This is a genomic window from Paenibacillus sp. FSL R7-0210 (assembly GCF_038009085.1).
In the GTDB taxonomy this organism is placed as follows: domain Bacteria; phylum Bacillota; class Bacilli; order Paenibacillales; family Paenibacillaceae; genus Paenibacillus_AQ; species Paenibacillus_AQ silagei.
Map to the genome: position 1 here is coordinate 865,073 of NZ_JBBPAR010000001.1, position 922,746 is coordinate 1,787,818.

At 53.2% G+C, this 922,746-nt stretch carries 766 protein-coding genes, 1 pseudogene, 4 riboswitches and 1 other annotated feature (2 of these 772 only partly in view); of the genes and pseudogenes, 577 read left to right on the forward strand and 190 right to left on the reverse strand.

All coding sequences use genetic code 11. From position 1 onward, the window contains the following. From MKY64_RS03830 to MKY64_RS03905, 16 genes are all read left to right on the forward strand, one after another. Positions 1-156, forward strand: partial view of an ABC transporter permease gene (locus MKY64_RS03830; protein WP_051477928.1) — the final stretch only. Its footprint begins 804 nt before the window's first position; only the last 156 of its 960 coding nucleotides appear in the window; its start codon lies off the left edge, out of view; its stop codon occupies positions 154-156. An 18-nt stretch (positions 157-174) separates the two neighbouring features. Beyond that, on the forward strand, positions 175-1,053 hold the full coding sequence (locus MKY64_RS03835; RefSeq protein ID WP_036724075.1) for a carbohydrate ABC transporter permease: 879 nt from the start codon (positions 175-177) through the stop codon (positions 1,051-1,053). Between the two features lie 103 nt (positions 1,054-1,156). Further along, positions 1,157-2,863, forward strand: a complete 1,707-nt coding sequence (locus MKY64_RS03840; RefSeq protein WP_036724073.1) for an extracellular solute-binding protein — start codon at positions 1,157-1,159, stop codon at positions 2,861-2,863. Between the two features lie 56 nt (positions 2,864-2,919). After that, positions 2,920-4,632 carry a sensor histidine kinase gene (locus MKY64_RS03845; RefSeq protein ID WP_036724072.1) on the forward strand — a complete coding sequence of 571 codons (1,713 nt, stop codon included), beginning with the start codon at positions 2,920-2,922 and terminating at the stop codon, positions 4,630-4,632. Further along, entirely contained in the window at positions 4,586-6,214 is a 1,629-nt protein-coding gene (locus tag MKY64_RS03850; RefSeq protein ID WP_340950994.1) for a response regulator, read from the forward strand. Before MKY64_RS03845 ends, MKY64_RS03850 begins: the two co-directional genes overlap by 47 nt. 179 nt (positions 6,215-6,393) lie before the next feature. Further along, positions 6,394-7,758: an ABC transporter substrate-binding protein gene (locus MKY64_RS03855; protein ID WP_340950997.1), complete on the forward strand. Its 1,365-nt coding sequence runs from the start codon at positions 6,394-6,396 to the stop codon at positions 7,756-7,758. A gap of 84 nt (positions 7,759-7,842) precedes the next feature. Next, positions 7,843-8,724: a carbohydrate ABC transporter permease gene (locus tag MKY64_RS03860; protein ID WP_036699404.1), complete on the forward strand. Its 882-nt coding sequence runs from the start codon at positions 7,843-7,845 to the stop codon at positions 8,722-8,724. Further along, positions 8,724-9,551 carry a carbohydrate ABC transporter permease gene (locus tag MKY64_RS03865; RefSeq protein WP_209877511.1) on the forward strand — a complete coding sequence of 276 codons (828 nt, stop codon included), beginning with the start codon at positions 8,724-8,726 and terminating at the stop codon, positions 9,549-9,551. The genes MKY64_RS03860 and MKY64_RS03865 overlap by 1 nt, the downstream gene beginning before the upstream one ends. 108 nt (positions 9,552-9,659) lie before the next feature. Continuing rightward, complete coding sequence (locus MKY64_RS03870) at positions 9,660-10,649, forward strand: LacI family DNA-binding transcriptional regulator (RefSeq protein WP_036724067.1); 990 nt, start codon at positions 9,660-9,662, stop codon at positions 10,647-10,649. Between the two features lie 426 nt (positions 10,650-11,075). Then, on the forward strand, positions 11,076-12,050 hold the full coding sequence (locus MKY64_RS03875; protein WP_340950999.1) for a LacI family DNA-binding transcriptional regulator: 975 nt from the start codon (positions 11,076-11,078) through the stop codon (positions 12,048-12,050). Between the two features lie 46 nt (positions 12,051-12,096). Continuing rightward, on the forward strand, positions 12,097-13,029 hold the full coding sequence (locus MKY64_RS03880; protein WP_340951002.1) for an alpha/beta hydrolase: 933 nt from the start codon (positions 12,097-12,099) through the stop codon (positions 13,027-13,029). A 97-nt stretch (positions 13,030-13,126) separates the two neighbouring features. Then, a complete protein-coding gene (locus tag MKY64_RS03885; RefSeq protein ID WP_340951004.1) occupies positions 13,127-14,083 on the forward strand; it encodes a carbohydrate kinase family protein in 957 nt (318 codons plus the stop codon). Between the two features lie 13 nt (positions 14,084-14,096). Continuing rightward, positions 14,097-15,563 carry a sucrose phosphorylase gene (gene gtfA, locus MKY64_RS03890; protein ID WP_340951007.1) on the forward strand — a complete coding sequence of 489 codons (1,467 nt, stop codon included), beginning with the start codon at positions 14,097-14,099 and terminating at the stop codon, positions 15,561-15,563. Between the two features lie 26 nt (positions 15,564-15,589). Next, the gene (locus MKY64_RS03895) at positions 15,590-16,381 is read left to right on the forward strand and encodes an alpha/beta hydrolase (RefSeq protein WP_339310753.1); all 792 of its coding nucleotides are present in this window, start codon (positions 15,590-15,592) and stop codon (positions 16,379-16,381) included. 317 nt (positions 16,382-16,698) lie between these two features. Next, entirely contained in the window at positions 16,699-18,417 is a 1,719-nt protein-coding gene (locus MKY64_RS03900) for a sensor histidine kinase (RefSeq protein ID WP_340951009.1), read from the forward strand. Between the two features lies 1 nt (position 18,418). After that, positions 18,419-20,008 (forward strand): helix-turn-helix domain-containing protein, encoded by a 1,590-nt coding sequence (locus tag MKY64_RS03905; RefSeq protein ID WP_340951012.1) that lies wholly within the window; start codon positions 18,419-18,421, stop codon positions 20,006-20,008. A 62-nt stretch (positions 20,009-20,070) separates the two neighbouring features. On the opposite strand, the gene MKY64_RS03910 is transcribed toward MKY64_RS03905, so the two are convergent. Together MKY64_RS03910 and MKY64_RS03915 are read right to left on the reverse strand one after the other, a co-directional pair. Next, positions 20,071-20,967, reverse strand: coding sequence for an alpha/beta hydrolase family protein (locus tag MKY64_RS03910; protein WP_340951015.1), 897 nt, complete (start codon positions 20,965-20,967; stop codon positions 20,071-20,073). 32 nt (positions 20,968-20,999) lie between these two features. Next, positions 21,000-21,875: an AraC family transcriptional regulator gene (locus MKY64_RS03915; RefSeq protein ID WP_340951019.1), complete on the reverse strand. Its 876-nt coding sequence runs from the start codon at positions 21,873-21,875 to the stop codon at positions 21,000-21,002. 237 nt (positions 21,876-22,112) lie between these two features. On the opposite strand from MKY64_RS03915, the gene MKY64_RS03920 reads away from it, so the two are divergent. The 4 genes from MKY64_RS03920 (at position 22,113) to MKY64_RS03935 (ending at position 26,384) form a co-directional block, all read left to right on the forward strand. Then, positions 22,113-23,657 carry an ABC transporter substrate-binding protein gene (locus MKY64_RS03920; RefSeq protein ID WP_340951022.1) on the forward strand — a complete coding sequence of 515 codons (1,545 nt, stop codon included), beginning with the start codon at positions 22,113-22,115 and terminating at the stop codon, positions 23,655-23,657. A gap of 70 nt (positions 23,658-23,727) precedes the next feature. Next, entirely contained in the window at positions 23,728-24,651 is a 924-nt protein-coding gene (locus tag MKY64_RS03925) for an ABC transporter permease (RefSeq protein ID WP_036724053.1), read from the forward strand. Between the two features lie 12 nt (positions 24,652-24,663). Further along, entirely contained in the window at positions 24,664-25,557 is an 894-nt protein-coding gene (locus MKY64_RS03930) for a carbohydrate ABC transporter permease (RefSeq protein ID WP_340752457.1), read from the forward strand. A 20-nt stretch (positions 25,558-25,577) separates the two neighbouring features. Then, a complete protein-coding gene (locus MKY64_RS03935) occupies positions 25,578-26,384 on the forward strand; it encodes a Nif3-like dinuclear metal center hexameric protein (RefSeq protein ID WP_340951024.1) in 807 nt (268 codons plus the stop codon). A 385-nt stretch (positions 26,385-26,769) separates the two neighbouring features. Here the strand turns inward: MKY64_RS03935 and MKY64_RS03940 are convergent, their stop codons facing one another. Then, a complete protein-coding gene (locus MKY64_RS03940) occupies positions 26,770-27,339 on the reverse strand; it encodes a hypothetical protein (protein ID WP_339250013.1) in 570 nt (189 codons plus the stop codon). Beyond that, a complete protein-coding gene (locus tag MKY64_RS03945) occupies positions 27,336-28,964 on the reverse strand; it encodes a xylulokinase (protein WP_340951026.1) in 1,629 nt (542 codons plus the stop codon). Before MKY64_RS03945 ends, MKY64_RS03940 begins: the two co-directional genes overlap by 4 nt. 633 nt (positions 28,965-29,597) lie before the next feature. Between MKY64_RS03945 and MKY64_RS03950 the strand changes: the two genes are divergently transcribed. The 5 genes from MKY64_RS03950 to MKY64_RS03970 all read left to right on the forward strand — a co-directional run bounded on the left by MKY64_RS03950 (position 29,598) and on the right by MKY64_RS03970 (position 37,160). Beyond that, positions 29,598-31,181: an acyl CoA:acetate/3-ketoacid CoA transferase gene (locus MKY64_RS03950; protein ID WP_340951028.1), complete on the forward strand. Its 1,584-nt coding sequence runs from the start codon at positions 29,598-29,600 to the stop codon at positions 31,179-31,181. Between the two features lie 55 nt (positions 31,182-31,236). Continuing rightward, positions 31,237-32,472, forward strand: a complete 1,236-nt coding sequence (locus tag MKY64_RS03955; RefSeq protein WP_340951029.1) for an L-lactate MFS transporter — start codon at positions 31,237-31,239, stop codon at positions 32,470-32,472. Between the two features lie 54 nt (positions 32,473-32,526). Beyond that, positions 32,527-33,480 carry a DUF561 domain-containing protein gene (locus tag MKY64_RS03960; RefSeq protein ID WP_036724044.1) on the forward strand — a complete coding sequence of 318 codons (954 nt, stop codon included), beginning with the start codon at positions 32,527-32,529 and terminating at the stop codon, positions 33,478-33,480. Between the two features lie 111 nt (positions 33,481-33,591). Further along, positions 33,592-34,977 carry a sigma-54 interaction domain-containing protein gene (locus MKY64_RS03965; protein WP_340951031.1) on the forward strand — a complete coding sequence of 462 codons (1,386 nt, stop codon included), beginning with the start codon at positions 33,592-33,594 and terminating at the stop codon, positions 34,975-34,977. Between the two features lie 65 nt (positions 34,978-35,042). Further along, the gene (locus tag MKY64_RS03970) at positions 35,043-37,160 is read left to right on the forward strand and encodes a serine hydrolase (protein WP_340951032.1); all 2,118 of its coding nucleotides are present in this window, start codon (positions 35,043-35,045) and stop codon (positions 37,158-37,160) included. A 597-nt stretch (positions 37,161-37,757) separates the two neighbouring features. On the opposite strand, the gene MKY64_RS03975 is transcribed toward MKY64_RS03970, so the two are convergent. From MKY64_RS03975 to MKY64_RS03985, 3 genes are all read right to left on the reverse strand, one after another. Continuing rightward, positions 37,758-39,080, reverse strand: coding sequence for an IS4 family transposase (locus MKY64_RS03975; RefSeq protein WP_339249709.1), 1,323 nt, complete (start codon positions 39,078-39,080; stop codon positions 37,758-37,760). A gap of 275 nt (positions 39,081-39,355) precedes the next feature. Further along, positions 39,356-40,264, reverse strand: coding sequence for an ankyrin repeat domain-containing protein (locus tag MKY64_RS03980; protein ID WP_340951034.1), 909 nt, complete (start codon positions 40,262-40,264; stop codon positions 39,356-39,358). A 287-nt stretch (positions 40,265-40,551) separates the two neighbouring features. After that, positions 40,552-44,277: a glycoside hydrolase family 9 protein gene (locus MKY64_RS03985; RefSeq protein WP_340951036.1), complete on the reverse strand. Its 3,726-nt coding sequence runs from the start codon at positions 44,275-44,277 to the stop codon at positions 40,552-40,554. Between the two features lie 320 nt (positions 44,278-44,597). On the opposite strand from MKY64_RS03985, the gene MKY64_RS03990 reads away from it, so the two are divergent. The 10 genes from MKY64_RS03990 (at position 44,598) to MKY64_RS04035 (ending at position 61,675) form a co-directional block, all read left to right on the forward strand. After that, positions 44,598-45,962 carry a response regulator transcription factor gene (locus MKY64_RS03990; protein ID WP_339310736.1) on the forward strand — a complete coding sequence of 455 codons (1,365 nt, stop codon included), beginning with the start codon at positions 44,598-44,600 and terminating at the stop codon, positions 45,960-45,962. A 97-nt stretch (positions 45,963-46,059) separates the two neighbouring features. Continuing rightward, the gene (locus MKY64_RS03995) at positions 46,060-47,730 is read left to right on the forward strand and encodes a sensor histidine kinase (RefSeq protein WP_036724038.1); all 1,671 of its coding nucleotides are present in this window, start codon (positions 46,060-46,062) and stop codon (positions 47,728-47,730) included. A gap of 88 nt (positions 47,731-47,818) precedes the next feature. Next, a complete protein-coding gene (locus tag MKY64_RS04000) occupies positions 47,819-48,754 on the forward strand; it encodes an ABC transporter permease (protein ID WP_200869525.1) in 936 nt (311 codons plus the stop codon). Positions 48,755-48,770: 16 nt separating this feature from the next. After that, on the forward strand, positions 48,771-49,682 hold the full coding sequence (locus MKY64_RS04005; protein ID WP_209877464.1) for a carbohydrate ABC transporter permease: 912 nt from the start codon (positions 48,771-48,773) through the stop codon (positions 49,680-49,682). A gap of 76 nt (positions 49,683-49,758) precedes the next feature. Next, the gene (locus MKY64_RS04010; protein WP_036724036.1) at positions 49,759-51,339 is read left to right on the forward strand and encodes an ABC transporter substrate-binding protein; all 1,581 of its coding nucleotides are present in this window, start codon (positions 49,759-49,761) and stop codon (positions 51,337-51,339) included. Between the two features lie 88 nt (positions 51,340-51,427). Beyond that, entirely contained in the window at positions 51,428-52,531 is a 1,104-nt protein-coding gene (locus MKY64_RS04015) for a glycoside hydrolase family 88 protein (RefSeq protein WP_036724035.1), read from the forward strand. 36 nt (positions 52,532-52,567) lie between these two features. Next, on the forward strand, positions 52,568-54,736 hold the full coding sequence (locus tag MKY64_RS04020; protein ID WP_340951040.1) for a GH92 family glycosyl hydrolase: 2,169 nt from the start codon (positions 52,568-52,570) through the stop codon (positions 54,734-54,736). A gap of 27 nt (positions 54,737-54,763) precedes the next feature. Further along, the gene (locus MKY64_RS04025) at positions 54,764-57,106 is read left to right on the forward strand and encodes a polysaccharide lyase 8 family protein (RefSeq protein ID WP_339249988.1); all 2,343 of its coding nucleotides are present in this window, start codon (positions 54,764-54,766) and stop codon (positions 57,104-57,106) included. Positions 57,107-57,190: 84 nt separating this feature from the next. After that, positions 57,191-58,357 carry a leucine-rich repeat domain-containing protein gene (locus MKY64_RS04030; RefSeq protein ID WP_339249986.1) on the forward strand — a complete coding sequence of 389 codons (1,167 nt, stop codon included), beginning with the start codon at positions 57,191-57,193 and terminating at the stop codon, positions 58,355-58,357. Positions 58,358-58,906: 549 nt separating this feature from the next. After that, a complete protein-coding gene (locus MKY64_RS04035) occupies positions 58,907-61,675 on the forward strand; it encodes a polysaccharide lyase family 8 super-sandwich domain-containing protein (protein ID WP_340951044.1) in 2,769 nt (922 codons plus the stop codon). 69 nt (positions 61,676-61,744) lie between these two features. Here the strand turns inward: MKY64_RS04035 and MKY64_RS04040 are convergent, their stop codons facing one another. The 4 genes from MKY64_RS04040 to MKY64_RS04055 form a co-directional block, all read right to left on the reverse strand. Then, entirely contained in the window at positions 61,745-62,596 is an 852-nt protein-coding gene (locus MKY64_RS04040) for an aldo/keto reductase (protein ID WP_339249981.1), read from the reverse strand. 181 nt (positions 62,597-62,777) lie between these two features. Next, the gene (locus MKY64_RS04045; RefSeq protein WP_340951047.1) at positions 62,778-64,190 is read right to left on the reverse strand and encodes a class I SAM-dependent methyltransferase; all 1,413 of its coding nucleotides are present in this window, start codon (positions 64,188-64,190) and stop codon (positions 62,778-62,780) included. A 13-nt stretch (positions 64,191-64,203) separates the two neighbouring features. Continuing rightward, positions 64,204-65,667, reverse strand: a complete 1,464-nt coding sequence (locus MKY64_RS04050; RefSeq protein WP_340951048.1) for a glycosyltransferase — start codon at positions 65,665-65,667, stop codon at positions 64,204-64,206. A 23-nt stretch (positions 65,668-65,690) separates the two neighbouring features. Further along, positions 65,691-67,100 carry a glycosyltransferase gene (locus tag MKY64_RS04055; protein WP_339249975.1) on the reverse strand — a complete coding sequence of 470 codons (1,410 nt, stop codon included), beginning with the start codon at positions 67,098-67,100 and terminating at the stop codon, positions 65,691-65,693. 197 nt (positions 67,101-67,297) lie between these two features. Here MKY64_RS04055 and MKY64_RS04060 point away from each other — a divergent pair, with 197 nt between their 5' ends. The 8 genes from MKY64_RS04060 to MKY64_RS04095 all read left to right on the forward strand — a co-directional run bounded on the left by MKY64_RS04060 (position 67,298) and on the right by MKY64_RS04095 (position 76,150). After that, positions 67,298-67,753, forward strand: a complete 456-nt coding sequence (locus MKY64_RS04060; RefSeq protein WP_051477919.1) for a MerR family transcriptional regulator — start codon at positions 67,298-67,300, stop codon at positions 67,751-67,753. Positions 67,754-67,984: 231 nt separating this feature from the next. After that, positions 67,985-68,833, forward strand: coding sequence for a transporter substrate-binding domain-containing protein (locus MKY64_RS04065; protein ID WP_340951049.1), 849 nt, complete (start codon positions 67,985-67,987; stop codon positions 68,831-68,833). A gap of 18 nt (positions 68,834-68,851) precedes the next feature. Next, positions 68,852-70,183 carry a CapA family protein gene (locus MKY64_RS04070; protein ID WP_340951051.1) on the forward strand — a complete coding sequence of 444 codons (1,332 nt, stop codon included), beginning with the start codon at positions 68,852-68,854 and terminating at the stop codon, positions 70,181-70,183. A 42-nt stretch (positions 70,184-70,225) separates the two neighbouring features. Next, positions 70,226-70,981 carry an amino acid ABC transporter permease gene (locus tag MKY64_RS04075; RefSeq protein ID WP_036724022.1) on the forward strand — a complete coding sequence of 252 codons (756 nt, stop codon included), beginning with the start codon at positions 70,226-70,228 and terminating at the stop codon, positions 70,979-70,981. Next, positions 70,981-71,730 carry an amino acid ABC transporter ATP-binding protein gene (locus MKY64_RS04080; protein ID WP_340951054.1) on the forward strand — a complete coding sequence of 250 codons (750 nt, stop codon included), beginning with the start codon at positions 70,981-70,983 and terminating at the stop codon, positions 71,728-71,730. The genes MKY64_RS04075 and MKY64_RS04080 overlap by 1 nt, the downstream gene beginning before the upstream one ends. 670 nt (positions 71,731-72,400) lie before the next feature. Beyond that, positions 72,401-73,444, forward strand: a complete 1,044-nt coding sequence (gene hflK, locus MKY64_RS04085; protein ID WP_340958010.1) for an FtsH protease activity modulator HflK — start codon at positions 72,401-72,403, stop codon at positions 73,442-73,444. Next, on the forward strand, positions 73,441-74,310 hold the full coding sequence (hflC, locus tag MKY64_RS04090) for a protease modulator HflC (RefSeq protein ID WP_036699631.1): 870 nt from the start codon (positions 73,441-73,443) through the stop codon (positions 74,308-74,310). The genes hflK and hflC overlap by 4 nt, the downstream gene beginning before the upstream one ends. 196 nt (positions 74,311-74,506) lie before the next feature. Beyond that, positions 74,507-76,150 carry a glycosyltransferase family 2 protein gene (locus MKY64_RS04095; RefSeq protein WP_036724020.1) on the forward strand — a complete coding sequence of 548 codons (1,644 nt, stop codon included), beginning with the start codon at positions 74,507-74,509 and terminating at the stop codon, positions 76,148-76,150. Between the two features lie 18 nt (positions 76,151-76,168). On the opposite strand, the gene MKY64_RS04100 is transcribed toward MKY64_RS04095, so the two are convergent. The 6 genes from MKY64_RS04100 to MKY64_RS04125 all read right to left on the reverse strand — a co-directional run bounded on the left by MKY64_RS04100 (position 76,169) and on the right by MKY64_RS04125 (position 83,100). Next, a complete protein-coding gene (locus tag MKY64_RS04100; RefSeq protein WP_340951058.1) occupies positions 76,169-76,981 on the reverse strand; it encodes an undecaprenyl-diphosphate phosphatase in 813 nt (270 codons plus the stop codon). A 31-nt stretch (positions 76,982-77,012) separates the two neighbouring features. After that, positions 77,013-77,606, reverse strand: a complete 594-nt coding sequence (locus MKY64_RS04105) for a DedA family protein (protein WP_036724017.1) — start codon at positions 77,604-77,606, stop codon at positions 77,013-77,015. A gap of 275 nt (positions 77,607-77,881) precedes the next feature. After that, positions 77,882-79,921 (reverse strand): serine hydrolase domain-containing protein, encoded by a 2,040-nt coding sequence (locus tag MKY64_RS04110; protein WP_340951061.1) that lies wholly within the window; start codon positions 79,919-79,921, stop codon positions 77,882-77,884. Positions 79,922-80,240: 319 nt separating this feature from the next. Then, positions 80,241-81,542: an ATP-binding protein gene (locus MKY64_RS04115; protein ID WP_209877434.1), complete on the reverse strand. Its 1,302-nt coding sequence runs from the start codon at positions 81,540-81,542 to the stop codon at positions 80,241-80,243. After that, positions 81,529-82,284 (reverse strand): LytR/AlgR family response regulator transcription factor, encoded by a 756-nt coding sequence (locus MKY64_RS04120; protein ID WP_340951067.1) that lies wholly within the window; start codon positions 82,282-82,284, stop codon positions 81,529-81,531. The genes MKY64_RS04115 and MKY64_RS04120 overlap by 14 nt, the downstream gene beginning before the upstream one ends. A gap of 288 nt (positions 82,285-82,572) precedes the next feature. Then, positions 82,573-83,100: a cupin domain-containing protein gene (locus MKY64_RS04125; protein WP_340951068.1), complete on the reverse strand. Its 528-nt coding sequence runs from the start codon at positions 83,098-83,100 to the stop codon at positions 82,573-82,575. 558 nt (positions 83,101-83,658) lie between these two features. Here MKY64_RS04125 and MKY64_RS04130 point away from each other — a divergent pair. Continuing rightward, entirely contained in the window at positions 83,659-84,840 is a 1,182-nt protein-coding gene (locus MKY64_RS04130; RefSeq protein ID WP_339249953.1) for a hypothetical protein, read from the forward strand. Positions 84,841-85,124: 284 nt separating this feature from the next. Here MKY64_RS04130 and MKY64_RS04135 read toward each other — a convergent pair whose 3' ends face one another. Together MKY64_RS04135 and MKY64_RS04140 are read right to left on the reverse strand one after the other, a co-directional pair. Further along, positions 85,125-86,258, reverse strand: a complete 1,134-nt coding sequence (locus MKY64_RS04135; RefSeq protein WP_339249951.1) for a response regulator — start codon at positions 86,256-86,258, stop codon at positions 85,125-85,127. A gap of 42 nt (positions 86,259-86,300) precedes the next feature. Next, entirely contained in the window at positions 86,301-89,423 is a 3,123-nt protein-coding gene (locus MKY64_RS04140) for a hybrid sensor histidine kinase/response regulator (protein WP_340951071.1), read from the reverse strand. 434 nt (positions 89,424-89,857) lie between these two features. Between MKY64_RS04140 and rfbH the strand changes: the two genes are divergently transcribed. The 5 genes from rfbH to MKY64_RS04165 all read left to right on the forward strand — a co-directional run bounded on the left by rfbH (position 89,858) and on the right by MKY64_RS04165 (position 94,725). Continuing rightward, on the forward strand, positions 89,858-91,186 hold the full coding sequence (gene rfbH, locus MKY64_RS04145) for a lipopolysaccharide biosynthesis protein RfbH (RefSeq protein ID WP_339249947.1): 1,329 nt from the start codon (positions 89,858-89,860) through the stop codon (positions 91,184-91,186). Further along, positions 91,183-91,959, forward strand: coding sequence for a glucose-1-phosphate cytidylyltransferase (rfbF, locus tag MKY64_RS04150; protein ID WP_036724006.1), 777 nt, complete (start codon positions 91,183-91,185; stop codon positions 91,957-91,959). The genes rfbH and rfbF overlap by 4 nt, the downstream gene beginning before the upstream one ends. Further along, a complete protein-coding gene (gene rfbG / locus MKY64_RS04155) occupies positions 91,941-93,041 on the forward strand; it encodes a CDP-glucose 4,6-dehydratase (RefSeq protein WP_340951076.1) in 1,101 nt (366 codons plus the stop codon). The genes rfbF and rfbG overlap by 19 nt, the downstream gene beginning before the upstream one ends. A gap of 10 nt (positions 93,042-93,051) precedes the next feature. Then, positions 93,052-94,149, forward strand: coding sequence for a glycosyltransferase family 2 protein (locus MKY64_RS04160; protein ID WP_036724005.1), 1,098 nt, complete (start codon positions 93,052-93,054; stop codon positions 94,147-94,149). Between the two features lie 177 nt (positions 94,150-94,326). Continuing rightward, complete coding sequence (locus tag MKY64_RS04165; protein WP_036724004.1) at positions 94,327-94,725, forward strand: MerR family transcriptional regulator; 399 nt, start codon at positions 94,327-94,329, stop codon at positions 94,723-94,725. A gap of 91 nt (positions 94,726-94,816) precedes the next feature. On the opposite strand, the gene MKY64_RS04170 is transcribed toward MKY64_RS04165, so the two are convergent. Next, the gene (locus MKY64_RS04170) at positions 94,817-95,173 is read right to left on the reverse strand and encodes a hypothetical protein (protein WP_036724002.1); all 357 of its coding nucleotides are present in this window, start codon (positions 95,171-95,173) and stop codon (positions 94,817-94,819) included. 209 nt (positions 95,174-95,382) lie between these two features. Here MKY64_RS04170 and MKY64_RS04175 point away from each other — a divergent pair, with 209 nt between their 5' ends. Beyond that, positions 95,383-95,661 carry a hypothetical protein gene (locus tag MKY64_RS04175; protein WP_036724000.1) on the forward strand — a complete coding sequence of 93 codons (279 nt, stop codon included), beginning with the start codon at positions 95,383-95,385 and terminating at the stop codon, positions 95,659-95,661. Then, complete coding sequence (locus MKY64_RS04180) at positions 95,651-96,349, forward strand: hypothetical protein (protein ID WP_036723999.1); 699 nt, start codon at positions 95,651-95,653, stop codon at positions 96,347-96,349. Before MKY64_RS04175 ends, MKY64_RS04180 begins: the two co-directional genes overlap by 11 nt. 25 nt (positions 96,350-96,374) lie before the next feature. Here the strand turns inward: MKY64_RS04180 and MKY64_RS04185 are convergent, their stop codons facing one another. The 3 genes from MKY64_RS04185 to MKY64_RS04195 form a co-directional block, all read right to left on the reverse strand. Then, positions 96,375-96,935 carry an acyltransferase gene (locus tag MKY64_RS04185; RefSeq protein WP_340951083.1) on the reverse strand — a complete coding sequence of 187 codons (561 nt, stop codon included), beginning with the start codon at positions 96,933-96,935 and terminating at the stop codon, positions 96,375-96,377. A 68-nt stretch (positions 96,936-97,003) separates the two neighbouring features. Beyond that, complete coding sequence (locus MKY64_RS04190; RefSeq protein ID WP_340951086.1) at positions 97,004-99,151, reverse strand: glycosyltransferase; 2,148 nt, start codon at positions 99,149-99,151, stop codon at positions 97,004-97,006. 158 nt (positions 99,152-99,309) lie between these two features. Beyond that, on the reverse strand, positions 99,310-100,506 hold the full coding sequence (locus MKY64_RS04195) for a glycosyltransferase (protein ID WP_339310696.1): 1,197 nt from the start codon (positions 100,504-100,506) through the stop codon (positions 99,310-99,312). 178 nt (positions 100,507-100,684) lie between these two features. On the opposite strand from MKY64_RS04195, the gene MKY64_RS04200 reads away from it, so the two are divergent. The 20 genes and pseudogenes from MKY64_RS04200 (at position 100,685) to MKY64_RS04295 (ending at position 133,435) form a co-directional block, all read left to right on the forward strand. Next, complete coding sequence (locus tag MKY64_RS04200; RefSeq protein WP_200869524.1) at positions 100,685-101,809, forward strand: glycosyltransferase family 2 protein; 1,125 nt, start codon at positions 100,685-100,687, stop codon at positions 101,807-101,809. Next, positions 101,806-103,053, forward strand: a complete 1,248-nt coding sequence (locus tag MKY64_RS04205; protein WP_051477914.1) for a glycosyltransferase family 2 protein — start codon at positions 101,806-101,808, stop codon at positions 103,051-103,053. Before MKY64_RS04200 ends, MKY64_RS04205 begins: the two co-directional genes overlap by 4 nt. Before the next feature lie 41 nt (positions 103,054-103,094). Further along, the gene (locus tag MKY64_RS04210) at positions 103,095-103,868 is read left to right on the forward strand and encodes a glycosyltransferase family 2 protein (RefSeq protein WP_051477913.1); all 774 of its coding nucleotides are present in this window, start codon (positions 103,095-103,097) and stop codon (positions 103,866-103,868) included. An 18-nt stretch (positions 103,869-103,886) separates the two neighbouring features. After that, positions 103,887-104,936 (forward strand): sugar phosphate nucleotidyltransferase, encoded by a 1,050-nt coding sequence (locus tag MKY64_RS04215; protein ID WP_051477912.1) that lies wholly within the window; start codon positions 103,887-103,889, stop codon positions 104,934-104,936. 218 nt (positions 104,937-105,154) lie between these two features. Then, entirely contained in the window at positions 105,155-106,882 is a 1,728-nt protein-coding gene (locus MKY64_RS04220) for a glycosyltransferase (protein WP_051477911.1), read from the forward strand. A 361-nt stretch (positions 106,883-107,243) separates the two neighbouring features. Further along, a complete protein-coding gene (locus MKY64_RS33370) occupies positions 107,244-107,885 on the forward strand; it encodes a hypothetical protein (protein ID WP_445323339.1) in 642 nt (213 codons plus the stop codon). Positions 107,886-108,046: 161 nt separating this feature from the next. Continuing rightward, the gene (locus tag MKY64_RS33375; RefSeq protein ID WP_445671690.1) at positions 108,047-109,171 is read left to right on the forward strand and encodes a hypothetical protein; all 1,125 of its coding nucleotides are present in this window, start codon (positions 108,047-108,049) and stop codon (positions 109,169-109,171) included. 104 nt (positions 109,172-109,275) lie between these two features. Continuing rightward, positions 109,276-112,593, forward strand: a pseudogene (locus MKY64_RS33380) (beta strand repeat-containing protein). A gap of 2,321 nt (positions 112,594-114,914) precedes the next feature. Beyond that, on the forward strand, positions 114,915-116,825 hold the full coding sequence (locus MKY64_RS33385) for a beta strand repeat-containing protein (protein ID WP_445671719.1): 1,911 nt from the start codon (positions 114,915-114,917) through the stop codon (positions 116,823-116,825). A gap of 189 nt (positions 116,826-117,014) precedes the next feature. Then, positions 117,015-118,202 carry a collagen-like triple helix repeat-containing protein gene (locus MKY64_RS04245; protein ID WP_339249915.1) on the forward strand — a complete coding sequence of 396 codons (1,188 nt, stop codon included), beginning with the start codon at positions 117,015-117,017 and terminating at the stop codon, positions 118,200-118,202. A gap of 27 nt (positions 118,203-118,229) precedes the next feature. Then, positions 118,230-119,408 carry a collagen-like protein gene (locus MKY64_RS04250; protein WP_051478527.1) on the forward strand — a complete coding sequence of 393 codons (1,179 nt, stop codon included), beginning with the start codon at positions 118,230-118,232 and terminating at the stop codon, positions 119,406-119,408. Between the two features lie 301 nt (positions 119,409-119,709). Further along, a complete protein-coding gene (locus MKY64_RS04255) occupies positions 119,710-120,942 on the forward strand; it encodes a hypothetical protein (RefSeq protein WP_340951092.1) in 1,233 nt (410 codons plus the stop codon). 23 nt (positions 120,943-120,965) lie between these two features. Continuing rightward, positions 120,966-122,171, forward strand: a complete 1,206-nt coding sequence (locus MKY64_RS04260) for a collagen-like triple helix repeat-containing protein (protein ID WP_340951094.1) — start codon at positions 120,966-120,968, stop codon at positions 122,169-122,171. A 31-nt stretch (positions 122,172-122,202) separates the two neighbouring features. Continuing rightward, the gene (locus tag MKY64_RS04265) at positions 122,203-124,530 is read left to right on the forward strand and encodes a hypothetical protein (RefSeq protein ID WP_340951096.1); all 2,328 of its coding nucleotides are present in this window, start codon (positions 122,203-122,205) and stop codon (positions 124,528-124,530) included. A 130-nt stretch (positions 124,531-124,660) separates the two neighbouring features. Continuing rightward, on the forward strand, positions 124,661-125,893 hold the full coding sequence (locus MKY64_RS04270) for a hypothetical protein (protein WP_340951098.1): 1,233 nt from the start codon (positions 124,661-124,663) through the stop codon (positions 125,891-125,893). Between the two features lie 61 nt (positions 125,894-125,954). Then, positions 125,955-127,163: a hypothetical protein gene (locus MKY64_RS04275; RefSeq protein ID WP_340951102.1), complete on the forward strand. Its 1,209-nt coding sequence runs from the start codon at positions 125,955-125,957 to the stop codon at positions 127,161-127,163. Between the two features lie 31 nt (positions 127,164-127,194). Beyond that, positions 127,195-129,546: a hypothetical protein gene (locus MKY64_RS04280; RefSeq protein WP_340951104.1), complete on the forward strand. Its 2,352-nt coding sequence runs from the start codon at positions 127,195-127,197 to the stop codon at positions 129,544-129,546. A 128-nt stretch (positions 129,547-129,674) separates the two neighbouring features. Then, on the forward strand, positions 129,675-130,559 hold the full coding sequence (rfbA, locus tag MKY64_RS04285) for a glucose-1-phosphate thymidylyltransferase RfbA (protein WP_339249902.1): 885 nt from the start codon (positions 129,675-129,677) through the stop codon (positions 130,557-130,559). Between the two features lie 274 nt (positions 130,560-130,833). Continuing rightward, positions 130,834-132,192 carry a hypothetical protein gene (locus MKY64_RS04290; RefSeq protein WP_340951108.1) on the forward strand — a complete coding sequence of 453 codons (1,359 nt, stop codon included), beginning with the start codon at positions 130,834-130,836 and terminating at the stop codon, positions 132,190-132,192. 109 nt (positions 132,193-132,301) lie between these two features. Further along, the gene (locus MKY64_RS04295; protein WP_340951110.1) at positions 132,302-133,435 is read left to right on the forward strand and encodes a glycosyltransferase family 2 protein; all 1,134 of its coding nucleotides are present in this window, start codon (positions 132,302-132,304) and stop codon (positions 133,433-133,435) included. A gap of 56 nt (positions 133,436-133,491) precedes the next feature. Here MKY64_RS04295 and dmpG read toward each other — a convergent pair whose 3' ends face one another. The 3 genes from dmpG to MKY64_RS04310 are packed head-to-tail and all read right to left on the reverse strand — an operon-like array spanning position 133,492 to position 137,167. Continuing rightward, positions 133,492-134,499: a 4-hydroxy-2-oxovalerate aldolase gene (dmpG, locus tag MKY64_RS04300; RefSeq protein WP_340951113.1), complete on the reverse strand. Its 1,008-nt coding sequence runs from the start codon at positions 134,497-134,499 to the stop codon at positions 133,492-133,494. A 2-nt stretch (positions 134,500-134,501) separates the two neighbouring features. After that, positions 134,502-135,392, reverse strand: a complete 891-nt coding sequence (locus tag MKY64_RS04305) for an acetaldehyde dehydrogenase (acetylating) (RefSeq protein WP_339249897.1) — start codon at positions 135,390-135,392, stop codon at positions 134,502-134,504. A 5-nt stretch (positions 135,393-135,397) separates the two neighbouring features. Continuing rightward, the gene (locus tag MKY64_RS04310; RefSeq protein ID WP_340951118.1) at positions 135,398-137,167 is read right to left on the reverse strand and encodes a thiamine pyrophosphate-binding protein; all 1,770 of its coding nucleotides are present in this window, start codon (positions 137,165-137,167) and stop codon (positions 135,398-135,400) included. A gap of 217 nt (positions 137,168-137,384) precedes the next feature. Here MKY64_RS04310 and MKY64_RS04315 point away from each other — a divergent pair, with 217 nt between their 5' ends. The 3 genes from MKY64_RS04315 (at position 137,385) to MKY64_RS04325 (ending at position 141,293) form a co-directional block, all read left to right on the forward strand. Continuing rightward, complete coding sequence (locus MKY64_RS04315; RefSeq protein ID WP_339310686.1) at positions 137,385-138,830, forward strand: glycosyltransferase; 1,446 nt, start codon at positions 137,385-137,387, stop codon at positions 138,828-138,830. Further along, on the forward strand, positions 138,827-139,771 hold the full coding sequence (locus tag MKY64_RS04320) for an NAD-dependent epimerase/dehydratase family protein (RefSeq protein ID WP_340951121.1): 945 nt from the start codon (positions 138,827-138,829) through the stop codon (positions 139,769-139,771). Before MKY64_RS04315 ends, MKY64_RS04320 begins: the two co-directional genes overlap by 4 nt. Before the next feature lie 79 nt (positions 139,772-139,850). Further along, a complete protein-coding gene (locus MKY64_RS04325; RefSeq protein ID WP_340951123.1) occupies positions 139,851-141,293 on the forward strand; it encodes an amino acid permease in 1,443 nt (480 codons plus the stop codon). On the opposite strand, the gene MKY64_RS04330 is transcribed toward MKY64_RS04325, so the two are convergent. Both MKY64_RS04330 and MKY64_RS04335 read right to left on the reverse strand, forming a co-directional pair. Further along, positions 141,290-141,901 (reverse strand): LysE family transporter, encoded by a 612-nt coding sequence (locus tag MKY64_RS04330; RefSeq protein WP_340951125.1) that lies wholly within the window; start codon positions 141,899-141,901, stop codon positions 141,290-141,292. The two genes, MKY64_RS04325 and MKY64_RS04330, sit on opposite strands and share 4 nt — an antisense overlap. A gap of 148 nt (positions 141,902-142,049) precedes the next feature. Beyond that, positions 142,050-142,571 carry a DUF3231 family protein gene (locus tag MKY64_RS04335; protein ID WP_340951127.1) on the reverse strand — a complete coding sequence of 174 codons (522 nt, stop codon included), beginning with the start codon at positions 142,569-142,571 and terminating at the stop codon, positions 142,050-142,052. Between the two features lie 160 nt (positions 142,572-142,731). Between MKY64_RS04335 and MKY64_RS04340 the strand changes: the two genes are divergently transcribed. The 3 genes from MKY64_RS04340 to MKY64_RS04350 all read left to right on the forward strand — a co-directional run bounded on the left by MKY64_RS04340 (position 142,732) and on the right by MKY64_RS04350 (position 145,330). Beyond that, positions 142,732-143,043, forward strand: a complete 312-nt coding sequence (locus MKY64_RS04340) for a hypothetical protein (RefSeq protein WP_340951130.1) — start codon at positions 142,732-142,734, stop codon at positions 143,041-143,043. Positions 143,044-143,123: 80 nt separating this feature from the next. Then, positions 143,124-144,428, forward strand: a complete 1,305-nt coding sequence (locus MKY64_RS04345) for an MFS transporter (protein WP_340951133.1) — start codon at positions 143,124-143,126, stop codon at positions 144,426-144,428. A 245-nt stretch (positions 144,429-144,673) separates the two neighbouring features. Then, entirely contained in the window at positions 144,674-145,330 is a 657-nt protein-coding gene (locus tag MKY64_RS04350; protein ID WP_340951137.1) for a class I SAM-dependent methyltransferase, read from the forward strand. Between the two features lie 49 nt (positions 145,331-145,379). On the opposite strand, the gene MKY64_RS04355 is transcribed toward MKY64_RS04350, so the two are convergent. Beyond that, a complete protein-coding gene (locus MKY64_RS04355) occupies positions 145,380-146,408 on the reverse strand; it encodes an alpha/beta fold hydrolase (RefSeq protein ID WP_340951140.1) in 1,029 nt (342 codons plus the stop codon). Positions 146,409-146,572: 164 nt separating this feature from the next. On the opposite strand from MKY64_RS04355, the gene MKY64_RS04360 reads away from it, so the two are divergent. From MKY64_RS04360 to MKY64_RS04400, 9 genes are all read left to right on the forward strand, one after another. Further along, positions 146,573-146,719: a lmo0937 family membrane protein gene (locus MKY64_RS04360; protein WP_155991672.1), complete on the forward strand. Its 147-nt coding sequence runs from the start codon at positions 146,573-146,575 to the stop codon at positions 146,717-146,719. 155 nt (positions 146,720-146,874) lie between these two features. After that, entirely contained in the window at positions 146,875-147,432 is a 558-nt protein-coding gene (locus MKY64_RS04365; RefSeq protein WP_036731518.1) for a 5' nucleotidase, NT5C type, read from the forward strand. Positions 147,433-147,620: 188 nt separating this feature from the next. Then, the gene (locus tag MKY64_RS04370; RefSeq protein ID WP_340951148.1) at positions 147,621-149,213 is read left to right on the forward strand and encodes a sensor domain-containing diguanylate cyclase; all 1,593 of its coding nucleotides are present in this window, start codon (positions 147,621-147,623) and stop codon (positions 149,211-149,213) included. Between the two features lie 83 nt (positions 149,214-149,296). Continuing rightward, positions 149,297-150,922 carry a DcuS/MalK family sensor histidine kinase gene (gene dcuS, locus MKY64_RS04375; protein ID WP_340951152.1) on the forward strand — a complete coding sequence of 542 codons (1,626 nt, stop codon included), beginning with the start codon at positions 149,297-149,299 and terminating at the stop codon, positions 150,920-150,922. A gap of 45 nt (positions 150,923-150,967) precedes the next feature. Beyond that, positions 150,968-151,675, forward strand: coding sequence for a response regulator (locus MKY64_RS04380; RefSeq protein WP_340951154.1), 708 nt, complete (start codon positions 150,968-150,970; stop codon positions 151,673-151,675). 274 nt (positions 151,676-151,949) lie between these two features. After that, positions 151,950-153,308: a 2-hydroxycarboxylate transporter family protein gene (locus MKY64_RS04385; protein WP_036731526.1), complete on the forward strand. Its 1,359-nt coding sequence runs from the start codon at positions 151,950-151,952 to the stop codon at positions 153,306-153,308. 270 nt (positions 153,309-153,578) lie between these two features. Beyond that, positions 153,579-154,763 carry an NAD(P)-dependent malic enzyme gene (locus MKY64_RS04390; RefSeq protein ID WP_340951159.1) on the forward strand — a complete coding sequence of 395 codons (1,185 nt, stop codon included), beginning with the start codon at positions 153,579-153,581 and terminating at the stop codon, positions 154,761-154,763. Positions 154,764-154,938: 175 nt separating this feature from the next. After that, positions 154,939-156,003 (forward strand): suppressor of fused domain protein, encoded by a 1,065-nt coding sequence (locus tag MKY64_RS04395; protein WP_340951161.1) that lies wholly within the window; start codon positions 154,939-154,941, stop codon positions 156,001-156,003. A gap of 176 nt (positions 156,004-156,179) precedes the next feature. Next, positions 156,180-157,343: an AI-2E family transporter gene (locus MKY64_RS04400; protein ID WP_340951164.1), complete on the forward strand. Its 1,164-nt coding sequence runs from the start codon at positions 156,180-156,182 to the stop codon at positions 157,341-157,343. 423 nt (positions 157,344-157,766) lie between these two features. Here MKY64_RS04400 and MKY64_RS04405 read toward each other — a convergent pair whose 3' ends face one another. Beyond that, entirely contained in the window at positions 157,767-158,102 is a 336-nt protein-coding gene (locus MKY64_RS04405; RefSeq protein WP_340951168.1) for a helix-turn-helix domain-containing protein, read from the reverse strand. Positions 158,103-158,319: 217 nt separating this feature from the next. Between MKY64_RS04405 and MKY64_RS04410 the strand changes: the two genes are divergently transcribed. Together MKY64_RS04410 and MKY64_RS04415 are read left to right on the forward strand one after the other, a co-directional pair. Then, positions 158,320-159,786, forward strand: a complete 1,467-nt coding sequence (locus MKY64_RS04410; RefSeq protein WP_340951172.1) for a DNA-binding protein — start codon at positions 158,320-158,322, stop codon at positions 159,784-159,786. 256 nt (positions 159,787-160,042) lie between these two features. Then, complete coding sequence (locus MKY64_RS04415; RefSeq protein ID WP_340951174.1) at positions 160,043-160,204, forward strand: aspartyl-phosphate phosphatase Spo0E family protein; 162 nt, start codon at positions 160,043-160,045, stop codon at positions 160,202-160,204. A 195-nt stretch (positions 160,205-160,399) separates the two neighbouring features. Here MKY64_RS04415 and MKY64_RS04420 read toward each other — a convergent pair whose 3' ends face one another. The 4 genes from MKY64_RS04420 to MKY64_RS04435 all read right to left on the reverse strand — a co-directional run bounded on the left by MKY64_RS04420 (position 160,400) and on the right by MKY64_RS04435 (position 163,600). Continuing rightward, on the reverse strand, positions 160,400-161,143 hold the full coding sequence (locus tag MKY64_RS04420) for an amino acid ABC transporter ATP-binding protein (protein WP_340951179.1): 744 nt from the start codon (positions 161,141-161,143) through the stop codon (positions 160,400-160,402). Between the two features lie 15 nt (positions 161,144-161,158). Next, on the reverse strand, positions 161,159-161,818 hold the full coding sequence (locus tag MKY64_RS04425; RefSeq protein WP_209984930.1) for an amino acid ABC transporter permease: 660 nt from the start codon (positions 161,816-161,818) through the stop codon (positions 161,159-161,161). Between the two features lie 14 nt (positions 161,819-161,832). Next, entirely contained in the window at positions 161,833-162,573 is a 741-nt protein-coding gene (locus MKY64_RS04430) for an amino acid ABC transporter substrate-binding protein (protein ID WP_445165107.1), read from the reverse strand. A gap of 343 nt (positions 162,574-162,916) precedes the next feature. Then, positions 162,917-163,600 (reverse strand): pectate lyase, encoded by a 684-nt coding sequence (locus MKY64_RS04435; protein WP_209985194.1) that lies wholly within the window; start codon positions 163,598-163,600, stop codon positions 162,917-162,919. A gap of 238 nt (positions 163,601-163,838) precedes the next feature. Here MKY64_RS04435 and MKY64_RS04440 point away from each other — a divergent pair, with 238 nt between their 5' ends. Then, on the forward strand, positions 163,839-164,519 hold the full coding sequence (locus tag MKY64_RS04440; RefSeq protein WP_339219230.1) for a GDSL-type esterase/lipase family protein: 681 nt from the start codon (positions 163,839-163,841) through the stop codon (positions 164,517-164,519). Positions 164,520-164,601: 82 nt separating this feature from the next. On the opposite strand, the gene MKY64_RS04445 is transcribed toward MKY64_RS04440, so the two are convergent. The 6 genes from MKY64_RS04445 to MKY64_RS04470 form a co-directional block, all read right to left on the reverse strand. Beyond that, a complete protein-coding gene (locus tag MKY64_RS04445; RefSeq protein WP_339310671.1) occupies positions 164,602-166,023 on the reverse strand; it encodes a collagen-like protein in 1,422 nt (473 codons plus the stop codon). Between the two features lie 215 nt (positions 166,024-166,238). Beyond that, positions 166,239-167,285: a tetratricopeptide repeat-containing glycosyltransferase family 2 protein gene (locus MKY64_RS04450; RefSeq protein WP_339219226.1), complete on the reverse strand. Its 1,047-nt coding sequence runs from the start codon at positions 167,283-167,285 to the stop codon at positions 166,239-166,241. 16 nt (positions 167,286-167,301) lie between these two features. Next, complete coding sequence (locus tag MKY64_RS04455; protein WP_340951188.1) at positions 167,302-169,653, reverse strand: collagen-like protein; 2,352 nt, start codon at positions 169,651-169,653, stop codon at positions 167,302-167,304. Positions 169,654-169,828: 175 nt separating this feature from the next. After that, on the reverse strand, positions 169,829-171,028 hold the full coding sequence (locus MKY64_RS04460) for an MFS transporter (protein ID WP_339314941.1): 1,200 nt from the start codon (positions 171,026-171,028) through the stop codon (positions 169,829-169,831). Between the two features lie 252 nt (positions 171,029-171,280). After that, positions 171,281-172,729: a hypothetical protein gene (locus MKY64_RS04465; protein ID WP_339310667.1), complete on the reverse strand. Its 1,449-nt coding sequence runs from the start codon at positions 172,727-172,729 to the stop codon at positions 171,281-171,283. 183 nt (positions 172,730-172,912) lie between these two features. Next, complete coding sequence (locus MKY64_RS04470) at positions 172,913-173,791, reverse strand: AraC family transcriptional regulator (RefSeq protein ID WP_339314939.1); 879 nt, start codon at positions 173,789-173,791, stop codon at positions 172,913-172,915. A 174-nt stretch (positions 173,792-173,965) separates the two neighbouring features. Between MKY64_RS04470 and MKY64_RS04475 the strand changes: the two genes are divergently transcribed. From MKY64_RS04475 to MKY64_RS04580, 22 genes are all read left to right on the forward strand, one after another. Next, positions 173,966-174,625 carry a ThuA domain-containing protein gene (locus MKY64_RS04475; protein ID WP_209984919.1) on the forward strand — a complete coding sequence of 220 codons (660 nt, stop codon included), beginning with the start codon at positions 173,966-173,968 and terminating at the stop codon, positions 174,623-174,625. Between the two features lie 24 nt (positions 174,626-174,649). Beyond that, on the forward strand, positions 174,650-175,753 hold the full coding sequence (locus MKY64_RS04480; protein WP_340951192.1) for a Gfo/Idh/MocA family protein: 1,104 nt from the start codon (positions 174,650-174,652) through the stop codon (positions 175,751-175,753). 792 nt (positions 175,754-176,545) lie between these two features. After that, on the forward strand, positions 176,546-178,270 hold the full coding sequence (treC, locus tag MKY64_RS04485) for an alpha,alpha-phosphotrehalase (protein ID WP_339249848.1): 1,725 nt from the start codon (positions 176,546-176,548) through the stop codon (positions 178,268-178,270). A 101-nt stretch (positions 178,271-178,371) separates the two neighbouring features. Continuing rightward, the gene (gene treP / locus MKY64_RS04490; protein WP_036731549.1) at positions 178,372-180,357 is read left to right on the forward strand and encodes a PTS system trehalose-specific EIIBC component; all 1,986 of its coding nucleotides are present in this window, start codon (positions 178,372-178,374) and stop codon (positions 180,355-180,357) included. 228 nt (positions 180,358-180,585) lie between these two features. Beyond that, on the forward strand, positions 180,586-181,305 hold the full coding sequence (treR, locus tag MKY64_RS04495) for a trehalose operon repressor (protein ID WP_340951195.1): 720 nt from the start codon (positions 180,586-180,588) through the stop codon (positions 181,303-181,305). Positions 181,306-181,463: 158 nt separating this feature from the next. Next, positions 181,464-182,531: a response regulator gene (locus tag MKY64_RS04500; RefSeq protein WP_340951197.1), complete on the forward strand. Its 1,068-nt coding sequence runs from the start codon at positions 181,464-181,466 to the stop codon at positions 182,529-182,531. A gap of 182 nt (positions 182,532-182,713) precedes the next feature. Further along, entirely contained in the window at positions 182,714-188,683 is a 5,970-nt protein-coding gene (locus tag MKY64_RS04505) for an S-layer homology domain-containing protein (protein ID WP_340951198.1), read from the forward strand. Between the two features lie 322 nt (positions 188,684-189,005). Continuing rightward, the gene (locus tag MKY64_RS04510; RefSeq protein WP_340951201.1) at positions 189,006-190,517 is read left to right on the forward strand and encodes a glycoside hydrolase family 43 protein; all 1,512 of its coding nucleotides are present in this window, start codon (positions 189,006-189,008) and stop codon (positions 190,515-190,517) included. Next, positions 190,514-191,509, forward strand: a complete 996-nt coding sequence (locus MKY64_RS04515) for a glycoside hydrolase family 43 protein (RefSeq protein ID WP_340951203.1) — start codon at positions 190,514-190,516, stop codon at positions 191,507-191,509. Before MKY64_RS04510 ends, MKY64_RS04515 begins: the two co-directional genes overlap by 4 nt. A 436-nt stretch (positions 191,510-191,945) precedes the next feature. After that, positions 191,946-194,753: an endo-beta-N-acetylglucosaminidase gene (locus MKY64_RS04520; protein WP_340951205.1), complete on the forward strand. Its 2,808-nt coding sequence runs from the start codon at positions 191,946-191,948 to the stop codon at positions 194,751-194,753. 144 nt (positions 194,754-194,897) lie between these two features. Next, positions 194,898-196,721, forward strand: coding sequence for a sensor histidine kinase (locus tag MKY64_RS04525; RefSeq protein ID WP_340951208.1), 1,824 nt, complete (start codon positions 194,898-194,900; stop codon positions 196,719-196,721). After that, positions 196,714-198,231: a response regulator transcription factor gene (locus MKY64_RS04530; protein WP_340951210.1), complete on the forward strand. Its 1,518-nt coding sequence runs from the start codon at positions 196,714-196,716 to the stop codon at positions 198,229-198,231. Before MKY64_RS04525 ends, MKY64_RS04530 begins: the two co-directional genes overlap by 8 nt. A gap of 275 nt (positions 198,232-198,506) precedes the next feature. After that, positions 198,507-200,012 carry an ABC transporter substrate-binding protein gene (locus MKY64_RS04535; RefSeq protein ID WP_340951212.1) on the forward strand — a complete coding sequence of 502 codons (1,506 nt, stop codon included), beginning with the start codon at positions 198,507-198,509 and terminating at the stop codon, positions 200,010-200,012. Positions 200,013-200,103: 91 nt separating this feature from the next. Further along, the gene (locus MKY64_RS04540; RefSeq protein WP_036731566.1) at positions 200,104-201,030 is read left to right on the forward strand and encodes an ABC transporter permease; all 927 of its coding nucleotides are present in this window, start codon (positions 200,104-200,106) and stop codon (positions 201,028-201,030) included. 29 nt (positions 201,031-201,059) lie between these two features. Further along, the gene (locus MKY64_RS04545) at positions 201,060-201,977 is read left to right on the forward strand and encodes a carbohydrate ABC transporter permease (protein ID WP_036731568.1); all 918 of its coding nucleotides are present in this window, start codon (positions 201,060-201,062) and stop codon (positions 201,975-201,977) included. A 95-nt stretch (positions 201,978-202,072) separates the two neighbouring features. Next, positions 202,073-204,367 (forward strand): glycoside hydrolase family 3 N-terminal domain-containing protein, encoded by a 2,295-nt coding sequence (locus tag MKY64_RS04550; protein ID WP_340951215.1) that lies wholly within the window; start codon positions 202,073-202,075, stop codon positions 204,365-204,367. A 17-nt stretch (positions 204,368-204,384) separates the two neighbouring features. After that, on the forward strand, positions 204,385-207,528 hold the full coding sequence (locus tag MKY64_RS04555; RefSeq protein WP_340958013.1) for an alpha-mannosidase: 3,144 nt from the start codon (positions 204,385-204,387) through the stop codon (positions 207,526-207,528). 294 nt (positions 207,529-207,822) lie between these two features. Next, entirely contained in the window at positions 207,823-209,142 is a 1,320-nt protein-coding gene (locus MKY64_RS04560; RefSeq protein ID WP_340951217.1) for a glycoside hydrolase family 125 protein, read from the forward strand. Between the two features lie 71 nt (positions 209,143-209,213). Next, positions 209,214-210,212: a glycoside hydrolase family 130 protein gene (locus MKY64_RS04565; RefSeq protein WP_209984869.1), complete on the forward strand. Its 999-nt coding sequence runs from the start codon at positions 209,214-209,216 to the stop codon at positions 210,210-210,212. A gap of 6 nt (positions 210,213-210,218) precedes the next feature. Continuing rightward, positions 210,219-212,957, forward strand: coding sequence for an alpha-mannosidase (locus tag MKY64_RS04570; protein WP_340951221.1), 2,739 nt, complete (start codon positions 210,219-210,221; stop codon positions 212,955-212,957). Between the two features lie 25 nt (positions 212,958-212,982). Beyond that, entirely contained in the window at positions 212,983-214,491 is a 1,509-nt protein-coding gene (locus MKY64_RS04575; RefSeq protein ID WP_340951223.1) for a beta-N-acetylhexosaminidase, read from the forward strand. 307 nt (positions 214,492-214,798) lie between these two features. Beyond that, positions 214,799-215,686 (forward strand): PhzF family phenazine biosynthesis protein, encoded by an 888-nt coding sequence (locus MKY64_RS04580; protein ID WP_340951225.1) that lies wholly within the window; start codon positions 214,799-214,801, stop codon positions 215,684-215,686. A gap of 21 nt (positions 215,687-215,707) precedes the next feature. Here the strand turns inward: MKY64_RS04580 and MKY64_RS04585 are convergent, their stop codons facing one another. Further along, positions 215,708-216,295 carry an NAD(P)H oxidoreductase gene (locus MKY64_RS04585; RefSeq protein ID WP_340951227.1) on the reverse strand — a complete coding sequence of 196 codons (588 nt, stop codon included), beginning with the start codon at positions 216,293-216,295 and terminating at the stop codon, positions 215,708-215,710. A gap of 169 nt (positions 216,296-216,464) precedes the next feature. Here MKY64_RS04585 and MKY64_RS04590 point away from each other — a divergent pair, with 169 nt between their 5' ends. From MKY64_RS04590 to MKY64_RS04600, 3 genes are read left to right on the forward strand one after another with little or no spacing between them, the layout of a single operon-like run. Continuing rightward, positions 216,465-216,836, forward strand: a complete 372-nt coding sequence (locus MKY64_RS04590) for a winged helix-turn-helix transcriptional regulator (protein ID WP_036731582.1) — start codon at positions 216,465-216,467, stop codon at positions 216,834-216,836. Between the two features lie 36 nt (positions 216,837-216,872). Further along, the gene (cls, locus tag MKY64_RS04595; RefSeq protein WP_340951230.1) at positions 216,873-218,315 is read left to right on the forward strand and encodes a cardiolipin synthase; all 1,443 of its coding nucleotides are present in this window, start codon (positions 216,873-216,875) and stop codon (positions 218,313-218,315) included. Between the two features lie 48 nt (positions 218,316-218,363). Next, positions 218,364-218,813 (forward strand): DUF1877 family protein, encoded by a 450-nt coding sequence (locus MKY64_RS04600; RefSeq protein ID WP_340951232.1) that lies wholly within the window; start codon positions 218,364-218,366, stop codon positions 218,811-218,813. 77 nt (positions 218,814-218,890) lie between these two features. Here MKY64_RS04600 and MKY64_RS04605 read toward each other — a convergent pair whose 3' ends face one another. From MKY64_RS04605 to MKY64_RS04615, 3 genes are all read right to left on the reverse strand, one after another. After that, positions 218,891-219,313, reverse strand: a complete 423-nt coding sequence (locus MKY64_RS04605) for a GNAT family N-acetyltransferase (RefSeq protein WP_340951234.1) — start codon at positions 219,311-219,313, stop codon at positions 218,891-218,893. Between the two features lie 200 nt (positions 219,314-219,513). Continuing rightward, positions 219,514-221,988, reverse strand: coding sequence for an MMPL family transporter (locus MKY64_RS04610; RefSeq protein WP_340951235.1), 2,475 nt, complete (start codon positions 221,986-221,988; stop codon positions 219,514-219,516). Between the two features lie 29 nt (positions 221,989-222,017). Then, positions 222,018-222,638: a TetR/AcrR family transcriptional regulator gene (locus MKY64_RS04615; RefSeq protein ID WP_036731586.1), complete on the reverse strand. Its 621-nt coding sequence runs from the start codon at positions 222,636-222,638 to the stop codon at positions 222,018-222,020. 527 nt (positions 222,639-223,165) lie between these two features. Next, a riboswitch (cyclic di-AMP (ydaO/yuaA leader) is annotated at positions 223,166-223,348 on the forward strand. A 533-nt stretch (positions 223,349-223,881) separates the two neighbouring features. Between MKY64_RS04615 and MKY64_RS04620 the strand changes: the two genes are divergently transcribed. Beyond that, positions 223,882-224,238 (forward strand): hypothetical protein, encoded by a 357-nt coding sequence (locus tag MKY64_RS04620; protein ID WP_340951237.1) that lies wholly within the window; start codon positions 223,882-223,884, stop codon positions 224,236-224,238. 18 nt (positions 224,239-224,256) lie between these two features. Continuing rightward, positions 224,257-225,687, forward strand: coding sequence for a flotillin family protein (locus tag MKY64_RS04625; protein ID WP_340951238.1), 1,431 nt, complete (start codon positions 224,257-224,259; stop codon positions 225,685-225,687). A gap of 133 nt (positions 225,688-225,820) precedes the next feature. Here MKY64_RS04625 and MKY64_RS04630 read toward each other — a convergent pair whose 3' ends face one another. The 4 genes from MKY64_RS04630 to MKY64_RS04645 all read right to left on the reverse strand — a co-directional run bounded on the left by MKY64_RS04630 (position 225,821) and on the right by MKY64_RS04645 (position 233,326). Further along, entirely contained in the window at positions 225,821-228,115 is a 2,295-nt protein-coding gene (locus MKY64_RS04630; protein WP_340951240.1) for an alpha-galactosidase, read from the reverse strand. A 118-nt stretch (positions 228,116-228,233) separates the two neighbouring features. Further along, positions 228,234-229,229, reverse strand: coding sequence for a LacI family DNA-binding transcriptional regulator (locus MKY64_RS04635; protein ID WP_340951241.1), 996 nt, complete (start codon positions 229,227-229,229; stop codon positions 228,234-228,236). Between the two features lie 589 nt (positions 229,230-229,818). Then, positions 229,819-231,447 (reverse strand): response regulator transcription factor, encoded by a 1,629-nt coding sequence (locus tag MKY64_RS04640; RefSeq protein ID WP_340951243.1) that lies wholly within the window; start codon positions 231,445-231,447, stop codon positions 229,819-229,821. Between the two features lie 100 nt (positions 231,448-231,547). After that, positions 231,548-233,326, reverse strand: coding sequence for a sensor histidine kinase (locus MKY64_RS04645; protein WP_340951244.1), 1,779 nt, complete (start codon positions 233,324-233,326; stop codon positions 231,548-231,550). Positions 233,327-233,607: 281 nt separating this feature from the next. Here MKY64_RS04645 and MKY64_RS04650 point away from each other — a divergent pair, with 281 nt between their 5' ends. From MKY64_RS04650 to MKY64_RS04665, 4 genes are all read left to right on the forward strand, one after another. Continuing rightward, positions 233,608-234,951 (forward strand): ABC transporter substrate-binding protein, encoded by a 1,344-nt coding sequence (locus MKY64_RS04650; RefSeq protein WP_076085891.1) that lies wholly within the window; start codon positions 233,608-233,610, stop codon positions 234,949-234,951. Positions 234,952-235,099: 148 nt separating this feature from the next. Then, positions 235,100-236,038, forward strand: coding sequence for a carbohydrate ABC transporter permease (locus MKY64_RS04655; protein ID WP_036731603.1), 939 nt, complete (start codon positions 235,100-235,102; stop codon positions 236,036-236,038). Between the two features lie 15 nt (positions 236,039-236,053). Beyond that, the gene (locus tag MKY64_RS04660; protein WP_051493958.1) at positions 236,054-236,893 is read left to right on the forward strand and encodes a carbohydrate ABC transporter permease; all 840 of its coding nucleotides are present in this window, start codon (positions 236,054-236,056) and stop codon (positions 236,891-236,893) included. Positions 236,894-237,535: 642 nt separating this feature from the next. Continuing rightward, on the forward strand, positions 237,536-244,189 hold the full coding sequence (locus tag MKY64_RS04665) for an S-layer homology domain-containing protein (RefSeq protein ID WP_340951247.1): 6,654 nt from the start codon (positions 237,536-237,538) through the stop codon (positions 244,187-244,189). A gap of 199 nt (positions 244,190-244,388) precedes the next feature. Here MKY64_RS04665 and MKY64_RS04670 read toward each other — a convergent pair whose 3' ends face one another. From MKY64_RS04670 to MKY64_RS04705, 8 genes are all read right to left on the reverse strand, one after another. Further along, positions 244,389-245,543, reverse strand: a complete 1,155-nt coding sequence (locus tag MKY64_RS04670; protein ID WP_036731605.1) for a YncE family protein — start codon at positions 245,541-245,543, stop codon at positions 244,389-244,391. A 145-nt stretch (positions 245,544-245,688) separates the two neighbouring features. Continuing rightward, entirely contained in the window at positions 245,689-246,834 is a 1,146-nt protein-coding gene (locus MKY64_RS04675; RefSeq protein WP_340951250.1) for a YncE family protein, read from the reverse strand. 302 nt (positions 246,835-247,136) lie between these two features. Then, positions 247,137-248,291, reverse strand: a complete 1,155-nt coding sequence (locus MKY64_RS04680) for a YncE family protein (protein WP_340951251.1) — start codon at positions 248,289-248,291, stop codon at positions 247,137-247,139. A 59-nt stretch (positions 248,292-248,350) separates the two neighbouring features. Continuing rightward, the gene (locus tag MKY64_RS04685) at positions 248,351-248,890 is read right to left on the reverse strand and encodes a hypothetical protein (RefSeq protein ID WP_340951253.1); all 540 of its coding nucleotides are present in this window, start codon (positions 248,888-248,890) and stop codon (positions 248,351-248,353) included. Between the two features lie 445 nt (positions 248,891-249,335). After that, positions 249,336-250,505: a YncE family protein gene (locus MKY64_RS04690; protein ID WP_339310626.1), complete on the reverse strand. Its 1,170-nt coding sequence runs from the start codon at positions 250,503-250,505 to the stop codon at positions 249,336-249,338. A 183-nt stretch (positions 250,506-250,688) separates the two neighbouring features. Then, complete coding sequence (locus tag MKY64_RS04695; RefSeq protein ID WP_339310624.1) at positions 250,689-251,519, reverse strand: carbohydrate ABC transporter permease; 831 nt, start codon at positions 251,517-251,519, stop codon at positions 250,689-250,691. Beyond that, positions 251,519-252,391 carry a carbohydrate ABC transporter permease gene (locus MKY64_RS04700; RefSeq protein WP_339310623.1) on the reverse strand — a complete coding sequence of 291 codons (873 nt, stop codon included), beginning with the start codon at positions 252,389-252,391 and terminating at the stop codon, positions 251,519-251,521. The genes MKY64_RS04695 and MKY64_RS04700 overlap by 1 nt, the downstream gene beginning before the upstream one ends. Positions 252,392-252,484: 93 nt before the next feature. Further along, the gene (locus tag MKY64_RS04705; protein WP_339310621.1) at positions 252,485-253,828 is read right to left on the reverse strand and encodes an ABC transporter substrate-binding protein; all 1,344 of its coding nucleotides are present in this window, start codon (positions 253,826-253,828) and stop codon (positions 252,485-252,487) included. 194 nt (positions 253,829-254,022) lie between these two features. On the opposite strand from MKY64_RS04705, the gene MKY64_RS04710 reads away from it, so the two are divergent. Together MKY64_RS04710 and MKY64_RS04715 are read left to right on the forward strand one after the other, a co-directional pair. Beyond that, on the forward strand, positions 254,023-255,819 hold the full coding sequence (locus tag MKY64_RS04710) for a sensor histidine kinase (RefSeq protein ID WP_339310620.1): 1,797 nt from the start codon (positions 254,023-254,025) through the stop codon (positions 255,817-255,819). Between the two features lie 18 nt (positions 255,820-255,837). Continuing rightward, entirely contained in the window at positions 255,838-256,605 is a 768-nt protein-coding gene (locus MKY64_RS04715; RefSeq protein WP_340951255.1) for a response regulator transcription factor, read from the forward strand. 210 nt (positions 256,606-256,815) lie between these two features. Here the strand turns inward: MKY64_RS04715 and MKY64_RS04720 are convergent, their stop codons facing one another. Beyond that, positions 256,816-257,646 carry a helix-turn-helix domain-containing protein gene (locus MKY64_RS04720; RefSeq protein WP_340951256.1) on the reverse strand — a complete coding sequence of 277 codons (831 nt, stop codon included), beginning with the start codon at positions 257,644-257,646 and terminating at the stop codon, positions 256,816-256,818. A 120-nt stretch (positions 257,647-257,766) separates the two neighbouring features. On the opposite strand from MKY64_RS04720, the gene MKY64_RS04725 reads away from it, so the two are divergent. The 4 genes from MKY64_RS04725 to MKY64_RS04740 are packed head-to-tail and all read left to right on the forward strand — an operon-like array spanning position 257,767 to position 263,882. Then, positions 257,767-258,909, forward strand: a complete 1,143-nt coding sequence (locus MKY64_RS04725; protein WP_340951257.1) for a DUF2264 domain-containing protein — start codon at positions 257,767-257,769, stop codon at positions 258,907-258,909. Between the two features lie 38 nt (positions 258,910-258,947). Beyond that, entirely contained in the window at positions 258,948-260,762 is a 1,815-nt protein-coding gene (locus MKY64_RS04730) for a hypothetical protein (RefSeq protein WP_340951258.1), read from the forward strand. Positions 260,763-260,806: 44 nt separating this feature from the next. Then, a complete protein-coding gene (locus MKY64_RS04735) occupies positions 260,807-261,943 on the forward strand; it encodes a glycoside hydrolase family 88 protein (RefSeq protein ID WP_339310612.1) in 1,137 nt (378 codons plus the stop codon). 28 nt (positions 261,944-261,971) lie between these two features. Next, complete coding sequence (locus MKY64_RS04740) at positions 261,972-263,882, forward strand: DUF2264 domain-containing protein (protein ID WP_340958014.1); 1,911 nt, start codon at positions 261,972-261,974, stop codon at positions 263,880-263,882. 485 nt (positions 263,883-264,367) lie between these two features. Here the strand turns inward: MKY64_RS04740 and MKY64_RS04745 are convergent, their stop codons facing one another. Together MKY64_RS04745 and MKY64_RS04750 are read right to left on the reverse strand one after the other, a co-directional pair. Then, on the reverse strand, positions 264,368-265,957 hold the full coding sequence (locus tag MKY64_RS04745; protein WP_339314932.1) for a response regulator: 1,590 nt from the start codon (positions 265,955-265,957) through the stop codon (positions 264,368-264,370). Between the two features lie 60 nt (positions 265,958-266,017). Continuing rightward, a complete protein-coding gene (locus MKY64_RS04750) occupies positions 266,018-267,826 on the reverse strand; it encodes a sensor histidine kinase (RefSeq protein ID WP_340951261.1) in 1,809 nt (602 codons plus the stop codon). A 191-nt stretch (positions 267,827-268,017) separates the two neighbouring features. On the opposite strand from MKY64_RS04750, the gene MKY64_RS04755 reads away from it, so the two are divergent. The 6 genes from MKY64_RS04755 to MKY64_RS04780 all read left to right on the forward strand — a co-directional run bounded on the left by MKY64_RS04755 (position 268,018) and on the right by MKY64_RS04780 (position 275,638). Further along, positions 268,018-269,370 (forward strand): ABC transporter substrate-binding protein, encoded by a 1,353-nt coding sequence (locus MKY64_RS04755; protein ID WP_209871469.1) that lies wholly within the window; start codon positions 268,018-268,020, stop codon positions 269,368-269,370. Between the two features lie 85 nt (positions 269,371-269,455). Continuing rightward, a complete protein-coding gene (locus tag MKY64_RS04760; protein WP_036731631.1) occupies positions 269,456-270,346 on the forward strand; it encodes a carbohydrate ABC transporter permease in 891 nt (296 codons plus the stop codon). A 12-nt stretch (positions 270,347-270,358) separates the two neighbouring features. Continuing rightward, complete coding sequence (locus tag MKY64_RS04765) at positions 270,359-271,183, forward strand: carbohydrate ABC transporter permease (protein ID WP_036731633.1); 825 nt, start codon at positions 270,359-270,361, stop codon at positions 271,181-271,183. Positions 271,184-271,301: 118 nt separating this feature from the next. After that, complete coding sequence (locus tag MKY64_RS04770; protein ID WP_340951265.1) at positions 271,302-273,305, forward strand: beta-galactosidase; 2,004 nt, start codon at positions 271,302-271,304, stop codon at positions 273,303-273,305. Positions 273,306-273,409: 104 nt separating this feature from the next. Continuing rightward, positions 273,410-274,681 (forward strand): glycoside hydrolase family 30 protein, encoded by a 1,272-nt coding sequence (locus tag MKY64_RS04775; protein ID WP_340958016.1) that lies wholly within the window; start codon positions 273,410-273,412, stop codon positions 274,679-274,681. Between the two features lie 309 nt (positions 274,682-274,990). Continuing rightward, positions 274,991-275,638 carry a FusB/FusC family EF-G-binding protein gene (locus MKY64_RS04780; protein WP_036731637.1) on the forward strand — a complete coding sequence of 216 codons (648 nt, stop codon included), beginning with the start codon at positions 274,991-274,993 and terminating at the stop codon, positions 275,636-275,638. Between the two features lie 81 nt (positions 275,639-275,719). Here the strand turns inward: MKY64_RS04780 and MKY64_RS04785 are convergent, their stop codons facing one another. Beyond that, positions 275,720-276,706: a hypothetical protein gene (locus tag MKY64_RS04785; RefSeq protein WP_340951266.1), complete on the reverse strand. Its 987-nt coding sequence runs from the start codon at positions 276,704-276,706 to the stop codon at positions 275,720-275,722. Further along, positions 276,684-277,604, reverse strand: a complete 921-nt coding sequence (locus MKY64_RS04790) for an AraC family transcriptional regulator (RefSeq protein ID WP_340951268.1) — start codon at positions 277,602-277,604, stop codon at positions 276,684-276,686. Before MKY64_RS04790 ends, MKY64_RS04785 begins: the two co-directional genes overlap by 23 nt. A 156-nt stretch (positions 277,605-277,760) precedes the next feature. Between MKY64_RS04790 and MKY64_RS04795 the strand changes: the two genes are divergently transcribed. From MKY64_RS04795 to MKY64_RS04815, 5 genes are read left to right on the forward strand one after another with little or no spacing between them, the layout of a single operon-like run. Continuing rightward, a complete protein-coding gene (locus MKY64_RS04795) occupies positions 277,761-278,000 on the forward strand; it encodes an acyl carrier protein (RefSeq protein ID WP_036731643.1) in 240 nt (79 codons plus the stop codon). Further along, positions 277,997-279,340, forward strand: a complete 1,344-nt coding sequence (locus MKY64_RS04800; RefSeq protein WP_340951270.1) for a hypothetical protein — start codon at positions 277,997-277,999, stop codon at positions 279,338-279,340. The genes MKY64_RS04795 and MKY64_RS04800 overlap by 4 nt, the downstream gene beginning before the upstream one ends. 16 nt (positions 279,341-279,356) lie before the next feature. Then, positions 279,357-280,478 (forward strand): UDP-glucuronosyltransferase, encoded by a 1,122-nt coding sequence (locus MKY64_RS04805; protein ID WP_340951272.1) that lies wholly within the window; start codon positions 279,357-279,359, stop codon positions 280,476-280,478. After that, the gene (locus MKY64_RS04810) at positions 280,478-281,671 is read left to right on the forward strand and encodes a radical SAM/SPASM domain-containing protein (RefSeq protein ID WP_340951275.1); all 1,194 of its coding nucleotides are present in this window, start codon (positions 280,478-280,480) and stop codon (positions 281,669-281,671) included. Before MKY64_RS04805 ends, MKY64_RS04810 begins: the two co-directional genes overlap by 1 nt. Next, positions 281,668-282,693: a Gfo/Idh/MocA family protein gene (locus MKY64_RS04815; protein ID WP_340951277.1), complete on the forward strand. Its 1,026-nt coding sequence runs from the start codon at positions 281,668-281,670 to the stop codon at positions 282,691-282,693. The genes MKY64_RS04810 and MKY64_RS04815 overlap by 4 nt, the downstream gene beginning before the upstream one ends. A gap of 146 nt (positions 282,694-282,839) precedes the next feature. Here the strand turns inward: MKY64_RS04815 and MKY64_RS04820 are convergent, their stop codons facing one another. Then, the gene (locus MKY64_RS04820; RefSeq protein WP_340951280.1) at positions 282,840-283,628 is read right to left on the reverse strand and encodes a nucleotidyltransferase domain-containing protein; all 789 of its coding nucleotides are present in this window, start codon (positions 283,626-283,628) and stop codon (positions 282,840-282,842) included. 87 nt (positions 283,629-283,715) lie between these two features. Further along, positions 283,716-285,062 (reverse strand): MFS transporter, encoded by a 1,347-nt coding sequence (locus MKY64_RS04825; protein WP_340951282.1) that lies wholly within the window; start codon positions 285,060-285,062, stop codon positions 283,716-283,718. Positions 285,063-285,236: 174 nt separating this feature from the next. On the opposite strand from MKY64_RS04825, the gene MKY64_RS04830 reads away from it, so the two are divergent. Next, positions 285,237-286,442, forward strand: coding sequence for a helix-turn-helix domain-containing protein (locus MKY64_RS04830; RefSeq protein WP_340951285.1), 1,206 nt, complete (start codon positions 285,237-285,239; stop codon positions 286,440-286,442). 483 nt (positions 286,443-286,925) lie between these two features. On the opposite strand, the gene MKY64_RS04835 is transcribed toward MKY64_RS04830, so the two are convergent. The 5 genes from MKY64_RS04835 to MKY64_RS04855 form a co-directional block, all read right to left on the reverse strand. Then, on the reverse strand, positions 286,926-288,680 hold the full coding sequence (locus MKY64_RS04835; protein WP_340951287.1) for an ABC transporter substrate-binding protein: 1,755 nt from the start codon (positions 288,678-288,680) through the stop codon (positions 286,926-286,928). 77 nt (positions 288,681-288,757) lie between these two features. Next, complete coding sequence (locus MKY64_RS04840; RefSeq protein ID WP_051478569.1) at positions 288,758-289,657, reverse strand: carbohydrate ABC transporter permease; 900 nt, start codon at positions 289,655-289,657, stop codon at positions 288,758-288,760. Between the two features lie 12 nt (positions 289,658-289,669). Then, on the reverse strand, positions 289,670-290,626 hold the full coding sequence (locus MKY64_RS04845) for an ABC transporter permease (protein ID WP_340951288.1): 957 nt from the start codon (positions 290,624-290,626) through the stop codon (positions 289,670-289,672). Between the two features lie 87 nt (positions 290,627-290,713). Continuing rightward, positions 290,714-292,306, reverse strand: a complete 1,593-nt coding sequence (locus MKY64_RS04850; protein ID WP_340951290.1) for a response regulator transcription factor — start codon at positions 292,304-292,306, stop codon at positions 290,714-290,716. Continuing rightward, positions 292,299-294,089 carry a sensor histidine kinase gene (locus MKY64_RS04855; RefSeq protein ID WP_081751385.1) on the reverse strand — a complete coding sequence of 597 codons (1,791 nt, stop codon included), beginning with the start codon at positions 294,087-294,089 and terminating at the stop codon, positions 292,299-292,301. The genes MKY64_RS04850 and MKY64_RS04855 overlap by 8 nt, the downstream gene beginning before the upstream one ends. Before the next feature lie 747 nt (positions 294,090-294,836). Here MKY64_RS04855 and MKY64_RS04860 point away from each other — a divergent pair. From MKY64_RS04860 to MKY64_RS04875, 4 genes are all read left to right on the forward strand, one after another. Next, positions 294,837-296,894 (forward strand): hypothetical protein, encoded by a 2,058-nt coding sequence (locus tag MKY64_RS04860; RefSeq protein ID WP_340951291.1) that lies wholly within the window; start codon positions 294,837-294,839, stop codon positions 296,892-296,894. Then, positions 296,894-297,226, forward strand: coding sequence for a hypothetical protein (locus tag MKY64_RS04865; protein WP_340951293.1), 333 nt, complete (start codon positions 296,894-296,896; stop codon positions 297,224-297,226). Before MKY64_RS04860 ends, MKY64_RS04865 begins: the two co-directional genes overlap by 1 nt. A gap of 533 nt (positions 297,227-297,759) precedes the next feature. Then, on the forward strand, positions 297,760-299,061 hold the full coding sequence (locus MKY64_RS04870) for a GntP family permease (RefSeq protein WP_036731666.1): 1,302 nt from the start codon (positions 297,760-297,762) through the stop codon (positions 299,059-299,061). Positions 299,062-299,088: 27 nt separating this feature from the next. Next, complete coding sequence (locus MKY64_RS04875; protein ID WP_339310598.1) at positions 299,089-300,234, forward strand: glycerate kinase; 1,146 nt, start codon at positions 299,089-299,091, stop codon at positions 300,232-300,234. Positions 300,235-300,749: 515 nt separating this feature from the next. Here the strand turns inward: MKY64_RS04875 and MKY64_RS04880 are convergent. Continuing rightward, positions 300,750-301,778 carry a CdaR family transcriptional regulator gene (locus MKY64_RS04880; RefSeq protein WP_339310595.1) on the reverse strand — a complete coding sequence of 343 codons (1,029 nt, stop codon included), beginning with the start codon at positions 301,776-301,778 and terminating at the stop codon, positions 300,750-300,752. A 301-nt stretch (positions 301,779-302,079) separates the two neighbouring features. Next, positions 302,080-302,994: a dihydrodipicolinate synthase family protein gene (locus MKY64_RS04885; protein ID WP_340951296.1), complete on the reverse strand. Its 915-nt coding sequence runs from the start codon at positions 302,992-302,994 to the stop codon at positions 302,080-302,082. A gap of 96 nt (positions 302,995-303,090) precedes the next feature. Between MKY64_RS04885 and MKY64_RS04890 the strand changes: the two genes are divergently transcribed. Genes MKY64_RS04890 through MKY64_RS04900 form a run of 3 tightly spaced genes read left to right on the forward strand, consistent with a single transcriptional unit; the run spans position 303,091 to position 307,453 of the window. Beyond that, a complete protein-coding gene (locus tag MKY64_RS04890) occupies positions 303,091-303,849 on the forward strand; it encodes an IclR family transcriptional regulator (RefSeq protein WP_340951297.1) in 759 nt (252 codons plus the stop codon). Between the two features lie 41 nt (positions 303,850-303,890). Then, positions 303,891-305,870 (forward strand): YjhG/YagF family D-xylonate dehydratase, encoded by a 1,980-nt coding sequence (locus MKY64_RS04895; protein ID WP_445323336.1) that lies wholly within the window; start codon positions 303,891-303,893, stop codon positions 305,868-305,870. Beyond that, positions 305,867-307,453, forward strand: a complete 1,587-nt coding sequence (locus MKY64_RS04900; protein WP_340951299.1) for a glycoside hydrolase family 43 protein — start codon at positions 305,867-305,869, stop codon at positions 307,451-307,453. The genes MKY64_RS04895 and MKY64_RS04900 overlap by 4 nt, the downstream gene beginning before the upstream one ends. A gap of 541 nt (positions 307,454-307,994) precedes the next feature. Here the strand turns inward: MKY64_RS04900 and MKY64_RS04905 are convergent. Together MKY64_RS04905 and uxuA are read right to left on the reverse strand one after the other, a co-directional pair. After that, positions 307,995-309,611 carry a mannitol dehydrogenase family protein gene (locus tag MKY64_RS04905; RefSeq protein ID WP_340951301.1) on the reverse strand — a complete coding sequence of 539 codons (1,617 nt, stop codon included), beginning with the start codon at positions 309,609-309,611 and terminating at the stop codon, positions 307,995-307,997. Next, positions 309,612-310,688, reverse strand: coding sequence for a mannonate dehydratase (uxuA, locus tag MKY64_RS04910; protein ID WP_340951304.1), 1,077 nt, complete (start codon positions 310,686-310,688; stop codon positions 309,612-309,614). Between the two features lie 227 nt (positions 310,689-310,915). Between uxuA and MKY64_RS04915 the strand changes: the two genes are divergently transcribed. Then, on the forward strand, positions 310,916-311,569 hold the full coding sequence (locus tag MKY64_RS04915; RefSeq protein ID WP_036731680.1) for a GntR family transcriptional regulator: 654 nt from the start codon (positions 310,916-310,918) through the stop codon (positions 311,567-311,569). Positions 311,570-311,776: 207 nt separating this feature from the next. Here MKY64_RS04915 and MKY64_RS04920 read toward each other — a convergent pair whose 3' ends face one another. Beyond that, positions 311,777-312,682, reverse strand: a complete 906-nt coding sequence (locus MKY64_RS04920; protein WP_340951308.1) for an AraC family transcriptional regulator — start codon at positions 312,680-312,682, stop codon at positions 311,777-311,779. 185 nt (positions 312,683-312,867) lie between these two features. Between MKY64_RS04920 and MKY64_RS04925 the strand changes: the two genes are divergently transcribed. From MKY64_RS04925 to MKY64_RS04955, 7 genes are all read left to right on the forward strand, one after another. Further along, positions 312,868-314,952 carry an alpha-glucuronidase family glycosyl hydrolase gene (locus MKY64_RS04925; protein WP_340951311.1) on the forward strand — a complete coding sequence of 695 codons (2,085 nt, stop codon included), beginning with the start codon at positions 312,868-312,870 and terminating at the stop codon, positions 314,950-314,952. Between the two features lie 32 nt (positions 314,953-314,984). Further along, complete coding sequence (locus tag MKY64_RS04930) at positions 314,985-315,779, forward strand: Nif3-like dinuclear metal center hexameric protein (RefSeq protein ID WP_036731687.1); 795 nt, start codon at positions 314,985-314,987, stop codon at positions 315,777-315,779. Between the two features lie 298 nt (positions 315,780-316,077). Continuing rightward, positions 316,078-318,366 carry an AraC family transcriptional regulator gene (locus tag MKY64_RS04935; protein ID WP_340951315.1) on the forward strand — a complete coding sequence of 763 codons (2,289 nt, stop codon included), beginning with the start codon at positions 316,078-316,080 and terminating at the stop codon, positions 318,364-318,366. Between the two features lie 173 nt (positions 318,367-318,539). After that, entirely contained in the window at positions 318,540-320,150 is a 1,611-nt protein-coding gene (locus MKY64_RS04940) for an extracellular solute-binding protein (RefSeq protein ID WP_340951317.1), read from the forward strand. An 84-nt stretch (positions 320,151-320,234) separates the two neighbouring features. After that, positions 320,235-321,143: an ABC transporter permease gene (locus MKY64_RS04945; protein ID WP_036731695.1), complete on the forward strand. Its 909-nt coding sequence runs from the start codon at positions 320,235-320,237 to the stop codon at positions 321,141-321,143. Between the two features lie 12 nt (positions 321,144-321,155). Next, positions 321,156-322,034, forward strand: a complete 879-nt coding sequence (locus tag MKY64_RS04950) for a carbohydrate ABC transporter permease (protein WP_339249689.1) — start codon at positions 321,156-321,158, stop codon at positions 322,032-322,034. A 24-nt stretch (positions 322,035-322,058) separates the two neighbouring features. Next, positions 322,059-325,550, forward strand: coding sequence for a sugar-binding domain-containing protein (locus MKY64_RS04955; RefSeq protein ID WP_340951320.1), 3,492 nt, complete (start codon positions 322,059-322,061; stop codon positions 325,548-325,550). A 167-nt stretch (positions 325,551-325,717) separates the two neighbouring features. Here MKY64_RS04955 and MKY64_RS04960 read toward each other — a convergent pair whose 3' ends face one another. After that, positions 325,718-327,043 carry a sugar phosphate nucleotidyltransferase gene (locus MKY64_RS04960; protein ID WP_340958018.1) on the reverse strand — a complete coding sequence of 442 codons (1,326 nt, stop codon included), beginning with the start codon at positions 327,041-327,043 and terminating at the stop codon, positions 325,718-325,720. Between the two features lie 16 nt (positions 327,044-327,059). After that, positions 327,060-327,875: a DUF6492 family protein gene (locus MKY64_RS04965; RefSeq protein ID WP_076081203.1), complete on the reverse strand. Its 816-nt coding sequence runs from the start codon at positions 327,873-327,875 to the stop codon at positions 327,060-327,062. 217 nt (positions 327,876-328,092) lie between these two features. Between MKY64_RS04965 and MKY64_RS04970 the strand changes: the two genes are divergently transcribed. The 6 genes from MKY64_RS04970 to MKY64_RS04995 all read left to right on the forward strand — a co-directional run bounded on the left by MKY64_RS04970 (position 328,093) and on the right by MKY64_RS04995 (position 335,266). Next, on the forward strand, positions 328,093-328,848 hold the full coding sequence (locus tag MKY64_RS04970; RefSeq protein WP_340951323.1) for a YheC/YheD family protein: 756 nt from the start codon (positions 328,093-328,095) through the stop codon (positions 328,846-328,848). A gap of 294 nt (positions 328,849-329,142) precedes the next feature. After that, positions 329,143-330,162: a LacI family DNA-binding transcriptional regulator gene (locus MKY64_RS04975; RefSeq protein ID WP_036731707.1), complete on the forward strand. Its 1,020-nt coding sequence runs from the start codon at positions 329,143-329,145 to the stop codon at positions 330,160-330,162. A gap of 125 nt (positions 330,163-330,287) precedes the next feature. Further along, complete coding sequence (locus tag MKY64_RS04980; protein WP_051478573.1) at positions 330,288-331,283, forward strand: ABC transporter permease; 996 nt, start codon at positions 330,288-330,290, stop codon at positions 331,281-331,283. Positions 331,284-331,296: 13 nt separating this feature from the next. Continuing rightward, on the forward strand, positions 331,297-332,184 hold the full coding sequence (locus tag MKY64_RS04985; RefSeq protein ID WP_036731709.1) for a carbohydrate ABC transporter permease: 888 nt from the start codon (positions 331,297-331,299) through the stop codon (positions 332,182-332,184). Positions 332,185-332,217: 33 nt separating this feature from the next. Further along, complete coding sequence (locus tag MKY64_RS04990; RefSeq protein WP_340951326.1) at positions 332,218-333,858, forward strand: sugar ABC transporter substrate-binding protein; 1,641 nt, start codon at positions 332,218-332,220, stop codon at positions 333,856-333,858. Positions 333,859-333,919: 61 nt separating this feature from the next. Then, positions 333,920-335,266, forward strand: a complete 1,347-nt coding sequence (locus tag MKY64_RS04995) for a glycoside hydrolase family 30 protein (RefSeq protein ID WP_340951328.1) — start codon at positions 333,920-333,922, stop codon at positions 335,264-335,266. A gap of 168 nt (positions 335,267-335,434) precedes the next feature. Here MKY64_RS04995 and MKY64_RS05000 read toward each other — a convergent pair whose 3' ends face one another. Both MKY64_RS05000 and MKY64_RS05005 read right to left on the reverse strand, forming a co-directional pair. After that, positions 335,435-336,436, reverse strand: a complete 1,002-nt coding sequence (locus tag MKY64_RS05000; RefSeq protein ID WP_340951330.1) for an ABC transporter substrate-binding protein — start codon at positions 336,434-336,436, stop codon at positions 335,435-335,437. Between the two features lie 379 nt (positions 336,437-336,815). After that, positions 336,816-337,925, reverse strand: a complete 1,110-nt coding sequence (locus MKY64_RS05005; RefSeq protein WP_340951332.1) for an alpha/beta hydrolase family protein — start codon at positions 337,923-337,925, stop codon at positions 336,816-336,818. Positions 337,926-338,497: 572 nt separating this feature from the next. On the opposite strand from MKY64_RS05005, the gene MKY64_RS05010 reads away from it, so the two are divergent. The 9 genes from MKY64_RS05010 to MKY64_RS05050 all read left to right on the forward strand — a co-directional run bounded on the left by MKY64_RS05010 (position 338,498) and on the right by MKY64_RS05050 (position 351,950). Next, the gene (locus MKY64_RS05010) at positions 338,498-339,013 is read left to right on the forward strand and encodes a hypothetical protein (RefSeq protein ID WP_051478579.1); all 516 of its coding nucleotides are present in this window, start codon (positions 338,498-338,500) and stop codon (positions 339,011-339,013) included. A 257-nt stretch (positions 339,014-339,270) separates the two neighbouring features. Beyond that, positions 339,271-341,070, forward strand: a complete 1,800-nt coding sequence (locus tag MKY64_RS05015; RefSeq protein WP_051478581.1) for a sensor histidine kinase — start codon at positions 339,271-339,273, stop codon at positions 341,068-341,070. Continuing rightward, complete coding sequence (locus MKY64_RS05020; RefSeq protein WP_340951341.1) at positions 341,048-342,109, forward strand: response regulator transcription factor; 1,062 nt, start codon at positions 341,048-341,050, stop codon at positions 342,107-342,109. The genes MKY64_RS05015 and MKY64_RS05020 overlap by 23 nt, the downstream gene beginning before the upstream one ends. 132 nt (positions 342,110-342,241) lie before the next feature. Continuing rightward, on the forward strand, positions 342,242-343,561 hold the full coding sequence (locus MKY64_RS05025; RefSeq protein ID WP_340951343.1) for an ABC transporter substrate-binding protein: 1,320 nt from the start codon (positions 342,242-342,244) through the stop codon (positions 343,559-343,561). 33 nt (positions 343,562-343,594) lie between these two features. Continuing rightward, positions 343,595-344,482: a carbohydrate ABC transporter permease gene (locus MKY64_RS05030; RefSeq protein WP_076081176.1), complete on the forward strand. Its 888-nt coding sequence runs from the start codon at positions 343,595-343,597 to the stop codon at positions 344,480-344,482. After that, positions 344,479-345,351: a carbohydrate ABC transporter permease gene (locus MKY64_RS05035; RefSeq protein WP_340951344.1), complete on the forward strand. Its 873-nt coding sequence runs from the start codon at positions 344,479-344,481 to the stop codon at positions 345,349-345,351. The genes MKY64_RS05030 and MKY64_RS05035 overlap by 4 nt, the downstream gene beginning before the upstream one ends. Before the next feature lie 15 nt (positions 345,352-345,366). Next, the gene (locus MKY64_RS05040; protein ID WP_340951346.1) at positions 345,367-347,106 is read left to right on the forward strand and encodes a glycoside hydrolase family 5 protein; all 1,740 of its coding nucleotides are present in this window, start codon (positions 345,367-345,369) and stop codon (positions 347,104-347,106) included. Between the two features lie 398 nt (positions 347,107-347,504). Next, positions 347,505-348,545, forward strand: a complete 1,041-nt coding sequence (locus tag MKY64_RS05045; protein WP_036731728.1) for a LacI family DNA-binding transcriptional regulator — start codon at positions 347,505-347,507, stop codon at positions 348,543-348,545. A gap of 201 nt (positions 348,546-348,746) precedes the next feature. Further along, positions 348,747-351,950: an alpha-mannosidase gene (locus MKY64_RS05050; RefSeq protein WP_340958019.1), complete on the forward strand. Its 3,204-nt coding sequence runs from the start codon at positions 348,747-348,749 to the stop codon at positions 351,948-351,950. Between the two features lie 132 nt (positions 351,951-352,082). Here the strand turns inward: MKY64_RS05050 and MKY64_RS05055 are convergent, their stop codons facing one another. Both MKY64_RS05055 and MKY64_RS05060 read right to left on the reverse strand, forming a co-directional pair. Further along, positions 352,083-353,828, reverse strand: a complete 1,746-nt coding sequence (locus MKY64_RS05055) for an ABC-F family ATP-binding cassette domain-containing protein (RefSeq protein WP_340951348.1) — start codon at positions 353,826-353,828, stop codon at positions 352,083-352,085. A gap of 82 nt (positions 353,829-353,910) precedes the next feature. Next, entirely contained in the window at positions 353,911-354,819 is a 909-nt protein-coding gene (locus MKY64_RS05060) for a helix-turn-helix transcriptional regulator (RefSeq protein WP_036731732.1), read from the reverse strand. 157 nt (positions 354,820-354,976) lie between these two features. Here MKY64_RS05060 and MKY64_RS05065 point away from each other — a divergent pair, with 157 nt between their 5' ends. The 4 genes from MKY64_RS05065 to MKY64_RS05080 all read left to right on the forward strand — a co-directional run bounded on the left by MKY64_RS05065 (position 354,977) and on the right by MKY64_RS05080 (position 360,061). Then, on the forward strand, positions 354,977-357,649 hold the full coding sequence (locus MKY64_RS05065) for a glycoside hydrolase family 78 protein (protein WP_036731735.1): 2,673 nt from the start codon (positions 354,977-354,979) through the stop codon (positions 357,647-357,649). 292 nt (positions 357,650-357,941) lie between these two features. Beyond that, the gene (locus MKY64_RS05070; RefSeq protein ID WP_036731737.1) at positions 357,942-358,343 is read left to right on the forward strand and encodes an Rrf2 family transcriptional regulator; all 402 of its coding nucleotides are present in this window, start codon (positions 357,942-357,944) and stop codon (positions 358,341-358,343) included. Positions 358,344-358,526: 183 nt separating this feature from the next. Then, positions 358,527-359,459, forward strand: a complete 933-nt coding sequence (locus MKY64_RS05075; RefSeq protein WP_051478586.1) for a class I SAM-dependent methyltransferase — start codon at positions 358,527-358,529, stop codon at positions 359,457-359,459. Between the two features lie 173 nt (positions 359,460-359,632). Next, positions 359,633-360,061: a GreA/GreB family elongation factor gene (locus MKY64_RS05080; protein ID WP_036731739.1), complete on the forward strand. Its 429-nt coding sequence runs from the start codon at positions 359,633-359,635 to the stop codon at positions 360,059-360,061. Between the two features lie 90 nt (positions 360,062-360,151). Here the strand turns inward: MKY64_RS05080 and MKY64_RS05085 are convergent, their stop codons facing one another. Next, the gene (locus tag MKY64_RS05085) at positions 360,152-362,089 is read right to left on the reverse strand and encodes an NAD(+) synthase (protein WP_036731742.1); all 1,938 of its coding nucleotides are present in this window, start codon (positions 362,087-362,089) and stop codon (positions 360,152-360,154) included. A 192-nt stretch (positions 362,090-362,281) separates the two neighbouring features. Between MKY64_RS05085 and MKY64_RS05090 the strand changes: the two genes are divergently transcribed. Continuing rightward, entirely contained in the window at positions 362,282-363,121 is an 840-nt protein-coding gene (locus tag MKY64_RS05090) for an MBL fold metallo-hydrolase (protein WP_155991678.1), read from the forward strand. Between the two features lie 3 nt (positions 363,122-363,124). Here MKY64_RS05090 and MKY64_RS05095 read toward each other — a convergent pair whose 3' ends face one another. Then, complete coding sequence (locus tag MKY64_RS05095; protein WP_036731747.1) at positions 363,125-363,898, reverse strand: DeoR/GlpR family DNA-binding transcription regulator; 774 nt, start codon at positions 363,896-363,898, stop codon at positions 363,125-363,127. Positions 363,899-364,197: 299 nt separating this feature from the next. Here MKY64_RS05095 and MKY64_RS05100 point away from each other — a divergent pair, with 299 nt between their 5' ends. The 4 genes from MKY64_RS05100 to fucU are packed head-to-tail and all read left to right on the forward strand — an operon-like array spanning position 364,198 to position 368,788. Next, positions 364,198-365,985, forward strand: a complete 1,788-nt coding sequence (locus MKY64_RS05100) for an L-fucose isomerase (RefSeq protein ID WP_340951362.1) — start codon at positions 364,198-364,200, stop codon at positions 365,983-365,985. Between the two features lie 24 nt (positions 365,986-366,009). Then, the gene (locus MKY64_RS05105) at positions 366,010-367,620 is read left to right on the forward strand and encodes a rhamnulokinase (protein ID WP_340951365.1); all 1,611 of its coding nucleotides are present in this window, start codon (positions 366,010-366,012) and stop codon (positions 367,618-367,620) included. Positions 367,621-367,673: 53 nt separating this feature from the next. After that, entirely contained in the window at positions 367,674-368,324 is a 651-nt protein-coding gene (locus MKY64_RS05110; RefSeq protein ID WP_036731751.1) for a class II aldolase/adducin family protein, read from the forward strand. 23 nt (positions 368,325-368,347) lie between these two features. Beyond that, positions 368,348-368,788 (forward strand): L-fucose mutarotase, encoded by a 441-nt coding sequence (gene fucU, locus MKY64_RS05115; protein ID WP_340951368.1) that lies wholly within the window; start codon positions 368,348-368,350, stop codon positions 368,786-368,788. A 338-nt stretch (positions 368,789-369,126) separates the two neighbouring features. Here fucU and MKY64_RS05120 read toward each other — a convergent pair whose 3' ends face one another. From MKY64_RS05120 to MKY64_RS05150, 7 genes are all read right to left on the reverse strand, one after another. Next, positions 369,127-369,969 carry a sugar phosphate isomerase/epimerase family protein gene (locus MKY64_RS05120; RefSeq protein WP_340951369.1) on the reverse strand — a complete coding sequence of 281 codons (843 nt, stop codon included), beginning with the start codon at positions 369,967-369,969 and terminating at the stop codon, positions 369,127-369,129. Positions 369,970-370,242: 273 nt separating this feature from the next. Beyond that, entirely contained in the window at positions 370,243-370,956 is a 714-nt protein-coding gene (locus MKY64_RS05125; RefSeq protein WP_340951371.1) for a rhamnogalacturonan acetylesterase, read from the reverse strand. 17 nt (positions 370,957-370,973) lie between these two features. Then, positions 370,974-372,395, reverse strand: coding sequence for a glucuronate isomerase (gene uxaC / locus MKY64_RS05130; RefSeq protein WP_036731756.1), 1,422 nt, complete (start codon positions 372,393-372,395; stop codon positions 370,974-370,976). 36 nt (positions 372,396-372,431) lie between these two features. Next, complete coding sequence (locus tag MKY64_RS05135) at positions 372,432-373,919, reverse strand: UxaA family hydrolase (RefSeq protein WP_036731758.1); 1,488 nt, start codon at positions 373,917-373,919, stop codon at positions 372,432-372,434. 63 nt (positions 373,920-373,982) lie between these two features. After that, positions 373,983-375,404 carry a tagaturonate reductase gene (locus tag MKY64_RS05140; protein ID WP_340951375.1) on the reverse strand — a complete coding sequence of 474 codons (1,422 nt, stop codon included), beginning with the start codon at positions 375,402-375,404 and terminating at the stop codon, positions 373,983-373,985. A gap of 136 nt (positions 375,405-375,540) precedes the next feature. Then, positions 375,541-376,536, reverse strand: coding sequence for a LacI family DNA-binding transcriptional regulator (locus MKY64_RS05145; protein WP_036731763.1), 996 nt, complete (start codon positions 376,534-376,536; stop codon positions 375,541-375,543). A 214-nt stretch (positions 376,537-376,750) separates the two neighbouring features. Beyond that, positions 376,751-376,969: a hypothetical protein gene (locus MKY64_RS05150; protein ID WP_081751390.1), complete on the reverse strand. Its 219-nt coding sequence runs from the start codon at positions 376,967-376,969 to the stop codon at positions 376,751-376,753. Positions 376,970-377,169: 200 nt separating this feature from the next. Between MKY64_RS05150 and MKY64_RS05155 the strand changes: the two genes are divergently transcribed. Continuing rightward, on the forward strand, positions 377,170-378,279 hold the full coding sequence (locus tag MKY64_RS05155; protein WP_036731769.1) for a hypothetical protein: 1,110 nt from the start codon (positions 377,170-377,172) through the stop codon (positions 378,277-378,279). A 120-nt stretch (positions 378,280-378,399) separates the two neighbouring features. Here MKY64_RS05155 and MKY64_RS05160 read toward each other — a convergent pair whose 3' ends face one another. From MKY64_RS05160 to MKY64_RS05170, 3 genes are all read right to left on the reverse strand, one after another. After that, complete coding sequence (locus tag MKY64_RS05160; RefSeq protein ID WP_036731772.1) at positions 378,400-379,302, reverse strand: manganese catalase family protein; 903 nt, start codon at positions 379,300-379,302, stop codon at positions 378,400-378,402. 74 nt (positions 379,303-379,376) lie between these two features. After that, a complete protein-coding gene (locus MKY64_RS05165) occupies positions 379,377-380,738 on the reverse strand; it encodes a metallophosphoesterase (RefSeq protein ID WP_340951380.1) in 1,362 nt (453 codons plus the stop codon). A gap of 93 nt (positions 380,739-380,831) precedes the next feature. Next, positions 380,832-381,386, reverse strand: coding sequence for a hypothetical protein (locus MKY64_RS05170; RefSeq protein ID WP_339249637.1), 555 nt, complete (start codon positions 381,384-381,386; stop codon positions 380,832-380,834). 159 nt (positions 381,387-381,545) lie between these two features. Here MKY64_RS05170 and MKY64_RS05175 point away from each other — a divergent pair, with 159 nt between their 5' ends. From MKY64_RS05175 to MKY64_RS05190, 4 genes are all read left to right on the forward strand, one after another. Beyond that, entirely contained in the window at positions 381,546-382,121 is a 576-nt protein-coding gene (locus MKY64_RS05175; RefSeq protein ID WP_340951381.1) for a TetR/AcrR family transcriptional regulator, read from the forward strand. A 158-nt stretch (positions 382,122-382,279) separates the two neighbouring features. Beyond that, entirely contained in the window at positions 382,280-382,945 is a 666-nt protein-coding gene (gene rnhA, locus MKY64_RS05180) for a ribonuclease H (RefSeq protein WP_339249633.1), read from the forward strand. 71 nt (positions 382,946-383,016) lie between these two features. Further along, positions 383,017-383,685 carry a uracil-DNA glycosylase gene (gene ung / locus MKY64_RS05185; RefSeq protein WP_036731786.1) on the forward strand — a complete coding sequence of 223 codons (669 nt, stop codon included), beginning with the start codon at positions 383,017-383,019 and terminating at the stop codon, positions 383,683-383,685. A 31-nt stretch (positions 383,686-383,716) separates the two neighbouring features. Further along, positions 383,717-384,121, forward strand: a complete 405-nt coding sequence (locus MKY64_RS05190) for a hypothetical protein (RefSeq protein ID WP_036731789.1) — start codon at positions 383,717-383,719, stop codon at positions 384,119-384,121. Positions 384,122-384,285: 164 nt separating this feature from the next. Here MKY64_RS05190 and MKY64_RS05195 read toward each other — a convergent pair whose 3' ends face one another. Then, positions 384,286-385,422 carry an AI-2E family transporter gene (locus tag MKY64_RS05195; protein WP_051478588.1) on the reverse strand — a complete coding sequence of 379 codons (1,137 nt, stop codon included), beginning with the start codon at positions 385,420-385,422 and terminating at the stop codon, positions 384,286-384,288. Positions 385,423-385,606: 184 nt separating this feature from the next. Here MKY64_RS05195 and MKY64_RS05200 point away from each other — a divergent pair, with 184 nt between their 5' ends. Continuing rightward, positions 385,607-386,074: a general stress protein gene (locus MKY64_RS05200; protein ID WP_036731792.1), complete on the forward strand. Its 468-nt coding sequence runs from the start codon at positions 385,607-385,609 to the stop codon at positions 386,072-386,074. 26 nt (positions 386,075-386,100) lie between these two features. Here MKY64_RS05200 and MKY64_RS05205 read toward each other — a convergent pair whose 3' ends face one another. Beyond that, positions 386,101-386,418, reverse strand: a complete 318-nt coding sequence (locus MKY64_RS05205; RefSeq protein ID WP_036731795.1) for a hypothetical protein — start codon at positions 386,416-386,418, stop codon at positions 386,101-386,103. Positions 386,419-386,813: 395 nt separating this feature from the next. Between MKY64_RS05205 and MKY64_RS05210 the strand changes: the two genes are divergently transcribed. The 5 genes from MKY64_RS05210 to MKY64_RS05230 all read left to right on the forward strand — a co-directional run bounded on the left by MKY64_RS05210 (position 386,814) and on the right by MKY64_RS05230 (position 392,206). Next, positions 386,814-387,575 carry a DeoR/GlpR family DNA-binding transcription regulator gene (locus tag MKY64_RS05210; protein ID WP_036731798.1) on the forward strand — a complete coding sequence of 254 codons (762 nt, stop codon included), beginning with the start codon at positions 386,814-386,816 and terminating at the stop codon, positions 387,573-387,575. A 38-nt stretch (positions 387,576-387,613) separates the two neighbouring features. Further along, positions 387,614-388,525, forward strand: a complete 912-nt coding sequence (gene pfkB, locus MKY64_RS05215; protein WP_340958021.1) for a 1-phosphofructokinase — start codon at positions 387,614-387,616, stop codon at positions 388,523-388,525. A 46-nt stretch (positions 388,526-388,571) separates the two neighbouring features. Beyond that, the gene (locus tag MKY64_RS05220) at positions 388,572-390,521 is read left to right on the forward strand and encodes a PTS fructose transporter subunit IIABC (RefSeq protein WP_340951385.1); all 1,950 of its coding nucleotides are present in this window, start codon (positions 388,572-388,574) and stop codon (positions 390,519-390,521) included. A gap of 175 nt (positions 390,522-390,696) precedes the next feature. Beyond that, on the forward strand, positions 390,697-391,197 hold the full coding sequence (locus MKY64_RS05225) for a Crp/Fnr family transcriptional regulator (protein WP_036731809.1): 501 nt from the start codon (positions 390,697-390,699) through the stop codon (positions 391,195-391,197). A gap of 322 nt (positions 391,198-391,519) precedes the next feature. Then, positions 391,520-392,206, forward strand: a complete 687-nt coding sequence (locus MKY64_RS05230; RefSeq protein WP_036698508.1) for a YitT family protein — start codon at positions 391,520-391,522, stop codon at positions 392,204-392,206. Between the two features lie 73 nt (positions 392,207-392,279). On the opposite strand, the gene MKY64_RS05235 is transcribed toward MKY64_RS05230, so the two are convergent. The 4 genes from MKY64_RS05235 to MKY64_RS05250 all read right to left on the reverse strand — a co-directional run bounded on the left by MKY64_RS05235 (position 392,280) and on the right by MKY64_RS05250 (position 395,052). Continuing rightward, positions 392,280-393,023, reverse strand: a complete 744-nt coding sequence (locus MKY64_RS05235; RefSeq protein WP_340951387.1) for a class I SAM-dependent methyltransferase — start codon at positions 393,021-393,023, stop codon at positions 392,280-392,282. Between the two features lie 72 nt (positions 393,024-393,095). Further along, positions 393,096-393,368 (reverse strand): PQ-loop domain-containing transporter, encoded by a 273-nt coding sequence (locus tag MKY64_RS05240; RefSeq protein WP_340951389.1) that lies wholly within the window; start codon positions 393,366-393,368, stop codon positions 393,096-393,098. 129 nt (positions 393,369-393,497) lie between these two features. Further along, positions 393,498-393,932 (reverse strand): MarR family winged helix-turn-helix transcriptional regulator, encoded by a 435-nt coding sequence (locus MKY64_RS05245; protein ID WP_340951392.1) that lies wholly within the window; start codon positions 393,930-393,932, stop codon positions 393,498-393,500. Positions 393,933-394,020: 88 nt separating this feature from the next. Continuing rightward, positions 394,021-395,052 carry an NADH:flavin oxidoreductase/NADH oxidase gene (locus MKY64_RS05250; RefSeq protein WP_340951393.1) on the reverse strand — a complete coding sequence of 344 codons (1,032 nt, stop codon included), beginning with the start codon at positions 395,050-395,052 and terminating at the stop codon, positions 394,021-394,023. A gap of 197 nt (positions 395,053-395,249) precedes the next feature. On the opposite strand from MKY64_RS05250, the gene MKY64_RS05255 reads away from it, so the two are divergent. Both MKY64_RS05255 and metE read left to right on the forward strand, forming a co-directional pair. Beyond that, complete coding sequence (locus MKY64_RS05255; RefSeq protein ID WP_340951396.1) at positions 395,250-396,110, forward strand: undecaprenyl-diphosphate phosphatase; 861 nt, start codon at positions 395,250-395,252, stop codon at positions 396,108-396,110. A 194-nt stretch (positions 396,111-396,304) separates the two neighbouring features. Further along, positions 396,305-398,605 carry a 5-methyltetrahydropteroyltriglutamate--homocysteine S-methyltransferase gene (gene metE, locus MKY64_RS05260; RefSeq protein WP_340951398.1) on the forward strand — a complete coding sequence of 767 codons (2,301 nt, stop codon included), beginning with the start codon at positions 396,305-396,307 and terminating at the stop codon, positions 398,603-398,605. A gap of 190 nt (positions 398,606-398,795) precedes the next feature. Here the strand turns inward: metE and MKY64_RS05265 are convergent, their stop codons facing one another. Next, the gene (locus tag MKY64_RS05265; RefSeq protein ID WP_076079942.1) at positions 398,796-398,948 is read right to left on the reverse strand and encodes a DUF1540 domain-containing protein; all 153 of its coding nucleotides are present in this window, start codon (positions 398,946-398,948) and stop codon (positions 398,796-398,798) included. Positions 398,949-399,325: 377 nt separating this feature from the next. On the opposite strand from MKY64_RS05265, the gene MKY64_RS05270 reads away from it, so the two are divergent. Next, complete coding sequence (locus MKY64_RS05270; protein ID WP_339249613.1) at positions 399,326-400,465, forward strand: DUF4349 domain-containing protein; 1,140 nt, start codon at positions 399,326-399,328, stop codon at positions 400,463-400,465. A gap of 450 nt (positions 400,466-400,915) precedes the next feature. Here MKY64_RS05270 and msrA read toward each other — a convergent pair whose 3' ends face one another. Together msrA and MKY64_RS05280 are read right to left on the reverse strand one after the other, a co-directional pair. Next, a complete protein-coding gene (gene msrA / locus MKY64_RS05275) occupies positions 400,916-401,902 on the reverse strand; it encodes a peptide-methionine (S)-S-oxide reductase MsrA (protein WP_209871269.1) in 987 nt (328 codons plus the stop codon). A gap of 98 nt (positions 401,903-402,000) precedes the next feature. Next, positions 402,001-402,612: a TVP38/TMEM64 family protein gene (locus tag MKY64_RS05280; protein ID WP_340951403.1), complete on the reverse strand. Its 612-nt coding sequence runs from the start codon at positions 402,610-402,612 to the stop codon at positions 402,001-402,003. A 160-nt stretch (positions 402,613-402,772) separates the two neighbouring features. On the opposite strand from MKY64_RS05280, the gene MKY64_RS05285 reads away from it, so the two are divergent. The 4 genes from MKY64_RS05285 (at position 402,773) to MKY64_RS05300 (ending at position 405,620) form a co-directional block, all read left to right on the forward strand. Next, positions 402,773-403,708, forward strand: a complete 936-nt coding sequence (locus MKY64_RS05285) for a Gfo/Idh/MocA family protein (RefSeq protein ID WP_340951405.1) — start codon at positions 402,773-402,775, stop codon at positions 403,706-403,708. Positions 403,709-403,740: 32 nt separating this feature from the next. Next, entirely contained in the window at positions 403,741-404,067 is a 327-nt protein-coding gene (locus MKY64_RS05290; RefSeq protein WP_036698498.1) for a hypothetical protein, read from the forward strand. 125 nt (positions 404,068-404,192) lie between these two features. Continuing rightward, positions 404,193-404,510, forward strand: a complete 318-nt coding sequence (locus MKY64_RS05295) for a winged helix-turn-helix transcriptional regulator (protein WP_036698497.1) — start codon at positions 404,193-404,195, stop codon at positions 404,508-404,510. A 387-nt stretch (positions 404,511-404,897) separates the two neighbouring features. After that, positions 404,898-405,620, forward strand: a complete 723-nt coding sequence (locus tag MKY64_RS05300; RefSeq protein WP_340951407.1) for a hypothetical protein — start codon at positions 404,898-404,900, stop codon at positions 405,618-405,620. A 195-nt stretch (positions 405,621-405,815) separates the two neighbouring features. Here the strand turns inward: MKY64_RS05300 and MKY64_RS05305 are convergent, their stop codons facing one another. Both MKY64_RS05305 and MKY64_RS05310 read right to left on the reverse strand, forming a co-directional pair. Beyond that, on the reverse strand, positions 405,816-406,259 hold the full coding sequence (locus MKY64_RS05305; protein ID WP_209871255.1) for a DUF6773 family protein: 444 nt from the start codon (positions 406,257-406,259) through the stop codon (positions 405,816-405,818). Then, the gene (locus tag MKY64_RS05310; RefSeq protein WP_036698494.1) at positions 406,237-406,461 is read right to left on the reverse strand and encodes a helix-turn-helix transcriptional regulator; all 225 of its coding nucleotides are present in this window, start codon (positions 406,459-406,461) and stop codon (positions 406,237-406,239) included. Before MKY64_RS05310 ends, MKY64_RS05305 begins: the two co-directional genes overlap by 23 nt. Positions 406,462-406,687: 226 nt before the next feature. Between MKY64_RS05310 and ric the strand changes: the two genes are divergently transcribed. The 7 genes from ric (at position 406,688) to MKY64_RS05345 (ending at position 413,310) form a co-directional block, all read left to right on the forward strand. Beyond that, positions 406,688-407,383, forward strand: coding sequence for an iron-sulfur cluster repair di-iron protein (ric, locus tag MKY64_RS05315; protein WP_155991686.1), 696 nt, complete (start codon positions 406,688-406,690; stop codon positions 407,381-407,383). A 132-nt stretch (positions 407,384-407,515) separates the two neighbouring features. Then, positions 407,516-408,202: a hypothetical protein gene (locus MKY64_RS05320; protein WP_339310524.1), complete on the forward strand. Its 687-nt coding sequence runs from the start codon at positions 407,516-407,518 to the stop codon at positions 408,200-408,202. 225 nt (positions 408,203-408,427) lie between these two features. Beyond that, positions 408,428-410,854, forward strand: a complete 2,427-nt coding sequence (nirB, locus tag MKY64_RS05325; protein ID WP_339310522.1) for a nitrite reductase large subunit NirB — start codon at positions 408,428-408,430, stop codon at positions 410,852-410,854. A 25-nt stretch (positions 410,855-410,879) separates the two neighbouring features. Next, the gene (gene nirD, locus MKY64_RS05330; protein ID WP_339310521.1) at positions 410,880-411,224 is read left to right on the forward strand and encodes a nitrite reductase small subunit NirD; all 345 of its coding nucleotides are present in this window, start codon (positions 410,880-410,882) and stop codon (positions 411,222-411,224) included. A 19-nt stretch (positions 411,225-411,243) separates the two neighbouring features. Then, a complete protein-coding gene (locus MKY64_RS05335; RefSeq protein ID WP_209871242.1) occupies positions 411,244-412,062 on the forward strand; it encodes a formate/nitrite transporter family protein in 819 nt (272 codons plus the stop codon). A gap of 101 nt (positions 412,063-412,163) precedes the next feature. Next, positions 412,164-412,784 (forward strand): NAD(P)-dependent oxidoreductase, encoded by a 621-nt coding sequence (locus tag MKY64_RS05340; RefSeq protein ID WP_340951411.1) that lies wholly within the window; start codon positions 412,164-412,166, stop codon positions 412,782-412,784. Positions 412,785-412,827: 43 nt separating this feature from the next. After that, complete coding sequence (locus MKY64_RS05345) at positions 412,828-413,310, forward strand: NUDIX hydrolase (protein WP_339310516.1); 483 nt, start codon at positions 412,828-412,830, stop codon at positions 413,308-413,310. 136 nt (positions 413,311-413,446) lie between these two features. Here MKY64_RS05345 and MKY64_RS05350 read toward each other — a convergent pair whose 3' ends face one another. After that, positions 413,447-414,166 (reverse strand): Crp/Fnr family transcriptional regulator, encoded by a 720-nt coding sequence (locus MKY64_RS05350; RefSeq protein WP_245368069.1) that lies wholly within the window; start codon positions 414,164-414,166, stop codon positions 413,447-413,449. 418 nt (positions 414,167-414,584) lie between these two features. On the opposite strand from MKY64_RS05350, the gene MKY64_RS05355 reads away from it, so the two are divergent. From MKY64_RS05355 to MKY64_RS05445, 19 genes are all read left to right on the forward strand, one after another. Then, positions 414,585-416,888, forward strand: coding sequence for a glycoside hydrolase family 65 protein (locus tag MKY64_RS05355; RefSeq protein WP_340951412.1), 2,304 nt, complete (start codon positions 414,585-414,587; stop codon positions 416,886-416,888). After that, complete coding sequence (locus MKY64_RS05360; RefSeq protein ID WP_340951414.1) at positions 416,888-419,218, forward strand: glycosyl hydrolase family 65 protein; 2,331 nt, start codon at positions 416,888-416,890, stop codon at positions 419,216-419,218. The genes MKY64_RS05355 and MKY64_RS05360 overlap by 1 nt, the downstream gene beginning before the upstream one ends. A gap of 5 nt (positions 419,219-419,223) precedes the next feature. After that, positions 419,224-419,853: a beta-phosphoglucomutase gene (gene pgmB, locus MKY64_RS05365; RefSeq protein ID WP_340958023.1), complete on the forward strand. Its 630-nt coding sequence runs from the start codon at positions 419,224-419,226 to the stop codon at positions 419,851-419,853. 80 nt (positions 419,854-419,933) lie between these two features. Then, positions 419,934-420,734, forward strand: coding sequence for an alpha/beta hydrolase (locus MKY64_RS05370; RefSeq protein ID WP_340958024.1), 801 nt, complete (start codon positions 419,934-419,936; stop codon positions 420,732-420,734). A 210-nt stretch (positions 420,735-420,944) separates the two neighbouring features. Further along, the gene (locus MKY64_RS05375; protein WP_340951417.1) at positions 420,945-421,454 is read left to right on the forward strand and encodes a GNAT family N-acetyltransferase; all 510 of its coding nucleotides are present in this window, start codon (positions 420,945-420,947) and stop codon (positions 421,452-421,454) included. 31 nt (positions 421,455-421,485) lie between these two features. Further along, positions 421,486-422,454 carry an alpha/beta hydrolase gene (locus tag MKY64_RS05380; protein WP_340951419.1) on the forward strand — a complete coding sequence of 323 codons (969 nt, stop codon included), beginning with the start codon at positions 421,486-421,488 and terminating at the stop codon, positions 422,452-422,454. Between the two features lie 183 nt (positions 422,455-422,637). Then, on the forward strand, positions 422,638-424,431 hold the full coding sequence (locus MKY64_RS05385; protein WP_340951421.1) for a cache domain-containing sensor histidine kinase: 1,794 nt from the start codon (positions 422,638-422,640) through the stop codon (positions 424,429-424,431). A gap of 13 nt (positions 424,432-424,444) precedes the next feature. Next, the gene (locus MKY64_RS05390; protein WP_340951422.1) at positions 424,445-425,773 is read left to right on the forward strand and encodes a response regulator; all 1,329 of its coding nucleotides are present in this window, start codon (positions 424,445-424,447) and stop codon (positions 425,771-425,773) included. Between the two features lie 214 nt (positions 425,774-425,987). Further along, entirely contained in the window at positions 425,988-426,815 is an 828-nt protein-coding gene (locus MKY64_RS05395) for a carbohydrate ABC transporter permease (protein WP_340958025.1), read from the forward strand. A 1-nt stretch (position 426,816) separates the two neighbouring features. Then, positions 426,817-427,689, forward strand: coding sequence for a carbohydrate ABC transporter permease (locus MKY64_RS05400; RefSeq protein WP_340951424.1), 873 nt, complete (start codon positions 426,817-426,819; stop codon positions 427,687-427,689). Positions 427,690-427,821: 132 nt separating this feature from the next. Beyond that, positions 427,822-429,291, forward strand: coding sequence for an ABC transporter substrate-binding protein (locus MKY64_RS05405; RefSeq protein ID WP_340951426.1), 1,470 nt, complete (start codon positions 427,822-427,824; stop codon positions 429,289-429,291). Between the two features lie 761 nt (positions 429,292-430,052). Beyond that, a complete protein-coding gene (adhE, locus tag MKY64_RS05410; RefSeq protein ID WP_036731873.1) occupies positions 430,053-432,674 on the forward strand; it encodes a bifunctional acetaldehyde-CoA/alcohol dehydrogenase in 2,622 nt (873 codons plus the stop codon). A gap of 261 nt (positions 432,675-432,935) precedes the next feature. Beyond that, the gene (pflB, locus tag MKY64_RS05415; protein WP_076079923.1) at positions 432,936-435,197 is read left to right on the forward strand and encodes a formate C-acetyltransferase; all 2,262 of its coding nucleotides are present in this window, start codon (positions 432,936-432,938) and stop codon (positions 435,195-435,197) included. A 122-nt stretch (positions 435,198-435,319) separates the two neighbouring features. Beyond that, positions 435,320-436,057, forward strand: a complete 738-nt coding sequence (pflA, locus tag MKY64_RS05420; protein WP_036731876.1) for a pyruvate formate-lyase-activating protein — start codon at positions 435,320-435,322, stop codon at positions 436,055-436,057. A 198-nt stretch (positions 436,058-436,255) separates the two neighbouring features. Continuing rightward, positions 436,256-437,659, forward strand: a complete 1,404-nt coding sequence (locus MKY64_RS05425) for an ABC transporter substrate-binding protein (RefSeq protein ID WP_339310501.1) — start codon at positions 436,256-436,258, stop codon at positions 437,657-437,659. A gap of 76 nt (positions 437,660-437,735) precedes the next feature. Continuing rightward, entirely contained in the window at positions 437,736-438,620 is an 885-nt protein-coding gene (locus MKY64_RS05430; protein WP_036731879.1) for a carbohydrate ABC transporter permease, read from the forward strand. Beyond that, entirely contained in the window at positions 438,620-439,450 is an 831-nt protein-coding gene (locus MKY64_RS05435; RefSeq protein ID WP_340951429.1) for a carbohydrate ABC transporter permease, read from the forward strand. The genes MKY64_RS05430 and MKY64_RS05435 overlap by 1 nt, the downstream gene beginning before the upstream one ends. Positions 439,451-439,477: 27 nt before the next feature. Further along, positions 439,478-441,331, forward strand: a complete 1,854-nt coding sequence (locus MKY64_RS05440) for a cache domain-containing sensor histidine kinase (protein ID WP_340951431.1) — start codon at positions 439,478-439,480, stop codon at positions 441,329-441,331. Continuing rightward, positions 441,309-442,100, forward strand: coding sequence for a response regulator transcription factor (locus MKY64_RS05445; protein WP_339310497.1), 792 nt, complete (start codon positions 441,309-441,311; stop codon positions 442,098-442,100). The genes MKY64_RS05440 and MKY64_RS05445 overlap by 23 nt, the downstream gene beginning before the upstream one ends. 101 nt (positions 442,101-442,201) lie before the next feature. Here MKY64_RS05445 and MKY64_RS05450 read toward each other — a convergent pair whose 3' ends face one another. The 3 genes from MKY64_RS05450 to MKY64_RS05460 all read right to left on the reverse strand — a co-directional run bounded on the left by MKY64_RS05450 (position 442,202) and on the right by MKY64_RS05460 (position 445,497). Continuing rightward, complete coding sequence (locus MKY64_RS05450; protein WP_442792683.1) at positions 442,202-442,828, reverse strand: nitroreductase family protein; 627 nt, start codon at positions 442,826-442,828, stop codon at positions 442,202-442,204. After that, a complete protein-coding gene (locus MKY64_RS05455; protein ID WP_340951438.1) occupies positions 442,806-443,822 on the reverse strand; it encodes an iron-siderophore ABC transporter substrate-binding protein in 1,017 nt (338 codons plus the stop codon). Before MKY64_RS05455 ends, MKY64_RS05450 begins: the two co-directional genes overlap by 23 nt. 91 nt (positions 443,823-443,913) lie before the next feature. Next, positions 443,914-445,497, reverse strand: coding sequence for a helix-turn-helix domain-containing protein (locus tag MKY64_RS05460; RefSeq protein ID WP_036731888.1), 1,584 nt, complete (start codon positions 445,495-445,497; stop codon positions 443,914-443,916). Between the two features lie 293 nt (positions 445,498-445,790). Between MKY64_RS05460 and MKY64_RS05465 the strand changes: the two genes are divergently transcribed. The 8 genes from MKY64_RS05465 (at position 445,791) to MKY64_RS05500 (ending at position 455,771) form a co-directional block, all read left to right on the forward strand. Next, positions 445,791-448,082, forward strand: a complete 2,292-nt coding sequence (locus MKY64_RS05465; RefSeq protein WP_340951443.1) for a copper amine oxidase N-terminal domain-containing protein — start codon at positions 445,791-445,793, stop codon at positions 448,080-448,082. A 173-nt stretch (positions 448,083-448,255) separates the two neighbouring features. After that, the gene (locus tag MKY64_RS05470) at positions 448,256-448,717 is read left to right on the forward strand and encodes a Fur family transcriptional regulator (protein WP_036731890.1); all 462 of its coding nucleotides are present in this window, start codon (positions 448,256-448,258) and stop codon (positions 448,715-448,717) included. Positions 448,718-448,719: 2 nt separating this feature from the next. Further along, complete coding sequence (gene yidD, locus MKY64_RS05475; protein ID WP_036698448.1) at positions 448,720-448,983, forward strand: membrane protein insertion efficiency factor YidD; 264 nt, start codon at positions 448,720-448,722, stop codon at positions 448,981-448,983. A 358-nt stretch (positions 448,984-449,341) separates the two neighbouring features. Next, positions 449,342-451,369: a methionine--tRNA ligase gene (metG, locus tag MKY64_RS05480; RefSeq protein WP_340951446.1), complete on the forward strand. Its 2,028-nt coding sequence runs from the start codon at positions 449,342-449,344 to the stop codon at positions 451,367-451,369. 200 nt (positions 451,370-451,569) lie between these two features. Further along, positions 451,570-452,547, forward strand: coding sequence for a metal ABC transporter solute-binding protein, Zn/Mn family (locus MKY64_RS05485; RefSeq protein ID WP_036731895.1), 978 nt, complete (start codon positions 451,570-451,572; stop codon positions 452,545-452,547). A 33-nt stretch (positions 452,548-452,580) separates the two neighbouring features. After that, a complete protein-coding gene (locus MKY64_RS05490; protein ID WP_036731897.1) occupies positions 452,581-453,330 on the forward strand; it encodes a metal ABC transporter ATP-binding protein in 750 nt (249 codons plus the stop codon). An 815-nt stretch (positions 453,331-454,145) separates the two neighbouring features. Then, positions 454,146-454,949, forward strand: a complete 804-nt coding sequence (locus MKY64_RS05495) for a metal ABC transporter permease (RefSeq protein WP_036731899.1) — start codon at positions 454,146-454,148, stop codon at positions 454,947-454,949. 90 nt (positions 454,950-455,039) lie between these two features. Further along, entirely contained in the window at positions 455,040-455,771 is a 732-nt protein-coding gene (locus MKY64_RS05500) for a cytochrome c biogenesis CcdA family protein (protein ID WP_442792684.1), read from the forward strand. A 2-nt stretch (positions 455,772-455,773) separates the two neighbouring features. Here the strand turns inward: MKY64_RS05500 and splB are convergent, their stop codons facing one another. Beyond that, positions 455,774-456,844: a spore photoproduct lyase gene (splB, locus tag MKY64_RS05505; RefSeq protein WP_340958026.1), complete on the reverse strand. Its 1,071-nt coding sequence runs from the start codon at positions 456,842-456,844 to the stop codon at positions 455,774-455,776. Between the two features lie 199 nt (positions 456,845-457,043). On the opposite strand from splB, the gene mntR reads away from it, so the two are divergent. The 3 genes from mntR (at position 457,044) to MKY64_RS05520 (ending at position 460,365) form a co-directional block, all read left to right on the forward strand. Further along, positions 457,044-457,469, forward strand: coding sequence for a transcriptional regulator MntR (mntR, locus tag MKY64_RS05510; RefSeq protein WP_036698430.1), 426 nt, complete (start codon positions 457,044-457,046; stop codon positions 457,467-457,469). A 174-nt stretch (positions 457,470-457,643) separates the two neighbouring features. Next, entirely contained in the window at positions 457,644-459,320 is a 1,677-nt protein-coding gene (locus MKY64_RS05515; RefSeq protein WP_036731906.1) for a family 10 glycosylhydrolase, read from the forward strand. Positions 459,321-459,384: 64 nt separating this feature from the next. Further along, positions 459,385-460,365, forward strand: coding sequence for a patatin-like phospholipase family protein (locus MKY64_RS05520; protein WP_051478598.1), 981 nt, complete (start codon positions 459,385-459,387; stop codon positions 460,363-460,365). A gap of 106 nt (positions 460,366-460,471) precedes the next feature. Here MKY64_RS05520 and MKY64_RS05525 read toward each other — a convergent pair whose 3' ends face one another. Together MKY64_RS05525 and MKY64_RS05530 are read right to left on the reverse strand one after the other, a co-directional pair. Then, positions 460,472-460,810, reverse strand: coding sequence for a hypothetical protein (locus tag MKY64_RS05525; protein WP_340951458.1), 339 nt, complete (start codon positions 460,808-460,810; stop codon positions 460,472-460,474). Positions 460,811-460,817: 7 nt separating this feature from the next. Then, on the reverse strand, positions 460,818-461,765 hold the full coding sequence (locus tag MKY64_RS05530; protein ID WP_143803754.1) for a DUF1385 domain-containing protein: 948 nt from the start codon (positions 461,763-461,765) through the stop codon (positions 460,818-460,820). Between the two features lie 206 nt (positions 461,766-461,971). Here MKY64_RS05530 and MKY64_RS05535 point away from each other — a divergent pair, with 206 nt between their 5' ends. The 4 genes from MKY64_RS05535 (at position 461,972) to MKY64_RS05550 (ending at position 466,033) form a co-directional block, all read left to right on the forward strand. Then, complete coding sequence (locus tag MKY64_RS05535) at positions 461,972-462,463, forward strand: YqhR family membrane protein (protein ID WP_036731912.1); 492 nt, start codon at positions 461,972-461,974, stop codon at positions 462,461-462,463. A 76-nt stretch (positions 462,464-462,539) separates the two neighbouring features. Then, on the forward strand, positions 462,540-463,610 hold the full coding sequence (locus tag MKY64_RS05540; protein ID WP_036731914.1) for a M24 family metallopeptidase: 1,071 nt from the start codon (positions 462,540-462,542) through the stop codon (positions 463,608-463,610). Between the two features lie 45 nt (positions 463,611-463,655). Beyond that, the gene (efp, locus tag MKY64_RS05545) at positions 463,656-464,213 is read left to right on the forward strand and encodes an elongation factor P (protein WP_036731916.1); all 558 of its coding nucleotides are present in this window, start codon (positions 463,656-463,658) and stop codon (positions 464,211-464,213) included. 566 nt (positions 464,214-464,779) lie between these two features. Then, positions 464,780-466,033 (forward strand): aspartate kinase, encoded by a 1,254-nt coding sequence (locus MKY64_RS05550; RefSeq protein ID WP_036731918.1) that lies wholly within the window; start codon positions 464,780-464,782, stop codon positions 466,031-466,033. Between the two features lie 130 nt (positions 466,034-466,163). On the opposite strand, the gene MKY64_RS05555 is transcribed toward MKY64_RS05550, so the two are convergent. Continuing rightward, the gene (locus MKY64_RS05555) at positions 466,164-467,030 is read right to left on the reverse strand and encodes a YitT family protein (RefSeq protein WP_200869602.1); all 867 of its coding nucleotides are present in this window, start codon (positions 467,028-467,030) and stop codon (positions 466,164-466,166) included. Between the two features lie 236 nt (positions 467,031-467,266). Here MKY64_RS05555 and MKY64_RS05560 point away from each other — a divergent pair, with 236 nt between their 5' ends. The 26 genes from MKY64_RS05560 to spo0A all read left to right on the forward strand — a co-directional run bounded on the left by MKY64_RS05560 (position 467,267) and on the right by spo0A (position 489,477). Beyond that, positions 467,267-467,539 carry a YqhV family protein gene (locus MKY64_RS05560; protein WP_036731920.1) on the forward strand — a complete coding sequence of 91 codons (273 nt, stop codon included), beginning with the start codon at positions 467,267-467,269 and terminating at the stop codon, positions 467,537-467,539. Between the two features lie 82 nt (positions 467,540-467,621). Next, entirely contained in the window at positions 467,622-468,629 is a 1,008-nt protein-coding gene (gene spoIIIAA / locus MKY64_RS05565; protein ID WP_340951461.1) for a stage III sporulation protein AA, read from the forward strand. Beyond that, positions 468,622-469,140, forward strand: a complete 519-nt coding sequence (gene spoIIIAB, locus MKY64_RS05570) for a stage III sporulation protein SpoIIIAB (RefSeq protein ID WP_036731925.1) — start codon at positions 468,622-468,624, stop codon at positions 469,138-469,140. The genes spoIIIAA and spoIIIAB overlap by 8 nt, the downstream gene beginning before the upstream one ends. Before the next feature lie 13 nt (positions 469,141-469,153). Further along, positions 469,154-469,357: a stage III sporulation protein AC gene (spoIIIAC, locus tag MKY64_RS05575; protein WP_020426549.1), complete on the forward strand. Its 204-nt coding sequence runs from the start codon at positions 469,154-469,156 to the stop codon at positions 469,355-469,357. A gap of 9 nt (positions 469,358-469,366) precedes the next feature. Then, a complete protein-coding gene (spoIIIAD, locus tag MKY64_RS05580; protein WP_036698407.1) occupies positions 469,367-469,756 on the forward strand; it encodes a stage III sporulation protein AD in 390 nt (129 codons plus the stop codon). Positions 469,757-469,803: 47 nt separating this feature from the next. Beyond that, complete coding sequence (spoIIIAE, locus tag MKY64_RS05585; RefSeq protein WP_340951465.1) at positions 469,804-471,117, forward strand: stage III sporulation protein AE; 1,314 nt, start codon at positions 469,804-469,806, stop codon at positions 471,115-471,117. A 24-nt stretch (positions 471,118-471,141) separates the two neighbouring features. Beyond that, positions 471,142-471,945, forward strand: coding sequence for a stage III sporulation protein AF (gene spoIIIAF / locus MKY64_RS05590; protein WP_340951468.1), 804 nt, complete (start codon positions 471,142-471,144; stop codon positions 471,943-471,945). A gap of 17 nt (positions 471,946-471,962) precedes the next feature. After that, the gene (gene spoIIIAG / locus MKY64_RS05595; RefSeq protein WP_340951471.1) at positions 471,963-472,601 is read left to right on the forward strand and encodes a stage III sporulation protein AG; all 639 of its coding nucleotides are present in this window, start codon (positions 471,963-471,965) and stop codon (positions 472,599-472,601) included. Between the two features lie 107 nt (positions 472,602-472,708). Continuing rightward, positions 472,709-473,638 (forward strand): SpoIIIAH-like family protein, encoded by a 930-nt coding sequence (locus MKY64_RS05600; RefSeq protein ID WP_036731932.1) that lies wholly within the window; start codon positions 472,709-472,711, stop codon positions 473,636-473,638. A 277-nt stretch (positions 473,639-473,915) separates the two neighbouring features. Next, the gene (gene accB, locus MKY64_RS05605; protein WP_036698397.1) at positions 473,916-474,425 is read left to right on the forward strand and encodes an acetyl-CoA carboxylase biotin carboxyl carrier protein; all 510 of its coding nucleotides are present in this window, start codon (positions 473,916-473,918) and stop codon (positions 474,423-474,425) included. A gap of 56 nt (positions 474,426-474,481) precedes the next feature. After that, a complete protein-coding gene (accC, locus tag MKY64_RS05610) occupies positions 474,482-475,825 on the forward strand; it encodes an acetyl-CoA carboxylase biotin carboxylase subunit (protein WP_036731935.1) in 1,344 nt (447 codons plus the stop codon). Between the two features lie 118 nt (positions 475,826-475,943). Continuing rightward, on the forward strand, positions 475,944-476,360 hold the full coding sequence (locus tag MKY64_RS05615; protein ID WP_036698392.1) for an Asp23/Gls24 family envelope stress response protein: 417 nt from the start codon (positions 475,944-475,946) through the stop codon (positions 476,358-476,360). A gap of 72 nt (positions 476,361-476,432) precedes the next feature. Beyond that, complete coding sequence (amaP, locus tag MKY64_RS05620; protein WP_036698389.1) at positions 476,433-476,972, forward strand: alkaline shock response membrane anchor protein AmaP; 540 nt, start codon at positions 476,433-476,435, stop codon at positions 476,970-476,972. A gap of 15 nt (positions 476,973-476,987) precedes the next feature. Continuing rightward, entirely contained in the window at positions 476,988-477,221 is a 234-nt protein-coding gene (locus MKY64_RS05625) for a DUF2273 domain-containing protein (protein ID WP_036698387.1), read from the forward strand. Positions 477,222-477,481: 260 nt separating this feature from the next. Then, entirely contained in the window at positions 477,482-477,931 is a 450-nt protein-coding gene (gene nusB / locus MKY64_RS05630) for a transcription antitermination factor NusB (RefSeq protein ID WP_036698385.1), read from the forward strand. A gap of 86 nt (positions 477,932-478,017) precedes the next feature. After that, positions 478,018-478,875, forward strand: a complete 858-nt coding sequence (gene folD / locus MKY64_RS05635) for a bifunctional methylenetetrahydrofolate dehydrogenase/methenyltetrahydrofolate cyclohydrolase FolD (protein WP_036698383.1) — start codon at positions 478,018-478,020, stop codon at positions 478,873-478,875. Positions 478,876-478,884: 9 nt separating this feature from the next. Further along, positions 478,885-480,258 (forward strand): exodeoxyribonuclease VII large subunit, encoded by a 1,374-nt coding sequence (gene xseA / locus MKY64_RS05640; protein WP_209871152.1) that lies wholly within the window; start codon positions 478,885-478,887, stop codon positions 480,256-480,258. Further along, positions 480,242-480,499, forward strand: coding sequence for an exodeoxyribonuclease VII small subunit (gene xseB, locus MKY64_RS05645; protein WP_036731943.1), 258 nt, complete (start codon positions 480,242-480,244; stop codon positions 480,497-480,499). The genes xseA and xseB overlap by 17 nt, the downstream gene beginning before the upstream one ends. Further along, on the forward strand, positions 480,486-481,433 hold the full coding sequence (locus MKY64_RS05650; RefSeq protein WP_340951475.1) for a polyprenyl synthetase family protein: 948 nt from the start codon (positions 480,486-480,488) through the stop codon (positions 481,431-481,433). The genes xseB and MKY64_RS05650 overlap by 14 nt, the downstream gene beginning before the upstream one ends. Positions 481,434-481,528: 95 nt before the next feature. Then, positions 481,529-483,433: a 1-deoxy-D-xylulose-5-phosphate synthase gene (dxs, locus tag MKY64_RS05655; RefSeq protein ID WP_036731946.1), complete on the forward strand. Its 1,905-nt coding sequence runs from the start codon at positions 481,529-481,531 to the stop codon at positions 483,431-483,433. A 42-nt stretch (positions 483,434-483,475) separates the two neighbouring features. Then, positions 483,476-484,366: a TlyA family RNA methyltransferase gene (locus MKY64_RS05660; protein ID WP_340951477.1), complete on the forward strand. Its 891-nt coding sequence runs from the start codon at positions 483,476-483,478 to the stop codon at positions 484,364-484,366. A 123-nt stretch (positions 484,367-484,489) separates the two neighbouring features. Continuing rightward, entirely contained in the window at positions 484,490-484,960 is a 471-nt protein-coding gene (locus MKY64_RS05665; protein ID WP_235192067.1) for a hypothetical protein, read from the forward strand. A gap of 26 nt (positions 484,961-484,986) precedes the next feature. Further along, positions 484,987-485,436, forward strand: coding sequence for a transcriptional regulator AhrC/ArgR (ahrC, locus tag MKY64_RS05670; protein ID WP_036698370.1), 450 nt, complete (start codon positions 484,987-484,989; stop codon positions 485,434-485,436). 49 nt (positions 485,437-485,485) lie between these two features. Further along, complete coding sequence (recN, locus tag MKY64_RS05675) at positions 485,486-487,213, forward strand: DNA repair protein RecN (protein WP_340951479.1); 1,728 nt, start codon at positions 485,486-485,488, stop codon at positions 487,211-487,213. A gap of 138 nt (positions 487,214-487,351) precedes the next feature. Further along, positions 487,352-488,461 (forward strand): SpoIVB peptidase, encoded by a 1,110-nt coding sequence (gene spoIVB, locus MKY64_RS05680; protein ID WP_081751394.1) that lies wholly within the window; start codon positions 487,352-487,354, stop codon positions 488,459-488,461. Between the two features lie 197 nt (positions 488,462-488,658). Beyond that, the gene (spo0A, locus tag MKY64_RS05685; RefSeq protein ID WP_036731960.1) at positions 488,659-489,477 is read left to right on the forward strand and encodes a sporulation transcription factor Spo0A; all 819 of its coding nucleotides are present in this window, start codon (positions 488,659-488,661) and stop codon (positions 489,475-489,477) included. Between the two features lie 1,185 nt (positions 489,478-490,662). Here spo0A and MKY64_RS05690 read toward each other — a convergent pair. Further along, the gene (locus MKY64_RS05690) at positions 490,663-491,034 is read right to left on the reverse strand and encodes a hypothetical protein (RefSeq protein ID WP_036731966.1); all 372 of its coding nucleotides are present in this window, start codon (positions 491,032-491,034) and stop codon (positions 490,663-490,665) included. A gap of 237 nt (positions 491,035-491,271) precedes the next feature. On the opposite strand from MKY64_RS05690, the gene MKY64_RS05695 reads away from it, so the two are divergent. Together MKY64_RS05695 and MKY64_RS05700 are read left to right on the forward strand one after the other, a co-directional pair. Then, complete coding sequence (locus MKY64_RS05695) at positions 491,272-491,931, forward strand: helix-turn-helix domain-containing protein (protein WP_036731967.1); 660 nt, start codon at positions 491,272-491,274, stop codon at positions 491,929-491,931. A 119-nt stretch (positions 491,932-492,050) separates the two neighbouring features. Further along, a complete protein-coding gene (locus MKY64_RS05700) occupies positions 492,051-492,359 on the forward strand; it encodes a hypothetical protein (RefSeq protein ID WP_036698353.1) in 309 nt (102 codons plus the stop codon). 100 nt (positions 492,360-492,459) lie between these two features. Here MKY64_RS05700 and MKY64_RS05705 read toward each other — a convergent pair whose 3' ends face one another. From MKY64_RS05705 to MKY64_RS05720, 4 genes are all read right to left on the reverse strand, one after another. Beyond that, positions 492,460-492,633 carry a sporulation histidine kinase inhibitor Sda gene (locus tag MKY64_RS05705; RefSeq protein WP_081751395.1) on the reverse strand — a complete coding sequence of 58 codons (174 nt, stop codon included), beginning with the start codon at positions 492,631-492,633 and terminating at the stop codon, positions 492,460-492,462. Positions 492,634-492,877: 244 nt separating this feature from the next. After that, positions 492,878-493,207, reverse strand: a complete 330-nt coding sequence (locus tag MKY64_RS05710; protein ID WP_339249509.1) for a LytTR family DNA-binding domain-containing protein — start codon at positions 493,205-493,207, stop codon at positions 492,878-492,880. A 137-nt stretch (positions 493,208-493,344) separates the two neighbouring features. Continuing rightward, positions 493,345-493,872, reverse strand: a complete 528-nt coding sequence (locus MKY64_RS05715) for an accessory gene regulator ArgB-like protein (RefSeq protein ID WP_340951486.1) — start codon at positions 493,870-493,872, stop codon at positions 493,345-493,347. After that, complete coding sequence (locus MKY64_RS05720; protein ID WP_339249505.1) at positions 493,869-494,525, reverse strand: hypothetical protein; 657 nt, start codon at positions 494,523-494,525, stop codon at positions 493,869-493,871. The genes MKY64_RS05715 and MKY64_RS05720 overlap by 4 nt, the downstream gene beginning before the upstream one ends. A 137-nt stretch (positions 494,526-494,662) precedes the next feature. On the opposite strand from MKY64_RS05720, the gene MKY64_RS05725 reads away from it, so the two are divergent. Together MKY64_RS05725 and MKY64_RS05730 are read left to right on the forward strand one after the other, a co-directional pair. Further along, on the forward strand, positions 494,663-495,181 hold the full coding sequence (locus MKY64_RS05725) for a DinB family protein (protein WP_340951488.1): 519 nt from the start codon (positions 494,663-494,665) through the stop codon (positions 495,179-495,181). 15 nt (positions 495,182-495,196) lie between these two features. After that, complete coding sequence (locus tag MKY64_RS05730) at positions 495,197-495,451, forward strand: hypothetical protein (protein WP_340951491.1); 255 nt, start codon at positions 495,197-495,199, stop codon at positions 495,449-495,451. 73 nt (positions 495,452-495,524) lie between these two features. Here MKY64_RS05730 and MKY64_RS05735 read toward each other — a convergent pair whose 3' ends face one another. Further along, positions 495,525-496,094: a thymidine kinase gene (locus tag MKY64_RS05735; RefSeq protein ID WP_340951493.1), complete on the reverse strand. Its 570-nt coding sequence runs from the start codon at positions 496,092-496,094 to the stop codon at positions 495,525-495,527. 182 nt (positions 496,095-496,276) lie between these two features. Here MKY64_RS05735 and MKY64_RS05740 point away from each other — a divergent pair, with 182 nt between their 5' ends. From MKY64_RS05740 to ltrA, 4 genes are all read left to right on the forward strand, one after another. Next, the gene (locus tag MKY64_RS05740) at positions 496,277-496,486 is read left to right on the forward strand and encodes a hypothetical protein (RefSeq protein WP_209871124.1); all 210 of its coding nucleotides are present in this window, start codon (positions 496,277-496,279) and stop codon (positions 496,484-496,486) included. Positions 496,487-496,504: 18 nt separating this feature from the next. Beyond that, positions 496,505-498,247 carry an ABC transporter ATP-binding protein gene (locus MKY64_RS05745; protein WP_340951497.1) on the forward strand — a complete coding sequence of 581 codons (1,743 nt, stop codon included), beginning with the start codon at positions 496,505-496,507 and terminating at the stop codon, positions 498,245-498,247. Beyond that, a complete protein-coding gene (locus tag MKY64_RS05750) occupies positions 498,228-500,075 on the forward strand; it encodes an ABC transporter ATP-binding protein (protein WP_340951500.1) in 1,848 nt (615 codons plus the stop codon). Before MKY64_RS05745 ends, MKY64_RS05750 begins: the two co-directional genes overlap by 20 nt. Positions 500,076-500,892: 817 nt before the next feature. Next, on the forward strand, positions 500,893-502,191 hold the full coding sequence (gene ltrA / locus MKY64_RS05755; RefSeq protein WP_340950427.1) for a group II intron reverse transcriptase/maturase: 1,299 nt from the start codon (positions 500,893-500,895) through the stop codon (positions 502,189-502,191). Between the two features lie 274 nt (positions 502,192-502,465). Here ltrA and MKY64_RS05760 read toward each other — a convergent pair whose 3' ends face one another. Continuing rightward, positions 502,466-502,771 carry a DUF2627 domain-containing protein gene (locus tag MKY64_RS05760; protein ID WP_036731993.1) on the reverse strand — a complete coding sequence of 102 codons (306 nt, stop codon included), beginning with the start codon at positions 502,769-502,771 and terminating at the stop codon, positions 502,466-502,468. Positions 502,772-502,938: 167 nt separating this feature from the next. On the opposite strand from MKY64_RS05760, the gene lpdA reads away from it, so the two are divergent. The 5 genes from lpdA (at position 502,939) to lipB (ending at position 509,262) form a co-directional block, all read left to right on the forward strand. Then, complete coding sequence (gene lpdA / locus MKY64_RS05765) at positions 502,939-504,360, forward strand: dihydrolipoyl dehydrogenase (RefSeq protein WP_340951503.1); 1,422 nt, start codon at positions 502,939-502,941, stop codon at positions 504,358-504,360. 297 nt (positions 504,361-504,657) lie between these two features. Beyond that, on the forward strand, positions 504,658-505,689 hold the full coding sequence (locus MKY64_RS05770; RefSeq protein WP_036731999.1) for a thiamine pyrophosphate-dependent dehydrogenase E1 component subunit alpha: 1,032 nt from the start codon (positions 504,658-504,660) through the stop codon (positions 505,687-505,689). Between the two features lie 3 nt (positions 505,690-505,692). Continuing rightward, a complete protein-coding gene (locus tag MKY64_RS05775; protein ID WP_340951506.1) occupies positions 505,693-506,679 on the forward strand; it encodes an alpha-ketoacid dehydrogenase subunit beta in 987 nt (328 codons plus the stop codon). A 368-nt stretch (positions 506,680-507,047) separates the two neighbouring features. Then, complete coding sequence (locus MKY64_RS05780) at positions 507,048-508,487, forward strand: dihydrolipoamide acetyltransferase family protein (RefSeq protein ID WP_340951508.1); 1,440 nt, start codon at positions 507,048-507,050, stop codon at positions 508,485-508,487. Between the two features lie 55 nt (positions 508,488-508,542). After that, complete coding sequence (gene lipB / locus MKY64_RS05785) at positions 508,543-509,262, forward strand: lipoyl(octanoyl) transferase LipB (RefSeq protein WP_445323335.1); 720 nt, start codon at positions 508,543-508,545, stop codon at positions 509,260-509,262. 12 nt (positions 509,263-509,274) lie between these two features. On the opposite strand, the gene prli42 is transcribed toward lipB, so the two are convergent. Beyond that, the gene (prli42, locus tag MKY64_RS05790) at positions 509,275-509,376 is read right to left on the reverse strand and encodes a stressosome-associated protein Prli42 (protein ID WP_155991680.1); all 102 of its coding nucleotides are present in this window, start codon (positions 509,374-509,376) and stop codon (positions 509,275-509,277) included. Positions 509,377-509,475: 99 nt separating this feature from the next. Here prli42 and MKY64_RS05795 point away from each other — a divergent pair, with 99 nt between their 5' ends. Continuing rightward, positions 509,476-510,603, forward strand: coding sequence for a M20/M25/M40 family metallo-hydrolase (locus MKY64_RS05795; RefSeq protein WP_340951510.1), 1,128 nt, complete (start codon positions 509,476-509,478; stop codon positions 510,601-510,603). A 167-nt stretch (positions 510,604-510,770) separates the two neighbouring features. Here the strand turns inward: MKY64_RS05795 and MKY64_RS05800 are convergent, their stop codons facing one another. Then, the gene (locus MKY64_RS05800; protein WP_209871109.1) at positions 510,771-510,944 is read right to left on the reverse strand and encodes a hypothetical protein; all 174 of its coding nucleotides are present in this window, start codon (positions 510,942-510,944) and stop codon (positions 510,771-510,773) included. Between the two features lie 77 nt (positions 510,945-511,021). On the opposite strand from MKY64_RS05800, the gene MKY64_RS05805 reads away from it, so the two are divergent. The 10 genes from MKY64_RS05805 (at position 511,022) to MKY64_RS05850 (ending at position 520,522) form a co-directional block, all read left to right on the forward strand. Next, on the forward strand, positions 511,022-511,594 hold the full coding sequence (locus MKY64_RS05805) for an NUDIX domain-containing protein (RefSeq protein ID WP_209871107.1): 573 nt from the start codon (positions 511,022-511,024) through the stop codon (positions 511,592-511,594). Continuing rightward, positions 511,585-512,778, forward strand: coding sequence for an endonuclease Q family protein (locus tag MKY64_RS05810; RefSeq protein ID WP_340951514.1), 1,194 nt, complete (start codon positions 511,585-511,587; stop codon positions 512,776-512,778). Before MKY64_RS05805 ends, MKY64_RS05810 begins: the two co-directional genes overlap by 10 nt. A gap of 67 nt (positions 512,779-512,845) precedes the next feature. Further along, entirely contained in the window at positions 512,846-513,481 is a 636-nt protein-coding gene (gene spoIIM, locus MKY64_RS05815) for a stage II sporulation protein M (RefSeq protein WP_340951517.1), read from the forward strand. Positions 513,482-513,631: 150 nt separating this feature from the next. Next, complete coding sequence (gene fur, locus MKY64_RS05820) at positions 513,632-514,099, forward strand: ferric iron uptake transcriptional regulator (protein ID WP_340951518.1); 468 nt, start codon at positions 513,632-513,634, stop codon at positions 514,097-514,099. 652 nt (positions 514,100-514,751) lie between these two features. Further along, positions 514,752-514,985: a DUF4227 family protein gene (locus tag MKY64_RS05825; protein WP_076086452.1), complete on the forward strand. Its 234-nt coding sequence runs from the start codon at positions 514,752-514,754 to the stop codon at positions 514,983-514,985. Positions 514,986-515,125: 140 nt separating this feature from the next. Further along, positions 515,126-516,019 (forward strand): site-specific tyrosine recombinase XerD, encoded by an 894-nt coding sequence (gene xerD, locus MKY64_RS05830; RefSeq protein WP_340951522.1) that lies wholly within the window; start codon positions 515,126-515,128, stop codon positions 516,017-516,019. A gap of 198 nt (positions 516,020-516,217) precedes the next feature. After that, the gene (deoB, locus tag MKY64_RS05835; protein ID WP_340951525.1) at positions 516,218-517,396 is read left to right on the forward strand and encodes a phosphopentomutase; all 1,179 of its coding nucleotides are present in this window, start codon (positions 516,218-516,220) and stop codon (positions 517,394-517,396) included. Between the two features lie 49 nt (positions 517,397-517,445). Then, positions 517,446-518,270, forward strand: coding sequence for a purine-nucleoside phosphorylase (locus MKY64_RS05840; RefSeq protein WP_036732029.1), 825 nt, complete (start codon positions 517,446-517,448; stop codon positions 518,268-518,270). A gap of 57 nt (positions 518,271-518,327) precedes the next feature. Then, on the forward strand, positions 518,328-519,191 hold the full coding sequence (locus MKY64_RS05845) for a purine-nucleoside phosphorylase (RefSeq protein ID WP_340951528.1): 864 nt from the start codon (positions 518,328-518,330) through the stop codon (positions 519,189-519,191). Then, positions 519,191-520,522 carry a pyrimidine-nucleoside phosphorylase gene (locus MKY64_RS05850; protein WP_340951531.1) on the forward strand — a complete coding sequence of 444 codons (1,332 nt, stop codon included), beginning with the start codon at positions 519,191-519,193 and terminating at the stop codon, positions 520,520-520,522. The genes MKY64_RS05845 and MKY64_RS05850 overlap by 1 nt, the downstream gene beginning before the upstream one ends. Positions 520,523-520,640: 118 nt before the next feature. Here MKY64_RS05850 and MKY64_RS05855 read toward each other — a convergent pair whose 3' ends face one another. Next, positions 520,641-521,690: a serine hydrolase domain-containing protein gene (locus tag MKY64_RS05855; RefSeq protein ID WP_340951533.1), complete on the reverse strand. Its 1,050-nt coding sequence runs from the start codon at positions 521,688-521,690 to the stop codon at positions 520,641-520,643. 245 nt (positions 521,691-521,935) lie between these two features. Here MKY64_RS05855 and MKY64_RS05860 point away from each other — a divergent pair, with 245 nt between their 5' ends. The 18 genes from MKY64_RS05860 (at position 521,936) to MKY64_RS05945 (ending at position 541,265) form a co-directional block, all read left to right on the forward strand. Beyond that, positions 521,936-522,886 carry a DUF1177 domain-containing protein gene (locus MKY64_RS05860; protein WP_340951534.1) on the forward strand — a complete coding sequence of 317 codons (951 nt, stop codon included), beginning with the start codon at positions 521,936-521,938 and terminating at the stop codon, positions 522,884-522,886. 102 nt (positions 522,887-522,988) lie between these two features. Next, on the forward strand, positions 522,989-523,657 hold the full coding sequence (locus tag MKY64_RS05865; protein ID WP_036732039.1) for an AroM family protein: 669 nt from the start codon (positions 522,989-522,991) through the stop codon (positions 523,655-523,657). 17 nt (positions 523,658-523,674) lie between these two features. Beyond that, positions 523,675-524,619: an aminopeptidase gene (locus MKY64_RS05870; RefSeq protein WP_339249464.1), complete on the forward strand. Its 945-nt coding sequence runs from the start codon at positions 523,675-523,677 to the stop codon at positions 524,617-524,619. Between the two features lie 180 nt (positions 524,620-524,799). Next, positions 524,800-525,471, forward strand: coding sequence for an aspartate/glutamate racemase family protein (locus MKY64_RS05875; RefSeq protein ID WP_340951538.1), 672 nt, complete (start codon positions 524,800-524,802; stop codon positions 525,469-525,471). A 702-nt stretch (positions 525,472-526,173) separates the two neighbouring features. Then, positions 526,174-527,700: a PucR family transcriptional regulator gene (locus tag MKY64_RS05880; RefSeq protein WP_340951540.1), complete on the forward strand. Its 1,527-nt coding sequence runs from the start codon at positions 526,174-526,176 to the stop codon at positions 527,698-527,700. Positions 527,701-527,941: 241 nt separating this feature from the next. Next, positions 527,942-528,952 (forward strand): ABC transporter permease, encoded by a 1,011-nt coding sequence (locus MKY64_RS05885; RefSeq protein WP_200869572.1) that lies wholly within the window; start codon positions 527,942-527,944, stop codon positions 528,950-528,952. Between the two features lie 6 nt (positions 528,953-528,958). Beyond that, positions 528,959-529,879, forward strand: a complete 921-nt coding sequence (locus tag MKY64_RS05890) for an ABC transporter permease (RefSeq protein ID WP_445671691.1) — start codon at positions 528,959-528,961, stop codon at positions 529,877-529,879. A 141-nt stretch (positions 529,880-530,020) separates the two neighbouring features. Further along, positions 530,021-531,622, forward strand: coding sequence for an ABC transporter substrate-binding protein (locus MKY64_RS05895; RefSeq protein ID WP_340951544.1), 1,602 nt, complete (start codon positions 530,021-530,023; stop codon positions 531,620-531,622). A 125-nt stretch (positions 531,623-531,747) separates the two neighbouring features. Next, positions 531,748-533,028 (forward strand): M20 family metallopeptidase, encoded by a 1,281-nt coding sequence (locus MKY64_RS05900; protein ID WP_340951547.1) that lies wholly within the window; start codon positions 531,748-531,750, stop codon positions 533,026-533,028. A 108-nt stretch (positions 533,029-533,136) separates the two neighbouring features. Continuing rightward, positions 533,137-534,114, forward strand: coding sequence for an ABC transporter ATP-binding protein (locus tag MKY64_RS05905; RefSeq protein ID WP_036727467.1), 978 nt, complete (start codon positions 533,137-533,139; stop codon positions 534,112-534,114). Further along, positions 534,111-535,073, forward strand: coding sequence for an ABC transporter ATP-binding protein (locus MKY64_RS05910; protein WP_339310450.1), 963 nt, complete (start codon positions 534,111-534,113; stop codon positions 535,071-535,073). The genes MKY64_RS05905 and MKY64_RS05910 overlap by 4 nt, the downstream gene beginning before the upstream one ends. A gap of 463 nt (positions 535,074-535,536) precedes the next feature. Further along, positions 535,537-536,547 (forward strand): acyltransferase family protein, encoded by a 1,011-nt coding sequence (locus MKY64_RS05915; RefSeq protein WP_340951551.1) that lies wholly within the window; start codon positions 535,537-535,539, stop codon positions 536,545-536,547. Positions 536,548-536,635: 88 nt separating this feature from the next. Then, positions 536,636-537,061: a hypothetical protein gene (locus tag MKY64_RS05920; protein WP_051478179.1), complete on the forward strand. Its 426-nt coding sequence runs from the start codon at positions 536,636-536,638 to the stop codon at positions 537,059-537,061. Between the two features lie 171 nt (positions 537,062-537,232). Then, positions 537,233-538,432: a D-alanyl-D-alanine carboxypeptidase family protein gene (locus MKY64_RS05925; protein ID WP_445323375.1), complete on the forward strand. Its 1,200-nt coding sequence runs from the start codon at positions 537,233-537,235 to the stop codon at positions 538,430-538,432. A gap of 172 nt (positions 538,433-538,604) precedes the next feature. Then, positions 538,605-538,958, forward strand: coding sequence for an anti-sigma F factor antagonist (gene spoIIAA / locus MKY64_RS05930; protein WP_036727462.1), 354 nt, complete (start codon positions 538,605-538,607; stop codon positions 538,956-538,958). Beyond that, on the forward strand, positions 538,955-539,410 hold the full coding sequence (gene spoIIAB / locus MKY64_RS05935) for an anti-sigma F factor (RefSeq protein ID WP_036727460.1): 456 nt from the start codon (positions 538,955-538,957) through the stop codon (positions 539,408-539,410). The genes spoIIAA and spoIIAB overlap by 4 nt, the downstream gene beginning before the upstream one ends. An 11-nt stretch (positions 539,411-539,421) precedes the next feature. Then, positions 539,422-540,177, forward strand: coding sequence for an RNA polymerase sporulation sigma factor SigF (sigF, locus tag MKY64_RS05940; RefSeq protein WP_036727459.1), 756 nt, complete (start codon positions 539,422-539,424; stop codon positions 540,175-540,177). A gap of 548 nt (positions 540,178-540,725) precedes the next feature. Further along, positions 540,726-541,265, forward strand: a complete 540-nt coding sequence (locus MKY64_RS05945) for an RNA 2'-phosphotransferase (RefSeq protein WP_340951555.1) — start codon at positions 540,726-540,728, stop codon at positions 541,263-541,265. Between the two features lie 101 nt (positions 541,266-541,366). Here the strand turns inward: MKY64_RS05945 and MKY64_RS05950 are convergent, their stop codons facing one another. After that, the gene (locus MKY64_RS05950) at positions 541,367-543,556 is read right to left on the reverse strand and encodes a YDG domain-containing protein (protein ID WP_340951558.1); all 2,190 of its coding nucleotides are present in this window, start codon (positions 543,554-543,556) and stop codon (positions 541,367-541,369) included. A 286-nt stretch (positions 543,557-543,842) separates the two neighbouring features. On the opposite strand from MKY64_RS05950, the gene MKY64_RS05955 reads away from it, so the two are divergent. The 12 genes from MKY64_RS05955 (at position 543,843) to MKY64_RS06010 (ending at position 557,728) form a co-directional block, all read left to right on the forward strand. Then, on the forward strand, positions 543,843-545,438 hold the full coding sequence (locus tag MKY64_RS05955) for a sigma-70 family RNA polymerase sigma factor (RefSeq protein ID WP_340951560.1): 1,596 nt from the start codon (positions 543,843-543,845) through the stop codon (positions 545,436-545,438). Positions 545,439-545,541: 103 nt separating this feature from the next. Further along, positions 545,542-546,303 (forward strand): metallophosphoesterase family protein, encoded by a 762-nt coding sequence (locus tag MKY64_RS05960; protein WP_340951562.1) that lies wholly within the window; start codon positions 545,542-545,544, stop codon positions 546,301-546,303. A gap of 84 nt (positions 546,304-546,387) precedes the next feature. Further along, positions 546,388-546,996: a TetR/AcrR family transcriptional regulator C-terminal domain-containing protein gene (locus MKY64_RS05965; RefSeq protein WP_209870132.1), complete on the forward strand. Its 609-nt coding sequence runs from the start codon at positions 546,388-546,390 to the stop codon at positions 546,994-546,996. Between the two features lie 130 nt (positions 546,997-547,126). After that, a complete protein-coding gene (locus MKY64_RS05970) occupies positions 547,127-548,821 on the forward strand; it encodes an oleate hydratase (RefSeq protein ID WP_340951564.1) in 1,695 nt (564 codons plus the stop codon). A gap of 123 nt (positions 548,822-548,944) precedes the next feature. Further along, positions 548,945-549,256: a hypothetical protein gene (locus MKY64_RS05975; protein WP_340951567.1), complete on the forward strand. Its 312-nt coding sequence runs from the start codon at positions 548,945-548,947 to the stop codon at positions 549,254-549,256. A 200-nt stretch (positions 549,257-549,456) separates the two neighbouring features. Next, complete coding sequence (locus MKY64_RS05980) at positions 549,457-550,371, forward strand: phosphotransferase (protein ID WP_340951569.1); 915 nt, start codon at positions 549,457-549,459, stop codon at positions 550,369-550,371. A gap of 153 nt (positions 550,372-550,524) precedes the next feature. Further along, a complete protein-coding gene (locus MKY64_RS05985; protein ID WP_340951571.1) occupies positions 550,525-551,583 on the forward strand; it encodes a FecCD family ABC transporter permease in 1,059 nt (352 codons plus the stop codon). Positions 551,584-551,585: 2 nt separating this feature from the next. Continuing rightward, positions 551,586-552,620 carry a FecCD family ABC transporter permease gene (locus MKY64_RS05990; protein ID WP_340951574.1) on the forward strand — a complete coding sequence of 345 codons (1,035 nt, stop codon included), beginning with the start codon at positions 551,586-551,588 and terminating at the stop codon, positions 552,618-552,620. A 27-nt stretch (positions 552,621-552,647) separates the two neighbouring features. Then, complete coding sequence (locus MKY64_RS05995; protein WP_036727441.1) at positions 552,648-553,688, forward strand: NAD(P)/FAD-dependent oxidoreductase; 1,041 nt, start codon at positions 552,648-552,650, stop codon at positions 553,686-553,688. Positions 553,689-553,867: 179 nt separating this feature from the next. Next, the gene (locus MKY64_RS06000; protein WP_340951576.1) at positions 553,868-555,400 is read left to right on the forward strand and encodes a spore germination protein; all 1,533 of its coding nucleotides are present in this window, start codon (positions 553,868-553,870) and stop codon (positions 555,398-555,400) included. Beyond that, the gene (locus MKY64_RS06005; RefSeq protein WP_339249428.1) at positions 555,390-556,595 is read left to right on the forward strand and encodes a Ger(x)C family spore germination protein; all 1,206 of its coding nucleotides are present in this window, start codon (positions 555,390-555,392) and stop codon (positions 556,593-556,595) included. The genes MKY64_RS06000 and MKY64_RS06005 overlap by 11 nt, the downstream gene beginning before the upstream one ends. 35 nt (positions 556,596-556,630) lie before the next feature. Further along, the gene (locus MKY64_RS06010) at positions 556,631-557,728 is read left to right on the forward strand and encodes a GerAB/ArcD/ProY family transporter (protein ID WP_340951578.1); all 1,098 of its coding nucleotides are present in this window, start codon (positions 556,631-556,633) and stop codon (positions 557,726-557,728) included. Between the two features lie 5 nt (positions 557,729-557,733). Here the strand turns inward: MKY64_RS06010 and MKY64_RS06015 are convergent, their stop codons facing one another. The 3 genes from MKY64_RS06015 to MKY64_RS06025 form a co-directional block, all read right to left on the reverse strand. Next, positions 557,734-557,967 (reverse strand): hypothetical protein, encoded by a 234-nt coding sequence (locus MKY64_RS06015; protein WP_209870112.1) that lies wholly within the window; start codon positions 557,965-557,967, stop codon positions 557,734-557,736. Positions 557,968-558,111: 144 nt separating this feature from the next. Next, positions 558,112-559,137 (reverse strand): ABC transporter substrate-binding protein, encoded by a 1,026-nt coding sequence (locus MKY64_RS06020; RefSeq protein WP_445323333.1) that lies wholly within the window; start codon positions 559,135-559,137, stop codon positions 558,112-558,114. A 102-nt stretch (positions 559,138-559,239) separates the two neighbouring features. Continuing rightward, a complete protein-coding gene (locus MKY64_RS06025) occupies positions 559,240-560,826 on the reverse strand; it encodes an AraC family transcriptional regulator (protein WP_340951581.1) in 1,587 nt (528 codons plus the stop codon). Positions 560,827-560,974: 148 nt separating this feature from the next. On the opposite strand from MKY64_RS06025, the gene MKY64_RS06030 reads away from it, so the two are divergent. The 5 genes from MKY64_RS06030 to MKY64_RS06050 all read left to right on the forward strand — a co-directional run bounded on the left by MKY64_RS06030 (position 560,975) and on the right by MKY64_RS06050 (position 565,789). Next, positions 560,975-561,334 (forward strand): (2Fe-2S) ferredoxin domain-containing protein, encoded by a 360-nt coding sequence (locus MKY64_RS06030; protein ID WP_036727434.1) that lies wholly within the window; start codon positions 560,975-560,977, stop codon positions 561,332-561,334. A gap of 110 nt (positions 561,335-561,444) precedes the next feature. Further along, positions 561,445-562,254 (forward strand): GNAT family N-acetyltransferase, encoded by an 810-nt coding sequence (locus MKY64_RS06035; protein ID WP_340951584.1) that lies wholly within the window; start codon positions 561,445-561,447, stop codon positions 562,252-562,254. 42 nt (positions 562,255-562,296) lie between these two features. Beyond that, entirely contained in the window at positions 562,297-563,028 is a 732-nt protein-coding gene (locus tag MKY64_RS06040; protein WP_340951586.1) for an SDR family NAD(P)-dependent oxidoreductase, read from the forward strand. 101 nt (positions 563,029-563,129) lie between these two features. Further along, on the forward strand, positions 563,130-564,287 hold the full coding sequence (locus tag MKY64_RS06045) for an AI-2E family transporter (protein ID WP_340951588.1): 1,158 nt from the start codon (positions 563,130-563,132) through the stop codon (positions 564,285-564,287). A gap of 20 nt (positions 564,288-564,307) precedes the next feature. Further along, the gene (locus MKY64_RS06050; protein ID WP_340951590.1) at positions 564,308-565,789 is read left to right on the forward strand and encodes a carboxylesterase/lipase family protein; all 1,482 of its coding nucleotides are present in this window, start codon (positions 564,308-564,310) and stop codon (positions 565,787-565,789) included. A 240-nt stretch (positions 565,790-566,029) separates the two neighbouring features. On the opposite strand, the gene MKY64_RS06055 is transcribed toward MKY64_RS06050, so the two are convergent. After that, entirely contained in the window at positions 566,030-567,208 is a 1,179-nt protein-coding gene (locus tag MKY64_RS06055) for a PstS family phosphate ABC transporter substrate-binding protein (RefSeq protein ID WP_340951592.1), read from the reverse strand. Between the two features lie 233 nt (positions 567,209-567,441). Then, a riboswitch (FMN riboswitch) is annotated at positions 567,442-567,589 on the forward strand. 127 nt (positions 567,590-567,716) lie between these two features. On the opposite strand from MKY64_RS06055, the gene MKY64_RS06060 reads away from it, so the two are divergent. Further along, positions 567,717-568,673 carry a DMT family transporter gene (locus MKY64_RS06060; protein ID WP_340951594.1) on the forward strand — a complete coding sequence of 319 codons (957 nt, stop codon included), beginning with the start codon at positions 567,717-567,719 and terminating at the stop codon, positions 568,671-568,673. Between the two features lie 152 nt (positions 568,674-568,825). Here MKY64_RS06060 and MKY64_RS06065 read toward each other — a convergent pair whose 3' ends face one another. Next, on the reverse strand, positions 568,826-569,983 hold the full coding sequence (locus MKY64_RS06065) for a hypothetical protein (protein WP_340951597.1): 1,158 nt from the start codon (positions 569,981-569,983) through the stop codon (positions 568,826-568,828). Between the two features lie 188 nt (positions 569,984-570,171). Between MKY64_RS06065 and MKY64_RS06070 the strand changes: the two genes are divergently transcribed. The 5 genes from MKY64_RS06070 (at position 570,172) to MKY64_RS06090 (ending at position 575,989) form a co-directional block, all read left to right on the forward strand. Continuing rightward, on the forward strand, positions 570,172-570,837 hold the full coding sequence (locus MKY64_RS06070; protein ID WP_340951600.1) for a stage V sporulation protein AA: 666 nt from the start codon (positions 570,172-570,174) through the stop codon (positions 570,835-570,837). Further along, positions 570,834-571,259, forward strand: a complete 426-nt coding sequence (locus MKY64_RS06075) for a stage V sporulation protein AB (protein WP_340951603.1) — start codon at positions 570,834-570,836, stop codon at positions 571,257-571,259. Before MKY64_RS06070 ends, MKY64_RS06075 begins: the two co-directional genes overlap by 4 nt. An 883-nt stretch (positions 571,260-572,142) precedes the next feature. Then, entirely contained in the window at positions 572,143-573,903 is a 1,761-nt protein-coding gene (locus MKY64_RS06080; protein WP_445323374.1) for a spore germination protein, read from the forward strand. A 192-nt stretch (positions 573,904-574,095) separates the two neighbouring features. Continuing rightward, a complete protein-coding gene (gene lysA / locus MKY64_RS06085; protein ID WP_209870088.1) occupies positions 574,096-575,430 on the forward strand; it encodes a diaminopimelate decarboxylase in 1,335 nt (444 codons plus the stop codon). A 127-nt stretch (positions 575,431-575,557) separates the two neighbouring features. Further along, positions 575,558-575,989, forward strand: coding sequence for a peptidylprolyl isomerase (locus MKY64_RS06090; RefSeq protein ID WP_036727386.1), 432 nt, complete (start codon positions 575,558-575,560; stop codon positions 575,987-575,989). A 380-nt stretch (positions 575,990-576,369) separates the two neighbouring features. On the opposite strand, the gene MKY64_RS06095 is transcribed toward MKY64_RS06090, so the two are convergent. Beyond that, positions 576,370-577,131, reverse strand: a complete 762-nt coding sequence (locus tag MKY64_RS06095; protein ID WP_340951606.1) for a YwaF family protein — start codon at positions 577,129-577,131, stop codon at positions 576,370-576,372. Between the two features lie 282 nt (positions 577,132-577,413). Between MKY64_RS06095 and MKY64_RS06100 the strand changes: the two genes are divergently transcribed. The 21 genes from MKY64_RS06100 to glpK all read left to right on the forward strand — a co-directional run bounded on the left by MKY64_RS06100 (position 577,414) and on the right by glpK (position 600,670). Next, on the forward strand, positions 577,414-580,905 hold the full coding sequence (locus MKY64_RS06100; RefSeq protein ID WP_340951607.1) for a collagen binding domain-containing protein: 3,492 nt from the start codon (positions 577,414-577,416) through the stop codon (positions 580,903-580,905). Positions 580,906-581,087: 182 nt separating this feature from the next. After that, complete coding sequence (gene mscL / locus MKY64_RS06105) at positions 581,088-581,489, forward strand: large conductance mechanosensitive channel protein MscL (RefSeq protein WP_340951608.1); 402 nt, start codon at positions 581,088-581,090, stop codon at positions 581,487-581,489. Between the two features lie 106 nt (positions 581,490-581,595). Further along, positions 581,596-581,769: riboswitch (FMN riboswitch) on the forward strand. 223 nt (positions 581,770-581,992) lie between these two features. Beyond that, a complete protein-coding gene (ribD, locus tag MKY64_RS06110; RefSeq protein ID WP_340951610.1) occupies positions 581,993-583,099 on the forward strand; it encodes a bifunctional diaminohydroxyphosphoribosylaminopyrimidine deaminase/5-amino-6-(5-phosphoribosylamino)uracil reductase RibD in 1,107 nt (368 codons plus the stop codon). 26 nt (positions 583,100-583,125) lie between these two features. After that, on the forward strand, positions 583,126-583,794 hold the full coding sequence (gene ribE, locus MKY64_RS06115) for a riboflavin synthase (RefSeq protein ID WP_340951613.1): 669 nt from the start codon (positions 583,126-583,128) through the stop codon (positions 583,792-583,794). 62 nt (positions 583,795-583,856) lie between these two features. Further along, a complete protein-coding gene (locus MKY64_RS06120; RefSeq protein ID WP_209870071.1) occupies positions 583,857-585,110 on the forward strand; it encodes a bifunctional 3,4-dihydroxy-2-butanone-4-phosphate synthase/GTP cyclohydrolase II in 1,254 nt (417 codons plus the stop codon). Between the two features lie 42 nt (positions 585,111-585,152). Continuing rightward, entirely contained in the window at positions 585,153-585,620 is a 468-nt protein-coding gene (ribH, locus tag MKY64_RS06125; RefSeq protein ID WP_209870069.1) for a 6,7-dimethyl-8-ribityllumazine synthase, read from the forward strand. Positions 585,621-585,753: 133 nt separating this feature from the next. After that, a complete protein-coding gene (locus MKY64_RS06130; RefSeq protein ID WP_340951615.1) occupies positions 585,754-586,545 on the forward strand; it encodes a segregation and condensation protein A in 792 nt (263 codons plus the stop codon). After that, complete coding sequence (gene scpB / locus MKY64_RS06135) at positions 586,514-587,110, forward strand: SMC-Scp complex subunit ScpB (protein WP_036727407.1); 597 nt, start codon at positions 586,514-586,516, stop codon at positions 587,108-587,110. The genes MKY64_RS06130 and scpB overlap by 32 nt, the downstream gene beginning before the upstream one ends. A 273-nt stretch (positions 587,111-587,383) precedes the next feature. Beyond that, entirely contained in the window at positions 587,384-588,082 is a 699-nt protein-coding gene (locus tag MKY64_RS06140; protein ID WP_340951617.1) for a DUF2953 domain-containing protein, read from the forward strand. An 80-nt stretch (positions 588,083-588,162) separates the two neighbouring features. Then, entirely contained in the window at positions 588,163-588,657 is a 495-nt protein-coding gene (ytfJ, locus tag MKY64_RS06145) for a GerW family sporulation protein (protein ID WP_036727374.1), read from the forward strand. Positions 588,658-588,823: 166 nt separating this feature from the next. Further along, on the forward strand, positions 588,824-590,107 hold the full coding sequence (locus tag MKY64_RS06150) for a D-alanyl-D-alanine carboxypeptidase family protein (RefSeq protein ID WP_235191949.1): 1,284 nt from the start codon (positions 588,824-588,826) through the stop codon (positions 590,105-590,107). A gap of 49 nt (positions 590,108-590,156) precedes the next feature. Further along, positions 590,157-590,828 (forward strand): nucleoside recognition domain-containing protein, encoded by a 672-nt coding sequence (locus tag MKY64_RS06155; protein WP_036727373.1) that lies wholly within the window; start codon positions 590,157-590,159, stop codon positions 590,826-590,828. 6 nt (positions 590,829-590,834) lie between these two features. Then, positions 590,835-591,368 carry a spore maturation protein gene (locus MKY64_RS06160; protein WP_036727371.1) on the forward strand — a complete coding sequence of 178 codons (534 nt, stop codon included), beginning with the start codon at positions 590,835-590,837 and terminating at the stop codon, positions 591,366-591,368. A gap of 735 nt (positions 591,369-592,103) precedes the next feature. Next, a complete protein-coding gene (locus tag MKY64_RS06165; protein WP_036727370.1) occupies positions 592,104-592,448 on the forward strand; it encodes a hypothetical protein in 345 nt (114 codons plus the stop codon). 20 nt (positions 592,449-592,468) lie between these two features. After that, entirely contained in the window at positions 592,469-593,227 is a 759-nt protein-coding gene (locus MKY64_RS06170) for a pseudouridine synthase (protein WP_036727368.1), read from the forward strand. Between the two features lie 112 nt (positions 593,228-593,339). Then, entirely contained in the window at positions 593,340-593,864 is a 525-nt protein-coding gene (gene resA / locus MKY64_RS06175; protein WP_076079154.1) for a thiol-disulfide oxidoreductase ResA, read from the forward strand. After that, on the forward strand, positions 593,861-595,549 hold the full coding sequence (gene resB, locus MKY64_RS06180; RefSeq protein WP_340951620.1) for a cytochrome c biogenesis protein ResB: 1,689 nt from the start codon (positions 593,861-593,863) through the stop codon (positions 595,547-595,549). The genes resA and resB overlap by 4 nt, the downstream gene beginning before the upstream one ends. Beyond that, entirely contained in the window at positions 595,546-596,808 is a 1,263-nt protein-coding gene (gene ccsA, locus MKY64_RS06185; RefSeq protein WP_209870053.1) for a cytochrome c biogenesis protein CcsA, read from the forward strand. Before resB ends, ccsA begins: the two co-directional genes overlap by 4 nt. A 78-nt stretch (positions 596,809-596,886) precedes the next feature. Continuing rightward, the gene (locus MKY64_RS06190; protein ID WP_036727360.1) at positions 596,887-597,603 is read left to right on the forward strand and encodes a response regulator transcription factor; all 717 of its coding nucleotides are present in this window, start codon (positions 596,887-596,889) and stop codon (positions 597,601-597,603) included. Continuing rightward, complete coding sequence (locus MKY64_RS06195) at positions 597,604-599,043, forward strand: HAMP domain-containing sensor histidine kinase (protein WP_340951621.1); 1,440 nt, start codon at positions 597,604-597,606, stop codon at positions 599,041-599,043. 121 nt (positions 599,044-599,164) lie between these two features. Then, on the forward strand, positions 599,165-600,670 hold the full coding sequence (gene glpK / locus MKY64_RS06200) for a glycerol kinase GlpK (protein WP_340951624.1): 1,506 nt from the start codon (positions 599,165-599,167) through the stop codon (positions 600,668-600,670). 92 nt (positions 600,671-600,762) lie between these two features. Here the strand turns inward: glpK and MKY64_RS06205 are convergent, their stop codons facing one another. From MKY64_RS06205 to MKY64_RS06230, 6 genes are all read right to left on the reverse strand, one after another. After that, complete coding sequence (locus tag MKY64_RS06205; RefSeq protein ID WP_340951625.1) at positions 600,763-601,755, reverse strand: 3-oxoacyl-[acyl-carrier-protein] synthase III C-terminal domain-containing protein; 993 nt, start codon at positions 601,753-601,755, stop codon at positions 600,763-600,765. A 139-nt stretch (positions 601,756-601,894) separates the two neighbouring features. After that, entirely contained in the window at positions 601,895-602,245 is a 351-nt protein-coding gene (locus MKY64_RS06210; protein ID WP_340951626.1) for a hypothetical protein, read from the reverse strand. A gap of 152 nt (positions 602,246-602,397) precedes the next feature. Further along, a complete protein-coding gene (locus MKY64_RS06215) occupies positions 602,398-602,778 on the reverse strand; it encodes a carboxymuconolactone decarboxylase family protein (RefSeq protein ID WP_340951627.1) in 381 nt (126 codons plus the stop codon). A 47-nt stretch (positions 602,779-602,825) separates the two neighbouring features. Further along, entirely contained in the window at positions 602,826-604,439 is a 1,614-nt protein-coding gene (locus MKY64_RS06220) for a thiamine pyrophosphate-binding protein (protein ID WP_235191948.1), read from the reverse strand. Positions 604,440-604,585: 146 nt separating this feature from the next. Then, positions 604,586-604,682: riboswitch (cyclic di-GMP riboswitch) on the reverse strand. 501 nt (positions 604,683-605,183) lie between these two features. Continuing rightward, complete coding sequence (locus MKY64_RS06225; RefSeq protein WP_340951629.1) at positions 605,184-606,434, reverse strand: methyl-accepting chemotaxis protein; 1,251 nt, start codon at positions 606,432-606,434, stop codon at positions 605,184-605,186. 73 nt (positions 606,435-606,507) lie between these two features. Then, positions 606,508-607,461 (reverse strand): helix-turn-helix transcriptional regulator, encoded by a 954-nt coding sequence (locus tag MKY64_RS06230; protein ID WP_340951632.1) that lies wholly within the window; start codon positions 607,459-607,461, stop codon positions 606,508-606,510. A gap of 134 nt (positions 607,462-607,595) precedes the next feature. Here MKY64_RS06230 and MKY64_RS06235 point away from each other — a divergent pair, with 134 nt between their 5' ends. Continuing rightward, positions 607,596-608,438, forward strand: coding sequence for an SDR family NAD(P)-dependent oxidoreductase (locus tag MKY64_RS06235; protein ID WP_340951635.1), 843 nt, complete (start codon positions 607,596-607,598; stop codon positions 608,436-608,438). A gap of 81 nt (positions 608,439-608,519) precedes the next feature. On the opposite strand, the gene serA is transcribed toward MKY64_RS06235, so the two are convergent. Both serA and MKY64_RS06245 read right to left on the reverse strand, forming a co-directional pair. Next, positions 608,520-610,112 (reverse strand): phosphoglycerate dehydrogenase, encoded by a 1,593-nt coding sequence (gene serA / locus MKY64_RS06240; protein WP_036727344.1) that lies wholly within the window; start codon positions 610,110-610,112, stop codon positions 608,520-608,522. A gap of 210 nt (positions 610,113-610,322) precedes the next feature. Beyond that, positions 610,323-610,550, reverse strand: a binding site (T-box leader). Positions 610,551-610,663: 113 nt separating this feature from the next. Continuing rightward, the gene (locus tag MKY64_RS06245; protein ID WP_340951637.1) at positions 610,664-611,569 is read right to left on the reverse strand and encodes a hypothetical protein; all 906 of its coding nucleotides are present in this window, start codon (positions 611,567-611,569) and stop codon (positions 610,664-610,666) included. 67 nt (positions 611,570-611,636) lie between these two features. On the opposite strand from MKY64_RS06245, the gene MKY64_RS06250 reads away from it, so the two are divergent. Genes MKY64_RS06250 through MKY64_RS06260 form a run of 3 tightly spaced genes read left to right on the forward strand, consistent with a single transcriptional unit; the run spans position 611,637 to position 613,467 of the window. Then, positions 611,637-612,230, forward strand: coding sequence for a CPBP family intramembrane glutamic endopeptidase (locus MKY64_RS06250; protein WP_036698166.1), 594 nt, complete (start codon positions 611,637-611,639; stop codon positions 612,228-612,230). Next, positions 612,227-612,604, forward strand: coding sequence for a hypothetical protein (locus MKY64_RS06255; RefSeq protein ID WP_340951639.1), 378 nt, complete (start codon positions 612,227-612,229; stop codon positions 612,602-612,604). Before MKY64_RS06250 ends, MKY64_RS06255 begins: the two co-directional genes overlap by 4 nt. After that, on the forward strand, positions 612,595-613,467 hold the full coding sequence (locus tag MKY64_RS06260; RefSeq protein ID WP_340951640.1) for a metallophosphoesterase: 873 nt from the start codon (positions 612,595-612,597) through the stop codon (positions 613,465-613,467). Before MKY64_RS06255 ends, MKY64_RS06260 begins: the two co-directional genes overlap by 10 nt. Before the next feature lie 61 nt (positions 613,468-613,528). Here the strand turns inward: MKY64_RS06260 and MKY64_RS06265 are convergent, their stop codons facing one another. Next, positions 613,529-614,401 (reverse strand): polysaccharide deacetylase family protein, encoded by an 873-nt coding sequence (locus MKY64_RS06265; protein WP_445671692.1) that lies wholly within the window; start codon positions 614,399-614,401, stop codon positions 613,529-613,531. A 94-nt stretch (positions 614,402-614,495) separates the two neighbouring features. Between MKY64_RS06265 and MKY64_RS06270 the strand changes: the two genes are divergently transcribed. The 53 genes from MKY64_RS06270 (at position 614,496) to MKY64_RS06530 (ending at position 659,021) form a co-directional block, all read left to right on the forward strand. Continuing rightward, positions 614,496-614,882, forward strand: a complete 387-nt coding sequence (locus MKY64_RS06270; protein WP_339249358.1) for a hypothetical protein — start codon at positions 614,496-614,498, stop codon at positions 614,880-614,882. Positions 614,883-615,113: 231 nt separating this feature from the next. Continuing rightward, positions 615,114-615,728: a genetic competence negative regulator gene (locus MKY64_RS06275; protein WP_036698160.1), complete on the forward strand. Its 615-nt coding sequence runs from the start codon at positions 615,114-615,116 to the stop codon at positions 615,726-615,728. A gap of 76 nt (positions 615,729-615,804) precedes the next feature. Beyond that, on the forward strand, positions 615,805-616,500 hold the full coding sequence (gene prsW / locus MKY64_RS06280) for a glutamic-type intramembrane protease PrsW (protein ID WP_036727336.1): 696 nt from the start codon (positions 615,805-615,807) through the stop codon (positions 616,498-616,500). A 78-nt stretch (positions 616,501-616,578) separates the two neighbouring features. Next, complete coding sequence (locus MKY64_RS06285) at positions 616,579-616,725, forward strand: hypothetical protein (RefSeq protein ID WP_179090427.1); 147 nt, start codon at positions 616,579-616,581, stop codon at positions 616,723-616,725. Between the two features lie 87 nt (positions 616,726-616,812). Then, positions 616,813-618,171: a germination protein YpeB gene (gene ypeB / locus MKY64_RS06290; RefSeq protein WP_036727334.1), complete on the forward strand. Its 1,359-nt coding sequence runs from the start codon at positions 616,813-616,815 to the stop codon at positions 618,169-618,171. Positions 618,172-618,383: 212 nt separating this feature from the next. Next, on the forward strand, positions 618,384-619,037 hold the full coding sequence (locus MKY64_RS06295; protein WP_340951645.1) for a flagellar brake protein: 654 nt from the start codon (positions 618,384-618,386) through the stop codon (positions 619,035-619,037). 211 nt (positions 619,038-619,248) lie between these two features. Continuing rightward, positions 619,249-619,959 carry a (d)CMP kinase gene (cmk, locus tag MKY64_RS06300; protein ID WP_036727330.1) on the forward strand — a complete coding sequence of 237 codons (711 nt, stop codon included), beginning with the start codon at positions 619,249-619,251 and terminating at the stop codon, positions 619,957-619,959. Then, positions 619,956-620,543, forward strand: a complete 588-nt coding sequence (locus MKY64_RS06305) for a lysophospholipid acyltransferase family protein (RefSeq protein WP_036727329.1) — start codon at positions 619,956-619,958, stop codon at positions 620,541-620,543. The genes cmk and MKY64_RS06305 overlap by 4 nt, the downstream gene beginning before the upstream one ends. 174 nt (positions 620,544-620,717) lie before the next feature. Then, positions 620,718-622,046 carry a 30S ribosomal protein S1 gene (gene rpsA, locus MKY64_RS06310; protein WP_076079166.1) on the forward strand — a complete coding sequence of 443 codons (1,329 nt, stop codon included), beginning with the start codon at positions 620,718-620,720 and terminating at the stop codon, positions 622,044-622,046. Positions 622,047-622,221: 175 nt separating this feature from the next. Next, complete coding sequence (gene der / locus MKY64_RS06315) at positions 622,222-623,547, forward strand: ribosome biogenesis GTPase Der (protein ID WP_036727327.1); 1,326 nt, start codon at positions 622,222-622,224, stop codon at positions 623,545-623,547. A gap of 12 nt (positions 623,548-623,559) precedes the next feature. Next, positions 623,560-624,177 carry a glycerol-3-phosphate 1-O-acyltransferase PlsY gene (plsY, locus tag MKY64_RS06320; protein ID WP_036727324.1) on the forward strand — a complete coding sequence of 206 codons (618 nt, stop codon included), beginning with the start codon at positions 623,560-623,562 and terminating at the stop codon, positions 624,175-624,177. Next, on the forward strand, positions 624,170-625,210 hold the full coding sequence (locus tag MKY64_RS06325; protein ID WP_340951648.1) for an NAD(P)H-dependent glycerol-3-phosphate dehydrogenase: 1,041 nt from the start codon (positions 624,170-624,172) through the stop codon (positions 625,208-625,210). The genes plsY and MKY64_RS06325 overlap by 8 nt, the downstream gene beginning before the upstream one ends. A gap of 67 nt (positions 625,211-625,277) precedes the next feature. Next, positions 625,278-625,553, forward strand: coding sequence for a stage VI sporulation protein F (locus MKY64_RS06330; RefSeq protein WP_036698146.1), 276 nt, complete (start codon positions 625,278-625,280; stop codon positions 625,551-625,553). Between the two features lie 199 nt (positions 625,554-625,752). Then, positions 625,753-625,932 carry a DUF2768 family protein gene (locus MKY64_RS06335; RefSeq protein WP_036698144.1) on the forward strand — a complete coding sequence of 60 codons (180 nt, stop codon included), beginning with the start codon at positions 625,753-625,755 and terminating at the stop codon, positions 625,930-625,932. 80 nt (positions 625,933-626,012) lie between these two features. Then, positions 626,013-626,633, forward strand: coding sequence for a hypothetical protein (locus tag MKY64_RS06340; protein ID WP_340951650.1), 621 nt, complete (start codon positions 626,013-626,015; stop codon positions 626,631-626,633). A 27-nt stretch (positions 626,634-626,660) separates the two neighbouring features. Continuing rightward, complete coding sequence (locus MKY64_RS06345) at positions 626,661-627,029, forward strand: 2Fe-2S iron-sulfur cluster-binding protein (protein ID WP_340951653.1); 369 nt, start codon at positions 626,661-626,663, stop codon at positions 627,027-627,029. A gap of 62 nt (positions 627,030-627,091) precedes the next feature. Continuing rightward, a complete protein-coding gene (locus tag MKY64_RS06350) occupies positions 627,092-627,841 on the forward strand; it encodes a DUF3939 domain-containing protein (RefSeq protein ID WP_340958028.1) in 750 nt (249 codons plus the stop codon). Between the two features lie 442 nt (positions 627,842-628,283). Continuing rightward, positions 628,284-629,762, forward strand: a complete 1,479-nt coding sequence (spoIVA, locus tag MKY64_RS06355) for a stage IV sporulation protein A (protein ID WP_036727319.1) — start codon at positions 628,284-628,286, stop codon at positions 629,760-629,762. A 354-nt stretch (positions 629,763-630,116) separates the two neighbouring features. After that, positions 630,117-630,389: an HU family DNA-binding protein gene (locus MKY64_RS06360; protein WP_019909963.1), complete on the forward strand. Its 273-nt coding sequence runs from the start codon at positions 630,117-630,119 to the stop codon at positions 630,387-630,389. 104 nt (positions 630,390-630,493) lie between these two features. Then, positions 630,494-630,742 (forward strand): trp RNA-binding attenuation protein MtrB, encoded by a 249-nt coding sequence (gene mtrB, locus MKY64_RS06365; RefSeq protein ID WP_051478165.1) that lies wholly within the window; start codon positions 630,494-630,496, stop codon positions 630,740-630,742. A 107-nt stretch (positions 630,743-630,849) separates the two neighbouring features. After that, positions 630,850-631,389 carry a hypothetical protein gene (locus tag MKY64_RS06370; RefSeq protein WP_340951656.1) on the forward strand — a complete coding sequence of 180 codons (540 nt, stop codon included), beginning with the start codon at positions 630,850-630,852 and terminating at the stop codon, positions 631,387-631,389. A gap of 114 nt (positions 631,390-631,503) precedes the next feature. Further along, positions 631,504-632,373 (forward strand): heptaprenyl diphosphate synthase component 1, encoded by an 870-nt coding sequence (locus tag MKY64_RS06375; protein WP_340951658.1) that lies wholly within the window; start codon positions 631,504-631,506, stop codon positions 632,371-632,373. A gap of 3 nt (positions 632,374-632,376) precedes the next feature. Then, a complete protein-coding gene (locus MKY64_RS06380; RefSeq protein ID WP_036727313.1) occupies positions 632,377-633,129 on the forward strand; it encodes a demethylmenaquinone methyltransferase in 753 nt (250 codons plus the stop codon). Further along, entirely contained in the window at positions 633,122-633,997 is an 876-nt protein-coding gene (locus MKY64_RS06385) for a UbiA-like polyprenyltransferase (protein ID WP_036727311.1), read from the forward strand. The genes MKY64_RS06380 and MKY64_RS06385 overlap by 8 nt, the downstream gene beginning before the upstream one ends. 62 nt (positions 633,998-634,059) lie before the next feature. Then, positions 634,060-634,602: a UbiX family flavin prenyltransferase gene (locus tag MKY64_RS06390; protein WP_445668095.1), complete on the forward strand. Its 543-nt coding sequence runs from the start codon at positions 634,060-634,062 to the stop codon at positions 634,600-634,602. Then, the gene (locus tag MKY64_RS06395) at positions 634,599-635,459 is read left to right on the forward strand and encodes a menaquinone biosynthetic enzyme MqnA/MqnD family protein (RefSeq protein ID WP_209870000.1); all 861 of its coding nucleotides are present in this window, start codon (positions 634,599-634,601) and stop codon (positions 635,457-635,459) included. Before MKY64_RS06390 ends, MKY64_RS06395 begins: the two co-directional genes overlap by 4 nt. Next, positions 635,456-636,424, forward strand: a complete 969-nt coding sequence (locus MKY64_RS06400) for a polyprenyl synthetase family protein (RefSeq protein WP_076079176.1) — start codon at positions 635,456-635,458, stop codon at positions 636,422-636,424. The genes MKY64_RS06395 and MKY64_RS06400 overlap by 4 nt, the downstream gene beginning before the upstream one ends. A gap of 111 nt (positions 636,425-636,535) precedes the next feature. Next, a complete protein-coding gene (ndk, locus tag MKY64_RS06405; RefSeq protein ID WP_036727303.1) occupies positions 636,536-636,979 on the forward strand; it encodes a nucleoside-diphosphate kinase in 444 nt (147 codons plus the stop codon). A 28-nt stretch (positions 636,980-637,007) separates the two neighbouring features. Further along, positions 637,008-637,811: a CheR family methyltransferase gene (locus MKY64_RS06410; RefSeq protein ID WP_036727302.1), complete on the forward strand. Its 804-nt coding sequence runs from the start codon at positions 637,008-637,010 to the stop codon at positions 637,809-637,811. Positions 637,812-637,919: 108 nt separating this feature from the next. Further along, complete coding sequence (locus MKY64_RS06415; RefSeq protein ID WP_179090429.1) at positions 637,920-638,096, forward strand: hypothetical protein; 177 nt, start codon at positions 637,920-637,922, stop codon at positions 638,094-638,096. A 183-nt stretch (positions 638,097-638,279) separates the two neighbouring features. Next, positions 638,280-639,449, forward strand: a complete 1,170-nt coding sequence (gene aroC, locus MKY64_RS06420) for a chorismate synthase (protein WP_036727299.1) — start codon at positions 638,280-638,282, stop codon at positions 639,447-639,449. A 1-nt stretch (position 639,450) separates the two neighbouring features. Further along, on the forward strand, positions 639,451-640,554 hold the full coding sequence (gene aroB / locus MKY64_RS06425) for a 3-dehydroquinate synthase (protein WP_036727297.1): 1,104 nt from the start codon (positions 639,451-639,453) through the stop codon (positions 640,552-640,554). Continuing rightward, on the forward strand, positions 640,548-640,919 hold the full coding sequence (aroH, locus tag MKY64_RS06430; RefSeq protein WP_076079179.1) for a chorismate mutase: 372 nt from the start codon (positions 640,548-640,550) through the stop codon (positions 640,917-640,919). The genes aroB and aroH overlap by 7 nt, the downstream gene beginning before the upstream one ends. A gap of 354 nt (positions 640,920-641,273) precedes the next feature. Next, positions 641,274-642,827 carry an anthranilate synthase component I gene (gene trpE, locus MKY64_RS06435; RefSeq protein ID WP_340951660.1) on the forward strand — a complete coding sequence of 518 codons (1,554 nt, stop codon included), beginning with the start codon at positions 641,274-641,276 and terminating at the stop codon, positions 642,825-642,827. 78 nt (positions 642,828-642,905) lie between these two features. Beyond that, complete coding sequence (gene trpD / locus MKY64_RS06440; protein ID WP_340951661.1) at positions 642,906-643,946, forward strand: anthranilate phosphoribosyltransferase; 1,041 nt, start codon at positions 642,906-642,908, stop codon at positions 643,944-643,946. Beyond that, positions 643,936-644,766 carry an indole-3-glycerol phosphate synthase TrpC gene (trpC, locus tag MKY64_RS06445; RefSeq protein ID WP_339249328.1) on the forward strand — a complete coding sequence of 277 codons (831 nt, stop codon included), beginning with the start codon at positions 643,936-643,938 and terminating at the stop codon, positions 644,764-644,766. The genes trpD and trpC overlap by 11 nt, the downstream gene beginning before the upstream one ends. Then, a complete protein-coding gene (locus tag MKY64_RS06450) occupies positions 644,759-645,439 on the forward strand; it encodes a phosphoribosylanthranilate isomerase (protein WP_340951663.1) in 681 nt (226 codons plus the stop codon). The genes trpC and MKY64_RS06450 overlap by 8 nt, the downstream gene beginning before the upstream one ends. Next, the gene (gene trpB, locus MKY64_RS06455) at positions 645,436-646,635 is read left to right on the forward strand and encodes a tryptophan synthase subunit beta (RefSeq protein ID WP_076079183.1); all 1,200 of its coding nucleotides are present in this window, start codon (positions 645,436-645,438) and stop codon (positions 646,633-646,635) included. Before MKY64_RS06450 ends, trpB begins: the two co-directional genes overlap by 4 nt. Then, positions 646,632-647,456 (forward strand): tryptophan synthase subunit alpha, encoded by an 825-nt coding sequence (gene trpA / locus MKY64_RS06460; protein ID WP_036727283.1) that lies wholly within the window; start codon positions 646,632-646,634, stop codon positions 647,454-647,456. Before trpB ends, trpA begins: the two co-directional genes overlap by 4 nt. A 23-nt stretch (positions 647,457-647,479) precedes the next feature. Continuing rightward, entirely contained in the window at positions 647,480-648,577 is a 1,098-nt protein-coding gene (hisC, locus tag MKY64_RS06465) for a histidinol-phosphate transaminase (RefSeq protein ID WP_340951664.1), read from the forward strand. Between the two features lie 58 nt (positions 648,578-648,635). Continuing rightward, positions 648,636-649,730, forward strand: coding sequence for a prephenate dehydrogenase (locus MKY64_RS06470; protein ID WP_340951666.1), 1,095 nt, complete (start codon positions 648,636-648,638; stop codon positions 649,728-649,730). A gap of 850 nt (positions 649,731-650,580) precedes the next feature. Further along, positions 650,581-651,168 (forward strand): RNA polymerase sigma factor, encoded by a 588-nt coding sequence (locus MKY64_RS06475; RefSeq protein WP_036727278.1) that lies wholly within the window; start codon positions 650,581-650,583, stop codon positions 651,166-651,168. A 152-nt stretch (positions 651,169-651,320) separates the two neighbouring features. Beyond that, the gene (locus MKY64_RS06480) at positions 651,321-651,764 is read left to right on the forward strand and encodes an anti-sigma factor (protein WP_245367978.1); all 444 of its coding nucleotides are present in this window, start codon (positions 651,321-651,323) and stop codon (positions 651,762-651,764) included. A gap of 149 nt (positions 651,765-651,913) precedes the next feature. Then, complete coding sequence (locus MKY64_RS06485) at positions 651,914-652,501, forward strand: histidine phosphatase family protein (RefSeq protein WP_339310367.1); 588 nt, start codon at positions 651,914-651,916, stop codon at positions 652,499-652,501. Positions 652,502-652,591: 90 nt separating this feature from the next. Beyond that, a complete protein-coding gene (locus MKY64_RS06490; protein ID WP_036727274.1) occupies positions 652,592-653,680 on the forward strand; it encodes a hypothetical protein in 1,089 nt (362 codons plus the stop codon). Between the two features lie 11 nt (positions 653,681-653,691). Then, positions 653,692-654,198, forward strand: a complete 507-nt coding sequence (locus MKY64_RS06495) for a gamma carbonic anhydrase family protein (RefSeq protein WP_036727272.1) — start codon at positions 653,692-653,694, stop codon at positions 654,196-654,198. Positions 654,199-654,216: 18 nt separating this feature from the next. Next, positions 654,217-654,396, forward strand: a complete 180-nt coding sequence (locus MKY64_RS06500; RefSeq protein WP_036698090.1) for an IDEAL domain-containing protein — start codon at positions 654,217-654,219, stop codon at positions 654,394-654,396. A gap of 123 nt (positions 654,397-654,519) precedes the next feature. Beyond that, positions 654,520-654,945, forward strand: a complete 426-nt coding sequence (locus MKY64_RS06505; RefSeq protein WP_340951670.1) for a DUF2487 family protein — start codon at positions 654,520-654,522, stop codon at positions 654,943-654,945. A gap of 221 nt (positions 654,946-655,166) precedes the next feature. Then, positions 655,167-655,721 carry a ubiquinol-cytochrome c reductase iron-sulfur subunit gene (locus MKY64_RS06510; RefSeq protein WP_036727269.1) on the forward strand — a complete coding sequence of 185 codons (555 nt, stop codon included), beginning with the start codon at positions 655,167-655,169 and terminating at the stop codon, positions 655,719-655,721. Between the two features lie 5 nt (positions 655,722-655,726). Then, positions 655,727-656,398 (forward strand): menaquinol-cytochrome c reductase cytochrome b subunit, encoded by a 672-nt coding sequence (qcrB, locus tag MKY64_RS06515; RefSeq protein ID WP_036727267.1) that lies wholly within the window; start codon positions 655,727-655,729, stop codon positions 656,396-656,398. 23 nt (positions 656,399-656,421) lie between these two features. Further along, positions 656,422-657,297 carry a menaquinol-cytochrome c reductase cytochrome b/c subunit gene (locus tag MKY64_RS06520; protein ID WP_036727265.1) on the forward strand — a complete coding sequence of 292 codons (876 nt, stop codon included), beginning with the start codon at positions 656,422-656,424 and terminating at the stop codon, positions 657,295-657,297. A 121-nt stretch (positions 657,298-657,418) separates the two neighbouring features. Continuing rightward, a complete protein-coding gene (locus MKY64_RS06525; RefSeq protein WP_209869957.1) occupies positions 657,419-658,066 on the forward strand; it encodes a DUF1405 domain-containing protein in 648 nt (215 codons plus the stop codon). A 55-nt stretch (positions 658,067-658,121) separates the two neighbouring features. Beyond that, positions 658,122-659,021 (forward strand): sporulation protein YpjB, encoded by a 900-nt coding sequence (locus tag MKY64_RS06530; protein WP_051478163.1) that lies wholly within the window; start codon positions 658,122-658,124, stop codon positions 659,019-659,021. A gap of 91 nt (positions 659,022-659,112) precedes the next feature. On the opposite strand, the gene MKY64_RS06535 is transcribed toward MKY64_RS06530, so the two are convergent. Beyond that, positions 659,113-659,985 carry a YitT family protein gene (locus MKY64_RS06535; RefSeq protein WP_200869567.1) on the reverse strand — a complete coding sequence of 291 codons (873 nt, stop codon included), beginning with the start codon at positions 659,983-659,985 and terminating at the stop codon, positions 659,113-659,115. A 167-nt stretch (positions 659,986-660,152) separates the two neighbouring features. Between MKY64_RS06535 and MKY64_RS06540 the strand changes: the two genes are divergently transcribed. The 22 genes from MKY64_RS06540 to MKY64_RS06645 all read left to right on the forward strand — a co-directional run bounded on the left by MKY64_RS06540 (position 660,153) and on the right by MKY64_RS06645 (position 683,225). Then, positions 660,153-660,482, forward strand: coding sequence for a nucleotide pyrophosphohydrolase (locus tag MKY64_RS06540; protein ID WP_036698080.1), 330 nt, complete (start codon positions 660,153-660,155; stop codon positions 660,480-660,482). Positions 660,483-660,541: 59 nt separating this feature from the next. Beyond that, complete coding sequence (locus MKY64_RS06545; RefSeq protein WP_036727261.1) at positions 660,542-661,063, forward strand: tetratricopeptide repeat protein; 522 nt, start codon at positions 660,542-660,544, stop codon at positions 661,061-661,063. Between the two features lie 32 nt (positions 661,064-661,095). Then, positions 661,096-661,899, forward strand: coding sequence for a 4-hydroxy-tetrahydrodipicolinate reductase (dapB, locus tag MKY64_RS06550; protein WP_036727259.1), 804 nt, complete (start codon positions 661,096-661,098; stop codon positions 661,897-661,899). A gap of 17 nt (positions 661,900-661,916) precedes the next feature. Next, a complete protein-coding gene (gene mgsA / locus MKY64_RS06555) occupies positions 661,917-662,342 on the forward strand; it encodes a methylglyoxal synthase (protein WP_036727258.1) in 426 nt (141 codons plus the stop codon). After that, a complete protein-coding gene (bshB1, locus tag MKY64_RS06560; protein ID WP_340951675.1) occupies positions 662,339-663,043 on the forward strand; it encodes a bacillithiol biosynthesis deacetylase BshB1 in 705 nt (234 codons plus the stop codon). The genes mgsA and bshB1 overlap by 4 nt, the downstream gene beginning before the upstream one ends. Positions 663,044-663,138: 95 nt before the next feature. Then, positions 663,139-664,296 carry an N-acetyl-alpha-D-glucosaminyl L-malate synthase BshA gene (bshA, locus tag MKY64_RS06565; RefSeq protein WP_036727254.1) on the forward strand — a complete coding sequence of 386 codons (1,158 nt, stop codon included), beginning with the start codon at positions 663,139-663,141 and terminating at the stop codon, positions 664,294-664,296. A 10-nt stretch (positions 664,297-664,306) separates the two neighbouring features. Next, on the forward strand, positions 664,307-665,872 hold the full coding sequence (locus MKY64_RS06570; RefSeq protein WP_340951678.1) for a CCA tRNA nucleotidyltransferase: 1,566 nt from the start codon (positions 664,307-664,309) through the stop codon (positions 665,870-665,872). Next, positions 665,865-666,665, forward strand: coding sequence for a biotin--[acetyl-CoA-carboxylase] ligase (locus tag MKY64_RS06575; protein WP_051478162.1), 801 nt, complete (start codon positions 665,865-665,867; stop codon positions 666,663-666,665). Before MKY64_RS06570 ends, MKY64_RS06575 begins: the two co-directional genes overlap by 8 nt. Before the next feature lie 978 nt (positions 666,666-667,643). Further along, positions 667,644-668,510 carry a 3-methyl-2-oxobutanoate hydroxymethyltransferase gene (gene panB / locus MKY64_RS06580; protein ID WP_340951681.1) on the forward strand — a complete coding sequence of 289 codons (867 nt, stop codon included), beginning with the start codon at positions 667,644-667,646 and terminating at the stop codon, positions 668,508-668,510. 1 nt (position 668,511) lies between these two features. Next, positions 668,512-669,402: a pantoate--beta-alanine ligase gene (gene panC / locus MKY64_RS06585; RefSeq protein ID WP_340951684.1), complete on the forward strand. Its 891-nt coding sequence runs from the start codon at positions 668,512-668,514 to the stop codon at positions 669,400-669,402. Then, positions 669,395-669,778: an aspartate 1-decarboxylase gene (gene panD / locus MKY64_RS06590; RefSeq protein ID WP_036727238.1), complete on the forward strand. Its 384-nt coding sequence runs from the start codon at positions 669,395-669,397 to the stop codon at positions 669,776-669,778. Before panC ends, panD begins: the two co-directional genes overlap by 8 nt. Positions 669,779-669,892: 114 nt before the next feature. Further along, on the forward strand, positions 669,893-670,531 hold the full coding sequence (locus MKY64_RS06595) for a tetratricopeptide repeat protein (protein WP_036727236.1): 639 nt from the start codon (positions 669,893-669,895) through the stop codon (positions 670,529-670,531). Positions 670,532-670,646: 115 nt separating this feature from the next. Next, positions 670,647-673,508 (forward strand): ATP-dependent DNA helicase DinG, encoded by a 2,862-nt coding sequence (gene dinG, locus MKY64_RS06600; protein WP_340951687.1) that lies wholly within the window; start codon positions 670,647-670,649, stop codon positions 673,506-673,508. 149 nt (positions 673,509-673,657) lie between these two features. Then, positions 673,658-674,308 carry a redox-sensing transcriptional repressor Rex gene (locus MKY64_RS06605; protein ID WP_036698060.1) on the forward strand — a complete coding sequence of 217 codons (651 nt, stop codon included), beginning with the start codon at positions 673,658-673,660 and terminating at the stop codon, positions 674,306-674,308. Then, positions 674,298-675,599, forward strand: coding sequence for an amidohydrolase (locus MKY64_RS06610; protein WP_340951689.1), 1,302 nt, complete (start codon positions 674,298-674,300; stop codon positions 675,597-675,599). Before MKY64_RS06605 ends, MKY64_RS06610 begins: the two co-directional genes overlap by 11 nt. 29 nt (positions 675,600-675,628) lie before the next feature. Beyond that, entirely contained in the window at positions 675,629-676,150 is a 522-nt protein-coding gene (locus MKY64_RS06615) for a cell wall elongation regulator TseB-like domain-containing protein (protein ID WP_076079203.1), read from the forward strand. Positions 676,151-676,868: 718 nt separating this feature from the next. Continuing rightward, complete coding sequence (locus MKY64_RS06620; RefSeq protein WP_036727226.1) at positions 676,869-677,411, forward strand: hypothetical protein; 543 nt, start codon at positions 676,869-676,871, stop codon at positions 677,409-677,411. Then, a complete protein-coding gene (locus tag MKY64_RS06625) occupies positions 677,404-678,906 on the forward strand; it encodes an AAA family ATPase (RefSeq protein ID WP_036727224.1) in 1,503 nt (500 codons plus the stop codon). The genes MKY64_RS06620 and MKY64_RS06625 overlap by 8 nt, the downstream gene beginning before the upstream one ends. Before the next feature lie 132 nt (positions 678,907-679,038). Further along, positions 679,039-679,911, forward strand: a complete 873-nt coding sequence (locus MKY64_RS06630) for a 3-hydroxyacyl-CoA dehydrogenase family protein (RefSeq protein ID WP_036727223.1) — start codon at positions 679,039-679,041, stop codon at positions 679,909-679,911. Continuing rightward, positions 679,908-681,116 carry an acetate/propionate family kinase gene (locus MKY64_RS06635; RefSeq protein ID WP_036727221.1) on the forward strand — a complete coding sequence of 403 codons (1,209 nt, stop codon included), beginning with the start codon at positions 679,908-679,910 and terminating at the stop codon, positions 681,114-681,116. Before MKY64_RS06630 ends, MKY64_RS06635 begins: the two co-directional genes overlap by 4 nt. Positions 681,117-681,137: 21 nt before the next feature. Then, entirely contained in the window at positions 681,138-682,433 is a 1,296-nt protein-coding gene (gene asnS / locus MKY64_RS06640; RefSeq protein WP_036727219.1) for an asparagine--tRNA ligase, read from the forward strand. A gap of 24 nt (positions 682,434-682,457) precedes the next feature. Then, entirely contained in the window at positions 682,458-683,225 is a 768-nt protein-coding gene (locus MKY64_RS06645) for a DnaD domain protein (protein ID WP_036727217.1), read from the forward strand. Positions 683,226-683,551: 326 nt separating this feature from the next. On the opposite strand, the gene proC is transcribed toward MKY64_RS06645, so the two are convergent. Genes proC through proB form a run of 3 tightly spaced genes read right to left on the reverse strand, consistent with a single transcriptional unit; the run spans position 683,552 to position 686,859 of the window. Next, on the reverse strand, positions 683,552-684,418 hold the full coding sequence (proC, locus tag MKY64_RS06650) for a pyrroline-5-carboxylate reductase (RefSeq protein ID WP_036727214.1): 867 nt from the start codon (positions 684,416-684,418) through the stop codon (positions 683,552-683,554). A 30-nt stretch (positions 684,419-684,448) separates the two neighbouring features. Next, complete coding sequence (locus MKY64_RS06655) at positions 684,449-685,696, reverse strand: glutamate-5-semialdehyde dehydrogenase (RefSeq protein WP_036727212.1); 1,248 nt, start codon at positions 685,694-685,696, stop codon at positions 684,449-684,451. Between the two features lie 59 nt (positions 685,697-685,755). After that, entirely contained in the window at positions 685,756-686,859 is a 1,104-nt protein-coding gene (gene proB, locus MKY64_RS06660) for a glutamate 5-kinase (protein WP_036727210.1), read from the reverse strand. Positions 686,860-687,301: 442 nt separating this feature from the next. Between proB and MKY64_RS06665 the strand changes: the two genes are divergently transcribed. After that, positions 687,302-687,499, forward strand: a complete 198-nt coding sequence (locus tag MKY64_RS06665) for a hypothetical protein (RefSeq protein ID WP_036727208.1) — start codon at positions 687,302-687,304, stop codon at positions 687,497-687,499. A gap of 79 nt (positions 687,500-687,578) precedes the next feature. On the opposite strand, the gene MKY64_RS06670 is transcribed toward MKY64_RS06665, so the two are convergent. The 5 genes from MKY64_RS06670 to MKY64_RS06690 form a co-directional block, all read right to left on the reverse strand. Then, on the reverse strand, positions 687,579-688,490 hold the full coding sequence (locus MKY64_RS06670; protein ID WP_036727207.1) for a LysR family transcriptional regulator: 912 nt from the start codon (positions 688,488-688,490) through the stop codon (positions 687,579-687,581). Between the two features lie 541 nt (positions 688,491-689,031). Continuing rightward, a complete protein-coding gene (locus MKY64_RS06675) occupies positions 689,032-691,515 on the reverse strand; it encodes an ABC transporter permease (protein ID WP_340951701.1) in 2,484 nt (827 codons plus the stop codon). Further along, positions 691,512-692,186, reverse strand: a complete 675-nt coding sequence (locus MKY64_RS06680) for an ABC transporter ATP-binding protein (RefSeq protein WP_036727203.1) — start codon at positions 692,184-692,186, stop codon at positions 691,512-691,514. The genes MKY64_RS06675 and MKY64_RS06680 overlap by 4 nt, the downstream gene beginning before the upstream one ends. 58 nt (positions 692,187-692,244) lie before the next feature. Next, positions 692,245-693,393, reverse strand: coding sequence for a HAMP domain-containing sensor histidine kinase (locus tag MKY64_RS06685; protein ID WP_051478161.1), 1,149 nt, complete (start codon positions 693,391-693,393; stop codon positions 692,245-692,247). Then, entirely contained in the window at positions 693,381-694,055 is a 675-nt protein-coding gene (locus MKY64_RS06690; RefSeq protein ID WP_339310346.1) for a response regulator transcription factor, read from the reverse strand. The genes MKY64_RS06685 and MKY64_RS06690 overlap by 13 nt, the downstream gene beginning before the upstream one ends. 175 nt (positions 694,056-694,230) lie before the next feature. Between MKY64_RS06690 and MKY64_RS06695 the strand changes: the two genes are divergently transcribed. The 26 genes from MKY64_RS06695 to MKY64_RS06820 all read left to right on the forward strand — a co-directional run bounded on the left by MKY64_RS06695 (position 694,231) and on the right by MKY64_RS06820 (position 734,300). After that, a complete protein-coding gene (locus tag MKY64_RS06695; RefSeq protein ID WP_209869904.1) occupies positions 694,231-694,980 on the forward strand; it encodes a LytR/AlgR family response regulator transcription factor in 750 nt (249 codons plus the stop codon). 170 nt (positions 694,981-695,150) lie between these two features. Next, positions 695,151-696,575 carry a 3-isopropylmalate dehydratase large subunit gene (gene leuC / locus MKY64_RS06700; protein ID WP_036727197.1) on the forward strand — a complete coding sequence of 475 codons (1,425 nt, stop codon included), beginning with the start codon at positions 695,151-695,153 and terminating at the stop codon, positions 696,573-696,575. 29 nt (positions 696,576-696,604) lie between these two features. Continuing rightward, on the forward strand, positions 696,605-697,207 hold the full coding sequence (gene leuD, locus MKY64_RS06705) for a 3-isopropylmalate dehydratase small subunit (RefSeq protein ID WP_340951703.1): 603 nt from the start codon (positions 696,605-696,607) through the stop codon (positions 697,205-697,207). Positions 697,208-697,398: 191 nt separating this feature from the next. Beyond that, the gene (locus tag MKY64_RS06710; RefSeq protein WP_340951706.1) at positions 697,399-698,976 is read left to right on the forward strand and encodes an N-acetylmuramoyl-L-alanine amidase; all 1,578 of its coding nucleotides are present in this window, start codon (positions 697,399-697,401) and stop codon (positions 698,974-698,976) included. Positions 698,977-699,175: 199 nt separating this feature from the next. Further along, positions 699,176-700,615 carry an N-acetylmuramoyl-L-alanine amidase family protein gene (locus MKY64_RS06715; RefSeq protein WP_036727191.1) on the forward strand — a complete coding sequence of 480 codons (1,440 nt, stop codon included), beginning with the start codon at positions 699,176-699,178 and terminating at the stop codon, positions 700,613-700,615. 105 nt (positions 700,616-700,720) lie between these two features. Then, positions 700,721-701,380, forward strand: a complete 660-nt coding sequence (locus tag MKY64_RS06720) for a GerMN domain-containing protein (protein WP_340951707.1) — start codon at positions 700,721-700,723, stop codon at positions 701,378-701,380. An 84-nt stretch (positions 701,381-701,464) separates the two neighbouring features. After that, positions 701,465-704,221: an S-layer homology domain-containing protein gene (locus MKY64_RS06725; RefSeq protein ID WP_340951709.1), complete on the forward strand. Its 2,757-nt coding sequence runs from the start codon at positions 701,465-701,467 to the stop codon at positions 704,219-704,221. 212 nt (positions 704,222-704,433) lie between these two features. After that, a complete protein-coding gene (nth, locus tag MKY64_RS06730) occupies positions 704,434-705,141 on the forward strand; it encodes an endonuclease III (RefSeq protein ID WP_036697993.1) in 708 nt (235 codons plus the stop codon). Positions 705,142-705,143: 2 nt separating this feature from the next. After that, entirely contained in the window at positions 705,144-705,410 is a 267-nt protein-coding gene (locus tag MKY64_RS06735) for a hypothetical protein (protein WP_036697991.1), read from the forward strand. Positions 705,411-705,782: 372 nt separating this feature from the next. Next, entirely contained in the window at positions 705,783-709,445 is a 3,663-nt protein-coding gene (locus MKY64_RS06740) for a dynamin family protein (RefSeq protein ID WP_340951711.1), read from the forward strand. Positions 709,446-710,127: 682 nt separating this feature from the next. Next, positions 710,128-711,318, forward strand: coding sequence for a formate-dependent phosphoribosylglycinamide formyltransferase (gene purT / locus MKY64_RS06745; protein ID WP_340951713.1), 1,191 nt, complete (start codon positions 710,128-710,130; stop codon positions 711,316-711,318). Beyond that, positions 711,308-711,772 (forward strand): GNAT family N-acetyltransferase, encoded by a 465-nt coding sequence (locus tag MKY64_RS06750; protein ID WP_036732923.1) that lies wholly within the window; start codon positions 711,308-711,310, stop codon positions 711,770-711,772. The genes purT and MKY64_RS06750 overlap by 11 nt, the downstream gene beginning before the upstream one ends. Before the next feature lie 772 nt (positions 711,773-712,544). Continuing rightward, positions 712,545-714,194 (forward strand): response regulator, encoded by a 1,650-nt coding sequence (locus MKY64_RS06755; protein WP_340951717.1) that lies wholly within the window; start codon positions 712,545-712,547, stop codon positions 714,192-714,194. A gap of 2 nt (positions 714,195-714,196) precedes the next feature. Next, a complete protein-coding gene (locus MKY64_RS06760; RefSeq protein ID WP_051478720.1) occupies positions 714,197-716,023 on the forward strand; it encodes a sensor histidine kinase in 1,827 nt (608 codons plus the stop codon). Beyond that, entirely contained in the window at positions 716,020-717,042 is a 1,023-nt protein-coding gene (locus MKY64_RS06765) for a substrate-binding domain-containing protein (RefSeq protein WP_036732931.1), read from the forward strand. Before MKY64_RS06760 ends, MKY64_RS06765 begins: the two co-directional genes overlap by 4 nt. A 151-nt stretch (positions 717,043-717,193) precedes the next feature. After that, positions 717,194-718,264, forward strand: coding sequence for a galactose ABC transporter substrate-binding protein (locus tag MKY64_RS06770; protein ID WP_036732933.1), 1,071 nt, complete (start codon positions 717,194-717,196; stop codon positions 718,262-718,264). A 161-nt stretch (positions 718,265-718,425) separates the two neighbouring features. Then, complete coding sequence (locus tag MKY64_RS06775) at positions 718,426-719,937, forward strand: sugar ABC transporter ATP-binding protein (protein WP_036732935.1); 1,512 nt, start codon at positions 718,426-718,428, stop codon at positions 719,935-719,937. 109 nt (positions 719,938-720,046) lie between these two features. Further along, positions 720,047-721,054, forward strand: coding sequence for a galactose/methyl galactoside ABC transporter permease MglC (gene mglC, locus MKY64_RS06780; protein WP_036732937.1), 1,008 nt, complete (start codon positions 720,047-720,049; stop codon positions 721,052-721,054). Positions 721,055-722,443: 1,389 nt separating this feature from the next. Continuing rightward, complete coding sequence (locus MKY64_RS06785; RefSeq protein ID WP_036732940.1) at positions 722,444-724,405, forward strand: WG repeat-containing protein; 1,962 nt, start codon at positions 722,444-722,446, stop codon at positions 724,403-724,405. Between the two features lie 248 nt (positions 724,406-724,653). Then, a complete protein-coding gene (locus MKY64_RS06790) occupies positions 724,654-725,433 on the forward strand; it encodes a CAP domain-containing protein (RefSeq protein ID WP_051478722.1) in 780 nt (259 codons plus the stop codon). A gap of 430 nt (positions 725,434-725,863) precedes the next feature. Beyond that, complete coding sequence (locus MKY64_RS06795; RefSeq protein ID WP_340951722.1) at positions 725,864-726,784, forward strand: GDSL-type esterase/lipase family protein; 921 nt, start codon at positions 725,864-725,866, stop codon at positions 726,782-726,784. A 48-nt stretch (positions 726,785-726,832) separates the two neighbouring features. Continuing rightward, on the forward strand, positions 726,833-727,816 hold the full coding sequence (locus MKY64_RS06800) for an ABC transporter ATP-binding protein (protein WP_036732945.1): 984 nt from the start codon (positions 726,833-726,835) through the stop codon (positions 727,814-727,816). Then, the gene (locus MKY64_RS06805) at positions 727,809-728,798 is read left to right on the forward strand and encodes an ABC transporter permease (RefSeq protein WP_036732948.1); all 990 of its coding nucleotides are present in this window, start codon (positions 727,809-727,811) and stop codon (positions 728,796-728,798) included. Before MKY64_RS06800 ends, MKY64_RS06805 begins: the two co-directional genes overlap by 8 nt. Before the next feature lie 73 nt (positions 728,799-728,871). Next, entirely contained in the window at positions 728,872-730,854 is a 1,983-nt protein-coding gene (parE, locus tag MKY64_RS06810; RefSeq protein WP_036732950.1) for a DNA topoisomerase IV subunit B, read from the forward strand. 382 nt (positions 730,855-731,236) lie between these two features. Further along, positions 731,237-733,678 (forward strand): DNA gyrase subunit A, encoded by a 2,442-nt coding sequence (gene gyrA / locus MKY64_RS06815; RefSeq protein ID WP_036732953.1) that lies wholly within the window; start codon positions 731,237-731,239, stop codon positions 733,676-733,678. A 178-nt stretch (positions 733,679-733,856) separates the two neighbouring features. Next, a complete protein-coding gene (locus tag MKY64_RS06820; protein ID WP_036732955.1) occupies positions 733,857-734,300 on the forward strand; it encodes a MarR family winged helix-turn-helix transcriptional regulator in 444 nt (147 codons plus the stop codon). A gap of 47 nt (positions 734,301-734,347) precedes the next feature. On the opposite strand, the gene MKY64_RS06825 is transcribed toward MKY64_RS06820, so the two are convergent. Further along, positions 734,348-735,094, reverse strand: a complete 747-nt coding sequence (locus MKY64_RS06825; protein WP_036732959.1) for an RluA family pseudouridine synthase — start codon at positions 735,092-735,094, stop codon at positions 734,348-734,350. Positions 735,095-735,097: 3 nt separating this feature from the next. Then, the gene (locus tag MKY64_RS06830) at positions 735,098-735,961 is read right to left on the reverse strand and encodes a class I SAM-dependent methyltransferase (protein WP_209869861.1); all 864 of its coding nucleotides are present in this window, start codon (positions 735,959-735,961) and stop codon (positions 735,098-735,100) included. A 280-nt stretch (positions 735,962-736,241) separates the two neighbouring features. On the opposite strand from MKY64_RS06830, the gene MKY64_RS06835 reads away from it, so the two are divergent. The 4 genes from MKY64_RS06835 (at position 736,242) to MKY64_RS06850 (ending at position 739,027) form a co-directional block, all read left to right on the forward strand. Then, entirely contained in the window at positions 736,242-737,060 is an 819-nt protein-coding gene (locus MKY64_RS06835) for a helix-turn-helix domain-containing protein (RefSeq protein WP_340951726.1), read from the forward strand. 105 nt (positions 737,061-737,165) lie between these two features. Further along, the gene (locus MKY64_RS06840) at positions 737,166-737,531 is read left to right on the forward strand and encodes a VOC family protein (RefSeq protein WP_036732967.1); all 366 of its coding nucleotides are present in this window, start codon (positions 737,166-737,168) and stop codon (positions 737,529-737,531) included. A gap of 261 nt (positions 737,532-737,792) precedes the next feature. Continuing rightward, positions 737,793-738,245, forward strand: a complete 453-nt coding sequence (locus MKY64_RS06845) for a flavodoxin (RefSeq protein WP_036732971.1) — start codon at positions 737,793-737,795, stop codon at positions 738,243-738,245. Positions 738,246-738,247: 2 nt separating this feature from the next. Continuing rightward, positions 738,248-739,027, forward strand: a complete 780-nt coding sequence (locus MKY64_RS06850; protein WP_340951727.1) for a hypothetical protein — start codon at positions 738,248-738,250, stop codon at positions 739,025-739,027. Positions 739,028-739,125: 98 nt separating this feature from the next. On the opposite strand, the gene MKY64_RS06855 is transcribed toward MKY64_RS06850, so the two are convergent. Both MKY64_RS06855 and MKY64_RS06860 read right to left on the reverse strand, forming a co-directional pair. Then, a complete protein-coding gene (locus MKY64_RS06855) occupies positions 739,126-739,983 on the reverse strand; it encodes a GNAT family N-acetyltransferase (RefSeq protein WP_340951729.1) in 858 nt (285 codons plus the stop codon). A 12-nt stretch (positions 739,984-739,995) separates the two neighbouring features. Next, entirely contained in the window at positions 739,996-740,271 is a 276-nt protein-coding gene (locus tag MKY64_RS06860) for a GNAT family N-acetyltransferase (RefSeq protein WP_340951732.1), read from the reverse strand. Between the two features lie 359 nt (positions 740,272-740,630). Between MKY64_RS06860 and MKY64_RS06865 the strand changes: the two genes are divergently transcribed. The 5 genes from MKY64_RS06865 to MKY64_RS06885 all read left to right on the forward strand — a co-directional run bounded on the left by MKY64_RS06865 (position 740,631) and on the right by MKY64_RS06885 (position 744,964). Then, positions 740,631-741,242: a 50S ribosomal protein L25 gene (locus MKY64_RS06865; RefSeq protein ID WP_036732979.1), complete on the forward strand. Its 612-nt coding sequence runs from the start codon at positions 740,631-740,633 to the stop codon at positions 741,240-741,242. A 200-nt stretch (positions 741,243-741,442) separates the two neighbouring features. Continuing rightward, a complete protein-coding gene (locus MKY64_RS06870) occupies positions 741,443-742,774 on the forward strand; it encodes a vWA domain-containing protein (RefSeq protein WP_036732982.1) in 1,332 nt (443 codons plus the stop codon). Positions 742,775-742,944: 170 nt separating this feature from the next. Further along, positions 742,945-743,586 carry a DUF4004 family protein gene (locus MKY64_RS06875; protein WP_340951735.1) on the forward strand — a complete coding sequence of 214 codons (642 nt, stop codon included), beginning with the start codon at positions 742,945-742,947 and terminating at the stop codon, positions 743,584-743,586. 33 nt (positions 743,587-743,619) lie between these two features. Next, a complete protein-coding gene (locus tag MKY64_RS06880) occupies positions 743,620-744,306 on the forward strand; it encodes a hypothetical protein (RefSeq protein ID WP_340951736.1) in 687 nt (228 codons plus the stop codon). After that, a complete protein-coding gene (locus MKY64_RS06885; protein WP_036732991.1) occupies positions 744,299-744,964 on the forward strand; it encodes a hypothetical protein in 666 nt (221 codons plus the stop codon). The genes MKY64_RS06880 and MKY64_RS06885 overlap by 8 nt, the downstream gene beginning before the upstream one ends. Positions 744,965-744,966: 2 nt before the next feature. On the opposite strand, the gene MKY64_RS06890 is transcribed toward MKY64_RS06885, so the two are convergent. Then, complete coding sequence (locus MKY64_RS06890; RefSeq protein ID WP_340951739.1) at positions 744,967-745,593, reverse strand: GyrI-like domain-containing protein; 627 nt, start codon at positions 745,591-745,593, stop codon at positions 744,967-744,969. Between the two features lie 135 nt (positions 745,594-745,728). Here MKY64_RS06890 and MKY64_RS06895 point away from each other — a divergent pair, with 135 nt between their 5' ends. Beyond that, a complete protein-coding gene (locus MKY64_RS06895; RefSeq protein ID WP_340951741.1) occupies positions 745,729-746,604 on the forward strand; it encodes an SMP-30/gluconolactonase/LRE family protein in 876 nt (291 codons plus the stop codon). Between the two features lie 433 nt (positions 746,605-747,037). After that, positions 747,038-748,477, forward strand: coding sequence for a response regulator transcription factor (locus tag MKY64_RS06900; protein WP_340951745.1), 1,440 nt, complete (start codon positions 747,038-747,040; stop codon positions 748,475-748,477). A 31-nt stretch (positions 748,478-748,508) separates the two neighbouring features. Here MKY64_RS06900 and MKY64_RS06905 read toward each other — a convergent pair whose 3' ends face one another. After that, positions 748,509-748,952, reverse strand: coding sequence for a MarR family winged helix-turn-helix transcriptional regulator (locus tag MKY64_RS06905; protein WP_340951747.1), 444 nt, complete (start codon positions 748,950-748,952; stop codon positions 748,509-748,511). A 169-nt stretch (positions 748,953-749,121) separates the two neighbouring features. On the opposite strand from MKY64_RS06905, the gene MKY64_RS06910 reads away from it, so the two are divergent. From MKY64_RS06910 to MKY64_RS06920, 3 genes are all read left to right on the forward strand, one after another. After that, a complete protein-coding gene (locus tag MKY64_RS06910) occupies positions 749,122-750,576 on the forward strand; it encodes an MFS transporter (protein ID WP_340951748.1) in 1,455 nt (484 codons plus the stop codon). Positions 750,577-750,696: 120 nt separating this feature from the next. Beyond that, positions 750,697-751,143, forward strand: coding sequence for a carboxymuconolactone decarboxylase family protein (locus MKY64_RS06915; RefSeq protein WP_036733003.1), 447 nt, complete (start codon positions 750,697-750,699; stop codon positions 751,141-751,143). A 106-nt stretch (positions 751,144-751,249) separates the two neighbouring features. Then, positions 751,250-752,146 carry a sigma-70 family RNA polymerase sigma factor gene (locus MKY64_RS06920; protein ID WP_340958029.1) on the forward strand — a complete coding sequence of 299 codons (897 nt, stop codon included), beginning with the start codon at positions 751,250-751,252 and terminating at the stop codon, positions 752,144-752,146. Positions 752,147-752,495: 349 nt separating this feature from the next. On the opposite strand, the gene MKY64_RS06925 is transcribed toward MKY64_RS06920, so the two are convergent. After that, complete coding sequence (locus MKY64_RS06925) at positions 752,496-753,854, reverse strand: PFL family protein (RefSeq protein ID WP_036733006.1); 1,359 nt, start codon at positions 753,852-753,854, stop codon at positions 752,496-752,498. 23 nt (positions 753,855-753,877) lie between these two features. Beyond that, positions 753,878-754,147 carry an ACT domain-containing protein gene (locus MKY64_RS06930; protein WP_036700808.1) on the reverse strand — a complete coding sequence of 90 codons (270 nt, stop codon included), beginning with the start codon at positions 754,145-754,147 and terminating at the stop codon, positions 753,878-753,880. Positions 754,148-754,380: 233 nt separating this feature from the next. On the opposite strand from MKY64_RS06930, the gene MKY64_RS06935 reads away from it, so the two are divergent. The 10 genes from MKY64_RS06935 (at position 754,381) to map (ending at position 768,273) form a co-directional block, all read left to right on the forward strand. After that, positions 754,381-756,015, forward strand: a complete 1,635-nt coding sequence (locus MKY64_RS06935; RefSeq protein ID WP_036733010.1) for a GGDEF domain-containing response regulator — start codon at positions 754,381-754,383, stop codon at positions 756,013-756,015. A 46-nt stretch (positions 756,016-756,061) separates the two neighbouring features. Next, a complete protein-coding gene (locus MKY64_RS06940) occupies positions 756,062-756,436 on the forward strand; it encodes a response regulator (RefSeq protein ID WP_036733012.1) in 375 nt (124 codons plus the stop codon). Continuing rightward, entirely contained in the window at positions 756,423-759,710 is a 3,288-nt protein-coding gene (locus MKY64_RS06945) for an ATP-binding protein (RefSeq protein ID WP_340951752.1), read from the forward strand. The genes MKY64_RS06940 and MKY64_RS06945 overlap by 14 nt, the downstream gene beginning before the upstream one ends. 420 nt (positions 759,711-760,130) lie before the next feature. After that, a complete protein-coding gene (locus MKY64_RS06950; RefSeq protein ID WP_339313306.1) occupies positions 760,131-760,445 on the forward strand; it encodes a helix-turn-helix domain-containing protein in 315 nt (104 codons plus the stop codon). Between the two features lie 5 nt (positions 760,446-760,450). Further along, positions 760,451-761,383: an IS3 family transposase gene (locus MKY64_RS06955; protein WP_340951753.1), complete on the forward strand. Its 933-nt coding sequence runs from the start codon at positions 760,451-760,453 to the stop codon at positions 761,381-761,383. A gap of 382 nt (positions 761,384-761,765) precedes the next feature. Further along, positions 761,766-762,740, forward strand: coding sequence for an aldo/keto reductase (locus tag MKY64_RS06960; protein ID WP_340951755.1), 975 nt, complete (start codon positions 761,766-761,768; stop codon positions 762,738-762,740). A 227-nt stretch (positions 762,741-762,967) separates the two neighbouring features. After that, positions 762,968-763,432: a signal peptidase II gene (gene lspA / locus MKY64_RS06965; RefSeq protein ID WP_036733017.1), complete on the forward strand. Its 465-nt coding sequence runs from the start codon at positions 762,968-762,970 to the stop codon at positions 763,430-763,432. A gap of 250 nt (positions 763,433-763,682) precedes the next feature. Further along, positions 763,683-765,536, forward strand: a complete 1,854-nt coding sequence (locus tag MKY64_RS06970) for an assimilatory sulfite reductase (NADPH) flavoprotein subunit (RefSeq protein ID WP_340958030.1) — start codon at positions 763,683-763,685, stop codon at positions 765,534-765,536. A gap of 33 nt (positions 765,537-765,569) precedes the next feature. Beyond that, entirely contained in the window at positions 765,570-767,285 is a 1,716-nt protein-coding gene (gene cysI, locus MKY64_RS06975) for an assimilatory sulfite reductase (NADPH) hemoprotein subunit (protein ID WP_340951761.1), read from the forward strand. A 241-nt stretch (positions 767,286-767,526) separates the two neighbouring features. After that, complete coding sequence (gene map, locus MKY64_RS06980; RefSeq protein WP_036733023.1) at positions 767,527-768,273, forward strand: type I methionyl aminopeptidase; 747 nt, start codon at positions 767,527-767,529, stop codon at positions 768,271-768,273. Positions 768,274-768,363: 90 nt separating this feature from the next. Here map and MKY64_RS06985 read toward each other — a convergent pair whose 3' ends face one another. The 4 genes from MKY64_RS06985 to MKY64_RS07000 all read right to left on the reverse strand — a co-directional run bounded on the left by MKY64_RS06985 (position 768,364) and on the right by MKY64_RS07000 (position 773,433). After that, positions 768,364-768,768: a CBS domain-containing protein gene (locus tag MKY64_RS06985; RefSeq protein WP_036733033.1), complete on the reverse strand. Its 405-nt coding sequence runs from the start codon at positions 768,766-768,768 to the stop codon at positions 768,364-768,366. A gap of 203 nt (positions 768,769-768,971) precedes the next feature. Then, positions 768,972-769,397 carry a VOC family protein gene (locus MKY64_RS06990; protein ID WP_340951764.1) on the reverse strand — a complete coding sequence of 142 codons (426 nt, stop codon included), beginning with the start codon at positions 769,395-769,397 and terminating at the stop codon, positions 768,972-768,974. 572 nt (positions 769,398-769,969) lie between these two features. Beyond that, positions 769,970-771,673, reverse strand: coding sequence for a hypothetical protein (locus MKY64_RS06995; RefSeq protein ID WP_340951766.1), 1,704 nt, complete (start codon positions 771,671-771,673; stop codon positions 769,970-769,972). 89 nt (positions 771,674-771,762) lie between these two features. After that, positions 771,763-773,433: a collagen-like protein gene (locus MKY64_RS07000; protein ID WP_445671693.1), complete on the reverse strand. Its 1,671-nt coding sequence runs from the start codon at positions 773,431-773,433 to the stop codon at positions 771,763-771,765. Between the two features lie 297 nt (positions 773,434-773,730). On the opposite strand from MKY64_RS07000, the gene MKY64_RS07005 reads away from it, so the two are divergent. The 4 genes from MKY64_RS07005 to MKY64_RS07020 all read left to right on the forward strand — a co-directional run bounded on the left by MKY64_RS07005 (position 773,731) and on the right by MKY64_RS07020 (position 781,991). After that, positions 773,731-774,897 (forward strand): small-conductance mechanosensitive channel, encoded by a 1,167-nt coding sequence (locus MKY64_RS07005; protein ID WP_340951772.1) that lies wholly within the window; start codon positions 773,731-773,733, stop codon positions 774,895-774,897. 12 nt (positions 774,898-774,909) lie between these two features. Next, positions 774,910-780,333 carry a diguanylate cyclase gene (locus tag MKY64_RS07010; protein ID WP_340951774.1) on the forward strand — a complete coding sequence of 1,808 codons (5,424 nt, stop codon included), beginning with the start codon at positions 774,910-774,912 and terminating at the stop codon, positions 780,331-780,333. Positions 780,334-780,389: 56 nt separating this feature from the next. Then, positions 780,390-781,244 carry a methyl-accepting chemotaxis protein gene (locus MKY64_RS07015; protein WP_339218582.1) on the forward strand — a complete coding sequence of 285 codons (855 nt, stop codon included), beginning with the start codon at positions 780,390-780,392 and terminating at the stop codon, positions 781,242-781,244. A 105-nt stretch (positions 781,245-781,349) separates the two neighbouring features. After that, positions 781,350-781,991 carry a cupin domain-containing protein gene (locus MKY64_RS07020; protein WP_340951777.1) on the forward strand — a complete coding sequence of 214 codons (642 nt, stop codon included), beginning with the start codon at positions 781,350-781,352 and terminating at the stop codon, positions 781,989-781,991. 96 nt (positions 781,992-782,087) lie between these two features. Here MKY64_RS07020 and MKY64_RS07025 read toward each other — a convergent pair whose 3' ends face one another. Next, positions 782,088-782,759, reverse strand: a complete 672-nt coding sequence (locus MKY64_RS07025; RefSeq protein ID WP_340951780.1) for a hypothetical protein — start codon at positions 782,757-782,759, stop codon at positions 782,088-782,090. Positions 782,760-782,915: 156 nt separating this feature from the next. Here MKY64_RS07025 and MKY64_RS07030 point away from each other — a divergent pair, with 156 nt between their 5' ends. Next, complete coding sequence (locus MKY64_RS07030; RefSeq protein WP_340958032.1) at positions 782,916-783,623, forward strand: response regulator transcription factor; 708 nt, start codon at positions 782,916-782,918, stop codon at positions 783,621-783,623. After that, positions 783,620-785,032 carry a sensor histidine kinase gene (locus MKY64_RS07035; RefSeq protein ID WP_340951783.1) on the forward strand — a complete coding sequence of 471 codons (1,413 nt, stop codon included), beginning with the start codon at positions 783,620-783,622 and terminating at the stop codon, positions 785,030-785,032. Before MKY64_RS07030 ends, MKY64_RS07035 begins: the two co-directional genes overlap by 4 nt. Here the strand turns inward: MKY64_RS07035 and MKY64_RS07040 are convergent. Beyond that, a complete protein-coding gene (locus MKY64_RS07040; protein WP_340951784.1) occupies positions 785,029-786,066 on the reverse strand; it encodes an asparaginase in 1,038 nt (345 codons plus the stop codon). The genes MKY64_RS07035 and MKY64_RS07040 overlap by 4 nt on opposite strands. A 130-nt stretch (positions 786,067-786,196) precedes the next feature. On the opposite strand from MKY64_RS07040, the gene MKY64_RS07045 reads away from it, so the two are divergent. After that, a complete protein-coding gene (locus tag MKY64_RS07045; protein WP_340951786.1) occupies positions 786,197-787,135 on the forward strand; it encodes an MBL fold metallo-hydrolase in 939 nt (312 codons plus the stop codon). A 2-nt stretch (positions 787,136-787,137) separates the two neighbouring features. Continuing rightward, positions 787,138-787,968 carry a GNAT family N-acetyltransferase gene (locus MKY64_RS07050; RefSeq protein ID WP_340951788.1) on the forward strand — a complete coding sequence of 277 codons (831 nt, stop codon included), beginning with the start codon at positions 787,138-787,140 and terminating at the stop codon, positions 787,966-787,968. Between the two features lie 421 nt (positions 787,969-788,389). Here MKY64_RS07050 and MKY64_RS07055 read toward each other — a convergent pair whose 3' ends face one another. Beyond that, positions 788,390-789,145 carry a PIG-L deacetylase family protein gene (locus tag MKY64_RS07055; RefSeq protein WP_340951790.1) on the reverse strand — a complete coding sequence of 252 codons (756 nt, stop codon included), beginning with the start codon at positions 789,143-789,145 and terminating at the stop codon, positions 788,390-788,392. Positions 789,146-789,519: 374 nt separating this feature from the next. Continuing rightward, entirely contained in the window at positions 789,520-790,857 is a 1,338-nt protein-coding gene (locus MKY64_RS07060) for an MFS transporter (protein WP_340951794.1), read from the reverse strand. A 308-nt stretch (positions 790,858-791,165) separates the two neighbouring features. On the opposite strand from MKY64_RS07060, the gene MKY64_RS07065 reads away from it, so the two are divergent. From MKY64_RS07065 to MKY64_RS07080, 4 genes are all read left to right on the forward strand, one after another. After that, complete coding sequence (locus MKY64_RS07065) at positions 791,166-792,755, forward strand: methyl-accepting chemotaxis protein (protein ID WP_340951798.1); 1,590 nt, start codon at positions 791,166-791,168, stop codon at positions 792,753-792,755. Between the two features lie 23 nt (positions 792,756-792,778). Continuing rightward, a complete protein-coding gene (locus tag MKY64_RS07070; protein WP_036700854.1) occupies positions 792,779-793,204 on the forward strand; it encodes a chemotaxis protein CheW in 426 nt (141 codons plus the stop codon). Positions 793,205-793,219: 15 nt separating this feature from the next. Continuing rightward, a complete protein-coding gene (locus MKY64_RS07075) occupies positions 793,220-795,214 on the forward strand; it encodes a chemotaxis protein CheA (protein ID WP_245367972.1) in 1,995 nt (664 codons plus the stop codon). An 83-nt stretch (positions 795,215-795,297) separates the two neighbouring features. After that, a complete protein-coding gene (locus tag MKY64_RS07080; RefSeq protein ID WP_155991697.1) occupies positions 795,298-795,471 on the forward strand; it encodes a hypothetical protein in 174 nt (57 codons plus the stop codon). Between the two features lie 78 nt (positions 795,472-795,549). Here the strand turns inward: MKY64_RS07080 and MKY64_RS07085 are convergent, their stop codons facing one another. Beyond that, positions 795,550-795,927, reverse strand: coding sequence for a hypothetical protein (locus MKY64_RS07085; protein WP_036733098.1), 378 nt, complete (start codon positions 795,925-795,927; stop codon positions 795,550-795,552). Between the two features lie 167 nt (positions 795,928-796,094). Between MKY64_RS07085 and MKY64_RS07090 the strand changes: the two genes are divergently transcribed. Next, a complete protein-coding gene (locus tag MKY64_RS07090; protein WP_340951804.1) occupies positions 796,095-796,853 on the forward strand; it encodes a CPBP family intramembrane glutamic endopeptidase in 759 nt (252 codons plus the stop codon). Between the two features lie 912 nt (positions 796,854-797,765). Here the strand turns inward: MKY64_RS07090 and MKY64_RS07095 are convergent. Then, positions 797,766-798,713, reverse strand: a complete 948-nt coding sequence (locus tag MKY64_RS07095) for a serine hydrolase domain-containing protein (protein WP_340951808.1) — start codon at positions 798,711-798,713, stop codon at positions 797,766-797,768. A gap of 193 nt (positions 798,714-798,906) precedes the next feature. On the opposite strand from MKY64_RS07095, the gene MKY64_RS07100 reads away from it, so the two are divergent. The 3 genes from MKY64_RS07100 to MKY64_RS07110 all read left to right on the forward strand — a co-directional run bounded on the left by MKY64_RS07100 (position 798,907) and on the right by MKY64_RS07110 (position 800,975). After that, positions 798,907-799,449 carry a GNAT family N-acetyltransferase gene (locus MKY64_RS07100; protein ID WP_340951811.1) on the forward strand — a complete coding sequence of 181 codons (543 nt, stop codon included), beginning with the start codon at positions 798,907-798,909 and terminating at the stop codon, positions 799,447-799,449. A gap of 107 nt (positions 799,450-799,556) precedes the next feature. Continuing rightward, entirely contained in the window at positions 799,557-800,111 is a 555-nt protein-coding gene (locus MKY64_RS07105) for a hypothetical protein (protein ID WP_340939866.1), read from the forward strand. A gap of 183 nt (positions 800,112-800,294) precedes the next feature. Beyond that, the gene (locus tag MKY64_RS07110; RefSeq protein ID WP_340951813.1) at positions 800,295-800,975 is read left to right on the forward strand and encodes a hypothetical protein; all 681 of its coding nucleotides are present in this window, start codon (positions 800,295-800,297) and stop codon (positions 800,973-800,975) included. Between the two features lie 151 nt (positions 800,976-801,126). Here the strand turns inward: MKY64_RS07110 and MKY64_RS07115 are convergent, their stop codons facing one another. The 4 genes from MKY64_RS07115 to MKY64_RS07130 all read right to left on the reverse strand — a co-directional run bounded on the left by MKY64_RS07115 (position 801,127) and on the right by MKY64_RS07130 (position 806,563). Further along, complete coding sequence (locus MKY64_RS07115; protein WP_051478735.1) at positions 801,127-802,983, reverse strand: ABC transporter ATP-binding protein; 1,857 nt, start codon at positions 802,981-802,983, stop codon at positions 801,127-801,129. Then, positions 802,973-804,823 (reverse strand): ABC transporter ATP-binding protein, encoded by a 1,851-nt coding sequence (locus MKY64_RS07120; protein WP_340951818.1) that lies wholly within the window; start codon positions 804,821-804,823, stop codon positions 802,973-802,975. Before MKY64_RS07120 ends, MKY64_RS07115 begins: the two co-directional genes overlap by 11 nt. Before the next feature lie 17 nt (positions 804,824-804,840). Next, the gene (locus MKY64_RS07125) at positions 804,841-805,965 is read right to left on the reverse strand and encodes an ArsR family transcriptional regulator (protein ID WP_340951820.1); all 1,125 of its coding nucleotides are present in this window, start codon (positions 805,963-805,965) and stop codon (positions 804,841-804,843) included. A gap of 361 nt (positions 805,966-806,326) precedes the next feature. After that, positions 806,327-806,563 (reverse strand): DUF6199 family natural product biosynthesis protein, encoded by a 237-nt coding sequence (locus MKY64_RS07130; protein ID WP_036733127.1) that lies wholly within the window; start codon positions 806,561-806,563, stop codon positions 806,327-806,329. A gap of 378 nt (positions 806,564-806,941) precedes the next feature. Between MKY64_RS07130 and MKY64_RS07135 the strand changes: the two genes are divergently transcribed. From MKY64_RS07135 to MKY64_RS07200, 14 genes are all read left to right on the forward strand, one after another. After that, positions 806,942-807,631, forward strand: coding sequence for a response regulator transcription factor (locus tag MKY64_RS07135; RefSeq protein ID WP_036733129.1), 690 nt, complete (start codon positions 806,942-806,944; stop codon positions 807,629-807,631). Beyond that, on the forward strand, positions 807,628-808,632 hold the full coding sequence (locus MKY64_RS07140; RefSeq protein WP_340951826.1) for a sensor histidine kinase: 1,005 nt from the start codon (positions 807,628-807,630) through the stop codon (positions 808,630-808,632). The genes MKY64_RS07135 and MKY64_RS07140 overlap by 4 nt, the downstream gene beginning before the upstream one ends. Before the next feature lie 98 nt (positions 808,633-808,730). Next, complete coding sequence (locus MKY64_RS07145) at positions 808,731-809,486, forward strand: ABC transporter ATP-binding protein (RefSeq protein WP_036733135.1); 756 nt, start codon at positions 808,731-808,733, stop codon at positions 809,484-809,486. Further along, complete coding sequence (locus MKY64_RS07150) at positions 809,483-811,426, forward strand: ABC transporter permease (protein WP_340951827.1); 1,944 nt, start codon at positions 809,483-809,485, stop codon at positions 811,424-811,426. Before MKY64_RS07145 ends, MKY64_RS07150 begins: the two co-directional genes overlap by 4 nt. A gap of 168 nt (positions 811,427-811,594) precedes the next feature. Further along, positions 811,595-812,320, forward strand: coding sequence for an MOSC domain-containing protein (locus MKY64_RS07155; protein ID WP_076081711.1), 726 nt, complete (start codon positions 811,595-811,597; stop codon positions 812,318-812,320). 20 nt (positions 812,321-812,340) lie between these two features. Further along, positions 812,341-813,279, forward strand: coding sequence for an ArsR/SmtB family transcription factor (locus MKY64_RS07160; protein WP_209869708.1), 939 nt, complete (start codon positions 812,341-812,343; stop codon positions 813,277-813,279). A gap of 167 nt (positions 813,280-813,446) precedes the next feature. Further along, positions 813,447-815,216, forward strand: coding sequence for a glycoside hydrolase family 2 protein (locus tag MKY64_RS07165; protein WP_340951832.1), 1,770 nt, complete (start codon positions 813,447-813,449; stop codon positions 815,214-815,216). Positions 815,217-815,355: 139 nt separating this feature from the next. Further along, positions 815,356-816,999: a family 16 glycoside hydrolase gene (locus MKY64_RS07170; RefSeq protein ID WP_209869702.1), complete on the forward strand. Its 1,644-nt coding sequence runs from the start codon at positions 815,356-815,358 to the stop codon at positions 816,997-816,999. Positions 817,000-817,264: 265 nt separating this feature from the next. Continuing rightward, positions 817,265-818,575 carry an ABC transporter substrate-binding protein gene (locus MKY64_RS07175; protein WP_340951835.1) on the forward strand — a complete coding sequence of 437 codons (1,311 nt, stop codon included), beginning with the start codon at positions 817,265-817,267 and terminating at the stop codon, positions 818,573-818,575. A gap of 90 nt (positions 818,576-818,665) precedes the next feature. Then, positions 818,666-819,592: a carbohydrate ABC transporter permease gene (locus MKY64_RS07180; protein ID WP_340951837.1), complete on the forward strand. Its 927-nt coding sequence runs from the start codon at positions 818,666-818,668 to the stop codon at positions 819,590-819,592. Between the two features lie 15 nt (positions 819,593-819,607). After that, positions 819,608-820,420 (forward strand): carbohydrate ABC transporter permease, encoded by an 813-nt coding sequence (locus MKY64_RS07185; protein ID WP_340951839.1) that lies wholly within the window; start codon positions 819,608-819,610, stop codon positions 820,418-820,420. Between the two features lie 104 nt (positions 820,421-820,524). Next, positions 820,525-822,324 (forward strand): sensor histidine kinase, encoded by a 1,800-nt coding sequence (locus MKY64_RS07190; RefSeq protein ID WP_340951841.1) that lies wholly within the window; start codon positions 820,525-820,527, stop codon positions 822,322-822,324. A gap of 1 nt (position 822,325) precedes the next feature. After that, positions 822,326-823,987 carry a response regulator gene (locus tag MKY64_RS07195; protein WP_340951844.1) on the forward strand — a complete coding sequence of 554 codons (1,662 nt, stop codon included), beginning with the start codon at positions 822,326-822,328 and terminating at the stop codon, positions 823,985-823,987. 255 nt (positions 823,988-824,242) lie between these two features. Next, positions 824,243-825,505, forward strand: coding sequence for an extracellular solute-binding protein (locus MKY64_RS07200; protein ID WP_340951845.1), 1,263 nt, complete (start codon positions 824,243-824,245; stop codon positions 825,503-825,505). On the opposite strand, the gene MKY64_RS07205 is transcribed toward MKY64_RS07200, so the two are convergent. Both MKY64_RS07205 and MKY64_RS07210 read right to left on the reverse strand, forming a co-directional pair. Further along, positions 825,502-826,299, reverse strand: a complete 798-nt coding sequence (locus MKY64_RS07205; protein WP_340951847.1) for a lipase family protein — start codon at positions 826,297-826,299, stop codon at positions 825,502-825,504. The genes MKY64_RS07200 and MKY64_RS07205 overlap by 4 nt on opposite strands. An 88-nt stretch (positions 826,300-826,387) precedes the next feature. Beyond that, complete coding sequence (locus MKY64_RS07210) at positions 826,388-827,329, reverse strand: SDR family oxidoreductase (RefSeq protein WP_340951849.1); 942 nt, start codon at positions 827,327-827,329, stop codon at positions 826,388-826,390. 137 nt (positions 827,330-827,466) lie between these two features. Between MKY64_RS07210 and MKY64_RS07215 the strand changes: the two genes are divergently transcribed. Next, positions 827,467-827,841 carry a MerR family transcriptional regulator gene (locus tag MKY64_RS07215; protein WP_340951852.1) on the forward strand — a complete coding sequence of 125 codons (375 nt, stop codon included), beginning with the start codon at positions 827,467-827,469 and terminating at the stop codon, positions 827,839-827,841. Between the two features lie 100 nt (positions 827,842-827,941). After that, positions 827,942-828,817 carry an alpha/beta fold hydrolase gene (locus tag MKY64_RS07220; protein WP_340951856.1) on the forward strand — a complete coding sequence of 292 codons (876 nt, stop codon included), beginning with the start codon at positions 827,942-827,944 and terminating at the stop codon, positions 828,815-828,817. 88 nt (positions 828,818-828,905) lie between these two features. On the opposite strand, the gene MKY64_RS07225 is transcribed toward MKY64_RS07220, so the two are convergent. Continuing rightward, on the reverse strand, positions 828,906-830,786 hold the full coding sequence (locus MKY64_RS07225) for an LTA synthase family protein (RefSeq protein ID WP_340951858.1): 1,881 nt from the start codon (positions 830,784-830,786) through the stop codon (positions 828,906-828,908). Between the two features lie 178 nt (positions 830,787-830,964). Between MKY64_RS07225 and MKY64_RS07230 the strand changes: the two genes are divergently transcribed. The 7 genes from MKY64_RS07230 (at position 830,965) to MKY64_RS07260 (ending at position 835,086) form a co-directional block, all read left to right on the forward strand. Next, the gene (locus MKY64_RS07230) at positions 830,965-831,222 is read left to right on the forward strand and encodes a hypothetical protein (RefSeq protein WP_339249192.1); all 258 of its coding nucleotides are present in this window, start codon (positions 830,965-830,967) and stop codon (positions 831,220-831,222) included. After that, the gene (locus MKY64_RS07235) at positions 831,219-832,355 is read left to right on the forward strand and encodes a GDSL-type esterase/lipase family protein (protein WP_340951861.1); all 1,137 of its coding nucleotides are present in this window, start codon (positions 831,219-831,221) and stop codon (positions 832,353-832,355) included. The genes MKY64_RS07230 and MKY64_RS07235 overlap by 4 nt, the downstream gene beginning before the upstream one ends. Before the next feature lie 131 nt (positions 832,356-832,486). Beyond that, positions 832,487-833,020 (forward strand): TetR/AcrR family transcriptional regulator, encoded by a 534-nt coding sequence (locus MKY64_RS07240; RefSeq protein WP_340951863.1) that lies wholly within the window; start codon positions 832,487-832,489, stop codon positions 833,018-833,020. A gap of 13 nt (positions 833,021-833,033) precedes the next feature. Further along, complete coding sequence (locus tag MKY64_RS07245) at positions 833,034-833,357, forward strand: DMT family transporter (RefSeq protein ID WP_036733186.1); 324 nt, start codon at positions 833,034-833,036, stop codon at positions 833,355-833,357. Between the two features lie 2 nt (positions 833,358-833,359). Continuing rightward, entirely contained in the window at positions 833,360-833,716 is a 357-nt protein-coding gene (locus MKY64_RS07250; protein WP_036733189.1) for a DMT family transporter, read from the forward strand. 78 nt (positions 833,717-833,794) lie between these two features. After that, a complete protein-coding gene (locus MKY64_RS07255) occupies positions 833,795-834,535 on the forward strand; it encodes an N-acetylmuramoyl-L-alanine amidase family protein (protein ID WP_340951867.1) in 741 nt (246 codons plus the stop codon). Positions 834,536-834,573: 38 nt separating this feature from the next. After that, positions 834,574-835,086: a DNA topology modulation protein gene (locus tag MKY64_RS07260; protein ID WP_340951870.1), complete on the forward strand. Its 513-nt coding sequence runs from the start codon at positions 834,574-834,576 to the stop codon at positions 835,084-835,086. Here MKY64_RS07260 and MKY64_RS07265 read toward each other — a convergent pair whose 3' ends face one another. After that, complete coding sequence (locus MKY64_RS07265; RefSeq protein ID WP_036733195.1) at positions 835,087-835,620, reverse strand: CDP-alcohol phosphatidyltransferase family protein; 534 nt, start codon at positions 835,618-835,620, stop codon at positions 835,087-835,089. Between the two features lie 191 nt (positions 835,621-835,811). Between MKY64_RS07265 and MKY64_RS07270 the strand changes: the two genes are divergently transcribed. From MKY64_RS07270 to MKY64_RS07295, 6 genes are all read left to right on the forward strand, one after another. Then, on the forward strand, positions 835,812-836,693 hold the full coding sequence (locus MKY64_RS07270) for an AraC family transcriptional regulator (protein ID WP_340951872.1): 882 nt from the start codon (positions 835,812-835,814) through the stop codon (positions 836,691-836,693). Between the two features lie 107 nt (positions 836,694-836,800). Beyond that, complete coding sequence (locus tag MKY64_RS07275; protein ID WP_063830970.1) at positions 836,801-837,421, forward strand: immunity protein Imm33 domain-containing protein; 621 nt, start codon at positions 836,801-836,803, stop codon at positions 837,419-837,421. A 227-nt stretch (positions 837,422-837,648) separates the two neighbouring features. Next, the gene (locus tag MKY64_RS07280; RefSeq protein WP_340951879.1) at positions 837,649-838,221 is read left to right on the forward strand and encodes a GNAT family N-acetyltransferase; all 573 of its coding nucleotides are present in this window, start codon (positions 837,649-837,651) and stop codon (positions 838,219-838,221) included. A gap of 152 nt (positions 838,222-838,373) precedes the next feature. Beyond that, positions 838,374-838,805 (forward strand): hypothetical protein, encoded by a 432-nt coding sequence (locus tag MKY64_RS07285; protein ID WP_340951882.1) that lies wholly within the window; start codon positions 838,374-838,376, stop codon positions 838,803-838,805. Between the two features lie 181 nt (positions 838,806-838,986). Further along, entirely contained in the window at positions 838,987-840,009 is a 1,023-nt protein-coding gene (locus MKY64_RS07290) for an ATP-binding cassette domain-containing protein (protein ID WP_339310259.1), read from the forward strand. After that, entirely contained in the window at positions 840,006-840,818 is an 813-nt protein-coding gene (locus tag MKY64_RS07295; RefSeq protein ID WP_076081693.1) for an ABC transporter permease, read from the forward strand. Before MKY64_RS07290 ends, MKY64_RS07295 begins: the two co-directional genes overlap by 4 nt. 92 nt (positions 840,819-840,910) lie before the next feature. Here the strand turns inward: MKY64_RS07295 and MKY64_RS07300 are convergent, their stop codons facing one another. Further along, positions 840,911-841,435: a GNAT family N-acetyltransferase gene (locus MKY64_RS07300; RefSeq protein WP_340958033.1), complete on the reverse strand. Its 525-nt coding sequence runs from the start codon at positions 841,433-841,435 to the stop codon at positions 840,911-840,913. Positions 841,436-841,521: 86 nt separating this feature from the next. Next, positions 841,522-842,040: a hypothetical protein gene (locus tag MKY64_RS07305; protein ID WP_340951885.1), complete on the reverse strand. Its 519-nt coding sequence runs from the start codon at positions 842,038-842,040 to the stop codon at positions 841,522-841,524. Positions 842,041-842,353: 313 nt separating this feature from the next. Here MKY64_RS07305 and MKY64_RS07310 point away from each other — a divergent pair, with 313 nt between their 5' ends. The 5 genes from MKY64_RS07310 (at position 842,354) to MKY64_RS07330 (ending at position 847,075) form a co-directional block, all read left to right on the forward strand. Then, the gene (locus tag MKY64_RS07310; protein ID WP_340958034.1) at positions 842,354-842,746 is read left to right on the forward strand and encodes a DUF3888 domain-containing protein; all 393 of its coding nucleotides are present in this window, start codon (positions 842,354-842,356) and stop codon (positions 842,744-842,746) included. Positions 842,747-842,769: 23 nt separating this feature from the next. Continuing rightward, a complete protein-coding gene (locus MKY64_RS07315; protein WP_339310254.1) occupies positions 842,770-844,326 on the forward strand; it encodes an ABC-F family ATP-binding cassette domain-containing protein in 1,557 nt (518 codons plus the stop codon). Between the two features lie 58 nt (positions 844,327-844,384). Continuing rightward, positions 844,385-845,563 carry a PTS transporter subunit EIIC gene (locus tag MKY64_RS07320; protein ID WP_340958035.1) on the forward strand — a complete coding sequence of 393 codons (1,179 nt, stop codon included), beginning with the start codon at positions 844,385-844,387 and terminating at the stop codon, positions 845,561-845,563. A 16-nt stretch (positions 845,564-845,579) separates the two neighbouring features. After that, complete coding sequence (locus tag MKY64_RS07325; RefSeq protein ID WP_340951888.1) at positions 845,580-846,503, forward strand: DUF7638 domain-containing protein; 924 nt, start codon at positions 845,580-845,582, stop codon at positions 846,501-846,503. Between the two features lie 74 nt (positions 846,504-846,577). Continuing rightward, complete coding sequence (locus MKY64_RS07330; protein WP_173132894.1) at positions 846,578-847,075, forward strand: YcxB family protein; 498 nt, start codon at positions 846,578-846,580, stop codon at positions 847,073-847,075. A 67-nt stretch (positions 847,076-847,142) separates the two neighbouring features. On the opposite strand, the gene MKY64_RS07335 is transcribed toward MKY64_RS07330, so the two are convergent. Continuing rightward, the gene (locus MKY64_RS07335; RefSeq protein ID WP_340951893.1) at positions 847,143-847,514 is read right to left on the reverse strand and encodes an iron chaperone; all 372 of its coding nucleotides are present in this window, start codon (positions 847,512-847,514) and stop codon (positions 847,143-847,145) included. A gap of 214 nt (positions 847,515-847,728) precedes the next feature. Between MKY64_RS07335 and MKY64_RS07340 the strand changes: the two genes are divergently transcribed. Genes MKY64_RS07340 through MKY64_RS07360 form a run of 5 tightly spaced genes read left to right on the forward strand, consistent with a single transcriptional unit; the run spans position 847,729 to position 850,573 of the window. Continuing rightward, positions 847,729-848,193 carry a hypothetical protein gene (locus tag MKY64_RS07340; protein WP_340951894.1) on the forward strand — a complete coding sequence of 155 codons (465 nt, stop codon included), beginning with the start codon at positions 847,729-847,731 and terminating at the stop codon, positions 848,191-848,193. 35 nt (positions 848,194-848,228) lie between these two features. Further along, complete coding sequence (locus tag MKY64_RS07345) at positions 848,229-848,621, forward strand: VOC family protein (RefSeq protein WP_340951896.1); 393 nt, start codon at positions 848,229-848,231, stop codon at positions 848,619-848,621. A gap of 42 nt (positions 848,622-848,663) precedes the next feature. Next, the gene (locus MKY64_RS07350; RefSeq protein WP_076086074.1) at positions 848,664-849,296 is read left to right on the forward strand and encodes a pyridoxamine 5'-phosphate oxidase family protein; all 633 of its coding nucleotides are present in this window, start codon (positions 848,664-848,666) and stop codon (positions 849,294-849,296) included. Positions 849,297-849,317: 21 nt separating this feature from the next. Next, positions 849,318-849,932: a class I SAM-dependent methyltransferase gene (locus MKY64_RS07355; protein ID WP_209869629.1), complete on the forward strand. Its 615-nt coding sequence runs from the start codon at positions 849,318-849,320 to the stop codon at positions 849,930-849,932. 23 nt (positions 849,933-849,955) lie between these two features. After that, positions 849,956-850,573 (forward strand): HAD family hydrolase, encoded by a 618-nt coding sequence (locus MKY64_RS07360; protein ID WP_340951899.1) that lies wholly within the window; start codon positions 849,956-849,958, stop codon positions 850,571-850,573. A gap of 147 nt (positions 850,574-850,720) precedes the next feature. Here the strand turns inward: MKY64_RS07360 and MKY64_RS07365 are convergent, their stop codons facing one another. Both MKY64_RS07365 and MKY64_RS07370 read right to left on the reverse strand, forming a co-directional pair. After that, positions 850,721-851,485: an SDR family NAD(P)-dependent oxidoreductase gene (locus MKY64_RS07365; protein ID WP_340951900.1), complete on the reverse strand. Its 765-nt coding sequence runs from the start codon at positions 851,483-851,485 to the stop codon at positions 850,721-850,723. 13 nt (positions 851,486-851,498) lie between these two features. Beyond that, positions 851,499-852,284 carry an acetoacetate decarboxylase family protein gene (locus MKY64_RS07370; RefSeq protein WP_340951902.1) on the reverse strand — a complete coding sequence of 262 codons (786 nt, stop codon included), beginning with the start codon at positions 852,282-852,284 and terminating at the stop codon, positions 851,499-851,501. 132 nt (positions 852,285-852,416) lie between these two features. Here MKY64_RS07370 and MKY64_RS07375 point away from each other — a divergent pair, with 132 nt between their 5' ends. Next, positions 852,417-854,006 carry a PucR family transcriptional regulator gene (locus MKY64_RS07375; protein ID WP_340951904.1) on the forward strand — a complete coding sequence of 530 codons (1,590 nt, stop codon included), beginning with the start codon at positions 852,417-852,419 and terminating at the stop codon, positions 854,004-854,006. A 4-nt stretch (positions 854,007-854,010) separates the two neighbouring features. Here the strand turns inward: MKY64_RS07375 and MKY64_RS07380 are convergent, their stop codons facing one another. Further along, complete coding sequence (locus MKY64_RS07380) at positions 854,011-854,541, reverse strand: GNAT family N-acetyltransferase (protein ID WP_340951906.1); 531 nt, start codon at positions 854,539-854,541, stop codon at positions 854,011-854,013. Between the two features lie 139 nt (positions 854,542-854,680). On the opposite strand from MKY64_RS07380, the gene MKY64_RS07385 reads away from it, so the two are divergent. Together MKY64_RS07385 and MKY64_RS07390 are read left to right on the forward strand one after the other, a co-directional pair. After that, positions 854,681-855,595 (forward strand): hypothetical protein, encoded by a 915-nt coding sequence (locus tag MKY64_RS07385; protein ID WP_340951907.1) that lies wholly within the window; start codon positions 854,681-854,683, stop codon positions 855,593-855,595. Between the two features lie 217 nt (positions 855,596-855,812). After that, positions 855,813-856,172 (forward strand): hypothetical protein, encoded by a 360-nt coding sequence (locus MKY64_RS07390; RefSeq protein ID WP_155991701.1) that lies wholly within the window; start codon positions 855,813-855,815, stop codon positions 856,170-856,172. A 71-nt stretch (positions 856,173-856,243) separates the two neighbouring features. Here MKY64_RS07390 and cysC read toward each other — a convergent pair whose 3' ends face one another. The 4 genes from cysC to MKY64_RS07410 all read right to left on the reverse strand — a co-directional run bounded on the left by cysC (position 856,244) and on the right by MKY64_RS07410 (position 858,272). Then, positions 856,244-856,771, reverse strand: coding sequence for an adenylyl-sulfate kinase (cysC, locus tag MKY64_RS07395; protein WP_340951915.1), 528 nt, complete (start codon positions 856,769-856,771; stop codon positions 856,244-856,246). A 34-nt stretch (positions 856,772-856,805) separates the two neighbouring features. After that, complete coding sequence (locus tag MKY64_RS07400; RefSeq protein WP_340951918.1) at positions 856,806-857,570, reverse strand: sulfotransferase domain-containing protein; 765 nt, start codon at positions 857,568-857,570, stop codon at positions 856,806-856,808. Between the two features lie 184 nt (positions 857,571-857,754). Beyond that, positions 857,755-857,883 (reverse strand): hypothetical protein, encoded by a 129-nt coding sequence (locus MKY64_RS07405; protein WP_235192101.1) that lies wholly within the window; start codon positions 857,881-857,883, stop codon positions 857,755-857,757. A gap of 29 nt (positions 857,884-857,912) precedes the next feature. Next, positions 857,913-858,272, reverse strand: coding sequence for a sigma-70 family RNA polymerase sigma factor (locus MKY64_RS07410; RefSeq protein ID WP_340951923.1), 360 nt, complete (start codon positions 858,270-858,272; stop codon positions 857,913-857,915). Between the two features lie 258 nt (positions 858,273-858,530). Here MKY64_RS07410 and MKY64_RS07415 point away from each other — a divergent pair, with 258 nt between their 5' ends. The 25 genes from MKY64_RS07415 (at position 858,531) to MKY64_RS07535 (ending at position 897,788) form a co-directional block, all read left to right on the forward strand. Then, on the forward strand, positions 858,531-858,935 hold the full coding sequence (locus MKY64_RS07415) for a hypothetical protein (protein WP_340951925.1): 405 nt from the start codon (positions 858,531-858,533) through the stop codon (positions 858,933-858,935). 91 nt (positions 858,936-859,026) lie between these two features. Next, positions 859,027-866,286 carry an HYR domain-containing protein gene (locus MKY64_RS07420; protein ID WP_340951927.1) on the forward strand — a complete coding sequence of 2,420 codons (7,260 nt, stop codon included), beginning with the start codon at positions 859,027-859,029 and terminating at the stop codon, positions 866,284-866,286. 109 nt (positions 866,287-866,395) lie between these two features. Beyond that, a complete protein-coding gene (locus MKY64_RS07425) occupies positions 866,396-866,662 on the forward strand; it encodes a hypothetical protein (RefSeq protein ID WP_036700963.1) in 267 nt (88 codons plus the stop codon). A gap of 25 nt (positions 866,663-866,687) precedes the next feature. Beyond that, positions 866,688-867,485, forward strand: coding sequence for a DUF1906 domain-containing protein (locus MKY64_RS07430; protein ID WP_340951930.1), 798 nt, complete (start codon positions 866,688-866,690; stop codon positions 867,483-867,485). Positions 867,486-867,644: 159 nt separating this feature from the next. Continuing rightward, on the forward strand, positions 867,645-871,703 hold the full coding sequence (locus MKY64_RS07435) for an HNH endonuclease (protein ID WP_340951933.1): 4,059 nt from the start codon (positions 867,645-867,647) through the stop codon (positions 871,701-871,703). Positions 871,704-871,783: 80 nt separating this feature from the next. Then, positions 871,784-872,080 (forward strand): hypothetical protein, encoded by a 297-nt coding sequence (locus tag MKY64_RS07440; RefSeq protein ID WP_076086847.1) that lies wholly within the window; start codon positions 871,784-871,786, stop codon positions 872,078-872,080. A 329-nt stretch (positions 872,081-872,409) separates the two neighbouring features. Further along, entirely contained in the window at positions 872,410-874,770 is a 2,361-nt protein-coding gene (locus MKY64_RS07445; protein ID WP_340951936.1) for an ATP-binding protein, read from the forward strand. A gap of 2 nt (positions 874,771-874,772) precedes the next feature. Further along, a complete protein-coding gene (locus tag MKY64_RS07450; RefSeq protein WP_036733350.1) occupies positions 874,773-875,345 on the forward strand; it encodes a DUF4255 domain-containing protein in 573 nt (190 codons plus the stop codon). Positions 875,346-875,562: 217 nt separating this feature from the next. Then, the gene (locus MKY64_RS07455; protein WP_036733353.1) at positions 875,563-877,101 is read left to right on the forward strand and encodes a phage tail sheath family protein; all 1,539 of its coding nucleotides are present in this window, start codon (positions 875,563-875,565) and stop codon (positions 877,099-877,101) included. 23 nt (positions 877,102-877,124) lie between these two features. Then, complete coding sequence (locus MKY64_RS07460; RefSeq protein WP_340951941.1) at positions 877,125-877,568, forward strand: phage tail protein; 444 nt, start codon at positions 877,125-877,127, stop codon at positions 877,566-877,568. A gap of 145 nt (positions 877,569-877,713) precedes the next feature. Beyond that, positions 877,714-878,082 carry a hypothetical protein gene (locus MKY64_RS07465; protein ID WP_036701224.1) on the forward strand — a complete coding sequence of 123 codons (369 nt, stop codon included), beginning with the start codon at positions 877,714-877,716 and terminating at the stop codon, positions 878,080-878,082. Next, a complete protein-coding gene (locus MKY64_RS07470; RefSeq protein WP_076083189.1) occupies positions 878,079-878,264 on the forward strand; it encodes a DUF6760 family protein in 186 nt (61 codons plus the stop codon). The genes MKY64_RS07465 and MKY64_RS07470 overlap by 4 nt, the downstream gene beginning before the upstream one ends. An 11-nt stretch (positions 878,265-878,275) precedes the next feature. After that, positions 878,276-878,752 carry a phage tail protein gene (locus MKY64_RS07475; protein WP_036733355.1) on the forward strand — a complete coding sequence of 159 codons (477 nt, stop codon included), beginning with the start codon at positions 878,276-878,278 and terminating at the stop codon, positions 878,750-878,752. After that, on the forward strand, positions 878,752-880,305 hold the full coding sequence (locus tag MKY64_RS07480; RefSeq protein WP_340951942.1) for a hypothetical protein: 1,554 nt from the start codon (positions 878,752-878,754) through the stop codon (positions 880,303-880,305). The genes MKY64_RS07475 and MKY64_RS07480 overlap by 1 nt, the downstream gene beginning before the upstream one ends. After that, entirely contained in the window at positions 880,305-880,916 is a 612-nt protein-coding gene (locus MKY64_RS07485; protein ID WP_036733360.1) for a CIS tube protein, read from the forward strand. Before MKY64_RS07480 ends, MKY64_RS07485 begins: the two co-directional genes overlap by 1 nt. Before the next feature lie 12 nt (positions 880,917-880,928). Then, a complete protein-coding gene (locus MKY64_RS07490; RefSeq protein ID WP_340951945.1) occupies positions 880,929-881,972 on the forward strand; it encodes a phage late control D family protein in 1,044 nt (347 codons plus the stop codon). After that, positions 881,969-882,688 (forward strand): phage baseplate assembly protein V, encoded by a 720-nt coding sequence (locus MKY64_RS07495; RefSeq protein ID WP_209992563.1) that lies wholly within the window; start codon positions 881,969-881,971, stop codon positions 882,686-882,688. The genes MKY64_RS07490 and MKY64_RS07495 overlap by 4 nt, the downstream gene beginning before the upstream one ends. A 16-nt stretch (positions 882,689-882,704) precedes the next feature. Further along, positions 882,705-883,100: a PAAR domain-containing protein gene (locus MKY64_RS07500; RefSeq protein WP_076083201.1), complete on the forward strand. Its 396-nt coding sequence runs from the start codon at positions 882,705-882,707 to the stop codon at positions 883,098-883,100. A gap of 3 nt (positions 883,101-883,103) precedes the next feature. Beyond that, positions 883,104-883,499, forward strand: a complete 396-nt coding sequence (locus tag MKY64_RS07505; protein ID WP_036733369.1) for a GPW/gp25 family protein — start codon at positions 883,104-883,106, stop codon at positions 883,497-883,499. Beyond that, positions 883,499-887,152, forward strand: coding sequence for a putative baseplate assembly protein (locus MKY64_RS07510; RefSeq protein WP_340951950.1), 3,654 nt, complete (start codon positions 883,499-883,501; stop codon positions 887,150-887,152). The genes MKY64_RS07505 and MKY64_RS07510 overlap by 1 nt, the downstream gene beginning before the upstream one ends. Positions 887,153-887,174: 22 nt before the next feature. Further along, positions 887,175-888,047 carry a hypothetical protein gene (locus MKY64_RS07515; protein WP_340951953.1) on the forward strand — a complete coding sequence of 291 codons (873 nt, stop codon included), beginning with the start codon at positions 887,175-887,177 and terminating at the stop codon, positions 888,045-888,047. Beyond that, positions 888,044-888,793, forward strand: coding sequence for a phage tail protein (locus MKY64_RS07520; RefSeq protein WP_340951955.1), 750 nt, complete (start codon positions 888,044-888,046; stop codon positions 888,791-888,793). The genes MKY64_RS07515 and MKY64_RS07520 overlap by 4 nt, the downstream gene beginning before the upstream one ends. 28 nt (positions 888,794-888,821) lie before the next feature. After that, the gene (locus tag MKY64_RS07525) at positions 888,822-891,662 is read left to right on the forward strand and encodes a tail fiber domain-containing protein (RefSeq protein WP_340951957.1); all 2,841 of its coding nucleotides are present in this window, start codon (positions 888,822-888,824) and stop codon (positions 891,660-891,662) included. Between the two features lie 19 nt (positions 891,663-891,681). Next, complete coding sequence (locus MKY64_RS07530; RefSeq protein WP_036733381.1) at positions 891,682-891,864, forward strand: hypothetical protein; 183 nt, start codon at positions 891,682-891,684, stop codon at positions 891,862-891,864. Positions 891,865-891,902: 38 nt separating this feature from the next. Continuing rightward, positions 891,903-897,788 carry a tail fiber domain-containing protein gene (locus tag MKY64_RS07535; RefSeq protein ID WP_340951965.1) on the forward strand — a complete coding sequence of 1,962 codons (5,886 nt, stop codon included), beginning with the start codon at positions 891,903-891,905 and terminating at the stop codon, positions 897,786-897,788. Between the two features lie 121 nt (positions 897,789-897,909). On the opposite strand, the gene MKY64_RS07540 is transcribed toward MKY64_RS07535, so the two are convergent. Further along, on the reverse strand, positions 897,910-898,881 hold the full coding sequence (locus tag MKY64_RS07540) for a helix-turn-helix transcriptional regulator (RefSeq protein ID WP_340951968.1): 972 nt from the start codon (positions 898,879-898,881) through the stop codon (positions 897,910-897,912). Positions 898,882-899,027: 146 nt separating this feature from the next. Here MKY64_RS07540 and MKY64_RS07545 point away from each other — a divergent pair, with 146 nt between their 5' ends. From MKY64_RS07545 to MKY64_RS07565, 5 genes are all read left to right on the forward strand, one after another. Beyond that, positions 899,028-899,513 carry a copper amine oxidase N-terminal domain-containing protein gene (locus tag MKY64_RS07545; RefSeq protein WP_340951971.1) on the forward strand — a complete coding sequence of 162 codons (486 nt, stop codon included), beginning with the start codon at positions 899,028-899,030 and terminating at the stop codon, positions 899,511-899,513. A gap of 231 nt (positions 899,514-899,744) precedes the next feature. Then, complete coding sequence (gene murQ / locus MKY64_RS07550; RefSeq protein ID WP_340951973.1) at positions 899,745-900,632, forward strand: N-acetylmuramic acid 6-phosphate etherase; 888 nt, start codon at positions 899,745-899,747, stop codon at positions 900,630-900,632. Between the two features lie 26 nt (positions 900,633-900,658). Beyond that, positions 900,659-902,077 (forward strand): PTS transporter subunit EIIC, encoded by a 1,419-nt coding sequence (locus MKY64_RS07555; RefSeq protein WP_339249161.1) that lies wholly within the window; start codon positions 900,659-900,661, stop codon positions 902,075-902,077. Between the two features lie 28 nt (positions 902,078-902,105). Then, positions 902,106-903,158 carry a DUF871 domain-containing protein gene (locus MKY64_RS07560; RefSeq protein WP_340951976.1) on the forward strand — a complete coding sequence of 351 codons (1,053 nt, stop codon included), beginning with the start codon at positions 902,106-902,108 and terminating at the stop codon, positions 903,156-903,158. 61 nt (positions 903,159-903,219) lie between these two features. Further along, positions 903,220-904,071: a MurR/RpiR family transcriptional regulator gene (locus tag MKY64_RS07565; protein WP_340951979.1), complete on the forward strand. Its 852-nt coding sequence runs from the start codon at positions 903,220-903,222 to the stop codon at positions 904,069-904,071. Between the two features lie 122 nt (positions 904,072-904,193). Here MKY64_RS07565 and MKY64_RS07570 read toward each other — a convergent pair whose 3' ends face one another. Beyond that, positions 904,194-904,337 carry a hypothetical protein gene (locus MKY64_RS07570; protein ID WP_340951982.1) on the reverse strand — a complete coding sequence of 48 codons (144 nt, stop codon included), beginning with the start codon at positions 904,335-904,337 and terminating at the stop codon, positions 904,194-904,196. Then, positions 904,327-905,223: a LysR family transcriptional regulator gene (locus MKY64_RS07575; protein ID WP_340951985.1), complete on the reverse strand. Its 897-nt coding sequence runs from the start codon at positions 905,221-905,223 to the stop codon at positions 904,327-904,329. The genes MKY64_RS07570 and MKY64_RS07575 overlap by 11 nt, the downstream gene beginning before the upstream one ends. Before the next feature lie 130 nt (positions 905,224-905,353). Here MKY64_RS07575 and MKY64_RS07580 point away from each other — a divergent pair, with 130 nt between their 5' ends. From MKY64_RS07580 to MKY64_RS07600, 5 genes are all read left to right on the forward strand, one after another. Then, positions 905,354-906,529: an MFS transporter gene (locus MKY64_RS07580; protein ID WP_340951987.1), complete on the forward strand. Its 1,176-nt coding sequence runs from the start codon at positions 905,354-905,356 to the stop codon at positions 906,527-906,529. A gap of 176 nt (positions 906,530-906,705) precedes the next feature. Next, the gene (locus MKY64_RS07585; RefSeq protein ID WP_340951990.1) at positions 906,706-907,287 is read left to right on the forward strand and encodes a hypothetical protein; all 582 of its coding nucleotides are present in this window, start codon (positions 906,706-906,708) and stop codon (positions 907,285-907,287) included. A 476-nt stretch (positions 907,288-907,763) separates the two neighbouring features. Continuing rightward, a complete protein-coding gene (locus tag MKY64_RS07590; protein ID WP_340951993.1) occupies positions 907,764-910,346 on the forward strand; it encodes a glycosyl hydrolase in 2,583 nt (860 codons plus the stop codon). Between the two features lie 89 nt (positions 910,347-910,435). Further along, the gene (locus tag MKY64_RS07595; protein WP_340951996.1) at positions 910,436-910,924 is read left to right on the forward strand and encodes a hypothetical protein; all 489 of its coding nucleotides are present in this window, start codon (positions 910,436-910,438) and stop codon (positions 910,922-910,924) included. A 54-nt stretch (positions 910,925-910,978) separates the two neighbouring features. Then, complete coding sequence (locus tag MKY64_RS07600; RefSeq protein ID WP_340951999.1) at positions 910,979-912,205, forward strand: glycoside hydrolase family 5 protein; 1,227 nt, start codon at positions 910,979-910,981, stop codon at positions 912,203-912,205. Between the two features lie 83 nt (positions 912,206-912,288). Here MKY64_RS07600 and MKY64_RS07605 read toward each other — a convergent pair whose 3' ends face one another. Both MKY64_RS07605 and MKY64_RS07610 read right to left on the reverse strand, forming a co-directional pair. Continuing rightward, positions 912,289-912,927 (reverse strand): nitroreductase family protein, encoded by a 639-nt coding sequence (locus MKY64_RS07605; RefSeq protein ID WP_340952002.1) that lies wholly within the window; start codon positions 912,925-912,927, stop codon positions 912,289-912,291. Positions 912,928-912,949: 22 nt separating this feature from the next. After that, positions 912,950-913,378: a MarR family winged helix-turn-helix transcriptional regulator gene (locus MKY64_RS07610; protein ID WP_036733420.1), complete on the reverse strand. Its 429-nt coding sequence runs from the start codon at positions 913,376-913,378 to the stop codon at positions 912,950-912,952. A 470-nt stretch (positions 913,379-913,848) separates the two neighbouring features. Between MKY64_RS07610 and MKY64_RS07615 the strand changes: the two genes are divergently transcribed. After that, the gene (locus tag MKY64_RS07615; RefSeq protein WP_340952006.1) at positions 913,849-914,304 is read left to right on the forward strand and encodes a CPBP family intramembrane glutamic endopeptidase; all 456 of its coding nucleotides are present in this window, start codon (positions 913,849-913,851) and stop codon (positions 914,302-914,304) included. A gap of 9 nt (positions 914,305-914,313) precedes the next feature. Beyond that, complete coding sequence (locus tag MKY64_RS07620) at positions 914,314-914,772, forward strand: DUF6756 family protein (protein ID WP_340952009.1); 459 nt, start codon at positions 914,314-914,316, stop codon at positions 914,770-914,772. Positions 914,773-915,286: 514 nt separating this feature from the next. Here the strand turns inward: MKY64_RS07620 and MKY64_RS07625 are convergent. Next, positions 915,287-916,273 (reverse strand): NADP-dependent oxidoreductase, encoded by a 987-nt coding sequence (locus tag MKY64_RS07625; RefSeq protein WP_340952011.1) that lies wholly within the window; start codon positions 916,271-916,273, stop codon positions 915,287-915,289. Positions 916,274-916,442: 169 nt separating this feature from the next. Between MKY64_RS07625 and MKY64_RS07630 the strand changes: the two genes are divergently transcribed. Beyond that, on the forward strand, positions 916,443-917,030 hold the full coding sequence (locus MKY64_RS07630; protein ID WP_340952013.1) for a TetR/AcrR family transcriptional regulator: 588 nt from the start codon (positions 916,443-916,445) through the stop codon (positions 917,028-917,030). Between the two features lie 222 nt (positions 917,031-917,252). Here the strand turns inward: MKY64_RS07630 and MKY64_RS07635 are convergent, their stop codons facing one another. After that, positions 917,253-918,158: a serine protease gene (locus tag MKY64_RS07635; RefSeq protein WP_340952016.1), complete on the reverse strand. Its 906-nt coding sequence runs from the start codon at positions 918,156-918,158 to the stop codon at positions 917,253-917,255. A 196-nt stretch (positions 918,159-918,354) separates the two neighbouring features. Between MKY64_RS07635 and MKY64_RS07640 the strand changes: the two genes are divergently transcribed. Together MKY64_RS07640 and MKY64_RS07645 are read left to right on the forward strand one after the other, a co-directional pair. Then, complete coding sequence (locus MKY64_RS07640; protein ID WP_340952018.1) at positions 918,355-919,068, forward strand: response regulator transcription factor; 714 nt, start codon at positions 918,355-918,357, stop codon at positions 919,066-919,068. 2 nt (positions 919,069-919,070) lie between these two features. After that, positions 919,071-920,396, forward strand: coding sequence for a sensor histidine kinase (locus MKY64_RS07645; protein ID WP_340952020.1), 1,326 nt, complete (start codon positions 919,071-919,073; stop codon positions 920,394-920,396). A 112-nt stretch (positions 920,397-920,508) separates the two neighbouring features. On the opposite strand, the gene MKY64_RS07650 is transcribed toward MKY64_RS07645, so the two are convergent. Both MKY64_RS07650 and MKY64_RS07655 read right to left on the reverse strand, forming a co-directional pair. Next, complete coding sequence (locus MKY64_RS07650) at positions 920,509-920,877, reverse strand: hypothetical protein (RefSeq protein ID WP_036728370.1); 369 nt, start codon at positions 920,875-920,877, stop codon at positions 920,509-920,511. A 102-nt stretch (positions 920,878-920,979) separates the two neighbouring features. Continuing rightward, positions 920,980-921,990, reverse strand: coding sequence for a matrixin family metalloprotease (locus MKY64_RS07655; protein ID WP_155991607.1), 1,011 nt, complete (start codon positions 921,988-921,990; stop codon positions 920,980-920,982). Between the two features lie 392 nt (positions 921,991-922,382). Here MKY64_RS07655 and MKY64_RS07660 point away from each other — a divergent pair, with 392 nt between their 5' ends. Continuing rightward, positions 922,383-922,746, forward strand: the 5' portion of a protein-coding gene (locus tag MKY64_RS07660) for a sensor histidine kinase (RefSeq protein ID WP_340952027.1). 131 nt of this gene lie beyond the right edge of the window; only the first 364 of its 495 coding nucleotides appear in the window; its start codon is at positions 922,383-922,385; its stop codon lies off the right edge, out of view.

The window sequence follows — 922,746 nt, forward strand, 5'->3', positions numbered from 1 at the left end:
GACATCATCGATACATTTGTCTACAGACTAGGAATTGTTGACGGTAAGTTCAGCTTCTCCACAGCGGTCGGATTGTTCAAATCCGTTGTCAGCTTTGTCTTGATCGTAACAGCTTACCGCCTTTCGTATAAATTTGCTAACTACCGTATTTTCTAGAATGGAGGCTAATAGGGCATGTATCATAAAACAAAACCTTACCGCATTTTCACCGTGTTCAACTATATCCTGATGATCGCAGTTTCAATTATGTGTGTTGTCCCTCTGATTCACGTTCTTGCTGTATCGTTCAGCGGGAAATCGGCAGCCAATGCCAATCTGGTGGGTCTGTGGCCGGTAGATTTCACAGTGGACGCCTACACCAAGACCGTAGCCAATGAGAATTTCACCCGGTCCATCTGGGTGACGCTGCAGCGCACGGTGCTGGGAACGCTGTTCAGCATGGGGGTAGTCATTCTGGCTGCCTATGCGCTGTCCAAAGAGAACGCCCGGTTCAGACGCCGGAACATGTATATCTGGCTGCTGGTCTTCACCATGCTGTTCAGCGGCGGTCTGGTGCCAATGTACATTCTGATTCAGAAGCTGCACCTGATGAACTCCTTATGGGTGCTGATTCTGCCGGGAGCCGTCTCGGTCTGGAATATCATTCTGTTGCTTAACTTCTTCCGGGCCGTGCCCAAAGAAATGGAAGAAGCCGCCTTCATCGACGGCGCAGGTCATTTCAGAACACTGTTCAGTGTGTATCTCCCGGTATCCATGCCGGCTATTGCTACACTGTCGCTGTTCACGATTGTCGGTCACTGGAACTCCTGGTTCGACGGCCTGCTGTATATGACGGATCACCGCAACTATCCGCTGGCGACCTTCCTGCAGTCAGTCATTGTCCAGCAGGACTTCAGTAAGGTGACTGTACGGCCGGAGGATCTGGAGAATATCTCGCAAAGAACGGTCAAAGCCGCTCAGATCTTCATCGGGATGGCACCGATCCTCATCGTGTACCCATTCCTGCAGCGTTTCTTCGTGAAGGGAATTGTCCTCGGGGCGGTTAAGGAATAGCCGTCCTTCCTATTAAAGGGGGTGATGCACGCGCTGAAAGCTGAAAAAGATTGACTCATATAATTAATATGATTAAATTTTAATTAAAGGGGTGCAAGATTAAATGATAAAGAAAATGAAATTCTCTGCGGCGGCAGTGTTATCCACAGTCATGCTGGGCAGCTTGCTGGCCGGATGCGGCGGAAATGCTGACAACAAGAAGGCGGAAGGGGACAACAAGCCGGCGGCAAGCGAAGACGCTATGTATTCGGCTCCCTTTGAGAATGGCAAATATACAGAACCGGTAACCATCTCAACCGTATTTCCCATCGCAAGCAGCCTGAAATTCAAGAATGGCGAAAATATTGAAAATAACGTGCACACCAAATGGGCCAAGGATACGCTGGGTATTGATATCAAGTATCTCTGGACCGTAAGTGACCAGAACAACGCCTATGAAACCAAGCTGCGCCTGATGCTGACCTCAGGTGAAAAAATGCCGGACATCATCTCGTTCCGTGGAAGCCCTTCCCTGATCTCTGATCTGATTGACAGCGGCCAGTTCACCGATGCGGGCGAATTGTTCGACAAATATGCTTCCGATATCTACAAAAAAGCGATGGCCGAAGAGCCAACCGTATGGAATCCCTACATGAGAGACGGCAAGCGGATGGGGATCCCGATTCTGGAAAACGCTTATAATAATGACCCGGTTATGTATATCCGTGAGGATTGGCTGAAGAAGCTGAACCTTAAGGCTCCGACGAATCTGGCTGAGCTGGAAACCGTGCTCGATGCGTTCACGAACCAGGACCCTGACGGCAACGGCAAGAAGGATACAACGGGACTGGCTGTAGGCTTCAAAAACAATCTGAACACATGGATGTCGGAAGCCGGATGGGTCTTCGGGATGTTCGGCGCCATGCCTAATCAGTGGAACAAGACGGCGGACAACCAGCTCGCTTACGGCTCTGTTCAGCCGGAGATGAAGGAAGGCCTGGCAACGATGCAGAAATGGATGAAAGAAGGCTATATCTCCTCCGAATCCGGTCTGTATGATGAGAACAAAGCAACAGAAGCTTTTACAGCAGGCAAAGCCGGTATCATTGTCGGCCCTTACTGGATGACAGGCTGGCCGCTGCCGGATCTGCAGAAGAACGTTCCAGGTGCAGTGCATAAGGCTTATCCGCTTCCGGCAGGCCCGGATGGCAAGGTAGGCAGACACGGCACGAAGATCGCCTCAGGTGCTGTATTGATCAACAAGGATATGGAGCATAAAGACGCATTCTTCGTCTACCAGAACTATCTGTTTGATAACTGGGCTAACCCGGACAGTACAACCTTCGTGAACGGCTTCGCCAAAGGCTACGATTATGATATCGCTGAAGACGGAACCGTCCTGAAAGAACAGGATACGGATAAGATTCCAGGCGGCTGGGTGGATGCGATCCGTTATACCCTGACTTACGATGGAGCCATCATTCCTAACCTGATGATGAATACACTGGCCAAGCTGGCTGGCGGCGCTGAGCCTGCTAACCAGTATGAGAAGAATCTGTCCGAGCGTATCCCTGAGCAGATCTTAGCAGCCAAAATCATCGTCGATCAGAAGGACAGTGTAATGCCTGAGATGTTCACAGGTACGCCTACTGAAACTCAGCTCTCCCGTGGAGATATGCTGGAGAAGCTGGAGAAGGAAATTCTGAACAAAATTATTTATGACAAAGCGCCGGTAGACGAATTCGATACCTTTGTAGAGAAATGGAAGACTACAGGCGGCGACAAAGTGACCACAGAGGTCAATGAATGGTATCAATCTCTATCGAAGTAAAGATACGGAGAATCAGGGCGGCCCCCAGGCCGTCCTTTCATTTGGAGGAGGGCAATGTGAAATATCGTCTGTCTATCTTTCAGTGGCTGTCGTTTGTTCTGATGCTGATGCTGCTGATCATCGTAGGTGCGTTTTGGCTCATCTACCGGCTGAACGTGAAGGACATTCAGAATGAGCTGAGAAAAAATAAAATGTACGAGGTTGAATTCATGACCTCCCAGCTATCCACGCAATTTGAACAGGTGCTGACAAATACCATTACTTTGTCACAGGACCAGTCTGTGCGTGGATATCCTTATATTCTGAAGTTCGGGGATCAATATTCCAAATATGAGATGAAGCTGACCATCATCGATAAGCTCGCCCTTAACACCGCCTCTACCTCCTGGAAGAATACGGTTATTCTGTACTATGAGGATGAGAAGGAGACGGTATCCTCTGATTCCTCCTTCTCCTTCAGCACCTTCAGCCCTCCGGAGCAGGCGCGGAACCGCTGGGTGCTGCACATGGATAAGGAAGGCAAGGGATATTACTCCAACATCATGCGCAGTCATATCAGCTCGCTGTTAATTGAAGTCAGGATTTCGCTGGATAATCTGGTGAAAATGATGGATCAGTATGTCTCCGGTATGCCGCTGCTGTACGATGCCTCTGAGCGGGCCTTTATTCAGCCGGGGGCAGCATTTCCGCAGGAGCTGTTACAGTCGATCAGTCCTGGGATTAACGGGAACAGGGGAACCATCTCCGCTACAGAGAATCGTGCAGAGTATCTGATTAACTATATGAAGTCGGACATGCTGGATTTGTATTTCATAGACGCCTATCCCAAGCGCCAGTATATCGAACCGATTAACCGCAATAACCGGCTGTTCCTCTATGCGGTACTGGTGGTGCTGGTGGGTATTATGTTCTACACGCTGCTTCTTCGCCGTCAGGTGCAGAAGCCGGTGATTATGCTGCGCAAGGCGATCGACCGGTTCGACCGGGGCGACTTTTCCAGCCGTGCCGTCGATCTGCAGGTCAATGAGTTCAAGGTGTTGGGTAATTCCTTTAACCGGATGGCGGAGAATACCCAGACACTGATCGAGCAGGTTCTGCTGGGCGAGCTTGAAGTGAAGGAAGCGAAGCTGAAGCAGTATCAGGCGCAGATTAATCCGCATTTTCTCTATAACTGCCTGAATTTCATTCAGAGCAAAGCAAGCATCGAAGATTATCATGCGGTCACCGCGATGACGCTGCATCTGGCTTCCTACTGCCGGTACATTCATAAGATTGAACAGCTGGATTCTACGCTCCAGGATGAACTGGATTTCGTCGAGCATTATCTGCACATGGTCCATCTGCGCAAAAGAGAGATCACCTTCGAATTCGGTGTCACAGCGGAGGCGGGCAGATACCGGTTGCCAAGGATGATTCTGCAGCCGCTCGTGGAGAACTGCATTAAGCATGGCATTGAACCGGGCCTGAGGCCCGGCATCATCTCGGTTGCCGCCGAGGAAGATGATTCGTATCTTCTGATTACAGTGAAGGATAACGGAATCGGCATGACGGAAGAACGGCTCGGCGCGGTCCGCCGCCATATCGAGGATAATATTATCAGCAATGAACAGCTCGGAACGGGGCTAAGGAATGTGAATCAGCGGCTGCGATTGTATTTTGGCAAGGACTCCGGGTTATCCGTAGACTCCGTGCTGTCCGAAGGCACCTGTTACCGGATTCGGATTGAAAAGGAGGGAGAAGCTCATTCTGCAAATTCTGCTGGTAGATGATGAACAATATGTCGTAGATGATCTGGAGCTTGCTTTTCCATGGCAGGACTTCGGGATTGAAAAAGTATATAAAGCCTACTCCGGCGCCCAGGCCATACAGATGATCGGGCAATACCCGGTTGATATAGTCATTACGGATATCGCCATGCCCGGGATGAGCGGGCTGGAGCTGGTGAAGCAGGTGCGGAAGACCCACCGGAGAATCAAGTGTATTCTGCTAACCGGCTACGCCGAGTTCGAATATGCCAGGGAAGCCCTTCAGTATGGGGTGGCAGAGTATCTTGTTAAGCCGCTGGATCACCAGAAGCTTCGTGCTGCTCTGGAGAGCACGATTAAGACGATTAAGAAGGAAATCGACCGGACGGCATCTTATGAGCAGGCGATGCTGGCCTTCCGGGAGCATCTCCCGGCGCTGAAGGATAAGCTGCTGGCCGAGCTGATTCAGGGCAAATCCTATCCGCAGGAACGGCTGAAGGACAAGCTTAGCGGATATCAGATTGATTTTCAGCTGAACGACCGGGTCTTCCTGATTCTGATCCGTCTGGAGGAGCATTTCACGAACTTCGGGCCGGACAGCCAATTGCTCTTTGAATACGCGGTGACGAACATTGCCTGCGAGCTGCTGGGCCCGGGCTTCGAGCTGTGGCATGGCCGGGATGCTTACGAGAACCTGGTGTTTATTGTGAAGAGCAGTGAAGCGGGGGCGGTTGACCCGGGCAAGATTCTCAAGCAGCTAACCCATAATACCCATCAGCTGCACAGCAGTGTGAATGAATATCTGAATGGCGGAATCTCGGTTATTCTGTCCTACCCGGGGGAATTCCCGCTGGATATCCGCGCCATGTATGAGGATTCCCAGTCGGCGTTAAGACAGCAAGTGGGCAATGACCAGGGCTATTTCATCTCCTTGACGGACAAGCAGAAGAGCTCGCCGGTCCAGCCGCTCAAGGACTTATATGCTTCCCCGACACTGATGCATCTGCTGGAGACCGGCCAGTGGCAGGGGTATAAGGAACGGCTGCAGCAGTTGAGAGAATTCAGCAACAACCTGCCGTCGTATAACGAAGAATATATTGAGGAGATCCGTACTATGATTCTCGGCTCCTTTCACTATATTGCCCATAAGAATCATAGCCTGCTCTCCGATCTGGTCGGGCGGGAGCTGCTGGATAAGACCCTCTTCCGTTCCGTGTCCCAACTGGTCAGCTGGGGTGAGGCGCTGGTGGATACCCTGCAGGGCAAGCTCGAACGGGATACACAGAATAACCGGATGGGCATCGTCAAGGAGATGCAGAGCTGTATCGCGTCTAATCTGGCAGAGGCCAGCCAGCAATTCGTTGCGGACGCGGTCTCGCTTCATCCGGCATATGTCTCCAGACTGTTCAAGCAGGTCAGCGGGATCAGCATCAGCGAGTATATCCTGAATAGGAAGATGGAGCAGGCCGTAGCCAGCCTCCGCAACTCCGAGCTGAAGATCTATGAGATCTCCGAGCAGCTCGGCTACGCCAACAGCCAATATTTCATCAAAGTGTTCAAGGAGCAATTCGGCATGACTCCGCAGGATTACCGGGGGAAGTTGTAGGGGGATGCGTGGTCTTGTCCCGTAATATTACAGGCTTCGGCTCATTTGGGCTGGGGCCTTTTTTTAGCTAAAATTTAAATATGATAACCGATTGACATAAATATGTTAACCGGTTATCATAAAATTGCATCCGAAATGTATGCGCATTCAAAACAATCATAAGTATGGGGGGAATTCAGTTGAAATTGAGAAAAGCTGCAAGCTTCGCTATCGCTCTGACGGTGGTCACCGGGTTACTGGCAGGCTGCTCCAAAGGGAATTCAGCAACCAATGCTGGCAAGGAAGACAAGGGGAATGAGGGAACACAAACAGAGCAAGCCTCCAAGGACGTTAAGCTCACGTTCTTCAATACCTCCGCAGAAGTGAACACAGTGTTCGAGGAGCTGTTCAAGAAGTATCATGAGCAGAATCCGCAGGTGACAATTGAACTGATTCCTACACCGATCGGCGGCGCGCAGCTTGAGAAGTTCCAATCCCTGCTGGCCTCCGGCAATCCGGCGACAATCGTGAACTTGGATGCAGGCACCATACTTCAATATAAGGATGATTTTCTGGATTTAGAGCCGGAGAAGGCGAAGTATGAAGCGCTGACCAATCCGGGAGCCATCGATGGCGCATTGCTGGACGGACAATTCCTGGGTATTCCTTGGACTGCCCAAGGCTACGGTCTGCTGTACAACAAGCGTGCGGTAGAAGAGGGTATCGGCGGTGCTTTTGATCCTGCATCGGTGAAGACCCGTGATGATCTCGAAGCGGTTTTCAAGAAGATCGAAGCCTCCGGCAAAGCACCGGTCATGCTTCACGGAGCAGACTGGTCGCTCGGCGCCCACTATCTGGGATTGACCTATTCCCTGCAGTCGCAGAAGGTGGAGGACAACCGGAAGTTCGTGGAGGAGCTGAAGAACGGGCAGGTTCAACTGACGGAGAATCCGCAGTTCACCGGACTGATGGATACCTTCGATCTGCTGAAAAAATACAACGCGCGTAAGAGCGACCCGCTCGTTGCCGATTATAACCGCGACAGCGCGGATTTCGCCAAGGGAGCTGCCGCCTTCTACTTCATGGGAGACTGGAGCTGGGCGGTGATTGGAACACTGGAAGGCCGAGATGCCGACTTCGGTATCCTGCCGCTGCCGGTGAGCAATAACCCGGAGGACTTCGGTAACACGCAAGTCGCCTACAGCGAGCCTAAGCTGTTCGCCATCGATGATTCAAAGTCTACGCCGGAGCAGCAGGAAGCCGCCAAAGCGTTCATCGAATGGATGGTCAGCAGTGAGGACGGACAAAAGGCCATTATTACCGATATGGGGCTGTCCATGCCGTACAAGGATCTTAAGGCGAAGAGCACGAACGTCATGTCTAACGCTGTCAGCGAATACGTGAAGCAAGGGAAGATTATCAACATCGGTGTCATCAATTACCTGCCACAGGATTACTGGGCCAAGACCGGAGCTGCGATGCAGAAGTATCTGGTAGGCAATATCGACCGCCAGGGGCTGGCGCAGGAGGTTCAGGATTACTGGAAATCGTATGCAGGGAAATAGAGAATTTCTTCGTTTGTGCTAAAAGAACAGGCTGAACCGGGATATTCTCCAGTTCAGCCTGTTAAGAGGAAAGGGGGCAGCACTATGAACAAAAAGCTATCACTGAAGAATGCGGGGACGTTTCTGGTCTTCGGAGGTCCCTCTATCTTCGCTTTTGCCGCCGTTGTGATCATACCGTTCATCGTCGGCTTATATTTGACCTTCACGAACTGGGATGTCCGGACAGGCGACAGCAGCCTGATCGGCTTCACGAATTATCTGGAGGTGTTCAGGGATAAGGTGTTCCTTCAGCAGCTGTGGTTCACCCTGAAGTATGTCTTCTTCACTGTGGTGATTGCCAATGTGTTCGCTTTCTTCATCGCACTCGCCCTGACGAGAGGCGGGAGAGGGGAACAATGGCTGCGGACAGGGTTCTTCACACCCAATCTGGTCGGCGGGATCGTACTCGGCTACCTGTGGCAGACGCTTTTCTCACAGGTGCTGCCTTACCTTGGCGCTAAATACGGCTGGGAGCTGTTTCAGACCTCATGGCTGACGAATACGGGGACGGCATTCTGGGCGCTGATCATTGCGACCGCCTGGCAGCTGGTCGGGTATCTGATGATCATTTATATCGCGGGCTTCACAGGCGTTCCGAATGATGTACTGGAGGCGGCGAGCATTGACGGAGCGGGGCGGACTTCAGTGATCCGTAGAATCATCCTGCCGCTGACGGTTCCTGCGATCGTCATCTGTATTTTCATCTCCCTGTCCCGATCCTTCTTAACGTATGACATCAACCTGGCGTTAACCAAGGGCGGACCGTTCAATTCAACGGAGCTGGCCACCTACCATATCGTGCAAAAAGCCTTCCTGTCCAATCAATACGGTGTCGGCCAGGCAGAGGCAGTCGTTCTGTTCGCTGTCGTCGCGATTATCGCCTTGACGCAATCCTATCTGCTGAAGAAGCTGGAGGTGGAATCTTAATGAATGCTAACCGGCGCATCCTCCCGGGCCTGCGGACAGGATTCCTGTACCTGCTGCTGTTGGCCTTTTTAACACCGTTCCTGCTGATTATTATGAACTCCTTCAAGACCACCCAGCAATTCTTCGAGAGCCCGCTGTCGCTGCCGACAACGATTAATTTCAAGAACTATGCCAGCGCTTTTGACAATATGGACTTTATGCAGGGGTTCATGAACTCACTGATCATTACGGGGATTTCCGTCACGATCATTATTATTTTCTCGGCGATGACCGGGTACTTATTCGTCCGTTACAAATGGAAGGTGAATTCCATCCTCTTCTTCCTCATGCTGGCCTCCATGGCTCTGCCCTTCCAGGTGCTGATGATTCCAATGGTCATGCTGTACGGAAATATGGGGCTGCTGAATACCAAGCTGACGCTTTTGTTCATGTATCTCGGCTTCGGAGTGCCGTTTGGCGTCTTCACGTTCCACGGCTTTATCAAAGGCATTCCTTATGAGCTGGAAGAATCGGCGTTTATCGAAGGGAGCAGTACGCTGCGGACGTTTTTCAGTATTGTGCTGCCCTTGCTGAAGCCGGTGTTCGTCACCCTGCTGGTGCTCGATGTGCTCTGGATCTGGAATGACTATCTTCTGCCCAGCCTGGTGCTGCTGTCACCGGATCAGAAGACACTGCCGCTGTCCACGTATACCTTCTTCTCCTCCTATTCTGTGGACTATGCGCCGCTGATGGCCGGGCTGATTATGACGATCATTCCCGTGCTGATCATCTACCTGTTCCTGCAAAAACAGATCATCAAAGGGATCACAGAAGGGGCGCTGAAATAAGGGGGAGCGGGGAAGTCCCAATGTACACCGCAGTGACGATTACGCTTCAATAGCTGAAATCCATGCGAAATTCATCTATAATTGGAACTAAAAAGCAAGGTGGTTTCTATGGCGAATCTGAAGGATGTTGCGAAGCAGGCAGGACTTTCTGTGAATACAGTGTCCAGAGTCCTTAACAATAGAGGGTATATTAGCGACAAGACGAAGGAGAAGGTCTACCGGGTGATGAAGGAAATGAACTATCAGCCGAATGAAATGGCCCGGGCCCTGTTCCGCAAAAAATCCAATATGATCGGGCTGATCATCCCGGCGATTTCCCATCCTTTTTTTGCCGAGCTGACCGCTTATCTTGAATATTACGCAGACCTTAAGGGCTACAAGCTGCTGCTCTGCAATTCCAACCGCAACGTCTCCAAGGAAGTGGATTATATCGAGATGCTCAAAAAAAATCAGGTTGACGCCATCATCATGGGCAGTGCCGTGCTGGATGTGCAGCATTATCTTCACCTGGACCTGCCAATCGTCTCCTTCGACCGTGTAATCTCCGAGGACATCCCCGTGGTTACCTCGGATAATCTGGAGGGCGGCCGGCTGGCTGCCCGGTTATTAACCGGCCAGGGCTGCCGGCACACGGTCTATATCCAGCGGGGGATCGACGGTCCCCAGCATCACTTCATGCTGGCCGGCCTGAGAAGGCAGGGGTACGAAGAAGAGCTGAAGCGCGCCGGGCTTGCGCCGCTGTACTTGCAGCTGGAGGTCAATGAGGGGAGCTATACCGGAGGGGACACCGCCATCGCCGCCTACCTCCAGGAGCATCCTGAGATCGACGGCGTATTTGCCAGCAGTGATGTGATTGCCGCCGAGGTCATTCATGCCTGCAACCTGCTCGGCAAGGAGATTCCTTCAGCCATGCGCATTGTGGGCTATGATGATGTGCAGCTGGCTTCTATGATCTCACCGCGTCTAAGCACTGTCCGGCAGCCGATTCAAGAGATGAGCGAAGCCATTATGGAGCTGGCGGTCCGGCAGATCGAGGGCCAGGCGGTGGCGATGGTGAACACGTTCCCGGTAACGGCTGTGGAGCGCGGCACGACCTGATACTCAGGACTGGCAGCTTCCCTGCCAGTGTCTGCCTTAGTAGAGCGTCAGGTTTAAATTTATGGATTGGATCATAAGAGGAAACCACCTAACTTATTAGGTTCAGTTTTTCGCATAATCAGAGATAAGTGTATTCGGTGCAACTAAAAAAAGTGAAAAGGAAGGTATTCCTTCCCTAACTGTATTTCATACAACTAAATTTGCTGGAATGGGCGAAAATCCAGGTATAGAGGTATCTTAATTGCACGAAATACAGCTAAACTGAGATTCGCCAGTATATCCGGCGATTTAGCTGTACAGATTGCAATTAAACCATTCTTACAGTTTTGAAGCTGCTGCTGTCCTATTATATCAACCGGTTAACATAGAACCTTGCCTTGTTCTGCTGAACAGAGGAAGAAGGCTGACCCGGGTCAGGAGGTACGGATGGCTGTAACCATCAAAGATGTTGCCGAGAAGGTCGGCGTCTCCGTCACTACCGTCTCCCGTGTGCTGAATAACCGGGGATACCTCAGTGAGAGTCTGAAGCAAAAGGTGAACGATGCCATGGAGGAGCTGAATTACCATCCGAGTGAGGTGGCACGCTCCTTGCTGCGCAAGAAGTCCAATATGATCGGCCTGATTCTGCCGGATATCTCCCATCCGTTCTTCGGAGAGGTAACCAAGCATATTGAGGCCTATGCCTATGAACAAGGCTATAAGCTTATGCTGTGCAATTCCCTGCATCATAAGAAAAAAGAGAAAGAATACATCGATCTGCTGCGGGCCAGCCGGGTTGACGGCATTATCATGGGCAGCCATACGATGAGCGTGAACGATTACAAGTCAATCAGCCTGCCGCTGGTGTCGCTGGACCGGCAGATCTCTAAGTCGATTCCGTTCATTGCCTCGGATAACTATCAGGGGGGAGTGCTGGCCACCAGGCTGCTGCTGCGCAAAAAATGCCGGAGCATCGCCTATCTCAGCGGGAATCTGCGCCTCAATCTGCTGGCCAAGCAAAGGCATGACGCCTTCCTGGAGCAGGTCAAGAGGAAAGATGTGAAATATACCGTCCGGCAAACCGATCTGAACGGATTTAAGTATAAGGATTACGAGAAGCTGGTCAGCAGTCTTTTTGAGGAACGCCCTGAGCTGGACGGCGTATTCGCGAGCAGCGATATGCTGGCGCTACAGGTGCTGAAGCAGTGCAGAAGGCTGGGCAGAGCCGTGCCCGGTCAAGTCAAGGTCGTAGGCTATGACGGAATTGCTGCCTTGGAGGCGGAGGATCTGACTACTATCGTCCAGCCGATCAAGAAGATGGGCGAGCTGGCTGTTCAATATCTGCTTCAGCAGATTGCCGGCGAGCCGGTTCCGCTGGAGACGATTCTTCCCGTCCGGTTATCGGAGAAGGGGACCACTTGAAGCACGCAGGATTCATTCACATTCGAACGATATGGAGGAAATATATATGGATTTCATTTACCGCGTAGCCCCGGATTTACGGGAAGGGATCGCTGGCCTGCCGCCGCTGCATTTGCCGGAGGATCTGGCCGCAGCCCGGAATAATATCCCGTTGCCTACAGAACAGTCGGACTGCGTCCGCATTACGGAACGGGTTCTGATTGCCGGCTCCGGGCCGGTTCGGATCAGAATTTATGAACCGGCTCAGCGAAGTGAACATAAGCTGCCTGCCCTACTCTGGACCCATGGCGGCGGCTATATTCTGGGCCAGCCGAGCGGTGACGATGCGTTATGCGAGAGCTTCGTCCTCGCGGCCAACTGTGTGGTCGTGTCGCCCGATTACCGCCTTGCCCCGGAGCATCCGTACCCGGCAGCCATTGAGGACTCTTATGCAGCGCTTGTGTGGCTGGCCGATAACAACAATGGGCTGAGCATCGATTTGGCCCGGATTGCCGTGGGCGGAGCGAGTGCAGGCGGCGGTCTGGCGGCGGCTCTGGCCCTGATGGCGAGAGACAAGGGCGGTCCTGCCCTCTGCTTCCAGCTTCCGCTGTATCCGATGCTGGATGACCGCAACATTACACCTTCGAGTTATGAGGTCACGCACCCGGCGGTGTGGAACCGGGCGAACAACCTGGTGGCGTGGGAGATGTACCTGGGCGGTACTGCCGGGGGCGCAGACACCTCCCCGTATGCGGCACCCGGCCGTGCGGATCAACTGGCGGGACTTCCGCCCGCCTATACCTGCGTCGGACAGCTCGACCCGTTCCGTGATGAGACGATTGACTATGTGGCCCGGCTGGCACAGGCCGGTGTAGAAGTGGAATTTCATCTCTACCCGGGGGGCTATCATGGCTTCGAGCATGTTGTCCCTGCAGCCGAAGTCAGCCGCAGAGCCAGAGAGGGATACATCCATGCCCTGGCAAGAGCCTTGAACTCTTAAATTGTAAAAAGAGGACGGGTTTTTGAAAGTATTGTGTACACAGAGACCATAGAATGGATATGACACAAGGATACTGGAGTACCAAGGGGGAGTGCGGGTGTTTAAACTCGGAGAGACAATACCATTTGAAGATAAGGCGAACGATGTGTTAACAGTGGGCGAGCTGCTCGTGGATATGATCTCCAATGAATACGGCGAGGATACGGTAAGTGATGGATATACCCGTTATTTTGGCGGATCGCCTTCAAATATTGCCATTAATGCGGGGAAGCTGGGCATCCGGTCGCATGTGGCTTCGGCGGTGGGCAGGGATAGCCTGGGCAACTATCTGATCAACCGGCTGCAGAGCGCCGGAATGGCGACAAGCGGCATCCAGCAGGTCGATGATTCTACCAGTATGGTGGTGATTACCAAGAGTCAGGCTACGCCGGTTCCAATCTTTTACCGTGCGGCGGATTACCGGCTGGAGTACAATGAGGCGCTGGAGCAAGCCTTGATTCATTCCAGAATTGTCCACTTCTCCTGCTGGCCGATCTCCAGGACCCCATCCCGTAGGGCGGTGGAGCGGGTGATCCAGACGGCGCGGAAGCATAAGGTGCTGATCGGCTTCGATCCCAACTATCATCCCTCGATCTGGCAGAAGGGAGAGGACGGGGTAGCCTATGTCAAAAGCATCATCCCGAAGGTGGATATCATCAAGCCTTCCGAGGATGACGCTGAGCGTCTGTTCGGTCCCGGCACGCCGGAGGAGCAGATCGCCAGATTCCTTGCGCTTGGTGCGAAGCTGGTCATTCTGACGCTGGGCAAGGACGGGGCACTCGTCTCCACCGGCAGCGAAACGATGTCCTTTGCGACCAAGGCGACGCAGATTGAAGATACGACGGGAGCAGGAGATGCCTTCTGGTCTGGATTCTATACAGCTATTATCAAAGGATATACGCTCACAGAAGCGCTGGAGCTTGGATCTGCTGTCAGCGCGTACAAACTGAAATTCACCGGTGCGGTAGTCGATCTGCCTGCGCTTGCGGTCATTAAGCAACAATTCAACCTGTAGGAGGCTTCTTAAGATGACACTGAAGAATCAAGTACAGTTAATTACCTATCCCGATTCCCTGGGCGGAGACCTGAAGCAGCTCCATCAGGTGCTGCGCGGTCCCTTCGCCGGGCTGTTTGCCGGGGGGATTCACATCCTTCCGCCCTTTCCTTCTTCGGGGGACCGCGGCTTTGCGCCGCTGACGTATCTGGAGATCGAGCCGGAATTCGGCAGCTGGGAGGACATCCGCAGCATCGGGGAAGAATTCGATGTGCTGGTGGATCTGATGGTCAATCATATCTCCAGGCAATCGCCGTATTTCCAGGACTTCCTGGAGCATGGCCGGGCTTCGGAATATGCGGATCTGTTCATCACCCTGGACAAGATCTGGGAGAATGGCGAGCCTGCGCGTGCGGATATCGAGAAGATGTTCCTGCGGCGGCCGCTGCCTTATTCTACGTTCACTACCTCCGGAGGGGTGGAAGAGAAGGTCTGGACCACTTTTGGCAAAACCGATCCTTCCGAGCAGATTGATCTGGATATCCATTCTCCGCTCACCCGCGACCTGCTGCGGCAGTTCTTCCTGAACTTCAAAGAGCAGAATGTCAAGATTGTCAGGTTGGATGCGGTCGGGTACGTGATCAAGAAGCTGGGCACCAGTTGTTTCTATGTGGAGCCGGAGATCTATGAATTCCTGGACTGGATTAAGGAGATGGCGGATTCGCTGGACATAGAGCTGCTGCCGGAGGTACATGCGCATCACAGTATCCAGACTAAGCTATCGGAATACGGCTGCTGGATCTATGATTTCATTCTGCCTTACCGCGTGCTTGAGGCGCTTACCGGCAGATCCAATACGGCGCTGTACGACTATCTGCGGACCCGTTCGCCTAAGCAGTTCACGATGCTGGACTGTCATGACGGTGTTCCGGTGAAGCCCGACCTGGATGATCTGATCGATACCAAGGAAGCCCGGGAGCTGGTGGATCTCTGCGTGGAGCGCGGAGCGAACCTGAGCCTGATTCTGTCCGAGGAGCATAAGGCCCCGGATGGCTTCGATGTCCATCAGATCCGCTGCACCTATTACAGCGCACTGAATGAGGATGACGATGCGTACCTGGCAGCAAGGGCGATTCAATTCTTCGTACCGGGTATTCCGCAGGTCTATTATGTAGGCTTGCTGGCTGGCCGCAATGATCTGGAGCAGGTCGCCCTGACGGGGGAAGGCCGGGAGATTAACCGCCATAACTATACGCTGGAGGAGATTGCAGCGGAGAGTGAGCGGGAGGTCGTGCAGCGGCTGATGAAGCTAATCCGCTTCCGCAATGAGTATAGCGCCTTCCATGGAACCTTCCGGGTGCTAGAGGCAGAGGCGGATGAAATCAGGCTGATGTGGGAGCAGGGAACAGCATATTGCCGGCTGCATATTAACCTGCAGAATTATAAGACTGTTATCGAATATATAGATCAGCAGGGACAAGAAGCGGTATACTGGGTCTGATTCTAATTCGTTAAGGGGGAATGATGATGGCTACAATGCAAATCAGCCTGTTCTCGGCAAGTCTGAAGCGGGAGGTCACGATCCAGGCCATATTGCCGGTGGATCTGCCGGAGGGCTGGGGATTGCCTGCCTGGTCGGGCCAGCCCTTGAGATCGCTCTATTTGCTGCACGGCTTCTCCGGCAGCCAGAACGACTGGCTGAACTTCTCCAGGATCAGGGAGCTGGCAGACAGGCACCAGGTGGCAGTATTCATGCCGGCCGGGGAGAACCGCTTCTATGTCAATGATGAGCTAAGAGAAGAATACTACGGTGAGTATATTGGCAGAGAGCTGGTAGACTTCACCCGCAAGCTGTTCCCGCTATCAGCAGCCAGAGAGGATACCTGGATCGGCGGCTTATCCATGGGCGGCTACGGGGCAATCCGCAACGGCCTGAAATACGCGGAGCGCTTCGGCCGGATCATCGCCTTATCCTCGGCCTTAATTCCGTATAGAGTTGCCAATATTTCCCCAGACTATAAAGACGGAATTGCCAGTTATTCCTACTATGCCAGCGTCTTCGGCGATCTGAGTAGGCTGCTTGGCAGCGACAAAGACCCTGAGCAGCTGGTGCGTGATGTGAAGGCGCAGGGACTTGCCCTGCCGGAGCTGTATATGGCATGCGGAACCGAGGATATGCTGCTGGATGTGAACCGCCGGTTCCATCAGTTCCTGGAAGGCGAGCAGGCCGCCCATTACTATGAAGAAGGCCCTGGCGACCATAACTGGGCGTACTGGGATAAGCATATTGAAGCTGCGCTGGACTGGGCGGCTAACTAACTTTATTGATTAACTTTATAAAAACAGACAGGGAAAAGTGGCGGAGGGGAATTTTGGAACTGTAGGAGCGGTAGCGTCCGCCTTTGTATACGGATTTCCACCTCGATCAGAGGTAATAATTAAGAAATCTGTATACAACAGCGGCCGGAAGTCCAAAACTTCTCTGGAGTCACGGCCATCCCCAAAAAGAGAAACTTTTAATCATAATCAATATAACAACTAGAACAGCAAATTGCATACTTATACGCCCCTGGGTCCGGCCTAAGAAGGTATCGGCTCAGGGGCGTGCTGAATTCCGGGGAAAGGAAGAGGCGGGGATGATCCGAACCAACAGTATCGTGTTCAAATTTGCGTTGCAGATGACAGTGATTCTTGCGATCCTGCTGTCCATCCTTGTTCTGAGTAACATCTACTCCCTGGAGGTGGTGCGGAGCAATGCACTGACCAGCTCGCGTAATACACTGGCCCTCTATCAGGCCAATATTCATAATAACTTCAACAATTTCTCCAAGGACCTCATTGAGGTGTTCGACCATAACGTGGATACTGCGGTGAATTCGGCGGGGATGGATGAGAACAGCCGGTATTTCAAGGTCCAGCAGCTCAAGAATAGCCTGCAGGCAAAAATAGCAGGCGATAATTCGAGCGACGGCATGTTCATCAGGCTCTCGGATGAGCTGGTGCTGGAGCAGTTCAACCGCCGGATTCAATCGGAGGATAAGCTGGCTCTGGTGGATTTTATCAATATGCATAAATTCAGTACGGCTCCGGCAGAACATAGCGGGGAATGGAAGGTCTTCCAGATCCGCGGCGAGTCCTACTTGTTCAAATATATTACTTATTCAGGAGTCAGCTTCGGAACGCTGGTGAAAGCGGACACGCTGCTGGCTATGGTTGATAGGGGAGGCAATGATAAGAACCGTTATGTGCTGAGTGACTCGGAGGGAATGATCCTGGCAGCGAATAATATCTCTCTTAATGAAGGGGATACGACGCTTGAGAGCTTAAGCAGGCAGTATCAGCGGGATTACCTGATTGTATCTGAACCGATCGGCGAGTTCGGGCAGATGACTCAAATGGTTGCCAAGGGCAGTCTGTTCTCGGGCCTGAAGCTGATTCAGTGGGGGATCGCCCTGCTGGCGGTGCTCTCGGTCATCGTGGTGCCGCTGGTGCTGAGATTCCTGACGAGAGATGTGCTGAGGCCGATTCTGGAGCTGGTGAAGGCGGCGAAGGCGGTCGAGCAGGGGCAGCTGGAATACCAGATTCCGCAGAATACCCCGTATTCCCTGGAATTCCTGAAGCTGTTCCATGCGCTGGAGTCCATGGTCAGTGAGATCAAGGATCTGAAGATTCAGTCCTATGAAGAACAGATCGAAATCAGCCGCGCCGAGATCAAGTATCTGCAGATGCAGATCCGGCCCCATTTTTTCCTGAATGCGATCTCAACGATCACCAGCCTAACCTATCAGAATAAAAACGAGGAGATCCGCCGCCTGATCCACTGCCTCTCCGAGCACCTCCGGTATATGTTCAGAGGAGGGCTGATGGAAGTGACGATGGAGGAGGAGATCCGGCACACTGAGAATTATATCCGGATGCAGGAGATCCGTTATCCTGAGCAGATTTTTTTCATGATCGAGATGCAGGAGGAAGCGCGGCAGGTGCCGGTTCCCCAATTCATGATTCAGACCTTTGTGGAGAATACGTTCAAGCATGCTATGTTCGTTCAGGAGCTGCTGTCTATTTTCATCAGGGTGCGGATGGAGCTGCGGGACGATAGTCCATTTGTCAGTATTGTCATTGAAGATAACGGGGCGGGCTTCGCTTCTGAATGGCTGGATCAGCCGGAGCGCGAAGAGGCAGGGGAGGACGGAGGCAGAGTGGGCATTGCCAATATCCGCAAGACTCTCAGACTGCTCTACAAACGGGAAGATCTGCTTAAGCTGTCGAATATCGAGACTACAGGTGCGAGGGTTGAGCTATGGATTCCTGTGAAGCCACTCGAATGGGGCCAGCCCGGCTTAGAGGGAGGATAATATGCGTTGTATGCTGATTGACGATGATATTCCTACAATTGAAGCGTTGCGCGGTATTGTGAATTGGGAGGAATTCGGAATTACGGAAGTGCTAACCGCTCATAATATACAGGATGCGAAGCAACTCTTCGAGCACGGCGAGCCGGATCTGATGATTTGCGATATTGAAATGCCGCGCGGCTCGGGCATTGAGTTGATCAAGTGGGCCAGAGAGCGTCAATATGAGGGCGGATTCATCTTCCTGACCTGTCATGAGAGCTTCACCTTCGCCTCCCAGGCGATCTCATATGACGCAGACTCGTATCTGGTCAAGCCGCTGGACAAGCAGGAGCTGGAAGCGGCGCTGCGTAAGTCTATGGATACGCTGAAGAACAAAATTATGTTAGGCGAATACAGCAAGCTGGGCCATGCGTGGCTGAAGAACCAGGATCTGATAGAACGCAGCTTCTGGAGCGATGTGCTGACGGCGACAATCTCTCCCCGGCCACAGCTGATTCAGAGTGAGGTGCAGAAGCGGGAGCTGTCCATTCCGGTGCATGCAGAATACAGGCTGCTGCTGGTAAGTGTTCCCCGCTCCCAGATTGAACGGGAATGGGATGAGAGCATCTTCCATTATGCCCTCTCGAACCTGGTCTCTGAAATTCTCAGCAGCCGGGTGGGCAGCGGCCGGATGATTGCCTATCAGGTCGATAAAGTATTCTACAATGCGATCATTGTGGAGAATCCGGCGGATATGAAGGAGCTGGAGGTGAGCGCCGGAGAGATCATCCGGCTGTCCAGACAGTATCTGAAATGTACGGCTACCTGTTACTTCAGTGAGCCTGCGGCGATCTCCCGCCTGGCGCAGCTTAAGACGGAGCTGGAGCAGGCGGACGAGGCGAACATTATTTTCCGGGGGAAGCTGCATTTGCCGAATAAGCCCTTCCAGGTAGATCTGACCGAGCGCTTCACCCTGGATACGGAGCTGTTCACCCTGCTGTTCGTCCAGAAGGAGAAGGCGCAGATTGTGAACCGGCTCAAGAAAGAACTGGAGCTGCTGACGAGCCTGAACAAGCTGGATGCGGCAACACTCCATTCGATCCGCGAGGACCTGCTTCAAGTGGTCTATTCGCTGCTCGCGCGGCACCACATTCAAGCTCATCGTCTCTTCGAGGGTGAGCTCAGCCAGCAATTGGCCCAGGATGCCGAGAGCAGCGTGTTCGACTTCATGAAATGGGCGCAGGCGCTGACGGATAAGACGCTGGATTCCATTAAGGAGGTGCTGCAGTCCGAAGGGGTGGTCGAGCGGGCCAAACGGTTCATTCAGGAGCACTATACCCAGGACCTCAGCCGGGAGGATGTTGCCGCAAGCGTATATCTGACCGCGGATTATCTGGCCAAGGTGTTCAAGCACGGGACCGGCCAGAGCGTGAAGGAGTACCTGAACGACTGCCGGATCAGAGCGGCGAAGCAGAGGCTGGTGGAGAGCACGGCGAGCATCGGGGAGATTGCCATGGATACCGGCTTCGATACCCTCTCCTATTTCTCCACTGTGTTCAAAAAATGGACAGGCGAAACCCCGGCAGCCTACCGTTCCAAGCATAAGCACTAGGATCGGAAGAGGCTCCGCGTTTCCCCGAGAGAAGCAGAGCCTCTTGCGATACATTTCGTTTCCTAATCATAAGTCAACAGAAACTGTACTACCTCGGTCTTCAGCGCTTCGTGAAATTGCACACGATCAAAGCCAGGCGGGTCCTGTGAGGGGGGGAAGGCGGGTGAAATCATCGCAGCCGGAAAAGGACTCAGGAAGGAAAAGTGTCCGGCATTCTCCACCGTCCGATAGTGAATCATCCGTGGTTCGGCAACACCTTTCAAGATGATCTGAGCGTGAAATGGAGGGGTGTACGGGTCCCGCTCCGCGTCCAGCATGAGAATGGGGAGACGAACGCCGCTTAATGCCCCCTCATTCCGGAACCAGACGGACGCCGGGGCCAGTAAAATTAGGGACTGGATTCGCGAATCCATAGGAACATTGATTTGCTGCAGCTTTCCGTTTGGGCTCTCATTAGGGAAGGAGGTTGGGATGCCGCCAGCTGCTGCCAGCGCGGTGTAGCCGCCCATGGAATGCCCGATGACCGAGAAGCTTCCCGGCCGGATAAGCCCCTTGAACCTCTCATCTTCAAAAAACCAGTCGGCGGCCATGCGAAGATGCCGGGGGCGATAGGTGAGGTTAGGGACCGTACCTTCCCAACTATTATCGTTCCGGTTATTATGCGGATGTTCGGGCAGGCCAACGATAAAGCCGCTGCGTGCCAAATGCCGGGCAAGTGACCCGTACACAAACGGCGAACCGCCTGTACCGTGTGACATGAGGACCAGCCGAAACTTCCCCTCCCTCGGCGCCGCGTCTCTGGCCACTTCCAACGGGTATTGCCCTAGACGGTCCGCCTGTTCCGGTACGTCTGTCGGATACATCACGATCATAGGATAGGTCACCCTCAAAGAGTTATCTGTAATTTGTACCTCACAGCATCCTGCGTATCCTTCATTCATATATGCTTCTGTGTTCATCTTAAATTCTTCTCTCCTTGAGCGGTACGCTCCTAAGCTGGCGGGCTAACGGGAATATATATGTCCAATACCGAATCCTCGTTCGTCGGTCCCAGATACCGCTGGTCGTAACGTGCGAACTCCGGGGCATTCGTACGAACGCTGCCAGACTGGGGTAACCAGGTCTCGTAAATGTATTGGAACGTATCGTTGAGCCTCGCTAATGTTCCCTTATGAGTAAAAACCGCATAAGTTGCCGCGGGCAGCAGCTTAGCGGCCATTCCCAAGGGAACCGTACTCTCCTCGCTGGCCGCCTCGACACAAGCGGTATAAGTAACCTCCCACTGCTCGCCCGTAAGTTCAATGACCGCATAAAACAGGTCTTCCGTATCCGGCTTGCGCGTAATCTCAAACACACGCTGCCTAAAGCTCCGCCATAGCATTCCGACCTCGTCCGAATTGACACCCGGTATCGACATGCCGACCAAATGCAGGTTGTCCAGGCAGACAAAAGCTGGCACGAGGGAAATACCCGTATGCAAATGTTGCAGCCCCGCTCCATCCAATGGAAGCTTCTCCATGGCCCGGAACAACGTGTCTTTCATGTCCCTTTGCTTGCGAAATTGTCCCGGCGAGATGGAGAACATTTTCCGAAAGGCCCGGGCGAAGGATTCCTGGGACTCGAATCGGTACTGGATGGCAATATCTATAATCCTTTGGCGGGTATGAAATAAGTCGTATGCCGCATGTGTCAATCTCCGCTTACGGATGTACTCTGAGACGGAGCATCGGGTCACTGACAGGAAGATCCTGTGAAAATGGTAAGGCGAATAGCCGGCAGCCTCCGAAACCTTGGCGCTTAAACTTTCATCGGTCAGATGATTCTCAATATAGGAAATAGCCTTGATTACTGAATCCTTATAGTTCACATGAATGCCTCCATAGAGATATTATCACTGTACGACAGCTGAAACGCCCGGTTATGATATTTTTTGCGGAATACAGCAGGGCGACTTGTATTACGTTTATTGTGAGTGATTTTGTTGAATAATTCCACAGGACGAACAGCAGCACGTTTTTTCAAAAAAACAGCCCGTATTATTGAAAGCCCGCCCCCTCCAGGACCGGTACAATGAGAATGTAAATATAGAACAGGAGGCATGATCATGAAGAATAAAAAGGGGTTAGGTTCACTGCTGTTGTCCATGGTAATCTGCGGTTCGCTGCTCTCCGCCTGCGGCGGCAATTCCAATACATCGTCCAAGAATTCCGGGGATACGGAAGCGAAGGCCAAGGTGGCTGAGATTGTATTCGCACTGCCCTCCTTCAACCGGATTCCCGATGATCTGAGCAAGGTGACGAATGCGATCAACGCCATCACAACGGAGAAAATCGGGGTGAAGGTGGACTTCCGACTCTTCGGCCCGGCAGATTATGCCCAGAAGGTCAATCTTGCGCTCCAGAGCGGGGAGAAGATGGATATCTTCACCACCCTCGGACAATTCTCCAACTATGTATCCAAGAGCCAGGTGGCTCCGCTCGAAGGGCTGCTTACCGAACACGGCAAAGAGCTGACAGCCATTCTGGACAAGGATTTCGGGCCGGATATTCTCAAAACCACCACGATGGACGGGCATATCTACGGCATTCCTGTGAATAAAGGGATGGCGCTGCCGACCAATATCATCTACAACGCGGATATGCTCGCAGAGGCGGGCGTAGCAGCAGACTCCATCCAATCGGTAGAGGATCTGCCTGCGGTGTTCGGCGCAGTGAAGCAGAAGCTGCCGGATGTAGTTCCGTTTGGCCCGATTAATGTGAATCCGACAGATACCGGACTTGTGAACTGGATGAAGGGTGCGAGTAAGGTGGATTACCTGACCGATACCACCGGAGTCGGTGTCGTGATCGGTGACAACGGCAAGGTCGTTAACTTCTACGAATCGGATGTCTTCAAGAACGGAATTCAGATGATGAGAGACTGGTTCGAGGCCGGGTATCTGCAGAAGGATACCGCAACCACTACGATTACAGCGATGGAGATGGTATCTTCGGGGCGCGGCTTCTCCTTCCTGGGCGGCTACAGCGGCATGGAGGTTGGCAAGCAACTGAGTGCACAGGTCGGCAAAAACATTGAGACCAAGCGCATCGCCCCGTTCTACTTCGATACAAGTGCCGTGAACTCGGTGACCTGGATGGTCTCCAGTACCTCGAAGGAGACGGAAGCCGCTGTGAAGTTCCTGAACCTGCTCTACACCGACAAAGAGCTGATCAACACCATTCTGTTCGGAATTGAAGGGGAGGATTACATCAAGGTAGATGAGCATCATGTGAAATTCCCGGAAGGCATGGACGCCAATACGGTGCCTTATACAGCCATGCTTAGCTCAGGGATCGTCGGCTCCGAGTCACTCCAGTATCAGATGGAGGGAATCAACTGGTCGGATGTGGAACTGAAGCTGAAGGAGAATAAGGATACCGAAAGATCGCCGTATTTCGGCTTTATCTTCGACCAGGGGCAAGTGAAGACGCAGATGAGTGCTGTGAACAACGTAGTGAATCAATTCCTGCCGGCACTGGTCAGCGGTTCGGTAGATCCTGAGAGCATTATTGCGAAATTCAACAGTGCGCTGAAGGATGCGGGTGCACAAGACATTATAGACAGCAAGCAGCAACAACTGGATCAATGGCTTGCCGCGCAAAAACAATAATTTGAATAAGCCTGCTGAGGGTAGAGCCGCTAATGGAGGCTCTGCCCCCGGCAATGGAGGTGAATCCGGCATGACTGCCAAACCTAAATCCAAGCCACTCAAAAAAACACTTCCTTTATTAATTCTCGCGGGTCCGGGACTGCTGTATTTTCTCATTAACAGCTACTTCCCCATGTTCGGGGTGTTCATCGCGTTCAAGGATGTCAATTATGCCAAAGGCATCTTCGGCAGCGACTGGATCGGCTTCAAGAACTTCACCTTTCTGTTCCAGACCAGTGATGCCTGGATTATGACCCGCAACACCCTGCTGTACAATCTGACGTTTATCGCGCTGGGAACCGTAGTTTCGATCATCATTGCCATTCTGATGTCGGAGCTGCTGAACAAGCTGTACTCGAAGCTGTTCATGACCGGGCTGATTCTGCCGAACCTGATCTCGATGATCGTGCTTTCGCTGCTCGTCTTCGCCTTTCTGAACGCCGACAGCGGGTTCGTCAATCATTCGATTCTGCGGCCGCTGGGGATACCGGAGATCAACTGGTATTCGGAGGCGAAATATTGGCCGTACCTGCTGGTCCTTATTCAGATCTGGAAGACGGCAGGCTACGGCTCAATTGTCTATTTTGCCTCGATTGCCGGCATTGACAAGAGCATCTATGAGTCGGCCAAAATCGACGGTGCCGGGAAGCTCAAGCAGATCCGCATGATTACCCTGCCGCTGCTGAAGCCGACCATTATTGTGCTGGTGCTGATGTCGATGGGCCGGATTTTCAACTCTGACTTCGGCCTGTTCTATCAGGTTCCAATGAACTCCGGTGCGCTATACAGCACTACCCAGACGATTGATACGTATGTCTACCGCGCCTTGATGCAGCTCAATGATATTGGAATGTCGGCAGCCGCCGGTCTGTATCAGTCGCTGGTCGGCTTTGCCCTTGTGCTTACGGTCAATGCCATCGTCAAGAAGGTCAATCCAGAAAACGCTTTGTTCTAGGAGGAAATTCGGATGATCCAAACAAGAGGAGAACGAACGTTTACGGTGTTTTCTGCGGTCGTGATGATCCTGCTGACGGTTTTTGCTTTTTTGCCCTTCCTGCTGATTGTGATCGCTTCGTTCACCAACGAGACGACCCTGATCCGCAACGGGTACAGCTTTTTCCCGGAGCATCTAAGTCTAGACGCGTACCGGTATATTAAGTCCTCGGCGTACATTTTCATTAGAGCCTATGGCGTGTCCTTTCTCGTGACGATCCTGGGAACCGCGATTGGACTGCTGATAACAAGCATGCTTGCTTATCCGATGTCCCGGTCTGATTTCAAGTATCATAATACGCTGGCGTTTGTCGTCTTCTTCACCATGCTGTTCAGCGGGGGGGTTGTGCCTTCATACATCATGTGGACCCAGTACTTCCATATCAAAAATACGCTGTGGGCGCTGATCCTGCCCAATCTGCTGGCGAACGGGTTCAACGTCCTGCTGGTCCGTAACTACTTCAAGAATAATGTGCCGCTGGAGATTATCGAAGCCGCCCAGATCGATGGGGCCTCGGAGCTGCGGACCTTCTTCCGCATCATGCTTCCGCTGTCCATGCCGGTCATGGCAACCGTCGGGATGTTTATGGGCCTGGCCTATTGGAATGACTGGATCAATGCGTTATATTTTGTATCTAAGCCGCAATTGTACGGTATTCAGAATCTGCTGATGCAGCTCATGAGCAACATCCAGTTCCTCAATTCCGGTCAAGCCGGGAATGTACTCGGAGCCGACACGGTATCGCTGCCAAGTACAGCGGTGCGGATGGCGATGGCGGTGCTGGGCATTGTGCCGGTGCTGTTCGTCCTGCCGTTCATGCAGAAGTACTTGACCCGCGGCGTGGTTATCGGAGCTGTCAAAGGCTAAATATGATAGGAGATGAGCGTATGAAAGTGCAAGAGGTCATTGACCGGATTCTGCTCGATTGCTGCGGGGGACGGAGGCTGGAGCAGACCTGTGATGTGCTGGCGGGCGGCAGTGAAGAGATGGAGGTCACAGGGATCGTCACTACGTTCATGGCTACCGTAGATGTCATCAAGGAAGCTATTGCTGCTGGAGCCAACTTGATTATCACCCATGAGCCGACCTACTATACCGGCAATGATACACTGGACTGGCTGCAGCAGGACCCGGTATATCTGGCGAAAAAAAAGCTGATCGAGGAGCACGGCCTTACGATCTGGCGCTTCCATGACCATATGCATCTGGCGGATACGGACCGGATCTATGACGGACTGCTGAAGGAGCTGGATTGGGCGGATAAGAAGCTGGACGACAAGGACGCCTGGGGGTATCTGATCGAGGAGACCACAGTCGGTGAGTTGGCAGGCTTCCTGAAGCAGCGGCTGGGGATGAAGGTGATTCAGATCGTCGGCAACCCGGAAGCGCCCTGCTCCCGTATCGGCATCCTTGTCGGCGGCGGCAGTCTGGGCCTCGGCCGGGAGCAGATGCCGATGGAGCTGATGCAGGAGAAGGGTCTGGATGTGATGGTCTGCGGCGACATTACCGAGTGGACCTTATGTGCTTACGTCAATGACGCCGCCATGCTGGGCATGAACAAGGCGATGATCGTGATCGGTCACGAGCGCTCCGAGGAATGGGGCATGAAGTATATGGCCGGGTGGCTGGCGCCGCTGGTGGACGGGGTTCCGGTTACATTCGTGGATGCGAGGGAGCCGTTCGTGTATTTGTGAGGTGAGGATGGAGCGAGTTACAATCGTTCCGTGAAATGATTCTGACCTCGGGTGGCCCCCGGACCCCTCCGGCCTGCTTCTAACGGACTGGAGAGCCCTTATTTTGAGGAAAAACCTACTTTTACACCGCTTATCGGACTGAGATGCGCTTATTCGTCCACTAAGTGATGTTAATCGGTGGTATTACCACCAATAAGGGCCATGGAGTCCGTAACCTGCGTAAAAAGCGGCTTTTGGGCAGAATAAGCGCCTCTCAGTCCGCTGGGCAGATCCCGCAGAGTCAAATGCAAATGATGCTCGGCCTAGCCCAGACCAGTTATGCCGCAAGCCTGGCATAAATCAAAGGCAGCCATCTCCGCTACCGGGAGTATGGCTGCCTTTTATACTACTGCAAGACGTAATTGCCCGTAGCTCTGTACTTCCCTGCCTTGGCATCCCAGGTGAAGATCCCCTCGGCCAGGTCCCAGCCGCCGCCCTCGTCTTTGAAGTCCTTCCAGTATTGATGCAGGCGTCCCTTCTTATCGATCTCGGCTCCTTGATCCCCCATGAACTGAAGCTTCTTGGTCAGAGTGCCATAGTTCAGGCGGTAGACCGAGACCTGGGTGTTCGAGGGCAGATAATCCACGGTAACTGCCAGATGCTTCTCCGTAGGGGAGACAGCGAAGATTTGCATATCCGCTTCATCCTCTTCGAACTCCATAATCTGCTTATCAATTAGTACTGCTACACCCTTGGAGTTGACTAGATACAAATTGCCCGACTCCGTGAGCAGGAAGCTCTCCGGCTTCTGATCGTTATTCAGGTCTGCGGTCTTCAGCAACCGTACCGTTTCTCCCGGGAACTTCTGCTTGAGCAGTGCCTTGGCATCCGGCGCTTTAGCATAAGCCGAAGGGGCGGAGGCTATCAGCAGCAGGGAGGTAAGCAATACCGTAAGCCTGCCCATATCTATTTTCATCCGAGTTCTCCTCTCTTCCGGTTCTCCAGTAAATGATCTATCGCCGCCTGCTCGATGGTCAGCCCCTTGGTGTAACGCTCCATATAGAGAGCAAAGCCGTCCACATCAGTAGGGTCAGGCGTTACCTCCTGTCCTTCCATGTCACAGAACACCTTAGAGGTCAAGTAATCCGCCAGGCTCTCGTTCGGCTCCTTATGTATCATATAAGAGGCCAGAATGGCTATTCCCCATGCTCCGCCTTCACCAGCCGTAGACAAGACTGAGACCGGAACATTCAGTGCAGCGGCACAGATCCGCTGGCCGACCTGCGGGGTGCGGAACAATCCGCCGTGCGCTGAAATACGGTCAATCGTTACCCGTTCCTGCCCGGTCAGAATCTCCATTCCGAGTCTTAACGCAGCGAAAGCGCCATACAGATGAACTCTCATGAAGTTAGCCAGCGTGAAGCGGCTCTGCGGCGAACGGACGAACAGCGGACGCCCTTGGGCAAAGCCGGTGATATTCTCGCCTGAATAGTAGCCGTAGCTCAACAAGCCGCCGCCATCCGCATCCGCTTCCAGCACCTGGCTCAGCAGGACGCTGAATAACTGGTTCATGTCGGGCTTCAGCCCCATGGCTTCATGAAATTCACGGAACAAGCCGATCCAGGCATTCAGATCGCTGGAGCAGTTGTTGGCAAGAACCATAGCAACCGGGCTGCCTTCCGGTGTATTCACGATATCAATCTCAGGGTGGACCGCACTTAGATTCTGCTCCAGCACAAACATAGCAAAGACCGACGTCCCTACGGAAATATTGCCAGTTCGTTTCCTAACACTACCTGTAGCCACCATACCTGTTCCGGCATCGCCCTCCGGCGGGCATAGCGGAATACCGGCCTGCAAACGGCCTGACGGGTCGATCAGCCGGGCACCTGCTTCACTGAGATTTCCTGCATGCTTACCGGCCGTATACACTGTAGGCAGGATATCTTGCAGCTTCCAAGGATAACCCCTGCCGGCAGTTAGAGTGGTGAACTGCTTCACCATCTCTTCATTGTACTGCTTCGTTACTTCGTCGATGGGGAACATCCCGGAGGCATCCCCGATCCCGATAGCCCTGCGGCCCGTCAGCAGCAAGTGAACGTAACCCGATAGCGTCGTAAGATAATCTATTCTGGCCACATGCTCTTCACCGTTCAAAATAGCCTGATACAGGTGGGCGATGCTCCAGCGTTCAGGGATTTTGAATTGAAAAGCGCTAGTCAGCTCCGCTGCGGCTTCAGCCGTTGTGGCATTGCGCCAGGTACGGAAGGGAACCAGCAGTTCGCCGTACTGGTCCAGCACAATATACCCCTGCATCATGGCCGAGCAGCCGATGGAGCCGATTTTTTGCAGCGTTACGCCATAACGCTCCTGAACCTCCAGCTTCACCTGCTCATAGGCTGCCTGCACGCCCTGAAGCATTTCCTTCAGATCGTAAGTCCAGTATCCTCCGATCAATTGATTCTCCCATTCATAGGTACCGGATGCTATAACCTCGTAATGCCGGTCGATCAGCACCGCCTTGATCCGGGTGGACCCCAGTTCAATGCCCAGCGAAGTGTCTCCCCGCTCAATCGTTTCTTTCTTAGAAGAATTCCCCATGATAGAGCTACCTCTCTCTCTCCCATATGTAGTTGAACCGAATATAGCATAGGAGGTTGAATTTATACAACTCTTCCAATCCCACCCAGCGAACGTTGTCCCGAGATAGGCTGATTTGGCCCTAATATACTGTTGCAAATCTGCGAATTCCGCCTGCTGAGAAATAAAATAAAATTTTTTTCTGCCAGATTCCCGGGTCTGCACCATGTTCTTGACGGGTTTGCACTATTTGCAGCTTGGTGAAGGGTCCCTGAAGTTTGGACAGATAACGCCCAAGCCGGACCCCATGAAATAGTGTGGATATTTTGCAACGCTTGACCGTCTTCCGGTTTAGGGAAATCAGGTGTGGCGCAGGGGGGAGATAGAGGCAAGCTTATGAATTTTTAAAGAACATTATTGCTTGAAGTTTAGGCGGTTCTACGGAGCCAGTCGCAAAAAAACAACAGAAAAATACCTTGAATTCAAGGCTTTTTGGAGCTATTGACCGGTGCTTTTTTCTGTATTACGATGACCTTGAGAAATATTTCACAAACAAAACGAGACGCATAGAGCAGCAATTAGGAGACACACAGAAGGGCCATTATTTTTTTAACAAGTGTAGTGAAATAATTCACATAAAGAGGAGCAGATGAAATGAGCAAAGTAATTTCAGCCGCCAAAGCAGCGGAACTCATCAAGGACGGAGATACGGTAGCGGCAAGCGGATTTGGATTATCCTGCTGGGCAGAAGAGATGGGGATCGCCATTGAAGAGCGCTTCGTACAGACTGGACATCCGAAGAATCTGACCGTGATGCATGCCAGCGCAGTTGGCAACCGCCGCGACAAGGGCATGAGCCACCTGGGACATGAAGGCCTCATCAAACGCTGGATTGGCGGTATCGCCATCGCTTCCCCCGGGCTAGCTAAGCTGATCGAAGAAGATAAATGCGAAGCCTACAACCTGCCTCAGGGTGTGATTACCCAGCTCTACCGCGAGATTGCCGCCAAGCGCCCGGGTGTGATTACCAAGGTGGGTATGGAGACCTTCGTCGATCCCCGCGTGGAGGGCGGCAAGATGTCCCCGTCTACCAAGGAGGACATTGTGAAGGTGATTGAACTTGAAGGTGAAGAGTGGCTGTTCTACAAGACCTTCCCGATTCAGATCGCCCTGATCCGTGGCACCGTGGCAGACGAGAACGGTAACCTCACCCTGGAAAAAGAAGGCCTGCACATGGAGGTTCTGCCAATCGCCCAGGCGGTCCGCAACTCCGGCGGCATCGTGATCGCCCAGGTAGAGACGGTGGCTAAGAACGGCACCTTGAATCCCAAGGATGTGAAGGTTCCGGGCATTCTGGTAGATTACCTCGTCGTGTCCACCCCGGAGAATCATTACCAGACCGAGAATACGCAGTACAATCCGGCGTTCTCCGGTCATGTCAAAGTGCCTGTGGATTCGATTGAAGTCTTGCCGTTGGATGAACGCAAAATCATCTCCCGCCGCACAGCCGTAGAGCTTCAGCCGAATACCATCCTGAATCTCGGAGTCGGCATCCCGGTGAATGTAGCGAACATTGCTGCTGAAGAGGGCGTGGACGACCAGCTGATTCTGACGACAGAGGCAGGCTCGATCGGCGGGGTTCCCGCAGGGCTGAAGGACTTCGGTCATGCGTACAACTCCGAGGCGATTGTAGATCATGATGCCCAGTTCGATTTCTATGACGGCGGCGGCATAGACCTGTCGGTCCTTGGTCTGGCCCAGACAGATGAGTCGGGGAATGTGAATGTCAGCAAATTCGGCACACGGGTAGCGGGCTGCGGCGGATTCATCAATATCTCTCAGGCGGCGAAGAAGCTGGTGTTCGCGGGTACTTTTACAGCGGGCGGGCTGCAGATTAAGGTAGAGAACGGCAAGCTGCACATCATTCAAGAGGGCAAAGCCAAGAAATTCATCTCAAAGGTACAGCAGATCACCTTCAGCGGATCCTATGCCGCCAAGGTAAAGCAACCGGTTGTGTATGTTACGGAACGCGCCGTCTTTGAACTGCTGAACGGTAAAATGACCTTGACCGAAATCGCGCCAGGCATCGACCTGCAGACAGAGATTCTGGATCAGATGGACTTCAAGCCCGTCATTTCACCGGACCTGAAGGAAATGGACGCGGCTATGTTCCAAGAGAACTGGGGCATGCTGAAGTCGATTATCGCCGATAAGAACCGGGTGCTGCAGGAAGTGTAGTTAATGTAAATACCGTAAGCTGAACTTATAAACCAACTAAAAGAGGGATGATACCATGAACGTACAGTTGAACCGCTGGAGGATCTTGATTGCCTCAACGATCATTAATATCTGTGTAGGCGCCATTTATGCTTTCAGTATTTTCGCATTGCCATTAACGAAGGTCTTCAGCGTGAGCATGCCGGATATTATGATTGCTTTTACCATTAATGCAGCGATTTCCCCGATTCCGATGATCCTGGGCGGTAAGCTGGTGGATAAAGGGGGAGCGAGGAAGGCAGTCTTTATCGGCGGTGCGATGTTCGGGATTGGATTCATTCTCTCGGGTCTGGCTACTGCACCTTGGATGCTGTATATCACTTATGGCGTCATTACCGGGATTGGCCAGGGAATCGTGTATTCCTCGACCATTGGCAACAGCGTGAAGCTCTTTCCGGATAAAAGAGGTCTGGCAGCGGGTATCGTTACAGCCGGATATGGCGGCGGCACCATCGCTATCGCTCCTATCGCTAATGCGCTGATCACCGGCAATGGTGTACAGTCTGCCTTAATTACACTCGGTGTTGCTTTCCTGGTGATTATTCTAGGGCTTGGCTTGCTTGTCCGACCTGCCCCGGCCGGTTATGCTCCTGAAGGATGGACCCCTCCGGTAACCGGAGCCGCCAAGGCGGGAGTGAATGTACCATGGAACGAGATGATCAAGAAGCCGCTATTCTATGTGATTGCCTGCCTGTTCCTGATCGGTGCCCTGTCTGGTATGATGGTAACCGCGAATGCATCGGTAATCGGTCAAAAAATGTTCGGCTTAACCGCAGCCGCCGCAGCGCTCTACGTCAGCTTGTACTCACTGAGCAACTGCCTGGGCCGTGTGTTCTGGGGCGCAGTGTCCGATAGAATCGGCCGGGTGAACTGCCTGCTGATGATTTATCTCGTCATTTCGGCTATGATGCTCACAATTGCTCTAACGACTTCCGTGGCCGGATTCGCTGTCGCGATTGCCGGGATCGGCTTATGCTTCGGCGGAACAATGGGCATCTTCCCGTCCATTGTCGGTGAGAAATTCGGAATGAAATATTACGGTGTGAACTACGGTGTCACCTTCATCGGCTACTCGGGAGCCGCATTCTTCGGACCGAGAATTGCCGGCAGTGTAGCGGCAGCCAATGACGGCAACTTCACGAATGCCTTTTACATCGCGCTGGTCATCTCCCTGGTCGGCTTCGCCTTAACCTTCGTCTACAAAGCTATGGAGAAGCAGAAGCCCGAGCCGGAAGTGGCTAAGGCGGCTTAAGGAAGTCCAGAAGTTCAAATAAACAACATTAATTAAAATATGGAGGTAATTATAATGTCGATTACACAACTGTTAGGAATTAAATATCCGATTTTCCAGGGGGGGATGGCTCAGATTGCTGTGTCTCCGCTGGTAGGCGCTGTGTCCAATGCGGGCGGGCTGGGCATTATCGGCTCCGGCGGGTTCACCGCTGACCGTCTCCGTGACGAGATCCGCAAGGCCAAAGCAAGCACCGACAAGCCGTTTGCCGTCAACCTGATGCTGATGATGAACAATATCCCTGAGCTGATCCAGGTTATTATTGAAGAAGGCGTGAAGATCGTAACCACAGGCGCAGGCACACCGGCTCCTTATATGCCGATTCTGAAGGAACATGGCATTATCGTGATTCCGGTAGTCCCTTCCGTCAAAATCGCCAAGAAGATGGAAGCGCTCGGTGTCGATGCGATTGTAGCCGAGGGAACCGAAGCGGGCGGACATGTGGGTGAGACTACAACCATGGCTCTGCTGCCGCAAGTTGCCAGTGCGGTATCCATTCCGGTAATTGGCGCCGGCGGGATTGCCGATGGACGCGGGATTGCCGCTGCTTTTGCCCTCGGAGCACAGGGTGTTCAGGTGGGAACCCGGTTCCTCGCGACTGTGGAATGCCCGACACATGAGAACTTCAAGCTGGCGGTCATCAACGCCGATGATACCAGCACAACCGTAACTGGCCGGAGCCTTGGCGGTCCGGTAAGAAGCATCAAGAACAGCATGATTGCCGAATTCCTCAGAATGGAGAATGAGAAGGCATCGCGTGAGGAGCTGGAGAGCTTAAGCCTGGGCTCGCTGCGCAGAGCTGTGTTTGAAGGGGATACCGATACCGGGTCCGTGATGGCCGGACAGATCTGCGGGATGGTTAACAAAATTACCACCGTGGAAGAGATGATTACCACCATGTTCGCTGAGGCGCAGGAAGTCATGGACAAGATGGGCAAAGTAACCTTTGAAGCTGTAGCACATGCCTAATTAAGGTTTTGCTAACCATTAGCCAAATGGTATCATTTATATAATGATGCGGTTTGGCTTTTTGTCTAGGTGGAATGTAAGCGTTAATCTCATGGGTTAGGACTGATGAAGGTGACCAAAAAAAATAAAAATACAGGCAAACCCGCTTTCGAAGAACTCGTGGAAGAATATCCGTCTACGTTATTTGTTACCGATCAGAACGGGAATATCTTAATCTCCAATGAATTTACCGCGCTAACCATTGGTATCCATCTGGAGGAGCTGCTTAAGGCGAACGTTCAGGATCTGGTAAAGGCGGGCTATTACGCTCACTCTATTACTATGGAGGCTATTGCGACCAAGCAGAAGGTCTCCAGGACCGTCAATACCTCCAGAGGCTTCCATGTCTTCTCGTCGGCGATTCCCATTCTGGACAAAGACGGGGAGGTACAACTGGTCGTTACCACCTCCAACGAATTCAGCCAGGAGCAGAACTATTATGAAGCAAATGTGCCTGTCGCCCAGCAGATCCATAAGCAGTTAGGCGGTATGGCGGCAGAGAAGAAGAAGGGCATCGTGGCTGAGAGTCTGGCGATGAAGCAGATTATCAAGGTCTGCAACCAGATTGCTTCTTACGACAGCAAGGTGCTGATCTACGGCGAATCCGGCACAGGCAAAGAGGTGATCGCCAAGTACATTCATATGAAGAGCGAGAAGTGGAAGGGGCCCTTCATTGCCATTAACTGTGCCGCGATTGCTCCGTCCTTGTTCGAATATGAACTGTTCGGATACGAGAAGGGCGTCCTAGAAGGGCAGACCGAGGTCAAGGCGGGCATGATTGAGATCGCGAACGGCGGGGTGCTTTTCCTCGATGAGATTGCCGATTTGCCGCTGGAGATGCAGGCCAAATTATTGCGGGTGCTTGAGAATAATGAAGTGCGGCGGGTGGGCGGCCTGACGAATATCCCGGTCAATTGCCGGGTGATCTCTGCGACGAATCGTGATTTGTGGAGTCTGGTCAAAAAGGGGCTGTTCCGCGAAGATCTGTATTACCGGATTAATGTGATTCCGATTCATATTCCGCCGCTGCGCAACCGGAAGCTGGATCTGGTAGGGTTAATCTCCAGCTTCATCACCAGCTTCAATGAGATGTACGGCAAGAAATATGTGCTGAGCGCCGAAGAATTCGATAAGATGCTGAACCAGCCCTGGCATGGGAATGTTAGAGAATTAAGGAATTACATCGAGCGGCTGGTGGTGACCGAGCATGTGGGCCAGAGCATACAGGAAGAGGAGCAGATTGGCGACGGGTTCTCCCTCGACCACTTCATTGAGAAGAATAAGCATCAGCTCGCAAGTCTGAAGGATTTCACTGCTGTGGCGGAGGGCCATTATATCAAAAAAGTGCTGCAGGATTGTGCCGGGAACGGGACGGAGGCGGCCAAGAAATTAAGTGTGGACAGGTCGGTAATCTACAGAAAGCTGAAGAAGATGGAAGAGGTGCTGCGATTTAAATGAACCATTCTCCAGGTTAAGGCGTATTAACTACTATGCCTATTAATCTATGGAATGGAGTGAAGTGAATGAAATTGTCAATATTGCGCCGCCGCTCTGCCTTTTGGACGAGGACCGTGCTTTCGGCTGCACTGGTTCTGACACTTACGGCTCCGGCTGTTCAGGCCGCCGCCGTTCCCCCTGCTTCTACCGCTCCGGCAGCTGCCACTGCAGCGGCCAAGCCGCTGACAACAGAGAATGCTGCGGCCTTCCTCAAGCAATTCTTCAGTTCGGATGCGGTGAAAGCGCAGCTATCCGGTGCGGTTGTTGTGGTGGTGAAGGATGGCAAGACGGTTATCGAAGAAGGCTTCGGATTCGCGGATAAGGATGCCAAAAGTAAGGTAGACCCTGACAAAACAGTCTTCCGCCTGGCCTCCGTCTCCAAAACCTTCACCGCCACTGCTGCCATGCAGCTCGTGGAGCAGGGGAAGCTCGATTTGAAAGCGGATTTCCAGACTTATACCGGTCCGATGGCCTTCGACAACCCCTTCGGGGTTCCGGTAACTGTGGGGGATCTGCTGACTCACACCACCGGTTTCCGTATCCAGGACCCGCTGCCGGAGGATATCAACCAGGATTTCACCACCAAGGTGTCGATTGAGGATTACGTGGTGAAGCATATGCCGCCTGTGGTGCGTAAGCCGGGCACCTCTTACATGTATGATAACTTCGCTTCGTTGCTGCTCGGTCTGGTGGTGGAAAAAGCCAGCGGGATGCCTTATGAGCAGTATATGGAGAAGCATGTCTTCGCCCCGCTGAAGATGGATTCAAGCGGCTTCCTGCTGGAAGGTAAGCTGAAGGACAATCTTGCTACTGCCTATGACGCTACGGGCAAAGAGGTCGATCTGTACAATGTGACGCCAACCGTGATGCCGCATGGCGGCATGCTGTCTACTGGCGATGATGTTGCCAAGTTCATGACGGCTTTTCTGAACGGGGGAGCCGTTGACAATAACCGTATTCTTAAGGAAGACACAGTAAAGTCTATGGAGGAATACCGCTCCACAATTCATCCTTTGCTGCCGAACACTACCTACGGCTTTGAGGCGCCGTTCCAGCTTCCCGGAGCTGGCAGCAGCTCCAAGATTATCACCAAGGCCGGTGATTTAATCGGCTTCAGTTCGTATATGTTCCTTATTCCCGAGCAGAACACCGGGGTGTTCATTGGCTATAATCAGCAAAGTGCACTGCGGGAGCTGTTCTATCCGGCCTTTATCCAGACATTCTTCCCGCAATATGCCGCACCGGTGAAGCTGGATGCCTATAAGCCGATGAGCGCTGAAGCGCTGAAGGCATTCACCGGCTACTATGCGGATCTCCGTATGAAGAGTCTGGTGTCTACAGTCTCCGTGCAGAATGGTGCGCTAATGATTAATGACGCTTTGCTGGGTTCCCGCAAGCTGATTCAGGTAGATGATAATCTGTTCACGGATGAGCTGACCGGCAAATTTACAGGCTTCACCATGAAGGATGACGGAGGAAGCGCTTATCTGAAGGAGCCTTACCTCAATCCGTTCAGCTACGGGCAAAAGGGACCGGATGGCGTTGGTTATGCCGACGTTCCCGCGAGCCATCCTTATGCCACTCCGGTACAGATGCTCCAGTCGCTAGGGTATCTGCCGAACGAAGCCACGCTGAGCTTCCAGCCTGACTCGGGTATTACGCGCGCCCAGTATGTTCGCCTGATGATGGAGAGCAGCGGACTTAAGGGAAGCACTACTGAGAAGCTGGCCTTCCCGGATCTGCAGGGCCATCCCGATGCCGCTTACATCCAGCAGGCTGTTGAGCTGGGAATGATTGAAGGAACGGCTAGCGGAGAGTTCCAGCCGGACCGGGTCATCTCCCGTCAGGAGGCGGCAGTCATGATCTGGAGAATGTACACTGCGCAGTACCCGGATAAGCTGTTCCAGAAGGTGAAGCTGGCCGGAAACACCGATAAATGGGCAGTTCCCGCAGTGAAAATGGCCGTCGCCCTGGGCCTGTACGGACCGGACTTCAAGCCGGATGCCAAGGGCGCTATGGATTACAAGTCCAGAGCCGCGCTGAGCAAGAAGGAGAACGCAGCGATCTTGTATGCGCTGTTCACGAACCCGATCGATCAGATCGTCGCCGGACTGAAGGAGAAGCCTGCGGAAGCGGGCAAATAATCGCTGCGGATAGCAGCAGGCTACAGCATTAGTAGGCTGGAGTCTTGGGATGAAGCTGACCTGCGGGAAGCTTGCATATTAATGGGACCGGCTAATGGGCCGGTCCTGTTTCGTTGTTAAAGAGATTGTAATATCCACGAATCCCTCTGATCCTGCGGAAGTGGGCGGTATGGGTGAAGGAGAGAGATAAATCCCTCTGATCCCGCTGGAAGTGGGCGCAGAAGTGCACTTGAATTAGTCTAAAGTGGGCGGGAGAAAATGAGGATCACTAGTGCACCTGAATCGGCTGAAAGTGGGCGGCGAGCGGAAATGAGGAGCAGAAGTGCACCTGAATCGGCTGAAAGTGGGCGGCAAATAGAAATGAGGATCACTAGTGCACTTGAATCGGCTGAAAGTGGGCGGCAAATGGAAATGAGGAGCAGAAGTGCCAATGTCATTAAGATAAGTTCAAAGATAAGTTTGGAATTAATAAAGAGAATCCAAAACGGTATGGGGAAACGTCCTATGCCGTTTGTTTTTGGTGTAAGGAAGGAAAAAAGCGCATAGCAAACAAAGCGGATGGAAGATCCACTTAAAAAAATGTTCATGCGAACCGAATTATGCTACTCTGTAGACGAAGCTAATGGCGGATTTGCTACGTATTCTGCGTGTATTCCTTTGCCCAGGACGGGTGAGACGAATCGGCAAAATATTTTTGCGAATCAAAGCTTCCACATCAGGCGGGGGTCCATCGCCCTTGGAGCGCAGGAAATGTCTACAGACGTGAACGGCTACCGTGAAGTTGACTTGGTAGAGGTGCCGTTTATCCTTTTGGGAAATGACTACGTGCGAGGTAATCATTTCAGCGAAGTTGTAGAGGATCATTCTTGCGAATATCTCTTGGGTAATGGACTCTTGCTTTTTTGCGTGAAAATGGGTCAAACCAATGGTGTATTTCAAAGCCCGGAAAGAGGTCTCAATGCCCCATCGCAGATGATACAGATCCCGGAGTTCATCCGGTGAGAATTCAGCAGTAGACAGATTGGTAATGACGGTTTCATAATCGCCACTGGGCAGGAGGAAACGAACCACCCGAAAGGAAATGGGGTAAAACAAGTTCTCTTGCATGTCCAGAAAATCAAAGCTAGAGGTAGCCGGAAGAACTTTATAGATTTCGGGGCGATTCCTGAACTCTTTTGTTTGTTTTTTAGTCAGCGTCAGGTGAATCTCCTGATCAAACGCTCCGTCCAAGGTCAAGTGCAAACCCGAAAGAATACCATTCGAATGCAAATCCTTGACGCGTATGACGTAATTCCATCCTTTCCGTTCCAGATGTGCGAACGTATTATAGCTTTCAAATCCTCGATCCCCCGTCACAAGGACGTTACCCTGAATGGGGGAGCGATCCACCATTGTGGCCAGTGCCCTTCCTTCGTTGCGGAACTTTCGAGGTTGAACAATGGCATCCACATAAAGCCGGTTACAGAGGTCATAAGCAGCGTTCAAGTGCAGAAGGTTAAAGCCTTTCGAGTGGGGCTGACTTTGAGAATAGGTCAACGGGTCCGCAGGATCTGTTGCAATATGCAGATCGGAACCGTCAATGGCCAATAATCGATAGCCTCGATAATCCTTGAATTCCGTATGGGACGCGGTAAAGGTGTGAAACAAAGATTCGACCGCAGACGGCAAAATTTTATTTCTTTGCTGAACAAAAGCAGAAGAAGTTGCGGTGTTAACGTCATAGCCCTGCGATTCCAACAGTTCCTTATAGAGGCTATTGCCGCCCATAAAGATCAGGGTTTGCATAACCGTTTCAAAGGGTAGTTTTTTCGTTCGGGTAAAATCCTTTCCCGGGTTTCTGACGTAAGGCGCGGGGGCAGCCGCCATCTCTCGGATAAGAGAAGTCAGTCTGTCTTTCAGCGAATTTGCATAAGCATTCATTGGCGTAACCTCCTCGTTTTTTCAAGGGGCTTCGCCACACGTTTTCTACGGATTGTCAAGATTTTTTTTGTGCAAAAAAAGAGCAGGCTATCTTTTCGATAACCTGCCTTTTTCTTGTTTTGGCTCTATATCTTAACTTAATGACATTGGCAGAAGTGCACCTGAATCGGCTGAAAGTGGGCGGCGAGCGGAAATGAGGAGCAAAAGTGCACCCAAAATAGCCCCGGCCCTATCTTCTCAGACAAGGCCGGGGCCATCAGTTCATTCCAGGTTACCTAGTGTTGTGCCGATTCGGCCCCCAGACTTTGCAGCCACTCCAACAGTTCAGCGGCGTTGCTGCGCAGAGCGGCGTCCAGGGGAGTGAGGCCATCCCATGCTGAGCGCCAGGTCAGATCGGCTCCCCGGGCGAGCAGGTATTCGGCAGCGGCGCGCTGTCCGCCGTGGCAGGCACACCAGAAAGCAACGGTTACCTCGTCCGGTGCTGAAGCAGCACTAGCTCCCCAGGGATAACGCCGGGAGAGCAACTCACCGGCGAAATGGGCCTCCATCAGGCCAAGCAGCCCCAGTGCAGCCGCATGCCATAGCGCTGGCTTAGCCCCGCGCTCTACCAGCCGGTGCGCTGCCTTCCACTGGGAGAACGCCACCGCATCGTCCAGCGGTGTGCCGCCCGCGATGACTGCGCCGGAGGCCTCGATGTCGGCCCCGGCATCAAGCAGGAGGTCGAGCACCTCGATGTCATCGCAGCTTGCCGCCCAGTGCAGCGGCGTCTCGCGGTGCGCCCCGCTGAACTGCGCATTCACTTCAGCGCCTGCCTCAATCAGCGCGGTAACCACCGCTGCATTGTTGGGATAATGCCCCGGCCAGTCGGTAGCAATATGCAGGAGCGTGCGGGACATCCCGCGATCAGTGCCGCCGCCAGTGTTCTCACTGTTTGCCCCAGCGTCTCCGCTATTAGCATTGTCAGGATCCACGCTGCTGGTTCCTGCATCGCTAGTCTCCCCGCTGCCGGTCCCTTCATTACTTGCACGTCCCTCTTCAGTCCCGGCAATTCGGGCTGTAGCCAGCCCCGGGTTTCCGGCAAGTAATTGAGTCAACCCCGGCACATCGCCTGTACGAATTGCCTGCACAACAGACTTCGCCAGCGGATCATCAACAGTCAGCCACATGATATCTTCATCGCCCATCGTAGAACTCCCTCCATTCATCCGCTGTCGTCCCAATCTCCGACATCCTGCCAGCAGTCTGCGGGTTCATAGCTGCGACAGCCCTGATGTTACAGCGGTGCACTCTGGTAATTATGCTATCAGACTGTACCGCTGTGCATGACAGTAGTATACCCGTTCTCTATTCTGCCTTCAAACTCGCATATTTTCTCCCGCTGAAGCGTGGGATATCCTTATGGCTCTTCGCTAAATCTGTACTCATCGCTAATCCTACAGCTCTCGGCTAATTCCGCGGAACCCCGCAACTCCTACTGTCCTTCACTAATCTCAGGACCACTCTGCACCCCGGTGCTTACTGCATCGGTGAAGGTGTCGGTGGTGTGGAAGTAATAGGAATGCTGGCCCGGGGGCAGCTTGGCGGTATATTGGTAGATTCGGCCGTCCACATAATTATTGTCATTCGGATTGGCAGGCTGCATGGTGCGGACGACGCCATCCAGAATCAGCTCCATAGCGAACGGGGCCTGATTGTCGGCATCCGTATAAGTGACAGTGAAGGTATAGTCCGTCTGTGTGGTGCCAGTAGTGTGATTTACGCCGCCTGCGGTCAGGGTCGGCGCGCTTCCGCTGACCTGATTGGTCGCTTTGATCTCATCAATCAGCATCTCACCCGGAGTGACTGAATTTTGCTTCAGCCAGACGGACATCTTCAGAGCTTTTTTATCAATAGCCGGGGTTAAGGCGTTCAGATCGAATTGCAGATCACTCCAAGAGGAGGGAACCTCTACCCAGCCGCCGGTCAGATTATAGGTTCGTTTGCCGTCACTGAGCTCAATCCGGGTCCTGAGATCAGGAGAGGCAGGATTCTTCAGCGTAATATTCAGATATTGATAGCCGCTCAGATCGACCACATCGTTCCACGGCTGGAATTTGGCCGCTGAATTCACACTGGCCGGCGTCTGGGCGAATTGGCCCGCAGAGCGTCCATCGGCTGTAAGCTTGGTGAACGTTCCCGTGCCGCCATTCTGATTATACCAGTTGACCCAGGTGGTGTTGGCCGCTGAACCGCCCCAGAACCCGGCCCCGCCAAAATCATCATATAACAGCGGAGTGGAAGGGTCCGGCAGAGCCGGAGCCACGGTGTAATGTGTGGAGCTATAGGTGTAGCCGCCGGAAGGGTCTTTGGCGCGGACATCGACTCTCCGGTTGGTATAAGGCAAGGACTGACTCTCATCAACAACCGCAGCGTAGACCGCACCGCTTACCGACCCATATACATTCCCGGACACAGTCATCGGCTGATAAGGCAATCCGGTTGCCGCATATTCCACATCGCTCAGCTCATCCTCCGCCTGGACAAAAACAGTCACCTCTCCCCGCACCCATTCACCAATCACCGGAGAGAGGACCGGCAAGGCGGGCGGCACCGCTGCGGCATCCGCACCTGTTCCCGGAGTAGCGCTCAAGCCCATAACAGTGTAGAGTAATCCGGCCTGAATGCTGATGCTGAACTCGTTATACCGCCACTGGTTCGTATCATCCAGGTAGAGGGAGCGGTCCTGATACCACGGGCTTATGCTGCTCTTGTTCTTGGGATCCTTCATATTAGGCCCGCTGACCATCGCTCCCGGAAGAATAATCCCGGTGTCTCCCGGCGTATTGGATTCCTCATTGTAGCGGGTATGCGGGAACATCACATGATGGGTGCCGATGCCGGAGACCCAGCTGATATTCCACGGATTCTCTCCGAACACCCAGTACATCCCCTTCAGCACCCCTTGCAGGGCTGCCGGATCACCGAATAATTCATAATACCGCAGCAGATCGCCCAGGTAAGAGGCATGAGGCTCGTTCACCCCGAAGTTTTTGAACTGGTTCAGCACCCCGTACGGGGTATCATCGGTCATGGAGAGGAAGTAATCCGCTTGCCCCTTGAGCAGGCTATGAATATGAGATTGTGTGGCAGCATCTGCAGCCGGATAGAATTCAGCCATGGACATTGGACTCATGTCCCAGTAGTTGGTGGAGGAAATGTCGTCCAGGGTTAGAGCGTTAATTGTAGCGGTGGCAGCATTCTTGTATTTGGCTTCGCCGGTCAGCAGGTAGAGCTCAACATCCGCCAGCAGCTTGGAATTGGGAATCCCGCCCCTCGTGGAATAAGAGCCGATCGGACCGTCAGGATGGGCGACCACATATTCATAAAAGATTACCGCCGCACTCTCACATGCTTCAGCGAATTCCGTAAGCTCCGCGATCTGCGCGGACGGGACATCCCCTTCGTCAATCGCTGTACGGATCGCCCGTGCGGTGGCGGCGAGTGTGCCTGCTGACTTGGCCGAGCCGCCGACACTCAGATCCGTCAGCTTGCGGTCATCGGCGGTGCCGGAGACATTGTCGGTGGATTTCTCCGGATGGACGAATGAGGCGTTGTTGCGGAGATTGTACATCTCCCCGCCGAGCTGATCCGCGAACTTAATCAGGTATTCGCTGCCGAAGACGGCTTCGTCCACCAGGTCGGGAATCCCGTTGCTGTCATTATCGTACTTTACGCTGTCATGGTCAGCATAACGGATGTAGGCCAGGGCAATCTCCGCGCCGACCCACTGGTTGCCGCCGTATTTGCCGTAATCTCCGGCGTCATACCAGCTGCCGGTCAGATCATAATGGGTCAGGCCGTCCGCAGATTGCGCATCATCCAGATGGCCTGCCCCGTGGTAGAGCTTGGCTGAAGGCGCTACACTGCTGTACCCCGCAGGATAAGCATCGCTGGTCGCGACCGAGGCGCGTAGCAGCCGGTAGAAGGCGGTCATTTCATCCTTATATTGATCCCACAGATTCGGAGCAATCTCAAAAGCGTAAGAATACACCTGATTACTCCGCACTCTATAGTTGTTCCCGGAATCTGTGAGCGGGGTGAAGCCGATCGAGTAGACATGCTTGTTCCAATGCAGACCCTCATAGGTCATCGTGCCTGAGTAGACTACGTTAGTTCCGTCGACTATTTCATAAGTGGCATCTGTGACCGTGGTGTCCGAGATGAATTTCGCGTTCTTGATATCACCTGCGCTATATCCGGCCTGACTCACAGCAATATCAATTACGGAGGAGGCCTGGACAACACTCAGCGCCTGGACACTGGTAGCGACTTCATCGGAGGTTGTATCGGTGGTGCGAAAATAGTAGGTATGAGCGCCTGCCGGCAGCTTCGTTAGGAAGCTATATTTTTTGCCGTCCGTATAGGTTACATCTGCTGGGTCGGATTCACGCATTACATAGGCGGTATCATCGATAATGACCTGAACAGCGAAGGGGGCTTCATTATCTGCATCGGTATAGACGGCTTCAAAGGTAAAATCCGTATTCTGGTTGTAGCTGCCGTCCGTATTGGCTGTCATCCCTGCCGGGCTTAGCTGGGGAGCGGACCCGCTGGATGCTGTAGTGAACACAATATCATCGACCAGCATCTCGCCGTAAGTCCCGCCGCCTTGTCGCAGCCAGATTTCCAGCTTCACCTTCTTCTTCTGAATCTTGGGCGACAAGGCATCGAGATCGAACTGCAGATCGGTCCAGGCAGCCGTGGCGGGAACATAACCCCCGGTCAGATTGTAATTGGTAATCCCGTCGCTGATCACGACACGAATGAGGGACTGGGCATACCCTGCATTGTTCAGCGACAGATTCATATAACGGTAGCCTGAGAGGTCGAAGGTCTCGTTCATTGGCTGAAACTTGGCCCAGGAGGAGGAGGAGCTTGGGGTTTGTGTGAATTTTCCAATGGTGCGGGTGCCTTGGGTGGTCTTGGTGAAGGTTCCGCTGCCGCCGCTCTGATTGAACCAGTTGGTCCAGTTCTGCTTGAACACGCCTCCGCCGGCGAAATTATCGTACAAGAGAGGGTGAGCGGGACCCGGCAAGGGAGCGACAGCAGCGGCGGCAGGCCGGGGGGACAGAGCAACACTGCATAGAATTAACAACAGACTGAGGCTTACAGATACGAACTTGTTAAACCTCTGGGGGAATGGACTTCGGATGAACATCGTAGAACCTCCTCATAATGAAATATCGTTAACCCGGCTCTCCTTTCTTTTATATGAAAACGCTTGCAAAGGTAGCATAAAAGAGTTACTATCACTTATCCATGATGAATTACAGGAAATATGTGATCTATACTAGGGGTGTAGAGGGGCTATATCTATGAAACGGGGGACGAATAGAAGCTGGCAGCACAACATGCGGAAATAGATCACAGAAAAGCGGAAATAGATCATCTACGCTTATTTATTGCAAGTGTACTGTGGTACACAGAAGAACCTGAAGCTGCCTGGCGATGAATTGGCAATCGAAAGAGGGGGACATCATGTATAAAATTCTCGTTGTGGATGATGAGCCGAGAGTGAGTGCAGGGATCCGAAACTTCCTGCTCACTTCGGAGTTGAACATCACGGAGGTGGAGACGGCCATCAATGGCTTTGAAGCGATTGACTACTTGCGGATGGACCATTTCGATCTGGTGCTGACCGATATCCAGATGGGCCGGATGAGTGGCATTGAATTAATGGAGAATATCTATATGGAGCAGTGGAATGTTCCGGTGATTGTCATTTCGGCCCATGAGAAGTTTGATTTCGCCAAAAAATCGCTCCGGCTGGGAGCCAAGGATTATCTGGTGAAGCCGGTGGAGCGGACGGAACTGCTGCGGGTAGTCCGCAAAGCATTAACCCAGAAGGAGCTTCCGGGGAAAAGCGCGCAGGGGGAGCACAAGCACATCCAGGAGCATTCCCGGCGCGAGGAGTGGCTGATGGAGCTGGTCACCGAGCGGAATCTGTCGCCGCAGGATATTGAAGAGATCACCGGCGAATTGGGCGGCCTGCTGCAAGGGCCCTATTTCGGAGTGATCTCCATCCGTATAGATTACAGCCAGGCCGGATTCAGCCGCCAGCAGGTTACGCTGCATGACCGCAAGCTGCTGAAATATGCGGCTCTCAATATTATGAACGAAACGTTAGCCGAATGGGATGGCATCACCTTCAACGGCTTCGGCCATTCGATCATCAGCATCATCCAGTTGTCCGCTGAAGATATGGGAGATCCCCAGATTAGAGTGCACTCCCAGATCCAGATGATCGGGCAGATGATCGCCATGAACCTGAAGCAGCATTTGAATGCGGAGGCGATTATCGGACTCAGCACTCTTGGCGGGGGGGTCTCCACACTTCCCGGCCTGCTGGAAGAAGCGGATACGGCTGCCGGGCGGAGCAGCGTTCATCCCGGGCAAAAGGTGTTCTATTATGGCGATATCGCCATGCAGGAGCATCTCAGCAGAGGGCAGCAGCTGCCGGATTCCGCGCAACAGCCGCCGCCGCAGGACCCGGCCGGAGACCCGAGTGTAATCTCACGGATTACAAGCTACATCCAGAACCATTACCGGAATCCGGCGCTGAAGATCCAGGATATTTCCGAGGAGGTGCATTTCAGCGCCGCCCATCTGGGTTATATTTTCAAGCGTGATATGAAAACCAACCTCTGGGACTATGTGACCGCATTGCGGATGGAAGAGGCCAAGCGCCTTATGATTGCTACCGACAAGAAACGGTATGAGGTTGCCTATGCGGTAGGGTACGAATCACCGGAGCACTTCAGCCGGATGTTCAAGCGGGTGCTGGGCCTCACTCCGGCAGAATTCCGCAAACAGGCCAGAGGAGGGGACCGGGCTGAAGCCTAAACTCAAACTTAAACTCAAGCTCAAACATAAAGTCATCCTCGCCTTCCTGCTCTGCATCGTGCTCCCGTTCCTGGTGGTGGGCTGGATTTCAGCGTATGTGGCGCTTCACACGATCAAGGAAGAGGTCGGCAGTACCACCCTGCAGCTGGTGAAGCAGAATCATGTCACGCTGGACAAAACGATATCGGCGATCAATGACCGGACGATCACGCTGCTGGATAATCATTTTTTTAGCAATCCGGCAGGGTACAGCTTCTGGACGGGAATTGATACCCTGAATGAAATCCAGCAGGCTGACAATATTCTGGAGAGCTGGTCTACCGGCGGCACGGAATATGCGATATATATGAAGAACATTGAGCGCAGGGATACACCGTTCGATCTGTCCCACAAGACCAAAGGATTCAAATATCTGGACCAGGTGAACAGCGGATTGCCGGACGTGATGGTCAAGCAGATGGATGTCAGCGGCGCAGGGGCGCTGCGCGTCATTCCTTCAGCGACGGGCGAGCGGACGGTCTCCTTCATGCGCAGTATTCTGAACCCCCGGAATTATAACGAGGTGATCGGGCTGCTGGTCGTCCATAAGGTTGAGGTGATGCTGACCCGGGATATGGTCTCGGTGGAGCTGCCTGCTGCGGCCGGCGCCTTCTTATTCAATGATAACGGGGAGCTGCTGATGTCCACCGGGTCAGGCAGCATTTCTGCGGCCGAGATCGGCAAGAGCACCGAACCGGACGCCGCTTACGGCTATACCTTCGCCCAGGAAGGCGGGGAGGAGTGGCTCTATGCGTATTCGGACAGCTCCAGATTCCACACCCGGTTACTGTACAAAATCCCGCTGGCATCCATTACCGGCAAGCAAGTCTGGTTTCAAAAGCTGCTGGTGCTCATCTCCTTTGTTTTTCTGGCTTTTGTCCTGATGTTTGTTCTCTATCTGGTAAGACTTGTCGTCAAGCCGGTCGTGAAGCTCGTCTCTGTGATGAAAATTTATGAGCCCGGCATCAAGCTGCCGTTATCCGAGGAGCCGCTCCGGCATGATGAATTCGGCATTCTGCAGGGATCATTCGTGAAAATGACCCGCAGGCTGGATCATTCGATTGAAGAAAATTACGGGATGAAGCTGAAGCAGAAGGAATATGAGCTGCTGATGCTCCAATCCCAGATTACCCCCCATTATCTGTACAATACCCTGGACTCGATTTACTGGTATGCGCTGGATAGCGGAAACGGCGAGGTGGGAGAGATGGTCAGGGACTTGTCCATGCTGCTGCGCATCGGACTTAGCCGGGGCCGGACCATGATTACGGCCGGGGAAGAACTGGAGCATGCCCAGGCGTACACCCGGCTGCAAACCAAACGTTATCCGGGTACCTTTGAGGTCTGTTGGCAGATTGATGATACCTTGAGGGACTATGAGACGCCCAAGGTCATTATCCAGCCGCTGATCGAGAATGCCATTCTTCACGGCGTACGCGGGATGGACGGAGAAGGAGAAATCCGGGTATCTGCTGTTCAAGCGGAAGGAACACTCCGCTTCATCGTCGAGGACAACGGGCATCTGCCGGTAGATCTGGAGGAGCTTGCCGCCATCCTGCGGGAAGAGCATAGTGCAAGAGGCTACGGCATCCGCAACGTGCACCAGCGTATCCAGCTCCATTACGGCGAGGCCTACGGATTAACCTATGAGCGAACCGGGGTGGGGTGGACACGGGCGATCATTACCTTGCCGCTGCGCCGGACGAAGACCGAACCTGCCGGCAACTGAGTGATAAAAGATCACATTTTTACGGGAATCCATCATCGAAGCGGTGGCAGGATGGTTCTATAATTAGTCCATGAAAGGAGTAATGGACATGAGTAGAACCACCGGATTCTCAAGCTTTATCCATGCCATGTGGAAGTACAAGGCGCTGACACTGATGCTGCTGCCAGCGGTGCTTGTCCTGCTGGCGCACAGCTATCTGCCGATGTTCGGCATCTTTATTGCCTTCAAGAATGTGAATTATCTGGACGGGATTTGGGGCAGTCCCTGGGTAGGCTTTGATAATTTCCAGTTCCTGTTCTCCTCGGGGGATATGTGGAGAATTGTAAGAAACACACTTCTGTACAGCTTGACCTTCATGATTATGAACCTGGTGCTGTCGGTATCGATTGCGGTAGCCATCAATGAGATCCGGCGGCGGCTGCTGGCGAAGGTGTACCAGAGCTTCATCATCCTGCCGCACTTCCTGTCCATGGTGGTGGTGAGTTATCTCGTATACGCTTTCCTGCAGCCGGATCACGGCTTCATCAATGCCACAGTGCTTAAGGCCTTCGGGCAAGACCCTGTCTTCTGGTACTCGGAGAAGGAATATTGGCCTTACATTCTGGTGTTTGTCAACGCCTGGAAGCATGCGGGCTTCGGCGCAGTGATCTATATCGCGGCGATTGCCGGAATCGATCCGGAATATTACGAGGCGGCGCTGATTGACGGGGCTTCCAAGTGGAAGCAGATTACGCATATCACGCTCCCTTTTATCCGGCCGGTCATCATTATTATGACGATTCTGTCCATGGGCAGCATCTTCAGCTCTGACTTCGGACTGTTCTTCCAGGTGCCCATGAATTCGGGAGCGCTGTATCCGGTAACAGATACCGTTGATACGTATGTCTACCGCGCCCTGATGCAATTGAATGATATCGGAATGTCCTCGGCAACGGCGCTGGTCCAATCGGTGGTGGGCTTCATTATGGTCATAGCCACCAACAGTATGGTCAGACGGATTGACCGGGAACAGGCACTATTCTAATCAAAGGAGAATCATCATGGCGAATGACACCAGCAGCTCGATCGGCGGAAACTCCGCATTGTCAAATGTACTTTTAAATCTGGCCTTTGTGATCCTCTCACTCCTTTGCTTTTTGCCTGTTCTGCTTGTGATCATTGTCTCCTTCACAGACGGGCAGTCCATTCTGACTCAGGGATACAGCTTCATTCCGAATAAGTGGTCCTTCATTGCCTATGAGTCGATCTTCAAGGACTGGATGACGATTGTGTCGGGATATCGCGTGAGTATCACCATCACTATTGCAGGAACAGCGCTTAGCGTGCTGCTCATGGCAATGTATGCTTATCCCATCTCGCGTGCGGATTATCCGTTCCGTAATGTGTTTACCTTCTTCCTGTTCTTCACGATGCTGTTCAATGGAGGAATGGTCAGCAGATATCTGATCTATACACAAGCGCTGCATATCAAGGATTCGTATATGGCGCTGATTCTGCCCATGCTGATTGTGCCGTTCAACGTCATTATTATGCGGACCTTCTTCCAGACGACCATTCATCCTGCGGTGATCGAATCGGCCAGAATTGACGGTGCGGGGGAGCTGAGAATCTTCCTGCGGATCGTTCTGCCGCTCTCGTTGCCGGTCCTGGCGACCATGGCCCTGTTCAGTACCATCGGCTATTGGAACGACTGGTTCAATGCGCTGCTGTATATCACCAGCGAGGATAAGTATCCGCTGCAGTATCTGATGATGCGCGTCCTCAACGATGTGCAGTACCTGCGCAATAATGTGGAGCTGGCTGCCCAGAATCCCAATATGATGAAGAATCTTCCGAACGAATCCCTGCAGATGGCGATGGCGGTGATCGGGATGGGACCGATTCTGATTGCGTATCCGTTCTTTCAGAAGTATTTTGTCAAAGGCCTGACGGTCGGGGCAGTAAAAGGCTAAAGCGTGGTGGAACCGGCATCAGCACAGGCTGCCTGCCGTTCTATATAGAAGCATAATCATCTAGGGGAGGGTTAATATGACAAAGTTAAAAGGGCGCAGACCGCTATTCACGGCGATTCTTCTGGTTCTGGCGTTATCCTTGCAAGCGTGCTCAGGCGGTAACAACGGGGGTTCTGCCGAACCTTCAGCTTCAAGCGGCGCGGCCGCTACGAACAGCACGAGCAGTGCGGAGCCTGCGGGTGGTGCGGAAGCACTGAAGCCTTACGAGGTCTCGATCATCTACTTCGGTGCGCCGCAGCGGGATGACGCACTGGTCGAAGCTAAGCTGAGTGAATATTTCAAAGAGAAATTCAATGCCACCGTGGATCTGCAGCCGATTGCCTCCAGCGAATACAAGCAGAAGACCGAGCTGATGCTCAATGCCGGAGAACCGATGGACCTGGTATTCACCGCGTCCTGGCTTAATTTCTTCGGCAACGTGGCCAAGGGTGCGTTCCTGGATCTCGATGACCTGCTGGCCAAATACGGGCAGGGGATTACGGAGAACCTGAATCCGATCTATCTGGAGGCTCCGCGCTACAAAGGCAAGCTGTACGGCATTCCAACCAACAAAGAGATTACCCAAGGCAAGGCCTACACGTACCGCAAGGATATCATCGACAAATATAATATTCCGATTGAGGATATTAAGACAATGTCAGACTTTGAACCCTGGTTCAAGCTGCTGAAGGAGAAGGAGCCGGGGCTGATCCTGGACTTCATTAAGGAGTCGGGCGAAGGGATGATGTATGAGACCCGTTCGAACTTCCGCGCCATCGGGCCGACGCCGAACAAGATTCCTTTATTCCTCTATGACTACACAAATACAGATAACATCCAGATTAAGTCAGTCGTTGATCCGGAGATTTCATCCATTGCCCAAGCGGAGTATGAGCTGAACCGCAGTTATTACGAGAAGGGCTACATCAACAGCGATGCGGCGACTACAACGACGGAGATCGGCGACTTGCGCAAGCAGGGCAAGATCTGGATGCAGCAGGCGGTCTGGAAGCCGGGCGCGGATATTGAGTTGAAAATCGCCTCGGACAATAAATATGATTTCGTATCCAAGGTAATTGAGGAGCCTATCGTCACTACGGATCTTGCGGCCGGATCCATGTTCTCCATCTCCCGCACCTCCAAGGACCCCGAGCGGGCTATGATGGTCTTGAATGCGCTGCATACTGATCCGTATGCTGTGAACCTGTTCGTTAACGGCATCGAAGGCACCCATTACAAGAAGATCAGCGAGAACCGGATCGAGCCGATTGCCGATTCCGGGTATGGCAGCTCTGCCCTGTTCTGGGTGGTCGGCAATCAGCTGATCAATTATCTGAAGCCGGGCCAGCCGGATGATCTGTATACAAGCTGGAAGCAATTCAATGATGAGGCTAAACGTTCGCCATTGTTGGGCTTCGTCTTCGACGAATCGCCGGTGAAGAACGAGATTACCCAGCTTACCTCGGTCATCGGTGAATACCGGGCCGCAAGCACGGGTGCTATTCCTGACCCTGCCAAAATGCTTGCGGAACGCAATGAAAAATTGAAGAAAGCTGGCATTGAGAAGGTCAAGACTGAACTGCAGACCCAGATTGATGCCTGGAAAGCCGCGCAATAACTGACAAGTGGAAAAGATGGCAGGAGGTCCGTTATTTCCGGGCGTCCTGCCCTCTAATTTGTAGACGAGAAAGGAAGACCTGGAGATTATGGAGACTTGGATCAACGAAGCCTGGGACTATGCCCAGCACAAATTAAGCCGTACACGGAGCCGGATCGGAGCCACCTTCCCGAATGCCACCTACGGAGGACAATATGATGCGCGTGACCCCGATTGCTGGACCAACGGATTCTGGCCAGGCATTCTGTGGCTGGCTTACCGGAACACAGGCGATGAGGAATACCGGCGCATTGCCGAGAGCTGCGAGGAGCAACTGGACACGCCGCTTCAGGAATATGAACAGCTCCATCACGATAACGGCTTCCTCTGGAGTCTGTCAGCGGTTGCCGATTATAAGCTCACCGGTAACATGCTGTCCCGGAGAAGAGGGCTGATCGCTGCCAGTCATCTGGCCAGCCGGTTCAATCTCAAGGGGAATTTCATCCGTGCCTGGCTGCATGAAGGCAGTGAAGGTCTGGCGATCATCGACTGCATGATGAACCTTGGACTGCTGTACTGGGCCAGCGGGGAACTACAGGACCCGCGGTATCGTCACATCGCTGTCGCCCATTCGGAGATGGCGCTGCGGGAATTCATCCGGGAGGACGGCTCGGTGCATCATATCGTCCGCTTCGATCCCGAGACGGGAGAGCGGATTGAGGCGCTGGGCGGACAAGGGTATAGTCCGGATTCCGCCTGGTCGCGCGGATCAGCCTGGGCGATCTACGGATTCGCGATCGGGTACCGGTATACAGGTGATATCCGGTTCATGAATGCCGCTAGAGCGGCAGCGGATTACTTCGTTGCTGCGCTGCCGGAGGATCTGGTGCCTCCCTGGGATTTCCGCGCGCCTACCGATCAGCTATGGGCCAAAGATTCAACGGCTGCTGCCTGCGCGGCCAGCGGAATGCTGGAGATAGCTTACCTGCTGGAGGGCGAAGAAGCCGACCGGTACCGGAAGCTCGGAAGTGCCATTACAGAATCGCTGTTCCGCCACTACGCGCCGGAAGATCCGGCGGAAGAGGCGCTCATTACCAAGGGAACCGGCAGCTTCCCGGCTGGTGCCGAAGTCGAGGTGCCGATCATTTACGGCGACTATTTCTTCCTGGAAGCCTTGCTGAAGCTCAAGGGCGAGAATGAAATCTTTTGGTAGAGGGAACAGATTCATGGCAAGGAAGGAGGACCTGATTTGAGTAAAAGAAGAGTGGACCATGTCGATCCGTTCATCGGCGTGGACGGGGAGAATAACTGCCTGTGCGGGCCTTATCTGCCGAACAGTATCGTAAGGCTTGGACCGGATACCCTGCCGCCGCAGCTATCCCACGGTTACGACAGCTCGCGGCCGATTATCCGGTTCAGTCATACGCATGTCAGCGGAACCGGGGGCGGCGGGCGTTATGGCAATGTCGGCTTCACCCCCTATACCGGAATGCCGAGGTTTCAGTTGGACCCTTATGAGAAGGGGGATGAACATGCCGAAGCCGGATATTACAGCGTGAAGCTGCTGCCTGCCGCCATCCAGGCTGAATTGACCAGCACGATGCGGACCGGAGTCCACCGTTACACCTATCCGGGGAATGAATTGGCGGGTCTGCTGATTGATGCCGGAGCGGTCATTCAGGTGGGCGGGGATGAACCGGGGAAGACCACCGGAGTATCGACCGGGGGATATATTGAAGTTCTGTCCGAATATGAGCTGGCAGGCCGCTGCGACCTGCGCGGGGGCTGGGGACACGAATTCCCTTATTCCGTGTACTTCTATATCCGCTTCGATCAGCCAATACAGAGCCATATGCTGATGGATGCAGGCGGAGTACGCCAAGGGCCGTCTGTAGATGGCGCGAACTGCAAGGCTTCCCTTAGCTTCGGCGATTGCAGAGTCCTGGTGGCGAAGACTGGCATCTCATATGTTAGTGTCGGCAAGGCCAGGGCCAGTGTAGACCGGGAAGCGTCCGCCGGATTCGATGACATCCGCCAGGCGGCCAGCGACATCTGGGAGGATAAGCTCAGCCGGGTCACAGTGAAAGGGGGCAGCGTGGAGCATACCCGGCTGTTCTATACCCTGATGACCCGTCTGTTCTGTATGCCGAGTGACCTCGGAGTAGATGATGAGAACTTCGCCTGGGAATCAGGGGTCCGGCATTATACCGACCTGTACGCGCTCTGGGACAGTGTGCGGAATGCCAATTCGTTGATTACACTGCTCGACCCGCAGCTTGAAGCGGATATCCTGAATTGTCTGCTGGACATCGCGGACCATACCGGCTGGCTGCCGGACGCCTGGATCATGGGGCATAGCGCCATGATTCAAGGCGGAAGCTCTGCCGATATTCTGTTCTGTGAAGCGGCGCTGAAGAAGCTTGAGGGCATCGACTACGCGAAGGCCCTCAAGCAGATGCGTAAGAATAATGAGGTGCAGTCCCCGGATACCTGGCTCTATGGCCGTCATCTGCAGGATTACCATTCCTTAGGCTACTTGTCCACGGATGTGAAGAAGAACTGTGTGTCACGCCATATGGAATATGCTTATCAGGACTGGTGCATCGGCCGTCTGGCCGAGGAGCTTGGGCAGGAGGAGACGGCAGAGGACTATTATACAAGCTCGGAGAAGCTATGGAATCTGTGGCGCGAGGATCTGAAGTGTTTTGCGCCCCGGCTGTCCGGCGGGGAATGGGTAACGTCATTTGACCGGGAATCCTGTCTGCCGGATTCATGGAATGATCCGTATTTCTACGAGGGCACCAGTCTGCAATGGTCGTTCAGCACCCAGCATGATTTTCATGGACTTGTTGAACGGCATGGGGGAGCGGAGGCCTTTGTCCGTCATTTAGATTATTTTTTTGACGGGGGCTTCTATAACTCCAAGGAAACGATGCTGCATATTCCTTATCTATATATCTATGCGGGCAGGCCGGACCGGGCGGCTGACCGGGTACGGGAATGCCTGGAGCAATACTTCCGGGCTGAGCGTGACGGGTTGGGGGATAACGAGGATATGGGCTGCCAGAGTGCCTTTTACATCTGTTCAGCGATGGGCTTGTATCCGTTGATGGGTCAGGACCTCTATTTCCTCGTTCCTCCGGTTTTCAATAAGGTGACGCTGCTGCTGGGCGCACAGGCGAATCCGGTTCCTCTGACGATTGAGACACAAGGAGCAGGCAGCGGGTCCGGCAAAAGTTATATTTTGTCCGCTTCGCTCAACGGTCAGGAGCTGGACCGTGCATGGGTCCGCCATGAAGAAATCGCCGGAGGAGGCACGCTTGTTCTGGAGCTGGGCGCTAAACCCGGGGAGTGGGGAAGCCTTATTCCACCTTCTCCGCTCGCGGAGCGGGAGCAAGGCAAACAACTGTCAAGGTAGGGCAGTAGGCTCAAGGAGAGAATGTCCATGCAGAGTTTAAAAAACAAATGGCTGCAATATCTCGTGGGAGATACGCTTCGTCCGGAATCGCTGAAACGGGTCCGCGATGCCCGGGATAAGATGCTTTATCATCAGGAGCTGCTTTGGGCGGATATCCCGTTTCAGGAGAATGCGGCGGATGTATTTCAGATCATTCTCCGTTTGAAGGAGATGGCCATCGCGCTGAAGTCTCCCAAATGTACCTATTATATGGACTATTCATTAAGGCTAAGGATCATTTATGGATTAGAATGGCTGTCTGAGCATAGATACAACGAAACCTGTCAGCCCTATGGCAACTGGTGGTATTGGGAGATTGGCGTGCCAATCGCGCTGGTGGAGACCCTTCTGCTCATGGAGGAACTGCTGGATAAGGAGTTCATAGAGTCTCTGCTTCTTCCCGTAGACAAATATGTGGGCGATCCGGCGTTTCATGCGCAGTGGTTCGTGGCTCAGGCTCCGCCTTCAACGGGAGCGAATCTGGTCTGGAAATCTACGGCGGCTGCCCTGACGGCCGTTATCCGGGGCGACTGGCAGAAGCTCCTTGCAGCCCGGAATGCGCTGCTTCCGCTGTTCAGGAATGCCAGTGAAGGGGACGGCTTCTATGAAGACGGCTCCTTTATTCAGCATGACAAGTATGCCTACACCGGGGGATATGGGGTTTCACTGCTGCATGATGTGGTCCGCCTGATGGTATGGCTTCACGGTACCCCCTGGGAATTGCCTGATGAAGCTCGGGGTTTGACGGCCGGGTGGATTAAGGATTCATTCGTGCCTCTTATGTTCAGGGGATCTATGCTGGATATGGTGAGCGGCAGAGAAGTCTCACGGGAGGATTCGCAGAATCATGAGAGTGGACATTCCGTGATCACGGCCTGCCTGCGTTTCTCGCGCATACTGGGTGAGGCGGATCAGGCACGGCTGCTCTCCAGGGTGAAGGGGTGGGTGTTGGCAGATACGTATAAATCGTACATCGCCGAAGCGCCGCCGGATACCGCAGCTGAGACTGGAGCGCTGCTGGACGATGAACTTGTGCAGCCCGCTCCGGAAGCGAGTTGCTGCAAGCTGTTTGCCCATATGGACAGGGTGGTGCTGCAAGGTCCGGGTTTTGCCTACTCGATCAGTATGTTCTCCAGCCGGACCTTCACCTATGAATCTATCAACAGAGAGCATCTGAAGGGCTGGTATACAGCGTATGGCATGAGCCACCTGTACAATAGTGACTTGGGGCAATATGCGGATGCCTACTGGCCGACCGTTGATCCATACCGCCTGCCTGGAACCACGGTAACGAAGACATTGCAAGAGGATGGAGCCGGGCAGGGCCAATTAAGCAACAGGGCTTATGTTGGCGGGGCTGTGCTTCATAACCAATACGGCGCCATTGCGATGGAGCTTCAGGATGTTGTTAACGAAGCCGATGGACTGACCGCGCTCAAAAGCTGGTTTTTGTTCGGTAACCGTATTGTTGCCTTAGGTTCGGATATTAAGAGCTGTACTTCCGCCAGAGTGGAAACGATTATAGAAAACCGGCAATGGAACCCGGCAGGAGACCATACGATTACAGCAGACGGAACAGAGATTTGCCGGACGCTGGGACTCACAGATACCCTTCAGCCTAAGTGGATTCATATGGCGGGAAGTACCGGGGGCGCGGATGTGGGGATTTATTTGCCTGAACGCTGCTGCGTCCATGCCTTGCGCGAGGCCCGGCAAGGGAGCTGGAGGGCAATCAACGACGCCGGTTCCTCTGCGGTAATCGAGCGATTCTATCAGACACTCTGGTTCGATCATGGAGCAGCGCCGCAGGGGGATACCTATGCCTATGTGCTGCTGCCCGGCTGGAGTGAAGAAGCAACGGCCGGGTTCGCCGGGGCTTCAAGTATACGGATTGTGGAATTGAATCACCGGGTGCACGCGGTGGAGGATTCGGAATCGGGGCTGCTAGCTGTGCATTTCTGGCAGCCAGGCTGGTATAGAAGCGGGGGGATTACTTGCAGCGGTCAAGCCTCTATTGTGCTGCGTAGGAATCCGGCAGGCTGGAGTCTAGCTATAGCTGATCCGACACAACTGCAGCGCCGTCCAATCAAAGTGGAGCTTGAACTCGATCGGCCTGTTACTAGGGTGATCCACAAGTCTGAGCGGATCACGGTTGACCTGGGGGGATCTGGTGAACTTAGTGGCCCGGGTGACCCAAGTGACGCAGGTGATTCAGGTGAACCTAGTGATTCTGGAGACACCGGGGCCCCTGGAAACCCCAGAAAGGTTAGACTGGTGTTCGACCCTGACGGTGCCGGGGGCGCCTCGTTCCAGGTGGAACTGGGGACCTGAGGCGAATCTATGAATATGCGCTTCAAGTGAATGACTCTGCGGAGTATGGTAGAATAATCCCAATGATTTTAGAGGGGGAGTACCATGCAGATTTCAATTACCGATGATTTCGCAGATGAACGTTTCCTGCAGTTCGTAAGGGATCACTTCTGCGGTGGCCGTGAATCCGTCTTCAGGAGCGATCTTGACACGGTGACTACGCTGAAGCTTGAGGGCTGCAAGCTCTCAAGTCTACAGGGAATCGAACAATTTACGGCGCTTCAGGAGCTGGATTGTTCGTATAATGAGTTAACCGTGCTTGACCTTAGCCAGAATGCGGAACTCGTTACTGTGAACTGCCGGAGCAACCGGCTGATTGAGCTGAATACTCAGCCTAATCGGCTTTTGAAGGAACTGGACTGTAGCAGGAATCATATCCGTACTCTGGACCTTAGCCAGAATCCTGCGCTGGAGACGGTGGAGTGTCATGAGAATATGTTGTCCAACTTGGAGTTAAGCAGCAATCCCCGGCTCAAGGTACTGAATTGCAGTTATAACTCGCTGCATGAATTGAAGCTTAGTGACAATACGGCGCTGGAGCGGGTCGATTGCGGCAGCAACTATATCATTGAGCTGGATATGGCAAGCTGTACAGAGCTGACGGAAATTCGCTGTAACCATAATCATTTAACCCGTCTGGACACCAGTGGCAATCCTTCACTTACGAGTCTGCGATGCTTCAATAATCATCTCACGAGTCTGGACCTCAGTCACAATCTGCAGTTGACCGAACTGTATTGCTCTGAGAACAAACTTACGGTACTGGATACGAATCTTCATTCGCAGCTTGTACAACTGGATGTTGCCAATAACCTCATTACGCAGCCGGATCATAGGGTAGAGGGAGTAGGGATTTTTCAATATGATACTACCTTTACCTGTTATAAGGCGCAGCTTCAAATCAGGGGGAGTGAGCTTGCCGTTACAGCGGAAGTTCCCACCAAGGTCGCAATGAGAGGCTTGACTTCACAGATTCAAAAGGTGTGGGCCGAGCTGGAGGGGCTGCTTGACCGGGTATTGCAGCTAATTGCGGACGCTCATCCTGATGAAGATGTGAATGAGCTGGTGCTGGCCGACTTGACGTTTGCCGAAGACCACTCCTTCCGTATCGGCTACGATGCCGGGGATACACCGGCCGGTCAGCTCTGCATCTATGCAGCATTTGACCATGAAGGTGAGCTGGCCGACCAGCTTAGTTATGAAATGTACTAAGCTGGTAAGCCGCAGGCTGTAACCCGCGGGCTGCAAAGCGCAAGGAGTAGGCAGTAAACTGTAGGCTATAAACCGTAACCCGTAACCGCAAGCTGCTGGCCGCACGCCGCAAGCTGTAGGCGGTATGTCGCAAGCTGTACGCCGCAGGCCGCAAGGTTTTGCGGCTTTTTTGGGAGATTCAGAGGGATAAATCCCTTTGAGTAGACCGAAAGTGGGCGGCAGGCGTGAATGAGGAGCATCTTTGCCGGAACGCTCGAAATATCATACCTTTTCTCGAATGCATGTAGTTTCTTTCACTACCGGGCTCTATCTATAATATTAAATGAAAGCGCTTTACAACGAACGGATTTATGAGTGGGGAATGCTGGAACATTGGTGCAGAGAAGCAAGCTTGTATGAAGGGGAGCCGCAAGATGAGCGCAGCAACAGCAAGCTTGCGTGTGCTGGAAAGCCAGACTATCTGTTTTGTGCAAAGGTTGAATACGGCGACAAGGGGGATTATGGATGAGAAGGTTGCTAATGAGAGGAACGTTAATGAGAAGGTTACTCATGAAAAGCGGTTTGATGGCGTTAGTGCTACTGCTGCTGGTCAGCGGCTTGGGAGGAGTAGCCGAACGTGCCCGTGCTGCGGATGAATTCGACGGGATGCGGGAGAACCGGAAGGTAATGCTTACAGGAGGGCCCTCCCTGAATACGGCGGACGCCGATATTGCCGCAGCCCTTACCAAGCTAGGGAATGAAGCCAGCGGCTATTGGCAGACAATGAATACCTCGCCCGCCCGCACCTATCTGTGGAGCGATAACCCGGGCATCGGGAACTCGATTCATATCCGGGTGACCTATGAACGGCTGAAGACGATGGCGCTCGCGTATGCCACTACCGGCACGGCGCTGCATGAGAATAGTCAGCTCGGGAGCGATATCGCGGCTGCACTCGATTATATGTACACCACCCGATATCACGAGGCGGTAACGCCGACAGCCAGCGGAACGAGCAACTGGTGGGATTGGCAAATCGGCATTCCCTTGCAGCTTAACGATATAACGGTGCTGCTGTATGACTCCTTAACCCCGGCACAGGTTACGAATTATATGACAGCCGTGGAACGCTTCTCGCCCGCTGTTACCCTGACAGGAGCTAACCGCACCTGGAAGGCGATGGTGGTAGGCGAGCGGGGCATCCTGGTCAAAGATGGCACCAAGGTCGCCGCCGCCCGCGACGGACTGTCCTCCGTCTTCAATTATACGCTCAGCGGAGACGGCTTCTACCGGGACGGTTCATTCATTCAGCATAACAACATTCCCTACACCGGAGGTTATGGCATTGACTTGCTGTTGGCCGTCAGTGATCTGATGGGGATGCTTCACGGCTCTTCCTGGCAGGTGAGTGATCCCAAGCAGTCCAATGTATGGGAGTGGGTGTATAACGCTTACCAGCCGGTGATGTACAAGGGCGCTATCATGGACATGGTCCGCGGCAGGGAGATCTCTAGAAACTACAGCCAGGATCACGATGCAGGTCATCGGGTGATGCAGGGCATTTTGAACTTATCCCGAATTGCGCCACCCGCGCAAGCAGGCGATTTTAAGCAGATGCTGAAAGGCTGGATGCTTTCAGACACCTTCAAGTCTTTTTATGAAGATGCACCCGTTCCAGCTATTGCTCTGGCTAAAAGTATTAATAGTGACCCGGCGGTAGTGCCTTCGGCAGAGCTTCTTGTCTACAAGCAGTTCGCAGCGATGGACCGGGCCGTCCAGCACCGGCCGGGCTACAGCTTCGGCCTTGCGATGTATTCCAGCCGGATCAGCAGCTATGAAGCGATCAACAGTGAGAACGCCAAAGCCTGGTATACCTCAGCCGGTATGACCAGCTTATATAACAGTGATCTCGGACAATACAGCGATGGCTACTGGCCCACTGTGGATAATTACCGCCTGCCGGGAACAACGGTGCTGTCGCAGACCTCTTCCGGCAGCCACACCAGTACGAGGCAGTGGACCGGCGGCACCGATATGCAGAATCTGTACGGCGTCTCTGGCATGGAGCTGAAGTACGGGGATCATGACCTGAGCGCGAGAAAATCATGGTTCATGTTCGACGATGAAATCGTGGCTCTTGGTGCAGGCATCAGCAGCACGGATAATATTGCTGTGGAGACGATTGTAGAGAACCGGAAGCTGAACACGGCGGGCAGCAATACGCTTACTGTGAACGGTGAAGTGCAGCCTGCCACTTTGGGCGGGGCATCGACCCTGAAGCAGGTGGAGTGGGCACATCTGTCCGGCAGCACGGCGGGTGCGGATACCGGATATTATTTTCCGCAGACGGTATCGCTTGCTGCTAAGAGAGAAGCCAGAACAGGCAACTGGAAGCAGATCAACCCCCGTCCGGTCACACCTTCCACGCCGATCACCCGCAATTATATGACCTTATGGCTGGATCATGGTGTCAATCCGAGTAACGGCGAATATCAATATGTCCTGCTGCCGGGCAAGACAGCCGCTCAAGTAGCCGCTTATGCTGTTGCTCCAGACATTGAAGTGCTTGCGAATTCATCCAGTGTCCAGGCGGTAAAAGAAACGAAGCTCGGCATCATCGGAGCGAATTTCTGGGAGGATGGGGCAAGCTCTGCCGATCTGATTACCGTTAACAAGAAAGCGGCGGTTATGACCCGGGAAGCCGGAGATACCTTGGAGCTGTCTGTCAGTGATCCGACCCAAGCGGGCACGGGCGTGATTGAGGTGGAGCTGGACCGTTCAGCAAGCGGGTACACAGCAGATTCCGGGGTTACTGTAACGCAGCTCAGCCCGACCATCCGATTAACGGTGAATGTCAGCGCGGCCAAGGGCAAGACGTTCAAGGTTTCCTTTGACCTGGGCAGCGGCACGCCGCCGACCCTGCCTGGTGAAGAGGTGATTGTGGACAATAATGACACCACCGGAGTGCTGAAGACAGGAAGCTGGAAGACCGCTGCGGTGCAGACTGACCGGTACGGTGTCAACTATCTGCATGATGACAACAGCGGCAAAGGCAGCAAAAGTATAACCTTTACCCCCGACCTGCCCGCTACGGCTACCTATAGCGTCTATATGATGTGGCCGCAGCATTTCAACCGGTCGACTGCAATTCCGCTGGAAGTCGTTCATTCCGGAGGGACGGCAACGCTGAATATAGACCAGACTGCGAACGGGGGAGCCTGGAATCTGATTGGCACCTATTCCTTCACGGCAGGCACCTCCGGGAGTGTGACCATCCGTAATAATGGAACGACCGGATATGTCGCGGCCGATGCGGTGAGGTGGGTGCGGAATCCTTAGCAGACAAAGAGGCCCATGCAACTGTGCATGGGCCTTTCTTCGACATTCACTTGCAAGTTCGCCTCCGGCTTACAGCTCAACCCGCCAATTCCCCAGCCGTTTGGCGATTTCCGGGTCCCGGTGGGAGAAGAACAGGCTCTCGCCCGTATCGAGTAGGGCAATCTGAGTCATATCGTCTGCACTCAGCTCAAAGTTGAAAATATCAAAGTTCTCCACAATCCGCTCTTTGCGCACGGACTTCGGAATCGCCACGATATCACGCTGGATCAGCCAGCGCAGCACAACCTGGGCGACGGATTTGTTATGCTTAGCGGCAATCCCGGTTAACACTTCATTGCTGAACAGGTTGTAGCGCCCTTCGGCAAACGGTCCCCATGATTCAATCTGTACACCTTGTTCCTTCATAAAAGCAGCGTTATCCGTCTGCTGAAAGAACGGATGTGTCTCCACCTGATTGACAGCAGGAACGACCTTGTTATGGACGATGAGGTCCATCAGGCGGTCCGGGAGGAAGTTGCTGACCCCGATCGCTCTGATTTTGCCTTCGTGGTACAGCTCTTCCATTGCACGCCAGGCTCCATAGTAGTCGCCGAACGGCTGGTGAATGAGGTACAGATCTAAGTAGTCCAGCCCCAGCTTCTTCAGGGACTTGGCGAAGGAGAGCTTGGCGCTCTCGTATCCGGCATCCTGAATCCAGAGCTTGGTGGTGATGAACAGCTCTTCGCGCGGTATGCCGCTGCGCTTGATGGCGCGGCCTACCGCCTCTTCATTCAAGTAACCGGAGGCGGTATCGATCAGGCGATAGCCTGCGCTCAGTGCTTCATACACCGCATTCTCACATTCTTCAGCATCTGGAATCTGATAGACACCAAAGCCGAGGATCGGCATTTTTACTCCATTATTCAAGGTTACAGTCTGCATGGTCTTGTCCTCCTAAGGATGATTTAGTGATATGATGAGCCTAACGCCTTCGTGTAACACGAAGTCAAGCAGGGGTTATTATATTTTTCAGGGAGCAGTAACATCATCAAAATAAATACAAAAACAAATACAGGACCAGCCCCAGTGGCCGGTCCTGTATTTGTGCCCATCTTTAATCTGTCTATTCTAAGGAAACGGGGCGTTTTTTTCTGCACACGACCACCACATACAAAGGATTCATATCCTTAACTCTTCCGAGATCCATTAGCTCGTATCCGTTAATGACGGGATTGTCATAAGGCGTGGTTGTAGGAGGCATTGCTCTCGCATTTCTGACAACTTGGGCTTGGAAGGCTGAATAATCGGAGACGAAGGTTTGACCGTACAACTCCAGGATATCATATTCTTTCAGTAACTCCCCCACAAGCTCAGTAATCGTATATTCATATTTGTGATAATGATTTCTTGGCTGTTCCACGAAGTAGCCAGCAGGGTTCGCTATGCTGCGGTTAGGTGTAGAGACAATAAAGATTCCGTCATCCTTGAGAAGTCTGGCGGATTCTTTAATCCATACACTGCCATCATCGATGTGCTCAATGGTCTCAAAGGAAACAACGACATCAAAGCTATTGTCTTCAAGTTCAAGCTTGTTGACATTTCCGTAAGCATAATCAATCTGATCATGACCATATGTTTTGCGCGCATTAGATAAGCTGGCTTCATCGATATCTACGCCAAGGACATGACTTGCACCGGCCACCTGCAGCATTTTACTCCCATACCCTGCCCCACAGGCAGCATCCAGCACCCTTTTATCCTTGACGAACTTTTGGGCTAATTTGTATCTGTTCAAATGTTCTTCCAGCACATCTCCGTGATTCTTTTTGACGGCATCGTTAATGACAACCCGTTCTCCTGTGAAAATTACATCGTTTTGTTCAGTATTCAGTATTTCGGAGTTGATATCTATGGAATTTGTGTCGTTTCCCCCCACTACTTCAGCCTCGGGGTGAGCCTTCGAAGAGGGAGCTTCGATTCTGCGGAACAAAGATTCAAAATACTTTTGATTGTATACTATACTTGGATGATCGGGATTATATTTTTGGGCTATTTTATGATGGTGAAAGGCCTTCTCGTGTTCGCCTGATGATTCATAACAGACACATAATTGTAAATGGGGGAGCCAGTTGGCAAAAGAGGCATCATAGTTTATGTGTTCATGTGCAATGGTTTCTTGGGTAGCCATATCAAACCAGAAAATAGCCATATTCAATTGGCTTTTCTGCATGAATGCAGTGCCGATTTTGTAACAGATCACGGGATGGGGAATTCCATAAGCAAAGGATTGGAATGCTGCTAACAAGGCTTTATTTACATCCCCAGCAGCAATGTAACAATCCGAGAGTCTCCCATAGGCCTCATAGGTTTCTTCATTCAACGTCTTTGCTTCCAAAAGAAACTTTTCATAGAACACAGCGGCGTTCTCATAATTTTTCTGGTTATATAGAAAGTTGGCATAATTCATTAAATTGGACATCTGAGATTCCTGTGAATCTGGCTGATGGTTTGCCTGAAGTGTGTCCGGTTTATGCATACTAAATCCCTCCTTAGCTTTGTGCCAGAGCTTTTATACTTGCAATTCGCAGCAGGACATCTTCGAAATAGGACTCTTCTCCATAAAATTCTCTAAAGAGGTCCTCAAAGTCATCGGTAAAAACAGGGGCGTGATCACGCATGATTCCTGTGTACCAAGGGAGAATGTAATTGTAGAGAGCAGCTAGTTTCTCTTGCTGCACATCTACCTCGCTTAATCCTTTACCAATGAAATGATGCAAAATAGTCTGATAACTACGGAAGACGACTTCCCCGAGATTGTATCCTGAAGGAGGATTTCCGGAAAAATTAAACATTCTCCGGTTCACCACGCAAAAGCTAGGGTTTCTGGTTAAAATTTCGTACTGCATATAAGCTTGATTTAGCGATAAATCGATATAACGGAAGGGCTTTTCAATTTGTTCAAAATCTTCCCTTCGTAGAATGATGCCGGAAATAAAGGTACACATAATACCTGAGGTTCGAAGATAGGCGGGTGCACCTTCTGCAGTATAAACCTGGCCATCATGGTTATGCACATTCAAATATATAATTCCGCACTGCATATGATCATGGATGACATCAAGTAGAGAAGGGATTGAATCCTCCACAAAATAATCATCATCACCCTGCCATTTTATAAACTTGCCCCTTGCCAGTTGGGCTACAAGATATATATTGCGGTCGCCCCCTATGTTCGTGCTGTTTCTGAAGGATTTGAGGCTAGGATAACGGCTGGCATAACGTGCAATCACTTGTGGAGTAGCGTCGGTGGAGGCATTGTCACAGACAATTACTTCTACCCGGCTATCGTTCTGTAATTGACTGAATATGCAAGAAAGACAGAGATCAAGGTAGATTGCGCGGTTATAAGTCGGAATGCAAATGGAGAGAAGCGGAGTAGATTCCGGTGTGCCGGAACTCAAGCCCGCAGTTCGCGGTTGGAGCTTAGCCGTCTCCTGCTGCAGAATTTGTGCCGGAGATCCGCCTGCCACACAGTAATCCGGAAGATCTTGCTCAACAACACTTCCAGGCTGGATTACACAGTGCTTGCCTATTCGGATATTACCTGCAATAACAGTTCCATCACCTATTTGTGTGCCTTCTCCGATGATAACTTCTCCAGTGCTGTCCATCCATCCTTGTGCTAAGACCGGCAATCCTACCTGACGATACTCATACCTTGGGTCTGATATACTAACATTACTGCCAATAGTGACACGAGGCTTGATTTCAATACGGTTTAGGGCTTGAAGAGTGAGTCCTTGCTCACATCTGCAATCATCTCCTATAATAATTTTGGGTACAGGCAAAGAATCTTGTAATGTGGACTGTATGCAGTAATCATCTTTGATTGTTACCCTGTCGCCAATGAGAACGAACTCGGGATGATGAAATTGTCCGATGGGAGAGATATCTGTGCTTTTGCCACAGTAAAAGAAACTAGAAACTGGTTTAGGCTCTAAAGAGTGCGACATAACCCATTAACTTCCTTCCTAAATTAGGATTGGCGTATTGCTTTCATGATGGCAAGGCCATCCTCATAATAGGGTTCATCTTGATAGTATTTTTTGTAGATCTCTTCAAACTCATCAGTAGTCACAGTTGCCTTATTATTCCGAAACCATGGAATGGTATAGTGATAAAATGTTTGTTTTTTCTCTCTGGAAATTTCTTCAGCAGTCAAACCAGTGCCCAAGAAATGGCTAAGGATAGACGGATACCCGTTAAAAAAAACTTCAGCAAAACTGTATTTAGGATTGTAAGCACCACCATAACCGAAGATACTATCGTACATGATGCAGAAGTTCGGGTTATCCTTTAATATAGAATATTGAAGATATAACTGATTGAATTTAGAGGTCATGAATAGCGCCGGGTTCTCGATCTTCTCCAAATCCTCACGTCTTAGAACAACAGAACTGATAAAAGCCGCATAAAGGGTGGTTGCGGCCAGGAAATTACTCATGCCGGATTCCAGGCGGGGAGGCCTATTTCCGTTAATTAGACTAATATGGAAGACTCCACATTCCGGATGGCTGTGCAGTACATGAAGCAGGGGCATAAGCTTGCCGGGCAGAAAATAATCATCATCGCCTTGCATTTTTACAAATTTCCCTCTCCCCAGCTGTAATACATGAAGAATATTAGGATCTCCGCCAATGTTCGTGTCATTGCGTACTGACTTCATATTGGAGTACAGGGCCATATACTTGTCTATGATCGCTGGCGTGGCATCTGTGGAGGCGTTATCGGATACTACCACTTCGATCAGCTCATTATTTCCGATCTGAGCATAAATCGACTGGAGGCAAGCGTCAAGATAAGGCGCGCGGTTGTAAGTTGGGATACAGATTGATAACAGGGGAAGGCGGCTTCGGGCAGTAAGAATAGCCTGGGCCTGATCATGAGCAGACACATCCACCCAGCTCCCGGAGGAAGTCTCATAAATCTGCACAATTGATGCGGGATTACCTGAAACCACGCAATAGTCGGGAACATTGTCCAAAACCATGCTGTTTGCCTTAACTACGCTCCCAGCTCCAATACGTATATTCCCGGATAGGCGGCAGTTTGCTCCGATCCAGGAGCCTTCTCCAATGGTAATATCCCCTTCCATTAGAACGTTGGAATGGATCAGAACATTTGGCTCTAAGATAATCCTGGGGTGAGCTGTGATCTGGACACTTCTGTTGATTTGACAACCGTCTCCTATAGAGATAACTGGACTATCGCCAGAAATTCCGTGATTCACATCTTTCGGCTGGATAGCATATGGAGCTTGAATAGAGACGTTGTTTCCTATAGAAATTAGCTCTGGAGACTCAAATATGCCTCCCTGCTGAACAAAGGTGTTGCTTCCGAAATGCGCAAATCGCTCAGAGAATTCAAGCGGAATGTATAAGGCCAAGGCTGATTCTCCTTCCATACTTCAAATCTGGATTCGTACCCGCTGCTCTGTCTTCTAATTCATATGGGGCCGGTTCCTAAAGTATGATGAGTATACTGAAAAATACCGGATTTGCTGGACATTGTGGATTTTCCAGATAGTCAGTTGTTTCCGTGAAGATATCGGAGCTAAATTATCTTTTTTTAAGGAGGATTAACATGTATACAGTCAAAGAAGCGGCTTCCATGACGGGACTAACTGAACATGCTGTGCGTTATTATACGGATAAAGGGCTGGTGCCGAGCATTCAGCGTGATAAGAACAACATCCGACTGTTCGACGATGAATCGATCAACTGGCTGTACGGGATTAGGTGCCTCAAGCAGACCGGCCTCCCCATTGAAAGCATCAAAACCTACGTCGATCTCTGCCTCGAAGGGGATTCGACGATTGAACAGCGCTTTGCTATGATGATGGAATACAGGGAAGCGGCGCTCCTTCAGCTGGAAGAGGCCAAGCAGCGTGTTGCCCATCTGGAAGAGAAGGCCCTTCAATATCAGGCTATTCTGGAGCAGCGTATCCCGGACCTGACCAATCCCGGCAACTGGAGCAAGCTTCAGAAGGAGGGCGTCAAGGTTCCGGCGCGCCGGAAGAGAGTGGTGCGGTCTTCTTAGCAGCCAGGGGAATACTCCCCAGCAGCTGGGGGGATACCTATATTAGGTAACCAACCAAGCACACCCCAGCCATCAATCGACTTCGTTCGTCAGCATTCGTCAATCCTTTGGCCGTTCACCTTGACACAGTGTATACCCCGTGACATAATAATTCCAGACTAAATGACTATGATAAGTTGGACATCATAGGACAACGAGAGAGAGCTTTTACTAGACGAGGGGGAAGTTATAATGAAGAAGAAATTTGTGCCAGGCGTTCTGATTGTGTTGCTCGGGTTGGTCCTTGCAGGCTGCGGTAATGGAAATAAGAATAACGCAGGCTCAGCTGAGACAAATGGTGCTGGAGCAGGTACGAAGACCATTATTGCTGCTACGAGCGGGGTCAGTAACCCTTTTAGCTACGAGAAGGACGGGCAGTTGACAGGTTACGATGTGGAAGTAATGAAGGCGATCTTCAAAGACCTTCCGGAATATAAGCTAGAGGTTCAAGCGATTGAATTCGAAGGGATTCTGACTGGTCTGGACAATGGACGTTTCCAGCTGGGGGCGAACAATTTCAGCTCCAACCCTGAGAGACGCGGCAAGTACAATTTCTCACTCCCGATTATTGAGAATGCGAATGTATTCGTAGTCCGCAAGGACGATAATACCCTTAAGGCGGTAGAAGACCTGAAGGGCTATAAAGCCGTAACAGAAGTAGGCAACTCCGGTGCCACACTGCTGGAGAATTATAATGAAGCGAATGCGGATGCCAAAGCAGAGATTATCTACACTGACGAGAATTTCGTGAAGCAGTTCGAAGGTATTGAAGCCGGCAAGTACGATGTGCGCATCATTTCCCGTGTCTCTGCCGAGAAGGCCATCAAGGAGCATGGCTTCACCAATCTGAAGGTCGTTCCGTTCTCTACAGAGAATAGTGATCCAGGATCTTATATCCTGCTCTCCAAGTCTGCGGACAGCACCTTGCTAGATACGGTTAACAAGAGAATCAAGGAAATGTATGCGGACGGCACCCTGCTGAAGATTAGCCAAGAGCAGCTTGGCGGCGACTATTTGCCTAAGAAAGAGCTAATGGAGTAACTGAGGGAAGGTGATCGCATGAAATTTCTAGTCTCGGGAGATGCGTTATTCTCCAGCAGTAATTTATATAAGACGATGGACCCGGAGCTGCTGGCTTTGCTGCAAGGGGCCGATGAAGCTTTTACCAATGCAGAGTTTGTAACTCCGCGTCTCAATACCGCTCCGGCGGCAGGCCGCGGCTACCAGACCAGTGTGCGCCCCAAGGCGCTGGACGAATTCGGGAAGCTTAATATCCGTTATGTGAGCTTTGCGAATAATCATACGGGGGACTACGGGACTCAGGGTCTTGTGGATACGATCGAAGAGGCGGAAGCCCGTGGTCTAACCCCGCTTGGAGTGGGCATGAGCCTGCATGAAGCGCGTAAGCCGGTGTTCGTGGATACGCCTGACGGGCGGATTGCCATCATCACTATCGATGTGACGAGAAGCGAGGTGTTCGCTGCCTCCAATCCGGGGAATGGAGTTCCGGCCCGTCCGGGGGTCAACCCGCTGCGCTGGTCGCGGACCTATGTCGTGAACGATCAGGACTTCAGCACCTTGAAGGAGATCAGTGAACGCATCGGCATCGCTTCCAGCATGGAGGAAGGCAAGCGGATTGAGACCTTCAAGAGCAAATCGGAGAATTACTATGAATTCGGTTCATTTTTTGAAGGCTATTTAACCTTCGAGAAGGGTGAACAGTCCCGCGTCAAGACAGCAGCGCATGAGCAGGATCAGCAGGAAATCTACCGCAGCATCCAGGATGCCGCGGAGCGCAGTGACTATGTTTTTGTCAGTCTGCACACGCATGAAGGGGAGAATGAGAACTGGTACTCCGATTATCCCGCAGAGTTCATCGAGACCTTCGCGCGGGGGGCGGTGGATGCCGGGGCGAGCTGTGTCTTCGGACATGGCGCCCACTTCACCAGAGGGGTGGAGCTGTACAAGGGCCAACCTATTTTTTATAACATAGGCAGTCTGTTTATGGAGTTCGAGGCAGGGGAGTCAATTGTATCTCCAGAGATGTTCACCGCCTACGGATATGCAGAGAATGAAGCTCCTTCTACCCTGCACAAGAACAGAACCAAGGACAGCGCAGGGAACTGGCAGGGCTTCTACAGCGACCGCAAGTTCTCGGAGAACTTCCTGGTCATGTTTGATCTGAGTGTGGAGGACAAGCGGTTCAGCTATGAGCTGATTCCGATTGATCTCAGGCTTACCCATGAGACAGTGACCAAGCGTGGCTTGCCTGTACTGGCATCCGATGAAGCGGCGGCCTCCCTGGTGGAGCGGCTGAACGCGGTAAGCAACGAACGGTATCATACTGAAATTATCTATGAGGGCAGACGGTTAATCGTGAGACCGTGTTAGGCTGTCGCCCTGTAAATTGAACGTGGAAGGAAGTCAATCGGTATGGGAGAGATTTTTGATATCAACGCGGTGTTCTCAGCGATTCCTCGCCTGTTAGAGGTCCTTCCTGTGAGTCTGCAGATTACGGTCATCTCAATGATCGTCGGCCTTGTGTTTGCTCTGTTATTTGCCATTATCCGTATGCGCCGAATTCCCGTGCTAAGCCAGCTGGTCACAGTCTTCATCTCGTTCATCCGTGGAACGCCGATCATTGTGCAGCTATACCTGACTTATAACGGAATTCCGTTGTTACTCAAATTCATTAATCAGCAGTATGGGACGGATTATAATATCAATGCCATTCCGGCGATGATCTTCGTGCTGGTCACCTTCGCGTTCAATGAAGCGGCGTACAACTCGGAGACGATCCGTGCGGCGCTGCAATCGGTGAACAAGGGCCAGATCGAGGCTGCTGAATCCCTGGGGATGACGTATCTTCAGGTGCTCAGAAGAGTCATCGTTCCGCAGGCGCTGGTGGTGGCGATTCCGCCGCTGGGCAATGCATTGATCGGATTGCTCAAGGGAACCTCCCTAGCCTTCGTAGCAGGTGTAATCGAAATGACGGCTAAGGGGAAAATTATCTCCGGCAGCAACTTCCGGTTCTTCGAGGTGTATCTCGCATTGGCGATCATCTACTGGATCATGACAATTCTGATTGAGCAGATTCTGAGATTCCTGGAGAAAAGATTCTCCATTCCGGACTCCGCTGCCGGGGCCATGAACCGCGGCTGGTTCTCTTGGGGAAGGAGAGAGATCTGATGATAAAGGTAAGCAATTTATCCAAGTCATTTCACGGTAATCTGATTCTGGACGATCTCTCCGTCGAGATTAACAAGGGAGATGTTGTAGCCATCATCGGTTCGTCCGGTGCGGGTAAGTCCACCTTCCTGCGTTCGCTCAACTGCCTGGAGCAGGCAGATCAGGGAATGCTGGATCTCGAAGGCTTCAAGGTCGATTTCAGCACGATCACGAACAAGCAGCGGCTGGAGCTGCGGAAGCAGACGGCGATGGTCTTCCAGCAGTTCAATCTGTTCCAGCACCGGACGGCGCTGGATAATGTCAAGGAAGGCCTCAAGATTGTGAAACGGATGAATGACCGCGAGGCCGCGCAGATTGCACAGAAACAGCTAGAGCAGGTAGGTCTTGCTGAGCGTGCTCATTATTATCCGAAGCATCTGTCCGGCGGCCAGCAGCAGCGGGTGGGCATTGCCCGCGCGCTGGCGATGAATCCGAAGCTGCTGCTCCTGGACGAGCCGACCTCAGCGCTTGACCCTGAGCTGGTCGGCGAGGTGCTGCAGACGATCAAGAAGACCGCCGCCACCGGTCAGACGATGATTCTCGTCTCGCATGAGATGAGCTTTGTATATGAAGTAGCGAATAAGGTGCTTTTCCTGGACAAAGGGAAAATCGTCGAGGAGGGCACACCAGATCAGGTGTTCAACCACCCCACCTCCGAGCGAGCCAAGGAATTCCTGCAGAATTATTTCCGCAACAAATCGAGTATTTAATTAGAGTAGTTCACAGTCAAAACCCCGGAGAGAGCGCTAGCTTGCGCTTTCCCGGGGTTTTGTGGTGAAGAAGTGTAAGGACTTCCCCGGAGGATGATCTGAACAAACCGGATGTTACGGAAATCGGAAGTAGTTGGATTCTCTACACTTGCTGATGGACGAACGGCCGCTGCTAGAACAGCAGATGGATAAACAGCACTTAATTGTTGTCCTTTCACCCAAAGTAGCCAAAACGGGCTCCAGTAGATGCTGTTTATCCACTTGTTCTGGCACATTCCTCGGTAAGCGACAAATTAAGATACATTTTTCCAACTGCTGTAGATGGAGGTTTAGTCTCCACCTGTGCCGTGCCCCATTGTTTGAATTGACATTTGGGTAAAACCCACTTCTTAAGTATTGAACTTGAAGCTTCGTCGTCACTGCGGTGAACATTTGGACTTCCATGTATGCGAAAAACCGAACACAATTCCACGATTGCCCGGTTGCCCTATGAAGGCGCGTTCGTCAATGAAGTTGCAATGAAAAATAACCAGCCAAATCCGAGAGAAACGTAGCAATATTCAGCTACCTTCATTAAAGTTGTAATTTTTGCGACTTTTTTCTTTTGAATCCGTATATATACCTTAATACGACTAAAATACGCCAAAAGGAGCGATGCATCTTGAATTTCATGAACCAGAATGGCGATAATATCCCAGGGTTCAAGCTGCCGAAGTTGAAGCCGGGCATGTACAAAAAGATAGGGGTGGGGGTAGCCGCTGCGGCTGTATTGCTGTATATCGGCGCCACCTCATTTTATACGGTGCAGGAGCAGGAACGTGCAGCAATTCTGACCTTCGGCAAGTATACGAATGAGAGCTCGGCCGGACTCCATTTCAAATGGCCTTATCCCATCCAGGATGTCATTACTGTGCCTGCCGAGCTGACCCAGCGGATTCATATCGGATACCGCCAGGAGGCTGACGGGGCTGTCCCGGTAGATGATGAAGCGATGATGATTACAGGTGACGAGAACATTGTCTCTGCCGATGCTGTAGTCCAATGGAAAATCAGCAATATCCGTGATTACCTGTATAACATTGATGACCCGGACAAATTCCTGCGTAACTCGGCCAGCTCCTCGATCCGTGCGGTCATTGGTTCCGAGAAGCTGGATTATGCGATTACCGACGGGAAGACGGTCATTCAGGATAAGGTCCGCGTGCTGCTGGTGGATCTGCAGAAGAAATACAACACCGGCATTCAGATCATCGATATCAAGTTCCAGGATATTGAGCCGCCAAGCGGCCAGGTGGAGGAAGCCTTCCGCGAGGTGACGAACGCCCGTGAAGAGAAGAATACGAAGATCAACAACGCCAAGAAGTATGAGAACGATATCATTCCAAAGGCGCGCGGTGAAGCACAGGCCCTGCTGGAGCGTGCCGAAGGCGAGAAGAAGTCACGTATCCTGAATGCGCAGGGGGATGTGGCGCGTTTCAATGCGATTTTTGCCGAATATGCCAATAATCAGAGCGTCACCGAGAGCCGGCTGGTCCTGGAGACACTGGAGACGATCCTGCCTAACGCCAAAATATTCATTACGAACTCGAACAGTGACACTGTGAACTATCTGCCGCTGAATGAGCTGATGCGCAGCACCAAGGATAGCCCCTCTGCTCCTGCCGCTGTGAATCCGGCACCTTCAGCCGCACCGCAAGGAGGAGATGCCAAGTGAAAAGAAACCCGATTATCCTATTGATATCATCTATCGTCCTGATTATTTTGCTGGCCGGCTCTATGTATATTGTGAAGGAAGGGGAATATAAGGTCGTTCTCCGTTTCGGTGAAGCGATGCGTGCGGTGGAGGAGCCGGGGCTGAAGTTCAAGCTTCCTTTTGTCGAGAATGTCTCGGAGCTTCCCAAGTATCAGATGACGTACGAGAGCTCGCCGACCAGCATTCTGACCAAGGACCAGAAGCCGATTGTGGTCGATAATTATACCGTCTGGAGAATTACCAACGCCTCACAGTTTCTGAGAACCGTTCAATCGGTAAGCGGCGGGGTGCAGCGTATTGATGAAGCGGTATATAACTCGGTACGCCGCAAGCTGTCGGAGGTCAATTATGAGAATATTATTAGTGAGGACACCGGACGGGGCAATATTAATGATGAGATTACTAAGGACGTAGTAGCTGCGTTGACCCGTGATAACTACGGCATAGAAGTCATTGACGTACGGATCAAGCGTACCGACCTGCCGGAAGAGAACAAGCAGAGTGTGTACAACCGGATGATCTCGGACCGCCAGTCCATTGCTGCGCGTTATCTGTCCGAAGGGGATGAGGAGTCCAGGAAGATCACCTCCAAGGCGGACCGCGCCTCCAGAGAGCTGATGGCCCAGGCCGAAGCCGACTCCAAGAAGATCATCGCCGAAGGTGAAGGAGAAGCCGCCAAGATCTATAACTTGGCCTATGGAAAATCTCCCCAGTTCTATAGCTTTTACCGCACGCTGCAGAGTTATGTGACCACGCTGAAGAATGAGCCGGTCATCATGATCCCGATCGATTCGCCTTATGCGAAGATACTGATGGGACAACAATAGATCCCCACTAGCAAACACCCCTTAGAACAAATTCGTTCTAAGGGGTGTTTGTCGATTTACCCGGCTGGTCCTAAGATTGTTATTTCAGGAAAATAGGCTTATCTGGATACTACTCTTAATATACTATGCTATATCACTTTTGTTCAAATCTAAGGAGTGTTGTATTAATGATGACTTTACTCTGGAGTGGGCTCATATGAATCAGAAGATAAAACGAGTGCTGCTTGGCAGCCCGATCCATCAGAAACCGGAGATTCTGGAGCATTTTCTGAAGTCGCTGCAGCGGCTCAACCTTAACAATATTGAGCTGCATTACTATCTGATTGATGATAATGGGGATACAGCTTCCAGTGAACTTCTGCAGCAGTTCGCCCAAAGCGGGAGAACAGTCTTCCTGGAATCCTCTGGTTACCATGATGACTATATACGCGATGACAATGCTCATGCCTGGCGTATCAGCCTTGTCTGGAAGGTGGCCGAGTTCAAAAATCAGATGATCCGGCGTGCGGAAGCTTTCGGCTATGATTATCTGTTTCTGGTTGATTCTGATCTTATTCTTCATCCAAGTACGCTGGAACAGCTGATCAGTTCAGGCAAGGACATTATCGCTGAAGTGTTCTGGACCCAGTGGCAGCCGGGCAAGCTGGAACAGCCGCAGGTGTGGATGCATGACGAATACAACCAATGGGAAGCGTTGCCGGGAGAAAAGCTTTCACCTGAGGAGATCAAGCGCCGCCTGCATGCTTTTCTGCTTAAGATGAGACAACCGGGAATCTATGAAGTCGGCGGACTTGGGGCCTGCACTCTGATCAGCACACAGGCCATTAAGTCCGGTGTCAGTTACAAGAAGGTCCGAAATCTCTCCTATTGGGGAGAGGATCGTCATTTCTGTATCCGTGCAGCAGCACTTGATATTCCTCTTTTCGTCGATACCCACTATCCGGCACTACATCTCTATAGAGACAGTGATCTTGACAAAGTGGAGGAGTTCGTACGGCAGTCAACAGCAACTCCTGGGACGGAGCCAAGCGAGCATGACGGGAAACGGAATGATGAAGAGCTGGAGCGGAGCGAAGAAGCTAATCTGATTAAGCTGCAAGCGGCTGATGCGGCGCATGCCACCACCCCGGCAGCGGCACAACGCCGACCCAAGCTGACTCTCACGATGATCGTTAAGAATGAAGCCTCAAGGTTCCTGCAGCAGATTCTGGAAGAGCACCGCAAATATATCGACGAGGCCGTTATTATCGATGATGGCAGCACAGATGGGACAGCAGAATTAGTTAAGGAGGTTCTTGGGGGAATTCCGCTTAAGTTGATTCATAATCCGGTCTCCCGCTTCAACAATGAATCCGAGCTGCGCAAGCAGCAGTGGGAAGCGGTGGTTGAGACCGGACCGGAATGGATTCTTAATCTGGACGGGGATGAGATGTTTGAATCCGGTTTTGCCGAAGAAGTGGACTCCCTGCTGAGAACGGAAGACTGCGACTTATTCTGCTTCCGCCTCTACGATTTCTGGGATGACAACCATTACCGCGAGGATAAGTACTGGCGGGCCCACCTGAGATACCGGCCGTTCCTGGTCCGCTACCGCCAAGACTTTACCTATCTCTGGAATGATCTACCGCAACACTCCGGGCGGTTGCCAGAGAATATTTGGGAATTGCCTCATCAATTGAGCAACCTGCGGATTAAGCATCTCGGTTGGTCGAAGCAGGAATTTCGGCTGGAAAAGTATATACGTTATATGCAACTGGACCCGGATGGCAAGTACGGCTGGAAGGAGCAATATCAATCCATCCTTGACGAGCATCCCCGTCTGTTGCCTTGGAGTGAATAGTAAGGGCATCCGTTTCTGTTACAGGAAGATCAGCAGTAGCGTACCCACCACGAAGCAGTAGTACGAAAAGTAAATCAGATTCCCCTTCGCCATAATGCCGATGAACCATCTCATGGCATAGTAGGTTGCGACGAGCGTGGTGAGGAAAGCGATCAGGTAGGGCATCGCCAGCGCGGAGCGGTTAGGGTCATGCACGATATCGGATGCACCCAGGATTAGTCCCCCGATGCTGATCGGGATGTAGAGCATGAACGAGAACTTCAAAGCGGTCTCCTGCTTCATGCCGACGGCAATGGAGGCAATCACAGTAGAACCGGAACGGCTGATGCCGGGAATCAGCGCCACCGCCTGAGCCAGCCCGACGATGATCGCGTCTCTTACGGTGAGGTTGCCGTCTCTTTTCTGGCCGCGCAGGTTGCGGATCAGCCAGAGGGCTACCCCGGTAATAAGTAGGCTGATGGATACGGTATGTACAGAGGTGAAGACGCGTTCGATCGTATCCTTGAAGAACACGGCGGCCACGGCAGCAGGAATCGTACCGATTACAATATAGATGCAGAACATGAACTCTGACCGGTACTTGGGTTCGCGCGTCTGCAGGTAAAGGAAGAAGCCTGTAATCAGATCCAGGATGTCTTTGCGGAAGATGAAGCAGATGGCAATCAATGAGGCCGTGTTCGTCAAAATTTCAAAGGATAGCCCGTTCTGCTCCATGCCGAGCAGACGTTGTACGATGATCAAATGCCCGCTGGAAGAGACGGGGATCGGTTCCGTCACTCCCTGTACGAGCCCTAACAATAAGTATTTTAGCCAATCGAACCAATTCTCCATGAGTTCCTCCTGAATATAAACTGCAATTTCGTTAAGCCTGTCTTCTTCTTAGCCGCTTGGAAAAGACGTACAACCCGAAGCCGAGCAGGAACAGGGTGGCCGCCGGAAGAATGTAAGGCTTGACGATTTCGTCCACATGCTCCCATTGCGAGCCCAGCTTATAGCCCAGATAGACATAGATCGAAGTGATCGGAAGCATGGCAAGGAAAGTGTACAGACTGAATTTGAACACATTCATCTTGGCAATCCCGCAAGGGATGGAGATCAGCGTTCTCACACCGGGGATGAAGCGCCCGTAGAAGGCTACACCGCTGCCGTATTTATCAAAGAAACGGTCGGAGGCCTCCAGGTGATGCGGACGGATGAAAAAATACTTCCCGTACTTAGCAATCGCAGGTCTGCCGCCAAACCTACCAAGGGCATAGAGCGTAAGAGGGCCGAAGGTGCCTCCAACAGTACCGGCAAGAATCGTAAGAATGAGCTTCATGTCCCCCAGATATACCCAATATCCGGCAAGTGGCAGCACGATTTCGGCAGGTACGAATTCAAACGACAAGGCGATGACTATTCCGGCATACGACAAATCTTTGAAAAAGAGTATAAATTCCGTGATCCATTCTGTCATGCATTTCTCTCCCTTCTCAAACAAAAAGCCCCCTAATTAAAGGGGGCAGTCTCATCAACTGTCAGCACCCTCTCATCTTTGCAAGGCATCCGGGATGCCTCTAGTGCTGTGCCCGTTCTGCTTATGGCATGCCGGTCACAGCGGTATCATCGGGCGAAGCCCTCCACCGAACTCTGGATAAGAGTATTATTCAATTTGATAACATTAAAACACAACTGTAACCCATTAAGCAAGTTTGGGAGAAGGGAGAAATTTTGGATGAAAATATGAAAGCGTTATTTCAGCTCAATCTTAAACACATCGCCCGCCTGCCCGCCGAAGACGGCCATTCCGCCCTGCGGCAACCGGACTGAAGGGTCTTTGCTCACTCTGGAGTGGCTTACGATCATCCCGTCGGCATCATATACAACGAATCCGCCGCTTGGGGGAGCTGTAACGGTCATGGTTTTGCCGGCAGCTTTCTTGTCAATCTTGAACCATACGCTCTGGCCGCCCGCAGGAACGGTGCTGGTTGAAGCCGGGCCTCCGTAGATCGGCTTCACCGCATCGCCGCTGATATACGCATTGCCGTCGATGGTTAGATATTCTGCACCGTTCTGCTTGGAGAAGGTCAGATCGAAGGCGTCTCTGCCGTTCATGACCGGGATTTCAGCCGCATTGACGGCGGTGTTCTCGTCCACAATCCGCGTCCCGGTGGCGTAGCCTTGTTCAACCTCAATAGTCTTCGTCAAGATGGAAGGGGAGAGGTAGAAAAAGGAATTGATTTTCTCATCCACAGCGTAATAATGCTTCCCGTCTCTCTGCGCCCAGGCCTGCTTCGTAGAAGCATTCAGCGGATTAGCGTCCAGCTTCTGGTACTCGTAAGTGACCATCAGCATTTGACCGATACCGGGGATAGTCACATGGGTGTTCAGCTTCAGATAAGTCTTGCCGTTCTTCTGCTGATCGAAGCTCACGGCTGCACTGCCGTCCGGGCTTGTGAAGTGTCCCTTGCCGGTATAAATATACTTCTGCGCTGGAATGAGTCCGCCCTCCAGCTCAGGCAGGTTGAGCGCTCCGTCCTTAATGGCTATGGCAGTGGTTGCGCCGACAGTCCCGTATAATCCCGAATAGGCTTCCAGCTCGGCAGGCATAGCCGCTTTGACTGGAGGAGTGAAGGTGGCGTCCGGCAGAATCTTATTAATCTTCCCGGTGTCCTTCAGGTAGGCCAGCAGCACATTGGAGGCAAAAATGGTGTTATAGATGGAGCTTCCCCCCGACGAGAGCACTGCGATAGATATATCGGATTCCGGCAGGGTAATCAGGTCAGCATGATACATGATGGTATCTCCGCCTTTGGACAAGGCCTTGATTCCGTAATCACCGAATGGTGCCAGATCTACGGCATCCCAGCCCAGGCCATAATTGAAGCTGTTTCTCTCTTCAGGCACCCAGAGCCCGTTCTTGTATTCGGGCTGCTGCATCGCTGTAGCGGAGGCTTTCGACAGAACATCCGGGTGCTTGCCGTTCAGCATCTCGGCGAATGTGGTCAGATCTTCGGCTGTGGAATAGAGGCCGCCTGCTCCGAGGATATTGGCGTTCTCGCTGGGCAATGCCTGCGTTAGTCCAGGGAAGTAGGTTTTGGCAAGCTGTTGCCGGTTAAAGGTATCCAGCGGCGTTTTGGTAGAGCTTAACTTCAGCGGGCTGCTCATATGCTGGTCCAGGAACTCTGTATAGCTGCTGCCGGTTACCTGCTCAATCATCAGTTCCAGCAGTTGAAAGCCGTCATTGCAGTATACGGAATAGGCTCCCGGATCGGATTTCAGCCGTTCGGACTGAAGCCTTGTCAGCAGTTCATCGTGATTCTGAGTGTCGCTATCGTCCATCAGAATGCTGTTCCCGTAGTGGCTGCCGTACAGGCCCGAGGAATGGTTCATTAACATGCGCGGCGTGATCTTCTTGTAGCGCTCATCGGCCATCTTGAACTGCGGCAGATACGTAGTCAGCGGCTGATCGATGTCAATCACCTTATCTTCGGCAAGCATCATTGTGGCTGCGGAGACATGCATTTTGCTGACAGAGCCGATGCCGAACATGGTATCCTTCGTGACGGGAGTCCCGGCTGCCTTATCGGACAGACCGAAGCCGCCGGACACCGTAATTTTACCTTGATCCCTGATAGCATACTGCATGCCGCTTACCCCGTAGTCGGATACGATCTTCGAGCCCAGCAGGCGGGCCGTTTCCTGCACTGGGCTCTCCTTCTCCTGCGCAGACGCCTGGGCTGCGGGGATCACCAGCATGGCCGTCAGTACGACTGAAGTTAACTTGTTCATCTTGAACTCCTCCTCTTGTGTCTCTTAGATAATCTTCCTGAAGTTATCATACAGGCAGAAGAGAGGAGCGTGGCCCGAATAACCCTGAAACGTTAATAACGATCCCTTAACGTAGAAATTTAGATTAAAAGGCACAAAAAACGGTAACAAAAAGTGAAAGAAGCGGAGGGGAAATTTGGAACTGAAGGAGCGGTAGCGACCGCCTTTGTATTTGGATTTCTACCGCTAAGAGCGGTCCAATCAGGAAATCAAAATACAACAGCGGCCGGAAGTCCAAATGTTCACCGCAGTGACGGCGAAACTTAATGTTTAGTGCATTTTATATAGAAGCTTCGCGTGAGAAGGGGAGGACCACCATATTGTTGAATTCCCGATGCCCGGCTTCAATCGTCATATTGCCGCCGTACTTCTCGCAGATTCTGGAGATATTGGTCAGGCCGATGCCATGGTATTCCGGGTCCGGCTTCCGGCTCTGCAAAGAGGTGGTCTCCGGGGCGGTATGATTCAGGATGCGGATGAACAGCGCGGATTCGCTGGAGTGCATCTGGATCAGAATGTAGCGGTCCTCGGCGAGCCGTACTTTTTTGGAGGCTTCAATGGCATTGTCCAGCATGTTGCCCAGCACGACGCACAGGTCATAACGGTCGATATGAAGCTCACCAGGCAGCAGCTTAAGACGGGTATCGATTCGGATGCCGTTGGCTTGTCCGATATTCAGCGTGTTCGTGACCAGCGCATCCACCGCCAGATGGCCGGTGTTGACCCGCTGGTAGGCATCCTCCACTTTATTCAGCGTAAGCTTGATATGTTCGAGAGCCGCCGCCGGATCATCCCGCCGGATACACTCTTCAATGTAGAGGAACTGCTGATGGGTGTCGTGGATAATTCTTTTGATCGACTTGAAGCTGTGGACCGTCTTCTCATAGTTGGCGTCCTGATAGTTCATCTGGTGCTGGAGCTGGGCGTTCTCATGCATGAACTGGAACTTGTCGGTAATGGTATCGAAGATATAGACGATCATCACATTCAGGAACAGGAAGCCGAGAATCGCAATGAAATAATAGATATCCTTCTTCGAGTCTTCGGTGAGGACATTGATCTGATAGGTGCTGATGAGCGGGACGAGCAGGAACATCACATAATACCGGTAGGGCAGGGAGACGCTTCGCCGCTTGGAGATCAGCCGGATGATCTGAATCACCGGGAACATAATAATGCAGCTAAGGATCAGCCCCTTGATGAAGGCCGACCGGTCAATCCCCGCACCCGAGTTCATGCTGGTATAGTCCACCGAATCTATCATTGAGAAAATATACAGCGAGATAAAGCTGACCACTGTCATCAGCACAGCGTAGAGCAGGGAAAAGATCGCCTGGGTCTTCACCTCCACCTTATAGGCTTGCGCCATACTGAAGATCATCAGCAAAGCTACGCCGGAGGAGAATAGAGGGGACAGCGGGGTGACCAGGTAGAGGAAGCAGAGTACCCCGTAGATCAGGAAGTATATGATCCGGTTGGGCTTCCTGACAGCTTTGTCAAATACCGAGGCGAAGAAGAACTGGGTCTGAAAACACATCACCAGCAGCACACAGACGATAAGGGTCAGATTATAGTGAGTCATACGAGCTACCCTTCATGATCATGAATTTGGTGTAGAAGTCCTTAACCTCTTTGATTTTGGACCGGCCGATGGGGAACTCCTGCCCGCCCGACATCAGCACGGAGCCGCCCGCGAACTTGTGGACATGCAGCAGGTTGATAATAATCGAACGGTGGATGTGCAGGAAATGGCTGTCCCGTAAGGCTGAAGCGTATTCAGCAATAATTCCTCTAGTCTCATAGATTCCTGTGGTGGTAATCACATGCAGTTTGCTCTTGACCGTTAGACTCTTGGCCGCCTCAATCCCGATAATATCATCATGCCGCAAGACGACCTCCTCATACCCGGACTTGATGACCATGAATTTCTTATCCTGGGCCTGGAAGTAATCACACAGCTTAAGGATCTTCTCCTCCAGGAGCTGCGGGGCGACCGGCTTGATCAGGTACTGGAAGGTAATCACGTCGAAGCTCTCCACCATATATTCTGGATAGCTGGTCAGGAATATGATCTGTTCGTCAAAATGCTTCTGGCTTCTCAAGCGGCGCGCCGCCTGAATCCCGTTCATGCCGCCCATCTCCACATCCAGAATCAGGATATGGAAGGGGGCTCCGCCCCGTTCATAGTGGGAGATTAGGTCTTCTCCCGAAGAAAACAGCTCGATTTCAAATTCGGTATCCGTCTTGACGGATAACCCGACCAGAATCCTCTTCACCCGCTCCCGCTGCTGTTCTTCATCCTCACATATCGCTACCCGATACATCCAAAGGCCCCCTTTCACTTCCGGCTCAATGCCTAAGCAGATATTTGTACACAACATTATATAGTATTGTCCAGGGGAATGAGCAGATCAGGGGGCCAAACGCATTAGTTAATCCCTGGACTGCAAAATCGAATCCTTGGTTTGGAGAAGGATGAACGTGTTTGCTTGGATGGACGCTACGCAAATGGAACGTTGTTCCAATCACTGTGAACGTTACGCTTTTACGCGGGTCATTCCGCCCGCTCCGCTGTTTAAGAGAAAGGCCCACTAGCCCACTAGGAACTACTGCTACTTCCACCGCCGCAGCAGCGGCCCCGCCTCGCCATAGACAGGATCACGCTCCGGCAGCGGGACTTCGCGGATCTCGGGGAGCGCTGCAGCGAAGTCATCCGGGCCCGCCTGGCGGGTGTTATAGTCCATGCCCCCGGGATATGCGCCTGCAATACGGAAGTCCGGCGTGGCCGTGAGCTTCTTGTGTGCCGTCCCGGCAGGCAGCACCACAACGTCACCGGCTTCCACGTTGGCTGTGTATCCGGCATCTCCGCCAAGCTGGAGCTTGGCACTGCCGGAGATCGCCCCCAGCACCTCATGCGCGTTGCTGTGATAGTGGTGGTAGGGGAAGACGCCATTCACCCAGCTATTCAGCCAGCCGTTGTTATTGAAGACCTGTTCGGTGTCTTCCGGGTGGTCCCGGAGAACCCCTTTATACAGCACAGCAGGAAGCTGAGGATTATTAGGCAGCAGTCCATCCGGCTCGAAGCTGAGCTTAATTATAGATTCGTCCTGCTCCCGGCCTGTAGAGTTATGTTCTGGCATAGCGGATCATCTCCTACGTGAATTTTGGTATATGTATATAGAATTACCCTAAGGTTGGTAGTGTATCTCGTGAAAATACATTTCGTTAAAAGGTGAGAACCCCAGGTATTGCTGGCAGTTTAATTGTAACGTAATACAGCTAGTTGAACATTTGGCGGCACTAGTAGACCTGCATTTGTAGCGAAAAAACAGGGATAAATGTATTCTGTGCAACTAAAAACGGTGAAACGGAAGGCCTCCCTCTTCTAATTGTAGTCTATACAACTAAATTTGCCCGAAAGGGCGAAAATCCAGGTATAGAGGCCTTTTAGTTGTACGAAATACAGCTAAACGGAGATTTGGCGGCATATCAGACGATTTAGTTGTATGAATTACAATTAAGCGTACCTATACTGCTTGCACCATAATTTGGGTATGGCATATCCTCAGCCTGCGATTGGTGAAATTATAATTGCAATTAATATAGCGGGGCTATTTTCTACCTGCTTGTAAAAGGGTAATTGATGGCATACAGTGTAACATAGCTGTTATAGATGGTTGCGAAAGGGAGGGGTTATAGTGAGAATTACCCGTAAAATAAGTACCCTGCTGGTTGCCGCGTTGCTGCTGCCTGCCATCCTGTTGCTGCCGGGGGCAGAGGCTGCTCCGGCACAGGCGAAGGCTGCGCCCGCCGGGACGGTTGCCGCTGCCGCTTCAGTCGCCCAGAGTCCGGCTACGAACGGGCTGGTGCCGCTGACCGGCGCGATCAACGGAAATCTGCCGATTCATATGTCCATTAAGGTGGAGAGCGGCGGCAAGCTGACCGGCAGCTATTATTATGACAAATATAAACAGACGATCAGGCTCACCGGCAATGTCAACGGCAAAATCGCCCATATGTATGAGTATGACGCCAAAGGCAAGGAGACCGGCCATTTCCAGGGCTGGTGGATTCCCGGCACCGGCTTCGCCGGGGTATGGAGTAGCCCCGACGGAACCCGCCAGCTGCCGGTAGAGGCGCTCTCGGCCACAGCCACAACCAGTCTCAAGGCTCCTGCAGCTGCTGATTGGAGCGGAGAATGGTATATGGCAAGTAATTCGCCCTTCTACGGCTCTTATGTGGAATTCAGCAATGTGAAGAGCGATAAGCTGGTTTTCTCTATGGATGCCTACGAAGGTGCCCATTCCGGTCAACTGGAGAACGAAACGGCAGTGGTCCGCAAACGGATGGCCGTCTATAAGGAAGAGGACGGTTCGGTGGTCTTCTTCTATCTGCTGAACGGCAAGCTGTACGTAACCAGTCCTTCGCCGGTGTATTCTGCCGGGGCTAATGTGACCTACACCGGCGAATATACAAGAGATCCGAACGAGAAGGTCTACACGCTGAAGGACACCGGCGTCTTCAAGACGGCAGCGGAGGACAAAGCCTTCCGTAAGCTGGTAGGGGAAGATTATGATCTGTTCCTGTACAGTATGCAACTGCTGGATGAGCCGAAGGATCTGGATGGTAAGGGGTCAAGAGTGGTGCAGGGCGGCGTGAGAGGGCTGTTCACCCTTACGGAAGCCATCATCATGTATGACAAGCAGGGCCATTACTGGGCAGCCGTACTCGACTCGGATGAAGGCGACGAACTGGAAGACATCGCTGACCCCTATGTCCGGTTCTATACGAATGTTCCCGGCACCAGCAAGCTGCCGAAGACGATTGTGAAATGGATGGAGCCTTTTTCTGATTACGAGGTGGTATACATGAATTTCTAAACCTCGCGCAGGGGCGTTTTAAGATCTCCCTAACGGGTACAATGAAAGAGTGAGGGTCCGCCTGACATGGGTAGCTACTGCACGAGAACCTGTGTACACCGGTTATGTCAGCGGATTCACATGTCCCGCCTCTTTTCACTGAAAGGATAGGACAGCGCGCATGCGCAGGTCCTGCCGCTATAATGGAAGCTGCGGGTGCAACAAGAAACGGTATGCCTAACCCCTGACCGGGGGGCGGCATACCGTTTTTATATGGAATCTGTAATTCATTGCCGGGCTCAGGATCAGGTATATAGCCGCTTCCAGTTCGCATACCAGCGCTCGACCTTGGCGGACGGAGTGAGCTTCAGGTCCCGCCAGAGAAAGCTGCGGAGCTTCTCATACTGTTCCTGTACGAAGCTTAGCTCGCCCAGCCGGTTGTAGAAGTCCATGAGCGCCAGATAGCCTGGTTCATGGTAGGGATGCATCTCGACAATCCGCTGATAGGTGCTGACGGCCTTGGTGATATTATCCTTAGCGGTATAATAGTCGCCCAGCTCGGTGGCGTGCTGCAGGGAGAGGTTGCGCAGCCGCTGGCGCTCGCTCTCGGCCCACAGATAATCATAATCCCCCAGGTAATCGCCGGTATAGAGTTTCAGTAGCTCCTCATGCTCAGCGGCGTTATAATCATCCACCGGGTCCAGGGAGACGACACCTTCCTCCCACAGCACCGCATCAATCTGCGCGTCGCCGCTCTCCAGCATATACCCCTCGCCTACGCTCGCATTGCTGATCACAAGGCCGATGTCGGCCCGTTTCAGCGATTGCCTGATCTGGTAGATGGCCGTATACAGATGAGTGGAGGCACGTTTGAATGATGCCTCGGGCCAGAGCAGCTCGACCAGCTTGTCCTTGACGACAATCCGGTCATGATGATACAGCAGGAAGGCGAACAGTTCCTGGGCTTTGGAGGTCCGCCAGCGGAAATCCCGGATAGGAACACCTCCCCGTTCGAACTGGATGGCATTGAAGCAGCGGATCAGCAGCGAGTCCGGCTTGTCCGTGTGAAGCTGGTTGATCTTCCGGCTCCTGATTCGCTGGAGGGTCCGGCTCAGCCGTTCCCTGGAGACCGGCTTGAGCAGATAATCCTGCGCGCTGACCTCGAAGGCTTCCAGCGCGAAGCTGTTATGGGCGGAGACGAATACAATGGCTGAGCCGGGACAGCTCTCCTCCAGCTGCTTCGCAGCCTCCATGCCGTTCAGCCCCGGCATATCAATATCAAGAAAGATAATATCTGCCTCCCAGCCGGCCGCTTCGCTCATAGCCAGCTGGGGGTTGGTATAGGTTGCCGTTACAATGGTCGATCCCAGCGCCCTGAGCGTCGATTCCAGCTGAATCAGGGCGAGTCGTTCATCATCGATCAGCACTACCCTAAGCATTGTAGCACCTCCTTGTACAGGATATAGCGGATGGAGAATGGTTCACTCGATACGCCGGAGCGGAATCATAAAGGAGACGGTGGTTCCAAAGCCGGGACGGCTCTGAATGGACAAGCCTTGCCCATAGCGTTCAATCAGCCTCCGGTTCGTATTCCATATCCCGATACCGGAGCTCTTGTCTTTATGCTTCATCAGCAGGCGGTTAATGTGCGCCTGCTCCATGCCTCTGCCATTGTCTTGCACCGCAAGCCGGACATGCTCCTCCTCCTCTTCAATGCGGATAGTAAGTAGGCCTCCCTCTATAAGACTGAGCAGCCCGTGACGGACAGCATTCTCTACCAGCGGCTGCAAGATCAGCGGGGGAACCCGCAGCAGTCCGGTATAATTCCGTTCCCACTTGACCTCCAGCCGTTCGCCGAACCGCACCTTCTCGATATATAAATAGGCCTCCACTAACGATAGCTCCTGCTTCAAATGAATCAGTGTACCGGTATTCATCAGGTCGAAGCTTGAGCGCAGGTAGGAGGAGAAGGCTTCAATCAGCTGCTGCATCTGGCAGAGATCAATGGTACTGAGCGTGGCGATGGAGTTCAGGGCATTGAAAAGGAAATGAGGGCGGATCTGCGCCTGGAGGTAAGCCATCTCCAGCCGCAGGCTGTGAGCGACGGTCTGCTTCAGCCGCGCCAGCCCGGTAACCCGGTATTTCAATTCCAGGCTGTCTACCGGCTTAGTCACATAATCATTAGCCCCCTGCTGAAATCCGTAGTAGATCTCCTCACGCATAGCACGTGCCGTCAGCAGCAGCACCGGTAACTCTGACACCGGATAACGCTCCCTTACCCGGCGGGTAAGCTCATAGCCGGACATGCCGGGCATCATCACATCGGTAATCAGCAGATCCCATGATTCCTCCTCCAGCCGAATCAGGGCTTCCTCCCCGCTTAACACAGAGGTCAACTGATAGATATCCTCATGCAAAATGGTCGCGAGCACCCGGAGATTAACCGGGTCATCGTCAACAGCCAGTATCTTCAGTTCGGCTCCCTCCGTATCCAAGCCGGAGGGGGACGGAGGCACTCCCGCAAGGAATGGCTCTTCGTCCTTATTGCGCACATGGACACTCCGGCCGGTGTATGCAGCGCCCGGCGCTTCCACTGCTTCCATCCTGCCGAACTGCTCATCCGTGAAAAAGGCTTCGTCAGCCAGCTGCAGGGTGAAGCGGAAGACCGAGCCTTCCCCAAGCCTGGACTCCACGGTCAGCCTTCCCCCGTGCAGCTCCACCAGCTGCCGGGTAATGCCGAGGCCCAGACCCAGGCCACCACGGTCCTGTCCGCCTGCCTGTTCATAAGGAAGGAAGATACGCGCGAGCGCTTCTTCCTCCATCCCCGCACCTGTGTCAGCCACGCTGATCAGCAGCTTCCCGTCCGCTTCTTCGGCAGTCACAAGGATACTTCCCTGCTCGGTCCATTTCACGGCATTATGTATCAGGTTGAAGAGAATCTGGATCAGCCGCTTCTCATCGGCCCATACACGCGGCAGCGATGCGGATACGCTTACATGAAGCGTCAGGTTCTTGCCGTCCGTTAAGTAACGGAGCATATCCGCAGCCCCGGCTGCGATGGTATGGACGGACAGCGGGGCAGGATGAAGGACCATCCGGTTCTCCCGCAACAGGGTGAGATCGAGCAGATCATCCAACAGCTGGGACATTTGCCGCCCGATGCGTACCAGTAGCTCCAGGTCTCCGGCTTCTTCATCCGGGGAGGCTGCCCGCTTCTTGTCGTATTCCGACTGGGCAATGCTCATCATGCCGTGCAGCGGTGTCCTCAGCTCATGCGAGGTATTCATCAGGAACCGGTCCTTCTGCTTGTCCGCTTGCAGCAGCTGTTCATAGAGCTGCCTGTTCTCATTGGACCGCCGGATATACTGTTTCAGGGCATAGGCAGAGAATCCAGCGATAGCAGCCAGAATATCTATGGAGTAGAACGGCAGATTCTTCCGGTAACTATTCACCGTGGTTCCCCAGATCACCCCGGATACAATCGAAGAGCCGATGAAGGTAAGGAACCCGACGTCTTTTTTTTGCTTATAGACCATAATTCCGAATAGCACAAACATCCAGCAGGGGGGGATCATATACAGGAGGCTGAAATAAATAGTGGCATTGGACAGAACGATATGAATCGGAAGGAAGCAAAGGCAAAGTGTATAGAGCAGAAGAAGCAAGCTGTACACCTTGAAGGCCCGGCTGACTGCCTGGGCACTGTAGAATTTGTAGGTAAGCAGCAGCATGAAAAAGACCATCCATACATAAGACAGCAGCTTGACCTTGATTCCCCAAGTATAGTTCAGCGGCAGCACAAGGAACAGCAGGACGTCATTATCCGCTGCGATGGAGACGGCTATGATGATCAGCATAAGCGCAAATAAGAGCAGAGACGGGTGTTCTTTGTCAAGCAGGTACAGAATACAGACATACAGCGCGTGCAGAAGAAGGATGATGATCGTAGCTAACTGAAAAGAGGTAGAGTACCAGCGCTCCTTCTGAACCATAGACTGGGCGCCGAAACGGATGGAATAGGAAATGCCTGCCTTCTCCCCATGCTCATAATTGGCAGTCTGGATCAGGACAAGCATGTCCTTCGTCCCTTCCGGGGGGAGGTAGTGAACGGCATAGGGAACGGCCATGGGATAGTACAGCTCCTTGCGCGCTGCGGGTTGACCCATAGCCTGAAGGGGGCGGCCGTTAATCTCGATCCGGGAAGAAGCCTGGATCTGCTGGACCCAGAAGCTGTAGGGCTCATCCAGCGGCTGATCGACCAGAATATGCAGGGCATAGGTACCATAGCCCAGGGAGGAACCGGACATGGCCCCCTTCCAGTTGCCGGGTACCTGAACAGGGACAGCATCTCCGGCAGTGCCGGAGCGGATATCACTTTCGCTTACCAGACGGTTAGGATAGAAGTCCCATGTCCCGTCAAGGGCAAGCGAATGGGCATGCTTGAAGGTCCAGCCCCGTAAATCAAGTACGCCCGCCGCCGCGCCGGGCTGCTCCGGCAACGCAAAGATCTGCTGCCATGCCCGTTGCATACCCAATAGCAGAGTCATATATATCACGATTAATGTCAGATGCTTCATGTAATATTTGGAATTTTTATTCATCATTCAGTAAGAATTCGACAAACCAGAGTCAGAACCTCTAAAAAAATTAAATAAATTCTGTGACGATTCGAAGGGACTTCTGTGAATGATCCTGGCGGCTAGTGTCAGAATCAGACTCGTTCTTTTGTCCTGCTTTCCAGGCGGGCCAATAGTGCTGTTTGCACAGCCCTTTCGCATAGTGTCTTCTGTTGCAGTTGTCCATAGTGCATTTTCTTTCATTGATGGCTCTGAGTCTTCCCATGTATGCATCCCTCCATAACGGTTCGTTTCAAGTCAAGCCCCATTATAGTGAACCCCCATAGACAAGAACTGAACAAAAATGGAATTTAAATTCCATTGAATTCTTAATCGTATTTAACCTCCGGTCTGCATATAAATGATGTACCAAGTCCGACAAAACCACTAAATGAAAACCATTAGTTAAAGGAGGGGAGCTTTTGCCCACAGAAGCTGCAACCTTACGTGAGCAAATTCTGAAGCTGACAGGAGAATATTACGACATTCGTTGGCCCGGCCGGTCCTTCGTACCTGGACGCGATTACGTGCCGGTAAGCGGCAAGGTGTTCGATGGCGAAGAATTGATGAGTCTGGTGGATGCTTCACTTGATTTCCACCTGACAGCGGGCAGATATACTGGCGAGTTCGAGCGCAGGTTCTCCCAGATTATGGAGAGAAAGCATACCCTGCTGGTTAACTCGGGTTCGAGTGCGAATCTGCTTGCTGTCGCAGCACTTACCTCGCCGCTGCTCGGCGAACGCCGGCTGCGTCCGGGCGATGAGGTGATCACCGTTGCCGCCGGATTTCCGACCACGGTCAATCCGCTGATACAGCATGGACTTATTCCAGTATTCGTCGATGTGGAGCTGCCCACCTACAATATAAATACAGCTCAGCTGGACGCCGCGCTCAGCCCCCGTACCAAAGCGGTCATGCTGGCGCACACACTGGGCAATCCCTTCGATCTGGCCAGTGTTAAGGCATTCACGGACCGGCATGGACTGTGGCTGATTGAGGATACCTGCGATGCTGTCGGATCACTGTATGAAGGCCGGCCGGCAGGTTCCTTCGGCGATCTGGCCACGGTCAGCTTCTTCCCTGCCCATCATTTGACCATGGGCGAGGGCGGTGCGGTACTCACCTCCGGTGCCAGGCTCAAAAAAATTGTCGAATCGCTCCGTGACTGGGGCAGGGACTGCTGGTGCCAGCCGGGAACCGACAATACCTGCGGCAAGCGGTTTGACTGGACTAAGGGAGACCTGCCTGCCGGATACGACCACAAATATACGTATAGCCACATTGGCTACAATCTGAAGGCTACCGATATGCAGGCTGCCATCGGAGTCTCCCAACTGGAGAAGCTGGAAGGGTTCCATGCTGCACGCAGACGTAACTTTGACTATTTGAAGGCAGCGCTGAAGCCTGCGGAGGAATGGCTTATTCTTCCACAGGCGACGCCGCGCAGTGATCCGAGCTGGTTCGGCTTCCCGCTGACCGTGAGGGAGGATGCGCCCCTCACGCGCAATGAAATCGTGCGCAGGCTGGAGAAGGCGCGGGTTGGCACCCGGCTCTTGTTCGCCGGGAATCTGCTCAAGCAGCCTGCCTACTCCGGTGTGGCGCACCGTGTCGCCGCGCCGCTCATTCAGACGGACAGGATCATGAACGATACGTTCTGGGTGGGAATCTATCCGGGACTTTCGACAGAGATGCTCGATTATACTGCCGAGGTATTGCTGGGCTTGCTGAAAGGTAAGGAGGTAACAAGATGAAGGTAGTCATTCTGGCCGGGGGCTACGGGACCCGGATCAGTGAAGAGACCGATGTGAAGCCCAAGCCGATGATTGAGATCGGCGACAAGCCGCTGCTGGTGCATATTATGGAGAATTATGCTGCTTACGGCTTCGATGATTTTGTCATTTGCCTGGGATATTTGGGGCATGTCATTAAACAATATTTCTCCGACTTCTATCTCCAGAGCTCGGATATTTCTTTCGATTTCGGTAATGGCAACCAGATCACCCGCCATAACCGTCAGCTGCGAAACTGGAAGGTAACGCTCGCGGACACAGGCAAAGAAGCGATGACTGGCGGAAGAATCCGGCAAGTCCAGAAATACATCGGAAATGAACCGTTCATGCTGACCTATGGGGATGGTGTTGCGGATATTAATATACAGCAGTTACTGGACTTCCATCGCTCTCACGGGAAGCTGGCGACTGTGACTGCTGTTCAGCCGTCGGGCCGTTTCGGTGCGCTGGACCTAGCAGAGGATACCAAGGTAACCGGATTCGTAGAGAAGCCCAAAGGGGACGAAGGATGGGTGAACGGCGGCTTCTTCGTACTAGAGCCCGAGGTATTCTCTCTAATCGAAAGTGACAGCACCGTCTGGGAGCAGGAGCCGCTCCGGGAGCTGGCAGCGCGGGATGAGCTAAGGGCTTACAAGCATCACGGGTTCTGGCAGCCGATGGATACACTCCGCGACAAGCGTTATCTGGAGGAGCTGTGGCGGGAGGGAGGACTCCCGTGGATGAGAACGAACTGACAGCGGCGAGATTCTGGAAGGGGCGGCGTGTCTTCGTAACCGGACACACCGGCTTCAAGGGAAGCTGGCTCACCCGGTGGCTGACGATGCTGGGCGCAAGCGTCAGCGGTTATGCCTGGGACCGGGATGAGTATAAGCTCTTCCCGCTGATCGGAGCTGCGCCTGAGGTCCATACGGTCTGGGGGGATGTACGGAACCGGCAGCGCCTGGATGCAGCGCTGCGGGAAGCGGCCCCGGAGGTGGTATTCCATCTGGCTGCCCAGCCGCTGGTCCGCACCTCTTACCAGTTCCCGGCCGATACCTTCGAGGTGAATGTGATGGGAACAGTGAATCTGCTGGAGGCGGTCGCAAGCTCGGTTGATTCCGGGATCCCTGTTAAAGCTGTCGTTAACGTTACGACGGATAAGTGCTATGACAACCGTGAATGGATCTGGGGTTACCGCGAGACCGATCCGCTGGGCGGCTATGACCCTTACTCTTCCAGCAAGGCGTGTTCCGAGCTGGTGACGCAGGCTTACCGCAACAGCTACTTCCATCCGGCGCGTTATGCCGAGCATGGCGTGGCTGTCGCTACCGCCAGGGCGGGGAATGTCATCGGGGGCGGCGATGATTCCCAGGACCGGCTGGTGCCGGACTGCCTGCGGTCATTCGCCGCTGGCTTGAGGCCGCTGCTGCGCAGCCCGGCGGCGACGCGACCCTGGCAGCATGTGCTTGAGCCGCTTAGCGGCTATCTGCTGCTGGCCGAGAAGCTGGTGCAGGAGGGGGCGGAGTATGCTGCCGCCTGGAATTTCGGCCCTGAGGAGCAGAGCGTTCACAGTGTCGAGAAGGTGGCCGTCCGGCTAGCAGCGCTCTGGGGAGAGGGAGCGGGTATTGATATCGCTGGTATCTCCGGGCTGCATGAGGCTGGTGAACTGCAGCTTGACAGCACCAAGGCCCGCCGCCTGCTGGGCTGGCGCTCCCGCTGGAGTGTTGAGCAGGCTCTGCAGAAGACGTTGGAATGGCAGAGAGCGCTGGATGCAGGGCAGGATATGCGGAACATCAGCGAGCAGCAGATTCGCGAATATATGACACAGAACCTATAGGAGGGCACTAATGATTACTATCAGTCTATGTATGATTGTGCGCGATGAAGAGAACGGCCTGGGCCGGTGCCTGGATGGTGTGAAGGATATTGCGGACGAAATCGTCATTGTCGACACAGGCTCCACGGACCGGACCAAGGAGATTGCTGCGGAATATGGTGCAGTGATTTATGATTTTGAATGGATTGACGATTTCGCGGCAGCACGCAACGAAGCCTTCAGCAAGGCGACTAAGGATTATATTCTGTGGCTGGATGCAGATGATACCATTGAGGAAATCGACCGGGTGCGCTTCAAAAAGCTGAAGGAGACATTATCTCCGCAGTACCAGTCTGTGACTATGCCCTACAATCTGGCCTTCGACAGCGAGGGCAAAGTAACCTCAAGCCTGAGACGCAACCGGCTGGTCCGCCGGGACTGCGGCTTCCAGTGGATCGGACCGGTGCATGAGTATTTGGCGGTTGCCGGCAATACCATAGATAGCGATGTCTGTATTACTCATAAGAAGGATAAGGTTCATACGGACCGCAACCTGCGAATCTACCGTGGGCGTCTGGCCAAGGGCGAGGAGTTCTCGCCGCGTGATCTCTACTACTTCGCGAACGAGCTCCGAGATCATGCGATCCATGAAGAAGCGCTGGAATATTACGAGAAGTTCCTGCAGACCGGCCAGGGCTGGGTTGAGGATAACTATCAGGCCTGCCTGAAGATGGCGGAATGCCACGGGCATCTGAACAACAAGTCCGGGAAAATGAGCGCGCTGTATCGTACCCTGAACTATGATATCCCCCGTTCCGAATTCTGCTGCCGCCTGGGAAGTGAATTCGTAGAAGCTGGAGAGTTCGGGCGGGCAATCTACTGGTTCGAACAGGCGATTACGCTGCCGCGAAGATCTACCCTGGGACTTCAGGATATGACCTCTACCACCTGGGTGCCACATCTGCAATTGTGCGTATGCTATGACCGCCTGGGTCAGTACATGAAGGCTAATTATCATAATGAGACAGCACTATTCTATTATCCTACACACCCAAGTATGCTGCATAACCGGAAATATTATAAAGAACTCCTGGGTGATTCCTTCAGCGAATTATTTAAAGTCTCTTAAGCAGGTAATCTGCTGCTTCCAAGGCAGCATAATAGACAGGCAACGTTCTCCGGAACGGGCCTGTCTATTTATTTTGCGGGACGATAATTAGATAAATAGGTATTTTTACACATTTATTGCGAGGCACATGAATACCATTAAAGTAAATAAGTCCACCTAAAATAAAGGAGTGATGTTATGGTACGCCATTACACCCAACTGGAAATCATTAATTTATCGAAATTGCCTCCGACCACAGTGAAGAGATGGCTGGAATATTTCTCTTACTTCGTCCCGGGGACCCGCCAAGGAGATCAGGTGCTCTATCCCTATGAAACTCTGAAACTGTTAAAACGAATCAGTGAGCTGCGCATGGAACGCTATCATCTAAGCACCATTGTGCGCCTGCTGATCGAGGAGGGATTCCCGATGTACAGTAAAAGTGAACAAGAGCTTCCCGTACCAGAGCGAACGGAAAACCGTATGGACGAGGCCCCGGAGCCGGACAGACAGCAGCAGCTTGTGGCCTCGCTCTCCTCCCTGGCCAATGAGCTGATCCGGATTGCGGATCATCTCAATCACTGGAAGGTTCAATAGGCTGCACAAACTTGGGATAATTCTGCGAGCGGCTCCCTTCATGATCAGGGCTTGTCCATTTCTAGCCGCGAGAAAGAATGACGGTTGCCCGCTATTCTTCATCTTCCTCAATTTCAGTAGTTAGTTCTTCTTCCAGCAATCGCGCCGACAAGGCACCAGAGTCACTCAGCAAACGCAGAATCCGGTCCATCTTGCTGAGACTAAGCCACTGGCCCTTGGTAATCTCTTCGAGCAATCTGGCGGTTGTATTATTCAACTGGATCATGTTGACAAAGTTCATATTTCCGGGATTAGACAGCACGAAGGCCTGCATCGCTTCTGCTTCTGCGTTGATAATGTGAGACAAAGACATCTCGTTGATTGCGATAGAGGTGAGCAGGAGAGAGATGCTTTCCTCCCGCGTAAGCGAGATATCGGGAGTTATATTGGGGATGTGGGGCATTGACATGCAGATCTCCTCCAAAACGTGAAAGGTTGCTTTGCGCTTAATTATCTAGTCATAGCTATGTATACTTCAGGCACAGATTGTCCTATTCCTGTTATTCTCTGAAATCCGCCAAATCCGATATACCTGGGACAAATGGTGATAGGGACAAGTCAAAAGCACATATATATAACAGTAACTAAATCAAAGCAGGCAGCGGGGGGGATGAAGCGATGCTACAGCGGGAACGGTTGATCAAAGCGATTATTCTGGCTGCGGCGCTGGAGGAAGAAGCGGTCTCGGCTCTGATCGCGGTTGAAATCCGCAAGCTGGAATATATGTATGATGATGAATACGGCTGGGAAGAAGAATTAGAGATGGGGGGGCTTGACGCCCTGCAGGAGGCGGTGGCCAGAATCATCACGGCCCTGGCCCAGCATCAGGCCATGATCTGCCGGACGCTGGAAACCAGCAGACGGCTGGTGCGAGAGGTAAATGGGTATGAAGGCTGAAGCCCGGAAATCGGAGGATGAGCTATTGGTAGAGGCGATTCATAAAACAATGGGACAGATGGAGCAGCTGAAGCAGGCTTGTCTGCGGCTCTCGGTCAATGCGGATGACGAGCTGGCGCTGTTCATGCGCGAGACAGAACGGCTGCTTGAACGAGCTCAGTCCACAGGCCGGGAGGCTGAGAGGCAAGAACCGGAGCATCGGGAGCAGGTATCCACCGTTATCAAGCAGACAATCCGTCCTGCAGATGCCTATGTATCCGGGGGCAAATATCTCTATAATACGGGTAAGTCCGTCCGGTTCATCCAGCGGCGCTCCGCGCAGGCCACGCGCAAGCGGACGTCCCATAAGAAGCGAGGACGGACAGTAGGAGTGCGCGCAGCCAGCGAACGCAAGCGGCAGCAGCGGCAACAGCTGAAGCCTGCTATCCAGCCGCAGCAGCCAAAGAGGGTAGTGGAGCCGCAGCAGCCGAAGAAGGCAGCGGAGTGGCAGCAGCCAAAGAAGGCAGCGGAGTGGCAGCAGCCGAAGAAAGCGTCGGAGCGGCAGCAGCCGAAGAAGACGGCGGAACGGCAGCAGCCGAAGAAGTCGGTGGAACGGCAGCAGCCGAAGAGTACGCAATCTATGAATAGCCAGCCGTCCGTTGACTATCAGGGGATCAGAATCTCGTCCAACCTGAAGTACTCCCTATAAGGTGCTTTTTATTCTACGATCAACATCAGCCCTCGCCGGGCAGCTGCCATACTCCCGCTTCGGGATCATAGGCATTCACCACTCTGGCGGGATTGCCCGCCGCGATGCAGTAATCCGGCAAATCCCGGGTTACCACACTGTTAGGTGTAACCCGGCAGCCCTTGCCAATCGTTACGTTACCCACAACGACGCAGTGGGCACCAAGCTCGCTGCCTGCACCGATCCTCACCTGATGGCTGGCAGTGGTGATCCACTGGTCGCGAATGGGAATGCCGATCTGGCGGTACTGATGGTTAGTGTCGGCAATATAGACATCTGGCCCGACGATGACATTATCTTCCAGAGTCACGCTGTTCGCAGCGGTAATGATCAGATTGCGGCTGCAGCTGCAGCCGTCTCCGATCGAAATGGCCGGCGGTTCTTCCTTACCGGGATGAACTACCGTGAACCAGCTATTCTCCTGAATAAGCACATTGCGACCGATAGCGACTTTCTCCGGACAGTTGATATCGGTCTTAAGCACAATCAGACTGCCGGGTCCGAAGGTACTGAAGCGTTGTTGAAATTCCGGGCTGATACCTTCCATGCACTGATGCCTCCTTATAATGGACCGGACAAGCCTGCTGCTGCGGCCTGCCCGGCGGCTATGTAGCCTCAGATATTTAGATGCTTAACCTGAATCTTGTGCAGCCGTTCATGCAGTTCTGGATAATAGGATTCATCCTGGTAAGCTGCAACAAAAATCTGCGGGAAATCTTCGGGCTGCAACTGCTGAAGATTCTTCTCCAGCATGTAGTTGTACCACCAGAGCAAGAAGGTATGGGAGATTTGCTTCTTCTCGGCTGCCAATACGGCTGCCTCCAATCCGTTATCCAGGAAGTAATGAAGAATCCCAAGGTATGATTGAATGAATGTCCGTGCGAAGCTGTAACCTCCTGCAATCTTGTCGCTGCTGGTCAGCAGCTTGCGGTGATACACACAATAATCCGGAGAAATCTCTAGAATAGAGAGCTCCAGATAGACCTGGATAAGATTCGAATCGATGAAAAGCTCAGGCGTGGCAATCTGTTCGAATTCCTTCCTGCGCATAATGATTCCCGACAGAAATGTACTATAGATCGAGACCTGCTCAACATACTTGCTGATCCCCGAGCCCCGGTTCATCACTCCGGTGTTACTAAGGATATCTAGGAAGAGCAGGCTACAGTTCCGGTTCTGTTCGATCAGGTTATACAAGGCTTCGACGGAGCCGGGGAGCCAGTAATCATCGCCGCCGTGAAGCTTGATGAATTCGCCCTTGGCATAGCCTGCACATTTCAGGGTATTGCGGTCAGTTCCTTCATTAAGTTCATTGCGGTAGTAGTGAAGGTTAGGATAGCTGGCCTGATACTTCCGCACCAGCTCTTCCGTGTGATCTGTGGAGCCATCATCTGATACGATGATTTCGAAATCTTCCTGTCTGGCATTCTGACTGTAAATACTCTTCAGGCAAAGGTCGAGCTCTTGTTCGCAGTTATAGGCAGGGATACAAATACTTATAAGCGGTTGCGGAACAGTCTCTATTGCGTGACGCTCAGCTTCCTCGCTGGGCAATCCGTTAGTCTTCAGCCACTTCCTGGAGTCGGGATCAAATTGCTTGATTACTCTGGCAGGTGTACCCGCAGCTACGCAGTAGTCAGGAATTACCGTGCCGGATACAACGACTGACCCCGCGCCTATGACACAGCCCTTACCGATGGATACCTCCCCGGCTATAACGGTGTTGGCGCCAATCCAGCTCCCAGCACCGATGGTTACGGTATGGCTCCAGGAAGTCACCCCCTGCTTCATGACGGGGAGATGAATATTCTCATAAGCAGGATTGTGATCGGATATATGCACATTAGGTGATATGGCGACCTGGGCGCCAATAATTAACCGGTTGACTGCCGACAGGCTGCACCGGCGTCCGATCTCGCTTCCTGCACCAATCTGGATACGCGGTTCGCTGACAATATTATTATAGGGGAGCGAAAGAGAACAATCTGCCTGCAGCTTGACTTCATTGCCCAGAGCAATTCCGGCCGTACCTGACAATTCGCAGGATGGATGAATGCTGCAGCCGCTGCCGAGCCGGTGGAACCGGTGCTGGCCATGGTGTTTGCCATAGCCGTAATATTCAAGGAAAATGTGCCGGGCCTTCTCCATAGCAGTGCTTCGGTCCGGGATACCGCAGTTATGCAGACACCAGGGCAGAAGCTGCTTGGGAACACCTACTTCATAGCCGCTGCTGATGAATTCCTGACTGTGTGAAGCGTCATAGAAGTGTGAGCCGGTGAACAAATCCTTGCGCCAGGGGAGGTCGTACTGTGTTGCCATCAGCAGTCCGCTGAGCGTCTCCACCGCTTCATATTCATCCACCGGCTGCATCAATTCAAGAGGCTGAAGTGCGCCTGTATAGCTATCAATCACTTTACCGAACTTCTGTGATGCGTCCTGCCATATACCGGAAGACGGAAGCGTCTTAGCGCCGACGGTTCCTAACATGCCGAGTGACGGATAACGGGAGAACAGCCGGACGATGTCTTCAAGAAATTGGGGATTCAGGATATGGACATCCTGATGAATATACACCTTATACTTGGCATCTGACTGGCGCATGGCCTGATCGTACCCCGCTGCCAGGCCGGAGGCATTCCTGACGATTTGCAGATCTACGGTGAATCCATCCGGTTTGAGTAATTGCTTAAGATTTTTCTGGCTGCGTTTCGCTAATTCCTCATTATTCACACACATGATAAAACAAATTTTACGTTCATCCATGTCGCTGACATCCTCTCCTTTGTCCTCAGTACCAGGCATCCCTGTCATTTACCGGACTTCATGGACCCGAAGTTTACGCCTTAAGATCTCTGCCTGTTCATTGTCTATATATATTCGGTTAATGGTCAAAGATCATTTTTTTTTGGCAATAGCCGTAATTACGGAGCTGATCCGATGTGCCGCCCGGCTTCGGTCATGGTATACCGGCACAGGCAGAACTGCGGATTCAATTGCAATAATGCATGTTGCCGGGATACCCATGGGTCCAGAAAATTTGTGGCTTGTACAGAATCGGCAGTACGCTCCCAATCCTTTCGGTTCAGAACAACAGGGAGAGGAGGGGACGAGGAGGACGCTGTAAGCCTGACAAATTCAGATAGTCCCTTCAGCTGTTCAGGCTGTGGAGTGCTGCGGATGAACACGGGCTGAATCAGGATGATCGCACAGTCAGGATGGGTATGCAGCACGTTCAGAAAAGGAAGAAGAGAGTTAGGCATGAAGGAGTCTCCCGGCTCATGCAGCATAATGAATTTCCCGTGCCCCCTATCCGCAGCCTGACTTGCAAGAGAACCTCCTGCTGCAAGATCTGGGTCGCTGTGATACCGGAAGCTGCGGTACAGTTGCCCATAGTGGTGCCCCACCTCTGCGGTCTCCTCGGACGAAGCGTCGTCCAGGACGCAGACCTCCATTAATCCATCATCATCCACCTGAGCATAAATTGACTCCAGACAGCGTCTTAGCTCTACAGCCTGTTTACGTACGGGTATGCAAATGGATAGCAGAGGTTCCCTGCTTCTGCGGTCCAATACCCTACGAGCCTCCGCCTCGCTATCTACCCTGATCCACTCTCCGCTAGACGGCTCATAGATGCGGCGGAATTCAGCAGGGTTGCCGGCAACAACACAGTAATCCGGCACATCCCGAAGAACTACGCTGCCTGCACCGACTACACAGCCTTTGCCAATCTTCACAGGGCCCAGAATAGAGGAGTGTGCTCCGATCCATGAGCCTTCACCGATTATTAACGTGTCAGAAGGGTTACCTCCCTTCTCCCAATCTTGCCTGGCGTCATTAATATACACATGCGGACCTGTGATCACATCGGCCTTCAATTCTACTCTACCTGTTGCCGTGATCGTCAGGAACCGGCTGCATTCACAACGGTCCCCGATCACGATACGGGGTGAGCCATTCTTGGCGGGAGAGGGGATATCCCAACGGTAACCCTCACGCACCAGCACACTAGTACCGATTGCCGTCTGTTCTGGTAACGATAACACACCGTCCGAGGCAATCCTGGAGCCTGTGCCGTAACGATATAAACGATAGTAGAGCGAGGGGGAAATCGTATGCATATGCTCCTCCTTCAATTGGGGTGAGAAGATCATTGCAGGGGTGTCTGTACTAGCTTATGAACCGGAATGGAATTCATGCAGGCAAATCCGGCCGAATGATCCGTCAGGGCCGGCATATACATATACGAGAAATCCGGTAAGTCCGGATATTCAGAATCTGCAAGAAGGAGGAGAAGACTTGCCGACGATCAGCTTGTGTATGATTGTACGCAATGAAGAGAAGAGCCTGGGACGATGCCTGTCATCGGTCGCGGATATTATGGATGAGATCGTCATCGTGGACACCGGCTCAACAGACCGTACCAAAGAGATTGCGGCCGTATATGGCGCCACAATCTATGATTTTGAGTGGATCGATGATTTCGCAGCCGCCCGCAATTATGCATTCGCCCAAGCGACCTGTGAGTATATCATGTGGCTGGATGCAGATGATGTCATTGAGGAGATCGACCGGGAGCGGTTCAAGACTCTGAAGGCTACAATGACTTCCGAATATCATGCGGTATCTATGTCTTATATTCTCATAACGGATGAACATGGGAAATCGCTCTACAGCTTCAGACGCAACCGTCTGATCAGACGCGATTGCGGGTTCAGGTGGACCGGGGCTGTTCATGAATATATTGAAGTCACCCCGCCTGTGCTTGAGAGCGACGTATGCGTTACGCATAAGAAAGACAAGGAATATACGCAGCGTAACCTTGATATCTTCCGCAAAATGATAGCCAAGGGCAAGCCGTTTACCGCCAGAGACCGGATCTATTACTCTAATGAGCTATACGATCATGGCTACTACCATGAGGCGCTGGAGAACTATGAGCGTTTCTTGTCAGAAGGTGAAGGCTGGGTCGAGGATAATATTCAGGCATGCTTGAGGTTGGCGGACAGCCATGCGGCGCTGGGGCAAAAACAGGAGCAACTGCTATCCATGTGCCGTACTTTCGACTATGATCTCCCGCGTCCGGAAACCTGCTGTAAGATAGGCTTTTATTTCATGGAATTACAACAATATGAACAGGCGGTGTACTGGTTCAAGATGGCAGCGTCCCTCCCTAAGGTCAGTGAACCGGGAACGGAGGCTTATTCCGCCGGTACATGGCTCCCGAATCTGCAGCTCTGTGTCTGCTACGATAAACTGGGAGACCACCAATACGCTGACTATTGCAATGAGGTTTCTTTCGCACACTATCCGTCAAATCCCAGTGCGATATACAACCGCGATTATTATACGAACCTGCTCGGAGGCAAGCATGTAGAGTTTAATTGCCCTGTACAAAAAGAACAAAAGGAGTTGTTCCAGTGAAGACGAGCATTATCATTCTTACCCTTAATCAGTTGTCTTTAACAGTTCAATGTCTGGAGAGCATCAAGCGAAATACTCCCGAAGAACATGAGATTATTATTGTTGACAATGGCTCAAGTGACGAAACCGTGCCATTCCTGAACAGTCATTATCCTGAACTGAAGCTGATTGAGAACAAGGAGAACCTGGGATTTGCCAAAGGCTGCAATCAAGGGGGAGAAGCGTCAGAAGGCGAAGCAGTTCTGTTCATTAACAATGATACTGTTGTTCCCCCAGGGTGGCTGGCTCCCATGCTCCATGCATTGAACAGTGACAGTGCGGTCGGCATGTCAGGACCTGTTACGAATTATATCAGCGGACATCAGCGTATTCCGGTGACTTACAGTGAACTTAAGGATATGGAGACATTCGCGGCAGAGTACTGTGAAGCAAAGCGTGGGCAGGTACAGGAGGTCCGCCGCCTGATCGGCTTCTGTCTGTTGGTCAAGCGCAGTGTTCTGGATGAGATTGGCTGGTTCGATGAACGATACGGTCTGGGGAATTACGAGGATGACGACCTGTGCCTGCGGGCGATCCAGCATGGGTATAAGCTCCTGATTGCGGAGGATTCATTCATCCACCATATCGGCCATGCCAGTATGGGGCAGACCTCTTCTTTCGATCTTCAAACGCTTTTGCAGCAGAACAAGAAGAAGGCTTTTCAGAAATGGGGTGCGGATATTCACAGCCTGATCTATAGTCCACCCGTGCGCGTATGCGTGGGAATTATTGCATCCGGCAATGAAGCCGCACTGGAAGAGACACTCGCTTCGTTTGCAGAGGTAACAGAACAAATAATTGTCGTGGACCCTTCCGGCAATGAACGCATCGCGCAAACCGCTGCCCGCTATACACGGCAGGTCTACACTGTGAAGGGGGAGCTGGACATGCGGATGTTGCGGGAATGGATCGTCCATATGGCAACGGAGCCTTACATTCTCTGGCTGCAGGAGGGTGATGTGCTCACTGCAGATGAGCGCCGGAGATTCATTGGTCTTAAGCTGTCCCTCTTTCACCAATATCAAGTGGTCTCCCTCCGCTGTGCGGAAGGTGCCCGGTATATGATCAGACAGGATAGCGGCAAGCTCTATCCAGAGGATATTGAGCAGCCAAGGCAGAGTCCATTCTTTGGTATCGTCAGCCATGCTACCATCAGCACCCGGTTAACTGCTGCAGACCGAGAGACTGCCGCGTCCAGGCAATAGAAATATAAGAAGGTGAAGAATATTTTAACAGGAGGGCAATCATGGAACAAGATCTGGTAACGGTTGCTATATTAGCTAAGGACAAGGCGCATGTACTGCCGCTCTATCTGGAACTTATAGAGCGGCAGACGTATCCTGCCTCAAGGATCAAACTGTACATTCGGACCAACAACAACAATGACCGGACTGAAGAGATCCTTAGAGAATGGGTCGAACGGGTGGGCGAGAGATACCATGAGGTGCATTTGGATACCAGTGATGTGGAAGAGCCTGTACAGGACTATGCTCCGCATGAATGGACTTATGAACGCTTAAGAGTAATCGGCAGGCTGCGCCAAGAGTCAATTGAATGGGCTAAATCGAGAAATACCCATTATTTTGTAGCAGATTGCGATAATTTCATTGCCCCGGATACGCTGGAGAGCCTGCTCTCTACGAATCTGCCGGTGGTCGGGCCACTGCTTACTGTGGCTGAGGCTCCGTTAAGTCTATATTCCAACTATCATAATATGGTGGATGAAGATGGTTACTTCAAGAGCAACGACTTGTATTTCTATTACTTATATCAGAACGTGAAAGGTCTTGTGCAGGTTGACGTCATCCATTGCACCTATGTGATGCGCCGTGACATTCTGGAGCATGTCCGGTACGGTGACGGCACCAACCGCTACGAATATGTCATTATGAGCGACGGTTTGAGAAAGGCGGGAATTCCCCAATACCTGGATAACCGCAAAAAGTACGGAATGCTGACCTTTTGGGATACCGAAGAGCAGTTCAGCGCAGTTAATCTGACTGCAGATGACTTCCAGTAGGGGAAGGAGGAATGAACCATGAAGCTAGTGCTTCTATCCGGTGGTTCCGGCACACGCTTATGGCCGCTCTCCAGCAGTATCCGGAGCAAGCAGTTCCTTCAGGTGCTGCCTGCTCCGGGAGGCGGGCGCGAGTCCATGCTTCAGCGGATCTGGCGGCAGTTGTCGGCTGCAGGCCTCGGCCATGAAGTCTATATTGCAACGTCAAGCGGACAAGAGACATTGATCCGCAAGCAACTTCGCACAGCTCCGAAGGTCATTATTGAACCGCGGCGCAGGGATACCTTTCCTGCAGTCAGTCTTGCCTCAGCCTATCTATACTCGGTGGAGAAGATATCACCCGAGGAGACGGTTATTGTGCTGCCGGTAGATGCTTACGTGAGCGACGAATTCTTCTTCAAGCTGACAGAACTGGATGAGGCGCTGCGCCACTCCGGTGCGGAAATTGCTTTGCTTGGTGCGAGGCCAGAAGGCCCGTCAGGGAAATATGGTTACATTGTTCCAGCCCTATCCGCTGTCTCTTCAGCAGGGAAGCAGGAGAATCCGGCCTATGTGCAGGTCGATTGCTTCGTGGAGAAGCCAGACAGGCAGGCGGCAGAGGCACTGCTAGAGCAGCAGGCGATGTGGAATTGCGGCATCTTCGCTTTCCGGTTATGCGATCAGCTCAACCGGCTGGAAGCAGCAGGCTTCCCAAGGGATTATGCAGAGCTGCAGAGGCAATACCACCTCCTTCCCAAGAGCAGCTTCGATGTTGAGGTGTTGGAAGGCAACAACCGTCTGATCTGTGTGCCCTATCACGACGGATGGAAGGACTTGGGGACCTGGAACACGCTCTCTGAAGAATTGGCCTCCTCCGTTCTGGGATGGGGCCACATCAGTGCGGACTCCTTGAATTGCCAGATTGTCAACGAGCTGGATATTCCGGTCATACTTGTCGGGCTGGATGATGTGATCGTAGCGGCGGGTCCCGGGGGTATTCTGGTTGCCCGTAAAGATGCAGCAGATCATCTGAAGCATTTGCTTCCAGCATCGGACCAGGAAAAACGGAAGGAATACATTCCCGGCGATTGATGCCGGTAACGCCCAAGGATTTCATATTTAGATTGTCCGACTTTATCCGACAATGTTCTATGCGGGCAGAAACCGTCATAAGGTTAAGAGGTGATGTCAATCAATGTGTATCACCTGACCGGATTCGTCCGCATAGTCCGGTAAATCCATTATGGAAGGAGGCAGTCCCGTTATGGCAGAACACAGCGAGGGCGACCGTCCCACTAATCTCCCTGTGCATGATCGTCAAGGATGAAGAGCCCTGGATTGCACGCTGTCTGTCAAGCGTACGCGCAGGGGTAGATGAGATCATTATTGTGGATACGGGCTCCCGTGACAGGACGATGGACATTGCCCGCGGCTTCGGCGCAACCATTCTTCAATTTCCCTGGAAGGAGAGCTTCGGGGAAGCCCGCAATTATAGCCTCATTCATGCAAGAGGGGAATGGATACTATGGATGGATGCCGACGAAGAGCTCGCTGTGAATGATGCGCTGAAGCTTCGAATGGTGAGCACTCTTCAGGAACACAAACTGGCCTCTGTGGAAACGATCCATTTCAATGGTCTGTTCCGGCCTCAGGCGCATGAAGCTTACCGGCTGGCTCAGTGCCGCTTGTTCCGTAACGGAGAGGGGGTTCATTTCACTGGAGGCATTCATGAACAATTGAGCTGGCCCGACACCTATACCCGGGAGGATACCAGCACTCCGTTCCAGCTTCCAGTCCGGCTATTTCATTATGGATATCTCCAGTCCGTGACTACTCTTAAATCGAAACATGAACGCAATTTGAAGCTGCTGCAGGAAGCTGTAACAGACAATCCGAACCCCGATCCGTGGAGTCTTTACCATATAGCAAGTGAGTATCAGCGGGTGGGGAAGTATGCACTTGCTTTCGAGCAGGTTAATCAGGCCATTGCCGCTTCGCTGGGGCAGAGAAGATTGCCGCCATCGCTTTTTTACAAGCTCAAGTATGGCTGTCTGTTGGCGATGGGCAGCTTCAGAGAAGGCTGGCCCGGCATTGAGAAGGCCATCAGTCTCTACCCGGATTATGTGGACCTGCATCTGTATAAGGGCTGCATTCTTATGCATACCGACCAGGTAGAGGCTGCGACTTCCGCTTTCGAGCATTGTCTGACGCTTGGAGAGAATGCTCTTCATTATATGGTTCTCAAGGGTGCGGGAACCTTTTACCCCTGTTATTATATCGGGAACTGTTATGAGCTAAGGGGTATGTCTGGTGAATCCAGAGTCTGGTACCGCAGAGCGCTGGAGTATTCCCCCTCATTCAAGGAAGCGGCGGAGAAGCTAGCTCATCTGGAAGATGATCTGCAAGCGGTGGAAGAGGTTCCTTCGGGTGTGCGCAGCTTCTCTGTACCTTCTCATCGGAAAAATTCCCTTCGTTGTAATACGACTCCTGCTAATGCCTGGTCAGTAATCGTAATGCTCTGCAAGGGAGATGGTCCGTTCTCTGCTCTGCGGGAATGGGCAGCCAAGTGGCAGCCGTTCGCCGATCAATGGATCGTGCTCGACGGTGGAATAGGCGCAGACGCTGATAAGCTTGCCAGTGTACTAAGTGCACATGTTCTTCCTCTCCCCTCCGAGGAAGAACAGTCACAGCTATGGGGAAGATTGGAAGGGCTCCTTACCTCTTCCCACGTACTATGGCTGAATCCCTACGAAGAAGTGAGGGAAGAGGAGAGGGAAGCACTATCTGCAATGAAGACTTCACAAGCCAGTCCGTATTCCATGTTCTCTCTTAATCTATGCTTGCAGGCTGGTGAAGTAGAACAGGAACACTGGGTGGTAGAGAGGAATCGTCTTGCGGTACGGGAGGCTGTTCTTGGCTGCAATCCGATCATTGGAGAGCTTATAGCATTACCTGGAGATGTCAGCCGGAGTAGTACTATTATACTTAAGAACAGACAGCCTTCAAGAAAGAACAGATATTTAAACCAAGAAATTTGAAAGGGGATTACAGATTATGCCTATAGGAGTTACAGGACCAACAGGACCAACAGGGACTACGGGGAAAGATGGTAAGGGTGGAATAAATGGAGGCCCTGGTTCAAAAGGTAGCGATGGAAGCACCGGAGTAACTGGAGTGACGGGTCATACCGGAGCAACGGGAGCAGGGAACACGGGAATGACCGGAGCAACGGGAGCAGGGAACACGGGATTAACGGGGATGACCGGAGCGACGGGGGCAGGAAATACGGGATTAACGGGGATGACCGGAGCAACGGGAGCAGGGAACACGGGGATGACCGGAGCAACGGGAGCAGGGAACACGGGGATGACCGGAGCAACGGGAGCAGGGAACACGGGGATGACCGGAGCAACGGGAGCAGGGAACACGGGAATGACCGGAGCAACGGGAGCAGGGAACACGGGAATGACTGGAGCAACGGGAGCAGGAAACACGGGATTAACGGGATTAACCGGTTTTACTGGAGTTACGGGATTAACCGGGTTAACTGGAGTTACAGGACAAACGGGGATGACCGGGATTACAGGTTCAATCACTTCTATTTTTGGAACATATGTAGTTAATGGGTACACTGTTGCGAGTACCGCTAATACTCCTATTGGATTTTTTAATGCCCTAGTAACTGATCCTGCAGAGTCAATTGGGTTGCAGGGCGGCGATACTTTTGTATTGCCTGGAGGGCATATGTATCATGTCTCCGTTCAAGCCTCTGTTCAGTATACGTCTACTGTGTCGCCAGGTATTGGAATATCAGTGGATGGTAATATTGATCCTTTTCATATAGTTTATTCAGGAGCTGAAGTTCCAGGAAGTCCCAGACCTGTCACTCCGGTGACTATGGTGGTAATTATAGATGCCTTAGACGGAGAAAAAAGTATGCAGGTAGTACTCATTGAAGCTGGTACAAGAATATCAACGGATATTATTAATTCTCCGAATGGTTTTGTAGCTGCTTCTGTGACTATTTTGGCCTTAATGTAATTGCGGAATGTACTTTCCTCTCAAGTAAATAAAATTTGAAACGGATACCATCCTTATCTAAGGATGTGTACCCGTTTCTTACTATCTTGGGAGTTAGAAATAAGGTTAAGAGTATTTTATTATATCATTGGAAATTCATGACAGCGAGGAGTTGACAACTAATGGCTACAGGACCAACCGGAGTAACAGGACCAACCGGACCAACAGGCACCACAGGGCCTCTTGGCAGGAGCGGAAGTCAAGGTACAAGAGGTAGCGTTGGATCGACAGGCTTCACAGGGCAAACCGGTCGTACTGGACTCACAGGAGAGACTGGAGCGACAGGTCTTACGGGTGAGACTGGTTCAACAGGTCTTACAGGTGAGACCGGGGCGACGGGGCTGACGGGAGAGACTGGAGCGACGGGGCTGACGGGAGAGACCGGTGCGACAGGGCTGACTGGCGAGACCGGTGCGACAGGACTGACGGGAGAGACCGGAGCGACAGGACTGACGGGAGAGACCGGAGCGACAGGACTCACGGGAGAGACCGGAGCGACAGGACTCACAGGAGAGACCGGAGCAACGGGGCTGACGGGAGAGACCGGAGCGACAGGGCTGACGGGAGAGACCGGAGCAACGGGGCTCACGGGAGAGACTGGAGCAACGGGGCTGACGGGAGAAACGGGAGCAACGGGGCTGACTGGTGAGACTGGAGCGACGGGACTTACGGGAGAGACTGGAGCGACGGGGCTGACTGGCGAGACCGGAGCAACGGGGCTTACGGAGAGACCGGAGCAACGGGGCTCACGGGAGAGACTGGTGCAACGGGCTGACTGGCAGGACTGGAGCGACGGGGCTCACGGAGAGACTGGAGCAACGGGGCTTACGGGAGAAACGGGAGCAACGGGGCTGACTGGTGAGACTGGAGCGACAGGGCTAACTGGTGAGACTGGTGCGACAGGGCTTACGGGAGAAACGGGAGCAACAGGGCTTACGGGAGAAACGGGAGCAACAGGGCTCACGACCGGGCAACGGACTGGCGAGACTGGTGCAACAGGGCTCACAGGAGAAACGGGAGCGACAGGACTCACGGGAGAGACCGGAGCAACGGGGCTGACGGGAGAGACCGGGGCGACAGGGCTGACTGGTGAGACTGGTGCGACAGGGCTGACGGAGAGACCGGAGCAACGGGGCTTACAGGTGAGACTGGAGCGACTGGGCTCACGGGTGAGACTGGTGCGACGGGGCTTACCGGAGAAACGGGAGCGACAGGGCTCACAGGAGAGACTGGGGCGACAGGGCTGACGGGAGAGACCGGAGCGACGGGGCTGACTGGCGAGACTGGTGCGACAGGGCTGACGGGAGAGACCGGAGCAACGGGGCTTACAGGTGAGACTGGAGCGACGGGGCTGACCGGAGAAACGGGAGCGACGGGGCTCACGGGTGAGACTGGAGCGACGGGGCTGACCGGAGAAACGGAGCGACGGGGCTCACGGGTGAGACTGGAGCAACGGGGCTCACGGGAGAGACTGGAGCAACAGGGCTGACAGGAGAAACGGGAGCGACGGGGCTCACGGGCGAGACCGGAGCAACGGACTGGCGAGACTGGTGCAACAGGGCTCACAGGAGAAACGGGAGCGACAGGACTCACGGGAGAGACTGGAGCAACGGGGCTGACGGGAGAGACCGGAGCGACGGGGCTGACGGGAGAGACTGGAGCGACGGGGCTCACGGGTGAGACTGGAGCAACCGGGCTCACGGGAGAGACTGGAGCAACAGGGCTGACCGGAGAAACGGGAGCGACGGGGCTTACGGGTGAGACTGGAGCAACGGGGCTTACGGGAGAAACGGGAGCGACAGGGCTGACTGGAGAGACCGGAGCGACAGGGCTAACTGGTGAGACTGGTGCGACGGGGCTTACGAGAAACGGGAGCGACAGGACTCACGGGCGAGACTGGAGCAACGGGGCTGACGGGAGAGACCGGGGCGACAGGGCTGACTGGTGAGACTGGTGCGACAGGGCTCACGGGTGAGACTGGTGCGACGGGGCTTACCGGAGAAACGGGAGCGACAGGGCTCACAGGAGAGACTGGTGCGACGGGGCTTACGGGTGAGACTGGAGCAACGGGGCTTACGGGAGAAACGGGAGCAACAGGGCTGACGGGAGAGACCGGGGCGACAGGGCTGACCGGAGAGACTGGTGCAACAGGGCTCACAGGAGAGACCGGAGCAACGGGGCTTACAGGTGAGACTGGAGCGACGGGGCTCACGAGAGACTGGAGCAACGGGGCTTACGGGAGAAACGGGAGCAACAGGGCTGACTGGTGAGACTGGTGCAACGGGGCTGACTGGTGAGACTGGTGCAACAGGGCTCACAGGTGAAACGGGAGCAACAGGGCTCACAGGTGAAACGGGAGCAACAGGACTGACTGGAGCGACAGGGCTTACCGGAGAAACGGGAGCGACGGGGCTTACGGGAGAGACTGGAGCAACGGGGCTTACGGGAGAAACGGGAGCAACAGGGCTCACAGGTGAAACGGGAGCAACAGGGCTCACAGGTGAAACGGGAGCAACAGGACTGACTGGAGCGACAGGGCTTACCGGAGAAACGGGAGCAACGGACAGGTGAGACTGGTGCAACAGGGCTGACTGGTGAGACTGGAGCAACGGGGCTTACAGGTGAGACTGGTGCGACAGGACTGACTGGAGCGACAGGGCTTACCGGAGAAACGGGAGCGACAGGGCTCACAGGAGAGACTGGAGCAACGGGGCTGACCGGAGAGACTGGAGCGACAGGACTCACGGGAGAGACTGGTGCAACAGGGCTCACAGGAGAAACGGGAGCGACAGGACTCACGGGAGAAACCGGAGCAACGGGGCTGACGGGAGAGACCGGGGCGACAGGGCTGACTGGCGAGACTGGTGCGACAGGGCTGACGGGAGAGACCGGAGCAACTGGGCTTACAGGTGAGACTGGTGCAACGGGGCTTACAGGAGAGACTGGTGCAACAGGGCTTACAGGAGAGACCGGAGCAACTGGGCTTACAGGTGAGACTGGAGCGACTGGGCTGACCGGAGAAACGGGAGCGACAGGGCTTACAGGTGAGACTGGGGCGACAGGGCTGACGGGAGAAACGGGAGCGACGGGGCTTACAGGAGAGACTGGAGCGACAGGGCTGACGGGAGAGACCGGAGCAACGGGGCTGACTGGTGAGACCGGAGCGACGGGGCTGACTGGAGAAACCGGAGCAACGGGTCTTACGGGAGAGACTGGTGCAACAGGGCTTACAGGAGAGACCGGAGCAACAGGGCTTACAGGAGAGACTGGTGCAACAGGGCTTACGGGAGAGACTGGAGCGACGGGGCTCACCGGAGAGACTGGTGCGACGGGGCTGACTGGCGAGACTGGAGCGACGGGGCTTACGGGTGAGACTGGAGCGACGGGGCTTACGGGTGAGACTGGAGCGACGGGGCTAACGGGAGAGACCGGAGCGACGGGGCTGACTGGTGAGACCGGAGCGACAGGACTCACGGGAGAAACCGGAGCAACGGGGCTGACGGGAGAGACCGGAGCGACGGGGCTGACGGGAGAGACCGGAGCGACAGGACTCACGGGAGAAACCGGAGCAACGGGTCTTACGGGAGAGACCGGGGCGACAGGGCTCACAGGAGAGACTGGGGCGACTGGGCTCACGGGTGAGACTGGTGCGACGGGGCTTACCGGAGAAACGGGAGCGACAGGGCTCACAGGAGAGACTGGTGCGACGGGGCTTACGGGAGAGACTGGAGCAACGGGGCTTACAGGAGAGACCGGAGCAACGGGGCTTACGGGAGAGACTGGTGCAACAGGGCTGACGGGAGAGACCGGAGCGACGGGGCTGACGGGAGAGACTGGAGCGACAGGGCTGACCGGAGAGACCGGAGCGACAGGGCTGACTGGTGAGACTGGGGCGACGGGGCTTACAGGTGAGACTGGAGCGACAGGGCTCACAGGAGAGACCGGGGCGACGGGGCTGACTGGTGAGACTGGTGCAACGGGACTGACTGGCGAGACCGGAGCGACGGGACTGACTGGTGAGACCGGAGCGACGGGGCTGACGGGAGAGACCGGAGCAACGGGACTCACGGGAGAGACCGGAGCAACGGGGCTCACAGGAGAAACGGGAGCGACAGGAATTACAGGAGAGACCGGAGCGACCGGAGCAACGGGGCTGACTGGCGAGACCGGAGCAACGGGGCTCACCGGAGAGACTGGTGCAACGGGGCTGACTGGCGAGACTGGAGCGACGGGAGCGACAGGACTCACGGGCGAGACCGGAGCGACAGGTCTCACCGGAGAGACTGGTGCGACGGGGCTTACGGGTGAGACTGGTGCGACGGGGCTTACGGGAGAGACTGGAGCAACGGGGCTCACAGGAGAAACGGGAGCGACAGGACTCACGGGCGAGACCGGAGCAACGGGGCTGACGGGCGAGACCGGAGCGACAGGGCTCACCGGAGAGACTGGAGCAACGGGGCTGACTGGCGAGACTGGAGCGACGGGGCTTACGGGAGAAACGGGAGCAACAGGGCTGACTGGTGAGACTGGTGCAACGGGGCTGACTGGTGAGACTGGTGCAACAGGGCTCACAGGTGAAACGGGAGCAACAGGACTGACTGGAGCGACAGGGCTTACGGGAGAAACGGGAGCGACGGGGTCACGGGAGAGACCGGAGCAACGGGGCTGACTGGCGAGACTGGAGCGACGGGGCTTACGGGAGAGACTGGAGCAACGGGGCTTACGGGAGAAACGGGAGCAACAGGGCTCACAGGTGAAACGGGAGCAACAGGGCTCACAGGTGAAACGGGAGCAACAGGACTGACTGGAGCGACAGGGCTTACCGGAGAAACGGGAGCGACAGGGCTTACAGGTGAGACTGGGGCGACAGGGCTGACGGGAGAAACGGGAGCGACGGGGCTTACAGGAGAGACCGGAGCAACGACTGGTGAGACCGGAGCGACGGGGCTGACTGGAGAAACCGGAGCAACGGGTCTTACGGGAGAGACTGGTGCAACAGGGCTTACAGGAGAGACCGGAGCAACAGGGCTTACAGGAGAGACTGGTGCAACAGGGCTTACGGGAGAGACTGGAGCGACGGGGCTCACCGGAGAGACTGGTGCGACGGGGCTGACTGGCGAGACTGGAGCGACGGGGCTTACGGGTGAGACTGGAGCGACGGGGCTTACGGGTGAGACTGGAGCGACGGGGCTTACGGGAGAGACTGGAGCGACGGGGCTTACGGGAGAAACCGGAGCAACAGGGCTCACAGGTGAAACGGGAGCAACAGGGCTGACGGGAGAGACCGGAGCAACAGGGCTTACAGGTGAGACTGGAGCGACTGGGCTGACCGGAGAAACGGGAGCGACAGGGCTGACCGGAGAAACGGGAGCGACAGGGCTGACGGGAGAAACGGGAGCGACGGGGCTTACAGGAGAGACTGGAGCGACAGGGCTGACGGGAGAGACCGGAGCAACGGGGCTTACAGGAGAGACTGGAGCGACAGGGCTTACAGGAGAAACGGGGCTTACCGGGGAAACAGGAGTAACGGGGCTGACTGGTGAGACCGGAGCGACGGGGCTGACTGGAGAAACGGGAGCAACGGGTCTTACGGGAGAGACCGGGGCGACTGGGCTTACGGGAGAGACTGGAGCGACAGGGCTCACAGGTGAGACTGGTGCAACTGGGCTGACGGGAGAGACCGGAGCAACGGGGCTTACAGGAGAGACAGGAGCAACAGGGCTCACAGGTGAAACGGGTGCAACAGGTCTTACGGGAGAGACTGGAGCAACAGGGCTTACAGGAGAAACCGGGGCGACGGGGCTCACAGGAGAGACTGGGGCGACAGGACTGACTGGTGAGACTGGAGCGACGGGGCTGACCGGAGAGACTGGAGCGACGGGGCTCACGGGAGAGACTGGAGCAACGGGGCTTACGGGAGAAACCGGAGCGACAGGGCTTACAGGAGAGACTGGTGCAACGGGGCTTACAGGAGAGACTGGTGCAACAGGGCTTACAGGAGAGACCGGAGCAACTGGGCTTACAGGAGAGACTGGTGCAACAGGGCTTACGGGAGAGACTGGAGCGACGGGGCTCACGGGAGAGACTGGAGCAACGGGGCTGACTGGTGAGACTGGTGCAACAGGGCTTACGGGAGAGACCGGAGCAACAGGGCTTACGGGAGAGACCGGAGCAACGGGGCTGACGGGAGAGACCGGAGCGACGGGGCTGACGGGAGAGACTGGAGCGACAGGGCTGACCGGAGAGACCGGAGCGACAGGGCTGACTGGTGAGACTGGGGCGACGGGGCTTACAGGTGAGACTGGTGCAACAGGGCTCACGGGAGAGACTGGAGCGACAGGGCTGACGGGAGAGACCGGGGCGACGGGGCTCACTGGTGAGACCGGGGCGACGGGGCTGACTGGTGAGACTGGTGCAACGGGGCTCACGGGAGAGACTGGTGCAACAGGGCTTACGGGAGAGACCGGGGCGACGGGGCTCACGGGAGAGACCGGAGCGACGGGACTGACTGGTGAGACCGGAGCGACGGGGCTGACGGGAGAAACCGGAGCAACGGGTCTTACGGGAGAGACCGGGGCGACGGGGCTCACGGGAGAGACCGGAGCGACGGGACTGACTGGTGAGACCGGAGCGACGGGGCTGACGGGAGAAACCGGAGCAACGGGTCTTACGGGAGAGACCGGGGCGACAGGGCTGACGGGAGAGACCGGGGCGACAGGGCTGACGGGAGAGACCGGGGCGACAGGGCTGACGGGAGAGACCGGGGCGACAGGACTGACGGGAGAGACCGGGGCGACAGGACTGACGGGAGAGACCGGAGCAACGGGGCTGACCGGAGAGACTGGTGCAACGGGGCTGACTGGCGAGACCGGAGCAACGGGGCTGACTGGCGAGACTGGAGCAACGGGACTCACGGGAGAGACCGGAGCAACGGGGCTTACTGGCGAGACTGGAGCGACGGGGCTGACTGGCGAGACTGGAGCGACGGGGCTGACTGGCGAGACTGGTGCGACGGGGCTTACAGGTGAGACTGGAGCGACGGGGCTTACAGGTGAGACTGGTGCAACAGGGCTCACAGGAGAAACGGGAGCGACAGGACTCACGGGAGAGACCGGAGCAACGGGGCTTACTGGCGAGACTGGAGCGACGGGGCTGACTGGCGAGACTGGTGCGACGGGGCTTACAGGTGAGACTGGTGCAACAGGGCTCACAGGAGAAACGGGAGCGACAGGACTCACGGGAGAGACCGGAGCAACGGGGCTTACAGGTGAGACTGGTGCAACGGGGCTTACAGGTGAGACTGGTGCAACAGGGCTTACAGGAGAGACCGGAGCAACGGGGCTTACAGGAGAGACTGGTGCGACGGGGCTGACGGGAGAGACCGGAGCAACGGGGCTGACGGGAGAGACCGGGGCGACGGGGCTGACGGGAGAAACCGGAGCGACAGGGCTGACTGGCGAGACCGGAGCGACTGGGCTCACAGGTGAGACCGGTGCGACAGGTCTCACGGGAGAGACTGGAGCGACTGGGCTCACGGGAGAGACTGGAGCGACGGGGCTGACTGGTGAGACCGGAGCAACGGGGCTGACGGGAGAGACCGGGGCGACGGGGCTGACGGGAGAGACTGGAGCAACGGGGCTGACCGGAGAGACTGGAGCGACAGGACTCACGGGAGAGACCGGGGCGACAGGGCTGACTGGTGAGACTGGTGCGACGGGGCTTACAGGTGAGACTGGTGCGACGGGGCTTACAGGTGAGACTGGTGCGACAGGGCTTACAGGAGAGACCGGAGCGACAGGGCTGACTGGCGAGACCGGAGCGACGGGGCTTACAGGTGAGACTGGAGCGACAGGGCTCACAGGAGAAACGGGAGCGACAGGGCTTACAGGAGAGACTGGAGCAACGGGGCTTACGGGAGAGACTGGAGCGACGGGGCTGACTGGTGAGACCGGAGCGACAGGGCTGACTGGTGAAACTGGAGCCACTGGAGTTACAGGTGTGACTGGTCCAACAGGAGTTACTGGATTAAGTGTTGTTGAAACAGGTGCGACGGGTCAAACAGGTCTGACTGGTCCAACAGGTCCAACAGGTATGACGGGAGTGACGGGCACAACAGGGAAAGCAGGTAAAGACGGAATAAATGGAGGCCCAGGTTCAAAAGGTGAGGATGGTAACACTGGTTTAACAGGGATTACAGGATTAACAGGGGCAACGGGAGCAACAGGACTCACTGGAGATACCGGAGCAACGGGTCTCACAGGGGTAACAGGATCGACTGGCGTCACTGGGTTAACGGGAGCAACAGGAACAACAGGCCTGACGGGAGAAACTGGTGCAACGGGTCTTACGGGTGAGACAGGAGCAACAGGTCTCACAGGGGCAACAGGAGCGACTGGCGTCACTGGATTAACGGGAGCGACTGGACCAACGGGTATTGGTCTTGTAGGTCCGACTGGTGCTCTGTCCCAGAATTACGCCCAGTTTGTTCTCACAGAGGGAAATACGGTGGCAACAAGTGATCATTTCCCTATTCCACACTTTAGTATCGTTTATACATCCAGCAATGGTACTTCTATAGGGCCAGGAATTACTGATACTAATGAGTTTGTAGTAGAAGCCGGAAATTATTTGATCATGTATCAAGCCATCATCCTATCTTCTGATACAAGACCAGCAGGTCTGGAATTGATTAATAATGGTTCACCAGAATCTACATCAATAGTTACCGCTCCAATAAACACTCTGCCTTCTAATCTTAATGGAACCTATATTTTAGAAGCGGATGAACCAGTAACAATTCAACTTGCGCTTGTATATGAAGGGACTGCTTTAACTGTTGATATGGATGGAGTTTATTATGGCTTCTTCCCTGCCAAGGTCACTATAATTCAGTTGAGCTGAATTTTCCTTGATTGTAATTATTAAATTTGTTTCTCATGAAGACCAGCCTGATTTGGGCTGGTCTTTTCTCACATAATAAGAACTGTAACACATATCAGTTTTTTCTTACATAGCCTGGACGAATTGCCGAACCAATCGTACAGAGCGGCATATGATGGACTATTCTAAACCAGAAAGGAGAGGATTAATTTGTCTCAAGCTAATCTGCCTAACATTACACCAACCATTACACTCACCCGGAGCGATGCCATCAACATGATGATGGCAGCCATCGCCATGGAAGAGTTAGGACTTAGCCATGTAATTAATGCAGAAGGGGAGAAGATGCAGTACGCGCTCGGCACTCTTCCTGGAGTTACTGCCCCGGTGGTGAACATCTCCAATCTTCAGGACATCACTGATAGTATCCGTAGTATGCTGGGGGAAACGGTGAAAAGCGCCTGGCTGCAGACCAGCCAGTTAGAGAGTCTGCTTGCAGCACCGGTTGATTATGGCGGGATCGGAGCCACAGGCGTAACAGGACCAGACGAGGGTCCGATCGGTCCAAGAGGTCTGCAAGGCGAAATAGGAGAGACTGGAGACGATGGCCCGAGCGGTACCACGGGAGTTAGCGGCTTCCCAGGCATAGAGGGACCTTCAGGGGCAACAGGGGCTACAGGTATAACTGGGGCCACTGGATTGACCGCATTGACCGGGGCAACTGGCCTCACTGGGGAGTCCGGGGCTATCGGGTTAACGGGTCTGACAGGAGAAACAGGCGAGACTGGCGTAACAGGGCAAAGCGGAGAGACGGGAGCTACCGGACTCACGGGACTAACAGGAGTAACGGGAGTAACTGGCGTTACGGGGCTAACGGGAGAGACGGGGGCTACTGGCCTAACGGGTCTAACAGGAGTTACAGGAGTAACCGGCTTGACCGGAGTAACCGGAGGAACAGGTGAGCCGCCTATTGACCGGTGGTTGTCCACCCTTACTTCAGGAGGTCCAATAGGTCCAAGAGGTCCAATAGTCTTTGATGCCGATGCTTATTCCACTGGTTCCAATATCAGCCGTAGTATAGGTGGTTTCAATCTGCAAAATAACGATGTTCTAGGCGTTTTGGAACCGGCAACCTACTACGTTCATTATTCAGCTAATGCTTCTACTCCGACAGGGGAGAATTTTAGCGTTGCCCTTACGCTCAATGGGGCTACCCTTCCAGCTAGCGAAGCAATATCGTATCATACAGCTGTCGCTGCCACTTCTAATCTTATAGTGGGCGGGAGTATTTTCCCCACCGTTACTGGTGAAGCAGTGAATACATTAGTTATGATTAATAGCGGCGCCGGTACAATTACAGATGTTAATGCCTCGATATCTATTCTTAAATTGTTCTAAGCCCACTAACCTAGAGGAGTTGATCATATGTCTCAGGCGAATCTGCCTAACATCACCCCAACCATAAGCATTGCTAGGGATGATGCCGTTAACCTGCTGCTGTCCTCCATTGCGATGGAAGAATTGGGACTCAGCCACATTATCAATGCCGAAGGAGAGAAGCTGCAATATATCCTGGGTACCTTACCCGGAGTTACAGCTCCTGAAGCGACCATTGGCGATGTGCTGGCTATGAACGACAGTGTAAGAAATATGATGCGGGATATTGTGAAGAAGGAATTCATTCTTACCAACAAGCTGGAGACGGTGCTGAACGCTTCAATAATGGTAGGGCCTACGGGTGCAACGGGGGCTACGGGGAATCCGGGCGGGCCTCCAGGACCTCAAGGAGAGCAGGGCATTCAGGGTATCCAAGGTCCCGCAGGAATAACTGGTCAAACGGGAGAGACAGGAGCCACGGGGCTGACGGGATTGACCGGAGTGACTGGCTTAACGGGGCCGACAGGAGAGACTGGACTAACCGGAGCTACGGGGTTAACCGGGCTAACCGGAGTAACCGGCTTAACGGGGCTAACCGGGGAGACGGGGGCCACAGGCTTAACCGGGCTGACTGGACTGACAGGCTTAACCGGAGAGACTGGCGTAACCGGTATAACGGGTGCCACCGGCATAACGGGTGCTACAGGGCTAACCGGCTTAACAGGTGAAACCGGGCTGACCGGTGTAACCGGCTTAACCGGGCTGACTGGCATGACCGGGATGACCGGCTTAACGGGTCTTGCCTTCTTCGCAGATTTCTTCTCTGCGATCTCTACTGAGTTTCAAGTTGGGTTTGATGAAATGGTGACCTGGAGCGTAACCGGACCGGAAAGCGGTGCTATTACTATAAATGATACAAATCAGTTTTTTACTTTGCCTGCTGATTCTACAGTCCTGGTCCAATACTATGTCAATGCTCAGAATAATAGCCTGGACACCATGGAATTTCAATTGTGGACCGTAGATCTGACGTCTGGAGCTCTAATAGAAGGTGTTACTGGTTCTATAGCATCCTCAACACTAAACAATACGGCAATTGCAACCGTAGCGGGAGCCGGTATCATAGGGACAACAGCCGAACAAGGTGTGGCGTTAGTTAATAATACTAATGACGTTATAGGTGAGGGCACTTTCTATGCCAACATCCAATTGATCAGGATTAATTAAATGATCTTTTTATAGCGAGATGCGCCAGAATTGAATTCTGGCGCTTTTCTGCGTGTGGATATTAATAATTGACTAATGAATCCGCCTTTTTAGAGCTGGTGGCCGAATAATCCAGACCCCATGGCTTCAGCGGCATAGAATACTATGTGCTGCCGGACCAGAGAGGTCCATGAATATTCTGCATAGCATGGACTTGGACAATCTATAGGCAGCATAAACTGGTATTGGGGGTGTTGATTGAATAGTTCTGCCGTTCGCAAATGGCAAGCAAATATGAAAGTGAAAGAAGGGTTGTGTCTATATGTCATCATTAATTCCGGTGCAACTGGGAAGTCCGGGACCGGCAATCAGGCTGTCAAGTCCGGTATTGCTGGAAGAGAGTCATCCCTACTTCCAAATTGATTTCAGTGTGCCTCTGTCGTTCAAGCCGGAAGTGTCCGGCAATTATCACCTGATCATCGGGTTATCTGTTCTGAAAGACGGAAATATCATCCATAGCCTTACTGAACCCTATATCGGCAACAGCAACGCCGGAGAAGCGCTGGTTGCTGATCTGAATGCAAGTATTAAGGGGAGCTTCGGGCAAGGCGTGCAGTCCTTTGAACTGGAGCTGCGTATTCTGTCTTCACAGAATATTGCGGCGAATCCGCTGGTTGGTCTTCCAGCAGTCTCAGTACAAGGATCCGCGGCTGATGCTGATGAATTCGGTCCGACGGGACCAACCGGTTCACAAGGTCCCTATGGTACGAAAGGTACGAAAGGTCCAACGGGCACCACCGGTCCGATCGGGATAACCGGCCCTGGCATCATGGGAACGAAGGGACCAAAGGGACCCACAGGGGCTACGGGTGTAGTGGTGGCAACGGGAGAGGGGAGCGGAACCGGAGCTACAGGCGCAACAGGTCTTGCCGGGATAGGAGTAACCGGGCCAACGGGAGCGACAGGAATTGGAGCCACCGGTATGACCGGATATGGGGTGCCTGGACCGGCAGGAATGACCGGACGCACTGGCATGACCGGGAATCCGGGGCCCGGATCCAGTATTACTGGAGACACGGGGACGACAGGACCCACAGGTGTAACCGGACCAGGCCGGGCGTTACCACTCGTTGTGAGCAATATTCTGCTGTCGAGCAGTCCCATCGAAAGTGAAATTGTGGGGCAACTTTCGGCGGTACAGATCAATTCGACAGATCAATGTGTAGTCATATCGGGTACTCTTCAGATAATGTACGGGAATCCCTCTAATGACCATTACAATAACAATCTTCTATATGAAGTGCGTCGAGATGGTCAGGAACTTGATACTAACGGTTTCTTTTTTTGGTCAAAAATATTCAATTATTCAATTAATCCGGCATCTAATTACGATCCTTCTGAAGAATTACTGTCCTTCTATGCGATTGATGAGAATCCGCCCCCGGGTCTTCACAACTATACGTTGCGCGTTCATATCTATGATGTGTCTGACAATACAACAATCAGCTATAGATCCTTCAATGCATCTGCAAAGGTATTCCAAAGAGGCAACTGAGACATAAAGGAGTTGAAACATGCATGAACATCTATTCGTCGCTTCCCCTTGGAGCCGGCAATGTGCTGGTGCTCACGGATATCCGTGCAGACTTGGAGCAGCCGTATGCATCTGCGGAATTACAGTTGTCGATTCCATTGCTGCTGGATATTCTGTCCCCCGGTTATTATCATCTGCACCTAAATGTTGAACTATGGAGGGCTAACGCTCTTGTTGAGATACGTGATGTATTCATAGAATCCACAGCACTGTCTGCCGGACTGGTTCAGACAGAATCAACGGTCAGATTCAATGATGTACTGCCCGCAGGCATTCATCAATACGAGCTAAGAGTGAAGCTGCTCCATTATCAGAATATCGCTTCGGATATCCGGGTGGGCTCCCCCCGGTTACAGACCGGTCCGGGACCCGTCATATTCAACGGTCCTATAGGTCCTCCAGGTCCAACAGGACCCACTGGTCTAACCGGACGTACCGGTCTATCTGGGGGCGCCGGGAGAATGGGAGAGGATGGCGTCTCGCTTACAGGCCCGACCGGGCTAACCGGAGCAACGGGTCCAACAGGGACAACCGGCTATGTAGGAAACTTTGCCGGACCCACCGGTGTAACCGGAGCAACCGGAACAGGGGTTACAGGGGCAACCGGACCTACGGGTGTGGGAAGTGCCGGAGCAACGGGTACAGCAATTACTGGCGATACCGGACCAGATGGTCCGACAGGACTCACAGGCTTCAACGGTCCGCCCGGATCAGGTAACGAAACGGGGGGAACTGGACCCCAAGGTGCCAGGGGACATACAGGAACCTTAGCGGATGGAGCATCTATTCCAATATTGACTTACAAAGTTTCACCAGGGGATGTAGGGTTTATTAATAAGCCCGAACTGCTTGCATCTCTCCAGGTGGATCCTGGAAGTGGACGATGCCAAATAGAGGGGATTGTAGGCTTATGGTTTTGGAAACCATCTCCTCGATTAAATTCTGGCATACGGTTAACCATCACACTTACTGATTCTGTTGGAAATACATTGTATCAGTATACTGATTATTGGCAGAAACAAGGTCCTGAATATGTTGAATTCGCTCAGACATTTCCATTTACCGTTATGTATGACGGGCCACCGACTACATTGACGCTAACTGAAGTAATTACCGGTGATGATCAAGAACGATTAATTATCGTGATTCTTCCAGCTGTCTTAACTTCCACGGTAATTCCGAATAACTAGCATTACGTACTATATCTAAGGCGGTGAAATTATGTCGAATCTAACAACTCTCCCTTTGGGAGCGCCGGGCCCGGCTATTCACCTGGCAGAGACGCTCGAAATCACTGCAGCTCAGCCTCAGGCGCATGTGACCTTTCATATCCCTGTTATCTTCCAGAGCAGCTCTCCAGGCGAATCCCTGCTGCGGATTGAACTGGAGACGATGCTCTCCGGCAGTGTGCTGCAGACTCAATTAGTCACGCTGTCCAATAATGGAACTGAGGAGACTGCAAGAACAATACAAGTTACAGTCAACCACCCGGCTTATCCGGGAACGTATGCCTACACTATACGAGCTCGGGTAGTCAGTTATATTAACATCAAGGCCGATCCTTATATAGGCAGAGCTGTTGCAGGGATAGCTTCTGTTCAGGCAATTCGGGCTGCTACAGGAATTACCGGTCCGACCGGCCCTACTGGAACGACCGGCACCCAAGGCCAAAGGGGAGACGGCGGCGGTTACGGTAACAAGGGCGTGACAGGAGCTACAGGATATGGAGCGACCGGTCCGACAGGAGATACAGGTGAACCAGGCCCTCCCGCAAGCGTCACTGGCGGAATCGGCACTGGGCCCACTGGTCCAACAGGGGCGACGGGCTTGACCGTAGTAGGTCCGACAGGTGCAACCGGTAATGCGGTGACAGGTGCGACAGGTACGAGTGTGAAGGGGACGCAGGGTGCACCAGGGAAGGAAGGTCTGCAAGGAGCGCCGGGACCAACAGGGACGATGGGTCCAGGCCCAAGAGGGCCAGCCGGCGCTACTGGTGCAACCGGCTCAACCGGCGAACCGCTGTCTCCTGCCCAATATCAATATCGTACTGATCCGATGGTGTTGACTGATTCTCCGCGAGTTTTTCTAACCTCGAACGTGCAGACTATGGCCGGACAACGCGTTCTATTACAGGGTAATGTCCGAATCACGTATCTCCCGCTCTCAGTAGCTACAAGAATTTCTGTTACTATTGGCTTTGCATATAACTTTTCTATCAATTCCTTCTTCCACTCGTTTAACTTTCAGACAATAGTCCAGGGCTATGGGAGCGATATGCCTGATCCCGGACAACGGGCCAGCGTACAGATTCCTTTTAGCCTGACGCATGCCCCCGAACCCGGTACAGGAACATATACTGTATTTTTGTCGCAGAACTCTAATCCACAGGATAATGTGACGCTGACGGCGGAGAACCGGTATCTTGTGGCAGAGGCAGTCGATGTCGGCACCATCTCCTCCCCGAACAGTTACGCTTATTTCCTGGCTGCGGGCGGGGTGCAAACCATCAATGCATTGGTTGGTCCCACCCAATCGGTTCCGATGGATCCCAATATCCAGTTCAACGCGAATGCAGCTTATGCCGCTTCAACAGGTGATGACATTTACTATGCGGTACAAGACAGGTTATACCAGTTCGACACAAAGGCCCAAGTGGTGAACTGGGGAATCGATCTGAATCAGGATATGCAGGCAACAGATCTGCTGCTTACGCCTGACCAGAGATATCTGTTCATCTCGGATGAAGCCAGTCCCCAGGTGCAGGTGTATGATCTGGTGAACAGTGTTACCGTCCGAACGCTGACGCTGGAATCGAATGTTCTCTTCTCCGCCGCTTCTCCAGACAGCCGCTATGCCTTCTTCTATATCTATACGGGTGAGGTTCATGCCTATAACATTGCCCTGGGAACACTGGAGCGGAATATCTTCAATGGATTGTATCCTATTCAGCCTCAGTTATATCCAGGCTACTCCAACCCGCTGGTAGTATCACCTGACAGTACCGAGGTGAGGTTTACTCCAGGTCTGGCACAAGTCTTTTATGCTCACGCGGAGGTTGGTAACTTCAATAACAAGGGTCTCAGAACTACATCCGGTAACGGGTCATGGGGCATTGTGCAGTTAAATAACGGAAATTGTATAACCATAGATAACGGGGTAGATCCAAATAATTCGGTGCAGTATGCTAATGTCAACCTTCTTAGACCCAATGGAGATTATTTGTTGGTACAATTTGGAGTTCCATTATACTCGCTGGTTCTATCACCGGATCAGCAGTTTGTTTGCATCCAAAGCGCATATGGTCTCTCTGTACTTGATTCTAATACTTTAGCAGGAAGTTCATTCCCCGCAATAACGGATCAAACCTTCCGGGGAGGAGTCAACTTCACAAGAGACAGTAGTTTTCTAGTTGTTATAGGGACTCAACATATTTACACGATAAGCTTAGAGGATCGTTCAATCCGAACCTTTGGCCTTCCGCCAGAACCAGCTAATCGGCCGCTGAACTACACCCTCTCCAGCGGAGCTTACAAAACGCAGAGTAAATAAAGCGAGGTTACGCGCGCTGCACAAGTTATGCTTAGGTCAATCCCTGTGGTTTCTGAAACTACGGGGATTAATCTGTTTTCACATCAAGCGGACAAGGCGAATTATAAAGTGACAGAAGGGTTGTGTTCACATGTCATCATTAATTCCGGTGCAACTGGGAAGTCCGGGACCGGCAATCCGGCTGGCAAGTCCGGTATTGCTGGAAGAGAGTCATCCCTCGTTCCAAATTGATTTCAGTGTGCCTCTGTCGTTCAAGCCGGCGGAGACCGGCAATTATCACCTAATCGTCGGGCTGTCTGTTCTGAAAGATGGAACGATGCTTCAGACTCTGACCGAGCCTTATATCGGCAGCGGCAACGCAGGGGAAGCGCTAATTGCGGATGTGAATGCAAGTATTACAGGGAGCTTTGGTCAATGGGAGCAATCCTTTGAAGTGGAGCTGAGGGTTCTGTCTTCACAGAATATTGCGGCGAATCCGCTGGCCGGCCTCCCTACAGTCTCTGTACAAGGAGTCGCGGCTGACGAGGATGACATCGGTCCGACCGGACCAACGGGTACGCAAGGTCCACGTGGTACACGTGGGCCTAACGGTCCGACCGGGAGCACCGGTCCGACCGGTACAACCGGCCCTGGGATCAAGGGAACGAAGGGACCTAAGGGACCCACTGGAGCTACGGGCGTGGTTGTGGCGACCGGATCGGAAAGCGTAACCGGACCAACGGGCCCTACGGGAACTACCGGGGTGGGACCTGCCGGTCCAAACGGAATGACAGGAATCGGAGCCACGGGTATGACCGGGTATGGACTGCAGGGCCCGACAGGAACGACCGGAGCAAGGGGGGAGACCGGGTACACAGGTCCAGGTTCAGGATTTACCGGTAATACAGGGACAACTGGCCCCACAGGTGTAACCGGACCCAGCCGTGCATTGCCGGTAGTTGTGAGTGATGCTCTGCTGTCGAGCAGTCCAGAAGAGAGTGAGCTTGTAGGCCAACTTCCGCCAGTACTGGTTACCTCGACTGATCAATGTGTAGTTGTAGCTGGCACTCTACAGATCAGCTACGGGAATCCCCCGGATTACGAATACAGCAATAATATTGTTTATGTGATACAACGTGATGGAGTCAACCTTCCTGAAGGCGCTTTGTTTAATTGGATGTTGTTCTATAATTATTCGAATGATCCATCATCTAATTCCATTCCTTCCGAACAATCGCTGTTCTTCTATGCCATTGATGATCATCCGCCATTAGGTCTTCACAGCTACACATTGTCGGCTACAGCTAGTACGATAACTCCAAACACAACTATCAGCTATGAATCCTTTAATGCAACTGCGAAGGTATTCCTAAGAGGGAACTGAACTATCTGTTCAAGAATCGTACAGAAGAACAGCATCTGAGTAATAAAGGAGTTGAATATACATGGACATCTATTCGTCGCTTCCTCTTGAGAGCGGCAATGAGCTTGTGCTTACGGATATCCGGACGGATGTGGAACAGCCGTATGCATCTGCGCAAGTGCAGTTGTCGATTCCAATGCTTCTGGATATACGGTCCCCTGGTTATTATCATTTGCATTTAAATGTTGAACTATGGAGAGCTAATGCACTTGCTGAAACTCTGGGTGTATCGATAGAATCAACAGCCTTGGCCGCTGGCCTTGTTCAGACTGAAGCCACCGTCAGATTCACCGATGAACTGCCTGCAGGTATTCACCAATACGAACTGAGAATGAAACTGCTGCATGCTCAGAACATCGCCTCGGATATTCGGGTCGGCTCCCCTCTAGTCCAGACGGGACCAGGGCCTGTTATATTCAATGGTCCGATAGGTCCTCCAGGCCCAACAGGACCCACTGGTCTAACCGGACGTACCGGTCTATCTGGTGGCGAGGGGAGAATGGGCGAGGATGGCGTCTCGCTTACAGGCCCAACCGGCCTGACAGGTCCTACAGGACCCACAGGGGCAACAACCTATATGGGAGCACTCAATGGACCTACCGGAGCCACCGGTGCCACCGGAATAGGAGTCACAGGAGCAACAGGAGTTACAGGGATGGGGGCTGTCGGAGCCACCGGTCCTGGAATAACAGGTGACACTGGGCCAGACGGTGGAACTGGGCCTACAGGCTTCACGGGTCCGCCCGGGGCAGGCAGTGAGCAGGGAGATCCTGGGCCAGAAGGTGCCAGAGGGCCTACAGGAGCGGGAGCGAATGAAGTTTTTATTCCAACATTAACTTACACAAGAAGCAGTCCCTCCATCACAGTGAATTATAATGAGCCTTTCTTGATTGCATCTCTCCCGGTGAATCCTGGAAGCAGCCGTTGCCAAATAGAGGGGATGGTAGAAATCGAATATTGGAGTAACTCAATTATAGAGAATAATGGATTGGAAATGACAATTACACTTACGGATACTGCCCAGAACACATTGTATCTGTATACAGATTATTGGCAGAAACAAACGGATTTATTTCGAACTGCACAGGTTTTACCATTTTACGTTATGTATGATGGCCCGGCAACGACCCTGTCGTTATCCATATTGGTTGTTGGTGAGGAACAAGATCAAAGGGATGTCTATATTAATCAATGCACCTTATCTTCAACGGTAATACCTGACAGCATCTGATGTTGCAGAGAATATCAAAGGCGGTGAAGTGATGTCGAATCTAACCACTCTCCCTCTGGGAACACCGGGACCGGCTATTCACCTGGCAGAGACACTTGACATTGTTGCAGCGCAGCCTAAGGCGCATGTAACGTTCCAGATTCCTGTTATCTTCCAGGCAGTGACTTCCGGTCCATCCTTGCTGCGGATTGAGCTGGAAACGATGCTCTCCGGCAGTGTACTGCAGACTCAACTGGTCACGCTGTCCCATACCGGAACGGGAGAGACTACCAGAACCTTACAAGTTACGGTCAACCATTCGGCGAATCCGGGAACGTATGCGTACACTATACGAGTCCGGGTCGTCAGCTATATTAACGTCAAGGCAGATCCTTCTATAGGCAGAGCCGTTGCAGGGATAGCTTCTGTTCATGCCGTTAGAGCCGCCACGGGGCATACCGGTCCGACCGGCCCGACTGGAACGACTGGCACCCAAGGTACGAGGGGCGGCGGCGGTGATTACGGCAATAAGGGCGTGACAGGGGCAACAGGGTACGGAGTGACCGGTCCGACAGGAGATACAGGCGAACCTGGGCTTCCCGCAAGCTTCACAGGCACAGCAGGTTACGGTCCGACTGGTCTGACCGGGATGACAGGGCTCACAGGAATTGGTCCTACCGGTGCAACCGGAATAGCCGTAACAGGGACTACAGGGTATAGTGTCAAAGGACCGCAAGGCTCACAAGGGGTGGAAGGTCTGCGGGGCGCACTTGGACCGACAGGTACCGGCAGCAAAGGCCCGACGGGACCGGCAGGTTCTTCCGGTGCAACCGGAGCGACAGGCGAATCCGTGCCCTCTCCCTTATATCAATATCGTGCTGATTCACAGGTATTGACCTCTGAGCTACAAACGGTTCTCACCCTGGATACATTGCAGACGAAGGCCGGACAACGCGTACAACTACAAGGGGATCTCCGCGTCTCCTATCTCCCGCTGGCAGAAGCTGTTCGAATTCCTCTTTCAATCAATGTTCTCTACAATAATGCAGTGATCCGCTCATTTGAATTCAGGTCCATCGTCCAAGGCTATGGCAGCGGTGAAGCTGATCCCGGCAAAAGAGCCAGTGTGCAATTCCCGTTCAGCCTGACGCATATCCCCGAAGCCGGACCGGGAGTCTATTCTGTTCAAGTGCAAATTGACTTAAATATTCCGAGTGCGCTCTCTCTGATTATGGAGAACCGGTATCTGGCGGCAGAGGTAATGGGCAGCGGGACACCTTACGTCGTCAGCGAGGCAACGGCTTATTTTCTGAAGGATGGTGGGGTTGGAATCCTGGATGCCCGGTCGGCTACCATTCAAATAATCCCTGTGGATCCTAGTATCAACTTTCTCTTAGGGCAAGTAGCTTATGCCGCCTCAGGAGACGACAAGTACATTTACTATGCGGTTGTAGATAAATTGTACCGGTTCAATATTCAATCCCGCGCCCTCGATTGGACAGTGGATTTAAACCTGGGTGCGCAAGTATTAGATCTGCTATTAACCCCTGATCAGCGCCATCTTTTTATATCGACTGGAATATCGACTGGAAATGTGCAGACGATTGTCTTTGATCTGGCCAATGGAAGTATTATTGATACCTTCTCCACGACATCCGTTGTACAATACTCTGCGGTGTCTCCTGACAGCCGTTATGCTTTTTTCTTACTCGTTGGGGGTCAGTATAATCCGGCGGTTCATGCGTATGAGATTGCAACGGGAACGCTTACCGAGAATATTTTTGGAGCTTATTCGGTCGCATTGGAAAGAACGGCTTACTCCAATCCACTCGTGGTTACGCCTGACAGTATGGAAGTGCGGCTGACACCGTCCATGAAGAACACTTTATACGTCTACGCAGAGATTGGAAATTTCAGTAACACCGGCTTAAAGCCTGCAGCTGGTCATAACAGCACGTGGGGGATTCGTCAGTTAAAATCCGGCGAAGCCTATATCATGGACAATGGGGAAACTCCTGACAACCATATCCCATTGAATGTTAGCCGTATCGACATTAATGGTAACTTATTAAACAGTTTGCGGGGGCCTATCAATCAGTATACGATCATTCTGTCACCGGATGAACGATGGGTGTGTGTACAGGGAACCCAGGAGCTCAAGCTGATATCAACCAGCAATCAGACGACACAGACTATTCCAATGACAGATATCTTCAAACTCGGTGCACTGAATTTCACTGGCGATAGCCAATATCTAGTTAATATCGGGTGGGAGAACATTTATATAATTAGCATGGCGGATTTCTCAATTCGGACCATTAATTATAATCCGGACAGTGATCCTTCTCTCGTACCGCTATATTACAGTTTCTCTAGCGGACATTACAAGACACAGAGCAAATAGAAGTGTAGTCCAAATTCAATAACATAAATGAAGATCAACCCATACGGTTCCGGAAACCAAGGTGTTGATCTTCACTCCATAACAAGGGGACAAGGGGAGAAATGTTAAGAATTGGGGAGCGTGGATAGATGAAAGGAATTATTCTAGCGGGCGGCTCGGGGACGAGGCTGCATCCGTTAACGAAGTCGATCTCCAAGCAGATCCTTCCGGTGTACGACAAACCTATGATTTACTATCCGCTATCTGTCTTGATGCTGGCAGGCATCCGGGAGATTCTGATCATCTCGACCGGAAGAGATGTCCGATTATTTCAGGACCTTCTGGGCACCGGCGAACAGCTCGGACTATCCTTTCAATATGCGGTGCAGGAACAGCCGCGGGGGCTTGCAGAGGCATTCCTGATCGGGGAGGAATTCATTGGTGCGGATCATGTGTGTATGATTCTGGGGGATAACATTTTCTATGGACAGAGCTTCAGCTCTATTCTGGAGAGAACCGTCCGGCGGCGGGAAGGTGCCACGATCTTCGGCTGCCATGTGCAGGATCCTTCCGCCTACGGCGTTGTGGAATTTGATAACATGGGTCGAGTGGTTGCACTGGAAGAGAAGCCGCTGTATCCCCGTTCTCATTATGCAGTGCCGGGCTTGTACTTCTATGACCGGCAGGTCGTGGAGATTGCAAGACACATTAAGCCTTCGCGGCGCGGTGAAATCGAGATTACGGATGTTAACCAGGAATATTTAAACAGAGGGCAACTCAATGTGGAGGTGTTCGGCCGGGGGATGGCTTGGCTGGATACCGGAACGCCGGATTCGCTGCTGGAGGCCGCTAATCTGGTCGAGACCGTCCAGAAGCGGCAAGGGCTCTACGTGGCCTGCATCGAAGAGATTGCCTTCAATAAAGGCTACATCACCAGAGAGCAACTGCTGGAGCTAGCCCGGCCGCTGCGTAAGCTGACCTACGGACAATACTTGTCCAGCATAGCAGAAGAATCTCTTGTTGAGGGTAGCTGAGATTCATGAACAGCGCAGAAGAGAATGTTCCAGCTTGACTGACGGACACATTCTGGACTTGGAGCATATATTGGTATTCACAGAGCAGAGGAGAATTGGTGGATGGTGATGAAGCCCGTTCTGATGAGTTCATCCACTAAGTCCACACCAAACCTGTACACTTGAATACTACTATATTAATCATTAAGTATGCTGCTGACCGGGGTTGTCCGTTGAGCATTATTCCCTGCGCATACTGGAATGAAATCCAAATCTGTAAGGATGTGACCATGTAATGGCTTTTTTATCAACAGGACCTATTGAGAATAATCCTGTGAACGGAGTGAGACCTACTCAGCAGGTTACAGTCAAAATTGATAACCGCAGCGAGGCTTCTGCGTACTCATTAACCATTCAGGGTTATCAATTGACCGGCGGAACGAGAGTGATGTACGTAAGCGAATTACTCAATGTTGCAGCGAACCAGGTAATCACGAAGAATTACTATGCCGACGTCAATGCTTATGAATTCACATTTATTACATCACCGAATTCATCGGAGGAAGTTGAGCCGGTGCAGATCTCGCTATGGGGCAAGAACGCAGCGGGTCAATTGGTAACGGCACACCGTTTAGTATCGGAAGAATTGTTAGGGGCAGACAGAGGTGGCAGCGGCGGAGCAACAGGGCCGGCGGGAGCAACAGGGCCGGCAGGAGAGAGAGGCCCGGCAGGATTACCAGGGGCGCCAGGAGAAGCTGGACCAGCAGGACCTACCGGACCTACCGGGCAAGGGGGAGGAGAATCAGGAGCCACAGGAGCCACAGGAGCCTCAGGACCTACAGGAACAACAGGAGAACCTGGACCTACAGGAACTACAGGATTCCAAGGCCCCCAAGGAACCACAGGGCCCGGAGGAGGAGCTCGGGGAGACACAGGTCTTACAGGAGCTACCGGAGTCACGGGTCTTACTGGGGAAACGGGAGCCACAGGAGCTACCGGAGTCACGGGTCTTTCTGGGGAAACGGGAGCCACAGGAGCTACCGGAGTCACGGGTCTTACCGGGGAAACGGGAGCCACAGGAGCCACCGGAGTCACGGGTCTTACCGGGGAAACGGGAGCTACAGGGCTTACAGGAATGACAGGAGTCACAGGAACGACTGGTCCTGTATTAGCAGGTGAAGGCTTCTCGGTATTTCTGCCAACCTTGGTGACAGGCACCACGGCCACGTTTGTTGGCTGGGAAGAAACGTCGCCGTATTACGGCAATGCGGCATTCGATGCAGTTTTGGGTGAATACACCGTTCCAGAAGCAGGCAGGTACTCTATTGAAGCTACAATTAACTTTGCTTTTGATGCTGCGGTCACCACAGCGTTAGGTGCAGATGTGAATCCGTCATTAGTGGTCCAAAAAACTACGCCAGCTCCAGCTATAGATCTGGTCACCGGATTATTACCGGTACTGGATGTGGCTGTCGCCGGAACTTTAACCCTTAGAACACTTCTTAGAAGCGGTACTGTTACCTTAGCAGGTGAAGTGGAGCTTGCGGCAAATGATGTGATCAGTCTCATCTATCAGCCAGATGGATTGGCGCTTAATTTGGATTTAGGTGCTACAGATCCAGGTGTTGTATGGTCTGTTCACAGATTAACCTGATCCTGAAAGGAACCTGCTTTATTTTGCAGCGAGCTTAAGGGCCATCCTTTGCGGGATGGTTTCTTTTTTTATATTTTTGTATATCGAATCATTCTCAGGAGGCGGGGAGATGGAAGCAGAACAGGAAGGTCTGTTCAGTCTGTGTATGATTGTGAAGAACGAAGAAGCTGTGTTAGGACGTTGTCTGGACTCGGTCAGAGACCTGATGGATGAGATCATTATTGTGGATACGGGATCGACGGACAGGACTGTCACTGTGGCAGGCTGGTATACAGAGAAGGTGTTCACTTATCCGTGGGATGAGGATTTCGCAGCGGCCCGCAACTATTCCTTTGAACAGGCGACGATGCCTTACGTGATCTGGATGGATGCCGATGAGCTTCTGGCCGCACCTGAAGCGGAGAAACTGGCCCGCTTGAAACGGCAACTGAAGGAGGAACAAGCCGGTGTAGAGGTGATCTTGATGGGAAGCCGGCTATTTCCACAGCCCTCCCAAGCGGGTTCCGCTTTAGTAGTGGTCCATTCGGAATATCGTCCCCGGATTGTCAGAAGCGGGCAGCATTTCCAGTGGCATGGGCGTGTCCACGAGGAACTGGATATTGGAGCAGGCGCTTCCATGAACACGGATATTTACATGGACCATCGTCCATCCGCTGTTCATACGGAACGCAACCTGCAGATTCTGAAGCGCTGGATCGCTCAGGAAGGCAAGGCTGAAGGAAGGCTGCTCTTTCACTATGCGAATGAATGCTTCGAGACACGGGACTATCAAGCTGCGGCGACTTCCTATGAAGAGTTGCTGAAGGAACCAAACGGCTGCAAAGATGAACGGATTACAGCTTGTCTGCGGCTGTCCGAATGTTACCGGGAGCTGGGGGAAGCGGGGCTCAGGCTGAATAGCCTCTTCCGCTCCTTCAGCTACGGGCTACCCCAGGCGGATGTCTGCTGCGGTGTCGCCGGATTCTTCGAGGAGCGCAGAGAGTGGGAGAGTGCAATCTACTGGTATCTCCAGGCGATCGCCCGGCAGACAACAGGACCGGGGAACCGTCCTGTCTCCCAAGCTTATTATACCTGGCTACCTCATGTCTTGGTCAGCCGCTGCTGCGCCGCTGCAAGAGAATGGAAGCAGGCCTGGCAGCATAATGAGCAGGCCTTGGCTTACCTGCCGGGTAATCAGGTCTTGCTTGGCCAAAGAAGCGAATTGCAGAAGGTGCTGGAAGAAAGACGGGGCAGGTCAGAGTAATGCAGAAGCAGGCAGCCGTGGGTTACAACTGCCTGCTTTATTGTATTTATTGAAGCTCAAGGGAAGTCATGTCGCGCTAAGGTCAGCGCTGCCTCAAGAATCAGATCCTCCTGACCGGCCACGACCTTCCGGCGTCCAAGCTCGACCATGACCGCCTTGGGATCAACATTGTACTCCTTGGCAATCCGTTCCACCGGCTTCACGAAGCCGGAGAACACACCGGCCATACCGCTTACGATACTCATGCTGCCGAGTTTGGGCGCTTTGGCGAAGGCACTCTCTGCTTGCTCTGCCAGCTCAAGCAGCGCATAGAGCTCAATTCCTGTGTCCCAGCCGGATTGATGAAGCGCTCCAACCAGCACCTCCAGCTGCGCATTGCCGGCCCCGGCGCCGAAACCGCGTGCTGTGCCGTCAAGGATGGAGGCTCCCGCCTCGGCGGCAGCCAGTGAGTTGCCGATTGCCAGGCCCAGATTGTTATGGGCATGGAAGCCCACAGGGATGTCAAGGATGCTGCGCAAATACTGAATCTTTCCGGTGACATCCTTGGGCAGATAAGCACCTGCCGAATCCATCAGAATGACGGCTTGTGCTCCGTAGCTCTGCATCTTAAGAGCTTCGATGCCCAGCACCTCAGCGGGAGCCATATGAGACATCATAAGAACACCGTAAGCGGTCCGGTTCTGTCCGCGCACATATTCGATATGGCGTTTTGTCAGATCTGCCTCTGTGCAATGGGAGGCGACACGCACGATATCGACTCCCAGATCCAGGGCAGCCCGCAGATCGCGGTTAATTGTAGCGAACCCTGGAATGACATGGATCGATAACAGCGTGTGCCGGAGATTGCTTCTGCAGATGGACAGCATCTCTTCATCAGACAGCAGACTTTCACCAAGCTGAAGAGAGGAGGCACCGAGGCCGTTGCCATGTCCGACCTCCAGCACTGCTAGCCCTGCCTTCTCTGCCATCCGGGAATAAAGATCCAGATTCTCCCGGGTCAACTGATGCTTCACAGCATGGGAGCCGTCCCTAAGCGTAGGGTCGCTAATGATAAGTGGGAGCATGATCATTCTCCTTTGCACACAATAAGCGAGCGTCTGGCATATTCTTCTGCCAGGGCGATCGCCGCGCAATTGATAATATCCAGATTTCCGGCATAGGTGGGAAGGAAGTCGCCAAGTCCCTGGACCTTGACCATCATGGCGATTCTGCCGTTCTCAATGACCGGAGGTACAATAATCTGATAGCCTGGGACATAGTGTTGAATTCGGGTGACCATTTCCTCTACTGCCTTGCTAAGACTATCCATATCAGGTTCAGGAACAACGGCGAAGAGTGTAGTCTGCATATCTATACTGGGAATGGCAGGGTTCAGATTAAGGATGGCCTTGGCCCGCCTGCAGCCGGTATAGCTGCGGAGAGCATCCTCAGTAGCTCCAATATATTCATCCAGGTTAATTCTTGTGGCAGGTCCTGCGCTCAGAGAGGCGATGCTTGATACAACCTCTATATACGATAACTCCTTTTGGGACTGGGCAATAGCATAGGCTAGCGGCACGGAAGCCTGGCCGCCGCAGGTGATCATATTTACATCGTTACTGTCCAGACATTCCTGCAGATTCACAGCCGGGATACACGTTGTCCCTAGCTGCGAGGGTGTCATATCGATCACGAACTTGCCCAGTTCCTTCAGCAAGGGATAATGACGGATGTGGGCGGCGGCAGAGGTAGCATCGATAACAATGTCGCAGCATCCGGGATTGTCCAGAATGGCATTGATGCCTCTGTCGGATACCTGTACGCCAAGCTCCCTGGCAAGCTGAAGTCCTCTGGAATCCGGGTTTCTCCCTGAGAAGAGGGAACATGTCAAGGACTCGGAGCGCAGAACTTTGATAAGCAGGTCTGTCCCGATATTGCCGCTTCCCAGAATGGCAACGTTCAGCTGATTCGTGCGCATGGCAGTCACTCCAAGCAATTAGATTGGTATTCATCCCTCGGGAGAAAAGGGAACATATCATCGTAAGCTGTAGATATCATCGTTCCATCCTCCAGCTGACGGGAGGATACACGCGGAATGAGCAGTTGATCGGTTGGTGTCATAATCTCACAGATCATCGGCCCCGGGTGGCGGAACAGCTCGTTAAGCTGATCATCCAGGTGGTCAAGCTGTGAGATTCTCAGATAGCCTAAGTCAAACGTCTCGGCAAGCCGCTCGAATGGAACGAAGCTTACCCCTGAATCCGGTCCTTCCCCCAGATAACGCCCGCCCATGAAGTTGGACTGGGTATGGCGGATCAGCAGATAACCGCCATTATTGATCAGAATGAACTTCACAGGCAGCCGATGATGACGGATGGTCTGCAATTCCTGCAGATTCATCTGAAACGATCCGTCACCTGTAATACAGAAGACCTCTCTTCGGCCAGCGGCTACCGATGCACCTATGGCACCGGGCGTATAACCCATAGTGGATAATCCGCCTGTGATGATATGCCGTTGCCCGGCTTTGACTTTGAAGGCCTGGGCATGGACATGGAAGCAGGAGCCGGTGTCAACTACGAAGAGGGCATCCTCTGGTGCGAGCTCTGAGAACCGGGTCATGAAGCGGTAGGAATTGATGCCGCTGCTGTCATCGTCATATTCAGGCAAGTCAACAGGGTAACGCTGCTTCCAGTATTGTGTCTGCCGGACCCACCCGGTATAAGAGGCTTCTCCGTCCCATAACGCAGTGAGCCTTATGAAGAAATTGCGGGCTTCTCCCTGCACCGGAATGTCAGGAATGACCGAGGGCTTATTCAATTCCCTGGCATCAATATCCACATGGATTTTGAAGGCATTCTTGGCAAAGTCGGCAAAATCATAACCGACCAGCCCGATCCCAAGCCGGCAGCCCACGGTTAGCAGAAGGTCACAATTCTGTACCGTGAAATTCGCTGGCCGGTCACCGTATGTACCGGGACGGCCGACAAACAGGGGATGATCATGATCCATCAGGTCCATTCCCAGACGGGAGGTCAGTACGGGAATGCCGGTAGCTTCCGCGAATGCATGCAGCGCTTCTACCGCATCTCCATGCCGGACGCCTGCACCTGCCAGCAGACAAGGCCGCTTGCTGCGCTTCAGCGCAGCAAGAACCTGATCAAGCTCAGCATCTGTGATCTCGGGTACCTTGGCTATTGGTTCTGTGAATCCCGGGAAGTCATCCGGGTCAAAGGCTGCGCCTTGCAGATCCACCGGCACCTCCAGATAGACCGGACCTACCCGGCCGTTCTTGGCGAGATAGATGCATTTCTCCACTTCATAACGGACTTGTGAGAGGTCCTCCAGCCTGACAGCATATTTGGTAATCTGGCGAAAAATATCCAGAGAATCGAAGCCTTGCAGAGCGAATTGCCGCGGTCCTTTCACCTGGGCAAGCGCAACCTTGGAATTCCCACCAACTACAATCATTGGGGAAGAATCGACATAAGCTCCGGTTATGCCTGTAATGGTATTCAGCGCTCCAGGCCCTGCGGTAACGTAAGCGACGCCAAGCTTGCCGGTCATCCTTCCGTAAGCCTCAGCGGCCATTGCGGCAGCCTGCTCGTGGTGACAGCAGACATATTCCTGCTTGCCATGCTGGTAGAGCGCATCGGTCAGATGCATAATCATTCCCCCGGTGACCAGGAATACGGTCTCCCCGCCTTCATCATATAAAGAGTGCGTGATATAATCCGCAACCCTCATTCTCATTTATGCTTCCTCCTTCCTGAAGCACAGCCATACCCATAGCATGCCGGCTTCACTTGACTTGATAAGCCTATTTATATGCGGATTTTGCGGGAATAGGTCCATAAGATTCACTTCATCCGGATTTTCTCCTGGACCTGATGGTTCAGATGGACTCATAACTTGTGCAGTTAGTGAATAACGTATATGTAAATGTCTTAATGAAAAAGGGGCTATTCTCTTGAACAATCCACCATCACTTCTGAAGGAGACGGGTTACATATCGAATCCATCCAGCGTTTCAATAGGTAGAAATGTCACGGTGCAAGGCGGGTATTACTGGAACATTCATGAACCGGCTTCGGGCAATACTCCCCAACTTACAATCAGGGATGGGAGCCGGTTAGAGACAGGTTTGCATGTGCAGTGCAGCCATAAAGTCCATATAGGCCGGAATGTGATGATTGGGCCTTATGTCAGCTTGACGGACTCTGTAGCGGCTTCAGTCAGACCAGGTTATCCAGGCTGGGCACAAGCGACAGATGTTCTTAAAACCAGCGGGGAACTGATAGTGGGCGATGGAAGCGTAATCGGTGCACACGCTGTAATTGACGGACCGGTCAAGATCGGGAAATTCAGTATTATTGAGCCTAACAGTGTTGTTGTGGATCATGTTCCAAGCTTTTGCAGAGTCTCGGGTAATCCGGCTGTTGTTACACAAGTATTCGTTCCTGAGTTACTGGAGTGGGTTAAAGTGAACAGTGATACGGAGAGAGAGTCCGCACTTGCCCGCCGCACAGAACATCCACTGCTGTCGATCGTGATTCCGACCTACAATCGCGTACATCATCTTGGCAATAATCTGCAATCCATCTATAATCAGGTCTCCGATGAGGATCTAGTTGAAGTAGTGGTGTCAGATAATGCATCGCCAGATAATACACAGGAGGTAGGCCGTGTATACACTAACCTATTCTCCAGTTTTCGTTACAGCCGCAATGAACAGAATATCGGTGGCGACTTGAACATCGCTTATGTCAGTACGCTGGCTAATGGCAGCTTCATTAAACTACAGGGAGACGATGATTACTGGCTGGATGGAGCGCTGATTGATTTCATCGGAATTCTTCTGGAGCATTTGGATTGTGCGCTGATTCATACGATGCCATTTCATCCTGATAATCGGGTTTATACTTTAGAGGGCGGTGACTTATTCCTGGCTCATACGAGTAATAATGCAATGCAGATTTCCATGAATACTATGAAAAAATCCGTGTGGGATCAAATTGAGGATAAAAGCAAATATGCTTATACAAGTATTAATCAAATCTACTGGTTCTATGAAATTCTAATTCTTGATCCTAAGTTTTGCATTATCAATCGTAATTTTTATCTTTACGCAGGAATAACTCCGGAGGGATACAACGTAGGTGAGGTATGTATTAAACATTTCCTGGATGCATTACACCATTATGAAGGCCGTACCTTGAAGAGTGAGACCATTCAAGAGGAAAAAAAGAAACGCTTCTACAATGTGATTCTACCGTTGTACGGAACAATTGTTAGAAATAGATTTGCCAGTGATGTGTCTAACCTTGAGCAGTATTACACGGACTATTATGCGAATGAAGATTATTATGAGGATGGTCTGCTGAAGCTGCGGGAGATCTCGGTGATGCGGCCATGATAAACAATAAGCGTAAGACTATTGCCATTCTAGGAGCCACGGGTCATATCGCCAAGAACCTGATTCTCGGTCTTGCAGCGACGCAGGAATATGAATTGTATTTATTCTCACGGTCCAGGGAGAGAATGGTCCTTTTCCTGACGGAGAACCAGCTTCAGGAGCGTGTTAAGCTCTGTGAATACAATGAATTTGCACGAACGGCGGACTATGATGTCATTATTAACGGGGTGGGAATTGGAGATCCGCAGAACCTGGTTCAACATCCGTTCCAGGTCTTTCAGATTACTGAGCAATACGACAATCTGATTCTGGACTATCTGCACAAGAATCCGGCTGCTATATACATCAATCTGAGCAGTGGGGCGGTATACGGGTCTGAATTTGATCAGCCTGCTACGGACGGGAAATGGCTTAAGCTTGATCCCAACCATCTGTCCGCTCAGGAATTTTATGGGATTACCAAGCTGAACATGGAGGCCAAACACAGAAGTCTGAGCCAGCACCGCATTGTGGACTTAAGGGTCTTCGGTATTTTTAGCGCGTTCATTGATTTGAACTCCCGTTATTTGCTGACGGATATTATTCACCACCTTAGAAAGGGAGAGATACTGCACACCTCACCGGACAACATCGTTAGGGACTATGTGCATCCCGAGGATTTGATCCAGCTTATCAAGCTGTGTATGAGGGAAGAGGCAGGAAATGAGGTATATGATGTGTTTTCACTGAATCCTGCGGCGAAGTTTGAGATTCTGGATTACTTTGCAGATCACTACGGGCTTAGGTATGAAATAGAAGATAACTCTTCCTATAACTCGATAACCGGCTCCAAGAATAACTATTATTCACTTAACCATAGTGCCACCCAAATAGGCTACCTGCCCCGTTACACCTCACTTCAGAGCATACAGACCGGTTACAGGCATCTGTCCCGAAATTAAATTCATGAATTCCCGCCCTTAGGGAATTATAGAATTCTTAGAGACCTCTCTAATTCTGAACACGATAAGGACGGAATTCATGAAGCAGACTTCTGAATCAACGGGCAATGAGAAGAAACTGAAGTGGTGGCAGCTCAGCCTGCTCGGCATTGCGGGGACGATCGGGACCGGGTATTTCCTCGGCTCGGGGCTGGCGATCTCGATGGGCGGTCCGGCGGTGCTGCTGGTGTACCTGCTCGCGGCGGCGGGAACCTATGCGGTCTTCGATGCTCTAGCCCGGATGACCGCGGCGCAGCCGGAGCAAGGCTCCTTCCGCTCTTATGCCAAGCAGGCCTTCGGGGACTGGGCGGGGTTCGGCAGCGGCTGGTTATACTGGTTCTCGGAGCTGCTGATTATGGGCAGCCAGCTTACGGCGTTGTCGATCTTCTCGCGGTTCTGGTTCCCGGGCGTGCCGATGTGGATATTTGCAGCCGGGTATGCGGTGGTCGCTCTGGGGATTGTATTCTTCGGCAACAAAGGCTTCGACCGGGTGGAGAACGTGCTGGCCGTCATCAAGGTGGCGGCTATTCTTATGTTCCTGGTGATTGCGGCCCTGCTTCTGGCAGGCTGGATTGGCGGTGGCAAGTTCACTCCGAAGGTGCCAATGAGCTATAAGGCATTGTTCCCGTCAGGGGGCATCGGGTTATGGTCCGCCTTCATCTTCGCCTTCTATGCCTATGGCGGGATTGAGGTGCTGGGGATTATGTCTTACCGGCTCCAGAAGCCGGAGGAAGCGCCGAAGGCGGGGAAGGTGATGCTGCTGGGGCTGGGAACGGTATACATCTTGTCCATTGGACTGGCGGTGATTATGGTGCCGCTTAGCGCCTTTAACCCGAAGGAAAGTCCGTTTGTTCTGGCTCTGCGCAGCGACCATCTGGCCTTCGTGCCCCATCTGTTTAACGGCGTGCTGATCATTGCCGGCTTCTCAACGATGACTGCGTCGCTGTATGCGATTACCTCGATGATGCTTACGCTGGCCCAGGAGGGGGATGCGCCCAAGGTGTTCTCCAGGAAGTGGAAGGACAAGTATCCGCTGCTGGCGCTGTGCCTGATCGCGGGCGGTCTGACGGGTACGGTAATTATGGCCTTATTGCTGCCGGGCAAAGTCTATGAATACGTCACCACCGCCGCCGGGCTGATGATTCTCTATAACTGGGCGTTCATCCTGCTCTCCTCGGGCAAGCTGCTGAAGCGGGGCGTGCTTAGCGGAGTGAAGCGCTGGAGCGGGCTGGTGCTGATTCTGGCTGCGGTCAGCGGCACGCTGTTCCATAAGCTTAGCCGCCCGGGCTTCTATATCAGCCTTTTGATTGTAGCTCTGATTGGGCTAAGCGACTGGATACTCCAGCATTACCGGAGCAAGCACGGGCACGAGGCAGCAGACAAGGAGCAGCGCTCCGAAGCGGATACAGGAAGCTTCCATTCATTGCCCGGAGGGCCGGGCTTCCGGATTAAGGGCATCCGGCTGCGGAAGAACAAAATCTAATGAAAGAACAGCAGCCGGGCCGCCTGAATCCCGAAGTAGAAGCCGAAGCCGACCAGCGACAGGCCGGACAATACGGAGATGGCTTTCAGTACCCGCTGAGTCAGGAATTTGCGGAACATGCTGGAGGCAGCGGCCATCGTCATATCCCAGAGCAGTATTCCGAGGACAATAGCCCCGCTGTAGATCAGTATCTGCTGCATCGGGTATTCATTAACCGCCTTGGCTAAGATCGAGCCGTAGATGCCCAGCCAGAACAGAATGGACAGCGGATTGAACAGCGACATGAGGAATCCCGACACGAAGGATTTGGATAGGGAGATCCCGCTGCCCCTCGTTTCTGCTGCCGTGATCTTCCCCGAGTGCATGATGCTTTCAATACCGGTATAGACCAGCACGAAGAAGCCGAACAGCCACAGGAAGGCCTTGACGAACGGGGCATCCAGCAGATGGATCATCCCCAGATAGACCAGCAGCATGTAGATAATATCGGCGCTGATGGCCCCGAGACCCACCACCCAGGCCGGCAGGAAGCCTCCGCGCAGCCCCTTGTCCAATTGGGCGGCATTAATGGGGCCGATGGGAGCTGACAGGGATAACCCCAGCACCATATAACCTATGAATATGTTAATGTTGTCCTCCTCCTTTATTCTATATAGATAGCTTATTCCACTGGATGGGAGAATAGGACAACCAGACCTGAAGAAGGCCCGCGAAGAATCGCGGGCCTCTTGCTATACAGATGCTGGAGCTGCTGCGTTACGCGTGGACCGTTTCAGGTCTCTTGACCAGCAGCGGCGGGGGAACCAGCCAGCCTTTTTTCTTCAGCAGATGCAGGTTCTTCAGGCCGATGGCCGCCTTGGTGAGATGATATTTGGCGAACAATGCGCCGATATCCTCACGGATGGACTGCCCCATTGCCTGGCTGCACGCTACCATCCCAACCGCCAGAGTGGCTGCAACCATGGCTGCAATCTCAGGGTCCGTGAACCGTGCGCCCACCGGAATATCCTCCAGTCTCGCTTCAGGCCGGTTCGGGAGTGCCGGAGCAGCAGCAATGCCCTGCTCTGCAAGCAGCGAGTCGCATTCGCTGATTTCCAGCTCCGCCTGGTCGATCATGGCGGCCAGAATTTTTTTTAGGTCGCTGTCTCCGGCGTGATACATGTGAGCTCTGTAGCCGGATAAAGCACCCTTTGCTGCCATTGAGGTCTCCCACAGGGTGAAGATCTCTCCATAATGCATCGGTTCTTCCTTGGGGTTGCCGCCTAGAATTCCTGTCATAGGTAAGCTCCTTTACGGTTGGATTTGAACATGGAGTAGCATGTCCCGCAGGAAACGGAGATATTACAGTGCGAGGTTGTGAATTTGTTTACACGGATAAAAGGCTGACTGTCATGCCATAATAAGCAGATGTGAAGTCAGGGTGGAGGAATAGAAGCTTATGCTTATTAATGTGATCATCGGCTGTATCATTCCCTGGTGTATCGGCAGTTATTTTCTCAGAAAAGACAGCGTAGTCATCCTTCATATCGCACCGATTGCCAGTGTAATCGCCTTTGCATTCGATGAGATCGGGTACCACATGAAGTGGTGGAGTATCACCCCGACCGGGCCTGGAGTTATTTCGTATCTTCCATATAATCTGGGAATCTTTCCTGTGGTCTCCTGTCTGCTCATCTATACGGTAAGGAGGACATCCCTGAATCCGCTGCTGCTGATCTTGCTCTTCGCGTTCGGCAAAACCTTGTTTTAAAGGCAGGTCCCAAGGGGTATAAATACAGCCGTTAGACCGACAATAAGCAGGATGCGATTATAAAAGAAGGTGGTTCGTCCATGAAGGGGTCAAAAGAATCCCAAGGGGAAAAAGGTTCAAAAGGAGCGCTAATCGCGCTCGCCTCCATCCCACTGATTATGACACTGGGCAATTCGATGCTGTTGCCGATTCTGCCCCAGATCTCGAAGGAGCTGGGAGTGAGCTCTTTTGGGGTCAGTATGATCATCACGGTCTATGGCCTGATCGCCATCCTGATGATCCCGGTCGCCGGCTATTTATCGGACCGCTTCGGGCGCAAAAAAGTGATTCTGCCCAGCCTGATCCTGGCCGCCCTGGGCGGTGCCGGATGTGTGGCCGCTGCCTGGTTCTTCACAGGAGTGACGGCTTACTGGATCATTCTTGCCGGACGTTTCGTCCAAGGGATCGGTGCCGCAGGCGCTTTTCCCATTGTCATTCCCTTCGTGGGTGATCTGTTCAAGGATGAGAAGGAGGTGAGTAAAGGGCTCGGAATTATTGAGACCTCCAATACCTTCGGAAAAGTGGTAAGCCCGATCCTGGGTGCTTATCTGGGGACGCTGCTATGGTATGCGCCGTTTATAGCCATTCCTGTGCTGTGTCTGATCTCTTGTATTCTTGTGATCTTCCTCGTTAAGAAGCCCGAGGCGGAGGAGGAAGCGGAGAAGTCCAGCTTGAAGGAATTCCTGGACGGTATTAAGAGCGTATTGCATGAGAAGGGCCGCTGGCTGTACGCGATCTTCGCTATCGGCGGCATCTGCATGTTCGCCACCTTCGGGGTACTGTTCTATCTATCTGAGATCCTTGAATCGAGATATAACCTGCACGGGGCCTACAAAGGCTTTGTACTGGCCATTCCGCTTGCTTTGCTATGTCTGGCCTCTTACGGAAGCGGTAAGATCATCGGCAAAAACAAGCTGCTCATGAAATGGCTCGGCTTCGGCGGCATGGCCTTACTGACGGCTGCCACGCTGATTACCGGCTTCAATGAGAACATTTATTACATGGTCGGGTTCCTGAGTCTAAGCGGAATCGGGATCGGGGTGGTCCTGCCCTGCATGGATGCGCTGATTACCGAAGGCATTGAGAAGGAGAACCGGGGCACGATTACTTCCCTCTACAGCAGCATGAGATTCATCGGGGTCGCGCTGGGCCCGCCGGTGGTGTCCCTCTTGATGAACCGGGGACACTGGACCTTGTTCTTCACCATGGCGGGCGTAGGGGCCGTCGGCGGGCTGTTGAGCTTCTTCGCGGTAAGACCCAGCAAGGAGGATTCCGAAGGAGAAGGCCGGACAGAGCGGAATTCGTTGGCGAAGAAAGGAAGTCCTTTGCGCCAGCGTGCCCGGTAGGAAAGCTATATACAGCAAATAAGGGGCGACCCAAGCGGGGTGCGCCTTATTTGCTCTTTTACATACGAATGCCGGCTTTCCCGCAATCCTGTGAAAATAATACACTTTTGCTCCGGCCGGGAAGCGAGCGGAATTCACGGATTTAGCGGATCAGCTTTAATCAAATCCGTATCTCTCTGAATAGACTAACTTATATATGAAATTACCATAGCAAGAGTTGACAGAGATTTTAGGAGGGCACCTATGTGAATGGATGGAACAGCAGCAGACCTGTGTTTGAGACGGATGAGCGGTGGATACATCTGAATAGCGCTTGGGAGGGGCATCGCAGATTCGGCTATGACTTGGTCTGTCATATGCAGCCGAACCGGGTGGTGGAGTTAGGAACTTATTATGGAGCTTCTCACTTCGCCTTCTGCCAGGCCGTCAAGAATCATGGGCTTGCAACGGAATGTTATGCAGTCGATACGTGGCTAGGCGACCAGCATTCGGGATTGTACGATGAATCCTGTTATCAATCTGTGCTATCCTCGTCGGCCACCTATTACCCCGGGATCTCCCATCTGCTGCGCATGACCTTCGACGAGGCATTGCTTCAATTTGCAGACCGAAGCATTGACCTTCTGCATATTGACGGTCTTCATACTTATGAGGCGGTCAAGCATGATTATGAGTCATGGCTGCCGAAGCTGGCGGATAACGGCGTTATTCTGTTCCATGATATTGCGGCTATGCAAGACGACTTCGGCGTATACCGCTACTGGGAAGATCTACAGATGCAGTACTATGCATTACAATTCGAGCATAGCTATGGACTTGGCGTTCTGATGCCCAAGGGCTGCTCCCCGGTAACCTTGCACATGCACGCTAACTGGAATGTAATCAAGCCGCTGTATCCTTAATGAATACAGCATGAATTATCCTGCTGAATACAATTTGCTTCAATCAAGGTCACTTCCCTGCGGCGAGCATCCTGCGGATGGTCTGGACGACCAGCTCCGGCTGGTCATGAATGACCATATGCCCGCTCTTCTCGGCGACAATAAGCTCACTATTGGAAGAGAGCTTCAGCATGTTACGCTGGCCCTCCTGCCAGATAGCTTCGAGCTGTCGGCCCGCTTCTTCGGAAACCCCGAAGGATGCGTAATCCTGGGGCAAGCCCCGGGCGATCACCTTGACCGGAAGCGAGCCGAAGCTCTGTCCACGGATTGCATCCTCGGTTGAGCTGGCCAGGGCGGCTTCCTGCTCCTTGGCGGCAAAATAGCTTGGCGTGGATATGACGTTAATGAATTCCCCGCGGTCTTGCTCGGCAACCAGGCCTTCCAGGAGCTGATTCTGGAACAGCCGAAGCGCACCGGAGCGCTTGAGCAGGCTCAGCAGGGAGGCACTGGGGTTGCCGGCAAACTTCTCGGCGGCCAGAATCGGCTTCGTCTCGCGATCGTCATTCTCGGGTCTGGCATCAATAAGCACCAGCCCGGTCACTTCCTCCGGGTACGTCTGCGTGAACAGCCGGGCGTACATGCCGCCAAGGGAATGGCCGACCATCAGGTACGGGCCGGGAACGTCTGCATTCTTAAGGGCGGTGTGCAGCTCGTTCACAATATTGGCGCCTGAGCGTTCCGTATCCGCCTGCTCGCTCCAGGCATACCCGGCACGGTCGTAAGTGACCACGGTGGCATGTGCAGCTAACTGTTCAGGGATATCTCTCCACGACAGGCTGGTTTCGCCGCTGCCTGCTTCCAGAATGATAGTGGGTGCTCCCGCTCCTAACTGGCGAATGTGGAGGTTATAGCCTCCGGCATCCACCAGTTGACCTGGTGCAGGATAGCCTTTACGGGCGGAGCTGGAAGCAATGGCTTCATACAGGAAGCCCGACCCTGCGATAAGAACAAATGCAGATACAAGGATTAATATGATCTTGAACAGCCTGCTCCGCAATTTGCGGGAGCCTGGACGCTTGACAGGGACTGGATTTTTCACGTTGGCTAATGACTCTCCTTTTTAATACAATTGTATTATTTAAAATAGTATAGCAGCCTGTCCGCTATTCAAGCAAGCTCCGTTCTGTTGATCACCCGTTTGAATCTTCCTCGACAAGGGTAAAATACAGACAAATAACTTCGGAAGAGAAAGGCGGTAAGCTTATGCTGTGGGGATTAATCGGATTGATTATTGTGGCGTGGCTGTTTGGTTTTATTTTTCATGTAATGGGCAATCTGATTCATCTTCTGCTCTTTGTAGCGGCAGTTCTGTTCGTGGTCAACCTGGTCAAGGGACGGTCGCGCAGATAAAGGGGAATGAGCGGGTAGGAATAGGCAGCAAAGCATATGCCCCGGTGAAGGAGGCATGTGCTTTTTTATGTTCAGTCTGGCGGATGCCTGGACACCTATTCCCCGGTTGCCTATAATAAATGAAAATGAATGAAAATGTACATGGAGGAGATTCAATGCGCAAACCGATCATCGCCGTCGATATGGATGATACCATCTGCCATCTCGTGAAGCGTGCGATATACCACAATAACATTGAGTTTCCTACACATCCGCTTCGCTACGAAGATATGATGGATTGGAACACGGACCATCTGCGCCACCCGGACAGCACCATGGACCTGTTCTTCGGCCGACCCGGCCTGTACGAGGAACTGGAGCTGTTCGACGAATATGTGGTGGAAGAGATGGAGAAGCTGCACAACGCCTATGATGTTATTATTGTAACGGCCGCTGTACCGAAGACGGTGCTGGAGAAATGGAACTGGCTGCAAAAGCATATGCCGTATATCCCGGCCGACAATTTCTTCACCTGCAAGCGGAAGCATCTGATCGGCTACGACCTGCTGATTGATGACGGCCCGCATAATCTGCTGCCCGCCGTTCAGGCAGGGAAGAAGGTGCTCTGCATCCCACATCCGTGGAACCTGAGAGCACGTGAGCAATACTCTTTTCCGCTGATGACCTCCTGGGAGGGTGCCAAGGAACGGGTGGATGAGATTTTGCAGGCGTAGGCTGAACCTGATCTTAACCTGAACCTGATTTATCGCTTGAAGATGAGCCTCGCTTGTGCGGGCTTATTCTGCTATGTCCGAGAGATATCCACCGCCTGTACTGCCGTAAATCCGCTGTCGAACATTATCAATATTTGCTGTATGATGGGTGTATCTTTGCGTTTCTTGCTCCAAGGAGGATTGCAGTTTTGTCTAAAGGGTTAAAGAGTATGGTTAGTCAAAGTAAAAAGCTGAGTCTCACCACGTTGCTCACAGGTCTGGTGACACTGGTGGTTCTCCTAACTTCGAGTATTCTTCTGCTAGGTTCTTATGAGTCCAAGAAGCGTTCCTTAATGGAGACTACGCTTCATCTGAATTACATCAATGCTGACCGTATGTCGAGGACCATGGATTCATTATTTCAGTCTATGTGGGGGAGTCTGGAATACAACGCTGCAAGGCTGTCTGACATAGAAGCTATGCCGGTTCAACAAGTGAATGATTCTCTGGATCTGATGCGCAGCAGCAGCAATTTCTTCAATTCCATCACCGTGGTCGACGCCAGCGGATTCGTCCGCCATGTCTCACCTGCCAGCATAGGGACTACAGGCAAGCACATCACCTCAGAGAATAGCAAGGAAGCATTAGCGCTCCGCAAGCCGTATACCTCTTCTCCATACCTGACTGCCAATACCAAGCGGTTAATTGTATTTTTGAGCCAGCCCATCTTCGATGCTGCGGGTACGTACGCCGGAATGCTTAGCGGCACCATCTACCTTCAGGAGAATAACGTTCTGTCTGAGATTTTTGACAATGTACAGGAGGATGACTCGGGGTCTTATTATTATATTGTGGACTCCGAAGGCCATCTGGTGTATCACCCGGATAAGGCGCGGATCGGCACAGATGTCAGCAGGAATGAGGTTGTGCAGCAGCTGATGAATAAGCAAAGCGGAGAACAGCGGGTGACGAGCACCCGGGGCATCGAGATGCTGGCCGGTTATTCCAGTGTGCCTGCCAATGGCTGGGGGATTGTGGTCGTCTCCCCGATTGGCCACATTCATCAGGAGCTGATGGGACATATTCGTATCCTGATCGGGTATACCTCCTTGCCGTTCATCATCCTGCTGCTGGGCGTTATTCTGCTGGCACGCAAGTTTGCGCGCCCCTTCGTCTATCTGGCAGATGTCGTGAGCAAAATGGGCAAGGAACAGATAGAATTGCAGGAAGCGAAGCGGTATTGGAGCCGGGAGGCTTACTTACTGACAGACGGAGTGTCGCTTGCCCTGGCCAATATTCAGCAGCAGACTGAGCAGTTGACCCATGAAGCCGAAACGGATGTGCTTACCGGTCTGATGAACCGCAGGTCCCTGGAGCATACGATCAGCCAGCGGATGAGCTCTGGTGTTCCCTTTTCACTGGTGCTGCTGGATATAGATAAGTTCAAGCTGGTCAATGACACGTACGGCCATAATCTGGGCGATGAAGTTCTGAAGCATGTCGTCCGGGTCATCGTGACTTCACTTCGGCCGGATGATATCTGTTACCGCTACGGCGGGGAAGAATTCGTTATTCTGCTGGCCCGGACCACGCCTGCTGAAGCCTTCAGCGCTGCTGAGCGAATCCGTCTTGCGGTTGAGCGGAGCCAGGGGCCGATTGCAGCGAAGCTTACGATTTCACAGGGGATTGCCCACTACCCTTCCCATGCCGCCGATCTTACGGGACTGCTTGTGAAGGCGGATCAGGCCTTGTATCTGGCGAAGAGCAGAGGACGCAACCAGTCCGTGATTGCGGAATCCTAGCAGAATTTACTTTGAATTGTGACTGTCGCGCTTTGAAGGCTTTTGCGTTATAATCGAGAAAAATTTCCTGAAGGTGGAGCAATGTGAGAATTGGTACAAAAAGATTACGCCTTCAGACCACCATCACCCTGATGATCTGCCTGATCGTCGTGCTGGTGCTGCTGATTGTGTATGTGATGTTCGGCATGAGATTCTCCGAAGAAGCCCGGGCTTCTCTGGAGAACAAGGCCATCACTATTGCCCGGACGGTCTCCCGCACGCCGGGGGTGGTTGACGGGCTGCTTGCAGAATCCGATTCCGGCAGCATCCAGCGTTATGCAACCGATATCAGCGCCATTAATGACGTTCAATTCGTGGTGGTGATGGATATGGGAGGCATTCGCCGTTCCCATCCTGATCCGGCCCTGATCGGCAAGCATTTCATGGGCGGGGATGAGACCGATGCACTGCATGGCAAGGAGACCATATCCGTGGCTGAAGGCTCGCTCGGTTATTCAGTGAGAGCGTTCTCACCGATCTTCGCCTCTGACGGCAAGCAGGTTGGAGCAGTAGCGGTAGGCATATCGCTTGGCAGCGTCCGTTCCGCCGTTCAGCAGAACCGCTGGATTATCTACTCGGGCATCCTGGTCGGCGGGCTGATGGGGATATTCGGTGCCATCCTGCTCGCCCGCAAAATCAAGCGGATGATGTTCGGCATGGAGCCGGGCGAGATTGCCAAGCTGCTGGAGGAACGCAGCGCTATGCTGCAATCCGCCAAGGAGGGGATCCTGGCTATAGACAGGGAATCCCGGATTACCTTAATGAACGCCGAGGCCCGGCGGCTGATGGGCAGCGTCGGCTTGAACCAGGACCCGCTGCAGGGACAGGTGGAGCAATTCTGGCCGCTGCTGCGGATGGAGAAGGTGCTGGAAACCGGGGAAGCCCTGGAGGATAAGGAAGTGGAGCAGAGCGGTATTACGCTGCTGGTGAATGTGGTTCCGGTCAAGGTGAACGGAGTGATTGAGGGGGCCATAGCCACGTTCCGGGACAAGACCGAAATCAGTATTTTGATGGAGCGACTCTCGGGAATCTCCCTGTATGCAGAAGCACTGCGTGCCCAGACCCATGAATTCATGAACAAGCTGCATGTCATTATGGGGCTGAATACGATGCGCAGATACGACCGGCTGGAAGAATATCTGACCGATATTGTGCAGAACATCCGGACGGAGGCGGACTCCGTGGTCAGACAGGTCAAAGACCCGGTGATGGTCGGCTTCCTGCTGGGCAAGCTGAGCAGAATCAGAGAGGCCGATGTGCGGCTGGTTATTCTGGACGACGGTGTGCTGCCGGAAGCTGCGGATCATGAGACCGCACGGGAGCTGGTCACGATATTCGGCAATCTGCTGGACAATGCGCTAGAGGCCTTGCAAGGGGCGGACACTAAGCTGATAGAGATCGGATTCTGGCATAAGGACAATCTGCTTACCCTGAAGATCAGCGACAACGGCCCCGGCATCTCTGCGGAGGACGGGAATCATCTGTATGAACAGGGCTACTCGACCAAAGGCAAAGACCGGGGCGTCGGGCTGTATCTGGTGAAGCGGAGTGTAGCCAAGCTGGGCGGGACGATTGACTACCAGAGCCGGGCGGATCAAGGAACCGATTTTACTATACGGTTGCCTTATCTTGCGAAGCATGATGATAACCAGATGAAGACTGATGATTAACTATGAAGAGTGTGGATAACTGATGAAGAGGGTTGAGACCCAATTATGATAAAAGTACTGATCGTTGAAGATGACCCGATGGTATCGGAGATGAACAAGTTTTATTTGGAGCAGGTAGAGGGCTTCCGTGCCCAGGGCTGGGCCAGCTCTGCCTCCGAAGCGCTGGAGCGGCTGGAGGAGCAGCCGTATGACCTGATTCTGCTGGATATTTACATGAAGGACAGCAACGGGCTGGAGCTGCTGGCCGAGATCCGGCACAGGGGCATTAAGATTGATGTGATCGTCATCTCGGCGGCGAGCGACAAGGAGAGCATCCGCGAAGCGCTCCAGAACGGAGCGGTGGATTATCTGATCAAGCCGTTCGAGTTCCCGAGGTTTCGCGCGGCGCTGAACGGCTACCGGGAGCAGAACAAGCTGTTCCGCAGCCAGGAGCGGCTGAACCAGTCGGAGCTGGACCGGCTGTCCCGGTTCAAGCAGGAACGGACGACCTCGCAGGAGCTGGCGAAGGGCTTCACCCGTCAGACGCTCCAGACCATCTGGCGTGCCGTGGAGGCCTGCGGCACTGAGCTGTTCTCCGCCGAGGACATCTCGGCGGTATCCGGCATCTCCCGGGTCTCCACCGGCAAATATCTGGTCGGGCTGACGGAGATGGGCGTGCTGGAGATGGACCTCGTCTATGGCAGCATCGGCCGTCCGGTGCAAAAATACCGGATCGCGGCCAACGGCAAATCGCTGATTAGCAAGTATATCTGAGGACAATCGAGTATCAATGAGTTCAGTGCGCAAACCCGCCTATAACTGAATACAAAGCATTCATGCTAAAGCTCCTGACGCGCAACCTGCGGCGGGGCTTTTTTTATCTGGATATGTGCCTCCGATGTATGCGAAAAACAAAATACATTCCCCGCCGCAATGTTAACGCTTACTTTAATAATTTACAAAACCCCTTTATTACTTTCATAAAAACAAAAGCGCTTTCAAAGCAGCTATGATGAATTTGTAAAAGAGTTAAGGAGGTAAGGTTAACATGCAAAAAGCAATTCAACCCCCACTTTCGGTACCGGAACAGCAGCCTGTTGTACTGAAGCAAGGAGAACAGGGTTTCGTCCAGAAGCTTCTGCATTTAAAAGTAGGCGTTATTCCGCTCCCATTGTATGTGGTATTTGCACTTATTATTTTTGCGGCTTCTGTGCTTGGTGAACTGCCCAACGACATGATCGGCGGCTTTGCAGTAATTATTGTACTGGGGGTGCTGCTCAGTGATCTGGGCTTCAAGCTTCCGATTCTTAAGAATATCGGCGGTCCTGCGATCCTCTCTCTAATGATTCCATCGTTCCTGGTGTTCTGGAATGTGCTTGATCCTTCGGTGCTTGAATCGGTCAACACGCTGATGAAGACCTCGAACTTCCTGTACCTGTACATCTCGATTCTGGTAGCCGGAAGTATTACCGGGATGAACCGGACCACGCTGATTAACGGCTTCATCCGCATCTTCATTCCGATGATGGCCGGAACCCTCGCCGCAGTGGCTGCGGGCCTGGGTGTAGGGATGCTGCTTGGTTATAGCGCACACCGGACACTATTCTACATTATCGTGCCTATTATCGGCGGCGGTGTCGGTGAAGGGATTCTCCCGCTGTCCATCGCGTTCTCGCAGATCCTCGGCGGGGAATCCGGCTCCTATGTGGCCCAGATGATTCCGGCGGCGGTGATCGGCAACGTGTTTGCGATTATCGGAGCGGGACTGCTCAAGCGGATGGCTGACAAAAATCCGTCCATCACCGGGAACGGTGTCCTGGTGAAATCGAAGGACGGCCAGAAGCTGGCGGGCAGCACGTATGACAGCGCGAAGCCGGACTTCCTGCTGATGGGAGCGGGCCTGCTGTTCGCCTGCGGATTGTTCATCACCGGACATCTGCTGTCGCCGTTCGTCGGCATTCCGGGTCCGATTCTGATGATCTTCGCAGCGGCACTACTCAAGATTTCCAAGCTGCTCCCGTCCAAAATCGAGCAGGGCGCATATCAGCTCTACAAGCTGGTCTCCGGTACTTTAACCTGGCCGCTCATGGTCGGCCTCGGGATGCTGTACATCCCGCTGAAGGATGTCGCCGCCCTGATCTCGCTTCCTTATATTATTGTCTGCGCTACCGTGATCGTAGCGATGACGATCACCGGCTATTTTACCGGCAAATGGGTCAATATGTACCCTGTTGAAGCGGCCATTGTTACCGGCTGCCGTGGCGGCCTTGGCGGAACAGGCGATGTAGCCATTCTGTCTGCCTCGGGACGCATGGAGCTGATGCCGTTCGCACAGATCTCCACCCGTATCGGCGGAGCGATTACAGTAGTTGTAGCCACACTGCTCATCTCCGTCTGGGGCGGCTGATCAGGGGGATTAATCCGCAGACGATACGCCTGAATCACATGAAATCGCATCCAATCGTGTCTAAATCGTGGACAATTTTCAGGTGTCAGCTTTTATCTTGCCAATCCGATAATTATCGCGGAGAATGACTAAGGGAGTATATGAAATGCAGAGTTGCGGGCATGCATACGGGTCTGGTACGGTTCCGGATGCAGGTATATCCGCTATATATAGTAAGATCTGAGAATAGATGCAAGCAAACGGTTAATCAGTTGAATGGAGGAGTTATTCATGGAACTATTAGAAGAAATTATGCTGCTGCATAAAGGCGGTAAGCTCGAAACTACCCTGAAGCATCCGATTCTGTGCAAAGACGACCTGTCCAAAGTCTACACGCCGGGTGTGGCGAAGGTCTGTCAGGCGATTGCCGACGATCAGTCCCAGGCTTACGAGCTAACCACGAAGAAGAATACCGTAGCTGTCATATCCGATGGTACGGCTGTATTGGGGCTTGGCGATATCGGGCCGAAGGCGGCCATGCCGGTTATGGAGGGCAAAGCGGCGCTGTTCAAGCAGTTCGCAGACGTCGATGCCGTGCCGATATGCCTGGACACCAAGAATACCGAAGAGATTATTGCGATTGTAAAAGCACTTGCCCCGACGTTCGGCGGCATTAACCTGGAGGACATTTCCTCTCCGCGCTGCTTCGAGATTGAGAGACGGCTGAGAGCAGAGCTGGATATCCCGGTCTTCCATGATGATCAGCATGGTACGGCAATTGTCGTGACCGCCGGACTGCTGAATGCGCTCAAGGTATGCGGCAAGAATATTAAGGATGTCAAAATCGTAGTCAACGGCATAGGTGCAGCCGGCATCTCCGTCTCCAAAATGCTGCTGCATGCCGGAGCGGTCAACCTCATCGGCGTGGACCGGGAGGGCGCGATTAACCGGCTGGCGGATTATGAGCGCAGCCATTGGAGCGATTACGCCCAGATTACGAACCCATATCTTGAAACCGGAAGTCTGTCCGATGTGATTAAAGGCGCAGATGTCTTCATCGGAGTCTCTGCACCGGATGTGCTGAAGCTGGAAGATGTGCTGAACATGGCCACAGATCCGATTGTGTTCGCCATGGCGAACCCGATGCCGGAGATTGATCCTGCCATTGCTGCGCCGAATGTAAGAGTCATGGCGACCGGCCGTTCCGACTATCCGAACCAGATTAACAATGTATTGTGCTTCCCTGGTATATTCAGAGGCGCGCTGGATTGTGAAGCTACGGATATCAATGAAGACATGAAGCTGGCGGCAGCAGAGGCGATCTCCTCAGTGATTGACCCGTCCGAGCTACATGAGAAATATATCATCCCAGACGCCTTCGATCCGCGTGTAGTAGAGAGAATCCGCATGGCTGTAGCCGAAGCGGCAGCTAAGAGCGGCGTAGCCCGCAAGGACCTGCTGGTCGGCGTAAACTGATACCTATATTAATGAAGATACACCAAACGGCAAGCTCGTAAGATGAGCTTGCCGTTTTTTGCGGAATTTATATGGTTTGGGGTTTGTGATGATGGAATTGGGGTAATGAACGGGAGATTCTGGGCCGGATACGGGAATTCCGGCTGTACATAAATATGAACCTGGAGGGAACAAGATGAGTGAGCAAGAAGTGGAAGCAACCGGCTGGGATGCCATTGAAGATCAGATGAAGAGGTTGTACGGACAGCAGGAGCCGAAGCATTATGCTGCAATGCTGCCTTATAGGCTGGGGGGTAAAGACCCGCTGAGCGGAATCAGCGTCTATGAAGCGCAGCAGCCTTATCCGCATTGGCATTTCGTAACCTTCGGTTTCTCTGAGCTGTACGATAAGGAGTCGGAGAACCTCGAATACAGCGGGTACGGCTTCGAGCTGACCTTCCGGTTGGCTCGCAGTGCCGGAGAACAGGAGCCTCCGGCCTGGGGGATCAGTCTGCTCCAGAATATGGCCCGGTATGTATTCTCCAGCGGGAATATTTTTGCCTCTGGTCATTATCTGGATGCGAACGGTCCCATCTGTCTGGGCGCGGACACCCGGCTGACTGCGCTGGCTTTCATTGATGACCCGGAGCTTCCAGCTGTGGATACGCCCAATGGGCATGTTGAATTTCTGCAGATGGTCGGAATTACAGCAGATGAACTGGAAGCCATGATGACCTGGAATACGACCTCATTCCTGCACGCCAGCGAGGAGATGCTCCCCGCATATATCACTGATCTTGCCCGGGATTCGCTGCTCCGGCTTCCGGCTATTAAGGAAGCAGTTCGCCTGGGCATCGAGCGTGACGGGTCCCAGACGGGTATCCTGTATGTAGATGAATTGGGCTTCGAGCCTGCAAAAAGCCGTCTGCTGGGCACCGCACCGGCGGTCCTGACCATTGGGGCTCGGCAGGCCGCGTCAGTAGCCAGCCTGCTGCGCGGACGATTGCTGAAGGGGAAGCCGCTGAGGTTAACCTGCCCGAAGCTACAGATCTTGCTAGAACCGGCTGAAGAGACTGGCTGTGTACAGGACGGGGAGATCGTCCGTATCAGCCTGAGTGAAGCAGCTATCCTGGAGCTGGAAACGAAGCTCCAGCCCAAGGAAGGCGAATTCCGGCTGTCCACCGCCAAAGAACTGAAGGTGCAGGTAAGAAAGACCTACATCAAAGACCAAGAGGGTAACGTGGTGGAGACCATCGGCTAACCTGCACTGACGGCTGCTTCATTCTAGCGGGACTTCCGTTTCGATTGTGATCATGCGTTCACTCCATCCCGAATCTTTAGCTTATCTTTAGACTTGGTTTAGTTTGAATTAAGAAACCCCGGCTATATTTAAGTGAACAAGAAACGCTGTTCAAAATAACGGAACGGGAGCCCACTATGGCCAAATTGAATTTGTTCATCCGCATTTGTATTGCCGTGCTGCTGGTGCTGGGAATTATCTATGTCAGCTCACTGGTAGACTTTATTTTTACCCCTATTATCTCGTTGTTCAATGTTGTGATGGTGCCGTTAATGCTGGCCGTATTCTTCTATTATCTGCTTCGGCCCCTGATCGACTTCCTGTCCTCGCGCAAATTGAAGCGGACGCTGGCGATCCTGCTGGTCTATCTGGTCATTGCTATTCTGCTGCTGGGCTTCACGGTAGGCGTCTGGCCATCGCTGCAAAGTCAGCTGCTGAACCTGGGCAACAATATGCCGGGGGTGCTGAGAGCAGTTGGAGAGCAGTTAAGTAAGCTGGAGAACACTGAGCTGCTGTCGGGTCTGATTCCCGAGAATATGAACCTGTCCAGCCAATTAATGGGCTATTTGAATACAGGCTTCTCGCTGGCAACGGGCTATGTGTCCGGGCTGTTCTCCTTTGTCTCTAATTTTGCGATTGTGCTGTTCACCTTTCCGATCCTGCTGTTCTACATGCTGAAGGAAGGCGGGAAGTTCGGCGATAAGCTCGTGAGCTTCTTCCCCAAACGGTATCACGAGGAGGGCGCGGGGGTGATTGCCGAGATTGACGGCGTGATGGGCAGCTTCATCGTCGGCAGAGTGCTGGTCAATCTGGCGCTCGGCGTCCTGATGTACATCGGGTTCCTGATCATCGGCCTGCCGTATGCGCTGCTGCTGACAATGGTAGCGGTGCTGATGAACTTCATCCCTTTTATCGGAGCCATTCTGTCTACCGTGCCGATCTTCATCTTCGGTCTGATCGAGTCCCCGTCTACGGCGGTCTGGTCAATTGTGGTCGTGCTCGTTGCGCAGCAGATTCAGGATAACCTGGTGGCCCCATATATCTTCGGCAAAAGCATGGATATCCACCCGCTGACCACGATCATCCTCGTCCTGGCCGGCGGCGATTTCGGCGGAATTATCGGCATTCTGGTCATTATTCCGGTCTATATGATGCTCAAAATCATCATCGTCAAGCTCTATCACCTCTTCATCCGCACGCGCTGGGAGGAGGAGCCGGAGCCGGCAGCGCCGATGGGACCGTTGGAGCCGGTGCCCGGGGACACGGCGCCGCCTGCGGATGCAGTGGAGAATGTGGAGTGAAATAAGGTAGATTAAGGGCGGATTAGCGCGTGAGTGTGACAGAGAAAGTGTGGGTCGGGTGAAGTAAGAGCGAGTAGGTTGAAGTAAGAGTGGGGTTGGGCCGAGCTTGGGACAGAGTTGGAAAAAAGGCACTTATTTCGCGCCGAATGGACGGTTACGGGGAAGCAGTTGGAAAAAGTACATCTAATCTTCCCAATTATAAGGATTCGCCGAAAGTCGGCTCGAGTAAGTGTTGTTTATCCAACTAATGTGGGGAAGTGTATCTATAGCTCAAAATTAGATGGACTAAATCCACTTGCATCCTCCGCTGCGCCCATAGCTAAGCGTTAATGCGACAAACTAAAACAAACACACCGGAAATCTATGCTTGGCATGATTTTCGGTGTGTTTGTTTTGTTATAAATTCATTTGAAATGGAATCAGCTACTTTGATGTTTTCTTAAACATCTCACTCAATACACGGTAAGCCCTCTCTTGTTCATCGGTAGATTGCTCTTGCAACAGATGAACAACCTGCCAGATCCATTCCTGGTTATTTAAATGATCAAACTGGGGGTGGTTAAATAAAGCGTACACGCTTATTTGTAAAGCATCTGCAATTTTTTCTAATGTTTCAAGCTGCACGTTTTGCTCACCGCGTTCTAATCGCCCGATGTAGGTGCCATATGTATCTACTAGCTCTGCAAGTTGTTCCTGGGTCAGTCCTTTAAGATTTCGATAGTGTCGTACTTGATCTCCTACTTGTTTTGCTACCTTCATTAAAGGCCCACCTCTCTCTATATATAAAAGTGTAGACCAAGCCTATAGGAGATTAGCAGAGTGTTGTAAGTTGTAATTTTTGTTTTGTAATTGAACTTAAAAGTTCTATGAGGTAAAATTTACACATATACTAAAAGATGTGGTGCATGCTCTAACAAAAAAGTACTGCAAAACGCTTTTTCCGAGCAGACCATAGAAGAGATGGGGGAACATCATATTGAGCAATAACAAAAATGTTCCAAACCCTAGCTCTCTTGTTAAACCAATAGCATCTATACTAACCTTGATCGAGAGAGAGATGGAACAGCAGAATGTAACAATGCATGAACTTGCACAGCAAAGCGGGATAAACCGTGGTCTATTAAGTGCTATCTTTACTAGCATACCTTCAAAACCCATACCAGTTCGGCAGTTAGATTTAATCGGAAAGGTGCTAGGCCAACCTTCTGGCTGGCTTTATGAGTTCTATGTGACCGAATGCTTTGCCAGCGGCAAAACCCACTGGAAACAGATTAAAAATTTTCTGCTGCGATGTGTTCAGCTTGAAAAAGAGGATTTGATTACTGCCACGTTGAACCAAATCATGGAAGAACCTGTTCATATTCAAGATGTATTCACTTTAGCTGAGTCACTTTTTGCCCAAGGAGAGTGGAAGGCATCCATTCCTTTTTACCGCTGTATCTGTGAAAATGAGATCAAGCAGCATTCTGAGCGGCTAGCCACCAGTCATTACAAATGGTTTCGAGCAAGACTAGGCACTGACCTAAAGGAAAACCATGAGGCTGCGCTCAAGTTTGCACCTTATCGAAAGCGTCTTGCCGAAAACCAACAATTAGACGGCCTGCTGCAATTAGCCAATGTTCATTTTAATCTACAGCAATGGGACAAAGTGATCCAATATGCCGATGAAATGAAAGCCTTGCTGACTATTATCCTCTTCCAAAAGAAAGAACGTGCACGTAGAGGGATTAATGAAACTGAACCGTTTACCACAGAACGTCATTTGGTCTTTTACTACGGGCAGAGTTTTTTGTTGAAAGGAAATGCTCTAGAATGGATGGGGAACTATGAACAAGCTCTGGAGTATATTGCCGGTTATGAGGATCTAAGATGGTTTGAAGATCTGAATGATAGTGGCTGGACCGAAGTCCACAAATTTGAACGGTTTGCTGAGGCCAATCGATATAACCTGAATGTGCTTTTGGGCCAATTTGATTGTTTGCCAGAGTATCTAACTTTTTTAGACAAGTATCCAGAGGAGTGGCTGCCCAGCCTGCTAACCATCATGAATGCAGTTAACCGCTTTGAATATGAGGCAGACGAAGTGCTTGCTCATTTCAAAGATCAAATAGATGAGTTACTGACGAACGATTCCTGGCCTGCCCATGTGCATTATCAAGAGGTTTTCCAACGTGACCGCTACGCGCGGTTATGCTATGAACTGGCTAAGTACTGTCTTTTTCACCATCAGCATCAAGAAGGGATCGATCGGCTGCTAAAAGCCTTGTCCCATTCAATTGCATTGAGCAACAAAAACCTCATCATAAACTGTGCTGCCTATTTTGAGCAGTACCGAAATCAGGCTTTGGCTGAACAAAAAGCAAGGTATGAGCATTTTATGAAAGGAGTGATTGAAGATGCGCAAATGGCTCTCATCCCTGCTTCTATTGAGCCTTCTTTGTAGTTCATTGTTCTTGGGAGTAATACCGCCCATACCACCTGACGGTTCATTTCCTGTGACCGTATCAACGCTCTCGAATGGTGAAGGTTCTTGAAAAATCAGCATAAAAACAACCTCCGTGTTTTAAAAGCGGAGGTTGTTTTTATGTCTAGAGGAATCAAACATTTTCATTACGTGTGAATCCTAAAAGGTTTTTTTCGTAGTTGGGTAACTCTTGTTAGAATGGGTTAAACGACAAAATATGGGAGAAGCGTTTGTTATGTATACCCTACAGCAATTAATCGAAGAAAAACGAAAGGAAATGAATGGGTTGGCTAACGAATATGGTTTATTGGATGATCGGGTATTGACGAAGTCGAGAGAATTGGATTGTCTATTAAATGAATACCAAAGATTAGTTGTACAAATGGAGGTCCTGTAATGTTTATTCCCATTATCCAGTCTCTATCCACAGGGCAACAACTTGTGGTGCTCTTTCTGGCAGCTATACAGCTAAGTGTTCTTATATTATGGATTTATTCAGAGGAAAAGAAGAGAAAAGCAAGACGAACACAGCATCCTACACATAAAAAAAAGGACTCGCATTAAACCAAGTCCTTATAAGCATCCACTACACTTACTCCCGGGTCAGGAAGGCTCGCGTCCGCTCCAGCTTCGGACTGCCGAAGATCTCGTCGGGTGTGCCCGATTCGGCAATCTCTCCGTTGTCCATGAAGAAGACGCGGTCGGCGACATCGCGGGCGAAGCTCATCTCATGGGTGACGATCATCATCGTCATGTTCTCCTCGGCCAGCTGGCGGATGACACGCAGCACCTCGCCGGTCAGCTCGGGATCGAGCGCCGAGGTCGGCTCGTCGAACAGGAGAATGGCCGGGCTGAGCATCATCGCTCTAGCAATGGCGACCCGCTGCTTCTGCCCGCCCGACAGCGTGGAGGGGTAGACGTCTGCTTTGTCGGAGAGGCCTACCTTGGAGAGCAGCTCCCGGCTCTTCGCCGTAATCTGCTGCACACTCTCCCGCTTCAGCGTTCTCGGGGCCAGCTCCAGGTTAGCTCTTACGCTGAGATGCGGAAACAGATTGAAATGCTGGAACACCATCCCCATACTTGAAGTGATGTCTCTAATCTCCGCTGTACTGGCGTAACGTCCGTTATCAACCAGGGTTTTCCCACAGATTGAAATGCTGCCCCCGGTGACCTCCTCCAGGTGCACAAGGCTGCGCAGCATGGTGCTTTTGCCGGAGCCTGAGGGTCCGATCACCGCAACGACTTCGCCGGGCTTCACGTCAAAGCTAATCTGGTTCAGCACGCTAAGGCTGCCGAAGTCCTTCTTCAATTGCCGTACTTCAATCATGCTACTCATAGCCAAACAGCCCTTCTACTCAAATTTGAAACGTTTCTCCAGCAGCTTGAAGAATAAGGTCAGCACCAGTGTCATCAGCAGATAAATGACGCCCGCTACGACAAAAGGAGTGACAGTGAAATCACGGTTCACCGCCGTCTTGGCGAAATTCAGCAGCTCCGGTACGGCCACGGCATACAGCAGAGCGGTATCCTTGACCAGTGTAATCGACTCATTGGCAACCGCAGGCAGCGCCACGCGGAACATCTGGGCAAGAATGACCTTGCGCAGCGTCTGCCACCGGCTAAGCCCGAGCACCTTGGCCGCCTCATGCTGACCTTTATCGATTGAGAGCAGCCCGCCCCGGAAGATCTCGGCGAAATAAGCGCCGTAATTCAGAATAAAGCCCAGGCTGGCCGCTACAAAACGGTCCATAACCAGATATTGCCCGATTACAGGAATCTGCGGCAAACCGAAGCAGAAGAAGAACAATTGCAGCAAGAGCGGCGTTCCGCGCATGACGTAAATATAAGCGTGTGCGATCCAGGCCAGCGGCTTTAGCGTGCTTTTGGCCATCAGAGTGACCACCATCCCGAGCGGAATGGACAGCACGATCACGATCAGGAACAGCAGCACCGTGGTCCGGGCGCCTTCCAGCATCGGTCCGGAAATTCTAATAATATAATCGATATCCATGGCTTAACCGGCTCCTAGTTCAATACTTTGTTCTCTCCGAACCACTTGGTTGAGATCTCGGCGGCTGTTCCGTCACTGCTTAGTTCATCCAGCGCCTTCTGCAGCTCATTGAGCAGAGCTTCATTGCCTTTCTTAATCCCGATGCCATATTGCTCAGGGGCCAATGATTCTTCCATCAGCTTGTACGTATCCGGCTCCTTGGCTATGTAATATCTGGCGACAACCTCATCGATGACCACCCCGTCCAGACGGCCCGACTTGAGGTCGGTCAGCGCCAGCACATTGTCGGTGAATTCAGACACGCCGCCAAGCTCCGCCTTGATCGGACTGGCATCCAGGGCATCGGCGGCAGAGGAGAGGCTTTGCAATCCGACTTCTTTGCCGGCCAGATCCTTAAGCGCAGACAGCGATGAACCCGCCAGCACGACTACCACCTGGCTATTCTCCAGATAAGGCTTGGTGAACAGTACCTTCTCCTTGCGCTCGTCCGTGATGGTGTATCCGTTCCAGATCATATCGATGCGCCCGCTGTTCAGCTCGGATTCCTTGGCGGACCAGTCAATCGGCTGGAAGGTAACCTCCTTGCCCATCTTCTTGACAGCCGCTCGCGCATAGTCAATATCGAAGCCGACAAGCTCATTGTCATCATCCCGGAAGCCCATCGGGGCGAACTTGTCGTCTATGCCGATCACCAGCTTACCGTCCTTGCCGCCTGAACCGGACCCTGAGCAGCCTGTAATTAGTACAATAGCCATGATGGTTAATAGAACCCATATTCCCTGTCTCTTCATCTCTCTAATCCCCCTAGTAGATTGCCTGCCGCATCGGTTGCTTTAGTTCGTTAATACGTTATCAGTGTATCATAATAACATATCATGTGAGTTCATGTCGATAGAGTTGAGAAAGGCAGATGTGTCCAAAATAAATCTATTCCTCCGTCCCGGATATTATCGTGTTCATGTGTGCCTGGCCGTCCGTCTGAACTGAAACCGCCTCCATCCCAGCGGAGCCGGAAATGGAGGCGGTTACTGTTAAAGGTGGTCTGCTGCAGGAATCAGACTGGTGTATTCACACTAGCTTCCCTGACTTTATTTTATCTCAATATTGCGTGTTGCCCGATTGGCTGGTCTTACCCGAGGCAAAACCCTTGAACAGGGTAGGCACATTGCGGTAGCGGGTATTGGTGATCCGGGCGGCGCTGCTGCTGCTGTCTGTGCGGAAGATGGAATCCTTGACATTCGAGATATCCGAGTTGTCCAGGGTGAAGTTCACGGCATAGGAGGTGCCGCCGTTCTGGCGGGCCAGCTTGCCGATGTCATTCGCTTTGAAATTCTTGATGTTGATCGTGCCCGCAGCGTTCGCCTGGAACACTTTATCGTAGGCTTTGTACGCACCTCCGCCTGTAATATTGACTGTGCCGGAGGCCTTCAGTGTCAGGGCATCCTCGCCGACATCCTGCCAGGTCACATTGGAGATGGTAGCATTCCCGTAACAGTGCACCCCGTCTGCGCCGGGAGCACCGATAATTACATTTTTGAGTGTAGCATTCTTTTCCAGCCGGAAGATGGGTTTCTGGTTCTCTGCCTGGCTGCCGTCTCCCAGCGTATTCGGATTGGCGACGAACGTTTGGCCATTGCCGTTATACGTCTCACCGGCCGGTACGACAATCGTCGAATTCACCACAATGGGCGTTGCGGCAGATACCTCGGGGGGACTGGCAACATAGAACGAAGACAACAATGCAACCGACAGGAGCAAGCCAACTACCTTTTTCAAAAACATTCCGCCCTTCAACTGTAGAATTAGGTCCGGCGCACCGGTCCCTTGCGGGCATACCAGCCAGATGTGCACCTCTGACAGCACCCGATATCTAACCTATTCAGAACACGTGTGCATAGAACATAAACCTTACATGAAGATCAATTTCCATATTTCTGACACAATTTGGGCGGGCTGCAAGCTGAGGGATAAAAGATAACAATGGTAGAATAACAGAGCAGCAGAAACGGAGGAGATTAGATTGAATCAGGAAGAGCTTGACGAGATGATGGAGATTCAGTGGCAGAGAGAGAAAGAGGAGAAGGTGAAGAAGTACAGCATCCTGAACACCTTGGCGCTAAAAGGGCAGACCGTACTGGCGGGCTCCTCGCTGATGGAGTTTTTTCCGGTAAATGAATTGCAGCAGACACTGGAGAAGCAGACGGCTATCTATAACCGCGGGATTGCGGGCTATGTGACCCGGGAATTGCTCGAAGCGCTGGAGGTATGTGTGCTTGCGCTTGCGCCTTCGAGGCTGTTCATTAATATAGGCACCAACGACATCAGCTCAGCGGATGGGGAGTATGAGCTCGGGAAGCTGCTTGCGAATTACAATGAGATTCTGACCCGGATTAGAGAGAGGCTGCCGGAGTGCAAGGTGTACGTCATGGCGTATTATCCGGTGAATGCCAAGGCCGACTTCCCCGGAATGGATGAGGAGATGCGAGAGAATTACTTCAGAACGAGAACCAATGCGGCGCTGCTGGAAGCGAACCGTGCCGTGGAGGAACTGTCGCTCAGGCACGGATATGAGTTCATTAATGTGAATGAGGGACTGACCGACGCGGAAGGGAATCTGAAGGAAGAGTATACGATGGACGGTGTGCATATGTATGCTAACGGGTATGCGGTAGTGCTGGATAATCTTAAGGCATATTTGTAAAAAGGGAAGAGCGATGGCGCACGACCTGAAAAGGCAAAGGGGCGATCCTCCAAGAACGGAGAACCGCTCCTTTGCGTGTCCATTACATAATTTGAATGATACTTAAGTTGGACCAATCTGCATTGATATAATGACTAGTTAAAGTAGTCCCTGAACTAATATTGCAATTTAAGCTCAAGGTTTGAGTACCTGTACCGGTTTGCAATAATCCACTGCTGTTTAATGAGAGAGCTGTGGGGGTTGTTGGAGCACCAGTCGGAGCTGCGAATTTGTCGAGTGCGGACAAGTGTACCGCGTTGCCATTGAGGAATAGAAGAGCTTGTGCACCGGTAATATCAGCATTTCCGGGTGCATAAGTAATTCTGACTGTATAAGAAATAAAATATAAACTGTTAGGTGAAAGCGTAATTTGCGTATCGTTACCGGCATTAAATTGGATACCAGTTCCATTGATAAAATCTACAACAAATGGTGTCGCAGTTGGAGCTGGTGGCACTGTACCCGTTGGAGAAAACAGGGCATTATTATTAATGATGTTGACGCCCGTAGCACCGGTGAGACCAGTGGCACCAGTGAGTCCTGTAAGGCCGGTAACGCCGGTAACGCCGGTGAGTCCGGTGAGTCCGGTGAGTCCGGTGAGTCCGGTGACGCCCGTAGCCCCAGTATCACCCGTAGCCCCAGTATCACCCGTAGCGCCGGTTTCGCCCGTAGCGCCGGTTTCGCCCGTAGCGCCGGTTTCGCCTGTAGCCCCAGTATCACCCGTAGCGCCGGTTTCGCCTGTAGCCCCAGTTTCGCCCGTAGCGCCGGTTTCGCCTGTAAGGCCGGTAGCGCCAGTGCCCCCAGACCCTGTACCGGTTGGTCCAGTCATACCACGCGGCCCAGTCGTTCCCGTAGGTCCTGTACCTCCAGCTCCTGAACCAGTCGGCCCAGTCGCACCACGAGGCCCAGTCGTTCCCGTAGGTCCCGTACCCCCAGCTCCTGAACCAGTCGGCCCAGTCGCACCACCAGGCCCCGCCGTTCCTGTAGGTCCGGTGGCTCCAGTTGCTCCTGCCCCTGGCCCGGTCGGTCCCGTTACTCCGGGAGGGCCTTGTTGTCCAGCGGGTCCGGTTGGCCCTGTGGCTCCTGCCTGCCCGCCGTCCTGTTCTCCAAGCAGCTCTTCAGCGACCAAACGGTGTGCGGTTACCAGCGCACCTGCACTATTTTTGCCCCAGACCGAAATTTGAATTGGATCGCTCACACTAGTTGAATCATCAGGTGTAAGGAAATTAAACTCAAAACCATTAAAATCAGCGTAATAATTCTTTGTAATGACTTGATTTGCTTCAATGTTGAGTGCTTCGCTGACATACAAGACCCTTGTTCCAGCTTGTAGATAATAACCTTTAATGGTTACTGAGGAAGCCGAGCCACCACTGCTGTTAACAATTTTAATGGTAACCTGTTGAGTAGGCCTTACTCCGCTTACCGGATTATTCTCGATAGGTCCTGTTGATAAAAAGGCCAAGATTCTTCACTTCCTGTCCGTATATTTGGATTTCGTTCCAGCATACTTAACGTTTAATATAGTAATATTCTGACTTCACGGTTTGGTGCGGACTTAGGGGTTGAAACTGCAATATAGGGGAGATGGACAACAAAAAGAGACAGGTCCAGGAATAATTAAGCTTCCGGGATTGTCTCTATAGCTGTGTTAAGACTTAAACAGCCTTACACACAGCACTATCTTTTACTATAAAATTCAGCCCATTGCTGATGATGTAACGCCTGGGCCTTGTCACCTAGCGCCTGGTAGCATAGGGAGAGCTGTTGATGGGGAAGCCAGGTGTGGTAGACGTTATCAACAACAGACCAGTCGTATCGTTCACCCGGCGGGGACAAATAAGCCGAACGATACCAGAATATTGCAGCCTCCAGATTACCTGCTTTCAGGAAATGCTCTCCCATCCGGCAACTGAAGGCGGGGTAGGGCACATCCATGGACAGAGCTTCAAGCGTAAGTTCGAGTTCTTTCTCCGTCTGGCTGTTGTATACATAACAGGTTGCCAGCTTGTGAAGGATGAAAATTCTGTTCTCCAGAGTTATTTCAGGGTGATCCTTGCACAGCTCATAATAATGGATGGCTTGCTTATATTGCTTGCGGGAATGACATTCCCTGGCATAATTTAGCATATCAGATGTGCTGAAAGTGTAGCCTTTCGCCAAGTGGCGTTCATAGATGTCCATATTTCTGCTTGAGGAATTGCCACCTGAAGCGTTCACTACTTTAGTATGGGTAACAGTGATATCTGATTTTATAAAATGATACGTCTCATCTGTAGCTAAATCCTCATGTACGATGCCTTGCCAGATGAAACCTTTGGTACGCTTGAGTAGCCGCAGCCTCGTGGTATTACTGATGAGTTTCCGGCTGTTGTCCTGCGGAATTTCGTAATTCATGGAGACGGCGTCTATGTCTTCCGTGAGCGTGTTTTTTAAATGCTCCAACTTGACCTTGTCCTCGGGAGTCAAAATATCATCGGCATCCAGCCACAGAATATACTCCTGGGTAGCATATTTAAAGGATTCGTTCCGGGCAGCAGAGAAATCGTCAATCCACTCGAAATCGTAGATATGCTGCGTCCACTTCGCTGCAATCTCCTTGGTGCGGTCTGTGGAGCCGGTATCGACGATAATAATCTCATCGGGAATACCTTCAATGGAAGAGAGGCAATGATCCAGGTTCTGTTCTTCGTTCTTGACGATTAGACATAAACTGATTGATGCCATACCTTAACCTCCGCTGTTAAGACATAAACGGATCAATAACACTCCAGAGAGGGGTGTTACCAACCGGAATGGTAGCAAGCAACTTATTGGTATTCTGATCAATAACTGCAACATTATTAGACGCACCAATGCTTACATAGACCAGATTAGATTGTACACTGTTCCGCAATAAGGTGATGAATGGATTCACGGCAGGAGAGTCTTGATTGGTACCTGCTGTTATCGTGCCGATGACGGCATATGGAGCATTTCCGTCTATGACGCTAACATAATCTCTACTGTAATTGGATATATAGAAGCGGTTAGTCAGCAAATTCCCGGCAATATTAGAACAATTCCGTCCAACAGTAATTGTTCCTATAATGGCATGTGTATTCGAGTTAATAACATTCACAATGCCGGGGTCTGCATAATTGGCTACCCACAGCTGGTCACGCAGGGGATCGATTATAATTCCATGAGGTCTGCCGGTACTAGGGAGAGAGAATGTCGTAACAACTGTATTGTTGTTTCCATCAATAACTGAAACATAGTCACCCGCAATATAAATTCTATTGTTCAGTGGATTGATATCAATCTGAACAGGAAAAGATGTGACATTAGCGATGGTTGTGACCTGACTTGTGGTAATATCTATTTGCCAAATATTATTTGATGCAGCTTGGGAATTAGCCACATATAGCGTATTCGTAAGCGTGTCAATTGCCATCCCTCGCGGCTGTCCTCCAACAGGATAAGTTGCTGTGATCTGGTTCATAATTTCGTCATATTGAATAATGTTGGTGGCGTTAGAGTAATAAAGAAGATGACGCTGAGTATCTATAGTCGCACTTCCGTAGTACGTGCTTGTAATTGCAAAGCTTGTAACGATTTCGTTCGTTAAGGCGTTAATAACAGACACATATTTATTAGTCCCATTAGATCCTACATACAACATTGGAGGATGCATGGTTCCTGAGACACCGGTGAGTCCCGTAGCACCGGTGAGTCCCGTGACGCCGGTGAGTCCGGTGACGCCGGTAAGGCCAGTGACACCGGTGAGTCCGGTGACGCCAGTGAGCCCCGTAGCCCCGGTCTCCCCAGTGAGGCCTGTAGCGCCGGTCTCTCCAGTGAGGCCTGTAGCGCCGGTCTCTCCAGTGAGGCCTGTAGCGCCGGTCTCTCCAGTGAGCCCCGTAGCGCCGGTCTCTCCAGTGAGCCCCGTAGCCCCGGTCTCCCCAGTGAGGCCTGTAGCGCCGGTCTCCCCAGTGAGGCCTGTAGCGCCGGTCTCTCCAGTGAGCCCCGTAGCGCCGGTCTCCCCAGTGAGGCCTGTAGCGCCGGTCTCTCCAGTGAGCCCCGTAGCCCCGGTCTCCCCAGTGAGGCCTGTAGCGCCGGTCTCTCCAGTGAGTCCCGTAGCGCCGGTCTCCCCAGTGAGGCCTGTAGCGCCGGTCTCTCCAGTGAGTCCCGTAGCCCCGGTCTCCCCAGTGAGGCCTGTAGCCCCGGTCTCTCCAGTGAGTCCCGTAGCGCCGGTCTCTCCAGTGAGTCCCGTAGCGCCGGTCTCGCCGGTGAGGCCTGTAGCGCCGGTCTCTCCAGTGAGTCCCGTAGCGCCGGTCTCGCCGGTGAGGCCTGTAGCGCCGGTCTCTCCGGTGGATCCAGTGAAGCCTGTAAAACCAGTAGCTCCCGTGGTTCCAGCCCCTGTCGGGCCTGTGGGTCCTTGTTCACCGATGGGAATCCATGGCCCGTAGTTGTTACCGCCATCCTGGCTGCTGCGGTAATAGAGCGCTGGATTGGAAATATAGAGCTGCTGTACGAAGTCGCCGACGCGAGAGACATAAATCGTCCAGACAGCGGGGTGAGGCAGAGGTGGTTCTCCTGGGGCTGGCGGGCCGTCCTGGGGTGACGGACCGCCCGAGTTACCCGAGCTGTAAACGCCGGGCTGGTTGAAATCTTTCAGCCAACTTCCGGAAAATTCCTTATTGTTAATAGGGAAGACACCGTCTTCCGCATCAAGTACGACATCTCCGGTCTGGCCGTTAACGCTGGTGACGGCCCCGGCAGGCCCGGTAACACCTGTAGGTCCGGTAGGTCCATACAGTGTTTGAAGATTAGCAGCGGTTGTCAGTCTGGAATCCAGCAGCATTTCCTGGCGTGAAATGGTATTCAGCATGGCTCGCGTACTATCATTTACTTCAAGGATCTGAGCGAGTGTGGCAGGTGGACCGGTGAGCCCTGGCAATGTACCCAGAGCGAACTGGATTTTCTCACCTTCTGCATTTAGAATATGGGCTAATCCAAGTTCTTCCATGGCAATGGAAGAGAATAGCAAACTAACGACATCATCCCTTGATAATGTGACTGAGGGCGTGATGTTTGGGATATTGGGATTGGACATGAGGCACCTCCTTAGGATTAGGGCACTATTCAATATATGCGCAGCGTTTCTTGCGGAAACGTATAGTGGCCTACTCTTGGGGTTGGTGACATTTGATATAAATGCATATAAAAGAAAGTAACGGCCCTTCGCGGAGACTCTCCTTTGCAGGGCCATTACTCTCTTTATAAATCTATCAGATCAATTCCCGCCGCCGCTTCAAATACACATACAGCGCGATGCCCGACACGGAGCACACCGCTGCGCATAAGCCAATGAAGCCATACCCCGCCTGAAGACCGCGCAGCAGGCCAAGCTCTGAAGTGCTGCCGTATACTCCTTTGACGGTCTCAATGACCCAGCCGATGATGTAATTGCCGATGACGCTTCCCAGACCCATCAAAGTGACGACAAAGGTAATGGCTGTATCGCTTCCGTTCGGATAACGGCGGGCAATAAAAGCCATCACGGTAGGATAGATAATAGCAATTCCGGCCCCGGATATGGCGAACAGAAAGGCAAGACTCTCTCCGCCGACCAGCGCGAGGAAGGTACAAACCGCCGAGAAGCAGGAGAAGATAATCAGCGAGAGTACGAAGCCGATCTTGTCTGTCAGCGGGCCGATCAGGAGCCTTCCCAGCGAGAAGAGCAGGAAGAAGGCCGACAATAAGCCGGAAGCGCGGACGGTATCCCAGGCATAGGCTTTTTCCAGAAAATTAACCAGCCAGCCGCCCACGGCCAGCTCTGAGACAACACCGAACGACAGAATCATCACCATCATCCAGAGCGCGGGATCACGCATCAGGGTACGGAAGGAGGTGCGGTCCTCATTCGGCAGATCATCACCGGGAAACGTGCTGCGCAGCGCTGACAGGATCGGCAGCAGACACAGCGACAGCATAACCAGATACATCCCCCGCCAGTCCAGCGTATGCCCGAGTATGCTCAGCGACATCACCCCGGTAGCCAATAGAGGTGCAACGGTCGAGCTTAATCCATAGAAAAAATGGGACAAGTTCATCATCATACCCGTGTTTTTGACGAAAATACGCGCCCCCAGAATCGCCAGTCCAATCTCCAGCATCCCGTTCCCGATGTACATCAGGAAGTAAGAGGAAGCGAATAGCGGATAGCTGTGCGAGAGGAAGATCAGCACGCCCGAGATCACCATCGAGGCGAACGAAATAATGGTGACTGCCTTGATGCCCCATTTGCGGACAAGGATGGCAGTGAAGGAGCAGGCGATCAGATAGCCAAGCGCATTCAGGGAGAGCAGCGTGCCGAGCTGTCCTTCATTAAGGTTGAAGGCGAGCTGAATCCGCGGGATAGCGGGCCCTTTAATATTCTCCGAGATGCCAAAGACGACAAAGCCCAGGAAGATAGTGACAAGTTGCATGATATAAACGGTATTGCGTTTGCTTGCAGAGTTGCGGGACTGAGCTTTCAAGGTAAATTGCCTCCTGGAAGATTGCGTGTTGGAATACGTGTATTGTAGTTATTTTACGGTGAAAGGGCAAGGGTTACTTGTTCAATCTCCCTACATAAAGAAAGCCCGCACAGGCAGGGGATGATAACTTTCCTGCGTTGTACGAGCATTTGGAGGAATTGGACCGGTTGAACCGCCTTTGCTCATTTTTTAGCCCTACATTTAAGAGATTCTAAATATGCTTACATTACTGTAAGTATCAGATTGTCCTGTGATTTGCAAGGTTAATCCCGTAATTCCTTGTGCTAAGACTGGGAAAATAAGCTCTGAGTCGGCCGTGGTTACATTTATCAGACCACTGGCCGCCAGCGCCAAGCCGCCAGGTCCTGTAGTTCCTCCGTCTGCTTTATACAGATAAGAGGGGAAGGGAGTAATTGTACCGTTCAAGGTAGGTAAAACAGTTATAATATCAGCACTTGCAGAGGTATCACTAATGTACAATCGAATGTTGTAGGCAACAAAATAAATGCCTGTTTCTGGTATCACTATACTTTGGTTACCGCCGGTACCTCCAAGGGTAATCCCCTGAGCAAATACCGTATTGAACGGGATATTAACCGTGGTGTTATTAGTTACTGTTGTGTTATTGACCGGAACAAATCGTCCATGAGTGGCCAATATATTCGGCCCTGTGATTCCAGTAGCCCCAGTGAGGCCAGTAGCGCCGGTAAGGCCGGTAGCCCCAGTGAATCCGGTGGTTCCGGTGACTCCGGTAAGGCCGGTAGCACCAGTGACTCCGGTGACTCCGGTGACTCCGGTAAGGCCGGTAGCCCCAGTGAATCCGGTAGTTCCGGTGACTCCGGTAAGGCCGGTAGCACCAGTGAATCCGGTAGTTCCGGTGACTCCGGTAAGGCCGGTAGCACCAGTGACTCCGGTGACTCCGGTCGGCCCTGTTGCCCCTTCTCCTGGACCAGTAGGTCCTGTCACTCCGGTCGGCCCTGTTGCCCCTTCTCCTGGACCAGTAGGTCCTGTCACTCCGGTCGGCCCTGTTGCCCCTCCCCCAGGCCCCGTAGGTCCTGTCACTCCGGTTGGCCCCGTGGCCCCTCCCCCTGGACCGGTAGGTCCTGTCACTCCGGCTGGCCCCGTAGCCCCTCCCCCTGGACCGGTAGGTCCGGTGACTCCGGTTGGCCCTGTTGCCCCTCCCCCAGGCCCCGTAGGTCCGGTGACTCCGGTTGGCCCCGTGGCCCCTCCCCCTGGACCGGTAGGTCCGGTCACTCCGGTTGGCCCCGTGGTCCCTCCACCGTTATGTTCTCCAAGCAGTTCTTCAGATACTAAGCGGTGAGCGGTGACCAGTTGACCAGTACTACTCTTGCCCCACACCGAAATTTGAACGACATTGCTCAACTCAGTCACACTATCAGATGTAACAAATATAAATTCAAAACCATTAAAATCAGCATAATAATTCTTCGTAATGACTTGATTTGCTGCAAGCTGGACAACTTCGCTAACGTACAAGACCCTTGTTCCCGCATTTAGATAATATCCCTGAATAGATACAGAGAACGCCGAGCTCACGCTGCGATTATCGATTTTAACGGTAACCTGCTGAGTAGGCCTCACTCCGCTAACCGGGTTATTTTCGATCGGTCCTGTTGATAAAAAGGCCATTGCCTTATCACTTCCTGTTCGTATAATTGAATTTCGTTCCATCAGCAGCACACTTAATGATTAATATAGTAATATTCAGACTTACTGGTTTGGTGTGGACTTAGGAAGCCCCATATAACCGCAAAAAACCCGCAAGGATACTCTCCTGTGCAGGCTGTTACTTTTTCTTTAGCCTATTTCAAGTTACCGCAGCTCGCTCGGTGTCCGCTGCTTGACCTGCTTGAACACACGGTTGAAGGTGCGGATATTGGTGAAGCCGCATTCCAGCGCGATATCCAGGATACTTTTGTCCGTATTAAGCAGCAGCCGCTCCGCCTGGTTGACGCGGATGCTATTCAGGTAGGCGACGTAGCTCATGCCTGAGATGCTTTTGAAGAAGCGGGAGAAGTAGAACAGACTCATATTGGCGTGACGGGCGGCATCGGCCAGGGTGATGGGGTGCATGTAATGGACATCCAGGTACTCCAGCACCTCCTGCATAATCTTCATATTGGTAATGCGCCGCTTATCCTTGTGCGGATTGACGATATCCAGCGGCATCTGCCGCAGAATGAGCGCACACAGCTCGTGCAGGAGGCCGGTCACCAGCTGTTCGTGATGCGGAAGCTTCTCCAGATGCTCCTTAAGCAGCTCCTGCATAATCGCGGGCAGCCGGGGGTTGCCTTCAACCGGGTCAGATTGGGTCTTGTCCACAAAAGGGGAGGTAAGCCGCATATTCAGCGGCCAGCCCGCAGGAAACCCGATCAGTGAAGGATTGAAAATCACCAGCAGCAGCTTGGACTCGCTGTTCTTGCTGTCATAATAATGAATATCTCCGCTGCTGCATACGGCCAGATCTCCTGCGGTCAGCACCCGAGTCTCGGAGTTGATCCCCATCCGGATCGAACCCTCCAGTACATAGACAATCTCCAGATCATGGTGCCAGTGGGCCAGGAAATCGATATTGCGGCTCACAAAGGCAGTGAAGGGGAACGCTGTTCCATACGTCCGGTTCTCGTGAAAAGCTCTCATGGTTACTCCTGTTCTCGTCCTTCCCGGATTTTCAGCAGGAAGCGGTTTCAGTGATTAGATGCTTTGTGCATAATGTAGTCTTAAATTTAGCAAAAAATGACCATTCCTACAAGCAAAATGACGAGCAAGAAGGCTCGTAATGGATTACAATTTCTTCAGGAAGACCTGATCTGAATCAATCTATAACCCAAACTTGGATAAATAGGACAAAAAGGAGAGCTTGATATGGCAAAGAAGGCATTGATTGTAAAAGGTGGATGGGACGGGCATGAACCGAATGAGGTAGGGGCGCTTTTTGCAGATATCCTTACGAATGAAGGCTTCGAGGTTGAAGTCTCTGATACGCTGGACAGCTTCAATGATGCGGAGGCGCTGAAGGCACTGAACCTGATTGTACCGGTCTGGACCATGGGCGAAATCAAGGGGGAGCAGTGCTCGGCGGTTCTGGCGGCTGTGGCTTCCGGTGTAGGCATCGCTGGCTGTCACGGCGGGATGTGCGACTCCTTCCGTACCAATACGGAATGGCAATTTTTGACCGGATCGCAATGGGTGGCACATCCCTTCAACGATGGGGTGGATTATGAAGTGAACATTGTGAAATCCGGCTCCAGCCCGATTGTAGAAGGCATGCAGGACTTCATGGTGAAGTCGGAGCAGTATTATCTGCATGTCGATCCGGCGGTGAATGTACTGGCTACCACTACTTTTGTAATGAGTGAAGGGGAGCATTCGGCCAATGGTGTAATCACAATGCCGGTGGTCTATACGAAGAAATGGGGCCAGGGCAAGGTATTCTATAACGCGCTTGGACATCATGCGGATGTGTTCGATATCCCGGAGGCCAAGGAACTGATGCGCCGGGGCTTCTTGTGGGCAGCCAAATAAACGAAGGACAAGGTGGGAAACAGCGTGCGTAAAGTAAAAATCGGGATTGTCGGCTGCGGGAATATCAGCGGCATTTATTTTGAGAATTTGACGGGAACCTTCAAGAATACAGAGGTCTACGCTTGTTCGGATCTTAACCTGGAGCGGGCGCAGCAGGCCGCAGAACAGTACGGGGTTCCGAATGTGTGGACGACAGCGGAGCTGCTGGCTTCGGAGGAGATTGAGATTGTCGTGAATCTGACCACGCCCAATTACCACTTCGAGGTGTGTAAGCAGGCGCTGCTGTCAGGCAAGCATGTATATGTGGAAAAGCCGCTGTCCCTGTCGCTTGAACATGGGAGCGAATTGGTGGAGCTGGCTAAGGAAAAAGGATTGTTCATCGGCTGCGCGCCGGACACCTTCCTCGGAGCCGGCCTGCAGACCTGCGCGAAGCTGATCACGGACGGATATATCGGAGAGCCGGTAGCGGCTACAGCCTTCATGCTCTGCCACGGACATGAGAGCTGGCACCCGGACCCTGAGTTCTATTACCAGGCCGGCGGCGGCCCGATGTTCGATATGGGACCGTATTATCTGACGGCTCTGGTATCCTTGCTTGGTCCGGCCACTACGGTATGCGGCATGACCAAAACCTCCTTCCCCACCCGGACGATTACGAGTGAGAAGAAGTTCGGCAAGGTGGTGGATGTCGAAGTGCCTACGCATGTGGCCGGAACGATTCAGTTCGCCAGCGGTGCCGTGGCTACGATGATTACCAGCTTCGATGTCTGGCACAGCACGCTGCCGCGAATCGAAATCTACGGCTCGCTGGGCACCTTGATTGTGCCGGACCCGAATACCTTCAGCGGACCCATCCTGCTGCGTCCGGCCCATAGCCCGGAATTCAAGGAAATCCCGGTTGTTCACAGCTATGAAGGCAACAGCCGGGGGATTGGCGTGGCAGATATGGCCCGCTGCATCGAGACTGGTGAGACCCCACGCGCAAATGGTGAGCTGGCGAATCATGTGCTGGAGATCATGCACGCCTTCCATACCAGCTCCGATTCGAAGCGCTATGCCGAGCTGACCACCACCTGTGAGCAGCCGAAGCCGCTGGCTCCGGGACTGATTAAGGGATATTTGGAGTAAACGAAAGTAAGAGAGTTATAGAGATATAAAGAGATATAGAGGTATAGAAAGATACAGAGAGATTCAAAGAGGTATAAAGAGGTACAGTGAGGTAAAGAGGGCTAGTAATAGGCAGCGTTTCTGTCTCCGGCATTCGGGGAGAGGGCGCTGTTTTTTTTATTGTTTAGGAAATTATGAGAGTGCACCCGAATTCACCTAACGCGTGCTAAATATGCTAATGAGGAGCACTAGTGCTCCTCATTATGCCGAATGCCGCCAGAAGTAGACGAATGGAGAAGGGGAAGGGCAAACTGCTGTACACCTCGTCGCGCCATCGCTCCGTTGCTGCTGCTTGAAGCAAGTGGAAAAAGGGCACTTGCTGTAATGCAGAATCACAAAAGTAGGAAAACGAGTGGAAAAAGTACATTTAATTCTGCCTGAAATGTCCAGAGGCAGGGAAATGGAACATAGTAGATGCTGTTTATCCAATTAAATGCCCTCCGAAGCCTATTTGACGAAATTTAAATGTACAATTTCCACCTACTACTTATACCCGCGAGCTTCCCGGCACCCACTATCTATCAACTACCCTACCCACCCACTATCTACCCACCCACCGACTATCTTCCCACTACCCATTTACTACTCCAACTACTAAATTACTAAATTACCCGTTAAATCATCTACTAGGCCAACCCATATTGACAACCTGTATATACAGGTTTACACTGTGTGAGGTGTTTGAACTTGTATATACAAGTGTAATGAATGACAATAAAGCGATTTTTGCTGAGGACAACACAGAAATTCTACATGGAGGTGCTAACTTTGAGCCAAGCCCGGCATTCAGAATGGTGGCGACGGTCTACCGTGTATCAGGTGTATCCGAAGAGCTTCAAGGATACGACAGGTAGCGGAACAGGAGATATAAGAGGCCTGACGGAGAAGTTGGATTATTTACAGGAGCTTGGCATTGATATTGTCTGGTTGCAGCCGGTGTATGTCTCGCCCGGCCATGATAACGGTTACGATGTGGCGGATTATGAGCGGATCAACCCGGAATTCGGTACGATGGCGGACTTCGACGAGCTGGTAGCGGAGCTGCACCGGCGCGGCATGAAGCTGATGACGGATATCGTAGTCAACCATACCTCGACAGAACATGAGTGGTTCAAGCAGGCGGTCTCCAGCCGGGAGAATCCCTACCGCGATTATTATATCTGGAAGGACCCGGGGCCAGGCGGGGGAGTACCGAACAACTGGCAGTCGAAGTTCGGCGGCCCGGCGTGGCAACTGGATGAAGCGTCAGGCCAATACTACCTTACCCTGTTCGACAAGACACAGGCAGATCTGAACTGGGAGAACGGACAGGTCCGCAGCGCGGTGAACGAGATGATGCTGTTCTGGGCCCGCAAAGGCGTAGACGGGTTCCGGATGGATGTCATCAACCTGATCTCCAAGGACCAGCGCTTCCCGGATGATGACGGAAGTGTGCCGCCCGGAGACGGGCGGAAGTACTATACAGACGGTCCACGGGTCCACGAATACATCCGGTCGATGTATGATGAGGTGTTTGGCTTGCATGAGCTGATTACGGTTGGCGAGATGTCCTCTACAACACTTGAACATTGCATCCGTTACTCCAATCCTGAGCGGCGGGAATTCTCAATGACGTTCAACTTCCACCATCTGAAGGTGGATTATCCAAACGGCCGGAAATGGGAGCTGATGCCTTATGATTTTGAGGCGCTGAAACGGCTGTTCTCGGAGTGGCAGACGGGGATGCAGGAGGGCGGGGGCTGGAACGCTTTATTTTTCAACAATCACGATCAGCCTCGCGCCCTCTCCCGGTTCACAGACGACACGGCGTACCGCGAGGAGAGCGCCAAGCTGCTGGCAACCACCCTGCATGGACTTCAAGGCACGCCGTATGTCTATCAGGGAGAAGAGATCGGGATGCCGAATCCCAAGTGGAAGAGCATTGAGGAGTTCCGCGATATCGAGTCGCTGAATATGTACCGGATTCTGTGTGAGCAGGGGGCAAGCCCCGGGGAGGCTCTCGCTATCCTGCAGGAACGTTCAAGGGACAACTCCCGTACGCCGATGCAGTGGGATACAAGCGCGAATGCAGGCTTCACCACTGGTACTCCTTGGCTGAAGGTGGATGAACGTTACCCGGACATCAATGTGCAGAAGGAGCGGGAGCGGCCGGATTCGATCTTCCATCACTACCGCAAGCTGATCGCTCTGCGCAAGGCGCATGCGGTCTTCACCGACGGCATCTACCGCAGACTGGACGAAGGACATCCCGAGGTATTCGCTTATACACGGATGGGGGACGGCGAGGCGCTGGTGGTGGTCTCGAACTTCAGCGGCAAGGATGTCAGCTTCCGGCTCCCGGAGGAGCACTGGGCGGACTTAAATGTAGCCGGGAAGGACAGGCTTCTGCTTGCCAATACGGATGAGCATCCCTCACTGACTCAAGAGCTTCAGCTTAGTCCGTATGCTTCATACCTGTGGCTAATCAGCCGGGACTAAAGGAAGCTGGCCCTAGAGAAATGTACTTAAATATAGAAGCAACGCGCGCTAAGAGAAGCAACAACTGGTAAGCATTCATCAACTACGCGAGGAGTGACAATATGGCTATAGACCGCAAAAATGTTGAAGATATCGTCCGGGCGGTTGGAGGCAAGGAAAATATTGAGGTTGCAACGCATTGTGTTACCCGGCTGAGGTTCTCACTCTATGACGAGAGCAAGGTGGATTCGGCGGCGCTGGACCGCAACGACCTTGTGAAGGGACAATTCTCTTCCCAGGGACAATTCCAGATTGTTATCGGACCGGGAACAGTAGATAAAGTCTATGATGAGATGATTCAGCTGACCGGCGGTGCGCGTTCCTCCAAAGATGAGGTGAAATCAGCCGCTGCCCGCAAGCAGAACCCGCTTCAGCGGGCGATCAAGACGCTGGCCGATATTTTTATTCCCATTCTTCCGGCCATCGTAACTGCGGGTCTGTTGCTGGGGATCAATAACCTGCTGACCGGCCCTGGGATCTTCTTCAGCCAGTCACTGGTGGATGTCTATCCGCAGTGGAAGGATATTGCGGCGATTATCAATACGATTGCCAGTACGGCGTTTACCTTCTTGCCGGCTCTGATCGGCTGGGCGGCCGTGACCCGCTTCGGGGGCAGTCCGCTGCTCGGGATTGTGCTGGGTCTGATTCTGGTTCATCCAGACTTATTAAGTGCTTACAGCTATGCCAACGCTTCTACGGAAGGGACGGTTCCAACCTGGAATCTGTTCGGCTGGCATCTGGAGCGGATCGGTTATCAGGGGCAGGTCCTGCCGGTCCTGGTATCGGCCTATATTCTGGCCAGCATTGAGAAATTTCTGGATAAGCGGGTCCATGATTCGATCAAATTGCTCGTGGTCGCACCCGTGACTCTGCTGATTACAGGGTTCCTGGCCTTCACCATCATCGGACCGGTTACGTTCGGCATTGCGAATGCCATTACCTCCGGGCTGATCTATATTTTCGATCATTTCGCCATCCTCGGCGGCTTAATCTACGGCGGATTCTATTCGCTGCTGGTCATTACGGGCATGCATCACACCTTCCTGGCCGTGGATGTTCAGCTAATCGGCAGCGAAGGAGGCACGTTCCTCTGGCCGATGCTGGCGCTCTCCAACATTGCCCAGGGTGCGGCCGCACTGGCTATGATGTTCGTGATTAGAGAACAGAAGACGAAGGGGCTGGCTGTTACCTCCTCCGTCTCGGCTTTCCTTGGAGTCACCGAGCCGGCGATCTTCGGGGTGAATATCCGCTACCGCTATCCGTTCATCTTCGGAATGATCGGCTCCGCGATGGCCGGAGTGCTGCTGACCGTGAATCAGGTCCGGGCCACTTCCATTGGGGTAGGAGGGATTCCCGGCTTCCTGTCGATCTTCCCTAACCAGTGGGGCGTATTCTTCATCGGGATGGCGATCGTACTGATTGTGCCGTTTGTTGCCACGGTGCTGTATGGCCGGGCAGTTGTGCAGCGTGCAGCGAAAAGCCCGTCAGAGGCAACAGATCTGACGGATGCTAAGCCTGCGTCCAAAAGCGGGGAACTGAACAGCCGCAGCTCGGTTCAAGGCTCGCAGGAGCAGGAGCCCGTAAATATTCTGGAGCTGGCGTCGCCGCTCAGCGGAACGGCAGTGCCGCTTGCGCAGGTTCCTGATCCTGCATTTGCCGAGAAGCAGATGGGTGAAGGGATTGCCATTGAACCCGCCGAGGGTAAGGTGTATGCTCCGTTTGATGCTACAGTGGCCCATGTGATTAAGAGCAAGCATGCGCTGATTCTGGAGCATGCCAGCGGAGTCCAGGTGCTGATCCATGTCGGGATCAACACCGTGTCGCTCAAGGGCAGCGGCTTCACCACACGTGCCAATATCGGCGATAAAGTGAAGGCAGGCGAGCTTTTGCTGGAATTCGATATGGAGGCCATCCGCGCCGCAGGGTATCCATTAATCACTCCAATCATTATCCCCGCAGGGCAGGATATGGTGGAGCGGATTGAGGAGAAGACCGGACCGGCAACGGCGAAGCAGACAAGTATTCTGACGGTTCATCTGAAGGGTTGATCTGAGCGGATCAGGCATACAATATAAGGAATGGAGGACAGCCCTGCGGGGCTGTTTTTCTACAAATATAAGAATTTATAAGTTGCACATGATAAATTATCCTTCTATTTCTCGCTGAAACGAATGCCGCCCTTTAAAAGGACGGTAAAGCCGTTTCCACTTGAATTACAGAATTATATACTCTGTCCTGCAGCCAGGGCGTGTTACAATATAGGGCGGTGATTATAAATGAGAGAGAATATATATTTACAGATCTATACGGAATATAGCAACCGTATTCATTCCGGCCAGCTTGCGCCCGGAACCAAGCTGCCCTCCGAGAGTGAGCTGGCGGAGGCTTACCAGACTTCGCGGGAGACGGTGCGCAAGGCGCTGAATCTCTTGTTCCGTGAGGGCTATATTAACAAAATCAAAGGCAAAGGCTCGTTCGTGCTGGATATGACGCGGATGGATTTTCCTGTGACCGGGCTGATTTCATTTCAGGAAATGTCCGGGACGCTCGGGGTTACCTCGCGGACACTGGTAGAGGAGACGGTCCTGGAGCCGGCAGGCTCCCTGCTGGCCCGGCAACTGCACATTACTGAAGAGACGCCGGTATGGAAGGTGATCCGAGCCAGAGAGATTGAAGCCGAACGGATTATTCTGGACAAAGACTATTTCCGCTCAGATATCGTCCCATTTCTGAGCAAGGAGATTGCAGCAGGCTCTATTTATGAATACCTGGAGTCTGAGCTGGGTCTTAAGATCAGTTATGCCAAAAAGCTGATTTCCGTTGAGCCCTCAACCGGGGAGGATCAGCGCCTGCTGGACCTGAAGCAATATACGCATATTGTCGTAGTGCGCAACTATGTGTATCTGGAGAATACCGTGCTGTTCCAATATACCGAGTCCCGGCATCGGCTGGACAAATTTCAGTTTGTGGATTTTGCCAGAAGGGTTAGGCGGTAAACGGTTTGGCACAGGCTGGCGAAAAATTAATCTAAATTTAATAAACCATAGATGTCAATCCGGCAGTTAAGCTATACTATCAATAATACTGGTAAAATTATCATTTATACTCATCCTAAATGTGTAAAAAGTCAAACTCAATCATAGGAGTGGCTTAGGTGTACACTGCCGTAATTTTGGAAGACGAGATTCCTGCGCTGGATTTGCTGGAGGTGCTGGTCAGCCGTCATGAGAGCTTCACAATATCCGGTACGTTCACCAATCCTGCGGAGGCACTTGAACAGCTGCCGGAGCTGCAGCCGGATATTATCTTTCTGGATGTGGAGATGCCGCAGATGAACGGATTGGAGCTGGCCCTGCGAATCCGTGAGGGTTCGGAGCAAGCACACATTGTTTTTACAACAGGTCATACGCATTATGCGGTGAAAGCCTTCGATGTACAGGCCCTGGATTACATTGTCAAGCCCGTTATCCCTAAAGCAATCGAACGGGTGTACAACCGGCTTGCCAGACAGCAGCCTTCCCGGAGCATGCCGGAGCGGGCTGCCGCCGCTACCCCGGTTCCAGCACCAACCGTTACGGGATTTGGACGGCTGGAGGTCCGTAACGCGGATCATCAGCTGCTCCAATTCCCTACGCGGATATCAGAGGAACTCTTCGCCTATCTGCTCTGTCATCCTAACCGTGAGGCGGATAAATGGAAGCTGTCCGAGCTGCTCTGGCCGGATATGGATGGAGAGCGGGTTCTGCGCAATCTGCACACGGCCATCTATCGGGTGAAAAGAGTCATGGAGGCGGGCGGCCTCCCCATGAGGATCAAGAAGACCTCTGAGGGTTATACGCTGGATACCGGAGAATTCGTCTATGACGTTATGCAATATCAGCAGACCGGACGGTTACTGACGGGTGAACGTCTGGATCTAGAGCAGCTGGAGAAGCTCTTTAGCTTGTACCGGGGGCCGTTGTTCCAGGGGAAGCCGTATGTATGGAAGATTTCTCTGGAAGAGAATTATCGACTGATCTACGAGAAGCTCAGTATTCGGCTGATCAGCGAGGCCATATCGGGTGGTGCACTTCAGGCAGCGGAGGACCGGTTCTACGCTTGTCTGCTGGCCGAACCGCAGAATGAGGAGTTTTACCGCCAGCTGCTGCAGCTTTTTCCGGCTGAAGATCAGAACCGGCGTATGCAGCAGATGTATTCCCGGCTTAGGGAAGAGCATACCTAACCGCAGCTGAAATTAAGCACCATAAGGCAGGGCGTTCACGTATAATCGTGCGCTCTGCTTCTTTTTTTTGACTTTTAGCCCGGGTTATCGACATTTTCCGATCATTTGTGAGAATTTTGTGAGAGTGATTTGGTTTTATATGTATAAGCATGCATTTCAATTACTAAGAATGGAGTGAGACAATGAAGCCTAAGAAGCTGCTCGCACTGCTAATGGTGCCCACAATGATCCTGTCTATGTTTCCTGCTGCTCCTGATTCCGCGTATGCAGATACAGCGGATTGGGGAGCCAGAGCCGCATACGGCGGCCTGGACGGAACAGAGCTTTTCCTGGGAGGAAAATACATAGAACTGGGGATCAGTAACTGGGGGGATTTCGGTACAGAGGGGAATAAACCAGCCAATTTCCGTGGTACGAATACAAGAGGCAGTCTAGGTATGAGCGCTGATCATGACGGATATGGCATAGGTAAAGACCTGCCGGTAGATTATTATTTGCCGGGTTCACCCGAAGAGCGTTTCGCTGTCGGCTATCAGTCGGGAGAGAATATATTTACAAAAACCAATGCAGCTGTGAGAGGTTCCAAAGAGATGCCTACTACAGTGGTAAATACTTCCCGGACGGGGGACGGACTGCTAAGTGCTATTGTAACTTCCACTTGGGCTGACACGATGGAGATCAAGCAGGTGATCAGCTTCAAGGAGGACCAGAAGTTCTACCGCAACGATGTAACCCTGACCAATCTAACGGCGGAGAAATGGGACGGGGCGCGGTATATGCGCTCAATGGACCCTGATAATACAGTCGATCAGGGCGGAGAATTTGAAACCTCCAATACGGTGACTCACACTATCGAAGAGGATGGTGCCGCCGTAGTTAGAGCCAATACTACTGGGGATGAAGACCCGCTCTATAAGGCCTTTAATTCAAGAGCGCCGATCTTCTTCTATTCAAGCAACCCGCGGGCGAAAGCTTCCATCTTCGGATTCACTAATACGAACCCTTATGCAGAAGCTGCTTATGACAAGCCGACTGCCAAGAACTTGGAAGTGGTAGCGGACACGGGGATTACCATCACCTGGGATTCAGGTGCGTTGGCTCCGCTTGAGAGCAAGAAATTCACCTATTACACAAGTCTAGATGAGAGGGATTTCAGTGAAGTCATCTCTGACATTGAGCTGGATGAAGGTGCCAGCACCGAACTGGTGGAAGCCAAGGCGAATGATGGAACGGTTACCGGCAACCAGAAGGTGAATATAGTCGGTGCGACCCTTGCTGATTCTATTGATCCAAGCCATATCCGTATCAACAACCTGCCGGAAGGGCTTGACTTCGATGTCACCCGGCTCAGTGATACCGAGCTTAACTTCACACTGACGGGTGCTGCAGTTAACCATGGCAAGGATGCGACAACGAACAATCTGTCCGTTACGGTTGATAAGGAGAACCTGATTGGGAACTCTTCCGGTCTGACGACCAAAACCTTCAGTGTAACGTTCAGGGACCCTGCGGCGATGACTCTGAATAAAGGGATTGTATCCGAAGCCGTCTACGGCTCTGGTGAGATCACCGAGACGCTCGGCGTGACGCTTACTGGTGGCAAATTCGATAAAACAATCAATGCCGCCGATGTTCAGGTGCATGGTCTGCCTGCCGGTCTTGGGACGACAGTGACAAGAGTCTCTGACACCGAGCTGGAGCTCAAATTCACCGGTGCAGCTACCGTGACCAGCGATGTCTACGGAGCTTATGTAAATGCGGCTTCCGGTAAGCTGACAGGAAGTCCGGTGGACCTGAGCACGAACACCTTCAAATTCGATTTCTTGGACAAAGAGCCTTATCTGGTGGTCAAGTCACCGCTGCTCTATGAGTCTGAGATGAATGACGGCAAGATTGAGGGAGCGCTTGTGCTGGAGCTGAAGAACGGTTCTTTCGATGAATCGGTGATCGAGGCTCTTGAAGCGGTGAACTGGCCGCCGGGCCTGACGCCGGGCAAAGTAACCATAGACAGCCCGACCCAGATTACGGTAGCTATTGCCGGGCAGGCTGCCAGCCACAAGTCTGCTGACAGCGTGGACCGGGCAGCGGTTAGGGTTGCAGGTATTCCTTCAGGAACCTTCGCCATTCTGTTCCGCTCCCCTCCGGCAGCAATTGCGGTATCTCCTGAAGTGATTCACGATGCAGGCGACGGGACAGCGGCAGAGAAGCTGACGGTTACCCTGCGTAACGGTGTTTTCACCGAAGAGGTTGGCGAAGGGGTTCACCTCAACAATCTGCCGGAAGGCCTGGACTACAAGGTGGTGCGTATCAGCGACACCGTGCTGGAGATCCAGATTACCGGGGAGGCGGCCAGCAAGCTTGAGGCTTCAGCCTTTGCTTCAGTAACGGTAGACCCGTCCATCATTGTAGATGGCGTTAAGCCGGTGACCTCGAATAACTTCGATGTACAGCTTCCGGGCACGGTGTCACTGGTGAACCGCGATGCGGCAGCCGTTACCTGGGATGTTATCCGCCAAGCGAATCTGGTGCAGAAGTCTGTTGTGTCAGAGCTGCTTTTACCGGAGACAGGCGCTTTCGGCAGCACGATTACTTGGACCTCCAGCAATGAGGCCGTTATTAAGCCGGACGGGACCGTAACACGCCCTGTCTTTGCCAAGGGGGATCAGGAGGTTACTCTGACTGCGGTGCTGAAGAATGGAGATTCTGAACAGACGAAGACGTTTGTACTTGTGGTCAAAAAACAAGCCGGCACCGACAAACAATCGGTAACCGAAGATACTTATCTGCTGACCTGGAACACCATTCGCGAAGAGAATATCCGCCAGGAATCAGTGACTTCAGATGTCTATTTACCGGTGGCCGGTGAGAATGGCAGCATCATCACCTGGACTTCTTCAGATGAAGGGGTCATTACACCGGATGGCAAACTTCAGGCGCCTTCCTACCTGGATGGAGATCGTACCGTTACTTTGACGGCGGTCATCACCAAGGGAGATGTGACAGAGACCAAATCATTCATACTCACTGTTGTCAAGCATCCGCTGACGGACGAAGAGTCTGTGAAAGAGAGCCTGGAAGCTCTAACCTGGGAGAAGATCCGTGCAGGCAATGAGCTTCAGGAGCAGGTGAAAACGAAGCTGGACCTGATTACAGAGGGCAGCTATGGCAGCACGATTACCTGGAATTCCACTGAGGAGTCCGTACTCGGTACAGAGGGTACAGTGAACCGTCCCGGTGCTAATGAAGGGGACCGGAAGGTGAGCCTTACCGCAACAATTACCAAAGGCAATGTCACCGTCACCAAGGAGTTCATTGTAACGGTTAAGGCGAAGCGGGAGGGGCTTGATGCTCAGCTTGATGAAGCTGCCGAACTCCTGGCCATCGGGTATCAGGGGCAGGATACGGCGAAGAGCGTAACGCAAGCCATCACACTGATCTCGAAAGGCTACTATGATTCCGATGTAGTATGGACGAGCCACCGCAGCGATATTGTCAGCAGCACCGGTGAGGTTCAGCGTCCGCTGAAGGATACGGTGGTAAGATTGACAGCTCGTGTTGCTAAGGAAGGCTTTTTCCGGGAGAAGGATTTCTACATCACAGTCAAAGGAACCAGCCCGGTCAATCTTCCTCAGGATGAGTTGAATATTCAAGTAACCTATGCTCCGGGAGATTCAGAGGAGTCGGTGACCCGGAATCTGTTCCTGCCGAAGACAGGGGAGACCGGATCTGTGCTGACCTGGACCTCCAGTAACCCGGATGTGCTCACGAATACCGGACGGATCAAGCGGCCGGGACCGGATGAACAGGATGTGACGGTAGAGCTTACTGTGAAGCTGGAAGATCCTGACCGTCCGGGCGAGACGCTGGTCAAGACCTTTACAATTGTTGTCAAAAAGCTCAGCGACCAGGAAGCTGCAGAGGATGCGGCAAGAAGCACCGGAATCAACACGGCGGCCACTTTCGCGCCTGGTGATACGTGGGAGAGTGTCACCGAAGCCTTCGTATTGCTGCAGACCGGCAAATACGACACCAAGATTACCTGGACCTCCAGTGAAACTCCGGTAATTGCTGTCCAGCAGGATGCGGATCAGGCCAAGGGCAATGTAACCCTTCCGGCCAAGGATACGAATGTCATTCTGACCGCAACCTTCACCCGGGGCGGGAAGAGTGCCGTCAAGCAATACCTGCTGATTGTGAAGGCGAAAGGCGTAGTCAAGGAAGGTGCCGTTCGTGAAGCAACGTCCAGAACAGCCGGACTGTCTACCTCTAATGACGGCAAGCCGCTGGAGCAGGGCGTGACCATTCTAAGAACGAACCTGTCTAACGGAACGAAGATTGACACCATTGTGATTGATGAGAATGAAGTGTATAACCTTGTGGAAGGCGTGAACCCGAATGACCCGGATACAGCCAACCGGAGTGTAACCATCACCCATGTGGATGATCTGTTTGCGCGCGCGGATGAAATTGCAGTTGAAATTCCATCAACGGCCGTTTCGATTCTTGCCGGGCGCAAGGCTTCACTGGATATTGTAACTGCACTCGGCTCGATCCATCTGGATGCAGCCAGCCTGGCACAGCTTGATGCGAGTGCTACCGACCTGTATTTCCGGATTGTACCGGTGAAGGACCCGCAGGCGAAGGCGAACGTCCAGAGCAACGCGATCCTGAACGGTTCTTCCAAGCTGGCGCTGGCCAGTGACAAGACACTTCAGAATCTTGGGTCACCACGGGAGATTGAGACTAACTATGACAAGATCAATACGCGGATTCAGCTTCCGTTGTCAGAGTTCGCGGATCAGATTCCGCTGCAAAGCTCCGGGGTGCGCGACGCCTTCCTGGACAGCTTGCGGGTGTACGTTGAACACAGCGATGGCGAGATTACAATCTACACGCCAGAAATTGTGTATAATCGGGGCGGCGAGCCTGTAGCGCTGGAGATTCAGATTAACAAATTCAGTACATTCCAGATTGTACGGATTACAGATAAGGCTGCGGAGCCTGTTAAAGAAACTGAACCCGCACCTACAACTACAACTGCACCTGCAACTGTCCCTGGGGTAAAAGGCGAGACAGTTCCTTCGGCCAGTGTAGAGCTGACCGCAGATCAAGTGAAGGAATTGCAGAATAAGGGCAGTGAAATTGTGATCGAGTCGAAGCTGGGCACGATTAAGCTTGACGCAGCTGCTATCGATCTGGCAGCGCTCAGCAAGCAGTTTGGACTGAAGAATGACAATCTGGGTGGCATTGTCATCACAGCTGAGCTGGCAGCATCCTCTTCTGACAGCCTGGAAGCCTTCAAGCTTGCGGCCGCGAAGCAGAAGGTACAGCCTGGTAACACTCTGGTGAACTTCTCTATTAAGGCGAAGTATCAGGGACAGACGGTACAGGTAACCAGCCACGGCTGGGCGAAGTACACGCTTGAAGTACCGGCAGATATGAAGATTACCACTGGCGTATTATACCGGGATGGTGCAATCTATCACCAGCCGACATATGTAACCGTTAAAGACGGACGTTACTACGCTACGATCAACAGCCTGGAGAGCGGAGAATTCGGCTTAATCTGGAATCCGCTGGAATTCCCGGATGTAGCGAAGCACTGGGGTGAGCCGGATGTCAATGACATGGGCTCAAGACTGGTGGTAAGCGGCACGAAGGAAGCGGTCTTTGAACCGCAGCGGGCGATCACACGGGCTGAATTCACTGCCATGCTGGCAAGAGCGCTCGGCATTGTCACCCATGGGGAGCAGCCTGTTACGTTCAGCGATGTCTCCGCAGGCGGATGGTACGGGCTGGAGCTTCAGGTTGCTATCGAGAACGGCCTGATTACCGGTTATCCGGACGGAACCTTCAGACCGGACAACAATATCTCCAGACAGGAAGCCATGGCAATTGTCAGCAGAGCCTTGAGCATCACAGAACTGAAGTCTTCGCGCAGCGAAGAGCAGACTCAGCAACTGCTGAAGTCCTTCACCGATTCCGCTTCGGTAGCGAAGTGGGCGATTGCTAATGTGAAGCAGAATCTGGCAGCTGGTATTATTCTGGGCAGAGACGAACAGCGTCTTGCACCGAACGAGAATATTACCCGCGCCGAGGCGTCGGCTGCCATCCGAAGATTACTGATTCAATCGAATCTGATTAATCCGTAAGTATAAGCATCACATAACCATTGTATAAGCAAGATCAGGGTCGTCCCTCAAGCCAGATTATGGTTGGGGGACGGCTTTTTGTTAACTTTTGAGACCACTACAGGGTAGCCGTTAAATCTCCGCAAAAAATGACCATTAACTCAAGCAAAATGGCGAGCAACCGGTGTGTTTTTCCAGTACAATCGGTTGTAGGCGGAAATTGCACATTTTTTCGGGGGAAGTTCTTTAGTCTGCGCATAGGAAAGTTCATTTCGGGCTTGTAAAATAACACTAGCGATTGTAAACGCTTGCTTTCATTCCAGAGGAGGGTATGATGCATTCCATGAATGTGCGGAATCCCGTAATTGCCGGGTATTATCCGGACCCCAGTGTGGTCCGTGTGAATGAAGATTTCTATCTGATTAACAGTACCTTTGAATATTTTCCGGGTGTGCCTATCTTCCATAGCAGGGACCTGATCGACTGGACCCCGATAGGGCATGTGCTGACCCGCCAGTCCCAGCTGGATCTGCGGACCACCAAGAGCTCGTCAGGCATCTACGCCGCCACCATCCGCTATCATGCCGGGCGATTCTACATGATTACCACCGATGTGCGGGGCATCGGCAATTTCTATGTGACTGCGGACAAGCCCGAGGGTCCCTGGTCTGATCCGATTCTGCTGCCGCACGGGGGCATTGATCCTTCCCTGTTCTTCGATGATGACGGGCGCGCCTATGTCACGGTGCAGAACGGTGCGGGCTATGAATCGCATATTATTCAGTATGAGATTGATCCGTTGTCCGGTGAAGTGCTGTCGGAGCCGGTCAATATCTGGAGCGGCGATGACGGCCCGTGGGTCGAAGGCCCGCATCTGTACAAGATCAAGGGCGTCTACTACCTGATGACCGCCTCCGGCGGCACGGCGGGCGATCACCGCGAGATTATTGCCCGCAGCAGCAGCCCTTACGGCCCGTTCGAGGACAAGCCGGAGCCGATCCTGACCCACCGGGGACTCAAGGACCATCCGGTTCAATGCCTTGGACATGCCGATCTGGTCGAGGATACGTCCGGCCAGTGGTGGGCAGTCTTCCTGGGCATGCGTCCCGTGGAAGGCCGGTATTCCCCGCTGGGCCGGGAGACCTTCCTGGCTCCGGTCACCTGGACGGAGGACGGCTGGCCGATGATTGACAATAATGAAGGCACCGTTATAGCCGACGATGAGTCCAGCCTGGAGGAACAGGTGCAGCGCTTTACGCCGGAGAGCGGCTTCGGGCCAGAGTGGGCATTCCTCCGCGCTTATGAAGCGGAACGGTATTCCTGGACTGAACGCACGGGAAGCCTCACCGTGCGCGGGAACAGCTACACGCTGGACGATGAGGCGCCCGCCGTGTTCGCGTGCCTCCGCCAGCAGCATCACCGGATGGAGACAGGCGTCAGCCTTGACTTCACACCGGTGACCGAAGGCGAGCATGCCGGACTGGCTGCGCGGCTTAACAACCGTGGATATCTTTTCTGGGGACTTACTTGCCGCAGCGGCCGCCGGGTGATGGAGCTTGTAGTGAAGAACGGTGAGGAGCGGCAGGTTCACCAGTATGAGGTAAACGGTGAAGGTGCCGTTCAGCTTCGCCTCCGCTGCGACGGCCATTCCTACCACTGCTCCTATTCGGCAGATGGGGTGTCCTGGCATGAAGTCCCGGAGACGGTTCATGTATCGGTCCTGTCCCCGGAGGTCAACGGCGGCTTCACCGGTGTCTGCCTCGGCGTACATGCCTCGGGCAACGGTACAGAGAATGCCAGCCCTGCTTACTATGAAGGATTCTATTATTCCAATATCAAAGGAGATGCCTTATGAATCAGCAACAACCACCTAAGCCTAACCAACCGATCGTAACTCACATCTATACAGCGGATCCGTCCGCCCATGTCTATGAAGGCAAAATCTATATCTATCCTTCCCACGATCTGGATCATGACGAGCCGAGCAATGATAACGGTGACCAGTATAAAATGGAAGATTACCATGTTCTCTCGATGGACAGCTTCGATTCTCCGGTGGTCGATCACGGCGAAGCGCTGCATGTGAGAGATATTCCATGGGCCTCCAAGCAGCTCTGGGCTCCAGATGCCGCATATAAGAACAACACCTACTATCTGTTCTTCCCGGCCCGCGACCATGACGGCATCTTCCGTCTTGGTGTGGCAACGTCGGAGTCTCCCGCAGGCCCGTTCTCCCCGCAGCCGAATTATATGGAAGGCAGCTTCAGTATTGACCCGGCCGTGCTGGTAGATGACGACAACCAGGCGTATATCTACTTCGGCGGACTCTGGGGCGGCCAGCTGGAGAAGTGGCAGACCGGCAGCTTCGTGCCGGATGCGGAAGGACCGGCTGCCGACCAGCCGGCGCTTGGACCGCAAGTTGCGCTGCTTAGCGACGATATGCTGTCCTTCCAGGGCAAGCCTGCTGAGATCTCGATTGTCGATGAAGACGGGAATCCGATTCTGGCCGGGGATGAGGAGCGCAGATATTTTGAAGGCCCATGGATGCACAAATATAACGGCGATTACTACCTGTCCTACTCAACAGGAACCACGCATAAGCTCGTGTATGCGATCGGGAAGAATCCGATGGGACCGTTCACGTTCAAGGGCGAGATTCTGTCTCCGGTCATCGGCTGGACAACTCATCATTCCATCGTGCAAGTGGAAGACAAATGGTATCTGTTCTATCACGACAGCTCCCTCTCTGAAGGCGTCAACCACAAGCGCTGCGTGAAATACACCGAGCTGAAGTACAACGCCGACGGCACGATCCAGAGTATCAATCCTTATCCGGATGCGGAGTAAGCTGGCGGATAAATTAATGAAGGCAAGTAACATATGAGGTAACCATGAAGCAGCTCCTAGAGGGGCTGCTTTTTGGCGTGGCAAGGGTGCGAGTGAGGCAGATGTAGGCGAAATACCGAACACAATGTGCTGGTGCGGGGCGCTCGGGCTGAATGTATACGAAAAAGCGAACACATTGGACAGGTGCGGGTGCGAGTGGGTCGGATGTGTGCGAAAAACCGAATACAATGGCGGCGACGGAGACGCGCGGGCGGATTGTAGTCGAAAAACCAAATACAACTTTTCTTTAATTTGACCAGCGAATCTTTAATTTAGCTTCTATTAGTCCTCGCAGGTGCTGCTATATAGTAACTTTGATAACCATTACCCAGAAGGAAGATTCATCCAGTTATTATGAATGCGTTCTCATCAATCTGAAGAATGAGGAGAGTGAACAATGGTAGCTACATCCCGGACACACAGAATTCGTAAGCTGACTTCAGCGGTATTAGGTACAGCGCTGCTGGTGACCCTACTGCCGCAGACGGCGATGGCCGGAGACACCTGGCCGTTCAAAGGTGAAAGCGCACACGGTGCGAATCAGCCCAGCGTACACGGCTATACCAGCCAGCACATTGCGGACTGGAGTCCGCAGAGAGATCAGGACGCGGCGCTTCTGCGCTCCAGGGTGCCGTTGCAGCAGCGGATTGCACCTTTCCAGCAGACTCAGGCCAATCCGGCGCTGAATCCGGCGGTGCAGATGATGAATGTTGCGGGGGATTATGGCAATGCTTTTATCGAGAATGCCCCGTACACCAACAAGTTCGCCCAGTACCACTTCAACTTCTGGCAGTACATTGACTATTATTCCTACTGGCACGGAACAGCGACAGCGTATACACCGCCGGAATATTACGACGATCTGGCCCAGTCTGACTGGCAGCAGAAATGGTTCGAGTTCGGCATGCTGAATATTCCGAATCCTACCTATACCGATGCCGCGCATAAGAATGGGGTTATGTCGCTGGCCGGAGTGTTCTTCTCGAACAATGACCGGGGGCAGCAGACCTACAAGCAGATGATCGTCAAGGATGCAGCCGGGAAGTTCCCGGTAGCTGAGAAAATGATTGAAATGGCCGAATACTTCGGGTATGACGGGTACTTCCTGAATCAGGAGGAGCAGAATCCGAATGTGGCGACGGCGGATATTCCCGATTATATTGCTTTTATGAAAGCGCTCCAAGATGGCGGGCTGTATGTGCAGTGGTATGATTCCCTGAATACAGCCACGGGAGCCAATGTTTTCGCTAGAACCTTCAATAACAATAATATCTCCATGCTCTACGATAAAGCGGCCAACAAGCCGGTGTCGAATTCGTTTTTCTTCGATTACGGTATGGGCAGCTCGCAGATTACCTCGGCGGCGAATTACTTGAATACCTTCAATGCGGCCCAGGGGACGAGCTACAATCTCTTTGAGACCGGCTTCGCGGGACTTGAAGCCGGGCGCGACCGCTTCAAGAGCGTGCAAGGCACAGCCTTGAGCAGCAAGCTGGCCGGGGGAATTCCACGGACCAGCCTGGCGACACTGGGCGCGGATTTTGTCCATGCTGGTCTCGATGAGGATATGAATCAGTCCTGGCCGGTCTCGAACCGCACGGATAACCAATACCAATGGATGACGAACCTGCGCGAGCAGCTATGGTGGTCAGGACCACGGGTAAATCCGAAGAATACAGCCGTGTCTTCCAATAATACGGTGGCCGATGTGTATGCCGATAACCGCTACTGGCCGGGGGTCGCTTCGGTCATTGCCGAGCGCTCGGTAGTGAAGGACGCCAACTTCTATACCAGCTTCAATACCGGTCACGGCCTCTCCTATTACAAGGGTGGAGCGGTATCCAGCGCAGCGGAATGGTCGAACATGAGCCTGCAGGATGTTCCGGTCACCTGGCAATGGTGGCAGGATACTACAGGCAATCGCCTGAACGTGGACTTCGATTATGGTCCGGGTTATGACCAGACCGCCAATTCGCGCATGAACTACCAGCAACTTGGCGGCTATAATGGCGGAAGCTCGCTGGCGGTGAGCGGGAATCTGAACAGCGAGAACTTCCTGCGTCTCTACAAGAGCGAGCTTGCCTTGAAGGCTGGTTCTAAGCTGTCCATCGTCTACAACAAGCCGTCTGCCGATGATGGCTCTGTGCTTAGCGCAGGACTTATCTTCCGCGACAACCCGAATCAAGTGGTGAAGGTTCCTGTTGCAAATAGCGGGAAGCATACCACGGGCTGGACCACAGCCGAGCTTAATCTTGGTGCTTATGCCGGACGGGAGATCGCGGCCTTCGGTCTGGTGTTCACTCCTGGAGCCACACAAGCAGCCAATTACCAGATGAATATCGGCCAACTGCGGATTCATGACGGCTCGGCGGTCAAGCCATCGGCTCCTACTAGTCTTTCCATTGCACAGGCACTGTCCGGCACGGATGAGATGATCGTGAAGTGGAGCATGGATACCGATTACTCCAAGGTGAAGCAATACAATGTATATGTGAATGATATCTATGTGGGCGGGAAGTATGATGAGACCTTCTATATCAAGAAGCTTCCGGCCAAATCCGGCGTGTTGAAGGTGGCGGCTGTAGGTGCAGACGGGCTTGAGGGCGATCCGGCCACGCTGTCCTTCGACCTGAATGCTGCGGTATCCAAGGTGACTGCCGAATCCGCTGCGAATGGAGAATTCCTGGTGAAGTGGACGAATCCCGCCGCTGCCCAGGGAAGTATCAAGGTAACAGTGAAGTCGGTGAACTGGACTACCACGCCGCAGCCGGTATCGAAGGAATTGACCGTGCCGCAGGGGGCAACCTCAGCCTTGTTCCAGAATATGCCGGTGAACGGAGATGAGTATACGGTTACCGTTCAAGCCGGAAATACCGATAAAATAACCTATAACGGAACGTTCACCGACAAGGTGTCCGAGCCTTATGCAGAGAACTGGTCCTGGAACGGCAACACGCTGAACCTGCCGATGCCAAGCACCCGGGACTGGCGGTATATGTACATTAACGAAGACGGCCAGAACCGGTCGTTCCCGGTCACCTATCTGTCCGGTGCTGCGGGCATGAAGCCGATGATTATCCGCGGCCGCACGACTAAGGCTGCGCTGAGCTTCACCTCTACCGCAGCAGTAGTTACAGTGGTCATGGAGGATTACAGCGGCAACAAGTCGCAGCCTGTATACCTTAAAGGCCAACCAACGCCGTAAGGCACTTTAGGGAATAGATACCGCCCATTCTGCACAACATACACAAAGCGCTCACCCTCTGGCAAAATTAGCAGGGGGGAGCGCTTCTTGTGTATCCCGGCTAGCCGCGCCTGCAAGGCTATCAACTATGTTAGGAGGTGAATAATGCGAAGCCTTTCGCTGTACCGCAAGTATTTTAAAGACAATATGTTCCTGCGCTTCACGCTGATCGTGTCCTGTATCTTCATAGCCACCATTATCGCCTTCTCTTACCTGGTGCTGCTGTTAATCTCGGATTCGGCGGTGCAGCGCCAGATGGATATCCAGCGCAAGAGCATGGAGAGCGTCAGCAATTATGTGGAGAACAAATATCAATCTGTTCAGGATATGCTCCGTGATGTGTATAGGGACGCGAGTCTGGCCAGTAATACGACCTTCCTGCTGGAGAATCCCTTAAGCGATTATATTGAGCACCGGCTGGACCGCTTTCTGCTGGGAGAACAGTCCACCTCGAACGCCATCCAGTATTTCCAGAACAAGATTGACGATGATCCCGATATCCGCAGCCTGATCCTGTACAGCGCCAACCAGCAGGTCATGTATTATTACGACAACCGCAGGCAGTTCGAGCGGATCTCGACCAATGCGGCGCATTCCTTCGTCCCCGATTCGATGGTTCTGGGTGAGGAGAGTGTCGTCTCTGTTCCAAACATTTGGGTGCTGAAAAGTATAGGGATGCCGACAGCCCCGCTGTTCTCGGTGAAGCTGCCGATCAACAATAAGTCCTCGCTGCTCAATATCGGCCAGCTGCTGGTCTACTTCGACTCCGAGGCGATCTGGCAGGCCATGAATAACTATAAGCAGGATTTCAAAGGCGATATCCTCGTGCTCTCGGCCCAGAATGAAGTCATCTTCGATTCATCAGGTAAGGGGTACGGCCGGAAGCTGCCAAAGCTGCAAGAGATTAACGCTGGCGAGGAGTTTACGATAGAGGGAATGGTTGTCACGAGTCTGACGCAGAGTCAGGCGGGGTATACGGTGATCAGCCTGATCTCTAAGCAGGAGCTGGCCGAGACCTACAGCAGTGCGCGGAGCACCATTGTGTCCATCGCACTCGTCTGTATTCTGTTTGCCGTGCTGCTGCCGGCGATGTTCATTTCTAATTTTGCCAAACGGACCCACCGCATTATCCGCTTCACCCGCAAAGTCAAGAACGGGGATCTGAACACCCGGATTGTGGACGGTAAGGAAGATGAATTAGGCCAGATTGCCAAAAGCTTCAACAGCATGCTGGATGAACTGAACCAGTATATCGACCAGGTCTATAAGGCGGAAATCAAACAGAAGCATACGGAGATCGCTACGCTGGAAGCCAGGGTGAATCCGCATTTTCTGTACAATACATTAGAGGTTATCCGGATGCGGGCGATTTCGAGCGGGGCGAAGGATGTGGGGGAAATGATCTACAGCCTGTCCATGCTGTTCAAGTCGTATGTCCGTCCGAAGCAGAAATATACGTTCAAGGATGAGCTGGAGGCCTGCCGTCTGTACCTGGAATTATTCCGTATCCGCTATAAGGACAGGTTCGCATACACCATCGAATGCAGTCCAGAGCTGGAAGAGCTTCCTGTGCTCAAAATGTCGCTGCAGCCGGTCATTGAGAACTATGTTCTGCACGGCATGCGGACAGGGCAGACTGATAATGTGATCCGTATTGTGATCACAGCCGAGCCGGAGAATATCCGCGCGGTTGTTACGGATAACGGCAAAGGGATCGCGGAGGAGCGGCTGGCTCGGCTCCGCGAGGTGCTGGAGGATCACGGCGAATTGTCCGGGTCCGAGTCGTTCGGGCTGCGTAGCATTCATGAGCGGCTGAGACTGATGTACGGCAAGTCTTACGGCGTAGAGCTGGAGAGTGAAGAGGGCAGCGGAACAGTGGTTACGATTACTTTTCCATACCCGCCGAAGGAGGAGAACGCAGATGTATAAGGTGTTTATTGTGGATGATGAGCCGTTCATTCTTAGCGGCCTGCAGGATATATTGGACTGGGAGGAGCTGGGCCTCACGATTGCGGGGCAGGCGGAGAACGGGCAGGAGGCGCTGGAGCAGCTGCGGGAGATTCCCGCTGATATTCTGATTACCGATATCTCCATGCCGGTGATGACCGGCCTTGAGCTGATCCGCGCTGTCCGGGAATTCCGCCCGGATCTCAAGGTGGTGGTGCTGAGCGGCTTCGATGAATTCATGTATGTGAAGGAAGGTCTGTCGCTCGGGATCGAGAACTATCTGCTGAAGCCGATTAATCTGGAGGAATTCCAGCAGACGCTGGAGACGATTGTGGAGAAGCTGAATGTCTCCAGGTTGGATATGCAGTGGTGGGAATATACGAATTCCGTGCTGAAGGATAATGTGCTGCTGCGCTGGCTGCGGGGGCAGATTAATCCGCAGGAGCGTTCCGAACGGCTGAATCTGATCGGCCTGCCGCTCAGCAGCCGTTATGTGCAGGTTGCCCTGCTGCAGGTAGATCCGGCAACGGATACCTTCAGGAAGAGGGTATCCGATCTCGCCGGGGCAGAGGCTTCGTTCTTCATGTTCTGGGATTCGGACAATGATCTGGTGCTGATACATAACTACGAAGAAGCCTCCGCCGGAGCGGCGGAGATGGCGTTCATGCTGGAGGAGATTGCCGGCTTATGCACCGGCGGTGAGAAGCTGCGCGCAGCCGTAGGCTCGCCGGTGTACGGAGTGGACGCCGCTCCCGCAAGCTACGAGCAGGCGAAGCAGGCGCAGGAGTTCCTGGAGATTCATCCGGAGCGCAGCAGCATCTATTATGAGCAGCTGCGGGACCGGAAGGAGGATCTGGGCGCGGTTCTGCCGGAAGACTGGAGCGATTACGCCAAGCTCATTATGTCCAAGAATGTGGCAGGGCTGTCCGAGCAGCTGGAGCTCTATTTCTCGGCCCCCGCAATGGATGGATTAACGCCAGCGATGCTGGAGGAGATCTCGCTGGAATGGATGCTGTTCTTCCGGGTGCTGATCAAGGATATCCGCAGTGAAACGGAGCGTGAGTGTATTGCCGAGGGCTTGACGGCGATCCGCCGGGCGAATTCGCTGCCCGCACTGTCCGCTGCGCTCCGGCAGACCTCGGCAGGCATCATCGGGCTGCTGGACCGGGAGCTGAAGAGCCCGGTAGTGAACCAGGTGCTGAATTATATTGAGAAATCATACAGTGAGGACCTGTCACTGAAGAAGCTGGGCTTCATGTTCAATATTCATCCGGTATATCTGGGACAGCTGTTCCATAAGACGACCGGTGAATCCTTTGCGGAGTATATGAACCGTTACCGGATTGATAAGGCCAAGGAACAGCTCCGCTCGACGAACCTGAAGGTGCATGAAATCGCAAGAAGCGTGGGATACTGGGAAATGGGATACTTCTACAAGCAGTTCAAGAAGTATGTAGGCATTTCGCCGACGGAATTCAAGGGGCTGCTGTGAGGCGGCTCTCTTGGGCGTTACAGAAAAGAAAAGTTTCACGTTGATAACGGATTCAGTGATTTCTCGCCAGAACATTACAGCCCTTGTAAAAGATCAATAACCTGCCTTTGCGGGTAAGCTTATTTTCTTTATTTCATACCTGAAAATCTATAGTTTCTCTTCTATTTGAAACTGCTTTCATCTTATAAAGTTAAGGTATAGCTCAAGGAAATCAGCAGCCGGATAGATCCGGTAAGCCGAAGGTCCGGACAGCTAATTAAAAGGGGGTACGGCAAATGAGTAAGAAAAAGAAACACTTCTCCTTGTTGTTGACAACGCTTTTAACCGTTTCACTGGCGCTAACGGCGTGCGGGGGGAACAGTAAGAACAATGCAGGCGGGGAAGCAGCTTCAGGCGGCAACAAAGCCTCGGAGGCTACCGAGAAGCCAGTAGAACTGATCTGGTACACGATCGGGCCGCCGCAGAAGGATATGGACAAGGTCCTTACAGAAGTCAATAAATACACACTTGAAAAAATCAACGCCACACTCGATATCAAAATGCTCGACTTCGGGGATTATACGCAAAAAATGCAGGTAATGGCAGCTTCTGGTGAGCCGATGGATATCCTGTTCACCTCTTCCTGGGCCTTCGATTATGTGCAGAATGCACGTAAGGGCGCCTTCCTGGAGCTCGATGATCTGCTGAAGAATCAGGGCAAGGGCATTGTGGATGCGATTGATCCGGCCTTCCTGGAAGGCTCTAAAGTAGACGGCCACAACTATGCGATTCCTGCGAACAAAGAACTTCCGGCTCAAGAAGTGTTCCGCTTCAATAAAGAGCTGCTCGACAAATACAAGCTGGATCTGACCAGCGTGAAGACGATGGCCGATCTTGAGCCGCTGCTCAAAACGATCAAGGAAAACGAGCCTGGAGTCACTCCTTACGCAATGGTGAAGGACTTCATGCCGATTATGCCTTTTGACTATGTAATCGAGAAGATGCCGATGGCGGTCTATATGGACACCAAGGACTACAAAGTAGTTAACATCCTGGAAACTCCAGAGATCAAGGAAGCGCTTAAGACGGTCCGCAAATTCTATCAGGCGGGTTATATCTCCCCTGAAGTAGCAACTACCTCGTCGGTAGATGACTTGTACAAAGCCGGCAAATGGTTCACTGACCGTGCATCCACCCAGCCGATGGCCGACAATCTGTGGTCTGCAAGCTACGGATATCCGGTCGTGTCCACACCAGCCAGCCAGCCTTATATCTACAACTGGTCGGTAATGGGCTCCATGCAGGCGATCTCCGCTAACTCCGAGTATCCTGAGAAAGCGATGGAATTCCTGAACCTGCTCAACACCGATCCTAAGCTGCGCAACATGATTGACTCCGGGATTGAAGGCGTACATTACGAGAAAGTCAGCGACAACATGATCAAGAACCTCCCGGATGCGAAGAACTACGACATGCCTACGTTCTCCCTGGGTAACATCATGATCAACTATCTGAATGAAGGCGACCCAGAGAACAAATGGGAAGAATTCAAGAAGTTCAATGATGCCGGTATCAACGCACCGCTGCTCGGCTTCAACTTCGATACGTCCAAGGTGACGAATGAAATCGCCGCTGTTCAGAACGTGAAGGAAGAATTCTGGGCACCGCTGATGACCGGATCTGTAGATTCGGAAGAGTACCTGACCAAGGCTAACGAGAAACTCAAAGCAGCCGGTCTGGATAAAATTATTGCCGAAGCTCAAACGCAGATCGACGCCTGGAAAGCAGCGAATAATAAGTAGCATTCTATTAGAGGATCGGGCGGGTGATTAGACTTGGCCCGATCTTTTTGTACTAACGGAAGAATTTTCCGGCATAGGAGGAACTAAGAGTATGGGGAAAATAGGAAAGTCCGCCAAAGATGTATTAAGAAATAAAGTGCTGCTGTTTATGGTTCTGCCGGGCACACTGTGGTTTTTATTCTTCTCTTACCTGCCGATGGTGGGTACGGTTATTGCGTTTAAGGAGTACCGCTTCAGCCGGGATGGCTTCTGGGCCAGCATCATCAACAGCAAGTGGGTCGGCTGGGATAATTTCAAGTTTCTGTTCAGCACCAATGATGCCTATCTGATCACACGCAATACCCTTTTATATAATATAGCCTTCATTGGCCTGGGCCTGATTCTGTCCGTGCTGATGGCGGTGGTGCTGTCCGAGATTGCCAATAAAAAACTAGCCAAGTTCTATCAGACAGGCATGTTCCTGCCGTATTTTCTGTCCTGGGTTGTTGTGGGATACTTCGCGTTCAGCTTCCTTAGCTCGGAGCGGGGGCTGCTTAATGCCATGTTCGGCAGCAATATCTCCTGGTACTCGGAATCGAAATACTGGCCGTTCATTATTATATTCGTATTCCTCTGGAAGGCCGTCGGCTATAACAGCGTGGTCTATCTCGCCGCAATTATGGGCATAGACAAGTCTCTCTACGAAGCGGCGATGATCGACGGAGCCAGCAAGCTCCAGCAGATCCGCAGTATCACGCTGCCGATGCTGAAGCCGATCATTATCATTATGACGCTGCTTGCGATCGGGAAGATTTTCTATGCCGACTTCGGGCTGTTCTATCAGGTGCCGAGAGATTCGGGGACGCTCTACAGTGTGACCAACGTCATCGATACTTATGTATACCGTGGACTTAAGACTACCGGCGAGATCGGAATGAGTACGGCTGCGGGCTTGTATCAATCAGTGGTCGGATTCGTGCTGGTTCTTACCTCTAATTACATCGTGCGCAAATTCGATAAGGACAGTGCATTATTCTAGGGAAAATGAAGGAAAGTGAGGTCATCCAAATGTCTGCTAATGCTGCGAAATCGCGCGATTTCCATCGGCTGTCGCCGGTACTCAATACCATCTTCAACTGTATCGCCGGAGGCTTTGCCATCCTGTGTATCTTCCCGTTCCTGTTCGTTGTCCTCATCTCGTTCACGGACGAAGGGGCGCTTGCGCGGGACGGCTACCGGTTAATTCCGGCCAAATGGAGTCTGGAAGCCTACAAATATGTATTTAGCTCAGGGGACACGCTGCTCCGTTCTTACGGAGTGACCATTGCGGTAACGGTCATTGGTACAATTGTCAGCCTGCTGATTATTTCACTTTATGCCTATGCCATTTCACGTAAAAGCTTCAAATACCGCAATTTCTTCGCGTTCTTTTCCTTCTTCACCATGCTGTTTAACGGCGGGCTGGTTCCGACCTATATTGTCGTGACTCAGATGCTGGGCCTGAAGGACAGCATTTGGGCGCTTGTTCTGCCGCTGGCGGTGAATGCTTTTTACATTATGATTCTGCGTACCTTCTATATTACCAGTGTGCCGGATGCGCTGATCGAATCGGCCAAAATCGACGGCGCCGGAGAGTTCCGCACCTTCCTGAAAATCGTGCTGCCGCTGTCCTTGCCGGGCCTCGCTACGATCGGGCTGTTCAGCACGCTCGGGTACTGGAACGACTGGTTCAATGCCCTGCTCTATATTGATAATCCGAATCTGGTGCCGCTGCAGTCCATGCTAATGCGCATTGAGACCAGTATGCAGTTCATTCTGCAGAATTCGCAGAACAGTTCATTAAGCCTTGAGGCCCTCCGCAACATGCCGCAGGATACCTCGCGTATGGCGATGGTGGTGCTGGCAACCGGACCGATTATTTTCGCGTATCCGTTTTTCCAGCGTTACTTCATTCAGGGTCTTACGGTTGGGGCGGTTAAGGAGTAGGCAAGTCCAAATGTTCACCGTAGTGACGACCAAGCTTCGAATCCAAATCTTAAATATATTTTATATAGATCATAAGGAGAGAGGGTGGAGCCAGGATGTTATATAGAGACCGTACACAGCCCGTCAAGGAGCGGACGAAGCATCTGCTCGGGCTGATGACGCCGGAAGAGAAGGTCGGCCAGCTGGTGCAGCTGTTCGGGTGGCAGACCTATGATCATACAGATGGAACGATTGAATTGACAGAAGACTTCAAGCGCCAGATCCGCGAAGGCGGTGTCGGCGCATTATACGGAACCCTGCGGGCCGATCCCTGGACAGGGGTTACGCTGGAGAGCGGACTGGATGCAAGGGCCGGAGCAGAGGCTGTGAATTCGATTCAGCGTTATGCGCTGGAGCATTCCAGGCTGGGCATTCCGCTCTTGATCGGCGAGGAATGCTCGCATGGTCATATGGCCATCGGGGCCACGATATTTCCCGTTCCGCTGCTGGTCGGCAGCACCTGGAATGTGGACCTCTACCGGGAGATGTCCCGGGCGGTCGCGCGGGAGACCCGTGCTCAAGGCGGAGCCGTGACGTATTCCCCTGTGCTGGATGTGGTGCGTGATCCGCGCTGGGGCCGGACCGAGGAATGCTTCGGGGAAGATCCGTACCTCATCGGCGAATATGCCGTAGCGTCTGTGGAAGGATTACAGGGCGACCGGCTTGACAGCGCGTCCAGTGTGGGGGCAACCCTCAAGCACTTCGTAGCCTATGGCAGCTCGGAGGGCGGCAGAAATGCCGGTCCGGCGCATATCGGCAAGCGGGAGCTGCTGGAAGTCGATATGTACCCGTTCCGCAAAGCGGTGGAAGCCGGTGCGGTCTCCATCATGCCGGCTTATAACGAGATTGACGGCGTGCCTTGTACCACGAACCGGGAGCTGCTGGAAGAGATTCTGCGCGGTGAATGGGGCTTCGAGGGAATGGTCATTACCGATTGCGGAGCGATCGATATGCTGGCCTCGGGTCATGATACAGCGGACAGCGGGGAGGATGCAGCCGTACAGGCGCTCTCGGCCGGGATTGATATGGAGATGTCTGGCGTCATGTTCGGCGGATATCTGCTGGAGGCGCTGCGCTCCGGGCGGCTCGACGAGAAGCTGGTGGATCAGGCGGCAGCGCGTGTGCTGGAGCTGAAGTTCCGGCTGGGCCTGTTTGAGCAGCCATATGCCGATCCCGATGTGGCAGAGCAGGTGATCGGCAGCGCAGAGCATGCGGAGCTGGCACGTAGCGTGGCGGCAGAGGGCATTGTGCTGCTGAAGAATAACGGAGTGCTTCCGCTGTCTAAGGACAAGGGGACGGTTGCGGTTATCGGGCCGAACGCCGATATTGGCTACAATCAGCTCGGCGATTACACCTCGCCGCAGCCGCGTGACCGGGTAACTACGGTGCTGGCCGGGATACGGGCCAAGCTTGCCGCGCAGCCGGAGCGTGTAGCTTATGCGCCGGGCTGCAGGATCAAAGACAGCTCCACCGAGGGCTTAGAGCTGGCGCGTAAGGTGGCAAGCGAAGCGGATATTATTGTGCTCGCCCTGGGCGGGTCGAGTGCCCGGGACTTCGGGGAAGGCAGCATCGATCTGCGGACCGGAGCCTCGAAGGTCACAGAGAATGCACTTAGCGATATGGACTGCGGCGAAGGCATCGACCGCATGTCGCTTCATCTGTCTGGCGTTCAGCTGGAGCTGATGAAGGAGCTGAAGGCGCTCGGCAAGCCGGCTGTCGTCGTGTATATCAACGGTCGTCCCATTACTGAGCCGTGGATCGATGAGCAAGCGGATGCTATTTTGGAAGCCTGGTATCCGGGTCAGGAGGGCGGTCATGCCATTGCGGATATCCTGTTCGGCGATGTCAATCCGTCCGGCAGGCTGACGCTCTCCCTCCCTGAGGATGTAGGACAACTGCCAGTGTATTACTTAGGCAAACGTTCCCGGGGAGTACGCTATCTGGAAGGGAATTCGCAGCCGCGTTATCCGTTCGGCTTCGGACTCAGCTACACCGAATTCAGCTATAGCGGACTACAGGTCGAGCCTGCGGTGATCACGGCTGACGGAACGGCTGAGGTTACTGTGGAAGTAGAGAATACAGGCTCCCGCAGCGGTGCGGAGGTCGTGCAGCTATATATTTCCGATCTGGTCAGTAAGGTGACTAGACCGGCCAAGGAACTCAAGGGTTTCCGCAAGATCGTACTGGAGCCGGGAGAGAAGCAGAAGGTAAGCTTCACGCTGAATGCAGAGCATCTGAGCTATATCGGGACGGACTATAAGCTGGTGGTCGAGCCGGGAGGCTTCCGCATCGGGGTCGGCCGGAATGTGAATGATACGCTGAATACAGATCTTACGGTCATGGAGGATTAGACATGGAGCAGATAAACATCGAACGGATTAACCGGTTCATTCGGGAATGCTCACAGCAGCAGTGGCTGGAATACCGGGTGCTTGATGACTGGAAGGTCTACTCCACTATCTACCGGCAGCCGGGCCACTATGACGAAGCACAGCCTTATTCGGGCAGCGAATCGTTTGGATTGTTTCCGAGCGTGCAAGGTACCACCTATTACTTCCGCACTACTCTCGATATCCCGGCGGACTGGACCGATGCGGACACCGGGCTGATCTTCCACTCCGGCGGCGAAGGGCTGCTGCGTGTGAACGGAGCCTCGCGGCAGGGGATTGACCGCAATCATACCTATGCTTCCCTGAACCCCGAGACGGGCGGCAGACACCCGGAGATTGAGATTGAGCTCTATGATCCGATCCCTGAGCCGGATGATCCGCTCAATAAACAAGCGGTCATTCAGCCGCCGGTCCGGTCCATTACCGCAGCGCTTGTCAGAGTGAACCTGCCCGTGCAGTCGCTGATGTACACAGTGACCGTCATCCGGGATTCGATGCTGCTGCTGCCGGAGCAGGATTTCCGGCGTGTCCGCATGCTGGAGGCGCTGCATCAGGCGATGGATGCTTACGTGAATCTGGAGCCTGGCGATTCTCTCGATCGTAACGTAATAGAGGCGATTGAGCAGGCGCTGGCCGCCAGAGTGCGGGCCATCGGCGGCAACAGCGAAGGCTTCATTCATATGATCGGGCAGTCGCATATCGATATCGCCTGGTTATGGCCGACCCGGGAGACGGTGCGGAAGACCAGCCGGACCTTCTCGACGGTACATGCCCTGATGGAGGAGTACCCGGAATACCGCTATGCCCAGAGCCAGCCGCAGCTGTTCGCTTATCTGAAGGACAATGATCCCGAATTATACGCGAAGGTGAAGGCGCGGATTCAGGAAGGCCGCTGGGAACTGGTCGGCGGCATGTGGGTCGAGCCGGATCTGAATATTCCGAGCGGGGAATCGCTGATGCGGCAGATGCTGTACGGGCAGCGCTTCTACCAGGAGGAGTTCGGACAGCAGTCCGAGATTGAATGGCTGCCGGACACCTTCGGCTATTGCGCCTCCCTGCCGCAGATCCTGAAGCACGGCAAGGTCCGTTACTTCATGACCACGAAGCTGGGCTGGAATGACACGAACCTGTTCCCGTATGATCTGTTCCACTGGGTCGGAATTGACGGGACAGCGCTATTATCTTATATGAACCATGGCGTGAATGAGAATACGCTGCCGAAGGATATCCACGAGCACTGGCAGTCCTACCGCCAAAAAGCTGTTCACAGCGAGCAAATGCTGCTCTACGGACACGGAGACGGCGGCGGCGGCGTGACGCGGGAGATGCTGGAATACCTGTCGCGCTCGGAGCTGATGGTAGGTCAGCCTGCCTCCGGCTACAGCACGGCGGCGGATTTCTTCGCAGGCATCGAGCAGGCAGCACCGGATCTGCCGGTCTGGCAGGGCGATCTCTACCTGGAGCTGCACCGGGGAACCTATACGACCCATGCACGGAACAAGCGTAATAACCGCAAGGCCGAGATTCTGTACCGGGAAGCGGAGCTATGGCAGACTCTGGCTGGACACCAGCTGACACCGCAGCGGCGGGAAGAGGTAGGTGAGGCTCTGCATGAAGGCTGGAAGCTGATTCTGCTGAACCAGTTCCATGATATTATTCCAGGCTCATCGATTCCCGAGGTCTATGAGACTTCGGAGAAGGAATACAAGAACATCTTTGTCCTTGGGGAGAGTACCTTGAAGTCCGTCATGGAGGCTGCCGTAGCGGATATTGATACCCGTGGAGAGGGACAGCCTTATGTCATCCTGAACGGACTGGGCTGGACCCGGGATATGGTGGTCGAGCTTGCGGTTGCTCCTGGAGCAGCGCTTAACGCTCCGGCTGTATATGACGGGAACGGAACACAGCTTCCGGCAGAGCTGACTACAGCAGAAAAGCAAACGGTGCTGCGTGTTCGGGTGCCGGAGGTTCCGGCGTTCGGGTATGCAACCGTATGGCTGCGGGAAGAGGAACAGCCGGGGGCAGATGCATCGGATGCAGGCAATAACTCAATTTCTGCCGCGAACTCCGCTACGTTCGAGGATCGCTGGGAGACCTGCTACTACTGGCTCCAGCTCAACGAGCTGGGCGAGATCATCAGCCTGTATGACAAGGAAGCCGGGCGTGAGATTGTGAAGTCCGGCGAAGCGCTGAACCGGCTGCATTTCTTCCATGACCGTCCGATTCTCTGGGATGCCTGGGATATCGACAGCCGTTATGAAGAGCAGCCTGCCGGAGCAGCGGTACTGCTGGAGAAGCGGCTGCTGTCCACAGGTCCTGTCTGCGATGTACTGTTCTTCCGCTGGAGTCTAGGCCAATCGGAAATACAGCAGGAGCTGATCCTGTATCACGCTGACAAGCGGATCGACTTCAAGACGAAGGTGCAGTGGCAGGAAGCCCACAAGCTGCTGAAGGTTGGCTTCCCGATTGATGTAGTGACCAGCAAGGCCACGTATGAGATTCCGTTCGGCGCACTGGAGCGGACCACGCACCGCAACACTAGCTGGGAGCAGGCACAGTACGAGGTCTGCGGACACCGCTATGCCGATGTGTCGGAGCATGACTACGGGGTCAGCCTGCTGAACGACTGTAAATACGGCTATGACACACAGGGCAGCACCATCCGTCTGTCCCTGCTGCGCGCTCCGCGCTGGCCGGATCATTCGGCCGATCAGGGAGAGCATGAATTCACCTATTCGCTCTACCCGCATACCGGGGACTGGCGTTCGGCGCATACCCAGCGCAAAGCCGCTGAGCTGAACCATGCTTCGTATGCTGTAGCCTGCGAGGCAAGTGAGGGACAGCATCCGTCCACTGGCTCCTTCCTTCCCTACGAAGGGAAGCAGGTAGTGTTGGACACGGTCAAGCTGGCGGAAGACGGAAGCGGCAGTATCCTTCGGCTGTACGAATCAGCTGGTGGACGCGAGACCGTGCGGATCAGCTGGCCGCTACCGCATTCCGCTATCTATCTGTCCAATGCACTGGAGGAAGAGACTGAGCTGCTGCCGGATGAAGACGGCGTGCTGACGCTAGACTTCCACCCGTTCGAGATCAAGACGATTAAGATTATTCATGCTGAATAGAGGCACATGAGGGGCTGAGCGTAAGATTCTCGGATAGTTGCAGAACGTACACTTAAAAACAGTGGAAATGCATTCTTTTATCGTATAAGTGTATTCTGTACAACTAAAACTGCCCCAAAACGGGAGAAGGAAGATTCGGCGGATGTTTAAATGTACGAAGTACAACTAAACGTGAAATTGGTGATCAATCAGGCGTTTTAGTTGTACCAATTACAATTAAGCTTATCGCAACTCCCACTCCCATCAAGAAATTCAGCTTCCAAAAAATAGATTAGCAAGAAGGAGACTACTACCTTGGAACAATTCAGACTTCCCCGCATCGAGATGCCGGAGCTTACGCTGCCGTCATCCATTCAGGCCGTGCTGGCCGACGCCGAAGCGAAGCTGGCCTACCGGCCCAAGCTGCAACGGCTGTTCCGCAACTGCTTCCCGAACACATTGGAGACGACCACCAAGCTGCTTGATGACGGAACTACCTTTGTGATTACGGGGGACATCCCCGCCTGCTGGCTGCGCGATTCAGTGGAGCAGGTCATTCATTATGTGCCTTTTGCCGCGGAAGATGCTGATCTGCAGCGGATTATCGGCGGGCTGATCAAGCGCCATACGGAGTATGTACTGATCGATCCTTACGCCAACGCGTTCAATGAATCGGCCAATGACTGGCACTGGAATGCCGCCGATGTGACCGAGATGTCGCCGTGGGTGTGGGAGCGCAAATTCGAGATCGACTCGCTGTGCTTCGTGATCCGGCTGGCCCATGCTTACTGGGAAGAGACGAAGCAGACCGATTTCTTCACCGCCGATTTCAAAAAAATGCTCCGCGTCATTACCGACCTGTTCAAGCGCGAGCAGCATCATGCCGAGCAGTCCCCTTACCGCTTCACGCGAAACAACGGGATTATGGAGGATTCCATCCGTAACGGCGGCCTGGGAATGCCCGTGAATTACACCGGCATGATCTGGTCCGGCTTCCGCTCCAGTGATGACGCCTGCGATTTCCACTACAACATTCCGGGGAACATGTTCGCCGTGGTGGCGCTGCGGCAGATGCAGGATTTTGCCGAGTGGGTCTTCCGGGATCTGGATTTCCTGGCTGAGCTGAAGGAACTGGAGCAGGAGGTCGATCACGGCATCAAGCTGTACGGCACCTACCGCCACCCCGAATTCGGACCGATCTACGCCTACGAGACAGATGGATACGGCAACTATAGCCTGATGGATGACGCCGGAACACCGGGCCTGATGTCCATTCCGTACCTGGGCTATTTGAACAATGACGATCCGGTCTACCAGAATACTAGACGCTTCGCGCTGAGCAAGGAGAATCCATTCTACTTCGAGGGCAAAGCTGCCAAGGGAATCGGTAGTCCGCACACCCCTCCGGGCTATATCTGGCATATGGCGCTGTCCATGCAGGGCATTACCGCAGACAGCAAGGAAGAGCGGCTGGCGGTAATCGCTATGCTGGAAGCGACCGATGCCGATACCGGCTACATGCATGAAGGCTTCCACGCCGACGATCCGTCCGTGTTCACCCGCAAGTGGTTCGCCTGGTCGAACAGCTTGTTCTCGCAGCTGATTTTGCGGGCGCTGAAGGAAGACATTCTCTAAACATACGGTCCGGCACGTAAGAGGCGGTCCTGGTAATATACTATTTTTTCACAGATAAAGGAGACCTGAGCATGAGTACAATTATTGGAGAAGCACTACCGAACATCCCTTGGCAGGAGAAGCCTGAGGGCACGAATTCCCCGGTGTGGAGATATTCCGCCAACCCGATCATTCCGCGCAACGCCATTCCGAACTCGAACAGTGTGTTCAACTCGGCGGTCATTCCCTTCGAGGGCGGCTTCGCTGGTGTGTTCCGCTGTGATTCGCGGTCGGTCAGCATGGATATCTTCGCGGGCTTCAGTGAAGACGGCGTGAACTGGAACATCAACCATGAGCCGATCGTATTTGAGGGCGATGAAGAGATCACCAAGCGCGAGTACCGCTATGATCCGCGTGTCTGCAAGATTGACGACCGTTATTATGTCTCTTGGTGCAACGGCTACCATGGCCCAACGATTGGACTGGCGTACACATTCGATTTCAAAACCTTCCATCAGCTGGAGAATGCCTTCCTGCCGTATAACCGCAACGGAGTGCTGCTCCCGCGCAAGATTGGCGGCAATTATGCGATGCTCAGCCGTCCGAGCGATACCGGGCATACGCCGTTTGGCGATATTTTCTATAGTGAGAGTCCTGACCTGACCTTCTGGGGCAAGCACCGCTATGTGATGGGTACGGTTGACGGTGACGCTTCTGCTTGGCAGTCCAAGAAGATTGGTCCCGGACCGATTCCGATTGAAACCGACAAGGGCTGGCTGCTGATCTATCACGGCGTTATCAACACCTGTAACGGATTCGTCTACCGCATGGGTGTCGCGCTGCTGGATCTGGATCAGCCTTGGAAGGTAAAAGCCCGCTCGCGCAACTATATCCTCGGCCCGGAAGAGCTGTATGAATGTGTCGGCGATGTGCCGAACGTGACGTTCCCTTGCGCGGCACTGACCGATGCGGCTACCGGACGGATTGCCATCTACTACGGCTGTGCGGATACAGTGACAGGACTGGCCTTCACGACCGTGGATGAACTGATCAGCTATATGGATGAATATCCGCTGGAGATTGAGGGGTAACCGGTTATGACTACTAAACAGACGGCACATATTATCTCGCATACGCATTGGGACCGGGAATGGTATCTGCCTTATGAGCGCCATCATATCCGGCTGATTCAACTGGTGGACACATTGCTGGACACGCTGGAGCAGAACCCGGATTTCCGCAGCTTTTTCTTCGACGGCCAGACGATTATCATCGAGGATTATCTCCAGGTCCGTCCGGAGAACCGGGAGCGGCTCACGCGGCATATCCGTGAGGGACGGATATTTATCGGACCTTGGTACATTCTGCAGGATGCGTTCCTGACCAGTCCGGAAGCCAATGTACGTAACTTACAGCTAGGACATCAGGATGCGGCAGTCTATGGGGAAGTGTCCAAAATCGGCTATTTCCCGGACACCTTCGGCCTGACCGGACAGATTCCGCAGCTTATGCAGCAGGCCGGCATCACTAACGCCTTTTTCGGGCGCGGAGTGAAGCCTACGGGCTTCAACAATATGGTCTCCGATGACGGCTATGAATCCTCGTTCTCGGAGCTGGTCTGGGAAGGGCCGGACGGCTCGCAGGTGCTGGGCATCCTGTTCGCCAACTGGTATTCTAACGGGAATGAGGTTCCCGTCGAGCTTGATGAGGCACGCCGCTACTGGGAGCGCAAGCTGGGCGATGCCCGGCAGTATGCGGCGACCGATCAGCTGCTGTTCATGAACGGCTGCGATCACCAGCCGCTGCAGACCGACCTTCCGGAGGCAATCCGCACAGCGGAGAAGCTACACCCGGAGGTCAACTTCGTTCACTCGAACTTCCCGGACTATATCAAGGCAGTGGAAGCTTCGCTGACTGGCCGCAGCCTGTCCACGGTGAAGGGCGAGCTGCGCAGCCAGCGCACGGACGGATGGGGAACGCTGGTCAATACCGCCTCCGCCCGGGTGTACCTGAAGCAGCTCAACCAGCGCGGCCAGGCCATGCTGGAGAAGGTAGCCGAGCCGTTGGCTGTTATCGCGGGGCTGCACGGCGGGGAGTATCCGCAGCATCTGCTGGATTATGCGTGGAAGACGCTGCTGCAGAACCATCCGCATGATTCCATCTGCGGCTGCAGCGTGGATGAGGTGCACCGCGAGATGGTCACCCGCTTCGACAAGAGCTACCACACCGCCGAAGGCATCGTGGCGGATAGTATGCAGGCGATCACCGCAGCGGTCGACACCTCCGGCTTCGCCGCTTACGGCGAAGAGGCCCTTCCGCTCATTGTAACCAATACCAGCGGCTGGAGCCGCACCGGTACGGTGACCATAGAGCTGGATGCGGCCCGCCAGTATCTGCGCGAAGGACTGCCGCTGGAAGAGAATGCCCGGCTTATGAAGGCTGTGGACCTGGCCGGACGGGTCCTGGTCGATGAACAAGGCCAGCCGATTCCTTGTACGGTGGAGGATCTTGGCCTGTCCTTCGGCTATGATCTGCCGGATGACCGGTTCCGCCAGCCTTATAGCTGCCGCAAGGTGCGTCTGACCTTCGCGGCGGCGGATGTGCCTGCCCTGGGACTGCGCACCTATGCCTGGGTCCGCCCTGTTGGGGCGGCTTCCGCTCAAGAAGCCTCATCGCTGGTTCGCGGCGGACGTGTGCTGGAGAACGACACGCTGCGCGTCGAGGTTATGGCTGACGGCTCCTTCACACTGGAGCATAAGCCTAGCGGCAAGATCTATCGTGACCTTGGTGTCTACGAGAATACCGGTGACATCGGGAATGAATATATGTACAGAGCGCCTGCGGGCGAAGTGCCGCTGACGACTCTGGGCCTTAACGCGGATATCGCTGTTATTGAAGATACGCCATACCGGGCTTCCATCGAAATCACCCATGAATGGGAGATTCCGGCTTCGGCCGATGACCTGCTGGAAGGAGAACAGCGGGCGCTGGTCTATTATCCAGAGCGGCAGGCTAAGCGTAGTGCCGATACTGTAACCCTTAAGCTGCGGACGGTCTTGAGACTGGAGCGCAGCGGCAAAGGGCTGGAAGTGAAGAGCTTCATCAGTAATACCGCTAAGGATCACCGCCTGCGGATGCTGTTCCCGGCGGATCTGGCCGCAGCCTCACACCGCGTAGATTCGATGTTCGAGCTGGCGGAACGTCCGAACGAGCCGGCGCCGGAATGGCAGAATCCCAGCAATGCGCAGCATCAGCAGTGCTTCGTGGATGTTGCCGGGGAGAACGCAGGCCTCACGGTCGCTAACCTCGGATTACACGAATACGAGATTCTGCGGGATGCCCGCAATACGATTGCCGTTACGCTGCTCCGCAGTGTCGGCGAGATGGGCGACTGGGGCTGGTTCCCAACGCCGGAAGCCCAGTGCCTGGGTGAACAGACAGCGGATATGCTGCTGCTGCCACACAGCGGGGACACCGTAACCTCTGGTGCTGCCGCTGCTGCCTACCAGTTCCAGATTCCGTGGACCTCGGCGCAGGCAGAGGTTCATACAGGGACGATTCCCGCCGTGTATTCGGCCGTCCGCTGGAACGGCGGGACCGCTGCCTTCTCCTCCATGAAGCTGAACAAGGAGCGCGGCGATGTGCTGCTCCGCTGGTTCAACCTTACGGAACAGCCTTGCGAGCTGGAACTGGAATCTGTGCTGCCGGTTGCCGCCTTCTATACTTCGAATGTACTGGAAGCAGAAGGTGAAGAGCTTCAGCCTGAAGGCACGGCTTCGCTTAAGCTTCCGCTTGGTGGACATCAGATTAGCACGGTCGGCCTCCGGCTGCGCTGATTCACGCAAAGAAGGAAGAGGTGAGATGAGTATGGATATGAATATGGATGAACCATTAGATCAGAACGTCTCCGATACCTGCCCGCTCACCAGTGTACAGCAGCAGATTACAGCGGCATCCGGGGAGCCATGGCGGGTGTCTGCCGGGTCCAAAGCCCGGATTGTAGACAATGCCAGATCGGATAATAACCGTGTTCTGAACGAAACAGTCTTTATTGTGCTGGGTGAATACTCGGGCATTCTGACACCCGCTGACCAGATCATGACTATTGTTCATGGGGAAACGCAGACACCCGCTTCGGGCGATATCGTCATTGAACTGACGGATCATGAAGCTGTGGAAGACACGGACAGCAAGGAAGCTTACGTCATTGACGTCGGGAATTATGCGAAGATTACCGCCTCAAGTGAACGGGCCGTGATGTATGGTCTGCGGACATTGCTGCAGCGGCTGGCAGATGAGGGTTCCGTGTCCTGCGGTACCATCACCGATTCCCCTGTCATGCCGGAGCGGGCGCTGCATATCGACATCGGCCGCAAATTCTACAGCGAAGACTGGCTCCTGGAGCGGATCAGAGAGATGTCCCGGCTACGGCTGAATACGTTGCAGCTTCATTTCTCCGAGAACGAAGGCTTCCGGCTGATGAGTGAGAGCCATCCTGAGGTGGTGTCAGATCACTATTTAACCAAGCAGGAAATGAAGGCAATTATCCTTACGGCACAGAGATATCATGTGGATATTATTCCTTCACTGGATTCACCGGGGCATCTGGGACAGGCGCTCCGCACTCATCCCGAGTGGCTGCTTAAGGATGCAGCGGGAACTCCGGCTCCGGGGGCGCTGGATATTACGAATCCGGCCGCCCGCCGGTTCGTGCTGGAGTTGATTGACGAATACGCGGAGTTATTTGCGGGCAGCCGCTATTTTCATATCGGAGGGGATGAATTCATCAACTTCGCGGAGTTCGATAAGTATCCGCAGCTCGCGGAGTATGCCCGGAATGTCCTGAACATCAGCGGCGGCACGGGCGTGGACACTTATATTGATTACCTTAACGAGGTCGCTGAGCATCTGGAGTCGAGAGGCTGGACGGTCCGTGCCTGGAATGATGGCCTCTATCGTGCGGATCAGACCCAGCGGGTCGCGCCCAAGCCGTCCATTCAAATCACGTATTGGACGAAGTGGCATCCGATGATGGCCCCGGTGGAAGACATTCTCGCCAAGGGACATCAGGTGATTAACTACAACGATGGCTACTTGTACTACGTGCTGGGCGAAAATGCGGGCTATAAGTATCCGACAGGCGAGAAAATCCGCGCCTCCTGGCATCCCGGCCTGTTCCCGGCCCGTACCGGAGAAGCCAAGCAGGAGTATACCGGAGCTTATCCGCGCGAACTCATCGGCACTACCTTCTCCATCTGGAGTGACAAGCCGGAGGCGCAGACCGAAGCGGAAGTGGCCGCAGGCCTCCGCGGCCCGCTGCGGGCGATGGCGGAGTTAGCCTGGTTGGGGAAGCAAGATGCGGGTGAGTAGATGGCTGAATAAATAGCTTAGTAGACAATAGTATTGCTTTCTATGATTGCAGCAACGGATACCGTCCGCTTCACAGGGACTTGTCCGTTGCTGTTTTTTTGCGTGAATTGGGAAAAGCGAACACAATGGGCAGTGCGAGGGTACGTGGGCCCAATGTAGTCGAAAAACCGACCACATTGGGCACGCGCGGCGTCCATGGACTGAATGTATGCAGAAAACCGAACATATCATGATGCCTAAATATCTAAAATTCACATTATATACATTTATGCTATCATATTACTCAAAAAAGACAGGCGGTGCAGGTGTGCAGAACATCAAAGTCTATCATTACGATGCGTTCAGCAGCATTCCGAACAAGGGGAACCCGGCAGGGGTTGTCCTGGACGGCGAGGGGCTCACGGAGCAGCAAATGCAGGAGATCACAGCGAAGGTGGGTTTCAATGAGACGGCGTTTCCGTTAAAATCCAACCTGGCGGATCTCAGAATCCGCTATTTTACCCCGGGGCATGAGATTAATCTCTGCGGCCACGGGACCATGGCGTTGTTATATGCCATGAAGACCAAGGGTCTGCTTGGAGACGCCAGCGAGCTGACCATCGAGACCAAAGCAGGAGTCTTGCCCGTCCGTTTCACAGAAGATCACGACAACCTCTATATGACGATAAGACAGGCCAGTCCCCAGTTTCAACCCTTTAACGGATCGCTTGAGGACCTGGCCCGCTCGATCAGCCTTGAACCCGGTGATATTGATCAGACCCTGCCGACCATGTACGGCAGCACCGGAACGTGGACCTTACTGGTCCCGGTCACAAGCCTTGACGCCTTCACCCGGATGGTGCCGGACAACCAGCGGTTCCCTGAGGTGCTGAAGGAGATGCCCCACTCGTCCATCCACCCGTTTTGTCTGGAGACGTATGATCCTGAGGCGCATATGCACGCCCGCCATTTCTCCTCCCCGTTCTCTGGGACCACCGAGGACCCGGTGACTGGCACCGCCTCCGGGGTGATGGGGGCTTATTATTCCAGGTACATCGGCGGACAAGGACAAGCCTCCTCCTTCGAGCTGCTAATTGAGCAGGGCCTTGAGATCGGCAGGGACGGTAGAGTGCAGGTGTCCGTGTCGGACAACGGCAACACTATAGAAGTGACTGGCAATGCAGTTTATGTGAATGAATTTGATGTGATGCTGTGATTTCCTCATTCCTGTGATGTGTCAGTTCTCTCCCTTGCTATAATGTAATCCCGCCTGATAGGCCTGTTCCAGCAGCGCTTCATAATGCGCGGGCGGCGAATCCAGGGTCTCGTAAAAGAACTCAACCTTGGAGTCTGTGATTCCGCAGTAATCGGCAATTCCTACGTTCAGCAGACGCGTAGTGGCCTCATCATAATTACGTTTCTTCACCTGCTCCTCCGATACGCCTGCCAGAGCCAGCCATAGCGCACGATAATCATGCAGATTACTTGTGCCGTAGGCAACCCTGTTGTTCAGCACCCGGTCGATATACCCCTTCAGCATGGCCGGCAGATGCCACCACCACAGCGGAAAAACAAATGCCAGGCCGTCATGCTGCCGCAACCGCTCCATTTCCCGCTCTAATTCAGGAGAATAGGGCTGTTCCTGTTCACCTGCGGTCATATTGAGTTCCTCTCTCCCCTGTAGAACAGGGTCAAATCCTATCCCATGCAAATCCAATATCTCATAATCATGGCCGGCCTGGCTCAATCCCTCTGCGAAACGGCGGGCGACCTGGAAGGTCAGGGAATCTTGTCTTGGGTGTGATACGACGATTAATACGCTCATGCTTGTATCTTCACTACCTTTCTTAATAGCAGGTTTGTAGCCATGTTCCTTGGCTGATGCTATTATAAACAGGAATAAAATAATCCGGAAGTACGCACTTTGCTGTTCTATAGGAAGGTGTATGTTCCATAGGAACATTGAGGTACCCTACATAATGGAGGCAGAAGCAATGACTGAACAGAATGGCGATAGCGTTCCCAAAAAGTACAAAGTAGGCGTAGAGGCGGCGCTGGAAGTGATGGGCGGCAAGTGGAAGCCGTTAATTATCTACCATCTTATGACCGGACAGAAGCGAACCTCCGAGCTGCTGCGGCTCATTCCGGGCTTAACCCAGAAAGTGCTGACTGCCCAGCTAAGAGGGCTGGAGAACGATGAGATTATCTCACGGACCATCTACCAGGAGATTCCTCCCAGAGTGGAGTATGAGCTGACGGCCTACGGCTGGGGGCTGAAGCCTGCGCTGGACCTGTTATGCTACTGGGGAGAGGAGCATCTGGACAGGATCCATGGCGACAGGTCCAAGGTGCTGGAGGACTTTTAGGCAGCAGAGAGAGACAGAGAGAAAAGGGGAAAGAGCATGGAATTTGCAAGTCTAACCACAGTCGTCACCCTCATTAACATCATTCTGGCCCTGGGCTTTCTGTTCATTGAGCGCAGGGAGGCGGGGTACACTTGGGCCTGGCTGATGGTATTGTTTTTCATCCCGATTCTGGGATTTGTCTTGTATATCTTCTTCGGACGCAATCTCAAAAAAAAGAATTTCTACAAGCTCTTCATCGAGGAGCAGGAATATGTCCAGGCCGAAGCCGACAAGCAGCTGGCAGCCTTCGCGGAAGGGGCGGATGACAGGTCGCAGCTGCTGACGAACTATGCCCAGCTCATCAACATGAATATCCGTTCGTCGCACGGCCTGTTATCCAGCGATAATGAGATTGTTATTTACAGTGACGGCCATCAGAAGTTCGCCGCGTTATTCGAGGATATCCGCTCTGCCCGCGCAGAGATCAACATTCAGTATTACATCATTCAGCCGGACCGTCTGGGCCGGGAGCTGAGGGATATGCTGATCGTGAAGGCCATGGAAGGCGTGAAGGTGCGGCTGTTATATGATGAAGTCGGCTCGAAGCGGATTTCACGGCATTTTTTCAGAGAATTACGTGCAGCAGGGGGCGAGGTTGAAGTGTTCTTCCCGTCCCTGCTCAAGCCGCTGAACTTCCGGATCAACAACAGGAATCACCGCAAGCTGTGTATTATTGACGGAAGCATCGCCTATATCGGCGGCTTCAATGTGGGGGATGAGTACCTGGGGCTGGACAAGAAATTCGGCTATTGGCGGGACACTCATCTCCGGATCACCGGTAACGCCGTCAGCCATATTCAGGGCAGATTCATCCTGGACTGGCATCAGGCGGGGATGCATGAGCGCGGGGATTACGGGGAATTCGTCTTCAACATGGAGCCCCATACAGGGACAAGCCCGGTGCAGATTATTACAAGCGGCCCCAATTCGTCCACTGAGCATCTGAAGAATATGTACATCAAGCTTATTTTATCGGCTAAAAAAAGTGTGTACATCCAGACCCCGTACTTCATACCGGACACCAGCTTCATGGACGCCTGCAAAATCGCCCTGCTCTCCGGAGTCGATCTGCAGATCATGATCCCTAACAAGCCTGACCATCCGTTCGTGTATTGGGCCACCTGGGCGTATGCCGGAGATCTGCTGAATTACGGGGCCAAAATCCTGCTCTACGAGAATGGCTTCCTGCACGCCAAAACGATTGTCGCTGACGGAGAGGTTGCTTCTGTCGGAACGATGAATATCGATTCGCGCAGCTTCCGGCTGAACTTCGAGGTGAATGCCATTGTGTATGACCGGGCGATTGCGGAACAGCTCCAGGACATTTTCCTGAATGATACCAGACTGTGCTCGGAGCTTACGGTTGAACGGTATGCGCAGCGCTCGCTGGTGATCAAGCTGAAAGAGGGGATTTCCCGGCTGCTGTCACCTATTCTGTAAGGAGAGTGGAGCGCGGGCAGCCGTACCTTATATAAGGAGGAATGACAAATGGGGATGCTGGGTCAATATGTCATGGTGGATGAGGATACGCTGGAGCGCATGATGGAGATGGACGGTTCAGAGCTGATGAATACGCTGGAGAAGCTGATTGAAGGCGGAAGTGAATATTACGATATCGACAAGCTGTGGGAGGAACTGCATCTCGCGCTAACCGGAGTCTCGGCCAGTGAACCTATCGAAGGCGATCCGTTAAGTGAAGCTGTTGTCGGGGTCCATGTGTTTGAGGTGGAAGAGGAGGACGGGTTCTTCGCGTGCACCGAGCAGGATGAATTGGAGGACATTATTGCGGCGATGCAGCAGGTGGACTTCGATCAATTGAAGACGAGTGGTGTAGCGGAGGAGCTGAGGGCAGCTTTGAAGGGTGAATTTGCAGGCCTGCTGGACTTCTACGGGAAGGCGCTGGCGGGCGGGAAGCACGTGATTTTCAGTGTGGCTTGAACAATCCTCCTTGCTTTGCTTACAGAAACGGTACTGTCCTTGTCAAAAGGAGGTACCGTTTTTGCTTAGAGTGAGAATTACGGCTGCAATTTTTTTTGAAGATAATATTTCGTCTGGCCTTCGCGGGGACAATCTTTGATCTCGCCGAAGATCTCATACCCCTGCTTCTGATAAAAAAACGGCGCCTGCCAGCTCATCGTGGTCAACTCGCTTACCTTACAGCCGCGTTGCCTAGCTCTGTGCTCCAGCTCTTCCAGCAGGGCCTTGCCGAGTCCATGGCCCCTGTAGGTGGGGTCAACGGCCAGTAAGTGCACGTTCAGGATATTCCAGACGATATCCCCGGTAATGCCGCCAACGAAGACTCCGTTCTCGTAGGCGGCGAGGGAGATCACCTCGCGCTGATAGGGCGGAATGCTGCTGTCCATGCGGCGGCTGTGTTCCTCCAGTAAGCGGGAGATTTCCTGCTGATTCTGAGCAAGGTCGAGTTCTATAATGTTCATGGGTACTCCTCCTTAGTATTTGAATTCAATTATAGCCATTATATCAAAATAGAGCCTGCGGACGATGCCGCAGGCTCTATTTGTACATGGAGAACGGCGGGAGTGCCGTACGTTATTCCGGGGAGATGTACATGTCTTGGGGTCCCGCAAAGTACCTGACTATTCATCGAAGCCAGGTCTCCGCTTTGTGTGTGGCGAGTTTAGTGCTTGTGTCCGCTCCCGGCATTCAGTTTGGCGATCAGCTTATCGCCTTCGACATCGAGATTCGGCAGCAGGCGGTCCAGCCATTTCGGCAGCCACCAGGCTTTGTCGCCGAAGACGGCCATGACGGCCGGAACGAGCGTCATCCGGATGATGAAGGCATCGATCAGGATGCCGAAGGCCAGCGCGAAGCCGATCTGCTTAATCATCGCATCAGGGGCGAAGATGAAGCCGGCGAAGACGGACACCATGATCACACCTGCGGCCAGTACAACCCGGCTGGCCAGATCATAGCCGTGAATAACACTGTCCTTGCCATGGCGGCCGTGGACATAAGCTTCACGCATGGAGCTGACCAGGAAGACCTGATAATCCATAGCGAGTCCGTACAGAATACCGGTGACCAGGATCGGCATGAAGCTCAGCAGCGGTCCGCCGGTATCGAAGCCGAACAGCGAATGCAGCCAGCCCCATTGATAGACGGCGGTGGTTACGCCGAAGGTGGCAATAATACTTAACACGAAGCCGACGGTTGCTTTGATAGGTACGATAATGGAACGGAATACCAGCAGCAGAATGATCAGCGACAGGATCACGATGATCCCGATGTATACAGGGAAGGCATCGGACAGCTTCGAGGACATATCAATATTGATGGCGGTGAAGCCGGTCACGCCAAGATTAATATTGTTGCCGGTGGTGAGTGCGGACGCCGGATCGCGCAGCTCCTGCACCAGGTCTCTGGTTGCGGTGTCAGTGGGACCCGTCTTCGGAATTAGGCTGATAATGGCGATATCGCCGGTGGGACTGACACCGAGCGGAGAGACCAGGGTCACATTATCGTGCATTTGCAGCTCCTGAACCAGCTTGCCCAGGATCGGCATGGAGATCTTCTCAGACGGATTCTTTGTCTCAGCAACCAGCAGCAGCGGGCCGTTGAAGCCTTCGCCGAACCCTTCGGAGATGACATCATAGCTCTGGCGGGCCGGAGTATCCAGGTTCGCCGAGGCGCCGGATGGAATACCCAGCTCCATCTTGGTCACTGGAATGGCGGCTGTGCCAAGCACCAGCACCACCAGCACAATGATGGCCCAGCGGTATTTCACCGTGGCATTTGCCCAGCGGTGCGAGAAGCTGTGCTGCGCTTTTTTGGCAGCGGTGCTGTGCTTGGTCCGGGCTTTGGCGGTTACGATCCGTTCACCGACCAGGCCGAGCAGCGCAGGCAGCAGGGACAAGGCCAACAGGACATTGATCAGAACGCTGGCCGCAGCAACTAGGGCCATAGTAGACAAGAAGCCGATGCCGATGACGAGCATGCCGCATAAGGCGATAATAACGGTCAGACCGGCGAAGAATACCGCGCTGCCTGCGGTGCCCAGTGCACGGCTGGCTGCTTCGGCTGCGCTTAATTTCTCATCCAGGATCAGACGGCGCTGGCGGTTCACAATGAACAGCGAGTAGTCGATCCCCACGGCGAGACCAATCATCACGGCAAGAACCGGTGTAATATCGTTCATCTGGATCAGGCTGCCGAGGGCAAACGCACCTCCGACGCTAATGCCTACTCCGAGAAGTGCGGTCAGCAGCGGCAGCCCGGCGGCAACGACTGAGCCCAGCGTCATGAACAATACGATGGCAGCAACGGCTACGCCGATCGCTTCCGTGGAGCCGATGGCCGGCATGCTTTTGAGCGAGTCGCTTGGAATCGCGGTAATGCCTGAACCGGACTGTTCAACTTTGGTCACGGTATCGATGATGTTGTCCGGCACCTCCGATGGCAGAGATGTCTGCTGAACCGTGAACTGGAACTGGAACAGGGCAATGCTGCCGTTAGCCGACAGCATCACGCCGGGAACCGGAGCGCCGTCAACAATCAGCGGACCGAACGGTGCTGCCTGAGCAGCAGCGGCTTGACCCGCGGCGGCAGAAGGATCGGCAGTGGCTTGACCAGCGGTGGCGGAAGGATCGGTAGCGGCTTGACCAGCAGCGGCAGAAGGATCGGCAGCGGCTTGACCAGTGGCAGCGGAAGGATCAGTAGCGGCTTGACCCGCGGCGGCAGAAGGATCGGCAGCGGCTTGACCAGTGGCAGCGGAAGGATCAGCAGCGGCTTGACCGGCAGCGGCGGCCGCTGCTTGTGCTGCCAGTTCGGCAGGGTTGATGACATATTCCATGTTGTATACATCATTAATAGCTTTTAGAAGCAGCGCTGTACGCTCAGGCGTATCAAGACGCTCCCCGTCCGGTACAGTGAAGGCGATACTAGCCTGGCCTCCGGCCGCAGCGGGCAGCTCTTTTGTCAGCTTATCCAGCACCTTTTGCGACTCTGTGCCTTCAATTTTCATCTCGGAGCTGGATTGAATGCCGTTGACTCCAATCAGGGTGCCTACAACTCCGAGTACAATGATCCAGACTGCAATGAAGGCCCAGGGCTTAGCATAAGCCGATTTACCTAAGCGGTATAGAAAAGTAGACATGTAGTGGTTTCTCCTCTTTATCTGTGAATTTAGAAGCCGTTGCGTAAATAAGCAAACATGGAATTCAGGTATTGTTCAAACGGCATAGCTCCGGAGTCCCCGCTCTGCTGCTCACCCGGCAGCATGACGTTCAGCCGTCCGTCCAGGATAGGCACGAAGGCCCCATAGACGGCACCTACCAGCAGGTGGGTATATCCATCGGCATACCGTCCACGGGTGAACTGCTCCAGTGTCTCCTGGGCGGTGATCTGCAAATGCCGGAAGACATTGAGAATGTAAGGCTCCAGGGACGGATATTGATTAGCCAGGGAGACGAACTGCCGCAGCTTATGCAGGAACTCCGAGGTGAATTGCAGCTTCAGCAGATTGTACAGGGCATCGAGCGGTGTAGCATCCGACGGCAGAGCAGCCAGCGGGTTATTCTCTTTCTCTTGGACAGCAATAATGCCAATGAAATAGGCGGCGACTGCCTCCTCCTTACAGGAGAAGTAATTCGCAAAAGTCCGCCGGGAATATCCAGCCTTCTGAACAACATCATCCACAATGAAGCCATCCATGCCATGCTCAAGCGCAAGCTCGAAGGCCGCTACGGCTAAGGCATAGGCGGTGGCTTCCTTTTTTTTGTCCCGCAGATTCAGTTTGGAATTCAAAAGTAAATGTTCCTCCTTTCCCTGAAATCTATAAGTTCTAGAGAATCTATAGGTTCTATTATTGCTCAAAGGGAAAGATTGCACAATGAGCATCAAGTGACGAAAATGTGAATATTTTAAATTTGGAGTAATGGGCTGAGAAAGAAAGGTGGGGGTTAGGAGATTAAATTAGGAGGGCGTGGGGAAGGGAGTGGGAAGTAAGTGAGTAAATGAGGAGTGAGAGCTAGAGTGGGAGTAAGAGTAGGAGAGTAAGTGAGTAAGTGAGTAGGTGAGTATGTGAGTGAGTAAGTGAGTAGGAGAGTGGGAGGGGATTAGGTGAGCAAATGAGCAGTACGTGAGAGGAAGAGTAACATGGGTGTAAACAGACGATAGCGCGAGCAAATCCCCGGGCGGATAAGAGCAGAGCTGAAGAATGCGCCTTCATTCACGAAGGGACAGCATTATTGACTTCTTTTGTTATCCGTGAGGTTTTACATTAAATGGCTGCAGGCGTAAGATTCAATCAACAACCGAATGAAATGACACTGTTCTTGAAATGGCTGAATTCCGTAACGGGAACGGGGGAACCAACTGGTGCAGGTGGCTTAAGGATAGGCTGCTGAGTACCCGGGGTGAATCCTTGCCAGTGTGCTACTATGGCTCTGGTGAGGTAGGGCAATCTCGCTGCCCGAATCCGTCAGCTAACCCCGTAAGCCTCGAAGAGAGAGGATGAGCGCCATGATCGAGTAACCGACCACGGAGAGCCCTGCTGCTGCTGTGGTCTTTTTGCTGTGTAGGGAAGGGGATTAATCCCACTGAATGCCCTGAAAATGGGCTGGATGCGGAAATGAAGAGCACAAGTGCCCTTGAATCCAATTGCGCCTCTGCCATACACAACCAAGCAGCCTAAAGTGGAAATTAGGTGCATTAGTGACGGGGAGTAGCGAAATTAAATCTTATAACAACATTAATTAGTCATTTATATGCCGCAATAGTCTTTTTATGTACCACAATAGACAGTTTCCGCATCGCCACTACAGTCAGTTTTCTTATAGCCATATTACATTGAAAGGAGGGGGTTACCATCGCTACTGTATTTATCGTCTGCTTCTGGGTTGGACTTCTGCTTATTCTTAGTGGCAGCATTCATGGGCACGGTCTGGTAGGCCACCTGCATGTAGGGGGAGGGGATGCCGGGGGGCCGGGCTTTCTCCCGATTCTTCCGCTGATGGTGTTTGTCACCGTCTGGGGCGGCACGGGGTATATGCTTGTCAAGTACAGCGGGATGCAGCTGCTCGCCGTGGTACTGGTCTGTACCTTGATCGCCCTGCTGCCGGGCATCCTGCTCTACACGGTACTGGCCCGGGTGATGACCCGGTATGACAGCAGTATGAGTGAACTCGATTATGATCCGGCAGGCCAGCTCGGCTATATCAGCATCGCCGCAGCGGATGGGGCCGTGGGAGAGATGAAGTATGTGCTGCACGGGACCATGCGTTCCATCGGCGTGCGGGCCGAATCCGGTCAGTCGCTATTGCGGGGCGATCGGGTGATTATTGTGAAGACGGATAAGGGGATCGCAGCGGTCACTTTGTTCGAGAGGGAAATGGAACAAAACTAACGGGGAGTGTCGGAGCAAATGTTAATTTTATATGTAACCGGAGCTATTGTTGTTGTGATTCTGCTGGCGTTAACCAGTATTGTGACCGCGTATAAAAAGGTTCCGCCCAATCAGGCCATGATCGTATACGGTCTCGGCGGCAAAAGAGTGGTCCAGGGCGGCGGGACATTCGTCATCCCCGGCTTCCAGAACAATAAAACCATCTCCATGATGCTGATGAGTTTCGATGTGATCCCGGCGCAGGCCATGTTTTCCCGCCAGGGCATCAAGCTGAACCTGGAGGCGGTCGCCCAGATTAAGATCAAAAGTGATCCAACCGCTATTCTCACAGCCAGTGAGCAATTTATCGACCGGCCGGAGGAAGACCGTGAGACGATTATTCTGCATTCGGTGGAAGGTCATCTGCGCGGCCTGATCGGCCAGCTCACCGTAGAATCTATCCTGAAGACCCCTGATGAAATCAACAGCAAGATGCGGGAGACCTGCTCGGAGGATCTCGACAAGATGGGGCTGGAGGTCGTCAGCTTCACCATCAAGAAAATTACCGACGACAAAGGGTACATCGACAATATGGGGGTGCCTGAGATTGAGCGGATTCGCCGTGATGCCAGCATCGCCAAGGCTGAAGCCGAACGCGATATTCAGATCAAGCAGGCCGAGGCGGAGAAGGAATCCTCCATTGCCAAAGCCAATGCGCATCAGGCGACGATTGAAGCAGGAACCGCTGCCCGTGCGAAGGAATCGCTGTTCGAGAAGGAGCTGAACATTAAGCAGGCGGACTTCAAGCTGGAGACCGAGGTGAAGAAGGCACAGGCGGATCTGGCGTACGAATTGCAGCAGAATAAGATCAAGCAGTCGCTGGTTACCGAACAGGTCAAAATCACACAGATGGAGGCCGAGGCCAACCGGACGGTCCGGGAGATTGAGGTGGAGCTGAGACAGCGGGAGCTGGAAGCGACGGTAATCAAGCCGGCCCAGGCAGAGAATCAAGCAACGATCATGAGAGCAGAAGCCGCCAAGCAGCGGCAGATTCTGGAGGCGGAAGCCGAAGCAGCTACGACGACCAAGCGCGGGCTGGCAACAGCGGAGGCGGAATTGGCAAAAGGGAAGGCGAATGCGGAGATCGTCCAGCTCGCCGGAGCGGCGGAAGCGGGAGCGCTGCAGAAGAAGGCTGAGGCGTACAAACAGTTCACTCAAGCCGCCCTGACCGTGGAATTCCTGAAAATCCTACCCGAGCTGGCTGAGAAAATCGCCTCCCCGCTGGCCAAGGTAGATAAGATCACCGTCATCTCCCAGGACGGGGCTTCCTCAGGCGTGAACAAGATTACGGGTGATATCGCCAAAATCATGGCCCAGGTTCCAGAGCTGACCCAGACACTTACTGGCATGAACGTGACTGAGGCGCTCAGCGGGTTACTTGGCCGGGACAAGGAGCATGGACAGGAGTAGAAGAGGAGTAGGGGAGGAAGTAAGTAGTTAATGAAACGGCAGCAAGCCCCTTCCTGACTGCATCTCTCCACAAAAAAACAGGCGTCAATCTCCAAAAGGAGGCTGACGCCTGTGGTATGTCTGAAGCTGTAGATCAGCGCTGCACCGCTCTCAGGCGGTAGGTGCAGCTGGCGTAATCCCCGCGCAGGTCGGAGACCACAAGACCGATACGCATCAGGCGGTCACCGCCCAGCGCTGTGCCGTCAAAAGCGGTCTGGAATGGAGCGGAGCTGACGCCATCTGCAGGTGCAGAGGCTTCTGCGCCGCCGTGGACATGTCCGTTGCTGCCTTTTGCCCCCGTCTCAATAACATAATCCAGCTCGGGATTGAGTCCTTTGAGCGTAAGGCGCGAGATCGGAGGATTCGGTATGGCCAGCACGCGAAAATAAGCGACGAAGGCTTCGGTCTTGTCCTCGCTGACGAACATCCAGGCGGTGTCGCCACTACCCTCGAACGGACTCAGCAGACGGTACATATCCCCTTGCTGCACCAGTGTGCGGATCTCCTTGTACTGGGCAATCTGCCGGGCGGCCAGGTCCTTCTCGGCTTCGGTGAACTTGGTGAGGTCAAGCTCATAGCCGAAGTTGCCGCTCATCGCCACATCCCCGCGTGTAGCTAGGGTGGTGATGCGGTCTACCTGATGGTTCGGAACATCAGACACATGTGCGCCCATGCTGCTGGCCGGATAGACAATACTGGTGCCGTACTGAATCGCCAGGCGTTCTACCGCATCGGTGTTGTCACTGGTCCAGGTCTGCGGCATATAGAACAGGATTCCCGGATCGAACCGGCCGCCGCCGCCGGAGCAGCTCTCGAACAGAATGTCCGGGAAGCGCGAGGTCAGGCGCTCCAGCAAATTGTACAGCCCCAGCATATAGCGGTGGGCGGTTTCTTTTTGCCGCTCAGGGCTGGCTTTGGCAGAAGCTATTTCGGTCATATTACGGTTCATGTCCCACTTGATATAGCGGATCGGGGCACTGGAAAAGACCGCGCTTAATGTCTCATACAGATAGTCGCAGACTTCCGGGCGGGAGAGGTCCAGGATTAGCTGGTTGCGGCCTTCTGTGCGGCGGCGTCCTGCGGCATGCAGGCACCAGTCCGGGTGCTTGCGGTACAGCTCACTGTCCGGCGAGACCATCTCCGGCTCCACCCATAGACCGAACTGTACGCCTTCCTTGTTGACCCGGCCGGCCAGATCCGCCAGACCTTCAGGCAGCTTGCGGCGGTCCTCGAACCAGTCGCCGAGTGAGCTGTTATCCTTGTCGCGTCTGCCGAACCAGCCGTCGTCAAGGACGAATAGCTCAATGCCGAGCGGGCCTGCTGCTTTGGCGATGGTTGCGATTTTGTCCGCATCGAAGTCGAAGTAAGTCGCCTCCCAGTTGTTGACCAGAATCGGCCGGGCCTGATCACGGTGAACACCGCGGCAGAGCCGGGTCCGGTACAGCCGGTGATAGGTACGCGACATGCCGCCGAGACCTTCACCGGAATAGACGAGCACGGCCTCCGGGGTCTGGAAGGATTGGCCCGGCTCCAGCAGCCAGGAGAAGTCGAACGGATTAATCCCGATGCTTACACGGGTCTGTCCGAACTGCTCAACCTCAGCAGTGGCGGCGAAGCTGCCGCTGTAGACGAGGCTGAAGCCGTAGACATCCCCCTGGTCTTCATCTGCGCCGTGACGTAGCAGCGCAATGAACGGATTGGTCTGGTGGCTGCTTGAGCCGCGGCGGCTCTCCAGTGACAAGGCAGCGCCCGGAGTAAGCGGACGGCGCTGAACATGGCGCTCTCTGGCCCATGCGCCGCTCAGATGCAGCGTATCGTAAGAGGAATCGGCGAAATCGACGGATGCGCTAAGCGCCTGCTCCAGCCGGAGCGGGGCTTCGCCGTTATGCTCGAAGCGGACGGAACGGGTAATCGCGTTATGATCGGCGAATACGGTGTAGAGCAGTCTAACCGTTAGACCAGCGTAGTCATCTTTCAGGGTAAGCTCCAGTGTCAGTACTTCTGCTTCATTCTCCGCATACACGGCAGGCAGTCCTTCGAGTGCCGGCTTGCCTGGTGTAATGGTATATCCCGCATATTTGAGTTCAGAGATCCGCGTGCCGTCAGCTAGCTGAACCTGATACGCCGGCCGCCGGAAGTCGCTCGTTCCATACTGCGGATACTCCTGAGGCAGGGCATCCAGAGAGAGCGAAGGCCGCGTTAGCACCGGGGTTGGCGAGAAGGAGGCACGTTCGCGCAGCTCCAGTGCTCCGGCCAGACTGTCATCATGACGGAGCCGTGCGCCCCAGTAGACATGGGCAGGGTAACCCTCTACCAGTTGGATAATATAGCTGGTGTCTTTGGATTGAAGATGGAACAAGCCCAGTGATTCGTCTGCAAAAATGTTCATGATCATAACACTCCTTGTGTGATGGTATAAGGTTCGATGATCTGGACCAACTTGAGTGCTGCTCCTGCGGAACCCTTGGAACAGGCAAAACAACTATTACTGGGTAGCCAGTCTGCGGTTAATCCGGTGTTCCGCCGCTGGTTTCGCGGACAATCAGCTTCGTGCCGATCATCGTATGTGAAGGGGCTTCGCGCCCTTCGAACCGTTCGGCGAGCAGCTGAACCGCAGCTTTGCCCATCTGCTCGGGATAGGCGCGGATCGTTGTCAGCGGAGGCTGAACATAGGCCGCCATCTCGATATCATCGAAGCCGACGACAGCCATCCCGGCAGGCACCTGTATCCCGTGATCATGCAGGGCGCGCAGAGCGCCGACCGCCAGCGGATCACTGGCGGCGAAGCAGGCCGTAGGCCGCTTTACGCCTGCCAGCAGCTCGCTCATCATCCGGTAGCCGTCAGCACTGGTCCAGCTTCCCGTGCGGATCAGCGCCGGATCATAGCAACCCTGGCTCTGCATAATCCGGGTGTAATGATGCCTGCGGCGCTCCTCCTCGCTGCCGCCTCCGATGAAGGCGATCTCGCGGTGACCGAGCTCCAGCAGATGGCCCAGCGCCTGATCGACAGCCTGCCGGAAATGTGTCCGCACGGAGTCATACTCCGTGCGCTCCGAATAATGATCGACAAGCACCGTGGTGCCCCGGTCTGGGTGCAGCTTCGCAAGCTCCCCCGGCTGGAAGCTCCCACCGACTACAATAAGCCCGTCACCTGTGGGCCGGAGCGGGGCTGGCGTGCTGTGTCCGCGCAGCGTCTGGCCGAGCCGGATGCCCAGCTCCTCACAGCGCAGCTCCACGCCGCGCCGGATCGAGCCGTAATAAGGGTCGTCCCGTTCCTCTTCGGCTGTACACCAGAGCAGAAGCGTGACGGTCTTGCTGCCCAGCTCGTTCTCCCGCTTCAGCTGCCGTACCCGTGAGGGCTTGTAGCCAAGCTGCCCGGCTACAGCGAACACCCGGCTGCGCGTCTCCTCACTGACCGCCAGAGACAGGTCATTATTTAGTACTCTTGATACGGTTGCGGCCGATACGCCGGCCTCGCGGGCGATGTCTTTAATCGTTGCCAAGCTGCTCACGCCTTTTTAGTTAATAAATTTACTAAACATTCGTCTTAATCCTACCATCTCTTTAGAGTTCTTTCAAGCAGATTTTGAGAAGCGCTTACATGGAAAGGGGATTGGATGCAGGATCACCGAAGTATCGCCCCGCCCCAACATCCTCGCGGACTGGAAAGATCTTATCAGCGCCAAATTACACCATTAGGCAGGCCAGGCGGACTCAGAGGCCGTTAACTAACCCATTACTCCTCATTTATAGCTGCAAATGGCAACATAAGCGCTCTTGAGTCCGGAAGCACAAGAAAAGTTGGTTTTTTCGCGTTATAGCTTCATCTGAGTCCGCTAGATGCTGAATAAGGCTAAGAGGAGTTTGGACCAAGGTTACAGCAAGTCCTACTTTGTTGTTCGGCTCTTGCTCTGCGGAAACAGCTAGGCCTCAGCTCATGATTCCGTTTGTACGCAAATAAAAAAAAGGCTGCCTATACCGGCAGCCCTGTCTACTTTTCCGCATTATTACGCCATCTCATCCATATCATTCTACAGTACGCTCACCGAATAAATGCCCCACAATCAGATCCGCGCACTCTTCAGAGGTATATCATGTGTGTTCCCCTCCCGCATTCCCTTCAATGTGCTGCATATAATCCCGGGGAGAGAGCCCGGTGACCTTCTTGAACACCTTGCTGAAATAAAAGGCGCTCTCATAGCCCAGCTTCTGGGAGATTTCGTAGATCCGGCCTTCGCCGCGGACCATCATTTCCTTGGCGGCGGTGATTTTGGTCTCTGTGATATACTCAACATAGTTCACCCCGGCGACCTTGGAGAACAGGTGGCTTAGATAGTTGGGGCTGAAGTTGAACACATCCGCGACTTGATTAAGCGACAGCTTGGTACCGAGATTTCTTTTGATATACTCCTGGACATTCTTCACCACCTGCTCCTTATAGCTCTGTCTGCGGGTGGCGAGCATCCGGACACAGCCGTCCCGGAACTGGACGAGCCAGCCGGTAATCTCTTCAATGGTATGCATCTGATAGATCGCCCGGTAGCCCTCCGGCTCCTGCTCGAAGATCTGCTCCACCATGTTCTCCCCGTCCGCGAGCAGGGAGGTCGCCATATATAGAATGTTGCAGGCGGCATCGGTGGCGGGAACGAGCAGATCGGCCCGTCCGTCGAAGATCTCGATCATCCGGGAGATGATGCTGTGCAGGGCGCGGGTATCCATTTCTTCAAAAGCTCTGCGGATCTCAAGCCGCGATTCCGAGAAATCAAACAGCAGGTGCTCCTGCAGGAGGGCTTCGCCTTCCGTGAAGAAGACGAAGGAGCGCTCCTTCACAGCGGCGGGCAGCGCCTTCCGGGCGGCGAGATAGCTCCCCTGCAACAAAAACGGATCTTCCACCGCGAAGCCGATCGCCCCGATAATGGTCACATTGAAGTAATTATGCAGTACGGAGGCCATGTCCGCCAGCAGCTTCTGGATGTCTTGCATCCAGAGCTGCGGGTCCGGGCCCGGCACAGGCAGGGTCAGCGCGAAGTTGCGCAGATCCAGGCTGGTGACGTAGCAGGCGCTTCTGGAGGCCAGTGTATCCTTTGCCATCTGCACGGTGCTTGAGCATAAGGCCACCAGCTTATCCCCGCGCGGCGGGACGGTGTCCGGTCCGAGAATCCGGCAGGTACAGACCAGATAAGCCGGCGCGGAGAGGTCCACCTCCAGATCTTCCTTTTGCAGCAGATACTGGTTCTTGTTCTCGAACAGACCGCTTAACAGCCGGATGAAGAATTTATCCCGCTGGGCCTGGAGATTGCCGCGATGGACCAGCTTCGGATAGCTCTCCATGGTCTGGTACTCCTCCAGGATACTGGTGGCCCGGCGGATCGATTCCGCCAGCGCCTCCGGGGTCAGCTCCAGCTTCACCAGGTAATCGGTGGCTTGGATCTCAATCGCTCCGCGCGCATACTGGAATTCCTCGTAGCTGGTCAGCATGATGAACAGCGGAAGCCGCCCGTACTTGCGGCGGACCGAGCCGGCGACCTCGAGGCCGCTTTTGATCGGCATTTTGATATCGCTGATCACAATGTCCGGGCGGAGGGTGTCGATCATTTCTTCCTCCTGTGCGCCGTTGTGGGCGATGCCGACAATCTCAATGTTATATTGCTCCCATTTCAGCATGGACTGGAGTCCGATGCAGACCAGGGCTTCATCATCTGCGATTAATAATTTGATCAAGCTCATCACATCCTTGCTCGGTATGCTATTGTTTTGGGGTCCCCGCAAAGTACCTGAGTACTCATCGAAGCTAAGGCCTCACTTTGTGGGGGATTCTTAGCTATTCTCTCTGCCGGAAGGGGAGCAGCAGCTTCATTAAGGTATAGCGGCCGGGCTCGCTCTCAATGGACAAGCCGTACTCTCTGCCAAAAGCGAGCTGCAGCCGTTCGTTCACACTGCGCAGCCCGATATTCTCCAGCATTCCCTTAGCCTCGTCCCCGGGAACGGTTAGAATGGTGGCAATCTGCTCCGCCGTCATCCCGACCCCGTTGTCCTCGATGGTGATGAGCAGATCCGTGTATCCGCTCTTCGTGACCCGGACAACAATGTCGCCTCGGCCCTTGGGCTCGATGCCGTGGAAGATCGCATTCTCCACCAGGGGCTGGAGCGTGAAGCGCGGAATAAGCCCGCCGAGCAGCGCGTCCTCTTCAATCTCTGTGACCATGGTAACGGTGCTGCCGTAGCGGTATTTCTGAATCAGGAAATAATCATCCAGCAGGCTCAGCTCATCCTTCAGCGGCATCAGCCGCCGGTTGTCCTTGGCGATGCTGCGGAGCAGCCGGGACAGGGAGGTCGTCATCTCTGCAATACCGGTGGCGTTCTGGATCGTGGCCATCCATTTGATCGAATTCAAAGTATTGTACAGAAAATGCGGATTAATCTGGTTCTGGAGCATCCGGTATTCCAGCTCCTGCTTCTGCTTCTCGTCCGCAAGCCGGCTGTCCATGAGGGCTACGATATCCTGGGACAGGCGGTTAATGCCCCGGCCAACATCGCCCAACTCGCTGTTCCATTCAATACCCGAGTCCAGCAGGAAGTTGCCCTGGGCAATCTTGTCCATGCGCTTCTTCAGCTTCTCGACCGGAAGGCTGATCGTGCGGGTCAAATACAGCGTAATGATCGCGCTTAAGACAAGCACGAGCAGACAGACGCCGAGCAGGACGAGAATCCATATATTGCTCCGGGGCGCGAACTGGTCGCTGGATAAGGTCTGCGAGAGCATGACACCGCTGCGTACCGGATACGATACCACGATATGGCTTTCCTCATCATCCTGCATTTTCACCATGGACAGCTCGGTATCAGGGCCGACAGGCTTGTCACTGGTATAGGCTACCGGCTCATACGGCTCTTCAATGGCTCTGACCTGATCTCCGTTAAGCTGATAATGATGATCGCCGAGCGTAAGCAGCAGCCGGGAGTGCTCCGGCAGGGCATAGCCCTTCAGTTTGTCCGTAATGACGGAGGTATTCGCGAGCAGATAGACGGTGCCCACCCGGGTAGCCCCCCGGCCATATATAGGGAACACGAAGGGAATACCGTAGGAATTGGAGAGCGGGTCCTTAATGACGCGGTCCCATTGCTCTTCGGCCTCATTCGTCAGACCGGTGACTTGACCGATATTATGGATCGTAAGCGGAATGGAGGTGCCGAAATTCTCTACCTGCAGGAATTTCCCGCTGTTATCTGTGGCAATCAGGCGGCGTACATAGCTATAGGAGCGGTTGATCCGCACATCGTCCTGCATCGCATTGAAGACATTCAGGGCCTGCTTGGGGCTGGCCTCCGCCGAACCGAAATATTCGGTAAGCAGGGTGTTCGTGGACGAGTTGGTGCTGCTGGTCATCGCCAGCGTTGTCAGGTCAATCAGATCCTGTTCGATAATATGGGAGACGAGCTGAAGGTTGAATTCCGTCGCCTGGATCGTTGTTTTGCGCTGGTAATACGTAATCAGTTCGTAGCTAAACCAGGACAGCAGCGTCGCAATCAGCAGCGCAAAGGCGGTCATGAGCAGAATAATGCGGCTTTTAATAGTAGATTTACGTACCGTGGTGAACACTCCTTCATCTATAACTGGACCTATTTAAAGCGTTTTCAACTACCATAGCATATTCCTGCGTTTCATTATAGAGCCAGGGGGAGAAGCTGAGAATTTTACAGGTTTCGGATAAGAAATTACAGGTTCGGGGCAGGCCGTATGGAGAAGAGCACAGAATAGTGAATGAACTGTGTTTGATTTTGCATCCCCATCGGGTCTGAAAAGGCTTACAATTTGAACTAAGGCCGGATCAACCGGTGCCGGCCACTGCACCATCATAAGAAGATAAAGGGGATACTTACATGAACTTGAAAAGATTCTACGGCATGACCCTTGCCACCGCGCTCTCCGTGAGCATGCTGGCCGGATGCTCCGGCAATAACAATACGAAAGACGCTGCTGCCACTGCCGCACCTGCTTCGGGCAACGCTGCAACCGCTTCCTCCGAACCAAGCCAGGAGCCGGTAACGCTGAAATGGGCGTTGTGGGACTGGGAAGCGACTGCCTACTACAAACCGCTGATCGATGCCTACAAGGCTGCACATCCTAACGTAACCATTGAATATGTCGATCTTGGCTCCACCGACTATATGACTATGCTCAGCACACAGCTCTCGGGCGGAGCGGATCTGGACGTCCTGACGATCAAAGACATTCCGGGCTACTCGAACCTGGTGAAGCAGAACCACCTGGAGCCGCTGAAGACCTACATGGGTGACAAATCGATCGATCCTTCCGTATACGGCGGTACGGTTGAGCAGATTGAAGTGAACGGCGAGGTGTATGCGCTTCCGTTCCGCAGTGACTTCTGGCTGATCTACTACAACAAAGCCTTGTTCGACAAAGCTGGTGTAGATTATCCGACTAATGATATGACCTTCGACCAATATGATGAGCTGGCCCGCAAGATGACCTCCGGCAGCGGCTCGGAAAAAGTATACGGTGCCCACTACCACACTTGGCGGAGCGCGGTTCAACTGTTCGGCATTCTGGACGGCAAGAACACCGTGGTCGGCGGCAACTATGACTTCCTGAAGCCTACCTATGAGCGGATTCTGAAGGAGCAGGAAGACGGTATCGTTATGGATTACGCGACTCTGAAGACCTCCAGCACGCATTACTCCGGCGTATTCTACAACAACTCCGTAGCCATGATGAACATGGGCAGCTGGTTCATTGCCACCCAAATTGAGAAGGTGAAGAGCGGCGAATCCCAATCTGCGGAATGGGGCATCGTGAAATACCCTCATCCTGACGGCGTTGAAGCCGGTACAACTCTGGGAACGATTACTTCTCTGGCTGTAAACCAGAAGTCCAAACACAAAGAAGCAGCGCTTGACTTCATGAACTTCGTAACCGGGGCAGAAGGCGCCAAAGTTATTGCTTCCACCGGTACGATTCCTGCGATCAAGAATGATGAAGTGATCAATTCCATCACCTCTATCGACGGCTTCCCGGCAGATGAGAACAGCAAGGCTGCACTGAATACCGTTCAGACTTACCTGGAAATGCCGATTCATGAGAAGAGTGCGGATATTGAGGTTATTCTGAATGAAGCGCATGACAACATCATGACTAAGAACGCTACGATTGACGAAGGCTTGAAGGATATGAATGACCGTGTAGGCCAGCTTTTGAACAATTAATGTGAACCTGTAATGTTAGTGTCCTGAAGGAGGGGCGGGCGAAGGCCCGCCTTCCATATAAATAGAGGACATCGCAGCACTCACATTAACAGGTATCGATGTAATTCCCACTTTGCGGGGATGTTATATAAGGTTTGGAGGAGAACGAATGCAGAACGAAACCATATTGCGTACAAATAAGAGCCCAAAAAGCCGGTTGTCGCGCGGACTCCGGGATAACCTGGTCGCGTATAGCTTTATTGCGCCGAACTTTATCGGATTTGCCCTGTTCACCCTGGTACCGATGATTTTTGCCTTTATTCTGGCCTTTGTGAAATGGGACGGGGCCAATCCGATGAAGTTCATCGGGCTGGACAACTTCTCCCGGCTGATCTCGGATACCACCTTCCACAAAGCCTTGTGGAACACGATTGTCTACACCGTCGGAGTCGTGCCGCTGACCATGATCGTTGCGCTGGCCCTGGCGATTCTGCTCAATCAGAAGATTATGGGCCGTAATTTCATGAGAACGGTCTTCTTCTTCCCTTACGTGGCTTCGCTGGTAGCGGTTGCGGCGGTATGGAACTTCATCTTCAGCCCGACCATGGGTCCGGTGAACAACATCCTGCACTTGATTACCGGCATTCCGCTGGAGGACCTGCCCCGCTGGGCGGCGGATAAGCAGTGGGCGATGTTTACGGTAGTGCTTTTCACCGTGTGGAAAAATATGGGCTACTACATGGTCATCTATCTGGCCGGTCTCCAGGGCATTAATCCAGAGCTGTATGAAGCGGCTGAGCTGGACGGGGCAGGCCCGTGGAGAAGATTCCGCAACGTGACTGTGCCACAGCTGGCACCAACCACCTTCTTTGTCCTGATGATTCTGGTCATCAACTCGTTCAAGGTCTACGATATCTTCATCAACCTGTTCGCGGGCGCGGATAACCAGCTCAATAATGCTACACGGGTCATGGTCTATCAGATCTACAACACGGCGTTCCGCTCGCTGGATTACGGATATGCCAGTGCCATGGCGATTGTGCTCTTCCTGCTGGTACTCGGCATTACCATCGTCCAGTTCCGCGGCGAGAAGAAATACGGACAATAGGGGGATCTATAAGATATGGTTGGTAAAAGTAAAGGACTTAAAATCAGCTTAATGGTGCTTGTATATGCCCTGTTAATTCTGACCGTGCTGGCAATGCTGGTGCCGTATATCTGGATGCTGTCGTCATCGCTCAAGCTGAACAAGGATGTCTTCTCCTTCCCGATGCAATGGATTCCGGCGAATCCGCGCTGGGAGAATTTCCAGGATATCTGGACCCGGATTCCGCTCGGACGCTTCATCTACAATACAGCGAAATTATCCATTATCGTTACGATCCTGCAGCTGCTGACTTCCAGCTTCGCGGCGTATGCCTTCTCGAAGCTGCATTTCAGAGGCAAAAATGTGATTTTCCTGGGCTACATCGCCACGATCGCGATTCCTTGGCAGGCCTATATGGTGCCGCAGTTCATTCTGATGCGCTACATGGGACTGAACAATACCCACCTGGCAATCATTCTGCTGCAAGCCTTCTCGGCCTTCGGTGTGTTCATGATGCGCCAGTTCTATCAGGGGGTGCCGGATGAATTATGTGAGGCGGCCCGGATTGACGGACTGAGCGAATACGGAATTTGGGCGAGAATCATGCTTCCGCTGTCCAAGCCCGCGCTCTCCACGCTGACCATCTTCACCTTCGTCGCCACCTGGAATGACTTCCTGGGGCCAATGATCTATCTGACCGATACGAAGCTCAAGACCATTCAGATCGGTCTGCGGATGTTCATCTCACAGTATTCTGCGGAGTATGGCCTGATTATGGCGGCGAGTGTGGTGTCGATCATTCCGGTAGTGATTGTATTCTTGGCGCTTCAGAAGTATTTCGTGCAGGGCGTTGCTGCTTCGGGAATTAAAGGGTAGTAGAGTATCGGATTCACTATCCTGAATGTTCTCTTAGAACTGAACACATCAATTACTGTATTGTTGAATGAACTTGCTTTAGCTGTAATTTTGTGAATAGGGTCAGACCCTGGAGGTTCCGTAAAACGAAACTATACCGGCCAGACGAGTCTGCTTCTAACGGACCTGAGAGACTCTATTCCATGGAAAACGCCACTTTTGGCGGGTTAACGGACCGAGGAGCCCTTATCGTCTCTCTACAAGATGTTTAGAGCAGAGATTCCAAGAATAAAGTCCATGGGGTCAGTTACTTTGCCCAAGAGGGGATTTTCACTTGAATAAGAGCGCCTCAGTCCGTTACGCCGGGCCAAACGCCCCAAATGGACTAACTCCCGTCTTCGTCTGGGAATGGCACCTGAAGGGGTTGACTCCACTCCTTGGCTCCACTCCTGTAGTCCTTCAGGCATCATAGCGCCCCATCCACCCGTTTAAATCTGACGTTGTACTGGTTAGAGTAACAGCCTGGCAGTTGCAGTTTTTCGCAGTCTGCCAGGTATTTGTATACCCGCATTGTGAATTTAGACGAAGGTCTGCCCAGGTCAATTATTCTTCTAGCGACATGCTGAATGCGCTTACTTAAGTGAGGAAGAGGAGGATTAATGAATGAACAGAAAGAACCGCGTTAAGAAAAGGCTATTCTCCGTGCTGATGTCCGCTACACTCGTAGCCGGGATGTTCCCTGCCCTCGGTCTGCCGTCGGCGTCGGCGGCTGTCGTCGATACGGTCTATGCTGCGGCTTATATGGGCACCAAGACTACCGCAGGTACGACACTTCCGGCAAGCATCGAGATTGCAGGTCAGGCTGCGGCGGTGAACTGGAACATCGGCGAAGATACCTTCGATGTACCGTATGATACGGTGGCAGTTACCGGAACCGCGAACGGCGGACCGGTGGTTGCCAGTGTGGAGGTGGTTCCGCCAGCCAGCAGTCCGCTGGTCTACTTTGTGGACAGCGGCAGAGGGGGCGATTCTTTTGGCAATGGTCCTTCTGCTTCACCTCTATACGAAGCAGTCAGAACACTGACCGGCAGTGAGCTGCTTAACCCGTCACCGGACCAGAGGTATGTCGCCGGTACCACAGACTGGGGATTCGATGATTCCATTCATAAAGTGAAAAATTCCAAGAACGGTAATCTTACCGATCCTGCCGCTGATCCAAGCCTATGGGTTGTCGGGCTGCGTGCAGACCCTGCCAGCAACGATATTATCTATAAATTGAAAGCGCTTCAGTCTGGAACCTATACGCTTAGCAGCGGTTTCTATGATTGGTACGGCAGCCGAGACCGGGTCATTCAGCCCCGGCTGGAATACCAGAATAGCAGCGGGGAGACCAAGACGATCCCGTTTGCTCAGTTCAACACGAATAGTACGAAGTTTATTTCCGGTGAATTTACCATTGCCGCAGATATTGACACCAGCAGTCCGATGACGCTGACCTATGCTTATGTCTCCGGGGAGAAGCCGATTCTTAGCTGGTTCGCTGTTGCCAGGGGCGCGATCAAGCAAGAGATGGATGACGCCCGCCAGACCGCAGCTTCTACAACCAAGATTCTGCTCGATGGGAACGATATCCGGCAGGATAATGTCAACGGACTGACCTTCAAGGGCTTCGGCGTACTCAGCGGCAACAGCACCAGTGCCCTGCTAATGGACTATAAGTCTGAGCAGCCAGAGGCCTATGCCCAAATGCTGAAGATTCTGTTCGGCGGTGATCGCCCGCTGATCGACCATGTCAAGATTGAAATGGGCAATGACCGCAATAACTCTACCGGTCCTGACCCTTCAACGATGCGTACGGAGGATGAAGAGGCCAATGTGGCCCGGCATCCCGGCTTCCAGCTTGCGGCGGATGCCAAGGCCGTCAATCCGGCGGTCAAGGTGAGCTTCCTGCGCTGGAATGCTCCAGCCTGGGCTAACAATAACGACAAGATTTATACCTGGTACAAAAAGACCATTCTGGCCGCATACCGCGAATACGGCTATATGGTGGATTATGTGAATCCCCATATCAATGAGCACGCGCCGGATCTGGCCTGGACGAAGCACTATGGCGAGAGGGTCAAGAATGATACTGAAGATTTCAAAAACGATCAGGAGAAAGAGCTGTACCACAGTATCCAGCTGGTGATTTCCGACGAGGTCGGCATCGGCTCCTTCGGGGATGCCATGGTGAACGATTTGTCGCTGCGTGAGGCGGTAGCTGCTGCCGGATTCCATTACAATACCGATGATGACAGCAAAGGAAATTTCAAACGGCTTGCCGATGAGTTCGACAAGGAAATCTGGAACAGTGAGGCACAGGCCACCTTCAGCAACTCGGCCTTCCGTCCTAATAATAATATGAAGGACCCGTCAGAGGCAGGTACAGGAATTGGCGGCACCGGCGGGCCGCTGGAGATGGGCAATACCATTATCAAGGGCTTCGTGAATTCCCGGCGGACGCATTTCATCTATCAGCCGGCGATTGGGTCCTTCTATGAAGGTGGACAATACTCCTTCAAAGAGCTGCTCAGTGCGCGTGACCCGTGGTCGGGCTTCATTCATTATGACGCGGGGCTGGTCATTCTGAAGCATTTTAACGGATTCGCCAAGACCGGCTGGGAGAATGAAGACAATACGGCTGGCATCTGGAGAGCCGTTCCTGAGGCCAGCTACACCGGGGCAACGGGCACGAATCCGGTCAGCGGACGCAACGGCACTCCGAGTTATATGACGCTTGCCGCTCCTGACAAGCAGGATTTCTCGACTGTAATCATCAATGACAGCCAGTATGAGAAGATCTACAAGCTCCAGGCCGTGAACATGGGCTATACCGGAAATCCTTCCCTGGAGGTGTGGGAGACCCGCGCGGCGGACAAAGGTCAGGCTTTTAACAGCAATTATATGAAGCCTCTTGGTGATGCCCATGCCGATGGCAGCGGCCTATATACCATACGTGTGAAGCCGTTCTCGATTGTAACCGTAACCACACTGGATAACCGCACGGATGAAGAGTTCGTTACGCCGCTTCCGGTTGAAGGAGAACGTACGGTGCTTGACACCGATGCAACCGGGTTCGTACAGAATACGGAGGATCAGATCCTGTATGCGGATGACTTCAATTATGGGGACAGAACCGTTCCCGTTATCGGAGAAGGCGGTACAATTACAGGCGTAGAGAGCTATGTAGGCTCACGCGGCGGTTCGTATAGTGTAATTCCGCGCTATACCCAGGACCTTAACGGCGCATTCGAGGGGTATCTGGTTGACGGCACGGATAACTACGTCCTGCGGCAGCAGCTGGACCAGACGACCACCGGAGTAGGCGGCGCCTGGAATGGCGGTGATCCGGTCACAGTAATCGGGGATTACCGCTGGACCAATTACAAGGCGAGTGCCGATGTGTCTTTTGAACAGAATAGCACTTATGGAGGGAACAATTACGCAGCGGTTGGAGCCAGATATCAAGGCGGGCCGCAGACGATTAACGGCACCCCTTATGCGCTCAAGTTCTGGTTCGATGGTGGATGGCAGCTGCTGTCCAGCGGCACCGTGGTCGCCAGCGGCAATGCGGACACCGGCTCCGGCGGCGTGAAGATTGACGGATTTGATACCGCACATGACGCGTGGCATAACATTGCCATTCAGGTGGCCGGTGACACGGTGACTGCTTATTTGGATCAGGTTGAGCTTGCCTCCTATACCGATCCGAATCCGAAGCTCTCCGGACGCGTGCAGCTCGCGAGCGGCTTCTACCATGTCCGCTTCGACAATCTGAAGGTGGAGAAGGTGGAGGGTTATACGCCTTATTATTCAGAGCAGCTGGATAATCTGGAAATGTTTGATCTGGCGCAGTCACCTGGGGCGAAGCTGGCATACGAGGGTGCCTGGGCCCATGAGAATGGCAAAGGCATGTATGTGTATCAGCGGTCCCTCTCTACCAGCCAAGGGGCTGGTGCGGTGCTGAAGTATACTTTTACCGGCACGGGACTTGATATTCTGGGACCGAATGACGGCTCAGCCAAGCTGGAAGCTGTAGTGGACGGCGAACTTGAAGTGGTCTCAGGTGCTGCTTCCGCAGCGAGGGAGCTGTATCAGACCTTCACGCTGCGCGGGCTGAAATACGGTGAGCATACTGTCCAGATCAAGGTGCTGAGCGGAACCTTGGCCGTGGATTCCGTAGCGGTCATCGGCGGGGAAGGAGCGGGCAGCCCGGATAGAGCGGGACTTCAGCAGGCGGTGAGTGCTGCGCTGGAGATCAGCAGGGAGGATACTTTCCCCGAGAAGGACTGGAATATCTTCGTTCATGCACTGGGCGTAGCCCAGGCAGCACTAAGTGATCCGGTTCTGTACAGATTGGATCAGGAAGGAGCTGAGCAGCTTGAAGCCCGCCTGACCTTCGCCCGCAATCTGCTGACTACGGGAGATGTGAGAGAGCTTGCCGCTATTGCGGATATGGCAACCTATGCAGGACAGCTGCCGGAGCTTCCCGCCAAGGTGGAAGCCACACGTGCAGACGGCACGAAATTACTGGTGGCCGTGAAGTGGAATCTCGAAGCGGTCAGCTTCAATACTCCTTATGAAAGGGTGGCTGTAACCGGCACCTATGGAAGCTTGAAGACCACAGCTTATGTGGAGGTAGTGCCACAAGGGCTTGTGTACTTCCTGGATCCTGGAGTCTCGGCGGACGGCGACACCCCGCCATTTACGACGATTAAGAATTTTGCAGGCGAGGGCTTGCTGAATAACAAAGCAGACCAGCTGTCGGCAGATGACACGGTATGGGGACATACCAACACGGGGGCGAACTATAACCCTAAGGGGCTGGGCGGTGCTGTAGTCATTACCGATAAGGCCCAGACAGGGGTATACAACTCGAATACGAAGAATACGCCGCTCGTCTACAATCTGCCGCTCTCTGCGGGCCCATACACGATTACTTCCTACCATCTGGACTGGTGGAATAATGCCAGCCGGACCATGGATATTACACTCAGCTATTTGGATGCTGAGGGCAAGACCGTGAATGAGACCGTTAAGACCGGCCTGGTTGCTGGCCCGAATGGGGTCATGGTTCAGCATGATTTTACGCTGCCGGTCAGCGGTACGGTGAAATATTCGGTGAACAATACGTTCAGTCAGGCGGCTCTGATCAGCTATCTGGCTGTAGCCAGAGATAAGACCAGTGTGGAGAATGAGCAGGCTGTCTCTGAGGCGAAGAGCATTCTTGAAGGTGCTGAGTACAGCGTGAAGAAGGAGACAGCGGGAAATGAAGAGGCTGTACGGACTTGGCTGGCGCAGACCATCGGCGGATTGCCGGGCTTCAAGGGCACAGGGGTTACCCTGGGGGACATTACCTTGTCTGCATTCCGGGGAGCAACGGAGGATACAGAGGGCAGCTTCACTTTCTCGGTAACCTTAAGCAAGGGAGAAGCATCGGCAGAGGGTGCTGCCAGCGGAACGATTACGCTGCCGGTACCGGATAGGGTTCCGCCGGTGATTACCCTGAATGGTGAGACGACAGTTAATCTACTGGTCGGAGCGGAATATACCGATGCGGGAGCTACCGCCAATGATGATCAGGACGGGGATATCACTGACCGTATTACGACAACGGTGACCAGCGAAGTGTATGGCTTGACTGAACTGGATACATCCAAGGTCGATATCTATACCTTCCATTATAATGTCAGTGATACGGCGGGCAATCCGGCTGCTGAGGTGACAAGACGGGTAGTGGTTGCGCTGGACCCGGATGTAACGAAGCCTGTAATTACCTTGCTTGGTGAAGCATCCGTTGAATTGGAGCAGGGTGCAGACTATACGGATGCCGGAGCTACAGCGGCAGATGACCGGGACGGCGATATTACAGACCGTATCGTTGCAACGATTACGCAGGATGGGGAGACCGTGTTGACGCTGGATACTTCAGCAGCAGGCAGCTATGTGTATCATTATAATGTGACGGATACAGCGGGCAATACGGCTGCTGAAGTGACAAGAACGGTCACTGTAAAAGAAGCGGAGCTGCCGCCGGAAGTAATTCCAACCCCGACGCCAACTCCCGCTCCGACAGCAACACCGGCTCCGACAGCGGCGCCGGTATGGACAGCGGCACCGGCCGTAACGCCTTCGCCAACTGCAGCACCGTCCCCTTCACCGCAGACGGAGAAGGTTCTTACATCGGCTGATTTCCCGGCACCGGCTGGCGGAGCTATAACCGTTCACCTTACAGATGCTACAGAATCCGTGCTGCTTCCAGCGGGTTTAGCCGGAATGACTGGAGAAAATACCCTGCGTTTTGCCTGGAACACAGTTGCCGTTGAGCTGAGCCCGGAAGTGCTGAAGAGCATCCGGGAGAAGGCCGTCGGAGCTGGAGGACAGCCGGAGGGAACGGCAATCAGACTCTTTGCCGTGAAGACAGCGAGAGCAACTGCGGAGCAGCTGATGAACAACCCGGCGGTTAACGGGTCCGTCCGGTTATTGGCGGCAAGCGATGTAATCCGCTTCAGCCTGGAGGCTGTGGCTGCGGATGGCACTGCCGTACCGGTCACAACGTTTAACCAGCCGCTGACTATTACCTTCACGGTTGATCCTAATGCTAACCGCAGCTTACTCGGCGTCTACTATATTGCTGCCAGCGGTGCCGTGGAATACATGGGCGGCACGCTGACAGACGGTAAACTTACCGCTGGTGTGCAGCATTTCAGCCAGTATGCGGTGCTGGAGTATGACAAGACATTCTCGGATGTCAGCGACAATAGCTGGGCCAGCGGTGTTATTAAGTCTATGGCTGCAAAGCATATCATCGAAGGGATTTCCAGCACCGAGTTCCAGCCGCAAGGAGAAGTCACAAGGGCGCAATTCGCCGCGATGATTACACGTGCGCTCGGCCTTAAGTCGGCAAGCCCATCCGCATTTGCCGATGTGGATGCCAAGTCCTGGTACGCTGAAGCCGTGGCGGCAGTGCATGAAGCGGGCATCGTGCTCGGACGTAGTAAGGATGCCTTCGCTCCTAATGAACGCATTACCCGCGAGGAGATGGCGGTCATGATCGTGCGGGCGTACGCCACCCTCCCGGGAAGCCAGACAGGAGATTCAGCCGGAAGCTCGTTCAGTGACTATTCCCGGATTCGGGATTGGGCGAAGAACGCTGCCGTTACCGCTGAACAGGCCGGCCTGATCCAAGGACGCGGCAACCAGCAATTCGCGCCGCAGGAGACCATGACCCGTGCCGAGAGTGCGCAAGTCATCGCTAATCTGTTGGGGCATAGGTAAGTTGGGTGTATAAGCTGCATCTCTAAGTTACCGGCTTAACTCCATACTAACTATACAAGTCAAACAGAGCAGCGGTTCTCCAGTATTGGGGAACCGCTGCTCTGCGTATACATACTGAAATGAAAGGGATAAATCCCTCCGAATCCGCCGAAAGTGGGTAGCGGTTGCTTGAAAGTTGTACCTACTGTCGATTAATCCGCTATAAGGATTGATTGCTATAACCGGAAATAATATTCTTGACGGTGATACGAGTGTCGTTTGGGAACCCAATCGGGATAGCGGGCAGGGCCGTAGCGGTTGCCAGATCAATCGGACGGATCGCATTTGCTTCCCCCACATAAGCCTTGGTGTCTGAGAAGAACGCCAGGTCGCCGACATAATAAAGAGGAACAAGCCAGGAACTGGCACTGTTTACATTATAGATTTGTAGGCCACCGGTTGGGAGAGTAGTGGGCTGAATGGTGATGCCAACATAGCCTTGCGTACGCGACACACGAATTTTATCCTGACCTTTGTAGCTGGGGATATCTCTGAAATTATCATAGGTGATGTGATTCTCCCAATCAATGTCCAAATTAGTAAATCGCTTCAGATAAGCTCTTTCTCCTTGCGTGGTGCAGAATAACAATTGGTTGTCCAGATAGACGCCGGATACCGTATTGTCCAGCAAGCTTAACGAGTTAGGCAAGCCAATCTCATCATCTCCAAAATAGGTAATCATGCCAATCGTTCCAAGGGTGATTTGCGTGTGTCCATCCGGGTGAACAGTTAAGGGGTTGCGGGTCTCGTCTAAGGTAAGTTCAAATCCCAAATTGTACCGGGTAAAGTTGTCATCGTCAATGGTAATGGCGATTACATAATCTTTTTTATCGGCAACCTTGCAGGCAAGATAGACAAAGTCGCTATTCTCATTGCCCGCGAAGGCGAAAGGTCTGCCTTGGCCGACGTCCACATTGGTTATAACTGTATCCGTGTTGGTATCAATAATCGTAACGTTATGATCTCCGGAATTGGCAACATAGACTTTGTTACCGTAAGGAGCAGCGAAGATAGCAACAGGATTGGTAACCCTGCTGCCAACAGTACCAACACGAACGGTTTTGATAATGTTAAAGGTATCCGTATCAATGATGGTGACTGAACTCGAGCGGGTATTAAGGACGTAAAGCTTCTTCTCTGCAGGATCCATGCACATAGGACCAGGGTTGATGCCTACTGGAATCCGCTTGATAACCTTATCTTCTACAGGATCAATAACAGCGACATATCCAAATGCATAGTCAATTTCATAAGTCACATAGACGTAAGGGTCACCTGAGGGTAAATTCCTGTTGTTTGCCTTGTTCGGATTCATAGATAAATCTCCTTTCTTGTGGCACTTCTAGTGGACTCGCCGGGCCCGGCGGACCGACGATCAGGGGGGGCAGGCGCGCCAGATTGTATCCAGATGCCACAGCCGGTTGTCTGCCGTAAGTTAGGTTAATGACCCGTATAATTGTTTACTGTAAGGATTGATTACTATAACCGGAAATAATATTATTGACTTTGAGGCGATCCGTGACGACCCCAAGCACGATAGCAGGCAGCGCCGTTGCGGTTGCCACATCAATTGGACGAATGGAGGTCCCTTCTCCCACATAGATCTTGGTATCATCGAAGAACGCCATATCGCCGACATAAGGAAGTTCAACCAAATGGTTATAGCCTTCATGTAAGTCAATGATTTGCACACCGCCTAATGGGGAATCCGTAGGTTGAACGGTAACGCCAAGATAAGCTTGCGTACGTGAAAGACGGATTTTATCCTGCCCTTTGTAGCTGGGAAAATCCGCAAAACTCTTATGGGTGACGATTCCATTCTTATCAATGGCCAGATTACCGATTACTTTCAGATAGTTTTTGTCTTCGCGCATGGTGCAGAATAATCTTTTGTCGTCCGTGTAGACCCCGGATACCGTATTGTCCAGCAGACTTGACGTACTGGAGTACCCAATAGAATCATCGTCAAAATAGGTAAGCATACCGGCAGGTCCAAACGTGACTTGGGTGTGTCCATCGGGATGAACGGCCAAGGGATTGCGGCTCCCGTCAAAGGTAAGCTCCATTCCGTCTGTATAGGGATGAACGGTATCGTCGTCAATGGAAATGGCGATAACATCATTACTCCGGCAGGCAGCATAGACAAAGGAGCTGTTCTCATTTCCAGCAAAGGCGAAAGGCCAATTAATCCCTCCTGCCAGTTGCACATCCTTAATAACCTCATCTGTGAGGAAGTCAATAATGGTAATGCCCGGATCTGATTGGGCTACATATATTTTGTTACCCTTAGGAGCAGCGAAGATAGAATTAGGATAGAACTTGACGAACGGATTGCCAATGTGAACGGTATTGAGAACCTTAAAGGTATCAAGATCAATGATGCTGACTGAATCTTCACGGGTATTAATGACGTACAGCTTTTTCTCCGAGGGGTCCATGCACATGGGACCAGGCTCGCTGCCCACCCTAATCCGTTCGATGATCCTATCTTGTACAGGATCGATGACAGCGACATATCCGAAATCAAAGCCAACTTCATAACTCGCATACACATAAGGATGAACTGATGACAGATCCCTGCTGTAATTTGCCTTAGTCATATTCATGAATGAACTCTCCTTTCATGTGTTTCAGGGTAATGGACTCGCCGGGCCAGGCGGACAGACAACCGGATGGGCAGGCGCGCCGTTTTTGTCCGGATGCCGCATCAGGTTGTCTGCTGTATGTTATGTCCGGATGCTCCGGCCCGAATAATCCATTTGTCCAATAAAGCCACAAAAAGGGCAGAGATTACCTCTTCACCCCTCCCGCCGTAAGTCCGCTAACAATGCATTTCTGGCAAAAAAAAGAGCTGTCCTCTAGTCAGTTTCGACTTGAAGAGACAACTCCACGTTAACGTACATGACCCTTAGGTTTGATTGCTATAACCGGAAATAACATTCTTCACTTTGAAGTACGTTGTCCCAATGGTAATCGGATTTAGAGGTCTTGCACTGGTCAGATCAATGGGTTGAACCGAGGTAGATCCTCCCACATAAGCTTTGGTGTCTGAGAAGAATGCAAGATCGCCAATGGAAGTAAGCTCAACAAACCGGGAAGTGCCACGGTCTACATCGTAGATTTGCAGCCCGCCCGTCGGGTGATCCGTGGCTTGAATGGTGACGCCAATATACTTTTGCGTAAGCGAAGTGCGAATTTTATCCTGACCTTTGTAACTGGGGATTTCTTTGTAATCATCATAGGTGATTTTCGAATTCACATCGATATCCAGGTTCTTGAATAATTTCAAAAAGTTCCTTTCTTCTCGCATCGTGCAGAATAACAAGCCGTTGTCCAGATAAATCCCGGATACCGTATTGTCCAGCGAACTAGTCGGTGCTGCTGCAACTATAGGACCCTGATCATTATCAGGATCAAGAAAATAAAGGGTTTCATTTTCAAACCTGACCAGTGTGTGTCCATTCGGGTGAACGGTCAAGGGGTTGTAGGTCGAGTCAGGGAAAGGGTCCGGTCTTCCTGGGTCAATCCACGTATTAGATTCATTAATATTCAAAATACTAATGGCAAAAGCAGAATAATATGCTCTTGTACTAACAATACTCTTGAGGGCAGTGTAGACGTAAGGGCTATTCTCATTGCACGCAAAGGCGTAAGCCATGTCTGGAAAATAAAAAGTTCCAATTAAACTAAGAGTAATGGCATCAAAAACCGTCAGGCAGGGATATCCATAGTTGGCTACATAGCCATATTTGCCACTAGGCTCTACGAAGATAGCAACAGGTTTGTCGTTAATTGGAACTGAACCTATAAGGTTAAAGGTATCTGTACTATAGACATAGACCATATTCGCAAGGCCATCCGCCACGTAAAGCTTATCTCCAGAGGGATTCAAGCACATAGCGGTAGGATTATAGCCTGCCGAAAACCGTCGGACGACCTGATCGGTAGTGGGATCAATAACAGCGACATATCCATTATTATTAAGACTTACATAAGACACATAGACATAAGAAAGGCCGCTCCGTGTATTCCTGTTACGGTTTGCTGTTCGATTCATATTCATAGATAAAATCTCCTTTCATGCAGCTCTATCTAATGGACTCGCCGGGCCTAAGATATTTATTAGGATTGATAGCTATAACCGGAAATAATATTTTTGACAGTGAGGAGATCCATGAAGTTTATGCCAATCAGTATACCGGGGAGGGCTGTTGCCCTTGCCACATCAATCGGAATAATCGCCATCATATCTCCTACATAGGCCATGGTGTCACCGGCAAACGCTAAATCACCTACAAGGGAGAGCGGAACAAATCGTGAGCTAGCAGCGTTTACATCGTAGATTTGCAGACCACCTGTATGAGAATTAGTGGGCTGTATGGTGACGCCAATATAATTTTGATTACTTGAAGCACGGATTTTATCCTGGCCTTTGAAACTGGAGATTTCTGTGAATTGATCAAAGGTAAGGTTTCCCTTATAGTCAATTCGCAGGTTTTTAAATTGTTTCAGGTAGGTTTTATTTTCTTGGGAGATGCAAAATAATAATCCGTTGACCAGATAGACCCCGGATACCGTATTATCCAACAGACTCAGTGTTTTGGACTGATAAACTTCATGGATTCCAAAATAAGTCTTTAGACTTGCATGCAACAAAGACATAGGGGGCATTCTTATGACTCGCAAAGGCAAACGGGTAGCCACTTCCGGCTGGAACCATATCTACTTGCTTAATAACCTCATCCGTGACGGAGTCAATGATTGTCACGACCCTGTCACCAGAATGGGCTACATAGACTTTGTTCACGCTAGAAGCAGCGAAGATAGCAACAGGAGCGCTATTGGTAGAGGGACCGCCAATGTGAACCGTTTTGATAAAACCCTTTCATGTACTTCTGGCTCATGGACTCGCCGGGCCCGGCGGACAGACAACCGGATGGGTAGGCGCGCCGGTTTTTGTCCGGATGCCGCATCAGGTTGTCTGCTGTAGGTTATGTCTGGATGCTCCGGCCCGAATAGTCCTAATGTCCAGTAAGGTAAAAAAAAGAGCTGCCCCCAAGTCCAGTTCGACTTGAAGCGACAGCTCAATTTTTATACTAAATGTGCATTACAAGGATTGATTGCTATAACCGGAAATAATGTTCTTTACGTTGACGCGGTCTGAGGGACTTGTGCCAATCGGAATAGCAGGAATGGGATTACTTGGATTTCCCAAATCAATCGGTTGAATCGAAGTCAATTGTCCTACATAGGCAATGATGTAATCGTAAAGTGCTAAATCACCGACATAAGGGAGCGGAACAAACCGTGAACTAGCAGCGTTTACATCGTAAATTTGCAGACCACCTGTCGGGAAAGTGGTGGGTTGAATGGTGATGCAAATAGTACTTTGATCACTTGAAACACGGATTTTATCCTGGCCTTTGTAGCTAGGAATTTCTGTGAATTGATCATGGGTGATGTTTCCTTGCTGGTCCATGAACAGGTTGTTGAATTTTTTCAGATAGGCTCTATCTTCCCGCGAGGTGCAAAATAACATATTGTTATCCAGATAGATCCCGGATACCGTATTGTCCAGCATACTTGAAGTTTTGGAGGGACCCATTGTAAGTGGTTCAAAATGAGTCAACATGCCAGTCGGCCCAAGTGTGACCAGCTCCACTCCGCCTGGGTACACGGTCAAGGGGTTGTGGGTCCCGTCAAATTCAAGCGGAGTATCATCCCCAACCGGATGGGCGGTATCATCGTCAACGGAAATGGCGACAACCTTGCCTTTATCATTATCTTTAGACTTACATGCAACAAAGACAAAGAGACTGTTCACCTTACCGGCAAAGGCAAAAGGGTAGCCGCTTCCGCTAGGCAAATCCACTTGCTTAATAACCGTATCTGTGACGGAGTCAATAATTGTAACGGCCCTGTTACCCGAATGGGCTACATAGACTTTGTTCACGTTAGCAGCAGCGAAGATAGCAACAGGAGCGCTAGAGGTGGACGAAGAGCCAATGTGAAGGGTTTTGATAACGTTAAAGTTATATGCATCAATGATAGTGACCGAATCATTGCCCGTATTTACTACATAGAGCTTATCCTCACTTGGATTCAAGCACATAGGACCAGGGTTAAGGCCTACCGGAATCCGTTTGGTGACCTTATTGTATACAGGATCAATGACAGCGACGTAGCCAAAATAATAGGAAAGTTCATAACTCGCAAACACGTAAGGATTAAAATTTGATGCTAGATTTCTTCTGTGGTTTGCTATTTTTGTATTCATAATTAAAAACCCCTTTCATGTGCTTCTGGCTCATGGACTCGCCGGGCCCGGCGGACAGACAACCGGATGGGCAGGCGCGCCGGATCTCCCGGATGCCGCATCAGGTTGTCTGCTGTATGTTATGTCTGAATGCTCCGGCCCGAATAATCCATTTGTCCAACAAAGCCACAAAAGGGGCTGAGGTTATCCCTTGACCGCTCCCGCCGTAAGTCCGCTAACAATGTACTTCTGGCAGAAGATATAGAGGATTAGCACGGGAAGGGAGGTTAATACCAGATCCGCGAAGATCAGGTTCCAGTCCCGGCTGTATTTGCCGTAGAAATTGTACACGGAGAGCGGCATCGTCCAATCCGAGCTGTCGGTCAGGAAGTAGAGCGGTATGGTGATATCATTCCACACGGACATGAAGACCATAATCGCTACGGTGGCGTTGACCGGGACGATCAGCGGGGTGACGATTCTGAAGAACACAGAGAATGTATTCGCCCCCTCCAGAAAAGCTACCTCATCCAGCGCCTTCGGAATGGAACGGATGAATCCGCTGTACAGGAACACACTGAACGCCGTGTTGAGCGAAGCGTAGATCAGAATAACGCTGGTGATGCTGCCGTAGAAGCCCATCCACTGCACGACACGGATCGTGGTGATCGTGGACATTGGGGCAATCAGGCCCATGAAGAAGAACATGTACAGGAAATTCGACCACTTGGTCTCCCGGCGTACCAGAATGAAGGAGGCCGCCGAGGAGGTGAAGATGTTCAGGATGGAAGAGACGCCGGTAATCAGCATCCCGTTCAGGAATGCCCGTCCCAGACCGCCTTCCTTGAAGACGGTTGTATAGTTGGAGAACTTCCACTCCTCGGGGAGCCGCAGGGAGAACTTCAGTACCTCGGAGCTGGTCATGAAGCTGCCGAACAGCATAATCAGGAGCGGCAGGATAATCAGGAGCGAGGCCAGGATCAGGAACCCCTCCACCAGATAGTTACGCCAGGCCATTTTACGGGAAAAGCTCATTATTCCGATACCTCCTTACGCCGCATGAAGATCAGCAGGGGAATGGCGATGACAGTTACAGCAGCGAACAGCAGGGTATTGACGGCTGTGCCCAGCCCCCAGCTGCCTTCCCCGAAGGAACGGAGGATGATGGTGCCGACTACCTGGGAGGCATTGCCCGGTCCCCCGCCGGTGAGCACGAACACCTCGGAGAATACCTTGAGGCCGCCGATCAGGGTAAGCATCAGATTGATGTTGATCGCAGGGAGCAGCAGCGGAATGGTGATGCTGCGGAAGCTGCGCCAGGAGCCGGCGCCGTCGATGGTGGCGGCTTCATAATATTCCTTGGAGATCGACTGGAGCCCGGCCAGATAGATGGCCATCTGGAAGCCGGTATGCTGCCAGATGGACACAAATGCCACGGTCCAGATGACCAGCGCCGGATTGGTCAGCCAGGCCTGGCTCAGCGAAGGCAGCCCCACAGCTTCGAAGATGCGGTTAATCGTTCCGTCGGAGCGCAGCATGGGCGTGAACACAATGCTAATAACCAAAACGCTTAAGATCGACGGAGAATAGAAAATAGCCCGCAGCAGATTTTTGGATTTTAGCTTCATGTTCAAGCCGACCGCCAGCGCGATCCCGAGCAGATTTTTGCCGAGTACAGTAACGATCGCGAAGATCGCCGTATTTTTCATCGCAAGCAGCAATGTTCTATCCGTGAAGATCCGCTCGAAGTTATCCCAGCCGATGAACTTGATCGCTTCCCGGTCCAGCCTCCAGTCCGTGAAGGAATAGAAGAGTCCGATCAGCGCAGGCAGTACGAAAAAAATCGAATAGATCAGCAGCGCAGGCCAGATCAGGTAATACGAGTACAGCTTCTTGGATACGTTCATCTCTTCACACTCCTATAATAGCCCAGGACAGAATAAAGCCCGGAATGGACTTCATTCTGCCTGCTGTATGGTTGATCCGATTGGATACTTGGTTTAAAAGCCTTCCACGCCTTTGTCCTTCATCAGCTGGCTGAATTTCTCGTCCCAGGCCTTGAGTACGCCCTTGGCATCCAGACCGCCGGCAAATTCATCCTGAAGCAGACGGTACAGCTCGCTGCGGTCCACGATCATATAGGCATCCGTGGTCAGCGTAGTCTTCTTGGGTGTGATGTATTGATCGACAATCTCCTGCTTGTAATCGGGAAGCTTCGGTGTAGTGACATCGCTGAAGTTGGAGACGGAGCCCTGGCTGTCCACCATTTTCTGTGCGACTTCTTTGGTGGCAAGGAACTCCAGGAATTTCTTCGCTTCATCCATATGCTTGGCTTTCTTCGGAATGAACAGCTGGCCGCCCAGCGGGCTTGCGCCGAGATTTGCGTCTTCAGAAGACGGGATAGCGAACAGGCCCAGATGCACATTCGGATCCTTCTCGGCCACGTTCACGATCAGCCAGTCGCCCATGAACATCATCGCCGTTTCCTTGTTCAGGAATTTGCCCACGGCCATATCGTAGCTGTCGCTGAGAATGTCCGTGTTGGTGTAGCCTTTCTTGTAGACTTCGTACTGCTGCTCCAGGAAGGTAGCGAATTCGGGAACATCGGACCACTTCTTGCGGCCGGCATTGATGTCCTCGAACAGGGACGGTTCATTCTTCGCGGCCCAGTCGGCAAAAGCGGCAGCCGGCCAGATATTAGCCGCCCAGTTATCCTTGAATGGCATGAAGACCGGAGTAATGCCGCTGGCCTTGATTTTCTCGCAGACGGCCAGGAATTCCTCGTAATTCTTCGGAATCTCAAGCCCCAGGTCCTTGAAGATATCCTTGTTGTAGACTACGCCCTGCATCCCGGTATCCTGACTGTAATGGAAGCTGTAGACATGATCGTAAGCGGAGAGAACATCCTTGTTCAGCAGCCGGCTTACCCAAGGCTCGTTATCGAGAATCTCGAAATTGCGCTCCAGATTAAGGTCGGTAGTAGCACTCGCCAGATTGTATTGAATCAGGTCAGGGACCTCATCGACAGCCAGCTTGGTCTGGAGTACGGTGGCCGTCTGTTCAGCCGGAAGCAGCTGAAGATTGACCTTGATATTGGTTTTCTGCTCGAATTCATCCAGCACATCCTGGGCCACGAACGCCGAATCCTGCGAGCTTTTGGAGATGGCCAGCTCGATGGTTACCTTTTTGCCGCTGCTGCCGCCGCTGCCGCTGTTTCCGTTGCCGCCGCTGTCAGTAGCTGAAGCGTTGCCGGAGCCTGAGTTGCCATTGCCGCATGCCGCCAGCGTTAAGGTCATTACACCGGCCAGTACGCCTGTTGCGATTTTTTTCATTTTGCCATTCATGTGATCGCCCCCGTAGTAAGAATTGTCTGTCGTCTTTGAATCCGTTTACATTGCCCATTATAGAATGAGGAGAGCACAAGGTACATGTTTGTACTTGACTCTTTCTGTGTAATATTCTGAACTCCGGGACGGCTTGTCAATTCGCCCGATTGGTTGTAAAGTAGGCAGCATCCTAAGGTTCAGGGGGGCTCGGCTTGGCTACTATTGTTCAGAAATTGCGCGGAGGCAGGGTTCAGGCCAGTCTGCAAACGAAATTCTTCTTCACCTTCATGCTGCTCCTGCTGATTGTGCTGGGCTGCTTCCTGGTCTACGTGAATTATATGGTGATCCAGCCGCTCAAGGACAAGACGGAGAACGAAATGAAGCTGGCTGCTGCCCAGGTCAGCGATCAGCTGAACCTCTATATCAATAACCAGAACCAGCTCTCCCAGCGGATTCTGTCGAACAAAGAGGTGTTCACCCTGTTGTCCGCCGGGGATTATTCGCAGCTCACCCTCGAAGGGCTGACCCGGAGCCGCCGGCTGAAAGACATCATGTTCCAGGCGCTGGGGCCGAGTCTGAACATTGAGGATATGATGATCTATGATCTGACAGGGGAGCGGGTGGCCTCTTATATCGGATACGCGGATAGCCCGGCCTCACTAAGGCCGTTCCTGGAAGAGAGCAGCAACCTGCCGACCTGGAATGCAAGCGGTTACGCACTGTACCGGCAGGGGGCGGAGGCCATTTCTTTTGTGCGGGCGATCAGGAACCAGAATGGTCAGGTGTTCGGCTATCTGGCGGTGCAGCTCGACCAGCGGTATTTGAACAGATCTGCTGCGGGCCTGGCGGGCGGCAAGGTCTATATTATGGATCAGGACCAGCGGCTGGTCGCAAGCTTCCCGGCATTGCGGGAAGGGGAGAAGGTCCCTGAATTTGCAGCGTATCCTTCTGAATCTGCACCGGCTAACGGAATCTATCTGAGCAGCGGCCAGAACTATGTGGCTTACCACCGCTCTGCCGAGACGGGCTGGACTACCTATGTGGTGAATCCCAGGAATGTGGTGCTGGGCCCGGTCAATTCGGTGAAATACCTCTCCATTCTGCTGATTACAGCGTTGATACTGTTCTCGTTCATTTTCATTTACTTCTCGACCCGCAACCTGCTGCTTCCGATCCGCAAGCTGCGCAGCCAGATTCTGCGGATGAACTACAGCAACCTGAATATGAAGGCGGGGCCGCGTACCCACAACAATGAGCTGATTCAACTGAATAGCGCTTTTCAGGAACTGCTGGAACGGTTACAGGAATCTATCGAACGGGAAAAGCTTGCGCTACACGAAGAAGTGAAGTCGCGGAATTCCGCCTTGCAGGCTCAGATCGCACCCCATTTTATCCACAATGTCCTGTATCTGATCAGTATTGCCGCCCAGGAAGGGAAGAATAGCGTAGTGACCGAGATGTGCAAGCATCTGTCGGACAGCCTGCGCTATATTGTGTCCTCCCCTTATCAGCATGTGACATTGACGGAGGAACTGAAGCATACCCGGCATTATTTGTCCCTGATTCAGCATAATTTCGAGGACGATCTGGAGTGGGAGATTGACGGGGACGGTGCGCTTGAGCGGATTGAGCTGCCCCGGCTGGTGATTCAGCCATTCGTGGAGAATTGTATCGAGCATGCTTTTAAGAATACGGACCCTCCTTGGAGGATTGAGGTGCGGGTGAAGGTATATAACGGCCTGTGGGCCATCGAAATCCGGGATAACGGGGAAGGCTTCGCGCCGGGCCGGATCAGGGACATTCTGGACAATATTGAGGACTCGGATTCCGGGGTCTATGAGCTTCAGCATCATACCACGGGAATTGGCAATATGGGGATTGTGAATACGGTGAACCGGCTGAAGCTGATGTACAGGAACCGGCTATTCTTCAATATTTACAACCACTTAGACGGGGAAAAGGGCGCTACGGTCCAGATTATCGCATCTATGAGTAAAGACTTCTACTAGAACCGGGGAGGGACCGCTATGTATACCGCTATCATTGCCGAGGACAGCAAGCCGATTCTGCGCAATATCGAGGCGCTTATGCAGTCCATGGAGTTGCCTGTCCGTATATCCGCCACCGCCTCGAACGGGCTGGATGCCCTGGAATACATCAAGGCTAACCCGGTGGATATCCTCCTGACCGATATCCGCATGCCCAAGCTGGACGGGCTGGCGCTGATCGGGCAGTGCAGGCAGGTGAATCCGGCGCTCAAGGCGGTGCTGATCAGCGGCTACAGCGATTTCGAGTATACGCGCAAAGCGCTGAACCTTCAGGTATTCGACTATCTGCTGAAGCCGGTGGAGCGGGAACAGCTGGCTGAGGTGATGCAGCGGCTGGTCGCCCATCTGCAGGAGCAGGAGGGCAGTAGGAAGGGATTGCCGGAGGTGTTGGCCGCTTCAGAGCAGCGGCCTAAGAGCAGCGAAGAGCTGTTCCGGCAATTGGAGCAATATTTGCAGCAGCATCTCTACTCCCAGCTCTCTATCACAGAGGTGGCGCTTCAGTTCCATGTCAGCCCGTCCTATGTCAGCCGGATCTTCAAGCGCTATTCGCACCAGACCTTCGTGCATTACAGTATGCGGCTGAAGATAGCCGAAGCCTGCCGGCTGATCGCAGCCAAGCCGGAGCTGAAGGTGAAGGAGCTGTCGGAGGCGCTGTCCTTCGGCGACCAGCATTATTTCTCCAAGGTGTTCAAGGACTATATGGGTGTAAGTCCTACGGAGTATAGGGGAGGAGAACGGGGTTACTAACAAAAAGCAAAAAGAAGCGGAGGGGAAATTTGGAACTGAAGGAGCGGTAGCGACCGCCTTTGTATTTGGATTTCTACCGCGAAGAGCGATTCTAATCAAGGAATCTAAATACAACAGCGGCCGGAAGTCCAAATGTTCACCGCAGTGACGACGAAGCTTCGAGTTATATCGTTCATTTTACGGCAGCGATGCGGATAGGCGGTGCCTTTTTTATTTGCCGTATTTTCCCGGAGGAATGCCCGTGATGTTCTTGAAGGTGCGGATGAAATTGGCATAATCGTTGAATCCGGACAGATAACAGGTATCGGACACGGAGTTGCCGGCGGACAAGAGCTGCTTGGATAACGCGATCTTTTTGAGCAGGACATAACGGTAGATGGTGCCTCCGGTCTGCTGCTTGAACAGATGGCTGAGATAATATTTGTCCAGATTCAGCTCCCCGGCAATATGCGCTAGCGACAGATTCAGGTGCAGGTGGTTGTCGATATAGCTCATCGCGGATTGAATATGGGAGGAGATGATGCTGGGCACGGCGGCACGGGTGCGGCTGTACAGCTCGTTGACCAGCACCAGAATCTGAATCAGATACGTCAGGGCCAGCACCTCGCTGCCGTACTGCTTGCGTTCCAAGGCGGCAATCAGCTGAGAGGAGAGTGCGGTATATTCCGAGAGCAGCGGCTCCTCCATCCGGGCCAGGTTGTTCTCTCCGGGCTGGCGGTTCTGGAAGCAGGCCAGCAGATTCGTGGTTGCCGTACAGAACGGATAGACCAGCGGTGCTTTGAAATGTATGGTCAGCCGCTCATAAGGGTCGGGGGAGCGGTTGATGATTTTATGAATCTCATGATTATTGAATAACAGGACGTCGCCGCGCACCAGCGGATAGCTGTACTGGTCCACGAAGCCGTTCACGCTGCCGCCGAGGAACAGGAAGATTTCATAGTGGTCATGGATATGGAAATCCCGCGTCGGCGAGATCGGAGAATTGCCGATACCGGCCAGAATATCGCCGTCGAACGTTTCATAATACCGGGCATGCTTCATCGTCACAGCCCCTTTCTTGTTGATCACAATATACGCAATAAATCATCATTATTCGCAAAGACATTGCAATAATACCACAATACACTAGAGAAGAAGAATACCTGAGAGGGTGGAACTAGGATGAGTGGGATAGAACAGCGTAAATACTGGCTGGATACGATGCTGCGAATTGGAACGCCAGTCCTGGAGGCGCTCGCCGCACGGAAACTGAAAGAGTGGTTACCTACGGAGTTTCATAGCGAGCGCAGCCAGTTTGCGCATCTGGAAGCTTTTGCAAGGCTGGCTTGCGGAATGGCTCCCTGGCTGGAGCTTCAGGGGCTTGAGGGTGAAGAGGAGCGCTTAAGAGCCCGTTATGCCGGGCTGATGCTGGAAGCGATTGATGCGGCGGTCGATCCGCAATCGCCTGACTATATGGAATTCAAGACCGAGGGCCAGCCGCTGGTGGATGCGGCATTTCTGGCCCATGCGCTGGTGCGGGCACCGAAAGCGGTTACAGCCCGGCTGGACACACGGGTTAAAGGCAATCTGATTGTGGCGTTCAAGCAGACGCGGCGGACCGCTCCCAGCGGCAGCAACTGGCTGCTGTTCAGTGCGATGGTGGAAGCAGCGTTATACCTGCTGGGCGATCCGGAGTATGACCGGATGCGCGTGGGTTATGCGGTCCACATGTTCATGGACTGGTACAAGGGTGACGGAGTCTACGGGGACGGGAAGGACTTCCACTGGGATTATTACAACAGCTTTGTCATTCAGCCGATGCTGTTGGATGTTGTTACCCTTTTCGAACAGGAGAATGAGGAGTATGCCCGGCTTAGACCCTTGGTCCTGCAGCGGGCGCAGAGATATGCATCCGTGCTGGAGCGCAGTATCGCCCCTGATGGAACGTATCCGTTCCTCGGGCGTTCGATTGTCTACCGGTTCGGGGCATTTCAGCTGCTGTCACAGGCGGCGCTCCAGCATTTCCTGGAAGATTCGCTGCCCCCGGCTCAGGTGCGCTGCGCTTTGACCGCTGTTATTAGCCGGATTATGCAATATCCGGGTACGCTGGATAAGAACGGCTGGCTGCAGCCGGGAATCTACGGCTATCAGCCGGAGCTGGCCGAGAGCTACATTAATACAGGCAGTCTGTATCTGTGCGCCGCTGTTTTCCTGCCGCTGGGCTTGCTTCCTGCTGATCCCTTCTGGTCGGGCGAGGATATGAAATGGACGGCACGGAGAATCGCGGACGGCGAGAATGTGATGCGGGACCATGCTTTGGAATAAGGGATACAGACAGACTGAACAGGAGAGGGAGCTTAGGCATGAACATACAGGAACTTAAGGCAATCGCAGAGAACATGAAGCCGGCAGATCTCAGCTTATATTATCCGCAAGGGGATTCGGCCGCTTTTTGGAGTGAGGCGGGATCTTCTCAAGTTTTACAAGCCAGTCTCAGTGAGATTCGTGCAGAGGCACGGAGGCTGGAAGGGCAGCCTATACCGCTGCTGACGTACAGTCTGTTTACCCTTTTCCGGCAGAAGGGGTCGAGACTGGAGTATGAGCGGCCTTATTTTGAACGGAGAAGAAGGCTGAATACGTATGTGTTCCTAAGTCTGCTGGAGCCGGAGAACGCAGCAGCTCTGGAGCAACTGACAGATATTCTATGGGCGATCTGCGATGAGTACACATGGTGCGTTCCCGCCCATCTTCCTGAGAAGCATGAGGCTGCTGAGATCAACCGCCATATCGATCTGTTCTCCGCCGAGACGGGCTTTACCTTAAGCGAATGTCTGCTGCTGGTCGGGGAGCGTCTCCCGCTGCTGCTCCGCTCCCGGATACGCAGTGAGGTGGAGAATAGAATCTTCCGGCCGTTCCTTGCGCATGGCCCTTATTTCTGGGAGACCTCCACTCACAATTGGGCGGCGGTCTGTGCGGGCTCTGTGGGTGCGGCTGCACTGCTCCTTGTGAAGGACAAGGACATGCTGGCGGAAATCTTGCTGAAGACAGAGAGCAGCATGAATTATTATCTGCAGGGCTTCGGGGCAGACGGGGCCTGCCAGGAGGGGCTGGGCTACTGGAATTACGGGTTCGGCTATTTCACTTATTACAGCGATCTGCTCCGTGCAAGAAGCGGAGGCCGGCTGGATTGGTTCAAGCAGGAAAAGGTGGCACAGATCGCCCGCTTCCAGCAGCAATGCTTCATTGACGGCAGCTATGTCGCCAATTTCTCCGATACAGTGCCCCGGGTGCGGGTACATATGGGACTATCTCATTATCTGGCGGACGTCTATCCGGATGTCCTGCGCCCGCCGTCTGCGCTGCGCGCCCCGTTCACGGAGGATCACTGCAGCCGCTTCGCACCGGCTCTGCGCAATCTGATCTGGACAAGAGCCGGGCAGGAGAAGGAGTCCTGGGAGGCGGGCAGCAGCTATCTGCCCGATGCCGCTTGGCTCGTATCGCGGCATGTCTCTGGGGCGGGCGCTTTCGGCTTCGCGGCCAAGGGCGGCCATAACGACGAGCCGCATAACCATAATGACCTGGGCCAATTTATTCTGAGCGGCCGGGGGGAGATCTTCGCGGCTGATCTGGGCAGCGGAGAGTACACGGCGGACTATTTCGGTGCCGGCCGTTACGGCTATGACTGCAACGGGTCGCAAGGCCATAGCGTGCCGATTATTGACGGCCAGTACCAGGGGGCAGGACGGGAGTTCGAGGCAACGGTGCTGTATGCATCGGCAGCGGAGGCGAAGGATGAGCTGATGCTGGAGCTGGCCCGGGCATACCCGGTAGCCGGACTGCAATCCCTGGTCCGTTCGCTGGTCTGGCATAAGGAGGAGCTGCCCCGTCTGGAGCTGACTGACACTTACCGGTATGACGGAGCTCCGGCAAGCTGGACGGAACGGTTCGTAACGTGGCGCAGACCGGAGGTGCGGGAACCGGGGAGCGTATGGCTGCCGGGAGCTGCTGAGGGGAGCGGCGTTGAGGTAACCTATAATCCGCAGATCGTCCGGCCTGAGATTACCGCACATGTGTACCAGGATCACTATGGCCAGGACAAGGTGTGGCATAGTCTGGACTTTCAGGTTCTCCAGCCCGGAGCAGAGGGCGTATTGGTGTTTGCTTTTGAGTTTATATAAGATGCACGGCACGGGTACAACATTCACACAAAGGCGGGATTCAAATGAACAGAACCATAGATCAGGCTTGGGTAGATGAGGCTTGGAGTAAGGCACTGGAGAAGACGAGAACGAACAGTATCAGCATCGGGGCGGAGTTCCCGCATGCCAGTCAAGGCGGCAAATATGTCCTGGAAGTGCCAAGCTGGTGGACTGCCGGTTTCTGGCCGGGCATGCTCTGGCAGCTCTATGCCGAGAGCGGCGATGAGAGCCTGAAGGCAGTAGCCGAGCGCTGCGAAGAGCGGCTGGATGAGGTGCTGGACGGCTACGTGAAGCTGGATCATGACCTTGGCTTCATGTGGCTGCTGACCAGCGTCGCCAATTACAAGCTGACGGGCAGAGAAGAATCAAGGGTCCGCGGGCTGAAGGCCGCCAACTATCTGGCCGCCCGCTTCAACCTGAAGGGCCGCTATATCCGGGCCTGGAATCCCTGGAGAGAAGGCGAGGACAACAGCGGGGTCGCCATTATTGACTGCAGCATGAACACCAGCCTGCTGTTCTGGGCCTCCGAAGTCACGGGAGACCCGCGTTACCGGCATATCGCGGAGGCACATATGGATACGGTGCTGGAGCATTTCATCCGGCCGGACGGCTCCGTCTATCATATTGTCAACTTCAACCCGGAGACGGGCGAAGTGGCAGAGAAGCTGGGCGGACAGGGCTATGCGCCGGAATCGGCCTGGTCGCGCGGCGCGGCTTGGGCACTATACGGGCTGGCGCTGGCCTATCACCATACGGGCAAGCTTAGCTACCTGCATGCGTCCAAGCAGGTTGCGCATTTCTTCCTGACCCGGCTGCCGGAGGATCAGGTGCCGCATTGGGATTTCCGCGCTCCCGGCGATGTTGGCGAGATTCGCGATTCTTCGGCCGGTTCATGCGCCGCAAGCGGTCTCTTGCTGCTGGCCGGGCTGGTGGAAGAATCAGAGGCTCCTGTCTACCGGAACGGGGCGCTTAGAATCACGGAATCTCTCTACCGCAATTACGGAACTTGGGACAATCCCGGCGAACAAGGCCTGCTGCTTCACGGCACCAGTAACTATCCTGAAGACCGGAATATCGATGTGCCGCTGATCTACGGGGATTTCTTCTATGTTGAGGCACTGGCCCGGATTAAGGGAGCAGGCCCGTTCTATTGGGAGTAGGAGGAGTACGATAATGACGAACAACAAGATGACTCGGGGAATTGGAAATCTGGGGACAGGCGATCCGGCGACGGGCAAGCTGGGGATTCAGAGCAATCCGCTGAAGACCCGGGACGACCTGCTGGCTGCCCTTGAGCAGCTGACAGAGCCGCTTCGGTCGCTCTATAGCAGAGGCAGCGCAAGACTTGAGATCGGGATTACGGGAGCGAGCTATCCGTCAGCCACCGCCGGAATGGAGGGCTTCTCCCGGGTGCTCTGGGGACTAATTCCACTGCTCGCCGGAGGCGGGAACAGTGAACTATGGGCCACTGTGCTGGACGGCATCCGGCACGGCACCGATCCGGCCCATGAGGAATATTGGGGTGATGTAAGGGACTATGACCAGCGTCTGGTCGAGATGGCCGCCTTCGGCTTCGTGCTGGCGGCTGTGCCGGAGCATCTCTGGTCCCCGCTTGCTCCGCAGGAGCAGGAGCATCTGTACAGCTGGCTGAACCAGATCAATTCCCGTCCCTGCTACGACTGCAACTGGCTGTTCTTCAATGTGCTGGTGAATGTCGGCTTCCGCACAGTAGGACGGCCTTATGATGCGATTCAACTGGAGCGGAATCTGGAGCGGATGGATGCCTTTTATCTGGGTGAAGGCTGGTACAGTGACGGTGTTGGCGGACACTGCGATTATTATGGGCCCTTCGCCATCCATTACTATTCGCTGCTGTATGCCAAGCTGATGGAGCGGGAGGACCCGGAGCGTTCCCGTCTGTTCAAAGAACGCGCCCGGCTGTTCGCGGCTGAATTCATGGGCTGGTTCGCCCCGGACGGCGCTGCGCTTCCCTATGGCCGCAGTCTGGCGTACCGGTTCGCCCAGTCTGCCTTCTGGAGCGCCTTGGCGTATGCAGAGGTGGAAGGCTTCTCTGCCGGTGTGGTCAAAGGCATCGTCCTGCGCAACCTGCGCTGGTGGTTCCGCCAGCCTATCTTCGATGCAGCCGGCGTGCTGACCATCGGATACACGTATCCGAATCTGGTCATGGCGGAGAATTATAATGCTCCCGGCTCGCCTTACTGGGCGCTGAAGACCTTCCTGCCGCTTGCCCTCGGCGCGGAGCATCCGTTCTGGAGCGAACCGGAGCTGCCGCTGCCGGAGCTTCCGGCTGTGACGGTGCAGCATCCGCCGCATCTGGTTCTGGTCCGCGAACCGGCTTCCGGTCATGTGGCCGCCTTCAACAGCGGGCATCTGTCCACCAATGAGCATACCCATACCTCGGCCAAATACGAGAAATTCGTCTATTCCACAGGCTTCGGGTTCAGCGTTCCCCGCTCAGAATGGGGATTGCCGCAGGGAGCCTATGATTCCATGCTTGCGCTCAGCGAAGGCGGAGACAATCTGTACCGCGTTCGGCGGCAGAATCTGGAATCAGAGATTACGGACAACGTCCTGCGGTCCGTCTGGAAGCCTTGGGCTGATGTTGAGGTACGCACATGGGTGGTAGCGGGTCTGCCGTGGCATATCCGGATTCACCGGATCGAGACGGGCCGTGCCCTGGATGCCGCCGAGGGCGGATTCGCGCTGGGTCAAGAGGCGGAGCCTGCTCAGCAGCTCAGCGGAATGGGCGCAGCGGCAGCTACAGCATGGGGAACGAGTGGCATCAAGGGGCTGAAGGGCTACTCCAAGGCCGAGCTGATCTGGCCCAATGCGAATACGAACCTGCTTCGTCCCCGGACAGTGCTGCCTACCCTGACCGCTTCGCTTGAGCCTGGGGTGCATTGGCTGGCTTCTGCTGTGTACGGCGACCCTTCATCTGCGCCGCTGGCAGATGGGGCAAAGGAACTCGGCCTGATTCTGGAACAGACTCCTGAAGAGCTGCTCAATGTTAAACTTGATGGAGAGCGTATTACGGTGCTAACCTCCGGCGGGACTGAGGTTAGTATTCCGGTGCAATGAGCAGAAATATGGTGCGAAAACACAGCATTTTGGTCATAGTACAGCAATTTCGGTCAATAACTCAACATTGGCTCTTTAGTGCCACCAACATACAAGCAGGCCAGCAGCTTTCCTTTGGAGAGGCTGCTGGCCTTTCGAGGCTCGTGGACCAAAATGTATGTTAAAAACCGATCACAATTGGCCTGGATGCGGCGAGTGGGGCAAATGTAATCGAAAAACCGATTACAATTGGACTGGATGCGGCGAGTGGACCGAATGTAATCGAAAAACCGATCACAATTGAGCTAGGAGCAGCGCATGGACCAAAATGTATGTTAAAAACCTATCACAATTGGACGGGGTGCGTCGTGTGAGCCAATGAGGAGCTTGAAACAAGAAAAAGCCAGACCCAATCCAACCTCCCCAAACAAACCCGCCCCACACCCTGCACGCATATGAAGCATCCGGTGCAGAGAGTGGGGCGGGCCGTAAGAGCAGTTAGCCATTTACTCCGTATTGCTGCGGAACTGATTGGGCGTGAGACCTTTATACTTTTTGAACACCTGATAGAAATATTTCGTATCATTATACCCGGACTGCAGCGCGATATCCTCGATCCGCATTCCGGGATCTTTGAATAGCAGGCAGGCATGCTCGATGCGGACCTTGTGCAGATAATCGATGAAGCTGATCTTAAGCTGCTGCTTGAACAGCAGGCTTAAATATCCCGGGGTAATGTAGATCTCCCTGGCGACGATCTCGCGGTTGATATCCTTCATGAAGTGCTCGCCGATATAGCCCTTGGCCGCTTCGAGCAGCTTGTTGCTGTTCTTCTTGGACGTCAGATGCTCACTGACCCGCTGGGCCGTCTCTAACAGCGACTGGAACAGATTATCCAGACTGGACCGGGACAGGACATGGATCAGCTCGGTCAGATTCTGCCCGAACACCTTGTTCACGTTGACATTGTTCTCGATGCATAATTTATAGAGCGCGAAGAACAGGGCGAAGCTCGATTTGATCACCTGGTCCCTGGACACCGTCTCAGGCTGCAGGGCTACATTGAACAGCGTGAGCTTATCGGCGATGTCCCCGGGAGAACCGCCGCGTACCGCCTTCAGCACCTCCTGCTCCTCATGCAGGGGATAGGAGGATTGAGAGGACTCGGCATCGAATTCGCCACTGTACTCCACGATTTTAGCAATTCCGGTGTAGTTGGTTGTATTCAAGGCCTGGCAAGCCTCCACGAACGAGTGGCGCAGATGCTCAATATTCTTGTCAATACTTCCGATCCCGGCGGATACGGTGAACTTCAGGAAGCTGGCGATATTCTCCTGAATAATCCGGATATAACCGCTTAATTCCTCCTGATCCGGCAGCTCGTCCATATTGAGAATTAGCACAATATCGTCCTGATGCTCGAAGGCAACGCAGAGCACAGCCTCCGGCAGCGACTCCTCGCAAATATTCTTCAGCCCGTACTTCAGCAGCTCCGTATCCTCATGCATATACTTCTCATGCAGCAGCTGGAAATTGTCGATGCGCAGCAGAATGATGCCGTACAGCAAATAGGGGAAAACCAGCTGGTTCATCTTCAGATTAGCCAGCAGCCGGGAATACGCGGGACTCTCGGTGAGAATGAGCTGGCTTAACGTCTTTTCCTTCAGCAGGGGTAGACTCTCCCGGAACCCTTGCCGCAGATGCTCAAGCGTGGTAATCTCCAGCTTCTCGGATTGAATCTGCTCCGTGATGGCCAGAACCGTGCTCAGAATCTCCTGCCGGCGGCTCGGCTTCAGCAGATAGTTACTGACCCCGGATCTTATGGCTTGCTGGGCATAGGCGAAATCATCGTATCCGCTCATAATGACCGATTTGACGCTGGGGTATTTCTCGGAGACAACCTTGATTAACTCCAGGCCGTCCATTTGCGGCATCCGGATATCTGTTAGCATGATATCGACGGCATAGCTATCCAGGAGTTCAAGTGCCTCAAGACCGTCTCTGGCTTCGCCTGCAATATGGATGCCGTGCGAATGCCAGTCAATCAGGGTCCTTATGCCTACCCGCGCCCGCTCCTCATCATCCACAATAATCATATTATACAAGGGACATCCCCTCCAATCTGTATTCGTATTGTTTATTCGCTCTGGCTTCGTCTATTCTTGCATGTCAGTTACAATCACCGGAACTACGATCTCCACCCGCGTGCCTTCTCCGGGGACACTGGAATAGTTCAAGGCATAGTCACCTTTATAAAAATGCTTCAGCCGTGCCTGGACATTCTGCACCGCATAGCCACCGACATCCCGGGCCGTGTAGACATCCGTCTCATCAGGCATGCTGAGAATCTTTTGCAGCGTCTCCTCGTTCATGCCGCTCCCGTTATCCTCAATCACGAAGATCAGCTTCTCTCCGCGGCGTTGTCCGCTGATGCTTACCCGTCCGCCGCCGCGCTTGCGTTCAATGCCGTGGATCAGCGCGTTCTCAATGAACGGCTGCAGGCTGAGTTTCAGGATGACATAGGCGTACAGCTCCTCAGGAATGTCGATCACATACTCGAGCGATTCCTGGAACCGCATCTTCTGGAGCGACAGATACAGCTCAATCAGCTCTTTTTCCTTGGCTACGCTGGTGAAGCTCTTGCCCTGGTTCAGACTTAACCGGAACAGCCGGGAGAGGTTGATCACCATCTCGCTGATCTTGTCCTGCCCTGCCGCCTCCGCCTCCCAGAAGATCGTGTCGAGCATATTGTACAGAAAATGGGGGTTGATCTGCGATTGCAGCGCCTTCAGCTCCGCTTCCTGCTCCTTTAGCTTCAGCAGATAGGCATCGTCCACCAGCGCTTTGATGTTGCCGACCATATTATTGTAGCCCCGGCTCAGCTGGCCGATCTCATCCCAATATTTGATCTCCACCTTCTCCTCGAACTGCCCGTTCTGGAAGCGCCGCATCGACAGCAGCAGCGTCTTGATCGGCGCTGTCAGGAAGGAGGAGAAGAACATCAGCAAGGGAATGCTAAGCACCAGGCTGGCTAATACCATCACAAGCACTGCCGATTTAATGGAATTAAGCTCTTGGGTCAACGAACGGAGCGGAACACTGTACAGGGTGATCCAGCCATCCTCGTTGATGTTGTAATTCAGCAGCGTATCCTTGCCCTCCAGGCTGACGATGGTGTTGCCGGAGAGAATGCCGGCATTGGCCTGCTTCATCACGAAGTCTACGGCTTCGGGGCTATAGGTCTCTTTGCCTGCCGACAGCAGCTGTGCGCCCTGTTCACTCAGAATGAGGATGCCGTGATCCTTGTCATACAGATTCGTCAGATAGGTTCTGCGGATGGTCTCCAGATTAATGCCGACGAATACAAAGCCGATCCGGTTCCCGTTCACAATATCGCGGATAATCCGGGTCATGCCGAGCTTGTCATTACGGTTAGTCTGAATGAATACGTTATTCTCTTCTGTCAGCGGGAACCAGTAGGAGGCACCGTTTAAGGCAACGGTCTGTTTATAAGTATCATTTGAGGTAATTTTGCTCAAACTATACGCACCGCTGCTGTCATCGGTGGCAACCTGAAACAGCGGCTCGGACAAGCTGCCGTACAGAGCCAGATAGTCGAAGCTTCCGGTCACCAGCATCTGGTTCATGATCGACGCGGTGGGTCCGTTATAGAGCTGGTTCTCGATCTTCGCCGAATCCGGGGTATTGCTCCGCAGAGTGTCCTGAACGACTGGAGCGAGGCTGAATACCGTGACCCAGTCGGCTAACGTCTTTTGCATACGGGCGAGATTACTGTCGATCTGCTTGAGCACACTCTGGTTTGAATTGCTCACCTTATTGATAATCTGCTGCTTGGAGATCTTATAGGAGTATGCGCCCAGTGTGCAGGCCACCCCGGTGATCAGCAGGAAGATCAGTATGGTTATCTTGTATCGCAGGTTCATATTCAAGTAGTAGCGCAGCACAGGATCACTAACCTTTTTGATTTTTATCTTATGCGTAATGCCGAATATACACAAGGGAGCTGACAAGCGAAGTCGACAATTTTCAACATTACTCTCTTTTTCTCTACTGACCCTGACTCTAGTGCTCTGGTACGATGTGTTCAGAAACAAAGAAAGCAACCCACGATCAATAACAATTAGGGGGAAATGACATGGTTATGAATTCAAAATCCACACGTAATATACTGCTGGTTACGGCCCTTGCGGCAGTCTCGGTGCTTAGCGCATGCGGAGGCGGCAATGACAAGAACAATAATGCAGGCAGCAGCACGAACGGCGGTACAACCGGCTCTGCGGACAAGGAAGTAACGCTGCGTCTGTTCTCGAACCTTCCCGACCGTAAATCCGGCCAGGGGCTGGCAGAGCAAATGGTAATCGACAACTATATCAAAGCGAACCCCAATGTCAAGATCGATATCGAGACCCTCGCCGAGGAGCCGTTCAAAAACAAGCTGAAGGCGTACATGGCCTCCAACGAAGCGCTGGATGTGACCATGGTTCACGGCGGAGCAGAGCTGAATACGCTGGTACAAGCCGGCTATGTGAAAGAGCTGAACCCTGCAGAATACGAAGGGGACACCTACAAATTCCTGCCGGGCGTCTACAAATCATTCACCTTTAACGACAAGCTCTACGGCTTGCCCCGCAACAGTGACTATGAAGTGATCTATTATAACAAAAAGCTGTTCGATGACAACGGCATCAAGATTCCTACCACCTATGCCGAGCTGCTGGAAGCGGGCAAGCAGTTCCGCGCCAAAGGCATTGAGCCGATGTCGATGAACGGTAAGGACCTGTGGAGCTTCGCGGCCTTCTTCCAGGATCTTGTCGTACGCCTCACCGGCGATCAGAACCTGATGCTGGATGCGGTAGCGAAGAAGAAGAATTTCACTGGCGATGAGAATTTCACCAAAGCTGCTGAGCTGCTGGCCCAGGCCAGAGACACCAAGCTGTTCCAGGAATCGTTCATGACAGCGGACTACGGCGCTTCCCAGAACCTGTTCACGCAAGGCCGGGCTGCTATGTGGTATATGGGCTCCTGGGAAGCAGGGATGGCAACGAATGACAAGCTGCCGGAAGACTTCCGCAACAATGTGAATGTACTGAAATTCCCGGTTGTCGAAGGCGGCAAAGGCAAGGACACCGATCTTTTGGCCTGGAATGGCGGAGGATATTCACTGGTGAGCAGCTCGAAGCATCCTGAAGAAGCCAAGAAGTTCTTCGATTATATGATGTCTGCCGATCAATGGGCCAAGATTGTATGGGATACCGGAGCGGCTGTACCGGCACAGAAATATGAGCTTACCGGCAAAGAGAGCGAGCTGCAGAAGCAACTGACTGAAGTTCTGACCGGGGCTACCAGCACAGCGGGTTCTATCGCCCTTGACTCCGGTACACCTAAGTTCAAGGATGATGCACAGAATGCCTTCGGCAAGTTCTTCGCTGGCGGGTCAACACCTGAACAGCTGCTGGCCGATCTTCAAAAGGCTGCGGAAACACAATAACAGATCACCACTATAGAGAATGAAAGGAGACGGGGCGGGAAGCATTCTTGCCCCTCTCTAATCTTAAGGATGGAGTTGGAGTTCCATGCAAAAAGTATTTAACAACAAAATGGCAATCTTTCTGTTCGTCTTTCCGGGGATTCTCCTGTTCGCCCTGACCTTTCTTGTGCCAATTGTGCTCAGCGCATATTACTCGTTCAGAGACACTTTGTCTCCGGGAACACCCTCGGCATTCATCGGATTCGCCAACTATACAGAGCTGCTGTTTCACGATTCCAGGTTCTGGCTGGCACTTAGAAATGCCGTACTGCTCGGTTTGGGCTTTATCCTGATCCAACATCCGATTGCCATCTTTTTTGCCATTATGCTGGACCGCCTGGGCGGTAAGGCAGAGAAGTGGTTCAGAACGATTTTCTTCATCCCATGTGTCATTTCTGTAGTCGTTATTTCAAAAATGTGGTTATCCCTGCTTGACCCGACCTTCGGCGCCTTCAACAAAATGCTGGATTCCCTGGGACTCGGCTTCCTTAAGCACGCTTGGCTGGGGGACAGCAGCACTGCGCTCGTCTCCATGTTATTCATCCTGATCTGGGCCGGCTTCGGCTGGGGATTGCTGTTCTATTATGCAGGACTCAAAGGCATTCCCGATGATATGTATGAAGCCGCTTCACTGGACGGAGCCTCCGGCTTCCGATTGCACTGGCGGATTACCGTTCCGCTGCTGTCACCGGTTATTACGGTGCAGATTACTTTGGCTATGATTACCGCCTTGAAACAGATGGAGACCGTGTTCCTGACCACTAACGGCGGTCCCGGCGATTCCACCCAATTCCTGGCCGTGTATCTCTATAACAAGGCGTTCTCGGCAAGCCAATACGGTTATGCCAACGCCATCTCGATTCTGTTTATTATTGTCTGCCTGCTTGCCACCTATCTCAGTAACAAACTGACCCGCAGTGATGCGACGGAATTCTAAGGAGGACTCACCATGACAAAAAGCACAAAAACCATACTATGGGTGTTCTTCCTGATCGTCGCCCTGGTTCAGCTGTTCCCGCTCATCTGGCTGGTAGATTTCTCATTCCTCAGCAGCAATGAATTCTACTCCTCCAGCGTCCTGAAATGGCCGAGTGACCCCCAGTGGCAGAACTATATCAATGCCTGGGTGGACGGCAAATTCCTGCGCTACTTCATTAACAGCGCCTTCGTTACCTCCGTAACCATTCTGTTAACGGTGATTCTGTCCCTTACGCTCGGCTATGCCTTTACCCGGATGCAGTGGAAGCTGCGCTCAGTCTTCTTCACCATTATCCTGCTGGGGATTATGATTCCGATTCATGCGACCCTGTTGCCTAACTTTGCCATCTTCAAGGCGCTGGGCTTGACGAATTCCTATCTCGGGCTGATCCTGCCATACACCGCAGTGTCTGTACCGCTGGGAACCTTTATCCTGACCGGCTTCATGCGTAGCATTCCTAGAGCAATGGAAGAGTCCGCCGTGGTAGACGGCGCGAATATTTACCGGATTGTCTTCCAGATCATTGCACCGCTTACCGCGCCTGCACTGGTTACGGTCATCGTTACAACGTTCCTGAACTGCTGGAATGAATTCATTATGGCCTCGACCTTCCTCAGTAAAGATGCGCTGAAGACGCTGCCCTTCTCGGTCATGAACTTCGCCGGCCAGTATTCCTCAGACTACGGCTCACAATTTGCGGTCATGGTGCTGACCTCGATCCCGGCTATTGTCATCTACGCTATCTTCAACGAACAGATTACCAAGGGCGTTACTGCGGGCGCGGTAAAAGGCTGATCTTAAAGCGGACCAAACTCTAAGCGTATGCTATCAAAACTCTAAGCGAATGCTTCCGAGCCAGTTTTGCGAAGAGATTCAGGATGTGTATGCTATCAAAACTCTTAGGAGGATTATAATGGATCACTTGTTATACGGCGTTGCTTATTATGATGAATACATGCCTTATGACCGTCTTGCGCAGGACATCCAAATGATGAAGGATGCGGGCATTAATACCGTCCGGATTGCCGAATCCACCTGGAGCACACATGAGCCGCAGAACGGGGTATTCGACTTCTCCTCTGTACGTAGAGTGCTGGATGCGATGCATGAGGCCGGAATTCATGTCATTGTAGGAACACCTACCTATGCGGTTCCGGCCTGGATGGTCAAGGAGCACCCGGAGGTGCTGGCGGTCACCGTGAACGGGGAAGGCAAATATGGTGCCAGACAGATTATGGATATCACCAGTCCGGCGTATCTGTTCTACGCGGAGCGGATCATCCGCAAGCTAATGGCTGTGGTACATAAGCATCCGGCGGTGATTGGCTACCAGATCGATAATGAGACCAAGCATTATGAGACAGCCGGACCGAACGTCCAGCTTAGCTTCGTCAAATACATGAGGGAAACCTACGGAACGCTCGAAGCCATCAACCACCAGTTCGGTCTGGATTATTGGAGTAACCGGATCGACAGCTGGGAGGACTTCCCGTCCATGACAGGGACAATCAACGGCAGTCTGGGTGCGGAATTCGCCCGGTTCCAGCGGGGACTGGTGAATGAGTTCCTGACGTGGCAGGTCGGAATTGTGAATGAGTATAAGCAGCCGGGGCAGTTCACCACACATAACTTCGATTTCGAGTGGCGGGGCTATTCCTTCGGTGTTCAGCCTTCGGTAGACCACTTTGCGGCTTCGCAGCCTTTTGACATTGCCGGTACAGATATTTATCATCCGTCCCAGGACCAGCTGACCGGTGCCGAGATTGCCTTCGGGGGAGATCTGATCCGCTCGCTGAAGCAGGATAATTACTTCGTGCTGGAGACGCAGGCGCAAGCGTTCCCGGAGTGGACGCCATATCCAGGACAGCTGCGGCAGCTGGCATTCAGCCATCTGGGCTCAGGGGCTTCGATGGTCGCTTACTGGCATTGGCATTCGATTCATAACTCCTTTGAGACCTACTGGAAGGGGCTGCTCAGCCATGACTTCCTGCCTAACTCGGTGTATAAGGAAGCTATGACTATCGGCGCGGACTTCAAGCGGTTAAGCGACCAGCTGATCGGACTGAAGAAGACCAGTAAGGTGGCCGTTATGGTCAGCAATGAAGCGCTGTCGGCGATCGAATGGTTCAAGCTGCCGGGAGGATTGATCTATAATGATGTGGTCCGCTGGATGTACGATGAGCTCTATAAAATGAACATCGCCTGCGATTTCATCCAGCCGGGCAGCCCGCGCCTAAGCGAGTATGAGCTGGTTGTGGTTCCTGCGTTATACGCCGTCTCCGATGAAGCGCTGCAGCAGTTGAATGACTACGTCCGCAGCGGCGGCCATGTAGTCTATTCCTTCAAGAGCGGGTTCACCGATGAACAGGTGAAGGTTCGTCATACCGCACAACCCGGGATCATTCATGAGGCCTGCGGGATTGCCTACAGTCATTTTGCCACACCGAATGCGGTTACGGGACTTACCGGCAAGCTGTTCCCTGAGGGAGCCGAAGCAGGCGTTCACACCGTCCGCACCTGGATGGAGATGATTGTTCCCGGTTCAGCGGAGGTGCTGGCCAGCTACGATCATCCCCAGTGGGGCGAATATGCAGCCGTCACCCGAAATACCTTCGGCGAAGGAACAGCCACCTACATCGGTTGTATGACCGGACCTGCCGCACTTGCGGAGATCCTGCGCGATACGCTCCAGCTGGCCGGGTTATGGGGAGCGGACCAGCAGCTGTCGTTCCCGCTCATCGTGAAGTCCGGCGTGAACCGCCAGGGCAATACTATCCGTTACTACTACAACTACTCAGCCCAGCCGCTCAGCTTCAAATATCCGTACGAAGCCGGTCAGGAGCTGTTGTCCGGCAATGCAGTAGCGCAGGATGAAGAACTTACGCTTGGTGCTTGGGGCGTTATGATTATTAAATAAACATAACACTGGAGAACATCTACAGCATTGGAGGCATAAGCGTGGACGTGACAGGACAAGTATGGATATCGAGTACAGAAAATGAGCCTTGGGTATCCCATCCCCTGGAAGCCACCACTGCCGAAGCAGTGGATCTGGCGTTCACCGGACAATTGCATCAGAATATCGAAGGGTTCGGCGGATGCTTCAATGAGCTGGGGTTCGAGGCGCTCAATCTCCTCACAGACGAGGACAGAAGCGTTGTGCTGCATTCGCTGTTTCACCCGGAAGGGGATCACCGGTTCAGCATTTGCCGCCTGCCGATCGGGGCCAGCGACTATGCCCTGGAATGGTACAGCCTGAATGAGACCGACGGCGATTATGCCATGGAGCATTTCTCCATCGAGCGGGACCGGAAGTATCTGATCCCCTATATCCGCGAGGCTCTCAAGCTGAACCCGGAGCTGAAATTATTCGCTTCCCCCTGGAGTCCGCCAACGTGGATGAAATTCCCGCGCGTCTACAATTACGGCAGCTTGCGCTGGGAGAAGGATATTCTGGAGGCCTATGCGCTCTACTTTGTGAAGTTCGTCCAGGCTTATGCTGAAGAGGGAATTACCATTCATCAGGTACATGTACAGAACGAAGTGGTGGCCGATCAGAAATTCCCTTCCTGCGTATGGACCGGCGGGCAACTGCTGGAATTCATCCGGGATTATCTGGGGCCGGCTTTTGAACAGCATGGACTTGCTACGGAGATCTGGCTGGGCACGATCAACGCGCCGGAGCCTTGGGACGAGTGGATGAAGAAGAAGGACAGCAGCTTCGATGCCTATGCCCATACAGTATTAAGTGATCCTGAAGCTTACAAGTATGTGAAGGGAGTCGGCTACCAGTGGGCAGGCAAATACGGCATCCAGCGTACGGTACAGGCCTATCCTGAACTGCGTTATATGCAGACGGAGAATGAGTGCGGGGACGGGGAGAACACCTGGTTTTATGCCAAATATATATTCAACCTGTATCAGCATTATTTCACTAACGGCGTGAACGCGTATATCTACTGGAATATGGTGTTGCTGCCTAAGGGGCGCAGTACGTGGGGATGGGAACAGAACTCCATGATTACTGTAGACCCTGGAGGCGTCAAGGCAGTGTACAATCCTGAGTTCTATGTCATGAAGCATTTCGCCCATTTCGTGAGTCCCGGCTCCAGCCGAATCGGCCTCAAGGGCAAATGGAGCGGAAATGCAGTCGCCTTCGAGACGCCGGAGGGCAGAAGGGTCCTAGTCATTGCCAATCCGTTCAAGGAATCGCGGACGGTTACCCTCTCGAATGACGGCACGCATTACAAGCTGGAGCTGGATGCGGAATCTTTTAATACCCTCCTGCTATAAAATAAACAGTAAAAACCGGCTCCACCATCCGCCGTCATCCCAGGGCATCTGCTGTGCACCTATAGGATTTGGAATTGTTCCATTCGTAATTTCCTGCTATACTTTTGGCAGGTTAGTTGATAGGGGGTTACACGGATGGCAACGAATTGCTCATTAGCTAGGGAGTCCTCATGCAGAGCCTGATCCGGGGCGATACTTTGCGTGGGGCGCGGCAGGACAATCTTGATCGCCCAAACAGATATTATCGTTTCTAATCGCAGGCTCTGCACCTTATTGCTGTAATCAATAATAATAAGGGGCTGAAGAGCTGTGAAACCAACATTTATTAGAAACCATCAATATAATTATATTAAGAAACAAGCGGATTTTGTGCTGAAAACACTGCGTTCGGTAGCGGACCGCCGTGTCCTGGAGACCGTAAGATACAGCGCCGAGCTCAACGTGACGGGAGCCTTCGCTTCACTGACCGCCGAGCAGGAGCAGATGCTGCGGGCCATCTCCACCTTCGAGAAGGCCGAGGACTTCCAGCAGTATACCAGCGGGCTGGAGCCTTATCTGGAGCCGTTTCCGCCAATTACGCTGAAGCAGATTCAGAAGCTGTTTCCCAAGAATAAAAAGATGAAGCTGCCTGACCTGCAGTCCTTTGATTTCCGTTATGTCACGTATCTGGCCTGGGCGGACATCGCCACGAACAAGCTGTTCATCGTCTATCCGCATGAAGGGCAGTTCATTGGTGTGGAAGGCCGGATGCTGCCGATGCATAAGAAGGGCTACTGCCTGTTCTGCAACCGGCAGCAGGAGCTTGCCTTCCTGACCGTCAAGACCAAGCCGGAGCTGGCGGCGGCAGATAATTTTGCTTCCGTGGGCCAGTACGTATGTTTGGATAATCAGGGCTGCAATCAGAGCATTACGGATATAAGCGCGCTGGAGCGGTTCGTCCTCTCGGTGCGCAAGTAGCAGTATAGTTAGGTTAACAAGAGCAGAGCAGCGGTTCCCGGTTGGGGGCCGCTGCTCTATTTGTTTTGTATGGTAGAGGAGCTATCTGCTAGGCTGCGTAGTCATAGCCAAATCTACCAGTTCCTCCAGAAGCTGTTCTTCCAGGCGGATGATCTCACACATATTCCTGTGAAGCTTCACCCGCGCGGCGGGCTTGTTGCCCGAGCACATCCCCTTAATCATGAACTGATTGATCAGATCCCACTGCTCGCCTGCCTGACGGTAGCCTTCAGCCGCCCGGGAGAGAGCAGGCGCCGGGCCTTCGCGCTCCAGCAGCTGCAGGAATTGGCTGAACCGGATTCGGCTGATCGGCAAGGCGTTGGCATAGATTTTGAAGGCCGAACTGGCTTCGGGTGAGTTATCAGGCTGTATCCCTATTTCCAGATAGGCCTGGGCATACGCCCTGAGCTGGACGCCCACTTGATCCGGCCGAATCTGTTGGGCTGGGCTGGTAAGCACCTCTTGAAGGATCGTCTGCCAATCTGAGCAGGAACGTGAGACTTCGCACCGCCCGAATAAAGCATAGAAATGACAGGCCCCTTCAAGGATGCTGAAATCTATCACTTCAAGATCCTTGCCATAGTAAGCATCCGTTAGATAGATCAGACTCTTCTCCCTGTCCAGGCCCACGGCAAGACAGGCATGGCTCGTATGCAGCCTGCGGTAGGCTACACACCAGGGACAGTCATAGGAATCGAAGCCAACCAGAACCGGCATGCCTGAGGACAGCTGATTCTCCAGCAGGTCAAGCATATAGCTTCTATCCATTGCCGGTTCAGTCCGTTCTATATAACTGAAGGTAAGGCCATGATACGCGGACAGATAGCCGGTATTGATCCGGGGCAGCCGTATCCGCTCAATCAAAGGCTGGTCCGGGGCTTGCGGCTCATCCAGGAACATCTGCCAGGCATCGCCGTACATGCCTTTGCTGTCCAGTCCCTGCCACTGTGCTACAGACTGGATGCAATCATCAATACAGCTGCGCAGCTTAGGGTAGTGGGTACTTTTAACAGGAGCAATGTTCAACACTGCTCATCATCTCCTTCGCCGAGCAGAAGTGGCTGTGCAGCCGGTCGCGATAAGAAGCGGGAGTCATGCCGCTGAATTCGCGGAAGAGCCGGTAGAAGTATTTCATGTCGTAAATGCCGACCTCAAGGGCCACGGACTGGACGCCAAGCTTCGTGAACAGGAGCAGGATACAGCTGTATTTCATCCGGATCTCCTGGAAGATCTGGATGTAGGACCTGCCGGTCTTATTCTTAAGCAGCCGCTGGAACTGGCGGGAGCTCACCGCAAGCTGGCGGCTCATCTCATTCAGCGTGATCCGCTCACTATAGTTACTGATCATATATAGGAGGACATCATGCAGCGGGTCATACTGCGGTCCCGGGCGTTCGGCGAAGGGAGTGTCTGCTGCGGGCATAATCAGCTTGGCCAGCTCCAGCAGCGGCGGGTATAGACGCTGCTCATCCATAAGCGGGCCAGAGTTCAGCATCCCCTGCAGCCGCCCGAGCAGGAAGAGAATTTCCTTATTCTTCTCCCTGTATCCGAACCATTGCCGCACCTCCAGAAGCTTAAGCAGCGGCAAGAGGGCCTCTTCGGATAAGGGACCCGGCAGCTCTCTGAGCACACTGTCAAGCCCGGGCCTGAGCATACAATTCAGGATCAGCAGCGGCTCGGTACCGCTCAGATCCTGCGGATGAAAGACATGGGATATCCCCGGCGGAATCACTAGAACATCCCCCTGCACCACCTGCATTTTATCCTCACCTGCCAGATGAATGCCTGTCCCTTGAACCACGTAGGCCAGCTCTACGAAATCGTGCTGATGACGTACGGAAGTGACCGTATTTTGAGTCAGGAGCATTTGTACGGGTGAAGAGGAGTCGAATAAATAATCCCCCGTAAATACCGGAAAAGCTTCCATAAACAAACCTCCGTTTCCTGCTTCCTTATGTTGGATGACTGGAATCCACCCTAGTATATCTCAATATTTTGGCGCATTCAACCATATATTAACAACTTAAAATTTGGTATATTCATGCTATTCATTCCAATTCCGCAACCTGAAAGGGGTAGACACATGCAGCAGAAAGTCATTGAGATTATTGCCGAAATCAAGGAGGAACCAGGTTTGCTTCAGACGCTCAGCGGAGCTTCTGACCTGACCCTGGACGCCGCACTTGACTCCCTGCAGATCATTAATTTTATTCTGAGAGTCGAGGATGAATTCAATATAGAGGTAGATTTCGACACCTTTGATCTGGAGCATCTGAAATCAGTGGACCGGTTCTCCGCTTATGTCGCCGGGCTTGCCGTATGATGAGGAATGCTGTGCACTGCGGCAGCCTGGAGTCGGAGCGGTACTGGCGGGAGGAGGATCTGGCCTCCTTGCCGGCCATTCCCGATGCGAAGGCGCTGGCTATCGTGCAGGCGATGGATGAAATGCTGTTTGTCTTTTGCGGGAGCGGCGATGTGCTCTTAACCCGCCAGGGGATGAACCGGGCACAATATGACTATCTGCAATCGCTCGGTTATGCTTTCAGCACCAATATGGTTGCGCTCCGCCTGGAGACAGTGGAGTCTGTTCCCGCACAGGCGGCGCTGAATATATTTGAATTGCTGGGCCGGATGGACGCCGGGCAGGAACCGGACCGCTTAATACCGGAAGGAGCGCTGCTGGAGCCCTTCGCCGTGCTTCCCGGGACACAGGAGGCGGTTAGCCGGTACAAGCTTTTGCCTACGTTGCCTGATGAAGAGATTGTACGGGCGGTGAATACGAAGAGCTATTCTACAGCGATGCGGGACCGGCTGGGGCTGCCGAATATTGCGGTAGTGGTCGACAGTCTGGAGGAGCTGCTGCAATCGGGACAAGCGCTGCTGGAGAAGGGGGCTTTCCTGATCAAGGATGAGTATGGGGTATCCGGTAAAGGGAACCAGCTGGTGGATTCAGAGCGTATGCTGCGCCGGATGGCCGGGCATCTGGAATCGAGCCGCAATCAGGGCAAAAGAATCCGGTTTGTCCTTGAGCCTCTGCTGGACCGGGAGACAGACTTCTCCTGCCAGTTTCAGATTGATCCGGAAGGCCGGGTCACCCTTTTGTCTGCCCAGCAGCTGGTGAACCAGGGCTTCGCCTTCGGAGAATCCCGCTCCCCGCAGCCGTCTCTGCTGGACAAGCTGGACAAGGAAGGCTACTGGGAGACCATGCACAGCATAGGCCGGGAGCTGCACGCTGACGGATATTACGGTGAGGTGTGTGTTGATTCCATGCTGCTGCGTGACGGAAGCCTGGCGCCTCTGGTAGAGATCAATGCCCGCAAGTCGATGAGTCTGATCAAGCATCATGTAGACCGCCGGTTCAAGCAGGAAGGTATGCACACATGCCTGATTCAGGTACCGCTGGCGGCTATGGGCAAGGTTCATTATGAGGAGCTGCTGGAGCGGATGGAGGAGACGGGGATTTTATTCTCGCTGGGGGCAGGTGAAGGTGTGATGCCCTTGACCTCTAGCGCGCTCCAGCCGCTGGACCCCTCCCGTGCTGCCGGTTCCACAAAGGGCAAACTGTATGCGGCCCTGACTTACCGGAGTGAAGACAGCAAGCGTGGACTCATCCATACGCTGGACGAATCTCTCATGCGCACAGGCTATACTATCCTGCGATAAAGAAAGGAACCCTCCAATGAATAACACCGTGACGATTCTATGCTCGGGCTTTGGCCTTGGTTTCTATGTTCCTGGTCTGCTGCTGGAACGCAAGTTAACCGGGCTGGGCCTTCAGGCGGAGATTGAGGTGTTCGAGACCTTAATGCCTGAGCGCAAAAAGGAGCAGACAGACAACAGCCGCAGGGCGTACCAGCAGAGCTTCGCCGTAGCCCTGACTTCTCAGAAAATACCGTCCGATATAAGAAGCAGCCTTGATCCCGCAGCCGTTGAGCATTTGCTGCAGCAATGGAAGCAGGAGGAACGGCAGCACTTCATCGTCTTGTCTGGGCATTGGGTGCATGTTATGGACCAGTACCGTGAGCTGGCGGGGGTAAGCGTGTATGCTGACCTGCTGTATATTGACGCTGACCTGTCGCCATCGTGGAAGAATCTGCGCAAGCTGAATCCGGCTTACGCAGAAGGCTACCATGAAGTAAGCATGTATGATCCCGGGAAGCAGGAGATTCTGTGCAGCATCGATGCCGGATCTGGGGAAGCACTGCCTGCTGCGGCGAGGAACGGGCGGCTGGTCGTTCATGGGGGCGGCTGGGGAATCGGCACCTTCCGCGAGAAATTTGACGCGCTGGAGTCGGCGGGGTACGAGCTGGATATTGCCGCTTACAGCATTGAGGAGATCGGCGGGCCTGTCCGCGGCAGACGTTATTATATGAATGATCCGCAGTGGCGGACCTGGACGAAGGACGACAGCGGGCAGTATACCTTCCCGCCGTTTGCAGAAGTAACCGGTAACCGGACAGAGCGTTTCCCGCCCTGCCAGAGCTACGGGGAGGGGATGTACGGAGTCATCCGGCAGGCGTCCGCAGTCATCAGCAAGCCGGGCGGCGGCGCTTTGATAGATTCCCTGGCTTCGGGCACACCGCTGGTGCTGCTCGATCCCTTCGGCCCGCATGAGAAGATCAACAGTGATCTGTGGGTCGGGCTTGGTTACGGTATTACTTACGGGGAATGGGCCGAGTCAGGATATGATGATGATGTACTTCGCAAGCTGGCGAATAATCTCAGAGCCGCTAGAGGTCAATACCCGGACTATGCGGCAAGCTATGCTGAACAATTATCCACAGCAGGAGGGAGAAGCTAATGCAGCCAACCAGCAGAGTGAGCCTGGACGAGCAGTCCTTCGAGGCATTGAAACGTACGATCAAGAATGTGGTGGTCCCGCACAGGGAACGCAAGCATGATCCCGGCTTCAAGACAGTGATGCCGGAGATTATGTCCCTCAAGCTGACCAACCGCTGCAATCTGCGCTGCAAGCATTGCTATCAATGGAATGAATCCGGCTACCATCATGATATGGATACCGCCGAGCAGAATCTGGATATGGATCTGGGAATGATCCAGAGGCTGCTGGAGGAGACGGATGAAGCGCAGTCCCGCCTGTATTTATGGGGAGGCGAGCCGCTGTTTCACCGGCAGGCCAAGGAGATTCTGGACCTTCTTAAGGAGCATCCCCGCGATACTACGATCTGTACCAATGCCTATATGATCCCTAAGTTCGAGGAGGAACTGTGTGCAATCTCGGACAATCTGGAGCTGCTGATCCCGATCGAGGGGTTCCAGGAGGAGCATGATTTCCTGCGCGGCAAGAATTCATTCCAGAAGGTCATCGACGCCGTTGACCGCTTGCTGGAGCTGCGCGAGCAGGGCCGCTTCCGCGGCCGGATCTCGGTGCATAATGTGATCAACGACAATATGATCGGGAGATTATATGAGCTGGTGGAGTTTTTTGAACAAAAGGGTGTGGATCTTGTCCTGCTCTGCTTCCCATGGTATATCTCGGAAGATACCAGTTTTGCAATGGACCGCTTCTACGATGAACACTTCCAGTGGCTGGCCGAGCTTCCGCCGGATCACCGGAGCAGCTGGCATGCGTTCAAATACCATATCCAGCCGGAGAATATCAGCAGACTGACGGAAGACCTGCGGCGGATTAACAGCAATACCTGGAATAATACCCGAATCCGTTATCAGCCGGGGCTGGACTTTGATGAGATTGAGGATTTCGTGGCCGGCAAGCCGATGAAATCCCGCAGTACGTCGAAATGTCTGGCGCTCAGTACCCGGGTGGATATTGCCCCGAATGGCATGGTGAGCGCCTGTAAATTTTTTGGGGAGCTGGCTATTGGCAATGTGAATGAATACTCGCTCACCGAAATATGGAATTCTGCCCGCTACGACCGGCTGCGGCGGATTCTGGATGAAGGCTTGTCTCCGGCCTGCTCCAAATGTAATGTGCTGTACTTGAACACCTACGCTGCGCTGGCTCAGATATGAGCAGTGTGGTAGAGGAGCCAAGCTATAAGCTCGGCATTCTGGGCGCCTCGAGTATTGCGGTTCCAGCGATGCTGGAGCCGGCACGGATAGTGGACAAGGTGAAGATCACGGCGATTGCCAACCGTACCTTGGCGAAAGCGGAGGCTATGGCCGAGGCGTACCAAATTCCCTATGTGGCGGCTAGTCTGGACGAGTTGCTGGAGCTGGACGATCTGGATGGAGTATATATTGCGCTCAGCAATGAGCTTCATGCGCAGTGGGCGATCCGGGCCTTGAATGCGGGCAAGCATGTCTTGGTGGAAAAGCCGATCTGTCTCCATCCTGAAGAAGCGGAACAGTTAAGGCTGGCGAAGGACAACCCTGCAGCTCCGAAGCTCACTGAGGGGCTGATGATTGCCTGTCACCCCTGGCAGCAGGCGCTGAAGGGCATCGTCGATTCGGGCGAATTCGGCGCGCTGCGCAGGATCAGCACCCGAATCTCCGTTCCTGCCAAGAACAGGCATGCCGGAAATTACCGGAGTGTTAAGGCTAAGGGCGGAGGCGCTTTTGCCGATCTGGGCTGCTATTGGCTGCAATTCGTGCAGACCCTTGCCGGTCTTGAGCCGGAGGAGATCCTGGCACAGTCGGCCTTTGACGGGCCGGATGGCTGCGATTGGACCTTTCAGGCGGCGCTGCAATACAAGAACGGGCTGCGGGCTGAGTGCCTCACTTCCTTCGAGCTGCCCTTCCGGGCCTCGCATACCCTGTATTTCGACCATACCGTGCTGACGGTCCCCGATTTCTTCCGGCCGATCAAGGGGTTCTATAAGCTCAAAATCCGGCATGATCTGCCGGACAACCGTACCACCCTATGCGAATTCGAACCGCTGAACTATTATGTGGGCCAGCTGGAGGCTTTTGCAGCGATCATGAGCGGGCAGCAGGCCGAGGGCCTGAGTGCTACCTGGGAACGGGTGCAGCTGCAAGCCCGGATCATGGCTGAGGCGCAGCGGCGCCAGGTCTCTGAGGTGCTTCCACTATAGCGATTGTGCTAGCAGAGTGAAATCATTGACAGCAGCTAATTCCAGCAACAGCAAACAGCGACTCCCTTTGTGGGGGACGCTTTTTGCTGTTCCACTATTCCGCTGGAGGTTCCAGTAAGTATGCCGAATATGAATGTCTGTCTACACTAGCGATCCTGCAAGGAAGGAGGCTGCTCCATCCAGGCACGCTCGTTGTTCAGCACATAGATCCCGAGTGCCTGCTCGAAGGACAAGCCATGATTATAGAAAGTCAGCATCTTCGCGGCGAAGCGCACACTCTTATGTGCACTGGGCGATTGCAGCAGCTCTGTTGCCAGTGTACGGAAATTCTTCGGCTTGGCTTCCGCAGCATCGACAGCATCCAGCAGCCCTTTAGGGCTTGGGAAAAGCAGCCGGTTATACGCCAGAATCATCCGTCCGCTGAAAAACACCAGTTGGACCGCCGTATGAGCGAGCAGGTAGGCGTCATTTTTTTGGCCCGCTTCCTTGGCGAAATATAGCCCGTGCAGGTAGATCTGAGCGCAGAATTCCCGCAAATTACGCTCGCGGTTCTCTCCGGGATAGACAGGAATCCGGGCCACCAGCTCATCCAGCTCCGGAATTCTGGAGAATAACACCTCTGCACCGGTAAAAGCATACCTCGTCGGCTCATTGCCGCGCCGGGCGGCAAGCTCCAGAAACCGGCGGTTGATCACCTTGATATCAGCATATCCGCCTTCATAGGTGCTGACTTCCCGGTCCACGTAGGAAAGCTTACCGTTCCGCTCATATTCTGCATAGGCTTCATCGGTGAAGACCAGATGAACATCTACATCCGAGGTCTCGCTGGCGGTTCCCTTGGCTACAGATCCGCTGGTGATTGCCGCCAGACAAGCAGGGTCTTGCTCCAGCTTCTCCGCCAGCTTCTCCAGCGTCTGCCTGTGGTGCGCATACATATAATGTTCCGCCTCCTTGATTAGATTCTGCTGCGTTAAGCGTATCAATTGGACAGCTTGCCAGCTATGGTCAATTCAGACAGACATTCAGGCCCCCGCCTGCTCTGTCTTCCCCTGAGCGGCCTGTTGATCAGCGGCACCGCTGCGGACGAGGCCTCTCCGTCCGGCCAGCGTGACCGCCAGAATAGCTGCACCGGAGACGAGCAGAATGAACGAGCCGGGAATCCGGTCGAGGAGGACTCCATAGAGCAGCATTCCGAGCGGAGCGATGGAACCGGCGATGCCCTCCACCAGCCCGAATACGCGTCCACGATACTCTTCCTCAGTGGTCTGCTGCAGATATACCTGGATCGGAATATTGATGATCATAATTATGATACCGACAAGCAGGAGCAGCGGCAGGAAGAGAAGGAAGGTGGCCTTCGGGGTGAAATGCAGCAGCAGCGGAACCGCCAGTGCGAGGAATAACACTCCCAGCGCGCTTAAGCCTCCGAGGATCGGCTTCACCGGACTCTTGCTCTGGGGAAGTATAGCAAGCAGCAGCGATATCAGCAGTACGCCTGCCGCCAGCATCGCTTCGAGGACTCCATATTGCTTCGAGGAGAGTCCGAGTGTCTGTACTGCAACGTAGGGCAGCACAACATTCAAGGCGACGACGAAGAAATTAATCCAGAACACAATCCCCATCAGGGAGCGGAGGACCGGACGGCGGATCACATAAGCGAAGCCTTCCTTCAGATTCGTGCGTACCCCGTTAACAGCAGTGCCCAGACGTTCGCGGAGCGGCTGGGGGCCAGCGGCTTCGGCAGGTTCAAGGGCAGCATGAAGCCGTGGAATCGGCTTGTATCTCAGCATGCAGCCCATCACGGTCGAAACGATGAAGCCTGCCGCGTTCAGCAGCATGAAATCCTGAAGGGGAAGGAAGGCATACAGAAGACCGGCGAGAATCGGAGCCAGCAGGTGGCCAGCCGATCCGGCAATCTGATTCAGTGATCCGGCCCGCTGGACGGAGCCGCTGTCTACAAGCATCATCATCGAGGAGGAGACTGAGATACTATAGAAGGTAGAGCAGATAGATAATAGAATGAGCGACAGATAGATAGTCCATAGGGACATTCCCTCCAGCGAGACGAATAGAAAGGCCAGGGACATAATCAGGGCACTGGCCAGGTCCGAGCCGATCAGCAGCCTGCGGCGGTTAACTCTGTCGGCGAGCACACCGGCGAAGGGGGCCAGCAGGATACCGGGCAGCAGCCCGCACAGCAGTGTAACGGCGAAGCTGCTCCCTGACCCAGTCTCATTCAGAATGAACAGACCAGCTACGAAGGTGTACATACTGGAGCCGAGAACAGAGACCAGCTTGCTGCTGAAGAAGAGAAATATGTTACGGTTAGTCGCTGCCTTATCATGGGCTGCGGATGTTATTTGAGACATAATAGCACTCCCTTTGATCGAAAGTTAAGTTTAATTAAACTTATTGTATGAGTAAAAAATTAAGAATGCAATAAAAAGTTTAATATAATTTAACTTTAGCGTATTTCCAGCTTTCTCTTAGGGTATAGGTAAGCTATACTGAAAAGAAAAGCTACCTGGAAAGTTGGCAAGCAGATGACCACCAAACAAACTATCGGAGAGAAAGTCAAGCAATTGCGCAAGGCTAAGGGGCTTACGCAGACGGACCTTGCCGGAGACTATATGACCAAGAGCATGCTGAGTCAAATCGAGAATGGACGCGCCTTGCCCTCGATGAACAGCTTGCAGGTTCTGGCCGGCAGGCTGGGAGTTGATCCGGGATACTTCCTCGAAGGTGAGGAGGAGGCGGAGCTGGCTCCGCTAGTCCGGGAGATGGAGGCCGAGTTCAAGGCGAAGAATTACAGGGAGGTCATCCAGCGGCTCCAGCCGCTCACGGAGCGTACGCTTCCGATGACGATTGATGCTGCGCGTCTGCTGGAGTTCTATGTAAGTTCCCTTTTCTATACGGGAGCCGGAGGCGGGGAAGCGGAGCTGGAACGGGCAGCGCTGATCTATGAACGCTTCGGCTTATTCGTGGAACGGGCGAAGGTGCAGTATATTTCCTATGCCCTGAATTTCGCACAGAACAGATACGCGGACGGGCTGGAGCTGATTCGCCGGGTCCGCAAGGAGTATGAGGATAACAAGGTGGGGAATGATTTTATCTTTGAAATCGATCTTCATTATGCCGAGAGTATTAGTCTGTCTGCCCTGGGGGATTATGCGGGAAGCCGTGAAGCTGCATTGGCGGCGCTGCAGGTTTCACGGGAAGAGGGAATCTACTATATGACGGATCATCTGTACCGGGTGCTCGGTATCCTGGCGCTGACCGAAGGAGAGACCTTGGCGGCAGAGGAGGCCATGAAAAAGGCCAGAGCATTCGCAGAATTCACCGAATCTGAGGATTCACTGAAGCTGGTGGTGATCGGAGAGATCAGACTTGCGGTAGCTAAGGGAGAGTACAGCAAGGTTCTTGCGCTGGCGGAGCAGTATCCGCAGGAGGATGAACATTACGCATCCAGCGTCCAGCTCATGTCCGGCATCGCAAGGTATCATCTCGGCCAGGACGATGAAGCGCTGATCAGCCTGTCCAAAGCCGAGCCGGGTGATCAGGTCTACCACCCGCTTGACCGCGCCAACCTGCTGACAGCTTATGCTTACCGCGCACAGATCTGTATGCGCCGGGGCATGAAGGAGGAAGCACTGCGGTTGTCCCAATTCGCCTACGATCAGGTGAAGGAATACCCGCCTTCCATATACACCGAAATGATTAACAAAACTTACCACGAGCTGCATAGCTAGATTGTATTTCCTGCAATAGAAAAGGCATAGCTGACCGTAAAATGAGAGTCTATTGTATTTCATACAGTAGAATGTTGTGTTTTGGGTGGAAAATGGCCTTTTTTCAACATTCAATTGTACTGGATACAATAGATTCTATTTCGAAGCCCTTTTTATAGCATTCTGTTGTACAAAATGCAGTTGCGATCGTTCCAGCGCCTACAGCATCCTAGCACAGCAAACAACACCCGTGCTATTTCCCGCACGGGTGTCCTTCTGCACTGAAATATAGGTTGGACTATAAATCTTCAGATAAAGGAGGGAGCGACGGAGGGGATTTTGGAACTGTAGGAGTGTTAGCGTCCGCCTTTGTTTCCGGATTTCTACCGCGAACAGCGGTTCTAATCAGCAAATCTGGAAACAACAGCGGCCGGAAGTCCAAAATCTCCGCAGTGGCGACTACTCCTTTGATCTGTGCATTTTAGCTCAAGTTATATGAATTGTTTATTTGCTGGTCCACAGCTCCACGCGGTCCTGCACATACTTGGTATAGCCAGCTTCCATTTTCTTAACGCCGGCTTTTTCCAGATCGGCCATGTAATCATCCCAGATTTTATCGAATTCAGCCGGTTTGGCCAGAATGGCCTGCGGGATGCGCTTCCAGGTAATATCCTTCATTTTATTGCCCAGAATGGAGACTTCATCCTCACCGGGAATGGAAATGTTCCAGGCTGCGCCGTAGGCTTTCTCCTTGAACTCCTCTTCTTTGGGGAACAGGTCCTTCCAGGTAGTAGCTTTGTAAGCTGCCAGCGTCTCCTTCTCTACATCGCTATAGCCCAGCACGAGCTGCTCAGGGAAGTTCTTGGTGTAGTAGTTGCCGGTGGAATCCTTGGCCCCGTCGCCGTAGTGGACCATCATATTCCAGTAGAAGCCAATGCCGGTTTCCTTCGTAAAGGCGGTGTTGTCGTTGTTGATGCGGTCCTGGACTTCCTGCGGAACTACGCGTTTGCCGTTCTCCACTTTATAGTGCTTGCCTTCAACACCCCAGTTGTTCAGGATCTGACCTTCATCGGAGGCCAGGTAATCCAGGAACTTGATCGTCCGCACCGGATCGGGGTTAGTAGTGGAGATGGAGATGCCGTAGCCGCCCATGAAGCCGGTAGGCCAGAAGCTGGTTTCCTTGTATTCTTCAGTTAAGGTGACCGGATAATGTCCGTAAGTCTGATCGAATTTGCCGGCAGCTTTGAGCGCCTGCTGTGCGTCATTGTAGTCCCAGTCCTGGTCAATTAGGCCAAGCACGCGTCCAGTTGCTACTTTGGCTTTGTACTGGTCGTATTTCTGCACGAAGCTCTCCTTGTCAAGCAGGCCGATATCATTCATGTGGTTCAGCCAGCGGAAATACTCCTTCTCTTCCGGGCGGCGGAAGTGGTAGATCGCTTCATGCGTCTCCTGATCGACGTAATATTCTCCGTCATCGGAGCCGCCGGTTGTAGCTACCGCAGGGTTGGTAACGGAAATGTACATATGCCAGTCATCCGCGTTGAGGGAGACGCCGATGTTTTTGTTGCCGTTCTCATCCGTAGGGTGCTTCTCCAGATAGGCTTTGATTACGTTCTCATAATCCTTCACCGTGCGGATCTCCGGATACCCGGCTTCCTTCAATACCCGGTGCTGCAGCTCGAAGCCGCCGCCCGCTACGAATTTCTTCTCATCCACTGCTGCCCAAGTTGGGATAGCGTAGATCGACTGGTCTTCATTCGTGTACTTGGCCCGGGCCAGATTATCGCCGAGCACGCGCTTAATGTTAGGGGCATGCTTATCGATTAGATCAGTCAGATCAAGGACCGCGCCGGCATCCACCAGCTTACCAATGTCGCCTTTAGCCGAGATAATGTCGGGATAATCCCCGCCCGCTGCAATGAGGGCAATCTTCTGCTGCGGATCACCGACAGCGAATTCGGCATCGAGGGTGACGCCGGTCTTTTGCGTAATGACAGTGCTGACCTCATCCTTCATATTGTTCCAGTTCGGATTAGGGTCTTCCGCGAAGAAGGATAGTGTCAGGGGACTTAGGTCCTCAGCCGCCGCCGTAGCCTCAGCTGTTGCCGTGGCATTGCCGCTGTTCGTAGCCTTGGCCCCGGTATTCTCAGCCGTATTCTTGTTGCCGTTATTATTGCCTCCGCCGCAGCCTGCCAGCACACTAAGCAGCAAGGTCAGCACCATCAGCGCCACAACCGGTTTCGCTGTCTTTCTTGTCATGAATAGAAACCCTCCCTTTGTCTGGTAGAAACATATTGTATTCACAGGCCTCAGCCTGAAGATACCGCTTAAGCCGATTAGCTTTTGACCGAACCCAGCGTCATGCCTTTGACGAAATAGCGCTGCAGGAACGGATAGACAATCAGAATGGGAACGGTGACGACAATGGTGATTGCCATTTTGACCGATTCCGGGGAGATCTGGGCCATGACCTCTGTCATATTGCGTCCGCGGAAATTATCCGCGTTGGTCGTGGTGCTCTGAATGACCTTCATCAGCTCGAATTGCAGCGTGGTCAGCGAGTCCTTCGAGCCGTTATACAGATAGGTGTCAATCCACGCATTCCACTGGCCGACGGCCAGGAACAGGGCGATGGTTGCCAAGGCTGGCTTGGTCAGAGGCAGAATAACACGCCAGTAGATGGTGAAGTCATTGGCTCCGTCCAGCTTGGCAGATTCCTGAAGAGCGTACGGTAGCCCGTCGATGAAAGAGCGGATCACGAACACATTGAAGGCGCTCACCAGACCGGGCAGAACATACACGCCGAAGGTGCCCATCATATGCAGATCTTTAATCAGAATGTAAAAGGGGATCAGGCCTCCCGATACATACATCGTCAGCGCCAGGAAGGTAGAGACGAACTTGCGGGCCTGGAAGTCCACCCGGCTTAAGGTGAAGGCCAGCATGGAGGCACTGACCAGTCCGAGCAGGGTCCCGATAATCGTGCGCAGCACCGAGATTTTGAAGCCGGTAATCAGGCCGGAGAAGGCGAAGATCGTCTCATAATTCTTGAAGGTGAACACCCGGGGATAGATCGTAATCCCGCCCTTGATGCTGTCCGTTGAGTCATTGAAGGAGATCGCCAGTACATTCAGAAAAGGGTACAGCGTAGCAACAGTAACCACCGTAATCGCGAGATAGACAACCAAATCGAAGATGCGGTCCGACCAGGATGCCGCAGCCAGTTTTTTAATCATGAGCAGGGCCTCCTATATGATGCTTTCCTTGGTTATTTTTTTGAAGATGCCATTGGCTGTAAAGAGCAGAATTACACTCACCACGGAATTGAAAATATTAATCGCCGTCCCGAAGGAGAACCGTCCCATCCCCAGCCCGTAATTCAGGGCATACAGGTCGAGAGTCTGCGAGTAGTCACGCACCAGATTGTTGCCGAGCAGGAACTGCTTCTCGAACCCGATGCTGATCAGATGGCCGATGGACATAATTAGCAGGATCACGATGGTACCCCGGATGCCCGGAAAAGTAATATGACGCACCTGCTGGAGCCGGCTGGCTCCGTCCACCCTGGCTGCTTCGTACAGCTCCGGCCCGATGCCTGAGATGGCGGCGAGATAGATAATCGTATTCCAGCCCGTCTCCTTCCAGACATCCGAGGCGGTGACAATGCCCCAGAACAGATTGCCCTTCGCCATGAACTGGATCGGCTCACTTATGATATGAAGGCCCATCAGCAGGTCATTGACGGCACCGTTGTCCGTGGAGAGCATCTTGGTAATGATCCCGGCGGCAACCACCCAGGACACAAAGTGCGGCAGATACGACACCGTCTGAACAAAGCGCTTCAGCACCTGCAGCCGTACCTCATTCAGCAGAATGGCGAAGATAATCGGAATGATAAAGCCTGCCAGCAGTCCCATAATACTCATGGCCAGCGTATTGCGCAGGGCGTTGAAGAATTGCTCATCCTGGAACAGCTCCCGGAAGTACTGGAGGCCGACCCATTTTTGCTCGAAAAAGGATTTGCCCGGCTTATACTTCTGGAAGGCCATCATCCACCCCCATAACGGAAGATAGCTGAAGACAAAGGCCCAGATGACAAAAGGAACAGCCATCATATAGAGGTATTTCTGCTGCCGGAATTTCCCCCAGAAGCTTGCAGCAGATTTCTTCGGCTCCGGCTTCATCGTGGTGGTAATCGCTTTCATTTATGTCCCTCCTTCGATATAGCTTTATCATAATCTGCCGCCAGGACGGGAAACACCCGAAGATTTAAGTGTAAAAACAGGGGGAAATCAGTCTTTTTCGTAAGCGCTTTCTGAAAAGGCATTCTCCGGCTCCTTTCTCCGGTAAGCGGAAGGGGAGCTGCCTGCGATTTTTTTGAATTTCTCGCGGAAATAATCGACATCGCTGAAGCCGACACTGCTGGCCGCCTGATGGATTTTGCAGCCCTGATCCAGCAGCTCCTTGGCCTTCTCAATACGGATCGTATCCAGATAAGTGTTGAAGGAGCAGCCCATGGTGTTCTTGAACAGCTTACCCAGATAGGCACTGCTATAGGTGAACACATCGGCCAGCGTCTCCAGCTTCAGATTCTCGTCATAGTGCCGGTGGATCAGATCGACCATCCGTTTCATCAGGACATCCATATCGTCGCGTATAATCCCGCCAGCGTATTCCTCCAGCAGACCTGAGATATAACGCTGGAGCTGGGGGAGGGAGGTATGCCTGTAGATCTGTTGAATCTGCTCCTCCATCAGGCTCTGCGCAGCGCTAAGCTCCTTATAATGAACGGAGAGCTTGCCGGACATAGTAGTGACGGCCCGGACATAGTAGGATTTCACCGCCATCTCGGATAAGCCCGCAGCAGCCATAAGGTCCCCTGCTTCCTGGATCAGGTCAGAGATTACGCTGAGATTGCCGGTATCCATGGCGAAATAGAGCCGGTCCATCACAGGGGCGAGCCTGCTCTCCGTATCCTGGGGGTTCGCAGGCAGCCCCTGCTTCAGCTTGAGCGAATCCGGGCCGATCATCCCCGGCTCATCATAGAAGAAGTGATCCTTCATCCGCGCCAGCGCCGACTGATGGGAGAGCTGCAGCTCCGCCAGACTGTCCACCATATCCCCGGCGGTGATGATGCACTCCAGTCCTTCAGCGGCAGCGGCCTCACGGATCTGCCGGGCCATCCGTTTGCTTACCAGCTCCTTCTGATAAGAGGGCTGAAGCAGCACCCCGAGATAAGAATCAAGCGCGAATACGATGCCCCGGCTGTTGTCCTCGAAGCTTGACGTCAGCCGGGACTTGACGCTGCTGGAAGGTCCGTTGTCCGCATGATCCTGGAGCAGCAGCCGGATCAGCACGATCTGGTAGGAATCCCAGAGCAGCCCTGCTTCCAGCGCCGACTCCATCAGCGCCGGGCCGGGATGCAGACCGCTCTCCATCAGCAGGGATTGAACCAGCATCTCCCGGCTCCAGACCTTAACAGCCTCATGATTCTTGCGGTGCGTCAGCCGCGCATTCAGTACGGTGGACAGGCCGGTAAGATACAGCTGCAATTCCTCTTCATCGACCGGCTTAAGCAGATAGTTATCGATATTGTAAGACAGTGCACGCTTGGCATAGCTGAAGTCGGCATAGCCGCTCAGGATGAGAATATGCAGCTCCTCATGATCCTCCCGCAGCTCGCCGATCAGCTCCAGCCCGTCCTTCCCGGGCATACGGATATCGACAATCATCAGGTCCGGGGAATACAGCTTAGCCTTATGTCTGGCTTCAACCGCGTTGGCAGCTGTATCCACCACCCGGTAGCCCAGACTCTCCCAATCCAACAGAGTAACAAGCCCTTCGCGGATAGACAATTCATCATCAACAATTAACACACTATACATAGGAATCACTCCTTATAGGGATGGCGAAGCTGATCTGTGTGCCGTATCCGCTCTGGCTGGACAGAACCAGGCCGCATTCCGGGCCGTAGGTCAGCTTCAGCCGCAGATGGATGTTACGCATTCCGATACTGTGGGTCTCATAGTCATCGTTATTGTCCAGCATCTGCCGCAGCTCTGCGAGCCGGGCCGGCGGGATTCCGGTTCCGTTATCGGAGACCTGAACCTTAAGCAGGGCATCCTCCACCCGGATATCCACCCGGACCATTCCGCCGTCCATCCGGTCCTCCAGGCCGTGTATGACACAATTCTCCACCAGCGGCTGAATAATAAGCGGCGGAATCTTTAAGGTATTCGCTGCCGGATCTACATACAGCTCGTAGGCGAGCCGATCATTGTAGCGGAATTTCTGGATGACCAGGTAACAGTTTACGGTCTCCAGCTCACTTTGCAGGGTAATTCTGCCCCCGCCGACCTCCAGATTCTTGCGCATCATCTTACCCAGCAGCCGGACGACCTGTGCAATATCGGTCTGGCCGCGGGTGTGGGCCTTCATCCGGATCGACTCCAGGGCATTGAACAGGAAATGGGGGTTGATCTGGCTGGCCATCATTTTGAATTTGATCTCATTCTGCTTCAGCAGGATAGCATTCTTCTGCTGGTTGGACTCCTGCACCTCGCTCATCAGCTCGTTGACATTGCGGACCATGTGGTTGAACTGCCGGGCCAGCTGGCCGATCTCATCTTTGCCGTCGATCACGAGCCGGGCTTCCAGATTGCCGGAGGCAACCTTGGAGATATGCTTGCTGAGATGCAGCATGCGTCCGGTGAGCAGGCGGGAGAAGTAGTAGATTAGGATGATTGCAAGGAATAGGGAGGAGATAATGACGGAAGAAGCCAGGGAAATAATCCGGTTAGGCTCACTTACAATACTCTCTACGGAGAAAATAGAGATGATCCGCAGGCTGTTCAGGCTGCCCACAGGATGCCAATCGTCGATCAGCATTTTGAAGGACTGCCCGTCGATCGTGATATCCGCAGGCCCGTGCCCGGCAAGGGTGGACAGCGGCTTCAGGTTGATTTCGTGCAGCGACTTGCCGAGGGTACCTGCCCGGTTGGAGGCGACAATATGATCGTTCTCATCGACGATAAAGGTCTCGAAGGTCTCCTGCTTCAGGATGCTGCTGAGCTGATCCGAATTGACATTCACGACCAGCACACCGGTTGTGCGCTGCTTGAGGAAGTCCACCTTGCGGATCAGGCTGAGATAATACTGGCCGTTGCGGCTGTCGGGGATATAACTCCAGAACGCGAGTCCCTTCTGGGCGAGGGCGAGCTGGTACCAGGGCTCCCGGGTAACTGCGGCATCAGCCTGGAGGAATTCCCAGTTGTTAAGCACCGTCGGGTTGTCGATATACAGCCGGATGCTGGAGATTTCTTTGTACAGGCGGACGAAATCCCGGAAGTCGGGATAATCCCAATAGGCCTGCACCACATCATAGACTGATTCGTACCGGTGATTCGCAGCCTCCTCCAGCCGGCTGTCATTGGACAGGCGGTAGACGATATCCACCGGAACGTTCAGCATCTCACTGGTCCGTTTTTTCACACGGTCGACATTCGCCGTAATCTGCTTCAGCGCATTGTTCATCGCCATATTCCGCAGCTCACTGGTCAGGAACACCCCCACAATGAGCACCGGAATCAGGACGACGCTGCCGAAAGAGAGAAAGAGCTTGGTCCTGAGCTTCAGGTTGTTCATGAAGGTGATGATACGGGTATACACGAATGAAATCGCCTCCGTAAGCACAATTATAATAACGCTTACAATAGAGTATAGCGCGAAACCGTCAGCCAATATATGTCATGAAAATATTTTTTTGATAAACTTTATGGAAACGAATTCCGATAATAAAGGGATCTGCACATCAATATTGGATAAATATTGAATACTTAGATGGAATGCTGGAACTCCATTCTGAAGAAGTACGCGGGACCATCTATTGTGTTCGGTTTATCGCATACATTTGGCCTATGTACCTGCGCACCGGTACAATGTGTGCTGTTTTTCGTATACATTCGAGCCACTAGCCTGCGCGCCAGCAGATGTATGCTGTTTTCCACATACATACGGGCCACACCTGCGCACCAGAACCGAATGTATGCTGTTTTTGGCATACATTCGGCCCGAGCGCCTGTGTGCAAGCAAATGTGTGCTGTATTTGGCATACATTCGGACCACACACCTGCTCACCAGCGCAACGTATGCTGTTTTTGGCATACATTGGCCCGAATCCCTTCGCGGAAGCACATTGTATTCGGTTTTCCACATACATTTGGCCCGGTGACTTCTACTTGGATGGTAACGTAATCATAAATACAACCTTGGATCAATACCAGAAAAAGTATCTTTCAAGCGAGTTAATGAATTATCTTAGAACTCCGTATATTTGCAAGAAGTTGCAAGTCCATGATTCTATGAATTTGTGTACATAACTTACAGGTAAGTATGGTGTACGACGGGAGGGTGAAGATGGCATCAACAAAGCTAGTATTTAACGAAGATGAAGTCAGGCGCCTGCAAACGAAGATCGGCCAAGTGAGTCAGGACACCAATCGGCTATATCTTCAATTGAAGGGCCAGTCCAGCGGCTGGGGCGGGATTCCGATGGGCGATCATATGATCAAGGCCCAGGTCCTGATCAATGAATTAACCGTAGAAGCGGAGAAATTAGAGGATATTATCCGGGTCGCCCTGAGAGGCGTCTCGGATTTGCAGGAAGAGAATAAGCGGCAGGCGGACAAGCTGACGAGGCAGTTTAATCTTTTGCTCGCTGCTTTCGGCAGCTTGGGGCTGCAATCAGCCACCGGACGGGTCTCCATCCCCGAATTTGTGCAGCGAAGTGCGACGAACCTCATCACTTCGATTGCCGCTCTATCGGGAAAAGATGAACTCAGCAGGGACCCGGTGGTGCAGCAGCTCAGGAATGTCATTCAGACCTCCGGCCTCTTGACCGTAGAAAGTATCGCTGCACAAAGTAAGCTGAACGATATCTTCGCGGCGCGGACTCAGATCGCCAAGGCACAGATGGCCTTCAAAGTGTATCAGGCGTTCGGCAATCAGGCCCAGATGGAGGCTGTTCATGCGAAGGCCGAAGAGGCCCGGCAGAAGCTGGCTTCTCTAGGCGTAGCCAAGATCTACTATGAATCCGGCAAGGATCTAAGCGCCCATTATAAGCAACCAGCGGTTACCGCCTGTGAGTATGATCCGTCGATTACAGCGGACAAGGTCCCCTTACTACATAACGAAGAATATCTGCTGCTCCTGCGGCTGGCGATGGAGAAGACTGCCGCCGGAGCATATGCGCGGGGTCAGCTTGCAGCCAAGCGGCAGGAAATTCAGATCGCAGCGGCTCTTAAGCAGGTTCAGGAGCAGATCGAAGCGGAGCGGCGGTTGAACGGGCCGCCGCTTACGCTGCCGGACGGCACGCCAATTACCGCAGACAACAAGGAAAATGAGACCACCTGGGACTTTTATCAGGCGAAAGTCTATGTGCCGAATGAATATCTCACTCCGATGTATACGAGTTATGTAGAGTGGCTGAAACAGACATACGGGTTAACGAAAGGGGAGCATTGGGTTCGTCAGGCGGACGCGGTGGTGCTGGCTTTTACCGAAGGATTGGTGAAAGAGGTCGTCATGGGCGTGGCGGATACGGCAACCTTTGCCTTCAAGCTAGTGGTAGACCCGGTCAAAACCACCACAGAAATGAAGCAGCAAGCGCAATATCTCATCGAACACCCCGAAGTGCTGGTGGAAGCGGCGAAGAAGGCGTATCATCAGTTTGACGAGGGCACACCCGAAGAGAAGGCGAAAATGCTGGGCTCGGTCGCGTCGATTCTGGTCCCCGGATTCCAGGTCACCAAAGCAGGCAAAGTGGGGAAAGTGTTGGGTGAGGTAGAAGACGCCGTCAGCCAAGCGGCGAAGGATGCCCTGCAAGGGATTAAGCAAAAGCTCCCGGATCTGGGACGGGCAGTGCAAACGCCGGAAGGGTTTGTTTTCAAGATAGGAGAGATCCCCGATACGCCAGCCTTGCCGAAGACGCAGGTGCAGCAGCGGTATATGGATGGTTTGGAGGGGAAGAGTGATAGGGTTGAGGGGACGCCAAAAGCTGGACCAATAAAAGAAGTTGAAATTGTTGATCGCACTGGAAAACCGATTGGCGAATTTGACGAGATTGACTTGAAAAATGGTGTTTTCTATGAGGATAAAGCAGCGAAGGGGCTTGATGTCATCAATCCTAAAACTGGATTACCTGCTCAAACACCTCAGCAATTTACAGATAAACAAATACTGGATAAAACTAGAAAAAGAATAAATAATATTGCAGAAGCTACAGCTACACGAGCTACTAAGAATGGGACTCCAGATGTGCCTTTGTTAGATCAAATAAAAGACATCCGGAAATTCATCTTCAGATTAGATGGAGATACTCCTGAATTAAGGCAAGCTGTTGAGAATAGCTTGGAACAATTAAGAAAAGAATTTCCTGGTTACACTTTTGATGCATTGTTTGGAGGGAAAAAGTAATGTCAATTAGTGTTATGGTTTTAGATGCAAAAGATGAGTTTGAAGAGAAATTTCTTATTCCTGTTGCTGCTGAGTCTTTCTTCAATGAATGTTGGGAACCAGCAATCGAACAATTAGGATTAAAGTGGACTAAAGTATTTTCCGTTGGGATCGATTTAGTTGAAGAAGATTTTCCATTTGTTTTAGAAGAATTATCAAAAATAAAAGAATGGGCGAAGGAGAACTTACCTGACGAAAAGAAGATGAAAATTATTGAAAGAATCGAATTGATTGAGACTGAAGTGCCTATTGCTTTTAGCCATCGAGATGGAATAATAATTTTTATTGGGTAAACTTTAAAAGCTCTTTCCACTTGAACGATGAGTAGGAATGAGCTTTTTTTGCATGTTCAAGGTCTCGTAACTGAAGAAGAACTGAATACTTTTCTTTAGATTTTGAACTATATGTCTGAGTATATTTTGGCTGTACCTTCTTAAGTAATCATTCTCACTCAGTTTGTATAAGCAATACACCTAAAATCCTGCAACCCTGACTGAACTTTAAAGCCTTATGATGAGGGAAGTAATGAAATATAATGATGATATTAGGACAGTTGGAGGAGAAGAGGGCAGGAGATGGCCAGCACCAGGAGCTCGGCAGGGAAGTTGAAAAGTGGGTTTGCTGACTTCTATCAGATACGGTTGACGACATCATTAAAGAGAACCGTTCGTATTTCTTTGCAGAGCACCTATTCCAAAATTGAGATATACCCCCTATTCCGTTGGTCACTTGCACAATGCATTTCGTCCGTTCATCAATATTCTTTTCCTCCCCCCAGACCTTATAATGAGAGCGTGTTCAACAAGTTGTTAGGGGGATATTTGAAATGGAAGGATTAATCATTGGTTGGTATGGAGCGCTCGCAGGACTGGCAATTGCCATTATTCTGATCCTTAGAAAATTAAATCCGGTCTACGCTCTGTTCCTGGGTGCCATTGTAGGGGCGCTGATCGGCGGAGCCAATCTCGAACAGACCGTAAGTGTTCTTGTAAGCGGTACACAAAGTGTGATGGGCACAGTGCTGCGGGTGCTGGCCGCCGGTGTGCTCGCTGGTGTGATGATGGAGTCGGGTGCGGCTGAAGCCATAGCCCAGGCTATTGTCCGAAAGTTCGGCGGAAGCAAGGCCATTCTGGCCCTCGCGCTGGCAACTATGGTCATTACGGCAATGGGCGTATTCATCCCGGTAGCGGTGCTGATTGTGGCTCCGATTGCTTTATCCGTAGGCAACAAAATGGAGATCTCGAAGCTGGCGCTGCTGCTGGCCTTGTCGGGCGGGGGGAAGGCAGGTAACATTATTTCACCGAATCCGAATACGATTGCTGCTGCGCGCGGCTTTGATCTTGATCTCAGCAATGTTATGCTCGCAGGCGTAATCCCGGCAATCTGCGGATTAATTGTAACCGTTATCTTAGCCACCCTGCTGAAGAAAAAAGGCGTCATGGTTACCACGGCAGAAGCTGCGAACGGTGCGGACAACGCGAATACGGCCGCTTACCCGCCGCTTAGCAGAGCTATTGTGGCTCCGCTCGTGGCCATCGTCCTGCTCATGATTAACCCGATCGGCTCCATCTCCGGGATCGAAGCGTTGACCAAGCTTAAGGTGGATGCGCTATACATTCTGCCGCTGGCGGGGATTATCGGGATGCTGGCGATGGGGCAAGGCAACAAGGTACTGCAATATACATCCTCCGGCCTTAGCAAAATGACTGCAACCGTCCTGATCCTGATCGGAGCAGGCGGTATCGCCGGTCTGATCTCCGCTTCCGATCTGTCCGCCCAGGTGGTGCATCTGATTGAGCTGTCCGGGATTTCCGGGACGTTCCTGGCACCGATCTCCGGGATACTGATGGCTGCGGCTACCGCCTCAACATCCACGGGTGTTATTGTCGCTACCGGCTCCTTCGGACAGGCCATTCTGAATATGGGCACGGCTCCGCTGGCTGCAGCTGTAATGGTTCATACCGGAGCTACGGTGATCGACTCGCTGCCGCAGGGCACTTACTTCCATGTTACGGCGGACAGTATGAAAATGTCGATCAAGCAACGTATGGGGCTCATCCCGTATGAGGCCATAGTTGGCGGCACGATGACGATTGTGGCTACGCTGGTTTACGGATTTTTACTCTAAGATCAATATTATAGATGAGGTGTGGAAATGAGAGAGAGAACCTTTGTACTGGCGCCGGATTCCTTCAAGGAGAGCATGACCGCGAAAGAAGTATGTACAGCGATGGAGGCCGGACTCCGCAAAATATACCCTGAAGCAACCTACATCCATGTTCCGATGGCGGACGGCGGGGAGGGGACCGTACAATCCCTTGTCGACGCATCCGGCGGAGAGATTCATTATCTGGAAGTTGCAGGACCGCTGGGACAGCCGGTGACGGCACAATTCGGCATTCTCGGCGACGGCCAGACGGCGGCAATCGAGATGGCTTCGGCCAGCGGCATTCAGCTAGTGGACAAGGCGGAGCGGAATCCGCTGATCACCACCACCTACGGCACGGGCGAGCTGATTCTGGAATGTCTGAACCGTGGTATCCGCAAAATCATCATCGGCATCGGCGGCAGCGCCACCAATGACGGTGGTGCCGGAATGGCCGAAGCGCTTGGCGCCCGATTCCTGGATGAAGCGGGGGACTTACTTCCGCGCGGCGGCGGCAGCCTGGGACGGCTGGCGAGTGTAGATGTTAGCGGGCTAGATGCGAGACTGCAGCAGGTTCAGCTCATTGTTGCCTGTGATGTGACTAATCCGCTCTGCGGGGAGCAGGGGGCTTCAGCCGTATTCGGTCCGCAAAAAGGGGCCACGCCCGACATGGTGCAGCAGCTTGACGCCAATCTGGCCCATTATGCGGCGGTGGTGAAGCAGCAGCTTCACAAGGATGTCCGCGACCTTCCCGGAGCCGGTGCAGCGGGGGGATTGGGCGCGGGTCTGATGATCTTTACGCAGGCCACGCTGCAGAAGGGAATCGAGATCGTGATTGAATACACAGGGCTTCAGCAGAAGCTGGAGCAGGCGGACTTCGTCTTCACCGGAGAAGGCGGGATTGACTTCCAGACCAAATTCGGCAAAACGCCGTACGGCGTAGCCCGCACCGCCAAAGCCAGCGGCAAAAAAGTCATCGCCCTGGCCGGTTATATCGGCGAGGGAATCGAGACGCTCTACGCCGAAGGGATCGACGCCGTCTTCGGCATCGTTCCCGGCGCTTCGAGCCTGGAGAAGCTGCTGGCTGACGGCCCCGCCAATGTCGAGCGGACCTGCGAGAATATCGCCAGGCTGCTGAAGCTTAGCGGGCAGTAAGATTAGTTAAGTGAATGGAGCAGCGGAACCTAGTGAATAGCAGAGGTAAGTGAATATTGGAATGTAGCTAATAGTTGCGTTGCATAGAATTGCCCCAGTGGATATGATCCTCCGGGGCAATTGCTTTTATTGACGGGGTACCGCAACCTTACTCCCATGTAAGAAGTGGAAAAAGGGCATTTAATTCTCGCTAATCCGTACATTGGGGTATTTTAGATGGAAAAAGTACATTTGTTCACCCGGAAACCTGCGTTCGGTGGGGGGCTGGGCTGAACTAAATGCCTTTTTTCCAATAAACTCCCCAGCTTGTCATTTAGCCGGAAATTAGATGTACTTAATCCACCTATGATCGTGTTGAAATTTTAGCTTATAGAAGAAGCACTTAAGAAATTAACAAAAAGCAAAAAGAAGCGGAGGGGAAATTTGCAACTGGAGGAGCGTTAGCGACCGCCTTTGTGTTTGGATTTCTACCGCCAGGCTTTGAGTTCTAATAGCAAGTGCTTCTTTTATAGTATCTACTTATACAACGCCAGCAGCTCATGCGTAAGCTCGAAGAGCTGCAGCAAGTTCCTCGGGTCCTTGCCGGTGATGCTCTCGATCCGCTTCAGGCGGTATTGCAGTGTATTGCGGTGGATGTTCAGCTGCTCAGCCGTCTGCGAGACGCTGCAATTGTGATTGATGAAGCTGCGGAGCGTCTCCAGCAGATCGGCGGTATCCTCCAGCTTGATCACCGTGCCGGGCTTGTCTGACAGCTTCGCCTGACTGAGCTTCACCAGGAATTCCGCATCCTCGTAGCGGATCGATTGCGCAGCAGGGCGGAGCGCCAGAAGAACGCCGAGAGCAGCTTTGGCTTGGCGGTAGCCCTCCGCGATGCTGGTCTCCAGCCGGCTTGAGGCCAGCAGGAGCTGCGGCTGATTATGCATCAGCTCCCCGATCAGTCGGCTGCAGTCCGGCCGGTTCTGGACTAGGATTACCCATGTATCCCCGTCGAGCTGGAAGGACGGGTGAAGGAACAGAAGCTTCGCCTCATCCAGCTCCGGCTGCACATGCTTGAGATAGAGCACGGTGGTCTTCAGCAGAAGATCGATCTGATAGGCTGCGGCTTCTTTTCGCAGTTTCTGGGAGTACGCTCCCTGATGGTCAAGAAGCATCTCCAGCAGAGCCTTCTTGCGACTGGCTTCGCTGGCCAGATGCTCCAGCGTATTTCTTTGTTCAATGAGCAGCGATACCGTGGTTCTCACGATATTGCAGAAGGGCCGGACCTCTTCCGGGCTGCCGGAGATTCCGATTACACCTACGCGGGTGTTGCCGATGACAATCGGTTCGTTGGTGCCCTTTTTCTCATATCGCCCGTCCTCCATGACTTCGACCCTCTGCCCGGTGGACAGCGCCTCGACAGCCCCCTGATGAACGGTGCCGACCCTTGCCTTATGTCCGCTGCCGATGATGATCCCCTCATGATTCATGATGTTGATGTTATAAGGGATGTCCATCATCATCTTGTCTACAATCTCCTGCGCCTGCTTCTCCGATAGCTGAAACAACCGGAACGCCCTCCTCGTCTTGAGCGGGTAACCGCCAATATTGCCTCTACTTCACTCATTGTGCATCTGAACAAAATTATAGACCAACCTTCACCGCGAAGAAAGGAGGAACCTCACTAAGAGCCTTGCAAGAAGCCTCACTAGGCACCTTACAAGGAACCGTGCACAAGAAGCAGCCGCACTAGGAAAAGCACAAAGCACCGCCCAGCACCAAAAAAAGCCAGCCCCAATACGGGCTGACCTTAATAGAAGGGGTGATTGTGAAAAATAAGAATGGATGAGTAGGTGCTATAAATTTCGCTTACCCTTGGGCAATACCCGCCCGGCTGAAAATCAGCTTCAGCTTCTCTTCATGCTCCGCACTCCATATACCAGGCGAAGCCAGACTGAAGGTGGATACCGGTACGCCGGACAAGCGGACGGCTTCCTTGATCGAAGCGATGAACGGGTCATCGATGGCATACAGCGCCGGAATCTCAATCAGCCGCTGCTGGAAGGACAGCACTCCGGCTAAGTCCCCCTGCTTGAAGCTGTCATACACGCCGAGCATCAGCTCTGGAGCGAAGTTCGCACTGGCAGCGATCGCTCCGTCTCCTCCGGCAGCCAGCGTGGGCAGCAAATATTCGTCGAAGCCGCAAAAGACGGAGAAGTCCGGACTAACCGCCTTAACCTGCATGATCATCTGGCGGATATGGCTAAGCTGATCCACGGTATCCTTGATGCCGAGTACATTCGGATAATGTGCGGCCAGACGGGCCACGAAGGCCGGAGTCAGATCCTGGCCTGTCATGGCCGGGAAGTTGTACAGCATGAGCGGTAAATCGACCGCTTCCAGCACAGCGGCATAATGCGCGAACAGGGCGTCCCCGCTCAGCTTGTAGTAATACGGATTCATAATGACGATGCCGGTAGCTCCATGCTCAGCGGCATGCCGGGAGAGCCGGAGGGTCTCAGCAACGGTATTGCTGCCGGTGCCGATCCAGGCCGGAAGACGGCCATTCGTATACTCCAGGCATAGCTCTGCGATCTCCTCACGCTGCTCTGCGGTGAACAGGGTGAATTCTCCGGCCGTTCCAAGGAAAAACAGACCGTGAACCCCTTTGGCGATCAGGCTGTCGATCAGCAGCTTCATTCCGTCACGGTCGAATTTTCCGGCGGAATCCAGAATGGTCGGAACGGGAGGAATGACACCTGCATTCGGGTGGCTAAGTTTCATTTTATTTTTGCCTCCTGGTTTGGTATTATAAACATATGATTATTATAGTGAACTTGGAAGGCTTAATCAATGGATTTATGAGAGGGGAATGAAGGTGTGGACCAGAAGTACTGGGTTCCGGCATTGGAACGGGCTGATCTGATTCTTAAGGCCATCTCAAGACAGACCGGAGCGCTCAAAATGACAGACCTCTGTGAGGAGACCGGCATTAACAAAAGCTCGATGTTCTCGCTGCTGCGCACAATGGAGACTCTGGGGTGGGTGGTGAAGGATGCGGGCGAGAGGTATGTGCTTGGCGCCGGGATCTCCTATTATAATACCGTCTATAATGATTCGCTTAAGCAGAATATGAATCTGGTAGAGCGGTTTCTGGCAGAGTCGGTGCAGAGTGTCGGGGCGGTGGGGGAGACCTTTCAGCTGTCGGTGCTGGACCGCGATGAGATTATTTATTTGGCCAAGCAGGAGGGGCAATCCCTGGTAAGGCTGGAGTCCAGCCCCGGGATGCGGTTTCCGGCACATGCGACGGCGATGGGCAAGATGATGCTGGCGCTGCTGCCGGAGGGAGAACTGGAACGGCGTTATTCCGGCAAAAGCTTATCCGCAGTCACCTCACATACGCTGACGGATTGGGCTGAATTCACAGCGGCCTTGGCCGATATTCGCAGAACTGGCTATGCTTTGGACCGCGAAGAGATTATCCAAGGCATCAGCTGCGCCGCTGCACCGGTACTGGATGCCTCAGGCAAGGCTGTTGCCGCTGTCAGTACTTCGATGCTTCAGCATGCCTTCACCGCGAAGCAGGAGGCTGCGGTCCGGGAGGTAACCCTGCTTGCGGCGAAGCTCTCGTTGTCATAGACATCTGGGCATATTCATTCTGAGGGAGAGAAGGGATTCATATGAAATTGACCGTACAAGAGATTATGAAGGAAGACATCATCGAAGCTGTTCCGGTACATACCGCTGCTGAAGGTCCGGCAGGCCAGCTGCCGATCACCGGGGAGGTGCTGCGGAATGCGCCGAGCGGAGAGATTTTTGGGATGACACAGAATGCCGGGATGGGCTGGAATCCGTTGCTGCTGAACCGGCCCCAGTACCTGATTCTCGGAACGATGGGCGGCATCCGGCGTGAGGACGGCACTCCGCTGGCGCTCGGATACCATACCGGTCACTGGGAGATCGGCGTGATGATGGAAGAGATTGCGGAGGAGCTTACCGCGAATGAGGGAATTCCGTTCGCCGGTTATGTCAGTGATCCCTGTGACGGCCGTTCTCAGGGAACCACAGGCATGTTCGATTCCTTGCCTTACCGCAATGATGCGGCCATCGTGCTGCGGCGGCTGATTCGTTCACTCCCTACCCGCAAGGGTGTGCTTGGCGTAGCTACCTGCGACAAAGGCCTGCCCGCCATGCTGCTGGCTCTTGCCGGTATGCATAAGCTGCCCGGAGTTATCGTCCCCGGCGGTGTAACCCTTCCGCCGGTGGAGGGGGAAGACGCAGGTAAGGTACAGAGTATCGGGGCACGGTATAGTAACGGAGAGTTGTCCCTCGAAGAAGCGGCGGATCTTGGCTGCCGGGCCTGCGCGACGCCGGGCGGCGGCTGTCAATTCCTCGGCACCGCCGCAACCGCCCAGGTCATTGCAGAGGCATTGGGTATGGCACTGCCGCATTCGGCCCTGTCTCCTTCGGGGCAGCCGATTTGGAAGAATATCGGCCGCCAGTCGGCCCGGGCCCTTCAGCATCTGGATCAGAACGGAATCGTTATGAGCGACATTCTGACAGATCAGTCGATCCAGAATGCGATGGTGCTGCACGCTGCCTTCGGCGGTTCAACGAATCTGCTGCTGCATCTGCCGGCCATCGCCCATGCCGCCGGGCTGAAGGTTCCGACCGTCGAGGACTGGAACCGGGTGAACCGGATGGTGCCGCGTCTCGTCAGCGTGCTGCCGAACGGTCCCGTGCCGCATCCGACCATCCGGGTATTCCTCGCCGGTGGAGTCCCTGAAGTTATGCTGCATCTGCGGAAGCTGGGGCTGATTGACGAGTCCGTGCTGACGGTGACCGGACGGACACTGGGCGAGAATCTGGACTGGTGGGAGAGCTCGCAGCGCCGGACGGAGCTGCGGCAGCGGCTGCTGGAAGCAGACGGTGTAGACCCGGATTCCGTGATCATGAGCCCGGAGGAGGCCAAGCGCCAGGGCATGGCGTCCACCATGACGTTCCCGGTCGGGAATCTCTGCCCGGAAGGAGCGGTCATCAAATCGGCCGCGATCGATCCTGCCGTTCTGGACAGCGAGGGTGTCTATCGCCATACCGGACGAGTGAAGGTGTTCACCACAGAGAGAGCCGCCATCCGCAGTATCAAGCTGGGTATGGTTCATGCCGGGGATATTCTGGCCGTTATCGGCCGCGGACCGAGTGGAACGGGGATGGAGGAGACTTATCAGCTCACCTCGGCGCTCAAGCATCTGCCTTACGGCAAATATGTCACCCTGATCACGGATGCCCGCTTCTCCGGCGTTTCCACCGGCGCCTGCATCGGCCATATGGGGCCGGAAGCACTGGCTGGCGGCCCGCTTGGCAAGCTGCGCGATAATGACTGGGTGGAGGTGCGGATCGATACCGTGAACCTGGAAGGAAGCGTGAATCTGGTCGGAGAAGGGGATGAGCCGCTGACCAAGGAAGCGGGAACGCTGATTCTGGCTTCGCGGACACCGCATCCGGGCCTGGCGGTAGACCCGGGTCTGCCGGAGGACACCCGGCTGTGGGCTGCTTTGCAGGCGGCCAGCGGCGGAACCTGGAAGGGCTGCATTTACGACACTGACAAAATCATTGCCTTACTGGAAGCAGGACGGCAAGCATTGGAGGAGAAACTATGAGCCGAAATCTGATTCATAATCCGATTCTGCGCGGATTTCATCCGGACCCGTCGATCTGCCGGGCTGGAGATGACTACTACATTGCTACTTCAACCTTTGAATGGTTCCCCGGCGTGCGGATTCATCATTCACGCGATCTGGTGAACTGGCAGCCGCTTACGTATGCGCTGACCCGCAGCTCGCAGCTCAATATGGAAGGGGACCCCGATTCGGGCGGCATCTGGGCACCTTGCCTCACGTACGACAATGGACTCTTTTATCTGATCTATACCGATGTCAAAAGCCGCCAGGGTGCCTTCAAGGATACACCTAACTATCTGGTGACTGCGGAGAATATCGAAGGCCCCTGGTCAGAGCCTGTGTACCTGAACAGCAGCGGCTTCGACCCCTCGCTGTTCCATGATGAAGACGGGCGCAAATGGCTGGTCAATATGCTGTGGGATCACCGCACCGGCCGCAACAGCTTCGCCGGTATTATGCTCCAGGAATATTCGGTGGAAGAGCAGCGCCTGGTCGGACCGGCTACTAACATCTACAAGGGAACGGAGCTGGCGCTGACCGAAGGTCCGCATCTATACCGGAAGGACGGCTGGTATTATCTGATTACGGCTGAGGGCGGTACGCAGTATGATCATGCGGTGACCGTAGCCCGCGCAAAGCAGATTGAAGGCCCTTACGAGACCGCTCCGGTTAATCCGCTGCTGACCTCGGCAGGCCACCCTGAACTGGCGCTGCAAAAAGCGGGCCATGCCAGCCTGGTCGAGACCCAGACCGGTGAATGGTACATGGTCCATCTGTGCGGCCGTCCGGTCAAGGACAAGTACTGTAATCTGGGCCGGGAGACTGCGATTCAGCGCGTCGAATTCACCGCCGACGGCTGGCTGGCCCTGTCCGGGGGCGGGAACACTCCGGCGCTAACGGTGGAGGGACCGGATCTTCCGGCGCATCCTTTTGCCGCAGCCGCTCCGCGTGACGACTTCGAGGCTCCGCAGCTGGATGTCCGCTGGAGCACGCTCCGCGTGCCGGCTGATGAATCCTGGCTCTCGCTTCAGGAGCGTCCGGGCTATCTGCGCCTGAATGGCAGGGAGTCGATGAGCTCCATGCACCGCCAGAGCCTGGTCGCCCTGCGCCAGCAGGCCTTCCGCTGCAGCGCCGAGACCTCGGTCGACTTTGAGCCGGAGCATTTCCAGCAGATGGCCGGCCTGATCGTCTATTACGACACGAAGGATTACCTCTATCTGCGGATCACGCACGATGAAGTCCTCGGTGGCCGAACCCTGGGACTCATCCGCTCCAAGGACGGGGTCTATGAAGACACCCTGACACCTGAGATTCCGTTGCCTGCCGGAGTAAGCGTGTCGCTTAAGATCATCATCGACGGCGAGTTCGCCCAGTTCTATTACAAGGTTAGCGAATCCACTTGGGAGCAGATCGGCCCGGCCCTGGAAATCTATCATCTGTCCGATGACTTCCCGGCCTATATCCGTTTTACCGGAACTTTCATCGGTATATGCGCCCAGGACCTCAGCGGCACGCTGCATCCGGCGGATTTTGATTACTTTGAGTATCTGGAGCAGGAGTAGGGCGGCCTATACCTGGAGCATCGAAAAGGATGCTCCCATGAGACTCCATGAGACTAAGGCTGAAAGGGAAAAATCCCACTGATTCCGCCGAAAGCGGCCGACGGGAGTAATTGAAAGGGATAAATCTCACTGATTTATCCAGATGCGCGCCAACTGAGTTAATGAGGAGCATAAGTGCCCCTGAATCCCTGAAAAGTTGGCTAAACGAGCAAATGAGGGGCAAAAGTGCCCCTGAATCCCTGAAAAGTTGGCTAAACAAGTAAATGAGGAGCACAAGTGCCCCTGAATCCTCCGGAAGCGGGCAAAGTGAGTAAATGAAGAGCAGAGTGCCTCCGCTTCCACCGCCAGCGCGGGCCAACTTCCGCAGTCTAGTGTGATTTGGTGCAGCAGAAACGCAACACTCAGCTAAGCAGACCGGTTTATACATTATCACCCTGCCACCGACATCCTTACAACGCTCACCATACAAGAAAGGCTAGGCCCTCCTTTTTCAAGGAGAGCCTAGCCTTTCTACTTATGTTCGCGCACACCCGCCCACAACTCAGGCGGTATACTTCTCCAGCGTAGCTCTTACCGCGCCCGGACCAGCCAGCATCTCGGTGAACATGCCCTCGATAGTCCCGCCGAGTCCGGCGGCGTACAGGTCCACGCCGAAGATGGCCTGGTCCTTCAGCACCGCGCGCACGCCAGCGGCCTTCGCAGCATCCGCGCCCAGCGTAATTCCTGCAAGCCGCGCTTGCAGCGATTCCAGCAGCGGGTCGGAACTGAGCGTGAACGCAGCGCCTTCATCGTTCACGCCCAGCAGATACCGGCACCAGGCCGCAATCGCTAGCGGTATAGCGGTCAACTCCCTAGGGTCGAGATCCCCGCGCAGGATATACGACTTGATCGTCTCGCCGAAGCGGATGCCGACCTTCTGTGAAGTATCGGTGGCGATCCGCTGCGGAGTGTCAGGGATGAACGGGTTGGCGAACCGTTCCTGCAGCACCTCGTCCAGGAATTGCTTCGGACTCAGGATGCCGGGATCAACCACAACCGGCAGGCCTTCCTTGTAGCCGATGGTCTCCACGAGCTTGCGAAGCGTGGCGTCCTTCATCTCATCGGCAATGAGCGTGTAGCCGAGCAGACAGCCGGTTACCGCCAGCGCCGTATGCAGCGGGTTGAGGCAGGTGGTTACCTTCATCGTCTCCACGTTATTAACCGTGTCGCGGTCCGTGAAGATAATACCGGCTTCTTCAAGTGCCGGACGCCCGTTGGTGAACTTATCCTCAATGACCAGATACTCGCTGATCTCCGCGTTAACGAAGGGAGCAGTGTACGTGTTCTTAGAGGTGACGATCACATCCATGCCGCCGATTCCCTGTTCCAGCAATGCTGCCTGGACGGATTCGGACGGGCGCGGGGTGATTTTGTCGATCATGGACAGCGGGAAGGTGATCTTCTGCTCATCCTCCAGGTAAGCCACGAACCCTTCCTCTACAAGACCTTTGGCAGCCCATTCCTTGGCGATGGTAACCATGCCGTTCTTCAGCTTGTCGCCGTTATGCGAGCAATTGTCCATGCTGACGAAGGTCATCGGGTACTGGCCCTTCAGGTAACGCTTGTAGGCGAAGGAAGCCACGATGCTCATCGCATGAACCGGATGCTCCGGTCCGCCGGCAATGTCCTTCTGCACAATGCCAAGATACTGCCCATCAGGACCGGTCAGCGAATATCCCTTCTCCGTAATCGTGAAGCTCGCCATCTGCAGACTGGGATTCTCGAAAATCTCAGTCAGGCGGCTGTAGTCCGCTTCCCTCGTCTTATCTGCGGTGATGCCTTCGACAATGCTGCTGACGATCCGCTTCTGGAAGTCGCCGGCTGCATTCATCAGCACCAGCAGGGTCAGATTATCGTAAGGCTTATAGACCTTGTCAATCATCTCGAAGTCGAAGGTCTCGGCGGCGATGATGCCGGTATTGGCCTTGCCGCTGTCCAGCAGCTTCTGGTGCGCATTCGCCACGAAGCCTCTGAAAATATTCCCCGCCCCGAAGTGAACCCACTCCGGCTTCTCTAACGTATTCTGCGCTACCGCTGCGAAATCGAACTGCGGCAGCTCTACCCCTGCGGCTTCCCAGGCTTCACGGTCCGCGATGCTGCTTCTGCTCAGACTCAGCATTTACTTGGCCCCCTTGACATTCTCCAGGCTGTCCCATACGCCGAGCAGATACATGATGCCCATCGCTCTGTCGTAGAGGCCATACCCCGGACGGCAGTTCTTTTCCTCGCCCCAGAGATGTCTGCCATGGTCCGGACGCACATAACCGGTGAAGCCGCTCTCATGATACGCCTTAACAACCTCCGCAACATCTACGCTGCCATCACGGCCCCGGTGGGATACCTCAATGAAGTCGCCGTTCTCGAACACCTTCACATTACGGATATGGGCAAAATAAATCCGGTCGTGGAACTCGCGGATCATCGCCGGAAGATCGTTATCCGGGTTCGTTCCAAGCGATCCGGTACAGAAGGTCAGGCCGTTATACGGGCTGTCCACCATGTCCAGGAAGCGGCGGATCGTATCGCGGCTGCGGATAATGCGCGGCAGTCCGAAGATCGGCCAGGCCGGATCATCCGGGTGAATCGCCATGCGGATATCCACTTCTTCACACACCGGAATGATGCGCTCCAGGAAATATTTCAGGTTGTCGAACAGCTTATCTTCGGTAACGTCAGCATAGGCCGCGAACAGCTCATCCAGCTTGGCCAGCCGCTCCGGCTCCCAGCCAGGCATCGTGAATTGTCCGGCACCCTTCAGGATGCGGTCTACCATCTCGCGCGGATTATCAGTAATGGCAGCCTTTTCATAAAAGAGGGCGTTCGAGCCGTCCGGCAGCTCCTTGTACAGCTCGGTACGGGTCCAGTCGAACACCGGCATGAAGTTGTAGCAGATGACCTTGACGCCAACCTTGGCGAGCTTGCGGATGGTATCGATATAGATGTCAATGTATTTGTCGCGGGACGGCAGTCCGATTTTGATATCATCATGAACGTTGACGCTTTCAACAACCGCTGTACTGAAGCCCTTGGCTGTGATCTGATCGGCAACCTTCTGGATGTCTTCCATCTCCCAGACCTCACCGGCCACCTTGTGGTGCAGTGACCAGACGATGCCCATAACGCCCGGGATTTGACGGATGTGGTCAAGAGTGATGTTGTCATTGCCCTCGCCGTACCATCTCCAAGTCATATTCATTATCATTTTCCTCCTTAAGTAAGATAAGCATAAATACAAATGATAACCATTCGAAGCCTTGTGACAATTGACCTTACAGAATCAGCGTTACATGTGGCATAATCTTGTATACAAGATAGGATTCGTAATGATCATAGAATATGCGTTCATCTTTGTCAATGAAATTCATATCCCTTTTCTATATAATGGGGGGAAGAACAATCCCGAACAGAAAGTTGGTCTATTCCATGACTTCCAAAAAAGAAATAATGGCCTACCTCAAGCAGGAGATTCTCTCCCTTGAGCTGAAGCCGGGGGCGATGATCAGTGAGACGGCTCTGTCCGAGCGCTTCCAGCTGTCGCGGACGCCGATCCGTGATGTGCTGAAGCAGCTGTCCCTGGAGCAATACGTCGATATTTATCCCAAAAAAGGCAATCTCGTATCCTTCATAGACCTGGAGTCCGTGGAACAGATTATCTACCTGCGCAATGTGCTGGAGAAGGAGATTATGAAATCGCTGGCCGGGAATATCCCGCTAAAAGGGCTGCATGAGCTGAGGGACAACCTTGCGCAGCAGCAGAAGTGTATTGAGCAGGCGGAGGGAGCAGAGGTGTTCCTGCAGCTTGATGACCAGTTCCACCGCACCATGTTCGGCCTGGCCGGGCGCGAATTCCTGTGGGGTGTGCTCCAGCAGTTCAATGTGCACTATATCCGCTACCGGAAGCTGCACATGCTGAAGGATGAGAAGCTGGCCGCCATCCGGCAGGAGCACCAGCAGCTGCTGGATTATATCGTGCAGGGGGACACCGCCGGGATCGACGAGCTGCTGCACCACCATCTGCGGGCGGATATCGACTCCAAGAACCTCCAGGAGCATTTCGCCACATATATCAAAAAATAGGGCTGGCCTTCATCAAGCACCGCCCGCAATAGCGCAAAAAGCCCGCCCTCATCAACGATGAAGGCAGGCTTTTACTAAAAATATAAGAACTTATAGGTTGCACACGATAACTTATCCTTCTATTTCTCGCTGAAACGGTACCGTCCTTTAAAAGGACGGCGAAGCCGCTTCTACTTGATATACAGCTGTACAGGCTCCGCGCTCTGCCTAGCTCCTGCTCTCGCGGTATTCCCGCGGCGACTGGCCGCTCCAGCGCTTGAACTGTCTGCTGAAATGGGCGATATCGCGGTAGCCGAGCAAGCCGGAGATCTGGCTGACGCTCAGGCTGTGGTCATCCAGCAGTACCTTGGCTTCATGCAGCATCTGCTCAGACAGGTAGACTCGGGGGGAGAGGCCGAATACCTGGCGGAAGACCCGGTAGCAGTGCGAGGGGCTGATCCCCAGCTCAGCGGCGATGTCGTCAACGCCATAATGGCTGTCATAGGGCACCTCCTGCTTGAACTGCTGATAGACCAGACCCTGGAGACGGCTGCGGATCTGGTGGGCCAGCTCGATCCGCTCATAAGTGCCCGGGGAGGAATTGTCAGCCTCCAGGGAGAAGACCTCCCAGAGCTGGGCGAACAGCTCGAAGACGGCAGACTGCAGCCTCATGCGCTGGGAGATCGTGATGCTGCCGGAGCCGGAGGTGGAAATCTCCACCAGCCTGCTGAGGAGCGGTCCTAATCTGTGGGCAACATTGCTCTCTGAGGTGAATAATACATGATTCAACCGGCTGAGAAGTGAAATGAACAGCTTGTCATCAATATCGAAATGGATGCAGAAATAGGTGAAGGCCCCGCCGTTTCCGCTGCGGCTGGAGTGGATGTCGCCCGGCCTCAAGAGGACCAGATCCCCGGCGCGCTGAAGGTAGCTGTGGTTGTTGACGGTGAGCAACTGCTCTCCTTCAAGCACATAATTGAATTCATATTGGGGATGGGCGTGCTGCGGATAATCCCATTCCCCGCTCACCTTGCGCAGATGCATGCCGAACAGGTTGAGCGTGGTTTTCACATCCGGGATGATAGTTTCACTAAGGCTTTGCCCCGGGACCGGCGGTTCAAAAGCTGCAACCAATAGGATCGCCCCCTGATACTTTGCGTTCTCTTGATAGGGATGTACACTTGTTATTAGTATACAGGATTCTGCTTGATTTGGGTAAATATTAGCGTGATTTGACAATGTTCCGGGGCTGCGGCTGCGTGGTAGGATGAACCTGAATGAAATCTAGTATACAAGATGTATGCAGAGGAGATATGGACATGAGACAACAATCCGGGAATGAGTATGCTGCACAATATGACAGCGGATACAATGCGTGGTTAAGCTATCCTAAGCTTCAACAAGGCCCCCTATATAAGCAATATGCGAAATGGTGCGGAGCAGTATCCGTTACAGAAGGCGGGGAGACCATCCAGGCTGCACTTCAGGAATGGACAAGAGGCATTGCCTCGCTATTGGACCTTGAGGCTGTCTCCAAGCCGCAGCCGGAAGATTTCGGTGTGGCCTTCGGCACCTTCACGGGTGATCATCCGCTGATCCAGGGCTTGTTCGAGGACAAGACCGTCCAAGCTGTAGGAGCAGAAGGGTTCGCCATCCGAACCAGCCAGTCCCTTAAATGCATCGCTGTAGGGGCTTCCTCCCAGGCAGGTGTGTTATACGGCGTCTTCCATCTCTTGCGCCTGATTGCCAGCGGCAAGGACATTGAGAATCTGGATGAAATAGTGAATCCTGTGAATTCGCTGCGGATGATCAATCACTGGGATAATTTCGACGGCAGTGTGGAGCGCGGCTATTCCGGCAGATCCTTCCTGTATGAGAATAACCAGTTCACGAAGGATATGGACAGAATTACAGACTATGCGCGGCTGATGTCTACCGCCGGCATTAACGCTATAGCGATCAACAACGTGAACGTTCATGCGCTGGAGACGCTGTTTATCTCTACTTATCTGCCGGAGGTGGCGCGAATCGCGGATATCTTCCGCATCTATGGCATCCGGCTGTTCCTGTGCGTGAACTTTGCCGGACCTATGCATGAAGGGGAAGTGGGTACGGCAGATCCGCTGGATGCAGGGGTGCGGGAATGGTGGAAGTCGAGAGCAGCCGACATCTATGCTGCTATTCCCGATTTCGGCGGCTTCGTGGTCAAGGCCGATTCGGAGAACCGTCCCGGCCCGTTCACTTACGGACGGAACCATGCAGACGGGGCCAACATGCTGGCGGAAGCCCTGGAGCCTTACGGCGGTATTGTTATTTGGCGCTGCTTTGTATACAACTGCAAGCAGGACTGGCGTGACCGCAAGACGGACCGGGCCAGAGCGGCTTATGATCATTTCAAGCCGCTGGACGGCCAGTTCCATGATAACGTCATTCTGCAGATCAAGAACGGCCCGATGGATTTCCAGGTCAGAGAGCCGGTATCTCCGCTCTTCGGTGCCCTGGAACGGACGAACCATGTGATTGAATTCCAGATTGCCCAGGAATATACCGGACAGCAGCGCCATGTCTGCTATCTCGTTCCGCAGTGGAAGGAGATTATGGAATTCGATACGCAGGCCAAGGGCGGTCCGGCCCCTGTTAAGCGGATCGTTGACGGATCGCTGTGGGGCAACCGCCTGAGCGGGATTGCGGCGGTATCCAATGTGGGCAATGACAAGAACTGGACCGGCCATCTGCTGGCTCAGGCGAATCTCTACGGCTTCGGCCGGCTGGCCTGGAATCCTGAGCTGAGTGCGGTGGAGATTGCGGCCGAATGGATCGCCTTGACATTCGGCACGGACACAGCGGTTGCCGGAGTGATCAGCCGGATTTTGCTGGACTCCTGGGAGATCTATGAGTCTTATACATCGCCGCTTGGCGTAGGCTGGATGATCAATCCCGAGCATCACTACGGCCCGAATGTGGACGGCTATGAATATTCAATGTGGGGCACCTACCACTATGCCGATCATCAGGGCATCGGGGTAGACCGGACCGTGGCGACAGGCACAGGGTACAGCGCCCAGTATATGGGCAGCAACGCCGTACGTTATGATTCCCTGGAGGAATGCCCGGATGAGCTGCTGCTGTTCTTCCATCATGTGCCGTACACTCATGTGCTGCATTCCGGCAAAACCGTGATCCAGCATATTTACGATACGCATTTCGAAGGTGCAGAGCGTGCCGAGGGGCTGCTGGACGCATGGGGCGGACTGAAGGGCAGCATCGCAGAAGGCCTGTACACTCAGGTGGAGGAACGCCTTAAGGGGCAGGCGGCTCATGCCAAGGAATGGCGCGACCAGATTAATACGTATTTCTTCCGCAAGAGCGGGATTGCAGATGCATTGGGACGGACTATCTATTAAGTTATAGGTAACAACAAGGAGGAGAAGATCTCATGGCACTGACGTTCAGTGATGTGATGGAGCATTTAGCCGCAGGGATACAGCTGCCCGTGAATACGGTGGATAAGCTTGAGCCGGACGCTGCGGGAACAGAAGTGCAGGGAATCGTGACTGCCTTCGCCGCTTCACAATATGTAGTGGAGCAGGCGGCCCGGCTTGGCGCCAACCTGGTGATCACGCATGAAGGTGTATTTTATAGCCACCAAGGTCACGGTAGCGCGCTGGAGCAGGATTCCGTCTACCAGGAGAAGTCTGCACTGATTTCAAGCAGCGGGGTAGGCATCTACCGCTTCCATGACACGATACACCGCTATGCGCTGGACGGGATCGTGGAAGGACTGCTGCAGGAGCTGGAATGGGAAGCCTATGTGGAGCGGCATCTGCCCGAGGTGTCGATCCTCTCCATTCCTGAGATGACCGTTTCCGGGGTTGCAGAGTATCTGAAGCAGAAGTTGAATATCCCTTATGTCCGCGTTGCCGGGAACCTCTCCGCCACCTGCTCCAGAGTGGGGGTACTGGTCGGTTACCGGGGGAATGGCCATTCGGTCATCCCGATGTATGAGCAGGAGTCGCTTGATCTGGTCATCGCCGGTGAAGGGCCCGAATGGGAGGTGCCTGAGTATATCCGCGATGCGGTCCGGCAGGGCAAGGACAGGGCACTCATCATGCTCGGCCATGCCGAGAGCGAAGCGCCGGGAATGAAGCTGCTGGCGGCGCGGCTGGCCCGGCAGTTCCCGGATGTGCCGGTGCATTACATTCAGGAGCAGCCCGTATTTCAGATTGTATAACTGGAGAAACCTCTTTGAAGGTGTAAGACCAAGGGACAATGGCTGTCCCTTCAGGTCTTCTGCCGGCAAAGGGGTTTTTAGTGTTCAACTGGATTGTTCGGCCGGATTGCGCACTACAGCGGTCTTGTTTACAAATTGTCGATGTGTTTCATATTGCGGATTGCCCGCCGGGCTCAACTATCATATAGTGGAATTCTATATGAGGTGAACTTGAAAACTTCACAAAAAAGGCAAAGTAACGAAGGTGAAGTCCGATCCATCCAGAATCCAGATAAGCAACAGTAAGGGAGCACAGCAGATGAATTACAAGCGCTTTAGGTTCAGTAAGAGTATAGCCTTTAAATGGATCGTCTCCTATTCTGTGATCATGCTTATCCCGCTTATTGTTAGCGCTATCATCTATCTGCAGACAAAACAGATTGTTGAGTATGAGATTGAACGTGCAGGCAGCGCCATGCTTAAGCAGATGCAGAATACAGTAGACAGCGAGATTAATCAGGCTGAGAAGCTGGCCATGCAATTATCCATTCATAGCAGTGTGAATAAATACTTAACACTTACACCTGAGACTGAGGGAGCAGGGGCCTTTCAGATCTATCAAACCCGGCAGGAACTGAGCAAGTACAAATCCGCCAATGATTTCATTGATGGAATCTATCTGTATTCTAGCAGTCTGGACAGGGTGCTGACGGATGAGACGTATACAGACAGTGAAGACTTTTATGCGATGAACAGCACGATGATCGGCTTGACCTATGAAGAATGGCTGGCGCAGCTGAACGGTGAGAGTGACATTAGCGAGGCCCCTATGCCGTTTATCAAATTTAGGCGCTGGGAGAATAAGGTTGTAATGATGAAGCCGTTCACCAGCAGCGTTGCTGACAATGGACTAAAGGGGATGCTGGTTCTGCCGCTGAACGGCAGCAAGATTCAGAGCATGCTGCAGAATGTGGACTGGGTGAATAACGGCGAGGTCTACATTGCCGATGATCATAATCAGATTTTATTTCAGAATAACGAAGCTGCTCCGCAGCTAGCTGTGCCGGACGCCCGGGCTGGGGATGAGACAGCAGGCACTTCGTTCCAGGATATCGCCGGTACGGAGAATATGGTATCCTTCATCGATTCCGATAACACCAAGTGGAAATATATCAGTGTGTTTCCTTCAAGCGTATTTTGGGAAAAAGCGCGGCATATCCGCAATTTGAACCTGCTGGGACTATTTATCAGCTTTTTGATCGGGACGGTGGTCATCTCCTACTTTGCCCGCAAGAATTATAATCCTGTCCGCGAGCTGGTTAATATGTTCTCTCCCTCCACAGATGAGCAGACACAGCGGGTGCTGGATGAATTCTCATTCATCCGGGAGAGCGCCTTGGCTACTATTCGGGAGAGGGATGACATTAACAGCCAGCAATTCAGGCAGCTGCGTGTGTTGCAGACCTACTACTTATCAAGGCTGCTCAAAGGGCAGGTGGAAGATGGATTATCACTGGAGGAAGCGGCGAGAGTCCATCACTTCCAGTGGGATTCGGAGGATTTTGCGGTACTTCTATTCTACATTCAGGCCAACGGAGAAGGCAGTCCGTCGACAAGCCTTTCCAATTTCATCGTGTCCAATATCATTATGGATTTCACAGGTCCGAATCACGGCCTGAGCTTCACCGAAATGGACGGTATGCTGGCGGCGGTGATGAATATTAACACCGGCCGCTCCGGCAACTGGAAGGAGGATATTGAAGAGGCGCTGGGCCAAACCCTGGATTTCATTCAGCAGAAATACGGTCTGCAGATTGCGATGGCTGGCAGCGGGCTGCTTCATGGGATGGGCAGGTTGCATCAGGGATATCTGCAGGCGTTGGAGGCTCAGGAATACCGGCTGGTGCTGGAAGAGAATATATCAATCTGGTATGGGGATATTGAACCACAGGAGACGGATTATTATCTGACAATCAATGATGAAGTTGTATTTATTAATCTGGTCAAAAGCGGTGAATTTGAGAAGGCTGCGGTGATGGCAGATGAGATTCTGGCCCGCTTCTTCGGTTCCCAGGCGTCCATAGAGCTTGTGAGATATGCCATGATTGATTTAACCAGCTCCATTATGAAGGCTGTCCCGCATGAAACGAAGCGCTCGAAGCTATGGGAGGAATGGCGTCCGATGAAAAGGCTCTTGGCCTGCTCCACCCGCGCAGATTTTCGTCATGAGCTGACAGAGCTGATCCAAATGGCTTGCAGCAAAGCCACGGAGAAGCTTGCACTGGTCTCAAATTCGGGAATCGGAGACGAGGTATCTGCCTATGTGCAGAATCATTATGCGGATATCAATCTTAGTGTGTCCATGATTGGTGCCAACTTCGGCATCACTCCGCAATATGTGTCCCGGTTGTTCAAGGAACAGACGGGTCAGGGGCTGCATGATTACATCAGTCAGGTTCGTACTGCCGAGGCCAAAAAATTGCTTCAGGAAGGAGTCACCATTGAGGAGGTTTCTTCCCGTGTGGGCTTCTCCAGCAGCAGTGCGTTCATCCGGGTATTCAAAAAATATGAAGGCATCACACCTGGGAGGTTCAAAACTCTGCAATAAACAAACCGGATACCCAATTTCTCTACAGGAGGATAGAAGCAGGCTGATTCTATCCTCTTTTGCGTTTTTAACAATGGATTCCGCATTTTGAATATTGTTTGTATACAAGATTCAGCTTACATTGTAGAGGCATCAAGTCGTTAACTAAACATATAACGGAGGTCGAATTAGCGATGAAATTATTTGGAACGAACAAGCTTCACAAACCGGTTGTCGTTTTGTTAGGTCTCACATTGCTGGCTTCAGGCTGCAGCAGTTCCAGGAATGTGAACAATGAGAGCGCTCCAAACACATCTGCAGGGAACGCCCCTGCTTCAAATGAAGCCGCTGCAGATTTCACTTATCCGATGACGGGCGGAATAGAGCTGACTTATATGAACGAACAGCTGGGAGGCACGCCGGAACGTCTGCCGGTCGATGACGAATACGAGAAACGCACAGGAATCATCATCAAACAGCTGGGCGGAACACCCATGACTGATCAGAAGTTCAGTCTGCTGCTGGCATCAGGTGAACTGCCGGATATCTTCCTGAATACATGGCTGCAATATCCGGGCGGTCCTGACAAGGCTGTAGAGCAGGGATATATTCTGAAGCTTAATGATCTGATTGAGCAATACGCGCCTAACCTGAAAAAGACCCTCCAGGAGCACCCGGAAATTGACAAAATGATCAAAACGGATGACGGCACCTACTATGCCTTCCCGTTCATCCGCTCGGAAGCCGGACGTGTCTATGGCGGGCCGATTATCCGTCAGGATTGGCTGAAAGAGCTGAATCTCAGCATCCCGGAAACGATTGAAGAGTGGCACACCGTATTGACTGCTTTTAAAGAGAAAAAGAATGCTGCCTCCCCTGTAACCTTTCGCACGATGTTTTTGGGTGAACGAACAGGCGGATTCGCCGGAGCCTTCGGCGTGATGGGGAACTTCTATGTCAATGATGGAAAAGTAGTGTACGGCTATCTGGAGCCGGGCTACAAGGATTACCTGACTACGATGAGCCAGTGGTACAAAGAAGGGCTGATCGACAAGGATTTCGCCTCTATTGATGCAGCTACAGTCGATAAAAAAATGACTTCAAATGTAAGCGGTGCAACGATTGGCTGGCAGTACTATATTGAGAAATATAATTCAGCCGTACAGCAAACTGATCCGAAGGCTGACTTCGTAGCCGCTCCATACCCGTCTGCTGTCAAAGGTGGACTTCCGGAGTTCGGACAGCTGGATAATGCCTATGCGGGGACAAGCTCGGCGGCCATCTCTGCCACCACCAAGAATGTCGAAGCTGCCATGCGCTGGCTGGATTACGCTTTTACCGAAGAAGGCAGAATGCTGAATACCTATGGGGTTGAAGGCACTACTTACACGCTCAAAGACGGAAAGCCCGTATATACCGATCTTGTAGTTAAGAATCCGGAGGGCCTCGGCAGTGATCAGGTCATGTCCAAATATTCTCACGGTACCAACTTCCCGATGATTCAGCAGGACAACAACCTGCCGGCGAAATATCCGGCAACTACTGAATCCATCGGCATTTGGAAACAGACCAATCATGAGAGCCACCTGCTTCCTCCGGTAACACCAACTGCCGAAGAAGCGGATGAAATGAGCAGTATTATGAACGATATCAACGCCTTTGTGAAAGAAACGGAGATTAAGATCATCCTGGGTACCGAATCTGTTGATAAATACGATCAAGCTGTTCAGCAAATGAAGGATCTGGGCATCGAGCGCGCACTGGAAATTCAACAAGCGGCCTACGAACGTTATTTGAACCGCTAACTAAACTTATAACGGCAGGGGCTGCTACAGAGAACAGATACGGGCAGTCCCTGCGTTAAACATTGCAGCAAAGGAGAGGGAAATATGCTGAAAACCAGACTGGGAAAAGACTTACTGCGCAATAAATGGCTGTATCTGATGATGCTGCCTGTCATCCTGTATTATGTTTTGTTCCACTATGTTCCGCTTTACGGAACGATTATTGCCTTCAAGCAATTTGTGCCTTCCCAAGGAATATGGGGCAGTGAATGGGTGGGGTTCAAGCACTTTGAAGCTTTTTTTTCGAGTATTTACTTTTTCCGCGTAATTAAGAACACCGTTCTGTTAAGCTTCTTCAATCTGCTCATCGGATTTCCGGCACCGATCATTCTGGCCTTGCTGCTAAATGAATTGAAAAGCCCGCTTTTCCGCCGGATCACTCAGACTATTACCTACATGCCGCATTTTATTACACTAGTAGTTGTGGCGGGAATTGTGCGCTACTTCACCTTATCGGATGGTTTGATTAACGATGTCATTGCCTATTTTGGCGGCACCCGGATCTCATTTCTGCAACAGCCCGAGTCCTTCCGCCCCATCTACATAATCAGTGAGATCTGGCAGCAAATCGGCTGGGGAACAATCATCTATCTGGCAGCCATCACCGGCATTGACCAGCAGCAGTATGAGGCTGCCAAAATCGACGGAGCGACCAAGGTTCAACAGATCCGCCACGTTACCCTGCCCGGCATTCTGCCTACGATTATGATTATGCTGATCCTGGCACTCGGAAATATTATGAATGTCGGATTTGAGAAAATCATTCTGTTATACAGCGCCAGTATTTACGAGACGGCTGATGTCATATCCACTTTTGTTTACCGTAAAGGGATTCTGGAATTCAGCTACAGCTACAGTGCGGCGGTAGGTCTGTTCAACTCCGTCATCAATTTCACCATTCTGCTGCTCGCTAACTCTTTCAGTAAACGTGCAAGTAAAAACAGTCTTTGGTAAGGGGGGACAACTATGATTAAAGCATCGCTCGGTGAACGAATCTTTGATATTTGCAATTCGATTATTATGGTGCTTATGATTATTCTGACACTTTATCCTATGCTGTATATTTTGTTCTCCTCGTTAAGTGACGGGAACCGCCTGATCTCCTTCGATGGCATTCTGCTCTGGCCGCAAGGCTTCTCGCTGGCAGCTTACAAGGCGGTGCTTAACAACCCAGTCATTCTGACCGGCTTCAAAAATACACTGTTCATCCTGGTGGTGGGACTTGGCATTAACATGACGCTTACCTCCCTGGGCGCTTATTTCCTGTCACGGGAAGGGGTCATGCTGCAAAAGCCGATCATGTTTTTCATTGTATTCACCATGTTTTTCCAAGGGGGACTGGTGCCTTTCTATCTGATCGTGAAATCCTATGGCCTGCTCGACAGCCTCTGGGCGCTGATTCTGCCTACGGCAGTTAGTACGTTTAACCTAATCATCATGCGCACTTATTTCATGGCGATTCCGAGGGAGCTGGAGGAGTCCGCTTTCCTGGACGGTGCAGGTCACTTCACGATCCTGTTCCGCATCTTCATTCCGCTGTCTATGCCAGTTGTCGCTGTGCTGATCCTGTATTATGGCGTAGGCCACTGGAACAGTTGGTTTAACGCGATGATCTTCCTGCGGGACCAGAGCCTGTTCCCGATCCAGCTTGTGGTCAGAAATATCATTCTTGAGAACGATAATGCCAGCATGCTGGGCACCACAACACTGCTCCATAGCCGGGATGTGACCGAGACGCTGAAGTATGCAGCAATTATCGTGAGTACAGCCCCAATCCTGGTGCTGTATCCGTTCCTGCAGAAGTATTTTGTTAAAGGCGTGATGGTAGGGGCATTAAAGGGGTAGGACTATTAAGGGGGAAGTGCAGCAATGAGTCTAAAAAGGAAACTCAGCAAGGGGTGGCAATTCAGCAAGCAACCGCTTTATTCGGAGCTCGCCAAGGTAGCCGCAGATAAGGAATGGATGCCGGTTACGCTGCCGCATGACTGGCTGATCTATGATACTCATAATCTCTATGAGAACGGAGAGGGCTGGTACCGCACCAGCCTTAAGTTCGATAAAGTGCCTGCCCATGAGCTCGTTTCCCTGCGTTTTGAAGGAGTGTATATGAACTCCACATTATACGTGAACGGGCAGGAGGCGGGGGAGTGGAAATACGGATATTCTACCTTTGAATTCGATATTACCCCGTACCTGATAGAGGGAGAGAATGAAATATATATGCGTGTGATCCACGAATCTCCCAATTCCCGCTGGTACTCCGGGGCTGGAATCTACCGTCCGGTCTGGCTGAAGACGACACCGAAGACGCATATTGCCGCTGACGGGATCTATATTGCAGCCAGAGCAGCGGAAGGTGATACCTGGACGGTGGATGTCGATGTGGAGCTGCGTATCGCAGACGAAGCTGCGGCACAGGGAACGAAGCTGAAGCTGCGGCACAGCATTCTGGATGCGCAAGGAGCGGTAATTACCGGGCACATCACGGAGGTGCCTATGCAGGCCGGGAGGACCGTACACTGCCTGAGCCGCCTGACTGTTGACCAGCCCTTGCTATGGGATATTTCCAGTCCCCATCTCTACACTCTGCAAACCGAACTGCTGGCTGAGGATGAAGTGATTGAAGTGGAGAAGGAGAGGTTCGGCTTCCGGACCCTGGAGCTGGACAGTGACAAGGGCCTCTTCCTCAACGGCCGTCATGTCAAAATAAACGGAGTCTGCCAGCATCACGACCTGGGCGCTCTGGGGGCTGCTGTGAACAAGGCGGCGCTGCGCCGCCAGCTCGTCCTGCTGCAGGAAATGGGGGTTAACGCCATCCGTACCGCGCATAATATGCCGGCGACAGAGCTCATGGAGATGGCCGATGAAATGGGGCTGCTGATCGTATCAGAAGCCTTCGACATGTGGGAGCGCAGCAAAACGCCTTATGATTACGCACGCTTCTACCCGCAGTGGTGGAAGCGCGATGTGGCCAGCTGGGTGCGGCGTGACCGGAACCGTCCAAGCCTGCTGATGTGGAGCATCGGCAACGAGATTTATGATACCCATGCGGACAGCCGGGGCCAGGAGCTTACCCGCGAGCTGCAGGCTGAGGTGCTGATCCATGATCCGCGGCGCAATGCGTTCGTCACCATCGGCTCGAACTATATGCCCTGGGAGAATGCGCAGAAATGCGCCGATATCGTTAAGGTGGCGGGCTACAATTATGCGGAGAAATATTATGAGCAGCATCACCGTGAGCATCCGGACTGGATCATCTACGGCAGCGAGACCTGCTCGACCGTACAGAGCCGGGGAGTCTACCATTTCCCGCTGGCCCAGTCCGTGCTGGCCGATGATGACCAGCAGTGCTCCTCCCTCGGGAACAGCTCTACCAGCTGGGGAGCCAAGAGCACGGAGGCCTGCATCACCGCAGACCGGGATGCCGCCTTCTCGCTGGGGCAGTTTCTCTGGACCGGCTTTGACTATATCGGGGAGCCTACCCCGTATCACACTAAGAATTCGTATTTCGGGCAGCTGGATACCGCAGGCTTCCCTAAAGACTCCTATTATATTTATCAGGCGGAATGGACGGATTACCGTACACATCCGATGGTTCATATCTTCCCGTACTGGGACTTCTCTCAGGGTCAGCTGATTGATGTGCGTGTCTGCTCCAATGCTCCGCGCATCGAGCTGTTCATGAATGAAATCCCGCAGGGCATTGTGGAGATTGATCATGTTCACGGGCATAAGCTGCTTGGTGAATGGCAGCTGCCTTATGCGGAAGGTGTTCTGCGGGCTGTAGCTTATGATGAGCAGGGGGAGGTTATTGCCACAGATCAGATTTCCTCTTTCGGAGATGCAGCGTCGATTGTCCTTACTCCCGACAAACAGATAATTACGGCAGACGGTACGGATCTTATCTTTGTAACGATCAGCACCCTGGATCAGGAGGGGCGTCCGGTAGCGAATGCCAATAACCGGGTCCGTCTCCGTATTGAAGGCCCCGGACGGCTGATCGGTCTGGATAACGGGGACAGCACGGACTATGATTCCTACAAAGGCGTCAGCCGCCGGTTGTTCAGCGGTAAGCTGCTGGCAGTGATTGCCGGTACACTGGAGGCTGGAACAATTACGCTGCGGGCAGCTTCGGAGGGACTAGCTTCCGCCGAGCTTACGCTGCAATCGGTGCTGCCGGCACCGGGAACGGCTGCCGGGGATGAGCTGTATCTGTATGCGCACAATCCGCTGGAGGCAGATGCGGCATCCGGATATCCGGAGAGTGGACGGGATGGAGAGATCCCGGTCCGCAAGCTGGAGATTATCTGTCCCGAAGGCAATGTTCTGACACCGGAGCAGCCGTCGCTTCCGGTCCGCGTCAAGCTTCATCCACAGGGTGCCTCCTGGCAGGATGTCGAGTGGCGGCTTACGAACGCTGCCGGGATTGATGCCAATATTGCTGCCATGGAGACGGATGGGCATGAGGCGGTCATTACGGCTCTCGGTGACGGAGATGTATATATCCGCTGCGGAACAGCCAATGGCGCTGACGGAATACGGCTCTATTCACAAATGGAATTCAGGCTGACAGGCTTTGGTCAAGCTTATCTGAATCCGTATGAATTTGTCTCCTCCGGGTTCAGCAGCAGCCACAGCCGGAATCTGACCAACGGCAATGAACGGGGTGTTGCCACTGCCCGCAAAGGGGAGAGCCGGATCTGCTTCGAACGGATTGACTTCGGGGAGTATGGGGCTGATGAGATTATTCTGCCAATCTTCTCGCTTGATGATCAGGAATTCCCGATTGAGATATGGGAAGGCGTGCCCGGGCAGCCTGGTGCCGAGCGGCTCACCACCATGACTTACCAGAAGCCATCCCGCTGGAATGTATATCAGGAAGAACGTTATACGCTTCCCAGACGGCTGACGGGTATCACCTCTCTGTCCTTCGTGCTGCGCAAGAAGATTCATTTGAAGGGCTTCTACTTTGTCCGTAAGCCTAAGGCGTTCGAGCGTCTGAATGCCCTGGCCAACACTGCGGTCTACGGGGATACCTTCACCCTAACTGAAGATGCCGTCGAGGGAATCGGCAACAATGTGTCGCTTATATTTGCCGGAATGGACTTCGGCGGAGCGGAAGGCTCACGGGTGGTAATCTGCGGACGCTCAGCGCTTGCGAACAATACACTGCAGATCCTGTTCAGCGGTTCCGGCGGCGAAACGAAGCAACTGATAGAATTCGCCGGAAGCGGCAGCTACATTGAGCGTGAATTCACCCTGGAGCCGCCGGTCAGCGGCAGCGGGACGGTTACCTTCCTGTTCCTGCCGGGCAGCCGGTTTGACTTCAAATGGTTCCAGTTCCTGCCGCCGTCCGTCTAGAATCTGCGCAATACAGTGATCCGTCCGCAGAACTCCTGCTCCTAACATAGTGGGCAACAGCCTTCACCACTAATAAGGGATATCGTAAACGGCCAGCTATTCTGGCGTTTGCGATATTCCTTTTGCCTGTGGCGGCGGGATCTGCGAAGAAGCCCTGGGGCTTCATATCAGCAGCCGTACACCCGCCCGTCGTCTCCTCCTTCGACAGTCCGTACCTCGATCAGCTTCATTGCACTGAAAGCTCTGAGCGTATGCTGTTGCCCCCGGGCTATTGTATAGATCCCGCCTGCCGCTGCTTCGGCTGCGCACCCATCCACCCGTACCTCTCCGTGGCCGGACACAATCATCCAGGACTTGGCACAATGCTCACAGGTCATCTCAGGTATGCTATGGCCCGGCAGCAGGGTAAGCATTGCCGTAAGGACAATCCGGGAGCCGTCTGATTCCCGGTCCAGCACGGTATAGCTGCCCCAGCCCGTTTCACCATACCTCGGCTCCGTTACTGAATTCTCCGCCAGAATATCCTTGATGGTGTTAGCGTCCTTCTTATCTGCGATCAGGATGCCTTCGGGACCGGCTATGGCGACTATACCGGAGACCCCAATGACATGCAGCGGCACCTCCAGCTCGTTAATAAGGTGACTGTCTCCGCATTCTCCCCATAGCCCGCCTACTCCAATGACCTGTGATGGCAGCCGGGCCGTCAGTGTATCCCAGCTTCCCAGGTCGGACCATTCCCCATCATGCCGTAAGACAACAGCCTTAGTGCTGCGTTCTGCCACTTCCTTGTCGAAGCTGCGGACCGGGAGCTCTGGATACAGTGCGGTTAATGCTGCGAATTCCACGGGCAGCCCCAGCCTCTCCAGATGCTCCAGCAGGAAGCTCAGCCGCGAAGCGAATACCCCGCAATTCCATAAAGCCTTCTCCTGCATCAACTCCAGGGCTTTAACTTTATCCGGCTTCTCTGCAAAAGATAGTACCGGAGCATACCCGCCATCGTCCTCCTGTGCCGGGACGATATAGCCGTATTGCTCTGAGGGATATGAAGGCCTCGTTCCAAGCAGGAGGAGTTCGGCCCCAGAATCGGCCAGAAGTACCTGGAATCGATGGAACTGGCGGAAGAAATCATCATCCGCATACATGTCGGCCGGAGCGATACAGATGATGTCCTCCGGCTGTGCCTTGCCGGTGGCAAGCAAGTGCAGCGCGCCGAACGCGGCAGCAGTAAAGGTGCCGCGCTTGCACGGCTCTCCGATTACCGGATAATTGCTTCCGGTATACCGCTGCGTGAGGGCTGCCTGCTCCTGATGGGCCACGAGCAACAGGGATTTATCCAGTCCGGCCTGACTGAGCTGACGGCATACCCGCCCGATCATGGATTCTGTGCCCCCGCCCGGTGCAGGCAGCAGCTGCAGGAACATCTTGGAGCGGATGCTGCCGGACAGAGGCCACAGCCGCTGGCCGGAGCCGCCGCACAGAAGAATAGTATGCATCACGTTTCTTGCCTCCTTAAGGCTTGCCCGGAGTGGAGTATCCCTTGCGCTGATGGAAGGAGAGCGAACGGTAAGACCCGGCGTACTTCCGGATTTGCGCCTCAGTCAGCGAGCCCGCCGGGGTCTTTAGCGCTTTATTATTGGCATTCTTGAGCAGCACAGAGGTGCGGTTTGCGCTGTACACGTAGTTGGCATAAGTCTCGAATTCGGAGAAGCCGAACTGCCGCTTCTTGTTGATCGAGTGCAGAATAGCCGCGTGCCAGGACATGCCGTGGCGGGCTGCAATTTTTCGTTTGAGACTGGCCAGCTTTGCGGAATCAAACAGCATGTAGTGGGTCACGAACGACTTGGGTGAAGGCGCAGGGGCACCGAGCAGCTTGCGGTAGGTGCGGAAATACTCCGGCTGGCTCCAGTTGCGGCAATAGAAGATGCTTTTCCCGCCGGCACGGAAGCGATGGGGACGGATGAGCACCGTATCTGCATCAATGACCAGGAAATACTTCTCACGGCACACCTGATCCCCGTTCATCTTGAGCAGCTGCTGATACAGCCAGCCTGACCGGTTCCAGCGGGAAGAGGAATAGCGGATCGCTTTTTTAGTGAATGGGAGGACGGTGGTTTCATTGACAAAGACGCAAGCTTTCCGGGAGCACAGTTGTCTGATTCTACTATTCTCCGGCGAGACAATGTAGATATTGCTGATAGAATGCTGGACATAACGGCGAAGACTATCAATAACATAAGGTAGGGTGGCGAGATCCTTTTCGATAGCAGGAATCAGGACGTCGATCGGTGGAGCGCTTGAGGTTACACTTACAGCAGCAAGGGACATAGATTCATCTCCATACATATATTGACATTTGATCGTCTTCACTAGCGTATGCCTGCTGAGCTGCTATGGAGAGGGCAATTATCCCGCACAAGTTAATCTTTCTATACGGGGCAAATGATATATTCCACGGCACCTCCGGCGGCATAGGATGCAGTGAATATGTAATTTAATGTTAAAACGGAGCGTTGGCTCCCAGCCCGGACAGGAGAGTGCATAAGTGACAGCCAAACCAATTCATTCAGGACTGAGCAAATGGTATAAGACACAACTGCTGCTTAAGAACGAGACCATTAAGGGGTTCATCCCCGATACCCGGAGATTTAACAGGCGTAATCTGGAGCAGATGATGCACAGCTATGGAATGATCTATATCAAGCCGGAACGGGGAACGTATGGCATGGGTGTGATCCGCGCGGAGCGGAAGGACCGGCAGGGATATATGTATCAGTATGAGGAGACCGTGCGCCGTTTCGCTACGTTTGAGGCTTTTCATCACAGTCTGGCGACAAGAATCGGGAAGAGGAGCTATCTGCTGCAAAAAGGTATCCACCTGCTGAAGCATCACGGGCGCCGTTTCGATATCCGGGTGATGGTGCAGCTCAGTCCCAAGGGCGTATGGGAAGCTACGGGGATTATCGGGCGGCTGGGGCATCCGCGCAAAATTGTGACCAATTACCACAGCGGCGGCAAACCGACCGCAGTGGAGCATTTGCTCTCCACCCATCTGTCTGCGCAGCAGCTTGTGCAGCTTAAGGGGGAAATGAACCGGCTGGGCACACGCATAGCGCGGCAACTGAAAAAGACTTATCCGCACCACCGGCAATTCGGTGTAGATGTCGGACTAGACCACTCACTGAAGCCGTGGATCATTGAAGTGAATATGAATCCCGATCCCTACATTTTTAATCAGCTGAAGGATAAATCCATGTACCGCAGAGTAATGAAGTACCGGCGTTTGGGCTTGACCAAATAATACGATATGCCAAAGGAAGGCCTGCCAAGCTGTGCAAGGCCTTTCTTCGGCATAAGGCTGTGATGTGTAATCTTACTCCGGCATAGCTAAATCCCGCTGTCTTATAGTAAAATAAGATAAATTCAAATACATAGAAGTTATTGTATGCTGAACCAGCTTATGCTTGCGTCCGGCGGGCAATAATGAGCAGAAAAGGCGGCTGAATATAGCTCATGAGAAAAAGTGTTGTATTTAAAGCGGTTTCATGTTACTTTAGAGTCAATAAAAACGTTTTTATCAAAAAGGAACATTGATATGGCTAAGATAACGATCAAAGATGTCGCACGGGAAGCCGGGGTCTCCATCTCGACGGTCTCCAACGCCCTGAATGATGTGGATGTGCTGAGCCCGGAGACCAAAGCGCATATTCTGAAGGTGGCCCAGCGCCTGAATTACGTGCCGAATCTGAACGGTAAGCTGCTGAAATCGGGTACCACGAAGATGCTGGGTTTTTTCACAACAAGTGTATCCGGTCCATACTTCTACAAGCTGGTTGAATCCATGTCCCGTCAGTGCGACCGGCTGGGCTATGGCCTGAATGTATTCGTCACCAAGGACAAACAAGTCATTATGAGCAATATCCTCGGACGGCGGGTGGATGGTGTCATTATCTATGAGGAGCTGGGCATCGACGAGCAGGACATTGCCGCTATGAAGAAAGACAAGATCAAGGCGGTGTTTCTGGACCGGGTGCTGGAGGATGAAGGGATGGGCAGCATTATCTTTGATTCCTATGAATCAGGCTATGAGGCTACGAAGTATTTGATCAGCCTGGGGCATAAGCGGATTGCCTATATCTCCGGCGTGGATACGATGTTCGACAGTGTGCAGCGGAAGGAAGGCTATCTGGCCGCGCTGCGTGAATACCAGCTTCCGGTGGAGGAGGAGTTTATCCTTCAGGGGTATTTTGAGGAGGACAGCACCTATAATGCCGTGAAGTCTTACCTCCGCCTGCATCCCGCGAGAGTCCCCGACGCCTTCCTGGCCGGCAACGATATCAGTGCCATGGGCTGTATTCAAGCGCTCAAGAGCTATGGGTATGAAGTGCCGCAGGATGTCAGTGTGATGGGCTTCGATGATATTGATATCGCTCCTTATTATTCGCCGCCGCTCACGACGGTAAGGAATCAGATTGCAAGACAGGGCATGCTGGCGATCGATCATCTGGTCCGCATGATTCAAGACAAGGAGCAGGGCGCAGCACAGAAGCTGCAGGGCGAGCTGGTCGTAAGAGGCTCAAGTCATGTGAAGCTGGAGCGGAAGGACCGCAGATAGAGGGCAGCGGGTGAAACTGATTTTACAGGAGGGGGATTTTTTGCGCCAAAATAAAAACGTTTTTATTGCTTTGAGCACCAATGTGAGCACCAACTGGATATCTAAATGGAGAGGGGGACAAGAACATGAATAAAACATCAGCGTCTGCAACATCAGCTTCCATCCCGCCAGCGATTCCGCCGTCCGCCAAGAAGCCCATGGGGCAGCGGATCAATGAATTTGTAACCGATTACAAGAGGCAGTGGGAGATTCAGTCGATGGTGCTGCCGGGCATTATTTTCATGATTATTTTCTGCTACATACCGATCTACGGGCTGACGATTGCCTTCAAGAATTACACGGTCATTGATACCTTGTCCACGGCACCCTGGGTGGGTCTGGACAACTTCAGAATTATTCTGTCAGACGAATATTTCTGGGATGCTGTCATCAATACGCTGGGCATCAGCTTCCTGAAGCTTGGGATCGGGTTCATCATTCCGATTATCCTCGCCATTATGATCTACGAGCTGAACATGGGCCGCTTCAAAAAATTCGTCCAAACGATCTCCTATCTGCCGCATTTCCTGTCGTGGATCGTCCTGGGCGGGATGCTGATCACCTGGTTCTCCACCTCGGGGCTGTTCAATGAGCTGCTGCTGAATCTCGGGCTGATCTCGAAGCCTTCCAACATCCTGCTGGATGCAGGCAAGTACTGGTGGATTGCCACGTTGTCCGATATCTGGAAGGAAGCCGGCTGGGGCACCATTCTGTATCTGGCGATTATGGCCAAGATTGACCCCACCTACTACGAAGCGGCCCGGATTGATGGAGCCGGCCGGCTGCGTCAGATCTGGAATATCACCCTTCCGAACATGAAGGCGATCATCAGCCTGAATCTGATTTTGACGGTAAGCGGCCTACTCGGCTCGAATCTGGATCAGACGCTGGTCTTGATGAACTCGCAGAACCGGGAGAAAGCAGAGGTTATCAACTCTTACGTCTACCGCATGGGGATGACGCAGGGCGATTTCTCTTATGCTACGGCTGTCGGCCTCGGTGTCTCCATTGTGTCGGTAATCCTGCTGCTTATGGCCAACAAGGTCACCAGTAAATTGAACGATAATCAATCCGTGTTGTAGAGGGGGCGTTAGAGTGAATCGGAAGGTCATACGGGAAGATCTCGACAGCCGGATCTTTGATGCGGTGAATAAGGTGCTGTTGGTCTGCTTCATGGTTATTATCCTCGTTCCCCTATGGAACGTAATTATCTCCTCCCTTAGTTCGGGCAGGGCGCTTGCCGAGGGCGGATTCATCTTCTGGTCCAAAGAATTCTCGCTGGAGAATTACCGGGCGGTCTTCAATGACAGCACGATCGGTCAATCCTTCATTGTCTCGGTCGCCAAGACGTTTCTCGGGGTGATCACCCACGTGTTCTTTTGCGCAATGATCGGCTACGGTCTCAGCAAAAGATACATCCGCGGCCGCAAGCTGTATGTGGCGATGGGCGTCATCACGATGTTTTTCTCCGGCGGAATGATTCCGACGTATCTGCTTATCAAATCGCTCGGGCTGCTGAACAGCTTCTGGGTCTACATTATCCCCGCATTATTCAGTTATTACGATGTGGTGATTCTGATGAACTTTTTCCGGAACGTGCCGGATTCGCTGGAGGAGTCGGCCAAGATTGACGGCGCAGGCGACTGGCATATTTTCCTCAAAATCTTCATTCCGCTGTCCATGCCCGCGATGGCCACCATCGCCCTGTTCAATGGGGTGGGACAATGGAACGACTTCATGACCACGAAGCTGTACATTACTGATCAGGCGCTCTACCCGCTGCAGATGAAGCTGTATGAGATTATTGTGCAGTCGCAGACCCAGTCCATGCAGAATATCGGAGGCTCCGTCGTCATTGAGACCACCACCAAAGGAGTTCAGCTGGCCACCATCGTCATTACCACACTGCCGATTGTTGCGATGTATCCCATTCTTCAGCGGTACTTCATCTCGGGCATGATGCTGGGGGCAGTCAAGGAGTAGAAGAGATTCACTACGTTATAGGAGGTCAAGAAGATGATCAAGATGACTAAGGTTCTCGGCACAAAAACGCTAAAATCCGCGCTGCTCCTGATGGCGGCTATGCTGGTGGCGGCAGGCTGCAGCTCGGGCGGCGGCTCCACCAAGGCGGTTGAGGTGTCCCTGGACAACCGGTATACGGTAGACCCGGAGACTCCGGCCTGGCAGCTGGATAAGAAGAGCGAGACTACGGACTTAACCTGGTATGTGAACGCAGACTGGTGGAATACGGACTTCGGCAAGGATGTAGTCACCAAGAAGATCAAAGAGGATCTGAACATCAACATCAAGTTCATTACCGGGGACGATACGAAGCTGAATACGTTCTTCGCGGGCGGCGATATGCCGGATCTGCTGACGATCTTCGACTCCAATTCCCCGGTTGTGCAAAAGGCCTCCACCTGGGCGCTTCCGCTCAATGAGCTGGCGGAGAAGTATGACCCGTATTTCAACAAGGTGGCCGCTGCCGACACGCTGAACTGGTTTCAGCTGAAGGACGGCAAAACCTACGGTTATCCGAACTATTCCAATACACAGGCGGATTATGACAGCGGTAATATTCCGGCGAAGACGGCTTTTGTCATCCGCAAGGATGTGTATGAAGCGCTGGGCAGCCCTGACTTCGGGACCCCGGAGGCCTTCCAGAAGACAATGAATGAGATTAAGAGCAAATTCCCGGATATGATTCCCTTCGGGTTCAATGCTATCGGGGAAGGGACCGGTTCGCTCGGGGATGCGCTGCAGGATTTCATCGGCGTTCCGCTGGAGACGGAGGACGGCAAGTTCTACAACCGCAATCTGGATGAGGATTATCTGACCTGGCTGCGGACGCTGAATGCCGTGTACCGGGACGGGGCGATCAGTGATGACAGCTTCGCAGATGACGGAACCGGCTTTGAGGAAAAGGTGAAGTCCGGCAAATATGCGGCCATGCTGCTTGACGGTACTCCACAGCAGGGCGGCAATTTGCAGATTTTCATGAGTGCCAATCCCGGCAAGGAGTATATGGCTGTTGACGGGCCGCAGAGCACCGTAGGGCATCAGCCGACCCTCAATCAATCCGGGATTACCGGCTGGATGATTAATTACATCACCAAGAATTGCAAGGACCCGGCCAAAGCGATTCAGATTTTCACGTATCTGCTGAGCGAAGAAGGACAGAAGCTGATGAACTACGGGATTGAAGGTGTAACTTATAAATCCAATCCCGACGGTACGGTTGAGCTGCTGCCGGAAGTGAAGGACCTGCAGCTTAATAATGCGGATAAGTTCAAGAAGGACTACCGAATGGGCGAATTCATGTTCTTCGGACATGACCGCCACAAAGCGCTGAGCAAGGACGCCTTCCCCGAGTCGATCAAGCAGATGCAGGAATGGGGTAAAGGCAAGCTGAAGCCGCATTTCATCCTGGAGAATATTAACCCCGATCAGGGGACGGCGGAGGCCCGCGGCCAGACGGCCATTAATACGAACTGGAACACCACGCTGGTCAGCATGATCCGGGCCAAGGATGAGGCAACCTTTGACAGCATTCTGGCGGAGCATAAGACCTTCCTGGACAAGAACAACTGGAGCAAAATCGTAGAGGTCCGCAGCGAGAAGATGAAGGCCAATAAGGCCAAGCTGGGCATTAAGTAGTCAAGGCGCAAGGGAGGGCCCGTTTTGGGCCCTTTTATATAAGAAGATGGAGGGATAACACATGCGGGAAATGATCATGTACCAGTCCAGCGGAGAGAACGAGCTGTTTATAGAGCAGTCCGCAGCACAGCTGCCGCAGATTTCTGATGATGCAGTTACGGTCACCGTAGACATTGATGCGAGTAAGACCTATCAGGAGATGGATGGCTTCGGGGCTTCCTTCACCGACTCGGCCGCCTACCTGATCCATCAGGTGCTAGGTGCAGAGCAGCGGACGGAGGTAATGCGCAAGCTGTTCGATCCGCAGGCGGGGATCGGCTTGTCCTTCCTGCGTAATCCCATGGGCGCATCGGATTATGCCAGAACGGTCTACAGCTATAATGATCTGCCTGAAGGCGGGAGTGATCCGGAGTTGGCCGGATTCTCCATCGCCCACGATGAAGCAGACATCATTCCTTTGGTGCAGCAGGCCTTGAAGCTGAATCCTGAGCTGAAGCTGGTGGCTTCACCCTGGAGCGCGCCGGGCTGGATGAAGACCAGCGGCTCGATGATCGCCGGACGGCTGAAGCCAGAGTATTACCGGGTGTATGCGGATTATTTTGTCCGCTATATTCAGGCTTATGCCGCTCATGGCTTACCTATCTATGCTGTCACTGTGCAGAACGAGCCGCTCTATGAGCCGCAGCATTACCCCAGTATGCTGATGCTGCCGGAGGAGCAGCGGGAGTTCATCCGGGACTATCTGAAGCCTGTGTTCAGGCAGCACGGGCTGGCCGCCAAAATCTTCTGCTACGACCATAACTGGGACCGGCCGGATTATCCGCTGTCTGTGCTGGAGGCAGCCGGGGCAGAGGTGGACGGCGTAGCCTGGCACTGGTACGGCGGCGCGGCGTCCGAGCAGTCGGAGGTGCAGGCGGCCTACCCGGATCATGAGGTCCATTTCACCGAAGGCTCTGGCGGGGAATGGATTCCCCCGTTCGAGCAGGCCTTCTCCAATGTGATGCGCACGGGAATTGAGATTCTGCGGAATCACAGCAAATCGTTCGTGCTATGGAATATGGCCTTGGATGAACTGAACGGCCCTACGGTGCCCGGCTTCGGGGAGAGCACCTGCCGCGGGGTAGTGACGGTCAACCAGCAGACCCGGGAGCTGACGTACACTCTGGACTACTATGCACTGGCACATTTCAGCAAGGTGATCCGCCCCGGGGCATTGCGCCTGGAGTCTGCCGCCAGCCATGAGCCCGTGCGTTCCGTGGCCTTCCGCAACCGCGACGGGTCCATCGCAGTCGTCCTGTTCAACGACGGAGAGACCCCGGAGAACGTGGCTGTGCGGCTGGAGGGGGAAAAATTATTGACCCTTGATATCGCTGCGAAGGGTGCGGTTTCGGTGAGGGCGGGCAGGTAAGCGGGAGTAGAAGTATAGGCTAGACGAAGACTTAGGCTGCCCGGGAAAATCCCGGCAGCCTAAGTCTTTTTGCGATGAGTTGTAAGCGATTATAGCACGGGCGAATTGTATGCTATAAACCGAATACAATTCGCCAGCGCGATTAATTTCTAATTACTGTTTACCTTTTTACTCTTTACCCTTGCTGCCAAAAATCTCAACGATCTCATCCAGCAGCCGGTCGAGGGTAATCGGGTCATCGAAGTTATATTTGCTATCGAAGGTGTATACACGGCCTTCCTTGACGGCAGGGATCGCTTTCCATAAGCCGCTGTCCATAAGTGCAGTCTGTCTCGCAGCCGTCTTGCTGCTGGTGTCGGTAAGGAGGAACATATGCTTTCCAATATACTGTGGCAGCACCTCGTCAGAGATGGTTACGAACCGTTCGCCGGCATCGACCAGCTTCTGGACGCCTTCTGCCGGCTTGAAGCCAAGCTGTCCGTACAGCGTTTCGTTCAGACCTTTGCCGCCCATAATGTACAGCTCGGAGCCAAGCACCAGCAGGGAGGTAGCTGTATCACCTTCAGTTAGATTGAGCTGCTTCTTCACGGAGGCAACCTTCGTCGTATAATCATTGAACCAGCGGTCCGCAGCTTCCGTGCGGCCGAACAATTCGGCCAGCTGCCGGACACGCTCCTCCGTCGGGAAGGTGCCGTCCAGTCCCACGACCACGGTCGGTGCGATTTGGCTTAACGCTTCAATCCCGGTCTCATCCCAGTCGTCGAAGATAATCAGGTCCGGGGATAAGGCCAGAATCTTCTCAGCAGAGAACGGATACCCGATGTCCTCAATCCCTTCGAGCAGATCGGGGTAAGCCACCTGAGTGCCGATGACGCTTAGCGAAGCTCCCGCAGGCTTAATCCCCAGCGCCAGCAGGTCACCCGGATTACTGCCGACATAGACAATGTGCTGCGGATCAGTTGGGATTTCAACCTCTCTTTTTTTGTAATCCGTGTACAATCTTGTTGTAGCCGCAGCTCCGGTTGCCGCCGGACTGGCCGCAGGGGACTCAGTTGCAGCCGCCGCAGATGGGGCGGCGCTATTCGTGTTGTCTGACTGGCCGCAGGCTGCCAGGATTAAGGTGAGGATCAGAAGGGTTAACGGAAGAAATATCTTTTTTGTGCTCAGCATAGGTGATGCTCCTTTATGATGAATTTTTCCATAAAAACCTGTTTCCGCAGACAAATGGACACCAGTGCACTTATGTACCTTATGTATGGAAATTAACAGGTAAATGCCTGCTGGAGAGGCAATAAAGAATCTATTCTAGATAATGATTATCATTATCATTTAATTATAATAGAGAGGAATAAGATAGTTGTCAATCCTCAATAGTACTGATTAACAGCCACCGCGTACAATCGGCTTACAACACAAAGATGCCTCTACAGCATCCATATGATGTAGAGGCGTCCTTTTATATAAGTGTACCTATGAGTACCGGATGCGGATACTGATCTTTCTTATATTCATACGGAAGGCTAATTTAGTAGGAAGTATGCCAAGGAGATTAAGGCCTAACCACCTCATCATACCCGGCAGTCCCAGGTTCGCCTGCATCCTGAGGGATTCCCTTCAAATGCTCGTTGAAGAAATCCAGTACCAGCCGGTTTACAATTTCGTTGCTTCGCGCACTATGAATGCTGCCCGTCATTCCGGTATATTTTAGCAGGCTTGAATAGAACTGCAGATCAGTAAAGTTGTAGTGTGCTGTGCCTTTGATATAGAGCCTGCCGCCCCCGTTCAGCGAGGCATTATTCATTATTTTCTCCTCGGCATCGATGTCAGGATCTGTATTCTGCTTCTTCACGTTATAGTATTCCTCTGACTCTATGAACAAGAACGGTTTGCTCATTTTCGGCCCGGTAAGGGTATACAAGGATCCATCCATGTCTATCCCGGCCTTCATTGCTGGAACCGAGAACATCGCCTCGTACGCAGCCGCTCCCCCGAAGGAGTGACCTATCACCCCGATTTGTTCTGCATTTATGTAATCTGCGAATTGCTGCTGCAGTTGGCCGAGGACAAAGCGGTTATCGCCGTTCCATATGTTGCCCAGCTGGGTGCCGGTTCCTGTAAAATTATCTGCGCTTAAAGAGTCATTAAACCCGGTAACTGTGCCGTTTGGAAACAAGGTCGCTGTTGAACTGTAGGTATGATCTACGGCTGCTACAATATAACCGTTTGATGCCAGATTCTCAGCAAGCGAGGTATGCAGAAGGCTGGAGGAACCGAGGCCATGATTAAGCAGGATCAGCGGATAAGGTCCTTCAGAGCGCAGCCAGTCCGCATCAGGATAAGCATTCGTATGAATGTACCGCCAATAATCCACGGCGAAGGAGGGTACTCTTAATGATCCGGCAAAAGCGGACATCAGCTTCCGGTTGCTTTGACGGTCGCCAGGGAGCCAGGGTGCAGTATGCTTCCCGTGCTTCACAGCGGCTGGATACCAGACATAAACCATTAGCTCTCTTGAATCCCCCGGGTCTGGCGTCTGAGGCTCAGGCCGGCTGCTGTCGGTGAGATGAAGAGTCTGCATGCCAACGGCATAGGGCCCTTCCGGAGCGGGGAACTCCACAACGGGGAGAATGGAAGACAGCACTGCCGAGCCGATCACCATGAGTATACCTGCAACTACAGAGCAGCGTTTCAGCAAGCGGGAAATAGATGTTCCGGAGGTTTTTCCACTAGACAACGGTTCCTGCGAACGGCCTCTAATGATTCTTGAAATGCGGATGAGCATGCCAAGAAGTACAATTATATACACGCCCGCCATTTGCCAGCGGTACCCTTCAAACCAGAGCTGTGCAGCGCACAATGTAATACTAACCGCAGTTAATATCATTGTTACCTTGAGAGGTAACTTGTGTGACACAAAGCTTAGCATAAATAATAGGGTTGACACGGTTAATACAATCTCTAATACTCTCATAATATAGCTCCTATCATTACACTCATAATAAGACCGTATGTTTCTTACATTCAGCCTATCTAAAAGCATAATAAAAATGTAGTACGCCAACTTACGTTCTAACGGTTACTTCTCTAGTTTAACATGGAGGAGAAGGCAGATTCTAATACAGTAGATTTCCGATACGATATAGCCAAATAGAATCATCGGCAAAGAGGCACGGACGGCTATTAAATGATAGAATAATAGTCATAGTCTTAAATACAGGGAGTGAATTTCTTATGAAAAAGATTGCTGCCGGAGTCATCGCCGGAGCGATATTGATGATGGGGGCGCAGGCGCTGGGCGCTTCTGCAACACTAGTAGGAAAGGCTATTCAGGCGGAGTATAGCGTGAAGGTGTACGGGAAGAAGCTGGCCGATCCGGCCATCGTAATTGACGGCAAAAGCTATGCGCCCGTTCGCGCAATCGGAGAATTAGCCGGGTTCAAAGTTACTGTAGAGGGCAAAACGATCAGCCTGGTGGAGAAGACGGGGACGGATTTTTTCTCATCCAGCGATAGAATTCCAACTGCGACTCCTGTGCCGGTTGCAACGCCGGATCCTGCTTTGACCTTGACCAAGAGCAAGCTGGAAGTTATAGACGCTAAAATTGATATTGCAGTCAACAATATTCTGACGACCAGCAGCGAGCTGAAATCAAATCCCGGCAGCGCCGAGCTGAAGCTGAAGCTTGAGCAACACAAAGCGGAATACGCAGACCTGCTGAAGCAGAAGGATCTGGAGCTGCAGAAATAAACGGAAGCCGAGTGTCAGAAAAGAAGCAGGAACAGGGTGCCAAACAGCCGTGAAGGAAGTTGATCATGGCCGGAGGGTACCCTTTTTGACGTGGATGGGCTTAAGAACAGACCGTGCAGCGTAGCGGAATGAAGCCTGATACTTCACAGAAATTCTGATCCGACGGCAATATTCTCAGCACTGTATTGTCTGTCCAGATCCCGCATGCTATATTTTGACGGTAAAAGGAATCCAGCTTCGCGGAAAGGAAGCAGCCTATGATGAAGGGGACCAGTCTCCGAATCCGGCTCCTGGTCATTATGATGTGCCTGACCACATTGCCGGTGCTCACTGTCACTACCATTGCCACCTACAACACGCGGCAATCCGTTGAGAAGGAAATGATCAATGCGAATGATTCCCGGATGCAGTGGGCCGACCAGTATCTGGAGGAGCTGATCGAACAGCTGGATACCCTGTTCTACACCCTGCAGATTAATCCGCAGCTTATGGCCGGACTTACGGATACAGACAGTCCGGACGCCGGTAACCAGTACCGCTCGCTGAACAATATCCGTGAAGCCATAACCTCGCAATTCTATACTAACTCCCGGAAGGTAGATGAGCTGACGCTATACATGCACGAGAAGCTGAAAGCCATTTCCGTTGACTTTGTCAATAGTGGAAGCGTTTCCCCGCTTAATATACACACGGGTCCCTGGAGCCGGCTGTCGCGTGAGCCAGTCAATATGTATTTCAAACAGAATGGCAGCGGGATCTACGCGTATCACGGAATCAACAGGTTTGAGGATCACCGGTTACTCGGAGGCATAGGAGTGCGGATTAATACAGAGGTATGGGAAGAGGTCAGCCATATTCTCCAGTCCGAGGCCGAGAGCTCGGTCTTCCTGCTGAATGATGAAGGGGAGCTGCTCTCAGGTTCGACGATGTCCGAGAGCTCCGGTGATATCGGCAGGCGGCTGCAGGAGCTGAATATCTCTGAGCATGGACTGGAATTCCGGCAGAAGGACGGTTACTTCTTCTTCATGAAGACAGTGGCGGATGGCCAGCTCACCCTTGTGAAGGCCATACCGTTGACTACTGTCGCCAGCAGCGCAAGGCCTACGATTGCTGCCGGATTCCTGACCGGCGGGTTATTCGTCATCGCCTCTATTCTGCTGTCCATCCTGTTCTCGCTGCGGATTACCCGCCCCATTGTCGGTCTGGCGATGTCGATGCGCAAGGCGCATGTCAGCAACTTCGAACAGCATTCTGTGCAGAGCCGCGATGAGATCGGGCTGCTGGAACGCGGCTACAACTCGATGATGGAGCGGATCAGGGAGCTGATTGAGGTAGAGTACCGCCAGGAAATTGAGGTCAAGAATGCCCAGCTGCTTGCCCTTCAGGCGCAGATCAATCCGCATTTCCTGAATAACACGCTTCAGCTGATCGGGGGGATGGCACTGTCGAGGAATGCTGATGATATCTATAGCATTACCCGGGTGATTGGCGATCTGCTGCGGTATTCCATCAGCCATGAAGGCGGGCTGGTGAAGCTGGAGGAAGAGCTTAAGCATGTGCGCAATTATGTATTCATTCAGGAGAACCGTTTCCTCGGACGCTGCACCGTAGTGATGGAGGCGGATGAGTTCTCCCGGTTCAGCCTGCTGCCGCGATTTACGCTGCAGCCGTTGGTGGAGAATGCCTTTGAGCATGGCCTGCAGCCGCAGCGGGGACCCTGGAAGCTGATCATCCGGATCAGGACCATCGGCAGCCGCACCGTGTTCATGGTGAAGGACGAAGGGGTCGGCATGGCGCCGGAGCGGCTCGGGGAGATCCGTGCTGCGCTTAGGGGCAATGTCACCATGGCGGCCGATCCCGCGCCACAGGCCGGGGAACCTCCGAAGCGGAGAATGGGGATCGGACTGAGCAATGTCCATTCGCGGCTTGTGCTGCAATTTGGAGAGAAGTATGGAATGAGCATATACAGCAAGGCCGGAGCGGGAACAATGGTTGTGATCCGGTGGCCTGCGGCCGCAGAGGGGGATGAACGAAATGCTGAAGGTACTGATTATTGACGATGAGCCCTGGTCCAGACAGGTGGTGAAATCGCTGGGGGCCTGGGAGGAGCACGGAATGCAGGTGATCGGCGAGGCGGAGGACGGAATAGAAGGGCTTGAGCTGATCGAGGCATTGCATCCCGGGCTTGTCATCACCGATATGCGGATGCCCGGACTGGACGGGGTGGAGCTGCTGGAGAGGCTGAACCGCCAGTACCCGGAGGTACAGATTATTGTAATGAGCGGGTATGACGACTTCGTCTATCTCAAGCAGGCCATCCGCTCGAAGGCGGCTGAATATTTGCTGAAGCCTGTGGACCGGACGGAGCTGAATCATGTTCTCTCAGCATGCGCGAAGGAACGGGAACGGCAGCGCTTAACCGGGTCGCCCTTAATGCTCATGGAACAATCGCTGATGGAGCATTATCTCGCCTACCGCCAGCGGATCTATGACCAGCTGCTGGCGCTGAACAAGCCGGCAGTGAGGGAGGAGCTGGAGAAGCTGGGACGGGAGCTGGAACACTCGGTGCCGCAGCATCAGCTGGAAGCGATGCTTGAGCGGACCTCCCGTGATCTGCTGCTGCTAGCAGGGGAAGCTGCGAAGACCAGCGGGATGGACCCGGGAGCTGATGCGGGAACGACAGATAAGCCGTGGCCGTCGGTCCAGGCCATGGTGACGGGGCTGGCAGCTCACTTCACAGAGCTCGTCAACACGGCTCTGGAGCAGCGCAGGAACCGCATCAGGCTGGATATGGCGGAGGTTGAGGCTTATATCCGCGGCCACTTTCATGAGCCGCTGTCTCTGGAAGGAATCGCGGCGCATTTCCTGGTGACGAAGGAGCATCTGAGCCGGGCCTTCAAGGCTGCAACCGGTGACACTGTACTTGACCGGATCACCTCCTTGCGGATGGACCGGGCCAGGGAGCTGATTGCTGGGCGCGATATGCCGATCAAGGATGCCGCCGCACTCTGCGGGTATGAGGATCTGGCTTACTTTTACCGTGTCTTCAAGAAGCACTTCGGCATTCCTCCCGGTGAGCTGCGGAGCGAGAAGTGAATTTTGCGGATGATAAATAAAAATGAAAGCGTATCAATATAATACAACTCCCGATGTTAATATCCTCAAAAGACGCTGCCCCTTATATCCCCTACACTAAAGAGGCAGACATAACAGAAGGGGGTAACAGAGATGAAGAAAGCGCTTAATACGGCAATGACACTGATGCTTGTTCTGGGAATTGTATCGGGGTGCAGCTCCGGTTCGAATGGAAATACGGCAAGTGACAGCCCGGATTCCACGCCGGCGGGAAGTGCGGCTGCGGCGACAGAAGGCCCGGCCCGGAAAGTCGAGCTGAAGGTATTTATGAGCTTCCCGCGCTTTAAGGATCAGTTCGATAAGTATTTCGAGCAATTCAAGGCCAAGGAGCTGGCGGAGAAAAATATTGATGTCACCGTGAAGCTGGAGATGCCGAACCCGGATCAGGCCAAGCAGATTCTGGAGACCCGCATGGCTTCCAATGATGCGCCGGATGTATTCACCCTCCATGCGATTGCGGATGTGCCCCGGTATTACAAGGCCGGCTATCTGAGCGATCTGTCGGATCAGGCCTTCGTACCGAAGCTGTATGACAGTGTCCGGGATACCGTTACCTATGACAGCAAGGTTGTGGCCCTGCCGCTGGAAAGTCTGTCCTGGGGGTATCTGTACAACAAGCAGATCTTCAGCGAGCTCGGCATTCAGCCGCCGCAGACGCTGGATGAGATGAAGGGGGCGATTGACAAGCTGAATGCGGCCGGGATTAAGCCGTTCGAGCTGAGCTTTCAGGAATCGTGGATTCCGCAGCTGATGATGGCGCTGTCTCTTGGGGGCATCGTCTCCTCCGAGCATCCGGACTGGGTGGAGAAAATGAACAAAGGCGAAGCCTCCTACGCGGATGTGAAGGATGTCTTCAACATAATTGATCTGATTATGGCTAACGGCACGGATAAACCGTTCGAGGTGGGCAGTGCGGCCGGTTCTACAGATTTTGCAAACGGCAAAGCAGCGATGTGGGTGCAGGGACCCTGGCAGGCGGAATCCATCCTGAAGGCTAATCCTGACATGGAATTTGGTGTAGCTCCGCTTCCTGTAAGCAATGATCCTGCTGCTACACAGATTAATCTGGCGACCTCAACCTCACTGGCTGTATCCCCTAACAGCAAGAACAAGGAAGTGGCGCTGGATCTGGTGAATTATGTGCTTGATGACAAGGATTCTTCGGCGCTGTTCGAGGAACTGAAATTTAATCCGGTAGCGAAGCAGCATACCTACAATACCTACCCGTGGGTAACCGAAGCCAGCTCCTATGTCTCTGAAGGCAAGGCTTATCTGGATCTGTCGCTCCCGAATGGTGTAACCGATGAGACAGCTAAGCTGCTGCAGAGCTACTACACCCAGGGGGTAACCCAGGATGAATTCATCAAGACACTCGATAAGACCTGGGCCAATGCGGTAAAAGCAGGCAATTAAGGGATTCCCAGAAACAGCATAGGAGTGATAGAGATGAGTGGAAGCCGTGCAAGAAGACGTTCCTTCATCCTGCTGGCCTTCGTGTTTCCCGCGCTGCTGTTCTACGCCGTATTCATGCTCGCTCCCGCCTTCGGCGGGGCATGGTACAGCTTCACGGACTGGAACGGACTGAATCCCGCCTACCATCTGGTGGGGTTCTCCAATTATATCGAAGCGCTGACGGATGATGCCTTTTTCATTGATTCAGTCTGGTTTACCCTGAAATTTGTAGTGGTTATGGTTGTAATGCAGAATGTGCTGGCGGTCCTGCTGGCGGTCCTGATCGAATCACGCAGCCGGAGCAAGGCCTGGTTCCGGACGATCTTCTTCATGCCTAACATGATCAGTATGATTATCGGCGGCTTCATGTGGCTGTTCATCTTCACCAAAGCTTTGCCTTATATCGCTGAGCATGCAGGACTCGCCTTTCTGGACCAGTCGTGGATCGGCGATCCGAAATATTCTTTTCTGGCGATTGTCATTGTCTCCCTGTGGGGCGGCGTTGGCTATCTGATGGTGATCTATATTGCAGCGCTGCAAGGGGTGCCGGATGCGCTCAAGGAGGCGGCCGCAATCGATGGTGCGAACAGCTGGCAGACCTTCCGCAGCATCACGCTGCCCATGGTCTATCCTGCGGTAACGATCGGAATATTCGTGACGCTGAACAGCTCCTTCAAGGCATTTGATGCCGTGTTCGCGCTCACGGGGGGCGGGCCGGGGCGGGCGACGCAGGTCATAGCCCTGAATATTTTTGAGGAAGCGTTCAAGATGAGCAGCCGTTACGGCTACGCCAGTGCCAAAGCCATGATCCTGTTCCTGGTGGTTCTGGTGATCACACTGATCCAGCTGAGCCTCATGAAACGAAGAGAGGTGGAGGCATGAGCACGGTCCGGGTGAATTCCACACTCAAGCCGGGTACGGCAGCACGGCGCAGAATCTCTTCGGTAATCATTATTCTGATCCTGCTGGCCGGGGCAGTAATTACGCTCTTTCCGATCTATATGGGCGTGCTGAACTCTCTGAAGACGGAAGGGGATATGATGAACAATATTCTCGCCGTTCCAGGGCAGCTGGAATTCGGCAATTATAGAGATGCTTTTGCAAAAACCAACTTCCTGCGCAGTCTCGGCAACACCGTGGTGGTAGCGGTTACCGGCCTTACCGGCATCATTCTCTTCTCATCCATGGCCGGCTACAAGCTGTCCAGAACACCCGGCAGACTGAGCACCTTCCTGTTCAACCTGTTCGTCCTGTCGATGCTGATTCCGTTTCATTCCATTATGATCTCGCTGAACCGGATTTCCATGAAGCTGGCGGTGCAGGGCTCAACGTTCGGCCTCGGCCTGATCTATATCGGACTTGGGGTGTCGATGGCGATCTTCCTGTACCACGGGTTCGTCAAATCGATCCCCCGGGATCTGGATGAAGCGGCGGTGATCGACGGGTGCGGGGAGCTCAGGCTGTTCACGACGATTATTTTTCCGCTTCTGCTGCCGATTACGACAACTGTGGCGATTCTCAATCTCCTGTGGATGTGGAATGACTTCCTGCTGCCGCTCTTGATGCTCACGGATGCCGATCAATATACACTGCTGCTGTCCACCAATATGCTGTTCGGGCAGTACGGCAATAATGACTGGTCGGCGATTCTGTCCTCGCTGGTGCTGACCATGCTGCCCGTTGTTGTGCTATATCTGCTGCTGCAAAAATATATTCTGAATGGCATCGCTGATGGCGCCGTCAAAGGGTGATAGGAGGAAATACAGATGATTCACCGGGAAGACCATGAGGTAAACGGGTTTCTATACGCGGACGGACACCGGATCCGAAACGGGGAAGGGCGCGAGCTGCTGCTGCGCGGTGTAGGGCTTGGCAGCTGGCTGCTTCCGGAAGGCTACATGTGGCGTTTCCCGGAGCAGGGAGACCGTCCGCGCCGGATCGAGGCGATGATTACCGAGCTGATCGGTCCGGAGGACGCGGAGGTATTCTGGGAGACCTACTATGACCGTTATGTGACCGAAGCGGATATCGCGCGGATTGCGGAAGAAGGCTTCAACTCCGTGCGGATTCCGATCAATGCGCGGTATATCCTGGGGGGAGAAGAGGACGGGTCCTGCTGGCACGAGGAGCATCTCGCGCGGCTGGACCGGGTTATCGGCTGGTGCAGGCATTATAGAATCTATGCGATTCTGGATCTGCACGGAGCACCCGGCGGCCAGACGGGAACGAATATTGACGACTCTGCACAGGATCTGCCGGAGCTGTTCACGGATGAGCGCAACAAGCAGCTGACCGTCGCCATCTGGCGGATGCTTGCGGAGCGGTACAAGGACGAATGGATCGTCGCAGGCTACGACCTGCTGAACGAGCCGCTGCCGGAGTGGTTCGCTGAGTATAACGATCAGGTGATGCCGCTGTACCGCGAGATTATTGCAGCCATTAGGGAAGTGGATGCCCGGCATATGATTATTCTCGAAGGTGTGCACTGGGCGACGGACTGGTCGATCTTTGAGGGGGTGCCGGGCAATGAACTGCCGGACCAGAATCTGATGCTGCAGTTTCATAAGTACTGGAACAACCCTGATACCGAGAGCATTCAGAAGTATCTGGACGCTAGAGAGCAGTTGAATGTTCCGCTGTTCATGGGGGAGGGCGGAGAGAACAACAAGGACTGGTACGCCGGTGCATTCCGGTTGTTTGAGGATCACGGAATCTCCTGGAACTTCTGGACCTGGAAAAAGCTCGATACGGATAATTCGCCCTGCTCCATCGTCCTTCCGCAAGGCTGGCACAAGCTGGTCAGTTATCTGGAGGGAGGCGCGAAGCCGGAGCGCGTGGAGGCTCAGGTGATACTGGACGAATATTTGCTCAATCTGAACCTGGTTAACTGTGTGTACCATGCAGATGTTGTCTGCTCTTTGTTGCGGCGGCTACCGGTGCGGATTCCCGCTATTTTTTATGGTTACAACGGGAGCGGTGTCAGCTTCGGGCGCGCTCCCGGCAGGCAGGCGGCGGCAGGCATCAGCTACCGTGAAGGGGACGGCATGGATTTCCGCTTTGTGGAGGGAAATCGTACGGCCCCCAATTTCCAGCATGGACGCGGCGAAGCCTGGCAGCCTGAGGAGAGGCTTAGCGTGGAGCTGGCGGAGGGGGACTGGGTGGCGTATACCTTCACTGTTCGGGATCCGGAGCGGCTGAGTCCGCAGGAGTGGGAGGGACCCCAGCACTGGCGGGAGTCGCAGGGCTCGCAGGGATCGAAGGACTGGCGAGAGTCGCGGGGCTCGCAGGGCTCGCTGGCTCTGGAGCTGCGGGTGCTGATGGGCGGGCCGGAGAGTGAGCTGCTGGTGAAGCTGGACGGTCAGGAGATCGGCCGGGTGAACGGCTGCGGGCAGGATTGGCAGACGAGGCGGATCGTAAGCAGCGGACGGCTGGAGGCAGGAAGCCATGAGCTGACTGTCAGCACTGCGGCTGGCTCTGCGGCTATCGAGTGGCTGGATTTGCGGTAGTGCGAATATGCAACAGACACGATTGGATAAGCAGTCAAGCTTTCCGGTCCGCACCAATGAAGAAGCTAGTAGAGCACCAATGACTTCACTCTTTTAATCCTTCAGGCCTCATCTTGCCCATCCACAATTTAAAGACTGATGTTCTCTACTAGCATCAATAATTGTAATAGTAACCGGGTCCGTAGATTGCGTTTTTGCAGTTTACGGGCCTGTTTCCTGTAGTAGATATTCATCTATGTTGAAGATGATTAATATGAAATTCTGTGGAGCAGGGGAAGAAGCGGATATTAAAATTCAGGAGACTGGAATTCAGAGGACTAATTTGACTGGCACAGGGATTGGAGAAAACGGTATACATCTTTTAATAACACGTGTTATACTCTCGGTGAGGTGCTGATATGGGTAAAAAAAGAGTAACCAGCTTTGACGTAGCCAAGCGGGCTGGCGTGTCCCGCAGTGTGGTTTCTGCGGTACTGAATGATACTCCCGGCATCGGGGTTGGCGCGGAAACGCGCGAAGCCGTACTGGAAGCCATCCGTGAGCTGAATTACCATGTGGACGCCGGTGCACGCAGTATGAAGACAGGAAAGAGCATGACGCTTGCTGCCTTTGGAGATACGCGCCATCCGTTGTTTACCCGGCTTCTGGAAGGGATGCAGCGGGAGTGTGAGCTCAGCGGGTATCATATACTGCTCTGCTCTCCACGTCATAAGGGAAACGCCAATGGTCGGGCCGAGCTGCTGGAGCTCTATCATCAGCGGAAGATTGACGGGATTGTGACGCTTGATCACACGAGTTATGGTGATATGGAATGGGCAGCCAAGATCGAAGCTGCCGGGATTCCGTATGTTTCAGTGGAAGGGTACGCAGAGGTGCAGGGTGTATATTCGGTATTAGCCGATTATTCAGGCAGTGTGGAGACCGCGCTGAATTATTTGCTGCGGGAAGGTTCAGCGCAGCAGCCTGGTCCGGCCTACGCTGAGATATACCATGGGGATAGCGCGGATAACTGGGCGGAGCGGAACCGCCGCGATGCTTATACCGGCTGGTGCAAGGCACATGGACTGCAGCCCGTGATAATTCAACTGGATGAGCAGCAGGGAGACTGGGCCGGGTGCCTGCAGCAGCTGGCGGCGGATAACGGCCGGCCCTATGCGCCGCTGCTGGTCAACTGGTCGAGCGCCATACCCGATCTGTACCGGGCAGCGCACAAGCTTGGCCTGCGCATCGGCGAAGATGTACGGATCATGGCGGCAGACAATACGATTCAGGGCCACCGGCTTAGCCTGCCATCCCTAAGCTGCGTGGAAATCCCCTACGTCAGCATGGGCGAGGAGGCAGTCCGCTGCCTTCTGAAGCAGATGAACGGGGTCATGGAGAAGGAACAGGCGGACAAGATTTGGCTGCCTGCGATATTGCGTGCGGGAGAAAGCGCGTAAGTGCTTGTTTTGATGTTCTTTCTCTGTTGAAATGATGTGTGAAAGCTAGGATTGGGTTCTTTGGAGCTGAGGGATCAGAGGGATAAATCCCTCTGAATCCGCTGGAAGCAGGCCGGGGAGCGGCACCGTCAATTGGTGGCCGGCCGCCATAATTTTTGTTTAATAACACGTGTTATATAAGGGAGGAGAACGGAAATGAATATGTTCTGGACAGAAGAGAAGCTTGGGGCGCGGTTGAGAGAGCTGGAGAGTTACAGGTACCGTGAGGGGATTATGCTTGAGGAGTGGCAGGTTACTGAGGATCTGGAGGGGGCTAATGGTGCCTATCCGCCTGTTCTTGATGGTGACAGGAAGCTGCGGACAGGGGAGCATTGGACCGGCTATGATGCTTATCTGTGGCTGCACCGCAAGGTAACCGTTCCAGCCGAATGGCAGGGGAAACGTGTTGTCGGGCTGTTCGATTTCGGACGTACCGGCGGGGGCAATAACAGCGGGTTCGAATCGCTGCTGTACCTGGACGGGAAGCCTTATCAGGGGGTGGACTCCAACCATCAGGAGGTATTTCTGGAAGACGGCGCGGCTGGGCGGGAGCTGAAATTCACCTTCCGCTTATGGTCAGGCCTGAACGGCGACGGGCAGCTCATCCCGCAGGAGCACAAGATCAAGCGGGCGGAGCTGGCCTATCTGGATGAGTCCACTGACAATCTCTATTATACCGGCCGGGCTGCGCTGGGTACGATCAAGCAGCTACAAGACAGCCAGATTCAGAAGCATGAGCTGCTAACCGCCTTGAACAAGGCCTTTAACAAGCTGGACTGGTCCAGACCCGGAAGCGCGGCGTTCTATGCCTCAGTTCAGGAGGCCGAGTCAAGCCTGCTCGCAGACCTGTCCCGGCTGGAGCAGGAGCATCCCGTAACTGTAACCGCCATCGGCCATACACACATCGATGTGGCCTGGCTGTGGCGGCTTACCCACACCCGGGAGAAAGCGGCCCGCTCCTTCTCCACCGTACTGCGGCTGATGAAGGAGTTCCCGGAGTACATTTTTTTGCAGACCCAGCCTCAGCTCTATGCCTATATCAAGCAGGATTACCCGGAAATTTACAGTGAGATCAAAGAGCGTGTAGAGGAAGGCCGCTGGGAAGCCGGAGGGGCGATGTGGCTGGAAGCGGACTGCAATCTGACGAGCGGTGAGTCGCTGGTGCGGCAGATTCTGTACGGGACGAAGTTTTTCCGCGAGGAGTTCGGGGTGGACTGCAAATATCTATGGCTGCCGGATGTGTTCGGGTATAGCTGGGCGCTGCCGCAGATTCTGCGCAAGTCGGGTATTGACACCTTCATGACCACCAAGATCAGCTGGAGCCAGTACAACCGGATGCCGCATGATACCTTCCAGTGGAGGGGGATTGACGGCAGTGAGGTGCTGACCCACTTCATCACCACACCCGAGGGACCGGATTCGGGGGCCTGGTATTACACCTATAACGGCCTGATCGAGCCTTTCTCTGTGCAGGGCATCTGGGAACAGTACCGGGACAAGAACCTGAACCGTGAGCTGCTGTTGTCCTATGGTTACGGGGACGGGGGCGGCGGTGTTAACCGCGAGATGCTGGAGATGCGGCGGCGGCTGGATACGATGCCGGGTCTTCCACAGGTGAAGACGGGCCGGGCAGCGGAGTACTTCGAGCGTCTCCATGAGACGATAGATGCTACGGAGGAGTATGTGCATACCTGGGACGGGGAGCTATATCTGGAGTACCACCGGGGAACTTATACCAGCCAGGCCTATAATAAAAAAATGAACCGCAAGCTGGAGCTGCTATACCGCGAAGCGGAATGGCTGCAGATGCTCTGGGCGGCGGAGAGCGGCGGATTCGGCCAGTATCCTGCGGACGCGCTCCTGGAAGGCTGGCAGATCATTCTGCGCAACCAGTTCCACGATATTATTCCCGGCTCCTCCATTCATGAGGTGTACCAGGATTCCCGGGTGGAATATGCCGAAGCAGAGCAGCTTGGCCTAGCGGCGCGGACAGCGGCTGTGGAGGGACTTGTCGGTCCCGCGTCTGCGTCTGCCGAAGGTTCGCTTGCGGCGCAAGCAGACCTCCCTCCGGCGGAAGCCCCGGTGCAGACAGAATATACGCTGTTTAACAGCGCATTCTTCACCGCTCCCCGGCTGGCAACTGTGCCTCATGATGCGGAGAATGCTGTCTGGACAGATGCTGAAGGTAACCGGCTTACTGCACAGCGCTCCGGCGGGCAGTGGCTGGTGGAGACGCCGGCGGTCCCGGCAATGGGGAGCGCAGTGATTGTGGCCGCTGAGCCTGGCGGTTCCGAAGCCGCTCAGCCGGAACCTACCGTTCCTTTCCACTGGCAGGATTCCACACTAACCACTCCTTATTATATTCTGGAGTGGAATGCATCTGGACAGCTAAGCCGGATCTTCGACCGCGGCGCGGCACGCGAGGTGCTGGCACCGGGCGAATGCGGCAATGTACTCCAAGTGTTCGAGGATAAGCCGAAGATGTTTGATGCGTGGGATATCGACCTCTTCTACCAGGAGAAAATGCAGGTCATCACCAATCTGCGCTCCGTCAAGCTGACCGAATGCGGCCCGCTCCAGGCGGTGCTGGAATTCGTCTGGAGCTACATGGATTCCTCGATTATCCAGAAGGTCAAGGTGTATGCCGGAAGCGCACGGATTGATTTCGAGACCAATGTAGACTGGCATGAGCAGCACCAGTTGCTGAAGGCGGCCTTCCCGGTTGCCGTGAGGGCTACGGAAGCGACCTATGATATCCAGTTCGGCAATGTGAAGCGGCCGACGCACTGGAATACAAGCTGGGATTATGCACGGTTTGAGAGTGTGGGCCATCAGTGGGCCGATCTGTCGGAGCGGGGCTACGGGGTCAGCCTGCTGAATGACTGCAAATACGGCTATGACATCAAGGATCATACGATGCGGCTGTCGCTAATCAAATCGGCGACCAGCCCAGACCGGCTGGCGGATCAGGGTGAGCATCACTTTACGTATGCGCTGCTTCCGCATGAAGGGGATTGGGTGGCTGCGGGCACGGTGCAGGAAGCATGGGCGCTGAACCAGCCGCTGCTGGCTGTGGAAGGAGCCTATACAGCCGGAAGCGGAAGATCCTTGATTACCTGCGATGCTCCGAACATTGCAATCGACGCGGTTAAGCTGGCCGAAGACGGCAGCGGCTGTATCGTCCGGCTGCATGAGTTCACCGGAACACGCTGCACGGCGGATGTCAGCAGCGATTATGCCGTCTCCTCCTGGCAGCTGCGCGATCTGATGGAACGCCCGCTGGAGGCTGAGCCGGTAGACGGACCTGCTATACGGCTTGATTTCAAGCCTTATGAGATCCATACGGTTCATGTGGCTTTTGCCTAATGCTTAAGCCGGGGCTGCCCGTCCAAGCAGGGTAATGCACATCAATAAGGCCGCCATTTCGGCAGGAGAGTTTTCACTACACCCTGCCGAAATTGGCGGCCTTTTTTTGAACATATAACTGTTCTTGTCTGCTTACATCAGCTTAATCAGTTCTTCCAGCTCGACTACCAGACTCTTGGCAAGCTCAAAATTATTATCCTTCAGCGCCAGTTCTACCCGGGTTTCGGCTGCTTTCTTCTTCTGCTCCAGCTCCAGATAATCTTTATCGAAATGCCGGGCATAGATCATCTTCTTGAATTTCTTGATCGTCATCTTGCGGACCGTCTTATCGTCAATGATCAGCACATAGTCCATCCCGTTGACTACGGAATAGAAGTCATGGGAGATCATGAGAATCGCGCCCTTGTACTCCTGGATGGCTTGGTCCAGCGCGATTTGCGTGTAGGTGTCCAGATGGCTAGTCGGCTCGTCTAGCAGCAGGACATTGGCCTTCAGGGCAGACACCTTGGCCAGCTGTAACAAATTCTTTTCGCCGCCGGACAGGGCTGCTATTCTCTGGTTCACGATCTCGCCTTCAAAGCCGTAGCCTGCCAGATGGGAGCGGATCTCATCATACGTAGCCATCCCGGCCTCGATGAATTCTTCCAGCAGGGTGTTGGAATCGTTCAGCACTTCGCCTTGAAGCTGGGACAGATAAGCTACCGCAGCCTCCGGGCTGAGGGTTATAGAGTCGTGTTGGCCCCGCGCAATATCGCGCAGCAGGGTTGTTTTGCCGGTACCGTTCGGACCGATCAGGGCGACTTTATCACCAGCATTCAGCTCGAAGCTAACCTTGTCCAGCAGCAGCTCATCGAAGGCCGCCCGGTAATCCTGGACTGTCACTACAGGAGTGTCAGTGTCCTGCGGCTCATGCACCATCCCCAAATGAATCTGCGGCTGCTTAATGTCCACGAACGGCGCTTTGATTCTGCGGGCCTCCAGTCTTTCCTGGAACTTCACTCTCGCTTTCAGCGCTCTCCCTCTGGAGGCTTCTGAATTATACGTGGCGATCGCCCGGAGGTTGTCGATGATCACATCGTTGCGCTCAATCTCTTCCTGTTCAGCGAGGGCCAGCTCCTGCAGCTCTATTTTGGTCTGAAGGAGGGAGAGGTTGTATTCCAGGTAGCGGCCGTCAAACTCTTGGAGCTCCTTATTCTCCAGGTGAATGATTTTGTTAAAACAATGGTTAAGCAGATAACGGTTGTGCGTAACCACCAGCAGAATTCCCTTATGAGCGTTAATCAGCTGCCGGAGCGCATTCAGGTTCTCGAAGTCCAGGAAGACATCCGGCTCATCCATAATCAGGAAGTCGGGGCGGTTCAGCATTTCCTTCATTACCTGAACAAGCTTGAATTCCCCGCCGCTCAGCTCGGATACCTTGAGATCCCTGCGCTTCATGAGGTCTGCCAGATTCAGCTTTTTATGAATAAGACTCTCGTAATCATCTCCGCCCAAAGCCTCAAAAGCGTCCAGAGCCAGTTGATACTTCTCCAGCAGCGGCTCAATATCCGCCGAGGTCTCCATCTCAGTGCAGATGAGCTGTATTTCCTCCTGTAGCTTAATGAAAGGTCCGGCTATATATTCAAACACGGTGGTGTCTAGAGACTGGTCAGGCTTGGCGAACTGGCTCACATACCCGATGCTGCAATCAGGCTCCATCTCTATTGTACCGTCGAACAAATATCTGTTCCGGTCGATGAGAATATCGATCAGGGTGCTTTTTCCGCTGCCGCTGGTTCCGATAAAAGCGCAATGCTGCGCCTCTTCGAGCGTAAACGAAATGTCAGTGTAGAGCTCTTTTTGCGGGAAGGAGAAGGACAGGTGTTGAACTTTAATCATAGGACTACCTTTCTGTGTAGCTGGAATGGAGTTTACCGTTGATAGCCTAACACTATTTCCTGATAACATCAATGATTCCGCGTTAAAGTTGTTCCTCCGGGTTCACCGCTTCCATCTGTTTCCTTCCCGGTGTTTGCCGGTAGATCCCCGGTGTGGTACCGATAATCCGCTTGAACACCAGATTGAACGTTGACGGATCGCGGTAGCCTACCTGCTCTGCAATGAGGTGAACGGGCGAATTGGGCTGCTGGACCAGCAGCAGACAGCTTTTCTGAATCCGGACGTTCTGCAGGTACCGGTAGAAGGTCTGCCCGGTATGCGCCTTGAATAGCCGCTGAAGATGCCGTTCACTCCAGTCGAAGCTGCGTGAGAGATGCGTCAGGGTAATCTCCTGCACATAGTTCAGGTGGACATAATTCAGAATCTGCAAAAATTGCGTCTGCTTGCCCAACGGAAACTGAATCTCATCATGCTCCAGCCTGTAGATACTGATCAGAAGCTGAATGAACAGGGTCAGCAAATAGCTGTCCGAGCCGCTCTGCGGCAGGTGAAGCTCACGGTGAAGCGCCAGAAACAGGTTCTCTATGGAACCATTCAGATCCGTCAGGGAGAAGGAAGGCAGCCGTTGTTCTCTGATCTGCTCCAGGTAGGAGGCAATCGGCGGGTCTTGAATCACGCAGGCAAGACGGTCCAGCAGCTCCGGCTTAAACAAACAATTGTACACGACGAGCGGCTCGCGCAGAGAGCTGGGTGAAGACGGACGGAAGACATGGGACACGCCGACAGGAATGAAGTGCAGCTGGCCCTTGCCGGTCGGGTGAGCCTTCTGGCCGATATAATGAAAGCCTTTGCCCTCGGCCACGAAGGTCAGCTCCATGAAGTCATGGGAGTGAAGCGGAAGATCATAGGTCTCGGTAGCGCGGTTCACATATAACAGGAGATTGCCCCGGAAGAAATACTCCCCTTTTAGCGTATGGTTGGCCGAATCCATCAGTTCCCTCCTCCAGATGGCATAAAGTCCTTTTTACCCCGGTGAAATGTCCATATTGCAGGTCATGCAAACCAAGCGGAATCCTATAATTGTAATAGAAAGCGCATCATATATACAGGTATACAGGATTAATCCTATAAAAGGTGAGGTGTATTCAATGATAGCTATCCAAAAACCGCGAGTGGAGTATAAGGAGAATCCGCTGGGGCTGGATATCCGTAATCCAAGAATCAGCTGGCAGGTGAGTGCGGATGAGCGGGATGTAAGGCAGCAGGCATATCAATTACAGGTGGCAGGCGCGGCGGACTTCGGGAGCGTATGGTGGGATTCGGGCAGAGTGGAGTCCGGTGAATCTCTCCATATCGAGCTGAAGGGGCTGGAGCTGCAGTCCAGGACGCGTTATTATTACCGGGTGAAAATATGGGATCAGCACAATCGTCCCACGGAATGGTCCGAAGCAGCCTGGTGGGAGATGGGGCTGCTCTCGCCGGAGGAGTGGACCGCTGAATGGATTACGGCTCCGCTGGCCTGCCTTGCGGAAGACGCAGAGCAAAGCCCGCTGCTACGCGGGAACTTCCAGGTGGACCGGCCGCTCGCCCGGGCCCGGATCTATGTGACCAGTCTCGGGCTGTATGAGCTGGAGCTGAACGGAGCGCGGGTCGGAGACACTTATCTCAATCCTGGTTGGACCAGTTACAGCCATCGCTTGCAATACCAGACGTATGATGTGACCCCGCTGCTTACCCTTGGGGACAATTCGGCTGGTGCCTGGCTTGGGAACGGCTGGTACAAAGGGAATCTCGGCTGGGAGCACAGGAAGCATATCTATGGCAGCCGCACAGCGCTGCTGTTGCAGCTTCATCTCACTTATGAGGACGGCACGGAGCATATCATAGGGAGCGGCCCGCAGTGGAAGGTGTTGCCCGGCCCGCTGCTGATGTCGGAGCTGTATCACGGGGAAACCTATGACGCCCGCCTGGCGCAGCACGGCTTCAGCTTGCCGGGGTATGACGACACGTTGTGGACACCGCCGGAGATTCTTCCGTATGCCAAGAATATTTTGCTCGCCCAGGAGAATGATCCGGTCCGGGCGATCCAGGAATTGGCACCTGTTGCTCTCATCCGCACCCCGGCAGGGGAGACGGTGCTCGATATGGGCCAGAATATGGTCGGCTGGCTGCGGTTCACCGTAGATGGCGCGGCGGGTCAGGAGTATCAGCTGCGGCATTTCGAGGTGCTGGACCAGGGGGGCAATGTGTATACCGACAACCTCCGGACGGCCAGGCAGACCGTTACTTATATCGCCCGTGGCGGAGGCAGGGAGAGCTTCCAGCCGCGTTTTACCTTCCAGGGCTTCCGGTATGTGCAGCTAATCGGCTTCCCGGACCCGCTGAATCTGCAGGACTTCACAGGCGTGGTGCTGCATTCGGATATGGAGCCGACTGGCACCTTCATTTGCTCCAATGCACTGCTGAACCAGCTCCAGCACAACATTCTCTGGGGGCAAAAGGGCAATTTCGTCGATGTGCCGACCGACTGCCCGCAGCGTGACGAACGGTTAGGGTGGACCGGGGACGCGCAGATGTTCATCCGCACCTCGGCGTATCTGATGAATGTGGCGCCCTTTTTCAGCAAATGGCTCAAAGACCTGTCTGCGGATCAGCGGGAGGACGGCGGTGTCCCGTACGTGATTCCGCATGTGCTGGATGAGAATTCGCATTCCTCTGCGGCCTGGGGCGATGCGGCGGTAATCTGTCCGTGGACGATCTACCAGTGTTATGGGGATAAGCGGATTCTGGAGCAGCAGTACAGCAGCATGCAGGGCTGGGTGGAGTATATCCGCCGCCAGGGGACGGAGGAGTTCCTGTGGAATACCGGCAACCATTTCGGTGACTGGCTGGGGCTGGATTCCAAGCCGGACAGTCATGTGGGTGCTACGGACAGAAATTATATCGCAACAGCCTTCTATGCCTATTCGGTCCAGCTGATGGAGAAGACGGCGAAGGTGCTGGGCCGGGCAGAAGATGTAGAGGAATACTCGCAGCTTCATAGCCGGGTCAAGGATGCGTTCAACCAAGCGTATATCATACCAGCGGGGGAGGAAGGTCCAGCTACCCAAACAGCCTGTGTGCTGGCGCTAATGTTCGGACTGGTGGAAGGAAGTGCAAAGGACCGCACGGTTGCGAGACTTGTCCAGCTGCTGGAAGCGAGCGGGTATCACCTTACGACAGGCTTCGTCGGCACACCATACTTAAATCTGGTGCTGGCGGATGCGGGACATTACGAGGCTGCCTACAAGCTGCTGCTCCAGATGGACTATCCATCCTGGCTGTATCAGATTACACAAGGCGCAACTACGATCTGGGAGCACTGGGACGGGATTAAGGAGGATGGCAGCTTCTGGAGCAAGGAGATGAATTCCTTCAATCACTATGCTTACGGGGCGGTAGGGGATTTCCTGTACCGCCATGTGGCCGGGATCGAGCAGACAGAGGAAGGGCCGGGCTATAAGCAGTTCCTGATCCAGCCGCATCCGGGAGGCGGACTGACCTCGGCTGCCGCCAGTCTGGAATCCATGTACGGGACGATCCGCTCCGAATGGACGATAGATTCCGGGACAATCGGGCTGATCGCCGTGATTCCCCCGAATACCTCAGCTACGGTGCTGTTGCCGGACGCCTTGCTGGCCGAAGTGTCGGAGACAGGAATGGCGGCCGGGCAGCCGCTTGAGCAGGTCCCAGGCATTCATTCCGCTGAGCAGCTGGCACAGGTGGTGAAGGTTACACTTGGCTCGGGGGAATACAGATTCCAGTACCCTTTGCGGAAGTAAGTGGCGTGTAGACGGGCTATTTCAGCCATTGATAATGCTGCGATGCAGAGCCCTCGGGAGTACGGGGCTCTGTTTTTTTTTTGCGGCGCGTGGGCTGGATGTAGGCGAAAAACCGAACACAATGCGCCGAGGCGGACGTAAGCGGGCTGTCTAAAGGACAACAAATCCGTACCCACTTGTTATCTTTCCCCATCCCCCCTCCCGGTGCTTGCAATCTCCCTGCATAAGGGCTATCATAGACAAATGAAGTCTGTAATTGCGGACATAGTCCATAGGTAAGGTGGAATAAGACATGAAGTACTCCAAAGCAACGAACTACGCCCTGCACACGATGCTGTTCCTGGTGGCGCACACTCCCGATAAGCCGATGGGCGTGCAGCAGCTTGCCGAGCGGCAGAATGTATCGCCAACGTATTTATCCAAGATTCTGACCAAGCTGGTCAAGGCCGGGCTTATCGAGTCTGCATCCGGTGCGAATGGCGGGTATCGTCTGCGGCGCAAGGGGAACGAAATCTCGTTCCTGGATATCATCCATGCCATTGAAGGCACAGCGTCGCTGTTTGACTGCGCCCTGGACCATCCCAGCGAGTGTCTGATTCAGCAGGAGATGGTCAAGGCCGAAGGGCAGATGGAAGACTATTTGCGTAACAAAATGATGTCCGAGCTTGCCGGGAAAATGCTGTCCATGCATTAAGCTATGGCATCTTGCTGCGTCAAACTGTGTGCTGCTATTTCCCGCTGCAACGGATACCGTCCCTTCAGGGGCGGTATAGCCGTTGCAACTTAGCGGGTATTATAGATATTCAAAATCTTTTAAGTCTGTGTAATTGTATTGCAGTTAAGACAATCAAGACACTCAGGAGAGGATGAATTAGTAATGAATAACGGATTATTCGATGCAAGCGTATGGGAGAAGGCCTGGAAGGAAGATCCCAAGGCAATGGCCAACAAGTTCAAGGCGATGGGCATGAACCCGCACACGAGCTTCGATCATAAAGCGCAGGTGTTCAATGAAGAGGTATTCAGCAGTGCCGGGCGGGACCGGAGTGAGCGGATTATCGGCTGGATGGAAGGCCAGGGTGTGGATTTTAACGGGTTGACTGTTCTCGATGTGGGGGCGGCTTCGGGCGGGTTCACGGTTCCTTTTATCGAGCGGGGGGCCAAGGTTACAGCAGTAGAGCCTAATGTTCCCTTGGCGGAGCTGTTCCTGAAGAACACGGCCGGAGCGGCTACGGGACAGGTGGAGCTGGTGCATGAAGCATTCGAGAATATCGACATTGCCGCGCGGGGCTGGCTGAATGCCTTCGATCTGGTCTTCGTGTCCATGTGTCCTGCGGTCTTCGACTGGGAGAGCACGGAGAAGGTGATCAGCTGTGCCCGGAAATACTGTTATATCAGCACCTCGGCAGGTGTGCAGGAGCATAGCCTGATGAATGAAGTATTGCCGCTGCTGACGGGCCGGGAGGTTCATGCAGAGTCCTCGGATATGGCTTATCTGACTCAATTATTATATTTGAAGGGCTATTCCTATGAGACGATCATTACCCGCGAAGCGAAAAGCAAGGAGCTATCACTGGAGGCAGCAGCCGCAGAGGTGATGGAGATGCTGCCGCTGCATCATCTGGATGGGGGAGAGGCTACCCGCAAGGCAGTTACGGATTATCTGCACACGGCATACCCGCAGCAGCAAGTCGTTGTCCGCCAAGGCGGACGGTTCGGCAAGGTGCTGATCAAGCTGCAGGACCTGAATATGTACAGCCGGGCCGTTGCCGGAACGTCCGGGAAATCTGCCGATTCTGTGAAGCGTTGAACCGGAGCGCGCCATCCCCTGCACATGAGATTGTCTTTCCCGGGAAAGATGCTATCATAGAGAATAGGTCCCTGCGCGGGATCTATTTTCTTATATGGGAGGACTGAGGGCTATGAGCAGGAACAAGCGTATTTTCGAGCATGACCTGATGAAGAAGGTAGGTGAAATCTACTATGAGCCATAGTCTCAGAACAGTTTCCTTACGCGAGGAGCTGGTGCAGCAGCTGGTCTATCTCGATGAGCATAAATTCTCCATTCTGGACAGGGGAACATGGGAGTCCCCGGCTGAGCGGGCAGAGGTACAGGCGATGATCAAGCGTTATCAGGAGACGGTGGAGCGGATTCTGTCCGGTGACAACGATGCGCTAGAGCGTTCTATGGTGCTGGTCGGGTCCCGGGTGTCGCTGCGGATCGGCCAGGAGACGCTTGATGAGCCGTACCGGATTGTCATCCCCGGTGAAGCCGAGCTGGATGAATTCTGCATCTCACTCTGGTCGCCCATGGGCAGAGGGCTGATTCTGGCGTGCCCGGGAGAGACGGTAACGATTCAGACTCCGTTCGGCAGCGATGAAGTCTTGATTCTTGATAATCGGTACGAGTGAAGCAGATTGCTGACAAAAGAGGCGTCCCTGATCATCCTGCGATGATGGGGGACGCCTCTTTGCCTTAGGCCATGCTGCTGCGGCCAGGAGCTACAGTTCTTCGATTTCCTGCAGCCAGAGCGCGGCGGAAGCATCGCTTGGCATGCGCCAGTCGCCGCGCGGCGAGAGGCTGACCGTACCGACCTTCGGTCCGTCCGGCAGGCAGGAGCGCTTGAACTGCTGGGTGAAGAAGCGGGTGACGAACACCTTCAGCCAGGCGGTTAGCTGCTCCTTAGGATAGGCTTCGCCGAAGGCGTGCTGGGCGAGATAGAGCATTTTGCCGGGAGAAGCGCCTGTACGCAGCATGTAATACAGGAAGAAGTCATGCACAATGTAAGGGCCCAGAATATTCTCGGTCAGCTGGACAATCTCTCCGGTTGCCGAAGGTGGCAGCAGCTCCGGGCTGATTCCGGTCTCGATAATGCTGTAGAGATACTTGCTCACCGTCTCGTGTGCTTCGTGGTCTGCATACCAGGCGACAACATACTGGATCAGCGTCTTCGGAATGCCCGAATTCACGCTGTACATCGACATATGGTCGCCGTTATAGGTACACCAGCCCAGCGCCAGCTCGGACAGGTCGCCCGTGCCGATGACAATCCCGCCGTTCTTGTTGGCGAGGTCCATCAGAATCTGGGTACGCTCGCGGGCTTGTACGTTCTCGTATGTCAGGTCATGCACCTCGGGGTCGTGGCCGATGTCCGCGAAATGCTGGAGGCAGGCCGCCTTGATGTCAACGACCTTCATCGAGGCGCCGAGTGCCTTGATCAAGCCTACCGCGTTGTCGTACGTGCGGCTGGTCGTGCCGAAGCCCGGCATTGTGACCGCCAGCACATCACTGGCCGGACGCCCGAGCAGCTCCATAGCCCGCACGGCAACCAGCAGCGCAAGCGTAGAGTCGAGGCCGCCGGAGATGCCGATCACAGCCTGCTTGGTGCCGATGTGGCGGATGCGCTTCATCAGACCGGAGGTCTGGATCGAGAGAATCTCCTGGCAGCGTTCGTCCCGCTGGAGCGGATTGCCCGGCACGAACGGGTTGACGCCTACGCTTCGTTTCAGCTCCCGCCGGGTGCTGCTGCTGAGCGGCGCAGCGTAGAGAATCTCGCGGTAATTGCGTCCGCCCTTGCCGGCCCGGAACGTTCCCATCACGGTGCGGGAATACTGCATCCGCGGCAGGTCAATGTCGGCGGTAATCATCCGGCTCTCGTGGGTGAAGCGTTCCGATTCGGCCAGCAGCTGGCCGTTCTCCGCGATCAGCGAATGTCCGCCGAAGACAACGTCTGTTGTCGACTCGCCGGTATTACAGCTGGCATAGACATAACCGGCCACACAGGAGGCAGACTGACTGCCGACCAGCTGGCGGCGGTAATCAGCCTTGCCGACCAGCTCGTTGCTGGCCGACGGGTTGAACAGCAGCGTGGCCCCGGCCTGGGCCAGCAGGCTGCTTGGCGGCACCGGCACCCAGAGATCCTCGCAGATCTCCACACCGAACGACAGGTTCCCGTCACTCTCACAGGCAAAAATCAGATCATTGCCCACCGGCACCGCCGATCCGCCGATCCGCAGCTCGGTCACCTCCAGCTCCTCGGCTCCGGCGAACCAGCGCGGCTCATAGAATTCGCTGTAGCCGGGAATGCAGGTCTTGACCACAATCCCGAGAATCCGGCCCTGCTGGAGGACAGCGGCACAGTTAAACAGCCTGCTCTTGATGGAGACCGGCAGACCGGCAATGACAATCATCCGGTGCTCTGCCGTTGCGGCTGTAATCCGCAGCAGCGCCTGCATCGCGGATTCCAGCAGCCGGGGCTGGAGGAACAGGTCCGCACAGCTGTAGCCGGTGATGCACAGCTCCGGGAGTACCAGGTACTCCACCTCCTGGGTGCTGGCTGTATTGATGGCTTCAATTATCTGGTCTGCATTGAATACGCAGTCGGCCACCCGGAGTTCCGGGGAAGCGGCGGCGACTCTTGCGAATCCGTAATTCTGCATTCATTTCACCTGTCCTTTATCTGTCCATTATAGAAGTAGACTATCTAATAATTGTACCCATGAAATGGCATTGGTAACAAGCAGGGATTATCACAAGCGCTTCCATTTGTCTTCTCGCGGGTATAAACTAAACAGGGATGAAACAGCCAGCTATGATGAATGAGCGATAGAAGAGGAAGGGAGCAACCCGCTATGCCATTAGCAGGACCAGAATTAATCGAAGAAATCCGCAGCACAGAGGTGCCTTACGGCTGCCTGGCGGTCTGGTTTCTCGGACAAGCCAGCGTTATTGTCAAGGGCGCAGATGTAACCGTATATATTGACCCGTATGTATCACCGAATCCGGACCGCAGCTTCCCGCCGCCGGTTGCACCGGCAGATATTAAGAATATGGAGGTCTGCCTGATTACCCACGACCATTCGGATCATCTGGATGAGGAGGCCCTGCCCGTGCTTGCCGGGCTGAATCCGCAGGCGCAGTTCATGGCTCCGGCGGTCTGCCTGGAGCGTCTGCAGGAGCTGGGCATCGGCAAGGAGCAGCTGACCGCTGCCTTGCCTCCCGGTGAAGCAGAGCCTGCAAGCGGGCTGAAGGTCATTCCCGTTGCAGCGGCGCACGAACAGCTGGACTGCGATGAACAGGGCAATCCCAAGTATGTCGGCTACATTCTGGAGCTGAACGGGGTGACGCTCTATCATGCCGGGGACACCGTGCTGTTCCCTGAGCTGATTGAGGAGGTAGGTAGCCGCAAGATCGATCTGGCGCTGCTGCCGATTAACGGACGCGACTATTACCGGGGAAGCCGCAATATCGTCGGCAATATGAATTACCGGGAAGCGGCGGAATTTGCGGCAACCTCAGGCTTTGAGACCGTGGTTCCGCTGCATTATGACCTGTTCGCCGGCAACACCGAGAATCCGGGCTATTTCGTGGATTACCTGTACCGCCACTTCCCGGAGCAGAAGTTCCATATGATGGCCAGAGCGGAACGGTTCGTGTACGTGTCGGCGCAGGCTTTTAAGCGTGAGCATTAAGACTTATTGTGAATCCGCAGGATAGAGCAGGGAGATCTGATACTTGGCAAGGAACTCCATCCATTCCTCAGACGGCCGCTGATCGGTGACGATATAATCGACCTTGTCGAAGCTGAACAGCCGGATGAAGGCGATCCGGTCGAACTTGGAATGGTCAGCCAGCAGGACCACCTTGCTCGCCTGCTGCTGCATCAGCACCTTAAGCTCGGTCTCCGCCTCGTTGGAATCACAGAGTCCGCCGTTCATGGAGAGTGCCTTGCAGCTGAAAATAGCCACATCCACATTATATTTCAGGATGGTCTGCGAGGCCGTAGGCCCTACGAAAGAGCTGGTCTCCGGCCCGAGCAGGCCCCCCGTGGAGATGAGCTTTTGCCCGGAATGCTGGAATTCTGACAATACCGCCAGGGAATTGGTGATGATGGTCAGATTTTTTTTGTCCTCGACGATTCTCCGCAAGCCTTCAAAAGCCGTTGTGCTGGTGTCCGTCATCACACTGTCCCCGTCATTAATCAGCTCCAGCAACCTTGCCGCAATCATCCGCTTCGCTTCAATGTTGACCTGATGCCTGTGCGAGTAGGAAGGGTCCTCGTTGGTGTGGACGTTCAGAATCGCCCCGCCGTAATTCTTCTTGGCAATGCCCTCCTTGTCCAGCCGGTCGAGATCGCGCCGGATCGTCTCCTCCGATACACCGAATTTCTGCGCCAGATCCGCAACGTGAACCTTCTTATGCCTGTAGAGCTCATTAATGACCAGATCCCGCCGTTCAAAAGCCTTCATATTATGCCCACCCTTACGTTATGTAGTTGTATACAGTTTACTATAATCTGCTGCCTAACATAAATCCCGCAATCACAGAGGATTCCACAGTTTAACGTCATTATATCACACAAAACCACATAACAACCAAAATTAATGTGTGGAATAGTGTTGACTTTGCAGGTGAGTGATTTTATGATGTAGAGGAAATGGAAAGCCTGCGGCGAAAGACAAGAGGGTGCAGACCGCAGAGGCTGTATTTGGTAGCGCTTACTAATCGGAGCTATAGCTCCAGTGTAATGTTCTCATACCATTAACTAATGATCCGGGGAGGAACAGCAGTGACAGCAAAATATCCGAAGATTGGAATCCGGCCGACAATTGACGGCAGAAGACGCGGGGTGCGCGAATCGCTGGAGGCGCAGACGATGGGCATGGCGCAGCGCGTGGCGGCATTTTTGCAGGAGAATGTAAGGTATCCGGATGGTTCACAGGTGGAGTGTATCATTGCCGATTCTACGATTGGCGGCGTGAAGGAGGCTGCTGCGGCGGCGCAGAAGTTCGCGGGTGCAGGTGTAGGCGTATCCATTACAGTCACCCCGTGCTGGTGCTATGGATCGGAAACGATGGACATGGATGCGACAATTCCGCATGCGGTATGGGGTTTCAACGGAACGGAGCGCCCCGGGGCGGTATATCTGGCGGCAGTTCTGTCTGCTTATGCGCAAAAAGGCATTCCGGCCTTCGGCATCTACGGAGAGGATGTCCAGGAATCCAGCAGCGAGGAGATCCCGGCGGATGTTCAGGTGAAGCTGCTGCAATTCGCGAAGTCCGCGCTGGCGGCTGCTCTGATGAAGGGGAAGTCCTATCTGTCGATGGGCTCCGTGTCTATGGGGATTGCCGGTTCCATCGTCAACGAGCAGTTCTTCCAGGAATATCTCGGCATGCGCAATGAATATATCGATATGTCTGAATTTGTACGCAGATTTGAGGAAGGGATCTATGATCCCGAGGAGTTCGCGCGGGCGCTGGCCTGGGTGAAGGACAACTGCCGTGTGGGGGCGGATAATAACCCGCAGCATCTGCAGCTCAGTGAAGAGGTTAAGGAAGAGCAGTGGGAGACGGTTGTCAAAATGACGCTGATTGCCCGTGATCTCATGACCGGCAATCCGCAGCTTGCGAAGCTCGGCTTCGAGGAGGAAGCGGGCGGTCACAATGCCCTGCTGGGCGGCTTCCAGGGCCAGCGGCAATGGACCGACCATTTCCCGAACGGCGACTTCATGGAGACGATTCTGAACTCCTCGTTCGATTGGAACGGCAGACGGGCGCCTTACATCGTCGCCACCGAGAATGACAGCCTGAACGGGGTGACGATGCTGTTCAATTATCTGCTGACGAATACGGCGCAGATCTTTGCCGATGTGCGCACCTTCTGGAGTCCGGCTGCCGTGAAGCGCGTGACCGGGTATGAGCTGGAGGGAGCGGCAGCAGGCGGCCTGCTGCATCTGATTAATTCCGGCTCGGCAGCGCTGGACGGCACCGGCGAGCAGAGCATTGACGGCAAGCCGGCGATCAAGCCGTTCTGGGACATCACGGATGAAGAGGCAGCTGCCTGTATCGCACAGACCCAGTTCCGCCCGGCTTCCCAGGAATATTTCCGGGGAGGCGGCTTCTCCACGGACTACCTGACCCGGGGCGGCATGCCGGTCACCATGGCCCGGCTCAATCTGGTCAAGGGGCTGGGACCTGTACTCCAGCTGGTAGAGGGCTACACTGTAGAACTGCCGGGAGAGGTTCATGACACGCTCGACCAGCGCACAGACCCTACCTGGCCGACAACTTGGTTCGCTCCGAAGCTGACCGGTCATGGCTCCTTCCAGTCTGTCTACGATGTGATGAACAATTGGGGTGCCAATCACGGGGCGATCAGCTACGGACATATTGGCGCAGATCTCATTACGCTGGCCTCGATCCTGCGGATTCCGGTTAGTATGCATAACGTGGAAGAAGCGCGGATTTTCCGCCCGCGCGTCTGGTCGCTGTTCGGCACAGAGAATCTGGAGAGTGCCGATTACAGAGCCTGCCGCAACTTTGGCCCGCTCTACTAATCCTCCACGTGAAGAGGTGGGAAGATGACAGAGGCGAAGACGCAAGTTATGGAGGTAACCGGTAACCAAGGAATCCGGCTGCTGGCCATCGACCTGGGAGCCAGCTCCGGCAGAGTGATACTGGGAAGCTACAGGGACGGGAAGGTGACAGTGGAGGAGATTCACCGCTTCCCTAACGGACCGGTAGAGGTCAACGGACATTTGCACTGGGATGTGCAGCGGCTGCTTGAGGAGATCAAGCAAGGGATTGCAGCGGCTGCGGCAAAGTATGGCCCGCTGCGCTCTCTGAGCGTGGATACCTGGGGAGTCGACTACGGCCTGCTGGATGAGCAGGGCGGGCTGCTGTACGCTCCGCATCATTACAGGGATCAGCGGACGGCGGACTTCGCTTCAGCACTAGAGGCTGCGCTGCCTCCGGCAGAGCAATTCAAGCTGACGGGCAACCAATCCAGCCCGATTAACACGGTGTATCAATTGTTTGCCGATCTTATGGCGAAGGCGGAGCTGCGGACAACCGCCAGACAGCTGCTGCTGATGCCGGATCTGTTCAATTATATGCTCAGCGGTGTGGCCGTGGCCGAGCAGACCATCTGGAGCACCAGCGGCCTGCTGAATCCGCAGTCCACAGCGCCTGCAGCCGAAGTGCTGCGCAGGCTGGAGCTGCCGGTGACGCTTGTGCCCCGGCTGGTTCCGGCAGGCACGGTGCTGGGGGAGCTCCGGCCCGCACTCCAGGAAGAGCTGGGCAGCGGCCCGCTCCAGATCATCGCCGGAGCTTCGCATGATACGGCTTCCGCCGTGGCGTCCATTCCTTACGGCGGATTCGACTCTAGCTGCACCGATGCTAGCTGTGTCGGCCCTGGCAGCGCTGATCCTAGCAACGCCGATCTTAGCTCCCCAGATCCAAGCTCCGCCGGACCTGACCGGCCCGCCGGACTCAGCCCCACGCTGCCGTCCGCTGCATTCATCAGCTGCGGAACCTGGTCGCTGGTGGGCCTGGAGACAGCAGAGCCTGTATTAAGCGATGCCGCCCGGGCCAGAGGCTTCACCAACGAGAGCGGCTTCGGCGGCACCAACCGGCTGCTGAAGAATATCACCGGCCTCTGGCTGCTCCAGGAGACCCAGCGGTGCTGGGCTGAAGCGGGGGAACCGCTCAGCCATCAGGAAGCCGCCGAGCTGGCCGGGCAGCTGGACCGGTCCAAGGCGTGCATCGCCATGCTGGACCCGAATGATCCGCTCTTCAGCACACCGGGCGATATGCCGCTGCGGATTGAATCCTACTGCATCCGCACCGGGCAGCCGGTGCCGCAGACCCGGGCGGAGATCATCCGCTCCATTCTGGAGAGTCTAGCCCGGTCTTACGCGGATACGATCCGTGAGCTGGAGGCGCTCACCGGCCGTCCGGTGCGCCGCATTCACATGGTCGGCGGCGGCATTCAGAACAAGCTGCTGTGCCAGCTGACGGCGGATGCCACCGGTAAAGAGGTTATTGCCGGACCGGTAGAAGCGAGCGCGATCGGCAACCTTTTGGTGCAATTGACGGCGCTCGGTGCTGTCGATCCCGCAGAGATCCCAAGGGTGGCAGCCCGGTCCTGTTCAACGCTCCGGTACCAGCCGTCTTTATCACATCAGAACTGACAAGCTTCAACCAGCAATCAAGCAGCAATTAAGCAGCAATCAAGGAGGCAATTATGAATAATCATGAAGAAGAACTACGGCGCCTAATCTGCGATATCGGCCGGAATCTGTTCAACAAGGATTTCATCGCGGCCAATGACGGCAATATCTCCGCCCGCCTGTCGGCCACTGAGGTCATTACTTCGCCCACGGGAGTCAGCAAGGGCTATCTCCAGCCGCATATGCTGGTCAAAGTCAATCTGCAGGGTGAGATCCTGGATGCAGCGGAGGGCTATCGGCCGTCCACGGAAGTGAAAATGCACCTGAAGATCTACAATGAGCTGCCGGAGATGGGCGGGGTGGTTCATGCGCATCCGCCGTATGCTACCGCTTTTGCCATCAAGGGGGAAGCGCTGGACAAAATGATGATGCCGGAATCCGTCATTGCCATGGGAGACATTCCACTGGCGGTATACGGGACGCCTTCGACCGAAGAGATCCCGGATTCGCTGACTCCCTTCCTGGGCAAGAAGACCGCTGTGCTGCTGGAGAGCCACGGGGCCCTGACCTGGGGCAAGGATGTAATGGCTGCTTATATGAACATGGAGCGGCTTGAGTACACGGCGAAGCTGACCTTCCTGACCCGCATGATCGGGGGAGAGCGTGAGCTGCCGCCGCACCGGATTGAGGAGCTGGTGGCGCTGAGATCATTTTACGGGATGTAATGAAGCCGAGAGGAGATAGGAATATGCTCAAAAAAATACCCAAACTGCTCTCCCCCGAGCTCGTCCGCACCCTGATGGAGATGGGCCACGGGGATGAGCTGGTGCTGGCAGACGCCAATTATCCGGGACATGCGCTGCATTCCCGGGTGCTGCGGGCTGACGGAATCGGTATCCCCCGGCTGCTTGACGCCATCCTGGAGCTGCTACCGCTGGATCATTATGCTCCGGCTCAGGCGGCCTTCATGGCTGTAGTGGAGGGAGACCCCACAGTCCCTGTGATATGGGACACGTACAAGGAGATTCTCACCCGGCATGATCCTGCGGTGCAGGTGGAGTATGAAGAGCGTTTCGACTTCTATGACCGCTCCAAGCACGGCTACGCCATTCTAATTACAGGGGAAGAGGCACTCTACGGGAACATTATACTCAAAAAAGGTGTGATTTCCCCCGAGGCCGGGGAATAGCGGCACCAAGCAACGGACCGCCCGGTTAACTATGGGCGGTCTTATTGCTATTCATAAAGTGCTCCGTTTACGGGAGCACTCGTTTAGTGGACCGCTCACTTAGAGCAAATACCCTCAAATGTTGCAAGTTATGCAACCTGGCTACCCCGAAATAGGGGCCTGCCAGAGGATTGTTGCAGGAAATGCAGGAATGTGCAGGCCAAGATGCTTAGTTAGAGGAGGAATCCTGCCTTTTGTACAACAATTTTAGTTATGAGTGTATATGTTGGGGGAGAAGCTGCAGTTTGTGCAAGATTACCCTCATCAAGCGCCCAACATCCATCCGCAGAGCACTTTTGTTAAACCTCGTTATACATGTTCCGCAGGAATTGCGCGCTGGCCTGGAGATGTTCCTCAGGAGTACTCTCCAGCAGGCCCTGGATATTCGGGCGCTTATATTTCATGTAGCGGAGCAGCGGGGCGAAGTTCAGCATCCCTTGTCCGGCAGGAACGATGTAGATGGCGCCGTTCTTAACTGTGAAATCCTTCAGATGCAAAACCGCGATCCGGTTGCCGAGCAGCTCCAGCGCTTCTGCCACAATCTGCTCCTGCTGAAGATAATTGTCCGGGGTCATCAGATTCGCAGCATCCAGTATAATTTGCAGGTTATTAGACGGTACAGTATCCAGCAGACGCCGGGCTAACTGGGCCGTGTAGAGCGGGTGGTTGACGCCTGCCTCGATGCCTACAGTTACTCCGAAGCGTTCGGCCTCAGCAACCATGGCACTGACGGAGTCAACCACTTGTTCAAAAGCCTCCTCCGTGAAGTTATCCGGTGTATACCCCTGACTTACACTGCCGGTCTCCGTACCGACCAGACTCGCGCCGAAGTCTCGGGCCAGCCGCAGATGAGTGTTGAAGTCGCTCAGCGCCTGCGCGCGCTTGGCAGGGTCAGCATCAATAATGTTCACATAACAGCCAAGGACAGCAATCTTGATACCTGCTTGTCTGAAGGCATCGCCATAGTACGCAGCAGCACCCGGACTTAGTGCGCCAAGCTCAGCCACACTCTCCGGAAAAGACTTATGCAGCGCTAACTGAATCGCCGGGAAGCCATGCTCCTTCAGCTTATCTATTAATTGCGGCAGCGGACAACGCTTGAAGTCATGGGCACGGACGCCCAGGTGAAATGGAACGGTCATAGGGTTAGACTCCTTTGTATTCAGATATAAGAGTTCGCATGGAGCGCCACTAAAAAGGCCGCCTATGTCCAAAAGTGGTCACAGGCGGCCCGATCATACTGTCTGAGGATTGAAGCAACATGTAAGGATGGCGAATAATGTGCGCTATGTTTGCAATGCTCCACAGGCTCATGCATAACCTAATCCAAACTACACACTTGTCTGCTTCCCACAGCTACACCCGCAGATACGGGTGCAGTAGTTTCAGCTTCGCGGACTGCGCTAGCGTTTCGGCTACCTCGCCTGCCGACCCCCAGCTATACCCGCACGCAGATACGGATGCAGCAGCTTCAGCTCCGCGCACTGTGCGAGCGCTTCGGCTACCAGCGCTGCGATCTGCTGCGCCCCGGAGCTGCAGAAATGCGTGTCATCGGTAATGCCGTCCGGGTAGTTGGGGCGTGCGCCCGGCGGCAGGTGCATGAACAGCCCGGCCGATGCTTCCACTCCCAGTCTGCGGTAGAGCTGCTGGGAGGCGGCAAAAATATCAAGCAGAGGTGTTCCGGTCTCCCCTGCAACCTCCCGCATAACCTGCGGATAGAGTCCGACAGCCTGCGGGTCTGGTTCCCCGTCCGTAGTGAAGCGGCGGCGGCTCACGGAAGTCAGCAGTACAGGGAAGCTGCCCCGGCTGCGGGCGGAATCAATGAATATCTTCAGATTCCGGCGGTATTCGGTATGCGGCTCCGTGTAACGGAGAGGGTCCTCCAGCTTCTGGTCATTATGGCCGAACTGGATCAGGAGAAAGTCTCCGGGGAGGAAATCCCGCTCCATGTCTGCCAGTCTGCCCTCTGCCAGGAAGGAGCGTGTGCTCCGTCCGTTGATGGCCCGGTTCTCAATCTGCACCTTCCGGCTGACATACTGCTGCAGGTACTCGCCCCATCCGGCCATTGGCCATTCCCCGCCGCCCTTCTGGGCGGCGGTAGAGTCTCCGGCGATATAGATAGTCGGCATCTTCAGCATGCCTCCATCTAGACGGTGACTCCGGCTTCGCTGCCGGCAGTCTGGAAGCCGAAATATCCGGCTGCGTTATTGTAGGAGATATCCCGGACCATAGCCCCCAGAACTTCTAGGTCATCCGGCGCTTCCCCGCGTTCGGCGAGTTCACCGAGCAGCCCGCACAGGACCCGGCGGAAATATTCATGCCGGGTATACGACAGGAAGCTGCGCGAATCGGTCAGCATGCCGACGAAGTTGCCGAGCAGGCTGTTCTCAGCCAGCAGGGTCAGCTGCTGGCGCATGCCGCTGCGCGTATCGTTGTACCACCAGCCGGAGCCAAGCTGGAGCTTGCCGGGGGTGTCCTTCTGGTAGCAGCCCAGCAGAGCCAGCAGGGCAGGGTAGTCGCCGGGATTCAGCGAGTAGAGGATCGTCTTCGGCAGGCCGCTGCCGCTCTCGGCCCGGTCAAGCAGCTGCGACAGCGCTGTGGTCAGCGGCAGATCGTTGATGCCGTCATAGCCGGTATCCGGTCCCAATCGCTGGAACATCGGCGTGTTATTGTTGCGGTAAGCATGCAGGTGAAGCTGCATGGTCCAGCCCTTGTCATGATAGAAACCGATCAGCGCGGTCAGCAGCTCTGTGCGGTAGCGGGTGATTTCCTCCGGTGACAGCACAGCACCCTGCATTCTTTTGGCGAATATAGCTTCAACGATCTCAGGCGCACCTGCTTCGTAACGCAGGATATCCAGCGCATGGTCCGACAGGCGGCAGCCCTGCTCGTGGAAGAAGGCAACCCGGTTACGCAGGGCATCCAGCAACCCGGCATAGCTCTTGACCGGCAGGCCGGAGGCCGACTCCAGCTTAAGGGTCCAGGCGGCGAAGCCTTCGGCATCGATGTTCAGCGCCTTGTCAGGACGGAAGGTCGGGAACACCTGGAAGGCGGTCTCACTCCCCTGCAGCAGCTTGTGATACTCCAGGGAATCTGCCGGATCATCGGTGGTGCAGATCACCTTGACACCGCTGCTGCGGATCAGGCCGCGCCGGGTGAAGCCCGGTTCAGCCAGCTTGCGGTTGACCTTCTCCCAGATGGCCGGCGCCGTGGCTTCATTCAGCAGCTCCTCTACACCGAAGAAACGGCGGAGCTCCAGATGCGTCCAGCTATACAGAGGGTTGCCTACTGCCTTAGGCAGTGTACGGGCCCAGGCCAGAAATTTATCATAATCAGAGGCGTCGCCGGTAATATGCGATTCAGGAACGCCGTTCGCACGCATCAGCCGCCATTTGTAATGATCGCCGTACAGCCAGGCTGCGGTCAGATTCTCAAAGGGCTGGTCCTCATAGATTTCGCGCGGGTCCAGATGGCAATGGTAATCGATAATGGGCATGGTTTTGGCGTGATTATGAAAGAGTAGCCGTGCTGTTTCGCCGGACAACATGAAGTCCTCGTTTAGGAACATGAGTAGGATCTCCCTTTGAATGGATTGGAATAAGTTCTACAAGGTAACGCCTGTTTTGAAAATAGCCAGCTCACGCACTTCATTCTGCTCGTTCCGTGTTTTTTGGCCGCTGGCGACATCAATGATATATGTGATGAATTCCTCCAGCACATCGGCCATCGGCGTTTCCAGCAGGGGGCCTGCGTTGAAGTCCATCCAGTGGCCTTTTTTGGCAAAAAGGTCGTTGTTCGTTGCTATCTTAACCGTAGGCACAAAGCTGCCGAAAGGCGTGCCGCGGCCGGTGGTGAACAGCACGAGCTGGCAGTCGGAAGCGGCAAGCGCAGACGCAGCGACCAGATCGTTGCCGGGAGCCTGTAAGAGGCTCAGCCCTTTTTTGCGCAGCTTCACGCCATACTGCAATACATCCACCACCGGCGACGAACCGGCCTTCTGGGTGCAGCCGAGCGATTTGTCCTCCAGTGTGCTGATGCCGCCGGCCTTGTTGCCCGGAGACGGATTCTCATAGACTGGCTCGCCGTAAGAGAGGAAATACTGCTTGAAGTTATTGATCAGCGAGACGATATCATCATAGACCTCCTTGCTCTCAGCGCGGGCCATCAGCACCTTCTCCGCACCGAACATTTCCGGCACCTCTGTCAGCACCGAGGTTCCGCCCTGAGAGATGATGAAGTCGGAGAATGCGCCCAGCAGCGGGTTGGCCGTAATGCCGGAGAATCCGTCCGAGCCACCGCATTTCAGCCCGATGTTCAGCTCACTGAGCGGAACCGGCTCACGAACGTCGTTCGCAGCGGCTTCATACAGCTCCTCCAGCAGCACAAGACCGGCTTCCAGCTCATTGCCTACCTCCTGGGCCACCAGGAACTTAACCCGGGACCCGTCATAATCGCCCAGCATGCTGCGGAACTCGGAGACGATATTGTTCTCGCAGCCAAGGCCGAAGACGAGTACACCGCCTGCATTGGGATGATTAACGGCATCGAGCAGAATGCTGCGGGTCATGCGGTGATCATCGCCCAGCTGGGAGCAGCCGTAAGGATGCTTCAGCACGGTCAGGTTGTCGAATCCGCCAAGATCGGGATGCTCGGCCTTGAACTCCTGAAGCATCTGCTCGGCAACGCCGTTCACACAGCCCACGGTCGGAATAATGAACAGATCATTACGGATGCCCACCTTGCCGTTACTCCGCCGGTACCCCTGGAAGGTCAAATCACGGCGCGGATAAATCACCGGATGGACATCAGGCACATACTCGTATTCTTCCTCCCCGGACAGATTGGTTTTGATGTTATGCGTATGAATCCAGTCGCCTGCGGCAATCGGAGCCGTGGCATGGCCGATCGGGGAACCGTATTTGGTAATGATGTCTCCGCTGCTGAAACCGGTCAGGGCAATCTTATGCCCCTGCGGAATCTCCTGGGCGGCCTGAAGCGTTAGTCCGTCTATCGTGAGTTCTTCTCCGGCAGCAATCGGCCGTAAGGCTACAGCTACCGTATCTCTCGGGTTCATTTTCATTAAGTTTTTCATGTTGGCCCTCCTAAAAGTTTGTAAGCTGCGCTTCTCTGAACTTCTTCGTGCAAACTCGCCGGTTCAGCCGACGAGTTCCTGTAATGCTGCGCGGGAATCTTCATGCTCCAGCTGATGCAAATGGGCGGCTATCGCATCAGCCAGTCCCGGCAGCAGGGTAAGATCCTGTCCCCACAGGCTGCTGTCGCCAAGAATGGTGTTCACGAAGCTGGCCGGCTGGCTCCAGGCCTGATCGAACACTGCCAGTACCTCTGCGCCGTCCTGCCGGCGAATACGGTCGCCCCGGTAGCTGAGCAGCAGGGCGGCGAAGGCGAGGGTCATCCGCTCCGGAAGCTGGCCGCGTTCCTGCTGGTAGCGAAGCAGAACCGGGAGCAGGCGGGCCTTGAATTTGGAAATGCTGTTGAGCGAGATGGAGGTCAGCTCATGGCGGATGAACGGATTGCGGAAGCGCTCCTGTACGGCATCGGCGTATGACAATAGCTGCCCGGCAGGCAGATCCAGCATAGGGATCAGCTCCTCTTCAATCAACTGCTTCACGAAGCGGGAGAAGGTACCGTCATTCATGACGTCTTCAACCGTCTCAAGACCGGCGAGCAGGCCCAGAGGGACCATAGCGGTATGCGGTCCGTTCAGCAGATGAACCTTGCGTTCGCGGTAAGGCGTCATATCCGGTGTCACCACGACATTCAGTCCGGCCTTAGCCAGCGGCAGGCGCTCTGTCAGAGACTCCGGTCCTTCAATGACCCAGAAGAGGAACGGCTCTGCGGTTACCATTACGTCATCAAGATAGCCGAGCTCAGCTTCGAGGGCGGCAGCCTGGTCACGCGGATAACCAGGGACAATCCGGTCCACCAGACTGCAGCAGAAGGTATTCTCGGACTTTAGCCATTGGAGGAATTCTGCACCAAGATTCCAGTCAGCCGCATAACGTTCTACGATCTCCAGTAATTTCTCGCCGTTGCGGTCAATCAGCTCGCAGGGGATAATGACGAAGCCTTTCTTGCCAAGCTCGAAGCGGCGGTGGAGCAGCGCAGTCAGCTTGCCCGGGAAGCTCTTAGGGGGGGCATCGTCTGCGCGGTCGCCTGGAAGATAGGCAATGCCGGCTTCGGTAGTATTGGAGGTGATGAACTCCAGATTATCATTCTCGGCGAGCGCGAGATAAGCTTCATAATCCATGTATGGGTTAATCACCCGGCTGACCGAGCTGATAATTTCGCGGGAATTGACGGTCTCGTTGTCCATGATGCCATTAAGCAGCACGGTGTAGAGGTTGTCTTGAGCGGCCATCAGGTCAGCTACGCCTCCGGTTCCCTGCGCAATGGGCTGAATGAGGACAGCGCTTCCGTTGAACAGACCCTGATTGTTCATTTGCTGCAGCTGCCAGTCTACGAACGCACGCATGAAGTTGCCTTCGCCGAACTGAATCATCCGTTCCGGATGGAGGGTTAGCCCCGGGTGAGTGCTTCTGGATAAACGGTTTGTCATAGTGGTCATGATCTCCTTTAAAATACAGTGATAAATTGCACACGTTAACATTTTATTTTAAGCAAGATACGGAATTCCTTCTCTTGTCCAGGAAGGCTCCGTATCTGCAGAAAATAGCGGGTAGGTTGAAATAGAGTTATACTTCTGCAACCGTATCCCTTACCACCAGCGAAGTCTTAACGAACAGCTGCTGCGGCGGGGTCTCCGGCTGCTGAAGCAGCTGGATCAGCATGGTAATGCCCAGCTCACTGATCTCGGCAATCGGCTTGCGGACCGTGGTTAGGGCAGGATTCGTATAGCGGGCGAACATCATATCATCGAAGCCGATCAGTGAGATCTGCTCCGGCACCTGCACCTTGTGGGCATAGCAGGCATTCATGGCGCCAATCGCCATATCATCATTGGAGCAGAACACAGCCGTAGGCCGGTCCTCCAGGCTAAGCAGCTTGCTCATCGCCGCATATCCGCTCTCGATGCTGTAATCTCCCGGGGCAAAATAATCAGGGTTCAGCGGAAGCCGGCCTGCAATCAGACTGTCCAGGAAGCCCTGCTTACGTTCGCTTGAGGACTTGAAGCCGGGCTTGCCTTCAATAATAGCCAGCTTGCGGTGACCCTGCTGCACAGCATAATCAATCGCTTCCTTGACGCCTTCGCGGTCATTGGCGACCACGTTCATGATGCCGGGGTCCTCCAACTGGCGGTTCAGCACCACTAGCGGAATGCCGGTCTTCTTCACATGATAGATGAAGGCATTGTCTTCATCGCTCTGGCTCATGACCAGAATGCCGTCGAAGCGCTGCGGCTGAATATTGCTGAAATGCTGCACACCGTCGATCCCGTTCACCGTCAGATTATAGTTCTCATCGAGAATGTGCGTAATGCCTTTGATGGCATCCACCAGGAAGCTTGAGGAAGTCCCCTGCTCAATACTGGAGAAGAACAGGCCGATGATGAACGATCTTTTGGTGACCAGGCTCTTGGCACTGTAATTGGGCACATAATTCATTTCGGCGGCAATCCGTTCAATCTTATCCCGGGTGGCCTTCTTGATCAGCGGGTTGCCGTTCAGCGCCCTCGATACAGTAGTATGGGACACACCGGCAACACGGGCAATATCTTTGATGGTAATCATAGGTTCTCCCCGGGTACATGGAATTGTTAACGATTTCAGTTTAGTTCTCCAGCAGCATCAAGTCAATAGTTTATTGGAATGCACACGTTAATATTTTGTGAATAGTCAACGCAAAAACAGACCCGGATCAGGGTCCAGGGTCTGCGTTTGAAGAGGGGAGGGAGGATCACAGGCGAGCGCTGTTTCTCCTTTGATGAAGAGACCCCGAAGCTTCTCAGGCATGGTTATGCTGAAATTTCGTAATATCGCGGGCGTAATGCGAGGTGGAGCCGTCGAATCTTTTCAGCCGGACATACTCATCAGAGAATTTGTCAACGACTCCGCTGCCTACCTGGGAGTACATTCCGTCAGGGTCAAGCTGGAGGGCGGATACGAAGGTCTGTGACAGTGCGGCTACGAAAAAATCAATGTTTTTAACAAGTGTCTGTGGCAAAAGTCCCAGTCCTTTCATCAAATAAGTTCATCGTCAGCGGAAAAAACTTAAATCTTATTGTACGACAGGCTGCCGGATTTGAACATAGGCTATACTTGGTGTATATATATCCAGCCGAAAGTTGACACAGGGATGTCCGGTTCGTATGGTATGCTCTCATTATAAGAGAATCCAATTACATCAGCAGGAGGAATTCAAGAATGGCCGAACCCCTGAAAGCAATGTACAACCAAGAATTCCTGCATAGCCTGGGAATGAAGATTAAAGCCGTCTACGGTTCGTTCGAGCTAGGCCGCTTCATGGCTGAGGCGATGAGGGAGCCGTGGGAGGAGCTGGAGCTGAAGGCACGGATGCGGAGGATTACAGAGACACTGGGCAGCTGCCTGCCCCCGGCCTATGAGGAAGCGCTGAAGATATTGTATGCGATAGATAAGGACTGTGTCGGCTTCCCGTATCTGATTTTCCCGGATTTCGTAGAGGTGTATGGTGGAGGTGAGGAGCACTGGGAGCTGTCGATGGAGGCGCTGGAGCGGTTCACCCCGAAGTCCTCGGCGGAATTTGCCGTCAGGCCGTTCCTGCTGCGTGACCCGCAGCGGATGATGGCTCAAATGCTGGTCTGGGCGGAGCATCCGGGGGAGCATGTGCGGCGGCTCGCCAGCGAGGGCAGCCGTCCCCGCCTGCCCTGGGGCCAGGCATTGCCGATGTTCAAGCGCGATCCGTCTCCGCTATTGCCGCTGCTGGAGAAGCTGAAGGCTGACCCGTCACTCTATGTGCGCAAAAGTGTAGCCAACAACCTGAACGATATCGCGAAGGATCACCCTGATATCGTGATAGCTACCGCCCGCCGCTGGCTGGGCAGTAATGTAAAGACGAACTGGATTGTGCGGCATGGCTGCCGCTCTCTGATCCGCAAGGCGGACCCTGAGATCATGGAGCTGTTCGGATATGCCCCGGAGGAGAGCGGTACCCCGCTGGTCAGCTTGGCTGTCCTAACGGCCGACCCGGCCGAGCTGCGGATTGGGGAGCACTGTGAGCTGCAATACACTCTGACAATCCGGGAGGGCGGTCCGGTGCGCATCCGCATTGAATACGGGATCAACTTCGTCAAGGCCGGCGGCAAGACCTCGCGCAAGCTGTTTCTGTTATCCGACAAAACCGTGCCCGGCGGCACCAGACTCTCCGGTACACGGACCCACCGCTGGGCCAACCTGACTACACGGAAGCACTATCCCGGAGAGCATACCCTTGTGCTGCTTGTGAATGGGCGGGCTGTTGCCGATACCTCACTGCTGCTTGAGCCGGAGTTATAAGGCAGAGATCTTAGAAGTATCCATACCCAAACAAAGCGGATGTTCCGGCAGCCAGTTCATGGCTTCCGGGACATCCGCTTCTCTATCGGTGCTATTATCCGCTAGGCTTGGCTCAAGCTGCTAGTCATGAATATTCCCGGCCATTTTCAGCCGTTTGGCAATCTCCTTGAATTCCTCGGCAGAGATGCCCGGTGCGAATTCTTCCTTCACTTCCGGGGCCTCGGGGATAGGGAAGCCTTCCGGTACGCCCTGAATGACCTCAAGCGGCAGCCCGTCCTCCGGGTGAGTCCCCTTCCAGATCTGGTCAATGGAGCTGAAATCCTTATCGCTCCAGGTGTACAGCTTCGTATGAACGCCTTTTTCCTCGTACTTTCTGGCTTCATTGAAAGCTTTGTTGTCCAAGGAAGGAATGGGCACCAGCTTGGTAACATTGACGCCTGTGGCAATCTCCAGCGCCTTGGCGTAAGCGACCACGTGAACACCTCCACGGACAAGCAGGAAGCCGACTACCGCCCGGGCTGCAGGGTGGTCGGTCATTTCGTAGACCTTCATTTTATGGGTTCTGGCCCCGCACTCCAGGAAGAAGTTATGAAGCAGGTCCTCCACCAGATTACCGCTGTTGAACACATTAGCTCCGGTCCATGGATTGCCCATCGAATCGAACGGCATGGCCCCCTGTGCGCCTGCCAGGAAATGATAAGACAGCCGTGCGTCTTTGACATCCGCAAGCGGTGTGGAATCCGGTTTCTTATAAGCCGTGGAACCTCTTAGACATTTGTTCACGGCGTGGGAGACCAGCTCAACATGGCCCAGCTCTTCGGCGGTAATGCTCATTACCAGGTCGTAGAAGGGCTTCAGCTTGTCCTTGGACCGGAAGTTGAAGGACTGGTACAAGTAGTTATTGAGTGTTGACATCTCACCGAATTTGCCTCCGAGCAGCTCTTGTACGGCTGCTGCAGCATTAGGATCTGGTTTCTCGACGTCCGGGATTTCAATCATAATCTCATCCATACGTGTGAACATGGTGATTATCATCTCCTCAGCAGTAGGTGTAAGCATACTTGTCTATTTTACACCTATTTCCAGTTTTTCAAACATCACCGCTGAGGAAGCTGGACATGCAGTTCATGATTGTTCTTCGGCTGCTGCGAGGCCATCTCCAGAACATAGCTTCTCGTTCCACTTGGCGGGGCGTCTTGCCAGAGCCGGTAGCCTTCTGTGGCGGTCACGGCTGCATTGTCCGTACTAGCAGAGCCTGCAAAGTAATTCTCGTTCAGCCTTCCCACAACGTCAGCCATTTGCTTCAGCGCAGCCTCCGTATAACGGGCGTAAGCGGGGTCTTCAGCCAGACGGTAATAACTCCGGGTGGCAGACCGCTTGCGGAAGTTGGCTTCACTGTAGGCTCTGAAGTCCAGCAGATTTGGATCGGTATTGCCGGAGGCTGCTGCCCATTGCTCCATCCCTAATCTTGCCGTGCTGTAATCCAGAGTCTGACGGGCGGAGGAATAGGTTAAGAGTCCGTATTGATGGGGAAAAACAGATAAAGCACTGCTGGCGATGTCATAGATACGCTCCCCGTCATGGCTATATTCACTGATGTCCTGAATGTGTATATGCCCGCTGAGAACCGTCCGTACACCACTCTGCATCAAGGCATCTGTAACCTTGGCATGGTCCTCTACAGTGAAGCCCTCCTGAATGAATTCACTGTGATTCAGCAGGCTGTGATGCATGACCGTCACGAGCTGCGCGCCTGCGGCAGCGGCCTTCGCGCCGCAGGCAGCGATCCATTCCAGGGTCCGGTCACTCACCCGGCCCTCCAGCTGGGGATGGCCCAGCGCTTTATTGTCTCCGTACTGTGCAGTATCCAGCATGAGCAGCCACAGCTCCTCCGAAGGGGCAGCCAGATAACTGAGCGAATCCTCGTCTCTCAGCAGGGCCTCATCATAACCGAAGCTGCCATAGATCTGGCGGAATGCCTTGGCGCTCACGGAATCTGTGACGTATTGGCGCTTATCGCGGAAGCTCCGGGCCCAGGGATTCCGGATATCATGATTGCCCGGGATCACATAGATCCGGGTTCCGGTGTCTTGCTCAATGCGCTTCAGATGTCCGGCCAGCTCCTTATGGCTGGCTTCTTCCCCGTTGTTGCTGAGATCCCCGCTGATAATCACCACATCCGGCTTGCGGATTCCGATATCATAGCCCAGCGCCTCCAGCATTTCCTTGCTGTAGCCGAGCTGCTTGCCGTCACCGGCAGCCAGAAACTGCTGGAAGGCAGGTCCGAGATCCCTTAGCTCCTGCGCTAAATAATGGGTGTCACTCGTTGTCAGAATCCTCAGATCATGGCCGGACTGAATCCGGTATTGCGGCTCCGGCTCCGCTACATCCTGTCCGCCGCAGGAGGAGAGCATCAGGAGCAGAAGGGGAAGGATAGCATACTTATGGATGAACTTCATTAGGCCAGCACCTCTTTTCGCGGGCAACAACAAGAAAAAGGGGTATTCTCCCCGGCCGCTTGCCCGAAGAGGAACACCCCGCACCCTGCCGCATTATTTTTTCACTTCGGTGACGCCGGTTACCTTACCCTGGTCTGCTGCGGAATAGGTAGCCTGATATTTGTCATCGGAGAAATAGACATTACCTTCAATGGTGGCATTCACGACGGCGAAGCCGTTAGCCTCTACATAGACATCACCCACAAAGGTCCCTCCCTGAATCCGGGCATTCTCGCTACGGATCGTTAATTTGGGCGCGGTGAGCTTGAAGGAATTCGTGATGTTGTGATCGGCATCCTGGGTATAGAGCGCGATTTTGCGGGCAGGCTCTTCCTTATGGATGAATTGTCCGTCGAGCACAAGCTCCTCGGAGAAGCTCAGGTCCTTCAGCGTAGCTGCAATCCAGGTGCCGTCTTTGCTGATCGCCTTCTTGAAGGCTTCCCCGTTATCGACTACCGAAGCTGAAGTGACTGCATCCGGTGCAGCAGTAGCCGCCGTATTGCCCGTGTTCGCTGCTGTGCCGGAGTTGCCTGCATCTTTGTTTGCGTTGCCGCATCCGATAAGCAGGGTCAGGGTGAATGCCGCAAGTATTACTGCGAACTTTCTCATTGTGTTAACCTCCTTGGGGTGTGTAATGCTGATGGTATTTTCCTTAAAATTAATATAGAATGATTGGTGCGGAATTGATGTGATTTAGTTAACACGGCTACAATAATATTTACCGATCGTTCTATAAATGGTAAAATAGACCGCGAAAGGAGCATGATCATGGCGCGAAGCAAAGAGTTTGACATTGATGATGTATTGCTCAAGGCAATGACGATTTTCTGGCAGCAGGGCTATGAGAAGACGTCCATGCAGGATCTTGTAGCCGGCATGGGAATTCACAAGCGAAGCATGTATGACACCTTTGGAGACAAGCATACCTTATATATAAAAGCGCTGGAGCGCTTTGCAGCCCTTCAAAGCTCCCGGCTGGAGAGCCGGATCGAGGGCATCACCTCTGCCAAGGCTGCTATCCGCCTCTTATTCGAAGCTACAGTTCACAGAAGTGAAGCGGAGCCGAAGGGCTGTATGCTGGTGAATACGGCAGTGGAGCTGTCGGCTCATGATCCGGAAGCTGCTGAGCGGGCCAATGAGGCTTTTTTGAATACCGAGAGATTAATGGAACAGCTGATCCTGCATGGACAGGAGACCGGAGAACTATCCTCCCGGCATCCGGCTCCGGCGCTTGCTGCTTATCTGCACAATGCCTTGGTTGGACTGCGGGTTATGGTCAAGGCAACGGGGGATGCGGGCAAGCTCCAGACCATTATTGATACTACGCTGGCTGTGCTGGACTGAGCTGCCGTATTAGTATGAACGCGCCTGCCGGTATTTATCCAAATAAGATATTCGGGCTGGCAGCAGGCGTGTGAGTGTGTTCAGGCTTCAATATGAACGCGGTATGCATTACAATAGGTTTCTGGATAAGGTTACACCGGCAGGAGGGAGCAATAGGAATGGCTAAGCAGAAATACTACGTTGTATGGGAAGGCAAGCAGCCCGGAGTCTACAATACATGGGCGGAATGCCAGGCGCAGACGGATCATTATACCGGAGCGAAATATAAGTCCTATGAGAGCAAGGCGGCGGCTGAGACAGCCTTCAAGGCAGGCTGGAAGGGCAACTGGGGAACCGGTGCGGCAGCTTCAGGGGCGTCCGGCACAAGCAAATCAGGCAAGTCCTGGAGCCGGAGTGCCGGCGTGGAGACATCTGAGGAGATTGATTATGACAGCATCTCCGTGGATGTAGGCACCCGGGGGAATCCCGGACCGGTCGAATACAAAGGCGTAGATACCCAGACCGGGGATGTGATTTTCTCCTGCGGTCCGATCCGCAAAGGGACTAATAACCTTGGAGAGTTCCTGGCGATTGTGCATGCGCTGGCTCATCTTAAGCAGGAAGGCAGCAGCAAGACGGTCTATAGTGATTCTGTCAATGCAATGAAATGGGTCAAGCAGAAAAAGGTGGCCACGACCTTGCCCCGGGATGCCTCTACAGAGGAGATCTGGCAGCTGATTGACCGGGCGGAGAGCTGGCTGCGCAGCCATACTTATGACAACAAGGTGCTGAAATGGCAGACGAAGTCATGGGGCGAGATCAAGGCGGACTATGGCCGCAAATAAGTTCCTGTTATTCTGGTTAATAACAGGTAATGAAACAATACTAATAGCAGGGTAATTGGGAGGAGAACCGAATGTTTGGCAACGATTGGGATGAAGTGCTGCAGGAAGAGACGCAGAAGCCTTACTTTGAGGAATTGCGCTATGCCCTGGCACGCGAGTATAAGCAGTATACAGTCTACCCCCCGAAGGACAAGCTGTTCTCGGCGCTGAAGCTGACGCCTTACAGCAAGACCCGGGTAGTGATTCTCGGACAGGACCCCTATCACGGCGCAGGACAGGCCCATGGCCTTAGCTTCTCGGTAGAGCCGGGTGTAAGGATTCCGCCGTCGCTGCGCAATATCTACGCTGAGCTGCACAGTGATCTCGGTATAGAGGTGCCGGGCCACGGATCGCTGCTGCACTGGGCGGAAGAGGGCGTGCTGATGCTCAATGCCGTCCTGACAGTACGCGAGGGCCAGCCGAATTCGCATAAGGGGCTGGGCTGGGAGACCTTCACGGATGCTATTATGGAGAAGCTGAACGAGCGTACAGAACCGATGGTGTTCATCCTGTGGGGCAGTCATGCCCAGCTCAAGGGCGCGGTAGTTGACCGCAGCAGGCATAAGGTGATCCAGTCTCCGCATCCGAGCCCGTTCTCTGCACACCGCGGATTTCTCGGCAGCCGCCCGTTCTCTCAGGCCAACCAGTATCTGGAGCAGCATGGGCTTAAGGGCATAGACTGGTCCATACCGAAGGTATAAGTAGTTCAGGCACAGGGAAGGGCGTGGAGCCATGAAGCATTGGGTTGGCAGACCGGTCATTATGTACTGCGGAGAGCAGCCATATACGATCATGAAAGGCGTTCTGCGCAGATGGGATCTTGCAGCTTCGGTAGCCGTCATTGGGCATCAGGAGATTGCCGTCCCTTTCCGTGATATTGTGTACATCAAAGCCCTGGCTCCCAAAGAGAGGGCTTTGCCCCCGGTTCTCCATTCGGTCGGATATATCATGAGAGAACGTCTGCAGTTTGATAATGCCGTCTATTTCAAATCAGCGGTTACGGTCTGGAAAGGGGACCAGCTGGTGGCATTCAATGCGACGATCATCGCACATACCAAAGGCTCCGTGACGCTGCATGGCGGGCAGAACCTGCCTAAGGGCAACCACACTTTCGTGGTCCGCTCGCTGCGGGGCTAAAGTCTGGATACATTCAAGCATGTACATTGAAAAGCCCTCCGGCGCGGAGATCATCAGCGCCGGAGGGCTTTTTATTAAAAGATAAGAATTTATATGTTTTGGAGCCCCCGCAAAGTACCTGAGTTATCCTCGAAGCTAAAGCCCCACTTTGTGGGGTTGTTTTACTATACCTTATCGTCCTTGACGATCTCAATCTCAATCCCCGGCGGAGCACTTGGCTCGGGTACGGGTTGATCCACCCGTTCAGCGATAATGATCTCGTATATGCGCAGGAAGATGATTTTGATAATCATATAGACCGGAAGCGCAATGAGGACGCCGATCAGTCCATAGAAGTCGCCCCCCACAAGTACAAGCAGCACTGTTGTCAACGGGTGAACATCCAGCGACTTGCCATAGATGACCGGTGACAGCACGTTATCCTGAATCTGCTGCGCGATCAGAATGACGACCGCTGACCAGATAGCCATAGAAGGCGATTCTATGAACCCCACGATAACAACCGGAACCGCCGCCAGCAGCGAGCCCACATAGGGAATGAAATTCAGCGGGATGGAGATCACGGCGAGCAGCAGAGAATAAGGCAGGCCGATCAGCAAAAATCCGATGTATAGCAAGATGCCCAGCACCACATTAAGCAGGACACGTGTAACGATGAAGCCGCTGAGTGCAGAGTCAATATCCTTGAACATCTCCTGGCCTTCCTTGCGGTACTTTCTCGGAATCAGGCCCTGAAGAATCGGTGACAGCTTGTGCCCGTCCTTCAGCATGTAATAGAGAATGATCGGCAGGGTAGCGATAACCACGACAATACTGGAGATCACTGTGATCAGATTGGACATCGAATTGGTCACCCAGTTAATGGCACTGTTCACATACTCCGTCAGGCGTGTGGTCACATCCGTGTCACCCTTGAAGAAGCGGGAGAACGACGGATCATTCTGGAGCTTGTTGAACTGATTCTGAATACCCTCGACCAGATAAGGCGTATTGTCAATGAAGTTCTGGATTTGCTCGCGCAGTGTAGGCCAGACCAGCACCCAGAATAAGACGAACAGTCCGGTAAACACAAGATAAATCAGCAGGACGGACAGCCCGCGGTTAACATTTTTGGTCCCCAGATAGTTGACAATCGGCCGCAGAAGATAATACATAAAGCCCGACAGCATCATGGGTACGAGCAGCAGTTGAATGATAGATACCAGCGGTGTGAACAGAAAAATGACCTTCGAGCCCAGGTACAGAATCGTCAAAAAGGCGATAATGGCCAGGCAGGTCCGAAAATACTTGCTTTGAAGCACAGCAGCCCCCCCTATCTCTTAAGTTATGTTTATGTATACGTATCTTTATAACCCAATTAGAAGAGATTGATTCAGACCTGACCGGGAGCCGCCGCCACATGCGGGATTCAAGCCACAGGCAGAGTGGTAATATCGCAGTAGCAGAGTGGTAATATTGCAGTAGCTGTAAGAGGAGGGATGCCGCATGCCAACATTGGTATTGGGGATTTTTGGACACCGGAGTGATGCGGTGCTGGCGATCGAAGAATTGAAGAAGAATGGGATCAAGGCGAAGCATATCTCTGCTGTCACGAAGCAGAAGAACACGCTGGAGATCATCAGCAAGGATGCCGCGATTGGAGATGTGGAGACGGGGCAGGGGAATAATGGCTTGTACGGTACAGCCCGCGGGCTTGGGGTAGGCCTGGATATGGTCGCGGATTCTGCGGTCGCAGCAGGTCCGGCAGCCCGCAAGCTCGCGGGGGCGGATCTGGAGACAGACGGCCTAGCGGTCAGCCTGATCGGAATGGGGATTCCGCAAGATGACGCGGAGGCGTATGCGGAGCATGCTGATCTGGAGCATATTATTGTCATTGTCCTTCTGCCCGAAGAGGAGCTGAGGGAGAAGGTGCAGGTCATATTTGCGAAGCATGAGGTCATACCTTTGAAGTAAGCGATGGGTTCGGAAAATATAAGGGATCAACGCAGCCGGCGGGACTTTCGTCTGGCTGCTTTTTTTTTGCGGTTCTGTACGAACAGCACCGGGTCGATGCCGGCACCTACCTGTCCGCCTGTTTCCTTGGTCACCTGCTTGGCTTTTACCAGAGAGAAAAAAGCAAACAGTTCCCCGAGTACGCCGAAGCCTGCGGCAATAATCGCATAATCCTCTGCACTGAGCTCCTCGGTTTCTACTGGGCCGTCACTGCCGCCCCCTCCGTGGCCGTTAATGCCGCTGCTACTGCCATTACCGCCGTTACCGCCTGCGCTGCCATATCCGTTGTTATTGTAATAGGCCATCTCCTGTTCACCCGCTTTTCCCCATATGTAATATAAATATGTCGCTCGCTGCCATTGTGAAATGGGCAATCGGGAGGTAATTTACCGCACCGGATGATATAGTTACAAGGCTGAAATGAGCATAAATGAGCAGAGCATACGCCAATTCTTACAGCAATAGTGTATCCGGCTGGAAAGTTAGGGTTAAACTCATGATTTTATGGCCAAAAATAAGCAGAGAAAGCCTCTTTACAGTTCATGAAAACGCTGTTACAATCATAAATGAGCACAAATGATCAACATCAGTCACAAGCGATTTGAATCCAGTCATCTTATCATCTTATCTTTCAATTCAGTAGTTACGTATATATAGGAATCCGGCAGCGGGTAGCTGCACATCCTAAGGAGTGAGCTGCATGTTTGAAGAAGAACGCAAACGGATGATTCTGCTGTTTGTCGAGAAGCATACAAGAGCTTCGGTTCAGGAGCTGGGCCAGGAGCTGTCCGTCTCTGAATCCACCATCCGCAGGGACCTCAAGGAGCTGGAAGAGGCGCGGCTGCTGAAGCGTACGCATGGCGGGGCGGTGTCCCTGCAGAGTGTGAACTTTGAAGCGGCGGTTCCTGACAAGGAAGACCGGTTCCTGGAAGAGAAGCTGCGGATTGCCGGGAAGGCTGTGGAGATGATTGAAGACGGTGATGCCATTCTCCTTGACGGAGGTACCACCACACTGCAGATTGCCCGGGCGCTGAAATCGTTCCGCAATCTCAAGGTCATTACCAACTCAATCATGGCGCTGAACGAGCTGAAGGACTGCCGCCATATTGAGGTGTCTATTACAGGCGGGATGCTAAGGCCGGACACCATGGCTTTTGTCGGACCGATGACCGAACGCTCGCTGGATATGGTTCGGGTAGATAAGGCCTTCCTCGGCACCAACGGGCTGGATATCCGCGAAGGGATTACGACGCCGAATATGCTGGAAGCGGCCACCAAGCGCAAAATGATCGCTGTAGCGAAGCAGACGATCCTGCTGGCCGACCACAGCAAGATCGGGCAGATCTCCTTCTGTAAGGTCGCAGATCTGCAGGAGATGGACCACTGCATTCTGGATACGGGGATACCGGATAGCTTCCGGAGGCAGCTTGAGAAGCTGGATGTGGATTATACACTGGTGTGATGGATGGGAAGACAAACATTATAAATGAGGGATGAATGATGATCTATACGGTGACACTCAATCCTTCCGTCGATTATATCGTGGAGGTAGAAGAGCTAAGACTAGGCGGTCTCAACCGGATGAAGCGGGATATGAAGCTGCCCGGCGGGAAGGGAATTAACGTATCGCGTGTTCTGAAGCAGCTCGGCGTGGAGAATACGGCCACCGGATTTCTTGGCGGCTTCACCGGCGGCTACATTGACACCTGGCTGGGCCAGGAAGGGATATCCGGCGACTTCGTTCATATTGCGGACGATACCCGGATCAATATTAAGCTTAAAGCAGGCCAGGAGACGGAGATTAACGGGGCCGGTCCTGTCATTACGGAGACCGAGACGGCTTCGCTGCTGCACAAGCTGGAAGCCCTGAAGCCGGGTGACATAGTGATTCTGTCAGGCAGCACGCCACCTTCGCTGGGCGGAGATTTCTACAGCAAACTGATTGCAGTATGCAGGCAGAAGGGCGCGGAGTTCGTTATTGATACGACCGGGCAGGCCTTGCAGGACGCCTTATCCCAGGGACCGCTGCTGGTCAAGCCGAATCACCATGAGCTGGCAGAGCTGTTCGGAGTTCAGATCAGCACCCGGGAGGAGATTATCACTTACGGACGCAGGCTGCTTACGGGCGGCGCCAAGCATGTACTGGTCTCCATGGCTGGCGAAGGCGCATTGTTCATTACGGGGCAAGAAGTCTTCCACGCCAGCGCTCCTAAGGGCCAGGTTAGGAATTCAGTAGGTGCGGGAGATTCGATGATTGCCGGATTCGTGGGCACCTTGTCGCTGACAGGGAATGTGCTGGAAGCATTCCGTGCAGGTGTGGCATCAGGAAGTGCCACAGCGTTCTCCGATGATCTGGCAGACCGGGCATTAATTGAAGAGCTTCGTCCGCTTATTGCCATATCTCAGCTATGAATAACAGAGGTTAACAGGTTCAAGTACATTCGGGGAGTTGAGAATTATGAAAATTACAGATTTGATGATACAGGAAACGATGATTATGGAGCTGCAGGCTACCACGAAGGAAGGAGCCATTGACGAGCTGATTGCCAGGCTCGCGGCCAGCGGACGCATCACGGATGCGAAGCTGTTCAAGGAGAAGATTCTGGAGCGTGAAGCCCAGTCCAGCACAGGCATCGGCGGAGGCATTGCCATGCCTCATGCCAAGACCAAGGCTGTCAAGGAGGCAACAGTAGTATTTGCGAAGAGCAGCGCCGGAATTGATTTTGCCTCCCTGGATGAAGCGCCGGCTCACCTATTCTTCATGATCGCCGCGCCGGACGGAGCTGGAAATATGCACCTGCGGACACTCGCTGCACTGTCCAGGTTGCTCATTGAAAGCGAATTCATCGAACAACTCATGAGTGCCAAGACCCCTGCCGAGGTGTCCTCCTTATTCGATGCCAAGCAAGCGGAGGCTGAAGCCCAGGCGGAAGCGGAAGCCACAGCAGCGGCAGTGAAGGCTGCTCCTAAGGCAGCTGCGCCGCAAGCTGAACCTGCACGGATGATTACCGGGAACCCCGATTCACAGAGCTTCGTTGTTGCTGTGACAGCGTGTCCTACAGGAATCGCCCATACCTATATGGCAGAGGATGCCCTCAAGAAGAAGGCCAAGGAGATGGGTGTCAATATCCGTGTCGAAACGAACGGCTCAGAGGGTGCGCAGAATGTGCTGACCGCAGACGAGATCGCCCGGGCCAGCGGGGTCATTGTTGCCGCCGACAAGAACGTGGAGATGGAGCGCTTCAGCGGCAAGCCTGTGCTTCAGCGACCGGTTAGCGACGGTATCCGCAAGTCAGAGGAGCTGATCCGGATCGCAGTTGCAGGAGATGCGCCTATCTACCGCGGCTCTGGACGCAATGAAGAAGGCTCAGCACCTGTGAAGTCCGGTTCTATTGGAAGCAAAATCTACAAAGACCTGATGAACGGCATCTCGCATATGCTGCCGTTCGTAGTAGGCGGAGGCATTCTGCTGGCGATCTCCTTCCTGATTGAACAGGTGGCCAGTCCCGACAATGCGCTGGTCAAGCTGCTGCAGAGCATCGGCGGCGGTGACGGAGCCTTCCACTTCCTGATTCCGATCCTTGCCGGATTTATCGCGATGAGCATCGGTGACCGGCCTGCGCTGATGCCGGGTATGGTTGGCGGTCTGATGGCCCTTAACTCCAATTCAGGCTTCCTCGGCGGTCTGGCTGCCGGGTTCCTGGCTGGTTATGTAGTGGTAATGCTCCGCAAAGTCTTCTCCGGCCTGCCGCGCACACTGGACGGTCTGAAGCCGATTCTGCTCTATCCCGTATTCAGCTTGCTAATTACCGGCGCGGTTATGTTCTTCCTGTTCGATCCGTTATTCAGCTGGATTAACGGAGGACTGACCGATGCGCTTAACAATCTGGGTACCGGCAACAAAATTCTGCTTGGCTTGGTGCTTGGCGGGATGATGGCCATTGATATGGGCGGTCCATTCAACAAGGCAGCCTACACCTTTGCCATCGGCGTGTTTACGTCCAGCGGCAATACAAACGGAATGATGATGGCCGCAGTAATGGCCGGAGGGATGGTGCCTCCGCTGGCGATTGCCCTGGCAACCTCGTTCTTCAAGAATAAATTCACGGAGACTGAACGCAAATCCGGTGTAACCAACTATGTGCTGGGCTTGTCGTTTATCACCGAAGGAGCCATTCCGTTCGCTGCGGCTGATCCGCTGCGGGTGCTCACCTCCTGTATTCTGGGCTCTGCTGTAGCCGGCGGACTTACACAGCTGTGGAACCTCAACGTTCCCGCACCGCATGGCGGTGTGTTCGTAGCCTTCCTTTCTAACAATGCGGCATTGTTCCTGCTGGCTGTGCTGATCGGCTCCGTGATTTCCGGGCTGACACTCGGACTGTGGAAGAAGCCGATAGAAGCGAAATAACGTATTTTGCCTATACCTGAAACCGCCTGGGAGTAGAGACCATTCTCTACCCCAGGCGGTTTCTTTACCGTTGAACTCTTGGAAAATGGCTGTTTTACGCTTGCCCCTCCATTTTAGTGTCTTATTTCGGTATAATTAAAAATATATATACAGAGAACGCAAAGGAGAATGCGAAATGATTCTGCACAGAGGTGAGGTCTTATTCCGCCAGGGAGACGGCGGCCAGAACCTGTTCAAGGTGAAGAGCGGACTGTTCAAGGTCACGAGACTGCATGAGAACGGGAACATGGTATTGTTCAACCTGTTATATCCGGGTGAGACCGTTCCGCATCATTCCCTCATTTCGCCGAAGGAGGCGCATGGAACCGCAGTGGCAATGATGAAGAGTGAGGTTGAGCTGATTCCGGCTGCAGAATGGTACCGGGAGCTGAGGGAGAAGCCTGAGAAGGTGATGGAGATCGCCCTGTTGCTTCAGGAGAAGGTGCGGTTCATGCAGACAAGGCTCGATCATCTCACCGTTGGAACGCCGGGGGAGCGGATGGCCCTGCTGACCCGCTGGCTGACCGAATATTCTCATGGCGCACAGCTCACAGATCTGCTGACACAGGAAGAGATCGGACAATTGATCGGCGTCCGCCGCGAGACCGTCAACCGTCTGCTGCGGAATCCGGGCTGATTGCTTATTTTTTAATGGAAACTGTTTAGAGTGGCCCTTCCGCGTGGTATAATCTATTCAGAACATATCAAATTAAAGAAAGGATCAGGATACCATGTGTCCCCGAAGGACGATTCCCCAAAGGACGATTTGGAAACGTTATGATCTGTCTTATACTTAGCTTCCCTGTAGAGTGTGCGCGAACCGTTGTTCATTGACGAAGCCGCTTCTGCGAAGGGAAGGGAGTATTGTATGCGAAGGAGCAACACCTCCTCCGGTATAACCCCCCGTAGAGGCTGGCACGAACGTCTAGCCGCCATACACGATAAGGGGAGACCGAGTAATGAGGAAACAAGACAGTGGCATGAGTTTGCCGCTCCGGTTAGCTATTATTTTGACCGGAACACTATTGCTTGCATTTACGTATTATCACATTAATTATCAGAACCACTTGACCGAAGGCGGATTCGTAGGATTGTCGCTGCTCGGCAAGTATGTACTGGGGATTTCACCATCACTTAGCATCCTGATTTTGGACATTCCGGTACTCATCATCGCAATCATCTTCAAAGGAAAATCATTCGTAGTGAACACCTTCATATCCGTAGTGGCCTTCACGGTATTCTACGGGCTGATGGAACGCTATTCCGGCTGGGTTATTGACCTGCAGGATAACTTGCCGGTTGCGGCGCTGTTGTCCGGGGTATTGACAGGTCTGGGCGCAGGAATGGTCCTGCTGGGCGGCGGGGCGAGCGGCGGGGACGATATTTTGTCCGTGCTGATCAGTGAATGGAAAGGTATTAAGGTAGGAACCGTATTTATCCTGATGGATGTAATCGTTCTGGCTTTTTCCCTCTTCTATATGCCGTTAAGAGAAACCCTGTACACTGTGATGGCTGTAGTTGTAGCCGGTTATGTAATCACTTTTACAACCTCTCTGGGCAGACGGAAGCTGGTTCAGGCACCTAAGATTCCGTCCGCACTTGCCAAGACTCAGGAAGGTACAGTGAATGTGAATAATGCAATGTGAACTCCGTGAACCACGGGGATGATAAAAGGTCAGCGGACTACCGTCCGGCTGGTCTTTTTTTTGTGCTATAAGATTAGTCTGTTGAATGCTTCACCGCTGACAGCAGCAGGAACATCGGACGCCGCGTCTCCTCCTGCCAGGCCGGATTCTTCTCCAGCATCTCAGGGGTCGGCTGCAGCTCCGACATCTCCTTCAGGACGAAGCCTGATTCGAGCAGTGTACCCAGGTAGGTGGCGGTGGTCCGGTGGTATTTTGCAACCTCGTGTTCGAGAAAATCAGCCAGCCTTAGCCCTTCCACATGGTAGTTGTCCACGGGCCAATGCTGCTTCTCCCCGTCCGGGCTGTAATGCCAATCCTGCGCGGCGAGCGCGGTGAAGATCGGATGCTCTACAGAGAAGACGAAGGCTCCCCCGGGCTTCAGGCAATGCCGGACCTGGCGGCAGAGACTGCCGAAATCTTCAATATAGTGGATCGCCAGCGAGCTGATCACGGTATCAAATTGCTCTGCCCCGAATGCGGCATCCTCAATCGCGAGCTGGAGATACTCAATCTTCGGGTCGTCTGTCATCGTACGGGCACGCTCCAGCATATTGGCGGAGAGATCTATGCCTACGACGGAAGCCGCCCCCTGCTCCCGGGCATACCGGCAGTGCCAGCCGAACCCGCACCCCAGATCAAGCACCCGCTGGCCCGCCAGATCAGGCAGCAAAGTACGGAAGACCTCCCATTCTCCGGCAGCCTCCAGTCCGCCCGTAGAGCGGGGCATCTGGCTGTAATTCGCAAAAAAACCCGCGTCGTCATACTTATTTTGCTTCATTCATTGAACCTCCCACATCCTTTTATTACAGAAAGTATAACGCAGATGGGACGGAGGTGCAGCCTACAGAATTCATTGTTGCCCTCGGGAACGGTAGCGGATAATCAGCAGGACGACCGTTGTTACGACCGCCAGGGAATTGGTGATCAGAAAAGCAAGTCCGACCCCCTGCGCCGCCAGGTTAACCGCATAAGCTTCCATAAGAAGGATGCCCAGCAGCATCAGCAGGTAAGCTTTCAGACTGAGATCTGCAACCGAACGGGTCCTGATGATCTGCACAATCTGCGGAATCCAGCCTACCGAGAGAATAAGACCGCCAACCAGCTGCATAGCTGTGAATAACATATGCTGCACCCCGCTATACTTAATTTCTTAATAGTATGGTGTATGCTCAGGGGGAGAGGGAGGTTCAGACAAAAACCCGCCGCCCCTCGGGAGGGACGGCGGGTTCACCCGGCAGGCAGCTGCCCGGGTCTAGGATTGCTTCAGCTGGATAAGCTGCTTCAGCAGCTGCTGCGTGTCGTCTACAGGAAAGGCTTCCTGCAGCACTTCATGAACGGTCTGCTTCGCCCGGTCAACCTTATCCTGCCCAATGGCAGTCAGGGACGTATAGATGCTTCTGCGGTCTGTCTCGCAGGACTTGCGCTCCAGCGCTCCGCAGCCCTTGGCTTCGAAGCGGCTGACCAGCCGGGACACAGCACTCTGGCTAAGCCCGACCATCGATTCCAACTGCTGGAGCTTCAGTTTTTGCTCAGGGGCTTCGGACAGAAACAGCAATACATAGAATTCCTTAAGCGATAGCTCATAGTTCTCGGTCAGCTTCGCTTCAAGGACTGCGGCCACCTTCATCTGTATCAGAGAGAGCGATAACCAGCTGTTAATCAGATCATTTGAAGGGGGGTTAGTCATGTCTTCATCCTCCCGGTGTATACCTCTAATGAATAGTAGTTGTTATACAGTATACCATCACCATAGGCAAGCTGCTGACGAATTGTCCTTAACGCGGGAATCCTAATGCGTACTGCTTAGGTATATTTGCGTCTTTGCGCAGCGTCACACCGGCTTCCACCGTCCAGTAAGGATTACGGAGCATTCCCCGGCCCACCGCCACCAAGTCAGCTTCTTCATTGCTAATGACGGCGTTGGCAAGAACCGCTTCATCCAAGCGGCCGACAGCAATTACCGGTACGTTCAGCTCCTGGCGGATCGTTCTGGCCAGCGGTAACTGATAGGCTGCATGGTTGCCCGGTCCATTCTCTGCGTCAACGGCTCCTTCACCGCCTGAACTGATATGGAAAATATCGGCCCCGGCTTCCTTATAGGCTCTGCTGATCTCCAGACCCTCTTGGAGGCCGTAGCCGCCTTTCACATATTCTCTGGCGGATATCCGCATGATTAGTGGCATATCCTCAGGCATCACGCTCTTGGCGGCAGCGATCACCTCCCGGCCGAACAAGGTCAGATCCTGTCCGTATTCATCAGTCCGCTGGTTGGTCAGCGGCGAGTGGAACTGGTGAATCAGATAGCCGTGGGCGCCGTGCAGCTCAATAGTGTCGAACCCGGCCTGGACCGCACGCTCTACGCCCCGTTTGAATTTCTGGACCATGTCTTTAACTTCTTCTGTTGTCAGGGCATGAGGAGTCTTGGACTTGCCGTCAAAAGGAATTGCGGAAGAAGAGACAGGAACCTTGGCATCCTCCGCCTTGCGTCCGGCATGGGCCACCTGAATTCCGATTTTGGCTCCATGGGCATGACTGGCTTCCACAATCCGCGCCAGCGCAGGAATCTGCTCATCAGACCAGAGGCCCAGATCATAATCGGTAATCCGGCCGTCCGGGTCCACATCAGCCATCTCGACAATGATCAGTCCGGTGCCGCCGACAGCGCGGCTTACATAGTGGTTGTAATGCCAGTCGTTAGCGATGCCATCCTTATTGGTAACTGAATATTGGCACATGGGCGGCATTACCACCCGGTTCTTCAGTTTTAAGCTTTTATACTCATAGGGGGTGAACAGATCTTTCGTCATGAATTTCGCTCCTTCGTTCTACATGGGATGGATAAACAATAAATGCATGCGCATGCATATAAATATATGCTGTTGGTTTCTGCCTGTCAAGTCAGCGTTATGATAAAAATTTTCCATACTGCAAGAGAGCTGTAAGTTTCAGAAATAGCTGTGCGAGTTTACAATTATTATATTGAAAACAATAAAGGGGGATCGCCATGGAGCTGCTGACCATTGTCAAAGCAATCATTCTGGGAATTGTGGAAGGGCTGACCGAATTCGCTCCGGTATCCTCGACAGGCCATATGATCATCGTAGATGATATGTGGCTTAAATCGCAGGAGTTCCTGGGGAAGTACACGGCCAACTCCTTCAAGGTAGTGATTCAATTAGGCTCCATTCTTGCAGTCGTCATTATTTTCCGTAACCGGTTCATTGATCTGCTGGGCCTCGGGAAGCTCAGCCGTAAGGACTTGACCGTAGTGCCGGAAGGGCAGCGCCAGGCTCCGGCGGAAGGGCGGCTGAAGCTGACACATATCCTTGTCGGACTGCTGCCGGCCGGAATCTTCGGATTTCTGCTGGAGGATTACATCGATGAGCATCTGTTCTCAACCTTTACTGTGCTGATTGGACTGGTGGTTGGAGCGTTATTTATGATTTGTGCCGACCGTTTTGCGCCTGCGAATGCCCGGACTGAGAGTGTGGATCAAATTACATATAGGCAGGCGCTATCAGTCGGATTGATCCAATGTATCTCCCTGTGGCCGGGCTTCTCGCGGTCCGGGTCGACGATATCCGGCGGGGTTCTGCTGGGCATGAGCCACCGTGCGGCAGCCGATTTCACCTTCATCATGGCGGTGCCGATTATGGCCGGGGCGAGCCTGATTTCACTGCTGAAGAACTGGCAGTATTTTACGCTGGATGCCTTGCCGTTCTTCATTGCCGGGTTCATCAGCGCCTTCGTATTCGCACTGGTATCGATGCGTTTCTTCCTGAAGCTGATTAACCGGATCAAGCTGTTGCCCTTCGCAATCTACCGGATTGTGCTTGCCGGTGTGGTCTATCTGATCTGGTTCTGATTTCGCCCGGTCTCAGAGTTTAAGCTGCTCCTCCTTCATGGGGGTGCAGCTTTTTTTGGCGTTTTGCTATAGGGAATCTGTATAGCTGTATTGCGTGGAATCTGTTGCGGGGCGCGGTAGGCGTGCAGTAAGATGGCATCAGATTAAGGCTTGCAGACATGAGGGCAGACAATTATACAGAGGAGTGGACACCTATGAGTAAAGGAATCAAGACAAGCAGCCTCGGTTATCCGAGAATCGGCAAGAACCGTGAATGGAAGAAATTATTGGAGGCTTATTGGGCCGGGAAAATCGATGAGCAGAGCTTCCGCTCGCAGATGGAGGATATACAGCTTCAGCATTTGCAGACCCAGCAGCAGGCCGGAATTGATCTGATTCCGGTGGGCGATTTCACCTTCTATGACCATGTGCTGGATACCGCCGCTATGTTCGGGATCGTACCGGCGCGTTACGGATATAAGGGCGGAGAAATTCCGCTTGATCTGTATTTTGCAATGGCGCGCGGCAATGCAGAGGCCCCGGCCTGCGAGATGACGAAATGGTTCAATACGAATTACCATTACATTGTGCCTGAGATCGGCAGCCTGACTCCGGTATTGACAGCGAATAAACCGCTGGCTGCCTACCGCTTCGCCAAGGAGCGGGCAGGCATTGAGGGCAAGCCCGTTATAGTCGGACTGTATACCTTCCTGAAGCTGTCCAAGGGCTTCCCGGCAGCAGACATCGCCGCCGTTGCCGCACGCTTCCTCCCGTTGTATGTACAACTGCTGCAGGAGCTGCAGGCTGAAGGAGTGGCCTGGGTACAGATCGATGAACCGGCGATTGTTACCGGCTTAACGGCTGAGGATACCGCACTGCTCCAGAACATTTACAGTGAGATTGCTGCTGCCGTACCAGGACTGAACCTGATGCTGCAGACGTACTTCGAAGCTGCGGAGCCGCTTGAAGCATTGCTGGCGCTGCCTGTACAGGGTCTGGGTCTTGACTTCGTCCATGACGGCGGCAAGAATCTGGAGTCGGTTGCACGCCTCGGGTGGCCGCAGGATAAGACACTCGGAGCCGGTATCCTTGACGGACGCAACATCTGGCGCGCCGATACCGATGCCAAGCTGGAGCTGGTAGCGAAGCTGCTGACCTATGTGCCTCAGGAGCGGTTAATTCTCCAGCCAGCGGCAAGTCTGCTGCATGTGCCTGTAACGGTTGAGGGCGAGGTCAAGCTGAAGGCTGCGGTCAAGAATGCCTTGGCGTTTGCCAATGAGAAGCTGGCCGAGCTGGTTCTCATTGCGGCAGCCGCGAACGAGGGAAGAGAGCGTTATGCCGCCGGGCTGGAGCGCAGCCGTGAGGTGCTGGCCGTATTCCGTGCTCTGCCGGAGCGCGGGCGTGAGGATGTAGCCGAGCAGGTGCGTGCCCTTGCCCAGCTGCCGGACCGCCGCAGTCTTCCGTTCGCCGAGCGTGTCAAGGTTCAGCAGGAGAAGTGGCGTCTGCCGCTGCTGCCGACCACGACCATCGGCAGCTTCCCGCAGACGGCTGAAGTCCGCCAGGCCCGTCTGAAATGGCGCAAGGGAGTCTGGAACCAGGAGCGTTATGACTTGTTCATCAAGCGGCAGATCGCTGAAGCGATTACGCTTCAGGAGGAGCTTGGTCTGGATGTGCTGGTACACGGAGAGTTCGAGCGTACGGATATGGTGGAATTCTTCGGGGAGAAGCTGGCCGGCTATCTGTTCACCGCAGGCGGCTGGGTTCAGTCCTACGGATCACGCTGCGTGAAGCCGCCGGTAATCTATGCCGATGTTGCTTTTATCGAGCCGATGACCGTCAAAGAGAGCGTGTATGCCCAGTCACTAACGAAGCTGCCTGTTAAGGGAATGCTGACCGGACCGGTCACGATCCTGAACTGGTCCTTTGTCCGCGATGACCTCAGCCGCGAGGCGGTGGCCGGACAGATCGCCCTCGCCCTGCGTCATGAAGTATCCGCACTCGAGGAGGCTGGTATCGAGATGATCCAGGTCGATGAGCCGGCGATCCGCGAAGGCCTGCCGCTGAAGGCGAGAGATCATGAGTATTACCTCAACTGGGCGGTGAAATCCTTCCGGACCGCCACGAACCATGTCAAGGACACCACGCAGGTGCATACGCATATGTGCTACAGTGAATTTAACGACATGATCGGTTCGATCTCGGCGATGGATGCGGATGTCATCTCCATTGAGACCTCGCGCAGCCATGGTGAGCTAATCGTCAGCTTCGAGGAACAGGAATACGACAAGGGAATTGGACTGGGTGTGTATGATATTCACAGTCCGCGCGTGCCGGTGGTAGAGGAGATGACTTCAGCCATCGAACGTGCGCTGCGCGTGCTGGATGTCCAGCAGTTCTGGATTAACCCCGACTGCGGACTGAAGACACGGGGCTGGGAAGAGACCACAGGCGCACTGCGCAACATGGTGAAGGCCGCTGTCCTGGTGAGAGAGCAGCACGGCGCAGTGACCCGTTAACAGACGGCACTGTTCCGCCTAAGTTGCTTAGATTTGCACAACAAAACCACTGCAAGCCTGAGAGTATAGTCTCCGGCCCGCAGTGGTTTGTTTTTTGCAGGAAACACTTGATAATAATTCTCATTCTTGATAGAATGAGAAAAGAAAGAAGGAACCTGTGGAGGGCTCCTTCATATTCTGTGAAGATTCATTATTTGCTTTCGAAGGTTTTGCAATCTGTTTCCTCAGATTGTGTAGGCTGCTTGGAGCTGTGGTAAGCAACGAAGATGGACTCAGCGTTGCATTTGTTCTCTTCAGCCCAGTAGGTGCAAGAATTAACTGCGCACAATACGTCTTTTGCCATGAGGGTTCACCTCCTCTTGTAGTAGTAGGCATCATAAATCGGCAAGAAATGAATTAAAGCTGCCCGGGCAAGGTGGAGCTTGTCCGAATAGCGCCATAACCTTATTCAATTCAATGTGAATAGGGTTTTTGGTGTTTTTTTGCCGTTTTATCATCGTAATTGTAACAAATAAAGAGGCAATACGCAAACAGGACCCCACTCGGCTATTCATGACTGAATGGTCTTATTTGTTATTTTCCGTAAATGACTGCAACCTTCCAGCTTTTGGAACGTCAAGAGGGATAAGCGCGGAACGGACCGATACAGATAACGGCCTTTCGCCGCGGAAGCTGAAGCACCGGAAGCAGTATACAATTACACTTTGTGGAGGAATGAGCATGCGAAAATGGGGTCTGCATTACTTATTGTATCTAGTGGTTGTAGCCGTGGTTCTGACGGGATGCGGCGCGTCGAGTAACAATTCAGATTCGGCAGCGAATTCAGAAAGCGCGTTCAGTAATCAAGCAGCATCAGACGGTTCAGCGGAGAGTGCGCCTGCTGCGGTGGAGGCTAAGGAGGATAGTCTAGCTAACACGGCGATGGCTGTCAATGATCAGGCTGCAGTGAAGGGCGGCGGCGGAAATTCGGCAGTCCCTGGGGCGGGTGCTGAGCAAGGGACAGATGCTTCTGCCGGATTCACCGGCACCGATGTGGTAGCAGGGCTGAACAAGAAGCTGATCTACAAGGCGAACCTCAATATGGAGGTAACCGACTACGGGGCAGCGCAGACTGAAGTGCGGAATATGGTTACTCTGGCCGGGGGCTACATTATCGAATTCTCAGAGAATATGTCTGAATATGAACAGGGTGGAACCTTTATCCTAAAAGTGCCTGCGGCGGGCTTCTCTCCGTTCCTGAACAATCTTGAGAAGATTAAGCATGAGAAGCTCCAGAGAAGCATCCAGGGGCAGGATGTGTCGGAGGAATATGTGGACCTGGAGTCACGTCTTAAGGCGAAGCAGATGATGGAGGCGCAGTATATTGATTTTATGAAAAAAGCAACCAAACCGGCCGATCTCGTCCAGTTCGCCAACCAGCTTGGGGAAATTCAGGAGCAAATCGAACAGATCAAGGGCAGAATGCGGTATATCGATCAGAACGTATCGTTCTCTACAGTGGAGCTTCGCCTCTACCAGACGGAGAAGAGTCTTACCCTTACACAGACTAATTCCGAGGGGCCGCTGGGTGAACGGGCTTCGGAAGCTCTCAAGAGCAGCATGAAGGCGTTGTCTGTGATGTTCCAGTGGCTTGTTGTTGTACTGGCGGCTGCTCTCCCCGTCCTGCTGGTAGCTGGAGTCGTGGTGGCGCTGGTGCTCTGGTTACGGAAAAGCTTCAAGCGTCGGCAACCTGCACATCCTGAACAAGTGCGGTTGGGCGGCAACCGTCTGCCGGACCGGGAATCGCAGCCTCATCCTGAAGCGGCACCTGTAGTGCCGGCCGCAGCGGAGGAGGAGAATTCAGATAAGCAGAACAAGTAGAGCGGGCTGTACGAATAAACATAGGATCATCATTTATGTAAAGAATAAAGCCTCCCTACCCGTGAATCTGGGCTGGAGGCTTTGTTTTGTTCAGGAAATTATGATTTTTTTCTGTTGTGGATAAAGTATGTGCCCGAATGTATGCGGAAAACAACATACATTTGCTGATACGAAGGCGTGTGGCCCCAATGTATGTGGAAAACAGCATACATTGTACAGGTACGCAGGCGTGTGCCCCCAATGTATGCGAAAAACAGCACACATTGAACTGGCGCGAAGGCGTGTGGCCCGAATGTATGCGAAAAACAGCATACATTGAACTGGCGCGAAGGCGTGTTGCCCGAATGTATGCGGAAAACAGCATACATTGTGCTGATGCATGCGTGCGGCCAGAATGTAAGTTATGCAATTTATGAAGCTATAGCTTGAGGCAAGCCGGGATCTCCAGCCTTAAGCATGCTGGAAGAGCACACGGTACTCGCCATAGCCTTCCTTCTCCAGGTCCTCTTTGGGAACAAAGCGCAGAGCTGCCGAGTTGATACAGTACCGCAGTCCGTTCGCTCCAGGGCCGTCATTGAATACATGGCCCAAGTGGGAATCCGCTGTCTTGCTGCGTACCTCAGTGCGGACCATCAGGTGGCTGAGGTCGGTTTTCTCCTTGACCACATAGTCCCGGATCGGACGCGTGAAGCTCGGCCAGCCGCAGCCGGAATCGAACTTGTCCTCTGAGCTGAACAGTGGCTCCCCGGAGACAATATCCACATAGATCCCGTCTCCGTGGTGATCCCAGAATTCGTTGCGGAATGGAGATTCCGTAGCGCTGTTCTGCGTTACTTCATATTGAAGCGGAGTCAGGCGCTCCTTCAGGCTCTGCGGGTCCTCCTTATGCGTCCAGTGAGCTTCGATGAATGCTTCCCGGCCCGAACCCTTGCGGTAACGCTTGTAATGGGCTGGATTCTTGTGATGATAGCCCTGATGATATTCTTCGGCCGGGTAGAAGGGCTTAGCAGGAAGAATAGGCGTCACAATGGGAGCGGAGAATCGTCCGCTGGCTTGAAGGGCCGCCTTAGAAGCCTCTGCCTGCTGGCGCTGCTCCTCCGAATGGGTGAAGATTGCCGTTCCATAAGAAGTGCCACGGTCATGGAATTGCCCTCCGGCATCGGTGGGGTCAATCTGCTGCCAGAACAGCTCAAGCAGCTTGCTATATGGGAAAATATCCGGATTGAACGTAATCTGCACCGCCTCAACATGTCCGGTGGTTTCCGAGCATACTTCCTCGTAGGTCGGATTCACGGTATGTCCGCCTGTATAACCGGAGATAATCTTGACAATGCCCGGAAGCTCTTCAAAAGGGGATACCATACACCAGAAGCATCCACCGGCGAAGGTGGCTTGCTCGGTCTTGACATTTATAGAATCAGCTTGAAATTCACTCATTGTTATCCCTCCATCTGTAGAATGCAATTAAATAGATCACAATTTAATTATAAATCAAATAGAGGCTTACTGCCAGCATACCGGAAATTCTTGAAGCGTCAGCGGCCCGCAGAAGGACGGCGGCGCATGGATAATCCAGCTACAGCCAGTACGGCAATATACACGATTATAGCTACAGCTGCACTTCGCGGATGCTGGAACATCTGTCCTCCGAGGAAGGCGTAGAGGGCGATGCCAGGAATTTTGCCAAGTGCGGTGGCTCCAAGATAGCTCCAGAAAGGCAGTCCGGCGGCACCGGCGTAGATATTCACAGCCATCTGCGGAATGAACGGTGCCAGGCGGGCGATCACTACAGATGCAAAAGGACGCTGCTGCACAGCAGACACAAATCTGTCCAGCGCCGAAATACTGCTTAGATAGGCCATAGATTTGCTCCGGAACATGGATGCAACGACTCCATAGACAAGGGCTGCCGCGATTGTGGTAGCGCTCCAGCAGATTAACGCTCCTGCGAAGCTTCCATAGGCATACCCGAACAATCCGATAATCAGCTTGTAGGGCAGGACCGGAAATAAGGCCAGCACTGTGGCGGCGAGCATGGACAAATACAAAGGATGATCCTCTCTAAGCCAGGCCAGGAGTTCATACCTGTAGATAAACGCGAGGATTATGCACGAAACATACAGAACAACCGTTAACCATTTTCTCATTATACTATGCCCCTTCTTCACTCCATCCATTTCATCATACTGAAAAAAAAGCAATTAAAGCAATTATTGAAGCAAAGATCATTGTTCCCGCAGCATGTCACGGTATAATACATCTATAAGGGAATTGAAATTCCCCCAACATGTAAGGGAGATGCTGTTAATGAAACTACCTGTCCGCAAAAGAGTGGCAATGATCGGCATAGGCGATATTGCCCGTAAAGTCTATTTGCCGCTGCTCTCCCGGCATGATCAGGCCGAGGTGGTGGGAGTGCTCAGCCATTCCTCTGCTACGGTCGAGCGGGCAGTCCAGGCGTATCGCCTTCAGCGGGGCACAACCGAGCTTACAGAGCTGCTGTCCTGGGATCTGGATGCTGTGTTCATACATAGTCCTACAACTACGCACTATGAGCTGGTGACCTCTTGCCTGGAGCATGGGGTGTCCGTGTATGTGGACAAGCCGCTCTCCTATGATCTGGAGGAATCCCGCCGGATGGCAGAGCTTGCTGAGAGCAAGGGGCTGCTGCTGGGAGTGGGCTTCAACCGCCGCTATGCCCCGATGTATGCCGCCGCCAAATCCTGGCTGCATAAGGCCGGAGGCATCAGCCAATCCACCGCAGTCAAACACCGGACGAAGCTGCAGCAGGGTAACAGCCATGAGACGATCCATGATGACCTGATTCATATGCTGGATCTGCTGCTCTGGCTGTCCGGCGGGGATTATGAGCTGCTGCACACCAGCCTGAGGGCGGATGCGGAGGGGCGGCTTCTGCACGCCTCGGGAATGCTGGGCTGGGATAACGGGACCACCGGCCATTACAGCATGGTCCGGGATGCAGGGGCCGATCTGGAGAAGCTGGAGCTGCACGGACATGGCAGGTCGGTTGAGGTGACGGACATGGAACGGGTTATATTATATGAGCAGGGCTCGTTGCCGCGCACGCAGAACTTCGGCAGCTGGGATACCGTGCTGGAGCGCAGAGGCTTCAGCGGAGCGGTCAGCCATTATCTCAGTAATATAGCGACACCGGAGCAATGCGGTATTTCCGCTTCGGCCGTATTGCCGAGCCATGAATTAGCAGCAAGATTAAGCCGCTGAGCGGTTAGCATCGCAGCAGAGAGGAGAACAACATGGAGGATTATGACAACAAGTCGATGGAAGAGAGGATTATCGAGAGCTACAAGCGGGACGAGGAAATGATGATTCTTGTATTTGCCCAGTGGTGTGTGAATAATAAGCTGGACCCGCATGCCCTGTATCTGCAGGCTTATCCGCAGCAGGAGGGCAATCAGGCGCTGGCCAATGCGCTGGCCCTGACGGTATCCGCGGAGGAGGCCGGGTTCATCTCCGATGATACAGTGCTGGGAGTACTCTCCCTGTACAGTAACGATGATCTTGCCTATGTGGTTACAGAGGCCATCCAGCTAAGACGCAAGGCAGAAGACACCAAGGATTGAGAGCGTAAATATAATAATAGGGGTTAATGAACTTTTTTTTGGCAAACGATGTTCATTCCAGAATAAATGTGGTAAAATTATATATACTAACTAATTGTAAGCTTCATAAGTGAGAGGTGATAACCATGGAAGAACATCAACTGACGATGTGCCCGAGATTTGAGACGGCTTTTTCGTTTCTGGGCAAGCGTTGGAACGGACTCATTATTCAGACCTTGATGAGCGGCCCCAAGCGGTTCAAGGATATTTCCGGACTGATTCCGTCAATGAGCGATAAGATGCTGTCCGAGCGCATGAAGGATCTGGAATGCGAGGGCATTCTGGTACGTCATGTGTACCCGGAGACACCGGTGCGCATTGAGTATGAATTAACAGTGAAGGGCCGTGCGCTTGAGCCGGTCATGCAGCAAATCCAGTCCTGGGCCGAGAGCTGGGTGGAGTAGCAGTACCGTAATATATATTTGATGACAGCCTCTTGCCGCGTATCCGGGTAAGGGGCTTTTCATATGCTGTTCTGCTTGAAATATAAGAATTTATAGGTTTCACACGATAACTTATCCTTCTATTTCTCGCTGAAACGGTACCGTCCTTTATAAGGACGGCAATGCCGTTTTCGCTTGTTTATGCAAATTTTGCCCAAATAAACCTTGCACTTAGGCCCTACCTGTGTAATATAATAGAACATACTAAATATTACGGATGTGTGGAAGCGTTAACAAAAGTAGGAAAAGCCCAGGGTTATAAGGCAGACGGATGCTTACGGGATGTGTTTTGGACGATGCTGATGAAAGGAAGCGGAGGGCTCACACAACTTTTAGGAGGCGAGGACCATGACCATCACCTTGTTTTCCCGGGAAATAACCTATGGAAAAAAGGATGTCGCCGAACTGGAGACTGCTTCGATTAAAGTACAGCTGATCTATGACAAGGTGTTGTTCATGCTTCATAACTATCTCCCGGATTCTCTGTGGGATGCGTGGATCGGTGTGCCGTATGAGATCATTTCTTCTCTTTATAAAGGGGATAATGACAGCGGGAGTGTGTTTCAAAAATGGATTCAAGGCCCGTCCGGCTGGAAATGTATCGGTTGTGAACGGCATTGCCTGGAGCCGGTAACGGCTAAGGGAGGGAGTGGCTCAAATGCTCAGCGCCGTTTTACTTTTCATAATGGAATTAGCCAGAGCATGGTACTTCAAGCTGTGATATGGTCCATGTATGAGAATACCCGGCTGCTCCAGCCTTACCTGGGGGAGGCGGCTTTTCTGAGTGAGGAGGATATGGAGCTGATCTCTGTATATTTCGTGCCCACCTACCTTACCCCGGCACCGCTGAGCGAATTGAACAAACCGGCCAAAGAATATAAGGATAAGAACATCAGAGTGTATCAGGAATGGATCTCTGCCCCCGATCTGGTGCTGCAGTGGAACGGCGGCCTGACCGAAGGCAGATGGATGACGGGTGTATATGTGGATCATTCGCGGTTCGCCGGACTTGGCCCCTACCTGAAGGATGCGCAGGGCAAGCGGACTTACATGCAGGCGACGGTTCGATAGAAAAGGTGAAGCTCGAAAAAAGAGTTGAACTTAAAACCAAGTCGTCGCTGCGGTGAACATTTGGACTTCCGGCCGCTATTGTGTTTGGATTTCCTGATACAAACCGCTCTTCGCGGTAGAAATCCAAACACAAAGGCGATCGCTCCGCTCCTCCTTTATTTGTACTTCTAGTCACTCACAGCAGTACAAGCCACTCTACTCCGCCCGGTTATTCCTCCGCCGGATCAAGTACACGGTGCTTAAGATGACCAGTCCTGCTGTAACGGAAATGATCAGAATCACCTTCCCGTTCGCACCGCTGTTTGCTGCTGATTGGGCGGTTGGATTCACGAAGGTAACGATAAGGATGCAGGCTGCCACCACGATCGCCAGCAGTGCCCCCAGAACGTTTTTCCCTTTTGCTCCGCCCTGTGCTCCGCCCGGTCCCACATATGCACCGCTCCAGATCAGCCGTACGAGATAGGAACCCACACCCAGCATGAAAATTGCGTAATTACTAAGCGGATATTCCAGCCACTTCATTCCGTAGTTTTGCAGCGCCATGTCTGCCAGCAATAAGAATGCCATCAAAAGAAATGCCTGATTCCCCGCCTTGTGCCGCTGCTGCAATTGTCTCTCATCCAGGTTCGTTCTGCTCATCCTTCGTTCCCTCCCAAAATAATTGATCCAGCGTCTTCCCAAGGGTTACACAAATGTCAATGCACAACCTCAGAGTGGGGTTGTAATCACCATTCTCAATCGCGATAATTGTCTGTCTTGTGACCCCCACGGCATCCGCCAGCTGCTTTTGCGACATGTCTTTTGCCGCTCTGGAGGCTTTGAGCCTCAGATTCTTCCCCATTCCCTCACCTCACGCATATTGTAAAATATATAAAACAAAATGTCTAGTATATTTTACATAAGAATACTAAAAGTTCGCGTTCATTAAAATTTGTTATATTCAGTGCGTACAATCACAAGTTCCGCCTAAGCCCAGTGATAAGGTGTAGAAGTGAAAAGAAGCACAAACCTACATCTTAACCTGAGGAGGGGCCAACATGGCGTCCAATCAATTAAACGATACAACAATTCATCCCGGGTTCACCCCGGAAGCAATGGTCAGAGATATTGTCCTGCAGTTCCCCAAAGCAGCAGATTATTTCAAGGCACAACGGATCGATTTCTGCTGCGGAGGTGCCAAGCCGCTGGCTGAAGCCGCTGCCGAGAAGGGTCTTGATCCGGCAGCAATGGTGCAGGAGCTGAACAAGCTGCAAGAGCAGCACCCGGTTCTGGAAGAGGATACCGCCTGGAACGAGGCTTCTTCGGAGGAGCTGGTGGATTATATTGTGAACAAGCATCACCGTTATCTGCGTGAAGAGCTTCCGTTAATCAGTCAAAATGTAACCAAGGTGTTCCGCGTTCACGGTGAGGATTCACCGCACCTCGGAGAAATGCACCGTCTGTTCAATATGCTGCGTGAAGAGCTGCTGCAGCATACAGCGAAGGAAGAAGAGAGCGAATTCCCTAAGATGCTGGCCTACACTCAGAACCCCACCGAAGAAGGACTTGCGGAGCTGCGCGGACTGCTGCATAATTTGGAAGCTGAGCATGACGGGGCCGGAGAGATTCTGCGCGAGCTGCGCAGAGTTACTAATGACTACACACCGCCTGCACATGCCTGCACGACTTATCGCCTGACCTATGCCCGCCTTGAAGAACTGGAAGGCATGACCTTCGAGCATGTACATCTGGAGAACAACATTTTGTTCCTGCGGTATCAATAGAACCTGCTGCAAGGTAGAAGTCCCTTCGGGGGCTTTTTACTTTTTCTTCCGGCAGAAATGATTTGAGAACCCTTCCTCTATGCGTTATCCTTAAAGAGTCTGGGAAAATACATATGAAGGCGGTGCCGTGGGATGTCCACGAAATGGATGCGCTTCATGCTGTGCCTTCTCTTGCTAGCCGCGGCAAGCGGTTGTGGCTTGGGATCAGAGAATGGCGGCAGCAGTAACGGAGGCCAAGGATTAACCTTTTCAGTCAAGGTGGGTGACAGTGAAATGGCCGGAAGCTCGGCCAGATTGCTTAACGAAGCTTACGTGCCTGGGAATTCAATAATAGAGCTGTTCAGAAAGAGCGGCGTTGTTACATTTTCAGCGGATGGAACCAGTATTCTTGAGGTGAATAAGGTCTCCCTGGGTCCGGATATGAGCTGGGAGGTTCAGGTGAACGGCAAGAAGGTTCAAGAGCTGAATACGACGCTGGAACCGGGTTCGGCCATTACGATGTCAGCAGGGCCTGCCGGAACCGGAAAGATGTTTCAGCCTGTCATCATCACGGTGAACGGGGGGAGCGAGCAGCCGGAGCTGACACATTCGCATGTGCTTTCTTTTATGCAGGATATGTCCGTCAAGGGACTGCTCAAGAACAGCGGTATGGTCCGGCTTGCCGAGGATAACCGGACGGTGCTTACTGTTATGGATTATACACCGCTCAGCAGCGAGGAATGGAGACTGAAGGTCAACGATAAAGGTCTGCTCGGTAATGGAGTGGACATGAAGCTCAGTCCGCAGGACAAGCTGGAGATCTCTCTGGTACTGAAATAAGTGAATGAAGTATATGAGTGAGATCATGTACCCGATGAATGGATATCTGTGCGAAACTGCATGGGTATCCGTTTTTTTTGGACAGGAGAAGTCATCTCCACTTGTGTGAAAAAATTCACATACCGTGTGACTGTGGTCACACTTGTCATGGAATTGGGGACAGTATAATTTCTCTATCAGGTAAAGTTATTGAAGAAATCAGAGTTTCTGAAGGAGGGTCTACCAGTGGCAGCGGAAAGAGAAAAGTTAGTGCTGATTGGGAATGGCATGGCGGGAGTAGGCACTATTGAACAGATTCTGAAGCTGGGCGGCGCTTATGATATTACTGTCTTCGGCAGTGAGCCGCATCCCAACTATAACCGGATTATGTTGTCCTATGTACTTGAAGGCAGCAAAACAATTGAAGACATCATTCTCAACGATCTCGGGTGGTATGAAGATAATCATATTACACTGCATACCGGCACAACTGTTACCCGGATCGATGAACAGAACAAACTAATATTGACCGATAATGGACTGGCGGTTCCTTACGATAAAGCAATTATTGCAACAGGCTCGAATTCTTTCATTCTACCCGTACCCGGCAGCACCAAGTATGGGGTAGTCGGGTTCCGCGATATCGCGGACTGCGATGCGATGCTGGCAGCGGCGAAGCAGTACCGCACGGCGGCTGTGATCGGTGGAGGACTGCTAGGTCTTGAAGCTGCGAAAGGCCTGGTCAACCTGGGTATGGATGTTACCGTTGTGCATCTGCTGGAGGATCTGATGGAGCGCCAGCTGGACCGTACCGCTTCTTCAATGCTGCAGGCAGAGCTTACACGTCAAGGTGTGAAATTCGCCATGGGCAAGCAGACGGTAGAGCTGACAGGCGAAGAACGGGTTACCGGTCTGCGCTTCAGTGACGGCAGTGAGCTGCCGGCAGAGTTTGTAGTGATGGCTGTTGGAATCAAGCCGAATGTCCAGCTTGCGAAGGACAGCGGAATCACCGTTAACCGCGGGATCGTAGTTGACGATTATATGCAGACTTCTATGGCAGATGTGTATTCTGTCGGCGAATGTACAGAACACCGGGGAACCTGCTACGGACTCGTTGCACCGCTATTCGAGCAAGGGATGGTTCTTGCCAAGCATTTGTCTGGTGTACAGACTCCGGGCTATGAAGGCTCAGTTGTAGCAACCAAGCTCAAAATTTCCGGGGTAGATGTATTCTCCGCTGGTGAATTCACCGAAACACCGGAGCATACCGTCATTTCTGCCAAGGATGAATGGAAGCGAACCTACAAGAAGATTTTGCTTAAGGATAATGTGATTGTCGGTGCCGTCTTGTTCGGTGATGTAACGGAATCTGCCAACCTGCAGAAGCTTGTGAAAAACAGCACAGAGATGACCAATGAAATCTATGATGAAGTTATGGGCACAAGCTGCTGCGGCGGAGGCGGAGCCAAGAAAGGCATGTCCGTCGAAGCGATGGCCGATGAAGAAATCGTCTGCGGCTGCAACGGCGTAACCAAAAAAGCCATTGTAGATGCTGTTACGGAGAACGGCTTCACTACGGTGGATGAGATCAAAGCCTGCACGGGTGCAACCCGCTCATGCGGCGGCTGTAAGCCAGTGGTGGAGCAGATTCTGCAATTCGTTCTCGGAGACAACTTCCAGCAGAGCGCCAAGCAGGGGATTTGCAGCTGCACCTCGCTTAGCCGGGATGAGATCGTAGCCGAGATTACGGCTAAAGGGCTCCGGACCACCAAGGAAGTCATGCATGTCCTGGACTGGAAGCAGGCAGAAGGCTGTTCGAAATGCCGCCCTGCCGTGAACTATTATCTGGGGATGATCTACCCTGACACTCATGAGGATGAGAAAGAATCCCGGTTCGTCAATGAACGGATGAGCGCCAATATTCAGAAGGACGGAACCTATACAGTTATACCGCGGATGTATGGCGGGGTGACCACTCCTGAGGATTTGAAGCGGATTGCCGATGTGTCCCTGAAGTATGATGTGAAGGTTGTGAAGGTAACGGGCGGACAACGTCTTGACCTGATCGGTGTCAAAAAAGAAGATGTACCTAAGGTGTGGGAGGAGCTGGATATGCCGTCCGGCTATGGTTATGCGAAGTCGCTGCGTACGGTAAAAACTTGCGTGGGTTCGCAGTTCTGCCGCTTCGGCACACAGGATTCCATGGGCATGGGCGCTATGCTTGAGCGTAAATATGAGCGGCTGGATATGCCGGCCAAGTTCAAGATGGCGGTTAACGGCTGTCCGCGTAACTGTGCCGAGTCCTGCACGAAGGATATCGGGATTGTCGGCAATGACGGCGGCTGGGAGGTATTCATCGGCGGCAACGGCGGGATTAAACCACGGATCGCAGATGCCTTCTGCAAGGTGAAGACCGACGAGGAACTGGTTGAGGTCTGCTCCGCTGTAATCCAGTACTACCGTGAGACCGGTAATTACCTGGAGAGAACCTCCGAATGGGTAGAGCGCATGGGTCTTGAGCATATCCAGACAGTGGTTATGGGCAATGACGACAACCGTAAAGAGCTGGCGGCACGTATTGACTTTGCACTGGCCCAGGTGAGTGATCCTTGGCGGAAAATGCTGGATGACAAAAACACCCGTACTGCGCTGTTCGAAGAGACACAGGTATAGTCTAAAGGGAGAGGGAGAGAGCATAATGGAACGGAGCAATCGGGAATATACGATAGGTGTAGTGGAAGATTTCATGCCGCAGATCGGCCGGGTAGTTCATGCAGGAGAGGTGGAATTAGCCATATTCCGCACATCGGACGGCGCAGTCTATGCGGTTCGCAACCACAGTCCCCACCCGAAGGGCGGTCCGCTCGCGGAAGGTATCGTATCAGGCTATTATTTATATGATCCGCTGCATGACTGGAAGATCGACCTTCGTACCGGAGAGGTTCAGGCACCGGACCGGGGGCAGGCAGAAGTCTATCCGGTTACAGTAGAGGGCGGAGTTGTTAAGGTCACTCTGCCTGCGGCAGTAACAACCCTAAATTAAAGGAAGAGCAGGTGCGGATATGTTTACGCAGAGCGTAGAGAATATCGTTGAGACAGCCGTAGGGAAACGCGACAAAATGAATGAGAGCTTGCCCAAATATTTTTTGGCGGCCCTCCTGGCAGGAGCATATGTGGGGATTGGTATTATTCTGATCTTCTCACTGGGGGCACCGCTGGCAGCGATTAAGTCACCGTTCCAGCCGCTGATTATGGGAGCATCCTTCGGGATTGCCTTGACCTTGGTTGTATTCGCAGGCTCAGAGCTGTTTACAGGTAATAATATGTTCTTCACAGTGAGCACGCTTGCCGGGAGAACTACAGTCTGGGACACGGTGAAGAACTGGGTCCTGGTATTCCTCGGCAATGTAGCTGGTGCAGTGGTGCTGGCGCTGCTGATTCAGGGATCGGGCCTCTTCAAGGCAGCGCCTGCCGAGCATCTGATCTTCGCAGCCGCCGCCAAAAAGATGAGCCTTCCGTTCTCGGAGCTGTTCTTCCGCGGCATTCTCTGTAACTGGCTGGTCTGCCTGGCACTGTGGATGTCCTCCCGCGCCAAGAGTGAAGCGGCGAAGCTGGTCCTGATCTGGTGGTGTCTGTTCGCCTTCATCGCGAGCGGCTATGAACACAGTGTAGCGAACATGACGCTCCTGAGCGTAGCCGTGCTGCTGCCGAATCATCCAGAGACAGTGAGCATCGCCGGCTGGTTCCACAACATGATTCCTGTTACGCTTGGCAATATCATCGGCGGCGGTGTCTTTGTCGGAATGGCCTACTGGCTAATCTCGCCAGTACGGACTCCGCGTAACGTATCAGCTCCTCCTCAGACGAAGAAAGCAAGCTAGATCCAATATCAAGCTCCGCAGCTGCCACATGGCTGCGGGGCTTTTTTGCCGCTCTATCCCTGCTATAATAGGGATAATTCTTACCAGGAGGTTATTTTCATATGAATATATTGATTCTAGGTGCCACCGGCCGGGTGGGGAGCCACATTGTTACCCATGCTCTTCAGGATGGACATCATGTTACAGTACTGGTCCGTAACCCGGAGAAGGTTCAGCCTCTCCATGCCAACCTGACGATCCTCCAAGGTAATGTTCTTAATCAAGAAGATGTCGCCCGGGCAGTGCAGGAGAATGATGTAGTGATTAGTGCATTGAACACCGATGGGACAACCACGCTTACAGACAGTATGCCTTTTATCATCGGAGCCATGTATGAGGAAGGGATAGAGCGTATTATAACCGTAGGAACTGCGGGTATTCTCCAAAGTGAGCTTTCGCCTGAACTCCTGCGTTACCAATCCAGCGAATCTAAACGCAGGTCAACCCGTGCTGCAGAAGAACATGAACAAGCCTATCGCTTGTTGGAGCGATCGACTCTGAAATGGACCATTGTGTGCCCAACCGCTCTGCTGGAAGGAGAACGTATGGGGACCTATCGTGTGAGACGAGATATTTTGCCCAGAGGCGGTTCTGAAATATCTGTAGCGGATACAGCGGAATTCACTTATAGTCAAATTGATGCTGGCGATTTCATAAGATCCCGTGTCGGTATAGCTTACTGATAAAGGTGATCTATTTAGAAAATGAACGGAGGCGAGGGCTTCGATGGCAAGTTTTAACCATTTTGGCGTATATGGAATTTGTCAGCGTGACGGCAGGCTGCTGGTGATCCATAAAGGAAGAGGCCCTTATAGCGGAAGATACGATCTGCCTGGGGGAAGACTGGAGGCTGGTGAATCCCTGGTTGATGGCTTGGTCAGAGAGTTTATTGAAGAGACTGGTTATAGAGTAAAGGTACAACAAAACCTGGGCACCTACGATTTCTTTATCCGGCATAACGAAGATCACTTTACACAAATGCATCATCTGGCAGCCTTGTATCAGGTTGAAATGACCGGGGAAGAAGAGCCTGTTGCCATTTCAATGTTCGAAGAACAGGATTCCCGCGGGGCGGAATGGGTGGATATCACTAGAATAACCCTCGATTCAGCTTCTCCGTTAGCCGTACATGCTGCTAAGTTCTTTAGGGGGGAGGAGCTGCCTGTAACACCAGAATATTATGATGATTGGGAAGTAAAAGGTACATAGGATGTTCCGCCAGTGCGGTAAATTCATCGCCAGACAAGAAAAAAAGACGCCGGACAGGGCGCCTTGACCACTCTATTAAATTTATTGGGTCAGATATGTTTCAATGAGGTGAATAGAGGGTATTATTGATAGGAAATTAAATTCGGCAAATTTCATTAGGACATAATTCGCAGTGGCAGATTTCCTGAAGCATCGCCAGATCCTTGATGACGATCATGCCATTCTCATACTCCACTGCATCTTTTTTGCGCAGATCACTAAGCATCCGGTTAACGCTCTCACGGGTAGCGCCAATCATGTTGGACAGATCTGTATGCGTGATTTTTTTGTTGATCAGAATGCTGTCGCCTGTCTTCTCACCATAGGTGTTGCCAAGACGGATCAGTGTGGAGCAGAGTGCGCCCGGTTTGCCGTACATCATCAGATCGCGGAATTTGGTCTGTGTGAGACGGTGATGGATCCCCATCCATTTCATGAAGTCAATGGAGAAGTCGCAGTGCTGGCAGATCAGAATCTCCAGATCCTTCTGCTCGATCACGCCAACCTCACTCTCTTCAATGACTTCGGCCGTGAAGCTATGCTTCGTGCTGAAGAACGGGTCAGCCTGACCTACCATATCGCCAGCCTGATACATATACAGAATCAGTTCCTTGCCTTCGTCTGTAGATTTGGTCAATTTCACACGTCCACGCTTGATATAAAACAGTTTATCCGAGAAATCGCCTTCCCAGAACAGGTGTGATCCTTCAGGGACTACACGTTCCTTCATGGTGACCAACAGGCGGTTAAAGTTCTGCTCGGAGAAACAGTTTGTATTGCCGCGGGCTTCGATAACATTATAATGTTCCTTTATCATAATCGACATCCCCTTTATTCCCTCAGTTTTTCAGTAAATTTTAAATTAATTATACCTTGAAATTCCTCTTTATGGGTAAGTATTTTCGTATAAAAGTGTCGAATTTTTAACATTGTGATAAATTTCACTTCATTTGTGTGAGAAAGCTTATGTTTTTGGGCGTATGATAGGCTTCTTTACATGATTCAAAGGATATTATATCAGTTGTCACCTGTTCTGGATAGATGCAGAGGGGGGCGGCTTTTTTGCGTTTGTCGTCCGTATTCCATATGATCCGTACAAATGCACATAACTCGCTTACAGGCGGACCTTGGTCACGGGCGGGCTTAGCGATACTCTGGAACTAAAGTGTCTGTTGTTTCCGCTGTGTGAGCGGAGGAGCGGACCAAGCCTCATTTAGCGAAGGAGAGTTTCAATTATGGCAAAAGTAGCAGATCCCTATCTGAAGGTCGATCCCTGGGCAATTATTGAGGAAGGCTTTGATCCGGAACGCAACCGGACTTCGGAATCTATTTTTTCACTGGGCAATGAGTATATGGGGGTACGGGGGTATGCGGACGAGGGCTACAGCGGCGATTCCTTGCCGGGGAGCTATTTCAACGGGTTGAATGAGCAAATGGAGGTTGGCAATCATTATAAAGGCATTATCCGGTCGCTGCGCTACATGGTGAACAGCGTGGACTGGCTGCATACCCGGATCTCGGTGGACGGTGAAACCCTGGATCTGGCTTACTCCCGCATAGAGGCGTATACGCGCAGACTGGATTTCCAGACGGGAACCTATACACGGGAGTTCATCTGGCTGCTGGCGGACGGGAAAAAGCTGAAGCTCTGCTTCACACGCCTGGTCAGCATGACTCTGTCCCATCTGGGACTGCAGCAGATTAGCTTCACCGCGCTTAATTTCACGGGTAAGGTAGATATTTGTACTGGCCTTGACTTCGGCATGGTTCATGAGGAACACGGCCAGAGTATGTGGAAAGAGCAGCAGCGCGGCGGGGAAGGAGCAATAACTGCCATTATGGCCCGTACGCTGACAACCGGAAATCAGCTGTTCTCGGGCTTTGTCCTGAAGTCTTCACAGGCGCTGCATACGGAGCTTGTGGAAGATGACCGGTATATCGGGCGGCAATTCTCACTTATGCTGGCTGAACGGGAGCCTGCATCCTTCACGAAGCTTGTGGTCAATGTGACAGGCACGGATGCTGCCCCAGCTACAGACCGTCTCTGGACAAAAGGCATGGAGCTTGCAGCAGCGGCGGACCGGCTGGTGGAGGAAGAGGTGGTTGCTGACCAAGCCTCCTATTGGAGCAGCATCTGGGCAACCAGCGATATCCGGATTGAGGGCGACCCGGAGAATCAGCAGGGCATCCGTTTTTGTATTTTTCAGTTGTATCAGACATATCACGGGGACCATCCCGGGTATAACATCGGTGCCAAAGGGTTAACCGGCGAAGCTTACCGGGGGCTTGCCTTCTGGGATACCGAGTCCTACTGTCTGCCGTTCTATCTGTTCAATAACCCGAAGGCGGCCCGCAGTCTGCTGGAATTCCGCTACAAGACGCTGCCTCAAGCGCTCCAGCGCGGGAAGGATGTGGATTGCGCGGGCGCATTCTATCCGATTGCCACGATTGACGGGACAGAGAGCTGTGACCTGTGGCAGCATTCCAATCTGCAGCTTCATGTCGGGACAGCAGTCGCCTACGGCATCTGGCATTATGTGAAGAACACCGGGGACCTGGAATTTCTCTACAGCAAAGGCGCCGAAATGCTGATTCAGATCAGCCGTTTCTACGCATCCCGCGGCCAGTGGGGTCAACGCACCGGGGAATACGGATATTTCGGCGTGATGGGGCCGGATGAATTCCAGCTTATGGTTAACAATAACTGCTACATCAATCTGTTGGCTCAGAAGTTATTCGAATATACGCTCGAAACAGTAGCCCTCATGAAGGCAGAGGCGCCTGAAGAATATGCGGCGGTTATAGAGGTTACTGCACTCCGCGAGGAGGAATTGGTTGACTGGGACCACAAGCGTGTCCATATGAAAATCCCGTTCGATCCCGGCAGCGGCATCTACGAGGAGCATGACGGATTTTTTGATATGCCGCATATCGACATTCACTCCATTCCGGTGACTGAGTTCCCGCTGTACTCGAATTGGTCGTATGACCGCCTGTACCGTTACGATATGATCAAGCAGCCGGATGTGCTGATGTTCATGTTCCTGTACAACGGGCAGTTCTCCCGCGAGACCAAGCTGGCGAATTATGAATATTATGAACCGAGATGTATTCATGAGTCCTCGCTCTCGCCGTCGATTCACTCGATTCTGGCCAGTGAGCTGGGCAAATCGGAGGAAGCGTACCGGTTCTTCGAGTTCGCCACGCGCCTGGATCTGGACAACTATAACCGCAATACCCGGGAAGGGCTGCACACCACATCGATCGCCGCAGCGTGGATGAACATCGTCTACGGCTTCGGGGGGATGCGCTCGGATGGAGATTGTCTGTCCTTCCGGCCGGTGCTGCCGCAGAAGTGGACCGCTTACAGCTTCCAGGTGATGTGCAGGGGCGTACTGCTGGGTATTACGGTAAATGCAGAGTCGGTTTTCTTCAGAGCAGTCAATGGCGGAAGCACAGAGGTGCTGATCTATGATCAGCGGGTGACCGTAGATGAAGCAGGAATCGAGCTTCCTCTCGCTGAAGGGATGACTGTGTAATGGACTGGACGGTAACTGAGCGCAGCTTCGAGCCTGGGCGGATTACGGCGAACGGCAACAAATTTATGACCGGCAATGGCTATATGGGCTTCCGGGGAGTCCTTGAGGAGTTCGGGAAGGAGCAGCTTGCGGCGGTTACATTGGCCGGAGTGTATGACCGGGCAGGCGACAAATGGCGTGAGCCGGTGAACGCACCGAACGGGCTGTATACGGTAGTCAGCGCCAACGGCTGCAAGCTAAATGTGTTGGATACCGAACCATTGGCTCATACTCAGAGCCTGGATCTCCGCTCAGCTATCCACCGGCGGGAGACAATGTTCAGCATCCCGGGAGGCGGGAAGCTGACCCTGACCGCCGAGCGGTTTGTCAGCATGGATCAGCTCCATCTGCTGGCTGCCAGATGGACCCTTCACTGCACCGCCGACTGCCGGATACAGATTACTACAGGAATCGATGCCGCAGTGTGGGATATCAACGGTCCCCATCTGCTGGAGCAACAGAGCCGCTCGCACGGCGGGGCGCTGCTGTCAACAGCAGTTACCGGGGAGCTGGGGCTGCCGGTGGCGGTGGCGGAGCTTATAGTGTTCGGTACCGCTGAACAGGCGAAGCGGGTTGACGCTGTTATCGAGCTGGATGGAGGAACCGCGCTGCGCCATATTTCTATAGAAGCCAAGGCAGGTGAGACTCATACATGGTGCAAATATGCAGCCGTGTACACGGGCCTGGATATAGAAGGCGCTCCTGCGGAAGGCAGCCCTGATGAGCAGGCGGTGCGGGCCGTCCAGGAGGCCGCCGCTACAGGGTATCCCGGCCTGCTGGAGGTTCACCGGCGCAAGTGGGCGGAGCGATGGTTACGCAGCGATTGTGTCATTGAAGGGGATGAAGAAGCGCAGCTTGCGCTGCGGTACAGTATGTATCAGTTGCTGATCATTGCACCGACGAAGTCGGAGAAGGTCTCGATTCCGGCGCGCGGCTTGTCCGGGCAGGTCTATAAGGGGGCCGTATTCTGGGATACGGAGATGTTCATGCTGCCCTTTTTCCTGCACAGTGATCCTGGGATTGCCCGCAATCTGATGATGTACCGCATCCACACGCTGGACGGTGCGCGGCGGAAGGCGGCGGAGTACGGATATTTGGGCGCTTTTTATGCCTGGGAGAGTCAGGATTCGGGGGATGATGCCTGCACCCTGTTCAATGTGAACGATGTATTTACCGGGCGACCCATGCGGACCTATTTCCGCGATAAGCAGATTCATATCAGTGCAGATGTCGTGCACGGACTCTGGCAATACGTGACCTTCACGGGAGATGACAGCATTCTGGCGGACGGCGGGGCGGAGGTGATCTGGGAATGTACGCGTTTCTTCTATTCCTATGCTTATTATAATCCCGTGAAGCAGCGGTATGAGCTGCTGGATGTTACCGGACCGGATGAATATCATGAGCGGGTGAATAATAACGCATTTACGAGCGCCATGGTTCAGGAGACACTGAAGATTGCCTTGCAGACAGCAGAGCGGTTGCAGGACAAATATCCGGCCGTGTATAACGGTCTTGCTGAATCGTATGCAGACGGGCCGTTCCTGGATGAGTTCACAGCAATGCTGGCACAGCTCTATGTTCCGCAGCCGGACCCGGATACGCTGGTGATTGAACAATTCGACCATTATCTGCAACTGGAGGATGTGTCTCTGGCTGAGCTGAAGGCACGGGTCATTCACCCGAATGAGTACTGGGGCGGAGGCAACGGGCTGGCAACAACCACAAGAATCCTGAAGCAGGCCGATGTGGTGCTCATGCTTCATCTGTTCCGGGACAGATTCAGCAGGGAAGTGAAGCAGGCCAACTGGAAATTCTATGAGCCGCAAACCGAGCATGGCTCCAGCCTCAGCGCGTGTATCTATGCGCTGGCTGCAGCGGATATCGGCTTGCCGGATTGGGGATATCCGTATTTCATGCGCACTGCCACCGTAGATCTAACCGGTGAATCGAAGCAGTATGTCGGAGACCTCTATATTGGCGGGACGCATCCGGCGGCGAACGGTGGCGCGTGGATGGCTGCGGTTCTTGGCTTCGCGGGTGTGCGGTTTGATGGACAGACCGTCACCCTTAAGCCGTCTCTGCCGGAGACCTGGAGTTCCATTGAGCTGCCGGTGATTCTGCGCGGCGGCAGCTTCCGGCTGCGGATCGGCCGCGAAGAGATCACGGTTACGGCAGCGCCGGGCAACAGCGAAGCGGTAAGCTTCGCCGGGTTCGGCGGTGAGGTGGTGCCGTGCCCTCCCGGTGCGATCCTGGAGTTAGCGTCTGAGTCCAATCAGAGAGGAGCATGACAATGATGCTGGAGCATATGAAGGGCGCTATCTTCGATCTGGATGGCGTGATTGTAGACACGGCGAAGTATCATTATCTGGCCTGGCGCTCGCTCGCCGGGGAGCTGGGCTTCCCGTTCACCGAACAGGACAATGAGCGGCTCAAGGGCGTCAGCCGGATGAGATCCCTGGATATTCTTCTAGAGATTGGCGGCCTTGAATACAGCGAAGCAGAGAAGCTGGCGATGGCGGAGAAGAAGAACCGCCTTTATGTAGAATATATCTCAGGTCTGGATGAATCAGAGCTGCTGCCTGGAGTCAGAGCCTATCTGAATGCGCTCAGAGCACGCGGCGTGGCTATTGCCCTTGGCTCTGCGAGTAAGAATGCGGAATTCATACTGGAGAAGCTGAATATTGCGGGGCTGTTCGACGTTGTTATTGACGGCAATAAGGTAGCCCGGGCTAAGCCGGACCCTGAGGTGTTCCAGTCTGCCTGCCGGGAGCTGGGGCTGGAGCCGCAGGACTGTGTGGTGTTCGAGGATGCTGAGGCTGGAGTAGCCGCCGGGAAGGCGGCCGGAATGCGGGTGGTAGGTATCGGGAAGCCTGAAGTGCTGAAGGCAGCGGATCTGGTGATATCCGGATTGCATGAATTGTAAGGGCTTGATAGAATGGCTCTTGAGGAACTTTTTTCCTCTATTATCTATTCTATTATAGAAGGAAAGCTTGAGGGATGATGATGGAAACGTTGTTGCTATGGCCTGAAGGGGCGCCTGGAGCGCTGGGAACCAGCAAAGAAGATCTGCCTGCGATTACACCGTATTTAGTAGAAGGCAAGGGGAATGCTGCTGTGCTGGTTTGTCCGGGAGGTGGGTACGCTATGCGTGCCGATCATGAGGGAGGGCCCGTGGCGCAGTGGCTGAATACACTGGGCATCTCCGCCTTCGTATTGCGCTATCGTGTAGCGCCCTATCAATACCCGAGTGCGCTTCAGGATGCGCAGCGGGCGCTGCGTACGATCCGCTTCCGCTCGGACGAATTCGGCATTGACCCGGACCGTCTCGGCATTCTGGGTTTCTCGGCGGGCGGACATCTCGCTTCTACCGCCGGGGTATCTTATGATCTGGGCAATCCTGATCACCCGGAGCCATTGGAGCGGTTGTCCAGCCGTCCTGACCGCCTCATTCTATGCTACCCGGTTATCTCGATGACCGAAGGGGTCACGCATCAAGGCTCGAAGGAGAATCTGCTGGGAGACATTCCTGATGCGGAGCTGTCGCTTAAGCTCAGCAGCGAGTTCCAGGTAACCCCGGACACGCCGCCAACGTTCCTTTGGCATACCTCTGATGATGATTATGTCCCGGTGGAGAACAGCCTGCTGTTCGCCGCAGGTCTTAGCCGTCATAAGGTTCCATTCGATCTGCATATCTATGCGCACGGTGTACACGGTCTGGGCTTAGCCCCTGAAGAGCCGCACACCAAGACCTGGACGGATGCCTGTGCCTCGTGGCTGCAATTGAACGGATATACGAGAGCGTGAACTTCTGTATCTATGCCCACGTCCAAGGGGACGGTGATACATCAGCTGAGATGAAGAGCGTCCCACGCTGCCGGCCGGCAGCAGGACGTTCTTTTTTTGCAGGGTTAGAGACCTTTAGATAACCGCTCCAGGTGACTATGCTTCTATATTAATTTATAATATTCTACGGATAGCGTGATACGAGAGACTCAGGAAAGGCAGGTACATATTATGGAGCTTAGATTTCCACAAGTGAATACAGCGGAAGAAACTGCTGAGGTTGCCCGGTTGGCAGCAGAAATATGGCACGAACATTATGTCTCCATTATTACTATCGCGCAGATTGATTACATGATTGAAAAGTTCCAATCGGTTCCCGCGATAACGGATCAGATCCATCATCAGGGCTACGAATATTACTTGATCCATAACGGCGAAGGCTCCACAGCCGGATATATGTCGGCCAGAGAAGAGGAAGGGAAGCTCTTTTTGAGCAAGTTTTATATCAGTAAGGAGTACAGGGGGCGCAGCTATGCCAGCCAAGCGTTGGCCTTCCTGGAGAAGCTGTGTCAGGACCGTAATCTGACTCATATCTGGCTGACAGTCAATCGTGATAACGAAACCAGCATTGCGGTATATAAGAAAAAAGGCTTCCGGACCCTACGGGGACAAATGGCGGATATCGGCAATGGATTTGTTATGGATGATTTTATTATGGAAAAAGAAATTCCTGTCCCCTAAGCGAGGAAGCGTGGAAAGGAACTACATATTCATGAACAAGGGTTCGGGTTCATCCTATAACCAATCGGTGACTTATTGGAAACAATATCAAAAATTTTTTTCTAAGGAAATGCAGATCGATGCGGAACATATGCCAACTGAGGAATGGATGATCTGGAAGGATGCCCATATTCATCTGGATCGTATGACGGTCCCGCAGGCGAAATTAAAGATCATATTCATTCATGGCGCTGGAGGCAATGGAAGATTGCTCGCTCCTTATGCGCGGATGCTGCAAACCTACGGTTACGAAGTAGTGTCACCGGATTTGCCGCCTTATGGTTTAAGCTACACCCATTCAGTGAACTCAGTGGATTATCAGCTGTGGATTGACATACTGGTTGAACTGATCGAACAGGAGCTGAGCCGGGACGGCAAGCCTGTTATTTTGCTGGGCTCCAGTATTGGAGGCATGTTAGCTTATCATACTGCTGTACAAAGTAAGCGGGTCAAAGGGTTAATAGCAACGACATTTGTAGATACGAGTGATTCGAAGGTTCGTGATCAGCTAGCTCCTAACAAACTCATTAGCCGGTTAGGCGGATGGTGTATGAATCAATTCCCTGCCCTAACAGATACCCTGCAGATCTCTGTGAATAAAGTATCCCGGATGAAATGGATCACGAACAACGCTGAACTGACCAGACTCATCATGAATGATCCTCATGCGGCAGGAACAAAAATCCCTTTACGCTTATTAAGAACCTTTCTAAATATGAAACCGGTCCTGAAACCTCAGCAGTTTGACCTTTGTCCGGTATTACTTGTTCATCCTCAATTAGACCCTATGACTCCTTACCGCTTCAGCAGACCATTTTATGACCATCTTAAAAGCAGAAAAGAATCTGTGATTTTAGAGGGTGCAGGTCATTTTCCGATTGAACAACAGGGGCTGGAGCAGATGATTGCTGCTGTGCTTGCTTTTTTGAGAACAGTAGAGGAAGAATTACAGCTAGCATAAGCCGTCCGGCTCAATGTGCTCAGGATGAAGCACTATAAAACCAGTCCAACGCGGGATGTTCGTGTGAGGGCTGGTTTTTACTTGGGTAAGAAACTCCATACAAATGGACATAAAGAACTTTGAAATAAACCTGTGTAAGCGCTTATACGTTTGTTATATTATTAAAACTGGAGGTGAATCCAGATGTTGTCCATGCTTGTGAAACCCATTGTCAGGCTCAGTGTTAAGCAGCAGTTGATTCTGCTGTTCCTGATTATGATTACGCCTATTCTGATTCTGAACAGCTACGGCAACTACAAGGCAGAGGAGATTCTGAAGCACCATGTGACCAATGCCTATGTGGAGCTGAACAAGCAGAATTTCGCCATTATTAACAGAGACATCGATACAGTGAACAAAATAACGACCACCGTCATCCAGAATCCGGTCCTGCAGCAGCTCAATATGAGCGGGAATGATACGGTGCTGGAGCGTGTGGAACGTTATGAGACCATCGAGAAGCTGCTCGGCAGCTATTCGCAGGGAGCGGAGCGGGGGGACGGCATTTACTACTCGCTGTACGTATATGATCCAGATAACTACTACTTTTTCGCTCCCAATTTTCCGCAGGTGAAGAAGGCGGGGGTTTATTTTTTCTCCAAGGAGGAACGGCCGTACTGGTTCGAACAGGTGGTGCAGCAGAAAGGCCGCGGTACCCTGATGTTCACCGAGAAGCTGAGTCCGCAGGCCGAAGATCTGAAGACGCTTACGTATGTCAGGGCTGTCAATAATATTTACCGCGGGGAAGGAACGCTCGGCGTGCTGGTGGTGACCAAGATGGAATCGAAGATCGGTGAATCGCTGAGATCCATCTCTCTGCCGGACGGAGAAATTTATCTGACGGATATGAGCAACCGTGTACTGGCCTCCACCACGAATTCAACCGGAGAGGTGATCGTCCTGCCGGACGGCTCGGAGGCGGGAGATCCGGAGGGAACCGAGGATATTATCACTGATGACTTCATCTATGTGGTGAACAACAATCATGCCTTTGAGCAAAAGCTGGTCTACAAGGTACCCGTCAAATCCCTGCTCCAGCAGCAGAACGAAATGAAACGCGTCATTCAATACATAACGGTGGCTTACGCGCTCTTCGGACTGATCATCATTACCTACTTCTGGCGTTCGCTGATGACCCCTTTGCAGAAGCTGGCTTTTTTTGTGCGCAAGTATGAGCCGGGCAACCGTGTGCCCGAGACTCCCCGCAGAGGAAGCAACGATGAGGTCAGTGTGCTGATTAACGCCACATATGATATGGCCCGCAGGCTCAACAGCCTGATTATGTACAAATACCAGATGGAGCTGAAGCAGAAGGAATCGCAGCTGCAGCTGCTCTATCAGCAGATCAACCCGCATCTGCTGTACAACACTCTGGAGAGTATTTATTGGAAAAGCTCGCTCGAAGGCAACGTGGAATCCGCGGAAATGATCAAGGAATTATCCAAGCTGATGAAGATCAGCTTAAGCCGGGGCCGGGAGCTGATCACGCTCGAAGAGGAGCTTGAGCATGCCGGTGCCTACATCAAGCTCCAGCAGCACCGGCATGATTATGTGTTCGCCGTTATCTGGAATATCGCTCCCGGGACGACCAGGAATCTGATTCCCAAGATCACTCTACAGCCCCTGATCGAGAATGCCATTATCCACGGGGTTAAGCATATGGAGGAGGACGGCGAAATCATTATTACCTCTGTGCTGGAGGATGGCCGGATTCGGATTACCATTGAGGATAACGGCTATAAGCAGGTCGATTATAAGGCTATCGAACAGATACTCAATGATGACAGCCCGAACCCGGTTAACGGCTACGGTATCCGCAATATCCATCAGCGTGTGCAGCTGCACTTCGGCGGGGATTACGGGATCAGCTATAGAGCGCGCGAGCGCGGAGGCACGATAGTAAGTGTGATCCTTCCGAAGTCAGAGACTATAGAGTAGAGGAGAGAATACGGTGTTCAATATACTGGTTGTTGATGATGAGCCGCTCATTTGCAAAGGACTGACCAGTCTGCTGGCTGCTTCCGGGCTGGATATTGACCATATCTATACGGCCGGCAGCGGGTATGAGGCACTGGATTGTATCCGTATGGAGGAGATCGATCTGCTTGTGACCGATATCCAGATGGGGGCGATGAGCGGGATCGAACTGATGCAGCATGCCAAAATGACCAGGCCCTGGATGCAGACGATCGTCATCTCTGCGCATGAGACCTTTCAGTATGCCCAGATGGCCGTCCGGCTGGGGGCGAGAGACTATCTGATCAAGCCGCTGAACAGTGAGCAGTTCCTGGATTCGGTGCGCAGTGTCGTCCTGAAGATGAATAGACCGTCGCCGGAGCTGGCCACTTACATGGATGGGAATGGAGACCGCTTCCGCCTGGAGGAGCCGCTTCCCGAGTACAGTGAGCTGCTGAACAGTCTGCTTACGGAGACTGCGGCGGTACTGGGGGCAGAGGAGAAGCGGCGCAAGCTGGATGAGCTGAGGCTGCAGGGGCCGTATTTTGCGGTGATCAAAATCAAGCTTCCCCTGCCGCAAGACCGGCCTGAGCAGAGGTACACTACCCGCGATCATAGCCTGCTGCGTTACGCCGCCTTGAATATTGCCAAGGAGCTGCTGGACCAGGAGTGGAATTCTACCGCGTTCTATTCGCCGGACGGTGAGATTACCGTGTTGATTCAGTGGGATGAGCAGAGCTACGAGGAGCCATCCACCGGCCAGCTGAGCCGGCTGGAGGTGCTGGGTCGCAGCCTCCACTACAATATTAACCGCTATTTGCAGCTCCGGGCTGTCATCGGCATCAGCCAGATTCTGAAGGGGCTGAGCTTCATGGATGTGCTGAACCGGCAAGCCTCGAAGGCGATCCTCTGGAACAACGAGCATGCCGATCATTATGTGTTCTATTATGGGGATTTCAACTGGAACAACTATGCTGCTGATCCGTCACCCGAGGAACTGCACACGCACAGCAATCTGATCGTGCAGAAGGCAAAGGAATACATTGACGGGAATTACGCCCAGAAGGGTCTGACGATCCATGAAGTAGCCAAGAAGAATCATGTCAGCCCTAATTATCTGAGCTATCTGTTCAAGAAGAATACAGGCTATAACCTGTGGGAATATGTCATTAAGCTGCGGATGGAGGACAGCCGGGAGATGATTCTGAACACCGATCTGCGGCGGTATGAGATTGCGGAGCGGGTAGGATACGAGTCGCCGGAGCATTTCAGCAAAATTTTCAAAAAATACTACGGGCTCAGCCCCAGCGAACTGAAGAAGTAAGAACGCTTACGATTGCCATAGATATAGACATGTTAAGTCTCTCCCTCATTTCCTACAATGAAGACAGGAGGCGCTTTCCCGAAAAGTGCTGAAAGACGACAGGAATGAGGGAGCCGGAATGAATCAGTCTGCTGCGTTACATGATCACCTTCCAGCGGAGCTGGAGAGCAAGCCGTACAAGCAGAACCGCTGGAAAAAGAATTATTGGGGCGTGATGTTTCTTGTCCCCGCATTGATTATCTTCATTATGTTTATGTGGGTGCCTATCTTCAAAGGGTTCCTGTACAGCTTCTACACCGTTGATTTCGTCAAAGGGAATACCTTCGTCGGCCTGGACAATTATGCCAGGGCACTTACTGACCCCGATGTGCTGATTGCTGTCAAAAACACCTTGTACTATATGCTGCTCTGCCTGGTGATCGGCTTCTGGGTTCCGATTGCCTTTGCCATTGCCATCTCCGAGTTGCGGAAATTCGGCGGATTCGTGCGCGTTGCTGCGTATTTGCCATACGTCATGCCTGCTGTAGTCCTATACGGGCTGTGGCGTTGGCTGTATGATCCCGTTGGACCTATAAATGCGGTAATCGGCAGCACCGGAGCGGAGCAGATCGCCTTCCTGACCGATACCCGGTGGTCGATGATCTCGCTGGTCTTCATGGAGACCTGGCAGCAGTTCGGCTCGGGGATGCTGATCTATCTTGCTGCGGTGCTTAGTATTCCCAGGGACTGGTATGAAGCCGCCGAGATTGACGGAGCCGGAGTCTGGGCGCGTATCCGCCACATCACCCTGCCTTCGCTGCGCAATCTGATTCTGCTGATGCTGATTCTTCAGGTGATCGCCACCTCTCAGGGCTACCAGTCACAGATGGCCTTGCTGGACGGGGGGCCGAACAATGCTACGCTGACGTATGCGCTGCTTATTGTGAAGTATGCTTTTACCAGACTGGATTATGGTACGGCGACTGCGCTGGGGATGCTGATGTTTGTTGTTCTGGGCGGTTTGGGCATTCTTCAGTTCAAGCTTAACAAGGAGGACAACTAGGATGAAGAGCGCAGACAGAGGTATTCTCTCGGAGCATGACCTGAAAAAGACCAGCAACAGGGTGGTCTACGGAATTATGGTGCTGTTCATTGTCCTGATGATATTCAGCATGCTGTACCCCATCCTTATGACGATGTTCAACGGGCTGAAGTCGAATATCGAGGTCAATTCCTTTCCGCCGCATTTTTTTCCGCAGGAATGGCATTTCGGTAACCTGAAGGATGCGCTGGATTACATCGATCTGGCCATGTTTCTGCGGAACACCCTGTATATTTTTGTAGGGAATATGGTCGTCACTCTAATTGTACTGGGACTCGCGTCCTTCAGTATCTCACGGATGAATGTGCCTTACCGCAAGGCCTTCTATTTCTTCTTCTTGATGACGCTGTTCATTCCGGCCACGAGCTATATGATTCCGAACTTTGTCAATCTGAAGGAGCTGGGCCTGCTCAATCAATATGCGGCCTTCTGGCTGCCGGCAGGCGCGAACACGTTCTTCTTCCTGCTGCTTAAGAATTTCTTCGACGGGATTCATCCCGAGATTCTGGAAGCCGCACGGATGGACGGGGCTTCGGAGCCGAGAAGCTTCTTCACCATCGCGGTGCCGCTGTCGGTTCCGATTTTTGCAACACTGGCGATCTTCATCTTCTCCACAGCCTGGAATGACTGGTTCTGGCCGTCGCTGGTCATGCACAGTGAGGAGAAGTATACGCTCGCTACCGCTATCTATAAGTATGTTATTAATGTAAAAGCACTGAACACGAACATCAAATTCGCAATTCTGTTCATTGTCTCTCTGCCGCCGATCCTCGTGTTCCTGGTCTTCCAGAAGTTCATTATGCGCGGAGTTTCATTGTCTGCGGTCAAAGGCTAAGCAGGAAGGAAGAGGTCCGGTTGAGATCGTAAACCTGCACATGAAGGGAATATAAATACACCTCGTTTGTAAACGGTTTCTCTTTTAAGATGAATTTGTAAGCTCATTATGATATGGAAAAGGGGAGTTACCATGCGTAAAGTTTCCAGCGTATTCGCCTGCCTCCTGGTCACGGGGACGATATTGTCTGCTTGCGGCGGCAATAATAACGGCAACAAGCCGGCGGCTGACGGGGGAGAAGCGACACCTGCGCCAGCAGCAACCCAGGCGGCCGAAGAGTCAGCCACTCCGTCTGCAGCACCGGCTGACGATATCACCCAGAGAAAGGTAACAATCAAAATCCACTATCCTACGCCGGACCTGACCGAGGTGAGAGCACAGGAGGATGACAAAATCAAGCGGTTCCAGGAAGTCTATCCGAACGTGGAGATCGTCAAGGACGACTGGCAGTATAATGTAAGCGAGATCGGGGTGAAGATGGCAGCGAATGAAGCGCCGACCTTCTTCAACACGTATGCCACCGAAGCCAAATTCCTGATTGAGAAGGGCTGGGTAGCCGACATCACCGATCTGTGGAACAACTATGAGTTCAAGGATCAGATCAACCCTGTGCTGCAGAGCCAGTTCATCATCGACGGCAAGGTGTATGGGGTTACCCAGAAGGGTTACGTCACTACAACAATGATCAACAAGAAGATGCTGGATGACAAAGGTGTAGCCGTACCTCCAATGGATTGGACCTGGGACGACATGCTGAACACAGCCAAAGGAGTGGCCGATCCCAAGAAAGGCATCTCCGGGATTGCGCCAATGGGCAAGGGCAACGAAGCAGGCTGGAACTGGACCAACCTCCTGTTTGAAGCAGGCGGGGAGATTCAGAAGATTGAAGGCGGCAAGGTGGTGGCAACCTTCAATTCCGAAGCCGGGATCAAAGCGCTGGACTTCTATAAGAAGCTTAGATGGGAAGCTGGGGCCGTTCCCCAGGATTGGGCGCTCGGCTGGGGAGATGCTGTAGGTGCCTTCCAGCAGGGCCGTACCGCGATGGTAATGGCCGGATCAGACGGAGTCATTGAACAGGCGCTTAACCAGGGCGGGTTCAAGCCTGAGGATGTGCTGACCTATCCAATGCCTGCGGCTGAGAAAGGCGGCAAGCATACCGGTGTTCTCGGCGGCGACTATCTGGTCATCAACCCTAACGCCAGCAAGGATGAGCAGGAGATGGCCTTCCGTTATATTACCTTCGACTATTTCTCGGATAAAGGCCTGGAAGCGCTCGATGCCATTCTGCAGCAGCGCAAGGCAGACGGCAAATACTTCATTCCGCCGCTTCTTGATTACTATGCCGCTGATTCCGAGTTCGGCAAGAAAACCAAAGCAGTGTATGACAAATACTCTGATATCGTATATCAATACAATACAGATATTATGGCTCTGCTCGACGGCAAACCTGAGGCGCAATACAACACCCAGGACTACTATGCAACCATGTCCAATGTCATTCAGGAGCTATTTGCCAAGGAAGGCACGGACTCCAAGGCCCAGCTTGATGCAGCCGCCGCAACCGTACAGAAGAAATTCTTCGATACGATTAAGGTAGAGTAGCCTGAGATGTATCTTCCTAGACTTGGGGGAAGAGATGAATAAGGGGGGACAGCGGAGATGCTGTCTCCTTTTTTTCCTTTCAGGAAATTATGCCAGTAACCTTTTAAGAGGAATCCTGCCAAAAGTGCAACATTAATGCCCCAAAGAAGCGTTCTATGCTGAAATCCTGCACGAACTGCAACAAATTCAGCGCTAACGTGCTCTAAACACCGGAATTTGTGCAAATAATGCAACATTGTACTTGCAACCCGTAAAAGGTATATAGAAATCCTGCAAAAACTGCAACATTACTGCTCCTTACTGCTCCTTCAAAGCGGCCGGTGAGAGATGCATTAGCATTGTTCACCCGCAGGGTAATTTACCCTCCTTTTAAAAGGGCGACAAAGCCGTTTCCACTTGTAAGCAGAGATTTATATTTATATTCACCGTCAGAGTGAGTCTATAGAAGAGCCATGGATGAACCGAGGTGACGGCTTGGCATTCATGAGCAGAATTCCTGAGGCCCGCCCGGCATCGTAAGGCAAAGTGGGCCATCAACACTGTAACCTGCCGTATTGCGTTCGCAGAATAGACAAATATCAATTAAATATTACATATAATATGGAAAAAACGCTAGTATATGATCGAATGAAAGCGCTTTGAAAACAACTCAAAAAAAACTTTAAACTTTGTGAAAGATTTCACTATACAAGGTGAAAAGGATGTGCTAAGATAAATGTATAGAAAGAAACAACCTAAAAATTGACAGGAGGACGAGGGAGATGGCAGTTAAAAACGAAGTCGCCGCCCAAGTGAAACAAACCACCGCTGAAGAGTACATTCAGGTTTTGGTGGATAAAGCAAAGAAAGCCCACGAAGCGTTCATGGGCCTGGATCAAGAGCAGACAAACACAATCGTTCATGCAATGGCGCTGGCCGGACTCGACAAGCATATGTACCTGGCAAAACTGGCTGTTGAAGAAACAGGACGCGGAGTATACGAAGACAAAATTACAAAGAACATCTTCTCCACTGAATATATCTGGCACGGTATTAAGTACGACAAGACTGTAGGCGTTATTGAGGATAACGCTTATGACAGCTTCCAGAAGATTGCTGAACCAGTCGGAATCATTATGGGTATCACACCGGTAACCAATCCAACATCCACCACGATGTTTAAGGCTTTGATTTCCGCTAAAACACGTAACCCTATTATATTCGGTTTCCACCCGTCAGCGCAAGAGTGCAGTGCGGCAGCAGCCAAAATTCTGCATGATGCAGGCGTAGCAGCAGGCGCACCTGAGAACTTCATCCAATGGATTGAGCTTCCTACGATGGACAAAACAAACGCACTGATGAACAATCCGGATGTTGCACTGATTCTGGCAACCGGCGGATCGGCAATGGTCAAGGCAGCTTACAGCTGCGGCAAACCGGCACTCGGCGTAGGTCCTGGTAACGTGCCTGCCTTCATTGAGAAGAGTGCTGATATTGATCAGGCTGTAACAGACCTTATCCTGTCGAAGACTTTTGATAATGGTATGATCTGTGCTTCCGAGCAGGCAGTTATCATTGAAGAAGCCATCTTCGATCAAGTGAAAAAGAAAATGATTGCAAACGGCTGTTACTTTGTGAACAAAGAAGAAGCAGCTAAGCTGACCAGCGGCGCAATGAACGTAGAGAAATGTGCAGTTAACCCGGCTATCGTTGGCCAATCCGCTGTGAAGATCGCTGAAATGTGCGGCATTCAGGTTCCTGCCGGAACGAAGATCCTGGTAGCTGAGCTTGAAGGTGTAGGTACTAAATATCCATTGTCCGCTGAGAAGCTGAGCCCGGTTCTGGCTTGCTACAAGGTGAAGAATGCTGACCAGGGTATCGAGCGCGCAGCTCAAATCGTTGAATTTGGCGGCATGGGCCACAGCTCGGCTATCCATTCCAACAACGAAGAAGTAATCATGAAGTTCTCCAACCGTCTGCAGACCGGACGTATTCTCGTCAACTCGCCATCGACTCACGGCGCAATCGGCGACATTTACAACACTAATATCCCTTCATTGACACTGGGCTGCGGATCTTACGGACGCAACTCGGTATCGCAGAACGTCACTGCAATCAATCTGATCAACGTGAAAAGGGTGAATCGTCGTACCGTGAATATGCAATGGTTTAAAGTACCTGACAAGATTTACTTCGAAAAGGGAGCCACTCAGTACCTGGCCAAAATGCCTGATATCACACGCGTTGCTATCATCACTGACCCTGTAATGGTTAAACTGGGATATGTTGAAAGAGTTGAGCACTATCTGCGTCAGCGCCAGACTCCTGTAGCGATCGAAGTGTTCTCGGAAGTTGAACCGGATCCATCGACTACTACTGTAGAAAAAGGTACAGCTATGATGAACAGATTCCAGCCGGACTGCATCATCGCACTCGGCGGTGGTTCCCCAATGGATGCTGCCAAGGGCATGTGGCTGTTCTACGAACATCCGGATGCAGACTTCAACGGCCTGAAACAGAAGTTCATGGATATCCGCAAACGGGTATACAAATTCCCTAAGCTCGGCAACAAAGCGAAATTCGTTGCCATTCCAACCACTTCGGGTACAGGTTCTGAAGTAACATCGTTCGCAGTTATCACAGACAAGACAACAGGCAATAATACCAAGTATCCGCTCGCTGACTATGAGCTGACTCCAGACGTAGCAATTATTGACCCTGAGTTTGTCTACAGCTTGCCTAAGACTGCAGTTGCCGATACAGGAATGGACGTATTGACACATGCTATCGAAGCTTATGTATCTGTAATGGCCAGTGACTATACCGATGGTCTGGCAATCAAAGCCATCCAACTGGTGTTCCAGTGGCTGGAGAAATCCGCACTGCAAGGCGACAAGCTGGCCCGTGAGAAAATGCACAATGCTTCGACGCTTGCCGGTATGGCCTTTGCCAACGCATTCCTGGGGATTAACCACAGCTTGGCACACAAATGGGGCGGACAGTATCACACCGCACACGGCCGTACCAATGCGATCCTGATGCCGCATGTTATCCGTTACAATGCCAAGAAACCTACGAAGTTCGCTTCGTTCCCTAAATATTCGCACTTTGTAGCTGACGAACGGTACGCAGAAATCGCCCGTATTCTGGGATTGCCTGCACGCACTACCGAAGAAGGCGTAACCAGCCTGATCAATGCAATCCGCGACATGAACAAAAAACTCGGTATCGAAGAATCCTTCTCGGCTCTTGGTTTCGATCCTAAGGACTTCGAATCCCGTGTAGACTATCTGGCTGACCGTGCATTTGAAGACCAATGTACTACTGCCAATCCTAAAATGCCGCTGGTCTCCGAGCTTGCTGATGTATACCGCAACGCATTCTACGGCAAATTCGATAACTAATTAACGGTTGCCTGGCAAAGAATAAGGTTAAAGGTTAATATGGGACTGGATGGAAGTGACAAATATCACCGAAAGAGTGATATTTGTCACAGTCCTTTTTCAGAAAATAAACTAAAATGTTTATATAGACAACGATCCCCGTTATGAAGATGTGATTGTGAATTTTATAACAACTATTAGCCTCGGGATCACGAGACACGGGATTAACCTTCAAGCCCGCGATCTCTACAAATATAATAAATATAAATGGAGGGATTTAGCATGTCGGTGATTGAAAAAGAAGTATTAGAAGCAAAATCAGGTTGGAGAAATTTCACAAAAGGTGTCTGGGCCAAGAAAGTTGACGTTAACAACTTTATTGCCAAGAACATCAAGCCTTATGAAGGAACTGAAGATTTCCTGGTTGGACCTACCAGCAATACAACTGAACTGTGGAAGATTATCTCCCAGCTGAGCAAGGAAGAAAGAGAAAGAGGCGGCGTATGGGATGTATCCCTCGATACTGTCTCCACCATCACTTCCCACGCTCCTGGCTACATTGACAAGGATAAGGAACAGATTGTCGGCGTTCAGACTGACGCGCCTTTCAGACGTTCCATTCAGCCGTTCGGCGGTATCAAGATGATGATCGATGCTACTAAGGCTTATGGCTTCGAGCTTCCGCAGAATATCGTTGACATGTTCACGAACATCCGCAAAACGCATAACCAAGGCGTATTTGATGCATATACACCAGATATGAGAGCTGTGCGTAAATCGGGCGTAATCACAGGTCTTCCTGATGCTTATGGCCGCGGACGTATCATCGGCGACTATCGCCGTATTGCTCTGTATGGTATTGATTTCCTGATTAAAGACAAGAAGCAGCAACTGGCTGAGCTTGAAGTTGACTCCATGACAGAAGATGTTATCCGTCTGCGTGAAGAGCTGTCCGAGCAAATGCGTGCTCTTGGCGAACTGAAACAAATGGCTGCAGCTCATGGTATGGATATTTCCAAACCGGCTACGAACTTCAAAGAAGCTACACAATGGGTATATTTCGGTTATCTGGCAGCTGTTAAAGAACAGAATGGTGCGGCAATGTCCCTTGGACGCGTATCTTCCTTCCTTGATATCTATGTTCAACGCGACGTTGAAGAAGGTACTCTGACTGAAGAGCAAGCTCAAGAAATTGTTGACCATTTCGTAATGAAGCTGCGTATCGTGAAATTCCTGCGTACGCCTGACTATAACGACCTGTTCTCCGGCGACCCAACTTGGGTTACAGAATCCATCGGTGGTATGGCTGAAGACGGCACAACCCGCGTAACCAAGAACAGCTTCCGCTTCCTGCATACCCTGTACAATCTGGGACCTGCTCCAGAACCAAACCTGACTGTACTGTGGTCCGAGAAGCTTCCTGAAGGCTTTAAGAAATATTGTGCCAAAGTATCTATTGAGACCAGCGCTATCCAATATGAGAACGATGATGTAATGCGTCCATACTGGGGTGAAGATTATGCGATTGCCTGCTGCGTATCCCCAATGCGTATCGGTAAGCAAATGCAGTTCTTCGGTGCCCGTGCCAACCTGGCTAAGGCTCTGCTATATGCGATCAATGGCGGTAAAGATGAGAAATCCGGTGCTCAGGTAGGTCCTGAATATCCTGCGATCACTTCTGAATACCTGGATTATGATGAAGTAATGAAACGCTTCAAACCAATGATGGAATGGCTGGCTAAGACTTATGTCAATACGCTGAACATCATTCACTATATGCATGACAAATATTCCTACGAACGTATCGAAATGGCGCTGCATGACCGCGACATTCTGCGTACTATGGCTTGCGGTATTGCCGGACTGTCCGTTGCTGCTGACTCCCTGAGCGCAATCAAATACGCTAAGGTTAAGCCAATCCGCAACGAAGAAGGCATTGCTATCGACTTTGAAACTGAGGGCGAATTCCCTTGCTACGGTAACAACGACGACGCTGTTGATGGCATTGCTGTTGAGCTGGTTGAAACCTTCATGTCGATGATCCGCAAAAACAAAACGTATCGTGATGCTGTGCCGACTCAATCGGTACTGACTATCACTTCGAACGTTGTATATGGTAAAAAGACTGGTACTACTCCTGATGGACGTAAAAAAGGCGAACCATTCGCTCCTGGTGCTAACCCAATGCACGGACGCGACAAGAAGGGCGCCCTGGCATCCCTGAACTCTGTTGCCAAACTTCCTTACTCCGATGCACAGGATGGTATCTCGAATACCTTCTCCATCGTTCCTAAGGCGCTGGGTAAAGACGAAGATTCCCGTAAGTCCAACCTGGTCTTCATGATGGACGGATACTTCCACAATAACGCTCAGCACTTGAACGTTAACGTATTTAACCGTGAGCAGCTGCTTGACGCTATGGATCACCCAGAGAACTATCCACAGTTGACGATTCGCGTATCCGGCTATGCTGTTAACTTCATCAAGCTGACCCGTGAACAACAGATGGATGTTATCAACCGTACATTCCACGATTCCATGTAAGAAGCATTCTTGTTCTACAAGAACTGAAATCAATCAAAGAGCTGCCGCCCTTGCAAGAGGGCGGTACACTCTTGTCTGAAAGTGGTTAAAATTTTAAGTTTTTTTCGAAAGGATGACATCTCATGCTTAAAGGACATATCCACTCTTTGGAGACGTTTGGAACGGTGGATGGCCCGGGTATCCGCTTCGTGCTTTTTATGCAGGGCTGCCTGCTCAAGTGTCAATACTGCCACAACCCGGATACATGGGAACTCAATGAAGGCAAGGAAATGACCGTCGAGGAAGTACTGGCGGAAATTGAGCCTTACCTGAATTATTATAAAACGTCCGGCGGCGGCCTGACCGTATCCGGCGGTGAACCAACCCTCCAGGCGCATTTCGTGAAGCAACTGTTCACCGAGGTGAAGAAACGCTGGAATCTGCATACCACGCTTGATACCAACGGCTATAATGATGGATCGAAAATCAGCGACCTGCTGGATGTTACTGACTTGGTGCTCTTGGACCTGAAGCATATTGATGATGAAGCGCATATCAAGCTGACCGGTAAGTCCAACGACCGTACCTTGAAGCTGGCCCGCTGGTTATCCGATAATAACCGTAAAATGTGGATTCGCCATGTCTATGTTCCAGGCATTCACAACAAGGAAGAGGATCTACAGAATCTTGGACGGTTCATTGGCACACTTAATGGAGTAGAGAAGTTCGAAATCCTGCCTTATCACGTAATGGGCATCTACAAATGGAAGGAGCTTGGCCGTCCCTATGAGCTTGAAGGGGTAGAGTCACCTTCCGATGAAGAAGTGCAGCGTGCGTACCGGCTGATTGAAGAAGGCCGTATGCAGACCGCATTGGTCTAATTGCATATAATAATTTCGAAAGCGGAGCTTCTATTCTGAGGAGTTTCGCTTTTTTCTATGTCAGGAAACCTGACTGAATCCGCTTCCATTAGAGGATTTTATCCCTATTGAAGATAAATCTTAACCTTACGATTACAAATGTGATTTTCTATAATTAGAGTTGTAAGGGAAATCATGAAATAGGGAGGGTCACCCGTAATGAGAAAAAGTCTAACACTGCTGTTGTCCCTGATGTTCGTTAGCTCGGCGCTGCTGGCTGGCTGTGGAGGCAACAAGAATAATGCGTCTCCGACGACAGAGCCTGCTGCAACGAATGAGGCTGCTGCTACCAATGCTGCCGCAACGGAAGAACCGGCTAATGCTGAGCCTTTTGAAATGACGATCCGTCATACCCAGGTTGGAGCGGACAAACAGAAACGACTGGCTATTCTGGAGGATGTGGTGGGCAAGGTGCAGGCGGATGTGCCTGGACTGACCTTCAAGCTTGATGGAGTAGATTCGGATGTGAACCGTAAGGAGAAGCTGCGCGGTGAAATGGCGGCCGGTAACCCTCCGGAGATCTTCGACCTGTTCGGCAGCCCGGACTCCAAGATCTATGCCAAAGAAGGCAAGCTGCTGGACCTGACCCCGATCCTTGATGAATTAGGCATCAAAGACAAATTCTCTAATCTGGACCCGTTCACCTATGAAGGTAAGATTTACGGTCTGCCGATCGGCGGCTCCGGAGAGGGGTTCTTCTATAATAAAGAATACTATACCAGCAAGGGCTGGAAGGCTCCGACAACCTTCGCCGAACTGGAGAAGCAACTGGCTGATATTAAAGCAGATGGTAAAGTGCCGATGGCCGGTGCCTCCAAAGCAGGCTGGGTACCGCTGATGCTGGCCAACCATCTCTGGTCCCGTTATGCCGGACCGGATGTGACCGCGAAGTTCGCTACCGGTGAAGCGAAGTGGAATGATCCGAATGTTATCAAGGGCTTGGCGAAATATAAGGAATGGGTGGATAAAGGCTACTTCAAGAAGGGAGAGCTGGGCTTCGAATATGCTGAATATACGACCCAGTTCACCAGCGGTGAAGCCATCCTGATGTATGACGGGACCTGGAAGTCTTCCGTGTTCAAAGCCGGCCAATCCGGCGAAGGTCTAATCGGCAAGGTCGGCTTCTTCAATATTCCGGCTGTTGAAGGCGGAGTGGGGGATCAGACGGCGCTGATGCGCGATGTGAACAACGGTTATGGCTTCTCCGCTTCGGCGGGTGAAGATGAGCGGCAGCTTGCAGCAGTGAAATCCTTCATTAAGAATATGTTCAATGAAGAGATGCAACTGCGCGGTCTGGTAGAGGACGGAGTCCTGCCTGCCATGAAGATCGATCAGGCTGTGCTGAACAAGAACATTACGGATGATCTGATGAGTGAGATTGTCGCTGTATTGAATAGCTCCCAGTCGTCCTTCCCGGCCTTTGATTCGCTGGTGCAGGCGGATGTCACCACTGAAATCAGTAATATCCAGATTCAGAGCCTGATCGGCGGACAGACGACTCCTGAGAAGATGGGCGAAGCGCTTCAGAAGATACAGGAAGAGGCCAATGCAGCTGTGGAATAAGAAGCGGTGAACTGTATGTGCCCTGGTGCTTGCTCCAGGGTGCATTTTTCAAAAGAAAAGCAATATGGAGGTAGCTATGAATAAGGCACTGAGAAATCCTCTGGTGTTCATTCTGTTCGTTATTCCGGCACTGGTGCTGTTCGTAATGTTCTTCATCTATCCCATCTTCAGCTCGATCTACTATAGCTTCACCAGCTGGAACGGTGTATCCGAGACGGTCAAATACGCCGGAGTGGACAACTTCAAGAAAGCGCTGGGAGATGAACGCTTCTGGATTTCTGTGAAAAATAACGGGTGGTTCATTCTCTTCTCCGTAGGCATACAGGTGCCGCTGATTGTGTTCTTCTCCTTACTGATTGCGAATGTGAAGAAGCTGAAGGGACTGTACAAGACGGCGGTATTCATGCCATCCATTATGTCTACAGCGGTTATCGGGATTCTCTGGGGCTTCATCTATGAGCCGAATATTGGCTTGTTCAACAAAGTGCTTGGCCTTGTCGGCATTGAGCCGGTCTACTGGCTGTCGGATGAGCGCTTCGCCATGCTGTCAATTCTGATTACGAACGCCTGGCAGTGGACCGGATTCTACATTGTAATGGTACTGGCGGCGATTCTCTCCATTCCCGGTGAGCTGGATGAAGCAGCGGCCATCGATGGCGCTACAGGGTTCCAGCGGGCTACACGCATCACTCTGCCGCTGATCGTACCGATCATCTCGGTGGTGATTATGCTCTCCATTGCCGGAGCGATGAAGGCTGCCGATATCGTCATTGTTATGACCAAGGGCGGTCCTGCGGGTTCAACCGAGGTGATGGCCACCTATATGATTAAGTATGCGATTACCAACTTCAAATACGGGTACGGCAATACGATCGCTGTTCTGATCTTCTTGTTCACACTCGTGGTAACCGCCCTCTACCAGCTGGTGTTTGCCCGCCGTACGGAAAGGATTGAATACTGATGCCGCGCGCGCTGAAAAAAAGTCTGCCGCACATCGCCCTGCTAGGGTATCTGGTGATTGTGCTGTTTCCGTTCCTCTTTGTCCTTTTCTCTTCGGTGAAGAAGGATAATAATGCGATTGCCCTCAACCCCTTCGGCATTCCGAAGAACTTCGAATGGTCCAACTATGTGGAAGCGTGGGTGAATGCCAAGATCAGCACTTATTTTTTCAACAGCTTATATATTTCGGTTCTGGCCTCTGTAGTGTCTATTCTGCTGGCGTCTATGTTCGCCTTCGCGGTCACGCGGATGCGCCAAGGGAAGTGGAACGGCATTCTCTTCTCGCTGGTCCTGATCGGGATGCTGATTCCGAATAATGCGCTGATGCTGCCCATCTATACGATTGTCCGCAAGCTGCATATTCTCAATACCCACTGGGCGCTCATCATTCCTTACATTGCCAATGCGATTCCGTTCACGATCATTATTCTGGCGGCCTTCATGCGTTCGCTGCCCAGTGAAATTGAAGAAGCGGCGGTCATGGATGGCTTGAAGGCCCCGGGTATATTTGCTAGAATTATTGTACCTTTGACAGTTCCGGCGATGGTTACGGTATTCATTGTTAATTTCCTGGGAAATTGGAATGAGTTCCTGCTGGCCAACTATTTTCTCTCCAATGACGAGCTGCGTACGCTCCCGGTGGGGATGGTCCAGTTCCGCGATCAGTATCAGATGAATTACGCACAGATGTCGGCGGGGATTGTCTACAGTGTGGTTCCGGTTATAGTGATTTATGCGGTTCTGCAAGAGAAGATTATTGAAGGCGTCACCGCAGGCAGTGTAAAAGGATAATATCAATCATGTCAGGAGCAACAGCCGATGAATCTGCGCTACAAATTGTTTACGGCATTCTTAGGCCTGATTATCATTCCGCTGTTCATTCTTGGCATGATTATGTTCTTCGTGACTTATAATTCCATTGAGAAGAAATACAGCCAGCAGTCCGAATATTCGCTCAAAGCGATCAGCTACAGCATTTCTAATGTGCTCAAGGATATGGACAATGTGACTGACAACGGAATTGCCACCTCGGTCTTTCATATGGCGCTCAGCGCGGATGATCCCTCCAAGCAGGATTTAACCGATGCCGAGCAGCTCAGCCTGAATGCCAGCCAGCGCAATTTCCGCAGTCTGCTCTATAATCATCCGTCAATCAGCTATGCTTTCCTGTATAATTTCAACGGTAAAGGCAGCTCAGAGATCGTGTCGGTCTTCAACAAGGAGAACTTCCGCACCCTGCCTTATGATAAGTTCAAAGGCAGCGAGCTGTACCAGGAGGTCATGAAGCTGAACGGGGTTCCGAAATGGCTGGCCCCGCATGAGTACCCTGAGCTGACCGGGACGGAGGCTGTATTTACGCAAATCCGGCTGATTAAGGAGCTTAGCTTCTTTCAGAATATCGGCATTCTGGTGGTGCAGATTAAGAACTGGGAGTTCGAGTCGATTTTTCGCAATCTTAAGATTGGCGGCACCGACCAGAAGGTGTCTTTCATGCTGGTTAACGATGACGGGATGATTCTGCTGGACCCGGACAGGCAGCTGGACGGGCAGGATTTCCGCGGCTTCACCACGAAGGAGATTACGTTTAAGCCCGGCTTTCAGAGCTTCAAGACGCAGTTCGGCGGCGAGAAAAGCATTCTGTCGGTCTACCATCTCAAGGAGTATCCCTGGAGTCTGGTCTCCATCACTTCTTGGGATACTTTGTCTCATGAGGTGACGGTGTTCGCCCGCTGGTTCGTCGTAGTGATGTTCCTGTGCCTCCTGGGTGCTGTCATCTTCAATCTGTTCTTCATGAACCGGATTACAGGCGGGATTGCTGTGATCGTGCGCTTCATGCGCCGGGTGGAGGACGGTGACCTTACTACCCGTGTTGAGGAGAAGGGTAACGACGAGATGACGCTGCTGGCCAGAGGCTTCAATGATCTGATGGACAAAATCAATACATTGTTCAGCCGGGTTCATGTGGAGCAGCAGCGCAAGAATCAGGCGGAAATGCGTGTGCTGCAGGCCCAGATCAAGCCGCATTTTCTGTTCAATACCCTGGAATCGATCAATGTGCTGGCTGTGCAGAATGAAGGACGCAAGGTCAGTGAGATGGTCTACCGGCTGGCGAGTATTCTGCGGATCAGCATTCAGGACAGGGATGAGATTACTCTGGAGGAAGAGGTTAAGCATCTGCGCAATTATCTGGATATCCAGAAGTTCCGGTTCGAGGATCTGTTCGATTATGAGCTTGAAATTCCGCCAGAGCTGCTGGGCTGCGGGATTCTGAAGCTTACGCTCCAGCCGCTGGTGGAGAACAGTATTCAGCATGGTTTTGAGGGGATCGGGTATAAGGGTCTCGTGAGTGTCAAGGTGTGGGAGACCCAAGGCAATCTGGTGCTGCGGATACAGGATAACGGAATCGGGATGACCCCGTCCCAGCTATCGATGTTTCAATACATGGTGAATGACGCGGCAGAGCAGCAGCCGGAAAGCAAGCCTGGGCAGGGCATTCATCTGGAGCGGCGAGGGCTAGGGGTACGAAGTGTTGCGGACCGGATACGGATCGAATACGGCGACAGATATGGGATTTTCATATGTGCAAGTTCTGGGGAAGGAACGATCATCCAGTGCGTCATTCCGAAATACGGGCAGGGGGAAGGCCATTATGCTAAAAGTATTATTGGTTGACGATGAAGCGCCTATTCTGAGCAATCTCAACACTGTGCTGCCCTGGCAGGACATGGGGATGGAGGTTGCGGGGATGGCCCGCAGCGGGATGGAGGCGCTGCGCATAGCCGAGGACTGTCCACCCGATCTGGTGCTCTGTGATATCCGTATGCCGGTCATGGATGGGCTGACATTCATCGGCAAGCTGCGGGAGATGGGGCTTACAAGTGAGGTGCTGCTGCTCAGCGGCTACCAGGAATTCGATTATGCGCGTGAAGCCATACGGCTGGGTGTGAAGGAGTATATCTGCAAGCCAATTCATTACGGGGAGCTTGGCGACAAGGTGCGGGAGATCGGTTCGCGGATTCGCAGCAGGCAGTATAAGGATAAGTTGTACAACAGCATCCCGTTGTTTCAGGAAGTGCCTGTTGCTGATGAGCCTGCCAAAAAAACAGCGGAGCAGCTGATGAACCAGGCCGCACAGTTCATTACGGAGCGCCTTCATGCGGATCTCGGCATTGATGAGGTGGCGAATACGATTGGCATCAGCAGCAGTTATTTCTGCCTCCTGTTCAAGAACCGCTTCGGGGTGACCTTCGTGGAATATGTCACCCAGCAGCGGATTGAAGCTGCCAAATTCATGCTCGCCAGCAGTGATAAGAGCATCACGGCCATCAGCTCGGGCGTCGGTTATCAGGAGCGCCGTTATTTCACCAAGGTGTTCTTGAAGCAGACGGGAATGACCCCCAAGGAATACCGCAGCAAATTCAGGACGGCTGAAGCACAGTAAGTCTGCTTTTCCAGTAATTAGGGCTGTCCCGCAAAGCCGTGAAATGGCCTTGCGGGACAGCCCTCTGTTTTTTTTAAGCAGGAACAGGCCACGATCTCTTGTCAACAATTATCCGAATGATTGCCTTCTATAACTGTCAGCAAGTCTACAGCAGCAGTACGCGGTTTTGGAGCAGGCTTGTCTTCGGGATCGAAATATCCCATATGCAAGGTGCCAACGATTTTCTCGTTAGGAGTTACACCTGCTGCTGACCGAAATGAGGAATCTTCATTAAAAGCAGTGGTCTTCCATACCACGCCGATTCCTTGTTCCCAGGCCAGCAGCTGAATGTTCTGAATCAGAGCGGCAGTTGCTGCCAGGGCCTCCTCCCAGGCTTTTGGAGGAAGGGCGCTATGCATGATCACGATGAGGTGGACCGGAATCCGCCTGCAATACGTATCATGTATCTGTGCACCGAATTGTTGAACGAATGCTTCCGGGCGTGTCTTCAGAACAGCGTCGGCAAATATTGTCCGGCCCTCCCCTGTGAACAGGATGAATCGCCAAGGCTCTTTTTTGGAATGAAAAGGTGCCCATACCGCATTGTCCAGCAAGTTGAGCAGTGTGCTCCGGGCAATGGGCATTCCATTAAATTCCTGTATGGTTCTTCTGTCGCGTATCGTTCGTATGAGCAGGCTGTCAGGAGTGGGAGTCATGGCTCGTCCCTCACGATTCCGGCAGGTAGGCATTCGAAATTTCATCGATAACCTTGCTTAGTCCGATTGGGCCATAGCCGGCAAACCACAGATTTGCATCACCGATATACACATGTTTGTTCTTGACAGCTGTAAGGTTGGCCCAGATTGAAGTACTCATAATATTATCCAGAGCCGTCTGATTACTGTCACCTGGGCGAAGAATGATGAACATACGGTCAGGATTCAGCTCCGGAAGTACTTCTTCGGAGATGGCTACATTCCATGAGTCCTTGAAATCTATACCTTCTGTGGAAGCGGGGGTTAGTCCCAGAGGGCCGAAGAGCGTAAAATTATCTCCCGGTTGAATCAACTGCAATTGCTTGTCCTGTATTCGCATATAGGCGACAGTCTGAGTGGCAGCAGTGGCAGCCAATTCGTTCCTTACCGCAGCTATCTTTGATTCATAATCGGCGTGGACCTGATCAGCCACAGTTTCTTTTCCGAAGATTTCTGCCGTTTGCCGGAATCGGGTCCAATCATCTTCATTTTCATTGTCGAAAAGTATCGTTGGCGCAATCCTTGATAGCTGCTCATAGTTCGCTTCGTTCAGTGTCTTAGAAGCAAGAATGAGATCCGGCTCCGCTTCGAGCAGTGCTTCCAAGTTAGGTGCTTCTCCTGAGCCAATAACGATAGTATCCTTCATTTGGTCTGACAGGTATTGGGGGAATCCCAAATCGTTGTATGTAACCATTGCATGAGGTTCAATTCCAAGTGCCAGCAGATGGTCAGCAAAAACATAAAGCATGCCCGCAACCTTTTTCGGATGTGCCGGAATTTCTATATCTCCCTTAATGGTTGAGATGATACGGGTATCCGTATTTTCAGCCGTCTTGGCAGGTACTGGAGAGGTGGAACCGGCAACCGCCGAACCTCCATTATTCCCGCTGTTGCTGCATCCAACGACTAGCCCCAGCATTATTACTCCAAGCAGGCCGATGACTCCACGGCTAAATTTGTGTTTGGATTTTCGAGTACAAGGAAACACAAGCCACACACCTTTCACAATTGATTTTGATAATCATTATCACAATTTAATTATAAGGAGTGGCATAGGTGGGTGCCATGGACAAAAATGCTCATCGCCTGGACATATGGCTCAGGAGCAAATCGCTTGAACGGCGCAGAAATAAATCGTGGGCCATCGAGGTGTAACAGGAATAGAGACTTGAATCAGCGGCCTCGTAGACGTTTCCTTTTCGTACGGCATTTAACTCCCTCCATGCTTCTTGTGAAGCTAGCGAACGATGGATCAAATCACGCTGTGCGGAGTTACCCGATGTAAACAGAATCAGATGGTCAATGCTGCATTCCGAAAGCTGATCTGGAGTAAGAAGAATGGAATGCTCTACATTCAGTAATTGCCGGGGTCTCTCAAGCTGCAGATCTTTATACAGCACGGTACCCAAGTTACGGTTGCCGAACAGGCGGAAGCACCCGTTCTCATATTGCGCCACAGCAACTTTTTCGTCCTCCAGCTTTTCTCTGACACTGAGCCGAAGACTCTCAGCCAGCTCTTCGTATGCCTCAAGCCACTGCCGGGCGATCTCCAGACGGTTCACCGCTCTCGCAATTATCCGGAGATGCTCACGCCAATCCCCTTCAAATGGCACGGTACACGTTGGGGCAATATGGGGGAACAAGCCTGCTTTGTCCGGTTCCGCATAATCTGAATGTTCGAAGCTGATAATCAGCTCCGGCCGGGCATTTGCCAGTCTGCCGAGGTCGGGCTGATCATCCCCCAAGCTGATAACGTTATTCAAGCTATAGGCAGATCCGCGTGAATTATTAATCAATGCCGCATAAGGCGTTAAACCTAATGCCAGCAAATGAGAGGTGTAGGGATGGGCCATGGAGGCAATACGAGTGGACATACGGTGTTTTTTAACATATACAGATGGTGAAATACCAATGGCTGATTTGAATTTACGGCTGAAATAGAACTCATCCTGATAGCCTACATGGTGCGCTGTGTCACGGAGCGTCATTTCAGAGCGGAGCAACAAATCACCCGCATGACGAATGCGGACAGAATTCAGATATTCCATCGGGCTCCGGCCCACCTGTTTTTTGAACAGCCGGGAATAATGGGCGACGCTCATTCCTGTCATTTCGGCAAGCTTTTCTCTGGTCATGGGCTGCCCGAAATGACTGTCTATATAGGCTTTGGACTGGTCAATTATTGCAGTTGAGGGAGTGCGATGCTTAGTCTCCGGACTGTCTGGTCTCCATAACTGAAGCAGCAATTCCTGGAAACGGATAGATGACTCCATTCTGTCCCAGCTGCTGCCCTGCCAGCAAGAGCAGATCAGGTCAGTCTTAGCTAACGCTTCAGACCAAAGGGCAGGCGGGAAAATATCGGCCTCCAGCTCTCCGCGCTGAAGCGTATGCTGTCCGTCCATAGTATATACATCAAAGGTAAAACAGCAGTATTCCAGAGAGTGCTTCTCCTTCACTAACAAGCGCCACGGTGTATCAGGGAGCAGCAGCAGTACATCGCAAGAACCAAATTCAGAGCAATAGCCTTTAGCTTCAACTTCGCCGCTGCCTTTAATTCCTATGAGGAGGGTATGCCTGTCTGACTTATGTATTTCAGATTCAGATCCAGCCGGATTAACACAGCGGGCGTCGATAAGTTTGTATAACCCTTCAGATGGATTCATTTCAGCTTAAATACTCCTTTCACATGAAGTCTGCTACTATTATACTCTTCTGGTGACAGGTGGGGGCACCCCATTAATAATGGAGCTAATTGGATTTATATAGATCTTTCTTTACACAGAATGAAACTTTTCTCCGTTGCTTGCGTCTAATACTATGTTTTGTAAAATGAACGTGGCAAAATATGCTGACGTCCTGAAGAGGGCGGTTGCGTTTTTGCGGGGATTATAAGGTGGACAGAAAGCATTAAATATACTGCCTTATACACTACAATGGGAGCAGAAGGAGTCGTACAATGAATTTTAGGAAAATGTTCTTGGTAACAGTATTAGCTGTATCACAATTAGCAGCAGCCGTTCCGGCTTTTGCAGCTCCAGTCAGCACACAAACCGTAACAGGCCATGTTGCCGCAGCGGTGGATACTTCTGAAACACAGCTTCAGCCTGAGTCAACAGACCCGTTGCCTCCGTTAATGACTGAACCGCCTGCAGGTACAGTGGTACCCACACCAACACCTGTTCCTACAGCATCACCGGTTCAAGGCATTCCAGCAATAACAGAGACTCCAGCTCCGGCTGCTACTGAGGTTCCAGGCGCAACAGCTGCTCCTGTGGACGGTACTGTGCCGACTGATGCCGTTGTGCCTACGGCTACTCCGTTAACGGATACGCCTGTAACCCCAAGCATGACTACTACCTCTGCTGCAGGGGCAGGCCAGCTTATTCTGATGATGAACAGCAACAAGATGTTCAGAAACGGAACGCCTTACACCGCCAATCAGCCGATGGCAGTCAAGAACGGCGTCTCCTACGTATCGATCCGCGCAATGGTGGAAATGGTCGGCGTTGCCTTTACCTATGACGCCAAAACCAAAGAGGTCATTGTGACCAAGGGTACCAGCATTATGCGGTTCAAGACCGACAGCAAAATCTATACCGTCAATGGTACCAAGTTCACTATGAAGGGACCGGCTTACCAGTTCAAAGGCACCTTCATGATTCCGTTAACGTCCATTACCTCTGCACTTAATATTCCTTATACCGTGGACAATGTGCAGAAGCGGGTTATTCTTACGCTGAATACGAAGCCGACTGCCTCCTTCACAGTTCAGCCCAAAGAAATCTATGCCGGCGAGACTACTGTGAATTATGTTACCTACAGCTCTTCCCCGAACGGTACGCCGATTGTTGAAGAGCGTTGGAGCGACAACAAGCAAAATATCTATGATCAGCCGGGCTTCTATACGGTTATGTATTCGGTACGGGATGCCAACAACATGTGGAGTGACCCTTATCCGGTAACCATTCAGGTACTGCAGCCTAATCAGCCGCCAGTAGCCCAATTCACAACAGATAAAGAAGAATACAAAATGGGTGAGCCGGTAGTCCTGACCGATACCAGCTATGATCCTGAGAATGAAGAGCTGACCGCAACCTGGAACAATCGTTCCCTGGCGTACTTCACCCCGGGACCGCTGTCCATTCAGCTGACGGTTACGGACAAGCACGGTCTTAGCAGTACTTTTGAGAAGATGATTACAATCACCAATGAACAACTGTATACACAGGATGAAGTAACGAAGCTGTTCACCATTCCGGGGGATATCATCAGTATGGACGGCGGGATGATTCCGGCGCTCCCTAACCTGCCGTATACGCTGTCTTCCGAAAGCTACACCCTGATCCGCAGTAACAGCCCGGAGACCGTTCAGACGGAAGGTGTACTGTACCGGGAGAGTTCAGTGGGCAATACGCGCTTCCTGGTGCATCATATGAACAATATGGCTACCAGACAGAAGCTCTATGTGATTGCAACGAATAACAACCTGTATCCGACAACTATTAACATCCAATATTTAGGAATTGCCGGACCGGTGACCTCACCGGAATATACTGGAAAAGTATCGATGGAGAAATACTTCAATTCCATGGTTACCGGCTTGGCCCAATCGCAAATTACCCTGCAGCCTGGGCAAAGTCTTCCGATTATGACAGACCTGAACAAAATCGCCATGAAGCCCAAAGACGTAATGTCGCTGAGCGCAGACCTGTTCAGTGATCTGCCGATTCAGTATAATGTAGTTATGGTGGAGCAGAGCAAAGATCCTGTCGCCGAGCTGCCTTATCTGCCGATTCTTGACATTGACGGCGTGCATACCCGGGGAACCTTCCCCGATTCTACCCGCGTCATGAACGTGACCGATCTGGTGGGTACCACGCAAAGCAAGCTGCTTCTGGGCGACAATAAAATGGACAAAAACCTGGACGGCATGGATCCAATGAATGGAACATATGTTTCTAACGCCGGTAACTTCGGGGTACTGTACAAAATCGTATTGGATCGTGTTGCAGCAAACACGCTGATCACCTTCAATCCGCGCGGGGGTCCTTATCTGGGGCCGTTGATCGTAAACGGTACAATGGTGAACCTGCCCAATAAGGGCGTATTAGGCTTATCCTCAGACACGAATGCTGTCATCTACCGCACCGGAGAATATGAAGGGCGTGTGGAGATTGTGTTCTCCGTCGCCTCCGGCAGTAACCTGCCTGTGAACTTTGTCTTCACGCCGCTTCCGGCGAAAAAATAATTTCTCTACAATACAAACGGCAGCGCTCCTGAGGGGGCGGCTGCCGTTTTGTATTGTGCCGCAAGTATCTGGATGCGGGGAGGCAACAGGCGCTTTTATTGACGGGGCAGTGCTTTTGGGGCATTATAAAGAGAGTGCAACACAAACGATCTAATGTTATGGGAGATGAGCGAATGCTGTCGACAGATCAAATCCTGGAAGCCATGTCGGGGCAGGGGCTGCGAATCACCGATCAGCGCAAGACGCTTGCCAAATTATTCGGCGAGAATACGGGATATTTGTCTGCGAAGGATGTATATGAGCATATGGGCCGCAAGTATAGCGGGCTGAGCTTCGATACAGTCTACCGTAACCTGCGCGTTATGGAGGAGCTGGGGGTACTGGAGCAGATTGTATTTGAAGAAGGCGTCAAATTCAAGGCAAGCTGCAGTCAGGATCACCATCATCACCATATGATTTGTCTGCAGTGTATGAAGACGTACCCGATTCAATTCTGCCCGATGAATCTAACCGATCCGCCGGATCAGTTCCGGGTGGTCAAGCATAAATTCGAGGTCTTCGGCTACTGCAAGGATTGTGAGCAGGGAAGAGAAGAAGAGCCGGCAGGGGCCGCACGTAGCAAAGAGGGACGCTGAATATGGCTAACCTACGAAGAACGGTACAGGCTCCTATCCGGGTCTACCGCAAGTTCATTTCACCGCTCAAGCCTGCTACCTGCCGGTTCTACCCGACCTGTTCGGCTTACGCGCTGGAAGCGATTGAGGTCCATGGGCCGCTGAAGGGTTCTTGGCTCGCTGCCAGGCGGATCGCCCGTTGTCATCCTTTCCATCCGGGAGGCCTTGACCCGGTGCCGCCGCGCAAAGAGCAGCCATCCGGGGACAAGCCGCTGCATACGACTTGACACAGGCCGCCGGGATGGGTATATTTTGAATAATAAGTGATATTCCGAGGAACGGATAAGTAGATGTGGACACCATTACAGAGAGCCGGGGCTGCTGGGAGCCGGTATGGGACGCCAGATTGAATATGGTCCGGGAGGAACTGTGTTCGAGCGGAAGGCCTGAAGCCGGGGCCTGCGTAAGCGCACGGCGTGTTCCAGCGTTAATGGACAGTTCCGTTAAGGAACTGACGAAGCCTGCGCTCTGTGAGGAGCCGGGGAATGTTGGGTGGTATCGCGTGAGTTTACTCTCGCCCCATAGAGGGGCGGGAGTTTTTTGTGTGAAATGGACGATTAGGGATAACGAAGGGATGATGAAGTAATGAGTGAGAACAAAACCTTTTATCTGACAACACCGATCTATTATCCGAGCGACAAGCTGCATATCGGGCATGCGTATTCTACGGTAGCCGGTGATGCGATGGCCCGCTACAAGCGGCTGCGCGGCTATGAGGTGCGCTATCTGACCGGAACGGACGAGCATGGGCAGAAGATTGAAGAGAAGGCCGGCAAGGCCGGAAAGACCCCTCAGGAGTTCGTGGACGGGATTGTAGTCGGCATTAAGGATCTGTGGAAGAAGCTGGACATCTCGAATGATGATTTCATCCGTACCACGGAGGAGCGCCATAAGAAGGTGGTTGCGGATATTTTTGACCGCCTGCTGAAGCAGGGGGATATCTACAAAGGGGAGTACGAAGGCTGGTACTGTATTTCGGATGAGACCTTCTACACCGAGACCCAGCTGGTGGATATTGAACGAGATGCTGACGGCAAGATTACCGGAGGAAAAAGTCCGGACAGCGGTCATCCGGTGGAGCTGGTCAAGGAGGAGAGCTACTTCTTCCGCATGAGCAAGTATGCTGACCGCCTGCTGAAGTTCTACGAAGAGAACCCGGAGTTTATCCTGCCGGAATCCCGTAAGAACGAGATGATTAACAACTTCATCAAGCCGGGTCTGGAGGATCTGGCTGTATCCCGTACGACTTTTGACTGGGGCGTTAAGGTGAAAGGCGACGAGAAGCATGTAGTCTATGTGTGGATCGATGCCCTTACCAACTACATTACGGCCCTTGGCTATGGCTCGGAGGACCGCAGCCTGTATGACAAGTACTGGCCTGCAGATGTACACATTGTCGGGAAGGAAATTGTCCGCTTCCATACGATCTACTGGCCGATTATTCTGATGGCGCTCGGCGAACCGCTGCCGAAGAAGGTATTCGCACATGGCTGGCTATTGATGAAGGACGGCAAGATGTCCAAATCCAAGGGCAATGTGGTTGATCCGGTGACGCTGATTGACCGCTACGGTCTGGATGCCCTGCGCTATTATCTGCTGCGCGAGGTTCCCTTCGGCTCGGACGGAACCTTCACGCCGGAGAGCTTCGTGGACCGGATTAACTACGATCTGGCCAATGATCTTGGTAACCTGCTGAACCGGACGGGGGCGATGGTGGAGAAATATTTCGGCGGCGAGCTTCCGGCTTATGCCGGTCAGGTTACCGCATTTGACGGTGAGCTTGAGGCAATGGTGCAGAGCACTTACGCCAAGGTGGAAGAAGCGATGGAGAAAATGGAATTCTCCGTAGCTCTGACTGCGATCGGCGCGTTGATCAGCCGGACGAATAAATACATTGACGAGACCCAGCCATGGGTGCTCGCGAAGGACGAGAGCCGCAGCGCTGAGCTGGCTTCGGTGATGAGACATCTGGTGGAGGGACTGCGCACCGCGTCCATTCTGCTCCAGCCGTTCCTGACTGGCGCTCCGGCGAAGATCTGGGAGCAGCTGGGCATTCAGCCGGGCGAGCTGACCACCTGGGAGAGCGGCAGGTCCTTCGGCCTGATTCCAGCAGGTACTAAGCTGGTGAAGGGCGACCCGATCTTCCCGCGCCTGGATGTGGCGCAGGAAGTAGCGTACATCGCCGAAGCGATGGGAGCCGGGAAGCCGGCCGCTGCAGAGGCGGCGCCGGCAGCGGCTGCTGTGACTCCGGAGGCGGCGGCTGCCGATCCGGAGGAAGAGGAGCATAAGGAAGAAATCGGCATCGACGATTTCGCCAAAGCAGAGCTGCGCGTAGCCCAGGTCATCGCCTGCGAGCCGGTGAAGAAAGCGGATAAGCTGCTGAAGCTGCAGCTGGATCTTGGTTATGAGCAGCGCCAAGTGGTATCCGGCATTGCAAAGTTCTACACACCGGAGGAGCTGGTGGGCCGCAAGGTGATCTGCATTGTGAACCTGAAGCCGGTGAAGCTGCGCGGTGAACTGTCGCAGGGCATGATCCTGGCCGCTTCCAAGGGCGAGCAGCTGACTATCGCTACCGTGCCGGACAGCATGCCGAACGGAGCGATTGTGAAATAAGGATGCCAAGAGCATCCGCATAATGACCGTACAGCAATCTCCGCAGGCCACAGGCAGCGGGGATTGCTTCTTTTTGCTCCAAGATAACCGGGTAGAAGGCAGCTTGCAGACTACGAAATGCAGATCGGAGTTGACTTATCGTAACGATTACTATTATAATTCTGATAGTAAATTTTACGATTTAAGGGGTCGATAGAGAAATGGTTACAAAAAGCTTGCAAAAAGGGCTGCTGCTCGCCGCTGTCCTGTTGCTTACGCTGTCGCTGGCCGCATGCGGACCGAAGAGCAACGGAAGCATTGTGGAAGGAAAAGTGAACGTTATAACTACTTTTTATCCTATATATGAATTCACTGCCGAAATCGGCGGCGAAGATGCCAATGTTATCAACCTGCTTCCTGTAGGGGTAGAGCCGCATGACTGGACCCCGCGCAGCCAGGATATCATCGCTACCTCCAAGGCGCAGCTGTTCCTCTATAACGGAGCCGGGCTGGAGGGTTGGGTTCCCAATTTCCTCAAGAGCCTCGATGGTGACAGTAAGACCAAGGCTGTAGAGGTTAGCCAAGGAGTGAAGCTAATTACAACCGATGAAGACGATGGGCATGATCACGGCCATGAAGGTGAAGAGGCTGAAGCAGACGGGCATGGCGACAGCCTGCACACGGACCCGCATACCTGGGTAAGCCCGAAGTCGGCGCTTGTGATGGCCAAGAATATCAAGGATAGTCTTCAATCCGTTGATCCTGCGCATACTGAAGCCTATGAGGAGCGCTACCAGAAGCTGGCGGACCGCCTGAGCGCGCTGGATCTGAAGTTCACCGAAGAGCTGGGCAATCTGCCGGGCAAGGAGATTGTCGTATCTCATCAGGCATTCTCGTATCTGGCGCGTGATTATGGACTGTCACAGCATGCCATAATGGGGCTGTCGCCGGACGCTGAGCCGCGCGGGCAGGATCTGGTGAAGCTGGCGGCGCTGGTTAAGGCAGAGGGCATCCGTTATATTTTCTTCGAGGAGCTTGTATCTGATAAGCTGGCTAAGACACTGGCAAGTGAGACCGGTGTATCCACGATGGTGCTGAATCCGGTAGAAGGGCTGACCGAGGCCCAGCAGAAGAACGGGGACAATTATTTCACCTTAATGGAGAAAAATTTGCAAAATCTCATTCTGGCCTTACAATAATAAGGAAAGTATAAGTGAAAGGCGGTACTTCACATGCAACCGGTATCCCTGGACTGCCATCAGCATATGATCGAAATACAGGATTTGTCCTTCTCCTACGGGGAACAGAAGGTCATCTCGAATCTGAATTATACGGTAAAAGAACGTGATTTCCTCGGTATCCTCGGCTCGAACGGTGCGGGCAAGACGACACTGCTTAAGATGATTGTCGGTTTGCTGCCTGCCACCAGCGGGGAAATCAAATTATTCGGCCAGCCGGTGCGGAGGTTCAAGGACTGGGAGCGGATCGGCTATGTGCCGCAGAAGAATGCGTTCAACCCGCTATTCCCGGCAACCGTCCGTGAGGTCGTATTGTCCGGCCTGTATAACAACAAGAACCTGATCCGGCGGGTCTCGAAGGCCCAGCACCGGCAGTGTGAGGATGCGCTTGAAGTGATGCGGATTCAGGATATTGCCGAGAAAAGAGTCGGCCAGCTGTCCGGCGGCCAGCAGCAGCGTGTCTTCCTGGCCCGTGCGCTGATCAACCACCCGGATCTGCTGATTCTGGATGAGCCTACTGTCGGCATTGACGCCGAGACCCAGGCCGGCTTCTTCGAGCTGATCATGCACATGCATGCCCATCATCATATGACCTTCCTGATGGTCTCGCATGATATCGACATGATGAAGAATTACCTGGGCAGCGAGCCGGTCCAGAAGAACGGTAAAATCAACTTCTACTGCCGCCACTCGCATGATGTGCAGGACTGTGCTGTGGATAACCTGCAGCATACGTTGTCCTGATCGTTGAGATTGGCTGATAAGAGGATAGTTACCCTGATCATTTAACGGTTTTACTGCTCGAACCGCAGCCTATTGTACTTTGTACATCGATTGCACGAATTTCTGCCCTTTTTGCTCTTCTGTTGCAGTTTGTACATTAGATTTTTTGAAATGGACCTTTTTCCAGCCTTTCTGCCAATATCAATTGTACGAAATACAACAGAATCTGATTATACGCTCAAAAGTGATAGTTCTGTTGTACATTCTGCAATCAGTTTTAAACGTGTGAGGATTACTTTTAACTCTCGCTTGCTGAGGGTTGCCGTGCCCAGATTAGGGGGAAAGGGTGGGTTAATTGCAATTCGTACAACTAAATCGTCAGATGCGCCGCCAAATCTCTGTTTTGATGTATTTCGTACAATTAAAATGCCTTCGTACCTGGATTTTCGGCCATCCGGGCAAATATAGTTGTACAGAATACAATTAGAAGAGGAAAGCCTTCCGTTTTACTGTTTTTAGTTGCACAGACTACACTTATCTCTGATTACTGAGGCCAGCAGGTCAAATATATGAGGTGAAAGTCTTGGGACGTAAGTAAATCCCGCCTGCTGTAAAGCGTATCCCGCAGGGAGGAAAAGCGCTCTTTTCACCAACGTCCCTAAGCTGCGACAACCCCTCCTCCCACGCCAATTGCACTTAGCGGGTGTCCAGAGGGCAGAGCCCTTGGGGCCCTCCCTTGGCGAAGGGAGGGTTTGGGAGGGATCGAAAAGGGTTTCGAAAAAGGTTTCGAAAAAGGTTTCGAAAAAGGTTTTATAATTGTAAAGGAGATATACATCTTGGAAATCCTGTATAGTGATTTTTTCCAGCGGGCGCTGGCCGGCGGGCTGATGATTGGCATTACGGCGCCGCTGATCGGCGTTTTTCTGGTGCTGCGGCGTCTGTCTATGATCGGAGATACGCTGGCGCATGTTACGATTGCCGGGGTAGCGCTGGGCTTTCTGACGGGTTTTTATCCGCTCGGGGCGGGGCTGGTCTTTGCGGTTGTGGCCTCATTTGCGATTGAGAAGCTGCGCAAAGCCTATAAAAGCTACGCCGAGCTGTCCATTGCCATCATCATGTCGGGCGGTGTAGCGCTGGCCTCCCTTTTTTTCACCCTGGGCAAAGGGTATAATGCAGATGTAATGAGCTATCTGTTCGGCAGCATCTATACGCTCAATACTACTGATCTTATCGTGGTGGGAATCGTAACGATTGCCGTTGTGGTCGTCGTAACCTTATTCTTCAAGGAATTCTTCCTGCTCAGCTTCGAGGAGGATGCAGCCAGTGTTAGCGGACTTCCGGTGAAGCTGCTCAATATGCTGATTACGGTGTTAACGGCTCTGGTGATTAGTACGGCGATCAAGATTGTGGGCTCGCTGCTGGTCTCTGCGCTGTTGACCATTCCTGTAGCGATCAGCCTGCTGCTGTCACGGAGCTTCAAGTCTTCGGTTATTCTGTCCGTGGCGATTGCCGAGATTGCCGTTATTGGCGGACTGGTCATTGCTGGAGTATGGAATCTGGCTCCTGGAGCAACGATTGTTCTGCTGTTAATTGCACTATTGACCCTAACTCTCATCGGCAAAAAAGGGCTGCCAGCCTAACAAACAAGCGTATAACCGGCCGCCCTTAGCACCAACTACATAACTGTATCTGTACTGCTGCTACATGAAGTGACCCGAGTGACCCCGACTATGGAAGGAGATGCGCCCGTGTCCAACCTGAATGCAGGAATCGCTTTTGCCGCCGGAGTGGCGTCATTCATATCGCCTTGCTGCCTGCCGCTCTATCCTTCTTATCTATCTTATATTACCGGCTTATCAGTGCAGGAGCTGAAGAGCGGCAGCAACAGCAAAGAGGTCCGTCTCCGGACCCTTTCGCATACGCTGGCGTTCATTCTTGGCTTCTCGGCAGTGTTCTATACGCTTGGCTTTGGAGCCGGCTTGTTCGGTGAATTCTTCAACGGCCAGCGGGATCTGATCCGTCAATTATCGGCGATCCTTATTATTGTCATGGGTCTCTTCCTGTTGGGGGTATTCCAGCCGCAGTTCCTGCTCCGGGAACGCAAGCTGGAGCTGAGATGGAAGCCTGCCGGGTACCTGGGCTCTTTCATCTTCGGCATCGGGTTCTCAGCAGGCTGGTCGCCCTGTATCGGCCCGATTCTAACAGCCATTATCGCGCTGTCGGCCAGTGATCCGGGAACGTGGTTCATGATGATTACGGCATATAGTATCGGCTTTGCACTGCCGTTCTTCGGACTGGCCTTTTTCCTGGGCGGGGCGCGCAAGATCCTGAAATACTCCAACCTGCTGATGAAGCTGGGCGGCGGGCTGATGGTATTCATGGGCATCCTGCTGTTCACCGACCAGATGTTCCGCATTACGATTTGGCTGCAGGGCATCACGCCGCGCTGGCTAATTTTCTAAGCTTAAGTGAAATAATCAATAGCCGCTTCCGGAAAATGTTCAAAAATCCGCTCTGTGATGAATTCGCGCAGGGCGGTTTGTTGTTCGTCCGGGTAGACATATTTGTTCTGTCCCCATTTGCCCCATTTCTTCTTGCGCTTCTCGATGTCCATCTCCAGCTTCGACTTCGGATAACGCTTCTCGATGACGGTCTTGGCCGTCTTGGTGAAGCGGTGCTGGATCATTTCAAAGGTCAGCCCTTGGCCAATCCCCGGCGGCAGGGCATGCGCCAGCTTCTCTAATAGCTCGCTGTAGCCTTCTTCCCAGCCGTCATGCCAGATAATAGGGGCAATGATGAAGCCCAGCGGATACCCGGCACGGGCGATCTGTCCGGCGGCCTCAATCCGTTCCTCGAAGCGTGAGGTGGCCGGCTCGAAGTTCTTGATCACATAGTCGGCATTCACGCTGAAACGTACACGGGTATGACCGTTATGCTTCAGCTTAAGCAGCGGCTCGACATGCTGGTATTTGGTCACGAAGCGCAGCCGCCCGAGCGGCTCCTTCGCCATGAATTCGATCAGTTCCGTCAGCGAGCCGGTAATATGCTCAAGGCCGAGCGGATCTGAGGTACAGGCCGCTTCAAACGTCGTGATTTCCGGGGAACGCTCGGTGATGTATTTTTTGGCGGCATCGATGATGTCCCCGGTGTTGACATAGACACGGATGTAGGGCTTCGCTCCAAGCGTAGTCTGCAGGTAACAATAATGGCAGTGGCCCATGCACCCGGTGGCTATCGGAATCGCATAATCGGCCGACGGCTTCGACTGGTCAAAAGTGAGCGTCTTGCGCAAGCCGACCACAAGCGTCCGTTTGGCGATTTTGTATTGCTCGACTTCTGTCTCGCCCGGCAGATTGGTAATCCGGTTATGCGAGGTGGTCATGCGGTAGGGAATATTGCGGGACTTGACCCATTCCATAATCCGCTCCCCTTTGGGATAATTCAGCGCATCAGGTTCAAAGAAGACAAGCTCTGGGATGAACAGGCCGGTAGGCTTGCGCGTTCTTTTGGCAGGAGGGCGTTCGGGTGTGACTATGCTCATAATTTCACGCTCCTTAGGGATGAGGATACCGTTATTGTGCCAATCCGCAGGCGAATGGAATCATGGTAAACATCACTAAGCGGGGAAGCGGATGACCGGCAGGACTTGCCAAGGAGCGGCAGAAGCATGTATCATTGTTAGAGCAAGGCCCGGTCCCACCGTTACGCTCATTATAGAAAAGAGGTAAGCTAGAATGCCAACACCCAGCATGGAGGATTATTTGGAGCGCATATATAAGCTCATCGACGAGAAGGGTTATGCGCGGGTCTCGGATATTGCCGAGGGGCTGGAAGTCCATCCCTCCTCTGTGACCAAGATGATCCAAAAACTGGATAAGGACGAATATCTCATCTATGAGAAATATCGTGGGCTTGTCCTAACAAGCAAAGGAAAAAAAGTGGGGAAACGTCTTGTGGACCGCCATCAGCTGCTGGAGGAGTTCCTCGGGATTATTGGGGTACAGCAAGAGCATATTTATAAGGATGTTGAAGGCATTGAGCATCACTTGAGCTGGGATTCCATCACCCGGATCGAAACGCTGGTGGAGTATTTCCGCCGGGATGAAGCGCGTGTGCAGACCTTGTACGATATTCACCATGAGATAGCCAGCGATTCATAAACGTGGCTTTTTTTGTTTGATTAGCGCAACCTTTCCAGTTTTTTTACGTCAAAACGGATACCGTTCCTTTTTTACTAAGGAAGGATTCCGTTTACAAAAGAACGGCCTTCTCCCTGACCCAAGGACGAGAGGGCTATTTTTTTGTCTATACAACTTCAAGACCTGGGAGGAATTATGAATTACCGTAAATGGATCGTAGGACTGCTCGTGATTATGCTATGTCTGCCTGTATGGACGCCGGGTGTGCGCGCAGCTTCTGTGCAAATCACCATTGAACTGGATGGGGAGACGCTGAACCCGGATGTGCCGCCGTATATTACACGTACTAATGTTACGATGGTGCCGGCTGGAGTGATTAGCCAGGGACTGGGGGCCGGTGTGAAATGGGATCAGGCCAGTAAGACAGCAACCATAAGCAAGGATAATAATGTACTGCAGCTGACCAGCGGCAAAACAAGTGCTATCGTTAACGGTACAGCCGTCCGTCTGGATACTTCTGTCCAGATCACACAGGGCCGGGTCATGGTGCCGCTGCGGTTTGTAAGCGAGCAGCTTGGGCTTCAAGTACTCTGGGATCAGGCTACGAAGCATATCTCCTTATATTCCGGCATGGAGATCGGCGGCCCTTCTACACCTGTGACGCCGACAGTTCCGTCAGTGCCTACACCAACTGTACCTACGCCATCTGTGCCAATACCAACGGTACCGTCACCAACCGTACCTTCCATTCCTGGTGCCAAGACCAGTAAGGCGATGAAGGGCGCCTGGGTATCCACCGTGTATAATCTGGATTGGCCCTCAACGTCTTCGGCAGGCAATCCCGACAAGCAGAAAAAGGAGTTCGACAGCCTGCTGGACAAGCTGAAGGCGGCCGGATTCAATAGTGTATTCGTCCAGGTCAGACCGTCTGGAGATGCACTTTATCCTTCTCAGATCGTGCCCTGGTCCAAGGTGCTTAGCGGGACCCAGGGTAAGGAGCCCGGCTACGACCCGCTGGCCTATATGGTTAGCAGTGCCCACAGCCGGGGAATGCAACTGCACGCCTGGTTCAATCCGTTCCGGGCTACGACAGACGCTTCTACCAGCAGTCTAGCCCCTAACCATGTAGCCAAGCTTCATCCGGATTGGATCGTCAAGGCGGAGAACAAGCTGTACATAAACCCGGGAATTCCGGAAGCTCGGCAGCATATTATTGACACGGTGATGGAGGTGGTCAGAGGGTATGATATCGACGGAGTACATCTGGATGATTATTTCTATCCGTCCAATGTAGCTTTTGCCGATGATACGGCCTTCAAGACCTTCAATACACAAGGGATTAGCAGCAAAGGCAACTGGCGGCGGGATAATATCAACCAGTTCATCCGTCAGCTGGGGCAGGAGATTCATGCAGCGAAGCCGTCCGTCTCTTACGGGGTCAGCCCGTTCGGGGTATGGCGCAACAAAAAAGCGGACAGCACCGGCTCAGATACTACAGCAGGGGTGTCAGCCTATGATGACATGTATGCGGATGTGCGCACCTGGATTCAGAGCGGCTGGATCGATTATGTTGCCCCGCAGGTCTATTGGAGCCTCTCCTTCAGCGCCGCCCGTTATGATAAGCTGGTGGACTGGTGGGTGAACGAGGTTAAGGGAACGAAGGTTAAGCTGTATATCGGTCTTGCCTCCTACAAGGTAGGGGATACCAAACAGACTGCGGAATGGCAGAGCGGAGATCAGATTATCAACCAGCTCAAATATAATGAGAAATACGATGAGGTGGCTGGCAGCATCCTGTTCCGGGCGAATGATATTGTGGTCCGTGACCCGTACGGGCTAGCCAGTCTGCTCAGCTTCTATTTCAAGAGTTAAGTCATGAATAGTCCCCCGTGCTCATAGATAACAATACATTCTATGGAACGGGGGTTTGCCATGTATGGAGATTAACGCGGTATTTGAAGGCGGGGGAGTCAAAGGAATTGCCTTGGCAGGTGCGGTGGAGGCGACGGAACGCGCGGGCCGTACCTTCGGGCGGGTAGCAGGAACCTCTTCCGGTTCGATCATTGCCTCGTTGTTGGCAGCGGGGTACAGCGGAGAGACCATGAGCCGGATTATCCGGCGTACACCGTTCACCTCCTTCCTGAAGCGGGGAGCGCTCTACAACACCGCCTTCGTTGGGCCGGCCTTGCGTGTGCTGCTCAAGAAGGGGCTGTACTCAGGCCAGGCGCTGGAAGCGTGGATACGCAACCTGCTGCTGGAGCAGGGGGTTGTTACGTTCCGGGATCTGCCGCGCGGCAAGCTGCGGGTGATTACATCAGATATCACCAACGGGCGGATTGTGGTGCTGCCAGATGATCTGGTGCTGTACGGGATCGAGCCTGACAGCTTCGAAGTTGCCAAGGCGGTGCGGATGAGCTGCAGCATTCCGTATTTCTTCGATCCGGTGATCCTGCGGCTGGCCGGAGAGGCGGCCCGGGGGAAATCGTTCAGCGGGCAGCTGGTCTATATGGTGGACGGGGGAGTGCTGAGTAATTTTCCGCTCTGGCTGTTCGATGAGAAGAAGGACGGCTTCCTCTCACCGCTGCGCAGGACACCAACCATAGGCTATCAGCTGATTGGGAAGACAGCTCCGCAGCCGCATCATATTACAGGGCCGTTCAGCATGCTGGAGGCGATGGTGGAGACAATGCTCTCCGCGCATGATGAACGGTATATTGAGACGGATAAATTCGTTCGTACGGTCAAAATCCCTACGCTGGGCATCTCCACCACCGAGTTTCATATCACGCAGGCACAGACGGACGCCTTGTATACGGCGGGCATCGCAGCCGGAGAAGAGTTCTTCGCTAACTATCGTCCGGCACCGCCGTCCTACACCAGGAGGGCAATCCTTCAGCCCGCTGCTCCAAGGCGGTAACTAAGCCACAACATATAAATTCTTATCTTACCAGAAAAAAGGCATCCCCACGTGATGAAATCACGTGGGGATGCCTTTTGCAGCTCTGCTTCGTTACATTCAGTATTCAGTGATATTTGGGCAACTGATCGTCATTCTTACCCTTACTGCCTTCGATGACCTGGAAGGGATAGCTTTTGCGCTTGCCTGGTGAGCCAGTGGTCTTGCGGATGCCGGCAACCTTGGACATCGTCTTGGCCGAAGGCTTAACCTTAGTGCGCGGACGTCCGGGTCCGCCTCCCATTCTGCCGGGGGCTACCTTGTAGGCGTAATACAACAGTCCCAACAGAATCAGGGGTAAGATGAAGATGGACAGGGCCATCAGGCCGCGTGCCATAATATCTACCATAAAGCCCCATACGGCAAGAGCTGTCGTAATCCAAAATATCAAAGCATGTCTGATCATTGGCTAATCATCCTTTCGCAGGATCCAAAATGCCGCCTGACACACTTGCCTCCGAATATCCTTTTGCTTCAATTGCAGCGTCCAGCTCCCGCATCCGGTTGAAGGAAGCGATCGACACCTCTACCATATCGTCCTTAGGTTCCTTGGTAGTCAACAGCTGCAGCCACAGGCCCGGGTATCCCAGATACTTAAGGCCGGGAATATCTCTTACCGCATTCGTGCCCTTCAGTACCTCGAACGAGATTCCGATGACCACCGGTAAAAGAACGATACGCTGAAGCACCCGTTCCATCAGGGAATCCCACGGGACGACCGAGTAGATAATTACACCGAGGATAATCGTCAGCATCATAAAGCTGCTTCCGCAGCGGTAATGCAGACGGCTGTATTTCTGTACGTTCGCTACGGTCAGCTCTTCACCGGCTTCAAAGGCGCTGATGACCTTGTGCTCAGCTCCGTGATATTGGAAGAGCCGCTTGATCACTGGCGTCTGCGAGATCGCCCAGAGATAGACGAGCAGGAGAATCAGCTTGATGCCGCCTTCCACAAGGTTGTGCAGAATATAGTTGTCAAATACATTTTTGAACAAAAAATCTTCTACGAATACCGGGACCAGCGTGAAAATCAGCTTACCGAACAGGAAAGACAGAATCCCCATTATAGCTACGCCGAAGATCATTCCGAGGCTCCAACCTTCGTCCTTCTTCTTGTTCTTCGCCTGCTGCTTGGCAAGCTCTTCCGGCTCCGTCTCATCCTCGGCATAGGATTCTGCCGAATAGTTCAGATGCTTCGAGCCTTTGGCGCTGGAATCTATAATACTGACAATGCCGCGAAGCAGCGGAATCTTGCGCAGTTTAAGGACCCAGCTCTTATCGCTCTTCGGCACCTCCAAAAATGTAATCTCCTGATTCTTTCGTCTTACGGCTGTTACGTTGACATGCTTGCCGCCGAACATGACGCCTTCGATGACGGCTTGGCCGCCGTAACTGGGAGTTTCCTGGGACAACCAATTCACCTTCCCGTATATTGATATGATTTATATAATACATTGTAACTAATTTTTAAACACATTACTAGTTGGATTGCCGTTAGCTGTACATACTAGCTGTAGAGAGCGGAGTGGAAACCGGATTAACCCCATACCGAAAGAGAGGGAGCTCTATGAGTTCTTCAAGCAAGCACAAGAGCGTCCAGACGAATCCTTTTTATTTCTCCATTGAACTGGGTTATTTCGCCGGTTTAATCTGGGGAGGGTTGCACTGGCTGATGTATGTTCTGCACTTCACTAAGGTCATTCCGGGATTTTTGGCGGAGCCTTTTTTCAAGCATGAATTTCTGCTGACCCCTGCCGGGCATCTGCTCGGATATTTATGCTTCATTGTACTCTCCGTATTAGCTTCCCTGATCTACGTGTTTATTCTCCGGAAGCTTAACGGACCTTGGCCTGGGATGATATACGGGGTGCTGTGGTGGTCGGTCCTGTTCCTGGCTTGCTCGCGCTTATTCCTGCTCCAGCCGCCGTTCAAGCTGCCGTGGGACACGGTGATCAGCGAATTCTGTCTCTTCCTGCTCTGGGGATTATTCATCGGATATACAGCGGCAATCGAGTATACGGATGAACGCAAACGCGAACAGCAGACGAAGCTGGCCTAGGCCCTTCGAAAAAACTTCTCAGTTGGCCTGCCGCTATGGTAAAATACAATGTGGCTATTTCGAGAGGAGAATGAAAATGGGCAACAAGCGCGTCTCCAAGCTGCGTAAGGTTCTGCAGGAACTGGGACTGGATGCGATGTTAATTACCAGCGGATATAACCGCCGCTATTTGAGTGGGTTCACCGGCTCCTCCGGGTACGTACTGGTTACCGGTGATGACAGTTATCTGCTGACGGACTTCCGGTATATGACACAGGCCTCGGAACAGGTGAATGGCCTCAAGGTGGTACAGCATGACTCGAAATTCATTGACACCGTGCGGGAACTGCTGCCGAAGGGCGGACAAGTCCGTGTCGGCTTCGAGCAGGATGATGTGACCTTCAGTGCGTACACCGCTTATGCGGAGGCTCTTGCCCCGGCAGCCATGGTACCGGTATCGAAGGCTGTTGAGAACCTGCGCATGTTCAAGGACGAGGAAGAGCTGGCTGTGATGCAGCGGGCTGCCGATCTGGCAGACGCCACCTTCAGTCATATCCTGAATGTGATCAAGCCGGGTATGACGGAACGCGATGTCGATCTGGAAATGGAATTCTACATGCGTACGCATGGCGCAACTTCGTCTTCGTTCGATACAATCGTCGCTTCCGGTGAGCGTTCAGCTATGCCGCATGGTGTAGCGAGCAGCAAGGTTATCGGGAACAACGAATTCGTCACCTTCGATTTCGGCGCGCTCCTGGACGGTTACTGCTCCGATGTGACCCGCACGATTGCTCTGGGATCACCGGACCCTAAGCTGAAGGAGATCTACGATATTGTGCTTGAAGCGCAGCTTCATACGCTGGCGCATATCAAGCCCGGCATGACCGGCCGTGAATGTGATGCCCTGGCCCGAGATATCATCACCCGCTACGGGTATGGTGAATACTTCGGCCACAGCACAGGCCATGGTCTCGGGATGGAAGTACATGAATGGCCGCGCTTGTCCAAGCTGGCAGATGAAGTCATCCAGCCGGGGATGGTTGTCACTGTAGAACCGGGAATCTATCTCTCGGGCCTTGGCGGCGTACGGATTGAAGATGATATTGTCATTACCGAGAGCGGCATCACGCTGCTGACACATTCATCGAAGGATTATTTGGTACTGTAAGACACTATCATTCAGTTCATTTATGGATTCCAGGAGGGATTTTTTGTGATTTCAGTTAACGATTTTAAGACAGGCCTGACCGTAGAAGTAGAAGGGGACATCTTCACCGTCCTAGATTTCCAGCACGTGAAGCCGGGTAAAGGCGCAGCCTTCGTCCGCTCCAAGCTGAAGAACCTGCGTAACGGCAATACGGTTGAGCGCACGTTCCGTGCCGGTGAAACCATTGGCCGCGCCATTATCGAGAACCGTGGCGTACAGTACCTGTATGCAAGCGGCTCTGAACATGTGTTCATGGACAACGAGACTTATGACCAGTTCGAATTGACAGCCAAGCAGCTTGAATGGGAGCTTAACTTCCTCAGAGAGAACATGACCGTGAATATCGTCAGCTACCAGGGCGAAATCCTCGGGATCAACCTGCCGACCAGCGTAGAGCTGAAGGTAACTGAGACCGAACCGGGCGTGAAGGGCAACACGGCTCAAGGCGCGACCAAAGCCGCTGTTCTGGAGACCGGTCATACGGTCCAGGTACCGCTGTTCATCAATGAAGGAGATGTTCTTCTGGTCGATACCCGCGAAGGTAAATATATCTCCCGCGCGTAGAGCCTTTTTGGATTTCAGATGTAACTTGAGGGCCTCCCCGCTTGATGCGGCGGAGGTCTTTTTGCTGTGTCAGGCTGGGAGAGAGGGAAGAAGTGAAGGGAAAAGGATGAAAATGTTGAAAGGGATAAATCCCTCTGATTCAGCGGAATGTTAGCTGAACGGGGGGATTAAAGGGGTAAGTCCCTCAGATTTGCAGAAAGCGTACGGCATAATGGGAAACAAAGGGATAAAACCCTCTGACGGACGTCTCCGGTGGGGCGAATATGGGGTGTAGGTGAGTAATAAGGAGCATTAGTGCCCCTGAATTGGGCCGAAGCGGGCTGGATGAGCGAATGAGGAGCATTAGTGCCCCTGAATTGGGCCGAAGCGGGCTGGATGAGCAAATGAGGAGCATTAGTGCACCTGATTCCGGCCGTGCGGGTTCGGGGTTAAGGCCGGGTTCATCAAAAATGGGCATTTTATTTTGTGAAACCATTAACGCATGTTATGATTTTCGTATTATACTGTGTTAAAGCATTAACCAAAATTTAAGCTACTTTAGAGCGAAATAGGGAGTGAATGGAACTTTGTCACTTTATGTCATGAAATTCGGGGGCAGCTCCGTCGGCGACATTGAACGTATGAAGCGGGTCGCCGGGCGGATCGCAGCCAAGCAGGATGAAGGACATCGCTGCGTTGTGGTGGTCTCCGCTATGGGAGATACCACAGATGATCTGATCGATCAGGCGAATCAGCTGAACGGTCAGCCCCCCGCACGCGAGATGGATATGCTGATGACTACCGGGGAGCAGATCTCCGTAGCGCTTCTGTCGATCGCGCTTCACGGGATCGGCCGGAATGCCGTATCCTATACAGGCTGGCAGGCCGGGTTCCGCACCGATGAGACCCACGGCCGGGCACGGATCAGTGAGATTGTTCCGCGCCGGGTGCTGGAGTCGCTGGAGCGGGAGCAGATTGTGATTGTAGCCGGCTTCCAGGGCATGACGCTGGATGGCGAGATCACTACGCTGGGCCGAGGAGGCTCAGATACGACAGCGGTTGCGCTGGCTGCAGCCATCAAGGCGGATGTCTGCGAGATTTATACCGATGTAGACGGAATCTACTCTACTGACCCGCGGATTGTGAAGACGGCGCGCAAGCTGAAGGAAATCTCCTATGACGAGATGCTGGAGCTGGCGAATCTCGGTGCAGCCGTGCTGCATCCGCGTGCCGTGGAATATGCCAAACGATATCAAGTGAAGCTGGTCGTAAGATCAAGCTTTAACCATAATGAAGGTACTGTGGTGAAGGAGGAAGCAAGCATGGAGCAAGGTGTAGTAGTTAGCGGAATTGCCTATGATAAAAATGTGGCCCGGATCAGTATTCTGGGAGTCCCAGATGTGCCGGGGGTACTCGCCCAGGTATTCGGCAAGCTGGCCGATGAAGGTGTGGATGTCGATATTATCGTGCAGAGCGGAGTGCAGAACAAGACGGCTGACTTCTCCTTCACTGTAGCGCTTGGAGATCTTGTGAAGGCCAAAGAGGTCATCGAAGGGCTGCACAGCGTATTGCCTTACCGTGAAGTGACTTCCGAGGACAGTCTGGTCAAGGTGTCGATTGTCGGCGCCGGGATGGTCAGCCACCCGGGGGTTGCCGCCAAAATGTTCGAGGTGATCTCGAATGAAGGCGTGAGCATCAAGATGGTGAGCACTTCCGAGATCAAGGTATCCTGTGTGATTGAATCCGGCAACCTGCAGCAGATCATCCAGGCGCTGCATACCGCCTATAACCTGGATACACAAGAGCAAGCCTTCGTTGGAGGTCCACAGGACCGCCGCTAAGCCGCAGATTATAATTCAACAATAGGCCTAAGACGCAAAACAAAAAGAGTGCTGTTACCCGCAAAAGCGGAGAACAGCACTCTTTTGTGTATCATACATAAGGATAGGAATGGCCTGCACCATGCACTCGCTAGCTCAGCCGCCGGAACCTGCCCATAATCTCCACGGTCTCCAGCACGTTAACGAAGGATTTCGGATCGGTCTCCAGAATCGTCTTGCGCAGATCTGCCAGCTCATAGCGGGTGGTTACGGTCATCAGCATCGTATTGCCTTCATGACTGTATCCGCCCTCGGCGTTCACAACCGTGATGCCGTGCGGCAGACTGGTCAGCCGGTTCAGCATTTTCTCGCGCTCCTTCGTGACGATGAAGCAGGTCAGCTTGATATGGCGGATGTGGATCATGTCCACCACCCGGCTTTTGACGAAGATACAGAGCATCGCGTACAGCGCGGAATCCCAGCTTTTGAAGAAGCCCAGACACAGAATGACGAGACCGTCCATAACGAACAGCACCGTCCCCATGGGAATATCCCGCTTGCGGGTGATGATGGAGCCGAGAATGTCGAAGCCCCCGGAAGATCCTCCCGCCCGCAGAGAGAAGCCAACCCCTCCCGCAATAATCACCCCGCCGAAGATACTGGCCAGAATCGGGTCCTTGGTAAGCTTCACCACAGGGATCACGTTCAGGAACCAGGTGGTGGAGAGTACAGACAGCATGCTATAGCAGATGTACTTTTTGCCCACGGCGACGAAGCCCCAGATCAGGATCGGGAGATTGATGGCGAAATAATACAACGAAATATACTTTGGATGGGTCAAATACCCGATGATGGAAGCTGTCCCGGCTACACCGCCGCTGAGCAGCTGATGCGGAATCAGGAACAGGCGGAGCCCGGCTGCTACCAGAAAGGCTGAAAATACAATAATAGCCACCTCTTTTATCTGTCGGCCTATCGTTCCTGATACAAGCGGTACTACGAAATTACGAACTTGCATGATTGTGATCCCCTTCTTTGCTCAGTTATCTTTGGATGCGGAAAAATTAATTTTATCATACCGATGATATTTTTTTATGGAGGGCGGCACTATGATATCTTTCACACCTCCTGAAATCTGTGCTAGTATCCCCATTTCTTCTTGTCTAAAGTCGCCCCCTTCCGCATATCCATGGATAACAGCTTGTTTGATTTGCAGTGAAATGGCGGGCGGGCCCATAGATTTGGAAAAGGGAGATGGGATATTTGGACAAGTATGTAAGCTGGATGTCGGCCCTGCGGCTGCTGTCTGGCAGTGTAGAGATTGCGGCGGCTTTGATTATGCTGAAGCTGAATCAGGTGGATAAGGCACTGGCTGTCAATTCGGGACTGGCGCTTGTCGGCCCTACGATTCTCATTCTGACCACGGCTGTGGGCCTTACAGGGATGGCAGAGCAGCTGTCCTGGGGGAAGCTCGGCTGGATTGGCTGCGGGGTGGCTATTCTCTTATTCGGTATTCTCAAGAAATGATAGATGATAGGCATAAAGCATAAGTACAAGCATAAATATGAAATAAAGCTATTTAGTAGAGGACAGCTTGGGGGTACCTGGTATGGCAAATGACTGGCTTCTGTTGTTTCCCGAAAAAGTAAGAGCGCTGCTCGGCGGCCTCCCCGCTGCGCTCCTGGACAATGTGGAGGAGATTCGCGTCCGTGAGGGACGGCCGCTGGAGATCAACTATTCCGGCAAGTATCATTTCATCGGTGCCGGCGGCACCCTGACCCAGCTTCCCGGCGAGGCCTACCGGCCGGACCGGGAGGATACGCACCGGCTGCTGGACCTCATCAGCAATCATTCCCTCTATACGATGGAAGAGGAGCTGCGCAAGGGCTTCATCACGATTCCGGGCGGACACCGGATCGGTCTCTGCGGCCGGACGGTGCTTAGCGGGGGCGGCGTGGAGCATCTGCGTGATATTACCGGCTTCAACGTGCGGATTGCCCGTGAGGTGCACGGCATCGCCGACGGCGTACTGCCGTATCTGCTGGACCGGGGGCGGCAGCGTGTGATGCATACGCTGATTCTGTCCCCGCCGCAGCATGGCAAGACTACGCTGCTGCGCGATCTGGCCAGGCAGCTGTCGGCAGGTACAAGCGGCGCCCGGGAAGGCAGCCGGCCGGGGCTGAAGGTCGGCATCGTCGACGAACGCTCTGAGATCGCAGGCAGCCGCCGGGGAATTCCGGCCTTCGATGTCGGGCCGCGTACGGACATTCTGGACGGCTGCCCCAAGGCGGAGGGCATGATGATGATGATCCGCTCCCTGTCGCCCGATGTGCTTATCGCCGATGAAATCGGCCGCATGGAGGATGCAGAGGCGGTGACCGAGGCGCTGCACGCCGGGATCTCGGTGGTCGCTTCTGCGCACGGCAAGGAAGTGTCCGAGCTTGCCCGGCGGCCCGGACTTGGCGGGCTGCTGGAGCACCGGATGTTCGAGCGGTATGTGATACTGCACCGCGGAGCCTCTGGCTTGTCCTTCCGCATTCTGGACGCCCAGAAGCGGGCTCTGCTGCTGGTCTCGCCGGAGCAGCAGCCGGTGTCAGGGGGTGACCGCCATGCTTAAGCTGCTTGGCGCGGTACTGATCGTGCTGGCGGGAACCCTGGCCGGCTTCAAGCGGGCTGCCCAGTATGCCGACCGGCCGAGACATATCCGGGCCTTGATTGCAGCGCTCCAGCGGCTGGAGACCGAGATCCAGTACGGCTACACGCCGCTGCCGGAGGCGCTGCGCCGGATTGGAATGCAGACGAAGGAGCCGCTGCGGGCCTTCTTCCTTACGGCGGCGGAGGAGATGAACCCGCCGCATAACTACAGTGCGGAAGAGGCCATCCGGCGGGCGATGGAAGCCCACTGGAGCAGCGCATCGCTGCAGGGCACGGAGAAGGAGATCATCCGGCAGCTAAGCTGCACGCTCGGAACCAGTGACCGGCCGAATCAGAGCACGCATATTGCACTGGCTTTACAGCAATTGAAGCAGGAGGAGACAGTGGCCAGAGAAGATCAGGGCAAGTATGAGAAGGTGAGTAAAAGCCTGGGTCTGCTGCTTGGAGCATTGATCGTCATTTTGATCTTTTAGCGAGGTGCCAGGAATGAATATTGAAGTCAACGCGATCTTTCAGATTGCCGGCATCGGCATCATTATCGCCATGATCCATACGGTGCTTAAGCAGATGGGCAAAGAGGATATCGCCCACTGGGTAACGATTGTCGGCTTTATCATCGTCCTGTTCATGGTCATCCGGATGCTGGATGGGCTGCTGCAGGAAATCAAAACGATTTTTCTTTTTCAATAGGCTGGAGTTATGGAAATCATTCAGATTGTGGGAATCGGCATCTTGGCGACGGTCCTTATCCTCGTCCTGAAGGAACAAAAGCCGGTATTCGCCTTCCTGCTGACCACTGCGGCCGGCATCCTGATCTTCCTGTTCCTGATCGGCAAGATCGGAACGATTCTCGGTACGCTGGAGCGGGTGGCAGAGTCCTCCGGGATGGAAATGATCCACATCAAAACGGTGTTCAAAATCATCGGCATCTCCTATATCGCGGAATTCGGAGCGCAGATCGTGAGGGATGCCGGGCAGGAATCGATTGCTTCCAAGATTGAGCTGGCCGGCAAGGTGCTGATCATGGTGCTGGCTGTTCCGATTATCAGCATTATTATTGAAACGGTCATGAAGCTGCTGCCAGCCTGATACAGCGGACATGCCGGACAAGTTGGAGTAGAGCGGAGGTGAGGGGAATGCAGGAGCATAGTATTTTTCGGCCGCCAAAAGGGGGAAAGGCGCTCCTGCTTCTGCTAGCCCTGCTGCTGGTGCTCCAGCTGCTTCTGTTGTGTGGAAGCACGGCAAGTGCGGCAAGTGTTGCGAATGCTGCAAGCGCGGGAAGTGTGGCAAGTATTGCAAGCGGGTCCCCTGTTCCTTCAGCTCCGGCTACAGGCGGCAGTGGAGGTCTGGCGTCTCCTGTTGACCAGTGGGTGAAAGGGCAGGTGGAGCATCTGCCAAAAGACAAAGTTGAGTCTTACTGGGACCAGCTGATGAAGGATTACGGTGGGTTTTTCCCGGAGGGACGGACACCTTCCTTGATGGATATGCTGCTGCCGGGGGATAAGGGCTTAAGCTTCAAAAGCGTATTGTCCGGCCTGATGAACTTCATGTGGCATGAGGTGCTCTACAACGGCAAGCTGCTGGTCACGATTGTGATGATCAGTGTGCTGAGTATGATTCTGGAGACGCTTCAGACCGCTTTTGAACGGAAATCTGTCAGCAAGATTGCTTATATGCTCTGCTACATGGTGGTGCTGGTCATCGCCGTTAACAGCTTCAATGTCGCTATCGGCTATGCCAAGGATGCCATCGACCGGATGATCGACTTCATGATGGCTATGATTCCGCTGCTGTTCGCGCTGCTGGCCTCAATGGGCAATATCGTCACGGTGTCGGTGACCCATCCGCTGATCGTATTCATGATCCATACCGTAGGCACGCTGATTCATACGCTGGTCTTCCCGCTGCTGTTCTTCTCGGCGGTGCTGCATCTGGTGAGCGCCATGTCTGAGAAATACAAGCTGACCCATCTGGCGAATCTGCTGCGCAATATCGGAGCCGGGCTGCTCGGGGTGCTGCTGACGGTGTTTCTCGGCGTGATCTCCGTCCGGGGGATTACCAGCTCGGTTACAGACGGAGTGACCATACGCGCAGCCAAATATATTACAGGAAATTTCGTGCCGGTGATCGGAAAAATGTTCGCGGATGCCACGGACACGGTCATCTCGGCCTCACTGCTGGTGAAGAACGCCATCGGGCTGTCGGGAGTGATCATTATCCTCTTCCTGTGTGCGTTCCCGGCAATCAAAATTCTGATCCTTGCCCTGATCTACAATCTGGCCGCCGCCGTTATGCAGCCGCTGGGCGAGACACCGATCGTGACCTGCCTGCAGACGATCGGCAAAAGCATGATTTATGTCTTCGCGGCGCTGGCCGCCGTCTCGCTGATGTTCTTCCTGGCGGTAACCATTATGCTGACTGCGGGCAATGTGACCGTGATGATGCGCTAGAACGAAATGACAAGGAGGTGCGCCATGTCCTGGCTCAGCAGTTGGCTCCATGAGCTGATTCTCGTCGTGCTGATGGCTGCATTCGTGGAGATGCTGCTGCCCAGCAAATCCATGGAACGCTACGCCAGACTGGTGCTCAGCCTGCTGGTTCTGCTGACAATGCTAAGCCCGATAATCTCTCTGCTGAAGGGGGATGCCAGCAAGGAGCTGACCGTGGCGATGCAGCAGCAGGAGAGAAACGGGGGACTGCTGAGCGGGGCGGGGGGCGCCCCGGATTCGCTGGACAAGATTCTGGCAGACGGGCGGATGCTGGCTGCCGGAGCCCGCGACCAGAGCCTGAAGCTGGCTGCAGAGGAAATCGCCGGCCAGATGCGCGACCAGATTGCCGGGAGCACCGGGCTCGGCGGGGTGAAGGTTACGGTGGCCCTGGCCATGGGCCCGAATCCAAATGCGCCGCTCGGCGAGGAGGTGCCGCTGATCTCCTCGGTCACAGTAGCGCTTCCGCCGGAGCAGAGCGCCTCTGGAGGCGCTGTCCAGGGCGGGGGCGCATCATCCCTCCCGTCAGCCGGGCCGATACAGATTAACCCTGTGGAGCCGGTCCAGGTCAGCCTGGAAGGCAGCGGGGGAGAGGGTGAAGCGCAGGAAGCGTCATCCTCAGGTGGTGGTTCGGCTCCGGCGTCCTCCTCTTCCGGGAGCGGCACTGAGGGAGTGCAGGAGACCCAGGCGGAAGAAGCCGGAACAATTATCCAACTGCTGGAGAAGAACTGGAATCTGGACCCCGCTCTGATCAAGGTGCAAAGCAGCGGGGGCGGTACCGTGAAATCATAATTGAAGGAGGGAAATCAATGGGCAATTGGCTGAAAAAGCTGGAGCAGTGGGCCGGAGGCGGCAACGGCAGCCCGAAGCGCAGCCACACCTTCCGCTGGCTGATCATTATCGGCCTGCTGGGTGTTGCAATTATGCTGTTCAACTCCTTCGTGAATGTGAAGAAGCTGAACAACGAGAACACAGGGCGTGAACCGCCGGACAGCGGGACCTCGCAGACAGTCCTGCAGCAGGAGACCGGGAGCGCGAATTCTTTTGACAGCATCGAACTGGCGATGGAGAACCGCACGAAGGAGATTCTGGAGAAAATCGTGGGGGTCGGTACTGTGGATATCATGGTCACCGTAGATTCCACAGAGGAGATTATCGTGCAGCGCAATATGAACGACTCGCAGCAGCAAAGTGAAGAAACGGATGCCAGCGGCGGTAAACGCCATACCACCCAGTACACCAGGGACGGCCAGATCGTCACTTACAGCCAGTCAGGGAATGAGGCTCCGATCATCACCAAGCGGGTGAAGCCTCAGGTACGGGGAGTGCTGGTGGTCGCCAAAGGGGCAGAGAACAAGGTCGTGCGCAGTCTGATTGAGCAGGCGGTTGAAAAAGGGCTTAACGTACCGGTCTACCGGATTTCTGTTGTCCCGCGCAAGCAGGAATAGGCATGTCTCCGGCAACCCCGGCATATGCTTTAACAGAAGAGGCTTGTACGATACACATGACACAGACGACAAGAGGGCTGGCAACAAAATTATAGGAGGTATAAACAATGAAGGGCAAAAGACAAACGATTTGGCTGGTTTCTATGCTCAGTTTGATGGTAGTGCTCTCTGCATATTATCTGTTCACGGAAGATACGGGGGCTCCCATCCCCAAAGAAACCGCAGGCAGCATCCAAGTGGACACTATAAAAGACGGAACGGGCGGCGGAACCGCGACTACGCTGGACAGCGGACTTGTCATCAAAGAGGTCAGCACGGACAAAGGAATTGCAGTAGGAACCGTGGATGACAGCAGCAAGACCACCAAGGATGAAGCGGCATCGACAGTGGCAACGGATGACAGCACGACTCCGGCCGTGATAGATGACAGCAGTGTGGTTGCTGACAGCAGTAACACTGCCAAGGATACAACTGCTGCAACGGACAAGGCGGCCACTACTACGGCTGATAAAGGCAAGGATACGGCTGGCAGCAAGGATACCAAGGAAAATAAGGACACCAAGGATGCCAAGGATACTAAGGACAGCAAAGACAGCAAGGATACGTCAGCCGCTGTAGACAAGACTCCGGCGAAGGACGACGAGGCGATTCTGGATGAAGTGGCTTCGCAGAGCGTATCGGCGAGCAGCCTGTTCACGAACTACCTGTACGAACGCGAACAGAAGAACCTGAAGGATCACAATGATCTGCTGGCGCTGATTAACGATATGGATAAGACACCGGCTGAGAATGCAGCAGCCCAGGAGCAGCTCAGCAAGCTGGAAGAGAAAGAGTCCAAGATCACCGGGATTGAAGAGAAGCTTCAACAAAAATACGGTGAGGCCATTGTGAAAGAAGAAGCCGGTGACGCCTACACGATCGTGGTGCTTAGCGATAAGCTGGATGTGAAGCAGGCGGTCGGCATCGTGGATTTTGTAATGAAGGAACTGAGCGTTACCCAGGACAAGATTAAGGTCCAATACGTCTCGGAGCAGTAAGCCAGCTGAATAAAATCAGGGAAAATAGAATAAAATGCCGAAAGAGCCCGGGCGCGTCCCAGGCTCTTTCCATTTCTAGCGTTTGTGATATAATACATAAAGTTATCGATGTATAGAAAAAGAAGATTACGCAGGCAGCGGTTACACAAGGTAGCGATTCAAGAGAATTACAGAGCAGACCCGCGTTACGGGTATGCTTGTCAGAACGGATATCGTACCCTGCTCAGCCAGCGTCCCAAAATGGCTTCGAGAGAAAGCTGAAGGAGTGAACTACCCAATGTTCAAGTTAAGCGAGATTAAGGAATTGATTCAATTGCTGGACCAGACTTCCTCCGTGCACGAGCTGGAGATTGAAAGCGAAGGTATGAAGCTGGCAATCCGTAAACCGGATCGCTCTGAAGCTGAAGGAACAGTAATTCAGGCGGCTCCTTATACCTACCCCTTTACGCCAGCCCCGCAGCCGCAAAGTCCGCAGATTATTGCCCCTCAGGCTGTTAGTGAAGTTCCTGCTGCGGCGCAGCAGCCCGCAACCTCCGCTGAAGGCGCATTACATAAAATCGTCTCGCCGATGGTTGGGACCTTCTATAGTGCCGCTTCACCGGAGACGCCTTCCTTTGTTAATGTCGGAGACCGGGTGAATGAGAAATCTACGGTCTGCATCATTGAAGCGATGAAGCTGATGAATGAGCTGGAAGCCGAAGTGAAGGGCGAGATTGTCTCTGTCCTGGTTGAGAACGGCCAACTGGTGGAATACGGTCAGCCGCTGTTTCTGGTGAGAGCGGAATAATTGCCGCGAGAATGAAGAGGAGCTTGCAAGCTTCGCTAAACTTTGGGAGGAAACGCATGAACATTCAAAAAGTGTTGATTGCCAACCGCGGCGAGATTGCGGTCCGCATTATCCGGGCCTGCCGCGAGCTGGGTATTGCCACCGTGGCTGTCTATTCGGAGCCGGACCGCGATTCCCTGCATGTCCGTCTTGCAGATGAGGCGTACTGTATCGGACCGATGCCCGCCAAGGACAGCTATCTGAACTTTACTAATATTATGAGCGTTGCCACGCTGACGGAATGCGATGCTATTCACCCCGGCTATGGCTTCCTGGCCGAGAACGCGGATTTCGCCGAGATCTGTGAATCCTGTAACATTACCTTCATCGGCCCGTCTCCGGATGCGATTACCCGGATGGGCGACAAGGCTGTTGCCAAAGAAACGATGAAGCTGGCCGGAGTTCCGATTATACCGGGCTCGGACGGGATTGTCGGTGACTTAGAGGAAGCCGTGATGCTCGGCCGTGATATCGGGTACCCGCTTATCGTCAAAGCTACGGCAGGCGGCGGAGGCAAGGGCATCCGCATCGCCGAGGATGAAGAGTCACTGGTGAAGCAGATTACCGCTGCCCAGCAGGAAGCGCAGAAGAATTTCGGCAACGCCGGAGTCTATCTGGAGAAATTCCTGACCGGCATGAAGCATGTGGAGATTCAGATCATCGCCGATAATCACGGCAACGTCGTCCATTTGGGCGAGCGTGACTGCTCTGTGCAGCGCCGCCGCCAGAAGCTGATCGAAGAAGCGCCTTGCGCCGTACTTACCCCGGAGGTCCGCGATGCGATGGGCCAAGCGGCGGTACGGGCTGCACTGGCGGTTAATTACTCGGGGGCAGGTACCCTGGAATTCCTGCTGGGTCCTGACGGACATTTCTATTTCATGGAGATGAATACACGGATTCAGGTGGAGCATCCGGTAACGGAGATGGTCACCGGCGTCGATCTCATTAAGGAAATGATCTCAGTAGCGGAAGGTAATCCCCTTTCCTTCACCCAGGAGGATATTGTAATCAACGGCTGGTCGATTGAATGCCGCATTAATGCCGAGGACCCTGAGCGTAATTTCATGCCGTCTCCGGGCAAAATCGGCTTCTATCTGCCACCGGGCGGATTTGGGGTGCGGGTCGACAGCGCGGCGTATCCGGGCTATACCATTTCACCTTTTTATGACTCCATGATTGCCAAGCTGATCGTCTGGGCACCGACCCGGGAAGAGGCTATAGCCAAGATGAAGCGTGCACTGGCTGAATTTGCGGTGGAGGGCATACATACCACCATTTCATTCCACCAGAGACTGCTGGAGCATCCGGTGTTTTTGGACGGGAACTTCGATATCAAGTTCCTTGAGGAGTATGAAGTTTAGGACGGCTTCTCATGGTTTGTCATAAAGTTCGTCAAATGATATAGTATGTTTAATAAGAGGCGTACTGCCCGCTTGAAGTGCCCCTACAACTTTTTTGCTGGAAAGGTGTGAAGTCCAAATGAGTACATTGCCGACAGAATTTGAACGTACGGAAATCGGTGAAATCCAGATCGCTCCAGAGGTGATCGAGGTTATCGCCGGTTTGGCAACCGTTGAGGTGAAAGGTGTGGCCGGAATGAGCGGCGGTTTCGCCGGCGGAATCGTGGAGCTTCTCGGACGCAAGAACCTGTCCAAAGGGGTTAAGGTTGAGGTTGGACAGCGCGAGGCTGCGGTGGATGTGTCCGTAATTATCGAATACGGCTACCGTCTTCCGGAAGTGGCTGCTGAAATTCAGCGCAATGTTAAGCGTTCCATCGAAACCATGACCGGTCTGACCGTTGTGGAAGTGAACGTGCATATCCATGATGTGCAGTTCAAAAGCAATACAAGCATTGACAAGAGCGAGGACACGGATGCGGTTATCCGCGTGAAGTAAGGGTTCAGTTCTTCCATAAACCCCCGACAGTGCGTCGAGGGTTTACCTTAATTTAAGGAGGTTGTGAGACTCGTGGCCAAAATTCTGGACAGGCTTCTGCTGTTCCTGTACAGCTTAAGCATTGGAATACTATCTGTAACTGCCATCCTCCTCTTAAGCGGTGTCATTCCGGACAAGTATGAGATTTCGGACGGACCGGCGGTCTATATCGCTGCGATCTCGGTGGCGGTCATTCTGTTCCTGCTGAGCATCCGCTTCTTCTACATCTCCCTGCGCCGCGACCGCGCTTCCCTGCCGTCAGTGGATCAGCGTACAGAGTATGGGGATATTCAGATCTCAATGGAGACCATTGAGAACCTGAGTCTGAAGGCTGCGGGCAAAGTGAAGGGCATCCGCGACCTGAAATCGCGCATCCGTGTCTCACAGGCGGGTCTTGAGATTATGATCCGGGCGGTCGTCGACGGTGAGCATTCACTGCCGCTGCTTACTACGGATGTACAGCGCCAGGTACATGATTTCGTACAGGAGACAACCGGAATTCCGGTTGCAGATGTGTCTGTATACATTGCTAACCTCACACAGGCACCAAGCTTCAAAAGTCGAGTGGAATAGAGGTGAGTTTCCCTTATGTCCTGGAGAGAAGTATGGGAAAGTCACGGGGGTAGAATTACCGGAGTTGCCTTCGGTGTCTTTCTCGGATTGATTTATCTGATTAGCGGTTTTTGGGATATGCTGTTCTTTGCACTGGTAGTGTTCATCGGATATACGTTCGGCAAACGAAAGGATACCGCGCAGGGTCCCCTGTTTCAATGGCAGGAGATCGCAGAGCGGCTGTCCGGACGCTGGCGTCCCTTCAAATGAACCGCGATAGTCTTTCTCCCGGAAGCCTGGAACCCGTTACTTTGAGTTGCTGACCTGCGGAAGAAAGGCTGCGCGGTTTTTTGCTGAAAAGGCAATATAAATTGCCCGGAGTGGGCTTTTTGAGAAAAACAAGGGTATAAATGCTCTTATATCAGCCTATGCGGTTGTTTATGTGAGGAAATGTAGTATAGAAGCTGGTCCGGTTATAATCGTTGTAATCTGTAACACCAAAACAAGAGGTTAGTTCGTAGGAGGAACACATGAAGAGACGTTTAGCGAGAGAAATTATTGTACAAAGCCTGTACCAGATGGAAATGAACGATGTAGAGGTTACCGAAGCGGTTGACATGCTGATTGAAGAAGCGGCAGATGAGAATGAAACCGAGCGCGTTATTACAGATGAGATTGAACTGAAGGCATATGTAGTTACGCATGTCAACGGCGTGTGGGAGCACAAAATGGCGATTGACGATATGCTGGAGCATTATCTCAAGGGCTGGCAGATGAGCCGCTTGTCACGTGTAGACCGTCAGATTCTGCGTCTGGCTACCTTCGAGATGATCTTCGCCAGCGATGTGCCGGCCAAGGTGTCCGTCAATGAGGCGATTGATCTGGCCAAGCATTTCGGTACAGAAGATTCCGGTAAATTCGTGAATGGTGTCCTCGGTAAAATGATTCAGGATGTGGACACGCTTAGAGCTGAGCTGTAGTTCAGCTTCAGCTTCGGATTCAGATTCACAGCAAGCGGCAGTAACAGGCTTATAAGCCTTCAATAGACAATAGGGGAGAGACTTACATGACAGCAGCGATTATCAGCGGTAAACAGGTATCGGACGACATTCGGATCGGGATTGCCCGGGAGGTTGCAGACTTAGCGGAGCGCGGCGTGAAGCCGGGTCTGGCTGTCGTTCTGGTCGGTGAAGATCCGGCTTCCCAGGTCTATGTGCGCAACAAGGAGAAGTCTTGTATTGAACTGGGCTTCCATTCCGAGGTGCACCGGCTGGATGCAGCTACCACCCAGCAGGAGCTGCTGGCACTGGTGGCAGACCTGAACGGCCGCAGCGATATTGACGGCATCCTCGTTCAGCTGCCGCTTCCGAAGCATATTGAAGAGAAGGCTGTGATTGACGCCATCTCGGTAGAGAAGGATGTGGACGGCTTCCACCCGGTCAATGTGGGGAACCTCGTCATCGGGGACGACAGTCTGCTTCCCTGTACACCTGCCGGGGTTATTGAACTGATCAAGCGGACCGGTACGGACATTTCCGGCAAGCATGCGGTAGTGATCGGCCGCAGTAATATTGTCGGCAAGCCTGTATCTCTGCTGTTACAGCGGGAGAATGCCACAGTAACCATGTGCCACTCGCGCACAGCGAATATGGCTGAGCTTAGCCGTCAGGCCGATATCCTGGTGGTAGCGATTGGACGGGCCAACTTCATCGATGCTTCGTTCGTGAAGCCGGGTGCGATTGTGATTGATGTCGGCATGAACCGTCTGGATACCGGTAAGCTTGCCGGCGATGTCGATTATGAGAGTGCCCGGGAAGTGGCCGGGTTCATTACGCCGGTGCCGGGCGGAGTGGGACCGATGACCATCACCATGCTGATGAGCAACACGCTGATCGCGGCCAAACGCCGCCGCGGCCTGAAGTAGGCCGGACTTATGGCGGCAGAGCGGCAGATCTACTCCATCAAGGAGCTTAACAAATATATCCGTATGAAGCTGGATTCGGATGTGCTGCTGTCCGACGTATGGATTCGCGGTGAAATCTCGAATTTCACCCATCACGGAAGCGGGCATATGTACTTCACGCTGAAGGATGAGAGCAGCCGGATCAAAGCCATCATGTTCGCTTCACATAACTCGCGGCTGCCGTTCGTGCCGAAGGAAGGCACGAAGGTAATCGCCAGGGGAAATGTGACTGTATATGAACGGGACGGGCAATACCAGTTCTATGCGACACATATGCAGCCTGACGGAATCGGCAGCCTGTATCTGGCTTACGAGCAGCTGAAGAGCAAGCTGGAGAAGGAAGGCCTGTTCGCAGCGGAGCGCAAGCGTCCGCTGCCGCAATTCCCGCGCTGCATCGGGGTTGTGACCTCCCCGACAGGAGCGGCTGTGAGGGATATCATCATCACCCTGCAGCGGCGCTACCCGCAGGTTGCGATTGTACTCCACCCTGTACTAGTGCAGGGTAAGGGGGCTGGACCGTCCATTGTACAGGCCATACAGAACCTGAATGCCATGGGAGAGGCCGATGTGCTGATCGTCGGGCGCGGCGGCGGCTCCCTGGAGGAGCTGTGGGCCTTCAATGAAGAGGCCGTTGCCCGGGCGATTGCGGCCTCCGGGATTCCGGTCATCTCGGCCGTGGGCCACGAGACCGACTTCACGATCGCCGATTTCGCCGCCGATCTCCGGGCGGCCACCCCTACGGCAGCGGCGGAGCTCGCTGTGCCGAGCGCAGCCGAGCTGGCCGGGCAGCTGCGCATGGCCCGGCAGCGGCTGCGCCAAGGGCTGCTGCGCCGCTCGCAGCGCGGCGGCGAACGCCTCGCTGCACTGCAGCGCTCGCTGGCGCTGGCCGGCCCCCGCCGGCAGCTGGCCCAGCACGCGCAGCGGCTGGATATGCTGCGCGCGGCCCTGCTCCGCGCAGCAGAGGCAAGGCACAGCCGCGCGCAGGGGCGCAGCGCGCTGCTGCACCAGAGCCTGCAGCGCTTCCATCCGCTTAGCAGCGTCAGCGCTGCCCGCCGGCGCACGGATGGCCTCACCCGTGAGCTGACGGCGGCCATGCAGGCGCGCCTTGCAGATAAGCGCGCGCGGTTCGGGGCAGAGCTGCGCCATCTGGATGCGCTCAGCCCGCTTAAGGTCATGTCACGGGGCTACAGCCTTGTGTATGACGAGAAGGAGCAGCATTTAATCAAATCGCTGAAGGAAGTAGAGCTTGGCGATGTGGTCAACATAAAGCTTAATGACGGACAACTAAACTGCCACGTATGGGGAATGAAGGAGGATGGCAAAGCGAATGGCGAAGGAAGCTGAACTGGATTTTGAAGGAGCTATGGAGCGCCTGGAGGGTATCGTGCGTGAGCTTGAGCACGGTGACGTTCCCCTGGAGAAGGCGATTGATTTATTCCAGCAGGGAATGAAGCTCTCGCAGCTATGCGGCAGTAAGCTGGAGCAAGTGGAACGCAAGATTGAAATGATCACTGTGGAGGATGGCGAACTTCGCAAGAAGCCATTCGGCAACCGGCTGGAAGGCGATAGCGATGAGTCATTCTGAGCTTGAGCCATCGGGCGGTTCGGCAGCGGCGCAGGGCCGCGAACCGCTGGAGGAATATATAGCAGACGTTAGCCGCTGGGTTGCCGCTGCTCTCAGCGGGGTTGTACCGGAGCAATGGGACGTCCCCCAGGTCCTAAGAGAGTCGATGGAATACTCACTGCAAGCTGGTGGTAAGCGCCTGCGGCCGCTGCTGGTCACCGCTGCCTGCGAAGCGCTGGGCGGCAGCCGTGAAGCTGCGCTGCCTGTAGCAGCAGCGATTGAAATGGTACACACCTATTCTCTGATTCATGACGATCTTCCGGCGATGGATAATGATGATTACCGGCGCGGCAAGCTGACGAACCATAAGGTCTTCGGGGAAGCCATGGCCATTCTGGCCGGGGATTCGCTGCTGACCCATGCGTTTTACAGTGTGGTACAAGCCTCCCGTAAGCATGGAGTTCCGGCAGAGCGCGTGTTGTCCATCGTGGAGGATCTGGCCGAGATGGCCGGCCCGCGCGGTATGGTCGGCGGTCAGGTAGCTGATATGGAAGGCGAGCAGGGCATGACCGATCTGCAGCAGCTTCAGTACATTCATCTGCACAAGACCGGCGATCTGATGATCTTCTCCTTGCTTGCGGGCGGCAGAATCGCCGGTGCGAATGAGCAGCAGCTGGAAGCCCTGCGCCGGTTCGGCACACAGATTGGCCTGGCCTTCCAGATTCAGGATGATATTCTGGACCTCATCGGCGATGAGAGCAAGCTCGGCAAAAAAACCGGCAGTGATATCAAGCAGCACAAAGTAACCTATCCGTATTTCATCGGCCTGGAGGCTTCGCGCGCGGAGGTCAAGGAATTGACCGCAGCGGCGCAAGATGCAATCCTGGAAGGCGGGTTCAACGACCCGTCCCGGCTGCTGGAAATTGCCGATTATTTGATGTCACGCGATCACTAAATGAAGTTTCGCAAACGGCTGTGTTTCGACAGCCGTTTCGTTTGTGTTATAATGGGGTTTATATTTTACAACATCTAGGAAAGCGGGGAATACTCGTGCTGCTTCCACAAATAAATGATCCTCAGCAACTTAAATCTCTATCAGTCGGGGAACTGGCTGCACTTGCGGAGGAGATCCGCCAGTTTCTGATCGAGAAGCTGTCTGTAACAGGAGGGCATCTCGCATCCAATCTGGGCGTCGTGGAGCTTACACTGGCCCTGCACTACTGTTATGACAGTCCACGGGACAAAATGATTTATGACGTAGGGCATCAGGCGTATGTCCACAAAATATTAACCGGCCGCCAGGACCGGTTCGATTCACTGCGCAAGCACGGCGGATTATGCGGCTTCGTCAAGCGTACAGAGAGCGAGCATGATGTCTGGGAAGCCGGACACAGCAGTACCTCTTTGTCCGCAGCCATGGGTATGGCGATGGCCCGTGATTTGAAGGGCGGAGACAATAAGGTAATTGCCGTGATCGGCGACGGTGCCCTTACCGGCGGTATGGCTTTTGAAGCCCTGAACCATATTGGACATGAGGGCCGCAAGCTGATGGTTATCCTTAATGATAATGAAATGTCGATTGCTCCGAATGTAGGGGCTATGCATAACTATCTAAGCAAGATCCGTTCAGACCGTCATTATTTGCGGGCCAAGGACGAGGTCGAAGGCCTGCTGAAGAAAATTCCGGCCATCGGCGGACGTCTGGCGAAGACTGCGCAGAATGTGAAGGACGGCCTGAAGAACATGCTGGTGCCCGGTGTTCTGTTTGAAGAACTCGGATTTACCTATCTGGGACCCGTGGACGGTCATGATCTGGAGAAGATGATCGATACCTTCCATCAGGCGGATAATGTATCTGGGCCTGTGCTGGTGCATGTGCTTACCACCAAAGGCAAGGGCTACAAACCGGCGGAAGTCGATTCCTATAAATGGCACGGCATTTCCCCCTACAAAATCGAATCTGGCCAGGTGCTTCAAGCGGTCGGCAATCCGATGTACACGGAAGTCTTCGGACAGACGTTAATTGAGCTGGGGCATCAGGACAAGCGGCTGATTGCCGTAACACCGGCGATGCCGGGCGGCTCGGGACTTTTCCCGTTCGCCAAGGAATTCCCGGACCGGATGATTGATGTCGGGATTGCGGAGCAGCATGCCGCCACATTATGTGCGGCCTTGGCTATGGAAGGCATGAAGCCGGTATTTGCCGTCTATTCCACCTTCATGCAGCGTGCCTATGATCAGATCGTTCATGACATTTGCCGCCATAATGCCAATGTTATGTTCGCCATCGACCGTGCGGGCTTCGTCGGCGCGGACGGGGAGACCCATCAGGGCGTGTACGATATCGCTTTTATGCGTCATATCCCGAACATGGTGCTTATGATGCCGAAGGATGAGAATGAGCTGCGCCACATGATGAAGACGGCGCTGGACTATAATGAAGGACCGATTGCTTACCGTTATCCGCGGATTAACGGCACGGGTGTGGCTATGGATGCTGAGCTGCACAGTCTGCCTATCGGCACCTGGGAACGTCTGCGTCCTGGTGAGGATTATGCCGTGCTTGCCTGCGGCCCGATGGTTCAGGTTGCTGAAGAGGCGGCAGAAGTGCTGAAGCGTGAAGGGATTCAGGTCGGTGTGGTGAATGCGCGCTTCCTGAAGCCGCTGGATAACACCATGCTGCTTGATCTGGCACATGCGGGAACGGGGATGGTGGTGCTGGAAGAAGCGAGCCAGGCCGGCAGCCTTGGCAGTGCGGTGCTGGAGTTCTTTGCAGAGCATGAGATATATGATGCGCATGTCCACCTGATGGGCGTGCCGGATATTTTCGTCGAGCATGGGTCGATTAAAGAGCAACGCCAGGAAACCGGCCTTACCGTTGAAGCCGTGTGCGCACGTATAAAGTCAATGAAGGGTCTTAGCACTTATACCTATAAGTCAACTTCCACCTCGTAAGGGCAGGGGCGGAAGGCGGACCGAAGTGATCGGGAGATGAACATGGAACACCCTAAGGAACGAATTGATGTGCTGTTAGTGGAGCAAGGCTTCTACGACAGCCGGGAGAAGGCCAAGGCTGCCATTATGGCGGGGCTTGTGCTTGCGAACGAAGAACGGATAGAAAAGCCGGGGATGAAGGTGCTGCGCAGCTCTGTCCTAAGAGTCAAGGGAGCACTGCACCCCTATGTCAGCCGCGGCGGCTTGAAGCTGGAGAAGGCCTTGCGGCAGTTCGGCATCGAGCTGAACGGCCGCAACATGCTGGATATCGGCTCCTCAACAGGAGGCTTCACCGATTGTGCACTTCAGAACGGCGCGGCTCATGTGTACGCTATCGATGTGGGACATAACCAGCTCGACTGGAGCCTGCGTAATGATGAACGGGTAACCGTAATGGAGCAGACCAACTTCCGTTACATGACCCCGCCCGATTTGAAGGGACCGGTACCTGACTTTGCAAGTATCGATGTCTCCTTCATTTCACTGAAGATCATCCTGCCGCCGCTTATGGCGCTGCTGAACCGTCCTGCTGATATCGCTGCGCTGATTAAGCCGCAGTTCGAAGCCGGGCGCGAGAAGGTGGGCAAGTCTGGAGTTGTGCGCGAACCGGCTGTACACCGGGAAGTGCTGATAAACGTCCTGTCCATGGCAGCCGAACTGGGCTACACGCTTGCAGGACTGACGTATTCCCCCATTACCGGCGGGGAAGGCAATATTGAATTTCTGGCACACTGGAAGCTGCTGCCTGCTGAGGCTGCGGAGCAGACTTCAGTGCAGCAGACTTCTGCGGCTGAAGCACAGCCGAATAATTTCGCCGCGCTTGCCGACTCGGTCATTAAGGAAGCGAATGCAACCTTCAGCGCTGCGGGCCATGGAAACTCATCTAAGAGATGAGTTTCTTTTGCTGCCAATATAAGAATTTACAGGTCTCCCCGAACCGGAAATTAGCGGCAGATTGTCAGACCGAAGCAGGATTTCACCCGCCCTCGCGCGAATAGATTCACCGAGGTGATGGGAGTGGCGAGCTCGGACAAGGCTGTAGTGGCACTTATGGGACTGGCGGCGGCAATCTTTATCCTTTATAGAATCTATATTTGGCTGCAGGGGTCCCCGGGTTCCTTCATGAAGGACCGGGTGCCGATCAACAAGGTCATTCAGTCCCATCCGTCCATCGCTCTGCTGGAGGATGCGGGATATGAGGTCATCGGCGGCAAGCTGAAGATTCCGCTGTCTTTTCAGGTGAATGGGGCACCGATGTACAGCAGGCTGTTCATTGATTATGTAGCCACCAGGAATGAGGAGCATTACTATCTGGTCATCCTATCCCGCCCCCGCAAGGAGCTTGAATTCACCGGCAGCGGACTCCGGGACCACATCCTCCCCTATCTGCTGATCTACCCGGATTGCAGCGGGGTACTCTATGTGGATACGGTGAATTCCAACATTCATGTAATTAATTTCGGCAAGGACGACGGAGAATCCAGTTAAGCACTATATAAATACGGGAGGCAACAATGAAGGGACACAGGCATATCAAGATTAGAGAGATTATCTCGCAAAAGGAAATCGAAACCCAGGATGATCTGGTGGAGGCACTGCGTGAATCGGGTTTTCAAGTTACACAGGCTACCGTATCCCGTGATATCAAGGAACTGCTGCTGATCAAGGTTCCGATGGATGACGGGCGTTACAAGTATTCCCTGCCCACCGACCAGCGTTACAACCCGACCCAGAAGCTGAAGCGGGTGCTGGTGGACAACTTTGTACAAATCGACTATTCCGCGAATCTTGTGGTGATGAAATGTCTGCCGGGAACGGCCAATTCCGTGGCTGCGCTGATCGATAATATCGACTGGCCGCAAATTATGGGTACGATCTCAGGAGACGACACTATTCTGATAATCTGCCGCCAGCCGGAGGACAGCAAGGACGTTATTTCACAAATTATGGGCTATATATCGTAGTTCTGCTTACGGGCAGACAGGCAATCATCATGTCGGAGGTGCTGTATTCGTGTTAGAGACATTGTCTATACGCAATCTGGCCGTGGTTGAGGCGGTGGATGTGCATTTTTATCCGGGGTTCCATGTCCTTACAGGGGAGACCGGTGCCGGAAAATCAATTATCATCGACGCGCTCGCACTCATTGCCGGGGGACGCGGTTCCGCTGACTCCATCCGGTATGGGTGTGAGAAGGCCGAAATGGAAGCGCTTTTCAGCCTGCCGGGAAGTCACCCGGTCTGGGATACGCTGGAGCGGCTGGGCATCGGGGCAGAACGTGAGGAGCATCTGGTCATCCGCCGGGAAATCACCTCCCAGGGCAAGAGTACTTCGCGCGTGAACGGCCAGATGGTCAATCTGAGCATGCTGCGCGAAATCGGGGAGCAGCTGGTCAATATTCATGGACAGCATGAGCATCAGAACCTTTTGAAGGCTGAACGTCACTTGGGTCTGCTGGATACCTATGGGGAGGCGGTAATCGGACCGCTCAAAGCGGATTATCAGGATAAATATACAGCCTTCGCTAAAGTGGAAAAAGAACTCCGGGAACTTCAGGAATCCAGCCAAAAGGCGTATCAGATGCTGGATTTGTACCGTTTTCAGCTGGAGGAAATTTCTGCTGCGGGACTAAAACCGGGAGAAGATGAATTACTTGCCGAAGAACGGGTAAAACTATCCCACAGTGAGAAAATGATGGATTCAGTATCCGGCGCATACGAGCTGCTGTATGACAGGCAAGGGCTGGAGTCCATTGGCAATGTAATCTCCAGGCTTGAAGATGCGGTGCGGTATGACGAGAAGGGTCTGCGGGCAGTCTTCGAGCAATTGCAGTCGGCTTATTACCAGCTGGAGGATGCGGCGTTTCAGCTGCGCGACTACCGTGAAGAGATCGAATTCAATCCGGCACGGCTGGAGGATATTGAGAACCGGCTGGATCTGATCACCGGACTGCAGCGCAAATACGGGGATAGCGTGGAGCAGATTCTGGAGTATTATCAGCAGATTGAGCGGGAGACGGATCTTCTGGAGAATAAGGACGAATATATTGAGAAATTAACGGCCAAACGCGATGGCCTGCTTCATATCTTAATGGAGTCAGCTGAAGCGCTGAGCGGAGCGCGGCGGCAGTGCGCAACTGAGCTTGCTTCACAGGTCGAAGGGGAGTTGAAGGATCTGCAGATGGAGCGGACCTCCCTCCAGGTGAAGATGGAGACGCTAGAAGATCCGCGCGGTATGGAGTATCAGGGACGGCGGTACCGTCTGACCCGGCAGGGGATCGACAGTGCTGAATTCATGATCTCCCCGAATCCCGGCGAGCCGCTGCGTCCGCTGGGCAAGATCGCCTCAGGCGGAGAGCTGTCACGGATCATGCTGGCGATGAAGAGTATTTTTGCGCGGCATGATGCGATTCCTGTCCTTATCTTCGATGAGGTGGATACCGGGGTCAGCGGACGGGCGGCCCAGTCCATCGCGGACAAGCTGTATAAGCTGTCCTCCACCTGCCAGGTATTCTCCATTACCCACCTGCCGCAGGTGGCCTGTATGGCAGATCATCAATATCTGATTGCCAAAAAAGTCGAAGACGGACGCACGATGACTGAGGTGGACTCGCTCTCGGCCGAAGGCCGCGTAATGGAGCTGGCCCGAATGCTGGGCGGTGTGGAAATTACCGAAAAAACATTGCATCACGCGCAGGAGATGCTGGGTCTGGCCGAGGCCAGCAAGGCAGCTGCAAGCTAAGCGGGACAATGATTGACAGTAATAAAAGCCTGAGGGCAAGGTTATCTTATAGGTACGCAATTGGCGACCACCTTTTTCGTCAAGCGAAAGAAGCAAAAGGGAGTGTGACAGCCATTGAAGCCTAACCTCAGGAAGTTAATGCCCGGCCTTTTATTTGCCTTCTTTCTCAGTTTATCAGGCATAACGGGACCCTCACAGATCCACGCAGCACCGCTTGAACATCAGCCGCTTAGGGCGGTACAGGGAACCGAGAGTGAACTTAAGGTCATCCCCGGAGGTCAGACGATTGGCGTGAAGGTGAAGTCGGCAGGCGTGCTGGTGGTAGGTCATCATCTGATTGAAGTATCGGAGCAGTCCAAGATTTCACCAGGCGAGAACAGCGGCATCCTGCCCGGCGATCTGATGATCTCCATTAACGGGGTGAAGCTGGACGAGGTATCGAAGGTAGCAAGGCTGGTCGAGCAAGCCGGCCGGAGCAATGATTCCTTAAGCATCGTCTACAAACGCGGCGGTAAAGAGCACACAGCTCAGCTAAAGCCCGCTTATGACCGCACAGACAAGGTGTGGCGGCTCGGGCTCTACATCCGGGATTCCGCAGCAGGTGTAGGGACCCTCACTTTCTACGCCCCGAAGCAGGGTGTGTACGGGGCCCTTGGGCATGTCATCACCGACATGAACACAGGTACGCCGATTGTGGTCGGCAGCGGCCATATCGTGCAGTCCAGCGTCACTTCAATCTCCAAGAGCCAGGATGGCGATCCTGGGGAGAAACGGGCCCATTTTCTGAAGGAAAGCCAGGTTCTCGGGAATGTGGAGAGCAACACGGATTTCGGAATATTCGGTAAAATGACCCGTAATCCTGAGCACAGCCTATATCAGGAGCCGATTCCGGTGGCCATGAGCACTGAAGTGAAGGAAGGACCGGCGCAAATTCTTACCGTTGTCGATGGTCAGCAGGTCGAACGCTTCAACGTAGAGATCATCCATGTGGCCCGTCAGCAGACCCCTGCTACTAAGGGTATGGTGCTGCGCATCACCGACCCGCGTCTGCTTGATAAGACCGGAGGGATTGTCCAGGGAATGAGCGGCAGCCCGATTGTCCAGAACGGCCGTCTAATCGGTGCAGTGACCCATGTGTTCGTCAATGATCCCAAGTCAGGGTATGGCTGCTTCATTGAGTGGATGCTCAGGGACTCCGGTGTGGTTCAACAGGATCAGGAGCCTCAATACAATCTTAAGGCGGTTTAGCCTTAAGATTTTTTTGTCGAAGGGCAGCGATTATCCTCGAAACGTGAAACAAAATATTTAATTATAAATCAACACCGAAAAAAAATAAAGAAAAATAATTTTCGACAGAAGGATATTCAAACCTGATGTCGAAAGTTATAGGGAGAGAAGATGATCATTATTTTCTGAATAGCAGATATATAAGGAGGAAGTAGCCAGTGCAGAATATTGAAGTGTTGTTGGCCGATGATAACAGGGAGTTCACGAACTTGCTCGCCGAGTACATTACTGAACAAGAAGATATGACCGTAACAGGCATTGCCTATAATGGGGAAGAGGTACTACAGATGCTCAGCGGAGCACGTAAGATCCCTGATGTCCTTATTCTTGATATCATTATGCCGCATCTGGACGGCCTCGGCGTGCTGGAACGCCTGCGTGATATGGATCTGAACCCGCAGCCCAAGATCATTATGCTGACCGCTTTTGGCCAGGAGAATATTACGCAGAGAGCCGTTCAGCTTGGCGCCTCTTATTATATTCTGAAACCGTTTGACATGGAGGTTCTGGCGAACCGTGTGCGCCAGCTGGTTGGCACGCAGGGCAGTATGAGCACTTCCGGAAGCATGTCCGGCTATTCTTCTTCCAGATCTTCCAGTAATGTGGTTCCGCTGTCCAAGGGCAAGAACCTGGATGCGAATATTACCTCAATCATTCATGAAATCGGCGTCCCTGCGCATATCAAAGGCTATCAGTACCTGCGTGAAGCCATCACCATGGTCTATAACAACATTGAGATCCTTGGTGCCATCACCAAGACGCTGTATCCGGCTATAGCCGAGAAATTCAAGACCACGCCTTCCCGTGTAGAACGCGCCATCCGCCATGCGATTGAAGTCGCCTGGACCCGTGGCAACATCGACAGCATCTCCCACCTGTTCGGCTATACCATTAATATCTCCAAATCCAAGCCAACTAACTCGGAATTTATTGCCATGGTAGCGGATAAGCTGCGCATTGAGCATAAGGTGTCTTGAAAGGGTTAGGGGCTGGATATGTGAAGGGTTAAGTAGTCTAGAGCCTAAAAATACCGGAATAGCATAATAATAAATACCACTTGCTAATGGGAAATTGTATTCCCCAATAGCAAGTGGTATTTTGTTTTACTACACCCAAGTAGTTTGTATGCGAAAAACCGAATACAATTTATACTGCTGCGATGATGTATGGGCCTAATGCTTCACAGCCCGTAACATTGTAGAGAAATCCTGCAAGAAGTGCAGCAATGTTGCCCAATAGAATCGACCGATGCTGAAATCCTGCATGAAATGCAACAAAGCCAGCGCTAACTTGCTCTAAACAACGGAATTACTGCAAATAATGCAACAATGCACCGTGGCCATTAATATTTTTAAGTGTAATCCTGCAAAATGTGCAACAATCAGGCTCCATACAAGCGGTCGGTGAGAAAAAACTCTCAGAATTGGAGACAGATAGGCGGGAGCACCCGTCATGAAAGGAAGGTACCCACATCCTTACCCGTTAGAGTGTTGTTCTTGTATGTTCTCTCGTTTAGGATGAGCCCGAGACAGTCCCCATTGATTAACAGCCGCGTCTGGATCATGACTTGCGTGTGAGTCTGAAAACACCAGTTACAAGCGCATACATACATTGCAACGAAGGCAATAAAGATACTTAGCCATTCATTAGACTGTACGACAAATAGGTAGTAAATCAAGTCACTCCTTCATGGAGTGGCTTTTTTTAGTTTATAATGAAGGGATAAGCAAAGGAGGTGGGAGAAATCATAGCGCAGATTCTTTTAGGGATCTGGATGCTCACACAAGCGGCTTGTCACTTTTTTGGACTTGATGTGTTCCTTCGGCAATCCGTTAGGGATAGTTTGAGTAAGGAGGAGCGGGCCTCTTTTCAAAGAGGGATGGTCCTGCCCTATCTCATATTAGGGATGACTTTTATTGGAATGGGGATTGTTGAGCGTAAGGCGGTCCTGTCCATGCCGCTTTTCCTGGGACTCTATATTATATTGTGTGCGGCGTCCTTGACCGGGGTATTAAGGAATAACAAAAAGCACCTGGGTCATTACATGTGGTGAATCTATAGGCGCTAGTTACCGGAATGGCTGCTACTGTTATGTAAAAGAAACCGACCAAGCCATTGCTTGGTCGGTTTTGTTATAAATATAAGCTTATATTTCATATACCTTAATTAACGGACTGGTTGCCCAGACTGCTCAGGTAAGCATCGGCTTCTTGATATGTAGGATAATGCACGGCGAATTTGCCGAACAGTCTTTTCATTTGCATTTTCCAGACCGGGGAGTCTGCAACGTATACCCAGCCGCCTACTCCTGCTTCTACCGCGCGGTCACCGGTGGGAGCGAGCATTGCGGCTACTTCAGGAGAGAGCACGGTTGGGGAACCGGTCACATCAGTTACTCCGGTAAAGCCTGGCTTCAGCTGCTTCAGAGCATTTTCAAAATCTGCTATGTAGGCGGGTACGTCACTCTCAGTCAGGCCGTAGGCTCTGACGATCACCTGGTTTTTTGCAAGATTGACTTCCATTGTGTAAGACATGAACATTCCTCCAGTTGTGGTATTAAGTTTACATTAGGTTATATCGGATAAGATTGGGGTCTATTTGAGAGAATAAGGAAAACGGATTAGAATGGTTCTCATTTATGGGAATTAACCCCATATATTAAGGGGATATGGAGGGTTTTACGCTTCTCGCCTAAAGAATTTACACAAACAATTGTTATTATGAAACACAAATTGTTGTCTTGTGTTATGATATAGGTAGAGGTGGCTCTTATGAACGATTTCGATAATTACCCCGATGAGCTGGGGAATTTCATCCGGCACTTCAGGAAGGCCCGGGGGTTAACCCTCAGGGGGCTGGAAGAGAAGAGCGGCATCAGTTATTCACAGCTCAGCAAGATTGAACGGGGAGAGAGTATCCCGCTTAAGGATAACCTGGATAAGATCATTGAAGCACTCGGAGGGGATCTCAAGAACCGGATGTATCATTTGGCCGACTATATGCCTGATATTGAGTACATCAAGACGCTGAAGCAGGGCTACAAGCTGCCTAAGCATAATCAGTCCCAGGACTACATTTACGAGACGGCGTTCAACAAGCTGAAGGAATTCCGGGCGAAGGAAGACAAAGAAACGTCATATGTTTCCTTTGATTCTGACGAGGTCATCGTTTATGAGACGGAATATGGGGCAGGAATGGTTATAGAGAAGATCGAGAAGTACAACCTGACCGATGTGCTTAACGATATATTCGAGGGAAGTCTGGACAGTCTCCGCAGGCAGCCGCGCCAAGGGCGTCAGGCATACTTATTCGGAGAATGGCTGCGTGAAGGTATCTTCGAGCTGAAGGAAGAGGAACAGGATCAGGTCATTCAGGCCTTGAAGGAATTCACCCAGTTCAAAGTACAACAGATCAAGGGCGTGTACAAGTAAAGAAGGGCCCGGCTTAGCGTGCTTGCAAAATGAATAATGTTGCCCTTTCTTGCAGCCATCTATTCATCTTGATCCATAAACAAACTACAAATGGTTAGACAGAAAAGGGGATAAGAATCATGAGAATCAATATGAAGTTCACCAGCAAAGGGAAAGCGGCTATCGAGAATTTCAACAACGAAGAGCTGTTGGAGATTTTTGCAAGATACATCAAGACACTGACCAAAAAATACGATATTGAAGTAGATGTGCCGCTTGAAGTGAATCAGAATATCGTTGCCGATGGAACTGTCATTGCTATGGCCCAGAACGTCAAATGTGATGCCGAGACCTTCTTCAAGGAGCTGGGACGCGATATCAAGGTTCCCCTCAAGAAGCGGCTCGGCGGGAAGCTGGAGAATGTGTTCAAGACCGAAATCATCGAGTAGGCGTAAGCTTGTTGCTCACCAAAAACCATCCCCGCACATTGTGGAGGATGGTTTTTTGGCATCTGTGGAGGTATATCCTATGGGTGGAGAGCTTCGCATTCTAATGATGTTGGGTACCTGAAAGATTCCGCGTGGTGAGAACATTCCTGATAATCTGGATAAAATCCGGTGAAGCCTTGGCTTCCAGCGCCAATTCGTAGATGTTCATTAATTGTTCGTTAGACAATAGCTCAAGTGATGAGGGGCGCGGAGAAGGATGAAAGTAAGTATCCATTGTATTCCTCCATCATGGTTGAGAGTAGTGGAAAAGATAATTAAGATATTAATGAAATGCTTCTATGTAAATGGTACCATCTGGAATATAATCCGTCTGCTGTCATTCGCCCTCTGAATTTTACTTTACATAAGTTGGATAATATGTGATAATGATTGATTTTGTTTTTATTAGCCATATATGACTACAAAAAAGCAGCGAACCTATAAAAAGGATCGCTGCTCTCTTTACATTCTACGGTGAATTAATCATCGAATTCGCGATTAGTCAAGTATTTCTTAATTCTGGATTCGTTGGACTCCGATACATGGGCAAACTGTTTTCCTTGATTAAACAGAACGATCTTACGCTCCGAATCATAAGCTTCAATGTTGCTTAGACTCACTACATTACTGCGATCTAGCCGTTCGAACCCTTCATCCCTATAAGCTGATAAGAGATCGGAAAGAGTGGTGGGGAAAACAAATTCGCCTTCTTTCGTATGGACGAATATTGTATTTTTATAATTAGAGAAATACAATATATCTTCTTCCAGGATATCGCGGGAAGAACCGTCATTTAGTAGAACACGCATGTATTCCCCATCCTTGTATGATTACTTACGCAGTTCTTGAGGAGCTTCAGGGCTGTGCAGACTAATCTTCATAACGGAAACAAAGAAGCGTGCGGAAGATTCTAACGCTTTTGAAACGTATTTAGCTGTCATGGCTTTCATAATTTCAACCTCCTTTTCCAGGGTAATACGGTTAATGATTGAACAAAAAAAGCCAGTCCTAAAACCGATGAGCCAATAAAAAAATTACATGCTACTAGAAAAATAGAGATAACTTTTAAATGAGGAAACCAATGATATGGAATTCGGGCATTTTTATCTGGATTAGGGGCAAAAAAGCACATTATAATAAAGCTAATCATGTTGAAAGCCATCAGAAGAAAAGAGCCCGTTAAAATAAAAAAGTAAGGGGTAAGCACACAAAGCAGGGTGGTCACTATATTGCATGCAGTAGCTGTTCTTAAATGAAATCCGCCAGAAAAAATTCTTAGTACGGAGAAGCTTGCGAAAAACAATAGCGTAGCTGCTGTATTGTTCAGCAACCAGCCGAAAAATAAAGAACAGGTAATAATAAGAAAAGTATTTAGAATAATATTGAGAGAGTATTGCAAGACCTCGATAGAACCTGTTTCTTCTGGATTTGCGTTCTTAATAGCCGTCGAAATTTTAAAAGCAAGAGTGTTCAATATATTCCACCACGATTTTTTTGACTTGATAAATAGAGATATCCAAATAATAGAAAACCATAAAATAAAGGTATAACAAAGAAAAAGTGAGGTAAATATTCAATAAGGTAAAGCATCAGTATTACTACAAGAACAGAAGGGATACACAAAGCAAATAATATTTTATCACTTTTGCTAATTGTAACTCTTCCCTCAGGTTTATCAGGAATGAAATCAAAGCCTTTTCTTTTTACGCCTATATTGTAAGCAACAATGAATGCTCCTGCAGAAGTTAAAATCTGCAAAATATATATCCCTATAGATATGGAAGGGAATTTCAGTTCATATATACCGGTACTATTTATAAATAAATATAGAACTGATTGAATTAACATATATGCTTGATAAGCAACGCCTGTTACAATAACAGCAAAAAATATATGAATCCTGAACAAAAGCCAAATAAATAGGAAAGTTAAAGTATACTGGAGAAAAACGTCTATTTTAGAGAGCCCATAATTATTACGAAGGGTGTAAGAAATGAATGCCATAATTAAGCCTGCAAACACAATTTCTTTTGGATAAATGTCGAGTTTGAAAATTTTAAATGCCAGATAGAATAAGGCAGAACTCTCTAAAACTGAAAACACCATATAAAGCACAAAATCCAGCATGCTTACACTCCCGGGAAATAGATTAACAAATCTGTAATCCTGGTGATATTATACATAATAGGCTAAGATACAACAACAGGTTTTGACACAATCCGGCAAATATTTCTTGAAAATTGGTTTGGAGAGGGGTTTTTACCATGAATCAGCGTCCTGCGCAAGGAGAGTATACCGAATTTCAGTCCAGATATATTACACTGGTGCCGCCGGAAGGAGCACTGGGCGTTATTCTAAGAGAGCAGACTCAGGAGGTACTGGCTCTGCTCGGCGGGCTGACAGAGGAGCAAGGGGCCTACCGCTATGCCCCCGGGAAGTGGAGTATCAAGGAAATGCTAGGGCATCTGACGGATAATGACCGCATTATGTCTTACCGCTTGCTTTGTTTTGCGAGGGGAGAACAGGCGCCGCTGCCGGGCTATGAAGAGAATGATTATGCGGCTGCCGGGGCGTTCGACCGCTTCACGCTGCAAGAGATGATTGCGCATTACCGGATCGTCCGGGAGTCCACCCTGGCGCTGGTAGACAGTCTGGTGGATAATGATTATACCCGTACAGGCAGCTCCAATGGCATTGCGATGTCGGTTAGAGCGCAGATTGCTCTGATCATCGGACATGAACGGCATCATCTGCGGGTTCTTCATGAACGTTATCTGAACTAAAGGGAGGAGACGCATGTGGGCTTGCTTAGAGGTATCTGGCATGTCTTCGTCCCGAGGGAGCGCACATTAGTGTACACCACGTTCGATCAGGGACAATATCTCCGGGTCAAAAGCCGCCTTGCAGCAGCTGGCATCCCGCACCGTTCCCGGATTAATGGCGGAATGAGAGAGACCACACGGCGTGCTGACTTCGGCGGGAAGGCTACGATCCAGCATGATCTGTTCGTCCGCAAGGAGGATGAGCACAGGGCGCTTCAAGCGGTTCAATAGACTGGAACACAAAAAAACGCATTCTGGCCTGTTGAGGGCTGGAGTGCGTTTTAATGTTCTGTTTTAGGGTATTTTACAATGGAGGATTCTTGTGGCATTTACGGCAGACCGGGTAATAGGCTTCATTGCCGCCGATCTGGATCTGTTTGCCGCTGTATACCGGCTTGCCGTTCTCGACCCGCAGCGCCATGGTGGCTTTCCGTGCGCAGAACCAGCAGATGGTCTTCATTTCTTCGATCTTGTCGGCGTAGATCAGCATATATTTGCTGCCTTCGAACAGATTGTTCTGGAAATCATTTTTGAGGCCGAAGGCCATCACCGGAATGTCAAGCTCATCCACAATACGCACCAGCTGCAGGATGCAGTCCTTGCTCAGGAATTGGCACTCGTCTATCAGTACACAGTGCGGCTTCGGCAGACTGCAGCTGACAATGCTGTAGATATCGGTCTGCTCGTCGATAGGAATAGCCTGCTTGCGCAGTCCGATCCGGGAGGAGATGTATCCCACTTCATCCCGGTTATCAATGGAAGGTGTGAAGAGGAGCACCGACTTGCCCTGCTCTTCATAATTATGTGCAACCTTGAGAATCTCAATGGATTTGCCGCTGTTCATAGCTCCATACCTGAAAAATAATTGTGCCACGTCCATCTATCCTTTCACTGTTGAGCTAATCTGCAACACGACCCAAAAATCGACCTTTCTAGAGTATCATACTCGGGGCCGGAGTAGCCAGTGCAAACATTGCTTCCGCCCGGGATGTGCTATAATGAACGCAATTGTGTCTTCAGCAGGAGAATATAGTGAACAGAAGGGAAGTTAGTCAGGTGACAGAGAAATTGGAGCAATATAAGGAACGGATTAATGCGCTGCGGGAGAAGGGGGAGCTCATCCCCGATACGGAGAATTTACTGGAAGACATGCTGGCCGAGCTCACCGAGCTGAACCGCAGCAACAAGGCACTGCGCCGGGTCATTTTGAAGTCGGGACAAGGCTCTGCCATGTCTACCCGCCTGCGGGATGCGCTCTACGAATAAGCAAATGGGGTATCTTCGATGAAGCTAATGTTGACTTTTCTTAAAAAATACCGGGTCGCCGCTATTGCCGCGCTGGTCATGATGCTGATTGAGCTGGCCGTGGAGCTGTCGCAGCCGCTGCTGATCTCCAAAATCATTGATGACGGTATCCGGCAACAGGACACGGCTGTCGTCTGGCTGTGGGGCGGTGTACTGGTAGGGAGTGCCGCTGTGGCGTTTCTGGCGGGAATACTCAGCTCCTTTTTTGCGTCGCATGTCAGTCAGGGGTTCGCATTCGACCTGCGTGACAAGCTGTATGAAAAGGTACAGTCGTTCTCTTACGATATTTTTAGCCGCTTCCCTACCTCATCTCTGATCACCCGCCTTACCGGGGATGTAACACAAATTCAGGATACGATATTCATGGGGCTACGGTTCATGACCCGTATTCCGCTGGTTGTGATTGGAAGCGTGATTATGGCGCTTGTGGTACATATCAAGCTGGGGCTGCTGCTGACCGTGACGCTGCCGTTTTTGGTGATTTTCATGATCTGGCTGATGCGCAGAGCGTCCGAGCTGTTCCGCAATGTGCAGAGCCGGCTCGACGGCGTGAATGGTGTGATTCAGGAGAATTTGACCGGTATCCGGCTGATTCGTGTATTTGTGCGGATGGGCCATGAGATCGGGCGGTTCGCAACGTTCAGCGGAGAGCTGATGAGATCGACTATTGCTGCGCTGCGGCTTACCGAGACCTCAACCCCGTTCATTATGATCATCGTCAACGCCGGTATTCTGGCCGTGTTATGGTTTGGGCGGATAGAGATCTCTACAGGGGATGCGACGCTGGGGCAGACAGTTGCTGTCATTAACTACTCGCTGCGGACGATGGGAGCGCTGTCAGCGCTATCCTGGATTATGGTCAGCTTCTCCCGCGCACGGGCGTCTTCGGGACGGGTCACTGAAGTGATGGCGGCAAGCGATGGCCCGGGCGAGCTGGGTATGACTTCTGGAAAAGGTCTTGCGTCAGCTGTTCAAGGCAAGGTGGAATTCCAGCGGGTCAGCTTCAGCTATCCCGACAGTGATATTAAGGTGCTTGACGATATCTCCTTCACGGTGCAGCCGGGGGAACGCGTGGCGATTATGGGCGCGACCGGCTCAGGCAAATCCTCTCTGGTAACGCTGATTCCCAGGCTGTATGAATGCGGCAGCGGGAGCATCCTGGTGGACGGACAGAAGCATACGGAGATGGATATGCAGACCTTACGGGGCTCGATTGGCTATGTACCTCAGGAGGTACTGCTATTCACCGGCTCGATCCGGGAGAATATAGCCTGGGGAAATGCAGCGGCGAGTCAGGCAGAGATTGAGCAGGCAGCAGCGGCAGCACAGATTCATGACACAGTTGCCGGGCTGCCGCAGGGCTACGATACTGCCCTTGGGCAACGCGGAGTTAATCTGTCGGGCGGGCAGAAGCAGCGTCTGAGCATTGCACGGGCGCTGGTGCGCAGACCGGCGATCCTGATTCTGGATGACAGCACCAGTGCGCTTGATGCGGTGACGGAGGGGCTTTTGCTGGCAGAGCTGAAGAAATTGTCCTGCACGACCTTCCTGATCACACAGAAAATTAGCTCCACTGCCTCGGCGGATCTAATTCTGCTGCTGGACGAAGGCCGGCTCATTGCGCAGGGGACCCATTCCGAACTAATGGATGAGTCCTCGCTGTACCGCAAAATCTATCAATCGCAGACAGGGGAGGGGCAGCATGTTCAAAGCACTCATTGAGCCGTTCCGCTATCCGAAGCTGGAAGTAGGCCACGGCGAAGCCAAGATCTTCGGGGCGATGGGCAGCCGGAAGCCGAAGGCGAAGGCCAAGAACTGGTCTGGCACATTAGGACGCATATGGACTTATCTCGCTGAACGCCGGACAAAGCTGGTACTGGTGCTGTTCATGGTTCTGCTAAGCTCAGCCTTGTCGCTTCTTGGACCCTACCTGATCAGCCGGGCAGTGGACGACTATCTGGGCGGGGAGGGCGGCAGAACGTGGGGGCTCTTCCTGCTGGTGCTGGCGCTCGTCTACCTGCTGAATTCCCTGGTCTCCTGGCTGCAAAATGTCTGGATGATCGAAGTGGCCCAGGAGACGGTCTACCGGATGCGGACGGATCTGTTCTCACACCTGCACTGCCTGCCGATCTCCTTCTTTAACCGCAGGCAGCAGGGAGAGATTATGAGCCGTCTGACCAATGATATCGAGAATATCAGCTCGACGCTGAACAGCTCGGCGATTCAGATTTTTTCCAGTATTCTGACGCTGGTGGGAACGGTTGGCGTAATGCTATGGCTCAGCCCGCTCTTGACGCTGCTAACCTTCATTGTGGTGCCGCTGATGATGCTGGGCATGCGCTGGATTACCCGGCGGACCGGCCCGCTGTTCAAGGAGCGGCAGCGGAATATGGGTGAGCTGAACGGGTTCATTGAAGAGACCTTGTCCGGACAGCGGATTATCAAAGCCTTCTCGCAGGAGGAGCGGGTAATTACCGGCTTCAGAGAGCGCAATACACGGATTATGCTGTCGGGGTATTGGGCGCAATCGATTTCGGGCTTCATTCCTAAGCTGATGAATGGTCTGAACAACCTGAGCTTTGCTATCGTGGCCGGAGTCGGGGGGCTGCTTGCAATCCGCGGGCTGGTGACGGTGGGGATTATTATCGCTTTTGCCGAATATGCCCGCCAGTTCACCCGGCCACTGAATGATCTGGCGAACCAATGGAACACGCTGCTGTCGGCGATCGCCGGTGCGGAGCGCGTCTTCGAGGTGTTGGATGAAGAGACCGAGGCCCGGGATGAGGGCGCGGCGGTGAAGCTTGCGCATGTTGAGGGCGCTGTGAAGTTCTCGGAGGTCTCCTTCTCCTATGATGGGGGGGCAGATACGCTGCAGGATATTTCATTTGAAGCGAAGCCCGGTGAGATGATTGCGCTGGTCGGACCTACCGGTGCTGGCAAAACGACGCTAATCGGCCTGCTGTCCCGCTTCTACGATCCGAGCCGGGGCAGCATTACGCTGGACGGGCGGGAGCTGTCAACGGTCACCCGTGAGAGTCTGCGCAGCCATATGGCCTTCGTCCTCCAGGACTCCTTCCTGTTCAAAGGTACGATCCGCGATAATATCCGCTACGGCCGGCTGGATGCAACCGATGAAGAGGTGGAGGAGGCTGCGAAGCTGGCCAATGCCCATGCCTTCATCATGAGACTCCAGGACGGCTACGACCGGATGCTGTCTGTGGACGGCAGCGGTATCAGCCAGGGACAGAAGCAGCTCTTGGCTATTGCCCGGGCAATTTTGGCGAATCCGTCTATGCTGGTACTGGATGAGGCGACGAGCAGCATCGATACGGTGACCGAGATCAAGATTCAGGAAGGGCTCCAGGCGCTGATGCGCGGCCGGACCAGCTTCGTGATCGCCCACCGGCTGGGCACGATCCGCGCAGCCGACCGCATCCTGGTGCTTGAGGGCGGACGCCTGCTTCAGCAGGGCTCGCATGAGGAGCTGCTCCGGCAGGGCGGCCTCTATAGTCAGCTGGTGCGGGGAAGTAAGGACGCGGCCGGGGAGTAAGGATGAGGGATGGTTGAGGCATGAGTGAGGCATGGTGAGGGTGAAGCACGGGAAGTGTAACGCTGATGCTGGCGCTGATGCTCACGCTAATGCTGATGCTCACGCTAATGCTCACACTTGCGTTGAAGGCTGTACGTAGAGGCTACGGCGGTGGAATTGGTAAGGTAACTGTATTTTGTGCAGTAGAAATCTGATTTTTGAGTGGAAAATGGTATTCTACTGTATTTGGTACATTAGATTTTGCTGATTTGAGCAGAAAAGTGGGGGTTGTTCGAATTCTACTGTACGAAGTGGAGCGACCGAGCCTAGGTTGAGTAACTTAGCAGGTGGAACCCCTGCTTGGAAAGGCGAAAGCCACGCCACCAATAGCGAGTCTTGGAGCGGCAAGGGTAACCCTGCCGTTTAAGCGTAGACAGTTAGGATGCAGGCCTGAAAGTGATGGAGCCTCGAAATGCAGCAAACGGGAAGGTCGACGGGCTCACTTTCCCGGAAGACAACATGACTCCAGCCGAAAAAAAAAAAAAAAGGCGAGGATGGAGGAGCTTCCCCGGGGTCGAAGAGCCAGGCATGTATACCCATGGTTACTCAGCAACTCGGGAGACCCTGACGCTCTTCTGCGAGAGAAGTACTATTTAGGAACCTTTGCAGGAGTATGGCAAACAAGCCGTAACACGTAAGAATGTCAAACGGCGTTCAGGGAGTCGGATTGCCGCATAAGACCTGTGAAACCCCTGTAATGGGGGCGGAGGAAAGGCAGGCGACACCCCATCAATCTTGGTAAGGACACATTGGCCACACACAGAGGTGGGAAAAAAAAATGGAAACGAAATTAACAAGAATAGCAGAAATGGCCAAAGCAGATCCGAAGTTACGGTTCAACTCCATCGGACATCTCATTGACACAGAAGCATTAAAGAGAAGTCACAAAGAGATGAAACCGGGAAAGGCAACCGGAGTCGATGGATCGACCAAAGAGACGTACGAAGCCAACGTGGAAGCGAATGTAACACACCTGGTGGACCGGTTAAAGCGAAGAAGCTACAGACCTCAGCCCGCGAGAAGAGTGTACATCCCAAAGGACGGGAAAAACATGCGGCCCCTAGGAATTCCTGCGTATGAAGACAAACTGGTGCAACATGCGCTGAAAAGAGTACTGGAAGCCATTTATGAACAAGACTTCATGGATTTCTCGTATGGATTTCGCCCGAACCGAAACATGCACAGTGCGCTGAAACATCTAAACCGGGTCATCGAGCAGGGAAAAACCAGCTATGTCGTCGATGCAGACATCTCCGGCTTCTTCAACCATGTAAATCACGAATGGCTGATGAAATTCCTCGAACTGCGAATCGGAGATCCAAACATCCACCGGCTGGTGAGACGGATGCTGAAAGCAGGTATTCAGGAGGATGGACACTTTGAACCGACGGAGGAAGGAACTCCCCAAGGTTCGGTGGTGTCGCCCCTGCTAGCCAACGTCTACCTGCACTATGTCCTTGACCTATGGTTTACCGTGACGGTGAGGAAGCAGTGCGGGGGGCAAGCCGAAATGGTGCGCTTCGCCGATGATTTTGTATGCTGCTTCCAGTACAAAGAAGATGCAGAACGCTTCTATACCGCACTTGTGCTCCGGCTGGAGAAATTCGGGTTAAGCATTGCGGAAGAGAAGACGAAAATCATCGCGTTCGGTCGTTTTGCGGAAGCAGAATCACGGAGGAAGGGCGAAGGGAAACCGAAAACATTCGATTTCCTAGGCTTCACGCACTACTGCGCCAAGAGCCGAAAAGGAACCTTCCGGGTAAAGCGTAAAACGAGTGGGAAGAAATTCAGACAGAAGGTCAGAGCCATGAAGAGCTGGGTCAGGTGGAATCGCCACATGAAGCAGGAGGATTTCCTAGGCGTCATCCGGTCCAAACTGTCGGGACACTACCGATACTATGGAATCACGGATAACTCGGAGAAAATAAAAACCTATTACATGCAAACGCTCGACTTGATCTATACATGGCTAAACCGCAGAAGTCAGCGCAGGAGTTTCACCTGGGAGAGGTTCTACGAAGTGCTAAACGAATTCAGGCTACCTAAGCCGCGGATCTACGTCAATATCTACGATTAAGGCCAATTGTGAACGATGGGGTGAAGAGCCGTATGCGTAAATTGCGCACGTACGGATCTGTGAGGGGTAGGGGCAAAATCCACGAAGGAAAGGCCCCGCCTACTCGACCAATAGCTTCTGAATTCTGCTGGAGATTACCCTTTTCTGTTGTACATTGTGCAATTGTGCTGTTCGTCAGCGCTTACAACTATACCCTCTCATAGGACAACAAGGGGATGCCTCAGCAGCCGGTTCGTTAATGGCTTGAGGCATCCCCTGTTTCAATGGAATATAATTAGGAGCGGGCTTCGGAGGACGGGGGCTGCTGTGCTTGCTGCTTCTCCCGGAAGCGGGGGCCAACGTAGTTCTTTTTGCGGTCACGGGCCAGAATCCAGCCGCCGAGGAAGGTCATGCCCGCCAGGAATAAAAGCAGGCCGCCGCCGAAATGCAGCCACGCAAATTTGGGAATAGCAGTCTCATCGCCATGCATGGCGAAATAGTTGAACAGATCATCTTTCATCATCAGGAAGCCCGTCATCGCCAGGAGGCCGGGGATCACCAGAATAAGGATGGCAATGAAGCGTGAAATCAGCAGTTTCATCACAGTCGCTCCTCTTCGCAGCCGTTTGAATTCACCCATATGATAACGCTTTAACCTGCAAAAGTCCATGAATACATGACGTTTGTATGTTTTGTATTACTCCCGAAAGAGAGTACAATATAATAGATTGAACTGAATTCAAGAGGAATGACTGGAGGATACATATCATGACAATGACCTGTGATGTGGCGATACTTGGGGGAGGCACCGGCGGTTATGTGGCAGCGATCCGCGCTGCGCAGCTGGGCAAATCCGTTGTCGTTATTGAAATGGACAAGCTGGGCGGAACCTGCCTGCACCGCGGCTGTATTCCCAGCAAATCACTGCTGCGCAGTGCAGAGGTACTGGCTGAAATCAACGAGAGCGAAAGCTACGGTATAGAGACTACGGGCACCAAGCTGGTGTTCCCCAAAGTGCAGCAGCGCAAGGAAGCGGTAGTAGAGCAGCTACATCAGGGGGTGCAGTATCTGATGCGCAAGCACAAGATTCAGGTGCTAAAGGGCAAAGGCCGGATCATCGGGCCTTCGATCTTCTCCCCGCGAAGCGGTGCTGTAGCTGTAGAACTGGAGAATGGCGAGATGGAGACCGTGGTCTCCACGAATCTCATCATCGCTACCGGCTCGCGTCCGCGCATTCTGCCTGGCCTAGTGCCTGACGGCAAGGTGATTCTGAGCAGTGAAGAGGCGCTTACGCTTGAGGAGCTACCGGCCTCGATTATTATTGTGGGCGGCGGGGTAATCGGAGTGGAGTGGGCATCCATGCTGGCTGATTTCGAAGTGCAGGTGACTGTCGTCGAGGCAGCCGGGCAGCTGTTGCCGCAGGAGGATGAAGAGGTGGCCCGCGAGCTGCTGCGTCTGCTGAAGAAACGCGGAGTCCGGGTGCTCACCGGAACAACGGTGGATGCCGAGACCTGCACAGTGTCGGAGACAGGGATTACGATTGAAGCCCGCAAGGGGGAGCAGAGCCAGAGTCTGTCGGCTGATAAGCTGCTCGTATCCGTGGGACGCGTGGCGAACATCGAGAATCTCGGACTGGAAAACACAGATATCCGCTTCGATACAGGTGTCATTGCGGTAAATGCCAATATGCAGACGGGTGAGCCGCATATCTATGCGATTGGCGATTGTATCGGCGGACTGCAGCTGGCTCACGCCGCCAGCCATGAAGGCATCCGTGCGGTCAACCATCTGGCGGGCGAAGCGCTCCATCCTTATGAGACTCATCTGGTTCCCCGCTGTGTCTATACACGGCCGGAAGTGGCAAGCGTCGGTTACACAGAGAAGGAAGCGAAGGAGCTCGGCCGTGAGACGGTGACCGGCAAATTCCCGTTCTCCGCCATCGGCAAAGCCATTGTCTACGGCATGAAGGACGGCTTCGTGAAGGTGGTGGCTGACGCGAAGAACGGGGATATCCTCGGCGTGCAGATGATCGGCCCGCATGTGACCGATCTGATCGGCGAAGCGGCGCTGGCCCAGATCCTGGATGCTACACCTTGGGAGGTCGGGGAGGCTGTACATGCTCATCCGACACTGTCGGAGGTGCTGGGCGAGGCGATGCTGGCGGTGGATGGAAGAGCAATCGGATTCTAGCGTGCGATAGAGAGCTTAACAAGAAGGCCGGAGGGAGCTGAACGCGCGTAATGCGCTGATATCGCTCCATACCGGCTATATTTGTTCGGTTCCAGAGCCCTGCCTTGGCGGAGGGATTTTGGCTTTTCTTTTTGCCGCGAAAAAGATTATAATGGATTTAGTACCTGGTGATAGGATCAGGGCATATATATATTTAGTATTAGGGTCAACCCGCCTGGCGGACGCATCCTGAACCTGTTAGAGATAGCGGGGCTGGAAGCTGAGCGCCGGCAATACTTTTTAGGAGGTACCTCTTATATGGAATCCCAAGGTACTGTAGACACCGTTAACAGACATAAGCAGCTTGGACTCACAGACGGCCAGGTTATCGATATGTACAGATTCATGCAGCTCGGACGGAAATATGATGAGCGCAGTCTGCTGCTGCAGCGTGCGGGCAAGATCAATTTCCATGTATCCGGCATCGGGCAGGAGGCGGCACAGGTCGCGGCGGCATTTGCACTGGACCGGGAGAATGACTATTTCCTGCCCTATTACCGGGACTATGCGTTTGTCCTCTCTGTCGGAATGACCACGCGCGAGCTGATGCTCTCCGTCTTCGCCAAGGCGGAAGATCCCAACAGCGGCGGCCGGCAGATGCCGGGCCACTTCGGCAGCAAGCGCCTGCGGATTGTAACGGGCTCAAGCCCGGTCACGACCCAGGTTCCGCATGCGGCAGGCTTCGCGCTGGCGGCGAAGATGCAGAAGAAGAAGTTCGTCTCCTTCGTTACCTTCGGGGAAGGCTCCAGCAACCAGGGGGATTTCCATGAAGCGTGTAACTTTGCCGGTGTGAATAAGCTGCCTATGATTATTTTTTGCCAGAACAATCAGTATGCGATCTCGATTCCTGCTCACAAGCAGCTTGGCGGCAAGGTCAGCGACCGTGCGCTCGGCTACGGCTTCCCCGGCATCCGGGTGGACGGCAATGATCCGCTGGAGGTCTACCGTGTGGTGAAGGAGGCCCGGGAACGTGCGCTTGCCGGTGAAGGCCCGACCTTGATTGAAGCGATGATGTACCGCTTGTCACCGCACTCCACTTCGGACAATGATCTGGCTTACCGGACCCAGGAGGAAGTGGATGAGAACTGGAAAAAAGACGGCATCGCCGCGTTCCGCACTTATCTGACCGGACTCGGTCTATGGAGTGACGAGCAGGAGCGTGATCTGGCTGCCGAATATAATCTTGAACTGAAAGAGGCTATAACCTACGCGGAGAATGCGCCGTTCCCGAAACCGGAAGATACGCTGCTGCATGTCTACGATGAATCCGGCCTGAAGGGGGGCGCTTAAGCCATGGCGATGATGGAATATATCGATGCAATCCGGCTGGCAATGAAGGAAGAGATGGAACGTGACGAGTCGGTGTTCGTGCTGGGTGAGGATGTCGGCGTGAAGGGCGGCGTCTTCACAACGACCAAAGGCTTGCAGGAGCAGTTCGGCGCAGAACGGGTACTGGATACGCCGCTTGCGGAATCTGCTATTGCAGGGGTGGCCATCGGCGCTGCGATGTACGGCATGAAGCCGATTGCCGAGATGCAATACTCGGATTTCATGCTGCCCGCAACCAACCAGATTATTAGCGAAGCAGCCAAAATCCGCTACCGTTCCAATAATGACTGGAACTGTCCAGTCGTCATCCGTGCGCCGATCGGCGGCGGCATCTTCGGCGGGCTGTACCATTCGCAGTGCCCGGAGTCGATCTTCTTCGGCACGCCGGGGCTTAAGATTGTGGCTCCTTATTCGGCTGCAGATGCGAAGGGACTGCTCAAGGCCGCTGTCCGTGATCCTGATCCGGTGCTGTTCTTCGAGAACAAGAAATGCTACAAGCTGATCAAGGGCGATGTGCCGGAAGGCGACTACACGGTGCCGATTGGTGAAGCGAATCTGCTGCGTGAAGGCAGCGATATTACGGTGATCGGGTATAGCCTGCCGCTGCATTTTGCGATGCAGGCAGCGGAGGAGCTGGAGAAGGAGCATGGCGTCACCACGCATATCCTGGATCTGCGCACGCTCCAACCGCTTGACCGGGAAGCGATTATTGCCGCTGTCCGGCAGACCGGCAAGGTGCTGATTGTCCATGAGGACAACAAGACCGGAGGCATCGGCGCTGAAGTGGCGGCGATCATCGCCGAGCATTGTCTGTTCGACCTTGATGCCCCAATCTTCCGCCTGTGCGGACCCGATGTCCCGGCGATGCCGATCTCACCGCCGATGGAGAAATTCTTCCTGCTCAGCAAGGACAAGGTCAAGGCTGAGATGCTGCGTCTGGCGCAGTATTAAGTTCAATAATTCATCCTCCCCGGACACCGCGACCGGGACCCGAGCAAGAATGTTGCAGAAAGTGCAACTTGGATATGAAATATACAGTGAATTGGGAAGATTGCTGCACGAAATACAACAATATGTCCGCTCAGCCGCCCGAATGAAGAGAATTGCTGCGTTTTGAGCAACATTTTTGATTTTGGGCAGATTTGTATGAGCGAATGTTGTATTAAGTGCAGGATTTCATGGCTGGCTTCCGAAGCCAGTTTTGTACGAAGCAAATTCAAGAAGTCCACGCTTACAAAACTAAGCCTATGCTTCCGAAGCAGTTTTGTACGAAGCAAATTCAAGAAGTCCACGCTTACAAAACATTAAGGAGTGACATTATGTCTGACAATACAACGCTGACGGATGTAATTATGCCGCAGCTGGCTGAATCGCTGGTGTCAGCGACTATCGGGAAGTGGCTGAAGCAGCCGGGTGATTCGATAGAGCAATATGAGCCGATCTGCGAGCTGATCACGGATAAGGTGAACGCGGAGCTGCCTGCAACGGTAGACGGCACCATGGCCGAGCTGCTGGCCGAAGAGGGCCAGACGGTCAGCGTCGGCGAGATCATCGCCCGCATCGCAGTGGCTGGCTCCGCTGCGCCAGCCGCTGCGGCCCCGTCACCGGCAGCTTCCGGCGACGCCACTGCACCTGCCGCTGCCCCGTCTGCGGCATCCGGCAACGCCCCGCAGGCGGCCCACGCCGCCGCGCGGCCGCCCATGCCCGCTGCGGCTTATGACGCCGCAGCTCCAATGCGGGCCCGTTACTCTCCGGCTGTGCAGACGCTGGCCGCCGAGCACGGCATCAACCTGGCGGCCGTGCCGGGCACCGGCCTGGGCGGACGTATCACACGCAAGGATGTGCTCACGTTCCTGGAGAACGGCGCCTCCGTTCAGCCGCCGGCACCCGCAGCAGCCCCTGCAGCTGCGCCTGTACCTGACGCCGCTCCTGCACCCGCTGCGCTGCAGCCTGTGTTCCAGCCGGTACATGATGAGCATCAGCAGGTCCGTAACTCCGGCCTGCACCTTAGCGAATCACCGAAGATTCCGACGATTGAGATCGAAGGCGGACGGGGCAGCAGCTCGGAATATCTGATCGATGTTACGCCGATTCGTAATACGATCGCTACAAGAATGCGCCAGAGCGTCTCAGAGATCCCGCATGCCTGGACGATGATCGAGGTCGATGTGACCAATCTGGTGGTGCTGCGCAACAAGCTGAAGGATGAGTTCAAGCGCAAAGAGGGCATTAACCTGACCTATCTCGCTTTTCTGATGAAGGCTGTGGTCAGTGCGATCAAGGATTACCCGATCATGAACTCCGTCTGGGCCGTTGACAAAATCATCGTCAAACGCGACATCAACATCTCGCTGGCCGTAGGCACAGAGGATTCCGTGATGACGCCGGTCATCAAAAAAGCCGATCAGAAGAATGTCGCCGGGCTGGCCCGCGAGATCGACGAACTGGCACTCAAGACACGGGAGGGCAAGCTGCGCCTGGACGATATGCAGGGCGGCACGTTCACGGTGAACAACACCGGCTCGTTCGGTTCGATTCTGTCTTACCCGATTATCAACTATCCGCAGGCGGCAATTCTGACTTTTGAATCCATTGTCAAAAAGCCTGTCGTCATCAATGATATGATTGCCGTACGTTCGATGGCTAATATCTGCCTGTCGCTCGATCACCGGATTCTGGACGGAGTCATCAGCGGACGGTTCCTGCAGCGCGTGAAGGATAATGTGGAAGGCTACACCCCTGAGACGAAGCTCTACTAAGTAAGGCGGCTGCGGACCCCTGGGACAGGGAGAATGAGAAGCAAAGGGGGAACTTATGATGATGGAGAACCTGAACCTAAGCAAACTTACAGTTACCATTCTTCCGGTGATGGAGTACGGGGCGGCCTGGGAGCTGCAAAAGGAAGCGGTGCATGCGATTGACGCGGGCACTGCTTCCGAGCAGCTGATTCTTTTGCAGCATCCGCCCACATACACCATCGGTTCGCAGAATCATCCGGAGCATCTGCTCCTCAGCGGGGAACAGCTCAGGCAGCAGGGCATTGCGCTGTTTGAGATTGACCGCGGGGGAGATATTACATATCATGGGCCCGGCCAGCTGGTCGGGTACCCGCTTTTGAAGCTGGGCGAGAACGGCAAGGTTGATCTGCACGGCTATCTGCGCAAGCTGGAGTCGGTGATTATAGCGTATCTGGAGGCCTATGGCATTACGGGAACCCGCAAGCAGGGGTATACCGGGGTGTGGGTCGGTGATGAGAAAATCTGTGCAATCGGCGTAAAGTTCAATAAGTGTAAATTCCGCCGGGGGTTTGTCACCAGTCATGGCTTCGCCTTCAACGTATCGGCCGGGATCGGGCAAAGCGGCTTCACAGGCATTATCCCTTGCGGTATTGCGGAATACGGAGTGACCTCGCTTGAGGAATGCACAGGGCGCGCTTTTGACATCGGGACGGTTGCTGAAGAGCTGGTGCCTTATTTCCTGGAGCAGTTTCCGTATAGCCAAACAGCGCCCGGGGAACCGGACGCTGTTAATTAGCGCTAAGCATGATTAACCGGCCATAAACGGTTCGATGACGAACAGCACCGTAGAGGCGATCATAGCGAACAGCATGATGTAGATGATAATGCGAAACCATTTTTGTCGTTGCATGAGTGACTCCTTTGAGATTAGTTTAAGTTATGAGCATAAGCCCACAATTGAACGCAGTACAACCATTGTAACGTATCTGAGAAAGAGAGGGAAGTCCATATGATATCAGAAGACCGATTGATCCATGAGTTCATGGAGCTTGTCCAGATTGACAGTGAGACCCGGAATGAACGGCAGATTGCCGATGTGCTCAAGGAGAAGTTCAGCAGCCTGGGGCTGACTGCGGTGGAGGACGATTCGCAGGAGAGAACGGGGCACGGAGCCGGCAACCTGTTCGTCACCTGGCCTGCGGACAGCGGAGTGAGCGCGCCGAAGCTGCTGTTCACCTGCCATATGGATACCGTGGTGCCCGGCCAGAAGATCAAGCCTGCCCTGGGGGAAGACGGCTGGATTCGAAGTGATGGCAGCACCATTCTTGGAGCGGATGACAAAGCGGGACTGGCTGCCCTGTTCGAAGCAATCCGGGTCATTCAGGAGCAGAAGCTGCCGCACGGCCAGATTCAGTTCGTCATTACGGCAGGCGAAGAGTCCGGGCTGATGGGCGCACGTGCGATGGACCCGGCATATCTGGATGCAGACATGGGCTTCGCGCTGGATTCCAACGGAGAAGTGGGAGCCATCGCGATTGCAGCACCGGCACAAGCGAAGGTAACGATGCAGATCTTCGGCAAGTCCGCCCATGCAGGCGTGAACCCGGAGGATGGCATCAGCGCCATTCAGGTAGCGAGCAAAGCGATCTCGGCGATGAAGCTTGGACGGATCGATAACGAGACGACAGCGAATATCGGCAAGTTCGCCGGCGGCGGACCGACGAATGTGGTCTGCGATCATGTGCAGCTGGATGCGGAGGCCCGCAGTATTGTGCAGGAGAAGGTTGAACTGCAGATTGCCTCCATGCGGGAGGCGCTGGAGACTACCGCACGCGACCACGGCGCGCAGAGTGAATTCCGCAGCGAAATTATCTATCCGGCGTTCAGCTTTAATGGAAATGATTCGGTTGTTCAATTGGCTGACCGGGCGATCACTTCGCTGGGCCTGACTACCCGGCTGTTCGCCTCCGGCGGCGGCAGTGATGCCAATGTGTTCAACGGTCTGAACGTTCCGGTTGTGAATCTGGCGGTTGGCTACGAGGATATCCACACCACGAAGGAGCGGATCAAGGCCGCAGACATCGTCAAGGTGGCCAGCCTGGTTGTAGCCATTGTGGCCGAGAGCCAGAAGGGCTAAGCCGAATAAGAGGCTGTGCAGGGACCGGCCAGGGCAAGGCTTTTGCTGAGACGGTCTGCTGCCGCTTAAGAATAACATTAAAGGAGCTGCTTCCGGGATGATCCGGGAGACAGCTCCTTCTTATACCCTGGAATATCATAGACGCTGACCGGAAGAACGAAGCGGCATTATCCAGCCTTAGAAGCTTTGATCCGCGAATCTGCCTGGAGCAGCAGGATGTAAGCCAGGGGCATATCGCGCCCGTATTGCTTCATCCACCCGGCCATTACGGCCATAATCTGTTCCGGTTTACCTACCATTGTAACTGCGGATGAGCTTGCTTGGACAAGGATGTTATTCATGCCTGCATTCCTTCTTTCTTCTTAAGTTTGCTATAATACACCCTATGCATAACGATGCCAAAGGAGACCACAAATCTATGAAAAAAGATGAAATAAACCGCAACCCCGCATTGGATGAAGAAACATTGTCAACGAAGCCGATTTTTGCAGGCCACATTATTTCGCTTCAGGTGGATACCGTAAGGCTTCCTGACGGCAACACCGCAACCCGCGAGGTCGTGAAGCACCCTGGAGCTGTAGCCGTGCTGGCCCTGAATCAGGGTAAAATGCTTGTCGTAGAGCAGTACCGTCAGCCGATGCACCGTACCGAGGTGGAGATTCCGGCAGGGAAGCTGGATCAGGGAGAAGATCCGCTGGCGGCTGCGGGCCGTGAGCTTCAGGAGGAGACCGGATTTCATAGCGGAGGGCTGAAGCTGCTGAAGTCGTTCTACACCTCTCCCGGCTTCGCCGACGAGATCATTCACCTCTATGTGACCGAGGATGCCCAGCCGGGCGAGATGGCACTGGATGAGGATGAGTTCCTGGAGGTCTCCGAGCTGACGCTGGAGGAAGCCTACCAGTACATTGCGGACGGACGTATTGCCGATGCCAAGACGATGATGGCGGTCTATGCCTGGCATCTTTACACGCTGACAGGCCAATGGCACTAGCGGAGGAGCTCAGCAGCGTCTACTGCGATCTGCATGTGCATATCGGACGGACTTCGGAGGGCCAGGCGGTCAAAATCAGCGGCAGCCGTGATCTGACCTTCGCCGGGATTGCCAGGGAAGCGGCGGAGCGCAAGGGGATTGGCCTGATCGGCATTATCGACAGCCACTCACCGGGCGTGCTGCGTGATATTCATACCGCGCTGGATTCCGGTGAAATGACGATAGCCGCAGGCGGCGGAATTGCGTACCGGGGGACAACGATCCTGCTGGGAACCGAGATTGAGATCCGTGAGCCCGGGCGGCGGGAGTGCCATGTCCTGGCCTTCATGCCGGACCTTGGAACGATGGAGGATTTCAGCACCTGGATGAGCGCCCATATGCGTAATGTGAGTCTCAGCTCACAGCGCCTGTACGCCCCTTCAAGGGTGCTTCAGGACGAGATTACCGGGCGGGGCGGGCTGCTGATCCCGGCCCATATTTTCACGCCTCACAAGGGGCTCTATGGCTGCGCGGCCGAGCGGATGGCGGAGTTATTCGATTTGGACCGCATCGCAGCCGTGGAGCTGGGTCTCAGTGCGGATTCAGAGATGGCAGGATATATCTCGGAGCTTGACCGTTACAGCTTCCTGACCAATTCCGATGCCCATTCCCTCGGCAAAATCGGCCGCGAGTACAATGTCATCGAGATGCGCGAGCCCTCCTTCGAGGAGCTGAAGCTGGCGCTCCGGCGCTCGGAAGGACGCCGGGTCAGTGCCAACTTCGGGCTGAATCCCCGGCTGGGCAAATATCACCGGACCTACTGCGGCGGCTGCGGCAGCATCATCGATGAAGCCTACAGCACCTCGGAGCGCTGCCCGTATTGCGGCAGTCCGAAGCTGGTCCAGGGTGTGCTGGACCGTATTCTGCATATTGCCGACCGTTCGCTGCCGCAGGTTCCGGATTACCGGCCTCCGTATCATTATCAGGTGCCGCTGGAGTTCATTCCCGGCCTCGGCAAGCGTAAGCTGAACCTGCTGCTGGAGGCTTTTGGCACAGAGATGAACATTCTGCACCGGGCTGCGGAAGCCGAGCTTGCCGCTGTAGCGGGGGCAGAGCTGGCAGGGCTGATCGTGCTGGCCCGTACAGGACAGCTCGTGCTCTCCTCGGGTGGCGGAGGCACCTATGGCAAGGTGCTCAAGAACTAAGGACAAGTCATAGATCAGGACATTCCCTCATATGGTGTAACATGTGACCGGAAAGGGGAATGTCAGGGTGCGCAGTCTAAAGCTGATGGTGAAGGAACAGACGCCTCTTTATATTTTTGTCGCGGTATTATTTCTGGTCGGGGTGGTCTTCGGAGCGCTTATCGTCACTGCGCTTACGCTGGATCAGCAGCAGGAGCTGGGAGATTACTTAAGCAATTTCTTCGTGACGGTCGATCAGCAGGGACTGCCTGCCGCGCAGGATTCATACTGGAGCATCGCCGCTTTTCATCTGAAGTGGGTCGGCCTGATCTGGGTGCTCGGCTTGTCCGTGATCGGACTTCCGGGCATTCTGATTCTGGATTTTCTCAAAGGCGTGCTGATCGGCTTCACCGTCGGCACTCTCGTCAGTCAATATTCCTGGCACGGTATGCTGTTCGCCCTGGTCTCCGTCGCTCCGCATAATCTGGTGCTGATTCCGGTGCTGCTGGTATGCAGCGCGGCTGCCCTCGGTTTCTCCCTGCTAATGATCCGCAGCCGGGTACTGGGACAGCAGCGCCGCACGCAGGTGACTCATCCGTTCATGATGTATACGCTGCTCTCGCTGGGGATGGCGCTGCTGGTGATGGGGGTCTCTGGCTTCGAGGCTTGGGTGACGCCGGTGATGATGCGCTGGGTGACGCCGCTTCTGGTGTCGGCCGGGTGAGGAAGAATTTTCAAATATGGAGGATCTGTGAATGTGCGGGCCAGCCCGATCGAGATGCTAAAACCGTTTGACTTCTCAAAGGAAATCCCCCTATAATGGAAGAAGTGGCTTGAAGCCCGGTGTGGTAATTTTCCAAGGGGGAGGCAGACAATGGAAGCCCGAATAGACAAGATTAAGCAACAACTACAATCCCAAGGATACAAGCTTACACCTCAACGGGAAGCGACCTTAAGAGTTCTCCTGGAGAACGAGGATGATCATTTAAGTGCGGAAGATGTATTTATGCTTGTAAAAGAAAAGGCGCCCGAGATCGGTCTTGCCACCGTGTATCGTACCCTGGAACTGCTTAGCGAGCTTCATGTCGTGGAGAAAATCAATTTCGGAGACGGTGTGGCCCGCTATGATCTGCGTACGGATACGGCGAAGCATCATCACCATCATTTGATTTGTGTGCAGTGCGGAAGTATGGATGAGATTCGTGAGGATTGGCTCGGACCGCTGGAAGACCGGCTGGAACAGGAATACAACTTCACGGTGGTTGATCATAGACTTGATTTTCACGGAATATGCCACCGCTGCAAGGATAAGAACCCGGCAGAGGACAATACTCCAGAATAAGCGTATATAGAATGTGGACTTAAGAATGCTTCATTGCGGATTTCCTAAGTTCATCTTCAAATGAGGAATGACCGCGCAAGCTCTCCCCCGGCTGAATGGCTGGAGGGGAGCTTTTTGATTGCCGGGAGAGCAAGGATAGTGGGCTGTAGCGGGGGGACGAAAGGGATAAATCCCATTAAATTCGCTGAAAGTGGGCTGAATGAGGGAATGAAAGGGATAAATCCCATTAAATCCGCTGAAAGATGTGCTGGACGGGGAGATTAAAGGGATAAATCCCATTAAATTCGCTGAAAGTGGGCTGGTCGGGGAAATGAAAGGGATATATCCCATTGAATTCGCTGAAATTGAGCTGGACGGGTAGTTGAAGTAGAGTAAATGAAGAGCACAAGTGCCCCTGAATTCAGCAGATGTAGGCTATATGAGCATTAACCCGGATGCCGCCATCCCAGCCAGCAGGTAGATTAACTAACCTCAGGCTAATTTGTCCTCCAACATACATAACATGGCCCTCCGGCGCATAAAGTGAAGGACGAGTTCTGCCCGCATTCTTTCTACTCTCCGCACTTGCGTGCGCTTACCCAAGCGCAGCAGAAGGGGATCATATGCAGAATGCTGATGCAGACGCTGATATCATTTTGAGGAGGCTGCCTGGATGATTATTTCTCTGCCCCGCACGGTGCGCCGGCTGTATTTCATGACGATGCTTGTGGCGGTAAGCTGTGTGCTGTATTATGTTTTGAGCTGGGTCAGCGCATGGATCAGTCCGGCCCGCAATGTTGAGATTCCGGAAGGCACCGCCGTCCGGGCGTTTCAGGATGTCCAGTATGGGGAACAGGGGATAAGTGCAGGGGATCGCCTGCGCCTTTTTTACTGGTACGGGGAGTAACGGGACGGATTGCAGGATTAAGGGAGAAGTATGTCGAATCAATCTATAGCATGTCATGGAACAACGCTGTTCCGGCTGCTGGATCTCAACCCGCTGCGAAGCCGCATGAAGCAGCCTGAGTCTGACAGGAGCGTGAATTGATGAAGTCATACTTACAGCCGTTTATGCAGTATTTGTCCGGGGACAAAGGATTGTCTCCTAGTACGCTGGAATCCTATGGACGGGATATTTCGCAGTTTCTGGAGTTTACGGAAGAGCGGGGCCTGGACGCGGCCAAAGAGATTAGAAGAACGCATATTATGCTCTATTTGGGTGCCCTGCGCGGAGCAGGGAAGGCAGCAGCCACGGTGAACCGGAATACGGTATCGCTGCGCGCCTATTTTCATTTTTTGCTAAAGGAACGGCTTATTGTCCAAGATCCTACGCTGGATATGGAAGCCATGAAGCCGAGTCACAAGCCGCCGATCATTCTCAGCATTGAGGAGATCGAGCGTCTGCTGGCGGCTCCGGATGAAGCTGCTCCCCAGGGGATGCGCGATAAGGCTATGCTGGAGCTGCTGTATGCGACGGGTATCCGTGTGACGGAGCTGATCTCGCTGAATGTGGAGGATGTGAACACATCCTTGCGGTTCGCACGCTGCAGCGGTGCCTCCGGCAAGGAGCGTGTGGTCCCGATCGGCGTGATTGCGGCTGATTGCGTAGCCCGTTATACCTCAGGGATGCGGGACAAGCTGCTGCGTGCGAGCCGGGAGGAGCCTGCGCTGTTCCTGAATAGTCTGGGCGGACGGCTGACCCGTCAGGGCTTTTGGAAAATCATAAAAAAATACGCACGTGAAGCTCAGATTGAGCAGGACATCACACCGCATACTCTGCGCCACTCCTTCGCTGCGCATCTGCTTGAAGGCGGGGCGGACCTGCGCTCTGTGCAGCAGATGCTGGGCCATTCCGATAGTTCGACCACTCAGATATACAGCGGAATTGCCCGCAAGAATATGAAGGAGGTCTACGAGAATCATCATCCCCGGGCGAAATAGCCGGATGCACAGGGATGAGGGACCTTAGGAATACGGGCGGGCGGATCGGATTGGGCCGAAAAGATGCTTTTTGTGAGTAAGAAAGTTATGATGGAATCATACTGAAGAAATCGCTCCCGGGAGAGGGTCTCCCGGAGTTTCTTCATGCTTAGAGCAGACGACAAGATTAGGCAAACTATAAAAGGAGTGAAGACGGCAATGTCCTCATTTAAACGCATCGGATTTATTGTTCTGGACAGTGTAGGTATCGGTGAAGCGCCGGATGCCGCTAATTTCGGAGATACAGGCTCCCATACGCTGGGCCATATTCTGGAACGGGTTCCGGGTCTTAAGCTTCCGAATCTTCAGCAGCTCGGGCTGGCGAATATCGCACCGCTGCCACCGCTTGAACCGGTAACCGCCCCTACAGGCTACTACGGCAAAATGCAGGAGGTATCTGTAGGCAAGGACACGATGACCGGCCACTGGGAGCTGATGGGGCTGAAGATCGAGGTTCCTTTTAACACCTACTTTGACGGCTTCCCGGCCGAGCTGATTGAGAAATTCGAAGCGGCTACCGGACGCAAGGTCATCGGCAACAAGCCAGCCTCCGGCACGGAGATTCTCGTGGAATACGGCGAGGAACAGATGAAGACGGGGGCATGGATTGTCTATACCTCGGCGGACAGCGTGTTCCAGCTTGCGGCACATGAAGATATTATTCCTCTGGAGGAGTTGTACAGCGCCTGTAAAATTGCCCGTGAGCTGACGATGGCTCCCGAGTTCTCCGTAGGCCGCGTGATTGCCCGCCCTTATGTCGGCGAGCCGGGGAATTTTGTGCGTACACCTAACCGCCATGACTATGCGGTGAAGCCGCCGGAGCCTACGGTGATGAATGCGCTGGAGGATATCGGCAAGGATGTGATTGCTGTGGGTAAGATCAATGATATTTTTACCGGTGATGGGGTAACCGCAACCTATCCGACCAAAAGCAATGAACACGGCATCCAGATAACCATTGACGAGCTGCGCAAGCCGTTCGACGGATTCCTGTTCACCAATCTGGTGGACTTCGATTCCCTCTACGGCCACCGCCGTGATCCGGAAGGCTACGGCCGTGCGCTGGAGGTATTCGATCAGGCGCTGCCTGAGCTGCTCGCTACGCTTGGTGAGGATGATCTGCTGATCATCTCCGCAGACCATGGCAATGACCCGGTTCATGCAGGAACAGATCATACGCGCGAATATGTGCCGCTCCTGGTCTACAGCCCAAGATTCAAGACACCCGGCAGCCTCGGCATCCGCCAGACCTTCTCGGATGTGGCCGCGACAATCGCCGATAACTTCGGGGCGAAGGCTCCGCAGTACGGGACAAGCTTTTTGTCTGAATTACAGTAATCACACCACAGCTTGAACTGGATTTTTGAAAAAAGAAGGAGTGTAACCCATGACCACTATAACCTCAAGCAAAATTCAAGAAGCCGCCGTATATATCAAAGATAAATGCACCGTCGCCCCTGAAATCGGGCTGATCCTGGGCTCCGGCCTAGGCATCCTGGCGGATCTGATCACAGATGAAGTCGTTATTCCTTATCATGAGATTCCTCATTTCCCGGTGTCCACGGTAGAAGGACATGAAGGCGAGCTGCTGATCGGCATGATCGAAGGCCGCCGCGTGGTCATGATGAAGGGCCGCTTCCACATGTATGAAGGCTACGGCCCTGAGGTTACAGCCTTCCCGGTACGGGTAATGAAGGAACTGGGCGTAACCAGCCTGCTGGTCACCAACGCTGCCGGTGGCGTCAACACCGAATACACACCGGGCGATCTCATGCTGATCACAGACCATTTGAACCTTACTGGCCGCAATCCGCTTAGCGGACCGAATGACAATGCGCTGGGCGTACGGTTCCCGGATATGTCCTCAGCTTACAGCCCGCGTCTGATTGCAGCCGCCAAGGAAGCAGCCGCCGCACTGAATTTTGAGTTCAAGGAAGGCGTATATGCGGGTCTGCTCGGACCGAACTATGAGACGCCTGCTGAGATCGTGATGCTGCGCCGCCAGGGAGCAGATGCCGTAGGCATGTCCACCGTATCCGAGACCATCGTTGCCCGCCATGCCGGGATTGAAGTGCTGGGTATTTCCTGCATCACCAACATGGCAGCCGGTATTCTGCCGCAGCCGCTGAATCATGCAGAGGTGATGGAGACCGCTGAGCGTGTGCGCGAGCAGTTCCTGAAGCTTGTGCTTGCTTTTATTCCCAAAATGTAGGTACTGCTTCATATACGCGTTATTCTATACACAATTCATATCCGGGAGGATCAACCTATGACAACACCAACAACAGTCCCATACGGCACTCAGGTTCAGGAAGCTGCTGCTTATATTCAATCCAAATTCGGCGGTTATACACCGTCTATCGGCCTTATTCTGGGTTCAGGTCTTGGCGACCTGGGCGATCAGATCGAAAATGCAGTCTACCTGCCTTATGAAGAAATTCCGCATTTCCCCCATTCAACGGTAGAAGGTCATGCCGGACGGTTCGTGATCGGTAAGCTGGAAGGCAAGGATGTTATGATCATGCAGGGCCGTTTTCACTACTATGAAGGTTATGAGATGCGCAAGGTAGTTCTTCCGGTCTATGTAATGGCTAAGCTGGGCATCGGCACCCTTGTCATTACCAACGCTGGCGGCGGGATGAACAGAGCGTTCAAGGCAGGCGACCTGATGCTGATTACCGACCACCTCAATATGACCGGCGACAACCCGCTGATCGGACCGAATGATCCGGAGCTGGGCGTAAGATTCCCTGATATGTCCAGTGCCTATGACCCTGAATATATCCAGCTTGCCAAAAAGCTTGCAGGCGGAGTTACAGGTGTGGACGGTGAAGCGCTTGTCCTGCAGGAAGGCGTATATGCCGGCATCAGCGGCCCTACTTATGAGACCCCGGCTGAGCTGAAAATGCTGGCTTATCTCGGCGGCGATGCCGTGGGAATGTCCACCGTGCCGGAGGTTATCGTGGCCAGTCACAGCAAGCTGCGCGTGCTCGGCATTACCTGTATCACCGATATGGCCATTGGCGATGAGCTGGAGCCGCTGACCCATGAGCAGGTGGTAAAAGTGGCGAACCTGACCAAGCCCAAATTCATCGGACTGGTGCGCTCCTTCGTCCGTGAGGTACAGATCTAATGCGTGCTGTTGATCTTATTCAGAAGAAAAGAGACGGCGGTGAGCTTAGCCGCGAAGAAATAGCATTTCTGATTCAAGGCTACAGCAAAGGGGAAATCCCGGATTATCAAATTTCCGCCTGGGCAATGGCCGTGTATTTCCGCGGAATGAACGCGCGGGAGACCGGCGACCTGACCCTGGAGATGGCAATGTCCGGCGACCAGGTGGACCTTAGCCCGATTGCGGGCATCAAGGTGGACAAGCATTCTACCGGAGGCGTGGGCGACAAGACGACAGTTGTGCTGGCACCGCTGGTTGCAGCGGCCGGAGTTCCGGTAGCCAAAATGTCCGGGCGCGGCCTCGGCCACACCGGAGGCACGCTGGATAAGCTGGAGTCGATTACGGGATTCTCGGTGGAGATGGACCGGGAACGGTTCTTCGCCCAGGTGGGCGAAATTGGCGCGGCGGTGATCGGCCAGTCCGGCAACATCACGCCGGCCGACAAGAAGCTGTATGCGTTGCGTGATGTGACGGCCACGGTGGAATCCATTCCGCTGATCGCCAGCTCCGTCATGAGCAAGAAGATCGCCGCAGGCGCGGACGCCATCGTGCTGGATGTGAAGACCGGCAGCGGCGCATTCATGAAGACGCTGGAGGATTCCATTGCGCTCGCCCAGGCGATGGTGGATATCGGTACTCACCTTGGCCGCAACACGGTTGCGGTCATCAGCGACATGGACCAGCCGCTGGGCTTCGGCATCGGCAATGCCCTGGAGATCAAGGAGGGCATTGAGACCTTGAACGGCCACGGCCCGAAGGATCTGCAGGAGGTCTGCCTGATCCTGGGCAGCCAGATGCTCGTACTCGGCGGCAAGGCGAAGGACGAAGAACAAGCACGCTCCATGCTGCTGTCCCATATCAAAGACGGCAGTGCGCTGGATAAGTTCAAGCAGATGGTGTCGGCCCAGGGCGGCGATGCCTCACAGATTGATTCTCCTGACACCTTGCCCGCTGCCCGCAGATTCATTGAAGTGAAGGCTGCGACCGCAGGCTATGTGGAGAGCATCCAGGCTGAAGAGATCGGTGTGGCTGCGATGCTGCTTGGTGCCGGACGCGAGACGAAGGAGTCCGTGATCGATCTGGCGGTCGGCATTCAGCTCTCGCTGAAGGTCGGCGACGCGGTGGCCGCAGGCGATACGCTGGCAGTGCTGCATGTGAACGATGCCAGCGAGAGCAAGGTGCAGGAGGCCGAAGCCAAAGTGCTGGAGGCTTACCGCATCTCCGCCCAGCCGGTTCCGCCGCAGCCGCTGGTTTTTGCGCTGGTGACCAAGGATGGGGTAACGCGTTACTAGCCGGACCGGAGTACACTTTGGAATCTACGTTTATACAAACAAGCCGTACGAATCAGCAGATTGCTGGCGTACGGCTTGTTTATTTTGTAGCAAATTGGCTAACCTTCGGCCCATCCGTCTACTCTACCGGCAGATAGTCCTCCATAGCAGTCATCATCCCGTAAGCCCCGTTGCTCTTGTTGCAGAGAGCAGTAATGGTCATGCCACGTTCGGGATAGTATGCGGAGTGGAAGCTGATCCCGGGATCGTAGCCCATGATATGGTACTTTAGCACCTTTTCGCTGGGGCCGGCTTGTATCCACACGCCATAACCGTAATAGCTGTCCTTTCGCTCATAAATATGCGGTGTCAGCAGCAGAGCCTTGGTCTCTGCCTGTAACAGCTTGTGTTCAAGCAAGCCGCTCCACAGCTTATGCATATCCGCTGCCGTAACAAATGCCCCTCCGTCCCCGCCTCCGACCACCGGAATGGAGTAGATGTTGCTGGTCTTTTTCCCGTTGCTGCTGTCGATGTATCCCTGAGCGGTGTGGGCCGGAAGCGCATCAAGCGCGAAGTAACCGGAATCCTTCATCCCGCAAGGCAGGAAAATATGCTGTTCTACATATTCCGTGAACGGCTGCCTGCTGACCGCTTCTACGAGCATAGCAAGCATGATATATCCTGCATTGTTATAGTGAAAACGCCCGCCTGGGGCGAATTTCATAGGAAGCCTAGCGAACAGCGGGAGGAAATCTCCAGGCCGCCTCAGCGTGTACATCGGGGTCTCCTTCCACAGTGCCGCGAAATCCTCCATCTCTTCTTCATCGAAGTAATCCGGTATGCCCGAGCTGTGAGTCAATAGCTGGTGCACGCTGATCGCTGGGTCGAACAATGGGAATTCCTGCTTCGGCAGGATGTCCAGTATTTTGGCGTCAAAAGAAAGCAAACCTTGCTCTGCGAGCTGGCAGACCGCAATGGCGGTAAATAGTTTGCTGCCGGAAGCAATGGCGAAGCGGGTATGGGCCTGGTTGAGCCGTACGTCCCCTATATTAGCTATCCCAAAAGCTGCGGCTGCAAGGACATGCTCCCGTTCCGTCACTTGTACGACCCCTGAGAACCCCGTCCGCCGGGCCTCTTCACTGATAATCTGGACCAGCTTGTCCTTATTAATCTTATGTGCAGGCTTCATCCTATGAAGCACCTCCTGTCTGAAAATAAGCACCATTACCCTGTTATATTTCGCTGCTTGGGAGAATTAACCTTTATTCATTAGCGGTAAGCCGTAAGAGTGTACTCTGCGCGTAAGGTTTATCTGCAAAGGACAAGAAATGCTGTTTCAGTTTGGCAGGGCGGTACATTGTGGACATTTTGCCGGATGAGATAGTATAAATGCAAACATGACAAACATGAGCATGCATCCGGGGAGGAATTAGAATGGCACTTCATCAAACGATTACAGTCTTGAACGCACTGGACAGCGCTTATGTTAACGGTAAGCAGGTCAAGCAGTTATTCGCAGAATATCCTGCGGTTAAGGTTGAGCTTCAGAAGGTGGAAGGCGAAAAGGGCAGCACAGAATTCGTCAAAATCACGATCCCGGGCAGTGAAGGCAAGCTTGGCGGCGGCTCTGCCCCAACGTTCGGCATTGTCGGCAGACTGGGTGGTATCGGGGCGCGCCCGAGCCGGATTGGCCTGGTCTCTGATGCTGACGGTGCGGTAGCGGCGATTGCTTCTGCGCTGAAGCTGGCAGACATGCAGACCAAAGGGGATGTGCTGCTGGGAGATGTGCTGGTGACCACCCATATTTGCCCGGATGCTCCAACCCTGCCGCACGAGCCGGTGGATTTCATGGATTCCCCTGTAGATATTCTGCAGATGAATGAGCATGAAGTGCTGCCGGAGATGGAAGCGGTTCTATCGATTGATACGACCAAAGGCAACCGTGTGGTTAACCACAAAGGGATCGCCATCTCGCCGACGGTCAAAGAAGGCTATATTCTGCGGGTCAGCGAAGATTTGCTGCGGATCAAGGAGATGACGACAGGACAGTATCCGGTTACTTTTCCGGTGACGACTCAGGATATTACCCCTTACGGCAACGGGCTGTATCATATCAATTCCATTCTTCAGCCTGCGGTAGCTACCTCTGCTCCGGTGGTGGGTCTCGCGATTACTGCCCAATCTATGGTTCCGGGCTGCGGTACTGGTGCCAGCCATGAGGTGGATATTGCTCAGGCGGTGCGTTTTGCTATCGAGACGGCCAAGGAAGTAACGCAGGGAACATGCTCTTTCTACAACGAAGCAGAGTTTGCCAAAATTACTGAGCTGTACGGCTCCATGAGCGTACTGCAGACGCTTGGTAAACCGGCAGTCACTTCTCACTAACAGGATAACAGATGTACATGTACAGTCAGGCGCTGAGCTTCCTTCAGCGCCTGCTCTGTTAGCACAGCTTGGCTGTAACCCATAGCGTCTGGAGGGACAAGAATGAAGAATATCGGGCTGATTACGATTGGGCAAGCACCCAGGCAGGATGTCGCGCCCATCATTGAGAAATATCTGGAAGGCAAGGCGGGACTGGTTCAGTCCGGGGTGCTGGACGGGTTCACGGCTGAACAGGTGCGTGAATTCTACAGTCCAGGGCCGGGAGAGTATGTGCTGACCACCCGCATGGCGGACGGGTCCGCTGCGGTAATCTCACGGGAGCGGATACAGTCCGTTCTCCAAGGGAAGATTGATGCTATGGAAGCCGCTGGGATTCGGACGATCCTGCTGGCGTGTACGGGAGTTTTTCCGGGACTGCATACGTCTGCTGCCCATCTGATTGAGCCGGACCGGATCATTCCTCCAGTCGTGCAGGCGATGCTGGACGGGCGCCGTCTGGGACTGATTGGCCCTCTGCCGGAGCAGGAGGACGCAATGATTGAGAAATTCGCAGGCGCCGGAGCCCGGCTGCCGTTCGCTGCGGCTTCACCTTATACGGGTACGGAAGCGGATTTTCGCGCCGCAGCAGAGCGTCTGAGCGGTCATGCGGATGTGTTAGTGCTTGACTGTATGGGATATGTGGAGCAGCATAGACAGTGGGCGGCCTCCGCAGGAGTGCCCGCCGTGCTGTCCAATGCCCTGATGGGCAAGCTGGTAGCAGAAATGGTGTAATTCGGGAGGAAATGAAGATGAGTGAAGCAAGAATTGGAATTAGCATGAATGTTCTTAAGGATTGTCTCGGGCTTGCCAGCGGAGAACTGCTGGCTGTAGTAGCCGACGATGATAAGCGTGATCTGGCCGAGTCGGTCTATGAGGCGGGCAAAAGGCTGGGAGCGGAATCAATGCTGCTGGTTATGCAGCCGCGGAGCAGATCGGGGGAGGAGCCTCCGGCTCCGGTAGCCGAAGCTATGGCTAAAGCGGATGTGGCCGTATGTATCACGACCCACTCGATGACACATACGGCGGCGCGTAAGCAGGCAGCCGCAGCGGGAACCCGGGTAGCTACTATGCCGGGGATCACCGATGATATGTTCAGCCACGGCGCGATCACTGCGGATTATGGGCAGGTGAAGGCGCTGACCGAGCAGGTCGCTGCGCTGTTGTCTGCGGGCAGCCGGGTGCGTGTGGAGAAAGAAGGGATGGTTCTTAGTTTCTCTATTGACGGCCGGGATGGCATTCTCAGCACCGGGCTATACCTCAATCCGGGCGAATCAGGCAATCTGCCCTCAGGTGAAGCTTATATTGCGCCCCTGGAAGGCACGGCTACCGGCCAGATTAAGGTGGACGGCTCGGTTGCAGGGATCGGTGCCTTGGACGGCCCAATGGTGCTGACCGTGGAAGATGGAAGGCTGATCCATGCCGGCGGGGAGCATGGCGGCAAGCTGCTGGACATGCTTGGCGATGGCGATGGCAGGCTGCTGGGCGAATTCGGCATCGGGACCAACAACAAGGCCAGAATTACAGGTGTGGTGCTGGAGGATGAGAAGGTGTACGGGACAATCCATGTGGCTTTTGGCAGCAATAACACGTTCGGCGGGGTCGTTGCGGCTGGCGTGCATATTGATGCTGTGGTCATGAAGCCGGATGTGTATATCGACGACAAGCTGATTATGCAGGCTGGGGAACTGCAGTAAGCAGAATGGAAGCTGCTGATTGCAAGGTTAAATAAGCCGCATCACAGATTTGGACGGGTGGTGCAATCGCCACTGTAGTGAACCTTTGGATTTCCGGCTGCTATTGCTGTTTACGGCTGAAATAGGGTGGTTGGTTATGCTTTTGCAGCATCTAAATCAAGGCGGTCAGGAGGAGATAGGATGCTTGGAATCATACGTGTCATTACATTGCAGGAGAACTCTGCAATCCAGTTACATGGAGATTTAATTGAGCGGCGGTATGGTCTGCCGGTGATGAGCCGGTGCATCCCGGATCAGCCCCGGGGTGTCTATGATGCGCAGACAGAGGCGGAATCCATTCCGAAGATTATAAGGCTTGCCGGGGAACTGGAGCGGCAGGGATGCACGGCTATCGGCATCAGCTGTGCTGCCGATCCGGCACTCTTGGAAGCCAGGGCAGTGGTGAATGTTCCTGTGCTGGGAGCGGGCTCCTGCGCGGCCCATATGGCTATGGCTTACAGCAACCGGGTGGGCGTGCTGACGATCCTGGAAGAGGTGCCGACGCTCATCCGCGGTATTCTCGGCGGGGCTTACATTGGCATGGACCGCCCCGACGGCGTGACAACCACGCTGGATCTGGGCAAGCCTGCTGGACGGGCAGGCGCGCTGGCGGGTGCCGCCCGGCTCGTGGAGCGCGGCGCGGAAGTCCTGGTGCTGGCGTGCACCGGCTTCGCCACGATCGGGCTGGCAGCGGAGCTGGAAGAGCGGCTCGGCATCCGCGCGTTCGATCCCATACTCTGCCTTGGTGCCGCTGCTGCTGCGTCAGCCTCTGGTGCGGGAGCTTCTGCTGCGGGAGAGGTGCATCGCTCGTAGCAAAGCCTTGTCTTGGGTGGTATTGCAGTTTGCTGAAATTCGCCATTCCTGTAGGTGTGGGGCAGACTACGTGTGTAGGCGATGTGCGGCAAACTAATGTGTGGAAATTAATGAGTTGCAAACTAATGTGTGAAAACTAATGTGTAGCAAACTAATAGCTATGATCTCCTTAAAGCGTTCCTCCTGGCTCAGGCCCGGGGGGCGCTTGTTTGTTGTTAGGGGAATAGAGGTGAAGACCTTCAAGATTCGAATGGGAGTGGTCTATACGACTGAACGAGGGAACGAGGGGGCGAAGTGCATTAGTGCACCTGAATTCAGCGTAAGCGGGCAAAAGGTGAAAATGAGGTGCATAAGTGCACCTGAATTCAGGCTATACGGGCAAAAGGTGAGAATGAGGTGGAGAAGGAGCACTAGTGTAACTGATTTTACTGCAAGCTGATAGATCCCATTGAATTGTCCCACTCCCTTAACTTCCCCCCATTCCACCTCTCCCTACAACCAGCTCCCTCACCACCGCCCAGCAAGCATCCCGCGTACAAATCCGAAAATATCGCCAACTGGATATGATTTTCCTGTGGCTCAGCGGGAATCTCTGATAAACTAGCGGGAACGCAAAAAGTCGGCTGGCGGCATTGTCATGGCATATTGGCATATTTCAGGAAAAATCATGAAATACTGAAGACAGCAGAGGGAGGCGGAAGGGTGAATACACGAGGAATTACGCTGCGGGAGCTGATGGAGCTCTCGGTTCTTGGGAAAGCGAAGGTCATCAGCGGGGAGCAGGGGCTGGACCGGGTGGTCCGGTTCGTGGATATTATGGAGGTTCCGGATCTGAAGGGCTGGATCAGCGAAGGGGTGATGCTGCTGACGACAGCCTATTCGATCCGCCATGATCCTTCGCTGCTGACTGAGGTGATCTATACGCTTGATAATCTGGGCGCAGCGGCGCTGGCGATCAAGCCGGCCCGCTTCCTGAAGGAGATTCCACAAGGAGCCATCGAGGCCAGCAATGCCTGCGGTCTGCCGATTGTGGAGATCCCGCCCGAGATTCCGTACACGGATATTACCCAGCCGGTGATGGAGCTGCTGCTGGGGCGGCAGGCGATGCTGCTGCGCCGGGCGGAGGAGGTCTACCGCACGCTGACCACCATGGTGCTGGAGAACAGCGGCATTCAGGCGGTCAGCGACAGTGTGGCCGAGTTCCTTAAGGCCCCGGTGGCACTCGTGGATACGGAGCGGAAGATTATCGTATCCTCCCCAGCAGACTATGACTGGACCCAGAGCGACTCTCCGCTTAGCTGGAACATCCATGTGGACCGCCGGACGGTTGCCCGGCTGCTCGTCGACAAGGAGCGGCTGGATGATATGGAGGAGGTGGGCATCGAGCAAGCCCGGCTTGTGTTTGCCCTTGAAATAATGCGGCGTAAGGTAGCCGAGGATACGGAATTCCGGCTGCGCGGCAACTTCATCGATGAGCTGCTGACCCCGCCGCTGCCGTCGAGGCATGAGGTGCAGCGGCGGGCCCGTCAGCTCGGGATGAACCCGGAGCACAAGTGGGAGGTGGCCGTCATCGAAGGGGAGACGGCGCCGAGCGAGGAGACGGTGAACCGGCTGCTGGAGCGGGAGGCGAAGAAGCGCGGCGTCACGCCTCACGCCGAGTACCGTTCGAGCCGGGCGGTGCTGTTCCTGCCTACGCAGGAGGGGCGCAGGTTCACGCCGGGCGGTGACGCGGAGGAGCCATGGGAGAAGACGCTGAGCGGCTGGCTGCAGGACAAGGCAGAAGGCTTAAGCAGTTACCGCTGCGGTATCGGCACCTCGGAATATCTGTGGGACATCCACACCAGCTATAACGAGGCGCGCAAAGCGCTGTCCATCTCCAGAAGACTCGGACAAGGCCCCGGCGGGATTACCCGCTACGAAGAGATGGAGGTCTATCATCTGCTGGAGGGGCTGAGCGGTCCGGGGTTCGAGAAGCTGTTCGAGCGCAAGCTGGGCAAGCTGCTGCAATATGACCAGGAGCATGACAGCAATATGCTGCTGACCTTCTATCATTATCTGGAGTGCCGGGGCAGTCTGATTGAGACGGCGAACAGCCTCTATATCCACCGCAACTCCGTCAAATACCGGCTGGAGCGGATTCGGGATATCACTGGCTTCGATCTGAATGATCCGCGCGAACAGTTCGTCTGCCATTTGTGCCTGATTTACTATTATCTCCAGGAAAAATAGGGCGCTTTGGAAGATTTCTGGAATGTCGTGTGAGTAAATCTAACATTCATAGTCCTTGATAGTGCACAATCGACAAACGGTTGTGCATTTTTTTAGCTGAACGGGACGTAGAGGGGCTGTGAAATTCTATGTAGAATTAGCTCAACACTTTAATAAGACACAGCATACACGTATTACCTGACATGAGAGCGGAATTCCGTCACAGAGGCACAGCAGTCGAAGTCGTAAGGGGGTTGATTCATTGTTTGCTTATACATTAAAAAGATTGGTGCAGATGATTCCAGCCTTGCTCGGCATTATCGTCATCACCTTCATTCTGTCGAGAGTCCTGCCGGGCGATCCTGCGATTATGCTGGCCGGAGAGCAGGCTCCGGAGGAGATAGTGAACAAGATCCGCCAGGATATGGGGCTGGACAAGCCGCTGTATATCCAGTTCTTCGCTTACATCGGGCAACTGCTGCAAGGCGATATCGGCTATGCCTATCACACCGGACATTCGGTCGCCAGTGACCTGGCTTCGCGCTTCCCGGCTACGATTGAGCTGACCCTGGCCAGCATCCTGATTGCGATTCTGATCGCCATCCCGGTAGGCATTGTGGCCGCTACCCGTAAGGAATCGCTGCTGGATCACATCTCGCGTGTATTTTCCCTGATAGGTGCTTGTGTGCCGATCTTCTGGCTCGGACTGATGTTCATCTATATTTTCTACTCCATTCTGGGCTGGGCACCGGCACCGATGGGCCGGATCAGCGGGGATCTTAACCCGCCGGTGCATATCTCCGGGCTGTACGTGCTGGACAGTATACTCTCCGGCGACACCGCTGCACTTAAAAGCAGCCTCGCGCATCTCGTGCTCCCGGCGATCTGCCTCAGTACCGGTACGATGGCGATCATCGCCCGGATGACCCGCTCCAGCATGCTGGAGGTGGTCGATCAGGACTTCGTCCGCACCGCCCGGGCCAAGGGGCTGCGGGAATCGGCCGTCATCTACAAGCACGCACTGGTTAATGCGCTGATTCCCACGCTAACGGTGCTCGGACTCCAGTTCGGCTTCCTGATGGGCGGCGCGGTCATCACGGAGACGATCTTCTCCTGGCCGGGAATCGGCGGCTATGTCACCGACTCCATACTGGCAGCGGATTACGCGCCGATCCAGGCGTTCACCCTGGTCAGTGCCGTGCTCTACTGCGGAATTAACCTGGCGGTCGACCTGATCTACGGGTTCATTGACCCGAGAATCCGTTATGAATAGAACAGCATGTGTGAGAGGAGGAGATTGCTTGTGAGCACTGCAGCACATTCAGCACAGGGCAGCCCGGCGAAGCCCGCACCGGCCAAGCCGCGGACCCTATTATCCCTGCTGCTGCACAACCGCCTGGCGGCCATCGGGCTGACCTTCATCCTGATCTGGACCGTGGTAGCCATTTTTGCCCCCTGGCTGGCTCCGCATGATCCGTTCGTCACAGATATGGCGAATAAGCTGCAGCCGCCCTCCGGCAGCCATTGGTTCGGAACCGACAACTTCGGCAGGGATATCCTCAGCCGGGTGCTGTACGGCGCACGGATCAGCATCTGGACCGGCCTGATCGCGGTCTCGATCTCCTTCCTGATCGGGATGCCGCTGGGCGGGATTGCCGCTTACTACGGTGGCCGGACCGGAACCATCATCATGCGGGTCATGGATGTATTGTTGTCCTTCCCGTCACTGGTATTGTCGATGGCGATTGCCGCCTCGATCGGCGCCGGACTCAGCAGCGCAATGATCGCCGTCGGCATTGTCGGCATCCCCGAATTCGCCCGGCTGATGTTCGGCCAGACGGTCTCTCTGCGGGAGAAGGAGTATATCGAAGCCAGCCGGGCCATTGGTGTGAAGGATAGAGTCATTCTGTACCGGCATATTCTGCCGAATGCTCTGGCGCCGCTAATGGTGCAGGCTACGCTCGGGATGGGCTTCGCCATCCTGACCGCGTCCAGTCTCAGCTTCCTGGGGCTGGGGGTCAGACCCCCGATTGCCGAATGGGGCGCGATGATCTCCGAAGGCCGGGAATATATCATTTCCGGGCAATGGTGGCTGGTTACTTTTCCAGGCCTCGGCATTGCCACCTCCATCTTAGGCTTCAATCTCCTCGGAGACGGCTTCCGGGATGTGCTTGACCCGCGGTTGCGTTCGGGGAAATGAGGCGAGCAGGGGAATCCCCAAGGCCGCCCGTCCCGATAGAAATAGATAGATTAACGTCAGCTGGAGCGCAAGCGGCAGACAATCATCAGCAGCACAAGTAGTTGTTATGCAGGCAGGATATAGAAAAGGGAGGAATTATCGATGAAAAAAGTTAAACTGTTGTCCACACTCGTCGCTTTTTCAATCATGCTTGCCGGATGCGCCAGCAGCGCCAATCCGCAGACCCCTGCTGCCACTTCGGCAGGAACGGATACTGCAGCAACAGCAGCCCCGGTCAAAAAGAACCTGACGGTGGCCTATTCCGAGGGCGGCACCACGCTCGACCCGGCGGAAGCCAATGATCTGACCTCCGATACGCTTGTGCTGGCCGCTTATGATCAGCTGGTCACCTACGGCATCAAGACCGACAATGGCGCCAGCATCGCCAATACCGAAGACATCAAGCCCATGCTCGCAGAGAGCTGGGAAGTGAATGCTGACAACACGGTGTATACGTTCAAGCTGAAATCCGGCGTGAGCTTCCAGAGCGGCAATCCGGTGGATGCCGAGGCGGTGGCGTACTCTTTTGAACGTGTGGCGAAGTCCAGCTCCGGCAGCTTCCTCTACGGCATGGCTTCAATTAAATCAGTGACGGTAAAAGATGCTTCGACCGTTGAAGTTACTCTGACTAATGCCAATCATAATTTCCTGCAGATTCTGGCGATGTACACCTTCTCCATCGTGGACCAGAAGACGGTAGAAGCACAGGGTGCAGACTACCTGAAGACGAATGCCGCCGGTTCCGGCCCGTTCAAGCTTACGAAGTGGGACCCGGCTACCGAGGCTGTTTTCACAGCTAATGACAGCTACTGGCAGGGTGCGCCAAGCCTGGGCAAGGTCACCCTGAAGTTCACGAAGGAAGCCTCTAACCGCGTGCTGCTGCTGGGTAAAGGCGATGTAGACATGGCGATTGAGATTCCTCCGAAGGATGTGTCAACGCTTGAGACCAATAAGGCGCTGACCGTTGCTTCCAATGCAAGTAACCGAATTCTGTTCTTCGCCATGAACAACAAAGTCAAACCGTTCGACAATGTAAAAGTCCGTCAGGCAATCAACTATGCGATTCCTTACGATCAGCTGCTGAGCGGGGTGATGTACGGCCAGGCCAAGCAGATGAAGAGTGCAGTAGCCAGCAACACGCCGGGCTTCACCGATGCAGGCTATGTGTATGAGTACAATCTGGACAAGGCCAAGGCACTGCTGAAGGAAGCAGGCTATGAGAAGGGCTTTGACTTCGACTTCACGCTGGGCTCCGGCTTCGATGACTGGGAAGATGATGCAGTCCTGATCCAGGCTGAGCTGGCCAAAATCGGAGTCAACATGAAGATCAACAAGCTGGCCCGCGCCCAGTTCCTGGAGCAGCAGAAGACCAATAATCTGACCTCTTATATCTCCAAATGGACTTCCTTCGTCAATGATCCCGGCTATCACCTCGGCTTCCTGCTGTACGGCAAGGGCTCTTCCAACTACATCAATTACCAGAATGCTGAAGTAGACAAGCTGTGGGAGCAGGCGAACCTGGAGACAGATACGGCGAAGCGCACAGAGCTCTACAAGCAGGCTCAGGAGATCATCACGACAGAAGCACCTTGGGCGTATCTCTACGAATACAACCGCATTGTGGGCATGAGCAACAAGATCAGCGGCTACGCCTTCTACCCGGATGAAGTGATCCGTTTCTATCCGCTGTCGATTACAGAATAAGCAGGTTTGGCTAAAAGAGAGCGGGCAGGCCTTAGGCCTTGTCCCTCTTCTTTGTCACAAATTCACAGTTCCTCCTGCCAGCCGCAAGGCGTGCAGCCTGGAACACAAAGGAGAATTCGTAACCCATGACAGACTGGAAAAGCAAGGTGCTGGAGGCCATTGATGCCGGGCAGGAGGAACTGCTTGCGCTCTGCTCTCAGCTGATCCGTTACCCTTCGGAGAATCCGCCGGGCGATTCACGGGAGATCAGCGCTTATATTATTGGTTATCTGAAAGAAGCCGGTATCGATACCGCGATCTATCCGGCCACCGAAACGATGTTCAATCTGGTGTCCACACTGGGTGCAGGCGCGGAGGAGCGCACCGGCAAAAAGCTGATTTACTGCGGACATACCGATGTCGTTCCGGCGGGAGACCGCTCGCGCTGGGATTTCGATCCGTTCTGCGGCGATATCGTGGATGGCTATCTGCTGGGCAGAGGCGCTTCGGATATGAAAGCAGGCCTGGCCGGGTTAATCTACGTCACTGCACTGCTGTCGAAGCTGGGCGTTCCGCTAAAAGGAGATCTCTCCCTGCTGATCGTGCCCGATGAAGAGACTGGCGGTCATCTCGGGGTTCCCTGGGTGCTGGAGCGCGGCCTGATTACCGGAACCGCTGCTGTGATTGCCGAGCCTTCCGGCCCGCTGAACCCGACCATCGGGCAAAAGGGCAGCTGCTGGTTCGAATTCACCGTGGAAGGCACACCGGGTCACGGCAGCCTGTCGCCAGTGGTTGGAGACAGCGCCATTGTGAAGGCTGCCAAAGGAATTGAAGCCTTACAGCGGCTATGGGATATCAAAGTGGACATTCCCGAGGAAGTTAAGGAGATTATCCGCATCTCGCAGGATTATGTGAAGGGAAGCGAAGAAGAAGATTCCCTTGCCTATCAGGTATTCGACCATGTGACGGTCAACATCGGAACGATTCAGGGCGGAACCAAGGTGAATGTGGTGGCGGACCGCTGCACCATTCAGGTCGATTCCCGCGTACCATTTGGGGTAGACTACCGGGATGTGCTGGACCGTGCCCGCTCCCTGCTGCTTGAAGCCGGCATTGAATCCGAGGTCAAGGGCTTCGGCTTCCAGGGCAATGCCAATTGGACCTCCAATGAGGAGCCGGTGGTCAAGGACCTGGTTGAGAGTATCTGTGAGGTGAGCGGGGAAGAAGCCTACGGTGTGCTGCAATGGGCTTCCAGCGACGCGCGCCATTTCCGCACTCATAACATTCCTGTGCTGCAATACGGACCGGCCGAGCTGTCCACCATTCATAATTTCAACGAGAAAGCTCCTGTCTGGCAGATTATCCAGTGTGCGAAGGTGTATGCTTTAACGGCGCTGAAATATCTGGGTGTAGAAGAAGAGAAATAGTATTTAAAAGGATATTTTGTAGGGAGTTTTTTGGGGTACCCGCAAAGTACCTGACTAATCATCGAAGCAAATACTTCACTTTGTGGGGTACTGGAGGGAGGGGCAATCATGACAGAACTGCTGGAAGTATCAGGGCTATGCACCGAGTTTCAGACTGCGGCGGGTACAATCCGTGCGGTGGACGGCATCAGTCTGTCAGTGCGCAAGGGAGAGACACTGGGCATTGTAGGCGAATCGGGCTGCGGCAAAAGCATTACCTCACTCTCAATCATGCAGCTCTTGCCCAAACGGATCAGCCGGATTGCTTCCGGCCAGATCCGCTTCGAGGGCAAGGATATGCTGGAGATGTCGATGAATGAGGTGCGGAATATCCGGGGGAACCGGATTGCGATGATTTTTCAGGAGCCGATGACCTCGCTGAATCCGGTGTTCAAGATCGGCCGCCAGATCTCCGAATCCGCCCGTTACCATCTGAAGCTGAGCAAGAAGGAGGCGGCTGAGCGGGCGGTGGAGATGCTGCGCAAGGTAGGGATTCCCCGGCCGGAAAAGATTGCCCAGCAGTATGCCCATCAGCTCTCCGGCGGGATGCGGCAGCGGGTGATGATTGCAATGGCGATGGTCTGCAATCCTCAGCTGCTCATAGCCGATGAGCCGACGACAGCGCTGGATGTGACGATTCAGGCGCAGATCCTTGATCTGATGCGGGATCTGCAAAAGAACGAGGGCATGTCAATCCTGATGATCACACATGATCTGGGGGTCGTTGCCGAGATGTGTGACCGGGTCGTCATCATGTACGCGGGTCAGATCGTCGAGGAGACAGATGTGGCTACCCTGTATAGCCAGCCGCTGCACCCGTATACTCAAGGGCTGCTGGCTTCCCTGCCCCAGCTGGCAGGGGATGAGGACCGCCTCAGCTCGATACCGGGCCAGGTGCCGAATCCGGCCAGCCTGCCGCCCGGCTGCCGGTTCGCACCGCGCTGTCCGGTAGCGGTGGACCGCTGCCGGGAGCAGCTCCCGGAGCTGCTTGAGGTGCAGCCGGGCCACACATGCCGCTGTATCCTGCAGCAGGAGGGGGTTCTATGACCACATTACTGGAAGTCCGCAATCTGAAGAAGCATTATCCGATCCGCAAGGGCTTTTTCTCTAAGCAGGTTGGTGCAGTCAAAGCCGTTGACGGCATAACCTTATCCGTTGAGCAGGGAGAGACGCTGGCTGTGGTCGGAGAATCCGGCTGCGGGAAGTCGACCACCGGACGGGCCATTCTGCGGCTGATTGAGCCGACAGAAGGCGAGATTATGTTCGGCGGCACCGATGTGCGCAGCCTGAATACCGAGCAGCTCCGCAGGTTCCGTACCGATATGCAAATGGTGTTCCAGGACCCTTACGCTTCGCTCGACCCCCGCTGGACCGTCCAGCGCATTCTGGAGGAACCGCTCCGTACCCACGGATCGGCCCCCGCCGGAGAGCTGAAGAGCAGGGTCGAGCAGCTGATGGAGGTGGTGGGTCTGTCCCCCTATCAGGCCCACCGTTTTCCCCATGAATTCTCTGGGGGCCAGCGGCAGCGGATCGGGATTGCCCGTGCGCTTGCGCTGAATCCGAAGTTCATTGTCTGCGATGAGCCGGTTTCGGCACTGGATGTCTCCATCCAGGCCCAGGTGCTGAATCTGATGCAGGATCTGCAGGAGCAATACGGCCTGACTTATATGTTTATCTCGCATGACCTGTCAGTTGTGAAGTTCATCAGCGACCGGGTGGCCGTCATGTACCTGGGGCGGATTGTCGAGCTGGCTCCGACGAAGGCACTCTTCGCGAAGCCGCTGCATCCGTATACCCAGGCGCTGATGTCTGCCGTTCCGGTACCGAATCCGGGCCTGAAAAAGCAGCGCATCGTCCTGACGGGGGATGTTCCGAACCCTGAGACTCCGCCCACAGGCTGTGCCTTCCACCCCCGCTGTCCGCATGCGATGGACCGCTGCAAGTCGGAAGCGCCGGTGCTGCGGGAGCTGGACTCAGGCCATCAGGCGGCCTGTCATTTGTATTAAGCATATGTGCAGTCATAAGGGCCATCCGGCAGCGGGTGGCCCTTTGCTTTTGCTGGATGCGAAAAACCGAACATAATGAGCCGGAGTGAAGGCCGTGAGCCAAATGTATGCGGAAAACCGAACACAATTGGCTGGCGCGAAGACCGCAGGCCAAATGTATGCGGTAAACAGCATACATTGTACTCGCACGGAGGTAATCCTAGCCATCCGTTCAAACCTTTTCACAGGCTGCCCCCTAGCCCACCCTGGACCGCACTGCCACTTTAGCCCTATTTATTACCCGGATGGGACAACGTCCCCCGTCTAGGCAGAATGACTTATTTTTGCAGAGTTTTCTCCGTTGTTAAGTGAATATTCTTTCAGAAATAACGCTGAAATATTTCATTGAAATTTGAAAAGAAAAATAAACCCTTCTATAATTGTATTAAATTAAAACTGATTTGGGAGGAGATGGGAGGATAACGTGAACAAACCACGACAATTATGGATTGATGCCGCCAAGGGATTCAGTATTATTTTTGTAGTAATGGGCCACTCCGGCGATGCGGCAGCGAATCATTATCTGTCCTGGTTCCGGATGCCTTTGTTCTTCATGCTTAGCGGACTTGTATTTAAGCCGGTTGAACCCGGGCGGTATTTGGGCTGGGCGGTCAAACGGACCAAGGGGCTGATGACTCCCTATTTTGCCTACGGACTCCTGATTGCTTCCGTGCTGCTGCTGTTCAACTTCAGTATACGAGGGTTCGCCGAGAATGTAGCGAGACTGCTCTACGGGGGATTGTCGCTCACGGGCCCTTACGGGGTGTTCTGGTTCATCACCTGCCTGCTGTTCACACAGCTGCTCTTCGGATACATTGTCCGTTATTCCCGCCGCACGCAATTTCTCCTGATCGCTTCTGCTTATCTCCTGTCACATCTCATCTCCCTGACCACGCTCAGGAACTTCAATCTTCCCTGGAATGCAGATGTGTCCCTGCTCGCCATTACTTATTATGCGATCGGATTCTACGGAAAACAGGTGATCCCTGCGCTCATCCGCCGCTATTCGGCGCTGCCGGTGCTGCTTCCGTTATGTGCTCTTGTGCTGCTGCTGGAGCGGACTGGTGTCCTTCAATACAGTCTGAATATGAAATACAAGGAGTATACTTCGCTGCTGCTCGATCTGGCCGTGCCGCTGCTTATCTCATTGACTATCTGCGCCGCTGTGTACCGTCTCTCGAAGCTTGTTCCGCTGGACTGGATGGGCAGCCTGGGACGTAACTCCATTGCGATCATGTACCTGCATTTGCCTTTGAATTACGGGCTCAAATATCTCCTCGGGACGGATTACGGGCTGTTGCCCTTTACGCTGATCGGAGTGGGGGTGCCGCTGCTGGCCGCCAATTGGGCGGTACGCTCTCCTCTATTGTCCAGACTGTATCTTGGGCATAAGGGCGGCAGCCGTCCGGCAGTGAATTATAGCAACGCACGATAATAAATAGGTGGACTAGTAATAGAAATGCACAAGCTCTTTTTCATATCTTTCATATACTTTAGTAGAATATGAAAAGGAGTGATAACGCATGGCCAAAACACTTTTGGATTATAATGCATCCGTAGTTACACCTATTACTAACGGGGTCTCCATCCCTGTTCCTATTTCTCCGGCTGGTATACAGATTGCAGGAACATCGGTGTATATCGATCCCGCAGTTCCAGGACATTTCCCCAATAAGGTGGAACTGAAAGCCACCATCGGCGTGGATGTTACTCTGGATACGCCCAATGTGCTGGTCCGCATCTGGCGGGCAGGTACCGAAATCTTCTATGCACGGGTAGAGCTGGAGGAGAATTTCAATGACGATGGTATTATCTCGCTGCATATGGTAGATATCAACGTCCCGGCCGGTGTCCAGAACTATCAGCTGATTGTAGAGAACCAGGATGTCGGCTCCGTTGCCACAGTGGTGGGACCTGTTATTTTCAGCGCTTTGGCTATCGGCGGCTAAGCTATTCATAGCAGTACCGGAAAGGGGCTTTCTCAAGTATCTGTGAAGATACCGGGGGAGGCTCTTTTTTTTGTGCGTGAAATGGAATAATTTCCTGCCATTCTGACGAAACTGGAACACAGTACCTGTGAAAAGAAGGTTAAGTTCAGGAGGGGAACCATTGTGAGGAAAATTCGTTATGTAACGCTTGTGCTGTGCATTGCTGTATCGGTTCTGGGAGGCGCTACCGGAGCCTGGGCCGAGGAAAAAGCCAAAGGCACCGCAAATTCCGGCAATGCCGGAGGGGCGGCTGCTACGCTTGCGCCAGGGGCGCGTTCTGCCATTCTGATGGATGCCAGCACGGGCACGGTCATCTATGAGAAGAACAGCCATGATAAACTTCCGCCGGCCAGTATTACCAAGATTATGACCATGCTGCTGACGGTGGAGGCGCTGGACGAGGGCAAACTGCAGCTGACCGACAAGGTGCGGACCAGCGAGTATGCGGCATCGATGGGCGGTTCACAGATTTTTCTGGAGCCGGGTGAGGAAATGACGGTTGACGATATGCTGAAAGGCATCGCGATGGCCTCCGGCAATGATGCTTCCGTAGCTATGGCGGAGAAAATCGCCGGCTCGGAGAGCGCCTTCGTCGATCTCATGAACCAGAAGGCACAGGACCTGGGCCTGAAGGATACTCATTTCGCCAACTGCAACGGCCTGCCGGCTGCGAATCATTATTCCTCCGCGCATGATATTGCCGTCATTAGCCGGGAGCTGCTAAAGCATGAGCAGATTATCAAATACACCGGCTCTTATCAGGATTACCTGCGCAAGGATTCCACCAAGCCTTTCTGGCTGGTCAACACCAACAAGCTGGTGCGGTTCTACACGGGCGCTGACGGGCTGAAGACGGGATATACGTCCGAAGCGAAATTCTGCCTGTCGGCGACGGCGGCCAGAGACGGCCTGCGCGCTGTAGCGGTGGTGCTGGGCGAGCCGAACACCAAGACCCGCAACAGCGAGGTCTCGGCGATGTTCGACTACCTCTTTTCCCAATATAAACTGCATACGATTCACAAGGAAGGCGACACCATCGGCACGGTGAGGATTGAGAAGGGCGTGAAGTCGCAGCTCCCGCTGGTGGCGAAGGAAGACTATAGTGTACTGCTCCGCAAAGGAGTGACCCAGGAGGGTATCCGCCATGAGCTGGTGCTGAATGAGCAGGTGAAGGCTCCGGTGGCCGAAGGCCAGACGGTCGGCAAGCTGGTAGTCTACCAGGGGAACGATGTATTGAAGGAATACGAATTGAAGGCAGGCGAAACGGTAGCCAAGGCGGGCTGGTGGAAGCTGTTCAAGCGGGCAACGGGCGCTATGTTTACGAATGATTAATTTCTTGCATTTTGTAGATTGCACCAGGGGCTTTGTGTAAGTTCTTAGGGGTTTTCTTCTAGTTTTGTCGTGAGGCAGGAATCCTCAATTGCGGTGTAGAAACCTTGTCCTTGTAGGGGAAAGAAATAGTTACAGGGCGGTTGTCCAAGCAACGAAGAGGAGAGTGGCAAGCATGAATTCTCATGTGGAGATGGAGCATCACCGGGGTGTGCTGATTGTCCGGTTGTCCGGGGAACTGGACCATCACGCAGCCGATTATGTACGTATGGATATGGATGAAGCGATTATGCGGGGCCAGGTGGAGCATCTGATCCTGAGTCTGAAGGAGCTGCAGTTCATGGACAGCTCGGGTCTCGGAGTGATTCTGGGGCGGTACAAGCTGATCCGCAGTAAGGGCGGCAAAATGGCAGTCTGCGATGCCACAGCGCCTGTGAAGCGCCTGCTGGAAATGTCGGGCCTGTTCAAAATCATGCCCCTATATGACGACGAGAGCGCTGCACTCTCGGATTTGGAGGTCGCGTTATGACTAGTAGCGAAGCTCGTAACTTCATGAGTGTCCAGTTTGCTGCGCTGTCGGAGAATGAATCGTTCGCGCGTGTAGTAGTAGCTGCCTTTGTCTCCCGGCTCGACCCGACGATGGAGGAGCTGAATGACTTGAAGACGGTAGTCTCGGAGGCTGTCACCAATTGTATTATTCACGGTTATGACAGTGATCCCGCAGGTGTTGTCAGCATATCCGCTTCCCTTGAGAATGAGACCGTGCATCTGACCATTGAGGATAAGGGCCGGGGCATTGAGGATCTGGAGCTGGCCCAGCAGCCGCTGTATACCTCGAAGCCGGAGCTGGAGCGGTCAGGTATGGGCTTCACCATTATGGAGAATTTCATGGATGAATTCGAGGTTATCAGCGAACCGGGACGCGGAACCTCAATCTCCATGAAGAAAACCATCGTCTCGAAAAAAGCTTTATACAATTAGGGGTTGGAGCCATGGATGCAGAATCAAAAAAAGCTCCGCCGACCTATTTGGACGATGCGGAGGTCAAACGTCTAATCGCGCTCAGTCAAGCCGGGGACCATACGGCCCGCGACACGCTGGTCAACTGCAATATCCGCCTCGTCTGGTCGGTGGTGCAGCGGTTTATGAACCGCGGATATGAACCGGATGATTTGTTCCAGATCGGCTGTATCGGACTGCTGAAGTCCGTTGATAAATTCGACCTCAGCTATGAGGTCAAGTTCTCCACCTATGCGGTGCCGATGATTATCGGCGAGATCCAGCGGTTCCTCCGCGATGACGGCACGCTCAAGGTCAGCCGCTCGCTGAAGGAGATGGCCAACAAGGTGCGCAAGATGAAGGATGAGATGTCCAAAACGCTCGACCGCCTCCCGACCATCGGTGAAGTGGCCGAAGCGCTGGGCGTCACGCCCGAAGAAATCGTCTTCGCCCAGGAAGCCAACAAGCCGCCGACTTCGATCCACGAGACCGTCTTCGAGAACGACGGCGATCCGATCACACTGATCGACCAGATCGCCGACGAGTCGCAGGAGCGCTGGTTCGACAAGCTGGCCTTGAACGAGGCCATCGGTGCGCTAACCGAGCGCGAGCGTCTGATCGTGTATCTGCGCTATTACCGCGATCAGACCCAGTCGGAAGTCGCAAGCCGCCTCGGCATCTCGCAGGTGCAGGTGTCGAGGCTGGAGAAGAAGATCCTCGCGAACATCCGCGAGCAGATTGCGCAGTAGCGGTGGAAGTTACAGCGCGTCTCGGCTGATACTGCCGCAGCTCAGTAAGTTCGATACAGCAGTCGGGTTAGCTGTGGTGCTTAGCAAGAGTTAAGTATGTGATGTACAGTGACGGGTGCAAGGGGGCCGCCCCCTAGAGGGGCGGCTTTTTGCGTGCGCTCAAAGTGACCATGCACCCCACTGCCGATTATTTTATTAACCGGACTCAGATTCCCTTATTTGGCCGAATCGTCTCTTTTTGAGCCTGAAACGGACTCAGATTCCGTTATCTTGTCTTTTCGGCCCCTGATGTAGTGGAATCTGGTCACTTAGCGGATTCTGAGTCCGCGCACTTCGCATATCCGCCGGATTAGCAGAAATAGCGGAATGTCAGTCCAATTCCGTGGCCGATGGAGCCCCACCGATAGACCCCACCGATGGAGCACGCCCATGGTCTAGCGCATGGTTATACCGGAAGCTTCATATATGCTAAACTAGGCTAAACTCGTAACAATCGATGATTTTGAATACTAACAACAATGCAAAATGACTATGGAGGGCTAAACTCAATGGATTATGCGAAGCTCAGCAAAGAGGTCTCCTACGCCCTGCGTCACGCGCCGTGGGAATATGAACTGGAATTGGATGAACAGGGGTGGGTGGATATTGAACAGCTGCTCCACTCGCTGCATCAGGACAAGAAGTGGGACACAGTCGGTGCAGAGGATCTGGACAAAATGATCGCAGCATCGGATAAGCAGCGGCATGAGCTTGCGGAGGGCAGAATAAGGGCGCTATATGGTCACTCGGTCCCGCAAAAAATAATCAAGCAGGCTGAAACGCCGCCCCCTATTCTGTACCACGGTACAGCCAGGCAATGGGTGGAGACGATTCTGCACGAAGGACTGAAACCGATGAAGAGGCAGTATGTTCATTTCTCGGTGGATACGGCTACAGCCAAGCTGGTGGGAGGGCGCAAGGACTCAAGTCCTGTGATTTTAACCATCGATGCCGGGCGGGCCGCACAGGAAGGAATCAAGTTCTACCACGGAAATCATAATATCTGGCTCGCGGACTATATTCCGCCCGAATTTATTGCTGACTTGTAGCCTACTCTAACCAACCCCAACCACAACAAAAGCGCCCCAGGCCAGCCGGTTCACGGCTCGCGGGACGCTTTTATTCATACCCTGTGTTCAGAGATATCTTCTTAAGGTGCTACAATCACACCCGTGGAAATCATATAATTTCCCGGTGCCGCATAGTTACCAGCATCGTCGCCGGATAAGGTGTAGACCACGGTGATAAGTTTGCCGCTGCCGACAGCAGCATCGTTGTAGGTTGCTGTTGCACTGACTGTAACATCATCGCCAGGAATGACTCCGGTCAGAGTACCCGGGGTGATCTGGACCGATGTATTTCCATCGTAGGTCTTGGATTCTGTGATCACTGGTGCTGTAATGTCCAACTGCAAGGCAGTGATAATACCTGTGTTAATGGTATAGCTAACAGGTGGATAATAGTTACCTGCATCTGCTCCTGTTAAGGTGTAGGAGATGGTGATGATTTTGTTCACTCCCACGTTAGGAGTGTCATAGGTTCCGGCTGCATGCACAGTCACATCATCCCCGTCGATAATACCGGTTACCGCACCAACGGTTACCGCTGCCGCAGTCGTTCCGTCATAGACTCTGGAGCGTGTGATCTGATCCCGGTCAATCTCGCCATTGGTGGTGATGTAGCTCACAGGTGCAATATAGTTGCCCGCATCTGCTCCGCTAAGTGTATAGACTACAGTTATGGTCTTGTTCGTCCCAATGGATGATGTGTCATAGTTGGCAACGGCGCTCACAGTGACATTTTCCCCGGGAACTACCCCAATAAGCTGTCCGGGAGTCACCGCCGCTGCCGTGGTTCCGTCCTTGAACTTCGCCAAGGTCAAATTCGGAGCTTCGATGGTTAATGGATGGAGTGCGATGCTGCCCGTATTCACGATATAGGGAGCGGGTGCGATATAGCTGGCTGCCTGGGCTCCGCTTAATGTGTAGGTAACGGTTATAGTCTTGTTCACCCCAAGCGCCGAGCTGCTGTAGGAAGCAGAGGCATGAACATTAACTGTGTCTCCGGCCAATACACCGGACAGCGAGCCCCCGGTTACTGCTGCTGAGGCAGTGCCGTCATAGGTTTTGGACTCCGTCAAGGAGGCGGGAAACCCTATAGTCAGCTCAATCGCTTTAACCTCAATCGTGCTGGAAGGGGCCGAGATATTGCCGGAGCCATCTACAGCATACACAACATAATGACCGGCTGGCAGACCCTGCGTGTTCAGCGGGGAATAGACGGAGGCGGTTACCGCCAGCTTTTTACCCAGAGCAGCATGAATGGAAGCTTCCAGATCTGTTGTAGTTACGACTACTGTGGAAGGGACCAGATACAAATAACCCGCTTCGTTGCTTGTTCCATATACATTGTCTCCTACAGTCACCGCTCCAAGGGTCACACTTGTGAGTATAGGGGCTGACGTATCACCCGGATCAGGAGTAGGTGTCGGCGTAGGAGTAGGTGTGACTGTAGGCGTCGGCGTAGTTGCAGGTGTAGGTGTAGGTGTTGGTATATCTGTAGGTACTGGTGTAGCTGTAGGCGTAGCCGTTGGATCGGAAGGGACATAGGTGCTCCGGACAGGCGTAGGTGTAGCAGTTGGTGTGGCAGTTGGACTAGCTGCTGGAGAGATGGTTGCTGAAGGGGTGCCTCCAACATTTCCAGGAGTATTGGCCGGAGCCTCCTCAATAGCTTTGGTCCGTGTTAAGGATACTACTGCTTCCGCACGGGTAATTTCCCTGCCGGGCTTGAAGCTGTTATCATCGGAATACCCTTTCATGATTCCTGCTGCGGCTACGGCATTTACCGAATTCACTGCCCAGGCGGCAATATCCTTGGAATCGCTGAAAAGAGCGCCGGTCTGCGCGGCATCCAGCTTCAATAACCGGTTGATGATCACTGCGGCTTCCTGTCTGCTGATCGTCTTGCCGGTACCGATGGTACCATCTGAATATCCGCTGATATATCCGGCTTTCACGGCTTTGGCAACCTCGGTGTAGGCCCAGTTGCTTGTAGAGAGATCCTTATAGGCAACAGGTGCCGTCTCGGTGAATCCGAAGGCACGGTTGATGAGCGCCATGAACTCTGATCTTTTCAGACTATTGTCCGGTTTGAAGCTGCCATCGGCGTATCCCTGAATGAGCCCTTTGTCAACCCAGTCGGTAACTTCATTCTGTGCCCAGTGGCCTGTGATTCCAGTTAATTGAGGAACTGCTGCGCCAAAAGCTGTTCCGGCAGAAGAATATAGTGCAGTTACTATCATTAGTGTAGAGAGAAAAAGCTTGCCCGGTGTATGGTTCAATATTAAGCCTCCTGAAAGTGTATTGTCTTCGCTGATATAGGCCTTGGGTATCACTTAATATCCTCCGGGCAACAGTTTTGGCCTCCGAGCTTGGCTAAATGAAATAATAGTAACACATATCATTTGAAATTGATTTAAATAAATATAATCATTGCAAATTTAATTTAACAAAATATAAATATAATACTGGTCAATACATTCTGCACCCTCTTTGTAACCTTTTCCTCCCGGACCGGCACTTATCATTAGAACACGATAAAAATACAGAAATGAGGTTTGCAGACGTATGCTGCATTGGATTGAACAAGCGCAGAAGGGCGATGCCGAAGCCTTCCGGGAGCTTAGCGGGCATGTGCGGGGGATGGCTTACGTAGTAGCCTACGATATGCTCGGGGATGTGCAGCTCGCGGAAGATGCGGTACAGGAAGCCTTGCTGGAGGCGTATATGAACCTTGCCAGCCTGCAGGAGCCTGCGGCGTTTCCGGGATGGTTCAAAACCATTGTGGTCAGGCAGTGTCACCGGCTGCTGCGGCGTAAGCGTCAAGCCCTGCTGCCTCTGGAGGCGGCGGTGCATGTCGCGGGCTCTTCTCCAGGGGTTGCGGAGATTGCCGAACATAGAGAATGGACGCAGGTGCTCCACAGGTCAGTGTCGGAATTGTCTGCCAAGCTGCGGGTACCACTGCAATTGTTCTACTTCTACGGGTACTCGCTTCAGGAGATTTCCGTGTATCTGGACCTTTCCGTTGCTACGCTGAAGAAAAGGCTGTATGACGGCAGACGCAAGCTGAAGGGGGCATTGCCTGTTGTCGATCTGGCGGCTGCATTTCATTTGTTACATGAGGGAGGACAGCGAATGCTGCATATTGTGAATGGTGACACGGTGGGAGACAAGCTGAAGCAGGGGATTGTCCAGGGGGAGGTGCTGGTGTGGAGAGAGATCTATTCGGCGGGACCGATATTCATAGATCCGGCGGCAGAGCAGAAGCGGCTGCTGCGGGCTGAGGTGCTGCAGGCCACGATGGGCATTCCGGCAGCTGAATATGTGGCGGGCTGTGCGGAGCAGGAGCAGAGGATCAGCGGATTCCGTCAGTATGATGAGGTGGTGCTGTGGTTCGAGCATGATCTGTTCGACCAGAGTATGCTGGCCTATCTACTGCATTGGTTCAATGGGCAAAAGCTGGGCAAAACCAAGCTAAGCCTGCTCTGCATCGGAGAATTCCCCGGGATAGAGCTGTTCCATGGTCTGGGACAGCTGACGGAAGCTCAGCTGAGTACCCTGCCGGGAACCTGGCGGACTATCGGCCGCAAGGAGCTGCAGCTGGGAAGCCTGCTGTGGGAGGCTTACGCCGCTTCCGATCCCCGGAAGCTCGCGGACCTGCTTGCGGCGAAGCGGGAGGAGCTGGCAGGGGGCGCACTTGCTTTTGCCTATGACGCCTTCATGGCCCATCTCTCCCGTCTGCCTTCCGTAGAGAATGGTCTCGGGATCGTCGAACAGACCACCCTTCAAGCCGTGGCTAATGGAATGGACACGCCGCTTAAGCTGTTCCGGCAGGTGACGGATGAGCTGCACCGGCTTGGCATGGGCGATACGGAATATTGGAAGATCCTGCGCACACTGACGGCCGGGACGAAACCTCTGCTTGAGATCGATGGTGTAGCAGAGCTAACAGATTACAGGGAAGTACCGGAATTCCTGAATCGCAGCGTTACGCTGACTGCATGGGGAGAGCAGGTGTTGGCCGGAGCAGCTGACCGGCTACAGCTGCAAAGTATCGATGAATGGTACGGCGGCCTGCATCTGGAGGGGGATGACGCCCCCTGGCGCTGGGACCGTGCTGCGGAACGGCCGGTACAGCACCCGCCATCCGCGCGGATGGAATAGAATGTAACCAGGAGGTTTCCCTGCTAAGCTGAACGCTTGGCGGGTGAACCTCTTTTTTATGCCTATATAGTATAATGAATACTCCAGGTCAAGACAGTTACAAGTGAAGAAGGAGGAGAGCGGCATCAGAACATTAGTGATCAGTGACATTCATGGCTGTATAGAGGAATTCAGCCTGCTGCTCCGCCGGGCGGAGTATAACCCCTCCAGGGATCAATTGATCCTGCTGGGCGATTATGTAGACAGAGGGCCGGACAGCAGAGCGGTCGTGGAGCAGGTGAAGCGGCTTGCTGAAGCAGAGGGGGTTATTGTGCTGCGGGGCAACCATGATCAGATGGCCTGTGATGCGCTGGCGGGAGAGGATGATAAGCGGGATACCCACTGGATTACGAATGGGGGCTTCCACACCCTGCTGAGCTATTGCGGAGGCCGGGATTCGGTGCTGCTGCACCCGGATTCAGGGTGGAGGGATTATACGGAGATGAAGAGGTTCATGGCTACGGAGTATAAGGAGCATCTGGATTTCCTGGGTTCGCTGCCCTACTACTATGAGACGGAGACCCATCTGTTCGTTCATGCGGGCATTGATCCTTCCCTTGCCGACTGGCGGACCCAGCGGGAGTATGATTTTATCTGGATTCGGGAGCCTTTCTACAATCATCCTGTTACTGCTACGGAGAAGACGGTCGTCTTCGGCCATACCTCTACGGTAGATCTGCAGGACGGCGCAGGAGTCTGGTTCAGTCCGCTGGGCGACAAAATTGGCATCGACGGCGGCTGCGTGTACGGGGAGCAGTTGAACTGCCTTGAGATTAGCGAAGCAGGATACAAGACCTATGCTGTCAAGCTGGGGGAGCGGGAGTAACAAGAGCTGCGAGCAGACGGGATGAAAACTAACTCCTAATTGGTTATAATTGGAATATCAAATCCAAGAGTTCAGGAGGAAGAGATGTCGAGTTCACTCTTAACGAAGAACGCGTTAGCCCGGTCGCTGAAGAAGCTTATGCTCACAAGGCCGCTGAACAAAATAACGATCCAGCAGCTCACAGCGGATTGCGGGGTGACCCGCCATACGTTTTATAATCATTTTCAGGATATCTATGAGCTGCTCGGCTGGATCTACAAGTCAGAAGTGATTGAAGGACTGGACCAATACTGCTGCTGGGCGGGCTGGAAGCAAGGATTCTTAAGCGTCCTGCGTTACACCGTAAATAACAAAACCATCTGTCTGAATACCTTCCATTCGCTGGGACGCGAGCATCTGGAGCAATTCCTGTACGGGGTAATTTACCGCGTCATGATCAGCGTAGTGGAGGAGCTGGACGGGCAGGCGTGGCCGGGACAGGAGCAGATTCCGGAGCCTGTGAGAATGCAGGCCAGACTCGATATAGCCGATTTCTACACGCTGGCCATCCTTGAACAGGTGATCCACTGGCTCAGAGCCGGGGCGAATACAGATCCGGCCGGAGTGGTGGACAAGGTATCACGGATTATGGACGGATGCATTGCCCGGGGGCTTGAGCATTATCAGTCTGCAGTTCATCCGGTGAAGTCATGACACAATATCGGGCGGATGTGTAATCCCTAGACAGTTGCGTCCGGCTGTCCATAGAATCCCTGGTTCACGGCGGTTATAGTGAAGGCAGTTAGCAGGCACTTATCCCCTGATCAAGGAAGGAAGAGGACACATGGGTACATATCAAAGAATTCATCCGCAGGTACAGGAAGGCATCGCTTCACGCAAGGCATATCTCGTCGGAGGAGGGATCGGCTCCCTGTCGGCGGCGGCATTTCTGATCCGTGACGGGCATATGCCCGGCCGGAATATTCATATTCTGGAGCAATCATCTGTATACGGCGGTTCCATGGACGGGGCGGGCAATGCCAAGGACGGTTACAGCGCCCGGGGCGGACGCGAGATTGAAGAGCACTTCGAGTGCTTCATGGAGCTGTTCGGCTTCATCCCTTCCCTGACCAATCCGGACCGGACAGTGCTGGATGAATTCCGGGAGCTGAACCTGGCTGAACCGATTGAATCGCATTGCCGTCTGGTCGAAAAGCAAGGCACCCCCGCCGATTTCTCATCGCTTGGACTCTCTACCGCACATGCGCTGCAATTAGGCAAGCTGACGCTGGCTACCGAAGAGAGACTGGGCACGGTGACGATTGAGCAGTTTTTTGACCCGAGCTTTCTGGAGACGAATTTCTGGTATTTCTGGCGCTCCATGTTCGCCTTCGAGAATTGGCATAGTGTGGTGGAGGTCAAGCGTTATATGGAGCGGTTCATGCACCTGATCTCGGGGATGAACCAGCTGAAAGGAATTTTGCACACCGAATACAACCAGTTCGACTCGCTGATCCTGCCGCTGATGAAATGGCTGGAGCGTGAGGGCGTTCATTTTGACAAAGGGCATGAGGTTACGGATCTGGAGCTTAGTATCAACGGTGATGAGAAGGTTATAACCGCGATTCAGGTGCAGGTTAATGGTTCCCCGAAGACGATTCCGGTGACACGCTTGGATCTGGTCATGGTCACGAACGGCTCAATGACAGAGAATTCTACCCTTGGCGATCTGGACCACCCGGCGGTGCTGAACCGGTCCGTTACTGAACGCGGGTGCTGGAGCCTCTGGGAGAAGCTTGCTGCCAAATCCCCGGATTTCGGCCGCCCTGAAGTGTTCTGCGGGGATATCGACAAGTCCAAATGGCTGTCGTTCACAATGACTTTTACCGATGATGAGATTGTATTCCCTTATCTGCTGGAACTGACGGGTGATGCTCCCGGCATGGGCGGTGTAGTTACGATCAAAGACTCCAGCTGGATGATGTCCTGGACCGCACCGAAGCAGCCTCACTTCATCAACCAGCCGGATAATGTGAAGGTACTGTGGGCGTATGGCCTGTTCCCGGATGCCGAAGGCGACTATATCAAGAAAAAAATGAGCGACTGCACCGGACGCGAGCTGCTGGAGGAACTGTGCTACCATATGGGACTTGTTGACCGTATTCCCAAGATTCTGGAGCATACCACTAACGTCATCCCTTGTATGATGCCTTATATTACTGCACAGTTCATGCCGCGCGCTCTTGGTGACCGTCCGCAGGTCGTGCCGCAGGGCAGTGTGAATCTGGCCTTCCTTGGCCAGTTCGCCGAAGTCCCGGACGACTGCGTGTTCACGGTGGAGTATTCGGTCCGTTCCGCGATGATGGCTGTATATGAGCTTTTGAAGCTGGAAAAAGAAGTGATTCCCGTCCATCCGAGCAAATATGATGTCCGAGTACTGCTGACCGCGCTCCGCACCTGCCTGGGCAACAAGCCGCTGCCGCTGGATAAGACACTTGGGGAGCTGCTGGCGGGAACGGTACTCTCGAAAATGGTCTAGAGACGAATACGAGGATTACACGAGGTAGCTGATTCCGCTGCCCAGGCATGCCTGGGGTCCGGCAGACATAGGATGGTAATAAGCAAGCGCTTAACCATTCAGTCATTGCAGGAGGAGAATAGTGTGAACGAGAGACTGGCGGCTGTTATTCTGCGGATTGATGCTATTGCTACAGATATTCTTGTACCGCTGCGCCGTAAGATCATTAATGAGGCGGCTCTGCTTCAGCTCTATGTGGCGCTGGATGAGACGTATGCTCTGATGGAGCATGAGCGGCAGATTGACCGGGAGCTCGCGGCCATCCTCTTCCTGCTCTATTCACAGCTGGTAACCCAATCCAATTATGTGTATGACAAAAGCCTCTTCGTGCCGCATATCGGCAAGCTGCAAGGGTACATCCGCAAAATATTCGGCGGTACGCTTCAGAATGTATAAAACTCAACTAACAGCCAATCTGACAGCCTATACTCCAGCTACATCTCTAACAGGATGGAACCGGGAGGATAGGCTGTTTTTAAAAATATGGCTGTGTTAAAATTTGTTGAGCTATTGATGAAATTCAAGAGCAGAACTCACGTACTTGGGCGTGGACGTATTCGGATAAGTAAAGTAAGGAACGAGGAGGCAGACAATTCATGGGAGGAACGAATGTATGGGATGCGGAGTGGGAGGTTAACGAAGAGCAGGCGCGGACGCTGATCGGAAGACAATTCCCTCAGTTGTCATCGAAGCAAGTGAAGCGATTGGGCTGGGGCTGGGACAATACGGTTTTTCTCATCGGTGACGAGTACGTGTTCCGGTTTCCAAGAAGAACGTTTGCCGTTGGCGCGATTCGTATGGAAGGGAAGCTGCTGCCGAAGCTGGAGGCATATGTGACCATCCCCTATCCGAAACCGTTGTTTTATGGCGAAGCAAGTGACGAATATCCGGCACCATTTCTTGGCTATGCCCACGTGCCAGGAGATTTCCCAATCGGTTTGACGGAAGAACGCCGGGCTTTATCGGCAGAGACGCTGGCGGCATTTTTGCGGAGATTGCATGAGTTCCCGGTGCAGGCGGCGCTGAAGTGCGGAGTTCAGCAAGATCATCGAAGCTTGACGGACATAGCATCACGCAAAGTGAAATTGGAGGGCTTTCTATCGAAGCTGGTTGAACACTTGTCGCCGGAGGAGTCCGGTGTGATCGAAGCGTATATTAACAGTCTGCAAAAGGACCGTGTCGAGGCGGTGAATGCACTCCTGCATGGCGATCTTCATTTCAAAAATATGCTTGTGAATGAGAACGGGATTGTCTCCGGCATCATTGATTGGGGCGATCTGAGCGTAGGCCATCCGGCTTGCGATTTGAGCGTTGCTTACAGCTTTTTACCACCTTACGCCCGCGGTGTGTTTTTCGAAACGTACGGAGGAGCGGACGAGGAGACGAAGCTGCTGGCGCGGCTGATGGCGGTATACATCCCCATGCTGATCTTAATGCAAGCGGTCGATGACGGGAATGAAGCGATTGCGGCAGAGGCGAAATCCAACATCATGCGGGCACTGTCGGATTAGGCTCATTATTTCGTTACGGCCGATAGCAATAAACCGCCTTTTCAACGAAGGCGGTTTTCTTATTTTTATTTTGTCCATTGCCAAACCTTGACCTGTTCCTTTACAATATTATAATGATAATGAGAATCAATTTCAAAGAAACAGGTGACATTCATGAATCAACAGGCAGTGTCCGGGAGCGGGCTGGATCAGAAGGCAAAGCGGCTGAAGCTGCGGTCCCGTCCCTGGGCGGCAACATTAATTCTTATTGGCGGTTTGATTGCGCTGGCGCTGGGTATCGCTATTTCCGTATCGTTCGGGGCCGCAGATATTAAGCTGTCGGTCGTATGGACCGCAGTCTTTCATTTCAATCCCGAACTTACCGAGCATCAGATCATCCGCGAGCTTAGGCTGCCGCGTGTGCTGGGCGGCGTAATGGTGGGAGCCAGCCTCGCTGTGGCAGGGGCTATTATGCAAGGGATGACCCGCAATCCGCTGGCGGATTCGGGACTGATGGGCATTAACTCTGGAGCAGGCTTTGCGCTGGCTGTCTGCTTTGCATTTTTTCCGGGATTGCCGTTCATGTATCTCATTCTCTATTCCTTCGTTGGCGCCGGAGCCGGAGCGGGAATTGTCTACGGTGTAGGCTCGCTGGCGAAGGGCGGACTAACCCCGGCCAGGCTCGTATTGGCAGGTGCTGCTCTCAGTGCGCTGCTCTCTGCGCTAAGCGAAGGCATCGCCCTTTATTTCCGCATCGGACAAGATCTCGCCTTCTGGTATGCCGGTGGTCTGGCAGGAACGAAATGGTTCCAGCTGCAGATCATGTCCCCATGGGTGATAGCGGCTATCCTGGGAGCCATCGTGCTGTCCCGTTCGATTACGATGCTCAGCCTGGGTGAGGATATTGCCAAGGGGCTGGGGCAGCGTACAGGACTGGTGAAATTAGCTGGTACGCTAATTGTCCTGATTCTAGCCGGAGCCTCGGTAGCTGTAGTGGGAGCTGTTGGGTTCGTCGGCCTGATCATCCCCCATCTGACGCGCTATATGGTGGGTGTGGATTACCGCTGGATTATTCCCTGCTCTGCGGTGCTGGGTGCGCTGCTGGTGGTCGGGGGCGATCTGACGGCACGGATGATCAATCCGCCGCATGAAACGCCGGTGGGTGCGATTATAGCCCTGATTGGGGTACCGTTCTTCCTGTATCTGGCCCGAAAAGAAAGAAGGGAGCTGTAAAGATGCAGAGCCATAAGAGAATTTCTTCAGAAGATGCAAGGCGTAAGTATGGCCTGAGGGTGATCGGCGTGCTGGCCGTTCTGATTGTGATAATGTTCATTATAAGTATGAATACAGGATACATAAGACTTACTCCGCTTGAACTGCTGGATACGCTGGTCGGCAAGGGGACGGAGAAGCAGGAGCTGATTCTGTTCCAGTTCCGTTTGCCGCGGATTGTCATTTCTCTGTTAATTGGTACCGCACTTGCCGTATCCGGCGCAGTGATGCAGGGGGTCTTCCGCAATGATCTGGCCGATCCGGGTATTCTCGGCATTAATGCCGGGGCCGGACTGATGGTTATGCTGCTGATCTCTTTCTATCCGACGACCTCGGCGGCACCGGTCTATCTGTTGCCTGTGGTTGCCTTTGCCGGGGCGGCCTGTACTGCTGCTCTGATCTACAGCCTCGCATACAAGCGGCATCAGGGCATTGCGCCGATCCGGCTGCTGCTTACCGGGGTCGCAGTGGCGGCAGGCATGAGCGCGGCGATGATCGTGCTGACGCTTCGCCTCGACCCGGACAAGTATCAGTTCGTTGCCACGTGGCTGGCGGGCAGCATCTGGGGCACAAGCTGGAAGTTTGTCTTATCCCTGCTGCCCTGGATCGTGATTCTCCTGCCTTATGTCATCTACAAGGCACGGGTGATGAATGTACTTAATCTGGGCGAGCAGACAGCGACAGGACTCGGTGCTAATGTGAGCAGAGAGCAGTTCCGTCTGCTGGCAGCAGCGGTCGGCCTTGCGGCTTCCAGCGTAGCGGTCAGCGGAGGCATCGGCTTCGTCGGGCTGGTCGGCCCGCATCTGGCGCGGCGGCTGGTCGGACCGAAGCATCAGCTGATGCTGCCCGCCTCTGCGCTGATCGGCGCGCTGCTTGTCATTACAGCCGATACAATAGGACGGCGGATTCTGCAGCCGTCCGAGATTCCTACCGGCATTGTGGTAGCTGTCATCGGTGCTCCATACTTTCTGTATCTTCTGGCCCGTACCAAATCTTAAATACAACCAGACCTTGGAGGGATATCAATGAATGAAGCAATGGAATTATACGATGTGACGATTATTGGCGGCGGCCCCGCAGGTATGTATACAGCGTTCTATAGTGGAATGAGGGATCTGAAGACTAAGCTGATTGAAGCGAAGGATGAGCTGGGCGGCAGAATGCTGATCTATCCTGAGAAGATGATCTGGGATGTGGGAGGAGTAACACCTATTCTCTGCCGCCAGTTAATTGATCAGCTGGCAGAGCAGGCGCGCACCTTCGATCCTACCCTTGTATTCGGACAGCAGATTGTTCACCAGGCCCGCCAGGAGGACGGAACGTATATCCTGACCTCAGCCACAGGCGAGCAGCACTGGACCCGTACCGTCATACTTACCATCGGATACGGTATTCTGCAGATGGCGAAGCTGGAGATTGAAGGCGCGGACCGCTATGAGGTGACGAATCTGCACTACACGGTACAGGAGCTGGAGCCCTTCCGCGGCAAGCGGGTGCTGATCTCGGGCGGCGGAGATTCCGCAGTGGACTGGGCGAATGAGCTGGAGGGGATTGCCGCCAGTGTAACTGTGGTACACCGCCGGGAGCAGTTCGGCGGGCATGAGAAGAATATTGCCCGGATGAAGGCCTCCTCGGTGGATGTGCGCGTGCCTTGTGCGGTAAGCCAGCTGCACAGCAGTGACGGAGAGCAGATCGATCAGGTGACCGTCTGCCATATTCAGACCGGAGAGCATGAGCAGCTTGAGGTCGATGCCGTCATTGTCAACCACGGGCTGAGAAGCGACTTCGGTCCGCTCAAGGACTGGGGACTGGATATGGGAGAATGGTGTGCGAACGTCAGTGGTAAGCTGGAGACCAATCTGCCGGGTATCTTCGCTGCCGGAGATTTCGTGGATCATGAGAGTAAGGTACGGCTCATTGCCGGAACGTTCACTGATGCGGTGCTTGCCCTGAACAGCGCGAAGCTGTACATGGACCCTACCGCTGAGAAGGTGGCCTACGTCTCCTCCCATAATGACCGGTTCAAGGAGAAGAACAAGGCGCTTGGCGTAGTAGATAACCACTAGCATTCCTCCTTCAGAGATATCAGCCGGTGTACCGGCGCTATACCATAAGCTGTATCTGCACATGCTGTCCCTTACACGGATTATTCCGTACCGGGGGCAGCTTGTTCTGCTTTTACATATTCCATATGCTGTATAAAAAAAGGATAGCGGGCGAATAGTAAGAGCCAGGAGGTGCGGATATGGAGAATATAAATTCGCCGGTCTCCCCTAAGCTGGAAGACAACATCAGTACCATTCAAGCAAGGCTCGGGAACAGTCCCGATCTGGTTATACGCATCTATGAATTAATTAATAGAACAGCCCGTGTGGCTGCAATATATATCGCCGGCATTACCGACAGAGTGATGGTCGATGACTACATCTCGCATGTGATGTCCTTTCAAGCTCTGAATGACCGTGCGCGGCTTGCGGTAACCCCGGAGGAAGTCTACAGCTATATTAAAGAGAATGCCCTTAGTATCGGCAAGGAGAAGCTGGTTACAGATATTAACGGACTGCTGGAGGCGTTGCTCTCGGGCGATACGGTTATTCTGGTGAACGGAGTGGGGGGAGGCATCAGTGGAAGCACCTGCGGCGGGGAGTCCCGCGCGGTTACTGAGGCGGGCACCCAGGTCGCCATCCGCGGCTCCAAAGAAAGCTTCACGGAGACCATCAGCACGAATATTGCCCTGGTCCGCAAAATCATCAAGAACCCGGACCTCTGGACCGAAACCATGAAGCTGGGCGATGTGACCCACACCGATATCACGATTATGTATATCCGCGGCATTGCCGACGAAGAGACGATTCAGGCATTCAAGGATAAGCTTCAGGAGATTAAGGTCGATATGATTCTGGAGTCGGGATATATTGAGCAGATCGTGGAGGACAATAAATATTCCCCGTTCCCCACGATGTTCAATACAGAGCGCCCGGATAGTGTCGCGGGCAATCTGCTTGATGGACGGATTGCCATCTTCGTAGACGGTACTCCGTTTGTGCTGATTGCCCCGACTACCTTCTTCATGTTCTTTCATACGGTCGAGGATTATTATCAGCGGTATGATATCTCCTCGCTGATCCGGATGCTCCGCTTTGTGTGCCTGGTCATTTCAATGTATGGTCCGGCGATCTTCGTCGCGGCGCTGAACTTCCATCAGGAGATGATTCCGACCCCGCTGCTGATCAATCTGGCGTCACAGCGGGAGGGGGTGCCGTTCCCTGCCTTTGTAGAAGCGGTTCTGATGGAGGTTACCTTCGAGATTATCCGGGAAGCAGGGGTCCGCATGCCTTCGCCGATCGGCCAGACCGTATCCATCATCGGCGGTCTGGTGCTTGGGACAGCGGCGGTTCAGGCAGGGATCGTCTCGCCGGCGATGGTAATCGTGGTCTCGCTCACAGGAATCTCCAGCTTTGCTACACCTGCCTTCAACATGGCGCTCTCCATCCGCATGCTGCGGTTCATCATCATGGCGATTGCCGCATTTATGGGGCTGTATGGCATCGCTATATTTACTATTATGCTGATTGCCCATCTGTGCAGTCTGCGCTCACTCGGTGTTCCTTACATGACGCCCATCGGTCCCTTTGTTCCGGGAAATCTGAAGGATACCTTCATCCGCTCTCCCCAGAGCTTCACGAGGCTTAGAAAGCGGCTCGTCAACAACAGCAACCGCTCTTCAGCCTCTCCCGCAGGGAAAAGGGCCGCCGGGAGGAAAGCCGATGAACGGTAAGGGACTGCTGCGTCTGATCGCTATAGCGGTGCTGGTCCTGCCGCTTGGCGGCTGCTGGAACAGCCGGGAATTGAACGAGCTGGCCGTTGTCAGCGGTATAGGGATGGATCTTGTTCCGGAGACCGATGAATACCGGGTCACCTTTCAATTGGTCAATCCGTCTTCCACATCGACGAGTACCTCTCCCGGGAGCGGCAAGCCTGCTGTAGTGGTGGTGTCAGCCACAGACAAAACGATGTTCGGCGCGTTGCGGCGGGCGTCAAAGCATGTGACCCGCCAGCTTTTTTTTGCCCATACCCAGCTTATTGTGCTTGGAGAGCCCTTGGCGCGGGATGGGATTAACGATATCTTCGACATCTTCGAGCGGTCCCATGAGCTGCGGCTCAATTCAGAAATACTGGTTGCCCGTGGCAGCGATGCCGCCTCTGTCTTGAAGCTGCTGACTCCTGTAGAAAGTCTGCCGGCTCTGGGGCTGGTCAAAAAAGCGCAGAATACCTCCAGTGTCTGGGGGGAGAACCGGCCGATCAGTGTCTTCGATGTCATTCACGGCATTACAGGAGAAGGCGATCTGACGATCAATGCGGTGAAGATCAATGGAGATGCTGAGGAAGGGAAGAAGAAAAGCAATCTGGAGGGGTCTGAGACCCTGACCGAGACGGTGATGAGCGGGCTTGGGGTCTTCAGGCAGGGTAAGCTGCTCTATTGGATGAAGGACTCCGAAGCAAGGGGAACCGAGTGGCTGCTTAACCAGATAGAAGAAACAGTGCTGGATATTGATGCAGATGATAAAAAAGAATCCGTTGCCGTCAATATCATCTACTCCAGAACGGAGGTAAAGACCGCGATTGAGGATGGTCTTCCGGTCTTTCATGTGACGATTGCAGAGGAGGGGAGCGTCAATGAAACGGACAGCTTCGTGGATCTCAGCAAGCGGGAAGAGATCATGAAGCTTGAACAAGAGCTGGAGAAGAAAACGAGGACTGAAGTGATGCAGGCTTTTCATAAGGGACAACAGCTGGAGAGCGATATTTTCAATTTCGGCAATGAGCTGAAGCGGACGAATCCGCAGGAATGGGCGGCGCTGGACGGGGACTGGGGCCGGATCTTCGCGGAGGGGAAGCTGGACCTCAAGATCAAGGCTTACATCCGCAGTACAGGCATGAGTCTGAAACCTTATATCCCCGAAGGTAAATAATTGGCTTAACCGCAGAAATCAGGTGATTGATGTTTATGAAAAAAGAAATGATCGGCCCCAATCAACTGCTTGCCTTGATCATTCTGTTTGAGCTGGGAACCGCCGTGCTTGTACCTATTGGCCTGGAGAGCGGACATGCAGTCTGGCTCGCCATTCTGATTGCCCTTCCCGGGGGCATTGTGCTGTATCTGGTGTTCGCACATCTCTATCTCCAATTCCCGAACCAGATCATAAGCGGGTATACGCGTTCTATTCTCGGGCCATGGCTGGGCTGGCCGGTAAGTCTGCTGTTCCTGCCGGTGCTTCTCTATAACGGCTCCAGAAATCTGCGGGAAGCGGGTGATCTGCTGATCTCGGCCTCCTATGACAAAACCCCGATTCTGATCATTAATTCAATCATGATTATTGCAGTGATGTATATCCTGAGCAAAGGGATAGAAGTGTTCGCGAGGACTGCCGAGATTGTCCTGTGGATCGTGATCATTATGGGGTGCATTTGTATTATTGCTGTAATCTCAGCCGGGCTGGTGGAGTATAAGAATCTGTTTCCGCTTCATATGAATGATTACAAGCAAGCCTTGAAATCAGCCTATCCCAACATCCTGATCTTTCCGTTCGGCGAACTGATGTGCTTCACTACCATTCTGCCCCACTTCAATAAATCCCTGAAAATTAAGAAGACCGGAATCGCAGCAATCATTGTCAGCGCCTGTCTGCTCAGCTTCACGCATGCAATCGAAATGTCTGTGCTTGGCGAGAACCTGTACAGCCGTACCGCCTTTCCCATGTTTACAACCATTACCCTTGTGAACATGGCCAATTTCATTCAACGGCTGGATGCCCTTGTTATGCTTACACTGATTATCGGGGCGTTCTTTAAGCTGACCGTTTACTGTTATGCTGCTGTTGCGATTGCCAACGATCTTTTCAAGGTAAATGATACAAGCAGGCTGGTTATTCCGGCAGGCGTGATTATGCTGTTCAGCTCTTTTGTCAGCGCGCAGAATTATTCGGAGCATATGAATGACGGGAAGACTTTTCTGCAGACGATTCTGCCGGTATTCTGTGCGGTGATTCCAATCCTGCTGCTGCTGATTCATCTTGTCCGGCGCAAGTTCGGATTGTACCGTTAGAAGAATTAAGACGGTTTCCGGCGGGATTGACGCTTCTTAGAGACATGGACGGCTACCTGAACGAACGGGAGAAGCAGGAAGATTGTGATACATATGGCTTCCTGTAGTGTGGTTGTAGCAAAGATGGTCGAGAGCGAATGAATGGATGCACGCAGGCTGATGCCGGACATCACATCAATGATGACTATTAACGTAAGCGTAAGAACAGCTAACAGGACATAGATACTGATAATCTTCATGGAGGTCTCCTTGTGCACCGCAAGAATAATTCACCGGTTCCGGTGGCGGCGGGCTACAGATATTATCTCCGAGTAATGGATAGGGTAAACGCCAAAAGCTGCCGGAAGCCATTCAAGGCTCCAGGCAGCTTATTCATGACTCCATTATTGTTGTACTCCGGTCAGCCAATCGGCCAGCTCCTCCGTCTGGGCCAGAACGGCAATCGGATCATAGTACCAGGAGCGATCTTCTTTCCATACGTAGATCTTCCCGTTCTTGACTGCCGGCAGGCTGCCCCAGATCGGGTCTGCCTGGAAGTCTTGAGCAGTCCAGGTATTGTCGGTAATGACGAGATAATCACCCGCATACTTGCCCAGGGTCTCAGCGGATAATTCAGCCCACTGTTTCTCCATAATTTCAGCAGCCACTCCAGTGGACGGCTTGCGCCCCAACGCCTGATAGATGGGCTGTCCTCCGCGTCCGAAGTTATCCCCATAGACCCAGGTGGACTTGTCTGCATGCTCCAGAATACTGAAGGTGGCCCCGGCAGGAATGGCTGCATCCACACGGGCCTTGGCGTCAGCAATACGCTTATCGTAATCAGCCAGCCAGGCTGCTGCTTCCTGCTCCTTGCCCAGCAGCTTGCCGAAATAGGTCAGCTCTTCATGCGCATTCTTCAAATCGCCATATGGCACAATGACCGTTGGGGCAATCTGGCTGAGCGCCGCATAGCTGTCTGCATTGCCGGAGATAATCAAGTCGGGATTCAGCGCGATGATATTCTCCGGTGACATTTTACCGTATGTGCCGGTGTCGGCGACTCCTGTGAGGAATTCTTTGAAGTACATATTCTCCAGTGTAAGCCCAGGCGCACCGACCGGAATCGTATCCAGGGCAATCAAGCTGCCCAGATATTCCTCGGCAACAATCCGCTGCGGTGCTGCCGGCACCTCAATATCTCCATTCACAGTTGTCACAGTATGGAAGGCGGGAGCTGCGGTTGCAGCAGCCTTCTCCGGCTGAGTGGAGGAAGCGGGTGTTCCGGTAGCCTTAGCTGAAGCAGCACCATTGCTGCTATTAGAAGTGTTGTTTCCACAAGCCGAGGCGATAAGAGTCAATGCCAGAAGCAGAGACAGGACCATCCAAGCCTTCGGGTGAATGCGGCGAGAACGTAAATACGGGATTTTCAAGATGCAGCCTCCTTAATGTAGAACGATTATCATTCTCAATAACACTTTACAGAGTTTGCTATGATTAGACTATGGCTGAATGTGATGTCCGGCTATGTAAATTTATGATGTCAGCGCCTGCACCAGGACCTTCAGCTGAGCCTCGGAGGAGAGCGGGTCGAACCCGTAGAACATGCCAGGCTGATTCAGGTAATAGATTCTTCCGCCTGAAGAGTCACCGATATAATGTTGCTGTACTGGGTGAAGAAAGCTCTGCAGCGGCTCCAGTGCTTCAGCAGCCTCCCTGCTTGAGGTAATGAAGATATGGTCAGCGGGGTAGCGGGCGATGTTATGGAAGGCAATCTCCAGATAGCCCTTATCCAGCAGTCCCTCGGCAACGAGGCCAAGCGGCGGGCGGAAGCCAAGATCATGATACAGAATCTGCGTCCCGCGCCCGTAGCTGCTGCTGAAGCAGTAGGACGTCTCTGCGCCAAGCTCCAGGACTATGGCGGTTCCACGGTCACCGATCCGCCGGTCCAGCAGCTGATTAGCCTGGTAACAATGCCAGTCATAGAGGCTTAGCCAGGCCTCAGCCTGAGGCTGACGCCCAGTCACCTCGGCAATCAGCCGGAATTGCTCCCGCCAGTCCATTTGCATGAAGGGAATCTCAATTACCGGTGCGACGGACAGGAGCTGCTTGCTCTTGTCAGGCAGGGAGTAGCTGATAATGACATCCGGCCGGGCTGACGACAGACGTTCGTATAGACCTGCGGAGCCGATTCCTTCATCCAGCAGCTTCCTGGAGGGAACGGGCTGCATGCTCTCCATCCAGGACGAATAGACTCCCAGCCGGGGAACGACTTCGAGCGCATGGAGGCTGGCCGTATGATTGAAGTTCAGCGAGACTACGGATTTGCTCTTACGGTGATAGGCTGAAGGCGAAATTCCTACAACCTGCTTGAATTTGCGGCTCAAATAGGTTCCTTCGCTATAACCAACCTCAAGCGCCAGCGTACTCAGATTCGGGGCTCCTGTAAGGATACGCTGCTGGGCCTTACGAATGCGCAGCAGCGTTATATATTGATTGAAGGTCTGCCCGGTGAATCTGCGGAAGGCACGGGAGAAATGCTCCGGGGTGACTCCGGCAAGTCCGGCAGCCTGTTCTCTCGTCAAATCTTCATTATAATTAGACTCTATATGATGTAGTACACGGTCAATCCACTGAGCCTGCGGTTCTTTGTACTCAGCAGCACTATTGTGCAGCTCAGTGAGCAGCTCTGTGAACAGAGCTTGTAAGGCAAATGGCGTGCGCTGCTCCGGCTGGTTCCAGCTGCTAAGAAGCTGCACAGCAAGCGTGCTTACATGGGGAGGGCAGCTTCGGACCGGCAGATCATGGTTCAGCGGGCTGAAGGGCCGCCTGTTGCCGGAGATCACCGCGTATTCGATCCACACACCCTGCAGCTTATGGCTGCGGGGCAGCCTGATATCCACCGGACTGTCGCTGCACACAATATGACCGCCGGATAGACGGATACGTTCTCCATTTAGCCCGATGACTCCGCTTCCGCCGGTGACTACTACCAGGAATGAGGTGAAGGGGGGAATGGGATTTTCCCGGTTAAAGGAGGCTTGATCCAGTGCCGTTACATGTACCGGAATATAAAAGCTATGAGGAGTAGGCAATGAACTGCCGGCATTTCGCGTCTGCATGTTACAAGTCACTCTTTTCTTGGATGATAATCATTCTCAGTAATAGTATAACAGTCTTTCCTGCTATTGACGATCCTCGAATAGGAAGGTAAAGTTTAGGGTCAGAGACAAGCAGGGTATAGTTGTATTAGAGGGGGCGAAGAAGGCCATGACAACCTGGAATCTGCAAGGAACGGTCAGCCATTTGCTGATCTGTAACGGAAGTGACTGCAAGAAGCATAAGGGTGAAGAGGTAGCGGAAGCGATTGAGGATGAGATTACGAAGCAAGGGGCAGATGCGCTGATACATACAACAGTAACCCGCTGCAACGGAAGATGCTCGGATGCCTGTGTCGTGATCTCTTACCCGGAAGGCGTATGGTACAGGGATGTCACCCCTAAATCTGCTAAAAGCCTGGTGCGCAAGGTGCTGAAGGGAGAACAGCTCGAAGAGAATCTGCTCTATACGTATGAAGAAGGCTTCAAGGCCGCTACCCCCAAGGGTGCCAAAGGTAAGAAGAAGAAATGATAGTATAGCGATTAGTGCAGTCCGCCGCTGGAATTCTCCGGCTAAGGGCTGTTTATTTTTTCCAAGGGGAGCATTACAATAGATAGAAAAGTCTAAGAGGGGGAAGCGGGATGTTCGTAGGCTTCGGGCCGGGGGATGATGTGCTGCACACAGGGCAGTTCATGCAGGAAGAGGTGGAATATAATCTCATCCATTTGATTGTCGAGAACGAGGAAGCCCTGCGGCTCAGGACAGAGGAGAATGATCTCATCTTCGCCCATGCCGCCGGGCGTAACTCGTGGTTGTGGTTATCACCGGAGCTGGCTGAAGAGAGGCGCCGTTCCCTTGTCCGGGAGCTGGCGGAAATGCTGGAGGACCGCGAATTGCCGGGGGTTAACGGAACGCTGGAGACGGGGAGGCTGTTCGCCGATGCGTACGGCAAGCTTACCGGCAAGTCTTATCAGGTCCGGATGATGATGGAGGCCTATCACTGCCCGGAGGTGCAGCTGCCGCATGGTGTCAGCGGCAGGCTGCAGCAGGCGGGGCCAGGTGATATCCCGCTCATCGCGGGGTATTTAGCCGGATTCGTGCAGGATTGCTTCGGTACGGAGAGTGCAGCAGAGGATCATCTGGACTATGCCGCAGCGGTTACGGAGTCGGGCAAGCTCCGTCTATGGATTGACCGGGAACAGCCGGTGTCCATGGTTAATCTGGCCCATCAGTCTGCCAGGCAAGCGCGGATTAATGAAGTGTTCACTCCGCGTGAGTTCCGCAAGCACGGGTATGCGAGTGCGGCTGTAGCTGCCCTGTGTGCCGAACTGCTCAGTAAGGGCGTGACGCCCATGCTCTACGCCGATGCGGCGAATCCCGATTCCAATAAGGTCTATCAGTCGGTGGGCTTCAAGCGGACCGGAAGCATTGTTGATTTGCGCTTTCAGTAAGGTTGTAATTATTAAGTCTATTACAAGGAGGAATGTCAAAGGATGCTGCAAGGAATGAAAATAATAGTGACCGGTGCTGCTTCAGGTATTGGTAAGGCCATTGTCAGACATAGTCTGGAGGCGGGAGCTGAGGTCATTGGTTGTGACCTGGATGGTCCCCGTCTGGAGGAGTTGAAGCACGAAACCGCTTCGGATAAGCTCTACACTTACCGGCTGGATGTCGCCGATTACAGCGGGGTGGAGCACTTCTTCTCAGCCCTTCAGCAAGAGCATGCCGATGTGAGCGGGCTGGTCAACAATGCAGGGATCTATCTGGGCCGCAGCCTGCTGGATTATACACCGGAGGAGATCAACCGGGTGATGGATATCAATATCAAAGGGTATGTCTACTTCTCCCAGGCCTTCGGACGCATGCTGCTGGAGCAGAAGCAAAAGGGCGTCATCGTCAACATGTCATCAGTCTCCGGCCAGGAAGGCAGCTCCGATGCAGTATACGGTCTAACGAAGGCTGCTATTCTTGGCTTGACCAAGAGCTGCGCAATGAATTTTGCCCCTTTGATCCGCGTGAATGCAGTGGCTCCGACCATGGCGGACACCCCGATGATGGGACATATCCCCGCTTGGAGGCAGCAGGAATACCGGGAACACCAGTTAAATCCTGAGCCGCTGCTGGCGGAGGATGTTGCCGATACGGTGATTTTTATGCTGAGCAGCAGAGCCAGAGCTTATACAGGAGCCACCTTTGATATTAACAATGGCTGCTATTTGCGTTGATTGTCCCTGATTTGACTTGCAGCCACAGGGTTACTATGCTTATACATAGTGCAAATAATCACACTTAACAGGTAAGAGTTGCAGCTAGGGGGCGGCAGGATATGGATAGACGGCAGGTATGGCCGGATAAATTCAAGAAGTTTTTTCTGAACAACAAGTTTGTGGTGGGTCTGCTGATTGCGCTGCTGGTGGGCTTAACGATACTCGTATTCTCAAAGATTCCGTTTGTGTTCAAGCCGCTGTCTGTGCTTCTGCATACGGTGGCAACGCCGCTGCTGCTCTCAGGGATCGCCTATTATCTGTTGAATCCGCTGGTGGACCGTCTGGAGAAGAGAAGCCGGGTGAAGCGGGCGTATGGCATTGTCATTCTGTATCTGATCATCATGGGGATCATTACCCTGGTTCTGCTTATGGTCATCCCGATCATCCGCACCCAGCTTATGGGCCTGATTGATAACTTCCCCGTCTACAGTGAGCAGATCCAGGAGGAATTCCTCCAGCTTACCGGCAGTGAACTGTTCAATAAGATTCAGTCGAGCGTAGGCACGGACCTTAGTGATATCACTAGCAAGGTGACGACCTGGGCCACAACCTTCCTGAATAATGCCGTCAGCGGCGTAGGCAGCTTCGTTGGAACACTGACCGAAATTGTGCTGGCTGTAGTGACTACGCCATTCATTCTCTTTTATCTCCTGCGCGACGGCAAAAGATTGCCCGACTATCTCATGAGACTCATCCCTACCGCACTGCGGCCGCAGTCCCGGATGGTTATGCAGGAGATGAATAACCAGATCGCATCGTATATCCGCGGCCAGATTATTGTCAGCTGTTGCATCGGAGCACTGCTCTATATCGGGTACCTGATTATCGGGCTGGAGTATTCGCTGGTTCTGGCGATCGTTGCCGCTTGTACGGCTGTAGTTCCTTATCTGGGGCCGGCCATTGCGATTACCCCTGCGCTGATCGTGGCGATGGTTACCTCACCGTTTATGCTGCTGAAGATGGTCATTGTCTGGACCGCGGTTCAACTGATCGAAGGGAAGTTCATCTCGCCGCAGATTATGGGGAAATCGCTGAGGATTCACCCGATTACGATTATTTTTGTGATTATTTTTGCCGGAAAAATGTTCGGTGTACTCGGTATCATACTGGCGGTTCCGGGCTACGCCGTGCTTAAAGTGGTAATGACCCATATCTTCCAGTGGTTCCGCTTCCGCTCCGGGCTCTACAGAGTCATTGAAGAAAAGACTGAGGAATAAAGCGAAAAGGAATGAGTGCAATGTCAGGACAACTGGTGAATACAGCTTATGGGCAACTGAAGGGAGAAGCGGGGAACGGCGTGAACGTGTGGCGCGGCATCCCGTTCGCTGCCCCGCCGCTCGGAGAGCTGCGCTTCCGGGCACCGCAGCCGCCGGAGTCCTGGAGCGGCGTACGGGAGGCCATCAAGTTCGGACCGGTCAGCCTGCAGCCGGTCAGCACCAGCGGGACGCGGTTCGGTGGGACCACCCCGGTCTACGATGAAGATTGTCTATATCTGAATGTCTGGTCCCCGGCGGTAGCGGAGGAGACCGGGGCGCTGCCGGTAATGATGTGGATTCACGGCGGCACCTTCGTTACCGGCGCAGGCAGCCAGCCGATGTTCGAGGGCAGCAAACTGGCTGTCTCCGGGAACGTCGTGGTGGTTACCGTGAATTACCGGCTGGGTCCGCTCGGGTTCCTGCATCTGTCTCCGCTGGGCGGAGGGCTGGGCAGTAACCTGGGGCTCCTGGATCAGATTGCTGCCCTGGAATGGGTGCAGCAGAATATCGCTGCATTCGGCGGTGATCCGGCGCGCGTCACGGTCTTCGGTGAATCGGCAGGAAGCATGAGCATTGCCGCGCTGCTGGCGATGCCTGCGGCGAAGGGACTGTTCGCCCGGGCTATTATGGAGAGCGGGGCGGCGCAGACGCTGAATGGGGAGCAGGGCGGGCAGATTGCCGCCGCATTGCTGGCCGAGCTGGGTCTTCAGCCCGGCAGCGACACACAGCTGTTGCATAAGCTCCCGGCCGGAGAGATTATGGAAGCCGCAGGCCGGATGGCGTACAAGCTGTCCGGAGACTCGATGAATATGTTCTTCCAGCCGGTCGTTGAGCCGGGAACCCTGCCGGTTGAGCCGGTACAGGCCATTGCGGCTGGAGCCGCCAGCGGCATTCCCGTGCTGATCGGAACGAATCTGCACGAAGGCAATCTGTTCTTCCGCGAGGGGCAGAAGGCCGATAATTTCGAGCAATCGCTCAAAGCGCTGGAGCAGCTGATGGGAGTAGACGACCTCTCCGAGCTGACCTCGGATTACAGCCATACCTGGGAAGGACAGGCGGAGGTGCTGACCGACCTGTTCTTTTGGGCCAGCTCGATTTCGTTCGCGGAGAAGCAGCAGGGACATGCCCCCGTCTGGATGTACCGATTCGACTGGACGGTGCCCGGGCATCCGCTGCTGGAGAAGGCCATTCACGGAGCGGAGATTCTATATGTCTTCAACAATCTCCCGCTGCTGAAGCAGTATGGCCTGAACGTGACGCCAGACATGGAGGCAGTGGCGGAGGCAATGCAGACCGCCTGGACAGCCTTCGCCCATGGTGGAGATCCGGCAGCGCCGGGACTGGATTGGCCGCAGTACACACCGCAGACGCGGGCAACCATGATATTTGACCAATCCTCGGGCGTGGTGAACGACCCGGACGGGGAGAAGCGCAGACGGATTTTCGAGTATTATACGGGATAAGTTTACAAATGCAGCCCTCGCCGGAGGAAGACCTCCGGGAGGGCTGCTGCCTGTGTGAGGGCCGGATGTAGGCGAAAAACCGAACAGAATGTGATGGCTGAGCGCGTGCGGGCCCAATGTATGCGGAAAACCGAATACAATGGGCAAGCGCGGGGGTGTGCGGGTGAATGTATGCCATCAGATAGCGATGAGGCCCAGGCACCAGCATCCCCTTACACCGTAAGGATGCTGGTGTTCTGCTTATTTTACCGGAGTATACCCAGTCTTCTCCACCAGTTCCTGGCCCTCGGCGGACAGAATCCAGTCCAGGAAGGGCTCAATGTTCGGGTTGGTGCTGCCGGCCGTTACGGCATAGAATTCCACGGCGAGCGGGTATTCGCCGCTGCGGATGGTCTCCTTGGAGGGTGGCACCTGATCGATAGCCAGCAGCTTGATCTCATCGCTGGCATTCATCTGTGAGGCGTAGAACAGAAAGCTGAAGCCGATCGCGTTATTGAAGTTGCGGTAGCTGGCGGTCAGGCTGATAATCCCGCTCATCACATCCGCGACATTCTCCTTCGGGGGAGCCATCAGCTGGCGGTCCTCCATGATTTTTTGCAGCTTGGTCTGGCTGCCGCTGTTCTCTTCCCGCTGAAAAGCACGGATAGACGCCTTCTTGCCGCCAACCTCCTTCCAGTTCGTGACGGTGCCGGAATAGATATCCTTAATCTGCTCTACCGTTAAGCTGTCCACCGGATTGCGCTTGTTGACGAAGAAGACGAACGCTTCGCGCCCGATCGGAGTGAGCTTCAGCTCCCGGCCTGCCAGCTTCGCCTCCTTAGTCTGGGCGGCCGAAGGGGCTGCAGCAAAGATGATATCGGCCTGTCCCGTAATGAGCCGCTTGTAGGCCTCGGAGGTGCTGGTACACACAACGAAATCTGTCCCGTCCTTCTCAATGTAGGGAGTATAGTTACCTTGCGGATACACGGCCTGGGCAAAAGCGGAATACAGCGGATACAGCGCAGTTGCACCATCCAGACGAGGCAATTGCTCCGTAAGCTGATAGGACGCCTTGTGATCGAGGGAAGCAGCTTTGGTATTCGCCTCAAAGGGGGCATAGTCAAACAGCTCGACCTCCGGCTCCCTCACTTCCGCAAGGCTGTTCACATACGCTTGTCTGATCTCATGGCCTGCGGCTGTCAGCACACAGATTCCGGCAAAAGCGGCCAGGATCATCCGCCGTACCTTCCTGCTGAACAGGCCAAAGATGCTGAACACGGAGAGTACAGCCAGCCCTGAAGCGACGACGAGGGCCAGCGGACCATAGAAGAGCATCCCTCCTGTAAAAGCGGCGACAACATAAGCCATAAAGCCGAGGATGGCAAGGCCGGCCAGAGCTAGGATGGAATACAGCAGATTGGTCGGAAAGCTTCTTTTCATGATGACCTCCAAATAAAATCTCTATAATGGGTATGATTAATGCTCATACTATAGTGTATCGCAAGCCGCCGTTTCTGCCAAACGAACCAGAACCTGGATACGGTACGCAGATTTGCTTGGCAGAATGATTGTTTTAATGATTATTTAATGAAATATAATGATTATTTTCATAAAAAGCTGGACGAAATGAATAATCAGAGGTATTCTGGGATTGTGAAAATAATAACAGAATACAAGATTCTCGGGGTAAGGTGAAATTCCTGACCGGCGGTGATGTTCGTGAGAACTAAGCCCGCGACTCGTTACTCTATCACAAGAGGAAGCGACTGATCTGGTGACAATCCAGAGCCGACGGTAAAGTCCGGATGGGAGAGGATCATAAGATAAAGGCAGGCGGGTCTATTCCGTATGTCTTTATTGATAACGCCCCCGATGTTTGTCCTGTTCTCAGGACTCACGGGGGTTTTTGGTCTCTATCGAGGGTTTGTATCGACAAGGAGAATGAAAGATGAGTAATGTATCTGCTTCATCCCAAGGCGTGCGTACCGCACCGGTGCGCAGCGGATTCTGGCTGGTGGTTCTGGGGGCGGCCTTATGGGGAGTTGACCCGCTGTTCCGCATTATCCTGCTGAAATCCCTGACTTCGTCCCAGATTGTACTGCTTGAGCATGTTGTGCTCTTCCTGGTTGCCGCTCCGGTAATGTGGCGCAATCGCGCAGAGCTGAAGGGTGTCCGTCTGCGCCAGGCCGCAGCGCTGCTCGTGGTATCGTGGGGCGGCTCAGCCGTAGCGACCATTTTGTTCACCAAGGCCTTATCCAACGGAGACTTCAATGCCGTGCTGCTGCTCCAGAAGCTTCAGCCCTTGTTCGCCATTGGTCTTGCCGCTGTTATTCTAAAAGAACGCCTGCCGCGCAATTTCGCACCGCTGCTTATTGTTGCGCTGGCCGGGACGTACCTGCTGACCTTCGGCTGGACGATTCCCTTCGGCCATGTGAACAGCTTCATGGGCATAGGAAGCCTGATGGCGCTGGGCGCTGCTGCTTTGTGGGGCGGCTCTACAGTCATGGGCCGTTATCTGCTGGGCTCAATGAAATATGAGACAGTAACCTCACTGCGCTTCATTCTGGCGCTCCCGTTGCTGTTCGTAATTACAAGTATGGAAGGCGCCCCGTGGCAGATGAGCGGCGGAGTCAGCGGCTCGGCGGCAGTTGCCATTAACCTGCTGCTGCAGGCGCTGCTGCCCGGACTGCTCAGCATGCTGCTCTACTACAAGGGACTGAATACGACCAAAGCTTCGGTAGCAACCCTGGCCGAACTCAGCTTCCCGATGACCGGTATTCTGATTAACTGGGTGGTCTATCAGCAGCTTGTAACCTTGCCGCAGATTGTCGGCTTCGCGCTGATCTGGACGGCGCTGTTCTTCATCTCCAGTCAGCAGAGGGATCAGCTGCAGCCGGCCAAATAGAATTAACTTCATAGCGCTACAGTCTGAGGGGACATACCCCAGGACCTGGCGTAACATACAGAGAGGATGTTCCTACACGGCCGCGCCGTCCGGGAACATCCTCTTTGTTGTATAGGCAGACTCGGGGCAGGGGGGCCGCCGCTGGAGTGATTTTATTTCACATATGGAGTGACCTTAATGCTTTTGTACCCAAGCTCCTTAAGCTGCGCTGGTGCGATATACAGTCTGCTTGCCGAATTGAAGCTGTTCACAGGGGTGAGGACCGCGTGATTGCTACCGTTTGTAATTTTAAAGATGTAAGCAGCGGAAGGGTCGCCTGTTGCGCTAATGTTCATGACTTCGATCTTCCAGCCGAGGGCCGCTGCAAGCGGCTTCACCGGTATCCACTCTTGTCCGCCCTTAGTGAATATGGTGGATACATCCACACTTTTTCCGTCCAGATTCAGGTTGTGTTCATAGGCTAAGGTGATCGGCATCTCCGTGACAGGCAGCTCTTTCAGCAGCATCCCCTTAGGGAATGTGACTTCCGGTCTTGAAGATGGAGCAGCAGGGAACAAGGCTTCAAGCTCGCGGGCATCCTTGACCAGCCGTGACGATCCGTCCTTCAGATTATAGATCCATGGGAGGCGTTTGGGCTCGTTTTTGACATATTGCAGCAGTCCCTTCGACAAGTTCCAGTTGTTCAAGGTCCCCCTCAGCAGCTCCTGCCGCTTCCCGGTGGACGGATCGTACGTACTGATCACATTCTGCCTGGCAGCCTCATTATATCCGCTCTCAAGCAGCGTATGCTGGTTAATCCACCGGGCATTGTAGTACCGCTGAGTAGCATAATAGACAGATACTTTGCCAGTCGCCGTATTTTTCAAATACTGATCACCGAATTTCGCGATATAGCCGTCCGGCTGCCGTTCATAACGGGAACGCTCCAGAACACCCCAGCGGCCATCAGGAGAGAGGGCGTATTCGCTTTTGCGCATAATGGACTGGCTCTGCGTATCATAGACATAGGCTTGCTCCGGATCATCCATCCCCGTCAATTGCAAGTTCCCGCTGTCACTCTTCCGGAAATGTGGAAAAGCCTCCGGCCATTTACTATATGTCCCATCCGGCTGCCGGGCAATGACAGCATTGATGAACTGGTTCCCGTCCAATTGACTCACCGAATACAGCTGGACGTTGCTGCTCTTGCTGGTATAGGAATCGTATACCTCGATCTTCTCGGCTGCATGTGCTGTGAGCGGCGCAGCGAATGCCAGAAGCATCGATGCAGAGAGAACCATCCGTAAGGAGTGGTGCAATGCTTGTCTCATATGAACTTCCATCCCTTCTGTGTAAATAACTGTAACTATAGACGGCCCTGAGGCAGGAAAAGTTTCGGTGGTCCTGCGTAAGTCACGATGAATTGCGGAGGAGAAGAGTAAAAATAAGCCTTTTTTCCCATACTACCCTTATTCTTGCCGTAGGACCGCATCACACCTGAGCTTAAGGAGGCCCGCAGATGAACACTGATTCCCCGGCTACATGCATATATATCCAGCTTAAGAACCGGGTGACGGTGCCCAAGGGCAAGGGGGTGCTGCTGCGCGATGTCGCTTATCTGATCACTGATCCGCAGTGGCGGGAGCCGCTCTATACACTGCTTGTGCTTCAGCCGAAGGAGAGTGACGGCAATCTGATCCTGATTGATCTGCTGACCGTCATTCCCCGGATTCAGGATGTGTACCCCGATGCGGAGATTCAGCCGATTGGCGAAGGCCGCACCATTGTCCAGATTGAAGGTCCGTCTACGGCTGCTAAACCTTCTATAGCCCTGTTCGTGCTGGTCTGGCTGCTGCTGTTCTTCGGCTCGGCGCTGACGATTATGAATTTCCATGCCGATGTCAGCATGCTGGAGGTACAGATCCGGATTGTGGAGATGCTGACCGGCCACAAGGACGAGCATCCTTATCTGTTTCAGATCGCCTATTCGCTGGGCATCGGGTTTGGGATGGTGATTTTTTTCAATCATTTGTTCAAAAAGAAATGGAACGAGGAGCCTACCCCTCTTGAGGTGGAAATGTTTCTGTATCAGAAGAATATCGATCAATATGTAATCAACGAGGAGTACCGCAAAATGAAACGCCGCAGGGACGAGGCGCCCGGCAGCCGGGAGGGGAGCACATGACCGCACCAATGTCACTCGGACTTCATCTGCTGCTTGGGATTGCCGGGGGAATCGCAGTGGGCGGCGGGGTGATTGCGCTATTCGTAGTGCTGGACCTCATCCCCCGGCTGGCGCAGCTTACCTCCTCCTATGACAAGGTTCACTGGTATGAGGGAGCGATGGTCGGCGGTTCCCTGCTGGGGACGGTGAGCGATTTCTGGAACTGGAAAATGGCGGCCGGCCCGCTGATTGAGCTGGGGGTCGGCCTGTTCAACGGCATATTTATCGGCATGCTGGCGGCGGCTCTGACGGAGGTGCTGAATGTCCTGCCAATCCTGGCTAAACGTCTGCATATGACCCATCTGCTGCTTGGTCTCTTAATGGCGATGGTATGCGGCAAGGTAGCGGGGTCGTTGTTCGACTTTTTTGTATATCAACAGTAAAGGGGGCTGGGGAGTGAGGTATATTCACAGCGGTGATCAGATAGAGACGGATCAAAAGAAGGACCGTTCTGCGCAGCAGAAATCGCCGGAGAAAAAGGCGCCGGAGCAGGAAGAGCAACCGGCTGCGTCCCAGAGCGGCATAGGACAGGAGCTGGAGGCGTCAGCGGAGCTGGGCGCGGTGACGGGGCAGAAGCCGCCGGAGCAAAAAGAGCAACCGGCTGCATCCCAGAGCGACATAGGAAAGGAGCTGGAGGCATCAGCGGAGCTGGGCGCGGTGACGCGCCCGATTGAGGGCGGGCAGGAGAGCCCGTCGGGCCTGGATGCTGCTCCGTCAAATAGTGGCGGGGATACTGGTGGCGGCAAGAACGCAGTAACTGGAGAAGGTGAGGATAGCGGCGGTAAGAACGCAGCAACTGGAGAAGGTGAGGATAGCAGCGGTAAGAACGCTGCATCTGGAGATGGCGGGGCTGTCGGCGGGAAAGATGCTGCGGCTACAGATAATGAGGCCAGTCCCGGCGATGATCCCGCCTCCGAGAACGGAGACGGTCAGGAATCGTCCGGCGGAGGAATCAAAGGGTTCTTCAGCAGTCTGTTCGGCGACGATGCCGGGCCGGAGGAAGCATCTGCGGAATCCGGTACGGGAGACCAGGCAGCAGACGATTCGCAGCAGGGAATACAAGGTGCAGAAGATTCTGCCTCCGCCGGTTTTGCAGGCCCGGAATCAGCAGATTCCGAAGGTGCGGGTGCACCCGGGCAGACCGGAGCTGCACAGGCAGGGACAGATCATTCAGGAACGGATCATTCAGCTGCGGATTCCGGAGCGGGACAGGGAGCCCATGAAGACGGCAGAGGCCAGTCTCAGGATATGGAAACCTCGGACGAGTTGGGGGCTCAGACGCAGGATAAGAGCCATAAAGGCTTTTTTGCCAGATTATTTGGAGATGATGAAGAGCCTGAGGATCAGGAGGACGGTCAGGAAGCTGGTCAGCCCCAGCAGCCGGAGCAGTCTGCCCCCAAGCAGTCTGCCCTTAAGAAGTCCGCCCCTAAGAAGGCCAAAGCCGGTCAGGGAGCGGATTCTGCAAGCAAGTCCAATGACCCTCTGCAGCAAAAACGTGACAATGAACGCTCTGACTCCCTGGAGCAGTCGATTACTTATTGGCAAGGCAACGACAAGATCCCGCAATCCCTGGCTGATGCGAAGAATACACTGACCGAGGTACTTGGGCTGGGCTCCTCCTTCGATATTGTGTTCAGGGAAATGTCCTTCGGCGGGAAAAGTGCGGCGCTGCTCTGCATCAGCGGCTTCGCCAAGGATACGATTATCGATGAAATTCTGAAGCGCCTGACGTATCTGACCCCCGAAAATGTATCGACAGATGTACTCGCCAGCTTCATGAGTGAATATATTCCCCATGTCCAGGTGGAAAAAGGCGAGCTGTTCAGCGAGAGCATCAACAAAGTGTTAGCCGGCATGAGCGCGTTCTTCATTGAAGGGGAATCGCAGGTTATCATCATGGATACCCGTTCGTATCCTTCCCGCAGCCCGGATGAGCCGTCGATTGAGCGGGTGGTCCGCGGATCGCGGGACGGCTTCACAGAGACGCTGCTAAGCAACGTGGCTCTGGTTAGAAGACGTATCCGCGACCCTGGGCTGAAGCTGGAGATGCATCAGATTGGACGGCGGACCCGGACAGATGTCTGCTTAGCTTACATCGATGATATCGTGGATAAGACCCAGGTGCAGGCCGTTACGGACAAGCTGAAAAGCGTCAATCTCGACGGCATTCCCCTGGCGGACAAGCAGCTGGAGGAAGCGATTGTCGGCGGCGGCTGGAACCCCTATCCGCTGGTCCGTTATTCGGAACGGCCGGATATTGTCGCTTCCCATCTGCTGGAGGGCCGGGTGGTTGTGTTTGTCGATACTTCTCCGAGTGTCATGGTGCTGCCGACGACGTTTTTTGATCTGTGCCAGCATGCGGAAGAGAACCGCCAGACGCCTTTTATGGGAACCTATCTCCGCTGGGTCCGCTTCATCGGGATCTTTGCATCGATGTTCCTGCTTCCGCTATGGATGCTGATGGTTCTCCATCCGGAGCTGAAGCCCGGCATGCTTGATTTCATCGGTCCGCAAAAATCAGCCAATCTCCCGCTCATTGCCCAGTTCCTGATCGTTGAGCTGGGGGTAGACCTGCTGCGGATGGCTGCAGTGCATACACCGACGCCGCTCGGCTCCGCGATGGGGCTGATCGCTGCCATTCTGGTGGGTGATATCGCCGTACAGACCGGGCTGTTTGTCAATGAAGTGGTGCTCTATATGGCGGTGGCCTCTATAGGGATGTTTGCAACGCCGAGCTACGAGCTGGGGCTGGCCAACCGGATTGTCCGGCTTGCGCTGCTGCTGGCGGTGGCTGCTTACGGCATCCCCGGCTTCATGATCGGGACGACGCTGCTGGTGGTGCTGCTGACCACGCACCGTTCGTATAACTCTCCTTACATGTGGCCGTTTATACCATTTAATGCAAAAGCCATGGCGGAGATCCTCCTGCGTCAGCCGGTGCTCAGCTCCAAAACAAGGCCATCCTTCAACAAAACAAGAGATAGCACCCGGATGCCTGAGCATAAGGATGCCCCGCGCAAGTCGTAGGAAAATACAAATCAACTGCAAAAAAGTCCATTCAATGGTGTTCCCTCTGTCTGTTATACTGAATATACTGAACAGCCCCGCAATAAGCCGGATCTGTATTCTGAGCATCTGTTTCAGGAACGCATCGGGGCCCCAAATCATATACTAGACAGGGTGGAACGGATGATTCCACAGAAATTGGAGGACTGCGCAATGTTTTTACACGGGACGAGCCGAATCAATGATGCAGGGCATTTGGAGATCGGCGGATGTGATGTAACCGAATTGAAGGCGGAGTATGGGACACCGCTATATATAGTGGACGAGCAATTGGTCCGCCGCCGCTGCCGCGAGTATATGGAGGCGTTCACAGCTTCCGGTCTCGGGTTCCAGGTGGCTTATGCCAGCAAGGCGTTCTCGACAATGGCGATGTGCCGGCTTGCGGATGAGGAAGGCCTGTCGCTGGACGTGGTCTCCGATGGAGAGCTGTATACTGCGCTGCAAGCCGGTTTCCCGGCGGAACGCATTCATTTCCACGGCAATAATAAGACACCGGATGAGATTGAGATGGCGATCGATGCAGGGATTGGCTGCTTTGTCGCCGATAATCTGGTGGAGCTCCGTCTGCTTCAGTCCATTGCCGCCCGCAGAGAAGTGACTGTTAATATTCTGCTGCGCGTTACGCCTGGAGTGGAAGCCCATGCCCATCATGCCTACGCATCGACAGGACAGACCGACTCCAAATTCGGCTTTGATATCGGCAACGGCTCGGCCCGTGAAGCGGTCAGTCTGGCTGACAGCCTGGCTAATCTGAACCTGCTCGGCGTGCATTCGCATATCGGGTCGCAGATTTTTGAGACCGAGGGCTTCCAGCTTGCCGTTGAACGTATTGCCGAGTTCACCCGTACCGTCAAGGAAGAGCTGGGAATCTCCTTCCCTGTAGTCAACCTGGGTGGAGGCTTTGGAATCCGTTATGTGGACGGCGATACGCCGCTGCAGGTGTCCGAATATGTCGCAGCCATCACAGATGCAGTGAAGACCCACTTCGCTGGCATTAACGATTCGCTGCCGCAGATCTGGGTAGAGCCGGGCCGCAGTATCGTAGGGGATGCCGGAACGACTCTGTACACGGTTGGAACCAGCAAGGAAATTCCGGGAGTGCGCAAATATGTAGCTGTTGACGGCGGCATGACCGATAATCCGCGTCCGGCCCTGTATGAATCCAAGTACGAAGCGCTGTTGGCAAGCCGTGCGACTGAGCCTAACGTGGAGAAGGTATCCATCGCCGGCAAATGCTGTGAGAGCGGCGATATGCTGATCTGGGACGTTGAGCTGCCTAAGGTGGAGAGCGGCGATCTTCTGGCTGTGGCCTGCACAGGCGCCTACAATTACTCCATGGCCAGCAACTACAACCGTATCCGCCGTCCGGCGGTGGTGTTCGTGCAGAACGGGCAGAGCGATCTGGTTGTACGCCGCGAGTCCCATCAGGACATTGTTGCCAATGATATTGTGCCTGCACGGATTGCCAAACAAGCCGTTACGAAATAAGAAGACTATAGGGTTGTGCTATAGCGGCAGGCGGGAAGACATCCCGCTTGCTTTGCTTTGTGCTCCGTTTCATAGTAAACTAATAAACGTGTTCTACATTTGTCATTTCGAAAGGGGTCATTTACATATGGCTAAGCAAGCGAAAATTACACTCGAAAACGGCGGCGTTGTGCTGATCGACTTGTTCGATCAGGATGCGCCTAATACAGTAGCAAACTTTGAGAAGCTGGCAAAAGACGGCTTCTACAACGGATTGTTGTTCCACCGCGTGATTCCAGGCTTCGTAGCACAAGGCGGCTGCCCGAACGGAACAGGCACCGGCGGTCCTGGCTACACCATCAACTGCGAGATCAACCCGAACAAGCACGAGCGCGGCTCCCTGGCTATGGCCCATGCCGGCAAGAACACAGGCGGAAGCCAGTTCTATATCGCTTACGCTCCACAGCCGCACCTTGACGGAGTACACACAGTATTCGGTAAAGTGGTTGAAGGCATGGATCTGGTTGACGCTTTCAAAGGCCGCGACAAGATGACCACCGTTGAAATTGTAGAAGCTTAATACAAGTACTCCATTGACGCTATAGGGGGAGGTTCTCCTCTTCCTAAGGCATCGCCGAAGCACCCGGCTGGGTATCCAGCCGGGTGCTTTTTGCCGTACGGAGAATTGTACGAATAGCAGTTGGATTTCCTCCACTTGCTCAGGAGCTGAGGAAAACTTGTCAGGAAACAGTTGGAAAAACAGCACTTAAAATGCTGCAAATCGAACAGAGTGGAGTGAATACACGAAATTAAATGACGTTTATCCAATTAATTTCCTCGAAAGCTCCAAATCATCCGAAACAAGATACGTTATTCCAACTAATGTGCCCCTGAATCCGCAGAAAGTCGGCGCTTAGCCGGAATGAGGAGCACAAGTGCCCCTGAATCCATCCCCTCCGTTTACCTGCCAAGTTTCCCGCGGGCTGCGGCACGGCGGGCGGTGTACAGCTCCGGCAGCTTGAAGAAAATCAGGAACATCAGGAGGAAGATGACGAAGGCGAAGGCTTCTTCAACCAGCAGATAGTAAGGATAAGGGCCGAAATAGTCCAGTACCGAGAACGTGCTGGGCTTGTGCATCAGGAACATATAGTTGGAGTCCAGCAGGACATTGGCGGCGTAGACGCACGCGGCGACAAGGTTCAGGCAGAGCATGGTGAAAAACAGCGAGCGCCAATTGGGCTTATACCCTTCGACCCAGGTCATGTACAGGGATGCAAGTATGATCGACCCGTGGGCGATGAAGAACAGCAGGAAGCGGAAATGCGGAAACGGATAGACCAGATTAGGGGTAAGCAGGGCAATGAATGCACCGCCGATTCCGGCAAAATATAGAAAGCTGTACAGCAGTCTGCTGCGCGTGAGCAGCATCACGACCGACAGGAGCAGGGTAATTCCGCATAGTTCCAGCGGCAGGGAGGAGCTTCGGCTCCAGCTGTCATGGGACAGATACCAGACATGCAGGCCTCCCTCAGAAGCAGCCAGCAGCAGGATCAGCAGCAGGCGTACGCCTAACCGCAGGCCGGACCGGATGCGCAGGGCGAAGCGGGCCCCAAAGAGCGCCAGGCAGCATAGCGCAATGACAGACAGGGCAACGAGATGAGAGGCGGATAGCATGACGAAATCGCTGTCACGGGCACGCTCCCAGAATAAAGTTCGGTTCACTTGAAATCTCTCCTTGAATCCTGAAGTAAGGGTTGCCTAATAATTTCTTTAATTTTAACCATTTCTGATTCTAAAGTTCTACTCTTAGGTGATATAAGTATATATCGTCTGTAGTGGGCAGAAAAGTCAGGTTTACTAGTTTATTTACATAAGATGGACTCTTAGCCCGTATACATAACGAAACTTCAGGTGGAGTGTGTCCTTACCGGTGCGTTCAGCAGCCATCTTTGTTTGCAGGTATGCTTCAAATCATTCAATCGAAAGAACGGGGGCTTATGGGAAATGGTGAAAAAAAGAACAAGCCTGGCAGTAGTCCTGGTCATGTTATTTGTGCAATTGGTCTCAGGGCTGGGCTTCACCCGGCAGGCTACAGCGGCGGCCATTGAACAGGACCGGGACATTATTACGAGCGTATCCATGGCGGTATATGGTCCGGATGGACAGACGGTGACAGGCAGTGTGTATGATGTGGATTCCACCGTGAGGCTGGACTATACCTGGTCGCTTCCTAACGGCCACGGCTATAGCCAGGGAGACACTTTTGCTTTCCAGCTTCCCGAGCAGTTCCAGCTCTTCAATGACATTCAGGGCGGACTGGAATCGGACGATGGGACGGTAGGCACATTCACGGTCAGCCAGGCTACCCATCAGGTGGTGATGACCTTCAATGATTACATCGAGAGTCATGCCAATGTGCAGGGGACCTTACGTATTAATACCCAATTTGATAAAAAAGTGATCAGCGGCAGCACCGTCCAGCAGATTCTGTTCCCGGTGAACGGCGGAGTCCAAACGGTTACGGTATCGTTCAAGCCCACTGTAGGCTCGACGATTACCAAGAAGGGAATCTCCAGCGGCTTCAACGCGGATCATATTGACTGGACCGTCGATGTGAACAAAAGACTGGAGCCGGTAAGCGGCGCTGCTGTGACCGACCCGATTCCTGCCGGGCTGGCACTGGACAGCACGGTTACACTTGCCGTCTACCAGCTGAATGTTCAGCTTGACGGCACAGTTACGCAAGGCCAGCTGGTAGACAGCAGCAAATATACTGCCGGTGACTCCGGCGGGACGCTGAAGCTTCAGTTCACGGACTCTGTGATTACAGGGGCATACCGTATCGCTTATACCACGCAGGTAGTGAGTGATAACTTGTCCAGCTTCACCAACCAGGCAACCTTCACAGGGGACGGCCGTGATCCGGTAAGCGCATCGGATACAGTAGTCATTGAACGAGGCGGCAGCCTTAACAAAAAAGTCGTCCGTTATGACTGGGGCACTCAGACCATTAACTGGGCTATCGAATACAACTACAATAACCGGACGATCTCCCCGGAGAACGCGGTGTTGACGGATGTGTTCAACAGCTCCCAGGTGCTCCTGGAGAACTCGGTGCGGATCTATCCGGTTACGCTGAATGCAGCCGGAGAAGCTGCTAAGGGCACGGCACTGAATGCAGGCAGTGATTACACAGTAACGCCTGTTAGCGGCGAATCCGGCAACGGATTCAGACTGGAGTTCAAGAATACAGTGAAATCAGCTTATCTGATCGAATATACGACCAAAGCCGCAGACCGTGTGTTTGGCGATACGAAGATTACCAACACTGTCTCTGACAGTACCTATAGCAGCAACGCTACTCAACTGATCCGGCCTATTATTATCTATAAGAATCTGTCCGGGGTGGATTACAACAAACACACGACAGACTGGAAAATCACGTTCAACGGTGACAATTATCCAATGAACGAAGTAGTGGTTACCGACAGCTTCCCGCAGGGAGGACAGAAGTACATCTCAGGTTCACTGGTGGTCCGTACTCTTTCCGGCACAGTGATCCCTCCATCGGCTTATACCCTGATTGTGAATTCACCGGCACAGCCTAATAAAGGCTTCCAGGTGGAGTTCAACGCACCGGTTACAGGCACTTATACCATTAGTTATCAGACGGAATTCAGCAATGACTGGCTTACCGGCAATACGAATGATTTCATCAACGTGGCCCGGATTGACTGGAAGGACAGCCAGAACAAGCCACAGTGGACTGAAGCCAGCGGGAAGTTCATTCCTAATTCCGAGGTGAAGAACAACGGGTTCAAGTCAGGAACGTATGATGCTTCTGCCAAAGAGCTGACCTGGACCGTAGGTGTTAATTACAACAGCAAATCCATTGCTGATCCTGTAGTAACGGATATACTGGGTGATGGTCAGTCCCTTGTACCTGGCTCACTTAAGGTATACAAGATGAATATTGCCAAGGATGGAACGCATAGTCCTGGCGCTGAGGTGGACGGTACTGAGTTCAGCTATAGCGTGGGAAGCGGCAATGAGCTGAGAGTTGATTTTGACAAAGCCATTAATTCGCCTTATTATATCGTGTTCAAGACCAGTCTGGCCGGACAGCTAATTGGAACCAAGGTAGCCAATACAGCGAACCTGCTGGATGGCACGAAGAAGGTATCGAAGGATCTGAAGGCCAGCGTAGATATCCCGCACGGGGATGAATATGTGTTCAAGGACGGCGCGCAGAACGGAGATAAGCTGAACTGGACCATTGCGATCAACCGGACCCAGTCCCATGTAAAAGATGCCGTGATCACCGATGTGCCAAGCACGAATCAGATCCTGCTGCCGGACAGCTTCCAGCTCTACCGTACGGTTACGGCCGTGAACGGAGAGGTCACGAAGAGCGGCCCTCCGCTGGTGAAGGATACCGATTACACCTTAACTATCAGCGCCGATGCACAGGGCAGACAATCCTTCGTCTTAAGCTTCCCTGGTGACATCCATTCCGCTTATGTGCTGGAATATCAGTCGCTGATCGTTGCGAACACTGGCGATAAGCTGGTTAACTCTGTGAGCTTCAGCGGCAATAACGTCAAGCTTATCACCAAGGAGACGACCAAGGAGATTATCGTAGGAGTGTCCAGCGGTTCGGGAACAGGCAGCGGCGTCAGAGGGACGCTTAATGTCTTCAAGCTGGAAGCAGGCAATGTTGCAAAACCGCTGGCGGGAGCTACCTATGAGCTATACCGTCTGAACGGAAATGACCGGGTGCTAGTGAATACCCGCACCACTGATGCAGCAGGCATCGCGGCGTTCAACAACCTGTGGCTGGGCAGTTATGTACTGATTGAAACAATAGCACCGCAGGGCTATGTGCTTGATTCCACCGAGCATCCGGTGACAATCGGCTCATCGGCCGTGCTGAATCTTACCTTGTATAATAAGCTGGCGGAGCAGCCAACGCCGACAGTAACACCGACACCGACTGTAACTCCTGTGCCGACTGAGAGACCTGTAGAGACTACAGTTCCGACTACAGTTCCATCGCCAGTGCCTACAGATTCTACGGGGCCAGAGGCTACACCTGTTCCGACATCACCTACTGGAGGTCCGGTATTTACTCCGGTTCCCACACCTGCCGGTACATTCGAACCGGGAGTCATTATCGATGATCCGCAGATTCCTGCAGGACCAGGCTTGCCGGGAACTCCGCAGCCCTCGGCTCCGGCAGCAACTGTGACTCCGGGACCGGCAGCACCTGAAGTGGTGACGCCAATCGACGATAATATCCCGCTGGGCAATCCGGAAGTAGATGTTGAAGACGATCCGGTTCCGCAAGGGACGGTCTCGGGTACAAACGACGGCAGCGGCAGACTGCCGCAGACCGGCGAGAGCAGCCCGCTGCCGATCTACCTGACGGGTGCAGCCCTGATTCTGGGCGGCTTCATCCTCAGCCGGGTATTCCGCAGAACACGCAAGCAGGACTAGGCAGAATTAGAGCAGCAGAATAAGGGTACAGCAGGTACGGGGACGCTCAGCGTTCCCGTACCTTTTTGGAATATATAGCGGCTGTATCGCAAACTATATACCGTTTATACATTTTTCTGCCTGCAGGTTGCTATAAATGCTATAATAATTTCAAATTCAAAGTTTCGGAGGGATGGTTCGTCATGTGGAAGGAATTCAAAAGCTTCGCCATGAAAGGGAATGTACTTGATCTGGCGGTTGCCGTAATCATTGGAGCGGCATTCGGCAAAATTGTTACCTCGCTGGTGGGAGACATCATTATGCCGCTTATCGGTCTGATTAGCGGAGGGATTGATCTGAAGGAGCTTAGCTTCGGAACGGGAGACGCTGAGGTGAAATACGGTATGTTTCTGCAGACCGTGGTCGACTTCTTCATTATTTCCTTCTCCATCTTCATGGTGGTGAAGCTGAGTACCCGGTTCAGACGTAAGGAGACCGTCAAAGTTGAGGTTGTGGAGACACCTGCTCCGGCACCGGATGTGGTCCTGCTGACGGAAATCCGCGATCTGCTGAGAGCGGACAAGCAGCGTGAGACGGGTGTATAAGGGAATTAAGTTACATAAATATAGTAAATTTCCGAAGCACACTTGCATTTCCCGCAGTGAAGTGATAATTTTGTTGTAGGCGTAACTTGGTATTGAACTGAATAGATCAATCCTTCAGGGCAGGGTGTGATTCCCTACCGGCGGTGATGTTGACGGATCTGGCTGAATATAGCTGGTTCCGGTGCTTAGTCCGCTACCCGCTTCGTATGATATAGATACGGACGGTGGACCCGGTGTAATTCCGGGACCGACAGTATAGTCTGGATGGAAGAAGGAGAGATTCACGCGCCGCGCTTGCAACAGGCGGCCGAGCAGCAGTGTTTTCGGAACTTATGTGCGAACTTTCACAATGCCGGAGGTCCGGCGTTTATTTACGCATATTTTCTTTGCTGCGATCACCTCTCGTATATCCCGTCTTGAACTCCTCCTGGAGATTGAGACGGGTTTTTCTGTTTATAGTTTGGTACACATAAAGACTACAGCCTTGGGATAGGAGGCAAGACATGGATAAGATGAACGATGAGTTTTACATGTCCCTTGCGCTGGATATGGCGGAGCGGGCACAGGGCCAGACGGGAATTAATCCTGTGGTCGGCTGCGTAGTTGTGAAGGACGGCGCCATGATCGGGATTGGAACCCATCTGCAGCGCGGAACCGGACACGCCGAGGTGCATGCGCTCAATATGGCAGCCGGTAAAGCGCAAGGGAGTACAGCCTATGTTACGTTGGAGCCTTGCAGTCATTACGGCATTACGCCTCCTTGCAGCCAGCGTCTGATCGATGAAGGCGTGGCCAGGGTGGTTGTCGCCTGTGAGGATCCCAACCCTCAGGTGGCAGGCCGGGGAATTGCGATGCTGCGCGAGCAAGGGATTGATGTTGAAGTAGGTCTGCTGCGGGGCCGGGCGCTGCGGCTGAACGAGAAGTTCATCAAGTATATTTTGACGAAGCAGCCGTTCGTAACCTTGAAGAGCGCCAGCACACTGGACGGCAAAATCGCCACCCGGACCGGAGACAGCAAGTGGATCTCGAATGCTGAGGCACGGGAGATCGTACATACCCTGCGTCATCGCCATCAGGGGATTATGGTCGGGGTGAATACGGTGATTGCCGATAACCCTTCGCTGACGACTAGACTGAATGTACCCGGGCGGAATCCGGTGCGGATTATCATTGACTCCTCGCTGCGCCTTCCGCTGGACAGCGCTGTGGTCAAGGACGGACTCGCGCCTACGGTGGTTGTGACGACAGAGGCAGCCGATCCTGACCGCAGAGCAGCGCTGCTGGCTGCAGGGTTAGAGGTGATTGCTGCGGGCAGCGGTCCGCGTGTGGATCTGCAGGCGGCTATGGCTGCGCTCGGTGCAATGGAGATTGGGTCCATTCTGCTGGAAGGCGGCGGAACGCTGAATGGGGCGATGCTTGCAGAGGGACTGGTTGACCGGGTGGTTCTCTTCTTCGCTCCGAAGATTGTCGGCGGCGGCGCGCAAGCAGCGGGTACCTTCGACTTCGGGGGTGTGGAGCTGATGCGTGATGCCATCCAGCTTGAAGGATTGGAAGTGGAATTGCTCGGGGATAATGTGTGTATCAGCGGCACCCCGGTTCCTCAGCAGTAACCGAATATTCAGGAAGGAGGGATGGTATGTTTACCGGCTTAATTGAAGAGGTGGGAGTTCTGCGCAGCGTCACCAGCGGCGGGGAGATGATGGTGCTGAATATCGGCGCCTCGCTCATTATGGGAGATCTGAAGATTGGCGACAGTGTGGCGGTCAATGGAGTCTGTCTCACGGCAACCTCACTCGGCGACCATCATTTCACCGTTGACGTCATGCCTGAGACTTACCGCAACAGTACGCTCAAGGAGCTGCGCACCGGGTCCAAAATGAATCTGGAACGCGCCATGGCTGCCGGCGGACGCTTCGGAGGGCATATTGTCCAGGGGCATGTGGATGGAACCGCTGAGATCCGCAGCGTCAGGCGCGATCAGAATGCAGTGGTGTTCGAGATTGCCCCGGACCGCAAATCCCTGTTCAAATTCATCATTCCCAAAGGCTCCATTACGATAGACGGCATCAGCCTTACGGTTGTGAGGACGGAAGCCGATACCTTCACCGTATCGATTATCCCGCACACGCTGGGAGAGACGGTGCTGGCCCACAAGCGGGCGGGAGACCGGGTGAATATCGAATGTGATGTGCTCGGTAAATACGTGGACCATCTGCTCCATTACGGTTCGCGTGCGGGCAATGAAGATGATGGGGGAAGCTCGAAGATCAGCCATGATTTTTTGGCGGCCAACGGGTTCGTATAATCTATAGATCAGGCATACGGCAAGCCGTCAGGCAAGCGTATAGCCATTAGGAGGACGGTAATATGAGCCAGCAAGCTGATAAGGACAGTGTTCTAGACCCGATTGAAGATGCGATCTACGACTTAATGCGCGGTAAGGTCGTTATCGTTGTAGATGATGAAGACCGTGAGAATGAAGGAGACTTCGTCGCTCTGGCGGAACGGGCTACCCCGGAAGTGATTAACTTCATGATTACTGAAGGACGCGGCCTGGTCTGCGTACCGATTACGGCAGAGCGTGCAGAGGAGCTGGACCTGCATCCGATGGTGTCCCAGAATACCGATAATCATGGTACGGCGTTCACGGTATCTATTGACTACGCGGATACGACGACCGGCATCTCGGCCGGTGAACGCTCCCAGACGATTAAGGCCATGCTAGACCCGAAGGCGAAGCCGGCCGACTTCCGCAGACCGGGGCATATGTTCCCGCTGATCGCCAAAAAAGGCGGAGTCCTGCGGCGTTCCGGGCACACGGAGGCTGCTGTTGATCTGGCCCGCATGTGCGGGGCTTATCCGGCAGGTGTCATCTGTGAAGTGGTGAAGGTGGACGGTACGATGGCCCGCCTGCCTGACCTGATTGAGATCGCTAAGAAGCATGACCTTAAGCTGATCAGCATCAAGGACCTCATTCACTACCGTAACGAGAAGGAGCATCTGGTTACCCGTGAGGTAGCAGTGAATCTGCCGACGGATTTCGGTGATTTCCAGACCATTGCCTATACGAATGAGGTGGACGACAAGGAGCACGTTGCCCTGGTTAAAGGCGATATCTCCGGGGATGAGCCGGTACTCGTACGTGTGCATTCCGAGTGCCTGACCGGCGATGTGTTCCATTCGCACCGCTGCGACTGCGGTCCGCAGTTCGAAGCGGCGCTGCGCCAGATTGAAGAAGCCGGCAGAGGTGTACTCCTCTATATGCGCCAGGAGGGCCGGGGCATTGGCCTGATCAACAAGCTGCGCGCCTACAAGCTGCAGGAAGAAGGGCTGGATACTGTGGATGCCAACCTGAAGCTGGGCTTCGCGGCGGATCTGCGGGATTATGGCATCGGGGCACAGATTCTTAAGGATCTCGGCATCCGCCAGATCCGGCTGCTGACCAACAACCCGCGCAAGATCAAGGGGCTGGAAGGCTATGGCCTTGAGGTGGTGGAGCGCGTAGCGATCCAGATGCCGGAGAACAAGGACAATACCAATTATCTTCATACGAAGCAGGCGAAGCTTGGGCATCTGCTGAATTTTGACAAGATTGAACAGAATGAGAATACCAAAATTTAATCATAGATTACCTATCCTATACACGAAGGGTTGATGAGTAGTATGCCGAATTATTTTGAAGGACATTTAGTATCTGAGGGCTTGAAATATGGGGTTGTCGTAGGACGTTTCAATGAGTTCATTACCAGCAAGCTGCTCTCCGGGGCACTCGATGCCTTCAAGCGCCATGGGGTTGCCGATGATGAAGTGGATGTCGCCTGGGTACCGGGCGTATTCGAAATTCCGCTGATTGCCCAAAAAATGGCCGAAAGCGGCAAATATGACGCCGTTATCACGCTGGGTACAGTCATTCGCGGATCTACAACACACTATGATTATGTGTGCAACGAGGTGGCCAAAGGTGTGGCGGCGATTAATCTTAAGACGGGTGTTCCGACTATTTTTGGTGTGGTTACGACGGAGAATATTGAACAGGCTATTGAGCGCTCAGGAACCAAGGCCGGCAATAAAGGCTGGGATGCAGCGACTGCCGCGATCGAAATGGCTAACCTGAATAAGATGTTCAAATAATACACCTCTTGACGAAAGAGCGTAAATCGTGCTTATTTATAGGTATGAGAAGAAAGCATGAAAATAGATCTTTCTACTTGTGTAGCGTCCTTGCGGCGCTGCACTTTACTTTTTTTGGGCTGGAGGAAACCGCGTGACTGTATTGTACAAGCTGGAGACGTTCGAAGGTCCGCTCGATCTGCTCTTGCATCTGATTGACAAGGCGGAAATCGACATCCAGGACATTCCGGTCAGCGAGATCACCGAGCAGTATATGGAATTCCTACAGGGAATGAAGGAGCTGGAGCTGGATATCACCAGTGAATTTCTGGTGATGGCGGCCACTCTACTGTCGATTAAGAGCAAAATGCTGCTGCCGAAGCCGCCCGTCATTGAAATCGAGGATTTCGATTATTATGAGGATGACGGCTATGATCCGCGCGCGGAGCTGGTGCAGCGCCTGATTGAATACCGTAAGTTCAAGAGCATCGCGGTGCAGCTGCTGGATATGGAGAGCGAGCGCAGCCTGATTTTTACGAAAGAGCCTGAGGATCTGGGCCCCTTCGTCCCTGCGCAGACGGATAATACACTGAAGGGCCTGCATACCGCCGATCTGATCGCAGCGTTCCGCAAGGCGCTAAGCAAGGCTGCCCGGCGCACCTCGTACCAGCGGATCACCAGAGATGAGATTTCGGTAAAAGACCGCATCCGTGATGTATCCGAAGCGCTCCAGCGCAAGGGGATCGGCGGCAGATTGCGCTTCTCTGCCCTGCTGCATGAGGAGATGGACCGGCATGAGATTGTGACCACCTTCCTGGCCATCCTGGAGCTGATGAAGATGAAGGCCATTTACTGCTATCAGGAGAAATTATTTGAGGATATTGTTATGGAGTGGAGAGGAGGAGAGGATGTCAGTGGACTACAACACGCTGAAATCGATTATTGAAGGCCTGCTGTTTCTCTCAGGGGATGAAGGTCTGTCGGTCCGGCAGATTGCCGAGATTACCGAGCAGCGGCCTGATCTGGCTACAAGAGCGCTGGATGACTTAAGAGAGGATTACCACTCGCAGAGCCGTGGCCTTCAGGTGGTCCAGATTGCCGGGAATTACCGGCTGGCGACACTCCCGGAGCATGCTCAGTATTTTGAACGTCTGGCGTATTCGCCCTCCAGGTCGTCCCTGTCCCAGGCGGCGCTGGAGACACTTGCCATTGTGGCTTACCGCCAGCCGATCACGAGAGTGGAGATTGAGGAGATCCGGGGTGTCAAATCCGAACGGGCCATCCACACGCTGGGCAACAAGGATCTGATCCACGAGGTGGGCCGGGCGGAGGCTGTCGGGCGTCCGATTCTGTATGGAACGACCAAGTCCTTCCTGGACAGCTTCGGGCTGGCCAGCCTGAAGGAGCTGCCGGAGCCGTCGAGCTTCGATACCTCGGAGGGCCTGGAAGAGGAGACCCAGCTGCTGTTCAGCAAGCTGGACAGCCAGATGACCTTCGATGAGGTAGAATAACCGCAGCGGATTGCCGCTGTTCTTGAAATGCCGTTGTCCCTTCGGGGGCAGCGGCATTTTTTCAAAATATAAGACTTTATATGTTGCACACGATAAAGTATCCTTCTATTTCTCGCTGAAACGGTACCGTCCTTTAAAAGGACGGCAAATCCGTTTCCACTTGTGAAAAATGGAGAAGTTTGCGAAATCACCGAATGTTATCCAGCCGTAATTGCCATACTAATCCAGAGGCTCCATGTTTATTATTCTAAAGTCTGCTTGGAGGTTAACCGTGTGACGTTATGGCTGGCAATACCCTTAATCCTGCTGCTGCTCGTAGTTCTGCTGTTCCTGCTGGTTTTGGCGTCATCGATTCATTTTCACTTGCGTGTCCGCAGGCTCGGTAAGGATGACCGCATCGAATTCGACATCAAAGCTGTATATGGCCTCGTTAAATTTCATTATGAGGTGCCTGCGCTGGTCTTCCAGAGCCTTGAACAAGGTATTAAGCTCAAGGTGGAGAAAAGCGGAATCGCACCAGTGAAGCTGGATAGCGAGCAGGAAGGGCAGGTCGATAAAGAATCTGTGACGCAATGGCTAAAGGATATACGCACTGCGTTACATGCCACCCGCGGTCTGAAAAAATGGATTAAAGACACCCTGTCCCATATTCAGATCACCAAGCTGGACTGGTCCACGGACTTCTCACTGGGAGAGGCTGCGACGACCGCCACGGCGGTGGGGGCCTTATGGGGACTGAAGTGGACGATGATCGGCGTGCTCTCCCGTATGGTCAGACTGGTGCATAAGCCGGGAATATTCGTTGCACCTGTCTTCCGGGATCAGCCGTCTTTTGCAACGGAAGCCGTCTGTAGCGGCAAGCTGTCCGCCGGATATGCGCTCTATGCGGGGCTTCTCCTGCTGCGGCGTGTGTCGAAGGTGGAAGGCGGTCTGGGCCGGTGGAAGAGATTGCTCAGCCGTGAACGTTCCTAAATAATCTACATACTCCAATCTATAGTGGGCAAGATAAATACTGCAGGTACATTTATATACACACGAGGAGGAGACAAACAATGTCAGATCATCCGATTCAAGGTCTCATGCAGACCGCAATGGAAAATATTAAAGGCATGGTTGATGTAAATACAATTGTAGGAGATCCGGTTGAAACGCCCGATGGCACCGTCATTCTGCCGATCAGCAAGGTGACGTTCGGCTTCGCAGCCGGCGGCAGTGATTTCAGGGTGGAGGATGATGGTCCGGGTGTGAACAGCAGCGGGTCCGGTGTCAAAATGCTACCCTTCGGGGGCGGCAGCGGGGGCGGCGTGTCTATTCGTCCAATCGCTTTTCTGGTCGTTGGCAGAGAAGGGGTACATATTGTGCCGCTGGATAATCAGACCCATCTGTTCGAGAAAATTATTGATGCCACGCCTAACCTGCTCGACAAAATTCAGAATATGTTCCAGCCCGGCATGGTTCCCGAAGCTTCAGATATTCCCGGCTCCAAGGTAACCAAAACCGTTGTGGAGACCGGGACCGGCTCGTCTGACCATTCGTCAACACATTAGGATACAGGGAAATGACAAATTAGCAGGGATATCACCTTAGCGGGTGGTATCCCTTTTTTGCCGGATGATGGCGGATAGGACATACCTGCCCCATGCCCCGCATACACTTGTACAACCAGGCAAGACTGATGAACCGTTGCGTAAGGAACGGATAAGAAGCCGGAGGATGAACATGAAGACACTAACCCGAAAATCTACGCTGTCCTTACTGTTGTGTGTGCTGCTGCTTGCGCTGGTGCCGCTGTCCGCTGTCCGGGCGGAGAACCTTTCGATCTCCACGCATGCGAGGGCGGCGGCGCTGATTGATGTGACATCCGGAAGAATTCTGTACAGCAGCCGCGGAGATGAGCCGATGCTGATTGCCAGTCTGACCAAAATTATGACCGCCCTTGTGGCGATAGAGAACGGCGACATAACGTCGAAGGTCAAGGTCGGCAAAAATGCTTTTGCCAAGGAGGGCTCCTCCCTGTACCTGAAGCTGGGCGAGGAAATGACGCTGAAGGATATGCTGTATGGGCTGATGCTGCGCTCCGGCAACGATGCGGCAACTGCAATTGCCGAGCATGTCGGCGGTTCGGAGCAGGGGTTCGTCTACCTGATGAACGCCAAGGCGCAGGAGCTGAATTTGAAAAATACGCATTTTGCCAATCCGCATGGATTAGATGCAGAAGGCCACTTTTCCAGCGCGAATGATCTGGCCGTATTGACCGCATATGCGATGCATAACCCGGTATTCAAGGAGATCGTAGCCACCAAAGAGAAGACGGCGGACAATCCCTACGAGAAATGGGACTATAAATGGAGCAACAAAAATAAGATGCTGCGACTCTACGAAGGAGCGGACGGGGTGAAGACGGGGTATACCAAAAAAGCGCTGCGCTGCCTGGTCAGCTCCGCTACAAGGGACGGGCAGCAGCTCGTGGCGGTTACGCTGAACGACGGCAATGACTGGAACGACCATTCCTCACTGCTGGACTTCGGCTTCAACCATTATCCTCTGAAGACGCTGGTCGGGCGGGGCGAGGCCGTCAAAGGCTACAGTCTGGTGACCGGCAAGGCCTTCGCATATCCGCTTGGTCAGGGGGAGGAAGCAAGGCTCGTCAACAAGCTGGTGCTTAGTGCAGCTCCCCAGGCCTCTGCGGGTGGTAATGCTGCGGGTTCGGGGAGTGCAGGTGCAGGCTCCAGTGTAAGTGCAGGTGCGGGCAGGGCAAGCGCGAATGCCAACGGGAGTGAGGGCGATGTTAACTTCGGGCTCAGGGGTGTGATTATTTTGCAGCTGGGAGATAAGGAGATCGGGCGGGTACCGGTGTACACGCCTGGCCAGCTCCCGCCGGAGACCTCACCGTATGAGAAAAAATATAACGCTGCGAGCGCCTCCGCCTATCCGGCGGGCAACTGGCTGCAGGCCTTCGGCAGTGCGCTGCGGGCGTTGTTCCGCACGGGGGAATAACGGGTAGATAGACAAACAGTATTCAGAATGAACCGGGGGAGGGGTAGGTATGTTAAATGGAATCTGGCTCGGAATGATCCTGATCGGATTTGGCTTTGCGGCAGTTAACGGACGGATGAACGAGTTCACCGCCGCCGTATTCGATGGCGCGAAGAGCGGGGTGACCGTCAGCTTCGGGCTGATCAGTGTGCTGGTGTTCTGGCTGGGCATTATGCGGATTGCGGAGGATGCCGACCTGCTGAAGAAAATCTCCAAAGTGCTGGGCCCCGTAGTCTCCTTTCTGTTCCCGGATGTGCCCAAAGGGCATCCCGCGATCGGCTACATTCTCTCCAATATGAGCGCCAACCTGCTGGGGCTGGGGAATGCTGCCACTCCAATGGGCATTAAGGCGATGCAGGAGCTGCAGACGCTGAACCCGGATAAGGAGACCGCAACGCCGGCCATGTGTACCTTGCTTGCGCTGAACACTGCCAGCATCACTCTAATTCCGGCGACTCTGATTGCAATCCGGCTGAATTACGGATCGGCGGACCCGGCGGCCATCGTCGGGACCACCCTGGCGGCGACGGCAGTGGCTACCCTGGCGGCGATTGCTGCGGACAGGCTGTTCCGCCGCCTCACCCTGCTCCGCAGGCCGCCCGGACCGCCGCCGGTCCTGAACGCCGGTACCGGCCCGGCAAACGGGAGCGGGGCGCTCCCACATTCTTCGGTGAAAGGGTGACCGTCCGTGTTACAACTGATCAGTCTGATCTCTGCCTGGGCGATTCCGGTCATGGTTACCTTTATTCCGCTGTATGCCTTCACGCGCAAGGTTCCGGTCTATGAATCTTTCGTGGAGGGCGCGAAGGACGGGTTCGGTACCGCCATTGCAATTATCCCCCATCTGGTCGGCATGCTGGTGGCGATCAGTGTGTTCCGCGCGTCCGGTGCGCTGGACTTCCTGATGGGCTTTGTAAGCCCTCTGATGGAGGGACTGGGTATTCCGTCAGAGGTGCTTCCACTCGGTCTCCTGCGCCCGCTGACGGGCACTGGATCACTCGCCTATACTACAGACCTGATCCGCGTCCACGGCCCGGACTCTCTCATCGGTATGATCGCTTCTACTATACAGGGCAGCACAGACACCACTCTGTATGTGCTGACTGTCTATTTCGGCGCTGTAGGCATCCGTAACGGCCGCTATGCCTTGAAGGTGGGCCTGTTCTCGGACGTCGTCGGCTTCATTGCTGCCATTGCCGTTTGTCTGCTGGTGTTCGGGTAGGAGGGCGCGATTGGAGGAGATAGATTGATAGATAGATGGATTTTCTCCACTTGCTGCTAGACGAATGAACATGGGTAGAGACAACAGTTGGAAAAATGCCACTTAATTATACGTATTCCCGCAAAAGTGTTGAAATTAAACAAATTAAATGCCCTTTTTCCATTTGCTTCAGACAATTTTCCTGAATCGCATAAATTAAGATACGTTTATCCAATTGTTTGCCTTCAGGAGATTCCAACAAAAGTCGGCCAGATGAGCGAATGAAGGGTATTAATGCACCTGATTATTCCAGGCAGACCCCCAGAACCCAAGGCGGGTCCCAGAAGGTTGAAGGTCCCAAGCACTGCCCCGCAGCCGGTGGTGGTGTGGTGGTCCCCAAGCGCTGCCCCGCAGCCGCTTGCCGCTTCCCTACAGTCCTCACCCCCTTCCGGGAGGTGAGGACTGTTTTTTATTAGGTTTGCCCCTGCGTTGATGGAGTAACGGAGAGGAATTTTGGAACTGTAGGAGCGCTAGCGTCCGCCTTTAAAGTTGGATTTCTACTGCCGCAGGGCAGTCTAATCAAAGAAATCCAACTTTAACAGCGGCCGGAAGACCAAACATTCCCCGGAGTTACGATTAGTCAACGCTTTTATTCTCTTCGGCCCCGCTCCCCAAACATTTTAACAAACAGTCCTCACCGCCCGCCCCCCCCACTTCATATGCTATTTCAGCAATACGGAGGGAGGACGACAAAGGGTGGACTACAAAGGCTTTATTCTGCATCATTCCCGCTGTCCGTCTATTAACGGCAAAGGCTTCGACTTCTGGGTCGGGCTGAACGGCTCGGTCTATGCGGCGCCGCTGCTGACAGACCCGGAGCATATTCATATTTGCCTCGAGGGCAACTATGGGGAAGCGGAGCAGCTGCCCCAGCTGCCGGAGCGCCAGCAGCAGCTGTTTGCGGCGGGGAAGCTTATACTGGAGCTGTCCGGGCGCTATGAAATGTCGCCGCTTACGGTGGAGCCGCATAGTGAAACTTGCCCCGGCGCATTTTTTCCGTGGAATGATCTTGTGATTTATGCCTCTGATGGTTATCATTAACCTGAGGTGAGTAGTCGAAAATGGAAAGATTACAGAAAATATTGGCGCAAGCAGGTGTTGCGTCCAGACGCAAATGTGAAGAAATGATTTTGGCCGGTAAAGTGGAAGTCAACGGGGAACTCGTAACTACGCTTGGCACGAAGGCGGACCCCGCAACCGATATTATTAAAGTCTCGGGCAGACTGATCCGGGGCGAGAACAAAATCTATATTATGTTCAACAAGCCCAAGGGGGTAATTACAAGCGCCTCGGATGACAAGGGCCGCAAGGTAGTAACGGATTACCTGAAAGGAATCACAGAGCGCGTATACCCTGTAGGCCGCTTGGACTACGATACGGAAGGGCTGCTGCTGCTGACGAATGACGGTGAGTTTGCCAACCTGCTCACGCATCCGAAGCATCATGTGCCGAAGACGTATCTGGCCACGGTCAAGGGTGTGCCGCACGGCACAGCGCTGGACAAGCTGAAGGCCGGCATTAAACTGGAAGACGGCATGACCGCTCCGGCAGAAGTCGAATATAAGGATATCGATGAAGCCAATAAGGAAGCGGTAATCAGCATTACGATCCATGAAGGCCGCAACCGCCAGGTCCGGCGGATGTTCGAGGCTGTGTCACATCCGGTTATCCGTCTGAAGCGGATTTCCTTCGGGGATATCCTGCTTCAGAATCTCAAGCGCGGCTCTTACCGCCATTTGACCAAGGATGAGATCAATCATCTGCAGCAAATTGCCAAAGCGGGAATGCTTCGGGACAATCAGACACGCAAAGACACATAAAGTTCACAATTTCCCCTCCTAAAACTGTGACAATATTCGTTATAATGTTCATAGGATGTTCACACCTTACAACTAAAGTAATGAGTTGCGTCACAGAAGGGGGTACCCCTGTATGGGCAAAGCCAGGAAGCCAATCCAAATCGTGATACTATTTCTAATCGTTCTGCTTGGGGGTTATGCCATCAGCTCCTCTGTGTTCGGGGGAGACGGCAAGCCTCAAGAAGGCGGGAAAGCGCCAAATTTTGAATTGCTTGGGCTGGACGGTGCGACCCATACGCTGGAGGAATTCAGAGGGAAGTCGGTTGTACTGAACTTCTGGGGATCCTGGTGCGCACCATGCGTGAAGGAAATGCCTGCCTTGCAAGCGCAGTGGGAGAAATGGAAGGACCAGGGTGTCGTGGTCTTGGGCGTGAATGTGGGCGAGGATCAGATGACGGTGGACAATTTCGTGAAGCTCGTGGATATTGATTTTCCGGTTGTGATGGATAAGGGACGCGACGCGGTCCGCAGCTACGGGGTCTCCCCGCTGCCCACTACCTTCTTCATTAATACGAAGGGCAGGGTGGACAGCATTCATATCGGCCAGTTGGATCTGAACTCGCTTGACGAGCAAATCGGGAAGCTGGTGGGACCATGAGTAAGCATGAGCCGCTGATCAGCAACACCAAATGCGAATGCGGTCACCAGAATCCTGTAGGAACGGTTCTCTGTGAAGCCTGCGGCAAGCCGCTGGATGAGAAGGAAGAGAACGCTTCGGGGAACCTGGAGATGCGCTACGATGGGGTGGCCCGCCGTTCACAGCGGGTAAGCCCGGGAGTGATCGACAAGGTCTGGAACTTTTTTTCCTCCGTCAAAATAGCCATCTACCTGATTGTGCTGACGCTGCTGGGTGCGATGCTCGGTACGATATTTCCGCAAGAAAGCACCTTCTTAAATATTGACGCTTCAACCTATTATGAACAAACGTATGGAACAGCCGGGAATATATACTATAGACTCGGCCTTTCGCATACCTATGAATCCTGGTGGTTCGTGACCTTGCTGGTCATGATAGGAGCTTCTCTGGTCATCTGCAGCCTGGATCGCGTGCTTCCGCTCTACAAGGCACTAACCCGGCAGAAAATCCGCAAGCACCGCCAGTTCCTTACCCGTCAAAAGCTTACGCTGAATACAGAGGTGGAGGGGGAGCCGGAGGAATGGGTAGCACGGATCGTTCAGCCGCTTAAGAAGAAAGGATACCGCGTGCGGACGGAGGGCGGCGCTTTACTGGCCGAGAAACACCGTTTCAGCCGCTGGGGACCTTATGTAATACATATCGGCCTGATTATATTTTTGCTTGCTGTGCTTGCCAGGGGACTGCCGGGTCTGAATATGGATCAGCATCTTGCCTTCCCGCAGGGAGAGACAGTAAAGATACCGGACACCAGCATGTACCTGAAGAACGAGAAATTCACGGTAGAATTCTATAGTGAAGAAGAGATGCCCGAGGAATTCCGGGGCAAGAAGGTTCTCCCTAAGCTCTATGAGACGAAGGCGGTTCTATATGAATGTACGGCAGACTGCAGCGATCCCTCCAAGGAGCCTCAGCTTGCGGAAGTGGCCAGGCACGACATTCAGGTGAATTCTCCGCTAAGCTACCAAGGAATGAAAGCGTATCAGTTTGACTATGACCTTACGCCTGTGCTGCGTTCCGTGCAGCCTGATCTGGTCAATGCTTCAACCGGTGAGAGCTACGGCAAGTTCAGACTGGATATGAAGAATCCGCAGCGCAGCTTCGAGGCGGGACCGTACACGCTGGAGCTGAAGGAGAAGTATATGGATTTCGGATTGAATGAGGAAGGCCGTCCGGTCTCCACCTCCCCTTATCCGAACGCTCCGGCGTTTCTCTTCCTGATCCGTGGTCCGGATCTGCCGGCAGAGGGGCAGCAATATTTCTATTTCCCGAAGCAGGTGGACAAGGAGCGCTTCCAGCAGGAGGCCATCAACGACAAGCTTGGAGGCGGCACCCGGTTTCTGGAGCTTGAGGTCGGCAGTATGACGGATGTGGATTTCTCGGAATCCACCACCTATCTCAATATCCGTGTGGACCGGGCAATGCCGTTTGTCTGGATTGGGGCGGCTATTGTCATGCTGGGGCTGATTCTCGGCTTCTATTGGCAGCACAGACGCATCTGGCTGATCGTTGAGGGCGGACAGCTGGTGCTTGGAGGCCATACGAACAAGAACTGGTTCGGCTTCCGCCGTGAGCTCGTCTCTATTCTGGAGCAGATAGACATGACAGTCGATGACAAATCATTGGACAACGGAGGAGGCATGGCATGAGCTTGCTCGATTTCAGCAGTGACGTCTTTATAGCCGCATTTTTCTTGTACAGCGGTGCCTTCATGTTGTTCACCATTGCCATTATGGGCCGCAAATGGTCGGGCAGGAAGCCGGAGGAGCATACGGCACGGTGGGGCCGGATCGCTTTTATCACCTCCTCACTCGGGCTGCTCTGCCATCTGGCTTACTTCATTACCCGCTGGATGGGGGCCGGTCATATTCCGGTAAGTAACATGTATGAGTTCATGACTTTCCTATCGATGATGGTGATGGTGGCTTTTACGGTGATCTTCGCCATTTACCGCAAGATGATTCTTGGGGTATTCGCGGTTCCAATCTCCATTGTTGTGATGGCCTATGCAGCAGTATTTCCGCAGGAAGTGCAGCCGCTCATTCCTTCGCTCAAATCGATCTATCTGAATATTCATGTCACGCTTGCTGCCCTCGGGGAATCCTTCTTCGCGGTTGGCTTTGCCGCCGGGCTGATGTATCTGCTGCGGACAGTGAAGTTTGACAGCAAGGAACGCAGTGACCGCAAGCAGCAGCGGCTGGTCGAATTTACTCTGTTCTCGATCATTGTTATAATTGGGTTTCTTGGATCTGTATTTGCCTTCCGCGGCGCGGGCTATGAATCTGTTTTTGTCCGTTCGAACGTTACGATTGACAGCCCCGGGCAGGAAGATAGTACAATAGAGAAAGTGAGTTATAAAATGCCGCCGATTGTGGCACCGTACCATAGCGAAATTGAGAGCTTCCAGCCGTTTCTTGGGCTTCAGAAGCCTTTGTTTCAAGCACCATCCTGGATGAATGGCGTCAATGCAGGGCGCAAGTTCAACACTGTGATCTGGTCACTGCTGTCCGGACTGCTCCTGTACGGGCTTCTTCGGCTGGCCGTGCGTAAGCCGCTAGGGAAGGCTCTTCATCCGGTACTTGATGGAATTGACGAGAATGACCTGGATGAGATTACCTACAGGGCAATCGCCATCGGGTTTCCGATTTTCACACTGGGGGCTTTGATTTTTGCAATGATATGGGCCGAGGTGGCTTGGGGCAGATTTTGGGGGTGGGACCCCAAGGAAGTCTGGGCTCTCGTCACCTGGCTGTTCTACAGTGCGTATCTCCATTTGCGGCTGGCCCGCGGCTGGCAGGGACGCAAATCCGCTTGGCTCGCTGTACTCGGCTTTCTAATCGTAATGTTTACCCTGGTCGGCGTTAACCTGGTTATCGCCGGACTTCATTCATATGCGGGAACGGACTGATAAGCTCAGGCTTCTTTCGGGCATGCGTATGATCCAGGGTGACGTTCTACTGTAATTGATGAAGGGGTTGTTGTGTAAATGGCTGAGCACTTGAATAGAATTCTGGTGGTGGATGACGAAGAACGTATCCGCCGCCTGCTCAAAATGTATCTTGAAAAAGAAGGCTACGAGATTGATGAGGCGGAGGACGGGGAAATCGCCCTGCGCAAAGCAACCGCCAATGACTACGGTCTGATTCTGCTGGATGTGATGCTGCCGGGTATTGACGGGATTGAAGTGCTGACCCGGCTAAGAGGGGTGAAGTCCACACCGGTCCTGATGCTTACCGCTAAGGGTGAGGAGATTAACCGGGTGCAGGGCTTTGAGATGGGGGCAGACGATTATGTCGTCAAGCCGTTCAGTCCGCGCGAGGTGATCTACCGGGTCAAGGCGATCATGCGCCGTTCTTCCGCAACGGCATTTTTGTCCAAAGAGAGTAATTCAAGCAACAATATCGTGTTCCCGTTCCTGATTATTGAGCATGATGCACACCGCGTAAGCGCAGGGGGCCAAGAGGTAAGTCTGACGCCCAAGGAATACGAGCTGCTGCATTATCTGGCCATCTCACCGGACAAGGTGTTCTCACGTGAGGAGCTGCTGAAGGATGTATGGAATTATGAGTTCTTCGGAGATCTGCGCACCGTGGATACCCATGTCAAGCGTCTGCGTGAAAAACTGAATAAGGTATCCCCGGAATCGGCAGCGATGATTACAACGGTATGGGGAGTAGGCTATAAGCTAGAGGTGCCTAAATAAGTGAACTTCTGGAGAAGCCTTGTCGGTAAGCTGTGGATCACGATCATCTTTCTGGTTGCTGTCGTGCTCATTACACTCGGGCTGTTCCTGCTGCCTTACATCGACAGTAATTTCACCAATTCCGGGGCAATCAAGCGCTTGTTCATGTATACATGCATGATAGGGTTCTCTCTGACCACCTTCTTTGCACTGTTCCTGTTCACGAAGATCACCCAGCCGATGCAGCAGGTTATTGAGGCAGCGAATGACATCCGCCGCGGCGAGTATGGAACAAGACTGACCCTGGTCACAAGCGATGAGATCGGCCAGCTCGCCACATCGTTTAACCACATGGCGGAAGAGCTGGAAGAGAATATACGCAGTCTGAATAATGAAAAAGGGCATTTATCCAGTGTTCTGCGCAGCATGAGCGATGCGGTAATCACCTTCGATATCGAAGGCCGGATCATCCTCACCAATCCGCATGGCCAGACCCTCCTCGAAACCTGGAGTGATCTTGCCTGGGAGGAAGAAGAGGATAACGGCTTACTTCCGAAGGCCTCCGCTTCCAGTGAGGTGCCGCCGCCGCTTCGCCCGCTGTTCTTCAGCACCCTTGAGGGCGGGGGCGATCAACGCTCCAATGTCCATGTCCGGCAGGGGGTATGGTCGGTGCACATGGCACCGCTCTATTCCGAAGATCATCTGCGCGGAGCTGTTGCCGTTCTGCGGGATGTGACCGAAGAGGTACGTCTGGAGAAGATGCGGCGTGATTTCGTGGCCAATGTATCCCATGAGATCCGCACCCCGCTATCCATGATGCAGGGCTACAGTGAAGCACTACTAGACGGAATGGCTTCCTCTCCGGAGGAGAGCAGTGAGCTGGTTCAGGTCATTCATGATGAATCCTTGCGTATGGGCCGTCTGGTGAAGGATCTGCTGGACCTGGCACGCATGGAAGCAGGACATACGGATATGCTGAAGGCCAGGGTGGATGTGGGAGAATTGCTGGAGCGGGTATACCGCAAGTTCTCCGTCAGAGCCAAGGAGCGGGATATCATGCTGGAGCTTAAGAAGCCTGAACAGGAACTGCTGCTGGGGGCAGCCGATGAAGACAAGCTGGAGCAGGTGCTGACCAATCTGCTGGATAATGCCTTCCGGCACACTCCGGCGGACCGGAGAATCTCTATTCTGGCAGGCACAGTAGTGCTGGAGGGCAGGAGTCTGGTGGAGATCGCGATCAGAGACCAGGGGGCCGGCATTAACCCCGAGGATCTGCCGTTTATCTTCGAACGCTTCTACAAAGCGGATAAAGCCCGCCTGCGCGGGGAGACGGGCGGTACCGGGCTTGGTCTTGCTATTGTGAAGAATATCGTCGAATCGCATCACGGCAGCATTTATGCCTCCAGCAAGCTGGGAGAAGGCACCACATTTACCCTGCGGCTTCCTGTCGAAAAACAGTAAACCAAGACCATGCATGACAGCGCCTCTGAGAGCAGAGGTGCTTTTTGTTGAAATCACCACATTAATATTGTTCATCGTGAAACATATATTTCAAGCTAAGGCTTGCAGGAGGCTGGGCATTATGATCTTATCCTTGGACCAAGGTACTACCAGCTCACGGGCAATTCTCTTTGATACAGAGGCGGAAGTGATTTCGCAGGGGCAATATGAGATCAAGCAATCCTTTCCCCGCCCAGGCTGGGTGGAGCATGACCCGGAGCAGATCTGGGAGAGCCAGCTTGCCGCAGCCAGAGATGCCATTGCAGCAAGCTCTGTACCGGCTAATCACATCACGGCAATCGGGATTACCAACCAGCGGGAGACTGCACTTATCTGGGATAAAATTACAGGCGAACCGATCTATCCGGCAATTGTCTGGCAGGACCGGCGGACAGCAGACCAATGTGAGGAGCTGAAATCGCAGGGGATGGCCGGAGTCATTGCGGACAAGACGGGGCTTGTCATCGACGCGTATTTCTCGGCGACCAAGCTGGCATGGATTCTGGATCATGTACCGGGAGCAAGAGAGCGTACGGGCAAGGGAGAGCTCCTGGCGGGAACGATAGACACCTGGCTGATCTGGAAGCTGACCGGGGGTGCGGTACACGCTACAGACGTTACTAATGCTTCAAGAACGATGATGTATAACCTGCATGAGCGCCAGTGGGATGAAGAGCTGATGGACACGCTGCGTATTCCGCCGTCCATTCTGCCGGAGGTGAGGATGTCGGGCGGAGATTTCGGTGTCTGTGACCAGCAGTGGTTCGGTCTGGAGATTCCTATCCGGTCGGTGCTGGGGGACCAGCAGGCAGCGCTCTTTGGTCATACCTGCCTGGAGGCAGGCAGTGCCAAGAACACCTATGGGACAGGCTGCTTCATTCTCATGAATACAGGCACTGAAGCTGTGGCATCCAGTCATGGCCTATTGACCACGGTAGCCTGGGGCATGGGCGATGAGCTCTATTATGCACTGGAAGGCAGTGTCTTCGTGGCAGGAGCGGCTGTGCAGTGGCTGCAGGAGGGGCTGGGGCTAATTGTCGCGCCCGCCGACTCGGAAGAGAAGGCCAGCGAGGTGGACGAGAGTGAAGGGGTTGTGGTGGTGCCAGCCTTTACCGGCCTGGGTGCGCCTTACTGGGATATGTATGCGCGGGGCGCCATATTCGGATTGACGCGGGGTACCACCTCCGCACATCTGGTACGGGCCACACTGGAATCACTGGCCTTCCAGTCCCGTGATGTCATCGACGCAATGCAGAAGGATGCCGGCATGCCGCTCACCGGCCTGAGGGTAGACGGCGGTGCGGTGCGCAACAATCTGCTGATGCAGTTCCAGGCCGATATTCTGGGCAGCGAAGTGACACGTACAACCTACGCGGAGACTACAGCACTTGGCGCTGCGCTGCTAGCCGGACTTACCTCCGGGGTATGGACCCGTGAGCAGCTGGAGAGCTTCAATACGGCCGAGAAGGTCTTCTCGCCGCAGATGGAGCCGGAGGAGCGGGAACGCAGATACGGTGCCTGGCAGGATGCTGTGTCGCGCACGATGGGCTGGGAGAAGCATGAGGGCAAGCACGAAGGCAGACTTTAGAGCGGAGTAGAGGCATTAAGAACAGAAACGGCCCGCAGGCAGAAACTCTGCTGCGGGCCGTTTTTTACTCTGGAACAGAATGAACAGTAAGATTAGTACTCCATTACAAATGCGACATTCTGCCATCCGGCGCCCACGGTCCAGAACAGGACCTTGTCTCCGCGTTCAAGCTGCCCGGTAGTGACGGCTCTGTGAAGGGCAATGAACGGGCTGCTGGTCGAGGTATAGCCGAACTCATCGCCTATGTAGACTGCGGCCTCAGGGTTAATACCGGTTTTGCCGGAGACGGCCTGGATGTTCGGAAGAGACAGCTGTGAGAAGCAGGCAGCCTTGACCGATTCAGGGGCAATCCCGTTGTTGCTCAGCAGAGTGTTGATTGATTCGGAAGCGGCATCCACACAGATGGAATCATCGAATGGAATGAACTTCACATTGAACTCTCCTGCGGCAACACCGGTGCGTCCGAGCTTAGCCAGGCCTTCTGCCGGGAACAGAGAGTTGCCGTACACACAGGTGTCTGTCTGGTAGATAGAATCAATGAAGCCGACCGAATGCTCATCGCGCTCCAGAATGACAGCGGCAGCGGCATCACCGAAGTTCGCGTAATATACCGGATCATTTTTGTCCGCATGCGGTGCCACGTAATCGGAGCCGATGACCAGGGCGCGGCGGATTCTCGGGTTCGCCATCATCTGGCGGCTGACCTGCTCAACCGAGGCGGTCATTCCGGCACAGTTGGCATTGCTGTCAATACAGATGGTATGCGAAGCCCCGTTAATCAGGCGGTGAATCATCAATGAGTTCGTAGGAAATATATATTCAGGGGTCTGGCTTGCATAAGCGATCAGGTCAATGTCAGGGCTGGTAAGACCGGTTTTCTCCAGAACATTACTTGCGGCTTCAAAAGCCATTGTCAGGGAATTCTCATCCGGGCTGTCGATGCTGTAGCGGTTTTCACGGCCCAGAGTAGCCAGCAGTCCACGGATATCAATACCTTTGTCATCAAAATGCTGAATGAAGAAGTCATTGCCGATTCTTTTGTCTGGATGGTAGATATCAATGTCCTTAATGCGAATCCCCGCCATAGTACAGACCTCCTAAAGTTTTGTTAGCTATACTTCTCACAAATCTGCTTCTTACAAAACTCTCTTCCAGCATTAGCAGCCGGTTTAATGAATGAACATGTGCGTTTCAAGCGGCTGATTTAGGTTTAAATTGTATTTATTAAGCTTGTGCGGTTGAAGTGATCTCCAGATTCTCAAGTCCTGCTTTGCGGCCCAGGCGTGCCAGCTGCATTTTGAGGATCGGGTTATTTTCCAGGGTAAGACTCACTTTCTGGAAGCCGTCAGCCTTGAACATGATGAAGCAGCCTTCAAGCAGCGGTACAACATCAGGAGCGGTTACATTCAGCTTGCGGCAGTCGATCTCTAGTGCATATTCAGCAGGGCTGATCGGGTTAATAGTCTGCTGGTAAGCCTGTATAGATTTGAGCCCGTCCTCGTTAGAGAAGGTTCCCTCCAGCTCAATATTGATTACTTTCTTCGCAGTATCTGTCTTCAAAATAAATTGTCCCATGTTGATCTCTCCCTAAGTGAAATTTCCAATACCTCCAAAACATCATTCCTGCGACTCTATTCGACAAAACCGCAATTTGATTTGGGATATTTTGCCTTCATTATAACCAGATCATTCTGAAATACGCAACATAAAAGTCGAAATTTGTAGAATTATGAAGATTTTTCTTTGATCGCCTCCAGGGTATCCAGCAGCACATTAAAGGCCGAAATCACCCGGGGAGCACCGACGCAAGGGGTCAGATGCAGCAGCACGCCCTTGATCTGCTCGACGGTCATGCCAACGCGGAGCGCCATTACATAATGAACCCCCAGCTGTTCATATTGCCCCATCGTAATCAGAGATGAGATCACTGCGATCTCCTTCCAGTCAGAGCCAATCGTGGTCCGCTGAAAAATATCGCCATAGGCATTGCCCATGATATATTCGGCTAATTCCGGAAAATGCTCTTTGATCGGAGCCAGGGCCTTGGCCCCATAATCTCCTGAGAGATCAGTGAAATGATCGAGTCCGCTGTTCATGTTCTTGTTCACGATATGTCCTCCTGATAGTAGGTTAGAGGTGTGCGGATAGGGCTTCCTTACGTAAGATCCAGCGTGCGGTGGGCCGTAGGAGGCATTTCATCACGGTCAGTCAGCAGCTCAATGACAGCTGCCTTGTTAAGTGCCACAGCTTCGCGGATTGCGGCAGCGAACTCCTCCTGCGTCTCGCAGCGGAAGCCGGCTGCACCCAGCGATTCGGCGAATTTCACGGCATCCATCGGAACCTCGAAGATCGTACCGTCAATCCGGCCGGTCGTTTTCTCCATACCCTTAAGCGCCATATCCAGCTGCTTATTGTTCACCACAATGAAAATCACCGGAATGTCCTTGCAAACGGCTGTGTTTATTTCAGTTCCGAGCATCATAAAACAGCCGTCACCGGTAATGCAGAAGACAGTCTCTCCGGGAGAAGCCGTCTTGGCGCCGATCGCCATGCCAATTGAATTGCCCATGCAAGCAAAGTAGGCATCGAATATGAAGCTGCCGGGCCTGCGGACATTGAACCATTTCACAGCATTGAACCCGTGACTGCCGTCATCTACAAACACGCTGCTGTTGTAAGGAATCAAGTCGCTCATCGTGCTCATTACCGAAGCCAGAGAGAGCCCCGCCAGCACGGGCAACTCGTCATTGTAAGCATTGGAGATTGTGATTTCATGCTTGGTGACCGTAGAGGGGTCCAGCTTCTGAAGATACAGTGCCAGGTTGTCCCTTAAGTCCCCGCCGACAGCGATGGTGGATGAGGACAGTATTTTGCCGACAAAGGTTGGATCTACATCGAACTGGATCAGCTGCGGCGGATGATTCTCCGGCTTCAGGTTGCAGATGGTCATGTCGCTCAGGCGGGAACCCAGAACAATGAACAGGTCGCTGTTGTTCAGCAATTCATCGCCGTGCGAGGAGCCGCCAACGCCGACAGGACCGTGGTAGAGCGGGTGATCATAAGCTATTGCACCTTTGCCGCCTGGAGAGGTGACTACAGGAATGTTGAAGGTTTCGGCCAGCTGAACCAGTTCCTGATGGGCACCTGAGCGGTTGACGCCTTTACCGGCAATGATCAGCGGCCTAGCGGATTGATTAATCGCCGAGATGACCCGGTCATAGTTCTGATAACTGACTAGTCCCTCGCGTTCCGGCAGAACAATCCGGCATTCCGCGAGCCGCTCTGTCTGCACATCAAACGGAATGCAGAGATGGACCGGACCTTTTTGGTCACCGAGGGCGATGGATAGGGCATGGTTGAAAATCGTGCTGAAGTGATCGCCGCGTTCAACGAGCTTGCTGAAGAGGGTAGCCGGCCGGAACATATCCGCCAAATCAGCCAGGTAGGAAGTGGAATCCTGACATTGGGGAATGCCCAGCTCCTTGATGGACTGATGTCCGGTGATGAAGAGGACGGGAAGATTATTGGCCTTGGCATGCGCTGCTGCGGTGAGCAGATTCGTTCCCCCCGGACCGGAGGTGCCGAAGGCTACCCCGAGACTGCCGGTCTTCAGAGCATAACCGCCGGCGGCGAAGCCGGAGCTGGATTCGTGCCGGCCGGGGATGAACTCTATACCGTAGTCAACCATTTTCAAAGCGATGGGGCAAATAGACTTGCCTATGATTCCAAAAGAATGAGTGACTCCCAGATCGTGTAATGCTTCCGCCATATAATCTGCAACTGTCTTCAGAACATCCACCCCGCAAGTTGTTATTTGTATACGTCAGCAATAGAAAACCTGTACTCACCATTGGAGCACAGGTCTGTTGCACGAATCACCATAATCAAACGCGAAACCTAAGGCGTTCACAGTTTTTCAGCAACCTGGCTGTCATGATCCCACTTCAGAAATGAGACTGTAGATCCATGGCTTTGCGTCATTCCCTTTCGGTGAATTTTGCCGGTATGCGGTTATAAATGAATTTGTGGAGAATTTTCCTTTACAATATATTCCTTGCTCCGCTTTTGTCAATAACCCCTGTGAGAAGAAACTCGGAATTTGACGAATATTCAGGAGTGAAAATGGCTAAATATTTGGATTTTCAAACTTTTGAAAATGGTTGTCCCTGGAAGACTAAAGTCTTAAAATGCAAATGGCCGTTTAGGTTGATTAATGTGGGAAGTGAGCATAAAGCCTCATTACATTCCTGATTTACTGCAAAACATTAAGAATTCACTAGATATACAGCATTACAAATTTCGGTGATAGGACTTAAGTAATAGTGATGTGAGATGTTAGCTTATAGACAAGCTATGACAATAGAACGACTATAGTAAAGAAGTGCAAAGCACGGTTTTTACCCTTATGCACAATTTCAACAATTTGTGAATATTACATAACAATCTTTGTTTTGCCCAAAAAAAGAGACACCTCCCGCAGAAAATTCCGCAGGCGTGTCTCTTTGTGCTGAGGTTAAAATTTGAAAATATGAATCGTTTTTTGCAGGTTGAAGACCGCGGAGGTCATCTTCTCTGTCTCCTCAGCTACGGATTGAAGAGCATGAATCTGTTCGTTCATCGCTGCGGATACCTCTTCCGTCCCTGCGGCGGTCTCCTGGGTGATGGCTGAGATATTCTCGATCGCCCCGGAGATCTTGAGCGCGCTCTCCAGCATAAGGTCACTCTCTGCGGAAAAGGAGGCAATCTGCTCGGTTATGTATTGGACACTATGCACAATTTGAGCAAAAATGTTGGCTGTCTCCGTAATCATCTCATTCTGCACCTGGACTACCTCTTCATTGATGGCGATGTTATCGATAGCCTGCTTGATATCCGCTTCGATGCTGCGTACCAGACCGAACACCTCTTTGGTTGAAGCGGTGGATTCCTCGGCCAGCTTGCGGACCTCCTGGGCAACAACGGCGAACCCGCGGCCATGCTCGCCTGCACGGGCGGCTTCAATAGAAGCATTGAGCGACAGCAGATTGGTCTGTTCAGCAATTTCGGTAATCGTCTTGGTAATCATCGTAATGCCTCGTGCGTTATGCGATAGGGCTTCGATAGTATCCGCCACCTTCTGGGTAGCCTGGATGTTCTTGCGCATGCCTTCGGCTTGGGTATCCACCGATTGCCGTCCCTGTTCTACCAATTCCAGCGTATGTACAGACCTTTTATTCATTTCCTTGGTGGAATTCGTATAATTGGAGACTTTGATTTCGATATCCTTGATCGATTCGGTCATATCAGCGATATCCACCGAGATTTCGTTAGCACCGAGGGCCAGTTCATTGGAGGAGGAGGCCACCTGCGCCATGACAAACTTCAGGTTCTGATTCTTGTCTTCAATCCCGCGGCTGGCGTCCATAACCTGACGGGTAATCTGTGAGGCATCGGTGAGGATTTTTTTGAGCTTGTCAATCATGGTGTTGAAGGAGCGGCTGATGTCGCCCATGGAGCCATTCTCATCGGCACGGCTGGTGAAGTCGCCTTTGGCAATCGTGTGCGTCACATTGGAGATATCCTCAAATGAAGATGTAAGCGTTCTCTCAATGAAGCGCGCAAGCGGGTAAGTCAGCGCTGCCAGGACGGCGACAAGAATAATGCCGATGAACAGCCTGTCCATGAGGATTAGCGTGATTAAGACAGGGACAGCGAATAAAGCGGCAACCAGGTAACATCCGGTGACGATTTTTTGTTTCAACGGCAGCTTGTTCATCCAGTCCATAATGTAAAGTCCCCCTATAAATAATAATGTGTATTGTAATATTATAGGGGATACTAGTGCATTTGGTCTATTATTAAAAATCGTATAATGCTGCCGCTTCACGCAGAGCCGCAGCAACCGTATCCGCAAGCTCAGGCGGTGCCGTCACCTTGATACCCTGACCCAGGGACAGGATGATCCGGCACGCAGACTCCGGCGTGTTGAACTCGGCCTCGGCCCTGATCCAGCCCGGGGCCTCAGCAGGCTCCTGGTGCAACAGGGCGACGTATCGCTCCTTCTGCAGCTCCTTCATCGTTTGCTCTCTTACAAGAAGGCTGGAGGGGTACCTGGGCAAGGCAGACTTGAATGCGGCGGTGGAGGTCTCCCAGTACTCAGACAGGTGGAAATCCTCCGGCTGCTCAAAAGACTCATCTGTGACTTTGGCCTCAGTGATTCTGGAGACCCTGTAGGTCCGCAGCTCGCTGTCATGCCCCGCGACCAAGTACCAGACGCCGCGCTTGACTACCAGCCCCAGCGGTGCAACCAGCCGCTCGGCGGCGTCCTCCCCGCGCAGATAGGTGATGCTCACCTTGCGGTTCTCCCATAAGGCTCCCTGCAAAGCGGATAGGCAGGGATAGGTCTCCCCGGAGGGATGCCACCCGGCTCCGTCGATGTGAATCCGCTGGCTGAGGAAGCTGAAGGGGGTGACTGGCTGCCGGGTAGCGACGGCCTGCAGCTTGCGGGCGGCCGAGGAGAACTCCTCCTGAATGCCCAGAGCGTGCAGAATCGCCGGATCAGCGGGCACCAGCAGCGCGGCAATCTCCTTGGTGTTCATTCCGGTCAGGGAATTCCGGTAGCCTTCAGCCAGCTTCCAGCCGCCTTCCCGGCCGCGCTCCGCCAGCACGGGGATGCCGGAGAAGCTTAGTGCCTCCATATCCCGGAAGATTGTACGTTCGGATACCTCCAGCGTTTGCGCCAGCTCTTTGGAGCTGATTTTCCCGCGGCTCTGTAAGAGTTGAACGATAGTGATCAGGCGATCCGCTCTCATTCTGCAACCTCCCTTGAATGTATTATTTATATATGTCAATGGTTGTCATGTATAAGGTATATATTAGACAAGAGTACGGATTAGCGCAAATGATCATCTAATCCGGGCATGATAGATGAAAGGGAGCGGATCAAATGACAAATCTGCAAGGGAAAGTGGCATTGGTAACAGGCGGGAGCAGGGGAGCGGGCAGAGGCATTGCACTGGAGCTGGCGAAGGCTGGTGTCTATGTATACATTACGGGCAGGAATGCCGGTATGCCGCAGGAGGGACAGGCAAGAACGCTTGAAGGGGTGCTGGCTGAGATCCGCCGCTTAGGCGGGGACGGAGCCGTGATCCGCTGTGATCATACCAATGACAGCGAGACAGAGGCCGTAATCCGGCAGATTAGCGCTGAGCAGGGCAGACTGGATATTCTGGTCAATAACGTCTGGGGCGGCAATACTCTCCCTATCGAGAATGAACCGTTCTGGGAGCAGCCGGTGCAGCATTGGGATCATATGTTCACTGCGGGTGTGAGGGCGCAGCTAATGACTAATTATTATGCTGTACCCCTGATGCGCAGGGAAGGAGCGGGGGCGGGTAAATTAATCGTCCATACAACCTTCTGGGACGAGTACAAGTACACGGGGAACTTCTATTATGATCTGTCCAAAAATGCACTGGTGCGCATGGCCTACGGATTATCCCTAGAGGTGGCTGCGGATGGCATCGCGGTGATTCCCGTCTCTCCCGGCTGGATGCGGACCGAGCTGGTCCTGGACAGCTTCGGCACAGATGAGGAGCACTGGCAGGAGGAGGAGGGGCTTCAGACCACTGAATCAACCGCTTATATCGGACGGGCAGTTGCAGCGCTTGCTGCTGATCCTGAAGTGATATCCATGACTGGCACTCCCCAGAAGGTAGGGGACCTGGCACGGAAATATGGCTTTACGGACACCGATGGCCGGCAGGTGCCAGCCTACCGGATTTCATAGTATAACGCAAAAACACTCTTTGGAAGTGCGCGGCCTGGGGCCTGCACTCCCGAAGAGTGTTTTATTGTGAAGAAATAAGAATTAGAGCAGAATGATCTCCTCAGCGGTGTTGATCTCCGGCAGTCCGGCCAGCTTCACCAGGACCTCCTTCGGCACACCCTTATCAACGGTCAGTAGCATAATGGCAGCTCCGCCGATGATCGTACGGCCAACCTGCATGGATGCGATATTGACGCCGTTCTCGCCAAGCAGGGTGCCGACGAGTCCGATAATACCCGGCTTGTCATTATGCGAGATCACAACCTGATGGCCTTCCGGAGCAATATCGACCGGGAACTTGTTGACCTTAACAATCCGTTCGCCATAGCCCTGCAGCAGGGTACCGGCGACCAGACGCTCTTCATCATGCTCAGCCTTGAGTGTTACCGTGATGAGGTTGGTGAAGCCTTTGGTTTTGGAAGCCTTGGTCACCACTACATTCACATCACGGGTCTTCGCCAGATGCATCGAGTTGACGATGTTCACATCTCCGGCAAAGTGGCGGGTGAGCACACCTTTGACGACATAGCGGGTAAGCGGCTGGGTATCCACATCCGAGAGATCACCGGCATATTCCACATGGATCTCGCGGATCGCTCCGTCCGTAATCTGCGTAGCGAAGCTGCCCAGCTTCTCGCCGAGGGTGAAGTACGGCTGCAGCTTGTTCATCACGCTAGGTGCAACCGGCGGAATGTTCACCGCGTTGATGAACGGTTCGTTGCGCAGGATATGAAGGACCTGCTCGGATACATCGATGGCTACGTTCTCCTGGGCTTCAATCGTCGAAGCGCCCAGATGCGGAGTCACGATAATCTTCGGATGTGTAAGGAACGGGTGGTCTGCTTCAGGCGGCTCCTTCTCGAAGACGTCGAACGCAGCACCGGCTACAATACCGCTGTCAATCGCTTCTACCAGCGCCATTTCATCGATGACACCGCCGCGGGCACAGTTGATGATGCGCATGCCTTTTTTCATCACTTCGAATTGCGGACGGGAGATCATGTGGCGGGTCTCCGGGGTGAGCGGTGTGTGAACGGTGATGAAGTCTGCACCGCGCACAATGTCGTCTACCGAAGCCAGCTTCACTTCCATTTTCTCTGCACGGTCAGCTGTCAGGAACGGGTCATAGGCCAGGATGCTCATGCCGAAGGCTTTGGCGCGCTTGGCCACCTCGCTGCCGATCCGGCCCATGCCGAGTACGCCCAGTGTCTTGCCGCGCAGCTCTACGCCGAGGAAGGTTTTTCTGTCCCATACGCCGGAAATCGTCTTCGCGTAGGCTTGAGGAATATGACGGGCCAAGGCCATCATCATGGCAAAAGCATGTTCACAGGTCGTAATGGTATTGCCGTCCGGAGCATTGATAACGACTACACCGCGCTGCGTGGCGGACTCCAGCTTGATGTTGTCCACGCCGACTCCGGCCCGGCCGATAACCTTGAGATTAGTACCGGCGGCGATAATTTTGTCCGTCACGGTAGTCTGGCTGCGAACGAGTAAGCCGTCATATTCGCCAATGATTGCAACTAGCTCATCTTCACTTAGTCCTGTTTTCTTGTCTACAGTCACATCGCTTGCGTCCATCAATTGCTGAATGCCCAAATCGCTGATCGGATCCGATACTAATACTTTAAACATGGTCTCTTGTCCTCCTTCAAATGGGAAAGCTATTGTATATGCCAAGGATCACCGGGTAAGGCAATCCGCAGTACCAGAACTTACAAGAGCGTAATAAGCAGCTTGACAACGGGGTAACGCGCTGTCGCACAAAAGAAACAGCATGCAGAAGTACCGGATTCACGGGTAGATGGCAATAAAAAAACTCCCAACCCCCATACTACTGCCGTAGTAAGGGACGAGAGTTCTCGTGGTACCACCCTAATTCACTGCGACGGTTAAGAAGCAGCCTCATTGGCCTGCAAAGGCCACACTGGTAACGGAGTGATCCGATTGTATCTACTCTTGTGTTCAATACAATATCTCAGGAGCGCTAAAGATTAATGTCCGCCACCGGTTCTCACCACCCACCGGCTCTCTGAAGACTGCAAGTAATCTTTGTTCCATCATCGGTTTTTCTTGATTAATTTGTCATAATGTAACATGGTGATGCCAAGTGTGTCAATAGGATTCTTCTGCGCGAGTCCGCCTTGAAGTGGACCGTAAATTTCGTTATGATGCAATAACTGGTCCTACTCGTAGAAGAAAGGGAGCTGCGGCATGATCTCTTTACCGTAATATTGTTCCCGCCACTTGATGAAGTCCTGCTCCTGCACCGCACCGGTGGAGATGAGCAGGGTGACGGAGGACTGGATATCATTCAGCTTCAGCGAGCTGGCGGTCCCGGAATAGATCATGTCATCAATCTTGGCAGTGATATCCTGCGGATCATATCCGGCGTAGATGCCGCGGTTGAGCATGATATTGGCGATGGAAGCATTCTTGAGCAAGAGCGGCATTTTTTTCCACTGAATGAAAGAGAGTGTCTTCAGCTCACTGGACTGCTGCGGAATGGACGGGTGGGTCTTCGACCCCCATTTCAGCATGGAATCATAGAAGTTCTTCTGGGCGAGCAGCCCGAATCTCACGGCACTGGTTGTGAAGTTGTCGCTTCTCAGCACTTTTGCGGCTTCGGCGCCGGAAGCTCCCGCAGTCACCTTACTGGAGGCTTGGGAGAAGAGTGTGAGACTCTTAAGAATATTGAGCTGGGATTCATAGAGCATCGGCGAATTGGTGAAGAGCGAATCCTGGGTTACCTTATCATACTGCTTGTCCGCGAGAATACTCAGATTCTTCAGTGTTGCCGCATTCTGGCGTGCATCCGTGCTGCGGGCAAGAACGCCCACCTGTTCGTTCCAATTGCGCTTGAATTCCCGGTAAGGCAAAAATACGTTATGATAAAAGGTGACAAGATCCTGCTGCTGGTAGGAGCCGGAGAATTCCTGGGCGCTCGGGTGGTCCTTCAGCTGTGAATACTTGGCCTCTGTCTTGTCAGCTCCAACCTTGACTCCCGTGAAAAATGAAGCGAATGCGGATATTAGAAAAAACAAAAACCCTAGTGTGTACATCATTTGAGTGCGGGAGGTACGGCTGTTCATGATTAAGTGCTCCTTCGTATAGGTAAATTAACTTATGTAAAAACATTTATAGAACAGGCAGGTTATAATGAAAAAATTCAAATTGGGTGACATCAAAATTAAAAAGGCCGATCCACAGCAGTTAACAGACAAGCTGTTACTCATTAATCTGTACATTACTCAGGGCCTTACCTTATTTATCGGTTTGATATGGATATTATTACAGAAAAGAAATCCTATTCACATATTAAATTTTCCGGATAGTGTACATTTCGTGTACTGGGGCCTTGGCCTTGCAGTTATTATGCTTGCTGTTGACTTCCTGCTGACCCATATTGTTCCTGAAGACAGCATGGATGACGGGGGGATTAATGAACTGCTGTTCGGCAAAAGGCCGCTGTGGCATATTGTGGTCATTTCGGCGGTGGTTGCGGTGTGTGAGGAGCTGCTCTTCCGCGGAGCGATCCAGCATTCTCTCGGGCCGTACTGGACGAGTATACTGTTTGCCGTTATTCATGTCCGTTATCTGCGGCACTGGATTCCAACGGGCTGGGTCTTCCTCAGCAGCTATGGTCTTGGACTTATCTACATCCATTCGGGCAGTCTGTGGGCACCTATATTGTGCCATTTCCTAATAGATTTGTTCTCCGGTATGGTTATTCGTTACAGGAGGGTATCATGACAGAACAATTAAGCCGGGTAAGGTCCCGCCAGAAACAGCAGAAGAGAGAACAACATCCTCCGGCCAGAGCGGGCAAGCGTCAGCCGGCTTCCGGGGCAGCAGAAGAGCGTGCGGGAAGTCCGGTACCGGTGGCAGGGACCCTGTCCAGAAAGGAGCGCTTATCCGGGCGCAGGGCCTCCGGGAGGCCGGAGCGTGAGGCGGCACAGCAGGAAGGGGAGCAGACTCCTTCGCGTGCGGAGAGCTATCCGTCAGAGAGAATCCGGTTCAGCAAAATGTTCATCAATTCGCTGATTGTTGTATTTCTGATGCTGCTGGGCTTCCTCCTGTGGTGGGGAATTAACGGGGCGCCGGATCTGGGCAGCCTATGGAGTTGACTGCGGTGCTCCTGATTCTATTAGGTGTGAGTCTTGGGGTAGCAGGGGGGATGGGTCTCCTTATGGTTGCTGCTGCCTTCAAAAAACGGTTGAATCATCAGGATATTGTACTGGAGCGGCTTCCTGCCGCGTTCGACGGCTACCGGATACTGCTCATTACGGATATTCACCGCCGCCGTCTGCCGGAGGAGATGCTGACCCCGCTGCGGGGGAAGGTGGACGCTGTCTTCCTGGGCGGTGATATGACGGAGAAGGGCGCTTCCATAGAACGCCTGTTGAACAATATGACTCTGGCCGCTTCGGTTGCGCCTGTATATGCCGTACATGGGAATCATGATTACAGGGCGAATATCAATCTGGTGGATAACATCATCCGGGGAAGCGGAGCCAGGCTGCTGGTGGATGAGAACTGCGTCATTGAGCGGGACGGTGCGCAGTTTATTCTGACCGGGGTGGATTTCCCGCGGCAAGGCGGCAAGAAGGCCTATGGGCCTCTGCCAGCTGTGGCGGATGCGGAAGCCTTCCGGATCATCCTCGTGCATGATCCGCTCTGGCTGTCCCGGCAGCAGGAGATTCCGGCTGACCTGATTCTGGCCGGGCATACCCATGGAGGGCAGGTTGTACTGCCCCTGATCGGGAACCGGCATACCGATGAGTTCTACCGCCGATATAATGCGGGGATGTATGAGATCCCCCGGAGCTATAATGCGGGTCTCCCGCCGCTGAAGATGCTGATCAGCCGGGGGTTCGGTACGGCGCATCTGCCGCTGCGCTGGCGCAGTCCGGCCGAGATGCATGTGCTGACCCTGCGCTGCGGACAGCAGCATTCCGGATCGCAGAGATTCAATGTGATGAACCCATAAGCATGACAAAAAACGGCTGCCCTCCTAACGGGGCAGCCGTTTTTGCTTGTTCATTCAGATCTTAGCGCATCTTCAGCTCAATGCTGCGCGGATCTACAAAGCTGTAGCCCTTGCCCTCAAGCGTAGTCAGCAGAGTGTCAAGTGCCTCTACCGTCCAAGGCAGCTCATGCATCAGGATATTGCTGCCGGAATGCAGCTGATCGGTTACATTCTTGATCAGCTTCTCCGTTTTGCCTGCATCCTTGGCCTTCATCTCCCAGTCAAGGGAGCCATTGGACCAGGTCATATAGAGCATGCCGTTTGCAGCGGCGATTTTTTTGCCTACATCACCGCCGGCACCGTGCGGCGGACGGAAGAAGTGAGGGGTCTCACCGGTGATTTCCTTGACGATTCTTTGAACATCCTCAATCTGCTTCTTCACTTCGGCTTCCGGCTTATCCTTCAGCACGATGTGATCCCAGCTATGGTTGCCGAGTACGCCGCCCCGCTTGTGGATCAGCTCCAGCAGCTCGGGATGCTCCTTCACCCGGTACCCGTTGACGAAGAAGATCGCTTTGGCCTTGTGCTTGTCCAGTGTATCCATCAGCGGATTGATTAATTCCGCTTCCTTCGGCCCGTCGTCGAAGGTCAGCAGGACTACCTTCGTATTCGTGGCCGGATCATTCGGGACAATGTCATAATTCTTGTTCATATGATACAGCAGCGGAACCTGCGCATCGCTGGCTGCCGCAGGCGTGGCCTCCGGTGATGCAGTTGCCTCAGGTGCAGCTGAGGCTGTTACCTCAGGTGCAGGAGATGCGGCTGTCTCCGCCGCCTCTGTTGCTGCCGCAGGCTGTGGCGTCTTCTCCGCCGCCTGGCTGCCTGTATTTCCACTGTTGCTGCAAGCTGACAGCAGACAAGCCGCCAAAAGCAGCGTTATTGTTGCTTTACCCACTTTTTTCATCTCGCTTTCTTGTTGTTTGGCTGTATGAGCGGCTACCTTTCCGCGAACACTAAGCATGATTTTACCATACAAGGAGGTTGGAGATATGAATACTTCGTCATTTCTGTGCGGGGTGCTGATTGGTGCAGCCGCCAGTATGATTATGTCCAAAAAACGCAGCGCCATGATGTCTGCCTTACTGCACTCGAACGGTTCTTCCTATAATGCGGGTGACAAGGCCAAGGACAAAATTATGGGGATGGCCATGACTGGCTTCGGCAGCACGGCAGCGGGCAGCAGTCATGAACACTCAGGCTCTCATGTATCCGGCGGTGGCGATCATAGCGGTGGCGATCATAAAGAGGATTCCCCGTTAAAGTCCAAAGAATCAAATCTGAACATGCTGAAGGATTTCATCCGCAGCAACCCTGATGTGAAGCATGAAGTCGAGCAGATTCTCAAAGATACTCATACCGCCATACCGGGTTTGTAACCGGATTTAACCGCTGCAGAATCATTTTGGCGATGCAGGCATCGCTGAAGTGATTCTTTTTTAATACGGCTTTACATATAATGGGCAGCAAATTGGGCTGAATCTATATTTATTTACGTGCATTTGTAGCTTCAAAATGATAACATACATACATAGTAACCATTTTTGGCTCATTACTCGGGACTCATCATACATTAATATTAAATGAGCTTGCAAAAGGAGGATCCTGTCATGAGAATAGAGCGATTAAGTCAAGATAAGATACGGATTTTCCTCACTTTTGACGACCTGAGCGAGCGGGGCATCCAGAAGGAAGACATGTGGCAGGAGGTTCCCAAGGTGCACGACCTCTTTACGGAAATGATGGATCAGGCGTACAGCGAGCTTGGTTTTGACGCTACGGGTCCGCTTGCCGTGGAAGTGTTCGCATTGCCCGCGCAAGGCATGGTCGTTATTGTGACCCGGGGGAAATATGATCACCATCAGTACGGTGGGGCCGGGGAAGACGAATTGCCTGAAGAGATTTATGAAATGGAAGTTACTCTTGAACAAAGCGACTCCATTGTATATGCATTCCGCGATTTCGAGGTTCTGGTGGAAGCGGCTCATGTGCTCATCGGCAATATTACTTCTCAAGGACAACTGTATTCTTATAATGATAAATGGTACCTCTACTTCGATCCGAAGGAATTTGAAGAGGCTGCGCTGTCAGGGCTGGTAGGCGTGCTCGCTGAATTCGGAGATTCCTCTCCGGTCACTCAGGCTGTTCTGGCCGAATACGGCAAGACGGTTATGGCGGAGAATGCGATTCAGACGCTGTGCAATCATTTCAAACGCCAGGAATAAGAGATAGTGGGTAGGTAGCAGTCCGGCCATAACGGCTTCAGCAGAGATTAGGTATTAGCGCAAGGGAGGGTATTCGGTGCTTTTGTTATCGGTCATTTCGTCAGCAGTTGCACCGGGACTTGCGCTGCTGACTTTTTTCTATCTGAAAGACAAGTATGATCAGGAACCGCTCCATATGGTGCTTAAGGTGTTCCTGCTTGGCCTGATGATCGTGCTGCCTGTGATGATTATCCAGAGGGGACTGGTGCTGGGGCTGGACGGCGGTCCTTATGTGGATTCCTTTCTGATCTCAGCCGGGGTGGAAGAGGCCCTGAAGTGGTTTGTGCTGTACCATATGATTTACAATCATACCGAATTTGACGAGCCCTATGATGGAATACTATATGCCGTAGCGATTTCGCTCGGCTTCGCAACAATAGAGAATGTAATGTATGCATGGTACAGCAATGCTTCAATCGGCACCATGATTCTAAGGGCGCTGCTTCCAGTCTCCGGACATGCCATGTTCGGGGTAATTATGGGCTACCATATGGGCAGAGCCAAGTTCTCCGGCGGGGTCAAGACCCGTAAGATTCTGCTGATTTCATTGCTTCTGCCCTGGCTGTGGCATGGAATCTATGATTTTCTGCTCGCGACGACGGCTAATTATTGGATTTGGTTTATCGTGCCCCTGATGGCGGTCCTATGGTATAGAGGCATGGGGAAGGTAGCGCGGGCCAACAGCCGTTCCCCGTTTCGCTTTTTGAAGCGTGAGGAAGAGGTTAACCTATAATCGAGATGGACACACTTAATCCTACAGGGCAGTTCCTTAAGGCAAGGAATTCCAGAAAGGAGAGAGAGGTGTCTTTTTTTGCGAGTAAAAGTTCGGATTGTCTGCAAGCAGTGCGGCGAAACCTACATATTAAGAGGGAACAAGGAGCAGGGGGTTGTCCAGACCGGCTTCAAGCAATGTCTGTGCAGCTGTGTAAGCGGCTTCGAGATTGAGGAACGGGCCTAAAGACCGGATTCTTGAAAAAGTGCATAAGTCTTCTCAGTTATTGTCAAACTAACGGCAATAAGCTACTGAAAGGAGCTATGCGGACCTATGTACAAAAGATTAAGTGCCATAATGTTCCCGCTTACCGCACTCTTGCTGCTTGGAGCGCTCGTCTGGGGGTATCAGGAGAATCAGGAGAAGAATTCGATTCTGATCAAAGCGGAGAATCAGTATCAGCGCGCATTCCATGATCTCTCCTTCCATGTGGAGCGGCTTCACGGTGAGCTTGGCAATACGCTTGCGGTGAACACTACCTCTAACGGAATGCACCGCAAAGGACTGGTCAATGTATGGCGGATTACCAGCGAGGCGCAGAACGAGATCAATCAGCTGCCGCTGACGCTGCTGCCGTTCAGTGAGACGGAGGAGTTCCTCTCTAAGATCTCTAATTTCTCCTACAAGGCTGCGGTGCGTGACTTCACGAAGAAGCCGCTGACAGAGGGGGAGATGGCGAATCTGAAGACGCTCTACCAGAATTCGGCTGAAATCTCCAAGGACCTGCAGAAGGTTCAGGACAAGGTCATCGGCAAAAAGCTGCGCTGGATGGATGTAGAGACTGCACTGGCTACAGAGCAGAAGGCCGAAGACAACACGATCATCGACGGATTCAAAACCGTGGATAAACGCGTGGCGGCATACCCGGAGCTGGACTACGGCCCTTCGGTTGCAAGTATCTATGATAAGCGGTCGGTGAAAAAGCTGGGCGGCAAGCCGGTTACGGCTGACCAGATCAAGGGCAAGGCGATGAAGTTCGCCGAGCTGGGCGGGAAGGCACAGGTGAAGATTCAGGAGAATGGGAAGGGAACGGAGTGGGCTTCTTATACAGCCACTGTGACTTCCAGTGACCATAAGGAGCCGGTCTCGATGGACTTCACGGCGGAAGGCGGACTGCTGATCTCTTACAACGACAACCGCGAGGTAGGGCCGGCCAAAGTATCCATGAAGCAGGCTGTGGAGAAGGCGGGTAAGTTCCTGGAGAAGAAGGGCTATCCCGGCATGACCGCAGTCAGTGCGGACCGGTACGATAATCTGGGCAATCTGACCTTTGTCAGCAGCCAGGACGGCGTGCTTATCTATCCCGAGAAAATGACGGTTCGTGTCGGGCTGGATACGGGGGAGGCTATAGGGTTTCAGGCAAGCGACTATGTGAATGAGCATAAGGAGAAGCGTGTGCTGCCGAAGCCGAAGCTGTCCCTGGCTGAAGCCAGAGCGATGCTTAACCCGGAGTTCAAGGAGCTCTATAACCGGCTGGCCTGGATCGAGAATGAAGATGCGGTGGAGCTGCTGACCTATGAATTCGGGGGCAAAATCAACGGCTCACAGTTCAGGATTTATCTGAATGCCGCAGACGGTAATGAGGAAGCGGTGGAACAGATCCGCACCTCCTCGGGAGCACAGGATAAATAGCCGGACTTTCCATGGGGACAGCTAAAACCGGCTCTATAAAGAAGACGCATTTCCGGAAACGGAGGGCGTCTTTTTTTTGATGCTGAAACTATAGGCTGCACGCCGGTTGCGGCTGTTGGCGTTCAATGCCTAATAATATTTCTGACCTGCCTCAAGAGGGCATGCTATAATCGGTTTAGCATTTATTACTAACTCAAGCGGCGGTGACAGGTTTGTATCCCAAAATCAATGAATATCTATACCTCCAGGTCGCATCCAGCGATGCGGCAGAGTCTGAGATCCAGTACCGGGCAAGGATTGCTGATATGGAGGACGAGAGCATCCTGATAGAAATCCCCATGCAGGAGAGTAACGGCCGGCTTAAGAAGCTGTTTATCGGTGACGAGCTGTCGGTCTATTTTCTCACAGAGGGCGGCATTAAGAATTATTTCAATACTCATGTGCTCGGCTTCAAGGAAGATGTCATCCGGATGGTCCGGCTGCGCAAGCCTGCGGTAGAGTCCATCTTCAAAATTCAGCGCCGCAGCTTCTTCCGCGTCAATGCCGAGCTGGAGCTGGCCGTGAAGGATGCCCTGGGCAGCCGGTTTCTGGTGCGCACCGAGGATATCGGCGGCGGCGGGACATCATTCTTAAGCGATGCCAAAATTACATTAGGGGTGGCCGACAAGCTGGCCTGCTGGCTGCTCGTCTCCTACCGCAACGGAAGCACGGAGCATGTTAATTTCGAAGGCGAGATTGTACGGATCAAACCGCTGGAGACCGGACGGAATCTGGTCATGGTTAAATTCTCGGCCATTTCCGATTCGGAGCGGCAAAAAATTATCCGGTACTGCTTTGAACGCCAATTCGATTTCCGCAACCGCTGATTCCCTGCGCAGGAATCTTCAAGAGGGCCCTGAATCAGCTTTTTTCTCCCTAAAAAACCTCAATGTCATTTTGCACTGGGGTTCAAACTGTGGTATAATTTTATAAGTCGCAGGCAATGCCTGCTTTTTTCTTGAGAATATCAGCAAGTTCCTAGAGAGATATGTCGATATGCGTATTTCTGCGGAAGAGTGTTTGAGGAGGAATGCCCCGTTGGACAGGCAGGATACACATACTAACGACCGAATTAACGTCGCCATCGACGGACCTGCCGGGGCAGGCAAGAGCACTGTAGCCCGATTGGTAGCACGGGAGCTGTCTTACATTTATGTAGACACGGGTGCCATGTACCGGGCAATCACCTGGTATATGCTTCGTGAAGGCATAGCTGCAGAGAATCATGAGCTGGTGGACCGGAAGGTCCAGAATATGGCGATTGAGCTTCTGCCTGAGAAAGATGTGCAGAAAGTGCTGATTAATGGGGAAGACATGACCCCGCATATCCGCAGTCTTCAGGTCAGCGGCCAGGTGTCGCAGTATTCGAAGATTGAGGGTGTTAGATCCAGACTGAGTCACTTGCAGCGTCAGATGGCGCTCCGCAAGGGAGTCGTGATGGATGGCCGGGATATCGGTACAACCGTACTGCCGGATGCCGAAGTGAAGATTTTCATGACGGCAAGTGTGGAGGAGCGTGCTCTCCGTCGTTACAAGGAACTGAAGGATACGGAAACAGTGACTCTCCAGCAGCTTGAACATGATATTGCAGCGCGGGACCGGCTTGATGAAGGCCGGGAGATTTCACCGCTGTGCCGTGCCGAGGATGCTATTCTTCTGGATACGACGCATATGGATATCCTTCAGGCCGTGGAAGCCATCGTCTCCCACTGCAGAACCTATGTTAACGGGGAGAGAAATCATCTATGATTTATGCATTTTGCGTGGCCTTGCTTCGTATGATTTATGCCATTCTGTTCCCGCTCAAGATTGTGGGAAGAGAGAATGTGCCGAAGGAGGGTGGAGTTCTGCTCTGCGCGAATCACATCAGCCTGCTTGATCCCATGACGATCGGCATTAAGCTGAAGCGACAGGTAAGATATATGGCCAAGGCGGAATTGTTCAATGTTCCGGTGCTGGGCTGGCTCATTAAGCAATTGGGCGCATTTCCTGTCAAGCGTGGCGGCGTAAGCAAAGAATCCATTAAGACGTCCCTCAATACGCTTCGCAGCGGACATGTGATGGGCATCTTCCCGGAAGGGACGCGGAACTCCGATTCAGGTTCAGCCAAGAAGGGTGCGGCAAGCTTCGCGCTCCGCAGCGGCGCAGCCGTTGTGCCGGCAGCCATTATCGGGTCCTACAAGCCGTTCCGCCGGATGACTGTTGTATATGGGGCGCCCATAGACCTCAGCGCATTTGAAGGTGCGGGAAGTGATTCTCTGGACGCTGTAACCGATGTTATTATGGGACGCATCCATGAAATGATCAGTACCGGCAAGCCCAGTTCGCGGTAAGTCCGGGAGTCAATTTTCTGTTTCTGTGAATAGCTTATAAATTACAGCATAACCGCTATTTTTTGGAACATACTAATCAGCAAAGTGAAATGGTTTAACGAAGCAATGATTGTTTTGAACCCTGCTCTACGCGGGTTTAAATAAATGGGGTTTTGAATCGAGGAGGGTAATCACATGTCTGAAGAAATCAAGAATCAAGAAGCTGCGGATAACGTTGAGAATAACGAGACCGTAGATAAGGCAGAAACTGTAGAATCCGCTGTTACCGAATCTGCAGAAGTTGTTGCCAGCAATGAAGAAGAAGTGACAAGCCAGGAAGGTCTGGAAATCATTTCTCTGAAAAAAGGCGATACCGTGAAAGGAACAATCGTCAAAATTGAAGATAACCAAGCTTATGTAAGCATTGGATATAAATACGACGGCGTTATTCCTATTCGCGAATTGTCTTCCGTTCAGCTGGACAATGCCGCAGCAGCGGTAGAAGTCGGCCAGGAAGTGGAATGCAAGGTTGTCAGCATCAACGACAACAAGGAGAGCCTGGTGCTTTCCAAGCGTGCCATCGACAGCGAGAAATCATGGGAAGATCTGGAGAAGTATTTCGCTTCCCAGGAATCCTTCGAAGTTACTGTAGCTGATGTTGTCAAAGGCGGCCTTGTGGCTGACGTTGGCGCACGCGGCTTCATCCCGGCTTCCATGGTTGAGCGTCACTTCGTTGAAGATTTCAGCGACTACAAGGGCCGCACACTGCGTGTCAAAGTGAAAGAGCTTGACCGTGAGAACAGCAAGGTAATTCTCTCCGCCAAAGAAGTTCTGGAGGAAGAATTCGAAGCTAACAAGCAGAAGATTATGGCTGAGCTGTCTGAAGGCCAAATCATCGAAGGTACGGTTCAACGCCTGACTCAATTCGGCGCATTCGTTGATGTTGGCGGCGTAGACGGACTGGTTCACGTATCCGAGATTGCTTGGAACCACGTAGAGAAGCCATCCGATGTAGTATCCGAAGGCGACAAGGTTCGCGTGAAAGTACTTAAGGTTGATCCTGAAAAGGGCAAAATCAGCCTCAGCATCAAAGCAGCTGCTCCAGGTCCTTGGGATTCCGCAGCAGGCAAGATCAACATCGGCGATGTAGTTACAGGCGAAGTTAAGCGCCTTGTGAACTTCGGCGCATTCGTTGAACTGCTGCCAGGCGTTGAAGGCCTTGTGCATATCTCCCAGATCTCCCACAAGCACATTGGCACTCCGCATGAAGTGCTCAAGGAAGGACAGGAAGTACAAGTGAAAGTGCTTGACTTCAACCCATCCGAGAAGCGCGTCAGCCTGAGCATCAAGGAAACTGAAGAAGCTCCGGCTCCTTCGGCCAGACCAGAACGCAGCAACAGCAGAGACAGAGCGCCTAAGGAAGTGCTGAACAATCCTAACGTATCGCTCAGCAACGAAGGCCTCAGCTTCACACTGGCTGAACGTTTCGGCGACAAGCTGGACAAATTCAAGGGTAACAACTAATCCCTTTGTTATCTCATCATAACGGGTAAAGTAATCGGCGAGCCCTCGATCAGAGGGTTCGCCGATTGTCTGTTCCAGGGCATACAGGATAGTGGCAATACATGGGTAAGACGGTTAGCCAATTGGAATGTTTTTTGCTATGATGAGTAACGTAAGGAAGACAGGAGGAATGAATATGGCAAGACCCGTAGTGGCCATTGTCGGCAGGCCTAACGTCGGAAAGTCGACGATCTTTAACCGGCTGATTGGCGATAGACTGGCCATCGTAGAAGATAAACCGGGGATTACACGTGACCGGATATATGGAGTCTCCGACTGGAACGGCAAATCCTTCAGTGTCATTGATACTGGCGGGATTGAGATTGACGGAGAAGACGCGATTCTGAAATCCATCCGTGTTCAGGCGGAGCTGGCGATTGAGGAAGCGGATGTGATCGTCTTCATGTGCGAGGCGAAGAGCGGACTCACGAGTTCGGATGAGGAAGTGGCGCAGATTCTGTTCCGTTCCGGCAAGCCGATCGTTCTGGCTATCAACAAAGTGGATAACATGAAGCGCACCGAAGATATTTATGAATTTTACACCCTTGGAATCGGTGATCCGATCGGCATTTCAGGAAGTCACGGAACCGGAATCGGCGATCTGCTGGACGCGGTTGTTGAACGTCTTCCGGATAAAGTGGATGAGGAATATGATGAAGATGTCATCCGTGTAGCCTTGATCGGACGTCCGAATGTGGGTAAATCCTCACTGGTTAATGCCATTCTGGGCGAAGAACGCGTTATTGTCAGTGATATTGCGGGGACTACACGCGATGCGATTGATACGCCGTTCGAACGGGATGGCCAGCGTTATGTGCTGATCGATACAGCGGGCATGCGCAAACGCGGCAAGGTCTATGAGAACACGGAAAAATACAGTGTAATGAGAGCCATGAAGGCGATTGAGCGTGCTGATGTTGTACTCGTTGTAATCAACGGGGAAGAAGGCATCATCGACCAGGACAAGCATATTGCCGGGTATGCCCATGATGCGGGCAAGGCTTCGGTCTTTGTTGTCAACAAATGGGATGCCATTGAGAAAGACGACAAGACGATGCAGAACTTTGAACGCAACATCCGCGATCACTTCCTGTTCATGAGCTATGCTCCAGTGGTATTTCTGTCTGCGCTTACGAAACAGCGTCTGCAGAAGCTGCTGCCTGTCGTGCAGCATGTCGCCCAACAGCACGCCCTGCGGATTACTACCCATCTGGTGAATGATGTGGTATCGGATGCCGTGGCGATTAATCCTCCGCCTACGGACAAAGGCCGCCGTCTGCGCATTAACTATGTCACCCAGGTGGCAACGAAGCCGCCGACCATCGTGGTATTCGTCAATGATCCTTCGCTGATGCACTTCTCCTACGAACGTTACCTGGAGAACAAGCTGCGTGCAGCGTTCAATTTCGAGGGTACACCGATCCGCCTCTTTACACGGCGCAAATCCGAGAACGAAGGTTAGGGGAGAAGAGTAGTGGCGTTTGAACTTCTGGTTATCGTTATAAGCTATCTGCTTGGCTCCATCAGCTTCAGTGTACTGCTCGCCCGGCTGCTTAAGGGGATTGATATCCGCCAATATGGAAGCGGCAATGCGGGAGCGACCAATACACTGCGTGTGATGGGGAAGGGACCGGCCATACTGGTGCTGTTTCTGGACGTACTGAAGGGAATTGCCGCAGTCTGGCTTGGCACATGGGCCGGGGGATGGGGGAGCTGGGTCGCAGTGGTCTGCGGACTGGCTGCCATCATCGGGCATAACTGGCCGGTCTATTTTCACTTTCGCGGGGGAAAAGGGATTGCAACGACGATTGGAGTGATGGCTACACTGGTATTCTGGCCTGCACTGATTGCCGGGGCGATTGCCATTCTCGCTATTATACTTACACGGTATGTCTCGCTGGGCTCGCTGATCTTTGTGGCTCTGACTCCAGTGTGTCTGCTGTTCACGGAGCATACGACCCCGGAGCTATGGGGAAGCCTGGTCATTGTAGTGTTCGCCTTCTGGCGTCACCGCAGCAACATCGTGAAGATCTCGCAGGGCCGTGAGAACAAAATCGGCTCCAAAGCCAAGGAGGGGAATCGCGTTGTCTGATAAAGTAACCGTGCTGGTCGCGGGCAGTTGGGGAACTGCGCTGGCTACTGTGCTGGCGGCTAACCACTCGGGGGTTTATCTGTGGACGCGAAAGCCTGAGCAGGCTGCCGAGATTAACGAAGCACATACGAATCATCATTTCCTGCCGGGGGTTAAGCTCCCTGGAAATATTATTGCCACCACGGACATGGAGACTGCCGTCTCCGGTTCGAAGGCGGTAGTCATTGTGGCGCCTTCTTCCGGAGTGCGCCAGGTGGCGCATAGCCTTAAGCCGTTCTGGAAGGAAGATATGCTCTGCATTCACGCCACCAAGGGCTTTGAGACCGAGACCATGAAGCGGATGTCTACAGTGATCTCGGAAGAGCTGGGCTGCAGCGAAGGCGATATTGTGGTGCTCTCCGGGCCGAGCCATGCTGAAGAAGTGGTACGGCTCTGTCCGACCACGGTCGTCGTGGCTTCACCGGATGAGAGCCGTGCCAAGGCGGCGCAGGGGCTGTTCATTAACAACGACTTCCGTGTGTATACCAACAGGGATCAGCTAGGGGTAGAGCTGGCTGGTGCACTGAAGAATATTATCGCGCTGGGTGCGGGGCTGTCCGACGGGCTGGGGTTCGGGGATAATGCGAAGGCGGCACTGCTTACCCGCGGCCTGGCCGAGATCTCCCGGGTCGGGGTAGAGATGGGTGCGAATCCCTTAACCTTCTCCGGCCTTGCCGGACTTGGTGACCTGGTCGTGACGGCAACAAGCCAGCACAGCCGCAACTGGCGCGCCGGCTCCATGCTGGGCCAGGGCCAGCCGCTGAATGAGGTGCTGGACTCGATGGGGATGGTTGTCGAAGGCATCCGGACGACGGAGGTGGCTTATGCGATCTCGCTGAAGCTGGGCGTACAGATGCCCATCACCGACCAGATTTATCATGTGCTGTTCAAGGGCAGAACACCGCGTAATGCGGTGGAAGCCCTGATGGGCCGTGACCGTAAGACAGAGATGGAGGCCATCTCCCAGGAGACCTGGGAGCAGTGGCATTCCTGATCACGTTCACCTTTTGCCGGAATATCTCATATGTTGTTAATGGGGATTGACGGAGGAGGGATGAACAGTGAGCAGAGATTTTTCCAAGGATGCTTTGAACGCCATCAACAAGAAGACGGGCAAAAACATTTCGGAAGGTGCCATCAAAAAGCTGGCCGGTACGGTTAAGCCGGGCACCACACAGAATGAAGCCCAGCTCCGCCAGTTAATTAAACAGGTATCAGCTATGGCTAAAGTGCCGGTCAGCGAGGCTACAGTGCAGGAGATCGTCAATGCTGTTAAAAAAGGCGGCGCCGGTTCCGGTACGATGGAGTCTTTAATGAAAATGATGCTGAAAAAATAGCATATCCGTGAAGTAAGCCATTCCTGCCGGGATGGCTCCTTTTCAGACTGGGCATAACTCCGGAAGGTAAGCTGATTCCGTGGTTGATGCCCTTTTTTCCATCGCCAGGGGCTAATCTGTAAATTAATACTTAAAAAATGACGGATTTCACGCTATAATAGTCGCAATCCGGGAAAAGTGAAATGGAGGCGCATGACCTATGGACCCGATGACAAAAATGTGGCTGTCTCTGATTGCGGTACTGATTATGGGCTTATCCGTTTTTTTGATTACTTTTGCACGCAGCAAGACGAAGGGACTGCTAAGAGCTGTTTTATCGGTCATTGCTTTTGTCATCCTGCTGATCGGAGTTCTGGGCGGGGCCGCTTCAATTATGTAAGCATTTACATTATACTCAGGCAGACGTGTTTCTGACAGAATCGTTAGTTGATTTTACAGGAATGGGGCGTGTGTAGTTTGATGGCCGGTTCAGGAATTCCTTATGTGCTGGAGACGGCACTGGGCAGCATAGCGCGGGAGCTGGATATTATCGGGCCGGGTAAGCCGCCGGTGTGGCTGCTGGGGGGAAGCTGCGGTCTGCTGCTGCACGGGGTTCAGCTGAGTGCTGCTCCGCGCGATATTGACCTCTATTGTGATTTGGAGGATACCGCGCAGCTTCATCGGGCACTGCTGAGATACACTGTCTGCGCACCGGAGGAGGATTATAGCGGAGGCTGTTACTCTCTGCGCGGGCTCTACTTCATCGGAGAGGTGAAGGTTGAGCTGGTGGGCGGATTCAGGATCGGCAGCGGCTCCGGGCAATATTCAGTGGATATCAGCAAGCTGCAGCCCTATGCCCGGGAATGTACGTTCGAAGGGAGCGGCCGCCTGGCCCTGATGCCGCTTGTCCATGAGCTGATCTTCAATCTGCTGCGCGGCAGGGAAGAACGCTGCCGGGCGATTGCGGAGCTGATGAAGCAGGATGTAGCCGGTCATCTGCCGCTTCTGGAGCAGCTCATTGAGGAGAATCATCTGGAAGCCGACGGCCTGCAGTCTAGGCTGGACGAGCTGCTGGGGATATCCGAATCTATACGTATATAACCTGATTCCAAGGAAGGAGGCTGTAAGATGAATGCGAAATCGCAAATAACGGTCACTTTCCTTCCGGAACAACGCACAGCTTCTGTCAAGCATGGGGTTACGCTGCTGGAGGCTGTGCGCAAAGCCGGAATCGTCCTGCCTACCCGCTGCGGGGGCAAGGCGGGATGCATGATGTGCAAAGTGTCCGTAGAGCGTACGGATGCCGCGGGACTCAGACCTCCTGCGGAGGCGGAGAAGCGCAAGCTTGGCAGCCTGCTGAATGAAGGCGTCCGCCTGGCCTGTCAGGCCGCTGTATGGGGCGACGTCCAAGTGCATATTCCCGAGGACCCGCTGAAGGCGGCTGTACGCCGCAGACTGGAAGCGGCACGCCGTGGCGAATCGGAGGACTTATGGTGATGGTTACTCCCGGCGCCAATGCAACCCTAAACGAACAGAGAGGAGCCCTGCTAGTGGACTCCATGCATCTGGTGAAGCTCCGGCAGAGCCGGCACAGGTCTGCGATGCTGCTGCCGCTGCTTGTCCTGCTGATCTTGTCTCTAACCGGCTGCATGTATCCCCGGGAGCAGCAGCAGCCCGGCAGCAGTTACCGCGAGAGTGTGAAGCGGGTGCAGGCGGCGGTCGATGATTATCAGGAGCAGAAGGGGCTGCTGCCGATCTTGACCAGCGATCAGGACACGCCCAGATACGAGAAATTCGTGATTGACCTGAATAAGCTGCAGCAGGAAGGGTACCTGGACGAGATCCCGGCAGCAGCGTTCGAGAAGGGCGGGAGCGCCCATTTTCTGGTGCTGGATGAGGAGACGGACCCAAAGGTCAAATTAATGGACCTGGTGACCGTGCAGAAGGTTAACGATATCCAGCGCAAGGTGAACCTCTATAAGTCTGCGCACGGCGGGAAGCTTCCGGCAGGGGAGGAGCTGTATCCGGGCCTTGTATCTATCGATGCCAAGCGGGCAGGGACAGGGACAATCAAGCTAAGCAGCGTATATTCGGGCCAGCCGCTCGGGCTCCTGATGGATCGCAGCGGGGCAGTCTATGTTGATTACGGTGCGGATATCTCCTCTGCCATTGATAAGAACGGGAGCAGTCCGGCGGCAGACCGTGACCTGCGTCTGGAGCTTACGCAGGCCTCCTATTATGTCCCCGTCAAGTCTCTCCCTTATCTGTGGGTGGATGGCCGTCCCCTCCCGCAGGCTCCGCAGGAATAGCAATATACTATTATAAATTAAGGCAGCAGTTCTCCGAGAGCGGGGGTTGCTGCCTTTTTGTATGGGGAGTCTCAGAATGGATAGTAGTTCTAGGCCGCAAGCCGCCCTCATAGACTTGATGAGAAGACTTCCGGGTGTCTTGACGCAGTGGCGAGCTAGTGGCGAGCTAGAGCGGGTATACGAAATTTCAGATGTAAAAATGCGCGGACGCTGGTCATAAATCCGTTACGGATACATATGATGATACTAGTCCAAATGCATGTCCGAGCATTCGGAGTTTAGCGCGGGGCAACCTTGCTTCGCCTCAGGCAAGTAAGCTAGGCTTCGGGCGGGCAAAGCTTAGTCCGGTGGTTGTCCTGCAAGGGTCAGTTTGCCGGCGGAACGCGAAGTCGATGCTCTTCAGGCATTTTTTCTTCGGAGTAATATGAGGAGGGGATCTCTTTTGGAAAAAGTGGATATTTTCAAGGACATTGCCGAGCGTACCGGCGGAGACATTTATCTTGGCGTCGTCGGCGCGGTTCGCACGGGGAAATCGACATTCATCAAGCGCTTCATGGAAACGATTGTTCTGCCGAACATCACGAGTGAAGCAGACCGGGTAAGAGCGGTCGATGAGCTGCCGCAAAGTGCGGCAGGCAAAACTATTATGACTACCGAGCCTAAATTCGTACCCAACAATGCGGTGCAGATTAAGGTGGCCGAAGGCCTGGAGGTTAACGTCCGGCTGGTCGATTGTGTAGGCTATGCAGTGGAAGGCGCAAAAGGGTATGAGGATGAGAATGGTCCGCGGATGATCTCGACCCCATGGTTCGAGGAACCGATTCCTTTCCAGGAAGCGGCTGAAATCGGGACACGCAAGGTCATTCAGGAGCACTCGACTCTGGGTGTGGTAGTGACTACCGACGGTACGATTGCCGAGATTCCACGGAGCTCGTATGTCGATTCCGAAGAGCGCGTGATCGCAGAGCTGAAGGAGGTCGGCAAGCCGTTCGTGCTGGTCATCAACTCCACCCGGCCGCGCAGTGAGGAAGTCCAGCAGCTCCGCAGTGAGCTTGCCCTCAAATATGATATTCCGGTGATGACGCTCAGCGCTGCGAATATGACTGAGGACGATGTGACTGGTGTCCTGCGTGAAGTACTGTATGAATTCCCAGTACATGAAGTTAATGTTAACCTGCCGAGCTGGGTGATGGTGCTGGGCGAGAATCACTGGCTGCGCAGCAGCTATGAGAATTCCGTCCGTGATACCGTGAAGGATATCCGTCGTCTGCGCGATGTGGACCGCCTGGTCTCCCAGTTTACCGAATATGATTTCATCGACCGGGCAGGCCTCAGCGGCATGAACATGGGCCAGGGGGTAGCCGAGATTGACCTCTACGCTCCCGAAGAGCTGTATGATCAGGTGCTGATGGAGGTAGTCGGGGTCGAGATTCGCGGCAAGGATCACCTGCTCCAGCTGATGCAGGACTTCTCCCACGCCAAGCGTGAATATGACCGCTTCTCGGAAGCGCTGGAAATGGTTAAGACCACGGGGTATGGCATCGCCGCACCTTCTCTGGCCGAGATGGCGCTGGATGAGCCTGAGCTGATCCGCCAAGGCTCCCGCTTCGGAGTCCGGCTGAAGGCTACGGCGCCGTCGATCCATATGATCCGGGTGGATGTCGAGTCGGAGTTCTCGCCGATTATCGGTACAGAGAAGCAGAGTGAGGAGCTGGTGCGCTACCTGATGCAGGACTTTGAGAATGACCCGATCAAAATCTGGGAATCCGATATCTTCGGCCGGTCCCTGCATTCCATAGTCCGTGAGGGCATTCAGGGCAAGATCGCGATGATGCCGGACAATGCCCGCTACAAGCTGCAGGAAACGCTGGGCCGGATTATCAACGAAGGTTCAGGCGGCCTGATCGCCATCATCCTCTAAATGAAATAGGCTTGTCCTTTGGAGCGGGAGCTTTTCCCGCTCTTTTGCTCTTTCCGGGCCCTTTCGCTGCTAGAGTGGAAAAGGGGAATTCTCCCTGGAAAGCTTCCGCTTTTACGGCATAACTGGTAGTAATAGACTGCGCAATTGCAGCGGAATGAAGGGAAACCTGCTACTTTCTGCTCCTTTTTTGAGGAACGCCTTGATATTATGGTTGGGCTGTATTACTATAAGTTTGTTGCGCTTCTAGAAGAGAGGCGCCAGTTTCTAGCATTAAACGGGATTATCACGTATATTTTACGTTGAAACGGAAAGAGTGTATGATACCGGAACTTTTAACCAGGGAGGTGAGAAGACATGAATAAATCAGATTTGATCAACGTAGTTACAGAAGCAACTGAACTTCCCAAAAAAGACGCTACGAAAGCGGTAGATGCTGTTTTTGAAGCTATCACAGGTGCACTGCAAAGCGGCGATAAGGTTCAGCTGGTTGGCTTCGGAAACTTTGAAGTGCGCGAACGTTCCGCACGTAAAGGCCGCAACCCGCAGACTGGTGAAGAAATCGAAATTCCTTCAAGCAAAGTACCGGCTTTCAAACCCGGTAAAGCGCTGAAAGACGGAATCAAATAAAGATTTCTACATATCTGCCCCATAGTCCTTGAATACCAACGATGCCGCCTTCCAGGGCGGCATTTGTTTTTGAGAGAGGCTCATAAACTTTGAGGAGGATTACAATGACTGAGAAGAAGAATGAAGTGAATCCTGCACCGTCCGGCAGCGACTATATCGTAGTCAAGGCTAAGGAGAACGGTGTTCAGGTCATCGGGCTGACCAGAGGGCTGGACACACGGTTTCACCATACGGAGAAGCTGGACAAAGGCGAGGTGCTCATTGCCCAATTCACCGATCACACCTCAGCAATGAAAATCCGCGGCAAGGCTGAAATCTGGAGCAAACACGGACAATTAGAGAGTGAAAGCTGAAAAGCAGGCATAGCCTGCTTTTTTTCAAAATATAACTAGATATGGGCCGCTCTGCGGTGCCGTATAATCCTGCATAGCAGCGGAAACTATGAGTAGGGAGGCATGTTATGAACCGGAGCTGGCTGATCGGAACGGCGTTGCTGCTTAGTGCAGCTACTACCATGCTGCTGCCGCAACTGGCCGGCAACGTTATAACTGCCCAGAGTAACTATAGCGCAGTACAGACGATAGGCCCGGATGGCCTGGTACTGGAGAATGACAATCTGGTAGATGCGCTCAGTGAGATTCCCTTCAGTCTGATGATTGACAAGGCAGGCTGGGAGAACGGGGTATTGTCTATGGATCTCAAGGTGAACGGTGATGCCCACGAACCGCAGGAGCTGTACCGTAACATGGCTCTGGCTATCGGGTTCGCGATTCAGGAGACTTCGAACGTAGACCAGCTGCTGCTGCGTGTGGTGGCAGAGGATAGGTGGCTGGATACCCGCCGCCTGCTCCTTGCCGGTGATATCCGCCGCAGCGAGTGGAGCCCCCTGCTGCAGGAGGCGCTGGAGAACGCAGGAAATTCGCCTCTTCCCGATTCGCTGAAGAACGGCTTCCGCATTAGCGAAAGCGAGCTGTGGAAAAAGCAGTTCATATATCCCTGAACCGGGTAATTGAAACTAGAAGGCTTCACCCGTGCGTGACAAAAAAACATGTGATATAATAGACAAGATTGTGAACAATGAGTTTGACAAACGTCAATGGCTTCGGAGGCTAAAATGAAACCGTACCGCATACCGCAACTGGCTAAACCCTACACCGACTACGATATGATTCAGCGGCATACGGAACTGCCGCCGTTCTCAGACGGGCGGGGTCATTTGTTATATATTTTTCTCGGCAGGGGCCGGGGGGCAGACTTCCAGCAGGCAGAGCTGTTCACCCTGGTGACCGGACTCGTCCAGCTTGGACTGGATACCCATGAGAGCATTGACCGGAATCATGAAGAGCCCGGCGGCGATATGATGCGCACCCGCCAGCTGAAGGTTCTGGCCGGTGATTATTTCAGCAGCTGGTTCTACCATCTGCTCGCGAGACACGGTCAGGTTGAAATGGTTGGCATATTGAGCGCGGCTATCGCTGATTTCAATGTGATGAAGGCCAATCTTTACGGCAAGATGAGCGGAACGCTTGTCCCGGCCGAACAATACTTGAAGCACACGGTACAGCTCAATATGCGGCTGTTTCTTTCTTTTACACCGATGATTGAAGAGTCCCTTAGAGATATCTGGCAGAAGCTGCTCGCCGAATTCAGCCAGTGTGAGACAGCAGCCCTGGAATTGCGCCGGGGGACAGCTCCGGCAAGTGCGCTGGAGGGCTATGCTTACTGGAAGGTGATGGAGTCGGCGACTGAAGAGGAGCGTCAGCAGCTTAAGGGGCAGACTCTGGATCCCAAGGATTGGCAGAAGCTGAAGCTGAGATGCAAATGCGATACGCTGCTGACGGACAAGCTGCATAGCTCGCTCGCGTCCATTCAGTCGTTATTGCAGGGGATCAGGGACGAGGATCTGGCGGGTCAGCTTAGTGCTGCACTGGACCGCCTGCTTCTGCAAATGAAAATTTCCGGACAAGCTGCCGTGGAGGGTTAGAGAATGACAGTAGATAAAGTTACCGTAACAGGGGGGCAAGGCGACAAGCCGAAGGAGCAATTTGTCCATTCGGTATTTGAGAGCATTGCCGGCAAGTATGATCTGATGAATGATATTCTGAGCTTCCGGCGTCATAAGGCCTGGCGGAAGTTCACCATGCGCAAGATGGGCATGAAGCGCGGCGACTCGGCAGTAGACCTGTGCTGCGGTACCTGTGATTGGAGCATTGCCCTCGCGGATGCGAGCGAGACCGGAAATGTCATGGGACTGGACTTCAGCGCAGGCATGCTGGAGGTGGGACGGCGTAAGGTGGAAGCGCGCGGACTGCAGGACCGCATCTCCCTGATTCAGGGGAATGCGATGGAGCTGCCGTTCGGTGATAATTCCTTCGATTACGCCACGATTGGCTTTGGACTTCGTAATGTGCCTGATCCCGTACAGGTGCTGAATGAGATGAAGCGCGTGGTGAAGCCCGGCGGTATGGTGGTCTGCCTGGAGCTGTCGAAGCCGATGAAGCAGCCGTTCAAAGGTATTTATTATTTTTATTTCCAGCGTGTGCTTCCGCTGCTCGGCAGGCTGTTCGCCAAGCGGTATGAGCAATATAAATGGCTTCCTGAATCACTGGCACTCTTCCCGGACAGGAAGCAATTAGAGGAGATTTTCCGGGATACCGGACTTACAAAAGTGGAATCGTTCCCCTTGAACGGTGGCATCGCGGCGTTACATCTTGGACTCAAGGAGAACTGTAATGTTTAAGAAAATCGGTATTTTTCTACAAATGATTAAATTCGAACACACGGTTTTTGCTTTACCTTTTGCCTTTATGGGGGCCTTGCTGGGTTCAGTAGTTATGTTTGGGGAACTGCCCTCCTGGAGCCAGATCGGATGGGTGGTTGTTGCTATGTTCGGCGCACGCAGCGCGGCTATGGGGCTTAACCGACTGATCGACCGGATCAGTGATGCGAAGAATCCGCGGACAGCGGGCAGAGCCATTCCGGCAGGATTACTGAAGGTTGGAGAGGTAACGCTGTTCATCGCGTTCTCGTTCTTTTTGCTGTTCTGGGCAGCCTTCAAGCTCAATCCGTTGTCAGCGAAGCTGCTGCCGATTGCTGTTTTTCTGCTGGTCCTCTATTCCTTTACCAAACGCTTCACCTGGGCCTGTCACCTGATTCTCGGGCTTACAATTGCCCTTGCGCCTCTTGGCGGCTGGGTTGCTGTTACAGGAACAGTGGACTTGACTGCTATGATCTTCTATTTCACGATCGTATTCTGGACAGCAGGCTTTGATATCATCTACTCCTGCCAGGATGTGGACTTCGACCGTAAGGAAGGACTGTATTCGATTCCGGTGCGCTTCGGGGTGGCCCGTGCGCTGGGGATTGCCAAGGTCTTTCATCTGCTGACAGCCCTGGGCTTCATCTCTCTCTTGTTCATCACGGAACTGAGCTGGTGGTATGTGGCCGGCATGGTGATTGCTTATATTATTTTGTTCTATGAGCACTACATTGTGTCTCCGGGTGATCTAAGCAAGCTACAGACCGCCTTCTTCACCATGAACGGTGTACTTAGCATTGTGGTCTTTTCCTTTACTCTGATTGACCTGGTGGTGCAGTTCTACAAATGACCGAACTTAAGCCTAAGAACTTCGTGGTTGGCATTACCGGTGCGAGCGGGGCGATCTACGGCATCCGGCTGACAGAGACCCTGCTGTCCCTCGGTTATACAGTACATCTGGTTGTCAGTAATGCAGGCTGGCGTGTCTTCAAGGAGGAGCTGGGTTATGCCGTAACTGACCGGGAAGGACTGCTGAATGAGCAGTTCGGCAGCTATCCCGGTTCTCTTCTGTATCACCCGGTACAGGATATAGGCGCTTCGATTGCCAGTGGCTCCTTCCGGACAGAGGGGATGATTATTATGCCCTGCTCGATGGGAACACTGTCTGCTGTAGCACATGGCAGCTCGGACAATCTGATGACACGGGCAGCGGATGTCATGCTGAAGGAGGGCCGTCCGCTCGTTCTGGTGCCCCGGGAGACACCGCTGCATGCGATTCACCTGGAGAATATGCTGAAGCTGTCGCGGATGGGCGTCAAGCTGATTCCGGCAATGCCGGCGTTCTATTACGGTCCTGCCACCATGGATGATCTGGTCAATTTCATGGTGGGCAAGGTGCTCGACAGCTTCGGGATTGAGCATACTTTATTTCGCAGATGGGGGGATGAAGGGTGACAGACCTGGAACACACCGTCATCGGCAAAATCAGCTATACCAATTCATGGCCGGTCTATCATTATTTCGATCCCTCTTCTTTAAGCTTTCCTGCTGAAATGGTGAGTGAGGTGCCTGCTGTGCTTAACCGGGGCATGGCAGCAGGAGATATTCATGTTGGGGCTTTATCCTCCTTTGCTTATGCAGCGGCCAGCGACCGGCTGCTGCTGCTGCCCGGTCTGTCCGTCAGCGCGGACGGTCCGGTGAGGTCAATATTTCTTTTCTCCAAAAAGCCGTTACAGCAGCTTGGCAGCGGAACGATAGCCGTGACGAATACTTCGGCTACCTCGGTCAATCTGCTGAAGATCCTGATGCACAAGGCCTTAGGCACTAGTCCGGAGTACATTAGCAGCGATCCCGATCTGAACACTATGATGCAGCAGGCGGATGCCGGGCTCCTGATCGGAGACCATGCCATCCGCGCCTCCTGGCAGGATCAGGGCTATGAAGTGACGGATCTGGGCGAGCTGTGGAAGGAATGGACGGGCCACAGTATGACCTTTGCTGTGTGGGCGGTCAACCGCAGGGCTGCAGCCCTGAATCCTGAGGCCATTGCCGAGATTGCTGAAGCCTTCGAGCGGAGCAAGAGACGCGGCCTGAATGAGCTGGGACCGGTAATTCACGAAGCCTGCTGCACGATCGGGGGCACGGCCTCCTATTGGAGAGATTACTTCCGTAATTTATGTTATGACTTTGGGGAAAGGCAGCAGGAAGGTCTGAACCTCTATTTCCGCTATGCCTATGAAATGGGCCTGCTGCCGCAGGAAGTGAAGATGGAGCTTTGGAGCCACAATCTGCTGACACGGGTGAAAGAATGAAGCGACTGCAAATATTCGGCTTGCTGAACAAAGATATGGATCAGATTGAGAAAGAGCTGTACCGCAGTGTCCAGGGGGATGATGACCTGCTGAGCGAGACCTCGCTGCATCTGCTGAGAGCTGGGGGCAAGCGGCTCCGGCCGGTATTCGTTCTGATGGGCGGCAAATTCGGGACCTATGATCTCGATAAGCTGAAGCGCGTCGCGATTCCGCTGGAGCTGATTCACAGCGCCTCACTGGTCCACGATGATGTCATTGACGATGCGGAGCTCCGGCGGGGAGAGCCTACCGTCAAGGCGAAATGGGGCGACAAGATCGCCATGTACACCGGCGACTATATTTATGCCAAGGCACTTGTGATGACTTCAGGGCTGAAAAATCCCCTGATTCATCAGATTCTCTCCAAAGCCATGGTAGAGATGTCCATCGGAGAGATGGAGCAGATCCGCGACTTCTTCAACAGCGGACAGAGCGTGCGCCATTATCTGCGGAGAATCCGCCGTAAGACAGCGCTGCTGATTGCAGTCAGCTGTCAGCTTGGCGCTCTGGCTGCAGATGCGGAGCCGGGAACTGCCAGGCTCCTCTATAATTACGGATATAACGTTGGGATGGCGTTTCAAATCCGTGATGATCTGCTCGATCTCTCCGGAACGGAGAAGCAAATTGGCAAGCCGCCCGGAAGCGATATGCGGCAGGGGAATATCACTCTGCCTGTCATCTACAGTCTGCAGGATGAGCGGCTCCGCGGCCGCCTGCTGGAAGAGCTTGAAGCGATTCGTGAAGGGAACAGAGGGGTCGGACGCGCTATTGATCTGATTCTCTCCGGCGACGGGATTTCCCGTGCGGAGGAGCTGGCTTCCCGCTATATCGCCAAGGCGCTGGATGCGCTGGAGCAGCTGCCAAGCAACCGGACCAAGCGCAATTTGCGCGATATCGCCTTTTTCGTAACAGGCCGGGCTTATTGAAAATATAAGAAATTATCTGCAAATTTACGTTCACAGATGCCGGGGTTTCTGATAATATCAGACCATAAACAGCCCATTCATTTAGAATAAGGGAAATTGGAGAGTGACTCTATGGAACAAACGTATCTGATGATCAAACCGGATGGTGTACAGCGCGGACTAATCGGACGCATCGTCGCCCGCCTGGAAGACAAGGGATTCAAGCTGGTCGCTGCCAAGCTGATTACCGTTACTGAGGAGCAGGCCAAGAAGCATTATGCGGAGCATGACGGCAAGGATTTTTTCCCGGAGCTGGTAAGCTTCATTACCTCCGGCCCTGTGTTCGCCATGGTGTGGGAAGGCGATGATGTCATCGCATTATCCCGGCTCCTGATCGGCAAAACCAAAGTCGGTGAGGCCCTGCCAGGCACCATCCGCGGGGATTATGCCAGCCATACTCCGCTTAATCTGATCCACGGATCGGATTCTCCGGACAGTGCAGCACGTGAGATCGCCAATTTCTTCGCTCCGGATGAGCTGGCACAGTATCATAAAGACATCGCGGCCTGGATGTAAACATCCAGGCAGGAGACAGGAGATTATTATGGCTGAACGTGAAGAATCCTCATTAACCCCGGACCCTGATTACACCGGATTTATTCATAATATCAAACAAAGCACAGGTATTGACCTTGCGCAGTATAAGGAAGCACAGATGAAGCGGCGTCTGACGACGCTCCGTATGAAGAACGGCTACAATACCTTTAACGAGTTCTATGCGGCAATGATGAAGGACAAGGCTCTGTTCTATGAGTTCCTGGACCGCATGACCATCAATGTCTCCGAATTCTGGCGGAATCCGAACCGCTGGGAAGTGCTGAGGGATGTGATTCTGCCGGATCTTCAGCGCTCCGGCCGCAGACTGAAGCTATGGAGTGCCGCCTGTTCAACGGGAGAAGAGCCTTATACGCTGGCGATGATTCTCTCGGACAAGAATATTCTGGCCCAGACCGGCATTCTGGCTACAGATATTGATGACGGGGCGCTGGCCAAAGCGAAGCAGGGGATCTATCTGGAGCGCTCCTTGAAGGATGTGCCCAAAGATGTGGCAGACCGGTATTTTACACCGGAAGGCCCGGTCTTCAAGGTCAGTGAAGGACTGAAGAAGAATATCGATTTCCGCAAGCAGAATCTGCTGCTGGATAAATTCGACGAAGGCTTCGATCTGATTATCTGCCGCAATGTCATGATCTACTTCACCGAAGAAGCCAAGAATAAGCTGTATCACAAATTCTCGGCCAGTCTGCGGCCCGGGGGCTATCTGTTCGTGGGCAGCACGGAGCAGATCTTCACACCGGCGCAGTATGGCTTCGAGTCGACCGAAACCTTCTTTTACCGCAAGAAATAGCCGTAGTCTGGTGGAGTCTCCCTTGGTGCAGGGTATACTTTAGGCGCTTTTCAGTGATACTGGGGAGTAGGAAGAAACCTAACGTCAAGTGAAAGGTCGTTAACCCAGATGGACAAAAGCAAGGTCATCACCGCCTACCGGCGGGGATTCCTCACCGTCCGCGAATGCGGGCAGATTCTCGGCATCGAGGAGCTGCAGCTCCAGAGCCTGCTTACTGCGGAAGAGGGCAGAACCGGCGGCCGCCTTCCGGCACCAGGCAGCGACAGTCTGGAGACAGGCTCCTGAACGGGGGAGCACAGCAGCGCCGCTTCTACTCGAAAGAGCAGGAGCGGCGCTTGTTTTGTTCAAATATAAGCAGCGGGCCGGGCTATTGCTTTCTTGTCAAAGCGGAGAGCCTATACTATAATAAGCAAAGACATTTAACATTTTAGCGGTTTACAGTCCAAAAGTGTGAAGGGGGAACGCAGCATGAGTTTACGCTATTTAACAGCGGGGGAGACGCACGGCCCCCAGCTTACAGCCATTATTGAGGGATTGCCCAGTAATTTGACACTTGACTTTGAAGAGCTTAATTTCCAGCTGCACCGGAGACAGAAGGGCTACGGCCGCGGACGGCGGATGCAGATTGAGAAGGATACTGCCCAGATTGCCGGCGGTGTACGCCACGGCTATACTACCGGAGCTCCTGTAGCGCTGATAGTCGAGAACAAGGACTGGACACACTGGAAGAACATTATGAACATTGAGCCGATTCCGGGCAGTGATGAAGAGAAGCGCCGGGTGAACCGTCCGCGTCCCGGTCATGCGGACCTGAACGGCGGACTTAAGTATAATCATACCGATCTGCGCAACGTGCTGGAGCGCTCCAGCGCCCGTGAGACGGCAGCAAGAGTAGCCGTAGGCGGAGTAGCCCGTCAGCTGCTTGCAGCCTTCGGAGTGAAGATTGCCGGACAAGTCATCCGGATCGGAGAGATTGAAGCACCGGCTAACGATCTGCCTATCGATGAGCTGATTGCCCGGACTGAAGAATCCTCTGTGCGGGTAGTGGACAAGGAGACGGAGCAGAAGATGGAGGCTTACATAGACAAGATCAAGGAAGAAGGCGACTCCATCGGCGGGATTGTGGAATGTATTGTCGAAGGTCTGCCTATTGGCCTTGGCAGTTATGTACAGTCCGACCGCAAGCTGGATGGTGCCATCGCCGGAGCCGTGATGTCGATCAATGCCTTCAAGGGCGTGGAGATCGGGATCGGCTTCGAAGCCGGGAAGCTGCGCGGCTCACAGGTCCATGACGAGATTATGTATGAAGCCTCGCAGGGCTACTACCGGGCGAGCAACCGGCTGGGCGGGTTCGAAGGCGGAATGACCAATGGAATGCCGGTGGTCGTCAGAGGGGTAATGAAGCCGATCCCGACGCTGTACAAACCGCTGCAGAGTGTGGATATCGACACGAAGGAGCCGTTCACAGCCCAGGTGGAGCGCTCAGACGCCTGTGCCGTTCCGGCAGCTTGTGTCGTACTGGAGAGTGTAGTAGCTTGGGAGATTGCCAAGGCGTTCCTGGATAAATTCGGCGGTGACTCTCTGGAAGAGATCCGCGCGAACTACAATAATTACCTGGCTCAGCTGGAGAGCTACTAAGATGCGCAGCATTACTGTTGACTTAGGGGAACGTTCTTATCCGATTTATATCGGCAGCGGTCTGCTGCAGAGTATCGGCGAACGCTGCACCGAAGCCGGATTCGCGCAGCGCAGCCCGCTGCTGGTGGTCAGTGATACCGAAGTAGCGCCGCGTTATCTGGAGCAGGTGGAGACTTCCCTCCGCAGCAGCGGATATACAGTGGTCAGCCATGTCATTCAGGCGGGTGAAGCTTCGAAGTCACTAGCCGTCTATGAAGAAGTCATTACCACAGCGATTCAAGGCGGTCTGGACCGCAGCTCAGCCGTGCTGGCGCTTGGCGGGGGAGTCGTTGGCGATCTGGCCGGCTTCGTTGCTGCATCTTATATGCGGGGAATCGGGTTCATGCAGATTCCAACGACCATACTCGCCCATGATAGCAGTGTAGGCGGCAAGGTGGCCGTTAACCATCCGCTGGCCAAGAATATGCTGGGCGCCTTTTATCAGCCATCTATGGTGTTATATGATCTGGACACCTTAGCTACGCTTCCACCCCGGCAGGTCGCTTCAGGCCTGGCTGAGGTGGTCAAGCACGGGCTGATTCTGGACCGTGAGTTCGCTTACTGGTGCCAGGGGCATGCAGACAAGCTGCTGGCACTGGACCCCGAGGCGCTGGGATATGCGCTGGAACGCGGCTGTGCCATCAAGGCGGAGGTCATCGGCGGTGATGAACGCGAGCACGGACAGCGTGCGATTCTGAATCTGGGGCATACCATCGGACATGCCATTGAAGCTGTCGGCGGCTATGGCACCTTCCTGCATGGAGAGGCGATTGCGATCGGGATGGCCGGATCTGCTCTGCTCGCAGCGAAGCTGGGCCGGGACAGACAGATCTACGAGGACACAGTGTCCATGCTCACCGCCTTGTCGCTGCCCACCCGGCTTCCTTCGCAATACAGGGGGGAAGAACTGATGGAAGCGATGATGCATGACAAGAAATTCAAGGAAGGCCGAATGACTTTTATCGTGCCGGAGGCCATTGGTGAAGTAAGTATCATCAGTGATGTACAGGCAAGCGATGTCTCAGAAGTCATAGCCCAGCTTAAGAAGGAGGGGAGCCCATGGTGAACCGGGGCATACGCGGTGCAACGACCGTAACCCAGAATGAAGAGACGGAAATTTTACGTGAAACGGTGATCCTGCTGAGGGAAATTGTGGAGCGCAATGATGTGATCGCAGAGGATATCTGCAGTGTGTGGATTACGATGACTGCTGATCTGGATGCAACCTTCCCGGCACGGGCGATCCGTGAGATCGAAGGCTGGGAGATGGTTCCGCTGATGTGTTCCGTGGAGATCCCTGTGAAGGGCAGCCTGCCGAATTGCATCCGCCTGATGGTGCAGGTGAACACCGACAAATCCCAGCGCGATATCCGTCATGTGTATCTGAATGAAGCCCAGCGGCTTCGCCCGGATCTCTCACAGAGCAAGTAATAAATTATAGCCCGCGGGGTTGTCAATGACTACCGTCATCATGTATAGTGAAGTTAGCCGAGTAAAGCAGAGTTTAGAATGAGTTGAGTAGAGTATAGTTGAGCTGAGTGTAGGACCTATTGCAGAGCAGACCCTTGATTGTCAGTGTTCTTTTTTGGTATACCTGTATAGCCGTAACTTAGGATGAGTTGCATCTGCGCTATTCCTGTATCCATGGAGGAATCTCTAGCATTCGATTGGGTTCATGCCGGTCCGAGGCGCTAATTCACATACTGACTATCAACAAACCTCTACTCCGGTAGAGGTTTTTCTGTATTTCGGACAATATCCGTTATCCCCTAGGAGGTTACCCAAGTGACGAATCCGAGCATTGAAGAAGTGGTGTCGCTGTCGCGCGAATACAATCTGATCCCGGTTGTAACAAGATTGCTGGCTGATATGGAAACACCGATCCGGCTGTTCCAGCGGTTTGCAGAGCAGGATCGCGCATTTTTGCTGGAGAGTGTAGAGGGCGGCATTCAATGGGCGCGTTATTCTTTTATCGGCAGTGATCCGTTCCTGATGATCTCCGGCAAAAAGGGGAAGATCCAGGTGGAGGTCGGCGGCGAGAAAAAACAGCTGTCCGGCAAACCTGTCGAGGAGCTGAAAGCGCTGCTCCGTTCCTACCGCAGTCCCAAGCTGGACGGTATGCCGCCGTTTACGGGCGGAGCCATCGGATTCTTCGGCTATGATCTGCTGCAGTATTATGAGAAGCTGTCCGCACATGCGGTAGATGACCTGAATATGGATGACATCCGCTTTATGTTCTGTGACCGCATTATCGTCTTCGATCATGTGAAGCAGCAGATCCTGCTGGTGGGTAATCTTCATATCAAGGATGGAGATACGGATTCGGATATCCGGGCGGGCTACGAGGAACTGAGCAATCGCTTAGTGAGTCTGGCAGAGGAGCTGCAAAAGGAAGGCCCGAAGGAGAACGTCAACCGCCGCAGCATTCCGCAGGATATCGAGCTGGGTGAGATTCACTCGAATCTCACCAAGGAGCAGTATATAAGTAACGTAGAGCAGGCCAAAGAATACATCCGTGCCGGAGATATCTTCCAGGTGGTGCTGTCACAGCGGATGCATATCGAGACGGAGGTCTCTCCGCTGCATGTGTACCGGATGCTGCGCATTCTGAACCCATCCCCTTATATGTATTATCTGAAAATGGATGAGGAGATAATCGTCGGCACCTCGCCGGAAGCGCTGGTCAAGGTGGACGGCGGACGGGTGGAGACCCGGCCGATTGCCGGAACCCGGCCGCGCGGTGCGAGCGCGGCAGAGGATCATCAGCTCGCCGCAGAGCTGATGGAGGACGAGAAGGAACGTGCGGAGCATCTGATGCTGGTAGACCTGGGCCGCAATGATCTGGGCCGGGTCTCGAAATTCGGCAGCGTGAAATGCAATACATTCATGGAGATTGAGAAATACTCGCATGTCATGCATCTGGTCTCGAATGTGACCGGAACGCTGGCAGAGGATAAGGATTTCTTCGATGCCTTCCTCTCCTGCCTTCCGGCAGGTACGGTATCAGGAGCGCCGAAGCTGCGGGCGATGGAGATTATTGCCGAGCTGGAGCGGGAAGCCCGCGGGGCTTATGCCGGAGCGATCGGATATCTCGGCTTCTCCGGGAATATGGATTCCTGCATCACGATCCGTACGATTATCTTCCGCAAAGGCCGCGCTTATGTGCAGGCCGGAGCAGGAATCGTCTGGGATTCTGTGCCGGAGAAGGAATATGAGGAGACAGTGAACAAGGCCAAGGGAATGCTGAAAGCAATCCGAATGGCGGAAGCGATGTTCCCCGCTGAAATGAAGGAGAAGCAGGTCATTAACCAGGATTATATGTATGAATATACCCCGTGAACCGGGAATTAGCAGAGACGAGATCAGAAGAGCAGAGAATGCTCCATAAAACTTAAAAATTTTAGGAGGACATGAACTATGGACGCAAGCCAGTTACTACAATCAGGAATTGCCGGTTTAATCGAGGGAAAGGATCTTACCCGTACACAGGCCCGCGAGATTATGGGCACGATTATGGAAGGTGCAGCTTCACCCGCACAGATCGGATCGCTGTTGACCGCGCTGCGGATCAAAGGCGAGACCGTCGAAGAAATCACCGGCTTCGCAGAGGCGATGCGCGGTTTCGGCACACAGGTGCTTACCGAGCGGAGCCAGCTGCTGGACACCTGCGGCACGGGCGGCTCCGGTATTCATAAATTCAATATCTCCACAGCTTCGGCGATCATCTCTTCCGCTGCTTCTGTAAGAGTGGCGAAGCATGGCAACCGTTCGGCGTCCGGGAGAGCGGGCAGTGCAGATGTGCTGGAAGCGCTCGGCGTCAATATTCATCTGAATGCAGAGCAGGCGCGGCAATGTCTGGACAGTATCGGCATCTGCTTCCTGTTCGCTCAAATCTATCATCCGTCCATGAAGCATGCCGCTGCTCCCCGCCGTGAGCTGGGTGTGCGGACGGTCTTCAATATGCTGGGCCCGCTGACCAATCCGGCCGGAGCAGACCGGCAGCTGATGGGCATTTATGACCGCAATAAGACAGAGACGGTTGCCAAGGTCCTGGGTGAGCTCGGCTCCAAGCGGGCGATGATTGTGAGCAGCCTGGACGGCCTGGATGAGATCAGCATCTCGGCACCGACGCAGGTCTCCGAGCTGAAGCAGGGCATAGTCACCACTTACGAAATTACACCGCAGGAGCTTGGCCTCAGCCAGCATCCGCTGGAGGACGTCATGGGCGGCGATGCTGCTGAGAATGCGGCGATTATCACTACAGTACTGGAGGGTAATATCAATCCGTACCGTGATATCGTACTGGCGAATGCCGGGGCCTGCATCTATGTCGCCGGTCTGGCGGATACACTTAAGGAAGGCGTGGACCGTGCCAGAGAGGTTGTGGATTCAGGGGCAGCCCTGCGCAAGCTGGAACAGTTAAAAGCGATGACAAAGGAGCTTGATTATGTATCTTGACCGGATTGTTGCCACGAAAGTGAAAGAGGTAGAAGCGTTAAGCCAGCAATTCTCGCTCGCCGCGGCGGAGCGCTCCATTGCCGCATTGCCTGCTACCAGAGGCTTTCGCAGCGCTCTGACTGAACGCCGGAACCGGGAGATGGGGCTGATCGCCGAGGTGAAGAAGGCCTCGCCGTCCAAGGGGCTGATCCGGGCCGATTTTGATCCGGTGACGATTGCCCGGGGCTATGAAGCGGCAGGAGCCGATTGCCTGTCCGTGCTGACGGACAAGGATTATTTTCAGGGCAGCGGCGTGTATCTGCAGCAGGTAAGAGAGGCGGTGAAGCTTCCGCTGCTGCGCAAGGACTTCATTATCGATGAGAAGCAGATCTACGAGGCCCGCCTGCTTGGCGCGGATGCGATTCTGCTGATTGCGGCCATTCTGACCCCGCAGCAGCTCGCAGGGTTCACCGACTCCGCTGCCGCGCTTGGACTCGATATCCTGATTGAGGTCCATGACCGCACTGAACTGGAGACGGTACTGTCTACTGGTAAGGCTGAACATCCCGGCGTTCTGCTGGGCATCAATAACCGGAATCTCAAGACGTTCGAAACCTCACTCTCCGCTACGGAGGAGCTGGCAGCTTTGCTGCCCGCCGGTCTTCCGGTAATCAGCGAGAGCGGGATTACCGGGCCGGAGGATATTGCGTATCTCCGCAAGACACGGGCAACCGGTGTGCTGGTCGGAGAATACCTGATGCGCCAGCCGGATGTAGAGCAGGCGGTCCATCAGCTGCTCGGTCCGCTTCCTGCCGGGAAGGACCGTGTGCAACGTGACTGAACCTCTCGTAAAAATCTGTGGACTTCAGGGCGTTGAAGTGCTAAAATCTATGAATAGTTTGCCGCTCGATTATGTGGGCCTGGTGTTTGCACCCAGCCGCCGGAGGGTTACTGCGCAAACGGCTGCGGAGCTGATTGCAGAGCTGGGCAACTGGAAGTCTGAGCCTGCGCCCCGCCCTGTGGGCGTATTCGTTAACCCCGGCCTTTCCGAGCTGGCAGAGCTGCTGAGAACTGTACCGCTGGATGTTGTGCAGCTTCATGGACAAGAGAGTCCGCAGTTCTGCGCGGAGGTCAAGGCGGCTTTTCCCCAGGTTAAGGTCTGGAAGGCCCTTTCGGTAGCCGGACGTAATCCTGAAGCAGGGGATGAGGTTCAACCTCTGCTGGACAGCTATGCGGGCACCATTGATGCGCTGCTGCTGGATACCTATGATCCGCAGGAGCGCGGCGGTACGGGCCGTACATTTGATTGGGAGCAGATTCCCTTATACCAGCAAGCGGCGGCGAAGCATGCGCTGCCTTTATTTATAGCCGGAGGCTTGCATCCGGACAATGTGAACGAGCTGCTGGACGGCTACGCCCCTTATGGCGTGGATGTCTCCAGCGGAGTTGAGAGTAACGGCAGTAAGGACGTTGCCAAAATGACAGCTTTCGTAGAAAGGGTGAAGCAATCATGATACAAGTACCGGACAAAAATGGACGTTTTGGTTCTTTTGGAGGCCGCTTCGTTCCTGAGACCTTGATGACTGCACTGATCGAGCTGGAAGAGGCTTACAATAAATTCTCGGCAGACCCGGCCTTTCAGGAGGAAATAGATTATCTGCTTAAGCAGTATTCGGGCCGCGAGACCCCGCTGTATTATGCAGAGCGGCTAAGCAAGGAGCTTGGCGAGGCCAAGATCTATCTGAAGCGGGAGGACCTCAATCATACAGGCGCCCACAAGATCAACAACGCTATCGGACAAGGCATCCTGGCCAAAATGATGGGTAAAACCAAGGTGATTGCCGAAACCGGCGCAGGCCAGCACGGAGTAGCGACAGCTACGGTAGCCGCCTTGCTGGGTATGGAATGCAAGGTGTTCATGGGTGAAGAGGATACCCGCCGCCAGGCACTGAATGTCTTCCGCATGAAGCTGCTCGGGGCAGAGGTTATTCCGGTGACCTCCGGCTCCAGAACGCTGAAGGATGCCGGGAATGAGGCGCTCCGCTACTGGGTGAGCAATGTGGAAGATACGTTCTATGTGCTTGGCTCTGCGGTTGGTCCCCATCCGTATCCGATGATGGTCCGCAACTTCCAGCGGATTATCGGGGATGAGACCCGCCGCCAGATTCTCGAAGCGGAAGGGCGTCTGCCGGATCTGCTGGTTGCTGCAGTGGGCGGAGGCAGCAATGCCATCGGCATGTTCTATCCGTTCATGGAAGATGAGCAGGTGGCGATGATTGGTGTTGAAGCTGCCGGCAAAGGAGTAGACACTCCGTTCCATGCAGCAACCATGAGCAAGGGAAGCCATGGCGTGTTCCAGGGCTCGCTGAGCTATCTGCTGCAGGATGAGCATGGACAGGTCATCGAGGCCCATTCCATATCGGCCGGACTCGATTATCCGGGCGTGGGGCCTGAGCATTCCTATCTCAAGGACATTCACCGTGCCCAGTATGTGCCGGTGACCGATGCGGAAGCGCTGGATGCGCTGAAGCTGCTCTGCGTGACGGAAGGGATTATTCCCGCTCTGGAATCAGCTCATGCCATTGCCCATGTGGTGAAGCTTGGCAAGACGCTGACCAAGGATGATATTGTGGTGATCTGCCTGTCAGGACGCGGCGACAAAGATGTGGAATCCATTATGGCTTATACGGAAGGGGCGGAGCAGCAATGACAACCGAAACGACGAACCGGATGGACCTGACATTTAACCGGCTGAAGGCGGAAGGCCGTACTGCCCTTATTCCGTTCTTAACCGTAGGCGATCCTGATCTTGAGACGACGCTGGATATTATTGCCGAGCTGGAGGCAGCGGGAGCGGATATTCTGGAGCTGGGCGTTCCATACTCCGATCCGCTGGCCGACGGTCCGGTCATCCAGCGGGCGTCTGCAAGAGCGCTGCGCAGCAAGGTTCATCTGCGCACCTGCATGGAGACGGCGCTGAAGGCCCGGCAGGCAGGCAGTGAACTGCCGTTCATCCTGTTCACGTATTACAATCCGGTGATGCAGCTGGGGCTGGATACGTTTTTTGCGGAGCTGAATGCCCATGAGATCAGCGGGCTGATCATCCCTGACGTGCCGGTGGAGGAATCGGAGGACCTGCGTGCACGCAGCCGTGCCGCCGGAGTGAATCTTATTCCGCTCGTGGCCCCGACCTCCAGCGAACGGATTGCCCGGATCGTATCCGGCGCGAGCGGCTTCGTCTATTGCGTATCCTCGCTCGGTGTAACCGGGGAGCGCTCAAGCTTCCACAGCGGAGTAGATGAGTTCATTGCGTCCGTCCGCCGGTCAACGGACCTGCCTGTTGCTGTAGGATTCGGGATCTCCACTGGAGAACAGGTATCCCGTTTTGCGAAGATCTGTGATGGTGTAGTAGTCGGAAGCGCCATTGTCCGCAAGGTGGAGGAGGTTATTCCCCTGCTGTCCCAGCCGCAGACGAGAAGCGCCGGACTGTTGCAAATTCGTGAATTTGTGGCACAATTAAGACCTAATTAATATTTGGAGAGCGAGGATCACCCATGAATCCAAAACCGAATATCGTTGACCTTCCTGTCTACAAGCCGGGGAAGCCGATTGAAGAAGTCAAGAAGGAGCTGGGCTTAAGCGAAGTCATTAAGCTGGCATCCAACGAGAACCCTTACGGGGCTGCACCAAGTGCGAAGGCCGCTATTGTAGCGGAGCTGGATAATCTCTTTTTATACCCGGACGGCTCTGCCGCTGAGCTAACAGCGACGCTGGCTAAGCATCTGGGCGTGGCGGGTGAGCGTATTATTTTCGGATGCGGATCTGATGAGATTATTGCTCTGATTGCCCGTGCCTTCTTCCTGCCCGGTGACGAGACGATTATGGCCGATCAGACCTTCTCCGTATATAAGAGCAATGCGGATATCGAAGGGGCTATAACTATAGAAGTCCCGCTTAAAGACGGAACGCATGATCTGGATGCAATGCTGGCGAAGATTACAGACCGGACCAAGATCATCTGGATCTGTAATCCCAACAATCCAACCGGTACCATTGTGCCCGAGGACGCCCTGATTTCGTTCCTGGATGCAGTACCTGCCAGCGTGATGGTAGTCCTGGATGAAGCCTATTACGAATATGTAACGGATCTCAGCTACACCGACGGCATTAAGCTGATCGACAAATACACTAATCTGGTAGTCCTTCGTACCTTCTCCAAGATCTATGGTCTTGCGGCGCTCCGTATCGGCTATGGTGTGGCCAGCAGCCAGGTAATCTCCCTGATTAATCAGGTGCGCGAGCCGTTCAATACGACCCGCCTGGCTCAGGTGGCGGCGGTGGCAGCACTTTCCGATCAAGAATATGTGCAGCAGTGCCGTGCGCTTAACAGTGCAGGGATTGTGCAGCTTGAGGCGGAATTCGCGCGTCTCGGGCTTACGTCGTTCCCGGCTCACGGGAACTTCATTATGGTGGATGTACGCAAGCCGGCTGCTGAAGTCTTCGATACGCTGCTGCGTCAGGGAATCATCGTCAGAACAGGCTTCCACCGGTATCCGACCTACCTGCGGGTGACCATCGGCTCCGCCGAGCAGAACACAGCCTTCGTAGCTGCCCTGGAGCAGGCGCTGAAGGAGCAGGAAGTTCGCGCATAACCGTGAGGGCTCAGCAGCTGGATTGACGATACCACAGAAGGCAGGTAGTACTAAGAACATGACGACAAAAATAGCAATTTTCGGTGTCGGCCTGATCGGCGGCTCACTGGCCCTTTGCTTCAAAGGCAAGGAGGGTCTGACCGTTGTAGGCCATGCCCACCGCCCTGAATCTGCTGCTAAATATGTGAGCAGAGGTGTGGTTGATCAGGCTACATTATCACTTGAGGAAGCTGCACTGGATGCGGATTATATTTTTCTGTGTGTGCCGGTAGGCATGCTTGAGGATTATCTTCAGCGGTTAAGCAGGCTGCGGCTGAAGCCGGGCTGCATTATTACGGATGTCGGCAGCACCAAGGCCAGCATTGCTGCGTGTGCCCTTACACTGGATATTCCCGGTGTACATTTCATCGGAGGCCATCCTATGGCCGGATCGGAGCGTTCAGGCGTAGAGGCAGCCTCCTCTTTACTGTTTGAGAATGCGTATTACGTGCTTACACCTCCGCCTGGCGTGCCGGAAGCTGCCTACCAGGCTCTGGAGTCGCTCCTGCTACATACGAGAGCACAGATAGTCCGGCTTGATCCGGAGCGCCACGATGAGATTGTTGGAGCGATCAGCCATCTGCCGCATATTATTGCGGTAGCTCTAGTGAATCAGATTCATGCATACGATCATTCGGACTCGTTGTACAGCACGCTGGCTGCGGGGGGCTTCCGTGATATTACCCGGATTGCTTCGAGCGATCCGATCATCTGGCGCGATATTCTGCTGAATAACCGCTCTGTGATGCTGCGGCTGCTGAAGGATTGGAACGATGAGGTGTCCTCGTTCATCCATCTGCTGGAGAGCGGGGATGGCGCAGGGATCGAGTCGGCCTTCCAGGAGGCGAATCAATTCCGCAGCCAGCTTCCAGAGCGGCGCAAGGGAATGATCACTCCGCTGTTCGATCTGCATATTGATGTTCCCGATCACCCCGGCATTATCGGCCGGATTGCTACGGAGCTGGGCGACCAGGGCATCAACCTTAGCAACGTGCAGATTATTGAGAGCCGCGAGGATGTTCCCGGGATCATGCGCTTGTCCTTCCGCCAGGAGAACGATATGGAGCGGGCCAGAATTCTGCTGCAGGAGAATGATTATACCGTATATATGTAAAATATATGTAGAAAGCAAAATAAGAGCCGGGGACGGATGCCCCGGCTCTTATTTTTTGAAATTAACAGCTTCCTCCAGGAAGTAAGTGGAGAAACGTAACTTAATTCAGCGATAGTTGCCGGATATCAGGAAGCAAGTGGAAAAACAGCAACTAATATTGCTAGTTTCCGCCATGCTGTGGGAGAGGCGAGGAAATAAGTGTTGTTTGTCCAACTATTGTGCCGGAAAAGAATAACACATCCTAAATAACTGTAGGAAATCCAATTGCTGCTATCAGGTGGCGCTCCGGCTCCGGCAGTAAACAAGCGGCCAGTAAATACCCAAATGTTCGTAAAAATGGACAAAAAAAGACCGCTTACATAATAAGCGGTTACAGTTCACAATTTCTTGGAACCGTGTAGTGTTTGGATAGGAGTGGAGAGAAACCATACTGTACTTTTATTATATGTATCCGTTTACATTTTGTCAACACTTTATTTAAAGAAAATAAGACCGCTTTCATCGGACTGTCTGCCCGTCTCTCAAAGTCTATTAATTTCCTCCCGTTAGAAACTATGCTATACTGGGTTAAGTATGTTTATAGATTCCTTCCAAGTATAGGTAACCGCTTGCTGAACAAGTGGAGACGGGCTGTGTTGTCCTGTAAGGAGAATGCTGCCATTCTTCTGTCTTACAAAAGGAATTGAAGGTTGGAAGCCTTAAATAACGGTAAGTTGAATATACATAGGAAGATTGGATTTTTGTGCTGCAAAAAATGAAGGTATGCCGCAACTTTTTGTTACCTGCCCGGTATAAGTAGATACGGACCGGACGGGATTACACGTGCAAGGGCGAGGAGGGCCGACTCACCATGACGGATTCCCAGTTGATCCAGCTAATCAAGCAAGGCGATACAGAATTATATTCGGAACTCATGCGACGATATCAACGCAAAATATTGGCTTTTGTGTACCACATGCTGAAGAACTCCCATATGGAGCTGATTGCCGAAGACCTCTGTTCAGAGACCTTCTACAAAGCCTTCCGGAGTCTTCATTCCTTCCGGGAAGTGGATGCTTCTTTCTCCACATGGCTGTACACCATTGCCCGCAATACAGTGCTCAGTGAGCTTCGCAAGAACCGTGCCGGGAATGTGTCGCTTGAAGAGAGCGGCTATACACCTGTGGCACCGCTTGATGTTGCCCCGGAACAGGCAGCACTGCGCAAGGAACGGATGGAGCTTGTTCGCGAAGCGATTAACAATCTCCCGGAGAAGCAGCGCTCCGCGCTGATTCTGCGTGAATATGATCAGATGGATTATCAGGAAATTGCCGTGATTCTGGATCAGAGCGTCAGCTCAGTGAAGTCACTGCTGTTCCGGGCAAGGAGCAGTGTGAAGCTCCAGCTCGAATCCTATTTCTATGAGCCTGAATTTGAAGAGCAGGCTGAGAGGGTGTAAGGCCTATGAATTGCAGGGAAGCGCAGGATTCCATTCCACACTTGTGGGACGCTCCCCCCACAGATCCCAGGCGGATTAGACTTGAGAGACATATCGCAACCTGCTCCTACTGCAGTGCCGAATGGGCGCTGTGGCAGGAGACCAGTGAGCTTATGCAGGATACAAGATTCGATGTCAGCGATGAGCGGGCAGAAGCGATTAACAGTAAGGTTATGGAGCGGATCTATCTGGAGAGCCCCTGGCTTATGCCCGGTGACGGGAAGTCTGCGGGGAGTTCTGCAGTATTCCGGCATCGCTTAAGCCTCTGGATTGCCTGTTTTTTAGCGGTGTTTATCTCAAGCTTCTTATATTTCACCGTGTTCAAGACCCCCTCGAATACGACGGCGGCACAGAGCGGGATCGTCGAGACAGGTGTGGCAGGCTTAACCCTGGACTGGTCTTCTTCCTATCCGGTGGAGTCTGAGGGCGGGATTATTGAGCCGCTGGTGGCCAATATGGGCCCTGCACATCCGCAGTACTGGATGGTATTGTCGACGCTGGGCGTCGGATTATCCATATTCCTGCTGGTCCGTCTGAACCGGTACCGCAGACAATGAGAACCCCCTTCCCGAGCATGGAGAAGAGGGTTTTTGATTTGAATACAAGAATGTATGTGTTTCCACTTGTTCTAAAAAAGAAGACATTTGTTTTCATTCGTGTTACATTATTAAGCAAACATAAATAGGGAAGGGAACGGTGATAGGCGATGCTGATCGGCTTAATACGCCATGGGCTGACGGATTGGAATGCAGTAGGTAAAATTCAGGGACAAAGTGATATTCCGCTGAATGATGAAGGCAGGCGGCAGGCTGAGATGCTGGGTGACCGGCTGCTGCAGGAGCCTTATCACTGGGACTATTGTATTACCAGCAGTCTGTCCCGTGCAGCAGAGACCGGCAAGATCGTAGCGGCCAAGCTGGGCATTCCTTTACTTGAGCCGGATGACCGTATCCGTGAGCGTGCCTACGGCCAGGTGGAGGGCATGACAGCCGAAGCCCGTGAAGCCAAGTGGGGCAAGGATTGGAAGCTGCTGTCTCTGGGACAGGAGAGCGATGAGGCACTTCAGGTCCGGGGGCTTGCGTTCCTGGAGGATATTACGGCCCGGTTCCCGGGTAAGAATGTCCTGGTCATCTCCCATGGAGGATTCCTTGCACAGCTCTACACCGCACTCTACAAAGACAAATATTCGGAACGGCTCGGCAATCTCTCGCTCACGATTCTGGAGAAGAACGAGCAGGAATGGAATCCTTTATTGTACAACTGTACCCGTCATATTTTACAAAAACAGCATTAACCCGACCCTTCGGGTTATTTTTTTTGCGGCAAAAGGAATAAAAAGGGCTGTATTTCCCATAATGGTAGTAAAACAGTGAGGCGATGAGAGATGAATCTGGCGGATATGCTCACTTATGCAGACATTGGTCAGCTGACCGCCATTGCGGGACGCTATCAGTGTGAATGCAAACGGAATTCCAAACATGATTTGATTCAGAGTATATTGATTACCTTGGGCAGCCGGGAGTTCATGGAGTCCCATATTAAGGGGAGTTCTCCGGGGGAGCTGCGTTTGCTGAACAGCCTGCTCTTCGATGAACGCAGCCACTTCAGCCTGGAGGATCTGCTGGCTGCAGCCAGGCAGGCTTCCTTCGATGCCCCGCCCGGCAAAAGCGGTGACTACCGCGAGCTGGTCAGCCGGCTTAAGAACAGCGGCTGGCTGTTCAGCGGAGCTTCCCAGCAGAGCCGGTATCTGTTCCAGGTGCCGCTGGATCTGAAGAAGCGCTTCCGTGAGCAGATGGGCCAGCATTTGCAGGAGCGGATTGTTCCGGGCCCGGAGCCGGCGGTGTACAGGGGGGAGGGGGATTTGCTGGCCGGAGATCTGCTGCTGTTCCTGCGGTATGTGAAGGAGAATGAGCCTGAGCTGAACCAGGAAGGCGCGCTCTATAAGCGCAATCAGCAGGGAGTGATGAATGCGCTGCAGATTGCAGAGCCTTTACTCGGCAAGGGCGGCTGGAGGTTCGGCTACGGCAGAGCTTGTGAGCATTATCCGCCGAGATTTGCCCTGCTGTACGATTATGCCCGCCACCGCCGCTGGATCTCCGAGGAGGGCTACAGGCTGCAGCTTACAGCGGCAGGCGGGCATTTTCTGGCGGAGGGGAAATCGGAAAAGCTGATGCAGTTATTCTCCTTTTGGTTAAGACTGTATAAAGGGGCTATTCCCAATTTGCCTTCGCTGGTCTACTGGATTAGTCTAAGTGCCGGCAGATGGGTGACCACAGCCTCGTTGTCAGAAGGAATCGGCTGGCTGATCAAGCCCTTTTATTACGATGATGCCGCTTCCATTCTCGAACAGCGAATCTTGCGGATGATGCTGCATCTGGGCATGCTTAAGCTTGGTGAGGAACCCGCAGGAACAGTGGTCATGATGACACCCTGGGGATGTGAGGCGGCTGTGCCGAAGCATCTGCTCAGGTAAGGAGGAGAGAGATGCGGATTGCCTATGGGAGTTACATACCGCAGCTTGACGAGACAGTCTATGTGGCGGAAGGCGCTAAGCTCGTTGGCGATGTAAGAATAAGCAAACAATCCAGTGTCTGGTTCAACGCCGTACTCCGCGGTGACCTGGCGCCGGTGATCATCGGGGAGCGCTGCAATATTCAGGACGGTGTGGTCGGCCATGTGGCGGACGGATTGCCGCTGATGCTGGAGGATGACATCTCGGTCGGGCATTCAGCAATCATCCATGGCTGCCGGATAGGCAAGGGCACATTAATCGGAATGGGTGCAATTGTACTGAACGGAGCAGAGATTGGTGAATATGCTTTAGTAGGAGCCGGCTCCCTTGTAACCGAGAATACCATCATTCCTCCGTATACGCTCTCCTTGGGCACACCGGCCAAAGTGGTCCGTGAATTGACTGAGCAGGATCTGCTGAGGATGGCACGCACAAGTGAAAGCTATGTGAAAAAAGCATTGGAATACGGAATTTCTTAAACAGCGGAGGTGTATCGAATGGACAAAATGAAGGCTACTTATGAAGTGATGCTGGGGCTGGCTGCGGAAATGGTGTGGGATGAAGCGTTAAGAAAGCGTCGTACCGACATGTTGTACCGGAAGATCGACACGGCGCTGGCTGCTGGTGATGAGGCGGCTTTCCGGAATCTGACTGAAGAACTGAAAAGTTTGGCATAGGAAATGCGCCTGGCGCATTTCTTTTTTTTCTCAAAATTAAGGATTGCCAAGCCGTATACACTTGTTTATGATGCTTTTAAAGTTAAATGCATGCTGCGGGATGCGGCTAGAGGGGGCGAATCTATGAAATTCAGTGATTTTGACAGTAGAGCCTGGGAGACCGATGGACAATACTATGATACCTGCATCATTCCGTATAGCGGACTTCAAGGCACGGAGACTCCGCCTGAGACAGTTAAGTTACTTGAACGGCAGCGTGATTTCCTGGAATTGGCCGAGCAACCGTACAAAGGGCGGGTCGTGACTTATCCGGCGGTACAGTATGCAGGGCCTGGAATGACAGTAATGATGAATGAGCTTTGCCGAAAAGTCAAATCCAGCGGCTTCCAGTACGCCATCGTGATGTCTGCCAATGAAGGGCTGCGCAGGGAGGAGATATTTGAAAGCGATTTACTCCTTTGCCTGCCTGAGATAGCGACCGATTCCAGAGCCTCGGTAAGCGTGTATGTGCGGAGTGAAATCCAGGCCCTATGGGAGAATGGGAAATGAGTTAAATGTGACGGAAAATCAACAATTTATCAAAAAAGCACCTTAAACGCCTGTCACAATTTAGACAATATTCTTGACGGGTTTTAGACCCTAAGCTATGATTAGGATGAACTTATATGAACTGTGATATTTTTCATTGAAAACGGAATTTTTACCTAAAAAACCTATGCAACAACTCTGCAGGTGCCTTCTCACATTTTGAAAAGGGGGTTACATACAGTATGAGCAGCCTTAATGAAGAAGAAGAATCACTTCCGCAAGAACCGCCCAGCCGAAACGAGATGTCACGCAGACAGTTTTTGACCTACACACTAGGAGGGGCTACCGCCTTTATGGGTGCCGGAGTTATCCTGCCGATGGTCCGGTTTGCTGTAGATCCGATTCTGCAGAAAAAAGGCGAGGGAGAATTCATCAAGGTAGCGGAAGCGTCCAAAATTACCGAAGAGCCCCAGGAGTTCACCTTCGAGCTTCCGCAGCAGGACGGATGGTATGCCAGTACAGCGATGCTTACGGCGTGGATTCGTAAAGACGCGAACGGAGATATTTATGCGCTTTCACCGATCTGTAAGCATCTGGGCTGCACCGTAGGCTGGAATAATAACAAGGCGCATCCTGATGAATATCATTGCCCTTGCCATGGCGCCCGCTATACGAAGCAGGGCCGGCAACTGGCCGTGGCTGCCAAGCCCCTGGACCAGTACACCACCAAGATTGACGGAGGCTGGGTATATCTCGGTGAAATCGTCCCTAATACTGTTTCGGCGAAGGAGGCGTGAACGGCGTGTTCAAAAACGTATATAACTGGATTGACGAACGTCTGGATATTACACCGATCTGGAGAGATGTTGCCGACCACGAGGTCCCCGAGCATGTCAATCCCGCACACCACTTTTCAGCCTTTGTGTACTGCTTCGGCGGACTAACCTTCTTCATCACTGTAATCCAGATACTCTCAGGAATGTTTCTGACCATGTATTATGTCCCGGATATCATTAATGCCTACGCCAGCGTAGAATATCTGCAGACCAAGGTCGCCTTCGGTAAAATCGTCCGCGGCATGCACCACTGGGGCGCGAGTCTCGTCATTGTCATGATGTTCCTTCATACAATGCGTGTGTTCTTCACCGGTTCGTATAAGGCTCCGCGCGAGATGAACTGGGTAGTGGGGATGCTGATTTTCTTTGTCATGCTGGGACTGGGACTTACCGGTTACCTGCTTCCATGGGACAATAAGGCGTACTTCGCCACCAAGGTTACGCTGGAGATCGCCAATTCGGTTCCATTCATGGGGCCGGTGCTCAAGGAGCTGATGCAGGGCGGCAGTATTGCCGGCGCCGAGACGCTGACCCGGTTCTTCGCCTTACATGTATTCTTCCTCCCGGCGGTTCTGCTTATACTGCTTGTCGGGCACTTCATTATGATCCGCAGACAAGGCATATCCGGTCCGCTGTAAAATAACGTATAGGAGGCACGGTCATGGCACACGGAGACGACTCCAAAGAGAAGGTGATATTCGTCGGGGATTCCCGGGTCCGCAGAGGAAACGGATTCATTACCCCGCCGGATTATACGGCGTATCCGGGCAAATCGGAAGCCTTTATCCCTAACTTTCTGCTCAAGGAATGGATGGTTGGTGTAGTGGTGTTGGTGGGAATTCTGGTTCTGACCATCTCAGAGCCGGCTCCGCTAGGGTTCCCTGCCAATCCGGCAGCAACGGTAATTCCGATTCCCGACTGGTATTTTCTCTTCCTCTATCAGTATTTGAAGCTTCCTTATGCATCAGGTGACTATATCGTGCTGGGAACGCTTGGTGTGACTGGGGTGGCCTTCGGGGCGCTGCTGCTGGCGCCTTTCCTAGATACCGGCCCCGAGCGGCGGTTCTACCGCAGACCGATTGCGTCCTCGCTGATGTTCCTGTCCCTCGCAGCAATCGTCTATTTGACCAACACAGCCTGGACAGAATACAAGCATGAGATGGCTGAAACCGGCCAGATTCCAGAGGATGTACAGCGCGAGGAGAAAGCGGCCGAGAACAGGGCGGCGGGCTTGCCAACCACAAGTGCCGTCAAGCCGAAGGATATTGCCATTGTGGACAAGGATGATCCGGCGATGGCACTCTATAAGCAAGCAACCTGTATAACCTGCCATGCGGTAGATATGAAGGGCTCCGGCAGTTTTCCTTCGCTTCGGGGTGTAGGCGATAAGCATGATAAGGCGGCGATTCTTACTATTATAAAAGAAGGTAAGGGTCAGATGCCGCCAATGGTGGAGACGGCTATGGGAGCAGGGCTGACCGAGCAGGATATCGATGAGCTGGCCGGCTGGCTTGCCAAACAAAAAAGCGGACAGTAAAATAACAGTAACGCAGGACCTGATCGTGTATGCGCTCAGGTCTTTGTTATGTCATAAGAGTTGTAATGAAATCAGTGTTGTATTGAAATGAAGCTGCTACAGTCGGGGGGAAGTTGTTTGTATGCCGGGTCATTGGTTTGAGAAATTATTTAGGGACCGGAGAATAATATGGCTGCTGTTTATCGTGAATCTGCTCGGAACGGTCTACGGATATATGTGGTATGGCAACCAGCTCACGTTCACGGCGCAGACTGAACCGCTCTGGCTACTGCCGTTCGTTCCTGACAGCCCTACGGCCAGTCTGTTTTTCACGGCTGCATTACTGCTGCTGCTGTATCCGCCAAGAGGGCTTGCAGGGACGCTGATACGTGAGCTGATTGAAGCGCTGGCAGTCCTAACCTCTGTGAAGTACGGAATATGGGCGGTCAGCATCATTGTGGCCGGCGGTTATCAGGGAGATTCCATCACCTGGAAGGACTGGATGCTGATGATCTCCCATACCGGAATGGCTGTGGAAGCTCTGATCTATGCCCGGTTCTTCACCTTCCGGAGAATGCTGCCTGTGGCGCTTGCGTGGACATTCGCTAATGATATAGTGGATTATTCACAAGGCGTGTATCCATGGCTGCCTTCTGTGCTTGATGATGATCTTATCGCTGTTCAGTACCTCACCATGGGGCTTACACTGTTCAGTACGGCTGCTGCCTGGCTGTTCTGCGGCCGGACAAGGCGTCCGGCACTACCGGACAGCACTGCCATGAAGCACTGAGCCTCTGTTCTAACTCTTGTCCTTCCGCCATACATTAAGGTGGGAGGGATGTCTTATGCCGCGCAGAAAAGTATTCATACTGTCAGGAATTCTGCTGTGCTGGCTGCTGGCCGGTATCAGCGGAGGCCGCGTTCAGGCTGAAGCAGGGGATGCTGCTGCAGACCAGGGAAGTACGGCTTACATAGAAGCAGCCGGAAGTGTACCCAGTGATCCCGCTGCTCTCACGGCCAGAAGCGGAGCACAGCGGCTGGAGCAGGCTGCAGAAGCTCTATACGGCTATGTGCTTGAAGGCGATGTGCTGAAGGCCCGCCAGGAGGCAGAGGAGGTCTCGCAGATCTTCATCTCTTCGTCCTTTGAAGGGATGACCTCAGTGGAGGGGGTCAATGCACTATCCTCTGTGATCCTGGACATGAAGTCGGCACTGGCTGCGGCCCAGCCGTCCCCGGAGAGATGGGAAGCGGCAGCGGCGAAGCTGCGGCTTGCCGCTAACAGCCTGAATCACCCCCGCCAGCCCATGTGGCTGCAGTACTATAAGCTGGTCCGTGAGGATCTGAACGATATGGAGCAAAGCGCTGCCGCGAATGATCTGAAGAGCTGGACAGCGGCCCTGGCAAGACTTCAGAGCCGGTATGCGAATATCCGGCCTGCGGTGATCATCTCCCGGCCTGCTGAGGCGGTGAGCACCTTTGATTCCTGGATGTCTTACGCAGGAGGGGTGGCAGGCTCGGAGCAGCCCGTGGAACGGGCCCGCCTGCTGGAGATTGTATCCTATGGGCAGGATGCAGCAAGAGTGATGTTCGGCAAGGACCGCAGCGAGCCGGTCCTGTCTCTGCCGCTGGCTCCGCAGCAATACGGGGGCTGGGCCCTGCTGGCAGGCGCGTTCATCCTTACGGTGCTCGTGTATACGGCTTACCGTAAGTACCGCGGCCAGAAGCAGAATCTAAAACCCGTGTAGGCTTGAGCGGCGGCAACAGAGGATACAAAGAGGGCGGACCCCACAAGCAGCCATTGCCGGCTTGTGGGGTCCGCCCTTATGTGTGTATAGTTCAGGTCTCCCGGAAGCCTTCCCCGTGAACGTCGTGAACCTCACTGATAATGACGAAGGCTTTAGGATCCACCGACTTCACCAGCAGGCTTAGCCGGCGGATCTCCTGTCTGGAGACCACGCAATAGACCATATGCTTCGCCTGCTTGGAATAAGCGCCGATCGCCGGGATTAAGGTAACGCCGCGATCCATTTCTACGGTGATCAGCTCGGCAATCTGCGGAGCCTCGTCGCTGATGATGGTGAAGGCTTTGGCGGCGTAGGCTCCTTCCTGGATGAAATCAATGACGCGTGAGGCGATGAAGACTGCCACGAGCGTATACAGTATTTTTTCGCGGGGAATGTAGAGCAGGGAAGCCCCGATAATGATGATATCCACGGCCAGAATAATCTGTCCCATGCTCCAGCCGAACTTGCGTCCGAGTATCCGTGCCACAATATCTACACCCCCGGTGGTGCCTCCGAAGCGGAAGACAATCCCCAAGCCCAGACCCAGGGTTACCCCTGCATATAATGAAGCAAGAATAAAATCATGCTCTGTACTGAACGTTACAATCCAGCCTGCCTTAATCATCCGTTCAAATAACCAGAGGAAAAAAGACAGGGAGCCGATGCCGAGTCCGGTATAGACGATCTGATTCGCCCCGAGCACCTTCCAGCCGAGCAGAAAGAGCGGAAGGTTCAGCAGCAGTGTGGTTAAGAAGATAGGGATGTTAAAGGCGTAATTGAGCAGGATGGTAATCCCGGTAACTCCGCCCTCCATCAGCTGGTTGGGAATAATGAAATACAGGAGTCCGAATGCGTAGATGGCCGTGCCCAGCATGATGGGGGCCACTGTTTTGCTGACTGTGCTGATTTTAATGGTTGAACTCATAACATCCCTCGCCTACGCCTCTAAATGGGCAATTTATATGTAATGATCCCCCCGGAGAGCACACAAGCTCCAGGCGGCATTGCAAAAAAGATTTGTCTTCAAAACGTCTTTACGATAACATAGGGGCAAACAGAAGGCAAGAACACACGGGGGTGAAAGGGCAATTTATGGATAAAAGTCTTGGTGACATTCAGCGTGAGGTAGATGCCTATATCTCACAGTTTAAAGAAGGCTACTTCAGTCCGCTGTCGATGCTGGCCCGGATGTCCGAGGAAGTCGGGGAGCTGGCGCGCGAAGTCAACCATCAATTCGGCGAGAAGCCGAAAAAAGCGGATGAAGCTGATAATTCGATTGAGCTGGAGCTGGGCGACATTCTCTTCATTACCGTTTGTTTCGCCAATTCACTCGGTATCGACTTAACTGAGGCTCATAATAAGGTTATGCACAAATTCAATACGCGTGATGCCGGGCGCTGGACGCCCAAAAACACCGATTAGGCCTATGCTACATATGCTGTACCAAACGAACGGGATTTAGCCGTAAGGATGGTGAGGATATGGACCATAATGATTATGTAAAAGCGGCCTACCGCTCAATACTCCGCAGTGACTTTGCTGAGGCCATCACCTTGTTCGAGGCGGCCATTGCCGCAAGTCCCGATGATGCGGAAGTCAGATACCGCTGCGCTATTACCTATGCCCGCAGCGGCATGCTGGACAAAGCGCTTGAACATGCTGTAGCCGCACGCAGACTGGATGGAACCAAACCGGAGTATCAGCTGCATCTTCAGCATCTGCAGGCTCTTAAGCTTGTGCAGGAAGCAAAGCGGCTGCTGGAGGATGACGCAGCGGACAGTGTGAATCCGTACCATCCGATTACGCTGCTTAAGGAAGCTGTATCGCTTGACCCTCTCTACGGGGATGCTTATGTATGGCTGGCAATTGCGCACAGCCGGATGAATGAACATCTGCAGGCGATTGCGGTATTGAAAGAAGTTATGTCGCTGCACCCGGATGACAGCGGACTGCGTCTGCTGATGAAGGATCTGCAGAAATCGCTGCAACACTATATACAATAATAACAGAGCCAGGGAAAGCGGGGAGAATTCATTTGAGTGACAAGATCAGGATTATTGTTTCCGGAGCCGGAGGCAGAATGGGCAAAGAGGTTGTGAAGCTGGTATTGCAGGATGATGAACTCGAGCTGGCAGCAGCGGTTGACCGCTCTGCACATGGCAGAGATGCCGGACGGCTGGTTGGCCTTGAGGATTGCGGTGTACTTGTGACTCCGGATCTAGAGACTGCGCTTGCAGATACAGAGGCGGATGTAATGGTTGATTTTACGCTTCCACACTCTGCATATAGCAATACTGCGCTGGCGGTCAAATACGGCGTCCGTCCGGTTATCGGTACCACCGGCTTCACGCCGGAGCAGATCGCCGGGCTGGACAAGCAATGCCAGGAGCAGGGAATCGGCGGACTGATTGCGCCTAACTTCTCCATCGGTGCGATTCTGCTGATGAAATTTGCTGCCCAGGCCGCAAAGTATTTCCCTCATCTCGAAATTATCGAATATCATGGAGACCAGAAGCTGGATGCTCCGTCAGGAACAGCGATTAAGACGGCAGAGATGATCTCTGAGGCGCGGCAGGAGCTCCGCCAGGGACATCCGGAGGAAGAAGAGATTATTGAAGGCTCACGCGGCGGGTATTATAACGGCTTCCGTATTCACAGCGTGCGTCTTCCGGGTGTTTTTGCCCAGGAGGAGGTTGTATTCGGCGGGTTCGGACAGTCGCTCAAGATCCGTCATGACTCTTATGAGCGCGCGGGTTATATGCCTGGAGTCAAGCTCGGGATTCAAAAGGTGATGGGCTATACCGGCTTGATTTACGGCTTTGAGCATTTTATAGAATAGACGGGGAGAGAAACAGAATGTTGAAAATTGCTTTTATCGCACATGACCGCAAAAAAGATGAAATGGTTAATTTCGTAACTGCTTATGAGCATGTTTTTGAAGGGCATAAATTATTCTCCACCGGAACCACGGGCCAGCGTATCATGGAAGTGACCAAGCTCTCCATTCACCGTTACATGTCGGGGCCGCTTGGCGGCGACCAGCAGATCGGCTCGATGGTGGCTACGGATGAGCTAGATTTAATTATTTTCCTGCGTGACCCGCTGATGGCCCAGCCGCATGAACCGGATATTACAGCGCTGCTACGTCTGTGCGATGTGTACGGGATTCCGGTGGCTACGAATATTGCTACAGCAGAAATTCTGGTGAAGGCTATTGACCGGGGAGATTTCGGCTGGCGTGAGCTGGTACATAAATACAAGCCGGGTGTGGACGAGTCATGAAGCTTGACATTCTGGTATTCGGCGCGCATGCAGATGATGCCGAGATCGGCATGGCAGGGACCATTGCCAAGCATACTGCTGCCGGCTTCAAGGTAGGAATGTGCGATCTGACCCGGGCAGAGATGTCCTCGAACGGTACGGTGGAGCTGCGGGAACAGGAAGCACAGCAGGCTGCCGCAGTGCTGGGCGCTGAGGTGCGGAGTAATCTGGGGCTGCCTGACCGTGGCCTGTATATAACAGAGGGCCATTTGGCGGCAGTAACAGCGGAAATCCGCCGCTATGCCCCGTCTATGGTTTTTGCCCCTTACTGGGAAGACCGCCATCCTGATCATATTGCCTGCAGTAAGCTGGTGGAGGAAGCGGTATTTAATGCCAAGCTGCGCAAATATATGCCGGACAAGCCCGCTATCCCCGAGCCTGAATTATATTTCTACTTTATTAATGATCTTGGACGGACGGATCTAATCGTAGATGTGACTGCGCAGTATCCGCTGAAGGAGCAGGCATTGTCCTGCTACCGTTCCCAATTTGGACTCGCTCCGGGTGAAGATGCCGTTGCAACGCCATTGACGGAAGGGTATATCGAGCGCGTCCGTTCCAGAGACATGCTGCTCGGTCAGCGGAGGCTCATTCCTTATGCCGAAGGGTTCGCCGGCAAGGTTCCGTATACCGTAGATTTGTTCAGTGCTGCCCGCAAATAGAGGTTGCCACTCGACAACGCCCGGAAAACAACTATAATTAATTCATATCGTTACTTGAAGTAATAGACTTAAGTTAAAATTGAAGGGGCGGAGCTATGGAGCGGCTAAAGATAGGCATCACTTGTTATCCTTCTCTAGGCGGCTCGGGCGTGGTGGCAACTGAACTGGGCAAACTATTGGCTGAAAAAGGCCATGAGGTTCACTTTATCACACACAGCATCCCGTTTCGGCTGGGAACGTTTCAGAAAAATATCTTTTACCATGAGGTAGAGGTTAACGATTATTATGTATTCCGCTATCCGCCATATGATCTGGCGCTGGCGACCAAGATGGCGCAGGTAGCCAAAATGCAAAATCTGGACCTGTTCCATGTGCATTATGCAGTTCCGCATGCGGTATGTGCTTTTCTGGCCAAGCAGATCCTTGGTAATGATATCAAAGTGGTTACCACGCTGCATGGTACGGATATTACAGTGCTGGGCCAGGATGAATCCCTGAAGGATCTGATCCGGCTGGGCATTAACGAGAGTGATGCGGTGACCGCAGTCTCCCGTGATCTGATCAAGGAGACCCGCAAGGCGCTTGATATTACGCGTGAAATTGATCTGACTTATAATTTCGTAGATAAGCGTGTCTATTATCCACGGGATGTAACGGATCTGCGCGGCGACTTCGCGGCCCCGGATGAGAAGATTCTGATGCATATCAGCAATTTCCGCCCGGTCAAGCGGGTGAGTGATGTGGTGGATGTGTTCGCCAAGGTGAACCGGCAGGTGCCTTCCAAGCTGCTGCTGGTCGGCGAAGGCCCTGACCTGCCTAAGATTCAAGCCAAGATCAGCGAGATGGGCCTCGACGATCATGTCCGTTTCCTGGGTAAGCAGGATGAGATTGCCCAGGTGATCTCGCTGGCGGACCTGCTGCTGCTGCCTTCTGAGAAGGAGAGCTTCGGGCTGGTCGCCCTGGAAGCGATGGCCTGCGGCGTTCCGACCATTGGCTCGCAGGCCGGTGGGATTCCGGAGCTGATTCAGCATGGCAAGACCGGATTCCTTGCGCCAGTCGGCGATACGGAATCGATGGCAGAATATGCCGTCCGGCTGCTCTCGGATGAGGCGATGGCTGAGAGCTTCCGGCGCGCATGCCTGGAGCGGTCCTGCAATGATTTCAGCAGAGATATGATCACCAATCAATATGAAGATATTTATTACCGTGTGCTCGGGCGCAAGGTATCCGGATTAGACCCGATTCTGGGGTAAGGAGTACGATATGGAATGGAGAATGGCACCACCCGGCATGGCTGAAGCCGCCGGGACTGTTGTTGCAGGCCTAATAGGAGGCGGCCATGAAGCTTATTTCGTCGGCGGCTGCCTGCGCGATGAGCTGCTGGGCCGTCCGGTGCATGATATAGACATCACTACCTCCGCACTGCCGGAGGAGGTGATGGCCCTGTTTCCGCGCTGCGTCCCTACCGGACTGGCACATGGCACGATCACTGTGCTGCAGGAGGGCTACAGCCTGGAAGTTACGACCTACCGGACGGAGAGCGGCTATGCCGATCACCGGCGTCCGGAGCATGTCGTATTCGTCAGGGATGTGCGGGAGGATCTCCGCCGCCGTGACTTCACGATCAACGCCATCTGCTGCGGCCTTGACGGCGGGCGGATTGACCCTTTCGGGGGGGAGCGGGATCTCAAGCTCCGCGTGATCCGCTGTGTAGGCGAAGCGGAGGAACGCTTCGAGGAGGATGCGCTGCGGATGCTGCGCTGCGTACGTTTTGCTTCCGTGCTGGATTTCGCGATTGCGAAGAATACCTGGCGCGGTCTGCTGCGCCAGCGTGACAAGCTGGCGCATATTGCTGTGGAGCGGGTGCGCGCCGAGGTGGAGCGCATCCTGGAAGGCCCGCACCCGCAGCGCGGGTTGGGGCTCCTGCTGCGCAGCGGCCTGCTGCCGCGCGGCAAAGCGCCGTTCCCCTGGACCGGCCGGGACCTGGCGGCTGCCGCCGCCCGCCTCGCCGGTCTCGGGAACCTGGAGAGCGCCCGCCTGCGCTGGGCGCTCCTGCTGCATGCCCTGGGATCGTCGGCGCAGTGCGCCGATGAGCTCCTGCGGGCATGGACGTTCCCGGGGGCGACGCGCACTGGCGTCGTCGCCGTGCTCCGCGTCCGCGAAGCCTGGGACGCGGCATTGTCCTCGGCGCGGCCGGAGGCTTGCGGCGCCGGGGAGCGGCTGCGGCGGCGGTGGATCGCCGCCGTGCTGGGCCATGGCCAGTCAGCCGCCGAAGGGTGGCTGACGCTGCTTGAGGCGGCGGGGCCTGACGCCGCGTCCGCTGTTGGCGCAGGTGCGCGCGGCCCGGCCGCAGGCGTCTCTGCCACTGCCGCGGTCGCACCCGCCACGACGGAGGACGTCCCTGCCGCAGATGCTGGCGCACCCGCCAGATCGGCAGCCGTCCTTGCCACGGCTCCAGTCGCACCCGCCACGGCGGAGGACGCCCCTGCCAGAGATGCTGGCGCACCCGCCAGATCGGCAGGCGTCCCTGCCACGGCTCCAGTCGCACCCGCCAGATCGGCAGGCGTCCCTGACGCGCCTACAATGGCAAGCTCAATCCCCCCTGTAACCACCAGACTCCTGCGGTCCTGGACCGCAGAGATGCCGATCCGTACGCTCGCTGAGCTGGCGGTGAGCGGCCATGAGGTGACAGCGGCGCTGGAGAAGCGTCCCGGCCCGTGGCTGGGCGTATTGCTGAACCAGCTTCTTCTGGCTGTCGCGGCAGGTGACCTTGCCAATGACAACCAATTACTGCTGCAAGCAGCGCAAAGGATGGATAGAGATGAATAGCGGTCATGCGCAGCATTCCGGTGTGTTGAAGCGGGAGGCGTTCGTTCCCGGCTGGGCCAAAGACATTCAGCGGCTGGATACTGTCGGTTCCACACAGGAGGAAGCCAAACTACTCGCCGAGGGCGGCGCCCCGGAAGGAACAACGGTCATGGCCGAAGCGCAGACCGGCGGGCGCGGGCGGATGGGCCGTAAATGGCACTCCCCCCACGGCAAAGGAATCTGGATGAGCCTGGTGCTGCGTCCAGCTCTGCAGCTGGCCTTGACTCCGCAGCTGACGCTGCTCGCCGGAGTGGCTGTCTGCACAGCCATCCGTGAGGTTACCGGGGTGCCGGCCGGCATCAAGTGGCCGAATGACCTGCTGGCCGGCGGCCGCAAAATCTGCGGAATCCTGCTGGAATCCTCGCTTCGTGAAGGCGGGCTGCATTATTGCATCGCCGGTATCGGCATCGCTGCGAATTTGACGGAGGAAGACTACCCGGAGGAGCTGCGCGGGATCGGTACATCGCTGCTGATCGAAGGCGGGGGCATTCCTGTAGACCGCACAAGGCTTGCGGAAGCCGTGCTGGAGGAACTCGAATATTTGTATCATGTATATATGGAGCAAGGCTTCCATCCCGTGAAGGAGCTGTGGGAGTCCATGTCGGTGACACTCGGGCGTCAGGTATACGTGAATACTCCCCAAGGCCGCACCGAAGCCACTGCTGTCGGACTGAGCGATAACGGCGGGCTGCTGCTGCGTAACGAATCGGGTGAGGTAGTGAGCGTACTGTCCGGAGAAATTGAAATGATCTAGTAGACCATCAGAATTGAACAAGTGATTTCATTCCATAAAGGGATGAAGCTACGTTCGTAGCGAAAAAATAGGGATAAGTGTATTCTGTACAACTAAAAACAGTGGAACGGGTAGACTTCCTCTTCTAATTGTAGTCTGTACAACTAAATTTGCTCGGATTGGCGAAAATCCAGAAATAGAGGCATTTTAATTGCAGGAAATACAACTAAACAGAGATTCGGCAGCACATCCGGCGATTTAGTTGTACAAATTACAACTAAGACTACTCCGTGCACCTTAATCAGGGTGAGGTAAACCCTCAGCAAGCCATTAGTTAAAGTATTTCTCATACGTATAGATCTGATGAACTACTAGGTGGCTGGAACTGCCCCATTTTAGAGGATTTTAGAATGTTTAAACAGATAGGGAAAAGTGGCGGAGGGGAATTTTGGAGCTGTAGGAGCGGTAGCGTCCGCCTGAAAGCTTTCCGTAGGAAAGCTCGCATCGTAAGCATAAGCTAGTCACCGGATTTCTACCGCGAACAGCGGTTTAAATCAGGGAATCTGGGGACAACAGCGGCCGGAAGCCCAAAACTTCTCTGGAGTCACAACCATCACATTCTGAAATTATTTTGCAATTTATATAGTTCGAAAATTGTCAACAAGGCCGCTCCTCACGACCACGGGAGCGGCCATGTCATATTTTAAGGTGTTTATTTTTGTGTTTTTTTGGTATACTGTCCTCATGAGGCGGCATCGCATGGCGAGCTGTACTCACGCAATTGTATCTTTTAACAGGACACCTATTTACCGGATGTACCTTCATAACTGGATGTAACGGTTACGTTGGATTCTGCTCTGAGCCGTAAGGACCGAGACAGAAGGGACGATCGCGAGTGACTCTTTTTTGCCCTTCGGACCTTTTTAGCGGACCATGCTAAAGGGTTTTTTTGTTTGCGCGGATACCGCGTATTTTATGGAAAAGGGGAATGAGAGCGACATGGCAGACAAACACGCACTGAATATTGTCAAAATGAAAAAAATGAAAACGGACGGGGTGCCCCTGAGCATGCTGACCGCGTATGACTACCCTTCAGCCCTGCTGGCGGAGGAAGCCGGAATCGACCTGATTCTGGTCGGTGATTCCCTGGGGAATGTCGTGCTTGGTTATGACACCACGCTGCCGGTTACCATAGAGGATATGGTCTACCATACCCGGTCGGTGAAGCGCGGGGCGCCTAATACTTTTATAGTGGCTGATATGCCGTTCATGACCTACCACGGAAGCGTGGATGAGACCTTGCGCGGTGTGCGCAGACTGATGCAGGAAGGCCAGGCCCATGCGGTCAAAATGGAAGGCGGCCTTGAGATCTGCTCCGCAGTGTCGGCTGTAGTAGCAGCCGGAGTTCCGGTGCTCGGCCATATCGGCCTGACCCCGCAGTCGGTCAATATGATCGGCGGCTACCGGATTCAGGGGAAGGATGCCAAGGATGCGCAGCGGCTGATGGACGAAGCGAAGGCACTGGAAGCAGCCGGGGCATTCGGCATTGTACTGGAGCTGGTCACGGAGGAAGTGGCAGAAGCCATCTCCAAGGCTGTCAGCATACCGACCATCGGCATCGGTGCCGGGCGTTACTGTGACGGACAGGTTCTGGTATTTCATGATGTCCTGCGGTATGCCTCGCCTTACCGGGAGAAAAAGTTCGTCAAAACCTACGCCGATGTAGGCACTCTAATTCGTGAAGGCATCACCAGCTACGTTCAGGAAGTGAAGGACCGCTCGTTCCCTGCGGAAGAGCATGTCTTTAGCGCGGACGAGACCGTTCTGGAATCTTTATACGGCAATGCCGGCAAAGGAGTGAAATAAAATGAGAGTGATCCGAACGATTGCTGAACTGCGCGAAGCGCTCGAATATATGCGTCAAGGGGGCCATGGCCCTGTTGGTTTTGTGCCTACCATGGGATATTTGCATGAAGGACATGCCAGTCTGCTGCGTAAGGCAGGGGAGAAGAGCGGCACGGTGGTGATGAGTATTTTTGTCAATCCGCTGCAATTTGGCCCGAATGAGGATTTTGCTTCCTATCCGCGCGATGAGCAGCGTGATCTGGCGCTGGCTGAACGTGAAGGTGCGGACCTGGTGTTCATCCCAAGTGTAGAAGAGATGTATCCGCAGCCGATCCGTACAGGCGTATCGGTCTCCTCGCTTACGTCACAGCTCTGCGGCGCTTCGCGTCCGGGACATTTTGACGGAGTAACTACTGTGGTCAGCAAGCTGTTTCATATCGTGCAGCCGGATTACGCCTTCTTCGGACTGAAGGATGCCCAGCAGGTAGCGGTTCTCCGCCGGATGGTGTCTGACCTTAACATGAACGTGCATATTATCGCCTGTCCCATTGTGCGCGAGGAAGATGGGCTGGCGCTTAGCTCCCGCAATGTCTATCTGAGCAGCGAGGAGCGCAGACAGGCACTGGTATTGTCTCGTTCCCTGCGCGAGGTGCGCCAGGCTATGGAAGAGGGCAGCATTCGTACGGTAGATGAAGCACGGGCCCTGCTGGTCTCGGTCATTTCTGAATCGCCGCTTGCGGTCATTGATTATGCGGAGATTCTAACCTTCCCTGATCTGGAAGAGCTGGAAGGCGGCAGCAGGCTGACGGATGCGGGCGGAGAGGTTATAATGGCTCTGGCCGTGAAGTTCGGCAGAACCCGTCTCATTGATAATAATGTATTTATTCCTAAGGAGGCACACGCTCTTGTTTAGACATATGATGAAATCCAAGATCCACCGGGCAACGGTCACTGAAGCCAATCTCAATTATGTGGGCAGCATTACCATTGATGAAGATCTGATGGAAGCCGCAGACCTGCTGGAGAACGAGAAGGTGCAGATCGTGGACAATAATAACGGTTCCCGTCTGGAGACTTATGTCATTCCAGGTCCGCGCGGCAGCGGCGTCATTTGTCTGAACGGGGCAGCGGCGCGTCTGGTACAGCCTGGCGATACAGTGATTATTATATCCTACGCTGTCATGTCCTCCGAGGAGCTGGCGGCACACAAGCCGACTGTAGTGTTCGTTGATGCGGGCAACAAGCCGGTGAAGCTGGCGGATCATGAGATTCATGCGACGATTGCCTGAATTCTGAGCTTTGAGCCATGTAATCAATGGCAGGGATGAAGACCCCTGTACTTGCTGATAATGAAGTAAGGCAAGCTTAAGCTGACTTCATTATCAGTAAGGGTGGGATGTCCGGTGTTTCAACATTTATTTGCTGAGATGAACAAGATGCTCCAGGAGATCAAAGCCGACTATCCTACTGCGGAGGGTGCCCGCCGAAGCGATCTTTTATCCAAGTATAATATGCTCCACCGCATCAGTGATAATGTAATGGACGAATGGCTGGTCTTCGCCGAGAAGCTAAGCGAGTTCCGGGAACAGGCGGATTTTCAGGTTCAGCCGGAGGAGCTGCCGGAAGAGGAGGCCCCTGAGCTTGGGATGGATGCTTTTGTCAGGGGCCAGGGCTATTATAAGCTGCTGATGTACCGCAAGTGCATTGAACAGTTCAGGGAGGTTACGGCACAATATCCGGACAGCCTCGCTGCCCGCCTGTATCTGGCCATGGCTTATCTGCAGGAGGGAGAAGGCGATACCGCCTGGGGACATCTGAATCACATGCTGGGCCTGATCCGTGAGGTGAAGCTGAAGGCGATGATCTATAATGCTCTGGGCTGTATCCGGGCTTCCCAGGAACGCTTCAATGAAGCCAGTGAGCTGTTCAGCCTGTCGTTGCTGCATGATCCTGATCTGCCGGAGCCGAACGTGAATCTGGAGGTGTGCCGCAGACGGGGCGGGAAGCTGGAGTTTGGCCATCAGCTGGTTTCGCTTTTATAATTTATCCTCGGTTTCTTTAGGCGATGCGCCCCACTTCCCGGGGTGTGCATCGCCTTTTTTCGTAACTTCTGTTATGCTGATAAAGAGTCTCAAGTGAAAGGGAATAGAACTTATAATGAAATTTGCCGTGCTTGATTTTGAAACTACGGGAACCCAATCTGTGGGAGAGATCATCCAGGTTGGCCTTGCCATTATAGAAGAAGACGGGACGATCTCCCGGGTGTATGGTTCCTATGTCAAGCCCGGAGCGCCAATTCCTCCTTTTATTACGGGCCTGACCGGAATTACAGACAGCGATGTACAGGATGCGCCGGAGCTCGATGAGATGATGATGGAGCTGGTGCCGCTGCTGGATGATGTAGTCCTCGTCGGACACAATGTCGCGTTTGATTTTCATTTTTTGCAGAATGCGCTGGACCGCTGCGGCTACCTGCCGTTTCAGGGGCGGATTCTGGATACGATCGATTTTCTCAAAATATGCTTTCCCTCGCTGAGCACCTATCAGCTTGGCGCGGTAAGCAGCCACTTCGGCATTACGCATGACCGTCCCCATCAGGCGGACAGTGATGCGCTTGCCACGGCTATTGTGCTGCTCAAATGTCTGGAAGAGCTGCAGAGTCTGCCGCTGCTGACGATTCAGCGGCTGAATGAGCTGTTCGCGGACGAAGACAGTGATCTGGCCTGGTATTTCGACGGACTGCTGCGGGAGCGGGAGATGGAGACCTTTCAGCCGGAAGGTGAGCTGAGCTTCTACCGCCAGCTTGCGCTGGCTGTGGGGGACTGGGCAGAGCTGGCTACGCCACGGGAGGAAGGAAGCGTCAATCCGCTGGAGAATATTACCTTTGAAGAATATATGGATGAGGTAACCAAGCGGCTGAAGGCTGTTCTTCCCCAGTATGAGAGCCGAGAAGCCCAGGAGCTGATGATCCATGAGGTCATTACAGCGCTTGAGCAGGACAAGCATCTGCTGATTGAAGCGGGAACAGGCACAGGCAAATCGCTGGGTTATCTGCTTCCGGCCATCTACCATAGTGTGAAAAGCGATCAGAAGGTGATGGTCAGCACGCATACCATTAACCTTCAGGACCAGCTGCGGGAGCGGGATATTCCGCTCTTAACCAGCGTTGTGCCGTTCCCGTTCAAGGCCTCCATCTTTAAGGGAAGAGGGCACTATTTGTGTCTGCGCAAGTTCGAACATAGAATGAACAAAAAGGACTTTACGAGTCCAAGGGAAGAAGCGCTCACCGCTGCGCAAATGCTTGTCTGGCTGACTCAGACGACGACCGGCGATGATGAGGAGCTTAACTTAAGCGGACGGGGCGGCGATTTCTGGGAGACGGTGGCCAGTGATACCGACTCCTGCCTGGGACGCGCCTGTCCGTGGTTCCGCAAATGCTATTACCACCGGGCCAAGCATGAAGCCGGGATCTCCGATGTGGTGGTCACCAATCATTCCAAGCTGTTCGCAGATGTCAAAGCCGGGCATCAGCTTCTTCCGGCGTACGACCATCTTGTAATTGATGAAGCCCATCATCTGGAGGATATTGCCGGCAAGCATCTTGGCATGCAGATGAAATATTTCACATTCGCCCATACCCTCACCCGACTCTATAAGGATAGCCGGAGCGGGCAGCTGCCTGCCCTCCGCCAGAGTCTGCAGTCTTCGGGCAGTGAGCAGGCTTCCGAATGGAGCGGCGTGATCGACCGGATCTATCCCGATCTGCTGACGGTGAAGGAGTCCTGGGATGCGCTCAGCGACCGGCTCTTCAGCCTGCTGCCCGAGCGCAGCGATGCAGGGGCCGGTGAAGCAGGCCAGCTGGTGGCACGCCTGCAGCCGGGCAAGAAGCCGAAGGATTGGGAGGAGCTGGCTGCCCTTGAGAATACACTGAACCTCAGTCTGAGCGATATCATCCGCAAGGGCGACAAAATGCTCAGTGAGATGCGTGACACGGACAGCCAATCCTCCTCAGACAGTCTTGTGACCGATATCGGCGGGTTATTCAAGGATCTGGCATCCATTAGAGAGCAGATCCGCTTCTTCATGAGTCTGAACGATGAGAATATCGTGTATTGGCTGGAGGGAAGCGGTAATTATAAGGGCAAGTCGCTGCAAATGTATGCTGTTCCTGTAGATGTCAGCACCCAGCTCAGGGAGCTGTTCTTCGATAAGAAGAAGAGCATTATCCTGACCTCGGCCACCTTATCCGTGGATAAATCCTTCCAGTTCATGATTGATAACCTGGGTCTTGGCGAGGCTGCAGAGCAGCGGCGTCTGATGACTGCACTGCTTCCGTCGCCATTCAAGTATCGTGAGCAGGCTCTCCTGGTCATTCCGCGGGACTTCCCGAGCGTCAAGGGGAGTATTGGGGATGCCCGCTTTGTGGACACCCTCGTGCACTCCCTTGCTGAGACAGCTGTAACAACACGGGGGCGGATGCTGGTGCTGTTCACCTCCTACAAGATGCTGCGCCAGGTGTATGAACCGCTGAAGGAGGCACTTGCCTCACAGGATATCGCGGTACTCGGACAAGGTGTGGAAGGCGGCAGCCGGAGCAAGCTGATCCGCCGCTTCCAGGACAGCCCGGCTTCGGTCTTGCTGGGTACCAGCAGCTTCTGGGAAGGGGTGGATATCCCTGGAGAAGCATTGACCTGCCTGGCGATTGTCAGACTGCCGTTCCAGCCGCCGAATCACCCGCTGGCAGAAGCGAAGTCAGAGCTGCTTCAGGCACAGAAGAAGAATCCGTTCATGAAGCTGTCCGTGCCGCAGGCTGTCATCCGCTTCAAGCAGGGCTTCGGGCGGCTGGTCCGCACGGCGCAGGACCGGGGCATCGTAATTGTGTACGATACCAGAGTGATTGAATCGCATTACGGAAAGTACTTTCTGTACTCGCTCCCCGGTCCCAAGATGGAGCATATGCTCACCGAGCAGATGGTCCCGAGAATTGCCGAATGGCTGGATGACGGCGGGGTTTCCTAATTCATCTGCTATTGCTATTATTAATAAGTCATGATTATCCTGAAGATCCGTTCCCGCCTGTCCTGCCACTCCGGCAGGCGGCGGGGCACGGTTGCTATAATTGTACGGAATGAAGTGTAGGCTAACAAAACTTTTAAGGAGGAGAATACATGAAATCGGATAAAATATCGGAGGCCGTCGTGCGCAGGCTCCCAGTGTACCTGCGTTTCCTGAACGATCTCCAAAAACGTGAAATCTCCACAGTCTCTTCTCAGGAGCTGGGCCAGAAGCTTGACCTAAATCCCGCCCAGATCCGTAAGGATTTGGCTTATTTCGGTGATTTTGGCAGAAAAGGCATCGGCTATGATGTATCTTATCTGATTGAGAAGATCCGCCATATCCTGAAGCTTGACCAGCAAATTAATGTTGCACTGGTTGGAGCCGGTAACCTCGGTCATGCTTTGTCTAACTACAACGCTTACTTGAAGGATACGATGAAGATTACTGCCATCTTCGATGCCTACCCGCCGAAGGTGGGCCAGCAGATCAACTCGCTGGTTGTGCAGCCGATGGAGGAGCTAAGCAGTACCATCCGCTCGCAGGGCATCCGGATCGGGATTATTACCGTGCCTGACAGCGAAGCCCAGAACGTAGCCGATATTCTTGTGGATTCCGGTATCGAAGCGATTCTGAACTTCGCACCGGTTATTCTCAAGACGCCTGCCAATATCCGGATTCATGCCGCAGATTTCACCACAGATCTGCAGAGCTTGGCCTATTATTTGCATGATGGAAAGGATGAGGCTGAAGATGAGCAGTAAGATCACGATAATCAAGAATGGGCACTTCCTGGTTCCGGGCAGTGACAAGCCGGTACTGAGCGGGTACATGTCCCTGGAGAATGATCTGATTACTTACATAGGTGAAGCTGAGCCGGTAGTGGAGGATGGTGCACAGGTCATAGACGGCAGCCGTCTGCTGTTCATGCCGGGTCTGGTCAATACCCATGGGCATACGGCCATGTCACTGCTGCGCGGATACGGCGACGATATGGTGCTTCAGACTTGGCTGCAGGAGAAGATGTGGCCGATGGAAGAGAAATTCACTGGTGATGATGTATATTGGGGAACCTCGTTGTCTGTACTGGAAATGCTGAAGGGCGGCACAACCACCTTCCTCGATATGTATGATCATATGGACCGGGTAGCGGAAGTAACGGAGCAGTCCGGTATTCGTGCTGTGCTGATGCGCGGCGTAATTGGGCTGTGCCCGGAAGAGGTACAGCAAGCGAAGCTTGCTGAGGCGATTGCTTTTGCCCGTAACTGGCACGGCAAGGCTGACGGCAGAATTACGACCATGCTCTCACCGCACGCCCCGTACACCTGTCCTCCAGAGTTTTTCATGAAGTTTGTGCAGGCTGCCCATGATCTAGACCTGCCAATACACACCCATATGTCCGAGACGCGCCATGAAGTGGAACAGAACGTGGCCGACTACGGCCTGCGTCCGGTCGCGCATCTGGAGAAGCTCGGGATGTTCACCCGTCCTTCGCTCATTGCCCACGGGGTTCATCTGAACGATGAAGAGATCGGGATCCTGGCCCGCCATAACGTTGGCGTGTCGCATAACCCCGGTAGTAACCTGAAGCTGGCCAGCGGGGTAGCCCGTGTTCCTGAGCTGCTGAGAGCCGGGGTTAAGGTCTCTCTGGGGACAGACGGTGCGGCGAGCAACAACAATCTGGATATGTTCGAAGAGATGCGGCTGGCGGCTCTGATCCACAAGGGCGTAAGCGGTGATCCTACAGCGGTACCGGCTCCTGAGGCGCTTCTGATGGCTACGGAGTATGGGGCGCAGTCTATTTTCCTAAGCGGGGTGGGCCGGCTTGCAGCAGGAATGAAGGCCGACTTCATCGCACTTGATATTGACCAGCCTCATCTGCTGCCGCATACCGATCTGCTCTCCCATGCCGTATATTCGGCAAGTGCCAAGGATGTAGAGCATGTATGGGTGAACGGCCAGCAGGTTGTGAAGCATGGACAATGCCTGACACTTGATGAAGAAGCCATCCGCCGCAAAGCACAGGAGACGTTCGAGAGCCTGCTTAAACGGTAATTCAAGGGAACGGGAAAGGAAGCAGCGTGGTGAAGAAGAAGAGGAGAAAATGGATCTGGCTGGGGATTACCGTGGTGCTGCTCCTTCTGTTCGGACTAAGCCAGTTCTATGCCTACATTATGAAGGACCAGTGGAACGAGCGGAGTGAGGCCAAGGAGCTGGCCCGGGCGCGTGCCGGACTAACAGAGGTAACCAAGGCCCAGAAATCTGTCTGGAATGAGAATGAGATCTACTGGGTGCTGACCGGTAAAAATGAAGCAGGGACCGAGCTGATGGTGTGGGTCCGTTTCACCTTGGAGGGCAAGCCTGCCGGAGGCGACAACGACCTGTATGCTGAGGAACTGAGCAATGGCACCTCAGAAGAGAAAATGCGCGGAATCATAGCCGCCCAGCTGCCGGACATTACGATCGAACGGCTGCTGCCCGGTGTATACAACGGGGAATATGCCTGGCAGCTATTTTACAAAAAAGACGGGCGATTCTATTATAATTTTTACCGCTTCAAGGATGGCAGCGCCATCGGTGAGGGGTACAGTCTGCCGAACCGCTAGCGTCACTTTAAGCGGCCGGGCGTTCAGGCTTGAACTATATTTAGAAGCGGGAGATACAGTGATACTGTACTCCCGCTTTTTTGGCGTGTTATATACGAGTAGAGAACAGGCTAGAGCTGTTCATGGACTTGAGGGACACCAGGATCTGTGGCTTACTTAATAAAGGGGAGGCATTGATCGGAGCTGCTCCCTACTGCTCTGTTGTCAATATGTACATATACCAGTATATATAGATTGCAGTACCATTCATGTACATCGGGCTGTTTTCAACCGGGTTCAAGCGACATTGATCTGCTCATTGTCGTAGAGGACAAGCTGTCCGCAGAGGTCAATCATAGACTTGCCAGGCGTAGCGTAGCCTTTCATGACAGTCTGCCGAATAATTGCGGAATAGGAATATAGCGGTGCGGCAGTCGCCGAAGGCTATGAACCGCGCGAATTAACTGATTTTGCGGAATTTATGATGGCTGAAATCAAGCGGACTCCAAACTGAAGATTGACCGGGTAAAAATGATAAGCGCATGAAACATCCAGAAATTAGTATCAAAAATTTTAAATATATTCACAACTTTATGTAAAATCGTATATACACCTATGATATACTACTACTTGTACTAAGACATGCTTAAGAGCATGTCCGTCTCGGATGGGCGCTAGACACGCTGGCTGGTCTTTATTATAGAGTTGTGCTCGGTCATTATTGAGAGGAGGACGTTTCTTGAAACTTCGTCTTGTGCCTGTACTGCTAACGTCTCTGCTGTCTGCTGCATTATTGTTTGGTGGCTGGTATTCCTACCGTACATTCGCGGTGCAGGAGCCGCTGCAGAAGCTGGTATCATCCTACGAGGGAGTGAAGGATTCCCATATTACTATTAAACGCAATGAGGTCACTTTGAAACTGGATTTGCAGCCGGGCACGAAATTACGTGAACTGGTGCAGTATGTATCAAGAGAAGGCAGCACTGCTATTGACGGACGGACCCTGAAGCTGGATGTGGAACAGAAGCCGAGTGAACTGCTGGATGAGTATTGGGATAAAGCGATGTTCTCTGTAGCAGAAGCGATGGAGAGCCGGAAGTATACATTGATACCAGCCAAGCTGGACGGATTGAAGGAGCAGGAGAGCAAGTACAGCGGGGTTACAGCTACCACAGAGATTGACGACAATAATGTATATGTAAGCCTGAGCAACGGCACAGAGAGCAAATTTATCATTCTGCCACGTGCAGCAGCCAAGATGGGAGTGTGGAACAATGCCTAAGTACTGGAAAGAGGTTGTAGCCGGATTCGTTCCGGTCATGCTGATTTTTATGGCTTTTGTGGGGATCAATATCTTCCCTGTAATCATAGCGCTGGGCATGGTTGCCGCGCTCCTGTTCATTGCTCATGCCCGCGGCGGTCTGACGGTTAATGCAGGTGCAGATAAGAAGCGCAAGAAGAACGGCCCTTCCAAGCTGACCTTTGAAGAGATCGGCGGACAGGACAATGCCAAGCAGGAGCTGCGTGAAGCGCTGGACTTCCTGATCCGGCATGAAGAAATCAGCAAGTTCGGGATTCGCCCGCTCAAGGGAATTCTGCTTACAGGTCCTCCGGGAACAGGAAAGACGCTGATGGCTAAGGCTGCGGCACATTATACGGGCTCCGTGTTTGTAGCTGCCTCGGGTAGTGAATTCGTTGAGATGTATGTCGGTGTGGGTGCGGGACGCGTACGCGATTTGTTCAAGGATGCCCGCACACGCGCACTCAAGGAGAATAAGCAAAGCGCCATTATTTTCATTGATGAAATCGACGTCATCGGCGGGAAGCGCGAAGGCGGACAACAGCGTGAATATGATCAGACCCTCAATCAGCTGCTGACAGAGATGGACGGGATTTATAACAACGATACCCCGCGCATCCTGCTGGTAGCCGCAACGAACCGCAAGGAGATGCTTGATTCTGCGCTGCTGCGCCCGGGGCGTTTTGACCGCCATATTCAGGTCGATATGCCTGACAAGAAGGGCCGCAAGTCGATTCTCGACCTGCATGCCAAGAACAAGCCGCTGCATGATACCGTGGATCTGGATAAAATCGCCGAAGAAGCTTACGGCTTCTCGGGTGCGCAGCTGGAGAGCGTGATGAACGAAGCCGCGATCTACATGATGCGCGAGAATCTGACTCTGGTAGAGCAGCGTCATCTGTCGATGGCGATCGACAAGGTCATGATGGGTGAAAAGACCGACCGTGAGACCAACCATGAAGAGAAGAAGCGGGTAGCGATCCATGAGCTTGGACATGCTATTATGGCTGAGCTGCTGCGCCCCGGAAGCGTTAGCCAGGTAACACTGACCCCGCGCGGTCAGGCTCTAGGGTATGTCCGGCATAATCCGCAGACCGAGCAGTATCTGTACACGAAGGATTACCTGGAGAACCAGATCATGATTGCTCTTGGAGGAGCGGCTGCCGAAGAGATGTATTACGGGGGACGCAGTACCGGTTCCCGTGGAGACTTCGATCAGGCACTGAATATCGTGGAGACCATGATGAAGTCAGGGCTCACTTCGCTGGGTATTGCGAATCTGCAAATGGTTACCACCGAAGAATTAATGAAGGAAAACAGTAAAATACTGGATGATCTTATGATCCGCACAAATGACCTGCTGGACAAGCAGAGAAATATATTTGATTACTCCCTTGACATTTTAATGAAGGAAGAAGTCCTCTCCGGAGAGCAATTTCGTTGTCAATTTCGTGACAGTGTCCTTTTACCGGCATAATTCTTTATGCCGGTTATTTTTTTTTACTTTTCAGACATGCTAAGATATCATTATATGTCGGGCTACTTATTTTTTTCGACAGACAAGGTACAATACAGAAGTATAGATACCTGAAAGGATGGAGACTTTTACATGAATTTTAAGAAGATCGGTGTCATCGGCGGAGGCACAATGGGACAAGGGATTGCTGAAATGCTGGCAGCCAAAGGCCTGGATGTCATGCTGGTGGAAAAAACTGCAGAACGGCTGAACTACTCCTACGAAATGATCGAGACCAGTCTCGACAAGCAGCTGGAGAAATGGGCGATTACCCAGGCGGAGAAGAAGCTCATCCTGGCCCGTATCCAGAAGGTTACACACTTCGCTGAACTGAGCTCCTGCGATATGGTCATTGAGACCATCGTTGAAGATCTGGAGGCCAAGCAAAAGGTATTCAATCAGCTCGATCAGGTGTGTCCGAGCCACATTATTCTTGCCAGCAATACGTCAACGCTTAGCTTGACTGAGCTTGCAAGCTCTACAATGTATCCGGAACGCGTTATCGGCATGCATTTCATACACCCTGTAGGTAAGGTTGATCTGGTTGAAATCGTGCGCGGTCTGAAAACCTCGGACAGCACATTTGAAGATACTAAAGCCTTTGTCGATGAGATTGTTGAGAAAAAAGGCGTTATGATCTACGAATCCCCCGGATTTGTATCTTCACGCCTCATTTGCCTGTTCATCAACGAAGCTATGCATGTCCTGCAGGAAGGTGTCGCTTCTCCCGAAGATATTGACGACGCTATGCGCATCGGCTACCAGTTCCAGAACGGGCCGCTTGAAATGGCAGACCGCTTCGGTCTGGATTCCGTTCTTGCCGCGCTTGAGAACATGTTCCGTGAATACGGCGAACTCAAGTACCGTCCATCGACCATTCTCAAGAAGATGGTGCGTGCAGGACAACTGGGTGCGAAATCGGGCGAAGGCTTCTTCAAGTATGACAAGGATGGTGACCGTGTATGAATATCTTAGTAATTAACTCCGGCAGTTCCTCATTGAAATATCAGCTGTACAACATGACCGATGAATCTGTGCTCGCCAAGGGTCTGGTAGAACGTATCGGGATGGATTCCTCTATTCTGAACCACAAGCCAACCGGCAAACAGGAAGTAACTGAAGTCAGCGAAATTCTGGAACACAATACAGCGATCCGTAAAGTGCTTGCTTGTCTGACCGACAAGGAACATGGGGTTATTGGCTCTACTGACGAGATCAATGCTGTGGGACACCGTGTAGTACACGGGGGGGAATTCTTCAAGGCTTCCGCTCTTGTGGATGCAGATGCGAAGACGAAGATCCGCCAGCTGTTCGACCTTGCGCCGCTGCATAATCCTGCTGCGATGATGGGGATTACCGCGTCTGAAATTAATATGCCGGGTGTGCCGCAGGTTGTGGTATTTGACACTGCTTTCCACCAGACCATGCCTGAAAGTTCTTATATGTATGCCATTCCTAGAGTGCTGTACAACAAATACAAAGTCCGCCGCTATGGTGCGCATGGTACTTCGCATGATTTCGTCAGCAAAGCTGCTGCTGAGTATCTGGACCGTCCGCTTGGCGACCTCAAAATTATCACCTGTCATATCGGTAACGGTGCCAGCGTAACTGCAGTTAACGGCGGCATTTCTGTTGACACTTCGATGGGGATGACTCCGCTGGAAGGTCTGATGATGGGTACACGCAGTGGTGACCTTGACCCGGCTATTGTTCCTTATGTAATGAATAAGGAAGAACTGTCTGTCGGTGAAGTGAACTCCATGCTGAACAAGCACAGCGGACTTCTGGCAATCTCTGGCGTGAGCAGTGACATGCGTGATATTATTGACGGTGCGGAGAAAGGCGAGCCTAACTCAACGCTTGCTTTTGAAATGTACGAGTACCGTTTGCGTAAATATATCGGTTCTTACGCAGCTGCCATGAACGGTGTAGACGTAATCGTGTTTACAGCCGGTGTGGGCGAGAATGCTTCCCTCCTGCGTGAAAAAGTACTGAACAATCTTACGTTCCTCGGAATTGAACTGGATGCAGAAGCCAACAAGGTTCGCTCCGGCGATCCGCGCCGCATCTCTACGGCTGATTCCAAGGTTCAGGTGCTTGTGGTTCCGACAAACGAAGAGCTTGTCATTGCACGTGATACGTACAGTATTGTGCAAGGAATTAACGGCTAAATTAGAGGAGAGATCTTAGGCATGGCTAATAAGAGTGTAATCAAGAACGTGAATGAGCATGTTGGAGAGAGTGTTGTCATCGGATGTTGGGTTAACAACAAGCGCTCCAGTGGTAAAATTCAGTTCCTGCAGCTTCGCGACGGTACCGGTTATATCCAGGGGGTTGTGGTGAAATCAGAGGTCCCTGAGCAGGTCTGGGATGATGCCAAGAGCCTGACTCAGGAAAGCTCGCTGTACGTGACCGGAATTATCCGCGAGGAGCCCCGCAGCCAGTCAGGCTTTGAAATGACGGTTACAGGAATCGAAGTCTTGCATATTACCGAGAATTACCCGATTACTCCCAAGGAGCATGGCGTCGATTTCCTGATGGATCACCGTCATCTCTGGCTGCGTTCCTCCAAGCAGCGGGCGGTAATGGTCATTCGTGCGGAGATTATCCGCGCGGTTCAGCAGTTCTTCAATGAGCGCGGCTTCACGAAGGTGGACCCGCCGATTCTGACCCCAACGTCAGCAGAAGGCACGACCAACCTGTTCCACACCAAGTATTTTGATGAAGACGCCTATCTGACCCAAAGCGGGCAGCTGTATATGGAAGCCGCAGCCATGGCGCTGGGACGCGTCTATTCGTTCGGCCCTACCTTCCGTGCAGAGAAATCCAAGACCCGCCGCCACCTGATCGAGTTCTGGATGATTGAGCCGGAAATGGCCTTCACCGATCATGAAGAGAGCTTATGCGTGCAGGAGGATTTCATCAGCTTTGTCGTGCAGTCCGTGCTTACGAATTGCCGCGCCGAGCTGGAAGCAGTGGGCCGCGATGTCTCGAAGCTTGAGAACATCAAAGCACCATTCCCGCGTATCAGCTATGACGATGCGATTAAGTTCCTGAATGAAAAGGGCTATGAAATTGCCTGGGGCGATGATTTCGGGGCTCCTCATGAGACGGCGATTGCCGAGATGAGCGACAGACCGGTATTCATTACCCACTATCCGGCTTCCTTCAAGGCTTTCTATATGAAGCCGCATCCTGATCGTCCGGAAGTGGTGCTGTGTGCGGATATGATCGCTCCTGAAGGCTACGGGGAGATCATCGGCGGATCACAGCGTATTGATGATCCGGCGCTGCTGGAAGCCCGCTTCAAGGAACATAACCTGTCGATGGACACCTACAAATGGTACATGGATCTGCGCACCTACGGCACGGTTCCACACTCCGGCTTCGGTCTGGGGCTGGAGCGTACAGTAGCCTGGATCTGCGGTCTGGACCATGTTCGTGAGACGATTGCCTTCCCTCGTACACTGTACCGTCTTTACCCTTAAAGAATAGGGAAAGGGGGCTTAAGTATGGACGGAAAAGGTTGGAATACCTGGGGCGAGGGCGTAGCCTTCGGCCTGGAGAACGGAATGGCCGTCATTCCTTATGCACTCCTGAAATATTACCGGAAGCTGAATCTGACCGGCAGTGAATCCATGCTGCTGATTCACCTGCTCTCCTTCAGACAGGTAGAGGGGATTGATTTCCCTTCCCTGGAGGAGCTGCAGGCAGTAACCGGGCGCAGTATTCCGGTGATTGCCGGAGAGCTGCAGAAGCTCATGAAGGAGGGGTTCATCAGCATCGACGGAGATAACGACGAGCTGAGGGACATCCATTATGAGCGCTATAACTTCTCCGGCCTGTACGCGAAGCTGGGAGCTTATCTGGCAGAACTCTCGCGGGAGAATGCCCAGGAGAAGCCCGGCCAGAGCGGGCGGGAGCCGGGGGCCCGGGCAGTGGCTCATCACTCTGGGGCTACCGCACCGGGCGGCGGCTATGGCCGCCCGGCTGTGCCGGGTGACAAGGAATCAGAAGACGGACGGAGTCTGTTCAGCATTTTCGAGAAGGAATTCGGACGTCCGCTGTCCCCCATGGAATGTGAATCTATTTCCGGTTGGGTGGATGAAGACCGCTATCCCGAGGAGCTGATTCTGCTCGCGCTGAAGGAGTCGGTCTTTGCAGGAAAGCTTCATTTCCGTTACATTGACCGCATTCTGCTGGAATGGGCCCGCAACCGGGTGAAGAATGCCCAGGATGTCAAAGCCTATTCCCAGAAATTCCGGGGCGGAGGCAGATGAGCGGAGCGAGTTAGTGATATACGCCGGTCCAGGGCAAGTCCCGGCCGGTTAAGGTGTCCCTTAAGTCATGTATGTGGCTTAAGGGGCACTTTTTTTTACTTTTGTTGCTAATGAGTTAGCCGAGAGTGGGCGGGGATCGGGGGTGAGGGGCTGAAGTGCCATTGAATTCAGCAAAAGTGGCTTGATGAGCAAAATGAAGGGTATAAATGCACTTGAAGCTGGCGGAATTATGCCTCACAACCCGCAAACAGCCCGCAGTCCCTTCATATGGAAGGGACTGCGGGCTGTTTGTAATGTGGAAAGTTATCAATAACTAGGCCGAAAAATTAGTGCAGCTCCTGCTCCAGAGCCGAGCCCATCTCGCGGGAACGTTCCGCACAGCGGTTGACGGCGGAAATGACGGTCTCGAAGAAATCGCCGCGCTCCAGTACTTCAATGGCCGCCTGGGTAGATCCATTCGGCGAGGTGACCTTTTTGCGCAGGGCGGCAGGCTCTTCACCGGTCTGCTGCACCATCCGGGCTGCGCCAAGCACGGTCTGGACGGTCAGCTCACGGCTCTGCGCAAGCGGCAGCCCTCCGCGGATACCGGCAGCGATCATCGCTTCCATCATGTAATAGATGTAAGCCGGTCCGCTGCCGGAGATCCCTGTTAAGGTCTCCATCCGTTCTTCGTCAATGACCGCCGTCAGGCCGATCGCTTCGAAGATATTAAGCGCTGTACGGCGGCTGTCTTCGCCAACCTCCTTGGAGAAGGCAATCCCGGTAGCCCCAAGGCCGATGGAGCTAGAGGTGTTCGGCATGGTGCGAACCACAGGCTGTGGATTACCCAGTAAGCCTTGCATCGTACGGATGGTCAGCCCGGCAATGACGGAGATGACGAGCTGATCCGGCGACAGCAGCGGTCCCAGTGAACGGAGCGCTTCGGCAGCGTCTTTGGGCTTCATAGCTAGAACGATGACCGGCGCAGTGCGCAGAGCCTCGAGCTTGGACTCGGGAGCATTATAGCCGAGCACGCCGTACCGGCTGCGGAGCTCAGCCAAGCGTTCGCTGCTGCTGCGGTTCAGCATAATAATTCGGCCCGATTCCACTACATTCCGGGCGATCAATCCCCGCACAATGGCCTCAGCCATCGAGCCTGCGCCGTAAAAAACGATATTATGATTGATGAGCGGAATTGCTGGTTGCTGGCACATGGCTGGCAGTCCCCCTATAAGTTGAGTGAGTTAACCCCTGATTTGGCCGGAGCCGTGAATCATATATTTGCTTGAAGTCAATGCAGGCAGTCCCATTGGCCCGCGGGCATGGAGCTTCTGGGTGCTGATGCCGATCTCGGCACCGAAGCCGAACTCAAAGCCGTCCGTGAACCGGGTAGATGCATTGTGATATACCGCTGCAGCGTCAATCTCCTGCAGGAAGCGTGCAGCATTCGCCGCGTCTTCAGTTACAATACATTCGGAATGCTTGGTGCCGAATTCCGCGATATGTCCGAGAGCCTCTTCCAGCGTGTCAACGATACGAATATTTAGAATATAATCGTTGTATTCTGTAGCGAAGTCCTCTGGTGTGGCAGGCACAGCCCAAGGGATAAGAGCAACGGTATCCTGGCAGCCGCGCAGCTCCACACGGGCCTCGCGGAAGGCTTCGGCAAGTGCGGCGAGGTGTTCTTCGGCGTAAGCACGGTGAACCAGCAGTGTCTCCATTGAATTGCAGACCGAAGGCCGCTGGGCCTTCGCATTCACGCTAATACGCCGGGCCATTTCCGGATTGGCACTTGCATCCAGATAAGTATGGCATATGCCTGCTCCTGTTTCAATAACCGGTACGGTGGCGTTCAGAACCACATTCTGAATCAGAGAGCTTCCTCCGCGCGGGATGATCACATCCAGCAGTCCGTTCAGCTTCAGCATTTCATCCACGGAGGAACGGTTAGGATCTTCGATCAGCTGCAAGGCATCCGGCGGAAGGGCGGTACCTGCAAGTGCGCGGTGCAGCACCTCGGCAATGGCACGGTTGGAGGAGAGGGCGGAGGAGCCGCCGCGCAGCACCACGGCATTGCCGGTCTTAAGGCACAGTCCGGCAGCGTCAACGGTGACGTTGGGGCGTGCTTCATAGATAATGCCGATGACTCCAAGCGGAACCCGTACCTTCTCAATGTGTAGGCCGTTTGGCCGTTCGATCGTCTCCAGATTGTCTCCAACCGGATCGGGCAGAACGGCAATCTGCTGCAAGCCTTCGGCTATGCTGTCAATCCGTCCCGCATCCAAGGCCAGCCGGTCGAGCATCGACTCCGGTGTCCCGTTCAACCGGCCGCGCTCCAGGTCTTCGGCGTTGGCGGCAATAATGTAATCAGCTTCGGCACGCAGGGCGGCAGCCATCACCAGCAGGGCTTCATTCTTCTGGGCGGTAGTCAGGCTTGCGAGTACCCCTGTGGTTGCTTTGGCCAGCGTTGTCTTGTTAACCACTTCACTCATGGCAATTCCTCCTCAAAAAAATTATGTTGGCACATGGATATACAATAGGTTGTGCAAGATTAACGCAGTGTGATCCATTCGTCCCGGTGGATCACCTCCAGCCGGTGCACTTCACCGAGCTTGGGCACAATCTCGCGGCTCGGAAGCCCCTGAATGCTGCGGAGCTGGCTATCATCATAATTGACGATGCCCCGCCCAAGCAGCTTCGCATCCGGGCCGAGCACTTCGACGACATCCCCTGAATGGAAGCTTCCTTCAATCCGTCTAACCCCGACCGGCAGCAGGCTATGGCCCCCGTGGAGCAGCGCTTCAACAGCACCGTCATCGACATACAGTGATCCGAGCGGGGTAGACATGAAGCCCAGCCACTGTTTTTTGACCGGCAGAGAGGAGAGTGTGGTGGCAAAATAAGTGCCCTTGCCCGTCCCGGCTGCGGCCTGTGATAAATCCCCTGGCTCCTTAACCTGGCCCACGAAGACCGGAACGCCGCCCCGCGTGGCGATCTTAGCCGCGTCGATCTTGGAGCGCATGCCGCCGGTGCCCACGCTTGAGCCCGCACCGCCTGCAATGGCATAGATCTCAGGCGTAATCTCTTCTATGTGCTCATACCGCACAGCATCCGGGTGCTTGCGGGGATCGCCGCTGTAGACGCCGTCCATATCGGTCAGCACCAGCAGGTGCGAGGCCTTCAGCAGATTGGCAACCAACGCCGATAAGGTATCGTTGTCACCGAACTTCAGCTCATCCACCGATACAGTATCGTTCTCGTTGAACACGGGCACGGCGCCTTGGCGGAGCAATTCTTCAACCGTCATCATGGCGTTGTTCATGGCCCGGCGGCTGCAGAAGTCCGTACGGGTCAGGAGAATCTGAGCAGTGGGTATACCGTGGCCTGCGAAGGCCTCCTGATAAGCCTGCATCAGCATAACCTGTCCTACCGCCGCCGCCGCCTGCTTCTCATGCAGCAGCCTTGGGCGGGAAGCATAGCCGATGCCCCGGAAGCCGGCTGCGACCGCCCCGGAGGTGACCAGCAGCACTTCACAGCCGTCCTTGCGGAGCGCTGCAATCTCGGCGGCGAAGAAGGCGACCGCCTCACGATTAAGGCCGCCTTCGGGACCTGTGAGTGAGCTGCTGCCGATTTTGACCACAATTCTTGACGTCATTGTCCTTCACTTTCCTCTCGAATTGAAATGCCTGTAACACCCGGAAATGACAAAAAGCCCCCATCCTTAGACTTAGCAAAGGACGAAAGCTTGATTAACTTCCGCGGTACCACCTTCATTGATGAGGGTTCATCCGACTTCATTCTCATAACGGGAGTATCCGTCCTGCAGGGCAGGCCGCTCAGGGGTAGGATTCAGAATGACCTTCGCGGTAAATTCTCCCAGCCTTCAGGAATTTACTCTCTGCACACGAATATACGTCCATTCTTACTGGTCCCGTCAGCACGTTTCACTATTTGTCATTTAGAATACCATGCGGAAGCAGGGTTTGCAAAGAGCTCCGGACGAATATTTTTCTGCTGGGGCAGGGAGCGGATTTCCTGGTTGTCCTTCAGGGGAACGGGTAAAGTATTTATAATCAGTTACCAGGAGGTGGATTGAATTGAGTAAGAAGACTAATGTCCGACAGGAACAGAATCAGAATTCCAAAGAAGCCGCCGAATTTCAAAACAAAGCGATCCGAGAATTTGTCGAGGAAAAAGCCGGAGATTCCCGCACAGAAGGACCGGTTGACGAGAGTACTACCCGTATGCCCGATGACCAGAACCGTATGATCACGCAGTATAATTTGCGCAAATAAATAATTGCTTCTGCCAAAATACAGCAAATGCCCATCCGGCCTCATGATAAGAGCTGGATGGGCATTTGTTTCCGCCGGCTTATTCGCCTGCCAGTCCGGCGACCGTTGTCTGGAAGGTTTCAATGAAAGCTTCCGCAGCACGGGACAAATAGCGTCCGCGCCGGTAAGCGACAACCAGAGTACGGCTGGGTACCGGTTCAGCCAAAGGCAGGTAGACAGGCACGAATTCACTCCGCGGTGCCCGTGCAATGAAATGTGGCACGAGCGTTACGCCCATTCCGGTGGCTACAAGCGATTGGACGGTCTCCATATTGTTGCTCTCGAAGACAATCCGCGGCTCAAATCCGGCTCCACGGCATAGCTCCACCGTCATTTTGCGGAAGCCCTGTCCTTCTTTGAGCACGATGAACGGTTCATCCTTAAGCTCGGTCAGCGAAGTTCGTGTACCCAGCAGCATCCGCGCCGCCAGCGGATGCTCAGGCGGGACTGCCAGGTCGATCCGTTCCTCTCCAAGAACCTCATGAGCTAGAGTCGGAATCTCCAGTGGTAGGGATAGCAGGCTGAGATCTGTCTGGCCGCTGGCTGTCAGCTTCTCAAGATTCATGGAGGAGTCCTCCAGCAGCGTGATTTCAATCTCGGGGTATTTGCGTTTGAAGGCAGGCAGCACATGCGGCAGCAGATGCGCACCGGTGATCGGCATGCTGCCAACCACAACCCGTCCGGTGCGCAGCTGGGATATATCCGACATCTCCTGGCGCAGCAGTTCTACGGCATCAATGATGGTCTGAGCCTGCTCGACGAATTTCTTACCGGCATGAGTCAGCTCTACTGAACTGGTATTGCGCTGGAAAAGAAGGACACCCAGTTCTTTTTCCAGTTTGGAGAGTTGCTGGCTGAGTGAAGGCTGAGCGATATGCAGCTTGTCTGCTGCCCGGGAAAAATTACGCTCAGCCGCAATTTGCAGGACATATTGCAGTTGACGCAGTTCCATTTCAAACCTCCTTACAGGTTAGGTACCATCAATAGTAATCCGCTTTCTTATAAGTATATCCTATAAATCGGTCTGATTACATCGGTTTTTACAAGGGTTGCAGTAGCTGTCATATTGGGGAAATGATTTAAATTTGGCATAACCAACCATTGGGTGAGAAAAAAGCACCATTCGGTCGAGGGATATGGCATATTTCTACATTTATGTTTATTATGAGTGTATTGAAAGAAAATGATTGTCTTATAGATAATAATAATGTTAAAAAGTAAAATAATACAAAAATCGAAGGGATAAAACTCCGCAGAGCAACTAGCGAGCACTAAATTAATTGATTTATTGTATCCAAATGATTTTTTTGAGATTTTAAAAGAAATAGAAGCGATTACAGGTGTCAGCATTAATTATAATGGTGTTGATTATAGAGTTTTTAGTTCAATAAGCACATTAACCAAATTTATTGAACATACTAAAGAAATGAATGACGAATAAAAAAATACATCAGGAGTATTTCTGCTGATGTATTTTTGAAGTTGTTCATCCGCTATTGAACGGTCTCTATGGAATCCACAATACTCATGTCTGCGATTTTGCGGAGTGGAATACATGTTGCGGTTAAGCAAACCACAATAGAAATAAATGCAGCCCCCATAATGGGGAGAAATGGAACGGGGATAAGCTCTATGGTGTCTGTTTTAGCAGCACTTACAAAGATTGAACATGAATACCCTGCTATAGAACCGGCGATAGCTGCGATAATTCCGTAATAGGCGCCTTCCCAAAGGAAGGTCTTGTATAAGCTTGAAATGCTCATGCCTATCGCTCGCTGAACCCCGATTTCAGTAATACGGGTATGAATATTTGTGTACACGGTATTAATTATATTTAGAATTCCTATAAGCCCGATAAACAGAATCAATCCCCATGCTAACCATTTGATCTGCTGATAGCTTTCTGCAAGCTGTGTATCTGTATCTTGATAAGAAAGCCATTGGCCCCCTCCAGCTTGTTCACTTATTTGAGTAATAACTTTCTCAACATTTTCCTTATCAGCGTTGGGTGACAAGACAGGATACAACTCCGAATAATTGATTGTTTCTGTAATCTGATCGTAGATCGTATCATATACAATGATTTGAACCCCGTTTACAAATCCGTCATTATCCAGTGTGATTGAATTACTGCTTTCATGCAGAACTTGTAACGTCAAGTTATTGACAGATATATTATCGCCTACGGAAATTAAGGTACTGCTTAATCGGGTATCTCCATAATTTATGGCGATGGGATTTTTGATAATACAGGCTTTTCCTGCTTTTAAATCCTGGAGTTCCGGTTGGGTAAGTGCTGGTGCGATCATTTTTAACCGATCTTCATCAACACCAATAATATGCAGCGCCTCGCCTGGCTGTAGTGAAAAAGATGTGGAAATTGGCATCTGCCCCTTGCTATCCTGTGTATACAGGCTATATTTCAAGGTGGAAACGGAAGTTATATCTGCTAAGGATTTGAGTTCCTTCACCACTTCTGGAGAAAAACCAGTTGTCTTATTGGTAATGGAGTAATCACCAATATGCATTTTTTGTACGGCAGTGCTCGTATCCAATAATGTGGAAAAACTCTGTAATGCTATAAATACCGTTATACTCATAAATAATGATAAGATAGTAATTGTCGTTCTGCCTTTATTTCGCTTCATATTCATTCTTGCGTAGAAGTCTTCGAAGGAACGTATACGCCGAGCCTTTCGATTTTTTCGTCCAACCCGTATTGACGGACCTGACATTGCGAGCGTCGGAGAAACCTTTGCCGCATATCTTGCGGCAGGGAATGCTGCAAGATAGGCAAACAATAATGTAATTACTGTACTGATGAGCAGAGGAAGTATTTTCCCGGAACTATTTTTGGCTATCAACAGGGCTAATTCTTCCGATGAACTTGTTAGAAACAGGTCCGGAGACAAGAGGCTGGTTGCGGAGATGGTAATTCCTTTGGCAAACAATATGCCAAAAGTGATCCCTGCAGGAACACCTATTCCACAGAGTAGGGCAAGCTGTAGCGATACTAATATATATAGTTTACTGCGTTCCGCACCAAGAGCGCGTAATGTACCGTATTCGCGGATGCGTTTCGTTACAGAGATTTTCAAAATGTTATAAATAACAAGACCGGAGGCTAAAAGAACAAGAGTACCAACGAGAACGCTTGCAACGGCCATAAAGGGAAAACCGGAACCATTGTCTGAGTCATCGCTCTTATGGGTGTAATCAATACCCACTGCTGCTAGAAGGATGTCGTTGTACTGAATGCAATATTCAGGCAGAGCAAATTGAGCGGCGATATCATCAACCGTGTTCTGGAAGTGATTTTTGTTTATCATACGAACATCTGTGGAGTACAGTTGGTATTTTTTCGGCAGCAGCTGTTCCGCTGTTCCTTGACCGGCAATACCGTTAACACCGCCGGATACATACCCTAAGTAATTACTTTTTAAAATGCCGGTTAAAGTGAAGGTAGTCTTATATTCAAAGGGAGCCTGATCGTCCCGTATAAGCGAGATACGGATCGGCAATGTAATGTGGTCTCCAAGTTTGCCGGAAAAATTCAATAGATTTAATGCATCTTGTGGTAAGGCAACTTCATGGGGTGACTGAGGTAAGCGTCCGGATGAAAGTTGTGTTATGGATGGGTAGACTGAAAGTGTATCATCTTCATATTCACGAAGCCAAATAGAAAGTTTAGTATTCGGTATTACTGAGGTGCCGATATTCATAAAGCTACCTGAGAACGACAATCTATTATCGAAGTTAAGCTTCTCTTTTTGCTCTTGTGTAAGTTGATGAAAAGTAACATAACGGTTGCCATTAAGTGCTGCAGCCTGCTGTTGACGCAAAGCACTTAATATACCAAGGGATTGGCCGATAACCGTAGTCATAATTGTAGATAGAATAATTGCAATTAAAATTAAGACGGAAGTGATCTTTTGGTTATTCAACTCTTTCCATACAAGAGAACGATAGGATTTCATTTCGCCGCCACCTCCGAAAGGAGGCCGTCTACAATAACAAATTGTCGTTCCGCCATGCGTGCGATCTGGTTGTCATGGGTAATAACCACAAGGGTTTTGCGCATCGTACGCCAAATATCATAGAGTAAACTCATAACCTCGTTGCCGCTTTTACTATCTAAGTTTCCCGTGGGTTCGTCAGCAAAGACAATGTCAGGTTTTGCAATTAGTGCTCGGGCAATGGCGACACGTTGCTGCTGGCCACCAGAGAGTTCGCTGGGCAAGTGGGTCATTCGACTTTTGATTCCAAGCATATCTGTTAGGTCTTTAAGATAAGCCTCATCCACCTGGCGTTTGTCCAACAGCAGAGGCATGATAATATTTTCCCTTGCGGTCAGGACAGGTAAGAGGTTGAATTGTTGAAAAATAAATCCGATTTTCTGGCGACGAAAAGCGGAAAGCTCCTTGTCACTGGTGAGGTAGATATCTTTCTCATCGTAGATAACACTGCCGGATGAAGGTTTGTCCAGACCGCTTAACAGATGAAGCAATGTGCTCTTCCCGCTACCCGAAGGCCCCATAAAGGAAATGAAATCTCCAGGCGCAATTTCTAAATTAACATGATTAAGGGCAATGACACTGTTTTCGCCGTTGCCATAAAGTTTTGAAAGGTCTTTTGCCTCAATATACATACACAACTCTCCTTTTCAATTGATAAGGAGAGTGTAGAATATAAATCTCAAAAAATGCTCAAGATTTCAAAATATTAAATGAAGCCGTTGCCATTGCACCATTCTCTGTATTTTGTAAGGCTAGGGTGCCTCCGTGTTTTTCACAGAGCAGCCGGCAAATGTACAGTCCCATCCCAAAATGCCCTGAATCCCCAGAAGGATGATCTCCGCGTAAAAACGGTTCTGTACCGCGGGATAACATATTTTGAGAATAGCCTTCACTATCATCCTGAACAGTAAGAAGCATACTGGAATCATCGCAGGTGACAGCAACACTAATTTGCTTACGGGCGTACCGGACGGCATTCGAAACGAGATTTTCTGCCACATTATAAACAATGGACCGATCAACCCAAATCCACTCGTTTTTGTTGGCGTTATTATCATGCAGATTAAGCTTCTTGTCTTTACGTAATATCGTCAGACTTACCGAAAGCTCTTGGATTAGAGCCGACCACTGAACCTGTTTTAAATTGCATTGCATTTCCTCTAATCTCTGGGCACTGCTCATCGTTTCTATAAAAGCTTCAATCCTGCCGGAATACTCTTCAAGTAATGAAAGTGTATCACCGATCTCTTCTTTTGTTTGTTTTCCACTTGTTATTCCCATTTTAAGCAGCTTTACCGAGCCTTTGATTACGGTTACGGGATTCCGCAAGTCATGAGAAAAAGCAGCATTTAACCTCTTTCGCTCCTCAGTTTGCCGCCACAGTTCCCTGTTGTTTTTCAGAAGCTCACATCGCATCGTTTCAAATGCGTCACAGAGCTGTCCAAGCTCATCACTTGCAGAAGATACAATCGAGAAGTCCAGGTTGTTGTGCATAATTTGCCGGGCTCCATTTTGCAGAGCGGCCAGGGGCATTTTAAGCTTAATCCTATAAAAAAGCCAATCAGCTAAAAATAATCCTGTTAGTACATATAGAGTGGGAAGCGCAAATTGCAGGATGCTAAAAATGTGATACCATGCCGGGTAAGCAGGTTCTGGGGGCACTGGTGTGGCTCTGACATCATTGCCATCCATCTTTAATTCAATAGACGGCCCATAATGCCTGGAAATTTCGCTGATCCCCCAAATTGATATGACGCTCAGGAGCAAAGCGATAAGTAAAAATATGGCCGATAGAAAAAAGAATGCTTTTTTTAAACTCATATGGTTTATCCGTTCCATTTATAGCCTACCCCCCATACCGTATCAATGTAGCTTTTCTGAGTAAATACCGCGAGTTTCGCACGAACTTTACGAATATGTTCCATAATCGTATCGCTGCTTCCTTCTCCGTCAGTTCCCCAAATGGCTTCATAAATGTGGTCGCGGTCAAAAACTTGCCCGGCATTCATAGAAAGCAGTTCTACAATTTCAAATTCTCTCTTTGACAGTGGTACAACAAAACTGGAGACAGAAACTTCCCTGTTAGAATAATTTACGGTAAGATCTCCAAAAAAACGGATTATAGATTGCTTATGCATACGATTTTCGCGACGTAAATGGGCTTCTACTCTTGCCCCCAATTCATCAATATCAAAGGGCTTGAGGATATAGTCATCTGCTCCTGCGCGAAAACCGATAATTTTATCGTTACTTTCAACTCTAGCCGTTAGAAAAAGGATTGGACAGGAAATATACTTGCGAATTCGCTGACAAACTGTAATACCATCGATGTCTGGCATATTGATATCAAGCAGGATAATATCGGGCTGACAATGGACTCTTTCAAGTGCTTCATTTCCGCTAAGAGCTGAATATACCTGATAACCTGATGACTCAAAGTAATTCTTCAGAATAGAGATAATTCCTTTTTCATCATCAATGAGCAAAATTTTACTCTTCAATCTAAAAAACCTCCTTAAGAATCTTTAATTATGACTAGTATCTTGACCAATGGTGATTCTGATTTTATGCTATTATTATAAGGAAAATATGGTAATAATGGCAGATGGATGAAGAATAATAGATTCGACTCGAACCAAATTTAATGCCACAAAAATAATGAAGGGTAGTGGTTGAATGCTAAATGTTGCATTTTGTGATGATGATGTTAAATTTTTGAATAGCATTGTATCTGAAGCAAAAAGAATATTCAAAAGGCTAAAAGTCAATACAACCATCTACACTTATACAAATGGTAAAAAACTAATTGATGATTTTGAGCAATATCATTCGTATTACGATATCATTTTTTTGGAGTTAGACTTGCCGGTAATGGATGGGAAAGAAGTGGCGAGAAAACTGCGCCTTTTCGATAAAAAATTCAAGCTGGTATTTGTTACTTCTTCCGAACAAGAGGTTTTAAATACCTTCCAGTATGATATAAGCGGTTTTTTACCTAAAAGACTCATGAACGAAAGATTATTTTTAATAATAGATCGTGTGGTAACTGCTATAAAAGATGATAACCCGCAACTTCAAGTTTTTAAAGTTACCATCACAGGCGATAAAAGAGCGTTAATCAAAGTTCCCTTAAATGATATAATGTTTTTTGGAAGTGTAAACAGGAAAAGCTATTTACATACCAAAAGGAGAACCTACTTATTGCACGGATTTAAATTTATAGATTTAATAGCGCAATATAGCGAGCAGGGTTTTGTTGATATACATAGAACTTGTATAGTAAATATTCAATATATTTTTTCGGTTGATGATATTGAAATTCGTCTTGATGATGGAACCTTGCTTCCCTTAAGCAGGCGGAAAAGGTCTCTGGTGCTGGACAAGTTCCTTCAGAAGGTTAGTGAGGGTATGAATATTAGGAAGTGAAATCCTGCAAGAGCCTTTTGTTAAAATCTTGTGTCTCATAGGTACAGCCTATCAGCGCTATAGAAATCATATCTTGGAATTATAAACGTGGTGATGTTATATTTAGAACATTCAAGAGAGACTCCACGCTCTCTTCATAGGAACGATTCTACTATTATGAGGTGAAATTCATGGGCAACAAGACAATGTTTGAGAAGATTTGGGATAATCACGTTATTCATCAGGAAGAAGGCAAGCCGAGCATTATTTATATCGATTTGCATCTCGTTCATGAGGTTACTTCTCCGCAGGCGTTTGAAGGGCTGCGTCTGAGCGGCCGTAAAGTCCGCCGTCCGGGACTTACCTTTGCCACAATGGATCATAACGTGCCTACCAAGGACCGTTACAATATTACCGATCCGATCTCCAAGCAGCAGATTGATACGCTCTCGCAGAACTGCCGTGATTTCGGCGTAAGATTGTTTGACCTGAATGATATTGACCAAGGTGTCGTTCACGTCATGGGACCTGAGATTGGCCTGACCCATCCCGGCAAGACGATTGTCTGCGGGGACAGCCATACCTCCACACACGGAGCCTTCGGTGCACTGGCCTTCGGGATCGGCACCAGCGAAGTGGAGCATGTGCTTGCCACTCAGTGTCTGCAGCAATCCAAGGCCAAGACCATGGAAGTGCGCTTCACCGGCAAACGTAATCCGGGTGTGACTGCCAAAGACATGATTCTCGGCGTAATTGCTAAATACGGAACGGACTTTGCAACTGGCTATGTTATCGAATATACCGGCGAAGCTATCCGTGAGCTGTCGATGGAAGAGCGCATGACCGTCTGTAACATGTCGATTGAAGGCGGAGCAAGAGCGGGCCTGATCGCACCGGATGAGACAACCTTCAACTATCTGCGCGGACGTCAATATGTGCCGCAGGGCGAAGCGTACGATGCCGCCGTTGAGACCTGGAAGGGCCTTGTTAGTGACGAAGGCGCCCAGTATGATACTGTGGTCGAATTCGATGTAGAAACACTTATCCCGCAGGTTACCTGGGGAACTAGCCCTGGTATGGGAACGGATATCAACTCCACCGTACCGAACCCTGCTGATTTCACTACCGAGAATGAACGCAAAGCAGCCGAGAAGGCGCTTGAATATATGGATCTGGCTCCCGGTACACCGATCTCCGAGATCGGAATTGATTATGTCTTCATCGGCTCCTGCACCAACGGCCGGATTGAGGATCTGCGGGCTGCGGCTGAAGTAGCCAAAGGCTATAAGGTCTCTGACAAAGTTACAGCTATTGTTGTGCCAGGCTCCGGGCGCGTGAAGATGCAGGCCGAGAAGGAGGGTCTGGACAAAGTGTTCACCGAAGCTGGATTTGAATGGCGTGAAGCCGGCTGCAGTATGTGCCTGGCGATGAATCCGGATGTTCTGCAGCCGGGCCAGCGCTGCGCTTCTACTTCTAACCGTAACTTCGAAGGACGTCAGGGACGCGGCGGACGCACGCATCTGGTCTCTCCTGCCATGGCGGCTGCGGCAGCCATCAAAGGACGCTTCACGGATGTGCGTGACTGGAACTACAAGACGGAAGCCGTCAACTCATAGAATAATTGAGAGAGCAGGAGGATTCAGCAATGGAAGAATTCAAGAAGTTAACAGGAATTGTAGCCCCGGTAGACCGGGTTAATGTAGATACGGACGCGATTATCCCCAAGCAGTTCCTGAAACGGATCGAGCGCACAGGCTTTGGCCAATTTCTATTCTACGAATGGCGTTTTGATGAAGCAGGGAATGACAATCCGGCATTTGAGATGAACAAACCGCGTTATGAGGGAGCCTCTGTGCTGATTTCCCGCGCGAATTTCGGCTGCGGCTCCTCCCGGGAGCATGCGCCTTGGGCCATCATGGATTACGGGTTCAGAGTGGTCATAGCGCCATCCTATGCCGACATTTTCTATAACAACTGCTTCAAGAACGGCATTCTGCCGATCAAGCTCTCAGAGGTCCAGGTAGACGATCTCTTCAGCCGCACGGCAGAGCATGAGGGCTACACGCTTACAGTGGATCTGGAGAACAACAAGCTGAGTGATGATTATGGTCTGGCCATCACCTTTGAGCTGGATGAGCACCGCCGCCAGTTCCTGCTGCAGGGGCTGGATGATATCGGCCTGACACTTCAGCATGCCGATGAGATTGCTGCTTATGAAGAGCGTCATGCAGCCAAGCTTTTTGCCTAAGAGCTAAGTTAAGTTAACGGCTGAAGCATATTTATTCTTAGTATTTACACAAAACTTCTATTTCCGGGTGTCGGAAATAGAAGTTTTTTTGCTATAATCGAGATATTATTGCCTGCGAAGGCAACTTTTGGGGATTATTGTCGTCTTAATCTTATCTGCAAATCTATCAATGGACCAAAGGAGAGGAAAGGATGAAGAAAGCCGGACAACGGGTGTTGCTTCTACTGCTGCTGCCACTGCTCCTCCTGTCATTCGCCGGCCACAAAGCTGCGGCAGCCGGAACAACCCCCGGTAAGATCGTGATGGACAGCAAGGAGCTTGCACTGCCTAAGGGGGTAATCCTCGAGAACGTGAATGGAAGCGTTATGATTCCGATCCGTGTAGTGGTGGAGAATCTGGGCTTCGAAGTGCTGTGGGAACAGAGCAGCCGCAAGGTAACTGTCCAGCAGGACGGCAAATCCGTACAGCTTGCAGTCGGCAGTACCACCGCACAAGCCGATGGAGTGAACCTGACGCTCAATGCTGCGCCTAAGCAGAACGGCGGGACGGTACTGGTGCCTATCCGCTTTGTCAGTGAGCAATTCGGTCTTAGCGTCGGGTGGGACAATACGGATAAGACGGTGTACTTGAGCGGAGGAATAACGGAGACAGCGCCAGTCGCTTCAGATCCGCTGCCGTCAGCCACCCCAGCTCCATCAGAATCAACCGAAGCGGTTCCAGGGGCAGTTCAGTCCCCGTCACCAACCACTCCGCCTCAGAGCGGCACAGAGACTCTGGAGGAATTGGACGGAAGTGTTATAGTTGCTCCGACTCCGCCAGCTACATCCCCTGTAGTGAAAGGGGCGGTATTCAGCGAGAACCGGCTGATTGTAGCCGCTGCCGGAGGAGCCAAGGCTACGGTTACGAGAGTTACCGGACCCGACCGGATCGTAGTGGATTTTGCCGGAGCGGCATTTGCCCCTGATATCAGCGGGAGCTTCCCGGGCGTATCTACTGGAGGAAGTCCGCAGGGCAAGCTGGATGTGAGCGGCTACCCGCTTGTAACTGAAATACGTTATGCATTATTCAGTACGAATCCCCCGACGGTCAGGTTCGTAATCCAGACTACGGGCTACCAGAATTATCAAGTAAGTACAGATGAGAGTACAGGATTAGTCACAATCGATCTCAATGTAACGGGCAGCGAAACGGGGGCCCCCGTGAATCCGGTATTCACCGGGAGACCGGTTATTGCGCTTGATGCCGGACACGGGGGAAAGCAATCGGGTGCGGTTAGCCTTACAGGCAAGCTGGAAAAGACCTTCAATCTCGCGGTCATCCTGAAAGCCGGAGCTATTCTGACGCAGGAAGGCTGGGCTGATGTCGTCTACACCCGTACATCGGATATTACATTGGGTCTCCAGGATCGTGTGAAGATTGCCCAAGCGGCGAATGCTACGCTGTTCGTATCCCTTCATGCGAATTCACTGGATGTATCCTATCCGAACCGGAGCAAAGTTAACGGAAGTGAGACGTACTATAGCCGCAGTGAGAGCCTGCCGCTTGCCGAGATTATGCAAAAGCATCTGGTAGCGGGAACCGGCTTCAAAGACAACGGCGTCCGCTCTAAGAGTCTGCATGTCACCCGGGAGACCCGGATGCCTGCGATTCTGCTGGAGGCGGGGTATCTGACCAATGCGGGGGATGAAGCAGGCCTGTATAGTGAACAGCTGCAGAATAATCTGGCCCGCGAAATCGTAGCTGGAATTAAGGAATATCTTGGTTTGTAACACTGCATAAGCGGAGTTGTCTGTAACCGCACTACATACCTTTTAACTATAGGGAATACACAGACATTTCCACTTTGGTTGGGATTTATTCGCAACTTTTAAGTTCTAAAGGCGTCTACACTATGTCGAAGGTTGTCAGTTGGCATGCCATCAAGAACGCTCGATTGGGGGCGGAATACTAGAGTCTTAGAGGTGAAGAATGAAGAAATTTGCTTTTATGCTGTTGCTGCTGCTCTTTGTTGTGGTGCTGCCAGGGCATGGACAAGCCGCTGCTGGCCAGAACAAGATCTTCCTGGATGGCCAGGAACTGAATGCAGGACAAGACGTTCCGGTGGAAAATGTAAATAACTCCATCATGGTGCCGCTAAGAATGATCGCTGAGAACCTTGGATACAAGGTGGATTGGAATCAGACAAGCAAGACCATCAAGATTGAACAGCAGGGAAAGGCCATTCAGCTGATCGTAGATCAGACTGCGGCATCCGTCGATGGCAAGACGGTAATTATGTCAACGGCCCCTCTCCTGCGGAACGGCACGACGCTCGTACCGATCCGGTTCATTGGTGAGCAGTTCGGACTTACGGTCAAATGGGATAACACGAAGAAGGTTGTAGATCTTATTACCCCGCCGGTTTCCGAGCCTAACATTGACCCGGAACAAAGTAATGGGGACGGAGGGACGGTTGTAGTGCCGCCGGGAGAACCCTCAAGCAGCCTGAGCATGATCAACGGCATCAGCTTCAATGAGAACCGGTTCACGATTGCCATAGACGGCAATGCCGAGCCTAAGGTCTCTAAGATCAGCGGACCGGACCGAATCATCGTTGATCTGCCGAATGCCACGTTCTCGGATATATTCGGAACAGGACAAATACTTGATCCTGACCTGAACGGGAACCTGACAGTTACGGATTATCCGGATGTCTCCGGTATCCGCTATTCGCTGTATAGCACTAATCCTTATACTGTCCGATTTGTAATTGATCTTAATACCCCCAAAAATTATAGCGTAGAGGTATCGGGAGATTCCTCCAAGCTCATTGTCATTGATTTGAACGCACAGGCTCCAGGCGACACTTCAACGCAGCCCGGCAACAGCGGGCGTAAGCTGGTTGTGCTCGATGCCGGACATGGCGCGAAGGATTCAGGGGCTGTAGGCGTTACCGGCAAATATGAGAAGAATTTCAACCTGGCTGTGATTCTGAAGGCGGCTGCGCTGCTGAGGCAGGAGAACAAGATTGACGTGGTGCTGACGCGCAGCGATGATACCTTCCTGGAACTGAAGGAAAGGGCGGCAATCGCCAATAACCTCGGTGCAGATTTGTTCATATCCGTTCATGCCAACAGCAGCGGATCAGCGGCTGCGAGCGGAACGGAGACCTACTATCAGCGGGACGCGAGCAAGGCTCTGGCCAATGTGATGCACAAGTATCTTGTGCAGGCAACCGGGCTTAGCAACAGGGGAGTGCGTTACGGCAACTTCCATGTGATACGCGAGACGAAGATGCCTGCGGTACTGCTTGAGGTGGGCTATCTCAGCAATAAGAAAGACGAGGCTCTGCTGTTCACTGAAGCACTGCAGAACAATGTAGCCGCATCAATGGTCAGCGGAATTAAAGAGTATCTCGGGATTCAATAACAACAGGCGGCAGCAGGGGCCGCAGAGTCGGATAAAGACCCTATATTGCGGTCAAAAGGACTTTGCGGTCCCTCCTGCCCATATTCATCTGAGGGGGTTAATCAAATGAACAAGAAATTGACATATGCAGGGATCGCTGCGCTGCTGCTTCTCGTAATTTCGGGCTGCGGCGACAAACCTACTGCTGCACCGGCCGATGCGTCCGGTCAGGATTCAACCTCGGTATCCAGCGGCGCTGAAGGAAACAATGCCGGGAATGACAGTACCGTTAGTCCCGCTGCCACACCGGCAGCTACAAGCACGCCTGAGCCTGCAGCAACGGTTACTCCGGCGGCTACGGAGGCACCGGCAGTGCCTGAGAAGCAGAGCCTCAAGATCAAGACGTATTATACAGACCTGCAACAGAACGACTTGATTCCTGCTGATGTCTCCATCACCTTCAAGAATGCGGAGGAGAAATATAAGGAAGCCTTCAAAACACTCCAGAAGAGCGATAATGCTGACCAGATTCCGCTGTGGAACAAGATTGAACTGAAATCACTTGAGTTCTCCAATGGACAGATTGTGATGGATATTCATAAGCCGGATGAGGCACAGCTTGGCGCAGGCGGCGAGGCTCTGGCGATCGACGCATTGTCCAAGATGTTCTTCCAGTTCGATGAAGTGAAAAATATCGATGTGCTGGTAGACGGAGAACAGGTGGAGAGTCTGATGGGGCATGTGGATCTTATGCATCCCATCACCCGCGAGAACAACGGATTGTAGGCTATTTGGCAGGAATAAGCCGGATGGCTAACGAAATTAACAACATAGAAAATCCAGATAAGCCATAGAGAGGGGAATATCGAATTGTCCGGTCCAAAACGATTAAAGCGTACGGTTCAATCTTATTCTGTAAAAGCGGTATCTGCCGTTCTGGCCGGTGCGATGGTGCTTGGCGGGGCAGGCGCTGCCTTTGCCGACAACGCTTCAACCGGAGCAACCGTTGCTGCAGCGACTTCGCAGACGGCTGCAACTAGTTCAGGGATCTTCAGTGATGTCAAGACAGGCTTCTGGGCCGAAAAGCATATCTATAAGCTGGCAACCCAGGGAATTGTGGTCGGCAATAACGGCCTGTTCCGTCCTGGCGATTCTGTGACCCAGCAGGAAGCGGTGCTGATGGCGCTACGCTTCATGAAGCTGCAGGGAAATGTGAACACCAGTACCGAAGTTGCGCTGCCTAATGATTTCCTTGTTACGAACTATTATAAGCCATATGTAATCCTGGCCTTTCAGCAAGGACTGCTGGATAAGACCACGGAGATGGCTGCAGATAATCTAAAAAGCTCGTGGGGCGAGCGAAAGGCCAGTCGTGAATGGGTCGCTGAGCTGCTGATTCGTGCGCTTGGCCAGAGTGCATCCGCTTCTGCGGCTGCGGGCCGGCCGACAGGCTTTGCTGATGATGCCAAAGTGTCCGCGAACAAACGCGGCTATATTAACACAGCGGTGGAGCTGGGACTGGCTAACGGGCTAACCGGCAACCGCTTCGATCCGCAAGGCGCTGTGACCCGTGCACAGCTGGCTACCTTCTTCAGCCGTGCTGAAGCGCATAATAGCCTGGAATACGACAATACGTTCAAAGGAACAATAAGTGCTCTCAAAGACGGCAAGCTGGGATTGTACACTAACGGCAATACGCTGGAATTCACTCTGAATGCCAATACCGCCTACTACACCAGTACCTCCGAGAATCGCATCACATTGAACGAGATCCAGCCCTATACGAAAGTAACTGTAATTGGAGCTACCTATAGCGCAGCATATGTAGAGCTGACAGACCCGGCAGTTCAGGTTGAGCAGGCGGAAGGTGTATTCACCAAGCATACGCCGGGTATCATCTGGGTCGATTCCGCGAACGGATATGATCAGTATCCCTACGATTCAGGCACGGCTTTCCTGGATGTGAATGGAGCCGTTATTCAGCCTGCTTCGATTACCGCCGGCAGCAAGCTTACGCTGCTGCGTGAAACCTTCACCGGTTCCCGCAAGGTTGTGAAGGTGCAGGTCACTTCCGGTATTGTGAACAAGACGGCTAAAGGCACGGTTCAAAGCGTTGACACTGCTGCCAAGAGCATTACATTCAAGAATGCCGACGGCACAGTTGAAACCTTCAAATGGGAAGAAGGGACTACGCTGTTCAGCTCCCAGAGCTCTATTATTCAGCCCGCAGAGCTGAAAGCCGGTGCTGCTGTCTCGTATACCATCAAGGATAATGCGATCCGTTCCGTGGAAGTAACCTCGGGAGTGGAACGCATAGTGAAGGGCTTCATCTATGAGCTGACAGATTCGACGATAGTCTATCAGAAGAGCGATGGCACCCGTGAGGTTAATCTGCTTGCTACTAATCCGGCCATTGTGATTCCGAACGCCGTAAGTCCGGTGATGGCTGACCTGATTGCTGACAAAACAGGCGGAGACAATGTGCAGCTTACGCTGAACAGCAATGATCAGGTGACCAAGATTGAGGTGCTGAGCCGTCAAATTGAACAGTACACTGCTGCTACCGTTGTGGATTATAACACTAAGACCCAGTACCTGACCTTCACGGACAATAACGGCAAGGCTCATGTGGTCAAAATGGATGAGAAAACAAAGATGTCGTACGGCGGACTGCTTACCACTTCGCTGACCACGATGGGGTCCAGACTGGTTGAGAACCGCAAGATTGATGTGACCTCCATTAATGAGCGTGCAATGTCTGTTGATTTGACGACCAAATATTCCGGCACCCTGACGGCTATCAATACTTCGGCCAGAACGATTGTGTTCAAGCTGGGCAACGGACAATTGCTGACGATGTCTTATCCGCAGGCCATTGAAATGTTTGGCAAAAGCGGGGCAGTCATCACCGATGTTCCGCTCAATGTGCCGGTAACGGCAGTGCTTGCCAGCAATCAGGAGCTCATCTCTGTGCTGCGTGTGAACGGGTCGTCCCAGTTCGAGATTGCTACCATCAATGCGGGCACTAATAAAATGACCGTGAAGCTTGAGGATGGCAGCAACAGCAGCGAGCTGAACCTGGCGAATGTGCCGCTTACCAACGAAGCAGGCCAGAAGATCGCGCTGACTGAGCTGAAGGCCGGAGATTTCGTGAATCTCAGCTTCGACGGTTCCACACCGCTGTCCCTGCAGACGGTTAAACAGGTTGCCGGACAGGTAACGGCAGTGGATGCCGCAGCAGGTACGTTCACCGTGAAGGATTATACAGGAGCCTCCCAGCCTTTCACTGCGGGCAGCGGAGTGAGAATCCTACGGGACGGTGTTGCAACGAACGCTCTGAGCGGACTTACCACAGCAGACCGGGTATTGGTGCGTAAGGATGCCAGCGGTGTAGTGATCATCTCCGTGTTCAGTCAGTTGAACCGGACGTTCGCCCGTTATGAGAGCGCAACGAATGAAATATTGACCAAACGCGCCACGCTGACTGAGAATTATACGTTTGGTCTTGCCCCAAATGTATATATTCATCAAGGTGACACGACTTTATCCGTGCAATCTCTCAAAGAAAATGATAATATTATAATGTATTTCAACAACGGCAAGGTTGTAGAAATTGTGAAACAATAATCGTTTTGGTGATTTTCCGTGTGAAACACCGTCTTGATCCTTGGTTTTGCCTTGGATCAAGGCGTTTTTTTTGAAATATAAGGGCAGCAGGGTGTTCGCTTGAACGCTATGAAAGTATACGATATAATGTATCTTTGCTTATATTTCTTCAGATTTGAGAAGATATGCTGTAAGAGAACTTGCAGTCATACCTGCTCCGTGGAGGGGACGCTATGAAAGCTGCAGAGGTCCGCCACATCCTGGACACTATCGGAGGCATGTTCCCTGATGCACATTGTGAGCTGAATCACAGCAACGCTTTTGAGCTTACTATAGCCGTGCTGCTCTCAGCTCAATGTACGGATGCAACAGTGAACAAGGTGACCGAGGACCTGTTTCAGAAGTACAAGGCTCCGATCGACTATATCTCAGTGCCGCTGGAAGAGCTGGAGCTGGATATCCGGCGGATTGGTCTATTCCGCAACAAGGCCAAGCATATTCAGAACCTCTGCGCAATCCTGATTGAGCAGTACGGGGGTGAAGTGCCGCAGGCCCATGATTTGCTGGTAACCCTGCCTGGTGTCGGACGCAAGACTGCCAATGTGGTCGTCTCCAATGCGTTTGGCGTTCCGGCGATTGCCGTGGATACTCATGTGGAACGGGTAGCCAAACGGCTCGCACTTGCGGGCTGGAAAGATTCCGTGCTGGAAGTGGAGAAGAAGCTGATGAAGGCGGTGCCGCGTGACGAATGGACGCTGACGCACCACCGGCTGATCTTTTTCGGGCGATATCACTGTAAGGCTCAGAATCCCGGGTGCCAGATCTGCCCGCTGCTGGATGTATGCCGGGAGGGCAAAAAACGTATGAAAACTGCTGTAATCAGGAAAGCTAAGGATCATACGAAAGCTAACCAAGAATTAGAGAAGAAGAGGATGGGATAGAGATGAAGTGCATTTCTGTATATACTGATAATTTTGAAGCGTTCTCTGATATTTTTGACCGCGTTGTGGACAGCCCGATGGAAGAGAACGAAGAGCAGGAAGTGGAAGGCATCACAATCAGCCATTCCGGCGATGTGCCTGAGTTCTACCTGGAGCGTATGTCCGCGAAGCCAGAGGTTGTCGTAATGAAAGACAAATCCCGTGGCCTGACCATTCTGCAGCACGGCAAAGTCTTTGAAATCCTGCTTCCCGTGCTGGAAACAGCTTAATTCGGTTGAAGTTGATTAGAGAGGTTGTCCCATAGCCACGAAGTGGCAAACGGGGCAGCCTCTTTTTTTGACAGATAAGAATGTATATGTTTTGGGGTCCCCGCAAAGTACCTGAGTCATCACCTACGCTAAAGCCCCACTTTGTGGGGTTATTTTGCGAACCCATATAAGCAGGATTTACGGGCGAGATTGGAATGCCATCTGCGAAATCTTGTTTTTCGTGAAGGTTTATAGCTGATTTTGTAAATGTGGACATTTGATTTGTGACGATCTGATGATAAAATATAATTGTTCTATTCTTGCAGTGAGATAAATCATACAAATGTAATAATAATGAAAGAAGCTATAGATCGCAGTGGAGGCGGGGATGTTGTGGGAGCAGAACGGGAAAGAGTGAAGCAGGTTACAGCGGGGTCGTCAGCGCTTAGGCTGCTTGAGGAGCGGCTGAGGCAATGGGGAGAACAGAAGAGTGCGCAGATCGTAGCGGATCTAAAGGTCAAGGAGCAGGCAGATGAGCTGACACTCGCATTCTGCGGACATTTCTCGGCGGGAAAGTCGAGCATGATTAACAAGCTCTGTGGTAAGGCCGTGCTGCCTTCGGGTCCGGTTCCAACCAGCGCCAATATTGTATCGATCCGCAGCGGAGCACCGCAGGTGCTGCTTCATCCGGTGGACGGAAGCACCGGAGGGAATCCCGGCGTGATCAAGACTACGCCTGACCGGCTTCAGGATTACTGCCGCCAGGGAACTGAATATTCAGCGATAGAGGTGTGGGAGGATGTCCCGGTGCTGGGTAATCACGGGGTGCTGATGGATACTCCCGGCGTAGATTCGACAGACGAGGGCCATCAGGCGGCGACCCGCTCGGCGCTGCATTTGGCAGATGCGGTGTTCTATGTGATGGATTACAATCATGTACAGTCGGAGAATAATCTGGCGTTTGCCAAAAGCCTTAGCGACTGGGGCAAGCCGCTGTACCTGATCATCAATCAGATCGATAAGCACAGAGAGCAGGAAATTCCGCTGGAGGAATACCGGCAGCAAGTGGAAAGCGCTTTCCGGGAATGGGGGATTCATTCTGCGGGACTGTTGTTCACTTCGCTTAAGGTGGAGGAGCATCCGCTGAATCAGTGGAAGGATCTGCTGGCGGTGATCTCCGGTCTGCTGGAGCAGCGGCAGGGGCTGCTGGAGTACAGTTTGTCCCGCTCCATGCATCATACGGCGGATGCTGTCCTGGCGGATTATCGTGAGGAGCAGCAGGAGGAGCGGGCTGCGCTGCTGGAAGAGGCAGGCGGTTCAGCAGCGGAAGCTGTGGAAGCAGAGCTCCGGGCAACGATGCAGGAGAAAGCATCGCTGGAGGAGCTGCCTGAAGAGGCGCGGCTTGAGCTGCGCAGCAGGCTGGACGCCTTGCTCGGCAACACGAATCTGATGCCGGCCGATCTGCGGGACGCGGCGGGTGCATACATCGGGAGCCTCCAGCCGGGCTTCCGGCGCGGCCTGTTCTTCACCGCTGCGAAGCGGGAGAAGGAGCAGGGAGCGCGGCTGCTGCACTGGCACAGCCTTCAGCAGAGAGAGATCACTGCCCAGCTGGAGTGGCACACTCTTCAGCTCGTGCGCGAATGGGCGGAAGGCTTGGAGCTGTGGCAGGAGGAGGCGGAGCCTCTGCTGAAGCAGGCTTTCCCGGCGGTGAGCCAGCAGTGGCTGGCGGATCAGGTGAAGCCGGGGACCGGAGCTTCGGGCGAGGCGCTGCTTAATTTCTGCCGCACGCTTGCGGCAGAGATTAAGGCGCAGTTCCGCCGCGCGGTCCTGGCCTTCGGCGAGCCGCTGCTGGATGCGCTGCCGCCACTGGTGGAGGAGCGGCGCGCGGAGCTTGCGCGCCGCGAAGCTGCCCTGCGGCGGCAGGCTGCAGCCCACGCCGCGCTGGCCGCCCTGGACCGCGCGGCTGCCGCCCGCGCGGACGCCCTTGCGGCGCTGCTGCCGCCGCGCCGCACCCTCACCCCCGGCGCGCTGCCGGGGGTGCCGCCCTTGGCGGCTGGCGCGCTCAGCGCCGCCAGCCCGGAAACGCCGCCGCGCGTGGCAGCGGCGGCAAGCCCTGCCGCCGCCCCGGCCTGGGCGGCGGGAACGGCAACGCCGGCGGGCGGGCGCCGCCGGCTGACGCAGGCCGCTGCGGCGCTGCACGCGGCGGCCGAGGTGCTGCGGAGCGAGCCGGCCATGGCCTCGGCTGCGCGCAGCCTGGCGGCGCGGGCGGAGGATCTCGCCGGCGGCCGCTTCACGATGGCGCTGTTCGGAGCGTTCAGCGCCGGCAAATCCTCCTTCGCCAACGCCCTGCTGGGCGAAGAGGTGCTGCCCGTGTCACCGCATCCGGCAACGGCTGCCGTCGGGCGGATTCTGGCGCCGGAGGGCGGCTTCGCCCACGGGACGGCGGCCATCACCATGAAGCGGGCGGAGGAGGTCTGGGAGGACATCCTCCATTCCTTCAGCGTGCTGCAACTGCCGACGCCGCAGCACGACTCGTGGACCGCAGCCGTGGCCCGGCTGCAGACCGGCGGGCTCCATCCTTCCGCGCTGCCGCATGCCGGCTTCCTGCGGGCAGCTGCCGCCGGATGGGAGGAATCCCGTCCGCTGCTCGGAACAGAGCGGACCGTCAGCCTGGCGGAATACCGCAGCCTGGTCGCAGACGAGAAGCGCGCCTGCTTCGTGCAGAGCACGGATCTGTATTATGACAGTCCGCTGACACGGAGCGGTATTGTACTAGTGGACACGCCGGGTGCGGATTCCTTACATGCCCGGCACACTGGTGTAACTTTCGGCTACATGAAGAACGCCGATGCCATCTGCTTCGTGACTTATTATAACCACGCCTTTTCCAAGGCTGACCGCAGCCTGCTTGCCCAGCTGGGTAGAATCAAAGACAGCTTCGCGCTCGATAAGATGTTCTTCATCATCAACGCCGCAGACCTTGCAGCGGACGAGGCGGAGCTTGAAGAGGTGAAGCAGCATGTGGCGCAAAATCTGCGGGCCGGAGGCTTGACCTCGCCGCGGATCTACAGCGTGTCCAGCCTGCTTGCGCTGGAGGGTAAGTCAAGCGGAGCGGCGGAAGCCTACGAGGCCTCGGGATTCGGCAGCTTTGAAGCCGCACTCTCCGCGTTCGCTGGTGATGAACTGCCGGGACTGTCTCTGGCAGCAGCCAGGGACAGCCTAAGCTCGGTGCGTGGGCGCGCGGAAGAATGGCAACGCCTTGCGCTGATGGAGGCAGACCAGCAGGAGGAAGGAATGAAGCAGTTCCGCCAGCGCCGGGAAGCGGCGAATCTGCGGCTGGCCGCACTTGCTAAGGAAGACCGTCCGCTCCGGGACCTGCGCCGTGAAGGTGCGGAGCTGCTCTATCATGTCCGGCAGCGGATTGCCTTTTCCTTCGGGCGTTCCTTTCAGGAGTCCTTCCATCCCTCCATTCTCCGGGAAGACGGAGGGAACCTGAAGGACATCTTCATCGCCTGCGGGCGGGAGCTGGAGCGCAGTATTCTGCGTGAACTGGAGCAGGAGCTGTGGGCAACGACCCTGCGGCTGGAGTCGGCAGGGCGCAGATTCGTGACCCAGGCGGCTACAGCGGCTGCAGCAGAGCTGTCCATTCCGGCTCAGGAGCTTCAGCTGCTGGAGAATCCGGATGAGCGCTGGCCGGCACCGGCGAAGCTGGACTGCATACTGGCTCCGCTGGACTGGGCCGGACTGTGGAGCCGCTTCAAATCTCCGCGCCACTTCTTCGAGGGGCCGGGCCGGGCAGAGATCCGCGCGGCTGCCGAGCCGTGGTTCAAAGAAGCGGTGGCTGCGGCGGCGCAAGGACAGGAGGACTCTCTGTTGACATTCTATACCCATGCAGCAGCAGCCGCCTTATCCCAGGCTGCAGATCAGCTGCGTGAAGGCCTGTCCGAACAGGAGGCAGCCATGTCGGCGCTGCTGAAAGGGGGTGATGGTGCGCAGCATTGGGGCCGGATCGCCGAAGAATTACGGCTTCAGGAGCAGGCTTTCGTCGTTGTATAAGAACTATAGTTTCCTCCTGTTGTGGCCAAGGTGTGCGTAAATTTGTGGTTGGGAGTTTTTGAATGATGCGTAGAGTGACTTTGTGGCTGAATGTGGCTGAAGACTCGCCGTGAGGAGCAGCAGTGTATCTGACTTCACCTAAAGGCGGAATGTATGTGAAAAACAGCATACATTGTGCTCTCAAGCAGGCGCATGGCTCAAATGTATGTGAAAAACAGCATACATTGTGCTCTTAAGCAGGCGCGTGGCTCAAATGTATGTGAAAAACAGCATACATTGTGCTCGCACGCAGGCGCGTGGCCCAAATGTAAGTGAAAAACAGCATACATTGTGCTACCATGCAGGCGCATGGCTCAAATGTATGTGAAAAACAGCATACATTTTGCCGGAGCGCAGGTAATCCCATTCATCCGTTAGGATGAATTTGTTCAATGTACTTGATAACATATCCTTGTATTTCTCAATGAAATGGTGCCGCCCCCTAAAAGGGATAGTAAAACCGTTTTCACTTGTCTGTTGAACAGCCATCTGTGAAGTTTGTAGGAAAATGTCGAAGAACGCTTGCAATCTGGTGGATGATGGATGAAAATAAAGAAGACTGAAAATTTACAATCAAACTGCGACATTTTACAGAAACAGAGAAGTCAGCAGACAAATTTGCGAAAAGAGGTTGGAGTCGACAATGTGGGGAGCTCCTTTATCAGCCCGGAGTAAAAAGCTGCTGCTGCTCGGCAGCGGTGAACTGGGTAAGGAAGTCATTATCGAAGCTCAGCGCCTTGGCGTAGAGACCGTAGCTGTGGATCGTTATGAAGCGGCACCTGCGATGGGCGTCGCCCACCGCTCTTATGTACTGGACATGCTGGATGCAGAGGCACTGAAGCAGCTTATCCGTGCAGAGAAGCCCGATTTGATTGTACCGGAGATTGAAGCCATTGCTACCGGAGCGCTGGTGGAGCTGGAGGAAGAAGGATTCCTGGTTGTTCCTACTGCCCGTGCGGCACGGCTGACCATGGACCGCGAAGGCATCCGCCGTCTGGCGGCAGAAGAGCTGGGTCTGCCTACAGCAGCCTACCGGTTCGCTGACAGTCTGGACGAACTGCACCAGGCCGTGCTGGAGCTGGGAACGCCTTGTGTCATTAAGCCGATCATGAGCTCTTCAGGCAAAGGCCAGAGCGTATGCAGAACACCTGAGGATGCGGAAGGCTGCTGGAATACGGCGCTCGAAGGCGCTCGTGCGAAGGGAACACGCGTCATCGTGGAGGCTTTTGTTACGTTTGAGAGCGAGATCACACTGCTTACCGTCCGTTCGGTTAGCGGAACCGTATTTTGTCCGCCGATTGGCCACATTCAGCAGGACGGCGATTATGTAGAGTCCTGGCAACCGCATCAGATGAGCGGAGCGCAGCTGGAAGAGGCTGAGGCCATCGCCCGGAAGGTTACCGATCAGCTTGGCGGTTATGGAATTTTTGGTGTGGAGCTGTTTCTCACCGCGGATGGGGTTCTGTTCAGTGAAGTGTCCCCCCGGCCGCATGACACAGGTATGGTTACGATGATTACGCAGGATTTGTCGGAATTTGCTCTGCATGTCAGAGCCATTCTTGGATTTCCGCTGGAAGCGGTACGTTTGTTGACACCGGGAGCTTCGGCCACCCTGAAGACTGATGGAGCCGGACAAGCATTTGCGGTGACCGGGATTGAAGAGGCGCTGGCTCTTCCCCGCACGCAGGTCCGGATATTCGGCAAGCCGGAGATCCGCCCAGGACGGCGGATGGCAGTAACACTCAGTTCAGCGGAAGATATTGAGATCGCGCGGATGACGGCCAAGCAGGCTGCATCTAAGCTACAAGTGGAGGTATACAAGGATGAACAGTAGTACTCAGGAGCAGGTACTGCAAATTCGCAAATGCGGCATGAATGATCTGGAGAGAGTGACAGCCCTTTTGCGTGAATTCGGCTATCCGACAACGCTTAGCGTGATGAAAGAGAGAATGGAAGGCATGGAGCATGATCCGTTCCACTGCACACTCGTCGCAGAGCTCAATAACGAAGTTGTGGGAATGATCGGTTTACGGCAGGTGAAGTCCTACTACAAGCATGCCGATTGTATTACGGAGATTACCGCGCTGATCGTAGCAGAGGAGCTTAGAGGACAAGGCCTTGGCAAAAGACTCGTAGCTGCAGCGGAAGAATGGGCACGCCATCAGGGCTGCTGCCAGCTGTTCCTGCGGAGCGGCAATCGCGTTGAACGTGCACCTGCACATGCGTTTTACCGCCATATCGGCTTTGAAAAGACAACAGGCTACCGCTTCAATAAAACCCTGCTATAATCCTATACGTGTAACCGAACATCCCCATCCCGGCGTAATCGGGATGGTTTTTTTTGGAGATAGCGCGGCAACCCCGCCGCAGCTTGTCGGGAATGCTCCCCGCTCCGCCTTCTCCCCGAGGCTACCCCGGAATTTAGTGGAAAAAGAGCATCTATTTCGCCCGAAATTCCCGTGTCCAAACTAGCAGTTGGAAAAAGTACATCTAATCGTCCATAATCCCCGCATTATGAGTAAATACGCGGAAATAAATGTAATTTATCCACTTAAAATATCCTAATTGGTTAAAATAATAAAATTAAGTATACAAAATCCACTTGTTGTTTATATAAATTAGCACTTAAAGAAGCGGAGGGGAAATTAGGAACTGGAGGAGCGATAGCGTCCGCCTGAAAGCTTTCCGAAGGAAAGCTCGCATCGTAAGAAAAGCTGCGTTTGGATTTCTACCGCGAGTAGCGGTTAAAATCAAGAAATCCAAACTGGGCAGCGGCGGGAGGGCCAAATGTTCACCGCAGCGACGACCAAGCTTTGAGTTCTAATCTTGAGTGTCCCTAATCTTAAATGCCTCTAACCTATGTACATAATTTCCGCTTGCGTTATATCAGGCAACGCTATATAGTAAATTGCTCCTATTCACTACAGTTGTCACTCTATCATCCACTAAAGTGTCTCCCAAGACCCGCAGCCTTCTCTATTTTAAACATAGATCGGGCCATTTGAATCAGCTATTATAGTTCTGTGAACCTCCATATTCTATGCCGAAGAGGGATGAAGCATGTACAAATTAATACTCGCCGAAGACGAGGAAGATGTAAGAGAAGGCATTATCGCCCAGATTGACTGGGAGCAGTACGGCTTCGAGGTCGTTGAGCAGGCTGAGAACGGGCGGGAGGCGGCGGATGCGACCGACCGGCTGCTGCCGGATGTGGTCGTTACTGATATTCAGATGCCCTTTATGAATGGCCTGCAGCTTGCAGAATGGATACGCAGCCGCCATCCGAATACGAAGATTATCATTCTGACCGGCTATGATGAATTCGAATACGCCCAGAAGGCGATTAAGCTGCAGATTGATGAATATATCCTGAAGCCCTTCTCGTCCCAGGAGCTGATTGATGTTCTGCTGAAGGTTCGCGCCACGATCGAGACCGAGATCGCCGAGAAGGAGAATGTGTTCGTGCTGAGCGAGCATTACCGCAAGAGCCTGCCCGTTCTGCGCGAGCAGTTCCTCTCTACCCTGGTGTCCCGCCGCCTGCGTTCCGCAGAGATCGCTGAGAAAAGCACAGAGTACGGCATCCCCCTCACCGGTGAATGCTTCCAGTCCTCCGTGATCAGCATCGATTATATCCGCCCGGACCATTCTACCGCCGTTCAAGCTCAGCGGCCCGTGTCCCTGCGGGATACCGGCGACCGTAATCTCCAGCTCTATGCTGTGCTGAACATCGCGGAGGAGATCTGCCAGAAGCATGGCTTCGGCAAGGTATTCATCCACCGGGATGATGTTGTGCTGCTCTCGGTCAGCCAGAGCCCGGAGGAGAGCGACATTACCGCCAGAACCTTCGCCATTCTCGAAGAGATCTGCCAGAATGTGCAGCGCTTCCTGAAGTTTACCGTAACCGCCGGGGCCGGAACCGTCTGCAAGGCACCGTCCATGCTGTTCCATTCCTTCGGGGATGCGCTGCAAGCGCTTGATTACCGGCTGATCCTCGGCAACAACCGGGTCATCTGGATTGAGGATGTGGAATCGCGGTCCAGCCGGATGCTGGACTATGATGAGCTGACCCAGCAGTCGCTGATCCGTACGATCAAGCTGGGCACCATTCAGGAGCTGCGGGAAGTAGTGGACGAGCTGTTCCGGGGACTGGATACGGAGCAGGTCTCGGCGCAGGATTATCAGATCTTCCTGCTGGAGATCATTACCTCCATTCTGCGGGTGGCGAAGGAATCCGGGAGCGGAACGAATGATTTTATCGGACCCGGCCTGACCTCGCTTAGCGATATGAACAAATTCAACAACCTGGAAGAAGCCCGGCAGTGGATTATTACCGTATGCAGCCGGCTGATGGATTCCATCGCTTCGGAGCGCCAGTCGAGCTACAAGCAGCTCATTGACCAGGCTAAGGAATATATCCGCAGCCACTATGAAGAATCCGATATATCCATCGGCAGGGTGTGCCAGCATCTGCATATCAGCACAGGCTATTTCAGCAGCATTTTCAAAAAAGAAATGAAGATGACCTTCGTCAGCTATCTGCTGCAGATCCGGCTGGAGGCCGCCAAGGAGCTGCTGCGTTCCACCGAGCTGAAGGCGTTCGAGATCGCCGAGCGGATCGGTTTTGCCGACCCGAACTATTTCAGTTTCTGCTTCCGCAAGAAATACGGACAATCCCCCAAAGAGTATAAGAACAGCGCGCGGGGAGAATAGCCATGAACAAGCCGAGGGGTTATTTCTTCCCGTTGCGGCCGGGGTCCCGCAAGAGCGGCAGGCTGCGCCTGTCCTCGAAGCTGCGGAGTATCCAGCTGATCATCATGCTGACGTTCATGGCGGTGACTGCGGCAGTGGCCGTGATTGTAAGTGTGATGCTGTACGGCAAGTTCGCCAACACGGCGGAGGAGAATGCCAATCTCAACATGCAGCAGATCATCGAGCAGGTGAACTATAACCTGGAGCTGTATGTGAAGGGGATGGGCAGTATTTTTGCGACCGCCGAGAAGCAGATTACCTCTACGCCCTCCATCGATTCCCCGCTGCTCTATGAACGGATGGATACACTGATGAGCAGCCGCGAGGATCTGGTGTCAGTGGCTGTTTTTACCCCGCAGGGGCAGTATGTCGTAGGGACGCCGGGGCAGACGATGCGCATGAACACAGGGCTGGAGAGCCAGAGCTGGTTCACCACAGCCAAGCGTACCTCGGAGATCTCCTATTCCGCACCGCATATCCAGAATTTGTTCAAGGGCAGGTATACGTGGGTGGTCTCCATCTCCAAGCTGATTCAATACAGGGAGAACGGGGAGCTGAGAACCGGTGTGCTGCTGCTGGACTTCAACTTCAGAACAATTGACGAACTTAGTAAGCAGGTCAAGCTGGGCAAAAGAGGCTATGCCTACATCCTCGACCCGCTCGGCAATATCGTCTATCATCCGCAGCAGCAGCTCATTTACGCCGGGCTGAAGTATGAGAATGTGGAGCCGGTGCTGGAATACGCCTACCGCAGCTATCTGGACGAATCGACCGGGGAGAAGCGCTTTATTACCGTACGCACGCTGGCGCAGACCGGCTGGAAGATTGTCGGGGTCGCCTATTACGATGAGATTGTCACCACCAAGCGGGATCTGAACCAGTTCCTGGCGTGGTTTCTTGGTGTTGTTCTGGTCTGCGTGATTGCGGTGTCGGTCTTCCTGTCCTGGCTGATTGCCAGCCCGATCCGCAAGCTGGAGCGTACCGTGAAGCAGGTGGCGGAGGGGGATCTGAATACGCCGATTAATGTTAGCGGAGCCTATGAGGTAGAGCAGCTGTCGAGGCGCTTTAACATGATGCTCCAGCGTATCCGCCAGCTGATGGAGCAGATCATTTATGAGCAGGAAACGAAGCGCAAGGGTGAGCTTGAGGTGCTGCAATCGCAGATTAACCCGCATTTTCTGTACAATACGCTGAATTCCGTCATCCGGCTGGCAGAACGCGGCAAAACGGATGAAGTCGTCACCATGATCCAGTCGCTCTCCAGATTCTTCCGCATCAGCCTCAGCAAAGGCAAGAATATTATCACCATCCAGGAAGAGCTGGACCATATCCGCCATTACCTGGTGATTCAGAGCTTCCGCTTCAGGAAAAAATTCCGTTATGAGATCACGGCGCAGGAAGAGGTCCTAGAGTGCCAGACGATTAAGCTGATTCTGCAGCCTATCGTGGAGAACGCGCTCTATCACGGGATCGAAATGATGCCGGACGAGGGGCTGATCTCGATCACCGCCGGGCTTCAGGACGGGCTAATCATCATCAGGGTCAGCGACAACGGCCTGGGGATGTCCAAGGAGACGGTGAACGGCATTCTAAGCGGAAGCGTCAAAAGCACCAGCGGATCAGGGGTCGGTGTCCGGAATGTGCACGAACGGATCGGCCTGTATTACGGGCGGGAGTACGGGCTTGCTTTTCAGAGTGAGCTGGAAGAGGGGACGGTTGTTACGATTGTGTTTCCGGCCCGCCCGGCGGGAGAGGCTATGGATGAGCAGAAGGAGGAGACGAACCTGTGAAAAGCCTGCGTGTATGGCTCACCGTGCTGCTGTGCGGAGTGCTGTGGATCTCTGTGTCCTCTTGTTTCAATGCCTCGCCAGCCTATATCAGCACCAGCAAGACGCGGAATATCCACCTGATTGTCAAGATGAACAAAGGGGATTACTGGAACACCCTGAAGCTCGGAGCAGAGGCTGCGGCGAAGGAATTCAATGTCAATCTGACGTTCAAGGCGCCGGATTCGGAGAGTGATATTGAGGAGCAGGTCGTCATGGTAGAAGATTCCATCCAGGAGAAGGCGGATGTGATTATACTCGCGGCCAGCAGCTATATGGGACTGGCGCAGGTCGTGGACCAGGCGGCGTATTCCAGAATTCCGGTGATCTCCGTCGATGCGGAGGTTGGCTCGGCCAAGGTTCGGACTTACGTGGGGTCGAACGGCTACGAGGCCGGACAGAAGTCCGCCGAGCGGCTGATTCAGCTGCTCCAGGGCTATGGCGAGATCGGGATTATTAACTTCACCAATTCGTCGCTTACACCGGACTCCGGCAAGACTGGCAGCATCGACTATGGTGCGCGGGATGCAGATGAGCGGGAAAAGGGTTTTTTGAATTATGCCGCCCGCTTTCCTAATGTTAAGGTCGTACAGATCGCCTACACCTCCTCCAGCACCTCCGACGCCGAAAATCTGACCCGGGAGATGCTGAACAAGTATCCCAATCTGCGCGGTATTGCCACCCTGAATGAAATTGCTTCACAAGGCGCGGCCAGGGTGATTCAGGGTCTTAAGAGGGATAGTGTGAAAATGATTGCTTTTGACAGCTCGCCCTCCATGATGGAGTCGCTTCAGGATGGCACTGTGCAGGCGACCGTCATTCAGAATCCGTTCAGCAACGGGTATCTGGCGGTGAAATATGCCGTGGAGGCACTCGAAGGCATGGATATTCCCGAACGCGTGGACACGGGCACCAAGCTCATCGATCTGGAGAATATGCTGTGGCCTGAGAATCAGAAGCTGCTGTTCCCGTTTGTAAGGTAGCAGAAATTTAAGAATTAAACATTAGAATTTTCATGGAAATGAGTAGGATTTTATATTCGCAACCGTTTTCACGTAGGGCATAATAAGGATGTACCCGGGACACACCGGGATCATCCCAAATAAAGAAATATCCTCAGGAGGTCAATTAGACATGAAAAAAATCACTTCCGTTCTACTTGCAAGTGCATTGCTGGGTGCTGCTCTCGCAGGCTGCGGCGGCAACAATAACAAGGCGGCTGACGCTGCTAACACAGGAACTGCGGCTAACACGGCAAATTCCGGTTCCGCTGAGACTCCGAAGGTCGGCGTAGCGATCTACAAATTCGACGACACGTTCATGACGGGTGTCCGCAACGCCATCGATGCTGCTGCCAAGGGCATTGCCACTGTTGATATCGTAGACAGCCAGAATTCCCAGCCTACACAGAACGATAAGGTGGATCTGTTCATCACCAAGAAATATAACGGCATGCTGATCAACCCGGTAGACCGCACCGCTGCGGGCGTCATCATTGACAAAGCCAAGACAGCGAACATTCCGGTGGTCTTCCTGAACCGCGAGCCGCTGCCGGAAGATATGAAGAAATGGGATAAAGTCTACTATGTAGGTGCGAAAGCTGAAGAGTCCGGCACCATGTCCGGCCAGCTGATCGTGGACTACTGGAAGGCACACCCTGAAGCGGACAAGAACGGCGACGGCGTGCTGCAGTATGTCATGCTGAAGGGCGAACCGGGACATCAGGATGCAGAACTTCGCACCACATATTCCATCCAGGCAATCGAAGATGCAGGCATCAAGGTGGAGAAGCTGGCTGAAGATACCGCGATGTGGGATCGTGTAAAAGGCCAGGAGAAAATGGCTGCCTTCCTCGGCTCCCATGGCGACAAGATTGAAGCCGTACTGGCCAACAATGATGACATGGCACTCGGCGCCATCGAAGCTCTGAAGGCTCAAGGCTACTTCAGCGGCGACAAATACATGCCGGTTGTCGGCGTGGATGCAACAGCTCCTGCGGTTCAGGCTTTGCAGGATGGAACGATGCTCGGTACCGTACTGAACGATGCCAACAACCAAGGTAAAGCAGCGATCACCCTGGCCGCTCTGCTGGCTAAAGGCGAAACGCCAACCAAAGAGAACGTAGGCTTCGACATCACAGACAACCAGTTTGTATGGATCTCCTACAAAAAGATTACCAAAGACAACGTAGCAGACGCGCAATAATCCGTTAACAGGTGCAAGGCTACAGATACAGATACGTATCATAGATACCAGTCCCGGAGGGCGCTGCAATGCGCTCTCCGGAATTCCTTACGGGTAGGGAGCAGGATGGAACCGCTGTGCCTCTCATGGAAAAAGACAAAAAGCGTAGGGGGCGTAACAACATGGCAAATACGGAATTTTTGCTGGAAATGAACGGCATTACCAAAGAATTTCCCGGCGTGAAGGCGCTGGATGGAGTCAGCATTAAGGTTCGTCCGGGCTCGGTTCATGCACTTATGGGCGAGAACGGGGCAGGCAAGTCCACACTGATGAAATGCCTCTTTGGAATCTATTCACCGGATGCCGGTGAGATCTTCCTGGATGGTCAGAAGGCCTCCATCTCCAATTCGAGCGAAGCATTGAAGCACGGCATCTCGATGATCCATCAGGAGCTGCACCCTGTACCTTTCCGCAGCGTGATGGAGAACATCTGGCTGGGACGTTTTCCAACCAAGGGCATCGGGCCGCTTCAGTTCATTGACCACAAAAAAATGTTCACAGACACCGAAAGCTTATTCAAAGATCTGGATATCGACCTGAATCCCGAAACACTGGTGGGCAAGCTGTCTGTATCCAAGATCCAATCCATCGAAATTGCGAAGGCGGTCTCTTTTCACTCCCGCGTGATTGTCATGGATGAGCCAACCTCGTCCTTAACCAGCGTGGAAGTGGAGCATCTGTTCCGGATCATCCGGGACCTACAAAAAAGAGGCGTAGCTATTATCTATATATCTCACAAAATGGAAGAAATCCTGGAGATTTCCGATGAAGTGACGATTATGCGTGATGGTAAAAAGATCGGCACCTGGCCCTCGGCCGAACTGACCACGGACCTGATTATCTCCAAGATGGTCGGGCGTGATCTGACGAACCGTTTCCCGGAGCGTACTAATGTTCCAGGCAAGGTGTTCATGAAGGTAGAAGGTCTGACCTCACCCGAGCCCAGATCCTTCAAGGATGTGTCCTTCGAATTGAGACGCGGGGAGATTCTGGGTGTCGGCGGTCTGGTCGGCGCACAGCGAACTGAGGTTATTGAAGCATTGTTCGGACTGCGTGCAGTAAAATCCGGCTCCATCTCGATTGACGGCAAGAAGGTGAAGATTAATTCTCCGCAGGATGCCAAAAAACACGGCCTGGCCCTGCTGACCGAGGAGCGACGCGTGACAGGGATTTTCCCGGTGCTGTCTGTGCATGAGAACGGCGCCATTGCCAACCTTGACCGCTACAAGACGCCTTATCTGCTGCTGAACGGCCGCAAGAAGAAGGTTGAAGTCGATAAAATGATTGAAAAGCTGCGCACCAAAACGCCAACGACCAAGACGCAGATTATGAATCTATCCGGCGGGAATCAGCAAAAGGTGCTGCTGGCCAGATGGCTGCTCACTGAGCCCGAGGTGCTGCTGCTCGATGAGCCGACACGCGGAATTGACGTCGGTGCGAAGTTCGAGATCTATACAATCATTGCCGACCTGGCGAAGCAGGGGAAGAGCATCATCATGATCTCCTCGGAAATGCCTGAGCTGCTGGGGATGTCTGACCGTGTCATGGTGATGTCGGAAGGACGGCTTACTGGGATATTAGAAGGTGCGCAGGCTACAGAAACCGAAGTAATGCGACTCGCTGCTCAGCATTAATCAGGAACTGCACTCACAGGACGGCGAAGACCATAGGGCAGATGCAAGGCTGAAGAAGCTCAGCAACGAATGCTTAAACTTCGCGTAACAATTAAGGAGGAACACAATTATGACTATTAAAAGAGCGCAGTCCTTCGTGACTCAAAACGCAATCTACATCGTACTGATCCTGCTGATTATGGGGATCATCATATACGAGCCAAGCTTCATGTCGATCAACACCTTGCGGGATGTACTGATCCAGTCCTCCACACGCGTTATTATTGCACTCGGGGTAGCCTTTATCCTGATCACCGCCGGGACCGACTTGTCGGCAGGCCGGGTGGTCGGCTTCACTGCTGTCATCTCAGCTTCCATGCTGCAGATTCCTGACTACTCCCGCCGCTTCTTCCCCGATCTGCCACAGGTGCAGGTCTGGCTGCCGATTCTGATCGCCATTGTGGCCGGTCTGCTCTGCGGGCTCGTCAACGGGATTATCGTCTCCAAGCTGAACGTTCCGCCGTTTATCGCCACTCTGGGCACGATGCTGATCGTATACGGTCTGAACTCACTGTACTTCGATATGGACCCTAACCAGTCCCAGCCGATCGGCGGTCTGCGCCAGGATTTCACCAACATCGGCTCCGGCTTCATCGGCAGCGGCCAATATTCCATCCCGTACATCGTACTTATAGCCCTCGGAGTTGCAGCCATAGTCTGGGTGCTGTTCAACAAAACCAAGCTGGGTAAGAACATGTACGCCATCGGCGGCAACATGCAGGCAGCCAAGGTATCCGGGATCAATGTCTCCAAGAACCTGATTTACATCTACGCCATCGCTGGTGCCCTGTACGGTCTTGCTGGTGTGCTCGAAGCAGCCCGAACCGGCGGCGCTACCAACAACTATGGTAACATGTACGAGCTTGACGCCATCGCAGCCTGCGTCGTCGGCGGCGTATCCACTACCGGCGGGATTGGTACCGTTCCAGGCGTCCTGGTCGGCGTTATCATCTTCACCCTGATCAACTACGGCCTGACCTTCATCGGCATCAGCCCTTACTACCAGCTGATCATCAAAGGCCTGATCATTATCGCTGCGGTATCGTTTGATATGCGGAAATATTCATCGAAAAAATAGCTTGGGGTTCGGTGATGATCCGTACCTGCGGGGATTTTGGACTTCCGGCCGCTGTCGCTCCTAAGTTATTGAATTCAAGTGTTCATATAATTTGAACTGAACTGAGCATCTTGGGTGGAAGGTATGATCGTGACTGCGGTGAGTTTTGGACTTCCAGCCGCTGTTGTCTGCAGATTTCTTGATTCATACCGCTTATTAGCGGTTGAAATCCGCAGACAAAGGCGGACGCTACCGCTCCTCCAGTTCCAAAATCCCCTCCGGTACTCCTATCACCTCACCAAGGGTGGGGAAGGCAGGCAAAGAGCGTTTGCGGTATCTCGCAAATGCTTTTTGGCTTGCCCGGATTTGTCGCAGCGTTGCTCCAAATCATTAGAATACACGTGCCTGCAGGATTTGGGGCTTCCGGATGCTACCCCTCCTTCGTTTCCCAATTCCCTTCCGCTCCTGATATCACATGATCGTGAAATGATCCAATAATTGCAATTCCGGCTGGCTGAAACAGGGGAACTGGGGGTAGTTGCTGCATGAAATACAACATTTCCTCTTCTAATTGGCTTGAGGGCGGACAAATGCTGCCTTTCATACAACAATGTTAGTTTAAAGTCGGTGCAGGGAGCCGAATGTTGCATTTTGGGCAGGATTTTGCAGCTAATAGTGACTAATTAATAGTTTTATTCTGTTCCAGGGGCGCAGATAGCAGGGAGTGGGCGGCAGGAGCGAAAGGTGGCAAGTGGCAAGTAGTTAGCAATCAGGTAGCAGGCAGTGGGAGACAAGCAGTTAGCAATCAAACAGCAGGCAGCGGGAGGCAAGTAGTTAGCAGTCAGATAGCAGACAGTAGGGGGAAGGAGTTAACAATCAGCCAGCGGACAGCGAGTGGCAAGAGGTTAGCAGTCAGACAGCGGTTAGGTTCGACACTTATGCAAACTAACTTATTTATCCAGTCCGCTGAATAGAGTCTTAGGCCTCTATCCTTTATAGATTTTTTTAACCTTTGCCCGCCCAGCAAAAGGATTAGTTGATTAGTCTCATATTTCAAGGGCAGGCAAAGCAGCCCTTGTATCCCCGGTACACACCCTCCGAAAGGGTGTGTTTGTGCTTTTACCCACAGAAAGGCAGCAGTAACGGAGGGGATTTTGGAACTGGAGGAGCGGGAGCGTCCGCCTTTAGGTTTGGATTTCTACCGCGAACAGCGGTTAAAATCAAGAAATCCAAACCTAACAGCGGCCGGAAGTCCAAAACTCACCGCAGTTACGGCATCGCCTTTGTAATTTTTAATCCCTAAAATCCCTCAGTCCTCAACTCCAGCCGCCGTTCCTAGGCACAGACACACCCTTTCCCCCTCACTCTCATAGTCTATAGGCAAAAGCCTTTGTAAAGGAGAACGACAACATGCTGAGGATTAAGCTGAACGAGCTGGGAAAAGGGAACGACAACGGTTTGATTCAGACGGAGGTATGGCGGTGGGACGGTATCGGCTGGAATGAGTGTATTCCGCAGCAGGAGGAGGATTTCATCCGGGCGGAAGAGGAACTGTTCGTGACTATCCCGGCAGAGGCGGGCTTATACCGTGTAGATTACTCCAAAAAGCCTCTGGAGGCGCTCATTGTGCTCCCGGATGACGGCGGAGGTCTGCGGGCAGCGCTGCTGCATCCGGCTCCTTTTAAACTTAAGGACGGGACGCTGTGGGGATATATCAACAACGACGGCCGGATTGTGATTGAGCCGAGATATGATTATGCGGAGGAGTTTCAGGAGAATGGCCTGGCAGTGGTGCAGCGGGGGAATGTCAGCGGTCTGATTGACAGCTCCGGGCGGGAACGGGTCAAACCGGTCTATAATTTTATTGGTCCTTTTTCCGAGGGGCGGGCTGTGGTGTCGGATGCGAAGGGCTACACTTTTATTGATGAAAAAGGCAAAGAGGTGACGTCCGCACGCTATGACTATCTGAATTCGCTGCACGAAGGCCGTGCGCTGTTCTCCAAGCAGAATACTACCGGGGGGAACTCGCTGTATGGCTACCTGGATGCCCAGGGCAAAGAGGTGCTGCCAGCCGTCTATCTGGACGCCGGGGATTTCTCGAACGGGACTGCACTGGTCAAAATAGCCGAAGGGGAATATGCGCTGATTGATCTCTATGGCGTGGTGCTGCATACGTACAAACATCCTTTTGTCGGGTATCCGGGGGATGGGCTGCTGGCCTTTCAGGCGACGGAGAATGGAAAATACGGTTATCTGCACACGGACGGCACGATTGCTATCCAGCCGCAGTATACGGCAGCTCTGCCGTTCTCAGATGGCCGGGCGGTGATTAACACAGCCGCTGATTATGGCAACGCCTACGGTCTGATCGATAAGCAGGGGAAAATGATCATTCCCGCCGTCTATTATGAGGTGCAGCAGCTGGGAGAGAACCGTGTGGCGCTGGGAACCCCGCTGTATGCGGATCAGCCCTACAGAGGCTCCAGATATGTCATCGCCGATGCGCTGACCGGAAGAATTCTCAGCACCCACCCGCTGCTGGGCGTGAACAATTATCAGCAGGGACTCGCGTCGGTGTATGATGCCAAGGATACGTATTTTATTGACACCAGCGGAAAAAAAGCCGCCCAGCCCCCGGTCATCGCAGGCTCAGGATCACTGTCCTTCAGCGGCAGCCTGATCCGCGCGGATATTGATCTGCGCACCTCCTATTATGATCGTAAAGGCAAGCAGGTCTGGCGGCAAAACGGGGTCATTCCGCTGAGACCGCCCTACTCTGTGCTGGAGAAGAAATACAAGCCTAACCGGGATTATCTGGTCTATTATCCGGTCGTGGAAGGGATCGCGGTTGCTGAGGTCTCGAAGGCAGTGAATGACAAGCTGCGCAATCTGTCGCTCCCATACGGGGCGGGGACGGGGGGAGGCACGCAGGATTTCAGCTATACGGGAGATTTCGCCGTATCCTTCTTCCGCAAGAATCTGCTGGTGCTGGAGCTTAGCGGTTATCATTTTCCGTTCGGCGCTGCGCACGGTATGCCTACGCGGATCTATGAGCATATCAACCTGCGCACCGGCAAGTTCTACACGCTCAGCGATCTGTTCAAGCCCGGCAGCAAATACGTGCAGAAGCTCAGTGATATTGTCGGCAAGCAGATTGCGAATGATCCGCAGTATTCCTATGTTTTCCCTGACACGTATAAAGGCATTACAGCCGATCAGCCCTTTTATGTGGATGCGGAGGCACTGTACCTGTATTTTGCCCCTTATGAGATTGCTCCGTACGCCGCAGGATTTCCAACCTTCCGCATTCCGTATGCTGAGATTATGGGCCTGATCTCGACCGAAGGGGAGTTCTGGCAGTCTTTTCATTAAATTAAGCGATAGAATCGCCGATATATAGGATAGACACAGCCGTCCTGAAAAGGACGGCAATGCTGTTTTCTTTTGCCGCTGCTGTAGGGTACAAGCCTTTTCTATCTATAAAATGACAGAATTTAGAAGCGCACAGCTGATAGTTTTGTGTTACAATGACCTAGGAACAGATTACAACTTTGTAACATATGTAGACAGACACCCTTGTCCCCATGATACACCACAACGAAGATTAAGGAGATGGCAGAATGAAAAGCAAGACTTTGAGAAGAATGATAGGTGGAAGCGTAGCCGCTGTTATGGCGCTTGGCATTTCTCTTCCATTACAAGCAAACGCAGCAGCAGCCGGTGCCCCTGCGGCAGCCGGATCAGATATGAATTTCGCACAGCTCATGGACTATTTCACACAGAACAATTCGAAGACCTTTGTACTGGGTGGCAATACGTACACTGTCACTAAAACCTTTGTATACACAACGCCAGCTGCAGCTGCCCCGGCAGCACAGCCGGTAGCTCCGGCTAAGCCGGTTGCAACAGCAGCACCAGTGGCTACAGCGGCACCGGCAGCAACTGCTAAGCCAACCCCGGCCCCCGTTGCCACTGCAAAACCTGTGGTAACTCCTGCCCCATCTGCGGTTCCTGCAGTTGGCAATAACGCCTCCAGCTACACACAGCAAGTAGTCGCACTGGTGAACAAAGAGCGCGCTGCAGCTGGACTAGCCCCTGTCTCCGCACTGGACAGCCTGAACAAAGTGGCTGCGGCCAAGGCTGCGGATATGCGCTCGAACAATTATTTCTCACACACTTCTCCGACCTACGGATCACCTTTTGATATGATGTCGGCGTTCGGCATTACGTATAAGGCGGCTGGTGAGAATATCGCTATGGGCCAGAAGACCCCTCAGGAAGTTATGACGGCGTGGATGAACAGCCCGGGTCATAAGGCTAACATCCTGAGCGCGAATTTCAACTACATCGGTGTTGGCTTCGATAATAATTACTGGGTCCAGGAATTCATCGGTAAATAAAGTTACGTTAACTCCGCCCTCCGGCATTGCCGGGGGCGTTTTTATGTTTTTAGGATATTAAAGTAATATTGGTCTTGATACGATTAGCGCAGCGCTATCGTGCCGCAGTCCGCGGTCTTGCACGATCAGCGCAGCGCCATCGTGCCGCCCTTACTGCTTCCACCGTTTAGGTGTGAAGCGGCGGAGGGGATTTTGGAACTGTAGGAGCGAATGCGTCCGCCTTTGTCTCCGATTTTTAACCGTATAACGGTTCATTCAATAAATTTGGAGACAACAGCGGCCGTAAGTCCAAAATCCCCGCAGCCGCGCCCCCACCTAAACCCCCCTACGGTTTGCAAATTGTGCAAAGAAGAATTATGTTTATCTACATAGTTAATAATGTTGTGAATGATGGAAGAGGCAGAAGAGTACGGCAGATGGAGGGATAGCATTGAAGGATTCCAAATGGACCTGGAGGACAGTAAGCCTGGTGTCCATCCTGGCAACTTTACTTTTGATTACAGGATTTGTGTATGCAGTGGGAGATATCCTGAACCCGAAGGGGGAACAGTTCCTCTCCTCCCTTCCACAGGAGACGGCTGCACCGACAGCCGCGGCAGATGACGAATACAAGATCCTGGCGCTTGGCGATTCTTTGGCCAAAGGGACCGGTGACAACTCCGGGCAAGGGTTCGTTAAGCGGACCGTGGATGCCTTGTCGGCCAATGGAGGAAAGGCAGAGCTGCTGGGCAATATGGGCATTAACGGCTTGACCACTGCTGCTTTACAGAGCAAGCTTCAGGAGGAAGGGGTACAGTACGCGCTGCGTCAGGCGAATGTCATCCTGATCTCCATCGGCGGGAACGACCTGTTCCGGGGCTCGGATATTCTGGGCACAGGCGGGAGCAGCGGACAAGTAGCCGCCTCTGCGAAGCCTTCGGAGCAAGCGGTACCTCAGAGCACGGAAGCCCCTGCCAATAACAAGGTAGAAGGCACTACCCCGGTTCCAACCGCGTCTGCAGGTGATCTGACCCCGGAATCGCTTCTTTCCGCTCTGCCTGGGGCCGCCAAACGGCTGGGCAGCATACTGGATACAGTTGCAGAAGTGAATCCGCAGGCCCAAGTCTATTACATCGGACTGTATAATCCCTTTGGAGATATCGAGGGGCTGCTAATTCCCGGCAATCAGGCGGTAACAGCGTGGAATAATGCGGCGATGGATATGATCAACAAGCATCAGAACATGACACTGGTCCCGACCTTTGACCTGTTTGACCGTCATTTGGCGAAATATCTGTCAAATGATCATTTTCACCCGAACGGGGACGGTTATCAGCGGATGAGCGAGCGCATTGTACAAGCGGTTCGTTGAATCGATGATTTTTTGAACAGAAATGACTGTGGCAAGGAGCTGTATAAGATGGCGAGAACCATTCATGAGGCACCGGGGGAAGAAGTCGTTCTGTCCGCCCGGGGAGTCCGTAAAAAAATCGGCCGCAAATGGATTATAGATGATGTCACGTTTGATGTGAAAAAAGGCGAAATCTTCGGCTTTCTCGGTCCGAATGGAGCAGGCAAAACCACAACCATCCGCATGCTGGTGGACCTGATCCGCCCGAGCGAAGGGACGATTACCGTCTGCGGCTATAATGTGAACCGGAATCCGGAAAAAGCGCTGCAATACGTTGGCTCTATTGTCGAGAATCCCGAGGTCTACACGTATCTGACGGGCTGGGAGAACCTGCAGCATTTCGCCCGTATGCAGCCCGGAGTGGACGAGCAGCGGATTGCCGAGGTCGTTGAAATCGTGCGGCTCGATCAGCGCATCCAGGATAAAGTCAGCACGTATTCGCTGGGGATGCGCCAGCGGCTCGGTATTGCCCAAGCTCTGCTCGGCCGTCCCCGGCTGCTGATTCTCGATGAGCCGACCAACGGCCTGGACCCCAAGGGGATCAAGGAGCTGCGCGAATTCATCCGTAAGCTGGCAGACGAAGGGCTGGCGGTCTTTGTGTCCAGTCATCTGCTGAGCGAAATTCAGCTGCTGTGCGACCGGGTAGCCATTATCAGCAAAGGCCGTGTACTCGCTGTTGGCGCTGTAGATGAATTGGTTGCCCGTAACTCACCGTATGTCCTGTGGGAGCTGGAGCCGCTTCAGCGGGCAAGAGACATCATGGCCGGACGGCCGGATATCGCGCTGCTTCATCTGGACGAGGTTACCCTGGATGACTCGGTCATCGCAGGCATGGGCGTGAATTCCCTGGTTACGGCGATGGACGAGGAGCTGATCCCGGAGATTGTTGCCGTGCTGGTTGCACAAGAGGTGGAAGTCCGGGCTGTGCATAAAATCAACCCTACACTGGAACAGCTATTCTTGAAGCTAACGGAAGGTGAAGCCATTGACTAACCTGCTGCCGCTCATCCGAAATGAGTGCCTGAAGATTATTAAAAAGAAACGTTTCTATGTCATCCTGCTCATCCTGCTTGTGCTGGTGCCAATGTTTACCTATGCGCAAATGCGCATAGCCGAGCGCAGCCGTGACAAATTTAACTCTGACTGGAGGCTGGAGATCCAGCAGCAGATTACCGATAACCAGAATTCGCTCGGCAGCGACCGGATTCCGGAGGAATGGAAGTCGTACCGGCGGATTTTTCTCCAGCAATTGCAGTATTATCTGGACCATGATGTGAATCCGAACGAGCCGAGCGGAGTAACGTTCACCCGGGAGTTTGTCAATAATTCCGTCTCCCTGTTCATTCCGCTGCTGATCATGGCGGTTGCCTCCGACCTGGTCTCCGGGGAGCGGACGACAGGCACGATCAAAATGCTGCTGACCCGCCCGGTCAGACGCTGGAAGGTACTGTTCAGCAAAATGGTAGCGCTGCTGATGTTCGTCTCGCTGATTGTCCTGTCCGTATTCGTAATCAGCTATCTGATATCGGGGCTGGCTTTTGGCTATAAGGGGTTCAATGTTCCAGTCTTTACAGGCTTCCAGCTAAACGGTGATACTGTGGATATGACGAAGGTTCATGCCGTGGAGCAGTGGAAGTATCTGCTGATGCAGGGCGGGTTGATCTGGTATGTCAGCATCGTGGTGGCCCTGCTGGCCTTCATGGTGTCGGTGCTGGTCCGCAGTACGGCTGCGAGCATTGTAGTGATGATGGCGGCGCTGATTGCCGGAACGATCCTGACGAATATGGCTTCCGCCTGGACGGCGGCCAAATATTTATTTATGGTCAATATGGAGCTGACGACTTATTTAGCGGGCACTCCCGCGCCGATAGAGGGCATGACACTGGGCTTTTCGATGGCGGTTCTGGGCATTTGGGGACTTGCGGCCGTAATCATTTCATTCGCCGTCTTTACGAAACGGGATATTTTGAATTAGAATGTACAAAGTGAACGAAAACGTTTGTTTGCATTTTTAGAGAGACAGGAAGACAAGTGAAGGAGGAGCATGAATGCTCGAACAGATCGATATGTTTGCAAAAGTCTCTAAGAACGGCGAAGCAGGCCGGACTGGATACGATGCTGACGACATTCAGGTGCTCGAAGGTCTGGTTGCGGTCCGCAAACGGCCCGGCATGTATATTGGCAGTACGAGTTCCTCGGGTCTGCACCATTTAGTATGGGAAATAGTAGATAATGCCGTAGATGAGCATTTGGCCAAGTTTTGCTCGAAGATTGACATTACACTGCGTAAAGACGGATCGGTGACCGTTATTGACAACGGACGCGGAATACCGACCGGAATGCACAAGACAGGAGTCCCAACGCCGCAGGTGGTATTCACTATACTGCATGCAGGCGGCAAATTCGGCGGCTCCGGCTACAAGAAGTCGGGTGGCCTGCACGGGGTCGGGGCTTCAGTAACCAATGCGTTGTCCGAGTGGCTGGAAGTGGAGATTTACCGCGAAGGCAAGATTCACCGTCAGCGCTTTGAATACTGGGTCGACAAAAGCGGAAAAGAACATGTCGGTGAGCCAGTGACCGGTCTTGAGATACTGGGGAATACGAATAAGACCGGTTCGAAGATTACCTTCAAGCCGGATGTTCGCGTCTTCGCTGCGGGCATTTCATTCAACTATGATACGCTTGCAGAACGGGTACAGGAGATCGCCTTCCTGAATTCCGGGCTTAGAATCAATCTGAGCGACGAGCGCAGCGGGCGTCAGGATGAATTCTTCTACGAAGGCGGCGCCAGCCAGTTCGTGCAATTCCTTAACGAAGGCAAGGATGTACTGCACGATGTAATTCATTTCAGCTCCGAGAAGGACGAGATTGAGGTGGAAATCGCGCTGCAGTATAATGCGGGGTATACGGAGACGATCGCTTCTTTTGTCAACTCCATTCCTACCCGCAGCGGGGGAACACACGAGACAGGCTTCAAGACAGCCTATACCCGTGTGCTGAATGATTACGCCCGCCGCACGCAGCTGCTCAAGGAGAAGGATAAGAATCTGGAGGGCAATGATCTGCGTGAAGGCATGATGGCGGTCATCAGCATCAAGATGTCGGATGTGGAGTTTGTCGGACAGACGAAGGATCAGCTCGGAAGCGCATCTGCCCGCAGTGCCGTGGACTTCATCGTCTCTGAGCGGATGGCGCGGTTCCTGGAAGAGAATCCCCAAGTTGCACAGAGTCTGCTGAAAAAATCGATTCAGGCCTCCAAGGCCCGTGAAGCGGCCCGCAAGGCCCGTGATGAGATCCGCAGCGGCAAGAAGCGCAGTGAGAGCTCGAACCTGGGCGGCAAGCTGTCACCTGCACAGTCCAAGGACGTTACACGTACCGAGATCTTCATCGTCGAGGGCGATTCAGCCGGTGGCTCCGCGAAGCAAGGCCGGGATTCCAAGATTCAGGCGATCCTGCCGCTGAAGGGCAAGCCGATGAACCCCGAGAAGGCCAAGCTGCTGGATATCCTGAAGAATGACGAATACAAGGCGATCATTTCAGCAATCGGTGCGGGAATCGGGCCTGATTTTGCCGTGGAGGACAGCAATTATTCCAAAATCATCATTATGACCGATGCCGATACGGACGGCGCACATATCCAGGTGCTGCTGCTGACCTTCTTCTACCGCTACATGAAGCCTCTGATCGATGCCGGCAAGGTCTATATCGCCCAGCCGCCGCTGTATAAGCTGACGCGCAAATCGGGTAAGCTGGAGACGGTCCGCTATGCCTGGAGCGATGAGGAATTGCAGAATTATCTGAAGGAATTCGGGAAGAATTTCGAGCTGCAGCGGTACAAGGGACTGGGTGAGATGAACCCGGACCAGCTGTGGGAGACTACGATGAATCCCGATTCGCGTACGCTGCTTCAGGTGCAGATCGAGGATGCCGCCAAGGCGGAGCGCCGCGTCTCCACGCTGATGGGCGATAAGGTCGACCCGCGTAAGCGCTGGATTGTCGAGAACGTCGACTTCACGGAGATCGTGGAGTAACAAAGATCGTAAGTAGTAGTGGGAAGTGACGATTACTTCCGCGTTTTTAATTTTTTGATGATCTGCATAAGCGAAGCGGTTGGGTTACTCACGGTTTGCTGAAATAAGAATTGTTAATCGAATAGAAGGGGAAGTGACGGAGGGGATTTTGGAACTGGAGGAGCGTCAGCGTCCGCCTTTGTATTTAGATTTCATCCGCTAAAGCGTATGAATTAGAAATCTAAATACAACAGCGGCCGGAAGTCCAAAATCACCGCAGTTACGGTCTTACCTGTTATCAAAATATTGTTTGGTTTTTGAATTCATTAACGCAAGAGCGCAGCGGTCAGATCATCAATCTTTAAAAACGCGGACAGAATGAGGAACAGAAGGTGAAGAGGATATGAGCAGTTTATCAGAGCAATTTTTGCCGGCTTTTCTGGAAGAGGTCGTGGGTGACCGGTTTGGCCGGTATTCCAAATATATCATTCAGGACCGGGCGATCCCCGATGTGCGCGACGGGCTGAAGCCCGTGCAGCGCCGGATTCTGTATGCCATGTACGATTCCGGCAATACGCCGGATAAGCCATACCGCAAGTCAGCCAAAACCGTCGGTGATGTAATGGGTAACTACCATCCCCACGGGGACTCCTCGATCTACGACGGGATGGTGCGGATGGCACAGCCGTGGAAGATGGGGCATGTGCTGGTAGACGGACACGGCAACTGGGGTTCCATGGATGATGACCCGGCGGCGGCGATGCGTTACACAGAAGCGCGTCTGTCTCCGATTGCCATGGAGATGATGCGCGATATTGAGAAGCGCACCGTACTGTTCAAGGACAACTTCGATAATACGGCCAAGGAGCCGGTGGTTGTTCCCTCCCGTTATCCGAATCTGCTGGTGAACGGGACGAGCGGGATCTCGGCCGGATTCGCCACGGAGATTCCACCGCATAACCTGCGGGAAGTCATCGACGCCTGCATCGCGGTCATGCAGAAGCCGGACATTGCGCTTGAGGATATCATGACCTTCATCAAGGGGCCGGACTTTCCGACAGGCGGAACCATTATGGGCGGAGACGGCATTATGGATGCTTACCGCAGCGGCAAAGGCCGAATCTATCTGCGTTCCAAGACGGAGATTGAGAATCTGCGCGGCGGGAAGCAGCAGATCGTGATCACCGAGGTGCCTTTCCAGATCGTGAAGTCACGGCTGGTGACCTCCATGGAGAACATCCGTCTGGAGAAAAAAATTGAAGGGATCGCCGAGGTCCGCGATGAGAGCGGCCGTGAGGGCCTGCGCATCGTGGTGGAGCTGAAGAAGGAGGCAGATGCACAAGGCGTCTTAGCCTATCTGCTCAAAAAAACCGACCTCCAAGTCACCTACAACTTCAACATGGTAGCCATCGTTAACAAGGCTCCGCAGCAGCTGGGGCTCAAAGCGATCCTTGAAGCCTACATTGCCCATCAGCGCGAAGTGGTCACTCACCGTACCCGGTTCGATCTGGAACGGGCGGAGGACCGTGCCCATGTCTTAGAGGGACTGGTCAAGGCGCTGAATATTCTGGACGAAGTGATCGCTGCCATCAAGGCATCGAAGAACCGCCAGGATGCCCAGAATAATCTGGTATGGATGTTCGGCTTCAGCGAAAGACAGGCTGATTCTATCCTTACCTTGCAGCTGTACCGTCTCACCAATCTGGAGATTCATTCGCTGCAGAAGGAGCTGGATGAGATGCTGGCCCGGATTGCTGTGCTCCAGGGGATTCTGGACAGCGACAAGAAGCTGATTACCGTTATCCGCAAGGAGCTGCTGGAGATCCGTGACAAATACGGAATCGACCGCCGTTCCCTGATTCAGGGCGAGGTAGAGGAACTTAAGGTTAACATGGAGGTTCTGGTCAATGCGGAGGATGTGCTGGTTGCGCTCTCTGCGGACGGCTATATCAAGCGGACCGGCATGCTGTCCTTCACCCGTTCGGGCGGGGAGCGCCACTCTTCAGGCGTCAAGGATGGCGATCATATCGTCAAGCTGCTGGATCTGAATACCCGGGAGAGCCTGCTCGTATTCACCCGCAAGGGTCAATACTTCCTGCTTCCCGTGCACCAGATTCCAGAATTCAAATGGAAAGATCCGGGGACGGCCATCGTCAACGTGATCGGACTGAATAAGGGAGACAGTGTCGTCAGTGTACTGCCGGTCGGCAACCTGGAGGACCCGCTGGCCAGTCTGGTCTTCATCACCCGCAAGGGGCAGGTGAAGCGTACCGAGCTCAAGGAGTACTCTACAAGCCGTTCCGGAGCCGTTGCCGCCTGTAAGGTGGCCGAAGGCGATGAGATCATTACAGTGGCGCACAGCAGGGGTGACAAGGACATCGTGCTGATTACCCGTGAGGGCATGAGCATCCGTTTCCGTGAGAATGAAGTGAATCCTATGGGCCGGGTGGCCACAGGAGTTAGGGGAATTCAGCTCCGTGAAGGAGATGAGGTGGTCTCCTGCTTCTGGGTCAGCGAGGATGAAGGTGAGATCCTGGCGATATCTGACATCGGTTATGCCAAGCGCTCCCTGATGGTGGATTATCCTTCACAGAGCCGCGGAGGCAAAGGGATGCCAACCTTCGAGTTCAAGGAAGGCAAGCGTGTCCGCCCGAACGGCAGCAGGCTGGCAGGCGCATTCTATTGCAAGGAGCCGCTGGAGGTGACCGCCATCACCCAGAGCGGCGCGGTACATTCCTTCTCTTCCGAATCGGCACCGATTGCTGAACGCCGTTCTACAGGCAAGCAGCTGGTTGCTGTCGAGAAGAAGGACGAGATCGCCATTCTTTTTCAGGCAGTCAAGTAAAATATAATACCGCATGGAACGGCGCGGGCAGCTCAGGAGTAACAGGCTGCCCGCGCTTTTAATTTGGGGGGAATAGTTGCAGATATGATTTTATTTTTTGGCCTTGAAGGATTTGGAATTTTTCTGGCGAAAAAGTAAATATACCTTATAGAGATCCGCAGGAAAGGAAGGAATAAGTGTGCACTCCACTGAATTCAGTAAAATCTGGCATAAGATATTAAAGGACTATAAGCTACATATGGATAGCAAGCTTGCCCCTACACTGACTGATGCCCAGCTTACCGTACTGGAATTACTGCAGGAGCGTGATGCGATGAAGCCTTCTGATTTGGCCCCTCATCTGGCAACCAGCCCGGCGGCCGTGACGATGCTGCTTGACCGGATGGAGAAGCATAATCTGATTGTCCGTGAACGCGATGCCTCAGACCGCAGAATTGTCTGGGTGAGCATCACCGAGACAGGCCAGCGGGAGACGCTGCGCGGACTGAAGGTCCGCAGTGATTTTTTTGCAGAAGCGCTGGACCCCATTTCCTCCCATAATCAGCAGCTGCTGCTCTACCTCATGGGCAAGATGGCGGTTGCCCCGGCCGTGGATGACGCAGCTTCGGTACAGTCCGTATAAGCACCTACTGAGAACCTATATGATCATGCAAAAAAGCAGGCTGTCCGTTAAAGGATAGCCTGCTTTTGCATTTGCGGAGTCCAAAGATTCCAGGGATAGGAACGGGGAGGCAGGGAGAGCAGCTCGACTTCTTCCTTGGTCACCGGATGCGGGAACCGGGTGAGTGCAGACCATAAGGCAATCTGCTGTCCCGGTCTGTTCACGGCCGCGCCGTACTTCTGATCTCCATATAGCGGACATCCAACATCGCTGAGCTGAACGCGGATCTGGTGGGAGCGGCCGGTCAGCAGGTCAATCCTCACCAGCGAATAGCCTTCTGCCGTACCAATCACGGTATAATCAAGGATGGCTTGCTTGCCGCCTGGCGTTCCCTCCCGGACGGCCTGGACGGTATTGCTCTTAGGGTCCTTCAGCAGCGTATGCTCCAGCCGGGCCTCTGCGCCCGGAAGCTGACCATGCACCACTGTCAGATAGACCTTCTGGAAGGCGTGGGTGCGCACACTCTCGGATAGCCGGGAGGCTGCCTTCGAGGTCTTGGCAAAGATCATCGCCCCGCCAACAGGACGGTCCAGCCGGTGAACCAGGCCCATGAAGACGTTGCCCGGCTTCGCGTAGCGTTCCTTCACATCTTCCTTCAGCAGGGTCAGCAGATCCGGGTCGCCTGTAGCATCCTCTTGAACGGGAATATTCACAGGCTTCACAATGCCGAGCAGATGGTTGTCCTCATATAGAATCTCGAACCGGGAGGGGCTGCTGCCGGATTCTCCTGCTGCGCCGTTATTCGTTCCGGTCATGGCTTACGCCTCCCAGCGGCCCAGAATCCCGCAAGGCAGATTCATGCCGGAGGCAGTAATCGGCAAGCCGATCTCACCGGAATTCAGCTTGCCGCCATAGCGCTTGCCCATCGTCATTGACAGCATATTGCGCAGTACGGTTGGCGAGATGCCGGTCGTATAGGAGTTAATCAGCATGAATAACGGACGGTCGCTCATAATCTCCATGCAGCTCTCCAAGAACGGATAAAGACTGGATTCGAGCTTCCACATTTCTCCGCCCGGCCCTCTTCCGTAGGACGGCGGGTCCATAATAATAGCATCATATTTGCTGCCGCGGCGCTGTTCGCGCTGGACGAACTTGAATACATCATCGGTAATGAAGCGGAGCGGCTTGTCGGCAAGACCGGACAGGGCTACATTCTCCTTGGCCCATTGAACCATCCCCTTGGCTGCATCGACATGCACGACGGAGGCTCCGGCACTTGCAGCCGCAACAGTGGCTCCGCCGGTATAAGCGAACAGGTTGAGGACGGAGATCGGCCGGTTAGCCGCTGCGATCTTGTCCATCATCCAGCGCCAGTTGGCCGCCTGCTCCGGGAACAGCCCGGTGTGCTTGAAGTTCGTCGGGCGGAGGTGGAACTTCAGCTTGCCGTAGCTGATTTTCCAGTCCTCCGGTATCGTCTTCTTCATCTCCCACTGCCCGCCACCGGCGGAGCTGCGGTGATAATGTCCGTGCACATCCCGCCATTTAGCGCTCTCGCTGGCCAGCGGCCAGATGATCTGCGGGTCCGGCCGGCGCAGGATAATATCGCCCCAGCGTTCGAGCTTCTCCCCGCCCCCGGTATCGATCACTTCATAGTCTTTCCAATCACTGGCTATATACATTATTAATCCATCCTTCAAAAAGTCATTTAGCCTTTATTGTACAACATTTAAGCCTGCAGCTACAAACAAAATGGTTGCAAAGCTGCGACTATTCCCAGTGTAGCCAACAAGCAGGAGGCGTATAATATTACCAGGAAAAGCAGGGCAGATCATTTTGCAACATAATCATTCGGTAAGCAGGGGACTTAGCCAATTGAAAAGCGGGTGTTCTGGCGCTTCGTACAGGGATTGTGTATGATCTGAATACAAGGTTACAGCAAAGGAAGGAGGCTGCACTGGGATGTATAATCTTTCGGCGCTGTATCATCCGATAACGGCCAATCCGGCCGGGGGCGGCGAGTATCTGCCGGGCAGGCTGCTTCAGCCGTATATCCGCTGCTACTGGGGATCAGGAGCACAGCCCCGGCTGCCGCAGCAGACGGAGACTATCATACCTGATAGCTGCATGGACATCATTTGGGAATGGGATGAGCGGACAGGGGAGTCCGGCGGGATTTTTTGCGGGATTAACGACACTCCGTTTGAGGCAGGACAAGCAGCACAGTCTGTTACGACAGAGCGTTTCGCCATCCGGTTTCACTTCTGGGCCGTTCATTTGTTCGCAGACGAGCCGCTGACGGAGGTATTGAATGTGCATGTTCCGGTAGAGTATTATTTCAGAACCTTCCGTAAGGAGCTAGGAGACAAGCTCCAGTATATCCGCACAATGACTGAGCGCATCGCTGCTGCTGAAGCTTTCCTTCTGCGGAGATTGGAACGGGGAAACCGCAGCAGTGACGGGATGATGAACGCGGTCCACAGGCTGCTTACATCACGCGGGATCATGACGGTAGGGGCACTGGAGAGCAGCTCGGGCTTAAGCAGCCGCCAGCTTGAACGGCTGTTCCGGCAGCATATCGGCCTTCCGCCCAAAAAGGTGGCCGATTTGATCCGCTTCCAGAATGTCTGGCGTGACCTGTACCGTTCCTCCCAGACGAAGGGCGTAATGCAGGATATGGTGTTCACCTACGGGTACAGCCACCAGTCGCATTTGATCAACAATTTCAAGAAGTTCGCAGGCAGAACTCCGCTGGATGCGCTGAGTCATGCCCGGCGCTGATGTCGTTTTTTTGCAATACAAGCTATTCAGGCAGAAGTACAATGAGGATAGAACGGCTGACACCAGCCCAATCACAATACAAGCAATGAAGGGAAGGATATCACTATGATTACAGCTTTTGACGGCATCAACCTGTACAGTAAAGACCCCGTAGCTCTGGTAGCATTCTATTCGGAGGTACTGGGCATTCCGGTTCCATTCGAGGGCTATGGAGAAGCTGGCGGGGCCAAAATTGCGATAGACGCCAGCCAGCCCGGCATCATTATATGGAACGCAGACAAGTGGGAGAACCTTACCACCGGCACCGTTAATCTGGTATTCTCCTGCGGCAGTCTGGACGAAACGTATGAGCAGCTGAAGGCGAAAGGACTGGATTGCCAGCCTCCGGCAACCATGGAGTACGGCGGTAAAGAGATGAATTTCCGTGATCCCGACGGCAACGCAATTACCTTGCTGGAAGGCGGATATTAATCGTTCCACACATCATATGATAATAGTAATACTGAGCAGCGTCAGCTCCGGGCAGCAGTTATGTCCTGGACTGGCGCTGTTTGTGTTATACGGCAAGGATGGCCAGGCTAAGAGCAGAATCACTTTTTTTAATATTGACAATGATAATCATTATCAAATAGAATGAGATTAACACAGTATTAAGGTAAGTAAGATGCGGTCTGCTTAAGGGACCGGATTATAGAGAATACATTTCATTTGGACCCTGGGAGGATAAAAGTCATGGCTAAAGTGCTAGTGGCATATGCCAGCTTGACTGGCAATACGGAGGAAATCGCTGAATTGATCGTGGAAGGAATACGCGCGGCAGGCGGAGAGGCCGTACTGAAATCGGTCATGGACTGCAATGCGGATGAGATAAAAGCGTATGAGGCTGTAATGCTGGGTGCGTACACATGGGGAGACGGCGAGCTGCCTGATGAATTCCTGGATTTCTATGAAGAGCTGGATGAGCTGGATCTCAGCGCCTGTAAGGCGGCGGCCTTCGGAAGCGGAGACACGGGGTATGCGATCTATTGCGGAGCAGTGGATCAGATTGAAGAGAAGCTGAAGGAGCGCGGGGCCGAGATTGTGCAGCCCAGCCTGAAGATTGAATACGGTCCGAATGCAGCGGAAAAAGAGGCTTGCCGCACTTACGGGCGCCAGTTCATCGAGATCTGCGCGGCGGTCTCTTAAGGATGGGCGCGGCGGCAGGAGACTTCACAGGAACGAAGCCGGATGCTGAAGCTGGCCGGTACAGACGTCTGAACGATTACCGCATGGAGCACATCATGCTGGGCGGGGCCGAGGTGGCCGGCAGCGGAGCTCCCGCTACCGGACTTCCCCGCTGGAGACAGCAGGTTCAATTTGCAGTCGGACATACGCTTAATGACTACTACAGTCTGCGGCCCGAGGTGCGCCGGGAGACGCCTGTCCAGTTTCTGCTGGAGCGCCGCTGGCCGCCGAAGGGCAATGCTTTTCCTTCCCTGATGCATTACTGGGATGTCAAGCAGGCAGTGGCCGATGAGCTGATGCGGATTGTCGCAGGCAGTTACACCGGAGAGATTCCGGTGATGCGGTTCGAACAGTGGCATGTTCCTGTCCGGGAGCTTGAGATTGAGCTGGCGGTGATTTTTCAGCTGGCCTGGAATTCGAAGCTTACGGGACGCAGTCTGAATATCCAGAAATTCATGGTACATGCTGACCCGCAGGTGATTACCGGATTTCTGCATATGGCGAATGTATTCTGCCATAAGGCTTACGGGAAGCCGGCAGAGACGATCGCCATCTACTCGCTGCTGGATGGCCGCAGGCAGCTATATGACGGGGCAGGAATGCCCCTGCAGGAATCGCTGGATTATGTGCGCCTGCTGTCTGTCTTCCTGGAACGGGAGGAACAGGCAGCAGGCTGCGTGAAATGCAGCAACCGCCGCAGCGACCGGGATGAAGCCCAGGTGCGGGGCTACGGACTGATGTAGAAGCAGACGATGAATTGGAATTGGAGACGATACAAAAAGCATCTCCTTCAGGGTCATTTGACCGTGAGGGGATGCTTTTTGGATTGTTTATTCAAATGCTAGCTGTTCAAAGGATAGGTGTAATAATCCTGCTGGCTCTGAACGACAAATCCGCAGCTCTCATAGAGCCGCAGTGCATTCGGGTTATCCAGCGCAACCTCCAGATTCACTCCGTTATAATTCCGCTGCTCCCGCTCAATGGTCTGCTGCAGGGCACTCCGGCCGATGCCGAGACCGCGCAGCTTCTTGTCTACCACAAATCCGTAGATCCAGGTTTCGTTGTCCTCGGACCACAGGCGCATTTTGCCGGCGGGCTGGCCGCTGAGCTCAATGATGATATGCTCCTGGGAGCCTTCCTGTTCGTGCTGCACATACATTTCTGCGGCATCCTCTTCGGTCATCTGGAACCCGTCGCAGTCGAAGGCGATGAGCAGCGGGGTCTCCTCCGGACGTGCAGGCCGGAGCATGACATTGCCTGAGGCCGAGCTGGCCTCTGAGGCTCTAACCTTGCTGCCCTTACCATCCCATTTCATCTGAAACTCCGAATGGCTGAAGGCAAGCGGCAAGGTCTTCAGATAGGCATTGCCTGAAGCCGAAGCCGCAGGTGTGTTCAGGAGCAGCGTCTTCACCTTACCCCCGCGGATGATGGACTCTGCCTGCTTCCAGAGGGCGCTGAAGATGCCCCGGCGGCGGTAACCCGGCCGGACCATGCCGCATACCTCCATGTCGCCGTCGATGCCGTACAGGCCGATGAATCCGGTCAGCAGATCCTTTTCATAGGTCACCAGGTATTTCGCACCGCCTGCTTCTTCTGGATGCCGGAGCATGTCCCAGTTCAGCTTCAAGGCAATGCCCTCATATTGCTCGCAGCGCTGCTGCAGCTCTTCAATCTGTTTCAGTGTATCTGTATTCGTCAAACGTTCTTCCTCCTATTTGAGCACATCCTTGTATTCCTCGTGCTTCTCGAATTGATGGGCCGCATACGGGCACACCGGTACAATCTTGACACTCTGCTCACGGGCCAGGTCAACGACCGCCCGCACGAGCTTCTCTCCAGCCCCCTGGCCGCGCAGATCTTCGGAGACAAAGGTATGGTCAATCACCAGATTCCCTGTGTTCTCTTCGGTTCTGTATGTAATCTCGGCCAGGTCTTTTCCGTCACCAGCGATATAGAAACGTCTTTCTCCCTTTGCAATCTGTTCCATGTATCTTCACTCCATTCGGGTATAGTGGTTTTATTTTACTACCCTGTGCGGCAAAAAGCGAGAAAGGGGAAGAGGGGCACCGTAGGTCATTTATAGCAGGTGATTTTAGCGTAATCATTTATAAATATGGATTGGATTTGAATTTTACCCTATTTTGACTTGTTCTTTTCCCGGTGCTATACTGATTCCATAGCGGGCAAATATGGTTAATAAGAGACTGATTAGACATAAGAGCTAATTGGTCTTGTTTTTTAATGCAGCTATGCTGACACTACTTGGCGTACGCCGCCCCCGGCAACTTGCCCGGCTTTCTTAACGAAAAGGGCGTAGCGCTCAAAAAACTATTAGGAGGAAATATCATGAATACCACAGTACGCTTGACTGAAAGATCCGGATCGAATTCATCCCAGCGCAGCAAAGGTTTTGTACCGGTTGTAGTTTACGGTGCAGGTTCAGATACCCAGTCCTTCTCAGCAGATGCCAAAACACTTAATGATATTCTCGGCAAAAATCCGCGTGCCATCCTGAAGGTGGAATTCCCGGGCTCCGGCTCGAAGAATGCGGTTATTCAGGAAGTGCAGCGCCAGCCGTTATCCCGTACGCTGCTTCATGTAGACTTGCAGCAGATTGACATGAAGGCTGATCTGGATACCAAGGTAGCCTTCCACTTCACAGGTGATCCTATCGGCGTCAAGAGCGGCGGCGTGCAGCAGGTGGAGCTGTATGAGCTGGATATCCGGACCTTGCCGGACAAGCTGGAAGCAAACCTCGAAGTAGATATCAGCGGCCTCGATATCGGTGATCAATTGCTGGTGTCCGATCTGCCGAAGCATGAAGGCTGGGAGATCCTTACCCCTGAAGATACGCTGATCGTGCGGATCTCGCCTCCGCTCGTGATGGAGGAGCCGGCTGATGAAGCTGCTGCCGCACCAGCTGAGGAAGCAGCCGAAGCTGAGAAGTCTGAAGAATAAGACTTTTCTGGCTGTAGCCATCGCATCTCTATATGCAGAGAACTCCGCAGACAGCCTGAGATAACGGCTGTATATGGAGAGTCATAATCTTTGATCAACCAGGAGCAGACATATCCTTAGCAGGGAATGGTCTGCTCCTTTTTGCGGAAGCGGAATCTGGTACATCCTGGTATTACATATGAGAGTAGGAGAGTGCATTCATGAATCCTAATATAATCAAGCTGGTAAGCGGCTCCAATGCGAAGCTGGACGAGGCTTCCACCCAGGCAACCGTGAAGATATCCTGCAGCAGTTCTCCGGCGATTCTGGATATCAGCTGCTTCATGGTGGGCGGGAACGGGAAGGTTCCGTCCGATGATTTCTTTATCTTTTATAATCAGCCGGCTGATCCTAAGCACACGGTCGTATTCAATCCTATCGATAAATACAGCGGGGAATTCGCCATTGATCTGCGTGCGCTTAGCGCCTCGGGCATTGATAAATGCGTCTTCGCGGCTACGCTGGACGGTCCCGGAACCTTCGCCGATGTCAGAGGCTGCAGAATCAGCGCGGCGGGGAAGGGTACGGAGCTGGTATATGAAATTATGGACGGTAACGCCGAGACCTCGCTCGTGCTGGCAGAGCTGTACCGCCATGGCGGGGGCTTCAAGCTGCGCGCGGTTGGACGGGGCTTCCATGGCGGACTTAAGCCGCTGGCGGAAGCGCACGGGGTCGAGGTGGAAGACGAAGCGCCGGAGCACGGCAGCGGAGCAGAGGCTCAACCGGTGTCAGGCCATACGGAAGCAGCGGCTGCATACAGCGGACCTCCTAAGGAAGCAGTCCAGGAGGAGGCTCCCCGGCCTGCCCTGAATTTGACGAAGATTGATCTCCTGAAGCAGCAGGTCGGAATTTCACTGCGCAAGAAGAATCTTGACCAGGAGAAGGCAAGGGTGGCCGTGGTGTTCGATGCATCTGGCTCCATGGCGCAATTATATGCGAAGGGAGTCGTGCAGCGGGCTTTTGAACGGGTGCTGGCTGTGGCTGCCAAGATGGATGATGACGGAATGCTGGATGTCTGGTTCTTCGCCACTAAGAGTAAGAGAATGCCAAGCGTGAATGAACACGGATATGAGGATTATGTGAAGCGGACCTATCCGGGACCGAAGATGTTCGGGGGACTGGGCATCGGGAACAATGAGCCGGTGGTTATGGCGGATCTGATCAAGAAATATACGAAGGAGGAGCCGGGCGACCTGCCGGTATATGTGGTCTTCTTCAGCGACGGGGGCATCTATGAGACGCCCAAAATATCGAAGCTGCTGATCCAGAGCTCGAAGCATAATATCTTCTGGCAGTTTGTGGGACTGGGCAATGCGGATTATGGCGTACTCCGTGAGCTTGACGATCTGCGGGGCCGTTATGTGGATAATGCCGATTTCTTCGCGCTGGATGATCTGGACGAGGTCAGCGATGAGGACCTTTATGACCGGCTGTTCAACGAGTACCCGAAATGGCTGCGTGAAGCCCGGCAGAAGGGCGTTGTGCGTTCATAGAATGAAGTATAGCGGGCAGATCCAAAGCCGGTAAGGGCTAGGGTCTGCTCTGTTTTTTATGAAGGAGTGGATAGGAGGAGGCGCTGTTGCACGGGAGGGGAGCGATTTAGGCAGCTTGTCAGTTTACAACGTAACAGTGTTATGTTACGATGAGCGCAAGGAGTGGTGATATGGAAGAGGATTTAATCTCCAAAAAGGAGCTGCTCGATGAGACAGGAATCTCATACGGGCAGTTGTACCGCTGGAAGCGGAAGCAGCTGATTCCTGAGGAATGGTTCATCCGCAAATCTACCTTTACGGGACAAGAGACCTTTTTTCCGCGGGCGCGGATTTTGGGGCGGGTGCAGCATATTTTACAGAAAAAGGATGATCTCTCCCTGGATGAATTGGCGGATCAGCTGTCAGAGCCGGCATCCTCGTACAGAATCAGCTTAACTGTATCCCAGCTAAAGGAACGTAACATTGTTTCGGCGGGTAGTCTAGAGCGGTTCGGGAGACCGGAGGCCGAGGGCTTACCGCTGAGCTTCGAGCAGATTCTTAATGTATTTGCGGCAGATTGGCTGCTTAGTAAGGGGGAGCTCAGCTGGGAGGAAGCAGACCGGCTCTATCAGACGCTGGAGAGTCATGCGCCGGGGTACGGGGAGAAGGGGTGGGAGCTGTTTTTTGTGCGGAAGATGGGGGTTAGCTTCTTCATTATAGCGCTGCCGGGAGCGGGGCTGGCCTTCGAAGAGGGGGTACGGCTGGTGAGCAGGCTTCGCTCTGCCGATCTGGCGGAACTACTGAATGGACGTTTGACTGAAGACGGCTTATAGAGTAAGGAACAGTAAACCACAGGAGGCTGGACCATGGAGAAGAATGAACTGCCGGATCTGGTGATGGATGGGGTCAACACAGCTGCCGGAGGCAGATATAACAAAGTTAATATCAACGGTGTCAGTAAGATGAACGGAGCGCTCCACGCACATACCTATAGCTGTGACGGCGTGATGAAGCAGAAGGGTGACCTCACGGCCGATGAGCTGGAGATGAACGGAACCCTCAATCTGAAGGGCAATCTGCAGGTTGGTGAAATGAAGCTGAATGGAGTAGTGAACGGAGAAGGCAGTCTGCGGGGAGAGCGCTGTGTAATGGACGGCATGCTGAAGCTGAAGGGCGATTGTGAGCTGGAGGAGCTGACCGGTGAAGGGGTATTCACGGTGGGGGGCCTGCTGAGTGCGGGCCGGATGGAGTTCGGGCTACAGGGTCAGTCTGAGGCAGGGGAGATTGGCGTGGAGAGCCTGGTGATCCGCAAAAAAGGTAACGCGGCCTGGGGCAGACTGCTCGGCGGAATGATCCCCAAGCTCAAAATCGGGCTGCGGGCCAAGCTCATCGAGGGAGATACGCTAGATCTGGAATACACGAGTGCAGATGTAGTGAGGGGTGGTACGGTCATTATCGGGCAGGGCTGCTCGATTGGCCGGGTGGAGTATAGAGCGGGACTGACTGTACATCCCGGTGCCCAGGTGGGAAAGGAGGAGAAGACCGGTGAATGAAGCGGTAGAACGCCATGATCTGAAGATACTCGGGACGTCGAGCTCTGTCGGCGGAGTTTTTAAGGATGTGAAGGTGACGGGAGAATGTACCTTTAGCGGGGATGTGGACTGCCATAAGCTTGCGCAGACCGGAGAGGTAGCGGTTGAAGGAAATCTTCGGGTACAGGATATCAAAATCACCGGGGAGTGCAAGGTGAAGGGCCGGGTAGACGCAGCCAGCCTGCGCGGACAAGGAGAGCTTACGGCAGGCGGCGGGCTGCGGATTGAGGATATCAAGCTGACCGGCGGGATCATAGTTACGGGCGATTGTGAAGCAGAGCAGGTGCAGATTACCGGAGTCCTGGAGGTCAGCGGACTATTAAATGCGGAGAGGCTCGACTTGACGTTATTCGGCCCCTGTAGGGCGGATACGGTCGGCGGCGGCAGCATCTCCATCAAGCGTAGCCGTTCCGGCGCGTTGCTTAGACCCGGGAAGAAGATGAGCTTCGCGGCCCGGCTGATCGAAGGAGATCGGATCGAGCTTCAGCATACGCAGGCGCAGACCGTCCGGGGCGGAAGCGTTGTGATCGGGCCCGGCTGCGAGATTGAGACGGTGGAGTACCGGGAGTTGCTGGAGGTGCACAAGAGCTCAACGGTAAGGAATGCGGTGAAAATGTAGCGTTAATCCTGCCGGGCGGCCTTGAACCGCAGCACGGTTCGCAGCTTCTCCGGGCGGGCACGCCGGGCATCCGAGATATAGATTTCGCGGTGCAGGTGAGACTCCCGCAGCAGGCCCTGAGCAGAGCAGAATTGCTCCATTCTGGCGAAGCTGTGCGGTTCATCATCATAGGGGCCGATATGCAGCATTTGTACACTCAGGCCGTCTTCGATGCGGGCGAAGACGGCCTTGTCCAGTAGCGGCTGTGGCTTGCTGCGCTTGACCTGCTCCAGCACTTCTGCAGCAAGCAGAGGGGTCAGGAAATTCGGCTGCCGGATCATTATGGTGTATACCAGCTCGTTCTTATCAAGAGCGGCTAAGCGGCGTCCGGCTTCGCTGAGATCCCATACTCCTTCCAGCGGGAAGACGGTGTAGTCGTAGTAGCCTTCGGGTGCGGGGCCTTTTTTCGGCAGCATTTTGACTGTGTAGGATAAGGAATACAGCACAGCGACTGCTTCTGCGAATGCGCTGCCGTTGGGATTACCTTCACCCTGCAGGGTGAAATACGGGAAGGCGGGTACCTGAATCAGCCCCGGTTCGGCAGGGGGGAGGTATAGGGCTTTGTCTTGTTTTCTCCATTCGACCTTCATATGGGTCACCTCAGTTCATAGGATTGTGCTGCATTCAGCATAGCATGCGAACCGGACAGGTGTATGTCAGGTTGGCGGCTGGAGGCTGAAGAGCAGTAGTACATAGAAAGAGTATTTAGTAGAGGAGGATTTTTGTTGAGCGGAACGATGGAATGCGTGGTTGCTGCGAAGGCGGCACTCGGAGAAGGTCCCCATTGGGATCACAGGAAGGGCAGATTGTATTGGATGGATGTTGACAGCAATGAATTACATCTCTATGACCCTGGCAAGGGGACGGATGATATTCATTCCTTTGAGCGAAAGGTAAGTGCAGCCGTACCGGCGGAGCGCGGCGGCTGGATTCTGACGATGGAGGACGGGATCTACAGATATATGGAGCATCAGCCTGTGGAGCTGTTGGCAGCGGTGGAGACCGGAATTCCCGGTAACCGGCTGAATGATGCCAAATGCGACAGCCGTGGACGCTTGTGGTTCGGCTCGATGAACAGAAGGTTTACGGGAAGAGAGGGCAGCCTGTATGTAATGGAATCCGCCGGTGAGGTCCGGCAGGTGTTGACTGGGATCGGCATCTCCAACGGCTTGGCCTGGAACGACAGCTTGGGGGTCATGTATTATATTGACACGTTGACCAAGGGGATCGATATAATGGATTATTCGCTGGCAGACGGCTCGGTCAGCGGGCGCCGGACAGTCATCCGGTTGGCGGAAGGCGAAGGCTGGCCGGATGGCATGACGATCGACTGTGAAGGCATGCTCTGGGTTGCCCATTGGCGCGGGGGCTGTATCTCACGGTGGAATCCCCATACAGGCGAGCAGCTGGAGAAAATTGAGGTTCCGGCGCATTATGTAACCTCCTGTACATTCGGCGGCGAGAATCTGGACGAGCTGTACATCACTACGGCGTGCGGATACATGAGTGCAGAAGAGCTGGAACGCTGGCCGCAGGCGGGCGGATTGTTCCGGTTCAAGCCTGGAGTGAGGGGCCGGGAGGCTAATCGGGCGGCTTTTTAGGGAGACAGGACAGCGGGAGATAAGTCAGGCGGATTGCCTGCACTAGTACCAAATAGCAGAAGTGGAGTTGTTTATACGGCGGATATTCTGCCTGTGAGCAGCTTTTTTTGTTGTGCAGGAGATGATGTGCTGGTGTGCGTGGGCTGGAGGTATGCGAAAACCCGCGCTGGAGTAAACAGAGCTTTTATTGAATACAGATGACTTCCAGCAAACTGCGAACTTAGGCCTCGACGGACATTGAATGGCGCGCAAGAGTGTGGGGGAAGGCGCCACAGGACGCGAGGAGGGGAGGGCTGGCTGTCCCGCCTTTTTATTTTCAGAATAAACAAAATATGGTATTGTATCTATATATTGAAACGCTTTCACGAAGAGCGGTGAGAAAGACGGAACCCGGTATCCATCATTATTCCTATCAAAAGCAAGGAGGACTTCGATGATTAAGGCTGTTGTCGTAGACGATGAGCGTCTGGTGCGCAAGGGTTTCATCTCACTGCTGGATTGGCCGTCCTTCGGGGTGGTGATTACCGGAGAGGCCAGAGACGGGCATGCCGCACTGGAGCTGCTGCGCGAGCAGGAGACGGATCTGTTGTTCGTGGATCTGTCGCTGCCGGGGATGACCGGGTTCGAGCTGATCCGAGAGGTGAGGCTGCGGTATCCCGCGGTACGCTGCGTGGTGCTGACCTGCCATCATGAATTCGATGATGTGCAGGAGGCGCTGCGGCTGGGAGCGGTGGATTACATTGTCAAAACGCTGCTGGAGCCGGAGAATGCCGATGAAATTATCCGCAGACTGGTGGAGCGGATCAGGTGGGAGGACGGAAACAAGAGCACCCCTTCAAAGGCAGAGCAAAAAGTAATCGCTGAGGACAAAGCACTGCTATATGTGCCGCTTACGCCGGAACTGAAGGAAGAGCAGCTGTATGCGCTGTCTCTGGTGAGGAATTCCACGCTGCATGCTGTGCCGGGGATGTGGCTGTCTCCGCTGCCGTATCCTATGGATGCAGCGCGGATCGGAGGAGAGCTGGGAGCGGTGCTTGGGACAAGCTGGACAGCGGCGCTGCTGGAGGGGGTGCGCGGTCAGCCGCTGAAGAGAATCGCTGCGGTGCTGGAACAGTCAGCCCGGCAGGCGCTGTTCTATGCGGCGGGCGGCCAGGCGCTCCCGAGGCTGCACTATAGTGAACTGCAGGCGCTGGCCGCGCGGCAACGGCCGGAGACGGGCGTCCCTTCCGCGCTGGTACAGGCGCAGAATCTACGCTGGACGCTGGAGCGAAGAGAATGGGATCTGTTCCTCAGCGGGGTTGCGATGCAGCAGCCGGAACCTGCGGCAGTGGTGGACTTTGGCCTGGAGCTGCTGCGGAGCTGGAGCCGGCTGCTGCTTACGGCGGAGGAAGCACAGCAGCTCGCGCTGGCGGCAGAGTGCAACCGGCACTGGCGGCACTGGCAAGTCTGGCTGCATCAGTTCACGGGGTATGTCCAGCGCCGGATGATTGAGCTGGGCCTGAGCCAAGAGGTGATGCTCTGCCTGATTAGCGCTGTGCGTTATATGAAGAGCCATGCCGGCGATAAAATCAATCAGGGCGATGTTGCCGCTGCTATCCATATGAGCCGCGGCTATTTCAGCCGGTGCTTCGCCCGCTTTGCCGGTGAGACTTTCGGGGAATGCCTGCGGCGCATGCGCCTGGAGCTGGCGAAAGCACTGCTGCTGGAGACCCCTGTCCCGGTGTGTGAAATTGCCTGCCGGTCCGGCTTCGGGGATGACCGTTATTTCAGCAAGCTGTTCCGGGAGCATGTCGGCAAGCTGCCGAGTGAATTCCGCGCAGAAGGCCAGCTTCAAGGCGCCTTATTCGCGGCTGAACACGGGGGACAGCAGTGACTGCTGGATTGTCTCCACTTAATGAATACGCTCAGCCCTGCCCGTTCAGCCGGTCTGAGTTACGGGTGACCTTACGGAGCAGATCTATCAGCGTATCCAGCTCACTCTCGGTGAGGTCCATGGACAGCTCGCGGTTGAAGTCATCCAGCAGCGCCTGGAAGGCGGGGGCGAAATCGAGCGCCTTGGGAGTTGGATACAACAGGAAGGAGCGCCGGTCGGTCGGATCTGTCCGGCGCTCAATATATCCCGAGGCCTCCAAAAGCTTGACGGAGCGTGTAGTTGTCGCTTTATCGCATTTAATCCGGCTGGTCATCTGATCCTGGGTGATCCCCGGATGACTCAGCACCAGCTTTAAGAAGCTATGCTGGCCTCCGCTGCCGATGCCGTAGGGAAGCAGCTCCTTGGCCAGTATTTTTTGGTTCTGACGGTGAAGATGGGAGATCAGCTTCCCGATGGGTTCTCTATTTAAAGTCACAATGGACACCTCGCTGAGGATTATAACGGCAGCCTGCCTAAGGCATACCGCCCTGACTCAGATCTTACCGTAATTTTGTTGCGCACGCAACTAATTTGCAGTACACTGTGAAGGATTAGTTTGTTGCGTGTGCAACTAGATTACATTTGATACAAGAGGGTGTTAGTGGATGAGCAGCTTAGAGGCGACCTATCAGGAGGATGCCGGGATACAGAAGAAGCGCTGGCTGATTCTGATCGTTCTTAACTTGTTTACTTTTATGTCTACACTGGACGGAAGTATTGTGAATATTGCGCTGCCGGTGCTGGTGAAGGAGCTGGGGCTGCCGGTAGCCCAGGTGGAGTGGGTGACTACCGGATATCTGATGGCGATCTGTTCAGTGATTCTGTTCTTCGGGAAGCTGGGTGACATTGTTGGCAAAATCAAGATGTTCAAGCTGGGCATGGTCGTCTTCACCATCGGCTCTCTGCTCTGCGGATTAAGCCACAGCCTGCCGCTGCTCATTGCTTCCCGTGTAGTGCAGGCGGTCGGTGCTTCGATGACCATGGCGAACAGCCAGGGCATTGTTACGGATATTTTCCCGTCTACGGAACGCGGCAAGGCTCTCGGCTTGATTGGAACCTTCGTGTCCCTCGGCAGTATAGCGGGGCCCAGCTTAGGCGGAATTATCGTATCGTCGATGGGCTGGGAGTATATTTTCTGGGTGAATGTGCCGATTGGCATTCTGGCGATTGCGCTGGGCTGGAAGGTACTGCCGAAGGATCTGGTACGTGTGAAGTCAGGGATTGATGTTCCCGGCAGCCTGCTGTTTGCTGTCTTCATTGTTACTCTGTTCGCCGGACTTCTGCTCGGCCAGCAGCTGGGATACGGGGATACCCGGATCATTGCCGCTCTCTCCGCTGCGGTGATTACCTTCATCGTCTTCCTGATTGTGGAGCAGCGCAGCGCCCAGCCGCTGCTTCAGCTTACCCTGTTTAGGAATCCCTTGTTCTCACTGAGCATATTCTGTGCTTTTCTGGTGTTCGTCTCAAACTTCTGCTTCAATATCATCGCGCCGTTTTATGCGCAGAATATGCTGAACATGTCCCCTTTTGATGCAGGCTTCCTGCTGATGCTCTACCCGATCTGCATGGTGATAGTCGCTCCGTTAAGCGGGGCATTGTCGGACAAAATCGGTTCGGAGCTGCTCACCTTCGCAGGGCTGATCGTAATGGTGGTTGCCCAGTTCGGGCTGGCCCGGCTGCATGAAGGCAGTCCGGTTATGCTGGTCGGCGTCTGGATCGCCATGCTCGGCATCGGCAGCGGGATGTTCGGCTCACCGAACAACTCGCTGATTATGTCCACGGTGCCGCGAACACAGCTAGGCTCGGCAGGCAGCGTGAATTCGCTGGTCCGTAATGTGGGGATGGTCGTCGGAATTACCTTAGCGACCACGATCCTGTTCAATGTAATGAGCAGCAAGGCGGGCTACCGGGTAACCGGGCTGGTAGAAGGACGTCCGGAGCTGTTCCTCTCGGGGATGCATGCAGTCTTCCTGGCTTCGTCTGGGATCTGCCTGTTATCGGCGCTCCTGACCGGTTGGCGGCTGTTCTCCTCGCGCAGGGCCAAGAGTCTGAGCGCATAACATGAATAAACGGGCAGGGCTGCGGAATTTCGCTGTCCTGCTTTTATTGTGTCACAATCTCCGGCTCTATCTTGTCTACAGTTATGAAGAGCAATACAACCATAATGGAGGCGACCTAATTTGAGTCTAAGAATGAATTATCGTGAGGTTAACGGCCCGGCATTCCGGGCAATGATGGCGCTGGAGCAGCATGCAGGAAGCCGCAGCAAGGATAAGGTGTTGTATGAGCTGGTTAAAATAAGGGTCTCCCAGATCAACGGCTGTGCGTTCTGTCTGGATATGCACGGCAAGGATCTGATGAAGCTGGGCAACTATGCTGATCATATTCTGCTGCTGAGTGTGTGGCGCGAAGCGCCGTTATTCAGTGCGAAGGAACGTGTGCTGCTGGAATTCGCCGAGCAGGTCACGCTGATCAGCGAAGCTGGCGTTCCGCTGGAGCTGTACCATAAGATGCTTACGCACTTTAGCGAAGAGGAACTGGTAGACTGGATTATGGCGATCAATACAATCAACAGCTGGAACCGGATTGCCATTACAACCGGGATGTTCCCGGGCTGCTTCGGCTAACTTTGGTTAATGAAGCAGCCGGAATCGTAAGGAAGGGGGGAGGCATGAAGTGGACAGGGGTAAAATAACGGCTCAGGCCAAGACACCTGCAGCGGAGAATCCCGGTATGGAGGAGCTGTATCAGAGCTATAAAGGCTATGCCTTCTCCATTGCCTACCGGATGCTTGGCGTGATTGCCGATGCAGAGGATGCGGTGCAGGATATGTTCGCCGAGCTGCAGCACCGGGACCGGAGCGGCATTCAGAATATCAAAGCCTATGTGGCCAAAGGCGTGACCAACCGCTGCCTCAATATGCTGAACTCGGCACGCAGCCGCAGAGAGACTTATATCGGGGAGTGGCTGCCTGAGCCGGTAAGCGAGGGATATGACGGCCCGGAAGCGGCGGCAGAACGCAAGGATAATCTGTCGTATGCTTTTCTGGTGCTGCTGGAACGTCTGTCTCCCACGGAACGTGCGGTATTCGTACTGCGGGAGGCCTTCGAATACGACTATGAAGCCATTGCCGGAATGGTAGGCAAGTCGGGCAGCAACTGCCGGCAGATCTTCAGCCGGGCCAAGCGTATCCTGCAGACAGAGCCGGCTTCCCGGTTACCCTCGCTCAGATATGGAGCAGTCACCGAGAATCTGCTGGTGCGCTTCACTGCCGCGTTCACCTCCTATGACGTTGGCGGCATGCTGGAGCTGCTGGGCGAGCATCCGGTACTGGTTGCCGACGGCGGAGGCCGCGAGGTGCATACGATTCTCCGGCCGATGACCGGCCGCCGGGGAGTTACTGCACTGCTGACCTCGAAGCGGGTTATGCACTATTTGCGGGAGTGGAAGCCTTCCTGCGGACTGCTGAACGGCGAGCCGGGTCTGATTTTCACCGATCAGGGAGTGGTGAAGTGCGTGCTCTGCCTGAGTACGGATTCCAGCGGGGAACGGATTCAGAGCCTGTATCTTCTGATGGACCCTGCAAAGCTGTCCCATATTATCGTACCGCCAGAGCTGCCGCAGCGCTGATGCCCGCTTCTTGATGCCCGGCACAACAACCAATAAGACACGTTGCCCCCGGAGAGGGAAGGCAGCGTGTCTTATTGGTTGTTAAAGAAAATAATAAAACTCACCCATTTCCTCGATGGAAGTCTTTTGCTCCAAGTGAAATTTAGGGATAGTTGTAGAACGTACACTTAAAAACAGCAAAAATTCACACATGCCACGTCTAAGTGTAGTCTGTACAACTAACTCTGCCTGAAAGGGTGAGTAGTAAGAAAAAACGGCCTTATACATGTACGATATACAACTAAACGCAGAATGGGTTGAAAATCAGGAGGTTTAGATGTACAGAATGCAATTAAGCCTGCATGCTCACTTAGTTCTTGAAGCTGTGAATCGGCGCGGGAATCCGTCCGCCGCGGTTGACGAAGCCCGCACAATTGAACGGGTTGACAGCCATGACAGGAGCGTATCCGAGCAAGCCGCCGAATTCGACCATTTCACCGACGTCCTTCCCGATGACCGGAATGACGCGGACCGCTGTGGTCTTGTTGTTGACCATACCGATGGCGGCTTCATCGGCAATGATGCCTGCGAGGGTCTCTTTGCTGGTGCTGCCGGGAATGGCAATCATGTCCAGGCCTACTGAGCAGACACAAGTCATGGCTTCGAGCTTCTCCAGCGTCAGCGCACCCCGCTGGACGGCCTGGATCATGCCGTGGTCTTCGCTGACCGGGATGAAGGCACCGCTTAAGCCGCCGACATAGGAGGAGGCCATGACTCCGCCTTTTTTGACATTGTCGTTAAGAATGGCGAGTGCTGCTGTGGTGCCGGGAGCCCCGGCTTCCTCCAGGCCCATGACCTGGAAGATCTCTGCGATAGAATCGCCTATCTCGGGCGTAGGGGCCAGCGACAGGTCGATGATGCCGAAGGGTACATTCAGCCGCTTGGAGGCTTCCTGCGCGACCAGCTGTCCGACACGGGTAACCTTGAAGGCTGTACGCTTGATCGTCTCGCACAGGGTTTCGAAGTCCTGTCCCTTGACCTCTTCCAGCGCCCGCTTGATCACACCCGGACCGCTCACGCCAACGTTAATCACACACTCCCGCTCGCCGACCCCGTGGAAGGCACCGGCCATGAACGGGTTATCCTCGACCGCATTACAGAATACAACCAGCTTGGCACAGCCGATGGAGTCGCGGTCCTTGGTACGCTCCGCCGTTTGGAGAATGATGTCGCCCATCAGCTTCACGGCGTCCATGTTGATGCCGCTGCGCGAGGAGCCGACGTTGACGGAGGAGCAGACTCGCTCGGTCACCGCCAGCGCTTCCGGAATACTGTCAATCAGAATCCGGTCGCCCTTCGTACAGCCCTTCTGCACCAGCGCGGAATACCCGCCGATGAAGTTGACGCCTACCTCCTTGGCAGCCTTGTCCAGAATCTGGGCGACAGGCACGTAGGTATCGGTATGTACAGCTCCCGCAGCAATCGAAATCGGCGTTACGGAGATCCGTTTGTTGACAATCGGCACCCCGAATTGGCGCTCCAGATCCTCGCCGGTCTTCACGAGCTTCTCGGCAGAGCGGGTAATTTTGTCATACACCTTCTGGTTGAACACCTTCATATCGGTATGGGCGCAGTCCATCAGGCTGATGCCCATCGTAATGGTGCGGACATCCAGGTTCATTTCCCGGATCATTTTATTCGTCTCCTGAACTTCTACTATCGAGATCACTAGCCTTGCTCCTCCCTCGCCGGTTAAATCCGGTGCATAATATTGAAGATATCCTCATGCTGCAGCTTGATTTCCACACCGATGTCTTCCCCTACCTGCTGAAGCTCCTCCACAATCTCCTCGAAGGACTTGCTGGGGGCAGAGATGTCCACGATCATCATCATGTTGAAATAATCCTGCACAATCGTCTGGGAGATGTCCAGAATGTTCAGATTGTGCTCTGCGAGGTATGTACACACTTTGGCGATAATGCCTACCTTGTCTTTTCCGAGTACCGTAATAATCCCCTTCAATTGAAAAGCCTCCCGTTATCCATGGTCTGAAATCTTCGCTCATTGCCGCATTAACGGAATGAACGATTTTAATTATTATGTCAAATCAAGGATAGGTTATCAACCAAAGCTTTTGTGTCGGGCTGATCAGAGATTTGAGCCTGCATTTTCCTGAGGGTATAATAATGTTGACACTTGATGTGAAATATGATTTATTTGAGTTTTGAACGATAAGCTGGATATAAGGAGCTATTATGACAACGAGAAAATATAAAGAGCTGGTTGAAGAGCGCACGAGAGAAACTCTGCAGAAATGGTCGGAACAGTCAGCAGTCGAGGAGAAGGATATTTACCGTTTCCTGCATAATTTGAAGGGCACCTCGGGCACTGTGGGTCTCGATACCGTAGAGGCTTTCTCGGGTAATGCGCTGCTCTATTTCTCGGATGATAACCATAGAAGCTGGACGGAAGCAGAATGGGGCGATTATATCTATCCGGTGCTGGAGCTCTTTGACGAACCGGAATCGAAAGGCGCGGTGCCCCCGTTGACTCCCGGGATTGCATTGTCCCACGGCAATGTCCACCAGCAGTACGAGATTCTGATCGTGGACGATGATGTGGAGCTGGTCGCTTTTTTGCGGGAATCGCTGGAGCGCCAGTCCTATTATGTCAGCATTGCGCTGTCGGCCGGACGCGGACTGAAGCTTTTTTATGAAACGAAGCCGGATTTGATCCTCCTTGATATTCTGCTGCCGGACCGCAGCGGGATCGATGTGCTGAAGCAGATTATCGGCAAAGCCAAGAAAGAGCGGATCCCGATCATTATCATCAGCGGCGAGCATTCTATTGAGGTTCAGAAGTATGCCTATTCGCTGGGGGTTATGGATTACATACAGAAGCCGGTGGACATCGATTTGTTCCTGGTGCTGATCAAGAACCGCTTTGAACTGAAAAAGGAGTGGCAGGAATCGATCATTGTCGACGAGCTGACCGGGGCGTTCAACCGCAAGTACTTCAACCAGACGATGAAGCAGCTGATCGCCGATTTCAGACGGACAGGCCGGACCTTCTCCCTCGCTCTGCTGGATCTCGATCTGTTCAAGCAGGTTAATGATACTTACGGGCATCTGATGGGGGACGAGGTGCTGCAGAGCTTCTCGGAGCTGGTGAAGCAGTCCATCCGCACGGAGGATACCTTCTGCCGCTATGGTGGCGAGGAATTTGCCCTGTTCATGCCCAATACTCCTGCTGAGCAGGCGCTGCTTGTGATGGAGCGGATTCAGGAGGTCTTCGCGGCCCGGGAATTCCAGGCCAAACGTGAGAGCTTCCATGTTACCTTCTCCTGCGGAGTGACCGAGGTTAACGGAGAGGTGCAGGATGCCGATACATTAGTAGAGGAAGCGGATCTGGCGCTCTATGCCAGCAAGCATAACGGCAGGAACCAGAGTACCCTGTACAGCAAGGATCTGCTGCTGGGCCAGCGCGAGACGCTGCTTAATGTCATTATTGTGGATGATGATCCGCTGATCCGCAGAATGGTAACGACCCACTTCGCTGCCTGGCAGCCCGGGACTAACGCCAGAGTGAAGGTTACGAGTTACGCGGACGGCGCGCTTTTATTGAAATCGGACTGGTATGCTCCTGAAGAGAAGTATGTGATTCTGCTGGACGGCGTCATGCCGGGGCTTGACGGGCTTGAGGTGCTGGAGAAGATCCGCAGCGGCTATCCTGAGGTGAACATTCTCGTGATCATGCTGACCGGCCGCAATAACCAGCGGGATATTGTCCATGCGCTGCAGATGGGGGCGGATGATTATGTCATTAAGCCGTTCCATCTGCCGGAGCTGCTGACCCGGATTGAGCGTCTGGCCCACCGGTTTCTGTTCTAAATGCAATGCATCCCAAGCAGGGATGACTGAAAGGTGAGAGTGAGCTATGGTACAAAAGGTACTGATTGTAGATGATGAAGAGGTTCTGCGCATGCTGATTGAGGATACGCTGGAGGATCTCGAGAATGTGGAGACCCATACTGCCGAGAATGGGGGCGAGGCGCTCGCCAGGCTGGCGGCAGAACCTTACGACCTGGTGATTCTGGATTACATGATGCCCGTCATGACCGGCATTGAAGTGCTGTGCGAGCTGGACGGGGAGCTGAAGAGCCGGACGCCGATTATGATGCTGACCGCCAAGGCACAGGAGATGGACCGTAACCGGGCCAGGGAGGCGGGAGCCCGTTATTTCATGCCCAAGCCGTTCAGCCCGATGGAGCTGCTGCAGCTCGTGGAGGATATTCTGAGTGAGAAACCTTAAGCTTAAAGGCCGGAGCATCAAAACGAAATATTACCGGATTCTTCTGCTGCTGTTCGTTGCCATTATGGCCGGAGGAATCGGGCTTGTCTTCTATATCAATGCCCAGCAGGAACAGCTGGATCAGAAACGTGAAGTGCTGCAACATAAGACGGCGACGATCAACGAGCTGGCGGTGACGCTAAGCGAGGTCTTTTTCCGGGCGAGAGGTTATGTGGCTACTCAGAGTGAGAACGAGCTTGCGCTGCTGAACGCTGCGGTTAAGGGGCTTGACGGCATTCTGGAGCAGTATTCCTCCCTGAAGCTGTCGGCTGAAGAAGTCCGGTACAGAGATGACCTCAAGGCATTCTATGAACAGTACAAGAGCCAGACCCTGCCTGAAGTGATGCTCTTAGTGAAGAATAATGATTACGAGGGAATCCGGAACCTGTCCCAAAGCGGCAGTACCCGGGCTGTGAATGAATTCCTGAGCTACACGAAGCAATTCAAAGCCAATTCGGATGCGCTGCTGAATGAGCTGAACTCCCGCTCCATCAGGCAGGCGGATACGTTCACCTTCATTGCCTTTATGCTCAGCACCTTGCTGCTGCTGTTCTTCACCCTGCTGATCTGGCAAATGCTCAAAGTTATCATCGATCCGATTGTGAAGCTGGAGGAAGCGACGAATTCGCTGGCGGCCGGCGAGGCGGTTATGCTCGGCAAGCTGCATAAGCAGGATGAGATCGGACGGCTCTATGAGGCCTTCCTGAATATGGCCCACAGCATCCAGGATAAAGAGGAAGAGCTGATGATGCAGAATGAAGAGCTGCATGCCCAGCAGGACGAGCTTCAGGATCAGCAGTTCAGGCTGGAGCGGTCGCTCAGTGAAATCGAGAGCATGATGAAGGCGCTGAATCAGACCTCTGCCGTCGGCATTCTGTCGAACAAAGGCGTGTTCACCTACGTGAACGATAATCTGAGCGTCTACACGGGCTACAAGAGCTCCGAGATTATCGGATACACTTACCGGCTGTTTGAGCTGCATAATATTGCAGAACCGCAGGTAGAGCAAATGATCCGCAAGCTGTCGACCGGCGGCGTGTGGAGCGGAGAGACGGAGCTGGCGACCAAGGAAGGCTCGCCGCTCTGGCTGCAGCTGACAATCATGCCTTATCTGAACGATGAAGGCCAGATCTACCAGTATATCCTGATTGCTAATAACGTCACCTCGATGAAGAATGTGCAGCAGGAGCTGGCGGAGACGCTGAAAAGCACGGAGCAGACATCCATGATGCTGGAGCTTAACAATCAGCTGAATCATGAGATCACCTATACGCTGGACAAGCAGGAATTTGCCGACAAGTTCAACCAATTCATGAACCGTCTGTACTCGTTCGACTCCAGTCTTTTTCTGCTGGTCAAGGATAAGATAGCGGTGGTCAAAGGGGTTCCGCCGGAGAATGTGGAGCGGTACATCGGTGAGGGCAGCAAGGAGATTCTGTACCGCCTGAGCGTGGAAAAGTCGTACATGGTGAAGCGGGTGGGCTCGGTCAGAGAGCAGGGGATCTCCGCCAATGAGGTGTATTGTTACGACTACTATACGACTGTGGTGAATGCTGAGGATGAGATTCTGGCAGTCTTCTGCGGAACCCGCATCGGGCACCCGTTCACGGAGGAAGAGACCGACGAAATTCAGGGGATGATGAACCGGGTTGCCCTGGCCATTGAACGCCTGTTCATGTACGAGGAGATTGAGAATGGCCGCAAGCTGAATCAGGATATTGTGAACAATGTCAATGAGGGTATCCAGTTCGTTGGCACGGACGGCGTCATTCAGCACATCAACAAGGCGCTCAGCCAACTGTTCAGCTATGAGGACTGGACGGAAGGCATGCTGATTCCCAAGGAGCGCTGGATGGAGCATTTCACCCTCCGGGTGAATGAATCGGAAGAGCTGGGTCGCTTTTACCAGAAGGCGATGTCCGAGCATACCGTTGACTCCAGTGCGATGAAGTATTCTATCGGCAAGGAAGACATGAAGCATGTGGATGCCTATGCCATACCGGTCTTCCGCCGGGAGGTCCGGGTAGGGACGCTGTTCGTCCACCGGGACATTACCCGCGAGTATGAGCTGGATCTGATGAAGTCAGAGCTGGTCAGCACGGTCAGCCATGAGCTGCGGACGCCGCTGTCGAGTGTACTGGGCTTCACGGAGCTGCTCCTGTCCAAAACCATGAAGCCGGAGAAGCAGCTGAAATATCTGGAGACGATTCATAAGGAAGCCAAGCGTCTGACGGAGCTGATTAACGACTTCCTGGACCTGCAGCGGATGGAGTCCGGCACACAGCTGTATAATGTGGAGAAGGTTAACCTTAGCGAGACGGTCCTGAGTGTCATCGATCAGTACAAGCTGAGCGGTACCCACCATATTCTGCTGGAGGACGAGGCGCTGAATCCCGAGGTTGAGGTAGACAAGGATAAGATTATCCAGGTGCTGACCAACCTGCTGAGCAATGCGATCAAGTTCTCGCCGGGCGCAGGTGAAATTAAGGTCATGCTTCATAACGAACCGGGATCGATTATGGTACGGATTCAGGACCAGGGACTCGGGATTCCGAAGAATCAGATCGGGCAGCTGTTCCAGAAATTCCGCCGAGTGGACAACAGTGCCTCCAAGCGAATTGGCGGTACAGGTCTCGGGCTGGCCATCTGCAAGGAGATTATTGAGAAGCAGAAGGGAACGATCGGGATTGAATCCGTGGAGGGCGAAGGCTCGACAGTATGGTTCCGTCTTCCGGTGATGCAGGCAGAGACCGGCCACCCGGAGGAGGAACATTCGTTAAGATGGAGCACTGGCAAGGAGCAGAAGCCGGATGTGATGATTGTGGAGGATGATTACAGCCTGTCATTGCTGCTCTCGGAGGAGCTGAAGGGTAAGGGCTTCCGGGTCACCCATCACTATCATCCGCAAAAAGCTTTTGACCAGGCTGTCAAAACGCCCTTCGTAGCAATCGTTGTCGATCTGATGCTGGGCGATGAGCTGGACGGCTGGGATCTGATCCGCATGCTTAAGAACGATCCCCGGACCGAGAAGGTGCCGATTGTCATCTCCTCGGCGCTGGACAAGGACGATAAGAGCATGATGGACAATGTGCAGAAATATTTGACCAAGCCCTATCCGCCCGGCGAGCTGTCGGGTACGCTGCAGGAGATTGTGGACATTCAACTGAAGACAGGCGAGGTGCTGTTCCCGGATAACGGTGAAGCCGGGCATGGAGCGGCGCTTGGTGAGGGTTAGAGTGAGTATCGAGTAAGTGCTGAGTTTCTGCTTAGTAGGTACATGGGTAGTGCAATAATATGATCGATTATAATTATAGCGGAACAAGTCTCTTTCTGGGGCTTGTTTTTTTTGTATATTTGGGGATTCTCCCGGGTGGGGGAAGGGGACGATGGGGAGCGAAGGGGCGAATGAGGGGACGGGGCCAAAATGTATGCTAAAAACCGACTACATTGGGCGTGACGGAAGCGTGTGGGCCGAAGGTAATCGAAAAACCGACTACATTGAGCTTGGCGGAGGTGTGTGGTGCAAATGTAATCGAAAAACCGACCACATTGGGCGTGACGGAAGCGTGTGGGCCGAATGCTCCACAGCCCCCTAAAGAAGTTGGAGTCCTCCCCCACAAAAATGTAGACTAGATATAGGAGGAGGATGAACGGTATGGGACACTTAACAGGAACAAGAGAGAAGGCAGCGCAAGAGGTGTTGTCTGGCATTAAGGCAGCGGTGGTTGCCCGAAAGTATGGGGTGACCCCATCGACGGTGAATCAGTGGGTGAGGGACTACCGAGAGGCCCATGGGGAACAAGATCATCCGTATCCCCAGGAGCAGGTGGAGGAACTGAAGCGCCTCCTGGACGTGGAGCAGAAATACGAGAAGGCCGTCAAGATCCTCGGCGAAAAGGAGTTAGAGATCGAGATTCTGCGTGAACTGCTAAAAAAGCCAACCCCTGCTTATCCGAAAAAATCGAGGTAGCCGACATGTTCATTAAGCAGGGGAATACCGCAGCGTTGGTACTACGTCTCGTGGGTCTAGCAGAGTCTACGTATTACGACCGTAAGAAACGCAAGAAGCAGGATGCACAGGCCGTACCCCAGGGGCGCGGAAGACCCGTACCCGGCTATTCCCTGACCGAGTCTGGAGAGAAGATTAGCGACGAGGAAATCCAGGAATGGCTGCTGGAATTAATCGCTGGAGAGGAGCACGTGTACGGGTACAAACTGCTGGCCAAGTGCTTGTGGAACCAGCACGGGCTGAGGCTCAATCACAAGAAAAGCTACCGGCTGTGTCAGGCGCTGGACATCTTGCAGCCCCAGCGTCAGAAACACTTTAAGCATCCCCGGAAACTGCCCGAGAACCGGGTCATTACCGGGCCGGGCCAGCTCTGGCAGATGGACATTAAATACGGGTACGTGGCAGGCCGGGACCGGCATTTCTTTGTCCTGAGCATTATCGATGTGTTTACCCGGGTCATCGTGGGCTACCACCGCGGATCGTCCTGTGAAGCGAAGCACGCCTGCCAGACGCTGGGACGCGCCATGGAGCAACACTGTGCCCCTGGCAGCACGCGCCCGGTGATCCGAACCGACAACGGCCCACAGTTCGTCAGCCATCTGTTTGGCGACATGTGTGAAAGCTGGGAAATGACCCATGAACGCATTCCGCCTCGAACGCCGGATTTAAATGCTTTTATTGAATCGTTCCATAGTAATATCGATCGGGATTTGTTCCGCAAAGAGGCCTTCGACACGTTCGAAGAGGCCTATGAAGCAGTGGACCGGTACATGGACTTTTACAACAATCGCAGAATGCATACGAGCCTTCGGAACATGCCGCCAGCTACCTTTGCGGAGTGGGTCCAGACTCTAGAAGACCGCTCCCGCTTCTTCTGGCCGAGAAAAAAAGCGAAATAAAGAGCATGTCTACGACAAGTGCTGATTTTATACGGAGGACTCCGGGATAAGGGGGTCGCACCGAATGTAATCGAAAAACCGACTACATTGGGCTTGGCGGAAGCGTGTGGGCCGAATGTAATCGAAAAACCGACTACATTGGGCTTGGCGGAGATGTGTGGGCCGAATGTAATCGAAAAACCGGCCACATTGTATGTGGAAAACAGCAGACATTGTGCTCCAAACTGGGCAGCGGCCGGAGGGCCAAATGTTCACCGCAGCGACGACCAAGCTTTGAGTTCTAGTCTTAAGTATCCCAGCAATACTTGCTTTAGAGTGGACTCTAAGGGTTATAGTGAATATGAAGCAGCCAATCTAGCAGGAGTGAAAGGGAGGAATTGCGATGAAGTACAGTTATTTGGGTAAATCGGGGTTAAAGGTCAGCCAGTTGTGTCTGGGGACGATGAATTTCGGACCGGAGACGGAGGAGAAGGAAGCCTTCAGAATTATGGATGCGGCCCTCGATGCGGGCATTAATTTCTTCGATACGGCGAATGTGTACGGCGGCCAGGACCGGCGGGGCTGGACAGAGGAAATTATCGGCCGCTGGTTTCAGCAGGGCGGCGGACGGCGTGAGAAGGTAGTGCTGGCCACCAAGGTCTACAATGACATGTTCGACGAGCAGGACGGTCCCAATTCCGGCTCAGGCTTGTCTGCCTACAAGATCAGACGCCATTTCGAAGGGTCGCTGCGGCGCCTGCAGACCGATCATATTGAACTATATCAGATGCATCATATCGACCGGAACGTATCGTGGGACGAGCTGTGGGGCGCATTCGAGATCCTGGTGTCCCAGGGTAAAGCCGACTATATCGGTTCCAGCAACTTCGCGGGCTGGCATATTGCTGCTGCCCAGGCGAAGGCCAAGGAGCGCCATTTCCTCGGCCTTGTCTCCGAGCAGCATCTCTACAACCTGCTCGAACGGACGCCGGAGCTGGAAGTGCTGCCTGCCTCACAGGAGCTGGGCCTGGGTGTCATTCCGTGGAGTCCGCTGGCCGGAGGCCTGCTGGGACGCAATGCGCTCGCGAAGACCGGGGTGCGCAGCGCCCGTTCGGCCAAGCTGGAGCAGCACCGCAGCCAGCTGGAGCAGTTCTCCGCGCTCTGCAAGGAGCTGGGCGAGCATGAGGATCAGGTCGCTCTGGCCTGGGTACTGGCGAATCCGGCTGTGACCGCACCGATTATCGGGCCGCGTACGATGGAGCAGTTCGAGGACTCCCTGCGGGTGACCGAGATTACGCTGGATGAGGCCACACTGAAGAAGCTGGACGAGATCTTCCCGGGACCGGGCAAACCGGCACCGGAAGCCTACTCCTGGTAAGCAGAGCCTTGGACCTTGTCCATCCCGTAGCGCATATACGATACGTAATGACCTGAAGAATAACAGCCGGACTGTCCCTGACGGGATGGTCCGGCTATATTTTTGTAAGTATCCAGATGAATATGGTAGACTGATTCTGTGACAAACAGTGACCTTGACCACGGCCTTGACTATTACTATGACCCTGATCATGAGTTGAACAACTAGAGAAGATAGGGGAACTGCCGATGCTTTTTTATCTGATAGCTGTCTTCGTCCTGATGCTAGATCAGGCGACCAAGTGGATAGTGCGTACCCATATGGAGCTTGGGGAGATGCTTCCTTCCTGGACGCCGCATTTGCGGTTTGTATACTATGAGAACAGCGGTGCGGCCTTCAGCTCCTTTCAGGGATTCGGGAAGTATTTTGCTATTGTTGCCGTGATTTTTGTAGCAGCAATCTTCTATTACCGGCGTCAGGGTAAAATCCGCGGCCCCCTGCTCGAAGCAGCCAGCGGCTTCCTGGTTGGCGGGGCTGTCGGCAATGCCATTGACCGGGCACTTTATCACCAGGTTACAGATTTCCTGGTCTTCGGGAATCATGGCGGGATTATGAATCTGGCCGATCTGGCGATCAATGCCGGAGGCCTTCTCATTCTAATCTACCTGCTTGTGGACCATTTCCGGCACAGAGCAACCCGCAGACTATTATAAATGGCAGGCAAAGACATCTCCGGTCTATCATTTTATCTAATGCAACTTATCATAATTAGTAATGAACCCGGCTAAATCAGAGCATTTTACTATGATTTAGCCGGGTTTTGTGCATTTTATTCAAGTATTTACCTTTTAAAGAATATGATGCCTGTTATATGATTCGTTGATCGTTTGCCGGTATTGTGTTAGCCTGAGTTCATGATATTAAGAGGAAAGAAGATTGCACGCTAAGGAGAGGTCGATATTGTTGCAACTACAAGTTACAAACAGTCCCTTTAATGAGAACCAGGCAGAGCTGCTGAATCAGCTTCTGCCCACGCTGACACCCTCACAGCAGGTATGGTTAAGCGGGTACTTATCTGCCCTGTCGCTGCAGGGTAACCAGGGATCAAGCGTCCAGGCAGCTTCCCCCGCTGCTCCAGCAGTAGTAGCAGAGCCGGCAACTGCCGCTTCGCAGCAAGCATCGCGTGAAGTGACCGTATTGTTCGGCTCCCAGACCGGCAACTGCCAGCGGCTCGCCGTGAGCCTCTCCCGCAAGCTGGAGGAGCAGGGCTTCAAGGTCACGGTGTCCGCGATGAACAGCTTCAAGCCGAATGGACTGAAGAAGACAGAGAACCTGCTGCTGCTGGTCAGCACCCATGGCGAAGGGGAACCGCCGGATAATGCCCGTGCCTTCCATGAATTCCTCTACAGCAAAAGAGCGCCGCAGCTTCCAGGCTTGCGCTTCTCGGTACTCGCGCTGGGCGATACCTCCTATGAATTCTTCTGCCAGACCGGCAAAGACTTCGATCAGAAGCTGGAAGAGCTGGGCGCACAGCGGTTAAGCCCGCGTGTAGATTGCGACCTCGATTATGATGAGCCGGTGGCCGAGTGGTTCGGCCAGGTCATCAGCGCTCTTAACGGCGCGCAGAATGCTGCAGGAATTGCGGATGCAGCGGTTCAGGCTGCTGAGAGCGCAGAGTCGCTGGAATCCGCCTATTCACGAAATCATCCTTTCCATGCCGAAGTACTGGAGAATCTTAATCTGAACGGCCGCGGCTCAGACCGCGAGACCCGCCATCTGGAGCTGTCGCTTGCCGGATCGAATATTACCTTTGAGCCGGGGGATTCTCTTGGCGTCTACCCCGAGAATCACCCGCAGCTGGTAGCAGATATCATTGCCGCTATGGGCTGGAATGCGGATGAACGTGTTCCGCTGAACAAAAAGGGGGAAGAAGGCACGCTACAGGAGGCGCTGCTGCGGCATTACGAAATTACGGTGCTGACGAAGCCGCTCCTGGAACAGGCTGCCGGGCTTGCCTCCGCACCTGCCCTTAAGGAACTGCTGGCCCCCGAGCGGCAGCAAGAGCTGAAGGAGTATATTCAGGGCCGGGATCTGCTGGATCTTATTCAAGACTATGGACCCTGGAATGCTCCTGCCAGCATCTTCGTGACCATCCTGCGCAAGCTTCCGGCCCGCTTGTATTCCATTGCCAGCAGCTACAATGCCAACCCGGATGAAGTACACTTCACGGTGCGGGCTGTGCGTTATGAGTCACATGGGCGAGAGCGTTACGGTGTCTGTTCGGTACACTGTGCTGAGCGTGTACAGCCGGGTGCCACCTTGCCGGTATATATCCAGAACAATCCGAACTTCAAGTTACCCGCTGATTCCAGTGTACCGGTAATTATGATCGGTCCGGGTACGGGCGTTGCCCCGTTCCGTTCCTTTCTGGAGGAGCGTGAAGAGCAGGGGGCTGAGGGTCCAAGCTGGCTGTTCTATGGAGACCGTCATTTCGTTACAGACTTCCTCTACCAGACGGACTGGCAGCGGATGCTGAAGGACGGTGTCCTCAGCAGGCTGGATGTGGCCTTCTCCCGCGACACAGAGGAGAAGGTGTACGTACAGCACCGTATTCTGGAGCAGAGTAAGGAACTGTACCGCTGGCTGCAGGAAGGAGCGCATGTATACGTGTGCGGCGATGAGAAGCATATGGCCCATGATGTGCATTCGGCACTGATTACAGTGATCCAGGAAGAGGGCGGACTAAGCCCGGAAGCGGCTGCCGCCTATCTGGAGACCCTTCAGCAGGAGCAGCGTTACCAGCGGGATGTCTATTAAGCGGGATTCAAGCGAAAGAGGAGAGAATCAGCAATGGCAAACAATGAACCAGCGGTGAAGCCGATTGGCGGACCACCGAGTGATGTTGAACATATCAAGCTGGAGAGCAATTATCTGCGCGGGGCGCTTGTCGAGACCCTCAGCAATCCGATTACAGGAGGGCTGCCGGAGGATGACAACCGGCTGCTGAAATTCCACGGCAGCTACATGCAGGATGACCGCGATCTGCGCAGTGAGCGGGAACGCTCCAAGCTGGAGCCGGCTTTCCAGTTCATGCTGCGGATAGTAGCGCCCGGCGGTGTGGCGTCTGCGGCACAGTGGCTTGTCATGGATGAGCTGGCCCATAAGTACGGCAATGGGACACTGCGCCTGACGACGCGGCAGGCTTTTCAGATGCATGGGGTGCTCAAGTGGAATCTCAAGAAGACGATCAGAACGATCAACGACACCCTGATGACCACACTTGCGGCCTGCGGTGACGTGAATCGTAATGTGATGAGTGGTCCGAACCCGTATCAGTCGGAGGTTCATGCCGAGGTTCAAGAGTGGGCCAACAAAATCAGCGATCATCTTGCCCCGCGTACCCGCGCGTATCATGAGATCTGGCTGGACGGGGAAAAAGTCGTGGACAGCAAGGTGGTTGAGCCGATCTATGGTCCGGTCTATCTCCCCCGCAAATTCAAAATTGGCCTGGCGGTGCCTCCATCCAATGATGTAGATGTATTCTCCCAGGATCTGGGCTTCATCGCCATTCTGGAGGACGGCAAGCTGGCCGGCTTCAATGTCTCGGTTGGCGGCGGTATGGGAATGACGCACGGCGATACGAATACGTATCCCCAATTGGGCCGGATCATCGGCTTCTGCCGTCCGGAGCAGATGATTGATCTGGCGGAGAAGACGGTTACGATCCAGCGGGATTACGGCAATCGTTCGGTCCGTAAGAATGCCCGCTTCAAGTACACGATCGACCGGCACGGGCTGGAGTGGTTCAAGGGAGAGCTGCACGAACGGCTGGGCTGGACGCTGGAGCCGGCGCGCGACTATCACTTCGATCATAATGGCGACCGGTACGGCTGGGTGAAGGGGATGGACGGCAAATGGAACCTGACGCTCTATATCCAGAGTGGACGGATTCAGGATCAGGAGGGCTACCCGCTGATGACCGGCCTGCGCGAGATCGCCAAGATTCACAGCGGAGACTTCCGGCTGACCCCGAACCAGAATCTGATTATCGGCGGTGTGACCCAGGCGAAGAAGCGCAAGATTACGGAGCTTGCCAAGCAATACGGTCTGACGGACGGTGCCCATCATTCTGCACTGCGCAGAAGTGCGTTGTCCTGTGTAGCCTTGCCGACCTGCGGGCTGGCTATGGCGGAGGCGGAGCGTTATTTGCCGCACCTGCTCGATAAGCTGGAGGTTATCATAGATGAAGCCGGGCTGCGCAATGAAGAGATTATCATCCGTATGACCGGCTGCCCTAACGGCTGTGCCAGACCGGCGCTCGGCGAGATTGCTTTTATCGGCAAAGGTCCGGGCAGGTATAATATGTACCTGGGTGCTGGCTTTACCGGAGACCGGCTGAACAAGCTGTACAAGGAGAACATTGACGAGCGGGAGATACTGGACACCCTCGGGCCGATTATTCATGGTTATGCCAGAGAGCGTATTGCCGGTGAGCACTTCGGCGATTATGTGATCCGCAGCGGATATGTCAAGGCGGTTACTTCGGGGCTCAATTTCCACGACTAACGGGCTAATGCCTGGCGGTCTGATTATGCCGTAGTTAACAATAACTTGTACAGATTAGCCATCACGGGAATGCAAATCATGAGCCTGTTTTCTGGTGTTTTTGCGGGAGACAGGTTTATTTTGTTTGTTTATTTGGATTTTCGGCAGTTTTCTTACATAATATAGAGTAGCAATACACCATTATAACCAAGAGCCATTATATATAGTGAGTAATGGATTCTGTACAGAAGAGGCGAATTGAATGATCATTATGAAATCGATGGAAGAGATTGAGAAGATGCGGGCAGCCGGCAAAATCCTGGCAGAATGCCACCGGCAGATTGCCGGGTTGATCAAGCCGGGAATTACGACCTGGGAGATCGACCAGTTTGCCGAGAAGTTCATCCTCTCCCAAGGAGCAACCCCGGAGCAAAAAGGCTATCACGGTTACCCGTATGCCACCTGTGCATCTGTGAATGACGTCATCTGTCATGGCTTCCCGAAGCATGAGGAGCTGAAGGATGGAGATATTGTAACGATTGACATGGTAGTCAACCTGAATGGCTGGCTGGCGGATTCGGCTTGGTCCTACGGAGTGGGTACAATTAGCGAGCAGGCGGAGAAGCTGCTGGCGACGACCAAGGAATCTCTATTCAAAGGTATCGAGCAGGCTGTAGCCGGCAACCGCATAGGCGACGTAGCGCATGCTATCCAGGTCTATGCCGAATCTAACGGTTATTCCGTCGTCCGGGACTTTATCGGTCACGGGATTGGCTCGGAGATGCACGAAGCGCCTGAAGTGCCTCATTACGGCCCGGCCGGCAAAGGCCCGCGCATTAAGGAAGGCATGGTGTTCACCATTGAGCCCATGCTCAACACGGGCAGCTACCGGACCAAGGTGGATGCAGACGGATGGACTGCACGCACTATTGACGGAGGCCTGTCAGCCCAGTATGAGCATACACTGGCGGTAACTCCGCAGGGGACGATTATTCTGACAGAGCTATAGAAGAATTAAGGGGTTAAAGACCCGCATCACGCAGCAAAGGCAGGGCCGTCCATGGAGGACAGTCCTGCCTTTGCTGCAGCTTCACCTGAGTTAATCGGTAATATTGCGTGTGTAATACTCGATGATATCCTTGCGGCGGATGATGCCGAGGAAGATTCCGCTGTCGTCCACTACCGGAACGAAGTTCTGGTCTGCTGCCAGGGTCAGCATATCCTCCATCTGCGCGTGGATCTCGACGCTCTCGTTATGCACATGACGCTGAATGGTGCCGACGGTCACCTCGTTCATATTCGCGAAGCTCAGGCCGTCGGTGTTCTTCAGCTTCCATAGCAGATCGCCCTCCGACAAGGTCCCAACATATTTACCGGCATCGTCAATAATCGGAATGGCCGAATAATAATGATTCTCCAGCTGTTCCAGCGCTTCCCGCATGGAGATCGAGGAGGTGATGTACGCAACCTGATCCTTGGGCAGCAAAAATGAGGATATTTCCATAGGTTAGTCTCCTTTACAGTAGGATGAAATACATAACGTTATTACAATTAAAACATAGAACAGGATGTAAGCGCATTAAAAATCAGGTTACAACTTTGAGATGTTGCGGTTACGAAGACTTATAAAAAAGGATATGCCGTCCTTCCAGGGGAAGAACTGTCATATCCTAAGCGCTTTTGTGAATAGGAAACTACCTAAGGGAGTTAGCCGTTCTGGCCGTTGTCGTGACTAAGCTGCCAGTGGATGCCGAATTTGTCCTTCAGGTTCCCGTAGGCCTTGCTCCAGAAGGTCTCCTGCAGTTCCATGTGCACAGTTCCGCCTTCCTTCAGCTTGTTGAACCAGTGACGAATCTTCTCTGCATCGGTATCCGTCACCGTTAGGCTGATATTATTCCCTTCCGTGTACGGCATACCGGGGAATACGTCAGAGAACATGACCGGGCTGCCGGCAATCATCAGATTGGCGTGCATGACGAGGTGTTTGGCTTCTTCCGGTACAGGATGGGACGGATCTGGCGGAGCCTCGCCGAAGGTCATAATATGCGGAGGTTCGGTCCCGAACACCTCAGCGTAATATTCTACAGCCTCTCGGGTATTGCCATTGAAATTTAGGTACACATTGATTGCCACAGCTGTCACTCCTCTTGTGTTAAATTAAGGCAAGGACGGCGGTCCCATTGTAGCATGTGCCTGTGCATTCACAAATATTCGGGGCAGGCTGTGATGAGGTCTGAGCGGTTAGACATAACTGTTCAGTCCATTGAACTCCAGAATGGGCTGAAACTGGTACTCCCGGCCCTTTCGGCTAAGCCAGTCGAAGAGAACTTTACTGTGCTGTATCAGTTCATTCAGAGAGAGGTCATTCTCATAAACATATTCCTTGCTGTCAGCAAATCACCAGGAGCTCCAGTCTACCTGAGGATCTAGGATAACCGGCTTGGGATAATGAAATAATACGTAGTCCGGGCGTAACTTCACCATATAATCCAGCTCTTCCTGAATCTGCCGGAACGCTTCAGAACGCTCATAATCATCCGGTGAGAGAAACAGGGCATCTCTTAGTCTGGCAGGATTGGCCGGGCCATGCAAAAAAGGATACGCCGTCCTTCCAGGGGAAGAAACGACATATCCTAAGCCGCTTTTGAAAAGGAGAGTTACCTAAGGACATCAGCTTTTATAGCTCTTGCCTTATTACCTTTGAATTACAGGACCTGATAAATGCTCAAATTTGACCAAGTAGGGGGATTAAACTCGGCAGTGCCCGAAGCAAGAGTGATAGAAGCCGTCAAGGTTAACGTTGGATTAGGGCCGGCGCCAGTCTGGATTAAACCGCTGGATTCCTGGGTGAAGGCGGCTAAACCAGCACCAGCTGCATTTCTCTGCGTGCCAGTGCTTATATTTTGTTGAACGCCGTCGAGGAAAACCAATATTTGCGAAGCAACGACGGGGATACTCCCATTTGTTATTCGAATTCTCAAATTAAAAGAAACGAAGTAGAAGCTATTGGGTTGTAATTGAATACCTTGACCGCCGTTCACAAGGGAGATACCTGAGCCAAAAATAAAATTTTGTACAAATGTAATATTCGTAGGCGTTGCTGTTACTGGACCCGAAGGGTGAAAACTGGCATTGTTGGCCACTGGCCCGGTTGGGCCCGTCTCGCCGGTTACGCCTGTCTCGCCGGTTACACCCGTAGCGCCGGTAAGCCCGGTTAAGCCCGTCATACCCGTGACCTCACCGGTTAAACCTGTCGCGCCGGTAACCCCTGTCGCACCAGTTACCCCGGTTAAGCCCGTCATGCCCGTGACCTCACCGGTAAGCCCGGTCGCGCCCGTTACACCCGTGGCACCCGTCACACCTGTTAAGCCCGTCATGCCTGTCGCCTCACCGGTAAGCCCGGTCGCGCCTGTCATGCCCGTGACCTCACCGGTACCCCCGGTAGCACCCGTTAGACCTGTGGCACCCGTCAAGCCCGTCAAGCCCGTCATGCCAGTAACGTCACCGGTAAGTCCGGTAGCGCCGGTTACGCCGGTAGCGCCAGTGACGCCGGTAGCGCCAGTGATTCCTGTGGCACCCGTCACTCCGGTAGCACCGGTCACGCCTGTGGCGCCGGTGTTCCCCGTGGCACCTGTGTCCAAGGTTGCGCCCGTTATGCCCGTGGCACCCGTCGCTCCGGTCATGCCAGTAACGCCGGTTGCTCCGGTTACACCAGGCCCAGTCACCCCGGTTGCACCTTGCACTCCAACCTGGAGCCACCCTTGGGGATAAGTCACCCCGCCATTCTGACTGCTGCGATAGTATAAAGCCGAATCGGAGAAATATAGCTGTTGTACATAATCTCCGACACGTGATACATAAATCGTCCATACCGACGGGTGTGCGACTCCCGGAGGACCATTCACTGGGCCAGCCGGATCGGCGGGTACTCCCGAGCTGCTGTATACACCGGCAGTTCTAAAGTGAATGTCATCTAAATCGCTGGTCGATGGTTCATCATTGCTGATTGGAAAGACACCGGCTGTTACACCGAGCGCCACATCTCCGGTTAACCCATTGACACTAAGTGCTCCACCCTCTGCTCCCGGAGCTCCGATAGGTCCAGCAGGACCAACAACCGGTCGAATATCTGCAGCTGTCTGGAGCTTGGATTGCAGCATCATTTCATGGCGGATAATTTTTTTCAACATAGCTTGAGTACTGCTACTGACCTGACCTAATTCGGCAAGTGTAACGGGAGTGGTTCCTGGAAGGGTGCCGACCGCATACTGAATCTTCTCTCCTTCAGCATTGAGGATATGCGCCAGTCCTAATTCCTCCATGGCAATAGAGGAAAATAATAGATTAATTACATCGTCCCGCGATATGGATATCGTTGGGGTGATATTGGGCAGGTTCGGTTTTGACAAGTGATTCCCTCCTTATCTACAAAATGGACAGGGGGCTCTTGCCCCCTTGCTCATCCCTTAATCCTCCTCAAAAAGCGGAATCTGTTCGTTTAACGGAACCGGATAATACTCAGGTTAGACCGATCCGTAACATAAGTTCCCGTACCGGCGCTTAGGTTATAAGTAGCATCGAGAGTCATGGTATTGTCAGTGGCGCCGGTCTGAAGAAAACCATTTCCTTCTAGAGAGAAATACACGGTAGCTCCGGTCCCGCCATTTTTTTGTCCGGTAACCGTTATAGGCTGGACATTACCGTTCAATCTAACTATAATTTCAGAACTGGTTACATTGTTTGTTTCAGCAGAGAGCTCAATAGTTATGGTAAACGAAACATAATATAAGCTGTTTGGGAGCACCGTGATATTGCTTGGGGGCGTTCCAAGTTCAATTCCGCTGCCATTAATAAAAATTTCTTGAAATACAATAGGTGTTAAGGTCGAAGCGACTGCAGCCGTTGCGGGCTCAAACATCGCATTGTTAGTTACAATAATAGGCCCGGTGACGCCGGTAGCTCCCGTAACGCCGGTAGCTCCGGTGAGTCCAGTGGCCCCTGTCAAACCAGTAGCGCCAGTGAGCCCGGTCTCCCCAGTGATGCCAGCAGCCCCGGTGACGCCAGTGGCTCCGGTGAGTCCGGTAGCCCCCGTCCCCCCGGTCTCCCCAGTGAGTCCGGTAGCCCCTGTCAAACCAGTAGCGCCAGTGAGCCCGGTCTCCCCAGTGACGCCAGTAGCCCCGGTGACGCCAGTGGCTCCGGTGAGTCCGGTAGCCCCCGTCACCCCGCTCTCCCCAGTGACGCCGGTAGCCCCAGTGACGCCGGTAGCCCCGGTGTCACCGGTCGCTCCAGTGAGTCCGGTAGCGCCGGTGACGCCCGTGGCTCCGGTAACGCCGGTAGCCCCGGTAACGCCGGTAGCCCCGGTAACGCCGGTAGCTCCTGTCAATCCAGTAGCCCCGGTGACGCCAGTAGCCCCCGTCACACCAGTAGCCCCCGTCCCCCCGGTAGCTCCGGTCTCACTGGTGGCTCCGGTGACGCCGGTGGCCCCAGTCTCACCGGTGGTTCCGGTTGGCCCGCGAGCACCGATTTCTTGCCAATCTGACCAGCTCTGGCCACTGTCTGGACTACTGCGGTAATATAATGCTAGGTTGGAAATATACAACTGCTGGATATAAGGCCCTACCTGGGAGACGTAAATCGTCCATGACGGAGGATGGTCAACTCCTAGTGGACCATTTTCCGGGTCTCCTCCATTTGGATTTCCCGAGCTATACACCCCAGCATTGATTAATATGTCCAAATTTCGGGTGGGTGGTTCATCATTACTGATCGGAAAGACACCAGCCTCTGTACTCAACACAACATCGCCCGTCAATCCATTGACGCTGTTTACTGCACCGGCAGCGCCGGTTACCCCCGTGGCTCCTGTGGGTCCGACTAATGATGGAATATCGGAAGCGGAGGTGAGTTTTGAATCCAACATCATTTCGGTGCGGAATACGGAATCGAGCATCGATTGAGCACTGCTGTTTATCTGAAGAACCTCACCCAACGTAGCAGGTGTGCTCCCCGGAAGTGTGCCCAAGGCAAATTGGATGTTTTCCCCTTGGGCATTTATAACATGCGCTAAGCCCAACTCTTCCATTGCGATGGAAGAAAATAATAGGTTAAGCACATCATCTCGAGATAAAGTGATCGTTGGCGTGATATTGGGCAGATTAGGCTGTGACAATATAACCCCTCCTTTTATATAAGATACATCACTCTATTCAGGTGTATTAGTTACAGTGTTAGGCATATCATTCATTTAAGTAGACTTTATGGATTTAATAATTGGTGTAATAGAATTCGCCTGAAGCCCGTTTTCACCTGCATTATGCCTCGCACAGTTGCTCCATACGTCATGGAAATGGACGGTGGGGCATTTTTTTGTGTGCAGTCAGCAGGAATAAACTGGAGTGTTATCGAATATTAGCGATTATCAACAAAATTCGACTTTCAACTACATACATACGCGGGGGTTTGCGCAATGAAAACATGGAAAAAGACAGTATTCTTGATCGTTACCTTCGGACTGATCTTTCTGCTCCCGTTACTAGGAAGTCTGGCGAAATGGAAGGGGATGCCCCCGGGTTACGGGGATTTCCCGGCCCAGAAGGTCGAAGCTGACCCCGGGTTCAGCCTGCTGTATTTCTCGCTCGCCTGCGTTGTGGCCCTGATCATCACACTGGTCCTGGTATTCCCCGGATGGTTCGGCTTCAAGAAGACGGAGGAGGCACCCCGGAAATCGGGGGCGGCCACCCCTTTCCCTATCTGGTTCTGGTGGAGCCTGCCGGTGCTTGCGCTTAGCTGGTTCCTGATGTGGGCCCGGGTGAAGCTGTTTGTCTCGCTGGAGCATTACACGTTTGTTCCCCTCTGGTGGTCCTTTATTCTGATCCTGGACGGTTTGGTCTACCGGAGAAATCACGGAGCTTCGATCATCTCGCGCAAGCCCCATGTGATGCAGCTGCTGGCGGTGGTGTCCTGCTTCAGCTGGTTTGCTTTTGAATACCTGAATTTCTTCGTCCTGGAGAATTGGTATTACCCCAATAATGAAGTGTTCTCTAACTTCGGCAATGTGTTCTGGTTCTCCTTATCCTATACAACGGTTCTTCCGGCCATCTTCGAATGGTACTTACTCCTCAAGACCTTCCGTCTGTTCCGCAACCGTTATAGCCATGGGCCTAGGCTGAAGGTGTCACGCATGTGGCTGATCGTCTATTATATTCTCGGGCTGATCCTGGCCTTCGGCATGGGCTATTATCCGTATCTGCTGTTCTGGGTGCTGTGGGTTGCGCTGGTTCCGATGCTGTCCGCAGCGATGGCGCTTGCCGGTTACTGGACCCCCTTCACCCCGGTGAAGAACGGAGACTGGTCCAAGGTCATTCTGGTGGGGCTGGCTACGGTGTTCAACGGCTTCTTCTGGGAGTTCTGGAACTTTGGCAGTGAGTGGTTCCATGACGACGTTCCTACCAATCCGAATTACTGGAAATACTCGGTGCCTTATCTGGACAAATTTCATATTTTCTCCGAGATGCCGGTTCTGGGCTATTTCGGTTATCTGTTCTTTGGGCTGAATTGCTGGATTATCTGGCTGATCGCTGCCTATGTATTTAAATTCGATGCCGATATTGAAGTTACGGGAGAACAAGGCTAAAGGTGGAGTACAATGATTGCTAATGACCATTATCAGGTCCTGGAGACCATTTCAGATAATCCTATAAAAGCCGTGTACCGGTGCACGGAGGCTTCCTCCGCAGAAACGGTCATTCTCAAGGTGTTAAAATCGGAGTTTGCCGGCACCGAAGCCGTAATGCGCTTCAAACAGGAATATAAGCTGCTTACAGAGCTCAGCACCAGCACAGAAGGGGTTATCCGTCCCCTGAGGCTCGAAGAGCAGAACGGTCTGTACGTCATGGTTCTTGAGGATATCGCCGGACGTTCGCTCAAGCGGATTCTGGCGGAAGAGCAGCCGGGGGAGGAGGCTTTGCTGAAGCTGGCGGTCAAGGTTGTGGATATTCTGGGCTCCATACATGAGCAGAACGTGATCCATAAGGATATCAAGCCGTCGAATATCATCTGGAACCGGGAGCGGGAAATTGTCCAGGTGATTGATTTCGATCTTGCAGTGAAGCTGTCCAAGGAGAGGCGTGATTTCCAGAACAGCGGCGTGCTGGAGGGCAGTCTGCTTTACATCTCACCGGAACAGACCGGCCGGATGAACCGGAATATAGATTACCGGAGTGACTACTATTCACTAGGTGTGGTCCTGTACGAGATGATGACCGGCATCATGCCGTATCCATCGTCCGAGATGATGGAGCAGATCTATTCCATTATTGCAAAGGAAGCCGTCTCCCCTTACCATGCAACCGGAGGCAGGGTTAGCAGCGGCTTGTCGGCGGTCATTATGAAGCTGATGGAGAAGTCGTCGGAGGACCGGTACCGCAGCGCGCACGGCATCAAGGCCGATCTGAAGAAATGCCTGGCCGGGCAGGAGGATTTCGTGATTGGAACGGAGGATCTCCTGAACACCTTCCGCATTCCGCAAAAAGTAGTCGGCAGACAGCAGGAGCTGTCCACCCTGGAGACGGCCTTCCGCAGCAGTGTCAACGGGAATTCACAGGTCATGCTGGTCTCCGGTGATGCAGGTGCAGGCAAAACGGCACTGGTTCATGAGCTGCACCGGACAATCAGCCGGGAGAAGGGGCTGTTCGCGGAAGGGAAGTTCGACCAGTACAATAAGAATATTCCTTACAGTGCGCTCATCCAGGCCTTTCGCAGGCTGGTCAGCCAGCTGCTGGAGAGTCCGGATGAGGATTACAAGAGTGAGGTCAGCCGCTCGCTGACCCGGCTGCTTGACGGCAACGGCGGTGTGATTACGGGATTAATCCCTGAGCTTGCTGTCTGGACCGGGACCCAGCCTGAGCCGGAACCGCTGAGTCCGGCCGAGGAGATGAACCGGTTCTTCCTGACCTTTGCCAAGTTCGTGCAGGCCATGACGCATCCGGACCGGCCGCTCGTCCTCTTCCTGGATGATGTCCAGTGGGCGGATTACTCCAGCCTGCAGCTGGTGGAGAAGCTGGTGCTGGATAACCATCTGCAGCGGATGTTTGTGATTTGCTCCTTCCGGCAGAATGAGATCCACGAAGGTCATCCGCTGTTCTCCGCGATGGTTAAGATCGGCAAAAATCGTGAAGTTGGACGTATTCACCTTCAGCCGCTGCAAGAGACGGATGTGCAAAGCCTTGTGGCTGACACGCTGTACAGCAGCATGGAACGGGTCGAAGGGATAACCGGACATTTATACAAGCGGTCGAAGGGGAATTCCTTTTTCCTGACGGAAATGCTGAAGGATCTTCACCGGCGCGGGATTATCTTTTTCGACAAGCAGAACGGGGAATGGAGCTGGAGCCTGGAGCAGCTGGAGGCACTGCCGGTCCATGACAGTGTGGTGGATTTCCTGGTAGGACAGCTGCAGCATCTGCCGGGGGAGGTCCGTCATATCCTGATGCTTAGCTCGGCGGCCGGCAGCGTATTCGACTACGGGATGCTGACACTAATCGGCGAGGAAGCGCCGGAGGTGATTGCCGCCGCGATTACCCGGGCGGTTCAGGAAGAGTATATTGTCCCTGCCGACCATAAGTACGCCATATTCTCCGCTACGCTGGCCGAATCTGGCTGCGAGGCTGCGCAGATTGGCATCCGGCTGAAATTTGCCCATGACCGGATTCAGCAGGCCTTCTACCAGCTGCTTGATCCTGAACGGGGGAAGAGGCTTCATCTTAGTATCGGCCGGCTGTTGCTGCGGAATCTTGGAGAGGAGGAAATCGCGGACAAGCTGGTCGATATTGCAACCCATATTAATAAAGGGCTGGAATTAATCACTGACAGCTCGGAGGCGCGTGAGATCGTCGCTCTGAATCTGCGGGCAGCCTACAAGGCCAAAGCAGGATACGGGTATGATTCGGCCTTCCTACTGCTTGAAGCGGCAATGGAGTTGCTCCCGGAGCAGATCTGGAGTACAGACCCGGGGCAGGCGGCGGAGATCTACAGGCTGTATGCGGAATGCAGCTATCTCACCCATCACATCGATCAGGGGGATCAGGCTTGCCGTCTGCTGCTGGAGCAAACTACGGAGCGGATGGCTATTGCGGAAATCTATGAGATGCAGACCAATCACTATATGTATCTGGGCATGATGCCCGAATCGATTGCTTCGGGGAGGCGGGGGCTGAAGGCGCTCGGCATTAAGATTCCGTCCAAGGTTGGAATGCCCGCCGTCCTTAAGGAGCTGCTGGTCGTTAAGGCCGCGCTGCGGGGGAGAACACCGGAGACGATTTTTGCACTGCCGGAGATGCAGGACCCGGAGATGAAGCTGGTGATGCGGCTGCTGATTAACTTTATACCGCCTGCATTTATCTCCGGGGAGACCTCGCTGTTTGGTCTGGTGGTGCTGAAGAAGGTGGGCTTGACGCTGAAATACGGGAATTCGCCGGAGTCGGCGCTTGCTTTTATCGGCTATGCTATGCTCTTGTCCGGCTTCGGGGATACCCGGGGTGCCTTCGCTTATGGACGTCTCGGGATCAGAATTAACGACAAATTCAATGATCTGCAGTGGAAAGGCGCGGCGCATGTCCTGTATACGCTGTTCAGCCACGCCTGGACCGAGCCTTGGGATACGCTGCAGGACTGGTTCGGCACCTCCATTGAAGCCAGTCTGCGGACAGGCGATCTGCTCTACCTGGCCCATTCCGCCTTCTATGTGAATCTCTGGAATCCGTCGATGGACATCCCGGCTTTGCTTCAGGAAAGTGACCGTACGATCTCTATGATCGAGAACACGAAGTACAAGGAGTCGCTTGCCACAGCGCAGCTGGCCCGCCAGTATTATCTCAGTCTTGCCGGAGAGCTGCCGGAGCGTACCTCATTCAACAATGAAGCCTTCAGCGAAGAGGTCTATCTGCACGAATTGCAGGAAGCAAGATATTATTCGGGAATTGCGATCTATTATATTTACAAAATGAAGCTGCTGTTTCTCTACGAGAAGCATGATGAAGCGCTGGAGTACATCGAGCGGGCGTATCCGATTATCGGGACGCTGGCCGGATCGGCTTTTATGGAGGAGTTCGCGCTGTATACCTTCCTAAATCTGGCTTATGCTTACAAGGATTTGGGTGTGAACGGCAAGCGGAAGGCCAGGTCCAAAATGCGCAAGGAGCTCGGCCGGGTACGCAAATGGGCCAGCAATGCACCGGGAACCTTCCGGCAGCATGAATATCTGATGAGGGCCGAATGGGCCCGGATCTCCGGGAACAGCACCCGCGCAGGCTATTATTATGATCTGGCGATCGAGGCCAGCGAGCAGGGCAGCTTCGTCCGCTATAAGGCACTCTGCAACGAGCTGGCGGCCCGGTTCTATATGGACAAGGGCTTCAACGAGTTCGCCGCCTATTTGCTCAGACAATCCGAATACTATTATTCGGTCTGGGGGGCCAAGGAGAAGATCGCGTTCATCAAGGAGCGATACCCCGCTCTTGCCCAGAAAATCAGCACCAAGGAGTTCATGCACGGCAGGACGGTGTCCGATTATACCGAGAGCATTGATCTGAATTCCATCATTCTGGCTTCGCAGGCCATCTCCAAAGAAATTGAGCTGAACCACCTGCTGGAAGCGCTGATGGAGATTGTAATCATGAATGCCGGGGCGCAGCGGGGCTGTATCCTGATGACCTCCAAGGCCAATCTTCTGGTCGAAGGGGAATATAAAGCGGACACAGACCGGATCTCCGTGGCGATTCATGAGTCGCATCAGCTGGACAATCTGCCTGTCGCCATCATCAGACAAGTGGAGAAGAGCCGGGAGAGCCTGATCTACAATGATGCCTATTCCGAGACTTCATTCGTGAATGATCCCTATATTGTGAGGCAGCAGCCGAAATCGATGGTCTGCATGCCGCTGATTAACCAGAATAAGACGATTGCCATTATCTATCTGGAGAATAATCTGGTGACCGGCGTATTCACCGAGGAACGGATGAAGATTATCAATCTGCTGTCCAGAGAGATGGTCTTCTCGCTTGAGAATGCCAGTCTGTATAATGAGCTTGAGCGCTCTGAGGAGAAGTACCGCCAACTGGTCAACAACCTGCAGGACGGGGTGTTCGTGGTCCAGGATATGCGGTGTGTCTATGTTAATGAGGCGCTGGAGCAGATGCTCGGCTATCAGCCGGGCGAGATGCTGGAGCAGCCCTTCGGGAATTTCATTACCCCCCCGGAGCGGGAGAAGGTGATGCATTATTATGCCAGACGAGTCGAGGGCAAGCAGGCACCGGAAGAGTACGAGACAAGGCTTTTGCATAAGGATAAGTCCCCTGAAGTCATCGCCATTCACAAGGTCGTCAGAATTATGTATCAGAATAAGCCGGCGATTCAGGGAACGATCAAGGATATAACTGAGCGCAAGAAGGCGGAGGAGGAGCTGCGGCGCCACAAGGAGCATCTGGAGGAACTGGTGGCGGAGCGGACGAAGGAGCTGGAGTTCAACAACGGGGAGCTGAGCAAATATATCGGGCTGATTGAAAAGATCTCGATCACCGATGAATTAACCGGGCTGTACAACCGCAGATACTTCAATAAGCTGTTCCTGGATGAGGTGGACAAGGCTGCTGCCAGCAAACGGTATTTAACCTACCTGATGCTGGATATTGATTATTTCAAAAAATTCAATGACACCTACGGGCATTATGAAGGCGATACGGTACTGCGCAGAATAGGCGGGGTACTGAAGGAGCTGGCTGAACAGGCGGAAGGAACCGCGTTCCGGCTGGGCGGGGAGGAATTCGGGATTGTGGCCGCCGGACTGACCCCTCCAGAGTCCCGTGTGTTCGCCGAATTGATCAGACGAAGCATCGCGGAGCTGGGGATACAGCATGATCTCAGTCCCGAATACGGCAGAATTACCGTCTCTATCGGCGTAGCCGCCGTGCTTGTGGACGGGCTGCGCGAGGAGGATATCTACAAGCTGGGCGACGATGCGCTGTATCAGTCCAAGGCGGAAGGCCGCAACTGTGTTACATTGTTCGAGCGATAAGATTCAAGCGATAAGAGATGTACATAAATAAATAGGATTAGGGAGCTGTTGAAGCAATGAGTACCGATCACGAATTAGAAAAAGAATCAGAAATGGACCAGTTGCTGGAGGCTCTAAAAATATCTCTGCCGCTGGTGCAGCGTCTCTTTCCACTGGATGTAATGTTTGCCTTAACCGATGTGGAGAAGTTCATCTATCATCTGCCGGGCAAAGAGCTCCATGCCCGGGTCGGAGATGGGAGTCCCATTCCGCCAAGTGGGGGAATCCGGGCAGCGCTGGAGAGTGGAGAAGAAGTCAGCGCCACTATTCCCAAAGAAGTCTACGGGATACCCTTCAAGTCCTCATCAATGCCGGTCCGTGACCGGAACGGGGCGGTAATTGGCGTATTTACGATTGGAATCAGCCTCAGCAATCAGGTAACGCTCAGCGATGCAGCGAATGCGCTGGCGGTGACCTCTGACGAGATCAGCTCGACTTCGGTAGAGATTGCGGGCACGGCCTCGGATCTGGCGAATACCGTCGGGGATCTGAAGGAGCTGGGCCAGAAGGTGGTTGAGGATCTGCAGCAGACGGACGAGATTCTGGATTTCATCCGCAAGGTGGCAGACAACTCCAATCTGCTGGGGCTGAATGCAGCGATTGAAGCGGCCCATGCGGCTGAGCATGGACGGGGCTTCGGCATCGTGGCCCAGGAGATCCGCAAAATGTCGGTATCCAGTGCTTCATCGGCGAAGGATATTGCCGGCATTCTGCAGATGATCAAGCAGAAGATTAACCAGATGGATGCTGTGCTTACAGATTGTCTGGCGCAAAGCGAACGCCAGGCCGCAGCCACAGAGGAGATCACCGCCTCGATGCAGCAGCTTGCAGCCTCCGCCGTGGAGATTGAGAGTATCGCTCGTCTGATCTAATCCGCACCTGTCTCTAGTGTCAAAGAGTTCCTCCCCTGCATACAGTATCTGGACGAATGCCCAGTGTTACTTAAGGCTATAATCCAGTCTGAGGAGGAACAAATCATGCTTGATCCAGTATTGCAGGCACCGGACCTGAAGCTTGCCGCCGATTCTAACCAGGTGCTTAATTATAAGCGGGATGCGAACAATTATATTACGCAGCTTTTTGGAGAGCAGCTTCCGGCGATACGTAACGGGTTCTTCAATGCCCATATGAGCAAAGGCTTCATCGTCCAGCCGCACTGGCACACGAATGTGACAGAGATGGTCTTCGTGATTAGCGGTGAGCTGATTACCTCCGTGTTCGATCCGTTCACCCAGAAGCTGATGACCTATCATCTGCAGGCCGGACAAATCGCTGTCTTCCCGAAGGGCTGGTTCCACTGGATTCTGGCTGAGAGCGAACAAGCCCATTTCCTGACGATCTTCGATGCGCCGACACCGGATATTGTGTTTGGTTCAGACTTCCTGCGGGCTGTTCCCGCAGAGGTAATCCAGCGCGCCTATTGTATCAATGAAGAAGAGTACGCCAAGGCCGTGGCCCCGCTGAAGGAATCGATTATTCTTGGACCGCCTCCGGGCTGCGCCGTGGCAGGGTCTGCCGGGGGAATGAACATAGGCCCGCCCGCCAAAAGCATGCCCGCCTACGCAGCCCAGCAGCCTGCGGCGGCATTCTATCCTTATCCGATGTATCCGCGCCGCTAGGCGGTGGCTACGCTGTATTAATGATCTGAAAAGAAAAAGCAGGCCAGGGAGAAATTCCTTGGTCTGCTTTTTTATGGAATACAGGGTGTGCGTGGTTTATTTCGCTTCTTCCAGCTTGTGGTTAAGGTCCTTATATTGACTCAGCAGTTCGGACAGTGCCTGCTTAATTGCTGTTGCATCTGTGGCTTGTGCAGCCTCTGCCAGTGCAACCTGTGCTTTGAAAAGGCCGTCGATATACGCCGCATGTAAGGTTACCACATTGGCAAGCTTGCCGGATTCCAGAGAGTCAGGTACCGTTAGTGTGAGGTTTGCAGCTGCTGAGGCGGACGGAACTGCCTTAACACTGCCCCCAGTTGTCCCGTATTCCGGCACAGTGGCAAGCGGAACCGTTTCTGCGTCCGTCAATGTTCCAGGCATGGCTAATTGCACATCCAGAATGCCGGTTTTTTCTGTCCATGGAGCGGCAGACATTGGCGTGGTGAGAACCACGTTAAGCGCCTTCGTGCTTGTAAAATCATGGAATCGGCTGAGCGTATCCCGCCAGTCCTGGGATGTTTCCGGTGCATAGCTGTTCACCAGGCTCAGAACCTGTGGTTCAAGCATGGGGAGCAGTTTACTGTCTGGTGTGGCTGCAGCGGCCGTGCTTATAATGGCAGTGGGTCCCTGTACCGGGTGCGGTGCGATTTCCGTATCCGCGAAGACCGGGGTGGCGATACTGGACAGCAGCAGGGTGGATAGAGCCATTCTTTTCACGATTAGACGATTCATATACGAACACTCCTTCAGGTGGTTTGTCTTACAGCTCTCACTATAGCGGGCTTCTGTGGCAGGAGAGGGTCAGCAATGTGGAAAAACAATGGCAGTGCCCTATCCCGCTCAGCCGCTTGCTATAATGGAGAAGAGAAAATCATGGAGGGTACCTGGATGAACAATCAAACGGTCATTGCCGTTGTGGACGATGACGAGAATATACGCAATCTGGTGGAAGCTTATTTACATAGGGAGAATTACCGGACGATTGGTCTTGGAAGTGCCGAAGAGGCGTGGGATTTATGGAAGAATGATCCTCCCGGCATGTGGGTGCTCGATATTATGCTTCCGGGAATGGACGGCTATGAGCTGTGCAGGCGTATCCGTGATGAAGCGGAGGTGCCGATCATTATGATCTCTGCTAAAGATAGTGAAGTGGATAAAATCCTGGGTCTTGAGCTTGGGAGCGACGATTATCTGGTCAAGCCCTTCAGTCCCCGTGAGCTGGTAGCCCGGATCAACCGCCAGTTGAAAAGGTGGGAGCGTCTTCACCCCTCCTGGTCTGCTGCTGTTCTGCCTGCTGTGCATACAGGGCTAGAGCTGGGCAGTCTGCTGCTGCATCCTGAGGAGAGAAGATCCTTCTGGCGGGGAGCTGAAGTGGAGCTGACCAGCAAGGAGTTCCTGATGCTGATGGTCTTTGCGGGAAGTCCGAACCGGGCCTTTACGCGCGAAGAGCTGCTGGGCCATGTCTGGGGAGAGGATTATTTCGGCAGCGACCGCGCTGTCGACCATCTGATCAAGCGCATCCGCAAAAAAATGGACGGCCTGCCGCTGGAATCGGTCTGGGGTCACGGCTACCGTATGAGAGAGGTGCAGAAATGAAGAGTATGGCGGAAAGGCTAAACCAGCGGATGAAAAAGCTGAAGCTGGTGCATCAGATCAACTTTGCTTTTGGGCTGTCTCTGCTGCTGGTCCTGTCTATCACGGGAGTGATGATCCATTATGTGCTGATGGACCATTTCATTGGCAAGGAGCAAGAGGGATTAAGGACGCTTGGCGCTTCCCTTACAGCGAGTCTGCAGCGGGCTCCATTCACGGAAGGAGGGGCATTCACAGTGGGAAAAAGCGAGCCGCTTACGGCTCCATATCCTACGCTCTACAGCGGAGTACAGGCCATCGTGAGCGACCAGCAGGGGAATGTGGTCTCGGGAAGTATCCCGGCCCTGCCCGTGCAGTCCGGAGTAACAGTGGATATCACAGCTATAGAGCAGGGGAGCCTGCAGAGCTTATGGGACGGCAATGATCCGCGTTATCTGGTGCAAGTCAACACGCTCCCCCAAGGCAAACTCACCTTGCTAACGCCTGTCAGCAGAATCAAGGTCATCGAGCAGTCGCTGCTGAAGCGGCTGATCCTTGTCTTTGCTGCGGGAGCGGCAGCGATGCTCCTGTTCAGCCTGTTCATTACGCGGAAGCTGATTGATCCGCTGATCAGCCTGCGTCAGGAGCTCCACAAAGTGAAAAGCCGCCGGTTTGCCGAGGTGAATCTGATCCGGGCGGGAGGTGAAATCGGTTCTGTCGCCAGGGCAGTATACGAGATGGCCGGTGAGCTGCACCGGTTCAACCGGGTGCAGAAGCAGTTTTTCCAGAATGCCTCGCATGAGCTGAAGTCTCCGCTGATGTCGATAGCCGGTTATGCGGAGGGCATTAGGGACGGGATATTTGAAGGAGAGGGCGTCCGTAAAGGACTGGATATTATTCTGAGTGAAAGCGGGCGTTTACGTGATCTGGTCAGCGAAATGACCCTTCTGGCGAAGCTGGACAGTGAAGAGGATATTTACCAGGCTGAGGATACGGATCTGGAGGAGCTGCTGAGCGAGGCGGTGGAGCGGGTCAATCCGCTACTGGCGGCAAGGAAGCTGTCGCTACATCCGATAGTCTCCGGGGACCATGGGGGGATGGTAAGAGCGGACCGGGATAAGCTGCTGCAAGCTCTGCTGAACGTATTATCCAATGCGGCCCGTTATGCCGAGAAGCGTATTGATGTAGAGGTGCATACAAGCAGGGGAAGGATTACATTAACGGTTGCTGACGATGGTCCGGGTATTGCGCAGGAGCTGCTGTCCAGTCTGTTTCACAGGTTCGTCAAAGGGAAAAATGGCGAATCCGGGCTGGGACTCGCCATCGCACGTGCTATTGTGGAACGCTGCGGCGGAGAGCTTAGTGCCCGGAACCGTCCGGAGGGCGGCGCAGTCTTCACCTTTGAGTTCACGCCATCTGCGTGCAGCGTTTAATACTCGTTGAACATTGCGGCTATTTCATCGTAGCCGGTGGTTTGCGTCAGAGCTAGGGAGAGCAGGATTCTGGCTTTTTGCGGGACCAGGCTGTTGCACGGAATGGAATTGGCGGACAAATCAATGTAGGAATCCTTGAGTGTAATTCCGCTGGAAATCCGCGAGCAGCGGACAACAGGGATATTATTATTCTTCAGCTCGCCGACTTTATCAATCCACGGTTTGCTGTAGATGCCTCCGCCTGCACCGGCAATCACAATCCCCTTGGAGATCGTGGCCAGATAATCCAGAATCCCGGGATTGGCATCCACATGGAAATAAGCTACGGATACTTCCGGCAGCTCCTGCATAACAGATACATCGAACTGGGTTGCGGTGGTATGCCGCTTCAAGGTGCGCGTATAGAAGAAGGCATGGCTGTCACGCATATATCCCAGGCAGCCGAAATCGCGCTCATCGAAGGCGTTGGCCTTGAAGGTGTTCACCTTTTGTACATCCCGCCCGCTATAGATGCCCTCAGCAAACACAACCATCACGCCTTGGCCGGAAGCCTCGGGATTCGCCGCCAGTGCTACGGACTGATACAGATTCAGGGGTCCATCGGCACTGATTGCGGTAGCCGGGCGCATAGATCCGGTAATGATTACCGGCTTGTCGGTCTTAATCACCAGGTTCAGGAAGTAAGACGTCTCATCGAGGGTGTCGGTGCCGTGGGTGATGACGAATCCGTGCACATCCTCCCGTAGGGCAAGCGTGTTAATGTACGTTGCCAGGGTAAGCCAGTGTTCGCTGGTAATATCGGCGCTGCACAGATTACTGACCTGTACCCCGGCGCAATTCGCCAGCCGTTCCAGGTGTGGTACACTATCCAGCAGATCCTGCACGGGCAGGGCGCCGGGCTCATAATTCAAGGTTTTATGAGCTTCGCCGCTGCCGGCAATGGTACCGCCGGTGGCGAGGATGACTACATTTTTGAGGCCGGGATTATAGTAAGGGGAAGCGGTGAAATTCACTTCGGGAATAGTATTCATCATAGGTTGTTTCCTTTCAGGTTGAGCCAGAATTCAGTCATTCGCATGACATTGAGAGTATTATAACATTCATTCCTCTATGGGTGACATACTAAGGTATAATAAGTGTGAAAATATAAATGGGAGGATCTGTATGTTCAGGGTAGAGGAAGTAGCGCAGGGAGTGTGGGCCGCGATTGTTATTCCGGGCCTGGGCGCGGTAGGCAATGCGTCAATCATCGATCTTGGGGATTCTACAGTCGTAGTGGATACCTTCAACCTGCCGGCAGCAGCCAGACTGCTGCGGGAAAAGGCAGAGAAGCTGACAGGGAAGCCGGTCAAATACATAATTAATACTCACTATCACGGGGATCACCATTACGGCAATCAGGAGTTTTCGGACAGTATCATTCTATCGACAGAGCTTACCCGTGAGGTGCTGAGAACGCATGCGCCACCCGCTTTGGAGGAATGGCAGGATGGTCTGCGGAAGCAGATCACAGGATTACAGGAGAAAAGAAATACTGCTACGGATTCCCGTCTACGGCAGGCGCTCATTAATGAAATATCGGACAAACAGGCGTTGCTGGAGGCTACGCCAACAATCCGGAGAGTGACAGCAGCGGTGACCTTCAAGGATAGTGTGGATATTCACGGATCAGCTCGTTCACTGCATCTGTTCACGTATGGCGGCGGTCATACCCTCAGCGATGCTATGGTGTACGTTGCAGATGTTCAGGTGCTGATCGCAGGGGATCTGGTCCTGAACAGGTTCCACCCGGCGATGCTCCATGGGTTCCCAGAAGCATGGACAACTATTATAGAGCAGATTGGCGGGGAAATTGATTTCACACGGCTGATTCCAGGACATGGAGATGTTGCCGGACGGGAGAGTATCCCTGACATGCTGCGCTACCTCAAAGAGATTCAGGAGTACGCTGCAACGGCAGCCCGAAGCAGAGAAAGTGCAGAGCACTGGATAGCCAAGGGAATCCCTGAGCCTTTTGATACATGGAAGGGGTCTCATATCTTCGAGTGGAATTTCCGCTGGTTGTTCAATACCTATACTGATCCTAAGAAAAGAGGGAGATAAGCATGCTGAAGCTAGATAGCCGGGATTACGCCCTTGCCTGGCCGCTGTTAAAGGAAGTCAAGATCAACACGCTGTTCGCTGAAGGAGTTCTGAGCGGGCAGACGACAGGCAGTGTGTATGTGGACTCTGTACATAACCCGCGTACCTTCTACGTGGCTCATGAATACGGGATGTCGCTGGTCTATGGGGATTCGGGCAATGAGGAGTTTAACCGGAGCTTATCGGACTATATTACGAACAAGGCGGGGCACCGGCATTCAGCGGAATGGCTGCAGGCTGATCCGGCAGGGGACTGGGACCGGCTGATTGAAGCTATGCTTCCTGAGCATAATGCACGGCTTGACGCGGACGATACACGCAGAATGTACATACAGACCCGGGTGAATTTTATGTTCGATCCGGAGGTCTATTACCGCGCGAAGGCGCAATGGTACCGGCAGGATGCTGAGATTGTCCAGATGGACGGCGAAGGATTCGGCGAGCAGACGGGTGCGGTGATTCCCCGGTATTTCTGGCGTGACGCGGAGCACTTCCTGACCTCAGGCCGAGGATACACTTTATTGTGGGAGGGCAAGCAGGCCTCCAGCGCCTTCTCGGCTTACCGGACAACGGATCAACTGGAGATTGGAATCGAATCGGCACCGGGTCACCGGGGAAAGTATTTCGCCTTCTCAGTGTGCTGCAAGCTAATCGATTACTGTCTGGAGCAGGGTTTGGAGCCTGTCTGGGGCTGCCGCCAAGAGAATGTGGGCTCGTACAGACTGGCGCAGAAGCTGGGCTTCAAGCCTGCATTGAACATCCCCTACTACCGTTTGTCCGAGCTTCCCGCTTAACAAAGAGCAGCAAATCTCCGCATAGATGGGGGATTGCTGCTCATTTGCGTTACATGGGCGGTACAATAGGTGGATTTTCTACACTTGCTGATGAATGATTGGCGACTGCTAGGACCATAGTTGGAAAAACGGCACTTAATAAATCGCACTTCCGCTTAGATGGGGAAATAGACAAAATTAGATGCTGTTTTTCCACTTGTGTACCTGCAAATGCCGGGAATTGCTGAATTAAGATACGTTTTTCCACTAGTTTGTTGAAGGGAAGGTGGGGGCACCTGCGAATTGTGTGGCGTGCGCAATATCGGCTCAACTTCCGTTAGCCTAGCTTCTCAGCCACTCAACGCCCCAGCACTTCATGCCCCGCCAACTCAAACCCCTGCAACCTAGCGCCCCCGCCAGCACATGCCCCAGCACTCAGCCGTCATATCCGGCGGGCATCCACAAAGCAGTGCAGGTGCAGCGGTGACAACACCTTCAGCCCTTCCCCCAGCTCGAAGCCCCTGCCTTCGGCCAGCTGGCGGCCTTGCTCGCCGAAATAGAACCGGTACATGGCCAGCTGCTCTTCATTGAACTGGCTGCGGTGCAGAGCCATGGCCGCGAACTTGCGCTCGAAGTGATCCGTGATGTCGATGACCGTATTAGGCTCAGCGGTGAAGTAGAAGCCGATGGCCTTCGGCTGCCATGGCCGGGTAAGGGTGCCTCTCGGATACAGGGGCAGCCCGGAGGACAGCACAGCCTGGGCTGCGGCCCTGCCGGTAACGATATGGTCATAATGCGCCTCATAGCTCAGCCAAGGATCAGGACACAGTATCAAGTCCGGCTGAACCGTCCGGATGATCTCGGCGATCTCCCCCGCGAGGGCTGGGATATGCTCCAGTGTACCGTCGCCATGGTCCAGTTGGTGGAACACGGTGGCCCCCAGCGATCTTCCGGCCGCTTCGAGTTCGCTTGCGCGGATGGCAGCGATCTCGGCGGAAGAGACCTGCTCGTCCACCGCGCCCAAATCCCCGTTCGTGATCGTCAGATAGTGAATCTCGCAACCCCTCTCGGCGAATGCGGCGATCGTGCCGCCCATGCCCACCTCATTATCGTCCGGGTGCGGCTGTATACATAATGCCGTCCGGCATCCGCTAAGATCCGGAGGGGACATCAGCGCTGCTAGTGTGGATATATCCATAATCCAAATACCTCCCTATTAATCTGTGATGAGGGTACAGTTAGCCCCTCTGTAGGTTGGGTGAAGAGAAATCACTCAACCGGGCCTGCTCCTTACGGACCGGAGAGCCGTTATTTACAAGAAAATAGCCTATTGGGTTGCCTTGCGGACTGAGGCGGTCTTATTCGCTCCATAATCAATGTTACGGCGCAGAAAATCCGGCAATAAAGGCCGTAGGGTCCGTAACTTGCTCCAATCGTGGCTTTTGCCAGAAGTAAGTGCAACTGAGTCCGTTACGCCTGCCGCCCCCCTGACCATGAACGATTCAATCAGGGAAAAACAAAAGGAAGCGGGAGCCGGAAGGGCAAGTTAGAGAACATGAGCATGGGACCCCACTACAGGGACCGGCTGTGATTCAGATCGCTCAGGATCTGCACCCGCTGCTTCTCCGTTATATTATAGAAGAGAATCGGCAGAATAGCGGCCAGGAAGCAGAGTGCAGGCAGCAGGAACATCACGAAGCTAAGGCCGTGCTGGAGCTGCGGAGTCGCCGGCTGATTCTCCACATAGCTTAGCAGGCCGAGACTGGCTCCGATAATCATCCGCGATACCGCTCCGCTGAACTTGGTAATGAAAGTGTTCGTTGAGAACACAATGCCCTCGCCCCGGAAGCCCAGCTTCCATTCCGAATAATCGATCGTATCGAGCAGCATCGAGGTACTGACAATCGTCGTCATGCCCGAGAAAAAGAAGCTGACCCCAAAGAACACCAGGGTGTTCAATACATTATGGTCACCCAGCAGATAAGGCAGGATGCAGGCTACGCTCCCCAGAATGCAGGAGACAATGAATATTTTCTTCTTGGCGAAGAGGCGCAGCAGCGGCGGCGTAGCGATCATCCCCAGCAGCATACCGGCCACCAGACTGATCCCGACCTGCGTGGCATACCCCGCGTCCCCCCAGACATAGACCACATAATAGAGCTGAATGCTCTGCCGGATACCGTTGACCAGGTTGATAATCAAGAGAGAGGCGAGCAGGGTGAGCAGCGGCTTGTTTTTGTACACCGTTTGCAGGTTCTGGCGGAAGGATATCTTCTCAGCGGAAGGGACGACCCGTTCCTTGGTGAGCATCCCGGTCAGGAAGATCGATAACGCCGCAATGACCCCGATAATGATTGCCGAGTACAGATAAGCCTGCGTATTCCGTTCTCCGCCGAAGGCGAGCAGAAGCTGGATACCGCCGATGGTGATAACGACTGCGCCGAGCGTTCCGCCGATTTTGCCCAGTGTGACGAATAAGGTGCGTTCCCCCGGATCAGTGGAGACTACGGACGACAAGGCCCAGAGCGGCGTGTCACAGACCGTGTACAGCATTCCCCATAGCAGGTAAGAGACAGTAGCGATTACAAGAGTCACAGTCCGGGAACCGCCGAAGTCCCAGAAGCAGAGGACGGTCGCCAGCGCGATCAGACAAGGGGCGAACAGCAGGTAAGGCCTGAATTTCCCCCATCTGGAGCGTGTTTTGTCGGTAATCATGCCCATCAGCGGATCAAGACAAGCATCGATAATACTTGCTGCGACCAGAATGACGCTGGCGGTGGTTGCCGGAATTCCCAGCAGATCCGTATAGAAGAACAGGATGTACATCGACATGAAGCTGTAGAGCATATTCTGGCCCAGCAGACCGCCTGAGAACACCAGTTTTTCGGCCACAGGTACTTTTGCTGACATGACAAGCCTCTTTTCGCGGGGGATAAAATGGGATTGAATCGTTTACTAATTATGTCTATTTATAACTTATTTCTATGTTCTGTCAAGCGGATTCTGCATCAAACTACGGAATAGTAAACATTTCGATTTGTAAAGGGGAAATTTACACTGAGATAAACGAAAAAAATATGAAAAACACAAATTAGAATATAATTTTTTTGATATAAAATGTCGAAATATAGCTAATGATGTCCCGCCGGCTGATAGGGGAGTGTAAGATTAACGCCGACAAGAAGGACGCTAAGATGTTAACCACAGGGGGAAGCCACATGAAATGGTTCGGGAATTTGAAAACAGCTACAAAGATCGTCTCCGCTTTTTTGATCGTCTCTTTAATCCTGGCAGGACTTGGAGTCTATTCGGTCTTATCCCTGCGCACCAGCAATCAGAATATGAAGGAAATGTACAGCAATAACCTGATCTCGGTCAGAGATTTGTCTGCCGCCGAGATCAGCTATCAGCTTAACCGGGTCTATACACGGGATATGAGCAATACAACAGATACAGATAAAATTACCGATTATAAGCAAAAGATTGCCTCAGGCCGTCAGGAAATTGTCCAAAAGGTGGATAACTACCGTCCGCTGGCGACCACTGCCCGTGAAAAGGAACTGCTGGCCTCGTTTGACCAGGAGTATGCAAGCTATGAGAAGTTGTTCGATCAGGCGCTGGTTCTGGCGGAGCAAGATGATGCGGCTGCTTTTAATACATTTCTGACTACACAGTTGACCGTCCAGGGGCAGAATGTGCTGAACAATCTGGATGGTCTGATCAAAGTGAATGTTGAGCTGGCAGATGAGGCGAACAACCATTCACAATCCGCTTATTCCTCGGCGTTCATCCTTACAATCTCGGTAGTCATTGCGGCGGTCATCCTCAGTATTATGATCGGCTACCTGATCGCAAGATCGATCTCCAGACCCCTGATGCAGATGCTGCATGTAGCTACAGAAGTGGCTAATGGAAATCTGACGCAGCAAGCGGATATATCTACTAAGGATGAAGTCGGACAGCTTGCCACAGCCCTGAACCGGATGGTTCATAACCTGAAGGAATTAATCAACGGGATTGTGATGAACTCTCAGAGCGTTGCCGCCTCTTCCGAACAGATCTCAGCGAGCACCCAGGAGATTGCCAGCACCAGCACGAACCAGTCGGCGGCAGCGACCAATATCACCGAGCTGTTCAAGGAGCTGTCGCTGGCGATTGATTCTGTGGCCTCCAGTGCCGAGGAAGCGGCAGAGCTCTCCAATGATACCGTACGGACCGCCCGGGAAGGCGGATATGTGGTGGAGACTTCCCTGCAAGGAATGCAGACGGTGAACCACCAGATGAAGCAGCTTGAAGACGACTCCAGCAAAATCGGGGATATCATCGAAGTGATCGACGATATTGCCGAGCAGACCAATCTCCTGGCCCTGAACGCAGCGATTGAAGCGGCGCGTGCCGGAGAACAGGGGCGCGGCTTCGCCGTAGTGGCGGACGAGGTCCGCAAGCTGGCTGAACGCAGCAGCGATGCTACGAAGGAGATTACGAAGATTATCAAGGTCATGCAGGAGAATACGAAGCAGAGCGTGAGGGCAGTAGCTGAGAGTGTAGAGCAGTCTTCGATGACCAGCCAGGCCTTCGAGCAAATCATTAAGATGGTCAACACCTCTTCACTCAAGGTCAACGAGATTGCTGCCGCCTGCGAAGAGGAGTCCGCCCAGGCTGCTGAAGTGATGGACTCGGTTCAGTCCATTGCGGCCTCCAGCGAGGAATCGGCAGCGGCTTCTGAAGAGACAGCGACAACCTGCCAGGCTTTGGCCCTGCTGTCTGAAGAGCTGGCCCAATCGGCAGCCGCATTCAAGACCCATTAATTCAACAGACGGAAGGTGAAGCCATGTCGTCCTTACAGAAGGAACAATATATCGAGCTTGCGGTAGGAGCCGAGACCTGTGCCATCCGGATTGAAGAGATTCATGAGATTATCAAAATGCTCAGCATTACAGATATCCCCTTCAGCCGGAATGAAGTCAAAGGTGTAGTCAATCTGCGCGGCAAGGTGGTCTGTGTCATGAGCCTGCGCAATCTGCTGGGAATGGCGGATGAGCCTTATACCCGGAGCACAAGAATTATTGTGGTTAACTACCGCGAGGAATTCGTCGGACTGATTGTAGATAAGGTGAACAAGGTGACTACGTACGCCGAGATTCATCCGCCGGCAGGCGGACATAACCGCAGCCGCGATGCGGTGTTCCACGGAGTGGGGCAGCGGGATGACCAGCTGATCGGTATTCTGAAGCTCGAAGAAATATTGGGCGGGTAAAAAGGGGAACAAGCAATGATGATGGAACTGTCGGCTTACCGCGATATATTCATAGAAGAGCTGAACGAGCAATTAGAGCGGATCGACCAGTCCCTGCTTGCGCTGGAGCATGCTCCAACCGCTGAGCTGATTCAGACGATCTTCCGCGCAGCCCATACGATCAAGGGCTCTGCCTCCACGATGGGCTTCCGCGAGATGAGCGATCTCACGCATGAGGTGGAGTATGCGCTGGAGTGGGTGCGGGAGAAGAAGCCGGAGATTACCGGTAATCTGATTGATACGCTCTTCCGGGCGCTGGATGCGATGAAGCTGCTGCGCACTCAGTATGTCAGCGGGGAGGGATTTACAGACTGCTCAGCTGTGGTTGCGGAGATCAAGGCGCTGATTAATAAGCCGGCTGAACTTCAGCCGGTACTGCTTCCGGTCTTAAATGCAGCGGAGCTGCTTCAGGCGGAAGAGGCCGTGGCAGCGGGCTACTCGCTGCTGGCTCTGGTAGTCACCTTGAGAGAGGACTGCCAGATGAAGGCGGCCCGGCATTATATCCTCTTGCAGCGTATCGAAGAGGTCTGCGGGCCGGTGATTGCTGCTGCCCTGGCGCCCCCGGCGGCGCCGGGAGCCGATGAAGACGCCCGCTACAGCCAATTTGCTGTAATTGCTGCTTCCCCGCGCGAGCTCCGGCAGGTGTCCGAGCAGCTGGCAGGGGAGACCGATGTCGAGAGCATTGTCATTACACCATTCGTGCCCGCACCTGCAGCCGGGACTGACGTCCAGACCACGGCCGGACCGGTGCCTGCAGAACCTTCGTCCTCTACTCCTGGCAAGGGGAAATCCCATGAGGTACAGTCAACCGTCCGGGTAAGTGTGGAGCGGCTGGACCATCTGATGAATCTGGTGGGGGAGCTGCTGATTGAGCAGACCTCTCTGGCCGATCTGAGCGCTAATGGACAACGTACGGATCCCGCCAAGGTTCTGCCTGATATCGGCTCGATATCGGATCATATGGGCGGAATTATCAAAGAGCTTCAGGAAGGAGTCATGAAGACCCGGATGCTGCCGATGGATCAGCTGTTTAACCGTTTCCCGCGGCTGGTCAGGGATTTGGCCCAGAAGCTGGGTAAGGATATTGAGCTGCAGATTCAGGGAGGCGAGACCGAGCTGGACCGGATGATCATTGAAGAGCTGAGTGATCCGCTAATCCACTTGATCCGTAACAGCGCCGATCACGGAATCGAGAGTCCAGAGGTGCGCGTGCAGCAGGGCAAGGCTCCGAAGGGCAGAATTACGCTTACTTCTTTTCATGAGGAGAATCAGGTCGTGATTCGTCTGGAGGATGACGGACAGGGCATCGATGCCGCCCGGATTACAGCCTCTGCGCTCAGCAAAGGGATCATAACAGAAGAACAGGCAGGGTATTTAACTGCACAGGAAGCCGTTAGTCTCATCTTCGAGCCAGGCTTCTCCACAGCTTCTGAGGTCAGTGAAGTGTCTGGACGGGGCGTGGGGATGGATATTGTCCGCAGTCAGATTGGACGTCTCAACGGAATCATAGATATTCAGACCGAGCCGGGGGCAGGGACTCTGTTTACAATCCGTCTGCCGCTTACGCTGGCTATTATCAAGGGGCTGCTGGTCAAGGTGTCCGGGCGTGTTCTGATTCTACCGATGTATAATGTGGCTGAGATTGTGCGGATCTCCCCCGAAGAGATACAGGTCGTTCAAGGGGAGCAGGCGATTATCAACCACGGGCGGATTGTTCCGCTCTCCTGGCTCAGAGACAAGCTGCATTATCCGCGCACAGAGCGCCGTTCCAAGACGATTCCGCTCGTGATTGTAAGATCTGTTGACCGGATCGCTGCGTTCGCAGTCGATGAGATCATCGGCAACCAGGAGGTGGTCATCAAGTCCCTGGGCGCGTATCTAGGGACGATGAATCATCTGTCCGGGGCAACGATCCTGGGTAACGGCCGGGTCGCTCTGATTCTGGATGCCTCTTATCTCGTTAGCCACTGATTACTTTCCATTATCACAGTCTGGTATAGAACCGGCAGCAATGGTGAAAAATATGGAAAGAAACACCGGAAAGGGGTGAAGAGTTGGATATTACAATGGCTTCAGATGAAGTTATCAGTAGGATCAAGCAGCTTCAGTCTGGTGGGGGCAAGATGAACAAGAAGCAGATCAAGCAGCAGGAGCCCGAGCTGATGAGAAGTGCGCTGTATTATTTTCCAAGCTGGGAACACGCCGTGAAGAATGCGGAACTGCTCTAAGGAATAGCAACGCCTAATAACCGGAAAAGCCGCAGAAGCCTGCGACTCTTCCGGTTATTTGTTATTGTAGTGCCACGGTCAGGAGGTCTGTTCTTCGGTTCTCAGAGGCTTCGGGCGGTTGAACTGCAGCTCAAGAGCCTGCTGGTTCAGATGCAGCTCGTCCATATAGGCCTTGATCTTAAGCTGGAGCGCATGCAGCATTTCAGTATGCATATCATCTATACGGTCCTCGTTACAGAACGCTGAACAGGCCAGATAGCCATCTGTATAGGATTTGGTGTCATCCACTACCGTATTTAATTTTTCTTTGTAGATCCGTTTAACCGGTCCGCTCTCCGGCTTGATCTCATAATAGCGGTTCGTTTCCACCAGCAGACGCCAATGGCTAACCTCAAGACCATATTCATCCTTTTCCAGCTGCACGGTCACTTTGAAGATCTTGATAGGACTGTTCATGTTGTTGTTCCATTCTCATTGTAGGATTCAGAGATTATAGCATGTACAGACCGCAATGCCCACTGGAAGATTATATAGATATCGTATAATTTGGCATCATAGCATAAAATTAAACCATTATTGTCCTGAAGCGGCAATACGTTAGCCTACTATAAAGGAGATCTGAAATGAAAAACACTGCTGTACAAAGACATCCGCTCGTTTACTCGCTGGTATGGGGAGTAGTCCTGACTCTAATGGTATCCATAGCCGCTGCTGTCGCTACCATTCAGGAGTTCGGCGATATGGGGATACGCAATGCCCAGGCCTGCGCCTTCCTGGTTATGGGCATTATTGTAACCATTTATATGAAAAGAAAGGATTCTTCGCTCGTCAGCTTCGGCTTCCGCAAGCTGGAGGCTGGTCCGTCCCGGGCGGTGCTGTTCTACATCCCGCTGCTCATTATTGCGGTGGCCCAGCCGCTGATGAATGGAATCAACGTTGAACTGGGAGCGCCTGAAATAATCAGCATCGTCATTATGACCCTGCTGGTGGGCTATACTGAGGAAGCCATTTTTAGAGGGGTGATCTGGAATCTTCTGAAATCCAAAGGTCCGGTCTTTTATATTGTGTTCTCCTCCATCTTCTTCGGGGTTCTGCATATGGCCAACGCCTTTGGCGGAAATGATATCATACATACGATTCTCCAGGTTATCAATGCGCTGCTGCTGGGCTGTGTGCTCGCCTTGCTGATGGAGACAGGCCGGAATATTGTTCCGCTGATCGCGTTCCATTTTATCTACGATGCACTGGCCATGGTCAGCAATGAGAATCTGGAGCATGAGGTACTCATCGTCTCCATTCTTAATATTCTGTATCTGCTCTATGGAATTTATCTGCTCGTGGTATTCAGCCGCAAGCACAGAAATCATAGTTTCACCCTGTAGACACACCGGCCAGTCCGGGGAAGGAATTCCTCAGGCTGGCCATTCATTTTCATGTGAAATGATAGCGCATACATGAAAATGATCAGCTAACGGGAGCAAATAATCCGTAAACGGAGCAATGTTTAGAGATGGGCATTTTATTTGCAATCCTACTGGAATATCGCAGATTCTGCGGGGATATGCAGGTTTTTGAAAGTTTAAATTTAAGCGTTTCTCAGGTATAATGTAGACATCACCACAGGAACCACAGCATCAAGAGCACCAAGCATTACAGGTGGTACCGCAGGTGATGGTCTCATTCCTAAATTTAGCAATGAATGAAGGAAAGGAGAGAGCCCCGATGTACTAGCGTTAGCGAAGCATGCCGGAATCGGCTGCTGATGAAGAAGGTGGATGATAACACCTTCTGGCAGATCGTGGGTATGCGGGAACCCAAGAAGCAAATCTTTAATTGGAAGAAGAACGAAGCTTATCATTCAAGCAGGAGAAGTCTCTTGCGGAAGAAAGAGCGTGATTCCAATGAAAAAGGTTAGCGAAGCGTACAACTGCGATTCCTCACAGTAGGGAAAACGTCCGTGAAAACGTTTTTCGTGAAATCGTGTACGCGGGAATCCACCCCATATGCAGGACATGGAGCAACACTCCGGACAGGAGCGAACGGGCAACACGGAAGCATGAAGTGAACATGAAATTGAGAACAATCACCATGTCAGGGATATGGCTTTTGTTACTTGGAGGAAATGATTGAATTGAATAGCGTAATCAACACATGAATCCCCGGGCCTTAAGCAATCAGGCAGCGGGGATTTGTGCGTCTGTACATAATGAACGGCAAAGCAAAGCCGTTTCCACTCTTTTTCAATCTGTTGTGTCCGCTGCTATGGTATGCTGCCGGTAAGCTAAGGAGCCAGCTTAAATAGATCCCAGTAAAGGCACGATATAGTCACGGAACACATCCGGCGGCGGATTATTCTTCCCGCGCTTGTTATCCTGGGTCAGCACAGTGACAAGCTGAAGCTCCGGCACTACATATATGAATTGTCCGGCATACCCGCGGGCGTAATAGTAATCCACCAGACTGGATTCTCCGGTTGCTGAGCTGCAGGACAGGGCATCTGTCCACCAATGCCAGCCGTATCCGCCGTGGCGGGGAGGCTCCGTGTGCATGACTGGTTGTACCGAATGTACAGCCCAACTGCCGGAGATAATCTGCGAATCCTTCCATATCCCCTGCTGCAAATAGAGCTGTCCGAAGTTCAGCAGGTCTACAGGCTGCAGCTTCAGACCGAAGCCGCCGGTATGGATGCCCTGGGGGTCCGATTCCCAGTCATAGTCCCGGATGCCGAGCGGTCCGAAGAGAACCTGTTCGGCATAGCTGGCTGTGCTCTGTCCTGTGGCTTGTACCAGAATCGAAGACAGTAACTGCGAGATTCCAGAATTGTATTCCATCCGGGTGCCCGGCTCATCTGCGAGCGGCTGCTCCAGCACATAATTCACCCAATGGGGGGAACGGGTCATCTTCGGGAAGGAATTGGCCCCGCCGAATTCCGTCCAGCGGAAGCCTGCGGACATAGTCAGCAGCTGTTCGAGCGTAATGTTCGGCTTTCGTGCGTCCTTATCGCGCAGGACTTGCGGGAAGAAGCTGCTGAGCGGAGCCGAAGGGCCGGGCAGCAGCCCCTGGTCCATGGCGATGCAGATCAGCGCAGAGAGGATGCTCTTGGTGCAGGAGTTGATCTTCGCCAGCTCGGAGGCCGTGCGCTGATCTCTATAATGCTCGAAGATCAGCCTGCCTTGCTGCTGAATCAGACAGCTCCGCAGATTCAGCGGCGCAAGCGCGGCTGATAGGGTGGACAGGTTCATTGGGATTATCCTTTCTATATATACAACTATCACTTGAATGTCTGTATACTCGCTTGATGAATTCCCCTGTATTATCTCAATCTGACGCCGGGAAGTCCAATTTGTTTATACACATTTATTACCAGCCGGGGCTTCCTCTAGTCAGTTATTATAAGATTAGTTGGCAATATATTAACTGTTTCGGAGGGATTCTATGATTCAGGATCATGAACTGCAGATTCGCCCAATAGCTGAAGGGGATCTGCCCAGGCTGTGGGAACTCGCATATAAAGAGGAAGCGCCGGAATGGAAGAAATGGGATGCGCCTTATTATGAACACAAACGAATTACATGGGAGACGTATAACAGGAAGCGAGCCGAAATTATTGGCTGTGTGAACAATTGGGTAATAGAAGTAGAGGGCGTTGTTATAGGTGATGTCAGCTACTACTGGGAGCATGAGCCGTCATACTGGCTGGAAATGGGGATTGTCATCTATGATCCTGCCTATTGGAGCAGCGGTTATGGCACTAGAGCTCTCAAGCTGTGGATCGGTCATTTATTCACTACCCTTCCGCTAGTCCGTGTCGGCTACACCACCTGGTCCGGGAATGAGCGAATGATGAAAGCAGGAATGAAGCTGGGCATGATGATGGAGGCCAGGCTTAGAAAATGCCGATATTATAACGGAATATACTATGATTCTATCCGAATGGGGCTGCTTAGAGAGGAGTGGGAGGATACGTTGAGAGAGTAAATATGAATGTTTGTGAAAAAAGACACAAATTCGTGAAAATTATCACGTTGTATTCATAAAATTTTAATATATAATAAAGTTAACTTAAAGAAACAGGGGGAATTAAAATGAAATTATTTAAAGTATTAGTAGTAGCAGGGGTATCGGTAGCTTTGTTGTCGGGTTGTGGATCGGATAAAAACAATGCAGACAAAGGGGCAGCAGCTACAACTGCACCAGCAACAGAACAGGCAGATGCAGTTACCTCGGCTTCAATCGTGAACCAGGCAGATGCTTTCATTAGTGCAGTGAGCGACAAAGGAACCTGGATCGTTGCTATTCTGAATGATCTGACTGTGGACAAGGATGTAGTGGTAGCAGGCGAATTCCACGATAAGAACGATACAGCTAAGCCAATCTATCGTAAGCTGGCCCTGTACGCACAGGATGCAGACCACAAAGTTACAGCTACTTACACCCTTACAGCACCAAAAGTAACTGTACAGAGCGAGAACTTCCGCGTTCAAGGCGGTACGATCAAGGGTGATGTATATGTAGAAGCTAACGGCTTCAACCTCTACAAGGATGCTACAATCGACGGCAACCTGTACTTCTCCAGCGAAGATGTGAAGGCAACGGCTGTGCTTGAAGGTAAAGTTACCGGAGCTACTGAAGTAAAATAAAATAAGTATATTGGAATCCATTCAATTACTATAATGAAATACAGCCTGTAGACAGGGTCCCGGAGGGGCTTGCGCTACAGGCTTTTTATATGTTATGGGGGGATTTTGTAATCTGGACCGAAATCATCTATAGTTAAATGGAAGCTGTTGTAAGCGCAAACAATCGGGACGGGAGATGCACTCATGAAAACTACACGGAGATGGGGGATGGCTGCGGGAGTGATTCTGGCTTCTGTAGCGGTACTCTATTTATTGTTATATATGTATGAAAGACCCGGCGGGTGGTCGGACCAGCGGATGTCCCACTCATTGGGAATGAATCAGTCGCTCCAGATTCCCCTGGGCTCAAGTCCGGAGGAGGCCGTGCGGTTATTCCGTGAGTCTGATTCCATGACGGTGGTACATGAGGAGACTGTTGGCAGGGGGAAGCTTGTTTTTCTGACCCGTTCGGGCGATCAGGACCGCAGCAATCTTCAAGTCGAATATGTCCGCAAAACCTGGATCGGCTGGAAGTGGGTCTGGGGGGCGGGCTACGGGATGGACGGAGACCCTACCGTGTCGGCAATGAATTATATGAGGCTGCCTGAGCTGGAGCAAATCTCCACTCCGTTTCCTATGGTGTTCGGTGAGGTGCTGGACCCGTCCATTCAGCAGATTATCGTTCAGCAAAAGCAGACCGGGACTGATAAGTCCGAGGCAAAGCTGATTCAGACGGCGCAGGGACGGACAATTTGGTTTGCTTTTCAAGCGGCGACGGCGGGCGTTCCGTTCGAGATTGAAGGATTGGATAAGGCAGGGGAAGTAGTCGCCTCCAAAATCATAACAGACGCCAGAGACAGCGGGTCGATACCGCCCGGTAAATGAAATAAGAGTGGAGGTAGACAGATAACCGGTCACCTTGTAGTCAACCGCATACAACACATCATAAGTTGTATGAAAAGCGGACGAAGACTCCGGCTGTCGTGCCTGCACGGACTGCCGGAGTCTTCATTTGTAATAGGATTCGTTCCTGGATTTATACTTTTAATGCAGAAGCAAATGATTTCGCATAAGGTACAGCTTGCAGGTCATCAACCGGTGCTGTGCTGAACTGTATATGGTGCAAATCAGCATAAAGTCCGTCTTGCTTCAGGAGTTCATCATGTGTACCCTGTTCTACAATGGTGCCATGATCCAGGACAATGATACGTGAGGCTTCCCGCACTGTTGACAGGCGGTGGGCTATCACGAGGGTGGTCCTGTCTTTCATCAGCAGATCTAGCGATTGCTGAACCAGCCGTTCGGACTCGTTATCAAGTGCCGAGGTCGCTTCATCCAGCAGCAAGAGCGGCGCATTACGCAGAAAGGCTCTGGCGATGGCAAGGCGCTGCCGTTGACCGCCTGATAGAGTAGATCCGTGTTCACCGATCAATGTGTCGTATCCTTCGGGCAGATACATAATGAATTCATCTGCACCTGCCAGCCGGGCAGCTTCCCTGATTGCTTCATCGCTGGCATGATCAGCACTGAACGCAATATTCTCCCGGATGCTGCCGGAGAATAAGTAGGGATTCTGTGGCACGTAAGAGATCATCCGCCGGGCAGCTTCTAGCTGATCGTGTACGGAATTGCCGCATACGGTAATGCTGCCGGCCTCCGGTTCGTAGAGTCCGCAGCATAAACGCACAAGTGTCGTCTTGCCCGAGCCGCTGGGTCCGACAACAGCAACGGTCTCGCCATATTGGAGCTGGAGATTAATCCCTGACAAGCCGGCCTCCTCCTTGGACCGAGGTCCTGCGAAGCTGTAGTGCAGCCCTTGTATGCTCAATGCGGCAGCTTCGGCAGAGGCAGAGGCTGCTGCTCCCGGGGAAGAGGAGCGGTCCCTGTAACCAGAGGTTGTTCCTTCCAGGGGAGCATCAAGAATTTCAAATACACGATCAGCCGCACCGAGCGATTCCTGTACCGCGCCCCAGGTCTGCGACATTTGGACAAACGGCCACTGAACACGTCCCATCAGGATAATGAAGGCAAGCACTTCTCCCGCCGAGGTCTCCCCCCGTATTGCTGATCTTGCAATTAGAACAGCGCAGGCAATCATAACAACATTGTTGATGAATGCAGAAGAATGCCAGAGCAGAGCGTTAAGCAGGGTTCTTTGCTGCTGCAGCCGGTTCAGCTTCCCTCGTTCAGCCGCGTACCTGCTCAGCAGCGTATCCTCCAGTGAAAACGAACGGATGACCTTCATTCCTTGGAGGGTCTCCTGCAGAATTCCCCGTAACAGAGCCTCCTGGGCATAGATTTGGGTGAACAGCTTGCGGAGTCTGCGGTCAAAGAAACGCCCGGACAGAAATACTACAGGTCCCGTGCCCAGCGCAAGGAGTGCAAGCCAGACATCCATGTTGGCCAGATACAGAAATGCAACCAGGCAGAGCAGCAGATTATAACCCAAATCGTAGACCAGACTGCTAATCATTCCCATGGCAGCTCCAGCATCCTTCGTGTTGCGTGAGGTCAAATCTCCGGAATGCATGGCTTCCAGCTGGCGGAAAGTCAGCCGGTGGCTGGTATCAAACAGCTTCGTCCGGAAATCCCAGGCGATCCGGCTGTGCACGGTGAAGCGGAGATAATGCTGCAGCATAAGACAGAGAATGATCACACAGCAGGCCACTGAACAAATTAGGGTTATCCGTGTCAGTGACTGCATATTGGTACTGTTAATTGTATCAATGAAAACCTGCTGAATCGTAGCAAACCCGACATCCAGGGCAAGCCTAGCCATTAGCAGCATTATAGCTGCCAGGAAGCCGAGCCTGTATGGCTTCACATAAGGAAGCAGCCGCTTGAGGGCTACTCGGAGCTGAATTCGGCCGGATGAAGAAGAGTTAATATTCATTAGATATTCCTCCTCCGGCGGCAGCCTCTGTCTGGACGCCTGCCTGGGCCATAGCGTGATATTTGCCTTGCAGAGCCATCAACTCCCCATGTGTCCCTTGTTCAGCAATGGCTCCGGCTTCCATGAAGCAAATATGATCCGCATGCCTGATAGTTGATAACCGGTGGGCGACCACAACCGTTGTCCGGTTCGTCATCAGCACGCGCAATGCCTGTTGGACAATCTCCTCATTATGGCTATCAAGTGCAGCGGTAGGCTCATCCAGCAGCAGCAGTCCCGGATCGCGGACGAAAGCCCGGGCAATAGAGAGCCGCTGGCGTTCACCTCCCGATAGCGTGAGCCCTCTTTCTCCGATGACCGTCTCATACTGCATGGGAGTCCGCATAATGTATTCATGGATGCCCGCATTCTGTGCGGCGGCTATCACCTCTTCACGGGAGGCTTCCGGCCGACCCCAGGCAATATTCTCGTATAGTGTTGCAGAGAACAGATAAGGCTCCTGGGATACATAGGCGATACGGTTGCGCCAGCTACGCGGCGGAATGGTCTGTAAGAGCACACTGCCATGATGTATGCTTCCTCCATCAGGCACATAAGTGGCAAGCATAAGCTGAAGAATTGTGCTCTTGCCGCTCCCGCTGGCTCCGGCGAAGGCGGTAACCTTACCTGGCTCAATCCGTAGATGAACATCCGTTAGTACCTTCGTTTGTCCATAACGAAAGCTGACATTGCTGAAAGTAAGCGGCTGCTGTCCGGCAACGGTCTGATGGATACCCTCAGTCCATGCTTCATCCTGCACTCCTGCCGTCTTAAGACAAGCGGAATTGCCTTCTTCTTCAGATAAATCCATTATCTCAAATAAACGTTTTCCTTGTGCCAATGATGACTGTAGTTCAGTCCACAGGTTAGCAAGCTTCGACACCGGATTCGAGATTTGCTCGAAGCAGATCAGAAACGCGGCAACGGCACCTACATCCAGCCGGCCGCCGATGACCAAGTAACCGCCATAGGAGAGAACGTACAGTAATCCGCCCAGAATAACAGCCAACGGCATATTGTAACCTACAGCCTCTATCCGTGAGACGGGCAGGTGAACGTTGTTAAATTGCCGGACTCTGCGGTTGAACTGCCCGAGTAGACGGGGAGCAAGGGAGAAGGCGCGCACGACTTCGGCACCCTGTACCGAATCCTGAACAAATGCCTGCTGGGCGCTCTCAATACTCTGGCGCTGCTCATTCATCGTGCGGAGCCGGGAGGTGAAGGGAAGCATGACCAGCGGGACCAGTGAACAGATAAGAATCGTCCCCAAGGTCAGGGCAAACTGCAAAGACAGAAGATAAGTGAGGAGAAATGCAATTTGCAGCAGATTGCTGATCAGATCAATGGTCTTCCGGTTAATTCCCTGCTGGGCGGCTGGAGCCGAGTCGTTCATCCGGCTGATCAGATCAGCTGAATGATAGCGGTCCAAATCTTTCATTTGTAATTTGAGCATTCTACTCAGCATAGAGATCTGAAGCTTTGAGGTGGATTTGATCTCAAGCAGCCCTGAGAGATAGGTATTCAGAAAGTGCACTCCGGCATCGGTAACAACAATGACCGCAGCAAAGATCATCCCGGCTGCCAGCCCAGAGGTATCATGGCTTGTAGCCGCATTGATAATCCGCCGCAGCGTTTCAGCCAAACCTACGGTGGTGAGCGAAATGACCGCTGCGAGCCCACACAGAATGATGTACCAGCCTGTATAAGGCTTACCGAGTTTTAGCAATCGGATAAATGTACTCTTGGGACTGATGGGCTGTTCTTCCCCTGGCAATGCTACGCTATTTGTGATTCTGTTCAAGGAGAACCCTCCAGTCATCAACTCATGAATTGGTCTTCATCAAGCATAACTTTTGCCGTCAGAGCTAGCAGATTGCGCAAAGTCTCTGTTCTAAGCACATAATACAGGCGATGATCTACCCGCTCGATATCGAGCAAATCCAGGAAGAAGAGAAAGTTGGAATGATAATTGACAGCAGCCTGTGTGATACCGAGCGCAGTGGCGATTTCCTTGCCATAGTGTGGACGCTGCTTAAGCAGAAGCAGCAAATCCAGCCGCCGTTTATCCGAGAAAGCCTTGAGGAACAACTCGGTCTTCTGCCGGTCGGCGACAGGTCCATATACGCGCTCGTTGTGTATGCCGAAGATGACCCATCCTACCCGCCCGGCTTCTGTATGGAAATTATAGAAGGCATTGCCCACCTGTGAGACGAAGCTGACATGGAAGGTGGCCGGAAAGTCAAATAGCGCAGGCTCATTCTTGTGGACTTCACGAATGAACGCCTCCGGATTGCTGCGGAATTGGGCTTCATACCGGAGGGCTGCCTGTTCAGAGATCGCGTGAATCCGGTCTTTCCAGTGAATGAAAACATCCTGATGGAATTGTCGCAGAAGCTGTATATAGCGCAGCTTGGTCTCTTGCGGATAAGCCAGGCATTCAAGCAGTGGTGCATGAGCCTCTGCAACCTCAGGCTGAGGTTTTGTATCGGCCACAAGCTCCATGAGCTTCTTGAGATCCTTTTTGACCAGCTCCCATTCGTTACCATTCAATAAAGCTTCCATATTATCGTTGTAGACGCCATAGACCATCTCTGAAACGATATGCTCTGCAGGGCTGTTCTCCAGCCGCTTGAGCCATTCCTCTACAGTCTGCGCTTCCGGGAAAGAGCAGATCGATTCATACAAAGGGAAATCCAGTGCAAGATGAAAGAAGTTATGGCCGAAAAAAAACATCAGCTCGCGGGTGTAGTGAGGTGACAATCGTTTGCGCGCCTCATCGAAATAGGCTTCCAGCAGCTCATCGATTTCGATCTTATAATCCTCTGCCAGAGCTGCCAGCTGGTCTTCGCAGGCCAGCATTCCCATGGAAACCATGAACTCAATAGCCTCGTTGTAAGCAAAACGGATATTTTTCTGTAATGTCTCCTGTAAAGAGTGATTCATCAGTTCCTCCATTTTACAATGCTTTAGTTATAATACTAAATGTTATTTGATATTCAGCAACATTCAGTATTTACTTAATGTTAAAGTAATCCATATTCGAAAATTTGTAAAGAATAAGTTATGTGTGGATGTTGATCTTTTTAATGGTTATCCTTTGATATTATGGAAGAATGAAATGAACCGGGAGGGGCGAAGGGGGCGGAAACGATTGTCCAGGTTGAACTGGAACCCCAAGAAGGAGGCGCTATGCTACGCTTGACGTAGCGGCTGTCTCTACTCGTAGAAAAACTACTTTTGAGACAGTCCCTTTACTCAATCAGGCAGGAAATGTCTGACGAAGCTGCTCCGTTATAAGGGAGTGCTATAACAGGTTCAATATCCCCATTACCATAACGAAGGATCCGATCCATAGGGCAACTGCCCCTCTGAAGCGCATGGAGCTGATATAGGCGTCACTGGGCTCCCCGTCGCCCTTCGTTTTCCAGCTCTCACTCGCCTGCCAGGTGAAGGTGGGATTCCGGCGGACATATAGTCCAAACACATTGATTCCGATTCCGAATAGCAAGATAATAATTCCATCAAAAGTTCCGATGATCATCAGCTCCCCTGTATGTTCAAAGTTTCAGCCGTTAATAACTAATACGTCACTTGGCTTAGGAAAGTTTTATAATAAGAAAAATGACTGCGCTGAAGTAGCGAATGAAGTGCATTATTTCAGATACACACACTTATCAAATCAGATTCTACGGATGTAGCGGATTCTGGAGATGCAGGACCCTCCGGCGGCGATGCTTGTCACCAGTGATCAGGTGGCGAAGGTCTGACCCATAAAGAGATTCCGCTGAACCTGATTGAACGGTTGACGGTCGAACAGTGGTGAAGTGGCTGAGAGAGCCGGGACATGTCCCAACCTTTGTCAATTCAGCGATGTGAAGTATAATAGTGCGATAGTATTTCTTCTAAAGGAGAGTCCTTTGTGTTCAAAATAATGCTAATCGAAGATGATATCACCCTGTTCGGGGAGATCAGGGAGAGACTTGCCCAATGGTCCTATGAGGTGTACGGGATTACAAATTTCGGTAAGGTACTGCAGGAGTTCTCGGAGGTAAAGCCCGACCTGGTAGTGATTGATATCCAGCTGCCGCAGTTCGACGGCTTCCACTGGTGCCGGATTCTGCGCAGCCACTCCAAGGTGCCGATTATTTTCCTCTCCTCCAGGGACCATCCTAGCGATATGGTGATGTCGATGCAGCTTGGGGCCGATGATTTCATTCAGAAGCCGTTCCATTTCGAGGTGCTGATTGCCAAGATTCAGGCTACCCTACGCCGGGTCTATAATTACGCCAAGGAAGGCACGGAGCTGAAGACCTGGCGCGGAGCGGCGATTGAGTTCGTGAAGAATACGGTCACGGGCAGCGGGGGAGCGGCCCTGCTGACCAAGAATGAGATGATGATTCTCAAAATCCTGCTGGAGCGCAAGAACAGTATTGTGGAACGTGAGGAGATCATCACCAGCCTGTGGGACAACGAGCATTTTGTCAGCGATAATACGCTGACTGTGAACGTGAACCGGCTGCGCAAGAAGCTGGAGCCGCTCGGTCTGGATGCCTACATAGAGACTAAGGTGGGGCAAGGGTATATGGCGACTGAAGAGGCGGCAGAATGATAAGGAAATACATCACCGAGAAGCGGAGCTGGCTGCTCCTGCTGGCCGCCCTCCAGGTGATTATTATCTTCGTGGCCTTTATTGACTCTGCCATACCGCTGCTGCCAGTCCTATACATTGTACTGCTGAATACGCTGCTCTGTCTGGCCTTCGTCTTCCTGCGCTATTCCCGGGAGACCCGGTTCTATAAGAGCCTTGCCTCCTGGGATCAGATCTATGAGCTGCAGGCGGTCCTCGATCCCGGTAGTCCGATGGAGCGGCTGGTCCATGAGGCGGTAAGCGCCCAGACAGACCGCTACAAGCGCGAATCCTTCATGAATGTCCAGCTGCTGGAATCGGAGAAGGACGAGCTGCTGGCCTGGATCCATGAGGTCAAGACCCCGCTGACTGCCATGCAGCTCATGATAGAGCGCCTGCCGGACGAGACCCTGCAAAGACAGATGATGTACGAATGGCTGCGCATTCACCATCTGCTCGACCAGCAGCTGCATCAGAAGCGGATTCCCTTCATCCGTAATGATCTGTTCATTGAAAAGGTCAGTCTTGCCCCTATCCTTAATAAGGAGATCCGGGCACTGAAATCCTGGTGCATCTCCAAACGCATCGGGTTCGACGTAGAGCTTGAGGCCGAGACCGTGCTGACAGACGGCAAATGGCTGGCCTTCATGCTGCGGCAGCTCCTGACCAATGCTGTGAAATACAGCGAAGCCTCCGATATCCTCATCCGGAGCCGAGAAGAGGGCGGCCATGTCGTGCTTCTCATTGAAGACAGAGGACAGGGGATAGATCCCAGGGATCTGCCGCGCATCTATGATAGGGGCTTCACCTCATCGCGCTTCCGCCAGGAGGGGGCAGCCACCGGCATGGGGCTATATCTGACCCGGCAGGTTGCGGAGCCGCTGCAGATCAGACTTTACGCTGCTTCCGTGCTTGGGCAGGGGAGTGTGTTTACGCTAACTTTTCCAAGGGAGAATGACTTTCAGCGGCTAACAGGCATGTGACAATAGTGTCACATGCCTGTTCCATTTGTTCGGCGAAGCGCAGGAAAATGATCATCCACCCGCTTATGATAGAGCTATAGAAAAGGAGTGGGGAACAGATGCTTATCATGCAGGCTAACAAAATCTATAAAACCTATGGCAACAAATTCAATAAACAGGAAGTCCTGAGCGGTATTGATCTTCAGGTGGACAAGGGCGAGTTCGTCGGAATCATGGGTCCGTCCGGGTCCGGCAAAACGACGCTTCTGAACGTATTGTCCTCCATTGACCGGGTAAGCAAGGGCACGATCGAAATTGAGGGCAAGGAATTCACCGGGATGAAGGAGAAGCAGCTCGCCGAGTTCCGCAAGCATCATCTCGGGTTCATTTTCCAGGATTATAACCTGCTCGACACCTTGACGGTCAAGGAGAACATCATGCTGCCGCTATCGATTACAGGCATGTCCAAGAAGGAGGCGCACCAGAAATTCGACCAGGTAGCGGGCGAGCTGGGAATCTATGAGCTGAAGGATAAATATCCGGCGGAAATCTCAGGCGGGCAGAAGCAGCGTACGTCTGCGGCAAGGGCGTTCGTGCATGATCCGAGTATTATTTTTGCCGATGAGCCGACGGGAGCCTTGGATTCCAAATCTGCGTCCGATCTGCTGAACAAGCTGGCTGCCATGAACAGCAAGCGTGAAGCTACCATTGTCATGGTTACGCATGATGCCGTGGCCGCCAGCTACTGCAGCCGCGTGGTGTTCATCCGGGACGGGCAAATCTACACCCAGCTGAACAAGGGGGAGGAATCGCGGCAATCCTTCTTGGGTGATATTATCAGCACCCAGGGCGTACTTGGTGGTGTCACGCAATGAGTCTGAATTATATTATCCTGCGGAACCTCAAAAAGAACATTAAGAACTATTATCTCTACGTTTTTGCTCTTATTTTCAGTGTTGCCCTGTATTTTTCCTTCGTGACACTGCAGTTCGACCCGGCCATGCACGAGGTCAGCGGTTCAATCAAAGGCGGGGCAGCCATTGGCGCGTCCTCAGTGCTGCTGGTTGCGATTGTGGCCATCTTCCTGCTGTATGCGAACACCATCTTCATCAAGCGCCGCAGTAAGGAGATCGGGCTGTTTCAGCTGATTGGGCTGACCAAGAGCAGAATCTTCGTGCTGCTGAGCGCCGAGAATCTGATTCTATATTTCGGATCGATGTTCGCGGGGATCGGTGCAGGGTTCGTGATGTCGCGGCTGATCCTGATGATTCTGTTCAAAATCCTGGAGGTCGAACAGCTGGCGGCCTTGCGCTTTTCCCCCGAGGCTTTGCAGCGGACGGTGCTGGTTTTTGCCGCCGTGTACGTGCTGATTATGATTATGAATTACACCTTCATCCGGGCCCAGAGCATTCTGTCGCTATTCAAGGCTACGGCCACTTCCCAGACGCGTATTCAGAGAATGTCGCTGTGGGAGGTTGTGATCGGCGTGCTCGGGATGATCAGTATCTGTGGAGGATACTATATCTCCGGGGAGCTGTTCAGCGGCAAATTCACGGGCATGGGCGGATTGATGTATGCGATGATTGCTATCCTCGCACTTGTGATTATCGGGACTTATCTGTTCTACAAAGGCTCGGTCAGCTTCCTCTTCAATCTCATCCGCCGCAGGAAGAAGGGCTACCTGTCCATTCGGGAGGTATTATCACTCTCTTCCATTATGTTCCGGATGAAATCGAATGCCCTGCTGCTGACGGTCATCACCACGGTATCCGCGCTGGCGATCGGCCTGCTCTCTCTGAGCTATATCTCATATTATTCGGTGGAGTCCTCCGCGCGCGAGAGCTCGCCGCATGATTACGGCTTCCTTCAGAAGGCGGATGAGGCCGGATTCCGGGAGGCGCTCGACAAGGCCGGCATAGGTTATACCACTCTGGAGATTCCAACGGTGCAGATAGAGGTGGATCTTAAGGAGGTCCTGGATACTAAAAATTTCTCTAACAATGACACCAGTCTATTGGCTACCGTGATTAGTGAGAGCAGTCTGAAAAACATGGATTTGCAGCCGGGCGAGGTACGGATTATGGGATACACAACTACGAAGCAAACCATGCATCAGCTCAAGAACAAGGGGGAACTCGCCTTCTCCACCAAGGATGGTGTTATGAAGCAGCAGCTCGCAGGATTGTCAGAGGAGACTGTTCTGCCGTATTATTTTGGCGGAGGTGTTCTGGGGGTGTTCGTGGTGGATGATTCAGTCTTCCAGGAATTGCTTCAGCATAAAGATCCAGATGAGCAAAAAAGAGTGAGCGGCGAAGGAATCTATTACGGTATTAATCTTACCGGGTCCTCGCAGGCCAAGCAGGCTTATGAGATTTATAAGCAGCAGAAGCCGGAGCTGCAAAGCTTCTCGCAATATGAATTTGAGTTCAACCAGCGGACCAATATGGGCCTCATTATGTTCATTGTCGGCTTCCTGGGCCTGACGTTCCTGATCACCTCCGGCTGTATTCTCTATTTCAAGCAGATGGATGAGAGCGAGGAGGAGCGGGAGGGATATACGATCCTGCGCAAGCTGGGCTTCACCCAAGGGGATCTCCTGCGCGGCATCCAGTTCAAGCAGCTGTTCAATTTCGGTATTCCGCTGATTGTCGGGCTGTGCCACAGTTACTTTGCGGTGAAATCCGGCTGGTTCTTCTTCGGGACCGAAATGCTGACTCCGATGTTCGTCGTTATGGGGGTCTATACCGTGCTGTATTCGATCTTCGGCATCCTGTCCGTCCTGTATTACAAGCGGGTAATCCGGGAGTCACTGTAAAGATATGTAATGATGAGGATAGCCTTGGGGCTGTCCTTTTTCTTTTTAGAGGATTATACTACTGCTGAATTCATCCAAAAGTGCTCAGCTCTTGTCTTACGCAAAACAGGCAGCGATAATGGTATAATAAGGAGGAAATTTCAGACTATAGACAGAAGAGGTGGGGGCGTGTCAGTTACAGTTGGGGAGATTAAATCGATTAACCGTTATCCGGTGAAATCCTTTGCGGGGGAGGCACTGGAGGCCTGTAAGGTTGTATCTTACGGAGTGGAGGGGGACCGGTATTGTTCCTTTTATGATATGACCAAAAAAGACTGGTCCCAGTATATCACTGCCCGGAAGATTCCGAAGATGATGTCCTATAAGGCGGAGTATACGGGGGAAGATATCCGTGTAACGGCTGCGGATGGCCGGGTGTTCGGCTGGGACCAGGAGCTGCTGGACGAAATACAGAGTTTGACCTCTACCGAAATTACGATGTCTGCGTTCAAGGCACCACACCCGGAGGAGCAGTACCCGGAGCTATTATCGGTAGATGGGGCAAGTATTCTGCTGGTGACCGATAAGAGCTTGAAGAAGCTGGAGGCGATGTGGGGCAAGCCAATTGACCAGCGCCGCTTCCGCGGCAACTTTCTCGTGGAAGTGAGTGAGGACTCGCTCGGGGAGGAAGAGTGGCTCGGCCGCCGTCTGTCGATAGGCAGTACAGTGCTGCAAGTGGATAGCTATTGCGAGCGCTGCGTAATGATTACGACAGACCCGGATACCCTGGAACGGGACAGTTCGCTGCTGAAGCAAGTATATAAAGAGCTTAAGCAGCAGTTCGGCGTCTATGCTTCTGTAATCCGCACGGGAGAAGTTCGGCTGGGCGATCAGGTTCATATGCTGGATAACTAAGCTGGACAGGGGTGAACGATATGCTTGAGTTGTCCATGGAGCATGCGGATGAGCTGGTGAAGGTGACACATGCGCTCTCTACAGAGCTAAGGCTCAGAATGCTGGCGCTGCTTAACACCCGGAGAATGAATGTAGCGGAGCTGGCTGAAGCGCTGGAAATTCCGGTATCTACGGCAGCCTCCAACGTGAAGGTACTGGAGCAGGCAGGGCTGATTGAGACCGAGCTGCTGCCTGCTTCACGCGGGGCGATGAAGGTATGCAGCAGGATCTATGATGATATCAAGATCACGATCAATGCCCCGCAGCGCCGCCTGCAAGCCGGTCAAGGCGAATATTGCTATGAGATCTCCATGCCGATCGGCAATTTCACAGCCTGTGAAGTGGCGCCTACCTGCGGGATGGTCAGTGAGAACGGTCCGATTATAACGGAGGATTCACCGGCGGGATTTTTCCATCCGGACAGGGTACAAGCCCAGCTGCTCTGGCTGCGCAAAGGGTATCTCGAATACCGCTATCCGCTGGAAATTCCGCAAGGAGCGGTGCTTCACCGGATTCAGTTCTCCATGGAGATCTGCTCAGAGGCACCGAATTACGAGAATGACTGGCCTTCGGATATCACACTGTGGATTAACCAGGTGGAGGTGGGAACCTGGACCTCGCCCGGCGACTTCGGCGGCAGACGCGGGAAGCTGAATCCCTCGTGGTGGATTGATACGGGAACCCAGTTCGGCGCACTCAAGACCTGGAGCGTAGATAATACCCGCAGCACTATCGACCATCAGGAGCTATCTGCTGTTAATCTGGAGCAGCTGAACCTCACCGGCCAGAACCACGTGGATCTGCGGCTGGGTGTGAAGGAGAATGCGGTCTTCAAGGGCGGCATGAACCTGTTCGGCAAGAAGTTCGGCGATTATGAGCAGGATCTGGTGATGAAGATTTTTTATAGTGTGGAGCCTTAGTCTAGAAGTAAGGTGAATGTAAGATTTTATTTGCGGAAAAGAACCTGTTGCTTAGGCGAAGGTTCTTTTTGACGTCACCATTGACATTTAAGCGGATTCTGCAATAATTAATACATATTTATTGTATTAAAACAAAAATATTGTTATTAAGGAGTGTGCGCATTATAATGACAACCCGGCACTATATCAAGGATTATCCGCGGCCGCAGTTCGTCCGTGACGCCTGGCAGAGCCTGAACGGGGAATGGGATTTCCGGTATGACGATGACAACACGGGGGAGCGGGAGAGATGGCATGAGGAGCTGCACGGCGATCTGAAGATTCAGGTTCCGTTCACGTATGAGACGGTGGCGAGTGGAATCGGCGAGACCACGTTCCATCCGTATGTATGGTATGAGCGGGAGGTACAACTACCTCACAGCTTGGGCACCAAGCGGGTGCTGCTGAATTTCCAGGCGGTGGATCATATCGCGAAGGTGTGGGTGAACGGCAGCTATGCCGGGGGGCACCAAGGCGGGTACGCGGCTTTTACACTGGATATCACAGATTATCTGAACACAGGTGCCGGAGCGCTGAACCGTTTGACCGTCAAGGCAGAGGATAGCCAGAGCTGTACACAACCACGGGGCAAGCAGCGTTGGGTGGATGAGAATTTCGAGTGCTTCTATGTGCAGACCACGGGAATCTGGCAGAGTGTGTGGCTGGAGTATGTATCCCCTTCGTATCTTAAGTCTGTCAAAATCACTCCGGATCTCGATAACCGCTCAGTCCGCTTCGAGTACGAGGCTCAGGTGGCAGCCCCGAATCTCCGGCTGGAGACCCGGATCAGCACGCAGGAGAAGACCTTCAAGCAGGTCTCGCTGCATATAGACCGGTCTTGGCAGCAGCTGGATGTAGAGCTGACCCATGAAGTGAATGGCCCGTGGAAGCTCCAGTCCTGGTCGCCCGCTTCGCCGGTGCTGTATGAGGTGGAGTTCGTTCTGTACGAAGGGGACAAGGTGATCGACCAGGTCTACTCCTACTTCGGACTCCGCAAAATCTCCATCGAACAAGGCAAGGTGCTGCTCAACAATACGCCAGTGTACCAGAAGCTGATTCTGGACCAGGGCTATTGGCCGGACAGCCATTTGACCCCGCCTTCGGAGGAGGCGCTGATTGCTGACATTGATGCGATTCTCGCGATGGGCTACAACGGGGTACGCAAGCATATGAAGATTGAAGATGCGCGCTTTCTGTACTGGTGTGATGTGAAGGGACTGCTGGTCTGGTCGGAGATGGCGGCCACCTATGAGTTCAATGATGAGGCCGTGGAGCAGTTCACGAAGGAGTGGACAGAGATTGTCCGGCAGCAGTATAATCATCCCTCGGTGATTACCTGGGTGCCTTTTAACGAATCCTGGGGTATTCCGCAGGTCTACACGAACAAGCGGCAGCAGCAGTTCACTGAGGGCATCTATCATCTTACTAAGGCGATGGACCCGGACCGTCCGGTGATTGTCAATGACGGCTGGGAGCATACGATCAGCGATATTATTACCCTGCATGACTATGAGGAGAGCGGTGCTGCGCTGCTTGCGCGTTATGCAGACTCCGGCAGTGTACTTGGCGGGAGCTCCTCGTTCAATAACTGGAAATACGCGATGGCCAAGGGCTACGAATACCGGGGTCAGCCTGTCATAGTCAGTGAATTCGGGGGCATTGCCTTCAACACCGGCGAGGGATGGGGCTATGGGGAGCAGGTCAGCAGCACGGAAGCCTTCATTGAACGGTTCCGCAGCATCACGCAGGCGATCAAGGATACACCTTACATCTGCGGTTATTGCTATACTCAGGTTACGGATGTGCAGCAGGAAGTGAATGGGCTACTTACGGCAGACCGGACACCGAAGATTCCGCTGGACGAGATTCGTAAGATCAACCGGCAGGCGAGGGAATAATCGTAACATTGTGACCTAAATAGCGGTGAATTATCGGTTCTACGACCATGGGAAGCCCTTTAGAATCTTTGGTGAAAGCACTTACATATAAGTGCGTTCAACAGGCTACACCTATTCAAGATTAAGAGGAGGGGCTTATGTGTTAAAAAAAGTGTTTACCTCGCTGTCCGCTTCCCTGTGTCTGCTGCTGATTTTTGCCGCCATCCCGGTGTTTGCCGCGAATGGACCGGTGGTGTGGGGGAGTTCCTCCACCATTACCAATATCAACACGTTCACCGATGCCGGTCCCGATGCCCGGGGCTTAAGACCCGGAACCTTCGGCGCGGAATATGCGCGGATGATCAAGCTGGCGAACGGAGACTGGCTGGCCGTCGCTGCCATCTACGACAACAACGGCTACACCAAGGTCTCCTGGGGTGGGACCCGGCTGCAGGTCTTCCGCAGCACCGACAACTGCCGTACCTGGTCGCTGATGTCCACCCTATGGGAGGATGGGCGTGACCTGGACAACGGGCAGCTTATCCAGCTGGCGAATGGCGAGATTCTGCTGGCGATGCGGTCTGTCCGCTGGCAGGAATCGTACAAGCTCAGAGTGTATAAAAGCGTGAATGGAGGCGCGAACTGGAGCTTCCTCAGCACCATCGACGAGAACAACGGCGCTCCCGGCGCGCTCGGGAATCCCGACAAAGGCGTGTACGAGCCGCATATGCAGCTCCTGAATGACGGCTCGGTCGCCGTGATGTATGCAAGCGAGAAGCATGTGACGGAGAATCCGTCGTACAGCCAGATTATCTCCCAGAAGATCTCCACCAACGGGGGAGCCAGCTGGGGGAATGAAATCTATGTCGCCTGGGACCCCTCCAATTCAGGCGCGCGTCCGGGGATGCCGGTCTGGACCAAGATGGCGAACGGGCAGTATATTGTAGCCTTTGAGGTGTGCGGGACGCAGAGCTGCAGAATTTTCACCAAAAAAAGTGCTGACGGCAAAACCTGGTCCAGCGGCATCGGCACCCAGGTCTCCACGAACCAGCAAGGCGGACCATACATCCTGTCCTTGGCGGACGGGCGTCTCCTGCTCAGCTCCAATTCCAACGTGCTGTCCCTGAGCAACGATTACGGGAACACCTGGGTGGATAATGATATTCCGGCATTCGGAAATTCATGGTGGACGGCGATGTACCAGACGGGAGCGAATGAGATTGCCTTCGTGAATTCGGTGGACCGGAGTGTCGGCGGGCATAATGTCCAGGTGCGGTTCGGGACGCTCAGCGGCACGTACAGCAATGATTTCTCGGCGAATGACAACGGGTGGGCCCGCTATGCTGGGACTTGGGCGGTAAGCGGCGGAACCTACAACCTGAATTCAGTGAATGCCGACAAATCGCTGTTAACCCCTTATCCTTCCAAAATGAATTATACGCTGGAGGGAGACATCCGGCTGAATAATGCAGGCCAGGCCAGTCTTCTCTTCAATGTGACCAGTCCGGGGACCGGGGCTGATCTGCAAAAGGGTTACGCAGCAGGGATTGACTCTGCCGGTGAGGTGTGGCTTGGACGGTTCAATAATAACTGGACCTCTCTCCAGACCGTAAATACTCCTATTGCCGTGAACACCTGGTACCACATGAAGGTTGTGGTCAATAACGGAAACATCAAGGTTTATGTGGGAGATATGACGGTGCCCAAGATTGACAAGAATGATGCCGTCTTTACTTCGGGCACAGTAGGTGTTCGCGGCGGCTTCGGCAACAGTGTCAGCTTTGACAATTTTACAGTGAATTGACTGGAATTTCACGGGGGCCTCTCAAGAGGTCCCTTTTTGCGTGCGCAGACGACTGTTCATGATCTGTCGATTCTCCACCCTGCGTAAGATCGTCTACCTGCCAGGGCTTGCGGCCGGGTTACATCTGTCGTTTGTTCACCAAGGAACGGCGGTTTGTCGGTTCAAGCACGGTGGTGTTCGCTGTAGAGTTATAGATAAGAAAGCCCTTACATCAAAGTGTGACGGCTTTCCTCGCACAAACTTTACGGAGAAGAGGGTTGTACAGATGAGGATGAAAAAAAGATTGGCAAGTGTGGTATCGGCCGGGCTGACACTGGCTCTGGTCCTGCAGGGATGCTCTTCCGGAAATACAGAGAACGGAGCGGCCAAGGCATCGAACGGGCCCGCAGCAACAGAGAGCGCAGGCGGCAGTCCGGTGGAGATCTCCTTCTGGAATATGTTCGGCGGCGGGGAAGGGGAATTCGTGGACCAGATCATCAAGGGCTACAATGACTCGCAGCAGGAGGTTAAGGTCAAACAGCTCCGTCTCGAATCCAACGAGTATTACGCGAAGCTAGGCACAGCGTTGTCGTCCTCCAAGGGCCCGGATGTTGCGGTAGCCCACGTGGAGCGGATCTCGCCGTTCGTGAAGGCCCAGCAGATTGTGCCGGTGGATGAGCTGGCCTCCAAGGCAGGCTTTGATCTGAAGCAGATTTCGGATTCCAATATCAAGAGTGTATCCTATGACGGTAAGCCTTACGCGGTTCCGCTGGATACCCATTTCCACATGTTCTACTACAACAAGGACATTCTGGAGAAGGCCAATCTATTGAACGAGGACGGTACGCCTAAGCTGGATGATATGACCCCGGCAGGCTTCGAGAAGACGCTCTCTGAGATTCAGGCCAAGGTGCCGGATGTCCAGGCGATGGCGGTGAATACCCCGTATTTCCAGGAGCCGTTCCTTAATCAGTATTATGAAGCAGGCGGCGAGCTGCTGAACCCGGAGATGACCAAGGCGAGCATTAACAACCCGCAGGCGCTGGATGTGCTGAACTTCTATATGGATGTCTTCAATAAAAAATATGCCGATCTCAATGACAAGACGCCGTGGGATACCTTCCATAACGGCAAAGCCGCCTTCTGGTTCGGCGGGGTATGGGAAGCAGGGCTGCTGCTGGGGGATGAATCGCTGCACATCGGCGCTATGCCGCTGCCCCCGATCTTCGGCAGCCAGACGCACTGGGGCAGCTCCCATACGCTGGTCATCCCGTCCTACGTGACGCCGGAGAAGCAGGAAGCCGCAGCCAAGTTCATGAAGTACTTCTCCGAAGTGGGCGGGGAGATCTGGGGACAGGCGGGCCATGTGCCGGCGAACAGCAAGATTACAGAGAGTGAAGCCTACAAAAGTCTGCCTTACCGCAGCGAATTCATCGAGGCACAGAAGACGGTGAAGTTCGCGCCGCCAACCGATAAATATACGACGATTATCACCACCGTTTCCGAAGGACTGCAGAACATTATTTTTGGCAGCGAGACGCCGGAGGATGGCCTGGCTAAGCTGGAGAAACAGATTAACGAAGTGCTGGAGAACTAGCCTTATCTGACTGGATTGGGATGAACTACTGCCAGAGGCAGGTCAGTCCCAATCCGGCTCATGATTCATTTCAACTGAAGGAGAGAGATAATGATGGAGCGGAGCTTGAGTGAGAACAAGGCGGCTGCGGCTCTTCGCAGAGCAGAGCCTGTACACCTGCTGACTGAACTGAAGGCTATTCTGTACCTGATCCCGTTCCTGATCCCGTTCACGGTGTTCTATCTGTGGCCGGTGATCCGCGGAGCCTGGATGAGCCTGCATGTGTGGGGCATTCAAGGGATGCAGAAGTATGTGGCTTTGGCGAACTATGCAAAAATACTGCAGAATTCAGATTTCTATGCTTACCTGTGGAACTCATTCTATTTCGTGCTGCTGTGCGCGCCCACGGTCATCATCCTGGGCCTGCTGCTGGCCCTTATTATTAATCAGAGAATCTGGCTGCGAACCCTGATCCGCTCAGTGTTCTTCCTGCCGTATGTCCTGTCGGTCTCCGTGGTCAGCTTCATCTGGCTGCGGCTGCTGGATGCGAAGAACGGCCCGGTGAATGCAGCCTTACATATGCTTGGCATCAACGCAGACATTAACTGGCTTACGGATCACCGGTTTGTGTGGTGGGCGATTACCCTGGCAACGGACTGGTGGAGCGTCGGATTCGTCATGGTGCTGTTCCTGGCCGGTCTACAGGAGATTCCCACTGATCATTATGAAGCGGCGAAGATCGATGGTGCGAACGCGTGGCAGCGGTTCTGGAGCATTACCCTGCCGGGACTGTCCAATGTGATGAAGATCCAGATCTTTTATCAGATTATCAACTGTCTCAAGCTGTTCGGGCAGGTACAGATTATGACCGGCGGCGGGCCGGGCGATTCCACGAATACGATGATCCGCTATATCTATGTCACGGGGTTCAAAAAGGATATGTTCGGCATGGCTGCGGCGCAGTCCATGGTGTTCTGCTTCATCATGCTGCTGATCGCCGTGATTCAATTCAAAATTACAGACCGCAAGGACGGATAGGAGAGGAGAAGATTCATGAAGAAGCTTGCTTTAAATACTGTGGCTATTGTGCTTGCCCTGCTGTTTGTTCTTCCGCTGATCTGGATGTTTCTCACCTCCCTGAAGCCCGATGGTGTGAATGTCTATACGCTGGCCGATTGGGTGGATTGGTCGGATCTGAATACCGGTAACTATGTCAAGGTCATTAGAGATTCGCAGATTCTGCTCTGGACCTGGAACAGTCTGGTGATCGGCGTACTCACTACCCTGATCTCCATTCTGCTTAGCTCGCTGGCAGCCTTCTCGTTCTCCAAGCTGCCGTTCCGCACACGGGGCATCTTCTATGTGCTCATTGTCTCAGGCCTTCTGATTCCGACAGAAGCTATTCTGATTCCGCTCTATGAGACTGCGCTGCATCTGGAACTGATCGATAATATCTGGGCGATTATCCTCCCGGGACTGACCAACCCGATCGGTATTCTGCTGCTGAAGCAGTTCATGGACGGCGTGCCTAAGGATTATATTGAAGCCGCGCAAATCGACGGCAGCCGCAGCTTCAGGCTCTGGTGGAGTATCTGCCTGCCGCTGACGCGCTCGGCGATGGTGTCTGTCGGGATCTTCTTTTTCATCCTCTCGTGGAACAATTTCCTCTGGCCTTATCTGGCGATTACCTCGGAGGAGAATATGATCCTGTCGGCAGGGCTGCCCACCTTTTTGTCGAATAATAATATGTCGCTCAATCTCATTATGACAGCCAGCGCCCTGGCGGCGATTCCGACGATTGTTGTCTTCATCCTGCTCCAGCGTCAGATTGTCCAGGGCGTAGCCATGTCGGGGGTCAAGGGGTAGCCTGAACCATATTATATACCGGGAAAGGGATATAGGGCATGCGTACATCTCCTGAGAGTTCTGCCAGGTCCTTGCGGCTCCGCTTGATATCCTGGATCATCCAAATGAAGAGCAGCATGCGCTATAAGTGGATGCTGCTGCTTGTTCTCTTCTCCTTGACACCGCTGGTGGTCATGGGGATTATTTCTTTTTCCATCTCGAAATCAACCCTTAACGACAAGGCTACCGAGTATTCGGAGCATCTGCTCAATCAGACCGCTGATAATCTAGATACGCGCCTGGGCATCTACAAGGATATGCTGATGCAGGTGCTGAACAATCATGAGATTGTGGGGATGCTGCGGGCTCTTGATGGGACCACTCCGGCCAGCTATGATGTGGATAGTCTGTCTCTGACGACGAAGCTGTCCACGATTGTGGCAATTAATCAGGATGTACAGTCCATCTCCTTCGTCTCGGATAAGCACTATATCAAAGGAATCTACCGCTGGAGCACGCGCACGCCCGCCGAGGTGGAGCCGTTCCTTGCGACTCTTAAGGGCGGCAGCAATTTCCGCTGGTATCCGACCCGCTACGGCACTTATGTGGACAGCCTCAATTCCCAGAGCACCCATGTCTTCTCAGTCGCCAAGCAGCTCTATAAAATATCCGATGACAGTCCCCTGAAGATTGTTGCCGTGCTGGATATCCGAGAGGATGTGATTAAGGAGCTGGTCTCGAAGGCGGTCAGCAATAACCGTGACCTGCAAAGCTTCGTGATAGACGGCGGAGGCAGGCTCGTCTCGTACCCGGACAGCGGGCTGATCGGCCGGAGCGTGAGCGAGGTGCTGGGACAGGCAGGGTATGAGCAGCTCATGCGTACCGGACAGGAGGAAACGAGGTTCCCGCTTGCCTACATGGGAGACAGCCTGATCGTGAATGCCAAGAAGCTGCATACGAATGACTGGGTGGTCGTCAATGTGATCTCCAAGGCGGCGCTGTATCAGGATTCCAACCGCCTGCTGCAGATTTTCATCTTCGTCGGGCTGCTCTGCATCGTCTTCTCGGTCATTGCCGCGCTGGTGCTGGCGAACTCGATTACGAACCCGATTCTGAAAATGATCCGGCTGATGCGGCAGGTGATGTCCGGCGAGCTCAGCGTCCGCTACAAGGCCAAAAGCCGGCATGATGAAATCGATATTCTCGGCGACAACTTCAACGCAATGGTCGTGCAGATCGACGGACTCCTGAAAGCGGTATATCTGGAGCAGGACCGGAAACGGATGGCTGAACTCAAGGCGCTGCAGGCGCAGATTAACCCGCATTTTCTATACAACACGCTGGATATTATTAAATGGACGGCGCTCATTCAGAAGGCCAATAACGCGGCGGAGATGGTCAGCTTATTATCTCGTCTCTTGCGGATCAGCCTGGGCCGGGGGGAAGAGACGGTTACGGTGGAGGAAGAGATCGAGCATGTACAGTGTTATCTGGGCATACAGAAGTTCCGGTTCAACTTCAAGATTGACACTATCATTGAGATGGATGAAGACGTCCGCCGCCTGCGTACGCCGAAGTTGATTCTCCAGCCCATTGTCGAGAATGCGATCATCCATGCTTTTGGGGAGATGGAGTCCGGCGGTATGCTCCGTATCTCCTGCACCAAGGCACCGGGCAACCTGCTGTGGTTCGAGGTCACTGACAACGGCAAGGGCATGGACCCTGTGCAGGCCAGTAGTCTGCTGGATGGGCAGGCGCGGGAGGAGGAGAAGCCGGGAGGCATCGGGCTGGCGAATGTGGACGAGCGGATCAAGCTCATTTGCGGCAAAATGTACGGGCTGGACCTGCGCAGTGAACCGGGAAAAGGGACGTCTATCCGGATCAAGCTGCCGCTTATCACAGACGACACAAGGGGGAACCACTGATATGTACCGGGTCATTATCGTAGAAGATGAATTTATCGTGAGATATGGTATCCGGTCGATGATTGAATGGGAAGCCATCGGGATGGAGGTCACCGGGGAGGCCGGGAACGGCCGGGAGGCGCTGGAGCTGATGGCAACCGGACTGCCCGACATCCTGATTACGGATATCAAAATGCCCGTCATGGACGGCATTGAGCTGATTGCCGAGGTGCGCAAGCTGTCTCCGGACCTAAAGATTGTTATCCTCAGCAATCTGGAGGACTTCCAGTATGCCAAGGAAGCGATTAAGCAAAATGTCTCCGACTATATCATCAAGTCGGATATGATGCCGCGCGACTTCGAGCAGGTACTGCTTAAGCTGAAGGACAGCCTCGAAGGGGCGCAGAAGCCTTGGGAGCAAAAGTCTGCGCCAGCTCAAATTGCGCCGGTGCATAAGGAGAACTTCCTGATCGAGCTGCTGGAGCTCGGGGCGGTTCAAGGCAGAATCGAACACGATACACTTTCGCGGGCAGGGCTTGCGGAGAAGCGGCCGCTTTATGTGCTGCAAATTCTGCCGGGGGGCAGAGCAGAGCCGGAGTATGGGCAGGGAGCAGCGGTAATCCGCAGCCTGCTTGAAGAGATAGGTCTTAACGATCCTGTTATCGGCTATGAGCTGATTCGTGACAGACAAGGTGTACTGCATGTAATTGTAACCTCAGAGGTAATGGTACAGACCGGTAAGGCTGCGATTATGGACCGCTTACTCAGCTCCAGTGAACAGTTGATTCTCCGGCTATCCAGACAATACGGCTGGACTGTAACGATTGGCATTAGCGGAGAAGTCAGGGAGTGGGCGGATTTGAAAAATGCGTATGTCCAGGCCGCAGGCGCTGCAAGGATGAAGTTGTTCATGGGAACGGGGCGTGTGCTGGTTCACGGTAGCGTTGAACTGCTGGCACAAGGGCCGCAGTCTGACGCTGCACAGCCTGACACAGCGCAGCATCAAATGACACAGTCAGGGACTACACTAGCGCCATCGCTCCAGATTAGCAGCCATCAGATTCAGTCGATGGTCTATGCTTTTCAGTCGCGGGAGCTGGAAGAATATCTGGAGCAACTGTTTGGTCAGCTGGTTGTGCGCAGGGATGCGGAGCTGGTGCAGATTATTTCACTGGAGCTGTTGATGATTCTAACCACTCTGTGGCCGGATGTGTCGAAGGATGCAGAGCAGGTGCTTGAGCTGAAGAAGCAGTACTTTGACGAGCTGTCCAAGCTGGAGACGCTGGAAGAGAGCCGCGAGTGGTTCCTGCAGGCCTTCCAGGCGCTTGTTGCACATATGAAAGAGATGTATAATAGCGACCGTAACAGTATTATTAAGGCGACTCAGTATATCCGGCAGTATTATCACCAGGAGATTACCCTGCAGTCGATCAGCGGGCTGGTCCATCTGAGCAAGAACTACTTCGCCAATCTGTTCCGCAAAGAAGTCGGGGAGAGCTTCCTGGAGTATCTGACCCGCATCCGCATTGAGAAGGCGAAGAACTTGCTGACCGGCGAATTGAAGGCTGGCGACATAGGCAGTCTGGTCGGCATCCAGGACCCGAAGTATTTCTCCAAGGTATTCAAGAAAATCACAGGCGTATCTCCCTCCGAGTATCGCGCGCTGGTCCGCAAGGAGCGGTAAGGGAGCCTCGCGACGGAACTTATTGCAAACGCTTACAATATTTAGGGAGCATGTACAGGAAAGTAGAATCATGGTGAGCCAGTGAAGTGAAAGGGATTTATCCCTCTGGTGGTGCTAAGTAATGTTGGTGAAGAGCACAAGTACACATGAATTCGCAGAATGATGCCCAAACGAACAATTAAGGAGCATAACTCTTGCATTATTCGTCCGTTAGATTGATTTATGTTGATTTATGTTTCAAGGAGGAGGAGGAAGATGAAGCTGATCCTGCCTGTTCTGCTGCTGTGTCTGCTGCTGTTCACGGGCTGCGCGGATTTCTCTTCCAGGTATACGGAGCCGCCGGAGCGCAGCACGCCTGTGACGATCTCCTTCTGGAATCCGTTCGGAGGGGGAGAGGGCGAATTCGTAGAGCGGATCATCCATGACTATAATGCTTCCCAGAGTGCAGTGTTCGTCAAGCAGCTCAGACTGGAATCGAACGAATATTATGCGAGACTCCGCACCGCTCTGTCCTTCGGCAAGGGGCCTGATGTGGCGGTCATTCATGCTGACCGGCTGTCTCCCTTCATCAAAGCGCAGCAAATTATACCGCTCAATGCTCTGGCACAGCAGGGCGGATTCCAGTTCAATCAGATCGGGGAGCAGAACCTTCAGAGCGTCAGCTATGCCGGGCAATATTATGCAGTGCCTCTGGATACTCATTTCCATATGCTCTACTATAACAAAGCAATTCTGGCCAAGGCCGGTGTATTATCTGCTGACGGAACACCGCTGCTGGAGGAGAATACACCGGAGGGATTCATCCGCCTGCTGCGGCAGATTGCAGCCAGGGTACCGGGTGTACAGTCTATGGCGGTGAACACCCCGTATTTCCAGGAGTCTTTTCTCGATCTGTATTATCAGGCGGGTGGAGAATTGCTCAGCCGGGACGGCAAGCGGGCAGCCATCTATAATGAGAAGTCCGTAGAGGTGCTGAGCTTCTATCAGCGGCTGTTTGACGAGGGATTAAGCGATTTGAGCGATAATACGCCTTGGGATTCTTTTGACAAAGGGCAGGCAGGCCTATGGTTCGGCGGAGTATGGGAAGCAGGCCACCATCTGGACAATAAGGCGCTGGATATCGGGATTATGCCTCTTCCGCCGATCTTCGGCAGCGCAGACCATTGGGGAAGCTCCCACACCCTGGTGATTCCAGCCTATACCACCGTGGAGAGGCAGGCGGGTGCCATGGACTTCATGAAATACTTCTCGGAGGTGGGCGGAATGATCTGGGGCGAGGCGGGGCATGTTCCGGCGAACTCTACTGTTGAAGAGAGCCGGATGTACCGGGAGCTGCCTTACCGGGAGCGGTTTATTCAAGCAAAAGATCAGGTCAAATTCGCCCCGCAGACGGATAAATATGCAGCTCTGTTCACTGCAATGTCCGAGGAACTGCAGCATATCGTGCGCAACCGGATACAGCCCGAAGCGGGACTTAAGCGGCTGGAGGAGAGTCTGAATCAGATTCTGGCGAACTAGGTGATCAGCTCCGGGACCGGACAGAACCCAGGGTTCGCGGTGCACAGAGCTGTGGTGAAGTCGGGCCGTGTCTTCCTCAGCACAGCGAAATAACTACGGATGACATGATTCAGCTCAGGGCTACCATTCTGGAAGGATAAGGACTTAAGGGTCTGAACATGGGTGTAATAGTATTTGGTCTTCTGCTTAGGCAGCTTGTAGACGGTTGGCGGAACATACGTAGTGACGTCAAAAAGATTGGCATAGCGGTAGCTGCTGCGCACATACCGGCTGAAGGCGTTGGCAAAATCCGGGTCGCCTACACGCGGAGACCCGTAAGTATACAGCCGGGGGGTGGTGAAGGCGGAGTTGGCAGCAACATCCAGCGCACATAGAGTAGCCAGTGCCCCGCCAAGGCTATGGCCTGTTACATATAGCGTCTTCTCCGGAGACAGAGTGCCAAGCAAGGAGAGAATGGCATCCCGAGCGGATGCATAGATATCGGTGAACCCCCGATGGGTCATGCAGGGTTCCTGGATGTATTTAAATTTCTTTTGCGCGGCATTCATGTTCGAGAGCCAGTCATTGGTGGAGATGCTTCCGCGCCAGGCAATAATGATCTCCTGCGGTGATTCCAGAATGAAGCCGAACAGCTCCCACACATTCCCCATCGATTTCGCCTGGAAGCTATGCACGGCCGAGAAGTCCGCCGGTACCACGAACGCACCCTCCGCATTGGCAAATTGGGTATAGGTCTGTCCGCAGACAGCCGCCAGAAAAATCGCCCATTCCGCCTCACCTGTCATGGTACTCATTCTGCATCCCGCCTTTCTTTATATCTGTGTATGATGGGAAGGCGGGATTGGTGCCTAGCGGGCAACGAGACCCGGCTTAAGAGAAACGTCAGCCACTCACAATGGCCTCGAAATCTACCTGTGTCAGCTGCCGTGAGACCTCCCACAGCCTGGATGCGGCAGCCCGGTCCAGTGCTTGCGGAGCCATCTTGCCGGGCTTAGGCAAGCCTCTGGTTTCTGAGAGTCTGCCGGGACCGTAATAGACTCCTGCCTTGGCCTCCGGTGATGTGGCGGCAAACAGTGCAGGAAGTGCGCCTTGGGCCGCCGGCTGGAACAAGATTGGCCCAAGCAGTCTACGGAGAATGCCGGGAGCGCTGTTTGGTCCTGCCCCATTCAGCAGCAGGTCCGTACGTGATATCCCCGGGTGAACCGGTAGGCTCAGCAGGTTCCATCCGGCCAGGTCACTGCGGCGCTGCAGCTCAAGAGCGAACATAATCATCGCTATTTTGGATTGGGCGTAAGACTGCCCGGCATGATAACGGCGTTCAAATTGCAGGTCGTCAAAATGAATGGAGCCACTCCGGTGGGCAATACTGCTTAGACTGACCACCCGGGGCTCCTTTGCTTGGCGCAGCAAGGGCATCAGGTACGCAGTGAGCGCGAAGTGTCCAAGGTAATTCGTACCGAATTGCAGCTCGAACCCGTCTGCGGTGACTTGGCGTACAGGTGGAGTCATGACGCCAGCATTGTTAATCAGGAGATCAAGACTGCGCCGCTGAGTATTCATTCTTGTGCCGAATGCCTGCACAGAAGCCAGACTGGCAAGATCCAGCACCTCAAAACGTATGTTGGCTGAAGGAACGCTTGCGGAGATCCTTTTAACCGCTTTAGCTCCCTTCGCTGCATTCCGGCCCGCCAGGATAACCTCTGCCCCGTGCCGTGCCAGTTCAAGCGCGGTTTCGTAGCCGAGTCCGCCTGTACCAGTAACAACGGCCGAACGCCCCTGCTGGGAAGGAATCTGGGCAGCTGTCCATGTGGGGAATTTGTCCATTTAATGTTCTCTCCTTTGTTTGTCCGCCAGGTGCATTAATACATAGTTGACCCGCGGTTTGTTATACTCCATGCTAATACTTAGAGATTTATCGAAGTCAAGCCACTTTCAAAAACCCATGGTGAGGTGAAAAGCTGATGTACAGTATTAATGAGGTAGCGGCGATTTGTGAGGTAACAGCACATACGCTCCGCTTTTATGATAAGGAAGGGCTGATGCCCTTTGTCGGACGCAATGAGGCGGGGAACCGGACCTTCTCGGAGGGGGATCTGCTTTTGGTTAAAGTCATCTGCTGCCTGAAAAACACCGGTATGCCCATTAAAGAGATCAAAAGGTATATTGATCTGGTAATAGAAGGCGACAGCACCAGGGAAACGCGGCGCGGGATGATGATTGCACACCGGAAGGAAGTGCTGCGGCAGATGGAGGAACTGAAGAAAAGTTTGAATATTATTGATCTGAAGGTGGCTATGTACGAGACCCATAATATGGACTTGCTGCGGGAGATTTAGGGGCTGGACAGTTAGAGTTATCTCTAACCGATTAACCAATGTATGTAATTCAGAATATGACGCAACGAAAGTGTGTGTTGGAATCAAAGGAGCAATCGAAATGGTCGAGGAACGTATCCTGCTTGGGGAGATAAGCATTAATGCTAAGTATTCTTTAAAAGACAAGCCTGTCATCCTGTTGCTTCATTTCAGCGGCGGAAACCTGCATATGTGGGATGGAGTTCTCCCGCAACTGGAGCAGGACTACAGCATCCTTGCACCGGATCTCCGGGGGCATGGCCGGTCGGACAAGCCGGAGACTGGCTATCATATTGACGAGATGGCAGAGGATATGTATCAGTTACTGAGGCATTTGCAGGTGGACAAGTGCCACGTAGTAGGAAGCTCCATGGGAGCACAGGTAGCGGTCAGTCTGGCAGCAGCCCATCCGGAGCTTGTATTATCTCTGGTGTGCGAAGGTGCGCTGAATAACGAATTTGGCGAATATGGTATTTTTGACGGCACGGCGGAAGCGGTGGAGCAGAGGAAAGAGCAGCTTCGGGCAGAACTGGAGGAATGGAAGGAACCGTGCTATGACAGCGTTGAATCGTATGTAGCCCAGCAGCGGGCTGAACTGACTGCGGAGGGCCTGTGGAATGAATATTTCTGTGCGTTCTATACGCATAGTCTGGAGCAGCATCCAGACGGTAAGTATATCTATTGTTATCCGAACCGTGTCAGAATCGAATACATAGTGAAGTATTGGGAGCTGTCTTTTGAACACTATTATCAGACAATACAATGCCCGGTCCTGTTCCTGCCCAGCGAAGCGGAATGGAACGATGAACGGGTCCGCAGCAGTCTGAATGCCTTCGCAGAGCTGCTGGACAGCTATGAAATTGCGCGGATCCCGGATTCGCTTCATGCGTATGTCTGGATGCAGCTTCCGCTTCAGGCAGGTCAGGCTGTGCGGGATTTTCTGGACAAGCAGCTCTAACCCTACCAAGCATATAAAGAAGCCCGGTTCAGAGACAGGACTCCGAACCGGGCTTTGCTGTGTGAAGGATGGTGCCTATTTTCAGCTTTTATTCGCCCTCCGGCGGATCTTCAACTACCCGGTCAGGCAGCTGAGTAACATAACTGTCGGACATGCGGAGCAGCTCCAGCGCCCGGGTGAATTCATCCTCTGTCGATTGAAGCAGATCCGTGCCGTCACCGGACAGGGTGTAATGCTGGCCGTCCTCGAACCCGCTGCCTGACAGGAACAGCTCTTCATTATTAACGAAGGAACCCGTAGGCAGATAATAGCGCTGCGGCAGCAGGTTGTACGCGGTCTGGTTAAGCAGATCCTGTCCGAAGTGGATATGATAGTCCAGCGGAACCCCGAGCAGATTGGCAACGGTCGGCAAAATATCCACCTGGCCGCCTAACTGCTCCTTCAGTGCCGGTGTGGTAATGCCTGTGGCTGAGATGATCAGCGGTATATTAATCAGATCACGCTCATTATATTCATGGTCCAGAATCTCCTCCAGCAGGACCTTGTCTGCCTCTTTTAGCGAGAATATAGGAAGACCCCGGTGATCGCCGTAAAGGACCACTATGCTGTTATCCCACACACCGCTGCTCTTAAGCTCTTCTATGAATTGGCCCAGCGCATAATCCGCATAGTTCTCAGCCCGGATATAGTCACCGACCAGCGTCCCTTCGTACCGTTCCGGCAAGGTCATCTTGTATTTGCTCTCCGGGATCGAGAACGGATTATGCGACGACATCGAGATGACATGGGCATAGAAGGGCTGTTCACGCTGATCCATCTGCGCAAGCTCCGCAGAGGTCTTTCTGTACAGGACTTCATCCGAGGAGCCATAGAAGACGGCATCCTCTTCGCCGAAGTAGGTTTTGTCGTAATATTGATTGAAGCCCAGCGCCTTGTACAGCTCCCCGCGGTTCCAGAACTCTACATTATTGGTATGAAAAGTCGCGGTATCGTACCCCTGTGCCTCCAGCAGCTTCGGCAGGCTCGGCAGCTCCTTCGGAGCATACTTATCTGTGGCCGGACCGTCCGGCGGCACATAAAAGGAAGTGTTGACGATGAATTCGGCATCCGAGGTATTGCCCTGGCCTACCTGCTGAAAGAACCGGGGGAAATAGTAGCTCTCGCCGGCCAGCTTATTCAGGTTCGGTGTGATTTCGGTTCCGTCCACGGACAGATTGATCAGGAAGTTCTGGAGCGACTCCATCTGCAGGATGATCAGATTCTTACCCTTGGCAGCCTCGAACAAGACCGGATTAGCTTTCTGCTGAATGCCCTTTGTCATGTCGATGCCAGCCTGGGAGATTTGCGCAGGGTCCATAGGCTCCTCTGCGGGTTCACGCAGCAGGGCGTAGGCTTCATAATTGAGAATGCCCATTTGCTCTGCCTTGACATTCTCATTCATACTGGCTTTGTTGGGGAAAATATTCATCATGCACAGCGTAAGCGAGATACAGAACAGGATAGCCACTGCCTTGCGGTTGCTGGGCCGGGACATGGAATGCTTCCAGGCGAGCGCTTTTTTGCGTCTGAGCATGATCAGGCTGATAATAATGATGTCTACGAAGATAAGCATATATTGCGGATGCACGACGGCGAATATACTTTTTTTGACGGCGCCTACCTGCTTGACCTGTCCGAAGACCTGTGACGTAGCAATCATACCAAAATGATTATGATAGACGATGAGAGAGAAGAACAGTACAGTAATGAGCAGATTGACGATCAGATAGATGGCGACCTTGTGCTTGGTGGCGAACCATTCGATGAGGCAGAACAGTAGCAGCACGAACGGGATTTCCTTCAGCCAGGTGGTCCAGGTGGGACCGTCCTCGAATAAGTAATACCAGGCGAAATAACTTTTCACCAGCATGATCAGCGAGAAGAACAGAATCGACCTTTTTCGAAGCGAACGTGATTCCTTGTAAGGCATTGCGTATGCGCATCCTTTTCTATATAATCCATTAATTCTATTACAGGGCCGAGTTCAAAATCAACCGGTATTTAAGGGCAGTTTGGTGAAAAATAAAGGTGAAAGTTCACCGCATATACGTTATTCTCTAAGAAGCATCCGGGAAGTTGAACCGTTGATAAACGAAGCAGGAGGAACAATGATGACCAAAGAATTCTCGCGCCAATATACAGACAGTGTGAAGCAGGAACTATTGAACAGACTCGGCCTGAAGCAGGTGTATTTCAAGGGACAGCAGGGCGAGGACCTGTTATATGAAGCAACGGGCTTTGACCGCGGCACCTCGCATAAGTTCTGTGTCAGAACGCGGAAGGGCACCGTTGACGAATGGGTAGGCGGGAAGTGGATGAAGGTCCGCAGCTTCTCGATTGCCAGCAAACAGGAGGGTTCAGAATGAGCAGCAATTCCCATTTGCAGTTACAGGTACAGCCTTTGACAGAGATCAAGCATCTGAAGATTCATGGCAGAACGACCGGAGCGCTTAACCCCCTGACGTTATTCTGGACGGGCAGTGCGATAGAAGTGAACCTCCGGGCCTCCGAGCTGTGGCTTGAAGTAGAGTCCGGTTACGATCATCACGAATCCTGGATCAGTGTGCTGATCAACTCCGTTCCCGTCAGCAGACAGATGTTGAATGCCGGAAGGCACTGGGTCTGCGTATTCAGAGGAATGAACCCTGAGACTGTGAAGAATATCCGGATTGTAAAAGAGGTCCAGGCGATGAGCGGCGACCCCGGCGCCTATCTTCAGTTCCATGCGGTCCGCACAGACGGCAGCTTCCTGCCTGTTGAAGCGAAGCCGTACCGGCTGGAGTTCATCGGTGACAGTATCACCTCAGGTGAGGGCGTCATTGGTGCCAAGAGTGAAGAGGACTGGATTCCCGCCTGGTTCAGCGGCGTTCATAACTATACAGCGATCACTGCCGAATCCGTGCAGGCCGAATTCCGGGTGATCTCACAGAGCGGATGGGGAGTGCTCTCCAGCTGGGACAACAATCCTAGAGGCAACATCCCTGATATCTACGAGCAGGTCTGCGGTCTGCTGACCGGCCCGCATAATGAAGCGCTTGGTGCGCATAAGATGAATGATTTTGCGGCCTGGCAGCCGGATGTGGTGGTAGTTAACCTGGGTACCAATGATGACGGTGCGTTCAACTCCCCCGAATGGCTGGATGAGAGCACCGGACGTATCTATAAGCAGCGGCTGAATGAAGACGGAAGCTATCATCAGGAGGATCTGGCCGCCTTCGAGGCCGCGGTTACGAGGTTCCTGGCGAAGCTGAGAGGCTATAACCCCGGGGCGCATCTTCTCTGGGTGTATGGAATGCTTGGCCTCTCCCTGATGCCGGCGATCTACCGCGCGGTGGATGGATACATGAGGTCTACAGGCGATAAGAACGTGTCGGTGTTCCAGCTGCCGAATGTGACGAATGAAACGATGGGAGCGCGGACCCATCCGGGCCTGCCGGCGCACGAGCAGACTGCAAGGGAGTTAAGCGGCTATATCCGGGGACTTTTGTCAGGGGCTTAACTGTAACGGCATATCCATTGAACAGTATAAGTTGCGGGAGCGCTCATCAGCTGATGAGCGCTTTGTGCTGCAATTCATCTGTTTGACAAACAAACCGTCTGGACGGTATAGTGAATGACGAGGTGATGATTGTGAACAGTAATTCCAAACGCAGTCTGATTCTGGCTGCAGCTTCAACGATTGTTAAGAATAGCGGAATTGAGAAGCTTACACTTGAAGCGGTGGCTGCTGAAGCAGGAGTGAGCAAGGGCGGTCTGCTGCACCATTTTCCGAATAAAGACGCATTAATCTACAGTATGGTTTCGGGCATTACCAATGATTTTGTTGCGGATGTCCAGAAGAGGGCGGCCCAGGATACACGGGAGCAAGGGAAGTGGAGCCGTGCTTATTTGCAGTCTACCGTAGAAGCCGATCAGGATGGGCAGGACATGAATGTTGCGCTTAACGCAGCGCTTTTTACAAACGGTGAATTGCTGGATGAATTAAGGAAGCATTATACAGTCTGGCAAGAGAACATCGAGAATGACGGGCTGGACCCGGTAATTGGCTCCATTGTCCGGCTGGCTGTAGACGGCCTGTGGTTATCGGAGGTATTCGGGATCGGCGAGATCAGCGATGATATGCGTGATAAGGTCATCCGGAAATTATATGAAATGATCCATTAAGGAGGTAGTCCCATTGAATGCTTATGTTTTACTATCCTTAGCCATTGTGAGTGAGGTCTTCGGCAGCTCTATGCTTAAGGCATCCAACGGGTTCAAAAAGCTCCTTCCCTCCATTGCGGTGGTCGCTGGCATGGGCCTGGCGTTCTTCAATCTGTCACTGGCGCTGAAAGAAATCCCTCTCGGGACAGCTTATGCCATCTGGTCTGGCGTGGGAACGGCGTTAACCGCATTGGTTGGCGTGCTGGTCTATAAGGAACGTCTGAATGTGCGAAAAATAGCAGGCTTAATCCTCATCATTGGCGGTGTGGTTCTGCTGAAGCTGTCAACGGGGGTGTAGAGATGAGAGGTTACTTAGCGCTAAGCATCGCTATTATTTCAGAAATCTTCGGTACGACTATGCTTAAGCTCTCCGATGGATTCAGCAGTGTGCTGCCGTCGATCGGAGTAGTACTTGGAATGGGCCTGGCTTTTTACTGCTTATCAATCAGTCTTCGCACCATACCTCTGAGCCTGGCTTATGCCATCTGGTCTGGCGTGGGGACAGCGCTGACAGCACTGATCGGCATTCTGATCTGGAATGATCCGTTCAATCTGCTCACCGGCATTAGTCTGCTGATTATTATCGGGGGTCTGGTGCTGCTGAATTCACCGGATAAGGCTGGCGGGGAAAACGCCCCTGAAGCTACGGAGAATTAGGTCTTGCTTATCAAGCCTCCGGTATGCTGAAATGGAAGTAGGCAACGTGCAGGAAGTGAGCGAGAAGGAGCAACCGGAATGAGGAAAATGTACCTGATAGCCGCCATATGGCTCAGCCTATTACTGCTGGCGGCATGTAGCAATGGCACCGGCAGCGGTTCTGGCGGGAGGATTGCCGATACAGGTCTAAGTGCGGCCCCGGCTGAGGATTCGGCCATTCGTGTACCCCGAAGTACGAGTCAACCGCAAAGCAGCAGCCAGCCCTACCTGGGCAAGGTCTATAAGGTTGTGGTAGATCCGGGTCACGGCGGTGAAGATCCCGGGGCAGTCTCCGTCAGTGGACGCCTGGAGAAGGATTTCAATCTTAGCCTGTCAGAGCAAATCGCAGCCCGGGTGGAGCAGGACCCGCAGCTTGAGATTCTGCTTACCCGGACCGGGGATGCTTTTATCTCCTCACAAGAGCTGTTCCGGCCCCAGTTCGCCAACAACCTGGCCGCAGACCTGTTCATCTCCATTCATGGAAATACCTATGAGGAGGCATCAGCATCGGGTACAGAAACCTTTTATTATCATGAAGAATCCTTGGCTTGGGCCGAGACTATACATAAGCATGTCATTCAAGCTACCGGTCTCAAAGACCGCGGCGTGAAGAAAGGGAATTACTTCGTTCTGCGCGATACGGTAATGCCGTCGGTGCTGCTGGAACTGGGCTATTTAACGAATCCCGGTGACGAGGCGAAGATGTGGACCTCCGGGTTCCAAGAGAGCGTGTCCTCCGCTGTTGTAGATGGGATAAGAGAGTATTTAGGGCTGGAGTGATGGATCACCACGATGTCAAAATGCACAAGGAGAAGCTTATGAACCGGATCTTAATTCTCGGATCAGGAGGATCAGGCAAGTCTACCCTGGCCCGTCAGCTTGGCGGCCTTCTTCATCTGCCGGTCGTACATCTGGATGCCCATTTCTGGAACCCGGACTGGGTTCCTAAGCCAAATGAAGAGTGGGACGAACTGGTGCGGCAATACACCGACCAGGAGCAATGGATTATAGATGGTAATTATTCAAGGACCATGGAGCTAAGGATTAAGCGTGCGGATGTCATTATTTTTCTGGATTTACCCCGGATATTGTGTATGTACCGGATTGTGAAGCGTCGTCTTATGTACCATAACCAGACTAGACCGGATATGAACGAAGGCTGCCCGGAGAAGCTCGATTGGGCATTTGTGAAATGGGTCTGGAACTATAAGGCACGAAGCCGTGCTGTCACCCTGGAGAGACTCAAGCAGACCGGAGCTCACCAGCAAGTGCTGATCGTAAATACAAGGCGGCAGGTCAAGGAGTTGCTTCATCGCTTTGCAGAATGCTAATCAGCGCCGCACATACAGTCCCTTAAGGTCCAACTGCAGTTCACTTGAGATCAGAAGCAGGATCAGTTCCTCGATTGCTGATAGAGTGGCTACTAAGCATACAACTATTGTCCAGATTGCCTGATTCACATAGGGAAGCAGCAAAGGTGTAAGGAATAGCAGCAGTCCGGCCAGCTTGTTGCCGTAGGTATGAATGCTGCCGTAGGTGCTGAATTTGCGCAGAGCGGTCAGGATGGAGGCTCCCCGGATGACGGCAATCAGCGCGATCCACAGGATGAGGCCGAGGGTCAGACCAAGGAACGGATATAAGGTATAGAGTGCAGTGCCTGCCAGCGTCATATCGGCCACGGAATCGAGCTTGGCACCGAAGCTGCTAACCGTACCGGTCATTCGGGCAATAGGGCCATCCAGCATATCGGTAATTCCGCACAGGAGGTAGACTAAAGTGAAGCCCGTGCCCAGCGGCGCCAGGTACAGCAGCAGAAGAGCCAGCCCGATTCGGCTGAGCGTGATGCAGTTGGGGACAAGCTTCATGGCAACCTCCCTTTTTAACCGTGTAATGGGGATTTCCTGTCTAGCTTATTCGTATATATTCTATGCTTCATTATGCCTCTAAATTTGCCGATTGTCTTGAATAAGAAAGTACCCGTTAATATGGTGCAGGAACTGTCGGATGCATTCCCTGCGTAGCTGTTACTCTGATGGGGAGGAAAGGGAGGTGCACGATGAACCTGCTGGAAGATATGAATGCTGCACTCTTCTACATTGAAGAGCACTTGGACGACGAGATCGATATAAAAGTGGCTGCGGGCTTCGCGTTATGCTCGGAGTATCATTTTACACGGATGTTCTCCTTCCTGGCCGGTATCCCGCTCTCGGAATATATCCGCCGCAGACGTCTTACGCTGGCTGCCTTCAAGCTGCAGGGAAGCCAGCACCGGATTATTGATGTTGCCCTGGAGTACGGGTACACTTCGCCGGATGCATTCACAAAAGCCTTTCAGCAGCTTCATGGCGTAACGCCTTCAGAAGCAAGATCGGCAGGGACACCCCTGAAGGCCTTTCCTCGAATGACTTTTCAGTTAACCATTAGAGGAGGCAGTGAAATGAATTACCGCATTGAGGAGAAAGAGGCCTTCCGGATCGTTGGACTCAAGAAAAGGGTAGCTATCCAGTTCAGCGGGGTGAACCCGGAGATCGCGGCCATGTGGCAGAGTCTGAGCATGGAGATGATAGGGGAGCTGAAGGGGCTGTCGGATATGGTTCCGTCAGGGCTAATCAGCTCGTCGGTGAATTTCTCCGAAGGCCGGATGGAGGAACGTGGGGAGCTGGATCATTATATCGGAGTGGCTACCACGCAGGAATGCCCGCCGCCCTACGCCAAGCTGGAGGTTCCAGCGTCTGCATGGGCCGTGTTCGAAGTGGTGGGTCCCTTTCCGGGCACGCTCCAGAATGTCTGGGGCCGGATCTATTCCGAATGGTTCCCCTCTTCCAATTACGAGCAGGTCCAAGGGCCGGAGCTTCTGTGGAACGAAAGCAAGGATACCCACTCGCCAACTTTTAAAAGTGAAATATGGATTCCTGTGCGGGAAGCAGTGCGCCGTTAACGGTGCAGGTATTCAGCAAGAGCGGACGGGGCTTCCAGTCAGAATGAATAGCGCCTCCTACAATCGGGTAATGGTAGTCTAGTATAACTGACTAGGAGGCATAATTCATGGAGTGGACTTTGGAAGATGTGGAAGAGACGAGCAGGCTACATCCTGAGTCGTTCTTTATTCCTGCAAGACAGGAACGGGAGACACAGGGTACGGGGAGAATGGTGCGGCTGCACTTCATGTTGACCCAACCGGCTGAAGGGCAGCCACGGGCTGAACGGATGTGGGTGGAGATCACCGGGAGAGATCCGGTTACCGGGCGGTACACGGGGCTGTTGACCAATACACCGGGGGTTATCCAGTCGCTCCAGCTCGGAGATCCGGTGGAGTTCGAGCCCAGACATATCGCCCAGACGATTCTTAGAGAAGGAGATCCGGCATGGGTCGAAGCCGGGGAGAAGGCGGGTATGGTCACCAGGCAATGCCTGACGCCAGGAAGCGGTGTGCGCTGGATGTACCGGGAGGCCCCTACCCGTGAGGAGGACAGCGGCTGGCGGCTGTTCACCGGAGAAGAAGATAACGCTTATCTGAGCGACCCGAAGAATACGGCCATCATGAATGTGTATGATCTGATCGACCGGGACCCGACCCTGCTGGAGCCTTTTAAAGGAGCTGTGGGCACAGCGTTTGAACGGAGCGGAGCGGGTGCCGCGTGGGTAGAAGTGAAGAATTGGCGGTAGGCATGATATACTAGGCTGGCGGACACAGGTGACTGTGGCCCCGGCCTTTTTTACTAGGAGAAGGGGAGAAGGGCAGAAGGCCAGATATACATAACAGGTAATTAACTGAGAGGAAGGAATAGAATGATTGAATTACAGCCTAGTGAGTATAGTAGAATCAAGCATCTTTTAGCGCATAGAGAAGGAGAATTCATGCCAATCCGGCCAATCACGCGAATTTCTATGATTTGTACTTCTCCTCCAGTCAATGGCTTGCGGTGCTGAAAGAACCTTTGAAAGACAACACAGTGGAGCTCAGTAGAACACATTATAAGATGAACAGTAACGCTAAAGCTCCTGCTGACATTCAGGAGGATTCTGGAGAATTTGTTTTAACTAGCATCGATGAGCAGTTGTTTGGACGCTACATTCAGGAGATGGACGATAGTTACCGATTACTGTGGACTTCGGCTGAGACCTATCTGGACAGGGCATTTGGTTATTGTTATTTGAATGAGAGCGGATTTGTAAGCGCTTGTAATACTTTTTATGTGGGTGGCGGCTATATTGAACCAGATATCATCACGCACAAGGAATACCGTAATCAAGGGTTGGCGTTCAGACTGTGTCAAGAATTCATAGCGCTTGGCCGTCAGCGGCAGCTAACAACATATTGGGATTGTGATACCGGCAATACTGGCTCCAATCATCTGGCCGCTAAGTTAGGTCTGTTGAAGGTTGGCGAAGTTCCTATTCTGTGGTGGCATGAGAGTAAGGAAGTCATTGCGAAATATTTAGCCGCCTACAACTATAATACCTAAGATTGGATGCTGTACTTTTGTAAAATTCGCTTGTGGAGGGGACCGACCTGAAGCACATATATTACTTACTGCTGGTCGTACTGCTCATAGCTGGCTGTAACACGAATAAGGAGACACAACTTACCCCTGAGCGGCCGGAGGTATTGGGAGAGATGCCTGAAGACATGCCTGCTGATTTCGATTTTCTCGTCCGGTACGGGTATGGGGAGGTCACCAAGAATGAGATCAATACGTATCAGGATACCGTGGTAAAAGATCTGATCATGAACGGAACAGCCACAGCGGATATTACGTTGACCGAAGATGAAATGCGCAGCATCTATGAGCGGATGAGAGGCATCCGAATCATGGGGAAGCTGGAGCTTGTGTCCCTCAAGCAGGGCTGCGCGGTGGTCCCTTACCAGGAAGACAGCTGGAGGATCACCGTAAACGGGTTCACACGGAATTGGTCCTGGTCCGGCGAGAATTGTGAGCTTACGGAAGATGCAGAGAAGCTGCTGGAGCTGCGGAACTTCATCGCGGACATTGTAGCGGGTAAAGAAGAGTACCAGGCATTGCCCGAAGCGGAAGGCGGCTATGACTAAGGAGAACTGCATATAAAGGTACGACTGCAAGCGTACTCCGCAAGTCCGATCCCAAAGGATCGGATTTTTGGTTTAATGGGATAGGGAAACAGCAACCGGACAGAGTAGAAGGAGGTTTAAATTCAGTTTAAATATGTCGGTTACTATCCTTATAGATTCAGCATTCAAGGAGGAATAAAGCATGAAGCAGACACAATCAGCAGGGCAGGGCGGCAGCTACGCCATTGAAGCGCAAGGATTGGTCAAAATCTACGGGAGCAACCGGGCCGTGGATGGTGTGGATCTCAAAGTAGGCACAGGAATGATCTATGGGGTGCTGGGTCCCAATGGTGCCGGGAAGACAACCGTAATTCGCATGCTGGCGACCCTACTTCGGCCTGACGCAGGTTCGGCGCGTATCTTCGGACATGATGTGGCAAAAGAACCGCAGATCGTGCGTCAGTTAATCGGAGTGACGGGTCAATATGCGTCAGTAGATGAGTCGCTTAGCGCGACTGAGAATCTGATCATCTTCTCCAGGCTGCATGGCCTGGGGCGTGCGGAGTCTCGCAGCAAGGCCTCTGACCTGCTGGAGGAATTCGGCTTGACGGAAGCCGCCAAGCGCCCCTTGAAGAACTTCTCCGGCGGGATGCGCCGGCGGCTGGATCTGGCGGCCAGTCTAATTGCGCAGCCTCCGCTCATTTTCCTGGATGAGCCGACAACGGGGCTTGATCCCCGGACGCGCAATCAGATGTGGGAGACGATCCGCAAGCTGGTGAATACGGGATCAACGGTCCTGCTGACGACCCAATATCTTGAAGAAGCGGATCAGCTGGCGGACCGGATTGCCGTGATTGATACCGGTAAGGTGGTCGCAGAGGGAACAGTTGATGAACTCAAGAGCTCGGTTGGCAACTCCTCGCTTCACCTGAAGGTGGTCCATCCGCAGCAGTTGCTGAAGGCGCGGCAGATTGTGGAGCAGGTGCTTCAGGTACGCTCTAACCTGTCGGCAGAAGCAGCCAAAATTATCGCACCGATGGGGAACGTGGACCGGGTAACCGATCTGCTGATCGCACTTCGTGAAGCAAGCATACCGCTGCTTGAGATGAGTGTGCAGAAGCCAACGCTGGATGAAGTATTCCTGACCCTAACCGGTCATGGCGTCAAGGAAGAGGCGGGGCTTGTCCCGGATAGTACACAGAAGAAGGAGGGAGTATTAGCATGAGTACTTTAATTAAGCCGGGTGTAGACCGTAATTTGAAAAACCATACCAGCTTCGGCCAAGCGGTACGTAATTCCTTTACGATGGCTTACAGAGGACTGCTCAAGATCCGGCGTACACCGGAGCAATTGTTTGACGTCACGTTTCAGCCGATTATTTTCACCTTGATGTTCACGTATATTTTCGGCGGGGCGATTGCCGGGGATGTGGCAAGTTATCTGCCGGTAATTATTCCAGGAATCTTGGTACAGACCGTAATCACGACCTCCGTCGTTACCGGTGTCCAGCTACGGGAGGATATGGAAAAAGGGGTGTTCGACCGCTTCAAATCGCTGCCGATTGCCCGGATTGCTCCTCTCGCAGGGGCACTGTTAGCAGATACTATACGTTACACGATTGCTACGGTACTCACCTTCGTAATGGGCTACATTATGGGCTTGCGGCCGGAAGGCGGCATCGGCGGGGTTGCCCTGGCGGCGGTTCTGGTCATAGGATGCTCCTGGGCCATCAGCTGGATCTTTGCCTTTTTCGGTGTGATCGCCCGTACGGCTTCCAGTGTACAGGGGATTTCAATGATCGTGTTATTCCCGCTAACCTTCCTCTCGAATGCCTTCGTGCCGGTTGATACGATGCCGAAATGGCTTCAGTGGTTCGTGAATAACAATCCGATCTCACATCTGGTCACCGCTGTCCGTGAACTGGTGAACCATGGAACGGTAGGCAGTGATCTGGTCTACTCCCTGATCGGAGCCGCTGTGATTGTAGCGGTCTTCGCTCCGATAACCGTGCGTGCGTATATGCGCCGGACGTAAGTCTGGTTCAGTAAGACGTCAACGAATGCAGGGATGCATCTGTTGGCGTTTTTTTGTATGCGAAAAGCAGAACACACTGTGACCAGTCACAGTCAGGAATTTTGAGTCCATTCCGTTAGGGATAGCTCATAGTCAACAAAAGTCTGTAATTCCCCATGCTGATCTGCCCAGGCATTCTTTCGTACCGCTATTTTACGGAAGCCGAGTTTCTCATACACATGCTGTGCTCTGGTGTTTTTAAGATTCGTATCCAGTATGATCTTGTGAAACCCCTGTGTTTCAAACAAATAACGGACCAGCATACCTAAACATTCTGTGCCTGCCCCTTTGTTTTGTTGATTGAAATCACAGATTTTAATCCCCATCTCCGCCACATGTCCAGAAACCGCACTGTAGCTCATTTCTCCTGCAGGAGCACCATCGATTTCCAGAATCAAACGTCCTTTCCGTTCAGAGTCTCTCCCGGTCTGCAATTGGGTTAACACCTCTTGTTCAGTAATTCCTAAGCCCTTAGGAAATCCGGCATGTGCCATGACTGCTCCGTCGTTCCACCAGCTGCATAACAGCTCTGCATCGGCTACAGTTGCATCCCGGATGACCAAGTTACCTTGTTGCATATACAATCTCTACACCTCCATGATTCCAAATGAGCGTAGCTTCATCGTAGCATGCCATGATTTCCGCGAGAATGGAGAGTATTGTTTTATACAAATTGTATTAGGTTTAAGAGTACTAGCAGCGATAGATTCAGCAAAAGCCCCAGTATAGATAATTTGTTCCGCTTAACAATTCCAAGCACGCTGATGCAAACAGCGAACAGCAGAAGGAAGTATACCAGATACAGGGAAGTGTCAGCGTAGAGTGCTAAGACCTTAGACCCAGCGGCATTCACAAACTCGCCCTCGTACAGATTCTTATACTTACGGTTAGCATAAATTAAAACACTGATGATACAAACGGAGGATAATAACACAGGAATAGCAGTTAGACCTCTTGTCTTTTTCTCAAATCTGCCTGCTGTAACGGACCATACTCCATAGATGACAAATCCCGCAAGCAGGCAGATGAAGTACATCTGATAGAACATCAGCCCTTCCTCACGGTCCCCGGTTCCGCCCCCATCCGGTCCTGAAGCATATAATAATAAGTTGGTTATGACCAGCATGAAATTTAGGAGTGCGTATTTAACGGCACTAATTCCTATTCCCTTAATTTCTAACATTCTTACCTCCGCTTAATTGTCTGATTCTCCCGTTGTGCTATTGTCACTTTTTTGTTATGAGCTATATTATTTGAATACCCTCTAACCAATATAATATATGCTTTTACATACTTCATCCCCCTTTAGACAAATTAATACTATACCTATTGACCAAGGGGAGATTCCGCTGAAAAGAAACCTGCGAGTCATTACCATCCTGCTAATTATCGCGCTTATAACAGACGGGCTTGCACCGGCTCCATGTACCGCAGCAGAACCGCCATCACATTTACAGAATCCGCAGGCTGACTCCAGAGAGCTGCAACTGCAAGACATGCTTGTGCTGCAATTGCTGCCCTATATGAATGATCGGTTGAAGACAGCTTATTTCAGTCTTTTGATCACAAGTCCTCAACTTTATCCGTATTTGGTTCAAGTGGAACACATAGAGCGGGTGAACGGTTTCCGCAGCTTTGGCTTTCGGATTACACTGAGGGCTTTCCCTACAGTCGGACCACATATCAGTGTGGGAGAGGATTTGTTCACTTATAGAATCTCATCTTCGCAAGTTGAGCTTGTAGAGTATAAGCATATAAAGGGACCGGAGGTACACGGTTTTCCGCCAAATTACCTGGATATGTTGAGAAAAGATACAAATGAAGCGGCTTTTTTTACAAACCTTCTGGAGTTGTGGCGCGTTAGCCTTTATAATATGACGAGAATATAGAATAAAGGAAAAGGTGTAACTTCATGAGCATATTAAATGTAGAAAAGCTTAGTCACGGCTTCGGCGACCGGGCCATCTTCACGGATGTCTCCTTCCGCCTGCTGAAGGGTGAGCATATCGGTCTGATCGGCGCTAACGGTGAGGGGAAATCGACCTTCATGAACATCATTACTGGTAAGCTTCAACCGGACGAAGGCAAGGTGGAGTGGGCGAAACGGATGCGCGCCGGGTATCTGGATCAGCATGCGGTGCTTCAGCAGGGGCAATCCATCCGGGATGTGCTGCGCGGGGCCTTCCAATATCTGTTCGATATGGAACAAGAGATGAACGACATGTACGGCAAGATGGGGGATGTGACCCCTGAGGAGCTGGAGCAGCTGCTGGAGGATGTCGGAACAATTCAGGACATGCTGACCAGCCAGGATTTCTATATGATCGATGCCAAAATCGATGAAACCGCGCGTGGACTCGGTCTGACCGACATCGGTCTGGACAAGGATGTTAACGATCTCAGCGGCGGTCAGCGGACCAAGGTCTTGCTGGCAAAGCTGCTGCTGGAGAAGCCCGACATTCTGCTGCTCGATGAGCCTACGAACTATCTGGATGAACAGCATATCAACTGGCTGAAGCGTTATCTGCTGGATTATGAGAATGCCTTCATTCTGATCTCCCATGACATTCCGTTCCTGAATAGCGTGATCAACCTGATCTACCATATGGAGAACCAGTCGCTGTCGCGTTATGTGGGCGATTATGAGTATTTCCAGCAGGTGTACGAAGCGAAGAAGTCACAGCTGGAATCCGCGTTCAAGCGCCAGCAGCAGGAGATTGCCGATCTGAAGGACTTCGTGGCCCGCAACAAGGCCAGCGTAGCTACCCGCAACATGGCGATGTCCCGGCAGAAGAAGCTGGATAAGATGGAGGTCATCGAGATTGCCAAGGAGAAGCCGAAGCCGCAGTTCAACTTCAAGCAGGGGCGGACCTCCGGCAAAATGGTTTTTGAGACCAAGGATCTGGTGATCGGGTATGATTCCCCATTGTCGCGTCCGCTGGAACTCAGCATGGAACGTGGGCAGAAGATTGCCCTCGTCGGTGCGAACGGTATCGGTAAAACCACGCTGCTGCGCAGCATTCTCGGCCAGATCCAGCCTATCTCGGGCACAGCCCGGCTTGGCGATCTGCTGGAGATCGGGTATTTCGAGCAGGAAATGAAGGAATCGAATTACAACACCTGTATCGAGGAGATCTGGAACGAATTCCCGTCTTACTCCCAATTTGAGATTCGTGCAGCGCTGGCGAAGTGCGGCCTGACCACCAAGCATATTGAGAGTAAAATTGCTGTCCTGAGCGGCGGCGAGAAGGCTAAGGTACGTCTCTGCAAGCTAATTAACCGGGAGAGCAATCTGCTGGTACTCGATGAGCCTACCAACCATCTCGACGTCGATGCGAAGGAAGAGCTGCAGCGTGCGCTCAAAGCCTATAAAGGCAGCATACTGCTGATCTCCCATGAGCCTGAATTCTACCGTGATATCGTGACCGATACCTGGAACTGTGAATCATGGACAACGAAAGTCTTCTAGAGAACCGGCAATAACGCCGGTGTAGAGCTTGACCCGTAGGAGGGGTACTTTGCAAAAAGTGACTCTTACGGGTCATTCGTATTACAGTGGAGTAAGAATGCAGGGGGATCATATGAACGTTGTGAATGAGGAGACAGTCGTGAAGCCATCCAAACGCAGTCTGGTCAATATCATTATTGACGGCATTTCTGGTATTTTTCTTCCCATAGTTAATATATTGAGCGCGGCAGGAATCATGAAGGGTCTGCTCGCAGGTGCGGTTGCGCTGGAGCTCATCAGCAAGACCGAAGGCACCTATACGGTGCTGAATGCCATGGCGGACAGCCTGTTCCATTACCTTCCGCTGCTGCTGGCGTTTACGGCAGCCCGTAAATTCGGGGCCAATCCTTTTACGGCGGTCGTTATAGGCGGGGTTATGCTATATCCCAGTCTGACTACACTATTTGCGAACAACGAAGTCATAGAGTTTATGGGCATGAGCATCAAGCCGGTGAATTATCCTGCAAGCGCTATTCCTATTATCCTGGCGGTAGGCCTGCTGGTCTACGTCGAGCGATTCTGTGTCAAAATACTACCGGAGGTCATCCGCGGCTTCTTCACTCCGCTGATCTCCGTGATCGTGGTATCGTCGGTGACGCTGCTGGTATTCGGACCGCTGGGGGCGCTGGCCGGTGACGCCCTGGCAGACGGGTACCGTACAGTGTATAATCTCAGTTCAGTCGGCGCCGGAATGGTGCTGGGGGCGATCATTCAGCCGATGGTCATCTTCGGCCTGCACTGGAGTCTGGTGCCGCTGGCGATCAACAACATCAGCACGGGTGGATCAGACACGATCCTCGCGCTGATGGGTCCCGCCGCCTTTGCCCAAGCGGGAGCAGCGCTGGCAGTATTCATCAAAGCCAAAGACAAGCAGTTCCGTACCCTAAGCTTGTCGGCATCGATATCGGCCTTGTTTGGTGTGACGGAGCCTGCAATGTTCGGGGTCAATCTGCCGCTGCGTAAGCCGATGATTATTGTTTGCTGCGCAGGCTCGATTGGCGGCGGGATGGTCGGGATGTTCGGCTCGTCCGCGATTTCATTCGCTTTTCCGGGACTGGCTACGCTGCCTGCTTATCTGGGGGACGGGTTCGGCGGCTTCCTGATCGCATGTGCCACCGGGTTCCTGATAGCCCTGATTGCAACGTTGTGCGTGAAGCTTGGACCGGAGCCAGTCGTCGAACCAATTGCCAAATCCTAGCTAAGGGGGGTTACACATGAGAGCGATTAGAAGAACCAAGGCGGTGGAAGGGACTTCCATTCCCGGAATCATCCATAACGGAGGAAGTTACTTCTATATTAATGTAGATGTGTACGAAGACGGCATGGTCAACTGCTGGGAGCTTACAGATCTTAAGGGCTTATCCGGCAAAATAAATTCAGGCTGGTTAACGCCGGCCGTCCCCTCCGGGAAGCAGCTGTCCATTCATGGACTGGGTGCGTATACGGTAGAGTCGGCAAAGTGGACTTACAACGCTGCAAGCTATTACCAGCATATTCAGGAAACAGTGAGCCTGCTGAACCCGGACCATACGAATATCTATGAGATTTCGGACCGGGAGCAGGAGCAGAGTGAAGCGCGCCGAATTGCGCATTCACCTTCCTCTACGGAATTCTATGTCAACAGCGAAATGTTCTACCAGACGACGGAGGGCAAAAGTGTCCATCTGTTCATGAAGAATAGCGGCGCAGTATACCTGGTCGATGTTGTGATATACAAGGACGGAAAGGTAGCGGTCTATAACCTGCCTGCTGACGCAGAATATACGCTGGAGGAGCTGGACGCGCTTGTTGCAGATAAGACCTTCTTCACGACAATGGATACTCCTGTAAAGGTACATATTCTGCAATTGGGCGAAGTTACATTAGGCGAAGCCCTATACTCTGCCGATGCACAGGAGAAGCTCAAAGAGCTGCATAACCTCCACAAGCAGCTGAACGGCGAGCAAACGGCGCATGAAGCGTGCCGGGCTGCCTATTATGCATATCTGGAGAATCCGAGTGATTACTATAGAGAGCAGCTTAGAATCAAATATGAGCTTGTGCCGGAGCATGAACGGATGTATCTGGGCGATATGGACACGAAGGACTGGGACTACCAGCGAATTCTGTATCATCCTGAACAGACGCGGGAAGTGTAAACGGGGCAGGATTTTCTACGCGTTGGATGCTATACTACTATAAGTGTTGAAGTGAAAAGATAGAGGGTGGCAGGATGGAGACAATCAGCTTTCATTATGGACGGCATATTTCCAAGGTGGCGCGGGCATTATATTTCCACTCGTGGAAATCTATACTATCGATTGGCGTTCAAGCGGTATTTATAGCGGTGTGCATGATTCTGTATACTCAGAACCAGTCGGTCATTTTGCTCGGCATATCGATTACGCTGGTTCTGACCATGGGAATGTCAATCGTGATGCGAACCTTGCTTTTACCGAAGATATTGTCGGCAGATACAAGGTACAATAAGGAATTTGAATATCTTTTCGATGCAGAGGGGATCAATTTCAGTCCGGAGAAGGACGCGTCCGTCATGACCTGGGGCTCTTTCACCCGGGTATGGGAGAACCAGAGCTACTATCTGCTGTTCCATGGGCCACAGGAGTATTGGTTCGTTGCTAAGCAATCGTTCGAGGATGCCGCACAGGAGCATAAATTCAGAGCGTATGTGTCAGATCACCGCAAGATTGTCAGTGGCGTGATTTGGTGACAAAAAAGAAGGACATGCTACCCGCGCATGTCCTTTTCTGTATCCGGGAGCGGATGATTAGCCGCAGCTACACCCGCCAAAAGCTTGTGCAATCTGCCTTGTCGGCAATATTGTACTCGATTAACTGTCTAAGCAGGCCGTAATCCACCGGATTCGTCCATTTCATGCGGATCAGCAGCTTGGTGTGATCTATTCCGCCTTGCTTCAGGACTTCCTCGAAATGATCCATGCCCGCTTTTTCCGGGGCGACAGCCATATGCCCTTTGGCTACACTGAAGCCGATAATGTATGTTCCGTGATCGGTGAACATCGGCTGGTTCCAGCCAATTCTCGGTTCGAGCTGCGGGAACTCCTGCAACACCCAGGTGAGTACTTCCTCGACCGTTGCCTGATGGACCGGATTATCGATCTTCGCCAGATACTCTGCAAACACATCCATGGTTCGTCCTCCTGATCTATGTCAGCCCTCATGCCCTCCATAATATCTTGTAGCCGCAGGATAGTCAAAAATTTTAATGAATAAATTGGATTAACCATCACAATGGGAGGTGTTGAATGGTGAAGGAGTAGGGCTCCCTTCCTCATTCCAGCATTTCCCTGTATGATAGAAGAAGCTTGTTGTTCTTCAAAATAAATGAGAATGGGGTTATGGGATGGAGGAGAGGATCGGGTTCAAAGGCAAACGTCCTGCTGAGTTGCCGGCCACTATAAGCGTGGTTGCCCTTATGTTATTCTGGATAAGCTTTTTCCTTCGGGTCGATAAAACGACTCTGTTGGAGCAGATTGTGACCTATCTCGTCATCGGAATTGCAATAGCCGTTGCAGGGATTATGGTATATCGTTTGTTTACCTTTAGCAGGGCGTTTAACATAGAGATTAAGCCGGAAGCCCTGCAGATCAAGAATATAGAGATTGAAGCCTCTACTATCAAGTGTATTTTCATCAAAGGCTACTTGCTGCCCGTGATCGCAGTAAAGCCCAGAGCCAATCTGCTGGTTACTTATAAATACTGTTTTCGATTCCCCGAGCAGGAAGATCAAGGGATAAAGTTGCTAACGGAATGGGCGGAGCGGCACCAGATCGAAGTGGTACATAAGAAGTTTGTGAGATGGCTGTAGTTAACTAAGGGATGGAGAATAGGAGGAACTAATCAATGAAAGTCTCCGGATTCAGTCACATCACACTCCAGGTACGCGACCTTCAGGCTTCATTGGAATTCTATCAGGGTATTCTGGGGATGAACGTTAGACATCATGGTCGAATAGATGCCTATTTGGAGTGGGGCAGCGCTTGGATCTGTCTGCTTGAACGAATGGTTACCAAGGAGCCTTTAGGCGAATACGCCGGGATGGATCATGTAGCTTTTTATATCGCAGAGGATGATTTCAATGAAGCTGTCGGCATCTTGCAGAAGCATCACGTTGAGATCGTCAGAGGACCTGTTCAGCGGGGAACCGGCTGGTCGGTGAATTTCCTGGACCCGGATGGAATTCAGCTGGAGCTGCATACTTCCACTCTGGATGAACGGATGCAGGTCTGGCGTTAGGCGGAGTGGGGTCAATATAATAATCAGAAGCGGGGATGCGGGATGAATAAACCTTTTCATGAAATGCTGACGTCGGAAAATGAGCTCAGAGAGCTTCTGGGCTATCCGAGTGAAGTAGTGAAGCGAAAATCGATCCATCAGCTGGATCATCACTGCCGTGATTATATAGCGATGTCCCCTCTATTATTCCTGTCTACGGCAGATGAACACGGCTCATGCGATGTCTCTCCGCGCGGGGATGCGCCCGGTTCGGTGCTGGTGCTGGATGAAGGGCATCTGGTCATTCCTGAACGTCCGGGGAACCGCAGATTGGACTCTTTGCTGAATATCCTGGCTAATCCGCATATCGGCCTGATTTTTATTATCCCGGGGCTTGAAGAGACACTGCGGGTTAACGGGCAAGCCTATATCATTAAGGATGAGCCTATCCTGGATCGGATGCGAGCCCGAGGCAAGCGGCCTGCGCTGGGAATCGGGGTGAAGGTTGAGGAATGTTATATGCATTGTGCCAAGGCCTTCAAAAGATCGCAGGTCTGGGACTCCGGCACCTGGCCTGCTGAAGCTTTGCTCCCGTCTGCTCCGGCCATCATCGCCGCTCATGTGAATGCAGCGGAGTTCACGGAGGAAGTGGTGCGGCGAGGTATAGAGGAGAGCTACGAGAAGCGGCTGTATTAAGTAGGGGAGTGAATAACGGGGATGGATACAGAGAGGCTGATACGGATTTTTGACAGGCAGGCCACGGATTATGACCGTAAAAGAGATGATCCGAAGCAGCGGCGCTGGCGCCAGAAGCTAATCGGTTCTGCGAAGGGTGAGGTGCTGGAGCTTGCCGTCGGAGCCGGGGCGAACTTCCCGTTCTATCCTAAAGGCGTCAAGATCACGGCTGTGGACTTCAGCGGAGCCATGGTTGAGAAGGCCAGACGGGCCGCCGGACAGTACAGACTGGAAGCCGATTGTATATGTGCAGATATCGAAGACATGAGCTTTGCCGCGCATTCGTTCGATACGATTGTCTCCACGCTGTCCTTATGCAGCTATAAGAACCCGCTGAACCTGTTGGTGAAGCTGAACCGCTGGTGTAAGCCGGACGGCACCATCCTCCTCCTGGAGCATGGAATTGGTTCTAACCTCTTGGTCACTACACTGCAACGGGCGCTGAATCCGCTCCTGTACCGCATCTATGGATGCCATCAGACCCGGGATATTCTCGGACTGGTCCGGGAGTCGGGGATGCAGATCACTAGAGTGGAGAGCTATTCGCTGAATATGGTGCATTTGATCTGGGCGGGACCTGAGGAACAACAACTATGATCTGAAGGTGAGGGGAATGCGAAATGGATAGTATTATTTTTGATCTGGACGGTACGTTATGGGACCCGACGGAGACTGTAGTGGGTGGATGGAATCAAGTGATTAGCAGCTATACGGGAGCAGCCAAAGAGGTAACGATAGACAATTTACAAGGCATTATGGGGCTGCCGGTGCCGGAGGTTGGCCGAAGGCTGTTTCCTGATGCAGATGAGGAGAGCCGACAGAAGATTATGGATGAATGTTGTGATATGGAGTGTCTCGTTCTGTCGCAGCAAGGCGGAAGGTTGTATGCTCGGGTAGAAGAGGTGCTTCAGGCATTATCGGCTAAATATAAGCTGTTCATCGTAAGCAACTGCCAGGCGGGGTACATCGAGGCTTTTTATGAATATCATCAATTGCAGAAGTATTTCACAGACTACGAGAATCCGGGGAGAACCGGACTATCTAAGGGAGAGAACATCAGGCTGGTCATGGACCGCAATCATCTGATGAGTCCTGTCTATGTGGGCGATATCGAAGGGGATAGGAAGGCGGCAGAGTTCGCAGGGATTCCTTTTGTATACGCGAGTTATGGATTCGGCGAAGTGAGCAGTTATGATTATGTGATCGACCGGCTGGACGGGCTGCTGGAATTGTTCTGAAGCGGCCCTTGGATAAAGGTGGATCTCTTCCTGCAAAAGCTGGAGTTGTCTTACAGCCATCTCATGGCTTTGAAGACAACTCCTTATTCAATTCAGGCGATAATGCGGCGGATACGCAGGGGATAGCGTACCAGTGGTACGGTTGGCTCAGACGGCCGTCCAGCCCCCGTCCACATATAGCGTCTGGCCTGTCGTGTAGCTGGAAGCATCCGAGGCGAAGTAGAGGACAGCGCCGTTCAATTCATCGGGGTTGCCGGGCCGGCCCATGGGGCATAGCGTATTATACTGCTCCAGAAATTGGTCCTGGTAGAGCGCGCGGGTCATCCGGCTGGGGAACAGGCTGGGTCCGATCGCATTCACCGTGATTCCGTAAGGAGCGAGGGTCGCGCCCATGCCGCGGGTCAGATTCACGACTGCGCCTTTGGAGGCATTATAGGCATGCAGGGCGGCTAGCTTGCTGCCCTTCACACCGCAGATGGAAGCAAGGTTGATAATGCGGCCCGCCTTGCGTTCCTTCATGGCCGGGATCACAGCTTTGGACATGAGATAAATACTCTTCACATTGGTATCCATCACCCGGTCCCATTCCGCTTCCGACAGTTCCTCGACAGAGCCTGCGGAGGCAACTCCGGCATTATTCACCAGGATATCTATCCGTCCGAAATGCTCCAGAATGCTTGCTACTGCCGCTTCAATCTCCGTACCTCGGGTTATGTCACATTGGAGCGGCAGCGCCTGGCGTCCATGGGCTTCAATCTGTTGCAGCGCCTGTGCAAGCTCGTCCACTCTTACATCCAGCAGGGCAACATCCGCCCCTTGCCCGGCCAGAGCTTGAGCCAATTCTCCCCCTATTCCCCCGGCTGCGCCCGTCACCACCGCCACTTTTCCGCTCAAATCAAATGAATTTCTCATCGGCGCACCTCCATTAATTCCACCAATCCCAGCGCAAGTTGGAGTAGGGAAGGAACTGTTCAGGATCTACAGCCGTCAGGACCTCACCGCGTTCAAGGACGGTATTGCTGACCGTGTAGATGCCGCCCAGCATACGGACGACTTCCAGCTCGGCCCAGGGGTCATGCGGAGAGTCATGCAGGTGAATCTCTACTTCTGCCGCTGTGTGCACGCTGACATCCATAGAGGCTGTCTGTCGGATCAGCAGCGGTCCAAGATCGAATCCGCGGCCATCCGGTGACTTGGAATACTTCATGTTGAAGACAGGCAGGCCACCGCCGTAATGCTCGGAGATGATGCGCTGTCCGTTCCCGGCATTCATTTTCCCGCTAAGCGCAGCCTCTACATGGAAGAATTCTGTACCCCGCCGGGATACGCTGCCTGCTATATGGTGATCCTCCTTCTGGAGACTGATGTCGGCCATCTTCTTCGGGAATCCATAAATCTCACGCCCCAGGCCCATAGCGATATCATCGCTGATCGGCATGGACAGGCAGTAGGTGCCCGGTTGCCCGTTGTAGGCTGCCAGGACGAAGACCGCGGCTTCACGGTAAGGCTCGCAGAAGCTGGTTCGGGGATAGTTAGCAACAAAAGCGTGCACAAGCGGTCTTGGACCCGGCGTAAGCGGGGCGGGCAGAATGCTGCGGATCACTTCGGGCGAAGTCTCCCAATAGACTGTAAGTGTCTCGGCATTATAGAAGGTCGTAGGTGTATTGATTCTTTTGGTAATCTCATTCACATCTTTTACGAAGCTGCTCATCTGAATCTCCTCCTGTGTTATAGGGTCACGAATAATGTAACATGACTATTCCGGTGATTATATATATGGAAAATATAAAAATAAATGGGAATCTTGTGCGCGGCGCACTATAATAATCAAGGGGGGAGAGCGATGAATGTAACCTTTGAACAGATTAGCAGACAATTTAGAAAGCAAGCCCTACATATCCAGTGGAACAAAGCAATAACGACAGCATATTCAGATACGATGCTGATTACGAAGAGCCTGACGCATTTTGCCCCTGAATTTATCTATGTAGGCTACCGGTCCGGATTACCGGATCACGCAGAAGGGTTGGAGCAGGCCAGCCTGATGCTGATTAATGATACTGTGGAGCCAGCTTCAGGCCAGCATCAGCAGATGTATAGCAGACAGAACCGTATGGAATTCGGGGCAGGGGAAGATGTATTCGAGCTCTATAATCGGACCCGGGAGCTGTTTCTGGAAGAGGCTGAACGGGAGCAGGCCAAGGGCAGAATGCTTGAGGCCTGTGTCGCCGGCAAAGGACTGGATGTAATCGTCTGTGCTGCGGCAGAGCTGCTGGGCAATCCGGTGATTATCATCGATGTAAGCTATAAGGTTCTGGCTTCTTCGGATTGTAGCGGGATTACCGATCTCATCTGGAGCGATAATCTGCACAAAGGCTACTGTTCCTATGATTTCATAGCTGCCGTCCACCAACTGAAGAGTGTGCAGACCGGCATAGAGTCGCTGGAGGCTTATGAAGTGGAATGCAGCGGAAGCCAGGTGACCAAGCTGGTCGCCAAGATTAGGATCGGCAGCAAGCCTGTCGGGAATGTGATTGTGCTGGGCGACACACGCCCGATTGAGCGGAGGGATCATGAGCTGGCGGGTTTTACGGCCGGGCTGGTGGCGGCGGAGCTGGCTAAGAACAGCTTTTACAGGAATTCAAGCCAGGCGGAATATGAAGAGCTGATCTATGAATTGCTGGAGAATGGGGAGAACCGTTCACAACTAATTCAGGAGAGCCTGCGGAGCGGAGTGCATCTGCCTAAGGGCAGATTGTCTATTCTGGTGCTGGAGCTTGCGGGGTACGATGCCTCTGCTTCCGGCAAACAGACTGGTTATTTAAGGGATCAGCTGCACTTGCATTTCGGGGAGGAGCGGCTGATCTTTTACCATGAGTATATTGTGGGGGTCAGTGAGGGTGATACTGCATCGTCCAGGTCAAGAGAGTATGATCCAAGCTTGCGGGAATTTCTCGTCAGCCATCAGATCCGTCTGGGGATCAGCCGGGAATTCACCGACCTTACAGACTGCCGCAAATATTATCTGCAGGCGCTCAAGGCACTGGAGATCGGGCGGATCGTCTGGCCTGCGGAACCGCGCATCTTGTATGCTGATGTGCAGCTGTATGATCTGTTGTCCCCGCATGCGCAGCATGATTCCCGGGATGTCACCCATCCGGCGCTTACGGTCCTGCGTGTATTCGATGAGAAGCATCATGCCGACTTGTATCATACCCTCTATTGCTATTTGAAGAACAACCAGCAGCTGCAAAAAACCGCCGACGAACTATTCGTCCACCGCAACACCCTGCGGTACCGTTTACGCCAGATCGACGAACTGATTCAGCTTGATTTGCGCCAGATCGATCAGGTACTGAGGCTATATATGTCCTATCAAATGACAGAGTATCTGGAAAAGCTCAATGGGGGAGGGAGCCCTTGTTGCTCTTGATTTGTTATTTGGCAGCAGCTGCGTTCTCCCGCATTAGCTTCATACACACCTGAGGCTCTTCCTCCACTTCCCTGCAAGGCTCACACACCTCAAACCCAAACTTTCGCACAGTTGCCATCGAAGCAGCGTTATGCGGATGAGTCAGGATATAGATAGAGTCCACATCAAGCTGTGTGAAGCACGTGTCGAGAAGTACGGGCAGGGCCTCCGACATATAACCTTGCCCCCAATAGTCCTTCCAGATGTCATAACCGATCTCCACCTGCTTCCGCTCAGCGTCCCAATAATGATATCCGCAGGTGCCAATGAAGGAACCGGTCTCCCGGTCAAACATCCCATAGCGGTGATGGCCTTTGCCTTCAGGTTGGGCGTAATGCTCAATAATCTCCACAGCTTCGTTATAATCGCAGGGCGGCTCACTGAAGTATCTGCACATGTCCGGGTCCGAGAATTGCTTGTAGACGGCATCGGTGTCGTTCTGATTCAGCAGACGGAAATGCAGACGGCCCGTTGTAAAAGGTTCGGATAAGTTCATTGATGATTCTCCTATTCATGGGCAATATTTCATACTATTATTATGCGATCATATAATCGGGTTGTCTATAACCGTGAACCCGGTTGTTAATGTATGGTAAAATATAAGCACTACGTCTATTTATTGAAGGGGTGTGCCTATGAAGCCGAAGAGATTAACCAAAAACCTGGCAGCCGCGCTTGCCTCCGCACTGTTATTGACTAGCACCGGAATTACCGTTCTTAGCGCTTTCCCGCAGAAGATCGAGGCAGCGGCGGTGAAGCCTACAACAGCTTTCGCTTTATTTGAACAGAGGTTGCAAAAGCCTTCGTCCCTTGGCCTGGCCCAAGCCACGCTGGTCAACCGGATCGGCCAGATGACGCAGCTCGAAGCGAATCTGGCTGTGCTGCATCTGGAGAATGCACTGAAGGCTTACCTGCCTACGGCAACCAAACGTATGAATGCGCCTGTCGTTCAACTGAATATCAAGAACATCTATACGCCCGGGATGCCAATGGCGCTGGCACGCTCCAAGGTGAGACAGGCCGAGGTCCGTGTGGTCCTCCAAGACCTGGAGGGGATGGGCTACAAGCTGGTGCAGGATGGCGGATTCATGCCCGGTCTTCCTTATAAGAGCTTCAAAGTTTTCAAACCTTATGTCAGTAAGGATCTGCAGGTCTATATTGACTTAATGGCGACAGAGTCGGAGCAGCCGATGGCGGCAGGCGAAAGGTTGATGGTGGACTGGTACCAGATCATAGAGCGGGCTGTGCAATACGAGGATTTTGTGCAGACGTATAAGACCTCTAACCGTGCTGCGGCCATGACAGAAGCGCTGGAACGGGCCAAGCGGATTGTGTTCAACGGCACAACCAAGACACCGCTGTTCGACAAGAAGACCCAGGTCATTCTTGAAAAGGCAGCCATCGCTTATGAGAATACACTGTCGGAGGCAGGCCCCGAGAGAATCGAGGGCAGCAGACTGCTGACTCAGCTGGATGATTTCCTGCTGCTTGTAGAGAAGAACGGGGATAAGCGGACGCAGGCCGTTATTGATTATCTGAATGCTTTATGAGTCTGAAGTAGGGATGAGTGTAAACAGCGAAGAAACCGGGCTAATCTCGAAGCAGCCCGGTTCTTTTGCGTGCATATTAGGGGCGGGAAGACCCGCAAGGCATATCTTCCTATAGGCCGAAAGCGTCATAAATCACAGAAAAGGAAAACGATTACAATTATAATGTAAGCGTTATCTAATGATCGTGTTCATTTATACGCAAAGGGAGGAAGACGGCTTGAGTACCCATAAGATTTCCTTTAACATGCTTGTCTTTATCGGTTTTAGCCTTCAGTATGCATTGATGCATCTCTTATCTGCAGGTGAGGTGATTGTGATTTCATCCGCTGAGCTTATCCTTTATATGGTGCTTACCTTTGCCGGGCTCGGCAGATTCTTTCGGCGCAGAAGGCGGCTTCTGAACGAGAGGGGCTGCGGAAGCACCGGACTTTTTTTCAGCGTGTTATGGACGGTGTCACTCTGCTCCCAGTTCCGTAAGGAGAACTACCCGGATGCGCTGACCATTATTAATTCGCTAGGCGTGTCAGCGGCTGGACTGATTCTGCTTACTGAGATTGTGATTCTGTTCAAGGTGTAAGCCAGCTGTACATGAAGAACCCTCTGTCCTTAACCAAGGATAGGGGGTTCTTCATGTAACAACCAATGGAATTAATAGATATAACCATGCTCTATCAAGTAGGCAAGAATGAGCTCCGTGGATTGATCCTCGCTATGAAGCTCATTATCCACAATAAGCTCGGGCTGGAGAGGTTCCTCATAGGGGGCAGTCAGGCCGGTAAAATGCGGAATCTCTCCGGAAAGCGCTTTGCGGTATAAGCCTTTGACATCCCTTCTTGCACATTCCTCGAAGGAGCATTTGACGTAGATTTCTACGAAAGGTTGGATGCTCTGCCGGATTTGCGCCCTCATGTCCCGGTATGGGGAGATGAAGGAAGCCAGGACGACGATATCATTCCGGGTCAGGAACTGCGCCAGATAAGCTGCGGTTCTTACATTCAGAGACCGGTCTTCTTTGGAGAAGCCTAACCCCTGGAACAGTTGATTCCTCAAGACATCACCGTCGAGCAGTTCGGTCCTCACGTTCATATGCTGCAATCTCTGATTCAGGCAGCGGCAGAGCGTGGTTTTTCCAGAGCCGGACAGGCCGGTGAACCACAGTGTTACCCCCGTATGCAATGTGCAGCACCACCTTCCATTTCAAACAATTAGGTTACCAGTTGTAATCTGTCTCATAGCCTGCCGGGAAGAGCAGGTGGCCCGCCACCTCTTTGAAGCAAGTCTTCACCTCTTCATTGAACTCGGTCCGCCAGTTCCCGGTTGTGCCGGTGCGGAAGGTATAGGAGGCCTTAGGATTAATGTTCTGCTCCATGGCGTCAAGGATTGTGTGCATCGGTAATGGCAGCGGCTTGTCAGCCCAGAGATAACGAATCAGCTGCTCCATGGTCCGGCGGCGTGAGCTGTGGCTGTCTACCAAGTGTTCAAAAGCGATCTGCAAACAGTCTGCTTCCCCGCTCCATCCGGCGAATTGTCCATACCACGCGGCTATACTCGGGTAATGGAGCTCTGGTATTCCCTGGATTAAAGCCAGAAATTGCTGATTGCGGTCCGGTAGAGAGAGCAGATAGGGGCGCAGCGGATGATTAGGGTATTTGTCTGTTATGAAATACGTATACGAGATGACGATATCTCTTAAGTCACGGTTAAGAAATAACGGCTTGATCTTCAGCTCCCGAAGCATGCCAGACCACCGGGGTGAATAGTACACATGCCCTGCTGTGAAATGTCCGCTACGGACGAGCTGCAGCCGCTGATAGTGGAGGCCGGAGTCTTCCGGATAGCCTTCATAGAATTCATAAGGGTTCTGCGTCATCCCCGGAATGCCTTCTAAGATCTGCTTCATCAGATGAGTACCGCTCTTGGGGACCGAGTTCAAAAATACTATAGGATATTCACTCGAAGGATCGAATGTATTCATACTCTCCAGTGTTCCTTTCTCTTGAATAGCTGCTAGTCATACTTCTCTATTTATAATATGAAGCTCTGACTATTGCTGACTAGACATTGTACATAAAAAGTAAGGGAATCTATCTGCATTGAATAATCACTTGATTTAGCTATTGCTGAAAAATATGTATGTTCAAGGGGTGCTCCTGCTGAATTTACAAATCCTGATAAACAATATTTATGAGTTCAATCTTTAAGGTCTGAATGGCTTCTTCCCGCGGCAGCATAATGAACCGGGATAAATATTCGATGTCCACCGAGAACAGGCTTAGGATATCCTCCATGGACGCTTTATCTCCGCTTTGTGCTTTTTTTACGGTCTCGATGAATGGATAAGATTTTCCTTCAGGACTTCCAGTCCCTTGCGTTTCCATTTGCTAACCCCCTGTTGAGTCATTTGCAGCTCGGCTGCTACTTCTTGTTCGGCCATTCCTTCTATGACTGTTTTTTTGATAATATACCTGCATTTTGCCCATGGTAGCATATCCAGAAGCTCATCGACGAACAGCTCAGAAACGACCATACTTTCAAAGCTGTTGTCGTAGCATTCATTATCGTAGAGCGGATTACTTTCCCGTATAAGCTGAATGCGAGTCTTGTACTGGATTCTCCATGCTGAGCGTTTTAATAATTTCCTGCAGGTTTCAACTAATTCGTCATCACAGGTAACCATGAATTTTCCTCCCCATGTTCAGTAGTACCTTCATTCCAGGGTTCAGCGGAGCCCGTTCCCCCAGGCCTGACCTAATCAATCGCTGATCCTCTCATATAACAAGTAAAATATTCCATAGATTCCACAACTGACAAAAACAAAAATTTACAAGAATACTATTTTTCTTGCGAAAGTTGTAATAATTATTTCTGGATTACCTAGTATTACGAGAATACAAGACAATAGATTGTCGAAATTCCCATTTAGGAGGCGATGACGATGAGTGACTATGTAACACCTGAGATGATGAGCACCCTGATGACCGTACTGATTATTCCGCTGCTCGGGCTGCTGGCGAGGTCTCTAATTGCTTATATCAGGCGGGAAATTGCCGGGCTTGAGCAGAGAATCGAGAATGAGGCAGTGAACAGCCTGCTTCAGCGGGCGGGGGATGCTGTTGAATCCGCTGTAATTGCCGTCAATCAGACGTTCGTGGAGACGCTCAAGCAACAAGGCAGTTTCGACACGGAGGCGATGAGGAAATCTTTTCTGCTGGCTAAAGAGAAGGCGATAGCGATCCTGGGAGAAACCGCACGGAAGGAGCTGAGTCTTGTGATCGGCGACCTCGAAGCATGGCTCGAGACGAAAATCGAAGTTTGTGTGAACCGGAATAAACAGTTGTAAAAACCCATCCGGGTTTCCCTTTGATTAGTAAAGGAGGTCCAGGCTTCACCATGATCACTATGCTCATTACTAAAAAGTTAGGGGATGTATGATGAAACATTCAAAAAGGAAATGCAAGCTTGTGCAGCAAGGACGGTTAGGCATAATCAGCAGATGGCTGTGTCTCTCGCTTCTAATTCTGATGCTGGCGCCAGGCGCTGTATTCGGGTCGGGGAAAATAGTCCACAACATTCTTCCGGGCCCTGAGGCGGACACTGTCACCGCGGCAGTGTACGAGGATGAGCCGCCAATACCACAGCTTCATCAGGCGGCAACGGTTAAGAATTCGGTCTATGGCTCCGTCTATCAATCGGTGTATGAGATAGACCCTACCCTGGGAGTAATTCTGAACCACGGAGTCTATCAGATGAACCTGATGGCTGTAAGTAATGTCGAGGGGTCGATGAGCCCGGTGTCGCCGCTGCTACAGCAGATCCGGTTGTCGCAGGCCTCGGGGGTGATTCCAGGGGGGCGCGGCTTCATGCTTCCGCAGGTGGTGGCTGTCAAGGATCCGGCGGGTAATCCGCTGCCGGGTATTCCCGTCACGTTCACCGTCTCGGAGGACAGTACAATTACTGCGGTCATGCGCGGGCTTAATAGTACTGGAATTACAGTTGTGTCGGATGCGAACGGATATGCATCTGCGGCTAACAACTACACAGGATATATAGGAGAAGGCTATCAGGTCTATTCGAAGGGAACCGGGGTCATTAAGACCATGGAGGTAAAAGCTACCGTTCCCGGTCTTCAGCCGGTTACCTTCAAGGTAGAGGTCGGTGCCGTAGGCTCTAACCTGATCGATACGACGCCGCCTTCCATCAAGGCAACGGCGGTAACGGATAACGGTGCTCCTTACATTGCCGGGACCTGGACCAGTCATTCCGTGACGGTACATTATACGGCAGAGGATACGTTGTCAGCGATCAAATCCCTGACCCCGGATCAGAAATTCACCGCTGAAGGAGCAGGCCAGACGGCAACGGGCAAGGCTGTTGACAGTGCGGCTACCAGTGATGAGGATAAGAATCATTATTCCATCGCAACCTTCGGTCCCATCCATATTGATAAAAGCGCTCCGGTTACAGAAGTAGCTGTAACAGGTGCCGAATCCGGCAGCTGGAGCCGGGGGAAGGTTGCGCTGCATTTTACCGCTGAAGATCCATATTCCGGTGTGGAAGCGATCTATTACAAGCTAGGCGGGAGCGATACCGTGAGAACTGCCGGCCCAAGCGCGGCGCTGGAGCTGGAACAGGAAGGAGCGACTACCGTCAGCTACTGGGCAGTGGACAGAACCGGGAATGCTGAAGCTCCCCGCACGGTAGTAGTGCAAATTGACAAGAGTGGTCCGCTGATCGCCAGTATTCTAAGTCCGGAAGCGAATGAGAAGGGCTGGAACAGCACGGATGTTACGGTCTCTCTTACCGCATCAGATGCCCACTCCGGAGTGAAGGAGATTCATTATAGACTCGGAGCGGACGGCGAAGAACAGATTGTGGCAGGCAGCACGGCTGCTTTTGACGTCCCGGTGGAGGGAATCATCCCTCTGGAATTCTGGGCCGAAGACCATGCGGGCAATCTGACGGCTGTACAGAAGACAGAAGTGAAGATTGACAAGACGGTCCCGGTCATTACTGTTCCGGCGAATATTACAATGGAAGCGAAGGCGGTACGTACCCCTGCCGATATTGGACAAGCCTCCGTTCAGGATATCTCGGTCCCGGATGTTCTACTGACGAATGATGCCCCTGGAGACTATCCGATCGGGACAACTACCGTGAAATGGACAGCGGTGGACCCGGTAGGACTCACCTCCTCACAGGTGCAGAGAATTACTGTAAAAGACACGACAAAGCCGGTATTAACCGTGCAGGGAGATATGGTTGTGGAAGCTACAGCGGTTAAAACGCCGCTTGTGGTCACCGGAGCGTCGGCTACGGATATTTTCCCGGTCATTGTGGTGAATGACGCGCCAAAGGAATTCCCCATTGGTCCGACTACCGTCACCTGGACGGCAACCGATGCCAACAGCAATGTAACTACAGCAACACAGAAGGTCACCATTGTAGACAGAACAAAGCCGTTATTGACGGTTCCGGCCGACATTACAAAAGAAGCTGTAGGCCGAAGAACTGTGGTAGATCCGGGGAAGGCCGCCGCCACAGATATTTTCAAGGTGTATATTACGAATAATGCGCCTGAGGATTACCCGGTGGGCATAACCAAGGTGAGCTGGACGGCCAAGGATGAGAATGGCAATATCTCTACAGCAGATCAGACGATACATGTTACGGATACCACCAAGCCTGTACTGACAATACCGAAGGATATTACCGTAGAAGCTACGGCTAGACGGACGAAGGTGAATATTGGACAAGCCGAAGCCAGCGATCTGTTCGATGTGCTTCTAACTAAGGATGCCCCGGCGGATTATCCGGTGGGCGTGACCAAGGTTACCTGGACCGCCACAGATGAGCATGGAAATGTCACCGAGAAAGTGCAGAAGATTACAGTTACAGATACAACGCCTCCACAGTTAACAGTGCCTGGAGACATTACCGCAGAGGCAACCGGCATTAAGACTCCAGTGGAGCTGGGGGAAGCGTCTGCCAAGGATATTTTCAGTGTTACTGTAACCAACAACGCCCCGGAACGCTTCATCTTCGGGACAACAGTCGTTACCTGGACGGCTACAGATGAGAACGGCAACACCACCAAGACAACACAGACGGTGAAGATCGTAGACACGACGAAGCCGCTGGTCACACTGCCAGGGGGCATAACGGCAGAAGCTACGGGAGCAAGCACAAAGGTAGACATCGGCCAGCCGGTGGTTACAGAAATTTTTGCCGTGACAGTCAAGAATGATGCTCCGGCGGAATTCCCGCTTGGCACCACCAAAGTAACATGGACGATAACGGACGAGCATGGCAATGCAACTAAGGGGACTCAAGAGGTCAAGATCGTAGATACGACCAAACCGGTCATTACAGCACCGGAGGATCTTACGGTAGAGGCCACGGCGGTCAGATCCAAGGTTGCTCTGGGCGAGCCGGTGGTCTTCGATCTGTTCGAGACCGGGATCATTAACGATGCTCCGGTTGATTTCCCGGTCGGTACCACACTGGTTACCTGGATGGCCAGTGATCCAAGCGGCAATGTGGCTATCGCGAAGCAGAAGGTAACGGTTGTGGATACGACTGCGCCTAAGCTGTCTATCCCGGCAGATGTTAAGGTTGAGGCTACGGGGATTAGAACTCCAGTAATGACTGGAGAGGCCACAGCCACGGATATTTTCCCGGTCACTGTAATCAGCAATGCTCCCGAGAATTATGCAGTAGGCATTACTGAGGTAATCTGGACGGCTAAGGATGCCAACGGTCTGGTAACCACCGGCAAGCAAAAGGTGACCGTAGTAGATACCACGCTGCCCATCCTGACGGTTCCGCAGGATATCAGTGTGGAGGCTACCGCAGTAAATACTCCGGTTCAAATCGGCAAGGCTACGGCGACGGATCTGTTCCCGGTCACGGTGGTCAGCAATGCTCCGGCCAGCTACCCGCTCGGCAAGACCATTGTCACCTGGAAGGCGACTGATGCGAACGGCAATTTCAGTACCGGAACGCAGACGATTACAGTAACAGATACCACAGCACCAGCCATCGCTGAAATTCCGGACTACATTGCAGAAGCCACCGGACAGACGATGCAGATTAAGCTGCCGGTGCCTGCGGTCACCGATATCTTCGGGATTGCCGCAGTGAGCAGCAATGCTCCGGCTTCCTATCCGCTTGGCGTGACTGAAGTCACCTGGACAGCGAAGGATGTGAACGGCAACGTATCCACGCGTAAGCAAAAGGTTACTATCTTGGACACCACGAAGCCTGTGCTTACTGTACCGGAAGATCTGACGGTAGAAGCGGCGGCGGTAGAGACTCCGGTGGAGATCGGTCAAGCGTCTGCCACGGATATCTTCAAGGTGACGGTGAAGAACAATGCCCCAGAAGCGTATCCGCTGGGCGTAACAGAAGTGGTCTGGACGGCAACCGATGCGAACGGCAACGTGACAACGAAGGTGCAGAAGATCAAGGTCATGGACACGACGAAACCGGCGCTTACCGTGCCGGAGGATCAGACAGTGGAGGCAACAGCTGTTGAGACTCCAGTGGAGATCGGAGTGGCAAGGGCTACAGATATTTTCAAGGTAACAGTGAAGAATAATGCCCCGGAAGCTTATGCGCTGGGCGTAACAGAAGTGATCTGGACGGCAACTGATGCGAACGGCAACGTGACTACGAAGGTGCAGAAGATTAAGGTTGTGGACACCACGAAGCCAATAGTAACTGTGCCAGAGGATCTGACGGTAGAAGCGACAGCTGTAGAGACTCCAGTGGAGATCGGTCAAGCGTCTGCCACGGATATTTTCAAGGTGACTGTGAAGAATAATGCCCCGGAAACATATGCGCTGGGCGTAACAGAAGTGATCTGGACGGCAACCGATGCGAACGGCAACGTGACAACGAAGATGCAGAAGATCAAGGTCGTGGACACGACGAAACCGGCGCTTACTGTACCGGAAGGTCTGACAGTAGAAGCAACAGCGGTAGAGACTCCGGTGGAGATCGGCGTGGCAGCGGCCTCGGATATTTTCAAGGTGACGGTGAAGAATAATGCCCCGGAAGCGTACCCGCTGGGCGTAACAGAAGTGGTCTGGACGGCAACCGATGCGAACGGCAACGTGACTACGAAGGTGCAGAAGATTAAGGTCGTGGATACGACGAAGCCGACACTAACTGTACCGGAAGATCTGACGGTAGAAGCAACAGCTGTAGAGACTCCGGTGCAGATCGGTCAAGCAGCGGCCACGGATATTTTCAAGGTGACGGTAACATCGGATGCTCGGGATGCTTATCCGCTGGGAACAACGACAGTTACCTGGAAGGCCAAAGATATCAATGGTAACGAGGTTACCGGGGTACAGCGGATTACCGTAGTGGATACGACACAGCCTTTGCTGAAATTCGAAGGACCGCTGCAGCTGACCAAGGAAGCAACGGCTCTGGAAACCCCGGTAGAACTGGAAGTGCCAGCGGCGCTGGATTTCTTCCCGGTCACTCTAACCACAGATGCTCCGGGAGAGCATGGCGCGATCACTTCTGAGAAGACCCTAACTGCAAATTTCCCTATCGGTACTACGATTGTAAAATGGACAGCTATAGATAGCAGCGGAAATTCCGCAGTGGGCATCGTGAAGGTGACGATTGTCGATACGGCCAAACCTGCTCTTAAGCTTCCGGCTGATATTACTCTAGAAGCATCAGCCCTAAAGACGCCGGTGGAGATCGGCGTGGCAACAGGGACAGATATTTTCAAAGTCACAATAACCAGTAATGCGCCTGAGAGCTATGCGCTAGGAACCACTGAGGTCACTTGGACCGCTACGGATGCGAACGGCAATGTCAGCACTGGCGTGCAGAAGATTACGGTGGTGGATACCACGAAGCCGGTGTTGAAGCTTCCGGCTGACAAGACGGTGGAAGCAACGGCGCTGAAAACTCCGGTAGAGATCGGCGTGGCCACAGGGACAGATATTTTCAAAGTCACAATAACCAGTAATGCGCCTGAGAGCTATGCGCTAGGAACCACTGAGGTGACTTGGATGGCTACAGATGCGAACGGCAATGTCAGCACAGGCGTGCAGAAGATTACGGTGGTGGATACCACGAAGCCTGTGCTGAAGCTTCCCGCTGACAAGACGGTAGAAGCATCAGCCCTGAAAACTCCGGTGGAGATCGGCGTAGCAACGGGGACGGATATTTTCAAAGTCACAATAACCAGTAATGCGCCTGAGAGCTATGCGCTAGGAACCACTGAGGTGACTTGGACGGCTACAGATGCGAACGGCAATGTCAGCACTGGTGTGCAGAAGATTACGGTGGTGGATACGACGAAGCCGGTGTTGAAGCTTCCGGCTGACAAGACGGTAGAAGCATCAGCCCTGAAAACTCCGGTGGAGATCGGCGTAGCAACGGGGACGGATATTTTCAAAGTCACAATAACCAGTAATGCGCCTGAGAGCTATGCGCTAGGAACCACTGAGGTGACTTGGACGGCTACAGATGCGAACGGCAATGTCAGCACAGGTGTGCAGAAAATCACGGTGGTGGATACGACGAAACCTGTGCTGAAGCTTCCGGCTGACAAGACGGTGGAAGCAACGGCGCTGAAAACTCCGGTGGAGATCGGCGTAGCAACAGGGACGGACATTTTCAAAGTCACAATAACCAGTAATGCGCCAGAGAGCTATGAACTGGGAACAACCGAAGTCACTTGGACGGCTACAGATGCGAACGGCAATGTCAGCACAGGCGTGCAGAAAATCACGGTGGTGGATACCACGAAGCCGATGTTGAAGCTTCCGGCTGACAAGACGGTAGAAGCATCAGCCCTGAAAACTCCGGTGGAGATCGGCGTAGCAACAGGGACGGACATTTTCAAGGTAACAATAACCAGCAACGCGCCTGAGAACTACGCGCTAGGAACCACTGAGGTGACTTGGACGGCTACAGATGCGAACGGCAATGTCAGCACTGGTGTGCAGAAGATTACGGTGGTGGATACGACGAAGCCTGTGCTGAAAGCTCCGGCAGATGTTGCTGCTCCGGCAACCGGAACCAAGACGCTTGTGAACCTGGGCCAAGCGACAGCGAGCGACATCTTCGGAGTTGTGCTGAAGAATGATGCTCCGGCTGACGGCTTCCCGTTAGGAATAACAGTGTTCACCTGGACGGCCACGGATGTTAACGGTAATGTATCGACGGCGGTGCAGAATGTAACCGTTACTCAGACGTTCAAGGTTCAATCGTATAATGCGAGCAGAAGCAGCGTGACGAATACGATTTTTCCGCGAATATCCTTTGAGAATACCAGTAAGTCTACCTTGCAGCTCTCCAGCATCAAGCTCAGATATTACTACACCGTCGATGGAGAGAGATTCCAGAGCTTCTATACGGATTATGCCAGAGTATCAGGCTCGAATACCAGGGTGATTCAGTCCTATGTTACGGGAAGCTTCCAGAAGACAGCAGGCAAAACCGGCAGTGATTATTATCTGGAAATCGGCTTCACCAATGGTGCCGGAAGTCTGAAGCCGGGAGAAACTGTAGAAATTCAGTGCAGATTCTGGAAATCGGATTTCTCAAATTATTATCAGACCAATGATTATTCCTTCAATGGACAGGCAACGGGCTTTACAGATACCAGCAAAATTACGGCCTACTCCTCCGGCAATCTGATTGCAGGGATGGAACCGTAAGCGGCTAAGTAAGCATTGCACGGCTTCCAGGCTGTTGCCGGATCAGTGGCTGCAGCTTGGAGCTATTCATTAACGGGAGATCAACCAGCTCCATTAGCGGGGGTACGATATGCCAGACGACATGAATGAAATCCTTCAACGGTTGACCCGGGTAGAGACCAAGCTTGACATCATGAACAGTGCAAGGGATATTGCGCTTGAGGCCATGCAGAGCAGCAAATCGGCGCATTTACGGATGGATGAGATGCGGGATGAGCTGTCCAGATTGAAGCTCAGGCAAGGGGAGAATCAGCGCTGGCTGGTGGGCACGATCATTAGCAGCGTGGGGATGTGTATTGCCGCAGCGGGACTTTTGATGAAAATATTAATCGGGTAGCAGACAGGAAGAAGGAGATGGGGGAATGGCCAAAGGCTTTGATTGCGCAGCACCGCTAACACGTACACTGGCAAAGAAATTCAAGGAGGATGGTTACGAATTCGTATGCCGTTACCTCGTGCCCTCCGGCTGGAAAAGGTTAACCCAGGCGGAGGCGGTTGCCATCAGCGCTGCGGGGCTGCAAATTGTCTCTGTGTATGAAACGACCGCCAGCCGTGCGCTGGGAGGCCGTGCCGCCGGTCTGACAGACGGGGCGATTGCCGCACAGACGGCCCTTGCGGTTGGACAACCTGCCGGGAGCCGGATCTACTTTGCTGTTGATTTCGACGCTTCTGCGAAACAGATGGATACGGTGATAGAGTATATTACGGCAGCAGGAGAAGCCGCCCGGAATTACCAGTCGGGTGTCTACGGGAGCGTGACCGTTATTGAAGCTGCAATGGCCGCTAAGGCCTGCACCGGCTTTTGGCAGACGTATGCCTGGAGTAAAGGCCGAAAAGCGGAGGGTATCCACATTTATCAATACGACAACGGCCCCAAGGGATTGGGTCAGCCGGTTCACGGGGTGAATGTGGACCTCAATCAGTCAAGTGGAGAGGCGGGCTGGTGGAGCACACAGTCTGCTGCGGTTCCTGCACCAGGCAATGTAAACGGGGAGGGAAAAGACTATATGATGAAGAAAGAGGATGCGGGCAAGATCATTGCTTTTCTTCAAGCGGCTTATATGGCTGCAGGTAATGCAGAGTCTGGAAAAGAATTTCACCGTCTGGCTAATGAGCTGCGCAAAGCCTCGGGCCAAGCGGCAGACCCGAATAACCGTTAATCCGCAAGAAGGATTATAGGCTGCCTTAGGGCGGCCTTTTTGACATGCGATTATACATAATTATTAGAATAAATGGATTTATTTATAACTCCGGCTGTAAAAAGCGCTATGGATTTTACTTTATCTATAGGATCGATTTTTTACAGAGGGGGGACTCCATTGCAGACCCAAGCAACCGTAAGTAAGGAGAAAGATAAAGCATCCGGCGGCCATAAACCATACAGCAATCCTCAGGTATTCATTCATCCGGCAGCCGCGAAACAACCGGACCCGGTAGAGATTATCCGGCGTGTCCGCCAGAATCCGGCTTCCTTAAGCCGTGAAGACAAGCTGGCGCTCCAGCGCACACTCGGCAACCGGGCCGTGGTTCAATTGTTATCGAGTCTGAAGGAGGATGGGAAGAAGAAAGAGCAGGCAGATCATGGAACCCAGGCGGCTGGACCAAGTAAGAGCGCGGCCGCAGAAGCCCAGATGGAAGAGCATACGGATTCACCGGAACCGGTGCAAGCAGAAGCAGAGCAAGCAAGCCCTCCGGCTGAAGCCAAGATGCAGAGCAAGGAGGAGCCCGAGGGGCAGGCAGCAAGCGCTGCTGCGTCTGTCACACAAACTAAGCCTGCTAGTGGGGGCAGTTCTTCCGGCCCAGGGACTGTCAAGAAGACGGCAGCGCCCGCCCCTTCAAAGGGGAGAGTGGAGGCCGCTGTAGCGGCGGAACCAGATTCCGCTGCTCCGGCTGCAGAAGAGGCCCGGGAAGAGCCGTCTGCGGGACCGGTACATGCCGGGAAGGCGGAGGAGCCCGCAGCAGCTCAGGGAGGGGATGCGCCGGAGCCAGCCAAGAAGTCCGCCGCCTCCAAAGGTGCTGATGCACCGAAGAAAGCAGCGAAGGAGCCATCGCTCGGAGCAGCACTAGGTGCCTTGGCGGGAGATGGGAAGGAGAAGCCGGCGAAGGGCAAGGCAGTGAAGATCAGCGGTGAAGATCCTGGGCAGATTCTGGATCAGCTGACACAGGTTCAGCCTACAGAGCTGGGGGATGCCTATGCCCAGGCTGTGAGTGTATCCTCTGGTGCCTTCACGAAGCAGACGCAGAAGACTAAGCAAGGGCTGCCTGCTGTTCCAGTGCCGACCGGCTTGAAAGGGAAGGTCCTGCAGGCCCGGAAGAAACCGGCTGCGCTGAAGCACACGGTGAAGGAAGGCTTCAAAAGCGAGCGTACTGGCGGGGCTGTTAGTACAGGGAAGCTGGATAAAATGAACATTAGTGCATCCGGTTCCGGGAGCAATCCAGAGGCGATGCTCAGCGAAATCCGCTCCGCAGCCGCCCAGCCGCCGGGAATCAGTATGACCGGGGAGGCAGATCCCTCCCAGATGGAGGGTTTTCATCAGGAGGCCTCACAGCAGGTGAGCGCAGCCAAGCAGGCGGAGATGGGCCAGATCAAGCAGCCGTTCGGGGAGAATGAGATCTATCCCGAGCCGGATGGCACCGTGGTGAAGGCTGCTGCAGGGCTGAAAGGCGGGCAGGCACCCGGGGCCAAAAAACTGCCCGCACTGGCACTGCCTGCAGAAATGACAGCAGGACTGAACCGCAGCTTGGCTCCGGAGATGAAGAAGCAGCTCGGCGCCAAGCAGGCGGAATATAAGAAGGAACAAGCGAAATTCGACAGTAAAGTGCTGGGCTCCAAAGCCGACAGCCAGGCGCAAATCCGGCAGGCCGAGACCGAGGCGAAGAACAAGCAGATCAGCCAGCAGGCTGGAGCCAAAGCAGAAGTCACCCAATTGCAGGGCGAGTGGAAAAAGGAGCTGGATGCTGCCGAGACGGACTATACCAAGCAGGCCGGATCAGCCGCCCAGCAGAAGAAGCAGGAGATCAACAGCGTCCGCACCGACAAAGAGCGGGAAGCCCAGAAGAAGCAGTCCGAAGCAGAGCGGGAAGCGACGCAGGCCTACAGTAAAGCGAAGAAGGAAGCAGACGGCAAGCATGAACAGGAGAAGGCCAAAGAAGAGAAGAAGGGCGGCTTCCTCGGCTGGGTGAAGGGCAAGCTGGAAGCTGTGGTCGAACTCGTTAAGAAAGCAGTCAACTTCATTTTTGAGGGTCTCCGCAAAGCGGTTAAGTTTATTTTTGACAAAGCGAAGCAGGCTGTACTGGGCATCATTGAACTGGGCCGCAAGCTGATTACAACCCTGATCAAGGGACTGGGTGTGCTGCTCAAAAAGCTGGTGTCCGTTGTATTTGCCAAGTTCCCCGGCATTGCAGCCAAGATATGCAGCAAGATTGACGGAGTTGTCAATAAGGCCATTAAAGCGGTCAACCAGTTGGCCCAGAAGCTCAAGACCAAGGTCACTCAGGTCATGGACTTCCTGGCCGCTAAAGTGGATCAGGCGCTGGCAGCAGTGCAGAACTTCTATTCCAAGCTAATCTCAACACTCGGCAATCTGCTGATTGCGACTTTCCTGGATGTGCTCGTCCGTATAGGGGCGCTCGGGAAGGCGGCGAAGCGTTCATTCAGCCATCTGGAAGGGAAGATGTGGGAGTACCTGCTCGGAGTAGATATCTCGAAGCCTATGGGGGCAGGAGCCGCAGAAGGCGGAGCTGCAGAGCAGACAGAGGGTGCAGGACCGGCAGCGGATGAGAAGCTGACCGCTGAAGATATTGAAATGGAATCGGTGGAGCAGGGCGAAATGGACCCTTCCCTGGTGCAGGAGGCGAACCTGAAGGATGGAGAAACGAAGGAGATATCCGGCAGCCGCGACCCGGCTACAATGGACAGCATTATGGCGGAATTCGACACCGGAGCAGCCAATCAGAGCCTTGGCGGCAAAATCGCAGACGGTGCGAAGCTGCGCGCAGGCAATGCGAAAATGTTGTTTGACCAAATTAAATCATTTGTAATAAAATGGATGAAGGCCCATGGATTACAGCTGCTTGCGGGTATAGCGGGAGCATTAATAGCTGTTAGCGCTGCTTTTGTCGTCACTGGCGGGGCTATTACGGTGCTGATTCCCCCGATCATTAATATTATCACGGTTGTGATGCAGGCTCAGGCAATTGTTTCTATTGCGCAAGCCTTAGCGCAAGCCGCAGGCTACATCGGAACTTACCTGAGCCAGGGCTGGCAGAAGATGATCGAACCTGCCGCGATTGCGCTCGCTACTGCACTGGCGATGGGACTGGTTGAGCTGGCGATGGCGGGTGGCTTCAAAGCTGTCGGAGCCAACCTCAAGAAAGCCGGACAAGCTGTCAAGAAGGGCGTCGGAGCGGCAGCCAGCGGGGTGAAGAACGTTGTAGGCGCAGGAGCCAAAGGCATCAAGAGCCTGCTGAAATCTGGAGCCAAGCTGGCCTCCAGGAGCGGCAGCATGATCATACGTAATGGTAAAATCGTGATCAAGAGCCTGCAAAAGGGGCTCATGAAGGGGGCCAAAAATCTCCGGGGCCTGCTGGACCGGATTCTGCAAAAGTTCAAGTTCAAGAAGTTTAAGCTGGTGCGCAAGGGTAAGCATATCCGTCTGTACGGCGAGGTTAATCCTTGGGTGTTGCTGATTGACGGGACTATGCAGGAGATCGATGAGAAGCAACTTGAGAAGCGATTAAAAGAGCTGGAACTCGATGGTAAGAAGCCGATTAAGCTTAGTGATGCAGAATATAGCAAACTCAGTAAGCTAGAAGATACAGAGCTAAAAAAAATCTCTATGAATGCAGATGGGGATAAAGATAAGATTGATTTTGATAGCTTTGAGGACCCGAGTGATGTTATTAACCAAAGGTCGAAGAAAGCAGGACTTGATTTATCACCGAAGTCTAGCCCCTATAAGCAATTGGGATATAGGACAAAGAAAAAATTCAATAAAAAGGTTGATAATAGAACAATAACTAAAGAAGAGTGGAAAAGACTTCAATGGAATAAAAGACTCGATTCAAGAAGGGATGAAGGGGTGCAAAAATTCTGGGATCAGGAAAGAGCAAGAATTAGGAATGGTGAGCAAACAACTCGTGAATGGTCGCAAGAACAAATAAATGATATTTTAAATGATAAAGCACCCACTTTTAATGGGAAAACTATTACAGGACATCATGCTTATTCAGTTTCTAAGAATCCCCATCTAGCAGACAAAGGAGAGATTATATATCCGGCAACGTTTAAAGAACATTTAAAACGTTGGCATGGAAATTCATATCGTAAGAGTTTACCTGGTAAACCAATGAATCCGCAATTCCCAGAGGAATTTTAGAATAAAATATATATTTGAGGTGAGGTATTTTGTCCACATATTCTTTATTACTGGATTCAAATATAAGCGGTAAATTGTTAATGACAACCAAAAAACATGTGAACTTATCCCTTCATGAAATTAAATTTAACAGCATGAATCATATACCGATAATGATTGTAAATCGTAGAAACAAAGAGGAACTGGAGTTAATGAAAAATTTAGTCCAGGTATTATCAACACATCAATCAAAATTTAGGATTCTTAAACAAACTGAAGACGGGGTAGAAGAGTTACCACTTGAAATGTTCATGAATAGCTTTGAACTATCACGCCAAATTGCACAGGAGAGAGAACGATTGGATGCAATATTGCTAAAAGAGGACGATGAAGTTTAATAATATAATCTATTTATGGAAATGTTTTTAAGTGTTTATTAATAAACTCAATAATGCTATTCCGTTAAATCAAAAAGGTCAATTATGGTCAGAAACTACCATTATTGACCTTTTTTTATTATATTTATTTTATTTCTTTTTTTAACATTAACGAAAAAATCCAATCTGATAAAGTGAAAGTAATAGAAATATATGCTAAATTCTTTTATTTTTAAGTAATCTTTTTACAAAAAAATCATCATTCCCCCCTCCGCCCCCAGTTGTAATTCCCCTCCCAAAACTTACTTTATATATGAACAAGAAAATATAGAGTGAGGACAGAACTGCCGATGAAATTCAAAAAATTGGCTAGAGGCTATCGAAAGGAAACAGTGGAGGCTGCTGATGATGTGGAACGGGTCGAAGCAGCCGAGCTTGGCGCAGGCGCTGCTGCTGCTTCCGCATATGAAGCAGCAGCTTCTGAAGAAATATCCAGAGCACCAGTTTCCCGACAGGAGAGCAGCGAACCCGCTCCGCCCTACAGCTCCAACCAAGAACATCTCGCAGAAGAGCTGCAACTGCTGGAGCTCCGGCTTAAGCTCAGGTACCTTGCGGGACCGAAGCCGCACGCAGAGCTGGAGCTGGTGGACGAGGAGATCCGCAGTCTGCTGGATGTCCAGCCAGAAGATGAGCGTTACATCAATCTATTAACAGCGGAAATTGCTCATTTGGAACGGCAGATTGCTGCCAGATTGAAGGCAAGCTTCTACCCGTCCGCAGGGCAGGCATCCAGTCCCGCACCCAGGCTCATGCTCCCGGAGGTGGCTTCAGCACTTAACCTGTCGGGGTTGGAGGTAAGCATTCTGGTCGCTTGTCTGGCGCCTGAGCTGGACAGCAAGTATGGGCGAATCTATGCCTACCTGCAGAATGATATGTCGGACAAGCGCCCTTTGGTTGCTTTGGTCCTGGAAGTATTCGCCGGGGCAGAGGATGAGCGGCAGGCGGCCCGTCTGCTGTTCGATGCGAATGCGCCGCTGATGAAGCTGCTGCTGGAGCGAAGAGGGGAGTACGGTGACAGCCGCATTCCGTTAATCGCCCGGCCGCTGAAGCTGGAGGATTGGGCGGTGAATCTGCTGCTCGGCTATGAGGTGCTGGATGAACGTCTGACGAAGGCGGCGAAGCTTAGCACTGTGCCCCTTCCGCAGCAGTCCCGTTTCCCGGCTGAGCTGGAGCAGAAGCTGTTGCGGTTCGTGAGGCATTACAGCAGCAGCGGTGCTGGCAGCTCCAGCAGCCTGCTATACGTCAGCGGGCCGGACGAGGCCGTGAAGCTCGGAGGTATCTGCGAGGTCTGCGGCACCCTGGGACTCTCTGTGCTGGTTGCCGATCTGGAGAAGCTGCTGCGCCCTGAGGCTGATTTCAGCGAAATGCTGAGATTGCTTGGACGGCATGCGCTGCTGATGAAGACGGCCCTCTGCTTCACCGGCTTCGACAGCCTGGTGACAGAGGATGACCGCTACAGCCTGCAGATCCGGCTCCTCATGGAGATGCTGGCAGACTGTGCACCGCTGACGTTCATCCTTGGAGAAGCGCAGTGGGGAATCAGCTTCACCGGAATTCCGCTGAACTTCATGCAGATCAACTTGCCCTTTCCGGATGCAGCGGCCCGCAAGGCGGCGTGGACAGCCTTCGGCCAGAAGTATAAGCTGTCTCCGCAGATGGAACTGGATGAAGTCAGCGGCAGCTTCCGCTTCACTTCAAGCCAGATCCGGGCCGCGCTGAACGGGAGTGAGAACATCGCCGTCTGGAATGGCTCCAGGGAGAAGGGGATTAGCACGAAGGATCTCTATCAAGCCTGTTACTTCCAGTCCAGCCGCAGAATTCAGGCACTGGCCTCGAAGGTCCAGGCCATGTATACCTGGGACATGCTGGTGCTTCCCGAAGAGCAGTTGAATCAGCTGAAGGAAATCTGCCGCCAGGTGAAATACCGCGCTCTTGTCTATGGGGAGTGGGGCTTTGCGGGACGGCTGTCGCTCGGAAGAGGGCTGAACATCCTGTTCTCGGGGCCGCCGGGTTCCGGGAAGACAATGGCCGCTGAGGTGATTGCGACTGAGCTGAGTCTGGAAATCTACAAGATCGATGTCTCGCAGATTGTGAGCAAGTATATCGGGGAGACCGAGAAGAATCTGTCGCGGATTTTTGATGAAGCGGAGACCTCGAACGCCATTCTCTTCTTCGACGAAGCGGATGCCTTGTTCGGCAAGCGTTCTGAGGTCAAGGATGCGCATGACCGGTACGCGAATGTGGAGATCAGCTACCTGCTGCAGAAGATGGAGGAGTACACGGGAATTGTGATTCTGGCGACCAACCTGAATCAGAATCTGGACGATGCTTTTGCCCGCAGGCTGCATTTCAAGCTGGAATTCCCGTTCCCGGAGCAGCAGCAGCGCGGCCGGATCTGGCGGGGAATGTTCCCGGCGGGAGCGCCGCTTGATGCCGGCTTGGATTACGATTTCATGGCGGAGAAGTTCATTCTGGCCGGAGGCAACATCAAGAACATTGCCTTGAATGCGGCCTTTTATGCGGCCCATGAGGGCTGTTCGATCGGGATGAGGCAGATCATGCTGGCTGCCAAGCGGGAGTATCTGAAGCTGGGCAGAACCTTTTTGCAATCGGATTATGCGCCCTATCACACACTGATCGAGGTGAAATAAGCATGGCCGTGGATACAGGTACGGTAATAAGAGATGTCAGCACCAGCCTGAAGGCGCTACTGAAGGCGCATGTGCCTGAGCTGAACGATGACAGCTTCATCAGCTTCGGCTCTCCGAGTGACATTGACAGCTCAACGATGAAGCTCTCAATGTGTTTGTATTATTTGAGCCATAGCCCAAGTATGCGCAACAGTGAGAAGGAAGAGACCGGCGGCAAGAATGAGTTCATGTATCCGCCGGCTTATCTGGATTTGTACTATCTGCTCACACCTTATGCCAAGGACAGGGAGACTGAGCAGCTGATCCTGGGCCGGATCTTTCAGCTGTTCCATGAGCATCCGGTGCTTAGCGGCAGCGATCTGCGGGGGAACCTGGCCGAATGCGGCAATGAGAAAATCCGGATCTCCTATAACAACCTGACGATTCAGGATATCAAGCAGCTGTGGGAAGTATTCCCCGGGAAGCCGGCTAAGGTGAGCCTGTCCTATCTGGTGTCGCCGGTACGGCTGCCTGCGGATAAGACGATCCTGATCCCACGGGTTGAGGTGAAAGAGCTGGGCGTTCATCCCCTGTAGTTAGGCTGGCAGAGACTGCTTCTGTGAAGGGAGTGATTCATGGAGGGAATGACATGCAAGGCACCCGTACAAGCGGATATTCCGCAGACAAAGGCAGCTGTGCCTAACCGGATTGTATAAACACTGTTTACACTGCAGTTTATGCACACGGAGCCAGTTTCGCCGAAGGTTTCTTTCAGAAGCAGAAGCTAATTCAACTTTTTTAGGAGGGTAAGAGATGGCAAATTATTTATCGCCAGGCGTGTATGTGGAGGAAGTCTCAAGCGGGGTCAAGCCGATTGCCGGTGTGGGCACCTCAGTCGGGGCCTTCGTCGGGATCGCAGAAAAAGGGGTCATCGGCAAAGCGGTACTGGTTACCAACTGGAGCCAGTTCGTCAATGAGTTCGGCCAGTTTATTCCAAATGGCTATCTGGCTTATGCCGTGTATAACTTTTTTGCGGAAGGAGGCACCTCCTGCTACGTAGTGAGAGCGGCATCCACCGATATCCGGCCGGCTTCGCTTGTGGTTCGCGATACCGATAATCTGGATTTATTCAAAGTAGTTGCACGTTCGGAAGGGGAGTGGGGCAACCGGATTTCGGTCAAGATCAGCCCGTCCTCTAACAAGCAGCAATTTGGCTTCAAGATGATTGTGCAGTATCTGCTGGACAGTGATTTCAATGATGAATACAGCGGAGAAGACGAAGAGGGCAAAATCGTCGAAATCTTCGACAACATGCTCTTGATCAATTTTGAAGAAAAGGTGAATCAGGTATCCGCCTTCGTCAGTGTGAAGCCGCTGGTGGACCTGACCATTCTGGAGAATATGGAGAAAACGCCGGCGTTCAATGAAACAGCCCTGTCCCTCAGCGGCGGTGTGAACGGGATGTCCCCGATTGATTTCCTGGGGGATGCGGTCAAGCGGGCCGGTATCCACGCGTTCGATACGATTGACGGCATCAACATTGTAGCGGCTCCAGACCTTGCAGATATGGCGTACAGCCGGGGCACCATCCTGGATATGCTGAATTATTGCAAGCTGAGAAAAGACTGCATCTTCATCGTAGATCCTCCGCATGGCTTAAGCCCGCTGGAGGTCAAGGATTTCAAGGAGGGGGCGGGCGATTATTCGGGCAATTCATTCAATACGTCCTACGGCGCCCTGTACTATCCTTGGGTCTATATCAACGATCCGCTGACCGGGAAGCAGAAGCTTGTGCCGCCGTCCGGGGCAATTGCCGGTACGTACGCGTATGTCGATGCCGTTCGCGGTGTCCACAAAGCACCGGCAGGCACCACCGACGGTTATCTGGATTCCGTAGTCGGTATTGAGAAGATCATTACCAAGGCGGAGCAGGAGCTGCTGAATCCAGGCGGCATCAACGTGATCCGCTCCTTGCCGGAAGGCATCTGTGTCTGGGGAGCCAGAACGCTGTCCGCGGATTCGGAATGGAGTTACGTCAACGTCCGGCGGCTGATGATGTACATTGAAGAATCGCTGGATGAGGGCAGCCAGTGGGTCGTGTTTGAACCGAATGATCCGAGTCTGTGGGGCAAGGTCAAACGCAATCTTACGGCTTTCCTGACCCGGGTATGGAGAGACGGTGCGCTCTACGGAACCACGCAGGAAGAGGCCTTCTTCGTCAAAGTGGACGAGGAGAACAACCCGCCTGCCGTGCGGGATGCCGGCCAGCTGATTATCGAAGTGGGTGTAGCCCCGGTCAAACCGGCTGAATTCGTAGTCATCCGGGTCAGCCAGAAGACCTTATCCAAATAAGAGATTGAGAGGAGATTTATCCTATGGCAACCGGCAAAAGATTAGACCCTTACCGCAATTACCGCTTCCGCATTGTAATTGACGGCATTCAGACCGCAGCCTTCGCAGACGCAACGATACCGGATACATCCACAGAGGCTGTGGACTACCGGGAGGGCATCGATGCCCCGCATGCACGCAAGCTGTCGGGCTTGACCAAATTCGGGAATATCACTTTGAAAAAAGGTCTGACCGACTCCCTGGAGCTCTACAACTGGCGCAAGTCGATTGAGGATAAAGGCGCGCTGAAGAACCGCAAGAGCTTGTCGATCATCCTGGTGGATGAAGAAGGCAATGACAAGGCGCAGTGGGATATCCTCGAAGCCTGGCCGATCAAGTATGATGTCAGCGCCCTTAGCGCCAAAGGCAACGAGGTCTCTGTCGAGTCGATGGAGCTGGTGCATGAAGGGGTACGCAGAGTGAAATAGCTTCCCGCCCTTCGTCATCGTCACTGTGGATGTGATGCGATACGCCAAAACATAAGATGGACGGTATGGACATCATATTCATGGCTGGGATGCCGGAAGGAAGCGAAGACATGAGGATGGTCTAGAGGAGGAAGTGAGGGAGATCATGGAACTATTACAAACTGAATTCAGCTTCACCCTGCCCAAAGGGTACGTGGATGAAGCGGGCACGCTGCATAAGCAGGGGACCATGCGTCTGGCTACCGCAGCCGATGAGATTACACCGCTACGGGATTCCAGGGTTCAGCAGAACCCTGCGTATCTGACAGTCATTCTGCTCTCCAGAGTGGTCACCGGACTGGGCGGGCTGGGCATGATTACACCGAGAGTCATCGAAGAATTGTATACCTCGGATTTCGCTTATCTGCAGGATCTGTATAACCGGATTAACCAGAACGGAAGTAATGCGGTTCATGCGCAGTGCCCCAAATGCGAGCAGCGCTTCGAGCTTGAACTGGAACCGCCGGGGGAATAGTCGGCTACCCCCTTGACCGCCTCTACGAGGAGGTAGCCTTTCTGACCTACTATCTGCACTGGGACTATACGGCGGTGCTGAACCTGGAGCATGCTGAACGGGACCGCTGGTGCAGTGAAGTCAGCCGGATCAACCAGAAGCTGAGTGGCGGGGAAGAGAAGAAGAACTTCTTTGAGGCTTAGGAGAGGATAACATGAAGGCAAATATGCTAAATATCGGCGCGAAAAGTAGCTGGGTACCCGGGTACCGGGAAGATCCCTTTCTTGCTTATAACTTCATCGTGGAAATTGACGGGATCTCCGTGGCCGGATTCTCTGAGGTCTCAGGCCTTAGCGTGGAGACACAGGTGGAGCGCAAAACCTTCGGCGGTGAGAATCATAAGGAATTTGTATTCCTGGGACCGACCAAATACTCGGATTTGACGCTGAAAAACGGGGTCACGAATGATGAATATCTGTGGAACTGGTATCAGAATGTGGTCAATGGGGTCATCCGGCGGCGTAGCGGGTCCATCTGTCTCTTGGATCATTCCGGCACACCCAAGGTGTGGTGGAACTTCATAGAAGCCTGTCCCATCAAATGGGAAGGGCCGGCGTTCAACGCCAGCAGCAGCGCGGTAGCCGTCGAGAGTCTGGTTCTGACTCATAACGGTCTGTACAGGTACCGGTAATGAGCCGGAGCATTCGGAGCACGGCGGCTCCTGCGAATCAGAAGCAGACCGAGTTCATTCAGTCGATTCTGGCAAAATACGGCCTGACCCGTTGGCGGAGAAAGCTGAAGAGCCTGATCCTGCGGCACAATCCGCTATATGCTGCGGAACCGGAGACATTGCAGCGTACGGACATGGTGACCAACCATATCCATCAGTCATTCTATTATCCGGCAGTAACGGGGAAGAACAATCCCGGACCGGCAAGCCGCATCCTGCTCATTACTCAAAGCAGGAGCACGGCTGGACTTAGCGCTCCATCTGCTTCTCCTGGTCAAGCTGAGGAACTACGGAGCGGACTTCATTCAGCAGCAGGACGACTTAACTCCGTACAGGTGCTGGAAGAGAGAGTCTGGCAGCATAGAAACAATCAACATCAGCTAACAACGGAGTATCGCATTCAAAATACAGCGCTTCATCCGGCTGAACCTGTAGCTGCTCATCCAGCCGGAGCAAGACAGGTACAAGTCTCTGCGCCGTCCGGGTCGTCTGTTCTGAAGACGCAGCCTCCAGGCGTTACAACCGAAAGAAGCCAGGGAGACAGGCAGAACAGAGGCGATCTGCCGACTGCTTCTGTCCTTCCAGGGCAGCAGGACAGGATGACAGGCAGACCAGCCCATGCAGTCCATCGTCATGAGCAGCTGGTGCAGGTGATGCAGCTGCTGCGGACCTATGGCCTTAAGCAAGAAGGGGAGACTGGAGCCGATACGCAGCCCTTAGGGCAGCAGGCAAGGCATCCGGTACCGGCACAAGCATTGAAGCATATACGGGAGGCCGTCTCAGGCTCAGCCGGGACCGCTGTGGAAGCACAGCTTAAGACTCCCACCCTCAGCTTCAAGCCCGATAATCTGCTGCTTCCGCATTCCAGCGTAAATACCAGTCTTCAGCTCGGCTTAGGTCAGCAGCTGACGGCAACGCTTGAACAGCTGGAGAGCAGGCAGGAGCTTCTGAGCCCGCTGCTCGCTGCCGTTGGTACGGTTCATCTGAGGCAGCCGATGAAGTCATTGCAGCTGGCGCAGCCGCATATCTTACTGCCGCTTGGGGACACGTCAGGTGTACCAGATGCGGCCAAGCGGACGGCTTCCGCGCGAATGGCCGCAGTCGGAGGCCGGACAGCTCCAAGAGGGCCGGGGCCTGGGGCGCCGGTGGAGGCCAGCCTGATCTACGCTGCGGACCGGACGGAGCTTCCGTCTGCCCCGCAGCGAAGAAGGCCGGGCAGTCCGCTTAGGGGGGATGGCCATGCTTATGAACCGGACCTTCAGCCTGCCGCCAGCCATAGCCGCCTGGTGCTGCGGAAGCCTGAAGCGCCCCGCGCGGCTCTGCCGGAGCCCATGCAGCAGCAGCTGGAGCGTGTGCTGCAGGAACAGGCGGCCCAGGCTCCGGCGCAGACCTTCACCAAGGCCGTTCCGCCGCCGGCCATGAATGCAGCAGAGCTGAATCAGCTGGCTGAGCGGGTATATCAGGTGCTGGAGAAGAGAATGGCCATACGCAAGGATCGGAGGGGGCTAAGATAATGGCGGAGAAAGCGAAGATCATTCCTCTGGATTTGCCCGTGGGTGCCATTGAGGTGATGTTTAACCCCAATGAGTACACCGTTTCTTTTGAAGGCAAATATACCGGGGAGAAGAACAATAAGCAGTTCCAGATTACAGAGACACCGGAGTTCAAGGTCTCCTTGTTCTACGATACCTATGAGCAGCGCAAGGATGTCCGCAAGAAGACCCGGCAGCTGACCTCGCTGCTTGATCCCAAGGTCAGCGGCAAAAGCACGAAAAAACCGCCGGTCTGCATGTTCGTCTGGGGTGGCTTCACCTACCGCGGCCTGCTGAGCAAGATTGAGCAGAAGTTCACGATGTTCATGGATAACGGCACACCTGTCCGCTCGCTGCTGGATGTGACCTTCATTACAGATGAGCCGGACAAGTCGGTGGAGGACAGCCAGGGCCTGAATGCCTGCCGGAAGCTGTGGGTGGTCAAAAGCGGGGACCGGCTCGACCTCATTGCGAATGAGGCGCTGAAGGAGCCGCTGGCCTGGCGCAGAATTGCCGAGCTGAACAGGATCGTCAATCCGGTTGGCTTTCCTGGAAAAAACGATATCGGGAGAACTCTGGTTATCCCGGATTAAGGCGGGGATTGCATGGGCACCAGTGTAGCGAATTACAAAATTGAGCTGAACGGAAGCAAGCTGTCCGCTGAACTGACAGCGGCGGTGGAAGGCGTCACGCTGGAGGATGAGCTTAATCTGCCGGCGGTATTTTCCATCCAGATGAATATGGTGAATGCCGGAAGCGGCATGTGGCGGGGAACGGATCTGACGAGCCTTAAGCCGGGCGACCAGCTGAAGCTCTCCCTTGGACTCGACCAGCCGGAGCCAATGATCAGCGGGGAGATTACCTCGCTGGATCTGAACTTCGCGGAGCATTCGGTGCTGGATATCCGCGGATATGATCTGCTGCACAGGCTGCGTATGGGGACGAGGAGCAAAGCTTTTCTGAAGAAGAAGGATAGTGACATTGCTGCGGAAATCGCCAAGGAGCATGGACTGACCCCTGTGGTAGAGGATACCGGAACGGTGTATCCCTACCTCTTCCAGAATAATCAGAGCAACTACGAATTTCTGCTGGAGCGGGCAGCCCTGCTCGATTATGAGCTGTTCGCGGCAGACAAGAAGCTGCATTTCGTCAAGTCGCGGTCTGTGAAGGCCCCGGTGCTGCCGGAGATGAGCTTCAAGAAGGATTTTGAACGGCTGAATCTGGAACTTAGGGCTCTTACCCGGGGTAGTAAAGTGACGCTTAAGGGCTGGGATGTGAAGGAGAAGAAGGAGCTTGAGGCCATCGCTAAGAGCGGGGAAGAGACGACCAGAATGGGCGGGAAGGAAGGCGGCTTCTCGATCAGCACCGCAGCGGTCGGGGAATCACCGATTGTCATTATGGCCGAGAATCTGCTGGATATGAACGAAGCCAAGGTGCTGGCTGCCGCCGCTTACAACAGCCGTCTGCGCGAATTCATTGCCGGGGAAGGCATGTGCTGGGGGAACCCGAAGCTCCGGGCGGGGCAGACTGTGAAGCTGATGGGTCTGGGCGAGCGCTTCAGCGGCATTTATTACATTGTAGCTACAGTTCACAAGATCGACAGCAAGGGCTATACCACGACGTTCAAGGTGAAGAGGACTGGCCTATGAGTGAAGGACCCGGAATTAGCAATTTTATGGACAGCATCATGAATGAGGGACGGATTTTCGGTGTAATGGTGGGGATTGTCATCAATAATGACTCGGCGAACCATGCGGATAAGCCTGGGCCCGGACGGGTGAAGGTGAAGATCCCGCTGATGGGGATGCCGGAATCCAACTGGGCGCGTATGGCGTCCTGGATGGCCGGAAAGGAGCGGGGAGCCTTTTGCCTGCCGGAGGTGGAGGATGAGGTGCTGGTAGCCTTTGAGAACGGGGATGTCAACCGCCCTTATATCATTGGCTCCTTGTGGAATGGACAAGACCTGCCGCCGGAGACCAACAAAGACGGCAAGAATAATATCCGCCTGTTCAAATCCCGCAGCGGGCATGTTCTGCAGTTCGCCGACACCAAGGGGGAAGAGAGCATCACGCTTACCTCCGCCAAGGGCCACGTAATCAAGCTGGATGACAAGGGCGGTGCGGAGCAGATCCGGATTAGCGACAAATCAGGCAAGAACCGGATCATCCTGGATACCAAGGCGAATAAGGTGTCGGTATCCGCCGGTGCGGATATTGAAATCTCGGCGGGAGGCAAGCTGGCCCTGTCCGCCAAATCCATTGAAATGAAATCATCGGCGGGCACCGCCATCGAAGCCTCGGCCGGGATGGAGGTCAAAGCCGCCGCCAGTATGACGATCAAAGGGGCTACGGTCAACATTAATTAGAGAGGGGGCTTCATTCATGGGTCAACCTGCAGCGAAAAAAGGCGACCGGATTCTGGCGACGGATACACATATCGTGATGCTTCCAGCCGGATCGGCTCTCGTTCCGACACCCTTGCCCCATCCCTTCACGGGAATCCTGGACGGTGCGCTGAGCACGAATGTCAAGATTATGGGGCAGCCGGCAGCCACCATGGATTCTACGGCCACGAATACGCCGGCCCATGTTCCGCAGGGAGGCCCGTTTCAGAAGCCTCCAACCAATAAGGGGACCATCAGCGCCGGAAGCACAACGGTATTTATCAACGGGAAAAAGGCTGCTAGAAACGGTGATCCGGCGCTGACCTGCAATGATCCGGCCGACCTTCCGGCAGGGAAAGTGTCTGCTACGGGAACGGTCTTAATAGGAGGCTGAGAGATGGAAGTTGTAGATTTTTTGGGACGGGGCTGGACGTATCCGCTCGCTGTCCAGCGGGGCAGTCTCCGATCCTCCGGTGGAGAAGACTCCATCCGGGAATCGATCATTCTGATTCTGTCAACGGCCCGCGGCGAGCGGGTCATGCGGCCGGATTTCGGCTGCAGACTGAATGAGCTGGTGTTCTCGCCCAATACCATGAGTACCGCAACCTTGCTGCGAAGCTTCATTGAAGAAGCCTTGCAGAACTGGGAGCCGCGCATTGAAGTGGACGACATTACGGTCACCCCGCGCTCGGACCGCTCCGAGCTTGAGGTGTCTATTGACTATTCGATTAGAGCCAGCAACAGCAAATATAATCTGGTCTATCCATTCTTCCTTGAAAGCGTGGGGAAATAATGCCAAAGCAAATACCTATTATTGATAATCGGGATCAGGAACAGCTGGTTCCCGAGCTACGACGTTTAATCTACCAATACTGCAGCCGGGAATGGACGGATGTGCCGGAGCTTGAGGCAGACAAGAAGGCAGATGCGCTGGTCCATATCTTCACCGGGATGATGGGCAAAGTGATCAGCCGGCTGAATCAGGCGCCTGCGAAGAACTTCACCTCCTTCCTGAATCTGATCGGCATTCATCCTACTCCGCCCCGTGCTGCCAAAGTTCCGCTGCTCTTCCGGCTGAAGCCGGATTCGGGCAGCTATAACACGGTTCCGGCCGGAACCCGGGTATCCGCCCAGCCGGAGCAGGGGGCGGAGGTGGTTTTTGAGACAGACAAGGATCTGACCGTCATTATGGCACAGCCGGTCCGGGCGGTGAGTCTCGATCCGGAGGAGGACCAGTGGAGCAATCAGGATGATCTGCTTGCCGGGGGACCTGCCGGCAGACCTGCCCGGCTGTTCAGGGGCGATTCTACAGTAGTCCACAGATTGTATCTGGGGCATACAGAGCTGTTAGGATTCCAGGAAGCGGGCAGCAGCTTATCGGTCTATTTCAACAAGCCTGATGCAGCTGCGCTGAGCAAGGCCGCGCCGGGGCAGGACAGAACCGGGAATCTACTGAACCATATGGACTGGTTTTGTTTCGATGAAGAAGGGAATTCTGTACAGCTGTATCCTTCCTCGATAGCCGAAGCGGAAGAGGAAGAGAATGCTCTGTGGAGGGCAGTGGTCCGGTTCGACCGGCTGACTGGCGTGCATACGAAGACGCTGGCGGGGTACGGATCGTCCGGGACGCTACGGGAATGGCCGGGCAAATGGATCTTCGCCGAGCTGAAGAAGCCTATAACCACCGGAGTGCTAATGCCAGATATCGAAGATATCCGCCTGGAGCTTAACGTGGTGAGTCCGCAGCCGCTACCGCCGGATGTGACGGTGAATAACGGAAACCTGCTGGATATGGGCAAGGATTATTATCCGCTGGGGGACAAGCCCAGAATCAACGATACGTTCTATATCGCCTGCGGGGAGGCCTTCTCGAAGCCGGGTGCCCGGATTACGCTGAGGGTGGAGCTGTCGGAGCCGGAGATCAGCAAGCAGCCGGACACACCGTATGTGAGACTCGGCTGGGAATACTGGAACGGGCAGGAATGGCTTGCGATCACCAGTCTTGAAGAGAGAGCGGACGAAGGCGGTGCAGCTTATGGCGGTGCTGCCCTCCATTCGGTCAGCAGCCTTACTGCCAGTGGAACGCTAAGCTTCGTCTGTCCGGGTATCCGGCCGCTGACGCTGGGCGGTGAAGAGCAGTACTGGGTCCGGGCCCGCATCACCGGCGGGAACTACGGCGAGGATGCGAAATACGAATATCAGGATGAAGAGGTCAAGCTGGGCGAAGGAAGCATTAATGTAGCCAAGCTCAAGGTGACCCAAGCGACTTATGCGCCGCCTTCCATCCGTAAGCTCAGCATTGCTTACAGCTACACGCTGGAGGCGCACCCGCAGACCGTGCTTACAGAGAATAACTTCAGCTTCGCCGACAGGTCGGCGGCCTGCCGGAACGAAGGCGAGTATTTCAAGCCCTTCTATCCGTGCGCTGAGACGGAGCCGACCTTCTATCTGGGCTTTGACCGTGATATCAGCGATCTGCCCGTGTCGCTCTTCTTTCCGCTAACCGGTGAACAGCTGGGCCGTCCGGTGGTTGCGTGGGAGTATTGGGACGGCAGAAGATGGCTGACGCTCAGCGTGAATGATGAGATCAGAGGCTTCACCCGCAGGGAGATTCTGCAGTTTGCCGTGCCGGGAGATATTGCGAAGCGGCCGCTGTTCGGTACGGAGCAGTACTGGATACGTGCCCGGCTGGATGAAGGCCGGTTCGAGATTGTCCCGCAGGTGGATGCCATTCTCGCTAATGCGGTCTGGGCCCGCAATTCCAATACCGCTGCGGGAGAGCTTCTGGGCTCCAGCAATGGTGAGGAGAATCAGATCGTTCAGTTGTCCAAGATACCCGTGCTGCCCGGCCAGCTTCTTAAGGTCCGGGAAGCCACCGGTCAGGGGGCATGGATACCGTGGGAGGAAGTAGATACATTCTCCGTATCCTCTTCAGATTCAAGGCATTATATGCTGGACAGAAGCACCGGAATGATCATGTTCGGGGATGGACGGAGCGGCATGATTCCGCCTATGGGCACTGACAACATCCTATGTGACTACAAGCATGGCGGCGGGGCTTCCGGGAATGTTGCTGCAGGCTCGGTATCGCGCATATGGGACAGCTACAGCTGGCTGGATTCCGTAACGAATCCGGTGGCGGCGGACGGTGGCTTCGATCAGGAGGAAGCGGAGAAGGCCGAGCTTCGCGGGCCGCATACGCTGAAGAGCTGGAACAGGGGCGTAACCGCTGAGGACATGGAATGGCTGGTGCGTGAAGCGATGCCCCAGATTGCCAAGGTGAAATGTCTCAGTGCTATGAACCGGGAGCTGGAATTTACCCCGGGTAGGGCAACCCTGATCGTGGTACCGGAGACAGACGATCCGAGACCGGTCCCGAGCCAGGAATTGCGCAGTGAGATTGAAGCCTATCTGTGTGAACGGATCTCAGCCCCCCTGAACACCGCCGAGCCGGGGATAGAGGTCATTGGCCCGGACTATGTCCGCACTGCTGTGGAGGCAACCGTAGTCTTTACCTCTCCGGACCAGCGGAAGGTAGCTGAGGGCCGGATCATCGATAACCTGAAGCAGTTCTTTCATCCGCTTAAAGGCGCAGACGGGAACACGGGCTGGGAGCTGGGACAGAACCTGTATGTCTCCGAGGTCTATGCCGTGATTAAGCAGACGCCGGGTGTTGACTATGTATCGGATGTGCTCGTCAAGGCTTCCGTGCAATGCTTCACGCTGAAGCTGGAGCCGCTTGAGAACGGGCCGTATAAGCCCCAGGCCGCCTATCCGAAATACAGCCTGGTGCGCTCTGAGGACAACGCGCTTCAATTTGCCCTTGCTGAGCCGGTGGAGGCCGGGGATGAAGTGAAATCGCTGGTGATCAGAGGATTCAAGGAGAACGGAATCATCACGCTCCGCTACAGATCCCGGAAGCCGGTAGAGCTGATAGTCCTCTCCATCGACGGTGACATGCTCGAATGCCAGACCCTTGATGAAGAACCGCTTGCAGAGAGCTATCCCGAGGGCAGCGATCTGGAATTTGGACTCACGGATGATCTGACGGTCCGGACGTATATCCTCAATAGGCTGGAATCGGGATTGGTAACCTTTGTGGTGAAGACCGCGGTATTCGAGGAGAAGGATATTGTCTTCCTGAGCCGGACGGATGAATACATCAATACCACGCCGCTCAAGATCCGCACCATCGGCAGCGGCAATATTCATCTGGAAGAGGACGAGCTGATCTGCGGCGGGCTGCATCTGGTGAACAAGCCTCAGGAGCATCTTTTTCCATATCTTGTGGATAAGCGTGCTGGCCTGCTGCATGATCTGACCGCAACTACGGCAGCGTGCGGGCTGGAGGATATCCGCATGGAAGAGCGGAGGTATCTGACGGGGCTGTCCGGTATACCGGACACAGTGGCGCGGTGTCCGTATTGTAATGCCTTGGAGCCGTAAGTACAGAAAGGAGGAAGAACCTATGCCGCTTCCAGTATTGAAGCTGGATGATCTTGGCTTTGACCAGCTTGTGGCTGACGCCACTGCGCTGATTCCGCTCTACGATCCGGAATGGACGAACTATAATCCCTCCGATCCCGGCATTACGCTGGTGGAGCTGTTCGCCTATTTCACAGAGATGGTCCTCTACAGGCTTGACCAGGTGACCGATGAGAGCAAGCAGCAATTCCTCAAGCTGCTGGGTATCACCCTGGAGGACGGAGAGGCATTGGCCAGCGGAATATCCCGCGGAGCGAAGCAGTTCTCCGAATGTTATAGGGCTGTGACGGCAGAAGATTACCAGCTGCTGGCGAGGCAGAGCCTGCTGGATATCCCGGGGATTCGGAGCACGTATCCCGACCTTGCGGTCCGAACGCTCTGTCTGATTAATACGGATATGGAGAACGGCACCGGGCGGAATAAAGAAGCCTTCGGGCATGTGTCGGTGGTTCTGGTGCTCCAGACTGCGAATCAGCAGGATCTGCGCAGGGACATGACGGAGATCAAGCAGCAGGTTAAGGCCTTCCTGGAGAAGAGCAAGCTGCTGACGACCCGTGTCCATGTCGTTGAGCCTGATTACCGGGACGTTGTGATCGAAATGACGGTTGCCGCCGGGAATCAGAGCATCGGGAGTATCGTGAACGATAGTATTGTACAGTTCCTGGACCCGGTTAACGGGGGAGAGCACGGACAGGGCTGGCTTCCGGGGAGGAAGCTGTACGCCTCGGATCTGTATCATCTGGTAGAGGGAATCGCCGGCATTGATCATGTCACCAGCGTGACTCTGGACTCGCCCGACCTGCTGCCATTCCAGTTATTTAAGCTGAAGGACCTGAAGATTGAGGTGGAAGCATGAGCAAGACAGACGGGTACAGTTATGTGGAGTATCTCCCCCGGGTGTTCCAGCAGAAATCGGGGGAGTCCGATGAACAGTTTTTTCTGGGACGGTTCCTGAAGGCCTTCGAAGCCATGCTCTCCGGCAATACGGGGACGGCAGGCGCGGAATCTGTGGGAATGGAGGCCTTGCTGGATGGATTGCATCAATACTTCGATCCGCAGACGGCTCCCTCACAGTTTCTGCCCTGGCTTGCAGGCTGGGTGGGCCTCCAGTTGGCCGGAGGCGTAGAGTATGACGGTGAGGAGGATAACCTGGAGCGCACGCTTGCCCCTACGCAAATTCTTCCGCTTGCGGACACACGCAGCACCGTTAACCGCAAGCTGATCAGCAGCATCGTCCAGCTCTACAAGAAACGCGGAACCCTCGGCGGTCTGGCCGAATATTTGCAGGTTCACGCCGGTGAAGAGGCGGCCATCCGTATCTATAGCTACGAGGAGCCTGTCCGTCTCGGTAATGGCCGGCGTATAGGCATCAATACGATGGTTGGGGCGGCCGAGCCGAGCTACTTCTCCGTCCATATCATCCTCCCGGCGTACAGCCGGAGCCTGCTGCAGCAGAAGGTGCGGAATCTGCAGGAGGTGATCCGGAAGGAGCGGCCCTTTTACACCAATTCCAGCTTGAATATTGAAGTCCCGTCTATGCGTCTGGGGGTCTATGGGCGTGTGGGGATGGAGACCTTAGTCGGGGGTATGACAGAGCAATAGAGATTATAGACCGGGAGGCAAGCGAATCATGGGAAAAGAATTAAGAAGAATGAGCTACTTTGACGGGCTCTTCCTGAACGCTGAGGATTATAAGCTCGATCAGGAGTTTCACCTGCGCCTGCAGCGTCTGCATAACCGTTATCTGCATACCTGGGGAATTGTCTGCGGGCTCAAGGTACTGCCCTCGGCGAAGCCGGGGGAATCCATGAAAGTGAGTATTGCGGAGGGGCTTGCCCTGAATCTGGTGCTGGTCAAGAACGGTGACAAGTATGAGAGCATCAGCCAGGAAATCCTGATCTATGAAGGGCATCCGGATAATCCGGTCAACCTCTCCGAGTATAACGCCAATGAGAATATCTACATCTGGGTCAGCTACGAAGAGGTGGGGGCCGAACGCAGCATTGAGCGTGGTCAAGGGGAACAGATCCATATCTGGGAACGGGGAAAAATCAGTCACGGAACCACTAAGCCTGAGGGTACCGATACGATCCTTCTGGCCCGGGTGGTTCCCCGCACAGAAGGGGCAGGCATTACCATCGACAGTACATGTATTTACGATTACGACAGTGATGCGGCCCGGACGCCCTTAAGAACCTATGCCGGTGCCGCTGGCAAGAAGCTGGTCACGGAGAAGCTGGTGATCCCGGTTCAGAGTGAAGACAGCATGGACAGCGCGGGGCTGAGTGAAGCCGTTCTGGCAGCGATGCCGTCTATGACTACACTTCAGGCCGGTAAAGTGCTGGAGATCAGAGCTCCCGAGACCCGCTTCACCGGGGCTATGAGTGTGGCCGGAGCGCTGACAATTGAGGGCGAGCTGATTCTGAAGAGCAAGGACAAGGCCCAGAGCGAGATGCGGATTATGAACAGCTTCGTTGAGGTGAACAGCCCCAACACGGATGATCCGAACTATGTATTCCCCGGTGCGCGTGATGGCGGCCTGGAAGTATACCGGGGCGACGGGGGCAAGCATGATGCACGGATTGTCTGGGTGGAGGAGGATAAATGCTTCAAGGCCGGGCTCGGCAACGATCTTAAGACCATTGCCTACGGCAATGAGTGGGACAGCCTGATCAAATCTGAATTCGCTGATCTGCTGCATCGGCACAGTAAGCTGTCTTCATCAGCAGGCCAAAGCTTCGGCTTCACCGGGGCGGGCAAGCTGTACAGTGATGCTGATCTTGCCCTGCAGGACGACAGAATCCTGCTGCTGAAAGGAACGAACCCGGACACGGTTGACCATTCGCATGGTCTGGGCTGGTTCGGAGCCGGGAAACCCTTCGCTGCGGCAGAGGTGGATGGTCCGGTAGTATTCGGCGGCAGCGGCGGGGCCCTCGGAACCCGGACGGTTAACGCCGACGGCTCCCGCACAGACAAGCAGGCGCTCTCCTGGAATAAGAACGGCTATGTCGGCATCGGCCCGCAGAAGGTACTGGAGGATTCGCTGGATGTCGAGGGCAGCGTACGCCTGCTCAGCGGCCGGAACCCGCTCCGCTTCACCTCCGCCTGGACGGGCTTTCCCGACAAGCAGATGAACGGTGCGGAGATCTGTAACGATACTACAGATTACAAGGCGCTGATGATTGTCGGCAACAACTCTGCCGGGCAGAAGCGAAAGGTCGCCATCTGGGACCGGCTGGATGTGAACGGATTTCTGTATGTGAACGGGACAATGCAGGCCTCCCAGGAGATTATTCCAAGCACGGGGAACGGGGCGCACAGCGGTATTATATTCCCGGCCAATCCGGGCGGAGGCGGGTCGGATCAGGCGTGGATTAAGTACTATCCCCGTACAGGTGAGGATTGCACGCTGGAGATCGGCACCTCCAATGACAGGAGTGATCATATCTCCCTGATCGCCTCCGGCAATGTGGGCATCGGAACGCTGGAGCCAGCCGATAAGCTGGATGTGGCCGGGGAGCTGCGTATCCTGAGCGGCCAGAATCCGGTCCGCTTCACCTCTGGCTGGACAGGCTTCACAGGTCAATCGCCCAACCATGCCGAGATCAGTAACGATACTACGAACTACAATTCATTGATGATCGCGGGAAACGGGAAATCAGGAGTCCGCAGAGTCTCTATCTGGGATAACCTGGATGTGAATGGCTCCTTGCAGGTGAAGGGGGGCGCCTATATTGGCGGCGACCTTGAGATCAAAGGCAGTATCAAGACAGAGGTATTCAACTTCGCCGGCAAATTCAAAAAGCTGGATGTGGCTGAGGAATTCGCCGCCGTTGTACGCTGCGCTGATTTCTACATCGGTTATCCCGGACGCCGTGGGGCTCCCGGCCGGGCGCTGGTCGACAATGGCAGCCATCTGGTGCTCAACTACGGCAACGACTGGTCCTATGCTTCTGTCCACAGCAGCCTGGAAGTGAGAAATGCCCTGATCCCCAGCGCAGGCAGCGGCAACAACGGGATTATCTTCCCGTCCGATCCCGGCGGCGGCAGCGGCGACTCGGCCTGGATCAAGTACTATCCGACCAGCGGGGAGAACTGCGTGCTGGACATCGGAGTTTCAAATGATGCCGGCGACCGCATCTATCTTCATGCCAGCGGCGGGGTCTATGCCAACGGCAGCATGTACTGGTGGTCTTCGCGCGAGCTGAAGGACAATATTGCCGACATTCCGGTCAAGGAAGCGAAGCAACTGCTGGACGGGCTGAACCCGGTCTCTTTTAAATACAAAGGAGGCACCAAGCCGAAGACCCTCGGCTTCATTGCGGAGGAAGTACCGGCCGTTCTGGCCGATCCGGAGCAGCGGGCGATCAGCGGGATGGATATCATTGCTGTGCTGACCAGCGTGATGAAGGATCAGCAGAAAGCGATCACAAGAATGCAAAAACAAATCGACACCCTGCAGGGTGCCTAAACCTTAGGAGGATGAACTCATGAAAGAACAATTAGAAGCACGCATGAACGAACTGAAGGCAGAGCTTGAAACCGGGCGGCAGATGATCCAGGAGCTGGACGAGAAGCGTACCAATCTGGGATATACCTTAACACGCATCAGCGGGGCCATTCAGGTGCTGGAGGAGCTGGCTGCCGCAGAAGAGGAGTCCGTTCAGGCCTAAGCAAGCTGTAACTATGAAGAGCCGGGAGGAGTGGGATTGTGCCAAAGGATATGAAACGCATGAATTATTTCAACGGGCTGCTGCTGAAGGAAGAGGATCTGACGCTGGATCAGAATTACCATAAGCGTGTGCGGCAGCTGCACAACCGTCATTTTCATGATTGGGGAGTCGTGGATGGTCTTAAGGTCACCATGCGGGACGGGATAACCGTTGAGATCGCTCCGGGCTTTGCCCTCAACCGTGTCACCGACCCGGAGCACAATGAGGAGATCAGCCAGGAAATTATGGTCAGTGACGCTCACCCGGATCGGGTGATTAATCTCTCCGGGTACAGCACTTCGGATCAGATCTATATTTCTATCAGCTATAAGGAAAAGCTGACGGATACAGATCTGCTCAAGGGCGGAGGCAACCCCATCCATGTGCTGGAGCAGGCGAACATTGATATAAGCTCCCGAAAGCCCGCAGATGTACACCAGAATATCCTGCTAGCCCGTGTGAATCTGAAGCATTCCCAGGACGGGTCCTTAACGATCGGCGGGATCTATGAGACGGATGTAGACGGGTCTCAGCTGGTGACCAGGGCGGCAGGCGGGACGGTGCTTAAGGCAGATCAGATCATCATCGGCAAAGAGAAGAAGCCTGAGACGCCCTTCCTTAGCAATTCGGAGGAACTGGACGGTGAGGCAGGGAGCCGGCTCAATGTTCACGCTGTGCTGACTGAGTTCACTGGCGATATCAAGGCGGGAGCCATCAGCACTTATGGAGCGGTGGATATAGACGGCACGCTATCAGTAACCTCGGGCAGCGCAGCGGTGTTCAAGGTGAATGAGTCCGGCGATCTGGAGGTCTCCGGCGCGTCCACTATGGAGGGGCCCCTCTCCGCGAAGCAAGGGATTGAAGTCAGCGGAGGAATGGCGGTGCTGGACGTTCCGCAGGTTATCATCGGCGGAAGCAAGGTTACCCTGAATCAGAATGCCGCTGAAGAAGACCGGATGGGCCTTGAGATCCTGCGCAAGGATCATTCCAGTGCCAAGCTGCAATGGGATGAGAAGAATGAGAGCTGGATGATCGGAACCGAAGCGCTGGAGGGTGACAAGGCCAGCGGCATGTTCAAGGTTGCTTACGGCGCAGACTGGGAGCAGCTGCATCACGGCGCGAATGCGGACAGCTTGCATAGCCACAGCCAGCTGAATGCTGCGGACGGCAAGCCGGCACTACGTACGGACGATTCAGGTACGGTCCTGGTTGACCGGGGGATGAGTGTATCCGGTACACTTGTATCCCGGCAGGATGGCTTGGAGGTCTTCCGGGGAGCCACGCTGCCCAATGCCAAGATTGCCTGGAATGAAGCCGCGAAATCCTGGCAGACCGGCACTGCCAATGGGGATATGACCAATATTCCTGACGGGAAGCAGTGGGAAGAGCTGACCGGCGGCAACCGGAACGCAGATGCTCTGCATACCCACAGGCAGTTCCATAACGAAGACAAGAGCCTGCTTGCGCTGGAGATTGGTGCCGACGGCAATGTGAATATCCCCCATGAGCTGATGGTCGGCGAGACCCTGACCGTGAACAAGCTGATCGTCCGGGAAGAAGAGGTGGTGATCCGGAAGGTCGAGCAGGAGGTGGCGGACAGCTTCCTGACGGTCAATAAGGCGGAAGATCACACAGCTCTTGGCAACAAGGGAGGGCTTGATGTCTACCGGGGCAGCCAGCTTCCGGCAGCGCGCATGGAGTGGAACGAAGCAGAACGCAAGTGGAAAATCGGGCTTGAAGGCAGTATGTCCGACATTCCCTACGGGAACAAATGGGACTCGCTGATCAGCGGGTCTGTGGCGGATGCTTCCCACAAGCACAGCACACTGAGCACACCGTCCGGCGGAACGATTCTGTCGGCTGACGGGCAGGGAAAGCTGTCGGCATCCGGGAATCTGGAGCTCGGCGGTACCTTGCTAGCCAAGGGCAGTACAACGCTGAAGTCCGATCTGAGTGTCGGAGGCTCGGCCACGATTGAAGGCAATTTGACGGTCAAGGGCACCACTACCTTCGTCAAAAAGGAAGATCTGGTGGTAGTCAGCAACCGGATTGAGCTCAATAAATTCGAGGGGAACAGCTCCTCCCTGAAGCAAAGCAGCATTGAGGTCTACCGGGGCAAGCTGAACCCGAGCGCCAAGCTGCTCTGGGACGAGACGGATGGCAGATGGAAGCTGGGACTGGGCGACGAGCTGTCCAATATTGCCTACGGGAGCAATTGGGACGCATTGACCGGAGGGGTCAGCTCGGATGCCGATGGCCTGCACCGGCACAATTCCCTGAGCGATAGCGCGGGCAACACAGCTGTCCAGGTTACTGCAGATGGTGATATTGAAATGATCAATGATGCTGAGGTGCAGGGCTCCCTGACCGTCAATAACGGGGCGGAGGTCAGCGGAGGTCTGGCGGTTCAGGGCCTGGTTAAGGTAGATGGCAACCTGATCGTCAAAGGCACCACGACAACGCTTAACCGTGAAGATCTGGTCGTCACTAATAACGTCATTGAGATCAACAAATTCGCAGGAGATACCCCGCCAGCCACTGAGAGCGGCATTGAAGTGTTTCGGGGAGAAGCGCAGCCGCCTGCCAGAATGTTCTGGAACGAAAGCGAGCGGAAGTGGAAGGTGGGTATCGGGAATTCTCTGGAGAATGTCGCCAGCGGCAGCTCCTGGGACAAGCTGACACAGATGGCGAGTGCAGATGCTCTGCATCTCCATAGTCAGCTGTACAACCCGAAGAGCGACATCCTGGCACTCAGTGCCAGCGCCGAAGGGGATGTGAATGTTCACCATGACCTGACGGTGGGCGGTCATCTGACGGTAGCCGGAGATCTGGAAATCCGGGGAGCCTCCGCCAGAATCGCCTCAGATCAGCTGGACATCGGCAGTCCCTGGATTACTGTCAACAAGGATGCCGGTACGGTCAAGTCGCTTGCAGGTGGCGGACTTGAGGTCTATCGCGGCGCGGATGAGAATCCGGCTAAGCTTGCCTGGGATGAGGTCAAGTCCCAGTGGCAGCTTGCAACACCTACAGACAGTGCGGCATTGGTAGTGGATACATCAGGCAATGTCCAGGCCTCCGGCGCAGTGAAGGCTGCGGGTGCCGCGATTACAGGAGCAGTGACTGCCGCCAGCGCGGCAATTGCCGGAACAGTGACGGTTGGAGACGGCATCGAGGTGCAGCAGGGAACCGAGACCAACGCGCAGATCAAGTGGGCCAAGGACCGCTGGAAGCTGGGTACTGCCGGCAGAACGGTACTCAGCCTGACCCGCAGCGGCAAGATGGGAGTGGGTACGGATAATCCTACCGAGGTGCTGGATGTGGCAGGCAAGGCGGTCTTCCGGACAGAGACAGAGGTCTCTGGAGCGGCTTCCTTCTCAGGTAAGCTGACCGCTCATAGTGATGCTGTATTTGAAGGGTCAGCTTCTTTTAACAAAGGGATTGATGCAGCTGGTGCTGTGATTAGTAAGGATGCAGTTATCTCCGGGAATGTTACTGCCGGAGGGTTTGAAGCTCCGCGCGGTTTGAACAAAGACGGAATTCTTCAGCCGAATGCCCGGATCTACTGGAATAATGAGCAGAATGCCTGGTTCTATGGCGATGGGGTCACCTTCTCTGAATTCGGAACAGGGAAGGGCGGCCAGAACAAGCTGTTCAATTCGCTCGGTAACACGATCGCCCTGTTCTCGGATGCGAAGGGGTATGTCGGCATCGGAACCACGGTTCCGCTGGCGCTGCTGGATGTTAGAGCAACTGGCGGAGACAGCTTGTTCAGTGTTACCAAAAACGGAGAGGTCGGCATCGGAACCTTAAGCCCTGACCCTAAGTCCAAGCTCGATGTTCAAGGGAATGCAGTAATCCGCGGGGAGCTTAGCGCAGTCAGCGCCGCCATATCCAAAGATCTGACCGTGAACGGCAATCTGACGGTAAATGGCGACATTGTGACGATCAATGCGGCTACCCTTGAGGTAGAAGACAACATCATAAGAGTCAACAAATATGCTCCTCAGAGCACCCCGATTGTCCAAAATGCCGGTCTAGAGGTATTCCGCGGCGGGACCGTTCTTCCAGCCCAGCTTCTATGGGATGAGACCGCCGATGAGTGGCTGGCCGGAGTCTCGAATACCCTGAAGGCTATTGAGTTCAAGGGCCATACCCACCCCGAGTATGCTTCACTGTCGGGGGCCATCACTGTTGACGAAGGCAATGTCGGGATTGGCACGGATGCCCGGGCTGCTAAGCTGGAGGTCAAAGGGAATGCCGTTGTCAGCGGATCATTGACGGTTACAGAGGCTTCGCTAAGCGGCGGCTTGGCAGCAGCAAGTGCAAAGATCAGCGGCCTGGCTGCACTTAAGGATGTCACGGTCAGCGGAGGCTTCACTGCACAGGACGCCACCGTCACCGGAAGTCTTACGCTAGGCCATGGGATTGCAGTGGACAGGGGGACGGATCAGAAGGCACAGCTGCTCTGGGATGAAGCCCAGGATGTCTGGACGGCGGGTATTGTAGGAAGCATGAAGCAGCTCTCTTACAGCGGCCATACACACGAGGAGCTGTCGGAGCTGACCGGAGTGCTGAAGATCGCCTCCGGAAATGTCGGAATCGGCACCGCAGCGCCAACGGCCAAGCTTGAGGTGAACGGCAATGCGGCTGTGTCCGGCCGCATAACCGTTGCTGACGCGACAGTCAGCGGAACGTTAACGTCTAAGCGCGCCAACGTCAGCGGCGTATTAACGGCTACGGATGCCGAGGTAAGCGGAACGTTCTCCGCGAAGGACGCTGCAGTTACGGGCAGCCTGACTCTTAGCCAGGGGATCGATGTGGGCAGGGGCACAGGCGCCAAGGCGCAGATCGTATGGAACGAAGCACTGGCTGAATGGCAGCTGGGACTTGCGGGCAGCCTGAAGCAGCTCGCTTACAGCGGTCATACGCATCAGGAGCTTACGGATCTGAACGCTGTGGTGAAGGTGGCTTCCGGTAATATCGGGATAGGCACCGCCGCACCAGCCGCCAAGCTGGATGTGAACGGCAATGCCCTAGTATCCGGGAAGTTAACGGTCACTGACGCCGTTGTGAACGGTTCGTTAACCGCTAAGGACGCAATGCTGAGTGGCACAGCCGAGGTGAAGGAGGCTACGGTTAGCGGAACGTTGAATGCAAAGAAAGCTGTAATCAACACCTTATTAACGGCTGCAGATGCCGAAGTGACTGGATCGTTCACTGCTAAGGACGTCACAGTCAGCGGCGCGCTGTCAGTGAAGGACCTGACCCTCAGCGATACACTGACCGTGAAGGATGCCAAGATCAGCGGCAGCCTGGTAATCACCCAAGGCATTGAGGTTGCCCGTGGCAAGGATAAGAACGCACGGATTCTCTGGGATACTGCGGCTAATGTATGGCAGGCGGGCATTGAGGGGAGTATGCTGAATCTGGTCACCCAGGATTCCGTCTATGATGAGCTGGTCCAGGTTGCAGGTGCATTAACGGTAGATTCCAGCAGCAATATCGGAATTGGAAAAGCTCCGGCCGATGATTACAAGCTGGATGTGGACGGCAATGTGAGGGCAACGAACTTCGCGCAGACCTCCTCCCGGACCTACAAGGAGAACATCGCCAGCCTGCCGGTGAAGAAGGCGCTGGAGCTGCTGAACAAGCTGAAGCCGGTGACCTTCAACTACAAGACAGAGAACGGCAAGAAGCAGAACATCGGCTTCATTGCCGAGGATGTGCCGCAGATTTTCTCCACTGCCGATCATAAGTCTGTAGTGCTGATGGACATCATCGGCGTACTGACCACGGTAGTCCAGAAGCAGCAGAAGGAAGCTCAAGACATGCGCAAGCAGGTCAATGAACTTAAGGTTCAGGTCACGGCCTTGGCAGGCGCTTAATTGCAATAAATCCTCAGTGTACAAGGTGAAAAAGCAGCTCCTGCAGCGAATATGCCGCAGGAGCTGCTTCATTTGGCAGGGTCTTCTAAGGGGGACCTTGGATTAGGGCTGTCAGTGAAGTTCAATCCGCATCGTTCATGTAATGTCTGCTAATCGCACAGGCCAATTCCTGGATCTGCTCCTTCAGCTCCACCGGCTCCAGAATACGAACGGAAGTACCGAAGCTTAACAGATACTTGGGCAGGTACTTGTTCATGGACGGAACATCGAGCAGGAACCGCGCCTCCCGGTCGGTCCGTTCCGTCAAGTAGTGACGCAGATGCCAATTGCTGCACAGCTTGTTTAGCGTATCCGGCTCCCCTTCGATACGGATCACGACTAGAAGGGCGTTTTCCTCATGTTCCGGCTCCAGCTGGCTGCGGAAATAGGCAGATACCGAGAAGGGCTCCGGCTTAGGGAAGCAGGCTTCCGTTAATGCAAGATTGACAATACGGTCCACACGATAGGTCCGTATGGCCTGTGCCCGGTGACAGAATCCAACCATATACCATTCCGAACGGTCGTAAGCCAGACCATACGGATCGACTTCGCGCTCTTCATCCTGTGCAGCATTCTCTTTCCGGTAGGTGAGGTGAATGGTCTGTCCCGCCTTCACAGCCAGCTCCAGCTCCCGCAGCAAAGGGACGACAGACGGCGGACGGGACGGGGCAATGACATCGAGGCCGCTGGTTAGCAGCGACAAGTCATGGCGCTGTTCTTCGTGCAATCCATTCTCCACCTTCTTGAGGGCGCTCTCCAGCTCCTTCGCATAAGGATAACCTGCGCCTACCGCGAATTTATAAGCATCTACCAGTGCCTTCAGCTCTAGCGTGTTGAAGAACAGGGGCGTCTCACTGAAGCTCTCCAGAATATGGACTCCGCCGTCATGTCCAGATTCGGCAACCACCGGGACGCCGCTGGCGCCAAGCGCGTCGATATACCGGTACACGGTACGGACGCTGATTTCCAGACTGTCCGCAATCTGTGCGGCAGTGAGTTTTTTGCCGGACCGCAGCATCCATAGCATAGCCAGCATATTATCCCATTTTGCCAATTGAAGCTCTCTCCCAGGTCCGCTTTTCATCCAACTGATGAATGCGGGCATTTTTTTCTCAGTCTACCATGTAATATTCTGCTGTTCCATCCGCTTTATGCTATGATGTGGAATATGGTATTTTCTGAGAGAGGAGGGGGCACTTTATGATCACTTTTAAAAAAATCATGCAGATTATTGGTCTTAGCGTTCTGGTCACGGGTGTTGCTCATTCCCCGGCCCCGGCTGCCGCAGCTTCCGGTTCCACCCAATCCGCCCAATTACCCGCGATTCATATCTATCTGAATAACTCGCCGATCACTACCTCCGCAGGGGGAGCCACACTGATGAATGGTACCGTGATGCTCTCACTGGACAAGCTATATGTCAGCGGGGCTACAATTAGTTATGATGAACATACGAGGATGATCACCATTAACAACCTGTTCACGACAGGCAGCATGAAGATCGGTAGCCGGATTGCCACTGTGAACGGGAAGCAGATCACTTATTCCGCTGCCTTCCAGCAAGTGAATATGCAGCTATACATACCTTTGCGGTTCGTTAATGATGCCATTGGCGGCACAATGGACTGGAATGCCAATAAACGTGAAGCGTTCATCAGCTATCCTCTACAAGGAATTCGGAATTGATCCGTTGGATATCGGTTAGGCGGGGTTTGCTGGAGGCGTAAAGGGGAAAATATAGAAGAAGGATACATGAACAAGCTCCTGTGTGCATCGCAGGGGTTTGTTTTTGTATGTGTTCAATCTCTTATTGATATTTAATTTTAATAAAATAATAATTATGTTGAAATAATATTTCAGTAATGGTATTCTGCATTTAGAGAGCGATTTCATAAACGGAAAAGGATGATGGAAATCATGTTAGAGCATTTGACAACGGAGACCCGCAATAAGAAGACCATGAACCTGGATGAGTTAACACCGCTTGAGCTTCTGGAAGTGATGAATGAAGAAGATCACAAGGTCGCACAAGCTGTGAAACAAGTCATTCCGCAGATTGCCGAAGCTGTGGAAGTGATTACAATGGCGATCAGACAAGGTGGACGCTTAATTTATATGGGGGCTGGAACAAGCGGACGTATCGGCCTGCTGGATGCTGTTGAATGTCCGCCAACCTTTGGAACAGCACCTGAGGAGGTCATCGGGCTAATTGCCGGGGGAGAGAGAGCATTTATCAAAGCCGTCGAAGGTGCGGAGGACAATGAACAATTAGGGGTGCAGGATCTACAAGATATTAAGCTGACAGCCTCAGATGTTGTCGTCGGCATTGCCGCCAGTGGACGCACACCCTATGTGATCGGCGGATTAGAATATGCGAATTCTATTGGAACACCCACTGTAGCTGTGAGCTGCAACAAAGATTCAGCGATTGGCAGAATTGCCGGGATTGCGATTGAAGTCGTAAACGGACCTGAAGTGTTAACCGGGTCAACACGTTTGAAGGCGGGGAGTTCGCAGAAATTAATCTGCAATATGCTTTCCACCGCTTCGATGATTCGTACGGGCAAAGTATATGGAAATTTAATGGTGGATGTACAGCTGACCAATGAAAAGCTTGTAGAACGTGCCAAACGGATTGTGATGGATGCGACTGAGTGTGACGCTGAAACGGCAGAGCGTGTTCTGAAGCAGGCAGATCAGAAGCCGAAGATTGCCATTGTGATGATCCTTGCGGGGCTAACTATGGAAGAAGCTGTGCAGCGGCTGGAAGAATCACAAGGCTTCGTCCGTCAGGCGATTCAATAATACGATAAGAAGAAGGGGGCTACAACATGAGTAAATATCATGATTTAGCGGTCAACATATTAGGGGCCATCGGCGGCCGTGCAAATGTATCCGAGTACACCCATTGCATGACTCGTCTTCGTGTAACCGTTGTGGACCGCAGCCGGATCGCTGAAGCGGACTTGAAGCAAATCGACGGGGTTCTGGGAGTAGTAGATGATGAAACCTATCAAGTCATTCTCGGACCGGGAATTGTTACCAAAGTCGCTGAAGAATTCGGTAAAGTGTTGGAAGCAAGCAGTCCTGAGGGCGATCCGTCAACTTCGGCTGAACAATTACAGGCCAAAGGCGCACAAATGAAAGCGCAGCTAAAAAAGAAGAATGATACGCCGTTCAAAAACTTTTTGCGGAAGATCGGAAATATATTCATCCCGCTTATCCCTGCATTCGTGGGAGCCGGATTAATTGCCGGTATTGGCTCCATTCTGACGAACAATATGACAGCGGGTAATTTAGACACAGCAACCTGGCAGCAATATGTGACGATCTTAAATGTCATCAAAAATGCGATTTTCAGTTACCTGGTGATTTATGTCGGTATTAACGCTGCCAAAGAATTCGGAGCTACGCCTGCTCTCGGGGGAGTAATCGGCGGGGTAACACTGTTAACAGGGGTTACAGCGGACCTGACCATTACTAATATATTTACGGGTACACCTCTGACACCGGGTCAAGGCGGGGTTATTGGCGTTCTCATCGCTGTATGGATTCTGTCCATCGTGGAGAGATATTTGCGTAAAGTGATTCCTGATGCGGTTGATATTATCGTTACACCTACAATTGCCTTGCTGGCCGTAGGACTGATTACAATCTTTTTCATCATGCCGTTCGCCGGATTCATCTCCAGTAATCTAATCGGAGCGATTAACTGGACGTTAGAAGTGGGAGGAGCATTCTCAGGCTTTGTATTAGGAACAGCGTTCCTGCCGCTTGTGATGTTAGGGCTGCATCAGGTATTGACGCCGATTCACATTGAGATGATCAATGATTCAGGGATGACGCTACTGCTTCCGATGCTGGCTATGGCTGGGGCAGGTCAGGTTGGAGCTTCCATCGCCTTATGGATTCGCTGCAAGAAGAATAAATCATTGACGAACATGATTAAAGGCGCTCTTCCGGTCGGTATTCTGGGAATCGGCGAGCCATTGATTTACGGGGTTACTTTACCGCTGGGCCGGCCGTTTGTTACAGCTTGTATTGGCGGCGGGATTGGTGGTGCAGTCATCGGTTTATTCGGTAACGTAGGAGCCATTGCTATTGGTCCTTCCGGAGTTGCGTTAATTCCCTTGATTGCGGGTGGATTATGGCTGAAATACGTAATAGGCTTAATTGCAGCTTACGCTGGCGGATTTATCGCGACTTATCTCTTCGGTACACCCAAAGAGGCTATGGCAGAACAGGATTAAGCGACCCTGAGATATTGAGGTGATTCCAGTGCTCGGAATTTCAATTTTTGCGGCGGACCGCACGTTAGAAGACAACGTGAAGTATATGGAACACATGAAGGCTGCAGGCTGTACCGAAATATTCACCTCTCTTCATATGCCGGAAGATGAGTTCGGAGCATTGAAGGAGAAGCTGCTGGAGATCGCAAAGGCTGCCCGGCGGTTAGGAATGGACCTGATGGCGGATATTTCCGGAAAAGCATTGGAGAAATTTTCATTTCCCTTTCTGTTGGATGCTGGTGTTACAGGTTTGCGGATGGATTTTGGATTTAGCGCCGATGAAATTGCAGCCTGCTCACAACAACTGAAAATTGCCTTAAATGCCAGCACCTTAACCCCAGAGTTCTTGGCTGACTTAAAAGAGCATCATATTTGTCTTGAGAACATTGAAGCCTGGCATAATTATTATCCCCGCCCGGAGACAGGTCTGGATAAAGAATCGTTCATAGCGAAGAACAGGTGGCTGCAAGCCGAAGGGATTACGACGATGGCCTTTATTCCGGGAGACGGGCTGAAGAGAAAACCGTTATTTCAAAGTCTGCCTACCTTAGAGAAGCACCGGAATCATTCTTCTTTTCTGGCATACCTGGAATTAGAGCAAGATTGTGCCGTGGACAAAATTTTCGTTGGCGATTTAACCCTCTCAGAAGGGTCTCAGATTCAATTTCAGCGGTATGAGGAAGGGGTTATTCCTTTGCGGGTAACCCAAGAATTACCTTATGCCTTATGGGATAAGGTCCACCGGAACCGCTTGGACGCTGCCCGTGATGTGATTCGCTCTGAGAGTGCACGGACAGATCGGGAACGTTATGGAATGACCCGAAGTATTGCGCCTATGCATACGAACGAGCGGCCCAGAGGAACGATTACCGTAGATAATTATTTGTATGGCCGTTATGAGCATGAGCTACAGATCACACTAAGAGATCTGCCGGCACATGAAGCGGTTAATGTGATTGGTCATGTGATAGAAGAGGACCTTCCTCTATTAGACTACGTCAGACAAGGCGGAAGACGCTTTAGTTTCACAGCTGCTACTTAATGATTACTCCCCTCTATTTTGTTACAATAAGGAGAATAGACTGAGGAGAGGAGTTTAGAACTTGGCAGCAGGAAGCATGATTTCTCAAATTGAACTGGTCTTAAATGAACTGCCGGAATCCGAAAAAAAAGTAGCGGAGTACATTCTTGCCAATGCTAAAGAAGTGATGCATATGAGCATACATGAGTTAGCGGCTAAAGCGGAGGCGAGCAGTGCGGCGGTTGTCCGTTTTTGCCGGTCGCTGGGCATCGAGGGCTTCCCCGCGCTCAAAATCCGCTTATCCGCTGAAGTAGAGAACACGAGTTATGTCGGCTACTTTGATGTTGAATCTAATGAGACGGTGCATTCTATCATTGATAAAATGTTGTCCAATACCATATTGACCTTTCAGAATACGGCCAGTCAACTGGACGCGCATTCGATTGAGCAGGCCGTGAGCCTGTTACAGCAGGCAGAGGTTATTTATGTGTATGGGATAGGGGCGTCTTTCATTATTGCAGAGGATGCGGCACAGAAATGGCTGCGGCTCGGCAAAAATGTATATGCTATTTCTGACCGTCATTTATTGGCGGCAGCTATGGCTACGAAATCAGAGAATGCTGTCTTCTGGGGGATTTCGTATAGCGGGGAAACGGGCGAGGTCATTCAATTAACCAAACGGGCCAAGGAGCATGGGATCAGAACAATCAGCCTTACCCGACCTGGAAATAACAAGCTTTCCCAGCTGGCGGATGTTTCTTTATTTACATCACGTGCCCCGGAAGCCACACTTCGCAGTGCGGCAACCAGCTCAAGATTCGCCCAATTATTTGTGCTTGATATTGTCTTTAGCGTATATGCTTCTGCCCAGCATGATTTGACTGTGGCGCAGCTGGCGAAGACAAGGCAGATGATTGAAGTTTTGAATGACTAATGTTGAACCTCTGCATAAAAAGGGGCTGTCCTAAAAGCCATGCAATGGCTGCTTGGGACAGCTTTTTATTTTGGGGCACCCGCCCATAGGATGCTCCCAGATTCTTTACTTTCTCAAAGAATTCATACAATCGTCTGGCCTCTGAATCCTGACTCCAGATATTGCAAGGTATCCATCGCCTTCTCCAGTCCCGGCTCATTCATCTTCAGCACCTCCCAGTGTGATGTATCGGCACCCTTCAGGAAATGATATTGCTCATTCCTCAAGCCGGAGATTGTCGATCAGGAACCGGCGCAGGCTGCTGATGAATGTATGGGTGGCATGGCTGATGTAGCGGTCGGCCCGGTAGATCAGTCTGAGGTTGCGGCAGGGGGCAGTATTCAGGATCGGAATGGAGCAAAGTCCGCTGTTCTCCATGCCCTCAAGCAGTCCGCGCGGTTGTATGGTGCCGCCAATCCCGGCCTTGACCAGCTGAAGCAGCGAGGTGGCTGATCCGGTCTCCATTATCGGCTCCAGTCCGAAGCCAGCTTCCCGGCAGGTATTCTCCACCAGCTCTCTGCCGATGTAGGTGCGCGGATACATCACAAGCTGGATGTGCTGAAGCGAGGACAGCTCAATGTGGCTCATCGCGGCATAAGGATGATCTTCGCGGACAATCAGATGATAAGGCTCCCAGCCCAGGTCCACTTGAGTCAGCATGGAATCACGCGGACCCGGAAGGCAGATGCCGATGTCCAGCTTGTTCTCCAGCACCTCCTGTTGAATAAGCGTTGAAGCGAAGACCTGGAGCCGGATATTCGGAAAATCGGCATGGAATTTAACCAGCATCGGGGTTAGACGGTAGTCCAGGTCAGAGGGCAGCACCCCAAGCCGGATCATGCCGCGGTTGTCGGAGCGCAGCTCATTAATCGCTGCCTTGGCATTCTGCTCATTCTGAATCATCCGGGCTGCGTAGTCCTTTAGGAGGGACCCCGCTTCGGTAAGAGCGATTTTTTTGCCGATCCGGTCGAACAGGGGCATGCCTATTTCACCTTCCAGTACTTTAATCTGTTGGCTTAGTGTCGGTTGGCTGATACCCAGTCCCTCAGCGGCGCGTGTGAAATGCAGTTCTTCGCAGACGGCCATGAAATAGTGCAGGTGGCGGGTTTCCATGAAATTCACTTCTTTCAGCATAAGATCATAGTAAATTACTATTATAATAATATAAACAATAGTATTGATCAATATATGACATCGCCGTATACTCAGGCTAAATACAAAATACTGATATGGAGTGATGGAAATGCCTTTCTTACTATTATTCGTTGCCTTGCTGGCAGCCTCATTAAATATGCGTCCGGTAATCACTTCGGTCTCACCGCTGCTGGGTAACATTCAGAGTGATCTGGGGATGAACAGCCTGCAGGCCAGTCTGATGACAACACTGCCTGTCCTGTGTATGGGGATATTTGCACCCCTTGCCGTGAGCATCAGCCGGCGCTTCGGTCTGGAGCGCACGATCTTCGGAGCTATGGTGCTGATCGGGGCGGCGACAGCCGCACGCGGGTTCTTGTCTTCATCCGCCGGTCTCATTCTGACGGCGCTGGCAGCAGGCGTAGGGATCGGAATTGCCGGACCGCTGCTGTCCGGCTTCATTAAGCGTTATTTTCCCGGCCGCTCGGCTATGGTCAGTGTGTATTCCGCCTCAATGGTGATGGGTGCTTCACTCGCAGCCGGGCTGGCTGTTCCGGTCTATACCTGGCTGGACAATTCCTGGCAGCTGTCCCTGGCACTATGGGCATTCTTGTCGCTCGCCGCTCTCCCTGTCTGGTGGAGGATTGCCGCGCGGTCCAAGCCGCTGAAGGAGCAGAGTGTACATGCCCGGCTGCCCTTGGCTAACGGCAGAGCCTGGCTGCTGACCCTATTCTTCGGTCTTATGGCGAGCATCTTCTATTCGCTGACGGCCTGGCTGGCGCCGGTGGCAGCATCCATGGGGTATAGCAAGCATGAAGCGGGCAATCTGCTCACACTTTTCACCTTGATACAGATTCCGGTAAGCATCCTTGTGCCGATCCTTGTTGCCAGATTCCAGCGGCGCACGTTATGGCTAGTGCTGTGCAGTCTGTTCGAGCTAAGCGGACTGCTGCTCCTTCTGGGCTCAGCCTCACCGCTGCTGAGCGCAGTGCTGCTCGGCATTGGCGCTGGCGGATTATTCCCGCTGGCTCTAATGCTGCCGCTCTTAATGACGGAACGGGCGGAAGAGGCCAGCTCCTGGTCGTCGCTTAATCAGGGGGGCGGGTATTTTCTCGGAGCTTTGGGACCGCTCGCGGTTGGACGTATCTACGATGCCTCGGGTTCATTCCAGCCCGCGCTGATCGGCATGGCTGTGATCACTGTACTTATGATCGCGGTACAACTGATGATAGGCAGAAGCTCCCGCGAGGGCAACGCTCTAAGGAAGAGTACGGCTTCGAGCTGAATGCCGACGGCCTGAAGTTCCAGAATGCCAAGTAACCCTTGAAGGGATGGCTGTGGCGTTAAAGAGAAGATAATGACACGTTAGCGCGCTCCTTGAGATATGCCCTGGAGTGCGTTATTTGTTATAATGGGTACGGGTGACCAGAGTACAAGCCAGGTGAAGAGGAGGACATGAATATGAATATGAATATGAATGTGGATGTGGATGTAGATAGGGTGGAAGAGCCGGCCGTTCAGCTTATCGGCATGCTGGGCCAGCCGTATGACCCCAAGAGGGTCCAAGCCGTGCTTAAGCCCTATGGCGTTAAGCGAATGCCTGCGCCGAAGAGCTATTTCAACGACACCATGATCCCGTGCGCAAAAGCATCTCTGAGGATGGATCTCTACCGTATCCCCAAAATCAATGAGCTGACCGGACTGCAGTATACGAATCCCGCTGAATGGATCATCGGCGCCATCCACTTCCTTCCCCCTGGTTCGGGCGTCGAACTACCTTATCCTGTTATTTTACCTGAAGGCATTACGATGAACTCTTCGCCTGAGGAAGCGATTGCCGTCTATGGTCCTGCGCAGCTGGACGAAGAATGTGAATGGCCCGGATTTTCCGGCCGCATTATCGCCTGGCGGGGCGAGGGAATAAACATCGCATTAGAATACGAGTATAGCAGAGAAGGTAGAGTGCTACGAACCTATATCGCCTGCCTAATCGGCTGCATCGGCGCTTGGCGGAGCGATAACCCGGAGGTTTTTGCACCATGAGCAGGGGAGGGCTGATTCTGGTAGGACAAGCTTTCGTTAGAATCGCGGAGAGCTGCCGGAGAGCTGCCCTCCCTGCAACCGACACACTAGAGAACATAGCAGTTGGATAAAGAGCACTTGTTTCGGCCGAACCGCTCCCTTTTCAAGAAGCAGTTGGAAAAAAGGCACCTAGTTCCATGTATTCTATGAAATCGGCTGGATTTGCACAAATTAAGTGTTGTTAATCCAACTGCTACCCCCAAGTACGCCATGGACGCTCGATTAGTTGTACTTTTTCCACTAGATTCCCTCCCCATTCTCTCACCGCACGATGAACTTAACCTTCCATTCCTCCTGCAATTCATCCCGTTGAGCATACTTGCTAATTTGTATTTACAAATTATGGAATACATGCTATCTTTGCTATGAAAGCGCAACCATGATCTGATAGGTTAACCAAGGTTTTACCATTTTGTTCATGGGGAGGAAGGAAGAAAATGAAGAAATGGCTCAAAAGAACAGGAACCATGCTGCTCGCTTGTACACTGCTGCTTGGAGGCTTGACGGCACCGCCGCGTACCGCCCACGCTGACCCCGCACTGATCACCATCGAAAGCGAGAATGCCCAGCTCACCCCGGATTTGCAAGTGACGACCCAGATTTACGGAACGCCGAAGCCCGGCTATTCGGGAAGCGGTTTTGTCTGGATGCAGAACTCCGGTATGCTAACCTACACCGTAACTGTCCCGGCAACCGGCATGTATACGATCTCGACCCGGTATATGCAGGAGCTGAGCCCGGATGGCAGACAGCAGGCATTAATCGTTAACGGTGCTGCGAAGGGTTCGTATATGCTGCCCTACACCACTACATGGAAGGATTTCAACTTTGGCTATCACAAGCTGAATCAAGGCAGCAATACCATTCAGGTCAAAGCAGGCTGGGGATTCGCTTATTTCGACGCCTTAACGGTGGATCATGCGAACCTGGACCCCCTGATTGTGCAGCCCGTTCTCTCTGACGCTCAGGCAACGCCCGAAACGCAGCTCCTGATGAATTATTTGACGGAGGTGTACGGGAAGCACATGCTCTCGGGCCAGCAGGAGATCTACGGCGGAGGGAATGACGGCAACTCCGAGCTGGAATTCGACTGGATTCACAACCTGACCGGCAAATATCCGGCAGTCCGCGGGTTCGACCTCATGAACTATAATCCGCTGTATGGCTGGGAGGACGGCACTACCGCCCGCATGATCGACTGGGTGAATAACAAGGGCGGGATTGCGACCAATAGCTGGCATCTTACCGTTCCCCGTAACTTCACCGCCTATCAGCTTGGGGAGTTTGTCGATTGGAAGGAAGCCACCTACAAGCCGACCGAGACCAATTTCAATACTGCTAATGCTGTGATTCCAGGGACCAAAGAGTACCAATACTTGCAACTGGCCATTCAGGATCTGGCAGAGCAACTGCAGATTCTACAGGACAACAATGTTCCCGTAATCTTCCGTCCTTACCATGAGGCAGAAGGCAACGGCGGGTTGAACGGGGAAGGCGCGTGGTTCTGGTGGGCTTCGGCAGGTGCAGAGGTGTACAAGCAGCTCTGGGATCAGCTCTATACCGAGCTTACGGAGACCTACGGCCTGCACAATCTGATCTGGACCTATAACAGTTATGTGTACAGCACTTCTCCGGCCTGGTATCCAGGGGATGATCAGGTGGATATTGTCGGCTACGATAAATACAACACCATCTACAACCGCTATGACGGACTGTCCGGCGTGCCGAATGAGGACGCGATTAGCTCGACCTTTTATCAGCTGGTGGATCTGACTGGCGGCAAGAAGATGGTAGCCATGACCGAGAACGACACTGTTCCCAGCGTGCAGAATCTTATCGATGAAAAAGCAGGCTGGCTCTACTTCCTGCCATGGTATGGAGAGCATCTGATGAGTACGGCGTTCAATTATCCGGCTACGCTGACCACTCTGTACCAGAGTGATTATGTCATTACGCTCGACGAGCTGCCGGATCTGAAGGGAAATAACCCTCATCCGAGCGCCACCATTACACCATCCATGATCGAATTTGACAAAGCCCCGGCGCATCAGACCAACCAGACCATCACTATGAATCTGAACGGCAACACGTTAACGGCTCTTCGATCCGGCACCACCGTGTTGACCGAGAACCAGGACTATACTATAACCGGGAATACATTGCTGCTCACTAAGGCGTTCCTGGCAACGCTGCCGGTTGGCGAGCATTCGATCGTCCTGGATTTCAATCAGGGACAAGATCCCGTGTTAAAAGTAAAAGTCATCGATACAACGCCAGGTGCTTCCATCTCACCAAACCATGCGGTGTTTGACCGGGCGGCGAATCTTGCACAGGATATTTCTGTAGCGCTTACCTTACAGGGGCATCAGCTGACAAGCCTGAAGAGAGGCAGTTACAGCCTTGTCTCCGGCCAGGATTACACGGCCACTGACACTGCGGTTGTTCTGAAAAAAGCTTATCTCTCCACGCTGCCGCTCGGTCAGCATGCGATCACTTTTCATTTTAGCGGCGGAGCAGAGGTTGTGCTTACTGTGAACGTAGAGGATAGCAGCGTTCCGCTCCCTTCAGGCGACTTGACCATCCAGGCCTACAACGGCAGCACCGGTGCTTCGACCAATGGAATCGCACCCAAGTTCAAAGTAATCAACACCGGGAATGCACCGGTCCAGCTCAGCGATGTGAAGCTCCGGTATTACTACACGATTGACGGCGAGCAGCAGCAGAGCTTCTGGACCGACTGGGCCAGCATCGGAAATGCGAACGTCACCGGGACCTTCGTGAAGCTGGATACCCCGGCCGCGGGTGCCGATTATGCTCTGGAGATTGGCTTCACCAGTGCCGCCGGAGCCCTGAACCCCGGCCAGAGTGCCGAGATCCAGACCCGCTTCGCTAAGGTAAACTGGTCCAACTACAATCAGGCCAACGACTATTCCTTCCGCGCCGCCGGTACCCAGTTCACCGATCATGAGCAGGTTACGGGATATGTGAACGGGCAGCTGGTGTGGGGGATGGAGCCTTAAACGCCCTCAACCGTAGTTGTTGACCCATTCTCCGCTAAGTAATAAAATTATGTATTTAGCGGGGAATTCATTATACCGGAGGTGTTCTTTTGATAAGAAGGTATAGGTCAACAATAATACTGCTGGCGTTAAATGTACTTTGTATTTTTGCGGTCGATATTTCGACTATTAAGTATAGACTTGGGAAAGGGACATCAGGTAACGGGAATCCCGGAATAGTAGTTTTGATTTTTAGCCTGATATTGCTTGCGATTTTCCTCGTAAACTTAGGTTTGAAATCTGTTGAATCTCTAAGAAAGCAGCCACAGGCAATCACGGGGATAGTCATTCCAGCTCTTGCAATAGTCACTTTAGGGGTTACTATTTTTGGCGAACTAAACAAAATCAGTGCCTTAAAACAAAACTTAAACGGTTTCACAAATGATAAGGATTCCATAGTTTTTCGTTTCGGCTGGATTAATCAATATACAAATACTCTGTTTTATAATGGATACATTTTGATGTTCGGGATTTCCATAGCGATGCTTCTGTCTTGCCTGATCGTTAGAATGCAATCCAAGCCACTTCATCGTCAATGAATAAACTTGTAACCGTTTTCGTGTGACGCAATTACTATAAGAGGAGGTACTAATATGTTAACCAAAATCAAAAAATGCGGAGTCTACAGCCTAGCATTAGTATTACTAGCTTCCACCTTGCTCGGCAGCACGGGTTCCCGCGCATCTGCGGCAGAGGCGTCAGCTGCGCTGACCTCGGACTTCAGATCATTGCAAGCTTCGCAGATCGTCAGCGAGATGGGGGCCGGATGGAATCTGGGCAACTCGCTTGAAGCTTCGGTGAACGGGATCCCCAGTGAGACCGCCTGGAATAACCCGACCATTACGCCGCAGTTGATCCAGAAGGTCAAGGCAGCCGGGTTCAAAACGATCCGTATCCCGGTCTCCTACCTGAATTATATCGGGAGCGCCCCCGGCTATACGATCAACTCGGCATGGCTGGACCGCGTTAAGGCAGTCGTGGATTACGCCTACAATGAAGGCTTGTATGTCGTCATTAATATTCACGGGGACGGCTTCAATTCCGTTCAGGGCAGCTGGCTCCTGGTGAACAGCGGCAACCAGACCGCCATTAAGCAGAAGTACCAGAAGGTCTGGCAGCAGATCGCGAATAAGTTCGCTGGTTATGGGGAGCGGCTTATTTTGGAGTCGATGAACGAGGTGTTTGACGGCAACTACAACAATCCGAATCTGGCGTACTACGCCAACCTGAACGCCTACAATCAGATCTTTGTGGATACGGTCAGACAGACAGGCGGCAACAATAGTGCCAGATGGCTGCTGATTCCGGGCTGGAATACGAACATCGACTATACGGCGGGTAATTACGGCTTCGCACTCCCAACCGACACCTACAGATCCTCTACCATCCCAGCTTCTGAGCGAAGAATCATGATTTCCGCCCACTACTATTCCCCTTGGGATTTTGCCGGTGAAGAATCGGGGAATATCACGCAGTGGGGAGCGTCAGCGACGAACCCTGCCAAGAAATCCACCTGGGGACAGGAGGATTACCTGAACTCGCAGCTCCAATCCATGTACAACAAATTCACGACCCAAGGCTACCCGGTGGTGATCGGAGAATTCGGTTCCATTGACAAATCATCCTACGATTCAAGCAATAATATCTACCGCGCCGCCTATGCCAAAGCCGTAACCGCAACCGCCAAAAAGTACAAGGCTGTGCCCGTCTATTGGGACAATGGCTATAACGGCCAGCACGGCTTCGCCCTGTTCAACCGTTATAACAATACTGTCACCCAGCAAGGCATTATCAATGCCATTATGCAGGGGATGCAATAAAGAGGATTCCGCCGGTATACAAGCAAGAAGCGCTTGGGATCATCCCAAGCGCTTCTTGCTTTGGTGCCGCTGCTGTGTACGGCTTAGTGCCATACTGTCGTGCGCTCAACCGCCAGACGGGTGGAAGGGTGACCGGCGGCCGCAGCTTTGCCAATGGAGATTAACATGACCGGCACATAACGCTGTGCATCAAGTCCGAAGGCAGCGGCAATTTGGTTTTTATCGTATCCGCCTATGGGATTGGTGTCGTAGCCGTGCGCACGGGCAACCAGCATGAACTGCATGGACACCAGACCGGCGTCAATTAAGACGGTATCGCGTTTTTGTTCCAAGGACAAGTTTTGCAGGAGGGGCAAGTAGGCAGACATGAACTGCTCTTTCACCTCTTGTGGCATATAGCCTGAGGCAACCGTGTCGCTGAAGATTTCGTCCATAAACTCGGGGAAATTGAGGTCACCGAATACGGCTACTACAGCGGAGGAAGTCTCCACCTGGTTGCTGTTGGAGCTGGCCAGCGGGAGCAATTTGGCTTTCGCTTCAGGACTTTCAATCACGGCAAAACGCCAAGGCTGTAAGTTGACAGAGGAGGGGGCCAGTGAAGCTTCTTCCAGCATTTGCGTCATTTCCTCACGGCTAATTTTGAAGGAGGAATCATAAAGCTTGACCGACCGGCGGCTTTTAACCACTTCCATGAAATCTTGTACTTTTTGTATACTGCTCATATTAGACAGCTCCTTTGAGAGATTAGAGATTCTGGGCATTACGGTACATCCGCTCCAGCATATCTGCCAGCGCTTGGCGCTCTGCGGTAGCGAAGCCGGCAAACAGTCCTTCCACGACTTCTGAATTAGCCTGCAAAAAATGATTAACATGCTGCCGGCCATTCTCATTGAGACTTACGAGGGTAATGCGGTTATCGTCCGGACAGTTGCGCCGGCTGACAAATGCCAATAGTTCAAGCTGCTTGAGATGACGGGTCACAGCGGCGCCGTCAATGCCAAGGGATTTCTGCAGGGCGCTCTGACTTACTTCTTCATGGACAAGCAGCTCCTGCATCAGTCGGAAGCGGGAGGCGCTAAGGCCGGTACAGCCGGAAAAAGCGCTGCTGATCCGGGTATTCAATAATTGCATTTTTTGTAGGATACACTTCTTCTCATCGGTCCCCGTGATCATCTATTCCCTCCCCTCAACTTATTAATTGACATATCAATCATTGATACATCAAATAATATAAGGGATGGGCTGCAAAAAAGCAAGCGTTGGATTACTGTAGTTTTGTGCGGTATTGCGCCCAGGCGTCTGGATGAACCCTCAGCGGCTACCCGGCAGATGCTGACCTATGATTGTCGTGACCAGCAACTTGCGGAAGACCGTCTTTTACATAGATAATATGAGTAGGCTGTTGAGTACTTAGATACATCTGTTGTCCGTGCAGAAATAAGAAACTGGAAGATAAGGAGAGAAGCTATACTATGAATCGTGCTACTATGACCCCGCCACCAGGCAAAAAAGAATTCTAACCTAAAGACGCTGTACTGGTTTTCCTCGCCTTCGCGCTAATCAGCGCAGCCGTTATCTCTGCCCTTGTCGTATACGATGTCCTGACCCTTCAGGACCTGTTATCCTTTGAAAATCCGCTGCAATTGGCAATATACGTTGTCCTTCCAACAATCAGCCTGCTGTTGTTCGGAATTATCCTAACCCTGCTTACGCCCGCCAGCTACATTGACGAAACCAATAAGAGCTATCAGAACTACTCGCTGCCAGCGATTTTGGCCTTCACGTTCGCTGGAGCCTTATTCGAGGAGCTGCTATTCCGGGGAATTATACAAAATGTACTTACTCTCTACCTTCCCAACCCCTGGATCGCTATCGCAATCACCACGGTGCTGTTTGTGGGAATGCATGTCCAGTACTATACTAAGCCGCTGATGCTGCTGAACATCACCATCCCAAGTCTGGTCTTCGGGTGGGTGCATGTGCAGACGCATAATCTGCTGGTCCCGCTGCTTGTGCATTTTGTGATGAATCTGGGGATTACGCTGTTGTTCAAATATAAGGTGATTCAGATGAGAACTCCATTATGTAACGGAAAATGAGGTGAACCTGTGAATCCCCTATCTGTCCGAACAGAGATCGAAGAACTAATCAAGACGCTGAAGCTGGACCGGTGCGGATTATTTGAAGTCGGCAAAGACAAGTGGATACGCATTTTGAGAGAGATTGAAGAACGGTTTCTGGTGAAGACCCATCATACGCAGGGATTACACTGGGGCTGGAACCGGCTGCAGGAACCCCGGCATAGCGCCAGCTTCGCAGACAAAGACTATGGCAAACTAAGAGACATCATCCAAGATGAATACATCTGGTTCATTGCGGAGGACTGTTATGATAAGCTGTGGCTGTATGAGGGGAAGAGGGCGACGGTTCTCCAGGTGATCCCTGAATTATGCCACCTCAATGAATATTACCTGATCTCCAAAAAGTTTCAATGGCTCCTCTGCGAAGATCACCATGACATGCTGCACCTGAGCGGCCAGCCGATCATTGACCGATGGATGAGATAGGAAAGAAGCTGTCCCAAAAGTGACAGCTCCTTTTATACATTTGCTGACGCGCAGGCCTGAGGCCTGAATGTATGTGGAAAACAGCATACAATGGGCTCGCTGAAGGCGCGTGGGGCGAATGTATGTGGAAAACAGCATACAATGGACTCGCTGAAGGCGCGTGGGGCGAATGTATGTGGAAAACAGCATACAATAGGTTCGCTGAAGGCGTGTGGGGGGAATGTATGTGGAAAACAGCATACAATAGGTTCGCTGAAGGCGCGTGGGCCAAATGTATGTGGAAAACAGCATACAATAGGTTCGCTGAAGGCGCGTGGGCCAAATGTATGTGGAAAACAGCATACATTTGCACACACGTAGGCCTGAGGCCCGAATCGGAGCGTCCCCCTCCCCCAAGTGCTCACGCCGAATCTACTCCAGCATAAAGAGCTATCCCAAGCAGCCGTTTCATGGCTTCTGGGACAGCTTTTTTCTTCATGCAGATTACACATTCCCATTCCACCAGTCATGGCATTTATCCAAGATTTTTCGATATGATGATTTTCCCCCGTTTGGTGGGCTCTTCACTTTTGCGATACGCCTGAAGAAGGCCTTGGGCAGTGAAGGGATAGGCCTCATGGATATAGATTTTCAATTTATTCTCTTGCATCTGGCGGACAATGGATTCAAAATCAGTACGGTTAGCTCTTGCCTGGAAGAAATAGGCGTTAATGCCGCGGACCTTCGGGTATTCATTGAGCGCGAATGCCACCACTGAAATATAGGTCCCGCCATCCTTGATGACCGAGTAGTTCTTCCTTCCGATGTCTCCCGGTAACCCGGTACCGAAGGTGGCGCGGTCCATAGCGGCATCCAATACGAAATCAACAGGCTCTGTAATTTGGGTGGCGAAGTCGGTTTTCGTATAATCGATCACCTCGTCAGCACCGAGTCCTTTGACGAAATCATGATTATAGTCCCTCGCAGTTGCGATAACATATGCTCCATGCTGCTTAGCCAACTGGACTGCTACATGTCCGACTCCTCCGGCACCAGCTTGAATAAGGATGCGTTGCCCCGGTTGAAGCCGGCCATGTTCAAACAACGCTTGCCAGGCCGGCAGGGCAACGGCAGGCGCGGCGCCAGCCTCTTCGAAGGAGAGACTCTCAGGAATAACGGCCAGTAGATCCTCCTCCATCGCAACATAGTCCATGTAGGAACCTCGCGGAATCATGCCCATGACACGATCCCCCGGCTTGAAATGCCGGACTTTCCCGCCAACCTCTTTAACAATGCCGGCTACTTCATTACCAAGAACAAGCGGCAATTGAAATTGATCCGAAAATTTATCAGCCACCGGACTCTCAAGAATTGCACCGCTGCGAAACAGAACATCGGCGGGATTGATGGATGAGGCGCGCATTTCGACGAGAACCTGTGTGTCGGTGATTACTGGAACGGGTACTTCCAGTTCTTCTAGCGCTTCGGGAATTCCAAAGCTTGTCAAAGCAATAGCTTTCATGATGATCCTCCTCATAAATTAAACAATAAGTATTATTCACAGATTGTTTAAGCAACATCTGTTTGATAAGATGATAATATTGCGTGCTTGAGAGTTCAACCGCCAGAGTTAGAGGAACGTTGCATAGGCAACACATTGCGAACATTGATGTTTAACAAGGAGAATAGGAATGGTAAATCAGGAAGACCCGAGGGTATTGCGCACACGACAGTTAATTCGAACAGCGTTCAGAGATTTGTTGCAGAGAAAAGGATTTGATGCAATCACCATCAAGGACATCGCTCAGGAGGCAACCATTAACCGCGCCACCTTTTATGCCCATTTTGAAGATAAATATGCTTTGCTGGACGAAGTCACAGAACAGGCTTTTCATGAGAGGATTCCAGAGCAAGTGGTGAATGCACAGGAGTTTACGAACGATATATGTGACCAGCTGATCATAATGACGCACCAATACATCATAGATTTTTACCGGATCTGCAGAATAGATTCCAATCCGATGGCTAAGCTGGTCGATGACAAAATCAAGAAAATGCTGCAGCAAACCATAGAAAGTATTTTTATGAAGGGGGATACCTGCCAGGGGGCAGACATTCATCATATAAAGATCATGGCGGCCATGACAGGTTCAGCCATCTATGGCGCTGCACATTATTGGTTAAATGCCGGGGAGAGTAATCGGCCCGATGTGCTCGTAGACGTTGCTCGACCCTATGTAATGCACGGTTTGGGGCTGGAAACCCATGAACGACATTAGACACGCACAAGCTCTAATAACCTGGCATCGGGCTACAGCTTCAATCTGTGGGAGGCAAGGACGTTGCCGCCGTTCACATTCTATAACACTATTTTCATATACTTTACTCATACTTGTTCCACAGAATTCCCGCAGGTCGCCTTTGCAAACTTCCGCAGCCACATACGTATAACCACGAAGGCGGGGCTCATGAAGAGTCCCGCTTTTGATCTATACATCTAACTAACTCTGACCTCCGTCAGCGGCGTGTCCAAAAATGGCTTCTGACAAATGGTTGTTCTCTATGAACTGCAAGATAAGCTTCGAACTGGTGGCAAAGGACCGGGGTTCACCGAGGATCGTGGAGGAGATTATGCCGACTATTTTGTCGCTCGAATCTATGACAGCACTGCCGCTATTTCCGGGCCAGGTCTGCACATTGAATTCCATGGAGTGCGTGTGTACATCGGGTGTTGATGCATTTTTCGACTTCCGGATAACGGCCACATCATCGGCGGTGAATGTTCCGTAGAGCGGTGTCCAGGTGTACCTCTTGGTATTTCGAGTGTCTGAATTTCCTATTGGCTTAGTAGGGTGTCCGATGACCGTCACCTTCTCATTGGGCGCCGGCACAAGATTGAACTCCTTGAAATAGCTGTCTTGATAGGTTTTTGGGATTTTGTTAGCGTCAATCTTCAGCAGGGAGAGGTCTTCCTTCACATCTGTAGCTACTAGTGAGCCAAGCAGATACCCGTCCGATTTTTGCGCATAAAAAGTAATTTGGAAGCGTAATTTCTTCCCATTATAGCTGGCGGGGGCCACGTGATTATTAGTGACAATGTATCCGCCAGGTAACATGAAGCCTGCACCAATGCCAATCTTTGTCTTGGTCCCTTGACCGGACAGTACATACTTTTCTATCATCACGACACGTGTCAGATTTTTGTAATTACGATACTCTTTCTCTTGCTGCTCCTTGGATAATGCCGGGTTACTGGTGTAAGGCCGGACCTTGATACCGGATTTGGTGACCGTCGTGGATGTAATGGACACTTTGCTGACAGCAGAAGCTGCGGCGATATGGATGCCCAGTGTTAGAACCGCAACAGCCAGTAAGCATGAGAGGAATCTGCTAACCCATCGAGTCATAATCACTCCTCCTTTAGTTTTATACTATTGAAGAGTGAGACATGTTGTGACGGTCAGTCTGCGGATATGTAAGAACAGAGCTCCACATCTTTTTCGAAGAAGAGGAAGACGGGGCTTATGACGAGTCCTGTCTTTTATCTACCTATATAACCCTGTATGATAGAGCTAGATTAAGGACGGTAGAGGGGATTAAGTGATGGCGAAAATTGTAGTCGTAGACGACGATCTGTTCATTTTACAGCTGCTCTCGGAATATTTGCGCAAGGAAGGGTACGAGGTGACTTCGTTCTCGAATGGCCGCACGCTGGTTGAGCATGTCCGTACAGAGTACCCGGATTGCCTGATTCTCGACATTATGATGCCCGGCATTGACGGTCTGGCACTGCTCACCGAACTGCGCACCTTCACCGAGCTTCCTATTATTATGATCTCTGCACGGGGCGAGGAGAGTGACCGGATTCAGGGGCTGGAGCTGGGCTGCAGTGACTTTCTGAGTAAGCCGTTCAATCCGCGTGAGCTGGTGGGCCGGGTGAAGTCGATGCTGCGTCTGGCTAGAGCGGGTAATGCCGCTGCGAAGGAGACCTCCCAGGTGGTAACGGCGAAGGAAGTCTGTAAGTCCGGGAATGTGGAGATTGACGCGGATTACCGGACAGTGAAGGTGAATACAGAGGAAGTGAGTTTGACCTCACGGGAATTCGATCTGCTGCTCTTCCTGGCCTCTCACCTGGAACGGCCCTTCGGGCGTGAGCATCTGATCCAGCAGGTGTGGGAATATGATTTTTTCGGGGATGTCCGGGTGGTAGATGATGTGGTCAAAAGAATCCGCAAAAAGCTCGCCGAGCACCACTCCACGCTCCTGATTGATACGGTGTGGGGCTTCGGATACCGGGCATCCGTGCGGAAGGTGTAGCCATGCGGACCATTCGCGGTAAAATGCTGTTCTCGCTCTGCATTGCCATGCTGGTCACTGTTGCGATCACGGTGATGCTATTCGTGCGTCTGATCGACGACATTCTGATGAATCAGGTGAAGGCTGAGCTGCACGGACAGGTGGGGAAGGCGCAGAAGCTGCTCAGCGATGGTGACCTCAACAATCTGAGCAGCACGCAGTTCAAGTATGTCGTCAAGGGACTGATGATGAACGCAGACTATATGATTCTGGATGCGGATCAGAAGATTATTGATGCCAGCGATGAGAAGGAGGAAGGGAAGCAGCTGCACTACACGCCTACAGGGAAAAATGGCATTGCCCTCCTGCATGGCAGGAAGGTCCTATATGCGCAAGAAAAGCTGAGGGGGCTGTCCGATGAAATCTTCATCTATTCGCCGCTGTCCTCGCTTCGAGCCTTATACGGCTCACTGATGCGGACCACTTTGCTGTCCATAGGAGCCAGCTTTGTGGTGATTCTTGCGATCGGGCTGTTCGCCGTGTCGCGGGTGGTGCGGCCGCTGAACCGGTTGAAGGAAGCCGTTGGGCGATATGAGCCTTCCTATGCACAGGGCAATCCTTTTCCGCAGGGGGACCGGACGGAGATCGGGGAGCTGATGACCACCTTCCAGTCCATGTCGGGGCGCATCCAGCAGCATCAGCGGAACCAGATTGAATTCCTCCAGAATATCTCCCATGAGCTCAAAACCCCCCTGATGTCCATCCACGGCTTCGTGTTCGCCATTCAGGATCAGGTGGTTACGCAGGAGGAGGGGCTTGAGGTCATTACTAACCAATCGCAGCGTTTGATTGATATGGTGGACAAGCTGCTCCAGCTCTCCCGGCTGGAAGCCGTTGATGAGCATTGGCCCGCCGCCACCGTTGACCTGCGGACCATGGCCGAAGAAGCCGCCATGCTGCTCATGCCCGAGGCCAACCGGCGGGGCCTGAAGCTCATCGTGGAAGGCGAGAGCCTGCAAGCTACGATTCCCGGCGAGCAGCTATTCCGTATCCTGGTCAATCTGTTACAGAATGCGGTTAGACATACCACGGATCAAGTGGTCATCCGGGTGGACCCGGAGGCTCCGGGAGCGGCGTGGGCGATCCATATTGAAGATAACGGTCCGGGGCTGGCCGAGGAGGAGCGGGAAGCGGTCTTCGAGCGTTTCTATACCGGAGCGAACGGAGTAACAGGTCTCGGGCTAGCTATCTGCCGCCAGATTGCGGCACGATTGAACGGAGAGCTGACCTATTCCCGCTCGGAGCTGGGCGGGGCTCGGTTTAGTTTTAGGAAGAAGGTTGGGGAATGAGGTGTTACAGACAGACGCATTAAAAGTAACAGCAGCAGAACAAGACTAAATAAGTCTTAGACTGCTGCTGTTGTCATTCAGCTGACCTCATACCGAATTAGACTGTTCTCGCCTATTCTACTACAGCTTTAACATACATGTTTTTCTCATATTCAATCGCAACAGCTTGTTTGGTATCGACTCCTTGAATTGACCAAATTTGAGTACCCTTCGGGTAATAGTTTGAAAAGTTATCAGTATCTTCTTTAATTTGGGCTTCATCTGTAGAATAGTTTAGAATTTCTCCAATAACTTTGTTGATATTGATTTTTTCATCAGTTGTAACCTTATACTTTTGATTGTCCCATATTACTAAAGGGTAGGGGAAGGAAGACTCAACATTTACATCTACATTGGCAGGATTGTTTTTTAAATCTCCAGCATTATTAGCATTGGAGCATGCCGTAAGGATTATTAAAAACAAGATTATTACTTTCTTCATTGATCATCACCTCTCTTTCATGACGTAACTTCTGGGGAAAATGTTTCCTTAATCAAAAATACTTTCTGAAGTCACTCAGAAAGTATTATTTACAAGATTATTTTATAACTCTTTATTAGATTTTATATTTCTAAATTGTCCTAATTCATAAATAAAAATACCATCATCTTCATTAAGCGGTATGAATGTATTTTCATTTATTTTACGTAAAAATAAAATGGCCTCCTGATTATCCTTTAAGTGAGTTGAAGACTCAGAAAAAACAGTTACTTGACCATCTGTGCCTCCCATCTGAGAGATTGTGATGATTTGCCCAGGACTATCATCTCCTTTTAGAGTATCAATAATTTCTATATTGACTTTGGTAGAGTAATTGAGGTAATCACCCTTAGTAAAGTCACTTTTTGCTTCTCCAATCACTTTTCCTTTAACTACTAGATCAGCAGCTTTTGTTAAAGCTTCTTTATCTTCATAATACACTGCCCACGAAGGATGGATATAAACTCCATCCTCTAAAGAATCATATCTAGTATCTTCAAGTTCTGATTCAGCCTCTTCAGAAGAAATAGCAAGAGCAGGATAAAGTCCATTCACAAAATCTATATCCGATGACGAAGGTGAAAGTGCTCTGGCTAAACTACCATCACTATTAAAAGTATATGGATGCATAATTGAACTGCTTTCTACAACTGATGTATGTGTTAAGCCCAGAGAATGTCCCACTTCATGGCCTGTCACTCCAGCTAATATACTGTTTGTAAACATGCTACTTGATGTATAGTAGGTATTTAAATTTAATATAGCGCTTTGAAGTATACCATTATTTACAGCCTTAGAAGTCAACCCATCCCAAGTTACAGAAGAATTAAATACGTTGACGGCATAATAAGTTGAACTGACACCTACAGAAGTTGATACTTTAAAATTTGTGTTGTTATACCATTTTGCAGCACCTGTAGCCCAAGGAGAGTTTATGCTATTACTATTAATATATAATGTGTTAAATCTACTGGGCCATTTCCCATTAGTTCCCGGAACTGCGTTCACATTACTTACTAAGAATGAAGTACTTATGAACAAAGTAATTATACCAACCAGAAAGTTTCTTTTCATTTTTATCCTCCTCAAATTAGTAAATGTGAATATATTAAATGAAGGACCACCTCCTCTTTCGATATATTTTTTTTGGTTTTTACATAATAATCATAACTCACCAAAAAAATAAAAGGTTATTTTCGACAAAAATTGTCAATAAAAAACAATTAAGAATACTAGTACCTTGACCAAGGAAACGCGGGATTTTTTCTTTGACAGTCTGGACTTTAGTACGTGCGAAAGGGAAGCTTGTTTTACGGAACCGTTAGCGGGATGACGTCATTTTCAGGTTTGCGAAAGATGGACAAAAGTCGATGGGGCACTTCAAATTCAGGAATTACTGGACGTTCACTATCCAGACACGAAGAGGGGCTTGAGGCGATAGCCATCCAGTCAAGCGCTTAATCGATATGGTAGACAAGCTGCTCCAGCTCTCCCGGCTGGAAGCCGTTGATGAGCATTGGCCCGCCGCCACCGTTGACCTGCGGACCATGGCCGAAGAAGCCGCCATGCTGCTCATGCCCGAGGCCAACCGGCGGGACCTGAAGCTCATCGTGGAAGGCGAGAGCCTGCAAGCTACGATTCCCGGCGAGCAGCTATTCCGTATCCTGGTCAATCTGTTACAGAATGCGGTTAGACATACCACGGATCAAGTGGTCATCCGGGTGGACCCGGAGGCTCCGGGAGCGGCGTGGGCGATCCATATTGAAGATAACGGTCCGGGGCTGGCCGAGGAGGAGCGGGAAGCGGTCTTCGAGCGTTTCTATACCGGAG

Bases quoted from the DNA above. Each gene is read 5' to 3' on its own strand.
- MKY64_RS06030 (WP_036727434.1), top strand. From the start codon at position 560,975: ATGACAACCTGGAATCTGCAAGGAACGGTCAGCCATTTGCTGATCTGT.
- MKY64_RS05400 (WP_340951424.1), top strand. From the start codon at position 426,817: ATGAAGAGCGCAGACAGAGGTATTCTCTCGGAGCATGACCTGAAAAAG.
- folD (WP_036698383.1), top strand. From the start codon at position 478,018: ATGACAGCAGCGATTATCAGCGGTAAACAGGTATCGGACGACATTCGG.
- mscL (WP_340951608.1), top strand. From the start codon at position 581,088: ATGTGGAAGGAATTCAAAAGCTTCGCCATGAAAGGGAATGTACTTGAT.
- xerD (WP_340951522.1), top strand. From the start codon at position 515,126: ATGAAGTCATACTTACAGCCGTTTATGCAGTATTTGTCCGGGGACAAA.
- MKY64_RS04330 (WP_340951125.1), bottom strand. From the start codon at position 141,901: ATGGTGCTGGGGTTATCCCTGTCAGCTCCCATCGGCCCCATTAATGCC.
- MKY64_RS05485 (WP_036731895.1), top strand. From the start codon at position 451,570: ATGGTTACAAAAAGCTTGCAAAAAGGGCTGCTGCTCGCCGCTGTCCTG.
- MKY64_RS04570 (WP_340951221.1), top strand. From the start codon at position 210,219: ATGACTACTAAACAGACGGCACATATTATCTCGCATACGCATTGGGAC.
- mglC (WP_036732937.1), top strand. From the start codon at position 720,047: ATGACTATTAAAAGAGCGCAGTCCTTCGTGACTCAAAACGCAATCTAC.
- MKY64_RS04460 (WP_339314941.1), bottom strand. From the start codon at position 171,028: ATGCAACTTGTCACTATCTTCCTGGGCTTTGTCGTCTTTGGCATCTCG.
- parE (WP_036732950.1), top strand. From the start codon at position 728,872: ATGCTCGAACAGATCGATATGTTTGCAAAAGTCTCTAAGAACGGCGAA.
- MKY64_RS04455 (WP_340951188.1), bottom strand. From the start codon at position 169,653: ATGTCCAATCCCAATATCCCAAACATCACGCCCTCAGTCACATTATCA.
- MKY64_RS07520 (WP_340951955.1), top strand. From the start codon at position 888,044: ATGAGCAAGACAGACGGGTACAGTTATGTGGAGTATCTCCCCCGGGTG.
- MKY64_RS04070 (WP_340951051.1), top strand. From the start codon at position 68,852: ATGAAATTTCTAGTCTCGGGAGATGCGTTATTCTCCAGCAGTAATTTA.
- MKY64_RS05490 (WP_036731897.1), top strand. From the start codon at position 452,581: ATGCAACCGGTATCCCTGGACTGCCATCAGCATATGATCGAAATACAG.
- MKY64_RS06985 (WP_036733033.1), bottom strand. From the start codon at position 768,768: ATGGAAATATCCTCATTTTTGCTGCCCAAGGATCAGGTTGCGTACATC.
- MKY64_RS04425 (WP_209984930.1), bottom strand. From the start codon at position 161,818: ATGGATATCGATTATATTATTAGAATTTCCGGACCGATGCTGGAAGGC.
- MKY64_RS05450 (WP_442792683.1), bottom strand. From the start codon at position 442,828: ATGCCTACCTGCCGGAATCGTGAGGGACGAGCCATGACTCCCACTCCT.
- MKY64_RS03875 (WP_340950999.1), top strand. From the start codon at position 11,076: ATGGCTGTAACCATCAAAGATGTTGCCGAGAAGGTCGGCGTCTCCGTC.
- MKY64_RS05750 (WP_340951500.1), top strand. From the start codon at position 498,228: ATGTTCAAAGCACTCATTGAGCCGTTCCGCTATCCGAAGCTGGAAGTA.
- MKY64_RS06750 (WP_036732923.1), top strand. From the start codon at position 711,308: ATGAACAGTAGTACTCAGGAGCAGGTACTGCAAATTCGCAAATGCGGC.
- MKY64_RS05845 (WP_340951528.1), top strand. From the start codon at position 518,328: ATGACAACACCAACAACAGTCCCATACGGCACTCAGGTTCAGGAAGCT.
- MKY64_RS04925 (WP_340951311.1), top strand. From the start codon at position 312,868: ATGAGACAACAATCCGGGAATGAGTATGCTGCACAATATGACAGCGGA.
- MKY64_RS05015 (WP_051478581.1), top strand. From the start codon at position 339,271: ATGATGAAGGGGACCAGTCTCCGAATCCGGCTCCTGGTCATTATGATG.
- MKY64_RS05525 (WP_340951458.1), bottom strand. From the start codon at position 460,810: ATGATCAGACATGCTTTGATATTTTGGATTACGACAGCTCTTGCCGTA.
- MKY64_RS06100 (WP_340951607.1), top strand. From the start codon at position 577,414: ATGGTGAAAAAAAGAACAAGCCTGGCAGTAGTCCTGGTCATGTTATTT.
- MKY64_RS03960 (WP_036724044.1), top strand. From the start codon at position 32,527: ATGTCGATTACACAACTGTTAGGAATTAAATATCCGATTTTCCAGGGG.
- MKY64_RS07420 (WP_340951927.1), top strand. From the start codon at position 859,027: ATGAAACATTCAAAAAGGAAATGCAAGCTTGTGCAGCAAGGACGGTTA.
- MKY64_RS04120 (WP_340951067.1), bottom strand. From the start codon at position 82,284: ATGTATCGGGTAGCGATATGTGAGGATGAAGAACAGCAGCGGGAGCGG.
- MKY64_RS03920 (WP_340951022.1), top strand. From the start codon at position 22,113: ATGAAGAATAAAAAGGGGTTAGGTTCACTGCTGTTGTCCATGGTAATC.
- MKY64_RS04820 (WP_340951280.1), bottom strand. From the start codon at position 283,628: ATGTATGCGCACCACAGGCAGACGCTGGAGAAGCTGGCGGAGAAGCTG.
- MKY64_RS05285 (WP_340951405.1), top strand. From the start codon at position 402,773: ATGAAACTACCTGTCCGCAAAAGAGTGGCAATGATCGGCATAGGCGAT.
- hflK (WP_340958010.1), top strand. From the start codon at position 72,401: ATGAACCAGAATGGCGATAATATCCCAGGGTTCAAGCTGCCGAAGTTG.
- MKY64_RS06835 (WP_340951726.1), top strand. From the start codon at position 736,242: ATGTATAATCTTTCGGCGCTGTATCATCCGATAACGGCCAATCCGGCC.
- MKY64_RS05920 (WP_051478179.1), top strand. From the start codon at position 536,636: ATGGCCAAAACACTTTTGGATTATAATGCATCCGTAGTTACACCTATT.
- MKY64_RS05460 (WP_036731888.1), bottom strand. From the start codon at position 445,497: ATGAATCCATCTGAAGGGTTATACAAACTTATCGACGCCCGCTGTGTT.
- spoIIAA (WP_036727462.1), top strand. From the start codon at position 538,605: ATGAATTCTCATGTGGAGATGGAGCATCACCGGGGTGTGCTGATTGTC.
- MKY64_RS04390 (WP_340951159.1), top strand. From the start codon at position 153,579: ATGGAACTATTAGAAGAAATTATGCTGCTGCATAAAGGCGGTAAGCTC.
- MKY64_RS05945 (WP_340951555.1), top strand. From the start codon at position 540,726: ATGGATTATGCGAAGCTCAGCAAAGAGGTCTCCTACGCCCTGCGTCAC.
- MKY64_RS05560 (WP_036731920.1), top strand. From the start codon at position 467,267: ATGGGATATTTGGACAAGTATGTAAGCTGGATGTCGGCCCTGCGGCTG.
- MKY64_RS06850 (WP_340951727.1), top strand. From the start codon at position 738,248: ATGGGCGCGGCGGCAGGAGACTTCACAGGAACGAAGCCGGATGCTGAA.
- xseA (WP_209871152.1), top strand. From the start codon at position 478,885: ATGGCGGCAGAGCGGCAGATCTACTCCATCAAGGAGCTTAACAAATAT.
- resB (WP_340951620.1), top strand. From the start codon at position 593,861: ATGAGTAAGCATGAGCCGCTGATCAGCAACACCAAATGCGAATGCGGT.
- MKY64_RS07230 (WP_339249192.1), top strand. From the start codon at position 830,965: ATGATGACCAAAGAATTCTCGCGCCAATATACAGACAGTGTGAAGCAG.
- MKY64_RS04135 (WP_339249951.1), bottom strand. From the start codon at position 86,258: ATGCTTAGGGTAGTGCTGATCGATGATGAACGACTCGCCCTGATTCAG.
- panB (WP_340951681.1), top strand. From the start codon at position 667,644: ATGGCAGACAAACACGCACTGAATATTGTCAAAATGAAAAAAATGAAA.
- MKY64_RS06400 (WP_076079176.1), top strand. From the start codon at position 635,456: ATGAAGCGACTGCAAATATTCGGCTTGCTGAACAAAGATATGGATCAG.
- MKY64_RS07405 (WP_235192101.1), bottom strand. From the start codon at position 857,883: ATGGAGGATATCCTAAGCCTGTTCTCGGTGGACATCGAATATTTATCC.
- resA (WP_076079154.1), top strand. From the start codon at position 593,340: ATGGGCAAAGCCAGGAAGCCAATCCAAATCGTGATACTATTTCTAATC.
- MKY64_RS05870 (WP_339249464.1), top strand. From the start codon at position 523,675: ATGAGTGAAGCAAGAATTGGAATTAGCATGAATGTTCTTAAGGATTGT.
- bshA (WP_036727254.1), top strand. From the start codon at position 663,139: ATGGAGCGGCTAAAGATAGGCATCACTTGTTATCCTTCTCTAGGCGGC.
- pflA (WP_036731876.1), top strand. From the start codon at position 435,320: ATGCTTAAAGGACATATCCACTCTTTGGAGACGTTTGGAACGGTGGAT.
- MKY64_RS06170 (WP_036727368.1), top strand. From the start codon at position 592,469: ATGGAAAGATTACAGAAAATATTGGCGCAAGCAGGTGTTGCGTCCAGA.
- MKY64_RS07200 (WP_340951845.1), top strand. From the start codon at position 824,243: ATGAAGCTGATCCTGCCTGTTCTGCTGCTGTGTCTGCTGCTGTTCACG.
- MKY64_RS03980 (WP_340951034.1), bottom strand. From the start codon at position 40,264: ATGGGCGATGAAGATATCATGTGGCTGACTGTTGATGATCCGCTGGCG.
- ltrA (WP_340950427.1), top strand. From the start codon at position 500,893: ATGGAAACGAAATTAACAAGAATAGCAGAAATGGCCAAAGCAGATCCG.
- MKY64_RS04000 (WP_200869525.1), top strand. From the start codon at position 47,819: ATGAGTAGAACCACCGGATTCTCAAGCTTTATCCATGCCATGTGGAAG.
- MKY64_RS06270 (WP_339249358.1), top strand. From the start codon at position 614,496: ATGAATACTTCGTCATTTCTGTGCGGGGTGCTGATTGGTGCAGCCGCC.
- MKY64_RS05445 (WP_339310497.1), top strand. From the start codon at position 441,309: ATGCTAAAAGTATTATTGGTTGACGATGAAGCGCCTATTCTGAGCAAT.
- MKY64_RS07365 (WP_340951900.1), bottom strand. From the start codon at position 851,485: ATGAGAAATTCATTTGATTTGAGCGGAAAAGTGGCGGTGGTGACGGGC.
- MKY64_RS07460 (WP_340951941.1), top strand. From the start codon at position 877,125: ATGGCAACCGGCAAAAGATTAGACCCTTACCGCAATTACCGCTTCCGC.
- MKY64_RS07455 (WP_036733353.1), top strand. From the start codon at position 875,563: ATGGCAAATTATTTATCGCCAGGCGTGTATGTGGAGGAAGTCTCAAGC.
- MKY64_RS06375 (WP_340951658.1), top strand. From the start codon at position 631,504: ATGAAACCGTACCGCATACCGCAACTGGCTAAACCCTACACCGACTAC.
- MKY64_RS04965 (WP_076081203.1), bottom strand. From the start codon at position 327,875: ATGTCCCTTGCTGCTGTAAGTGTAACCTCAAGCGCTCCACCGATCGAC.
- MKY64_RS07075 (WP_245367972.1), top strand. From the start codon at position 793,220: ATGATGATGGAACTGTCGGCTTACCGCGATATATTCATAGAAGAGCTG.
- MKY64_RS07255 (WP_340951867.1), top strand. From the start codon at position 833,795: ATGAGGAAAATGTACCTGATAGCCGCCATATGGCTCAGCCTATTACTG.
- spoIIIAA (WP_340951461.1), top strand. From the start codon at position 467,622: ATGGCAAATGACTGGCTTCTGTTGTTTCCCGAAAAAGTAAGAGCGCTG.
- MKY64_RS04395 (WP_340951161.1), top strand. From the start codon at position 154,939: ATGAGTGAGCAAGAAGTGGAAGCAACCGGCTGGGATGCCATTGAAGAT.
- MKY64_RS07315 (WP_339310254.1), top strand. From the start codon at position 842,770: ATGAGCATATTAAATGTAGAAAAGCTTAGTCACGGCTTCGGCGACCGG.
- MKY64_RS05535 (WP_036731912.1), top strand. From the start codon at position 461,972: ATGAGTTCTTCAAGCAAGCACAAGAGCGTCCAGACGAATCCTTTTTAT.
- MKY64_RS06940 (WP_036733012.1), top strand. From the start codon at position 756,062: ATGGTACAAAAGGTACTGATTGTAGATGATGAAGAGGTTCTGCGCATG.
- MKY64_RS07260 (WP_340951870.1), top strand. From the start codon at position 834,574: ATGAACCGGATCTTAATTCTCGGATCAGGAGGATCAGGCAAGTCTACC.
- MKY64_RS07575 (WP_340951985.1), bottom strand. From the start codon at position 905,223: ATGGAAACCCGCCACCTGCACTATTTCATGGCCGTCTGCGAAGAACTG.
- MKY64_RS05985 (WP_340951571.1), top strand. From the start codon at position 550,525: ATGAATCAACAGGCAGTGTCCGGGAGCGGGCTGGATCAGAAGGCAAAG.
- MKY64_RS05430 (WP_036731879.1), top strand. From the start codon at position 437,736: ATGAATAAGGCACTGAGAAATCCTCTGGTGTTCATTCTGTTCGTTATT.
- MKY64_RS06520 (WP_036727265.1), top strand. From the start codon at position 656,422: ATGGCACACGGAGACGACTCCAAAGAGAAGGTGATATTCGTCGGGGAT.
- MKY64_RS03945 (WP_340951026.1), bottom strand. From the start codon at position 28,964: ATGGGGAATTCTTCTAAGAAAGAAACGATTGAGCGGGGAGACACTTCG.
- MKY64_RS05690 (WP_036731966.1), bottom strand. From the start codon at position 491,034: ATGTCTTACACAATGGAAGTCAATCTTGCAAAAAACCAGGTGATCGTC.
- MKY64_RS06040 (WP_340951586.1), top strand. From the start codon at position 562,297: ATGCTGCAAGGAATGAAAATAATAGTGACCGGTGCTGCTTCAGGTATT.
- mgsA (WP_036727258.1), top strand. From the start codon at position 661,917: ATGTTGAAAATTGCTTTTATCGCACATGACCGCAAAAAAGATGAAATG.
- MKY64_RS04915 (WP_036731680.1), top strand. From the start codon at position 310,916: ATGACTTCCAAAAAAGAAATAATGGCCTACCTCAAGCAGGAGATTCTC.
- MKY64_RS07150 (WP_340951827.1), top strand. From the start codon at position 809,483: ATGAGTCTGAATTATATTATCCTGCGGAACCTCAAAAAGAACATTAAG.
- MKY64_RS03895 (WP_339310753.1), top strand. From the start codon at position 15,590: ATGGCTACAATGCAAATCAGCCTGTTCTCGGCAAGTCTGAAGCGGGAG.
- panC (WP_340951684.1), top strand. From the start codon at position 668,512: ATGAGAGTGATCCGAACGATTGCTGAACTGCGCGAAGCGCTCGAATAT.
- MKY64_RS06670 (WP_036727207.1), bottom strand. From the start codon at position 688,490: ATGGAACTGCGTCAACTGCAATATGTCCTGCAAATTGCGGCTGAGCGT.
- MKY64_RS07585 (WP_340951990.1), top strand. From the start codon at position 906,706: ATGAATATGAATATGAATGTGGATGTGGATGTAGATAGGGTGGAAGAG.
- MKY64_RS04105 (WP_036724017.1), bottom strand. From the start codon at position 77,606: ATGACAGAATGGATCACGGAATTTATACTCTTTTTCAAAGATTTGTCG.
- MKY64_RS04735 (WP_339310612.1), top strand. From the start codon at position 260,807: ATGAACAGAACCATAGATCAGGCTTGGGTAGATGAGGCTTGGAGTAAG.
- MKY64_RS06495 (WP_036727272.1), top strand. From the start codon at position 653,692: ATGCGGATTGCCTATGGGAGTTACATACCGCAGCTTGACGAGACAGTC.
- MKY64_RS06715 (WP_036727191.1), top strand. From the start codon at position 699,176: ATGAAGAAATTTGCTTTTATGCTGTTGCTGCTGCTCTTTGTTGTGGTG.
- MKY64_RS05135 (WP_036731758.1), bottom strand. From the start codon at position 373,919: ATGAAAAACTTAATGAAAATGAACCCGAGAGATACGGTAGCTGTAGCC.
- MKY64_RS05245 (WP_340951392.1), bottom strand. From the start codon at position 393,932: ATGACTAACCCCCCTTCAAATGATCTGATTAACAGCTGGTTATCGCTC.
- MKY64_RS07070 (WP_036700854.1), top strand. From the start codon at position 792,779: ATGTCGTCCTTACAGAAGGAACAATATATCGAGCTTGCGGTAGGAGCC.
- MKY64_RS06500 (WP_036698090.1), top strand. From the start codon at position 654,217: ATGGACAAAATGAAGGCTACTTATGAAGTGATGCTGGGGCTGGCTGCG.
- MKY64_RS05295 (WP_036698497.1), top strand. From the start codon at position 404,193: ATGGAAGAACATCAACTGACGATGTGCCCGAGATTTGAGACGGCTTTT.
- MKY64_RS04320 (WP_340951121.1), top strand. From the start codon at position 138,827: ATGATAAACAATAAGCGTAAGACTATTGCCATTCTAGGAGCCACGGGT.
- MKY64_RS04025 (WP_339249988.1), top strand. From the start codon at position 54,764: ATGCAGAGTTTAAAAAACAAATGGCTGCAATATCTCGTGGGAGATACG.
- MKY64_RS07015 (WP_339218582.1), top strand. From the start codon at position 780,390: ATGAGTACCGATCACGAATTAGAAAAAGAATCAGAAATGGACCAGTTG.
- MKY64_RS07635 (WP_340952016.1), bottom strand. From the start codon at position 918,158: ATGACTCGATGGGTTAGCAGATTCCTCTCATGCTTACTGGCTGTTGCG.
- MKY64_RS05375 (WP_340951417.1), top strand. From the start codon at position 420,945: ATGGAGCTTAGATTTCCACAAGTGAATACAGCGGAAGAAACTGCTGAG.
- MKY64_RS05720 (WP_339249505.1), bottom strand. From the start codon at position 494,525: ATGCTGGATTTTGTGCTTTATATGGTGTTTTCAGTTTTAGAGAGTTCT.
- MKY64_RS07555 (WP_339249161.1), top strand. From the start codon at position 900,659: ATGAGTAAATATCATGATTTAGCGGTCAACATATTAGGGGCCATCGGC.
- MKY64_RS07485 (WP_036733360.1), top strand. From the start codon at position 880,305: ATGGCGGAGAAAGCGAAGATCATTCCTCTGGATTTGCCCGTGGGTGCC.
- MKY64_RS06720 (WP_340951707.1), top strand. From the start codon at position 700,721: ATGAACAAGAAATTGACATATGCAGGGATCGCTGCGCTGCTGCTTCTC.
- MKY64_RS07510 (WP_340951950.1), top strand. From the start codon at position 883,499: ATGCCAAAGCAAATACCTATTATTGATAATCGGGATCAGGAACAGCTG.
- aroB (WP_036727297.1), top strand. From the start codon at position 639,451: ATGCGCAGCATTACTGTTGACTTAGGGGAACGTTCTTATCCGATTTAT.
- accC (WP_036731935.1), top strand. From the start codon at position 474,482: ATGAACATTCAAAAAGTGTTGATTGCCAACCGCGGCGAGATTGCGGTC.
- MKY64_RS07465 (WP_036701224.1), top strand. From the start codon at position 877,714: ATGGAACTATTACAAACTGAATTCAGCTTCACCCTGCCCAAAGGGTAC.
- MKY64_RS05625 (WP_036698387.1), top strand. From the start codon at position 476,988: ATGTCCTGGAGAGAAGTATGGGAAAGTCACGGGGGTAGAATTACCGGA.
- MKY64_RS05405 (WP_340951426.1), top strand. From the start codon at position 427,822: ATGCGTAAAGTTTCCAGCGTATTCGCCTGCCTCCTGGTCACGGGGACG.
- MKY64_RS07050 (WP_340951788.1), top strand. From the start codon at position 787,138: ATGCTGAAGCTAGATAGCCGGGATTACGCCCTTGCCTGGCCGCTGTTA.
- MKY64_RS05125 (WP_340951371.1), bottom strand. From the start codon at position 370,956: ATGCCGACTATCTATATCGCCGGAGACTCTACCGCCGCCCAGAAGGGC.
- MKY64_RS04650 (WP_076085891.1), top strand. From the start codon at position 233,608: ATGAACTTGAAAAGATTCTACGGCATGACCCTTGCCACCGCGCTCTCC.
- MKY64_RS03925 (WP_036724053.1), top strand. From the start codon at position 23,728: ATGACTGCCAAACCTAAATCCAAGCCACTCAAAAAAACACTTCCTTTA.
- MKY64_RS04270 (WP_340951098.1), top strand. From the start codon at position 124,661: ATGTCATCATTAATTCCGGTGCAACTGGGAAGTCCGGGACCGGCAATC.
- nusB (WP_036698385.1), top strand. From the start codon at position 477,482: ATGAAGAGACGTTTAGCGAGAGAAATTATTGTACAAAGCCTGTACCAG.
- MKY64_RS07440 (WP_076086847.1), top strand. From the start codon at position 871,784: ATGACAACCAAAAAACATGTGAACTTATCCCTTCATGAAATTAAATTT.
- MKY64_RS06090 (WP_036727386.1), top strand. From the start codon at position 575,558: ATGGCTAAGCAAGCGAAAATTACACTCGAAAACGGCGGCGTTGTGCTG.
- MKY64_RS04140 (WP_340951071.1), bottom strand. From the start codon at position 89,423: ATGATGAATAAAAATTCCAAATATTACATGAAGCATCTGACATTAATC.
- MKY64_RS05370 (WP_340958024.1), top strand. From the start codon at position 419,934: ATGGAAACGTTGTTGCTATGGCCTGAAGGGGCGCCTGGAGCGCTGGGA.
- MKY64_RS05760 (WP_036731993.1), bottom strand. From the start codon at position 502,771: ATGAAACTGCTGATTTCACGCTTCATTGCCATCCTTATTCTGGTGATC.
- MKY64_RS06480 (WP_245367978.1), top strand. From the start codon at position 651,321: ATGCAGGATACAAGATTCGATGTCAGCGATGAGCGGGCAGAAGCGATT.
- MKY64_RS04420 (WP_340951179.1), bottom strand. From the start codon at position 161,143: ATGAGTAGCATGATTGAAGTACGGCAATTGAAGAAGGACTTCGGCAGC.
- MKY64_RS04210 (WP_051477913.1), top strand. From the start codon at position 103,095: ATGGAACAAGATCTGGTAACGGTTGCTATATTAGCTAAGGACAAGGCG.
- MKY64_RS06920 (WP_340958029.1), top strand. From the start codon at position 751,250: ATGGAGGAGCTGTATCAGAGCTATAAAGGCTATGCCTTCTCCATTGCC.
- MKY64_RS04040 (WP_339249981.1), bottom strand. From the start codon at position 62,596: ATGCAGACTGTAACCTTGAATAATGGAGTAAAAATGCCGATCCTCGGC.
- MKY64_RS04740 (WP_340958014.1), top strand. From the start codon at position 261,972: ATGACTCGGGGAATTGGAAATCTGGGGACAGGCGATCCGGCGACGGGC.
- MKY64_RS03930 (WP_340752457.1), top strand. From the start codon at position 24,664: ATGATCCAAACAAGAGGAGAACGAACGTTTACGGTGTTTTCTGCGGTC.
- MKY64_RS04665 (WP_340951247.1), top strand. From the start codon at position 237,536: ATGAACAGAAAGAACCGCGTTAAGAAAAGGCTATTCTCCGTGCTGATG.
- MKY64_RS06785 (WP_036732940.1), top strand. From the start codon at position 722,444: ATGCTGAGGATTAAGCTGAACGAGCTGGGAAAAGGGAACGACAACGGT.
- MKY64_RS06475 (WP_036727278.1), top strand. From the start codon at position 650,581: ATGACGGATTCCCAGTTGATCCAGCTAATCAAGCAAGGCGATACAGAA.
- MKY64_RS07480 (WP_340951942.1), top strand. From the start codon at position 878,752: ATGAGCCGGAGCATTCGGAGCACGGCGGCTCCTGCGAATCAGAAGCAG.
- nth (WP_036697993.1), top strand. From the start codon at position 704,434: ATGAAAGCTGCAGAGGTCCGCCACATCCTGGACACTATCGGAGGCATG.
- MKY64_RS06005 (WP_339249428.1), top strand. From the start codon at position 555,390: ATGAACGGTAAGGGACTGCTGCGTCTGATCGCTATAGCGGTGCTGGTC.
- MKY64_RS03900 (WP_340951009.1), top strand. From the start codon at position 16,699: ATGATCCGAACCAACAGTATCGTGTTCAAATTTGCGTTGCAGATGACA.
- MKY64_RS05395 (WP_340958025.1), top strand. From the start codon at position 425,988: ATGTTTCTTGTCCCCGCATTGATTATCTTCATTATGTTTATGTGGGTG.
- MKY64_RS05855 (WP_340951533.1), bottom strand. From the start codon at position 521,690: ATGAAGCCTGCACATAAGATTAATAAGGACAAGCTGGTCCAGATTATC.
- MKY64_RS05745 (WP_340951497.1), top strand. From the start codon at position 496,505: ATGAAGCTAATGTTGACTTTTCTTAAAAAATACCGGGTCGCCGCTATT.
- MKY64_RS07650 (WP_036728370.1), bottom strand. From the start codon at position 920,877: ATGAAGAAAGTAATAATCTTGTTTTTAATAATCCTTACGGCATGCTCC.
- MKY64_RS07045 (WP_340951786.1), top strand. From the start codon at position 786,197: ATGTTCAGGGTAGAGGAAGTAGCGCAGGGAGTGTGGGCCGCGATTGTT.
- MKY64_RS03940 (WP_339250013.1), bottom strand. From the start codon at position 27,339: ATGAAAATAGATATGGGCAGGCTTACGGTATTGCTTACCTCCCTGCTG.
- MKY64_RS04075 (WP_036724022.1), top strand. From the start codon at position 70,226: ATGGGAGAGATTTTTGATATCAACGCGGTGTTCTCAGCGATTCCTCGC.
- MKY64_RS07295 (WP_076081693.1), top strand. From the start codon at position 840,006: ATGAGTACTTTAATTAAGCCGGGTGTAGACCGTAATTTGAAAAACCAT.
- MKY64_RS06000 (WP_340951576.1), top strand. From the start codon at position 553,868: ATGGAGAATATAAATTCGCCGGTCTCCCCTAAGCTGGAAGACAACATC.
- MKY64_RS07325 (WP_340951888.1), top strand. From the start codon at position 845,580: ATGAGAGCGATTAGAAGAACCAAGGCGGTGGAAGGGACTTCCATTCCC.
- MKY64_RS04830 (WP_340951285.1), top strand. From the start codon at position 285,237: ATGACCACCAAACAAACTATCGGAGAGAAAGTCAAGCAATTGCGCAAG.
- MKY64_RS05895 (WP_340951544.1), top strand. From the start codon at position 530,021: ATGAAAAAAGTTAAACTGTTGTCCACACTCGTCGCTTTTTCAATCATG.
- MKY64_RS06485 (WP_339310367.1), top strand. From the start codon at position 651,914: ATGCTGATCGGCTTAATACGCCATGGGCTGACGGATTGGAATGCAGTA.
- MKY64_RS04405 (WP_340951168.1), bottom strand. From the start codon at position 158,102: ATGAAGGTAGCAAAACAAGTAGGAGATCAAGTACGACACTATCGAAAT.
- MKY64_RS04760 (WP_036731631.1), top strand. From the start codon at position 269,456: ATGCAAAAAGTATTTAACAACAAAATGGCAATCTTTCTGTTCGTCTTT.
- MKY64_RS07105 (WP_340939866.1), top strand. From the start codon at position 799,557: ATGAAATTATTTAAAGTATTAGTAGTAGCAGGGGTATCGGTAGCTTTG.
- MKY64_RS07385 (WP_340951907.1), top strand. From the start codon at position 854,681: ATGAAGCCGAAGAGATTAACCAAAAACCTGGCAGCCGCGCTTGCCTCC.
- MKY64_RS05425 (WP_339310501.1), top strand. From the start codon at position 436,256: ATGAGAAAAAGTCTAACACTGCTGTTGTCCCTGATGTTCGTTAGCTCG.
- MKY64_RS04030 (WP_339249986.1), top strand. From the start codon at position 57,191: ATGCAGATTTCAATTACCGATGATTTCGCAGATGAACGTTTCCTGCAG.
- MKY64_RS04340 (WP_340951130.1), top strand. From the start codon at position 142,732: ATGCTTATTAATGTGATCATCGGCTGTATCATTCCCTGGTGTATCGGC.
- MKY64_RS05060 (WP_036731732.1), bottom strand. From the start codon at position 354,819: ATGGATTCGGCCAACCATACGCTAAAAGGGGAGTATTTCTTCCGGGGC.
- glpK (WP_340951624.1), top strand. From the start codon at position 599,165: ATGATCTTATCCTTGGACCAAGGTACTACCAGCTCACGGGCAATTCTC.
- msrA (WP_209871269.1), bottom strand. From the start codon at position 401,902: ATGAGTGAATTTCAAGCTGATTCTATAAATGTCAAGACCGAGCAAGCC.
- MKY64_RS06155 (WP_036727373.1), top strand. From the start codon at position 590,157: ATGTTAAATGGAATCTGGCTCGGAATGATCCTGATCGGATTTGGCTTT.
- MKY64_RS06825 (WP_036732959.1), bottom strand. From the start codon at position 735,094: ATGACCGGAACGAATAACGGCGCAGCAGGAGAATCCGGCAGCAGCCCC.
- MKY64_RS04360 (WP_155991672.1), top strand. From the start codon at position 146,573: ATGCTGTGGGGATTAATCGGATTGATTATTGTGGCGTGGCTGTTTGGT.
- MKY64_RS07005 (WP_340951772.1), top strand. From the start codon at position 773,731: ATGAAAACATGGAAAAAGACAGTATTCTTGATCGTTACCTTCGGACTG.
- MKY64_RS33370 (WP_445323339.1), top strand. From the start codon at position 107,244: ATGACCGGAGCAACGGGAGCAGGGAACACGGGAATGACCGGAGCAACG.
- MKY64_RS05050 (WP_340958019.1), top strand. From the start codon at position 348,747: ATGTTCTGGACAGAAGAGAAGCTTGGGGCGCGGTTGAGAGAGCTGGAG.
- MKY64_RS05240 (WP_340951389.1), bottom strand. From the start codon at position 393,368: ATGTTATTCACAGCTATGCAGCTGGTTGGCGGTCTTATTCTCTCGGTA.
- MKY64_RS06340 (WP_340951650.1), top strand. From the start codon at position 626,013: ATGGCCGGTTCAGGAATTCCTTATGTGCTGGAGACGGCACTGGGCAGC.
- MKY64_RS05100 (WP_340951362.1), top strand. From the start codon at position 364,198: ATGATCCGGGGAGGAACAGCAGTGACAGCAAAATATCCGAAGATTGGA.
- MKY64_RS03870 (WP_036724067.1), top strand. From the start codon at position 9,660: ATGGCGAATCTGAAGGATGTTGCGAAGCAGGCAGGACTTTCTGTGAAT.
- MKY64_RS03970 (WP_340951032.1), top strand. From the start codon at position 35,043: ATGAAATTGTCAATATTGCGCCGCCGCTCTGCCTTTTGGACGAGGACC.
- MKY64_RS04535 (WP_340951212.1), top strand. From the start codon at position 198,507: ATGAGTAAGAAAAAGAAACACTTCTCCTTGTTGTTGACAACGCTTTTA.
- MKY64_RS05540 (WP_036731914.1), top strand. From the start codon at position 462,540: ATGGGCAACAAGCGCGTCTCCAAGCTGCGTAAGGTTCTGCAGGAACTG.
- MKY64_RS05300 (WP_340951407.1), top strand. From the start codon at position 404,898: ATGACCATCACCTTGTTTTCCCGGGAAATAACCTATGGAAAAAAGGAT.
- MKY64_RS06530 (WP_051478163.1), top strand. From the start codon at position 658,122: ATGCCGCGCAGAAAAGTATTCATACTGTCAGGAATTCTGCTGTGCTGG.
- MKY64_RS06380 (WP_036727313.1), top strand. From the start codon at position 632,377: ATGACAGTAGATAAAGTTACCGTAACAGGGGGGCAAGGCGACAAGCCG.
- MKY64_RS04415 (WP_340951174.1), top strand. From the start codon at position 160,043: ATGTATACCCTACAGCAATTAATCGAAGAAAAACGAAAGGAAATGAAT.
- spoIIIAE (WP_340951465.1), top strand. From the start codon at position 469,804: ATGCAGGAGCATAGTATTTTTCGGCCGCCAAAAGGGGGAAAGGCGCTC.
- MKY64_RS07030 (WP_340958032.1), top strand. From the start codon at position 782,916: ATGAACAATCAAACGGTCATTGCCGTTGTGGACGATGACGAGAATATA.
- MKY64_RS04505 (WP_340951198.1), top strand. From the start codon at position 182,714: ATGAAGCCTAAGAAGCTGCTCGCACTGCTAATGGTGCCCACAATGATC.
- MKY64_RS05290 (WP_036698498.1), top strand. From the start codon at position 403,741: ATGGAGGATTATGACAACAAGTCGATGGAAGAGAGGATTATCGAGAGC.
- MKY64_RS04795 (WP_036731643.1), top strand. From the start codon at position 277,761: ATGCAGCAGAAAGTCATTGAGATTATTGCCGAAATCAAGGAGGAACCA.
- MKY64_RS07110 (WP_340951813.1), top strand. From the start codon at position 800,295: ATGAAAACTACACGGAGATGGGGGATGGCTGCGGGAGTGATTCTGGCT.
- MKY64_RS07090 (WP_340951804.1), top strand. From the start codon at position 796,095: ATGAAAAACACTGCTGTACAAAGACATCCGCTCGTTTACTCGCTGGTA.
- MKY64_RS04325 (WP_340951123.1), top strand. From the start codon at position 139,851: ATGAAGCAGACTTCTGAATCAACGGGCAATGAGAAGAAACTGAAGTGG.
- MKY64_RS05725 (WP_340951488.1), top strand. From the start codon at position 494,663: ATGAATCAGCGTCCTGCGCAAGGAGAGTATACCGAATTTCAGTCCAGA.
- MKY64_RS04260 (WP_340951094.1), top strand. From the start codon at position 120,966: ATGAACATCTATTCGTCGCTTCCCCTTGGAGCCGGCAATGTGCTGGTG.
- MKY64_RS06775 (WP_036732935.1), top strand. From the start codon at position 718,426: ATGGCAAATACGGAATTTTTGCTGGAAATGAACGGCATTACCAAAGAA.
- cls (WP_340951230.1), top strand. From the start codon at position 216,873: ATGGAATTTGCAAGTCTAACCACAGTCGTCACCCTCATTAACATCATT.
- MKY64_RS07235 (WP_340951861.1), top strand. From the start codon at position 831,219: ATGAGCAGCAATTCCCATTTGCAGTTACAGGTACAGCCTTTGACAGAG.
- MKY64_RS03840 (WP_036724073.1), top strand. From the start codon at position 1,157: ATGATAAAGAAAATGAAATTCTCTGCGGCGGCAGTGTTATCCACAGTC.
- MKY64_RS06840 (WP_036732967.1), top strand. From the start codon at position 737,166: ATGATTACAGCTTTTGACGGCATCAACCTGTACAGTAAAGACCCCGTA.
- MKY64_RS04530 (WP_340951210.1), top strand. From the start codon at position 196,714: ATGTATAAGGTGTTTATTGTGGATGATGAGCCGTTCATTCTTAGCGGC.
- MKY64_RS06190 (WP_036727360.1), top strand. From the start codon at position 596,887: ATGGCTGAGCACTTGAATAGAATTCTGGTGGTGGATGACGAAGAACGT.
- murQ (WP_340951973.1), top strand. From the start codon at position 899,745: ATGTTAGAGCATTTGACAACGGAGACCCGCAATAAGAAGACCATGAAC.
- MKY64_RS07300 (WP_340958033.1), bottom strand. From the start codon at position 841,435: ATGCAACAAGGTAACTTGGTCATCCGGGATGCAACTGTAGCCGATGCA.
- MKY64_RS07055 (WP_340951790.1), bottom strand. From the start codon at position 789,145: ATGGATATATCCACACTAGCAGCGCTGATGTCCCCTCCGGATCTTAGC.
- MKY64_RS03950 (WP_340951028.1), top strand. From the start codon at position 29,598: ATGAGCAAAGTAATTTCAGCCGCCAAAGCAGCGGAACTCATCAAGGAC.
- MKY64_RS07175 (WP_340951835.1), top strand. From the start codon at position 817,265: ATGAGGATGAAAAAAAGATTGGCAAGTGTGGTATCGGCCGGGCTGACA.
- MKY64_RS05160 (WP_036731772.1), bottom strand. From the start codon at position 379,302: ATGTTCACACGTATGGATGAGATTATGATTGAAATCCCGGACGTCGAG.
- MKY64_RS05165 (WP_340951380.1), bottom strand. From the start codon at position 380,738: ATGAAGTTCATCCATAAGTATGCTATCCTTCCCCTTCTGCTCCTGATG.
- MKY64_RS05005 (WP_340951332.1), bottom strand. From the start codon at position 337,925: ATGGTGATCGGCTCGGCAGTGCTGTCTTCCATTCTCCCCGTTGTGGAG.
- MKY64_RS06575 (WP_051478162.1), top strand. From the start codon at position 665,865: ATGAATAGCGGTCATGCGCAGCATTCCGGTGTGTTGAAGCGGGAGGCG.
- MKY64_RS04655 (WP_036731603.1), top strand. From the start codon at position 235,100: ATGCAGAACGAAACCATATTGCGTACAAATAAGAGCCCAAAAAGCCGG.
- mntR (WP_036698430.1), top strand. From the start codon at position 457,044: ATGCCAACACCCAGCATGGAGGATTATTTGGAGCGCATATATAAGCTC.
- lpdA (WP_340951503.1), top strand. From the start codon at position 502,939: ATGACAATGACCTGTGATGTGGCGATACTTGGGGGAGGCACCGGCGGT.
- MKY64_RS07225 (WP_340951858.1), bottom strand. From the start codon at position 830,786: ATGCCTTACAAGGAATCACGTTCGCTTCGAAAAAGGTCGATTCTGTTC.
- MKY64_RS04990 (WP_340951326.1), top strand. From the start codon at position 332,218: ATGATCAAGATGACTAAGGTTCTCGGCACAAAAACGCTAAAATCCGCG.
- MKY64_RS07345 (WP_340951896.1), top strand. From the start codon at position 848,229: ATGAAAGTCTCCGGATTCAGTCACATCACACTCCAGGTACGCGACCTT.
- MKY64_RS06880 (WP_340951736.1), top strand. From the start codon at position 743,620: ATGGAGAAGAATGAACTGCCGGATCTGGTGATGGATGGGGTCAACACA.
- MKY64_RS04680 (WP_340951251.1), bottom strand. From the start codon at position 248,291: ATGAATATGAATCGAACAGCAAACCGTAACAGGAATACACGGAGCGGC.
- MKY64_RS03985 (WP_340951036.1), bottom strand. From the start codon at position 44,277: ATGTTCATCCGAAGTCCATTCCCCCAGAGGTTTAACAAGTTCGTATCT.
- MKY64_RS05520 (WP_051478598.1), top strand. From the start codon at position 459,385: ATGGAGATTAACGCGGTATTTGAAGGCGGGGGAGTCAAAGGAATTGCC.
- accB (WP_036698397.1), top strand. From the start codon at position 473,916: ATGTTCAAGTTAAGCGAGATTAAGGAATTGATTCAATTGCTGGACCAG.
- MKY64_RS04045 (WP_340951047.1), bottom strand. From the start codon at position 64,190: ATGCATAAACCGGACACACTTCAGGCAAACCATCAGCCAGATTCACAG.
- MKY64_RS07330 (WP_173132894.1), top strand. From the start codon at position 846,578: ATGGAGACAATCAGCTTTCATTATGGACGGCATATTTCCAAGGTGGCG.
- MKY64_RS06250 (WP_036698166.1), top strand. From the start codon at position 611,637: ATGAAAAAATTCAAATTGGGTGACATCAAAATTAAAAAGGCCGATCCA.
- MKY64_RS07195 (WP_340951844.1), top strand. From the start codon at position 822,326: ATGTACCGGGTCATTATCGTAGAAGATGAATTTATCGTGAGATATGGT.
- MKY64_RS06335 (WP_036698144.1), top strand. From the start codon at position 625,753: ATGGACCCGATGACAAAAATGTGGCTGTCTCTGATTGCGGTACTGATT.
- MKY64_RS06245 (WP_340951637.1), bottom strand. From the start codon at position 611,569: ATGAACAGCCGTACCTCCCGCACTCAAATGATGTACACACTAGGGTTT.
- MKY64_RS05360 (WP_340951414.1), top strand. From the start codon at position 416,888: ATGGACTGGACGGTAACTGAGCGCAGCTTCGAGCCTGGGCGGATTACG.
- MKY64_RS05225 (WP_036731809.1), top strand. From the start codon at position 390,697: ATGATTCTGCACAGAGGTGAGGTCTTATTCCGCCAGGGAGACGGCGGC.
- der (WP_036727327.1), top strand. From the start codon at position 622,222: ATGGCAAGACCCGTAGTGGCCATTGTCGGCAGGCCTAACGTCGGAAAG.
- spoIIIAG (WP_340951471.1), top strand. From the start codon at position 471,963: ATGGGCAATTGGCTGAAAAAGCTGGAGCAGTGGGCCGGAGGCGGCAAC.
- MKY64_RS06350 (WP_340958028.1), top strand. From the start codon at position 627,092: ATGCATCTGGTGAAGCTCCGGCAGAGCCGGCACAGGTCTGCGATGCTG.
- MKY64_RS05970 (WP_340951564.1), top strand. From the start codon at position 547,127: ATGGGTACATATCAAAGAATTCATCCGCAGGTACAGGAAGGCATCGCT.
- MKY64_RS06605 (WP_036698060.1), top strand. From the start codon at position 673,658: ATGAAATCGGATAAAATATCGGAGGCCGTCGTGCGCAGGCTCCCAGTG.
- MKY64_RS07130 (WP_036733127.1), bottom strand. From the start codon at position 806,563: ATGATCATCGGAACTTTTGATGGAATTATTATCTTGCTATTCGGAATC.
- MKY64_RS04685 (WP_340951253.1), bottom strand. From the start codon at position 248,890: ATGTCTTTGTTGCATGCAAGTCTAAAGACTTATTTTGGAATCCATGAA.
- MKY64_RS05340 (WP_340951411.1), top strand. From the start codon at position 412,164: ATGAATATATTGATTCTAGGTGCCACCGGCCGGGTGGGGAGCCACATT.
- MKY64_RS05025 (WP_340951343.1), top strand. From the start codon at position 342,242: ATGAAGAAAGCGCTTAATACGGCAATGACACTGATGCTTGTTCTGGGA.
- MKY64_RS05000 (WP_340951330.1), bottom strand. From the start codon at position 336,436: ATGCTGAGCACAAAAAAGATATTTCTTCCGTTAACCCTTCTGATCCTC.
- MKY64_RS05355 (WP_340951412.1), top strand. From the start codon at position 414,585: ATGGCAAAAGTAGCAGATCCCTATCTGAAGGTCGATCCCTGGGCAATT.
- MKY64_RS06875 (WP_340951735.1), top strand. From the start codon at position 742,945: ATGGAAGAGGATTTAATCTCCAAAAAGGAGCTGCTCGATGAGACAGGA.
- trpA (WP_036727283.1), top strand. From the start codon at position 646,632: ATGACAACCGAAACGACGAACCGGATGGACCTGACATTTAACCGGCTG.
- MKY64_RS06045 (WP_340951588.1), top strand. From the start codon at position 563,130: ATGGATAGACGGCAGGTATGGCCGGATAAATTCAAGAAGTTTTTTCTG.
- MKY64_RS06275 (WP_036698160.1), top strand. From the start codon at position 615,114: ATGAGAATAGAGCGATTAAGTCAAGATAAGATACGGATTTTCCTCACT.
- spoIIAB (WP_036727460.1), top strand. From the start codon at position 538,955: ATGACTAGTAGCGAAGCTCGTAACTTCATGAGTGTCCAGTTTGCTGCG.
- MKY64_RS04690 (WP_339310626.1), bottom strand. From the start codon at position 250,505: ATGAATACAAAAATAGCAAACCACAGAAGAAATCTAGCATCAAATTTT.
- MKY64_RS04185 (WP_340951083.1), bottom strand. From the start codon at position 96,935: ATGGAAGGTATCAGCCCGGAATTTCAACAACGCTTCAGTACCTTCGGA.
- MKY64_RS06055 (WP_340951592.1), bottom strand. From the start codon at position 567,208: ATGAAAAGAAGCTTTCCGACCAATCTGCTGTATTCCATCCTAGCTCTG.
- MKY64_RS04605 (WP_340951234.1), bottom strand. From the start codon at position 219,313: ATGAACATTATAGAACTCGACCTTGCTCAGAATCAGCAGGAAATCTCC.
- MKY64_RS04975 (WP_036731707.1), top strand. From the start codon at position 329,143: ATGGCTAAGATAACGATCAAAGATGTCGCACGGGAAGCCGGGGTCTCC.
- treP (WP_036731549.1), top strand. From the start codon at position 178,372: ATGGCTATAGACCGCAAAAATGTTGAAGATATCGTCCGGGCGGTTGGA.
- MKY64_RS05775 (WP_340951506.1), top strand. From the start codon at position 505,693: ATGGCGATGATGGAATATATCGATGCAATCCGGCTGGCAATGAAGGAA.
- MKY64_RS07140 (WP_340951826.1), top strand. From the start codon at position 807,628: ATGATAAGGAAATACATCACCGAGAAGCGGAGCTGGCTGCTCCTGCTG.
- lysA (WP_209870088.1), top strand. From the start codon at position 574,096: ATGTTTTTACACGGGACGAGCCGAATCAATGATGCAGGGCATTTGGAG.
- MKY64_RS05435 (WP_340951429.1), top strand. From the start codon at position 438,620: ATGCCGCGCGCGCTGAAAAAAAGTCTGCCGCACATCGCCCTGCTAGGG.
- MKY64_RS07285 (WP_340951882.1), top strand. From the start codon at position 838,374: ATGCCTGAAGACATGCCTGCTGATTTCGATTTTCTCGTCCGGTACGGG.
- MKY64_RS07185 (WP_340951839.1), top strand. From the start codon at position 819,608: ATGAAGAAGCTTGCTTTAAATACTGTGGCTATTGTGCTTGCCCTGCTG.
- MKY64_RS07600 (WP_340951999.1), top strand. From the start codon at position 910,979: ATGTTAACCAAAATCAAAAAATGCGGAGTCTACAGCCTAGCATTAGTA.
- lspA (WP_036733017.1), top strand. From the start codon at position 762,968: ATGCTTTTTTATCTGATAGCTGTCTTCGTCCTGATGCTAGATCAGGCG.
- MKY64_RS06225 (WP_340951629.1), bottom strand. From the start codon at position 606,434: ATGGACTGGATGAACAAGCTGCCGTTGAAACAAAAAATCGTCACCGGA.
- MKY64_RS04790 (WP_340951268.1), bottom strand. From the start codon at position 277,604: ATGGAAGCTTTTCCGGTATTTACGGGGGATTATTTATTCGACTCCTCT.
- MKY64_RS04620 (WP_340951237.1), top strand. From the start codon at position 223,882: ATGCTTGTCAAGTACAGCGGGATGCAGCTGCTCGCCGTGGTACTGGTC.
- MKY64_RS06210 (WP_340951626.1), bottom strand. From the start codon at position 602,245: ATGGGACAATTTATTTTGAAGACAGATACTGCGAAGAAAGTAATCAAT.
- MKY64_RS05470 (WP_036731890.1), top strand. From the start codon at position 448,256: ATGCTGTCGACAGATCAAATCCTGGAAGCCATGTCGGGGCAGGGGCTG.
- MKY64_RS06510 (WP_036727269.1), top strand. From the start codon at position 655,167: ATGAGCAGCCTTAATGAAGAAGAAGAATCACTTCCGCAAGAACCGCCC.
- MKY64_RS06470 (WP_340951666.1), top strand. From the start codon at position 648,636: ATGACGACAAAAATAGCAATTTTCGGTGTCGGCCTGATCGGCGGCTCA.
- MKY64_RS04095 (WP_036724020.1), top strand. From the start codon at position 74,507: ATGAATCAGAAGATAAAACGAGTGCTGCTTGGCAGCCCGATCCATCAG.
- MKY64_RS05085 (WP_036731742.1), bottom strand. From the start codon at position 362,089: ATGCAGAATTACGGATTCGCAAGAGTCGCCGCCGCTTCCCCGGAACTC.
- MKY64_RS04745 (WP_339314932.1), bottom strand. From the start codon at position 265,957: ATGATTATTGTGGATGATGAGGAGCGGGCGCGGGTAGGCATAAGGACC.
- MKY64_RS06230 (WP_340951632.1), bottom strand. From the start codon at position 607,461: ATGAGAGCGGATCGCCTGATCACTATCGTTCAACTCTTACAGAGCCGC.
- aroC (WP_036727299.1), top strand. From the start codon at position 638,280: ATGAGTTTACGCTATTTAACAGCGGGGGAGACGCACGGCCCCCAGCTT.
- spoIIIAB (WP_036731925.1), top strand. From the start codon at position 468,622: ATGCTTAAGCTGCTTGGCGCGGTACTGATCGTGCTGGCGGGAACCCTG.
- MKY64_RS06150 (WP_235191949.1), top strand. From the start codon at position 588,824: ATGAACATGAAGACACTAACCCGAAAATCTACGCTGTCCTTACTGTTG.
- xseB (WP_036731943.1), top strand. From the start codon at position 480,242: ATGGCGAAGGAAGCTGAACTGGATTTTGAAGGAGCTATGGAGCGCCTG.
- MKY64_RS05035 (WP_340951344.1), top strand. From the start codon at position 344,479: ATGAGCACGGTCCGGGTGAATTCCACACTCAAGCCGGGTACGGCAGCA.
- ahrC (WP_036698370.1), top strand. From the start codon at position 484,987: ATGAAGGGACACAGGCATATCAAGATTAGAGAGATTATCTCGCAAAAG.
- MKY64_RS05980 (WP_340951569.1), top strand. From the start codon at position 549,457: ATGGGAGGAACGAATGTATGGGATGCGGAGTGGGAGGTTAACGAAGAG.
- trpC (WP_339249328.1), top strand. From the start codon at position 643,936: ATGTATCTTGACCGGATTGTTGCCACGAAAGTGAAAGAGGTAGAAGCG.
- MKY64_RS07220 (WP_340951856.1), top strand. From the start codon at position 827,942: ATGGTCGAGGAACGTATCCTGCTTGGGGAGATAAGCATTAATGCTAAG.
- MKY64_RS06505 (WP_340951670.1), top strand. From the start codon at position 654,520: ATGAAATTCAGTGATTTTGACAGTAGAGCCTGGGAGACCGATGGACAA.
- MKY64_RS03905 (WP_340951012.1), top strand. From the start codon at position 18,419: ATGCGTTGTATGCTGATTGACGATGATATTCCTACAATTGAAGCGTTG.
- MKY64_RS05090 (WP_155991678.1), top strand. From the start codon at position 362,282: ATGCCATTAGCAGGACCAGAATTAATCGAAGAAATCCGCAGCACAGAG.
- MKY64_RS06935 (WP_036733010.1), top strand. From the start codon at position 754,381: ATGACAACGAGAAAATATAAAGAGCTGGTTGAAGAGCGCACGAGAGAA.
- pfkB (WP_340958021.1), top strand. From the start codon at position 387,614: ATGATCTATACGGTGACACTCAATCCTTCCGTCGATTATATCGTGGAG.
- MKY64_RS05995 (WP_036727441.1), top strand. From the start codon at position 552,648: ATGAATGAAGCAATGGAATTATACGATGTGACGATTATTGGCGGCGGC.
- MKY64_RS07125 (WP_340951820.1), bottom strand. From the start codon at position 805,965: ATGAATCACTCTTTACAGGAGACATTACAGAAAAATATCCGTTTTGCT.
- MKY64_RS05865 (WP_036732039.1), top strand. From the start codon at position 522,989: ATGAAGAATATCGGGCTGATTACGATTGGGCAAGCACCCAGGCAGGAT.
- MKY64_RS04720 (WP_340951256.1), bottom strand. From the start codon at position 257,646: ATGAAGCATGCCCGGTATTATGAAACGTTCGACGGCGATATTCTGGCC.
- MKY64_RS05385 (WP_340951421.1), top strand. From the start codon at position 422,638: ATGTTGTCCATGCTTGTGAAACCCATTGTCAGGCTCAGTGTTAAGCAG.
- MKY64_RS05310 (WP_036698494.1), bottom strand. From the start codon at position 406,461: ATGGGGAAGAATCTGAGGCTCAAAGCCTCCAGAGCGGCAAAAGACATG.
- MKY64_RS04510 (WP_340951201.1), top strand. From the start codon at position 189,006: ATGAATGTGCGGAATCCCGTAATTGCCGGGTATTATCCGGACCCCAGT.
- dmpG (WP_340951113.1), bottom strand. From the start codon at position 134,499: ATGCTCCCACTTATCATTAGCGACCCTACGCTTAGGGACGGCTCCCAT.
- MKY64_RS04175 (WP_036724000.1), top strand. From the start codon at position 95,383: ATGCTACAGCGGGAACGGTTGATCAAAGCGATTATTCTGGCTGCGGCG.
- MKY64_RS06685 (WP_051478161.1), bottom strand. From the start codon at position 693,393: ATGGAACGGATAAACCATATGAGTTTAAAAAAAGCATTCTTTTTTCTA.
- MKY64_RS05530 (WP_143803754.1), bottom strand. From the start codon at position 461,765: ATGTTCGGCGGCAAGCATGTCAACGTAACAGCCGTAAGACGAAAGAAT.
- treR (WP_340951195.1), top strand. From the start codon at position 180,586: ATGAGAGAGAATATATATTTACAGATCTATACGGAATATAGCAACCGT.
- MKY64_RS04660 (WP_051493958.1), top strand. From the start codon at position 236,054: ATGGTTGGTAAAAGTAAAGGACTTAAAATCAGCTTAATGGTGCTTGTA.
- MKY64_RS04835 (WP_340951287.1), bottom strand. From the start codon at position 288,680: ATGACAAGAAAGACAGCGAAACCGGTTGTGGCGCTGATGGTGCTGACC.
- MKY64_RS04755 (WP_209871469.1), top strand. From the start codon at position 268,018: ATGGTTATGAATTCAAAATCCACACGTAATATACTGCTGGTTACGGCC.
- ung (WP_036731786.1), top strand. From the start codon at position 383,017: ATGTTTGGCAACGATTGGGATGAAGTGCTGCAGGAAGAGACGCAGAAG.
- MKY64_RS04015 (WP_036724035.1), top strand. From the start codon at position 51,428: ATGGAGACTTGGATCAACGAAGCCTGGGACTATGCCCAGCACAAATTA.
- MKY64_RS04565 (WP_209984869.1), top strand. From the start codon at position 209,214: ATGAGTACAATTATTGGAGAAGCACTACCGAACATCCCTTGGCAGGAG.
- MKY64_RS07160 (WP_209869708.1), top strand. From the start codon at position 812,341: ATGCTTGAGTTGTCCATGGAGCATGCGGATGAGCTGGTGAAGGTGACA.
- spoIIIAD (WP_036698407.1), top strand. From the start codon at position 469,367: ATGGAAATCATTCAGATTGTGGGAATCGGCATCTTGGCGACGGTCCTT.
- MKY64_RS07210 (WP_340951849.1), bottom strand. From the start codon at position 827,329: ATGGACAAATTCCCCACATGGACAGCTGCCCAGATTCCTTCCCAGCAG.
- MKY64_RS04115 (WP_209877434.1), bottom strand. From the start codon at position 81,542: ATGACTCACTATAATCTGACCCTTATCGTCTGTGTGCTGCTGGTGATG.
- MKY64_RS04345 (WP_340951133.1), top strand. From the start codon at position 143,124: ATGAAGGGGTCAAAAGAATCCCAAGGGGAAAAAGGTTCAAAAGGAGCG.
- MKY64_RS05465 (WP_340951443.1), top strand. From the start codon at position 445,791: ATGAATTTTAGGAAAATGTTCTTGGTAACAGTATTAGCTGTATCACAA.
- MKY64_RS06370 (WP_340951656.1), top strand. From the start codon at position 630,850: ATGAACCGGAGCTGGCTGATCGGAACGGCGTTGCTGCTTAGTGCAGCT.
- rfbF (WP_036724006.1), top strand. From the start codon at position 91,183: ATGAAGGTAGTCATTCTGGCCGGGGGCTACGGGACCCGGATCAGTGAA.
- MKY64_RS04290 (WP_340951108.1), top strand. From the start codon at position 130,834: ATGGCTTTTTTATCAACAGGACCTATTGAGAATAATCCTGTGAACGGA.
- purT (WP_340951713.1), top strand. From the start codon at position 710,128: ATGTGGGGAGCTCCTTTATCAGCCCGGAGTAAAAAGCTGCTGCTGCTC.
- MKY64_RS05515 (WP_036731906.1), top strand. From the start codon at position 457,644: ATGAATTACCGTAAATGGATCGTAGGACTGCTCGTGATTATGCTATGT.
- MKY64_RS05305 (WP_209871255.1), bottom strand. From the start codon at position 406,259: ATGAGCAGAACGAACCTGGATGAGAGACAATTGCAGCAGCGGCACAAG.
- MKY64_RS04335 (WP_340951127.1), bottom strand. From the start codon at position 142,571: ATGACAGGAATTCTAGGCGGCAACCCCAAGGAAGAACCGATGCATTAT.
- MKY64_RS06015 (WP_209870112.1), bottom strand. From the start codon at position 557,967: ATGAAGATTATCAGTATCTATGTCCTGTTAGCTGTTCTTACGCTTACG.
- MKY64_RS04850 (WP_340951290.1), bottom strand. From the start codon at position 292,306: ATGTATAGTGTGTTAATTGTTGATGATGAATTGTCTATCCGCGAAGGG.
- MKY64_RS04365 (WP_036731518.1), top strand. From the start codon at position 146,875: ATGCGCAAACCGATCATCGCCGTCGATATGGATGATACCATCTGCCAT.
- MKY64_RS04100 (WP_340951058.1), bottom strand. From the start codon at position 76,981: ATGGAGAATTGGTTCGATTGGCTAAAATACTTATTGTTAGGGCTCGTA.
- metG (WP_340951446.1), top strand. From the start codon at position 449,342: ATGAGTGAGAACAAAACCTTTTATCTGACAACACCGATCTATTATCCG.
- MKY64_RS06060 (WP_340951594.1), top strand. From the start codon at position 567,717: ATGAGTAATGTATCTGCTTCATCCCAAGGCGTGCGTACCGCACCGGTG.
- MKY64_RS05795 (WP_340951510.1), top strand. From the start codon at position 509,476: ATGATATCAGAAGACCGATTGATCCATGAGTTCATGGAGCTTGTCCAG.
- MKY64_RS04005 (WP_209877464.1), top strand. From the start codon at position 48,771: ATGGCGAATGACACCAGCAGCTCGATCGGCGGAAACTCCGCATTGTCA.
- MKY64_RS05140 (WP_340951375.1), bottom strand. From the start codon at position 375,404: ATGACAAACCGTTTATCCAGAAGCACTCACCCGGGGCTAACCCTCCAT.
- MKY64_RS04625 (WP_340951238.1), top strand. From the start codon at position 224,257: ATGTTAATTTTATATGTAACCGGAGCTATTGTTGTTGTGATTCTGCTG.
- MKY64_RS07340 (WP_340951894.1), top strand. From the start codon at position 847,729: ATGGAGGAGAGGATCGGGTTCAAAGGCAAACGTCCTGCTGAGTTGCCG.
- MKY64_RS04220 (WP_051477911.1), top strand. From the start codon at position 105,155: ATGATCGTCAAGGATGAAGAGCCCTGGATTGCACGCTGTCTGTCAAGC.
- MKY64_RS05850 (WP_340951531.1), top strand. From the start codon at position 519,191: ATGCGTGCTGTTGATCTTATTCAGAAGAAAAGAGACGGCGGTGAGCTT.
- MKY64_RS04125 (WP_340951068.1), bottom strand. From the start codon at position 83,100: ATGCCAGAACATAACTCTACAGGCCGGGAGCAGGACGAATCTATAATT.
- MKY64_RS06655 (WP_036727212.1), bottom strand. From the start codon at position 685,696: ATGAGTGAAGTGGTTAACAAGACAACGCTGGCCAAAGCAACCACAGGG.
- MKY64_RS06065 (WP_340951597.1), bottom strand. From the start codon at position 569,983: ATGAGACAAGCATTGCACCACTCCTTACGGATGGTTCTCTCTGCATCG.
- MKY64_RS04895 (WP_445323336.1), top strand. From the start codon at position 303,891: ATGAAATTGACCGTACAAGAGATTATGAAGGAAGACATCATCGAAGCT.
- MKY64_RS05695 (WP_036731967.1), top strand. From the start codon at position 491,272: ATGAACGATTTCGATAATTACCCCGATGAGCTGGGGAATTTCATCCGG.
- MKY64_RS07580 (WP_340951987.1), top strand. From the start codon at position 905,354: ATGCCTTTCTTACTATTATTCGTTGCCTTGCTGGCAGCCTCATTAAAT.
- MKY64_RS06035 (WP_340951584.1), top strand. From the start codon at position 561,445: ATGTTCGTAGGCTTCGGGCCGGGGGATGATGTGCTGCACACAGGGCAG.
- MKY64_RS05175 (WP_340951381.1), top strand. From the start codon at position 381,546: ATGGCGCGAAGCAAAGAGTTTGACATTGATGATGTATTGCTCAAGGCA.
- MKY64_RS06570 (WP_340951678.1), top strand. From the start codon at position 664,307: ATGGAATGGAGAATGGCACCACCCGGCATGGCTGAAGCCGCCGGGACT.
- MKY64_RS07035 (WP_340951783.1), top strand. From the start codon at position 783,620: ATGAAGAGTATGGCGGAAAGGCTAAACCAGCGGATGAAAAAGCTGAAG.
- MKY64_RS05270 (WP_339249613.1), top strand. From the start codon at position 399,326: ATGCGAAAATGGGGTCTGCATTACTTATTGTATCTAGTGGTTGTAGCC.
- leuC (WP_036727197.1), top strand. From the start codon at position 695,151: ATGGGCAACAAGACAATGTTTGAGAAGATTTGGGATAATCACGTTATT.
- MKY64_RS04845 (WP_340951288.1), bottom strand. From the start codon at position 290,626: ATGAAAGCGATTACCACCACGATGAAGCCGGAGCCGAAGAAATCTGCT.
- MKY64_RS04805 (WP_340951272.1), top strand. From the start codon at position 279,357: ATGAATAACACCGTGACGATTCTATGCTCGGGCTTTGGCCTTGGTTTC.
- MKY64_RS06635 (WP_036727221.1), top strand. From the start codon at position 679,908: ATGAATATCTTAGTAATTAACTCCGGCAGTTCCTCATTGAAATATCAG.
- cysI (WP_340951761.1), top strand. From the start codon at position 765,570: ATGGCAAACAATGAACCAGCGGTGAAGCCGATTGGCGGACCACCGAGT.
- MKY64_RS04815 (WP_340951277.1), top strand. From the start codon at position 281,668: ATGAGCAGTGTGGTAGAGGAGCCAAGCTATAAGCTCGGCATTCTGGGC.
- MKY64_RS05230 (WP_036698508.1), top strand. From the start codon at position 391,520: ATGAGGAAACAAGACAGTGGCATGAGTTTGCCGCTCCGGTTAGCTATT.
- MKY64_RS05155 (WP_036731769.1), top strand. From the start codon at position 377,170: ATGGCCGAACCCCTGAAAGCAATGTACAACCAAGAATTCCTGCATAGC.
- gtfA (WP_340951007.1), top strand. From the start codon at position 14,097: ATGACACTGAAGAATCAAGTACAGTTAATTACCTATCCCGATTCCCTG.
- MKY64_RS06070 (WP_340951600.1), top strand. From the start codon at position 570,172: ATGAACACTGATTCCCCGGCTACATGCATATATATCCAGCTTAAGAAC.
- MKY64_RS05905 (WP_036727467.1), top strand. From the start codon at position 533,137: ATGACAGAACTGCTGGAAGTATCAGGGCTATGCACCGAGTTTCAGACT.
- MKY64_RS04190 (WP_340951086.1), bottom strand. From the start codon at position 99,151: ATGGATGAACGTAAAATTTGTTTTATCATGTGTGTGAATAATGAGGAA.
- MKY64_RS07085 (WP_036733098.1), bottom strand. From the start codon at position 795,927: ATGAACAGTCCTATCAAGATCTTCAAAGTGACCGTGCAGCTGGAAAAG.
- MKY64_RS04675 (WP_340951250.1), bottom strand. From the start codon at position 246,834: ATGAATATGACTAAGGCAAATTACAGCAGGGATCTGTCATCAGTTCAT.
- MKY64_RS07380 (WP_340951906.1), bottom strand. From the start codon at position 854,541: ATGAACTTATCCGAACCTTTTACAACGGGCCGTCTGCATTTCCGTCTG.
- MKY64_RS03935 (WP_340951024.1), top strand. From the start codon at position 25,578: ATGAAAGTGCAAGAGGTCATTGACCGGATTCTGCTCGATTGCTGCGGG.
- MKY64_RS05380 (WP_340951419.1), top strand. From the start codon at position 421,486: ATGAACAAGGGTTCGGGTTCATCCTATAACCAATCGGTGACTTATTGG.
- MKY64_RS04995 (WP_340951328.1), top strand. From the start codon at position 333,920: ATGCGGGAAATGATCATGTACCAGTCCAGCGGAGAGAACGAGCTGTTT.
- MKY64_RS07400 (WP_340951918.1), bottom strand. From the start codon at position 857,570: ATGAATACATTCGATCCTTCGAGTGAATATCCTATAGTATTTTTGAAC.
- MKY64_RS07410 (WP_340951923.1), bottom strand. From the start codon at position 858,272: ATGGTTACCTGTGATGACGAATTAGTTGAAACCTGCAGGAAATTATTA.
- MKY64_RS05990 (WP_340951574.1), top strand. From the start codon at position 551,586: ATGCAGAGCCATAAGAGAATTTCTTCAGAAGATGCAAGGCGTAAGTAT.
- MKY64_RS07640 (WP_340952018.1), top strand. From the start codon at position 918,355: ATGGCGAAAATTGTAGTCGTAGACGACGATCTGTTCATTTTACAGCTG.
- MKY64_RS05235 (WP_340951387.1), bottom strand. From the start codon at position 393,023: ATGAAGCAAAATAAGTATGACGACGCGGGTTTTTTTGCGAATTACAGC.
- MKY64_RS04525 (WP_340951208.1), top strand. From the start codon at position 194,898: ATGCGAAGCCTTTCGCTGTACCGCAAGTATTTTAAAGACAATATGTTC.
- MKY64_RS07415 (WP_340951925.1), top strand. From the start codon at position 858,531: ATGAGTGACTATGTAACACCTGAGATGATGAGCACCCTGATGACCGTA.
- MKY64_RS06870 (WP_036732982.1), top strand. From the start codon at position 741,443: ATGAATCCTAATATAATCAAGCTGGTAAGCGGCTCCAATGCGAAGCTG.
- map (WP_036733023.1), top strand. From the start codon at position 767,527: ATGATCATTATGAAATCGATGGAAGAGATTGAGAAGATGCGGGCAGCC.
- MKY64_RS07275 (WP_063830970.1), top strand. From the start codon at position 836,801: ATGGAGTGGACTTTGGAAGATGTGGAAGAGACGAGCAGGCTACATCCT.
- MKY64_RS07505 (WP_036733369.1), top strand. From the start codon at position 883,104: ATGGAAGTTGTAGATTTTTTGGGACGGGGCTGGACGTATCCGCTCGCT.
- MKY64_RS05205 (WP_036731795.1), bottom strand. From the start codon at position 386,418: ATGGCCTATTACAATAACAACGGATATGGCAGCGCAGGCGGTAACGGC.
- MKY64_RS06535 (WP_200869567.1), bottom strand. From the start codon at position 659,985: ATGAGTTCAACCATTAAAATCAGCACAGTCAGCAAAACAGTGGCCCCC.
- MKY64_RS06680 (WP_036727203.1), bottom strand. From the start codon at position 692,186: ATGTATATTGAGGCAAAAGACCTTTCAAAACTTTATGGCAACGGCGAA.
- MKY64_RS04110 (WP_340951061.1), bottom strand. From the start codon at position 79,921: ATGAACAAGTTAACTTCAGTCGTACTGACGGCCATGCTGGTGATCCCC.
- MKY64_RS06845 (WP_036732971.1), top strand. From the start codon at position 737,793: ATGGCTAAAGTGCTAGTGGCATATGCCAGCTTGACTGGCAATACGGAG.
- MKY64_RS05890 (WP_445671691.1), top strand. From the start codon at position 528,959: ATGTGTGAGAGGAGGAGATTGCTTGTGAGCACTGCAGCACATTCAGCA.
- MKY64_RS04840 (WP_051478569.1), bottom strand. From the start codon at position 289,657: ATGATTAAAAAACTGGCTGCGGCATCCTGGTCGGACCGCATCTTCGAT.
- MKY64_RS07335 (WP_340951893.1), bottom strand. From the start codon at position 847,514: ATGGATGTGTTTGCAGAGTATCTGGCGAAGATCGATAATCCGGTCCAT.
- MKY64_RS05705 (WP_081751395.1), bottom strand. From the start codon at position 492,633: ATGGATACTTACTTTCATCCTTCTCCGCGCCCCTCATCACTTGAGCTA.
- MKY64_RS04195 (WP_339310696.1), bottom strand. From the start codon at position 100,506: ATGCATACGATTTCCCCCTCGCTCTACTATCGTTTATATCGTTACGGC.
- MKY64_RS07545 (WP_340951971.1), top strand. From the start codon at position 899,028: ATGATCACTTTTAAAAAAATCATGCAGATTATTGGTCTTAGCGTTCTG.
- sigF (WP_036727459.1), top strand. From the start codon at position 539,422: ATGGATGCAGAATCAAAAAAAGCTCCGCCGACCTATTTGGACGATGCG.
- MKY64_RS06770 (WP_036732933.1), top strand. From the start codon at position 717,194: ATGAAAAAAATCACTTCCGTTCTACTTGCAAGTGCATTGCTGGGTGCT.
- MKY64_RS06255 (WP_340951639.1), top strand. From the start codon at position 612,227: ATGACAGAACAATTAAGCCGGGTAAGGTCCCGCCAGAAACAGCAGAAG.
- MKY64_RS06950 (WP_339313306.1), top strand. From the start codon at position 760,131: ATGGGACACTTAACAGGAACAAGAGAGAAGGCAGCGCAAGAGGTGTTG.
- MKY64_RS04600 (WP_340951232.1), top strand. From the start codon at position 218,364: ATGGGGATGCTGGGTCAATATGTCATGGTGGATGAGGATACGCTGGAG.
- MKY64_RS04700 (WP_339310623.1), bottom strand. From the start codon at position 252,391: ATGAACGTATCCAAGAAGCTGTACTCGTATTACCTGATCTGGCCTGCG.
- MKY64_RS04400 (WP_340951164.1), top strand. From the start codon at position 156,180: ATGGCCAAATTGAATTTGTTCATCCGCATTTGTATTGCCGTGCTGCTG.
- MKY64_RS04695 (WP_339310624.1), bottom strand. From the start codon at position 251,519: ATGAGCTTTTCCCGTAAAATGGCCTGGCGTAACTATCTGGTGGAGGGG.
- MKY64_RS03860 (WP_036699404.1), top strand. From the start codon at position 7,843: ATGAACAAAAAGCTATCACTGAAGAATGCGGGGACGTTTCTGGTCTTC.
- MKY64_RS05080 (WP_036731739.1), top strand. From the start codon at position 359,633: ATGAGCCATAGTCTCAGAACAGTTTCCTTACGCGAGGAGCTGGTGCAG.
- MKY64_RS04980 (WP_051478573.1), top strand. From the start codon at position 330,288: ATGAATAAAACATCAGCGTCTGCAACATCAGCTTCCATCCCGCCAGCG.
- mtrB (WP_051478165.1), top strand. From the start codon at position 630,494: ATGACTGAGAAGAAGAATGAAGTGAATCCTGCACCGTCCGGCAGCGAC.
- MKY64_RS04520 (WP_340951205.1), top strand. From the start codon at position 191,946: ATGGTAGCTACATCCCGGACACACAGAATTCGTAAGCTGACTTCAGCG.
- MKY64_RS04065 (WP_340951049.1), top strand. From the start codon at position 67,985: ATGAAGAAGAAATTTGTGCCAGGCGTTCTGATTGTGTTGCTCGGGTTG.
- MKY64_RS06360 (WP_019909963.1), top strand. From the start codon at position 630,117: ATGAATAAATCAGATTTGATCAACGTAGTTACAGAAGCAACTGAACTT.
- MKY64_RS07370 (WP_340951902.1), bottom strand. From the start codon at position 852,284: ATGAGCAGCTTCGTAAAAGATGTGAATGAGATTACCAAAAGAATCAAT.
- MKY64_RS06900 (WP_340951745.1), top strand. From the start codon at position 747,038: ATGATTAAGGCTGTTGTCGTAGACGATGAGCGTCTGGTGCGCAAGGGT.
- MKY64_RS05220 (WP_340951385.1), top strand. From the start codon at position 388,572: ATGAAAATTACAGATTTGATGATACAGGAAACGATGATTATGGAGCTG.
- MKY64_RS06050 (WP_340951590.1), top strand. From the start codon at position 564,308: ATGTCAGGACAACTGGTGAATACAGCTTATGGGCAACTGAAGGGAGAA.
- MKY64_RS04160 (WP_036724005.1), top strand. From the start codon at position 93,052: ATGATTACTATCAGTCTATGTATGATTGTGCGCGATGAAGAGAACGGC.
- MKY64_RS04800 (WP_340951270.1), top strand. From the start codon at position 277,997: ATGATGAGGAATGCTGTGCACTGCGGCAGCCTGGAGTCGGAGCGGTAC.
- MKY64_RS05805 (WP_209871107.1), top strand. From the start codon at position 511,022: ATGAAAAAAGATGAAATAAACCGCAACCCCGCATTGGATGAAGAAACA.
- MKY64_RS05120 (WP_340951369.1), bottom strand. From the start codon at position 369,969: ATGACCGTTCCATTTCACCTGGGCGTCCGTGCCCATGACTTCAAGCGT.
- MKY64_RS05965 (WP_209870132.1), top strand. From the start codon at position 546,388: ATGTCGAGTTCACTCTTAACGAAGAACGCGTTAGCCCGGTCGCTGAAG.
- MKY64_RS04705 (WP_339310621.1), bottom strand. From the start codon at position 253,828: ATGAATGGCAAAATGAAAAAAATCGCAACAGGCGTACTGGCCGGTGTA.
- MKY64_RS04865 (WP_340951293.1), top strand. From the start codon at position 296,894: ATGTCAATTAGTGTTATGGTTTTAGATGCAAAAGATGAGTTTGAAGAG.
- MKY64_RS05500 (WP_442792684.1), top strand. From the start codon at position 455,040: ATGGAAGGAGATGCGCCCGTGTCCAACCTGAATGCAGGAATCGCTTTT.
- MKY64_RS04295 (WP_340951110.1), top strand. From the start codon at position 132,302: ATGGAAGCAGAACAGGAAGGTCTGTTCAGTCTGTGTATGATTGTGAAG.
- MKY64_RS05780 (WP_340951508.1), top strand. From the start codon at position 507,048: ATGTCTGACAATACAACGCTGACGGATGTAATTATGCCGCAGCTGGCT.
- MKY64_RS03835 (WP_036724075.1), top strand. From the start codon at position 175: ATGTATCATAAAACAAAACCTTACCGCATTTTCACCGTGTTCAACTAT.
- MKY64_RS05900 (WP_340951547.1), top strand. From the start codon at position 531,748: ATGACAGACTGGAAAAGCAAGGTGCTGGAGGCCATTGATGCCGGGCAG.
- aroH (WP_076079179.1), top strand. From the start codon at position 640,548: ATGGTGAACCGGGGCATACGCGGTGCAACGACCGTAACCCAGAATGAA.
- MKY64_RS04940 (WP_340951317.1), top strand. From the start codon at position 318,540: ATGAAATTATTTGGAACGAACAAGCTTCACAAACCGGTTGTCGTTTTG.
- MKY64_RS06735 (WP_036697991.1), top strand. From the start codon at position 705,144: ATGAAGTGCATTTCTGTATATACTGATAATTTTGAAGCGTTCTCTGAT.
- MKY64_RS05615 (WP_036698392.1), top strand. From the start codon at position 475,944: ATGAGTACATTGCCGACAGAATTTGAACGTACGGAAATCGGTGAAATC.
- MKY64_RS04950 (WP_339249689.1), top strand. From the start codon at position 321,156: ATGATTAAAGCATCGCTCGGTGAACGAATCTTTGATATTTGCAATTCG.
- MKY64_RS05065 (WP_036731735.1), top strand. From the start codon at position 354,977: ATGATAGCTATCCAAAAACCGCGAGTGGAGTATAAGGAGAATCCGCTG.
- MKY64_RS04450 (WP_339219226.1), bottom strand. From the start codon at position 167,285: ATGGCATCAATCAGTTTATGTCTAATCGTCAAGAACGAAGAACAGAAC.
- MKY64_RS07180 (WP_340951837.1), top strand. From the start codon at position 818,666: ATGATGGAGCGGAGCTTGAGTGAGAACAAGGCGGCTGCGGCTCTTCGC.
- pflB (WP_076079923.1), top strand. From the start codon at position 432,936: ATGTCGGTGATTGAAAAAGAAGTATTAGAAGCAAAATCAGGTTGGAGA.
- MKY64_RS05320 (WP_339310524.1), top strand. From the start codon at position 407,516: ATGTCCACGAAATGGATGCGCTTCATGCTGTGCCTTCTCTTGCTAGCC.
- MKY64_RS07190 (WP_340951841.1), top strand. From the start codon at position 820,525: ATGAAGAGCAGCATGCGCTATAAGTGGATGCTGCTGCTTGTTCTCTTC.
- MKY64_RS04670 (WP_036731605.1), bottom strand. From the start codon at position 245,543: ATGAATCCGAACAAGGCAAACAACAGGAATTTACCCTCAGGTGACCCT.
- MKY64_RS04955 (WP_340951320.1), top strand. From the start codon at position 322,059: ATGAGTCTAAAAAGGAAACTCAGCAAGGGGTGGCAATTCAGCAAGCAA.
- MKY64_RS06960 (WP_340951755.1), top strand. From the start codon at position 761,766: ATGAAGTACAGTTATTTGGGTAAATCGGGGTTAAAGGTCAGCCAGTTG.
- MKY64_RS05345 (WP_339310516.1), top strand. From the start codon at position 412,828: ATGGCAAGTTTTAACCATTTTGGCGTATATGGAATTTGTCAGCGTGAC.
- fucU (WP_340951368.1), top strand. From the start codon at position 368,348: ATGCTCAAAAAAATACCCAAACTGCTCTCCCCCGAGCTCGTCCGCACC.
- MKY64_RS03990 (WP_339310736.1), top strand. From the start codon at position 44,598: ATGTATAAAATTCTCGTTGTGGATGATGAGCCGAGAGTGAGTGCAGGG.
- bshB1 (WP_340951675.1), top strand. From the start codon at position 662,339: ATGAAGCTTGACATTCTGGTATTCGGCGCGCATGCAGATGATGCCGAG.
- MKY64_RS04430 (WP_445165107.1), bottom strand. From the start codon at position 162,573: ATGGCTATTGTACTAATTACAGGCTGCTCAGGGTCCGGTTCAGGCGGC.
- MKY64_RS07040 (WP_340951784.1), bottom strand. From the start codon at position 786,066: ATGATGAATACTATTCCCGAAGTGAATTTCACCGCTTCCCCTTACTAT.
- ytfJ (WP_036727374.1), top strand. From the start codon at position 588,163: ATGTCAGATCATCCGATTCAAGGTCTCATGCAGACCGCAATGGAAAAT.
- MKY64_RS04860 (WP_340951291.1), top strand. From the start codon at position 294,837: ATGGCATCAACAAAGCTAGTATTTAACGAAGATGAAGTCAGGCGCCTG.
- MKY64_RS04035 (WP_340951044.1), top strand. From the start codon at position 58,907: ATGAAAAGCGGTTTGATGGCGTTAGTGCTACTGCTGCTGGTCAGCGGC.
- MKY64_RS05070 (WP_036731737.1), top strand. From the start codon at position 357,942: ATGAAGTACTCCAAAGCAACGAACTACGCCCTGCACACGATGCTGTTC.
- MKY64_RS06695 (WP_209869904.1), top strand. From the start codon at position 694,231: ATGCTAAATGTTGCATTTTGTGATGATGATGTTAAATTTTTGAATAGC.
- proC (WP_036727214.1), bottom strand. From the start codon at position 684,418: ATGTGCCAGCAACCAGCAATTCCGCTCATCAATCATAATATCGTTTTT.
- MKY64_RS07655 (WP_155991607.1), bottom strand. From the start codon at position 921,990: ATGAAAAGAAACTTTCTGGTTGGTATAATTACTTTGTTCATAAGTACT.
- MKY64_RS06890 (WP_340951739.1), bottom strand. From the start codon at position 745,593: ATGAAGGTCGAATGGAGAAAACAAGACAAAGCCCTATACCTCCCCCCT.
- MKY64_RS06345 (WP_340951653.1), top strand. From the start codon at position 626,661: ATGAATGCGAAATCGCAAATAACGGTCACTTTCCTTCCGGAACAACGC.
- fur (WP_340951518.1), top strand. From the start codon at position 513,632: ATGGAAGCCCGAATAGACAAGATTAAGCAACAACTACAATCCCAAGGA.
- MKY64_RS07115 (WP_051478735.1), bottom strand. From the start codon at position 802,983: ATGAATATTAACTCTTCTTCATCCGGCCGAATTCAGCTCCGAGTAGCC.
- MKY64_RS06860 (WP_340951732.1), bottom strand. From the start codon at position 740,271: ATGGAACAGATTGCAAAGGGAGAAAGACGTTTCTATATCGCTGGTGAC.
- MKY64_RS04180 (WP_036723999.1), top strand. From the start codon at position 95,651: ATGAAGGCTGAAGCCCGGAAATCGGAGGATGAGCTATTGGTAGAGGCG.
- MKY64_RS05860 (WP_340951534.1), top strand. From the start codon at position 521,936: ATGGCACTTCATCAAACGATTACAGTCTTGAACGCACTGGACAGCGCT.
- MKY64_RS03975 (WP_339249709.1), bottom strand. From the start codon at position 39,080: ATGAATGCTTATGCAAATTCGCTGAAAGACAGACTGACTTCTCTTATC.
- MKY64_RS04010 (WP_036724036.1), top strand. From the start codon at position 49,759: ATGACAAAGTTAAAAGGGCGCAGACCGCTATTCACGGCGATTCTTCTG.
- MKY64_RS06830 (WP_209869861.1), bottom strand. From the start codon at position 735,961: ATGTATATAGCCAGTGATTGGAAAGACTATGAAGTGATCGATACCGGG.
- MKY64_RS05810 (WP_340951514.1), top strand. From the start codon at position 511,585: ATGGCACTAGCGGAGGAGCTCAGCAGCGTCTACTGCGATCTGCATGTG.
- MKY64_RS07630 (WP_340952013.1), top strand. From the start codon at position 916,443: ATGGTAAATCAGGAAGACCCGAGGGTATTGCGCACACGACAGTTAATT.
- MKY64_RS04475 (WP_209984919.1), top strand. From the start codon at position 173,966: ATGGCAAAGAAGGCATTGATTGTAAAAGGTGGATGGGACGGGCATGAA.
- MKY64_RS04945 (WP_036731695.1), top strand. From the start codon at position 320,235: ATGCTGAAAACCAGACTGGGAAAAGACTTACTGCGCAATAAATGGCTG.
- MKY64_RS06545 (WP_036727261.1), top strand. From the start codon at position 660,542: ATGGACCATAATGATTATGTAAAAGCGGCCTACCGCTCAATACTCCGC.
- MKY64_RS06760 (WP_051478720.1), top strand. From the start codon at position 714,197: ATGAACAAGCCGAGGGGTTATTTCTTCCCGTTGCGGCCGGGGTCCCGC.
- MKY64_RS06490 (WP_036727274.1), top strand. From the start codon at position 652,592: ATGAATCTGGCGGATATGCTCACTTATGCAGACATTGGTCAGCTGACC.
- MKY64_RS05910 (WP_339310450.1), top strand. From the start codon at position 534,111: ATGACCACATTACTGGAAGTCCGCAATCTGAAGAAGCATTATCCGATC.
- MKY64_RS05030 (WP_076081176.1), top strand. From the start codon at position 343,595: ATGAGTGGAAGCCGTGCAAGAAGACGTTCCTTCATCCTGCTGGCCTTC.
- MKY64_RS05335 (WP_209871242.1), top strand. From the start codon at position 411,244: ATGTTTACGCAGAGCGTAGAGAATATCGTTGAGACAGCCGTAGGGAAA.
- MKY64_RS06955 (WP_340951753.1), top strand. From the start codon at position 760,451: ATGTTCATTAAGCAGGGGAATACCGCAGCGTTGGTACTACGTCTCGTG.
- MKY64_RS07060 (WP_340951794.1), bottom strand. From the start codon at position 790,857: ATGTCAGCAAAAGTACCTGTGGCCGAAAAACTGGTGTTCTCAGGCGGT.
- MKY64_RS04885 (WP_340951296.1), bottom strand. From the start codon at position 302,994: ATGAAACTTAGCCACCCGAATGCAGGTGTCATTCCTCCCGTTCCGACC.
- MKY64_RS06525 (WP_209869957.1), top strand. From the start codon at position 657,419: ATGCCGGGTCATTGGTTTGAGAAATTATTTAGGGACCGGAGAATAATA.
- MKY64_RS07270 (WP_340951872.1), top strand. From the start codon at position 835,812: ATGAACCTGCTGGAAGATATGAATGCTGCACTCTTCTACATTGAAGAG.
- MKY64_RS05770 (WP_036731999.1), top strand. From the start codon at position 504,658: ATGGAATCCCAAGGTACTGTAGACACCGTTAACAGACATAAGCAGCTT.
- MKY64_RS05055 (WP_340951348.1), bottom strand. From the start codon at position 353,828: ATGATTAAAGTTCAACACCTGTCCTTCTCCTTCCCGCAAAAAGAGCTC.
- MKY64_RS07095 (WP_340951808.1), bottom strand. From the start codon at position 798,713: ATGAACCTGTCCACCCTATCAGCCGCGCTTGCGCCGCTGAATCTGCGG.
- MKY64_RS07165 (WP_340951832.1), top strand. From the start codon at position 813,447: ATGACAACCCGGCACTATATCAAGGATTATCCGCGGCCGCAGTTCGTC.
- MKY64_RS07215 (WP_340951852.1), top strand. From the start codon at position 827,467: ATGTACAGTATTAATGAGGTAGCGGCGATTTGTGAGGTAACAGCACAT.
- MKY64_RS04255 (WP_340951092.1), top strand. From the start codon at position 119,710: ATGTCATCATTAATTCCGGTGCAACTGGGAAGTCCGGGACCGGCAATC.
- hisC (WP_340951664.1), top strand. From the start codon at position 647,480: ATGAATCCAAAACCGAATATCGTTGACCTTCCTGTCTACAAGCCGGGG.
- MKY64_RS05800 (WP_209871109.1), bottom strand. From the start codon at position 510,944: ATGAATAACATCCTTGTCCAAGCAAGCTCATCCGCAGTTACAATGGTA.
- MKY64_RS04380 (WP_340951154.1), top strand. From the start codon at position 150,968: ATGATAAAAGTACTGATCGTTGAAGATGACCCGATGGTATCGGAGATG.
- MKY64_RS07305 (WP_340951885.1), bottom strand. From the start codon at position 842,040: ATGTTAGAAATTAAGGGAATAGGAATTAGTGCCGTTAAATACGCACTC.
- MKY64_RS04275 (WP_340951102.1), top strand. From the start codon at position 125,955: ATGGACATCTATTCGTCGCTTCCTCTTGAGAGCGGCAATGAGCTTGTG.
- MKY64_RS04590 (WP_036731582.1), top strand. From the start codon at position 216,465: ATGACTGAACAGAATGGCGATAGCGTTCCCAAAAAGTACAAAGTAGGC.
- leuD (WP_340951703.1), top strand. From the start codon at position 696,605: ATGGAAGAATTCAAGAAGTTAACAGGAATTGTAGCCCCGGTAGACCGG.
- MKY64_RS04060 (WP_051477919.1), top strand. From the start codon at position 67,298: ATGTATACAGTCAAAGAAGCGGCTTCCATGACGGGACTAACTGAACAT.
- yidD (WP_036698448.1), top strand. From the start codon at position 448,720: ATGGCTAACCTACGAAGAACGGTACAGGCTCCTATCCGGGTCTACCGC.
- MKY64_RS04715 (WP_340951255.1), top strand. From the start codon at position 255,838: ATGTATACCGCTATCATTGCCGAGGACAGCAAGCCGATTCTGCGCAAT.
- MKY64_RS06235 (WP_340951635.1), top strand. From the start codon at position 607,596: ATGACAAATCTGCAAGGGAAAGTGGCATTGGTAACAGGCGGGAGCAGG.
- MKY64_RS07010 (WP_340951774.1), top strand. From the start codon at position 774,910: ATGATTGCTAATGACCATTATCAGGTCCTGGAGACCATTTCAGATAAT.
- MKY64_RS05020 (WP_340951341.1), top strand. From the start codon at position 341,048: ATGCTGAAGGTACTGATTATTGACGATGAGCCCTGGTCCAGACAGGTG.
- rnhA (WP_339249633.1), top strand. From the start codon at position 382,280: ATGGCTAAGCAGAAATACTACGTTGTATGGGAAGGCAAGCAGCCCGGA.
- MKY64_RS04250 (WP_051478527.1), top strand. From the start codon at position 118,230: ATGTCTCAGGCGAATCTGCCTAACATCACCCCAACCATAAGCATTGCT.
- MKY64_RS06025 (WP_340951581.1), bottom strand. From the start codon at position 560,826: ATGCAGACGCGAAATGCCGGCAGTTCATTGCCTACTCCTCATAGCTTT.
- MKY64_RS04825 (WP_340951282.1), bottom strand. From the start codon at position 285,062: ATGTCTCAAATAACATCCGCAGCCCATGATAAGGCAGCGACTAACCGT.
- trpD (WP_340951661.1), top strand. From the start codon at position 642,906: ATGGACGCAAGCCAGTTACTACAATCAGGAATTGCCGGTTTAATCGAG.
- trpB (WP_076079183.1), top strand. From the start codon at position 645,436: ATGATACAAGTACCGGACAAAAATGGACGTTTTGGTTCTTTTGGAGGC.
- MKY64_RS05710 (WP_339249509.1), bottom strand. From the start codon at position 493,207: ATGCGTGTTCTACTAAATGACGGTTCTTCCCGCGATATCCTGGAAGAA.
- ribE (WP_340951613.1), top strand. From the start codon at position 583,126: ATGTTTACCGGCTTAATTGAAGAGGTGGGAGTTCTGCGCAGCGTCACC.
- lipB (WP_445323335.1), top strand. From the start codon at position 508,543: ATGATGATGGAGAACCTGAACCTAAGCAAACTTACAGTTACCATTCTT.
- MKY64_RS06220 (WP_235191948.1), bottom strand. From the start codon at position 604,439: ATGGCGGAAGCATTACACGATCTGGGAGTCACTCATTCTTTTGGAATC.
- MKY64_RS06260 (WP_340951640.1), top strand. From the start codon at position 612,595: ATGGAGTTGACTGCGGTGCTCCTGATTCTATTAGGTGTGAGTCTTGGG.
- ypeB (WP_036727334.1), top strand. From the start codon at position 616,813: ATGTACAAAAGATTAAGTGCCATAATGTTCCCGCTTACCGCACTCTTG.
- MKY64_RS06610 (WP_340951689.1), top strand. From the start codon at position 674,298: ATGAGCAGTAAGATCACGATAATCAAGAATGGGCACTTCCTGGTTCCG.
- MKY64_RS07360 (WP_340951899.1), top strand. From the start codon at position 849,956: ATGGATAGTATTATTTTTGATCTGGACGGTACGTTATGGGACCCGACG.
- rfbA (WP_339249902.1), top strand. From the start codon at position 129,675: ATGAAAGGAATTATTCTAGCGGGCGGCTCGGGGACGAGGCTGCATCCG.
- MKY64_RS07590 (WP_340951993.1), top strand. From the start codon at position 907,764: ATGAAGAAATGGCTCAAAAGAACAGGAACCATGCTGCTCGCTTGTACA.
- MKY64_RS06790 (WP_051478722.1), top strand. From the start codon at position 724,654: ATGAAAAGCAAGACTTTGAGAAGAATGATAGGTGGAAGCGTAGCCGCT.
- MKY64_RS04170 (WP_036724002.1), bottom strand. From the start codon at position 95,173: ATGTCAATGCCCCACATCCCCAATATAACTCCCGATATCTCGCTTACG.
- MKY64_RS05075 (WP_051478586.1), top strand. From the start codon at position 358,527: ATGAATAACGGATTATTCGATGCAAGCGTATGGGAGAAGGCCTGGAAG.
- MKY64_RS33375 (WP_445671690.1), top strand. From the start codon at position 108,047: ATGGCTACAGGACCAACCGGAGTAACAGGACCAACCGGACCAACAGGC.
- MKY64_RS07495 (WP_209992563.1), top strand. From the start codon at position 881,969: ATGAGTGAAGGACCCGGAATTAGCAATTTTATGGACAGCATCATGAAT.
- MKY64_RS03865 (WP_209877511.1), top strand. From the start codon at position 8,724: ATGAATGCTAACCGGCGCATCCTCCCGGGCCTGCGGACAGGATTCCTG.
- MKY64_RS04215 (WP_051477912.1), top strand. From the start codon at position 103,887: ATGAAGCTAGTGCTTCTATCCGGTGGTTCCGGCACACGCTTATGGCCG.
- MKY64_RS04930 (WP_036731687.1), top strand. From the start codon at position 314,985: ATGGCACTGACGTTCAGTGATGTGATGGAGCATTTAGCCGCAGGGATA.
- MKY64_RS05255 (WP_340951396.1), top strand. From the start codon at position 395,250: ATGGAGCTGCTGACCATTGTCAAAGCAATCATTCTGGGAATTGTGGAA.
- MKY64_RS05040 (WP_340951346.1), top strand. From the start codon at position 345,367: ATGATTCACCGGGAAGACCATGAGGTAAACGGGTTTCTATACGCGGAC.
- MKY64_RS03910 (WP_340951015.1), bottom strand. From the start codon at position 20,967: ATGAACACAGAAGCATATATGAATGAAGGATACGCAGGATGCTGTGAG.
- ribD (WP_340951610.1), top strand. From the start codon at position 581,993: ATGGATAAGATGAACGATGAGTTTTACATGTCCCTTGCGCTGGATATG.
- MKY64_RS07625 (WP_340952011.1), bottom strand. From the start codon at position 916,273: ATGAAAGCTATTGCTTTGACAAGCTTTGGAATTCCCGAAGCGCTAGAA.
- MKY64_RS05555 (WP_200869602.1), bottom strand. From the start codon at position 467,030: ATGCAAGTTCGTAATTTCGTAGTACCGCTTGTATCAGGAACGATAGGC.
- uxuA (WP_340951304.1), bottom strand. From the start codon at position 310,688: ATGAATATGACTTGGAGATGGTACGGCGAGGGCAATGACAACATCACT.
- MKY64_RS05105 (WP_340951365.1), top strand. From the start codon at position 366,010: ATGACAGAGGCGAAGACGCAAGTTATGGAGGTAACCGGTAACCAAGGA.
- proB (WP_036727210.1), bottom strand. From the start codon at position 686,859: ATGACGTCAAGAATTGTGGTCAAAATCGGCAGCAGCTCACTCACAGGT.
- MKY64_RS06675 (WP_340951701.1), bottom strand. From the start codon at position 691,515: ATGAAATCCTATCGTTCTCTTGTATGGAAAGAGTTGAATAACCAAAAG.
- MKY64_RS05840 (WP_036732029.1), top strand. From the start codon at position 517,446: ATGACCACTATAACCTCAAGCAAAATTCAAGAAGCCGCCGTATATATC.
- MKY64_RS05110 (WP_036731751.1), top strand. From the start codon at position 367,674: ATGAATAATCATGAAGAAGAACTACGGCGCCTAATCTGCGATATCGGC.
- MKY64_RS05210 (WP_036731798.1), top strand. From the start codon at position 386,814: ATGTTTGAAGAAGAACGCAAACGGATGATTCTGCTGTTTGTCGAGAAG.
- MKY64_RS04905 (WP_340951301.1), bottom strand. From the start codon at position 309,611: ATGCTGAGTCTGAGCAGAAGCAGCATCGCGGACCGTGAAGCCTGGGAA.
- MKY64_RS04725 (WP_340951257.1), top strand. From the start codon at position 257,767: ATGAGTGGGATAGAACAGCGTAAATACTGGCTGGATACGATGCTGCGA.
- MKY64_RS07205 (WP_340951847.1), bottom strand. From the start codon at position 826,299: ATGAGTACCATGACAGGTGAGGCGGAATGGGCGATTTTTCTGGCGGCT.
- MKY64_RS04515 (WP_340951203.1), top strand. From the start codon at position 190,514: ATGAATCAGCAACAACCACCTAAGCCTAACCAACCGATCGTAACTCAC.
- MKY64_RS06010 (WP_340951578.1), top strand. From the start codon at position 556,631: ATGAAAAAAGAAATGATCGGCCCCAATCAACTGCTTGCCTTGATCATT.
- MKY64_RS05045 (WP_036731728.1), top strand. From the start codon at position 347,505: ATGGGTAAAAAAAGAGTAACCAGCTTTGACGTAGCCAAGCGGGCTGGC.
- MKY64_RS06120 (WP_209870071.1), top strand. From the start codon at position 583,857: ATGAGCCAGCAAGCTGATAAGGACAGTGTTCTAGACCCGATTGAAGAT.
- MKY64_RS06625 (WP_036727224.1), top strand. From the start codon at position 677,404: ATGCCTAAGTACTGGAAAGAGGTTGTAGCCGGATTCGTTCCGGTCATG.
- MKY64_RS05660 (WP_340951477.1), top strand. From the start codon at position 483,476: ATGGAACACCCTAAGGAACGAATTGATGTGCTGTTAGTGGAGCAAGGC.
- deoB (WP_340951525.1), top strand. From the start codon at position 516,218: ATGTCCTCATTTAAACGCATCGGATTTATTGTTCTGGACAGTGTAGGT.
- MKY64_RS04900 (WP_340951299.1), top strand. From the start codon at position 305,867: ATGAGCCGAAATCTGATTCATAATCCGATTCTGCGCGGATTTCATCCG.
- ndk (WP_036727303.1), top strand. From the start codon at position 636,536: ATGGAACAAACGTATCTGATGATCAAACCGGATGGTGTACAGCGCGGA.
- MKY64_RS07290 (WP_339310259.1), top strand. From the start codon at position 838,987: ATGAAGCAGACACAATCAGCAGGGCAGGGCGGCAGCTACGCCATTGAA.
- MKY64_RS07525 (WP_340951957.1), top strand. From the start codon at position 888,822: ATGGGAAAAGAATTAAGAAGAATGAGCTACTTTGACGGGCTCTTCCTG.
- MKY64_RS05190 (WP_036731789.1), top strand. From the start codon at position 383,717: ATGAAGCATTGGGTTGGCAGACCGGTCATTATGTACTGCGGAGAGCAG.
- MKY64_RS04870 (WP_036731666.1), top strand. From the start codon at position 297,760: ATGGAAGGATTAATCATTGGTTGGTATGGAGCGCTCGCAGGACTGGCA.
- MKY64_RS04540 (WP_036731566.1), top strand. From the start codon at position 200,104: ATGGGGAAAATAGGAAAGTCCGCCAAAGATGTATTAAGAAATAAAGTG.
- MKY64_RS06415 (WP_179090429.1), top strand. From the start codon at position 637,920: ATGGACAAAAGCAAGGTCATCACCGCCTACCGGCGGGGATTCCTCACC.
- MKY64_RS05440 (WP_340951431.1), top strand. From the start codon at position 439,478: ATGAATCTGCGCTACAAATTGTTTACGGCATTCTTAGGCCTGATTATC.
- spoIIIAF (WP_340951468.1), top strand. From the start codon at position 471,142: ATGTCCTGGCTCAGCAGTTGGCTCCATGAGCTGATTCTCGTCGTGCTG.
- rpsA (WP_076079166.1), top strand. From the start codon at position 620,718: ATGTCTGAAGAAATCAAGAATCAAGAAGCTGCGGATAACGTTGAGAAT.
- MKY64_RS03955 (WP_340951029.1), top strand. From the start codon at position 31,237: ATGAACGTACAGTTGAACCGCTGGAGGATCTTGATTGCCTCAACGATC.
- MKY64_RS07490 (WP_340951945.1), top strand. From the start codon at position 880,929: ATGGGCACCAGTGTAGCGAATTACAAAATTGAGCTGAACGGAAGCAAG.
- MKY64_RS07430 (WP_340951930.1), top strand. From the start codon at position 866,688: ATGGCCAAAGGCTTTGATTGCGCAGCACCGCTAACACGTACACTGGCA.
- MKY64_RS05825 (WP_076086452.1), top strand. From the start codon at position 514,752: ATGATTATTTCTCTGCCCCGCACGGTGCGCCGGCTGTATTTCATGACG.
- MKY64_RS04435 (WP_209985194.1), bottom strand. From the start codon at position 163,600: ATGTTTTTGAAAAAGGTAGTTGGCTTGCTCCTGTCGGTTGCATTGTTG.
- metE (WP_340951398.1), top strand. From the start codon at position 396,305: ATGAGTAAAGGAATCAAGACAAGCAGCCTCGGTTATCCGAGAATCGGC.
- MKY64_RS07250 (WP_036733189.1), top strand. From the start codon at position 833,360: ATGAGAGGTTACTTAGCGCTAAGCATCGCTATTATTTCAGAAATCTTC.
- spoIVB (WP_081751394.1), top strand. From the start codon at position 487,352: ATGCCCGGCCTTTTATTTGCCTTCTTTCTCAGTTTATCAGGCATAACG.
- MKY64_RS07605 (WP_340952002.1), bottom strand. From the start codon at position 912,927: ATGAGCAGTATACAAAAAGTACAAGATTTCATGGAAGTGGTTAAAAGC.
- MKY64_RS04630 (WP_340951240.1), bottom strand. From the start codon at position 228,115: ATGAACATTTTTGCAGACGAATCACTGGGCTTGTTCCATCTTCAATCC.
- MKY64_RS05700 (WP_036698353.1), top strand. From the start codon at position 492,051: ATGAGAATCAATATGAAGTTCACCAGCAAAGGGAAAGCGGCTATCGAG.
- MKY64_RS07025 (WP_340951780.1), bottom strand. From the start codon at position 782,759: ATGAATCGTCTAATCGTGAAAAGAATGGCTCTATCCACCCTGCTGCTG.
- MKY64_RS05145 (WP_036731763.1), bottom strand. From the start codon at position 376,536: ATGATTACCATCAAAGATATTGCCCGTGTTGCCGGTGTGTCCCATACT.
- MKY64_RS05200 (WP_036731792.1), top strand. From the start codon at position 385,607: ATGCCAACATTGGTATTGGGGATTTTTGGACACCGGAGTGATGCGGTG.
- MKY64_RS06075 (WP_340951603.1), top strand. From the start codon at position 570,834: ATGACCGCACCAATGTCACTCGGACTTCATCTGCTGCTTGGGATTGCC.
- MKY64_RS06385 (WP_036727311.1), top strand. From the start codon at position 633,122: ATGTTTAAGAAAATCGGTATTTTTCTACAAATGATTAAATTCGAACAC.
- dinG (WP_340951687.1), top strand. From the start codon at position 670,647: ATGAAATTTGCCGTGCTTGATTTTGAAACTACGGGAACCCAATCTGTG.
- spoIIIAC (WP_020426549.1), top strand. From the start codon at position 469,154: ATGAATATTGAAGTCAACGCGATCTTTCAGATTGCCGGCATCGGCATC.
- MKY64_RS05650 (WP_340951475.1), top strand. From the start codon at position 480,486: ATGAGTCATTCTGAGCTTGAGCCATCGGGCGGTTCGGCAGCGGCGCAG.
- MKY64_RS07265 (WP_036733195.1), bottom strand. From the start codon at position 835,620: ATGAAGCTTGTCCCCAACTGCATCACGCTCAGCCGAATCGGGCTGGCT.
- nirD (WP_339310521.1), top strand. From the start codon at position 410,880: ATGGAACGGAGCAATCGGGAATATACGATAGGTGTAGTGGAAGATTTC.
- MKY64_RS05250 (WP_340951393.1), bottom strand. From the start codon at position 395,052: ATGACGAAAGATCTGTTCACCCCCTATGAGTATAAAAGCTTAAAACTG.
- MKY64_RS05265 (WP_076079942.1), bottom strand. From the start codon at position 398,948: ATGGCAAAAGACGTATTGTGCGCAGTTAATTCTTGCACCTACTGGGCT.
- MKY64_RS04310 (WP_340951118.1), bottom strand. From the start codon at position 137,167: ATGAGAATGAGGGTTGCGGATTATATCACGCACTCTTTATATGATGAA.
- ccsA (WP_209870053.1), top strand. From the start codon at position 595,546: ATGAGCTTGCTCGATTTCAGCAGTGACGTCTTTATAGCCGCATTTTTC.
- gyrA (WP_036732953.1), top strand. From the start codon at position 731,237: ATGAGCAGTTTATCAGAGCAATTTTTGCCGGCTTTTCTGGAAGAGGTC.
- MKY64_RS07425 (WP_036700963.1), top strand. From the start codon at position 866,396: ATGCCAGACGACATGAATGAAATCCTTCAACGGTTGACCCGGGTAGAG.
- MKY64_RS07100 (WP_340951811.1), top strand. From the start codon at position 798,907: ATGATTCAGGATCATGAACTGCAGATTCGCCCAATAGCTGAAGGGGAT.
- MKY64_RS06800 (WP_036732945.1), top strand. From the start codon at position 726,833: ATGGCGAGAACCATTCATGAGGCACCGGGGGAAGAAGTCGTTCTGTCC.
- MKY64_RS04730 (WP_340951258.1), top strand. From the start codon at position 258,948: ATGAACATACAGGAACTTAAGGCAATCGCAGAGAACATGAAGCCGGCA.
- MKY64_RS04265 (WP_340951096.1), top strand. From the start codon at position 122,203: ATGTCGAATCTAACAACTCTCCCTTTGGGAGCGCCGGGCCCGGCTATT.
- adhE (WP_036731873.1), top strand. From the start codon at position 430,053: ATGGCAGTTAAAAACGAAGTCGCCGCCCAAGTGAAACAAACCACCGCT.
- MKY64_RS05350 (WP_245368069.1), bottom strand. From the start codon at position 414,166: ATGATAAAGGAACATTATAATGTTATCGAAGCCCGCGGCAATACAAAC.
- MKY64_RS06305 (WP_036727329.1), top strand. From the start codon at position 619,956: ATGATTTATGCATTTTGCGTGGCCTTGCTTCGTATGATTTATGCCATT.
- pgmB (WP_340958023.1), top strand. From the start codon at position 419,224: ATGCTGGAGCATATGAAGGGCGCTATCTTCGATCTGGATGGCGTGATT.
- MKY64_RS05010 (WP_051478579.1), top strand. From the start codon at position 338,498: ATGAAAAAGATTGCTGCCGGAGTCATCGCCGGAGCGATATTGATGATG.
- MKY64_RS07310 (WP_340958034.1), top strand. From the start codon at position 842,354: ATGCTTGTGCTGCAATTGCTGCCCTATATGAATGATCGGTTGAAGACA.
- MKY64_RS07530 (WP_036733381.1), top strand. From the start codon at position 891,682: ATGAAAGAACAATTAGAAGCACGCATGAACGAACTGAAGGCAGAGCTT.
- MKY64_RS04165 (WP_036724004.1), top strand. From the start codon at position 94,327: ATGGTACGCCATTACACCCAACTGGAAATCATTAATTTATCGAAATTG.
- MKY64_RS07350 (WP_076086074.1), top strand. From the start codon at position 848,664: ATGAATAAACCTTTTCATGAAATGCTGACGTCGGAAAATGAGCTCAGA.
- MKY64_RS06755 (WP_340951717.1), top strand. From the start codon at position 712,545: ATGTACAAATTAATACTCGCCGAAGACGAGGAAGATGTAAGAGAAGGC.
- MKY64_RS06540 (WP_036698080.1), top strand. From the start codon at position 660,153: ATGGATAAAAGTCTTGGTGACATTCAGCGTGAGGTAGATGCCTATATC.
- MKY64_RS06865 (WP_036732979.1), top strand. From the start codon at position 740,631: ATGAATACCACAGTACGCTTGACTGAAAGATCCGGATCGAATTCATCC.
- MKY64_RS06205 (WP_340951625.1), bottom strand. From the start codon at position 601,755: ATGGCGGGGATTCGCATTAAGGACATTGATATCTACCATCCAGACAAA.
- MKY64_RS07475 (WP_036733355.1), top strand. From the start codon at position 878,276: ATGAAGGCAAATATGCTAAATATCGGCGCGAAAAGTAGCTGGGTACCC.
- MKY64_RS07375 (WP_340951904.1), top strand. From the start codon at position 852,417: ATGAATGTAACCTTTGAACAGATTAGCAGACAATTTAGAAAGCAAGCC.
- MKY64_RS04610 (WP_340951235.1), bottom strand. From the start codon at position 221,988: ATGTCTACTTTTCTATACCGCTTAGGTAAATCGGCTTATGCTAAGCCC.
- MKY64_RS04770 (WP_340951265.1), top strand. From the start codon at position 271,302: ATGGATCACTTGTTATACGGCGTTGCTTATTATGATGAATACATGCCT.
- MKY64_RS07610 (WP_036733420.1), bottom strand. From the start codon at position 913,378: ATGATCACGGGGACCGATGAGAAGAAGTGTATCCTACAAAAAATGCAA.
- MKY64_RS07020 (WP_340951777.1), top strand. From the start codon at position 781,350: ATGCTTGATCCAGTATTGCAGGCACCGGACCTGAAGCTTGCCGCCGAT.
- MKY64_RS04550 (WP_340951215.1), top strand. From the start codon at position 202,073: ATGTTATATAGAGACCGTACACAGCCCGTCAAGGAGCGGACGAAGCAT.
- asnS (WP_036727219.1), top strand. From the start codon at position 681,138: ATGGCTAATAAGAGTGTAATCAAGAACGTGAATGAGCATGTTGGAGAG.
- MKY64_RS04875 (WP_339310598.1), top strand. From the start codon at position 299,089: ATGAGAGAGAGAACCTTTGTACTGGCGCCGGATTCCTTCAAGGAGAGC.
- MKY64_RS05095 (WP_036731747.1), bottom strand. From the start codon at position 363,898: ATGAAGGCTTTTGAACGGCGGGATCTGGTCATTAATGAGCTCTACAGG.
- treC (WP_339249848.1), top strand. From the start codon at position 176,546: ATGGAGGTGCTAACTTTGAGCCAAGCCCGGCATTCAGAATGGTGGCGA.
- uxaC (WP_036731756.1), bottom strand. From the start codon at position 372,395: ATGTTCCTAAACGAGGACTTCATGTTGTCCGGCGAAACAGCACGGCTA.
- MKY64_RS05280 (WP_340951403.1), bottom strand. From the start codon at position 402,612: ATGAGAAAATGGTTAACGGTTGTTCTGTATGTTTCGTGCATAATCCTC.
- MKY64_RS04050 (WP_340951048.1), bottom strand. From the start codon at position 65,667: ATGTCGCACTCTTTAGAGCCTAAACCAGTTTCTAGTTTCTTTTACTGT.
- serA (WP_036727344.1), bottom strand. From the start codon at position 610,112: ATGTTTAAAGTATTAGTATCGGATCCGATCAGCGATTTGGGCATTCAG.
- MKY64_RS04465 (WP_339310667.1), bottom strand. From the start codon at position 172,729: ATGGCCTTTTTATCAACAGGACCGATCGAAAATAACCCGGTTAGCGGA.
- MKY64_RS04545 (WP_036731568.1), top strand. From the start codon at position 201,060: ATGTCTGCTAATGCTGCGAAATCGCGCGATTTCCATCGGCTGTCGCCG.
- MKY64_RS04960 (WP_340958018.1), bottom strand. From the start codon at position 327,043: ATGCATACTATTCTTCTGTGCGGCGGCTCCGGCCAGCGGCTGTGGCCT.
- MKY64_RS06410 (WP_036727302.1), top strand. From the start codon at position 637,008: ATGGCTGAACGTGAAGAATCCTCATTAACCCCGGACCCTGATTACACC.
- MKY64_RS05600 (WP_036731932.1), top strand. From the start codon at position 472,709: ATGAAGGGCAAAAGACAAACGATTTGGCTGGTTTCTATGCTCAGTTTG.
- ribH (WP_209870069.1), top strand. From the start codon at position 585,153: ATGCCGAATTATTTTGAAGGACATTTAGTATCTGAGGGCTTGAAATAT.
- MKY64_RS07355 (WP_209869629.1), top strand. From the start codon at position 849,318: ATGGATACAGAGAGGCTGATACGGATTTTTGACAGGCAGGCCACGGAT.
- MKY64_RS05170 (WP_339249637.1), bottom strand. From the start codon at position 381,386: ATGAGAAAGTTCGCAGTAATACTTGCGGCATTCACCCTGACCCTGCTT.
- MKY64_RS04385 (WP_036731526.1), top strand. From the start codon at position 151,950: ATGCAAAAAGCAATTCAACCCCCACTTTCGGTACCGGAACAGCAGCCT.
- MKY64_RS07065 (WP_340951798.1), top strand. From the start codon at position 791,166: ATGAAATGGTTCGGGAATTTGAAAACAGCTACAAAGATCGTCTCCGCT.
- MKY64_RS07645 (WP_340952020.1), top strand. From the start codon at position 919,071: ATGCGGACCATTCGCGGTAAAATGCTGTTCTCGCTCTGCATTGCCATG.
- MKY64_RS04280 (WP_340951104.1), top strand. From the start codon at position 127,195: ATGTCGAATCTAACCACTCTCCCTCTGGGAACACCGGGACCGGCTATT.
- MKY64_RS04765 (WP_036731633.1), top strand. From the start codon at position 270,359: ATGACAAAAAGCACAAAAACCATACTATGGGTGTTCTTCCTGATCGTC.
- MKY64_RS04080 (WP_340951054.1), top strand. From the start codon at position 70,981: ATGATAAAGGTAAGCAATTTATCCAAGTCATTTCACGGTAATCTGATT.
- MKY64_RS07450 (WP_036733350.1), top strand. From the start codon at position 874,773: ATGGCCGTGGATACAGGTACGGTAATAAGAGATGTCAGCACCAGCCTG.
- MKY64_RS07515 (WP_340951953.1), top strand. From the start codon at position 887,175: ATGCCGCTTCCAGTATTGAAGCTGGATGATCTTGGCTTTGACCAGCTT.
- prli42 (WP_155991680.1), bottom strand. From the start codon at position 509,376: ATGCAACGACAAAAATGGTTTCGCATTATCATCTACATCATGCTGTTC.
- MKY64_RS05955 (WP_340951560.1), top strand. From the start codon at position 543,843: ATGCTGCATTGGATTGAACAAGCGCAGAAGGGCGATGCCGAAGCCTTC.
- MKY64_RS07445 (WP_340951936.1), top strand. From the start codon at position 872,410: ATGAAATTCAAAAAATTGGCTAGAGGCTATCGAAAGGAAACAGTGGAG.
- MKY64_RS06630 (WP_036727223.1), top strand. From the start codon at position 679,039: ATGAATTTTAAGAAGATCGGTGTCATCGGCGGAGGCACAATGGGACAA.
- MKY64_RS04810 (WP_340951275.1), top strand. From the start codon at position 280,478: ATGCAGCCAACCAGCAGAGTGAGCCTGGACGAGCAGTCCTTCGAGGCA.
- MKY64_RS04585 (WP_340951227.1), bottom strand. From the start codon at position 216,295: ATGAGCGTATTAATCGTCGTATCACACCCAAGACAAGATTCCCTGACC.
- MKY64_RS04305 (WP_339249897.1), bottom strand. From the start codon at position 135,392: ATGCGCACGAATCAGCTGAACGTTGCCATTCTGGGAAGCGGCAATATC.
- MKY64_RS06645 (WP_036727217.1), top strand. From the start codon at position 682,458: ATGGACGGAAAAGGTTGGAATACCTGGGGCGAGGGCGTAGCCTTCGGC.
- MKY64_RS06910 (WP_340951748.1), top strand. From the start codon at position 749,122: ATGAGCAGCTTAGAGGCGACCTATCAGGAGGATGCCGGGATACAGAAG.
- MKY64_RS07145 (WP_036733135.1), top strand. From the start codon at position 808,731: ATGCTTATCATGCAGGCTAACAAAATCTATAAAACCTATGGCAACAAA.
- MKY64_RS06710 (WP_340951706.1), top strand. From the start codon at position 697,399: ATGAAGAAAGCCGGACAACGGGTGTTGCTTCTACTGCTGCTGCCACTG.
- MKY64_RS05875 (WP_340951538.1), top strand. From the start codon at position 524,800: ATGCTTGGAATCATACGTGTCATTACATTGCAGGAGAACTCTGCAATC.
- MKY64_RS07500 (WP_076083201.1), top strand. From the start codon at position 882,705: ATGGGTCAACCTGCAGCGAAAAAAGGCGACCGGATTCTGGCGACGGAT.
- MKY64_RS03880 (WP_340951002.1), top strand. From the start codon at position 12,097: ATGGATTTCATTTACCGCGTAGCCCCGGATTTACGGGAAGGGATCGCT.
- MKY64_RS04935 (WP_340951315.1), top strand. From the start codon at position 316,078: ATGAATTACAAGCGCTTTAGGTTCAGTAAGAGTATAGCCTTTAAATGG.
- MKY64_RS04575 (WP_340951223.1), top strand. From the start codon at position 212,983: ATGAGTATGGATATGAATATGGATGAACCATTAGATCAGAACGTCTCC.